This window comes from Allobosea caraganae, from assembly GCF_003351345.1.
Lineage (GTDB): Bacteria > Pseudomonadota > Alphaproteobacteria > Rhizobiales > Beijerinckiaceae > Allobosea > Allobosea caraganae.
Window position 1 is genome coordinate 170,407 of record NZ_QQTO01000019.1, and the last position, 845,069, is coordinate 1,015,475.

The 845,069-nt window shown below is 66.8% G+C and carries 798 protein-coding genes, 8 tRNA genes, 1 other RNA gene and 4 pseudogenes; 412 read left to right on the top strand and 399 right to left on the bottom strand.

The annotated features are described in order from the left end of the window. Positions 1-214: 214 nt before the first annotated feature. Entirely contained in the window at positions 215-661 is a 447-nt protein-coding gene (gene msrB, locus DWF00_RS08925; RefSeq protein WP_425453107.1) for a peptide-methionine (R)-S-oxide reductase MsrB, read from the bottom strand. A 172-nt stretch (positions 662-833) separates the two neighbouring features. Between msrB and DWF00_RS08930 the strand changes: the two genes are divergently transcribed. Continuing rightward, complete coding sequence (locus tag DWF00_RS08930) at positions 834-2,084, top strand: BtaA family protein (RefSeq protein WP_211200542.1); 1,251 nt, start codon at positions 834-836, stop codon at positions 2,082-2,084. A gap of 44 nt (positions 2,085-2,128) precedes the next feature. Beyond that, positions 2,129-2,749 carry a class I SAM-dependent methyltransferase gene (locus tag DWF00_RS08935; RefSeq protein ID WP_114827254.1) on the top strand — a complete coding sequence of 207 codons (621 nt, stop codon included), beginning with the start codon at positions 2,129-2,131 and terminating at the stop codon, positions 2,747-2,749. Between the two features lie 8 nt (positions 2,750-2,757). Here the strand turns inward: DWF00_RS08935 and DWF00_RS08940 are convergent, their stop codons facing one another. From DWF00_RS08940 to DWF00_RS08950, 3 genes are all read right to left on the bottom strand, one after another. Further along, positions 2,758-3,039, bottom strand: a complete 282-nt coding sequence (locus DWF00_RS08940) for a DUF427 domain-containing protein (protein WP_114827255.1) — start codon at positions 3,037-3,039, stop codon at positions 2,758-2,760. Between the two features lie 33 nt (positions 3,040-3,072). Continuing rightward, positions 3,073-3,297, bottom strand: a complete 225-nt coding sequence (locus DWF00_RS08945; RefSeq protein ID WP_114827256.1) for a type II toxin-antitoxin system ParD family antitoxin — start codon at positions 3,295-3,297, stop codon at positions 3,073-3,075. 86 nt (positions 3,298-3,383) lie between these two features. Further along, positions 3,384-3,944, bottom strand: coding sequence for a thioesterase family protein (locus DWF00_RS08950; protein WP_114827257.1), 561 nt, complete (start codon positions 3,942-3,944; stop codon positions 3,384-3,386). A 312-nt stretch (positions 3,945-4,256) separates the two neighbouring features. Between DWF00_RS08950 and DWF00_RS08955 the strand changes: the two genes are divergently transcribed. Both DWF00_RS08955 and DWF00_RS08960 read left to right on the top strand, forming a co-directional pair. Beyond that, positions 4,257-5,696: an FAD-binding oxidoreductase gene (locus DWF00_RS08955; RefSeq protein WP_114827258.1), complete on the top strand. Its 1,440-nt coding sequence runs from the start codon at positions 4,257-4,259 to the stop codon at positions 5,694-5,696. Positions 5,697-5,946: 250 nt separating this feature from the next. Further along, the gene (locus DWF00_RS08960; protein ID WP_114827259.1) at positions 5,947-9,594 is read left to right on the top strand and encodes an AsmA family protein; all 3,648 of its coding nucleotides are present in this window, start codon (positions 5,947-5,949) and stop codon (positions 9,592-9,594) included. Positions 9,595-9,859: 265 nt separating this feature from the next. Here DWF00_RS08960 and DWF00_RS08965 read toward each other — a convergent pair whose 3' ends face one another. The 6 genes from DWF00_RS08965 to DWF00_RS08990 form a co-directional block, all read right to left on the bottom strand. After that, a complete protein-coding gene (locus DWF00_RS08965; RefSeq protein ID WP_114827260.1) occupies positions 9,860-10,084 on the bottom strand; it encodes a ribbon-helix-helix domain-containing protein in 225 nt (74 codons plus the stop codon). Then, positions 10,081-10,281, bottom strand: a complete 201-nt coding sequence (locus tag DWF00_RS08970) for a DUF4169 family protein (RefSeq protein WP_114827261.1) — start codon at positions 10,279-10,281, stop codon at positions 10,081-10,083. Before DWF00_RS08970 ends, DWF00_RS08965 begins: the two co-directional genes overlap by 4 nt. Before the next feature lie 15 nt (positions 10,282-10,296). Continuing rightward, the gene (fumC, locus tag DWF00_RS08975; protein WP_114827262.1) at positions 10,297-11,694 is read right to left on the bottom strand and encodes a class II fumarate hydratase; all 1,398 of its coding nucleotides are present in this window, start codon (positions 11,692-11,694) and stop codon (positions 10,297-10,299) included. A 9-nt stretch (positions 11,695-11,703) separates the two neighbouring features. Continuing rightward, on the bottom strand, positions 11,704-12,336 hold the full coding sequence (locus DWF00_RS08980) for an SspB family protein (RefSeq protein WP_114827263.1): 633 nt from the start codon (positions 12,334-12,336) through the stop codon (positions 11,704-11,706). Positions 12,337-12,394: 58 nt separating this feature from the next. Beyond that, positions 12,395-12,781, bottom strand: a transfer-messenger RNA (tmRNA) gene (ssrA, locus tag DWF00_RS08985). A gap of 60 nt (positions 12,782-12,841) precedes the next feature. Beyond that, positions 12,842-13,126 (bottom strand): PepSY domain-containing protein, encoded by a 285-nt coding sequence (locus tag DWF00_RS08990; RefSeq protein WP_114827264.1) that lies wholly within the window; start codon positions 13,124-13,126, stop codon positions 12,842-12,844. 191 nt (positions 13,127-13,317) lie between these two features. Between DWF00_RS08990 and DWF00_RS08995 the strand changes: the two genes are divergently transcribed. The 7 genes from DWF00_RS08995 to DWF00_RS09025 all read left to right on the top strand — a co-directional run bounded on the left by DWF00_RS08995 (position 13,318) and on the right by DWF00_RS09025 (position 19,471). Beyond that, positions 13,318-14,112, top strand: coding sequence for a thymidylate synthase (locus DWF00_RS08995; RefSeq protein WP_114827265.1), 795 nt, complete (start codon positions 13,318-13,320; stop codon positions 14,110-14,112). Continuing rightward, positions 14,109-14,591 (top strand): GNAT family N-acetyltransferase, encoded by a 483-nt coding sequence (locus DWF00_RS09000; protein WP_114827266.1) that lies wholly within the window; start codon positions 14,109-14,111, stop codon positions 14,589-14,591. Before DWF00_RS08995 ends, DWF00_RS09000 begins: the two co-directional genes overlap by 4 nt. Positions 14,592-14,595: 4 nt before the next feature. Next, positions 14,596-15,108 carry a dihydrofolate reductase gene (locus tag DWF00_RS09005; RefSeq protein ID WP_114827267.1) on the top strand — a complete coding sequence of 171 codons (513 nt, stop codon included), beginning with the start codon at positions 14,596-14,598 and terminating at the stop codon, positions 15,106-15,108. A 149-nt stretch (positions 15,109-15,257) separates the two neighbouring features. Continuing rightward, positions 15,258-16,418: an FtsH protease activity modulator HflK gene (gene hflK, locus DWF00_RS09010; RefSeq protein WP_114827268.1), complete on the top strand. Its 1,161-nt coding sequence runs from the start codon at positions 15,258-15,260 to the stop codon at positions 16,416-16,418. Then, the gene (gene hflC / locus DWF00_RS09015; RefSeq protein ID WP_114827269.1) at positions 16,415-17,365 is read left to right on the top strand and encodes a protease modulator HflC; all 951 of its coding nucleotides are present in this window, start codon (positions 16,415-16,417) and stop codon (positions 17,363-17,365) included. The genes hflK and hflC overlap by 4 nt, the downstream gene beginning before the upstream one ends. A gap of 20 nt (positions 17,366-17,385) precedes the next feature. Beyond that, positions 17,386-17,577, top strand: a complete 192-nt coding sequence (locus DWF00_RS09020) for a DUF2065 domain-containing protein (RefSeq protein WP_114827270.1) — start codon at positions 17,386-17,388, stop codon at positions 17,575-17,577. A 352-nt stretch (positions 17,578-17,929) separates the two neighbouring features. Beyond that, positions 17,930-19,471 (top strand): Do family serine endopeptidase, encoded by a 1,542-nt coding sequence (locus DWF00_RS09025; RefSeq protein WP_245973804.1) that lies wholly within the window; start codon positions 17,930-17,932, stop codon positions 19,469-19,471. Between the two features lie 60 nt (positions 19,472-19,531). Here the strand turns inward: DWF00_RS09025 and serB are convergent, their stop codons facing one another. Further along, positions 19,532-20,461 (bottom strand): phosphoserine phosphatase SerB, encoded by a 930-nt coding sequence (gene serB / locus DWF00_RS09030; RefSeq protein ID WP_114827271.1) that lies wholly within the window; start codon positions 20,459-20,461, stop codon positions 19,532-19,534. On the opposite strand from serB, the gene miaA reads away from it, so the two are divergent. Next, positions 20,418-21,362, top strand: coding sequence for a tRNA (adenosine(37)-N6)-dimethylallyltransferase MiaA (miaA, locus tag DWF00_RS09035; RefSeq protein WP_114827272.1), 945 nt, complete (start codon positions 20,418-20,420; stop codon positions 21,360-21,362). The genes serB and miaA overlap by 44 nt on opposite strands. 111 nt (positions 21,363-21,473) lie before the next feature. Here miaA and DWF00_RS09040 read toward each other — a convergent pair whose 3' ends face one another. Further along, entirely contained in the window at positions 21,474-22,934 is a 1,461-nt protein-coding gene (locus DWF00_RS09040) for a GGDEF domain-containing protein (RefSeq protein ID WP_114827273.1), read from the bottom strand. 347 nt (positions 22,935-23,281) lie between these two features. Here DWF00_RS09040 and DWF00_RS09045 point away from each other — a divergent pair, with 347 nt between their 5' ends. The 6 genes from DWF00_RS09045 (at position 23,282) to DWF00_RS09070 (ending at position 27,263) form a co-directional block, all read left to right on the top strand. Then, entirely contained in the window at positions 23,282-25,042 is a 1,761-nt protein-coding gene (locus DWF00_RS09045) for an acetolactate synthase 3 large subunit (protein WP_114827274.1), read from the top strand. A gap of 64 nt (positions 25,043-25,106) precedes the next feature. After that, the gene (locus DWF00_RS09050) at positions 25,107-25,376 is read left to right on the top strand and encodes an AbrB/MazE/SpoVT family DNA-binding domain-containing protein (protein ID WP_181832462.1); all 270 of its coding nucleotides are present in this window, start codon (positions 25,107-25,109) and stop codon (positions 25,374-25,376) included. A 3-nt stretch (positions 25,377-25,379) separates the two neighbouring features. Beyond that, positions 25,380-25,775 carry a type II toxin-antitoxin system VapC family toxin gene (locus DWF00_RS09055; RefSeq protein ID WP_114827276.1) on the top strand — a complete coding sequence of 132 codons (396 nt, stop codon included), beginning with the start codon at positions 25,380-25,382 and terminating at the stop codon, positions 25,773-25,775. Then, on the top strand, positions 25,772-26,461 hold the full coding sequence (locus DWF00_RS09060; RefSeq protein WP_114827277.1) for a glutathione S-transferase family protein: 690 nt from the start codon (positions 25,772-25,774) through the stop codon (positions 26,459-26,461). Before DWF00_RS09055 ends, DWF00_RS09060 begins: the two co-directional genes overlap by 4 nt. Before the next feature lie 38 nt (positions 26,462-26,499). Beyond that, the gene (gene ilvN, locus DWF00_RS09065) at positions 26,500-27,042 is read left to right on the top strand and encodes an acetolactate synthase small subunit (RefSeq protein ID WP_114827278.1); all 543 of its coding nucleotides are present in this window, start codon (positions 26,500-26,502) and stop codon (positions 27,040-27,042) included. Further along, on the top strand, positions 27,042-27,263 hold the full coding sequence (locus DWF00_RS09070; protein WP_114827279.1) for a hypothetical protein: 222 nt from the start codon (positions 27,042-27,044) through the stop codon (positions 27,261-27,263). Before ilvN ends, DWF00_RS09070 begins: the two co-directional genes overlap by 1 nt. 168 nt (positions 27,264-27,431) lie before the next feature. Here DWF00_RS09070 and DWF00_RS09075 read toward each other — a convergent pair whose 3' ends face one another. Beyond that, a complete protein-coding gene (locus DWF00_RS09075; protein ID WP_114827280.1) occupies positions 27,432-27,977 on the bottom strand; it encodes a DUF924 family protein in 546 nt (181 codons plus the stop codon). 156 nt (positions 27,978-28,133) lie between these two features. Here DWF00_RS09075 and DWF00_RS09080 point away from each other — a divergent pair, with 156 nt between their 5' ends. The 3 genes from DWF00_RS09080 to DWF00_RS09090 all read left to right on the top strand — a co-directional run bounded on the left by DWF00_RS09080 (position 28,134) and on the right by DWF00_RS09090 (position 30,589). After that, positions 28,134-28,781 (top strand): TetR/AcrR family transcriptional regulator C-terminal domain-containing protein, encoded by a 648-nt coding sequence (locus tag DWF00_RS09080; RefSeq protein WP_114827281.1) that lies wholly within the window; start codon positions 28,134-28,136, stop codon positions 28,779-28,781. Between the two features lie 34 nt (positions 28,782-28,815). Continuing rightward, complete coding sequence (gene ilvC / locus DWF00_RS09085) at positions 28,816-29,835, top strand: ketol-acid reductoisomerase (RefSeq protein ID WP_245973806.1); 1,020 nt, start codon at positions 28,816-28,818, stop codon at positions 29,833-29,835. A 532-nt stretch (positions 29,836-30,367) separates the two neighbouring features. Continuing rightward, complete coding sequence (locus tag DWF00_RS09090; RefSeq protein WP_114827282.1) at positions 30,368-30,589, top strand: hypothetical protein; 222 nt, start codon at positions 30,368-30,370, stop codon at positions 30,587-30,589. A gap of 133 nt (positions 30,590-30,722) precedes the next feature. Here the strand turns inward: DWF00_RS09090 and DWF00_RS09095 are convergent, their stop codons facing one another. Beyond that, positions 30,723-31,247, bottom strand: a complete 525-nt coding sequence (locus DWF00_RS09095; RefSeq protein ID WP_210207831.1) for a DedA family protein — start codon at positions 31,245-31,247, stop codon at positions 30,723-30,725. Positions 31,248-31,547: 300 nt separating this feature from the next. On the opposite strand from DWF00_RS09095, the gene DWF00_RS09100 reads away from it, so the two are divergent. Next, positions 31,548-32,432, top strand: a complete 885-nt coding sequence (locus DWF00_RS09100) for an ABC transporter ATP-binding protein (protein ID WP_114827283.1) — start codon at positions 31,548-31,550, stop codon at positions 32,430-32,432. Beyond that, entirely contained in the window at positions 32,429-33,217 is a 789-nt protein-coding gene (locus DWF00_RS09105; protein WP_114827284.1) for an ABC transporter permease, read from the top strand. Before DWF00_RS09100 ends, DWF00_RS09105 begins: the two co-directional genes overlap by 4 nt. A gap of 31 nt (positions 33,218-33,248) precedes the next feature. Here the strand turns inward: DWF00_RS09105 and DWF00_RS09110 are convergent, their stop codons facing one another. Further along, a complete protein-coding gene (locus tag DWF00_RS09110) occupies positions 33,249-34,151 on the bottom strand; it encodes a bestrophin-like domain (RefSeq protein ID WP_245973807.1) in 903 nt (300 codons plus the stop codon). A gap of 26 nt (positions 34,152-34,177) precedes the next feature. Between DWF00_RS09110 and DWF00_RS09115 the strand changes: the two genes are divergently transcribed. After that, positions 34,178-35,203 carry an ABC transporter substrate-binding protein gene (locus DWF00_RS09115; RefSeq protein ID WP_425453108.1) on the top strand — a complete coding sequence of 342 codons (1,026 nt, stop codon included), beginning with the start codon at positions 34,178-34,180 and terminating at the stop codon, positions 35,201-35,203. A 139-nt stretch (positions 35,204-35,342) separates the two neighbouring features. Here DWF00_RS09115 and DWF00_RS09120 read toward each other — a convergent pair whose 3' ends face one another. Further along, on the bottom strand, positions 35,343-36,032 hold the full coding sequence (locus tag DWF00_RS09120) for a cupin domain-containing protein (RefSeq protein ID WP_245973808.1): 690 nt from the start codon (positions 36,030-36,032) through the stop codon (positions 35,343-35,345). 338 nt (positions 36,033-36,370) lie between these two features. Between DWF00_RS09120 and DWF00_RS09125 the strand changes: the two genes are divergently transcribed. The 7 genes from DWF00_RS09125 to DWF00_RS09155 all read left to right on the top strand — a co-directional run bounded on the left by DWF00_RS09125 (position 36,371) and on the right by DWF00_RS09155 (position 43,141). Beyond that, complete coding sequence (locus DWF00_RS09125) at positions 36,371-36,787, top strand: hypothetical protein (protein WP_114827288.1); 417 nt, start codon at positions 36,371-36,373, stop codon at positions 36,785-36,787. Positions 36,788-36,793: 6 nt separating this feature from the next. Beyond that, positions 36,794-37,315, top strand: a complete 522-nt coding sequence (locus DWF00_RS09130) for a nuclear transport factor 2 family protein (protein ID WP_114853014.1) — start codon at positions 36,794-36,796, stop codon at positions 37,313-37,315. Between the two features lie 99 nt (positions 37,316-37,414). After that, a complete protein-coding gene (gene pdxY, locus DWF00_RS09135; protein WP_114827290.1) occupies positions 37,415-38,263 on the top strand; it encodes a pyridoxal kinase PdxY in 849 nt (282 codons plus the stop codon). Positions 38,264-38,279: 16 nt separating this feature from the next. Next, entirely contained in the window at positions 38,280-39,395 is a 1,116-nt protein-coding gene (locus DWF00_RS09140) for an endonuclease/exonuclease/phosphatase family protein (RefSeq protein ID WP_114827291.1), read from the top strand. A gap of 11 nt (positions 39,396-39,406) precedes the next feature. After that, a complete protein-coding gene (locus tag DWF00_RS09145) occupies positions 39,407-40,309 on the top strand; it encodes a PhzF family phenazine biosynthesis protein (protein WP_181832463.1) in 903 nt (300 codons plus the stop codon). Further along, positions 40,306-41,025, top strand: coding sequence for an NUDIX hydrolase (locus DWF00_RS09150; protein ID WP_114827292.1), 720 nt, complete (start codon positions 40,306-40,308; stop codon positions 41,023-41,025). The genes DWF00_RS09145 and DWF00_RS09150 overlap by 4 nt, the downstream gene beginning before the upstream one ends. 28 nt (positions 41,026-41,053) lie before the next feature. After that, positions 41,054-43,141, top strand: coding sequence for a M3 family metallopeptidase (locus DWF00_RS09155; RefSeq protein ID WP_114827293.1), 2,088 nt, complete (start codon positions 41,054-41,056; stop codon positions 43,139-43,141). 267 nt (positions 43,142-43,408) lie between these two features. On the opposite strand, the gene DWF00_RS09160 is transcribed toward DWF00_RS09155, so the two are convergent. Beyond that, positions 43,409-43,738, bottom strand: coding sequence for a hypothetical protein (locus DWF00_RS09160; RefSeq protein ID WP_147283618.1), 330 nt, complete (start codon positions 43,736-43,738; stop codon positions 43,409-43,411). Between the two features lie 139 nt (positions 43,739-43,877). Here DWF00_RS09160 and DWF00_RS09165 point away from each other — a divergent pair, with 139 nt between their 5' ends. Further along, a complete protein-coding gene (locus DWF00_RS09165) occupies positions 43,878-44,360 on the top strand; it encodes a hypothetical protein (protein WP_114827295.1) in 483 nt (160 codons plus the stop codon). A gap of 20 nt (positions 44,361-44,380) precedes the next feature. On the opposite strand, the gene DWF00_RS09170 is transcribed toward DWF00_RS09165, so the two are convergent. Both DWF00_RS09170 and DWF00_RS09175 read right to left on the bottom strand, forming a co-directional pair. Then, complete coding sequence (locus tag DWF00_RS09170; protein WP_181832464.1) at positions 44,381-45,022, bottom strand: YoaK family protein; 642 nt, start codon at positions 45,020-45,022, stop codon at positions 44,381-44,383. Positions 45,023-45,257: 235 nt separating this feature from the next. Beyond that, on the bottom strand, positions 45,258-46,163 hold the full coding sequence (locus DWF00_RS09175; RefSeq protein ID WP_245973809.1) for a cell wall hydrolase: 906 nt from the start codon (positions 46,161-46,163) through the stop codon (positions 45,258-45,260). A gap of 521 nt (positions 46,164-46,684) precedes the next feature. Between DWF00_RS09175 and DWF00_RS09180 the strand changes: the two genes are divergently transcribed. Then, positions 46,685-48,244 carry a 2-isopropylmalate synthase gene (locus DWF00_RS09180; RefSeq protein WP_114827297.1) on the top strand — a complete coding sequence of 520 codons (1,560 nt, stop codon included), beginning with the start codon at positions 46,685-46,687 and terminating at the stop codon, positions 48,242-48,244. A gap of 194 nt (positions 48,245-48,438) precedes the next feature. On the opposite strand, the gene DWF00_RS09185 is transcribed toward DWF00_RS09180, so the two are convergent. Continuing rightward, the gene (locus tag DWF00_RS09185) at positions 48,439-48,921 is read right to left on the bottom strand and encodes an Lrp/AsnC family transcriptional regulator (RefSeq protein ID WP_114827298.1); all 483 of its coding nucleotides are present in this window, start codon (positions 48,919-48,921) and stop codon (positions 48,439-48,441) included. Positions 48,922-49,044: 123 nt separating this feature from the next. On the opposite strand from DWF00_RS09185, the gene phhA reads away from it, so the two are divergent. The 4 genes from phhA (at position 49,045) to DWF00_RS09205 (ending at position 51,964) form a co-directional block, all read left to right on the top strand. Continuing rightward, complete coding sequence (phhA, locus tag DWF00_RS09190; protein WP_114827299.1) at positions 49,045-49,923, top strand: phenylalanine 4-monooxygenase; 879 nt, start codon at positions 49,045-49,047, stop codon at positions 49,921-49,923. A gap of 132 nt (positions 49,924-50,055) precedes the next feature. Beyond that, complete coding sequence (locus DWF00_RS09195) at positions 50,056-51,327, top strand: solute carrier family 23 protein (RefSeq protein ID WP_114827300.1); 1,272 nt, start codon at positions 50,056-50,058, stop codon at positions 51,325-51,327. A 142-nt stretch (positions 51,328-51,469) separates the two neighbouring features. After that, positions 51,470-51,545 (top strand) — tRNA-Lys (locus DWF00_RS09200). 173 nt (positions 51,546-51,718) lie between these two features. Then, positions 51,719-51,964 carry a hypothetical protein gene (locus DWF00_RS09205; protein WP_147283619.1) on the top strand — a complete coding sequence of 82 codons (246 nt, stop codon included), beginning with the start codon at positions 51,719-51,721 and terminating at the stop codon, positions 51,962-51,964. Between the two features lie 97 nt (positions 51,965-52,061). On the opposite strand, the gene DWF00_RS09210 is transcribed toward DWF00_RS09205, so the two are convergent. Continuing rightward, a complete protein-coding gene (locus DWF00_RS09210) occupies positions 52,062-52,406 on the bottom strand; it encodes an RcnB family protein (protein ID WP_114827302.1) in 345 nt (114 codons plus the stop codon). 239 nt (positions 52,407-52,645) lie between these two features. On the opposite strand from DWF00_RS09210, the gene DWF00_RS09215 reads away from it, so the two are divergent. Both DWF00_RS09215 and DWF00_RS09220 read left to right on the top strand, forming a co-directional pair. Further along, entirely contained in the window at positions 52,646-53,140 is a 495-nt protein-coding gene (locus DWF00_RS09215; RefSeq protein WP_210207832.1) for an MgtC/SapB family protein, read from the top strand. Between the two features lie 53 nt (positions 53,141-53,193). Continuing rightward, positions 53,194-53,439: a hypothetical protein gene (locus DWF00_RS09220; protein WP_114827303.1), complete on the top strand. Its 246-nt coding sequence runs from the start codon at positions 53,194-53,196 to the stop codon at positions 53,437-53,439. Positions 53,440-53,558: 119 nt separating this feature from the next. Here DWF00_RS09220 and DWF00_RS09225 read toward each other — a convergent pair whose 3' ends face one another. The 5 genes from DWF00_RS09225 to DWF00_RS09245 all read right to left on the bottom strand — a co-directional run bounded on the left by DWF00_RS09225 (position 53,559) and on the right by DWF00_RS09245 (position 58,962). Further along, positions 53,559-54,947 (bottom strand): M20 family metallopeptidase, encoded by a 1,389-nt coding sequence (locus DWF00_RS09225; protein WP_114827304.1) that lies wholly within the window; start codon positions 54,945-54,947, stop codon positions 53,559-53,561. 26 nt (positions 54,948-54,973) lie between these two features. Beyond that, entirely contained in the window at positions 54,974-55,522 is a 549-nt protein-coding gene (locus tag DWF00_RS09230; protein ID WP_114827305.1) for a sugar O-acetyltransferase, read from the bottom strand. Continuing rightward, a complete protein-coding gene (locus tag DWF00_RS09235) occupies positions 55,522-56,415 on the bottom strand; it encodes an ABC transporter permease (protein WP_114827306.1) in 894 nt (297 codons plus the stop codon). The genes DWF00_RS09230 and DWF00_RS09235 overlap by 1 nt, the downstream gene beginning before the upstream one ends. Position 56,416: 1 nt before the next feature. Beyond that, the gene (locus tag DWF00_RS09240; protein WP_114827307.1) at positions 56,417-57,334 is read right to left on the bottom strand and encodes an ABC transporter permease; all 918 of its coding nucleotides are present in this window, start codon (positions 57,332-57,334) and stop codon (positions 56,417-56,419) included. Positions 57,335-57,441: 107 nt separating this feature from the next. Then, a complete protein-coding gene (locus DWF00_RS09245) occupies positions 57,442-58,962 on the bottom strand; it encodes an ABC transporter substrate-binding protein (RefSeq protein WP_210207833.1) in 1,521 nt (506 codons plus the stop codon). Between the two features lie 333 nt (positions 58,963-59,295). Here DWF00_RS09245 and DWF00_RS09250 point away from each other — a divergent pair, with 333 nt between their 5' ends. After that, complete coding sequence (locus DWF00_RS09250) at positions 59,296-60,237, top strand: LysR family transcriptional regulator (protein WP_181832465.1); 942 nt, start codon at positions 59,296-59,298, stop codon at positions 60,235-60,237. After that, a complete protein-coding gene (locus DWF00_RS09255) occupies positions 60,234-61,667 on the top strand; it encodes an SNF2-related protein (RefSeq protein ID WP_245973810.1) in 1,434 nt (477 codons plus the stop codon). The genes DWF00_RS09250 and DWF00_RS09255 overlap by 4 nt, the downstream gene beginning before the upstream one ends. Before the next feature lie 194 nt (positions 61,668-61,861). On the opposite strand, the gene malQ is transcribed toward DWF00_RS09255, so the two are convergent. Together malQ and glgB are read right to left on the bottom strand one after the other, a co-directional pair. Beyond that, positions 61,862-63,925 carry a 4-alpha-glucanotransferase gene (gene malQ, locus DWF00_RS09260; protein ID WP_114827310.1) on the bottom strand — a complete coding sequence of 688 codons (2,064 nt, stop codon included), beginning with the start codon at positions 63,923-63,925 and terminating at the stop codon, positions 61,862-61,864. 32 nt (positions 63,926-63,957) lie between these two features. After that, positions 63,958-66,171, bottom strand: coding sequence for a 1,4-alpha-glucan branching protein GlgB (glgB, locus tag DWF00_RS09265; RefSeq protein WP_114827311.1), 2,214 nt, complete (start codon positions 66,169-66,171; stop codon positions 63,958-63,960). 185 nt (positions 66,172-66,356) lie between these two features. On the opposite strand from glgB, the gene DWF00_RS09270 reads away from it, so the two are divergent. Beyond that, complete coding sequence (locus DWF00_RS09270) at positions 66,357-66,677, top strand: DUF2934 domain-containing protein (protein ID WP_181832466.1); 321 nt, start codon at positions 66,357-66,359, stop codon at positions 66,675-66,677. A gap of 122 nt (positions 66,678-66,799) precedes the next feature. On the opposite strand, the gene glgA is transcribed toward DWF00_RS09270, so the two are convergent. Further along, positions 66,800-68,329, bottom strand: a complete 1,530-nt coding sequence (glgA, locus tag DWF00_RS09275; protein WP_181832467.1) for a glycogen synthase GlgA — start codon at positions 68,327-68,329, stop codon at positions 66,800-66,802. A 199-nt stretch (positions 68,330-68,528) separates the two neighbouring features. On the opposite strand from glgA, the gene glgX (DWF00_RS09280) reads away from it, so the two are divergent. After that, positions 68,529-70,601: a glycogen debranching protein GlgX gene (gene glgX, locus DWF00_RS09280; protein WP_114827314.1), complete on the top strand. Its 2,073-nt coding sequence runs from the start codon at positions 68,529-68,531 to the stop codon at positions 70,599-70,601. Between the two features lie 94 nt (positions 70,602-70,695). Here glgX (DWF00_RS09280) and glgX (DWF00_RS09285) read toward each other — a convergent pair whose 3' ends face one another. The 3 genes from glgX (DWF00_RS09285) to DWF00_RS09295 all read right to left on the bottom strand — a co-directional run bounded on the left by glgX (DWF00_RS09285) (position 70,696) and on the right by DWF00_RS09295 (position 75,494). Beyond that, positions 70,696-72,711, bottom strand: a complete 2,016-nt coding sequence (gene glgX / locus DWF00_RS09285) for a glycogen debranching protein GlgX (protein ID WP_245973811.1) — start codon at positions 72,709-72,711, stop codon at positions 70,696-70,698. Between the two features lie 5 nt (positions 72,712-72,716). Further along, positions 72,717-75,209 carry a glycogen/starch/alpha-glucan phosphorylase gene (locus DWF00_RS09290; protein WP_114827315.1) on the bottom strand — a complete coding sequence of 831 codons (2,493 nt, stop codon included), beginning with the start codon at positions 75,207-75,209 and terminating at the stop codon, positions 72,717-72,719. Positions 75,210-75,314: 105 nt separating this feature from the next. After that, the gene (locus DWF00_RS09295; protein WP_114827316.1) at positions 75,315-75,494 is read right to left on the bottom strand and encodes a hypothetical protein; all 180 of its coding nucleotides are present in this window, start codon (positions 75,492-75,494) and stop codon (positions 75,315-75,317) included. A gap of 139 nt (positions 75,495-75,633) precedes the next feature. Between DWF00_RS09295 and DWF00_RS09300 the strand changes: the two genes are divergently transcribed. Next, positions 75,634-76,395 carry an SDR family NAD(P)-dependent oxidoreductase gene (locus DWF00_RS09300; RefSeq protein ID WP_114827317.1) on the top strand — a complete coding sequence of 254 codons (762 nt, stop codon included), beginning with the start codon at positions 75,634-75,636 and terminating at the stop codon, positions 76,393-76,395. A 160-nt stretch (positions 76,396-76,555) separates the two neighbouring features. On the opposite strand, the gene puuE is transcribed toward DWF00_RS09300, so the two are convergent. Both puuE and uraH read right to left on the bottom strand, forming a co-directional pair. Continuing rightward, positions 76,556-77,980, bottom strand: a complete 1,425-nt coding sequence (gene puuE / locus DWF00_RS09305; RefSeq protein ID WP_114827318.1) for an allantoinase PuuE — start codon at positions 77,978-77,980, stop codon at positions 76,556-76,558. A 6-nt stretch (positions 77,981-77,986) separates the two neighbouring features. Then, a complete protein-coding gene (gene uraH / locus DWF00_RS09310) occupies positions 77,987-78,343 on the bottom strand; it encodes a hydroxyisourate hydrolase (RefSeq protein WP_114827319.1) in 357 nt (118 codons plus the stop codon). 119 nt (positions 78,344-78,462) lie between these two features. On the opposite strand from uraH, the gene DWF00_RS09315 reads away from it, so the two are divergent. Further along, complete coding sequence (locus DWF00_RS09315) at positions 78,463-79,713, top strand: urate hydroxylase PuuD (RefSeq protein ID WP_114827320.1); 1,251 nt, start codon at positions 78,463-78,465, stop codon at positions 79,711-79,713. A gap of 167 nt (positions 79,714-79,880) precedes the next feature. Next, on the top strand, positions 79,881-82,361 hold the full coding sequence (locus DWF00_RS09320; RefSeq protein ID WP_147283620.1) for a YfhO family protein: 2,481 nt from the start codon (positions 79,881-79,883) through the stop codon (positions 82,359-82,361). A 41-nt stretch (positions 82,362-82,402) separates the two neighbouring features. On the opposite strand, the gene DWF00_RS09325 is transcribed toward DWF00_RS09320, so the two are convergent. After that, positions 82,403-83,473, bottom strand: a complete 1,071-nt coding sequence (locus DWF00_RS09325; protein ID WP_114827322.1) for an NAD(P)/FAD-dependent oxidoreductase — start codon at positions 83,471-83,473, stop codon at positions 82,403-82,405. Positions 83,474-83,589: 116 nt separating this feature from the next. Then, entirely contained in the window at positions 83,590-84,018 is a 429-nt protein-coding gene (locus tag DWF00_RS09330; protein ID WP_114827323.1) for a GlcG/HbpS family heme-binding protein, read from the bottom strand. 212 nt (positions 84,019-84,230) lie between these two features. Here DWF00_RS09330 and lysM point away from each other — a divergent pair, with 212 nt between their 5' ends. The 8 genes from lysM (at position 84,231) to DWF00_RS09370 (ending at position 92,346) form a co-directional block, all read left to right on the top strand. Beyond that, complete coding sequence (lysM, locus tag DWF00_RS09335) at positions 84,231-84,686, top strand: peptidoglycan-binding protein LysM (RefSeq protein ID WP_114827324.1); 456 nt, start codon at positions 84,231-84,233, stop codon at positions 84,684-84,686. A gap of 422 nt (positions 84,687-85,108) precedes the next feature. Next, a complete protein-coding gene (locus DWF00_RS09340) occupies positions 85,109-86,161 on the top strand; it encodes a TRAP transporter substrate-binding protein (protein ID WP_114827325.1) in 1,053 nt (350 codons plus the stop codon). A 7-nt stretch (positions 86,162-86,168) separates the two neighbouring features. Beyond that, positions 86,169-86,672, top strand: coding sequence for a TRAP transporter small permease (locus DWF00_RS09345; RefSeq protein WP_114827326.1), 504 nt, complete (start codon positions 86,169-86,171; stop codon positions 86,670-86,672). After that, entirely contained in the window at positions 86,669-87,988 is a 1,320-nt protein-coding gene (locus DWF00_RS09350; RefSeq protein WP_114827327.1) for a TRAP transporter large permease, read from the top strand. Before DWF00_RS09345 ends, DWF00_RS09350 begins: the two co-directional genes overlap by 4 nt. Before the next feature lie 19 nt (positions 87,989-88,007). Further along, positions 88,008-88,322: a rhodanese-like domain-containing protein gene (locus DWF00_RS09355; RefSeq protein ID WP_114827328.1), complete on the top strand. Its 315-nt coding sequence runs from the start codon at positions 88,008-88,010 to the stop codon at positions 88,320-88,322. A gap of 119 nt (positions 88,323-88,441) precedes the next feature. Then, positions 88,442-90,751 (top strand): xanthine dehydrogenase family protein molybdopterin-binding subunit, encoded by a 2,310-nt coding sequence (locus DWF00_RS09360; RefSeq protein WP_114827329.1) that lies wholly within the window; start codon positions 88,442-88,444, stop codon positions 90,749-90,751. 161 nt (positions 90,752-90,912) lie between these two features. Further along, entirely contained in the window at positions 90,913-91,347 is a 435-nt protein-coding gene (locus tag DWF00_RS09365) for a c-type cytochrome (RefSeq protein ID WP_181832468.1), read from the top strand. A gap of 57 nt (positions 91,348-91,404) precedes the next feature. Further along, positions 91,405-92,346, top strand: a complete 942-nt coding sequence (locus DWF00_RS09370) for a c-type cytochrome (protein ID WP_114827331.1) — start codon at positions 91,405-91,407, stop codon at positions 92,344-92,346. Between the two features lie 140 nt (positions 92,347-92,486). On the opposite strand, the gene DWF00_RS29035 is transcribed toward DWF00_RS09370, so the two are convergent. The 7 genes from DWF00_RS29035 to DWF00_RS09405 all read right to left on the bottom strand — a co-directional run bounded on the left by DWF00_RS29035 (position 92,487) and on the right by DWF00_RS09405 (position 96,591). Next, positions 92,487-92,753, bottom strand: a complete 267-nt coding sequence (locus DWF00_RS29035; RefSeq protein ID WP_147283621.1) for a hypothetical protein — start codon at positions 92,751-92,753, stop codon at positions 92,487-92,489. A 28-nt stretch (positions 92,754-92,781) separates the two neighbouring features. Then, positions 92,782-93,159: a DUF6481 family protein gene (locus tag DWF00_RS09380; protein WP_114827333.1), complete on the bottom strand. Its 378-nt coding sequence runs from the start codon at positions 93,157-93,159 to the stop codon at positions 92,782-92,784. A gap of 17 nt (positions 93,160-93,176) precedes the next feature. Beyond that, positions 93,177-93,440: a 30S ribosomal protein S21 gene (gene rpsU / locus DWF00_RS09385; RefSeq protein ID WP_114827334.1), complete on the bottom strand. Its 264-nt coding sequence runs from the start codon at positions 93,438-93,440 to the stop codon at positions 93,177-93,179. 141 nt (positions 93,441-93,581) lie between these two features. Then, positions 93,582-93,791: a cold-shock protein gene (locus DWF00_RS09390; RefSeq protein WP_114827335.1), complete on the bottom strand. Its 210-nt coding sequence runs from the start codon at positions 93,789-93,791 to the stop codon at positions 93,582-93,584. Positions 93,792-93,994: 203 nt separating this feature from the next. Further along, positions 93,995-94,615 (bottom strand): helix-turn-helix domain-containing protein, encoded by a 621-nt coding sequence (locus DWF00_RS09395; protein WP_114827336.1) that lies wholly within the window; start codon positions 94,613-94,615, stop codon positions 93,995-93,997. 93 nt (positions 94,616-94,708) lie between these two features. Further along, entirely contained in the window at positions 94,709-95,638 is a 930-nt protein-coding gene (locus tag DWF00_RS09400) for a DMT family transporter (protein ID WP_114827337.1), read from the bottom strand. A gap of 173 nt (positions 95,639-95,811) precedes the next feature. Further along, positions 95,812-96,591, bottom strand: coding sequence for an SDR family oxidoreductase (locus DWF00_RS09405; protein WP_114827338.1), 780 nt, complete (start codon positions 96,589-96,591; stop codon positions 95,812-95,814). Positions 96,592-96,715: 124 nt separating this feature from the next. On the opposite strand from DWF00_RS09405, the gene DWF00_RS09410 reads away from it, so the two are divergent. Together DWF00_RS09410 and DWF00_RS09415 are read left to right on the top strand one after the other, a co-directional pair. Continuing rightward, positions 96,716-97,549, top strand: coding sequence for a UDP-2,3-diacylglucosamine diphosphatase (locus DWF00_RS09410; protein ID WP_114827339.1), 834 nt, complete (start codon positions 96,716-96,718; stop codon positions 97,547-97,549). Beyond that, positions 97,549-98,631, top strand: coding sequence for a glycosyltransferase family 4 protein (locus DWF00_RS09415; RefSeq protein ID WP_114827340.1), 1,083 nt, complete (start codon positions 97,549-97,551; stop codon positions 98,629-98,631). Before DWF00_RS09410 ends, DWF00_RS09415 begins: the two co-directional genes overlap by 1 nt. Here DWF00_RS09415 and DWF00_RS09420 read toward each other — a convergent pair. Continuing rightward, complete coding sequence (locus DWF00_RS09420) at positions 98,570-100,357, bottom strand: cation:proton antiporter domain-containing protein (RefSeq protein WP_114827341.1); 1,788 nt, start codon at positions 100,355-100,357, stop codon at positions 98,570-98,572. The genes DWF00_RS09415 and DWF00_RS09420 overlap by 62 nt on opposite strands. A gap of 162 nt (positions 100,358-100,519) precedes the next feature. Between DWF00_RS09420 and DWF00_RS09425 the strand changes: the two genes are divergently transcribed. Further along, complete coding sequence (locus DWF00_RS09425; protein ID WP_114827978.1) at positions 100,520-101,365, top strand: AAA family ATPase; 846 nt, start codon at positions 100,520-100,522, stop codon at positions 101,363-101,365. A gap of 118 nt (positions 101,366-101,483) precedes the next feature. Here the strand turns inward: DWF00_RS09425 and DWF00_RS09430 are convergent, their stop codons facing one another. Then, positions 101,484-102,740 carry an ABA4-like family protein gene (locus DWF00_RS09430; protein ID WP_181832469.1) on the bottom strand — a complete coding sequence of 419 codons (1,257 nt, stop codon included), beginning with the start codon at positions 102,738-102,740 and terminating at the stop codon, positions 101,484-101,486. 105 nt (positions 102,741-102,845) lie between these two features. On the opposite strand from DWF00_RS09430, the gene DWF00_RS09435 reads away from it, so the two are divergent. The 7 genes from DWF00_RS09435 (at position 102,846) to DWF00_RS09465 (ending at position 111,821) form a co-directional block, all read left to right on the top strand. After that, positions 102,846-103,532 carry a TetR/AcrR family transcriptional regulator gene (locus tag DWF00_RS09435; RefSeq protein WP_114827343.1) on the top strand — a complete coding sequence of 229 codons (687 nt, stop codon included), beginning with the start codon at positions 102,846-102,848 and terminating at the stop codon, positions 103,530-103,532. A gap of 39 nt (positions 103,533-103,571) precedes the next feature. Continuing rightward, positions 103,572-104,099 (top strand): SixA phosphatase family protein, encoded by a 528-nt coding sequence (locus tag DWF00_RS09440; protein WP_114827344.1) that lies wholly within the window; start codon positions 103,572-103,574, stop codon positions 104,097-104,099. Between the two features lie 25 nt (positions 104,100-104,124). Further along, positions 104,125-105,573, top strand: a complete 1,449-nt coding sequence (locus DWF00_RS09445) for a YcjX family GTP-binding protein (protein WP_114827345.1) — start codon at positions 104,125-104,127, stop codon at positions 105,571-105,573. Positions 105,574-105,779: 206 nt separating this feature from the next. Beyond that, positions 105,780-106,763 (top strand): YcjF family protein, encoded by a 984-nt coding sequence (locus DWF00_RS09450; protein ID WP_114827346.1) that lies wholly within the window; start codon positions 105,780-105,782, stop codon positions 106,761-106,763. A gap of 178 nt (positions 106,764-106,941) precedes the next feature. Then, positions 106,942-108,345, top strand: coding sequence for a flagellar hook protein FlgE (locus tag DWF00_RS09455; RefSeq protein ID WP_181832471.1), 1,404 nt, complete (start codon positions 106,942-106,944; stop codon positions 108,343-108,345). Positions 108,346-108,457: 112 nt separating this feature from the next. Then, positions 108,458-110,302 carry a flagellar hook-associated protein FlgK gene (flgK, locus tag DWF00_RS09460; protein WP_114827348.1) on the top strand — a complete coding sequence of 615 codons (1,845 nt, stop codon included), beginning with the start codon at positions 108,458-108,460 and terminating at the stop codon, positions 110,300-110,302. A gap of 1 nt (position 110,303) precedes the next feature. After that, the gene (locus tag DWF00_RS09465; protein ID WP_114827349.1) at positions 110,304-111,821 is read left to right on the top strand and encodes a flagellar biosynthesis protein FlgL; all 1,518 of its coding nucleotides are present in this window, start codon (positions 110,304-110,306) and stop codon (positions 111,819-111,821) included. A gap of 9 nt (positions 111,822-111,830) precedes the next feature. Here the strand turns inward: DWF00_RS09465 and DWF00_RS09470 are convergent, their stop codons facing one another. Continuing rightward, the gene (locus tag DWF00_RS09470) at positions 111,831-112,166 is read right to left on the bottom strand and encodes a GIY-YIG nuclease family protein (RefSeq protein WP_114827350.1); all 336 of its coding nucleotides are present in this window, start codon (positions 112,164-112,166) and stop codon (positions 111,831-111,833) included. Positions 112,167-112,290: 124 nt separating this feature from the next. Between DWF00_RS09470 and DWF00_RS09475 the strand changes: the two genes are divergently transcribed. Together DWF00_RS09475 and DWF00_RS09480 are read left to right on the top strand one after the other, a co-directional pair. Continuing rightward, on the top strand, positions 112,291-112,941 hold the full coding sequence (locus DWF00_RS09475; RefSeq protein ID WP_114827351.1) for a DUF2239 family protein: 651 nt from the start codon (positions 112,291-112,293) through the stop codon (positions 112,939-112,941). Further along, positions 112,925-113,359: a DUF1330 domain-containing protein gene (locus DWF00_RS09480; protein ID WP_114827352.1), complete on the top strand. Its 435-nt coding sequence runs from the start codon at positions 112,925-112,927 to the stop codon at positions 113,357-113,359. Before DWF00_RS09475 ends, DWF00_RS09480 begins: the two co-directional genes overlap by 17 nt. A gap of 51 nt (positions 113,360-113,410) precedes the next feature. Here the strand turns inward: DWF00_RS09480 and flaF (DWF00_RS09485) are convergent, their stop codons facing one another. The 8 genes from flaF (DWF00_RS09485) to DWF00_RS09520 form a co-directional block, all read right to left on the bottom strand. Then, positions 113,411-113,782, bottom strand: coding sequence for a flagellar biosynthesis regulator FlaF (flaF, locus tag DWF00_RS09485; protein WP_114827353.1), 372 nt, complete (start codon positions 113,780-113,782; stop codon positions 113,411-113,413). After that, positions 113,766-114,158: a flagellar biosynthesis repressor FlbT gene (flbT, locus tag DWF00_RS09490; protein ID WP_114827354.1), complete on the bottom strand. Its 393-nt coding sequence runs from the start codon at positions 114,156-114,158 to the stop codon at positions 113,766-113,768. The genes flaF (DWF00_RS09485) and flbT (DWF00_RS09490) overlap by 17 nt, the downstream gene beginning before the upstream one ends. Before the next feature lie 52 nt (positions 114,159-114,210). Beyond that, positions 114,211-115,590: a flagellin N-terminal helical domain-containing protein gene (locus DWF00_RS09495; protein ID WP_114827355.1), complete on the bottom strand. Its 1,380-nt coding sequence runs from the start codon at positions 115,588-115,590 to the stop codon at positions 114,211-114,213. A 237-nt stretch (positions 115,591-115,827) separates the two neighbouring features. Continuing rightward, positions 115,828-117,162, bottom strand: a complete 1,335-nt coding sequence (locus DWF00_RS09500; protein ID WP_114827356.1) for a flagellin N-terminal helical domain-containing protein — start codon at positions 117,160-117,162, stop codon at positions 115,828-115,830. 244 nt (positions 117,163-117,406) lie between these two features. After that, complete coding sequence (locus DWF00_RS09505; protein WP_114827357.1) at positions 117,407-117,868, bottom strand: hypothetical protein; 462 nt, start codon at positions 117,866-117,868, stop codon at positions 117,407-117,409. A gap of 239 nt (positions 117,869-118,107) precedes the next feature. Further along, positions 118,108-118,596 carry a hypothetical protein gene (locus DWF00_RS09510; RefSeq protein WP_114827358.1) on the bottom strand — a complete coding sequence of 163 codons (489 nt, stop codon included), beginning with the start codon at positions 118,594-118,596 and terminating at the stop codon, positions 118,108-118,110. Beyond that, a complete protein-coding gene (locus tag DWF00_RS09515) occupies positions 118,583-118,951 on the bottom strand; it encodes a rod-binding protein (protein ID WP_114827359.1) in 369 nt (122 codons plus the stop codon). The genes DWF00_RS09510 and DWF00_RS09515 overlap by 14 nt, the downstream gene beginning before the upstream one ends. Beyond that, positions 118,951-120,084, bottom strand: coding sequence for a flagellar basal body P-ring protein FlgI (locus DWF00_RS09520; protein ID WP_114827360.1), 1,134 nt, complete (start codon positions 120,082-120,084; stop codon positions 118,951-118,953). Before DWF00_RS09520 ends, DWF00_RS09515 begins: the two co-directional genes overlap by 1 nt. 224 nt (positions 120,085-120,308) lie before the next feature. Between DWF00_RS09520 and DWF00_RS09525 the strand changes: the two genes are divergently transcribed. Continuing rightward, on the top strand, positions 120,309-120,716 hold the full coding sequence (locus DWF00_RS09525; protein WP_245973812.1) for a flagellar assembly protein FliX: 408 nt from the start codon (positions 120,309-120,311) through the stop codon (positions 120,714-120,716). Positions 120,717-120,722: 6 nt separating this feature from the next. On the opposite strand, the gene DWF00_RS09530 is transcribed toward DWF00_RS09525, so the two are convergent. Next, positions 120,723-121,268 carry a 2,4'-dihydroxyacetophenone dioxygenase family protein gene (locus tag DWF00_RS09530; protein WP_245973813.1) on the bottom strand — a complete coding sequence of 182 codons (546 nt, stop codon included), beginning with the start codon at positions 121,266-121,268 and terminating at the stop codon, positions 120,723-120,725. Between the two features lie 106 nt (positions 121,269-121,374). Next, positions 121,375-122,094 (bottom strand): SDR family oxidoreductase, encoded by a 720-nt coding sequence (locus DWF00_RS09535; RefSeq protein ID WP_114827981.1) that lies wholly within the window; start codon positions 122,092-122,094, stop codon positions 121,375-121,377. A gap of 203 nt (positions 122,095-122,297) precedes the next feature. On the opposite strand from DWF00_RS09535, the gene DWF00_RS09540 reads away from it, so the two are divergent. Together DWF00_RS09540 and DWF00_RS09545 are read left to right on the top strand one after the other, a co-directional pair. Beyond that, positions 122,298-123,242 (top strand): MBL fold metallo-hydrolase, encoded by a 945-nt coding sequence (locus DWF00_RS09540; RefSeq protein WP_114827362.1) that lies wholly within the window; start codon positions 122,298-122,300, stop codon positions 123,240-123,242. A gap of 160 nt (positions 123,243-123,402) precedes the next feature. Further along, a complete protein-coding gene (locus tag DWF00_RS09545) occupies positions 123,403-124,617 on the top strand; it encodes an NADP-dependent isocitrate dehydrogenase (protein WP_114827363.1) in 1,215 nt (404 codons plus the stop codon). A 114-nt stretch (positions 124,618-124,731) separates the two neighbouring features. Here DWF00_RS09545 and DWF00_RS29040 read toward each other — a convergent pair whose 3' ends face one another. Next, on the bottom strand, positions 124,732-125,007 hold the full coding sequence (locus DWF00_RS29040; RefSeq protein WP_147283622.1) for a hypothetical protein: 276 nt from the start codon (positions 125,005-125,007) through the stop codon (positions 124,732-124,734). Between the two features lie 89 nt (positions 125,008-125,096). Here DWF00_RS29040 and DWF00_RS09550 point away from each other — a divergent pair, with 89 nt between their 5' ends. Then, positions 125,097-125,561: a GFA family protein gene (locus tag DWF00_RS09550; RefSeq protein ID WP_114827364.1), complete on the top strand. Its 465-nt coding sequence runs from the start codon at positions 125,097-125,099 to the stop codon at positions 125,559-125,561. A 155-nt stretch (positions 125,562-125,716) separates the two neighbouring features. Here the strand turns inward: DWF00_RS09550 and DWF00_RS09555 are convergent, their stop codons facing one another. The 8 genes from DWF00_RS09555 to DWF00_RS09585 all read right to left on the bottom strand — a co-directional run bounded on the left by DWF00_RS09555 (position 125,717) and on the right by DWF00_RS09585 (position 138,764). Beyond that, a complete protein-coding gene (locus tag DWF00_RS09555; protein WP_114827365.1) occupies positions 125,717-126,298 on the bottom strand; it encodes a hypothetical protein in 582 nt (193 codons plus the stop codon). Between the two features lie 47 nt (positions 126,299-126,345). After that, entirely contained in the window at positions 126,346-126,486 is a 141-nt protein-coding gene (locus DWF00_RS29380) for a hypothetical protein (RefSeq protein WP_181832472.1), read from the bottom strand. Positions 126,487-126,493: 7 nt separating this feature from the next. Next, positions 126,494-129,136: an alanine--tRNA ligase gene (alaS, locus tag DWF00_RS09560; protein WP_114827366.1), complete on the bottom strand. Its 2,643-nt coding sequence runs from the start codon at positions 129,134-129,136 to the stop codon at positions 126,494-126,496. A gap of 174 nt (positions 129,137-129,310) precedes the next feature. After that, a complete protein-coding gene (recA, locus tag DWF00_RS09565; protein WP_281270137.1) occupies positions 129,311-130,396 on the bottom strand; it encodes a recombinase RecA in 1,086 nt (361 codons plus the stop codon). 281 nt (positions 130,397-130,677) lie between these two features. After that, positions 130,678-132,363, bottom strand: a complete 1,686-nt coding sequence (gene aspT, locus DWF00_RS09570) for an aspartate-alanine antiporter (protein ID WP_114827367.1) — start codon at positions 132,361-132,363, stop codon at positions 130,678-130,680. Positions 132,364-132,598: 235 nt separating this feature from the next. Next, positions 132,599-134,227, bottom strand: a complete 1,629-nt coding sequence (aspD, locus tag DWF00_RS09575; protein ID WP_114827368.1) for an aspartate 4-decarboxylase — start codon at positions 134,225-134,227, stop codon at positions 132,599-132,601. 25 nt (positions 134,228-134,252) lie between these two features. Next, positions 134,253-135,944 carry an aspartate-alanine antiporter gene (gene aspT / locus DWF00_RS09580; RefSeq protein ID WP_114827983.1) on the bottom strand — a complete coding sequence of 564 codons (1,692 nt, stop codon included), beginning with the start codon at positions 135,942-135,944 and terminating at the stop codon, positions 134,253-134,255. Positions 135,945-135,998: 54 nt separating this feature from the next. Next, entirely contained in the window at positions 135,999-138,764 is a 2,766-nt protein-coding gene (locus DWF00_RS09585) for an aminotransferase class I/II-fold pyridoxal phosphate-dependent enzyme (protein WP_114827369.1), read from the bottom strand. Between the two features lie 310 nt (positions 138,765-139,074). Here DWF00_RS09585 and DWF00_RS29045 point away from each other — a divergent pair, with 310 nt between their 5' ends. The 6 genes from DWF00_RS29045 to DWF00_RS09610 all read left to right on the top strand — a co-directional run bounded on the left by DWF00_RS29045 (position 139,075) and on the right by DWF00_RS09610 (position 144,687). Next, positions 139,075-139,353: a hypothetical protein gene (locus DWF00_RS29045; protein WP_114827370.1), complete on the top strand. Its 279-nt coding sequence runs from the start codon at positions 139,075-139,077 to the stop codon at positions 139,351-139,353. 93 nt (positions 139,354-139,446) lie between these two features. Then, entirely contained in the window at positions 139,447-141,054 is a 1,608-nt protein-coding gene (locus DWF00_RS09590) for a DUF3300 domain-containing protein (RefSeq protein WP_245973814.1), read from the top strand. A 108-nt stretch (positions 141,055-141,162) separates the two neighbouring features. Further along, on the top strand, positions 141,163-142,056 hold the full coding sequence (locus DWF00_RS09595; protein WP_245973815.1) for a DUF2950 domain-containing protein: 894 nt from the start codon (positions 141,163-141,165) through the stop codon (positions 142,054-142,056). A gap of 100 nt (positions 142,057-142,156) precedes the next feature. Beyond that, positions 142,157-142,447 carry an HdeA/HdeB family chaperone gene (locus DWF00_RS09600; protein WP_114827984.1) on the top strand — a complete coding sequence of 97 codons (291 nt, stop codon included), beginning with the start codon at positions 142,157-142,159 and terminating at the stop codon, positions 142,445-142,447. 33 nt (positions 142,448-142,480) lie between these two features. Next, on the top strand, positions 142,481-142,771 hold the full coding sequence (locus DWF00_RS09605; protein WP_114827373.1) for an HdeA/HdeB family chaperone: 291 nt from the start codon (positions 142,481-142,483) through the stop codon (positions 142,769-142,771). Positions 142,772-143,010: 239 nt separating this feature from the next. Beyond that, positions 143,011-144,687, top strand: coding sequence for a SulP family inorganic anion transporter (locus DWF00_RS09610; protein WP_114827374.1), 1,677 nt, complete (start codon positions 143,011-143,013; stop codon positions 144,685-144,687). A 139-nt stretch (positions 144,688-144,826) separates the two neighbouring features. On the opposite strand, the gene ppk2 is transcribed toward DWF00_RS09610, so the two are convergent. The 5 genes from ppk2 to DWF00_RS09635 form a co-directional block, all read right to left on the bottom strand. Then, positions 144,827-145,618, bottom strand: coding sequence for a polyphosphate kinase 2 (gene ppk2 / locus DWF00_RS09615; RefSeq protein WP_114827375.1), 792 nt, complete (start codon positions 145,616-145,618; stop codon positions 144,827-144,829). A gap of 15 nt (positions 145,619-145,633) precedes the next feature. Further along, a complete protein-coding gene (locus DWF00_RS09620) occupies positions 145,634-146,068 on the bottom strand; it encodes a hypothetical protein (RefSeq protein WP_245973816.1) in 435 nt (144 codons plus the stop codon). 90 nt (positions 146,069-146,158) lie between these two features. Next, positions 146,159-146,587: a hypothetical protein gene (locus DWF00_RS09625; RefSeq protein ID WP_147283623.1), complete on the bottom strand. Its 429-nt coding sequence runs from the start codon at positions 146,585-146,587 to the stop codon at positions 146,159-146,161. 43 nt (positions 146,588-146,630) lie between these two features. Further along, on the bottom strand, positions 146,631-149,792 hold the full coding sequence (locus DWF00_RS09630; RefSeq protein ID WP_114827377.1) for an efflux RND transporter permease subunit: 3,162 nt from the start codon (positions 149,790-149,792) through the stop codon (positions 146,631-146,633). A 2-nt stretch (positions 149,793-149,794) separates the two neighbouring features. Then, positions 149,795-150,925 carry an efflux RND transporter periplasmic adaptor subunit gene (locus tag DWF00_RS09635; protein WP_114827378.1) on the bottom strand — a complete coding sequence of 377 codons (1,131 nt, stop codon included), beginning with the start codon at positions 150,923-150,925 and terminating at the stop codon, positions 149,795-149,797. 464 nt (positions 150,926-151,389) lie between these two features. On the opposite strand from DWF00_RS09635, the gene DWF00_RS09640 reads away from it, so the two are divergent. Further along, positions 151,390-153,291 carry a sensor histidine kinase gene (locus tag DWF00_RS09640; protein WP_114827379.1) on the top strand — a complete coding sequence of 634 codons (1,902 nt, stop codon included), beginning with the start codon at positions 151,390-151,392 and terminating at the stop codon, positions 153,289-153,291. Then, positions 153,263-153,949, top strand: coding sequence for a response regulator transcription factor (locus DWF00_RS09645; RefSeq protein WP_114827380.1), 687 nt, complete (start codon positions 153,263-153,265; stop codon positions 153,947-153,949). The genes DWF00_RS09640 and DWF00_RS09645 overlap by 29 nt, the downstream gene beginning before the upstream one ends. A gap of 45 nt (positions 153,950-153,994) precedes the next feature. On the opposite strand, the gene DWF00_RS29385 is transcribed toward DWF00_RS09645, so the two are convergent. Beyond that, complete coding sequence (locus DWF00_RS29385) at positions 153,995-154,168, bottom strand: hypothetical protein (RefSeq protein WP_181832473.1); 174 nt, start codon at positions 154,166-154,168, stop codon at positions 153,995-153,997. 93 nt (positions 154,169-154,261) lie between these two features. On the opposite strand from DWF00_RS29385, the gene DWF00_RS09650 reads away from it, so the two are divergent. Together DWF00_RS09650 and DWF00_RS09655 are read left to right on the top strand one after the other, a co-directional pair. Then, the gene (locus tag DWF00_RS09650) at positions 154,262-154,630 is read left to right on the top strand and encodes a response regulator transcription factor (protein ID WP_114827381.1); all 369 of its coding nucleotides are present in this window, start codon (positions 154,262-154,264) and stop codon (positions 154,628-154,630) included. A gap of 489 nt (positions 154,631-155,119) precedes the next feature. Continuing rightward, positions 155,120-156,145 carry an HlyD family secretion protein gene (locus tag DWF00_RS09655; RefSeq protein ID WP_245973817.1) on the top strand — a complete coding sequence of 342 codons (1,026 nt, stop codon included), beginning with the start codon at positions 155,120-155,122 and terminating at the stop codon, positions 156,143-156,145. 659 nt (positions 156,146-156,804) lie between these two features. Here the strand turns inward: DWF00_RS09655 and DWF00_RS09660 are convergent. The 10 genes from DWF00_RS09660 to DWF00_RS09705 all read right to left on the bottom strand — a co-directional run bounded on the left by DWF00_RS09660 (position 156,805) and on the right by DWF00_RS09705 (position 167,420). Beyond that, complete coding sequence (locus DWF00_RS09660) at positions 156,805-157,350, bottom strand: CYTH domain-containing protein (protein WP_245973818.1); 546 nt, start codon at positions 157,348-157,350, stop codon at positions 156,805-156,807. A 161-nt stretch (positions 157,351-157,511) separates the two neighbouring features. Then, complete coding sequence (locus DWF00_RS09665) at positions 157,512-159,011, bottom strand: M81 family metallopeptidase (protein ID WP_245973819.1); 1,500 nt, start codon at positions 159,009-159,011, stop codon at positions 157,512-157,514. Next, a complete protein-coding gene (locus DWF00_RS09670; RefSeq protein WP_114827382.1) occupies positions 159,008-160,588 on the bottom strand; it encodes an ABC transporter substrate-binding protein in 1,581 nt (526 codons plus the stop codon). Before DWF00_RS09670 ends, DWF00_RS09665 begins: the two co-directional genes overlap by 4 nt. A 385-nt stretch (positions 160,589-160,973) precedes the next feature. After that, a complete protein-coding gene (locus tag DWF00_RS09675) occupies positions 160,974-161,969 on the bottom strand; it encodes a HupE/UreJ family protein (protein WP_425453080.1) in 996 nt (331 codons plus the stop codon). Continuing rightward, a complete protein-coding gene (locus tag DWF00_RS09680) occupies positions 161,966-162,832 on the bottom strand; it encodes a peptidyl-prolyl cis-trans isomerase (protein ID WP_114827383.1) in 867 nt (288 codons plus the stop codon). Before DWF00_RS09680 ends, DWF00_RS09675 begins: the two co-directional genes overlap by 4 nt. A 31-nt stretch (positions 162,833-162,863) precedes the next feature. Beyond that, complete coding sequence (locus tag DWF00_RS09685; RefSeq protein WP_114827384.1) at positions 162,864-163,457, bottom strand: hypothetical protein; 594 nt, start codon at positions 163,455-163,457, stop codon at positions 162,864-162,866. Beyond that, positions 163,454-165,397 (bottom strand): DUF3604 domain-containing protein, encoded by a 1,944-nt coding sequence (locus DWF00_RS09690; protein ID WP_114827385.1) that lies wholly within the window; start codon positions 165,395-165,397, stop codon positions 163,454-163,456. Before DWF00_RS09690 ends, DWF00_RS09685 begins: the two co-directional genes overlap by 4 nt. Before the next feature lie 185 nt (positions 165,398-165,582). Beyond that, entirely contained in the window at positions 165,583-166,440 is an 858-nt protein-coding gene (locus DWF00_RS09695) for a hypothetical protein (RefSeq protein ID WP_147283624.1), read from the bottom strand. 155 nt (positions 166,441-166,595) lie between these two features. Further along, on the bottom strand, positions 166,596-167,042 hold the full coding sequence (locus tag DWF00_RS09700) for a hypothetical protein (protein ID WP_114827387.1): 447 nt from the start codon (positions 167,040-167,042) through the stop codon (positions 166,596-166,598). Positions 167,043-167,084: 42 nt separating this feature from the next. Beyond that, positions 167,085-167,420 carry an HdeA/HdeB family chaperone gene (locus tag DWF00_RS09705; RefSeq protein WP_114827388.1) on the bottom strand — a complete coding sequence of 112 codons (336 nt, stop codon included), beginning with the start codon at positions 167,418-167,420 and terminating at the stop codon, positions 167,085-167,087. 182 nt (positions 167,421-167,602) lie between these two features. On the opposite strand from DWF00_RS09705, the gene DWF00_RS09710 reads away from it, so the two are divergent. The 5 genes from DWF00_RS09710 to DWF00_RS09735 all read left to right on the top strand — a co-directional run bounded on the left by DWF00_RS09710 (position 167,603) and on the right by DWF00_RS09735 (position 172,569). After that, the gene (locus DWF00_RS09710; RefSeq protein WP_114827389.1) at positions 167,603-169,411 is read left to right on the top strand and encodes an adenylate cyclase; all 1,809 of its coding nucleotides are present in this window, start codon (positions 167,603-167,605) and stop codon (positions 169,409-169,411) included. Positions 169,412-170,002: 591 nt separating this feature from the next. Continuing rightward, entirely contained in the window at positions 170,003-170,296 is a 294-nt protein-coding gene (locus tag DWF00_RS09720; protein WP_245973820.1) for a hypothetical protein, read from the top strand. 252 nt (positions 170,297-170,548) lie between these two features. Then, complete coding sequence (locus DWF00_RS09725) at positions 170,549-171,589, top strand: alpha/beta hydrolase (protein ID WP_245973821.1); 1,041 nt, start codon at positions 170,549-170,551, stop codon at positions 171,587-171,589. Between the two features lie 62 nt (positions 171,590-171,651). Further along, positions 171,652-172,044, top strand: a complete 393-nt coding sequence (locus tag DWF00_RS09730) for a hypothetical protein (protein ID WP_147283625.1) — start codon at positions 171,652-171,654, stop codon at positions 172,042-172,044. 36 nt (positions 172,045-172,080) lie between these two features. Further along, positions 172,081-172,569, top strand: a complete 489-nt coding sequence (locus DWF00_RS09735; protein ID WP_114827393.1) for a hypothetical protein — start codon at positions 172,081-172,083, stop codon at positions 172,567-172,569. Between the two features lie 172 nt (positions 172,570-172,741). On the opposite strand, the gene DWF00_RS09740 is transcribed toward DWF00_RS09735, so the two are convergent. From DWF00_RS09740 to DWF00_RS09750, 3 genes are all read right to left on the bottom strand, one after another. Continuing rightward, complete coding sequence (locus DWF00_RS09740; protein ID WP_114827394.1) at positions 172,742-173,728, bottom strand: Bug family tripartite tricarboxylate transporter substrate binding protein; 987 nt, start codon at positions 173,726-173,728, stop codon at positions 172,742-172,744. A 43-nt stretch (positions 173,729-173,771) separates the two neighbouring features. Continuing rightward, entirely contained in the window at positions 173,772-174,536 is a 765-nt protein-coding gene (locus DWF00_RS09745; RefSeq protein WP_114827395.1) for a class II aldolase/adducin family protein, read from the bottom strand. 95 nt (positions 174,537-174,631) lie between these two features. Continuing rightward, complete coding sequence (locus tag DWF00_RS09750; protein ID WP_181832474.1) at positions 174,632-175,567, bottom strand: LysR family transcriptional regulator; 936 nt, start codon at positions 175,565-175,567, stop codon at positions 174,632-174,634. 503 nt (positions 175,568-176,070) lie between these two features. Between DWF00_RS09750 and DWF00_RS09755 the strand changes: the two genes are divergently transcribed. Then, positions 176,071-176,760, top strand: coding sequence for a response regulator (locus DWF00_RS09755; protein WP_114827397.1), 690 nt, complete (start codon positions 176,071-176,073; stop codon positions 176,758-176,760). 3 nt (positions 176,761-176,763) lie between these two features. Here DWF00_RS09755 and DWF00_RS09760 read toward each other — a convergent pair whose 3' ends face one another. Beyond that, positions 176,764-178,248 (bottom strand): sensor histidine kinase, encoded by a 1,485-nt coding sequence (locus tag DWF00_RS09760; protein WP_114827398.1) that lies wholly within the window; start codon positions 178,246-178,248, stop codon positions 176,764-176,766. A gap of 194 nt (positions 178,249-178,442) precedes the next feature. On the opposite strand from DWF00_RS09760, the gene DWF00_RS29705 reads away from it, so the two are divergent. The 4 genes from DWF00_RS29705 to DWF00_RS09835 all read left to right on the top strand — a co-directional run bounded on the left by DWF00_RS29705 (position 178,443) and on the right by DWF00_RS09835 (position 193,279). Continuing rightward, complete coding sequence (locus tag DWF00_RS29705) at positions 178,443-187,418, top strand: peroxidase family protein (RefSeq protein ID WP_210207834.1); 8,976 nt, start codon at positions 178,443-178,445, stop codon at positions 187,416-187,418. An 85-nt stretch (positions 187,419-187,503) separates the two neighbouring features. Beyond that, positions 187,504-189,285 (top strand): type I secretion system permease/ATPase, encoded by a 1,782-nt coding sequence (locus DWF00_RS09825; protein WP_114827399.1) that lies wholly within the window; start codon positions 187,504-187,506, stop codon positions 189,283-189,285. Further along, positions 189,282-191,897, top strand: coding sequence for a calcium-binding protein (locus DWF00_RS09830; protein ID WP_114827400.1), 2,616 nt, complete (start codon positions 189,282-189,284; stop codon positions 191,895-191,897). The genes DWF00_RS09825 and DWF00_RS09830 overlap by 4 nt, the downstream gene beginning before the upstream one ends. 56 nt (positions 191,898-191,953) lie before the next feature. After that, the gene (locus tag DWF00_RS09835) at positions 191,954-193,279 is read left to right on the top strand and encodes an HlyD family type I secretion periplasmic adaptor subunit (protein ID WP_245973822.1); all 1,326 of its coding nucleotides are present in this window, start codon (positions 191,954-191,956) and stop codon (positions 193,277-193,279) included. A gap of 60 nt (positions 193,280-193,339) precedes the next feature. On the opposite strand, the gene DWF00_RS09840 is transcribed toward DWF00_RS09835, so the two are convergent. After that, positions 193,340-194,923, bottom strand: coding sequence for a winged helix-turn-helix domain-containing tetratricopeptide repeat protein (locus DWF00_RS09840; protein ID WP_114827402.1), 1,584 nt, complete (start codon positions 194,921-194,923; stop codon positions 193,340-193,342). A gap of 212 nt (positions 194,924-195,135) precedes the next feature. Here DWF00_RS09840 and DWF00_RS09845 point away from each other — a divergent pair, with 212 nt between their 5' ends. Both DWF00_RS09845 and DWF00_RS09850 read left to right on the top strand, forming a co-directional pair. Next, the gene (locus tag DWF00_RS09845; RefSeq protein WP_114827992.1) at positions 195,136-195,891 is read left to right on the top strand and encodes an SDR family oxidoreductase; all 756 of its coding nucleotides are present in this window, start codon (positions 195,136-195,138) and stop codon (positions 195,889-195,891) included. Positions 195,892-195,944: 53 nt separating this feature from the next. Continuing rightward, positions 195,945-196,382 (top strand): hypothetical protein, encoded by a 438-nt coding sequence (locus tag DWF00_RS09850; protein ID WP_114827403.1) that lies wholly within the window; start codon positions 195,945-195,947, stop codon positions 196,380-196,382. Between the two features lie 41 nt (positions 196,383-196,423). Here the strand turns inward: DWF00_RS09850 and DWF00_RS09855 are convergent, their stop codons facing one another. The 6 genes from DWF00_RS09855 to DWF00_RS09880 all read right to left on the bottom strand — a co-directional run bounded on the left by DWF00_RS09855 (position 196,424) and on the right by DWF00_RS09880 (position 201,557). Next, entirely contained in the window at positions 196,424-197,152 is a 729-nt protein-coding gene (locus DWF00_RS09855; RefSeq protein ID WP_114827404.1) for an amino acid ABC transporter ATP-binding protein, read from the bottom strand. Beyond that, positions 197,149-197,811: an amino acid ABC transporter permease gene (locus DWF00_RS09860; RefSeq protein WP_210207846.1), complete on the bottom strand. Its 663-nt coding sequence runs from the start codon at positions 197,809-197,811 to the stop codon at positions 197,149-197,151. Before DWF00_RS09860 ends, DWF00_RS09855 begins: the two co-directional genes overlap by 4 nt. Beyond that, positions 197,808-198,530, bottom strand: coding sequence for an amino acid ABC transporter permease (locus DWF00_RS09865; RefSeq protein WP_114827406.1), 723 nt, complete (start codon positions 198,528-198,530; stop codon positions 197,808-197,810). Before DWF00_RS09865 ends, DWF00_RS09860 begins: the two co-directional genes overlap by 4 nt. A 236-nt stretch (positions 198,531-198,766) precedes the next feature. Beyond that, a complete protein-coding gene (locus DWF00_RS09870; RefSeq protein ID WP_114827407.1) occupies positions 198,767-199,642 on the bottom strand; it encodes an amino acid ABC transporter substrate-binding protein in 876 nt (291 codons plus the stop codon). A 17-nt stretch (positions 199,643-199,659) separates the two neighbouring features. Next, on the bottom strand, positions 199,660-200,832 hold the full coding sequence (locus DWF00_RS09875) for an aminotransferase class V-fold PLP-dependent enzyme (protein WP_114827408.1): 1,173 nt from the start codon (positions 200,830-200,832) through the stop codon (positions 199,660-199,662). Beyond that, entirely contained in the window at positions 200,832-201,557 is a 726-nt protein-coding gene (locus DWF00_RS09880; protein ID WP_114827409.1) for an aspartate/glutamate racemase family protein, read from the bottom strand. The genes DWF00_RS09875 and DWF00_RS09880 overlap by 1 nt, the downstream gene beginning before the upstream one ends. A gap of 104 nt (positions 201,558-201,661) precedes the next feature. On the opposite strand from DWF00_RS09880, the gene DWF00_RS09885 reads away from it, so the two are divergent. Beyond that, complete coding sequence (locus DWF00_RS09885; protein ID WP_114827410.1) at positions 201,662-203,014, top strand: aminotransferase-like domain-containing protein; 1,353 nt, start codon at positions 201,662-201,664, stop codon at positions 203,012-203,014. A gap of 9 nt (positions 203,015-203,023) precedes the next feature. Here the strand turns inward: DWF00_RS09885 and cckA are convergent, their stop codons facing one another. The 7 genes from cckA to flgB (DWF00_RS09920) form a co-directional block, all read right to left on the bottom strand. After that, complete coding sequence (gene cckA, locus DWF00_RS09890) at positions 203,024-205,543, bottom strand: cell cycle histidine kinase CckA (RefSeq protein ID WP_425453081.1); 2,520 nt, start codon at positions 205,541-205,543, stop codon at positions 203,024-203,026. Positions 205,544-205,604: 61 nt separating this feature from the next. Beyond that, complete coding sequence (flhB, locus tag DWF00_RS09895) at positions 205,605-206,672, bottom strand: flagellar biosynthesis protein FlhB (RefSeq protein ID WP_114827411.1); 1,068 nt, start codon at positions 206,670-206,672, stop codon at positions 205,605-205,607. Positions 206,673-206,682: 10 nt separating this feature from the next. Then, positions 206,683-207,441: a flagellar biosynthetic protein FliR gene (fliR, locus tag DWF00_RS09900; RefSeq protein ID WP_114827412.1), complete on the bottom strand. Its 759-nt coding sequence runs from the start codon at positions 207,439-207,441 to the stop codon at positions 206,683-206,685. 137 nt (positions 207,442-207,578) lie between these two features. After that, a complete protein-coding gene (fliQ, locus tag DWF00_RS09905; protein ID WP_114827413.1) occupies positions 207,579-207,845 on the bottom strand; it encodes a flagellar biosynthesis protein FliQ in 267 nt (88 codons plus the stop codon). A 24-nt stretch (positions 207,846-207,869) separates the two neighbouring features. Next, complete coding sequence (gene fliE / locus DWF00_RS09910) at positions 207,870-208,193, bottom strand: flagellar hook-basal body complex protein FliE (RefSeq protein WP_114827414.1); 324 nt, start codon at positions 208,191-208,193, stop codon at positions 207,870-207,872. A 79-nt stretch (positions 208,194-208,272) separates the two neighbouring features. Next, positions 208,273-208,683 carry a flagellar basal body rod protein FlgC gene (gene flgC, locus DWF00_RS09915; protein ID WP_114827415.1) on the bottom strand — a complete coding sequence of 137 codons (411 nt, stop codon included), beginning with the start codon at positions 208,681-208,683 and terminating at the stop codon, positions 208,273-208,275. Positions 208,684-208,698: 15 nt separating this feature from the next. Then, complete coding sequence (gene flgB, locus DWF00_RS09920; protein WP_114827416.1) at positions 208,699-209,109, bottom strand: flagellar basal body rod protein FlgB; 411 nt, start codon at positions 209,107-209,109, stop codon at positions 208,699-208,701. Positions 209,110-209,356: 247 nt separating this feature from the next. On the opposite strand from flgB (DWF00_RS09920), the gene DWF00_RS09925 reads away from it, so the two are divergent. From DWF00_RS09925 to DWF00_RS09935, 3 genes are all read left to right on the top strand, one after another. After that, entirely contained in the window at positions 209,357-210,775 is a 1,419-nt protein-coding gene (locus tag DWF00_RS09925; protein ID WP_114827417.1) for a flagellar biosynthetic protein FliO, read from the top strand. 217 nt (positions 210,776-210,992) lie between these two features. Next, a complete protein-coding gene (fliP, locus tag DWF00_RS09930; RefSeq protein WP_245973855.1) occupies positions 210,993-211,754 on the top strand; it encodes a flagellar type III secretion system pore protein FliP in 762 nt (253 codons plus the stop codon). 110 nt (positions 211,755-211,864) lie between these two features. Then, positions 211,865-212,806, top strand: a complete 942-nt coding sequence (locus DWF00_RS09935) for an SEL1-like repeat protein (RefSeq protein WP_114827419.1) — start codon at positions 211,865-211,867, stop codon at positions 212,804-212,806. A 19-nt stretch (positions 212,807-212,825) separates the two neighbouring features. Here DWF00_RS09935 and DWF00_RS09940 read toward each other — a convergent pair whose 3' ends face one another. From DWF00_RS09940 to fliL, 6 genes are all read right to left on the bottom strand, one after another. After that, a complete protein-coding gene (locus DWF00_RS09940; RefSeq protein ID WP_114853016.1) occupies positions 212,826-216,224 on the bottom strand; it encodes a hypothetical protein in 3,399 nt (1,132 codons plus the stop codon). 430 nt (positions 216,225-216,654) lie between these two features. Next, on the bottom strand, positions 216,655-216,987 hold the full coding sequence (locus tag DWF00_RS09945; protein ID WP_147283626.1) for a hypothetical protein: 333 nt from the start codon (positions 216,985-216,987) through the stop codon (positions 216,655-216,657). Positions 216,988-217,021: 34 nt separating this feature from the next. Further along, positions 217,022-217,864, bottom strand: coding sequence for a MotE family protein (locus DWF00_RS09950; RefSeq protein ID WP_114827422.1), 843 nt, complete (start codon positions 217,862-217,864; stop codon positions 217,022-217,024). Then, entirely contained in the window at positions 217,861-218,313 is a 453-nt protein-coding gene (locus DWF00_RS09955) for a DUF6468 domain-containing protein (RefSeq protein ID WP_114827423.1), read from the bottom strand. Before DWF00_RS09955 ends, DWF00_RS09950 begins: the two co-directional genes overlap by 4 nt. Before the next feature lie 15 nt (positions 218,314-218,328). After that, a complete protein-coding gene (fliM, locus tag DWF00_RS09960; RefSeq protein WP_114827424.1) occupies positions 218,329-219,465 on the bottom strand; it encodes a flagellar motor switch protein FliM in 1,137 nt (378 codons plus the stop codon). 2 nt (positions 219,466-219,467) lie between these two features. Beyond that, positions 219,468-219,983: a flagellar basal body-associated protein FliL gene (gene fliL / locus DWF00_RS09965; protein ID WP_114827425.1), complete on the bottom strand. Its 516-nt coding sequence runs from the start codon at positions 219,981-219,983 to the stop codon at positions 219,468-219,470. A gap of 289 nt (positions 219,984-220,272) precedes the next feature. Here fliL and flgF (DWF00_RS09970) point away from each other — a divergent pair, with 289 nt between their 5' ends. From flgF (DWF00_RS09970) to flgH (DWF00_RS09985), 4 genes are read left to right on the top strand one after another with little or no spacing between them, the layout of a single operon-like run. Continuing rightward, on the top strand, positions 220,273-221,016 hold the full coding sequence (flgF, locus tag DWF00_RS09970; RefSeq protein ID WP_114827426.1) for a flagellar basal-body rod protein FlgF: 744 nt from the start codon (positions 220,273-220,275) through the stop codon (positions 221,014-221,016). 21 nt (positions 221,017-221,037) lie between these two features. Beyond that, complete coding sequence (gene flgG, locus DWF00_RS09975; RefSeq protein ID WP_114827427.1) at positions 221,038-221,829, top strand: flagellar basal-body rod protein FlgG; 792 nt, start codon at positions 221,038-221,040, stop codon at positions 221,827-221,829. A 13-nt stretch (positions 221,830-221,842) separates the two neighbouring features. Further along, positions 221,843-222,904 carry a flagellar basal body P-ring formation chaperone FlgA gene (gene flgA / locus DWF00_RS09980; protein WP_181832475.1) on the top strand — a complete coding sequence of 354 codons (1,062 nt, stop codon included), beginning with the start codon at positions 221,843-221,845 and terminating at the stop codon, positions 222,902-222,904. Between the two features lie 23 nt (positions 222,905-222,927). After that, the gene (gene flgH / locus DWF00_RS09985) at positions 222,928-223,680 is read left to right on the top strand and encodes a flagellar basal body L-ring protein FlgH (protein WP_114827429.1); all 753 of its coding nucleotides are present in this window, start codon (positions 222,928-222,930) and stop codon (positions 223,678-223,680) included. Positions 223,681-224,325: 645 nt separating this feature from the next. On the opposite strand, the gene dksA is transcribed toward flgH (DWF00_RS09985), so the two are convergent. The 5 genes from dksA to DWF00_RS10010 all read right to left on the bottom strand — a co-directional run bounded on the left by dksA (position 224,326) and on the right by DWF00_RS10010 (position 228,738). After that, a complete protein-coding gene (gene dksA / locus DWF00_RS09990; protein ID WP_114827430.1) occupies positions 224,326-224,748 on the bottom strand; it encodes an RNA polymerase-binding protein DksA in 423 nt (140 codons plus the stop codon). A 183-nt stretch (positions 224,749-224,931) separates the two neighbouring features. Beyond that, positions 224,932-225,924 (bottom strand): hypothetical protein, encoded by a 993-nt coding sequence (locus tag DWF00_RS09995; protein WP_114827431.1) that lies wholly within the window; start codon positions 225,922-225,924, stop codon positions 224,932-224,934. 40 nt (positions 225,925-225,964) lie between these two features. Next, positions 225,965-227,338, bottom strand: coding sequence for an MBOAT family O-acyltransferase (locus DWF00_RS10000; RefSeq protein ID WP_114827432.1), 1,374 nt, complete (start codon positions 227,336-227,338; stop codon positions 225,965-225,967). Positions 227,339-227,392: 54 nt separating this feature from the next. Further along, positions 227,393-228,019 carry a short chain dehydrogenase gene (locus DWF00_RS10005; RefSeq protein WP_114827433.1) on the bottom strand — a complete coding sequence of 209 codons (627 nt, stop codon included), beginning with the start codon at positions 228,017-228,019 and terminating at the stop codon, positions 227,393-227,395. A gap of 2 nt (positions 228,020-228,021) precedes the next feature. After that, complete coding sequence (locus tag DWF00_RS10010) at positions 228,022-228,738, bottom strand: NAD(P)H-dependent oxidoreductase (protein ID WP_114827434.1); 717 nt, start codon at positions 228,736-228,738, stop codon at positions 228,022-228,024. Positions 228,739-228,836: 98 nt separating this feature from the next. Between DWF00_RS10010 and DWF00_RS10015 the strand changes: the two genes are divergently transcribed. The 3 genes from DWF00_RS10015 to fabF are packed head-to-tail and all read left to right on the top strand — an operon-like array spanning position 228,837 to position 231,575. Then, positions 228,837-229,724: a LysR family transcriptional regulator gene (locus DWF00_RS10015; RefSeq protein WP_114827435.1), complete on the top strand. Its 888-nt coding sequence runs from the start codon at positions 228,837-228,839 to the stop codon at positions 229,722-229,724. A gap of 60 nt (positions 229,725-229,784) precedes the next feature. Next, positions 229,785-230,300, top strand: a complete 516-nt coding sequence (locus DWF00_RS10020; protein WP_114827436.1) for a winged helix-turn-helix transcriptional regulator — start codon at positions 229,785-229,787, stop codon at positions 230,298-230,300. A gap of 9 nt (positions 230,301-230,309) precedes the next feature. After that, positions 230,310-231,575: a beta-ketoacyl-ACP synthase II gene (gene fabF / locus DWF00_RS10025; protein ID WP_114827437.1), complete on the top strand. Its 1,266-nt coding sequence runs from the start codon at positions 230,310-230,312 to the stop codon at positions 231,573-231,575. A gap of 187 nt (positions 231,576-231,762) precedes the next feature. Here the strand turns inward: fabF and DWF00_RS10030 are convergent, their stop codons facing one another. The 4 genes from DWF00_RS10030 to DWF00_RS10045 form a co-directional block, all read right to left on the bottom strand. Continuing rightward, positions 231,763-233,292, bottom strand: a complete 1,530-nt coding sequence (locus DWF00_RS10030; protein ID WP_114827438.1) for an acyl-CoA carboxylase subunit beta — start codon at positions 233,290-233,292, stop codon at positions 231,763-231,765. Between the two features lie 282 nt (positions 233,293-233,574). After that, entirely contained in the window at positions 233,575-233,787 is a 213-nt protein-coding gene (locus tag DWF00_RS29710) for a hypothetical protein (protein ID WP_210207835.1), read from the bottom strand. Positions 233,788-233,792: 5 nt separating this feature from the next. Further along, the gene (locus DWF00_RS10040) at positions 233,793-234,581 is read right to left on the bottom strand and encodes an ATP12 family chaperone protein (RefSeq protein WP_114827439.1); all 789 of its coding nucleotides are present in this window, start codon (positions 234,579-234,581) and stop codon (positions 233,793-233,795) included. Between the two features lie 188 nt (positions 234,582-234,769). Next, positions 234,770-235,552, bottom strand: coding sequence for an SDR family NAD(P)-dependent oxidoreductase (locus DWF00_RS10045; protein ID WP_114827994.1), 783 nt, complete (start codon positions 235,550-235,552; stop codon positions 234,770-234,772). Positions 235,553-235,725: 173 nt separating this feature from the next. On the opposite strand from DWF00_RS10045, the gene DWF00_RS10050 reads away from it, so the two are divergent. Beyond that, positions 235,726-236,625, top strand: a complete 900-nt coding sequence (locus DWF00_RS10050) for an AraC family transcriptional regulator (RefSeq protein WP_114827440.1) — start codon at positions 235,726-235,728, stop codon at positions 236,623-236,625. Positions 236,626-236,707: 82 nt separating this feature from the next. Here DWF00_RS10050 and DWF00_RS10055 read toward each other — a convergent pair whose 3' ends face one another. From DWF00_RS10055 to DWF00_RS10065, 3 genes are all read right to left on the bottom strand, one after another. Beyond that, complete coding sequence (locus DWF00_RS10055) at positions 236,708-238,168, bottom strand: methyl-accepting chemotaxis protein (RefSeq protein ID WP_114827441.1); 1,461 nt, start codon at positions 238,166-238,168, stop codon at positions 236,708-236,710. Further along, positions 238,165-238,545 carry a hypothetical protein gene (locus DWF00_RS10060; protein WP_114853017.1) on the bottom strand — a complete coding sequence of 127 codons (381 nt, stop codon included), beginning with the start codon at positions 238,543-238,545 and terminating at the stop codon, positions 238,165-238,167. Before DWF00_RS10060 ends, DWF00_RS10055 begins: the two co-directional genes overlap by 4 nt. Positions 238,546-238,674: 129 nt before the next feature. Further along, positions 238,675-239,676: a P1 family peptidase gene (locus DWF00_RS10065; RefSeq protein WP_114827443.1), complete on the bottom strand. Its 1,002-nt coding sequence runs from the start codon at positions 239,674-239,676 to the stop codon at positions 238,675-238,677. Between the two features lie 187 nt (positions 239,677-239,863). Here DWF00_RS10065 and DWF00_RS10070 point away from each other — a divergent pair, with 187 nt between their 5' ends. Beyond that, the gene (locus DWF00_RS10070) at positions 239,864-240,493 is read left to right on the top strand and encodes a Spy/CpxP family protein refolding chaperone (RefSeq protein WP_181832476.1); all 630 of its coding nucleotides are present in this window, start codon (positions 239,864-239,866) and stop codon (positions 240,491-240,493) included. 264 nt (positions 240,494-240,757) lie between these two features. Here the strand turns inward: DWF00_RS10070 and DWF00_RS10075 are convergent, their stop codons facing one another. Next, a complete protein-coding gene (locus DWF00_RS10075) occupies positions 240,758-241,003 on the bottom strand; it encodes a hypothetical protein (protein ID WP_114827445.1) in 246 nt (81 codons plus the stop codon). Between the two features lie 203 nt (positions 241,004-241,206). On the opposite strand from DWF00_RS10075, the gene DWF00_RS29400 reads away from it, so the two are divergent. After that, positions 241,207-241,359: a hypothetical protein gene (locus tag DWF00_RS29400; protein ID WP_181832477.1), complete on the top strand. Its 153-nt coding sequence runs from the start codon at positions 241,207-241,209 to the stop codon at positions 241,357-241,359. 121 nt (positions 241,360-241,480) lie between these two features. Here DWF00_RS29400 and rpsD read toward each other — a convergent pair whose 3' ends face one another. From rpsD to murI, 3 genes are all read right to left on the bottom strand, one after another. Next, on the bottom strand, positions 241,481-242,098 hold the full coding sequence (gene rpsD / locus DWF00_RS10080; RefSeq protein ID WP_114827446.1) for a 30S ribosomal protein S4: 618 nt from the start codon (positions 242,096-242,098) through the stop codon (positions 241,481-241,483). 299 nt (positions 242,099-242,397) lie between these two features. After that, positions 242,398-242,622 carry a hypothetical protein gene (locus DWF00_RS10085; RefSeq protein WP_114827447.1) on the bottom strand — a complete coding sequence of 75 codons (225 nt, stop codon included), beginning with the start codon at positions 242,620-242,622 and terminating at the stop codon, positions 242,398-242,400. Between the two features lie 85 nt (positions 242,623-242,707). After that, on the bottom strand, positions 242,708-243,577 hold the full coding sequence (gene murI / locus DWF00_RS10090; RefSeq protein WP_114827448.1) for a glutamate racemase: 870 nt from the start codon (positions 243,575-243,577) through the stop codon (positions 242,708-242,710). 278 nt (positions 243,578-243,855) lie between these two features. Between murI and DWF00_RS10095 the strand changes: the two genes are divergently transcribed. Continuing rightward, positions 243,856-244,794: a bifunctional helix-turn-helix transcriptional regulator/GNAT family N-acetyltransferase gene (locus DWF00_RS10095; protein ID WP_245973823.1), complete on the top strand. Its 939-nt coding sequence runs from the start codon at positions 243,856-243,858 to the stop codon at positions 244,792-244,794. A 48-nt stretch (positions 244,795-244,842) separates the two neighbouring features. Here DWF00_RS10095 and DWF00_RS10100 read toward each other — a convergent pair whose 3' ends face one another. Further along, the gene (locus DWF00_RS10100; RefSeq protein WP_181832478.1) at positions 244,843-246,135 is read right to left on the bottom strand and encodes a flavin monoamine oxidase family protein; all 1,293 of its coding nucleotides are present in this window, start codon (positions 246,133-246,135) and stop codon (positions 244,843-244,845) included. 753 nt (positions 246,136-246,888) lie between these two features. Between DWF00_RS10100 and DWF00_RS10105 the strand changes: the two genes are divergently transcribed. Then, positions 246,889-249,180 (top strand): TonB-dependent hemoglobin/transferrin/lactoferrin family receptor, encoded by a 2,292-nt coding sequence (locus DWF00_RS10105; RefSeq protein WP_114827451.1) that lies wholly within the window; start codon positions 246,889-246,891, stop codon positions 249,178-249,180. Positions 249,181-249,311: 131 nt separating this feature from the next. Here the strand turns inward: DWF00_RS10105 and DWF00_RS10110 are convergent, their stop codons facing one another. From DWF00_RS10110 to DWF00_RS10125, 4 genes are all read right to left on the bottom strand, one after another. Beyond that, on the bottom strand, positions 249,312-250,100 hold the full coding sequence (locus tag DWF00_RS10110; protein ID WP_114827452.1) for an RNA methyltransferase: 789 nt from the start codon (positions 250,098-250,100) through the stop codon (positions 249,312-249,314). A gap of 72 nt (positions 250,101-250,172) precedes the next feature. Beyond that, a complete protein-coding gene (locus tag DWF00_RS10115) occupies positions 250,173-252,056 on the bottom strand; it encodes a methyl-accepting chemotaxis protein (protein WP_114827453.1) in 1,884 nt (627 codons plus the stop codon). A gap of 389 nt (positions 252,057-252,445) precedes the next feature. Beyond that, positions 252,446-253,585 carry a dipeptidase gene (locus tag DWF00_RS10120; RefSeq protein WP_114827454.1) on the bottom strand — a complete coding sequence of 380 codons (1,140 nt, stop codon included), beginning with the start codon at positions 253,583-253,585 and terminating at the stop codon, positions 252,446-252,448. Positions 253,586-253,825: 240 nt separating this feature from the next. After that, entirely contained in the window at positions 253,826-255,073 is a 1,248-nt protein-coding gene (locus tag DWF00_RS10125; RefSeq protein WP_114827995.1) for an NAD(P)/FAD-dependent oxidoreductase, read from the bottom strand. Positions 255,074-255,335: 262 nt separating this feature from the next. On the opposite strand from DWF00_RS10125, the gene DWF00_RS10130 reads away from it, so the two are divergent. The 6 genes from DWF00_RS10130 (at position 255,336) to DWF00_RS10155 (ending at position 260,601) form a co-directional block, all read left to right on the top strand. Then, the gene (locus DWF00_RS10130; protein WP_114827455.1) at positions 255,336-256,304 is read left to right on the top strand and encodes a sodium:proton symporter; all 969 of its coding nucleotides are present in this window, start codon (positions 255,336-255,338) and stop codon (positions 256,302-256,304) included. 45 nt (positions 256,305-256,349) lie between these two features. Next, a complete protein-coding gene (locus DWF00_RS10135; RefSeq protein ID WP_245973824.1) occupies positions 256,350-257,039 on the top strand; it encodes a glutathione S-transferase family protein in 690 nt (229 codons plus the stop codon). 42 nt (positions 257,040-257,081) lie between these two features. Continuing rightward, entirely contained in the window at positions 257,082-257,765 is a 684-nt protein-coding gene (rpe, locus tag DWF00_RS10140) for a ribulose-phosphate 3-epimerase (RefSeq protein WP_114827456.1), read from the top strand. A gap of 145 nt (positions 257,766-257,910) precedes the next feature. Continuing rightward, positions 257,911-259,218 carry an adenylosuccinate lyase gene (gene purB, locus DWF00_RS10145; RefSeq protein ID WP_114827457.1) on the top strand — a complete coding sequence of 436 codons (1,308 nt, stop codon included), beginning with the start codon at positions 257,911-257,913 and terminating at the stop codon, positions 259,216-259,218. 28 nt (positions 259,219-259,246) lie between these two features. Continuing rightward, a complete protein-coding gene (locus DWF00_RS10150; RefSeq protein ID WP_114827458.1) occupies positions 259,247-259,807 on the top strand; it encodes an RBBP9/YdeN family alpha/beta hydrolase in 561 nt (186 codons plus the stop codon). 80 nt (positions 259,808-259,887) lie between these two features. Continuing rightward, entirely contained in the window at positions 259,888-260,601 is a 714-nt protein-coding gene (locus DWF00_RS10155; RefSeq protein ID WP_114827459.1) for a carbonic anhydrase family protein, read from the top strand. A gap of 82 nt (positions 260,602-260,683) precedes the next feature. Here DWF00_RS10155 and DWF00_RS10160 read toward each other — a convergent pair whose 3' ends face one another. The 11 genes and pseudogenes from DWF00_RS10160 to DWF00_RS10210 all read right to left on the bottom strand — a co-directional run bounded on the left by DWF00_RS10160 (position 260,684) and on the right by DWF00_RS10210 (position 270,793). Next, the gene (locus DWF00_RS10160; RefSeq protein ID WP_114827460.1) at positions 260,684-261,799 is read right to left on the bottom strand and encodes a branched-chain amino acid ABC transporter substrate-binding protein; all 1,116 of its coding nucleotides are present in this window, start codon (positions 261,797-261,799) and stop codon (positions 260,684-260,686) included. A gap of 213 nt (positions 261,800-262,012) precedes the next feature. Then, positions 262,013-262,357, bottom strand: a complete 345-nt coding sequence (locus DWF00_RS10165) for a DUF6867 family protein (protein ID WP_114827461.1) — start codon at positions 262,355-262,357, stop codon at positions 262,013-262,015. 113 nt (positions 262,358-262,470) lie between these two features. Continuing rightward, positions 262,471-263,196, bottom strand: coding sequence for an ABC transporter ATP-binding protein (locus DWF00_RS10170; RefSeq protein WP_114827462.1), 726 nt, complete (start codon positions 263,194-263,196; stop codon positions 262,471-262,473). Positions 263,197-263,225: 29 nt separating this feature from the next. Continuing rightward, positions 263,226-264,047 (bottom strand): annotated as a pseudogene (locus DWF00_RS10175) (ABC transporter ATP-binding protein); the annotation flags it as partial. Then, the gene (gene livM, locus DWF00_RS10180; protein WP_114827464.1) at positions 264,047-265,429 is read right to left on the bottom strand and encodes a high-affinity branched-chain amino acid ABC transporter permease LivM; all 1,383 of its coding nucleotides are present in this window, start codon (positions 265,427-265,429) and stop codon (positions 264,047-264,049) included. The gene livM and the pseudogene DWF00_RS10175, both read right to left, overlap by 1 nt. Positions 265,430-265,433: 4 nt before the next feature. Beyond that, a complete protein-coding gene (locus DWF00_RS10185) occupies positions 265,434-266,357 on the bottom strand; it encodes an ABC transporter permease subunit (RefSeq protein WP_114827465.1) in 924 nt (307 codons plus the stop codon). Positions 266,358-266,606: 249 nt separating this feature from the next. Continuing rightward, a complete protein-coding gene (locus DWF00_RS10190) occupies positions 266,607-267,617 on the bottom strand; it encodes a 4-hydroxyproline epimerase (RefSeq protein ID WP_114827466.1) in 1,011 nt (336 codons plus the stop codon). Positions 267,618-267,626: 9 nt separating this feature from the next. Next, the gene (locus tag DWF00_RS10195) at positions 267,627-268,031 is read right to left on the bottom strand and encodes a DUF3574 domain-containing protein (protein WP_114827467.1); all 405 of its coding nucleotides are present in this window, start codon (positions 268,029-268,031) and stop codon (positions 267,627-267,629) included. Then, on the bottom strand, positions 268,028-268,609 hold the full coding sequence (locus DWF00_RS10200; RefSeq protein ID WP_114827468.1) for an AAA family ATPase: 582 nt from the start codon (positions 268,607-268,609) through the stop codon (positions 268,028-268,030). The genes DWF00_RS10195 and DWF00_RS10200 overlap by 4 nt, the downstream gene beginning before the upstream one ends. A 10-nt stretch (positions 268,610-268,619) precedes the next feature. Next, positions 268,620-269,852, bottom strand: a complete 1,233-nt coding sequence (locus DWF00_RS10205; protein WP_114827469.1) for an NAD(P)/FAD-dependent oxidoreductase — start codon at positions 269,850-269,852, stop codon at positions 268,620-268,622. A 38-nt stretch (positions 269,853-269,890) separates the two neighbouring features. After that, positions 269,891-270,793: a dihydrodipicolinate synthase family protein gene (locus tag DWF00_RS10210; RefSeq protein ID WP_114827470.1), complete on the bottom strand. Its 903-nt coding sequence runs from the start codon at positions 270,791-270,793 to the stop codon at positions 269,891-269,893. Positions 270,794-270,927: 134 nt separating this feature from the next. Between DWF00_RS10210 and DWF00_RS10215 the strand changes: the two genes are divergently transcribed. Then, positions 270,928-271,635, top strand: coding sequence for a GntR family transcriptional regulator (locus DWF00_RS10215; RefSeq protein WP_114827471.1), 708 nt, complete (start codon positions 270,928-270,930; stop codon positions 271,633-271,635). A 144-nt stretch (positions 271,636-271,779) separates the two neighbouring features. Further along, positions 271,780-272,298, top strand: coding sequence for a flavin reductase family protein (locus DWF00_RS10220; RefSeq protein ID WP_114827472.1), 519 nt, complete (start codon positions 271,780-271,782; stop codon positions 272,296-272,298). 200 nt (positions 272,299-272,498) lie between these two features. Here the strand turns inward: DWF00_RS10220 and pcaC are convergent, their stop codons facing one another. The 5 genes from pcaC to pcaB all read right to left on the bottom strand — a co-directional run bounded on the left by pcaC (position 272,499) and on the right by pcaB (position 276,916). Continuing rightward, positions 272,499-272,888 carry a 4-carboxymuconolactone decarboxylase gene (gene pcaC, locus DWF00_RS10225; RefSeq protein WP_114827997.1) on the bottom strand — a complete coding sequence of 130 codons (390 nt, stop codon included), beginning with the start codon at positions 272,886-272,888 and terminating at the stop codon, positions 272,499-272,501. 182 nt (positions 272,889-273,070) lie between these two features. Beyond that, entirely contained in the window at positions 273,071-273,850 is a 780-nt protein-coding gene (pcaD, locus tag DWF00_RS10230) for a 3-oxoadipate enol-lactonase (protein WP_114827473.1), read from the bottom strand. Positions 273,851-273,868: 18 nt separating this feature from the next. Then, positions 273,869-274,285, bottom strand: coding sequence for an aconitase X swivel domain-containing protein (locus DWF00_RS10235; RefSeq protein WP_114827474.1), 417 nt, complete (start codon positions 274,283-274,285; stop codon positions 273,869-273,871). Next, positions 274,276-275,535, bottom strand: a complete 1,260-nt coding sequence (locus DWF00_RS10240) for an aconitase X (protein WP_114827475.1) — start codon at positions 275,533-275,535, stop codon at positions 274,276-274,278. The genes DWF00_RS10235 and DWF00_RS10240 overlap by 10 nt, the downstream gene beginning before the upstream one ends. After that, positions 275,528-276,916 (bottom strand): 3-carboxy-cis,cis-muconate cycloisomerase, encoded by a 1,389-nt coding sequence (pcaB, locus tag DWF00_RS10245; protein ID WP_210207836.1) that lies wholly within the window; start codon positions 276,914-276,916, stop codon positions 275,528-275,530. Before pcaB ends, DWF00_RS10240 begins: the two co-directional genes overlap by 8 nt. A 152-nt stretch (positions 276,917-277,068) precedes the next feature. On the opposite strand from pcaB, the gene DWF00_RS10250 reads away from it, so the two are divergent. Next, positions 277,069-277,521 (top strand): CoxG family protein, encoded by a 453-nt coding sequence (locus tag DWF00_RS10250; RefSeq protein ID WP_114827476.1) that lies wholly within the window; start codon positions 277,069-277,071, stop codon positions 277,519-277,521. A gap of 7 nt (positions 277,522-277,528) precedes the next feature. Here DWF00_RS10250 and DWF00_RS29980 read toward each other — a convergent pair whose 3' ends face one another. After that, a complete protein-coding gene (locus DWF00_RS29980; RefSeq protein ID WP_114827477.1) occupies positions 277,529-278,872 on the bottom strand; it encodes a methyl-accepting chemotaxis protein in 1,344 nt (447 codons plus the stop codon). A 355-nt stretch (positions 278,873-279,227) separates the two neighbouring features. Here DWF00_RS29980 and DWF00_RS10260 point away from each other — a divergent pair, with 355 nt between their 5' ends. The 3 genes from DWF00_RS10260 (at position 279,228) to DWF00_RS10270 (ending at position 283,016) form a co-directional block, all read left to right on the top strand. Continuing rightward, positions 279,228-279,740 carry a (2Fe-2S)-binding protein gene (locus DWF00_RS10260; RefSeq protein ID WP_114827999.1) on the top strand — a complete coding sequence of 171 codons (513 nt, stop codon included), beginning with the start codon at positions 279,228-279,230 and terminating at the stop codon, positions 279,738-279,740. Positions 279,741-279,830: 90 nt separating this feature from the next. After that, a complete protein-coding gene (locus DWF00_RS10265) occupies positions 279,831-282,194 on the top strand; it encodes a xanthine dehydrogenase family protein molybdopterin-binding subunit (protein ID WP_114827478.1) in 2,364 nt (787 codons plus the stop codon). A gap of 18 nt (positions 282,195-282,212) precedes the next feature. Then, positions 282,213-283,016: an FAD binding domain-containing protein gene (locus DWF00_RS10270; RefSeq protein WP_114827479.1), complete on the top strand. Its 804-nt coding sequence runs from the start codon at positions 282,213-282,215 to the stop codon at positions 283,014-283,016. 63 nt (positions 283,017-283,079) lie between these two features. Here the strand turns inward: DWF00_RS10270 and DWF00_RS10275 are convergent, their stop codons facing one another. Further along, a complete protein-coding gene (locus tag DWF00_RS10275) occupies positions 283,080-283,433 on the bottom strand; it encodes a nuclear transport factor 2 family protein (protein WP_114827480.1) in 354 nt (117 codons plus the stop codon). 123 nt (positions 283,434-283,556) lie between these two features. Here DWF00_RS10275 and DWF00_RS10280 point away from each other — a divergent pair, with 123 nt between their 5' ends. The 4 genes from DWF00_RS10280 (at position 283,557) to DWF00_RS10295 (ending at position 287,612) form a co-directional block, all read left to right on the top strand. After that, a complete protein-coding gene (locus DWF00_RS10280; RefSeq protein ID WP_181832479.1) occupies positions 283,557-284,477 on the top strand; it encodes an AAA family ATPase in 921 nt (306 codons plus the stop codon). 21 nt (positions 284,478-284,498) lie between these two features. After that, positions 284,499-284,873 (top strand): nuclear transport factor 2 family protein, encoded by a 375-nt coding sequence (locus DWF00_RS10285; RefSeq protein ID WP_114827481.1) that lies wholly within the window; start codon positions 284,499-284,501, stop codon positions 284,871-284,873. Beyond that, on the top strand, positions 284,870-286,069 hold the full coding sequence (locus tag DWF00_RS10290; RefSeq protein ID WP_114827482.1) for a vWA domain-containing protein: 1,200 nt from the start codon (positions 284,870-284,872) through the stop codon (positions 286,067-286,069). The genes DWF00_RS10285 and DWF00_RS10290 overlap by 4 nt, the downstream gene beginning before the upstream one ends. 337 nt (positions 286,070-286,406) lie before the next feature. Beyond that, positions 286,407-287,612: an exostosin family protein gene (locus DWF00_RS10295; protein WP_147283628.1), complete on the top strand. Its 1,206-nt coding sequence runs from the start codon at positions 286,407-286,409 to the stop codon at positions 287,610-287,612. Positions 287,613-287,736: 124 nt separating this feature from the next. On the opposite strand, the pseudogene DWF00_RS10300 reads toward DWF00_RS10295, so the two are convergent. Next, positions 287,737-288,105, bottom strand: a pseudogene (locus DWF00_RS10300) (esterase/lipase family protein); the annotation flags it as partial. Between the two features lie 187 nt (positions 288,106-288,292). Here DWF00_RS10300 and DWF00_RS10305 point away from each other — a divergent pair. The 6 genes from DWF00_RS10305 (at position 288,293) to DWF00_RS10330 (ending at position 292,276) form a co-directional block, all read left to right on the top strand. Continuing rightward, positions 288,293-288,631, top strand: coding sequence for an XdhC family protein (locus tag DWF00_RS10305; protein ID WP_114827485.1), 339 nt, complete (start codon positions 288,293-288,295; stop codon positions 288,629-288,631). Beyond that, entirely contained in the window at positions 288,631-289,260 is a 630-nt protein-coding gene (locus DWF00_RS10310; RefSeq protein ID WP_114827486.1) for a LysE family translocator, read from the top strand. The genes DWF00_RS10305 and DWF00_RS10310 overlap by 1 nt, the downstream gene beginning before the upstream one ends. Positions 289,261-289,263: 3 nt before the next feature. Beyond that, a complete protein-coding gene (locus DWF00_RS10315) occupies positions 289,264-289,956 on the top strand; it encodes an XdhC family protein (protein ID WP_114827487.1) in 693 nt (230 codons plus the stop codon). After that, positions 289,953-291,554: an NTP transferase domain-containing protein gene (locus DWF00_RS10320; RefSeq protein WP_114827488.1), complete on the top strand. Its 1,602-nt coding sequence runs from the start codon at positions 289,953-289,955 to the stop codon at positions 291,552-291,554. Before DWF00_RS10315 ends, DWF00_RS10320 begins: the two co-directional genes overlap by 4 nt. A 78-nt stretch (positions 291,555-291,632) precedes the next feature. Then, positions 291,633-291,890, top strand: coding sequence for a type II toxin-antitoxin system Phd/YefM family antitoxin (locus DWF00_RS10325; protein WP_114828001.1), 258 nt, complete (start codon positions 291,633-291,635; stop codon positions 291,888-291,890). Further along, complete coding sequence (locus DWF00_RS10330; protein ID WP_114827489.1) at positions 291,887-292,276, top strand: type II toxin-antitoxin system VapC family toxin; 390 nt, start codon at positions 291,887-291,889, stop codon at positions 292,274-292,276. The genes DWF00_RS10325 and DWF00_RS10330 overlap by 4 nt, the downstream gene beginning before the upstream one ends. On the opposite strand, the gene bcsS is transcribed toward DWF00_RS10330, so the two are convergent. Further along, positions 292,241-292,987 (bottom strand): cellulose biosynthesis protein BcsS, encoded by a 747-nt coding sequence (gene bcsS, locus DWF00_RS10335; RefSeq protein ID WP_114827490.1) that lies wholly within the window; start codon positions 292,985-292,987, stop codon positions 292,241-292,243. The two genes, DWF00_RS10330 and bcsS, sit on opposite strands and share 36 nt — an antisense overlap. A gap of 209 nt (positions 292,988-293,196) precedes the next feature. On the opposite strand from bcsS, the gene DWF00_RS10340 reads away from it, so the two are divergent. From DWF00_RS10340 to DWF00_RS10355, 5 genes are all read left to right on the top strand, one after another. Further along, complete coding sequence (locus DWF00_RS10340) at positions 293,197-293,466, top strand: usg protein (protein WP_114828002.1); 270 nt, start codon at positions 293,197-293,199, stop codon at positions 293,464-293,466. 79 nt (positions 293,467-293,545) lie between these two features. After that, a complete protein-coding gene (locus DWF00_RS10345) occupies positions 293,546-294,142 on the top strand; it encodes an exopolysaccharide biosynthesis protein (RefSeq protein ID WP_114827491.1) in 597 nt (198 codons plus the stop codon). A gap of 112 nt (positions 294,143-294,254) precedes the next feature. Beyond that, on the top strand, positions 294,255-295,085 hold the full coding sequence (locus DWF00_RS10350) for a helix-turn-helix domain-containing protein (protein WP_114827492.1): 831 nt from the start codon (positions 294,255-294,257) through the stop codon (positions 295,083-295,085). 94 nt (positions 295,086-295,179) lie between these two features. Continuing rightward, positions 295,180-295,335 carry a TRASH domain-containing protein gene (locus DWF00_RS29405; protein ID WP_181832481.1) on the top strand — a complete coding sequence of 52 codons (156 nt, stop codon included), beginning with the start codon at positions 295,180-295,182 and terminating at the stop codon, positions 295,333-295,335. A gap of 3 nt (positions 295,336-295,338) precedes the next feature. Beyond that, a complete protein-coding gene (locus tag DWF00_RS10355; protein WP_114827493.1) occupies positions 295,339-295,674 on the top strand; it encodes a DUF1127 domain-containing protein in 336 nt (111 codons plus the stop codon). Positions 295,675-295,786: 112 nt separating this feature from the next. Here DWF00_RS10355 and DWF00_RS10360 read toward each other — a convergent pair whose 3' ends face one another. The 5 genes from DWF00_RS10360 to DWF00_RS10380 all read right to left on the bottom strand — a co-directional run bounded on the left by DWF00_RS10360 (position 295,787) and on the right by DWF00_RS10380 (position 302,283). Further along, positions 295,787-298,003 (bottom strand): putative bifunctional diguanylate cyclase/phosphodiesterase, encoded by a 2,217-nt coding sequence (locus tag DWF00_RS10360; RefSeq protein ID WP_114827494.1) that lies wholly within the window; start codon positions 298,001-298,003, stop codon positions 295,787-295,789. A gap of 85 nt (positions 298,004-298,088) precedes the next feature. After that, positions 298,089-298,838, bottom strand: coding sequence for a proteasome-type protease (locus DWF00_RS10365; RefSeq protein ID WP_114827495.1), 750 nt, complete (start codon positions 298,836-298,838; stop codon positions 298,089-298,091). Positions 298,839-298,956: 118 nt separating this feature from the next. After that, positions 298,957-299,784 (bottom strand): transglutaminase family protein, encoded by an 828-nt coding sequence (locus tag DWF00_RS10370; RefSeq protein WP_114827496.1) that lies wholly within the window; start codon positions 299,782-299,784, stop codon positions 298,957-298,959. A gap of 75 nt (positions 299,785-299,859) precedes the next feature. Then, positions 299,860-300,801: an alpha-E domain-containing protein gene (locus tag DWF00_RS10375; RefSeq protein ID WP_114827497.1), complete on the bottom strand. Its 942-nt coding sequence runs from the start codon at positions 300,799-300,801 to the stop codon at positions 299,860-299,862. 66 nt (positions 300,802-300,867) lie between these two features. Continuing rightward, entirely contained in the window at positions 300,868-302,283 is a 1,416-nt protein-coding gene (locus tag DWF00_RS10380) for a circularly permuted type 2 ATP-grasp protein (protein ID WP_114827498.1), read from the bottom strand. A 286-nt stretch (positions 302,284-302,569) separates the two neighbouring features. On the opposite strand from DWF00_RS10380, the gene sucC (DWF00_RS10385) reads away from it, so the two are divergent. Together sucC (DWF00_RS10385) and sucD (DWF00_RS10390) are read left to right on the top strand one after the other, a co-directional pair. Continuing rightward, a complete protein-coding gene (sucC, locus tag DWF00_RS10385; protein ID WP_114827499.1) occupies positions 302,570-303,739 on the top strand; it encodes an ADP-forming succinate--CoA ligase subunit beta in 1,170 nt (389 codons plus the stop codon). Positions 303,740-303,742: 3 nt separating this feature from the next. Further along, positions 303,743-304,624, top strand: a complete 882-nt coding sequence (gene sucD, locus DWF00_RS10390) for a succinate--CoA ligase subunit alpha (protein ID WP_114827500.1) — start codon at positions 303,743-303,745, stop codon at positions 304,622-304,624. Positions 304,625-304,815: 191 nt separating this feature from the next. Here the strand turns inward: sucD (DWF00_RS10390) and bhcR are convergent, their stop codons facing one another. Beyond that, positions 304,816-305,646 (bottom strand): HTH-type transcriptional regulator BhcR, encoded by an 831-nt coding sequence (bhcR, locus tag DWF00_RS10395; protein WP_114827501.1) that lies wholly within the window; start codon positions 305,644-305,646, stop codon positions 304,816-304,818. Between the two features lie 236 nt (positions 305,647-305,882). On the opposite strand from bhcR, the gene gcl reads away from it, so the two are divergent. From gcl to DWF00_RS10425, 6 genes are all read left to right on the top strand, one after another. Then, complete coding sequence (gcl, locus tag DWF00_RS10400) at positions 305,883-307,655, top strand: glyoxylate carboligase (RefSeq protein WP_114827502.1); 1,773 nt, start codon at positions 305,883-305,885, stop codon at positions 307,653-307,655. A 34-nt stretch (positions 307,656-307,689) separates the two neighbouring features. Next, the gene (gene hyi, locus DWF00_RS10405) at positions 307,690-308,475 is read left to right on the top strand and encodes a hydroxypyruvate isomerase (protein ID WP_114827503.1); all 786 of its coding nucleotides are present in this window, start codon (positions 307,690-307,692) and stop codon (positions 308,473-308,475) included. A gap of 90 nt (positions 308,476-308,565) precedes the next feature. Continuing rightward, entirely contained in the window at positions 308,566-309,450 is an 885-nt protein-coding gene (locus DWF00_RS10410; RefSeq protein WP_114827504.1) for a 2-hydroxy-3-oxopropionate reductase, read from the top strand. Between the two features lie 25 nt (positions 309,451-309,475). Beyond that, positions 309,476-310,504 carry a 2-dehydropantoate 2-reductase gene (locus tag DWF00_RS10415; protein ID WP_114827505.1) on the top strand — a complete coding sequence of 343 codons (1,029 nt, stop codon included), beginning with the start codon at positions 309,476-309,478 and terminating at the stop codon, positions 310,502-310,504. A 63-nt stretch (positions 310,505-310,567) separates the two neighbouring features. Then, positions 310,568-311,980, top strand: a complete 1,413-nt coding sequence (pyk, locus tag DWF00_RS10420) for a pyruvate kinase (RefSeq protein ID WP_114827506.1) — start codon at positions 310,568-310,570, stop codon at positions 311,978-311,980. Positions 311,981-312,039: 59 nt separating this feature from the next. Then, the gene (locus DWF00_RS10425; RefSeq protein ID WP_114827507.1) at positions 312,040-312,864 is read left to right on the top strand and encodes a fumarylacetoacetate hydrolase family protein; all 825 of its coding nucleotides are present in this window, start codon (positions 312,040-312,042) and stop codon (positions 312,862-312,864) included. A gap of 227 nt (positions 312,865-313,091) precedes the next feature. Here the strand turns inward: DWF00_RS10425 and DWF00_RS10430 are convergent, their stop codons facing one another. The 6 genes from DWF00_RS10430 to DWF00_RS10455 form a co-directional block, all read right to left on the bottom strand. Beyond that, on the bottom strand, positions 313,092-313,781 hold the full coding sequence (locus tag DWF00_RS10430) for a GntR family transcriptional regulator (protein ID WP_245973825.1): 690 nt from the start codon (positions 313,779-313,781) through the stop codon (positions 313,092-313,094). 343 nt (positions 313,782-314,124) lie between these two features. Continuing rightward, the gene (gene sucD / locus DWF00_RS10435) at positions 314,125-315,054 is read right to left on the bottom strand and encodes a succinate--CoA ligase subunit alpha (protein WP_114827509.1); all 930 of its coding nucleotides are present in this window, start codon (positions 315,052-315,054) and stop codon (positions 314,125-314,127) included. A gap of 11 nt (positions 315,055-315,065) precedes the next feature. Beyond that, the gene (gene sucC, locus DWF00_RS10440) at positions 315,066-316,262 is read right to left on the bottom strand and encodes an ADP-forming succinate--CoA ligase subunit beta (protein WP_114827510.1); all 1,197 of its coding nucleotides are present in this window, start codon (positions 316,260-316,262) and stop codon (positions 315,066-315,068) included. A 605-nt stretch (positions 316,263-316,867) separates the two neighbouring features. Continuing rightward, on the bottom strand, positions 316,868-318,142 hold the full coding sequence (gene frc / locus DWF00_RS10445; protein ID WP_114827511.1) for a formyl-CoA transferase: 1,275 nt from the start codon (positions 318,140-318,142) through the stop codon (positions 316,868-316,870). Positions 318,143-318,306: 164 nt separating this feature from the next. Next, positions 318,307-320,043 (bottom strand): oxalyl-CoA decarboxylase, encoded by a 1,737-nt coding sequence (oxc, locus tag DWF00_RS10450; protein ID WP_114827512.1) that lies wholly within the window; start codon positions 320,041-320,043, stop codon positions 318,307-318,309. Between the two features lie 89 nt (positions 320,044-320,132). Next, positions 320,133-320,819, bottom strand: coding sequence for a GntR family transcriptional regulator (locus DWF00_RS10455; RefSeq protein WP_114827513.1), 687 nt, complete (start codon positions 320,817-320,819; stop codon positions 320,133-320,135). A 266-nt stretch (positions 320,820-321,085) separates the two neighbouring features. Between DWF00_RS10455 and DWF00_RS10460 the strand changes: the two genes are divergently transcribed. The 3 genes from DWF00_RS10460 (at position 321,086) to DWF00_RS10470 (ending at position 324,406) form a co-directional block, all read left to right on the top strand. After that, entirely contained in the window at positions 321,086-322,600 is a 1,515-nt protein-coding gene (locus tag DWF00_RS10460) for a tripartite tricarboxylate transporter permease (protein ID WP_114827514.1), read from the top strand. Between the two features lie 151 nt (positions 322,601-322,751). Then, positions 322,752-323,774, top strand: coding sequence for a Bug family tripartite tricarboxylate transporter substrate binding protein (locus DWF00_RS10465; RefSeq protein WP_425453089.1), 1,023 nt, complete (start codon positions 322,752-322,754; stop codon positions 323,772-323,774). A gap of 119 nt (positions 323,775-323,893) precedes the next feature. Continuing rightward, positions 323,894-324,406 (top strand): tripartite tricarboxylate transporter TctB family protein, encoded by a 513-nt coding sequence (locus tag DWF00_RS10470; protein ID WP_114827515.1) that lies wholly within the window; start codon positions 323,894-323,896, stop codon positions 324,404-324,406. A gap of 284 nt (positions 324,407-324,690) precedes the next feature. On the opposite strand, the gene DWF00_RS10475 is transcribed toward DWF00_RS10470, so the two are convergent. The 4 genes from DWF00_RS10475 to DWF00_RS10490 all read right to left on the bottom strand — a co-directional run bounded on the left by DWF00_RS10475 (position 324,691) and on the right by DWF00_RS10490 (position 328,969). Continuing rightward, complete coding sequence (locus tag DWF00_RS10475; protein ID WP_114827516.1) at positions 324,691-326,400, bottom strand: calcium-binding protein; 1,710 nt, start codon at positions 326,398-326,400, stop codon at positions 324,691-324,693. 337 nt (positions 326,401-326,737) lie between these two features. After that, positions 326,738-327,499: a RadC family protein gene (gene radC, locus DWF00_RS10480; protein WP_114827517.1), complete on the bottom strand. Its 762-nt coding sequence runs from the start codon at positions 327,497-327,499 to the stop codon at positions 326,738-326,740. Then, complete coding sequence (gene map, locus DWF00_RS10485; RefSeq protein ID WP_114828004.1) at positions 327,496-328,320, bottom strand: type I methionyl aminopeptidase; 825 nt, start codon at positions 328,318-328,320, stop codon at positions 327,496-327,498. Before map ends, radC begins: the two co-directional genes overlap by 4 nt. A gap of 85 nt (positions 328,321-328,405) precedes the next feature. Next, entirely contained in the window at positions 328,406-328,969 is a 564-nt protein-coding gene (locus tag DWF00_RS10490) for a TetR/AcrR family transcriptional regulator (protein WP_114828005.1), read from the bottom strand. Positions 328,970-329,076: 107 nt separating this feature from the next. Here DWF00_RS10490 and DWF00_RS10495 point away from each other — a divergent pair, with 107 nt between their 5' ends. Continuing rightward, the gene (locus DWF00_RS10495) at positions 329,077-329,865 is read left to right on the top strand and encodes an SDR family NAD(P)-dependent oxidoreductase (protein ID WP_114827518.1); all 789 of its coding nucleotides are present in this window, start codon (positions 329,077-329,079) and stop codon (positions 329,863-329,865) included. Between the two features lie 39 nt (positions 329,866-329,904). Here the strand turns inward: DWF00_RS10495 and DWF00_RS10500 are convergent, their stop codons facing one another. From DWF00_RS10500 to DWF00_RS10520, 5 genes are all read right to left on the bottom strand, one after another. Further along, a complete protein-coding gene (locus DWF00_RS10500) occupies positions 329,905-330,522 on the bottom strand; it encodes a hypothetical protein (RefSeq protein ID WP_114827519.1) in 618 nt (205 codons plus the stop codon). Positions 330,523-330,555: 33 nt separating this feature from the next. Beyond that, positions 330,556-331,950: a selenium-binding family protein gene (locus DWF00_RS10505; RefSeq protein WP_114827520.1), complete on the bottom strand. Its 1,395-nt coding sequence runs from the start codon at positions 331,948-331,950 to the stop codon at positions 330,556-330,558. Between the two features lie 123 nt (positions 331,951-332,073). Beyond that, complete coding sequence (locus DWF00_RS10510; RefSeq protein ID WP_114827521.1) at positions 332,074-333,579, bottom strand: tripartite tricarboxylate transporter permease; 1,506 nt, start codon at positions 333,577-333,579, stop codon at positions 332,074-332,076. A 4-nt stretch (positions 333,580-333,583) separates the two neighbouring features. Next, positions 333,584-334,039, bottom strand: coding sequence for a tripartite tricarboxylate transporter TctB family protein (locus DWF00_RS10515; RefSeq protein ID WP_181832482.1), 456 nt, complete (start codon positions 334,037-334,039; stop codon positions 333,584-333,586). Positions 334,040-334,185: 146 nt separating this feature from the next. Further along, positions 334,186-335,226: a Bug family tripartite tricarboxylate transporter substrate binding protein gene (locus DWF00_RS10520; RefSeq protein ID WP_114827523.1), complete on the bottom strand. Its 1,041-nt coding sequence runs from the start codon at positions 335,224-335,226 to the stop codon at positions 334,186-334,188. A 336-nt stretch (positions 335,227-335,562) separates the two neighbouring features. On the opposite strand from DWF00_RS10520, the gene DWF00_RS10525 reads away from it, so the two are divergent. From DWF00_RS10525 to gpt, 4 genes are all read left to right on the top strand, one after another. Next, a complete protein-coding gene (locus DWF00_RS10525) occupies positions 335,563-336,414 on the top strand; it encodes an FkbM family methyltransferase (RefSeq protein WP_114827524.1) in 852 nt (283 codons plus the stop codon). 221 nt (positions 336,415-336,635) lie between these two features. Then, a complete protein-coding gene (locus DWF00_RS10530; protein ID WP_114827525.1) occupies positions 336,636-337,400 on the top strand; it encodes a competence/damage-inducible protein A in 765 nt (254 codons plus the stop codon). A gap of 334 nt (positions 337,401-337,734) precedes the next feature. Further along, positions 337,735-339,561, top strand: coding sequence for a methyl-accepting chemotaxis protein (locus DWF00_RS10535; RefSeq protein WP_114827526.1), 1,827 nt, complete (start codon positions 337,735-337,737; stop codon positions 339,559-339,561). 99 nt (positions 339,562-339,660) lie between these two features. Next, a complete protein-coding gene (gene gpt / locus DWF00_RS10540) occupies positions 339,661-340,170 on the top strand; it encodes a xanthine phosphoribosyltransferase (RefSeq protein ID WP_114827527.1) in 510 nt (169 codons plus the stop codon). Between the two features lie 3 nt (positions 340,171-340,173). Here the strand turns inward: gpt and DWF00_RS10545 are convergent, their stop codons facing one another. Both DWF00_RS10545 and DWF00_RS10550 read right to left on the bottom strand, forming a co-directional pair. Continuing rightward, positions 340,174-341,094 carry a DMT family transporter gene (locus DWF00_RS10545; RefSeq protein ID WP_147283629.1) on the bottom strand — a complete coding sequence of 307 codons (921 nt, stop codon included), beginning with the start codon at positions 341,092-341,094 and terminating at the stop codon, positions 340,174-340,176. A gap of 165 nt (positions 341,095-341,259) precedes the next feature. Then, positions 341,260-342,399, bottom strand: a complete 1,140-nt coding sequence (locus tag DWF00_RS10550) for a serine hydrolase domain-containing protein (protein WP_245973826.1) — start codon at positions 342,397-342,399, stop codon at positions 341,260-341,262. A 294-nt stretch (positions 342,400-342,693) separates the two neighbouring features. On the opposite strand from DWF00_RS10550, the gene DWF00_RS10555 reads away from it, so the two are divergent. Together DWF00_RS10555 and DWF00_RS10560 are read left to right on the top strand one after the other, a co-directional pair. Continuing rightward, positions 342,694-343,632, top strand: a complete 939-nt coding sequence (locus DWF00_RS10555) for a hypothetical protein (protein WP_147283630.1) — start codon at positions 342,694-342,696, stop codon at positions 343,630-343,632. Continuing rightward, a complete protein-coding gene (locus DWF00_RS10560) occupies positions 343,629-344,759 on the top strand; it encodes a DNA cytosine methyltransferase (protein WP_114827530.1) in 1,131 nt (376 codons plus the stop codon). Before DWF00_RS10555 ends, DWF00_RS10560 begins: the two co-directional genes overlap by 4 nt. A 44-nt stretch (positions 344,760-344,803) precedes the next feature. Here DWF00_RS10560 and DWF00_RS10565 read toward each other — a convergent pair whose 3' ends face one another. Then, positions 344,804-345,001: a hypothetical protein gene (locus tag DWF00_RS10565; protein ID WP_114827531.1), complete on the bottom strand. Its 198-nt coding sequence runs from the start codon at positions 344,999-345,001 to the stop codon at positions 344,804-344,806. Between the two features lie 735 nt (positions 345,002-345,736). Here DWF00_RS10565 and DWF00_RS10570 point away from each other — a divergent pair. Continuing rightward, positions 345,737-346,174, top strand: a complete 438-nt coding sequence (locus DWF00_RS10570; RefSeq protein ID WP_114827532.1) for a hypothetical protein — start codon at positions 345,737-345,739, stop codon at positions 346,172-346,174. Between the two features lie 39 nt (positions 346,175-346,213). Here the strand turns inward: DWF00_RS10570 and DWF00_RS10575 are convergent, their stop codons facing one another. Next, a complete protein-coding gene (locus tag DWF00_RS10575) occupies positions 346,214-346,657 on the bottom strand; it encodes a hypothetical protein (protein WP_114827533.1) in 444 nt (147 codons plus the stop codon). Positions 346,658-346,946: 289 nt separating this feature from the next. Between DWF00_RS10575 and DWF00_RS10580 the strand changes: the two genes are divergently transcribed. The 8 genes from DWF00_RS10580 to DWF00_RS10615 all read left to right on the top strand — a co-directional run bounded on the left by DWF00_RS10580 (position 346,947) and on the right by DWF00_RS10615 (position 356,831). Further along, a complete protein-coding gene (locus DWF00_RS10580) occupies positions 346,947-347,483 on the top strand; it encodes a transporter suffix domain-containing protein (RefSeq protein ID WP_114827534.1) in 537 nt (178 codons plus the stop codon). 12 nt (positions 347,484-347,495) lie between these two features. After that, positions 347,496-348,599, top strand: a complete 1,104-nt coding sequence (locus DWF00_RS10585; RefSeq protein WP_114827535.1) for an HlyD family secretion protein — start codon at positions 347,496-347,498, stop codon at positions 348,597-348,599. Next, entirely contained in the window at positions 348,589-349,614 is a 1,026-nt protein-coding gene (locus DWF00_RS10590; RefSeq protein WP_114827536.1) for a DUF2955 domain-containing protein, read from the top strand. The genes DWF00_RS10585 and DWF00_RS10590 overlap by 11 nt, the downstream gene beginning before the upstream one ends. Before the next feature lie 103 nt (positions 349,615-349,717). Then, positions 349,718-352,546 carry a phosphoenolpyruvate carboxylase gene (locus DWF00_RS10595; RefSeq protein WP_114827537.1) on the top strand — a complete coding sequence of 943 codons (2,829 nt, stop codon included), beginning with the start codon at positions 349,718-349,720 and terminating at the stop codon, positions 352,544-352,546. A gap of 393 nt (positions 352,547-352,939) precedes the next feature. Continuing rightward, positions 352,940-354,505 carry an AMP-binding protein gene (locus DWF00_RS10600; RefSeq protein ID WP_114827538.1) on the top strand — a complete coding sequence of 522 codons (1,566 nt, stop codon included), beginning with the start codon at positions 352,940-352,942 and terminating at the stop codon, positions 354,503-354,505. Positions 354,506-354,535: 30 nt separating this feature from the next. Continuing rightward, on the top strand, positions 354,536-355,201 hold the full coding sequence (locus DWF00_RS10605; RefSeq protein ID WP_114827539.1) for a DUF1190 domain-containing protein: 666 nt from the start codon (positions 354,536-354,538) through the stop codon (positions 355,199-355,201). A gap of 310 nt (positions 355,202-355,511) precedes the next feature. Then, positions 355,512-356,486 carry a hypothetical protein gene (locus DWF00_RS10610; RefSeq protein WP_147283632.1) on the top strand — a complete coding sequence of 325 codons (975 nt, stop codon included), beginning with the start codon at positions 355,512-355,514 and terminating at the stop codon, positions 356,484-356,486. 15 nt (positions 356,487-356,501) lie between these two features. After that, positions 356,502-356,831: a hypothetical protein gene (locus tag DWF00_RS10615; RefSeq protein WP_114827541.1), complete on the top strand. Its 330-nt coding sequence runs from the start codon at positions 356,502-356,504 to the stop codon at positions 356,829-356,831. Between the two features lie 205 nt (positions 356,832-357,036). Here DWF00_RS10615 and DWF00_RS10620 read toward each other — a convergent pair. From DWF00_RS10620 to motA, 16 genes are all read right to left on the bottom strand, one after another. Then, a tRNA-Leu gene (locus tag DWF00_RS10620) sits at positions 357,037-357,123 on the bottom strand. Positions 357,124-357,374: 251 nt separating this feature from the next. Then, positions 357,375-358,346: a Gfo/Idh/MocA family protein gene (locus DWF00_RS10625; RefSeq protein WP_114827542.1), complete on the bottom strand. Its 972-nt coding sequence runs from the start codon at positions 358,344-358,346 to the stop codon at positions 357,375-357,377. A 304-nt stretch (positions 358,347-358,650) separates the two neighbouring features. Beyond that, positions 358,651-359,232 (bottom strand): transglycosylase SLT domain-containing protein, encoded by a 582-nt coding sequence (locus tag DWF00_RS10630; protein WP_114827543.1) that lies wholly within the window; start codon positions 359,230-359,232, stop codon positions 358,651-358,653. Then, positions 359,180-360,517, bottom strand: coding sequence for a flagellar hook-length control protein FliK (locus DWF00_RS10635; RefSeq protein WP_114827544.1), 1,338 nt, complete (start codon positions 360,515-360,517; stop codon positions 359,180-359,182). The genes DWF00_RS10630 and DWF00_RS10635 overlap by 53 nt, the downstream gene beginning before the upstream one ends. Further along, complete coding sequence (locus DWF00_RS10640) at positions 360,514-361,725, bottom strand: chemotaxis protein (RefSeq protein ID WP_114853020.1); 1,212 nt, start codon at positions 361,723-361,725, stop codon at positions 360,514-360,516. The genes DWF00_RS10635 and DWF00_RS10640 overlap by 4 nt, the downstream gene beginning before the upstream one ends. Then, positions 361,722-363,020: a MotB family protein gene (locus DWF00_RS10645; RefSeq protein WP_181832483.1), complete on the bottom strand. Its 1,299-nt coding sequence runs from the start codon at positions 363,018-363,020 to the stop codon at positions 361,722-361,724. The genes DWF00_RS10640 and DWF00_RS10645 overlap by 4 nt, the downstream gene beginning before the upstream one ends. A gap of 23 nt (positions 363,021-363,043) precedes the next feature. Then, positions 363,044-363,718: a hypothetical protein gene (locus tag DWF00_RS29410; RefSeq protein ID WP_181832484.1), complete on the bottom strand. Its 675-nt coding sequence runs from the start codon at positions 363,716-363,718 to the stop codon at positions 363,044-363,046. Then, positions 363,715-365,340, bottom strand: coding sequence for a flagellar basal-body MS-ring/collar protein FliF (fliF, locus tag DWF00_RS10650; RefSeq protein ID WP_114828007.1), 1,626 nt, complete (start codon positions 365,338-365,340; stop codon positions 363,715-363,717). The genes DWF00_RS29410 and fliF overlap by 4 nt, the downstream gene beginning before the upstream one ends. A 130-nt stretch (positions 365,341-365,470) precedes the next feature. Then, complete coding sequence (locus DWF00_RS10655) at positions 365,471-366,763, bottom strand: flagellin N-terminal helical domain-containing protein (RefSeq protein ID WP_114827547.1); 1,293 nt, start codon at positions 366,761-366,763, stop codon at positions 365,471-365,473. 158 nt (positions 366,764-366,921) lie between these two features. Continuing rightward, entirely contained in the window at positions 366,922-368,208 is a 1,287-nt protein-coding gene (locus tag DWF00_RS10660; RefSeq protein WP_181832485.1) for a flagellin N-terminal helical domain-containing protein, read from the bottom strand. 519 nt (positions 368,209-368,727) lie between these two features. After that, positions 368,728-369,795, bottom strand: coding sequence for a flagellar biosynthesis protein FlhB (gene flhB / locus DWF00_RS10665; protein ID WP_114827549.1), 1,068 nt, complete (start codon positions 369,793-369,795; stop codon positions 368,728-368,730). A gap of 14 nt (positions 369,796-369,809) precedes the next feature. After that, on the bottom strand, positions 369,810-370,853 hold the full coding sequence (locus DWF00_RS10670; protein ID WP_114827550.1) for a flagellar motor switch protein FliG: 1,044 nt from the start codon (positions 370,851-370,853) through the stop codon (positions 369,810-369,812). Between the two features lie 13 nt (positions 370,854-370,866). Then, complete coding sequence (fliN, locus tag DWF00_RS10675) at positions 370,867-371,247, bottom strand: flagellar motor switch protein FliN (RefSeq protein ID WP_245973827.1); 381 nt, start codon at positions 371,245-371,247, stop codon at positions 370,867-370,869. Positions 371,248-371,290: 43 nt separating this feature from the next. After that, positions 371,291-371,605 carry a hypothetical protein gene (locus DWF00_RS10680; RefSeq protein ID WP_114827552.1) on the bottom strand — a complete coding sequence of 105 codons (315 nt, stop codon included), beginning with the start codon at positions 371,603-371,605 and terminating at the stop codon, positions 371,291-371,293. Then, positions 371,586-372,527, bottom strand: coding sequence for a flagellar motor switch protein FliM (locus DWF00_RS10685; protein WP_114827553.1), 942 nt, complete (start codon positions 372,525-372,527; stop codon positions 371,586-371,588). Before DWF00_RS10685 ends, DWF00_RS10680 begins: the two co-directional genes overlap by 20 nt. A gap of 1 nt (position 372,528) precedes the next feature. Then, the gene (motA, locus tag DWF00_RS10690) at positions 372,529-373,428 is read right to left on the bottom strand and encodes a flagellar motor stator protein MotA (protein WP_114827554.1); all 900 of its coding nucleotides are present in this window, start codon (positions 373,426-373,428) and stop codon (positions 372,529-372,531) included. A 189-nt stretch (positions 373,429-373,617) separates the two neighbouring features. On the opposite strand from motA, the gene DWF00_RS10695 reads away from it, so the two are divergent. From DWF00_RS10695 to fliI, 3 genes are read left to right on the top strand one after another with little or no spacing between them, the layout of a single operon-like run. Then, positions 373,618-374,676, top strand: a complete 1,059-nt coding sequence (locus tag DWF00_RS10695; protein WP_181832487.1) for a DUF1217 domain-containing protein — start codon at positions 373,618-373,620, stop codon at positions 374,674-374,676. 3 nt (positions 374,677-374,679) lie between these two features. Further along, positions 374,680-375,405, top strand: a complete 726-nt coding sequence (gene flgF / locus DWF00_RS10700; protein ID WP_114827556.1) for a flagellar basal-body rod protein FlgF — start codon at positions 374,680-374,682, stop codon at positions 375,403-375,405. A 44-nt stretch (positions 375,406-375,449) separates the two neighbouring features. Beyond that, on the top strand, positions 375,450-376,772 hold the full coding sequence (gene fliI, locus DWF00_RS10705) for a flagellar protein export ATPase FliI (protein ID WP_114827557.1): 1,323 nt from the start codon (positions 375,450-375,452) through the stop codon (positions 376,770-376,772). Between the two features lie 346 nt (positions 376,773-377,118). Here the strand turns inward: fliI and DWF00_RS10710 are convergent, their stop codons facing one another. The 13 genes from DWF00_RS10710 to DWF00_RS10770 all read right to left on the bottom strand — a co-directional run bounded on the left by DWF00_RS10710 (position 377,119) and on the right by DWF00_RS10770 (position 387,822). Further along, complete coding sequence (locus tag DWF00_RS10710) at positions 377,119-377,574, bottom strand: hypothetical protein (protein WP_114827558.1); 456 nt, start codon at positions 377,572-377,574, stop codon at positions 377,119-377,121. Further along, the gene (locus DWF00_RS10715; protein ID WP_114827559.1) at positions 377,571-378,071 is read right to left on the bottom strand and encodes a hypothetical protein; all 501 of its coding nucleotides are present in this window, start codon (positions 378,069-378,071) and stop codon (positions 377,571-377,573) included. Before DWF00_RS10715 ends, DWF00_RS10710 begins: the two co-directional genes overlap by 4 nt. Before the next feature lie 6 nt (positions 378,072-378,077). Then, the gene (locus DWF00_RS10720) at positions 378,078-378,740 is read right to left on the bottom strand and encodes a rod-binding protein (protein WP_181832488.1); all 663 of its coding nucleotides are present in this window, start codon (positions 378,738-378,740) and stop codon (positions 378,078-378,080) included. A gap of 55 nt (positions 378,741-378,795) precedes the next feature. Further along, the gene (locus tag DWF00_RS10725) at positions 378,796-379,197 is read right to left on the bottom strand and encodes a hypothetical protein (protein WP_114827561.1); all 402 of its coding nucleotides are present in this window, start codon (positions 379,195-379,197) and stop codon (positions 378,796-378,798) included. A 5-nt stretch (positions 379,198-379,202) separates the two neighbouring features. Next, positions 379,203-379,955 (bottom strand): flagellar biosynthesis protein FliR, encoded by a 753-nt coding sequence (fliR, locus tag DWF00_RS10730; protein WP_114827562.1) that lies wholly within the window; start codon positions 379,953-379,955, stop codon positions 379,203-379,205. A gap of 175 nt (positions 379,956-380,130) precedes the next feature. Next, the gene (gene flhA / locus DWF00_RS10735; protein ID WP_114827563.1) at positions 380,131-382,224 is read right to left on the bottom strand and encodes a flagellar biosynthesis protein FlhA; all 2,094 of its coding nucleotides are present in this window, start codon (positions 382,222-382,224) and stop codon (positions 380,131-380,133) included. Between the two features lie 153 nt (positions 382,225-382,377). Next, a complete protein-coding gene (gene fliQ / locus DWF00_RS10740) occupies positions 382,378-382,644 on the bottom strand; it encodes a flagellar biosynthesis protein FliQ (protein ID WP_114827564.1) in 267 nt (88 codons plus the stop codon). A 13-nt stretch (positions 382,645-382,657) separates the two neighbouring features. Beyond that, a complete protein-coding gene (locus tag DWF00_RS10745) occupies positions 382,658-382,972 on the bottom strand; it encodes a flagellar hook capping FlgD N-terminal domain-containing protein (RefSeq protein WP_114827565.1) in 315 nt (104 codons plus the stop codon). An 11-nt stretch (positions 382,973-382,983) separates the two neighbouring features. Further along, on the bottom strand, positions 382,984-383,436 hold the full coding sequence (gene flbT, locus DWF00_RS10750) for a flagellar biosynthesis repressor FlbT (protein WP_114828008.1): 453 nt from the start codon (positions 383,434-383,436) through the stop codon (positions 382,984-382,986). 8 nt (positions 383,437-383,444) lie between these two features. After that, positions 383,445-383,792: a flagellar biosynthesis regulator FlaF gene (flaF, locus tag DWF00_RS10755; RefSeq protein WP_114827566.1), complete on the bottom strand. Its 348-nt coding sequence runs from the start codon at positions 383,790-383,792 to the stop codon at positions 383,445-383,447. Positions 383,793-383,893: 101 nt separating this feature from the next. Beyond that, on the bottom strand, positions 383,894-384,961 hold the full coding sequence (locus DWF00_RS10760) for a flagellar hook-associated family protein (RefSeq protein WP_114827567.1): 1,068 nt from the start codon (positions 384,959-384,961) through the stop codon (positions 383,894-383,896). 4 nt (positions 384,962-384,965) lie between these two features. Then, the gene (gene flgK, locus DWF00_RS10765) at positions 384,966-386,453 is read right to left on the bottom strand and encodes a flagellar hook-associated protein FlgK (RefSeq protein WP_114827568.1); all 1,488 of its coding nucleotides are present in this window, start codon (positions 386,451-386,453) and stop codon (positions 384,966-384,968) included. Between the two features lie 85 nt (positions 386,454-386,538). Continuing rightward, the gene (locus DWF00_RS10770; RefSeq protein WP_342769095.1) at positions 386,539-387,822 is read right to left on the bottom strand and encodes a flagellar hook protein FlgE; all 1,284 of its coding nucleotides are present in this window, start codon (positions 387,820-387,822) and stop codon (positions 386,539-386,541) included. A 427-nt stretch (positions 387,823-388,249) separates the two neighbouring features. On the opposite strand from DWF00_RS10770, the gene DWF00_RS10775 reads away from it, so the two are divergent. The 12 genes from DWF00_RS10775 (at position 388,250) to DWF00_RS10830 (ending at position 396,589) form a co-directional block, all read left to right on the top strand. After that, a complete protein-coding gene (locus DWF00_RS10775; RefSeq protein ID WP_114827570.1) occupies positions 388,250-388,924 on the top strand; it encodes a response regulator transcription factor in 675 nt (224 codons plus the stop codon). Positions 388,925-389,399: 475 nt separating this feature from the next. Continuing rightward, positions 389,400-389,780, top strand: coding sequence for a flagellar basal body rod protein FlgB (gene flgB / locus DWF00_RS10780; RefSeq protein ID WP_114827571.1), 381 nt, complete (start codon positions 389,400-389,402; stop codon positions 389,778-389,780). A gap of 44 nt (positions 389,781-389,824) precedes the next feature. Beyond that, positions 389,825-390,244: a flagellar basal body rod protein FlgC gene (gene flgC, locus DWF00_RS10785; RefSeq protein WP_114827572.1), complete on the top strand. Its 420-nt coding sequence runs from the start codon at positions 389,825-389,827 to the stop codon at positions 390,242-390,244. Further along, positions 390,244-390,582 (top strand): flagellar hook-basal body complex protein FliE, encoded by a 339-nt coding sequence (fliE, locus tag DWF00_RS10790; protein WP_114827573.1) that lies wholly within the window; start codon positions 390,244-390,246, stop codon positions 390,580-390,582. The genes flgC (DWF00_RS10785) and fliE (DWF00_RS10790) overlap by 1 nt, the downstream gene beginning before the upstream one ends. Before the next feature lie 12 nt (positions 390,583-390,594). Then, positions 390,595-391,383 (top strand): flagellar basal-body rod protein FlgG, encoded by a 789-nt coding sequence (gene flgG, locus DWF00_RS10795; protein WP_114827574.1) that lies wholly within the window; start codon positions 390,595-390,597, stop codon positions 391,381-391,383. Positions 391,384-391,392: 9 nt separating this feature from the next. Then, positions 391,393-391,869: a flagellar basal body P-ring formation chaperone FlgA gene (flgA, locus tag DWF00_RS10800; protein ID WP_114827575.1), complete on the top strand. Its 477-nt coding sequence runs from the start codon at positions 391,393-391,395 to the stop codon at positions 391,867-391,869. 8 nt (positions 391,870-391,877) lie between these two features. Continuing rightward, positions 391,878-392,990: a flagellar basal body P-ring protein FlgI gene (flgI, locus tag DWF00_RS10805; RefSeq protein ID WP_210207837.1), complete on the top strand. Its 1,113-nt coding sequence runs from the start codon at positions 391,878-391,880 to the stop codon at positions 392,988-392,990. 353 nt (positions 392,991-393,343) lie between these two features. Beyond that, positions 393,344-393,835 carry a MotE family protein gene (locus DWF00_RS10810; RefSeq protein WP_114827577.1) on the top strand — a complete coding sequence of 164 codons (492 nt, stop codon included), beginning with the start codon at positions 393,344-393,346 and terminating at the stop codon, positions 393,833-393,835. After that, positions 393,832-394,542 carry a flagellar basal body L-ring protein FlgH gene (gene flgH / locus DWF00_RS10815; RefSeq protein WP_114827578.1) on the top strand — a complete coding sequence of 237 codons (711 nt, stop codon included), beginning with the start codon at positions 393,832-393,834 and terminating at the stop codon, positions 394,540-394,542. The genes DWF00_RS10810 and flgH (DWF00_RS10815) overlap by 4 nt, the downstream gene beginning before the upstream one ends. Next, a complete protein-coding gene (locus tag DWF00_RS10820) occupies positions 394,542-395,051 on the top strand; it encodes a flagellar basal body-associated FliL family protein (protein WP_114827579.1) in 510 nt (169 codons plus the stop codon). The genes flgH (DWF00_RS10815) and DWF00_RS10820 overlap by 1 nt, the downstream gene beginning before the upstream one ends. Next, positions 395,051-395,791: a flagellar type III secretion system pore protein FliP gene (gene fliP / locus DWF00_RS10825; protein WP_114828009.1), complete on the top strand. Its 741-nt coding sequence runs from the start codon at positions 395,051-395,053 to the stop codon at positions 395,789-395,791. Before DWF00_RS10820 ends, fliP (DWF00_RS10825) begins: the two co-directional genes overlap by 1 nt. A gap of 288 nt (positions 395,792-396,079) precedes the next feature. Next, complete coding sequence (locus DWF00_RS10830) at positions 396,080-396,589, top strand: NUDIX hydrolase (protein WP_114827580.1); 510 nt, start codon at positions 396,080-396,082, stop codon at positions 396,587-396,589. Positions 396,590-396,612: 23 nt separating this feature from the next. On the opposite strand, the gene DWF00_RS10835 is transcribed toward DWF00_RS10830, so the two are convergent. Both DWF00_RS10835 and DWF00_RS10840 read right to left on the bottom strand, forming a co-directional pair. Beyond that, complete coding sequence (locus tag DWF00_RS10835; protein ID WP_114827581.1) at positions 396,613-397,452, bottom strand: alpha/beta fold hydrolase; 840 nt, start codon at positions 397,450-397,452, stop codon at positions 396,613-396,615. 105 nt (positions 397,453-397,557) lie between these two features. After that, entirely contained in the window at positions 397,558-398,160 is a 603-nt protein-coding gene (locus tag DWF00_RS10840; RefSeq protein WP_114827582.1) for a DUF938 domain-containing protein, read from the bottom strand. Between the two features lie 168 nt (positions 398,161-398,328). Between DWF00_RS10840 and DWF00_RS10845 the strand changes: the two genes are divergently transcribed. The 3 genes from DWF00_RS10845 (at position 398,329) to chrA (ending at position 402,103) form a co-directional block, all read left to right on the top strand. After that, entirely contained in the window at positions 398,329-399,591 is a 1,263-nt protein-coding gene (locus DWF00_RS10845; RefSeq protein ID WP_181832513.1) for a hemolysin family protein, read from the top strand. A 289-nt stretch (positions 399,592-399,880) separates the two neighbouring features. After that, on the top strand, positions 399,881-400,699 hold the full coding sequence (locus tag DWF00_RS10850) for a chromate resistance protein ChrB domain-containing protein (RefSeq protein WP_114827584.1): 819 nt from the start codon (positions 399,881-399,883) through the stop codon (positions 400,697-400,699). Between the two features lie 9 nt (positions 400,700-400,708). Continuing rightward, positions 400,709-402,103, top strand: coding sequence for a chromate efflux transporter (gene chrA / locus DWF00_RS10855; RefSeq protein WP_114827585.1), 1,395 nt, complete (start codon positions 400,709-400,711; stop codon positions 402,101-402,103). A 6-nt stretch (positions 402,104-402,109) separates the two neighbouring features. Here the strand turns inward: chrA and DWF00_RS10860 are convergent, their stop codons facing one another. From DWF00_RS10860 to DWF00_RS10875, 4 genes are all read right to left on the bottom strand, one after another. Further along, positions 402,110-402,427: a hypothetical protein gene (locus tag DWF00_RS10860; protein ID WP_114827586.1), complete on the bottom strand. Its 318-nt coding sequence runs from the start codon at positions 402,425-402,427 to the stop codon at positions 402,110-402,112. 210 nt (positions 402,428-402,637) lie between these two features. Beyond that, entirely contained in the window at positions 402,638-403,819 is a 1,182-nt protein-coding gene (locus DWF00_RS10865) for an FAD-dependent monooxygenase (RefSeq protein ID WP_114828010.1), read from the bottom strand. A gap of 20 nt (positions 403,820-403,839) precedes the next feature. Next, the gene (locus DWF00_RS10870) at positions 403,840-404,091 is read right to left on the bottom strand and encodes a zinc-finger domain-containing protein (protein ID WP_114827587.1); all 252 of its coding nucleotides are present in this window, start codon (positions 404,089-404,091) and stop codon (positions 403,840-403,842) included. A 93-nt stretch (positions 404,092-404,184) separates the two neighbouring features. Then, positions 404,185-405,135, bottom strand: a complete 951-nt coding sequence (locus tag DWF00_RS10875) for a heparan-alpha-glucosaminide N-acetyltransferase (protein ID WP_114827588.1) — start codon at positions 405,133-405,135, stop codon at positions 404,185-404,187. Positions 405,136-405,228: 93 nt separating this feature from the next. Here DWF00_RS10875 and DWF00_RS10880 point away from each other — a divergent pair, with 93 nt between their 5' ends. Next, a complete protein-coding gene (locus tag DWF00_RS10880; RefSeq protein WP_114827589.1) occupies positions 405,229-405,993 on the top strand; it encodes an alpha/beta fold hydrolase in 765 nt (254 codons plus the stop codon). A 171-nt stretch (positions 405,994-406,164) separates the two neighbouring features. Next, entirely contained in the window at positions 406,165-407,019 is an 855-nt protein-coding gene (gene cysE, locus DWF00_RS10885; RefSeq protein WP_425453092.1) for a serine O-acetyltransferase, read from the top strand. 219 nt (positions 407,020-407,238) lie between these two features. Here cysE and DWF00_RS10890 read toward each other — a convergent pair whose 3' ends face one another. Next, on the bottom strand, positions 407,239-408,135 hold the full coding sequence (locus DWF00_RS10890; protein WP_114827590.1) for a LysR substrate-binding domain-containing protein: 897 nt from the start codon (positions 408,133-408,135) through the stop codon (positions 407,239-407,241). Positions 408,136-408,248: 113 nt separating this feature from the next. Here DWF00_RS10890 and DWF00_RS10895 point away from each other — a divergent pair, with 113 nt between their 5' ends. Beyond that, complete coding sequence (locus tag DWF00_RS10895; RefSeq protein WP_114828012.1) at positions 408,249-409,571, top strand: serine hydroxymethyltransferase; 1,323 nt, start codon at positions 408,249-408,251, stop codon at positions 409,569-409,571. A 156-nt stretch (positions 409,572-409,727) separates the two neighbouring features. Here the strand turns inward: DWF00_RS10895 and DWF00_RS10900 are convergent, their stop codons facing one another. Continuing rightward, positions 409,728-411,101 (bottom strand): serine hydrolase domain-containing protein, encoded by a 1,374-nt coding sequence (locus DWF00_RS10900; RefSeq protein ID WP_114827591.1) that lies wholly within the window; start codon positions 411,099-411,101, stop codon positions 409,728-409,730. A gap of 205 nt (positions 411,102-411,306) precedes the next feature. On the opposite strand from DWF00_RS10900, the gene DWF00_RS10905 reads away from it, so the two are divergent. Continuing rightward, complete coding sequence (locus DWF00_RS10905; RefSeq protein WP_114827592.1) at positions 411,307-411,519, top strand: DUF3126 family protein; 213 nt, start codon at positions 411,307-411,309, stop codon at positions 411,517-411,519. A 191-nt stretch (positions 411,520-411,710) separates the two neighbouring features. On the opposite strand, the gene DWF00_RS10910 is transcribed toward DWF00_RS10905, so the two are convergent. Beyond that, positions 411,711-412,427 (bottom strand): hypothetical protein, encoded by a 717-nt coding sequence (locus DWF00_RS10910; protein WP_147283633.1) that lies wholly within the window; start codon positions 412,425-412,427, stop codon positions 411,711-411,713. A gap of 171 nt (positions 412,428-412,598) precedes the next feature. Between DWF00_RS10910 and DWF00_RS10915 the strand changes: the two genes are divergently transcribed. Together DWF00_RS10915 and DWF00_RS10920 are read left to right on the top strand one after the other, a co-directional pair. Next, the gene (locus DWF00_RS10915; RefSeq protein WP_114827594.1) at positions 412,599-412,928 is read left to right on the top strand and encodes a DUF6949 family protein; all 330 of its coding nucleotides are present in this window, start codon (positions 412,599-412,601) and stop codon (positions 412,926-412,928) included. Positions 412,929-412,985: 57 nt separating this feature from the next. Beyond that, positions 412,986-413,516 (top strand): gamma carbonic anhydrase family protein, encoded by a 531-nt coding sequence (locus tag DWF00_RS10920; RefSeq protein ID WP_114827595.1) that lies wholly within the window; start codon positions 412,986-412,988, stop codon positions 413,514-413,516. 176 nt (positions 413,517-413,692) lie between these two features. Here DWF00_RS10920 and DWF00_RS10925 read toward each other — a convergent pair whose 3' ends face one another. From DWF00_RS10925 to DWF00_RS10935, 3 genes are all read right to left on the bottom strand, one after another. Continuing rightward, on the bottom strand, positions 413,693-414,319 hold the full coding sequence (locus DWF00_RS10925; protein ID WP_114827596.1) for a transglutaminase-like cysteine peptidase: 627 nt from the start codon (positions 414,317-414,319) through the stop codon (positions 413,693-413,695). 456 nt (positions 414,320-414,775) lie between these two features. Continuing rightward, positions 414,776-415,390, bottom strand: a complete 615-nt coding sequence (locus DWF00_RS10930) for a PilZ domain-containing protein (protein WP_114827597.1) — start codon at positions 415,388-415,390, stop codon at positions 414,776-414,778. Positions 415,391-415,450: 60 nt separating this feature from the next. Then, positions 415,451-416,014, bottom strand: a complete 564-nt coding sequence (locus DWF00_RS10935; protein ID WP_245973829.1) for a PAS domain-containing protein — start codon at positions 416,012-416,014, stop codon at positions 415,451-415,453. A gap of 532 nt (positions 416,015-416,546) precedes the next feature. Here DWF00_RS10935 and DWF00_RS10940 point away from each other — a divergent pair. Both DWF00_RS10940 and DWF00_RS10945 read left to right on the top strand, forming a co-directional pair. Further along, on the top strand, positions 416,547-417,368 hold the full coding sequence (locus DWF00_RS10940; RefSeq protein ID WP_114827599.1) for a rhomboid family intramembrane serine protease: 822 nt from the start codon (positions 416,547-416,549) through the stop codon (positions 417,366-417,368). A 176-nt stretch (positions 417,369-417,544) separates the two neighbouring features. Next, complete coding sequence (locus DWF00_RS10945) at positions 417,545-417,976, top strand: CBS domain-containing protein (protein WP_114827600.1); 432 nt, start codon at positions 417,545-417,547, stop codon at positions 417,974-417,976. 184 nt (positions 417,977-418,160) lie between these two features. Here the strand turns inward: DWF00_RS10945 and DWF00_RS10950 are convergent, their stop codons facing one another. From DWF00_RS10950 to folE, 3 genes are all read right to left on the bottom strand, one after another. Further along, a complete protein-coding gene (locus DWF00_RS10950; RefSeq protein ID WP_245973830.1) occupies positions 418,161-419,183 on the bottom strand; it encodes a patatin-like phospholipase family protein in 1,023 nt (340 codons plus the stop codon). 171 nt (positions 419,184-419,354) lie between these two features. Beyond that, entirely contained in the window at positions 419,355-419,759 is a 405-nt protein-coding gene (hisI, locus tag DWF00_RS10955) for a phosphoribosyl-AMP cyclohydrolase (protein ID WP_114827601.1), read from the bottom strand. 90 nt (positions 419,760-419,849) lie between these two features. Next, the gene (gene folE / locus DWF00_RS10960; RefSeq protein WP_114827602.1) at positions 419,850-420,491 is read right to left on the bottom strand and encodes a GTP cyclohydrolase I FolE; all 642 of its coding nucleotides are present in this window, start codon (positions 420,489-420,491) and stop codon (positions 419,850-419,852) included. Positions 420,492-420,694: 203 nt separating this feature from the next. Here folE and DWF00_RS10965 point away from each other — a divergent pair, with 203 nt between their 5' ends. From DWF00_RS10965 to DWF00_RS10975, 3 genes are read left to right on the top strand one after another with little or no spacing between them, the layout of a single operon-like run. After that, positions 420,695-421,165 carry an iron-sulfur cluster assembly scaffold protein gene (locus DWF00_RS10965; protein ID WP_114827603.1) on the top strand — a complete coding sequence of 157 codons (471 nt, stop codon included), beginning with the start codon at positions 420,695-420,697 and terminating at the stop codon, positions 421,163-421,165. A 22-nt stretch (positions 421,166-421,187) separates the two neighbouring features. Further along, complete coding sequence (locus DWF00_RS10970) at positions 421,188-421,529, top strand: nucleotidyltransferase domain-containing protein (protein ID WP_114827604.1); 342 nt, start codon at positions 421,188-421,190, stop codon at positions 421,527-421,529. Next, entirely contained in the window at positions 421,526-421,924 is a 399-nt protein-coding gene (locus tag DWF00_RS10975; protein ID WP_114827605.1) for a HEPN domain-containing protein, read from the top strand. Before DWF00_RS10970 ends, DWF00_RS10975 begins: the two co-directional genes overlap by 4 nt. A gap of 40 nt (positions 421,925-421,964) precedes the next feature. Here the strand turns inward: DWF00_RS10975 and DWF00_RS10980 are convergent, their stop codons facing one another. Beyond that, positions 421,965-422,714, bottom strand: coding sequence for a phosphatase PAP2 family protein (locus tag DWF00_RS10980; RefSeq protein WP_114827606.1), 750 nt, complete (start codon positions 422,712-422,714; stop codon positions 421,965-421,967). Positions 422,715-422,757: 43 nt separating this feature from the next. Here DWF00_RS10980 and yidD point away from each other — a divergent pair, with 43 nt between their 5' ends. After that, a complete protein-coding gene (gene yidD, locus DWF00_RS10985; protein WP_114827607.1) occupies positions 422,758-423,102 on the top strand; it encodes a membrane protein insertion efficiency factor YidD in 345 nt (114 codons plus the stop codon). Between the two features lie 175 nt (positions 423,103-423,277). Beyond that, entirely contained in the window at positions 423,278-423,535 is a 258-nt protein-coding gene (locus DWF00_RS10990) for a hypothetical protein (protein ID WP_114827608.1), read from the top strand. Here DWF00_RS10990 and DWF00_RS10995 read toward each other — a convergent pair. Together DWF00_RS10995 and DWF00_RS11000 are read right to left on the bottom strand one after the other, a co-directional pair. Continuing rightward, the gene (locus DWF00_RS10995) at positions 423,532-423,765 is read right to left on the bottom strand and encodes a cysteine rich repeat-containing protein (protein WP_114827609.1); all 234 of its coding nucleotides are present in this window, start codon (positions 423,763-423,765) and stop codon (positions 423,532-423,534) included. The genes DWF00_RS10990 and DWF00_RS10995 overlap by 4 nt on opposite strands. Positions 423,766-423,850: 85 nt before the next feature. Continuing rightward, positions 423,851-426,364, bottom strand: a complete 2,514-nt coding sequence (locus tag DWF00_RS11000) for a hypothetical protein (protein WP_114827610.1) — start codon at positions 426,362-426,364, stop codon at positions 423,851-423,853. 298 nt (positions 426,365-426,662) lie between these two features. On the opposite strand from DWF00_RS11000, the gene thrS reads away from it, so the two are divergent. The 5 genes from thrS (at position 426,663) to DWF00_RS11025 (ending at position 433,066) form a co-directional block, all read left to right on the top strand. After that, positions 426,663-428,663 (top strand): threonine--tRNA ligase, encoded by a 2,001-nt coding sequence (gene thrS, locus DWF00_RS11005; RefSeq protein ID WP_425453093.1) that lies wholly within the window; start codon positions 426,663-426,665, stop codon positions 428,661-428,663. A gap of 273 nt (positions 428,664-428,936) precedes the next feature. Beyond that, the gene (locus DWF00_RS11010; protein ID WP_147283634.1) at positions 428,937-430,226 is read left to right on the top strand and encodes a DUF2157 domain-containing protein; all 1,290 of its coding nucleotides are present in this window, start codon (positions 428,937-428,939) and stop codon (positions 430,224-430,226) included. After that, positions 430,223-430,846 carry a GDYXXLXY domain-containing protein gene (locus tag DWF00_RS29415; RefSeq protein ID WP_181832489.1) on the top strand — a complete coding sequence of 208 codons (624 nt, stop codon included), beginning with the start codon at positions 430,223-430,225 and terminating at the stop codon, positions 430,844-430,846. The genes DWF00_RS11010 and DWF00_RS29415 overlap by 4 nt, the downstream gene beginning before the upstream one ends. A gap of 229 nt (positions 430,847-431,075) precedes the next feature. After that, positions 431,076-432,299, top strand: a complete 1,224-nt coding sequence (locus DWF00_RS11020; protein WP_114827612.1) for an OpgC family protein — start codon at positions 431,076-431,078, stop codon at positions 432,297-432,299. Between the two features lie 38 nt (positions 432,300-432,337). Continuing rightward, positions 432,338-433,066 (top strand): SGNH/GDSL hydrolase family protein, encoded by a 729-nt coding sequence (locus DWF00_RS11025; RefSeq protein WP_114827613.1) that lies wholly within the window; start codon positions 432,338-432,340, stop codon positions 433,064-433,066. 4 nt (positions 433,067-433,070) lie between these two features. Here DWF00_RS11025 and DWF00_RS11030 read toward each other — a convergent pair whose 3' ends face one another. Further along, positions 433,071-433,925: a hypothetical protein gene (locus DWF00_RS11030; RefSeq protein ID WP_425453109.1), complete on the bottom strand. Its 855-nt coding sequence runs from the start codon at positions 433,923-433,925 to the stop codon at positions 433,071-433,073. A 504-nt stretch (positions 433,926-434,429) separates the two neighbouring features. Here DWF00_RS11030 and DWF00_RS11035 point away from each other — a divergent pair. From DWF00_RS11035 to DWF00_RS11045, 3 genes are read left to right on the top strand one after another with little or no spacing between them, the layout of a single operon-like run. Further along, a complete protein-coding gene (locus DWF00_RS11035) occupies positions 434,430-434,999 on the top strand; it encodes a nitroreductase family protein (protein ID WP_114827615.1) in 570 nt (189 codons plus the stop codon). Between the two features lie 4 nt (positions 435,000-435,003). After that, the gene (locus tag DWF00_RS11040) at positions 435,004-435,603 is read left to right on the top strand and encodes a flavin reductase family protein (protein ID WP_114827616.1); all 600 of its coding nucleotides are present in this window, start codon (positions 435,004-435,006) and stop codon (positions 435,601-435,603) included. An 8-nt stretch (positions 435,604-435,611) separates the two neighbouring features. Beyond that, positions 435,612-435,794, top strand: a complete 183-nt coding sequence (locus DWF00_RS11045; RefSeq protein WP_114827617.1) for a hypothetical protein — start codon at positions 435,612-435,614, stop codon at positions 435,792-435,794. Between the two features lie 9 nt (positions 435,795-435,803). Here DWF00_RS11045 and DWF00_RS11050 read toward each other — a convergent pair whose 3' ends face one another. Together DWF00_RS11050 and DWF00_RS11055 are read right to left on the bottom strand one after the other, a co-directional pair. Next, positions 435,804-436,682 (bottom strand): HpcH/HpaI aldolase/citrate lyase family protein, encoded by an 879-nt coding sequence (locus DWF00_RS11050; RefSeq protein ID WP_114827618.1) that lies wholly within the window; start codon positions 436,680-436,682, stop codon positions 435,804-435,806. Positions 436,683-436,833: 151 nt separating this feature from the next. Beyond that, positions 436,834-437,331: a MaoC family dehydratase gene (locus tag DWF00_RS11055; RefSeq protein ID WP_114827619.1), complete on the bottom strand. Its 498-nt coding sequence runs from the start codon at positions 437,329-437,331 to the stop codon at positions 436,834-436,836. A gap of 112 nt (positions 437,332-437,443) precedes the next feature. Here DWF00_RS11055 and DWF00_RS11060 point away from each other — a divergent pair, with 112 nt between their 5' ends. Beyond that, positions 437,444-438,532 (top strand): transglycosylase SLT domain-containing protein, encoded by a 1,089-nt coding sequence (locus tag DWF00_RS11060; protein WP_114828016.1) that lies wholly within the window; start codon positions 437,444-437,446, stop codon positions 438,530-438,532. After that, positions 438,529-439,743 carry a DUF2336 domain-containing protein gene (locus tag DWF00_RS11065; RefSeq protein ID WP_114827620.1) on the top strand — a complete coding sequence of 405 codons (1,215 nt, stop codon included), beginning with the start codon at positions 438,529-438,531 and terminating at the stop codon, positions 439,741-439,743. Before DWF00_RS11060 ends, DWF00_RS11065 begins: the two co-directional genes overlap by 4 nt. A gap of 18 nt (positions 439,744-439,761) precedes the next feature. Here the strand turns inward: DWF00_RS11065 and DWF00_RS11070 are convergent, their stop codons facing one another. The 5 genes from DWF00_RS11070 to DWF00_RS11090 form a co-directional block, all read right to left on the bottom strand. Further along, positions 439,762-440,535, bottom strand: coding sequence for an NAD kinase (locus DWF00_RS11070; RefSeq protein WP_114827621.1), 774 nt, complete (start codon positions 440,533-440,535; stop codon positions 439,762-439,764). A 135-nt stretch (positions 440,536-440,670) separates the two neighbouring features. After that, positions 440,671-441,657 (bottom strand): MBL fold metallo-hydrolase, encoded by a 987-nt coding sequence (locus tag DWF00_RS11075; protein WP_114827622.1) that lies wholly within the window; start codon positions 441,655-441,657, stop codon positions 440,671-440,673. 115 nt (positions 441,658-441,772) lie between these two features. Further along, positions 441,773-442,210: a hypothetical protein gene (locus DWF00_RS11080; RefSeq protein ID WP_114827623.1), complete on the bottom strand. Its 438-nt coding sequence runs from the start codon at positions 442,208-442,210 to the stop codon at positions 441,773-441,775. A 34-nt stretch (positions 442,211-442,244) separates the two neighbouring features. Continuing rightward, positions 442,245-442,319: transfer RNA gene (locus tag DWF00_RS11085), tRNA-Thr, on the bottom strand. Positions 442,320-442,459: 140 nt separating this feature from the next. Beyond that, a complete protein-coding gene (locus DWF00_RS11090; RefSeq protein WP_181832491.1) occupies positions 442,460-444,115 on the bottom strand; it encodes an MFS transporter in 1,656 nt (551 codons plus the stop codon). A 313-nt stretch (positions 444,116-444,428) separates the two neighbouring features. Here DWF00_RS11090 and DWF00_RS11095 point away from each other — a divergent pair, with 313 nt between their 5' ends. Next, positions 444,429-444,953, top strand: coding sequence for a hypothetical protein (locus tag DWF00_RS11095; RefSeq protein ID WP_114827625.1), 525 nt, complete (start codon positions 444,429-444,431; stop codon positions 444,951-444,953). A gap of 88 nt (positions 444,954-445,041) precedes the next feature. Here DWF00_RS11095 and DWF00_RS11100 read toward each other — a convergent pair whose 3' ends face one another. Continuing rightward, positions 445,042-445,851 (bottom strand): TrmH family RNA methyltransferase, encoded by an 810-nt coding sequence (locus DWF00_RS11100; RefSeq protein ID WP_114827626.1) that lies wholly within the window; start codon positions 445,849-445,851, stop codon positions 445,042-445,044. A 154-nt stretch (positions 445,852-446,005) separates the two neighbouring features. Between DWF00_RS11100 and DWF00_RS11105 the strand changes: the two genes are divergently transcribed. The 5 genes from DWF00_RS11105 (at position 446,006) to DWF00_RS11125 (ending at position 447,863) form a co-directional block, all read left to right on the top strand. After that, positions 446,006-446,467 carry a MarR family winged helix-turn-helix transcriptional regulator gene (locus DWF00_RS11105; RefSeq protein WP_181832492.1) on the top strand — a complete coding sequence of 154 codons (462 nt, stop codon included), beginning with the start codon at positions 446,006-446,008 and terminating at the stop codon, positions 446,465-446,467. A 32-nt stretch (positions 446,468-446,499) separates the two neighbouring features. Next, a complete protein-coding gene (locus DWF00_RS11110; protein WP_114827627.1) occupies positions 446,500-446,901 on the top strand; it encodes a DUF1398 domain-containing protein in 402 nt (133 codons plus the stop codon). 215 nt (positions 446,902-447,116) lie between these two features. Continuing rightward, a tRNA-Tyr gene (locus tag DWF00_RS11115) sits at positions 447,117-447,201 on the top strand. Between the two features lie 191 nt (positions 447,202-447,392). Next, a tRNA-Gly gene (locus DWF00_RS11120) sits at positions 447,393-447,466 on the top strand. Positions 447,467-447,623: 157 nt separating this feature from the next. Next, on the top strand, positions 447,624-447,863 hold the full coding sequence (locus tag DWF00_RS11125) for a DUF982 domain-containing protein (protein WP_181832493.1): 240 nt from the start codon (positions 447,624-447,626) through the stop codon (positions 447,861-447,863). 302 nt (positions 447,864-448,165) lie between these two features. On the opposite strand, the gene DWF00_RS11130 is transcribed toward DWF00_RS11125, so the two are convergent. The 3 genes from DWF00_RS11130 to DWF00_RS11140 form a co-directional block, all read right to left on the bottom strand. Next, the gene (locus tag DWF00_RS11130; protein ID WP_114827629.1) at positions 448,166-448,378 is read right to left on the bottom strand and encodes a hypothetical protein; all 213 of its coding nucleotides are present in this window, start codon (positions 448,376-448,378) and stop codon (positions 448,166-448,168) included. Between the two features lie 210 nt (positions 448,379-448,588). After that, positions 448,589-448,882 (bottom strand): Rdx family protein, encoded by a 294-nt coding sequence (locus tag DWF00_RS11135; protein WP_114827630.1) that lies wholly within the window; start codon positions 448,880-448,882, stop codon positions 448,589-448,591. Positions 448,883-448,891: 9 nt separating this feature from the next. Then, positions 448,892-450,217: an LLM class flavin-dependent oxidoreductase gene (locus tag DWF00_RS11140; RefSeq protein ID WP_114827631.1), complete on the bottom strand. Its 1,326-nt coding sequence runs from the start codon at positions 450,215-450,217 to the stop codon at positions 448,892-448,894. 282 nt (positions 450,218-450,499) lie between these two features. Here DWF00_RS11140 and pncB point away from each other — a divergent pair, with 282 nt between their 5' ends. The 42 genes from pncB to DWF00_RS11350 all read left to right on the top strand — a co-directional run bounded on the left by pncB (position 450,500) and on the right by DWF00_RS11350 (position 486,391). After that, a complete protein-coding gene (pncB, locus tag DWF00_RS11145; RefSeq protein ID WP_114827632.1) occupies positions 450,500-451,783 on the top strand; it encodes a nicotinate phosphoribosyltransferase in 1,284 nt (427 codons plus the stop codon). 108 nt (positions 451,784-451,891) lie between these two features. Further along, complete coding sequence (locus DWF00_RS11150) at positions 451,892-452,611, top strand: hypothetical protein (RefSeq protein WP_147283635.1); 720 nt, start codon at positions 451,892-451,894, stop codon at positions 452,609-452,611. 232 nt (positions 452,612-452,843) lie between these two features. After that, positions 452,844-453,629, top strand: coding sequence for a DUF1444 domain-containing protein (locus DWF00_RS11155; RefSeq protein WP_147283636.1), 786 nt, complete (start codon positions 452,844-452,846; stop codon positions 453,627-453,629). 140 nt (positions 453,630-453,769) lie between these two features. Next, on the top strand, positions 453,770-454,960 hold the full coding sequence (gene tuf / locus DWF00_RS11160; protein WP_114827635.1) for an elongation factor Tu: 1,191 nt from the start codon (positions 453,770-453,772) through the stop codon (positions 454,958-454,960). A gap of 135 nt (positions 454,961-455,095) precedes the next feature. Then, positions 455,096-455,171: transfer RNA gene (locus DWF00_RS11165), tRNA-Trp, on the top strand. Between the two features lie 20 nt (positions 455,172-455,191). Further along, positions 455,192-455,923 (top strand): class I SAM-dependent methyltransferase, encoded by a 732-nt coding sequence (locus DWF00_RS11170; protein ID WP_114827636.1) that lies wholly within the window; start codon positions 455,192-455,194, stop codon positions 455,921-455,923. 171 nt (positions 455,924-456,094) lie between these two features. Further along, positions 456,095-456,289: a preprotein translocase subunit SecE gene (secE, locus tag DWF00_RS11175; RefSeq protein WP_114827637.1), complete on the top strand. Its 195-nt coding sequence runs from the start codon at positions 456,095-456,097 to the stop codon at positions 456,287-456,289. Between the two features lie 15 nt (positions 456,290-456,304). Next, on the top strand, positions 456,305-456,838 hold the full coding sequence (gene nusG / locus DWF00_RS11180) for a transcription termination/antitermination protein NusG (RefSeq protein WP_114827638.1): 534 nt from the start codon (positions 456,305-456,307) through the stop codon (positions 456,836-456,838). A 337-nt stretch (positions 456,839-457,175) separates the two neighbouring features. Next, a complete protein-coding gene (gene rplK / locus DWF00_RS11185; RefSeq protein ID WP_114827639.1) occupies positions 457,176-457,607 on the top strand; it encodes a 50S ribosomal protein L11 in 432 nt (143 codons plus the stop codon). A gap of 13 nt (positions 457,608-457,620) precedes the next feature. Then, on the top strand, positions 457,621-458,319 hold the full coding sequence (gene rplA / locus DWF00_RS11190) for a 50S ribosomal protein L1 (protein WP_114827640.1): 699 nt from the start codon (positions 457,621-457,623) through the stop codon (positions 458,317-458,319). A 504-nt stretch (positions 458,320-458,823) separates the two neighbouring features. After that, the gene (gene rplJ / locus DWF00_RS11195) at positions 458,824-459,339 is read left to right on the top strand and encodes a 50S ribosomal protein L10 (RefSeq protein WP_103717371.1); all 516 of its coding nucleotides are present in this window, start codon (positions 458,824-458,826) and stop codon (positions 459,337-459,339) included. A 52-nt stretch (positions 459,340-459,391) separates the two neighbouring features. Beyond that, the gene (gene rplL / locus DWF00_RS11200) at positions 459,392-459,769 is read left to right on the top strand and encodes a 50S ribosomal protein L7/L12 (protein WP_114827641.1); all 378 of its coding nucleotides are present in this window, start codon (positions 459,392-459,394) and stop codon (positions 459,767-459,769) included. A 379-nt stretch (positions 459,770-460,148) separates the two neighbouring features. Next, positions 460,149-464,270 (top strand): DNA-directed RNA polymerase subunit beta, encoded by a 4,122-nt coding sequence (gene rpoB / locus DWF00_RS11205; RefSeq protein WP_114827642.1) that lies wholly within the window; start codon positions 460,149-460,151, stop codon positions 464,268-464,270. A 116-nt stretch (positions 464,271-464,386) separates the two neighbouring features. Beyond that, entirely contained in the window at positions 464,387-468,565 is a 4,179-nt protein-coding gene (gene rpoC / locus DWF00_RS11210) for a DNA-directed RNA polymerase subunit beta' (protein ID WP_114827643.1), read from the top strand. 292 nt (positions 468,566-468,857) lie between these two features. Beyond that, entirely contained in the window at positions 468,858-469,910 is a 1,053-nt protein-coding gene (locus DWF00_RS11215) for a helix-turn-helix transcriptional regulator (RefSeq protein WP_114827644.1), read from the top strand. A 383-nt stretch (positions 469,911-470,293) separates the two neighbouring features. Further along, positions 470,294-470,665, top strand: a complete 372-nt coding sequence (rpsL, locus tag DWF00_RS11220; RefSeq protein WP_038358286.1) for a 30S ribosomal protein S12 — start codon at positions 470,294-470,296, stop codon at positions 470,663-470,665. A 65-nt stretch (positions 470,666-470,730) separates the two neighbouring features. Further along, positions 470,731-471,201: a 30S ribosomal protein S7 gene (rpsG, locus tag DWF00_RS11225; protein ID WP_114827645.1), complete on the top strand. Its 471-nt coding sequence runs from the start codon at positions 470,731-470,733 to the stop codon at positions 471,199-471,201. Between the two features lie 36 nt (positions 471,202-471,237). Then, positions 471,238-473,313 carry an elongation factor G gene (gene fusA, locus DWF00_RS11230; protein ID WP_114827646.1) on the top strand — a complete coding sequence of 692 codons (2,076 nt, stop codon included), beginning with the start codon at positions 471,238-471,240 and terminating at the stop codon, positions 473,311-473,313. 55 nt (positions 473,314-473,368) lie between these two features. Beyond that, a complete protein-coding gene (gene tuf, locus DWF00_RS11235; protein WP_114827635.1) occupies positions 473,369-474,559 on the top strand; it encodes an elongation factor Tu in 1,191 nt (396 codons plus the stop codon). Between the two features lie 67 nt (positions 474,560-474,626). Further along, positions 474,627-474,935 (top strand): 30S ribosomal protein S10, encoded by a 309-nt coding sequence (gene rpsJ, locus DWF00_RS11240; RefSeq protein WP_043237115.1) that lies wholly within the window; start codon positions 474,627-474,629, stop codon positions 474,933-474,935. A 68-nt stretch (positions 474,936-475,003) separates the two neighbouring features. Next, a complete protein-coding gene (gene rplC, locus DWF00_RS11245) occupies positions 475,004-475,729 on the top strand; it encodes a 50S ribosomal protein L3 (protein ID WP_114827647.1) in 726 nt (241 codons plus the stop codon). Continuing rightward, a complete protein-coding gene (gene rplD, locus DWF00_RS11250; RefSeq protein WP_114827648.1) occupies positions 475,729-476,349 on the top strand; it encodes a 50S ribosomal protein L4 in 621 nt (206 codons plus the stop codon). Before rplC ends, rplD begins: the two co-directional genes overlap by 1 nt. Beyond that, positions 476,346-476,654, top strand: a complete 309-nt coding sequence (locus tag DWF00_RS11255; protein ID WP_114827649.1) for a 50S ribosomal protein L23 — start codon at positions 476,346-476,348, stop codon at positions 476,652-476,654. Before rplD ends, DWF00_RS11255 begins: the two co-directional genes overlap by 4 nt. A 16-nt stretch (positions 476,655-476,670) precedes the next feature. Continuing rightward, complete coding sequence (gene rplB, locus DWF00_RS11260; protein ID WP_114827650.1) at positions 476,671-477,513, top strand: 50S ribosomal protein L2; 843 nt, start codon at positions 476,671-476,673, stop codon at positions 477,511-477,513. Positions 477,514-477,521: 8 nt separating this feature from the next. Then, positions 477,522-477,800, top strand: a complete 279-nt coding sequence (rpsS, locus tag DWF00_RS11265; RefSeq protein WP_114827651.1) for a 30S ribosomal protein S19 — start codon at positions 477,522-477,524, stop codon at positions 477,798-477,800. Between the two features lie 3 nt (positions 477,801-477,803). Next, positions 477,804-478,184, top strand: coding sequence for a 50S ribosomal protein L22 (gene rplV / locus DWF00_RS11270; RefSeq protein WP_114827652.1), 381 nt, complete (start codon positions 477,804-477,806; stop codon positions 478,182-478,184). 10 nt (positions 478,185-478,194) lie between these two features. Then, entirely contained in the window at positions 478,195-478,908 is a 714-nt protein-coding gene (rpsC, locus tag DWF00_RS11275) for a 30S ribosomal protein S3 (protein WP_114827653.1), read from the top strand. An 18-nt stretch (positions 478,909-478,926) separates the two neighbouring features. Next, the gene (gene rplP / locus DWF00_RS11280; protein ID WP_114827654.1) at positions 478,927-479,340 is read left to right on the top strand and encodes a 50S ribosomal protein L16; all 414 of its coding nucleotides are present in this window, start codon (positions 478,927-478,929) and stop codon (positions 479,338-479,340) included. Positions 479,341-479,350: 10 nt separating this feature from the next. Further along, complete coding sequence (rpmC, locus tag DWF00_RS11285) at positions 479,351-479,563, top strand: 50S ribosomal protein L29 (RefSeq protein ID WP_114827655.1); 213 nt, start codon at positions 479,351-479,353, stop codon at positions 479,561-479,563. Positions 479,564-479,574: 11 nt separating this feature from the next. Further along, positions 479,575-479,817, top strand: coding sequence for a 30S ribosomal protein S17 (gene rpsQ / locus DWF00_RS11290; RefSeq protein ID WP_114827656.1), 243 nt, complete (start codon positions 479,575-479,577; stop codon positions 479,815-479,817). Between the two features lie 217 nt (positions 479,818-480,034). Then, entirely contained in the window at positions 480,035-480,403 is a 369-nt protein-coding gene (rplN, locus tag DWF00_RS11295) for a 50S ribosomal protein L14 (RefSeq protein WP_043237099.1), read from the top strand. Beyond that, positions 480,403-480,720 carry a 50S ribosomal protein L24 gene (gene rplX, locus DWF00_RS11300; protein ID WP_043237098.1) on the top strand — a complete coding sequence of 106 codons (318 nt, stop codon included), beginning with the start codon at positions 480,403-480,405 and terminating at the stop codon, positions 480,718-480,720. Before rplN ends, rplX begins: the two co-directional genes overlap by 1 nt. Then, positions 480,713-481,279 (top strand): 50S ribosomal protein L5, encoded by a 567-nt coding sequence (rplE, locus tag DWF00_RS11305; protein WP_114827657.1) that lies wholly within the window; start codon positions 480,713-480,715, stop codon positions 481,277-481,279. Before rplX ends, rplE begins: the two co-directional genes overlap by 8 nt. 36 nt (positions 481,280-481,315) lie before the next feature. After that, positions 481,316-481,621, top strand: coding sequence for a 30S ribosomal protein S14 (gene rpsN / locus DWF00_RS11310; RefSeq protein WP_114827658.1), 306 nt, complete (start codon positions 481,316-481,318; stop codon positions 481,619-481,621). Between the two features lie 12 nt (positions 481,622-481,633). Further along, entirely contained in the window at positions 481,634-482,032 is a 399-nt protein-coding gene (gene rpsH, locus DWF00_RS11315; protein WP_114827659.1) for a 30S ribosomal protein S8, read from the top strand. Between the two features lie 32 nt (positions 482,033-482,064). After that, complete coding sequence (gene rplF / locus DWF00_RS11320; protein WP_114827660.1) at positions 482,065-482,598, top strand: 50S ribosomal protein L6; 534 nt, start codon at positions 482,065-482,067, stop codon at positions 482,596-482,598. Between the two features lie 11 nt (positions 482,599-482,609). Then, on the top strand, positions 482,610-482,972 hold the full coding sequence (gene rplR / locus DWF00_RS11325) for a 50S ribosomal protein L18 (protein WP_114827661.1): 363 nt from the start codon (positions 482,610-482,612) through the stop codon (positions 482,970-482,972). A 77-nt stretch (positions 482,973-483,049) separates the two neighbouring features. Continuing rightward, entirely contained in the window at positions 483,050-483,613 is a 564-nt protein-coding gene (gene rpsE, locus DWF00_RS11330) for a 30S ribosomal protein S5 (RefSeq protein ID WP_114827662.1), read from the top strand. A gap of 10 nt (positions 483,614-483,623) precedes the next feature. Then, on the top strand, positions 483,624-483,818 hold the full coding sequence (gene rpmD, locus DWF00_RS11335; protein WP_114828018.1) for a 50S ribosomal protein L30: 195 nt from the start codon (positions 483,624-483,626) through the stop codon (positions 483,816-483,818). Between the two features lie 13 nt (positions 483,819-483,831). Then, positions 483,832-484,311, top strand: coding sequence for a 50S ribosomal protein L15 (rplO, locus tag DWF00_RS11340; RefSeq protein ID WP_114827663.1), 480 nt, complete (start codon positions 483,832-483,834; stop codon positions 484,309-484,311). A 158-nt stretch (positions 484,312-484,469) separates the two neighbouring features. Further along, positions 484,470-485,807 (top strand): preprotein translocase subunit SecY, encoded by a 1,338-nt coding sequence (secY, locus tag DWF00_RS11345; protein WP_114827664.1) that lies wholly within the window; start codon positions 484,470-484,472, stop codon positions 485,805-485,807. Next, entirely contained in the window at positions 485,807-486,391 is a 585-nt protein-coding gene (locus DWF00_RS11350; RefSeq protein ID WP_114827665.1) for an adenylate kinase, read from the top strand. Before secY ends, DWF00_RS11350 begins: the two co-directional genes overlap by 1 nt. A gap of 24 nt (positions 486,392-486,415) precedes the next feature. Here the strand turns inward: DWF00_RS11350 and DWF00_RS11355 are convergent, their stop codons facing one another. Together DWF00_RS11355 and DWF00_RS11360 are read right to left on the bottom strand one after the other, a co-directional pair. Beyond that, on the bottom strand, positions 486,416-486,766 hold the full coding sequence (locus DWF00_RS11355; protein WP_114827666.1) for an HVO_A0114 family putative DNA-binding protein: 351 nt from the start codon (positions 486,764-486,766) through the stop codon (positions 486,416-486,418). Further along, positions 486,763-487,044, bottom strand: coding sequence for a toxin-antitoxin system TumE family protein (locus tag DWF00_RS11360; RefSeq protein WP_114827667.1), 282 nt, complete (start codon positions 487,042-487,044; stop codon positions 486,763-486,765). The genes DWF00_RS11355 and DWF00_RS11360 overlap by 4 nt, the downstream gene beginning before the upstream one ends. Positions 487,045-487,329: 285 nt before the next feature. Here DWF00_RS11360 and rpsM point away from each other — a divergent pair, with 285 nt between their 5' ends. The 4 genes from rpsM to rplQ all read left to right on the top strand — a co-directional run bounded on the left by rpsM (position 487,330) and on the right by rplQ (position 489,834). After that, positions 487,330-487,698, top strand: coding sequence for a 30S ribosomal protein S13 (rpsM, locus tag DWF00_RS11365; protein WP_114827668.1), 369 nt, complete (start codon positions 487,330-487,332; stop codon positions 487,696-487,698). 112 nt (positions 487,699-487,810) lie between these two features. Further along, positions 487,811-488,200 (top strand): 30S ribosomal protein S11, encoded by a 390-nt coding sequence (gene rpsK / locus DWF00_RS11370; RefSeq protein ID WP_043237079.1) that lies wholly within the window; start codon positions 487,811-487,813, stop codon positions 488,198-488,200. A gap of 91 nt (positions 488,201-488,291) precedes the next feature. Then, entirely contained in the window at positions 488,292-489,308 is a 1,017-nt protein-coding gene (locus tag DWF00_RS11375) for a DNA-directed RNA polymerase subunit alpha (protein WP_114827669.1), read from the top strand. A gap of 109 nt (positions 489,309-489,417) precedes the next feature. Beyond that, complete coding sequence (gene rplQ / locus DWF00_RS11380) at positions 489,418-489,834, top strand: 50S ribosomal protein L17 (protein WP_114827670.1); 417 nt, start codon at positions 489,418-489,420, stop codon at positions 489,832-489,834. A gap of 65 nt (positions 489,835-489,899) precedes the next feature. Here rplQ and DWF00_RS11385 read toward each other — a convergent pair whose 3' ends face one another. Continuing rightward, a complete protein-coding gene (locus DWF00_RS11385) occupies positions 489,900-490,352 on the bottom strand; it encodes a GNAT family N-acetyltransferase (protein ID WP_114827671.1) in 453 nt (150 codons plus the stop codon). A 269-nt stretch (positions 490,353-490,621) separates the two neighbouring features. Between DWF00_RS11385 and DWF00_RS11390 the strand changes: the two genes are divergently transcribed. The 3 genes from DWF00_RS11390 to DWF00_RS11400 all read left to right on the top strand — a co-directional run bounded on the left by DWF00_RS11390 (position 490,622) and on the right by DWF00_RS11400 (position 494,706). Beyond that, positions 490,622-491,611: a tripartite tricarboxylate transporter substrate-binding protein gene (locus DWF00_RS11390; protein ID WP_114827672.1), complete on the top strand. Its 990-nt coding sequence runs from the start codon at positions 490,622-490,624 to the stop codon at positions 491,609-491,611. Between the two features lie 354 nt (positions 491,612-491,965). Next, entirely contained in the window at positions 491,966-493,399 is a 1,434-nt protein-coding gene (locus DWF00_RS11395) for a DegQ family serine endoprotease (RefSeq protein ID WP_425453096.1), read from the top strand. Next, the gene (locus DWF00_RS11400; RefSeq protein WP_114827673.1) at positions 493,396-494,706 is read left to right on the top strand and encodes a replication-associated recombination protein A; all 1,311 of its coding nucleotides are present in this window, start codon (positions 493,396-493,398) and stop codon (positions 494,704-494,706) included. The genes DWF00_RS11395 and DWF00_RS11400 overlap by 4 nt, the downstream gene beginning before the upstream one ends. Before the next feature lie 17 nt (positions 494,707-494,723). Here the strand turns inward: DWF00_RS11400 and DWF00_RS11405 are convergent, their stop codons facing one another. After that, positions 494,724-496,055: a hypothetical protein gene (locus DWF00_RS11405; protein ID WP_114827674.1), complete on the bottom strand. Its 1,332-nt coding sequence runs from the start codon at positions 496,053-496,055 to the stop codon at positions 494,724-494,726. A 138-nt stretch (positions 496,056-496,193) separates the two neighbouring features. On the opposite strand from DWF00_RS11405, the gene crcB reads away from it, so the two are divergent. The 9 genes from crcB (at position 496,194) to DWF00_RS11450 (ending at position 504,430) form a co-directional block, all read left to right on the top strand. Continuing rightward, entirely contained in the window at positions 496,194-496,577 is a 384-nt protein-coding gene (crcB, locus tag DWF00_RS11410) for a fluoride efflux transporter CrcB (RefSeq protein ID WP_114827675.1), read from the top strand. Next, entirely contained in the window at positions 496,574-497,833 is a 1,260-nt protein-coding gene (locus DWF00_RS11415; protein WP_114827676.1) for an RluA family pseudouridine synthase, read from the top strand. Before crcB ends, DWF00_RS11415 begins: the two co-directional genes overlap by 4 nt. Before the next feature lie 253 nt (positions 497,834-498,086). Further along, positions 498,087-498,581: a hypothetical protein gene (locus tag DWF00_RS11420; RefSeq protein ID WP_114827677.1), complete on the top strand. Its 495-nt coding sequence runs from the start codon at positions 498,087-498,089 to the stop codon at positions 498,579-498,581. A gap of 55 nt (positions 498,582-498,636) precedes the next feature. Further along, positions 498,637-499,317 (top strand): HAD-IA family hydrolase, encoded by a 681-nt coding sequence (locus tag DWF00_RS11425; protein ID WP_114827678.1) that lies wholly within the window; start codon positions 498,637-498,639, stop codon positions 499,315-499,317. 174 nt (positions 499,318-499,491) lie between these two features. Further along, a complete protein-coding gene (locus tag DWF00_RS11430) occupies positions 499,492-499,929 on the top strand; it encodes a hypothetical protein (protein ID WP_114827679.1) in 438 nt (145 codons plus the stop codon). Positions 499,930-500,044: 115 nt separating this feature from the next. Then, positions 500,045-502,045: an acetyl-CoA carboxylase biotin carboxylase subunit gene (locus DWF00_RS11435; protein WP_114827680.1), complete on the top strand. Its 2,001-nt coding sequence runs from the start codon at positions 500,045-500,047 to the stop codon at positions 502,043-502,045. 219 nt (positions 502,046-502,264) lie between these two features. Beyond that, positions 502,265-502,885, top strand: coding sequence for a glutathione S-transferase family protein (locus DWF00_RS11440; protein WP_114827681.1), 621 nt, complete (start codon positions 502,265-502,267; stop codon positions 502,883-502,885). A gap of 52 nt (positions 502,886-502,937) precedes the next feature. Continuing rightward, positions 502,938-503,465, top strand: coding sequence for a lysozyme inhibitor LprI family protein (locus DWF00_RS11445; protein ID WP_181832494.1), 528 nt, complete (start codon positions 502,938-502,940; stop codon positions 503,463-503,465). Positions 503,466-503,641: 176 nt separating this feature from the next. Beyond that, positions 503,642-504,430, top strand: a complete 789-nt coding sequence (locus DWF00_RS11450) for a YdcF family protein (protein ID WP_114827683.1) — start codon at positions 503,642-503,644, stop codon at positions 504,428-504,430. Positions 504,431-504,682: 252 nt separating this feature from the next. Here the strand turns inward: DWF00_RS11450 and DWF00_RS11455 are convergent, their stop codons facing one another. Together DWF00_RS11455 and DWF00_RS11460 are read right to left on the bottom strand one after the other, a co-directional pair. Continuing rightward, positions 504,683-504,967 (bottom strand): DUF3253 domain-containing protein, encoded by a 285-nt coding sequence (locus tag DWF00_RS11455; protein ID WP_114828020.1) that lies wholly within the window; start codon positions 504,965-504,967, stop codon positions 504,683-504,685. Positions 504,968-504,998: 31 nt separating this feature from the next. Next, the gene (locus DWF00_RS11460) at positions 504,999-505,691 is read right to left on the bottom strand and encodes a DUF599 domain-containing protein (RefSeq protein WP_114827684.1); all 693 of its coding nucleotides are present in this window, start codon (positions 505,689-505,691) and stop codon (positions 504,999-505,001) included. Between the two features lie 104 nt (positions 505,692-505,795). Between DWF00_RS11460 and DWF00_RS11465 the strand changes: the two genes are divergently transcribed. Both DWF00_RS11465 and DWF00_RS29420 read left to right on the top strand, forming a co-directional pair. After that, a complete protein-coding gene (locus DWF00_RS11465; protein WP_114827685.1) occupies positions 505,796-506,218 on the top strand; it encodes a rhodanese-like domain-containing protein in 423 nt (140 codons plus the stop codon). A 10-nt stretch (positions 506,219-506,228) separates the two neighbouring features. Next, positions 506,229-506,405, top strand: a complete 177-nt coding sequence (locus DWF00_RS29420) for a hypothetical protein (protein ID WP_181832495.1) — start codon at positions 506,229-506,231, stop codon at positions 506,403-506,405. A gap of 45 nt (positions 506,406-506,450) precedes the next feature. Here DWF00_RS29420 and DWF00_RS11470 read toward each other — a convergent pair whose 3' ends face one another. Beyond that, positions 506,451-507,674: an oxalate decarboxylase family bicupin gene (locus DWF00_RS11470; RefSeq protein ID WP_114827686.1), complete on the bottom strand. Its 1,224-nt coding sequence runs from the start codon at positions 507,672-507,674 to the stop codon at positions 506,451-506,453. 784 nt (positions 507,675-508,458) lie between these two features. Between DWF00_RS11470 and DWF00_RS11475 the strand changes: the two genes are divergently transcribed. Then, positions 508,459-510,255, top strand: a complete 1,797-nt coding sequence (locus tag DWF00_RS11475) for an ABC transporter ATP-binding protein (RefSeq protein WP_114828021.1) — start codon at positions 508,459-508,461, stop codon at positions 510,253-510,255. Positions 510,256-510,458: 203 nt separating this feature from the next. On the opposite strand, the gene DWF00_RS11480 is transcribed toward DWF00_RS11475, so the two are convergent. The 3 genes from DWF00_RS11480 to DWF00_RS11485 all read right to left on the bottom strand — a co-directional run bounded on the left by DWF00_RS11480 (position 510,459) and on the right by DWF00_RS11485 (position 512,913). Further along, positions 510,459-511,031, bottom strand: coding sequence for a gamma-glutamylcyclotransferase family protein (locus DWF00_RS11480; RefSeq protein ID WP_114827687.1), 573 nt, complete (start codon positions 511,029-511,031; stop codon positions 510,459-510,461). Between the two features lie 131 nt (positions 511,032-511,162). Next, positions 511,163-511,741: a hypothetical protein gene (locus DWF00_RS29050; RefSeq protein ID WP_147283637.1), complete on the bottom strand. Its 579-nt coding sequence runs from the start codon at positions 511,739-511,741 to the stop codon at positions 511,163-511,165. Continuing rightward, positions 511,741-512,913, bottom strand: a complete 1,173-nt coding sequence (locus DWF00_RS11485; protein ID WP_114827688.1) for an isovaleryl-CoA dehydrogenase — start codon at positions 512,911-512,913, stop codon at positions 511,741-511,743. The genes DWF00_RS29050 and DWF00_RS11485 overlap by 1 nt, the downstream gene beginning before the upstream one ends. Positions 512,914-513,241: 328 nt before the next feature. Here DWF00_RS11485 and DWF00_RS11490 point away from each other — a divergent pair, with 328 nt between their 5' ends. Together DWF00_RS11490 and dmeF are read left to right on the top strand one after the other, a co-directional pair. Next, a complete protein-coding gene (locus DWF00_RS11490; RefSeq protein WP_114827689.1) occupies positions 513,242-513,508 on the top strand; it encodes a metal-sensing transcriptional repressor in 267 nt (88 codons plus the stop codon). An 18-nt stretch (positions 513,509-513,526) separates the two neighbouring features. Continuing rightward, a complete protein-coding gene (gene dmeF / locus DWF00_RS11495; protein WP_114827690.1) occupies positions 513,527-514,519 on the top strand; it encodes a CDF family Co(II)/Ni(II) efflux transporter DmeF in 993 nt (330 codons plus the stop codon). 132 nt (positions 514,520-514,651) lie between these two features. On the opposite strand, the gene DWF00_RS11500 is transcribed toward dmeF, so the two are convergent. From DWF00_RS11500 to DWF00_RS11530, 7 genes are all read right to left on the bottom strand, one after another. Then, positions 514,652-515,665: a CorA family divalent cation transporter gene (locus tag DWF00_RS11500; RefSeq protein ID WP_114827691.1), complete on the bottom strand. Its 1,014-nt coding sequence runs from the start codon at positions 515,663-515,665 to the stop codon at positions 514,652-514,654. A 334-nt stretch (positions 515,666-515,999) separates the two neighbouring features. Next, complete coding sequence (locus DWF00_RS11505) at positions 516,000-517,628, bottom strand: inorganic phosphate transporter (RefSeq protein WP_114827692.1); 1,629 nt, start codon at positions 517,626-517,628, stop codon at positions 516,000-516,002. Between the two features lie 155 nt (positions 517,629-517,783). Further along, on the bottom strand, positions 517,784-518,749 hold the full coding sequence (locus tag DWF00_RS11510; protein WP_425453097.1) for a glycoside hydrolase family 25 protein: 966 nt from the start codon (positions 518,747-518,749) through the stop codon (positions 517,784-517,786). Between the two features lie 154 nt (positions 518,750-518,903). Further along, positions 518,904-519,842, bottom strand: coding sequence for a glycoside hydrolase family 25 protein (locus DWF00_RS11515; protein ID WP_245973832.1), 939 nt, complete (start codon positions 519,840-519,842; stop codon positions 518,904-518,906). A gap of 144 nt (positions 519,843-519,986) precedes the next feature. Beyond that, entirely contained in the window at positions 519,987-521,399 is a 1,413-nt protein-coding gene (gene mgtE, locus DWF00_RS11520; RefSeq protein WP_114827694.1) for a magnesium transporter, read from the bottom strand. Between the two features lie 179 nt (positions 521,400-521,578). Further along, positions 521,579-521,663: transfer RNA gene (locus DWF00_RS11525), tRNA-Leu, on the bottom strand. Between the two features lie 142 nt (positions 521,664-521,805). After that, on the bottom strand, positions 521,806-522,693 hold the full coding sequence (locus DWF00_RS11530) for a LysR substrate-binding domain-containing protein (RefSeq protein ID WP_114827695.1): 888 nt from the start codon (positions 522,691-522,693) through the stop codon (positions 521,806-521,808). 114 nt (positions 522,694-522,807) lie between these two features. Between DWF00_RS11530 and DWF00_RS11535 the strand changes: the two genes are divergently transcribed. Then, positions 522,808-523,212, top strand: a complete 405-nt coding sequence (locus tag DWF00_RS11535; protein WP_114827696.1) for a tautomerase family protein — start codon at positions 522,808-522,810, stop codon at positions 523,210-523,212. Positions 523,213-523,243: 31 nt separating this feature from the next. Here the strand turns inward: DWF00_RS11535 and DWF00_RS29820 are convergent, their stop codons facing one another. Further along, the gene (locus DWF00_RS29820) at positions 523,244-523,513 is read right to left on the bottom strand and encodes a FliM/FliN family flagellar motor switch protein (protein WP_281270140.1); all 270 of its coding nucleotides are present in this window, start codon (positions 523,511-523,513) and stop codon (positions 523,244-523,246) included. Between the two features lie 136 nt (positions 523,514-523,649). On the opposite strand from DWF00_RS29820, the gene lipB reads away from it, so the two are divergent. Further along, positions 523,650-524,351, top strand: coding sequence for a lipoyl(octanoyl) transferase LipB (lipB, locus tag DWF00_RS11545; RefSeq protein ID WP_114827698.1), 702 nt, complete (start codon positions 523,650-523,652; stop codon positions 524,349-524,351). A gap of 4 nt (positions 524,352-524,355) precedes the next feature. On the opposite strand, the gene DWF00_RS29055 is transcribed toward lipB, so the two are convergent. After that, positions 524,356-524,967, bottom strand: coding sequence for a hypothetical protein (locus DWF00_RS29055; protein WP_147283638.1), 612 nt, complete (start codon positions 524,965-524,967; stop codon positions 524,356-524,358). A 473-nt stretch (positions 524,968-525,440) separates the two neighbouring features. On the opposite strand from DWF00_RS29055, the gene DWF00_RS11550 reads away from it, so the two are divergent. Further along, on the top strand, positions 525,441-527,048 hold the full coding sequence (locus DWF00_RS11550) for a carboxyl transferase domain-containing protein (RefSeq protein WP_114828023.1): 1,608 nt from the start codon (positions 525,441-525,443) through the stop codon (positions 527,046-527,048). A 359-nt stretch (positions 527,049-527,407) separates the two neighbouring features. Further along, on the top strand, positions 527,408-527,899 hold the full coding sequence (locus DWF00_RS11555; RefSeq protein WP_114827699.1) for a hypothetical protein: 492 nt from the start codon (positions 527,408-527,410) through the stop codon (positions 527,897-527,899). 156 nt (positions 527,900-528,055) lie between these two features. On the opposite strand, the gene DWF00_RS11560 is transcribed toward DWF00_RS11555, so the two are convergent. Together DWF00_RS11560 and DWF00_RS11565 are read right to left on the bottom strand one after the other, a co-directional pair. After that, positions 528,056-529,354 carry a hypothetical protein gene (locus tag DWF00_RS11560; RefSeq protein WP_114827700.1) on the bottom strand — a complete coding sequence of 433 codons (1,299 nt, stop codon included), beginning with the start codon at positions 529,352-529,354 and terminating at the stop codon, positions 528,056-528,058. A gap of 204 nt (positions 529,355-529,558) precedes the next feature. Then, positions 529,559-530,647, bottom strand: coding sequence for a Kelch repeat-containing protein (locus DWF00_RS11565; protein WP_114827701.1), 1,089 nt, complete (start codon positions 530,645-530,647; stop codon positions 529,559-529,561). A gap of 165 nt (positions 530,648-530,812) precedes the next feature. Between DWF00_RS11565 and DWF00_RS11570 the strand changes: the two genes are divergently transcribed. The 3 genes from DWF00_RS11570 to DWF00_RS11580 all read left to right on the top strand — a co-directional run bounded on the left by DWF00_RS11570 (position 530,813) and on the right by DWF00_RS11580 (position 534,500). Continuing rightward, positions 530,813-531,571, top strand: a complete 759-nt coding sequence (locus DWF00_RS11570) for an SDR family oxidoreductase (protein ID WP_114827702.1) — start codon at positions 530,813-530,815, stop codon at positions 531,569-531,571. A 237-nt stretch (positions 531,572-531,808) separates the two neighbouring features. Then, positions 531,809-532,486 carry a cation efflux transmembrane domain-containing protein gene (locus DWF00_RS11575; RefSeq protein WP_147283639.1) on the top strand — a complete coding sequence of 226 codons (678 nt, stop codon included), beginning with the start codon at positions 531,809-531,811 and terminating at the stop codon, positions 532,484-532,486. Between the two features lie 28 nt (positions 532,487-532,514). Next, positions 532,515-534,500: an acetyl/propionyl/methylcrotonyl-CoA carboxylase subunit alpha gene (locus tag DWF00_RS11580; RefSeq protein ID WP_114827704.1), complete on the top strand. Its 1,986-nt coding sequence runs from the start codon at positions 532,515-532,517 to the stop codon at positions 534,498-534,500. 107 nt (positions 534,501-534,607) lie between these two features. Here DWF00_RS11580 and DWF00_RS11585 read toward each other — a convergent pair whose 3' ends face one another. Continuing rightward, positions 534,608-535,438, bottom strand: coding sequence for an aminoglycoside phosphotransferase family protein (locus DWF00_RS11585; protein WP_114828024.1), 831 nt, complete (start codon positions 535,436-535,438; stop codon positions 534,608-534,610). An 11-nt stretch (positions 535,439-535,449) separates the two neighbouring features. Then, positions 535,450-536,232 carry an SDR family NAD(P)-dependent oxidoreductase gene (locus DWF00_RS11590; protein ID WP_114827705.1) on the bottom strand — a complete coding sequence of 261 codons (783 nt, stop codon included), beginning with the start codon at positions 536,230-536,232 and terminating at the stop codon, positions 535,450-535,452. A 257-nt stretch (positions 536,233-536,489) separates the two neighbouring features. Between DWF00_RS11590 and DWF00_RS11595 the strand changes: the two genes are divergently transcribed. Together DWF00_RS11595 and DWF00_RS11600 are read left to right on the top strand one after the other, a co-directional pair. Then, positions 536,490-536,927: a DUF1489 family protein gene (locus tag DWF00_RS11595; RefSeq protein WP_114827706.1), complete on the top strand. Its 438-nt coding sequence runs from the start codon at positions 536,490-536,492 to the stop codon at positions 536,925-536,927. A 180-nt stretch (positions 536,928-537,107) separates the two neighbouring features. Continuing rightward, positions 537,108-537,749, top strand: a complete 642-nt coding sequence (locus DWF00_RS11600) for a bleomycin resistance protein (RefSeq protein WP_114827707.1) — start codon at positions 537,108-537,110, stop codon at positions 537,747-537,749. Between the two features lie 74 nt (positions 537,750-537,823). Here DWF00_RS11600 and panC read toward each other — a convergent pair whose 3' ends face one another. Continuing rightward, positions 537,824-538,672, bottom strand: coding sequence for a pantoate--beta-alanine ligase (gene panC / locus DWF00_RS11605; protein ID WP_114827708.1), 849 nt, complete (start codon positions 538,670-538,672; stop codon positions 537,824-537,826). Positions 538,673-538,849: 177 nt separating this feature from the next. Here panC and DWF00_RS11610 point away from each other — a divergent pair, with 177 nt between their 5' ends. Both DWF00_RS11610 and DWF00_RS11615 read left to right on the top strand, forming a co-directional pair. Beyond that, entirely contained in the window at positions 538,850-539,611 is a 762-nt protein-coding gene (locus tag DWF00_RS11610) for a VWA domain-containing protein (RefSeq protein ID WP_114827709.1), read from the top strand. Then, entirely contained in the window at positions 539,608-540,321 is a 714-nt protein-coding gene (locus tag DWF00_RS11615) for a DnaJ domain-containing protein (RefSeq protein ID WP_114827710.1), read from the top strand. The genes DWF00_RS11610 and DWF00_RS11615 overlap by 4 nt, the downstream gene beginning before the upstream one ends. A 58-nt stretch (positions 540,322-540,379) precedes the next feature. Here the strand turns inward: DWF00_RS11615 and DWF00_RS11620 are convergent, their stop codons facing one another. Then, entirely contained in the window at positions 540,380-542,038 is a 1,659-nt protein-coding gene (locus DWF00_RS11620) for an SPOR domain-containing protein (RefSeq protein ID WP_245973835.1), read from the bottom strand. Positions 542,039-542,383: 345 nt separating this feature from the next. Here DWF00_RS11620 and DWF00_RS11625 point away from each other — a divergent pair, with 345 nt between their 5' ends. The 8 genes from DWF00_RS11625 to DWF00_RS11660 all read left to right on the top strand — a co-directional run bounded on the left by DWF00_RS11625 (position 542,384) and on the right by DWF00_RS11660 (position 549,207). Next, positions 542,384-542,728, top strand: coding sequence for a phasin family protein (locus DWF00_RS11625; RefSeq protein WP_114827712.1), 345 nt, complete (start codon positions 542,384-542,386; stop codon positions 542,726-542,728). Positions 542,729-543,065: 337 nt separating this feature from the next. Next, the gene (clpS, locus tag DWF00_RS11630) at positions 543,066-543,410 is read left to right on the top strand and encodes an ATP-dependent Clp protease adapter ClpS (protein ID WP_114827713.1); all 345 of its coding nucleotides are present in this window, start codon (positions 543,066-543,068) and stop codon (positions 543,408-543,410) included. A 45-nt stretch (positions 543,411-543,455) separates the two neighbouring features. Further along, positions 543,456-545,981 carry an ATP-dependent Clp protease ATP-binding subunit ClpA gene (gene clpA, locus DWF00_RS11635; protein WP_114827714.1) on the top strand — a complete coding sequence of 842 codons (2,526 nt, stop codon included), beginning with the start codon at positions 543,456-543,458 and terminating at the stop codon, positions 545,979-545,981. Between the two features lie 61 nt (positions 545,982-546,042). Continuing rightward, entirely contained in the window at positions 546,043-546,264 is a 222-nt protein-coding gene (locus tag DWF00_RS11640) for a hypothetical protein (protein ID WP_114827715.1), read from the top strand. Between the two features lie 228 nt (positions 546,265-546,492). Further along, complete coding sequence (locus DWF00_RS11645; RefSeq protein WP_114827716.1) at positions 546,493-547,071, top strand: TetR/AcrR family transcriptional regulator; 579 nt, start codon at positions 546,493-546,495, stop codon at positions 547,069-547,071. 139 nt (positions 547,072-547,210) lie between these two features. Next, positions 547,211-547,699, top strand: coding sequence for a hypothetical protein (locus DWF00_RS11650; protein ID WP_114827717.1), 489 nt, complete (start codon positions 547,211-547,213; stop codon positions 547,697-547,699). 426 nt (positions 547,700-548,125) lie between these two features. After that, entirely contained in the window at positions 548,126-548,851 is a 726-nt protein-coding gene (locus DWF00_RS11655) for an AzlC family ABC transporter permease (protein WP_114827718.1), read from the top strand. Beyond that, positions 548,848-549,207 (top strand): AzlD domain-containing protein, encoded by a 360-nt coding sequence (locus DWF00_RS11660; protein WP_114827719.1) that lies wholly within the window; start codon positions 548,848-548,850, stop codon positions 549,205-549,207. Before DWF00_RS11655 ends, DWF00_RS11660 begins: the two co-directional genes overlap by 4 nt. On the opposite strand, the gene DWF00_RS11665 is transcribed toward DWF00_RS11660, so the two are convergent. The 8 genes from DWF00_RS11665 to DWF00_RS11700 all read right to left on the bottom strand — a co-directional run bounded on the left by DWF00_RS11665 (position 549,208) and on the right by DWF00_RS11700 (position 554,942). Continuing rightward, positions 549,208-550,089, bottom strand: a complete 882-nt coding sequence (locus tag DWF00_RS11665; RefSeq protein WP_114827720.1) for a sigma-70 family RNA polymerase sigma factor — start codon at positions 550,087-550,089, stop codon at positions 549,208-549,210. Next, positions 550,086-550,541 (bottom strand): carboxymuconolactone decarboxylase family protein, encoded by a 456-nt coding sequence (locus DWF00_RS11670; RefSeq protein WP_114827721.1) that lies wholly within the window; start codon positions 550,539-550,541, stop codon positions 550,086-550,088. The genes DWF00_RS11665 and DWF00_RS11670 overlap by 4 nt, the downstream gene beginning before the upstream one ends. A 101-nt stretch (positions 550,542-550,642) precedes the next feature. Continuing rightward, on the bottom strand, positions 550,643-551,116 hold the full coding sequence (locus DWF00_RS11675) for a carboxymuconolactone decarboxylase family protein (protein ID WP_114828025.1): 474 nt from the start codon (positions 551,114-551,116) through the stop codon (positions 550,643-550,645). Between the two features lie 63 nt (positions 551,117-551,179). Beyond that, positions 551,180-551,608, bottom strand: coding sequence for an HIT family protein (locus DWF00_RS11680; protein ID WP_114828026.1), 429 nt, complete (start codon positions 551,606-551,608; stop codon positions 551,180-551,182). A 59-nt stretch (positions 551,609-551,667) separates the two neighbouring features. Beyond that, on the bottom strand, positions 551,668-552,468 hold the full coding sequence (locus DWF00_RS11685) for a hypothetical protein (RefSeq protein ID WP_114827722.1): 801 nt from the start codon (positions 552,466-552,468) through the stop codon (positions 551,668-551,670). Further along, a complete protein-coding gene (locus DWF00_RS11690; RefSeq protein ID WP_245973836.1) occupies positions 552,461-553,708 on the bottom strand; it encodes a GNAT family N-acetyltransferase in 1,248 nt (415 codons plus the stop codon). The genes DWF00_RS11685 and DWF00_RS11690 overlap by 8 nt, the downstream gene beginning before the upstream one ends. Next, the gene (locus tag DWF00_RS11695) at positions 553,705-554,469 is read right to left on the bottom strand and encodes a glycerophosphodiester phosphodiesterase family protein (protein ID WP_114827723.1); all 765 of its coding nucleotides are present in this window, start codon (positions 554,467-554,469) and stop codon (positions 553,705-553,707) included. The genes DWF00_RS11690 and DWF00_RS11695 overlap by 4 nt, the downstream gene beginning before the upstream one ends. Next, positions 554,469-554,942: a RidA family protein gene (locus DWF00_RS11700; RefSeq protein ID WP_114827724.1), complete on the bottom strand. Its 474-nt coding sequence runs from the start codon at positions 554,940-554,942 to the stop codon at positions 554,469-554,471. The genes DWF00_RS11695 and DWF00_RS11700 overlap by 1 nt, the downstream gene beginning before the upstream one ends. 245 nt (positions 554,943-555,187) lie before the next feature. On the opposite strand from DWF00_RS11700, the gene DWF00_RS11705 reads away from it, so the two are divergent. Next, positions 555,188-556,030 carry a cell envelope integrity EipB family protein gene (locus tag DWF00_RS11705; RefSeq protein WP_114827725.1) on the top strand — a complete coding sequence of 281 codons (843 nt, stop codon included), beginning with the start codon at positions 555,188-555,190 and terminating at the stop codon, positions 556,028-556,030. Here DWF00_RS11705 and DWF00_RS11710 read toward each other — a convergent pair. Both DWF00_RS11710 and DWF00_RS11715 read right to left on the bottom strand, forming a co-directional pair. After that, positions 555,987-557,342, bottom strand: coding sequence for a DNA polymerase IV (locus DWF00_RS11710; protein ID WP_114827726.1), 1,356 nt, complete (start codon positions 557,340-557,342; stop codon positions 555,987-555,989). The genes DWF00_RS11705 and DWF00_RS11710 overlap by 44 nt on opposite strands. Next, complete coding sequence (locus DWF00_RS11715) at positions 557,339-557,629, bottom strand: DUF3572 domain-containing protein (protein WP_114827727.1); 291 nt, start codon at positions 557,627-557,629, stop codon at positions 557,339-557,341. Before DWF00_RS11715 ends, DWF00_RS11710 begins: the two co-directional genes overlap by 4 nt. Before the next feature lie 126 nt (positions 557,630-557,755). On the opposite strand from DWF00_RS11715, the gene DWF00_RS11720 reads away from it, so the two are divergent. Continuing rightward, positions 557,756-558,127 (top strand): response regulator, encoded by a 372-nt coding sequence (locus tag DWF00_RS11720; RefSeq protein WP_114827728.1) that lies wholly within the window; start codon positions 557,756-557,758, stop codon positions 558,125-558,127. An 18-nt stretch (positions 558,128-558,145) separates the two neighbouring features. Further along, positions 558,146-559,522 (top strand): PleD family two-component system response regulator, encoded by a 1,377-nt coding sequence (locus DWF00_RS11725; protein WP_114827729.1) that lies wholly within the window; start codon positions 558,146-558,148, stop codon positions 559,520-559,522. A 405-nt stretch (positions 559,523-559,927) separates the two neighbouring features. Here DWF00_RS11725 and DWF00_RS11730 read toward each other — a convergent pair whose 3' ends face one another. Continuing rightward, the gene (locus DWF00_RS11730; protein ID WP_114827730.1) at positions 559,928-560,125 is read right to left on the bottom strand and encodes a hypothetical protein; all 198 of its coding nucleotides are present in this window, start codon (positions 560,123-560,125) and stop codon (positions 559,928-559,930) included. Between the two features lie 523 nt (positions 560,126-560,648). Here DWF00_RS11730 and DWF00_RS29425 point away from each other — a divergent pair. Then, positions 560,649-560,861, top strand: a complete 213-nt coding sequence (locus DWF00_RS29425) for a hypothetical protein (RefSeq protein WP_181832496.1) — start codon at positions 560,649-560,651, stop codon at positions 560,859-560,861. Positions 560,862-561,001: 140 nt separating this feature from the next. Here DWF00_RS29425 and rpmG read toward each other — a convergent pair whose 3' ends face one another. From rpmG to rnr, 5 genes are all read right to left on the bottom strand, one after another. After that, the gene (rpmG, locus tag DWF00_RS11740; protein WP_038367996.1) at positions 561,002-561,169 is read right to left on the bottom strand and encodes a 50S ribosomal protein L33; all 168 of its coding nucleotides are present in this window, start codon (positions 561,167-561,169) and stop codon (positions 561,002-561,004) included. Positions 561,170-561,319: 150 nt separating this feature from the next. Further along, entirely contained in the window at positions 561,320-562,471 is a 1,152-nt protein-coding gene (locus DWF00_RS11745) for an MFS transporter (protein ID WP_114827731.1), read from the bottom strand. 6 nt (positions 562,472-562,477) lie between these two features. After that, positions 562,478-563,212, bottom strand: a complete 735-nt coding sequence (locus DWF00_RS11750) for an NUDIX hydrolase (protein WP_245973837.1) — start codon at positions 563,210-563,212, stop codon at positions 562,478-562,480. Continuing rightward, positions 563,209-563,655 (bottom strand): DUF983 domain-containing protein, encoded by a 447-nt coding sequence (locus DWF00_RS11755; protein ID WP_114827732.1) that lies wholly within the window; start codon positions 563,653-563,655, stop codon positions 563,209-563,211. Before DWF00_RS11755 ends, DWF00_RS11750 begins: the two co-directional genes overlap by 4 nt. Next, positions 563,655-565,994 (bottom strand): ribonuclease R, encoded by a 2,340-nt coding sequence (gene rnr, locus DWF00_RS11760; protein ID WP_245973838.1) that lies wholly within the window; start codon positions 565,992-565,994, stop codon positions 563,655-563,657. Before rnr ends, DWF00_RS11755 begins: the two co-directional genes overlap by 1 nt. A 676-nt stretch (positions 565,995-566,670) precedes the next feature. Here rnr and urtA point away from each other — a divergent pair. The 5 genes from urtA (at position 566,671) to urtE (ending at position 572,442) form a co-directional block, all read left to right on the top strand. Then, positions 566,671-567,954 carry an urea ABC transporter substrate-binding protein gene (gene urtA, locus DWF00_RS11765; RefSeq protein ID WP_425453098.1) on the top strand — a complete coding sequence of 428 codons (1,284 nt, stop codon included), beginning with the start codon at positions 566,671-566,673 and terminating at the stop codon, positions 567,952-567,954. 110 nt (positions 567,955-568,064) lie between these two features. Then, positions 568,065-569,666 carry an urea ABC transporter permease subunit UrtB gene (urtB, locus tag DWF00_RS11770; protein ID WP_114827735.1) on the top strand — a complete coding sequence of 534 codons (1,602 nt, stop codon included), beginning with the start codon at positions 568,065-568,067 and terminating at the stop codon, positions 569,664-569,666. 23 nt (positions 569,667-569,689) lie between these two features. Beyond that, the gene (gene urtC / locus DWF00_RS11775) at positions 569,690-570,805 is read left to right on the top strand and encodes an urea ABC transporter permease subunit UrtC (RefSeq protein WP_425453110.1); all 1,116 of its coding nucleotides are present in this window, start codon (positions 569,690-569,692) and stop codon (positions 570,803-570,805) included. Positions 570,806-570,810: 5 nt separating this feature from the next. Next, a complete protein-coding gene (gene urtD, locus DWF00_RS11780) occupies positions 570,811-571,581 on the top strand; it encodes an urea ABC transporter ATP-binding protein UrtD (protein WP_114827737.1) in 771 nt (256 codons plus the stop codon). A 165-nt stretch (positions 571,582-571,746) separates the two neighbouring features. Continuing rightward, on the top strand, positions 571,747-572,442 hold the full coding sequence (gene urtE, locus DWF00_RS11785; protein ID WP_114827738.1) for an urea ABC transporter ATP-binding subunit UrtE: 696 nt from the start codon (positions 571,747-571,749) through the stop codon (positions 572,440-572,442). 162 nt (positions 572,443-572,604) lie between these two features. Here urtE and DWF00_RS11790 read toward each other — a convergent pair whose 3' ends face one another. After that, on the bottom strand, positions 572,605-573,015 hold the full coding sequence (locus DWF00_RS11790) for a DUF2000 domain-containing protein (protein ID WP_114827739.1): 411 nt from the start codon (positions 573,013-573,015) through the stop codon (positions 572,605-572,607). A 70-nt stretch (positions 573,016-573,085) separates the two neighbouring features. On the opposite strand from DWF00_RS11790, the gene DWF00_RS11795 reads away from it, so the two are divergent. From DWF00_RS11795 to DWF00_RS11815, 5 genes are all read left to right on the top strand, one after another. Then, entirely contained in the window at positions 573,086-573,892 is an 807-nt protein-coding gene (locus tag DWF00_RS11795) for an AraC family transcriptional regulator (RefSeq protein WP_245973839.1), read from the top strand. Positions 573,893-573,976: 84 nt separating this feature from the next. After that, complete coding sequence (gene gnd, locus DWF00_RS11800; protein ID WP_114827741.1) at positions 573,977-574,960, top strand: phosphogluconate dehydrogenase (NAD(+)-dependent, decarboxylating); 984 nt, start codon at positions 573,977-573,979, stop codon at positions 574,958-574,960. Between the two features lie 47 nt (positions 574,961-575,007). Continuing rightward, positions 575,008-575,535, top strand: coding sequence for a gluconokinase (locus tag DWF00_RS11805; protein ID WP_245973840.1), 528 nt, complete (start codon positions 575,008-575,010; stop codon positions 575,533-575,535). Between the two features lie 301 nt (positions 575,536-575,836). Further along, complete coding sequence (locus DWF00_RS11810) at positions 575,837-577,366, top strand: UxaA family hydrolase (RefSeq protein WP_114827742.1); 1,530 nt, start codon at positions 575,837-575,839, stop codon at positions 577,364-577,366. A gap of 117 nt (positions 577,367-577,483) precedes the next feature. Then, positions 577,484-577,876, top strand: a complete 393-nt coding sequence (locus tag DWF00_RS11815) for a hypothetical protein (RefSeq protein WP_114827743.1) — start codon at positions 577,484-577,486, stop codon at positions 577,874-577,876. Positions 577,877-577,879: 3 nt separating this feature from the next. Here DWF00_RS11815 and DWF00_RS11820 read toward each other — a convergent pair whose 3' ends face one another. After that, a complete protein-coding gene (locus DWF00_RS11820; protein ID WP_114827744.1) occupies positions 577,880-579,064 on the bottom strand; it encodes an aminotransferase in 1,185 nt (394 codons plus the stop codon). Positions 579,065-579,158: 94 nt separating this feature from the next. On the opposite strand from DWF00_RS11820, the gene DWF00_RS11825 reads away from it, so the two are divergent. From DWF00_RS11825 to DWF00_RS11835, 3 genes are all read left to right on the top strand, one after another. Continuing rightward, on the top strand, positions 579,159-579,911 hold the full coding sequence (locus tag DWF00_RS11825) for an SIR2 family NAD-dependent protein deacylase (RefSeq protein ID WP_245973841.1): 753 nt from the start codon (positions 579,159-579,161) through the stop codon (positions 579,909-579,911). Positions 579,912-580,194: 283 nt separating this feature from the next. Further along, positions 580,195-580,809 (top strand): cold-shock protein, encoded by a 615-nt coding sequence (locus DWF00_RS11830; protein WP_114827745.1) that lies wholly within the window; start codon positions 580,195-580,197, stop codon positions 580,807-580,809. A gap of 361 nt (positions 580,810-581,170) precedes the next feature. Next, complete coding sequence (locus DWF00_RS11835) at positions 581,171-581,848, top strand: HPP family protein (RefSeq protein ID WP_245973842.1); 678 nt, start codon at positions 581,171-581,173, stop codon at positions 581,846-581,848. A 141-nt stretch (positions 581,849-581,989) separates the two neighbouring features. On the opposite strand, the gene DWF00_RS11840 is transcribed toward DWF00_RS11835, so the two are convergent. Further along, positions 581,990-582,340 (bottom strand): HesB/IscA family protein, encoded by a 351-nt coding sequence (locus DWF00_RS11840; protein WP_114827747.1) that lies wholly within the window; start codon positions 582,338-582,340, stop codon positions 581,990-581,992. Positions 582,341-582,426: 86 nt separating this feature from the next. Between DWF00_RS11840 and DWF00_RS11845 the strand changes: the two genes are divergently transcribed. From DWF00_RS11845 to DWF00_RS11920, 16 genes are all read left to right on the top strand, one after another. Further along, positions 582,427-583,668, top strand: a complete 1,242-nt coding sequence (locus DWF00_RS11845; RefSeq protein ID WP_114827748.1) for a deoxyguanosinetriphosphate triphosphohydrolase — start codon at positions 582,427-582,429, stop codon at positions 583,666-583,668. A 47-nt stretch (positions 583,669-583,715) separates the two neighbouring features. Next, positions 583,716-585,482 carry an arginine--tRNA ligase gene (gene argS / locus DWF00_RS11850; protein WP_114827749.1) on the top strand — a complete coding sequence of 589 codons (1,767 nt, stop codon included), beginning with the start codon at positions 583,716-583,718 and terminating at the stop codon, positions 585,480-585,482. A 99-nt stretch (positions 585,483-585,581) separates the two neighbouring features. Continuing rightward, entirely contained in the window at positions 585,582-587,249 is a 1,668-nt protein-coding gene (locus tag DWF00_RS11855) for an SPOR domain-containing protein (RefSeq protein ID WP_114827750.1), read from the top strand. 220 nt (positions 587,250-587,469) lie between these two features. Continuing rightward, positions 587,470-588,564, top strand: coding sequence for a TRAP transporter substrate-binding protein (locus DWF00_RS11860; protein ID WP_114827751.1), 1,095 nt, complete (start codon positions 587,470-587,472; stop codon positions 588,562-588,564). Positions 588,565-588,636: 72 nt separating this feature from the next. Then, positions 588,637-589,650, top strand: a complete 1,014-nt coding sequence (gene nagZ / locus DWF00_RS11865) for a beta-N-acetylhexosaminidase (protein ID WP_114827752.1) — start codon at positions 588,637-588,639, stop codon at positions 589,648-589,650. Between the two features lie 184 nt (positions 589,651-589,834). Further along, entirely contained in the window at positions 589,835-590,656 is an 822-nt protein-coding gene (locus DWF00_RS11870) for a segregation and condensation protein A (RefSeq protein ID WP_114827753.1), read from the top strand. Between the two features lie 12 nt (positions 590,657-590,668). Further along, complete coding sequence (scpB, locus tag DWF00_RS11875) at positions 590,669-591,376, top strand: SMC-Scp complex subunit ScpB (protein ID WP_114827754.1); 708 nt, start codon at positions 590,669-590,671, stop codon at positions 591,374-591,376. Between the two features lie 225 nt (positions 591,377-591,601). Then, a complete protein-coding gene (locus DWF00_RS11880) occupies positions 591,602-592,642 on the top strand; it encodes an ABC transporter ATP-binding protein (RefSeq protein ID WP_114827755.1) in 1,041 nt (346 codons plus the stop codon). Between the two features lie 65 nt (positions 592,643-592,707). Further along, entirely contained in the window at positions 592,708-592,950 is a 243-nt protein-coding gene (locus DWF00_RS11885) for a twin-arginine translocase TatA/TatE family subunit (protein WP_114827756.1), read from the top strand. Positions 592,951-593,000: 50 nt separating this feature from the next. Next, positions 593,001-593,522, top strand: coding sequence for a Sec-independent protein translocase protein TatB (gene tatB, locus DWF00_RS29715; RefSeq protein WP_210207838.1), 522 nt, complete (start codon positions 593,001-593,003; stop codon positions 593,520-593,522). Further along, on the top strand, positions 593,519-594,337 hold the full coding sequence (gene tatC, locus DWF00_RS11895) for a twin-arginine translocase subunit TatC (protein ID WP_114827757.1): 819 nt from the start codon (positions 593,519-593,521) through the stop codon (positions 594,335-594,337). The genes tatB and tatC overlap by 4 nt, the downstream gene beginning before the upstream one ends. 87 nt (positions 594,338-594,424) lie before the next feature. Continuing rightward, the gene (locus DWF00_RS11900; protein ID WP_425453100.1) at positions 594,425-594,766 is read left to right on the top strand and encodes a GIY-YIG nuclease family protein; all 342 of its coding nucleotides are present in this window, start codon (positions 594,425-594,427) and stop codon (positions 594,764-594,766) included. A 177-nt stretch (positions 594,767-594,943) separates the two neighbouring features. Continuing rightward, on the top strand, positions 594,944-596,350 hold the full coding sequence (gene serS, locus DWF00_RS11905) for a serine--tRNA ligase (RefSeq protein ID WP_114827759.1): 1,407 nt from the start codon (positions 594,944-594,946) through the stop codon (positions 596,348-596,350). A 232-nt stretch (positions 596,351-596,582) separates the two neighbouring features. Beyond that, positions 596,583-597,344, top strand: a complete 762-nt coding sequence (gene surE / locus DWF00_RS11910) for a 5'/3'-nucleotidase SurE (protein ID WP_114827760.1) — start codon at positions 596,583-596,585, stop codon at positions 597,342-597,344. A gap of 27 nt (positions 597,345-597,371) precedes the next feature. Beyond that, positions 597,372-598,037, top strand: a complete 666-nt coding sequence (locus DWF00_RS11915; RefSeq protein WP_114827761.1) for a protein-L-isoaspartate O-methyltransferase family protein — start codon at positions 597,372-597,374, stop codon at positions 598,035-598,037. Positions 598,038-598,292: 255 nt separating this feature from the next. After that, positions 598,293-599,753 carry a peptidoglycan DD-metalloendopeptidase family protein gene (locus DWF00_RS11920; protein WP_114827762.1) on the top strand — a complete coding sequence of 487 codons (1,461 nt, stop codon included), beginning with the start codon at positions 598,293-598,295 and terminating at the stop codon, positions 599,751-599,753. 341 nt (positions 599,754-600,094) lie between these two features. On the opposite strand, the gene DWF00_RS11925 is transcribed toward DWF00_RS11920, so the two are convergent. Next, the gene (locus DWF00_RS11925) at positions 600,095-600,973 is read right to left on the bottom strand and encodes an ATP-binding protein (protein ID WP_114827763.1); all 879 of its coding nucleotides are present in this window, start codon (positions 600,971-600,973) and stop codon (positions 600,095-600,097) included. Positions 600,974-601,360: 387 nt separating this feature from the next. Between DWF00_RS11925 and yajC the strand changes: the two genes are divergently transcribed. The 5 genes from yajC (at position 601,361) to DWF00_RS11950 (ending at position 605,814) form a co-directional block, all read left to right on the top strand. Continuing rightward, entirely contained in the window at positions 601,361-601,636 is a 276-nt protein-coding gene (yajC, locus tag DWF00_RS11930; RefSeq protein WP_114827764.1) for a preprotein translocase subunit YajC, read from the top strand. A gap of 55 nt (positions 601,637-601,691) precedes the next feature. Beyond that, the gene (secD, locus tag DWF00_RS11935) at positions 601,692-603,302 is read left to right on the top strand and encodes a protein translocase subunit SecD (protein ID WP_114827765.1); all 1,611 of its coding nucleotides are present in this window, start codon (positions 601,692-601,694) and stop codon (positions 603,300-603,302) included. A 28-nt stretch (positions 603,303-603,330) separates the two neighbouring features. Next, the gene (gene secF / locus DWF00_RS11940) at positions 603,331-604,284 is read left to right on the top strand and encodes a protein translocase subunit SecF (RefSeq protein ID WP_114827766.1); all 954 of its coding nucleotides are present in this window, start codon (positions 603,331-603,333) and stop codon (positions 604,282-604,284) included. A 146-nt stretch (positions 604,285-604,430) separates the two neighbouring features. Further along, the gene (locus DWF00_RS11945; protein WP_114827767.1) at positions 604,431-604,808 is read left to right on the top strand and encodes an Mth938-like domain-containing protein; all 378 of its coding nucleotides are present in this window, start codon (positions 604,431-604,433) and stop codon (positions 604,806-604,808) included. Positions 604,809-604,920: 112 nt separating this feature from the next. Further along, a complete protein-coding gene (locus DWF00_RS11950; protein WP_114827768.1) occupies positions 604,921-605,814 on the top strand; it encodes a phytoene/squalene synthase family protein in 894 nt (297 codons plus the stop codon). A 43-nt stretch (positions 605,815-605,857) separates the two neighbouring features. Here DWF00_RS11950 and trmFO read toward each other — a convergent pair whose 3' ends face one another. After that, positions 605,858-607,270, bottom strand: a complete 1,413-nt coding sequence (gene trmFO / locus DWF00_RS11955) for a methylenetetrahydrofolate--tRNA-(uracil(54)-C(5))-methyltransferase (FADH(2)-oxidizing) TrmFO (RefSeq protein ID WP_114827769.1) — start codon at positions 607,268-607,270, stop codon at positions 605,858-605,860. Positions 607,271-607,567: 297 nt separating this feature from the next. Continuing rightward, positions 607,568-607,720, bottom strand: a complete 153-nt coding sequence (locus DWF00_RS11960) for a DUF1127 domain-containing protein (RefSeq protein WP_114827770.1) — start codon at positions 607,718-607,720, stop codon at positions 607,568-607,570. A 457-nt stretch (positions 607,721-608,177) separates the two neighbouring features. Between DWF00_RS11960 and DWF00_RS11965 the strand changes: the two genes are divergently transcribed. Together DWF00_RS11965 and DWF00_RS11970 are read left to right on the top strand one after the other, a co-directional pair. Continuing rightward, positions 608,178-608,840 carry a ceramidase domain-containing protein gene (locus tag DWF00_RS11965; protein WP_114827771.1) on the top strand — a complete coding sequence of 221 codons (663 nt, stop codon included), beginning with the start codon at positions 608,178-608,180 and terminating at the stop codon, positions 608,838-608,840. A gap of 104 nt (positions 608,841-608,944) precedes the next feature. Further along, positions 608,945-609,841 (top strand): dienelactone hydrolase family protein, encoded by an 897-nt coding sequence (locus tag DWF00_RS11970; RefSeq protein ID WP_114827772.1) that lies wholly within the window; start codon positions 608,945-608,947, stop codon positions 609,839-609,841. A gap of 151 nt (positions 609,842-609,992) precedes the next feature. Here DWF00_RS11970 and DWF00_RS11975 read toward each other — a convergent pair whose 3' ends face one another. Beyond that, positions 609,993-610,982, bottom strand: coding sequence for a tetratricopeptide repeat protein (locus DWF00_RS11975; RefSeq protein WP_181832497.1), 990 nt, complete (start codon positions 610,980-610,982; stop codon positions 609,993-609,995). Between the two features lie 86 nt (positions 610,983-611,068). Continuing rightward, positions 611,069-612,769 carry a caspase family protein gene (locus DWF00_RS11980; protein WP_181832498.1) on the bottom strand — a complete coding sequence of 567 codons (1,701 nt, stop codon included), beginning with the start codon at positions 612,767-612,769 and terminating at the stop codon, positions 611,069-611,071. Positions 612,770-613,156: 387 nt separating this feature from the next. On the opposite strand from DWF00_RS11980, the gene DWF00_RS11985 reads away from it, so the two are divergent. Further along, entirely contained in the window at positions 613,157-614,371 is a 1,215-nt protein-coding gene (locus DWF00_RS11985) for an amidohydrolase (RefSeq protein WP_114827775.1), read from the top strand. Between the two features lie 157 nt (positions 614,372-614,528). On the opposite strand, the gene DWF00_RS11990 is transcribed toward DWF00_RS11985, so the two are convergent. Next, on the bottom strand, positions 614,529-615,161 hold the full coding sequence (locus DWF00_RS11990; protein ID WP_114827776.1) for a pyridoxamine 5'-phosphate oxidase family protein: 633 nt from the start codon (positions 615,159-615,161) through the stop codon (positions 614,529-614,531). A gap of 127 nt (positions 615,162-615,288) precedes the next feature. Here DWF00_RS11990 and DWF00_RS11995 point away from each other — a divergent pair, with 127 nt between their 5' ends. Then, complete coding sequence (locus tag DWF00_RS11995; RefSeq protein ID WP_114827777.1) at positions 615,289-615,963, top strand: RraA family protein; 675 nt, start codon at positions 615,289-615,291, stop codon at positions 615,961-615,963. Between the two features lie 52 nt (positions 615,964-616,015). Here DWF00_RS11995 and DWF00_RS12000 read toward each other — a convergent pair whose 3' ends face one another. The 5 genes from DWF00_RS12000 to DWF00_RS12020 form a co-directional block, all read right to left on the bottom strand. Beyond that, positions 616,016-616,324 (bottom strand): hypothetical protein, encoded by a 309-nt coding sequence (locus DWF00_RS12000; RefSeq protein ID WP_147283640.1) that lies wholly within the window; start codon positions 616,322-616,324, stop codon positions 616,016-616,018. A 114-nt stretch (positions 616,325-616,438) separates the two neighbouring features. Then, positions 616,439-617,155, bottom strand: a complete 717-nt coding sequence (locus tag DWF00_RS12005) for an MgtC/SapB family protein (protein WP_114828031.1) — start codon at positions 617,153-617,155, stop codon at positions 616,439-616,441. A gap of 105 nt (positions 617,156-617,260) precedes the next feature. Next, positions 617,261-617,482, bottom strand: a complete 222-nt coding sequence (locus tag DWF00_RS12010; protein WP_114827779.1) for a hypothetical protein — start codon at positions 617,480-617,482, stop codon at positions 617,261-617,263. Positions 617,483-617,599: 117 nt separating this feature from the next. Continuing rightward, positions 617,600-618,412 (bottom strand): arylamine N-acetyltransferase family protein, encoded by an 813-nt coding sequence (locus DWF00_RS12015; protein WP_114827780.1) that lies wholly within the window; start codon positions 618,410-618,412, stop codon positions 617,600-617,602. 5 nt (positions 618,413-618,417) lie between these two features. After that, on the bottom strand, positions 618,418-618,720 hold the full coding sequence (locus DWF00_RS12020; protein ID WP_245973843.1) for a c-type cytochrome: 303 nt from the start codon (positions 618,718-618,720) through the stop codon (positions 618,418-618,420). 618 nt (positions 618,721-619,338) lie between these two features. On the opposite strand from DWF00_RS12020, the gene DWF00_RS12025 reads away from it, so the two are divergent. Then, complete coding sequence (locus DWF00_RS12025; protein WP_181832499.1) at positions 619,339-620,547, top strand: SIR2 family protein; 1,209 nt, start codon at positions 619,339-619,341, stop codon at positions 620,545-620,547. Then, a complete protein-coding gene (locus DWF00_RS29060; RefSeq protein WP_147283641.1) occupies positions 620,544-623,306 on the top strand; it encodes a hypothetical protein in 2,763 nt (920 codons plus the stop codon). The genes DWF00_RS12025 and DWF00_RS29060 overlap by 4 nt, the downstream gene beginning before the upstream one ends. Before the next feature lie 22 nt (positions 623,307-623,328). Here DWF00_RS29060 and uvrA read toward each other — a convergent pair whose 3' ends face one another. Together uvrA and DWF00_RS12035 are read right to left on the bottom strand one after the other, a co-directional pair. Beyond that, on the bottom strand, positions 623,329-626,292 hold the full coding sequence (gene uvrA / locus DWF00_RS12030) for an excinuclease ABC subunit UvrA (RefSeq protein WP_114827782.1): 2,964 nt from the start codon (positions 626,290-626,292) through the stop codon (positions 623,329-623,331). Between the two features lie 145 nt (positions 626,293-626,437). Beyond that, positions 626,438-627,643: a DUF418 domain-containing protein gene (locus tag DWF00_RS12035; protein ID WP_114827783.1), complete on the bottom strand. Its 1,206-nt coding sequence runs from the start codon at positions 627,641-627,643 to the stop codon at positions 626,438-626,440. Positions 627,644-627,910: 267 nt separating this feature from the next. Between DWF00_RS12035 and DWF00_RS12040 the strand changes: the two genes are divergently transcribed. From DWF00_RS12040 to DWF00_RS12050, 3 genes are all read left to right on the top strand, one after another. Then, on the top strand, positions 627,911-629,182 hold the full coding sequence (locus DWF00_RS12040) for a 3-phosphoshikimate 1-carboxyvinyltransferase (RefSeq protein ID WP_114827784.1): 1,272 nt from the start codon (positions 627,911-627,913) through the stop codon (positions 629,180-629,182). Positions 629,183-629,608: 426 nt separating this feature from the next. Further along, positions 629,609-630,151 (top strand): single-stranded DNA-binding protein, encoded by a 543-nt coding sequence (ssb, locus tag DWF00_RS12045; RefSeq protein WP_114827785.1) that lies wholly within the window; start codon positions 629,609-629,611, stop codon positions 630,149-630,151. Between the two features lie 198 nt (positions 630,152-630,349). Then, on the top strand, positions 630,350-631,936 hold the full coding sequence (locus DWF00_RS12050; protein ID WP_114827786.1) for an ABC transporter substrate-binding protein: 1,587 nt from the start codon (positions 630,350-630,352) through the stop codon (positions 631,934-631,936). 72 nt (positions 631,937-632,008) lie between these two features. Here the strand turns inward: DWF00_RS12050 and DWF00_RS12055 are convergent, their stop codons facing one another. Genes DWF00_RS12055 through DWF00_RS12065 form a run of 3 tightly spaced genes read right to left on the bottom strand, consistent with a single transcriptional unit; the run spans position 632,009 to position 633,341 of the window. Further along, positions 632,009-632,443: a VOC family protein gene (locus tag DWF00_RS12055; protein WP_114827787.1), complete on the bottom strand. Its 435-nt coding sequence runs from the start codon at positions 632,441-632,443 to the stop codon at positions 632,009-632,011. Between the two features lie 29 nt (positions 632,444-632,472). Then, positions 632,473-632,967: an SRPBCC family protein gene (locus DWF00_RS12060; protein ID WP_210207839.1), complete on the bottom strand. Its 495-nt coding sequence runs from the start codon at positions 632,965-632,967 to the stop codon at positions 632,473-632,475. Continuing rightward, positions 632,967-633,341: an ArsR/SmtB family transcription factor gene (locus tag DWF00_RS12065; RefSeq protein ID WP_114827789.1), complete on the bottom strand. Its 375-nt coding sequence runs from the start codon at positions 633,339-633,341 to the stop codon at positions 632,967-632,969. Before DWF00_RS12065 ends, DWF00_RS12060 begins: the two co-directional genes overlap by 1 nt. A gap of 166 nt (positions 633,342-633,507) precedes the next feature. Between DWF00_RS12065 and DWF00_RS12070 the strand changes: the two genes are divergently transcribed. Both DWF00_RS12070 and DWF00_RS12075 read left to right on the top strand, forming a co-directional pair. Further along, entirely contained in the window at positions 633,508-634,623 is a 1,116-nt protein-coding gene (locus DWF00_RS12070; protein WP_114827790.1) for a M20 family metallopeptidase, read from the top strand. A gap of 276 nt (positions 634,624-634,899) precedes the next feature. Further along, positions 634,900-636,078 (top strand): E22 family MetX-like putative esterase, encoded by a 1,179-nt coding sequence (locus tag DWF00_RS12075; protein ID WP_114827791.1) that lies wholly within the window; start codon positions 634,900-634,902, stop codon positions 636,076-636,078. Positions 636,079-636,137: 59 nt separating this feature from the next. On the opposite strand, the gene DWF00_RS12080 is transcribed toward DWF00_RS12075, so the two are convergent. Beyond that, positions 636,138-636,770, bottom strand: a complete 633-nt coding sequence (locus DWF00_RS12080) for a MarC family protein (RefSeq protein WP_114827792.1) — start codon at positions 636,768-636,770, stop codon at positions 636,138-636,140. Between the two features lie 302 nt (positions 636,771-637,072). Here DWF00_RS12080 and gyrA point away from each other — a divergent pair, with 302 nt between their 5' ends. Next, positions 637,073-639,790 (top strand): DNA gyrase subunit A, encoded by a 2,718-nt coding sequence (gene gyrA / locus DWF00_RS12085; RefSeq protein ID WP_114828033.1) that lies wholly within the window; start codon positions 637,073-637,075, stop codon positions 639,788-639,790. A gap of 105 nt (positions 639,791-639,895) precedes the next feature. On the opposite strand, the gene DWF00_RS12090 is transcribed toward gyrA, so the two are convergent. From DWF00_RS12090 to DWF00_RS12140, 11 genes are all read right to left on the bottom strand, one after another. Further along, positions 639,896-640,192 carry a hypothetical protein gene (locus tag DWF00_RS12090; protein ID WP_114827793.1) on the bottom strand — a complete coding sequence of 99 codons (297 nt, stop codon included), beginning with the start codon at positions 640,190-640,192 and terminating at the stop codon, positions 639,896-639,898. Positions 640,193-640,277: 85 nt separating this feature from the next. Continuing rightward, positions 640,278-642,032, bottom strand: coding sequence for an AsmA family protein (locus DWF00_RS12095; protein WP_114827794.1), 1,755 nt, complete (start codon positions 642,030-642,032; stop codon positions 640,278-640,280). A gap of 119 nt (positions 642,033-642,151) precedes the next feature. After that, complete coding sequence (locus tag DWF00_RS12100; protein ID WP_245973844.1) at positions 642,152-643,711, bottom strand: ABC transporter permease; 1,560 nt, start codon at positions 643,709-643,711, stop codon at positions 642,152-642,154. A 194-nt stretch (positions 643,712-643,905) separates the two neighbouring features. Continuing rightward, complete coding sequence (locus DWF00_RS12105) at positions 643,906-644,910, bottom strand: extracellular solute-binding protein (protein WP_114827796.1); 1,005 nt, start codon at positions 644,908-644,910, stop codon at positions 643,906-643,908. Positions 644,911-645,233: 323 nt separating this feature from the next. Next, positions 645,234-646,310, bottom strand: a complete 1,077-nt coding sequence (locus DWF00_RS12110; protein WP_114827797.1) for a DUF2865 domain-containing protein — start codon at positions 646,308-646,310, stop codon at positions 645,234-645,236. Between the two features lie 296 nt (positions 646,311-646,606). Beyond that, entirely contained in the window at positions 646,607-649,744 is a 3,138-nt protein-coding gene (locus DWF00_RS12115; protein WP_114827798.1) for an efflux RND transporter permease subunit, read from the bottom strand. Further along, complete coding sequence (locus DWF00_RS12120) at positions 649,744-650,994, bottom strand: efflux RND transporter periplasmic adaptor subunit (RefSeq protein ID WP_114827799.1); 1,251 nt, start codon at positions 650,992-650,994, stop codon at positions 649,744-649,746. The genes DWF00_RS12115 and DWF00_RS12120 overlap by 1 nt, the downstream gene beginning before the upstream one ends. 204 nt (positions 650,995-651,198) lie before the next feature. Continuing rightward, entirely contained in the window at positions 651,199-651,609 is a 411-nt protein-coding gene (locus DWF00_RS12125; protein ID WP_114827800.1) for an MAPEG family protein, read from the bottom strand. A gap of 166 nt (positions 651,610-651,775) precedes the next feature. Beyond that, complete coding sequence (gene guaB, locus DWF00_RS12130; protein WP_114827801.1) at positions 651,776-653,269, bottom strand: IMP dehydrogenase; 1,494 nt, start codon at positions 653,267-653,269, stop codon at positions 651,776-651,778. Between the two features lie 193 nt (positions 653,270-653,462). Further along, positions 653,463-653,807, bottom strand: coding sequence for a hypothetical protein (locus tag DWF00_RS12135; protein WP_114827802.1), 345 nt, complete (start codon positions 653,805-653,807; stop codon positions 653,463-653,465). Positions 653,808-654,173: 366 nt separating this feature from the next. After that, complete coding sequence (locus DWF00_RS12140) at positions 654,174-654,494, bottom strand: hypothetical protein (protein ID WP_114827803.1); 321 nt, start codon at positions 654,492-654,494, stop codon at positions 654,174-654,176. A 231-nt stretch (positions 654,495-654,725) separates the two neighbouring features. On the opposite strand from DWF00_RS12140, the gene DWF00_RS12145 reads away from it, so the two are divergent. Beyond that, a complete protein-coding gene (locus DWF00_RS12145; RefSeq protein WP_114827804.1) occupies positions 654,726-656,165 on the top strand; it encodes an MFS transporter in 1,440 nt (479 codons plus the stop codon). Between the two features lie 111 nt (positions 656,166-656,276). Here the strand turns inward: DWF00_RS12145 and DWF00_RS12150 are convergent, their stop codons facing one another. From DWF00_RS12150 to DWF00_RS12160, 3 genes are read right to left on the bottom strand one after another with little or no spacing between them, the layout of a single operon-like run. Beyond that, positions 656,277-657,236, bottom strand: a complete 960-nt coding sequence (locus DWF00_RS12150; RefSeq protein WP_114827805.1) for an aminoglycoside phosphotransferase family protein — start codon at positions 657,234-657,236, stop codon at positions 656,277-656,279. A 1-nt stretch (position 657,237) separates the two neighbouring features. Further along, positions 657,238-657,945, bottom strand: a complete 708-nt coding sequence (locus DWF00_RS12155; RefSeq protein ID WP_114827806.1) for an RlmE family RNA methyltransferase — start codon at positions 657,943-657,945, stop codon at positions 657,238-657,240. A gap of 28 nt (positions 657,946-657,973) precedes the next feature. After that, positions 657,974-659,122: a Ppx/GppA phosphatase family protein gene (locus DWF00_RS12160; RefSeq protein ID WP_114827807.1), complete on the bottom strand. Its 1,149-nt coding sequence runs from the start codon at positions 659,120-659,122 to the stop codon at positions 657,974-657,976. 207 nt (positions 659,123-659,329) lie between these two features. Here DWF00_RS12160 and glpK point away from each other — a divergent pair, with 207 nt between their 5' ends. From glpK to DWF00_RS12180, 6 genes and pseudogenes are all read left to right on the top strand, one after another. After that, positions 659,330-660,829, top strand: a complete 1,500-nt coding sequence (gene glpK / locus DWF00_RS12165) for a glycerol kinase GlpK (protein WP_114827808.1) — start codon at positions 659,330-659,332, stop codon at positions 660,827-660,829. A gap of 141 nt (positions 660,830-660,970) precedes the next feature. After that, positions 660,971-661,044: transfer RNA gene (locus tag DWF00_RS12170), tRNA-Gln, on the top strand. Between the two features lie 84 nt (positions 661,045-661,128). Further along, positions 661,129-661,305 (top strand): annotated as a pseudogene (locus DWF00_RS30115) (DUF6538 domain-containing protein); the annotation flags it as partial. Next, entirely contained in the window at positions 661,306-663,012 is a 1,707-nt protein-coding gene (locus DWF00_RS12175) for a site-specific integrase (protein WP_181832500.1), read from the top strand. Then, positions 663,005-664,348 carry a hypothetical protein gene (locus DWF00_RS29065; RefSeq protein ID WP_147283642.1) on the top strand — a complete coding sequence of 448 codons (1,344 nt, stop codon included), beginning with the start codon at positions 663,005-663,007 and terminating at the stop codon, positions 664,346-664,348. Before DWF00_RS12175 ends, DWF00_RS29065 begins: the two co-directional genes overlap by 8 nt. 175 nt (positions 664,349-664,523) lie before the next feature. After that, the gene (locus tag DWF00_RS12180) at positions 664,524-665,111 is read left to right on the top strand and encodes a recombinase family protein (protein ID WP_114827810.1); all 588 of its coding nucleotides are present in this window, start codon (positions 664,524-664,526) and stop codon (positions 665,109-665,111) included. Here DWF00_RS12180 and DWF00_RS12185 read toward each other — a convergent pair. Beyond that, a complete protein-coding gene (locus DWF00_RS12185) occupies positions 665,089-665,793 on the bottom strand; it encodes a GIY-YIG nuclease family protein (RefSeq protein WP_114827811.1) in 705 nt (234 codons plus the stop codon). The two genes, DWF00_RS12180 and DWF00_RS12185, sit on opposite strands and share 23 nt — an antisense overlap. A 139-nt stretch (positions 665,794-665,932) precedes the next feature. Continuing rightward, entirely contained in the window at positions 665,933-666,535 is a 603-nt protein-coding gene (locus DWF00_RS12190; RefSeq protein WP_147283643.1) for a hypothetical protein, read from the bottom strand. A gap of 266 nt (positions 666,536-666,801) precedes the next feature. On the opposite strand from DWF00_RS12190, the gene DWF00_RS12195 reads away from it, so the two are divergent. The 13 genes from DWF00_RS12195 to DWF00_RS12265 all read left to right on the top strand — a co-directional run bounded on the left by DWF00_RS12195 (position 666,802) and on the right by DWF00_RS12265 (position 679,869). Beyond that, positions 666,802-667,143 (top strand): hypothetical protein, encoded by a 342-nt coding sequence (locus tag DWF00_RS12195; protein ID WP_114827813.1) that lies wholly within the window; start codon positions 666,802-666,804, stop codon positions 667,141-667,143. Between the two features lie 834 nt (positions 667,144-667,977). Further along, positions 667,978-668,232: a hypothetical protein gene (locus tag DWF00_RS12205; RefSeq protein WP_147283644.1), complete on the top strand. Its 255-nt coding sequence runs from the start codon at positions 667,978-667,980 to the stop codon at positions 668,230-668,232. A 20-nt stretch (positions 668,233-668,252) separates the two neighbouring features. Then, positions 668,253-668,885 (top strand): hypothetical protein, encoded by a 633-nt coding sequence (locus DWF00_RS12210; protein ID WP_114827816.1) that lies wholly within the window; start codon positions 668,253-668,255, stop codon positions 668,883-668,885. Between the two features lie 97 nt (positions 668,886-668,982). Further along, entirely contained in the window at positions 668,983-669,888 is a 906-nt protein-coding gene (locus DWF00_RS12215) for a serine hydrolase domain-containing protein (protein ID WP_114827817.1), read from the top strand. Positions 669,889-670,630: 742 nt separating this feature from the next. Beyond that, positions 670,631-671,701 (top strand): LLM class flavin-dependent oxidoreductase, encoded by a 1,071-nt coding sequence (locus DWF00_RS12225; RefSeq protein WP_114827819.1) that lies wholly within the window; start codon positions 670,631-670,633, stop codon positions 671,699-671,701. A 384-nt stretch (positions 671,702-672,085) separates the two neighbouring features. Further along, complete coding sequence (locus tag DWF00_RS12230) at positions 672,086-673,255, top strand: ABC transporter substrate-binding protein (protein WP_114827820.1); 1,170 nt, start codon at positions 672,086-672,088, stop codon at positions 673,253-673,255. 116 nt (positions 673,256-673,371) lie between these two features. Continuing rightward, a complete protein-coding gene (locus DWF00_RS12235) occupies positions 673,372-675,195 on the top strand; it encodes an ABC transporter permease (RefSeq protein ID WP_114827821.1) in 1,824 nt (607 codons plus the stop codon). A gap of 13 nt (positions 675,196-675,208) precedes the next feature. After that, positions 675,209-676,057: an ABC transporter ATP-binding protein gene (locus DWF00_RS12240; protein ID WP_114827822.1), complete on the top strand. Its 849-nt coding sequence runs from the start codon at positions 675,209-675,211 to the stop codon at positions 676,055-676,057. After that, entirely contained in the window at positions 676,054-676,797 is a 744-nt protein-coding gene (locus tag DWF00_RS12245; RefSeq protein WP_114827823.1) for an ABC transporter ATP-binding protein, read from the top strand. Before DWF00_RS12240 ends, DWF00_RS12245 begins: the two co-directional genes overlap by 4 nt. Next, entirely contained in the window at positions 676,794-677,570 is a 777-nt protein-coding gene (locus tag DWF00_RS12250; RefSeq protein WP_114827824.1) for a VOC family protein, read from the top strand. The genes DWF00_RS12245 and DWF00_RS12250 overlap by 4 nt, the downstream gene beginning before the upstream one ends. Positions 677,571-677,583: 13 nt before the next feature. Next, a complete protein-coding gene (locus DWF00_RS12255) occupies positions 677,584-678,642 on the top strand; it encodes a putative FMN-dependent luciferase-like monooxygenase (RefSeq protein WP_114827825.1) in 1,059 nt (352 codons plus the stop codon). 10 nt (positions 678,643-678,652) lie between these two features. Next, a complete protein-coding gene (locus DWF00_RS12260) occupies positions 678,653-679,243 on the top strand; it encodes a CMD domain protein (protein ID WP_114827826.1) in 591 nt (196 codons plus the stop codon). A gap of 26 nt (positions 679,244-679,269) precedes the next feature. Then, on the top strand, positions 679,270-679,869 hold the full coding sequence (locus tag DWF00_RS12265) for an alkylhydroperoxidase domain protein (RefSeq protein WP_114827827.1): 600 nt from the start codon (positions 679,270-679,272) through the stop codon (positions 679,867-679,869). A 115-nt stretch (positions 679,870-679,984) separates the two neighbouring features. Here DWF00_RS12265 and DWF00_RS12270 read toward each other — a convergent pair whose 3' ends face one another. From DWF00_RS12270 to DWF00_RS12375, 22 genes are all read right to left on the bottom strand, one after another. Beyond that, positions 679,985-681,247 carry a YeeE/YedE family protein gene (locus tag DWF00_RS12270; RefSeq protein ID WP_114827828.1) on the bottom strand — a complete coding sequence of 421 codons (1,263 nt, stop codon included), beginning with the start codon at positions 681,245-681,247 and terminating at the stop codon, positions 679,985-679,987. 22 nt (positions 681,248-681,269) lie between these two features. After that, on the bottom strand, positions 681,270-682,205 hold the full coding sequence (locus DWF00_RS12275) for a sulfurtransferase (protein ID WP_114827829.1): 936 nt from the start codon (positions 682,203-682,205) through the stop codon (positions 681,270-681,272). 253 nt (positions 682,206-682,458) lie between these two features. Beyond that, positions 682,459-683,493, bottom strand: a complete 1,035-nt coding sequence (locus DWF00_RS12280) for an LLM class flavin-dependent oxidoreductase (protein WP_114827830.1) — start codon at positions 683,491-683,493, stop codon at positions 682,459-682,461. A 5-nt stretch (positions 683,494-683,498) separates the two neighbouring features. Continuing rightward, on the bottom strand, positions 683,499-684,437 hold the full coding sequence (locus tag DWF00_RS12285; protein ID WP_114827831.1) for an ABC transporter substrate-binding protein: 939 nt from the start codon (positions 684,435-684,437) through the stop codon (positions 683,499-683,501). Between the two features lie 165 nt (positions 684,438-684,602). Next, positions 684,603-686,396 (bottom strand): amino acid ABC transporter permease/ATP-binding protein, encoded by a 1,794-nt coding sequence (locus DWF00_RS29985; RefSeq protein ID WP_114827832.1) that lies wholly within the window; start codon positions 686,394-686,396, stop codon positions 684,603-684,605. A 59-nt stretch (positions 686,397-686,455) separates the two neighbouring features. Further along, entirely contained in the window at positions 686,456-686,992 is a 537-nt protein-coding gene (locus tag DWF00_RS12295; RefSeq protein ID WP_114827833.1) for a GNAT family N-acetyltransferase, read from the bottom strand. A 32-nt stretch (positions 686,993-687,024) separates the two neighbouring features. Next, entirely contained in the window at positions 687,025-688,203 is a 1,179-nt protein-coding gene (locus DWF00_RS12300) for a M20 aminoacylase family protein (protein WP_114827834.1), read from the bottom strand. 5 nt (positions 688,204-688,208) lie between these two features. Next, on the bottom strand, positions 688,209-689,564 hold the full coding sequence (locus tag DWF00_RS12305) for an LLM class flavin-dependent oxidoreductase (RefSeq protein ID WP_114827835.1): 1,356 nt from the start codon (positions 689,562-689,564) through the stop codon (positions 688,209-688,211). Between the two features lie 25 nt (positions 689,565-689,589). After that, the gene (locus DWF00_RS12310) at positions 689,590-690,585 is read right to left on the bottom strand and encodes an MsnO8 family LLM class oxidoreductase (RefSeq protein ID WP_114827836.1); all 996 of its coding nucleotides are present in this window, start codon (positions 690,583-690,585) and stop codon (positions 689,590-689,592) included. Between the two features lie 156 nt (positions 690,586-690,741). Continuing rightward, positions 690,742-691,338 (bottom strand): RBBP9/YdeN family alpha/beta hydrolase, encoded by a 597-nt coding sequence (locus DWF00_RS12315; RefSeq protein WP_114827837.1) that lies wholly within the window; start codon positions 691,336-691,338, stop codon positions 690,742-690,744. A 159-nt stretch (positions 691,339-691,497) separates the two neighbouring features. Beyond that, on the bottom strand, positions 691,498-692,040 hold the full coding sequence (locus tag DWF00_RS12320; RefSeq protein WP_114827838.1) for a flavin reductase family protein: 543 nt from the start codon (positions 692,038-692,040) through the stop codon (positions 691,498-691,500). Between the two features lie 106 nt (positions 692,041-692,146). Beyond that, on the bottom strand, positions 692,147-692,602 hold the full coding sequence (locus DWF00_RS12325) for an RrF2 family transcriptional regulator (RefSeq protein ID WP_114827839.1): 456 nt from the start codon (positions 692,600-692,602) through the stop codon (positions 692,147-692,149). Positions 692,603-692,756: 154 nt separating this feature from the next. Continuing rightward, positions 692,757-693,506 (bottom strand): ABC transporter ATP-binding protein, encoded by a 750-nt coding sequence (locus tag DWF00_RS12330; RefSeq protein WP_114827840.1) that lies wholly within the window; start codon positions 693,504-693,506, stop codon positions 692,757-692,759. Further along, positions 693,482-694,384, bottom strand: coding sequence for an ABC transporter permease (locus tag DWF00_RS12335; protein ID WP_114827841.1), 903 nt, complete (start codon positions 694,382-694,384; stop codon positions 693,482-693,484). Before DWF00_RS12335 ends, DWF00_RS12330 begins: the two co-directional genes overlap by 25 nt. A gap of 3 nt (positions 694,385-694,387) precedes the next feature. After that, positions 694,388-695,422 carry an ABC transporter substrate-binding protein gene (locus DWF00_RS12340; protein ID WP_114827842.1) on the bottom strand — a complete coding sequence of 345 codons (1,035 nt, stop codon included), beginning with the start codon at positions 695,420-695,422 and terminating at the stop codon, positions 694,388-694,390. Between the two features lie 262 nt (positions 695,423-695,684). Continuing rightward, positions 695,685-696,680, bottom strand: a complete 996-nt coding sequence (locus DWF00_RS12345; protein WP_114827843.1) for a Gfo/Idh/MocA family protein — start codon at positions 696,678-696,680, stop codon at positions 695,685-695,687. Then, positions 696,677-697,558: a sugar phosphate isomerase/epimerase family protein gene (locus tag DWF00_RS12350; protein ID WP_114827844.1), complete on the bottom strand. Its 882-nt coding sequence runs from the start codon at positions 697,556-697,558 to the stop codon at positions 696,677-696,679. The genes DWF00_RS12345 and DWF00_RS12350 overlap by 4 nt, the downstream gene beginning before the upstream one ends. Positions 697,559-697,581: 23 nt before the next feature. Continuing rightward, positions 697,582-698,415 (bottom strand): carbohydrate ABC transporter permease, encoded by an 834-nt coding sequence (locus tag DWF00_RS12355; RefSeq protein WP_114827845.1) that lies wholly within the window; start codon positions 698,413-698,415, stop codon positions 697,582-697,584. Further along, positions 698,412-699,335, bottom strand: coding sequence for a carbohydrate ABC transporter permease (locus DWF00_RS12360; RefSeq protein ID WP_114827846.1), 924 nt, complete (start codon positions 699,333-699,335; stop codon positions 698,412-698,414). The genes DWF00_RS12355 and DWF00_RS12360 overlap by 4 nt, the downstream gene beginning before the upstream one ends. 69 nt (positions 699,336-699,404) lie before the next feature. Next, positions 699,405-700,586 (bottom strand): ABC transporter substrate-binding protein, encoded by a 1,182-nt coding sequence (locus tag DWF00_RS12365; RefSeq protein WP_114828034.1) that lies wholly within the window; start codon positions 700,584-700,586, stop codon positions 699,405-699,407. Between the two features lie 63 nt (positions 700,587-700,649). Continuing rightward, on the bottom strand, positions 700,650-701,636 hold the full coding sequence (locus DWF00_RS12370) for an alpha/beta hydrolase (RefSeq protein ID WP_114827847.1): 987 nt from the start codon (positions 701,634-701,636) through the stop codon (positions 700,650-700,652). Further along, entirely contained in the window at positions 701,633-702,322 is a 690-nt protein-coding gene (locus DWF00_RS12375; RefSeq protein WP_114827848.1) for a GntR family transcriptional regulator, read from the bottom strand. Before DWF00_RS12375 ends, DWF00_RS12370 begins: the two co-directional genes overlap by 4 nt. A 152-nt stretch (positions 702,323-702,474) precedes the next feature. Here DWF00_RS12375 and DWF00_RS12380 point away from each other — a divergent pair, with 152 nt between their 5' ends. Next, positions 702,475-703,545, top strand: a complete 1,071-nt coding sequence (locus DWF00_RS12380; RefSeq protein WP_114828035.1) for an ABC transporter ATP-binding protein — start codon at positions 702,475-702,477, stop codon at positions 703,543-703,545. Positions 703,546-703,869: 324 nt separating this feature from the next. Here DWF00_RS12380 and DWF00_RS12385 read toward each other — a convergent pair whose 3' ends face one another. The 7 genes from DWF00_RS12385 to cyoA all read right to left on the bottom strand — a co-directional run bounded on the left by DWF00_RS12385 (position 703,870) and on the right by cyoA (position 710,670). After that, the gene (locus DWF00_RS12385; RefSeq protein WP_114827849.1) at positions 703,870-704,403 is read right to left on the bottom strand and encodes a response regulator transcription factor; all 534 of its coding nucleotides are present in this window, start codon (positions 704,401-704,403) and stop codon (positions 703,870-703,872) included. Beyond that, complete coding sequence (locus DWF00_RS12390) at positions 704,393-705,595, bottom strand: ATP-binding protein (RefSeq protein ID WP_342769094.1); 1,203 nt, start codon at positions 705,593-705,595, stop codon at positions 704,393-704,395. Before DWF00_RS12390 ends, DWF00_RS12385 begins: the two co-directional genes overlap by 11 nt. Positions 705,596-705,690: 95 nt before the next feature. After that, positions 705,691-706,473 carry an SURF1 family protein gene (locus DWF00_RS12395; RefSeq protein WP_425453111.1) on the bottom strand — a complete coding sequence of 261 codons (783 nt, stop codon included), beginning with the start codon at positions 706,471-706,473 and terminating at the stop codon, positions 705,691-705,693. Positions 706,474-706,475: 2 nt separating this feature from the next. After that, a complete protein-coding gene (gene cyoD, locus DWF00_RS12400; RefSeq protein ID WP_114827851.1) occupies positions 706,476-706,847 on the bottom strand; it encodes a cytochrome o ubiquinol oxidase subunit IV in 372 nt (123 codons plus the stop codon). Then, on the bottom strand, positions 706,844-707,473 hold the full coding sequence (gene cyoC / locus DWF00_RS12405; protein ID WP_114827852.1) for a cytochrome o ubiquinol oxidase subunit III: 630 nt from the start codon (positions 707,471-707,473) through the stop codon (positions 706,844-706,846). The genes cyoD and cyoC overlap by 4 nt, the downstream gene beginning before the upstream one ends. A gap of 3 nt (positions 707,474-707,476) precedes the next feature. Further along, positions 707,477-709,483, bottom strand: a complete 2,007-nt coding sequence (cyoB, locus tag DWF00_RS12410) for a cytochrome o ubiquinol oxidase subunit I (RefSeq protein ID WP_114827853.1) — start codon at positions 709,481-709,483, stop codon at positions 707,477-707,479. Between the two features lie 14 nt (positions 709,484-709,497). Further along, a complete protein-coding gene (gene cyoA / locus DWF00_RS12415) occupies positions 709,498-710,670 on the bottom strand; it encodes a ubiquinol oxidase subunit II (protein WP_114827854.1) in 1,173 nt (390 codons plus the stop codon). A 172-nt stretch (positions 710,671-710,842) separates the two neighbouring features. Between cyoA and DWF00_RS12420 the strand changes: the two genes are divergently transcribed. Next, positions 710,843-712,174, top strand: a complete 1,332-nt coding sequence (locus DWF00_RS12420; protein ID WP_425453102.1) for an MFS transporter — start codon at positions 710,843-710,845, stop codon at positions 712,172-712,174. Between the two features lie 8 nt (positions 712,175-712,182). Here DWF00_RS12420 and DWF00_RS12425 read toward each other — a convergent pair whose 3' ends face one another. Continuing rightward, positions 712,183-713,085: a LysR family transcriptional regulator gene (locus DWF00_RS12425; protein ID WP_114827855.1), complete on the bottom strand. Its 903-nt coding sequence runs from the start codon at positions 713,083-713,085 to the stop codon at positions 712,183-712,185. A 114-nt stretch (positions 713,086-713,199) separates the two neighbouring features. Between DWF00_RS12425 and DWF00_RS12430 the strand changes: the two genes are divergently transcribed. Together DWF00_RS12430 and DWF00_RS12435 are read left to right on the top strand one after the other, a co-directional pair. After that, positions 713,200-713,946, top strand: a complete 747-nt coding sequence (locus DWF00_RS12430) for an SDR family oxidoreductase (protein WP_114827856.1) — start codon at positions 713,200-713,202, stop codon at positions 713,944-713,946. Between the two features lie 70 nt (positions 713,947-714,016). Beyond that, a complete protein-coding gene (locus DWF00_RS12435; RefSeq protein ID WP_114827857.1) occupies positions 714,017-714,919 on the top strand; it encodes an SDR family oxidoreductase in 903 nt (300 codons plus the stop codon). Positions 714,920-714,997: 78 nt separating this feature from the next. On the opposite strand, the gene DWF00_RS12440 is transcribed toward DWF00_RS12435, so the two are convergent. After that, positions 714,998-715,906: a DMT family transporter gene (locus DWF00_RS12440; protein ID WP_114827858.1), complete on the bottom strand. Its 909-nt coding sequence runs from the start codon at positions 715,904-715,906 to the stop codon at positions 714,998-715,000. A gap of 167 nt (positions 715,907-716,073) precedes the next feature. On the opposite strand from DWF00_RS12440, the gene DWF00_RS12445 reads away from it, so the two are divergent. From DWF00_RS12445 to DWF00_RS12455, 3 genes are all read left to right on the top strand, one after another. Continuing rightward, positions 716,074-716,853, top strand: a complete 780-nt coding sequence (locus DWF00_RS12445) for a GntR family transcriptional regulator (RefSeq protein WP_147283645.1) — start codon at positions 716,074-716,076, stop codon at positions 716,851-716,853. A 404-nt stretch (positions 716,854-717,257) separates the two neighbouring features. Continuing rightward, positions 717,258-718,178: an ABC transporter permease gene (locus tag DWF00_RS12450; RefSeq protein WP_114828038.1), complete on the top strand. Its 921-nt coding sequence runs from the start codon at positions 717,258-717,260 to the stop codon at positions 718,176-718,178. Next, a complete protein-coding gene (locus DWF00_RS12455) occupies positions 718,175-719,098 on the top strand; it encodes an ABC transporter permease (protein WP_245973847.1) in 924 nt (307 codons plus the stop codon). Before DWF00_RS12450 ends, DWF00_RS12455 begins: the two co-directional genes overlap by 4 nt. Positions 719,099-719,238: 140 nt before the next feature. Here the strand turns inward: DWF00_RS12455 and DWF00_RS12460 are convergent, their stop codons facing one another. Next, positions 719,239-719,991 (bottom strand): creatininase family protein, encoded by a 753-nt coding sequence (locus tag DWF00_RS12460; protein ID WP_114827861.1) that lies wholly within the window; start codon positions 719,989-719,991, stop codon positions 719,239-719,241. Between the two features lie 294 nt (positions 719,992-720,285). Here DWF00_RS12460 and DWF00_RS12465 point away from each other — a divergent pair, with 294 nt between their 5' ends. Beyond that, a complete protein-coding gene (locus DWF00_RS12465) occupies positions 720,286-721,821 on the top strand; it encodes an ABC transporter substrate-binding protein (RefSeq protein WP_181832502.1) in 1,536 nt (511 codons plus the stop codon). A 185-nt stretch (positions 721,822-722,006) separates the two neighbouring features. Here DWF00_RS12465 and DWF00_RS12470 read toward each other — a convergent pair whose 3' ends face one another. The 10 genes from DWF00_RS12470 to DWF00_RS12515 all read right to left on the bottom strand — a co-directional run bounded on the left by DWF00_RS12470 (position 722,007) and on the right by DWF00_RS12515 (position 733,702). Continuing rightward, positions 722,007-723,062 (bottom strand): ABC transporter ATP-binding protein, encoded by a 1,056-nt coding sequence (locus DWF00_RS12470; protein WP_114827863.1) that lies wholly within the window; start codon positions 723,060-723,062, stop codon positions 722,007-722,009. Then, positions 723,059-724,648, bottom strand: coding sequence for an ABC transporter permease (locus tag DWF00_RS12475; protein WP_425453103.1), 1,590 nt, complete (start codon positions 724,646-724,648; stop codon positions 723,059-723,061). Before DWF00_RS12475 ends, DWF00_RS12470 begins: the two co-directional genes overlap by 4 nt. A gap of 73 nt (positions 724,649-724,721) precedes the next feature. Further along, positions 724,722-725,741 carry an iron ABC transporter substrate-binding protein gene (locus tag DWF00_RS12480; RefSeq protein WP_114827864.1) on the bottom strand — a complete coding sequence of 340 codons (1,020 nt, stop codon included), beginning with the start codon at positions 725,739-725,741 and terminating at the stop codon, positions 724,722-724,724. A gap of 259 nt (positions 725,742-726,000) precedes the next feature. After that, on the bottom strand, positions 726,001-726,798 hold the full coding sequence (locus tag DWF00_RS12485; RefSeq protein WP_114827865.1) for an amino acid ABC transporter ATP-binding protein: 798 nt from the start codon (positions 726,796-726,798) through the stop codon (positions 726,001-726,003). A 94-nt stretch (positions 726,799-726,892) separates the two neighbouring features. After that, the gene (locus tag DWF00_RS12490) at positions 726,893-727,558 is read right to left on the bottom strand and encodes an amino acid ABC transporter permease (RefSeq protein WP_114827866.1); all 666 of its coding nucleotides are present in this window, start codon (positions 727,556-727,558) and stop codon (positions 726,893-726,895) included. A gap of 22 nt (positions 727,559-727,580) precedes the next feature. Then, positions 727,581-728,246 (bottom strand): amino acid ABC transporter permease, encoded by a 666-nt coding sequence (locus DWF00_RS12495; RefSeq protein WP_181832514.1) that lies wholly within the window; start codon positions 728,244-728,246, stop codon positions 727,581-727,583. Positions 728,247-728,497: 251 nt separating this feature from the next. Continuing rightward, positions 728,498-729,427 (bottom strand): transporter substrate-binding domain-containing protein, encoded by a 930-nt coding sequence (locus tag DWF00_RS12500; protein ID WP_114827868.1) that lies wholly within the window; start codon positions 729,425-729,427, stop codon positions 728,498-728,500. Positions 729,428-729,549: 122 nt separating this feature from the next. Next, the gene (locus DWF00_RS12505) at positions 729,550-731,286 is read right to left on the bottom strand and encodes an adenylate/guanylate cyclase domain-containing protein (protein WP_114827869.1); all 1,737 of its coding nucleotides are present in this window, start codon (positions 731,284-731,286) and stop codon (positions 729,550-729,552) included. A gap of 32 nt (positions 731,287-731,318) precedes the next feature. Then, the gene (locus tag DWF00_RS12510) at positions 731,319-732,296 is read right to left on the bottom strand and encodes an ABC transporter substrate-binding protein (protein ID WP_114828040.1); all 978 of its coding nucleotides are present in this window, start codon (positions 732,294-732,296) and stop codon (positions 731,319-731,321) included. 242 nt (positions 732,297-732,538) lie between these two features. Continuing rightward, positions 732,539-733,702, bottom strand: a complete 1,164-nt coding sequence (locus DWF00_RS12515) for a pyridoxal-phosphate dependent enzyme (RefSeq protein ID WP_114827870.1) — start codon at positions 733,700-733,702, stop codon at positions 732,539-732,541. A 144-nt stretch (positions 733,703-733,846) separates the two neighbouring features. Here DWF00_RS12515 and DWF00_RS12520 point away from each other — a divergent pair, with 144 nt between their 5' ends. Next, a complete protein-coding gene (locus DWF00_RS12520) occupies positions 733,847-734,380 on the top strand; it encodes a peptidylprolyl isomerase (RefSeq protein WP_114827871.1) in 534 nt (177 codons plus the stop codon). 98 nt (positions 734,381-734,478) lie between these two features. Here the strand turns inward: DWF00_RS12520 and DWF00_RS12525 are convergent, their stop codons facing one another. The 4 genes from DWF00_RS12525 to DWF00_RS12540 form a co-directional block, all read right to left on the bottom strand. Next, the gene (locus tag DWF00_RS12525) at positions 734,479-735,591 is read right to left on the bottom strand and encodes an ABC transporter ATP-binding protein (protein WP_114827872.1); all 1,113 of its coding nucleotides are present in this window, start codon (positions 735,589-735,591) and stop codon (positions 734,479-734,481) included. Further along, complete coding sequence (locus DWF00_RS12530; RefSeq protein ID WP_181832503.1) at positions 735,588-736,430, bottom strand: ABC transporter permease; 843 nt, start codon at positions 736,428-736,430, stop codon at positions 735,588-735,590. The genes DWF00_RS12525 and DWF00_RS12530 overlap by 4 nt, the downstream gene beginning before the upstream one ends. Next, positions 736,423-737,247 (bottom strand): ABC transporter permease, encoded by an 825-nt coding sequence (locus DWF00_RS12535; RefSeq protein ID WP_181832504.1) that lies wholly within the window; start codon positions 737,245-737,247, stop codon positions 736,423-736,425. The genes DWF00_RS12530 and DWF00_RS12535 overlap by 8 nt, the downstream gene beginning before the upstream one ends. Before the next feature lie 68 nt (positions 737,248-737,315). Beyond that, positions 737,316-738,410 (bottom strand): extracellular solute-binding protein, encoded by a 1,095-nt coding sequence (locus DWF00_RS12540; protein WP_114827875.1) that lies wholly within the window; start codon positions 738,408-738,410, stop codon positions 737,316-737,318. Positions 738,411-738,622: 212 nt separating this feature from the next. Between DWF00_RS12540 and DWF00_RS12545 the strand changes: the two genes are divergently transcribed. After that, positions 738,623-739,525: a LysR family transcriptional regulator gene (locus DWF00_RS12545; protein ID WP_114853024.1), complete on the top strand. Its 903-nt coding sequence runs from the start codon at positions 738,623-738,625 to the stop codon at positions 739,523-739,525. Positions 739,526-739,536: 11 nt separating this feature from the next. Here DWF00_RS12545 and DWF00_RS12550 read toward each other — a convergent pair whose 3' ends face one another. From DWF00_RS12550 to DWF00_RS12570, 5 genes are read right to left on the bottom strand one after another with little or no spacing between them, the layout of a single operon-like run. Next, entirely contained in the window at positions 739,537-740,985 is a 1,449-nt protein-coding gene (locus tag DWF00_RS12550) for an NAD(P)/FAD-dependent oxidoreductase (protein ID WP_114827877.1), read from the bottom strand. Beyond that, positions 740,982-741,302: a (2Fe-2S)-binding protein gene (locus tag DWF00_RS12555; RefSeq protein ID WP_114827878.1), complete on the bottom strand. Its 321-nt coding sequence runs from the start codon at positions 741,300-741,302 to the stop codon at positions 740,982-740,984. Before DWF00_RS12555 ends, DWF00_RS12550 begins: the two co-directional genes overlap by 4 nt. Further along, on the bottom strand, positions 741,283-742,401 hold the full coding sequence (locus DWF00_RS12560) for an NAD(P)/FAD-dependent oxidoreductase (protein WP_114827879.1): 1,119 nt from the start codon (positions 742,399-742,401) through the stop codon (positions 741,283-741,285). Before DWF00_RS12560 ends, DWF00_RS12555 begins: the two co-directional genes overlap by 20 nt. 2 nt (positions 742,402-742,403) lie before the next feature. Next, complete coding sequence (locus DWF00_RS12565) at positions 742,404-744,416, bottom strand: hydantoinase B/oxoprolinase family protein (RefSeq protein ID WP_114827880.1); 2,013 nt, start codon at positions 744,414-744,416, stop codon at positions 742,404-742,406. A 2-nt stretch (positions 744,417-744,418) separates the two neighbouring features. Beyond that, positions 744,419-746,467, bottom strand: a complete 2,049-nt coding sequence (locus tag DWF00_RS12570; protein ID WP_245973848.1) for a hydantoinase/oxoprolinase family protein — start codon at positions 746,465-746,467, stop codon at positions 744,419-744,421. Between the two features lie 191 nt (positions 746,468-746,658). Between DWF00_RS12570 and DWF00_RS12575 the strand changes: the two genes are divergently transcribed. After that, positions 746,659-748,200: an amidohydrolase family protein gene (locus DWF00_RS12575; RefSeq protein ID WP_114827881.1), complete on the top strand. Its 1,542-nt coding sequence runs from the start codon at positions 746,659-746,661 to the stop codon at positions 748,198-748,200. A 168-nt stretch (positions 748,201-748,368) separates the two neighbouring features. Here DWF00_RS12575 and DWF00_RS12580 read toward each other — a convergent pair whose 3' ends face one another. From DWF00_RS12580 to DWF00_RS12605, 6 genes are all read right to left on the bottom strand, one after another. Then, positions 748,369-749,274 carry a polysaccharide deacetylase family protein gene (locus tag DWF00_RS12580; RefSeq protein WP_114827882.1) on the bottom strand — a complete coding sequence of 302 codons (906 nt, stop codon included), beginning with the start codon at positions 749,272-749,274 and terminating at the stop codon, positions 748,369-748,371. A 2-nt stretch (positions 749,275-749,276) separates the two neighbouring features. Beyond that, positions 749,277-750,095, bottom strand: a complete 819-nt coding sequence (locus DWF00_RS12585) for an ABC transporter permease (RefSeq protein ID WP_114827883.1) — start codon at positions 750,093-750,095, stop codon at positions 749,277-749,279. Beyond that, entirely contained in the window at positions 750,092-750,994 is a 903-nt protein-coding gene (locus tag DWF00_RS12590; protein ID WP_114827884.1) for an ABC transporter permease, read from the bottom strand. Before DWF00_RS12590 ends, DWF00_RS12585 begins: the two co-directional genes overlap by 4 nt. After that, positions 750,991-752,079 (bottom strand): ABC transporter ATP-binding protein, encoded by a 1,089-nt coding sequence (locus DWF00_RS12595; RefSeq protein WP_210207841.1) that lies wholly within the window; start codon positions 752,077-752,079, stop codon positions 750,991-750,993. Before DWF00_RS12595 ends, DWF00_RS12590 begins: the two co-directional genes overlap by 4 nt. Before the next feature lie 2 nt (positions 752,080-752,081). Next, complete coding sequence (locus tag DWF00_RS12600) at positions 752,082-753,125, bottom strand: extracellular solute-binding protein (protein WP_114827885.1); 1,044 nt, start codon at positions 753,123-753,125, stop codon at positions 752,082-752,084. Positions 753,126-753,274: 149 nt separating this feature from the next. Then, positions 753,275-754,084, bottom strand: a complete 810-nt coding sequence (locus DWF00_RS12605) for a DeoR/GlpR family DNA-binding transcription regulator (protein ID WP_210207842.1) — start codon at positions 754,082-754,084, stop codon at positions 753,275-753,277. Positions 754,085-754,198: 114 nt separating this feature from the next. Between DWF00_RS12605 and DWF00_RS12610 the strand changes: the two genes are divergently transcribed. The 4 genes from DWF00_RS12610 to DWF00_RS12625 are packed head-to-tail and all read left to right on the top strand — an operon-like array spanning position 754,199 to position 757,973. Then, positions 754,199-755,332: an SIS domain-containing protein gene (locus tag DWF00_RS12610; protein ID WP_114827886.1), complete on the top strand. Its 1,134-nt coding sequence runs from the start codon at positions 754,199-754,201 to the stop codon at positions 755,330-755,332. Further along, complete coding sequence (locus tag DWF00_RS12615) at positions 755,329-756,369, top strand: carbohydrate kinase family protein (protein WP_114827887.1); 1,041 nt, start codon at positions 755,329-755,331, stop codon at positions 756,367-756,369. The genes DWF00_RS12610 and DWF00_RS12615 overlap by 4 nt, the downstream gene beginning before the upstream one ends. Positions 756,370-756,405: 36 nt before the next feature. Then, entirely contained in the window at positions 756,406-757,191 is a 786-nt protein-coding gene (locus DWF00_RS12620; RefSeq protein WP_114827888.1) for a BtpA/SgcQ family protein, read from the top strand. Between the two features lie 38 nt (positions 757,192-757,229). Further along, on the top strand, positions 757,230-757,973 hold the full coding sequence (locus DWF00_RS12625) for an aspartate/glutamate racemase family protein (protein ID WP_114828044.1): 744 nt from the start codon (positions 757,230-757,232) through the stop codon (positions 757,971-757,973). Positions 757,974-758,154: 181 nt separating this feature from the next. Here DWF00_RS12625 and DWF00_RS12630 read toward each other — a convergent pair whose 3' ends face one another. The 5 genes from DWF00_RS12630 to DWF00_RS12650 are packed head-to-tail and all read right to left on the bottom strand — an operon-like array spanning position 758,155 to position 762,844. Further along, entirely contained in the window at positions 758,155-759,081 is a 927-nt protein-coding gene (locus DWF00_RS12630; protein ID WP_114827889.1) for a polysaccharide deacetylase family protein, read from the bottom strand. Further along, positions 759,081-759,881 carry an ABC transporter permease gene (locus DWF00_RS12635; protein WP_114827890.1) on the bottom strand — a complete coding sequence of 267 codons (801 nt, stop codon included), beginning with the start codon at positions 759,879-759,881 and terminating at the stop codon, positions 759,081-759,083. Before DWF00_RS12635 ends, DWF00_RS12630 begins: the two co-directional genes overlap by 1 nt. Next, positions 759,878-760,714 (bottom strand): ABC transporter permease, encoded by an 837-nt coding sequence (locus DWF00_RS12640; protein WP_114827891.1) that lies wholly within the window; start codon positions 760,712-760,714, stop codon positions 759,878-759,880. The genes DWF00_RS12635 and DWF00_RS12640 overlap by 4 nt, the downstream gene beginning before the upstream one ends. Then, a complete protein-coding gene (locus DWF00_RS12645; protein WP_114827892.1) occupies positions 760,711-761,787 on the bottom strand; it encodes an ABC transporter ATP-binding protein in 1,077 nt (358 codons plus the stop codon). The genes DWF00_RS12640 and DWF00_RS12645 overlap by 4 nt, the downstream gene beginning before the upstream one ends. A 4-nt stretch (positions 761,788-761,791) precedes the next feature. Then, a complete protein-coding gene (locus DWF00_RS12650) occupies positions 761,792-762,844 on the bottom strand; it encodes an ABC transporter substrate-binding protein (RefSeq protein ID WP_114827893.1) in 1,053 nt (350 codons plus the stop codon). A gap of 298 nt (positions 762,845-763,142) precedes the next feature. Between DWF00_RS12650 and DWF00_RS12655 the strand changes: the two genes are divergently transcribed. The 4 genes from DWF00_RS12655 (at position 763,143) to DWF00_RS12670 (ending at position 766,961) form a co-directional block, all read left to right on the top strand. Beyond that, positions 763,143-763,856, top strand: a complete 714-nt coding sequence (locus tag DWF00_RS12655) for a GntR family transcriptional regulator (RefSeq protein WP_114827894.1) — start codon at positions 763,143-763,145, stop codon at positions 763,854-763,856. 154 nt (positions 763,857-764,010) lie between these two features. Further along, positions 764,011-764,781, top strand: coding sequence for a maleate cis-trans isomerase family protein (locus tag DWF00_RS12660; RefSeq protein ID WP_114827895.1), 771 nt, complete (start codon positions 764,011-764,013; stop codon positions 764,779-764,781). Next, a complete protein-coding gene (gene hydA / locus DWF00_RS12665) occupies positions 764,763-766,172 on the top strand; it encodes a dihydropyrimidinase (protein WP_114827896.1) in 1,410 nt (469 codons plus the stop codon). Before DWF00_RS12660 ends, hydA begins: the two co-directional genes overlap by 19 nt. 42 nt (positions 766,173-766,214) lie before the next feature. Continuing rightward, positions 766,215-766,961, top strand: a complete 747-nt coding sequence (locus DWF00_RS12670) for an aspartate/glutamate racemase family protein (RefSeq protein ID WP_114827897.1) — start codon at positions 766,215-766,217, stop codon at positions 766,959-766,961. Positions 766,962-766,982: 21 nt separating this feature from the next. Here the strand turns inward: DWF00_RS12670 and DWF00_RS12675 are convergent, their stop codons facing one another. Then, entirely contained in the window at positions 766,983-767,504 is a 522-nt protein-coding gene (locus tag DWF00_RS12675) for a haloacid dehalogenase (protein WP_181832506.1), read from the bottom strand. A gap of 123 nt (positions 767,505-767,627) precedes the next feature. Here DWF00_RS12675 and DWF00_RS12680 point away from each other — a divergent pair, with 123 nt between their 5' ends. From DWF00_RS12680 to DWF00_RS12710, 7 genes are all read left to right on the top strand, one after another. Then, complete coding sequence (locus tag DWF00_RS12680) at positions 767,628-768,740, top strand: ABC transporter ATP-binding protein (protein ID WP_245973849.1); 1,113 nt, start codon at positions 767,628-767,630, stop codon at positions 768,738-768,740. A gap of 14 nt (positions 768,741-768,754) precedes the next feature. Beyond that, positions 768,755-769,885 (top strand): ABC transporter substrate-binding protein, encoded by a 1,131-nt coding sequence (locus tag DWF00_RS12685; RefSeq protein ID WP_114827900.1) that lies wholly within the window; start codon positions 768,755-768,757, stop codon positions 769,883-769,885. A 64-nt stretch (positions 769,886-769,949) separates the two neighbouring features. Continuing rightward, a complete protein-coding gene (locus tag DWF00_RS12690; RefSeq protein WP_114827901.1) occupies positions 769,950-770,783 on the top strand; it encodes an ABC transporter permease in 834 nt (277 codons plus the stop codon). Then, positions 770,780-771,595 (top strand): ABC transporter permease, encoded by an 816-nt coding sequence (locus tag DWF00_RS12695; protein WP_114827902.1) that lies wholly within the window; start codon positions 770,780-770,782, stop codon positions 771,593-771,595. The genes DWF00_RS12690 and DWF00_RS12695 overlap by 4 nt, the downstream gene beginning before the upstream one ends. A 401-nt stretch (positions 771,596-771,996) precedes the next feature. After that, on the top strand, positions 771,997-772,533 hold the full coding sequence (gene msrA, locus DWF00_RS12700) for a peptide-methionine (S)-S-oxide reductase MsrA (RefSeq protein ID WP_114827903.1): 537 nt from the start codon (positions 771,997-771,999) through the stop codon (positions 772,531-772,533). Positions 772,534-772,542: 9 nt separating this feature from the next. Further along, positions 772,543-773,148, top strand: coding sequence for a sulfite oxidase-like oxidoreductase (locus DWF00_RS12705; RefSeq protein ID WP_114827904.1), 606 nt, complete (start codon positions 772,543-772,545; stop codon positions 773,146-773,148). Then, positions 773,141-773,893: an FAD-binding oxidoreductase gene (locus tag DWF00_RS12710; protein ID WP_114827905.1), complete on the top strand. Its 753-nt coding sequence runs from the start codon at positions 773,141-773,143 to the stop codon at positions 773,891-773,893. Before DWF00_RS12705 ends, DWF00_RS12710 begins: the two co-directional genes overlap by 8 nt. Positions 773,894-773,895: 2 nt before the next feature. Here the strand turns inward: DWF00_RS12710 and DWF00_RS12715 are convergent, their stop codons facing one another. From DWF00_RS12715 to DWF00_RS12725, 3 genes are all read right to left on the bottom strand, one after another. Further along, entirely contained in the window at positions 773,896-774,708 is an 813-nt protein-coding gene (locus tag DWF00_RS12715; protein WP_245973867.1) for an ABC transporter permease, read from the bottom strand. Between the two features lie 56 nt (positions 774,709-774,764). Beyond that, positions 774,765-775,706, bottom strand: coding sequence for an ABC transporter permease (locus DWF00_RS12720; protein ID WP_114827907.1), 942 nt, complete (start codon positions 775,704-775,706; stop codon positions 774,765-774,767). Between the two features lie 70 nt (positions 775,707-775,776). Then, a complete protein-coding gene (locus DWF00_RS12725; protein ID WP_114827908.1) occupies positions 775,777-777,288 on the bottom strand; it encodes an ABC transporter substrate-binding protein in 1,512 nt (503 codons plus the stop codon). Between the two features lie 203 nt (positions 777,289-777,491). On the opposite strand from DWF00_RS12725, the gene DWF00_RS12730 reads away from it, so the two are divergent. The 6 genes and pseudogenes from DWF00_RS12730 to DWF00_RS12755 all read left to right on the top strand — a co-directional run. Then, positions 777,492-778,703: an ROK family transcriptional regulator gene (locus DWF00_RS12730; protein WP_114827909.1), complete on the top strand. Its 1,212-nt coding sequence runs from the start codon at positions 777,492-777,494 to the stop codon at positions 778,701-778,703. After that, positions 778,700-779,470, top strand: a complete 771-nt coding sequence (nagB, locus tag DWF00_RS12735) for a glucosamine-6-phosphate deaminase (RefSeq protein WP_114827910.1) — start codon at positions 778,700-778,702, stop codon at positions 779,468-779,470. Before DWF00_RS12730 ends, nagB begins: the two co-directional genes overlap by 4 nt. Further along, positions 779,467-781,062, top strand: a complete 1,596-nt coding sequence (ggt, locus tag DWF00_RS12740) for a gamma-glutamyltransferase (protein ID WP_114827911.1) — start codon at positions 779,467-779,469, stop codon at positions 781,060-781,062. Before nagB ends, ggt begins: the two co-directional genes overlap by 4 nt. 34 nt (positions 781,063-781,096) lie before the next feature. After that, the gene (locus DWF00_RS12745; RefSeq protein ID WP_114827912.1) at positions 781,097-782,713 is read left to right on the top strand and encodes an ABC transporter ATP-binding protein; all 1,617 of its coding nucleotides are present in this window, start codon (positions 781,097-781,099) and stop codon (positions 782,711-782,713) included. A gap of 39 nt (positions 782,714-782,752) precedes the next feature. After that, complete coding sequence (locus DWF00_RS12750) at positions 782,753-783,988, top strand: Gfo/Idh/MocA family protein (protein WP_114827913.1); 1,236 nt, start codon at positions 782,753-782,755, stop codon at positions 783,986-783,988. A gap of 1,334 nt (positions 783,989-785,322) precedes the next feature. Then, positions 785,323-786,792, top strand: a pseudogene (locus DWF00_RS12755) (DNA translocase FtsK); the annotation flags it as partial. A 12-nt stretch (positions 786,793-786,804) separates the two neighbouring features. Here DWF00_RS12755 and DWF00_RS12760 read toward each other — a convergent pair. The 7 genes from DWF00_RS12760 to DWF00_RS12790 all read right to left on the bottom strand — a co-directional run bounded on the left by DWF00_RS12760 (position 786,805) and on the right by DWF00_RS12790 (position 794,501). Continuing rightward, on the bottom strand, positions 786,805-787,578 hold the full coding sequence (locus DWF00_RS12760) for a class I SAM-dependent methyltransferase (RefSeq protein WP_114827914.1): 774 nt from the start codon (positions 787,576-787,578) through the stop codon (positions 786,805-786,807). Positions 787,579-787,581: 3 nt separating this feature from the next. Then, complete coding sequence (locus tag DWF00_RS12765; RefSeq protein WP_114827915.1) at positions 787,582-788,367, bottom strand: ABC transporter ATP-binding protein; 786 nt, start codon at positions 788,365-788,367, stop codon at positions 787,582-787,584. Positions 788,368-788,369: 2 nt separating this feature from the next. Continuing rightward, entirely contained in the window at positions 788,370-789,431 is a 1,062-nt protein-coding gene (locus DWF00_RS12770; RefSeq protein ID WP_114827916.1) for a FecCD family ABC transporter permease, read from the bottom strand. A 49-nt stretch (positions 789,432-789,480) separates the two neighbouring features. Next, positions 789,481-790,620: an ABC transporter substrate-binding protein gene (locus DWF00_RS12775; protein WP_114827917.1), complete on the bottom strand. Its 1,140-nt coding sequence runs from the start codon at positions 790,618-790,620 to the stop codon at positions 789,481-789,483. A gap of 205 nt (positions 790,621-790,825) precedes the next feature. Beyond that, the gene (locus DWF00_RS12780) at positions 790,826-791,863 is read right to left on the bottom strand and encodes a response regulator (RefSeq protein WP_114827918.1); all 1,038 of its coding nucleotides are present in this window, start codon (positions 791,861-791,863) and stop codon (positions 790,826-790,828) included. Positions 791,864-791,868: 5 nt separating this feature from the next. Further along, the gene (locus tag DWF00_RS12785; protein ID WP_114827919.1) at positions 791,869-793,953 is read right to left on the bottom strand and encodes a sensor histidine kinase; all 2,085 of its coding nucleotides are present in this window, start codon (positions 793,951-793,953) and stop codon (positions 791,869-791,871) included. Further along, complete coding sequence (locus DWF00_RS12790) at positions 793,950-794,501, bottom strand: putative pterin-binding protein (protein WP_210207843.1); 552 nt, start codon at positions 794,499-794,501, stop codon at positions 793,950-793,952. The genes DWF00_RS12785 and DWF00_RS12790 overlap by 4 nt, the downstream gene beginning before the upstream one ends. Before the next feature lie 288 nt (positions 794,502-794,789). On the opposite strand from DWF00_RS12790, the gene DWF00_RS12795 reads away from it, so the two are divergent. After that, positions 794,790-799,313 (top strand): autotransporter domain-containing protein, encoded by a 4,524-nt coding sequence (locus tag DWF00_RS12795; RefSeq protein WP_181832507.1) that lies wholly within the window; start codon positions 794,790-794,792, stop codon positions 799,311-799,313. 52 nt (positions 799,314-799,365) lie between these two features. Here the strand turns inward: DWF00_RS12795 and DWF00_RS12800 are convergent, their stop codons facing one another. The 3 genes from DWF00_RS12800 to DWF00_RS12810 are packed head-to-tail and all read right to left on the bottom strand — an operon-like array spanning position 799,366 to position 802,684. Continuing rightward, positions 799,366-800,151 (bottom strand): 2-keto-4-pentenoate hydratase, encoded by a 786-nt coding sequence (locus tag DWF00_RS12800; protein ID WP_114827921.1) that lies wholly within the window; start codon positions 800,149-800,151, stop codon positions 799,366-799,368. Positions 800,152-800,171: 20 nt separating this feature from the next. After that, positions 800,172-801,749, bottom strand: a complete 1,578-nt coding sequence (locus DWF00_RS12805; protein WP_114827922.1) for an ABC transporter substrate-binding protein — start codon at positions 801,747-801,749, stop codon at positions 800,172-800,174. Beyond that, positions 801,746-802,684, bottom strand: a complete 939-nt coding sequence (locus DWF00_RS12810; protein ID WP_114827923.1) for an amidohydrolase family protein — start codon at positions 802,682-802,684, stop codon at positions 801,746-801,748. Before DWF00_RS12810 ends, DWF00_RS12805 begins: the two co-directional genes overlap by 4 nt. 162 nt (positions 802,685-802,846) lie before the next feature. On the opposite strand from DWF00_RS12810, the gene DWF00_RS12815 reads away from it, so the two are divergent. Continuing rightward, entirely contained in the window at positions 802,847-803,329 is a 483-nt protein-coding gene (locus DWF00_RS12815; RefSeq protein WP_114827924.1) for an Lrp/AsnC family transcriptional regulator, read from the top strand. Between the two features lie 6 nt (positions 803,330-803,335). Here DWF00_RS12815 and DWF00_RS12820 read toward each other — a convergent pair whose 3' ends face one another. From DWF00_RS12820 to DWF00_RS12845, 6 genes are all read right to left on the bottom strand, one after another. After that, complete coding sequence (locus DWF00_RS12820) at positions 803,336-804,469, bottom strand: Gfo/Idh/MocA family protein (RefSeq protein WP_114827925.1); 1,134 nt, start codon at positions 804,467-804,469, stop codon at positions 803,336-803,338. Between the two features lie 46 nt (positions 804,470-804,515). Beyond that, positions 804,516-806,021 (bottom strand): tripartite tricarboxylate transporter permease, encoded by a 1,506-nt coding sequence (locus tag DWF00_RS12825; protein WP_114827926.1) that lies wholly within the window; start codon positions 806,019-806,021, stop codon positions 804,516-804,518. Then, positions 806,021-806,479 (bottom strand): tripartite tricarboxylate transporter TctB family protein, encoded by a 459-nt coding sequence (locus DWF00_RS12830; RefSeq protein ID WP_114827927.1) that lies wholly within the window; start codon positions 806,477-806,479, stop codon positions 806,021-806,023. Before DWF00_RS12830 ends, DWF00_RS12825 begins: the two co-directional genes overlap by 1 nt. 97 nt (positions 806,480-806,576) lie before the next feature. Further along, on the bottom strand, positions 806,577-807,335 hold the full coding sequence (locus DWF00_RS12835; protein ID WP_114827928.1) for an SDR family oxidoreductase: 759 nt from the start codon (positions 807,333-807,335) through the stop codon (positions 806,577-806,579). Position 807,336: 1 nt separating this feature from the next. Continuing rightward, positions 807,337-808,110 carry an enoyl-CoA hydratase/isomerase family protein gene (locus DWF00_RS12840; protein ID WP_114827929.1) on the bottom strand — a complete coding sequence of 258 codons (774 nt, stop codon included), beginning with the start codon at positions 808,108-808,110 and terminating at the stop codon, positions 807,337-807,339. Beyond that, positions 808,110-809,285: a CaiB/BaiF CoA transferase family protein gene (locus DWF00_RS12845; protein WP_114827930.1), complete on the bottom strand. Its 1,176-nt coding sequence runs from the start codon at positions 809,283-809,285 to the stop codon at positions 808,110-808,112. The genes DWF00_RS12840 and DWF00_RS12845 overlap by 1 nt, the downstream gene beginning before the upstream one ends. 155 nt (positions 809,286-809,440) lie before the next feature. Here DWF00_RS12845 and DWF00_RS12850 point away from each other — a divergent pair, with 155 nt between their 5' ends. The 3 genes from DWF00_RS12850 to DWF00_RS12860 all read left to right on the top strand — a co-directional run bounded on the left by DWF00_RS12850 (position 809,441) and on the right by DWF00_RS12860 (position 812,656). After that, complete coding sequence (locus DWF00_RS12850) at positions 809,441-810,355, top strand: LysR substrate-binding domain-containing protein (RefSeq protein WP_114827931.1); 915 nt, start codon at positions 809,441-809,443, stop codon at positions 810,353-810,355. A gap of 132 nt (positions 810,356-810,487) precedes the next feature. Continuing rightward, a complete protein-coding gene (locus tag DWF00_RS12855; protein ID WP_114827932.1) occupies positions 810,488-811,462 on the top strand; it encodes a Bug family tripartite tricarboxylate transporter substrate binding protein in 975 nt (324 codons plus the stop codon). Between the two features lie 126 nt (positions 811,463-811,588). Further along, positions 811,589-812,656: a Gfo/Idh/MocA family protein gene (locus DWF00_RS12860; protein WP_114827933.1), complete on the top strand. Its 1,068-nt coding sequence runs from the start codon at positions 811,589-811,591 to the stop codon at positions 812,654-812,656. A gap of 337 nt (positions 812,657-812,993) precedes the next feature. On the opposite strand, the gene DWF00_RS12865 is transcribed toward DWF00_RS12860, so the two are convergent. The 3 genes from DWF00_RS12865 to DWF00_RS12875 all read right to left on the bottom strand — a co-directional run bounded on the left by DWF00_RS12865 (position 812,994) and on the right by DWF00_RS12875 (position 815,211). Continuing rightward, a complete protein-coding gene (locus tag DWF00_RS12865) occupies positions 812,994-814,229 on the bottom strand; it encodes a CaiB/BaiF CoA transferase family protein (protein ID WP_114827934.1) in 1,236 nt (411 codons plus the stop codon). Between the two features lie 71 nt (positions 814,230-814,300). After that, positions 814,301-814,756, bottom strand: a complete 456-nt coding sequence (locus DWF00_RS12870) for a MaoC family dehydratase (RefSeq protein WP_114827935.1) — start codon at positions 814,754-814,756, stop codon at positions 814,301-814,303. A gap of 11 nt (positions 814,757-814,767) precedes the next feature. After that, positions 814,768-815,211, bottom strand: a complete 444-nt coding sequence (locus DWF00_RS12875; protein ID WP_114827936.1) for a hotdog family protein — start codon at positions 815,209-815,211, stop codon at positions 814,768-814,770. Positions 815,212-815,470: 259 nt separating this feature from the next. Here DWF00_RS12875 and DWF00_RS12880 point away from each other — a divergent pair, with 259 nt between their 5' ends. Then, positions 815,471-816,421: a LysR family transcriptional regulator gene (locus DWF00_RS12880; RefSeq protein WP_114827937.1), complete on the top strand. Its 951-nt coding sequence runs from the start codon at positions 815,471-815,473 to the stop codon at positions 816,419-816,421. A gap of 150 nt (positions 816,422-816,571) precedes the next feature. On the opposite strand, the gene DWF00_RS29430 is transcribed toward DWF00_RS12880, so the two are convergent. Further along, positions 816,572-817,168: a glutathione S-transferase family protein gene (locus DWF00_RS29430; protein ID WP_181832508.1), complete on the bottom strand. Its 597-nt coding sequence runs from the start codon at positions 817,166-817,168 to the stop codon at positions 816,572-816,574. Positions 817,169-817,463: 295 nt separating this feature from the next. On the opposite strand from DWF00_RS29430, the gene DWF00_RS12890 reads away from it, so the two are divergent. Beyond that, positions 817,464-818,210, top strand: a complete 747-nt coding sequence (locus DWF00_RS12890; RefSeq protein WP_114827939.1) for an SDR family NAD(P)-dependent oxidoreductase — start codon at positions 817,464-817,466, stop codon at positions 818,208-818,210. Positions 818,211-818,390: 180 nt separating this feature from the next. Here the strand turns inward: DWF00_RS12890 and DWF00_RS12895 are convergent, their stop codons facing one another. Then, the gene (locus DWF00_RS12895) at positions 818,391-818,810 is read right to left on the bottom strand and encodes a nuclear transport factor 2 family protein (RefSeq protein ID WP_114827940.1); all 420 of its coding nucleotides are present in this window, start codon (positions 818,808-818,810) and stop codon (positions 818,391-818,393) included. Between the two features lie 220 nt (positions 818,811-819,030). Between DWF00_RS12895 and DWF00_RS12900 the strand changes: the two genes are divergently transcribed. After that, a complete protein-coding gene (locus tag DWF00_RS12900; RefSeq protein WP_114827941.1) occupies positions 819,031-819,858 on the top strand; it encodes an aldo/keto reductase in 828 nt (275 codons plus the stop codon). A 163-nt stretch (positions 819,859-820,021) separates the two neighbouring features. Here DWF00_RS12900 and DWF00_RS12905 read toward each other — a convergent pair whose 3' ends face one another. The 4 genes from DWF00_RS12905 to DWF00_RS12920 form a co-directional block, all read right to left on the bottom strand. Continuing rightward, positions 820,022-820,786, bottom strand: a complete 765-nt coding sequence (locus tag DWF00_RS12905) for an enoyl-CoA hydratase/isomerase family protein (protein ID WP_114827942.1) — start codon at positions 820,784-820,786, stop codon at positions 820,022-820,024. A 114-nt stretch (positions 820,787-820,900) separates the two neighbouring features. Continuing rightward, the gene (locus tag DWF00_RS12910) at positions 820,901-821,938 is read right to left on the bottom strand and encodes an amino acid ABC transporter substrate-binding protein (protein ID WP_114827943.1); all 1,038 of its coding nucleotides are present in this window, start codon (positions 821,936-821,938) and stop codon (positions 820,901-820,903) included. 40 nt (positions 821,939-821,978) lie between these two features. After that, on the bottom strand, positions 821,979-822,602 hold the full coding sequence (locus DWF00_RS12915) for a L,D-transpeptidase (RefSeq protein ID WP_114827944.1): 624 nt from the start codon (positions 822,600-822,602) through the stop codon (positions 821,979-821,981). 27 nt (positions 822,603-822,629) lie between these two features. Continuing rightward, positions 822,630-823,103, bottom strand: a complete 474-nt coding sequence (locus DWF00_RS12920) for a hypothetical protein (RefSeq protein ID WP_114827945.1) — start codon at positions 823,101-823,103, stop codon at positions 822,630-822,632. Positions 823,104-823,442: 339 nt separating this feature from the next. Here DWF00_RS12920 and DWF00_RS12925 point away from each other — a divergent pair, with 339 nt between their 5' ends. The 6 genes from DWF00_RS12925 (at position 823,443) to DWF00_RS12950 (ending at position 830,669) form a co-directional block, all read left to right on the top strand. Continuing rightward, complete coding sequence (locus DWF00_RS12925) at positions 823,443-824,357, top strand: LysR family transcriptional regulator (protein ID WP_245973851.1); 915 nt, start codon at positions 823,443-823,445, stop codon at positions 824,355-824,357. Between the two features lie 217 nt (positions 824,358-824,574). Next, positions 824,575-825,054 carry an NAD(P)H-dependent oxidoreductase subunit E gene (locus tag DWF00_RS12930; protein ID WP_114827946.1) on the top strand — a complete coding sequence of 160 codons (480 nt, stop codon included), beginning with the start codon at positions 824,575-824,577 and terminating at the stop codon, positions 825,052-825,054. Then, positions 825,051-826,619 carry a formate dehydrogenase beta subunit gene (locus DWF00_RS12935; protein ID WP_114827947.1) on the top strand — a complete coding sequence of 523 codons (1,569 nt, stop codon included), beginning with the start codon at positions 825,051-825,053 and terminating at the stop codon, positions 826,617-826,619. Before DWF00_RS12930 ends, DWF00_RS12935 begins: the two co-directional genes overlap by 4 nt. A gap of 24 nt (positions 826,620-826,643) precedes the next feature. After that, positions 826,644-829,526, top strand: coding sequence for a formate dehydrogenase subunit alpha (fdhF, locus tag DWF00_RS12940; RefSeq protein WP_114827948.1), 2,883 nt, complete (start codon positions 826,644-826,646; stop codon positions 829,524-829,526). Further along, positions 829,513-830,355 (top strand): formate dehydrogenase accessory sulfurtransferase FdhD, encoded by an 843-nt coding sequence (gene fdhD, locus DWF00_RS12945; RefSeq protein ID WP_114827949.1) that lies wholly within the window; start codon positions 829,513-829,515, stop codon positions 830,353-830,355. The genes fdhF and fdhD overlap by 14 nt, the downstream gene beginning before the upstream one ends. Continuing rightward, positions 830,352-830,669 carry a formate dehydrogenase subunit delta gene (locus tag DWF00_RS12950; RefSeq protein ID WP_114827950.1) on the top strand — a complete coding sequence of 106 codons (318 nt, stop codon included), beginning with the start codon at positions 830,352-830,354 and terminating at the stop codon, positions 830,667-830,669. The genes fdhD and DWF00_RS12950 overlap by 4 nt, the downstream gene beginning before the upstream one ends. Here the strand turns inward: DWF00_RS12950 and DWF00_RS12955 are convergent. Then, positions 830,666-831,850: an ROK family protein gene (locus tag DWF00_RS12955; RefSeq protein WP_114827951.1), complete on the bottom strand. Its 1,185-nt coding sequence runs from the start codon at positions 831,848-831,850 to the stop codon at positions 830,666-830,668. The genes DWF00_RS12950 and DWF00_RS12955 overlap by 4 nt on opposite strands. Before the next feature lie 124 nt (positions 831,851-831,974). Here DWF00_RS12955 and DWF00_RS12960 point away from each other — a divergent pair, with 124 nt between their 5' ends. The 5 genes from DWF00_RS12960 to DWF00_RS12980 form a co-directional block, all read left to right on the top strand. After that, positions 831,975-832,718 carry a glucosamine-6-phosphate deaminase gene (locus tag DWF00_RS12960; RefSeq protein WP_114827952.1) on the top strand — a complete coding sequence of 248 codons (744 nt, stop codon included), beginning with the start codon at positions 831,975-831,977 and terminating at the stop codon, positions 832,716-832,718. Between the two features lie 5 nt (positions 832,719-832,723). Beyond that, a complete protein-coding gene (locus DWF00_RS12965) occupies positions 832,724-833,746 on the top strand; it encodes an N-acetylglucosamine-6-phosphate deacetylase (protein WP_114828047.1) in 1,023 nt (340 codons plus the stop codon). 45 nt (positions 833,747-833,791) lie between these two features. Beyond that, complete coding sequence (locus DWF00_RS12970) at positions 833,792-834,991, top strand: ABC transporter substrate-binding protein (protein ID WP_114827953.1); 1,200 nt, start codon at positions 833,792-833,794, stop codon at positions 834,989-834,991. A gap of 380 nt (positions 834,992-835,371) precedes the next feature. Beyond that, on the top strand, positions 835,372-836,340 hold the full coding sequence (locus tag DWF00_RS12975) for an AraC family transcriptional regulator (RefSeq protein ID WP_114827954.1): 969 nt from the start codon (positions 835,372-835,374) through the stop codon (positions 836,338-836,340). Positions 836,341-836,476: 136 nt separating this feature from the next. Then, the coding region (locus DWF00_RS12980; RefSeq protein WP_181832509.1) for an autotransporter-associated beta strand repeat-containing protein at positions 836,477-845,069 on the top strand (8,593 nt) is incomplete at its 3' end.

Here is an 845,069-nt window from a genome sequence, read left to right on the forward strand (position 1 = left end):
CAATCGGAGAACGGCCTACACCTCACCCTGCCCTCTCCTTACAGGCAGGGCGATCGCATATGGAAAAAGCCGGCTCTTGCGACCGGAATCGGAACGGGAACAAAACCGAATCGAAGCGCGAAGGTTGCGCTACTCCGACAGGCAATGTTCCCCTTTCCTTCTCCATATGCGATCGCCCTGCCTTACAGGAGAGGGTTCCCCGCGCTCGATCCGGCTAGGCCGAGGCGGTCTCCGGCGCGAAATCCATCGCCACGCCGTTCATGCAGTAGCGCAGACCGGACGGCGGCGGGCCGTCGGGGAAGACGTGGCCGAGATGGCCGCCGCAATTGGCGCAGTGCACCTCGACGCGGCGCATGCCGTAGCTGTTGTCCTCGGTCGTGCCGACCGCGCCCTCGAGCGGCTGGTCGAAGCTCGGCCAGCCCGTGCCGCTCTCGAATTTCGTGCCGGCCTTGAACAAGGGGTTGCCGCAGCCGGCGCAGGAGAAGCTGCCGGCGCGCTTCTCGTAGTTCAGCGCGCAGGAGCCGGCACGCTCGGTGCCATGGCCGCGCAGCACCTGGTACTGCTCCGGCGTCAGCTTCGCGCGCCATTCCGCGTCGGTGAGCTTGAACGGAAAATCCTCAGTCTTCGCTGCGCTGCCGCCGAACATGTCCATCAGGCCCATCGCCATTCTCCTGTTCTATCCGCGGGGGAATATGGGGATCGTCCTGCCATGAGTCAGCCCCCGCCGAGAGCTTTCACCTCACGAAGCCGTTGGCGGCATCGTCCGCGTCACCCAACCGTCATCCGACTCCTCTAGTCGGCTCGCCATCGCAACGAGCCGCGCGAGGGCTTTGGTGACGCAAACGGCACGCACGGTCCGGCGCACGACCACGGTAGGGCTGACGACGGCAGTCCACCGCAACAAGCCACTCTCCCGCGCCGGCGTGCTGGAGCGGATGTTCACGGTCGCCTTCTCCGGCCTGGTCTATCCGCAGATCTGGGAGGACCCGGTCGTCGACATGGAGGCGCTCGAGCTGCGCTCGACCGACCATGTCGTCGCGATCGCGTCGGGCTCGTGCAACGTGCTGTCCTACCTCACCGGCGACCCGGCCAAGATCAGCGCGATCGACCTCAACGGAGCGCATATCGCGCTCGGCAAGCTCAAGCTCGCGGCGCTCGCCAGCCTGACGCGGCATGAGGATTTCCTGCGCTTCTTCGGCCAGGCGCAGTCGAAGGACAATGTCGCGCTTTACGATGGCACGATCGCGCCGCGGCTCGATTCCGTCTCGCGCGGCTACTGGGAGGCGCGCAGCCTGACTGGCCGGCGGCGCATCCAGGCCTTCGCCGACAATTTCTATCGCCATGGCCTGCTCGGCCGCTTCATCGGCGCCGGCCACTTCCTTGGCCGGACGCTCGGCTACGATCCGCGCGTGATGCTGAAGGCGCGCGACATGGCCGAGCAGCGCGAGCTGTTCGACCGCCATCTGGCGCCGGTCTTCGACAACAGATTCGTGCGCTGGCTGATCCGCCAGCCGGCCTCGCTCTACGGGCTCGGCATTCCGCCGGCGCAGTACAAGGCGCTCGCGGCCGATAGCTCCGAGGGTATCAAGGCCGTGCTGCACCACCGGCTGGAGCGGCTCGCCTGCGGCTTCGACCTGAAGCAGAACTACTTCGCCCGCCAAGCCTTCGGCCGCGGCTATGAGAGCGGCCCCGACGCCTCGCTGCCGCCCTATCTGGAGCGGCGCAATTTCGAGGCGGTGCGCGAGCGCTCGAACCGGGTCGGCTACCACCAGAGCGCGATCACGGCCTTCCTGGAGACACAGCCGGCGGAGAGCTGCGACGCCTATGTCCTACTCGACGCGCAGGACTGGATGAACGATGCCGACCTGACCGCGCTGTGGACGCAGATCACCCGCACGGCCAAGCCGGGCGCGCGCGTGATCTTCCGCACCGCCGCCGACGAGCGACTGCTGCCGGGGCGGGTGCCTGCCGCCATTCTCGACCAATGGAGCTATCAGGAGGCCCGCAGCCGCGAGCTCGGCGAACGCGACCGCTCCTCGATCTACGGCGCGTTCCACCTCTACACCCTGGCGAGGGCCGCGTGAGCGCGACCGGGCGCGGGAACGAGGCGGCTGGTCTGATGGACCGGATGTATCGCCACCAGCGCCATATCTACGACGCCAGCCGCAAGTTCTACCTGCTCGGCCGCGACGGCATGATCGCCGGGCTCGCGCCGCCGCAGGGCGGCAGCATCCTGGAGATCGGCTGCGGCACCGGCCGCAACCTGATCAAGCTGGCGCAGACCTATCCGGGAACGATCTGCCACGGGCTCGACGTCTCCGAGGCGATGCTGGCAACGGCGCGAAGCAACGTGGCGCGGGCCGGCCTGTCCGAGCGCGTCACGCTGGCGCAGGCCGATGCGACGCAGTTCGATCCGCAGGCGCTGTTTGGCCGCAGCGGCTTCGACCGCATCGTGATCTCCTACGCGCTCTCGATGATCCCGCCCTGGCAGGGCGTGGTGGCCCGCGCGCTGCAGACACTCTCGCCGAACGGCTCGCTGCACATCGTCGATTTCGGCGACCAGGCCGGATTACCGGGGCCGTTCAAGGCGGTGCTCAACCGCTGGCTGACGCTCTTCCACGTCACGCCGCGGCGCGATCTGGGCGAGACGCTCGATGCTCTCGCGAAGGCCGAGGGCGTGCGGGCGCGGACGATGCGTCTCTACCGCGGCTATGCCGTCCACGCCGTGGCGGAGCGCGGCGCGGCCTGAGAGACCGCTCAGCTGACGGTCACGCCCTTCCAGAAGGCGACGCGGTTCTTGATCTCGGCTGCGGCTGGCTGCGGGTCGGCATAGTACCAGGCCGCGTCCTTGTTCTCGGCGCCGTCGACTACAATCGAATGGTAGTTCGCCGTGCCCTTCCAGGGGCAGACCGAGGTGGTGTCGCTCGGCTTGAAATACTCGCCCCGGATCGTCTCGCGCGGGAAATAATGGTTGCCCTCGACGACGACCGTGTCGTCGGATTCAGCCAGCACCGCGCCGTTCCAGACTGCCTTGACCATGGCCTTGCTCCTTTGGAATCTCATCAGGAGCTTCTAGATAGGGTCCCTGGTCCGGTTTCGCTCGGCATGGCGGGCACGCACGGCATCGAAGGCAGTCTTGGCCGGGATGCCTCGCGACGGGTCAGCCTTCATGGCGTCGAAGGCCGGCCCAACCTTGTCGCGAAGCCAGGTCTCGAACGCACTGCTGCGGAGCTGTGCCTCAATGAAGGCGTTAGCCTCTGGCGCGAGAGTGATGACGTGCTTGGCGGTGCTCGGCATGGCGCTGCTCTTCTACTGGCCGAAGCATAGCACGGCCAGGGTTCGCCTGAACAAGCTTCCCAGGCTGAATTAGGTCGCAACCCGCCTCAATGCCGCGTTTCGGGCTCGCGCTCGCCGCTCAGGCCCTCGACCGTGATCGCCGTCTTCTTCGGCATGCCGACCATCCGGCCGATCATCGCCGGCAGCGGCATCATGCCGTGGGCGGCCTTCATCAGCGCGAGATTGGCCAGGATGTCGGCCGGGAAGGGCGTGACCTTGCGGCTGCCGAGGTCGACATGGAGCGAGAGGTTCTCGCTCGTCGCCGCGAGCCAGCCTTCGCCGGCATGGCGCATCTCGAGATAGTAGTGCAGCCGCTTCTCGTCGAAGGCGATCAGCTGCGCGGTGACGCGCACGATGTCGTCGATGGTCAGCTCGCGCTTGTAGAGGATGTGGCATTCGGCCGCGAAGGTCGAGGCGTGGCGCGTCTCGACATAGTCCTGGCTCAGGCCGACGAGCGAGAAGACCTCGTCGACCGCGCGGTCGAACAGGACGTGGTAATAGGCCATGTTGAGATGGCCGTTATAGTCGATCCAATCAGGCTCGACCCGCATCGCGGACGAGACGAATGGGGCGAAGAACAGCGCCGGAGCGCGGATTTCGTCTTTCATGGCCGCCTCCCTTTCGCCGTCGCGCGTGCGGTACGGCCTCCGCTCGCGCCGTTGACCTCATCAAGACGCGAGGCGGTTAAGAAACCATCCCGCCTCGCCTGGTGCCTCTCGTGTGTCGGGCGAACCAGCCATCGACCGTGACGGGCCGCCGAGTAGTCCGACAAGACCACGGCCCGATAAGACTTAAGAGCATGACGGCGTCCGAAAAGCGGTTCCCACTTTCCGGCATCATGCTCTAGGGTCAGTCCTATCAGTTCAACCGCTTAAGAAGCCGACCAGTTCCAAGTTAAGCGCCTCGTTCGGAAAATGACAATGAGCCTGCCTGTCACAGCCCTTCATGCCGCCTCCGCTTCCGCCGCAAGCCTGCCGCCCTCGCCAGAGGCCGTCGCCGCCGTGATCGCCGCGCTGGCCGCCAGCTTCGGCAACCGCCTCGTCACCAGTCAGGCGGTGCGCCACCAGCACGGTCACACCCTGACCTGGATCCCGACCCAGGCGCCGGACGCGGTGGTCTACCCGCAGAGCACGGAAGAGGTGGCCGAGATCGTCAAGCTCTGCGCCGGGCATGGCGTGCCGGTCATCGCCTTCGGCACCGGCACCTCGCTGGAGGGCCATGTCAACGCACCCTTCGGCGGCGTCACGGTCGACCTGACCCAGATGAAGCGGATCGTTGCGGTGCATGCCGAGGATCTCGACGTCACCGTCGAGGCCGGCGTGACCCGCAAGGAGCTGAACGAGCACCTGCGCGACCAGGGCCTGTTCTTCCCGATCGATCCCGGCGCCGACGCCTCGCTCGGCGGCATGGCGGCGACGCGGGCTTCGGGCACCAATGCGGTGCGCTACGGCACGATGAAGGACAATGTGCTGGCGCTGACCGCCGTGATGGCCGACGGCTCGGTCATCAGGACGGCGAGCCGGGCGCGCAAGTCCTCGGCCGGCTACGACCTCACCCGCCTGCTCGTCGGCTCGGAGGGCACGCTCGGCATCATCACCGAGGTCACGGTCAAGCTGCATGGCATTCCCGAGGCGATCTCGGCCGGCGTCTGCCCGTTTCCCTCGGTCCAGGCGGCCTGCGACACCGCCATCATCACGATCCAGACCGGCCTGCCGGTGGCGCGCATCGAGCTGCTCGACGACGTGATGATCCGCGGCGTCAACCTCCATTCCAAGCTCGGCCTGCCCGAGACGACCATGCTCTTCGTCGAGTTCCACGGCTCGGAAGCCGGCGTGAAGGAGCAGGCCGAGCGCTTCGGCGAGATCGCGGCCGAGTATGGCGGCGGCCCGTTCGACTGGGCGACCAAGGCCGAGGACCGCTCCAAGCTCTGGCAGGCCCGCCACGACGCCTATTGGGCGGCGCGCGCGCTGCGTCCCGGCACGGAATCGGTCGCGACCGATGTCTGCGTGCCGATCTCGCGGCTGGCCGAATGCGTCGAGGAGACCAAGCGCGACATCGAGGCGAGCGGGCTGATCGCGCCGATCGCGGGGCATGTCGGCGACGGCAACTTCCATACCCAGCCGCTGGTCGACCTCGAGAACGAGGACGAGGTCGAGCGCTGCCGCGGCTTCATCGACCGGCTGGTCAAGCGGGCGCTGGCGATGGACGGCACCTGCACCGGCGAGCATGGCGTCGGCCAGAAGAAGATCAAGTACCTCGAACTCGAGCACAGTCCGGCGACGCTCGACGTGATGCGGCTGATCAAGCGCTCGCTCGACCCGCAGAACATCCTGAATCCGGGCAAGATCATCGCGTTGTGACATGACAGCGTCTTGCGGCAGGCTATCAAGGACAGGAATGTCGTGATCTTGCCGCGACTAGCCGGCAAGATCACGGAACCGCCGAGAGACGGTTTGAGAATTCTACTGGCCTGGTCGTCTGGTGCGGCTGTCTGCGCTTCCGGTGCTCACGGACCAATGTCCGTTGCGCTCCGGTTCTCGACAACCGCGCCAGCCGAGTCATGCCAGCGAATCCTCAAATCGCCTGTGACAAGAGGGATGTTGCTGCAAGGTGCGTGAGAGCCTGACAGTTCTGGCTGGCCTACTGGTGCTGACGCTGCTTGCAGCGCTTGTCGGCCCAGGCTTCGTCGACTGGCGCAGCTACCGGCAGGAATTCGAGACGCGGCTGACCGCGGCGCTTGGCGTCGAGACCAGGGTGGCCGGCGGCATCGGCATGCGCCTGCTGCCCTCGCCGCGGCTGACTCTGGGCGATGTCCGCCTCGGCGACGCGGACGGGGCGACGAGTTCGGCCACGGTCGAGCAGGTCACGGTCGAGCTCGCCCTGGCGCCGCTGGCGCGCGGCGAGTTCCGCTTCGCCGATGTCGAAGTCGAGGGCGCGACGCTCTCGCTCGTCGCCGACGAGACCGGCGCCGTGCTGCTGCCGCGCCGGATCGGCACCGGCCTGCCGGTGCAGACCAGCCTGGACCGGCTCAGCCTGCGCCGTTCGGCCGTGCTGTGGCATGAGCGGGGCAAGGCGGCGGTGACGCTCTCGCCGGTCTCCGCCGAGATTTCGGCCGTGAGCCTGGCGGGGCCCTGGCGCGTCGAAGGCGAGGTGGCGGGCGCATCGCTGCGGCTCTCGACCGGCGAGGCCGAGGCGGATGGCCGGCTGCGCGCCAAGGCCTCGATTACGGGCGAGGAGGCGCAGGTCGGGTTCGACGGCTATTTCCAGCTGCCGGGCGCCAATGGCAGCATCAGGCCGGGGCTGGACGGCGCGTTCTCGCTGGCGCCGGGCGGCGCGATCAGCCTCTCCGGTCGGATCGGCGGCAACGGCCGCCAGCTCGACCTCACCGGCCTCGTCGTCGACATTGCCGGCGGCGCGCTGCGGCTGGAGGGCGAGGGCCAGTTCCTGCCGGTGTCCGGAACCGGCTCCGTGGGCCTGCGGGCGCGGCGGCTCGATGCCGATGCGCTGGCCGCGGCGCTGAGCGAGCGCGTCGGCTTCGAGCGCGCCTTGCGCGGCTTGCCGGGCACGATTGATCTCGGGCTCGATGTCGACCAGGTCGCCTGGCGCGGCGAGGATTTCTCGGCTGCCGCCCTGCGCGGCACCTTGACCGAGGAGGGGTTGAAGAACGCCTCGGCTTCGGTGCGGGTGGCCGGCGCGCTGATCGGCGCCAGCGGTGCGGCCGATGCCAACGGCCTGCGCGGCAAGCTCAACCTCAAGGCCGAGGATGCCCGCCGCGTCGCGCTGGCGCTGGCGCGGGCCGGGCTCGACCCGGCGCTGGCCGACATGATCGCGGCGCTCGGAAAGGTCGATGCCGAGGTCGTGGGGGACTGGGCGCCGGAGCGCCTGCAGATCGAGCGGGCGACCATCGCGGGGGCTTCGGGCCTGCGGCTCGACGGCTCCGGCGAGGTCGCGGCCGAGCGGCTGAACGCCAAGCTCGCCGTGCAAGGGCTCGACCTCAACACCTTGCCGCCGGGCGAGAGTTTTGCCGGGCTGATCGGCCGGCGCGACCTGGCGCTCGACCTCACCCTCAATGGCGCGCGCTACCGCAATGCGCCGCCCGGTTCGGCCAGGCTCGACCTGCGCCGCGAGGGCGCGAGCTGGCGGCTGAGCCACTTCTCCGTCGATGGCTTCGGCGGCGTCGCGGTGACGGGGGCGGGCGCGCTGCTGCCTGAGGGCGGCGAGATCGCCGGCCGCATCCGTGCACCGCGCTTCGAGACGCTGGCCGCGCTGGCCGGGCCGATCCTGCCCGACAGCGTGCGGCAGTCCTTGGCGCGGGTCGGTGAGGGGCTGTCGCGGCTCGACGCCAACTACCGCCTGACGCGGGCTCCGAGCGGGGATACGGCGCTGACGCTGGATGGCGGCGCGCAGGCCGGCAAGCTCACCTTGAACGCCCGGCTCGATGCCGGCGGCACCTGGACCAATGCCGATCTCGGCGTCGATCTGGGCGACCGCCGCCAGATCTTCACGGCGCTTGGCCTGCCTGTGCCGCAGCTGGGCGGTTCCGGGCGCTTCACCCTCTCGAAGGACCGCGGCCGGCTTGCAGGCTCGCTTGCCGGGGCAGGGTTGTCGATCGCGCTCGACGCCGATGCGGCCGCGCCGCGCCTGACCGTGCAGGCCGATCGGCCGGGCCAGATCCTGCCGGAAGGCCCGGCACGGCTCCTGCCCGACGAGTTGCTCGATGCCAATGCGCGGGTTCGCTTTGCCCCGGATCAGATCGCGCTGGACGATCTCGTCGCCAATCTCGGCGGCGGCAGTGCGCGCGGATCCCTGGTGCTGCCGCGCGAAGGGGCCGTCACTGGGAAACTTGCGCTCCAGCGGGCCGATCTGCGGGCCCTGCTGGGCGCTTCGCTCGGGGGCGGTACGGCCGCGCCCGGAGTCAACTGGTCGACCGCGCGCTTCAGTCCCGTCGCCCAGCTCGGCGATCTCGGCTTGGCGATCGAGACGCCGTCCCTGCGCGTCAACGATGGCATTGAGTTGCGCGATGCGAGCTTCGAGCTCAAGGCGGACAGTGACGGGCTCAAGGTCGAGAAGCTCGCCGGCTCCTATGGTGGCGGCAAGGTCTCGGGCCAGCTTTCCGCGCGGCGCGAGGGCGGGCTGGCGCAGCTCACCGGCCGCGTCGGGCTGGCGCAGGTCGATCTCGCCGGGCTGAGCGGCGGCGCGCTCGGCGGCAAGGTCTCCGGCCAGTTCGAGGCCGGCGGCTCCGGCGAGAGCCCGGCGCGGCTGGTCGCCGGGTTGGGCGGCGCGGGATCGCTGACCTTCGCCGGGGCGACCCTCGCGAAGTTCGATCCCAGCGGCTATGCCCGCGTCATCGCAGCGACGGGCGAGGACGCCTCCGAGAGCGAGAGCGCGCGCTTGCAAGACCGGCTCAGCGCGGCGCTCGACCAGGGCGCCTGGCAGCTCGGCGACGTCACGCTCGGCTTCACGCTGGCCGGCGGCATCGTCCGGCTCTCGCCGACGACGATCGAGCGCTCGCAAGTGCGGGCCGAGGCGAGCGGGCTGGTCGATCTCCGGGCGCTCAATGCCGATCTGCGGCTGGGCCTGCGGCCGCTCGGAGCCATGCCGAAGGGCTGGACGATGCAGTCGGCGCCGCCGCTCGGTATCGCCTGGCGGGGGCCGCTGTCGGGCCTGCGCCGCGAGGCCGATGTCAGCGCGCTGTCGAATGCGGTTGCGGCGCGCGCGCTGGCGCGCGAGATCGAGCGGGTCGAGGCCTTCGAGGCGGATGCGCGCGAGCGCGCCATGTATTCGCGCCGGCTGCGGGCCGAGCGCGAGATGCGCGAGAACGAGCGCAAGCTCGGCGAGTTCGTGAAGGCGGAGGAGGAGCGCCGCATCGTCGAGGCGAAGCGCGCGGAGGAGGAGCGCAAGGTTCAGGAAGCCCGCCGCATCGCCGACGAAAAGAAGGCCGAGGACGACCGCCGCGCGCTCGAGGCGCGCATCCAGGAGGAGACCCGCCGGGCCCAGGAGGCGCAGCGCGTCGAGGAAGCCCGCCGGATGGACGAGATGCGCCGCCGGATGGAGGCCGAGGAGCGGGCGCGCGCCATCGCCGAGCGTGCCTCGCAGCAGCAACCGGGGCCGCTGATCCTGCCAGGCTCGCCGCGCGAGATCTTCAGCGATCAGGGCTCCCGGTCCATGACGCCCGGCCAGAGCCCGCCGCCGCTGGCGCCGCCGGTGGAGATCGAATCCGTGCCGAGGCCGCTGTCGCGGACGCCGCTGCCAAACTGATTCAAGTTCTTAGGATTTTGATTCAAGTGCTTGCCGGGGTGATTCAGGAAGGCGCGGCAAGCTGCTGTTATGGTTTATTTTTTATAAATTCTCGTTTTGGCTGGACCAGCTTCCGCCGTCATGGTCGGGCTTGTCCCGACCATCCACGTCTTCGCCGGTCGAGGACCGTGGCCAAGACGTGGGTGCTCGCCACAAGGGCGAGCATGACGGGGGAGGGTGTCAGGACGGGGTGCGGGTGGCGAAGCCGGAGTGCCCGGCTGCCATCTCACCTCGTAGCAGCCAAACCTTGATAATGTGCCAGCACGTGCAGGCGCAGCGCCGACGACAGGTTGGTCTCGCCGCGGCGTGAATCGACCTCGGCTACCAGCGCCGCAAGAGTGGCCTCCTCAGCGGCGGCGATCTCCTTCAGGGCGGTCCAGAACGGTTCTTCGAGCGAGATGCTGGTGCGATGTCCGGCGATGGCGAGGGAGTGCTTGCGCTCGCGCTTCACCGCGCCGGCTCGTCATCGTCCGAACCGGGCAGGCGATGGCCGTCGAGCGCGCGGATGGCCTTGTCGCGCTCGGCTTCGGTCAGGGTGCGTTCGGCCTTGCTGCGGCCGAAGGTGAGGCGGTTCTGCTCGGCCTGCTTTCCGGCCTCTGCGCGCTCGCGCTGCTTGCGGGCTCGCCGGAGGTTGATGATCTCGGCCACGGCGCGGAGCTCGGCTCAGTTGGGGCCGAGCATGTGCTCGGGCTTGACCGTGCGGTCGAACAACTCGGCATCGACGCCGGCCCGCAGCGCTTCCTCGCGCAGCGTCGTGCCGTTGTGATGCGCCGACTTGGCGATGCCGGCGGCCTTGTCGTAGCCGATCGCAGGGGCGAGTGCGGTGACCAGCATCAGCGAGCGCGAGAGCAGCTCGGCGAGCCGGTCCTCGTTCGCTTCGATGCCCTCGACGCAATGCTCGCGGAAGCTCTCGGCCGCGTCGGCCAGCAGCCGGACCGATTGCAGGAAGGCTGAGATGATCACCGGCTTGAAGACGTTGAGCTCGAAATGGCCCTGGCTGGCGGCGAAGCCGATCGTCGCCTGGTTGCCGAGGACCTGCGTCGCCACCATGGTCAGCGCCTCGGCCTGGGTCGGATTGACCTTGCCGGGCATGATCGAGGAGCCCGGCTCGTTCTCCGGCAGGCTGATCTCGCCGAGGCCGGAGCGCGGGCCGGAGCCCATCAGCCGGATGTCGTTGGCGATCTTGAACAGGTCCATGGCGAGCGCGTTGAGCGCGCCGTGGGCGGCGTTAACAGCGCCGTGGCTCGCCAGCGCCTCGAAGGCGTTGCCGGCCGGGCGGAAGGGCAGGCCGGTCAGCGCGGCCGCCTCCTTGGCGAAGAAGGCGGCGAAGTCGCGATGGGTGTTGAGGCCGGTGCCGACCGCCGTGCCGCCCTGGGCCAGCGCGTAGAGCCCGCCGAGCGAAGCCTCGATCCGGCCGATGCCGAGATGGAGCTGCATGGCGTAGCCGGAGAATTCCTGGCCGAGCGTGACCGGCGTCGCATCCTGGAGATGGGTCCGGCCGATCTTGATCAGGCCGGAGAAATGCTCGGCCTTGAGCTGCAGCGCCTGTTCGAGCTTGCGCAGCGCCGGTAGCAGGCTGCGCGTGATCTCGAGCGCGGCGGCGATGTGCATCGCGGTCGGGAAGCAATCGTTCGAGGACTGGCCGCGATTGACGTGGTCGTTCGGGTGCACCGGGCTCTTGGCGCCAAGTCCTGCGCCGAGCAACTCGTTGGCGCGGTTGGCCAGCACCTCGTTGACGTTCATGTTGGTCTGCGTGCCGGAGCCGGTCTGCCAGACCACGAGCGGGAAATGCTCGTCGAACTTGCCGGCAAGCGCCTCGTCGGCGGCCTGGCCGATGGCGCCGGCGACGCGCTGCTCGATCAGACCGAGCCGCGCGTTGACGTGGGCGGCGGCCTTCTTGACCAGCACCAGCGCGTGGATCAGGGGCAGCGGCATGCGCTCGCGCGGCCCGCCGATGCGGAAATTCTCCAGCGAGCGCTGCGTCTGCGCACCCCAGTAGCGATCGGCGGCAACAGCGATGGGGCCGAAGGAATCGGTCTCGGTGCGGGTATTCTCGGACATGGGCGGCCGTCAGGTCTTCTTGCGGAAAGCGTCGAGGCTGACGACCTGCGCTCCGGCGCCCTCATCGGCGTCAGTGGCGGCCTCCGCGCCCTTTGCGGCAGGCTTCTCGGCCGCCTCAGTCGTCGCTCCGGCCGATTTGCCCTTGGCAGCGGGCAGGCTGGCCGGCGCGCTCTTGGCGGGCAAGGCCAGCGGCGCGGGGGCAGCGACGCTCGGCTCCGAGCCGGCCCCGCGCGGCGCCTTGGCGGGCGTGGGCGGCAGGTCGCTGTTGGAGGCCTCGTCGGGCACGTCCTGCGTCTCGAACTTCAGGCCGAACTGCACGGAGGGATCGAAGAAGGTGGTGATCGCGTCGAAGGGCACGAGCAGCCGCTCGGGCACGCCCGAGAAGGAGAGGCCGACCTCGAAGGAGTGCTCGCTGACGTTGAGGTCCCAGAACTGGTGCTGGAGCACGATCGTCATCTCGTCCGGGTGCTTGTCGCGCAGCCGCTGCGAGAGGCGCACGCCCGGCGCCGTGGTGCGGAAGGTGATGTAGAAATGATGCTCGCCCGGCAGGCCGTCGCGGCCGGCCTCGGTCAGGATCTTGCGCACGACGCCCTTGAGTGCCTCCTGCACCATCAGGTCGTAGCGAAGAATATCCTTGGTCATCGTTTCGACTTTTCCGTATCCGCTTCGGCGTTCAGGGCTGGCCGTGCCAGCAAAAAGAAGTGGAGGCTTCTGTTGCCAGGCGCCTCCGAGCCCCGCCTTACGCGGCTAAACGCAAGGACTTTGGTTTGGGAACCAGCACCGCTTACGCGGCGACGGCAACCCGAGCATTGTTGTCGTTGGCAACTATGCTTTTGGCCCGATAACGGCGGAACCATGCCGAGCAAAAGAACGACCTTTACACCCTCGTCGATCCTATTTCGCCCCCGCCGCAGCCCTGCGACCGGAAGGCCGCGGGCACCCTGTTGCTCGCGCCGCAGGGCTGTGGTGGAGGCGCCGGGTACCGCCCCCGGGTCCGAAAGGCTTATTCCGACGTCCGTTTATCGCCATAGCCGTTCTTGCGAGCGGCAAAGCGAATATAGGCACTGAGCGCGCGCGGGGAAAGAGAGCATGTCGCTTGCCGGCACATATCTGCGATTTCCCTGCGGTTATCCCCGCTGCTGCGCTCTCAGCGCGACACCTCGCCGCTATGGGCGTCGATATCGAGCGCTATTTCCTCGTCCTCGCTGTCGCGTCCGGCGATTTCCCAGCGGCTGCCGGACAGTGCCATCTCCTCGATGCGGGTGATGCCGTAGTCCCAGGCGATGTCCCGGGCCTGGCGCTGGTCGATTCGGATATAGGGCGGCTTCGCGGTTGATCGATCCATCCCGACCGGGGAGGCGGCGGGCGTCGCGCTCGCCGTGGCGAGGAAGAGAAACGAAAGGCAGGCCATCCCACCGATGATCATTGGCATGCGCCTCTGCTGTTACGGTGGGCGCCATTAGGAACGGAATTGCGGCTGGGGTTCGGCGGTGCCGGTCACCTTTCTGCGCGCTTTGTTAACGCGGAGCGCCGGGCTTCGTGAGCGCGCCATGCCGTGATCGCCTTTGGACAATGCGTTTCAACGGCTTGGGTGAGGGGGCCGAATCCGGCTAAAGCTCGGCCATGCGCCAGTATCACGATCTCTTGCAACGCGTCCTGAGCGAGGGCATCCGCAAGGACGACCGCACCGGCACCGGCACGCTCGCCGTGTTCGGGCACCAGATGCGCTTCGACCTGGCGCAGGGCTTCCCGCTGGTCACGACCAAGAAGCTGCACCTGAAGTCGATCATCCACGAGCTGATCTGGTTCCTGCGCGGCGACACCAACGTGAAGTACCTGCAGGAGAACGGCGTCACGATCTGGGACGAATGGGCCGACGCCAATGGCGATCTCGGCCCGGTCTATGGCAGGCAATGGCGCTCCTGGCCGGCGCCGGACGGCACGACCATCGACCAGATCGCCTGGCTGGTGAACGAGATCAGGCGCAACCCCGATTCGCGCCGGCTGATCATCTCGGCCTGGAACCCGGCCGACATCCCGAAGATGGCGCTGGCGCCATGCCATTGCCTGTTCCAGTTCTTCGTCCTGAACGGCAAGCTGTCCTGCCAGCTCTACCAGCGCTCGGCGGACGTCTTCCTCGGCGTGCCCTTCAACATCGCGAGCTACGCGCTGCTGACGCATATGGTGGCGCAGGTCACGGGCCTGGGCGTCGGCGATTTCGTGCATTCCTTCGGCGACACGCATCTCTACGTGAACCATCTCGACCAGGCCCGGCTCCAGCTCAGCCGCGAATTGCGGCCGCTGCCGCGGCTGACGCTCAATCCCGCTGTGACCAAGCTCGAGGATTTCAGCTACGAGGACGTGGTGATCGAGGGCTACGACCCGCATCCCGGCATCAAGGCGCCGATCGCGGTATGACCCTCACCATCCGCCCCGCGAAGCCGGACGAGGCCGGGCTCGTCCTGAGCTTCATCAAGGCTCTCGCCGAATACGAGCGGCTGGCGCATGAGGTCGACGCGACCGAGGCGATGATCGCGGACGCGCTCTTCGGCGCCCATCCGAAGGTGTTCTGCGACATCGCCGAGTGGAACGGAGAACCGGCCGGCTTCGCGCTCTGGTTCTACACCTATTCGACCTTCCGCGGCCGGCACGGCATCTGGCTGGAGGACCTCTTCGTCAATCCGGAGCAGCGCGGCCGCGGCATCGGCAAGGCGCTGATCGCGGGGCTGGCCAAGCGCTGCCTCGACGAGAAGCTGCCGCGACTGGCCTGGTGGGTGCTGAACTGGAACGAGCCGTCGCGGGTCTTCTACCGCTCGATCGGCGCGACAGCGATGGACGCGTGGACGGTGAAGCGGCTCGATGGCGAGGCGCTTGAGCGGCTCGGGCGGGGAGGCTGAAGGCATGGCGCTTCCCATCGTGCTCATCGCGGCCATCGCCGATAACGGCGTGATCGGCGACGACAACCGGCTGATCTGGCGGCTCAAGACCGATCTCCGACGCTTCCGCAGCCTGACGCTCGGCCGGCCCGTGCTGATGGGCCGCAAGACCTTCCTCTCGATCGGCAAGCCCCTGCCGGGACGCGAGACCATCGTGCTGACGCGCGATGCCGGTTTTCGCGCCGAGGGTGTCCATGTCGCGCACTCGCTGGGGGAGGGGCTGGAGCAGGGACAGCGCCTTGGTGCGGCGATGGGCGCGGATTCCGTCGTCGTCGCCGGCGGCGCCGACGTCTATGCGCAGGCCCTGCCCGTTGCCGACAGGCTGGAGCTGACCCTGGTCCATGCCGAGCCTGGCGGCGACGCGGTTTTCCCTGAATGGGGCCGGGCGGCGTTCGACAATACCAGCCGCGAAGACCACCCCGCCGACGCCGATAACGAGCACTCATTTACCTTTGCGACCTATCGCCGCCGCGATTAACCAGCTTTCCGTTGACGATGGAGGGGTTGCGCCGTTGACGAATTCGTGTCCGATGACCAATTCACGGGCTCGGCTCCCAGACGGGCGCTGACAAACAGCCGCCGTTCGCCTATTGCACGGCAGGTCCAGCAGTGAGGAACGGCGCAAGTATGCCTTGGAGCAACCAGAGCGGCGGTGGCGGTGGGGGTGGACCCTGGGGCCAGCGTGGGGGTGGCGGTGGCGGCGGTCCATGGGGCCAAGGCCCGGGCGGCGGCAGTGGCGGCGGTTCGCCGCCTGACCTCGAAGAAATCCTGAGGCGCAGCCAGGACCGGCTGAAGAACCTGATTCCCGGCGGCGGCCTTGGCGGCCGCGGCATCATTCTCGGCATCCTCGTCCTGATCGCGATCTGGCTGATGACCGGCTGGTACATCGTCCGTCCGAACGAGGTCGGCCTCAATCTCCGCTTCGGCAAGTTCATCGGCAAGACCGGGGAAGGCCTGAACTACAACTGGCCCTATCCGATCGGCAGCGTGATCAAGCCGCAGGTCACCAATGTCAGCAACACGGAAGTCGGCTTCCGCACCCAGGAATCCGTGCGCAGCTCGCGCCAGACCGACGTGCCGGAAGAGAGCCTGATGCTGACCGGCGACGAGAACATCGTCGACATCGACGCGATCGTGCAGTGGAAGATCGACCAGACGGCGCCTGAGAACTACGTGTTCAACATCCAGGACCCGCCGGGCACCGTGAAGGCCGTGGCCGAGAGCGCGCTGCGCGAGATCATCGGCCGGCGCAACATCCAGCCCGTCCTGACCACCGATCGCGGCGCGATCGAGACCGAGACGCGCCAGCTGATGCAGGACACTCTCAACAGCTACAAGGCCGGCGTGCAGATCAACCTCGTGCAGCTCCAGAAGGTCGACCCGCCGCAGCAGGTCATCGACGCGTTCCGCGACGTCCAGGCGGCGCGCGCCGACCAGGAGCGCTTCCAGAACGAAGCCCAGACCTATGCCAACCGCGTCGTGCCCGAAGCGCGCGGCCGTTCGGCGCAGCTCGTGCAGTCGGCTGAGGCGTTCAGGGAGCAGACCGTAGCCGAGGCCATCGGTCAGGTCAGCCGCTTCAACGCCGTCTATGAGCAATACAAGGCGGCTCCCGGCGTGACGCGTCAGCGTCTCTTCCTCGAGACGATGGAACGGGTCTATGGCGGCAGCGAGAAGATCATCATCGACCAGCAGCCGGGCGGGCAGGGCGTCGTGCCGTACCTGCCGCTGACCGAGCTGCAGCAGCGTCGCCCCGCTCCGGGCGCGCCGCAGACGGGAGCCGTGCGATGAACGGCTCCGTCCTGCGCATCGGCCTGCTCGCCCTCGTGGCGATCGCAGCCATCGTCTTCTACGCCGCGACCTTCGTGGTTGAGCAGACCCGGTCGGCCCTCGTGCTGCGCTTCGGCGCGGTGCGCAGCGTCGTCACCGAGCCCGGCCTCTACTTCAAGCTGCCGGCGCCGTTCGAGCAGGTCATCCTGCTCGACAACCGCATCCTCGACCTAGACCTGCCGGCGCAGGAAATCATCGCCTCGGACCAGAAGCGTCTCGTGGTCGATGCCTTCACGCGCTACCGCATCTCCGATCCGCTGCGCTTCTACCAGGCGGTCAACAGCGTCCCGCGGGCCAATTCGCAGCTGACGTCGATCGTCAACGGCCAGGTCCGCTCGGTGCTGGCCGAGGCGACCTTCACCTCGATGGTGCGCACCGACCGCTCGCGGCTGATGAACCGCATCCGCGACGACGTGAACCGCGAGGCCGCCCGCTTCGGCATGACGGTGGTCGACGTCCGGCTGCGCCGGGTCGACCTGCCGCAGGCCAACTCGCAAGCGGTGTTCCAGCGCATGCAGACCGAGCGCCAGCGCGAGGCTGCCGAAGCCCGCGCTCTCGGTGCCCAGCAGGCGCAGGAGATCCGGGCCCGCGCCGACCGCGACTCGACCGTCATCGTCGCCGAGGCGCAGCGCCGCTCCGACGAGGTCCGCGGCCAGGGCGAAGGCGAGCGCAACCGCGTCTTCGCCGAAGGCTTCGGCAAGGATCCGGAGTTCTTCGCCTTCTACCGCTCGATGCAGGCCTATGAAGCCAGCATCAAGCCGGCCGACAGGATGGTGCTTTCGCCGGATTCGCCGTTCTTCCGGTTCTTCAACAGCCCGGACGGCAAGATCGCGGGTCAGGCGCCGACGGCAGATGCGGCTCCGGCCCAAGCTCCCGCCCCGGCCCAAGCCCCGGCCGCCAGGCCCTGATCGATAACGAGCGTCGCGATATGTGGGATTTCATCGCGGCGCTCGGCCTCGTTTTTGCCATCGAAGGCATCCTGTTCGCCTCGATCCCGAACCTGGCGAAGGACGCGCTGCGCAGCGCGTCCGAAACGCCGGTCGAGACGATGCGCCTGATCGGGCTCGGCTCGGCAGTGCTCGGCGTGCTCCTGGTATGGCTAGTCCGCGGCGGCGTCTGAGACCGTTCGATACTTCTACTGGCGCGGCCGTCTGACGCGGCTGTCTGCGCTTCCGGTGCTCACGTACCAAGGTACGCTCCGCTCCGGTTCTCGACAGCCACGCCAGCCAGCTCACGCCAGCGAAGTCTCAAACGGTCTCAGGGCGCCCTAAGCTTCCTGGGCAAATTGAAAGTTTTCCGCCCGTTTTGCCCCGGCGGGGCCCATAAAATGAGCCGGAAAGACCGTGCAAAGCGGCGCGCGCAATGACATGATCGTGTGTATCTTGTGTCGCCCTTCCGCCGCATTTTGAGGTTCAATCTCTCGCCAGCGTTTTGGTCGTCGTAACGGCCCGAATCTTCATGAGGACCCACTGATGGCATTGAAATTCGTCTCCGCTGCTCCCCGGCTCCTGCGGATCGCGCTCATGGCAGGCGTCGCGACGCTGCCTTTGATGACGCTGCCGGTCCTTGCCGAGACGCCGCTGGCGGGTTCGGGCGTCGCCGGTTCGCCCCTCGTCACCGGCCAGATCTCGCTTGCCGACCTCGCCGAGCGCGTCATGCCGGCCGTGGTCAACATTTCCGCCGTGACCACCAGCGACACGCGCAACCGCACCTTGCCGAACCTGCCGCAACTCGGCCCGGACACGCCCTTCGGCGACCTATTCGAGGAATTCTTCAACCGCCGCGGCCGGGGTGGCGGCGAGCAGGGCCAGAACCAGGCGCCGCAGCAGCGCCGCTCGCAATCGGCCGGTTCGGGCTTCGTGATCGACGCCTCCGGCATCGTCGTCACCAACAACCACGTCATCGGCGACGCCAACGAGATCACCGTGATCTTCAACAGCGGCCTGCGCCTGAAGGCCGAGGTGATCGGCAAGGACACCAAGGTCGACCTTGCCGTGCTGCGCGTGAAGCACGACAAGCCGCTGGAATTCGTCAAGTTCGGCGATTCCGACAAGATGCGGATCGGCGACCCGGTGATGGCGATCGGCAACCCGTTCGGCCTCGGCGGCTCGGTCTCCTCTGGCATCGTCTCGGCCCGCAACCGCGACATCCAGCAGGGCCCGTACGACACCTACATCCAGACCGACGCCGCCATCAACAAGGGCAACTCGGGCGGCCCGCTCTTCAACATGGCGGGCGAAGTCATCGGCATCAACACCGCGATCCTGTCGCCGACCGGCGGCTCCGTCGGCATCGGCTTTGCCGTGCCGTCCTCGCTGGCGACCAATGTCGTGGACCAGCTGCGCGAGTTCGGCGAGACCCGCCGCGGCTGGCTCGGCGTGCGCATCCAGAGCGTCGACGACGCCACTGCCGAGGCACTTGGGCTCGGCACGGCGCGCGGCGCGCTGATCGCTGGCATCGACGACAAGGGCCCAGCCAAGCCGGCCGGCCTCGAAGTCGGCGACGTCGTCGTCAAGTTCGACGGCAAGGAGGTCAAGGATTCGCGCGACCTGCCGCGCATCGTCGCCGGCACAGCGGTGGGCAAGGACGTGCCCGTCGTGGTCGTGCGCAAGGGCAAGGAAGAGAACAAGACGGTCAAGCTCGGCCGCCTCGAGGATGGCGAGAAGGTGCAGACCGCCTCGAACCGCCCGACGCCCGAGCCGGCCAAGCCTGCGGTGACCTCGGCGCTTGGCCTCGAGCTTTCCGCCCAGAGCGACGACCTGAAAAAGCGCTACTCGATCAAGGACGGCACCAAGGGCGTGGTGATCACCAAGGTCGATCCCAACTCCAACGCCGCCGACAAGCGCATCCAGATCGGCGAGCTCGTGGTCGAAGTCGGCCAGGAGGCGGTGAATTCGCCCGAGGACGTGACCAAGCGGCTCGACGCGCTGAAGAAGGAGGGCAAGAAGTCGGCCCTGCTTCTGGTCTCGAACGCCCAGGGCGAAGTCCGCTTCGTCGCGGTGACGATGGATTGACGCTTGCCTGGAAGCGAGCGTTCGAAGGGCGGCCGGTTGGCCGCCCTTTTTGTTTGCGGGTCAGCCTTTGACGATCTCGCCGCCCGCATAGCCCTGCGCATAGAGCAGCGCCATCAGGTCGGCATGGTCGAGCCTCGCATCGGCCGCAGCCGCGACCGCGGGCTTGGCGCGGAAGGCGACGCCGAGTCCGGCTTCACCCAGCATGGCGAGATCGTTGGCGCCGTCGCCGACGGCCAGCGTCGCCTCCGGGGCGAGACCGAATTTCGCGCGCAGCTCCAGCAGGCTGTCGAGCTTGGCCTGCTTGCCGAGGATCGGCTCAGCGACCTCGCCGGTGAGCACGCCGTTCTCGGCGATGAGCGTGTTCGAGCGGTGCTCGTCGAAGCCGATCATCGCACTGAGCGGGCCGGTGAAGACGGTGAAGCCGCCGGAGACCAGCGCGGTATAGGCGCCGTTGGCGCGCATGGTACGGACGAGTTCGCGCCCGCCGGGGGTGAGCGTGATGCGCTCGCGGATGATCTCGTCGACAACGTCGAGCCTGACGCCCTTCAAGAGCGCCACGCGCTCGCGCAGAGCCGGCTCGAAGGCGATCTCGCCGTGCATGGCGCGCTCGGTGATGCCTGAGACCTTCTCCTTCAGGCCGACATAGGCGGCGAGCTCGTCGATGCATTCCTGGCCGATCATGGTCGAATCCATGTCGGCGAGGAAAAGCCGCTTGCGACGCGACGCGGCCGGCTGGACGATGATGTCGATCGACGCGCCGTCAAGCGCGGCGCGGATCTCGGCTTCGAGCTTGCGCGCATCAGCCACATCCGCGAAGAGGTCGGCGGCGATCTCGCCGTCGAGGCGGGCCGACCTGGTCGTACCGGGCACGGCGGCGGCGAGCCGGGACAGCAGGGCGTCGCTCACGAGAGCCTGGCCATGGGCGGAAACGAGCGTGGCGACGAGCATGGAGAATGACCGGGTGAAGCTGGCTTGCAGGGCGGTGCTCATCGCAGGTCCGACCGCGAGCGGCAAGTCCGCCCTCGCCATGGCGATCGCGCAGCGCTTCGGCGGAACCGTCGTCAACACGGATTCGATGCAGGTCTATGCCGATCTGCGCGTGATCACCGCGCGGCCGAGCTTCGAGGAGGAGGCTTCGGTTCCACACCGGCTCTACGGCCATGTCGATGGCGCCGTGAACTATTCGGCGGCGCGCTATGTCGCCGATGTCGTGGCGCTGTTGGCCGAGCTTGAGCACACCGGCTCGCTGCCGGTGCTGGTCGGCGGCACCGGGCTCTACTTCAAGGCTTTGACCGAAGGCTTCTCCGAGATACCGCCGGTGCCCGAGCCGGTTCGCGAGGCTTTTCGCGCTCGCGTCGAGGGAGCGGAGACTGCGGCGTTGCATGCCGAGCTTGCCGCCCGCGATCCGGCGATGGCGGAGCGGCTGCGGCCGAGCGATCGGATGCGGATCATGCGCGCGCTCGAGGTCTTCGAGGCGACCGGGCGCTCGCTGGCGAGCTTCCAGGGTGCGCGCCAGCCGGGGCCGCTCGATGGATCGCCGCTGCTGAAGCTCTTCGTCTCGCCGGAGCGCGAGGAGGTGAGGACGCGGATCGACCGGCGCTTCCTGCAGATGATGGGGCAGGGCGCGCTCGATGAGGTCGCGGCGCTGCGCGAGCGAAGGCTCGACCCGCTGCTGCCGGTGATGCGCGCCCATGGCGTGCCCGGGCTGATCGCCCATCTCGATGGTACGCTCAGCCTGGATGAGGCGATCCGCAGGGGGCAGGCCGATACGCGCGCCTATGCCAAGCGGCAGGTGACCTGGTTCCGGCACCAGATGGCGGGCTGGCACGCGGTTGCGCCCGAGGTGGCGCTTGATTTCGCGCTGCGGGAGTTACCTCAGCCCTCATCCTGAGGAGCGGACGAAGTCCGCGTCTCGAAGGATGCTCCAGTGGTGCTGTCACCGCGAGCTGGAGCATCCTTCGAGACGCCGCTGCGCGGCTCCTCAGGATGAGGGCTGAGTGTTTCACGCCGCGACGGCAATATCAGCTCCAGCGAGGCGGATGCAGTTGCGGCCTTCGTGCTTGGCGCGATAGAGCGCGGCGTCGGCCCGGGCAAAGAAGTCGGCGAAGCTTTCCTCGCTCTGGCGGATCGCCACGCCGAGGCTGGCGCTGACCTGCAGCGCCACCGTCTCCGAGACCGGCAATTGCTTGATCGCGAGCGCATCCTGGATGCGCTGGGCGATGCGCAGCGCGGCGGCTGCGCTGGTGCGCGGCAGGAAGACGGCGAATTCCTCGCCGCCGAAGCGCCCGACGAGGTCGCGCTCGGGCCGGACCAAGCCGAGCAGGAGATCGGCGAAGGCGCGGATCACGGCGTCGCCGGCGGCGTGGCCATGGCTGTCGTTGACGCTCTTGAAATGGTCGAGGTCGACGATGATCAGCGAGGCATCGTCGCCATCGGCCGAGCAGGCGGCGATCTCGGCATTGGCCTTCTCGGTGAAGGAGCGCCGGTTGAGCAGCGCCGTCAGCGGGTCGGTCTCGGCGAGGCGGCGCAGCTCCTGCTCGCGCTCCTCGCGCTGGCCGATCTCGTGCGAGAGGGCGCGGCGGGTGGCGCGCTCGCGGCCGATCTCGAGCGCCAGCGTCGCGGCCCGGCTCTGCAGGGTGAGGTTGGCGATCATCAGCTCGGTGATGTCGGTCAGCGTCATCACGAGGCCGTCGCCGAGCGGCGCGAGCGCGAGCTGGAGCCAGACCTCGCGGCCATTCACCGTGAAGCAGGCCTCGAACATGTCATGGCGCCTGAGCTCTATGACATAGAGGCAGCGGCGCCAGACCATGTTGTCGGCCAGAAAAGGGAGGCAGGCGCGGGCGTCGCTGTCGAGCAGCTGCTCGTCCTCGTGGCCGGCGATGATCGCGGCGCGGCGGTTGGCGGTGATGATGACGGTGCGCTCGATATTGCCCTCGGCGTCGCGCACGGCGCGCAGCGCCACGATGCCGCAAGGCGAGGTTTCGAGCACGGTCGTGAGCAGCTCCTCGCGGAATTGCAGCGGGCGGCTGAAGACGACGAGGAAGCGCTCGCCAGTCGCGGCGGTGGTCGGCAGGATCAGGCGCTCCCAGAGGCAGACGCGGTAGGTCTTGAGCGAACGGTGGACGGTATAGGCCGGCTGCCCGTCGGCGAGCGCGTGGTCGTAGCATTCGGCGGTGAAGCGGGCGACCTGCGGCGACATTTGCGAGATGCGCTCGCCCGACCGGTTGCCGCCGACATAGCGGATGATCTCGCGGCCGTAATGGCCATAGGCGTAGTCGCCGTCGCCGGTGGGGACCATGATCATCAGGTCGTCGCCGAACTCGGCCATGACCTCCTGGCAGAGCGCCTCATGCGGGGCGCCGGCCTCGCCCTGGGCGAGACGCGTGAAAAGGCGGAGCAGCTCGGCGACTTCCGGTGCGTGGGCGCGCTCGACGATGTTCTGGGTATGCACTTCCTGATACATGGCGATCCCGTTCCGAGCTTGGGAAGGTTAGCAGCGCCGTCTTGAAAAAGTGTTCCCTTGCGTCACCTGATTTTCCGCAATGCAGCAAATCACGCTTGCGCATGGCAGGGATGACGCGGCCTTCTTCCGGCTTGACCGCGCTCGGAGGCTCGGCTAGCTTGCCGCAATATCTGCAAAGGGTGAGACGCGCGATGCGCAAGCTTATTATCGTACGGGTGCGCTGGTAGGGGCCGGTTATTCATAACCGCGCGTCCCCGACGCCAGCGCACGTCCAGGCCCCTCCGAGGGCCTTTTTTATTGCCCGCTTTCCCCCCAAGACCGATCTGAAGAACCTGCAGGAGAGTACCATGAGCGAGATGATGACCGGCGCCGAGATGGTCGTCCGCGCGCTTCAGGACCAGGGCGTCGAGCACTTGTTCGGCTATCCAGGCGGCGCCGTGCTGCCGATCTACGACGCGCTCTTCCATCAGGAGAAGGTCAAGCACGTGCTCGTCCGCCACGAGCAGGGCGCGGTCCATGCGGCCGAGGGCTATGCGCGCTCCTCGGGCAAGGTCGGCTGCGTGCTCGTCACCTCCGGGCCGGGCGCGACCAACGCCGTCACCGGCCTGACCGACGCGCTGCTCGACTCGATCCCGGTCGTCGTCATCACCGGCCAGGTTCCGACCCATCTGATCGGCTCCGACGCGTTCCAGGAATGCGACACGGTCGGCATCACGCGCTCCTGCACCAAGCACAACTACCTGGTGAAGAGCATTGCCGACCTGCCGCGCATCCTGCACGAGGCCTTCTACGTCGCGGCCAATGGCCGGCCCGGCCCGGTCGTCGTCGACGTCCCCAAGGACATCCAGTTCGCCAAGGGCGAATACACCCGCCCGCGCGACAACCAGCACAAGACCTACCGGCCGGTGGTCAAGGGCGACATGGACAAGATCCGCGCCGCCGTCGACCTGATCGCCAAGGCGAAGAAGCCGGTCTTCTATACCGGCGGCGGCGTGGTCAACTCGGGCCCGCACGCCTCGGCGCTGCTGCGCGAACTGGCGCGGCTGACCGGCTATCCGGTGACCTCGACGCTGATGGGCCTGGGCGCCTTCCCGGCGGCCGACCGGCAATGGCTGGGCATGCTCGGCATGCACGGCACCTACGAGGCCAATCTGGCGATGCATGACTGCGACGTCATGATCAATATCGGCGCGCGCTTCGACGACCGCATCACCGGCCGGCTCGATGCGTTCTCGCCGCGCTCGAAGAAGATCCACGTCGATATCGACCCGTCCTCGATCAACAAGAACGTCAAGATCGACATCGGCATCATCGGCGACTGCGCCCATGTGCTGGAGGACATGGTCCGCGTCTGGCGCGAGACCAGCCCGCAGGTCGACAAGGCGGCGCTGAAGAGCTGGTGGGAGGAGATCGACGGCTGGCGGGCGCGCAATAGCCTCGGCTACAAGGGCTCGTCCGAGATCATCAAGCCGCAATACGCGATCCAGCGCCTCTACGAGCTGACCAAGGACCGCGACACCTACATCACGACCGAAGTCGGCCAGCATCAGATGTGGGCGGCGCAGTACTTCCACTTCCAGGAGCCGAACCGCTGGATGACCTCGGGCGGGCTGGGCACGATGGGCTATGGCCTGCCGGCGGCGATCGGCGTGCAGATGAAGCACCCGAAGTCGCTGGTCATCGACATCGCGGGCGAGGCCTCGATCCTGATGAACATGCAGGAGATGTCGACGGCGGTGCAGTATCGCCTGCCGGTCAAGATCTTCATCCTGAACAACGAGTACATGGGCATGGTCCGGCAGTGGCAGGAATTGCTGCATGGCGGGCGCTATTCGGAGAGCTACTCCGCGTCGCTGCCCGACTTCGTCAAGCTGGCCGAGGCCTATGGCGGCCACGGCATCCGCTGCTCGAACCCGGCCGATCTCGACGACGCGATCCGCGAGATGATCGATACGCCCAAGCCGGTGATCTTCGACTGCCTCGTCGCCAAGGAGGAGAACTGCTTCCCGATGATCCCCTCGGGCAAGGCCCATAACGAGATGATCCTGAACGATTTCGAGGGCGATACCGGCGAGATCATCGACGCCAAGGGCAAGCAGCTGGTGTGAGGAGTGGTAAGTCGTCGGTAAGAACGTTATCTTACCGACGACTTACCAGCTGCTGGAGAGCGTCGTGACACGGGCCAAGCTTTCGACAAAAGGGCAAATAGTGCTTCCGAAAGAGGTGCGAGATGCGCTGCATTGGCAGGCCGGGACCGAGTTCGAGGTCGTGACGGAGGGCGAGAGCGTGCGGCTCACGCCCGTTCCGGTCAAGAAGCGCTACACGCTCGATGATCTCTACGGCTGCCTGCCGTATAGCGGGCCGCCAAAGACCTTGGAGGAGATGGAGCGCGGTATTGACGAGGCAATGCGCGAGCGCTGGGCGCGGAAGTCCGGTCTCTGACAGATGCTCGTCGCGATCGATACCAATGTGCTCGTCCGCTATGTCACGCGCGACGAACCGACTCAGGAACGCGCGGCGCGCACCTTGTTCGAGCAGTCCCCGGTTTTTGTTGCCCGGACGGTGATGATGGAGGCCGAATGGGTCTTGCGCTCGGTGTATCGGTATTCTGCTGCCCAGATCGCGGGCGTTTTCTCAATCATCATTGATAACGAGAATGTGGTTGTCGAAGACGAAGCTGTCGTGCGGGCTGCCGTGAGAGCATTTGAGGCCGGTCTTGATTTCGCCGACGCGATCCATCTGGCCGCCTGCGGCGACTATGAGACCTTTGCGACTTTCGACATCCGCTTGCGCAAACGCGCGTCAAAATCCTTCGATAAGCCAGCTGTGATCGACCCATGAAACTCCTGATCGGCAACAAGTGCTATTCCTCCTGGTCGCTGCGGGCCTGGCTGCTGCTCGCGGCCAAGGAGATTTCCTTCGAGGAGGTGCTCGTCCTCCTCGACGAGCCGGGCTTCAAGGACGCGGTCCACGCGCATGCGCCGCAGAGCGGCGGCACCGTACCGACGCTCGTCGACGGCGACGTCGCCGTCTGGGAGACGCTGGCGATCGTCGAGTACCTGCATGAGCGCTTTCCCGAGCGCGGCATCTGGCCGAGCGATGCCGCAGCGCGTGCCCATGCGCGGGCGGTGTCGAGCGAGATGCATGCGAGCTTCCAGGCGCTGCGCGGCGCGTGCCCGATGAATCTCGGCAAGCGCTATGCAACCAGGGATCGCGGGGCGGACGTCACGGCGAATGTCACCCGCATCAGTGCGATCTGGGGCGAGGCACGTCGCCGCTTCGGCGAGGCCGCCGGCGGGCCGTTCCTCTACGGCGAATTCTCCGCGGCCGACGCGATGTTCGCGCCGGTCGTAGCCCGGCTCGACACCTATGCCATCCCGGTAGACGGGGTATCGGCTGCCTATATGCGCGCCGTGCTCGGCCTGCCTGCCTATCGGCAATGGCTCGATGCAGCGCTCAAGGAAAGCTGGATCGTCGAACACGACGAGGTCGACGAACCCGCCATCGCCAATCTCCGCTCCGTCTAATCCCCTCAGTCATTTCAGGTTCTTGCGACAGGTCTCCGATGCCCAACTCAGCCACGCATTATCCGAACGCCCCGAAGGTCCAGCCCGTCGCCCGCCATACCCTGGCGGTGATCGTCGATAACGAACCCGGCGTTCTCGCCCGCATCGCTGGCCTGTTCTCGGGCCGCGGCTACAACATCGAGAGCCTCACCGTCTCGGAGACCGAGCACGAGAAGCACATCTCGCGCATCACCGTGGTGACCTCCGGCACCGCCCATGTCATCGAGCAGATCAAGGCGCATCTCGACCGGCTGGTGCCGGTGCACCGCGTCGTCGACCTGACCTTGCAGGGCGAGGCGCTGGAGCGCGAACTGGCGCTGGTCAAGGTCGTCGGCAAGGGCGACCACCGGGTCGAGGCGATGCGGCTCGCATCCGCCTTCGGCGCGCGCACGCTCGACGCCTCGCTGACCTCCTTCGTCTTCGAGCTGACAGGCTCGACCGAGGAGATCGAGCGCTTCATCAAGCTGATGACGGCTGTCGGCCTCACCGAGGTCTCGCGCACCGGCATCGCGGCGATGAGCCGTGGCCCGGACGCGATGTGATGGACACCGCCACGCTCAACCTGCTGACGCTGGGGCTCGGTGTCGTCGGCTTCGCCTGCCTGGCCTGGCCGATCATCATGCGCGTAAGCGGGCGTGCGCCGGCGCCCGAGCCGGGCAGCACCGCCACGATACGCTCGCCGCTCTGGTGGCTCGGCTTCACGCTGACGGTCATCGCCATCGTCCTGCAGCGCGTCGCCAGCCAGCAGGCGGGCGGCGGCTAGGGCCTGCTACGAATACGGGGCAACCTCTCCACGTCATCCCGGACAAGCCGCATTTGCGGCGCAGCTCCGGGATCCATCGTAAGGCTCAGCGCTCTATGATGGATCCCGGAGCTCCGCTTCGCTGCGTCCGGGATGACGGCGCTTGATGCTGGCAAATAACAGCATGCTCTAGCCGCTGAAGCCGCCCTCGGCGAGGAAGGCGCGTTCCTCCGCCGTCGTGTCGCGGCCGAGCACCGGGTTGCGATGCGGGAAGCGGCCGAAATCGCGGATGATGTCGCGATGGACGGCGGCGTATTCGACGCCCTCGGGGTCATCGGCCGCCTGGCAGAGCGCGACGCAGCGCTCCTGGTGGGCGAGGTCCTCGGCATGCATGAAGGGCATGTAGATGAAGCGCCGCTCCGGATTGTCGAAGGCGCGGTCGAAGCTGTGGGCGATGGCGCGTTCCGCGACGCCGAGCGCCTGCGCATCGGTGGCAAAGGCCTGCGGCGAGCCGCGGAAGAGGTTGCGCGGGAACTGGTCGAGCAGGATCAGCAGCGCGTAGACGCCTTCGGGCGTCGCCTCCCAGTCCCGCAATTGGCCGGCGGCGGCGGCCTCGTGCGCGGCGAGGAAGCGGATGCGGATCTCCGCGTCGAAGGCCTCGTCCTTGACGAACCATTTCTCGGGGCCGGCTTCGCGCCAGAAGGCGACGATCTCCACTGCCGTTGCCAGGCTCATGTTCCAGATCTCCCATTGGCGGCAGTTTGACCGATCTGCCCGTCCAGATGAACAGCGGGGAGATAGGCGAGGGCGCCGGCGTTTGCCACTTGCACCGCAAAGAGCCCTCCTGTAGATAGCCGAACCGTAACGTTCGGTTCGGTAGATTTCCTCTCCATGCAAGCAGCCCTCGAGACGACGAGTGACGAGCCGACGGCGCGCCAGCAGGCCGTGCTCGACGCCGTGCTCGCGCTGATGGTGGAGGAGGGCGATCAGCTCACCATGAGCGCCGTGGCCCGGCGCGCGAGCTGCTCCAAGGAAACGCTCTACAAATGGTTCGGTGATCGCGACGGGCTTTTGACCGCCACGGTGCAATGGCAGGCGGCGCGGGTCCGTGCCAATAATTACGACCGCCAGCGGCTCGACGCCGCGACCCTGCGCAAAAGCCTGAAGGATTTTGCCGAGAACTGGCTCTCCGTGATCTCCAGCCAGACCTCGATCGCGCTCAACCGTGTCGCCATCGGGCATGCCGCATCGGGCAAGAGCAATCTCGGCGGCATCGTGCTGGCGAATGGACGCTTCGCCATCGGCGAGCGGCTGAAGCCGGTGCTGGAGGCGGGCCGCGAGGCTGGGCTGCTCAGCTTCGACGATGCCGAGACGGCGTTCCGCACCTTTTTCGGCCTGATCGGCCGCGACGTGCAGATCCGGCTTCTGCTGGGCGATGCCCTGCGGCTGAGCCGCGCCGAGATTGAGCGCGACGCCGCCATGGCAGTCGACCAGTTCCTCGCACTTCACGGGCGGGCGCAGCCTGCACCGAAAGCTTGAAGAAACGACGCAAACCCAAGGAAGGACCCGTAACATGCGCGTTTATTATGATCGTGATGCCGACATCAACCTGATCAAGGGCAAGAAGGTCTGCATCGTCGGCTACGGTTCGCAGGGCCATGCCCACGCGCTGAACCTGCGCGATTCCGGCGTGAAGGACGTCATCATCGCGCTGAAGGCCGGTTCGGCCACGCGCAAGAAGGCCGAAGAGGCCGGCTTCAAGGTCATGACCCCGAGCGAGGCGGCCAAGACGTCCGACATCATGATGATGCTCACCCCGGACGAGCTGCAGGGCGACATCTACCGCGACGAGCTGCACGCCAACATGAAGGAGGGCGCCGCCCTTCTGTTCGCGCACGGCCTGAACGTGCATTTCAACCTGATCGAGCCGCGCAAGGACCTCGACGTGCTGATGGTCGCCCCGAAGGGCCCCGGCCATACCGTGCGTTCCGAGTACCAGCGCGGCGGCGGCGTGCCGACCCTGATCGCGATCCACCAGGACGCGACCGGCAACGCCCATGACCTCGGCCTGTCCTACGCCTCGGCCAATGGCGGCGGCCGCGCCGGCATCATCGAGACCACCTTCAAGGAAGAGTGCGAGACCGACCTGTTCGGCGAGCAGGTCGTGCTCTGCGGCGGCCTGGTCGAGCTGATCAAGGCCGGCTACGAGACCCTGACCGAGGCCGGCTACGCCCCCGAGATGGCCTATTTCGAGTGCCTGCACGAAGTGAAGCTGATCGTCGACCTGATCTATGAGGGCGGCATCGCCAACATGAACTACTCGATCTCGAACACGGCCGAGTATGGCGAGTACGTCACCGGCCCGCGCATCATCACCGCCGAGACCAAGGCCGAGATGAAGCGCGTGCTGGCCGACATCCAGTCGGGCAAGTTCACCCGCGACTGGATGCTGGAGAACAAGGTCAACCAGACCTCGTTCAAGGCGACCCGCGCGCGCTACAACGCCCACCCGATCGAGGAAGTCGGCGCCAAGCTGCGCGACATGATGCCCTGGATCAAGGCGAAGGCCCTGGTCGACAAGACCAAGAACTGAGGGATCGTTTGTGAATTCTACTGGGGCGGCCGTCTGACGCGGCCGTCTGCGCTTCCGGTGCTCACGGACAGATGTCCGCTCCGCTCCGGTTCTCGACAGCCACGCCAGTCGGCTCGCCCCAGCGAATTCCCAGAACGATCCCAGACGGCTTCAGAAACTGATTCAGCTCCATGTGACGTTGAGTCAATTTGCTGACGTTGAGTCTTGATTTGATTGTTGAAACGGGCGCCGCGAGGCGCCCGTTTTTCGTTGCACGGCGCCGCTGCTCCAGCCCGGCGGAACAGCGCCGGTCTCCGGCGCGTTGATGGACAGTGACGAAACGGGAGCATGCGATGAACCGGGACGAGTGGAGAAATGAAACAGCCAGCCGCGATCAGCATAGGCGGGCTGTGGCGCGGGTCGTCCCGATGCCGGAGGAGGGCAGCGAGAGCATGGCTCTCGTCATCCTGCTCGTCAGCGCCACGATCGCGATCGTGGCCAGCACGCTCGCCACGACGCTGTTCTAGGACGATCCATCACAAGGGGAACGACCATGGCTGCGGATGTTAAAGACAGGGAAGACCGGCTCGAGCGCCTGGAAGGCGGCGATCCGATTCCGCCGATGCGAGCCGACGACCATAGCAACGCCGATCCTGCAGTGGAGACGCCTATCGAGGCGCGGCAGGGTTTTCTCGACAAGCCCGTGCTGATGGTCCTCATCGGCGGGCTCGCCCTCGCCATCCTCGCCTGGGGCTTCGTCGAGCTGACCTATTGAGACCAAGCCATTTACGGACCCGAGCGCAGGGAGGCGACAATGGGACCGATCAGGCGTTTGGAAACGCCGCAGGGCGCGCGGCTCTTGATGGCGCTGTCATTCGCGCTGGCGCTGGCGATCGTGCTCGGCCTGTTCAACGCGTGACGAATTCGGCGAGGCGGCCGGCGCCGTAGAGCAGGCCAAAGCCCCAAGCGAACGAGGCGATCCAATTCCCGAGCTGGAACTGGAGGAAGGGCATCTTGACGATGCCCGCCACGATCGCGATCACAGCGCGCAGCGGCCCGAAGAAATGGCCGATCACGATGCTGAGCACACCCCATTTCTCGAAGAAGGCGTGCCCGCGTTCGAGCAGTTGCGGGTTCTGCTTGAACGGCCAGTGGTGATCGACGCGCGGCCCCAGCACGAGGCCGGCCCAATACGACACCCAGAACCCCGAGCCGGCGCCAAGCGAGGCCGCGAAAGCAAGCGGGATCAGGTTCAGTCCGGAGGCTCCCGCCGCGGCGCCAAAGGCCGTGAAGAACACTGTCGCCGGCACGATCCAGGACAGCACCGCCACGCATTCGGCAAAGGCGACGAAGAAAACGATCGGGACAGCCCAGCCTTGGTTGGCGCGCATGAACTCGACCAGATCCCGCATCAGGCTTTCGAGTTGCATCATGTCGGCGCGGTCTCCCTGGGGGCTTCCTTCTCCCCTTGCGGGAGAAGGTGGCAGCGCGAAGCGCTGACGGATGAGGGGTCGCGCGACGCTTCTTATCGCGGCGGTTTGGCATATGCCATCTCTCGAAGGGTCGCGCGACCCCTCATCCGCCCCTGCAGGGGCACCTTCTCCCGCAAGAGGGAGAAGGAAGAACCCGCCAAAGGCGGGTTGCCTTCGCGGGCTGATCGCCTAGAGTTTTCGCAACGAGAAACGCGATGACGGCCGGCGCATGCGCGCAGCGGGCCACCAGGGAAACGATCCATGGATCTGCAACACCGCCCGCACCCTGATCCGGGGCAAGCGGGCGCGTCTGGAGCCACATTGCCGGTGGCGGTGAAGCTTGGCGGGCTCGACATCACCTTCCATATCGAGGGCGGCCAGCGCTACAAGGCCGTGACCGGCATCGACCTTTCCGTCGCGGCCGGTGAGTTCGTCTCCGTCGTCGGACCGACCGGCTGCGGCAAGTCGACCCTGCTCAACGCCGCCGCCGGTCTGCTGACGCCGTCGGCCGGCAAGGTCGAAATCTTCGGCAAGCCGCTTTCCGGCCTGAACGGCCGCGCCGGCTACCTCTTCCAGGCGGATGCGCTGATGCCGTGGAAGACGGCGCTGCAGAACGTTGCCGTCGCGCTGGAGCCGATGGGCGTGCCGGCAGCGGAAGCAAACGAGCAGGCACGGGGATGGCTCGCGCGCGTGGGCTTGCGCGCCTTCGTCGACCGCTACCCGCACATGCTCTCGGGCGGCCAGCGCAAGCGCGTCGCTCTGGCGCAGATGCTGATCCGCAATCCCGAGATCCTGCTGATGGACGAGCCCTTCGGGCCGCTCGACGCGCAGACAAGGCAGATCATGGGCAACCTCCTGCTCGACCTCTGGTCGAAGGACCGCAAAGCGCTGATCTTCGTGACGCATGACCTGGAAGAGGCGATCGCGCTCTCCGACCGGGTCGTGGTGATGTCGGCAGGGCCAGCCGCCGGCATCGTCGCCGACTACAAGGTGCCGTTGCCGCGCCCGCGCGACATTGCCGAGATCAGGCTTGAGAAGGCCTTCCACGAGATCCACCGCGACATCTGGGCCTCGCTGCGCGTCGAGGTGCAGAAGGCCTATGCGATGGGCGAGGGCAAGGAACTGGTCGAGGACAGCACGCCATGAAGCGCCTCAAGCTCCTCGTCCTGCAAGTGCTGGTGATGATCGTCTGTCTCGGCATCTGGCATGTCGTCACGGTCTATCCGCTCTTCGGCGAGACCAAGACGATCCAGTTCTTCTTCTCGACGCCGCTTCAGGTGCTGGGCCGGACCTTCAAGCAGCTTACCGGCAGCGAGATCTACTATCATCTCGGCATCACCCTGACCGAGACGGTGCTCGCCTTCGTCATCGGCTCGGCGGCGGGCATCCTGTTCGGCTTCACCTTCGCCCGGAACGACCTGCTGGCGGCGGTCTTCGACCCCTATATCAAGGCAGCGAACGCGCTGCCGCGCGTCGTGCTGGCGCCGATCTTCGCGCTCTGGTTCGGGCTCGGCATCTGGTCGAAGGTGGCGCTCGGCTTCACGCTGGTCTTCTTCATCGTCTTCTTCAACGTCTACCAGGGCGTGCGCGAGGTCTCGCCGACCGTGCTGGCCAATGCCCGCATGCTCGGCATGAACGGGCGCCAGCTCTTCCGCCACGTCTACTGGCCCTCGGCCCTGACCTGGATGTTCTCGTCGCTGCACACCTCGGTCGGCTTCGCGCTGGTTGGCGCGGTGGTCGGCGAGTACCTCGGCTCCTCGGCGGGTCTTGGCTACAAGATCCACGAGGCCGAAAGCGTCTTCGACGTCACCGGCGTCTTCGCCGGCATGCTGATCCTGGCGATCTTCGTCATCGCGATCGATGCGCTGGTGACGATGGTCGAGAAGCGGCTGCTGGTCTGGCGTCCCGGGCAGAGTTCGACGACGACGTAAGGTTCGCGACCCCTAAGGCGGCCGTGCGGCGCTACTGGCGCATTTCCGTCAGGGCCCTTTGCAGCGGCGCGGGCGAGATCTGGATCGGCCCCTCGAATGGGGCGTCCATGTCGACGATCAGGTAGATCGCCCCGCCGATGAGGGTCGCGGCCGCGACGAAGCTCGTCACGATCACCGCGTTTCTCGGAGCCCGGAAACCGAAGGTCGCAAAGATCAGCATCAGCCAGGCGACGAGCATCAGCACGAGCGGCCTTGGGATCGAGCCCTCCGCCTGCTCCACCAGACTCCAACGCAATTCCAGCACCTTGCGATATTGTTCGCGGATGTCGTTCCAAATCGAGAGCTGGGGCTCGGCGCGTGGCTCGAGGGCACGCAGGCTGGTCCCGATCTCCTGGAGCAGCCGTTCGGACGTCTTGTCGGACAGCCCGCCCTCGGCCGTCCAATGGCCGTTCGCGGCGCGTTGCGCGTAGGCGACGAGCCGCTGGCGCGCGTCGCCAGCCTCGGGCCCGTAGAGGACAAGCATCCTGTCGAGCAGAATCAACCCGGTCGCGTAGCTGTGCACGTCGCGGTTGACCGCGTCGAACCGGCCCTTGGCCGAACTGATCATCAGGCCGAGCACGAGGGAGGTCATCACGACGAAGATGTTGGCGATCAGCCGCATCACGTTGTGGGTGTCGTCCTGGCGCTGATGCGCCGGCAGCTTCTCGTAGAAGAAGAGCGCTCCCAGGGAGGCTCCGGTCAGGCACAGAAACACGAAAACCGCGATGCGAACCTCGTTCATGGCCGTTCCCCGTCTCGCTGCTTCAGCAGGTAGCCATGCGCGGATGCGCTCAGAGGTCGCAACGTCCCGATCTGGTGGATGGGATTCTTGCTCCCGCTCGCCGATCTCGCCTATTGTCGTCCCGAATGCGCCCGTCAGAAGCGCTCGCGTCATCCAACCGGAGGAATACCCCCATGTTCTTGTCCCGCCGCGGCGCGCTCGCCGCGCTCGCCCTTTCGACTGCGCTCGGCTTCTCGCCCTATGGAGCGCTCGCCCAGAATGCCGAGAAGCCCAAGCTGACCCTCGGCGTCGGCGGCAAGCAGTTGCTTTATTATCTCCCGCTGACCGTGGCTGAGAAGAAGGGTTTCTTCAAGGAGCAAGGTCTCGACGTCGAGATCAATGATTTCGGCGGCGGCGCCAAGTCGCTGCAGGCGCTGGTCGGTGGCTCGGTCGATGTCGTGACCGGCGCCTATGAGCACACGATCCGCATGCAGGCCAAGGGCCAGGACGTCCGCGCGGTGATCGAGCTCGGCCGCTTCCCGGCCATCACCATCGCGGTGCGCAAGGACCTGGCCGACAAGGTCAAGTCGGCTGCCGACTTCAAGGGGCTGAAGATCGGCGTCACCGCGCCCGGCTCCTCGACCGCGCTCACCGCGCAATACGCCATGGTCAAGGCCGGGCTGAAGGCGAGCGACGCGCCGATCATCGGCATCGGCGCCGGGGCGAGCGCGGTTGCCGCGATCAAGCAGAAGCAGGTCGACGTGATCTCGCATCTCGATCCGGTCACCTCGAAGCTCGAAGCCGATGGCGACATCGTCACGCTGATCGACACCCGCACCGAGGCCGGCACCAAGGCGCTGTTCGGCGGCTCCAACCCGGCGGCCGTGCTCTACCTGAAGAACGACTTCGCCGAGAAGAACCCGGTGACCACGCAGAAGCTGGTCAACGCGCTGTTCAAGTCGCTGAAATGGCTGGAGACGGCCAAGCCCGAGGACGTTGCGGACCTGGTGCCGGAAGAGTTCCTGCTCGGCGACCGGCCGCTCTACCTGCGCGCGGTCAAGAATTCGCAGGAGAGCTACTCGCGCACCGGCATCTCGACCGCCGACGGCATGAAGAGCATGTACGACTCGCTGAAGCTGCTCGACCCCGAGCTGACGAATTCGAATGTCGACCTGTCGAAGACCTTCATCGACACCTTCGCCAAGAAGGCGGCGGCGGGATCGTAAAGGGAGGCTTCCTTCTCCCCCTCGGGGGAGAAGGCCCGGCAGGGGATGAGGGCGGTGCGACTGGGCGAGCCGTCCTTCCCTCATCCGCCAGCGCTTCGCGCTGCCACCTTCTCCCTCGGGGGAGAAGGAAGAGACCGTCTCAGCCGCGCTTCCCGCCAACCGAGATGAAGGCCATGAGGCAGGGCTCCGGCAGCGGGTTGCGCCAGCGATGGCGGGTTCCGTTCTGCACGATGCAATCGCCCTGGCGCAAATGGACCCGCTGCCCGTCGTCCAGTTCCAGCGTCATCTCGCCGCGAACCACGACGCCGTAGTCGATCGTGTCGGATGTGTGCATGCCCGGCGCGCCGCGTTCGAAATGGTCGCCCATGCGCGGCACCTTCTCCGACATCTCCTGCAGGGCGCTCTCGAAGGTGACGCCGGGCGGCGGCTTCCAGCCTTCGGGCCGCCTCGGAGGATACGAGATCAGGCGAAACATCGTGCCGCCGGGGCCGGGAAAGGCCACCGTTCCTGCAAGCATCGGGTCGGGTTCCAGGCCGGTGAGCTGGGGCACGCCCTCGGTCATGTAGAGCTCGTAGAAGGTCAGGCCCGGGTTGGAGTCGATCTCCACCACCTTGGGCGTCACGTCGAAGGACTTGAATATCGACTTGCCGGCTGCATCGCGGCCAGTCAGCGCCCGTTTCGGGGGAGGCAGCTCGCTCGAATCCTTCGCTTCGCCCGGCTGCGGCAGCGCGGCCAGGGCGCCGCCGCCAGCGATGGCCGAGAGCGCCTGGAGCAGCTGACGCCGATCACCGCCTTCAGATCGCTCGGAGGGAGGCCTCGTGTCATCCAAGGACTTGTTTTTGCTTCGTGACCACCAGCGCCAAGAGAGCCAGCTCATCTGCGTCCTCCGCTGTTGGATGCTTTCGTCGTCGCTGTCGTGGCCGGCGTCTTATTTCATTTCGCAGGAAAGTTCTTTCTCATGCTCATCATGTTGAGGATTCAGGCCTGCACAAGTAGACCTTAGGTGCAGCGCAGCCCGATTTTCGACGGTCTGTAGCGTACTGTATTGGTAATCGACTCCATTACCTCCAACTAAAGTCCAATTGTATTGGGGTTGTAGTTGGATGGATGTTTCGATCGCTTCTGTTGGATATCCTTTTCCGGTAGGGAAGGGTAAGAGGTGCCTGCATGACGCCGGATGCCGCCGCCTTGTTCGCCATCATCATCCTGGTCGTTCCGATGGCCTATTTGCTGTTCGCGGCGCCCGGCTTTCTGTTCGTGAAGCTCGACATCCCGCCCGTTGCCCGGTTGTTGCGCATGATGTTCGGGGCGTATTTCCTGGTGCTGACCGTGACTGCCGTCATCGGGGCAGTGATGTTTGCCGTGGCGGGTCCATGGGCCTTCGTCTTCGGCATGGGCGTCCTGGCTTCTACGGTCATGGCTCGCGTCTGGTTTCTGCGGCGGATCGATGCCCAGATCGAGACTTGGCCGGCGGATGTCGGCCGCCGGCTGCGTCGGCTGCATTGCGGCGGCATGCTGTGCAATGCGATCCAACTTGCCGTCGTCATGGGTAGCATTCCTTATGTCATGATCGCCCCGGTCTGATCGGGTTTGCTGTCGAAGACCTTCATCGAGACCTTCGCCAAGAAGGCGGCGGTGGGCTCGTACCCTCTCGACTCCCGGCGGAGCGCCGGTCACACTCCCTCTTTCGAAAGGAGAGGCGAGATGACCGAGCGCTCTGCTATCGAGACCCTGATCATCGAGGCCTATGAGGCGCGCGTGCGCGGTGACCTCGACGGCGTGATGACTGCCTTCCATCCGCAATGCCGCTTCCAATTCATGGGAGCGGCCGATAGTGCGCCGATCTGCCGGCCGCTCGAGGGCTGCGACATGGTCCGCGAGCAAATGGCCGGGCTGATCGACAACTTTGCCTTCGCGAAATTCGAGACGCTGGGTCTCGTCGTCGAAGGCAATCATGCCGCCTACCACTGGCGCGCCGACGTGACCTTCACGCCGACCGGCCGCACCGACAGCTTCGACGTCGTCGACATGCTGGTGATCGAGGACGGCAAGGTGCGCAGCCTGTCTCAGTTCACGGACACCGCCGGCCTGGCGCGGCTTGCTGCCGCCTGAGCGGTTCAGTCATCGGAGGCATCACTGCTTTCGGTTTGCGCAGGGCGCGGCAACCGTTAGGTTCGCCGGGTCGTCCCCTGTCGAGTCACTGGCTGCGCCATGAACATCCTCTCGATCCAGTCCCATGTCGCCTATGGCCATGTCGGCAACGCCTCGGCCGTCTTCCCGATGCAGCGCCTCGGCGTCGATGTCTGGCCGATCCATACGGTGCAGTTCTCGAATCACACCGGCTATGGCGCCTGGAAGGGCCGCGTCTTCGACGGCGGCATGATCGACGAGGTGATGGAGGGCATCGCCGAGCGCGGCGTGCTGCCGAGCTGTGACGGCGTGCTCTCCGGCTACATGGGTTCGGCCGATATCGGCCACGCCATCCTCTCGGCGGTCGAGCGGGTGCGTGCCGCCAATCCCAAGGCGATGTATTGCTGCGATCCGGTGATCGGCGATGTCGGGCGCGGCGTCTTCGTGCGGCCGGGGATCCCCGAGTTCATGCGCGAGCAGGCGGTGCCGGCAGCCGATATCGTGACGCCGAACCAGTTCGAGCTGGAATTGCTCACCGATATCGAGGTCAAGACGATCTCCGACGCGCATCGCGCCGTCGAGACCCTGCGCGATGCCGGGCCGAAGGTCGTGCTCGTTACCTCGCTCGTCACCGAGGAGACGCCGGCTGAGGCCATCGACATGATGGCAGCCGATGCGCAGGGCGCCTACCGGGTGCGCACGCCGAAGCTCGACGTCAGCGTCAACGGCGCCGGCGACGCGATCGCGGCCCTGTTCTTCGTGCATTTCCTGCGCGACGGTTCGGCCGCCTCGGCGCTCGCCAAGGCCTCGTCCTCGGTCTACGGGCTGCTGAAGCGGACGAAGGAGGAGGGCTCGCGCGAAATCCTCACCGTCGCCGCGCAGGACGAGTTCGTCACGCCCAGCCACAGGTTCGAGCCCGAGAAGCTTTGAACTGGGCGCTGATCTGATGAAACTGCGCATCGGCACCTTCAATGTCGAGAACCTGCTGACGCGGCATCGCTTCGAGCCGGGTGGGCGGATCGACACGGCGGCGGCGATGTCGCTGTTCCATTTCCCGCGCGCCGACGAACGCGACGCGGTCGAGCGCTCGCTGGCCGTGGCGCTGGAGGACGACAAGCGCCAGATGACCGCGCTCGCCATCGCCGAGGCGCAGGCCGATCTCTGGATGCTGCAGGAGGTCGATTCGCTCGCGAGCCTGCAGGCCTTCTTCGCCAACTACGTCCATCGCATCGCCGACTATCGCTACGGCCATTTCGCGCTGATCGACGGCAACGACCCGCGCAGCATCGATATCGGCTTCGCCGCAAGGCGCGACCTGGTGACGCCGCAGGCGATCAAGTTCGCCTCGCACAAGGAGCTGAGCTTCGCCGAGGCCGATGTCTATGACGGCGCGCTGGCGCAGTTCGGCATCAGGCCGCGCGACCGCGTCTTCGCGCGCGACTGCCTTGCCGTCGAACTGGGCTTCGGCGATCGCCGGCTGACGCTGTTCGGCTGCCATTTCAAGTCGATGAACAACGGCCGCGAGGATGGCAGGCAGGTGACGCTGCCGATCCGCCGGGCCGAGGCGCTGGCAGTGAAGCACATCGTCAAGACCTGGTTCGGGCCCGGCTGGCGCGAGGCCAATTGGGCGGTGCTGGGCGACCTCAACGGCTACCGCATCGGGCTCGGGCCGCTGGCCGAGCCGGTCGACGAGGGCGATAGCGGCATTGAGCCGCTGCTGGAGGATTTCGCGGTCGATCCGATCGAAAACCTGCCGCTGCACGAGCGCTGGACGCATTTTAGGCGCTACTGGTCGGAGGAGCATGGCCAGCTGATGGAGAGCCATATGCCGCTCGACCATATCCTGCTCTCGCCGGCGCTGGCCGCCGCCAATCCGACACCGTCGATGCAGATGATCCGGCGCGGCTTGCCCTATCGCGTCCCGCTCGACCCACGCCAGCCCGACCGCTCGATGGCGCGGCTCGCGACCAGCTCCGACCGCTATCCGCGCGTTGGCTGGGACCGGCCGAAAGCCTCGGACCATTGCCCGCTCACCGTCGACCTGACCATTCCTCAAAGCTGAGTATACCTATTATGAGCCGCCGCTTCGCCACGCTCGACGTCTTCACCACCACCCCGCATGCCGGCAATCCGCTGGCCGTGGTGCTCGACTCAGATGGGCTCGACACCGCCGCGATGCAGGCCATCGCCCGCGAGTTCAACCTGTCGGAAACGGTCTTCGTGGCGCCGCCGGCCGATCCCGCCCATTGTGCGGCGATCCGCATCTTCACGCCGGCGCGCGAGCTGCCCTTCGCCGGGCATCCGACCGTCGGCAGCGCCGTGCTGCTGGCGCTGCGCCAGGCCGCCGAAGGCAAGGCGACTGGGAGCCTGGTGCTGGAGGAGCAGGTCGGGCTCGTCACTTGTGCCGTCTCGACGCGAAGCAAGCTCGCGGGCCGCGCCACCTTCACGCTGCCGCGCCTGCCGGCGGAGATCGACCAGCCAGGCGGCCTGGCGCTGCTTGCGGGTGCGCTCGGCCTCGACAAGCGCGAGATTGGCTTTGATGCTCATGTGCCGAGCGTGTTCTCGGCCGGGCTCGGCTTCACCTTCGTGCCGGTGGCGAGCCTGGAAGCGATGGCCCGGATCAGGCTCGAGACCAGCCTATGGTCGCAGGCGATGAAGCCCGCTGACGGCCCCAACGCCTATGTCTATTGCCGGCTGCCGCGGGAGAGCGGACACCATTATCGCACCCGGATGTTCGCGCCCTCGATGGGCATCGCGGAGGACCCGGCGACGGGCTCGGCAGTCGCGGCCTTCGCCGGTGCGATCATGCGTTTCGACCGGCCTGACGATGGCGAGCACCGGCTGGTGATCGAGCAGGGCTACGAGATGGGCCGGCCGTCGCAGATCGAGCTCGGGCTGACGGTCGCCGGCGGCAAGCTGGTCTCGGCGCGGATCGGCGGCGCGGCCGTGGTGGTCAGCGAGGGTACGTTGCTGTGAGCGGCGTCGAGAACGGCCGCATCGTTGCGCTCAGCCAGGTCGAGGCCAAGATCGAGCCCTATGACTGGGTCTTCGCGCGCGAGAGGGAGCCGGAGATCGCGGCGCATTGGGCGGCGATCAGCGCCGGCAAGCCGGCCATGTTCAATGGCAAAGTGATGCTGCAGCATCATGCGAGGATCGAGGACGGCGTCTTCCGGGCCGGCTATTTCGAGACCGATTATGCCGCCTTCATGAGCTGGCGCGATTTCGGCCATCCCGGGCCTGTCGTGCGCAACGGCTTCGCCATGGCGGCGCTCAGATCGGCCGATGGCGCCTTCCTGCTGGGTAAGATGGGCGAGCACACGGCCAATCCGGGCAAGGTCTATTTCGCCGCCGGCACGCCTGATCGCGAGGATGTGCGCGCCGATGGCAGCCTCGACCTCGCCGGCAGCGTCACCCGTGAGCTTTGCGAGGAGACCGGGCTGACGCTCGACGAGATCGCGGTCGAGGAGAGCTGGACGGCCGTGATCCTGGAGGGCCGCATCGCCTTCATGCGGCCCGTCTCGGTGCCGCTGCCGGCCGAGGCGGCGCGCGCGCTGATGCTGTCGCGCATGGCCGAGCAGGACGAGCCCGAGCTCGCCGACATCGTCGTGATCCGCAGCCTCGCCGAATGCGACAGCTACGATATGCCGCCCTTCATGCGGCGCTATCTCGCACATATCTACGGCCAGGATTGAGCCGCCCTCCGCTGGAAGAGACAACTCCATGACCGCGCCCGAAGCAACCGCGCCCGAAGCCCTGGACCTGCCCGAGTCAAATCCGTTCTCGCGTGCCTGGGAGACGCCGTTCAAGCTGCCGCCCTTCGCCGAGATCGCGCCGGAGCACATCCGCCCGGCCTTCGACGCCGCGCTGGCCAAGCACAAGGCGGAGATCGCTTCGATCATCGCCGAACCGGCCAAGCCCGACTTCGCGAACACGATCGAGGCGATGGAGCAGGCGGGCCGGGCGCTCAGCCGCGTCGGCGGCGTGTTCTACAACCTCACCGGCGCACATACGAACGAGGCGCTGCAGGCGATCGAGCGCGAGATGTCGCCGATCACTTCGCGGCACTGGTCGGCGATCATGATGGACGCAGGCCTGTTCGCGCGGGTCGAGCGGGTCTACGAGCGGCGCGAGGCGCTGCATCTCGACGCCGAGCAGCTGCGCCTGCTGGAGCGCAGCTACAAGGGCTTCGTGCGCTCGGGCGCGCGGCTCGGCCCCGGCGACAAGACCCGGCTCGCCGCGATCAACGAGCGGTTGGCCGCGCTCGGCACCCAGTTCAGCCAGAACGTGCTGAAGGACGAATCCTCCTACGCGTTGATCCTCGACGAGGAGGCCAAGCTCGCCGGACTGCCACCCTTCCTGCTCGCGGCGATGGCGCGCGCGGCGGCCGACCGCGGCCAAGAGGGCAAGCATGCGGTGACGCTGTCGCGCTCGATCATCGAGCCCTTCCTGACCTTCTCGACAAGGCGCGACCTGCGCGAGGAAGCCTTCATCGCCTGGAGCAAGCGCGGCGAGCATGCCGGCAAGACTGATAACCGCGCCATCGTCGCCGAGATGGTGGCGCTGCGGGCGGAGAAGGCGAAGCTGCTGGGCTTCAGGACCTTCGCACATTTCAAGCTCGACGACTGCATGGCGAAGACGCCGGAGAACGTGCGCGAGCTGCTCGAGCTGGTCTGGAAGCCGGCCAAGGCGCGTGCCGCCGAGGAGGCTGCTAACCTCGCCGCCCTGGCGCAGGGCGAGGGCGAGAACGGGCCGATCCGGCCCTGGGACTGGCGCCACTACGCCGAGAAGGTGCGCCAGCAGACCTATGCACTCGATGAAGCCGTGCTGAAGCCCTATCTCCAGCTCGACCGCATCATCGCTGCGGCCTTCGACACGGCGGGCAAGCTTTTCGGCCTTGCCTTCGAGGAGATGACGGATCTGGCCGGCTATCACCCGGATGTCCGCATCTGGGAGGTCAAGGAAGCCAGGAGCGGCCGACATATCGGCCTCTTCCTCGGCGACTACTTCGCCCGTTCCTCGAAGCGCTCCGGCGCCTGGATGAGCGCCTTCCGCGGCCAGCGCAAGCTCGGCGGCGAGGTCCGGCCGATCATCGTCAACGTCTGCAATTTCGCGAAGCCGGAGGAGGGCAAGCCGGCGCTGCTCTCGCTCGACGATGCGCGCACGCTCTTCCACGAATTCGGCCATGCCCTGCACGGGCTGCTCTCGGACGTGACCTATGGCTCGCTCGCCGGCACCTCGGTCTCGCGCGATTTCGTCGAGCTGCCGTCACAGCTCTACGAGCACTGGTTCATGACCGAGGAGGTGATGCAGCGCTTCTGCCTGCACGCCGAGACGGGCGAGCCGATCCCGCAGGCGCTGATCGACAAGATCAGGCAGGCGCAGACCTTCAACCAGGGCTTCGCCACGGTGGAGTATACCTCCTCGGCGCTGGTCGACCTCGCCTTCCACTCGCTGGAGAAGCCGGAGGGGCTCGACCCGCTCGCCTTCGAGGCGGCCGAGCTAGCGCGCTTGGGCATGCCGGCTGAGATCACCATGCGCCACCGCACGCCGCACTTCACCCATGTCTTCTCGGGAGACGGCTATTCGGCCGGCTATTACAGCTATCTTTGGTCGGAGGTGATGGATGCCGACGCCTTCAACGCCTTCATCGAGGCCGGCGACGTCTTCGCGCCAGAGGTGGCCGGCAAGCTGAAGCGCTACATCTACTCGGCCGGCGACACGCGCGATGCCGCCGAGGCCTACACGCTGTTCCGGGGCAGGTTGCCGACGCCGGATGCGCTGTTGGAGAAGCGGGGGCTGGCGGCTTAGAGGTCGTTTGCGAATTCTACTGGCGAGGCCGTCTGACGCGGCCGTCTGCGCTTCCGGTGCTCACGGACATGAAGTCCGCTGCGCTCCGGTTCTCGACGGCCACGCCAGCCGGCTCACGCCAGCGAATTCTCAAACGACCTCTCCCGAGCTTCACGTCATGCTCGCCCTTGTGGCGAGCATCCACGTCTTGAACGGTGCCCGCGATAAGCGAAGACGTGGATGGTCGGGACAAGCCCGACCATGACGGCAAGGGTGTCGATTCTCGTCTTACGGATACCCGAACTTCGTCCGCGTCGCGCGAATCTGCGAGACTGCGCCGCCCTCGTTGCCGCCCGAACAGGTCGTGCGCGCCCGCGAAATCTCGCCGCTCACCCGGTCATGCACGCTCTTGGTGGTGTGGCCGGTCTGCAGGTCGTTGTCGATGATCGCCTGGAAGCGCTCGACCTCGCCGGAGCAGCCGCCGCCGGTCGGCATGTGGAAGGTGTTGGGCGTCACGCCCGTCGGCGCGTTTTCCGGCGAGGGCGCCGGCGGCGGGCCGGCGGTCTGGCAGGCGGCGAGCAGGAGGCCGAGGACGGCAAGGGCAGGGGCTGAGCGCATCGAGGCGCCTCCGATCACGAGCAGGCGGCGCGACCATGACCGATTCTGGCGCAAGCGCCAATCCGCGCGCATGGCCACAGCTCCGACACGCTCTGCGGCGACAAGCGCGCTGCACCGCCACCAAGAGCTTCGACAGCCTATGACCGAACCAACCCTTATCGAACTCGCCATCTTCGCCGATTATTTCCAGTTCTACGTCCAGGACGAGGCGGCCAACGAGGATTTCGGCGAGAAATGGACCGACGAATCAGTCGAGCGGCAACTTGCCGTGGCTGAGTTCTCGGCCGCCATCGGAACCGCGCGCAACATGACCGTTCCGGTCGTGCTCTCGGTCCATGCGGAGGCGCCGGCCGAGGATTTCGCCGAATGGGACATGGTCAACGAGTGCTCGATCAGCGTCCGCTCGGACACGCTGATCATCGCCGGCTGCACGGATCACCTGCCGAACGCGCCGCGCGTTCCGATCGCGCCCGGGACCTATCGCGTGCGCGTGTCCTATTCGGGCCTGGACAGCCTGAGCGAGGATGGGGTCGAAGGCGATGATTTCTACCGGCTGCAGCTCTGGCCGGCGCCGCTGGCGGAGATCGCCGTGCGCAAGGCCCGGACGGTCGCTGCCGACTGAGCCGCTCCGTCAGCCGCCAATCATTCCGCGATGCGCAGTCGCGCTGCGACGAGCGTGAGCAGCGCCGCCGTCGCGGCCGCGAACCAGATCGCGTTGAGACCGATCGCGCCATGGGCCAGAGCTCCGAGCACGGCTCCGCTCAAGAGGCCGAGCCAGAGCATGAAATGGCGCAGCCAGGCCGTGCGCGAACCGCCCAGGATGGCGCCGGCAATGCGCTGGCCCATCTTCACCAGCGTTCCGGTCATGTAGGTCAGGCCGATCGTGACCTCGCCGTCGCGCTGGAAGACGGCGTTCTCCATGCCCATCGCCACGGCGAGCAGGCCGACGCCGATATGGCTCAGGCCGCTCGTGTCGAGCAGCGCCGAGAGCGTGAGGCACAGCGTGACGCTGCCGAGCACGGCGGGCGGGCGCCGCGCGCCGGCGAAATGGCCGATCAGCGAGCCGAGAATGACGCCGCTGACGAAGAGCGCCAGGATGCCGCCGGCGAGCATGATGCCGCCGGCATGGCGCCCGGCCAGCTCGATGCCGAGTCGCGTCGAGTTGCCGGTCATGAAGGAGACGAAGAAGCCGCCCAGGCTGATGAAGCCGAGCGCGTCGACATAGCCGGCCAGACAGGACAGGCAGACCGCAAGCCCGATCGCGCGGCGGTCGTAGCGCATCATCTCGGCATCTCCCAGGCGGTGACGGCTTTCGATTGCCCGTCCTGGCCAATGATTGCAATCGCCGTCGATGGGCGGTGCAAGTTGCGGGCCCCGCATGAGCTTAGGGGTAGGAAGCCAAGGGCTGTGTTGGACCCAATCCGTTCCTTCGGCATCGCGAATGAACGAGGTCCAGGTGGCGCCAAGTTCGGCCTTATGCAGATGCTTCGGGAAGCAGCGCTCGCCGTTTCAATGCGGGTCAGTCCAGCGACTGGCCGCCGCGAAGGCCGCGGGAGTCGGGTATCAGCGCAGCTAGACGGGCGTCGCGCCGCGGCGGTGCGATGAAGGCGCTTGCCGTCTTCTGGGGCAGGCCCAGATCGAACGGACGGCCTGGCGGCAGCAGCGCATTATTGACGAGCTTCAAAGCCTGACCTGCGGGCGTGGCGTCAGCAGCAGCCGGCGTTGCCGATGCGAAAGCCAGCGGCGCATTGGCGAAGGACGTCGGCATCGTCGAGGAGCGGCTGACGAGAGGCGCAGGCTCGGAGACAGCAGCGAGTTGATAGCTCGGCTCCTCGATGCGACGTCGCTCGGGCCGTTCGCCCTTCACATAGAACGCGTTCCCGCCAGCCACCGTCATGTAGTGCATGTTGGCGTAGGAAAAGCGCATGCCGGCCATATGAAAGTGCTTGGCCGTTCCGACAGCCTCGTTGCGCCGACCGTTGAGGATGTCTTCCGCGACGGCCTCGACCTTCGGCAGGTCGCGTGCAGCCATCTGTCGCGTCAGCACGCCGGAGGCGAACTGGCGCGGCGCGCCGACGACGCCGCAGATCGTCTCAGGATATCGCGGCGATTCCACCCGGTTCATCACAACCGTGCCGACGCCGAGCAGGCCCGTCTCGCTCGATCTGTTCGATTCGAAATACATCGCGCGGACGAGGCATTCCTTTTCGCGCGGGTCGGCCTTCGCCAGGGCGACGGCGCGCTTGCGAGCCTCGCGGGGCTCTTTTGCCGTGGGGGCAACAATCGCAGCGGTCTCGACAGGCGAGATGCTGCAGGCGCCGAGAGCCGGCGCAGCCAGTGAAATCAGAAGCGGGATCGCTTTGCGGCCATAGCGGCCCATACCGATGGAACGGACAGCATTTGTAGCGATCACGGCCCGCTTCATGCGGCAATCTCCTGAATACGGAATAGGGCTGCCGCGAGTGGCGAACCGTAGTCTCCGGAAAGGAATCCCGAAACTCTTATCAGAAAGTTAATTTCGGAAGGAAGAGGCAAACGCGCGCGACGGCGGACTGGCCATCAACGCGGCGAGGCCGTCGGGCTATCTGTGCTCACGGACGCCAATCAGCCTTTCCTGTTCAGGTTTTCACCATAGGCCCGCACGATCGTTCAAGACGCAACGGTTCTTGCGCTCCTACCCTTCGATCAGCTACAGAGCGAAGACCGACAAGAGGAAACGCCGTGGCCGCATCCGCCACCCATGCCGAGAGCCTGACCCGCGCCATTGCGCGGCCGGCCGGCATGCGCGCTCCTCTCGGCCTTGGTCTGCTTCTTCTCCTTAGCCGCCCCTGAGGGCCGGCCGGGCATGCATGCCTGGGCGCTCAGGGGAGTGACGAGAACCGACCTTCAGACCTTCCGCGCCAGCCACCGAGATGAGCGGCGCTCTCTGCCCCGAGGAATACGACCATGACGAACGCTGCGAATCCCAAGGACCGGGTCCTGATCTTCGACACGACCCTGCGCGACGGCGAGCAATGCCCCGGCGCCACCATGACCTTCGAGGAAAAGCTGGAGATCGCCGACTTCCTCGACGCGATGGGCGTCGACATCATCGAGGCCGGCTTCCCGATCGCGTCCGATGGCGATTTCGAGGCGGTGTCCGAGATCGCCCGGCGCATCAAGCGCGCCTCCGTCGCGGGCCTCGCCCGCGCCATCAGCGCTGATATTGCCCGGGCCGGCGAGGCCGTGCGCCATGCGGTGAAGCCGCGCATCCACACCTTCGTCTCGACCTCGCCGATCCATCTGGCGCATCAGATGCGCAAGACCGAGGACGAGGTGATCGAGATCATCACCAAGACCGTGGCGCAGGCGCGCAACCTGGTCGAGGACGTCGAATGGTCGGCGATGGACGCCACCCGCACCCCGATCGACTATCTCTGCCGCGCCACCGAGGCCGCAATCAAGGCCGGCGCGACGACGATCAACCTGCCCGACACCGTGGGCTACGCCACCCCGGACGAGTACCGCGAGATGTTCCGCGCAGTGCGCGAGCGCGTGCCGAACGCCGACAAGGCGATCTTCTCGGTGCATTGCCATAACGATCTGGGTCTGGCCGTGGCGAACTCGCTGGCCGGCATCGCGGGCGGCGCCAGGCAGGTCGAGTGCACGATCAACGGCATCGGCGAGCGCGCCGGCAATGCCGCGCTGGAAGAGGTGGTGATGGCGCTGCGCGTACGCGGCGACGTGCTGCCCTACGATACCGGCATCGACTCGACGCTGCTGATGCGCGCCTCCAAGGCTGTGTCGACCGCCTGCTCCTTCCCGGTGCAATACAACAAGGCGATCGTCGGCCGGAACGCCTTCGCCCATGAGAGCGGCATCCACCAGGACGGCATGCTGAAGCACCAGCAGACCTACGAGATCATGACCCCGGCCTCGGTCGGCGTCACCAAGACCTCGCTGGTCATGGGCAAGCATTCCGGCCGCGCCGCCTTCCGCTCCAAGCTGAAGGAGATGGGCTACGATCTCGGCGACAACCAGCTGGAGGACGCCTTCACCCGCTTCAAGGCTTTGGCCGACCGCAAGAAGCACGTCTACGACGAGGATATCGAGGCGCTGGTCGACGAGAACATCGCCTCGGCGCATGACCGGGTGAAGCTGGTCTCGCTGACCGTGATCGCCGGCACCCGCGGCCCGCAGCGCGCCACGCTCAAGCTCGACGTCGACGGCCGCGTCAGCACCGAGGAGGCCGAGGGCAACGGCCCGGTCGACGCCGTCTTCAACGCGATCAAGGCGATCGTGCCGCACGAGGCGGTGCTGGAGCTCTACCAGGTCCATGCCGTGACCGAGGGCACCGATGCGCAGGCCGAGGTCTCGGTCAGGCTCTCGGTCGAGGGCGGCTCGTCGGTGACCGGCCGCGGGGCGGACCCGGACACGCTGGTCTCGTCGGCCAAGGCCTACCTGACCGCGCTCAACAAGCTGATCGCGCGCGGCGCGCGGGTGCATCCGCAGGCCGCTGCGGAATAGGCGGCTACGGTCATCGAAGGGCGCGGGGAACCCCTCTCCTGTAAGGAGAGGGGCAGGAGTGAGGTGCTGGCCGCTTGACACTGCAGCCGTGACCCAACCGCTGCCGTCGTTGAATTTCACTGGTGTTCGGGCCTACACCTCACCCTGCCCTCTCCTTACAAGAGAGGGTTCCCCGCGCCTGACCGGCATAGGCTTCACACCGGCCAGCCCCGATCCTTCTTGATCGTCGACAGCACGAAGGACGAGCGCATGTCGGCCACGCCGGGCAGCGTCAGCAGGCGCTGCATCGCGAACTCGCCATAGGCCTCGATATCGTCCGCGACGATGTGGACCAGCAGGTCGCATTCGCCGGTCATGGCGTGGCAGGAGATCACCTCGGCGAAGGATTGCAGCTTCTCGATCAGCCGCGTGCGCCAGTCGGGGTCGGATTGCGCCAGCTTGACGAAGGCATAGGCCTCGACGCCGTGGCCGAGCGCACGCCGGTCGATCTCGGCGCGGTAGCCGGTGATGACGCCGTCCTCCTCCAGCGCCTTCAGCCGCCGCAGGCAGGGCGAGGCCGCCATGCCGATCTCCTCGGCCAGAGCCGCGTTGGTGATGCGCCCATCGCGCTGGATGGCGCGCAGGATGCGGCGGTCGGTTTCGTCGAGACGGGAGGGCGGCGGATAGGCGTGGGTCATGATCGGACCTCGATCGCTTGATCTCGGTCCTATCCTGCTCGCATGCGTGGCTGCCGGCAAGAAATAGGCAGGACATGACCGGGCTTCGGGCGGATCATCTTCGAAAGCTTGGGAGATTGCGCCATGTCCGATCCATTCCTGCGCTCCGGCATGAAATCGCATGAGATTCCGGCCGATTTCATCGTCGACCAGCGCTTCGAGTCCTATACTGCCGCCGATCACGAGACCTGGTCGCGGCTGCATCGGCGCCAGGCCGAGCTGCTGCGCGGCCGCGTCTGCGACGAGTATTTTGAGGGCCTTGCCGCGCTCGGCATCGCCGCCGACGGCATTCCGGATTTCCGCGACCTGAACCGCGTGCTGAAAGCCGCCACCGGCTGGGAGGTCGTCGCCGTGCCGGGACTGGTGCCGGACCGGGTCTTCTTCACGCATCTGGCGCAGCGGCGCTTTCCGGCCGGGTTCTGGATCAGGCGGCCCGACGAGTTCGACTATATCGAGGAGCCGGACATCTTCCACGACGTCTTCGGCCATGTGCCACTGCTGATGAACAGGTCTTACGCCGATTTCGTCGCCGCCTATGGCGAAGCCGGCCTGCGGCTGAACGATCCCGCGGATCTGGCCCGGCTGGCGCGGCTGTACTGGTACAGCGTCGAGTTCGGGCTGATCGAGACCAAGGCCGGCTTGCGCATCTTCGGTGCCGGCATCGCCTCCTCGCCGGGCGAGACGCTCTTCGCGCTCGAAAGCGCCTCGCCCAACCGGATCGGCTTCGACACCCAGCGCGTCATGCGCACGCGCTACCGCATCGACGATTACCAGCAGAGCTATTTCGTTCTGCCCGGTTTCGAGGCGATGCCGGCGCTGGACGACGCCACGCTTTCGGCCGCGATGGCATCAGTGCGCACGCAGGCCGAGCTCGGCCCGGAGGCCGTGCTCGCGGGCGACCGCGTCCTGCACCGCGGCGATGGCACGCATCACCGCTCGCCACGGCAGCCGCTCGTCGCCTGAGCCGCGGCACAGGCGCTCCGCCGCTTTTCCGGTGGATGATTTAGGCGCGCCGCTGGACGCGGTGCGCAATCCTTGCCCCGATCGCCTAATAAATAGGCCGCCGCTCGTGCGGCCATCAGGGGAGCGTGGGCGATGGGCTATTTTCCGAACTGGACGCTGAAAACCTCCGGCGCGGTGATGCCGGATGAGCGGCTGCCGACCGGGCAGACCATCATCGCCGGGCTGCAGCATATCGTCGCCATGTTCGGTGCGACCGTGCTGGCGCCGGTGCTGATGGGCTTCGATCCGAACGTTGCGATCCTCTTCTCCGGCATCGCGACCTTGCTGTTCTTCGTGATCACGCGCGGGCGGCTGCCGAGCTATCTCGGCTCTTCCTTCGCCTTCATCGGCGTGGTCATCGCTGCCTCCGGCTATGCCGGCTCCGGCCCCAACGCCAACATCGCGGTCGCGCTGGGCGGCATCATCGCCTGCGGCGCGCTCTATTTCGCGATCGGCCTGATCGTCCAGGCTGTGGGCACCAACTGGATCGAGAAGCTGCTGCCGCCCGTCGTCACCGGCGCCGTCGTCGCCGCGATCGGCCTCAACCTGACCGCGGTCGCGATGAACATGATCTCGGCCAGCCCCTATACGAAGTGGATCGCGCTGCTGACCGTGATCGCGGTGGCCCTGGTCGCGGTTTACGGGAAGGGCCTGGCTCAGCGTCTGCCGGTGCTGATCGGCGGGCTCGCGGCCTATCTCGCCTATGCGCTGACCGCCTCGTCCTTCGGCGCGCCGCCGATCGATTTCGGCAAGATCGCCGCGGCCGCCTGGTTCGGGTTGCCCAATTTCGTCGCGCCTGTCTTCGACGTGAGGGCGATGGCGCTGATCGCGCCGGTGGCGATCATCCTGGTCGCGGAGAATCTCGGGCACATCAAGGGCATCGCGGTGATGACCGGGCGAAATTTCGATTCGCTGATCGGCCGCGGCTTCATGGCCGACGGGCTCGCCACCATGATCGCGGGCTCGGGCGGCGGCACCGGCGTCACCACCTATGCCGAGAACATGGGCGTCATGGCCGTGACGCGGGTCTATTCGACGCTGGTCTTCGTTGCGGCCGGCATCATCGCGCTGGTGCTCGGATTCTCGCCAAAGTTCGGCGCGGTGATCGGCACGATCCCCGTCGCGGTGCTGGGCGGGCTCGCCATCGTCGTCTTCGGCCTGATCGCCGCCACGGCGGGGCGAATCTGGGTCGAGAACAAGGTCGATTTCTCCGAACCGAAGAATCTGCTGACGGTCGCGACGGCGCTGATCCTCGGCGCCGGCGACCTCAAGCTGCCGATCTTCGGCTTCGAACTGGGCGGTATCGGCACGGCGACGTTCGGCGCGATCGCGCTTTACCACCTGCTGAATCGCAAGGCGGCGTGAGGGGGCAAGGCCACGGGCACAAGCTTTTCCACCGATTGCATATTTCTGTCGCATTGGGGTGGACAGGGCAGGGGGCGTTTGCTACATCGCCGGCCTGCCTGACGCGGACTTGAACCGCGCCGGCAACGTCTTCGTGGCGTATGGGTGATTAGCTCAGTTGGTAGAGCAGCTGACTCTTAATCAGCGGGTCGTAGGTTCGAGCCCTACATCACCCACCACGGAAACTTTCGGACATTGGCGGCAGGAATAGCGCTCCAGAGCATGCGCGCCGTGCGGGCGCGCATCCGTCGCATTAAAACAATCGCGTCGAACTAAATGCCGCCCCTGCGCGTTGACGCAGAGCGCGCTCCACGAGGAGGGCGCGGATAGGCTCTTTGGTTTGGAGGACGCCGTGGATAGACGCTCATTCTTCGTGACACTTGTGGGGGGCATGGCTGCTGCCAGCCTTGGCGGAATCGCCATGGCGGAAGCCGCTGCGCCGCCGAAGCTCACCCCTGCGCCCGAGCCGGTCGCTGACGCGCTCGAGGCCGAGAAGGGAGCGGCGCTCGACAAGACCGATGCCGAGTTCAGCCAGTATTATCGCAGGCGCTATCGGCGCCATTATCGCCGGCATTACCGTCGGCGGGGTCGCTGGTGAGGATCTAGGGAGCATCGCGCAGGAGCGCGCCGCTTCTTGAGGTCCCGAGATGAAGGGCAGCCATGACTGGCGTCATGGCTGCCCTTTCCTTGTGAGATCAACTGGCCGCGATCAAGGCGGCGATGACGCCGGTGACGCTGTTGATCAGGATGAACTGGTTGTCGACCTTGACCCAGCGTTGGCCGCGGCCGGGCGTCCGCAGATGGTAGCGGTGATAATCGCCGACGACGTGGCGGCGATAGGTCGAGGGCAGGGCCCGGCCGGTGGCCCAGCGCGGCTGCTTGACCACCACGACCTTCTTCACCACGACATGCTTCTGGACGTGATGGTTCTGGGCATGGACCGGGCCGTGATGACTGGGGCGATACTGCTGCGCAAAAGCAGCGGCCGGTGCAACCAGGAGTGAAACAGCAAGAGCGGCAATGGCAACAGGGTTTTTCATAGAATGTCTCCATCGGTGATCGATGGGATACTTTTGCAAATATCAAATAAATGGCAGATGAACGACAAGGTTAAGCTTTCGTAATCTACCGTTCATGCGTAGTTTGTCAGTATAGTTAACGGGCGCGCTTGGCCTGCAGCCGCGGGCCTGGGTGCGGGTCTTGCCATCCGCTGCGGCTGGACGCAAAGACGGCACCCGACTCCTCTTCCCGGCCGATGGATGCGCGCATGAACGGCTTGATGGCTGAACTGGACCTGGTCCTGAAACTGCTGGCCGGCCTGCTGGCGGGCGTCGCCATCGGCTGGGAGCGCACGCTCCGGCACAAGAGCGCCGGCCTGCGGACCTTCGGCCTGGTCGGGCTCGGGACGGCCACGGCCGCCGCGATCTTCTCGGGAACCTCCGGGGCGCCCCATCCCGATGCGGCGAGCCGCGTCGTGCAGGGCATCCTGACCGGGATCGGCTTTCTCGGCGCGGGCGTGATCATCCGGCGCGAGACTGACGGCTTACCGCACGGGTTGACCACGGCTGCGGCGGTCTGGGTCACGGCGGCGCTCGGCTGTGCGGCAGGCCTGGGGCAATGGCGGATCACCCTGACTGCAACGGCTCTGGCGCTGACCCTGCTCTTCATCAACCATTCGGTCGAGCACTGGATTCAGGGTCGCGAGGCGAAGGCGGGCAAGGCCGCCCCGGATCGGGGCTTGGGCGGCAGCGATACCGGCGATTCGGCCGGGTAGGCGCGAACCTTCGCCGCTGCGCCGCGTTGGTGCCGCGACAGAGGAGAGTTCCAATGATCGCGACGATCATGTCTGGCGTGCCGCAACCGCCCAAGCCGCTGCCGGAAGCGCCGCCACTGACGCCCGGCGAAGTGCCGCCGGCACCGCCGGTGGAATCGCCGCCGGATGAGGAGCCGGTCGGCGTGCCGCGCGACCCGCCATCTGAGTTGCCGCCGAACGTGCCGCCGGAGACGCCTCCGGCCTCGCCCTTCGACCTGCCGCCCGATCGGCCGCCAAGGGAGCCGAGCGAGCGCGGCTAGAGTGGTTATTGATCAGCTCCCCGTCATTGCGAGGAGCGCAGCGACGAAGCAACCCAGGAGGACCGGGTGAGCGAAACCCCCTGGATTGCTTCGCTGCGCTCGCAATGACGGGGCTTCTCTCAAAGCGCCGGCGTGTCGCCTTCGCCGAGGTCCCAATACAGCCCGGCCATCATCGCCAGGCCTTCGCGGGCGATGGCGACCGGCAGGTGCTCGTTCGGGGCATGCTGCGAGCAGCCGGGATAGGAATGCGGCACCCAGATCGTACGCATGCCGACGATCTCCGAGAAGATGTCGTTGGGCAGGCCGCCGCCGAGATTGGGCAGCAAAGCGGGCTTCTTGCTGGTGGTCCTGGCGATCGAATCGACTGCCCAATGCACCCAGGCATCCTCGGGGTCGAGCCGGGTGGCGTTGAAGATCTCGTCGCGCGCCAGCGAGACCTCGACCATGTCGAAGCCGTGGCGCTTGAGGTGGCGGCGCAGCGCCGGGATCACGTCGGTCGGGTCGATGCCGACGACGAAGCGCAGCGCGCAGCGCGCCCAGGCGCTCGGCGGCACGGCGTTGACCGGCGTCTCCGGCACGCCCGACTTCATCGCGAGAACGTCGAAGGAGCACCAGCCGAAGACCTGCTCTGCCGGCGACAGGCCGGGCTCGCCCCAGTTCGGGTCGATCACCGGGCCGTTGGGGCCGCCGTCGATCTCGCAATCGGCCAGCGCCTTGCGCACCGGCTCGGGCAGCTCCTTCGGCACCCATTCATGGATGCGGATCTGGCCGGTCGGCGAGGCGATCGAGGCGATGGCATGGGCGAGCTGGATCGCCGGGTCGGAAAGGATGCCGCCCCAGTTGCCGGAATGGTGGCCGCCCTCGCGGGCGTTGATCGTCAGGTCGAAGGTGACGCCGCCGCGCGCGCCGAGGAAGACGGTCGGGCGCTCGGCATTGAGGCGCGGGCCGTCCGAGGCGATCAGGATGTCCGACTTGAACAGCTCCTTCTGCTCGGTGCAGAGCTCGCGCAGGCCGGGCGAACCGCATTCCTCGCCCATCTCGATCAGGTATTTTGCGTTGAAGCCGAGCTTGCCGCGCGTCGCCAGCACGGCCTTCAGCGCGTTGAGGTTGATGACGTGCTGGCCCTTGTTGTCGACGACGCCGCGGCCGTACCAGCGGTCGCCGCGCTCGGTCAGGGTCCAGGGCGAGAGGCCCTCGCTCCATTGCGCGTCGAGGCCGCGGATGACGTCGCCATGGCCGTAGCCGAAGATGGTCGGCAGGCTCGGATCCTCGATGCGCTGCGCGAAGAGGAAGGGGCCCTTGGCCTTGGGATGGTTCAGCGTCCGGCAGGTGAAGCCGAGCGATTCGAGCAGCGGCTGCATTTCCTGCTCGAGATATTGCTTCAGGACCGGCGCGCGCTCGGGGTTCTGGCTCTCGGTCGGCATGGCAATGAGCCGGGTCAGGTCGCTCTTGAACGAGCCCGAGTCGAAATAGTCTTGCGCATGCGCGATGGCCTGGGCGCGGGTCATGGTCGTCTCCGTTCACTAGAAATCGTTCAGGCCCGCGGGCGGGCGGGGTTTCCGATGGCGGTCGCGCCGGCGGGTACGTCGCGCGTGACGACGCTGCCGGCGCCGATGATCGCATCGTCGCCGATGCGGACGCCGGGCAGGATCAAGGCTCCGCCGCCTATCCAGACATTGCGGCCGATCGTGATGGGGCGGCCGAATTCGAGGCCGGACTCGCGCTCGGCCCCGTCGCGCGGGTGGTCGGCGGTCAGGATCTGGACGCCCGGCCCGATTTGCGTCTTGTTGCCGATCGTGACGGCGACGACGTCGAGGATGACGCAGTTGAAGTTCAGGAAGACGCCGGCGCCGAGGCTGATGTTGAAGCCGTAGTCGCAATGGAAGGGTGGGCGGATGACGCAGCCTGAGCCGACGGCACTGAGGCGCTCGACCAGAAGCGCGTGCCGCTCCGCCGCCGGCATGGCGAGCGTGGCGTTGTAGCGCGCCATCCAGGCGGAGGCAGCGGCGGCATCGGCCTGAAGCTCGGCATCCGAGGCGTCGTAGAGCTCCCCGGCCAGCATCTTGTCCTTCTCGCTGCGCATCAGCCGCGCTTCTCCGGTGAGATCACGTCGCGCAGGCCGTCGCCGGCGAGGTTGATCGCGAAGATCAGCAGCGCCAGCGCCGAGCCGGGCAAGGCGATGAGCCAGAACGAGAAGAACATGTAGGCCTTGGCCTCCGAAACCATCAGGCCCCAGGAGGGCAGCGGCGGCTGCACGCCGAGCCCGAGGAAGGAGAGGGCGGCCTCGAGCAGGATGGCGCTGGCGGCCTCCAGCGTCGCGACCACGATCAGCTGCGGGGCGATATTGGGCAGGACCTCGCGCAGGATGATGCGGGTCGTGCTGGCGCCCGAGGCCTGCGCCGCCGTGATGTAGTCGAGCCCGCGGACCTGCTGGGTGGCGCTGCGCATCACCACGGCGAAACGGTCCCATTTCAGCAGGCCGAGCACCAGGATGACGATCCAGAGCGAGGAGCCGACGATGGCGACAACCGCGAGCGCGACGAGGATGACCGGCATGGCGAGGCGGGTTGTGACCAGAAAGGTCATCAACATGTCGATGCGGCCGCCGAAATAGCCGGCGAGCAGGCCCATGGTCGTGCCGATCAGGCCGGCGATGACGACGACGCTGGAGCCGATCAAGAGCGAGATGCGGGCGCCGTAGAGCAGGCGCGAGAGATAGTCGCGGCCGAGCTGGTCGGTGCCGAGCGGGTGCAGCCAGTTGCCCTTGTCGTACCAGAAGGGCGGGATGGTGCGGGCCGTCAGGTTCTGCAGATAGGGATCGTGCGGCGCCAGCACCGGCGCGAGCAGCGCGACGAGCACGAACAGGATCAGCAGGCCGAAGCCGAGCACGAAGGACTTTTGCGCCAGCGCCTTGCGCAGCAAGGTGCGGCTGCTGGAGGCTTGCCTCGCGTGGATGGTGAGCGGAGCGTCGGTCATGTCATTCGACCCGGATGCGGGGATCGAGCCAGGCATTGGCGATGTCGGCCGCCAGCGTCAGCAGCACATAGACCACTGAGAGCAGCAGGACGACGACCTGCATGACCGGGAAATCCTTGTAGGTGATGCTCTGGTAGGCGAGGTAGCCGAGACCATCGAGCGCGAAGATGGTCTCGATCACCACGGAGCCGCCGAGCAGGAAGCCGAGCTGCACCGCCGTCAGCGCGACCACCGGCACGGCCGCGTTGCGCAGCGCATGGGTGATGACGACGGCATAGGGCGAGAGCCCCTTGGCGCGGGCGGTGCGGATGTAGTCGGCCTGGAGCACCTCGATCATGCCGGCGCGGATCAGCCGCATGAAGGCCGGCGCGACGTAGTAGCCGAGCGCGATAGTCGGCATGACGTAATGCGCCCAGGTCTGCGAGCCGGAGACCGGCAGCCAGCGCAAGGTGATCGAGAACAGCATCACCAGGATCAGCGCGAAGAAGAAGTTCGGCATGGCCTGGCCGAAGACGGCGATGGCGAGCGCGGCGCGGTCGATCCAGGTGTTGGAGTAGATCGCCGCGAGCACGCCGAGCGGGATCGAGATCAGCAGCGCGAAGCCGAGCGAGCTCAGGCCGAGGATCAGCGTCACCGGCATCTTGTCGAAGACGAGCGAGGCGACGCTGGTCTTGAAGTAGATCGAGGTGCCGAAATCGCCCGAGAGCGTCTTCAGCAGCCAATCGAGATACTGGACGATGACGGGACGATCGAGCCCGTAGGTCTTGCGGACCAGCTCGAGGTCGGCCTGCTGCGCGCCCTCGCCGGCGATCGCCACCGCGACGTCGCCGGAGAGACGCAACAGGAAGAAGGCGATGGCCGAGACCGCCAGTGCGACGAGCAGCGCGAGACCGAGGCGCTTGAGGATGAAGCCGAGCAAATCAAGTGTTCCAGACTGTTCGCGAGGTTTGAGGGCCCCGAAATGAGGTCATCCCCGGCCGGCGGCAGGCGCGGCCGGGGATGACAGGCGCTCCCAGAGCGCGGAACTTACTTCCAGCTCATGGCCCAGAACCGGACCATCTCGTCCGGGTAGGCCTTGAAGTCGAGATCCTTGCTGGCGACGTAATAGGCCGGCAGCGAGTAGAGCGGCACGGCATAGGCCTTGTCGGCGATGATCTTCAGCGCGTCCTTGTACGCCGCCTTGCGAGCCTCGGGCTGCACCGAGTTGTTGCCCTTCTCCAGCAGGTCGCGGACCTGCGGATCGCGGGTGATGTCCTCGGCGCGGAAGGCGAAGTAGTTCGGCGTGTTGGCCGAGACGTCGTTGACCGAGAACGAGCCCCAGGTCTGGTGCGTCAGCATCGCCTTGTTGGAGGTGATCACCTCGCGCATCGCGGCATATTGCAGGAAGCGCAGGTTGGTCTTGATGCCGACGGCCTGGAGATAGCCGATCAGCGCTTCGGTCTGGTTGCGCTCGCGATAGGCGACGATGTCGAGCGTCAGGTCCTTGACGCCGGCCTCAGCGAGCAGGGCCTTGGCCTTGGCCGGGTCGTAGGCGTAGCGCGCCGCGCCCTCGTCGGTGCAGCCGAACTGCGAGTGGAAGCAGATCGTGTTGATGACGCGCGAGCCGTCGCCGACGATGTTCTTGACCATGGCCTCGCGGTCGATGGCGTGGATGATCGCCTTGCGGACGCGCTCGTCCTTGAGGGCCGGGGCCGGCGTGTTCTCGAGGATGTTCATCTGCATGAAGACGATGCGCATCGTCTCGCCCGAGACGACCTGCAGCGTCGGCACGGTCTTGAGCTGGTCGGCCTGGTCCTTCGGCACGCTCATGATCAGGTCGGTGCCGCCCGAGAGCGCCTCGGCCATCTGGGTCTGGCGGTCGGGGATGAAGCGGATCTCGATCTTGCCGATCTTCGGCTGCGGCTTCGGCGAATCCTTGAAGTAGTCCTTGTTGAGCTCGAGCGTGATCGACTTGCCGGGGACGTAGTTCGAGACCTTGTAGGGGCCCGAGCCGACCGGCTTCTCGTTCTGGCCCTTGGGGCCGACCTTCTCGTAGTACTCGTTCGGGTGGATCACGACCGGGCCGGCGAGATACTCGATCGCGGCCGGGAATATGTCCTTGGTGACGACGCGGACGGTGTACTTGCCGGTCTTCTCGGCCTTGTCGATCCAGTTGACGTTGCCCTGGGTGACGACCTTGTTCTCGGGCTTGGCGACGTAGTTCAGCGTGTAGACGACGTCGTCGGCGTCGAACTCCTCGCCATTATGGAACTTGACGCCCTGGCGCAGTTCGAACTCGATGGTCTTGTCGTCGATCTGCTTCCAGCTCTTGGCGAGCTGGCCCTTGTATTCGTTGGTGTCGGGGTCGCGGTAGACCAGCGTGTCCCAGACATTGGCGCCGATGATGACGCCGATGCGGACGTTGTTGAAGAAGGGATCGACGCTCTCAGGCGCCTGATCATAGGCAAAGCGGACGGTGTTGGCCGCCTTTTGCGCGAGCGCCGGAGTGGTCAGCGCCGTGGCCGCCATGGCGCTCGTCGCCAGCAGCATTGCAAAAGCTCTCTTCATCACGGTCATCACGTTCCCTCGCGGCGTTGTCGCTTGTCCGGCGCTGAGCGGAGCGGCCTCCTCGCCACTGCACTCTGCATACCGGAGCGAAATCTGCCGAAGGAATCGAATTGCCGCCATAAGAATGAATCGAACGGATCGTTGCTGTTCCGGCAAAGGAGGGCTAGGAGGTCGGAACCTCAGCCCTCATCCTGAGGAGCGAGCTTCAGCTCGCGTCTCGAAGGATGCTCCAGTGCGCTCTGGAGCATCCTTCGAGACGCCGCTTCGCGGCTCCTCAGGATGAGGGCTGGAGGTTCCAAAGCTGCGTCCAAGGTTCCCATGCAAAGCTCGGGCTTGCGATATTTTCTGGAGGTGGCGCGGACCGGGTCGGTCAGCGCGGCGGCGCAGCGGCTGCGCGTCGCGGCTTCCGCCGTCAGCCGGCAGGTCGCCAACCTGGAGAAAGAGCTCGACTCGGCCCTGTTCGAGCGCCGCTCGCGCGGGATGGTGCTGACACAGGCGGGGCAGACGCTTGCGGCCTATGCCCAGCGCGTCGCGCTGGAGAGCGAGCAGATCGTCAGCGAGATCCGCGAGCTCAACAGCTCCGGCAAGGGGCTGATCCGGCTCGGCGTCACCGAGGGTTTCGCGGTCAGCCTGATGCCGGAGGTGATCCACGCCTTCCGGCAGCTTCATCCGGAGGCGGTCTTCGACCTCAAGGTGATGTCGCCGCAGGTGGTGACCGAGCATGTCCGCACCGGCGCGATCGACATCGGCGCGACCTTCTCGCTCCAGGCCGATCGCGGCGTCACCGTGAACTGGCAGCAGGCGGTGCCGACCTACGCCTTCGTGGCGCGAAACCACCCACTGCTGGCGCGCGAGCAGATCCAGATCGAGGAGATCTTCAGCTACCCGATCTGCACGCTCGACGGCGAGGCGACCGTCAGCAAGATCATGAACATCTACTGCTCAGGACGGGGGCTGCCGCTCGAACCCGTGCTGACCTCGACCAACGTCACCAGCCTGCTGCATTTCTGCGAGCTCGGCGGCGCGGTGATGTTCGCCAGCGCGATCTCCTTCGGCGCGCTGGTGCGCAATGGCAGCATCGTCGCGCTGCCGCTTAAGGAGGCCGATATGCCCTCGCGCAGCCTGCAGGTGCAGACCATGTCCGGGCGCGTGCTGCCGCGGCTGGTGACGAGTTTCATCGCGGCTCTCTCGCGGCAGCTCGAAGGCTTCGACACGGTTGCGGCCACCACCGTCCCGCGCAGGCCGACCGCGCCAGCGGAGGCTGTCCAGGCATGAGCGGGGGCGAGGCCTGGCATGGCGGCCAGATCATGGTGCCGCATGCGCACCAGCTCGTGGCGCGCGACGCGATCCTGAAGGCGCGCGAGAGCGGCGCGCCCGGCTTCCTGCTGGGAGACCTGACCGGGCTCGGCAAGACATTGTCGGCCTGGCTCGCGATCGCTGCGATGCCGGAGGACGAGGTGCTGGTGATCTGCCCGAAGGGCGCGATCCCGCAATGGCGGCGGACCATGGCGCTGTCGGGCCTCAAGTCCAAGCGCGTCACGCTGATGAATTTCGAGCGGACCAAGTCGCTGCTGGCGCCGCCGGCCGAGAGCAAGAAGCGCTCGACGCGAGCCAAGAACAACGAGTTGGCCAAGCACGGCACGCCGAAGCGGGTCTGGCCGCTCGTGGTGATCGACGAGGCGCATCGCATCCGCAATCCCAATGCGCAGCAGGGTCTGGTCTGCCGGCAGATGGCGGCGGCGGCGCGCTTCACGATCTACATGAGCGCGACGGCCGGGCAGTCGCCGCATGAACTCTCCTATCTCGGGCCGCTGCTGGCGCGGGCGGCGGGAGCGCCGAGCGAGGATCTCGACGGCTTCCGGGCGCTGATGAAGCGGCTCAGGATCGGCCGGGCCAAGGGGCGCTGGAAGAACTGGAGCTGGGAGTCGAACGAGACCGACCGCAAGGTGATGTCCGAGCTGCTCTACAAGGGCGAAAACGCCATCGGCCTGCGCCGCCGGCCGGAGGAGATCGCGGGCTGGCCGGAGGTGCAGCGCGAGCTGGCGCCGATCGCGCTCGATACCGCGGCGCGGCGGCTCTACGAGGCGACCTGGCGCGAATTCCGGAAAGAGCTCGGTCTTGCCGGCGGCTCGACGCGCAAGCCCGCCGGCTGGGCCGCCGACCTGCGCTTTCGCCAGAAGGCGAGCCTCTTACGGATCGCCGGCACGAGCGATTTCGTGGAGGACCTGCTCGGCAATGACGAGCAGGTCGCGGTCTCCGTCGCCTTCCTGGAGACCAGCGCGATGTTGGCCGAGAGCTTGCGCGGGCGCGGCTGGCGGGTCGGCGAGATCAATGGCGAGCATTCCGGCGCTGCCAACGAGGAGACGCGGCTCGCCTTCCAGACCGGCAGGCTCGACGCGGTGATCTTCACGGTGACGGAGTCGATCTCGCTGCACCGCGGCGAGATGCCGGGCGGCGAGCGCGAGCGCTCGCTGGTGATCCACGACATGCGTCACAGCGCGATCCAGCTCCAGCAGATCGAAGGCCGCTGCCATCGCGACGGCCAGCACGCGACGATCTTCTATGCCTATGCCGAGGACACGGTGGAGGAGGCAGTGGCGGCGACAGTGATCCAGCGCATGGCGGCGATGGACGGCATGGCCGGCGACGACACGCAGATGCTGGAGGCGATAGCGGGGGCGGTGGAGGCACGGGCGGCGGCCTGAATTTGCCGGAAGAGGCGCGGGGAACCCTCTCCTGTAAGGAGAGGGCAGGGTGAGGTGTAGGCCAGAACACCCAGTAAAGCGCAGTGGGGACGGCGGTCAGGTCACGGCAGTAGCGTCCAACGGCCTACACCTCACCCAACCTTCTCCTTCCAGGAGAGGGCTCCCGCGCCTTACCGGGTAGAATGCGGCGATGTCTAACTCACGCCCCGCGCCGGCCCGAGAAGCGCCAGCCGCGCCTGCACCTTCGGATCGTCGAGCAGGGCTCCAGCCTCGCCCTCGAGCCGATGCCGCCAGTTCGGCTTCTCTGTCGTGGTGCCCGGCACGTTCGGCTGGGTGCGGATGCCGAGCGCGTCCTCGATCGGCAGCATCTTCATCGTGCAGGGGGTCGCGGCGACATAGCGGATCGCGGCGTCGACCACCGGGTCGGTGTCGTCGGGAGCCGGCCGCTCGCCCTGGACCAGCCCGGCATTCTGGAAGGAGCCCCAGAGCACGCCGCGATCCCAGGCACGAAGGCCCTCATGGTCGACGCCGTCATCGCTCGGGCCAAGGTCGCTGCCGGCCCACCAGCCGGCGGTTGGCGGCAGGTCGTGGGTCGTGGTCAGGGCGACCGCGCCGGCATCCCATTCATGTGGCGGCACGTAGCTGTGCTCGGTCTTCTCGAAGCGCAGCACGCGCAGGCCGGCGACGCCCTGCTGGCGCAAATAGTCGCGGAAGCCATAAGGCAAGGTGCCGAGGTCCTCGCCGATGACGATCGCCTTGTGTCGCCAGGATTCGAGCGCGATCAGCCGGAACAACGTCTCCGAGGGAAAGGCGACATAGGCTCCCTCGATGGCGGAAGCGCCGGCCGGCACCAGCCAGAGCCGGCTCATGCCCATGACATGGTCGATGCGGATGCCGCCGACATGGCGCAGGCTGGCGCGCAAGGTCTCGATGAAGGGCGCGAAGCCCGACGCCGCGAGGCCGCGCGGCGAGAAGGTGGTCAGGCCCCAGTTCTGGCCGTCGGCGGAGTAGTAATCCGGCGGCGCGCCGATGCTGAGCCCACCCAGCACCTCGTCCTGCCGGCTCCAGGCATGGCTGCCGGCGCCGTCCATGCCGATGGCGAGGTCGGCGATCAGCCCGACCCGCATGCCGGCATCGCGGCAGGCCTGCTGGGCCACGCCATAGGAGCGGCCGGTGAGCCATTGCAGGAAGATCTGGAAGTCGATCTCCCCGGCATGCCCTGCAGCGAAGGCGGAGACCTCTGGGCTGTCGGGATCGCGATAGGCCGAGGGCCAGTCGCGCCAGCTCCAGGCGGCGGGGTTGCGGGCGAGTTCGGCCGCATGCAGCGCTTCGAAGGTGGCGTGGCCGCGCAGCAGCGAGGAGGCGCCCGAGCGATATTGCTCGAAATCTGCGCGGAACGGTGCGTCGGCGAGGGCGGGTTCACGCAGGGCGGTGAAGAGCGCGCGCAGGAGTTTCTCGCGCAGTGGCGTCGCATTAATCCAGTCGACCTGGGGGAGCGCGCTCAGTCGCGCCATCTCGTCGGCGAACCCCAGCTTGGCAATGGTGTCGCGGACCAATTCCTCCGGGAGGACCGCGGCGGGATCGGCATGGAGCGGATTGTAGAACAGCCGCGTCGAGGGCGAGTACGGGCTGAACCGGCCGGGATCGGCGCCGTAGAGCGCGTGGATCGGGCTGATCGCCAGCGCGTCTGCGCCGCGCGCGGCGGCCTTGCGGCCGAGTTCAGCGGCGCCGCCGAGATTGCCGATGCCGCCATCCCCGGCGCTGCGCAGCGAATAGAGCTGGGCTGCCAGGCCGAAGCCGCCGCGGCCGGCCGTGAGGTCGGCGAAGGTGATGCAGCGTTCGGGGGCGGTCGCGACGGTGATGTCGCCCTCTTGCGTATGGACTGTGTGATAGCCGGGCTCGGCGAAGGCCGGCAAAGCGAGCGCGCCCTCATAGCCCTCATCGGCGCTGACGATGTGGCGGTTGCCGCTTTCCAGCGTAATCTCGATCTTCGCGCCGCTCGCGACTGTGACGGGCAAGGTCACGGGCTGGCCGACGCGCGCGGTGGTGAAGCCCGAGGCCGCGGCGCCGCTCAGGCCACTCTCGATCAGCGAGAGCGAGTTGCGCAGGGCCGCATCGCCATCGGCCGGCAGGCCGAAGGCGGCGAGGATGGCGCGCAGGCTGTCGGCCGAGACCTCGCGCTCGTCGCCCTTCTGGTCGGTCCAAGCAGGCGAGATGCCGGCTTTGGACGCGAGCACGCGCAAGGTTTCGTCGCTCATCGCCTGCTCCGCCGACTCGTTCTCTGTTGGTCTTAGCCGCTCGCCGCGTCACGTTCGAGCACCAGCAGCCCGAGCGGCGGCAAGGTCAGCGATAGGCTCTGCGCCTGGCCATGGGCAGCGATCGGCTCGCTCGGACGACCGCCGAGATTGCCGGTACCCGAGCCGCCATAGCCGCCGGCATCACTGTTCAGGCGCTCGCGCCAGAAGCCGGGATGCGGCACGCCGATGCGATAATGGTAGCGCGGCACCGGCGTCATATTGGCGACGATCAGCAAATCGTCGCCCGCCTTGCCGCCCGAGCGGCGGAAGGCGAAGACGGAGTTGGCGCCGTCATCGGCGACGACCCAGGCGAAGCCCTGCGGCGAGCGGTCGAGCTTGTAGAGCTGGGGCGTCGCCCGGTAGAGCGCGTTGAGGTCGCGGACGAGGCGCGAGACGCCCTGGCGGCGCGCGTCGTCGGCATGCGGCCAGGGGAAGGGCGCATCGACGTTCCACTCATCCTCCTGGCCGAATTCGCAGCCCATGAAGAGCAGCTTCTTGCCGGGATGGGCCCACATCAGCGCCAGGCAAAGGCGCAGGTTGGCGAAGCGCTGCCAATCGTCGCCGGGCATGCGCGCGATCAGCGAGCCCTTTCCGTGCACGACCTCGTCATGCGAGATCGGCAGCATGAAATTCTCGGAGAAGGCGTAGATCAGGCCGAAGGTGACATCGTCGCCATGGTGGCCGCGATAGAGCGGGTCGCGCGCGAAGAAGCGCAGCGTGTCGTGCATCCAGCCCATGTTCCATTTGAAGTGGAAGCCGAGCCCGCCATTGTGGACCGGCGTGGTGACGCCGGGCCATGCCGTCGATTCCTCGGCGATGGTGATGGCGCCCTTGCCGCGCCCGCCGATCAGCGTGTTGAGCTCCTGGAAGAACGAGACGGCCTCGAGGTTCTCGCGCCCGCCATATTGGTTCGGCACCCATTCGCCGGGCAGGCGGCTATAGTCGCGGTAGAGCATCGAGGCGACGGCATCGACGCGCAGGCCGTCGAGATGGAAGGTCTCGACCCACCAGAGCGCCGAGGCGATCAGGAAGCCGCGGACCTCGCGCCGGCCGACATTGTAGATCAGCGTGTTCCAGTCGCGGTGAAAACCTTCGCGCGGGTCCTCGTGCTCGTAGAGCGCGCTGCCGTCGAAGCGGGCGAGCCCGTGCTCGTCGGAGGGGAAATGCGCGGGAACCCAGTCGAGGATGACGCCGATGCCCGCCGCATGGCAGCGATCGACGAATCGCGCGAAGGCCTCGGGCGGGCCAAGCCGCGCCGTCGGCGCGAACATGCCGAGCGGCTGGTAGCCCCAGGAGCCGCCGAACGGATGCTCGGTGATCGGCATCAGCTCGATATGGCTGAAGCCCATGTGCTGGACATAGGAGACGAGTCGGTCGGAGGCCTCGTCCCAGGAGCCCATCTGGCCCCATTCGGTGCGCAGCCAGGAGCCGACATGGACCTCGTAGATCGAGAGCGGCTCCGAGAGCGGGTGGCGCTTGGCGCGGGCAGCGAGCCAGTCGGCGTCGCTCCAGGCGAAATTGGGCGTGGCGGCGACGACCGAGGCGGTGCGCGGCGGCTCCTCGGTGCGGCGCGCCAGCGGGTCGGCCTTCCAGGGCAGGCGCTCGCCGGATGGCGTCGTGATCGCGTACTTATAGGTGGCGCCGGCCTCGAGCCCGGGGATGAACAGCTCCCAGACGCCCGGCCCGAGCCTGCGCCGCATCGGGTGGCGGCGATTGTCCCAGCCGTTGAAATCGCCGACCACCGAGACGCTGCCGGCATTGGGCGCCCAGACGGCGAAGAGCACGCCGCCGACGCCGCCGAAATCGCGCAGGTTGGCTCCCAACCGGGTCGAGAGGTCGAAATGCCTGCCCTCGGCGAAGAGGTAGATGTCGTCCTCCGAGAGCAGCACGCCGAAGCTGTAGGGGTCGGCGTGCTCGCTGAGGCCGATATGCCAGGCGATGCGCAGGCGATAGGGTTCATCGGGCGGGCAGGGCGCCTCGAACAGGCCGTTGCCGTTGCCGGTCATGGCCGTGCTGTGGCGCGCCTCGCCCTCGCCGGTGACGAGTTCGACGTAAGGGGCGCCGGGCAGGAAGGCGCGCACCAGCGCCGTGCCGTCGACGACGTGCCGGCCGAGCACCGCGAAAGGGTCGGGATGCCGGCCCTCTTCGAGCAGCTGCAGGTCATACGCCGCGAGGCTGGGGAAACTGAGCTGGACCTGATGCGTCATAAAGCGCCGCCCGGACGAGAAAACGATTCCGCGGGAGGCGCGGAATCACTTATGATGCAACGCAATAGAAGCATCGCGCGTTCCTCCGTCGGAGTGCTGTTTCTATGAGCGCCCCACGAATGGAACCAAGCACCGCCGCTGCCGTTGTCCCACCGGAATTTCGACCCGCCATACGGAGACAGCCCATGAGCCGGGAACAGATCGTCAAAGATACGGCCTATGCGATCTGGGAGGCCGAGGGCAAGCCCCACGGCCGGGCCGAGGAGCATTGGCGGCAGGCCGAGGCCCGCGTCACCGCCAGCCTGGCCACCGGCAAGCCGAAGGCCAAGATTGCGGCCGGCAAGGCCAAGGCGACCACGCCGGCCAAGGGCGATGCGACCGAGGTCTCGAAGGAGGCCGCCGCCAAGCCGCCTGCGAAGGCCGCGGCGACCAAGGCCGCTCCGACGAAGACGGCTCCCGCGAAGAAGACTCTGGTCAAGAAGACCGCGGCGAAAGCCAAGATCTGACAAGCCTTCTGCAGCCCTCATCCTGAGGAGCGCTCCGCAGGAGCGCGTCTCCTCAGGATGAGGGCTGTGATTCAACGCAACTTCTAAGGTGCGGAGCTCCGCCGCAAGAGCCCTGTGCCGGATCAAGCCGCCAGCGCCCTCGCATACACGTCGGCATAGCGGTGGCTCGGGCGGCTCCAGTCGAAGCGCTTGGCCATGGCGTGCTCGCGCATCGTGCGGAACATGCGCTTGGAGCGGAAGGCCTCGATGGCGCGGCTGACCGCCGAAGTCAGGCCGGCACTGGTCAGCGTCGAGAACAGGAAGCCGGAGCGGCCATCCTCGATCGTGTCCACCAGCCCACCGGTGCGATAGGCGATCGGCAAGGCGCCGGAGCGCTGGGCGTACATCTGGCTGAGCCCGCAGGGCTCGAAGCGCGACGGCATCAGCAGGAAATCGCTGGCGGCGAAGAGGCGGCGCGCCTCCGCGTCGTCGAAGCCGATCCGCGCCGCCACGGCGCGGGGATGGCGCTTGGCGAGGCGCTCGATCGCATCCTCCAGCCGCGGCTCGCCGCGCCCGGTGACGACGAGCTGGCCGCCATTGCCGATGATCGTCTCAGCCGCCTCGATGGAGAGGTCGATGCCCTTCTGGTGCACGAGCCGGGAGATGATCGAGAAGAGCGGGCCGCTTGTCGGCGGCAAATCGAATGTTCTGCGGATATCGGCCGCGTTCTGCTGCTTCCACTGCCGGATGCGGCGCGCGCCGGGCTCGCCGGCGATCAGGGCATTCCAGCTGTCGTCGATGCCGTTGACGATGCCGGTCAGCCTTCCCTCGCCCATGCGCGTCTTGAGCAGGCCTTCAAGCCCGCAGCCATGCTCGGCCGTGGTGATCTCGTGCGCATAGGTCTCGCTGACCGTGGTGACGTGCGAGCCGTAGTAGATGCCGGTCTTGAGGAAGGAGATCTTGCCGTGGAACTCGGTGCCGTTGACCGAGAAGGCGAGGTCGGGAATGCCGAGCGCGTTGAGCCGCGAGGGTTGGTAGAGGCCTTGATAGGCGAGGTTGTGGATCGTCAGGATCGAGGGGGTCGCCAGGCCCTTCCAGCGCAGGTAGCCCGGCGCGAGCGCTGACGGCCAATCGTTGACGTGGAGGATGTCGGGCTTCCAGTTCGGATCGGCCTCGCCGGCGGCAAGCTCGGCCGCCGCAAGCGAGAGGCGGGCGAAGCGGATGTCGTTGTCCGGGAAGTCGCCACCCGAATAGGGGCCGTAGGGCGAGCCCTCGCGATCGTAGAGCTCGTCGCAGAGCAGGGCGTAGATGGTCAGCCCGTCAGCCGTGGTGAAGCGGCCGAGCGACCAGGGCGGCAGGCTTGCGGTGCGCGGCATGGTCCGCACGATGTCCATGTTCGGCCTGGCGGCGCGGACCTGGCGGAAGCCGGGGATGAGCACGCGGACGTCGCAGAGCCGGCGCAATTGCCTTGGCAGGGCCGAGGAGACTTCGCCGAGCCCGCCGGCCTTGATGAAGTCGCCCATTTCCGAGGTGACGAAGAGCAGCTTGGTCGCCGCCGGCAAAACCGTGCCGAGTTCCGGCGCGCCTTCCTTGACGGCGGCGGCATAGGTCAGGGCGTGGCCGGAGGTCGCTGGGACGGGATCAGTTACGGACTGCGTCAACGCATCGGCCATCATGCCATTCCCGCTCTAGCTGACCTCAGAACAAGTCATAAAGATTAAGGTTCCATGTTGCAGTGCAAAATATTTAAGCAAGTTCCAGGCCAAGCCTCCGGAACCGCCGTCCCGGCAGGACGTTCTCTAGCGCGGCAAGGCGACAGTTGAACGGCGGTGAGCGCCTTTCCTGAGCGTCTTTTCCAGAACGGGGCTGGGGATGGCGGATTTCACGATCGAGGCCGGGCAGTCGGCCGATCTCGGCGCCGTGTTCGACGGCGAGGGTACGAATTTCGCGCTGTTCTCGGCCGCAGCCGAGCGCGTCGAGCTCTGCCTGTTCGATGAAAGCGGGACGAAGGAGGTCGCGCGCATCGCGCTGCCCGAATACACCAACGAAATCTGGCACGGTTATCTGCCGGGCGTGAAGCCCGGGCAGCGCTACGGCTACCGCGTCCATGGCCGCTACGCGCCCGAAGAGGGCCATCGCTTCAATCCCAACAAGCTGCTTCTCGATCCCTATGCGCGGGAGTATGCCGGCGATATCGCCTGGAACGAAGCGCATTACGGTTACGATGTTACCGCCAAGTGCGAGCGCGACCTCTCCTTCAGCAAGAGCGACAGTGCGCCCTTCATGCCGAAATGCGTGGTCTGCGACTTCAAGGCCGACCTGAAGGCGCCGGAAAAGCCGCGGATCGCCTGGGACAAGGCGATCTTCTACGAGACGCATGTGCGCGGCTTCACCAAGCTGCATCCGGCGATTCCCGAAGCGAAGCGCGGCACCTTCGACGGGCTCGGCGAGCAGGCCGTGGTCGACTACATCAAGAGCCTCGGCGTCACCTCGGTCGAACTGCTGCCGGTGCATGCCTTCGTCGACGACCATCACCTCGTCGCCAAGGGCCTGCGCAACCATTGGGGCTATAACAGCATCGGCTTCTTCGCGCCCGAGCAGCGCTACGAGGGGCAGGCGGGGCTGGCCTCCTTCCGCGACATGGCCAGGCGCTTCCACGAAGCCGGGCTCGAGGTCATCCTCGACGTCGTCTACAACCACACCGCCGAGGGCAACGAGCTCGGGCCGACGCTGAGCTTCAAGGGCATCGACAACTTCTCCTACTACCGCACCATCGCCGGCAAGCCGCGCTACTACGTCAACGATACCGGCACCGGGAACACGGTGAACACCAGCCATCCGCGCGTGCTGCAGATGGTGCTGGATTCGCTGCGCTACTGGGTCGAGGTCATGGAGGTGGACGGGTTCCGCTTCGACCTCGGCACCATCCTCGGGCGCGAGCCGGAGGGGTTCGATCCGCGCAGCGGTTTCTTCGACGCGATGGGCCAGGACCCGGTGCTGCGCCGGGTCAAGCTGATCGGCGAGCCCTGGGATATCGGGCCGGGCGGCTATCAGGTCGGCGGCTTCCCGCCGGGCTGGTCGGAGTGGAACGACAAGTACCGCGACACGGTCCGCGCCTATTGGAAGGGCGAGGAGGGCATCATCCGCGACCTCGCGGCGCGGATCACCGGCTCTGGCGACATCTACGACGAATTCGGGCGGCGGCCATGGTCGAGCGTCAACTTCATCACCGCCCATGACGGCTTCACGCTCAACGATCTCGTCTCCTACAACGACAAGCACAACGAGGCGAATGGCGAGGACAACAAGGACGGCCACGGCCACAACCTGTCGTTCAATTTCGGCGCCGAGGGGCCGACGGAGGACAAGGGCATCATCGCCGCGCGCGAGCGCCAGAAGCGCAACCTGCTCGCGACGCTGCTGCTCTCGCATGGCGCGCCGATGCTGCTCGCCGGGGACGAGTTCGGCCATACGCAGGGTGGCAACAACAACGTCTACGCCCAGGACAACGAGATCGGCTGGATCGACTGGGGCAAGATCGGGCCGCGCGACAAGGCGCTGACCGCGTTCGTGCGCCGCGTGGCGCAGCTGCGGGCCGAGCACGCGATCTTCCGGCGCGACAGCTTTCGCGACGGCACCGTGCTGCGCTGGGTCAACCCGGCCGGCGGCGACCAGCAGGAGGAGCATTGGGACGATCCCGGCGTGCGCGCCATCGGGCTGCTCATGCATGCGCCCAATGTCGAGGAGGGCGGCGACGAGGCGCTGATCCTGTTCAACGCCTTCGACGGCGAGGTGGTGTTCGAACTGCCGGCGCGGGTGAAGAAGGGTTCGTGGTCGGTGGTGCTCGATACCGAGACCGGGCCGAATTCTGACGAGGGGCGCAAGGGGTTGAAGGCTGAGACGGAGCTGACGCTGTCGCCGAGGTCGCTGATCGTGCTGATGTGAGGGGAAGGCTGGCAGGCAAAAGCGCGGGAGCCTTCTCCTTCCAGGAGAGGGCTCCCGCGCCTGCTTGTTTCGGGTCTGTGTCCGGTGTCGTGGGTCAGGCAGCCGACGACTCGATCAGCAGGCTAACCGACCGGCTGAACACAGTGAGCCGGCCCCCAACCAATTCCTCATCGGCCTTCGGCTCGGATGAGTTCAGGACGCGCCGCCATCCTTTGCCTTCGGCTGCGTCAGGCAGCACGAACTCCGCTGCTCCCGAGTGCCGGTTGATGAGGATCAGCATGGCCTCGTTCTCTTCCGCCAGCAGTATCCCGAGCGCGTCGAGACTGTGCCAGTCGCCATCGCTTAGGGCGTGGCCGTCAGCGCGTAGCCAAGTGACATCGGGCCGCGCACCGTTGGGGTTGGGCTGGCCTGTCAAGAAGGTGTCGGCGCCCAGGATGCCGTGCTGCCGCCGCACCTCGGCGAGCTTCGCGACATAAGCGATCAGCTCTCCATCCGCCCTCTCCCAGTCGAGCCAAAACTCTTTGTTATCCTGGGTATAGGCGTTGTTGTTGCCAGATTGAGTCCGGCCGAGTTCATCTCCTGCTTGAAGCATCGGCGTGCCGCGCGAGAGGAAGAGTGTGGCGAGCAGCGCGCGGACGTCGTTGGCGCGCCGGGCAGCGATAGCGGGGGCGCCGCTCGGCCCCTCGATGCCGCAATTCCACGAGTGCCCGTCATTGTCGCCGTCGCGGTTGTTCTCGCCATTGGCCCGATTGTGCTTGCCCGCGTAGCTGACGAGGTCGGAGAGCGTGAAGCCGTCATGAGCGGCGATGAAGTTGATGCTGGCCTGAGGGCCGCGATGACCGGCGGCGTAGAGGTCGGAGGAGCCGGCGAGGCGCGTGGCCAGCGCACCGGCCGCGCCCGGGTCGCCGCGCCAGAAGCGCCTGACATCGTCGCGGTAGCGGCCGTTCCATTCGGCAAAGGGAGCGGGGAATTCGCCGAGCCGGTAGCCGCCTGGGCCGATGTCCCAGGGCTCTGCGATCAGCAGCGCGTTGGCGAGGTCCGGGTCTTGCAAGATGGCTGCGAAGAGCGGCGCGTCGGCGGAGAAGCCGGTCTCGGTGCGGCCGAGCACGGTGCCGAGATCGAAGCGGAAGCCGGCGACGCCGCAGGCGCGCCAGTGCCTGAGCGAATCCATCGCCATCTGCACGACCGGGGCGCGGTCGAGCGCCAGCGTGTTGCCGCAGCCGGTGTCGTTGATCAGCCGGCCGGGATCGTCGGTCGCGTGGCGGTAGTAGACGGCGTTGTCGAGGCCGCGGAGGCAGATCGTGGCGCCGAATTCGTCACTCTCGGCGGTGTGGTTCAGGACGATGTCGAGAATCACGCCGATGCCGGCCTGCGCGTAGCGGATGCAGAGCGCGCGCAGGTCGGCCTCGCCGCCGGGCGCCAGCCGTGGCTCGGGCGCGAAGAAGTTCAGCGGGTTGTAGCCCCAGGCATTGCTCAGACCCAGCGGCGGCAAATGGCGCTCGTCCATCCAGGCGGTGATCGGCATCAGCTCGACATGGCTGATGCCGAGATGCTGGAGATGGTCGATGACCTTTTGCTCGCTCAACGCCGCGAGCGTGCCGCGTAATCCCTCGGGAATGGCCGGATGGCGCATCGTGAAGGATTTGACCGAGAGCTCGTAGATGAAGGCGGGGGTGGTTTCGCGGCCTCGTCGCGTCAGGTCGGGCTCGGCCACTGTCACGATACTGCGCGGCACGAGATGGACGGTCTCGGTGCCGTAAGCCGCCAGGATCGGGTCCCAGTGGAACGGCCGGTCGATGCGCCTGGCATAGGGATCGACCAGCAGCTTCGCCGCATCGAAGCGATGGCCGCTCTCGGGCCGGAACGGCCCTTTGGCGCGCAGGCCGTAGCGTAGGCCCGGCCCGGCTCCCGGCAGGAAGCCGTGATGGATGTCGCCGCTGCGGCGGGGCAAGGGCAGCCGCGCGATCTCGCGTTCGCCGGCCTCGTCGAACAGGCACACGTCCACCCGCTCGCCATTGCGCGAGAACACCGCGAATTCGACGCCGCCCTCGACCGGCGTCGCACCCATGCGGGCGGGCAGGGCGCAGGATTCGAGCGCCTGCTTCGGCAAAGGCGTCAGGCCTTCGCGGCGTAGCCGGCCGGCACGTGCCAGATGCGCTCGGCATATTCGCGGATGGCACGGTCGGCGCTGAACCAGCCGCAATGGGCGGTGTTGGTCAGCGACATCTTCCACCAGGTCGACTGGTCGGCCCAGAGCGCGTCGACGCGGCGCTGGGCGAGGCGGTAGCTCTCGAAATCGTTCAGCACCATGAACCAGTCATTGGTGCGCAGGCCGTCGACGAGACCGGCATAGCGGCCGGGCTCGCGCGGCGAGTAGGAGCCGCCGGCCACCGCATCGAGCACGCCTTCGAGATGCGGCGTCGCCTCGATGACCTCATGGGTCGGGCGCGGATTGCGCCTGGCTTCCTCGACCTGCTCGGCGGTCTTGCCGAAGATGACGATGTTCTTCTCGCCGACGCGCTCGCCGATCTCGATATTGGCGCCGTCGAGCGTGCCGATGGTGATGGCGCCGTTAAGGGCGAACTTCATGTTGCCGGTGCCCGAGGCCTCCATGCCGGCGGTCGATATCTGCTCGGAGAGGTCGGCGGCCGGGATGATGACCTCGGCCAGGCTGACATTGTAGTTGGGCAGGAACACCACCTTCAGCCGATCGCGCGTGGTGATGTCGTTGTTCACGACGGCGGCGACGTCGTTGATCAGGTTGATGATCGACTTCGCCGTGCCGTAGTTCGAGGCGGCCTTGCCGGCGAAAATCTTCAGGCGCGGGGCCCAGTCGCGATAGGGCTCGGAGCGCATCGCGTCATAGAGCGCGATCGTCTCGAGGATGTTGAGCAGCTGGCGCTTGTATTCGTGGATGCGCTTGATCTGGACGTCGAACAGCGCGCTTGGATCGACCACCACGCCGGTCTCCTGGCGGATGATCTGCGCGAGCTTGCGCTTGTTCTCACCGCGGATCGCGGCGGCGCGCTCCTGCACGGATGCGTCGCCGGCATGGGCGGCGAGGCCCCTGATCTTTTCGATGTCGTCGCTGATATCCTCGCCGCAGACCTCCGAGACGAGCTGGGTCAGGCCGGGATTGGCGCCGAGCAGCCAGCGCCGCGGCGTGATGCCGTTGGTGACGTTGGTGATGCGGCCGGGGAAGATCGCGTTCAGCGGCGCGAACACGGTCTCCTGCATCAGGTTGGAATGCAGGGCCGAGACGCCGTTGACCGCATGCGAGCCGACGAAGGCGAGATGGGCCATGCGCACCCGCCGGCCATGCGATTCATCGATGATCGAGAGCTTGGAGAGGTCGGCAGTGTCGCCGCCGGGCGCGCGTCTGACGCCATCGAGGAAGCGGGCGTTGATGCCGAAGATGATCTGCATGTGGCGCGGCAGCAGCCGCTCCATCAGCGCCACCGGCCAGGTCTCGAGCGCCTCGGGCAGCAGCGTGTGGTTGGTGTAGGAGATGGCGGCCTGGGTGAGCGGCCAGGCCTCTTCCCATTGCAGCCCGTGCTGGTCGATCAGCAGGCGCATCAGCTCGGCGACGGCGAGCGCCGGATGGGTGTCGTTGAGCTGGATCGCGACCTTGTCGGGCAAGGTGGTCAAGGTGCCGAACTGGCGGTAGTGCCGGCGCACGAGGTCCTGCAGCGAGGCGGAGGTGAAGAAGAACTCCTGCCTGAGACGCAGCTCCTGCCCGGCCGGGGTGCTGTCGTTCGGGTAGAGCACCTTGGAGATCGCCTCGGCGCGGTTGCGCTCGGCGACGGCGCCGACCAGGTCGCCCTGGTTGAAGGCGTCGAGCGAGAGCGGGTGCATGGCGCGCGCGCGCCAGAGCCGGAGCGTGGTGGCGTCGCGGCCGCGCCAGCCGATGATCGGCGTGTCGTAGGCGACGGCGAAGACGGTCTCGCCCGGGGTCCAGACGACTTCGCCTGCCGTGTCGGTGCTGACGACCGTGCCGCCGAAGCCGATCTTGTAGGCGCTCTCGCGGCGTTCGAACTCCCAGGGATTGCGGAAGGAGAGCCAGTCTTCGGGCACCTCGACCTGCTTGCCGCCGTCGATGCGCTGCTTGAACAGGCCGTGGTCGTAGCGGATGCCGTAGCCGAGCGCGGGCACGCCGGTGCTGGCCATCGCCTCCATGTAGCAGGCCGCGAGCCGGCCGAGGCCGCCATTGCCGAGCGCGGCGTCGGGCTCCAGCGTCTCGATGGCGTTGAGGTCGACGCCGAGCTCACGCATCGCCTGCGCCATCGGGCCGGTCAGGCCGAGATTGTTGAGCGCGTCGGCGAAGGAGCGGCCGATCAGGAATTCGAGCGAGAGGTAATAGACGCGCTTGCGGCCGGTCTCGTAGCTCTCGCGGGTGGTGCGGTGCCAGACGTCGACCATGTGGTCGCGCGCCGCGAGGATGCCGGCGGTGAGCCAGTCATGCGCCTGCGCCACGGTTGGGTTCTTGCCGAGCGAATAGGCCAGTTTCCTGACGATCTCGGCCTTGAGTTGCTCCACCAACCCGGCGGAGATGGGTGTGCCCGTGGCCTGAGCCTTCAAGCTGGTCTCGTTCACGCGACAGAATCCCATCCATTTCGGTGGCGGGAGTGTCCAGCCTACGCCAGCGGCTGTCCAGCCGAAATCCTGGGCGGCGGCGGATCACGCCCTGCCCGCTACGCGTGCACGCCCAAGATGTCAGTTGTTGCGGGTCTGGTTCTCTTCGCGGGCGTTCTGGCCGAGCTGCTTGGCGCCGCTCACGGCTGAGTCGGTCAGGGCGACCAGATTCGTCCAGGTATTGCGCGTGTAGGCGCCCTGATGGACCACCGCGTCATAGCCGATGGCGAGAACCGCGATGATGAGGATAAGCCGAAACATGCTGAATCACTCCTTGCCGAGCCATGGATACAACGTCGCGCTTGCCGGCCGGGTTCCACGCTGTGGCAAAGGCAGTGGCATGGTTGACCCCGGCATTGCGCCGTTGTCCCTTCGTGGCTGAAGCGCAGCGAGGGACGGCATGTTCGCGGATCTGCAGGGCAAACGCGTTCTGGTGACGGGGGCTTCCTCTGGGCTCGGCGCGCATTTCGCCGGGGTTCTCGCGGGCCATGGCGCGCATGTGGTCGCTGCGGCGCGACGGCTCGATCGGCTCGCGGCGCTCGCCACCGCCTGCGAAGGCCTGCCCGGGACGGTGATGCCGCTCGCGCTCGACGTGGGGTCGGTCGCTGCGATCGAGACCGGACTTGCGGAGGCGAGCGAGCTGCTCGGCGGGCTCGACGTGCTCGTCAACAATGCCGGCATCGCCGAGCCGGGGCGGGCGCTTGATGTCAGCGAGGCGCAGTGGGACGCGCATCTCGACGTCAACCTGAAGGGCTGCTTCTTCGCTGCTCAAGCCGCGGCGCGGATCATGGCCGGGCAGGAGAGTGGCGGCGCCATCATCAACATCGCCTCGATCCTGGGCGAGCGGGTCGCGGCCAGCGTGGCGCCCTATGCCGTCTCCAAAGCGGGGCTGATCCAGATGACCAAGGCGCTGGCGCTGGAATGGGCCCGCCACAAGGTGCGCGTCAACGCGCTGGCGCCGGGCTATATCGTTACCGACCTCAACCGCGATTTCTTCGCGAGCGATGACGGCAAGTCGCTGCTCCGGCGCATCCCGATGCGGCGGGCGGGGGAGCTGGACGATCTCGACGGGCCGTTCCTGCTGCTCTGCTCGGAGGCCTCGCGCTATATGAGCGGGGCGGTGATCGCGGTGGATGGCGGGCATCTGGTGAGCGGGTTGTAGCGCGTTTTCCCTTCTCCCCTCGGGGGAGAAGGTGGGCCGGCGAAGCCGGGTCGGATGAGGGAAGGGTCGCGATAGCGGCCCTTTTCTTGTTTCTGTTGAGGGACTTCCCTCATCCGTCAGCGCTTCGCGCTGCCACCTTCTCCCCCGAGGGGAGAAGGATTCACCCAGTCGGCAGCAGCTCCCGCAGCCTCAACCGCGTGATCTTCTCGACCTGCTGCAGCGCCGTCTCGAATTCCTGCTCCGGGGTGCTCTGCAGCCGCTGCTCGAAGGAGGCGACGATCTCGTCCTTGCTCAGGCCCTTCACCGCCAGGATGAAGGGGATGCCGAAGCGGGCCTTGTAGGCCTCGTTCAGCGCGCTGAAGCGGGCGCGCTCGTCGCTGGTCAGGCGGTCGAGGCCGGCCGAGGATTGCTCGTCGGTCGACTCCGGCGTGAGTACCTCCGCCACGGCAAGCTTTCCGGCAAGGTCGGGATGGGCCCGCAGCAAGGTGCGCTGCCGGTCGTGCGGGCTGGCGCGCACGACCGCGACCATCGCTGCATGCAGGCCGTCGAGCGTGTCGTGAGCCGCGGTCAGGCCGGCATCATGGACCGCCTCCGCCACCCAGGGCGAGTGCTCCCAGATCCGGCCGAAGACCTCGACGAAGAGCGCCTTCGGCAGGCCCGACGGCCTGTAGCCGCCGGCCGGCGGGTGGTGCCTGATCCAGTGGCGGGCGATGTCGAGCCGCGTCGCGACCCAGACGCGCTCGTGGCTGCGGACATAGTCGAGGAAGCGCGCCAGCGCCGCGGCCCGGCCGGGCCGGCCGACCAGCCGGCAATGCAGGCCGATCGAGAGCATCTTTGGCGCCGTCTCGCCCTCGGCATAGAGCAGGTCGAAGGAATCCTTCAGATAGGCGAAGAACTGGTCGCCGGAATTGAAGCCCTGCGGGGTGGAGAAGCGCATGTCGTTGGCGTCGAGCGTGTAGGGCACGCAGAGCTGCGGCCCCCTGGGGCCCGCGAGCCAATAGGGCAGGTCGTCGGCATAGGCGTCGGCGGTGTAGAGGAAGCCGCCTTCCTCCATCATCAGCGGCGTGGTGTTGAGCGAGGTCCGGCCCTGGTAGAAGCCGAGCGGGCGTTCGCCGGTGAGTTCGGTGTGGAGACGGATCGCCTCGGCGATCTGCGCCGCTTCGGTCTCGCGCGGCACGTCGCGGTAATCGACCCATTTCAGGCCGTGGCTGGCGATCTCCCAGCCGGCCTCGCGCATCGAGGGCACGATCTCAGGATAGCGCGCCAGCGCGCTCGCCACGGCGAAGACCGTGACCGGCAACCCGCGCTCGCTGAACATGCGCCAGAGCCGCCAATAGCCGGCGCGCGAGCCGTATTCGAAGACCGATTCCATGTTCATGTGGCGCTGGCCCGGCCAGGGCGCCGCGCCGACGATCTCGGAGAGGAAGGCTTCCGAGGCGGCGTCGCCATGCAGGATGTTGTTCTCGCCGCCCTCCTCGTAGTTGATCACGAATTGCAGGGCGATGCGGGCATTGCCCGGCCAATGCGGGTTGGGCGGGGTGCGGCCGTAGCCGACGAGGTCGCGCGGGTAATCTGTGGAGGTCATGAAAGCCTAGCTGCCACGATAGGTCGAATAACTCCAGGGCGATGCAAGAAGCGGGACATGATAATGGCCGTTCGGATCGGCGATGCCGAAGCGCAGCGGCACGACGTCGAGGAAGGCCGGCTCGGGCAGGGCGGTGCCGAGGTTGCGGAAATAGGCGCCGATCGCGAAGGAAAGCTCGTAGGTGCCGGGCTTCAATGCCTCGCCGCTCAGCAGCGGCTGGTCGGTGCGGCCGTCGGCATTGGTCGTGGTCTCGATGATGCGACGACGCGAGCCGTCCGCTGCCAGCAGGTCGAGCGTTAGACCGACGCCGGGTGCCGGCCTGCCATTGACCGTGTCGAGCACATGCGTCGAGAGACGTCCCATCCGCGAGCCTTCCTTGTCAGAGATCGTTCGGCAGCCCTAGTCTGCACATGTGATGACAGTCCCATCCCGGATTCGCCCCTGTCAATTCCACGGCTCCCGCAACGCGCCGGGGGGCCGCGATGCTTGACGCCTACCTGATGGAATGGGGCAGCCAGCTGCTGCGCTGGCTTCACGTCATCACCGCCATCGCCTGGATCGGCTCGTCCTTCTTCTTCATCCATCTCGACGCCTCGCTGCGGCCGGCGGCCGACATCCCGCCGGGCGAGGGCGCAGCTCCGTCTCAGTTTCTTGCCTGGCAGGTCCATGGCGGCGGCTTCTACGAGATGCGGAAATACCTGGTCGCGCCACCGCGCATGCCGGAAGAGCTGACCTGGCATAAATGGCAGAGCTACTGGACCTGGATCTCCGGCTTCTTCCTGCTGGTCTGGGTCTATTACGCGCAGTCGGAGCTCTACCTGATCGACCCGGCGGTGATGGCGCTCTCGCCCTTTGCCGCGGGGGCGATCGGCATCGTCGCGCTGGCCGGCGGCTGGCTGTTCTACGATGTCATGTGCAAGTCGCCGCTCGGCCGGAACGATGTCGTGCTGGGCGTGCTCGGCTTTGGCTACGTGGTCGCGGCGAGCTGGGCGTTTGCCCAGGTCTTCTCGGGCCGCGGCGCGCTGATCCATACCGGCGCGCTGATGGCGACGATCATGACCGCCAACGTCTTCTTCAACATCATGCCGGGCCAGCGCAAGGTCATCGCCGCGCTGACGGCGGGCGAGAAGCCCGATCCGAAATACGGCAAGCAGGCCAAGCAGCGCTCGACGCATAACAACTACATCACCCTGCCGGTGCTGTTCCTGATGCTGTCGAACCACTATCCCGTCACCTATGCCAATTCGGCGGTGATCCCAGCCCTGGTCGCGCTGATCATCGTCGCCGGCGCGCTGATCCGGCACTTCTACAATGTCCGCCATGCCGACCACGCCAAATCACCCTGGTGGACCTGGGCGGTGGCGATCCTGGCGCTGTGGTTCGCCTTCTGGCTGGCGATGGCCTCCTCGCCGGGCGGTCGCGAGCGGCTCGGCCTTTCGCCGCGCGAGCCGGCCAAGCCGGTGCTGCTGGCGGGCATGAGCCTGCCGCCGGTCGAGGTCGCCAACATCGTCTCTGGGCGCTGCGCCATGTGCCACGCGCCGGAGCCGTCCTGGCCGGGAATCCAGATGGCGCCGAAGGGCGTCTTCCTGCACGAACCTGAACGGATCGCGGCCCAGGCGCGCGCCATTCGGACGCAGGCGGTGATGACGCACGCCATGCCGCCGAACAACCTGACGGGCATGACCGAGGCCGAAAGACATGTCCTTGCGGCATGGCTGGCGAAAACCCGCTGAAATCCGGGCTTTTGCGAAGTGTTCAGCCTCTTTCCAAGCTGAACACGAAACCGTGATTTCATTCAGTTTCGGTTCATCTCGCGCTCCCCATTGTCCGGCCCACTGACAGGGCTGGAATGAGGTTCCCAAACCGGGGCCGTCCGTGCCGGGGGACCCGGGGGGTCCGCTTGAGACGCTTGGATGTAAGGGGCGCCAGCTACCTGCTGGCGGCCGTGGGTTTCGTTTGCGCGTGGAGCGTCCTGTGCTGGCCCTGGCTGTCGGGGGCGGTGACGATTCCGTTCGACGCCAAGGCGCATTTCCAGGCGCAGATCCAGTTCCTCGCCCAAGCCCTGCATTCCGGCCAATCGCCGTTCTGGAACCACAACGTCTTCGGCGGTTCGCCGCAGGTGGCCGACCCGCAATCGCTGATCTTCTCTCCCGCGATCCTGCTGGCGCTGATCAGCCCCTCGCCGAGCTTCCGCGAGGTCGACGCCTATATCCTGGCGCATCTGCTGGCGGGCGGCCTGGCCATGCTGATGTACTTCCGCGACCGCGGCTGGCACCCGGCCGGCGGGTTGCTGGCGGCGCTGGTCTTCGCCTTCGGCGCCTCGGCCGCCTGGCGCGTGCAGCATGTCGGCCAGATCGCCAGCCTCGCCTTCTTCGCCATCGCCTTCTGGCTGACGGCGCGGATGCTTCAGCGCGGCTCGCTGCTCTCGGGCGCGCTTGCCGGCCTTGCTGCCGGCCTCATGGTGCTGGAACCCGACCAGGTGGCGCTGCTCGGCGGCTACGTCATCATCGGCATGGTCGTCGCGCACTGGATTTCGGGCGGTTGGCCGGCTGTCCGCGCCACCTTCGTCCCATCCGTCGTCGCGGCCATCGCCGGCTTCGCCACGATCCTGGTGCCGCTGCTCCTGACCTGGCTCTTCGCCGAGGCGACGACGCGTCCCGAGATCGACTTCACCGTGGCCGCGCGGGGCTCGCTCCACCCCATCTCGCTGCTCTCGGCCTTCATCGCCGACCTGTTCGGCGCGCGCGACCCCAATGTCGAGTTCTGGGGGCCGTACAATGCGGAGGGCTCGCTCTACCTGTCGCAGAACATGGCGCAGGTCTATATGGGCGCGCTGCCGGTCCTGCTGCTGATCGCGCCCGGTCTGACGCGAGGCTGGCTCTGGGACAAGGCGGTCCGGCCGCTTTCGCTGCTCTTCCTGTTCGTGGTGCTGTTCGCGCTCGGGCGCTACACTCCTCTATTCCACGTCGTCTACGACTACCTGCCGGGCGTGAAGCAGTTCCGCCGCCCGGCCGATGCGACCTTCCTGATCGGCGCGCTCGGCGCCGTGCTTTCGGGCTATGTGCTGCACCGGCTCCTGAGCGAGGAGAACCTCGGCTCGCTGAAGCGCGACCTCGCGCTCGGCGGCGCAGCGCTCGCTGCGCTGATCGGCGTCGGGCTTGTCGCCGCCCTGCAGTACGGGCATCTCCCCGATGCCTGGTGGCCGAGCCTGTCCGCCGGCCTGTGGTTTGCCGCCGCGGGGGCGCTCGTCCTCGCGCTGACGCGCTGGCGCCAGGCGCTCGGCCCCGTTGCGAGCGTGCTGCTCGTCACCGGCGTGGTCAGTGCCGACCTGCGCGTCAATAACGGCCCGAACGAGTCGACCGCGCTCTCGCCGGAACTCTACGACGTGCTGCGGCCGGAGACGAAGAACGAGACCATCCGCCTCCTGAAGACGCTGGTCGCCCAGCCCGCCGGCTCGCCGCGGCGCGACCGGGTCGAATTGCTCGGCATGGGCTTCGAATGGCCCAATGCCAGCATGGTCCACGGCTTCGACCATACGCTGGGCTACAACCCGCTGCGGCTCGCCGACTTCTCCGACGCGGTCGGGACGGGCGACGGCATCTCGCGGTGGGGCGAGCGCAAGTTCACGGCGCTGTTCCCGTCTTATCGCTGCCGCCTCGCCGATCTGCTCGGCCTGCGCTACATCGCCACCCGCGTGCCGATCGACCAGGTCGACCACAAGCTGCGCGAGGACGACCTCAAGCTCGTCGCCTTCACCGGCGACGGCTACATCTACGAGAACCCGCGGGCCCTGCCGCGCGCGCAGTTCGTCGCCGGCTGGCAGCTCGCCGATTTCGAGGGCATGAAGTCGGCCGGGCAATGGCCCGACACCGACCCGCAGCAGGTCGTGCTGCTCGATACGGTGCCGCCCGACGCCGTGCCCGAGGGGGCGATGACAGCCAATGCCGAGGTCAGGCTGACCCGCTACGCCAATACCGAGGTCGAGATCACCGTCACCACCGACAAGCCCGGCTTCGTCGTGCTCAACGACGTCTGGCACCCCTGGTGGCGGGCCGAGCTCGATGGCACTGAGGCCGAGATCCTCAAGGCGAACGTGCTGTTTCGCGCCGTGCAGGTGCCGGCCGGCAGCCACAAGGTGCGCTTCAGCTTCCACCCCGTCGAGGGCGCGATTGCCGAACTGCGCGAGCGTGTCGAGGAGCCGCAGGGCGAGGATGCGCCGGCCCCCACGCCGCCGCTGGTCGCTTCGGGACCAGGCGCAGCGCCGCTCCCGAGCACGGGCGAGGATGGCAGCTGGCACGAGAGCCGCGACTTCCGCTACGAGCCGGACCCGTATGGGCAGGGCTCGTCTGGCCTGCCGGTATCCTCGGCGGCGGTGCGGTAGCACTCTACCCTTCTCCCGCAGGGGAGACGGGAAGGCCGGCCTCACGCCACGCCGAGCTTCTTCTGCAGGCTGGTGGACGAGGTGGTGTACTGGAAGGTCAGCCGCTTCTCCGGATAGACGTAGCGGTGCACCTTCTGGGCCGCGAGCGCGCCCTCGTGGAAGCCCGAGAGGATGAGCTTCAGCTTGCCCGGATAGGTGTTGATGTCGCCGATGGCGAAGATGCCGGGGACGTTGGTCTCGAACTTCTCGGTGTCGGCCGGGATCAGGTTCTCGTGCAGGTTCAGGCCCCAGTCGGCAATCGGCCCGAGCTTCATCGTCAGCCCGAAGAAGGGCAGCAGCGTGTTGCAGCCGATCTCGAAGGCCTCGTTGGCGGTGTCGCGGCAGACCACCGCTTCCAGCGTCGTGCCGTCGCCCTTCAGGCCGGTGACCTGGCCGATCTTGAGGTCCATCTCGCCCGACGCCACCAGCGCCCGCATCTGCTCGACCGAATGCGGCGCGGCGCGGAAATCGTCGCGGCGGTGCATCAGCGTGACGCGCTTGGCGATGGGTTGCAGGTTCAGCGTCCAGTCGAGCGCGGAATCGCCGCCGCCGACGATCAGGATCTCGCGGCCGCGGAAGGCCTCCATCTTGCGCACGGCATAGAAGACGCTGGTGTTCTCGTAGGAGTCGATGCCGGGGATCGGCGGCTTCTTCGGCAGGAACGAGCCGCCGCCGGCCGCGACCATCACCGTCTTGGTCTCGAACACCGTGCCGGCATCGGTCCTGACGCGGAAGCGCGGCGCTTCGGGCGTGCCGATCGGCTCGAGCGACTCGATCATCTGGTTGAGGTGGAAGGTCGGGCTGAACGGCTTGATCTGCTCGATCAGGTTGTCGACCAGGGCCTGGCCGGTCACCAGCGGGAAGCCGGGGATGTCGTAGATCGGCTTTTCCGGATAGAGCTCGGCGCATTGGCCGCCGACCTTGGGCAGGATGTCGACGACATGGGCGCGGATGTCGAGCAACCCGAGCTCGAACACGGCGAACAGGCCGCAGGGGCCGGCGCCGACGATGACGACGTCGGTCTCGATGGTCTCGCCGGCGGCGACGTTCTCGTTGGCGGTCTCGACACTCATTCTAAGCTGTCCTCGGGAAGGAAGAGCGGCTGGCGTTGCAGCAAACTCTGCGGCGATGCAATCAAAACCGCCATGAGTTTGCCGCCCTGGGCCGGAAAGGGGAATAGTCTCCCCTCTCAGGCTCCGGTGTCGGAAACAAGGCCTGCGGCGACGATTCCGGCGCTCGCGGCGGCCTCGTCATTCTCCGAGGTTTCGCCCGAAATCCCGATGACGCCGAGCAGGGTGCCCGACGCATCGCGGATCAGCACGCCGCCGGGAACCGGCACGAGCGAGCCGCCGACGGCATGGGTCGCCGCCTCGACGAAATAGGGGCGCTCCAGCGCCATCTTGTGGATCGCGCGCGAGCCGACGCCGAGCGCCACCGCGCCAAAAGCCTTGCCGAGCGCGATCTCGCCGCGCTTCAGGCTGGTGCCGTCCTGGGCCGCGAAGGCCTTCTGCGCGCCGCGCGAATCGAGGATCGCGATGGCGAGCGGCTTCAGCTCTTTCTCACCGGCATGGGCGAGGGTCGCGGAGAGAATCGTCTGGGCCTGGGCGAGGGTGAGCATGGCGGGTTCCCGGTTGCGAAGCTGCGCTTGTGCCAGCCTCGGCCACGGCGGAAAAGAGGGCTTGGCGCCGAAGCTGCTGTGCAGGATCGCCGCGAATGATACCGGAAGTTACACCCCGAGTTACATCCCGATCCTGTCTTGCAGGCCGAAGCGTCTTGAACTTGTCGCCCCAAGCGGGCTTCATGCCGTCTCTACAATCAGGAGGAAGAACAATGGGTCTGTTCAGTTTCATCAAGGAAGCCGGCGCCAAGATCTTCGGCGGCTCTGCCAAGGCGGCGACGTCCGAGGATCTGCAGAAGGAGCTGGCGGGTCACGGCCTGCCCTCCGACGTCCAGATCAGCATCGACGGCGACAAGGTGAAGGTCTCCGGCAAGGCGGTGAGCACCGAGGAAGCCGAGAAGATCATCCTCGCGCTGGGCAACACCGCCGGCGTGGCGCAGGTCGAATCCGAGCTGGCCGTCACCAAGGAAGCCGCTGCCGCCGTGTTCTACACGGTGAAGAAGGGCGACACGCTCTGGAAGATCGCCGAGGAGCACTACGGCAAGGGCCAGGGCGCGAAATACACCGAGATCGTCAAGGCCAACACGCCGCCGGTGAAGAACCCCGACCTGATCCAGCCGGGCTGGGTGCTGCGCATTCCGGCGCAGGCCGCCACCGCCAAGGCCTGACGAGGCACTTCGATACTTCTACCGGGGCGGCCGCCTGACGCGGCCGTCTGCGCTTCCGGTGCTCAGGTACAAGCGTACGCTCCGCTCCGGTTCTCGACGACCACGCCAGTCGTCTCACCCCGGCGAAGTCTCGAACCGCCTCGCGTGTTAATGCACGCCGCATTTCGCGCGGACTGCTCTTGCGTCAGTCGCGCTTTGGCGCTCATGTCATACGGACGAAGCAGCAGGCCATTCCCGGCGGGAATGGCCTGTCGTGTTGTGCCTGGCGCGAGTTCTTTCCATTCGGCTGGTTCCAGCCGAATGGAAAGAACTCGCGCCAGATCGATATTTTGAGCATGTTCTTATCGCAAAAGTGCGTCCCACTTTTGCGGAACATGTACTAAGCCGGGCTTTCGACGACCCGGTCTCCTGGGGAGGGGAACATGACTTTCGATCGCCGCAGATTCCTGACGCTCGCCGGCTCCGCAGTCGCTGCCCCGGCCGTGCTGCCCGCCACCCGCGCCAACGCGCAGGAGGTGACGCTGAAGATGCACCACTTCCTGCCGCCGGTCTCGAACGGGCATGCCAAGTTCCTGAAGCCCTGGGCCGATAAGGTCGCGGCGGAATCGGGCGGGCGCATCAAGATCGACATCTTCCCGTCCATGCAGCTCGGCGGCACGCCGCCGCAGCTCTTCGACCAGGCGCGCGACGGCGTCGCCGACCTGGTCTGGACGCTGCCGGGCAACACGCCCGGCCGCTTCACCGGCATCGAGGCCTTCGAGCTGCCCTTTGTGCCGAACAAGCGCGCGCTGGTGAACTCGTTGGCGCTGACGGACTATGCCGAGGAGCACCTCAAGGACGAGTTCAAGGAGGTCAAGCCGATCTGCTTCTGGGCGCATGATCACGGGCTGATCCACGCCAACAAGCAGGTCAAGACGATGGAGGACCTCAAGGGTCTGAAGTTGCGCTTCCCGACCCGTCTGGCCGGCGAGGCCCTGCGCGCGCTCGGCGCCAACGCCATCGGCATGCCGATCCCGCAAGTGCCCGAGTCGCTGGCGCAGCGCGTCATCGACGGCTGCGTCGTGCCCTGGGAGGTCGTGCCGTCGATCAAGGTGCAGGAGCTGGTGAAGTACCATACCGAGATCCCGGGCTCGCCGACCTTCTATGTCGCGACCTTCATCCTGGCGATGAACCGGGCCAAGTACGATTCGCTGCCGGCCGACCTGAAAGCTGTCATCGACAAGAATTCCGGCCTCGCGGCCGCGGCCATGGCCGGCAAGGTCTGGGACGAGCAGGCGGTGATCGTCTCCGACCTCGTGCGCAAGCGCGGCAACATCATCACGGTGCTGGAGGAGCCCGAGGCGGCGCGCTGGCGCAAGACCACCGAGCCGGTGATCGAGGGCTGGGTCAAGACCGCCAAGGACAAGGGGCTCGACGGCGAGAAGCTGCTGGCGAGCGCCCGCGCATTGCTGGCCAAGCACGAGAAGGCTGCCTGATCCAGGAATGACCCAGCCGAACCAAGAGCGGCTGCTGTCGGGCTTCGACAGGGCGGTGGAGGCGGTCGCCCTGATCGGCGGCCTGCTCCTGATCACGCTCGCGACCATGGTCGTGGTCAGCGTGACCTTGCGCAGCGACCTCGTCGGCGCTGCCGGCGTGCCCGGCGATTTCGAGCTGGTGCAGATGGCGACGGCGATCGCCGCCTTCTGCTTCCTGCCCTATTGCCAGCTCAAGCGCGGCAACATCTTCGTCGACACCTTCACGCTGAGATTGCCCTTGCGCTGGCGCAACTGGATCGATGCGGTCTGGGACATCGTCTACGGGCTGGTGATGGCGCTGGTCGCCTGGCGGCTCGCCGTCGGTGCGCGCGCGGCGCTGGCGAGCGGCGAGAACACGATGGTACTCGGCTTTCCCAGCTATGTCCCGATCGCGCTCTGCGCGGTGCTGGCCGTGCTGGTCGCGGCCGCGGCGTTCGTCTCGGCACGACGTCTGATCGGAGCGCGCGCGTGAGCGGCCTTGCCCTGGCCATTCTCGGCTTCGCGGCGCTGCTCGCGCTGATGGCGCTCAGGCTGCCGATCGGGCTGGCGATGATGCTGGTCGGCGGGCTCGGCTATATTCAGCTCAACGGGCTCGATCCCTTCCTCAACTACATCCGCACCACGCCCTACCAGATATTCGCCAACTACACGCTCTCGGTCATCCCGCTCTTCGTGCTGATGGGCGCCTTCGCCGAGCGCTCCGGGCTGGCGAGCGACCTGTTCAAGGCGGCGGCGGCCTTCGTCGGCCATCGCCGCGGCGGGCTCGGCATGGCGATGATCGGCGCCTGCACCGGCTTCGGCGCGATCTGCGGTTCCTCGGTCGCGACCACCGCCACCTTCGCGCGAGCGGCGCTGCCGCAACTGCGCAGGTACCGCTACGATCCCGGCTTCGCCTGCGGCGTCACCGCGGTCGGCGGCACGCTCGGCATCCTGATCCCGCCCTCGGTGATCCTGGTCGTCTATGCGATCTCGACCGAGCAGAACATCGCCAAGCTGTTCAAGGCGGCGCTGATCCCCGGGCTGATGGCGGCGGCGATGTACTGCATCACCATCGCGATCATGACTCGGCTCGACGGCACGCTTGGGCCGGCGCATGACCGCGTGCCCTGGCGCGACCGCTGGAAGCCGCTCTTCGGCATCGTGCCGGCGCTGCTGGTCGCGCTCATCGTGGTCGGCGGCATCTATGGCGGCGTGTTCACGCCGACCGAGGGCGCGTCGGTCGGCGCCTTCATCATGCTGCTGATCGGCGTCGTCAGGCGCACGCTGGGCCTGAGCGAGATCAAGCAGGCGATCCTGCAGACGGCCGAGACCTCGGCGATGATCTTCGCGATCCTGCTCGGCGCGGAGATCTTCAACGCCTTCCTGGCGCTGACCCAGGTGCCGACCGCGGCGGCCGAGATGATCGCGGCCTCGGGCTGGCAGCCTTATACCGTGCTGATCGGGCTGCTGCTCTTTTACATCATCCTCGGCGGCGTCATGGACGAGCTCGCCATGATCCTGCTGACGCTGCCGGTGTTCTTCCCGATCGTGACCGCGCTCGACTTCGGCATGCTGCCGGATGACGTCGCGATCTGGTTCGGCATCCTCGTGCTGATCGTGGTCGGCATCGGCATGACCTGCCCGCCGATCGGCCTCAATGTCTTCGTCGTCGCCTCGCTGGCGCGCGACGTCCCGGTGACGCGGATCTATCGCGGCGTGCTGCCTTTCGTGCTCTCCGACATCATCAGGCTCGGCATCGTGGTGGCATTTCCGGTGCTCACTCTCTATCTGGTGCGCTTGCTGGACTGAGAAACTGTGAGGCTTGCCCATGATCGTGAACGACCTCGACATCGACGACATCAAGGCCGGCCTGGCGGATGACAGCATCCTGCTGGTCGACGTGCGCGAGCCGCATGAGTTTGCGGCCGGGCACATTCCCGGCTCGGTCTCGCGGCCGCTGTCGCAGTTCAACCCCGCCGACCTGCCCTACGAGCCGGGCAAGCGCCTGGTGCTCTCCTGCGCCGCCGGCGTGCGCTCGCTGCGCGCCATGGAATTCGCCCAGTCGGCCGGGCTCGACGTCGACAGCCACTATATCGGCGGCTTCAAGGACTGGGTGATGCACGGCGAGCCGGTCGCGTACTAGGTTTTCACGATTGCGCGCCGAGCCCTGCGCTTAGTGCATTGCAGCATGCTGCGCGGCGGGGCTGACGAAGCCTGCGTCGTGTTCCAGTTTCTGTTTCGACCCATTCGAGGATATCGCCCATGCGCCCCATGAAATTCGGTGTCGGACAGCCCATCCGCCGCGTGGAGGACCAGCGCCTGACCACGGGCATGGGCCGCTATACCGACGACACCGCCGTCGAGGGCGCGCTGCACGGCTTCGTCCTGCGCTCGCAATACGCCCACGCGACGTTCACGATCCGTGACAAGGACGTGGCCCGCAAGATGAAGGGCGTGAAGCTGGTCCTGACCGGCGAGGATGTCGCCCATCTCGGCGGTCTGCCGTGCAAGGGCCTGATCGCGAGTTCGTCGGGGGAGCCGGTGAAGGCAATGCCGGTGCCGGTGCTGCCGCTCGACACCGTCAGGCATGTCGGCGAGGCGGTCGCCTTCATCGTGGCGGAGACGCTGGAGCAGGCGCGCGATGCGGCCGAGGCGATCGACATCGCCTGGGACGCGCTGCCGTCGATCACCGGGATATCGGAAGCGCTGGCCGATGGCGCGCCGCTGGTCTGGCCGGATCGTGCCGGCAACGTCGCCTTCGAGGCCGGGCAGGGCGATGCCGAGAAGACCGAGAAGGCCTTCGCCAAGGCCGACCGCACCGTCTCCGTCACCATCGTCAACAACCGCCTCGCCTCCAACTACCTGGAGACGCGCGCCTGCATCGCCGAATACGACAAGGCGGATAAGCGCTGGACCCTGACGATGGGCAGCCAGGGCAGCCACAACATGCGCGAGATCCTGGCCGACTACATCTTCAAGGTCGCGCACTCGCGCATCCGCGTGGTCACGCCGGATGTCGGCGGCGGCTTCGGCACCAAGCTGTTCATGTACCGCGAATACCCGCTGACCATGGTCGCGGCCGAGATGCTGAAGCGGCCGGTGCGCTGGGTCTCCGACCGCACCGAGCACTTTTTGGCCGACACGCATGGCCGCGCCAACCTCGCGACCGCGACGATGGCGCTGGACAAGAAGGGCAAGTTCATCGGCCTCAAGGTCGATCTGCGCGCCGAGATGGGCGCCTGGCTCTCGCAATACGGGCCGTTCATCCCCTGGGTCGGCACGACCATGACGCCGGGCTGCTACGACATCCCGGCCGTGCATGTCCGCATCCGCGGCGTGCTGACCAACACGACGCCAGTCGATGCCTATCGCGGCGCCGGCCGGCCGGAGGCCGCCTACCTGATCGAGCGGCTGGTCGACGCGATCGCGCGCGAGACCGGCAAGACGCCCGACGCGGTGCGCGCGCTCAACTTCGTCAAGCCCGAAAGCATGCCGCACAAGACGCAGACCGGCCCGGTCTACGATTCCGGCGAGTTCGAGGGCCATATGCGCCGCGCCATGGACGTCGCCGACTGGAAGGGCTTCAAGGCCCGGCTCAAGTCCTCGACCAAGGCCGGCAAGATCCGCGGCATCGGGCTCGCCTGCTATATCGAGGCCTGCGGCGGCGGCGGCCCGGAGAGCTCGACCGTGATCCTCGAGAAGGACGGCATGGTGACCGTGCTGATTGGCACGCAGTCGAACGGGCAGGGCCATGAGACGGCCTATTCGCAGCTCGTCGCCCAGCATCTCGACATCCCGCTGGATCGCGTCCGCGTCATCCAGGGCGATACCGACAAGGTCGCGACCGGCGCCGGCACCGGCGGCTCGCGCTCGATCCCGGTCGGCGGTGCCGCGCTCGACAAGGCCTCGAGCATCCTGACCGACAACCTGAAGCAGCTCGCCTCCGAGAAGCTCGAGGCCGGCATCGGCGACCTCGAGATCGTCAACGGCGCGGTCAAGGTCGTCGGCACCGACAGGGGCATCGACCTCGCCGCCATCGCCGCGCTGCCTGGCGCGACGCCGGAGCTGCTCAAGGTGCATCAGAGCTGGCAGCCGCCGGAGGCGACCTACCCGAACGGCACGCATGTCTGCGAGCTGGAAGTCGATCCTTCGACCGGCGCGACCGAGATCCTCAACTACATCGTGGTCGATGATTTCGGCATGACGCTCAACCCGATGATGCTCGCCGGGCAGGTCCATGGCGGGGCGGCCCAGGGCATCGGCCAGGCGCTGATGGAGGAGATCCGCTTCGACGAGTCCGGCCAGATGCTGACCGCGACCTTCATGGACTACGCGCTGCCGCGCGCCGTCGACATCCCGAACTTCCATTTCGAGACCCGCAACGTGCGCTGCGTCACCAACGCGATCGGCGTGAAGGGCGCGGGCGAGGCCGGCGCGATCGGCTCCTGCCCGGCGGTGATGAACGCGATGGTCGATGCGCTCAACCGCGCCGCCGGCATCAGCGCCATCGACATGCCGGCGACGCCGAACAAGGTGTTCGGCATGCTGAAGGCGGCGGGCTACCCGCTGTAGGACGGCGTTTCTCAATCCGAAGCGGGCCTCTTCGGGCCCGCTTCGCGATCTTTCTCTTTCCTCCAATGCGTATCTGCTCGCGCAATTGCGATTTGGCGCGCGGGCGTCGTTGCGATCATGTGAACTCGCGGGGGATTGTCTGCTGCCCCGAGGAGTCCTGCATGCTTCGCCTATGCCTTGCCGTCGCCGTCTCCGTTGCCGCCGTTTCCGCAGCCTTCTCCCAGAGCGACCCGATTGCCGCCCGCCGCGACGCCATGCGCGCGGTGTCGTCAGCGACGCGCGACGGCGCCGCCATCGCCGAGGGGCGGGCGCCCTTCGACGCCGCCAAGGTCCGCAGCATTTTCGAGACCTATTCCCGTTCGGCCAAGGCGATGCCGCAGCTCTTTCCCGAGGATAGCCGCAGCGGTGGGCAAACGCGGGCGGCGGCGCGGATCTGGGAGGATCGGCCAGGATTCACGGCGGCGCTCGCCAAGTTCGACAAGGACGCAGTCCAGGCCGCAGCCGATTCCAAGGAAGTCGCCTCCTTCCGCGCCGCCTTCGACCGGGTGGCGGCGAACTGCACCAGTTGCCACGAAGCCTACCGCACGCGTCGCTGATAGGGGGAGCCTTCCTGCCGCTGGTGCGTTAGGGTCGGCAAGCTGGGGAACCGACGGATGCGCCGCCTTCTCATCACCTTGCTGGTCTTCATCGTGCTGGGCTTGGCCGGCTTCGTCGTGCTGACCGATCCGCGCGTGGTCTCGCCCGCGCCGGTGATCGGCACCTTGCCGGCGCCAGACATCGAGAACGGCAAGCTGCTCTTCAACGTCGGCGGCTGCACCTCCTGCCACGCCACGCCCGGCCAGGATGACCGCCTGAAGCTCGGCGGCGGCTTTGCGCTCGCCTCGCCCTTCGGCACCTTCCACGCGCCCAATATCTCGCCGCATACGCGCGACGGCATCGGCAATTGGGGCGTGCAGGACTTCGTCGATGCGATGGCGACCGGTACCTCGCCGACCGGCCAGCATTATTATCCGGCCTTCCCCTACACCTCCTATCGGCTGATGCCGCCGAAGGCGCTGGCCGATCTCTTCGCCTATATCCGCACGCTGCAGCCGGTCGAAGGCACGGCGCCGGACCATCAGCTCGCCTTTCCCTTCAACATCCGCCGCATCGTCGGCGGCTGGAAGCTGCTCTATTTCGACGGCTCGCCGTTCAAACCGGATCCGGGCAAGAGCGAGGAATGGAATCGCGGCGCCTATCTGGTGCAGGGGCCCGGCCATTGCGCCGAGTGCCATTCCAGCCGCAACAAGCTCGGCGCGATCATCCAGACGACGCGCTTCGCCGGCGGGCCCGACCCCGAGGGCAAGGGCACGGTGCCGAACATCACCCAGCATGAGGAGGATGGCATCGGCAAATGGTCGAAGGCGGAGATCGCTGAAATGCTCAAGACCGGCCTCACGCCGAGCTTCGACAGCGTCGGCGGGGCGATGGCGGCTGTGGTGCGGAATACCGCGCTGCTGCCGGATGCCGACCGGCTTGCGATGGCCGAGTTCCTGAAGTCGCTGCCGGCGGTAGCGAGTCCGGCGCAGCCGCCGAAAGCGCCGGCGGGGAACTAGAGCATCGGACCGGAAAGTGGAATCCGGTTTCCGGAAAAGTCAGATGCAATAACAAGTGCCTAGTTCGCCACTTTGCGTCCGATAGGACGCCGGCGATCTAGAGCGCCGCCCGCCTCGCGGCGGCGACGTACGTGCGCGGCTCAGCGAGCCGGCGCGCGCTTTCGGGGGGTACGGGCCTGTTTGGCCTCGGCTGCTGCAGCAGCGGCGACCGCAGCCGCTTCAGCGTCTGCGGCTTCCTTCGCAAGCCGCAATGCGCGCAGCCGCGCGGTCTTTTCCGCGACGGCCTTCTGCTCGGCCTGCTGGTCTTCGAGAATGCGTGACATTTCCTGACGTCGTGCCTCGGCTTTGTCGAACACCACCTGAGCCCGGCGTTTGGCCTCATCCGTAGACAATCGTTTCGTCGGCATGATGGGGGCCTCCGGCTGCGTCATTGTCTCAGCGACGCCCTTTGCCAGCCGCACGCATCTGGGCGTACTGCACCGCTTCGAGCAGCACCCGGCGCGGACGCTCGGCGTCGAGCCTGGCCTGCTCCGCCTTGCGGGCGACTTCGCGGTCGAGTTCCGCCTGGCGCTCTTCCTCTTCGAGGCGAGCGCGCTCGATGACGGCGAGGCGTTCGGCCTCGGCGCGGGCCTCGGCCTTCTCGGCCTCACGCGCGGCGCGGGCCTCGGCGATGACCTGACGCTCGGCGCGGCGCTGCTGCATGATCGGGTCGTTCAGGCCGGGCCTCGCCTTGAAGCGCTCCAGCAGCGCCTTCTTGGCGTTGGCGGAGTCGGACTGGCGGTCAGTGAAGTTCTGGGGATTCGAATGAAACAAGGGGGCTTTCTCGTGTGTCAGATCACGGCGGCCGGGCGCGGAGCGCGGACGGGCCGCGGCTTGGGCTTGGGCGCTGCGATCAGGCCTTCGCGCTGGGCCTGCTTGCGGGCGAGCTTGCGGGCGCGGCGGATGGCCTCGGCCTTCTCGCGGACGCGCTTCTCGGAGGGCTTCTCATAGGCGGCACGGCGCTTCATCTCCCGGAAGACGCCTTCGCGCTGCATCTTCTTCTTCAGGACGCGCAGTGCTTGGTCGACGTTGTTGTCACGAACCAGAATCTGCATGCGGAGCTCCTTTCAAAAACAAAAGGGCCGGGTTTTATCCCGACCCTTGGTCCGACCGCGCTATGTGTGGTTCGGAGGGAGGCGCCAGTACATCCGTGGTCGCCATCCGATCCGAAGGATCACTCTCGCGCGGTCATGCGATCACTCAGCCCGAAGGTTGTCGGCAGACATCTTGCCCGAGCGCTTGTCCTGGACGAGCTCGAACGTGATCTTCTGGCCTTCGCGGAGATCGCGCATGCCGGCGCGCTCGACAGCGCTGATGTGGACGAAAGCGTCCTGCCCGCCATCATCCGGCTGAATGAAGCCGAAACCCTTGGTGGAATTGAACCATTTCACAGTGCCGGTAGCCATAAACAATATCCTTCTCGCAAAGCGTTGTTGCGCGTGAGACGACGCCTCACACGGGTTTCGATTTTGAGCAGGAAGTTCGTCAGCTGGAGCGCAATAGCGCGGGGGCCAATTCGTTCGGCCTAAGATCGAAGGCTCTATATGGTTGATTGAACCCTGTTTGTCAATGCAACCGATCATGGCGATGTTCGGATAGGCCCCGGAGCCTATTCCATCACCGCCGCCTTGAGGATGCAGACCATCAGCGCCGAGCCCGGCTGATCGCCGACGCAGCGCACGATATGGCGGCGGTCGCAGCGGTAGCGCAGGGTCTCGCCCGCCTTGGCGCGCTGGATGACGTCGCCGACCTCGACCTCGAACTCGCCGGCGCTGACCGAGAGCGATTCGATCGAGCCGCGCTGGTGGCCTTCCGAATCAAGCTCGCCGCCCGGCTCGGCCTGGACCTCGTACCATTGCAGCCATTCGACGGTCTTGATCCAGCCGATGATGGCGAGGCGGAGCTTGCCGTCCTCCGAGACCAGGATCGGCGTGTCGGCGCGGCTGGTCTTCTCGATGAAGGCCTCTTCCTCGCCGCTCGAGAGCACGCGCTCGATCGAGATGTCGAGCGCCTGCGACAGGCGCCAGATCGTCGCCAGCGTCGGATTGGTCTCGTTGCGCTCGATCTGGCTGATGATCGACTTGGCGACGCCGGACTGCTCGGCGAGCTCGGAGAGCGAGAGGTTATAGGCCTTGCGCAGGCGCTGGATCGTCTTGCCGAGCTGGCCCGAGATGACCTGGGCGCCCGATTCGAGCTCGCGTCCGACGCGTTCCTTCGTCTCGATGCCCATGCTGCCTGTCGCTCGGTCCGTTTGTGAAAGCGAACATAATCGTTTGTCCAAGCGGACAATGCCCCGTCCGGGGCTTGGGAGCAAGCAGCAGGATCAGGTGCCGCGGGAGGACCCGACCTCGCGCGTTTCCTTCCTGAGCAGGCCGAGCTGCTGCTCGCGCAGGATGACGTAGATTCCGGAGATGATGACGATGACCGCGCCGAAGAAGACGGCGTTGGCCGGCCAGTCGCCGAACATGAACCAGCCGATCGCCACCGCCCAGAGCATGGTCGAGTACTCGAAGGGCGCGATCAGCGAGGCGTCGCCGTAGCGATAGGCCTGCACGATCAGGATCTGGCCGAGCCCGCCGAGGATGCCGATGCTGAAGAGCAGAGCTGCGTCCTGCCAGTTCGGCAGGTTCCAGCCGAGCACGCTGGTCGAGAGGCCGAGCGAGGCGGTCAGCACCATGAAGTAGAACACGATCGCGCCGGTCTTCTCGGTGCTGGTCAGCTGCCGGACCTCGACCGAGGCGAAGGCGGAGCAGAAGGCGCCGGCCAGCGCCAGCGCCGCCCCGATCGCCGGGCCGCCTTCGAGGCCGTGCGCCAGCGTGTCGCCGCCGAGATAAGGCGAGAGCATCAGCAGGACGCCGAAGAAGCCGATCGTCACCGCCGTCCAGCGGTAGATGCGCACGCGCTCCTTCAGGATGACCACCGCGAGCACGACGACCATCAGCGGCCCGGCATAGCCGAGCGCGACCGCATCCGGCAAAGGCAGGAAGCCGAGCGCGGCGAAGCCGAGGAACATGCCGGTCGAGCCGAAGACGCCGCGCTTGAGATGTCCGCGCAGGTTCTTGGTCCTGAGCGCGGTAGGGAATTCCGAGCGCCAAGCCAGCCAGATGATCAGCGGGATCAGCGCGAAGAAGGAGCGGCAGAAGACGATCTGGCCGGTCGGATACCGCGCCGCGACCGCCTTGATGCCGGCCGACATCAGCGTGAAGATCAAGGCGGAAACGAGCTTTAAGGCGATGCCGAGGAGAGGGGACAAGGTGCTGCGCAGGTTTGGGGAGTTGGGTCTTGTAGAAGACCTATGTCCTTAGACCACGCCGATTCGGGTTCTCAAAGCGTGAACTCTGCAACCCCGATAGGCGGGGAGCGGGAGCCGCGGGCGCCCTCGACATCGCCCGCGTGCTTTGGCTCTGTTCGCGTTTCGGAAACGCCTCAGAAGCTGCCCTTGAACACGCCGCCGTCGATCAGCAGGTTCTGGCCCGTGATGTAGCCGGCATGCGAGCTCGCCAGGAAGGCGCAGAGCTTGCCGAACTCCTCGCTGGTGCCGAAGCGCTTGGACGGGATCTCGGCGATGCGGTTCTTCGCCATCACCTCGGGCGTGATGCCCTCCAGGGCCGCCATCTTGCCGGTCGTTCCCCTGAGCCGGTCGGTGTCGAACATGCCGGGCAGCACGTTGTTGATGGTGACGTTGGCATGGGCGACCTCGCGGGAGACGCCGGCGAGGAAGGCGGTGAGGCCGGCGCGCGCGCCAGAGGAGACGTCGAGCCCGGTCAGCGGCGTCAGCACGGTCATCGAGGTGATGTTGATGATGCGGCCGAAATTGCGGGCGATCATGCTGTCGATGACGCGCTGGATCAGCTCGATCGGCGTCGCCATGTTCTGGATGACGCCGTCGAGCAGCGCCTCGCGCGAGACGTCGCGGAAGTTCTTCGGCGGCGGGCCGCCATTGTTGTTGATCAGGATGTCGGGCTCGGGCGCCGCTGCCAGCAGGGCGTCCTGGCCGGCTTTGGTCGAGACGTCGCCGACCACCGCGATGACCTTGGCGCCGTAGCTGGCACGAATCTGGCTGGCCGTCGCCTCAAGGGCAGCCGCGTCGCGGCCGTTGATCACGACAATGCAGCCGGCTTCGGCCAGCGCCTCGGCGCAGCCGCGGCCCAATCCCTTGCTGGAGGCGCAAACAATGGCCGTACGGCCGGCAATTCCCAAATCCATGGCGTTTTCCCTGAAGTTCCTGCGGTTCGGCCTGAGGCAAACCATGGATTCGGGCCTACGTCATCAAAGCGCAATGCAAATCAGACACACGCCGCAAGCATCGCAACTGGATGGGCCAGCGGGCATGAGCGACGACGACGACGCCAAGCAGGTTCGCAGCATCTTCATCTCCGACCTGCATCTCGGCACGCGTGGTGCGCAGGCGGATCTCGTGCTCGAATTCCTGCGCTCCTACGACGCGCCGCAGATCTACCTGGTCGGCGACATCATCGACGGCTGGCGGCTGAAGAGCGGCTGGTACTTCCCGCAGGCGCATAACGACGTGATCCAGAAGCTGCTGCGCAAGGTGCGCAAGGGCTCGAAGCTGATCTACATCACCGGCAACCACGACGAGTTCCTGCGCGATTTCGCCGGCACCCAGTTCGGCGGCATCACCCTGGTCGACGACGTCATCCACGAGACCGCCGACGGCAAGCGCCTGCTGATCATCCATGGCGACCTGTTCGACCTCGTGGTGCGCAACGCCAAATGGCTCGCGCTGCTCGGCGACTGGGCCTACACGGTCGCGCTGGCCTCCAACACGGTCGTCAACAAGGTGCGCCGCCTGCTGCACCTGCCGCATTGGTCGCTCTCGGCCTGGGCCAAGCTCAAGGTCAAGAACGCGGTCAACTATATCGGCGAGTTCGAGACCTGCCTGGCGGCCGAGGCGCGCCGGCACGGCGCCGATGGCGTCGTCTGCGGCCATATCCACCATGCCGCGCATCGCCAGATCGACGGCCTGACCTATATCAACACCGGCGACTGGGTCGAAAGCTGCACCGCCGTGGTCGAGCACCATGACGGGCGCTTCGAGATCATCCGCTGGCCGCAATACCGGCTGAAGGGCGAGCCTCTGCCGGCGCCGGTCGCGCTGCCGGCACCGCGCTCCGAACCGGCATTGGTGAGCGAGGCCGCCTGATGCGCGTCCTGATCGCGACGGACGCCTGGCGCCCCCAGATCAACGGGGTCGTGCGGTCTCTGGAGCGGATGTACGAGGCGGGGCCGGCCCATGGCGTGACCCCGCAGATGCTGACGCCGGAAGGGTTCTGGCAGATCGGCCTGCCGTCCTACCCGGATATCAGGCTGGCGCTGGCGACGCGTAGGGCGATCTCCAAGCGCATCGCCGAGTTCAAGCCCGACCATATCCACATCGCGACCGAGGGGCCGATCGGCTGGCTGACGCGCGCCGTCTGCCTCGCCCAGAAGCGCACGTTCACGACGAGCTACCACACCCGCTTCCCGCAATATGTCGCGGCGCGCTGGCCGATTCCCGAGAGCTGGAGCTACCGCTTCCTGCGCCGCTTCCATGGCCCGGCCGCCGGCGTGATGGTCTCGACGGCGACGGTCGAGGCCGAGCTCGAGCAGCACGGCTTCGAGCGCATCCTGCGCTGGGGCCGCGGCGTCGACCTCGCGCTGTTCCACCCGCGCCCGGTGAGCGTGCTCGACCTGCCGCGGCCGATCTTCCTCAGCGTCGGGCGGGTCGCGGTCGAGAAGAACCTCGAGGCGTTCCTGTCGCTGAGACTTCCTGGAAGCAAGGTCGTGGTCGGCGACGGGCCGGCGCGGGCCGACCTGCAGCGCGCCTTCCCGGACGTGACCTTCCTGGGCACGCGCGAGGGCGAGGACCTGGCCTCGATCTACGCCTCCTCGGACGTCTTCGTCTTTCCGAGCCTGACCGACACGTTCGGCATCGTGCTGCTGGAGGCGGCAGCGAGCGGCTTGCCGGTCGCGGCCTTCCCGGTGCAGGGGCCGAGCGACGTCTTCGCCGGGAGCGGGGCTGCGGTGCTGGACGAGGACCTGCGCGGCGCGGCGCTCGCGGCCCTGCGGATTCCGCGCGAGACCTGCCTCGAACTCGCGTCCGGCTATAGCTGGCAGAGCAGCGCCGACCAGTTCTACGGCCACATCTTCCGCATCGCGCAGCAGGCCCGCCAGGCCCAGAACGTCACAACCTTCGCGACCGTCCATGCCGAGGAAGGGCCGGCGCGGGAGCGGCTGCGGGCTTGAGCTCGCGCCGGAAGACGTCGCGCCGCTCATGGATCGAGGCGATGACGAGGCCCATCGGCACGCCCAGGCCGACCAGCGCAGCTTCTGAAAGCTGCAGGCTGGCCTCGATGGTTTCCGGCACCGCGTCGTTGACGCCGAGCTCGTAGAGATGGCGGGCATGGCCCGCGTCGCGGGCGCGGGCGACGATGATCAGGTCGGGCCCGAGCGCCCGCGCGGCCCGCACGATCTCGTCCACGGCCTTGCCGGTGTCGATGGTGACGATCAGCGCGCTGGCGCCGTCGATGCCGCAGAGCTTGAGGAAGTCGGGCTTGGTCGCGTCGCCGAAGAAGGCGGGCCGGCCGGCGCGGCGCTGGCTGGCGACGAGGGTCGGATTCGAGTCGACTGCGATATAGGGCTTGTTGTGCTCTTCGAGCATGGCGCCGACGAGGCGCCCGACGCGACCGCAACCGACGACGATGGCGCGGTTGGCGTGGTCGTCCGGCGGCAGGATCTTTGCCTCTTCCGGGAGGGCGACGGGCTTTGCCAGCTTGGCCGCGAGGTTGCGCGCCATCTTCGCGCAGAGCGGCAAGGTCACCATGGTCAGCGAGACTGCGGCCAGGACGAGGCTGACCGCATCCTGGCCGATCAGCTTGGCGCCGGCTGCGGCATTGAGCATCACGAAGGCGAACTCGCCGCCCGGGCCGATCATGATCGCGGTCTCGATCGCGGTCGCGGCCGAGAGCTTGAACAGGCGGGACAGGCCGAAGACGATCGCCGCCTTGGCGGCGACGAGGCCGATGGCGATGCCGATGATGGCGAAGGGCTGGGCGGCGATCTGGGCCGGGTCGATGCCCATGCCGACCGTCAGGAAGAAGACGCCGATCAGCAGCGACTTGAACGGCTCGACCGTGACCTCGATGGCGCGGCGATATTCCGTCTCCGCCAGCAGCAGCCCGGCGATGAAGGCCCCTAAGCCCATCGACAGCCCCGCCGTCGCGGCGATCAGGCCGGTGCCGAGCGCGGTCAGCAGCGTCGCCGCCATGAAGCTCTCGGAACTGTCGGTCGTGGCGACCAGGCGGAACAGCGGGCGCAGCGCGAGCCGGCCGATCACGACGATACCAGCAATGGCGGCGAAGGCCTGCACGCCCGCCTGCGCCAGGCCGGCCAGCAGCGAGCCGCCGTTCTGGGCGCCGAGCACGCTGATCAGGAAGAGCAGCGGGATGACGGCGATGTCCTGGCAGAGCAGCACCGCGAAGCTGGCGCGGCCGGCCGAGGAGGTCATGCGACGCCTGGCCGAGAGCAATTCGACCACGATCGCGGTGGAGGACAGGGCGAGGCCGAAGCCGATGATCAGCGCCGCCGCTGCCGGCTGCCCGAGCATGTAGGCGACGGCGCCGATCAGGCCGGCGGAGAGCGCGACCTGGCCGAGGCCGAGCCCGAAGACGAGCCGGCGCATCGTCATCAGGCGCTCGAACGACATCTCCAGCCCGATGACGAAGAGCAGGAAGGCGACGCCGAGCTCGGCCGGGCCGGCGAGCGCGTCCGGGCTGGAGACCGTGATGGTGCGCAGCAGGGGAATCGACGAGACCAGCCCGCCCAGTCCGAACGGGCCGAGCAGCGCGCCGCAGGCCATGAAGGCGACGACCGAGTTGATCTTGAAGCTCTTGGCGAAGGGCACGATGACGCCCGCCGTGGCCAGCACGACCGCGGCGTCCTTGAAGAGCGAAGGGTCGACTGCGGTGGCCAAAGCTATCCTCGCGCTGATTCCGGAAGTGATTCAACTTTGTGGTCCAAGGCCTTGCAGTACAAGCAATAGCTTGCCCGGAGCCGAAGAAATCTGCGCCCGGAAACCTTGCGGCGACCGATGCCGGCCCGTAGCCTTTGCGCTCAGATGTCCGAAAGGCCCTTCATGCGTTTTGCCGGTACCGAAAACTACGTCGCCACCGAGGACCTCACCGTCGCCGTCAACGCCGCGATCCGGCTGGAACGGCCGCTCCTGGTCAAGGGCGAACCGGGCACCGGCAAGACCGTGCTGGCGGAAGAGATCGCAGCCGCGCTGAAGGCGCCGCTGATCACCTGGCACATCAAGTCGACGACCAAGGCGCAGCAGGGGCTCTATGAATACGACGCGGTCAGCCGGCTGCGCGACAGCCAGCTCGGCGATCCGCGCGTCTCCGACATCGCCCACTACATTAAGCGCGGCAAGCTCTGGGAGGCCTTCGTCTCGCCGGAGCGCCCGGTGCTGCTGATCGACGAGATCGACAAGGCCGATATCGAGTTCCCGAACGACTTGCTGCTCGAGCTCGACCGCATGGAGTTCCATGTCTACGAGACCGGCGAGACCATCCGTGCGGTGCGGCGCCCGGTGATGATCATCACCTCCAACAACGAGAAGGAGCTGCCCGACGCCTTCCTGCGCCGCTGCTTCTTCCACTACATCCGCTTCCCCGACGCGGAGACGATGCAGGCGATCGTCGAGGTGCATTTCCCCGGCATCAAGAAGCGGCTGATGGAGGAGGCTCTGCGCCTGTTCTTCGAGGTGCGCGAGGTGCCCGGCATCAAGAAGAAGCCCTCGACCTCGGAGCTGCTCGACTGGCTGAAGCTGCTCGTCGCCGAGGATATCGGGCCTGAGGTGCTGCGCGAGCGCGACCCGCGCAAGCTGATCCCGCCGCTGCACGGCGCGCTGCTGAAGAACGAGCAGGATGTCAGCCTGTTCGAAAAGCTCGCGTTCATGGTGCGGCGGGAGAGTAGGTGAGCCGGATAGGGCGCGGGAGAGCCTCTCCCCGTCATTGCGAGCGTAGCGAAGCAATCCAGGGGAGTGCGTGAGGCCCTGGATTGCTTCGCTACGCTCGCAATGACGATCGGAGACGGTCCTAACTCAACCCGAAGAGCGGCCGCGCATTCAGCGCCGCCACCAAGGCCATCATCGTCACCGCAGCATAAGCAGCCGAGAACAGCCCGACCGCGGCAGTTCCCAGCCGCGGCTGATGCGTCACGAGCCAGACCAGCAGGCCGAAGGCCGGGATGATCTGCAACGCGTGCAGCCCGAGAAAATGCGCGACGCGCAAATCGCCGATCGCAAGCGACCAGCCGAAGAGCGGCAGCGTCGCGTGTCCGGCCGGCACAGTGCCGACGAAATGACTGCCATTGCCAGAGAGAGCGGCGCCGCTGACGAGGCCGAGGATGCAGGTCAGCGCGAAGCCGATGACCAGTGACCAGCGCAGCGCCGGGGCGAGCGGGGTGGCGTCGCGGCGGGCAAGGCCATAGGCGAGCACGCCCGAGCCGAGCGTGATCATCACCGCGCCGATGCCCATGGCGCCGTAGAGCGTCGCGTCGAGCCAGGTTGCGACGTTGTAGTGCGAGGCCTCGGCGCGCGAGGCGCGCCAGCCGATATAGGCGACTTCGAGGAAGCCGGGCACGACCACGCCCCAGAAGGCGTAACGGCCGAGCCGGGAGGCCTGGAAGGCTTTGCTCGTGAGCGGAAGGGCAAGCGCCAGCGTCAGGAAGTAGAGGACGAGCGAGGCCTCGAATTTCAGCGGCTTCGTCCAGACGCTGGTGTCCTGGAACAGGCGCTGGTCGATGGCGTAGGCGAGGGCGGTCGGCAGCATCAGCGCAAGCATGGCAAGGCCGGCCGCCGTCAGGCGCGGGTCCAGCTCCAGCGCGCGGAGCCAGGCGGGCAGATGAGCCTGGAGGCGGGCGATGCGGTCGTTGCGGCTGGTCCGGATGCTTGCCCTGAGGATGAGGAATGCAAGGTAGCCGATCGGCCCGAACAGGAAGGTCGCGAGTAGTACCGGCACGTTCTGCCAGTGCGGGATCGCCTCCTCCTGTGCGCGGCGCAGGATCCAGTTGCCGAGGAAGAGGTCGAAGGCGAGGTAGTGCAGCCAGCCGGCCAGCAGCAGCGGCTTCGAGTCGAACAGGGTCGCGACAGCGTCGAGCGAGGAGAAGCCGCCCTTGGCCTCGTGCCAGTAGACCGCGATGAGAACGAAATAGCCTAGGGAGAGCGTGGCCGGGATCGCTGTGCCCGCGAGCAGTTCGGAGACGCCGCGCCAGCGCGGCAGCAGGATCAGGCTGAGCCAGCCCAGCACTGCAAGCTGCGAGCCGAGGGCGAAGGCAGCATCGAGCGTCGGCATGGGGAGCGCCTCCATTTAAACGCTGTTAAGTTGCGGTACTCGGGTAAATCGGTATCTTGACGTCGTCAAGATTTATTTTGACAGCGTTCAGATTATGGGCCGCTGATGACGAGGGCTGGGGCAAAGGCAGTGCGGGCGGGGTATCATCATGGCGATCTGCGCCAGGCGCTGATCGATGCGGCCGAGGCGGTGCTGGCCGAGAAGGGCGTCGGCGGCTTCACCTTGCGCGAATGCGCCCGCCGGGCCGGGGTCTCGCCGGCCGCGCCGGCGCATCATTTCGGCAACCTCACCGGCTTGCTGACCGCGATCGCGACGCTCGGCTTCGACGGGCTCTCGGGCGCAATGGACGCGGCGGCGGAGGCTGCGACGCAAGCGGGCGGCAGCCGCCTGCGCGCCATCGGCGAGGCCTATCTCGCGACGGCGCTGGCGCGGCCGGGGCGGTTTCGCGTCGTCTTCGGCCAGATGGGGCTGAACGGGGAGGATCCTGATTTCAAGCAGGCGTCGGCGCGGGCCTTCAGCATCCTGGTGCGGGAGACGCGGGCCGAGCTGCCGCAGGACCAGGGCGAGGACGACCTGTTCTCGCGGCTGCCGCCGAGCTTCGCCGGCGATCCCGACCTTGCCGAGATCCTGCTCGTCTGGTCGGTGACGCATGGCTTCACCACGCTGCTGCTCGACGGCCAGCTCGATTTCCTCGCCGGCACCGCCGGGCGCGAGGCGCTGTTGAAGCTCCATTCCGAGCGGCTCGTGGTGCTGCTGATCTCGGCGCTGCGATCGAGCGATCCATCCGCGTAGGGCCTCGTAAAAGTGCGGGCACGTGTTTAGGTTCGAGCCATGCGACGCCTCCTGCTCCTGCGCCACGCCAAATCGAATTGGCCCTCCGGGGTCGCCGACCGGGAGCGGCCGCTGGCGGCGCGCGGACGCGAGGCCGCCCCACTGATGGGGCGCTATCTCGCCGAAGAATTGCTGCTGCCCGATCTCGCGCTGGTCTCGCCTGCCAGACGCACGGTCGAGACCTGGGAATTGGTCCGGCCGATGCTGCCGGAGCGGCCGGGAAGCCATCTTGAGCCGCGCATCTACGAGGCCAAGCCGGAGCGGCTGCTGCAGGTGGTGCAGGAGACCGAGCCGCAGGTCCGCACCTTGCTTATGATCGGCCATAATCCCGGCTTCGAGGAGCTGGCAGCGAGCCTGACCGGCCATGGCGACCGCTATGCGTCGGCGCGGATGGCGCAGAAATATCCGACCTGTGGGCTCGCGGTGCTCGACTTTGCCGTCGAGGACTGGCGCGACGTTGCGGTGCGCGGGGGCCGCCTGGATCGTTTCGTAACGCCGGCATCTTTGGGCGAGGGGCCGGACGAGTGAGCGCCGCCTCGGCCATTCTGTTCGCATGAGCGCAAGCTCCTATCTCGACGAGGCGCGCAATGCCGCGCTCGCCTTTGGCGACAGCCTGCTCGGGCTGGCCCGGCCGCGCTTGCGTCTGGGCGTCACCGGCCTGTCGCGTTCGGGCAAGACCGTCTTCACCACCGCACTGATCCAGAACCTGATCGAGGGCGCGCGCCTGCCGGTGCTCAAGGCCGCGGCGCAGGGGCGGATCAGCCGGGTCAGGCTGGTGCCGCAGCCCGATCCGGAAGTGCCGCGCTTTCCCTACGAGGGGCATCGCGCCGCGCTGTCGGGGCCGGAGCGGCGCTGGCCGGAATCGACGCGGCGGATTTCGGAACTGCGCGTCGAGATCGACTATGAGCGGGCAGAAGGCTGGTTCAAGGGGCCGGCGACGCTGACGCTCGACATCGTCGACTATCCCGGCGAATGGCTGCTCGACCTCGCGCTGATCGGGCTCGACTACAAGGCCTGGTCGCGCCAGGCGATCGCCGATGCCCGCAAGCCGCATCGGCGCGTGGTGGCGGAGCCCTGGCTCGCCGATCTCGGCAAGCGCGACCCGGCAGGGCCGGCCGACGAACTGGCGGCGGAGGCGGCGAGCGACCTGTTCAAGGCCTATCTGGCGCGGCTGCGGGCTGATCCGGAGGCCGTGGCGGTGACGCCGCCCGGGCGCTTCCTGATGCCGGGCGACCTCGAAGGCTCGCCGGCGCTGACTTTTGCACCTCTCGATCTTGGGCCGGATACCGAGGCGGTCTCCGGCACCCTGGCCGGGCTGATGGCGGAGCGCTTCGAGGCCTATAAGCGGCTGGTGGTGACGCCGTTCTTCCGCGACCATTTCGCCAGGCTCGACCGGCAGATCGTGCTGGTCGATGCGCTGGCGGCACTCGATGCGGGGCCGCCGGCGCTGGCCGATCTCGAAACGGCGCTCGGGCAGGCGCTGGCCGCCTTCCAGGTCGGGCGCAACTCCTTCCTGTCGAGCCTGTTCGCGCCGCGGATCGAGCGCGTGCTCTTCGCCGCGACCAAGGCCGACCACATCCACCACACCAGCCACGACCGGCTGGCGGCGGTGATGTCGCATCTGGTGGCGCGGGCGGCGTCCCGGGCGCAAGGGGCCGGTGCCAGGGTCGAGGCGATGGCGTTCGCCGCCGTGCGCGCGACGCGCGAGGTCAGGATCAAGGAAGGGCGCGAGGACCTGCCGGCGATCGCCGGCGTGCCGGAGGCCGGCGAGACGGTCGGCGACGAGCTCTTCGACGGCATCGCGGAAGCGGCGATCTTTCCCGGCGAATTGCCGGAGCGGCCGGAGGCGATCTTCGATGCCAATGCGCCGCGCTGGCAGATACGGGCGCCGCGCTTCCGGCCGCCGCTGGTCGTGGCCGACGCGGGCGGGCGCACCCAGCCGCCGCCGCAGATCCGCCTCGACCGCGCGCTGGAATTCCTGATCGGGGATAAGCTGGCGTGATGGGCGCGATGGGGGAGAGGTCAGGCGCGGGGAACCCCTCTCCTGTAAGGAGAGGGGCGGGGGTGAGGTGTCGGTCCCTGGACCAGCGGTGCGGAGCGCTCACCACCGTCGCGTTTCGGGCGTCGAACGGCCTACACCTCTCCCAACCCTCCTTACAGGAGAGGGCTCCCGCGCCTCTTGCTGCCAATGCGTGCTGAGGAGAGGTCATGAGCAAGGCTCCACGCGCCGTGCGCCTCGATGCGGCCACGCCGGAGGCGCAGGCCGAAATCCTGCCCGAGAGCGAGCCGTTCGACCCGGTCGAGCCGGTCGCGGTGCCCATCAAGAAGCGCTCCGGCATCAGCTGGGGCACGCTTTTCGTTGCCGGGCTCTCCGGCTTCCTGGCGCTCTCTGTCAGTGTCTGGATCGAGCGCACCGTAACCTCGCTGATGAACGAGAACCCGGTGCTGGGCTATGCGGCGGCGGCCTGCGCCGCAGTCGCCGCGCTGGCGCTGGTCGTGATGCTGGCCAAGGTGCTGCGCGACATCCTGCGCGAGCGCCGCGTCGAGGCGTTGCGCGAGCGCGCGGTGACGGTGCTGGCCGGTGGCACGCTCGATCAGGCCAAGGACATTGCCGGCGAGCTCCAGCGCCTCTACGCCTCGCGGCCAGAGACGGCCAAGGGCCGGGCGGAGCTGGCGGACAGCCTGCCGCAGCTTTTCGCGCCGCGCGACGTGCTCGCGGTGGCCGAGCGCAGCGTGATCGCACCGCTCGATGCCGCCGCCCAGGCGCAGATCGCCTCCGCTGCGCGGCGGGTCTCGCTGGTCACGGCGGTCAGCCCGCGGGCGCTGGTCGATGTCGTCTTCGTGCTCGTCGCCTGCGCCCGGCTGCTGCGGGCGATTGCCGGCATCTATGCGGGACGACCCGGCGCGCTCGGCCTGCTCAGGCTGGCGCGGCAGGTCATGGGCCATCTCGTCGTCACCGGCGGCGTCGCGGCGGGCGATGCGCTGGTGCAGCAGGTCATCGGGCAGGGGCTGGCGGCGCGGCTTTCGGCCAAGCTCGGCGAGGGCGTGCTCAACGGTTTATTGACGGCCCGGATCGGACTGGCCGCGCTGGCGGTGTGCCGGCCGCTGCCCTTCGTCGAGGTGGAGCCGCCGACGCTGTCGGACGTCGCGGGCGACTTGTCGTCCTGGCGCGGCAGCTCGGAGACGCCCTGATCGTCCCGGCAAGATTTGCCGGCCAGCGCGGAATTTGCCCGGCTGGAGCCGACGCGTTAGATTCGGTAAACCATGTAACCCATTGAAAATGCGTAGACAGGCGCGTGGCATGGCCCGTGCAGAATGCTTCGCGACGTATCAGGCGGCTTTCAGGTCCGCCAGGCGAGGCGAGGGTGTCATGGGTGTTTTCAATGCGTTGACGACGGCGGTTTCCGGGATGCAGGCGCAGTCCTATGCGCTTGAGAACATCTCCGGCAACATCGCCAACTCGCGGACGGCCGGCTTCAAGCGGGTCGACACGAGCTTCGCCGATCTCGTGCCGGATTCGGCGCTGAACCGGCAGGTCTCCGGCTCGGTCGCGGCCTATAGCCGGACCACGAACACGATCCAGGGCGACCTCGCGCCGACCGGCATCGACACCAACGTCGCGATCAACGGCGACGGCTTCTTCGTCGTCGACCAGCGCCAGAGCGGCGTCGGCGCCAACACGCAGTTCACCAACAGCAATCTCTACACCCGCCGCGGCGATTTCGACTTCGACGCCAACGGCTATCTGGTCAACGGCGCCGGCTACTACCTCAAGGGCCTGAAGATCGATCAGGTCACCGGTCAGCTGATCGGCACCCAGCCCGAGGTGCTGCGCATCACGCAGGAGCAGTATCCGGCCAAGGCGACGACCTCGATCGAGTACCGCGCCAACATCCCGTCCTTCCCGGGCACTAAGAACGCCGATCCGAATGTGCCGGGTTCCGAACTGATCGACCCGGCCGGCTACACCACGAGCCCGATGGGGGCGACAGGCGTCGTCATCGGCACCGACACGCAGCGGTTCCTCAACGAGTCGCTCGCGGGCGGCTCGGTGACGGTCTACGACCAGCTCGGCCAGGCGACCACCGTCGAACTGCGCTGGGCCAAGACCGCGAAGGCTGCGCCGGCAGTGGTGGGCCCGCCGCCCGTGCCCGCGGTTCCCGATACCTGGAACCTCTTCGTCGCCGAGAACACCGGCGCGACCGGGGCGGCTGTCGCCTATCGCAATGTCGGCACCAGCATCACCTTCGACTCCAGCGGTCAAATGACCAACCCGGCCAACGGCAACATCACCTTGCCGAACATGACGATCGCGGGGACTGCGATCACCGGCATCACCCTGACCACCGGCGGCGACGGCCTGACCCAGAACGGCGACGTCAGCGGCGAGATCGATGCCCGCAGCATCCGCCAGAACGGCTATACCGCCGGCACGCTCGACCGTACCGAGGTCTCGGAATCCGGCCAGCTCATCGGCACGTTCAGCAATGGCCAGGTCGTGGCGCTGGCCCAGCTCTCGGTCGCCCGCTTCAACGCGGGCAACGCGCTGAAGCGGCTGGATGGCGGCGCCTTCGAGGAGACGATCGAGTCCGGCCCGCCAATCATCGGGCTGGGCACCTCGCAGCTCATCGGCGGCAATGTCGAGCAGTCGAATACCGACATCGCCGACGAGTTCTCGAAGATGATCGTCACCCAGCAGGCCTATTCGGCCAACACCAAGGTGATCACCACGGCGCAGGACATGCTGCGCGACGTGTTCAGCATCATCCGCTGAGCCGTCTCTTTGAATTCACGCATTTTCTTCACGCGAACCGGAATCCACTTCGCTTGAAAATGCTTTGGCCGCTGACCGCGCAATCCAGAAGGATTGAGAGGAGGAACTGCCGATGGGCCTCAATTCGTCCCTGAACATGGCGATCTCCGGCCTGCGCTCGACGCAGGTCGGGCTCAACATCATCTCGCAGAACGTCGCCAATGCCGACTCGCCGGGCTATGTCCGGCGCAGTGTCAGCACGGTCGAGACGCAGGGCGGCTACACCACCAGCAGCAACGTCCAGCGCCTGCTCGACAAGATCGTGCAGCATCAGCTCTGGCAGGAAAGCGCCGGGGCCGCCTACACCTCGACGCGCGCCGACGCGATGTCGAAGCTGGACGAGCTGTTCGGCGCGCCGGGCAGCGCGACCGCGCTCGACTCGGTCTATAACAGCTTCACCAGCGCCCTGCAGGCGCTCGAGGATGACCCGTCCTCCTATACCAACCGCTCGGCGGTGCTCGACCGCGCCAACGAACTGGCGAACCGGCTCAACGGCCTCTCCAACGGCGTGCAGGACCTGCGCCGCCAGGCTGAGAGCGGCATTGCCAGCGGCGTGAAGCAGGTCAACGACCTGCTGGACTCGCTGACCTCGGTCAACGCCAAGATCGTCGGCAGCCCGAACGATGCGAGCTCGGCCAGCCTGCGCGACCAGCGCGACCGCATCGTCGCCGACCTGTCGCAATACATGGACGTCCGCACCAGCGAGGATGCGCGCGGCTCGCTCTCGATCATCACGACCTCGGGCACGCAGATTTTCGACGGCCGCCCGGCCGTCAAATTCTCCTTCGACCAGCACGAGAGCATCGGCCCGGAATCGCAGTGGAACGCCGACCCGGCCAAGCGCGGCGTCGGCACGATCACGATGCGCAGCTCGTCGGGCGGTGGCGCTATCGACGCCATCGCCAACCGGGTGTTCAAGTCCGGCGAGATCGCGGCCAATATCGAGTTGCGCGACAAGACCCTGGTCCAGGCGCAGGCGCAGCTCGACGAGATCGCTGCGCAGATGTCGAGCGCGCTCTCCGACCGCGAGGTTGCGGGCACCCCCGTGACGGCCGGCGCCGCGACCGGCTTCCAGGTCGACCTGACCGGGCTCCAGGCCGGCAATACCGTGACGCTGGACTACAAGGTCCAGCCGAGCGGCGAGACGCGGCGTTTCACCTTCGTGCGGGCGGAATCGGCGGCTTCGCTGCCGCTGCCGGCCTCGGCCAGCGGCGATGCCGGCAACACCGTGGTGGGCATCGACTTCTCGGGCGACGTCGCGGCGCAGATCCAGGCGGCGGTCGGCACCGGCTTCACTGTCGCCAATACCGGCACCGGCATCAGCATCGTCGATGACGGCGCCGGCAATACCCGCGACGTGCTCGGCCTGACCGCGCGCCCGACGGCGACCGGCCTGAACGGCTCGGCCGAGCTGCCCTTCTTCGTCGATGGCGGCCGCAACAACGCCGCCTATACCGGCTCCTACGAGGGCGGGTCGCAGGCGGCCGGCTTCGCGGCGCGCATCAAGCTCAATCCGGGCCTGATCGCCGACCGCTCCAAGCTCGTCCAGATCGACCCGACGACGCCGCAGGGCGACGGCACGCGCCCGTCATTGCTGCTCGACCGGCTGACGCAGAGCCAGCGCAACTTCACCCGCGCGACCGGGGTCGACGGCTCAACCGCGACCTCGACCGGCACGATCTCGAATTTCGTGCAGCGCGTCGTTTCCTCGACAGGGCAGGCGGTCGAGGCGGCGCAGCGGCTCGACGAGGGCCAGCAGGTGGCGCTCGCCACCGTGCAGAGCCGCTTCCAGGAGACCGCGCAGGTCAATGTCGACCAGGAAATGTCGATGCTGATCGAGCTGCAGAACGCCTATGCCGCCAATGCCCGCATCATCTCCACGGTCAAGGAGATGATGGACATGCTGATGAGGGTCTAAGATGACGATCACATCCTATGGCAGCGGCGCCTACCGCTCGGCCCAGCCGAACCAGTTCGTCACCAACCGGGGCGAACTGAACGACCTGCTGCGCCAGCTCGACACCGGCAAGCGCAGCACGACCTATGCCGGGCTCGGCATCGAGCGGCGCACCAGCCTCGACGTCAACGGCAAGATCTCCTCGCTGGATTCCTGGCTCACCGGCATCCAGCGCGCCGACGTCAACCTCAAGCTCGCGACGCAATCGGTCGAGAACTTCTACAAGCTCACCACCGAGACCAAGAACGACGCCCGGCCGGACAGCTACGTGCCGAGCTCGACCGGCCTGTCGGCGCCGCAGGTGCTGGCCGAGGAGAAGTTCAAGCAGGCGCTCGACCTGCTCAACGTCGATGTCGACGGGCGCTTCCTGTTCTCCGGCCGGACCTCCGATGTCGAGCCGGTGGCGAGCTATTCGCTGATCATGGACGGCGACGGCGCCGGGCGCGCCGGGCTGCGGCAGCTCGTCTCCGAGCGCAAGCAGGCCGATCTCGGCACGGCCGGGCTCGGCCGGCTGACGGTCGGCGGCGCGGCGACGACGGTGTCGATCGCGGAGGAGGCTGCCAACCCCAATTACGGCTTCAAGCTGAAGGGCGCCACGACCAATTCCGCCGGCATCACGCCGACCTATACCGCCGGCCCGCCGGCGAATATCGCCGTGGACGTCACCGCCCAGCCGCAGCCGGGCGACGCCGTGCGCGTCCAGGTCGCGCTGCCGGATGGCACGACGGAGGAGGTCGTGCTGACGGCGCGGGCCGCCGGCTCCGATGGCGACGGCGCCACCACGTTCGAGATCGGCGCCGACCCGACCGCGACCGCCGGCAACCTGCGCACGGCGATGACCGCGGCGCTGGGCAAGGAGGCCAAGACCTCGCTCTCGGCCGCCTCGGCCTCGGTCGCGGCCGAGAACTTCTTCGCCGGCAGCCCGAGCAACCCGCCGCTGCGCGTGCCCGGCCCGCCCTTCGACACCGCGACTGCGGCGCCCGCGCCCGGCACCGACGCGAACACCGTGATCTGGTATCGCGGCGATGACGGCCCCGGCAGCGCGCGCGCGACCTCGACCGTCCAGGTCGATCAGAGCCAGAGCGTCAATACGGGCGCGCGAGCCAACGAGCAGGCCTTCCAGATCGGCCTGGCGCAACTCGCGATCTTCGCCACCGAGACCTTCCCGGCCAGCGATCCGAACTCGAAGGCGGGCTACGAGGCCCTGGCCGAGCGCGTCAGCAACCGGATCGGCTATGCCGAGAACGAGCAGACGCCGTCCGAGATCGTCGTCGAGCTCGGCAGCGCCCAGACGGGGCTGAGCCAGGCGAAGGAGCGGCACAGCGCGACCAAGAACTACCTGCAGACGACGCTCGACGGCGTCGAGAACGTCACGACCGAAGAGGTCGCGGTGCAGATACTCTCCCTGCAGACGCGCCTGCAGGCGAGCTATCAGACGACCTCGATGCTCGCGCAGCTGTCGCTGACGAATTATCTCTGACGGGGCCGCTCAGATCGGCTCGGCCGGCAGGGTCGCACACCAGTATGCCCTCCTATCGCGCAAGATGCGATCGCGCCCATGGGCGAGCTGCTCGTCGTCGAGCCGTTCGAGGATGTCAAAGGCGAAGCGTTCGGCGCCGTGCTCTGTCCACGCGTCCTGAAGGGAGCGGTGCGGGCTGACACCTTGCCGAAGCGTGAAGCACAGGCGGTTCCAGATCGTGGCGAGGTCCGGCGCGCTCCCAGCCCATTGTTGGTCGGTCGCGCTGCAGCGCACCGCGTAGATGCCCACGGCCGCCTTGCGATCCTTGTAGGCGGCAACGGCGGCCTTCCTATCCTCTCGGTTCAAGATTCAGTTCCTTCGTTGCGGGTCGCCGGACGGATTCGAGAGTCACGCCAATTTATACCTGGGTGATAATTGATTCAATAATTTTACCTGGGTATAAATTGGCTCCTCTCCAACGAGCCACGCCATGCCCCTTCTTCTGTCCAAGCCCTGCACCGCCTTCCAGGATGCGCGCCGCATCGCCGCCGGTCCGCTGATCGACGTCGCGCTGGCCGTGAAGGCTGCGATGGACGCTGCCCCCACCGCTTCATTCCTGGCCTTCGACGATGCGACGGGTGCTGTGGTCGATTTCGACCTGCGCGGCACGACGGCGGAGATCGTGGCGCGGCTGGCGCAGCGCGCCGAGGCGGCGAGGCGCGCAAACCAGTCTGCCCGGCGCAGCGAGGGCGATGGCGCGAGGCAGGGTCGGGGGCGGCCGAAGCTGGGTGTGGTCGCCCGGGAGGTCACCTTGCTGCCGCGGCACTGGGACTGGCTGGCGTCGCAGCCGGGTGGGGCGTCGCAAGTACTCCGCCGCCTAGTCGACGAAGCGCGGCGCGGCGATGGCGGCAGGAGCGAGGCGCGAGCCGCGAAGGAGGCCGCCTACGCCTTCATGTCGGCGATGGCCGGCAACTTCGAGGGTTTCGAGGAGGCGGTGCGCGCACTGTTCGCGGACGACCGAACAGGCCTTGTTGAACATGCGCGCACGTGGCCGCCGGATATCCGTTCCCATGCAGAAGCCCTGATGACGAGAGCAGCCCCATCACCACCGGGAGATCCAGCCGATGCAAGCCTATCTTGAGCCGAGCCAGGAGGCTGGGCGCGCCCTTTTCATGCGTGCCATTCCGGGGGAGGTCGTCATGCTGAACCTGCTGCGGCTACGCGACGTCGCCGACTATGCCGGCAATCCCCAACTGGCGCCGGCACAACCGATCAGCGGCGCCGAGGCCTATGACCGATATATCGAACACACCCTTCCCTATCTGGCGGAAAGTGGTGGCGCGCTTCTTTTCCTCGGAGAGGGCGGGCCCTTCCTCATCGGTCCCGAAGGCGAGCGGTGGGACCGCGCCATGCTGGTGAGGCAGCGTTCGGTGCAGGCCTTCATGGCCTTCGCCAGCCATGATACCTACCTCGCCGGCCTCGGGCACCGGACGGCCGCCATCGAGGATTCGCGGTTGCTGCCGCTGGTCCAGGCTCCGCTGCCGCCGGCGGGGTGGTAGGGCGCGCAGGTCGTGGACGGCTCGTCCGCTCCGCCTCGCCGGCCTGTCAGCTCAGCGTCCGCGGAGGCCCGTCGCGATGTCGCGGTTGATGCTGACCAGTACCGCGAGCTTCTGCGGAGCCGGCTCGATCGAGACACGGATCGTATGGTTGAAGATGAAGTTGGCGAGGCCGAGGATGTTGCGCTTGATCTCGACCGGCAGCGGGTTGTCCTCGGCCGTGACGGCCGAGACCAGGATCGTCCAGAGCCGGCGGTTATAAGTCAGCGCCTCGTCGAGCTCGCCTGAGCGCATCGCCCAGTCGTCGGCGACGGTCTGGATCCTGGCGGCGGCCTTGATCAGCAGGGAGGCTTCGAGTTCTCGGGGGGAGACGGTCGACTGGGCCGTCTTGGCGGCAGCGGCGTAGGCATTAAACCCGTGTTGCATTCGCGATGAGTTCCGCTTCGTAAGCGATCAGCTTCTTGGCTGCCTTCAACGCCTTGTACAGTTCACCACTTAAAATGGTGTTATTGATCTCGGTCATATACGCCAAAGAGCTCGGTGCTGCCTGTAGAAAGTCGCGTACGAGCTGGAAATAGATCTCGTGCTGATGCGTCGTATCCTGCGTCAGGTACATCAGCTGGATGGCGAAGTAGATTTTCTTGGCCGGGCTGTCGGCGCTGGCGGCGGTCAGGATGTCCTTCTCGCGTAGAATCGGCGCCTCGCCTTCGATGAAGAAGCGCGTGCGCTGCTCGTCGTTGCGAATGACCACCTGGCCGATGATGATGCGCTCGTTCGGCTTGAGCTCGACCTTGAGTGCCATGTCGGTCCTGCCTTCTGGCTAATAGGGTAGGGCGGGGTTTCCGGCGGAAGCGTCAGCCGAAGAGCCGGAGCACGCCCTGGTCGGCCTGGTTGGCGAGCGAGAGCGCGGTCTGCGAGAGCTGCTGGCGGGTGTTGAGCGCGAGCAGGCTGGCGCCTTCGGCGTTCGGATCGGCCAGGACGAGGTTGTCGCCGCCGATGGTCAGCGTGTTGACCATCTCCTTGGTGAAGTCCTGCCGGGTCTGCGCGACCGAGAGGTTCGAGCCGAGCGTCGAGGCGAGCGATTTCAGCGAGGTCAGGGCGCCGGTCAGCGCCGCACCCGCCTTGTCGAGGTCGAGGTCGTTCTGGAAATTGACGAAGCCGTCGAGCTGGGTGTTGGTCGCCTGCTCGATGCCGAGATTGTTGGCGCTCAGCGTCGAGCCCTGGATGTTGAGCTTGGTCTGGTTGACGCCGGTCTTCTCGTTGAAGACGATCGAGAGCGCGTCGCCCTGGAGCAGGTTGATGCCGTTGAAGCTCGAATCCTTGGCGAGCTGGTCGATCTGCTCGCGCAAGGTGTTGAACTGCTCGATGAGGTTCGAGCGGGTAGACGACGTGATGTTCGAGGAGGTCAGCTCGGAAGAGGCGACATCGCCGTCCGCGGCGTCGAAACCCAGGGCGGTGTTCGAGTTGGTCGCCACAGCTTCGGCCGCGTCGATTGCGGCTTGCTTGGCGGCGGCGACCAGAGCCGGGTCGGTGGGATCGGTCGCCGGTGCGGCTGCGCCGAAGCCGAAGGCGACGGTCTCGGAGCCTGTGCCCTTGACGTTGAGCTGGCCCTTCTCATCGATGAAGGCCGTCGCGACGCCCGATTTGTTGATCTCGTTGACGACGTCGCGAACGGTCGCATTCGTGCCGTCGAACGTCGCGGAATAGGTCGTGTCGCCGGCGGTGATCGAGATTGCCAGAAGGGAGTTCGCCGGGTCGAGGCCCAGATCGCCTGCACTGGAAGCTGTCGCGGCGTCAGCACCCGTCGTGCCTCCGGTCGCATCGAGGATATTCTTGTCGAGCGCGATGTCCTTCAGGCTCTTGTTGGAGACGACCTTCTCACCGGCGGTGGCCAGTGCCGTGCCTGCCTTGGTCGGACGGTTCTGGGCCGCGTCGGCCTGGGCCTGCTTGATCGTCGACTGCGCCGATTTGACCAGATCGCTGATGCCGTCGATGCCCTTGGAGGCGGTCTGAATGGTCTGGATGCCGTTCGAGATGCCGTCGAGCAGGCCGTTGAGCTGGCTCGAACGGTCGTAGAGGGAAAGAGAGGTGAAGTAGTTGACGGGATTGTCGATCGCGGAGTTGACGACGCGTCCGGTCGCGAGGCGGTTCTGGATGACGCTCTGCTCGGCCGTGGTCTTCTGCAGGGTGAGAAGATTGTTGCGGACGCCGCTGGAAAGAATCGTGTTGGCCATCTTCGGTCCCCAGAGCGCGCGATTCGGCGCTGAACAGTCTGATCTGGGGCCGATAATTCCTTGTTAAGGATAATAATCGGTTAACGCAGGGTAAGGTGCGCGTTTCGCCGCGCGGGTGAGGGCAGGCGCCGTTCGCGCCAAAAGAAGAGGGCGGCGGAGCTTGCGCTCCGCCGCCCTCTTTTGCCTTCGGCCCACGTTCTGTGGACGAGCCGCTTCTGCGGCCGAAGGGATTGTGGATCAGAACAGGCGCAGGACGGCCTGGTCGGCCTGCGACGACAGCGAGAGGGCGGTCTGCGAAAGCTGCTGACGGGTCTGCAGCGAGAGCAGGTTGGCGGCCTCTTCGTTGGCGTCGGCGTTGACCAGGTTGCTGGCGCCGGTCGTCAGCACGTCGGCCATGCCCTTGGTGAAGTCCTGGCGGGTGTTGGCGACCGCGAGGTTGGCGCCGAAGGTCGACGACAGCGACTTCAGCGAGGTCAGCGCGCCGTTGAGCTGCTCGGTCGCCTTCTCCAGATCGAGGTCGTTCTGGAAGTTGGTGAAGCCGTCGATCGTCGTGTTGGTCGCCTCGGTGATGCCGAGGTTGTCCGAGTTCAGGGTCGTGCCCTGGATGCTCAGCTTGTTCTGGTTGGTGCCGGTCTTCTCGTTGAAGATCAGCGAGACCTGGTCGCCGGCCAGCAGGTTGACGCCGTTGAAGCCGGAATCCTTGGCGAGTTCGTCGATCTGGGTGCGCAGGGTGTTGTACTGCTCGATCAGGTTCGAACGGGTCGAGGAGGTGATGGCTTCGCCCACGATACCGGTCGTGGTCCTATCGACGACGTCAAAACCAATCTCGACGTTGCTGGTGCCGTCTTGAGCGTCTGTGATAGCGGCGTCGCCATCGGCTCCGCTACCTAGACCGAACTTGACGGTTTCCGAGCCGGTGCCCTTGACGTTGAGCTGGCCCTTCTCGTCGACGAAGGCGGTGGCGATGCCCGACTTGTTGATCTCATTCACGAGGTCGCGGACGGTCGCGTTTTCCGCGTCGAACGAAGCCTCGAAAGTCGAGCCGCCGGCCGCCGGATCGCCGACTTCGATCGAGATCGCCAAGCTGACAGCACCGGTTGCGACACCGACATTGCCTGAACTCGTCTCAGTCGCGGCGTTGTTGGTCGCGTCGGCATCGTCATCCACCAGCAGCTTGTCGAGCGCGATGTCCTTCAGGCTCTTGCTGGTGGCAATCTTCTCGGCCGTGGTGGCGAGCGCATCGCCAGCCTTGGTCGGGCGGTTCTGAGCCGCGTCGGCCTGGGCCTGCTTCACGGTGGACTGAAGCGAGGAAACCAGCTTGGTGACGCCGTCAATGCCCTTCGAGGCGGCCTGGATAGTCTGGATGCCGTTCGACATGCCGTCGAGCAGACCCTTGAGCTGGTCCGAGCGGTTGTTCAGCGAAGATGCGGTGAAGTAGTTGACCGGGTTATCGACCGCGGTGTTGACGCGCTTGCCGGTGGCAAGGCGGCTCTGGACGGCGGCGGCCTGGGCGGTGATGTCCTGGACGGAGGCAAGCGAATTGCGAACGCCCGCGGAGAGAGAGACGGCCATGATGTTTTACCCTTCTGGTAAAGTTGCCTACTGGCGCCCAAGCCATTCTGGCGAGGACGAGGGGGACACTCGGCCGGCATCTCGTAACGGGAGGTAAATTTCCTTAGGTCAATTCGCGCCGCCCGGGGCAAAGCCGGGGCATGGTTAAAGGCGCGCTAAGAGCTTCGGACGGGCGCGGCAGGGCGCAAACGCAAACCGCCCGCACGAGGCGGGCGGCTGCAAGCTTTCGCAGGCCGAGCTTGTCTCAGGCTGTGCGCTCGACGTATTGCGCGGTGCCGCCCTCGGCCTCGGCTTGGCGGGCGCGCTCGGTCAGCTCGCGCGAGTAGATGCGCAGCTTCAGCATGGCCTCGGTTGGCAATTGCGTGATGGTCTCGCCGGTCGATCTGTCGGTCTTCTGGTAGACGACCGCGCGGGTGCGGGGGTCGATCACGATGCGGCGCTCGATGACGTCGCGCATCGCCTGCTCGCGCTGGCGGTCGGCCTGCCTGCGGGTGTCGCCCTGCTGTCTTGCGGCTTCGTCGCGGGCGGCCTGCTCGGAGCGGGCCTTGAGGTCGAGGCGCACGGCCTCGCCGGCATTGGCCGATTGCACGGTCTGTTCGGGCGGCAGGTCCACGGGAATGCTGCCGCGCGTAGCGAGCGCATCTGTGCGGGCGGCGGCTGCGAAGACGCCGACGGCAGACGCCTTGGTCGGGCTGCCGAAATCCATCGGTCACTCCTTCTGGAGCATGGGGAGCAGCATCCAGCCGCCCTTGGTATGCTTAGAAACGGCGCATGATGTTGTCCGAAAACCGGTTCCCGCTTTTCGGCATCAAGCTTTAGGCCCGGACAGGACACGCCCATCCAATCCGGTACCATGCCGGTAAAATTTGAATCTTCCGTAAGGGAATTAGGTAAATATTGAGGGATCGGGTGGCAGCCGCGCGCTTTTCGCGTGCGGCTGGAAGCCTACAGCTGGCGCGACACCATCAGCGGCCCGGAGTTCGGGCGCGCATAGGCGGCATTGCCTGCCGTCGCGGCCGGGCCGTAGCCGGCGGCGCGCATCGGCTTGTTGGCCTCGCCGGCGAGGTCGCGCACGATCGACTCGGAGACGGCGCGGGCGGTCGCGAGCACGATCTGGTTGGTCTCGATCAGGTCCTGGAAGGCGAGATGCGCCGCCTTCAGCCGCTTGACCTGGTCCGGCACGAAGCGCGCCAGCGCGACGGCGTTGAGCTTCACCTGCTCGACGCCGCGCATGTAGATGCCGGCGAGCTCGGTCTTGCGCGGCTCGCGCTCCATCGCATCCGGCAGGCGGCCGGCGCGGACAAGCTCGGTCTCCTCGCCGACGACATGGGAGAGCGCACCCAGCGTTTCCAGCACGGCCTCGATCAGCGCCAGCGCCTCGATGGCATTGGCGATGCGGGGTCGCTCGTCGACGACGCGCCTAGCGGGAAACATTGGCGGCTCCCTGGGCGGCCGGAGCCCCCGACTGCTCCTGCACCTGCAGCAGGCCGCGCATGATCTGGTCGGACAGGCCGATGCCGCCGGAGCGCTGGATCTGCTTGGCGTATTGCTGCGTCATCATCGAGCGGAAGATGCCGCCGCCGGTGCCGTTCTCGCCCATCGGGCCTTCGTCCTCGGTGGTGGCGAAGAGCCGGTCGGTGACCTGCTCCAGGAACATGCTCTCGAAATCGTCGGCCTGCTTCTTGACCTTGGCCTTGGCCGGGTCGAGCGCGTCGGTCAGGCCGCCGATCAGCTTGCCGGCGGCGCCGAGCGCGAAGCTGGCGGCGGGGAGGGCGAGGGCGGCGGTCATCACATCACCTCGATTTCAGCCTGCAGCGCGCCGGCTGCCTTGATGGCCTGGAGAATGGAGATCAGGTCGCGCGGGCCGATGCCGAGAGCGTTCAGCCCGTCGACGAGCTCGGCCAGCGTCACGCTCTCGTTGACGAGCGCGAGCTTGTTGCCGCCCTCGGTATCGACCTTGACGCTGGTCTGCGGCGTGACCGTGGTCCGGCCGCGGGCGAACGGGTTGGGCTGGCTGACCTGCGGCTGCTCGCTGATCGTCACGGTGAGGTTGCCCTGCGCCACCGCGACGGTGGAGACGCGGACGTCCTTGCCCATCACGATGATGCCGGAGCGCTCGTCGATGACGATGCGGGCGAGCTGGTCCGGCTCGATGCGCAGCTGCTCGATATCGGTGAGCAGGCGGATCATGTTGCCCTGGAAGCGGGCGGGGATCTGCAGCACGACGGTGGAGGGATCGGTCGGCTCGGCCGTGTCGCCGCCGAGGAAATCGTTGATCGCGGCGGCCATGCGGCGCGCGGTGGTGAGGTCGGGATTGCGCAGCGAGAGCCGCAGCGTCTTCAGCTTGTTCAGGGCGAAGTCGATCTCGCGCTCGACCAGGCCGCCATTGGCGATGCGCCCGACGGTCGGCACGCCGCGGGTGACCTTGCTGGCCTCGCCCTCGGCCGAGAAGCCGGAGATCGCGACCGGACCCTGCGAGACGGCATAGACCTCGCCATCGGCACCGAGCAGCGGGGTGGCGAGCAGCGTGCCGCCCTGCAGCGACTTGGCGTCGCCCAGCGCGGAGACGGTGACGTCGAGCCGCGTGCCCTGCGTCGAGAACGGCGCCAGGTTCGCGGTCACCATCACGGCGGCGACGTTGGCGGTGCGCATGTTGGCGCCGCGGGTGTTGACGCCGAGCCGCTCCAGCATCGCCGTCAGCGACTGCTTGGTGAAGGGGGCGTTGTTCAGCGTGTCGCCGGTGCCGTTGAGGCCGACGACGATGCCGTAGCCGAGGATCTGGTTGGTGCGCACGCCCTCGACCGAGGCGAGGTCCTTGATGCGGGAGAGCGCCTGCACTGGTCCCGACGCCAGCGTGAGGCCGAGCGCGATGAGCGCGGCGAGCGGCGTCACGAGTCGTTTCAGGGCGGGCAAGCGGAGCATTCTTCACCGGATGAGCGAGTGCGGTCAGCTCATGGCTAGCGAAGGGCGTGCCAAGCCTCGAAAAATTGAAAGTGCTTATTTGTCAGTTGTTTGCATCTTCGCCCCAAGATCGGCAGGTCTACAGGACCCTACCGATCCTGCCGACGCGGCAATTTCTGCCGGGTAATTTACCTTGCGTTAACCATAGCAGTCCAAGGCTTGACCTATCGTCATGAGAGGCTCCGATGATCCGCATCGACCAGCGCACGCCTGTCTCGGGAACCGGCTCCGCCAGCCAGGGCAAGCGGGCCGGCGCGTCCTCGTTCTCGCTGCCAGGGCGTGAGAGCGCGACGGCAGCGCGCGGCGGCGCGGTCAGCAGCGCGGGTCAGCTCGACACGCTGCTCGCCGTCCAGGCCGAGGGCGAGACGCAGGAGCGCAAGAAGCGGCAGGCCAGGCGCGGGCATGACCTGCTCGACGGGCTCGACAAGCTGAAGGCAGCCCTGCTGTCGGGCCGCGTTCAGGTCAGCGAGCTGGAGCGCCTGAAGACGACGCTGTCGCTGCGGCGCGAGACCACCGACGACCCCGCGCTCGACGACGTCATCGCTCACATAGAGCTGAGAGCGGCCGTGGAGCTGGCGAAGCTCGGCCGCTGACGCGCTTCAGCGGATGAACTGATCCGCATATTCCGCGCCGAGCCCGTTCTGGGCGTAATGCGCGCGGCACTTGTCGATGCGGGTGAAGACGTCGTCATAGCCCAGGCACTTGCCGTCCGGATCGACATAGATCATCGCGCCATTGACCTGGAACATCGTGATCATCTCCTCGACGTCGGGATCGACCACGAGCGTATGGGTCTCGCCCGGCGCCTCGTAGACGTAGGAGCCCTCGGTCGCGACCCAGTCGTGCTCCAGGTAGCGCCACTTGCCCTTGATGACGTAGCCATGCACCGGCAGCGGATGGCGGTGGCGCGAGAGCACGCCGGCGCGGCGCACCTTGAGCAGGTTCATCCAGTAGCCGCGCGAGGCGCTGAAGAGCAGGGGCCGGAACCAGACATTGTCGTCGACCGGCACCCAGACGCGCTCGTCCGTCGGAATGACGTTGGGCACGACGAGCTCCGGCGGCGAATCCTTCGGCTGCGGATGGCGATAGGGCATCCAGCGCTCTTCGACGGTGGCCTCGACGGGCATCGGGTTGGGCGTGTTCATGAGATCTCTCTCCTTGAGCGGTTGATTCAAGGCGTTGTCGGTTTGATTCCGGAAGTGTCGGCAAGTGCTTGCCGACACGGTGTTTTTAGCGCTGGCGGAGGCGGCGTCAGACCGCCAGGTAGCCGCCGTCGACCGGCAGGATCGCACCCGTCACGAATTTCGCCGCGTCCGAGAGCAGGAACAGGATGGCCCCGCCGACATCGCTCGGCTGGCCCCAGCGGTTCTGCGGCGTGCGCGCCAGGATCGGCGCGGAGCGGACGGCGTCCTCGACCAGCGGGCGGGTCAGCTCGGTCGCGATCCAGCCCGGCGCCACCGCGTTGACGCGGATGTTGTCGGCGGCCCAGGCGGCGGCGAGCGACTTGGTGAGCTGGCCGACGCCGCCCTTCGAGGCCGCATAGCCCGGCGCGAAGGGCGAGCCGTGGAAGGTCAGCATCGAGGCGGTGTTGACGATGGCGCCGCCGCTCGCCGCGAGCTTGTCCTTGGCGGCGAGGCACATGCGCATCGAGCCGGTGAGGTTGACCTCGACGGTGAGGCGGAAGGCCTCGATCTCGAATTCCTTGCCGCCGCGCTGGATCATGCCGGCGCAGTTCACGAGCGCGTCGATGCGCGGGCAGGCGGCGACGATGGCCGCGACCTCGGCGTCCTTGGTGACGTCGAGCCTGGCATGGCGGATCGACGGATGAGGCGGGGCAACCGCGACCTCGCCGTCGGTGAGGCCGGTGGCGAGGACCTCGTAGCCGGCCTGCGCGAGGGCGAGCGCGGCGCCGGCGCCGATGCCGCTGGTGCCGCCGGTGACGAGAGCGAATTTAGTCGAAGGCTGAGTCATGGCGCGCACGCTAGTGCGTCAGTTCCGCTGCGGGAAGCCGCATGTCCGCACGGGCCCCTTGCGTGGCGCGCGGCAGGTTTGGGCTCCCGTCGTAAAGCGCGGCCATGGTATCGTTGGAGAACCAACTCCCGGCTTTCCTCGCACGCCGTGCTTCGGCCGCGCCGATGCGATGCCGGGAACGGATCATGCCAGAGGAGCAGATCATGTCCGATATCGTTTCGGCCGGGACGGGGCTCAGCCGCCGGCACCTTCTCGCCGGCTCGGCCGCGCTTGCCGGGCTGCCGGCCTGGGCGCGCTACGCGCTGGCGCAGCAGGCCTACCGCTTCAAGCATGGCGAATTCGACATCACCGTCATCAGCGACGGCTATCTCACCCTGCCGGCCGAGATCATCATGCCGACCGCATCAGTCGATGAGCGGGCCGACCTGCTGAAGCGCCTCGGCGGCACCGCCGACAGCGCCCAGATGAAGACCAACATCCCGGTCATCCGCGTCGGCTCCGACCTGATCCTGGTCGATACCGGCTCGGGCGACAAGTTCCAGGCGACGGCCGGCAATCTCGTCGAGAACCTCAAGGCCGCCGGCATCGACCCGGCCGCGATCACCAAGGTCGTCTTCACCCACGCCCATCCCGACCATAGCGGCGGCACGCTCGGCAAGGACGGCAAGCTCGCCTTCCCGAACGCGGCCTACTATGCCAGCGCCGCCGAATGGCAGTTCTGGACCAATCCCGACTACAAGACGGCGATGCCCGAGGCGCTGCATCCTTTCGCGGTCGGCGCGCAGCGCGACCTCTTCGCGGTCAAGGACAGGGTGACGCTGGTCAAGCCGGGCGACGAGATCGTCTCCGGGATGCGGGTGCTCGACACGGCCGGCCACACGCCGGGCCATATCTCGCTCGAGCTCGCCGGCGGCGCCGGCCTGATCATCACGGCGGATGCGGCGACGAACCACCTGATCTCGTTCGAGCACCCGGACTGGCGCTTCGGCTTCGACCTGCAATCGGACCTCGCCATCGCCAACCGCAAGAGGCTGGTCGATCGTGCCGCGAACGAGCGGCTCAAGCTGCTCGGCTACCACTGGGCCTATCCCGGCGTCGGCTATGCCGAGCGCAATGGCAGCGCCTTCAGGTTCGTGGCGGAGGCCTGAGCCGGTTCGGAACCGCGCTGCGGCGGCTGCGCACCCTCTGCCCAAAAGGCCGGCTTCCCCCTTTGCGTTTAAAGAGCTAGGAAGCGCCGCAACGGCCTGCGGCGCCCCCGCCGCAGGTTGGGAATGGTTCCAATCCGAGCGGAAGCAGGGGTCGCATCACATGAGCAAGATCAAGGTCGCCAATCCCGTCGTCGACATGGACGGCGACGAGATGACCCGCATCATCTGGCAGAAGATCAAGGACACGCTGATCTTCCCCTATCTCGACCTCGAGCTGGACTACTTCGACCTCTCCGTCGAGAACCGCGACGCGACCGACGACCAGGTCACCATCGACGCCGCCAACGCCACCAAGAAGCATGGCGTCGCGGTGAAGTGCGCCACGATCACGCCCGACGAAGGGCGCGTGAAGGAATTCAACCTGAAGCAGATGTGGAAGTCGCCGAACGGCACGATCCGCAACATCCTCGGCGGCGTCATCTTCCGCGAGCCGATCATCTGCAAGAACGTGCCGCGCCTCGTGCCGGGCTGGACCCAGCCGATCGTCATCGGCCGCCACGCCTATGGCGACCAGTACCGCGCCACCGACTTCAAGTTCCCGGGCAAGGGCACGCTCTCGATCAAGTTCGTCGGCGAAGACGGCGCCGTCATCGAGAAGGAGGTCTTCAAGGCTCCCGACGCCGGCGTCGCCATGGCGATGTACAACCTCGACGATTCGATCCGCGACTTCGCCCGGGCATCGCTGAACTACGGCCTGATCCGCAAGTACCCGGTCTACCTCTCGACCAAGAACACCATCCTCAAGACCTATGACGGGCGCTTCAAGGACATCTTCGAGGAGACCTACCAGAACGAGTTCAAGGCCGAGTTCGACAAGCTGGGCATCACCTACGAGCACCGCCTGATCGACGACATGGTCGCCTCGGCGATGAAGTGGTCGGGCGGCTATGTCTGGGCCTGCAAGAACTATGATGGCGACGTGCAGTCCGACACCGTCGCGCAGGGCTTCGGCTCGCTCGGCCTGATGACCTCGGTGCTGATGACGCCGGACGGTAAGACCGTCGAGGCCGAGGCCGCCCACGGCACGGTGACCCGCCACTATCGCGAGCACCAGAAGGGCAAGGAGACCTCGACCAACTCGATCGCCTCGATCTTCGCCTGGACCCGCGGCCTCAGCCACCGCGCCAAGCTCGACGGCAATGCCGAGCTCGCCAAGTTCGCGGCGCTGCTGGAGAAGGTCACGGTCGACACCGTCGAGGCCGGCGACATGACCAAGGACCTCGCCCTGCTGGTCGGCGCCGAGCAGAAGTGGCTCTCGACCACCGGCTTCCTCGACAAGGTCAGCGACAACCTGCGCACGGCGATGGCTGCTTGATCGCAAGGCCGATTGCCTGAGATGCGAAGCCCGGCCAAGTTTGGCCGGGCTTTTCTTTGCGTGACCTCTATCGAACCGCGCGGCTGTGCGATGTCTGCTTAGGGGCGGAAGCTGTCATGGACGATTCCGACCGGCTGTCTCCCTGCATTCCTGAAGAAACGCTATCATCCCGTCCAACGTCTCCGAAGGCAAAATGACTGGATTACCGTCGAGATTGCCGCCACTTTCGTCGGAGGCGCGAGGCATCATAAACACCACTTTTGTATCGCCTTTGAGGCGCACCAACAGAACTAACAGTCCTTGAGACATGCCAGGGCTGAAAAAGTATCGTTTAGTGATGGTTTCAGCGTTATGGAGCGGATTTAGAAAACCAAAGATGCGACTAAGCATTAGATTAGCTCCGCACAACTCAGACACATTGGCAAAGCGAAGGCCGGTGTAAAGAGCTTTCTGCAAGGACCGCTAGGCCGGAAGACGACATGACCGAATCGACACCCATCCTCACCGGCGGTTGCCAATGCGGCGCCGTGCGCTACCGACTGGCCCAGCCGCCGAGCAAGGTCTCGCTCTGCTTCTGCCGGATGTGCCAGAAGGCGGTCGGCGGCTATTTCGGCGCCTATGCCAGCTCGCGCGCCGAGGACGTGGTCTGGACGCGTGGGCGGCCGAGCTTCTTCCGCTCCTCTGAAGCGGCGTCGCGCGGCTTCTGCCCGGCCTGCGGCACGCCGCTGACCTTCTCCTATCGCGGCAGCGGGAGGCTCTCGGTCTCGGCCGGCAGCCTCGACGACCCAGCTGCGTTTCCGCCGGGCGAGGCCGACGGCATCGAGGGCAAGATGCCGTTCTTCGCCGAGCTCTACGAGCTGCATGGTGTCCGGACGGAGGATGAGATTCCGCCCGAGGACATGGAGCGCTACCGCTCGCGCCAGCACCCCGACCACGATACCTGAGGCGATGACGCCGGAACCTCAGCCCTCATCCTGAGGAGCGCCGAAGGCGCGTCTCGAAGGATGAACCAGCTCGCGGTGACAGCGCCTTCTGGAGCATCCTTCGAGACGCGATCCTGCGGATCGTTCCTCAGGATGAGGGCTTGGATGGAAGGCGCTCAATCCACCAGCAGCGGCCGTCTGGCCAGGATGCGCTGGCCGCTGAGCGGCGCGTTCATCACGTAGCGCAGCTCGTAGGTGCCGGATTTCTCCGGCGCCTCCAGCGTGGCCTCGACATTCTCGGCCGGGAAGAAGCTCGGTCCCTCGGCCTCGACTGGCGCGCCGGGCTCGGTGATGACGACGCGGTCGTGCCCGCCATTGGGGCCGATGCCGCGGGCGGGGAAGCTGACGCCGCGCTTGACCCGCTCAGGCGCGGCCAGCGTCGCCGTGGCCGGCATGGTGACGAGCGACTGGCGCGCCAGGATCTCGCTCTTGCCGTCGTTTTCGCGCAGCAGCCTGAGCTCATAGGTTCCGGTCTCGCCCGGCGTCGTGATCGAGGCGGTGGAGCCGGCCCCGACCGGCACCGAGACCATCGCTGTCTCCGGCGCGTCGGTGGGCTTCGCGACGGCGACGAACGACGTGGGCGGCGCCTGGTTGACGATGACCGAGAGCATGCTGCCCGCCATGGTGCTGCCCGAGGCGGAGAGGGCAGGGCCGGGCGGAGGGGCGGGCGGCCGCTGCTGCGCGGGCGCGGCGGTCATGCCGGCACAGAGGCACGTGGCCAGGATAAGGGCTGTCAGGGTTCGCATCATGATCTCGAGGCAATGCACAGGCGCTCCACGAGTTCCGGATGCCGGGCCATCAGCGAGCGGAAATCGTCGCCCGTGCCGAAATCGACGATCAGATGGACCCTGCGCCGCCAGCCCGGATGTGGCAGCGCAGCGTTCATGGCGGCCTCAGGCCATCGCTGCGGCGACTGCGTCGAGCGCCGCCTGGGCCTTGGCCCCGTCCGGCCCGCCGGCCTGGGCCATGTCGCGGCGGCCGCCGCCGCCCTTGCCGCCGAGTTGCTCGGAAGCGGCGCGGACCAGCGCGACCGCATCGAAGCGCGCCGTCAGGTCCTCGGTGACGCCGACGACGACGCCGGCCTTGCCGTCCTCGGCGACACCGACGATGGCGACGACACCGGAGCCGACGCGAGTCTTGGCCTCATCGACGAGGCTCTTCAGGTCCTTCATCTCGACGCCCGTGACGGCACGAGCCAGGAGCCTGGCGCCGGCGATCTCCTGGATCGGGTCCTCGGCTGCGCCACCGCCGCCCATGGCGAGCTTCTTGCGGGCGTCGGTCAGCTCGCGGTCGAGCTTGCGGCGCTCCTCGATCAGCACGGCGAGCCGCGCCTCGGCTTCGGTGGCCGGGACCTTGAGCAGGCCGGCGAGGTTATGCAGGCGCCTCGAATCGGCGTTGAGCTGGCGGCGGGCATTGCTGCCGGTCATCGCCTCGAGACGGCGCACGCCGGCCGCGACCGCGCCCTCGCCGACGACGCTGACCAGGCCGATATCGCCGGTGCGGGCCGCATGCGTGCCGCCGCAGAGCTCGACCGAATAGGCCTTGCCGGCGTCATTCGTGCCCATCGCGACGACCCGGACCTCGTCGCCGTATTTCTCGCCGAACAGGGCGCGGGCGCCGGAGGCGATCGCCTCGTCGACGCTCATCAGCCGCGTCGTCACCGGCTCGTTGCGCAGCACGATCGCGTTGGCGATCTCCTCGACCTTGGCGAGCTCCTCGTCCGAGATCGGCTTGGGATGCGAGAAGTCGAAGCGCAGCCGGTCGGGCGAGACCAGCGAGCCCTTCTGCGCGACATGGTCGCCGAGCACGAGCCGGAGCGCCTCGTGCAGCAGGTGCGTCGCCGAGTGGTTGGCGCGGATGGCGCTGCGCCTGATGTGATTGACCGTCAACTCGGTGGCCGCGCCGAGCTTGATCTCGCCCGAGGTGACCTTGACCGAATGGGCGAAGACGTCGCCGAGCTTCTTCTGCACGTCCGTGACTTCGGCCGTGAAGCCGGCGCCGCTGAGCGTGCCGGTATCGCCGACCTGGCCGCCGGATTCGCCGTAGAACGGCGTCTGGTTGAACAGGACGATGCCGCTCTCGCCGGCCTTCAGGCTCTCGACCTCGGCATTGTCGCGGGCCAGCGCGGTGACGACGCCCTCGGCCGTTTCGGTATCGTAGCCGAGGAACTCGGTCGCGCCGACCTTGTCGCGCAGCGGGAACCAGAGCGTCTCGGTCGCGGCCTCGCCGGTGCCGGCCCAGGCGGCGCGCGCCTTGGCCTTCTGCTGCTGCATCGCCGCATCGAAGCCGTCGAGATCGACGCCGACGCCGCGGGAGCGCAGCGCATCCTGGGTCAGGTCGAGCGGGAAGCCGTAGGTGTCGTAGAGCGTGAAGGCGACATCGCCCTTGAGGTTCTGGCCGGAGGTGAGGCCGCTGGCCGCGTCGTCGAGGAGCGAGAGGCCGCGCGCCAGCGTGGTGCGGAAGCGCCCCTCCTCCAGCTTCAGCGTCTCGCTGATCAGGGATTCGGCCCGCACCAGTTCGGGATAGGCCTGGCCCATCTCGCGGATCAGGACCGGCACGAGCTTGTGCAGCAGCGGCTCCTTGGCGCCGAGCAGCTGCGCATGGCGCATGCCGCGGCGCATGATCCGGCGCAGCACGTAGCCGCGGCCCTCGTTCGAGGGCAGCACGCCGTCGGCGATCAGGAAGGCGGAGCAGCGCAGGTGGTCGGCGATGACGCGGTGGCTCGCCTTCATCGGCCCGTCGGATTCGACCGAGGTCAGGTCGGCGATGGCGCGGATCAGCGCGGCGAAGAGGTCGATCGCGTAGTTGTCATGCGTGCCCTGGAGCACGGCGGCGATGCGCTCCAGCCCCATGCCCGTGTCGATCGAGGGCCGCGGCAGGTTCGAGCGGATGCCGCCGGCGGCCTCCTCGTACTGCATGAAGACGAGGTTCCAGATCTCGATGAAGCGGTCGCCATCCTCGTCCGGCGAGCCCGGGGGGCCGCCGGGGATGTGGTCGCCATGGTCGTAGAAGATCTCGGAGCAGGGGCCGCACGGGCCGGTATCGCCCATGCGCCAGAAATTGTCGGAGGTCGCGATGCGGATGATGCGCGAATCCGGCAGGCCGGCGATCTTCTTCCAGAGCCCGTGCGCCTCGTCATCCTCGGAATAGACGGTGACGGTCAGCTTTTCCTTCGGAAGGCCGAATTCGCGCGTGATCAGGGTCCAGGCATGGGTGATCGCCTGTTCCTTGAAATAGTCGCCGAAGGAGAAGTTCCCCAGCATCTCGAAGAAGGTGTGGTGGCGCGCTGTATAGCCGACATTGTCGAGGTCGTTATGCTTGCCGCCGGCGCGCACGCATTTCTGCGCCGTGGTGGCGCGCGAATAGGGTCGCTTCTCCTGTCCGGTGAAGACGTTCTTGAACTGAACCATGCCCGAATTGGCGAACATCAGCGTCGGGTCGTTGCGCGGCACGAGCGGGCTCGAGGGCAGCACCTCATGGCCGTTCGCCTTGAAGTAATCGAGGAAGGTGGACCTGATCTCGTTGACGCCGGTCATCGCAATTCGAACTCTGGTTTCAGGGCAGAACGCCGGACGGACCCGGCAGGATGATCGGTTCTAGTCAGCGCTTCTGCGCCTGTCCAGAAACTCGGCGCCAAAGCCTTGGCGTCCAAACGAAAACGGGCGACCCGAGGGCCGCCCGCCAGGAAAGATGCCGCGGCGGCAGCAAGCTCAAGCATCGCCCTCGTCGAGATCGTCTTCGGTCGGCGTCGCCTGGTCGAGGATGCGCTCGGCGAGCACGCCGGAATTCTGCCGGATCATGGCCTCGATGCGGGCCGCCAGATCAGGATTGGCCTTGAGGAAGGTCTTGGCGTTCTCGCGGCCCTGGCCGAGCCGCTGGCTGTCGAAGGAGAACCAGGCGCCGGACTTCTCGACGATGCCGGCCTTGACGCCGAGATCGACCAGCTCACCGACCTTCGAGATGCCCTCGCCGAACATGATGTCGAACTCGACCTGCTTGAAGGGCGGCGCGACCTTGTTCTTGACGACCTTGACGCGAACCTGGTTGCCGGTCGCCTCGTCGCGCTCTTTCAGCGTCGAGACGCGGCGGATGTCGAGGCGGACGGAGGCGTAGAACTTGAGCGCGTTGCCGCCGGTCGTGGTCTCCGGCGAACCGTACATCACGCCGATCTTCATGCGGATCTGGTTGATGAAGATGACCATGCAGTTCGAGCGCGAGATCGAGGCGGTGAGCTTGCGCAGGGCCTGGCTCATCAGGCGGGCCTGCAGGCCGGGCTGGACATCGCCCATCTCGCCCTCGATCTCGGCGCGAGGCGTCAGCGCCGCCACCGAATCGACCACGAGCACGTCGATCGCGCCGGAGCGGACCAGCGTGTCGGTGATCTCGAGCGCCTGCTCGCCGGTATCGGGCTGCGAGATCAGGAGGTCGTCGAGGTTGACGCCGAGCTTGCGGGCATAGACCGGGTCGAGTGCATGCTCGGCATCGACGAAGGCGCAGACGCCGCCCTTCTTCTGGGCTTCGGCGATGGTGTGCAGCGCGAGCGTGGTCTTGCCGGAGGATTCAGGGCCGTAGATCTCGACGACGCGGCCGCGGGGCAGGCCGCCGACGCCGAGCGCGATGTCGAGCCCGAGCGAGCCGGTCGAGATGGTCTCGATCTCTATCGCCTGCTGGTTCTTGCCCAGCCGCATGATCGAGCCCTTGCCGAAGGCGCGTTCGATCTGCGAGAGCGCGGCGTCGAGCGCCTTGGCCTTGTCCATCGAGGAGCCTTCCACGAGCCTGAGATTCGCCTGATTCACGGTGCGCGCTCCTTATGGCAGGGGCGCGACCACATCTCAATGCGCGCCATTGCGCAAATATGATCATGGTTTGTTCTCGTCTTCAAGTTCTTTTTTTGTTCTTCTCGCAGCCGTTGAGGGAAAGCGGGCGGGACGATGGATGGCGCATTCCAATCTGGCGGCGAGCGCTCGGAGCTATTTGGCGGAAAGGGGCACCGTAGGAATCGCTCGAAAGATGTATCGCGCAACTGCGGAACCCAAGGCCGCAGTTCTGCATTCCGCCAATTATTTCCGGCTTCAGCCTACATCGACATCATCGCCACGAGGATCGGCCCCCAGGCTGTCAGGAGAATGTTTCCGATCGCATAGGGGACCGTGTATCCCAATGCGGGGGTGCTGCTTTGAGCCTCCTCCTGTACCGCGCGGAGTGCTGCCGTGATCGTGCCCGCTCCGGCGCAAGCGCCTAGAACGATGAGAGGGTTCATCTTCAGCACGTAATGGCCGAAGAGAATCCCGATCGTGTGAGGCAGCAGGGCGGAAACCAGGCCGACGACGACGAGGCTGACCCCTGTCGTTTGCAAGCCGGACACGAAGCTGGGGCCGGCGCTCAGACCCACGACGCCGATGAAAACGCAAAGACCCAACGTATCGAAGATCCAGATCGCCGGCTCCGGAATTCGCCCGAAGAAGGGGTAGACCGACCTGAGCCACCCGAAGACCAGGCCCATGATCAGCGCGCCGCCGCTCGCGGTGAGCGTTAGCGGCACGCCCCAGACAACGACCGAGAGCAGGCCGAGCAGCCCTCCGACGAAAATCCCGAGGCCGACGAAGACCATGTCCGTTGCCGCGGTCCGGCGGTCGGGGTAGCCGAGCCCTGCTGCCGCCCGCTCGACCGCGGGAAGGGGGCCGATGAGAGACATCACGTCTCCCAGGTTGACGCGGCTGTCGGCCGCGACCGGCATCCTGATGCCCGAGCGGGTCAGCCTGGATAGGAACACCCCGCGCGCGAAGTCGGTCTCGGCCAGCCTGGAGAGCTTCGCCCCGTCGAAAGACCGGTTGGTCACGACGACATCCAGGGCCTCAATTGAAATGCCGAGAAGCCCCTGGTCGACGACCTCATGGCCGATGGCGTCGCCGCGCATCGCATGGGCCTCCTGCCTCGCCATGACTGCAACGACATCGCCGTCTCGGATGACGAGGTCGGGGGCGGGTTCCAACAAGCGATCGCCGCTGCGAACCCGCAGGATGAAGGCCCGCGTCTCTTTGGGAAGAGCTTCGATAGCGGCAATCGTCTTGCCTAGAAGCTGCGGATTGGTGACCTGATAGGCTCGAACGTCGAACGCATGCGCGGCAGAGACGATACCTTCCGCCTCACCTGCCGCCTCTTCCACGTCTGATTTCATTCGCGCCGCGGTTTCCCGCAGGTTGATGCCCATGAGCTTTGGGCCGATCGTCGGGATGTACCAGACGAGCGCGGCGGTACCCACGAGATAGGTCACGGCATAGGCGACCGGAATGTTATTGACCAACGCCGCCTTCTCGGCGGCGGGAATGGCGAGGCGCTGGATCGCTTCGCCCGCCGTGCCGATGACGGTCGATTCCGAGAAGGCCCCGGCGAGGAGCCCGGCCGCCGTCCCGACATCGTAATTCATGATCTTCGAAAAGGCGAAGGCCGTCAGCAGGCAGGTGACGCACAGCAACACGGTCAAGATCACCTGCGGCAGCGCGTCCTTCTTCAGCGCGCGGAAGAATTGCGGCCCGACCTTGTAGCCCGTCGTGAACAGGAAGAGGTCGAAGAAGATCGTCTTGACCAGCGGCGGAACCTTGATGTCGAGCTGGCCGATCAGAACGCCGGCCAGCAGGCAACCCACGACGGTTCCGAGGCTGAAGCCTCCAAATTTCGCGCGGCCAATCAAAAAACCGATTGCGATGGTAAGGAAGATCGCGAGTTCCGGGTTCTCGCGTAGAGCCGATACAATGTAATGCATATTGCATCCGCCAGAAATTTTTCGATTAATGCTCAATATATTCTCTAAGATGCGCTCAATATAAAAGCGAATCTTAGAGAATATATCGTGTATTCAACAAAGTTCTTGTTCGTTAATCTTCCGCCGCGGTCGTTTGGCGCTGCTGCCGGCTTCCGAAGCTTGCGGACTGCAGTCCGCTGCGCTCCGGTTCTCGACAGTCACGCCAGACGCCCTGCGTCAGCGAATTCCGAACGGGCTAAGCTGGCTGCTTCATATTCTTCTGAGCCAGTTTGTAGGCTTCGAAGGCCTGTCGATAGCTGCGAGCGACCGCCCGTGTCGCCCGCCCGATCTGGGCGTAGACCTCGTCGTCGAGATTGGCGAAGGATACCCGAACCGACCAGTCCGGAGCAGAGAAGCCGCCTCCGTTCAGCAGCACGATCCCATGGTCCTCGGCCAGGCGGAACACGATGTCCAGAGGATGGACGTGCTCCTTCATATAGGCGACGACGTCCGGGCCGACATATTTATTGGCCCAGTATTCAAAGTCGACAAGGCCGTAATAGCGATCGTAGAGCTGGTTTTCCGTCAGCTCGATACCGAGGCCCGTGATCATCTGAGCGAAGCGGTTCTGGACGATGTCCATGCAGGCCTTTTGATAGGCCTTCGCCTCATCCATCATCTCCGCCAGGGAGAAAATGGACATCATCACCTGCTGCGGGAGGGAAAGCCCGGCCGTATGATTCAGCGCGACATCGCGGCTGTCGGCGACGATCCGGTCGATCATCCTGATCTCGCGAGGTTGCAGCGTCAGTGCGCCATAGCGAGCATCGAGCACGCGTTTGATGTCCTCGGGGTGATCGGCGATTTTCCGGTCGAAAACGTTCTCCCGGTGAATGGCGATCGTGCCCAGCCGCCAGCCGGTGCAGCCAAAATACTTGGAATAGGAGTAGACGCCGATGGTGTTGTGGGGGAGCGCGCCGAGCAGGCCGCGGAACCCTTTCACGAAGGTGCCGTACACGTCGTCGGTGAGGATCATCAGATCGGGGCGCTTGGTCTGGACCAGGTTCACGATCTTGGCGATCGTCTCCTCGCTCAAGGCAACCGCGTAGGGATTGCCGGGGTTCACCACGAAGAAGGCCTTGATCTTCGGGTCCTCGAGTTTCTTGAGCTCGGCATCGGTGAACTGGAAGCGGTTCTCCTGCGGGGCTGCCACCGTGACGATCTTCAGGCCGTAATCCTCGAGATGAGGCATTTCGAGATAGGGCGTGAAGATCGGCGTCCCAAGGGCGATGGTATCGCCTGCGTTCAGCAGCCGATTGGCCTTCAGTGATTTGAAGATGTAGCACATGGCCGCCGTCCCGCCTTCGACCGCATAGAGATCGAACTGGCCGGGAGGACGCGGATCGCCGCACATCGCCCACATCAGGTATTCGTGCACGATGCGCTCATTATGGACGAGCATGCGATCGGGAACGGGATAGTTGTCGCCGATGATGGAATCGACGAGCTCGTGCACGAAGGCATCGGGCTTGAAGTCGAATTTCTTGACGGCGAACGGCACCATTTCTCTTAGAAATTCCGCGCCGGGCGAACTCTGTTGACCCGCGATCCAGGCTTCGAACCGCAGGGCGATGCCGTCGGCCTTCGGCATCCCGCCGATGCCGGCCGGCTTTTGCATCACGCGTCTGCTCTCGGTGATGGCAAACTGCCCCAGGAGGAAAAACGCCTCCCGGGGGATCGTGGCCACCCAATTCGGGTTGCCGCGTCCGGCGTTCAGCAGCGCCAGCGATGACGTTTGCGCGGTTTGCTTCGCAAGCTTGATCAGCTCGTCCTTGATCTCGAAGGGGCTGAGTTTTTCGAAGTTGTGTAGCTTAACGAGGTCCATGATAATTCTCCACCTGCAAATATGGCTAAGTCATCAATATGATGATGACCATTCCCCAGATTGTGAGCAGCGTATTTCCGACCGCGTAGGTCACGGTGTAACCTAGGGCGGGCACTTGGCTCTTGGCGCTTTCGCAGATCATGCCGAGAGCAGCCGTCGTCGTGCGCGCGCCGGCGCAGGCGCCCAGCAGGATCGCCGGATCGAACCGGAACACGAACTTCCCGACGAACATCGCGAGAATCAGGGGTACGGACGTCGCGACCATGCCCCAGATGAACAAGCCGAGACCCTGGGTTTGGAGTCCCCTGACAAAGCCCGGCCCGGCAGAGATCCCGACGACGGCGATGAACATGTTGAGGCCAACCGAATTCATGAACCAGACGGTCGAAGAGGGAATCCGGCCGAATACGGGGCGGACCGAGCGGAGCCAGCCGAAGACAAGACCGGAGATCAACGCGCCGCCGGCGGTGGAAAGCGTCAGCGGCACCCCGCCGATCTTGAAGACAATGGCTCCAATCAACGCGCCGAGCGTGATCGCACCGCCAATGAAGGCGACGTCGGCCGCGTCGCTGGGACGGTCGAGATGTCCGATGACCTTGGCGACGGCGGCAATGTCCTGAGTGCGGCCAACGATGGTCAGGATGTCGCCGCGGTGGATGATCGTGTTCGCCAGGATGGGAATGTTGGTCGCAGTCGCTCCCCTGACGATCCGCCGAAGAAAGATGCCGCGCGCCGACGGCAGCGCGGAGAGTTCGGTCAGCGTCTTTCCATCGGCGGCGCTGCTGGTGACGTAGACATCGATGCCCTCGGCCTTGATGTCGAGAAGCTCGGGGTCTTCGACCTCTTCGGCCGCGTGGCCGATCAGATTGACCAGTGCATCGCGCGGGCCGGCGACGGCGATGATGTCGCCGGCGCGCAGCACGGTGTCTGCGGTCGCGTCCTCGATGACGCCGTCGCGGCGGATGCGCTCCACGAAGACGCGTGCGTCGGGAACGAGCGCCTCTGCCTCCGCTGCCCGCATGCCGACGGCGCGCCCGCCGCTGGGCACGCGAAAGGCCCGCAGCTCGAAACGCCGCCACGCGGAGCCGGGTCCACCGATCTCCTTTCCACCGCCCAGGCGCGCCTCATAGTCCCTGCAGGCCTGGACGAGGTCGATACCGAGCAGCTTGGGGCCGATCTGGGCCAGAACCACTGCGGAGCCCACGGTTCCGAAAATGTAGGTCACCGCATAGGCGATGGGCATCGCATCGAGCAATTCCTTCGTCTGCTCCGGCGAAAGGCCGAGGCGGTTGATGGCGTCGGTGGCCAACCCCATCGAGGCCGAAATGGTTTGGGAGCCTGCCAGGAGTCCTGCGGCGTAGCCTGGGTGATAGCCCGCCAATCTTGCGCATATGAACGGCGCAACCAGGCAGAACACGCAGACGATGACGGCGAACAGAGCCTGCGGCGCTCCGTCCTTTGCGATGCCGCGGACAAATTGCGGACCCACGCCGTAGCCCACGGCGAAGAGGAACATCAGGAAGAAGGTCGACTTGACGTTGGGCGAGATCGTTATGCCGAGCTGCCCGATGATGACGGCGGCGATCAGGGTCGAGGTCACCGCGCCGAGGCTGAAGCCTCGATAGGAAAAGCCGCCCACGTAGTAGCCAATCGCAAGCGACAGAAAGAGCGCGATCTCGGGATAGCTGCGAAGCGTGCTGACGAACCATTCGAACATGCTCATCCCCTCTTGCTGAAAGCGGTGCCGAGCTGCAGCGCTCTTGCGTGTCGCCTAGGCTGCACGCGGCTTTTTGCGGCCGGCTTCGAGGACGTTCGTGCCCCGCCCGTGCATGAGCGCATCTGCTCGCAGCAGCTTGAGGCCCTTCGCCTTCTCGTAGCCATGGATCTCCTTCACATCGAGCTTGCGCATGAAGGTGATCGTCTCTTCCGTAACTACCTGGCCGGGCACCATGATCGGGAAGCCGGGCGGGTAGGGGATCACGAAATTGGCCGAGACCATCTCGGGTCCCTCCCGCAGGCGGCGATCGCATTCCGGGCTGTCTATCCCGACATACTCGCACTGCTCCGGGGCGTAGGCCGCGAAGAATGCGGTGCGGATGTCGCCCTCGGGCGTGGCTTTGCCGGCGTCACCGCGGAACGTCTCGTGGAAGCGGCTGAAATCAGGGAGGTCCGGCACATCCTTCATCAGGCTCTGGACACGGGCCGCGAGGGTTCGCCGGGCTTCCTCGCCACCGTGCTGGAGGCGCGTCTCGATGCCGTTGCTGATCTTCAGCAGCACGCTGATCAGCAGCGCGACATCGCTGCGCGTGTTGTTGATGTTCGATTGCAGCAGGACGGAGTTGCGGGAGGTCTTATTGACCTGAATATTGTATTCGGCCGCGAGCAGCCCCTTGAAGCCCGTGCCGTCGAAGCCGGCGGTGCCGCAGACCAGCGTCATTCGGGTCGGATCGAGGCAGAACTCGTCTTCCCGCATGCTGCGCAACTGATCGTCCCAGCGCAGGCCGGGCGTCAGGAAATCGGTGAAGCCGCTGGTGCGATACTCCTTGGGCACCATGCCATCCGCGCCGACGATGCTGAAATATTTCGAGATCAGCGGATGGGTGTTCACCTCGCGGCGAATATCCAGTGCGATCTCTATGGCGTTCATCACCAGGCCGTAGCCCTCGAGCTCCATTTGCCGGCGAGCGACGTCGAGGCTGGCGATGAGCTGCTGGTTCGGACTCGTGGATGCGTGAGTGAAGACGGCCTCATGGAACTGGGCCTCCACGGTGTGGAAGTCCACGTCCCGAACGAGAACCATCGATCCCTGACGGATCGCCGACATCGACTTATGCGTGGAGTTGGTCTGGTAGACCCGTAGACGTATTGCGCGCGGGTCGGGAACAAGCCTGGTGTCCAGCAGGGCTTCCGTGGAGGGTTTGGCGCCGAGCTCGGCATGCTGGCGCTCGTACTGGGTGAGCGAGCCTGGATCTTTCATCCAGGCTTCGATGTCGGCCGCTGCTCCCATGGCGGTGCGGGGCCTGAGGAACGGCGACCAACGAGCGAATCCGAACCAGGCTTCATCCCAAAGGAAGATGAGATCGGGCTTGATCGCCAGGCACTCTTCCATCACGCGGCGTGTGTTGTAGATGTGGCCGTCGAAGGTGCAATTGGTCAGGTCAACCATTTTCACACGGTAGAGCCGGCCTTCCGCCTTGAGGTCGAGCAGCGCCTGCTTGATCGTGCGGAGCGGCACGGCGCCGTACATCGAGAATTCCGCCATCGGAAAGGCGTCGACGTAGAAGGGCTGCGCGCCGCAGAGCATCAGTCCGTAATGATGCGACTTGTGACAGTTGCGATCGAGGATGACGATGTCGCCGGGAGCGATGAGGGCCTGCAGCACCATCTTGTTCGACGTGCTCGTCCCGTTGGTGACGAAAAAGACGTGGTCGGCGCCGAAGGCTCTTGCCGCCATGTCCTGCGCGCGTTTGATGGTGCCCGTCGGTTCCAGCAGGCTGTCGAGCCCCCCGGTGGTCGCGCTGCTTTCGGCCAGGAAGAGGTTCAGCCCGTAGAATTGCCCCATGTCGCGGATCCAGGGCGATCGGAACACCGACTTCCCCCGTGCGATCGGCAGGGCGTGGAACGTGGCGATCGGGCGCTGGGCGTAGAGCTTCAGGTTGTCGAAGAACGGCGTCTCGAAGCGAGCCTTGATGCCCTCGAGCACGGAGAGGTGCAGTTCGAGCGGTTCCTCGATCTGGTACATGACCCGTCGGATCATCGCGGCGCGCGGATCGCCGGCAAGGCGCTCCACTTTCCTGTCCGAGAGGAGATAGAGGTCCAGGTCCGGCCGTGTCTGCTTCAGCGTTGCCGCCAGCCGCAGCGCCACGTCGGCGTCGTCGGCCTTCGCCAAGGTGGGCTGTTGCGCGGCCAGAACGTTGCGGAGCACGGGGGCATCGTGACGTGATTTGAGCGCAAAGCCTTCGTAGATGGCGACGGCGGCGATGTCCGGGTTGATCACGGCTGCGCAGATCGCATCTTCCAAGCTGCCGACGAGCACGGCCTCATAGACGAAGGCGTCTTCAGGCCGGCGCAGCCGCCGGAATTCGGCGGCAATATGCGGCCACCGCGCCGCAGGGGCTGGCGTCAATACGAGGAGTTCAAAATAGGGGCGGTGCGGTTGCGCATCCCCGAGAGAGGACGGCAGCAGATCGGCCGGCTCCGCGAGGGACGCATCGATGGCCTGCCACTCCTTGGCGTCGTGCTTGTAGTTGCCGGTGATGGTCGCAAGCGAAATCCGTTGCGCGAGAGGCGCGAAGCCACCGGCATCGTCACTCTGAAGCCGTTCGCGCAGGGCCGTCATCAGCTGCTGTCCGGGAAAGGCGTGGAATTCCTCGATGACACCAACTTCATCGAGCGCGGCTTCGACGACGCGCCGCTTCTCCGCGCCTTTGGCCCAGGCTCTCGCGACGGTGTGAAGCTGGCGCCAGCGATCTTGCCGCGCCGACGGCGCCGAAAAGAAATGATCGATGACGTGCGCGTCTGGAGCGGAGGTCGACATCACGGATACTCCGGAGTTTGTCGAAGGCGCAGATCATCTGCCGCCGAGGACGCTATTCGCGTTCGGGCGATCCAATGATCGGGTGAGACGTGCGTACTGATTTCTCCAGATTACCTCAGCACAATGGAAAGTGCCGGCGTATTGTCCTTAAGGGCAGGTTTCTGGTGTAGCGGTTTCGGTGAATAGTCTCGACGGCGGATCGTCCCTGGCGTCGCCTCGATAGCGACTGGACGAGCTTGCTCGCTCGAACCGCGGCGGCCAGCCGTTGGCAGGCGAACTAGAACAAATATTCGTGGAGGATGCTTTCCCCATGTCCAAGAATTTGGTTGTCGGCACAGCTCTCGTTGCTTCCTTCATTGCCTTGGTGTGGGACGCCGGCAAAGGCGAAGCTTTCGCCTGTAATAGAACGGCCGGGTGCGCCATGGATGTCTTCCAGGAAAGTTATGACATGAAGCAGAGCGGCGCGATGCGCGATGCGATGGAGGCCGGACAAGCCAATATCGAAGCTTTTCGAGCGCTGAGGGACAACCCTAATCCAGGCGCGAATACCTCTGGCACCGGCACAAAACCGGCCCGCCGGAAGAAATGAGGATCCCAACGCGGAATACATGACGCGTTGCTTCGCGGCAGCTGATTGCCGCCGCGTCTACGTCGGAGGAGACACATGGTTCCCCGGAATCTCATGGCCTGGTCGATCGCGATTGCCCTGTGCTCCCCGTCCTGGGCGCAGGCGCCGGTGCAGGCGCAACCTCAGCCGCAACCGTCTGCCGCAGCAAACCCGCCGGCGGCCAGCGACGCGCTCCTCAGTTCCGCGGAGCTGGAAGCATTGGTCGCGCCCATCGCGCTCTATCCCGATGCTCTGCTGGCCCAGGTGCTGATGGCATCGACCTATCCGCTCGAAGTGGTGCAGGCGGATCGCTGGGCTGCCGGGAACAAGAAGCTCAGCGGAGACGCCCTGAAACTGGCTGCTGAAAAGCAGGCCTGGGACGACAGCGTCAAGGCGCTCGTCGCCACGCCCGCCGTTCTCAAACAGATGAGCGATAAGCTGGACTGGACCCAGAAGCTCGGCGACGCAGTCCTCGCCCAGCAGCCCGACATCATGAATGCGGTCCAGCGCATGAGGTCGAAAGCTTATGAAAACAAGAAGCTGACGTCAGGCATCCAGCAAACGGTCACGGTCGCCCAGGAGCAGGGCAGGCAGACGATCTCGATCGCGCCGACGGTCGCCGATACGGTCTATGTCCCCTATTACGATCCCGCCGTCGTCTACGGCGCCTGGTCGTATCCGCAGTACCCGCCCTATTATTTTTCGGGCGTCGGCTATGTCGCGACAGGTGTGCTTGCGGCAGGGGTCGCATTTGGAACGGCATATGCGCTCGGCCGTTGGGCGACCGGCGGAAACTACTGGGGCGGCTGGGGCGGTGGGGTCAACTGGAACAGCGGCGATATCAATATCAACCGCGATCGGGTCTCGCACTGGCAGCATAACTCGCAACATCGGCAGGGCGTCCGATACAATAACGCCAACGTTCAGCAGCGGTTCGGGAGTAATACTGCTCGGGCCGGCCGTGACGCGCGGATGGATTTCCGTGGCCGAGGTGGCGACCAGCTGGGTCAACCGGGAGGCGGGCGCTCCAATTTGTCGGATCGCGGATCGGGCGATCGCGTTGGCGCCGATCGTGGTCGCGGGCAGCGCTCGCAGGCCGGAAGGCCGGGAGCCGCAACGCGCCCAGCGGCGGGTCGGACGCCTGGCGGCAGAGGCCGTGACGGTGCATTCGGTAACATGCAGTCGGGCCGGGCCGCCAATTTTCAGTCCCAGCGCGGACGGAGCAGCTTCGATTCAGGTTTTGGCGGCGGCAGGTCGTTTGCCGGCGGAGGCCGCGGCATGAGCGCCGGAGGTTTTGGCGGCGGCAGAGGATTCCACGGCGGCGGGGGTGGTGGCTTCCGCGCCGGTGGCGGCGGCGGGGGCTTCAGGGGAGGCGGCGGAGGCTTCGGCGGCGGGCGAGGCGGTGGTGGTCGCCGTTCGGATATCCGTCTCAAGCACGAGATCGTTCTTCTTGGCCACCTGGCCGATGGCCTCGGATTCTATCGCTTCGCCTACAATGACAGCGACAAGATCTTCGTCGGCGTGATGGCGCAGGAGGTCCAAACCGTGATGCCCAGCGCGGTCTCGCGTGGGAAGGACGGCTATCTGCGCGTCCACTATGAGCGCCTCGGCGTCACGTTCCAGACATATGATCAATGGCTGGCCACCGGCGCGAAAGTGCCGGCCGGATCAGTCCAGCGTTAGCAGATGAAGGAACAGGCAAGCGGTCACCCTTCAATCCACTGGACATAGGAAGCAATCACCATGTCGCGGTTTTCTCCGATTGGCTCGTTTGCGACGAAACGATCTTGCATGAGCGCTGTGGCGTTGCTTGCTATGACCTTTGCCGCGAGCGCCCAGCAATCCTTCAACGCGCCGGAGGCGGCGGCCGAGGCGCTGGTCAAGGCCGTCCGCGGCGACGACGTGAAAGGGGCGCGTGCGCTGCTCGGGCGAGGGGGGGACGATATCCTGTCCTCCGGCGACGAGATCGCCGATGCCGCGTTACGCAAGCGGTTCGTCGCAGCCTATGATGCGCAGCACAAGGTCACGACCAGCGGCGACAAGGCGACGCTGATTGTCGGACAGGAGGATTTTCCATTCCCGATCCCGCTTTTCCGCAAGGGGGAGCGTTGGCAGTTCGACACTGCCGCCGGCCGCCAGGAAATACTCTTTCGAAGGATCGGCCGCAACGAGCTCGACGCCATCCAGGTCTGCCTCGCTTATGTCGATGCGCAGAACGAGTACGCCGACAAGGATCGGACCGGATCGGGGCGCGGGGTCTACGCGCAACGTGTCGTCAGTCGGCCGGGCCAGAAGGATGGCCTCTACTGGGCATCGTCGCAGGGCGGCGACGCAAGCCCGTTGGGAGAGCTTGCGGCGCGAGCGGCGGCGGAGGGCTACCTCATCGACGGCGGACCCGCGCCATTTCATGGCTATTACTACAAGATACTGACCCGGCAGGGACCCGCCGCGGCTGGGGGGACTTTGAACTACGTGGTTGGCGGAAAGATGATCGGAGGCTTCGCGCTTCTCGCCTATCCGGCCGAGTACGGAAATTCCGGCGTGATGACCTTCATGATCAACCACGCAGGCACGGTCTACCAGAAAGACCTGGGTTTGCAGACAGCCGATCGCGCCAAGCGAATAGCGTCATTCGATCCGGATAGCAGCTGGAAGAAAGTCTCTCCCGCGGAACAAGCGCCGTGAGCCTGGTCATGGGCCAAATGAGACGGGCGGCGGGGAGAGCGCAAGGGTCGTGTCGACTGAGGTCGGCGGGACGTATTCGCAATTGAGCAGGAGGAAGACGATGAAACGGGCTGCGATTTGTTTGCTGTTGCTGGGGTGCTCGTTCAGCGCTCCCGCCTCCGCGCAGGTGATGATCGATATGCCTCGCATCACCTGCGGGGACTATCTGAAGCTCCCGGCGCGCAATGCGCAGGTGCTGAGCGCGTGGATGAGCGGCTGGGCCAATCAGAAGCGCGGCTACTCGAAGGTAGACCTTAGCAGCTACCCCGCAAACGTCGCGGCTGTCCGGAATTGGTGCACGTCAAATCCGGGTGTGACCTTGATGAGCGCAATCGAGCGAGCGCTGCCCTAGACGTTGATGGCTGGCATCTTAGGAGTGGTAGAAATGAAAACCGTTAGCTTGGCACTGTTCTCGACCCTGATGTTCGCTTCCGGCGCGGCTCATTCTCAGGTCATTCTGGATATGACGCTCGTGACCTGCAAGCAATACAGGGGGATGAGCGCCAATCACGCAGAGGTTCTCGGCGCTTGGATGGGTGGATATTTCCATGCGGCCAACAACATCACCATGCTCGATCTGAGGTATGTCGACAGGAATCTCAAGAAAATCACCGCTTACTGTAAATCTCACCGGAACGAGACTCTGATGAGCGCCGTCGAAAAGGTTGCGCGCTGAAGAGGCGCGCGCGTTGCCCCGGTGATGTAGGTCCAGGATCGGGCCGCAGCACGGCGTTTCGCTGCTTCCGGCGATACCATGCTGCGGCGATGGTTCTGCCGCTGCCGTCGAAGGACTGGCGCGCCGCTAGTGGCCTCGGGGCCGCCTGAGCGAACATGACAGGAAGGGATGGGACCGACCTGTCGAAAAACTGAAGATTTTCCGAGGTTTCAGTCCTTAAGGGCTCGCGAGGGAGATCGATGTTGCCGCGATTTCCAATATTGCTCGGCTTCTCCGGCTACAAGGCTGATTGGCTGCGCTACGATGTGACCGCCGGCCTTGCGGTCGCAGCCGTCGCGATCCCCAGTGCGATCGCCTATCCCGCTATCGCGGGCCTGCCCGTAGAAGTTGGGATCTATTCCAGCATCCTGCCTTTGCTCGGCTATGCCCTGTTCGGGCCCTCGCGCCAACTCATCATCGGGCCGGATGCGGCGACGATGACTGTCCTGGCCGCCGTGCTCGCGAGCATGTCCGCCGCCACTCCGGCCGATCGCGTTGTCGCGGCCGCGGCCCTGGCTCTGAGCGTCGGAGTGCTTTGCATCGCCGCGGCCAAACTCGGCCTTGGCGCCATCGCCGCCTTCCTGTCCCGCCCAATCCTGATCGGCTTCATCAGCGGAATCTCGATCTCCATCCTCGTCGGACAGATTGGACGGTTTACCGGCGTTCGGATCGAAGCCGACGGCCTGTTCCCTCCCTTCATCGAGCTGTTCCAGAAAGTCGATCTGATTCACTGGCCGTCGGTTATGCTCGGGGTGACGATGTTCGCGCTCCTGCTGCTTTTAGGGCGTCTGCGCCTGCCGATCCCCGGCCCGTTAATCGTCGTCGTGATGGCGGGGGTCGCCTCGGCGCTCTTCGATTTCGAGGGCAGGGGCATCCAGGTCGTCGGAGGGCTTCCAGAGGTCTTTCCGGCCTTGTCCTTTCCGTCCGATGTGAAGCTGTCGATGAGGGAGCTCCTGCTTGGCGCCGGGGCGGTCTGGCTGGTCAGTCTAAGTTCGGGTCTCGTCGCAGCCCGCAGCTTCGGAGCGCGCGGCAAGTTCGAGGTGGAGGCCGACAAGGAGCTTGTCGGCTTTGGCGCCGCCAACATCGCCTCGGGCTTGTTCAGCGGCTTTCCCGTCACCGTGTCGGACTCGCGGACGGCCATCAACATGTCGGCCGGCGGGCGTTCGCAGATGTCGGGACTCGTTGCCGCCTTTGCCCTGACGATGCTGCTGCTCTACCTGAACAACGCCTTGCGGCTCCTGCCAATCCCCGCGCTCGGGGCCATTCTGGCTGCCGCCGCCCTGAGCCTCATAGACATTGCCGGGCTGCGCGAGATCTGGCGCGTCAGCCGCCTGGAATTCGTCTTCGCCCTGATCAGCATGTGGGGGGCGATCAGCTTGGGCGTGCTGAGCGGCGTCGTCATCGCCGTTTCCGCGACGCTGCTTTACGTGCTGCTCAAGGAGATGCGCCCCCGAGACGCAATGCTCGGACGCATTGCAGGCAAGCCCGGCTTCTACAAGTTGCACCGATCGAGGGCCGCGCAGCCCGTCCCGGGATTGGCCGTCAATCTGATTCAGGGCAGCATTCTGTTCTTCAATGCCGACTATGTCAGGACACGCCTCGAGGGCCTGGCTGGCGAACTGCCTTCGGATGCACGGTGGTTCGTGCTCGACGCCAGCGCCATCGCCCAAGTGGATTCGACCGCCGCGGCCATGCTCGAAGAGGTGCGGACGACGTTCGCCGAGCGGGGCCTGATGTTCGGGGTCGCGGAACTTCACAAGGAGCCCATGGAAATCCTGAGGCGCTCCGGCTTTCTGGGGAAACTCGGTGCGTCAATGATCTTCGAGGATCTGGAGGATGTGATGCCGGCGTTCGAAAGGTTCTGCATCCTGTCGTGAACGTCCGTCGCACCTACGCGGCCGGCTGGGAGGCTCTTTCTTCGCTGAAAAAAGCCAGGCTGAACACCGGGCAAGTCCCGCTGCACGCGAGATGCCGCGAGGGCGTCGTGGTGGGGTTTTGCCTCGGTGCAAGCGGGCGTCAGGGCGCGGTCGAAATCCAGTTCCGCGCGAAGTCGGGCTCTTCATAGCCGTGCGCCTTCTGGCGCTTAGGCAACTTGATCTTGCCGCGAGGGATTTCCTCGTACGGAATCGACTTCAGGATATGGTCGATGATGTTCAGCCTTGTCTGCCGCTTGTCGTCCGAGCGAACGGCGAACCACGGCGCCCAGTCCGTATCGGTCGCGGCGAACATTTCGTCGCGAGCGCGCGAATAGTCGTACCAGCGACTGTAGGACTTCAGATCCATCGGCGACAATTTCCAGATTTTGCGGAAATCCGTGATGCGCTCTTCGAGCCGGCGCGTCTGCTCCTCGGGACTGACTTCGAGCCAGTACTTGAGAAGAAGGATCCCCGAGTCGACGATGGCTTTCTCGACATTGGGGCTAATCTGCAGGAACCGCTTGGCCTGATCTTCGGAGCAGAAACCCATCACCCGCTCGACGCCGGCCCGATTGTACCAGCTGCGATCGAAGATCACGATCTCGCCGGCGGCTGGCAGATACGGCAAATAGCGCTGGATATACATCTGCGTCTTTTCGCGTTCGGTCGGAGGAGGCAACGCGATGACGCGGAAGGTCCGCGGGCTGACGCGCTCGGTGATCGCCTTGATGACGCCGCCTTTGCCTGCGCCGTCGCGCCCCTCAAACACGATGCAGATCTTGGCGCCGGACTGCTTGGCCCATTCCTGGAGCTTCACCAGCTCAATGTGGAGGTCCTTCAGCTTGCTCAGATACACCTTGTTCTTGAGGCGCTTCCCGGTCTCATGAGCCATCTCGATGCTCCACCGCTATGACCAGCTCAGAAAGAACGCGACATCTCCGGGAAGCCCGCCGGGCCAATCGATAATGAGCGCCTTCAATTTATAGCGGGCCGGCTGGAGGTGTTCCTTCCAGAATTCGTAAGCTTGACGAGGCCGCCCCGTGAGGCTTTCGGGCCAATCCCGTTCCGAATTATTGATCGCTCGCCCCTTGTCGCTGCAGAGCGTGTTCGGAAACCGCATGACCATGACTTCCGTTTCGCCACGCTCCGCTGCGGCGCGCGTCTTGACGGCAATCGTGCGTTTGATTTCGGCTATCTTTTCAGGCGTGACTTCGATCTTGTCCGCAAGCGCCTTGACGAGCTTCTTGCGCGCCTCCTCGGCCTTGTCCATGGCGCTCACGAACTTGGAGGCTTGGGCCATCTGCATCTCGGTCATGTACTCGCGCAGGTCGTCGGCGGACATGAAGCTCTCATCGGCGAGCATTTGTGCTTTTGGTGCCACCGTCTTTCTCCCTGATGCCATGTCAACGTCCATTGCCTGCGGCACTGACCTTCAGCGGCCGCAGCGGTCGTATTTGCTCCCGACCGGGTCGTCCTTGTTCAGGTAGCGCCTGAGCGAGCCGTCCTGGGCTCTGGAAATTTGGGTCTTGACCGCGTCCACACCGATCGCCGTCGCGCAGGACAAGGAGAGGAGCTTCCGGTCGCCGGCGCTGGTTATCGACAATATCTTGCAGGTCGCGCCAGGCGTCGTCAGCCTGCTTCCCGAGACGATGAATGCGGCCGCAAAGATATTCCTCGGCTTCTTGAAGTCCGTCCTCGCCTTTCCCGTCGTGTAGACCTGGTCGCAGGCGAAGCTTTCCTGAGCCCAGGCTCCCTGGAGGTCCCCGACGTCCAGGGGCGCGCTGAAAGCGGGCGCCGCAATGCAGGTTGCAGCTAGCGCCGCAATTCCGACGGCGAATGATCTGGGGCGGATTCCGGACATCTCTTCCTCCATCCAAAAGGCTCGGCCGTCCTCGATTGCGGGCTCACTCCGCCGGCTCCGTTGCGGGGGGCGAAAGATCTGGCTTCTTGGGGCGTGCGTTGGGTCTGATCCGCTCTCGAAGGGCCTGGAATTGCACGTAGAGCGGCGGGATCACGAAGATTCCGATGAAGGAGGCGATGATCATTCCGCCGAAGACCGGCGTGCCGACGTTCCGCCGCGCGATCTCTGAGGCGCCCGTCGCGACGACCAGCGGATAGAGACCCAGGATGAAGGCGAGCGACGTCATCATCACCGGCCGGAAGCGCAGGCGAGAGCCCTCGGTCGCCGCCGTGAGCAACGGGACGCCGCGTTCGCGCTGCTCCTTGGCAAACTCGACGATCAGGATGCCGTTCTTGGCCGCCAGTCCGATGAGGACGATCATCCCGATCTGGCCATAGAGATCGAGCGTCAGCCCGGCGAGGTAGATGGCCCCGAAGGCGCCGAGAACGCCGACGGACACCGAAAGCAGAACCGGAACGGGGATCGTCCAGCTCTCATAGAGCGCGACCAGGAACAGGAAGGCGAAGAGGATGGCGAAGGCGAGGATGATCGCAGTCTTGCCCTCGGCCCGCTTCTCCTGGAACGAGGTGTCCGTCCAGGCTCCGCTATAGCCCTCGGGCAACGTCGTCGCGGCGACGCGCTCCATGGCGGCAAGAGCCTGGCCCGACGAGACGCCTGGCGCCGGCGCGCCTTGCACCGTCACGGCCCGCTTGTTGTTGTAGCGGATCAGCGCCGGCGCGCCGACCACGACACGCGCCTCGAGGATCGAGCGCAGCGGGATCATCTTGCCCTCGGCATTGCGCACGTTGATGCGGTAGACGTCGTCTATCGAGGTGCGATCGACCGCTTCCGCCTGCACCTGGACCTGCCAGGTGCGGCCGAACAGGTTCATGTCGTTGACGTAGAAGCCGCCGAGCGACGCCTGCAGGGACTGGAAGACGTCGGCGAGGGAAAGGCCGAGGATCTGCGCCTTGTCCCGGTCGATATCGAGGAACAGCGAGGGGTTGGTGGCCGAGTAGGTGCTGAACACGCGCGTCAGCTGGGGATCCTGGTTGGCCGCGACGAGAAGGCCGCGCAACACCTGCGCGAGGGCCTTGGGATCGCCGCTGCGCAGATCCTGCAGGACGAAGGCGAAGCCGCCACCGGTTCCGAGTCCGACGATGGGCGGCGGTGCGAGAGGCACCACGGTGCCTCCCGGGACCTGCCGCAGGCGCTCCCCGAGGCGGGCGAGCACGGCGTTGGCGCCGAGCGATCGGCTCTTCCTCTCCTCGAACGACTTGAGCGTCACCACGATGAAGGCGGCGTTCGGCTGCGAGTAGTTGTCAATGAAGTTCAGCCCGATGACCGACGTGAAATCGGCGACCGCTTCTTCCTCCCGCAGGGCCTTCTCGGCCTGGCGCACGACTTCCGTGGTGCGGGCGACGGATGCGCCGCCGGGCAACTGCACCACGACGAAGAAGGCGCCCTGGTCGTCTTCCGGCAGGAAGCCGGTCGCTGTGACCTTGCTGAGCGAATAAATGCCGGCCATGGCGACGCCGGTCATGATCAGCCCGATCACGGCAAAGCGGACGATGCGGGCCACGACCGCGCCATAGGCGTCGCGCACCCGGTCGATGCCGCGCATGACATAGCCGATAGGCCCACGCTTGGGGCCGTGCGCCGGCTTGAGGAGCACGCCGCACAAGGCAGGTGAAAGGGTCAGGGCGTTGATCGCCGACAGGAACATGCCGACGGCGACCGTGACCGCAAACTGCCTGAACAACTCACCGGAAATGCCCGGGATGAACGCAACGGGCACGAACACGGAGAGCAGCACGAGGGTAATCGCGATGATCGGCGCGGTGATCTCAGCCATCGCCTTCTTGGTCGCTTCCGCGGGCGTGAGCTCGGGATGCTCCTCCATGACGCGCTCGACATTCTCGACGACGACGATGGCGTCATCGACGACGATGCCGATCGAGAGGACGATGGCGAGAAGGGATACGGTGTTGGCGGAGTAGCCGATCGCGTTCAGCACGATGAAGGAGCCGATCAGGCTCACCGGCACGGCGAAGGTCGGGATCAGCGTCGCGCGAATGCTGCCGAGGAACAGGTAAACGACGAGGACGACCAGGATGAAGGCTTCGATCAGGGTCTTCTGGACCTCGTGAATCGTATCCTTGACGAAGACCGTGGGATCATAGGTGATCTTCCACTGCAGATCTTCGGGGAATGTCTTTGCCAGCTCGGTCATGCGCTTGCGCACGGCGTCGAGCGTCGAGATCGCATTCGCGCCAGGCGACTGGTAAAGGGCCAATACGGCTGCCGGGCCGCCATTGAACAGCGTCTCCCGGTCGAGATTGGCCGCGCCCAACTCCAGCCGCGCGACGTCGCCGAGGCGCAGGAGCGACCCGTCCGGATTGGTGCGCAGGACGATGTTGCTGAACTCCTCGATCGAGGAGAGACGTCCCTTGGTCTGCAGGTTGAGTTGCAGCCGCTGGTCGTCGGAGATCGGCCGAGCGCCGACGCGGCCGACTGCCGCCTGAACGTTCTGGGCCTGAATCGAGCGGATGATGTCGCCGGTCGTCAGGTTGAGGCCAGCGAGGCGATCGGTCCTGATCCACGCGCGGACCGCGTAGTCCTGCGGCCCCCACAGGGATGCGTCGCCGACGCCGGCCGTGCTCTTGAGCTCGTCGAGGATGTTGATCGTGACGTAGTTCGAGATGAAGAGCGGATCGTAGGTGGCCTTGGGCGAATAGACCGCCAGGACGCCCAGTAGCGCGGATGATTTCTTCTTGACGGTAACGCCCTGCTTCTGGACGTCCTGCGGCAACTTCGGAAGGGCCGTCTGAACACGGTTGTTCATGTTGACCGTGTTGATGTCCGGGTCCGTGCCGAGCTCGAAGGATCCCACCAGCGAATAGCTGCCGTCATTGCCGCTGACGCTCTTCATGTACATGAGCTTGTCGACGCCGATGACCTGGGCCTCGATGGGCTGCGCGATCGTGGCGTCGACCACGTCGCCCGAGGCTCCCGGATAAGTGGTCGTCACCGAGACCTGCGGGGGCACGATGTCGGGATACTGCGCCACCGGGATCGCGAGCAGTGACAGGCCGCCGGCGATGACGGTCACCAGCGCGATGACGATTGCCAGTCGGGGGCGATCGACGAAGACCGAGGAGAGCATGTTCAGCCTCCGGTCCGGAGGGTCGGCGCCGGCGTCGCGCGGACCGCCATGCCCGGACGCAAACTCTGGAACCCGTCGACGATCACGAGTTCGCCGCCGTCGAGGCCACTCGCGACGATGCTGTCGGCGCCCTGTGCACCTTCGGTCTTGACGCGTTTCACCGCCGCCTTGCCGTCGTCGACGATGAAGAGGTAGGTGCCCTGCTGGTCGGCGAGCAGAGCCGCTTGCGGCACCAGCACGCGCTCCTGCGGTGCCCCAGCCTGCAGCTCCACCTTGACGAGCTGGCCGTCGATGAGCGTTCCGGCCGGATTGGCGATATCGGCGCGAACCACGACCGTGTCCGTCGAGCGGTCGACGCTGACATCGATGAAGTTGATCTGGCCGACCTGATTGTAAAGCGTGCCGTCGGAGAAGCGGATCTGGACCTTGATGGCTTTGACGTCGTCGACCTGCCCGGCCTTCTTGGCGGCCATGATGTCGCGCTGGCTGATCGGGAAGGTCACGTGCATCGGGTCCTGGCTGACCAATGAGGTCAGCACGCCGCTTTCGGGCCCGACGATGTTGCCTTTCGTGACCACCGTCCGCCCGATGCGCCCGGTTATCGGAGCGACGATATCCGTGTAGCCAAGGTTGATCTTGGTCGTTTCGAGATTTGCCTCCGCGGAGGTTGTGGCGCCCTTGGCCTGTGCCTCCTGGGCCACCGCCTGATCGAACGCGACGGCAGTGCCGGCATTGCGCTTAAGCAATTCTTCCGCGCGGTCGCGTTGAATGCCTGCCAATGCCAACTCGGCCTTGCCACGCTCGAGCGCGCCCTGCGCCTGCTTCACATCGGCTTCGAACAACGATTTCTCGATGCGGTAGAGTGGGGTGCCCGCCTTGATCGTGTCGCCTTCCTTGAACAGCACCTCTTCCAGCACGCCCTTGACGCGCGCCCTGACATCGACGCGCTCGGGAGCTTCCACGCGCCCGACGAATTCGAACGAACGAGCGATCGACCGCCGTTCCGCACTGGCTGTAACGACCGGAATTGCGGGCGTATCCGCCGCGCGCGTTGGCTGAACGGGCGCGGCGAGAAGCAGGCCTCCGACAAGCCACGCACATGCCGCACGATGGGCCAGATCGATGGTCTTCATCCGTCATGTCCCTCCAGAAACAGCTGCTCGGGAGACGCGCGATGAGAGCCAGGCTCGGCAGAGGGCGTGGCTCTCAGGTTCATCCTGACGGACGCGTCCGGTTTGAAATCGGGTTGCCTACATCAAAGCCGCCGGACTTTAGAGCGGTTCAAGAGAGAGGCTAGCATGCGGGCGGGCGCTGCTATATTGTCCTCAGAGACAGTGTCCGCGAGTGCACTCTTCGTGTATCGGCTGGATTTAATCGACTGATGCCGGCTTGTGCAGCGAAGATGAGGCCTTTCGCATTCGACAAGCCATTATCCTGCCTCGTCAAACAGGTTTTGTTGACAGTTATTTATCGATGCCATAACTACAACGATGCGATCATGGGTTTTGTGGGTACTTATTAATTATATTTGTAATCGTAGTTTGGTGCAATATTAAGCTTCCTTGCCGTTGATGGCCTGATAGAAGGCAGCAATGGAATGTCAAATCCATGGGCCGTATCATTCGTCTCGACAGTTTTCGCCTGTGCGATCGTTTGCGGAATAATCAGACCGGCATCGTCAGAGCATCACCAAACGAAAGCCATACTTGTTCTCGAGGAATCGGACGTAAAAGGTGCATTTTACGCGGCAATATTTTCCGGTCTACGGTCTGCTATCAGCGATAATCGAGACAGGCCAATCACCATCTATTCGGAAAATTTGAATCTGATTCGCTTTTCCGACCGCGAATACGAACAGAGCCTGCGTGTACATCTCGCGGTGAAATATAAGGACAAGCCGATCGATGCAATCGTCACGGTCGGCTCAAGCGCGTTGGAATATGCCTTGCGCTGGCGACCGTTGCTGTGGCCCGACACGCCAATCGTCTTTGCGATGGCCGACAGGCAAACGGTAGCGCGCCTGAAGCTGCCACCTGACGTCACTGGCCGCACGGTGCGCTTCTCGTTGCAGGACATGCTCGTTGCCGCCCGCGCTGTCGTTCCCGGTTTGCGCAGGGTTGCGCTCGTGGGAGATCCGCTGGCCCGGCAACCGGTCTTCCGTCACTTGGAAGATGAATTGCCTGCCGTTGCAGGGCAGGTGGACATTATCGACCTCACCGGCCTACCGTTGCGAGAGCTGCGAAGGCGAGTTGCCGACCTGCCAGATGCCACGGCGATCCTCTACACGAGCCTATACTCGGATGGGGAGGGCCATTATTTCGCTCCGGCCGACGCGCTCGAGCGTGTGGCGGAGGTGGCCAACCGACCGATCATCATTGGCCGTGAGACGTTTCTCGAGCACGGAGGCATTGGCGGGTATTTGGCAATACCTCGCGCCATCGGTGAGGAGGCTGCGCAGCTTGCCCTGCGCATCCTTCAAGGCGAAAGCCCCGCGAATCTCCCGATCATTGAGGGGAATACCACTCGACCGATCTTCGACTGGCGCTTGATGCAACGCTGGGGCGTGGCCGCCGCCAGCTTGCCGGATGGAAGCGAGGTCCGGTTTCGCCCGCCGACCGCCTGGGAACAGTATAGCTGGTGGATATTGGCGATAGCGGCAGCGCTCCTTCTGCAAGGCTTGATGATCGTGGGTCTGGTAATCGAGCATCGACGCCGTCGAAATGCGGAGATCGAGGCGAGAGAACGTCTGTCAGAGGCTGCTCTGATGAGCCGCCGCATAACGATTGGCGATCTATCGACGTCCATAGCGCACGAATTGAAGCAGCCGTTGAGTGCGATTCTCAGCAATGCGGAAGCGGCGCAGTTGATAATCAATTCGGACACGCCTGATATTTCAGAAATTAAAGATATACTTTTCGATATCAAGCGCGACGATCAACGCGCGGCGGCAATTATTTCGAATATTCGAAATCTTTTGAGAAAGCCGACAGAGGAAGACCAAGAGATTGATCTCAACAAGATCTTATCCGGGGTCTTCCAGCTGATTTCCGATAAGATCGCGTCACAAAATATCGACGTATTTGAAGATTTTTCACATGATATACCAAATATTATTGGAAATGAAGTTCAGATACAACAAGTAATTCTTAATCTTGTTGTGAACGCTGTTGAGTCAATTGCCGATTCTGGCGGCGCGCATCGTGAAATAGTTGGTAAAACCTCTCTCATGAATAATGATTTTGTGGAGATAGCGATCCTAAATTCAGGATATAGCATTCCATCTGAAAGTATTGATCAAGTTTTTGAGCCGTACCATACTACAAAAAGCCAAGGTATGGGCCTCGGCCTTTCTATCTCGCGCAAAATCATTACAGCCCATCGCGGCCGCATATGGGCCGAGAACCGAACTGATGGCGGAGTGCAATTTCGGATCAACCTTCCAGTGCCCCGGGCTGTCCAGAGTGAGTGCCATGCCGATCATCGTGCACCTTGTAGATGACGATCCGTCATTTCGGACCGCAATAGGCCGGCTATTGCATGCATCGGGCTACGAGGTGAGGGCCTATAGCTCGGCACAGGAGCTTCTCGACCACCTGCCAGAAGGCGAGGAGGCCAGTTGCATCGTACTGGACGTTCAGATTCCCGGAATAAGCGGGCCTGAATTGCAGGATCGGCTCATAAGGCTTGGGCTGGTATTGCCAATCATCTTCCTGACCGGCCACGGCGACATTCCAACCAGCGTTCAGGTTATAAAGGCCGGCGCAGAGGACTTTCTGACCAAGCCGGTATCGCGAGAGGCGCTGCTCGCGGCAATCGAGCGTGGAATCGCCAGGCAAGGGGTAGCGCTGGAGCAGCGCTGCAAACTCAAGGAATGGCGGAGCCGCCTTGATAAGCTGACCCGTCGAGAGCGGGAGGTTTTCGAGCAGGTTGTTCGCGGCAAGATGAACAAGCAGATTGCCTATCAACTTGGCACGACGGAGCGAACGATAAAGGCGCACCGCCAAAAGGTCATGGAGAAGATCGATGCTCGCTCCGTGGCGGAACTCGTGTCTATCGCCGAACGGCTGGGAGCGCTTTCTCCCGTCCAGGAGACAATGCAAGCCATCGCCTCCGAAGTCCCTCCTAAGGTAGTGAACAGCGCCAAATTATCCAATTAACGGGCCGTTATCTGGTCGCTCTTGCTGAGCCGTGGCTCGTTGGTTTCACATTGCTTCTGAGCGGGTGCAGGTTCTTGTGAGCCTTAAGATATTTGCTTTTTCGCCCAATGCTCCCCTTTGGACAATATCCAGCCTCAGGAGCTGGTTGTAGATTGAGAAATCTAAACCGCCCAGGGCCTTTGCCAATGCAGCGTCGGCCAAGGCATGAGTTTCGGTCATGGCCATCTCAGTGCGAGATTCCGTTGATAGGCGTATTCTGCTTGCCGACGCCTAGCAACGTTCTTAGCTCAACAACCAAGGGAATAGGTGTCGATGGCAACGCGAAAGGCCGTCCTGGTCGTTGACGATGATCCAAACGTTCTGAAGAGTATTGGGAGGTTGCTGAAGGCCGCTCGTTTCGATGTCATCGCATACGCCTCGGCGGAGGAGCTGTATCGATGCAGCAATCTACACGAAATCGCGTGCTTTGTGCTCGATATCCACCTCAATAGCGTCTCTGGCCTCGATCTGAGGCGGCATTTGGAGGTTTTGGGTGTGCAATCTCCGGTGATATTCATCACCGCCGATGACAGCTCTGTCACACGTGACCGGGCGCTAGCGTCTGGCTGTTCAGAGTATTTAATAAAGCCATTTCAAGCAAAATTTCTGCTGAAAGCGATAGAGGACGCTATGGAAGCTTAATAAAAATGATTCGAAAGCGGATGTTGCCGATGATAGTCACTTAAAAATGTATAGTCTATTTTAAAATAGTTATCGAGATACAATTTATATTTTTACGATATGCCACCAAGGGAGGGGATGGCGCCACTACTGTGGCTGTATCGACTGCCATTCCTCACGAGTGGGCATTTAGATGCGGATATTCTAACTTCGAGCGATCTAGATGCGATGAGCAGGTTGGCGATTATCTGGCCGTTTCGGGCGCGCGGTGACCTCATGCTGATCGCGAGCTTCTTCTTGCTTGGTGACGAATTCTGGAACAGCATCGAACATCCTTCGTCCGGACCGTGTACGGGTGGATGCCCGGGACATGTTGTGGCGCGCCTGTTCGAGCCGGGGGAGTGAACTGCGATGACCGCAGACCCAGGGAATATCTCGACATCTCCTCCCGCGGCCTCCCAGCCGGCGCACGGTTTCCCCGGGAATTCACTGGGCAGGACGGCGCCCGTCATGGTCGCGCTAGTCGCGGTGCTGTTTGCGCTGTCGATTGCCATGGAGCGGTTGACGCCGTCCTCCTCGCAAGCCGTGGTGCAAGCCTATGTCGTGCGCATGGCGCCCGACGTCGCCGGCCGCGTCGTGGAGGTCAACGTCACGGACAACGCGCGCGTCGAGGCAGGCAAGGTGCTGTTCCGCATTGATCCGCGCCCGTTCGAAATCGCGGTTGCCGAGGCCCAAGCCCAGGCTGAGTATATCGGGCAGACTCTAGGAGCGTCGACCGCGGCAGTGGAATCGGCGCAGGCGAAGCTCGTCAAGGCCGGAGCTGATTTCGAGAACATCCAGGCCCAGTCGCAGCGGACGTTCGAACTCGTCCAGCGCGGCATAATGGCCAAGTCCAAGGCCGACGAGGCGCGCGCGGCGCTGGAAGGCTCGCGCGCGACGGTGAACGGGGCGGAGGCCGATCTCGCCAAGGCGCGGGAGGAGCTTGGCCCCCGAGGTGATGAGAATCCACAGCTCCGGGCCGCTTTGGCGACGCTGGCGCGGGCGCGCCTCGATCTTCTGCGCACGACGGTGAGCTCGCCTGCGTCTGGCGTCGTCAGCAATCTTCAGCTGGCGACCGGCCAGTACATCGGCGCGGGCCAGTCGGCTCTGACCTTCATCGATGCCACCTCGATCTGGATTTCGGCGAGCTTCAAAGAGAACAGCCTTGAGCACATATCGACCTCGGATCGGGCGGAGGTGGTCTTCGATTCATTGCCCGGCTCGGTCTTCACCGCGAAGGTCGAGAGCATCGGCTGGGGCGTCTCCCAGGACAGCGTCGATCCCAATACCGGCCTGCCGGTCATCAAGGACGATAGCGGCTGGATGCGCGATCCGCAGCGTTTTCCGGTACGCCTGATCTTCGACGGAGCGCCGCCGGTCGGCATTCGCTTCGGTTCGCAAGCCAATGTCGTCGTCTATAGCGGCAGGAATCCGGTGGCGAATGCCATCGGAGCCGCCTGGATCAGAATCATCTCGGTCCTGACCTATGTCAGCTGAGGATTGTGTTACCGAAACACTGAGAGCTTGGGCTTAGGCGCGAAAGGGTAGGGCGCTGTCGCCCTTCGCGGCGATCGATCCGGGCGACGTTGTCCAAAGCCGGCTGATCGAGATGAGTACAACAGCAAAGCGGGCCATTGCCCGCCCCTGATGAAACTGCGCGTCGAAACACATCCAGTCGGCAAGGTTCGTGCGCGGTCACGTCCGGTTATTGAGTTTCCAGCAGGCGGCTCCGGTCGTTGCGACCTTCCACACGCCAGTCGCCTTGCAAGTACCCAGCTTCGGCGAACATTCACCCCTTACGCAGCGACCCGCATTTTGAGCCGACTGGCAATGCTTCTCGCAAGCCTGGAACATCTGGGTGCACGAAATGGCAAGCGGCTTGCATCCTTCCTGAGCGAATGTGGTGTTAGACGTCAGGAGGAGTGCAAGGACAGCGAGCCTTGGCAGCACAGCCCGAGATGTGGCTCTACGCATAACAAGCCTCCAGCTTTCAATCGTGAACCGCTGCGGATTATTCAAATCTGATCAGCCTGCCATCCACGCCAAGCGAGGCTTGCCGCTCCCGTCTTCGTGCATCCATGCCTCGTGGTCATGCCCTTGTCGTTCCTACGCCAGACTTGCCTCCATCGAGCGCGGTCGCCGGCTGCGCCACCCGGTCAGGTTGATGTCCTCTGCGGAGCAGGTGCGGAGGGCATAACGGGGATTTCCGAGAGAACTGCATTTCCATATTGCGGGTCGTACGTGACCTCCGCTCCAATCCAAGCTGGAAGCTCGACGGGCTGGTCCACGCATTTCAGCTCGACTTCTGCCAGGACAAGCCCGTCGAGCCTGCCGGAGAACACATCGACGTCCCAAGACAATTCGCCCAGCTTGACCCTGTAGCGCGTCTTTTCGATGGGGGGATTTCGGCACAAGGTCCTCAGCATCTCCTCGGCCTCGGTGTAAGGGATCTCATATTCGAATTCGGGGCGCACCAAACCTTCGCGTTGGCCCTTGACAGTCAGGAACGCCCTGTCTTCGGCACAGCGTACGCGGACAATGGACGTTGAGCCGCTCTGCGCCAGATAACCCTGACGCATAGAACACCCTGGTCGGGCAGCCTTTTGCCAACCGTCGCCAACTACCAGGAATTTGCGTTCAATCTCGATGCCCATGTTTTGGTCTGTGGGTGCGGAGGAGTCGGAGGAGATCGGCAGACGCATCTTGCAGCTGCAATCCGCTATGGCCATTGACCTTTGGGGCACTGAACGCGCCCCATTTCTGCCTCTCGTAGGATAGGCTCGGCTTAGGTTTCCAACAATCCAAACGCTGGATCTGACTGGCGTGAAGGCGCTGCTTCTTCAGGCAGTTGTCACTGTCCGGTTCAGCCCGCCGGCGGAAAGCTCGGATTGCCGTACGGGTAGTAATCCGTCAGCGAGAGATTCTCGTAAGACAGCGCCTCGAGACGCACCGTGCCCATGAACGGTTGCGGCGGCTCGACAAGGAGGATCGTCGGTGCGAAGCCGCTATCGTCGAAGCCCCGGCGGAAATGCGCGCGCGATTTGATCGCGATCACATCGAATTCGTCAGGTTGGAGGCCGAGTTGCCACAGCTCCGACGGCTCCACGATCTGCACGAGATAGGGGCTGAGCACCAGCACATTGCCGTTGCCGAAGCTGACGCAGACCCATTCATTGCCCTTGCCGCGCGTCGCGTCCACGGACCGCACGGTGCCGGAGATGCGGACGGGCTCGCCTGCCGATTCATCGAAGGCCCCGCCGATCTCGGCCTCGAACGGGTCGCCCGGCTTGGCGCTCGCGGCCAGCACCGAGCGAATGACATCGGGCGAGGCGATGGTTGCGATCAGGGTGCGTTCCAGCTTCTGCGCGACGATCTCCTGCAGGAGCCAGGTCGCGTAGCCCGAGCGGTCGCTGTAATCGGCGAGCAGCACCGGCGCTTTGCCGGCTGCCACGGCTTCGCGGGCGAGCGCGACCCCATCCCTCATCGGGTGAATCTTGACGGTGTTGAGCAGCGCGTCGCGCCGCCGCCAGATCCAGTCGGCCATGTCGCGGATCACACGATCGGCAAGCTCGGGGTCGTCATGGGTCAGGACCTGAAGGCCCATCCCGGCATCGGGCACGTCCGACCAGGGGAAGCCGAAGAAGACGTTGACGAAGACGTCCGGCTCGCGCGCCTCCCAGATCAGCGCCCGCTGAATGAGATCGGACCAGGGCGAGGCGCCGGTCCACATGACGACGGTCGGCGCGATGATCGGAATGCGCAGCGTTCGGGGCACGGGCTTGAAGCTGCCGCGGATCGCCCTGACGAGCATCCGCGCCGCGCGTTCGCCCTGCAGGTGCATGTCGTAATGCGGGAAATACTTGACGCAGAAAGCCATGTCGGCCTGCTGAAGGAAGGCCTCGTCCTCATTGCCATGCGGATCGAACGTCGCCGAGAGAAAGACGTCCTTGCCCACGACCTCGCGGACGCGCCGCGCGATATCGGCCTCCGGGCGCGGCACGCCGCGCACTGCCAGAGCCCCGTGAAGCGCCAGGTAGACGCCGTCGAGTTTCGGCTGCGCCTGCAGTTCCGCGATCATGACGCCGAGGAAATGCTCGTAGGCATCTTGAGTGACCCAGCCCGATCCCGTGCCGGTGCGAGGCCAGAGCGGCGAGGTGATGCCGATCAGCTCGACATCATCGTATTCGCGCGCGACCTGTACGAAGCCACCCATATAGCCTTTCGGGTCGGTCGCCAGCAGCGCCTCGCCGCTGGCCGGAGAGCCCGGATAGATGAAGTCCTCCCGCGTGGTGTCGTTGGGAAGGAAGGTGACCGTCTCATGGGCGAACTGAAGAACGGCGATGCGAATCCGCCGGCGCGTCATACCGGCTTCACGTCGTAGAATTGCGCGAAGCCGATGCGCATGCCCGTCAGCCCGCGATAGGCCGTCTTCTCGTAGTAGGCGCCCAGAGGAATATAGGGCACGTCGGCGAAGAACTGCTTCTGGATCTCGGCGCAGATCGCCTTCTGCTCGGCGATGTCCTTGGCGGCGAACCAGTCGAGACGCAAGTCCTCGAGCCGCTGCGACTTGGGCCAGCCGAACCAGGCCTGGTCGCCATTGCCGCGGATGCCGAGCTGGCTCGCCGGATCGAAATTATTCGTGCCGTTCAGATAGGTGAAGAAGATATTCCAGCCGCCCTTGTCGCTCGGCTGCTTGCTGGCGCGGCGCTGAACGACGGTGCCCCAGTCGCTGGAGACGAGATCGACGTTCATGCCGCATTTCTGCAGCGCATCCGCCGCCACCAGCGCCAGCGCATGGGTCGAAGGGTAGTCGGTCGGATCGAGCATCACCACGCGCTCGCCCTTGTAGCCGGCAGCCGCCAGCTCGCGCTTGACCGCTGCGAAATCCCGCTTGCCGACCAGGACATCCGTTCCCGCCGTCGTCGCCAGCGGCGTGTCGGGACTGAACACGCCGACATGGTCCTTCCACAGCGAGCGCTCGTCGCCGGCGACCGAGGTCATGAATTCGGTCTGGTCGATGGCGCCGAGCAGGGCCCGCCTGATCGCCGGATTGTCGAAAGGGGGATGCAAGGAGTTGAAGCGCAGGCAGCCGATGCCGCCTGCCGGGTCGAGGCCTTCGAGCTTCAGACCGGCCTTGCCCTTCAGAACCGCCAGAAGGTCGGGCGTCGGGTTCTGCCACCAATCCACTTCGCCGGCGCTCAGCGCGTTGGCCGCCGTCGAGGGATCGGGCATGATGCGCCATTCGACGCGGTCGAAGAACACGTTCTTGGGGCCCGCCGTGAAGCTCGCAGAGCCGCCCGAGCGCGGAACGTAGCCGGCAAATTTCTCGTAGACCGCCAGTGCGCCGGGGACGCGTTCGTCGGCCTTGAAACGGAACGGGCCGCTTCCGACCATGTCCGTCACCTGCTTGTTGGGATCGGTCACCGCGAAGCGTTCCGGCATGATGCACGGCATGGACGTGCCGGTCTTGCCGAGCGCCGCCGGCAGCAGCGGGAAGGGCCGCTTCAGGCGGAAGGTCACCACGCGGTCGGATTCCGCCGACAGCTCGTCCGTCGCATCCATCAAGGCGCGACCGAAGGCGTCGCGGGCGGCAAAGCGGCGGACGCTCGGCACGACGTCCTGCGTCCGCACCGGCTCGCCATCGTGGAAGCGCAAGCCCTCGCGCAGCGTCAGCCGCCACAGCTTGCCATCGTTCTCGACGGTATGGCCGGCAACCATCTGGGGCTCGAAGTTGTAGTCGGCAGTCTGCCCGTAGAGCGTATCGAAGACGAGGTAGCCGTGGTTGCGCGTCACCGTCGCCGTCGTCCAGACGGGATCGACGATCGCGATATCCGCCTCGGGAACGAATTTAAGCACCTTCGCGCGTTGTGCGAGGCTGGGCTTTGCGATCGCGGAGACGGCGGCGCCAGCGGCGGCGCCAAGAAATGTGCGGCGCTTCATGCCTGGAACCTTCCGTTTGAGCAGGTGGGGCGATCTTGGATCATCGAGCGCCGCCGAGACTTCGGTGGGCTAACCTAAAGCGCCGGAAATGACGGGCACAAGCCATATGGCGACTGGCTCCGGCTTGCATCCATGGCTTGCGAGTCTTCGGCATGTTCCGGGTTCCAGGCATATTTCCCACGCGGTCAAGCAAGTTTCATGCTATCGTTGGGTAAGCGATCCGTGCCGACGCCTGCTTCGGGCGGATTACGTTGAAAAGGTCAGCCCCTCTCTCACTATGGAGCGACCCGGGGGCCTCCAAGTGCAAAGCCCTCCCTCCGCGGCAGCCCTGGTCACGAGGATATCTCGGCGCCGGCCGCAGCGACCGTAAAAGATCGCCAGTCGCTCAGCTCCAGAAGCTTTCGATCCTCGTGACCAGCCAGAACATCGACATCGTGCCGATCAGGTATGTCGTAGCATGGCGGACAGGCTGTAGCGGGATACGCACCATTGCGGTCACTGCCTTGATCGCCAGGAGAACGGCCGCGACGAACAGCAATTGCCCCGCCTCGACGCCGAGATTGAAGGTCAGCAGGGCCAGCGGCACATCGGTCTGCGGCAGGCCGATCTCCTTCAGGGCGCCGGCAAAGCCAAATCCGTGCAGCAGACCGAAGGCGAAGGCCACGAGCCAGGGATAGCTCTCCGACGTGCGCCGCTGGCCCGGCCTGGACCGGGCAAGCTCGCTGGCGACGAAGGCGATGCTGAGCGCGATCGCCGCCTCCACCGGCTTCTGCGGCAGGCTGAGATAACCGAGTGCCGCGCCCGCCAGCGTGATGCTGTGGGCTAGCGTAAAGGCCGTGATGGTCGTCAGCAGCATCCAGCGGTCGCGGATGAGGAGCATCAGCGCCAGCACGAACATCAGATGGTCGAAGCCGATCAGGATATGTTCGACGCCGAGCATGAAATAGGTTTTCGCGACCTCGAACGTGGTCTGCGACGCCGTGACGGCAAGGCTTGGCGTCTCCGGGGTCAGGCGCGCGACCTGCGTCGAGCCATCGGCATTGGCCAGGCGCACCAGCACGTCGGTCAGGCTCGTGCGCAGGCCGTCGATCGTCAGGGTGCGGCCTTTCAGGCCGCCAGGGCAGCGTGCCGTCCAGCGCTCGAAATAGCCGCCCGCCTCGAGGGAGTTGATCGCCTCTCCCTTCGGACTGCAGGTTTCCGGCAAGCGGACATAGAGCCCGAGCCTCATCTCGCCCAGCGCCGGCGTCTTCCAGACGATGGCAAAGTCGCCGGTCGCCGTTTCGCGGATGTCGAGATAGGCCGGGCGCAGTTCATGGGCCGCCGACGGCGCGGCCGACAGCATGTGCCAAAGGCAGACCAGAGCAGTGAGCAGGCGGATCACGGGCTTCGCCCCGTTGGGGCTGCGTTATCCGCTTGCGTCTCGATCCTCACCCGATAGCGCTTCAACAGCCCGGCGAGTTGCGCCTCCTCGGCTTGCTGACGCCGCTCGTTCGTCCATTCCTGCGCGACGCTGTCGCGAACCTCGACGAGCGTTGCCGGCCGGCCCGCCTGGCTTTCGCCGACATGAACGACATGGAGTCCGAAGCTCGACTTCACGGGTCCGGCCCATGCGCCGGGCGGCGTCCGAGCCAAGGCGTCGGCGAAGTCCGCGCCAAAAATCTGGCCGATCGAGGTCTTGCGCGTCGGCGACAATTCGGGCGGCAGAATGCTCGGGTCGCCCAAGGTCGCGGGATCGGTATCGGGCTTCGCGCGCAGAACTTCGAGCACGGACGCGACGTCCTGCTCGATCGCTTCGCCGCGGCGCTCCGGGCTCAAGAAGACCTGCCGAAAGGCCAGCGTCGGATCGATCCGGAACCGATCGGGGTTGGCCTTGAAAAAGGCCTCCAAATCCGCCTCGCTCGGCGTCGTGGTTTCAGCCTGCGCCTGGCTCAGAAACTCCATCTTCAGGCGCAGGCGACGGCGGATCACCGTGTCGTCCTTGTCGAGCCCGAGCGCGAGCGCCTCGCGGTAGAGCATCTCCTCCTTCACATGGTCGTCGACCAGGCCCTTGACCTCGCTGGCGGTAGGCGGGCGCTGCCTTGTCTTGGCGAAGAGGCCGGCAAGCTGTTCGATCTTGGCCCCGGTCACGACGATCTCGTCGGAGTTTGGCTCGTCGCTCCGGTTGAGAGCGCCGTAGAGCGCGAAAATCCCCAGCGCGAGGACCAGGAAATGGACCAGCGGTTCCTTGAGCAGACGTCCGATCATCGCAGAGCTCGCTTCATGAGGTTGCGTTGCGTCATCGCGGCCGCGCCATGGCCGTCAGCGGCGCAGGCAGACGATCGAGCCGGGCGGAAATCCGGCCTTGCCCCTCCAGAGGACCATAGAGCCGCAGCAAGCCTTTCTGCCGTGCGGCGAGCGGTGTGATCCATCCTGAGGCCAGCGCGGCGACGACGGGTTCGTCGGTCACGACGACGGTGTCGGATGTCTGCGGTCCGTCGACATGCGTGACCATGCTCACCCCGCCCTGCGCGGGCGCAAACCGGGTCCAGAGCATCGGCCCGATCAGCAGGATGGAAAAGCTCGGCATGGACTCGCCGTCCATCGCCACAACGAGCCTGTCGCGCAGCCTGGCGAGATCGGCCGCCGCCTTGCGATAGCCCAGCAGGGCTCTGGCCGCCTCCGGCCGCTCGTCGCGCAGGATGGTGCCCTCAAGCTGGGCCCGCCAGACCGCCGATGTCACATGGAGGGACTCGGGGTAGACCCAGTTGAGCGCGCCGCGCGCCGCATCGGCCCCCTTGGGATCCTCGAAGCCGCAGGCTGACGCGAGCGTCGTCCCGGCGACCAGAGCGATCGCCGGAAGCAGATGTCGGGCGCGGCGCCGGGACGTCATGGCGTGTACCAGATCGGCGAGGTGTAGGCGCGCTCGGTAATGGTCATCCGCGTGCCCGGCAGCGGCTTGGTGCCGAAGCGCTTGGCGTCATAGGCGGTCCAGCGCGGTGTGGGGATTTCGAGAACGCGGACATAGTAGAAGGCGCGCAGGCCGGCGTCGAAATCCGGGTCCTTCCATGTGGCGATCAGTTCGGATGCGCCGATCGTGTTCGTCCAGGTGGCGTTCTGGATATCGACGGTGCTGCCGACCGAAGGCACCTTGCCGTCGGGACCCGGCTTGCGGTCTCCCGACCAGACGACGTCGTAGACCTTCTCCTGCGGCTTCCCGTCCTTGCCGAGCCAGCCCTTGATGATCTGGATGCGGTCCAGGTTGGCGCCGATCACGTCCTTGAGCGCGGCAACCAGGAAGGTTGGGGACTTGCCGGCCGGGGCCGTCTTCAGGTCGCCGCCCATCGGCACGCCCTTGCTGTACCCGACATAGGCCGGCAGCCGCTCCCGGGCGTCGGCTTCCGCAAACTCCCAGCCGCCGAAGAACCGCACCGCCATGCGCGGGCCGGTGGTCGCATAGGTCTCCTTGCGCTGCATCGCGTCCCAGAGCGCCTCGCGCGTGTTGTCCGTGGCCCAGACGGCGGCGTAGCCCGAGGACGAGACCTCCCAGTCCATGACCTTCACGCCCGTCTGCGGGTTGGAGATGAAGGTCTTTATCATGCGTTCGGGGCTCGGCTCCTGCGGCGTCGTCTTGCCGAAGAAGTTGTCCTCTTCCATCGCCGAGAGCCCGGTATGGGCGTCGGAACTACCGACCAGGCCGAATTTGTAGGGGTTCGTGCCGAGTTGCTGCTCCAGCAGAAGGCCGTTCTTCAGCGCAGAGCGGGCATATTCGAATTCGAGCATGTCCTTGGTCTTGGCGACGCTGCCGTCGAGGTTCGCCTTGTCCCAGGTCTCGAAGTCGGCGAATTCGTCGTTGGGCGACAGGAAGGGGTGGGCTTCGCCGTCACCCTTCGTCTGGGTCGCCTCATAGAGGCGCTCCCACTTGGCGCGCTGCTCGACATATTCCTTGTCCACCGGCTTGCCGGTGAAGGACTCGATCAGCGGAAACATCCGGCCGTTGCTGAGGTTGCCGTTATGAGCGATCGCCAGGACGCTGCCGCCGGTCTTCGCCTCGTAGCCGGCCATCCACTTCCAGAGATCGCGGGGATTGTCGCTGCCAAGCGGCGCCTGCGTCGTATAGGGCTCGACCTGGCTGGCGCGCGCGGCATTGTCGCGGAAGATGACGTTGCGGTGCAGGTTGTTGCCGCCCGTGTTGGAGGTCCACTCGTAGCCGATGAAGGCCGTGAAGCGGCCGGGCTCGTTGGCCTCCTCGGCCGCCTTGATCGTCTGCTGCCACGCCGATTGGAAGGTGCGCGTTCCGGGCAGCGGCATGATCTCCTTGTCGATCGCGCCCTTGCCGAAACTCTCGACGATGTCCATCGCGGCCGCCGCGCCCTGGCCGGCGAAGATCATGTCATGCCATTTCTTGCCTTGCTGGCTCGCCATGATCACCGGGTCGCCGCCCACAAGCAGCGGAAAGAAGCCCATCCCGTCGGAGTGATCGGCTACGACGAGGAAGTCCAGCGGACGCGACAGCTTGGCCCGCTCGCCGGCCGACGCCGTGATCTCCTCGCCACGGGCGAAGCGGTAGGCTTCCTTCGGCCCGAGACGGGCGCCGAACGCGCCGGCATCCATGGAGAAGGCCGTGTGCAGATGGGTGTCGCCGAAGAACGGCCGCGTCGGAAAGTTGCGCCCGGCATAGGGGGAGTAGCCCGGCTTCCGCGCCAGGCGCTCTGCCGAAGACTGGTCCAGCGTTCCCGCATCCTGGGCAAACAGTGCCGAGGGCGAGCCGAGCGAAGCGCCGAGGATAAGAGCGCCTATCGCGGTTGAGACTTTGATCGTCTTCAAGTTCATCTCCCTAATTTGGCGCAAGAAATGACCTCCAACCGAGGCCATGTCCTTCGATGTCGGCGATGACCGGCGGCGGGTTCGTCCAGAAGGCGAATCCAACACCAGACGCCATGCCCCGAAGCGGGCCATCGTCCTTGGGGACTCGGTTCTGGCCCGGCCATCATGCTGTTGCCCTGCTCGACGAAGGTTCAGAAGTGGTAGGCGATGCTGGAAAACACGCCGTGCTGAGTGGCACGGTAGGTGAAGTCGTCCTTGCGATAGTCGGTATAGATGGCCCGGTAGCCGAAAGCCGTGGAGATCGATTCCGTCCAGCGATAGCCGATCGAGGCGAAGCCTTGCGTCGTGAAACGCGATCCGACGCCGAAGCCGCCGACATCGGCAATGGCATTGACGAACCAGCGATCGTTGATGCGCCAGGTGGCCGCCAGACCGATGATCGGGTCCGCCCACTGCTCGACACTGCTGTTGCTGATCGTAACCGGGATCAGCCCGGGCGTCGCCTCGATCTTGCCGGTCATGCGCTGATAGCGAATTCCTGCGGTAGCATAGAGGTCGAAGTCACGGCTGGCGAGCGGCAGGCGATAGCCGGCGATGGCCGACGCCATGAGCTGCCGCATCTTGAACTCGACCTGCGTGCCGGGGAGAAGCGCTGCCAGCGTCGGACGTCTTGCGCCCGGCAGCTTCACCAGCGCATCGGCTGAAATCTGCGCCCAGATCAGATCCGTCAGGATCATCCAGTTGTCGTTCTTGGCGAGGAACGAACCCATCACGGCGCCGTTGAGCTTTTCCAGCAGGTCGCCGAAGCTCATGTCGATGCTGACGGGAGGCAGGTTGCGCACCCTGGATTCGCCGGTGAGCGCGGTCGCCCAGCCATAGGCCGTCGCCTGGAACTGCCAGCCCGAGGGCTGGGGCGATGGTGCTGGCGCCGCCGGGGTCGCGGCCGGTCGGTCTGCGGCGCCGGCAGCCGTCGCAAGCAGCCCCATTCCCAGCGCCACGACGCCCCAAATGACGGGGCGGGCATGCCGCGCTCTAACGATGCGTCGCATATCGCCTCCCCGGGGCTGGGCGCTCTATTTCAGAAAGGGCCGAGGAGCGTCCTGCTCTCGCGCCAGGGGACGACCCAGCTGCGCGCCGACGCTCCGTGGTTTCGTTTGGCCTTGGTGCCGTCACCCAGGCACCGAAGGCGAGGTCGGTCTCATGGCTATTGTTTGAAGCCAATCAGCACGCCGTCGGCACCGAGCGATACCTGCAATCCCCGGCGCTGCGTATTCAGGCGCAGGGTTACGCCCTTGGCGTTCCGCAGCCAGAGCCTTCCTCTCCCTTCGTCTCCGATCGCCCAGCCCTCGCGCAGCTGGACATAGGCACCTACGAAGTCATCGACGTTGCGCAGGCCATAGACCGTTCCCGTTGCCCTCATGCGCGAGGCGCCGATGCCGCCGATCCCTAGGCCCCCGACGGTAATTCCATAGGAGCGGGGACCAAACTTCAGGGTGCCGCCGCCGATGGCTCCCGAGCCGATGAAGGCGACCTGGAGCTGCTCGATCCTGACGGTGCCAGTCGGAGGACCTAACTGTCTCAGCTGAGCCGAGGCCGGCTCGCTCGCGAGAAGGCCGGCGACGAGACATGAGAGGATAGCGATGATACGCATAGGAAATTGCTCCGGCCCTAGATGATCGGCGACCTTGAGAGGTCAGCGCTTCTTCTTTTCTTCCTTCAGGACGAAATCGATGGCCTGAATCACCTTCTTGCCCGGGTTGGCCTTGCAGTGGACGATCACCTGATGGACGCCCTCCTTGGCGCGCGGCATGTTGATCGCGTGCTTCTTGGCGAGGCCGTTGTACCAGCCGCTGTACCAGACCCCGAGAAAGTCGGCGTCCTCCTGGAACGTCCCGGCCAGCTGGGCGCAGGTCAGCTTCTGGACGTCGATATAGCCGTTGGCGTCCGCGTAGTTGGTCAGAGGAACCTGAGCGTGCGCGCCGGTGGCGAAACCCAGGGAAAGCGCAGTGATGACGAAAAGTTTGCGCATCGTGATTTCCCAAGCCGAGGTGCCACAATTCTTGCGTGGCGAAATGATCGTGAAGCGGCGCGTTTAGTTGCCGCCGCGTTCCCAGCATCATTGCTTGGGCGGGAACTTGACAGTAGTTTACGGTAGGCAACAGTCGGACTTGGCCTCCGCTCATGGCCGCAGCTGGGATGACGGGAAACGCAATGGCAAGCGCTAAGCCCGACACGCGCGCGGCGGAAGCCGCGGATGCAGCGCCGCCATCATCGAATGAGGTTCTGGCGCAGCTCGACAGGATCCTGTCCAGCCAGGAATTCTCCCTTCCGGAACGCGGACGCAAGTTCCTGCAGTACATCGTCGACGAGACGCTCGCGGGGGGAGCGGATCGCATCAAGGGCTATTCCATAGCGCTCAACGTGTTCGGCCGGGCCGTTTCCTTCGACGCCCAGAGCGATCCCGTCGTGCGAATCGAAGCAGGCCGGCTGCGCCGCGCCCTCGAACGCTATTATCTCGTTGCCGGACAGTGCGACCCGATCCGGATCGACATTCCAAAAGGCGGGTATGTCCCGGTGTTCACACGGGTCGCCGTCCTGCCCGCCGTGGAGATCGAGCCGCATGATGCCCAGGCCCAGCAGCCGATTCCAGCGCTAGCCGACGCAGGGGCTCGGCATTCCGGATGGCGGCCGCGCCTGATGTTCGGACTGGCCGTGATCGTGCTGGTTCCCTGGATGTATCTCGCGGCGAGCTTCCTCTGGCCATCTGCCGCGAACAACGCGGCGAGCCCGTCCGCCCCGGAAAAGCCCAAACTATTGGTCCTGCCCTTCCGCGACACCAGCGAGACGGCGGAGGGAAAGGTCTATGCGGCGGGATTTGCGGACGAGATCATAAACCAGCTCTCCGCGTTCAAGGAGCTGACCGTTCTTGGACATGAAACCTCGCGAAGCCTTGGAACCGAGCTGGATATCGGCCGCATCCGGGACGAAATGGGCGTAGGCTACGTCATCCAAGGCAGCGTTCGCATATCCGGGGCTCAATCTCGCGTCACGGCCCGCGCGATCGAAACGAAGACCCAAGCCGTCTTGTGGTCACACACATTTGGCGATGATTTCGCGACGCGAGACCTGATCAACGTTCAGGATGAGATCGCGCGACAGGTCGCAAGGGCCGTCGCGCAGCCCTACGGGATCGTGTTTCAGGCCGATTTGCCAAGCACCCAGCGGCGCGTGCCGGACGATCTTGAAGCCTATCTCTGCACGTTGCGCTTCTACGGATACCGGGCCGAGTTGAGCGTGGCCCAGCATGCCACCGTTCGTGCGTGCCTCGAGCGGGCGACGGCGCGATGGCCCCATTTTGCGACCGCCTGGGCCATGCTTTCGCATGTCTATCTCGACGAGGATCGGTTCGGCTTCAACACGCAGCCAGAGACTGGCGTCACGCGCTCGCTCGATGCCGCCCGCAAGGCGGTGTCGCTTGAACCGGACAACATTCGCGCTCTTCAATCGCTCATGCTGGCGCTGTTCTTCGACCGCAGGGCCAAAGAGGCGTTGAGCGTTGGCGAGCGGGCAATTCTGCTGAATCCCAACGATGCCGAACTGCGCGGCGAGTTCGGAAGCCGCGTCGCGATGGCGGGCGACTGGAAGAGAGGCTCCGAGCTCATCGAAGTCGCGTTGGCACTCAATCCGGGCAATTCAGACTACTACCGGGCGGTTCTGGCGCTCAGCGCCTACATGCAGAAAGATTTTGATCGCGCCGCCCGGGAAATTCGGCAGGCGAACCTACGCAACTTGCCGCTCTTTTATGTCGTTGCGGCAATCATCTATGCGGAGAGCGGCCTCGTCTCCGAGGCCGCCCAGGCGCGCGACGAATTCATCCGGCTGCGCCCGACATTCTTCGAGCATGTGGACGTTGAGCTGGCGAAGCGCAATTACCGGCCGGAGGATCAGGCGGTGCTGATCGAGGGCTCCCGCAAAGCGGGGTTCCCGGTTCCGGCCAGATTTCTCAAACCCCGCGACTAGAGCATCGGACCGAAAAGTGGAATCCGGTTTTCGGGAAAATCCGATGCAATAACAAAAGCCTAGGTCGCCACTTTGCGTCCGATAGGACGCACGGCGATCTAGAGGCTGGTCTCAACCGCCGGCTCAGCCTCGGCTCACCTTATCGGACGACCGGTCGACGGACCACGACGGCCCGCCTTGGGGCGACGACCACGGCCCTCGGAGCGACGGCGACCGGGCGACGCACGACGACCGCGCCACTGGCGGACGCGCAGCCGGCCCGCACCACACCGCGAGCGCAAACGACGGCGTTTGCTTCGGTCGAAGCGAATGCGGTCAGGCCACCGAACAGACCGGCGAGAATGAGAAGATGCCTCATGATTGTCGCTCCCTACTGGCCGTCGATGACCGGCAGAATGCCGGCAGTTCGCGGCGCATTTTGCGGCTCGGGTTGACGTTAGCAGAGCCGGCGCAGGTCGGGCACGTAGCTTACGGTAGGTTCGCGCAAAGAAGGGGGCGATCGACCGGTTCCGACGCACCCCTCGGTTCTGGAAATGCCCGTCCGGCATGTTGCTTACCGTAACCTACTCCCGCACGGAGGCTTGTCCAGCGATGCTTGATCAACTCAAGTGCTTCCGCATCCCCGAACCGGCGTGGCCGCCAATGGATCAGAGCCTGCTCGCAGTGATCGCCCGGTTTCCTGACCGAGGCCGGGCCGTCAAGGAACTCGCCGCCACGGATGAAGGCTTCCGCGCGCTGTGCGCGGACCTTCGCGACGCGGAAACGGCCTTGGTCGGCTGGGAGCACTCGTCCTTGCCGGTACGAGACGAGCGCTGCATCGAATATCGAGAACTGGTGGATGGACTGGCTGACGAAATCCGAGCTGCGCTTGATCGGCGAAGCTGAACCGAATGAGCTTCGACCGAGCCGACTCGACGCCGAGGCACGAAGCTGTCTTCATCATGTCGCCACACGCACCTAGCCTCAGGCTCATCGCTTGCGCGGGTGCCAAGATAGCAGAGCCAGCCGCAGTCTGGCGTGAAGGGTATACGGACGATGCGTTCGAGATTCTCTCTAGCAGGCGCTCTCGTTGCAGCGCTGTTATCCGCGGCATGCGCCTCGCGGCCGGAAACGGGCTTCCTTAGCCCCGTTGCCGGATTGGACGCCGGCGCCACCGACCACACCATCCTGGTCGCGACGACGCGCAAGCGCGACGATCGACCGGGCACGTTGTTCAATGGCGAGCGGGCAGAGCCGCTCGACTACGCCAAGATCGAGATCTCGGTTCCGGCGACGCACAAGGCCGGCGAGATCGAATGGGCGTCGACGGCTCCCGGAAACCCGAAGACCGATTTCGTCGTCCGCCAGGCCACCTATCTCGACGGTGAGAAGGAGTTCGTCAGGTCGCTCAACGTCCAGTTGGCGACGCGGCCGCGCGGCAGCCGCAAGGTGCTGATCTTCATCCACGGCTACAACACGATGTTCGCCGAGGGGCTCTATCGCTTTGCCCAGGTCGTTCACGACTCCAAGGCGCCCGCCGTGCCGGTGCTCTTCACCTGGGCCTCCCGTGGCCAGCTGACGCAATATGTCTACGATACCAATAGCGCGACCACCGCCCGAGACGATCTCGAACGCACTATTCGCCTAGTCTTTGCGAGCGATGCCGAACAGGTCAACATCCTCGCGCATTCGATGGGGAACTGGGTCACGGTCGAGGCGCTCCGGCAGATCAAGATCTCCGGCCAGCTGCCTCAGATGAGCAAGCTCGGCTCCATCTTCCTGGCGGCGCCCGATATCGATATCGATGTCTTCAAGTCGCAGATGCGACGCTTCGGAAAGCCGCGCAAACCCTTCTACATCGTGTTGTCCAAAGACGATCAGGCCTTGCGCGCATCCAGCTTCATTGCCGGCGGTACATCGCGACTCGGGGCCGACGGCGACACCGAAGAGCTGGCGGCCCTCGGCGCCGTGGTGATCGACATGACCGATGTGAAGGCCACGGATTCGTCCAATCACGGCAAGTTCGCCCAGCTCGCCGAGATCGCTCCGCAACTCGCATCGGTGCTCGAAAAGGGCGTGGCCGCAAAAGCCGACGCTGCCGCCGGAGCACAAACGGCCGTTGGCGACACGCTCGGCGCGATCGTCGGCCTGCCGGTCATGATCCTGGGTGCGCCGATCAAGATCATCGCCGGCCGCTGAACCCGCCCAGGAATCGGTATGCCAGGATGAAAAGCCATATGTACGCGAGGCGAAAGTCATTCTTGGTCGTCGTTGCGTCAGTCGAAGCGGCGATCGGCCTGGGGCTTCTCGTTCTGCCTTCCATTCCATTCGCTCTCCTGCTTGGCCTGGAAAGCACTGCGGCTGAGGCACTTTTGGTCGGCCGCATTGCCGGTGCGGCGCTGCTTGCGATAGGCGTCGCGAGCTGGATGGCGAGGGGAGACGCGCTGAATCGCTCGCTCCTTGGGTTGCTCACTGGCATTCTGATCTACAACACGGCCGTATCAATTCTGCTCGTGTACGCGGGTGCGATCCTGAAGATGACCGGCGGCCTGCTCTGGCCCACGGTTGCATTTCACGCAATTCTTGCCGGCTGGGGTGGCCTGCTTCTTCGCGGCATTCCCGACGAACTCCATGGAGAAACCCAGGACAGCTGAAGGATGCGCCATTGAAACGCAGGACCACGTCGCGCCATGTTTCGCCCTGAAGCCGTGACGAAAACAAATGCCGTCTACATCGGCCTTCTCATCGTGCAGACGGCAGCGGCAACATTCCTGTTCTGGGTTGTTTTCCCGCTTTTTCGACAGTTGATCGCGCGCCTGGGCGAACCGCAGGAGGTGAGCGTATCCGTTGAGGTGCAGATCATAGTCGGCACCCTCGTGCTGCATTGTGCCTACTGGGTCAGATACCGCTGGATCGCGGTGACGGCACCTTTTCACAGCGCGTTCATCGGCCATGTCGTCCAATTTGCCAGCCGAACCAGCTTCTTCTTCGGCGGTGCGCTGTTTTCCGCCCTCTTCTTCAGGCATCTCCCCGAACTCGAGGCGTTTCCGACGATCGCGGAGGCCCTGACCAGGGGCCTCGTCGTGATTTGGGTGTTGTTCGCCTTGTTCTGCTACTCGCTCGAGCTTGACCGGCTCGGCAAGGCAATCGAGGAAGCGTCCAAGCCGTCTGCGGAGTGATCGGCTGGCAAGGCCGTCCGGACCCTGTGAAGACCTGCCGGGAAGCAGACATTGGGAACACCGAGGAGGGGCGAGACCGTCCCTGGAGCGCCCCTTTCCTAAATGTCGGCTTCAGGGCGGCGGGCAGGGGGCCGGTGTTGGCGCGAAATAGCCGGCCTCACGCGATGGAAGGCTACTCGCCGACCTTGATGTCCAGTTCGCGGATCAACCGGCCGAACCGCTCGACGTCCTCGTTGACGAGACGCGCCATGTCCGATGGCGAGCCCGGGGACGGAACGAGCCCGCTGGCCTCGAGCTTGGCCGCGATGTCGGGCGCGGCGATCGCCCGTGCGGCGGCGACGTTCAATCGCTCGACGATCGGCGCAGGGGTTCCTGCCGGCGCGGCAAGACCGAAGAAGTTCGGGATCAACGGATCATCCGCGATGCCGAGCTCCGCCATCGTCGGCACGCCGCCCATCTGGGGCAGCCGGCGCTGATCACCGACCGCGAGCGCCTTCACCTTGCCGTCCTGCATCAGCGACAGCGCCGCCGGCGGGGTCGTGATCGTCAGCGCCACTTCACCGGTCGCCACCGCCGTCACCGCGGGCGGGGCGCCTCGGTAGGGCACATGGACCATCTTCACCCCGAGCCTGCGCGCGAGCGCCTCGATGTTGAGATGCGCCATGCTGCCCTTGCCGAAGCTGGCATAGGCGAGCTCACGCCCCTTCGCGAGCGCGACGAACTCGCCGAAATCATTGATGCCAAGCCCGGGATTGACGACGAGGACGTAGGGCCCGGTGGCGACGATGCCGACATAGGCGAAGTCGCGTTTTCCGTCGATCGCCTGCTGCGGCATCAGGATCGGGTTGATCCCGAACACCTCGCGCGGCGCCATCAGCAGGGTGTAGCCATCGGGCTGCGCGCGTGCGACGGCGGCCGCTCCGACCATGCCGTTGGCGCCGGGCCGGTTCTCGACGACGACCGGCTGGCCGAAGTCGAGGCGCAGCTTTTCCGCCACCAGGCGTGCGGCCAGATCGACCGCGCCGCCGGCGGGATAGGGCACGATGAGCTGTATCTGCTTGTTCGGGTAGGCGGCGGGGTTTTGGGCCGCGGCGTGCGAAGCGACGCAACTGGCGCCGACGGCAGCCAGGAAGGCGCGGCGAGACATCTGCTCAGACATGTTAAGCCTCCGGTCTGCTGGTTGATCGTCGTTTGGTCGATGGTCACGCCTCTGGTTGGACGTGCCTGGTCCATTGCTCCCAGGCGCGATCCATGGCGAAGGGTGTCAGGTTGAAATCGGCGGCGGACAGGGCCTCAGCGGCTGTCAGGCGCCTGACCGTGCCGAGCTGCGCGGCCTTCAGTTGGACGTCCGCGTTCCGAGCGCCGTAGATCGCCCGAAACGTCAGTTCGCGGATCGAGCGGCCAGCGACGGTGGCGCCGTGGCCGCGCATCAGCACGGTCCAGTTCGGCCCGAGCGCGCGTGCGAGCGAATCGCCTTGGGCATGCGTCGAGACGATCAGGTTGGTGTCGCCGAACTCGTTCTGGCTGTCCCAGAGAGGCACGGTCGCGCCCATGGTCGCGCCGAGATGGAAGACGGGAACGAGCTCCGCGTCGCTGGTGCAGAACGGCATGATGGTGGGCGCGTGGTGGTGGCAGACCGCGAGCACATCGGGACGCGCGCGGTAGATCGCACCATGGATGCTGCGCTCGGCGAAGACGCGTGCATCGGTCGCCGAGACGAGAGCATCGTCGAGGGTGAAGACGAGGATGTCCTCGGACGTGACCAGCTCGGCTGCGCGCGTTCTCGGCATCAGATAGCGATCCGGATGGTGCGGATGGCGCGCAGAGACGTGCCCGAAGCTGTCGACAATCCCTTCATGCGCCAGAATACGGCTGGCCGACACGATCTCGGCGATTGCGATATCGAGCTCGGAAGACGGGGAATCGAGCTGCGCTCTACCGGGCCTGAGCGGCTGATCCGACACCATGAGATGACCTCGCTCGATAGATGCCATTGCGGCCGTCGAGAGCAGGATCGCCCAGTCTGCCGTGCGAAATCCAATCCGAAGTGCTTAGGTCAGCACTAAGCTTTCTGCGAGGGCTCGGCAGGGGACAGCGGATGTCCCAGCTCTGCCATCGCGGTCGAAAGCGTTCTCATCGCCGAGCCGACCACGTCGCGGATGATCGGCAGTGAGGCGAGCTGCCCCGCCTTGCGCGAGCCCGCGAGATAAAGCGTGCGCCTGAGGACCGGCGCGACGATGGGCCGGGCAAACAGGGTCCCGGCAGAGACCTCTGCGAGAACGGTCCCGTAGGGCAGTATGCCGGCGGCGGAGCCGCGGGTGATCATCGTCTTGATGCCGGAGATCGAACGAATCTCGTGTTCGAGCCTGATGCCGAGCTCGTGTTCGGCAGCGGTCTTCTCGACCAGGGAGCGCACGCCGTCGCGCAGCTCCGGCAGGATGAGCGGTCCGGCCAAAGCGTCCGAGAAGGTGATGGGAGCATCATCGGCGTTCCCTGCGGCCGTGACGAGGACGAGATCCTCCTGATAGAGCGCCCGCTTCCAGAAGCCGGGCGCATCCGGGACTTCGTAGGCGAGGATCAGGTCGAGCTCGGCCCGGTGCAGGCTGTCCACCAGGAGATGGCTCATCTCTTCGTTCAGACTGAAGGCGAGTCGAGGAGCCCGTTCCGAGACCAGCAACAGCAGCTCGGGGCCGATGATCTGCATGAGGCTTGGGGTCAGGCCGAACCGGATCGTTTCGCGCGCGTCGTCGCGCACCTCCTGGCGGGCGATTTCGACGAGGTCGAGGATCTGGACGGCTCGCTGAAACAGCTTCGCGCCGGCGGCGGTCGGTGAGACGCCGCGCGAATGGCGCGTCAGCAGCACCACGCCCAGGGCTTCTTCAAGCTGTTTGATCTGCATGCCGAGCGCAGGCTGCGCGATTCGCAGATCATCGGCCGCGCGCGTCATGTTGGCGGTTTCGACCACGCGAACGAAATACTTCAGCTGGCGGAGATTCACGTCCGATCCGTGAAGAGCTATGTGCATCGGGGATGCCCAGCGTGCCACAAATCCGGCTGATCTGACGAGTCAGCTTCCTGCATGCGAGCGGCGCACCGGTGCGGACAACCGCGCTGAACTGGCCGCGGTCGCGGGCTTTTGGGGGGCGCGAGGCTCGATTTGGCTAAATAATGTTGAAAGACACCGCCGAGGTGCGTGTGTCATTTCTAAACTTAAATACTGATGCTTATTTATGGGAGGCGATTTATCCTAAGGAGCTTTATTGTATTTCGATAACATATTTCTCGGGTGCAATTCTATTCGTACGAATTCTGTCAGGCAGGGTTGGGTTTTAATAGAAATTCTGGGCGGAGACGCGCTGTTTTGACTGCATACCCCCATTTGGGGGGAGACACAATTGAATCCACCCGGTTAACCGTTCGTTTACTAAGCTGTTTACATCCGCTCCAGTCTGCGTAAACCTGAAAGCCGACTTCGTATCGGGTCAGAAACGCAGGGGAACGATGAGCGCGATCTCGATAGCCATTGTCGACGACCACCCGCTGATGGCGGAAGGCATTGCGTCCGTGCTCCAGCGCCGTGCCGGCTTTGCCGTTGCAGCTACGGGCTCGAATGCCGGCGACATCCTCTCTATCGCGGCGAACCACCAGGTCGATGCGATCATCGTCGATCTCAACATGCCCGGCGATGTGTTCCAGGCGATAGCCGATACCTGCCGGGACATGCCGGGCACGAAGATCGTCGTGTTCACGGCCTCGACGAGCACCGAGCACGCCATGCGCGCGCTCGACGCCGGCGCTGGCGGCTACGTGCTGAAGGGGAGCCCTGCGAACGAGCTTTTCGAGGCGATCGAGGCGGCCAGGCGCGGTGAGATCTACATCACGCCGTCCTTTGCCACCAAGGTGATTGGCGCGCTGCAAAGCAAGGCCCTGGAAAAGCAGGCCGTCGATACTGCCAAGCTCAGCGTCCGCGAGGAGCAGATTGTCCGCCTGCTGCTTTGCGGCAAGCGCAACAGCGAGATCGCCCGCACGCTGGTGCTGAGCGAGAAGACCGTCAAAGGCTATATGACGAACCTGATGAACAAGCTCAGGGCCCGTAACCGCCTGGAGGTGGTGATCGCCGCCCAGAGGTTGAATCCGGCCAGCTTCGTCGGGCTTGGCTCGCCAACACGCCAGCCCGTCGACCAGATCTGAGCGTCAGGGGGTCACGGGCAGCCGCGTCCGCACCTCCATTCCGCCCGATGCCAGGCGCGTCATCGTTAGGCGGCCGCGCAGGGATTGGACGCGCATCTCCATGCCGCGCAGCCCGAGCTTCGTCGCGTCGCTATTGACCCGCTTCGTGCCGGGCGGCGGCCCGTCATCGCTGACGATGATGTCGAGCGTGTGGGTCTCGAAGGCGGCGACGACGCGCTGGCCATGTCCGGCGGCATGCTTATAGGCGTTCGTCAGGCCTTCCTGGACGATCCGGTAGGTGCAGACTCTGATCGCTTCGGGCAGTTGCTCCGGCAGATTCGTAAGGCTGCGCTCCACCGCCGTGCCGGTCTGCTGCTCGTGCCGCGTGATGGCAAGTTCTATCGTTTCCGCCGGTGACAGGCCTTCGATCTCGGGCAGCACGAGGCCGGCCGAGAGATAGCGCATCTCTGCCAGCGCTCGCGTGAGCAGGGGCTCGAACTCGCGGCGGATATCGCTGGCCGGCGTCGGTGGCGAGCCGGCTTGCGGGCCCTGCGCATCCGGCAGTTTCAGCATGAGCAGGCTCAGCATCTGGATCGGCCCGTCATGGATATCTGCGCCGACCCTGGCGAGATAGGCTTCATTGAGCACGGCCGCGTTGAGGCGGGCGCGGTCCGCGGCCCGGCGCAATGCGTTGTTGCGCTTCGCCAGGGCGGCGGCGCGGGCCAGATTCGTCTGCAGCAGGGATTGCTGGGCTTTGATCACGCGGGTGGCGTGCCGGACGGTCGCGTAAAGCAGAATGCCGATGATCAACGCCACGTTGAGGATCAGGAACCAGGTGGCGTATCTCAGCTGGTTGATCTCACGGTCGAGCAGTTGGCTGTATTCATAGAATTCGCCGACGGCGATGACCTGCGAGGTTCCGATCTTATGGACTGGAGCATAGATCTCGATCAGATTTGCCTCGACATTGCGGGAACGGTACTGGCCCTTGTCGGCGTTGACGATGATCTGACCCGCCTTCAGCCGGGTGAGATATGAGGTGCTCAGCCGCTCGCCCGCCGGCTTGTTGCGGGTGCTGAAGAGCAGTTCGCCGCCGATGCCCCAGACTTTGATCGCAGCGACCCGGCTGCCGAGCCGCTTGTCCGACAGCAGGCTTGCGATCGCTTCGCCGTTTTCGGGCGGCAGGGCCGGCTCCGTCTCCAGCACCTGGACATGTGGTGCGAGGAAGGCTTCGAGATAGAGCGAGCCGGTTTCCGCCATGCCCTGGGCCCACCCGGCACGGATGCGTTTCTCCACCCAGTAGCCGAGCGTCACCATCGAGAGGCCGACGACGAGCGACGCCGCAATCATGAAGCGCCGTTCCAGGCTGAGCGCGGCCCAGCGCTCCTGCCAGCGGGCAAGGAGCACTACCGACCAAAGTCGGTATCGATCATGTCCAAAGGTCAGTTCCGAAGCCCCGCCTTTCGAACCTGAATCTTTCCCGACCTTCTCATCTGACGGTGCGTTCATTTTCTTGGCATCATGCTCTGGAGGAATTCTTAAGATCTGATGAGCGGATGCGATAACTGGAGTTTCCAGAAAAGAACGTCAATCGCTTTTCGGACAACAACTAAAAGTGCTTCGCCCGAATTGGTTGGAAACATCGCCGCGAAACAGCAGTTTCGCGACCGGCAACGCTTTACTTATCGCCAAGGACAATCACCATGGTCAACCTGGTCAAACACGATCTTGAATTCATCCTGAAGCAGATCAAGATCGCGGAAGCGCATTCGAGCGGCACGCCGCTGAGCGAGATCTACGTAGATGGCAACGGCAACGTGGTTGCGGCGAATACGCCGGGCGCGGTGCTCGCGGTCAGCCACCCACTCGCTCCCTACGGGCTGCGCACGGTTGATGGCAGCTACAACAACATGGTCGAAGAGCGCGAGGAGTGGGGCGCCGCGGATAATCCGTTCGCGCATCTGACAGATCGCGAATACCGGGACGAAGACGACGATGCGATGCCGTTCCCGGGCTATGTCGGCCCCGATGCCGATGGCGGGCAGAACAACGACTATGGCGATTTCGGCGCCGGCGGCGGTTCGATCGTGCCGGGCACGGTCGTCGACGCCGACCCGCGCCTGATCTCGAACCTGATCGTCGATCAAACTCTCGGAAACCCGGCCGCGGTCTATGCGGCCCTGAGCCATGCCGGCTATAGCGGCGGGGCGCTGAGCACGGCGCTGACGGCCATCAACAACGCCTATGCGCCGATAAAGGCCGCAGCCGTGGCCCGGGGGGCCGCCAACGCGAATCCCGCCGATGCCGCACTGGATGCGGCCGCGGACTTGGCCGAAGCCGCAGCGCTGGCGGCCGAGCCCGCGCTCCTCGCCCTCGTCGCCGGCTACGGCATCGAGCTGGAGGAGGGCACCAACACTGTCATCCTGCCGAACGTCGCGCCGGACGAGGGCCTGTCGGCTCCGTTCAACTCCTGGTTCACGCTGTTTGGCCAGTTCTTCGACCACGGCCTCGACCTGGTCGGCAAGGGCGGCGGCACCGTCTACATCCCGCTGCAGCCGGACGACCCGCTCTACAACCCGGCGAGCCCGCGCACCAACTTCATGGTGCTGACCCGCACCAACCCCGATGCGGACAATCTGACCACGCCATGGGTCGACCAGAACCAGACCTATAGCTCGAACGCCTCGAAGCAGCTCTTCATGCGGGAATATGATTTCTCCGGGCAAGCGCCGCTTGCGACCGGCAAGCTGCTCTCCGGCGATCGCGGCATGGCGACCTGGGCCGACGTGAAGGAGCAGGCCCTCAAGCTCGGCTTCGTGCTGAGCGACACCGATATCGGCAACATCCCGCTCTTCGCGATGGACGAGTACGGCGAGTTCATCCGCGGCGCAAACGGCTACCCGCAGATCGTCATGGGGCTCGGCGCCGACGGCAAGTTCGGCGGCACCGGCGCCAATGCCGACCTGCTCGTCGAGGGCAACCCCGACGCACCCGTCGGCACGGCCGGAGCCGTGCGCACCGGCCATGCCTTCCTCGACGACATCGCCCATGCGGCAAAGACCGTGAACGATCGCGGCCAGATCATGTACGCCGACGACGACGGCGCCGTGGGCGTCGGCGTTACGCTGGTCGAGAATCCGGCCTTCGACGGGACGCTGCCGATCTCATCGAGCAACCAGCAGTACCTCGGTGTGCTCAATCCGGCATTCAACTCGGCTCTGCCTCCGAGCGCGACGAACCCCCAGTACCTCGCGGCCAACCGCTTCTATGACGACGAACTGCTCGACGCGCACTACGTCACCGGCGACGGGCGCGGCAACGAGAACATCGGCCTCACCGCCGTGCACCACGTCTTCCACTCCGAACACAACCACATGGTCGATCAGGTCAAGCAGCGGGCTCTCGAAGCGGGCGATCTCGACTTCCTGAACGAGTGGCTGGCGGTCGACCTGACGCAGGCGCAGTTCGACGCGCTGCCGGAGACGCTGCCCTCGACCCCGGCAGACTGGGCCGCGCTCTTCGGCACGTTGAGCTGGGACGGCGAGCGCCTGTTTCAGGCGGCGCGCTTCACGACCGAGATGCAGTACCAGCACCTCGTCTTCGAGGAGTTCGCCCGCAAGGTCCAGCCGGATGTCGACGCCTTCGTCTTCAATCCCTCGACCGACATCAACCCGGCGATCTTTGCCGAATTCGCCCATGTCATCTACCGCTTCGGCCATTCGATGCTGCGGGAGGAGGTCGCCTCCACCAATGCCGACGGCAGCGACGCCAGCCTCGACCTGTTCGACGCCTTCCTCAATCCGCTGGCCTTCGGCTCCGACACGATCGACCACGATGCCGCCGCCGGCGCCATCGTGCGCGGCATGACCAGCCAGGTCGGCAACGAGATCGACGAGTTCGTCACCCACGTGCTGCGCAACCAGCTCGTCGGCATCCCGCTCGATCTGGCGGCGATCAACATCGCGCGGGGCCGCGATGCCGGCATTCCCTCGCTGAACGAGGCGCGCGCCCAGTTCAAGGTGATCGCCAACGGCGATACGCAGCTCGATCCCTATACGAGCTGGACCGATTTCGCGCTGAACCTGAAGAATCCGGCCTCGATCGTGAATTTCATCGCGGCCTACGGCACGCACGTCACGATCACCTCGGCAACGACGGGCGAGGCGAAGCGAGACGCTGCGATGAAGCTCGTCTTCGGAGATGCGTCGCTGGACGCAATTGACCGGCAGGCCTTCCTGAACGGCACCGGGCAGTACGCTCCAAACCTGGGCGGCCTGAACCTCGTCGACCTTTGGGTCGGCGGCCTCGCCGAGAAGAAGATGGCCTTCGGCGGCATGCTGGGCTCGACCTTCTCCTTCGTCTTCGAGCTCCAGATGGAGAACCTGCAGAACGCCGACCGGTTCTACTACCTGTCCCGCGTCCAGGGCCTCAACTTCCTCAACGAGCTCGAGAACAACTCGTTCGCCAAGATGGTGTTGAACAACACCGACCTCGGCGAGACCGGCTATGCGCTGCCGGGCGACATCTTCTCGGTGCCGGACCATGTCCTCTACATGGAGCACGTCCAGCAGAACCGGTTCCAATACGAGGATCCGCAGCAGGAGGACCCCTTCCTCCAAGCGCTCTCGCCGATGATCGAGCGCCGCGACGCCGGCGGCAACCTCATCAATCCCGTGGACAACCCGACCGCGGTCGCGAGCTATATCCGCGTCAACAGCAACGACCACGTCCTGATCCAGGGCACGAACGGCAACGACCACATCGTCGCCGGCGGCGGCGACGACTCGGTCTGGGGCCGCGACGGCAACGACCGCATCGAGGCCGGCTACGGCGTCGACAAGATCCATGGCGGCAAGGGCGACGACATCATCACCAACTCGGGCACCGATATCGGCGAAGTCGATATGCTGCACGGCGAGGAGGGCAACGACGTCATCCATGGCGGCAGCGGCCTGGCGCTGCTCTTCGGCAACGAGGGCAATGACGTCATCATCACCGGCCCGGACGGCAAGGAAGCCTTCGGCGGTCTCGGCAACGACTTCATCCTCGGCGGCGAGGGCGGCGACTTCCTGCTCGGCAACGAGGGCGACGACTGGCTCGAGGGCGGCGGCGGCTTCGACACCACGGCCGGCGACAATTCCGAGCTGTTCTTCAACTCGACCATCATTGGCCATGACGTGATGTTCGCCGGCACGGACGAGCATGATTTCGACGCCGAATCCGGCGACGACATCATGGTCCAGGGCGAAAGCGTCATGCGCAACGAGGGCATGCTCGGCTTCGACTGGGCGACCCACAAGGGCCACAGCCAGGGCGCGGACGACGATCTGCTGACGCCGATCTTCACCACCGACGCGCAGGACATCCTGCGCGACCGCTTCGACGCGGTCGAGGCGCTCTCGGGCTGGGACAAGAACGACCGCCTCTCCGGCGACAACCGCGGCGACACCTCCGGCGAAGCCACGCCGGAGGGCAATCCGGACCTGGCCGGCGCCGAGGGCACCATGGCGGGCCATGAGCTGACCCAGGCAGGCGTCGACCGCATCACCGGCTTGCGGGCCGTGCTGGGCGAATGGGTGGCGCCGGCCGCGCCGGGTTCCACGGCCGCGCAGCGCGAGCAGGTCGTCGCCTTCGACGACGGCAACATCCTGCTTGGCGGCGGCGGCAGCGACGTCATCGAGGGCCGCGGCGGCAACGACGTCATCGACGGCGACGCCTGGCTCAACGTCCGCATCAGCATCACCACGACGGCAGGCCTTGCCGTCGCCACTGCCGACAGCCTGGCCGGCCCGATCCGGCTGGTCGCCGGCCTCACGCCCCAGCAAACGGCGGAATTTGCCGGCTGGGTCGGCAAGTCCCTGCAGAACCTGATGCTTGCCGGGGACATCAATCCCGTCCAGCTCAACATCGTCCGCGAGATCATCGAGGACGACGGCGTCGGCGACACCGATACCGCGGTCTACTGGGATGCGCTCGATACCTATTCGTTCGGCTCGACGGACGATGCGGTGCTGGTCTCGCATACCGGCTTCGACCAGGCCAACCGGCCGGCCGACGCCAATCTCGTCTCGGACGGCACGGACATGGTCCGGAACGTCGAGGCGCTGCTCTTCGAGGATGCCGGCGCCGGCGGGCCGGCGGTCACTCTGCGCGTGATCGAGGGAACCTCCGCTGCCGACACGCTCACCGGCACCGCCGCCGCCGAGCTCATCGCCGGCTACAGGGGCAACGACACGCTGAACGGCCTCGGGGGCAACGACATCCTGCTCGGCGGCGAGGGCGCGGATACGCTCAATGGCGGCGAGGGCAACGACACGCTCAACGGCGGCAGGGGCAGCGAAACCGCATCGTACGGCGACAATTTCGAGGCGGGCAACTCCAACAACTCGAATGGCACTGCCGCCTGGACCACCAGTTGGCAAGAGGCCGACGATAACGGCGGCACCACTGCGGGCCAAATTCGGATCGACGACGGCAACAACGTGCTGCGCTTCTACGGAGGGACGCCCACGACGACCTACAACGGCGCTCAGATCACCCGAACGATGGATCTTGCGGGAGTAACCTCGGCCTCCGTTAGCTACTCGGCCAATCCCGACGGACTCGACGCTGGCGACTCGGTTACGGTCCTCTTCGCCGCGGACGGAACCACCTTCGTTCCGTTGCAGACGATCACTGGCGACGGGGCCAACGCGGGCTATTCCCACGTCCTCACGGGCCCGTTCGCAGCCAATGCCGCCATCCGCTTTGTGGTCACGGCGCTCGGCAATGGCGAGCAGGTCTCGATCGATAACCTCGTGATCAACTTCGCGAAGCCCGGCCTCAACGGCGGCGTCGACACGCTCAATGGCGGCGCCGGCGACGACACCTATGTGATCAACCTGGGCGACGGCACCGACGTGATCCAGGAGGCGAGCGGCAATGACCGCCTCGTCATCGGCGCGGGCACCTTGACGGGTCTCGCCGCCTTCGAGGGCGCCGGCAGCGATCTGGTGGTGCAGTTCAACGGCCAGCAGGTGACGGTCACCGACCATTTCGACGCCGCCGGGGAGGCCGTCGAGGCCATCAACCTCGATGGCGCCACCTACGAGGGCTACGCGTTCGACGGCGACTATGTCCTCAGCACCGACGATGGCGGCACGCGCAATGCCGAGGCGGGCGTGAATACGCTGCTCGCCGGAACCACCGGTGGCAACGAACTCGTCGGCGACACCGGCGACGACCTGCTCTTCGGTCATGATGGTGGTGACGAACTCGACGGCGGCGCGGGCGACGACCTTCTGGTCGGCGGCAGCGGCGACGACGAGCTCGTCGGCGGCACCGGCGCCGACACGATGGTCGGCGGAAGCGGCAACGACACCTACGCGGTCGACGATGCCGGCGACGTGGTCGTCGAGGCCGTCGGCGGCGGCACGGACACGGTGGAGACGACGCTGGCGGCCTACACGCTCACGGCCGATGTCGAGAACCTGACCTTCTCCGGCGCGGGTGCCTTCGCCGGCACCGGCAACGCACTCAACAACACGATTATCGGCGGTGCAGGCGTCGACACGCTGACCGGCCTCGGCGGCAACGATACCTACGTCGTCACGACCGGCGACATCATCGTCGAGCTTGGCGGGGGCGGCCTCGACACCGTCCAGTCGGCCGGTACCTATGTGCTCGGCGCCGAACTGGAGAACCTGACGCTGACCGGCAACGCCGATGGCGTGAACGGCACCGGCAACGAGCTCGACAACGTCATCAACGGCAATGGCGGCACCAACCAGCTCTTCGGCGGCGGCGGCAACGACACCATCAACGGCGGTGGCGACAACGACCTGCTCGATGGCGGGACGGGGAACGACGCGCTGAACGGCGGCGATGGCAACGATATCGTCATCGGCGGCGCGGGCGACGACACGATCACGGTCTCCGGCGGCAACGACACCCTCCGCTACACCAGCGCCGGCTTCGGGGCCGACATCGTCAACGGCTTCGACTCCGTCGGCGGAAGCATCGCTAGCCAGGACATGATCGACCTGAGCGCCCTGGGCATCACCGCTGCCAACTTCGCGAACCGGGTGACCATTGCTGACATCGAGGACGGCGCCGTCGATGACACGCTGATCACGGTCTATGACGCCAACGGAAGCGCGGGCGGCGGCGTGCTCGGCACCATCCGGCTCGACGAACTCGAGGCGACAGGTGCCAACGGCGTCACGGCAGCCGACTTCCTCGTGGCCGCGGCGGCGCCTCCGGTCTTCGGCACCGCGACCGACGGAGCCAACACCATCGCCGGAAACGGCAACGCCAACACCATCAACGGCCTCGGCGGCAACGACACGCTGAGCGGCGCGGGCGGCGACGACGTCATCAACGGCGGCGAGGGGGCGGATACGCTGAACGGCGGCGACGGCAACGACACCCTGAGCGGCGGCATCGGCAGCAATAGCGCCAACGTGGCCGACAATTTCGGCACGGCGTCCTACGCCAACAACAACGGCACGGCGAGCTGGGGCGGTAGCTGGACGGAAGGGGGAGGCGAGACGACGAGCGCGACCGGCGGCGACATCACCGTCAACGGCGGGCGCCTCCAGTTCAGCCAGAACGTCGATGGCGGCGAGTTCGTCCAGCGGTCGGTCAACCTGGCCGGGGCAATTTCGGCAACCGTCACCTTCGCTTACGAAGACGACAATCTGGGGACGGGGCAGAGCGTCATCGTCCAGGCCTTGAACCTGACCACCAATGTCTGGGAGACGCTTCCCGGCGGCACGCTCGGGAGCACGACCGGCAACGGCAATGGGAATTTCACCGCAAACCTGAGCATCGCCCAGATCGGCGCGGGCTCGGCTATCCGCCTCCTGACGACCGGAGACGGCAGCAACTGGGACAATGGCGACAATTTCTACGTCGACAACCTCGCGATCAACTTCAGCGTTCCCGGCCTCAATGCCGGCGCCGACACCATCAACGGTGACGCCGGAGACGACACCATCGTCTGGAATGCGAACGCGACTGGTCCCACGGATGGCCGCGACATCGTCAACGGCGGCACGGAAGGCTCGGCCGGCGACACCTTCGTGATCAACGGCAACGCCAGCGCGGAGCAGTTCCGCATTTACACCCTGGCGGCCTGGGACGCCGTCGCCGGCAACGACATCGCGAGCTTCGGCGGACGCACGCCGGAGATCGTCGTCACCCGCGGCGGGACCGGTTTCTCCGACGTCATCGCGGAACTCAGCGAGATCGAGGAAATCAGGATCAACGGCTTCGATCCGGCAGGCGACGGCACCCTCGCGGGCGACATCGTTCAGGTCATCGGCGACTTCTCGACCACCAGCCTGCGCCCCAACACGATCACGATCGAGGGCAGCGCCGGCGACGACTCGATCGACATCTCGGCGCTGACCTCGGCGCACCGGATCGTCTTCCGCTCGAACGGCGGCAACGACACCATCATCGGCGATCTCCGGACGCAGGACGTGGTCGAGCTGCCGGACGGCGCCTCGCCGGAAGACGTCACCGCAACCGACAACGGCGACGGCACCACGACGCTCTCGGACGGCACCCATTCGGTCACCTATGGCGGGACTGGCCATCCGACGATCCCGGGCGATGACGACGAGGACGAAGACGATGACGACGATCATGGCGGCGACGACCATGACGACGACGAGGACGACGATCACGGCCATGACGACGAGGATGACGATGACGACGACGACGATCATCATCATGGCGACGAGGACGATTGCGGCTGCGACGATGACGACACGGCCAATCCGGCCCCGTCGAGCGGTGGCCTGCGGGCCGGCACCGCGGGCAGCGACGTCCTGATCGGCGACGACGGCGCGAACGACGTGGTCGGCCTGGCCGGGGACGACGTGCTGATCGGCGGCGATGGCGAGGACAACGCCTCGGCCGGCGAGGGCAACGACTTCGTCAATGCCGGCGAGGGCTTCGACATCGTCCTGGCCGGGTCCGGCGACGACGTGGTCTTCGGCGGATCGGGCGGCGACGTGATCGAGGGCGAGGCCGGCGACGACCGGATCTTCGGCGAGGGTGGCGACGACCTGATCACGGCCGGCAGCGGCAACGACACGGTGATCGCCGGCTCCGGCAACGACCTGATCCTGGGGGCGGTCGGTGACGGCAACGACACCTATTTCGGCGACGACAGCGACGGCGGCTCCGGCATCGACACGCTCGACCTCTCGGCGATCACCGCCAACCTGACGGTCGATCTCGGCAACGGCCTGCTCGGACGCGGCAATGCCTCCAGTGCGCAAAGCGGTACGGACACGCTCTGGAGCATCGAGAACGTCGCGACCGGCTCGGGCAGCGACACGGTTACCGCCAGCAACGCCGTCAACGTGATCGAGGGCGGGGCGGGCGACGACACCTTCCGCTTCCTCAGCGCGGCTGGGGCGGATGGCGACACGATCCTCGACTTCGAGCCGGGCGACCGGCTCGACCTCAGCGGCATCGACGCCAACGGCGCGCAGGCCGGCAACCAGGGCTTCGCCCTGGTGAACGGGCCGCTCACCGGCGCGGCGCAGGTGGCGGTGACCTACGAGATCCGCCAGGACGGCGAATACACCATCGTCAGCGGCAGCACCGACGCGAACCCCGACGAGGAGTTCCGCATCGACCTGAAGGGCAGTCACACCCTGACCGGCGGCAACTTCACGCTCTGAGCGGCCGGTCTTCGGGCAGGCGGAGGAAGCTCCGCCTGCTCTCGCTGCCTTCCACGCCACGCTTCAACATTCACGGTCCGCCGCCATGGCATCTTCCAAAGGCCTGTCCTCTGCCCGCAAGCGCGACGTCGCGAAGCTGACGCACGGTTTCCGCAGCGCCTTCATCTTCCTGTTCGCGATCTCGGGCATGATCAACGTGCTGGCGCTGACCGGCTCGTTCTACATGCTGCAGGTCTACGACCGGGCGCTGACCAGCGGCAGCATCCAGACGCTGGCGGCGCTCTCGGTGCTGGCGATCGGGCTCTACCTGTTCCAGGGCGCCTTCGACGTCATCCGCTCGCAGGTGCTGGTGCGGGTCGGGGCCAGGCTCGACCAGGACATCGCGCCGATCGCCCACCGCGTCGCCATCGACATGCCGCGCTTCGGCTTCTCCAGCGCCGAGGCGCTCGAGCGCGGGCGCGACGTCGACACGGTGCGCGGCTTCCTCGGCAGCCAGGGCCCAGGCGCCCTGTTCGACCTGCCCTGGATCCCGCTCTACCTCGCCTTCGTCTACTTCCTGCATCCCTGGCTCGGCGCGCTGACCTTCGCCGGCGCCTTCATCCTGACCCTGCTGACGGTGCTGAGCGAGGTACTGACCCGCCAGGTCAACGGCACGACGCGGCAGGCGGCGATCACGCGCAACACCATCGCCGATTCGAACACCCGCAATGCCGAGGTGCTCAAGGCGATGGGCTTTGCCGGCCGCGCCGTCGCGCGCTTCAACCAGGCCAATCGCGAGCATCTCGCGCTGCAGACGAGGTCGAACGATTTCGGCGGCACGTTCGGGGCGGTCTCGCGCGTGCTGCGCATGATCCTGCAATCGGCGACGCTGGGGCTCGGCGCCTACCTGACGATCAAGGGCGAGCTCTCGGCCGGCGCGATCATCGCGGCCTCCGTCGCCTCGGCCCGGGCGCTTGCGCCGGTCGATCAGGCGATCGCCAACTGGAAGTCGTTCGTGGCGGCGCGCACGGCGTTCCAGCGGCTGCGCGAGACGGTGGTGGCGCTGAGCCAGGCGGTCGAGCCGATGGAGCTGCCGGCGCCGGCCAAGTACCTCAAGGTCGACAAGGTCACCGTCGCGGCACCGGGCTCGGGCCAGATCCTGCTCAGCGAGGTCAGCTTCGAGCTCGTCGCCGGCAAGGCGCTCGGCATCATCGGCCCGAGCGGCGGCGGCAAGACCACGCTGGTCAGGGCGCTGACCGGGATCTGGCCGAGCCTGCGCGGCGCGATCCGGCTCGACGGCGCAGAGCTGGCGCAATGGCCGGAGGAGAGCCTCGGGCGCCATCTCGGCTACCTGCCGCAGGAGGTCAGCCTGCTCGACGCCACGGTCGAGGAGAACATCTCGCGGCTGCGGCCGGAATCGGATGCGTTCGGCATCATCGCAGCGGCCTCGGCCGCCGGCATCCACGAGATGATCCTGCGCCTGCCCGACGGCTACCAGACCCAGCTCGGCCCGCAGGGCGCCTCGCTCTCGGCCGGGCAGCGCCAGCGCATCGGACTGGCCCGCGCGCTCTATGGCAACCCCTTCCTGGTCATCATGGACGAGCCCAACTCGAACCTGGACGGAGAAGGCGAGGCCGCGCTCAAGACCGCGATCGAGACGATCAAGGCGCGCGGCGGCATCGCCATCATCGTCGCGCACCGGCCGAGCGCACTTGCCGCGGTCGACTATGTCGGCGTCGTCCAGAACGGCAAGCTCGCCGCCTTCGGGCCGAAGGACGAGATCCTCGCCCCGGCCATAGCGCCGGCTGCCGCGGCCCCGGCCGCGCCGGCCAAGCTGCCGCGGGCGACGTCCCATCTCAACGCCTTGCAAGAGCGGGTGTCGGCATGATCGAGGTCAAGTCACTCAAGCCGGATGCGGCGCGCGTCCCGTCGACGCTGGAGATCTACCGCGGCCCGGAGACCGAGGCCGCTCCCTCACGCTGGCCGGCGGCGATCGTGCTCGCGCTCACTGCCGTCGCCATCTACCTCAAAAGCCTCTTCCCTGGCCTTGCCAAATCCGATCTCGGTCCGCCCACCGAGCGCCCGGCCGCGGCGGAGGCTGGGGAAGGCCCGGTGCGGCAGGCCCGCAGCGACGAGGAGCAGCCGGAGGACGAGAAGCGACCCGAGGATGAGACGGGCGCGCTCGGCGACAAGGCCGGCGATGCCGACCAGGCCATCGGCTCGGGCGGGGCAGGCCCGGCGGTCGGCGGCATCGCCGACTTCATGGGCATCGACTCGCCTGCCATCGACTACGAGCAACTGCCCTTGCCGCGCTATCCGGCGAACGACTTCAGGACGGGCTTCGGCAGCGACCGCGCGGGCAACGACAATATCGGGATGGCATCGTTTGGCGGCGCCTCCTCCAATCTTTCGGGGAGCAATCCGGGTTCGCGCGATTTCGAGGACATGGTCGATATCGGCAATGGCCCGAACCTGCCGGTCGTGGTCGGGCCGTTCCCGCCGGTGATCATCCGGCCCGATCCCGGCCCGGGACCGGACGGCGGTGATGGCGAGGATCCCGTGATCCCCGAGCCGCCAGCGCCGCGCAACCGCGCGCCGCGCCTCAGCGGGCCGGTCGCGTTGGGCAATTTCGGCATCTGCCAGAGCGTCATGATCACGGCAGTGGCCCTGCTCGCCGGCGCCTCCGACGCCGATGCCGACCCGCTTTCCATCGTCAACCTCAGGGTCTCGTCGGGCGAGCTCGTCGCGGTCGAGGGCGGCTGGGAGTTCAAGCCCGCCGCCGGCTACTACGGCCCGGTCACGTTCAGCTACGAGGTCAGCGACGGCGAGGCCGGCGTGACGCAGTCGGCCTCCCTGGCGGTGGTAGAGTTCGTCGAGTTCATCGGCACCGATAGCGACGACAATCTGGTCGGCACCGAATGCGCCGATTTGATCGACGGGCGCGACGGCAACGATACGATCGACGCCCGCGGCGGCAACGACATCGTCTATGGCAGCGGCGGCGCCGACATCATCCGCGGCGGGACCGGCCACGACCTGATCTATGCCGGGCGCGGCGCCGACATCGTCTATGGCGGGGCCGGCAACGACACGATCCATGGCGGCGCCGGCAATGACAGGCTCTACGGCGATGACGGCGACGACGTCATCAACGGCGACGACGGCGACGACTATATCTCCGGCGGCGCCGGCAACGACCAGCTCGCCGGCGGCGCCGGCAATGACGAGATCCACGGTGACGAGGGCGACGACACCATCTCCGGCGGTTCCGGCGATGACGTCGCCGAGGGCGGCGACGGCGCCGACATGATCGACGGCGGCGACGGCTGCGACGTGCTCTCCGGCGGCGCCGGCAACGACCACGTCATCGGCGGCGCGGGCGACGACGCCATCACGGCGGGCAACGGCGACGACATCGCCGACGGCGGCGATGGCGACGACGAGATCGACGGCGCCTGCGGCAAGGACGTCATCGATGGCGGCGACGGCAACGACAGCGCCAAAGGCGGTGGCGGCGACGACATCCTGCTCGGCAAGGCCGGCGCCGATACGCTGCTGGGCGAAGCCGGGAACGACGCGCTGGATGGCGGCGACGGCGCCGACACTCTCTCCGGGGGCGATGGCGCCGACAACCTCTCGGGCGGCAACGGCGCCGACATCATCGATGGCGGTGACGGCAACGACACGGCGCAGGGCGGCGCCGGCGCCGACATCATGGTCGCCGCTGCCGGTGACGATCGCTTCCACGGCGGCGACGGCAATGACCGCATGCTCGGCGGCGCCGGCGCCGATGAGCTCGACGGCGACGGCGGCGACGACGTGATCGACGGTGGCGATGGCGACGATGCGATCGAAGGCGGTGAGGGGGACGACACGCTTGCCGATGGAGCCGGCAGCGACACCGTGCGGGGAGGTGGCGGCAACGACGTCATCGTCGCCTCGCTCGACGGCGACGACGATTGCTACGACGGCGGCGATGGCCGCGACACGCTCGACCTGTCGCAGGCGCAGTGCGACGTCGACATCAACGTCGTCGACGGCACCGCGATCGGCATCGAGATCGGCGAGGACCGGTTCTTCGACCTGGAGGAGATCATCGGCGGCGACGGCGACGACCACTTCACCGTCGGCGCCCAGGCCATGACCCTGACCGGCGGCGAGGGCGACGACACCTTCACCTTCGACGTCTCCTGCGACGACGACGACCGCGCGCTGATCCACGACATCCTCGATTTCGAGGCCGGCGATCGCATCGTCGTCAAGCAGTACCAGATCAGGTCCGACGATGACGACGATGACGACGGCCATCGCGGCGACGACGATGACGACGGCTTCGCGCGCAACTACGGCGACGATGACGACGGCGCCCATCCGTTCAGGTTCCGCATCGAGATGATCGGCGACCACGAGCGGACCTATGTCGACGTCTATATCGAGCAGCAGGACGACAAGGACTTCTCGATCGAGATCCTCGGCAGCCACCGGCTCTATTACTACTGAACCGCTTGTCGGGACGCCGAATGAGAGGCGCGCAGGCGCCGGACAGGGAGAGTAGCGTGACCGCCCAGACCCTCGATGCAGCCGCGGCCACTGCCGACGAGCGCCGCACCAATTTCCGCCTCGGGCCGCATGTCGTGGCGGGCTCGGCGCTGGCGCTGGTGCTCGTGCTCGGCTGCGGCGGCTGGGCGGCGACCGCCAACCTCAACGGTGCGATCATCGCGCAGGGTTCGGTCAAGGTCGACCAGAACCTGAAGGAGGTGCAGCATCGCGACGGCGGCGTCGTCCAGGCCATGGCCGTGCGCCAGGGCGACCATGTCGAGGCCGGGAAGGTGCTGTTCAGGCTCGACGACGTGCAGATGCGGGCCGAGCTCTCGATCATCCACTCGCAGCTCGGCGAGAACCTCGGGCGCAAGGCCAGGCTCGTGGCCGAGCGCGACAACCTCCCCGCGGTCGACTTCCCCGCCGAGCTGCCGCGGCTCTCCGAGAGCGCGGCCCAGATCATCCAGGGCGAGACCCGGCTCTTCGACGGCAACCGGACCAACCGCGAAAGCCGCAAGGAGCAGCTCGAGATCAGCATCGTCCAGTCCGGCGAGGAGATCAAAGGGCTGGAGGCGCGCATGACGGCCAAGGCCGAGGAGCTGCGCCTGGTCGAGCTCGAGCGCAAGAAGTACATTGGCCTGTTCGACAAGGGCCTGATCGACGGCGCCCGGGTCTACAACGTCAACCGCGAATGGGCCCGCCTGCTCGGCGAGCGCGGCGAGATCGAGGCCGGGCTGGCGCGCGCCAAGCTGCGCATCAGCGAAGCCCGCCTCCAGATCATCGCCGTCGACGAGACCGCCCGCACCGAAGCGCAGCGCGAGTTGCGCCAGGTCGAGGCCAAGGTCTCCGAACTCGGCGACCGCCGCCTCGCCAACGAGGACCGGCTCTCGCGCACCGAGATCCGCGCACCCATCTCCGGCACCATCAACGAGCTCACGGTCTTCACCGTCGGCGGCGTCATCACCCCGGCGGCGCGCCTCGCCACGATCGTGCCCGAGCAGGCCAAGCTGACCGTCGAGGTCAGGATCGCGCCTGCCGACATCGACCAGATCAAGCCGGGCCAGCCGGCCAGGCTGCGCTTCTCGGCCTTCGCCAAGAACACCACCCCGGAGTTCCCAGGCAAGGTCATCCACCTCTCGCCGGCGACATCGCGCGACCCGACCTCCGGCGCGACCTTCTACACCGGCGACATCGCGCTCGACGACGACGCCGCACTCGAAGGCCGGCGCCTCCTGCCGGGCATGCCGGTCGAGGTCTTCATCCAGACCGAGGAACGCACTGCGCTCTCCTTCCTGACCAAACCCTTCACCGACCACGCCAGCCGAATCTTCCGGGAAAAATAAGCGCTTCGAGCTGGCCCCGTCACGGGACAGATGGCGGTGCTCGCGTTGGCGATCCGGCCGTCATTCCGGCAGTCCCGCCTTCCGCAGGCCATCGGCGAATATCGCGAAATCCTCCGGCCGGTGGATCGGGAGCCAATCCTTGATGTTGGAGACGCGCAGAGCGGGAGCGAGCCGGCGCAGATGCTCCGCCGCCCGGCGCGCCGGCTCCATCCGGCCGGCCAGCGCATGGCTCGCCGCGATGATGCAGCCCACCATCACGAAGCTCGGCAGGTTCCGGAAGGCCTTCTCCGCCCATGACGAGGCGTCGTCGAAGCGCCCCGCGAACAGGTGCGCCACCGCCATTCCCGCCTGCATGCGATAGGTTTCGGGGTCCAGTGGGCTCAGGCGCATGGCGCGGGCGAAATGCCCGATGGCGGCGTCGGCCTCGCCGTGCCAGACCCTGAGATAGCCGCCGAGGAACCAGGCCGCCGCCAGGTTCGGGTTGAGCACGATCGCCCTGTCGAGCAAGGCGATGCCGGCGTCGAGATCGTCGGCGAGGTGGCCGAGCGCGTGACCGCCCCTGGTCAGCGCGACCGCGTCGTCCCGGCCGAGCTCGACGGCCCGGCGGGCCAGGCGCGCGCCCTCGGCTGTCTCCCGGGCGCGGTCGGTCATCCAGCCGTTGACCTTGCGCCAGACATGGCACCACGCCGCCATCCCGTAGGCCGAGGCGAAGTCCGGATCGAGCGCGATCGCCTGAGCAAATAGCGGCAGGGCCGCGTCGATGGCCTCCCTGCTGCCCTGGTGCACATGGGCGATGCCGCGCAGGTAGCAGTCATAGGCGCTGAGGCTCGTCGTCGGTGTTCGTTGCGCGCGTTCGATCTCGGCGCGCTCCAACTGCGGCGCCATCGCGCCGACGACGCTGGCCGCGACCTGGTCCTGCAGCGCGAAGATGTCGTCGAGCGTGCCCTCGAAACGCTCGGCCCAGAGATGCGCGCCGGTCGCCGCATCGATCAGCTGCCCGGTGATGCGCACGCGGTTCGCCGCCTTGCGCACGCTGCCCTCCAGCACGTAGCCGACGCCGAGCTCGCGGCCGACCTGCTTCACGTCCACCGGCCCGCCGCGATAGGTGAAGCTCGAATTGCGCGCGATGACGAACAGCCAGCGCAGGCGCGACAGGGCCGTGATGATGTCCTCGACCACGCCGTCGGCGAAGTAGTCCTGCTCCGGGTCGCCGCTCATGTTCTGAAACGGCAGGACGGCAATGGAGGGCTTGTCGGGCAGGGCCAGCGCCGGTGCCGCCGTCTCGCCCGGTGGGGCCGGCTCGGTCGCCGGGTTGCGGGCGCCATCCGATGCCGGCGCTTCCCTGACCTCGGCAACGAAGCGGAAGCCCTTGCGCGCGATCGTCTTGAGCAGCCGCTGTTCCCCGCCGCTGTCGCCGATAGCCTTGCGGACTGCGTTGATATGGCTGGTCAGCGTCGATTCGGAGACGATCCGCCCGGCCCAGACCGCGTCGAGCAGGTCGTCCTTGCTGACGACGCGCTCGCGGTTCTCGATCAGATAGGTCAGGAGGTCGAAAACCTGCGGCCCGATCGCGATGACCTCAGTGCCCCGCTGCAGCTCGCGCCGGCCGGGGTCGAGCACATAGCCTGCGAACAGGAATTGCACGTCGGCGCTCCATCACCCGGTCAGTCGGGGGCGGGCGGTTGATAGCATGCCGGGCCGCTTTGGGCACCGAATAGCGGCCGGCTTGGATGAATAACCAAGGGAAATTCAAGCTCGATCCAAGCCCTCCGCAAGGTCTTCCGATCGGCTCGCAGGCATCCTCCTCCCATCAGATCGCGGTCGTCGCGATCGACTTTCAGACGAGGGAGACAGACATGAAGATCGTGGTCATCGGCGGGACCGGACTCATCGGGACGAATGTCGTCAACAGGCTGCGCGAGAAGGGCCATGACGTGCTCGCGGCGGCGCCCAATACGGGCGTCAACACCATCACCCGCGAAGGGCTGGCCGAAGCGCTTTCAGGAGCTCAGGTCGTGGTCGACGTGGCGAATTCGCCTTCGTTCGAAGACAAGGCCGTGCTGGAGTTCTTCCAGACCGCCGGCCGCAACCTGCTGGCCGCGGAAGCCGCCGCCGGCGTCGGGCATCACGTCGCGCTCTCGGTCGTCGGCACCGAGCGCAATCCCGATAGCGGCTATCTCCGCGCCAAGCTCGCCCAGGAGAACCTGATCAAGGCCTCGGGGATCCCCTATACGATCCTGCAGGCGACGCAGTTCTTCGAGTTCGTCAACGCCATCGTCCAGTCGAGCGCGGATGGCGAGGTCTTCCGCCTGTCGCCGGCGCTGTTCCAGCCCATCGCCGCCAACGACGTCGCCGCCGAGCTGGCCGATCTCGCGCTCGGCGCGCCGCTGAACGGTACCGTCGAGGTGGCCGGCCCCGAGCCGATCCCGATGGACGCGATCGGCCGGCAGTACCTCACCTTCAAGGGCGACAAGCGCGAGGTCATCGCCGACACGCGGGCCCGCTATTTCGGCACCGAGCTGAACGACAAGTCGCTGAGGCCGATGGGGCCGTCGCGCCTGGGACAGACCCGCTTCGCCGACTGGCTCAACGCATCCGTGGCGCGCGCCTAAGCGCGCCGCCGACCCCAGACAGCCACTCATCCCAAGGCGGGAGGGCATGAACCATGACCATCGACAATAATCGGGCCATTGCGGCGGCGGTCGTCGCAATGGCGGGGTTCAACGGGGTGTTTCTCTCGGCGAACGGGCTGTTCATGCTGATCGATCCGCTGACCTGGTATGAGCTCGTGCCGGGCGTGACCGATACCGGCTTCTTCAACCAGCATTTCATCCGCGACATCGGGATGATCCAGCTCTTCCTCGGCGTCGCCTTCGTCCTCGGGATGCTCGTGCCCGAGCGCCGCATCGGGCTCTGGGCGGCCGCCACGGCCTGGCTCAGCGCACACGCGCTGTTCCATTTCTGGGAGGTCGCGGTCGGCATCTGCTCGCCCTCGGTCCTGCCCCGCGACTTTCCGGCCGTGACCCTACCGGCGATCCTCGGGATCGTGCTGACCCTGTGGGCGATCCGACGCTCGCGCTCAGGACAGCCCGTTGCTGCCTGAGCCTCTTGTCTTGGGAGGTCGGAGAGCGGCGGCGCGCGATGTCAGTGATGCAGGATCTTCGACAGGAAGCGCACGGCCCGCTCGCTCTCCGGCTTGTCGAAGAAGGCGGCCGTCTTGGCGTCCTCGACGATGGCGCCGGCATCCATGAAGAGCACGCGGTCGGCGACGCGCCGCGCGAAGCCCATCTCGTGCGTGACCACGATCATGGTCATGCCTTCCTTGGCGAGCTCGGTCATGACGTCGAGCACCTCGTTGATCATCTCCGGATCGAGCGCCGAGGTCGGCTCGTCGAAGAGCATCGCGATCGGGTCGAGGGCGAGCGCGCGCGCAATGGCGACGCGCTGCTGCTGACCGCCTGAGAGCGTGGCGGGGAAGCGGTCGGCGTGGCTGCGCAGGCCGACGCGGTCGAGCAGTTCGAGCGCCCGCGCCCGGGCGACGTCCTCGCTGCGCTTCAGGACATGGCGCTGGGCGAGGCAGATATTCTCGGTCACGCTCATATGCGGATAAAGTTCGAAGGACTGGAAGACCATGCCGATGCGCGAGCGCAGCTTCGGCAGGTTGGTCCTGGGATCGCCGACCGAGATGCCGTCGACCGTGATCGCGCCCTTCTGGAAGGGCTCGAGCCCGTTGACGCATTTGATCAGCGTGCTCTTGCCCGAGCCAGACGGACCGCAGACGACGACGACCTCGCCCTTCTCGATCCTGGTCGAGCAATCGTCGAGCACATGGGTCGACCCGTACCACTTGCTGACATGTTCGAGGGTGATCACCGGGAGGACATCCTTCGCTCCAGCAGGCCGACTGCCTGCGAGGCGGTCCAGCAAATGACGAAAAACACGACGGCGACGAGGATGTACATCTCGGTCAGCCGGTTATCGCGGCCGCCTATCAGGTCGGCCGCGGTGAGGAAGTCGCGCAGGCCGATGACATAGACCAGCGACGTGCTCTTGAAGACGTTGATCGACTGCATCAGCAGCACCGGCGTCATCGCCCGGACGGCCTGGGGCAGCACGACGAGCCGCATGCATTGCGCCTGGGTCAGGCCGCTGGCGAGCCCGGCCATGACCTGGCCGCGGCGCACGCCCTCGATGCCGGAGCGGATGATCTCGCAGAAATAGGCTGCTTCGAACAGGATGAAGCCGATCACCGCCGAGTAGAAGCCGCCGACGGGGTGGCCGACCGCGATCGGCACCAGGAAGTAGAACCAGAAGATCAGCAGTACCAACGGCAGCGAGCGCAGCAGGTCGACATAGGCGCCGGCGATGAAGCCCAGGACCCGCGAGCGCGACAGGCGCATCACCGCGAGCACGACGCCAAGCGTCAGGCCGCCGATGATGCCGAGCGCGGTCAGGAGCAGCGTGACCTGCATGCCCTCCCAGAGCAGCGGCAGGGCGTTGACGATGACCTTGAAATCGAAGGCGCCCATCAGCGCGCTCCCGTCCCGAGCGTGCCCGGCAGGCGGGCGCGCGCCTCGACGCGGCGCATCAGGAAGGCGATGAGGAAGCTGATCGAGGCGTAGATCAGGCTCGCCGCGGCGAAGGCCTCGATCGACTGGTAGGTATAGTCGGCGACGGCGCGGGTGCGGGCGGTGAGTTCGAGCACGCCGATGGTCAGCGCCAGCGAGGAGTTCTTGAAGACGTTGAGGAACTCGTTGGTCAGCGCCGGGACCGTCAGACGGAAGGCGAGGGGCAGCAGGATCAGGCGGTAGACCTGGGTCAGGGTCAGCCCGGTGGCGAGGCCGGCGCTGGCCTGGCCGCGCCCGGCGGCGCCGATGCCGGCGCGGACCTGCTCGGCGACGCGGCAGGCGGTGTAGAGCCCGAGGCTGATCACCGCCATGGTGAATTCGGGGTGGGGCAGGTCGCGCTTCAACCAGCGGCCCCAGTCGCGCGGCAGCAGCTCGGGCAGGACGAAGTAGAACAGGAAGATCTGCACCAGCAGCGGGACGTTGCGGAAGATCTCGACATAAGTCGCGCCGATGGCGCGAGCGACCGGCGAGGGCAGGGTGCGCATCGTGCCGATCACAGAGCCGAGCGCGAGCCCGATGATCCAGGCCATGAGCGAGACGAGCACGGTCCAGCCGAGCCCGGTCAGGATCCAGCCGATATAGGGGTCGGCGAACAGCACCGACCAGTTCCAGTTATAGCGCATGCGCTTTGCTTCGGGCCGTTGGAGCGGAGTGCGCTCGGTTGGAAACGCTATCGGAGTCTTGATGGGCGAACCCATCTCTCGCCGTCATCCCGGACAAGCCGCTTTAGCGGCGCCGATCCGGGATCCATCATAGGGCTCCGGCGCTCTACGATGGATCCCGGCGCTACGCTGCGCTCCGGCCGGGATGACGCCCTATGATGTGGCCGGGTTGCTTCATCCTTCGGCGATATCGATCATCAATCTGGATAGTTCTGCATCGACATCAGCAGCTTCAGGTCGGGGCTGAGCGGCTGGCCGATGGTCGACATCCACTTGGTGTAGATCTGCTCCCACTCGCCGTTGCGGTAGAGGTTGGCGAGCACCTTGTTGCCGAGCGAGCGGAAGGCGGAATCGTCGCGGCGGATGACGACCGCATAGGGGTCGAAGGAGAGCAGGCGGCCGACGACGGCGTAGTCGGCAGGGTTCTTCGACTTGGCGATCAGGCCGTACTCGACGACCTCGTCGGTCATGTGCGCGTCGGTGCGGTCGGTCTCGAGCGCGATCCAGCCCTGCGGCTGGTCCTTGGTCGAGAGCACCTTGATGCCGAGGTTGAGCTTCTGGTTGAGCTCGTTCAGCACCTTCTCGTTGGTCGTGCCCTGGTTGGCCGAGACGACCTTGCCCTTGAGGTCCTCGATCTCCTTGATGCCGCTGTTCTTCTTCACCAGCAGGCGGTTGCCGGTGACGAACATGGTGTTGAGGAAGTCGACCTGGGCCTGGCGCGAGAAGGTGTTGGTCGTGGTGGCGCAGACCAGATCGACCGTGCCGTTGACCAGCAGCGGCGTGCGGGTCTGGCCGTTCACGGCCTGGTACTTGACCGTGAGGCTGTCCATCTTCAGCTCGGCCTTCACCGCATCGGCGATCTTGTTGCAGATGTCGATGGAGTAGCCTTGGGGTTTGCCGTCGGCGCCGAAATAGGCGAAGGGCGGCGAATCCTCGTTATGGCCGATGATGATCGTGCCGCTGTCCTTGATCTTCTTCAGCGTGCCGTAGAGCGCCTGGGCCGAAGCGCTTCCGGCGGTGATGGCAAAAACGGCGCCAATTATGGCGCTGCCGATGGCGGTCTTCCTGAGCATGGCAATCCCCTCTTCGTTCAGATCGTTTTGACGAGTTTGCGGCAGATTTCGGCGAGCATCTCGTAGTCGCCGATCTCGTTGTAGGCATGGGCGGAGACGCGCACCCAGATGCCACTCGGATGCGCGTGGAGCGGCGCATCGGTGGCGTATTCGTCGAGGAGGCGGCCGCGCAGCGCGGTGGCGCGGTCCTTGGTGAAGGGGCCGGTCTCGATCGGCAGCCGGACCATGGCCATGGCCGATCCGTGCCCGGCATTGCCGTAGGTGCTGCCGAGGCGCTCGGCCAGCAGCTCGCCGGCCTGGCGGGCGAGGTCGATGTTGCGCTGGCGCAGCGCCTTGCCGCCGAGGCGCTCATGGAAGGCGAGCGCCGCCTCGATGGCGAGCTGGGGGGTGGCGTCGCGCGTGCCGGTCCAGTCGAACTCGGTGAGGTAGCCGCCCTGGAAGCCGTGCGAGATCGTGGTCGGGTGCAGGCCGGCCTGACGGTCGCGGCGGGTCCAGAGGAAGGCGCAGCCCTTCGGCGCCGCCAGCCATTTATGGCAATTGCCGACATAGTAGTCGGCGTCGATGGCCTTGAGGTTGAGCTCGACCTGGCCGGGTCCGTGGGCGCCGTCGACCAGCAGCGGCACGCCGGCCTCGCGGCAGGCGCGGGCGATCTCGGCGACGGGAAGCACCAGCGCGCTCGGCGAGGTGACGTGGTCGATGATCGCGATGCGCGTGCGCGCCGTCAGCCCTGCCGCAAAGCGGCCGGCGAAGCCCGTCAGGTTGGTCTCGGGGAAGGGCAGCTCGGCGATGACGACGCGGGCGCCGCTGCGCTCGGCGACGTAGCGGGCGGTGTTGGCGACGGCGCCATAGGCCTGGCCGTGCAGCAGGATCTCGTCGCCGGGCTTGAGGTCGAGCGAGCGCAGCACGGCGTTGCAGCCGGTCGTGGCGTTGTCGACGAAGCTGACGTCCTGGCCCTCGGCGTTGAGGAAGGCGGCCAAGGCCTCGGCGCTGGCACGCAGCGCCTTGGGCAGGATGCCGCGCATGAAGAAGCTCGGCTGCTCCTCCATCTTGTCGCGCCAGGCGGTCTGGGCCGCCAGCACGACTTTCGGGGTCGCGCCGAAGGCGCCGTGGTTGACGGTCAGCTTGGACCAGTCGAGCGCCCATTCATGGCGGATGGCCTGGCCGAGCGCGATGGGGGAGGTGCCGTGCATCAGGCGGTTCTCGTCAGTGAGGCAGCCGGATACCCGGCAAGAGACAGTTCTACGGCAGCCGCTGCATGGAGCGCTGTCGTGTCGAAGACAGGCAGGTCGCTATCGGCCTGCGAGAGCAAGAGGTCGAGCTCGGTGCAGCCGAGGATGACGCCATCGGCGCCGCGCAGGCGTGCCGAGGCGATGATCTCCAGGCAGCGCGCCTTCGAGCCGGGCTCGACCACGCCCTGGCAGAGCTCGCGATAGATGATGTCGTGGACGGCGCGCTCGTCCTCGGGCTCGGGCCTGACAAGGTCGAACCCGTGCCTGTCGAGCATGCGGCCGCGATAGAACGGCTCTTCCATGGTGAAGCGCGTGGCCAGCAGCAGAGGCCGGCGACTCGGCGTCAGCTTGATCGCGGCGGCGGCGATGTCGGCGATGTGCACGATCGGGATCGAGATCGCCGCAGCGACCTCGTCGGCGAGCTTGTGCATGGTGTTGGTGCAGATCAGCAGCATGTCGGCGCCGGCGCGTTCGAGGGCGGTCGCGCCCTCGATCATGATCCGCAGCAGCGCCTGCCAGTCGCCGGCCGCCTGCTTGGCCGCGACATCCTGAAACTCGGCCGACCAGAGCACGACCTTGGCCGAATGCAGCCCGCCCAACCTGGCGCGCACGCCCTCGTTGATGAGCTTGTAGTAGACGGCCGAGCTTTCCCAGCTCATGCCGCCAAGCAGTCCGATCGTCTGCATAGCCCTGCCTTTTCGTCAGGTGACGATGCAATGACGCTGGCTGGCCCGGCAAGTTGATTGTATGGCAGACAATCACGCTTGAAACGAATGCGCCCGACGCCAGCATGTGGATTCCAGAACTTGACCCCGGCCGGCCGGTCTATCGCGCCATCGCGGAGGCCATTGCGCAGGATGTCGCGCGCGGCCGCCTCGCCACCGGCGACAAGCTGCCGCCGCAGCGCGACCTGGCGCGAGCGCTCTCGCTCAACCTGTCGAGCGTGACCAAAGCGTACAAGCTCGCCTTCGAGCTCGGGCTGGTCAATGGCGAGACCGGGCGAGGCACTTATGTGCGGGCCGGCGATGCCGCGCGCATTCCGTGGCCGTCGGGCGAGAACCAGGTCAGCATCGACTTCGCCTCGAACTTCCCGATGCCGCTCGATCCGTCCGAGGACGTCGTCCAGCTCTGCCAGGACATGGCGCGCTACGACGTCGGCGAGCGGCTGTTCGAGTACGTGGCGCGCGGCGCCGCCAATGACGACATCTCGCCGGCGGCACTCTGGCTGGAGGGGCTCGGCGTTCCCGCCCGGCACGACGGCATCCTGCTGACCTCGGGTGCGATCAACGGCGTCTTCGCCTGCCTGCTGGCTCTGGCCAAGGCGGGCGAGAGCGTGCTCTGCGAGGAGCTGACCTCGCCCGGGCTGATAAGCTGCGCGCGGATGATGGGGCTGAAGCTCATCGGCGTGCCGATGGACCGCGACGGCATGAAGATCGACGCCTTCGAGCGCATCGCGACCGAGACCGGCGCGCGCGTCGCCGTGCTCAACCCGACCCTGCACAATCCGACGCTGACCGATCTTTCGCCGGAGCGTCGCGAGCGGCTCGCCGCTTTCGCGCTGCGCTCGGGCATCATGATCGTCGAAGACGAGGTCTATGCGCCGCTGCTGGGTGTGCCGCCGAAGCCGCTGGCGGCGCTGGCGCCCGATGCCGTCTGCTATGTCACGAGCTTCTCCAAGGCGGTGCTGCCCGGCCTGCGCATCGGGTACATCTCGGCACCGCCCTTGATCGCCGAGCGGCTGCGCAACGCCATCCGGGTCAGCACCTGGATGCCCTCGCCGATGCTGGCGAGCCTGGCCTCGCGCTGGGTCAAGGACGGCACCGCGACGCGGCTGATCGCCAAGCGCCGCGCAGCCGGGCGGGAGCGGATCGATCTGGCGCGGCGCGTGCTGCGGCGGCATGCGCTGGCCTCGCGCGATGACGGCCTGCATGTCTGGCTCAGCCTGCCGCAGCCCTGGCGCGGCGACGAGTTCGCGACCTATGCGAGGGAGCGCGGGCTCACCGTGATGCCGTCGCAGGATCTGGCGGCGACTACGGCGGGTGGTATTCAGGCGTTGCGGCTGAGCCTCGGGGCCGAGCCGAGCCTGGAGCGGCTGAAGCAGGGGTTGGGGCGGATCGACCGGATATTGCTCGGGCGGGATTGAGCCTGCGGCTCAAGCCATCGCCGCCTTCACCGTCTCCACCAGCTGCTTCATCGTGAACGGCTTCGGCAGGAAGTGGAAATCCTCGCCCTCGGGCAGGTTCTTGCGGAAGGCCTCCTCGGCATAGCCGGAGACGAAGACCACCCGCGTCGCCGGGTTGCGCTGGCGCAACTCGCCGAGCAGGGTCGGGCCGTCCATCTCGGGCATGACCACGTCGGAGACGACGAGGTCGATCTTGCCGTCATGCTTCAGGAAGATGTCGAGCGCCTCGACGCCGGAGGCCGCCTCGTGGACGGTGTAGCCGCGCGAGACCAGCATGCGGGCGTTGAGGGCGCGCACCGCGTCCTCGTCCTCGACCAGCAGGATGATGCCGGCGCCGGTATGGTCGGCTGCGGCCTTTTTCGGCGCCTCCTTGGCGGCGATGTCCGCTGCGATCTCCTCCTCCGTCGGGACGTGGCGCGGCAGGAAGATGCGGAAGGTCGTGCCCTGGCCGATGGTCGAGTCGACGAAGACGAAGCCGCCGGTCTGCTTGACGATGCCGTAGACCATGGAGAGGCCGAGGCCGGTGCCCTTGCCGACCTCCTTGGTGGTGAAGAAGGGCTCGAAGATCTTGTCGAGATGCTCGGCCGGGATGCCGGTGCCGCTATCCTCGACCTCGAGCAGCACGTAGTCGGCCGGCGGCAGCGCCTGCTGGCCCAGGCCCGCGCATTCCTCGGCCGAGACGTTGCGGGTGCGCACCGCGAGCTTGCCGCCATCGGGCATCGCGTCGCGGGCGTTGACCGCGAGGTTGACGATGACCTGCTCGAGCTGGCCGAGATCGGCCTTCACCGGCCAGAGGTCGCGGCCCTGCCGGACATCGAGCGCGACCTTGTCGGCGACGACCCGCTTCAGCATCAGCGAGAGGTCGGAGAGCACGTCGCCGAGCTCCAGCACCTGCGGGCGCAGGGTCTGCCGGCGCGAGAAGGCCAGCAACTGCCGGACCAGCGCGGCCGCCCTATAGGCGTTCTGCTTGATCTGCATGATGTCCGGGAAGGACGGGTCGGTCGGCCTGTGGCTGGCGAGCAGGAACTCCGAGGCGTTGATGATGACCTGCAGCACGTTGTTGAAGTCGTGCGCGATGCCGCCGGCGAGCTGGCCGACCGCCTGCATCTTCTGGGCCTGGTCGATATTGTCCTTGAGCTTGCGCTCGGCCGTGGTCTCTAGCGCGTAGACGATGGCGCGCTCGCCATCGGCATCCTCCGTGGCGGCAACGGGCGTGAGGTAGAGCCGGGCCGAGCGGCCCTCTTCGCCTGCGAGTGAGACGTCGAGCGGCACCGCGTCGCCCGAACCCTCCATCACCGCCGCGAGCGCCGCGGCGAGCCCGCTGCCGGGCGCGACCAGATCCTGGATCGTCGCGGGCTGGGCGCCTTGCTGGGTCAGGCGGGCGAAGGCGGCGTTCGAACGCAGCACGGCGCCGTTGCGGTCGACCGTGGCGATCGCCATCGGCGTCGAGTGGAAGAAGCGCGCGAAGCGCACCTCTGCCTCGCTGCTGCCGTCCGAGCCCGCCTCGCCGGCGGCGCGGTTGAGCACGAGGGTGCGTGAGGGGCCGGCGCGGCCGTCGCTGCCGAAGGCGACCTGGTGGTGCAGGCGGACCGGAAGGGGCTGGCCGTTGCGGCGCTTCAGGTCGACGTCCAGCACCTCGATGCGGACATCGCCGGCCTGGCCGCGAATGGCCTGGATCAGGGCGCCGGCATTAGCGGTGGCGATGTCGTCGAGGTGCAGGCCGCCCGAGCCGAAGCGGGCGAGGTCGTAGTCGAGCCAGCCCGAGAGCGTGGCGTTGAGGTAGGAGACCTCGCCATCGGCGTCGATCGAGAGGAAGCCGGCGGGCGCGTGGTCGAGATAGTCGATCGCGTGCTGGAGCTCCTGGAAGGCGTTCTCCTGGCGCTCGCGCTCCGGCGTCACGTCCGAGACGGTCCATTGCATGGCCGGGCGGCCGTCGCGGCGGACGGGGGCGACGCGCACGCGATACCAGCCGACGGTGCCGCCATCGTTCAGGGCCGGTTCGAGCCGGATCTCCTCGACCAGCCGACGGCCTTCGCGGGCGGCGGTGGCGAGGCGATAGATCGCTTCGGAAACCTCGGCGCGGCCGGTGAAGAGCCGCTCGACCGGGCGGATGTCGCCCGCGCTGCGTGCGCCGGCGAGTGCGAGATAGGCCTCGTTGGCGTAGACGATGCGGTTCTCGCCCTCGGTGACGACGACGCCGTCCTCGGCGCTGTCGACCAGCGTCTTGGTCAGGTCGTTGCGGGCGGCCCGGCCGGAGAACTGCACGAGGCCGATGGCGAAGGCGAAGAGGCCGAAGACGCCGATCACCGAGAGCAGGGCGAGCAGGCCGAGGATGAGCGGCTGCGCCCATTCGTTGGCGATGAAGCCGAGCGCGATCGCAGCCCCGACGAGGAGGCCGGCGACGAGCAGGATCACGCCGATATGCCCGGGCTTGTCGGAGCGGTCGATCGCCGTTGTCGCCGTGCTTCCGCTCATTGCGGTCTGGTCCATTCCTTGACGTCGCATCGAGGGCTCGCGCGACCCGCCTGTCCCCGAACGAGGGACAGACGAGTTAGGCGCGGCGCCGCTTCAGGCGCAAGACGTATCCGATGACTTCGGCCACTGCCTGATAGTGTTCGACAGGAATTTCTTCGTCGATCTGGACGGTGGCATAGAGCGCGCGCGCCAAAGGCGGGTTTTCGATGATCGGCACGCTGTGCTCGCCGGCGACTTCGCGGATCTTCAGCGCCATCGCGTCGACGCCCTTGGCGAGGCAGAGCGGGGCGCCCATGCCGGGCTCGTATTGCAAGGCGACGGCGAAGTGGGTCGGGTTGGTGATGATCACGGTCGCCTTCGGCACCGCCGCCATCATGCGCTTCCTGACGCGCTGGGCCCGGATCTGGCGCAGCTTCGCCTTCACCTCGGGATTGCCTTCGGAGTTCTTGTACTCGTCCTTCAATTCCTGCTTCGTCATGCGCTGGCGCTGGTACCAGGTGAAGCGCTGGTAGGCGAAGTCGCCGACCGCGATCACGGCGAAGAGCGCGAGCGCGCTCGCCATCAGCTTGAGGGTCAGCGCCAGCGTCGCCGGCAGCAGCGCCGCGACGTTCATCTGCGCCAGGCTCTCGAGCCGGTCGTGCTCGTTCCAGAGCGTGATCGAGACGACGGCGCCGACCAGCAGGATCTTGGCGAGGCCCTTGGCGAAGTTGAACCAGGCCTCCTTGCCGAACAGCCGCTTCGCGCCGGCCATCGGCGAGATGCGGTCGAATTTCGGCATCATCGGCTCGACGGTCCAGAGCGGCTTGTGCTGGATCAGGGCGCCGGCGAGCGCGGCGCAGAGGATGAAGGCGAAGGGCAGGCCGAGCGCGGCGAAGCCGGTCATGACGCCCTGCTTGGTGACATTGAAGAAGGCCTCGCCGCTGGAGGGCACCTGATGCGCGTTCATCAGGAAGGAGCGCAGCGAGAGCGCAAGGCTCTGCGAGGACCAGCCGGCGGCGACGAGCAGCGCCAGGGTGAAGCCGCAAAGCACGAAGAAGGTGCCGATCTCGGTGGAGCGGGCGACGTCGCCCTTCTCGATCGCCTGGTCCAGCTTTCGCTGTGTCGGCTCCTCTGTCCTGTCCTCGTTGTCGGCTTCCTCTGACACGGGCGCTCCCTCAATTGCCTGTAAGCTGGCGCAGGAAGTCGCCGAGATCGTCGAGGAAGACGCCCATCATCACGCCGACGACCGCGAGGAGGACGAGCATGCCGCCGAGGATCGAGGCCGGCACGGCGAGAAAGAAGACCTGGAGCTGCGGCATCAGCCGCGCCAACACGCCGAGGCCGAGATTGAACAGCAGGCCGAAGACGATGAAGGGCGCCGAGATCTGCACGGCGAGCGAGAAGCCCTGCGCCGTCGCCTTGATCGCCAGCGCCAGGATGTCGGTGATCTCGGGGAAGCCGCCGGGCGGCAGCAGCTCGTAGCTGCGGTAGATCGCGGCGATGGCGATGTGGTGCAGGTCGGTGACCAAGATCAGCGTCGTGCCGAGCATGGTGAGCAGGTTGCCGATCGAGGGGTTCTGCAGGCCGCCGGTCGGATCGACCGTCATGGCGAAGCCCAGCCCCATGGTCTGGGCGACGATGACGCCCGCGGTCTGCAGGCAGGCCATGACCAGGCGCACGCAGAAGCCGAGCGAGAGGCCGATCAGGACCTCGCTGATCAGGAGGCCGACCATGCCGGGAACGTCGGTCGGCGTCGCGATCACGTTACGCGCCATCGGCACCAGCATCAGCGCCAGGAAGAAGGCGAGCGAGAGCCGGGCGCGGGAGAAGATGAAGCGCTCGCCGATGCCCGGCATCAGCATGACCAGCGTGCCGACGCGTGCGAAGACGAGCACGAAGATCGAGCTGATCTCTGGCAGGATCGCGATCTGCATCGTGCCGTTCAGAGCCCGATGCCGAAACGTGCGAAGCGGTTTCCGGGCGACATCATGCTCCGACCTAGATCCTCTCCGCCGGAGGGAATGCCGCGCCGGCAGGCCGCAGGGTGCGGCCGGGCAGGTCAGCGGCAGAATCATTCGCCCGTGGCGATTCGGAGCGCGACTCGTCCCATATAGCCTGCCAGGGCGTCGCCCATGAACGGCAGAAACAACATCAACGCGGCAAAGACGGCGATGATCTTCGGCACGTAGATCAGGGTCTGCTCCTGGATCTGCGTCAGCGCCTGCACCAGCGAGACGGCGAGGCCGACGATGAGCGCGACCATCATCAAGGGCCCGCCGGCCTTGAGGAAGACGACGATGCCGTCGCGGGCGACGTCGAGGATGGCTCCGGAGGTCATGATCTTATCCTGTAGGCTCGGCCGTCAGACCGGCATCCGCATGATTTCTTCGTAGGCTGCGATGACGCGGTCGCGCACTGCGACGAGCGTCTCGATCGCGGCTTCGCTCTCGGCCACCGCGGTGACGACGTCGACGATGTCGGAGCGGCCGGAGACGACGTTCGCGGCCTGGCTGTCGGCCTTGCGGCCGGCGTCGGCGGTGGCTTCCAGTGCCTTGCCGACCATGGCGCCGAAATCCGGGCCATTATCGGTCGCCGTCGTGAAGGTGGCGGGCTTGCGGGCGAGGCTCCCCGCGCCCATCCCCTGGATGGACGCATAGGCGCCGGCGGCGAAGCTGGGCGTGGCCATGGCTCAGGAAGCTCCGTTTCTAGCGACGCATTTTCTTCACGCGAACCGGTTCCCACTTCGCTTGAAAATGCTTTGGGGTTCAGGCGCGCAGGATGTCGATGGTGCGCTGGATCATCCGGCGCGTCGACGTGATCAGGTTGAGGTTGGCCTCGTAGCTGCGCTGGGCCTCGCGCATGTCCATGGTCTCGACCAGCGAGTTGACGTTCGGCATCTGGACCTGGCCGGCGGCGTTGGCGGCGGGGTGGCCGGGGTCGAATTTCGTGCGGAACGGGGCTTGGTCGCGCTGGACGCGGCCGAGATCGACGACCTGGGCGTCGAGCTCGCGGTCCATGTGGCGCTGGAAGGTCGGGATCTTGCGGCGATAGGGCTCCGCGCCGGCGCGCTCCGGCCCCGAATCGGCGTTGGCGAGGTTCTCGGCGATGACCCGCATGCGGCCCGACTGGCTGCGCAGGCCGGAGGCTGCCACGGCGATGCTCTTGAACAGATCCATGGCGCGTCAGCCCTCCTACCGGCCCTTGCCGATGGCGATCTTCATCAGCCCGAGCCCCTTGCTGTAGAGCGAGGCGGCGAGCTGATAATCGGCCTGGTTCTGGGCGACCTTCATCATCTCGTCCTCGAGATTGACGCCGTTGCCGTTGGGCGTGACCTCGAAGCGCTGGGCCTTGTTGCTGTCGAAGCCGCTGCGCTGCCCGGCTGGGCCCATATGGCCGGCGCTGGTCTGGGCGAGACTCACGCCGGAGACGCCGCCGCCGTCGCGGCTGAACTGCGGCGCCTTGAGGTCGAGCGGGCGAAATCCGGGCGAATCGGCGTTGGCGACATTCTCGGCCAGCAGTTTCTGCCGGGTCTGGTGCCATTGCATGCGCGTCTTGAGCGCCTGCATGAGGTTGCCGCCGGTGCCCAAAGCATTGTCAGCCATGGCTTTTATCCCATTCGACCGGGCTGGCCACGACGCCTTGGGCCGCCGCCAATCCCTGGTTCACTGGGAAATTATTGCCGGGTACGTGGTTAACGTTGGGTTAAGTGCCGTGCCTTTGGGCAAATAAATTAACCAAGCATTCACCCTGTTTCACGAAAATGCGGGCGCTGTGCTATAGCCAACGTGTTGAACCTTGAGCGGAAAGAATGGCCGCCCAGGGCTGCCGTCGTCGCTCGTGAGGTTACCCTTGCCGCAGAATTTGTTTGGCTACGAACTCTCGACCGGCCTGCGCTGGATCATCGCCTTCGCCATCGTCCTCGTCCTGGTCACGCTGTTCGCTTTCTTCCTGCGACGCATCACCGGCGGGCGCCTCAGGGCAAGGGGGCAGGGCGGAGGCCGCGCTCGCCAGCCGCGCCTCGGCGTGGTCGACATCCACGACCTCGACCGGCAGCGGCAGCTCGTGTTGATCCGGCGCGACAATGTCGAGCATCTCGTGATGATCGGCGGCGCCTCCGACGTGGTGATCGAGAGCAACATCGTGCGTGGCGGCAGCCGGGTCGCTGCGCCCGCGCAGTCCGAATTCGCCCTATCCGAGCGGCCGCTGGCGATGGACACGACGATCCCGCCGGAATCGCTGCGCTCCGAACCCGCCGAAGACACGCGCCGCGTCCCGCCGCCGCTCCCGGTCGCGCCGCTGCCGCAGAGCGCGCCCGTGCCGGAGCAGTTGCCGCCGCTGCCGCATCGCCCGGCCTCGCCGCGAAGCGAGCCGCTGCCGTCGACACCCGTCGCCGCGACGATCGCGGTTCCCGCTGCCGCGGCCGTGGTGACCGCGGCCCCGAACTTCACCCGCGCCATGCCGACCCCGGCGCCGAGCGCCAGCGCCGGCGAGCTCGACGACATGGCGCGTCAGCTCGAAGAAGCGCTGAAGCGCCCGTTCTCGGCGGTGCGTCCCTCCAGCCAGCCGGCCGAACCGGCGCCTGCTCCGGCCCCGGTGCCGGAGGCTCCGAAGCCGCAGCCCGCCCCGGCGGTCAAGGTCGAGGAGCCGAAGCCCGCCATCGTCGCGCCGGTGCCGACCGCAGCGATGGCGCCGCCGGTGTTCGGCCGCCCGGTCGGCGTCCCCGCCGATGTCGCGGCGGAGCTCGAAATGGCGCTCGGCCTGAAGCCGGAGCCGGTCGCCATCAAGGCGCCTTCGCCCGTCGCGCCGCCTTCGCCCGCCGTTCAGGTGCCGCCGAGGGCGGTGATCGAGCCGCGTCCTGCTCCAGTTCCCGCTCCGGTCAAGCCGCCCGAGCCGGCGCCCGTCGCGCCGCCGAAGGATGAGCCGAAGGGCAAGATCGAGGATCGCATCGCCGAGGCAATCGAGGGCAAGCTCGCGGCGCTGATCGAGGCCGACGCACCTGCCAAGGAGCCCGAGGCGAAGATTGCCGAAGGGCCGAAATCGGACGAGCCCAAATCTGCGGACGCCAAGCCCGCTGACGTCGAGCCCGCTGACGTCAAGCCTGCCGTGGCAAAGCCTGTGGAAGCTGGCCCCGCCGAGGCCAAGTCCGACGTGAAGCCGGTCGAATCCGAAGCCCCGGCCAAGCCGGTGCAGATCGATCCGTTCTCGGTCGATGCGATCGAAGCCGAGTTCGCCCGGCTGCTGGGGCGCGATCCCAAGCCGAAATCGTAGGACGGCGCACCGGAAATCACGGCCCTCGCCCCAACGGGCGGGGGCCGTTTTCGTTTCGGCCGGTGCTTTCGCCGCGCCACAATCGATCAACAGGAATTCCGTGCCGGAGCGTTCCGGCTGTCGGCGTTTCGATTGCCCTAAGGTCAATCTCTCACCTAGCGTCAGCAGGCCCGGCCAGCCTTGAGTCGGGCGGCAATGGCGGCTCTGCGTGACTTCGATCCTGACGGCTGCGAGATGGCGGCGTTCCGCCGGCCGCGCGCTCTGTGCGGGCGCGCTGCTGGCGCTTGCGCTCGCTGAGCCGGCGCGGGCGCAGACGCTCTCGCTCGATCTCGGCCAGGGCGGCGGCGTCGCCGAGCGGGCGCTGCAGCTCATCGCCGTCATCACGGTGCTCTCGCTGGCGCCGTCGATCCTGATCATGGTGACGTCGTTCACGCGCATCGCGGTGGTGCTGTCGCTGCTGCGCTCGGCGATCGGCACGCAGACCGCGCCGCCCAACGCCGTGATCATCGGGCTCGCGCTCTTCCTCACCGGCTTCGTGATGGCGCCGACCCTGAAGGAGGCCTATCGCGTCGCGGTCGAGCCGCTGATCGCCGGGCAGATCCAGCCGCAGGAGGCCTATAATCGTGGTGTCGTGCCGTTCAGGACCTTCATGCTCCAGCACGTCCGCGAGAAGGACCTGCAGCTCTTCATCGAGATGTCGCGCGAGCCGCCGCCGGCGACGCCGCAGGACATCCAGATCCAGGTGCTGGTGCCGGCCTTCATGATCTCGGAGCTGCGCCGCGCCTTCGAGATCGGTTTCCTGCTCTTCGTGCCGTTCCTGATCATCGACCTCGTCGTGGCTTCGATCCTGATGTCGGTGGGCATGATGATGCTGCCGCCGGTGACGGTGGCCCTGCCGTTCAAGCTGATCTTCTTCGTGCTGGTCGATGGCTGGGGGCTGGTCGCCGGCTCGCTGGTGAAGAGCTACGGCAGCGGCTGAACCGCCGGCCGCCGTCTTGCCTGCTTTTAGCGTAGCCTTCCGTATAGTCAGATTGTCCTGTCCCGTTCGCCGTGCCACGCCTGTGGGCGGACGAAAGCGGGACGGTATCCATGTGGCTCAAGCGCCTTGCACTCGGTCTGGCCTTCGCGCTCGTGCTGGCCACGGCGGCGCAGGCCGATGACGCGCGGGCCGGTTGCGACAAGGGTGGCTTCGAGGCCGGCATCGCCTATTGGCGGCCGCTGGCCGAGCGCAACGAGGCCCGGGCGCAATATTGCCTCGGCGTGCTCAACGACGCGATCTCGCGCGACGAGGCGCTGGCGGCGTCGTGGTACCGCAAGGCGGCCGGGCAGGGGCTGCCCGAGGCGCAATACGAGCTCGGCTGGATGTATGCGAGCGGCCATGGCCTGAAGCAGGATGACGAGCGCGCCCTCGCCTGGTATCGCCGCGCGGCGGATCAGGGCCATGCCGCGGCCCAGTTCCGTCTCGGCCAGATGCACGAGCAGGGCCGCGGCGCACCAGTGGATTTCGCAGAGGCGTTCGGCTGGTATCGCAAGGCGGCCAAGCAGGGCATCGTGATGGCGCAGGCCCTGCTCGGGGCGCGCTACGAGCTCGGTCTCGGTGTCGGGCGGGACGAGGTCCAGGCGGCGCTCTGGTATCGCAAGGCGGCGGAGCAGGGCCATGCCGGCGCGCAATTCTGCCTGGGCGTGCTGTACGCCCAGGGCCGCGGCGTGGCGAAGGACGAGGCTGCGGCCGTCGCCTGGTTCCGCAAGGCGGCCGAGCAGAGCGACGCCCACGCGCAATACGAGCTCGGCAAGAGCTATGTCAGCGGCTCGGGCGTCGTGGCCGACCACGCGCAGGCGGCGCTCTGGTTCCGCCAGGCCGCGGAGCAGGGCCATGTCGGCGCGCAATACAACCTCGGCACCCAATACCGCGACGGCGATGGTGTCGCCAAGGACCTGGCCGAGGCCCTGACTTGGCTGCGCAAGGCAGCCGAGCGGGGCGACGCCCGGGCGATTCTCGACCTCAAGCAGATCGAGAAGGGGACACCATAGGGAGCGCTTCGTCGCCGCCTCAGCCGCGCCCCTGCGCCCCTGACGTGCCCGCTTCTGCCCCAGCCGCGCCGGCGGGTGGGGGCGGCGCCGGCTCCGCCTGCGGCTTGCCGCGCATGGCCGAGGCATAGGCCGGGTAGCGCTCGCGATAGGCCTTCATGAAGTCGGAGAGCGTGTCGGCGCCGGCGGCGGCGCGGGCCATCTCGCGGATGTCGGCGGGGTTGTTGCGGTTGGCTGATGTGGCGAAGGCGAAGGTGCGGGCGTCGCTGCTCTCGGCCATCTTGCCGGCGAACTTGGCCCGCAGCCGGTCGAGCTGGAGCGCCTCGCTCGCCATCACGTAGGAGATCGCCGAGCGCATCACGTCGGCGCGCTCGCCATCCTTCAGCGTCGTGTTGCCGCGCCAGCTTTCGCCGAGCAGGCGCTCATGCGCCTCGCCGGCCTCGCGCCAGCGCCGGCCGGCCCAATAGACGTCGGCGCGCAGCCGGTCGACCTCGGGGCCGCGCTCGGCCTCCAGCATCTCCAGCGCCTGATCGGTGCGCGAGAGGTCGGAGAGCGCCTTGGCCTCGAGCAGCAGGCGGGCGCGCTTCACATCCGCCGGCAGCTCGATCAGTCGCGTCGCGTTCAGCGCCTGCAGGGCTTCGGCCGGTTTGCGGTTCATCAGCGCGATCATGGCGAGCCGCGCCGCCACGGTGGAGCGGGCCGCGCCGGTGAGGCGGGTGTCCATCTGGTAGCGCAGGATGTCGGCCGCCTGGTCGAGCAGGTCGAGCTCGACCAGCCGGTCGGCGAGCAGCCGCGTGATCTCGTCGCCGCGCCGGCCGATCGGCAGGAACTCCTTGAAGTCGTAGAACAGGGCCAGCGCGTCGATGCGCGGCAATTGCTCGTGGTCGCGACCGCTGAACATCTCGGCGAAGCGCTGCGCCGTCTCGTCGTGCAGGCTCCGCGTCAGCGGGTTGTCCGGGTAGCTGTCATTGGCGCGCCTTGCGATCTGGAAGGCCTCACGCCAGCGCTTCTGTCCGAGATAGAGCCGGCCGAGCTCGGCCAGCGCCTCGATCTCGATCTCGCCGCCGCGCCAGGTCACCGAGACGGTCTCAAGCCGGGCGGCGGCCTCGTCGGCCGAGATGGCCGGCGGCGTCTGCGCCAGCGCGAGCTTGACGCCGCGCAGCTGCGCCTCGGCCGCCACGGGCCGGCTCTTCGCCTCGAACAGCGCCTTGTAGGCGTCGAGCGCGGTCTCGGGGCGACCGCTGACATCGTCGAGCATGGTGCGCAGCAGGGCGAGCTTCTCCTGATGCACGACATCCTTGGGCAGTTCAGCGAGCAGGTCGAGCTGGTGCTCGGCGACCGTCATGTCCTGCATCGCCATGGCGGCGCGTGCCAGGGCGGGGCGGAACTCGGCCTGCAAATCGTCGGGATAGGTGTCGAGGATCGCCTGTCCGCGGCGGAAGCCGGCGAGCGCCTGGCCGGCGCGGCCGAGCCGCTGCTCGGCGAGCGCACGCCAGAGGCCAGCCTCGGCATCCTCCTTGATCGGCCCCGCATTGAAGGCCGCGACCGCATCCTGATCCCGATGCATCTGGACCGCGAGCACGCCCTTGAGGAACAGCGCCTCGCGGTTGGCGCGCATGGCCGGATCGTCGTTCAGCAGCGCCTGGAGCGGGCCGGCCGCCTCCGAGAGCAGCTTGTTGGCGGCGTAGAAGCGCGCCAGCGCCAGCCTCGCCTCGGATTTGCGGCCGCGCCCGGCGCTTGCCACCTCGGAAAGCAATTCGCGGGCGCGCTCGCGGATATTGGCGACGCGCTGCTTGCCCCAGCTGTCCGGGTCGAGCAGCGGCTTGCCGGCCTCCGGAGCCTTTTCAACCGCGACGCCGCCTTGCTCGGGCAGGTCGAGCGTCACGGTCAACCCACCGGCGCGGCCGATCTGCACCTGGTCGGTGTTGGCGCGTACCACGACATCGTCGGCGCGTGGGCTGACCGCGATGCCGTGCGCCGTCTGGAGCAGGCCGAACTCGACGAAGCGATAGGGCTTGGAAATGGCGCGCGTCGGCCCGAGCACGGTCGCGACCGCGAGCGGCAGCCCGGCCGGGCCGGATTCGAGCCAGTGCACGCCGGTCATGCCGGGCAGCGGCACGGCGAGCACGGTCTGGCCGCGCTCGTCGATGGTGCGGCGCGGCGCCAAGCTCTCGGCCGGCTTGCCGGCCTGCTCGCCGAGGCTGAGCGACCAGGTCGGGCCGTCATCGACGAGCCGTGCGACCTGCTGGCTCTTGAGGAGCAGCTTGACCAGCGTGACCTTGCCCTCGCGGGTGACGGTGGTGTCCTCGACCAACTGCGGCAGGACCTGCCTGAAGCTCGCCGGGTCGATCGTGTCGCGCGTGTCGAAGACGAGCGTCACCGTGCCGGCATCGCTGAAGGCGGCGGCGCCGGTCAGGCGCGGGAAGCGGAAGTCGATCTTGCTGCCCTGCGGGCCGGAGGAGGCTTCGATCTTGACGAGCTGCGGCGTCGGGTCCGGGACAGGGGCGGCCACGGCCGGCTTGGCCAGTGGCTGGGCTTGTTCCGCCGGCTGCGCGCGGGTGGGCTCGGGTGCCGGCTTGACGGCGTCGGGGGCTGCGGAGGCGGGCGGCTTCGGGCTGGCGTCGTTCGCCCCGGTCTGAAGGCTGGCCAGGGTGACGATGCCGGGCTTGGCCGGGCGCAGCAGGTCGACGATCAGCCCGTCATCGTCGCGGAAGCTGCGGGCCTGCCAATCCTTCGGCAGCGCGAGGTCGATCGTCGTCGAGGCCGTGCCGGTCTCCTGCGCCTTGAGCGTGACGCCTTCGGGCAGCCAGGGCTTTATCGCCGAGGGCTCGATCGCGAGCTGCTGGTCGAAGTTCAGCCGCAGCGTGCCGTCGGCCAGCTCCTGCGTGAGCCTGGTCTCGGGCGGAGCCTGGAAGATCAGCCGCTCGAGCGTCGGCAATCTGGCGCTGCGCAGGGTGAGGGGTTTGGGCGGCGCTGGCGGCTTGCGCGCGGCCTCGCGGGCCTGCGCCTCGGCGACGCGCAGGCGCTCGGTCATCTCGGCGATGACCTCGGGCGGCGGTCCCGGCAGCAGGCCGGTCCAGCTCTCGGGCAGAAGGTCGATGAAGGCCTTGTCGCCGGCCTCGATCAGGTTCGCCTTGAAGGGACGGGCCAGCGCGAAGCGGACGCCGCGGCCATCGGGATCGGTGCGGACGATCGAGAGGTAGTCGGGCAGCTCCTTGACGATCTTGCTGATGTCGACCTTCACGGCCGAATCGAAGGCGACGACGAGCACGCCGTTGCCGACCCGGATGCGCGTCGTGGTCGGTTCGTCGAAGCTGAGGGAGAGGCGCCCGAAGCCGGCCGGCATGGCGGCGCCGCGCAGCGAGGCGTTGGCGGCGAGCGCCGGCGCGGACAATCCGGCGGCGACGCTGAGCGCGGCCAACCCGATACCGAAGGCAAGGGAACGCGGGGAACGCAACCGGCCAAACTCACGCAACGCCACACAAGCGGGCAGGGCGCTCGCAACGTGAGTGCCTTGACCAAAGGGGAGGTTAGCGCGTCAAGGATAATGGCGGGTTAATATGGTTGGGGTCTTGGAGTTAGATAATTCAAAGGCTTAGGGCTATTTTGGTTTCAGTTTCGGGGCGGAGCCATCTTTCATGCCCAGCCCTCGCTCCCCCGCTCGGCCGTGTTCCGATCGATGTGCGGTTCAGGGGCGGCCCATACACAAAAGACCCCACCTTTCGGCAAGGCCTCGGAAGCTATCGGTAGGCGTAGCAGGGTTTAGTGCTTTTGCCCCAGATAGCTGAAGCCGGCGATCATGAGCGCGCCGAGAGGCGCGATCCACATCGCGAGTATCTCGAACCATGCGGTCATGACACCATGTCTCCCAATCCGCGTTGCGCGACCTTGTGGATCACAAAGCTTATTACCACACAACTGGCCGCGAGTGCCAAAACCACGGCATAATGGGCTTGGGCCATGCTATTCAGATAGGAAGCGATCGGCGCAAAACCACCTACCGCCAAGATCGCGATGGCGAGGCCGTTGAGATAGGTCGCCCGGAGCTTCGTCTTCTCGTTCTGAACCGAGTTCAACCGCTTTTGTTCGTCGGTAAGGAGCACAGGATCACGGCTCACCTCGACAGGTGGGCTCGATGTGCCTTGCCCTGGTGGGGAAGCCTGATCTCCCAAGGAGCCGCTCACGACGCATCGTCCTCGCCAACTGGCACAACGCGCCTCAGCGCCTTGCCGGCGGCGCGATCGCCGGCAGTTCGCTGCTCGGCAGCTGGCCCGAGTCGGCGGTGGAGCGTTCGACGGCGGGGTTGCGCGCCTGCGTGGCGAGCGCGACCGTGAGCTTCTCGGCGCGGTCGGGCGCCATCGCCGCCAGCACCTCGGACATCTTGCGCGGATTCATCTGCTGGACGACGGGGACGAGCACGTCGAGGCTCAGGCGGTCGAAGACGCGCGCCGCCTCCTTCGGCTTCATCGCCTCGTACATGATGACGAGGTTGCGCACGGCCTTGGCCTCTTCCTCGGCCGGCTTGCCCCTGGGACCCTCGACCCTGGTCTCCAGGCGCTTCAGGTCGTCGACGCGGGTGTCGAGCTTCTTCTCGGCGCTGTCGAGCAGGCGCTCGCGCATGTCGAGCTCGCGCATGCGGGCGTCGATCTCGTCGCGCCGCTCGCCGAGGCGTTCGAGCAGGGCGCGCTCGGCGGGCGAGACGGGCTTGGCGGTGCCGTTCATCACGGCGGCCTTGTTGGCGGGGTTGGCGGCGCGCGCGGCGTCCGCCTTGGCCTCGGCTTCCGCCTTCTCCTGCTCCTTCTTCGGATCAGGCTTGTCGACCGAACCGGTGGTCTCGGGGTCGAGGAACGTGTCGGGCGCATGCGCCTTGGCGATGATCTTGGCGAGGCCCCAGACCTCCGGCTCCGGCTTGGCTGCGGCAGGCGTGGCGCTGGCAAGCGCCGGCGGGCTCGCCGGCACCTTGCCGGGATAGGGCTCCGAACCCCAGGCAAGCAGCTTCAGCGCCAGGAGGCCCATGGCGCCGAGGATGACTGCCGGGATGAGGCGGGGCCTCTCGATCATGCCGCCTGGCCCTCCAGGCGCCGGGCGGCGCGGGCGCGGATCGCGGCGGCCGATTGCGCGGCGCTCGCCATGCGCGAGATGGTGGCCGGCTCCTCAGCCGGCGCCTCGGCCTGCTTCGGCGCGACCAACGTCGCGGCGCTGACGATCTGGCTGATGCGCTCCATCACGGCCTGGCCAGCCTCGACCTGCGAGGCGAGGTCGGCGGCGTAGCGCTCGGCGGTGCGCAGGCGCTCGGCCAGGGTGCGGTCGCAATCGCCGAGCGTGAGCTTCAGCCCGGCAATGGCGCGCTCGGCCGTGTCGGTGGCGGAGATCAGGGCGCCGATGGTCTGGCGCATCGCCGATTCGTCGGCCTTCAGCCGCTCGATGCGCTTGGCCAGGATGTAGCAGGTGATGATGGTGGCGACGAGAAGGCTGGCAACCAGCACATCGGCGATGAGGGTGATCGTCATGGCGTGGTTCCCAAGTCAGGAGGCTGAGCTGAGGTGGCTGGTGATGCTGTCGAAGGCGGCCATCGTCGTCTTGGAGCGATGCAGCGGGCTGACGACCTGGACGGCGATCTTGTCGTCGACCCGGCCGATGCGGCCCTCGGTGACCATGAACTCGCCGCAGCGCAGCGAGACGACCGAATCCGGCCTGGCGTCGAACATCAGCGTGTCGCCGATCTCGAGCTTCATGACGCGCTTGAGCGGCATCTGGGTCTCGTGCAGCACGCAGGTGACGTCGACATCGGTCTGCCAGACCTCGGTCGCGAGGTGATTCTCCCAGATCGGGTCGCGGCCGAGCTTCTCACCCATGAAGCTTTCGAGCAGCAACTCGCGGATGGGCTCGATCGTGGCATAGGGCAGCAGGACGTGGAGCGAGCCGCCCCGGCCCTCCATGTCGAAGCGCAGCTCGACGCGGATCGCCGCGTTGGCCGGGCGCGAGATCGAGACGAAACGCGGGTTCGACTCGATGCGGTCGACCGTGAAGGTCACCGGCGAGAGCGGGTTGAAGGCGGCCTGGGCATCGCCGAGGACGACGCCGACGACCCGGCGCAGCAGGTTGATCTCGATCGAGGTGAAGGGCCTGCCGTCGACGCGGGCGGCGGGCTGGCCGCGCTTGCCGCCGAGCATCGTGTCGAGCACGGTGTAGGTCAGGGCAGACTCGATGGTGACGAGGCCGAAATTGTCCCATTCCTCGGCCTTGAACACGGCCAGCATCGCCGGCAGCGAGACCGAGTTGATGTAGTCGCCGAAGCGCACCGAGCGGATGCTCTCCAGCGTGACCTCGACATTGTCGGTGAAGAAGTTGCGCAGGCTGGTCGAGAGCAGCCTGACCATGCGCTCGAAGATGATCTCGAGCATCGGCAGGCGTTCGTAGGAGACCGAGCCGGACTCGACGATGGCCTGGATGCCGGTGCGCGCGCCCTTGTCGTCGCCGCCCGAGAAGCCGAGCAGGGCGTCGATCTCGTCCTGGCTCATCAGGCGGTCTATGCCGCCCTCCGGCTCGCCGTCCTCATCGACCATGTCGGGCATGGCGGCCCATTCGGCCGCCATGTTCTCAGGCGTCAGCGGCTCGTCCTTGGGGAGAGCGGCGGTCGGATCGAGTTCGTTGTCGCTCATGCTCACTGGACCAGGAGTTCTTTGAACAGGACGGCGTCGATCTTGGCCGGGTAGACGGTGACGTTGACCCGGCGCAGCAGCTCTTCCTTCAGCCGGTACATGCCGGCCGAGCCCTCGAGGTCGGCGGGGCGAAGCTCGCGCATGAAGACCTGGAAGGCGTCCTCGACGCGCGGCAGCAGCGGCTTGATCTCTTCGGAGGTCTTCGCGTCGGCGATCTCGAGCACGACCTTGATCTTGATGATCGGCTGGCGGTCCTGCTGGCCGCCCGGCGAGATGCCGATCATCATGTCCTTCATCTCGACGAAGCTGACGGCCTTCTTGGCCGCCTTGGCAGTCTTTTCAGCTTCAGCGGCGGCCTGCTCGGCCGAGGGCTTCTTCAGGAAGAAGTACCAGCCGCCGCCACCGAGCGCGAGCAGTGCGACAGCGCCGATGATGATGAGCTTCTTCTTGCCGCCCAGCTTCTGCTCGTCCGCGCCCTCGGCCGTCTCGGCTTCGGCCTTCTTGGGTTTCTTGGCCATGCGTATCGGGTCCGGTTCCGGAGCGGCACAGCCATCCTGGCTGGGCTATGACGTAAGGTGATGCAACAGGGTTAACGCCGCGTTAAGGGCGGCAGTTTTTGCCGGGTCGTTTCTGCCCTGACGCCGGGTGTTGCCGGGCGTTCCCGGCCTCGTGGAAACTCCTTAAATCGTTATATTTCAATAACTTGCTGAAGTTAACCATGTTGGCACGCCGATTGCGGCTGTCTCGGGGCGGAGGCTGCGCTGGGGAGCGTCGAGGCCTTCGCGGGACAGTATCGGGAGATCGGCCGTGGAGAACGCGCTTCTCGTCGGCTTGTCGCGTCAGGTTGCCCTGGCGCGTGAGCTGGATGTCATCGCCAACAACATGGCGAATGTCGGAACGAACGGCTTCAAGGCTCGCTCGGCGAGCTTCAGCGAGTTCATCATGCCGAAGGCGAGCGCCGACGCGTTCCAGCCGCGCGATCGCAACCTGTCCTACGTCATCGACAAGGGCACGCCGATCGACCTGACGCAGGGCGTGATCGAGCGCACCGGCAACCCGCTCGACGTCGCGCTGCGCGGCGACAGCTTCCTCGTGGTGCAGACGCCGCAGGGCGAGCGCTACACGCGGGCCGGCTCACTCGCCGTCAACGGCCAGGGCCAGCTCGTGACCCAGTCAGGCCAGCCGGTGCTCGGCGATGGCGGCGCGATCACCTTCGGCCCCGGCGAAAGCGATGCCCGCATCGCCGCCGACGGCACGGTGAGCACCGACCAGGGCCAGCGCGGCAAGCTGCGCCTGGTGCGCTTCGACAATCCGCGCGCCCTGACCAGCGAGGGCAACAACCTGTTCGCCTCGAACGGGCCGGCGCTGCCGGCCGGGCCGCAGGGCCGCGTCGAGCCGGGTGCGGCCGAGGCCTCCAACGTCAAGGCGGTGATCGAGATGACCCGGCTGATGGAGGTCCAGCGCTCCTACCAGAGCATGGCCAACCTGATGACCAAATCCGACGAGCTGCGCACCAAGGCGATCACCCGCCTGGCCGATCAGCAAGCATAAAAATAGAAAGGAGCCAGCACGATGCGCGCCCTTCAGACCGCCGCGACCGGCATGATGGCCCAGGAACTCAACGTCCAGGTCATCTCCAACAACATCGCCAACGTTCGCACCACCGGCTACAAACGCCAGGTCGCGCATTTCCAGGACCTGCTCTACGAGAATTTCCGCCGGGCGGGCACCGCGACCTCCGACCAGAACACGCAGGTGCCGGCCGGCACCTTCGTCGGCTCGGGCGTCAAGCCGGTCTCGACCGGTCGCGTCATGACCCAGGGTAATGTCAGCCCGACCGAGAAGCCCTACGACCTCGCCATCCGTGGCGAGGGCTTCTTCCGCATCCGCATGCCTGATGGCCGCACCACCTACTCGCGCGACGGCTCGTTCGACCTCGACTCGCAGGGGCAGATCGTCACCCGCGACGGCTACCAGGTCGAGCCCGGCATCACGGTGCCGAACAACGCGACCAGCGTCAGCATCAATTCGCAGGGCACGGTCGAGGTGCAGCTGCCGGGCCAGACGGCACCGCAGCAGCTCGGCCAGATCCAGCTGGTGCGCTTCATCAACAAGGTCGGCCTCGAATCGATCGGCGACAACCTGTTCATCGAGACCGCGGCCTCGGGCCAGCCGATCGAGGGCTTTGGCGGTGGCGAGGGCTTCGGCAACCTGCAGCAGAACTACCTCGAAGAGGGCAACGTCCAGGCCGTCACCGAGCTCTCCTCGCTGATCGCCGCCCAGCGCGCCTACGAGATGAACTCCAAGGTCATGACCGCCGCCGACCAGATGATGTCGGCGACGAGCCAGATGTTCCGCGGCTAGCGAGGCGATGACGATGATCCGCTCCCTCACCATCCTCGCGGCCTTCGCGCTGGCCGGCACGGCCTTCGCCGCGCCACCGCACGAAGGCGTGGTCGCGACCGCAGCGCTGGCGCCGCACGCGCAGCCAAAGGGGCAACCGGCGCCGGCGCCGGCCGCCCAAAAGCTGCGGCTCAAGCCCGAGCTCATGCTCACGCGCGACCTCGTCACCTTCGGCGACCTCATCTCCGGCCTGTCGGTGCAGGAGGCCGCGATGCCGGCCTTCCGGGCGCCGGCGCTCGGCGAGACCGGGACGATCCAGGTCAGCCGCATCCTCGAAGGCGCGCGTGCCGGCGGCCTGGTCCGCGAAATGACCGAGATCGAGAATCCCGGCCTCGCCCAGGTGGTCGTCACCCGGGCTGCCAGGCGCATCACCGCCTCCGACATCGAGGCGGCGGTGAAGACCGGTCTGAGCGAGCGCTACGGCATCGACAGCCGCGCCTTCGCGCTCTCCGTCGATGGCGGAGCGCCCTCGGTCGCGGTCGAGCCCGAATTGACCGGTGAGATGAGCGTGGTCGAGCTGAGCTATGACGACCGCTCGCGCCGGCTTCAGGCAAGGCTGATGGTGCCCGGCAGCGCCGCGACACGGCTGAAGCCGGTGCGCATCTCCGGTCAGCTCGTCGAGACGGTCGAGGTCGTGGTACCGCGCCGCGCCATCGCGCGTGGCGAGACGCTGACGGCCGCCGATGTCACGGCCGAGCGCCGGCCACGCGACGGCCAGACCGCCGAGCTCGTCGGCGACCTCAAGGCCGCCGTCGACAAGGTGGCGAAGCGCGCGCTGATCGCCGGCTATCCGCTGCGCAATGGCGACGTGCAGCGCGAGGAGATCGTCGGGCGCGGCGACCTCGTCACCATCGTCTACGAGACGCCCGGCCTGCTCATCACCATGCGCGGCAAGGCCGGCGAGGCCGGCGCGATGGGCGATGTCGTCACCGTCACCAACCCCCAATCCAAGCGCGTGCTGCAAGGCACGATCAGCGGCCCCGGCCGCGTCTCGGTCAAGGCCACCAGCGGCGGCCGCGTCGCCAGCGCGCAGTGAACCCAGCCATGCGGAGCTCCCACATGACTTCCTATACCTTCGTCAGACTCTCGGGCGCCGTCGCGCTCGGCCTCTCGCTCGGCGCCTGCGGCATGGCCGACCGGCTCGCCAATGTCGGCCAGGCGCCGGCGCTCTCGCCGATCGAGGACCCGACGGCCACCAAGGGCTACAAGCCCGTGCAGATGCCGATGCCGGCGATCGAGCACGCCTCCTTCGCGCCGAACTCGCTCTGGCGCACCGGCTCGCGCTCCTTCTTCAAGGACCAGCGCGCCCGCATGGTCGGCGACCTCGTCACCGTGAAGGTCAAGGTCACCGACCGGGCCCAGCTCGACAACACGACCAAGCGCAGCCGCAAGAACGGCGAGGATTTCGGGGCCGAGAACACCTTCGGCTTCGAGAACAAGCTCGACAAGCTCTTGCCCAACGGCGCCAAGGCCGATTCCCTGCTGAAGCTCGATTCGGAAGGCTCGAGCGAGGGGGCCGGCTCGGTGCGTCGCTCTGAGCAGCTCGCCACCAACGTCGCGGCGGTGGTCACCCAGACCCTGCCGAACGGCAATCTCGTGATCGAGGGCAAGCAGGAGATCAGGGTCAATTTCGAAGTGCGCGAGCTGATCGTTGCCGGCGTGATCCGGCCCGAGGACATCGAATCCGACAACACGATCGATTCGACCAAGATCGCCCAGGCCCGCATCGCCTATGGCGGCCGCGGCCAGCTCACTGACGTCCAGCAGCCGCGTTACGGGCAGCAGGTCATGGATATCCTCCTGCCGTTCTGAGAATTCTACTGGCGTGGCCGTCTGACGCGGCCGTCTGCGCTTCCGGTGCTCACGGACCAATGTCCGCTCCGCTCCGGTTCTCGACAGCCACGCCAGCCGGCTCACGCCAGCGAAGTCTCAAAACGACATTTGCGCATCGAATCCCGGCTGGTCGCGGAACGCTCCCCGCTTTCTCCGCGCCCGCCGGCGGGCGGTCTCTCCCGAGCCGCCCACTTTCCCGGCCGCCTGCGACGCTCCCCAAGCTTTCAAAGCCGGCGGCCCGAAGCCCCGCGCCTCCCGCGCGGGGCTTTTCGCTGCTCGATAGGCGAGAGCAGGCGCGACCTGCCAGAAGCAAGCGCGTCATCCCGGACAAGCCGCTTTAGATCGCCGTGCGTCCTATCGGACGCAAAGTGGCGATCTAGGCTTTTGTTATTGCATCGGACTTTTCCGAAAACCGGATTCCACTTTTCGGTCCGATGCTCTAGCGGCGCCGCTCCGGGATCCATCGTAGGGCTCCGCGCTCTATGATGGATCCCGGCGCTACGCTGCGCTCCGGCCGGGATGACGCGGAGAGGTTTTCGCGCAATCGGAACAGGCTCCAACGAAAAAGGCCTCCCGCGTCGCGGAAGGCCTTGATCCTGATGCCAGGCAGAGAGGTGCTGCGCCCTAGTCGTCGCGGAAGACGCGCTCGTTGCGCTCGTGGCGCTCCTGGGCCTCCAGCGAGAGCGTCGCGATCGGGCGGGCCTCGAGGCGCTTGAGCGAGATCGGCTCGCCGGTTTCCTCGCAATAGCCGTAGGAGTTGTCGTCGATGCGGGCGATCGCCGCCTCGATCTTGGCGATCAGCTTGCGCTGGCGGTCGCGGGCGCGCAGCTCGATGGCGCGGTCGGTCTCGGAGGAGGCGCGATCGGCGATGTCGGGGTGGTTCTCGCTCTCGCTCTGCAGCGTGACGAGCGTCTCCTTGGCCTCCTTCAGGATCTCGTCCTTCCAGGCCAGCAGCTTGCCGCGGAAATACTCGCGCTGCCGCTCGTTCATGAAGGGCTCCGAGTCGGAAGGCCGGTAATCCGCGTCCAGGGTGATCTGTTTCGACATGAGGCGCGCTCTCTGAGTGTCTGTCTTCGACGTGCCTACCGACTCTGCCTTAGCCGGGCCGCCGATTTTGCGCCCTTATAGCGATGGAGTTCGGCAGTAACAATCGCGTTCGGCACGGTTTCGTCCGGCTCGGCGAAACCTCTGTCACAAAAGCGAAATCCGGGATCGCCGGCGGGCCTCCGCTCAGCGCAGCGTGGCGAGCGCGGCGGCGATCTCGCTTTCGACGAGACGCGCGACGTTCCGGCGGTAATGGGTATGGTCGTAGAAGTTGGCCGGGTCGCGCGTGATCGGTGAGTCGAGCCGCATGTCGACCATGGCGGTGTGTGGGCGCTTGTCGGCCAGCGCCTGGAACGGCGCGCGGCAGGCGGCGTCGGCGGCAGGCTCGGCGCTGCCGGGCGCCGGCAGCGCGCTCTGGTAGACCGGCGGGCGCACCAGCACGAGCCGCAGCTCCGGCGGCGCGGTGTCGAGCATCGCCGCCAAGGCCGTCGCGGCGGGGAAGGGGCCGGTGGCATTGCCGCCGCTGCTGTCGAAATGTTTGCCGAGGCGCTGGCGGCCCGAATCCTCCAGTGCGCCCTGGATCTCGTAGCCCTCCGAATAGTCCCAGTAGCCATCGGGCCGACCGCGCTTGGGCTCGCGCGCCAGGAGATAGCGGATGCGGTGGTTCATCTCCTCGAACACGTCGAAGCGCAGCAGGCCGGAGAGGTACTCAGCGAGGTTGCGGCTGAAGAGCCAGTACGGGAAGGGCCTTTCGTTGGGCAGTGTCGGATCGGCCGTGCACCAGTAGCTGTCGATGCCGATGACCAGAGCCCGAGCCGGCTCGCGGCGATGGCGCAGGAACCAGTCGATCAGGGTCAGCGTCTCCTTCGGCCCGCTGGCGGGGGCGATCAGCGAGACGAAGGCGAGGCCGGTCTTCGCCTTGAGCTCCTCGGGCGAGAGCATCTGGACATGCGAATTGCCGAAGATCGCGGCATTGAACGCCTGGTCGCGCCCGCGGCTGGCGGCGGCCGTGCGCGGTCCTTGCATGCGCACGCCTTCCTTCAGTCGCAGCGGCGAGCGGCCGGTGTCGTAGGGATCGAGCAGGAAGACGGTGAGCAGGAACAGCGCGAGCAGCGCCGCCACGGTGGCGACGAACGCCCATGGAAAACCGGCGGCGCGGCGCGCGGCTGCCGCGTCCAAGACCGGGCCGGCGCCATGCTCCTGCTTAGAACTGGCCTGCTCAGAACTGGAAGTAGATGAACTCATAGTTGGCGTCGTCACCGATCTTGAACAGGACGAGGACAAAGAGGATGGCGGTCAGTATGGCGATCCAGCGCGCCGGCGGCAGCTTGTGCACGAGCGCCCAGGAAGTCGGGCCGATGATGGCGAAGGCGGCGGCCGGCAGCAGCGCGCGCCATTTGAAGCCGATGCCGTGCGGCGCGAAGCCGAGCATCGCCTTGTAGATGACGAGCGCGGCCTCGAAGGTCGCGGCGCGGAACAGCACCCAGCAGAACATCACGAAGACGAAGGTCAAGAGCCAGCCGAGCGGGGCCGGCATCGGCAAGTTGGCGCGGCGCCAGAACAGCGCGACGATCAGCGCCAAGCCATGCGCCGCGCCCCAGGCGATGAAGGTCAGGCCGGCGCCGTGCCAGAGGCCGCCCAGCGCCATGGTGGCGAACAGCGCCCAGACCTGCATGGGCAGGCCGTGCCTGGAGCCGCCGAGCGGGATGTAGAGGTAGTCGCGCAGGAAGCGCGACAGCGTCATGTGCCAGCGCCGCCAGAAATCCTGGATGCTCAAGCTGCGATAGGGCGCGTCGAAATTCTGCGGCAGCACGATGCCGAAGAGCAGGGCCAGGCCCAGCGCCATGTCGGTATAGCCGGAGAAGTCGAAATAGATCTGGAAGGTGAAGGCGAGCACGCCCTGCCAGGCTTCCGCGACCGAGACCGCCTGGCCCGCCGCAGCCGCCGCGAAGACCGGATTCGCATATTCCGCCAGCGGGTCGCCGAGCAGGACCTTCTTGGCGAGGCCGAAGGTCAGCAGCATCAGCCCGCGCGCGACGCGCTCGGCCGCGTCGGCCCTGAGATAGGGCCGCTCCTCGAACTGGTGCATGATCTCGCGCCAGCGCACCAGCGGCCCGGCCAGCACCTGTGGGAAGAAGGCGATGTAGAGCGCATAGCGCACCAGATCGTAGCGCGGCGCCTCGCCGCGGCGCAGATCGGTCAGGTACATCACGTGGTGGAAGGTGAAGAAGGAGATGCCGAGCGGGAGCGCGAGATCGAGCTTGGGTGCCGGCAATCCCGGAATCATTCCAGCGAGATCGGCGAAGAAGTTGAAGTACTTGAACAGCGCCAGCACGGCGAGGTTGAGCGCGATCGCCAAGGTGATCAGCCCGGCGCGCTTCGTCCTGAGGAAGGCTTCCGCGATCAGCCAGTTGATCAGGACGGAGAAGGCGAGCAGCGGGATGAAGCGCCAATCCCAATAGCCGTAGAAGGCGAAGGAGAGCGCCGCCAGCAGCGGCAGCCGCCAGCCCGGCTGGAAGCGCTCGACCAGCCAGTGCAGGCCAAGCGCCAGCGGCAGGAAGCCGAGCAGGAAGACGAAGGAGTTGAACAGCATCGGGCGGGCGGGGCTTTCGGTCGAGCGCCGCCTTAGACGATTATGACGCGAGTGTCATGTCCGCAAAGCTGCGACAGCATGTTCAGGCTGCGGCTGGCTTGGCCTGAAGACCCGCCCATTTGCCATGCCCCCGGTGGCCTCGACATAGGCTGTCGCAACCGTCGCAGCCGGCGTGCCTGCGGCTCCGTCATGGCCGAGTTGCATGAGCGTCTCCGCGACCCAGCCGGGGCTGATGAGGTTGAGGCGGATGCCGCGCCGCATGTCGCCTGCCGCGGCCTGCACGAAGCGCTCCAGGCCGGCATTGACCATGGCGCCGATCGCGCTGCCGGGCCTGAGCTCGGCGAAGGTGCCGGCTGTGAGCGTGACCGAGCCGCGATCATTGAGGTGCAGCGCGGCCAGGCGCGACAGCTCGATCTGCCCGAGCAGCTTGCCCTGGACCGCGGCGAGAACCGTGTCGGGCGTCTGGGTTTCGAGAGGAGCCATCGGTGCGTTCGCGGCGCAACAGATGACGGCGTCGAGGCCCGGCTTCTTGGCGAACAGGGCCGGGAGCGTTGCCGGCTGCCCGAGATCGACCGGCGGCGTGCTGCTGCGAGAGAGGCGGATGACCTCATGCCCTGGCTCAAGGGCGGCGCTGACGGCCCGGCCGATCGTGCCCGTCGCTCCGATGATGGCGATGCGCACGATCAGGCCTCCGCCGGGGCAAGCAGCCGAAAAGTCTCGGGATCGTAGGCGGTGAGCGGTGGGAAGCGCAGCGGCTCGGTTGCGTCGAGGGTCAGCAGCCTGCGCTCGTAGGCGCGCAGATAGCCTTGGCGCTCGCCTTCGGAGATGCGCGCCGGCTGCCAGGCGATGAAGGGCGGCAGCACGTCGAAGCCGGTGAAGCGCAGCATGCCGTTCTGGATCGGGAAGAGCAGCTTGTCGGTGTCGCCGTTGATGCCGTCGGGCGCATACATCGAAGCCGCGCCGCCGATCGTGACCGAGACCATGGCGCGCCGGCCGCGGAGCTTGCCGCGATCGTACCAGGCGCCGGCGCCATAGACCGTGCCCATGGCGAAGACGCGGTCGACCCAGCCCTTCATCAGCGCCGGCATGCCGAACCACCAGAGCGGGAATTGCAGGATCAGCACATCGCAGCCGAAGAGCTTGTCGAGTTCCTGGCGGATGTCGGGGGCGAAGCCGTTCTGCCCGGTCGCGAAGACCTCTTCGTCCTGCTGCTTGAAATAGGCCGGATCCGCTTCGGTCAGAAAGTTCGAGCGGTCGGAGCGCGCCTGCCAGCCCATCGCGTAAAGGTCGGAGACCATGACTTCGTGGCCGGCGGCAGTGAGGCAGGCCTTGGCCGTGGCGGTGAGCGCGCCGTTGAGGCTTCGCGGCTCCGGGTGGGCGTGGACGATGAAGACGTTCATGAGGCCTCTCGATCGGGAGCGAGGCCGCACGCTACGAGTAGAAATTTCGTAAGAGAATGCGGTATTATCGAAACAAGTTCATAAGCGAGTGAGATGGAATGCGCGGCAGCGAGTTCGCCGATCTCAAGGCCTTTTGTGCCGTGGCCGAGGAATCGAGCTTCGCGCGGGCGGCGGCCCGGCTCGGCGTCTCCGCCTCGGCGCTGAGCCAGACCGTGCGCGGGCTGGAGGAGCGGCTCGATGTCCGCCTGCTCAACCGCACCACGCGCAGCGTGACGATGACGCAGGCCGGCGCGGCCCTGTTCGAGCGGGTATCGCCGCTCTTCGGCGCCTTCGCGGCGGCGCTCGTCGATCTCGGCCAGTTCCGGGCGGAGCCTGCCGGCGCCGTGCGCATCAACGCGCCGCGCGTCGTGGTGCAGCACCTGATCGTGCCCAAGCTCGGCGCCTTCCAGCGCGCCTACCCTGCGATCGAGCTGGAGATCGCGGTCGAGAACCGCATCACCGACATCGTCGCCGGGCGCTTCGATGCGGGCATCCGCCTCGGCGAGCGGCTGGAGAAGGACATGGTCGCGGTCAGGCTGGGCGGCGAGCTCGGCATGGCGGTCGTGGCCTCGCCGGACTATCTCGCGCGGCACGGCGCGCCGGCGACGCCGCAGGACCTGCATCGCCATGCCTGCATCCGCTATCGCTGGCCGAGCGACGGCACGATCTATCGCTGGGAGTTCGAGCGCGAGGGCGAGGAGTTCGCGGTCGCCGTCGACGGGCCGCTGATCGTCAACGATTCCGAATTGATGATCGACGCCGCGATCGAGGGGGTCGGCATCGCCTACCTGCTCGACATCCAGGCGCGGGCGGGGCTGGAGAGCGGCAAGCTGGTCTCGCTGCTGCCGGAGTGGACGCCGCGCTTTCCGGGCTTCTACCTCTACCATTCCGGCCGGCGGCAGCGTCCGCCGACGCTGCAGGCCTTCATCGATGTCTTCAGAAGGTAGATGGGGCTCAGGCGACGGTAACTTGCAAAACGATAGTAACGTCGCTAACTCGGGCGCGTCATGCAGCCCAAGCTCCTCCCGCTTGCCGAATGCCCCTGCGCCCGCACGGTCGAGACCGTCGGCGAATGGTGGAGCATCCTGATTCTGCGCGATGCGCTGCAGGGCTTCACGCGCTTCGACGAGTTCCAGCGCAGCCTCGGCATCGCGCCGAACATGCTGGCGCGCCGGCTGAAGCACCTGACCGAGAGCGGGATGTTCGTGCGGCGGCTCTATAGCGAGCGCCCGCCGCGCTACGATTACGTGCTGACCAAGAAGGGCCGGGATTTCTTCCCGGTCATCGCCGCGCTGGTCGCCTTCGGCAACCGGCACCTGGCGCCCGAGGGCGAGGTGCTGGTGATGGTCGAGCGCGCGAGCGGGCGCCCAGTCGAGGCGGTCCTGGTCGATGCCGCGAGCCTGCGGCCGGTCACGCCTGAGACGATCACCACCATAGCCGGCCCGGGCGCGAGCGAGGGCATGCGCCAGCGCCTGGCCATGATCACAGCGACGCGCGCAGGCGCGTCCTCACACAGCGAATAGGACATTCAGATGCGTCGTATCGTCGTCACCGGCATGGGCGTGGTCTCGCCTCTGGGCTGCGGCACCGAGCTGGCCTGGCAGCGCCTGCTCGCCGGCCGCTCCGGCCTGCGCCGACTGCCCGATTCGATCGCCGAGACCTTGCCGGCTAAGGTCGCCGGCGCGGTGCCGTCGAAGGCGGAAGATAACGAGGGCGGCTTCGATCCCGACGTCGCGATCGCGCCGAAGGACCAGCGCAAGATGGACCGCTTCATCCAGTTCGCGCTGGTGGCGGCCAAGGAGGCGCTCGACCAGGCCAACTGGCGGCCGGTGAGCGAGACCGAGCAGGAGCGCACCGCGACGGTGATCGCCTCGGGCATTGGCGGCTTCCCGGCGATAGCCGAGGCGGTGCGCACCACCGATGCGCGCGGCGTGCGCCGGCTCTCGCCCTTCACGATCCCGTCCTTCCTGGTCAATCTCGCCGCCGGCCATGTCTCGATCGACCATGGCTTCAAGGGGCCGATGGGCGCGCCGGTGACGGCCTGCGCCGCCGGCGTGCAGGCGATCGGCGATGCGGCGCGGATGATCCGGGCGGGAGAGGCCGACATCGCGCTCTGCGGCGGCACCGAGGCCTGCATCGACCTCGTCGCGCTCGGCGGCTTCGGCGCGGCGCGCGCGCTCTCGACCGGCTTCAACGACGAACCCGAGAAGGCCTCGCGTCCGTTCGACCGCGACCGCGACGGCTTCGTCATGGGCGAGGGCGCCGGCCTCCTGGTCATCGAGGCGCTGGAGCATGCTGAGGCGCGCGGCGCCAAAATCCTGGCCGAGATCACCGGCTACGGCACCTCGGCTGACGCGTACCACATCACCTCGGGCCCCGAGGACGGCTCGGGCGCTCGCCGGGCGATGGAGACGGCGCTGAAGCAGGCTGGGCTGAAGCCCGGCGATGTCAGCCACCTCAACGCGCATTCGACCTCAACGCCGGTCGGCGACCGCGGCGAGCTGGCGGCGATCAAGGCGGTGTTCGGCACCGAGGGCGGTATCGCGATCAGCGCGACGAAATCGGCGACAGGCCATCTGCTCGGCGCGGCCGGCGGGCTGGAGGCGATCTTCACGGTCCTGGCGCTGCGCGATCAGATCGCGCCGCCGACGCTCAACCTCGAGAATGCCGACGAGGACGCGGCCGGGCTCGACCTCGTGGCGAAGGTGGCGCGGCCGCTGGCGATGGAGCACGCGATTTCGAATGGCTTCGGGTTTGGCGGGGTGAATGCGAGCGTGGTGTTCAGGCGCTGGCAGTAAACTAATGAGCGCGGGGAACCCTCCTGTAAGGAGAGGGCAGGGTGAGGTGTAGGCCGCAAAACCAGTAAAACTGAACTTTGCCGCGGTCAGCTCACAGCTTCAACGTCAAACGGCCGACACCTCACCCCTGCCCCCCTCCTTACAGGAGAGGGGTTCCCCGCGGGCGCTGGAATGGCCGCGGCTTCGCTCACAACGGAATATTGTCGTGCTTCCGCCACGGCCGCTCGACCGACTTCGTCCGCAGCATCGCCAGCGCCCGCGCGATGCGGCGGCGGGTCGAATGCGGCATGATCACCTCGTCGATATAGCCGCGCTCGGCCGCGACGAAGGGGGACATGAAGCGGTCCTCGTATTCCTTGGTCTGGCGCGCGATGGTCTCGGCGTCGCCGCCGCGGAAGATGATCTCGACCGCGCCCTTGGCGCCCATCACCGCGATTTGCGCGGTCGGCCAGGCATAGTTGACGTCGGCGCCGATATGTTTTGAAGCCATCACGTCATAGGCGCCGCCATAGGCCTTGCGGGTGATCACCGTGACCAGCGGCACCGTGCATTCGCTATAGGCGAAGAGCAGCTTGGCGCCGTGCTTGATCAGGCCGCCATATTCCTGCGCCGTGCCCGGCAGGAAGCCGGGAACGTCGACGAAGGTGACGATCGGGATCTCGAAGGCGTCGCAATAACGCACGAAGCGGGCAGCCTTGCGCGAGGCGTCGGAGTCGAGCACGCCGGCCAGGACCATCGGCTGGTTGGCGACGACGCCGACCGTGCGGCCCTCGATGCGGCCGAAGCCAGTGACGATGTTGCCGGCATAGGCCTGCTGGATCTCGAAGAAGTCGCCCTCGTCGAGCGTCTTCGCGATCAGCTCCTTGATGTCGTAGGGCTTGTTCGGGTTGTCGGGAACGAGCGTGTCGAGGCTCATGTCGATGCGATCGGGCACATCGAAGCTCGGCCATTCCGGCACGCCCGCGGTATTGTTGGCGGGCAGGAAGTCGATCAGGCGGCGCACCTGCAGCAGCGCCTCGACATCGTTCTCGAAGGAGCCGTCCGCGACGGAAGATTTCGAGGTGTGGACCTTGGCGCCGCCGAGCTCTTCCGAGGTCACGGTCTCGTTGGTGACGGTCTTCACCACGTCCGGGCCGGTGACGAACATGTACGAGGTGTCGCGGACCATGAAGATGAAGTCGGTCATGGCCGGCGAATAGACGTCGCCGCCGGCGCAGGGGCCCATGATCACCGAAATCTGCGGGATGACGCCGGAGGCCGCGACGTTGCGCTTGAAGACCTCGCCATAGCCGCCGAGCGCCGCCACCCCTTCCTGGATGCGGGCGCCGCCGGCATCGAACAGGCCGACGATCGGGGCGCGCATCTTCAGCGCCATGTCCTGGATCTTGATGATCTTCTGCGCGTGCGTCTCCGACAGCGAACCGCCGAACACGGTGAAATCCTTGGAGAAGACGAAGACGGTGCGGCCGTTGACCGTGCCCCAGCCGGTGACGACGCCGTCGCCGGGGATCTTCTCGGCCTTGTCCATGCCGAAATCGACGCAGCGATGCTGCACGAACATGTCGAACTCCTCGAAGGAGCCATGGTCGAGCAGGAGTTCGATGCGCTCGCGGGCGGAGAGCTTGCCGCGCTTGTGCTGCGCTTCGATGCGCCGGTCGCCGCCGCCCTTGCGCGCGCCCTCGCGGCGCTCTTCGAGCTGTTCGAGAATGTCCTTCATGGCGATGCCCCCGGAGCCGAGCGAAGTTCGGTATCCGGCTTAAGGGGCGAAGGCTGGCCTGTCCATGGCGGCGCGGTGAGGCTTTCGTGCAAAGGCCTGCTGCTATCAGGCGGCTGGCCGCGTCGGGTCGCCGAGCGTGCGGTTGAGTTCGACGGCCTGGCGGACCAGCCGGCCGACCACCTCTGGCTCGATAGCATCGCCCTGGCGCAGTTCGATCGTCGCCATCTCGTACTTGCCGCCGGGCTTCAGGCGCGGCTCGATCTCGCGCAGCCGCTTGCCGCGTCAGAAGCCGAAGAGCACGCGCTCGGCTTCGGCGCGGATGAGGAGCACGGGGCCTTCGGAGACATAGACGAGATGGGTCCATTTGATCCGCTCGTCGAGCGGGGCAACGGCCTTGACCGCCTCGCGCAGCGCGTCGACCGTGACCCGGCGCCAGCCGTCGAGCTGCGCGACATAGCCCTCGGGGTCGTCGGCGGTCGGGGCGCCGGGCGTCACGCAGGCTAGCCGTGCTTGAGCAGCAGTGCCGCTGCATCGAACTCCTTGCGCCGGATGATCCGGCGCTCGGCGGCTTCCTCGTCCTGGCCCCAGATCCCGATCTGGTAGTCCTCGTCGAGATGGGCGGCGGCCCAGGTTTGCTCGGCATCGAGCCGGCCGTCGGCCAGCGCCAGCGCCAGGATGGCCGAGCCGGTCAGCGTCATGATGTTATGCGCGCCGGCCAGCGCAAGCGGGGCAGGGAGTTCGGCGACGCGGCGGGCGACGGCCTCCAGTGCGTCAGCCGGCTGCTCGGCGAACATCACGCCCTCGGCCAGGGTGAAGCGGGCGCCGAGCGCGGCCTCCGTCCCGGCGATGATCGGGTCCCAGATGGCGCGCTGGCGCTCGACCAGATTGTCGGGCTCGCCGGCGCGGTAGCAGAGCGCGTCGCTGCCGGCATAGCGCACGATCTCGGCGCGCACCGCCTCGTGCTGGTCGGCGACGCCGTCGAGGGCCGAGTTCACCAGCCGGGTGATCGGCATCACGGCCGGGTCGATATCCTGGTCTTGCGCCTGCCATTCGGCGGCGAGCGCCTCGGCGACGGGGCGGGAGGAGACGGCGAGCGGCTTGCGGGCCGGGGTGCGCGCCGTCTTGCCGTCGAGCGCGACGTGGAACAGGCCGTCGCGTTCGAGCACGCCGGCGCTTTCGTAGAAGCGCTTGGGCAGGGCGTTGCGCATCGCCTTCTGCGCGGCGGCGACGGGGTCGGGCTGGCGCGCGCCTGGCGTGCCGAACCGTTCGAGGAAAGCATCAGTGGACATGCCCGCCCCATAGCGCATTTCGGGGCGGGCGGAAACGATAGGCGCGTAGAAGCCGTTCGGGAATTCGCTGGCGTGAGTCGATTGGCGTGGCTGTCGAGAACCGGAGCGGAGCGTACCTTGGTACGTGAGCACCGGAAGCGCAGACGGTCGCGCCAAGCGACCGCGCCAGTAGAATTCCAAGCGGCTTCTCAGAGGAGCATGCCGCCGGAGACCTCGATGCGCTGGCCGGTGACCCAGCGGTTCTCGTCGGCGAGCAGCGAGGCGATCATCGGGCCGATATCGTCGGGCAGGCCGGCGCGGCCCATTGCCGTCGAAGAGGCGACGAACTGGTTGGTCTTGGCGTCGTCGCGCACATGGCCGCCGCCGAAATCGGTCTCGATCGCACCGGGCGCGACCACGTTGACCGCGATGCCGCGCGGGCCGAGCTCCTTGGCGAGATAGCGGGTCAGCACCTCGACTGCGCCCTTCATCGAGCCATAGGCGCTCAGGCCGGGCAGCGAGAAGCGGGCGAGGCCCGAGGAGACGTTCACGATCCGCCCGCCATCCTTGATCAGCGGCAGCAGCTTCTGGGTCAGGAAGAAGACACCCTTGAAGTGGATGTTGAAGAGCCGGTCGAAATCTTCCTCCTTCGTCTCGGCGAAGGAGGAATAGAGCGCGATGCCGGCATTGTTGACGAGATGGTCGAAGTGCTCGCGGCCCCAAGTCTCGGCGAGGGCCTGCCGGACCTTGGCGACGAAGCCGTCGAAGGCGGCGATGTCGCCGGTATCGAGCTGCAAGGCGAGCGCCTTGCGGCCCAGCGCCTCGATCTCCGCGACGGCGGCGTCGGCCTCTGCCTTATTCGCATGATAGGTGAGGATGACGTCGCTGCCGCGCTTGGCCAGGCTCACGGCGGTGTTGCGGCCGAGGCCGCGGCTGCCGCCGGTGACGACGGCGATCTTCTGCGTTGATTTTGCTTCTGTTTCGGTGGACATGATCAAGCTCCAGGGTTGGATGATGTGGCCGGAGCCTAGGCCCTCGAGGGCGTTCACTTGAATGCCGGAACTCTCGAATTTCCTGCCTGATCCTCCAATTGGATTGGATGGCCGGTGCGATCCGGCTATGAATTCGAGGTGGGCCGGCAAGGCCGCCGCAGCGGAGGCCAGCTATGTCATCGAACCTGAAGGACGCGATCCTCCGCTACATCGACACGCATGACGGGGATGGCGAAGACGGAATCTACCGCACCGTGATCGACGGGCTCTTCCTGATGCGGACGAGCCACCAGGACATGCCCAAGCCGATGGTGTACCGGCCGGCGCTCTGCCTCGTCGTGCAGGGTGCCAAGCAGGTCATGTTCGGCGACGAGCTGTTCGCATTCGGCGAGATGCAGGCGCTCGTCGTCAGCCTCGCGCTTCCGGCCTTCGGCAAGGTCGTCGGGGCCAGCACTGAGACGCCCTTCCTGGCGCTTGCGCTGGAATTCGACATCGGGGTGATGCGCCAGGTCATGGAAGAGCTCGACGATCCGCCGCGGCCGGCGGCCGATGCGGGTCCGGCCGTGTTCGTCGATGCGCTCGACGGCCAGCTGGCCGATTGCTTCCTCCGGTTGCTGCGGCTGCTCGATACGCCGAAGGCCGTCCCGGTGCTGTCCCCGGCGATCATGCGGGAGATCTGCTTCTGGCTGCTGACCGGCCCGAACCGCGACAAGATCTGCAAGCTCGCCTTGCCCGACAGCCATACCCAGCGCATCGCCAGGGCGCTTCATGTGCTGCGCGACCATTTCGCCGAGCCGATCCGCATCGAGCGGCTCGCCGAGACCGCGCGGATGAGCCCGTCATCCTTCCACCAGCATTTCAAGACGCTGACCGCGATGACGCCGCTGCAATACCAGAAGCACCTGCGGCTGCTCGAAGCGCGGCGGCTGATGGTGGCGGATGGCAGCAACGTCGCCGAGGCGGCCTATGAGGTCGGCTATGAGAGCGCCTCGCAGTTCAGCCGCGAATATGCCCGCATGTTCGGCGCGCCGCCGAAGCGCAGCCTGGCCGAGCTGAAGGCGCTGCCTGCCTGAGAGACCGCTTGGGACACGCGGCCCTCATCCTGAGGAGCCGCTTTAGCGGCGTCTCAGGATGAGGGCTGGGGGGCCGCAGCCTTCACGCCGCTCGAATCCGGCCGAGGAACTGCGCCACCTCGATATCGAGCTGGGCCGATTGCGCCGCGAGCCTGTCGGCGGATTGCGCGACGTAGCTCGCAGCCTCGCCGGCCTCGGCGGCGACCCGGCTGACGGCCTCGATATTGTCGGCAGCCAGGATGGTCTCCTTTGCCGCGGCTTCGATGTTGTGGGCGATGCCGACCGTCGCCGCGTTCTGCTGCTCGACCACGGTGGCGACGGCGGCCGAAATCTCGTTGAGCGAGCCGATGGTCATGTACATCGTGTCGATGGCCCGGATCGCAAGCTCGCTGGAGGTGCGGATCGCCTCGATCTGGCTCTGGATCTCCTGCGTCGCCTGCGAGGTCTGGTTGGCGAGCGCCTTGACCTCCTGGGCGACGACGGCGAAGCCGCTGCCGGAATGGCCGAAGCGCGCCGCCTCGATCGAGGCGTTGAGCGCGAGCAGGTTGGTCTGGCTGGCGATGGTCGAGATCAGCCCGACGATGTTGCCGATGTCGTCGGCCTTGCGCGAGAGGTGGTTCACCGTCTCCAGCACGTTGCCGGCCTTGGTCGTGGTCGAGACGACGATGCGGGCGGTCTCGCTGACCTGCCGGTCGATCTCGCCGATCGAGGCCGCGAGCTCGGTGGTCGCCTGCGTCACCGCAATGACGCTGGACGAGGTCTGATGCGAGGAGAGGTAGGCCGCGCCCGAGCGCTCGGCGACCTCGGTCGCGCCCATCGTCATCTGCTGCGAGGCCGAGCGCAGCGTCTGCACGGAGAGGATGACGTCCCGGGCGATGCCGGCGATCTTGCGCTCGAAATCGTCGGCGACGGCGTGCAGCACGGTCTGCCGCTCGATGCCGGCCTGCACGGTGGCGACGGTCACCTCGTGCCTGGCCTGCTCGGCCGTGTGCCGTGCGGCGGTGGCCGCCTGCCGGGCGTCCTCCGAGGCTTCGAGAGCCTTCCGAAGATAGGCCACGGTTTGGCCGAGCGCGGCCGCCTGGACGGTGACGATGGCCGCATGCAGCAGGACGCGGTCGATATCGCCGCCATTGGTGAAGACGGCGATGGGGTGGATGATGTTGACCACGGTATGATGGGCCGCGATCGCGAGCGCTGCCGTGATGAAGATGCGCCAGTCGAGCCAGCCGGCGAGCACGGCCAGCATGGCGAAGAAGTACATGTGCATGTCGGCCTGGTAGGGATGCCGCGCGAAGGCATAGACCAGCAGCATCACCTGGCCGATCGTGGCGATCGAGCTGACCTGCCGCGTCAGCCAATGCGTGCCGCACAGGCACCAGACCAGCGTCGACAGGGCGGCGAGCGCGACGCCGCAGCCGGTCAGGAGCGTGGCGTTATCGTTCCCGACGGCATTGCCGGCCAGCGCCAGCAGGACCGGGTTCGCCCAGAGCACCGTGATGAGCACATAGGCGAAGCGGATGCGCAGCGTTTCGACATCCGTCATGAAGAGGCCCGCCAGGATCCGGTGATGCAAAGACGCGCGAAGGAAGCATCGACCACGAACCAGGCGCCGGACCTGTAGAGTTCGGCGGCATAGCCGGCGCTGCTGCCGAGGCTGATGACGAGGGATGGGTTGCCGCCGATTTCCAGCAGGCGCCCGCCTGCCTGGCCGACGGCCATGGCGACTTGCGACGCCGAGAGGCCCGGCGGGAAATAGGAGGCGACGGGGCGTCCGGGGATCGGCCAGGCCGCGATGAGGAACGCCGATAGCGCCACGAACAGGCTGAAACTGGCGCCAAAGACGATCTCACGCATCCTGCGGTCCTTCTCGACGGCTTCTGCCGCCGGTGCGAGACAACCAGCGAAGTAATCGATGTGCAACTTTCGCTTGCAGGATGCCCCGGACAGCCTTTCCGAAGCGTGAATATCCCATGCAAAAATTGGCCGCTCCGAGTATTCGGCGGGCCTGCGTCGTAATCCGCTGCAATCGCGGCAAGCAATTTCACCGATTTAACTGGCGAAGCGGTCCCGCCAGGATGGTTTGGCGTTGGGGAAGGGCAGGGCGGCAGCAGCGTGAACACCACGCGCGACCGCTCGCGCCAGCACGTCGGCGGCGGTGCTGCAGAGTTCCGCCAGCGCGAACGCGTCCGACGGGGCGCCGCTATGGCCGGTCGCGGCGGCGAAGACGATGTCGCCGTCGAGCGGGGCGTGCGCCGGCCGCAGCGCCCGGGCGAGGCCGTCATGGGCGGCCAGCGCCAGCCGCTTCGCCTGCGCCTTGGTCAGCGCGGCGTCGGTGGCGACGATGGCGATCGTGGTGTTCTGGCCGGTGCCGCCCTTGAAGCGCAGGCCGAGATCGCCGGGCGTGATCGCCGCCGGCCAGCCGCGCCCGCCGAACTCGGCGTCGCGCTCATAGGGCGCGGCCCAGAAATGCGGGCCGTCGCCGATCGTGGCGCTGCCGACGGCGTTGACCGCGACGAGCGCGCCGACGATCTGGCCGGTGGCGGCCCGCGCGCTGGCCGAGCCGAGCCCGCCCTTCAGGGTCGCGGTGGTGGCGCCATAGCCGGCGCCGGCCGTGCCGAGCGCGACATCGAGGGCGGCGGCCTCGACCGCGGCGCGGCCGAGCGCGCGATAGGGCGGCTCAGCGCTGCCGCCCTTGGCCCAGCTCTTGTCGCCGCCATTGAGCAGGTCGAACAGGATCGCCTGCGGCACGATCGGGATGCGCAGGCCACCGACCGGAAAGCCGCGCCCGCGCTCGGCCAGCGCCGCCATCACGCCATCGGCCGCCGACACCCCCCAGGCCGAGCCGCCGGAGAGCACGATCGCGTCGACATGCTCGACCGTCATCTCCGGCTCCAGCAGCGCGGTGTCGCGCGTGCCCGGCGCGCCGCCGAGAATGGCGATGGAGGCGACGGTGGGCCGCTCGAACAGTGCGACCGAGACGCCGGTGGCGGCGACGGGATCATGCGCCTGCCCGATCAGCAGGCCGCGGACGTCGGTGATGAGATTGCGCATGGCCGTCGCGAATGAGCGGAAAAGAATCGGAATGCGCGCGCGCCGGCACGCCAGTGCCACATTACGATCTTTTCATGCGCGCGCCATCGCCGGTTCAGGGATGGGGGCCCACCTTGCCATCATCGCGAACCGGCTTCGAGACCCGCTCAGCGACTTTGAAATCCGTTTGATCCACGGGAGATCATCGATGAAACGCCTAGTCCTCATTGCAGCTTCGTCGGCAGCCGCACTCGCTGCGACGCTGGCGATCGCCCAGCCGCAGCCGATCCCGCCCGTCGGCGGCAGCGAGCCGACCCGCCAGGAACGGACCGAGGAGCGCGACCTGCGCCGCGGCGAATGGCGCGAGCGCCGCGCCGAGCAGATGGCGACCCGGCTGGACGAGCGCCTGACCAAGCTGCGCGCCGACCTCAAGCTGAAGCCCGAGCAGGGGCCGCTGTTCGACACGCTCGCGGGCGTGGTCAAGCAGGGCGCCCAGCAGCGCCGCGAGCGCTGGGCCAGCATGCGCGAGCAGCGCGAGACCTTCCGCCACGCCGACATCATGGAGCGGCTCGACGCGATGGCCGGCCGCCAAGCCGAGCGCGCCCAGCGCACCAAGGTGCTCGCCGATGCGGTGCGCCCGCTCTGGACCACGCTCAGCGACGAGCAGAAGACCGTGCTGCGCCGCTCGGTGCGCGAGGCCTTCGCCATGGCCCGCCAGCGCATGGAGCGGATGCGCGAGCGCTCCGACGACAACCGCGGCGGCCGCAACGGCGACAACGACAACCGCGGGCAGCGCCGCTGGCACGACCGCGGGCAGAACAACGACGATCGCGGCTGAGCGCATTCCGGACGAATATGAAAGGGCGGCTCGCGAGGGCCGCCCTTTTTCATTGGGGTGCGCGCGGAGGCGTTCGAGAGCCTGCCGCGACATGGAAGCACCGCGAGCCGTCATCCCGGACAAGCCGCGAAGCGGCGCCGCTCCGGGATCCATCGTAGAGCGCCGAGCCCTGCGATGGATCCCGGAGCTCCGCTTCGCTCCGTCCGGGATGACGGCGAGGGTGTGAGAGGCGCCCGCGCTATCCGTAGGGGCTGGCTCCGGCAATCAGGCGCCGGTGGCGTCCTTGACGCATTTGTTGGTGAAGCTCGTCTTGGCCGCGCCCGCGAGCTTCTTGTCGACGGCCTGCTTGTCGCAGGCAGCGCCGGCGTCCTTCTCGCATTTGGTCAGGAAGCTGGTCTTGGCGGCGCCGGCCAGCTTCTTGTCCGTGGCCTGGGCGGCGCAGCTTGCGCCCTGGGCATGGGCGAGGCCGGACAGGCAGGTGAAGGCAAGCGCTAGGATCAGGGTCTTCATGGTCGTCCTCCCGAATCTGGGTGCGCCGATTTTAGCAGAGCCGGGGAGAGGGCGTTAGCGGCACGGGGCTCGCCAAGATGAGCGTGTCGATACGGGGAATGTGCAAAGCATATAGTTAATCAATTTTCACCATAATTATTCAAATTGAGTTCATGTTTAGGTCTATACGGTGCCTCGATAGCTCTCGCGAGAGGGAGGGTGTCGTGAAGATTTCATGGTTAACATGGCTGATGCGGGGCTTCATTGGCTTCGTCTTCGTTCTTTGCCTGTTCGGCCCCTATGGTCTTTCGATTCTGATCGGCTGCCTCGGCCTCGGCTGCTACTTCTACAGGAACGAGGTTGGCTCGCACCTGTAGGCAGCCTGGCGGGTCGTGAGGCCGGGCCTATCGCGCAAAAGGAAAAGGGCGGCTCTCGCGAGCCGCCCTTTTCTGATTCCGGCCAAAGCCTTGCGGCCCGGCGCTGTGACGTTGAGTCAACTCAGCGCGAGTAGAACTCGATGACCAGGTTCGGTTCCATCTGCACCGCGTAGGGCACGTCCGTCAGGGTCGGCGTGCGGGTGAAGGTGGCGCTCGACTTGTTGTGGTCGGCTTCGATGTAGTCAGGCACGTCGCGCTCGGCCAGCGTGGCCGACTCGATGACGATGGCGAGCTGGCGCGAGCTCTCCTTGACCGCGATCACGTCGCCCGGCTTGACTTGGTACGAGGCGATGTTGACGCGCTTGCCGTTGACCGTGACATGGCCGTGGTTGACGAACTGGCGGGCGGCGAAGACGGTCGGGACGAACTTGGCGCGGTAGATCACCGCGTCGAGACGGCGCTCGAGCAGGCCGACTAGGTTCTCGCCCGAGTCGCCCTTGAGGCGGATCGCCTCGGCGTAGTAGCGGCGGAACTGCTTCTCGGAGATCGAGCCGTAATAGCCCTTCAGCTTCTGCTTGGCGCGCAGCTGCGTGCCGAAGTCGGAAGGCTTGCCCTTGCGGCGCTGGCCGTGCTGGCCAGGGCCGTATTCGCGGCGGTTGACCGGGGACTTCGGACGGCCCCAGATGTTCTGACCGAGACGACGGTCAATCTTGTACTTCGCCTCATGGCGCTTCGACATGTCGCGTGTCCTCTATGGTTCGCGAGTTGAGGACCGCGCCCTCCTGTCCCCGTGCCAGCTCGCCGCGCATCCTTGCGGATGCAGATGGCGACCTGCCATTTTTTCGAGCATCGGATTTGCCCGAAAAGTGCAAACCACTTTTCGGTCCTTTGCTCCCGGGGCGACAGATCCGACTCTGAAGTGAGCGGATCACGGGTGCGGAAAAAGCCACGCGGCCCCGTTAGGAGCCGCGCGACGCCAGCCCTATAGGCGCAACAGCCGGCTCAAGTCAAATAGGCGCGGCGACAAATGCCGCGCCTTCACCAGCGCTCGCCATAGAGATAGCGGGGCTTGCGCGGCTTGTGCCAGCCGAGTTGGCGGCCGCGCTGCCAGCCGTAATGACGCCTGGGATAATATCGCCAGTTCTGGTGTTGGCCGTGCTTCTGGTGCCAGCCATGCGGCCGGGCCTGGGCCTCGGAACTTGCACCGGGGCCGACGAGCGCGAGGCCGAAGGCAAGCGCGATCAGCAGGACGAGCTTCCTCATCGCGGTTCTCCCTCCCGACCGCGGCATGTGCAGATGAAGAAGGTCGGCCCATCCGGCCGTTACGTCAATCGACTATAGCGGATAGTCAGTTCGCCAGCGGCATCGGCTCGAGCGAGACCTGGGCCAGCCCATAGCCCGCCAGCGCGATGCGGAGCGGGCCGGTGAGGCCGGCGCCGCTGGTGAAGAGCGCCGGAGCCTCGCCTGCGACGAGGAGCGGACGCGGGGGTGCCGGGCCGATGAGCTGCGTCACGCGCCGGGCGATGGCCGGGGCGGGGTCGATCCAGCTGACCGGCCAGGGCGCGAGCCGGCGCATGCGCTCCAGCAGCAGTGGGTAATGCGTGCAGGACAGCGTCACGACGTCGGTACGCTCACTATCACGCTCGACGAAGCAGGGCGCGATCTCGGCGAGGATCGCGTCGTCCTCGACCGGCTCGCCCTTGAGCGCCGCCTCGGCCAGGCCGGCAAGCCGGGTGGAGCCGACCAGCGTGACCTCGCAGGCGGCGGCATAGGTCTCGATCAGCCCGCGCGTGTAGTCGCGCGCGACGGTGCCGGGCGTCGCCAGCACCGAGAACAGCCGGCTGCGGCTCAGTTCCGCCGCAGGCTTCACCGCCGGCACGGTGCCGACGAAGGGAATGGTGAAGCGGGCGCGCAAGGCCGGCAGGACCAGCGTGGAGGCCGTGTTGCAGGCGATGACCACGAGATCGGGATGGCAGCGCTGAACCAGCCGCTCCATCACCGCAAGCACGCGCTCGACCAACTCCGTCTCGCTCAGCCGGCCATAGGGAAAGCCGGCATCGTCGGCGGCGTAGACGATCTGCGCGTCGGGACGGGCGCGCGTCACCTCGGACAGGACGGTGAGGCCGCCCAGGCCGGAATCGAAGACGAGAATCGTTGGCGTGCGCGCGATCACGGGGGAGGTGCCATAGGCCGTTCCGGCCAAAAGATCGACCCGCATCGTCGGTGCTCGTTCTGGGCAGAGCATGTTCCGCAAAAGTGGCATGCACTTTTGCGATGAGAACATGCTCAAGATATTGAGCTGGCGCGAATTCTGGTCGTTCGGCCGATTTCAGCCGAACGGAAAGCGCGCTAGCGAAACCCGGATTGGACAGGAGGCGGGTTAAGGAACGGTCAAGGAAGGGTTCGGCGGCGTGTTTCGATTTAATGGACTATGTCCATTAAATAGTTGACTGTGTCCATTAATCTGAGCGATCCTCAGGCCACGAGGAGATGCCCATGCCGAGCCCGAACCTGGCTGCGATCGCGGCGATCCGCCGCTTTAACCGCTTCCATACCCGCTGGATCGGCGCGCTCGGCGGCAGCCTGCATGGCTCGGGCTTCGCGCTGACCGAGGCGCGGGTGCTCTACGAATTGGCGCACCGCGACGATTGGCTCGCCAGCGAGCTTTCGCGCGAGCTCGGGCTCGATCCCGCCTATCTCTCGCGCATCCTCAAGCGCTTCGCTGCCGCCGGCTGGCTGGCGCGGGAGCGCTCGCGCGACGATGGCAGGGCGCTGCGCCTGCGCCTGACCGAGGCGGGGCACGCGGCGTTCCGGCCGCTCGGACAGGCCTCGCACGACCAGGCGGCGGCGATCGTGGCGCGGTTGAAGGCGGAGGAGCAGGCGGGGCTGGTCGAGGCGCTCGACAAGGCCGAGAGGCTGCTCTCGGGCGGGTTGCCGGCCAAGGCGAGGCCGATCATCCGCGCGCACCGGCCGGGCGATATCGGCTGGGTGATCTCGGCCCATGCCAGGCTCTATGCCGAGGATTATGGCTGGGACATCAGCTTCGAGGCGCTGGTGGCCGAGATCGCGGCAAAATTCCTGCGCGAGTTCAAGCCGGGCCGGGAGCGCTGCTTCATCGCCGAGCTGGAGGGCGCGCCGGTCGGCTCGGCCTTCGTGGTGCAGGAGAGCGAGGAGGTCGCCAAGCTCCGGCTCGTGCTGGTCGAGGCGCGGGCGCAGGGGCTTGGTCTCGGCAAGACGCTGGTGAAAGAGGCGATCGGCTTCGCCCGCGCCGCCGGCTATCGCCGCATGGCGCTCTGGACCAACGACATCCTGCATGCCGCGCGGGCGATTTATGTTGCGGAGGGCTTCAGGCTGGTGGCGGAGGAGACGCACCATTCCTTTGGGAAGGATTTGGTTGGGCAGAACTGGGAGCTGGAGCTCGCGGCCGGGACGTGAGCCACGCGCGGGGGCAATGCACATATTTGCGCCGACGCGGCCTGCGCCCTAAACCTTGATCCGCGCCACCGCCGCAGCCGCGGCCCGCCCTGCCAGCGTCGCACCACCCACCGTCATCGCGCCGCCGCCGGCCGTCGCCTCGCCGGCGAGCCAGATGCGCCCACCGATCGGCTCGGCCAGCTTGTCGCGGGCGCTCTCCTGGCCGGGCAGGCAGACCGAGTAGGAGCCGTGCGAATACGGGTCGGTCCACCAGGCCGGGAAGGTCGCCGCCTTCACCGTCTTGCGGAAATCCTCCCCGATCATTGCCGCCAGCAGGTCGATGGTATGGGCCTGAGCCTCCTGCGCGCCGGCGAGCGAGAGCTTGCGGGCGTAGTCGCCGCCGAAATAGCCGATGATGATGTCCTTGCCGTCCGGGTAGAGGTCGAAATTCATCATCTCCTCCGGTGCGCCGGCTTCGAGATAGCTCGCGCCGGGCGTGATGCCGAAGCGGTCGCCCTCCACCCGGAAGGCAATCTTGGTGAGCGCGCCCATCACCAGGCCGCCCAGCGCGTCGCGGGTGCGCGCCGGCAGCTCGGGCGTGAAGCGGATCGAGCCGGCCTTGAGCACGCCGACCGGCACCGTGACGATGCAGGCGCGCGCCTTCAACGTGCCCGAGCGCGTGGTGATCTCGACGCCCGGCCCATCCCAGCGAATGGCGCTGACCGGCTCGTCGAGCCTGATGTCGAGCCCCTCGCCATGGCGCGAGACGAGGTTGCCGTAGCCCGAGGGCACGATGAGGTCGTCGCCCGACCAGAGGCGCTGGTAGTCGCGCGCCGAGATGCGCCCCGATTCCTCGCCGATCGAGAGCAGCAGGCCGGAGGAGGCGATCGGCGCCATGTCCGGCCCGAGATCGCCGAGCAGCTCCGCCACCGACAGGTCGCGCGTGGTGATGTCGACCGTCTCCAGCCGGCGGTCGATCTGGCCGAAGACGCTGCGGCGGCGCATCCGGTCGGTCTCCGCCATCGGCTTGCCGTTGGCGAAGAGCTGGAAGCCGCCGCCCCAGGGCTCGGTCGGCGTGGCGATGCCGAGATCGGCGGCGATCTTCACCCAGGGGTTCCGCTCGGCCCAGTGGATGTACATCGCGCCGGCGTCGAAGGCGGGGCCGAGCGAGGCGTCGGTGAAGGCGCGGCCGCCGATGCGCTTGCGCGCCTCGAGAATCACGACCTGGCGGCCGACCGCCTTGAGCTCGCGCGCGGCGCTGATGCCGGCCGCGCCGGCGCCGATGACGACGACGTCGAGATCGGCGGCAAAGGCGCGCTCGCGCATGCCGACGAGGTTCGCGGCAAGCGCGCTAGTGCCCATGAGGAAGGTCCGGCGGTCGAGCATTGCTGATCTATCTGCGTGGCGGCGGGCGCATGATGCGCGCCCGCTTGTGCGTTGCAATACGCCATCGGCTTTGCGGCCTGAGAAGGGCGATCACGAGATGGGGAGCGGGCTGTGAGCGGGGAACTGCGCGGAACCTCAACCCTTATCCCGAGAGCCTGACCGATGAAGAAAGCGATGATTTCAAAGTTTCGAGAATCGAACTCAACGGTGCCGTCATCCCGGGCAAGCGCAGCGCAGTCCCGGGATCCATCGTAGAGCGCCGGAGCCCTACGATGGATCCCGGAGCTCCGCTGCGCTCTGTCCGGGATGACGGCGCGTTTGGACCGGATGAGACATCCTAGATATCGCACAAGACATTTCAGCCCTCATCCTGAGGAGCCGCGTTCGCGGCGTCTCGAAGGATGCTCCAGCTCGCGGTGACGTCGCCTTCTGGAACATCCTTCGAGACGCGGACTTCGTCCGCTCCTCAGGATGAGGGCGGATGCTCGAAGAACCTCATATCGGCCCGCGATTGCTGTAAAAATTCTAAGATAACCGAAGAATCCGCGTAGTTTGACATTAGAATATTTCTATAGTTCGAGTCGTTGTGCAGTGCTTGTTGACAGCGTGAAATATCATCAATATCCGATCTGAGCCTTAACTTGAAGTATAGGCACAGTTTACATCAATTATAAATTTCTGGACCGCTTCTGAACTTGGGCGGTCTCTTCGGCTAAGCGGGGTTGGGCGATGAACGAGCATTCCGGCACGCTACGTTACGGCGTAGCGCTTGCAGCCTTGATGGTGGTCCTGGCGGCGGTCCCGGCAGACGCGCAGCAGCGGCGCGCGGCACCCGCCGCTCCGGCCGCCTCGGCCAGCGGCGCGGACGCTTCGGTGGTCCTCGACCCGATCACCGTGCAGGGTCAGGGGGAAGCGGGCACGCCGCTTCTGGCCGGTCCGACCACGACGCGGACGACCCGCGAGGAACTGGATCGGGAGCAGATCCAGAGCCTGACGGATCTCTCCAATCGGGTCGAGGCCGGCATCTCGTTCAACCGCCAGACCAACTCGCTCAACATCCGCGGCCTCGACGGCGCCCGTGTGCTGACGACGATCGACGGCATCCGCCAGCCCTTCCTGATCGACACGCGCATCGCGCGCGGCGCCCAGAATGCCTTCGATTTCGATTCGCTTTCGACGCTCGACCTGCTGCGCGGTGGCAGTGGCGCCAGCACGCTGGGCGGCGGGGCGCTGGGCGGCGCGCTCGCCGTGCGCACGCTCGATCCGGAGGATCTGATCCGCAACGGCCGCAACTACGGTGCGCTCGCCAAGACCGGTTATGACAGCACGGACCGGGCCTGGTTCGGCAGCGCCGCCGCCGCCGCCCGCATGGGCAACACCTCCGTCCTGCTGCAGGGCGGCTTCCGCGACGGGCACGAAATCGACAACAAGGGCTCGAACAAGAGCATCGGCGCGACGCGCACCGCACCGAACCCGAGCGATTTCAACCAGTACAACTTCCTCGCCAAGCTCTACCAGCAGGTCGGCGAGGCGCATCGCTTCGGCATCACCGCCGAGTTCTTCAAGCGCCAGGACCGCACCCAGGTCCGGAACAACACGGTCTCGCTGACCGGCAATTTCCGTCCGGGCGCCTACCAGAGCGGCGAAGATGTCGAGCGCAACCGTGTCTCGCTGACCTATGACTACAAGCAGCCCGGCAGCTTCATCGACGAGGCGCATGCGACGCTCTACTGGCAGCGGCTGAAGCGCGACGACCTCACCAATGCGTGGCGCTTCACCAGCATCGTCGGTCCCTATACCCGCGACAATTCCAACGAAGAGAATGCCTACGGCTTCAACGGCTATCTGCTGAAGAACTTCCAGACCGGCATGCTGTCGCATCGCCTCATGCTTGGCACCGAGCTGCGCACCACGTCGCTGGAGCAGTACTCATCCGGTATCGACAACTGCCCGGCGCGTCCGGCGTCGGGTGGGTTCACGGGCGCGTTCGCCACCTGCAACAACCTTTTCACCAACCAGGCCGACCAGCCGACGATCGACGGAAAGCTCGTTGGCCTTTACGCGCATGACGAGATCGGCCTCCTCGACAACCGCCTGCGCATCACGCCCGGCGTGCGCTTCGACTGGTACGAGGAAGAGCCACAGCAGACGCCGGCCTACTCGCTCGGCGGCTCGCGACCGGTCGGTTTGCCGCCGTCGTCGAGCGACACGGGCTGGTCGCCGCGGGTCCGGCTCGAATACGATATCCTGAAGAACGCGCCCGTGGTGAAGGACGTCACACTCTTCGCGCAATGGGCCAAGACCTTCCGGGCGCCGACGGCGGACGAACTCTACGGCCGCTTCGGCGGACCCTCCACCTATCTGCGCACCGGCAATCCGTATCTGCGCCCTGAAGTCGGCAACGGCATCGATGTGGGCTTGCGCTTCGGCGACAAGCAACTCGGCGGCTCGATCACCTATTTCCACACCAACTACCGCAACTTCATCGAGACCTACCAGGTTCAGGCCCCGGGCGTCGGTGGGCTGTATCCGCAAGGGGGCATCACCGGCTATCAGAACATCAATCGCGCGGAGATCCAGGGCGTCGAAATCAACGGTCAATATGCCTTCGCAACGAATTGGCTGGCGCGCGGCTCCTTCGCCTATACCCGCGGACAGAACAAGGACAACGACACCTTCCTGAACTCGATCCCGCCGGTTCAGGGCATCGTCGCGATCGCTTACGCCACCAATGTCTGGGGGGCCGAGGTTTCGACCAAGCTGGCGGCGTCGCGCGACGACGTCTCGACTGTTGCAGCGGGCACCGGCTTCAAGGCGCCAGGCTATGCGATCTTCAACGCTTCGGCGTGGTGGAGGCCGCTGCCGCAGGTCGCGGATCTCGAGTTCCAAGTCGGCGTCTACAACATCTTCGACCGCAAGTACTTCGATGCCGTCAACGTCCCGCTCGCGCGTCCCCAGGGCCGCGACTACTACAGCGAGCCCGGCCGGACCGTGAAGGCGACGATGAAGTATCAGTTCTGAGGAAGTCCCAGTTCCAAGAGAGAGTTCGAGACCCTCTCGTCAGGCCGGCGTTCGCGCCGGCCTTTTTTATTGGCGCGGCGCGGCCGCATGACCCTTCTCCCGCAGGGGGAGAAGGGAAGAGCGCGTTGCGCCTATTCCCGCCGGACCCTTGGCCCCTCGGCCAGCGACTTGAACACGCCGCGCAGGGTGCGGGCCTCCTGCTCGGTCATCTCCAGCCGGTGCAGGATGTCGCGCAGGTTCGCGGTCATCACCGGCTTCTTGCCGGCCGGGAAGAAGCCGCAGCGGTCGAGCTCGGCTTCGAGATAATCGAACATCGAGAGCACGGTGGCACGGCTCGCCGGCGGGGACGAGTTGTTCTCGCGGAAGGGCGGCTCGCCGCCCGTCGCCTTGAACCATTCATAGCCGGTCAGCAGCACGGCCTGGGCCAGGTTGAGCGAGGCGAAGGTGGGGTTGACCGGGAAGGTCAGGATCGCGTCGGCGAACGAGATCTCCTCGTTGGTCAGGCCGATGCGCTCGCGCCCGAACAGGATGCCGACGCGCTCGCCGCCGGAGACGCGCTCCGCGAGCGGGGGCATCACCTCCGCCGGCGTGACGACGCGCTTCATCTGGCCGCGCTCGCGCGCGGTGGTGGCGAGCACGTAGTTGAGATCGGCGATGGCTGCGGCCGCATCCGGGAAGAGCCGGGCGTTGTCGAGGATATGGGTCGCGCCCGAGGCTGCGGAGGTCGCACCCTTCTTCAGGCCGCCGCCGGTCGGCCAGCCGTCGCGCGGGGCGACGAGGCGCATCTCGGAGAGGCCGAAATTCGCCATGGCCCGGGCGCACATGCCGATGTTCTCGGCGAGCTGCGGTTCGACCAGGATGATGACGGGGGCTGCGGCCTCGGAGGGCGGGCGGGTGCGGTCGGTGCCGGAGCCGGGCATGGGATTTCTACGCTTGTGAACAGGATCGGACTCTTACGAGCCCGATCCTATCAGGTGTTGGCAAGAACCGCTTCAGGCGCTGCGGCGCAGGCCGAAGTCAAGCCTGGCGTTCGGAGCAACGTCGCTCATGCGCTTGACCGGGGCAGCTTCGTCCTTGATCCGGAAGCTGGAGACCAGCCCGTTCAGGCGTTGGATCTGGCCGGTCAGCGAGCTGGCTGAGGCGGCGCTTTCCTCGGCCAAAGCGGCGTTCTGCTGGGTCATCTCGTCCATATGGGCGACGGTCTGGCTCATCTCGTCGATGCCGTTGGCCTGCTCGGAGGAGGCGGCCGAGATGTCCGAGACGGTGGCCGAGACCTTCTTCGAGGCCTCGACGATCTTGCCGAGCGCCTCGCCGGCCGAGCGGACGAGGCTGACGCCCTGCTCGACCTCGGCGCCGGATTCGCTGATCAGCGCCGTGATGTCCTTGGCAGCGTCGGAGGAGCGCTGGGCCAGGGTCCGGACCTCGGAGGCGACGACCGCGAAGCCCTTGCCGGCATCGCCGGCGCGGGCTGCTTCCACGGCGGCGTTGAGGGCGAGCAGGTTGGTCTGGAAGGCGATCTCGTCGATCACCGAGGTGATGTCGGAGATCTTGCGCGAGGCGGTCTCGATCCGCGACATCGCCTCGACCGCCTGATGGACGATCGCGCCGCCCTTCTCGGCGACCTGCATCGCCTCCTCGGCAAGCTGGACGGCCTGCCGCGAGGACTGGGCCGAGGCCTTCACGGACGCGGCCAGCTCCTCGGTGGTTGCGGCGGTCTCCTCGAGCGAGGAGGCCTGCTCCTCGGTGCGCTTGGAGAGGTCGTCGGCGCCCATGTTGATCTCGCGGGCGGCGTTGGCGACGTCGACCGAGGTGGTCTGGATCGTCGCCACGGTTTCCGAGAGGCGGTTGACGGCGCGGTTGAAGTCGTCGCGGAGCTTCTGGTAGTCGGCCGCGACCTGGGCGTCGATGCGATAGGTCAGATCGCCCTGCGCGAGCAGGTCGAGCCCCGAGGCGAGCAGGCCGACGACGTGCTGCTGCTCCCTGGCGAGCGCGGCCCGCTCGGCCTCGACGCGCTGGCGCTCAGTCTCGTTGCGGCCGCGCTCGGCCTCGGCCAGGCGGTTCTGTTCGGCCGATTGCGCTTCGAGCCGGCGCATCTCCAGCCCGTTCTCCTTGAAGATCGATACGGCCTTGGCCATTTCGCCGACCTCGTCGCGGCGGGTTTGACCGGCGATCTCGGCGTCGAAATCGCCCTTGGCGAGCAGGCCCATCGTCTCCTTCAAGCGCGCGAGCGGCCCGGTGATGCTCCTGGCGGACATCCACATCGCGCCACCGAGGCCGACCAGCAGGCCGAGCACGCTGCAACTGATGACGATCATGACGATCTTGTCCGTCGAGGCGCTCAGGGCGTTGCTCGTCGTCTCCGTATCCTTGGTCAGGGTGTTGTTGAGCTCGGTGATGTTGCGGATCACGTTGCGGAGCTTGCCGTCGACCTCGTCCATCACGGCCAGCGCCTTGTCGTTCTGGTCGCGCCGGCCGAAGTCGAGCGCCTGGTTGACGCCGCTCCTGATCTCGCCGACCTGCCGGATCAAGGCGTCGTATTCGCCGCTCATGGTCGGCAGGTAGGACTGGCCCTCCTTCAGCAGTTCGAGCGATTGCGAATAGGCGCGCTCGCCCTGGGTCTCGGCATCCTTGGTGCCCTGCGAGTTGGCCGGGTAGGCGATGATCTTGTAGGCTTGGGCCAGGATGTCGTTGGCGGCGCGCGACGCCCGCGCGGTCGCGAAGATGGCCTTGCTGCGGGCGTTGATCAGGTCGGAATAGGTCTCGTCGACCTGATGCAACTGGATGCTGGTGAGGATGGTCGCGGCGAGCCCTATGAGCCCGACGAAGAGCATCGCCCCTGCGATCTTGATGCTGATGCGGATGTTGTTGAGGTTCATGGTCGCGACCGCCCGGATAGGGGAATTGGAACGTCGCGACAGTCGGCTTTCAGATTTAATAAACTATAAAATGCCTTTGAAATCGTAGAATATTTGCCATTCCGTAGCGAAATATCCTCATTTCGCGCACGTGCAGATTGCGCGCGAAATGAGCCGATTCAGATTGCGATACGTAGAGCCGTGCGCGGCACAACGTCATGCGCGCTTATAGCTTGGTGTGAATACGCAGAATCCGCTCCGCGTCATCCCGGACAAGCGGCGAAGCCGCGCCGCTCCGGGATCCATCGTAGAGCTCCAGCCCTATGATGGATCCCGGAGCTCCGCTTCGCTCCGTCCGGGATGACGCCGCGTGTTTCCGGCAAGTCACAGCCCGCTCCGGACAGGCTCGTTCAGCCTGCCTTCTGCTCGACCGCGCGCAGCACGCGCAGCGTATTGCCGCCGGCGAGCTTCTCCAGATTCTCCTCCGACCAGCCGCGGCGGATCAGCTCGGCGATCAGGCCCGGGAAGGTCGAGGTGTCCTCCAGCCCCTCGGGCACCGCGCCGCCGAAGAAGTCCGAGCCGATGCCGATATGGTCGTGGCCGATGCGCCTGGCGAGATAGTCGAGATGGTCGCAGAACTGCGCCAGCGTCGCCTTCGGGCGCGGGCCGGCTTTGGCAGCGATGTCGGCCTCGGCCTTCTTATAGTCCATGCCATCCGGCGTCTTGCCGTACTGGTCCTTGGCCGGGCGGTGCCAGTCGCGCGAGGCTTGGCTGATGAAGTCCGGCACGAAGGTCGCCATCACGACACCACCCGCAGCCGCGACCCGGTCGAGCACGTCGTCGGGGACATTGCGGGGATGGTCGCAGAGCGAGAACGCGTTGGAATGCGACCAGACGACCGGGGCGCTGCTGACGTCGAGCACGTCATGCATGACCTTGTGCGAGACATGGGCGAGGTCGACGACCATGCCGAGCTTGTTCATGCGGCGGATCACGTCTTTGCCGAAGGCGGTCAGGCCATTGTGCCTGGGCGCATCGGTGGCTGAGTCGCACCAGTCATGGGTGCCGTTATGGCAAAGCGTCATCAGCCGTACGCCGAGCCCGTAATAGGCGTCGAGCGCGTCGAGCTCGTTATCGATGGCCGAGCCGTTCTCGATCGTCATGAACAGCGCGATCCGGCCTTCGGCCTTGGCGGCCTCGACATCATCGGCCGAGAGGCCGGGCCGGAAGACACTCGCGTGACGGCTGAGGATGTCGCGCATCAGCGCGATCTGCGCGAGCGCGAAGCCCGCGGGCTTCGGGTGGTTCGGCGGCACGTAGGCCGCGAAGAACTGGCCGGCGAGCTTGCCGGCCTGCATGCGCGGGATGTCGGTGTCGGTCTCGGCATGGACGTTGCCGAGTTCGTAGGCGGCGACATCGCCCTTGGCCGTGCGGCTCAGCCGGATGACGTAGGGCAGGTCGTTATGGCCGTCGATCATCGGCGCGCGCTCGAGCAAGGCGAGCGCGGCGGCGTAGGCATTGTCCTGGATCGGGGGAGCGGCGAGGGCCATGGCGCACCTTAGTCGGGGAATCGAAAGGGCAGGGATCGTGGCAGGGGATCGGCCGCGAGGCGAGGGGGCGTGGCGCATGACCGGGGCGCAGCGTTGCGCGTGGTGTCATCCCGTGCGCGCCGCGGCGCGAAGTGCTGCTGCGCAGACACGGGACCGCGTGACGAGAAGGGCGCCCTATCCTGAAGACGGTCCCGCATCTGCGCAGCAGCATTGCATGCTGCAGCGCGTGCGGGATGACCCTCACCCGAACCGCGCCGGCGAGAACGGCGTCGGATCGACGAAGACCTTCTCGTTCGTCACCATCTCCGCCACCATGCGCCCGGTGACGGCAGCCAGCGTCAGGCCGTGATGGGCGTGGCCGAAGGAGAACCAGAGGTTCCGGTGCTTCGGGGCCGGGCCGATGATCGGCATCATGTCGGGCGTGCAGGGGCGGTTGCCGAGCCAGGGCTCGGGATCGAGCCGCTCACCGAGCGGGAAGAACTGCTTGGCGATGGGCTCGGCGCGCGCCAGCTGGACCGGCGTCTTCGGCGCGCCGCGCAATGCGAACTCGGCACCGGTGGTCAGGCGGATGCCCTTCAGCATCGGCGCCAGGAAATAGCCGCGCTCGGTGTCGAGCACCGGGTGGTTGAGCACGGCGTTGCCGAGCGGCTTGTAGTGCATGTGGTAGCCGCGCTTGACCGCGAGCGGCAGGTTGTAGCCGAGCTGGCTGGTCAGCACGTCGGCCCAGGGGCCGAGCGCGACCACGGCGTCATGCGCCGTTGCCCGCGTGCCGTCGGCGAGGGTAACCGCCCATTCGTCGCCGTCCTGCTCCAGCGTGGTGGCGTCGCCGGCCCGGAACTCGCCGCCGAGCTTTTCGAACAGCCCGACATAGGCCTTGGACAGGCCGTGCGGATCAATGACCGTGACCGGGTCGGTCCAGTGCAGGCCGCCGATCAGGCTCTGCTCCAGATGAGGCTCCTCGCTGCGCAGGGTGGCGACATCGAGGGCACGGTAGCCCAGGCCGTATTCCTTGTTCCAGCGCGCGGCCTCACCGAGGCGGGCATCCTGCTCGGCTGCGGTGCGGAAGACCTTCATCCACCCCTTGCGGCGCAGGAGATGGGTCGCGCCAGCCTCGGCCGCCAGCGCGTCGTGCTCGGTGACGCAATGCTCGATCAGCGTCGCGTATTTATGGGCGATCGCCTCGTGCTTCGCGGCGCGCGAATGCATCCAGTAGGACCAGAGAAAGGGCGCGAGCTTGGGGATCGCGTTCCAATGATAGGAGGCGTCGATATTGTTGTTGCGGGCGTAGCGCAGCAGCGCGCCGAAATCATGCGGGAAGCCGTAGGGGTAGACCCCTTCGCGCTGGATCAGCCCGGCATTGCCGAAGCTGGTCTCCTCGCCCGGCCCGCGCTTGTCGACCAGCAGCACCGAGCGGCCGGCCTTCTGCAGGTGCAGTGCCACCGAAATCCCGACGATACCCGCGCCGAGAACGATCGTATCGGTCCGCATCACCATGCTCCTGCCAGCCTCGCCCACCCGTAAAAATACCGCTCTGAGCCGCGTTGTCAGCGGCGTGGTGCATTTTTGCGGGCTCTGCGCGAAAGTTTCGCAAGTTTTGCGCCAGCTTAGCCAGGAGCGCGGGGCTGGGGGAGCATAGCGGCAACTCCACGCAATTTTCTGCGCCGCGCAGGGCGGGGCTGTGCCAGCCGCTGGTGACGCAGCAACTCCTATCGGCCAAGGTGACGCAAATTCCGTTCCGATTCAGGCTTTCATGTTCTCGCGTTTCGCCGCTTTCCTCGCCTGGCTCGGCCGCTACGGCACGCAGGGTTTCGCGCTCTCGATCTTCCTGGGGCTTGCCCTGCCGCAATTCTCGGCGGCAGCACGGCCGCTGCTGCCGGTCACGATCTTCTGCTTCACCACCGTTGTCTTCCTGCGCGCCGATTTCGGCGTCATCGCCGGGCTGATCCGCCGGCCGGCCAAGCTTCTCACGGCCTGCCTCTGGCTGATCGCCGCGCCGGCCGTGATCATCGGCGCGACCTTGCTGCTGCTCGGCCGCGCCGGGCTCGATCCCGGCCTCGTGCTCGGCTTGGCGATCCTGTGTGCGGCGCCGCCGATCATGTCCTCGCCGGCGATCGCGATCCTCTACGGCTTCGAGCCGTCGTTGATCATCGCCAGTGCCATCCTGACTACGGTGCTGAGCCCGATCGTCGCGCCTGTGGTCGTCGAACTGGTGGCGGGGGCGGCGGTGCCGCTCGATCGCTGGGTGCTGACCCTGCGCCTGCTGCTCTTCATCGGCGGCGGCATCATGGTGGCGGCGATCATGCGGCGTTGGCTCGGCGGCGAACGCATCCGCGCGATGAAGGCCAATCTCGATGGCTTCGGCGTGCTGATGTACTTCATCTTCGCCATTGCCGCGATGGACGGCGTCACGCGCGCCGCCTTCGAGAGGCCGGGGCAGGTTCTGACTTTCCTGGCCGTCGCCTTCGCGGTCGCCGGCTGCGGCATCGGGCTCGCCTTCCTGCTGCTGCGCAACCTTAAACGACCCGACCGCTTCATGATCGGCTACGGCACCGGCCAGCGGAACATGGGGCTGCTCGTCGCGGCGCTCGGCGCCGGCGTGCCCCCGACCACCTTCCTGTTCTTCGCGCTGGCGCAGTTCCCGATCTACCTGCTGCCCTGGCTGCTGCGCGGCGTCGCGGCGCGGGTCAGGCGCGCGGACATGCCTGCTGACGCGGGCTGACGGCGGGCCCTGCGAGGCTGCATTCGTCAAAGGAGCCGCAGAACCATGATCACGCTCTATTCCGGACCGCTGAGCCTGTTCGCCCGCAAGGTCGAGATCGCGCTGCGCGAGAAGGGGCTCAGTTTCGAGCGCATCATGGTGCCGTTCAACCAGACCACCGGCTACGACCCGAAGCACCCGGAGGTCACGGCGCTGAACCCGAAAGGGCAGGTGCCGGTGCTGACCGATTGCGGCCTCGTGCTCTACGATTCCACCGTGATCATCGACTATCTCGACGAGGCCTATCCGGAGGTGCCGCTCTATCCCGCGTCGCCGGGCGATCGCGCCCGCTGCCGGCTCGACGAGCTCTATGCCGACGAGATCATGTTCAACGCGCTGCGGCCGCTGATGCACCGCACCAGCCCGCCGAGCTCCGACCAGACCAGGCGCATGGCGCAGGAGGCCGACGCGATGATCGCCGAGGCGACGCTCTCGCGCCACTACGCCGTGCTCGACGAGCGCCTCGCCGGGCGAGAGTTCTTCTCGCAGAACCTCTCCGTCGCCGATATCGCGCTGTTCATGGACGTGCTGTTCTCGCTGCGGCTGGGCGGGCCGTCGCTTACCGGCTTCGACGGGCTTGCCGCCTGGTTCGCGCGGCTGTCGCAGCGCCCGGCCTTCGCGCTCGCCGCGGCCGAGATTGCGGAAGCGGATCGGCGCCTGTCCTTTCCGGTCAAACGAGCCTTGAAAACCGCCTGAACGCAATTGCGGTGACAGCTCGCGGCGGGTAAACCGCTCGCCATGACCGCCCCGATCCGCATCGCCCCCTCGATCCTCTCGGCCGATTTCGCCAAGCTCGGCGAAGAGGTGCGTGCCATCGACGCCGCCGGCGCCGACTGGATTCATTGCGACGTGATGGACGGGCATTTCGTGCCCAATATCAGCTTCGGCCCGGACGTGCTGAAGGCGATCCGCCCGCATACGGCGAAGTTCTTCGACGTGCACCTGATGATCGCGCCGGTCGACCCCTATGTCGAAGCCTTCGCCAAGGCGGGCGCCGACCTGATCTCGTTTCATGTCGAGGCCGGCGCGCATTCGCACCGCACGGTGCAGGCCATCAAGGCGCAGGGCAAGCAGGCCGGCATCGTGCTAAACCCCGGCACGCCGGAGAGCGCGATCGAGCCGCTGCTCGGCGATCTCGACCTGATCCTGCTGATGAGCGTCAATCCCGGCTTCGGCGGCCAGAGCTTCATCTGCTCGGTGGTCGAGAAGATCGCGCGCGTCCGAGCTCTGATCGGCGAGCGGCCGATCGCGCTCGAAGTCGATGGCGGCATCACGCCGGAGACCGCGCCGCTGGCGGTCAAGGCCGGCGCCGACGTGCTCGTCGCCGGTTCGGCCGCCTTCAAGGGCGGGCCTGCGAACTACGCCGCCAATATTGCCGCGATCCGCAAGGCGGCCGAGACCGCCCGCGGCGAGTGGGTGTGAGAGAGGTCGACTTGGCATTGTCGTCATGGTCGGGCTTGTCCCGACCATCCACGTCTTGCCCGGTTTGGCCTTCATCGACGGTTCAAGACGTGGATGCCCGGCACAAGGCCGTGCATGACGGTAGTGCAATAAGGCGAGGCCAAGAATGATCCCGCGCTATTCCCGCCCCGAGATGGTCGCCATCTGGGAGCCGCAGACCCGCTTCCAGATCTGGTTCGAGATCGAGGCCCATGCCACCGACAAGCTGGCCGAGCTCGGCGTCGTGCCGAAGGAGGCGGCTGCGACGATCTGGGCCAAGGCCAAGGACGCGACCTTCGACGTCGCCCGCATCGACGAGATCGAGCGCGTCACCAAGCATGACGTCATCGCCTTCCTGACCCATCTCGCCGAGATCGTCGGGCCGGAGGCGCGCTTCGTCCACCAGGGCATGACCTCGTCGGACGTGCTCGACACCACGCTCGCGGTGCAGCTCGCGCGTGCCACCGACATCCTGATCGCCGATGTCGATGCGCTGCTCGCAGCGATCAAGCGCCGGGCCTTCGAGCACAAGTTCACGCCCACGATCGGCCGCTCGCACGGCATCCATGCCGAGCCGGTGACCTTCGGGCTCAAGCTGGCGCAGGCCTATGCCGAGTTCGATCGCTGCCGTGCCAGGCTCGTCGCGGCGCGGGCCGAGATCGCGACCTGCGCCATCTCCGGCGCGGTCGGCACCTTCGCCAATATCAATCCGCTGGTGGAGGAGCATGTCGCGGAGATGATGGGCCTGACCGTTGAGCCGGTCTCGACCCAGGTCATCCCGCGCGACCGCCATGCGATGTATTTCGCCACGCTCGGCGTCGTCGCCTCCTGCATCGAGCGGCTCGCGACCGAGATCCGCCATCTCCAGCGCACGGAGGTCTATGAGGCGGAGGAGTTCTTCTCGCCGGGCCAGAAGGGCTCCTCGGCGATGCCGCACAAGCGCAACCCGGTTCTGACCGAGAACCTGACCGGGCTCGCCCGCCTCGTGCGCGGCATGGTCACGCCGGCCTTGGAGAACGTGGCGCTCTGGCACGAGCGCGACATCTCGCACTCCTCGGTCGAGCGCATGATCGGCCCCGACGCGACCGTGACGCTCGACTTCGCGCTGGCGCGGCTGACCGGCGTCGTCGACAAGCTGCTGATCTACCCGCAGAACATGCGCAAGAACCTCGACAAGCTCGGCGGCCTGCACAATTCGCAGCGCGTGCTGCTGGCCCTGACCCAGGCCGGCGCCAGCCGCGAGGAGAGCTATTCGATGGTCCAGCGCAACGCGATGCGCACCTGGGAGCACGGCGAGGACTTCCTCACCAACCTCAAGGCCGACAAGGACGTGACGGCGCGGCTCTCGGTGGCCGAGCTCGAGGCGATGTTCGACGAGGGCTATCACTTCAAGCACGTCGACACGATCTTCGCGCGGGTGTTCGGGGAGCAGTAAGCAGGCCCCGCGGAAAGGCGCTTAACGTATGAAATCCTCCGACGCCGACATCTTCATCATCCCCGGCTGGTCCGGCTCCGGGCCCGACCATTGGCAGAGCCGCTGGGAGGCCAAGCTCACCACCGCGCGGCGGATCGAGCAGGATGACTGGTACAAGCCGGCGCGCGACGCCTGGGCCAACCGCATCGTGGCGGCCGTGCGCGCGGCGACGCGGCCGGTCGTGCTCGTCGCGCATTCGGCCGGCGTCAGCGCGGTGGCGCATGCGGCCGAACATCTCAAGCCCGGCGAGGTCGCTGGCGCCTTCCTCGTCGCGCCGGCCTCGGAGCGGGCCAAGGGCGCCATTCCCGGCATGACGCCTGACTTCATCCCGCATCGGCGCGAGACGCTGCCGTTCCCCTCCGTGCTGATCTCCAGCACAACCGATCCCTATTGCACGCAGGACGAGGCGAAGGCGCTGGCCGAGGCCTGGGGCGCCGAGTTCGTCGACGCCGGCGATAACGGCCATCTCAACACCGAATCCGGCCACGGGCCCTGGCCGGACGGCCTGCTGCGCTTCGCCGGCTTCTTGCGGCAGTTGAAAGCGACCTGACGGAATCTAGGCATTTAAGTCGCTTTTCCGTATTGATTGTCTGCAATGTTGCGCTCGGCCATTCCGCTCGGAGTCCGACCATGCTGACACGTCGCCTGTTCTGCGGCTGCCTGCCGCTTGCCGCCAGTTTCCTCTCGTCCGAATGCCTGGCTCAGGCGCCGGCCTCGACCTGCGAGGTGTTCACGCCGGAGCGGCAGCAGGCCAAGACGCCCGAACTCGCCCTGGCGCGGCTGCGCGAGGGCCATGCGCGCTTTCTCGCCGGCAAGACGATCAATTGCGACCTGATGGCCCAGATCAGGGGCACGGCCGCCGGCCAGGCGCCGTTCGCGGCGATCATCGGCTGCATCGACTCGCGCGTGCCGGTCGAGCTCGTCTTCGACCAGCGCATCGGCGACGTCTTCGTCGCGCGCATTGCCGGCAACTTCGTCAATACCGACATCATCGGCAGCATGGAGTTCGCGACCAAGGTCTCGGGCGCGAAGCTGATCGTGGTGCTCGGCCACAGCGAGTGCGGCGCGATCAAGGGCGCGATCGACAACGTGCGGCTCGGCAACCTCACGGCGACGCTGGCGAACATCGCTCCGGCTGTGCTGGCCACGACCGGCATCGAGGGACCGCATTCGTCGAAGAACGCCAAGTTCGTGCAGGCCGTCGCCGAGACGAATGCCCGGTTCGCCGTACAGGAGTTGACGGCGCGCAGCCCGATCCTGACCGAGATGGTCGAGAAGAAGGAACTCAGCATCGTCTCGGCGATGCACGACGTTGCGACCGGGCGGATCACCTTCGCAGCGTGAGCCCATGCCGGATGCCCAAAGAAAAACCCGCCCCGGATCGCTCCGGGGCGGGTTTCTCATGTCAGCAATCAGCTAGCCGAGATCAATTCTCGACATAGGTGATCTTGCCGTCCGCGCCCTTCTTCCAGGTGTAGACGGTGTAGTCCGGACGGGTGATGTCGCCCTTCTTGTCGAAGGAGATGTCGCCGATCACGGTCTTGACCGGCTGGCCGCCATGCAGCGCGTCGGCGATCTTCTTGGGATCGACGGAGTTCGCGCGCTTGGCGCCTTCGGCCATGATCTGGACGGCGGCGTAGCTGTAGAGGGTGTAGGCTTCCGGCTTGAACTTGCGGGCCTCGAACTTCTTGAGGACGGCAGCCGCTTCCGGACGCTTCTGCGGGTCCGGCGGGAAGGTCATCAGCGTGCCTTCGACGCCGGGGCCGCCGATCGTGGCGAACTCGTCGGTGGTGATGCCGTCGCCCGAGACGAGCACGGTCTTCAGGCCCTGGTCGCGCATCTGGCGCACGATCAGGCCGCCTTCGGTGTGCAGGCCGCCCCAGTAGAGATAGTCGGCACCGGTCGACTTCAGCTTGGAGACGAGCGCCGAGAAGTCCTTCTCGCCGGCGTTGACGCCTTCATAGAGCACTTCCTTGACGCCGCCGGCATTGAGACCCTTCTTGGTCTCGTCGGCGAGGCCCTGGCCGTAGGTGGTCTTGTCGTGGACGACCGCGATCTTCTTGTCCTTGAAGTTCTTGATCAGGTAGGCCGAGGCGACGCTGCCCTGCTGGTCGTCACGGCCGCAGGTGCGGAAGGTGTTCCACAGGCCGCGCTCGGTGATCTTCGGGTTGGTGGCCGAAGGGCTGATCATCAGGATGCCGTTCTCGGCATAGACTTCCGAGGCCGGCATGGTGACGCCGGAGTTGAAGTGGCCGAGCACCCACTTGACGCCGTCGCCGACGAACTTGTTGGCGACTGAGACGCCCTGCTTCGGATCGGAGACGTCGTCGCCGATCGAGATGGTGATCTTCTGGCCGAGCACGCCGCCGGCCGCGTTGATGTCCTCCACCGCCTGTTCGGCGCCGTTCTTCAGCTGGGCGCCGAAGGCCGCGTTCGGGCCGGTGATCGGACCACCGACGCCGAGCTTGATCTGGGCATTCGCCACGCCGGAGAAGGCGAGGACCGCGCCGAGGGCGATACCGCCCAAGAGCAGCTTCTTCATGAGATGGGACTCCCCTGTATTGTCACTAGGAACGGGCCATAGTTTCGGCCCGTCTCGGCGCGTGGTGCCACCGTGAAAAGCAGTCTTGCGCTTTTTCAACGGTCTGTCACGCGGCAAGCTCGGTGGTGTTTTTCGGTCTTTCGGAGGGGTTGGGCACGCTGATCCACTTGCAGGATTCATGCGCAAAACCGGCCTCAACTTTTCCGCATCCTGCTAGCGCGCCTTCCAGCTGAAGGGGCCGGTGCGCTCGTAGAGCCAGCGATATTGCGTCGTCATCTGGCGGGTGCGGTTGTAGCGCCAGCCGGCGAGGGCGAAGGCCATCAGCACGACGGTGTCGACGAGGTAGAATTGCGGGCTGAGCAGCGTGCCGTGGAAGACGGCGAAGTGGATGAAGCGCAGCACCAGCCCGAGCACCAGCGTATAGACCACCAGCTGGATCACCGGCCGCCAGGTGATGGCGATGGCGCGCCCGGTCATCCAGGCGGCCCAGCCGCCCATCACCATGGTGACGAGCAGGAACAGCCAGACGGTCGGTTCTTCGTAGAGGACGCCCTGCATCGGTCAGGCTCCCAACAGATGTCTGAGAATGGTGAGGCCCGCATCCTTCGAGACGCCATTCCTATCGGAACGGCTCCTCAGGATGAGGGCTGAGAGAGAGGCCGGCCCTCGCTTCAATGCCGCCCGCCTTCGAGATAGGCCGCGCGAACCTGCGGGTCGGCCAGCAGGTTCTTGCCCGTTCCGCTCATGGTGATGACGCCGTTGACCATGACATAGCCGCGATGGGCGAGCTTCAGCGCATGGAAGGCGTTCTGCTCGACCAGGAAGACGGTCAGCCCCTGCGTGCGGTTGAGCTCGCGGATCGCCTCGAAGATCTGCTTGACGATCAGCGGCGCCAGGCCGAGCGAGGGCTCGTCGAGCAGCAGCAGCTTGGGCCGCGCCATCAGCGCGCGCGCGATCGCGACCATCTGCTGCTCGCCGCCCGAGAGCGTGCCGCCGCGCTGCTGCAGCCGCTCGCGGACGCGCGGGAAAAGCTGGCAGATTGTCTCGAGGTCCTCCTCGAAATGGGCGAAATCGCGCACGGCCGCGCCCATCTGCAGGTTCTCGTAGACGGTCATGCGCGGGAAGATGCGCCGCCCTTCCGGCGATTGCGCGATGCCGAGCCGGGCGATCTCGTGGCTCGGCAGCTTGGTGATGTCGCGGCCGTCATAGGCGATGGTGCCTTCGCGCGCCTGGGGAGCGCCGAAGATCGTCATCATCAGGGTCGACTTGCCGGCGCCGTTGGCGCCGATCATCGTGACGATCTCGCCCGGGTTGACGTCGACGTCGACGCCCTTGAGGGCGATGATCTTGCCGTAGAAGGTCTTGACGCCGCGGACGGCGAGGAGCGGGGCGCTCATTGCAGGCCAACCTCCGCTTCGACCGCCTCGACCTCTTCGTCGTCGACGCCGAGATAGGCCGCGATCACCTTCGGGTCGGCCTGCACTTCGGCCGGCGTGCCGTCGGCGATCTTGGTGCCGTAGTCGAGCACCACGACATGGTCCGAGATCTCCATCACCACCGACATGTCGTGCTCGATCAGGAGCAGGGCCGTGCCCATCTCCTTGCGGATCGAGAGCAGGAGCGTGTTGAGGTCGTGGCTCTCGCGCGGGTTCAGGCCGGCGGCCGGCTCGTCGAGGCAGAGCAGCAGCGGGTCGGTGCACATGGCGCGGGCGATCTCGAGCCGGCGCTGGTCGCCATAGGGCAGGTCGGCGGCAGGATCGTCGGCGCGGTCGAGCAGGTTGATCTTGTCGAGCCAGAAGGCCGCCTTCTCGATCGCCTGCTTCTCGCGCGCCTTGTAGCCGCCGATGCCGAGCACGCCGAGGAAGGTGAAGCCGGACGCGATCATCAGCGGGTTGTGCTGCGCCACCAGCAGGTTCTCCAGCACGGTCATGCCGCCGAACAGGCGGATGTTCTGGAAGGTGCGGGCGACCTTGGCCTTCCAGGAGATGCGGAAGTCGGGCATGCGCTCGAGCAGGTAGCTGTCGCCCGGAGAGCCGTCGCTAGTCTCCTGCGTCAGCGTCATCATGCCTTCGGTCGGCTTGTAGAAGCCGGTGATGCAGTTGAACACCGTGGTCTTGCCGGCGCCGTTGGGGCCGATCAGCGCGGTGATGTCGCCCTTGCGGGCCTCGAAGGAGAGGTCGTTGACGGCGGTGAGGCCGCCGAAGCGCATCGTCAGATGCTCGACCTGAAGCAGTGGGACGGTCGTCATCAGCCGTGACCCTCCTGGACCATGTCGGCGGAGATCGCCTTCTTCTCCTTGAGGAAGGCGGTCGGCTCCCTGGTCGAGATCAACCCGCGCGGCTTCCAGATCATGATCACCACCATGGCGAAGCCGAAGATCAGCATGCGGTACTTGGTCGGGTCGAAGTCCTGACCGAAGATCGCCTTGAGCCATTCCAGCTCGCGCAGCAGTTCGGTGCCGCCGATCATCGCGATCGCGGCGATGGCGCAGCCCCAGAGCGAGCCCATGCCGCCGAGCACGACGATGGCCAGGATCACCGCCGATTCCATGAAGACGAAGGATTCAGGCGAGATGAAGCCTTGGCGCGCGGCGAAGAACGAGCCGGCGAAGCCGCCGAACATGGCGCCGAGCGAGAAGGCCGTGAGCTTGGTGTTGGTGGTGTTGATGCCGAGCGAGCGGCAGGCGATCTCGTCCTCGCGCAATGCCTCCCAGGCCCGCCCGACCGGCAGGCGGCGCAGCCGCAGCGTGACGAAGGCGGTCAGCAGGGCGAGGCTGAGGATGACGTAGTAGAGGAAGATGGTTCGGTAGAGCGGCGAGAATTCGAGCCCGAACACCGCCGCGAAGCCGGTGTCGCTGGCGTTGAAGGGGATGCCGAAGAAGCTTGGGCGCGGAATGCCGGAGATGCCGGCGTAGCCGTTCGAGAAATCCGTCCAGTTGATCAGGACGAGCCGGATGATCTCGCCGAAGGCCAGCGTCACGATGGCGAGATAGTCGCCGCGCAGGCGCAGCACCGGGAAGCCGAGCAGCATGCCCCAGAAGGCGGCGAGGATTCCGGATATCGGCAGCAGGATCCAGAAGGACAGGCCGAATTTCTGGGCGAGCAGCGCATAGGAATAGGCGCCAACGGCGTAGAAGGCGACATAGCCGAGGTCGAGCAGGCCGGCGAGGCCGACGACGATGTTCAGCCCCCAGCCGAGCATGACGTAGATCAGGATCTGGACGCCGAAATTGTCGATCCATTTCAGCGCGCCGCCCCAGCCGGTGAGCGTGATGGCGATGATCGGGAAGGTGATCAGGAAGCCCAGCCCGAAGACCGAGAAGATGCGCGAATTGCGCTGGAAGAAGGCGAAGGTGCCGTGCGGCAGGAAGCGCACCATCGACTTGCGCTCGCTGCGGCCCTGCTGGCGCAGCGCCATCAGGAAGCGGCCGACGAAGACGATGGCAACGGCCCAGGCGACCGCGTCCCAGCGCGGGTCGAGCACCAGGACGTTCTCCATGTTGGAGCGCGTGCCCCAGGCGATGATCGGGATGCACAGGCCGAAGGTCACCAGCGCGGCGAAGGCGGCTTCCTTGAGGGCCGCCTTCATGTCGAGCTGGCGCGCGGCGGGGGCAGAGACGGGGTTCGCCATGGCGTCAGACCTTCTCGACTTCAGGTCGGCCGAGGATGCCCGAGGGCATGAAGACGAGCACCACCGCCAGGATGGAGAAGGCGGCGACGTCCTTGTAGTCGTTGGAGACGTAGCCCGACCAGAAGATCTCGATCAGGCCGATGAGCAGGCCGCCGATGACGGCGCCGGGTAGGGAGCCGATGCCGCCGAGCACGGCCGCGGTGAAGGCCTTCACGCCGGGGACGAAGCCGTCGGCGGAGTTCACCGAGCCGTAATAGACTAGGTACATCACGCCGGCGACGGCCGCGAGCGCGGCGCCCATGATGAAGGTGATCGAGATGGTGCGGTCGACGTCGATGCCGAGCAGGCCGGCCATCTTGCGGTCCTGCTCGCAGGCGCGCTGGGCCCGGCCGAGCGGCGTCTTCTGCACGATGTACCAGAAGACGGCGAGCAGGATCACGGTCGTCAGGATGATGACGATCTGCTTGTAGTTGATGGTGACCGCATAGGTCGCGCTGTCGATCAGCGTGATCTTGTCGTTGAGCATCGGCTCGGTCGACTTGTTGCGCGGCCCCTGCACGACCTGGACGAAGTTGGTCAGGAAAATCGACATGCCGATCGCGGAGATCAGCGGCGCCAGCCGGAACGAGCCGCGCAGCGGGCGATAGGCCACCCGCTCGATCGTCCAGTTCCACAGCGCGGTGAAGAACATCGCCAGGAAGAGCACGATGACCAGCGCCACCATGATCATGCCGGCGCCGGTGCCGACCACGGCCGTGACCAGCATGAAGAAGATCAGCGCGATGAAGGCGGAGAGCATGAAGACGTCGCCATGGGCGAAGTTCACCATGCCGATGATGCCGAAGACCATCGTGTAGCCGATGGCGATGAGGCCGTAGATCGACCCCAGGGTCAGCCCGTTGATGAGCTGCTGGAGAAACACTTCCATTGACGACGTCTAACCCCTCGAACCAGCTCCCGTTCTTTTGGCCGGCATGAGGCCGGCGCATGCGGGATGCGATTGCTACGCAGAGCTACCAACGGCTTGCATCCTCGACAATCACTCCGTGCCATCTTTCTGTCAAAAGCAATCTGCTCCACTTTGCCGTCGAAATAGGCAGAAGACTTTGCGGTGCAGCGCTGATTTGGCGCAAGATGATTGTGGCCTGGGCAGTGCATAACTCGGGGTCAACGCCCCTTAATTGCGGTCGGCGAGCTGGAAGCCATGCGCCAGCGGGTCGCGATCGTCGATGAAAATCGTGTTGTAGCCGGTCATCCGGGCCCAGCCCTCGATCGAAGGTATGATGGCGTCGTGCTCGCCGACCTTGGCTGCCGCCTCGACCCGGCCGCGGAAGAGCGTGCCGATGATGCTCTCGTGGACGAAGTCGTCGCCGACCTTCAATTTTCCTTGAGCGGCCCATTGCGCCATGCGCGAAGAGGTGCCGGTGCCGCAGGGCGAGCGGTCGAGCGCCTTGTCGCCATAGAACACGGCGTTGCGGGCATGGGCCTCGGGCTGAGTCGGCTTGCCCGTCCAGAGCACGTGGCTGAGGCCGTTGATCGCCGGGTTCTCGGGATGCTCGAACTTGTACTTGGCGTTGAGCGCGGCGCGCAGCTTCGGGCTCCAGCGCAGCAGGTCGGAGGGGTTGACGTCGGCGATGTCGCTGATCGCCTCCTGCGGATCGACGATCGCGTAGAAATTGCCGCCATAGGCGACGTCGACCGTGACCTCGCCCAATCCGTCGACCTGCGCCGTCAGCCCGGTCGCGTGCAGGTAGGAGGCGATGTTGGTGATGCGGACGCTGTCGACATAAGGGCCGTTCTGGACATAGGTCGCGGTCACCAGCCCGGCCGGCGTGTCGATCTTGAGGACGCCCGGCGTGCGCGGCGTCACCAGCCCGCGCTCCAGCGCCATGGTGACGGTGCCGATCGTGCCATGGCCGCACATCGGCAGGCAGCCCGAGGTCTCGATGAAGAGGAAGGCGATGTCGGCATCCTCGCGCGTCGGCGGGTAGAGGATCGCGCCCGACATCATGTCGTGGCCGCGCGGTTCGAACATCAGGCCGGTGCGGATCCAGTCGAATTCAGCCAGGAAGTGCGCGCGCTTCTCGACCATGTTCCGGCCTTCCAGGCGCGGGCCGCCGCCGGCGACGAGGCGCACCGGATTGCCGCAGGTATGGCCGTCGACGCAGAAAAACGTGTGTGTGCTCATGGCATCCGCTCAGAAGGAAACGCAGGCCGGCTTCAGGATCGTGCCGACCGACTGCTGGTTGAAACGCTGCTTGTAGGCCTCGGTGATCGCGCCAATCCGGGCACGCCCGTCCGGCTCGTCCTTCAGGGCGATGGTGACGAGCTTCGACTGCTCGCGCACCAGGGCATTGCGCTGCGCGTCGCGATACTGGCCCCTGCCGTCGAGGATCGTCAGCCCGTCCGGGAAGCGCGGCGTGATCTCTTGATCGACGAACCGGCTGAAATCAGCTTCGCTGATCCCTGGGCGGTCGCCGATATTGCGGCCGAAGAGCAACTCGGCAACGAGCATCGCTTGTTGTCCCGGCGCGCAGGCAGGAGGAGCGATGGCACAGCCGCAAAGTGACGTGAGGGCAGATAGAAACAGGAATCGAATCATTGCCTTGGCCCGGCCGGCTCAAGACTTGATTCAAGCGCCTCACGGCAGCGCTCCATCAGGATCGCGGCGGCATCAGCTGGCTCGAGCTCGCTGACGTCGAGCTCGATCAGCGGCACGCCCGCCGGTCGGAGCAAGTGATGTGCGGCGCGCAGCGAGGCGAGCACCGCGGGGTCGGTCAGTTTGTGGCGTTCGGCGCGCCCGGCCGCGACAAGCCGCTCGGCATTTTTCTCCGGCGAGCAATTCAAAACGACGGAGACGAGGAGCGCGCCGCGCTGCGCGGCAAGGGCGCGATACTCCTCGAAGAGGGCGCTGTCGAAGGCGTCGTCCGAGATCGCGTCGGTCAGGATCAGCACGCCCGGCTTCATCTGCGCGACATGGTCGAAGATCACGGCCCGCAAACCCTTGCGCAGCGGGCGGTAGAGCGGGTCGCGCCGGTCGAACAGCGCCTCGGCCGGGTTGATGATGGTGTGGTTGTCGAGCAGCCGGGCGCCGAGAAGCGAAGCGAGTTCGCGCGCAATGGTGAGCTTGCCCGAGCCCGGCCAGCCGTTGATGTGGATGATCGCGTCCGCCACCGTCATCCGGGCGCCCTCAGAAGCGGGCCGGGCTGAAATGGTCGAGCGCTATCGGGGGCACCCGGCCGGCGATGAGATCGGCGATGAGCGCGCCGGTCGCGGCCGATTGCGTCATGCCGTAATGGCCGTGGCCGAAGGCGTAGAACACGCTCTTGTTGCGCGAGGCCGGGCCGATCACCGGCAGCGAATCGGGCAGCGACGGGCGGAAGCCCATCCAAAGATTGCCGCTGTCGAAGGCTGGCAGGCCGTCGACGAAGCCGGAGGCCTTGTCGTAGAGCGCCCGCGTGCGGGCGTGGTTGGGTGGCGCATCAAAGCCGCCGAACTCGACCGCGCCGCCGATACGCAGGCCTGAGTCGAGCGGGGTCACGACGAAGCCATGGCCCTCGAAGCCGATCGGGCGCGAGGTCAGGCCGGTCACGCCGGGGAAGCTGACATTGTAGCCACGCTCGGTGTCGAGCGGCACCTTGTCGCCCGTCGCGGCGGCGAGCGGCTTCGACCAGGCGCCGGCCGCGATCACCGCACGGTCGACGACGCGCTGCCAGCCGTCTGGGCCGATCAGGGCAGGGCGCTCGCCCAGCGAGATGTTCGTGACCTCGGCCTTCTCATAGGTCGCGCCGCGGGCCAGCGCCGTCTCGAACAGGGCGAGCGTCAGCTCCAGCGGGTCGCTGATATGGGCGGTATCGGGGTGGAAGGCGGCGCCGACGAAGCGATCCTTCAGCGCTGGCTCGAGCTGGCGCAGTTCGTCCGGGCCGATCATGTCGACGGTGATGCCGAACTCGGCCTGGCGCTTGGCGATATGCTCGGCCTCGGCGAAGGCTGCCTTGTCGGTGAAGACGTAGAGCCCGCCATTGCGGTGAATGTGGCCGGTGACGCCGGCCGCCTCGGCCAGCTTGAGCCAGGCCGGGAGCGCGCGCTGCTGCAGCGCGCCAAGCCCCTGGACGGAGCGCTCGAAGGCCTCGGGCCGCGCCGCCAGCAGGAAGCGGATCAGCCAGGGCAGCAGCCTGGGGAAATAGGCGGGGCGGATCGCCAGCGGCCCGAGCGGGTCGAGCAGGAATTTCGGGACGTTGCGCAGGTTCTTCGGGCTGGCGATCGGCAGGATGTCGGTATGCGCCATCCAGCCGGCATTGCCGCGCGAGGGGCCGAAGGCCGGTCCCTCGCGGTCGAGAATCAGAACCTCATGGCCGTCGTCGAGGAGGGCGTGCGCGGTCGCGACGCCGACGATGCCTGCCCCGACGATCGCGATCTTCATGGCAGGCTCGTCTCCCCGGCCGTCCAGGCCGTTTTGGTTCAGAGTTTCGGCAGCGCTGGCCGCTTGGCCTCAGCCGCCTTGACGATGGCCTCGACGCGGGCGCGCTCGGCTCCTGCCAGCGGCAGGCGCGGGGCGCGGCAGCGATCATTGGAGCCGATCACCAGCGCCTCGACCAGCTTGATGTTCTGCACGAGCCGGTTGGAGACGTCGAGATCGAGCAGCGGGCGGAACCAGCGATAGATCGCGATGGCCTCTTCCATGCGGCCGGCCTTGGCGAGCTCGTAGATCACCACCGTCTCGCGCGGATAGGCGACGACGAGGCCGGCGACCCAGCCATCGGCGCCGAGCGCCAGGCTCTCCAGCGCGAGGTTGTCGACGCCGGTCAGGACCGCGAAGCGGTCGCCGCAGAGCGACTTGATCTCGCTGATGCGGCGGACGTCGTCGGAGGATTCCTTGATCGCGGTGAAGAGCGGCTCGTCGCCGAGCTCGGCCAGCATGGTCGGCGGAATGTCGACGCCGTAGCCGACCGGGTTGTTGTAGATCATCACCGGCAGGCCGCCGGCCCTGGCGACGGTGCGGTAGTGCAGCGCGGTCTCGCGCTGGTCGGATTTATAGGGCACGCCGGGCAGGACCATGAAGCCCTCGGCGCCGGCCTTGGCGCCGGCCTCGGCCAGCTTGCTGGCGGCCTTGGTCGAACCCTGCGCGACGGTCAGCAGCACCGGAACCTTGCCGTCGGCGACGCGGATCGCGGTCTTGAGGATCTCGATCTTCTCGTCCGGCTCAAGGGTGGACGCTTCGCCGAGCGAGCCGCAGACGATCAGGCCATGGACGCCGGCGTCGAGCTGGAGCTTGAAGCAACGCTCCATCTCGGCGATGTCGAGCTTGTCGTCCTCGGTGAATTTCGTGGTCACCGCCGGTAGTACGCCGCTCCATTTCGTCATCGCAGAAAGCTCCTTGCGCGCTGGGTCGTTTCGCTTGCAGATTGCGAAGCTGCCGTCTCCGGCCTGTTCCTCATGGGTGATATATCAATGTCCGATGCCGCGTCAATCCTGAGCCCAGGGCGCCGGAGAGCTGCATGAGCGGCCGTTTTGCCTCCGATACGCGCGGCAATGGCGATGATTCCGCCACGCCGCTCGCTGCTGCCGGGACGCCGAGCCTGTCCGAGATCGCCTATCACCGGCTCGAGGAGGCGATCGTGACATTGTCGCTCCGGCCGGGCGCGGTGCTCACAGAAGCGCAACTGATCGACCTCGTCGGCGTCGGCCGCACGCCGGTGCGCGAGGCGCTGATCCGCCTGGCCCAGCAGGGGCTGGTCGAGATTCTGCCGCGCAAGGGCGTGGCGGTGACCGACATCAACGCGATCGACATCATGGCGGCGCTCGACGCGCGCGAGGTGCTGGAGCGGCTGATTGCTTCCGATGCGGCCAAGCGGGCAAGCCCGCGCGAGCGCATCGCCATCGTCGAGAAGGCGAGGGCGATGCGCTCGGCCGCCGAGGCCGGCGATGCCAATGCCTATATGCGCCTCGACAAGGAGCTTGATGCGACGGTCGCTGCAGCGGCGCGCAGCCCCTATGCGACGCGGGCGGTCGAGCCGCTGCAGGCGCTGATCCGGCGGGCCTGGTACTATTTCGAGCGGCAGGACGACCTGGTGCCGGCTGCCGCATTCCATGCCGCCTTCGCGCAGGCGCTGGCAACCGCCGATCCGGAGGCTGCGCGCGCCGCGAGCGACGCCCTGATGCTGCATCTGCGCAACGGGCTTCTGGCCACGCTGGGGCAGGACTGACGCGATCGCACGCAATTCCAGATTTGGTGATATATCTCAATTCGGCGTGCTGATCATGCCGAAGCGGCGGCGCTATGCTGGCCTTCGCACGGCAAAGCACCTACATCAGCGGCGAACCTCGCTCGTTTTCAGCAGATCGGGCCGATGACCAAACTCGTACAGGCCGAGCCGCGCGCCATCGTCGCGCCCGGCGGGCCGGCCTTCCGGCAGGCGATGGCGCAGATCGCCAGCGCCGTCCATGTCGTGACCACGCTTGGGCCTGCCGGCCGCGCCGGCATGACCGCGACCTCGGTCGCCTCCGTCTCGGACGAGCCGCCGACCATGCTGGTCTGCATCGAGGGCGCCAGCCGCACGCTGGCCGCGATCGAGTCGAGCGGTTCCTTCTGCATCAACACCTTGAGCGACACGCACGAGGAACTGGCCGCGATCTTCGCCAAGCGCCGCAACCTCGACGGCGAGGCCCGCTTCGCCACTGCCGACTGGATCACGCTCGCGACGGGGGCGCCGGTGCTGGCCGAGGCGCTGGTGTCCTTCGATTGCCGGCTGATCGACGTCCACCTTGTCGCGACGCATCGCATCCTGATCGGCGAGGTCGTGGCGCTCGGCGGTACGGGATTGGGCGGCGGGCTGGTCTATCGCCGGCGCGGGTTCGGCGCGGTCTGAGTCTCCACTTTACCGAAACGGGCGCGGGGCACCCTCTCCTGTAAGGAGAGGGCAGGGTGAGGTGTAGGCCAGAACACCAGTCAAGCTCAGTGGGAAGGGCGGTCAGGTTACGGCAGCAGCGTCAACCGGCCTACACCTCACCCAACCCTCTCCTTACAGGAGAGGGCTCCTGCGCTTTGCTGGTTTAACGACTATCAACCTCAGCCCTTCTCGGCATCGACCTCTGCAAACACGCTCATCGCCTCCTTGAAGGCGTGGTTCGCTGCGGGCACGCCGGCATAGATCGCCGCCTGCATCAGCACTTCCTTGATCTCGTCGCGGCTGATGCCGTTGTTGAGCGCGCCGCGGACATGGATGCGGAACTCGCCCCAGGCGCCGAGCGCCGTCGCGATCGAGAGCACGATGATCGAGCGCTCGCGGCGCTCGAGGCCCGGCCGGTTCCAGACGTCGTTCCAGGCGGTGCGGGTGATGAACTCCTGCCAGTCGCGGTTGAACTCGGTGACCGCCGAGGTGGCCTTGTCGACATAGGCCTCGCCGAGCACGGCGCGGCGCGTCTTCATGCCATTGGCATAGCGGGTGGCGTCGTCCATCAGATTGTTCTCCGCGGGGCTGAATATCAGGTGCGTCGGCATTCTTCTCCCTCCCCCCGCTTGCGGTGGGGAGGGTCGGGGTGGGGGGACGCAAAGCCGGAGCGCGACCATTCATCGTCGCACCAGGCCGGACTGCCCCCCACCCTAGCCCTCCCCACCGCAAGCGGGGGGAGGGAACAGCCTCAGGCGTTCAGGAAGTCGAGCACGGCCTTGCCGAAGGCCTCGGGCTGCTCGAGATTGGAGAGGTGGGCGGCGTCGAGCTCGACGAGTTCGGCGCCGTGGATCGTCTCGGCGATCAGCTTGCCGGCGACTGGGGGCGTCGCCGGATCGACCTTGCCGACGATGACGAGCACCGGCGTCGTCACCGAGGCGATCCCCTCGCGCTGGTCCATGTCGCGGATCGCGGCGCAGCAGCCGGCATAGCCGAGCGCCGGCGTGGTCGAGAGCATCTCGCTGACCTTGGCGATGGTCTCCCTGTCACGCTCGCGGAAGGGCTGGCTGAACCAGCGCTCCAGCGTCGCGTCGACGATCACAGCCATGCCATTGGCGCGGATGTTGCGGATGCGGCCGTTCCACAGTTCGGGTGGGCCCATGCGCGAGGCGGTGTTGGCGAGCACGACGCGGTTCAGCCGCTTGCGGGCATGGGTCGCGAGCCATTGCCCGACCATGCCGCCCTTGGACAGGCCGCACCAGTTCACCTTGTCGAGGCCGAGATGGTCCATGATCGCGATCGCGTCGCTGCCGAGTTCGGAGATCGAATAGGGCCGGTCGGGTGCGGTGGATTGGCCGTGGCCGCGGGAATCGTAGCGGACGACGCGGAACTGCTTGGACCATTCCGGGATCTGCGGGTCCCACATGTGCAGATTGGTGCCGAGCGAGTTGGAGAGCATCAGCACCGGCGCGTCGGCGGCACCATCGATCTGGATGTTGAAGGGCTCGCCCCGAATGGTCTCGATCGGCATCGGCGTTTCTCCTGGATCTTATTCTGCTTCTGTCGTGATTGCGCCCTGGCTCGATACCAGAACCCGCCGCCCGGAGAGAGCCTGCTGCTGCGCGGCGGGCAGGCGCAACGCCGGAGGCGTCGGCCAGCCCATCTCGCGCGCCACCACCAGACCGAGCAGCAGGATGGCGTCGGGCGCGTCCATCAGGATCGCGACCGGGGCCTTGCCGGCATGGACGAGTTCGAGCAGCACGGCGGAAGCCGAAGACGAGCCGATCGTGCCGGGCAGGGCCAGCACGGTGCCGGCGATGTTGCGGCCACGCTCGGGATGGCGGGCGTCGATGATGTCGCCGGTTCGCGGATCGACGCCGCCCCAGAAGCTGATCGGGGCGGTCAGGGCCAGGCATGGGCCGGCGGCATCTTTGCCCGGGATCAGGATATCGGCGATCAGGCCCATGCGCGCGGTTCCCTGACGAGATGGCCGGCGACGGCGCTCTCGACGCATTCGGCGAGCGAGCCATAGGTCACGGCATAGCCGGTGTTGCCGGGCGCGTAATGGGCGAACTTGCCTGAGTTGGTCATCAGCACGGCGCCCGCGATCTCGGGCAGGATCGGCGTCACCACCACGCAGGTATCGGCGACGAAGATCACGCCGGCCTCCTCCAGCGCCTTGCGGCGGCCGCCGGCTTCGAGCGGGCGCAGCACATGGCGGCCGGTATTGGCGTAGAGGGGGGTCTTGAGGCTTCGGCCGGCCAGCAGACGCTCGACCTCGTCGATCTCGGCCAGCGAGAGATGCGGCGAGCCGATCGCGACCGCATCGACGCGCTCGGTCGGACCGGCCGTGGAGAGCCGGGCGAGGGCGGCCTGCACCTCCGGCGCCGTCAGGACGATGCGCTCGCGCGGCGGCTGGCGGCCGAGCGCAGTGGCGAGATCGGGCGCCTCGGGCGTGACGCCGGCGATGTGGAAGAGGCCGACGCCGCCGGCCGAGGCGGCGGCTGCTCCGAGCGCCTTCAGGCGGTCTTCCGTGGTGCAGCCTTGCAGGCCGTCTATGACCGCGACGGCGCTGCCGGCGGTGCGGCCCAAGATCGTGCCGAGTACGGGGTAGAAGACATCGGAGGCGCGCAGGGCCTGCGACAGGCCACGGACATCGATCACCAGCGTCGCCAGCCGGTTCTCCGGCTGGTGCAGGCCGTAATCGGGGGCGCGGCCAGCGATGGCGCAGGCGATGTCGAGGAAGTCGCCATAGCGGTTGGTGCGGGCGCCCAGCACCGAATTGCAGAAGACGACGGCGTTGGATTCGCCCCAGGCGACGTCGCTGCCGAGCTTGGGCCGGTGGCCGGCCTGATAGGGCGCGCAGGTCCAGCTCGGCTCGCAGCCCATCGCCTCGTAGGCGCGCATCATGCGGGCGGCCATGTCGCGCTCATGCGCGGCTAAGCGGATCGCGGCGCAGCCGGCCGGGGCGAGCGCGCCGACATTCAGCGTGGCGCGAACCGCGACCTTGGCGCCGCCCTCGACCAGCTTCTCGGCGAAGAGCGTGCCGGAATCGCCATGATAGAGCGCGCCGTCGATATGGGCGGAGGCGACCGGGATCAGCTTCGGGGCGCCCATCAAGCGCGCCGACTCGGCGACGATGCGCATGGCCATCGCCGCGCCTTCGCCCTGCGTGCCCGCGGCGATGGCCCGCTCTTCAGGGGAGAGCTCAACCATCGCTGACCATGTGTTCGCGCTCCCCTTCGTAGAGGGCGAGGATGCGGTCGATGATGGCGTCCGTCGCGCCGCGATAGGTCGCGGGGTCGAAGAGCCGGTCGAGCTCGTCCGGGGCGAGCTTGCCGGCAAGGGCGGGGTTATCGGCCAGCACGTCCTTGAGATGGCGGCCGCTGGCGACGCAGGTCCTGCTCGCCTCCTCCAGCAGGTGGTGAGCCTCGCCGCGGCCGATCGCACCTGCGAGCGCGAGCGAGACGCGCTCGGCCATGACGAGCCCGTTGGTGAGGTCGAGATTCCGGCGCATCCGCTCCGGGAAGACCTGAAGCCCTTCGATCAGCGTCACCATCTGGCCCAGCGCCGAGCCGGTGATGGTGAAGAGCTCCGCCATGGTGCGCCATTCGGCGTGCCAGCCGCCCATGGCGCGCTCGTGCTCCTGCGGCATGGCGGCGAGCATGGTCGAGACCAGTCCGGGGCTGCGCTTGGCGGCGGCGAGGATCAGCGTGCACAGCACCGGATTGCGCTTGTGCGGCATGGCGGAGGAGCCGCCCTTGCCGGGCGCTTCCGGCTCGGCCAGCTCGCCGATCTCGGTCTGCGCCATCAGCGCGATGTCCTGCGCCATCTTGCCGAGATGGCCCATGACGATGCCGAGCTTGGCGGCAATGCGCGCCGGGCGGTGCCGCTGCGTGTGCCAGGGCGTGTAGACGGCGCCGATGGACGGCATGATCGGTCCAAAGGCCTGAAGCACGGCCACCGCCTGGTCGCCGAGCGAGGCGAGCGTGCCCGCCGCACCGCCGAGCTGATGCGCCGACTGCCCGTAGAGCATGAAGTCGTCATGGAAGGAGACGACGGGGTCGAGCCAGTTCGCGGCCTTGATGCCGAAGGAGATCGGCACGGCATGCTGGAGGAAGGTGCGGCCGATCATCGGCGTGTGCCGATGAGCCCTGGTCAGAGCGGCAAGGGCGTGGGCGAGGCGCGCCGTGCGCTTCAGGATCAACCGGTAGGCCGCGCCATATTGCTGGGCGTGGCCGGAATCGATCACGTCCTGGCTGGTTGCGCCGTAATGCACCCATTTCGCGGCTTCGGGGTCGATCGCGGCGACGCGCGCCGTCAGCGCCTTGACCAGCGGGATCGCCGGATTGCCGGCCAGCGTCGCCGCCTTGCCGATCGCCGCGACGTCGTAGAGCTCGGCCTTGCACTGCGCGCCGATCGCGTCTGCGGCTCTGGCGGGAATGACGCCCGCCGCGGCTTCCGCGCGCGCCAGCGCCACCTCGAAGTCGAGCATGCCTTGCAGCGCCGCCCGGTCGTCGAGCAGGGCTGCCATCTCCCGGTCGGCGAAGAGTTCGCCGTAGAGGCCGTTGCCGTCATTCATGAGGGGATGCGCCATTCCGGCAAGCGCTCGCCGCAAACCATAGCCAAGCTTCGTCCCCTTGTGCGTCCAGGCGCTTTCCGATCATGGATAGGCGGACTTGGATAGACCCGAGGCGGGGCCGGCTGCAACAGACCGGCCGCTCCGGCGAGACGAAGGAGTGTTCGGCCATGGCGATGACGATGAGTGGCGAGGCAGTGCTGCCCGCCGGCAAGGACGTGGTGTGGGCCAAGTTGAACGATCCCGAGGTGCTCAAGACCTGCATTCCTGGCTGCGAGACGCTGAGCAAGGACGACGACACGCATTTCTCCGCGGTGGTGAAGGTCAAGCTCGGCCCGGTGAAGGCGACCTTCCGCGGCAAGGTCGAGCTGCAGGACCTCGACCCGCCGAACGGCTACCACATCGTCGGCGAAGGCGAGGGCGGCATTGCCGGCTTCGCCAAGGGCGGCGCCAAGGTCATGCTCAGCGAGGCCGAGGGCGGGCAGACCCTGCTGCGCTACGAGGTCGAGGCGCAGGTCGGCGGCAAGCTGATGCAGCTTGGCTCGCGGCTGATCGATTCGGTCTCGAAGAAGCTCGCCGACGAGTTCTTCGGCAATTTCGCCAAGGCCGTGAGCGAAGGCTGAGCTCCGCTCACGAGGCCCGGCGCAGCGAGGTCAGCGCCTCGCTGACGGTCGCCTCGGCCGCGCCGACCTGAAGCGCGATGTCGGAAGCGGCGGCATTGGCGCGCTCCAGGGCCTTCGCCTGCGTCTCCAGGCTGTCATTGACGGCGTCGGCGCTGGCGATGGCCTCGTCGGAACTGTCGGCGACCTCGGCGGCGTCGCGGGCGATGCTGCTGGTCACGATGCTCTGCTGCGCCACCGCATCGGAGATCGCCTCCGAGTCGATCAGGATCTCGCCGATCGTCGCGCCGATCGAAGCGGCGTGCGTGCTGCAGGCTTCGGCGCTGGCGGCGAGGTCGGAGATGTGGCGGGCGATGTCCTGGGTCGCGCCGGCGGTCTGGGCGGCCAGCGTCTTGACCTCGGCGGCGACGACGGCGAAGCCGCGGCCGGCCTCGCCGGCGCGGGCCGCCTCGATGGTGGCGTTGAGCGCCAGCAGGTTGGTCTGCGCGGCGATGTCCGAGATCAGGCCGACCACGGTGCCGATGCTGTGCGTGACCGCGTGCAACTCCATGATCGCGTCGTTCATGGCCTCCGCGTCGACGGCGGCCCGGTTGGCGACCTGCAGGCTCTGCCGGGCGCGCTGGCCGATCTCGGCGATGTTCGCCGACATTTCCTCGGTGGCCGAGGCGGTCTGGATCGCCTTGCCGCGCACGAGCGAGGAGGCGCGCGCGACGCCGCCGAGCAGCTCCTTGATGAAGGCCGTCGCCTGCGTCGTCTCGGCCGAGGTCACGACGAATTGCTCGACCGCGCCGCTGATCGCGGTGTCGAGCAGGCCGATGCGCGACTTCAGCGTGGCCGCGGCCTGGTCGAGCGCCATGCCGCGCCGCTCGGCCTCCTCGGCGGCGATCTGCTGGTCGATGGTGATGGCGGAGTTGACGTCGTAGGTCAGGATTCGCTCGATGATGTAGAGGTCGCGCGCCACCCGCTTCGGCGTCAGGAACAGCCTGATGCGGCTCGCGACCGAGACGGCCTGGAACACGGCCATCGCAAGCGAGGTGCGTGGCCGGGGGCCGACCTTGGCGGCGCGTTCGAGCCGGCAGAGATGTTCGAGCGAGGCGCTGTAGCGATCGTCGAAGTCGCCGTCGAAGAGCAGGCGGAAATGCGCGGCCTCGGCCGCGTAGAGATCGCCCGCGACGGGCCTGACCGAGTCGCGCAGGCCCGCGTGAATGGCGAAGGCGCGGTCGAAATCGGTTTCGACCAGGCGCTCGATGATGCGGTCGACGACCCTGCGATAGAAGCGCAGCCTTGCGCGCTGCGCATCGTCGTACCCGATTGCACGCAGGCGCTGCTGGATCTGATCGGAGATGGTCGGCACCGCGGAACCCGTGATCCAGGCGAGGGAGGGTCGCCATCAAGCGATAACTCTACGTAAGCGGCGTTAAAATTCAGCGAAGATGCCTCAGGACGAGGCCGAGCGGCCGTTGTCGCGATTTCGACATAATCAGGGTGCGCCGCACAAAAAAGTCCGGGAAACAGGGCCAAACGCCCCTTCTTCGAGACTACCGGAGCGCTTGACCGCGCAAAACCGCGGGTCCACAGTCCGTTTCGAGCTATTCCAAGGAAAGGCTGCCCGATGGGGCTAGCTGTTTGGGTGGATGGCTCCGGCTCCGGATTCAGTGGCTAGCGAGTCACCGGCTGGGCTCGGACATACGGTCACAGGAGATATGCTCATGGCCACGGTTTCGCTGACGGTGAACGGCAAGCCCGTCACCGCGAACGTCGATCCTCGCACCTTGCTGGTGCAACTCTTGCGCGAAAATCTGCGGCTTACCGGGACGCATGTCGGCTGCGACACCAGCCAATGCGGCGCCTGCGTCGTCCATATCGACGGATTGGCGGTGAAGTCCTGCACCACGCTGGCGCTCTCGCTCGAAGGCGCTTCGGTGACGACGATCGAGGGCCTCGCCAACGGCACCACCCTGCACCCGATGCAGGAGGCCTTCCGCGAGCATCACGGCCTCCAGTGCGGCTACTGCACGCCCGGCATGATCATGGCTGCCGTCGATATCGTGAACCGCCGCGGCTACGCGCTCGACGAGGCGACGATCCGCGAGGATCTCGACGGCAACATCTGCCGCTGCACCGGCTACCACAACATCGTCAAGGCCGTCGCCGCGGGCGCCGAAGCGATGGGCGGGCAGTCGATGGCCCGCAAGGAGCCGCCTCGCCAGGCTGCCGAGTGATGCGTCCGGCCCGCGCCATCCGGCGCGAGCCCGTTCTCAAGCGATAGCGATAACACGCCCGCCAGAGGCGCCGTGCAGGGAGGGAGCACCATGTCCGCAACCGGAATCGGCGTCGCCGTGCGCCGCAAGGAAGACCACCGCTTCATCACGGGGCAGGGCCACTACACCGACGACATCAACCGCCCCGGCCAGGCCCATGCCTATTTCCTGCGCTCGCCGCACGCCCATGCCACCATCACGTCGATCGACGCCAAGGACGCCGCCGGAATGCCCGGCGTGCTCGGCATCTTCACCGGCGACGATCTGACGGCCGACAAGGTCGGCGGGCTGATCTGCGGCTGGATGATCCATTCCAAGGACGGCTCGCCGATGAAGGCCGGCCCGCATCCGGCGCTCGCCCTCGGCAAGGTGCGCTATGTCGGCGACCACGTCGCCGTGATCGTGGCCGAGACGCTGGCGCAGGCGCGCGATGCCGCCGAGGCGATCACAGTCGACTACGCGGTGCTGCCGGCCGTGGTCGACACCGCGACCGCGGCGCAGGCGAAGACCCAGGTTCATGCCGAGGCGCCGGGCAACACGGTGTTCAACTGGCATCTCGGCAACAAGGACGAGACCGAGAAGGCGTTCAAACTCGCCAAGCACGTCACGAAGCTCGACATCGTCAACAACCGCCTCGTGCCGAATGCGATGGAGCCGCGCGCGGCCGTCGGCGACTATGACCGCGGCGACGGCGTCTTCACGCTCTACACCACCAGCCAGAACCCGCATGTTGCCAGGCTCGTGCTCTCGGCCTTCATCGGCATCGCGCCGGAGAACAAACTGCGCGTGATCGCGCCCGACGTCGGCGGTGGCTTCGGCTCGAAGATCTTCATCTATGCCGAGGAGACGGTTTGCGTCTGGGCGGCGAAGAAGGTCGGCCGTCCCGTGAAATGGACCTCGGACCGCACCGAGGCCTTCCTCTCCGACGCGCATGGCCGCGACCACGTCACCCATGCCGAGCTGGCGACCGATGCCGAGGGCAAGATCCTGGCGCTCCGGGTCAAGACCACGGCCAATCTCGGCGCCTATCTCTCGACCTTCTCCTCCTCGGTGCCGACCTATCTCTACGCGCCGCTGCTCTCGGGCCAATACGACATCCCGGCTATCTACGCCGAGGTCGACGCGGTCTACACCAACACCGCCCCGGTCGATGCCTATCGCGGCGCCGGGCGGCCGGAGGCGACCTTCGTGGTCGAGCGGCTGGTCGAGGTCGCGGCGCGCGAGCTCGGCAAGGACCCGGCAAAGTTCCGAATGCAGAACTACATCCGGAAGTTCCCGCACCAGACGCCGGTCATCATGATGTACGACGCCGGCAACTATGCCGCGTCGATGAAGAAGGCGCTGGAGATCATCGACTACAAAGGCATCGGCAAGCGCAAGCGCGACTCGGCCCGCAACGGCAAGCTGCGCGGCATCGGCTTCTCCTCCTATATCGAGGCCTGCGGCATCGCCCCGTCGGCTGCGGTCGGCTCGCTCGGCGCCGGCGTGGGCCTGTGGGAATCGGCCGAGGTCCGGGTCAACCCGGTCGGCACGGTCGAGGTTCTGACCGGCTCGCACAGCCACGGCCAGGGCCATGAGACGACCTTCGCCCAGCTCGTCAGCGATCGGCTCGGCATCCCCATCGACAACGTCTCGATCATCCATGGCGACACCGACAAGGTGCAGATGGGCATGGGCACCTATGGCTCGCGCTCCGGCGCAGTCGGCATGTCCGCCATCTTCAAGGCTCTCGACAAGGTCATCGCCAAGGGCAAAAAGGTCGCCGCCCATGTGCTCGAGGCCGACGAGGCCGATATCGACTTCAGCGACGGCACCTTCAAGGTGAAGGGCACCGACCGCACACTCGATTTCGGCTCCTGCGCCCTGCAGGCCTATGTCGCGCACAAGTTCAACGGCCAGGAACTGGAGCCGGGGCTGAAGGAGGGCGCGTTCTACGACCCGACCAATTTCACCTTCCCGGCCGGCGTCCATATCTGCGAGGTCGAGATCGATCCCGAGACCGGCGTGACCAGGATCGAGCGCTGGGCGGCGGTCGATGATTTCGGCAACGTCATCAACCCGATGATCGTCGAGGGGCAGGTCCATGGCGGCATCGCCCAGGGCATCGGCCAGGCGCTGCTCGAAGCCGCCCGCTACAATGCCGACGGCCAGCTCGTGACCGCGAGCTTCATGGATTACTGCATGCCCCGGGCCGACGACCTGCCCTCCTTCCAGGTCGGGATGACGGTGACGCCGTGCCCATCGAACCCGCTCGGCATCAAGGGCTGCGGCGAGGCCGGCGCCATCGCCGCCCCGCCGGCTGTCATCAACGCCATCACCGACGCGCTCGGCCATGAGGACATCGCCATGCCGGCGACGCCCCAGGCCGTCTGGCGCGCGGCGCAGAAGACCATCGGGCGCCTGGCCGCCGAGTGAGCTGAAAGGACCGAGACCATGTACGCCTTCACCTATCATCGCCCGGCCACGGCGCGGCAGGCCGCCGGCCTCCTCGCCAAGAAGGAGGACGCCAAGCTGCTCGCCGGCGGCCATACGCTGCTGCCGACCATGAAGCAGCGGCTGGCCTCGCCGACGCATCTGGTCGACCTCAGCGCCTGCGCCGACCTCAAGGGCATCGAGCGCAAGGGCCGCAACGTCGTCATCGGCGCGATGGCGACCCATGCCGAGGTGGCCGACTCAGCCATCGTCAAGGAGGCGATCCCGGCGCTGGCCTTCCTCGCCGGCCATATCGGCGACCCGCATGTGCGCCATCGCGGCACGATCGGCGGCTCGGTCGCCAATAACGACCCGGCGGCGGATTATCCGGCGGCGCTGCTGGCGCTCAGTGCGATCGTCACCACCAACAAGCGCAAGCTCACCGCCGACGAGTTCTTCACCGGGCTCTACGAGACGGCGCTGGAGGAGGGCGAGATCATCACCAAGATCGCCTTCCCGGCCGCCTCGAAGGCCGGCTACGCCAAGTTCCGCAACCCGGCCTCGCGCTATGCGCTGGTCGGCGTCTTCGTCGCCAAGCGCGGCTCGGAGGTGCGCGTCACGGTGACCGGCGCTGGCGAGGGCGGCGTCTTCCGCTGGCCGGAGGCGGAGGCCGCGCTTTCCGCGCGCTTCGCGGTGAAGTCGCTCGATGGCCTCAAGCACAAAGCCGATGGCATCAACGCCGACATGCATGCCGATGCCGAGTATCGCGCCCATCTGATCGGCGTGATGGCCAAGCAGGCGGTGGCGCAGGCGACGGGCAAGTAATCCAGCGCGCTCTTTCAGGCAGAGGCCGGCGGTTTCAGGCGAAGCCGCTGGCCTTTGCACATCTCAGTAGAAGAAGCGCTCTTCGACGATTTTGCCGTGATCGACGGTGTAGAGGCCGATCTCGGTCATCTTGCGCCGCTCGCCGGTCTCCTTGACGGTGACGTCGACGTAGAAGCTGACGGCGAACTGGTCGCCGTTGAGATAGGGCCCCTCGGTCTTCATCTCGTGCACCTCGTGCGCGCCGACCCACCACTCGCTCTTCTTCTTCACGGCCTCCTTGCCGTGGCAGACGGCCATCGGCCCGTCCATGTTCTCGTAGCTGGCGATATTCTCGGCGTTATGAGCCGCCGCCGCCTCGTCATGGCGCCCTTCCTTGAGCAATGCGACAAAATCCCTGGCGATGTCCTGCGTCTTCATGTCTTTTTGCTCCTCCGTGAGGCGCATGGCGCCGCAGTGCAGGCTCCGCCTCAACTGCGTCATCGCGATGACCTGATGTGGCAGCGCCTTCCTTCTCGCCGGGGGCCGCGTTAGAGGTCGACCATGCTGACACCATCCCGCATTCCCGCCTCGATCGATGCCACCCTCGCCCTGCTCCAGTCGCAGGGCTACGTCGCCGACCGTGCTCTCGCGACCGTGCTCTTCCTGGCGCTGCGGATGAAGCGGCCGCTGCTGCTCGAAGGCGAGGCCGGTACCGGCAAGACCGAGATCGCCAAGGTGCTTGCCGCGGGCCTGGGCCGCCGGCTGATCCGGCTGCAATGCTACGAGGGGCTCGACCTGGCGTCGGCCGTCTACGAGTGGAACTATGCCGGGCAGATGATGGCGATCCGCCTGGCCGAGGCCGGTGGCGCGGTGGGTGATCGCGACAGGCTCGAAGCCGACCTGTTCTCGGAGAAGTACCTGGTCAAGCGGCCGCTCCTGCAGGCGCTGGAGCCGCAGGAGGGCGGGGCGCCGATCCTGCTGATCGACGAGCTCGACCGCACCGACGAGGCCTTCGAGGCGTTCCTGCTCGAAGTGCTGGCCGATGCCCAGGTGACCATCCCCGAGCTCGGCACGATCAAGGCGGCCGAGCCGCCGATCGTGATCCTGACCTCGAACCGCACCCGCGAGATCCACGACGCGCTGAAGCGGCGCTGCCTCTACCATTGGGTCGGCTATCCCGACGCTGCCCGCGAGCTCGCGATCCTGAAGGCGCGCGCGCCCGATGCCCCGGCCAAGCTGGCGAAGCAGGTCGTCGGCTTCGTGCAGGCGATCCGCAAGGAGGAGCTGTTCAAGGCGCCGGGCGTCGCCGAGACGCTGGACTGGGCGACGGCGCTGGTGGAGCTCGACGCAGTGGCGCTCGACCCGGCGATCGTCTCCGACACGCTGGGCGCGCTGCTGAAGTACCAGGACGACATCCAGGCGATGCAGGGCTCGAAGGTGCGCGAACTGCTCGACCAGGTGAAGGCCGAGGCGCGGGCGTGACGACGCCGCAGGGAGCAAGCCATGAACGACGACATCAAGGCGATCGAAGCCGCGACCTGGACCTATCTCGACGGCCTCTATGAGGGCGATGTCGAGAAGCTCGGCCAGGTCTTCCATCCGACCAGCGCGCTGACGCAGTCGCTCGACGGCGAGTTGAAGATCGTGCCGCGCGAGGATTGGTTCAACGCTGTCCGCAACCGCCCGGCGCCGAAGGCTACGGGGTTGGAACGCGGCGACCATATCCTCGCCATTGACCTCGTCGGGCCCGGCATGGCGCTGGTGAAGGTCAAGTGCCAGATGCCGCCGCGCTATTTCACCGACCTGCTCTCCTTCCTGAAGGTCGAGGGCAAATGGGTGATCGCGCAGAAGGTGTTCATGACCGAGATGGGGCGGTGAGCGGCAAGCTCCCCGAAAATGTCGCCTATTTCGCCCGCGCCCTGCGGATCGCCGGCGTGAAGGTCGGGCCCGGCGCGGTGGTCGAGGCGGTCGAGGCCTTGGCCGATGGCGCGCTCGGCCAGCGCGAGGACGTCTATTGGGCGCTGCATGCGATCTTCGTGAAGCGGCACGAGGACAGCGTGATCTACGATCAGGCCTTCCGCCTGTTCTGGCGCCGGCGGGCGCTGATCGAGAAGCTGATGGCGCAGATGTCGCCGATCGCTCCCGGCGGCGACAGCAAGCCCGAGAAGGCCGAGGCCGGAGCGCTGCGCGTCGCGGAGGCCTTCGCGCCGCCGGAGCAGGATCGCGGCGAGCCGACCGAACTCACCGAGCTGACGGCGCGGCTGACGGTCTCCGACCGGGAGATGCTGAAGTCGCGCGACTTCGCCCAGATGAGCGCAGCGGAGATCGCGAAGGCGAAGCAGCTCATCGCCGAATTGCGCCTGCCGGAGGACAAGGTGCCGACGCGCCGCTTCCAGGCGGCCCATGCTGGCGCCCGCATCGATCCGCGCCGGACTTTTCGGCGCTCGCTGAGGGGCGGCGGCGCCTCGATCGACCTCGCCTTTCGCGAGCGGGCGCAGGTCCATCCGCCGGTGGTGGCGCTGGTCGATATCTCCGGCTCGATGGCGGAGTACTCGCGCATCTTCCTGCATTTCCTGCATGCACTCACCGACAAGCGCCGGCGGGTGCACAGCTTCGTCTTCGGCACGCGGCTGACCAACGTCACGCGCATGCTGCGGGCCCGCGATCCCGACGAGGCGCTGGAGCTCGCCGGGCAAGCCGCGCCGGACTGGGAGGGCGGCACGCGCATCGCCACCGCGCTTCATACGTTCAACCGCATCTGGTCGCGGCGTGTGCTGGCGGGCGGGGCGGTGGTGCTGCTCTTCACCGACGGGCTGGAGCGGCATCTCGACGACGAGCTCGGCTTCGAGATGGACCGGCTGCAGCGCTCCTGCCGGCAACTGGTCTGGCTAAATCCCCTGCTGCGCTATGACGGCTTCGAGGCGCGCGCCAGCGGCATCCGGGCGATGCTGCCGCATGTCGACTCGTTCCGGCCGATTCACAACCTTGCCGCGATGGCCGATCTCTGCGCAGCGCTGTCGCTGGATGCGGCGCGGCAGGGCGATCCGAGGCTGTGGTTGAAGAGGGCGGGGTAGGTCGCAAATCGACCCGTTGCAGATGGTTGGAAGCATCCCGCCAAACTTTGCTTGCCATTCGGAGATGCAGGCATCGCTCACGCTGTGCTTGCGACGTGGCTCGGCGACCGAGATCCCGGAAGCCCGTTCCTTGAAGAATGCGGCGATCTACTCTTCTGAAGAGTGACTGCGCTTCATGTTCTACTCCGCTTGCGGAGTTAGAACGAACTTCATCTGGATTAGGAGCGAACGGCAACGTCAGCAGAGCTACCTCGGAAGAGCGTTAGCTCGACGCCCGAATTAAGACAACATTCAGCTCAACGCGGGTGAAGCAGGCGACAACCGGGTACCCCTCGGTTTGGCGGCGGGGCAGCACCGTTCCACCCGCTCCAAATGGCTGATCTGGGGCGGCCGGAGGCTTCGTGCGCGTCCGGTATGTTTCAAGGTGATTGATGAGGCTTTCGACGGCGGGATGACTATGGAAAGTAGATTCGATTACTTCTTGTGTCGCCACGGACACAAACCCGTCGAGATCAACATATTCCAGTATACCGACCCGTTCGATGATGTCTGTCTGACGTATTGGGTTCGCGTCTTAAGGGAGTTGGAACCGCTCCTCAATGCCAAGGATCTCGTCTTCTACATCGTCTGGGACTCGGAGACGGTGCGCGAGCTGCCATCCTACGGTAAAAACGTCGTGGTCTTGCTCCTCATGGAGGAGTTCTGCGATATACCGCCCTATTTCGACAAGGTACTTTACGTATTCAAGACGTACGGGTTCTATCCCTATGTAAATGCGTCCCAGCGAAAACTGAGCGTGGCGCTGATGGTGAAGGCCATCAGAGACGCCGGACGCTGGGTCTGTCGAAGCGGCCTGCAGGCGGTTCTGCACGGGTCCGCGATCGCCCGGGAGGAGGGCGGCATGGTCGTTCCGCTCGGCTATGCCCGGCAGACGGATCTGCCCGGCAAGCCGTTTGCAGAGCGCCGCTACACGATCTCCTTCATTGGCAGCGTGAAGCAGCGCGCCTACCATCCCGTCTCCCTCCGGGCCCTTCTCGGGACGCCGAAGGACATCGCGCGATCACGCATGCTCGATGAACTACGGCAGCTTGCCGTGGGCATGCCGGACGAGGTGTTTTGGGCCGATACGGGATCCTACATGGACGGGATCCTGTCCGATGGGGTCCGCTATTCGGAGCTGATGGCCGACTCCAAGATCTGCCTGGCTCCGCGGGGTTCCTCGACGGAAACCTTTCGGATGTTCGAGGGCATGCGCCAGGGCTGCGTCGTCATTTGCGACCGGGTGCCCCGGCATTGGTTTTTCGAGGATTGTCCCTTCATCCAGCTCGACGATTGGGCTGAGTTGGGGCCATGCGTGAACGCATTGCTGTCCGATCCGGAGCGCCTGGTCGAACTGCACAGGAGCACGCTCGATTGGTGGGAGCGACGCTGCTCGGCACCTGCTCTCGCTGGCGTCATGGCGAACCGGCTCTCGCGCGCTACGCAGGCTGGGCGTGTGATTGAAGACGCGGGGGAGGCTTCCGAACTGGAACTGCAGGTTTAAGCTGGCAGTGCTTCAGTGATTTTTGGCCGGTGCTATCTGGCAATTTATCACGATGATCCCGCGCCCCAGTGTCAGCTATTGGCGTAGTTCAGCCCATCCGGGATGGCCGTCAGCAACTCCACCCCGCCCCGGCCGGGCCGAAGAAGGCGCGATAGAGCGGGTTGCGATGCAGCAGGTCGGCGATCTCGCTGCCTTCATTCGGGGGTGCCAGCATCACGACATGGCCGAGCCGCTCCGGGCGGTGGCGGGTGATATAGGCTCGCGCGACCAACCCGCCCATCGAATGGGTGACGAAATGCAGCTTGCCGGCGAGACCGGCGCCGAAGCGCTCAATCGGCTGGCGCAGTCCGGAGGCGATATCCTGCAGTTGGCTATGGCGCGCGGGATAGTCGAGATTGAGCGTCGCGTAGCCCTCGGTGGCGAGGGCCCGTTCCAGTCCGGCGAGCGAGTGCGCGCGTCGCGCTATGCCGTGCAGCAGGACGACGCCGTCCATGTCCCGTCGTTTCTCCCTGGCCGGCAAAGGCGATATCGGGATCGTCATCGGAATCCAAGACGATGCGTAGCGTCAACATGCTCGAATCCGGCGGCGACTATGCTTAAGTAGGCAGGCGGAGCCGGCTCGCCAGCGCTTATGATGTGCTGGTTCGAGCGGTGCGTGCTTTGCATAGGGATCGACGATCATGATCAGCACCGATAGCGACATCCTCGCCACCGCCGAGACCTGGGCCAAAGACGGCCGCGGCGTGGCGCTCGCCACCGTGGTCGAGACCTGGGGCTCGGCGCCGCGGCCGGTGGGCTCGCATCTCGTCATCGACGGGGAGGGGAATTTCCTCGGTTCGGTCTCGGGTGGCTGCGTCGAGGGCGCGGTCGTCACCGAGGCGGTCGACGTCATCGCCGACGGCAAGTCGCGCACGCTCGAATTCGGCGTCGCCGACGAGGCCGCCTGGAAGGTCGGGCTCTCCTGCGGCGGGCGCATCAAGGTCTATGTGGAGCGAATCTTGGCGGAGGAAGCGAACTGATGGCCTCCTGGGAGACCCTGACCGCGTTTGCGGTGCTGACGCTCGCCGTCGCCTATTTCCCCGGGCCGGCCTTGCTCTACACCGCGGCGCAGACCATCGCGCATGGCAGGCGGGCCGGCTTCATGGCGATGCTCGGCATCCATCTCGGCTGCTATGTCCACGTCGCCGCCGCGGCCTTCGGCCTCTCAGCCGTGTTCAAGCATGTGCCGGAACTCTATGTCGCGGTGAAGCTTGCCGGCGCGCTCTACCTGGTCTGGCTCGGCATCGGCATGATCCGCTCCAAGCTCGGCGGGGAGGAGGTCGTCGCCTCGCCGCCGAAGACGGTGAAGCGGGCGCTGCGCGATTCCTTCGTCGTCGAGATCCTGAACCCGAAGGTCGCGCTGTTCTTCATTGCGCTGCTGCCGCAGTTCGTCGATCCGGCGGCGTCGCTGCCGGTCTGGGTGCAGTTCCTGATCCTCGGCACGATCGTCAACTTCGCCTTCTCCTCGGCCGATTTCGTCACGGTGCTCGGCGCTTCCGCCGTGGTCCAGACGATGAAGAAGACCAAGGCCGGCTTCGCCTTCGGCCGCTGGCTCGGCGGCTCGCTGATGATCGGGCTCGGCGTCAAGCTCGCGACCGACAGGGGCTGAGCGATGGATCTCGCCCTATTATCCGCGCTGAATGCCGAGCGCGCCGCCAGGCGTGCGACCGTGCTGGTCACCGAGACGGCCAGCGGCGTGCAACGGCTGGTGAAGGAGGCCGATCTCGCGGCCGATCCGCTGGCCGCGCTGCTCGACAAGCAATTGCGCAGCGGCAAGAGCGGCGCGGTCGAGGCCGAGGGTGTCAGCTATTTCCTGACCGTGCAGGCCCCGCCGCCGCGCGTCGTCGTCACCGGCGCGGTGCATATCTCGCAGGCGATGGCGCCGATGGCCGAGATGCTCGACCTCGACCTCGCGATCATCGATCCGCGCACCGCCTTCGCCACGCCCGAGCGCTTTCCCGGCGTGACGCTGCTGCCGGAATGGCCGGACGAGGCGATCAAGACACTCGGCCTCGACGGGTACACCGCCTTCGTCGCGCTGACCCATGATCCAAAAATCGACGATCCCGGGCTCGAGGCGGCGCTGCGCTCGGAGTGCTTCTATATCGGCGCGCTCGGCAGCCGGAAGACGCATGGCCGCCGCGTCGAGCGGCTGATGGCAGCGGGCTTCGATGAGGTCGCGATCGGCCGCATCCATGCGCCGATAGGGCTCGATATCGGCGCGGTCTCGCCGGCCGAGATCGCGCTTGCCATCCTGGGCGAGATCGTCAGCACCCTGCGCGGGCCGCGCCGGCATCTGTCATGAAGTTCGGCTCCGTCGCCATCGCCGAGTCCGTCGGCTGCATCGCCGCGCATTCGGTTCGGGCGGGTGACGTCATCATCAAGAAGGGCGCGACGATCACGGCCGGCGACGCTGCCCGGCTCGCGGCTGCCGGCGTCACCGAATTGGTCGCGGTTCGGTTCGAAGCGGGCGACATCGACGAGAACGCGGCGGCGGAACGGCTGGCCCGCGCGCTCGCCGGACCCGGCATCGTCACCGAGGCGCCCTTCACCGGCCGCGTCAATCTCTTCGCCGCCGCTGCCGGCGTGCTCGCCCTCGATGTCGCGGCGCTCGATGCGTTCAACACGATCGACGAGGCGATCACCGTCGCGACTCTGCCGGCGCTGAAGGCCGTCGTTGCCGGCGAGATGGTCGCGACCATCAAGATCATTCCCTATGCCGTCGCCGGCCGGCAGGTCGAGGATGCGCTGGCCCGGATCGGCGCGGTCAGGCCGATCGCGCTCAGCGAATACCGGCTGAAATCGGTGGCGATGGTCTCGACGCTGCTGCCGGGGCTCAAGCCCTCCGTCGTCGAGAAGACGATGAAGGTGATGGCCGAGCGCATCGCGCCGGCTGGCGCGCAGATCGTCTCCGACGTGCGCGTGCCGCACCAGGCCGGGCCGCTCGCCGCCGCGATCCGCACGGCCGCGGCCAGCCCGGCCGAGATCGTTGTCGTCTTCGGCGCCTCCGCCATCACCGACCGGCGCGATGTCGTGCCGCAGGCGCTGGTCGAGGCCGGCGGGCATGTCGAGCATCTCGGCATGCCGGTCGATCCCGGCAACCTGCTGCTGATCGGCGAACTCGATGGCAAGCCGGTGATCGGCGCGCCGGGCTGCGCCCGCTCGCCCAAGGAGAACGGCTTCGACTGGGTGCTGCAGCGCTGCCTCGCGGGCATTCCGGTCGGCCGCGCCGATGTCCAGAAGATGGGCGTCGGCGGGCTGCTGATGGAGATCGTCTCGCGGCCGCAGCCGCGCGCCCCGGGGCGCGAGGCCGTCGCGCCGGTGGCCGGGCTGGTGCTTGCCGCCGGCCGCTCCACGCGCATGGGCGAGCACAACAAGCTGCTGCAGGTCGTGCGCGGCGAGGCGCTGGTGCGCCATGCGGTCAAGGCGCAGCTCGCTTCGCGCACCGGCCCGGTCTTCGTCGTCACCGGGCATCAGCGCGCCGAGGTCGAGGCCGCGCTTGCAGGGCTCGACGTGCGCGTCGTCCACAATCCCGACTTCGCCTCAGGCCTCGCCAGTTCGGTCAAGGCCGGGCTCGCCGCCCTGCCTGCTGAGTCCGCCGGCGTCGTGGTCTCGCTCGGCGACATGCCGAACGTGACGCCGCGCGTGATCGACCGGCTCGCCGAGACCTTCACCGACAGTCCGGATGCGCAGGCCGTCGTGCCGACGCTGTTCGGCCAGCGCGGCAATCCGGTGCTGCTGGCGCGGGCGCTGTTTCCGGCCGTGGCACGGCTCTCGGGCGATCAGGGCGCGCGCCGCCTGCTCGATGCTGCCGGGGAGGGCATCGTCGAGGTGCCGCTCGACGATCCGGCGATCGCGATCGACATCGATACGCCGGAGGCGCTCCGGGCGCTGGCGGGGTAGGGCGCGCAAAACCCACTTCCTTGAAATAGACCATTCGATGGTCTATTTTTATCAGGCTGAATGATCGAAGGGCACCCCATGCGCGTCTCCGTCTCCGATGCCAAGGGTCAATTGACCGATCTGGTCCGCCGGGCCGAGGCCGGCGACGAGGTCATCCTGACGCGCCATGGTCAGCCGGCGGCGCGGATCGTGCCGATTCACGCGGTGCCGGACCGGGCCAAGCGGCGCGCCTTGATCGAGACGGTGCAGGCGGCCGCGGCGCGCAAGACACTGCCGGGGGTGGATGCCGCCCGCAGCCAGGATTTCCTCTATGATGACGATGGCGTTCCGAAGTGATCGCCGTCGATACGTCTGCGCTCATGGCCGTGCTGCTGCGCGAGCCGGCTGCCGATACTTGCCGCGCCGTGCTGGAAGAGGCGGATGAGCTGATCATCTCGGCCGGCACTCTTGCCGAGGCGCTGATCGTGGCCGGGCATCGGAACATCGCGGAAGAGATGGCGGCGCTCGTCGAGGGGCTTGCGGTCACCGTCGTCGCGGTGACGCCGGCCGCGGCGCGCCGGGTTGCCGATGCCTATGCGCGCTGGGGCAAGGGCCGCCATGCCGCTGCGCTGAACTTCGGCGACTGCTTCGCCTATGACCTTGCCAAGGAGCACGACTGCCCGCTGCTCTTCGTCGGAGACGATTTCTCACGGACGGATCTGAGGCCTGCGCTGGAACGGTAGCGGCAGCGATCCGGCCGGCAGCGCCGTGCTGCTCTCCGTCCAGTGCACGCCGAGCGTCGCATAGGCGCCGACGTCGCGGTCGCTGGTGTCCTCCCAGCCGCCGGAGAGGCGCCAGGTCGCGCCGAACAGGCGCAGGCCGGTGAGGTGCAGGCCGACGCGCAGCTTGTCGTAGCCGCTCTGGCGGTAGAGCTCGACCTCTGGTCCGAGGTGGAGCCCGCGGTCGATCTTGTGGCCCAGCGCCAGGCGGCCCCAGGCGCGCCGGTCGAGCCCCGAGACATAGGCGCTGAGCTGGACCATGGTCGCGTCGGTCGGCGTCGCCCAGAGATCGGCCTGAAGTCGGGCGCTGATGCGACTGACGCCGTAGTAGCAGCCGCACCCGAGCTCGCGATACTCCGCCTCGATGTCGGGGCCGGCATAGAGCGAGAAGAAGCTGTCGCTGAAGCGCCATTCGTAGCCGATCAGGAACTGGCTCTCGACCTTGTAGGCCTTGCCGCGCGGCACGAGGCGCCTTGCTTGCTCGCGGGAGAGGCCGAGCTTGTTCATCAGGCGGAAGCCGCCGGCATCGAGCCCATCGGCGCCGAAGGCTTGTTTCGAGCCGAAGGAGGTGAAGGTCTTGCCGGGGCCGGCCTCGAGCGAGCCGAAGAAGACGATCTTTGCCGGATCGGGCTCGTCGTCATCGTCGTCGGCCAGAACCGGAGATGCGAAGAGCACGCCCGCGAGGGCGGCCAGGCAGAGTCTGCCGACCTCTCCGCAACCAAACGCCACTCACGCCCCCCGACGCCGGCGACCGCGATACGCCGCGATCACGCCCAATGATTGCAGCAGGTTGGCAGGAGGCTTGCAAGCTTTTGTTAACCAAGCAGGCGCAGCCTCAAGAAATCGGCTAAGCTTTCATCGCGTGGCGACGAAGGAGGATGACGATGGTGTCAGAGGACTTCATCCGGCAACTCAAGGGCTACGGGCTGACAACGGCGACGATTCATTATCGCATGCCGGATCACCCCAGCGTCCTGCAGACCTTCATCTGGCAGCAATATGATTTGGCGCCGCGCTTCCCGGTGCTGCACGATTTCCTCGACTTCTGGAAGCGCGAGCTCGACGGACCCTTGCACTCGGTCATCGTCGCGCATGCGCGGCTGATCCGGCCGGCCGAGATCGTGAATGTGAACGGCGTGCTGACGCTGCATTGAGCGTCTGCGCCGTTCGGCCTTGTTGCATCAAGCGGGCCCGTGCTAGGCCGCTGCTCCCGCCACGGCTCGGCCACGACGCTTGTCATCACCCCTTCGCACGTCCGGATTGCTGACGGCGCTCGCCGCCTTGCCCGGAGACCGGATTCTCGTGGGGACGATCGTCGCCGCGCTGAAGGACCGGGCCTATGCGCTGCTCGTCGTGCTGCTCGGCCTGCCGAACTGCCTGCCGATGCCGCCGCCGATCCCGCTGGTCTGCGGGCTGGTGCTGGCCTTCGTCGGCATGCAGATGCTGGCCGGCCGCGCCACGCCCTGGCTGCCGCAGAGGCTGCTGCAGAAGAGCATCGGCAAGCCCGAGCTGGCGAAGGCCGTGGGGCGCGCCCTGCCGCCGCTGGTCTGGCTGGAACGCTTCTCGCGGCCGCGGCTGACCATGCTGGGCAGCCCCGTCGCGGTGCCGGTCCTCGGCCTTGTGATGCTCATCCTGGCGCTGGGGCTTATCGTCGCGGCGCCGTTCATCGGCCAGATTCCGCTCGGCCTTGCGGTTTGCCTCGTCGGCCTCGGGCTGGTCGAGCGCGACGGGCTGTTCATGATCGCCGGGGCGCTGGTCGGCGTCGTCGGGCTGCTGCTCAGCGCCGGCTTCGCCTATGCGATCGTCAGCGGCATCGCCGAGCTGTTCTGAGACTTCCACTGGCGAGCTCCGAAGCTTTCGCGAGCCGTCAGCTCCCTCCTGCCATCAGGTGACGCCGGCCGGGCGGATCATGCTCTCAGAAGCAGGGAGGGATCGCGCAGCCATGTCGGACCTCGCAGTCGAGCCTCTCCTGAGCACCCGGACCGTCACGGTCAACAACGTCACCTGCTGCGGCGCATGCCGGCAGAAGGGCGTCGAGGAATGCTCGCACGCCACGCATCTGGTCTTTCCCTATCGCGGCGTCTTCGTGCGCCATCTCGGCCGCAGCGACGTGGTGGCCGAGGCCAACCAGGTGCTGTTCTTCAACGAGGCGGAGGGCTACCGGATCAGCCATCCCGTCACTGGGGGCGATGCCTGCCTGTCCCTGACGCTCGGCGAGCCGCTGCTGCGCGAACTGGCGCCGAAGGAGCAGCTGCGCGAGGGTGGCAAGGCGGCGTTCCACCGGCCGCGCCGGCGCATCGACCCGCGCGCGCAGGCGCTGGTCGCGCTGCTCCGGCACAGCCTGAGCCGCAAGGTCGCCGAGCCGCTGGAGGCTGAGACCCTGGCGCTGACGCTGGTGCGGCGCGCGCTGGGCGAGCGGACCTCGCATGCCGCCGGCGCGAGCCAGGGCCGGCAGAAGCTCGTCGACCGCGCCAAGCTGGCGCTGGCCTCGGACCCGGCCCGGCGCTGGACCCTGGCCGAGATCGCGGCGGAGGTCGGCGTTTCGCCGGTCTACCTGACGCAGGTGTTCCAGCAGGTCGAGGCGATGCCGCTCTACCGCTATCAGCTGCGCCTCAGGCTGGCCCGCGCGCTCGACCTGCTCGGCCACTATGACGACCTCACCAGCCTGGGGCTTGATCTGGGCTTCTCCAGCCACAGCCATTTCAGCTCCGCCTTCCGGCAGGTCTACAGCCGCACGCCGGCCGAGTTCCAGCGCGCCATCCAGCGACGCTGAGCGGAAGCAGATCGCTAAAGAATCTGACAGCGGCGGGGCCGCGAAAGGGCTTTTCTCTCCCTACCCGATATCGGGTCCACAAGGAGATCGAGCCATGACCGAGAAAACCTGTGCTGCCTGCGATTGCGAGCTCGGGGCCGAGCCCATCAGCGTCGACCTCGGCGGCAAGGCCGTGGAGGTGTGCTGCGAGGAGTGCGCCGAGCAGTTGAGGGAGGCGCACGCCGCCGCGAAAGATGGCAAGGAGGACTGAACGATGACCTGTTCCGATCACGCCACAAGCCTGGCGCCGGCGCCAGTGCGTCTATCCGCAGCCCCGGCACACGCCCTGGGAGAACTGCTCTCACGGCTCCTGGCCGGGGTCGGGGCCTTCGTCATGGCGCGCCGCAACCGGCGCGCCATCGCCGAACTGGCCGAGTGCGAGGACCGCATGCTCAGGGATATCGGCCTCAACCGCTCCATCGTGGATGGCGTGCTCGAAGTCGGCTTCGGCAGGGATCCCTCAGCGGTGCTCGAGCGCCCGTCGCCGTCCTATGCCGCATGCGAGGTCGAGCGTGCCAAGCAGATCTCGTGGATGCGGATCCACGGCTAGATCGCCGTGCGTCCTACCGGACGCAAAGTGGCGATCCAGGCTTTTGTTATTGCACCGGATCGTTCCGAAAACCGGATTCCACTTTTCGGTCTGGTGCTCTGGCGCGTCTGGCTCAGGCCGCGAGATTGGCGGCGAAGGGCGCGTCAAGTTCGAGCAGCCGGTCGATCTCCTCGGCCGGGACGCCCTTCGAGAACAGGAAGCCCTGCAGCTCGTGGCAGCCGATCGCCTGGAGGAAGCGGTGCTGCTCGGCGGTTTCGACGCCCTCGGCGCAGACGCGCAGGCCGAGCGCCCGGCCGAGATGCACGACGGAATGGACGAGGATCGCCGATTCCCCGGTCGTCTCCATGTATTCCAGGAAAGAGCGGTCGATCTTGATCTTGTCGAAGGCGAAGCGGCGCAAATAGATCAGGCTGGAATAGCCGATGCCGAAATCGTCGAGCGCCAGGCCGATGCCATGGGCGCGCAGCTCCATCAGCGCGTTCTCGGCCGCGTCGGCATCCTCGACGACGACGCCTTCGGTCAGCTCCAGCTCGAGCCTGGTCGGATCGAAGCCGGTCTCCTCGACGATGCGGATGACGTCGCCGACGAAGTCCTTGTGGCGGAACTGCACCGGCGAGATGTTGACCGCCAGCCGCAAGCCCTCCCAGCGCTTGGCCTCGAGGCAGGCGCGGCGCAGCACCCAGTCGCTCAGCGGCACGATCAGCCCGCGCTCCTCGGCGATGCTGATGAATTCCGAGGGCGGCACCATGCCGTGGACCGGGTGGGGCCAGCGCACCAGCGCCTCGACCCCGACGATGGTGCCGCCATCGACCGAGACCTGCGGCTGGTAGTGCAGCACGAGCTCGTCCCGGGCGATGGCGTTGCGCAGGTCCTCCTCGACCATGCGCTTCAGCTGCAAGGAGCGGTTCATCCGCGCCTCGAAGAAGGAGAAGCGGTTCCGCCCCTCGTTCTTCGACTGGTAGAGCGCGGTGTCGGCGAGCTTGAGCAGGGTCTCGCGGTCGGTGCCGTCCTGCGGCGCGAGCGCGATGCCGATCGAGCAGCCGATGATCGTGTCGATGCCCATGACCGAGAAGGGGCGGGTCAGCGCCTCCAGGATGCGCTCGCCCAAGGCCGCGCAGCCGCCGACATCGTGCAGGTTGGTCTGGATGATGCCGAACTCGTCGCCGCCGAGCCGCGCCACGGTGTCGCCGACGCGCATCATGCCGGAGAGGCGCTCGGCGACCTGGCGGATCAGCTCGTCGCCGGCCGTGTGGCCATAGGTGTCGTTGACGGCCTTGAAACGGTCGAGGTCGAGCAGCAGCACCGCGAGCCCGTTACCGTGGCGGTTGAGCTGCGCGAGCTCCTGGTCGAGCCTGAGGTCGAAGGTGCGGCGGTTCGGCAGCAGCGACAATTCGTCATGGGCGGCGAGGCGCTGGATCTGGTGCTCGCGCAGGCCGATCTCCCTGGCGGCACCGCGCAGGCGCTGGATCACATAGGCGAAGATCGCCACGACCAGCAGGCCCACGACGACCAGCGCCCAGGCGAACTGCTCGATGATGGCGTTGCCCGGGCGGCTCGGCGTCCAGGTCAGCCAGGCTGCGACGCTGCCGTCCGGCGCGGCGACGTCGCGGCGCATCATCGGGTCGACGGGCATCCGGCTGGTGATCGCGAGGCCGGCGATGCGGTAGCGCCGCGCCATGTCGGAGAGCAGGCCGGGCGTGACGCGGTTATAGCCGACGAGGACGATCGGGCGGGCCAGGCCGGCCTCCTCGACATTCGGCCGCAGCGGCAGTTCGGTGACCGTGACCGCCAGCGTCTCCTGGCCGTCGAAGACCATCTCGGCCTGGACGTCCTGCGGCGGCGCGGCGTCTTCGGTGCCGGCGGCGCGCACGGCGGCGGGGCCGGGGACCCTGCTGCTGAAATGCTTGAGCCCGTCATAGCCGGCCTGTCCGGCCGGGCGACCGCCTTCGAGCCCGGCGAGCACGCGGCCCGACGGCGTCACCAGATAGGCGCCGTCGAAGGTGAGGAAGCGGTAGCTGAGCCGGGTGAAGATGCCCTGGAGCGCCTCTGTCGATCCGCCCATGGCGATCGCGGCCTGCAACTCGCCGCTCGAGGCCAGGCTGTCGAAGCGCAGGCGGCGCAGGCGCGTCTGGCTTTCGAACGCGGCCTCCAGGCGGTCGCGCTGGCGCTCGTTCTCGGTCTGGTTGGCGTCGTGCGTGATCGCGATCATCGCCGCGACGGCGGCGATCACCACCAGCAGAAAGGCGCAGCCAAGCGTCGCCACGGTGCTGGTGAGCATACGCGCCGAGGAATCCGCGTTGGTCATCTTCGCGACAGTAGGCGAATGCATCAGCCGTCTCAGAAGCGTCGGGACGGCCACTCTCGCAAGGGAATGTTGATATCCCGTTTCCAGACAACGGCGTAGTTCGAGAATCTCAACCTGTGGTCGGCCCGTAGGGCGGGCGCGGGATGGCGGTGTGGGCGGCGCGCAGGGCGGCCGACCAGCGCTCGCGCAGATCGTGGAAATAAGGCTCGCCGGCCTCGATCCGGCGGTTCAGCTCGGGCTCGTCGGCGTCGCGGCGCATGACGATGAAGTCGATCGGCAGGCCGACGCCGAGATTCGAGCGCATGGTCGAATCCATCGAGATCAGGCCGACCTTGAGCGCGTCGTAGAGATGGGTGCGGAAGGTCACGGCGCGGTCGAGGATCGGCTTGCCGTATTTGTGCTCGCCGATCTGGAGGAAGGGCGCGTCCATGCCGCATTCGATGAAGTTGCCGGCGCCGTAGACCATGAAGAGCCGCATCGGCTGGCCCTTGATCTGGCCGCCGAACAGCATGGAGATGTCGAACTTCACGCCGGCTTCGCTGAGCGCCTCGCCATCCATCTCGCGCACGGCCCGCACCGCCCGCCCGACGAGCTGGGCGGCGCGGAACATCGAGGTGACGCCGATCAGCGTATCGAGCTCGCCGGTCTCGGGGTTGTGCACGCCTTCGTGCAGCAGGCTCACCACCGACTGGGTGACGGAGAGGTTGCCCGCCGTCGCCAGGGCGAAGGTGCGCTCGCCCGGCCAGGAGAAGACGTGCAGCTTGCGGAAGGTCGAGATGTCGTCGAGCCCGGCATTGGTCCGGGTGTCGGCGATCATCACCAGCCCATCCTGCACGAGAAGTCCGGCGCAATAGGTCACGGGCTTTCAATCCTTCTTATTCGTCGGCCGGGCGTTTGCGTGCGCCGATACGAGACTGCCTCGCTGCTAGCAGCCGATTGCGACAGTCGCAATCACGCCGGGCGGCGCCGTCCCGCGCTCATTGATTGGTCTGCTGGCTTCCGGCCACGCGGGCGGTGACGCTGACGGCGAGGTTCTCGCCGCTGCCGCCCTTGCGGGCGCCACGCACCGGCGCGGCATCGGCGAAGTCGAGCCCGGCGGCGATGCGGACATGGGTGTCGGTCGGGCACTGGCCATTGGCGCAATCGAAGCCGATCCAGCCGTAATCGTCGAGATGGACCTCGGCCCAGGCATGGGCGCCCTCGGCCAGCGGCAAGGCGTCGGAGGCGGCGACGTAGCCGGAGACGTAGCGGGCGGGCAGGCCGAGCTGGCGGGCGCAGGTCATGAAGACATGGGCGAGGTCCTGCGGGATGCCCTCGCGCGCCGTGAAGGCCGCAGCCGCGCCGATGCCGGTGCGCTTGCCGGAGCGGTCGCAGCTCATCTCGTCATGGAGCGCCTCGGTCAGCGCATGCATCTTGGCGAGCGGCGCGCCATCGGCCTGCGTCGCCTTCACCGCGAAGTCGCGCAAAGCCTCGTCGGGGGTGGTCAGCAAGGTGTCGCGGCGGAACACGTCCGGCGGCACGCGCTCCAGCGCGCCGCGCACCGCGCCGGCGAGGTCGATCGTCTCGACCACGCCATCGACCCGGATCGACAGGCCGGAGATCGAGCCATCGGCGGAGAAGGTATGGACGATGTTGCCGTAGGGGTCCTGGCCGGCGCGCAGGCGGCCGTCGATATTGGGCTCGATGCGCCAGGACATGACGTGCTGGCCGTCATGGTCGCGCGGCGTCAGGCGCAGGATCTGCGTGAGCTGCCGCACCGGCTCGTCATAGGCGTAGGTGATCGAGTGGGAGATCTTGATCCGCATGGCGCTCGCGAGAAGGCGGGTCTTTCTGTGGTTGTTCTAGCGTCCGGCGGCCGCTTGCGCGAGCCCACCTGACGCTCACTGCAGATATTGCTCGGAGATGGTGTGGCCGAGCCGGTTGTTCTCGGTGATGAAGTCCTCGATGAACTCGTGCAGGCCGCGCTGGAAGACCGAGTCGATATGGGTGTTCGACATGTTGGCGAGCGTCTTGCGCGCCTGGCGCTGGGCCGGGCCCTGCCGGCCATAGGCGTCGCCGAGCGCGTCGAGGAAACGCGAGATGTTCTCGTAGCAGCTCGCCAGCGAGCGCGGCATGCGCCGGTTCAGGATCAGCAGGTCGGCGATCAGCAGCGGCTTCACCGCCTGGCGGTAGACCCAGTGATAGGCGGTGAGCGCCGAGACCTCGCGCAGCATCGTGGTCCATTGGAAATAGTCGAGCGAGCCGCCGACCTGCTCGTTCTCCGGCAGCAGGACGTGGTACTTCACGTCGAGGATGCGCGCCGTGTTGTCGGCGCGCTCGAGATACATGCCGAGCCGCGAGAACCAGTAGCCGTCGTCGCGCAGCATGGTGCGGTAGGCCGAGCCGTCGAAGACCAGCGAGACGTTCTTCACCCAGTCGAGGAAGCGGGCGAACTCCTCGCGGTCCATGCGCTTCTTCTCGAAGCGCTGCAGTTCGAGCCAGGCGCTGTTGAGCGCGTCCCACATCTCCGAGGTCAGCGCGGTGCGCACGGCGCGCGCATTCGAGCGCGCCAGCGCGAAGCAGTTGCGGATCGAGGAGGGGTTGTCCGGGTTGAAGGTCAGGAAGTCGCAGACATTGCGCTCGTTGGCCTCGCCATAGGCCTTGGCGAAGGTGTCCTCGCAGCCGGCGGTCGCGACCGCGCTCTGCCATTCCGTGCCGGCGCCGCCATAGGAGGAGGGCAGGTTGGTCAGGCGCGTCGTGGCGTCGAGGATGCGGGCGAGGTACTCGGCCCGCTCCACATAGCGGGAAACCCAATAGAGGCTGTCGGCTGTGCGCGAGAGCATGGTCAGGTCAGGCCTTTTCGCAGCGTGCGGGGGCGTTGTTCTTGTGGGCCATTCCGGAGCTCGCCGTCATGCATCGATGACCCAGGTGTCCTTGGTGCCGCCGCCCTGGCTCGAATTGACCACGAGCGAGCCCTCCTTCAGCGCGACGCGGGTCAGCCCGCCCGGCACGCAGGAGATGCCGTTGGCGCCGGAGAGCACATAGGGCCTGAGGTCGACATGGCGCGGTGCCACGCCGGAGGCGACGAAGGTCGGGCAGGTCGAGAGCGCCAGCGTCGGCTGGGCGATGAAGCCCTCGGGCTGGGCCTTGAGCTTGCGCCGGAAGGTCTCGATCTGGGCCTTGTTGGCATGGGGGCCGACCAGCATGCCGTAGCCGCCGGAGCCGTTGACCTCCTTGACCACCAGCTTCTCGAGATTGTCGAGCACATAGGCGTTGGCCTCGGGCTCGCGGCAGCGCCAGGTCGGGACGTTCTTCAGGATCGGCTCCTCGCCGGTGAAGAACTTCACGATCTCGGGCATGTAGCTGTAGACCGCCTTGTCGTCGGCGACGCCGGTGCCGACCGCGTTGGCCAGCGTGACGTTGCCAGCCTTGTAGGCGCCGATGATGCCGGGCACGCCGAGCACGGAATCGCCGCGGAAGACGAGCGGGTCGATGAACTCGTCGTCGATGCGGCGGTAGATCACGTCGACGCGCTTCGGCCCCTGCGTCGTGCGCATGTAGACGACGTCGTCCTTGACCAGCAGGTCGGAGCCCTCGACCAGCTCGACGCCGAGCTTGTCGGCCAGGAAGGAGTGCTCGTAGAAGGCCGAGTTGTACTGGCCGGGCGTCAGCAGGCAGATGTTGGGGTCGGCGGAGGCGCTGCGCGGGGCGACAGAGCGCAGGGTCGCGAGCAGCTGGTCGGGATAGTTGTCGACCGGCGCGACGCGGTGCGTGGCGAACAGCTCGGGGAAGAGCCGTAGCATCACCTCGCGGTTCTCCATCATGTAGGAGACGCCGGACGGCGTGCGGGCGTTGTCCTCCAGCACGTAGAAGGTGTCGGCGTCGACGCGGACGATGTCGATGCCGGCGATGTGGCAGTAGATGCCGTGCGGCACCTGGAAATCGACCATCTCCAGCTGGTAGCAGGCATTGCGGTAGACGAGGTCGGGCGGGATGATCCCGGCCTTGAGGCATTCCTTCGGGCCGTAGACATCGGCCAGGAACATGTTCAGCGCCGTGACGCGCTGGCGCAGCCCCTTCTCCAGCTTGCTCCATTCCGGCTTGGTCAGGACGCGCGGGATGATGTCGAAGGGAATCAGGCGCTCGGTCGATTCCTCGTCGCCGTAGACGGCGAAGGTGATGCCGATGCGCCGGAAGAAGAGTTCGGCCTGGCTGCGGCGCAAGGCCAGCATTTCCGGCGGCGCTTCCTTTAGCCAACGATCGAGCGCGTCGTAAGCCGGCCGCAGCTCGCTCCCCATGCCGGTCATTTCGTCGAACGCGACCATGTCAGGCTTCTTCTCCGTTTGAATCAACCTATGCGCATTCGCGATGGTTCGAAAAGGGGGTGATTGGTGATGCCTTTGGCGTACCTGCCCGTTTCGTGGGCAGTGCCCATTGGGCAGCAAGCAAGCGCCGCGCCGGCCTGACCTATCGCGATATCAACGCAATGTTGCGGCATCCTCGCCGGCTGCGGCGAGGGACGCGAGGCCGGTTGTCTCTCGCCAAATTCTGGCATAATGTATGCCAGACATAAAACGATGCCGCTCACGGCACGATCAGAGGGAGCGAACCATGAAGATCCATGAGTTCCAGGCGAAGCAGCTGCTGGCCCCCTATGGGCTGGTGGCGCCGGAGGGCAGCGTCGCCATCACGCCGCACGAAGCCGGCGAAATAGCGCGGCGGCTCGGCGGGCCGGTGGTGGTCAAGGCGCAGATCCATGCCGGCGGGCGCCAGAAGGCCGGCGGCATCCACCATGTCGACGCCTCCGGTTCGGCCGAGGGCGTCGCGTCGCGGCTGCTCGGGCGCAAGCTGGTCACGGCCCAGACCGGAGCCCATGGCGAGAAGGTCAAGCGCCTGCTGATCGAGAGCGCCGTTGCGGCAACGCGCGAACTGCACATCGCGCTGCTGATCGATTCGTCCTCCGGCGAGCTGATGCTGATCGGCAGCGCCAAGGGCGGCGCCGATATCGAGGAGCAGGCGGCGCGCGGCGAGATCAGGGTGAACCAGCTCAGGCTCGGCGCCGGGACCGAGCCGCATCGCTACGAGATCGCGGCCTTCATCGCCGGGCTCGGCCTCGAGGGCGCGCTGCACGAGCAGGGCTGCGCGCTGGTCGACGGGCTCAGGCGCGCCTTCCTCGAACTCGACGCCAGCCTGATCGAGATCAACCCGCTGGCGGTGACGGAGGAGGGCACGCTGGTCGCCCTCGACGTCAAGATGGTGCTCGACGACAACGCCATGTTCCGGCACCCGGACCTCGCCGTGCTGCGCGACGACGAGGAGGTCAGCGATATCGAGCTGCACGCGCAGCTCCACCAGCTCAACTATGTCCAGCTCGACGGCAATATCGGGCTGGTCGCGAACGGGGCGGGCCTGGGCCTGGCGACGCTCGACATGGTGGTCGCGGCCAAGGGCCGGCCGGCGAACTTCATGGATATCCGCACGACAGCGAAGAGCCTCGACATCGCCCAGGGCTTCAAGCTGCTGCTCGACAACCCGGCGACCAAGGCGATCCTGATCAACGTCCATGGCGGCGGCATGCAGCCTTGCGACACGATTGCCGAGGGGCTCGGCATCGCCGTGCGCCGCTCCGGCCGCTCGCTGCCGCTGGTGGTCAGGCTCGCCGGCAACAATGCCGATTTCGCCCGCTCGCGCCTGAAGAATTTCGGCTGCGCGATTGTCGATTGCCCGGACATGTGGACCGCGGCCGCGAAGGCCGTCGCCATCGCCGCGAAGGGAGCCTGAGCCATGGCCGTGTTTCTCGATCGCGACACCCGCGTCGTCTGCCAGGGCATGACCGGCTGGGCCGGCACCCACCATGTCGCCCGCATGATGGAATATGGCACGCAGGTCGTCGGCGGCGTCACCCCCGGCAAGGGTGGGCGCTCGCATCTCAACCTGCCGATCTACGACAGGGTCGCGCAGGCGCGCGCCCAGACTGGTGCCAATGCCAGTATCGTCTTCGTGCCGCCCGCCAACGCTGCTGCCGCGATGCTGGAGGCGATCGAGGCCGAGATGCCGCTCGTCGTCGCCGTGACCGAGCGCGTGCCGACGCTCGACATGGTCCGCGTCAAGGACGCGCTGAAGGGCTCGCGCACCACGCTGGTCGGCGCCAACTCGCAGGGCATCCTGGTGCCTGGCATCGGCAAGCTCGGCGTGATGGCGACGGGCAGCGAGCGGCCGGGCGGCATCGGCATCGTCTCGCGCTCGGCTTCACTCACCAGTGAGGTCGTCGCCCAGATCACGGCGGTCGGTCTGGGACAATCGACCACGGTCGGCGTCGGCGGCGATCCGATCCACGGCATCGGCATGCGCGACTGCCTCGACCTTCTGCTGAAGGATGCCGACACCGAGGGCGTCGTCCTGATCGGCGAGATCGGCGGCACCGAAGAGGAGGAGGTCGCAGACTACATCGCCGGCCTGAAGCCCTCGAAGCCGATCGTCGCGCTGATCGTCGGTCGCGAGGCGCCGCCCGAGCGCCGCATGGGCCATGCCGGCGCGCTGACGCTGGGTGGCCGGGGCGATGCCGCGGGCAAGGTCAAGGCGCTGGAGGCGGCCGGCGTGCTGATCGCGCCGAGCGCGCATCTGGTCGGCGAGACGATCCGGCAGGCCCTGGCGGGGCGAGGCTAGGGTCTTTCCTTCTCCCTCTTGCGGGAGAAGGTGCCCCAAAGGGGCGGATGAGGGGTCGCGCTGGCCTTTCCGATCACCGAGCATGTCACAGACCGAATCTTGAAATGTTGAGCGACCCCTCATCCGTCTCGGCTTCGCCGAGCCACCTTCTCCCGCAGGGGGAGAAGGGAAGGGCGCGGCTCGCTCGCGCCTTATTCCCGCCCGGGCAAATGCCCGCCGATCGAGGTGGTGATCTCGTCGGCGGCGCGGCGCACGATCGGGCCGAACTCGTCGAGCTTGCGCAAGGTGATGCGCACGCTCGGCCCGGAGATCGAGACGCCGGCGATCGGCTCGCCATGCTCGTTGAAGATCGGGGCGGCGACGCAGCGCATGCCGAGCGTGCGCTCCTCGTCGTCGATGGCCCAGCCGCGCCGGCGGCTCTCGTCGAGCTCACGCAGCAGCTCGGCGAGATCGGTGCGGGTCTTCTCCGTGAAGCGTTCGAGCCGGCGCGCGCCGCAGATCTGGCGGACATGGTGCTCGGGAAACTCGGCCAGCAGGGCCTTGCCGACGCCGGACGAGTGCATCGCGCCGCGGCTGCCGGCGCGGAAGAAGGCGCGCAAGGTGTCGTGGCTCTCGACCTGCGAGATGAAGACGACCTCGCCATTATCCTCGATGCCGAGATTGACGGTCTCGCCGGTCGCCTGCATCAGCTCGCGCATGGTGAGCCGGCCCATGCTGGCGACGCGGCGGTTGCGCAGGAAGGCCGAGCCGATCTTGAAGGCCTTGATCCCGATCAGCCAGTAGCCGCGCTCGGTGTCGTTCTGCACGAAGCCGCGGCTCTCCAGCGTCAGCAGGATGCGGTGCACGGTCGAGGGCGAGAAGCCGGATTTGCGGGCGAGGTCGGTCAGGGTCAGCCCGTCCTCTTCCGCCAGGATCGTCAGCAGCGCCAGGCCGCGGTCGAGCGCCTGCACGGAGCCGCCGGCCAGCGCCGCCTTCAGCGAACGCGGGCGGCCGCGGGTCTTGCGTTGGTCGGTCAGGGTCATGGGCGGGGCTCCTTTCGGGTCCAGAAAAGCACGTCCGCCGCCATCTGCAAATTAAAACTGAAATAGTTTTTCAGAATGCGTGGTCCGCAATTTGTGGAATAAATACAAGATATTGATTTATATAGATTTTCCATCTTACGCAGTCTGCCGAAAAAACATTCTGAAATAAATTGACCCCTCGGCGTTTATGGCATCTGGTATGCCAATCAACTTGCATCTCGTCGGGAGAATGCGCCATGGCTAAAATGAGGGCCGTCGAGGCCGCTGTCCGGGTTCTGGAGCGTGAGGGCGTCACGCAGGCCTTCGGTGTGCCGGGAGCGGCGATCAATCCGCTCTACGCCGCGCTGAAGAGCCGCGAGTCGATCCACCATATCCTGGCGCGCCATGTCGAGGGCGCCTCGCATATGGCCGAGGGCTATACCCGGGCCAAGGCCGGCAATATCGGCGTCTGCATCGGCACCTCCGGCCCGGCCGGCACCGACATGATAACCGGGCTCTACTCGGCCATCGCCGATTCCATCCCGATCCTCTGCATCACCGGGCAGGCGCCGCGCGCCCGGCTCTACAAGGAGGATTTCCAGGCCGTCGACATCGAGTCGATCGCCAAGCCGGTGACCAAGTGGGCCGTGACGGTGCGCGAGCCGGCTCTGGTGCCGCGCGTCTTCCAGCAGGCCTTCCACGTCATGCGCTCGGGCCGCCCGGGTCCGGTGCTGATCGACCTGCCGATCGACGTCCAGATGGCCGAGATCGAGTTCGACGACGAGACCTATGAGCCGCTGCCGGTCTACAAGCCGGGCGCCTCGCGCCGCCAGATCGAGAAGGCGATGGCGATGCTGGACTCAGCCGAGCGGCCGCTGATCGTCGCCGGCGGCGGCATCATCAACGCCGATGCCTGCGATCTCCTGGTCGAGTTCGCCGAGCTGACCGGCGTGCCGGTCGTGCCGACGCTGATGGGCTGGGGCTCGATCCCGGACGATCACCCGCTGCAGGCCGGCATGGTCGGCCTCCAGACCAGCCATCGCTACGGCAACGCGACGATGCTCGCCTCCGATTTCGTGATGGGCATCGGCAACCGCTGGGCCAACCGGCACACGGGCTCGATCGAGACCTACACCAAGGGGCGCAAGTTCGTTCACGTCGACATCGAGCCGACCCAGATCGGCCGCGTCTTCAACCCGGATTACGGCATCGTCTCCGACGCCAAGGCGGCGCTCGAGCTCTTCGTCGAGGTGGCGCGCGAGCGGGAAGGCAAGGGGCTGCTCAGGAACCGCAGCGACTGGGCCCAGTCCTGCCGCGACCGGCGCGCGACCATGCTGCGCAAGAGCCATTTCGACAACGTGCCGCTGAAGCCGCAGCGCGTCTACGAGGAGATGAACGAGGCCTTCGGCCGCGACGTCTGCTACATCTCGACCATCGGCCTGTCGCAGATCGCCGGCGCGCAGTTCCTGCGGGTCAACAATCCGCGCCACTGGATCAATTGCGGCCAGGCCGGCCCACTCGGCTGGACCTTGCCCGCCGCTCTCGGCGTGCGCGCCGCCGATCCCGAGCGCGAGATCGTGGCGCTGTCGGGCGACTACGACTTCCAGTTCCTGATCGAGGAGCTTGCGGTCGGGGCGCAGTTCAAGCTGCCCTACATCCACGTCGTCGTGAACAACTCCTATCTCGGCCTGATCCGCCAGGCACAGCGCGGCTTCGACATGGATTTCCAGGTCGGCCTCGCCTTCGAGAACATCAACGCGCCCGATCTCGCCGGCTACGGCGTCGACCATGTCGCGGTCGCCGAAGGGCTCGGCTGCAAGGCGATCCGGGTCAAGAGCCCGAACGAGTTCAAGGCCGCCTTCGCCCAGGCCAAGGCCTGGCTCAAGGAGCACCAGGTGCCGGTGGTGATGGAATTCATCCTGGAGCGGGTGACGAACATCGCGATGGGCACCGAGATCGACAACGTCGTCGAGTTCGAGGAGGTGCTCGATTTGCCTCTGCCCGAGCCCGAGCTGCAGCCCGCTCAGTAACCTCGATCATTCTGCGCCATCAGGGGAGAGACCCATGCCACGTTTCGCTGCAAACCTGACGATGCTGTTCAACGAGCTGCCCTTCCTGGAGCGTTTCCAGGCGGCAGCCGAGGCCGGCTTCCGCGGCGTCGAGTACCTGTTCCCCTACGAGTACGACAAGTACGAGCTGGCGGGGCGTTTGAAGCGCTGGAACCTGACGCAGGTGCTGCACAACCTGCCGGCGGGCAATTGGGGCGCGGGCGAGCGCGGCATCGCGATCCTGCCCGACCGGATCAGCGAGTTCCAGAGCGGCGTCTTCCAGGCGATCGACTACGCCACGCAGCTCGGCTGCAAGCAGGTCAACTGCCTCGTCGGCATCGCGCCGAAGGATGTCGAGCGCGGCAGGCTGCACGAGACGCTGGTCAACAACCTGCGCTTCGCCGCCCATGAGCTGAACCAGGAGGGCATCGCGCTCCTGGTCGAGCCGATCAACACCCGCGACATCCCCGGCTTCTTCCTGAACAGTACGAAGCAGGCGCTGGCGCTCCTCGACGACGTCGAGTCGCCTAACCTCTTCATCCAGTACGACATCTACCACATGCAGATCATGGAGGGGGATCTGGCCCGGACGATCGAGGCCAATCTCGACCGGATCGCGCATGTCCAGCTCGCCGACAATCCCGGCCGCAACGAGCCCGGCACCGGCGAGATCAACTTCCCCTTCCTGTATCGGCATCTCGACGCCATCGGCTACGCTGGCTGGGTCGGCTGCGAATACAAACCCGCACGCACCACGAGCGACGGCCTGACCTGGCTGCCGAGCACCACGTTGGCTGCATGATTTGGGCAGCGTGATCTTGGGCCGCGTGATCCTGGGCCGCGTGACGGGACGAGACGGTCGACGCTTCAGTCGAACGGAGGATATGGCGACATGACGACTATCGGTTTCATCGGGCTCGGCATCATGGGCCGCCCCATGGCGGAACACCTGATTGCGGGCGGCCACACGCTGCACGCATCGAGCCACCACAAGGCGGTCGCGCCGGACCTCGTCGCGAAGGGCGTCACCGTCCACCCGACGCCGAAGGCGGTCGCCGCTGCGAGCGAGATCGTCGTCCTGATGCTGCCCGATACGCCGCAGGTCGAAGAGGTGCTGTTCGCCACCAACGGCGTCGCGCTCGGCCTGAGCAAGGGCAGCATCGTCGTCGACATGAGCTCGATCTCGCCGATGGCGACGAAGGAGTTCGCCGCGAAGATCGAGGCTGGCGGCAGCCATTATCTCGACGCACCGGTCTCCGGCGGCGAGGTCGGCGCCAAGGCTGCCAGCCTGACCATCATGGTCGGCGGCCCCGAGGAGACCTTCGCCAAGGTGAAGCCGCTCTTCGAGCTGATGGGCAAGAACATCACGCTGGTCGGCGGCAATGGCGACGGCCAGACCACCAAGGTCGCCAACCAGATCATCGTCGCGCTGACGATCGAGGCGGTCGCCGAGGCCCTGCTCTTCGCCTCGAAGGCGGGGGCCGATCCGGCCAAGGTGCGCCAGGCGCTGATGGGCGGCTTCGCCTCCTCCAAGATCCTGGAGATTCATGGCGAGCGCATGGTCAAGCGCACCTTCAACCCGGGCTTCCGCATCGGGCTGCACCAGAAGGACCTGAACCTCGCGCTGCAAAGCGCGCGCGCCATCGGCGTGTCGCTGCCCAACACCGCGACGGCACAGGAACTGTTCAACGCCTGCGTCGCCCATGGCGGCAAGGACTGGGATCACTCAGCCATGGTGCGGGCGCTGGAGATCATGGCGAACCACGAAGTCGCCTAGCCAAATAAGACAGGGGGAAAAGCCCATGAAGATCTGCATCTACGGCGCCGGGGCGATCGGCGGCTATATGGGTGTCATGCTCAAGCGCGGCGGGCTCGATGTCTCGCTCGTGGCGCGCGGCGCCCATCTGGAAGCGATCAAAGCCAAGGGCCTGACCCTCGTCACCAAGACGGAGACGATCACCGAGGAGATGCCGGCGAGCCGCGATCCGCGCGATCTCGGCCGCCAGGACGTGGTGATCATCGCGCTCAAGGCGCACCAGGCCTGGGAGGCGGCCGAGGAGCTGAAGCCGCTTCTGGGCCCGCAGACGGCGGTGGTCACCGCCCAGAACGGCGTGCCCTGGTGGTATTTCCACGGCTTGGAAGGGCCCCACGCCGACCTGCGCCTGCGCAGCGTCGATCCGGGCGACCGGCAGTGGAACGCGATCGGCCCCGAGCGCGTCATCGGCTGCACCGTCTACCCGGCGACCGAGATCACCGAGCCCGGCGTGATCAAGCATATCTATGGCGACCAGTTCGGCCTCGGCGAGCCCAACCGCCAGGAGAGCGAGCGGCTGACCCGCTTCGCCGATGCGCTGACCGCGGGCGGGATGAAGCCGCGCCTGTTCTCGGACATCCGCGACGACATCTGGCTGAAGCTCTGGGGCAATCTCTGCTTCAACCCGATCTCGGCCCTGACCCATGCGACGCTCGACATCGTCGCGACCGAGCCCGGCACGCGGGCGCTCGCCCGCAACATGATGCTGGAGGCGCAGGAGATCGGCGAGACGCTGGGCGCGCGCTTCCGCGTCGACGTCGACCGCCGCATCGACGGCGCGGCCGGCGTCGGGGCGCATCGCACCTCGATGCTGCAGGACCTCGACAAGGGCAGGCCGCTTGAGATCGACGCATTGCTGACCGCCGTCCAGGAGATGGGCCGGCTGGTAAAGCTTCACACTCCCTATATCGATGCCGTGCTAGGGCTCGTGCAGCAGATGGGGCGTGCGAAGGGCGTCTACCCAACCTTCCCGGAGCAAAGCTCCGTGGTGGACGATCGCCAGTTGGTCGCCTCATGATGCGCGAAGCGGTAGGGTCGGCGCGGATTCGGGCCGCCTAAGCCAAAGCATTGTGAGGATATCGTGAAAAGAGATCGACGCGCAAAGATCGTTGCGACGCTCGGGCCTGCGAGCTCGGACGCCGACACCATTCGGCGCCTGTTCCATGCCGGGGTCGACGTCTTCCGGCTGAATTTCAGCCATGGCACCCATGAGGACCACCGCGCGCGCTACGACATCATCCGCGGGCTCGAGAAGGAGGCGAATTATCCGATCGCCATCCTCCAGGACCTGCAGGGGCCGAAGATCCGGCTCGGCGCGGTGCATGGCGGCAAGGTGACGCTGCCCACGGGCTCGACGATCAAGCTCGTGCTCGACAAGGCCGCGAGCGACGCGGAGCACCTGCCGCTGCCGCATCCCGAGATCTTCGAGGCGGTGCTGCCCGGCCACAACCTGCTCGTCGACGACGGCAAGGTCCGGCTCCAGGTCACCGGCTGCACCAGCGACGTGATCGAGGCGAAGGTCATCGTCGGCGGCGTGGTCAGCGACCGCAAGGGCGTCAACCTGCCCGACACCGTGCTGCAGCTCTCGCCGATCACCGAGAAGGACCGCGTCGACCTCGCCTTCGGCCTGGAACTCGGCGTCGACTGGGTCGCCTTCTCCTTCGTGCAGCGGGCTTCGGACCTGATCGAGGCGCATCAGCTCGTCGGCGGCCGCGCCGGCGTGATGTCGAAGATCGAGAAGCCCTCGGCGCTCAGCGCCATCGACGACATCATCGCGCTCTCGGACGCGGTCATGGTGGCGCGCGGCGATCTCGGCGTCGAGATCCCGACCGAGGACGTGCCGGGCGCGCAGAAGGACCTCGTCCGCCTCTGCCGCCTCGCCGGCAAGCCGGTGATCATCGCGACGCAGATGCTGGAATCGATGATCCTGACGCCGACGCCGACCCGCGCCGAAGCTTCCGACGTCGCGACCGGCATCTATGACGGTGCCGATGCGGTGATGCTTTCGGCCGAGAGCGCCTCTGGCCAGTTCCCGATCCAGGCGGTCGAGACCATGGACCGCATCATCCGCCGCACCGAGCAGCACCATTCCTACCGCCCGATCATCGAGGCGCTGAAGCCGACCATCGAGCCGATGCCGCAGCATGCGGTCGCGGCCGCGGCGGCCGAAGTCGCCGACGTGATCGGAGCGTCGGCCATCGTCGCCTATACCGAGAAGGGCACGACCGCCTATCGCATCGCCCGCCAGCGCTCGCCGGTGCCGATCCTCGGACTGACGCCACAGCTGGAGACGGCGCGCCGGCTCGCGCTGCTCTGGGGCACCTACAGCATCCAGACCGAGGAGGTCTCGGACTACTCGGAGATGGTCGACCAGGCGGTCAAGCAGGCGCTGGCGGCCGACTACGTCAAGCGCGGCGAGCAACTCGTCGTCGTCGCCGGCATTCCGTTCCGGCGCGCCGGCAGCACCAATAATCTGAGGGTGGTCGCGGTCTGAGAGCGACGATCTGAGATCGTCGATCGCTTGCGCCGCGCCGCCAGATAGGGAGAGAGACCATGTCCACCTCACCAATCCGGCACGCGGCGCATGAGGAGCGCGCCAGCGCTGCGGCCCTCTGGGTCCGCTTCACGCTCGATGACGGCGAAGGCTTCGGCATCGTGGATGGCGAGGCCATCGCCATCCACGACGGCGACATGTTCGCCGGGGCCGAGCCGACCGGCGAGACCGTCGCGCTCTCGGCGGTGACGCTGCTGCCGCCGGTGGCGCCCTCGAAGATCATCGCGCTGTGGAACAATTTTCACGCGCTCGCCAGCAAGCTCGCCGTGCCGGTGCCGCCCGAGCCGCTCTATCTGATGAAGGCGCCCTCCAGCATCGCGGCGCCGGGCGCAACGATCCCGCGGCCGGCTTCTTATGCCGGCAAAGTTGTCTATGAGGGCGAGCTCGGCATCGTCATCGGCCGGACCTGCACCGGCGTCAGCCCGGAGGAGGCCGGCGATTTCATCTTCGGCTATACCTGCGTCAACGACATCACCGCCGCCGACCTGATCGCGGCCGACCCGACCTTCGCGCAATGGGTGCGGGCCAAGAGCTTCGACGGGTTCGGGCCGTTCGGGCCGGTGGTGGCGAGCGGGATCGACCCGAGCGCGCTGACCATCCGCACCGTGCTCAACGGCCAGGAGCGGCAGAACTATCCGATCGCCGACATGATCTTCCAGCCGCACGAGCTGGTCAGCCGCATCTCGCACGACATGACCCTGCTGCCGGGCGACCTGATCTGCTGCGGCACCTCGCTCGGCGTCGGCACGATGAAGGAGCCGACGAACACGATCGAGGTGACGATCGACGGCATCGGCACGCTGTCGAATGGCTTCGTGCAGTAGGGCGGGCGCGACTGGGCGCGCGGCCCTCTTCCCTTCTCCCCCTGCGGGAGAAGGTGCCCCGGCAGGGGCGGATGAGGGGTCGCGCGACGATGGCAGTGTCGGCGGATAGCATTCTCAGTCATCGGATAGGGCAGCGCGACCCCTCATCCGGCGCTGCGCGCCACCTTCTCCCGCAGGGGGAGAAGGGAAGAGCCTGCTTGCCCGCGCCCGATCCGGCTCGCGATCGCCTATTCGAAGATGTCGGCGTGCTGGTCGACATAGGCCGCGAGGCCGAGCGTGTGGTCGCGCGACAATTGCTCGGCTGCCACGGTGTCGCGGCGCTCCAGCGCCTCGATGATGTTGAGATGGTCGACGATCGAGCGGCTGGCGCGGTCGTCGCGGCCGATGGTCATCTGCCGGATGCCGCGGACATGCAGCAGCAGGTTGTCGGTCATCTCGACCAGCAGCTGCGACCGGCTCAGGCCGATCAGCGTCTGGTGGAAGGCGAGGTTGGCCGAGGAGTACTCCGCCGCGTGGTCGGAGGGCCGATGCGCTTCGCCGAAGGCCCGAAACAGCGTGCGCAGCTCGGCGATCTCGGGGTCGGTGGCGCGCTGGATGGCGAGGCGGACCGCCATGCTCTCCAACGCCGCCCAGGCCTGGATCATCTCGACGACTTCGTTCTTGGTCTTCTTCAGCACCATGATGCCGCGGCGGGGCAGCGACTTCACGAAGCCTTCCTGTTCCAGCATGGCGACGGCCTCGCGCACCGGGGTGCGGCTGACGCCGAGCTTCTCGGAGAGCTGGCGCTCGTCGATCCAGGTCGGCTCGCGCGTGCCGTAGATATCCATGTTGATGATGGCGTGCTTCAGCGCGGCGTAAACCTTGGTCTTGAAGGTCTCTTCCGGCGCGAAGCGCTCAAGCACGAGTTTCTGCGTCACGGTTTCCGAGGAAGACGTCTGCCTTGGAGCTCTCAACGGTTGCTACTCCTGCATGCGCGGCCGGATGTCCGTGAGTCGGCGGCTCGTCGTCGCAGATGCTCTAACAGCTAGAAGGCTTCGTTTGAAATGCAGATATAGGCCAAATCGGTGGATTTTCGCGGGTTCGGGTCTAAGGCGTCAGAATTCCGCTATGCATCGGATGCATTGCACCGCCAGATTCCAGCTATTTGCCGGCTCCGGGAAGATATGACCATAGGTCATATCCGTCGCGGCCGGAAAGATGACCGCATCAATGCGAATCGCTTTTCACGGGCGCCGCGGAAGTAAAAGACGAGGCGGCGCCTCAGAACGACCATTCGATCTCGGCGCAGCGCTTCTTGATCGCCGGCTCGCCGCTGAGCACCTCGACCAGAGTCTTGCCGAGCCGGGCAGGCGAGGGCGAGACCCGGATGCCGGCGGCTTCCATCGCCGCGATCTTGTCTTCCGCGCCGCCCTTGCCGCCCGAGATGATCGCGCCGGCATGGCCCATGCGGCGGCCGGGAGGGGCGGTACGGCCGGCGATGAAACCGACCATCGGCTTGGAGCGGCCACGCCTGGCTTCGTCGCGAAGGAACTGCGCCGCGTCCTCCTCGGCCGAGCCGCCGATCTCGCCGATCATCACGATCGATTCCGTCCAGGGATCGGCGAGGAAGAGTTCGAGCACCTCGATGAACTCGGTGCCCTTGACCGGATCGCCGCCGATGCCGACCGCGGTGGTCTGGCCGAGACCCTCGCGCGTGGTCTGGAACACCGCCTCATAGGTCAGCGTGCCCGAGCGCGAGACGATGCCGACCGAGCCCTTCTTGAAGATGTTGGCGGGCATGATGCCGATCTTGCTCTCGCCGGCCGTGACGATGCCGGGGCAGTTCGGTCCGACGAGGCGCGATTTCGAGCCGGTCAGCATGCGCTTGACCTTGACCATGTCCATCACCGGGATGCCCTCGGTGATGCAGACGATCAGGGGAATCCCGGCATCGATCGCCTCGCAGATCGCGTCCGCCGCGCCCGGCGGCGGGACGTAGACGACGGAGGCATCGGCTCCCGTCTTGGCCTTCGCCTCGGCGACCGTGTTGAAGACCGGCAGGTCGAGATGGGTCTGGCCGCCCTTGCCGGGGGCGACGCCGCCGACCATGCGGGTGCCGTAGGCGACGGCCTGCTCGGAATGGAAGGTGCCGTTCTTGCCGGTGAAGCCCTGGCAGATGACCCGGGTCGTCTTGTCGATCAGGATAGCCATGTCGTTTCCCCTCAACCCTTGCGCACGGCAGCTACGATCTTCTGGGCGGCATCGTCGAGATCGTCGGCAGGAATGACGTTCAGGCCGGAGGATCTGATGATCTCCTTGCCCTCTTCGACATTGGTGCCTTCGAGCCGCACGACCAGCGGAACCTGAAGCCCGACCGCCTTCACCGCGGCGATGACGCCACGCGCGATGACGTCGCACTTCATGATGCCGCCGAAGATGTTGACCAGGATGCCCTTCACCTTCGGGTCGGCGGTGATGATCTTGAACGCCGCCGTCACCTTCTCTTCGGTGGCGCCGCCGCCGACGTCGAGGAAGTTCGCCGGGCTTTCGCCATAGAGCTGGATGATGTCGAGGGTGGCCATGGCGAGGCCGGCGCCGTTGACCATGCAGCCGATCGTGCCGTCGAGCGCGATATAGGCGAGGTCGTACTTCGAGGCCTCGATCTCCTTGGCGTCCTCCTCGGTCTCGTCACGCAGGTTGAAGAGCTCGGGGTGCCGGTAGAGGGCGTTGTCGTCGAAGGAGATCTTGGCGTCGAGGCAGCGCAGCCGGCCGTCCTTGGTGGTGATCAGCGGGTTGATCTCCAGCATCGCCATGTCCTTGGCGGTGAAGGCGGCGTAGAGCTTGGTCACCAGCGCCTCGGTCTGCTTGGCGAGATCGCCGGAGAGGCCGAGCGCTTCGGCCACAGTGCGGCCGTGCAGCGGCATGATGCCGGTGGCGGGGTCGATGGAGAAGGTCTTGATCTTCTCCGGCGTGTCGTGGGCGACGTCCTCGATGTTCATGCCGCCTTCGGTCGAGACGACGAAGGCGATGCGCGAGGTCTCGCGGTCGACCAGCATCGAGAGGTAGAACTCGCGGTCGATCGCCGAGCCGTCCTCGATATAGAGCCGGTTGACCTGCTTGCCGGCCGGGCCGGTCTGCACGGTCACCAGCGTATGGCCGAGCATCTGGCGCACGAAGGCGGTGGCCTCGTCGACCGACTTCGCTAGGCGCACGCCGCCCTTCTCGCCGGCCTCGGCCTCCTTGAAGCTGCCCTTGCCACGACCGCCGGCATGGATCTGCGACTTCACCACCCAGACCGGGCCGCGCAGCTGCCTGGCGGCGGCCTCGGCATCCTCGGCCTTGAGCACGGGGTAGCCATCGGGAACCGGCACGCCGAATTCCCGGAGCAGTCCCTTCGCTTGGTATTCGTGGATGTTCATCGCAATCTCTCTCGGGGTTCGGGGAGAGCGGCCGGGGCGTTCTGCGGCGCCGGCCATTCGGTGCGGATCAGGGATGGTGTCGGCCGGCGGATGCGGCGAGACGGCAGACGGAGTCGGCGCGTCGATGCGCCAGCCGGCCGCGAGCGCATGCTCAGGCGGGGCTTGCGTGCCTGCCCGCGCCAGGGCCTGGAAATGCACGGATTGCCGCCCTGCGGGCAGCGAATTGACAGATATCTGGAGCCGGTCGGACCATGCTCAATTTCCTCCCGTGGAAATCGACGCCCCTGATTTTCCCGCTGCGCCGTTGGCCGGCGCATGCATCTGGAGCGATGTTGGTATTTGGCATGCCAACCCTTCGCCCTGTCAAGCGAAAGATTGGAACTGGAGAATTTTAGTAGGCCATTCCTATTGGAGAGCTTCGGCGCAGGATTGCCAATGGGCAGGCCGGGCAATTTTCTCCACCCGGCGCGGGCGCAGGACCTGCTTGCGCCCCCTGGCAGGGGAGTCGTCCGGCGGGTGCGCCCCATAAAAAAGGGGCGGAGCCTCGTTGCCGAGGGCCCCGCCCCAAGTCGCTCTCGAGGAGGTCGAGGAGCGTCTGGGAAACTCTATTCGGCTGCGGCCCGGGTCAGGGCGCCGGTGGCGCCGGATTCCGTGACCGCGGCGATGCGGCGTTCGTCGAATTTCAGTACGTCGCGCAGGATCTCGTCGGTGTGCTCGCCGAGCAGGGGCGAGCGCGTCACCACGGTCGGGCTGTCGGAGAGCTTGATCGGGTTGCCGACCGAGAGGTACTTGCCGCGCACGGGATGATCGACCTCGACCACCGTGCCGGTCTCGCGCAGCGACTTCTCCTCGGCGATCTCCTTCATCGAGAGGATCGGCCCGCAGGGGATGTCGTACTCGTTGAGGATGTCCATGGCTTCGAACTTGGTCTTGGTCATGGTCCATTGCTCGACCCGCGCGAAGATCTCGTTCAGGCGCGGCAGGCGGGCGAGCGGCTTGGCGTAGTTCGGGTCGGTCTTCCAGCCCGGCTCGCCGATGATGTCGCAGATCTTCTCCCAGACCGGGGCCTGGGTGATGAAGTAGAGATAGGCGTTGGGGTCGGTCTCCCAGCCCTTGCACTTGACGATGCGGCCGGGCTGGCCGCCACCGGAATCGTTGCCGGCGCGCGGCACGGCGTCGTCGAACGGAATGCCCTCGCCATACTGGCTGTATTCCTTCATCGGCCCGCGCTCGAGCCGCTGCTGGTCGCGCAGCTTGACGCGGCAGAGGTTGAGCACGCCGTCCTGCATGGCGCAGTCGACCTTCTGGCCGAGGCCGGAATGGGTGCGGTGGTAGAGCGCCGTGACGATGCCGAGCGCCAGGTGCAGCCCGGTGCCGGAATCGCCGATCTGCGCGCCGGTGACCATCGGCAGCCCGTCGCGGAAGCCGGTGGTCGAGGCGGAGCCGCCGGCGCATTGCGCGACGTTCTCGTAGACCTTGCAGTCCTCATAGGGGCCGGGGCCGAAGCCCTTGACCGAGGCGACGATCAGGCGCGGGTTGACCGCGTGGATCTTGTCCCAGGTCAGGCCCATGCGGTCGAGCACGCCGGGGGCGAAGTTCTCGACCAGCACGTCGCAGATCTTCACCATCTCCCAGAGCACTTCCATGCCCTTGGGGTTCTTGGTGTCGAGCGTGATCGAGCGCTTGTTGTGGTTCAGCATCGTGAAGTAGAGGCTGTCCGCATCCGGCACGTCGCAGAGCTGGCTGCGCGTGATGTCGCCCGTGCCCGGGCGCTCGACCTTGATCACGTCTGCGCCGAACCAGGCCAGCAACTGCGTGCAGGTCGGTCCCGACTGGACATGGGTGAAGTCCAGAACCTTGACGCCTTCGAGCGCTTTCATAGGTCCCCTCCCTTGTTCTTCTCGCTAGCGCCGGCCGCCTTCAGATGGAATCGCGCAGCGCTTCCATCTGAAGGTCGAATCCGCCTCTCATCAGCAGTTAGAGCAGGATTCATGCGAAAACCGGTTTCCACTTTTCGCATCCTGCCCTGGCGACGTCCGTCCCCTTATTTTTTGCGGACGACGCTCTGCGGGTTGAGGTTGCCGATGCGGCCGCTCTCGGTGCCGGCGGACGGGTCGATCACGGCGTTGATGAGGGTCGGCTTGCCCGAATCCATCGCCTCGTCGACGGCGCGCTTCAGCTCGTCGGGGGTCGTGACGTTGACGCCGACGCCGCCGAAGGCCTCCATCATCTTGTCGTAGCGCGAGTCCTTGACGAAGACGGTGGTGGCGACGTCGCCGCCGTTCGGATTGACGTCGGTGCCGCGGTAGATGCCGTTATTGTTGAAGATGACGATGCAGACCGGCAGGTTGTACCGGCAGATCGTCTCGACCTCCATGCCGGAGAAGCCGAAGGCCGAATCGCCCTCGACCGCGAGCACCGGCTTGCCGGTCTCGATCGCGGCGGCGACGGCGAAGCCCATGCCGATGCCCATGACGCCCCAGGTGCCGACGTCCAGGCGCTTGCGCGGCTGGTACATGTCGATGATGCCGCGGGCGAGGTCGAGCGTGTTGGCGCCCTCGTTGACCAGGATCGCGTCCGGCCGCTCCTTGATGACCGTGCGCAGCGCGCCGAGCGCGCCGTGGAAGTCCATCGGAGCGGTGTTCTTCATCAGGCGCGGCGCCATCTTGGCGATGTTCTCGTCGCGCTTGGCGTTGACGGTCGCGACCCAGTCGGCCGGCGGGGCCTGCCACTTGCTGCCCATGCCCTCAAGGAGAGCGGAGACGCAGGAGCCGATATCGCCGACCAGCGGGGCGACGATCTCGACGTTGGAGTCCATCTCCTTGGGCTCGATGTCGATCTGGATGAACTGCTTGGGGGCGTCGCCCCAGGTCTTGCCCTTGCCGTGCGAGAGCAGCCAGTTGAGGCGGGCGCCGACCAGCATGACGACGTCCGAATCCTTCAGCACGGTCGAGCGCGCGGCGCCGGCCGATTGCGGATGGGTGTCGGGCAGCAGGCCCTTGGCCATGCTCATCTGCAGGAACGGGATGCCGCTCGTCTCGACCAGCGCGCGGATATCGTCATCGGCCTGCGCGTAGGCCGCGCCCTTGCCGAAGATGATCAGCGGGCGCTTGGCGCCCTTCAGCACGTCGAGCGCGCGTTTGACCGCGGACGGGGCGGGGATCTGGGCCGGAGCGGCGTCGATGACCTTGACCAGCGACTTCTCGCCGGCCTCGGCATCCATCACCTGCGAGAACAGCTTGGCCGGCAGGTCGAGATAGACGCCGCCGGGGCGGCCGGAGACGGCGGCGCGAATCGCGCGGGCCACGGCGATGCCGATATCGGCGGCGTGCAGCACGCGGAAGGCGGCCTTGCAGAGCGGCTTGGCGATGGCGAGCTGGTCCATCTCCTCATAGTCGCCCTGCTGCAGGTCGACGATCTCGCGCTCGGAGGAGCCGGAGATCAGGATCATCGGGAAGCAGTTGGTCGTGGCGTTGGCGAGCGCGGTGAGGCCGTTGAGGAAGCCGGGCGCCGAGACGGTCAGGCAGATGCCGGGCGCCTTGGTCAGGAAGCCGGCAATCGCGGCGGCGTTGCCGGCGTTCTGCTCGTGGCGGAACGAGATGACGCGGATGCCCTCGGCCTGGGCCATGCGGCCGAAATCCGTGATCGGGATGCCGGGCACGCCATAGATCGTCTTGACGCCATTGAGCTTGAGCGCGTCGATGACGAGGTGAAAGCCGTCCGTGAGCTCGCGCTCGGCGTCGACGGCATTTCCGGTGATGCTTTGAACTACGGCGGACATTCCGCTCCCTCCCTCAAAATCGTTCTTGAAGCTGGTTGTTTCTTGGGTCGTGTTGCTTTGGGTCGCGTCGCTACTGGTGATGGCTTGATTCAGGCGAGCTGGACGAATTGCTCGACATGATCCCGGAGTTTGAGCGTGTGCTCGCGTACGAGCCGCTCGGCACGCTCGCCGTTGCGCGCTTCCAGCGCCTCGACGATTTCCTTGTGGTCGATGATCGAGCGGCGGGCCCGGTCCTTCTCGAAGATCGTGCGCTGCCGAATCGCGCGCACATGCGTGAACAGGCCATGCGTGATGTCGCTGATCAGCCTGCAGCCGGAGAGCGCGATGATGGCGGCGTGGAAACGGATGTTGGCGTCCGAATACTCGCCCATATGGGCGTCGAGATCGGCGCTGTCGAAGGTGTCGACGAGCTTGTGCAGGCTGGCGATCTCGTCATCCGAGGCGACCTGGGTGACCAGGCGCGCGGCCATGCTCTCGAGCGCGGCCCAGACCGTGATCATCTCGATGACCTCGGCCTTGGTCTTGCGCACGATGAAGATGCCGCGGCGCGGCGCGATTCGGACCAGGCCTTCCTGCTCGAGCTGGGCGAGGGCCTCGCGCAGCGGCGTGCGGCTCACGCCGAACTGGAGCGACAGGGCGCGCTCGTCGAGCCGCAATTCGGCGCCGGCGTCATAGATCTTCATCGTGCCGATCGCGACCTTCAGAGCGTCGTAGGTACGGCTCTTGAGGCTCTGGACCTCCTCGATCGGCTGAATGTCTAAGCGCGCTCTGGCCATTGCGAGCCCGGTTCCCCTGCTTGGTATTTTTGACCGCATGGGCGCAGCGTGCATCCCATCTCGGTGGTTTCTGGCATACCATATAACGAAACAAACGACACGCGCAATGGGCATTTTACTGCAATAAAATTGCTGCGACGCACCCTTAAATGGCATATTGCATGCCAGAGAGTTTCATCCTAGGCTAACTCGAATAAGGCCAGTCGGTTCCGCGTTTCGGCTACGCGCGGTCCCAGAACATGACCAATTTTGGGGATACAAGCGCCATGGAAGAACTGAATGCCCTCTTTGGCGGCTTTGCCGTCGCGCTGAGCGCCTATCACATCCTGTTGATGGTGATCGGCATCACGCTCGGCGTCATCATCGGCGTGTTGCCGGGCCTGGGTGGCGCCAACGGTGTCGCCATTCTTCTGCCGCTGACATTCACGATGCCGCCGACCTCGGCGATCATTCTTCTCACCAGCATCTACTGGGGCGCGCTGTTCGGCGGCGCCATCACCTCGATCCTGTTCAACATCCCGGGCGAGCCCTGGTCGGTCGCGACGACGTTCGACGGCCACCCGATGGCGCAGAACGGCAAGGCCGACGAGGCGCTGGTCGGCGCCTTCACCTCGTCCTTCATCGGCGCGATCTTCGCTGTGGCCCTGATCACGTTCCTGGCGCCGGTGGTCGCCAAATTCGCCTTGAAATTCGGTCCAGCCGAGTTCTTCGCGGTGCAGTTCCTCACCTTCGCCAGCTTCATCGGCATGGGGCGCGGCTCGGCGATGAAGACGGTCGCCTCGATGTGCCTGGGCTTCGCGCTGGCTTCGGTCGGCCTCGACAACGTCACCGGCACGCTGCGCATGACCTTTGGCCAGGACGAGCTGCTGAACGGCTTCAAGTTCCTCGTCGCGGTCATCGGCCTGTTCGGCATCGGCGAGATCCTGTCCTCGATGGAGGATGGCCTGAAGTTCAACGGCGCCACCGCCAAGCTGCGCATGGATGCGGTCATCCGCACCTGGAAGCAGCTGCCGCGGATGTGGATGACCTTCATCCGCAGCTGCATCGTCGGCTGCTGGATGGGCATCACGCCGGGCGGCGCGACGCCAGCCTCCTTCATGGGCTACGGCATCGCCAAGCGCCTTTCCAAGCGCGGCGACAATTTCGGCAAGGGCGAGCTCGAAGGCGTGGTCGCGCCGGAGACCGCCGCCCATGCCGCCGGCACCGCCGCGCTGCTGCCGATGCTGACGCTCGGCATTCCCGGCTCGCCGACCGCGGCGGTCCTGCTCGGCGGCCTGCTGATCTGGGGCCTGCAGCCTGGGCCGTTGCTCTTCGTCGAGCAGAAGGACTTCGTCTGGGGCCTGATCGCCTCGATGTATCTCGGCAACGTCGTCGGCCTGATCATGGTGCTGACCTGCGTGCCGCTCTTCGCCGCGATCCTGCGGGTGCCGTTCTCGATCATCGCGCCGGCCATCGTCTTCGTCTGCGCCATCGGCGCCTACACCGTGAACAACGCAATGTTCGACGTCTGGATGATGCTGGTCTTCGGCATCATGGGCTACCTGTTCAACAAGCTGCGCTACCCGCTGCCGCCGCTGGTCCTGGCGCTGGTGCTGGGCGACCAGGCCGAGAGCTCCTTCCGGCAGGCGATGCTGGTCTCGCAGGGCAATGTCGGCATCTTCTGGTCGAACTGGCTCTGCGGCGGCATCATGACCCTTGGCGTCGTGATGGCCTTCTGGCCGGCCCTGCAGGCCCTGCGCAACAAGTTCGCGGGAAACGGCGCGGTCGCCCGGGCGGCGTGACGCCGGGCGGCAAGTGATATGGCCGCGCCGTTCGCGCGGCCATTGACGACGGCAAGTCGTCCAAAAACGTCCTCATGGGAGGGGACGCCTAAAACCAAAAACAGACTTCATGACTGCCAACCGCGGCAACAAGCCGCCACCAAGGAGAAGCATGATGATCCGGAGGGGAACGTTTAAGGCCACGGGCATTGCGGGGGTTCTGGCGGCAAGCGCCGGCCTGGCCTCGCCGGCCCTGGCGCAAGGGTGGGAGCCAGTGAAGCCGGTGACCTTGGTCATTCCGGCTGGCACGGGCGGCGGCGCCGACCAGATGGCGCGCTTCGTTCAGGGTGTGGTGCAGAAGCACAACCTGATGAAGCAGCCGCTGATCGTCATCAACAAAGGCGGCGGCGCCGGCGCCGAAGGCTTCCTGGAGATGAAGGCCAGCGCCAACGACCCGCACAAGATCGCGATCACGCTGTCGAACCTGTTCACGACGCCGCTCGGCACGGGCTCGCCGTTCAACTGGAAGGACATGAAGCCGGTCTCGATGCTGGCGCTCGACCAGTTCGTGCTCTGGGTGAACGTCGAGAAGCCCTACAAGACCGCGAAGGAGTATGTCGACGCGGTGAAGGCCGGCGAAGACCGCCAGTTCAAGATGGGCGGCACCGGCTCGAAGCAGGAAGACCAGATCGTCACGGCGGCGATCGAGCAGCAGACGGGCGGCAAGAAGTTCACCTACGTACCTTATGCCGGCGGCGGCCAGGTCGCGGTGCAGCTCGTCGGCAACCACGTCGATTCGACCGTCAACAACCCGATCGAGGCCGTCGGGCAATGGCGCGCCGCGCAGCTTCGCCCGCTCTGCATCTTCGATGCGCAGCGCTCGACCTACACCCAGAAGGTCACCGACAAGGAAGCCTGGAGCGACATCCCGACCTGCAAGGAATCAGGCCTGCCGGTCGAATACCAGATGCTGCGCGGCATCTTCACCACGAAGAACGCCACGCCGGCGCAGGTGAACTACTATGTCGAGCTGTTCAAGAAGGTGATGGCGACGCCGGACTGGAAGGAGTTCATGGAGAAGGGCGCCTTCAACCAGACCTCCATGAGCGGCGCCGACTTCGACAAGTGGCTGGTCAGCGCCGAGGCGCTGCATGCCGACCTGATGAAGAAGGCCGGCTTCCTCGCGACGCAGTGAGCGCGAAGCGAGTCTGACCGAACCGGATCGCGAGCGGGCCTCAGCCCCTCGCGATCCGTCTTCCCCCCAAATTGCAGCGCTGGCGCGGGGACACGCGAGATCCAGCGAGGAGCACTAAAATGAGCAGCAACGAAGAAGCCGAAGGCCGGCCGCTCGTCAGCTACCGCACGCTCGATATCGCGGTCACGTTCTTCTTCCTGATCGTCTGCGCGATCGTGACGGTCGACAGCGTGCGCCTCGGCATCGCCTGGAAGCCGAATGAAGGGCCGATGCCCGGCCTGTTCCCGTTCTACATGGTCCTGGCGATGGGGATCGCGAGCCTGTTCAACCTCTGGCGCGCGCTGCCGCAGAGCGAGGAAGGCTCGGAGACGGCCGTGACCTCCGTCGGGCTTGGCCGTATGGCGGCGATCTTCGTCCCCGCCGTGATCTTCGTGCTGGCGACCAATTATATCGGCATCTACGTCTCGGCCACGATCTATATCGGCGCCTTCATGATCTTCTTCGGCAAGTTCCCGATCTGGAAGGCGGCTGCGGTCTCGCTCGGCATCGCGATCGTCAACTTCATGATGTTCGAGGTCTGGTTCCTGGTGCCGCTGCCGAAGGGCCCGCTTGAGGCCGCGCTCGGCTATTGAGGCACCCACTCGTTTGATGCGGGGAGAGGCCGCGACCGAAAGGTCGCGGCCTTTTCCATGGGCGTCGTCCCGTGCGCGCTGCGGCGCACAGTGCCGCTGCGCAGGCACGGGACCGTGTGCCGGAAAGGCGTCTTGTTCCGAACGGCCCCGGAAAGGATGCTCTATCCTGAGGACGGTCCCGCATCTGCGCCGCAGCATTGCATGCTGCGGCGCAGATGCGGGATGACACGCGGCATCAGCGGGCTGCGGCGCGAGTGCCGCGGCCCGCCGTCGTCAGACATCCCTCACAGGATGAAGTCGTTCGCCGTCAGGGTGACGAGGCCGGTCAGCTCGATCTGGAAGTCGGATTGCGAGTCGCCATCGACATCCCCGCTTATCAAGGTCCAGTCCTCGTCGGTGCCGAACCAGTCTATCTGGGTCCAGATGAGCTCACCCGCGGCGCCGCTGAAAGCGGGGGTCGCGGCGATGAAGGTGAAGGCCTGGTCGCCGCCGACAAGCGTATTGGCGTCGATGCTGGCAAGGTCGATCTTGTCGGGCGTGCCGAACAGGCGCAGGTCCGTGATGACGTTGCGGGTGGCCGCGCTGTTGCCCATCTCGCTGAGCTTATTGAAGTCGAAGCGGTCGGCTCCGAGGCCACCGCTGAAGACGTCCTTGCCCTCGCTGTCGGTGAGCTTGTCGTCGCCGTCGCCGCCGTTCATCCGGTCGTTGCCGGCGCCGGCGAAGAGCTGGTCGTTGCCCTCGTCGCCGTTGAGGATGTCGTCCCCATTTCCGCCGTTGAGGCTGTCATTGCCGATGCCGCCGTCGAGCGTGTCGTCGCCGATGCCGCCATCGATGGTGTCGTCGCCATAGCCGCCTTGCAGCCAGTCATTGCCGCCATTGCCAAGGATGGTGTCGTTGCCGAAACCGCCCTGCACCACGTTGCGCGAGCCGTTGCCGACGATGTGGTCGGCGAAAGACGTGCCGTTGATATCCTCGACATTGGAGAGCTTGTCGATGTTGCCGTAGCTGTCATAGGCCGAGTAGGGGCCTAGCTCGGTGATGGCGATGCCCGGCACGTTCAGGTTCCGCAGCGTGTCGCCGGTCAGGTTGACCACGATGCCGTGCCCGCCCTTCTCCGAGCTGTAGTCGACCAGGTCCTGGCCGGCGCGGCCATTGATCAGGTCGGCGCCGTCCATGCCCTCGAAGACATTGTCCTGGCCGTCGCCGAGCAGGTCGTCGCCAAGGTTGGTGCCGCGCACGCCCTCGATGTTCTGGAAGCTGTCGGTGTCGCCATGGGTGTCGGTCGCCGTTCCCTGCGCGAGGTCGACCCTCACCCTGCCGTTCCCGCCATCGATCAGGTAGGACACCATGTCGATGCCGAAGCCGCCGATGAAGGTGTCGTCGCCGCCCGCGCCGGTATAGGTGTAGCGGCCGGTCTCGCTCGGGTTGAGGCTGCTTGCGCCCCGGAAGAGGTCGTCCCTGTCGGTGCCCCTGAACTCCTCGATGCTCCTGACCTGATCGAGAAAGCCCCAGGCGTCCCTGACGAAGCCCGCGGTCAAATCGACCTCGATGCCGTTATTCGGCACCTCGTAGATATAGTCGAGCAGATCGCTGCCGAAGAGGCCGTAGAACGAGTCCGCGCCGATGCCGGGGCGGAAATAGTCGTCCCCTTCCTCGCCCCCGACCACGAGCGGTTCGGCGAACATGAAGTTCGCCAAAAGCACATTATAGACGAAGTCGTGAAAGCCGGTGTCGAGGAAGTCGAGAAGCGCTTGGAACACTTCCGCTCTCGGCGGGGAGATGAAGTCGTACTCGTAAAGGACCGTCTCGTTCTGGTGCAGCAGCGTGAAGCTGGTGATGGTGCCGCCGGAGAGCGTGCGGGCGTCGCCGACGACGAGGTCTACGCCCTGGAAGATCAGGACCAGGCTGTCATCTTCCTTGCCGAAGATCAGAAAGTCCGTGGGGGTATTGAACGGTTCGTCAAAGGTGCCGATTTGAAGAACTTGCTGAAGCAAGGGCGGCCAATTTTCAAATTTCGTTCTGAACTGTGCCACGATAGTCCTCCCTCCCGTTGCGCGCGTTATGCGCGAACATCGCCGCCTCCATGGCGCTGGGGCGGCATGATAGCGAGCCTTGGCGGTGCCCCTGTCGAGGGCCACGCGTCGCGAAGATTGGGGAAGCCGTCATCAGAAGATAACGAGGAGGTCTATACCATGTCTCAAGTAATAAATGAAGGAATGGCGCTGCACATTGTTTTAGCTTTTCCTGCCGGAGCGCAGGGATCACGCTCGCCGAAAGTCGTTGTGGGACTTGGCTGGTGGCGGTGGAGCATTGGCGACAAGCGCCGGGCCGCTAGATGAACTTCAGCCCCTTCAGACTGGCATGGCCGTCCTTGCCGACGATGATGTGGTCGTGCACGGCGATGCCGAGCGGCTTGGCCGTTTCGATGACCTGCTGCGTCATCAGGATGTCGGTGCGCGAGGGCGTCGGGTCGCCGGAAGGATGGTTGTGCACCAGGATGACCGCGCTCGCCGAGAGCTCGAGCGCCCGCTTCACCACCTCGCGCGGATAGACCGGGGTATGGTCGACCGTGCCGGTCTGCTGCACCTCGTCGGCGATCAGCGCATTCTTCTTGTCGAGGAACAGGATGCGGAACTGCTCGCGCTCGGCGAAGGCCATCGCCATCCGGCAATAGTCGATCACCGAGGACCAGGACGACAGCACCGGCCGCTTCGAGACCTTGCCCTTGGCCATGCGCTGCAGCGAGGCGGCGACGATCTTCAAGTCGAGCGCCACGCCGTCGCCGACGCCCTTGACCTCGGTCAGCCGCGAGGCAGGCGCGCCGAGCACTTCGGCGAAGGAGCCGAAGCGCTGGATCAGCTCCTTGGCGAGCGGCTTGACGTCGCGCTGCGGGATCGAGCGGAAGAGCAGGAGCTCGAGCAGCTCATAGTCGGGCAGGGCGTCCGCACCCGCCTCCTGGAAGCGGGCGCGCAGGCGCTCGCGATGGCCGTGATAGTGCGGGACGGCGATGTCGGAGAGGACGCCGGGGAGCGGCGGGGCCTTGGCCTTGCGGCCGTTGAGCTTGCGCCCGCCCTGGCCGCCCTCGGCGCTCATTGCCTGGCGAGCGGATTGTCGCGGCCGGCCGGCGAGAGCGTGAAGATCTCGCAGCCGGTTTCGGTGACGCCGATCGTGTGCTCGAATTGGGCCGAGAGCGAACGGTCCCGCGTCACCGCGGTCCAGCCGTCCGAGAGCACCTTCACCCCGGCCTTGCCGAGGTTGATCATCGGCTCGATGGTGAAGATCATGCCGGGCTTGAGCAGGGCGCCTTCGCCGGGGCTGCCATAGTGCAGGATGTTCGGCGCGTCGTGGAAGAGCTGGCCGACGCCATGGCCGCAGAAGTCGCGCACCACGGAGCAGCGCTCGCCCTCGGCATAGCGCTGGATGGCGAAGCCGATATCGCCGGTGGTGGCGCCGGCGCGCACCGCCTTGATGCCGCGCAGCAGGCTCTCATAGGTGATCTCGACCAGCCGCTCGGCCTTGCGCGGGATGTCGCCGACGCCATACATCCGGCTGGAATCGCCATGCCAGCCATCGACGATCAACGTGTAGTCGATGTTGAGGATGTCGCCTTCGCGCAGCGGCTTGTCGTCGGGGATGCCGTGGCAGACGACATGGTTGATCGAGGTGCAGATCGACTTGGTGTAGCCGCGGTAGAACAAGGTCGCCGGATAGGCTGAATTGTCCATGGCGAACTGGAAGGCGAGGTCGTCGAGGCGCTGGGTGGTCACGCCGGGCTTGACGTAGCCGCCGAGCATGTCGAGGCCTTCGGCCGTCAGCCGGCCGGCCTTGTGCATGGCCGCGAAGGCCTCGGGGCCATGAATCTTGATGACCGGATCGCGCATGCGCGATCGTCCCAGGCTCTCGTCGAATGTCATGATGCGCAAGCTGCTCCTTGCTCGCCATTATCTATTGTGTTTGGCGGGAGGCGCAAGGTTGTTGCGCAGCAACTCCTGCTGATTGTCAGCCTGCATCCACCCGCGCCGCGTCGCGGACGATCCAGGCGCGGGTCTGCTCCAGGATCTCGCCGGAGAGTTTTGGGTCGTCGCTGAGCCGGGCCAGGATCACGGCTCCGACCATCGCGGCCCAGGAGCCGATCCCGGCCTGGCGCTTCTCCTCCTCCGTCGCGCCCGGCGCGCTGCGGCTGAAGCGCTCGACCTGCCGGCGCAGCCCGGCCGTCATCGCCGCGCGCGCCTCGGGCGATTGGCGGATGGTCTCGGCGCCGAGCCCGGCCGTGGCGCAGCCGCCGGCGAGATCGGCGCAATGGTCGGGCGAGAGATAGGCCTCGGTGAAGCTGGGGAGGTCGATCTCGCCCGGCGCGCTGGCTAAGAGCGCATGGGTCAGCGTCTGGGCGATGAGATCGTCCTTCGAGGCGAAATGCCCGTAGAAGCCGCCATGGGTCAGGCCGGCGGCCTTCATCACCTCGGCCACCGTCACGGCTTCGAAACCGCGCGCCCGGAACAGCCTGCCGGCCTCCTCCAGGATCTTCTGCCGGTTCAACGCCACCTGTTCGCGACTGACTTTCATCACGTCCTCCTGATCGTCCTTGACAGGATACATGATGTCGATCATGAATGCACTTATATGATCGTGGTCATGAATAATTCCCGACCTCGAGCATCAGGAGAATTCCAATGACCGCACAACCCGCTGTCCTGATCACCGGCGCCTCGACGGGCATCGGTGCCGTCTATGCCGATCGCTTCGCCCGGCGTGGCCATGACCTCGTGCTGGTGGCGCGCGACGTCGCCCGCATGGAGGCCCTGGCCGAGCGCCTGCGCCGCGAGACCGGCGTCGCCGTCGACATCATCAAGGCCGACCTCACCGATGCCGCCGACGTGGCGCAGGTCGAGGCGCGGCTGCGCGACGACGCGCGCATCGGCGTGCTCGTCAACAATGCCGGCGCCGCCGCTGCCGGTGGCTTCCTGGAGCAGAATCCGGAAGGGCTGGCGAAGCTGATCAGCCTCAACGTCGTCTCACTGACCCGCCTCGCCAATGCGGTCGCGCCGCGCTTCGTGCGGGAAGGCAAGGGCGCGATCGTCAATATCGGCTCCGTCGTCGGCCTCGCGCCCGAAATCGGCATGAGCGTCTATGGCGCGACCAAGGCCTTCGTCCTCTTCCTGACGCAGGGCTTGCATCTCGAGCTCGGTCCGAAGGGCGTCTATGTCCAGGCCGTGCTGCCTGCCGCCACGCGCACCGAGATCTGGGAACGCTCCGAGCGCGACGTGAACTCGCTCTCGGCCGTGATGGAGGTGGATGAGCTGGTGGATGCGGCACTCGTCGGCTTCGACCGGCGCGAGACCGTCACCATCCCGTCGCTGCCGGATGGCGGGCAGTGGACCGCCTTCGACGGGGCGCGCCAGGCGATGGTGCCGAACTTCCTGCAGGTCCACGCGGCCGAGCGCTATCGCAAGGCTGCGTGAGGCACGGCGTCCGAAGCCGGTCGCCCGCGGGCGGCCGGCTCAGAGGAGCAGGCTAAGACCGGTCGCGGCCAGTGCCGCGATCCAGAGCGCGTCGAGGTTGATCCAGCCGCGCCTGAGGAAGCCGACGCCGAACCATTCGAAGACCAGCGTGGCGATCGTTGCGGTGACCGCGAGCATCGCCGCCATGTGCAGGCCGATGGCGGCGAGCGAGATCGGCAGCGAGCCCGCAGCGGTGAGTTCGCGCGCCGGCGTCGCCGCAAGGCAAAGCGGGATGAGCACCGGCACCAGCATCAGCCCGGCGCCATGGCTCGTCGCCATCAGGAAGGACCAGAGACCAAGTCCCGCGAGTCCCGTCTGCATGCCGACGCGGACGCGGTGGCGGTGGCCGTAGAGCGCGTGCCAAGCGGCCCAGCCGATCAGCAGCGCACCGGCGATCACTTGCAGCAGGCGCTGGTCGATCACCGTGCCGAGCGCGACGACGAGCGCCACCACCACCGCGACCGAGACCGCGTGCCCGAGCGCGATCGGCAGCAGCGACAGCCACATGGTGCGGCGGCTGTCGCGATTGAGGCCGAGCGCCACGGCGAAGAGCCAGCCCATGGCCGGGTTCAGGCCGTGGAAGGCGCCGAGGCCGGCGAGCATGAGCCAGGGCGACATCTCAGTGCTCCGCCGTCTCGGATGTAATACGCATCAGGGATAGCAATAGGAATCGGAGGAGCAGTCGCCGCCCTCCAGCCGGACCTGATGCGGGCGATGCCCCTTCGGCCAATCGACGAAGAACTTCTCGTCGAAGCGAATGCCGCCCTGGTCGCCGACATCGAGCTTGACCATCCAGCCGTCGATGCCCTCGGGATAGAACTGAGGATCGATGGCGCCATAGAGCGAGTTGGTGAAGTAGACCCGCTTGCCGTCGCGGCTGATCTCGACCATTTGCGGGCCGCCATTGAGGTGGCCGTTTTTGGCTCCCGGATGCGTCGCGCGCGAGACGATGCCGCCGATGCGGACGCGGCCGGTCTCGACCGGCTTGAACGGGTCGGAGACGTCGTACTGGATCATGTCGCCGGTGCCCCAGCAGGAGACGTAGAGGAAGCGGTCGTCCATCGAGAGGTCGATATCGGTGACCAATGGAGCGACCGCGCCAAAGCCTTTGAGGACCGGCGGCAGCAAGGCGGGATCGGCCGGCTCGGCCGGGATCTCGATCACCTTCTTCACGGCCCATTTCGAGCCGTCGCGATACCAGGTCCAGATCGAGGCGGAGAGGTCCTTCAGGCTGATGACGCAGCCGACGAAGCCATAGGCCTTGCGCGGATCGTGCGCCGGCCTGAGCTCGAAGACGAGCTGGTGCTCTGCGCCGAAATCGATCTCCTGCTGGTGCTTGCGAGTGTGCAGGTCCCAGAAATGCAGCCGGCGGCCGTATTTGCTGCCGAGCAGGATCTCCGGTACCAGCCCGTTCTCGAACGTGTCCGGCGTGCCCCATTCGCTGGTGATCATGGTGTCGTGGCCGAGGTGCCACCAGAAGTCGTAGGCGAGCTTCTGCGGGCCGCGCTCCATCTCCCATTGCCCCATCACATCGAAGCTGACGGGATCGAGCAGGAAGATGCCGCCGGGCTCCTTGCCCTCGGCGTTGCCGAGCGCGTTGACGTAGATGCCTTCCGGTCCGCAATGGATCGTGTGCAGCCGGGAATAGCCGGCGCGTTCGGCGATCTCCTCCGGCTCGATCACCCGCACGATCGAGGGCTTCCTGGGGTCGGGCTTGGTGTCGATGATGTGCAGCCGCGACGAGCGCAGGCCGGGCACGACGAGGTAGCGCCGCTCCATATGCGGATGCGGCGCGTTCGGGCAGAGGCAGGACGAGCAGGCGTTCCAGCCGAAATGATGCAGCTCGTCGCCGGTGTTGGGCATCGCGACCTGGCCGACGATCCGCGAATAGGTCGGCGATGCCGGGTCGACATCGACCACGGCGACGGCGTCGGGCGTTTTGCGGTCGGGGTCGAAGGCGGCTACGTAGGCCAGTTTTTCGGCGGGCGCCTTGGCCGCGAGCCGAGGCGAAGGGTAGAACGAGGGATCAGGTCGCCAGCTTGCCATGATCAGTCTCCCGAGCACCCCCCAGCGCCCCGGTCGAGAGCGCAGTGTACAGACGCCGGGCCGGAATGTCCTGCGCCTGGATCGGCGCTGAGGGAGTAGTGGCGCGGCGGGGTCGGCCGGCGCTCAGTCCTCTTCGACGAAGACGACTTCGCGCTTGCGGGCGATGGCTGGCAGCGAGACGATGACCAGCGCGATCACGGCGATGACCAGCAGCACGGCGCTGATCGGCCGGGTCACGAATACGGTCGGGTCGCCACTCGAGATGATCATGGCGCGACGCAGGTGCTCCTCCAGCATCGGCCCCAGGATGAAGCCGAGGATGAAGGGCGGCATCTCGCAGTCGAGCTTGGCGAGGATGTAGCCGGCGAGCCCCGCCGCGGTGATCTCGTAGACGGCGAAGGCCGAGTTGTTGACGCTGTAAACGCCGATGCAGCAGAAGGCCATGATCGCCGGGAAGAGCACGGTATAGGGCACCCGCAGCAGCGAGACCCAGATGCCGATCAGTGGCAGGTTGAGGATGATCAGCATCGCGTTGCCGAGCCACATCGACGCGATCAGTCCCCAGAACAGGTCCGGGTTGTTGTTGATCACGTTCGGGCCAGGCGTGATGCCCTGAATGATCATGGCGCCGACCATCAGCGCCATCACGGCGTTGGAGGGGATGCCGAGCGAGAGCATCGGGATGAAGGAGGTCTGGGCGCCGGCGTTGTTGGCGGCCTCCGGCGCGCTGACCCCTTCGATCGCTCCGTGGCCGAATTCCGCCGAGTTCTTCGAGACCTTCTTCTCGACATTGTAGGCGACGAACGAGGAGAGCAGGGCGCCGCCGCCCGGCAGGATGCCGAGCAGCGAGCCGATCACCGTGCCCCTGATCGACGGGCCGATCATGCGCCGGAGATCATCGCGGCTCGGGAAGAGGCCCGCGACCTTCGCGATGATCGGCTCGCGTGCGTTCGCGCCTTCCAGGTTGCGCATGATCTCGGCGACGCCGAAGACGCCGACCGCGATGGCGACGAAGTCGAGCCCGTCGGAAAGCTCGGTCGAGCCGAAGGTGAAGCGCGGCGTCGCCGTGTAGATGTCGGTCCCGGTCAGGCCGAGCAGCAGCCCGGCGCAGATCATGCAGATCGCCTTCAGGATCGAGCCCGAGGCCAGAGCGATCGACGAGACCAGGCCGACGACCATCAGCGAGAAATACTCGGCTGGGCCGAAGCTGATCGCGATCTCGGTTAGGGGCGTCGCCACGATCGCGATCAGCAGGGTCGCGACCGTGCCGGCGAAGAAGGAGCTGAGCCCCGCCGCGGCGAGCGCCGGCCCGGCCCGGCCGTGCCGCGCCATCTGGTAGCCGTCGATCGTGGTGACGGCCGAGGAGGATTCGCCTGGCAGGTTGATCAGGATCGCCGTGGTCGAGCCGCCATATTGCGAGCCGTAGAAGATGCCGGCCAGCATGATCAGCGAGGCCGTCGGCGTCAGCCCGAAGGTCAGCGGCAGCAGCATCGCGATGGTGGCGAGCGGGCCGATGCCGGGCAGCACGCCGATCAGGGTGCCGAGCAGCGTGCCGAGGAAGCAATAGGCCAGATTCATCGGCTGGAAGGCGACGGAGAAGCCGAGGCCGAGATTGCTCAGGAGTTCCATGCGCTCAGCCCCACCGGAACCACGAGCCGATGATCGGGATCGGCAGCTTGATGCCGTAGCCGAAGATCAGCGTGCACAGGATTGCGATGCCCAGGCTGGCGAGCAGCGCGGGAACCGGCCGGAACGGGCTCGCGGCGAAGGAGGCGATCAGCGCTGTCGCGAGGATGCCGGGAAAGAGCCCGAGCCCTTCGAGCTGGCTGGCGAAGAGGACGGTCGCGAGCGAGAGCACGAGCGGCCCGCGCCAGGGCATGGCGGCGAGCGAGATCGCCTCGGCGGAGCCCAGGCTGCGCACCGCGATGGTCGCGCCCATCGCCATCATCAGGCTCGAGAGCAGGATTGGGAAATAGCCCGGCCCCATGTTCAGCGCCTCGCCGATCGGCAGGTCGCGCCAGGTGATGGCGGCGTAGGTTGCCCCGAAGGCGGCGAAGATCGCTCCTGCCGCGAGGTCTTTGCGGTTCACGGCCACTGCATGCTCCTGGCGAGGCGGTGTGTGCGTTTGCGCGCGGCGTGCTTATGCGCGCCGCTAGCGGCTGATGAGCTGTCCGGATGCGTCGGATGGCGGGGGCACGGCGTCCGGCCGCAACCGGCCGTCCGCTCGTCCGCAGCCTATTGCGGCAGCGCCATCTGGCCGATATTGGCCGCCTTGATCAGGCGCTCGCGCTCGGTGCGCGTTTCCGTGACGCGCTTGGTGTATTCGGCGACGCTGCCGGGCATCGGCAGCAGCAGGTTGCGCTCGAACGTGCTCTTGATCTCTGGCCGCGCCAGGATCTCGTTGGCGGCCTTGTTGAGCTTCTCGATGATGGCGGGCGGGGTCCCGAGCGGGGCGGCGATGCCGTTGTCGATGTTCTTGAGCTGCACGTTGGGCAGCGTGTCGGAGATCGAGGGCAGCTCCGGCAGCAGCGGGAAGCGCTCGGCCGAAGAGACCGCGAGCATGCGGACCTTGCCGGCGTCCGACATCGGCTTCATCACCGCCGGCGCGCCGAAGAGAATGTCGACGCGGCCGCCGACGAGGTCGGTCAGCGCGTCCGAGGTGCCCTTGTAGGGCACGTGCACCAGCTTGATCTGGGCGGTGCGGGCGATCTCCTGCGCCAGCAGGTGGTAGGGCGTGGTCACGCCCGAGGTCGCGTAGGTCACCGGCACCGTGGCGCTCTTGGTGAAGGCAATCAGGTCAGCGAAGGTCTTGACGTCCTTCATCTTGCCGGTGGTGTTGATCGCGATCGCGGTGGGCGAGCCGCCGAGATTGGTCACCGGCACCAGCCGTTGCGAGACCGCGTTAGCCGCCTCGCCGAAGACGAACGGATTGATCGAGTAGATGTTCTCGGGATAGCCGAGCAGGGTGTAGCCGTCGGGCGGCGATTTCGAGACGAATTCGGCGCCGATCTGCCCGGCCGCGCCGGCCTTGTTCACGACGATGAAGGTCTGGTTGTACATCGCGGTCAGCTCGCGGGCCGCGGCGCGCACGACGATGTCGGTGGCGCCGCCGGGGCTGTAGGGCACCACGATCGTGACCGGGCGGTTCGGGTAGTCGTCGGCGGATTGCGCGGAGGCCGGCGCTGCGGCGGCGAGGCTAAGGGCCACGAAGCTGAAGCGGACGAGGCTCGGCAGGCTCCGGCCCTTGCGGGCGCCGAACGGGGCAATCGATTCCATGGTGCGTAATCCTCCCAATTACTGTGAGAGAAGCGGTCTCATCTGAGGTCGGGCGCGTTCTCGATGGTCGAGCTCAACAGATGGCAACAACTCCCGGAAACGATATCGCATGGCGCGATCCGCGTTGGCTGTCCGATGCGCGACAATTGTCAGGCGGTGCAGCTGCGGCCGATCATCCTCCCATGCCGCTCCCCGGAAGGCACGCCCTCCGGTCGCCTCGATAGCCCCAGCGCGCCTTGGCTGCGCAAGGCCCGCGTAGCCGGGCGCGGTGCCGCAATCGCGCCTTCTCGACGAACCTGCTGGCGTCTGCCCGCTTTGGCGTGTATCAGGCCGCCAATGGCAATTCACGATCTTCAATCCGTCGAGGCGCAACCCTTCGGCGCCTTCGCGCCCCAGGGGCTCATCGCCCGGATCATTCACTGGACGCGCCGCGCCCCCGACAGTTTCCTCGGCCGCAAGCTCGCCTATGCGCTGCGCCGTATCGGCCTGCGCTCGCTCGACGGCAAGCCGGTCGACATCGAGGCGCTGGGCGCGCGGATGCGGCTCTATCCGGACGGCAATGTCTGCGAGAAGCGCGTGCTGTTCACGCCGCAGTATTTCGATCCGGCGGAGCGCGACCTGCTCGCCTCGCGGATCAAGGAAGGCTTCCGCTTCATCGATATCGGCGCGAATATCGGCGCCTACTCGCTGTTCGTCGCGGCCAAGGCCGGGCCCGGCGCGCGCATCCTCGCGGTCGAGCCGCAGCCCGACGTGTTCTCGCGCCTGACCTACAACATCGCGCAGAACCCGTTCGGCACCGTCAAGGCCGTGGCCTGCGCGCTCGCCGACAAGCCGGGCGAGCTGACCCTGTTCATCGACCCGGCCAATCGCGGCGAGTCCAGCGTCCGCATCCTGCGCTCCAGCACGGGCAGCCAGGTCAAGGTGCCGGCGACCACGCTGCTCGCGCTGGCCGAGAGCGAGGGCTATGACCGGCTCGACGCGATCAAGCTCGACGTCGAGGGCGCCGAGGACCTGATCCTCGAACCCTTCCTGCGCGATGCCCCAGAGTCGCTCTGGCCGAGCCTCGTCCTGATCGAGGATTCCCGCCTGCGCTGGCAGAGCGACCTTACGCTGCTCCTGACCCGGTGCGGTTACGAGCTGCTGGCGCAGACGCGCATGAACCTCATCTTCGAACGCAAGTCCGGCTGAGTTTCGCGCTCCAGCACAGCTTCCCGCGCATGGCGGGCGTGTGCTGCACGGCGTGCCGCCCGCTTGAGCGTTTTGCGCCAAACCCCTAGCTCTAGAGCGCGCCCGGAACAGCGGGCGCCGTTTCGCATCCCCGTACGCGGCGGGCCGGGGCGGCGAGGGGACTGATCTATCGTGACGCGCCGTCCGCAGGTTTCGCGGCCCGGCAACCAAAGGAGCCGGCCATGACCGCGACCGACGCATCGCTCACTCGTCCCACCGTCACGGCGGCAATCCTGGTGATCGGCGATGAGATCCTGTCCGGCCGGACCAAGGACAAGAATATCGGCTACATCGCCGAGTACCTGACCAATATCGGCATCGAGCTGCGCGAAGTCCGCGTCGTGCCCGACCTGGTGGACGAGATCATCTCGTCGCTGAACGCGCTGCGCGCCCGCTACACCTATGTCTTCACCACCGGCGGCATCGGCCCGACCCATGACGACATCACCGCGGACTCAGTGGCGGCCGCTTTCGGCGTCGCGATCGACCATGATCCGCGCGCCATCGAGATGCTGTCCGAGCGCTTCCCGGCCGACCAGCTCAACGAAGCCAGGCTGCGCATGGCCCGCATCCCGGCCGGGGCCGAGCTGATCGCCAACTCGGTGTCGAAGGCGCCGGGCTTCCACATCGGCAACGTCTTCGTCATGGCCGGCGTCCCGGCGATCATGCAGGCGATGCTCGACGTCGTCGGGCCGACGCTGAAGACCGGAACGCGCATTCTCTCGGAAACCGTGCGCGCCGGCCTGCGCGAGGGCGATATCGGCACGGCGCTCGGCGAGATCGCCAAGTCTCATCCTTTAGTCGCGATCGGCTCCTACCCGTTCTGGTCCGAGACCGGCCCGGACACCAATGTCGTGGTGCGCTCGCGCAACCCGGAGAAGTTGGCCGAGGCCGTGCTGGCGGTGAAGGCGATGATCGAAGCAGAGCAGACACGCCTGCGTGGTTGAGGGGGGCTGAAATCGCAACCTATAGGCGCGCCTGCCTGGGCGCTATACTGCTGCCGAACGCCTCCTTCGACGGCGTCGGGCGGCTTTATAGTGCCCGTGCATGACGCAAGGTTTGATTGCGATCAGTCTATTGTGAGAATGTGCGAATACGTTTGAATTATTACTGATCAACGAATCATAAACCATCAACTGCCATCCTGACCTTGCGGCCGATTATCCCGGCCGTGTCCCTATCCGGCGCGACTGCTTCGCGGGAAGCGGTGCCGGGCGGGGGCTTATCGGCCCGCGTCGCCCTGGGGCGGGTGCGCCGGCCGGCAAGCGCAGGGGGGATTGCATGCCAAGCCTGTCCAGCCTTTTCTCCAATCGCCGTCTGGCGGCCCAGGTCGCGGCGATCAACCGCTCGCAGGCCGTGATCGAGTTCGATCTCGACGGCAAGATCCTGAACGCCAACGAAAACTTCCTGGCCGTGCTCGGCTACACGCTTGACGAGATCAAGGGCCAGCACCACCGCATGTTCGTCGATCCGGCCGAGCGCGAGGGCGCGGCCTATCGCCAGTTCTGGGAGGCGCTCGGGCGCGGTGAATTCTCGACCGGCCAGTACCTGCGCCTCGGCAAAGGCGGCAAGGAGGTCTGGATCCAGGCGAGCTACAACCCGATCTTCGGTGCGCGGGGCAAGCCGACGGGCGTGATCAAATACGCTTTCGACATCACCGCGCAGAAGGAGCGCCTCGCCGATCTCGAGGGCCAGCAGGCCGCGATCAGCAAGGCGCAGGCTGTGATCGAGTTCGACCTCTCCGGCAAAATCCTGACCGCGAACGACAATTTCCTTGCCGTGCTCGGCTATTCGCTGTCCGAGATCGCCGGCCAGCATCACCGCATGTTCGTCGATCCGGCTGAGCGCGAGGGCACCGCCTATCGCCAGTTCTGGGAGCGGCTCGGCCGCGGCGAATACGATGCCGCCCAGTATCGGCGCATCGGCAAGGGCGGCAAGGAGGTCTGGATCCAGGCCTCCTACAACCCGATCTTCGATGCCAAGGGCAGGGCCTACAAGGTGGTGAAGTTCGCCACCGACATCACCGCGAGCTTCCGCGGCCAGCAGCTGGAAGCTGCGGTCAAGGAGACCGGCGCGGTCATCGCGCGCGCCAAGGGCAAGGACCTGACGGGCCGCGTCTCGCTTGCCGGCAAGACCGGCGAGGTGGCGCAGCTCTGCGGTGGCGTCAACGACCTGCTCGACACCTTGGCCGAGGTCGTCGGTTCGGTGCGCGAGATCGCGCAGCAGATCGCGCAGGCCTCCGGCAAGATCTCGACCGACAGCGCCCAGCTCGCCGAGCGCACCGAGGCCAACGCCGCCAGCCTGCAGCAGACGGCTGCGACCACCGAGGAGCTGGCGGCCTCGGTCAAGCACAGCGCCGGCCATTCGCGCACGGCGGTCGAGCTCGGCCACGAGGCGCGCAGCGTCGCCGAGCGCGGCGGCGCCATCGTCGGCGAGGCGGTCGGCGCGATGGGGCGGATCGAGCAGGCCTCGTCCGGGATTTCCGAGATCATCGCGATGATCGACGAGATCGCCTTCCAGACCAACCTGCTGGCGCTCAACGCCGCGGTCGAGGCGGCGCGGGCCGGCGATGCTGGGCGCGGCTTCGCGGTGGTCGCGACCGAGGTGAGGGCGCTCGCCGCCCGCTGCTCGGAATCGGCCAACGGCGTGAAGTCGCTGATCGCCAATTCGAGCGAGCAGATCAAATCCGGCGTCACACTGGTCAAGAATGCCGGCGCGACCCTGCAGGAGATCGTCTCGGCCGCGACCCGCGTCGCCTCCACGGTCAACGAGATCTCCGCCGCCACGGCCGAGCAGGCCAACGGCATCGACGAGATGGCCCGCACCGTCGCGCATATGGACGAGATCACCCAGCAGAACTCGCTGCTCGCCGATGCCAGCTCGAAAGTGGCGCAGGACCTGCGGCGCGACACCGAGCGGCTTTCCGCCATGGTCGCCGCCTTCAGGCTCGACGAGGCCGAGCCGGGCTTCGAGGCGCAGGTCGTGCGCCAGCTGCGCGAGCGGGCGCCGCATCTCGCCCGCCCGGCTCCGCCCGCGCGCACTCATGCGCCCACCCCCGCGCCGAAGCTCAAGCGCGTCGCCGGCGGGGATGGCTGGGAGGAGTTCTGAGCGCTCAGCCTGGGGATGAAGCCGGCCGTGCTCTTGCCACGGCCGCGCTTATCGGCTTTCCGGAATGATCGAGAGAATGATCAGCCGCGAGGGCGCGCCATGGCCGAACCCACCAGCAACAAGGCCTTCCCGGTCTCCTGGGACCAGTTCCACCGCGATGCGCGCGCGCTCGCCTGGCGGCTGGCCGAGAAGGGGCCGTTCGAGGCGATCGTCTGCATCACGCGGGGCGGGCTGGTGCCGGCCGCGATCATCTGCCGCGAGCTCGGCCTGCGCCTGATCGAGACGGTCTGCGTCGCCAGCTATCACGATTACAAGAACCAGTCCGAGCTCGTGGTGCTGAAGGACGTCGCGCCGACCATCAAGGCGATCGGCGACGGCAGGGGCAAGGGCGTGCTCGTCGTCGACGACCTGACCGACACCGGCAAGACCGCCAAGGTGGTGCGCGAGATGCTGCCCAATGCGCATTTCGCCACGGTCTACGCCAAGCCCGCCGGCGTGCCGACGATCGATACCTTCATCACCGAAGTCAGCCAGGACACCTGGATCTACTTTCCCTGGGACATGGGGCTGGCCTATGTCGAGCCGATCGCCAAGGACCACAAGGGCTGAAACTCATGCGACGCTGCGGGATCGCAGCGCGATGACCATGCCGGCGATGGCGAGCGCCATGCCGGCGATCTCGGTCATCGAGGCCCGCTCGCCGAGCAGCAGGAAGCCGGAAAGCGCGGTGACGCCCGGCACCAGCGGCAGGAACAAGGCCGCGCGGCCGGCGCCCAGCAAGGCGATGGCCTGCGCGTAGAGGAAGAGCGCGGCGGCGCCGACGATCACGCCCTGGTAGAGCGCCTGCAGCACGATGGCCGGCCACGCCACATGCGCCAGGTTGACCGGCATCAGGAGCGCCATGACCGGCAGCAGCGGGACCGAGAGCAGGCAGGTCGCCATCGTGACCTCGATCGCATCCGCGCCCCAGCGCCGCGCCAGCAGGCCAAAGCTCGCCCAGAGCACCGCGATCGAGACGAAGAGCAGGTCGCCGATCCAGGCGCCCGGACGCGCCGGCGCGCTGCCGAGGGCCTCGAGCGAAAACAGCGCGACGCCGAGCACGATGACGCCCAGGCCCGCGAGCCGGCCGGGGCCGGGCTTCTCGCCGAATACCCACCAGGCGAAGAGCGCGGTGCAGACCGGGATCAGTCCCGGCGAGATCACCGAGGAGTGCAGGGCAGGCGCGAAATGCGCGCCGCCGACCAGGATCGCGCTGTAGAACGGGCCGATCAGCGCAGTCAGGATCAGGGCGCGCTTCCAGCCGAGCCGCCCGACGGGGAAGGGCCGCAGCCGCCTCAGCGCGAAGGGCAGCAACACCAGCCCGGCGGCGAGGAAGCGCAGGATCGAGACGTCGGCCGCCGTCAGCCCGTCCGCCACCGACTGCCGCGACACCACCGCCTGCACGCCCCAGATCAGCGCCGCGCCGGCGCCGCAGGCGAAGCCGAGCCAGAGGCGGCCGGCGGGCCTGGCGAGGGTGGGCGAGGTTTGGGTCACGCGGTGCTTTCCGGGCGAGGGGTGGCCTCTATGCGCGCGCCGGCCATTTGATCGCAAGCGCTCCCGGATGATGCAGCCCTACGCCCTGTGCATGGACAAGCACCCGCGGGGAACCCTCTCCTGTAAGGAAAGGGCTCCCGCGCTTTTCCAGCAAAGGCCGGAGCCTCAATCCAGCGCCGCGACCAGCCGCTCGCAAAAGCCTTGCGCCGCCTTGCCGTCGATCCAGCGCAGCACGGCGACGAGGTCGTGCTCGGGGTCGATCCAGATGACGTTGCTGCCGGCGCCCAGCGCCGAGAAGGCGCTGGAAGGCAGCTTCGGATTGGCCTCCGGGCCGCGGTTCAGCCACCAGAGCAGGCCGTAATTCGCCAGCGTCGGCGAGGGCGTCAGCGCCATCTCGACGTAAGCGGGCGGGAGCAGCTGCTTGCCCTCCCAGATTCCGCGGCGCGCCATCAGCAGGCCGAAGCGGGCATGGTCGCGCGCGCCGATGACGAGCCCGCCGCCCCAATGCCCGCCGCCGGGCACGGACTGGATGCGCTGGCCGTCGATCTCGACGAAGGAGGTCTCGTAGCCCTCCCAGCGCCAGTCCTGCGAGGCGCCGATCGGGTCCATGATGCGCTCGCGCAGAACCTCGGGCAGCGGCCGGCGGAAAAGCTGCAGCAGGGCGTAGCCGAGCACGTTCACCCGCACGTCGTTATACTCGTAGAAGCTGCCGGGCCGGTTGAGCTCGCGCCGCTGGCCCTTGCGGCTGTTATCGGCGCCGGGGCCGATCTGCCTGTTATGGTCGACCTGGTCGGACTTGCCGAAGATTTCGCCCTGCCACTCGCTCGATTGCTGCAGCAGGTGGCGCCAGGTGATCTCAGCATTATGCGCGCCTGCGAAGACCGGGCCCGCGACGCTCTTAGCCACCGGCTCGTCGAGATCGCGGATCAGCCCGTCGCCGAGCGCGACGCCGGCCAGCACCGAGAGATAGCTCTTGGCGATCGAGAAGGTCATGTCGGTGCGGTCGGTGTCGCCCCATTCGGCGACGATCCTGCCGCCCTTGAGCACGAGCCCCGCCGGCCCGCCGCGCGCCGCCACAGGACCGACGATCTCGCTCCACGGCCCGGTCTCGTTCCACTCGACATTCCCGACATAGGCGCCATCGGGATAATACAGGCTCCTGGGCCAGGGCGACTCGTTGGCGACCGCGAAGTCGATGGCGTCCTGCAGGCGGGCGGGGGAGAAGCCGGCGTCGGTGGGGGCGAGGGTGGACCAGGGGGAGGTGGACGGGGCGGGGGTGTACGAGGTGGGCGTGGGCGAAATCACGAGGGGGTATCCTTGGCGCGCGTGTTGGTGGTCTGTCGATTCGATCGCTTAGTGTAGCGAACGAAGAGCGGTCGCAGTTTACTTTGAAAACCCGGTTTGGCCCGACGCCGAGATCGTGGCGTAATCCAACTGGTGTGCCCGCGCGCCCCGGGGGATCAACGTGACGCCGCCAAACGTTCGTTTACGCCTTTGAGGAAAAACGCTGTTATGTGGCAGGCGCAATTTTCTCGATTCGAGAGCGCTGGTCGAGAAAGTATGTTCCCGTTTTGTTCGGGATAGTGTATTGGTGGATTGATGAGTGACGAAAGCGATCTAGACGCGACTGCGCCCAAACGCCGTAGGGCTACCAAGGCCGACGCCGTCACGCCCGCCGTGGCGACGCCGAAGGGCAAAAGTCGTCAAAGCCATGGTCGGAATTCAAAAGTTTATGTGCCTGTCATACTGAAGCTGTTTCAGGATCGCTGGCGGCCGGGAGCGGCAACGGTCGTTTTCTCGCTCGACGACGTACGAACGGCTGTTGAAGCCATCCGGGACGTCTCTGACAATCCCGATGCGATATCGTCCCGCAATCCAGCAGATGTAGTTTACCGTATGCGATCCCGTACCGTCTTGCCGAAAGAGATACTCGATAAGGGCTTTCATGTTCTACGCGCCGTGGGGCGCGGGCGCTATCAGTTCGAAAAGGCGTCGAGCGGGATTATCGACACACCGGTTAACGAACTAACGCCGGCAATCGATCAAACGCCGATGCCGGTGCGGCGCTTGTTGCCCGAGACGATGGCGGAAATGGACGAGCAGGCGCTGCTATCCGTTGTGGGATATTGCAGCTTGCTAGACCACTTTACCGGCATGAAGGTGTATCGTTTGCGCTCACACGTGCGGAAAAGTGTGCCCGGAGTAGGGCAAGCAGAACTTGACGCAATTGATGTGGGTATAGCGGCTGGCGAAGATGAAATCCCCGTTGTTTTTCCAATCGAGGCGAAGGCGGTTTCAGATGAACTCAATCGCGCCCAGATTTTCAATATGATCCAATACGCCGCGCACTATTTTCCGGATCTCAAAGTCCGACCATTGGCGCTCAAGGTAGATTATCAATCGGCGGTTCACCTTATTGAATTCAACGTTGCAACCAGACCGGGCGATCTCCGGATTGTCCGATCGGCTAGTTACGCCATTAATACGTCGGAGGCTCAGTTAGCCATGATCCGAGCAACGAATGTACCAAAGCAATGACAACGATGCCCGCAGGGATTGAACTCTTCGCCGGCTGCGGCGGCCTATCTACGGGGTTTCTCGACGCTGGGCTCAATGTCGCTGCGGGTTTCGAACTCGACGCACGTGCGGTGGACGCGTACAACTACAATCACAGGTATCGCGGCAGTCAGGGTTTCACTGCGGACCTTAGCGTGGCATCGGGCGCCACACTGCTAAAGCGCGCGGGGATCAAGCGTGCTGATTTCATCGTGGGCGGGCCGCCCTGCCAGCCATTTTCGATTGCAGGCAAGCGACAAGGCAAGCGTGACATTCGCGCTGATCTAATCGGGCATTTCATTCGGATCGTGCAAGAACTTAAACCATCCGCGTTCATGCTAGAAAACGTGCCGAACCTTGCCGCGATTTCTGGCGGCGAGTTCTTAGACGAAGTGAAGGCCGAGTTGCGCGCGCTCGGCTATACGATCGATCATCGCATTATATCGGCTGCCGACTTCGGTGTGCCCCAGAATCGCAAGCGCTTGGTCGTGCTTGGGGTAGAGCAGAAGCGCGCCGTTCGCTTTCCCGCACCGACGCACGGTACACTTGAACGTCCTTACCTTTCGGCGTCGGAAGCGATCGACGATTTGCCGGATGCTGGCGAGTTTGGAGAAACCGGGATCTATAATCATGAACCGACTGCTCATTCGGCGGACATGATCGAACGCCTGAGTACGTTGGAGCCCGGCAAGCGCGAGCGCGGTTCATTCCATGATCGGTTGCACCCCGGCCGCCCGTCGTACACTTTGCGCGCTGGATCGGGCAATTTCAGTCCCCTGCGACCCGTGCACTACAAGCATCATCGAGTGATTACTGTGCGTGAAAGTGCACGACTTCAAGGTTTTTCAGACGATTTCCTTTGGCCCGATCGAATCCCGCGTTTGCAGCAGTATCGGCAGGTTGGAAATGCCGTACCGCCGCCAATGGCGCGGGCCTTTGCTGTATCCCTTGCCGAACAAATGGGCTGGGCATTAGATGCAGCGGCGCTCGCGGGCGATCCCTCGACGCGAGAGGCTGCGAACACGCTTACTGATGCAGAACGGAAAGCCCTTAGGACGGCACGGATGCGGGGGGCTTCGCTCGGCAAAATGGCGTTGAACGCTAGATAGAGCGCTGTCTCGCGCGACACCTAATGGGCTGCGGACGGGGTCCCTCACTCCTCCATCATCGTCTCCACAAACACCTCCGGGTCCGCGCAAAACTCCCGCATGATCCGGAAATGCTGGGTCTGCTCGATCGTGACCGGATCGCGCCCATATTTGGTCAGGCCGAGCTGGCGGGCGCCGGGATAGGCCATCAGGATCGGCGCGTGGGTCGCCATGATCGTCTGGCATTGGCCGAGCCGGTCCATGCGGCTCAGTAGCTTGAGGAATTCGATCTGGCGGGCCGGGGTGGAAACCTCTCCGCGTCATCCCGGACAAGCCGCGTAGCGGCGCCGCTCCGGGATCCATCGTACGGCTCCGCAGCCTTACGATGGATCCCGGCGCGAAGGCGTGGATGGTCGGGACAAGCCCGACCATGACGGCGAGGGGGCGGAGAGGGCGCGTCTGCGGGGATAGAGCCGGACATGGCCGCAACCTTATCCCCGCCCTCCCAACCACCCCTATACTTCCACCCATCCTCACCCACTCGGGGTGGCCAACCGGAGGCAGTCTGGCGGCTGGGTGAGGATCGGCGCCTGCGGGTGGAGTTGCGATCCGCTCCCGGGAGGCTTCGGGGCACCGCCCTGGGGGTAATACGGCCCCTGTGCGAGGAGCTCGCTTGAAGAGGATGCCGGCTTGCCGGCGTTCAGGAAGCGCGGCCCGGAGACTGAAATCGCCGAAGGCGGAGCGCCAGGGGGCGTGCGGATGGGGTTCCATCCGCGCCGCCCGGCAACGGACGGTATGGCTTCAAAGGCGCCTCCCGGCGCTCCGCCAACCCTGAGGAGATCAAGACCGCCGCGCGTCAGCGCGGGCGGGCGAGGGGGCGTGACCAGTGTCGTGCCGGGCGGAGCGCAGGCCTGAGAATCTCCTTCAGGAGATGCTCGGGTCAAGCCCGAGCATGACGGAGGAGTTTCGTTTCCCGTTCCGGCAACCCGAGGAGCCCCATGACCCGCCATAGCGAAGAGCCCGTCCGTTCCGTCGCGCAGCGGCTGGCCGATCTCGAGAGGTGCAACGAGCTGCGCAAGGAGGCCCAGGCGCACATGGCCGCCGCCTTCGAGATCTGGCGCGCCTGCAGCCGGAAATCCTGCCGGCGCAGCCAGCGCTGCGCCGGGCCGAGCGTCGCCACCTGTCTGTCCGAGTGGTCGAGCAACTATCTCGACGACGCCACCCGCGCGGTCCTGCAGGCCGGCGTCAAGGCGCGTCTCGCCGGCGCCGGCGTCGAGGAGGCCTGTGCCGTGGCCGAGGCGCTGGCGGAGCGGATCGAGGCCGAGCGTGCCGCAGCGGCGGCCGGGACGGCCTCCGCGCCGCTCCTCACTCCTCCAGCATCGTCTCCACGAACGCCGCCGAGGCCGCCGCGCGGCGTCGCCCATTCGGCGCGATGAGAGTGGCGGCCCCTCCCGGACGGGAGGGGAGAGTGGCGGCTAGCGCTTGAAGCCGATCAGGACGCCGTCGGCGCCGAGCGAGAGCTGCAGGCCGCGGCGGCGGGTCGCCAGCCGCATCACCACGCCCTTGGCGTTGCGCAGCCAGAGCGTGCCGCGCCCCTGCGCGCCGATGGCCCAGCCCTCGCGGACCTGGACGTAGGCGCCGGCGAAATCCTCGACATCGGTCAGGCCGTAGACCGAGCCGGTGGCGGAGAGCGTGGAGGCGCCGATGCCGCCGATGCCGAGGCCGCCGACCGTGATGTCGTAGTTGCGGTTGCGGTAGCGCAAGGTGCCGCCGCCGACGGCGCCCGAGCCGATGAAGGCGACCTGGAGCTGCTGGATGCGGACGGTCGCGCTCGCCGGGCCGGCAGGGCGCGCCTGAGCGTAGGCGGTTTCGCTTGCGAGGAGGAAGGCCAACAACAGTGCCGCGATTCTGACGATCATGATCGTTCTCCAAGGCCCCAACGTCAGGCAGCTTAGAATGGTGGCCGGAAACGTTTTCACTCAAGCAATTTTTTACGGCGCATTGGGTCAATTCATGCATGGTGCCAGCTAAGCAGGTTGTCCCAAGCAAAAGCGCGAAGCAACGTTGATTCCCTCTCGACAGGATAGGTCGAGTGGCGCAGTCTCCCGCGCGGAATATGACGCCATGTCTCTGGGTTGTGCCGACCGGAGCCGCGCCCAACCTGGGCAGGGTGGCGTTTCCGGAGCAAGCAGCTGGGGGGCTGAAACCGTGTCTACATCCCAAATCAATGCCGCGCCTGTGACCGCCGCCTGGCGGTTCAAGCTCGGCATCGGCATCTTCATCCTGGCCTTCGCGCTCTGGCTGCTGATTCCGCTGGGCGCGTCGATGGGCGTTCCGGGGCCGCGCATCGCGGCAATGACGGGGGCGATCTTCGTCGCCAACAAGGTGCTGCTGCTGGCCTGCATCGCGGTGATGGGCAAGGCCGGCTTCCAGCAGCTCAAGGGAATGGTCTTCGGCTACGCCAAGGGGCTGGCGCCGAGCGGCCCGGTCGGGCCGGTGCGCCATGCCGTCGGGCTGGTGATGTTCTGCCTGCCGCTGCTCTCGGCGACGCTCGAACCCTATGTCGACCAGTTCTTCCCCGGCTTGAGGCCGAATCTCTGGCAGCTCCAGGCGCTCGGCGACCTCATGCTGATCGCCAGCTTCTTCGTGCTCGGCGGCGATTTCTGGAACAAGATCCGGGCGCTGTTCGTGCGCACCGCCAAGGTGGTCGACAGCCGCGACGGCGGCGCGGCGGCCGGCATCTGAGCGGATTTTGCGATGACTAGCGAAACCGAGGCCGAAGCCGCCGTGCCTGCGCCTGCTCCCGCCAACCCGCTGCGCAAGGTCGCACTCGGAGTCTTGTTGGCGATCGTCGTGCTCTTCGCCGTGTCGATCGTGATGGAGCGGCTGACGCCGTCCTCGTCGCAGGCGGTGGTGCAGGCCTATGTCGTGCGCATGGCGCCCGACGTCGCCGGCCGCGTCACCGAGGTCAACGTCACCGACAACGAGCGGGTCGAAGCCGGCAAGGTGCTGTTCCGCATCGACGCCAGGCCCTTCGAGATCGCGGTGACGGAGGCGCAGGCGCAGGTCGAGCGCATCGGCCAGACCATCGGCGCCTCCACCGCGGCGGTGGAATCGGCGCAGGCCAGGCTGGTCAAGGCCGGCGCCGAGTTCGAGAACGTCCGGGCCCAGTCGCAGCGCACGCTGGAGCTGGTCCAGCGCGGCATCCTGGCGCTCTCGAAGGCCGACGAGGCCAAGGCGGCGCTGAACGGCTCGCGCGCGGCGGTGACCGGGGCCGAGGCCGACCTCGCCAAGGCGCGCGAGGACCTCGGGCCTCAAGGAGCGGAGAACCCGCAGCTCAGGGCGGCGCTGGCCGCGCTGGAGCGGGCGAGGCTCAACCTGCTGCACACCACGGTCAGCGCCCCGGCACTGGGTGTCGTCACCAATCTCCAGCTCGCCACCGGGCAGTTCATCGGCGCCGGCCAGTCGGCGCTGACCTTCATCGACGCCAGCTCGATCTGGGTCTCCGCCAATTTCAAGGAGAACAGCCTCGAGCACATGTCGATGTCCGACCGGGCCGAGGTGGTGTTCGACTCGCTGCCGGGCGTGGTCTTCCCGGCCAAGGTCGAGAGCATCGGCTGGGGCGTCTCGCAGGGCAGCGTCGATCCCGCGACCGGCCTGCCGACGATCCGCAACGATAGCGGCTGGGTGCGCGATCCGCAGCGCTTCCCGGTCAGGCTGATCGTCGAGGGCGGGCCACCGCGCGGCATCCGCTTCGGCTCGCAGGTCAATGTCGTGGTCTATACCGGCAGCAACCCGGTCGCGAACGCGCTCGGCGCCTTCTGGATCAGGCTGGTCTCGGTCCTGACCTATGCCACCTGAGGCATCCGCCTCGGCGCTCGGCCGGCAGCGACGCATCGGCCTGCGGGTCGCGCTCGCAGTCGCGGCCGGGCTGACGCTCGGCATGGCGACGGGCGCGGTGATCCCGTTCCTGGGCCCGCTCTTCGCGGCGCAGTTCCTGCTCGCCGGCAAGCCGCTGCCCTTCGGCAAGGCGGCCGGCATGGTCGGGCTGGTGCTGGTCGTCGGGCAGACCTTCGTGCTGCTGACCGGCCTCTTCGGCGACCGCCCGCTGCAGCTCCTGACGCTGCTCGGCCTGTTCTACCTGATCTGTTTCGCCGCCCACGCGCAGGGCAAGGGCGGCCCGGCGATCTTCCTCAGTCTGGTCATCGCGATCATGGTGCCGCTGCTCGACCTCCTGCACGGCGATCTCGATGAGGGCATGATGGCGATCCTGCTGCAGGGCGTGGTCAGCGGCATCGTGCTGTCCTGGCTGGCGCATGCGCTCCTGCCCGACCGCGAGGCGGAGACCGAAGAACCGGCGCCGGTCGTCGCGCTCGGCAACCCGCTGCTGCGCGCCGTCGCGAGCACGGCGATCCTGCTCGGCGCGGTGACGCTTTGCCTGACCCATAGCGGCTTCTCCTCGGCGATCGTCGTGCCGATCACCGTCGCCTCGCTGCTGCTCCAGCTCGATCTCGCCAACAGCGCCCGCGCGGCGTTTGGGCTCGTCGCCGTCAACCTGCTCGGCGGGGTGCTGGCCTCGCTCGCCTTCGCGTTCATGGAGCTGCGTCCGGCGCTGCCCATGCTGTTCCTGGTCACGCTCTTCGTTGGGCTGATCCTGGGCGGGCGCGCCGCCGTCTCGTCTCCATCAGCCAAGGTCTATGGCGGGGCGCTGACGACCTTCCTGATCCTGTTCGGCACCGGGCTCTCGCCGCTGCCGGGCTCGACGGCGGAATCCTTCGCGACCCGCATCGGCTTCGTGCTGTTCGCCATCGCCTATGCGCTCTGCATGACCGCACTGCTCTGGGCGAGGCCGAGGACGGCGACCAGCAGCGCCTGAGCCTTCACCCGACGGGCTGGAAAGAGTGCATTGCCGCTTCCGCCATTGTGGCGGGGTCCGAAACTTGCTTGCCTTCCGTTCTCCTCCCCGAGGGACGGCGGCGATGGCGAAGATCAGCGTAGTGGCTCCGGCCGGATTGAACCCGGCCGATCTGGCAGCGGACCTGACGGCGACGATCGCCCAGGCCAGGCGCGATGCGCGCGAGGACCCGTTCGGCAATCCGGTGCTGCGGGTGACGCTCTGGCTCACCAGGCGGATGGATCGCGGCGAGATCACGCTGGAGACCGCGGCGGCGCTGATCCGGCATCTCGGCCGCGAGGCCATAGCCGAGCGCGCGGTGCGCGTGGCGCGTTATGTCGGGTTCGTGCCCGGTGGCGAGGTCGCCTTCGCCACGGTGGCGGAGCGGCTGGCAGGCGATGCGGACACGGCTGCCGAGCCGTTCGAGGCCTATGCCGCGAGCGTCGCCAAGCCGCGCTTCGCGGCGGTGTTCACGGCGCACCCGACCTTCGGCATGGCGCGGAAGGTGGCGCATGCGCTGGCCGATCTCGCCTCGGGCGCGAAGGCGAGCGAGGTGATCGCGGCCGAGGACCTGTCGTTCCGGCCGGACGCGACGATCACCTTGCAGGACGAGTTCGAGCAGGCGCGCTTCGCCGTGCGCCATGCGCGCGATGCGATCGACCGGTTCAATGCCGCCATCCTGTCGGAGGCGCGGGCGCGCTGGCCGGAGCGCTGGCGGGAACTGGCGCCGCGGCCGCTGATCCTGGCCTCCTGGGTTGGCTGCGACACGGACGGGCGCACCGATATCGGCTGGTGGGACACGCTGCGCTACCGGCTGGAATCGAAGCGCGGCCAGTTCTTCCGCATGCTGGAGAAGCTGCCGGAGAATGAGGCGACCGCGGAGGTGAGGACGCTGGTCGGCAACGCCCTCGCGGCGGTCGAGCGGCAGCTCGCGCTGGCGCCGCCGATCACCTCGCAGCCGAAGCTGGAGGCGCTTCAGGCTTTCGCGCTTTCTCTGGTCGGCGAGCGCGATGCGGCGCTGCCGGAGGCGTCGGGGCTGCTGGCGGCGTTGGAGAAGGCGATCGCGACGGCGTCCGACGAGGAAACCGCGCTGGCGCTGGCGTTGGCGCGCGCCGGTGTGGTGGCGCATGGCGTCTCGATCGCGCTGCCGCATTTCCGGCTGAACGCCTCGCAGCTCCACAACGCGATGCGCGGCGTCATCCCGCTCGACGAGGAGCCGAGCCTGCCGGCGCAACGGCGAGCCTTCCTGAGCGCAGTGAATGCGGAACTGGCGAAGGTGAAGCCGACGGCGGTCGATTTCGGGGCGCTCGCGGTCGAGCGGGCGTCGGCGACGCGGATGATGATGACGATCGCGCAGATCGTGAAGCATGTCGACGGCACCCGGCCGGTGCGCTTCCTCGTGGCCGAGACCGAGACCGGCTACACGCTGCTCTCGGCGCTCTGGCTCGCCAGGCGCTTCGGCATTGCCGACCGCATCGAGATCTCGCCGCTGTTCGAGACCTCGGACGCGCTGGAGCAGGGGCCGCGCATCATCGATGAGGCGCTGCGCAGCCCGCATTGGCGCGAGTATCTGAAGCAGCATGGCCGGCTCTGCATCCAGTTCGGCTACTCGGATTCCGGCCGCTATATCGGCCAGGTCGCCTCGACCTTCTGGGTCGAGCGGCTGCGCAGCCGGATCGGCGAATTGCTGGCGCGCTATGGGCTGACCGATATCGAGCTGGTGATCTTCGACACGCATGGCGAGTCGCCCGGGCGCGGCGCGCATCCAGACAGCCTCGCCGACCGCTTCGCCTATCTCGACCCGGCCTGGTCGCGCCGCGCCTTCGCCAAAGCCGGCATCGCGACGGTGGAGGAGACCAGCTTCCAGGGCAGCGACGGCTACATGCTGTTCGGCACGACGCAGCTCGCAGGCGCGACGGTTGCGCGCATCGCCGAGAGCATCTTCGGCATCCGCGACGAGAGCACTGAGGACCCGGTCTATGCCGAGCCCGACTTCGCCACGGAGTTCTTCCAGACCGTGCGCGACGAGATGAACCAGCTCGTCGACGATCCCGGCTACGCGGCGCTGATCGGCACGTTCGGCCCGTCGCTGCTCGACAAGACCGGCTCGCGCCCGGCGGCCAGGCAGAGCGATGCGGGCGGGCCGACGCGCATCCGCCATCCGCGCGAGCTGCGGGCCATTCCCAACAACGCCATCCTGCAGCAGCTCGGCTGGATGGCGAACAGCATCCACGGCATCGGCCAGGCGGCCTCGCGCTCGCCCGACCTGTTCGGCGCGATGCGCGAGAAATCTGAGCGCTTCGGCCGGGCCTACCGGCTGGCGAACTACGCGATGGCGCATAGCGACCTCGACGTTCTCCGCGCCTATCTCGACACGCTCGATCCCGGCAACTGGTTCGACCGTGCCAGGCGCACCGATCGGGAGGGGCGGCGCGACGAGCTGCTCACCGTGGCCGAGGCGCTGGCGCGGCTCGACCTCGCGCCGGATCTGCGGCGGCTGTTCTGGCGCTTCGCCTCCGACCGGTTGAAGCTGAAGGAGGCGGGCGGCGAGGCGCCGCAAATGAAGATCAGGCTGGTGGCGCTGCATGCGCTACGGCTCTGCCTGCTGCACCGGATCTGGCTCTCGGCGACGCATATCCCGGATTTCCGGCCGCATCTCGGCGTCACCCGCGAGGGGTTGATGGAGCGCATCCTGCGGCTCGACATTCCCGGCTCACTGACCCTGCTGGCCGAAATCTTCCCGCTCAACCCCGACCCGACGATCGGGCTCGATTTCGGCGAGCCGCCCGGCCCGCGCGAGGGCGGCGCCTATGAGGCGCTGCACCGCGACGTGATCGCGCCGATGCGTGAGAGCTTTGCGCTGCTGCGCGAGATCTCGGGCGTGATCCAGCACGAAATCGGCGCTTTCGGTTGAAGTGGCCCGGCCTTTTTGGAGATTGCTTGGACTCTCAGCCCTCATCCTGAGAGGCTGACCCATCAAGAACGCTTTGATTTCAACAGCCTGAGAATCGAACACAACGGTGCCGTCATCCCGGGCAAGCGCAGCGCAGTCCCGGGATCCATCGTAGAGCGCAGTTCCTTACGATGGATCCCGGGACTGCGCTTCGCTGCGTCCGGGATGACGGCGCGTTTGGATCAGATGAGAAATCCTTGAAATTGAACACTACAGTTCGGGCCAGCCTCTCAGGATCAGGGCTGTGGTTGCCATCGAATGATCGCTCATCTTCGCACTGCACGATTGCAACATGGCGGCTTCACCCTAGGTTGAGGGCGCGAGGGAATCGCCAGCCGGGGAGAAGAGCTGACAATGGCCGCCACGGAATTCGACGCGCGCGGCGCGCGCATCACCTTGTTCCGCGCGCTGCTGCAGGCGGCGAAGCGCCACGGCAAGGACCGCATCGCGGTCGAGGACCCGCAGCGCCAGCCGATCAGCTATGGCAGGCTGGTGCTCGGCGCGTTGGTGCTCGGCCGCAAGCTCGCGGACAGGACCGCCCCGCGCGACCGCGTCGGCTTGCTCCTGCCCAACGTGCAGGGCTTGGCGGTGGCGCTGTTCGGGCTCTCGGCCTATGGCCGCGTCCCGGCGATGCTCAACTTCACCTCCGGGGTCAAGAATTTGCGGGCGGCGGCGGAGCTGGCCGATCTCGCCACGATCGTGACCTCGCGCCGCTTCGTCGAGCAGGCCAAGCTCGACGACGAACTCGCGGCCCTGAGCGAGGGCCGGCAGATCATCTACCTCGAAGAGATCCGCGACGAGATCAGCAGCTTCGAGAAGGCGCGCGGCGCGCTGGCCAGCCTCGCGCCCGGCTTCGCCCTGCGCAAATACGAGGCGCGGCCGGACGATCCGGCGGTCGTGCTCTTCACCTCCGGCACCGAGGGCAAGCCGAAGGGCGTGGTGCTGAGCCATGCCAACCTGGTCTCGAATGCGCGCCAAGTCTTCGCGCTGGCCGACGGCATCCTCTCCGAGCACGACATCTTCATGAACCCGCTGCCGGCCTTCCACTCCTTCGGGCTGACGGCGGGCATGCTGGTGCCGCTCTTCCACGGCATGAAGGTCGTGCTCTATCCGAGCCCGCTGCACTACAAGCAGGTGCCGAAGCTGATCCGCGACACCGGCTGCACCTTCCTGCTCTCGACCGACACGTTCCTGCAAGGCTATGCGCGCGCGGCCGATCCGGACGATCTGAAATCGGTGCGCTACGTCGTCGCCGGGGCCGAGCGGGTGAAGCCGCAGACGCGCGAGATGTGGGCGCCCTACGGCACCATGATCCTGGAGGGCTATGGCTGCACCGAGTGTTCGCCGGTGATCGCCTGCAACACGCCGAAGGCGACCAAGGCCGGCAGCGTCGGGCGGCTGCTGCCGGGCATCGAGGCGCGGCTGGAGCCGGTCGAGGGCATCACCGAGGGCGGGCGGCTCAGCGTGCGCGGGCCCAACGTCATGGCCGGCTATCTCAACGCCGACACGCCGGGCGACGTCATGCCGCCTGATGGCGGCTGGCACGACACGGGCGACATCGTCGTGCTGGATGACGGCTTCGTCACCATCAAGGGCCGGGCCAAGCGCTTCGCCAAGCTGGGCGGCGAGATGGTCTCGCTGGCCGCAGTCGAATCGATGATCGCGGGCCTGTGGCCGGACTTCAACCATGTCGTCGTCTCCCTGCCGGACGCGCGCAAGGGCGAGCAGCTCGTGCTCGTCACCGAGAAGCCCGATGCCGAGAAGCGCGCCTTGCAGGAAACGGCGAAGGAGCAGGGCTTTCCGGAGCTCTGGGTTCCGCGCGCCATCCTGGTGACCAACACCATCCCCGTGCTCGGCAGCGGCAAGATCGACTACGGCGCGACGCGCGAGCTGGCGCTGACGATGCGGTCGTTGTTATGACGCCACAATTCGGGCGTTAGTGCCGCCGCGATGATCAAGACCGCCGCCTCCACCTTCGCCGCCACCTTGCGCGTCGCTGCGCTGCTGCCGGCCTTCTCCCTCGCCACGCCATCCGACCTCGCCGCGCAAGCGACGGGCACCGTCTATGAGCGCCGCGACGAATGCATCGAGGCCGGCAAGCTGGGCGCGGCGCAATGCGACTTCGCCTATCGCAACGCCCGGGCCGAGTTCGAGCAGAAGGCGCCGCGCTACGCCTCGCGGGCCTTGTGCGAGCGCAGCCACAAGCGCTGCGGCGCGCAGGTGACCTCGACCGGCGGCTGGGACAGCTTTGGCCGCGGCGGCGCGACCTATGTGCCGCGCTTCACCGGCGTGCGCGTGTCGGGCGAGGGCGTGGCGAGCCGAGCCTTCCCGGTGGTCGAGGGCACGGCGAAGATCGCCTTCGCCGGCCGGCAGGTGGGAGTGCTCGACGACAAGGTCGCGGGCCGGCGCGGCACGGTCGGACTCGTGTCCATCAGGGGCAATCACGGCCCGGGCCCGGAGCTGCAGCACAATACCGGCCCCTACATGAAGCGCGGCGACCGCGACGACACCGTGCGCGTGCCGATGGAAACCAAGCGCATCGGCTCCGACGTGCCGCCGGGGCTCTACGTCGATCCCGACGGGGTGGAGTGGTACAAGCCGGCGCGGCGGCATTGAGGCGAGGATCATAAAATATACTGTTGTATAGTGTCAATTTGGTTGCGATAATTTGTTGGTTTTATTTGAAATAAATATAGATTTATTGTGATTTCAATGTGATTTTTCTTGATTTTTCCACATATAAGCGAAATTATAGCTTTATGATAACTCTTCTATTTGTTGATTCCAGATCTTCTGGGCAACGCCGCGGGCGTGTGAGGCATCTTTCCTGTCGACTTAAAAGACCGCTTACTTTTGGTTGTGCTGCCGAATTTAGAAAGCTATACTTGTCCGCGCATAGGTAAGGCTTGTGGGTGGGGGCCCGGCAATGCTGAGCAAGGTGAGGGCGGCTGCCATTGCTGTGGCGGTTGGCATTTCCGGTTGTGCGGTTCAGCCGGTTCCCGAAGATGTCACTGGCGTTTCGACCTACAATATTGCTCGACAAATCCGCTGCGAGACTCGCGAGGCTGTCATCGGCGCTGCCGCTCGCTGGTTGGCTGGAACAGACGGCGTTTCCGAGCGATCGAAGGCCGTCGGGCTGCAATTGCTAAATGGTGACCTGCCCAAGCATCAATTTTCTCCCAAGCTTCTCGACCGTCAGGAACGTCGAATATTGGAGCTGTTTTGGGATACCGGCGTTGCCTACGATTTCGTGCTCGAGGCCGAGGAGAAGAACAACATCAATACCGAGGTCAATTTCCTGAGGTTGATCAGTGGCAATACAGGAACGCTGGGACTGAAGGCTGGCTTGGACAGGACGCGCAGTAACACGCGCACTTTCACTCTCACCGATACCTTCAGCAAGCTCGTCAGCGAAATTCCGCCGCACTACTGCGATGGGCGCGTGGTCGAAGAGAACATCGTCTATCCGATGGCTGGAAAGGTCGGTATCGACAAGGTGCTACGCGATTTCGTCAACCTGACGCTATTCGCTAATCTGGCGCCGCGCGACAGCGCTAAGCAACCGGACGGCCCGCCGACATATGTCGTGGCACTTGACTTCGAGACATCGATCTCCGGCTCGGCAACTCCGAAGGTTGAGTTCTCGCCGGTACGGTCGGTGAGCGACGCGTCTTTGGCCGCGAACGTCTCGCGCAAGGACACTCACAAGTTGACGCTTGGCTTCGCGATTGCAAAAGGAAGCTTAGCGCGCGTCACGCCGTTGCGTTCGGCATTTTTCATCGGGCCGTTGCTGACGGCAAGTGCAACGACGCGGTCGGAGGCGGCTGCGGTGGATGCCGTATCGCAATTCAAGGCCAACAATATCTTCGGAGCAAGACGCGCCATCGTCATCTCACAATGACAATAGGAGGAGTGAATGGCCAAGAAGCCGGCTGCCACGGACGACAAAGCGACAGCGCAACCTAAGGAGGCCAAGCCGAAGGCAAAGCGCCCTAACTATCAGACGCAGCAGGTCGCCAAAGAGATCAAGATGGCCAGTTTGATGGATATCTTTGACATGCTGGACAAGCACGGCCAGTACGATGCGTTCAAGGAACTGGTAAGAGGCAGGAAGCTCGTATCCGTATCTGCCACGCCAAAAGCCATCAATATTCTCAAGAGATTTGTCAAAGACAATAATCTTCAGGACGATGACCTAGGGACGAAGATTGTTTCAAGAAGTCCTGACTTTGAGTGCGACATATAAATGCGCTCCTATGTCTTCGAATTCGCTGTTCTTCGGCTCAATGGCCAAAGGGGAGCTGTTTGCGTGAAGCTTGGACCTGCTTGTTTTCGCGTTTGACAAGCCATGCCCACGAACGGGGCATGCAGTCATGCAGTTTCGCCAAGTTGAAGCAGCCGTTGCCTTAAGCGCAACGACGAGCCGCAAGTTGCCAAAGCCGCGCTTCAGATGGTGCGGACGGCGGGACTCGAACCCGCAAGCCTTTGAGGGCGCAAGATTTTAAGTCTCGTGCGTCTACCAGTTTCGCCACGTCCGCTTAGAGTCCGTTTGGGAGTTCTACTGGCGAGGCCGTCTGACGCGATTGTCTGCGCTTCCGGTGCTCACGGACAATAGTCCGCTGCGCTCCGGCTCTCGACAGCCGCGCCAGTCGACTCACGCCAGCGAATTCCCAAACGGACTCTTGGCCATCGCCGAAGCCGGGTGGCCTCGCCGACGACCGATCCATCTGAGCGGCGCGAGCGAACCCGCGCCTGACCCAGGCCTAGCGAGAGCCGCCCTTCGGCGCAACTAGCCCGCGAGGATGGCCTCGACGATTTCCTGGACGTTCAGCGCGTCTTCCAGCGTCGCCAGCCGGTGCGGCTGCCCGCGGGTGAGCTTCACGACGCCTTCGAGCTGGTGCTTGAGCGTGAACGGGCGCGAGAGCTCGATCGGCAAGGCGTTCTCGTCGCGGTGCCAGCTCCCGTCCGGCAGGCGGCGCTCGGCGATCGACCAGTCGCAGAGCCGGACCGCGCCCTTGTCGCCCTCGAGGGTCCAGACGTTGTGATCGTCCTTGGTGGTCGTGCCGACGCTGCCGGCGAGCGTGACCGGGATGTCGCCGGCGCTGAGCCTCGCCGCGATGCGGCGCTCGGTCGCCTCGGGCTCGGGATAGTCCACGCTCGATTCGAGCAGCGTCAGAGGGCCGCCGAGCCGGCGGCTCAGGAACATGAAATGCGAGACGACCTCGCGGGTGAAGCCGCCCTGGGCGCGGCGGTCGAGCCAATGGGCGGCGTCGACCTGCCAGGAGCGCGGCCAGCTCGCGAAGGCGACCTCGATCGTGATGTGCGAGACGGTGCCGACTGCGCCCTCAGTGATCCAGTCGGTCAGGGTGGCGACGGCCGGCGATGAGGCGAAGGTGAAGTTGACGGCGCCGCGCGCGCCGGCCTCGGCGACGAAGGCGCGGGAATCGGCGACATCGGTCGAGAGCGGCTTCTCGCAGAAGACCGCCTTGCCGGCGGCGAGCGCGGCGCGCGAATAGGCGAGATGCGAGGCCGGGGGCGAGGCGACGTAGACGCAGTCGCTCGCGGCGATGATCGCGGCGGGATCGGACAGGCGGGGCACGTCGGGCCGCGCCGCGGCGATGCGCTCCAGCGCCTGCGCCGACGGGTCCCAGATGCCGGCGACGCGCAGCAGGTCGGGCGTCTGGTCGATGATGGCGTTCAGCAGGCGCTCGCCCATGATGCCGGCGCCGATGATTCCGATCGAAAGTCTTGTGTCCGGCATCGTATAGGCCCACTCGCTGGTGTTGATTTGGCGGTGGCGCTCCAGCCATCCGAATTCGCCAAGAGTGGTAGTGGAAGGCGTGACGCTGCGCTACCAGGCTCGGGTGCAAGCGGCTGCGTTCTCAGAGCATACAGCGGTCATGCGGAAATCTCTCCGGGTCATCCCGGACAAGCCGCGTTTGCGGCGCCGCTCCGGGATCCATCGTAGAGCGCCGGAGCCCTACGATGGATCCCGGAGCTCCGCTTCGCTCCGTCCGGGATGACGGCGCTTGATTCTGTTACATCGCAGCAGGCTCCGATCGCACTCAAAGCGCGGCGTATTTCGCCCCGCAGAACGATTTCGCGTTGCCGGTCCACTGGCCGAAGCCGGTCGCGACCATGTTGCGGATCACGGTGCAGACATAGCGCTGCTGGGCCGGGTTGTTGTGCGGGCCGGCATGGTAGCGCGCTACCGCCATGGTCCAGGTCTCGTGGCGGGCCTTCAGCCGCTTCAGGAACTTGGCGGAGTAGTCGACGTTCTGGGCGGGATCGAACATCGCGTCGAGGCTGGGGAACTGGTCGCGGTGGTAGTGGTGGTTGATCTGCATGCAGCCGATGTCGATCAGCTTCTGGCCGCGGGCGCGGGCGGCGTTGAACTCGGCCAGCGCCTCCTCCTTCGACTTTCCGAAGAAGGGCCGGCCATGGATGTTCAGCGCATAGGGCTGCAGCGAGTCCTTGCGGCCGCTCTCGGTCAGGCCGACCGAGTAGAGCACGCCGAGCGGAATGTCGTAGGCCTTGGAGGCGCGGATCATGTGCGCTTCGCAGACGGTCTGCGCCGCGGCGGGCGTCGTCAGGCTAAAGGTAGAGGTGAGGATCGCCGCCAGCGCGGCCGGTCTCTGCCATGTCATGCGGTTCGTCCTTGCTGAGGGGCGCATCTGGGGTCCGGCTCTGGCGCGGGGCTTCGCGGCCCTGCTCGCCCTGGCGGAATTCGCTGAAGCCGCGGCCGCCATCGCGGCCGTCCGGCGTCGGGTTCTGGGGGGCGTCCTGGCGGTGCTGGGCGCGCTGCCAGTCGCCCGGCGCGGCATCGACGTGCACGGTCTCCACCGAGACTGCGTCAGGCGAGTAGCCGCTGGCGCGGATGATCTCGCGCAGCGCCTCCTTGTCCTGGCTGAGCAGGGCCGCCGTCTCGGGCCGGCTCGCCTCGATCCGCAGCTCCATGCCGCCCTGCGACAGGCGCATCTTGACGGTGATCGTGCCGAGCTCGACCGGGCGCAGTTCGAGATGGAGCAGCTTGGTCGGCGAGGAGATTTCGGAGGGCTTGAGCGAGTCGAGCTCGGGGATGGCGTCCGAGCCGCGCAAGGAGGCGACCAGCTCGGCCGCAGCCTGGCGGATCGGCTCGACCACCTGCTGGAAGGGCGAGAGCCTCGTCACCGGCGGCAGGTGCGTCTCCTGATGGGTCACGGCGATGGTGAGCGGGCCCGGCCCGCCCTCCGGCTTGGGCCCGGGCGCGGCGTTCTGGTCGTCGTCCTTCGCGTGCGGCCGGGCGAGCGGTGCCGTGCTCTCCGCCGCATCCTGGGCCGTGGCGATGTCCTTGGCCGCGGCAGGGTCCTTGAGCACGTCCGCGAGACGGCTCAGCAGCGAGAGATCAGCGGCGGGCGCCTTGTCCTGGCTCGGCATCGCGATGCCGGCCGCACCGGGCTGGGGCGGCTGTTCGGGCCTGGCGAAGCCGGCGGCGCGGCCTTCGCGCGGGAGCGTGCGGGCCATCTCGTCGAGCACGCCGGTGAGGGCGGCCATGACAGGCGTTTCGCGCGGGCCGGCATCCTTGCCGGCGGGGGGCGGCGCTTCGCTCTCAGCCGGCTGGAACGGGCCGAGGAGAAGGCGCGCGGCGGCAGATTCGCCTGAGACGGCCTGTTCCGGCGCGGCAGCCGCCGGCGGGGTGGCCAGGATGTCGTCGGCCGCCTTCGCCCTGGCGTCGTCCCTGGGGGGGGCGGGCACCTTGTCGCCGGCCTTGTCGGCGTCATCTGCCGCGTCGGGCTTCACCACAGGCTTTTTCGGATCGAGCGCCTTGAGCATGGCGCCGAAGGCGGAGCCGCGCTCGTCGCGGCCGCCGAGGCGCTTGAGCAGGTCCTTGCCGGCCGCGCCGGATTTCGTGACGCTGGCCTCGGGCCCCAGCGGCGTGTCGAGGCGGTTCATCGTGCCTTTTCTCCCTTGGGTTTGACCTTGAGGAGGTTCTCTGCCTCGTCGAGGCCGCGTTCGGCTGCGGCCACGAGCGGCTTCTGCCCAGTGTCGAAACTGGGCGGCGCCGCATTCTCCTGGGGTGTCTGGGTGGTGGCGACGGGCCAATCGACGATGCGGGTCGCGACGCGGAGGGCCGTCTCGAGGATGGGCTTGTCGGCGGCGGGCAGCCTGGCGGCGTCGATCGCCTTGAGCGCGCCGAGCGCGGCCTCGTCGCGGTCGCCGGCGATGCGCGAGGCCGCGCCGTAGAGCGCGGCGCGGGAGGTGGCCTCCTGGTCGCTGCCGGAGAGTTTCGCAGCCTCGTTGGCGGCGCGGCGTGCCTGCTCGAAGCGGCCACGGATCAGCGCGTCGCGCGCGACGATCAGGAAGACGGCGCGCTGCTGGCCTTCGTCGAAGGCGCGCAAGGTCGCGACGAGCTGCGGGAACTTGGCCGGGTCGCGGCCGACGTCGAAGCGCACCAGCGCCGCGGCGAAGGACTGCCGGAAGCTCTCGGCATAGACCGAGTTGTCGAAGCGGCGCAGGTATTGCGAGGTCGCCTTCTCCAGCCGGTCGAGGTCGCTGATCTCGCCGGCGATGAAGATGGCGCGGCGCAGCGCGGCCTCCTCGACCAACGTGCCGGGCGCAAGCAGCCGCGCCTGGTCGAGCAGCGTCAGCGCGCGCTTCTGGTCGGTGCGGGCGATCAGGTTGGCCTGCACCAACGCAAGCTGGCCGCCGAGCGCGTCCGCGAGGCTCGCCGGATCGAGCGGCAGCAGCAGGGCGCGGGCCTTGTCGCTGTCGCCCATGACATAGGCGAGCGCGCCCAGCGCGAGGCCCTGCGGCAGGCCGGCGGGCTCGCCCTGCTTGAGCAACTGATCGAGGATGCCGGGCTGGCCGCCGCTCAGCACGTAGAGCACGGCGGCGCGGGTGTTGCGCGGGTCGCTCCAGGCGGCGGGGTCGGCATTGGCGAGCGGGGCCTCGATCTCCCGCAGCAGCCCGCGCTGGGCGGCGTGGGCCGCCTTGTTGCCGAGGGCGGCCTGGTTCTGCAGCGACTGGAGCGTGCGCACGAGCTGATAGGGCTGCGGCTGGGCCGCCGCTCCTGCCGGCGCCTCGCTGGTCTCGGCCAAGGCCGGCGCCGCCAACAGGCAGAGCACGCAAGCCAGGAGCCGATATCCGAGGCCACGCCTCATGTGCGCTTCTCGCGGACGAGGATCTCGATGCGGCGGTTCTCGGCCGCGCCGGGATCGGCGGCGCGCAGCTTGCGGCTGGCATAGCCCTCGACATGCTCGATGCGGGCCTCGTCGACGCCGCCGCGGACCAGGAGATCCTGCGCGGTATGGGCGCGGGCGGTCGAGAGGCGCCAGTTGTCGCCATTGCCGGAGCGGAATGGCCGCGCGTCGGTATGGCCGCGAATGATGATGGAGCCCTCGCGCTTGTTCAGCACGGCGGCGACGCGCTGCATCACGCTGACCGTTTCGGTCGCCGGCTCGGCCGAGCCGATGGCGAACATGCCGAAATTGGCGTTGTCGGTCAGGCTGATCAGCATGCCCTCGTCGGTCTGGCGGACTTCGACCTGCGGCGCGTCCGAGCGCTTGCCGTCACCCTTGCCGCTGCTGCCGATCGCGGTGGCGATGGCGGCGGCGACCGCATCGTCGGCCTGCTTCTGCGCCAGCGTCGGGCTCGGCAGCGCGACCTTCTCGGGAGCCGTTTCTGGACGCGGCGTCAGCGGCTGGGTGCCGGCGGGGCGGGGCGAGGCATTCTGAGCCTCGCCGCTGCGCTCGGCAGCCTGCGCTTGGGCCTGGGCCGCGGCGTTCTCGGCAGTGCCCGGCGGCTTGGCGGCTGCCAAGGCGAGGACCGGAGGCGAGGGCGGCATGACGGGCTTGCCGGCGGTGTCCGCCGGCTTCGCCGCGGAATCAGGCTGGCTCTGCCGCTCGCCTTGCGGCGCCTGGCGCCAGAAGTTCGGATCGAACGGGTCGCGCAGGGCCTCGCCGCCCTGCATGCCGGGCTTGCCGGTCTCGCCCAGCGTGATGGCGGAGGCCTTCTCGGCGCCCGGATTGGGCCGGACCGCGGAGGCCTCGGCGAGGATGGCGTAGGGGTCCTCGAACGGCGCCGAGGCCTGGGCCCGCTCCTTCAGCTTGGCGGTGGGCGCGCGCTGGGCCTCCTTCGCGGCGGTGCCGGCGGTCTTGTTGTCCTGGCGGCTGGCGTCGTCGACCTCGCCGGGGTCGGCCTCCTGGGGGTCGCGCACGCCCTTGCGGTCCTGCGTGACGTCGGAGAGGCGGATCGGGTTGAAATATTGCGCGACCGTGGTGCGGGTCTCGCGAGTCGTCGAATTCACCAGCCAGAGCACCAGGAAGAGCGCCATCATCGCCGTCATGAAGTCGGCATGGGCGATCTTCCAGACACCGCCCTTCGGCACGTCCGCCGTCCGGCTTTGCCTGCGCCGGATGATGATGAGGTCGGGGCCGGTCTTTTCCATTTCGGGCATCGGGTCGAACTCGGTCCTGTGAATCAGGCGGCGTCGGGAAGACGGCGGCGGCGGTCGGGGCCATGGCCGTCGAGCCTGGCGATCCAGGCACCGACGCGGGTCTCGATCACGGTCTCGCCGACGAGGATCGTGACCTCGGCCGCATCGCTTTCCTCGAAGGCGACGGCGCGCTCGGGCGGGAAGACGCGGCGCAGAGCCTCGACCAGCACAGGTGGGCCGGCGACGCGGATCAGCGGGCATTCAGTGCCGCTGAGCAAGGGGGCGATCTGCTCGATCAGGGCGCGGCTGGCAGCATCGCGCAGCTCGGCCTCTAGGAAGGGGCGCAGCAGGCGGCCGACCGTGTCGGCGATCTGCTCGCCTATGGCGTCGAGCGCCGGCTGGACCTTGTCGGAGAGCAGGGAAGCTGCCTCTTCGGCCCAGGCCTGGCGGGCGGCTTCGAGCGCCGCGGCATGGTCGGCCTGCAACTGCGCGAGCTGCTGCTCGAGCGCCGCCTGGGCCTCGGTCAGGCCGGCCTGGCGGCCATCCTCGAAGATCTTCTCGACATCCGGGGCCGGCTCGCGCGGCGCCTTGGAGAGGAAGGAGGGCAGCTCGATCGGCGCGATCACGGGAGAGGCGGGCGCGTCCTGGGCGATCTCGGCGACCCCGGTCTCGGAGATGTCGAAGCTCGGGATGAACTCGGCGGCTGACCGGTGCTTCATGCTGCTTCTCCCTCATGGATCCAGCGCTTCAGGATCGCGGCGGCCTGGGCCTCGTTGAAGTCGACGAGCTGCTCGAGCTTCCTGGCGGGCGAGCGCTGGGCCGCGAGCGTCAGGTCCTCGATCAGGTTCGTTGCCGGCCCCGGTTCGGCGAGCTGCGGCTGCAGGCTGGCGGAGAGCGCCGGCGTCTCGGTCGCGGTGATCGCGGCGGCCTCGGCCCCCGGCCGCTTCAGGATGGCGTTCACCGCCGGGCGCAGGCCGAACCAGATGATCAGCATGGCCAGCACGAGGATGGTGACGGCGTTGATCAGCGTGCCGGACTGGCGCATCAGCGTCTCGCCGATGCCGATCGGCGGCTCCGGCTCCAGGCTGCGGCTGCCTTGCAGGAAGTCGACGGCGAGCACCTTGATGTTGTCGCCGCGGCCCTCGCTGAAGCCGGCGGCCGAGCTGACGACCTGCTTCACGTCCTCGAGCCGGCGGTCGATCGCCTCCTGGCTCGGCTCGGGGCCGAGCGATGCGATCAGGCGCGGCCGGTTGATCAGCACGGCGATCGACATCTTGGCGACGGCGTAGCCGTCGCTGATCGTCTGCACCTTGCGCGAGGAGATCTCGTAGTTGGTCAGCTCCTCGCGACGCTGCTTCTCGTCGCTCGACTTCTGGCCGCCATCGGCGCGCACGGCGCGCTCGGGCAGGTTCTGCTCGACGGTGGTCGGCTCCTGCGTGGCGGAGTTCTGCGAGACGTCGTTCTCCTTGACGACGCGGACCGAGCGCTCGACCTTGGAATCCGGGTTGAAGATGGTCTCGTTGGTTTCCTTGCGGTCGGTGTTGAGGTCGGTCGCGACGCTGATCTCGAAATTCTCCAGGCCGAGATAGGGCGTCAGCGCCTTGCGGACATTATCCTGGATCTCGCGGTTCACGTTCTGCTGCAGGCCGGCGAGCTTGGCCGAGGAGCCCTGGCTCAGGTCGCCGCCCGAGGCGAGCAGTGTGCCGTCGGTGTTGAGCACCGTGACCTTCTCGGCCGTGAGGCCGGGCACGGCGGAGGCGACGAGTTGGCGGATCGCCTGGGCGATGCTGCCGGCGCCGGAGGTCTCGGTGCGGACGACGACGCTGGCGGAGGCCGGCTGCTGGTCGCGCCGGAAGGAGCCCTTGTCGGCGAGCACGAGGTGGACGCTGGCGGCCTTCACGCCGCGCATCAGCTGGATGGTGCGGGCGAGCTCGCCCTCCATCGCCCGGACGCGGGTGATCTCCTGCATGAACGAGGTGAGGCCGAGCGAGCCCATCTTGTCGAAGAGCTCGTAGCCGCCGCTCGAGCTGCGCGGCAGGCCCTTCTCGGCGAGCAGCATGCGGGCCTGCGGCGCCTGCGCCGGCTTGACCAGGACCTGCGTGCCCTCGGCGTTGACGTCGAAGCGGATGCCGGATTCCTGGAGCGCGGCGCCGATGCGGTTGACGTCCTCGCGCTGCAGGCCGCCATAGAGGACCGACATTTCCGGGCGGCTGAGATAGTAGGCGCTGACGCCGATGGTCGCGAGCACGAACAGGCCGATGCCTGCCAGCGCCGCGAGGCGCTTGTAGCCGAGCTGCTGGAGGTTGAGCCAAATCTCTTCAGCGTATTGCCGACCCGGCATGGCCATTCCTTCTGGAACCGTAAGCTAGGCCTGCACCCTCGACCGCGAGCCTTGCGCGAGCGTTGCGCCGCACAACGAAAGGCCACGCCCCTGAGAAGGAGCCTGTGCTGCGGCGTGGCGCGGCTCTCGCTCAGCCGCGGAAGAGCGAGAGGATGCTCTGGCTGTTGCCGTTGGCGATCGAGAGCGCCTGGATGCCGAGCTGCTGCTGGACCTGCAGGGCCTGGAGGCGGGTCGATTCGGCGTTCATATCGGCGTCGACGAGCTGGCCGATGCCGCGGTCGATCGAGTCGACCATCGACTTGACGAAGTCCTGCTGACGATCGACGCGGTTCTTGATGGCGCCGAGGTTGGTGGCGGCGTCAGCGAGTTCCTTCGAGGCGCCGTCGACCGCCTTGATGTAGGTCTCCAGCGTCTGCAGGTCGCCCACGCTGTCCGTCAGCTCCGAGATGTCGATCGAGGAGACGCTGAACTCCTCCCAGGCGCCGGCGCGATAGACGTCGTAGGTCTTGTCCAGGATGCCCTTCTCGGTCTCGGCGGTGAAGGGATCGAAATATAGGCCGTAGGTACCCAGGCCGTTATCGGCAGCGCCTCCGAAGGCGACATCGTTCGCTCCCCGATTTCTGAAGACCAAGCCATCTTGGCTCGCGTTGATCGCGCCGGTAAATCCATCAAGATTCTGATCATTGACCCATTTTGCGATGTCTTCGAGCGTGGTCTTGTCTTTCGTTACTTCAAGTTCCGCGTTGAGGACGACCTTGCCTTCGAGATTGATCGCGACGAAAAAAATCGTGCTGGTGGTGACCGGCGGGGGACCGGCGGAGCCGATAGCGGAGGGGTCGAACGCGACAGCGTCGCTATCGACTGCCGCGGCCTTGTAAGCGGTGTCCGGGGTGGCATCGTAGAGCTTGATGCTGTCCAGATCGACGTCGACGGTGTCGATGGAGACGACGCCGCCGGCGCGGGAGAATGACGAGACGACGCTCTTGACCGCGTTGTAGTCGGGGTCGGCGGAGTTGACCGAGAGCCAGTTCTCGGAGTTGAACACCGAGCTGTCGGCCGAGCTCTTCAGATCCGAGAGCATGTTGTCGATGTCGCTCTGGACCTTGGCGCGGTCGACGCCGGGCGTGCGGGCCGTGACCAGCTTGGCCTTCAGGTCCGACATGATGTCGTCGGTGGCGCTGAGGCCGGTATACATGGTGTCGATGGTCGCGGCGCCGAGGCCGAGAGCGTCCTGGACGGCGCCGAGCGCCTTGTTGTCGGAGCGCATGGTGGTGGCGATCGACCAGTAGGCGGCGTTGTCGGAGGCGGTCGCGACGCGCTGGCCGGTCGAGATGCGGCTCTGGGTGGTGGCGAGGTTCTTGTTGGTCATCGACAGCGTCTGCAACGCGGTCATGGCCGAGGAGTTCGTGAGAAGGCTGGCCATTGGGATGTTCCGCATTCGAGCATGAAGGGAACAGTCCGGATTCTAACCGGGATGGCAGGGCGGCATCATGCCTTTGACGGGCTCGATCGATCGTCAACCTGTCATGGAGCGGCCACGCTCCCGGAGGAGCGTGGCCCAGTGTCGTAGAGTGGAGTGGCTCAGCCGCGGAAGAGCGAGAGGATGCTCTGGCTGTTGCCGTTGGCGATCGAGAGCGCCTGGATGCCGAGCTGCTGTTGGACCTGCAGGGCCTGGAGGCGGGTCGATTCGGCGTTCATGTCGGCGTCGACGAGCTGGCCGATGCCGCGGTCGATCGAGTCGACCATCGACTTGACGAAGTCCTGCTGACGATCGACGCGGTTCTTGATGGCGCCGAGGTTGGTGGCGGCGTCAGCGAGCTCCTTCGAGGCGCCGTCGACCGCCAGGATGTAGGTCTCCAGCGTCTGCAGGTCGGCGGTGCTGTCGGTCAGTTCGGAGATGTTGATCGAGGAGATGCTGAACTCCTCCCAGGCGCCGTCGCGGAAGGCGTCGTAGGTCTTGTCCAGGATGCCCTTCTCGGTCTTGGTATCAGCATCGGCAGCGGCGGTGAGGGTGACGTCGGCCAGGCCGCCGGTCCCAGTCTGGCCGTCGATGTCGATGTCTTCCTCGCTGCGGCTGCTGAACTGCAGCGTCTTGCCGTCCTCGCTGATGCCGACCGTCAGCCCTTCGATGCCGAGCTTGTTGATCTTGTTGGCGATGTCCTTGGTCGTGTCGCTCTGGCTGACGGCGATTTCGACCGCGGCGGCCGTGCCGACGGTGACCGAGATCACGCCGGTCGTGGTCGGGGGAACGGCTGCCGGATCGCCGACCGTCGCGGCGTCGTAGGCGGCCACACCCGTGGTCTGATAGGTGCCGGCGGTGAAGGTCGCGTCGTTGGTGGAGTCGTAGAGCTTGATGCTGTTCAGATCGACGTCGACAGTGTCGATGGAGACGACGCCGCCGGCGCGGGAGAATGACGAGACGACGCTCTTGACCGCGTTGTAGTCGGGGTCGGCGGAGTTGACCGAGAGCCAGTTCTCGGAGTTGAACACCGAGCTGTCGGCCGAGCTCTTCAGATCCGAGAGCATGTTGTCGATGTCGCTCTGGACCTTGGCGCGGTCGACGCCGGGCGTGCGGGCCGTGACCAGCTTGGCCTTCAGGTCCGACATGATGTCGTCGGTGGCGCTGAGGCCGGTATACATGGTGTCGATGGTCGCGGCGCCGAGGCCGAGCGCATCCTGGACGGCGCCGAGCGCCTTGTTGTCGGAGCGCATGGTGGTGGCGATCGACCAGTAGGCGGCGTTGTCGGAGGCGGTCGCGACGCGCTGACCGGTCGAGATGCGGCTCTGGGTGGTGGCGAGGTTCTTGTTGGTCATCGACAGCGTCTGCAACGCGGTCATGGCCGAGGAGTTCGTGAGAAGGCTGGTCATTGGGATGTTCCTCATCGGAGTGAAGGGGAACATTCCGGGTTTTCACCGGGATGGCAGGGCGGCATCATGCCTTTGACGGTGGGTCTCGCCCAACAGGTCAACCTGCCATGCCGTGACTATAATCAGCCAAAGCTTGCGCGAGGCTTACCGGATTGCGGAGGATTTTCGCGGGACGGGCGCAATGTGCTTTGAGGTCGACAGGCGCGGCAGCGCTCGTGTGGCGATGTCGATTATCTAGATCGCCGTGCGTCCTATCGGACGCAAAGTGGCGATCTAGATCTTTGTTATTGCATCGGATTATTCCGAAAACCGGATTCCACTTTTCGGTCCGATGCTCTAGCCTATCCAGATGCTTAGGTGGTTTTTGCGCGGAAACGCCGTCATCCTGGGCGACCGCAGGTCGGCCCGGTATCCATCGCAAGGTTCCGGCGCCCTGCGATGGCTTCCTGAGCTCTACTACGCTCCGTCCGGGATGACGGCGCGTGATCGTCGGAAGGCCGTGACCTGTCGGGCTGACGCTCACGCCACCTTGCGGGCGTAGACCATGCAGAGCAGCTCGGCGACGACCTTGTAGAATTCCGGCGGGATCATCTGGTCGATCTGCACGGCGGCGTGGAGCGAGCGGGCCAGGACGCGGTCCTCGATCACCGGGATGTCGTTGGCCTCGGCGATCTCGCGGATCTTGAGCGCGATCAGGTCGGTGCCCTTGGCCAGCACCAGCGGCGCGCCGCCTTCCTCCTGCACGTAGCGCAGCGCGATCGCGTAGTGGGTCGGGTTGGCGACGATCAGCGTGGCGCGCGGCACGGCTGCCATCATGCGGTTGCGGGCGCGGTCGCGGGCGAGCGAGAGCCGGCGCGCCTTCAGGATCGGGTCGCCTTCCGACTGCTTGTGCTCGTCCTTGATCTCCTGCTTGGTCATGCGCAGCGAGCGGCGCCAGGACTTGCGCGACCAGACGAGGTCGACCGTGACGATGGCGATGGTCGCGACGCAGGCCGCCGAGAGCAGGCGAATGGCGATGCTGAGGATCATCTCAGGGATTGTGCTTGGATCCTGCAACATCGCGGTCACCACCGTGTTCTTGTCTGATTTGAGGATCAACCAGGTCACCGTCCCGATTGCGATGAACTTGGCCAGGGACTTGGCGAACTCCATGAAGCCCTGAAGGCCGAAGATGCGTTTCCAGCCGGCTGCCGGGGAAATCCGCGAGAATTGCGGCTTGATGCGATCCAGCGCCAGCTGCGGCGGGTGCTGCAGGAAGGAGGCGCTGAGGCCGAAGACCATGAAGAGCAGCAGCAGCGGCCCGACGAAGACCGCGGCCTGCATCGCGGCGAAGACGAGGAGCGTCGAGGTGTTCCGGCTCGTCGAGATGTCGAAGCCGGCCGGGTCGCTGAGGAAGGCCGAGAGGAACTGCGTGGCGTCGCCGATGCTGCCGCGGATCAGGAAGACCGAGCCGATCAGCGTCGCGGCGATGCTGGCGAAGATCGGCGCCTCCTTGGAGGAGGGCGTGTTGCCGCGCTCCTCCGCGTCCCGAACCTTCTTCTCGGTCGGTTCTTCGGTCTTGCTTTCCTGATCCTGATCGTCTGCCAAGCTGTTCTACCACCTTACTGGAAGTAAGCGCTCTCTTCGCCGTCGGAATTGAGCTCGACCTCGCCGCGACTGGCCATATCCAGCGCCATGTCGGTGACGAAGCGGCGCGCCTCGATGACGTCGCGCTGCAGCGCCGGCTCGCCGTTGTCGAGATCCTGCTGCACGATCCGGCGCGCCCGGGTCGCGAGCGAGGAGAGGATCTGCTCCCTGAATTGCGGCTCGGTTCCCTTCAGCGCCATGACCAGGCGATCGGTCGGCACCTGATCGAAGATCGTCATGCGCGAGCGGATCGGCAGCTTGACGATGTCTTCGAAGGTGAAGAGCAGGCCCTTCAGCATCTCGGCGGATTCGGGGCGGACGCGCTGCAGGCTGTCGAGCGCCTCCTCCATGTCCTGGCTTTCCATCTTGTTGAGGATGTCGGCCATGCGGGCATGGGTATCGGCGCCCTTGTTGCGGGCGAGGTTGAGGGTGAAGTCCTCGTGCAGCGTCTTCTCGACGATGGTGTTCGGCGGCTCCGCGACTGCCTTGAGGTTGAGCATGCGACGCATGAGGTTGTGCCGCATCTCCGCCGGCCATTGCGTCATGACCCTGGAGACGCAGGCCGGCTTGAGCTTCGACAGCACGAAGGCGGCGGTCTGCGGGTGCTCCTTGGCGAGATAGGTCGCGAGCGCGCTCTCCGACATGGCCGAGACACGGTCCCAGACCGAGCGATAGGTCGCCTCGGCAGTCTCGCCGATGATCTCGGTGATCTCCTCGGGCGGGAGCACGCCGGTCAGCAGCTTCTGCACTTCCTCCGGCGAGCCGAACAGGTGCACGCCCTTCGAGAAGCTGTTGCTGAACTCCTCGACCAGTGCTGCGACCTCCTCGACAGGCACCGAGCCGAGCTCGGCGGCGCGCCGCATCAGCACCCGGATCTCGGCGGCGTCGAAATGCTTGATCATCCTGCCGGCGAGGGGTTTGCCCATCGCCAGGATGATCGCCGCCGCCTTTTCGGGACCGCGCAATAGCGGTTTGGCGGTGACAGCTGGCGCCCCGGCGTGCTTCGCAATCGCGGTCATCGAACCTTCCGCCTCACTCTGCGAACTTGGACTGGAGCCCGACGATCTCGGTCAGCGAGACGCCGAAGCGGCTGGCGTCGTCCTCGACGATCACGACTTCCCCGCGCGCGACGATGCGTCCGTTGACGACGACGTCCACCGGTTCGCCGACGCGGTGGTCGAGCTGCACGACTGCGCCGCGGCGCAGCTTCATCAGGTTGGCGACTTGCATGCTCGCGCTGCCGAGCACGACCTGGATCGTGACCGGGATACGCATCACCGCGTCGAGGTTGAGCGGCTCCGAACCGGCCTCGCTCGAAGCCGGGGCGTCGATGGTTTCGGCGAACGGGACGCCGTCCGGGGCGTCCGCGGTCGCCAGGTCGGACATGGTTACGGGCTGAATGGGCTTCTTCATTGCCTGGTCTCCTGGAGTCTATCGGGATGAGCTGGGCGACCGCTCACGCGGCGGTGCCGCGCTTGGCAACAGTCGGGGCGGGCTCGAGGCGAGCAGCCAACGCCTTCAGATCGACGATGACGCGCCGGCCGGCGTCGATGCGCAGGCCGAGTTCCTCGACGACCTCGCGGCCGCTGGCGTGAAGATCGTGGACGGTGCGCTGGATCGTTTCGAGAGCGGCCTCGGTCTGGTTGAAGACGCGCTCGAACTCGACATGGTAGGCCCGCATGCGCTTGAGCTCGCTGCGCATCCGCAAGATCTGCAGACTCGTCAGCACCAAGGCGACGAAGAGAATTATCTCACCGAGATAGTAGGTCATCGAGAAACTCCTGTTCGTAATTGGCGCTGTCCTGGATCTTCAGGACGTAGGAGCCGTCGCGTTGCCCGAGCTGGCACCAGAAAACGGTCTCGTCGTTGCACTGGAGGCGGACCAGCGAGCGGGGCGAGGCCTGGAGCTCGAGGACCTGGCCGATCTGCAGCGCGCTGATCTCGCCGAGCGAGATGGAGCGCTCCTCGAGGATGGCGGAGAGCTTGACCTCCGTTCGCTGCACCTTGCTCTGGATCTGCTTGCTCCAGCGCGGGTCCCTGACGGCCGAGCCCGAGAGCACCCGCGCCAGGTTCTGGCGGAACGGGTTCAAGGCCGTCTGCGGGATGACGATGAACATCCCCCCGCAATTATCGAGGCCCTGGATCAGGAACTGAGCCTTGACGGCGAGGTTGCTGCGGCTGCCGATCGCCGCGAAATCCATGCGGCTCTCGATGCGCTCGAAATGGAAGGAGGTGTCGCAGACCGGGGCGAAAGCGGCCTTGAGGTTCTTGGCCACGAGCTCGAACACGGCTTGCGCGACCTGGGTCTCGATATTGGTGTAGGGCCGTTCGTCATCCGGAAAATCCGGCTCGTATTTGTACGCCGGCTCGCTGCCATCGGCGCCGAACAGGACTTCGAGAAGGGTGAAGATGACGTCGCGATCGAAGCCGATGAGGATGCGCGAATCCCATTCCGGAGAATGGAAGATGCCGGCGATGGCGTTGTAGGTATGCCCGCCAAGCGCCTCGCCGATCCGTTGGCTCTGCACGCCGGCGAAGGAGAAATAGGCCGGCGAGGACGACATTTGGCGCACGGCATCGGCGCAGCTCGTCGAGAGCCGATCGAAGATCAGCTGCAGCATGGGCAGCCGGTCGATCGAGATGCCGGTCGACTCGAGGAGCTTGTCCTCGCGGATCACTTGCGTGGCGCTCATTTCAGGCGGCTTCCTTCTGCACGCGGTCATTGGCCGGCGCGCGCTGGCCTGCGCCGCCGATCGTCTTCTCCTCGACCTCGTCGATGGAGGGGCGCTCGCCCGACGAGATGACCTTGCGGCCGTATTCGAGCGCGACCTGGGGGGCTGCGCCGTTGATGAAGGCGAGCAGCGTCTGCTTGACCACGATGTAGACGACGGCCTGCTTCTCGCGCGTCGTCTTGATCTTGTAGGCGATCGGGCCGATCACCGCGTAGGAGAAGAAGATGCCCGCGAAGGTACCGACCAGGGCCGCGCCGATGAAGCCGCCGAGCAGCGCCGGCGACTGGTCGATGGCGCCCATCGCCTTGATGACGCCGAGCACGGCGGCGACGATGCCCAGAGCCGGCAGGCCTTCCGAGACCATGTTCATGGCGTAGTAGGGCTTCAGGCTGTCCTGGTGCAGGCTGGAGATCTCCTCGTCCAGCAGCGCCTCGATCTCATGCGCCTGCGCCTTGCCGACGATGATCAGGCGGAAATAGTCGCAGATGAAGGTCAGGAGCTTCTGGTCGGCGAGCACGCTCGGGAAGTTCGCCAGCAGGGCGGATTCGTGCGGGGCCTCGATGTGCTGCTCGACTTCGGCGCGGCCCTTGCCGCGCAGCTCGCGCATCAGGCCGTAGAGCACGCCGAGCAGGTCGAAATAATGCGCCTGCTTGGGCGTGGCGTTGCGGAACGCCTCGCCGATGGCGGTGGCGCTGTCCTTCACCACCTTCATCGGGTTGGCGATGATGTAGGTGCCGATCGCCGTACCCAGGATGATGACCAGCTCCCAGGGCTGCCACAGGACCGCGATATGCCCGCCCATGGCGGAAAAGCCGCCGATCAGCGAACCGATTGCGATCAGCAATCCGACCAATACGCTCAAGGCGCAGCTCCTTCCCGCAAGTGACTGGTGCAGCATTAGGAAAGCTGGCTTGCGTGGGGCTGAAATGGCTGCGCGAGGCCGAAATCGCTGCGCGGGGCTTGCGGTCAGGTCCGCGCAAGCCTTGCGCACGAGCCTGTGCGGAGGGCGTAAGATTGCCCTGCCATCCACGGGTGCCCCATGACGTCGACGATGATCGCTTTCCAGGCCGTGGCGAGGAACCTGCCGGCGTCGATCGCGCGCACGGCGGCGGCGCCCAATGTCGCGACCGAGACGGCCTATTTCGAGAAGAACATCGGCAAGGTCAAAACGCTCGACGATTTCATGGCCGATGACCGGCTCTACCGCTACGCGGCCGATGCCTACGGTCTCGGCGACATGGCCTATGCCAAGGCCTTCATGCGACGCGTGCTCGAGGAAGGCACCAGCTCGCCCGACAGCTTCGCCAACCGGATGTCGGATCCGCGCTATCGCGAATTCGCCGCCGCCTTCGATTTCTCCAAGGCCGATGCCGAGACCAAGATCTTCCAGGACAACATCAGGACGGTGACCACGGTCACCTTCTTCACGCATAGCGGCAAGCTCTTCGACTATGCGATGAAGGCGTTCGGGCTGGAATCCGTCACCGGCAAGATCGACGAGATCGGCCGGGCGATGCATGACGGCAAGCTGACCGAAAGCTTCGGCGACCCCGAGATCGACGCCAAGGTCCGCGAGTTCCTGAAGGTCTACGACTTCAACAAGAACGGCCAGCTCACGACCTTCGACAGGACGCTGCAGCAGAAGACGACCGACGGCTACTACAAGGCGGTACGCGCCGAGCAGACCCAGCCCACCGTCGAGCGCTATGTCCGGCAGCAGTTCGAGGAGAACGAGGGCGCCACCAACGAGAACGTGCGCCTGGCCCTCTATTTCAGCCGCAAGGGGCCCGGCCTCAAGAACGCCTTCCAGGTCCTGGCGGACCCGGCGCTGCTGCAGGTGGTGCAGACGGCGCTCGGCATCCCGAAGGAAAGCTCGGCGATGCCGATCGACAAGCAGGCCGAGGTGATCTCGAAGCGGCTCGACTTCAAGAAGCTGCAGAATCCCGAGGAGCTGCAGAAATTCCTCACTCGCTTCTCCGCCATGGCCGACGTCCAGGCTGGCCCGCCCTTGTCGGCGGCGCTGACCATCCTCGTCGGGCCGCCGGCCTCGGCCGCCATGAACACGGACCTGCTGATGAGCATCCAGTCCCTACGCCTCGGAGGCATCTGAACCATGCAACCTGCCATCTATGTCGGCCTGTCGGCCCAGCTCGTGCTGGAGAAACGGCTGGAGACGGTCGCCCGCAACGTCGCCAACATGAACACCGCCGGCTACCGCGCCGAAGAGGTGAAGTTCGACACCTTCGTCTCCAAGAAGGGCTCGGACCCGGTGAACTACGCCTCGGCCGGCGAGACCTTCACCAGCCGCACCGCCGGCGGGTTCGACAAGACCGGCAACCCGCTCGACGTCGCGGTGGAGGGGCAGGGCTTCTTCGGCATCCAGACGCCGGCCGGCACGGTCTATACCCGCGACGGGCGGATGAAGATGACGGCGCAGGGCCAGCTCACGACCCTGCTCGACCATCCGGTGCTCGATGCCGGCGGCGCGCCGCTGCAGCTCGACCCCGAGGCCGGCCCGCCGACAATCGCCCGCGACGGCATGATCTGGCAGGGCAACCAGCAGGTCGGCGCCATCGGCCTGTTCTCGATCGATCCCAACGCCAAGCTGCAGCGCTACGAGAATTCCGGCGTGATCCCCGACCGGCCGGCGACCGCGATCCTCGACTTCGTCACCGACGGCGTCCGCCAGGGCTATGTCGAGGGCTCGAACGTCAACCCGATCCGCGAGATGACCAAGCTGATCATGGTGACGCGCGCCTTCGACAGCGCCGCAACCGCGATCGACAAGGGCGAGAAGGCGGTTGACGGCGCGATTCAAGCGCTCGGCGCAAATAGCTGATCCACGAGTCTTTTCGCTCATTCCGTTACGGAAGGCTGGCCGCGATGAACGCGCTGATGCAACTGGACCACGCGCTCGCCGGCGGGCCGCAGCCGCATGACCTCGTGCGGGTCAGCGGCGCCGTCTCCGAGGTCACCCCGGCCTCGCTGCGCGTCGCCGGGCTGTCGCGCTTCGTCAAGCTCGGCGAGCGCATCGCGCTCTCCGCCAATGGGCGGGAGGAATATGGCGAGGCCATCCGGATCGACCGCGAGGGCGTGCTGGTCAAGCCGTTCGCGACCAGTGTCGGCGTCGGGCTCGGCGCCCGCGCCAGCCTTGCCGGCGCGATGGAGCTGCGGCCCTCGCAGGCCTGGAAGGGCCGGGTCATCAACGCCTTCGGCGAGCCGATCGACGATGCCGGGCCGATCATCGCCGGCGACAAGGCGGTGCGCGTCGATGCGCCGCCGCCCGAGGCGATGAAGCGCGGCCGCGTCAACCGGCCCGTCCGAACCGGCGTCAAGGTCATCGACCTGTTCACTCCGCTTTGCGCGGGCCAGCGCATCGGCATCTTCGCCGGCTCCGGCGTCGGCAAGTCGACGCTGCTCTCGATGCTGGCGCGCGCGCCGGGCTTCAGCACGATCGTGATCGGGCTGGTCGGCGAGCGCGGCCGCGAGGTGCGCGAGTTTCTCGACGATACGCTGGGGGGCATGCGCGGCAACGCGGTCGCGGTGGTCTCGACCAGCGACGAGAGCGCGATGATGCGCCGGCTCGCGCCCAACACCGCCATGGCCGTCGCCGAGTATTTTCGCGACCAGGGCGAGGACGTGCTGCTGATCATCGATTCCGTGACGCGCCTCGCCCATGCGGCGCGCGACGTGGCGCTCGCCGCCGGCGAGCCCGCCGTGGCGCGCGGCTATACGCCGAGCGTGTTCAGCACCTTGCCCAAGCTGCTCGAGCGGGCCGGACCCGGCGTCGAGGGCTCGGGCGCGATCACCGGCATCTTCTCCGTGCTGATCGATGGCGACGACCATAACGACCCCGTCGCCGACAGCATCCGCGGCACGCTCGACGGCCATCTCGTGCTCGACCGCGCCATCGCCGACCAGGGCCGCTACCCGGCTGTCAACATCCTGGGCTCGGTCTCGCGCCTGGCGCACCATGTCTGGACGCCGGACCAGCGCAGCCTGGCCATGCGGATCAAGGGCCTGATCGCCCGGTTTGAAGATACCCGCGACCTGCGCCTGATGGGCGGCTACCAGGCCGGCGCCGATGCCGAGCTCGACAAGGCGATCGCGCTGGTGCCGAAGATCTACGAGGCGCTGCGCCAGGACGTCGGCGCCCCGCTCAGCACCGACGTGTTCCAGGATCTGGCGGCGGCGCTGCAGAGCTGAGCACGCTGAACCCCAGCGAAACCGCCGATGACCGAAGCGCGGGGAACCCTCTCCTGTAAGGAGAGGGCAGGGTGAGGTGTAGGCCAGAACACCATTGACGTGAGCCGAGGGGTGCGACGGCATCAAGGGTTTGGCTGGTGCCATCGCCGTCATTGCGAGCGCAGCGAAGCAAATCCAGGGGGACTGGGTGAGCGAGACCCCCTGGATTGCTTCGCTGCGCTCGCAATGACGGCAACGGTCAGGTCACGGCTGAAGCGTCCAACGGCCTACACCTCACCCAACCCTCTCCTTCCAGGAGAGGGCTCCCGCGCTTTATTTGTCGGGAGGGACGGAGGACTGCCCGCCCTCAGCTCCGCAGCTGGTCCTTGCGGATGTAGTTGAAGTCCTTGACGAGCACGTCCTTGATCAGGTCGCCGCCGAAGCGGGCGTTGACGTTGCTCTTCACGCTCTTCAGCAAGGCGTCGATGTCGACGCGCTCGAGCTTGGAGAAATCGACCTTGGCGTTCGAGTAGATCGCGCGGATCGCCTCGTCGTTGATGTAGGCGTGCGGGCGCACGGTCACCTGGCGCAGCGTGTGGGCGTCGGCCGTGAAGACGAACTGCGCCACGACATAGCCCTGGACGACGCCGTTGGCGAGGATCGGGACACTGACCGGGCTGGTCTCTTCGTAGTCGAGCCCCTCGAGGAAGGGCTGCTCGACGGTCGGCGCGGTTCCCGCCCGCCAGAGCACGGCGACATGGCTCGATGCCAGCGTCACCCCGCAGACCCAGATGCCGAGCAGCAGGAGCCGCGTGATCGTCATCGGCCGCTGACCCTGGCGAGCTGCGGCGCGAGCTGGGCCGACATCCGGGCCGAATAGGTGCCGTCGGATTCGGCGTCGATCAGGGTCGCGGCCATGGCGCCGGCGATCTCGCGCACGGCGTCGAGATGCATCGCGATGGCGAGGCGGTTGTGCTCCAGCTTGAGCCGTAGCGAGGAGAGCCGCGCCAGCAGGCGCTCGTCGGCGATGTCCTCACGGACCGCGCGGACCGCGCGGCTGACGTCGAGCAGCAGGCGGCTCTTGGTCTCGTTCATGCGGTTCAGGTCGGCGGTCTTGAGCGCCCTCAGCTCGGAGGTCTCGCGGTCGAGCGCCTGCTCCAGGCGTTCGAGCACGTTCCAGAGGGCGAGCGCTGTGCCCGGCGACGTGTTGCGCTCCGTGAGGATCTCGCCCTCCAGCGCGACGGGCGCGGTGGCGTCCAGCGGCTCAGGCAGCGCGAGTGAGCGGGTCTCGGAGGGGGCGGCGATGGCTGGCAGGGTCATGTCGGATCAGGCCTGACGAAAGATCGAGCTGCGCACCGTGCCCTTGCTTGCGGGCTTGGTCGCGTTGAGGAATTGCTGCTCGATGGAAAGGGGGATGCGCAGGTCGCGCGTGGTCGTGCCGGCGGTGGCGCTGTTGCGGTCGAGCAGGCGCTCGCTGAGGGCGGCGACCGGGGTGCCCGGCTGGGCCGGGTCGGCGCCCGGTGCCGCGCCGGTGCGGGCCGCGATCGCGGCGCTGACCTTCTCGCGGATGCCGAGCCCGCCCGATTTGGCGATCTCGCCAGCGATCTGCTCGGAGAGCATCGAGCGCCAGACGCCGCCGGCCATGCCGTTGCCGAAATTGTTGCCGTTCGTCTCGGGCATCATCTGCTCGATGAAGGTCGAGATCACCTGGGCTTCGAATTTCTGCAGCGTCTTCTTGGTCTTCTGCGCCTCGGGCGAGGCCTCGGCGGAACCCGGCTTGGCGGGAGCCAGCGCCGCGAACTTCTCGCGCGCGCCGGCAAGGCCGGACGGCTTGCCGGGGGCGGCCTGATCGACGGCGGAGGCGAACTGGGTGCCGGCCATGCCGGGCGCGCTCATCCTGGCGAGGCGCTCGAAGGCGACCTGGTGGCGCGTCGGGTCGGCGGCGCGCGTGACGTCGAGGACGATGTCAGACGGCGGGGAAATGGCCATGACCATCCTTCCAGATTGATTCAACGATCTCTCGCTTGACCTTGCGTCATCAGGCTTATTCGAGGCTTGCCGCCCGCTTGCCCTCCTGGCTCTCCATGATGTCGAGCAGCGCCTTGTCCTGATCAGTGCGGTGCTGGCCGCGGCGCGCCTGGTCGGCGAGCTTGGCGGCGCGCTTCTCGCGGCCGGTCTCGCGCGCGACCTCCCTGGCCTGGACGGCGGCCTGCTCGTTGAGCCCGGCGATCTCGACCGAGACGCGGTGCAGCCGTCTGGCGGTGACGTCGGTGAAGAGGCTGTTGATCAGGCCGTCGCCATTCAGCGCCGCGACGAGGGCGTGGGATTCATCGCGCGCCGCGGCCGCCTGGCGTTGGATCGCCTGCTGGCGCCATTCGGCCAGGCTGCGCATGCGCGACTGGATGGCGAGCATGCGTTCGAGCGATTTGAGGCGCTTGTCGGCCATGCCGCTCAGCCCCGGGCCAGCCAGGAGGAGAAGGCGAGGCTGAACAGCCTGAGCGATTCCGGGCCGGCGAAGTAGAGGATGAACAGGCCGCCGGTGATCACGAAGGGCAGCGAGATGAAATAGACCGGGATCGAGGGCGTCAGCTTGTTCATCAGGCCGATCGCGAGGTTGACCACCACGCCGTAGATCATGAACGGGCTGCCGATCCGGAGCGCCAGGAAGAAGGTATCGGAGATGCGGTCGGCGAGCTGGATCAGGCCGGCCTGGGCGCTGAACTCCGAGGCCGGGAGAATGCGCGTGTAGGAGCCGGCGAGCGCGCGGATGACCTCGGCATGCTGGTTGGTGACGAACATCAGCGTCGTCGCGGTGATCGTGATCAGCGTCACGAAGGGCGCCGACGCCTCAGCCTCGTCGATCGGCAGGCCGGGCAGCTGGCCGAGGCCCGTGGCCGTCGCCATCGCGGTCGCGATGGTCTGGAGCGCAAGGTAGAAGAAGCGCGCCATCAGGCCGATCAGCGAGCCGATCAGCGTCTCCGAGACGATGGCGCGCAGCAGGATCGCCGGGTGAGGCTCGGGCACGGCGGCGGCGACGGCGGGCAGCACGGCCGGCGTCAGCGCCAGCGTCACGCCCATGGCGATGAAGAGGCGGAAGCGCGCCGGCACGCGCGGGCTGGAGAAGCCCGGCATCAGCATCAGGCAGCCGCCGATGCGGCAGAAGATGATGAAGGTGTGGAGCAGCGTCTCCGGCGTGAAGGGCATCAGAGCGGTCCGCTGAACGGCGTGGACCGGCTCATCAGTCGAGCCCTTATCCTGAGGAGGCCCGAAGGGCCGTCTCGAAGGATGCTCCAGCGAACGCCGGAGCCTCCTGGAGCATCCTTCGAGACGCGCTTCGCGCTCCTCAGGACGAGGGCTCGGGGATGGTTCGGCCGGGCTCTCAAGAAATCGTACCCAAGGCCTTCACTTCGAGCCCGCGGGCGATCTCGACATGCGAGAGCACGGGGAGCGCCGGGAAGATGCGCTCGATGATCATGCGCACATAGGGGCGGGCGTCGGGGCTGGTGACGAGGACGAAGTTCTGCTCCTGGTCGAGCCGCGTGCGGATTGCGCCCGAGGCCTCGCTGGCGAAATCCTCGATCAGGCGCGGGTCGATGTCGAACTCGACGACCTCGCCCTTGGCGTCGCGGCGCAGGCTCTCGTGGAAGGCGAGGTCCCAGCGGTTCCCCAGGCGCAGCATCTTGAGCACGCCGCCATCGGCGAGGTCGCCGCAGATCTGCTGGGCCATGCGCATGCGGACATGCTCGACGATCTGCTCGGCGCGGCGGACATGCGGCGCGATCTCGGCGACGACCTCGAGGATGAGGTGGAGGTTGCGGATCGAGACCCGCTCGGCGAGCAGCAGGCGGAGCACGGCCTGCAGGCTCGAGAGCGACATATGCGCCGGGCAGATCTCGTCGAGCAGCTTCTTGTATTCGGGGCCGAGCCGGTCGAGCAGGGCGCGCATGTCCTTGTAGGACAGGAGCTGGCCGAGATTCTTGCGGATGGTCTCGCTGAGATGGGTCAGCAGCACCGACATCCGGTCGACCGGGTGCAGGCCCTCGCGCTTGACCTCGTTGGCGTAGTTCTCCGAGACCCACATCGCCTTGACGCCGAAGGCAGGCTCGCGGACCTCCTCGCCCGGCAGGTCGGGCATCTTGCCCTCGCCGACGACGACGAGCATCGAGCCCGGGCGCATCTCGCCGGAGGCGACGACCGTGCCGTGGATGCGGAACTCATAGGCCTTGGGCGGCAGGGTGAGGCTGTCCGAGAGCTTGATCTCGGGCACGATGAAACCGTACTCGACCGCGAATTTCTTGCGCATCTTGCTGACGCGATGGGCGAGCTCGCCATGGGAGCTCAGCATCTCCGACGCCAGTTGCTTGCCGAGGCGCAGCTCGATCTCGCAGATCTTGAGCGAATCCTTGATCGTCTCCTGGCTGTCCTGCGCCGCCTCCTCGGCCTCCATGGCGCGGACCTCCTCCGCGGCGGCGGCGCGCTCGGCGATGCGCTTGGGGATCGTGTAGCCGACGAAGGACATCAGGCCGGCGAGCAGGGCGAAGGGCAGGAAGGGCAGGCCCGGCACCAGCGCCAGGATCACCATCAGGAACGAGGCAACGAAGAGCGCGCGGGGGTAATGGCCGAGCTGGCCGAGGATAGCCTGTTCGGCCGTGCCGCGCGTGCCGCCCTTGGAGACGAGCAGGCCGGCGGCGAGCGAGACGATCAGCGCCGGGATCTGGGTGACGAGGCCGTCGCCGACCGCGAGCTTGACGAAGACGTCGGAGGATTCGGCCAGCGACAGGCCGTGCCGGGTCACGCCGATGATGATGCCGCCCAAGATGTTGACGGCGGTGATGATCAGGCCGGCGATGGCGTCGCCGCGGACGAATTTCGAGGCGCCGTCCATGGCGCCGAAGAAGGAGCTCTCCTCCTCCAGCTCGCCGCGGCGGTGCTGGGCTTCCTTGGCGTCGATCAGCCCGGCCGAGAGGTCGGCGTCGATCGCCATCTGCTTGCCGGGGATGGCGTCGAGCGTGAAGCGGGCGCCGACCTCGGCGATGCGGGTCGCGCCCTTGGTGATCACGATGAAGTTCACCGTGACGAGGATGATGAAGACGATCAGGCCGATGACGAAGTCGCCGCCGATGACGAAGCGCGAGAAGCCGTCGATGATGTAGCCCGCCGCATGCGTGCCCTCGTTGCCGTGCGCGAGGATGACGCGCGTCGTCGCGACGTTGAGCGACAGGCGCAGCATCGTGGCGATCAGCAGGATGGTCGGGAAGGACGAGAATTCCAGCGGCTTCTGGATCCAGAGCGCCACCATCAGGATCAGGACCGAGAGCGCGATCGAGAGCGCCAGGCCGAGGTCGATGACGAAGGCCGGGATCGGCAGGAACAGGACGGAGAGGATGCCGATGATGCCGACGGCGAAGCCGATATCGCGTCCGCTTTTCTGTATGACGGTGGCCGGGCCGGTGAGAGCGTCCTGATGAGCCATACGAGCGCTTGTCCTGGTGTCGGCGCGCATCTGTGGCGCGCCAGGCGATCCTCGCCGCTCAAGCCTGCGCGGGGCTGGTGGGTGTTCCACGAACTGGCGGGTTCTTCCCTTCTCCCCCTGCGGGAGAAGGGAAGGGCGGCGCTCTTCGGTCGATTAGAACCCCTTCTCGATGCGGCCGTAGACGCGCTCGGTGAAGGAGAAGACCTGCGCGCCGGTGAAGGTGCCGGTCGTCGCCATCACCACGAGGATGACGACGATCTTGGGCACGAAGGTCAGGGTCGATTCCTGGATCTGGGTCAGCGCCTGCATCAGCGCGATGGCGATGCCGATCGCCATCGCGGCGGCGACCGCCGGCCCGGCGCCAATGAGGATCGCCCAGACCGCGTCGCGCATGAGGTCGAGCGCGTCAGCCTCGTTCATCTGCAAATGCCCTTCAGGCTGCGTCGGCGGGCGGCTGCTCGGGCGTTTCGGGCGCATTCGGCGCGGCCGGCTTCAGGGCCGCGATGATCTCGTCGAGCTTGGTGTTGGTGCGCACCGCCTGCTCGACCTGCGAGAGCGTCGCGAATTGCTGGACGTATTGCGACGGGTCGGTCGGGTTGGTCGGGTCCTGGTTCCTGGCCTGGGCGATCAGGAGCTGCAGGAAGGTGTTGTAGTCGACATTGCCGATGGGGTTGGACGCGTTGTTGGTATCGGCGGCGTTCTTCGGGGCGGCCGGCGGCGGCGCGCTGGTGCTGCTGCTCACATCCATGATCGGTCTCCTCAGGCGACTTGCGAATGGAATTGGGGGAACTCCGGGGCAGGGGCGATGGCGTCCTGCTCCTCGCGGGCGACGATCTCAGCCTCGGTGACGAAGAGCAGCCGGAGCTGCTTCAGTGCCTCGAAATGGCGGCCGCCATCGACCAGCGTGTCGATCTGCGCGAGCCCGGCGAGAATGGCCCGGTCCTCGAAGATACGCGCCGTCGACATCAGCATGCGGTCGAACATCGCCCTGGCGACCTCGCCGTTCTTCGGGTCGATCAGCATGGTCTGGACGACGAAGTAGAGCTGGCGCAGCGGCGTCGTCGTCTGGTCGGGCTGGAGGACGTGGCCCTCCAGCAGGAAGGTCGCGTCGTTCAGGAGCTCGACGGAGACCTTGCGGTCGACCTTGAGGATGGCGCCGTTGACGTAGATCTTCTCGTTGGCGCGCAGCGAGAGGTGCATGCTCTTCTTCATCATCGGGATCAGGCCAGGCTGTCGCGGATCATCGTGTTGACCTCGATCAGCGAGTCGAAATCCTCCGACTGGCCGAGCCGCAGCTTGTCGCCCTGCCTGAGCGCGAAGAAGCCGATCGAGATCAGCGCGGCGCGCAGCGTCTCCGGCAGGTTGTTCTCGGTGCTGGCGAGGTCGTCGATCAGGATGCCCCAGAGGTCGCGGTTGAAGGTCGCGGCCTCGATCGTCTCGCGCGAGGCGGCGCCGGTCGGGCGGGCCATCTCCAGGAGCGCGACGGCCCGGTCGATCGCCCGCCATTCGTTGGCGCGGGCCAGCGTCGCGCTGCCCTCGGCGATGTCGACATAGGAGCTGTGATACATGGATCGTCTCCGGCTATTATGGGCGATGGGCTGGAGCGCCGTCCGAACTGCGCGTTCGGAAAACGGCCCATCTCGTTGTTTCGGCGGTGTTCTGCGCGCGGTCAGCGCATCCAGTTGAGGATGCTGAGCTGCTGCATGCGCGCGGTGAGGGCGAGGGCGGTGTCGAGCTGCGTCTGCAATTGGGTCACGCGGGTCGAGGCCTCGATGCTGTCGACGCCCTCGAAGCCACTGACCTGCTTGGCCATGATGTCGCGCTGGATCGTCAGCCGCTGGGTCGAGGCGGAGATGCGCTCCTCCGAGGTGCCGAGCTGGGCCTTGTCGGAGACCAGGCCCTGAATCGCCTTGTTGATCGTGTCGATCGCCTCGTCGACGATGGCCCGGAAGGTGTTCTGGTTCAGGTTCGTCGAGCCGAGATCGATGGCCATCGCGTAGGCCTTGGCGGCATCGCGGAAGTGCTGCTCATTGGCGTTGGTCGAGACCTCGACCACCTCGGTCGTCGAAATGCGGCTCGAGACGTTCTGGTTCGAGGCCCCCGACCAGTTCTGCCAGCCCTGCGTTGCCGGCGGCGGGCCCGCAGGGTCGGCGAACTCGTCGGCGAAGGCGCCTTGCAGGAAAGCCGACATATCGGCGGGCGTGATGTTGGCCGCGGCCGGATCGTTCTGGGTGATCCCGAATGTCGCGAAGAAGGCGTCGTCGATCGCCTGCTTGTTGGCGGCGCCGGGATCAAAGTAATCGGTGACGGGTTTGTTCTGGGTGTCGATGCCGGCGAAGATGTACTGGCCGCCGGCCGAGTTGTTCAGCGCGCCGATCAGGCCCTGCAGGTTGTTCTTGGCTTGCGAGAACAGAACCTCGGGCCCGTTATCGCCGTCGCGCACGCTGATCAGCGTGCTCAGGAACTCCTGCGCGGTGTCGAGCAAGCCGTCCGTCGCCTTCTGCGTCACGTCCACGCGCCCGGCGACGATGCCGTTGGTGGTGATGATGCTCTCGATCCGGTCGTGCTGGTTGCGCAGGCCGACGGTCTGGCCGGTGCGCACGCCGATGCTGAGCCCGACATCGGCGTAGCGACCGGTCACCATCTCCTTGTTGGCCTCGGCGAGGCCGGCCTGGGAGCGCATCAGGTTGCCGCGGAGCGAGCTCGACAGCGCCAGCGAGGAAACATAGGTGGTCATGGTCTTACCCCACAGCCGTTAGTAGCGAATTGATCATGCGGTCGATGGTCGTGAGGATCATCGAGGAGGCGTTGTAGGAGCGCTCCAGCTCCATCATCAGCGCCATCTCGTCGTTGACGTTGACGCCGGTGGCGTTCGACAGGGCCTCGGTCGTCCGGTCGAGCAGGGCGTTCTCGTAGCCGAGCGACTCGTCGGCGATCTGGCGCCGCCCTTCCAGCCAGCCCACCGAGGAGCTGGCGAAGCCGGCGAGGCTGTTGGTCGGGTCGGCCTGGGTCGCGGCGTCGAAAGTCCGCTCGGCCCCGAGCTTCGAGATCACTTCCTGGATGCGGTCGGTGAAGCCGGCCGCGCCCGAGAGGTTGTAGTTGAAGTCGGGATTGGCGGGGTCGGACATGCCGCCGTCGCGCAGCCGGTCAAGATCGCCGCCCTGCGCCGGATCGGCATTGGGGTTGATCCGGATCGAGCTGGCGAGGCCGGGAACCGCGACGCCGGTCGGCGGGACCGCGATCGGCGGGGCACTGGCGCCGTAGATGAACAGGCCGGCGGCGTCCGGCGCTGTCGGCGGGGTGCCCTGGTCGCTCTCGGCGAAGACCTCGACGAGGCCGCGCGCGATCTCGTCGAGCTGGCGCTGGTAGGTCACTGCGACGTCGTCGCGGATGACCGAGGCGCCGTAGATCTGGCCGGACTTGATCGGCATCACTGCGTTGGCGCCGGTGACGGCGACGCCGTCGATATAAAGCGCGTTGGCGGTGGCGCCGGCGGCCAGCGTGTAGCTCGGCGCCATCTTCACCGTGCGCGGCACGGTCTCGAACAGGGTCACGCCGCTATCGGTGTAGATGACCATGTCGTTGTTCGAGCGCGTCTGCACGCTGATGCCGATCTCCTGCGAGAGCTCGGTCAGGAGGCGGTCGCGCGTGTCGAGCTGGTCGGTGATGTCGGTGCCGGATTGCGAGCCCTTGACGATGCTGCGGTTGACGCTCTCGAACTCGCTGAGGAGCTTGTTCACCCGCGAGACGCCGTTGGCCATGTCGGTGTCGGCCTGCTCGCGCACGCCGCGCACCGCGTCGCTCGCCTCGTTGAGGGAGCGGGCGAGCTCGCCGGCCTGGCTGAGCACGGCCTGGGCCAGGATCGGGTCGTCCGGCGTGACGCTGTATTCCTGCAGGGCGTTGGTGAGCTTGCCGAGCTTGGCGGCGAGCGACTGGTCGAGCTCGGGGTCGTTCACCGTGGCTTCGAGCTGGGTCAGGCTGTCGACGATCGACTGCTGTGCCGCGGTCGAGGAGGTCGAGGCGAGCTTGCCGGCGAAGAGCACCGCATCCATGGCGCGGCCGATCGAGGCGATGCGGACCGCGCCATTGTAGGAGGTGACCTGGAAGGCGCTCTTGCGATGGAAGTTCGGATCGTCGCTGCCCGCGACGTTGCGCGACAGGATCGAGGTATGCATCGACGTTGCCGAAAGCGACGACTGGGCCACGTTCAGGGCTGATGAGAGGCTCATGGTTGTGTCCCGGTTGCCGCTTGCCAGACGATTGATCGGCGCGAATTCTTGTCGCCCGGCTGAGCTCAGCCGGGCGGAAAGCGCGCTAGCGCTTCAGGTTGACCAGGACGTCGAGCAGTTCCGAGCCCGTCTGGAAGACCTTGGAGCTGGCGGTGTAGCTGCGCTGCGACTCGATCATCGAGGTCAGTTCGTTGGCGAGGTCGACATTCGACTGCTCGAGCGCCTTGGAGCGCAGCGAGCCGAACTGGCCGTTCTCGGGGAAGCCGACGATGACGTCTCCCGACATCTGGTTCACCGAATAGACGTTGCCCGATTCAGGCGTGAGCTGGTCGGGGCTCGGCACCGTCGCGAGCGGGATCTTGTAGGTCGCAAGCCGCGCGCCGTTCTCGAACACGGCGTAGACCGTGCCGTCCGAGGCGATCTCGATGTCGTCGACCGCGCTCGGCGCGTTGCCGTCGACCTCGAGCTGCAGGCTGGTGTCGGTGCCGGTCTGCGAGACCTGGCTGAAGTCCAGCGCCATCGTGTTGCCGCCCGGGAGCACGATGTTGGCCGTGGCTGGGGCCGTCGTCAGCTGGCCGGAGCCGTCGAAGGTGAGGGGAATGGTGGCCAGCGGGGCGGCCGGCGCATAGGGGAAGCCGCCGGAGCCGGCATTGGCGTTGGCCTTGGGATAGATCACCGCCTCCCAGGTGTCGGGCGACCCCGGCACGGGCGGGGGGCCGGGCAAGGCCGGGACGGCATTGGCGGTCTTGGCCATGTAGACGTCGAGGAAGACCTTGTTGCCAAGGCTGTCGTAGGTCACGATCGACGACTTGCTGGAATAGGTGGCGTTGGCGGCGTTGCCGGAAGGCAGTTCGGCCGCCGGGATGACGGGCGAGTTGGAGTCGACGTTGCCCTTCAGCCAGCCATTCGCGGTCGGCGTCGATTCATAGGCGATATTGGCCAGGTTGACGCGCTCCAGCCCGTCCAGGCTGTTGGCGATGACGTTCGGCTCGCCATTGGTGAGCGGGTAGCCCATCAGGTAGAAGCCGGCCGAGTTGATCAGGTCCTGGTCGCCGTTGCGGACGAAGGCGCCGGCGCGGGTCATGTAGGGCGTGCCGCCGGCATCGGTGACGACGAAGAAGCCCTTGCCGCTGATCGCGAGGTCGGTCGAGTTGGTCGCGCCCATGATCACGCCATCGTCGGAGATGGCGTAGCGGGTCTTGGTCTCGACGCCGCCGGAATTATACTCGCTTCTGTTGCCTTCCGAGATGAAGGACGAGAATTCCGTCGAGGCGCGCTTGTAGCCGACAGTATTGACGTTGGCGATGTTGTCGCCGGCCGCGCTCAGCTTGCTCGCTTGCGCCGCCATCCCGGACACGCCGGTTCGCATGATGCCGAAGATACCCAAAGCCGTTCTCCGAAGTGAAATCTGTAACTGGACTTCACATCAATAGGCTTGTGTGGAGCTTTCGGTTTTGATGCTGACAATTTGCTGTAAATCCAACGTGAAAATCGATCTCCCGCAAGTTGTTGCGCTGCCGCCTTCGCGCCCGTTCCTTATAAGGGGAGGGAGGGGTTGCGCCGCGCGGCGGGCGTGCTAATCTTTGCCGGTTCGAGATCCCGCGCGTCTCGTTGGTAAATATTCGTTTAATTCGGTCAAATAAATCCGTGTTCGGATATTTAGGTGCGGTTGGTCGCGTATTTTGCCTTACATTACGTTACGTCAATCTCAGATTGACGCGCGCTACGACCCTCCACTAGCGTCGAAACGTCAGCTCAGAACGAGTGATGATGGATTTCGCGCCAGGAGGTGCAGCGTGTATGTTGTGATCGATGATCGCGCGCTGGTGACAGAAGGATACCAGTCGCTTTTTACTGGTGAGGGTATCCCCGCTATCGGCTTCACCCCCACGAAATTCCAGGAATGGGTTGAAGATACACCGTCCGAAGATCTCAAGTCGGTCGAAGCTTTCCTCCTCGGCGATTGCGCGGAGCGCTCGCGCTACCCGATGATGATCCGCCGCCGCAGCCAGGCGCCGGTCATTGCCATGAACGAGATGGTCTCGCTCGAGAAGACGCTGGAACTGTTCGCAGCCGGTGTCGACGATGTCGTTCGCAAGCCTGTCCATGTCCGTGAGATCCTGGCGCGTGTGAACGCGATGCAGCGGCGCACCGAGAAGCGCCGTGCGGGTGACGACGACATCAGCCATGCCGGCGTGCGCGTCTACTTCGACGGGCGCGATCCGGAGGTGGCGGGCGAGGTCATGGCCCTGCCGCGCCGCGAGCGCCGCATCCTCGAATACATGATGCGCAACCGCGGCAAGTGGGTGACGAAGACGCAGGTCTTCAACGCCGTCTACGGCCTGTTCGACGCCGAAGTCGACGAGGCCGTCGTCGAGAGCCATGTCAGCAAGCTGCGCAAGAAACTGCGCTCCCGCCTGGGTTACGACCCGGTCGAATCCAAGCGCTATCTCGGTTACGCGATCTCCTGAAAACCCGGCCGCTGAACGAGCCCTCATGCTGGGGAGCCGCGGAGCGGCGTCCTGAAGCATGGTCCAGATGTCTCCGGGACCTCCTGGAGCATCCGCGAGACGCGCTCTGTGAGCGCTCCTCGGGATGAGGGCTGAGATAGTCGTTACCAAGCTCTGAAAGTCCTGCCGCAAGCTTTACGGGGGCGGTCGCCTGACGCGACTGTCCGCGCCGCCGATGTGCGTGCCCTGGGCATAGCGCGCATCGGAGCGCGGCAGGCGCGCCGGGCGACCTGCGTTGCGGGCCGCGGTACAGATCCCGTGCACGATCCTCAATATAGAGCGCCGATATTGTTGTCCGGCTGAGTATTCGGGCCACTCGGGTCGTCGTTTAAAATTCGCGCTAAATAATCGCGTTATTTGTGCCGCTAATTCTTCACAACAGCTTCGGGCAAGTAACGCTGCATAGAGTGACAGTGTCATCACTGTGGAGGCTCAAGTGGAGCCGATTTATCTTTTCGATGTCGCAGCCCAGCAATCGCGCTGGCTGGCCGTGCGCCAGAATGCTGTGTCTCAGAACATCGCCAACGCGAATACGCCGCGCTACGGCGCGGTCGATGTCGAGCCGTTCGAATCCGTCGTCAAGAAGACGAACCTGACCCTGGCGGCGACGTCGCCCGGGCACATGTCGCTCAGTCCCTCCGAAGCCGTGACCGCCAAGGCGAAGCGCTCGGAGAGCTGGTCGACGGTCCATTCCGGCAACTCCGTCAGCATCGAGCAGGAAATGCTCAAGGCCGGCGACGTCAGCCGCAGCTATTCGCTGAACACCAACCTCGTGAAGAGCTTCCACCGGATGCTGATGTCGGTCACCAAGGGCTGATCGGTCTCCGCGCAGGCTTTTCCTTGCAAGGGCAAGTATAGACGATGATCGATCCGATAGACGCTTCGCTCCGCATCGCCGGCGCCGGGCTCCAGGCCCAGTCGACCCGCGTGCGCATCGTGTCGGAAAACCTGGCCAACGCGCAATCGACCGGGCGCACGCCGGGCTCGGAACCCTACCGGCGCAAGACGGTGACCTTCGAGAATGCGATGGACCGCGCGCTCGGCACCTCGCTGGTCAAGGTCAAGGGCGTCGGCGTCGACAAGTCGCCGTTCCGCACCGAGTTCGAGCCGGGCAACCCGGCTGCCGACGACAAGGGCTACGTCAAGCTGCCTAACGTCTCGATGCTGCTCGAAATGGCCGACATGCGCGAGGCCAACCGCTCCTATGAGGCGAACCTGCAAATGATCAAGCAGGCGCGCTCGATGCAATCCATGACCATCGATTTGTTGAGGAATGGCTGATGCTGAACGCAATCTCTGCCCTTTCACCCGTCGCGAGCCAGCTGGCGCAAGGCCTTTCGGGCCTCGGTGGCGCCTCGATGGGCGCCGCGCCCGCGCTGCAGGCCGCCAAGCCCGCGGCCGGCGCCGATTTCGGCTCCGTGCTCGCCAATGTCTCGCAGGGCTTCGTCGACAGCCTGCAGCAGGGCGAGGCCGCCGCCATCAACGGCGTGCAGGGCAAGGCCGCCGTCCAGGACGTCGTGCAGGCCGTGATGTCGGCCGAGCAGTCGCTCAACCTCGCCATGGCGATGCGCGACAAGGTCGTCTCGGCCTACCAGCAATTCGCCCAGATGGCGATCTGAGGATCAGGCATCATGAAAGTACTCGCCATCGCAGCGACCGGCATGACTGCGCAGCAGCTCAATGTCGAAGTCATCGCCAACAACATCGCCAACATCAACACGACCTCGTTCAAGCGGGCGCGGCCGGAGTTCACCGACCTGCTCTACCAGACCGAGCGCAGCCGGGGCGTGCCCAATCGCGGCGGCGACGGCGCCATTCCCGAGGGCGCCTCGCTCGGCCTCGGCGTGCGCGCGGCGGCGATCCGCAACCTGCACATCCAGGGCGCGCTGACCAACACCGCCAACAAGCTCGACATCGCGATCGACGGGCGCGGCTGGTTCAAGGTGACCGCGCCGGAGGGCGAGACGCTCTATGCGCGGGCCGGCACCTTCAACACCAATGGCGACGGCGAGATCGTCACCGCCGACGGCTACAGGCTCGACCCGGTCATCCGGGTTCCGGCCGAGACGATCGACATCACGATCAACGAATCCGGCATGGTCTACGCCAAGCTCGAGGGCCAGGTGCAGCCGCGCCAGCTCGGCCAGATCACGCTCGCCAACTTCGCCAACGATGCCGGCCTCGAGCCGCTCGGCGGCAACCTCTACCGCGAGACCGTCGCCTCGGGGCAGCCGAATGACGGCACGCCGACGAGCCCCGGCTTCGGCAAGCTCAGGCAGGGCTATCTCGAGGCCTCCAACGTCGATCCCGTCAAGGAGATCACGGCGCTGATCTCGGCGCAGCGCGCCTACGAGATGAACGCCAAGGTCATCACCGCCGCCGACCAGATGGCCGGCACCGTCGCCACCGGCATTCGATAGAGGTTGACCATGGCCCGTGCTCTCGCGCGCTCTTCGTTCCTCGCAGCTGCATTCCTCTGCGCCGGCGCGGCCGCGCCGCTGCGGGCCCAGACCAGCGAGACCATGCTGCCGGTGCCGACCGTCACGCTCTATCCTGGCGACCTGATCACCGACGCGCATATCACCGAGCGGCCGTTCCGCACCGGGGTGCGCTCGCCGCTCGCGGCGATCGAAAGCAGGCTCGCCATCGTCGGCAAGGTCGCGCGGCGCACCTTGCTGCCGGGCCAGCCGATCCCGAGCAACGGCGTCGACGACCTCAAGGTGGTGCGCCGCGGCGTGCCGACCCAGGTGGTCTTCCGCGAGAACGGCCTCGTCATCACCGGCATCGTCGAGCCGATGCAGGCCGGCTCGGTGAACGAGATGATCAAGGCGCGCAACCCCGATTCCGGCCTCACCGTGGTCGGCGTCGTGCAGGCGGACGGGACCATCCGCGTGGGGACCGAGTGATGCAGCGCATGCCCCGATTTCTGATGGCCTTCGCCGGCGCGCTCGCGCTGGCGCTGGGCCTTGCGAGCGTTGCCGAGGCCGCCGTCCGGATCAAGGACATTGCCGGGCTCCAGGGCATCCGCGACAACCAGCTCGTCGGCTACGGCCTGGTGATCGGCCTGCAGGGCACTGGCGACAGCGTGCGCAACTCGCCCTTCACCGGCCAGGCCCTGCAATCGATGCTCGACCGGCTCGGCGTCAACGTCCGCAGCGAGACCCTGCGGACGCGCAACGTCGCGGCGGTGATCGTCACGGCCGACCTGCCACCCTTCGCCGGGCGCGGCAGCCGGATCGACGTCAACGTCGCCTCGCTCGGCGACGCGACCTCGCTGCTCGGCGGCACGCTCGTCGTCACCTCTCTGGCCGGGCCGGACGGGCAGGTCTACGCGCTGGCGCAGGGGCGTCTCAACGTCTCCGGCTTCTCGATCCAGGGCGATGCCGAGCGCGTCACGCAGGGCGTGGCGACCGCCGCCCGCATTCCCGGCGGCGCGCTGGTCGAGCGGCTGGTGCCGGACCAGCTCGCCAGTCTGCACGTGCTCTCGCTGGAGCTGCGCAATCCCGACTTCGTCACGGCCGCGCGGGTCGCGGGCGCGATCAACGCCTACACCAAGAAGCAATACGACATGGCCGCCGCCTTCGCGACCGACCACCGCACGATCAGCCTGACCAAGCCGCTCCAGCTCAGCACGGCGCGCTTCATCGCCGAGATCGAGCGGCTCTCGATCGAGCCGGATTCGCCGGCGCGCGTCGTCGTCGACGAGCGGACCGGCACGGTGGTGATCGGCCGCGACGTCAAGGTCTCGACCGTCGCCGTCACCCACGGCAACCTGACGGTGCGGGTGACGGAGACGCCGACCGTCTCGCAGCCGGAGCCGTTCAGCAATGGCGAGACCGTGGTGACGCCGCGCACGACTGTCGACGCCGTTCAGGGCAATGGCCGCCTCGCCATCATCCAGGGCGCCAACCTGCACACGCTGGTGCGCGGCCTCAACCAGATCGGCCTGAAGCCGAACGGCATCATCGCCATCCTGCAGGCGATCAAGACGGCCGGAGCGCTGCAGGCGGATCTGGTGGTGCAGTAATCTGGAAGGAAGGGCGCGGGAGCCCTCTCCCGGATGGGAGAGGGTTGGGTGAGGGGCGGACGCCAGACGCTGCGGCTGCGACCTAACCGCGGCTTCGTTTCCGTTTCACTGGTTTGCCGTCCGGCCCTCATCCGGCCCTGCCGGGCCATCTTCTCCCACACTGGAGAAGGGAAGAGGGCGGCCCGCCCGGCCGTTCCGCGCTCCAGCAAACACCAGCCCCGCGAAAGCATCGGCACGTAGAACTGCCTGGTCTTCTTCAAACCGGATTGGTGATGATGGCCTCCAACAGGCTTGCAATCAAATCCCTGTGCAGCGTGTCTTTCGCTGCCTTCGTCCTTGCTCTGGCTCCGGGAATGGCGCTCGCCCAGGCGACGCGGACCACGCCGGCGGCTGCCGCGACGCCGCCGGCCGCCGCTGCGCCGACGCCCGATTCCGAAGCCTTCTGCACCAGCATCCGCGATCCGGCCGCCGAGGCGCGCTTCGCCTGGCAGGCCAAGACGCTGAAGTCGCTGGAGGGCAAGCTCTCCGACACGCTGGCCAAGCTCGAAGAGAAGAAGGCCGAGCTGAAGCGCCTGATGGACCAGCGCGACGCCGAGACCCAGCAGGCCGAGACGCGGATGGTCGAGATCTTCTCCCGCATGCGTCCCGAGGCCGCCGCGCTCCAGCTCGCCGCCATGGACCAGGGCATCGCCGCCTCGCTGCTCGGCAAGCTCGCGCCGCGCAATGCCAGCGCCGTGCTGAACGAGATGGAGGCGGCGCGCGCCGCCCAGCTCGCCGAGGCGATGAACGGCAACCGCCTCAGACCCGCGAACGCCACCGCCCCGACCGGAGCCCGGACCCGATGAAGGCCATCCCCCTCGCCGCAGCCTGCGCCGTCCTGCTCGGCGGCTGCATGAACGACATCTCCGAATTCAACCGGGAGCCGCAGCTCTCGCGCGTCGGCAGCGGCCTGAACGTGCCGCGCGACCCGATCCCGGTGACCTACAAGACAGCCTATTCGGCCGAGTCCTCGTTCAACTCGCTGTACTCGCGCCATACCGAGGACATGTTCCGCGACACCCGCGCGATGAAGGTCGGCGATGTCGTCACGGTGAAGATCTCGATCAACGACAAGGCGAAGCTCGACAACAACACCGACCGCTCGCGCGACTCGCGCGCCCAGTTCGGGCTCGACTTCCTGGCTGGCCTCGCCGGCAAGTCGACGGCGGTGGCGACGGTCGATTCCAACCTCAACTCGCAGAGCTCGTCGCGGGGCAGGGGCCTGACCGACCGCTCCGAGGAGGTTCAGCTCTCCGTCGCCGCGGTCGTCACCGAGATCCTGCAGAACGGCAACCTGATGATCAGCGGTTCGCAGGAGGTCCGGGTCAACTACGACATCCGCGTGCTCAACATCGCCGGCATGGTCCGCCCGCGCGACATCACCGGCCTGAACACGGTCTCCTACGACAAGATCGCCGAGGCGCGCATCGCCTATGGCGGGCGCGGCCGCAACATGGAAGTGCAGCAGCCCGCCTGGGGTCAGCAGCTCTACGACAAGGTCGTCCCCTTCTAATGGCGCGGGCAAGGAAGCTCACCGGATCGAAGGCGGGTGGCGGCCGGCCGCGCGGCATGTGGCGCGCGATCGGGGGCTTCGTGCTCATCACCGCCCTGGCTGTCGGCGCCGGCGTGCTATCCGGCTCGCAACTCGCCGGCACGGTCGAGAGCAATGTGATGAAGCGCATCGAGGCGACGCCACCGGCGCTCGCCGCCGATGCGGCCATGGCCGGCACGCTGACGCTGAAGAAGCTGGCGCCGATCGTGACCAACCTCGCTTCCCCCGCCAATACCTGGGTGCGGATCGAGGCGGCGCTGCTGATGGACCGGAAATCTGCGCTGAACGCCGAGCCGATGCTGGGCACCATCGCTGATGACATGCTCGCCTACCTGCGCAGCGTCACGGCGCGCCAGCTCGAAGGCGCGGCCGGCCTCAAGAACCTGCGCGAGGACCTGAGCGAGCGGATCGCGATCCGCTCGAAAGGGCTCGTGCGCGACGTCGTCATCGAAACCCTGGTCGTGCAGTGATCAAACTCGCTATCGTCTCGGCCCTCCTGCTCCTGGTCGCCATCACCGGAGCACAGGCGCAATCGCTCGGCCTTGACGGGCTGCTGCCGGGGGGCAGCGCCTCGGCCTCGGGCCGCATCGTCCAGATCATGGCCATGCTCACCGTGCTCTCGGTGGCGCCGGGGCTGCTGATGATGGTGACGAGCTTCAGCCGCTTCGTGATCGCGCTGTCGTTCCTGCGCTCGGGGCTCGGGCTGCAGAGCACGCCGGCCAACCTGATCCTGGTCAGCCTGGCGCTGTTCATGACCTTCTACGTGATGGCGCCGACCTTCGACAAAGCCTGGCAGGACGGCGTGCAGCCGCTGGTCGAGAACCGGATCAGCGAGGGCGAGGCCTACACTAAGATCACCCAGCCCTTCCGGGAGTTCATGCTGGCGCAGACCAGGCCCGCCGACCTCAAGCTCTTCGCCGACATGGCGCCCGAAAGCATCCGCCCGACCGATCCGACGACGCAGACGGTCGACCTGCGCGTGCTGGTGCCGTCCTTCATGATCTCCGAACTGCGGCGCGCCTTCGAGATCGGCTTCCTGATCGCCTTGCCCTTCCTGGTGATCGACATGATCGTGGCGACGATCGTGATGTCGATGGGCATGATGATGCTGCCGCCGACGGTGATCTCGCTGCCCTTTAAGGTGATCTTCTTCGTGCTGATCGACGGCTGGAACCTGCTGATCGGCGGGCTGCTCAGATCGTATAATTAGCGGCCTGCTGCGAATAGGCGGCAACCTCTCGGCGTCATCCCGGACAAGCCGCGTCTGCGGCGCAGCTCCGGGATCCATCGTAGAGCACCGAGCTTTACGATGGATCCCGGAGCTCCGCTTCGCTGCGTCCGGGATGACGGCGTTCCATTCTGCCAAATTTCAGCGAGCTCTTGCGGCCTGCGCCAGCCTTTCCGCCTTCCACCGAGAGTGGTGCACAGCCGAGAAAGATTGTTGCGTCTTGGCGTTGTTAGTCTAGACTTTGGCCCGCCTAGGAGGGGCGGCGAGTCGATGAAGAAGGCCAAGCGCGCGGTAGGCAAGACCCGGTCGCAAATCGGCGCGCTCCCCATCCGCTGGTCGGCGCTGGGGGAGCCTGAAGTTCTCCTCGTCACGACGCGCACGACCCGGCGCTGGATCGTGCCGAAGGGCTGGGTCATCAAAGGGATGAAGGACAACGACGCCGCAGCCGTCGAAGCGCGCGAGGAAGCAGGCGTGATCGGCCGCATCCACAAGAAGTCGTTCGGCCACTACGTCTACTGGAAGCGCATGGCCGACCATTTCGTGCTGTGCAAGGTCACGCTCTACGTCCTGGAGTCCAAGCGCAGGCTCGAACATTGGCAGGAGACGAGCCAGCGGCACAGCCATTGGTTCAAGCTCGCCGACGCCGCCGATCTCGTGGAAGAGCCCGGGCTGAAGGCCGTCATACGCAAGTTGAAGGCCCGGCTGGAGCGCAGCGGCCCGCCACTGCTCGCGCCGCCCGAGCGTCCCGAAAGCGTCATCGGCACGCCCACCCTTCAGTAAGGCAGGGGCAGCGCCCCGCCTTGTCAGGCGCGCAGGAAGGCGAGCAGCGCGGGAATCGTCTGGTCCGGCGCCTCGTCCATCAGCCAATGGCCGGAGCCCTTGACGACGACGCCCTCGACGCTCTCGGCGACGAGCCGGCCCTGTGCGATCAGGAATTCGCCCGAGGCCTTCTCGCCGGTCAGCACCAGCATCGGCACCTTGAGCTTGGTTGCGGCGAAACCGGCAAAGTCCTTCGCGTCCTGCTCGAAGTTGCGGAAGACCTCGAAGCCGGCGCGCATCGCGCCCGGCTGGCCGTAGGCGGCGGCGTAGAGCTGGCGGTCGGCCTCCGAAACCGACTTCTCAGGATTGGCTGCGAAGTCGTTCCAGAAGTGCTCGAAATAGATGCGCTCGCGGCCGTCGACCAAGGCGAGGGGCGTCTTGCCGTAGAAATGGAAATGCCAGAGGTCGCGCAGCAGCCAGACGTTGGTCCAGTCGCCGACGCCCGGCAGGAAGGCATCCATCAGCGCAAGGCGGCTGACCTCGTCAGGATATTGCGCGGCATAGGCATAGGCGACCATCAACCCGATATCGTGACCGACAACGGCTGCGCTCTTCAGGCCGAGCGAGGCGGCAAGCGCGTGGACATCCCCGGCCATCGTCTTCTTGTCGTAGCCGGCTTCCGGCTTGTCCGAGGCGCCGAAGCCGCGCAGGTCGGGCGCGATCACCAGATGGGTCTCGGCGAGCTTGGCGATGAGCGGGCGCCACATATGGCTGTTCTGGGCATAGCCATGCAGGAGCAGCACGGGCTCGCCTTGGCCGGCGGCGAGATAGTGCAGCTTGATGCCGTCGACCTCGGCGAAGCGGCTTTCGATTTCGACGGACATTTGGGCTGCTCCATAAAGTGACGGCTGAGTGAAATGTCACAGCCGGGCTAGTCTTTGCACTGGCCTGTCCCAGCGGAAAGCTCTTTTAGCTGCCGCGCATGACAATCAGCCGCGACGGAAGACCAGGCTGAGATTATTTGCCGGCATTTCGATGACCTCCGGCGCCGCGAAGCCTGAAGCTGCCGCCAGCGCCGCGACGGCGTCGAGCTCGCGCAGGCCCCATTCCGGGTTGCGGCTGCGCAGGCTCTCGTCGAAGGCCAGGTTGCCCGGTTCGAGCTCGCGGCCGGGCCGGCGATAGGGACCGTAGAGACAGAGCACGCCGCCCCCGGGCAGGATGCGGCCTGCCTGCGCGATCAAGCCCTCGGCCGCACTCCATGGCGCGATATGGATCATGTTGATGCAGATGATCGCATCAGCGGCCTTGAGCGGCCAGTCAGCAGCTGCGGCATCGAGCTGGAGCGGCGGGCGGATGTTCGGCAGGCCGCTGTCTCCGGCATGGGCGGCGATGCTGGCCAGCGCCTCGGCTGTCGGATCGCTCGGCTGGAAGGTCAGGCCGGGCAGGGCGGCGGCGAAATGCACGACATGCTCGCCGGAGCCGCTGGCGATCTCCAGCACGAGGCCCGAGGCCGGCAGGGCATCGCGCAGGACTGCGAGGATCGGCTCGCGATTGCGCAAGGCGGAGGGCGCGGACAGGCGTTGATCGCTCATGCAACAGGTCCATTTCCACGGGAATGCCGGTGCGGCATGCGCAATTGGCGCGACAATCTTCGCCGCAGCCCATCGCCACGCCGGAGCGATGCGTTATAAGGGGCTTCAGAGCAGGCCGATAGCGAGTGCGGCGCTGCAATATGCGGGCAGGTTTTGTTAACCGAGATCCTGATCGTCGTTGCGCTGACCGTGATCAACGGTCTCCTCAGCATGTCCGAACTCGCGGTGGTCTCGTCCCGGACGGCTCGACTCAAGGTCCTGAGCGACCAAGGCAGCAAGGGCGCCACGACGGCGATGCGCCTCGCCGAGAATCCAGGCCGCTTTCTCTCGACCGTGCAGATCGGCATCACGCTCGTCGGCGTGCTGTCGGGCGCCTTCTCCGGCGCCACGCTCGGCGCGCGGCTGTCGGAATGGCTCCTGGCCCAGGGCCTGTCGCAGTCGCTCTCTGACGGGTTCGGCGTCGGCATCGTCGTCGTCTGCATCACCTATCTCTCGCTGATCATCGGCGAGCTCGTGCCCAAGCAGATCGCGCTGCGCGATCCCGAGCGCGTTGCGGCGCGGGCGGCGCCGGCGATGCTGTTCCTGTCCAAGATCGGCGCGCCGCTGGTCTTCCTGCTCGACCTTTCCGGGCGGGCCATTCTCTCCCTGCTCGGCCAGAAGGGTGAAACCGAGGAGCGCGTCACCGAGGAAGAAGTCCGCACCATCATCGCCGAGGCCGAGACGGCCGGCGTGCTGGAGCGCGACGAGCGCGAGATGATCTCGGGCGTGATGCGGCTGGCCGACCGGTCGGCGCGCGCCCTGATGACGCCGCGCCGCGAGGTCGAGGTCATCGACATCTCCGATACGGCCGAGGAGATCCGCGCGCTGGTGCGCGAGACGCGGCGCTCGCGCCTGCCGGTGCAGGACGGCGAATCCGACTCGATCGTCGGCGTCGTCGTAGTCAAGGACATGGTCGACTTCCTCGGCAGCGGTGAGATCGCGGAGCTGCGCGCCCTGGTGCAGGAGGCGCCGATCGTGATGGACACGGCGAACTCGCTGCATGTCCTGCGCGAGATCCGCTCCTCGCGCGTCCACATGGCGCTGGTCTTCGACGAGTACGGCCATTTCGAAGGCATCATCACGCCGGGCGACGTGCTCGAGGCGATCATCGGCGCCTTCCAGGAAGACGAGGAAGACGAGCAGCCGATCGTGACGCGCGCCGACGGCTCCTTCCTGGTCGCCGGCTGGATGCAGGTCGACGAGTTCTCGCACGAGCTCGGCATCCACATCCCGCGCGACGCCGACTTCCAGACGGTGGCCGGCTTCATCCTGGCCGAGCTCAACCGGCTGCCCAATGTCGGCGAATCCTTCGAGAAGGGCCATTGGCGCTACGAGGTGGTCGATCTCGACGGGCGGCGCATCGACAAGGTGCTGGTCTCCAGGATCGACTGAGAGATCGTTCGATACTTCTGCTGGCGAGGCCGTCTGGTGCGGCTGCCTGCGCTTCCGGTGCTCACGTACTTAAGTACGCTCCGCTCCGGTTCTCGACAGCCACGCCAGCCAGCTCACGCCAGCGAAGTCTCAAACGATCTCTCCGCGCGTTCCGTGCCGGCCGGAAACGAAAATTGACGGAGCTGGATGATGGTGGTCTAAATCTTAGTAAGGGGTTCTCCGCGACGACCCCGTGAGGCGTCAGCCCAAGGTTCGCGTCCAGTTTCCTTTTTCAAAAGGACGGACGCTCATGCCCTCCACCACACAGATCACCTTTGCCCAATTGTCCCGGCTCGTCGGCCTGCCCGATGCGCCGACTATCGTCGATGTTCGGATTCCGGACGATGTCGCGCTCGACACGCGCATTCTGCCGGGTGCCGATCATCGCTCTCACAAGAACGTCTCTGACTGGGCCAGCGACTACGCCGGGCAGCGGGTCGTCGTCGTGTGCCAGCGCGGCCAGAAGCTGAGCGAGGGCGTCGCCGCCTGGCTCAGGCATGCCGGCGTCGCGGCTGAGAACCTCGAAGGCGGGTTCGAGGCCTGGCGCGACGCAGGAGGGTTGCTGGTCTCGACGGCCAAGCTGCCACCACGCGATGCGGCCGGGCGCACCGTGTGGGTCACGCGCGCCCGGCCGAAGATCGACCGCATTGCCTGCCCGTGGCTGATCCGCCGCTTCATCGATCCGCGGGCGGTGTTCCTGTTCGTAGCGCCGTCCGAGGTTGTGGCTGTGGCGGAGCGCTTCCAGGCCGTACCCTTCGACATTGACGGCGTGTTCTGGAGCCATCGCGGCGAGCGCTGCAGCTTCGATACCATGCTGGAGGAGTTCGGCCTCGCGTCGCCGGCGCTGAACCGGCTGGCGGAGATCGTGCGCGCGGCCGATACGGCGCGGCTCGACCTCGTGCCGCAGGCGGCGGGCTTCCTCGCTGCGTCGCTGGGCCTGTCGCGCATGTTCAAGGACGATCTGGCGCAGCTCGACGCCGGCATGCTGCTTTACGACGCCTTCTACCGCTGGTGCCGCGATGCCATAGAGGAAACCCATAACTGGCCGTCAGTGCCGAGCAAGAGCTGAGGGCCGGTCATGACGATCGCGACAACCGAAACATCCGCGGCGATAGCGCCGCGCGCGCCGACGCTCGCTGAGGCGACGCGGGTCTGGGCCAAGATCGGCATCCTCGGCTTCGGCGGCCCGGCCGGGCAGATCGCGCTGATGCACAAGGAGCTGGTCGAGGAGCGGCGCTGGATCGGCGAGCAGCGTTTCCTGCACGCGCTGAACTACTGCATGCTGCTGCCGGGCCCGGAGGCGCAGCAGCTCGCCGTCTACATTGGCTGGCTGCTGCACCGGACCCTTGGCGGGCTGATCGCCGGGCTGCTCTTCGTCCTGCCCGGCGCGCTGGTGATGCTGGGTCTCAGCACCCTCTACGTGCTCTACCGCCATGTGCCGCTGATCGACGGCATCTTCTTCGGCATCAAGGCCGCCGTGCTCGCCATCGTCATCGAGGCCGGCCTGAGGATCAGCCGGCGGGCGCTGAAGAACGAGGCCATGGTCGCGCTTGCGATCGCGGCCTTCGTGGCAATCTACTTCTTCAAGCTGCCGTTCCCGCTGATCGTGCTTGGGGCAGGGCTGATCGGCTGGCTCGGCAATCGCTACCGGCCTGAGGTTTTCGCCAAGGTGGGCGGCGGCGGCGCGGTGGGACCGGATGTCACCGGGATCATCGACCGGATGTTCGAGCGCGGCGAGATGGGCCACGTCCAGCCGTCGCGAGCCAAGGCGCTCAGGACGCTGGCGCTCTGGCTGCCGCTCTGGCTCGGCCCGGTCGCGCTGCTCTGGCTGCTGACGGGAGCGGGCAGCGTCTGGACGCAGATCGGCACCTTCTTCAGCACGATGGCGGTCGTCACCTTCGGCGGCGCCTATGCGGTGCTGGCCTATGTCGCGCAGGCGGCGGTCGAGACCTATGGCTGGCTCGCGGCCGGCGAGATGCTCGATGGGTTGGGCCTCGCCGAAACGACGCCGGGGCCGCTGATCCTGGTGCTGCAATTCGTCGGCTTCCTCGCCGGGTTCCGCGCGCCGGGCAGCCTGCCGCCGCTGCTGGCGGGAAGTCTCGGCGCGCTGCTGACGCTCTGGGTGACCTTCGCGCCTTGCTTCCTCTGGATCTTCCTGGGCGCGCCCTATGTCGAGGCACTGCGCGGCAACAAGGCGCTCTCGGCGGCGCTGGGCGCGATCACGGCGGCAGTGGTCGGCGTGATCATGAACCTGGCGCTCTGGTTCGGGCTGCATGGGGTGTTTCGGCAAGTGCAGCGCGTCGAGTTGCTCGGCCTGTCGCCCGACCTGCCGGTGCTGGCCTCGCTCGACTGGCGCGCGGCCGTGCTCGCAGCAGCGGCTATGGTCGCGATGCTGCGCTTCAAGCTCGGGATGATCCCGACGCTTGTCGCTTGCGCCGTGGCAGGCGTTCTGCTGACGCAGATTGCGGCCTGAAGCTGATCAGCGCCGCGGCGGCTCGCCGGGCTCGATCACGCGGTACTCGGCATCGATGACGTCGACATGGGCATTGCCCTGCCGCGGCGCGCCGAAGGGATTGCGCGGATCGATGCCAGCGGCCTTGAGCTTGCTGCGCAGCCGCCAGGCCGCGAAGGCGCCGAGGCCGAGCGCGACCGGGATCAGGATGAGCGCAAGGCTGGCCGCGAGCAGGAACAGCGCCAGGCCGACGACGACGCTTGCCGCCATGGTCAGCCAGGACGCCCAGCGCGGCATGGCGCGGCGCTGGCCGGAGAGCTGCTCGTAGAGATTGACGCGGATCATGTCGCTTTCGTCCAATGGTCCTAAGCCAATAGATAGGAACGGATTGCGGCGAAGACGAGATGGGCAGCTTCGATTTGAAACATCAGCCCTCATCCTGAGGAGCGCCGTTAGGCGCGTCTCGAAGGATGCTCCAGAGGGCGCTGTCACCACGAGCTGGAGCATCTTCGAGACGCCGCTGCGCGGCTCCTCAGGATGAGGGCTGAGGGTGTTTCAGCCTTCGTCGCGCCATTCATAGAGCCAGTCGTAGCGGCTGCGCATGCCCTCTGGGCCCATCTGCTTCATCGCGAGATTGCGTCCCCAGCTCCAGGGCGGGCCGACATGGTAGTTGCGGGCATTGGCGCGGCTCGCCGCCTGGACGCGTGCGGCGCGCGCCTGCCGGGCCTTGGCATAGGCCTTAAGCGCCGCCGGGACGGCGGAGGCGCCGCCTGTCTGCAAATGCTCGGCCAGTTCCCGCGCCAGCACGGCGGCATCCTCGATCGCCAGCGCCGCGCCTTGCGCCAGAAAGGGCAGGACGGGATGGGCGGCGTCGCCGAGCAGGGCGATGCGGCCCTTCGCCATCGCGGCCGGAGGCCGGTCGAACAGCGACCAGACCTGCCATTTCGGCGCCTCAGTGACGAGCTTGCGCAGGGCAGGGGCGGCTCCGGCAACCTCCCGAGCGGGCAGGCCGGGCTCGCCGTCGCGGCTCCAGCCCTCGCGCGCCTCCTTGGCGGCGCGGATCAGGACGAGGTTGATCTCGCGACCGCCCGCGACGGGGTAATGGACCGCGTGGTGGTTCGTGCCGAGATGCAGCGTGACCTGGCCCGGCAGCCGCTCGGGCGCGGGGACCAGGGCGCGCCAGGCCTCAAAGCCGGTGAAGGCGGGCGGGGCCTTGTCGCCAGTGAGGTCGCGGGTGCGGGACCAGAGCCCGTCGGCGCCGATCAGCGCGAGCGCGGCGATCGTCTCGGTCTGGCCGGATTCGCTGGCAAGCGTTGCGGTGATGCCATCCTCGCTCTGCTGGACGTCGCCGAGCCCGCGCCCGACGATCAGCCTGATGCGAGGCTGCGAGCGGGCCGCGTCGAGCAGGACGGTATGCAGGTCGGTGCGGCGCAGCGCGCGGAAGGGCGTCTCGGCCTCACCACGGCTCATCGGCATCTCGGCGAGCTGCGTGCCGTCGCGCCAGCGCCGGACAACGAGCCGCTCGGAGGTCACGGCAGCGCGCTTCAGCGGCAGGCGCAGGTCGAGCGCGTCGAGCACGCGCCCGGCATTGGGCGTGACCTGGATGCCGGCGCCGGTCTCGCCGAACCCGGTGCGCTTCTCGGCCACGGTCACGGCGAAACCGCGGCGCGCGAGCGCGATGGCCGCGGTGAGGCCGCCGATGCCGGCGCCTGCGATCAGGATATGGGGTATCGACACGGGCGATGATTCGCCCGGGATCACGCGGCCTTGGCGGCGTCGTGATACTCGCATTCCGGCGGCGTGCAGGTGCCGTGCTTCAGCGAGGGCTCGTATTTGAACAGGGTCGAGCAATACGGGCAGACGATCTCGTGATCCGAGCCCATGTCGAGGAAGACATGCGGGTGGTCGAAGGGCGGCTTGGCGCCGATGCACATGAACTCATGCGCGCCGACATGGATCACGGCGACGCCGGGGTCGTTGTGGAAATGCGGGATGCCCGTATCGGCCATGATCGTACCCTGCGATTGACTGCGCCGGAGACTTAACCCGTAGCGGCGCGGGACGCCAGTGCGCTTCGCATCAAACGGTCTCTCAGATGCCGCTCATTGCGACCGGTAGCAGGCGCGGGCGATCTCGCGCGTGCGCTCGGTCTCGGCTGCGGCGAGCGTGTCCGTGAGCGCCTTGCTCCAGAGGTTCTCGCGCTTCAGCCCCTGGATCGCACAGCCGCAGACCTTCATGCAGATCGGTGGCTCTGTGCCGCCGTCGACGCAGCTGCGCTGGCAGGTCAGGGCGAAGTCGCGCTCCTGAGGCGGGGTCGCCGGCATGAGCTGCAAGGCCAGCATCAGGCCGCCGATGAAGACTGGCTGGTGGACGAGATAGACGAGCAGGCTGTGGCGCCCGCCCCAGGCGAGGATTCGCGCGGGCAGGATGCGCGCCTGCCAGGCACGCCAGGCGCCGCCGAGCGGCAGGACAAGCTTGGCCAGGGCCATGCCCACCAGCACGCAGCCGAACCAGGGGAAGACCGGCACGAAATCGGCGGTCCGCAGCGGCAGGCGCGAGAAGCCGAGCCAGGCCAACCAGTCATGGTCGAGCCAGGGATGGACGACGAAGGCGGGCAGGGCGAAGAACACCGCCGCGCTTGCCAGCAGCGCCAGCGGCGGCAGACGCAGGAAGGGCAGGGCGAGCACGCTCGCCAGTGCCACCTGATGCAGGATGCCGAAGAAGATGAAGCTGTCGCGCATGGCGAACCAGGTCGCCACGGTCACCGCCAAGGCTGCGCCGGCGACCATGGCGAGGCGGCGCAGATAGGCCGCGCGCTTGAAGCCATTTCGCGTCGCGAGCACGAGGCTGAAGCCGACGATGGTCAGGAAGGTGCCGGCGATGCCGCGCGCGAACCAGCGCCACTCGAACGGGATGTCGGTCTCGATCAGCCCGAAATAGGAGAGGTCATAGGCGAAGTGGAAGACGAACATCGCCACGAGCGCCAGGCCGCGCGCGAGATCGACGAGGTCGATGCGGTTGCGGGAGGGGGCGGCGGTCGTGGCTTGGCTCATGCCTCCTCATAGGCAAGCTGCAATAAGGCCGCTACCCAAAGCTGCGCCCGCGTGGCAGTTGAAGCGCGATTGTCACGGTTTCCGGTTGTCCCGATGCAGAGCTTCTCCTCCGACGGCGTCGACATCGCCTTCATCGACCTCGAGCCGACCGGTGAGCCGCGCCACGAGACCGTGGTGCTCGTCCACGGCTTCGGCTCCAGCCACATGGTCAACTGGGTCAACACGCAGTGGACGAAGACGCTGACCCATGCCGGCTACCGCGCCGTGGCGCTGGACGATCGCGGCCATGGCGAGAGCGAGAAGCTCTATGATCCCGCGGCCTATGCCTCGCAGGTGATGGCCGAGGACGTGCGCCGGCTGATGGACCACCTGCGCATCCCCTCGGCCCATGTCATGGGCTATTCGATGGGCGCTCGCATCTCGGCGCATCTCGCGCTGGCGCATCCCGAGCGGCTCGACTCGCTGATCCTTGGCGGGCTCGGCATCCATCTGGTCGAGGGCGTCGGCCTGCCGCTCGGCATCGCCGATGCGATGGAGGCGCCTTCGCTCGACGTACTGACCGACCCGATGCAGCGCATGTTCCGCGCCTTTGCCGAGCAGACCAAGAGCGACCTCAAGGCGCTCGCCGCCTGCATCCGCGGCTCGCGCCAGACGCTGAGCGTCAACCAGGTCGGCAGCATCGCCGTGCCGACCCTGGTCTGCGTCGGCACCAAGGACGACGTCGCGGGCTCCGCCCCGGAACTCGCGGCGCTGATCCCGGGTGCGAAGGCCTTCGAGATCGAGGGCCGCGATCACAACCTCGCGGTCGGCGACAAGACGCATAAGCAGGCGGTGCTGGAGTTCCTCTCAGATATCTGAGGCGGCAGCCTGCCCGACGAAAAGTATTTTCTTCCAATTGACTATGGAGCGATGCCGGGATTTTGATGCCGGCCGCTGCGCGCCTGGCTCAGGGCAGGAGCGCTTTCGCGTTTGGCGTCGGCACTTGCGGGCGTGCTAGACTGTCGTTTCGTTCGACAAGGCAATCGGAGAATGATCATGCCGTCAGGGCGCTCCGTCATTGAAACGCGCGACCCGGTCACGGGGCTCGACCGCGTCGATCCGGTTTGGGCGCGTCTGCGCCGCGAGGCCGAGCAGGCGATCGAGACCGAGCCGGCGCTGGCCGGGCTGATGCTGTCATCCATCCTCAACCAGCCGAGCTTCGAGGCGGCGGTCAGCCATCGCGTCGCGGCGCGGCTGGCGCATCCGGCACTGGCGGCCGACCTGATCGAGCAGGCTTTCGCCGAGGCTGTGGCCGCCGATCCCGAGATCGCGCTCGGCTTCCGCGCCGACGTCATGGCGGTGCTCGACCGCGACCCGGCTTGCTCCAGGCTGATCGAGCCGGTGCTGTTCTTCAAGGGTTTTCACGCCCTGCAGGGCCATCGGCTGGCGCATTGGCTGCTGACGCAGGGAAGGCGCGATTTCGCGCTCTACCTGCAGAGCCGTTCGTCTGAGGTGTTCCAGACCGACATCAACCCGAATGCGCGCATCGGCAAGGGCATCTTCCTCGACCATGCCACTGGGCTCGTCGTCGGCGAGACCGCTGTGATCGAGGACGACGTCTCGATGCTGCAGGACGTCACGCTCGGTGGCACCGGCAAGGAGGGCGGCGACCGCCATCCCAAGATCCGCAAGGGCGTGCTGATCGGCGCCGGCGCCAAGGTGCTCGGCAATATCGAGGTCGGCCAATGCGCCCGCATCGCGGCGGGCTCCGTCGTGCTGGCCGCCGTGCCGCGCAACAAGACCGTCGCCGGCGTGCCTGCGAAGGTGGTCGGCGAAGCGGGCTGCGCCGAGCCGGCGCGCTCGATGGACCAGATCCTGACCAAGGATTGCGGCGCTTATATTTAGGTGGCGCGAGCTTCTACGCCCGAGCGCGGGGAGCCCTCTCCTGTAAGGAGAGGGCAGGGTGAGGTGTAGGCCAGAACACCAGCGAAGTGGAGCGAGGGCCGTTGCAGCCTTTTGCTTCACTCGTTCTCGCCCCCGCAGTGAACGCCGTTAGGTCACGGCAGCAGCGTCCAACGGCCTACACCTCACCCAACCCTCCTTTCAGGAGAGGGCGCCCGCGCTTTACGCGGTTACTTCCGCCGAATCCCTCAGCCATTCCATGACCGCCTGCGCCTTTGGGTGGCTCGCGCCATCCGGCGGCGCGAGCAGCGTCAGCCTGTCCGGCAATGCGAGCGTCGGCCCAAGCGGCGCGATCAACCGCCCATCCGCGAGATAGGCCTGCACCAGGCTGAGCCGGCCCATCAGCACGCCGTTGCCCGAGAGCGCGGCATCCAGCGCCAGGGAGTACAATGAGAAAGCCGGGCCACGGCTGGCATCGACCACTTTGCGCGCTCCGGCCGAGTCGAGCCAGCGCGCCCAGTCGCCGCGCCAGACGGCGTCGTGCAGCAGCGTTTCGCCGGCGAGGTCGGCCGCAGCCTTCAGCCTGGCGGCGATCGCAGGAACGCAGACAGGCAGGATCGCGTCGGGACCAAGCGCCAGCGCCGAGACGGGAGCCTCGTCGAGATAGAACAGCGCCAGGTCGTAGGGCTCGCGCCTGATATCCGGCGGCTGCTCCATCGCGGTGATCGAGACCTGCAAGCCGGGAAAGGCCTGCTGGAGCGCCGACAATCGCGGCGAGAGCCAGAGCTGGGCGATGCAGGGCAGGGCGGCGATGGCGAGCGCGCGGCTGTCATGGGCGGCCCGCAAATCCTGCACCGAATGAGCCAGCATGTCGAAGCCGCGCGAGAGGCGCGGCAGCGCGGTGCGGGCGGCGGGCGTCAGCGCGACGCCCTGCGCCAGCCGGTCGAACAGCTTCATGCCGAGCGCGGCTTCGAGCTGCCTGATCTGCTGCGTCACCGCGCCTGCGGTGACGCCGAGCTCTTCTGCCGCCTTGGTGAAGCTGCCGCAGCGCGCCGCTGCCTCGAAGGCGCGTAGCGCGTTGAGCGAGGGCAGGCGTGGGCGCGGCGGGGCGAGCGGCATGAGAATTCCTGTCGAGGCTTAGATTATCTCAGCCTGCGCGCGACGATAACTCGTTTGCGCTCGCGCCCGCAAACGGCTCCAATCATGGCAGTTTCGCGGAGGGGAGAATGGCGATGACGGCTTTGGGCAGGCGCGACTGGGTGCCGGGTGCGAGCGAGGACTACATCCTGGAGATCGCCGGTTCGGTGGCCGGTCAAAGCTTTGAAGCCACTCAGAGCCGGATCGAGGCGCTGATCACCGAGAACCGGATCATCCACGAGCGCGACTGCGTCAACCTCAACCCCGCGACCAACGTCATGAACCCGAAGGCCGAGGCCGTGCTGTCGGCCGGCCTCGGCGCGCGGCCCTCGCTCGGTTATCCCGGCGACAAATACGAGATGGGGCTGGAGGCGATCGAGCAGATCGAGGTCATTGCCGCCGAACTGGCTGCCGAGGTTTTTGGCGCGAAATATGCCGAAATCCGGGTGCCTTCAGGCGCTATCGCTAATCTCTACGCCTTCATGGCGGCGGCGAAGCCCGGCGAGTGCATCATCGCGCCGCCAGGCGAGATCGGCGGCCATGTCACGCATCACGGCACTGGGGCGGCCGGGCTTTACGGCATCATCACGCATCCGGCGCCGGTCGACCCCGAGCGCTATACGGTCGATCTCGACAAACTCAGGCAGGACGCGCTGCGTCTCAGGCCAAAACTGATCAGCATCGGCGGCAGCCTCAACCTGTTCCCGCACCCGATCCGCGAGATCCGCGCCATCGCCGACGAGGTCGGGGCGCTCGTGCTGTTCGACGCCGCGCATATGTCGGGGATGATCGCTGGCCATGGCTGGCAGCAGCCGCTGGCGGAGGGCGCTCATCTGATGACGATGAGCACCTATAAGAGCCTGGGCGGCCCGCCCTCCGGGCTGATCGTTACCAACGATGCCGATATCGCCAGGAAGCTCGACGCCATCGCCTATCCCGGACTCACAGCCAATTTCGACGCGGCCAAGTCGGCCTCGCTGGCGATCACCCTGCTCGACTGGAAGCAATATGGCCGCGCCTATGCGCAGGCAATGGCCGAGACCGCCAAGGCACTGGGAGAGGCGCTGGTCGAGCGGCAGATGCCGGTCTTCGCCCGCGACCGCGGCATCACCACCTCGCATCAGTTCGCGATCGAGGCGGCGGCCTTCGGTGGCGGGCAGGCGGCGGCGAAGATTCTGCGGCAGGTCAACATCCTGAGCTGCGGCATCGGCCTGCCGATCGCGCCGGTCGCTGGCGATGTGAACGGCCTCAGGCTCGGCACGCCGGAGATCGTGCGCTTCGGTATGACGGTGGCCGACATGCCCGAGCTTGCGGCCTATATAGCCGAGGGGCTGAGCGGCGCGCGGCCGGTCGAGGCCGTGGCGAAGGACGTGACGGCGTTTCGCCGGAGGTTCACAACGCTGCATTTCATGCGGTGAGAGGCCCTCAGCGCTCTTCGCGGGCGCGTCCTCTTCGTCATGGTCGGGCTTGTCCCGGCCATCCACGCCTTTGACTGCGACGAGCTTTCAAGACGTGGATGCTCGCCACAAGGGCGAGCATGACGGCGGAGGGTGTCACTGGCGTATAGGGCGCTCCTAGCCAGCAGTCTTTCCGTAGCGCTCCAGCATCTCCACGCGCAGCGCCTCCTCGGAGACGACATGCGCGCCGCCGAGCCAGACCGACTCGACCTTGCCATCGGCGCCGCGCACCAGTCGCGCTGCCTCGCCGGGGCTGTTGAAGCCCGAGCCCTTGACCAACTGGCCGCGGTCCTTGCCTTCGATCGCGATCTCGGAGGCATCGAGGAACGGGTTGAACAGGGCGGGATTGGCGACGAGCACCTTGCTCTCGAACGGGACGAGATCGCCGCAGCCCCAGATCGTCCACCAGCGACCGCTCCAACCTTCCGTCGCCGGGGACGGCGCGCCATTGGCCTGGAAGGTCTTCAGGATCTCGATGATGCCGTCGAGCCAGGGATGGGCGAGGCCGTCGATGGCGTTGGTCAGCACGGTGATGGTCAGGTCCTGCCTGGGCAGGACGGCCGTGCGGGTGATGACACCCTGGAAGCCGCCGGAATGGGCGAACCATTCCCAGTCGCCACTGCCGCCCGAGATCGTGCCGAGCCCGTAATGACGGCCGAGGCTGCCCTCGGAATCGGGCCAGAGACGCCGGCTCATCTCGCGTCGGCTCAGCGGGGAGAGGATGCTGCGCTCGGCCTTCGGCGAGAGCTGGGCGAAATAGCGGACGACATCGGCGGCGGTGGCGACGAAGCCGGCGGCCGAGACCATGGCATTGCCGGGATTGTCGGCCGGGATGACGACGCGGCGGCCGAGCGGCGCCTTGCCGCTATGGCCCTTGGCCATCGGGCCGGACCAAAGGGAGATGTCTGGCTGGGTCTCCGTCAGGCCGACGGCTGCGACCACCTCCCTGGCGATCCAGTCGGGATAGGCCTCGCCGGTCACGGCCTCGATGACCATTCCGAGCAGGGCGAAGCCGTGGTTGGAATATTTGAAGCGCTGCGAAGCGGGGTAGGGTTGGGCGACAGAGAGGTCGGCCAGCACCTCCTCCTTGCTGCAATAGGGCTTGCGGTCGAAGAATTGGCCATTGTCCGGGCCGTCGCGGGTCAGGCCGGCGCTGTTGGAGAGCACCTGGCCGATCGTGGCGGCGGCCACATCCTGATGCAGGCCCTGCACGTAGCTGCCGACCTTGTCGTCGAGCCGCAGGCGGCCGGCCTCGATGAGGCGCAGCAGGCCGGCGGAGGTGAAGCTCTTGGAATGCGAGGCGATGCGGAAGCCGTGGCGCGGCGTCAGTTCCTCGCCGGTCGCGAGGTCGGCGTGGCCGAAGGCCGCTTCGAGCACGACCTTGTCGCCGCTGGCGATCGCGATGGCGCAGCCGGGCTGGTCATGATGGCGGCGCTGAAATTCGATCCAGCTCGAGACATAGGCGAGGGCGGCCGGCAGCCACGGCGTCATGGGGACGTGTCCATCGTTGGAGGCGAGTGCCAGCCGAGCATGTCATGATCTCTGCCGCGGCGGGAGATCGCACCGCGCCGCGCAGCATACAGAATTGACGGGACAGCAAGGATGGCGGCGTCGAAACCGGCTAAAACCCGCCTTCCGGCTTGCCCTTGCGGCGTGGCCATGGCATCCGTCCGGCCAATCTGAAAGGACCGATGCAGTGGACAAGACAGAACTGGCCAAGCTGGAAGGCTATTTGCGCCGCACCTTCGCCAACGCTGGGATCAGCGTGCGCGCCCGCCTGAAGAAGAATGATTCGGCCGAGGTCTACCTGGGCGAGGAGTTCATCGGCATCATCCATGTCGACGACGAGGATGGCGACCGCTCGTTCAACTTCACCATGGCGATTTTGGACGTCGATCTCGAGGACTGAGGGTCTGACCACCAATAAGCAGCCCTCATCCCGAGAGTCTGAGCGACAATTCGAGCCCTCACCCTGAGGAGCCGCTTTAGCGGCGTCTCGAAGGGTGCTCCAGTGGGCTTCCGAACCTCCTGGAGCATCCTTCGAGACGGCCCTCCGGGCCTCCTCAGGATGAGGGCTGTTCCTTTCGAGACACTGGGCCGCTACCGCATCAGCCCGTCGATCGTGCGCCTGACGCCGCCGATCATCAGCTCCCAATCGGCGATGACCGTGCGCGGGAAGCGGATGTTCACGTCCATGCCGCGATGGCGGAAGGTGACGCGGCAGAGCTCGTCCAGCGTCACCGCGCCGCTGTCGAGCGGGCAGCGCGCCGCGAAGCCGCGCCCGTCCGGCACCGAGACATAGAGCTCGTCGCCCTCATAGGGCGAGCTCTTGCGGAAGCCGCGCACGACGAGCCCACCCGGATTGGACCAGACCGTCGGCGTCAGGAAGCGGGCATAGGTCGCAAGCTGCGTCGCCGGCTCGTTGACCTTGTCGGGCGGGCTCAGCGTGATCAGCAGCTTCTTGCGGCTTTGCGCCGTCACCGGGCCGAAGCTCGGCCAGTCGAGCCGGAGCCGAACCATGCCGACGACGCGGCTGGTGTCGTCCTCGCCAGTACCGGCAAGGTCCTGCGGCACGGCGAGGACGACCTCGCCGATGCGGGCCGGCTGAAGCTGCGGGCCGGGCTTGGCGGCGAAGCGAGGCGCGTAGAACAGCAGCGCCGTCGCAGCGGCGGCAGCGAACAGCACGGTGGCGGTCGCGGCGAGCAGGGCGCCATCGGCCCGGGGCAAGGGCGGCGGCGGCCGGTTCAGGCGCGTGCGCACCATGGCCGTGAGGTGGCTCGCGGCGTGGGAGGGGTGGTGATGATCGTAGGCGCTCACGGGCGACACCTTCGGCAGACTGCCGACAGTGGAGCAGATGCCGCTTAAGCCTTCGTAAACCATGTTCGCCCGGCGGCGGCTCGGGCGAAGGTTAACCATCGCTAACGGCTTTTCTTCACACTTCGTAAACCATGCGGCATGGTCCGGGCGTTCCCGCTCCGGAGCCGTCCCGTGTCGATCAGCCCCACCGCTCTGGAAGCGCTCCAGTCCCTCGTCATCGGCTTCGCGTTCGCCGGGCTGCTGGCGAGCGCCTTCGAGCTCTTCACCGAGAAGCGCGCCGATTTCCGCCTGCTCCAGGCCGGCGGGCTCACAGCGGTGGCGAGCGTGCCGGTCGTGATCTTCAGCGCGCCCTTCCTGATCCTGCGCAACACCGTCAATGGCCGGCGGATCGAGGGCCGGCCCTTCGTCTTCGTGATGCTGGCGAGCATGATCGCCTCGGCCTGGAGCGTCGCCTCCGGCCGCGTCGTGCTCGATCTGCTGCTTCTCGTCGGCGGCGCTTGACGGGCGGGGGCGCTCGCCTGCATTCCTCGTCAGGTTGACGCACGAGGATGATCAGGGATGCCGCTCTATTCGCTCGACGGGACCGAGCCCGAACGTCCCGCTGACGGCCAATGGTGGCTGGCGCCCGACGCGCATGTGATCGGCCGGGTCAGGATCGGGGCCGAGGTCGGCATCTGGTTCGGCTGCGTGCTGCGCGGCGACAACGAGTGGATCGAGATCGGCGCCCGCAGCAACATCCAGGAAGGCTGCGTGCTCCATACCGACATGGGTTTTCCGATGACGATCGGCGAGGGCTGCACGATCGGCCATCGCGCTATCCTGCATGGCTGCACGATCGGCGAGAACAGCCTGATCGGCATGGGCGCGACGGTGCTGAACGGCGCCAAGATCGGCCGCAACAGCCTGGTCGGCGCCAATGCGCTGGTCACCGAGGGCAAGGAGTTTCCCGACAATTCGCTGATCGTCGGCGCGCCGGCCCGCGCGATCCGCACGCTCGACGACAAGGCCGCGGCCGGGCTCTCCGGCACGGCGGCGGGTTATGTCGCGCGCTGGAAGCAGTTTGCCGCCGGCCTCAAGCGCCTGGACTGAAACGAAGCGGGCCGACGCCTCGGGGAGAAGCGCCGGCCCTGGGCGAAACCCGGCCTGGGGACGGGTGGGGTGGGGACGTGACCGAGCCTCGCCGTCCATCGAGGGGCGCGGTGCGCCTTGCACCGCAACCCTCAAGCTCTTGGTCGCGGCAGTGAAGCCGCGACGATTTTGATGTGTCAGCGCACCGAGGCGACGGTCGCGGTCGCGAGGCCGCCGAGCGAGGTCCAGCCGGTCTGCATCTGCGACTCGCGCTTGACGTAGACGTAGCCGGTCTGGTTCCAGGGCAGGATCGCGTTGCGCTTGTTGTCGAGGATGTAGTCGCCGCGGTCGGTGCGGACCATCAGCACGGCGTGGCCGGCATTCTCCTCGTCGATCACGACCGTGACCCGCATGGCGCGGCGCGGCACGCCGGCTTCGGCGAGGCGCTTGCGCTTCAGGAGCACGTAGTCCTCGCAATCGCCCTTGCCGTCCTCCGGGATGTCCCAGCGGTCGACGACGCCCCAATGATCCTGGTCGGTGACCGCCTCGATCTCGCGGTTGGCGCGGCCGTTCAGCGCGACCATCGTCTTCCAGAGCTTGGCGGTCATCTCGACCTGCTCGGGCTCGGCGGCGTTGACGAGGCATTCGCTCGGCTTGCGCTTGCAGAAATCCGTCCAGGCATAAGGCGCCCGGGCATCGCCCGACGCCATGATCGGCGCGCTGGCGACCGGCAGTCCCGCAACCTGCGTCTGAGCCTGAACTTGCGTGGCTCCAGCGATCACGATCAGCGCCGCCAGAACCGAACCCCGATGAATAGAAAGCATGTCGTCCCTTCCTTGTCCCTGAGGCCGACAATGCGCAGGGCGGATGGACGTCGGTTGAAATGAATACGAGCAATTTTATGTAATTCTGCGCGGTAACCGCAGTTCAGACATCAGTATAAATCGACGCGGAATGCGGAAGTAAGAAATGTGTGCGCTCGATTCAGATTTCTTTAACTGTGAGATTTTCGTAATAAATTGAACGGATTTTGTTAACGCTGATCGTTTGCTTTGTGTTCAGGCTGTGGATGAGGCCGGACGTGCAACTCGTCGCCAGCACATATGGCTCCGTCATCCCGGCCGGAGCGCGGCGTAGCGCCGGGATCCATCGTGAAGCGCGCGCTCTACGATGGATCCCGGCGCCGCGCCGCTATGCGGCTTGTCCGGGATGATGGAGGTATTTCAGGAAAGGGCAGGCAGGCGAGGCGGCTTCCGTGAAAGCGGAGCGGCCTGTATCGCTCAGAGCTCGAGATTCTCGTCGAGCACGTCGGCGGAGAGCGGGAAGCGGAACTCCGCCGCATAGCCGCCGTCGAAGCGGCGGACGATCTTGGCGGCGGTGCCGCCGATCTTGACCGCGCTGTTCAGCGGCAAGTCCTGATCGCTGGAGAAGGCGGTGCCCGACAGCGAGATGTCGATGATGCGGATGACGTGCTCGGTGCCATCGTCGAAGGTCACGATCGCGCGCGGGTTGCGCGGCACGATGCGCTCGTGGCGGCGATCCTCGGGCAGGCCGAGCTCGTCGCGGTTGGCGAGCCAGGTGAGCTGGGCGGTGAACTTCTCGCGCTTGCGGCTGGTCGCGGTGATGGTCATCGCGAAGCCTTCCATCGTCGTGCGCACGGCGACGCCCTCGATGCGGCCGAGATGCTCGAGATAGACGATGACGCGCTCGCCCGGCGCGGCCTTGACCGGCGCGGTGAGATGGATGCCGCCCGGCGAGATATCCACGCTCTGGCAGGGGTATTCCAAGCGGTTCGGGAGCATGTAGCGCCCGAGCAGCACGACCTTCATGCGCTGATGCCGCCTGCGCTCGACAGGGCGGATGGCCGTACGGTGATTGTGCAGCGCGCTCAGCATGGGTCCGCCTGATTTGGGCGGAACCGTAGCGGGGTCGCAGTTAACGTAAGGTTAGGCTTGTCAGCTTCTTCCGCCGGGAAGGACCAGGAATTTCGGCGGGGCGGCGCGCGCGACCGGTTCCGGCGCGCGCTGGCTCTGATGCGCCGGCCAGAGCATGCGCAGCGAGATCATCCGCATCGAGTCGAGCGTGTCGAGCCCGAGCCATTCCGGCGCGGTCGCCGGGGAGAGGGCGCCGAGCACGCGCGCATGGGTGCGGCCACGATAGCGCAGCGGCAGCAGCAGCAGTTCGAGATAGATCGGCGCGCCGTTGACGGTCTCGGCCGAGAGCCCGGCGACGGCGCCGGCGGTCTCGTCCATCACGGTCTGCACGAGGCGGCGCATGTCGCCCTGCGATTCGACGTCGGGCCAGAGCGCCGCGAAGGTGCGGCTGCGCAGCTCGCTGCCGAACAGGGCGCAAAGCCGCGTGCCGGCGAGCCGGAAGACCGGGCCGATCGGCTCGTTCTCCAGCACGAACGTATCCGCCAGCGCATGGCGCAGCGCGCCGGGCTCGATCTCGCCGCGCTCCGGCGCGGCGCGCTCGCCCCGCAGCGCGTCCCAATATTCGAACACAAGACGGGTGCTCATGTTTTTCATTATCGACATCCTGTCCTGCCGACGGTCCGACCGAGCGTACATGTGCCGAAATGGCGCATATTCGCCCTGTGCCGGGACTGCCGGGTCCTCGCCGATTCGAAGGACGCAGTGAGCATGCCGTCTTGCCACGCGCCGGGGGGACGGGGAGCGGCAGGGTCGCGTTAGGGTTAACGAAACGTTGCTGTTGTGGATAACCGGTTAAAAAGCATATCAAATTCGCAACGGTTTTCGTGACGACTTCCTTGGCACCTGGGGAAACGGGGTGGAGGGGGATGTGACCGCGGCGCGGCGTGAAAACGCGGCGCCGGTTGCAGCCGGAACGGGGGAGAGCCATCGGCTCTCCCCTTTTTCGTTGAATCTCCGGCCGGGCGAAGGCTCCCGGCTTGCCTCTCTCTGCCGCATCGGCAAGGGTTGATGTCTTGGTAAGTTGATGTCTTGGCAAAGAGTTCGAGCATGATGTCGCCCGAAAACCGGTCCCCACTATTCGCTGGCGCGGACCTTCGGTTCGGCATCATGTCCTAGCATGTCCGAGAATCCCGCCGATCCCCCGCTCCCTCCCAGGAGCGAGCCGATCCTGAACCTTCCCGCCGTCGTGATCTGGCTGATCCTGCTGCTCACCGGCATTCAGGCCGGGCGCGAGCTGCTGTCGCCGATGAGCGATTTCAGCCTGATGTCCTGGCTCGCCTTCGTGCCGGCGCGGATGAGCCTGTGGCTCGACCCCGAGCGCGCCACCGAGATCGCGACGGCACTGACGCAGAGCCTCTCGGGGCAGGACCTGGCCGACAGGGCGCAGCTCGTCGGCTTCCTGCTCGGCGATGGCGGGCCCAGGCTCTGGACCCTGCTGAGCTACGGGCTGCTGCACGGGTCCTGGGTGCACCTGATCTCGAACGTCATCTGGTTCGCGGCGTTCGGCAGTCCGGTGGCGCGCCGGCTGGGGCCGGTCCGCTTCCTCAACCTGATGGCGCTTGCGACGATCGGCGGCGCGCTGCTGCATTGGTGGTCGCGCGAGCTCGACGTGCTGCCGCTGGTCGGCGCTTCGGCGGCGATCTCGGGCGCGATGGCGGCGGCGATCCGCTTCGTCTTCTCGCCCGGGCTGCGCTTCGGCAGCCTGGCCGACGATGCCGTGGTGCGGGCGATTCCCGCCGAGCGCCTTGGCCAGATCTGGCAGAACCCGCGGGCGCTGCTGTTCATCCTGATCTGGTTCGTCACCAACTTCCTCTTCGGCGCCGGGCTGATCCCGATCCTCGGCGAGGATGCCAGCATCGCCTGGGAAGCCCATATCGGCGGCTTCGTCGTCGGGCTGCTGCTGTTCCCGCTGCTCGACCGCGGGGCGGTCCGAAGCTGAGCATTTCCCGGTAAAGTGTCGCTTCGCCTTGCCGTCGCCGCTCTCTTCCCTCACACTCGCCTTCGAGCAAGGGACTCGTGCGGCCGTCTGGCGAAGCACTCCGTCAATTGGCCGGGCTTGCACCCGCAAAACCGCGCGCCGGTCCACGGCGCCGCCAACCCCGGAGGAACGCATTCATGAACGTTGCGCAGATTCTCGGCGGCAAGGGCCGTGACGTCATTTCCGTCCCACCGCACCGCACGCTTGCCGAAGCCATCCGCACGCTGGGCGAGAAGCGCATCGGCGCCGTCGTGGTGACGGGGGCCGATGGCAACCTGCTCGGCATCCTCTCCGAGCGCGACATCATCCGCGCCATGGCCGAGGGCGGCCCGGCCGCGCTGGAGCATCCGGTCTCGCGGGTGATGACCGGCAAGGTCGTGACCTGCCGCTCCGATACCAGCGCCGACGAGCTGATGGAGATCATGACGGTCGGCCGCTTCCGCCACGTGCCCGTGGTCGAGGGCGGGCGGATCATCGGCATCGTCTCGATCGGCGACGTGGTGAAGCATCGCGTGGCCGAGATCGAGGCCGAGAGCCGGGCCATGCGCGACTACATCGCGATGGCCTGAACAGGGCGGCGCCCGCTTGGCTTCTGCTGTGATTTGCCAGAACCAAGCGCCGTCATCCCGGACGTAGCGAAGCGTAGCTCCGGGATCCATCATAGAGCTGCGGAGCCTTACGATGGATCCCGGAGCAGCGCCGCTGCGCGGCTTGTCCGGGATGACGCGCGGAGGTTTCGGGAAGGCAAATACGCTAGCGGTTGACGTGCCAGGCGGCTTCGTCGCGCCGCAAGGTGGTGCTCTGCACCACGGCCTCGATCTCGTCGAGCATGCGCTCGGCGGCGTGGCGGCCGAGCGCCACCGCCTCGTCGGCGCGGTGGAAGTCGAACAGCCCGACGCGCGCGAGCTTGGGGCCGATCATCACGTCCGGCGGATCGCCGGCCAGCCGTGAGCGCGAGATGCGGTCCTGGGTGATGTTGAAGGCGTCGATCATCACGCCGGCGAGCCCGGGCTGATCGCTGGAGGCGCGACCGACCAAGCCGCGCACGCGCCGCGCCGCGCCGGTGATGCCGCCGAACCAGCGCGAGACCGGGCGCTCCTCCGCCCCCGGCGCCTCGGGCGCCGGATCGGGGTCAGCGCTGTGATTCTGGATCGTGGTGCCGCGGCCGGAGAGGTCGCTGTTGAGGTTGACGCAGATCACGATGTCGGCGCCGAGCGCGCGCGCGGCCGTGACCGGCACCGGATTGACGAGCGCGCCGTCCATCAGCCAGCGGCCGCCGAGCCTGACCGGGTCGAACACGCCGGGCAGGGCATAGGAGGCGCGCAGGGCCTCGACCAGCAGGCCATGGGTCAGCCAGATCTCGTGGCCGGTGCCGAGTTCGGTCGCGATCGCGACGAAGCGCACCGGCAGCTCCTCGATGCGTTGGCCGGTGAGGTCGCGTTCGAGCAGCCGCTTGAGCCGGCTGCCGGCGATCAGCCCGGCCCCGCCAATGTGGAAATCCATCAGCCCGACGACGCGGCGCTTGGTCAGGGTCGCGGCAAATTCGCTGAGCGCGTCGAGCTTGCCGGCGGCATAGCAGCCGCCGACCACGGCGCCGATCGAGGTGCCGGCGATGACGTCGGGGGCGTAGCCCGCCTCCTTCAGCACTTCGAGCACGCCGATATGGGCCCAGCCGCGCGCGGCGCCGCCGCCAAGCGCGAGGCCGATCTTGGGCCGGCCCTTGTGCGCCGGTGCTTCCGGGCTCAGGTCATTCATCGAGGCCGCGCCGTCGCTCATGCCGAATGCCCGTCGAGCCGCATCGTTCCACATCATGGTCCCGACCCTCTGCGGGAAGATCATTGTCTCCCGCCAAGGTGAGGGGAACCTGAACGGATCGCGCCATGAGTGCGCCTATCAAGTGCATTTGACGAAAACATGTAAGCTTGGTGAAGGCATCGCCAATGCGCCTTAGACGAAAGTCAACGGCGCCGGCGCCTGATCGCGCAAGGGCTTGATGCGGTAGAAGCAGGAGCGCCGGTGGGTGTGGCAGCAGCCGCCGTCGCCGGCGACGTCGACCTTGAGCCAGAGCGCGTCCTGGTCGCAATCCACCCGCATCTCGACGATGGTCTGGATCTGCCCCGACGTATCGCCCTTGTGCCAGAGCTCGCGGCGCGAGCGCGACCAGTACCAGGCCTCGCCCGTCTCGATGCTGCGCTGGAGCGCTTCGGCGTTCATATGCGCGACCATCAGCAGCTCGCCTGTGGCGGCGTCGGTGGTGACGCAGGTGATCAGGCCGTTCGCGTCGAAGCGCGGCGCGAGCTCCACGCCCTCTTCGAGCGCTTGCTTGTCCTGCAGAACGGGAAAGGCGGTCATCGGCAGCTCCGGGGCGGGGCAGAGCGCGTCCCGCGACGCGCCCTGCATAATGCGAATGGCCGGACCCGCCAATGCCGCCATGCGACAGCATTACAGGCCGGGCGACTTCACCATGGTGAAGAAGCGGACCTGCTCGGCCGGCTCCTTGAACACGCCGGTGTACTGCGTGGTCATGGTCGAGGAGCCCTGCTTCTGCACGCCGCGCATCGACATGCACATGTGCTCGGCCTCGACCAGCACGGCGACGCCGCGGGGCTTCAGCGCCTTGTCGATGGCCTGGGCGATCTGCGCCGTCATCGTCTCCTGGGTCTGGAGCCGCCTGGCGAAGACGTCGACGATGCGGGCGAGCTTCGACAGGCCGACCACGCCCTTGGCCGGGTAATAGGCGATATGCGCCTTGCCGACGAAGGGCACCATGTGGTGCTCGCAATGCGAATGGAACGGGATGTCGCGCACCAGCACCATGTCCTGGTAGCTGTCGACCTCCTCGAAGACGCGGTCGAGGATCTCGTCCGGGTCTTCCTCATAGCCCTTGTAGAATTCCTTGTAGGCCTTGACGACGCGCTGCGGCGTCTCGGCCAGGCCCTCGCGCGACGGATCGTCGCCGGCCCAGAGAATCAGCGTGCGGACGGCGGCCTCAGCCTCGGCCTGCGTCGGATGCGTGACCAGAAACTTGTCGGCAGAGGGGCTGAGCGCCCGCTCGACGGACAAGGACTTAACCACAGGGTTCATGTGGTGCCTCCCGTTGGGATCGATGTCCCCGGCGCAATCCTGCCGATGCGGAGAAGAGGCTCCGCGGCAGGGCGTCGCGTCGGGGGATTGCGACAAGTCTCACTCCGCAGCGAGATCCGGCTTGCCGCCATCTCCCGCCCGCAGGGCTGAGACCCTATATTGGTACGGAGCGCCGGTCATTCCAGATCGGCAGGGACCGTGCCATGCTGAGCGACGTCTACAACAAGCGCATCCTGGAATTGGCAGGAAACATTCCGCTGCTCGAGCGGCTGCCTGCTCCCGATGCAACCGCGACCGCGCATTCCAAGCTGTGCGGCTCGACCGTCACCATCGACCTGACCATGGAGGGCGACGTCGTCACCGGCTTCGGGCACGACGTCAAAGCCTGCGCGCTCGGCCAGGCCTCGTCCTCGATCATGGCGCGCCATGTCGTCGGCTCGACCGCCGATGAGCTGCGCCTGGTGCGCGAGCAGGCGCGCGCCATCCTGAAGGAGAACGGCGAGCCGCCGCAGGGCAAATGGGCCGATCTCGCGGTGTTGGTGCCGGTGCGCGACTACAAGGCGCGCCACGCCTCGACCATGCTGACTTTTGAGGCGGTGGTCGATGCGATCGGCCAGATCGAGGCGAGGCGAAGCGGTGTTGCGCCGGCACTCGCCGCGGCGGTCAGGGCATAATCGCGAAGAGTGGGAGCAGGCGATGGATCGGCTCGATGCCGCTACACATGAGGCGCTCGGCCTGTTTCTCGACCGGGTCCGCGCCGGCTTTGACGTGGCGGAGGCTATTCTGTTCGGCAGCCGGGCTCGCGGCGATCACCGAACCGACAGCGATGTCGACGTGCTGGTCGTCCTGAATGGCGACGATCTGGGCGATGTGACCCGGGTCGGTTTCGCCATGGCCGATATTGCGTCCGATGTCCTCGTCGAGACGGGCGTCAATATCTCGCCATTGCCGGTTTGGAGGAGCGCCTGGACGCAGCGCAGCGGTTTCCCGAACCCGACCCTGTTCAGGAATATCGATAGGGAAGGGATTAGGCTTTGAGTGGCCCACGCGAGGCCGAGACCGCATTTTTCGACAAGGCCCAGCGAGCGGCCCGGTCTGCTCGGTTACTCTTGGACGCTGGCGATTCCGACGGAGCCTGCAACAGAGCCTATTATGCGATGTTCGAGGCGGCGAACGCGGCCATTCTGGCATGCGGGGAGACCGATCTTCCGAAGACGCATAGCGGACTGACGGCGCGGTTTCACACGCTACTGGTCAAACCAGGCGTCCTGCCGAACGATTTCGGGCGCTCGCTGAAGAGAGGCGAAGTAGCCCGCCTGCAGGCGGACTACTCCGGCGCAGGCGTGAGCGCGACCTTGGCGGGCGAGGTCGTCGAGATGGCCGAGCGCTTCGTGTTGGGAATCGGCGAAAAGCTGCCCCATATTCGCGCCTAACAGCGCCGCGATTGAGTTGGGCAGCAGGATGTCGCGGCGGTCAGGTGAGACCGAACGATTTCCTGATCTCGGCGCGGGTCTCGTCGAAGCGGGAGCGGAAGGCGCGGTCGAGCAGGAGCGCGGTGGCGACCAGGCGGCCCGCCTTGTCCCCGGCCGGAAGGTCGCTGCGATAGTGGAAGCCGCAGATCAGGCGGCTTTCGTCATAGGAGGCGACGCGCTCCTCGAACTTGTCCTTCATCTCGGGCACGGCCTCGCCGAGCAGCGCGGCGTAGAGGGCTGCGGTCGCGGCATGGGTCGAAGGGAAGGAGGTGCCCTCGGGCCGTCCGCCGGGGCAGGGCTTGACCCTGACCTTGTTCCAGACGGTAAAGGGGCGCTGGCGGGCGGTCAGGCGGCGGACGCCGAGCAGGAGGATGCCGAGCTCGACCTGCGCCTCGCGGAACAGCAGGCGGACTTCGCGGTGCTCGTTGAGCTTCGCATCGACGCCCATGCCCTCGAGGAAGCGGGCCAGGGTCTGGTATTGGTCGGCGATCGCGGCCTTCTCGCGCTCGGGAGTGCGGCTGAGCGTGAGCTGCAGCACCTCCTCGAACTCCTTCCGGTTCTCCGGCGAGTTCTGGGCCGGCGGCAGGCCGATGGTGCGGGCGATGTCGATCTTGGTCGAATCGAGCCAGATGAGGCTGGTGCGCTGCTGCGCCGCGGCCGGGCTCAACGAGACGAGCAGGGCGGCCGGGACGAGAATGGCCGCCACCTTGAGCGGAAGGCGGAAGAGCGATCGCGGAGCGTGGCGGGGCATGGCTGATCTCAGGGCAGGGCAAACGAAGGGGCAAAAGGATGAAATGGCATCCGACCGGGCCTTGTCACGTCTTTTTGCTCAGGCTCCACGTCGTGGCGTACATTGGTTGATCCGCGGTTACCAGCTTAGCTTTTCCATGCTGATCGGCCGGCAATGCCGGCATTGGCCGAGTTGCTCGACCTATACCGACGAGGCCGTCCAGCGTTTCGGAGTCTGGCGCGGCGGCTGGATCGGCTTCGCGCGCATCTGCCGCTGCACGCCGCTCGGCACCAGCGGCATCGACCTCGTCTGCGAGGAGCTGCCGCCGGATTGCGCCTGGTACCGGCCGTGGTCCTATGGCCGCTGGCGCGGCGTCAACGCGCCGCCGCCGCTCGAGCCCGAGACCTGACGCAGAAGCGCTGCCTCTCACGGATGGGGTGAGCGAGCAAGGCTCTCATCAAAGAGTCGGAGCATGATGCCGAAAACCGGTACCCACTTTTCGGCATCATGCTCTACCCGGAATGGCAGTAGACTTGGCTCCACGACATTGCGACGCTTCGTCACCGCGGGTTGGGGAGGTGGTGATGAAGGCAGTCGCGTTGGTCGCCGTGCTGGCCGGCCTCTTGGTTTCGCAGTCCGCAGTCGGCCAGGACGGCTGCAAGGCGGCGACGCAATCCTGCTCGCAGATGAACAAGACCTGTGAGTCGCGCTGCCAGGCGGCCGCCAACAATGCCGCCCGCTGCATTGCGATCTGCACGAGCACCCAGGAAACCTGCCGATCGACCGGCGTCTGGAAAACCGGAATGTCAGCCGGCTGCTGGCGCACGAACAACAGAAGCTAGTCGGCCTTGCGTTGCGCGCTTGCCTGCTGGAGCGCGGTGCGGCACCCATCCGAGAGCTGATCGCGCTTCTCCTTGAAGCAGTTGGCGATGCGGCCGCCGCCGGGCATCACGCCAGCGCAGAGTCTGGCTGCGTCCGCCTGGCAGGCCCTGCGCAGGGCGGCGCTATCCTGCGCGAACGCAGGCTGAAGCGCGCTTGCGGCAATGAAGGCCAGCGTGAGAATCCGTTTCATGGTGATCGCTCCGTTCTGTCGGTGCTGCGGCATCGTGCGGGCTGGCGCGTGACGGCCGATGGGCCGGGACGACAATGGCAAAACGTCAGGGCGCAGCCTTCTGCGCCGCAGGCAGCAGCTCGTTGAGCCAGGTCCGCACCTTGAGGAAGGAGCGGCAGTTCGGCGCGAAGTAGGTCTGACGGTCGAGATATTCCTGCACCGGCTTCGACAGCCACCAGCTCATCGAGACCTTCTTCAGCGTGTCGGATTGCGCGTCGTCGCGGGGGATCTTGTTGAAGCAGGGATAGTTGCCGGGTTTCAACGCCGTGCTGCGGTAGCCGGAGAGGCCGTCATCCTTGGTGAAGCTCTCGGCCTCCGCGCGCGCGGTCTCGCCATAGACCAGGAAGGACGCGAAGTTCTTCGGGGCGTCGGGATTCCTGGGATCGGCGACATAGCCGGGGTCTACGACGTTCTTCAGGATCTCGAGCGCATAGGTGCCCCGCGCCGTCCGCGTCGCGAGCAGGGCGTTGAGCGGGCTCTGCACGACCGGAAGCCACTCCTCCTCGACATGCTCGGGCAGGAGGTCGGGCGAGGGCGTGTCGGCCTGGTCGCGCGGTTCGTTGGCGATGTGGATCACCGCCGGGTCCAGGCCGAGCCCCTTCAAGGCGAGCGCGATCTCGGCCGTGGTGGTGGCGCCGTCATTCTCGAAATAGCCGCCGTCGACCACGCTGAGCTTGAGCTCGCAGGCGCTGGTGAAGCGGCCGGCCGGCGAGATCATCGGGAAGCGGGCGCTGTTGGTGACGGCGCTGGCCACCGTCAGGTCGCGGCCCTCGCTCTTTTCGAGGATGGCGCATTCGCCTGCCGTCGCGGGAGGGATTGGTGGCCGGCCGAGCAGGGCGTTGACGTCGTTGGCATCGACGAAGAGCCGGCCGGAGCCGAGGCGGCTGTCGAGCTGGCTGGAGAGGATGCGCCGCCCCGTTTCCTCCGCCGTGCCGTTGAGCACGAGCAAGGGCAGCCAGGAGCCTGACTGGCGTCTGATCGCGCCGAGCCGCGAGAACGAGCCGGCAAGGTCGCCGCTGCTGAATGGCGGCTGCGCGCCCGTCACAGCGGGGCGGGTGTGGCGGCGATAGGAGCCGATCCAGCTGTCTTCGAGGATCGCGGCGCGGTCGCGGAAGCGTTGGCCCGGCCAGATCCAGCCGATCCAGCGTTCGAGGAAGAGGAAAGGCTCGCCGGTCACCATGGCGAGCACGGTGTGGGAGAGGAAATCGTCGCTGGCGAGGATCTGCAGGCAGTCGCGCCAGCTCGTCGGCGTCAGCCGCTTGAAATAGTGCTCGGGCTGGGCCGGCTCGCAGGGCGGGTTGGCGCCGCCGCGCGTATCACTCATCGCCGCCGCGACCTGGGCTGCGCCGAGCGAACCGCCCGACACGCCCGAGATCGCGAAGATGCGGCGGCTGAGCAGGGTCGCTGTCGGCGCCTGGCCCTCGCAGTCCCGGCCGGGTTCGAGGCAGGGATTGTCGAGCAGCTCGCCGAGCACGGTCGCGGTGAAGAAGGCGGCGCGCGAGGCGCCGCCGGCCGTCGTCACCAGGATCGGGCGGGGGCAGTTCTCAGCCGAGCAATTGGCGGCTTTCCAGGCCTCGGTGGCCGCGACGATGCCGGGAGGCGGCTGCGGCGGCAGCTCGGCGCGCCTGACGTCGTTGGGGTGGCCGTACCAGGCGATGAGCGCGATCCAGGCGGCGACGCCGATCAGCGTGTACGGCACGTGCGAGCGCTGGCTCCATTCGCCGAGCTTGGAGAAGAGCGGGATCCAGGCGCCGAGCAGGATCGGCACCAGATAGATGCCGCCGACATATCTCAGCAGCAGCCCGCCCCAGAGCGCGGCGGCAATGAGCGCAAGCGCGCCGAGCGTGAGATAGACGGAGGCCTGGATGGTGACGGCGCTCTGCCGGTCGGGGTCGTCGGTGAAGGTCGCCGTCAGATCGCCGCGGCGCGGCCAGACGATGCCGGCATTCTGCCGCGCGATCTCGCGGATATTGCGCAGCCAGAGCGCGAAATGCGCGACGAAGGCGAGGAGCAGCGCGGCATAGAAGCCCCAGCGCTCCTCCTTCACGATCCGGGCCGACTGGGCCAGCGTGCCGCTTCGCGTGTCCGGCAAGTCGCGCAGGGCGGCCTCGAAGCCGAGCCAGACGACGAGATAGGTCGCGCCCGCCAGCAGGTAGGGCATCAGCACCACCAGCAGGCGGAAGCGGCGATCGTAGATGTCGCGGTCGCGCGCGGTCATCTCCCGGCCGGGGCCGATCAGCCAGGCGCTGTCGCGCAGCAGATACTGCGCCGAAGCCTGCACCATCATCGCCCAGAGGAAGATGTGCAGCCAGAAATAGACCAGCCAGCGCATGAAGGCGCCGAAGAGGTTGGCCTTGGCGGTCTCGCCCCCGATGATCGCCGGCCCGCTGAACACCAGGAAGAGGTCGCGCGCCTGATTGACGCCGACCAGCAGAAAATAGCCGATGATGACGGCAATGACCGGGACGCGGCAGGCATAGACGACGCGAGCAAAATCGCCCGGAAAGGCCAATATAGCCGGCCGGATATCGCGCAGCGCAGGGGCGGCTTGCAGCTCCATACGCGGTCCGTTGCTTGGAATTTTGGATATTTGCTCGCGGTCTTCAGATTAGGGCAGCCTCCAGCTGCGGGCAAGCCTGAAGCGTCAGCGTTGGCCCTGCGGCAGGTCGGGCAAGGCCATGACGGCAGGCGCGATTGCCTGCCGGCGCTTGCTCGTATAGGCGAGGGCGCGCAGGCTTGGCTGTTCGGGCCGCCTCGATCTGACGACATCCTCCCCCGGATACGGATGTCGCCGCTTACCTTCAGTATCCGGCCTTGGCTTACGGGGTTTGTGTCCCCGAGTGAGCAGGAGCACGACGATGATGATCTCCCTGACATTTCCCGATGGCGCGAAGCGCGAATTTCCCTCCGGCATCACCGGCAAGGACATCGCCGGCGGCATTTCCCCCTCGCTGCTGAAGCGCACCGTGGCGATGGCCATCGACGGCACCGTCGTCGACCTCGGCGATGCGATCGGCAAGGATGCGAAGATCGAGTTCCTGACCCGGGAGGACCCGCGCGCGCTCGAACTGATCCGCCATGACTGCGCCCACGTGCTCGCGGAAGCCGTGCAGGAGCTCTATCCGGGCACGCAGGTGACGATTGGCCCGGTGATCGAGGGCGGCTTCTTCTACGATTTTGCCCGCAACGAGCCGTTTTCGCCGGAGGATTTCGCGCCGATCGAGAAGAAGATGCGCGAGATCATCGCACGCGACAAACCCTTCACCAAGGAGGAATGGAGCCGCGAGCGCGCCAAGCAGTTCTTCCGCGACAAGGGCGAGAACTTCAAGGTCGAGCTGGTCGACGCGATCCCGGAAGACCAGACGCTGAAGATGTACGCGCAGGGCGACTGGATCGACCTCTGCCGCGGCCCGCACATGACCTCCGTCGGCAAGGTCGGCAACGCCTTCAAGCTGATGAAGGTGGCCGGCGCCTATTGGCGCGGCGATTCGAACAACCCGATGCTGACGCGCATCTACGGCACCGCCTTCGCCAAGCAGGAGGAGCTCGACGCGCATCTCAAGCAGATCGAGGAGGCGGAGAAGCGCGACCACCGCAAGATCGGCCGGGAGATGGACCTGTTCCATTTCCAGGAGGAGGGGCCGGGCGTCGTGTTCTGGCACTCGAAGGGCTGGCGGCTGTTCCAGGAAATCCTGACCTATATGCGCCGGCGCCTCGCCGCCGACTACGAGGAGGTCAACGCGCCGCAGGTGCTCGACAAGTCGCTCTGGGAGACCTCGGGCCACTGGGGCTGGTACCAGGACAACATGTTCGCGGTGAAGTCGGCGACGGCGTTCGAGAACCCGAACGATCCGGCGCGCGACCAGAAGGTCTTTGCGCTGAAGCCGATGAACTGCCCCGGGCATGTGCAAATCTTCAAGCACGGCCTGAAGAGCTACCGCGATCTGCCGATCCGGCTTGCGGAATTCGGCGCGGTGCATCGCTACGAACCGTCAGGCGCGCTGCACGGGCTGATGCGCGTGCGCGGCTTCACCCAGGACGACGCCCACATCTTCTGCACCGAGGCCGATCTCGCGGCCGAATGCCTGAAGATCAACGACCTGATCCTCTCGGTCTATGCCGATTTCGGCTTCACCGACGACCTCGTCATCAAGCTCTCGACAAGGCCCGAGAAGCGCGTCGGCACCGACGCGATGTGGGACCATGCCGAGGACGTGATGGAGAAGGTGCTGACCCAGATCGCGGCGCAGTCCGGCAACCGGATCAAGACCGAGATCAATCCGGGTGAGGGCGCATTCTACGGGCCGAAGTTCGAATACGTCCTGCGCGACGCCATCGGCCGCGACTGGCAATGCGGCACGACGCAGGTCGACTTCAATCTGCCGGAGCGGTTCGGCGCCTTCTATATCGGCTCCGACGGCGAGAAGAAGACGCCGAGCATGGTGCACCGGGCGATCTGCGGCTCGCTGGAGCGCTTCGCCGGCATCCTGATCGAGCACCATGCCGGGCATTTCCCGCTCTGGCTGGCGCCCGAGCAGATCGTCGTCTGCCCGATCACCTCGGAGGCCGACGCCTATGCCGAGAAGGTCACCGAGGCGGCCTTCGGCTACAACCTGCGGGCCCGGGCCGACCTTCGCAACGAGAAGATCAGCTACAAGGTGCGCGAGCACTCGCTGGCCAAGGTCCCGGTCATCCTCGCCGTCGGCAAGCGCGAGGCCGAGGAGCGCACGGTCACCATCCGCCGGCTCGGCAGCCAAGCGCAGACCGTGCTGAGCCTGGACGAGGCGCTGAAGCTGCTGAGCGAGGAGGCGACCCCGCCCGACCTGGCGCGGCGCAAGGCAGCGCAGAAGGCTGCCTGAGGCGAAGCCCTCGTTCGCTAGCGATCCTTCTCCCCCTGCGGGAGAAGGTGCCGGCAGGCGGATGAGGGGTCGCGCGACGCTTTCAAGTGGCGCCTGCGACCCCCTTGATCGGACACGTCGGCGCGACCCCTCATCCGCCCCTGCCGGGGCACCTTCTCCCGCAGGGGGAGAAGGGAAGAGGGGGGCTCGCCCGGTCTGTTTGCCGTCGAACGACCTGTGCACCGCATCTCGGCCGGGCTCGCCAAATCCGAACTGGTATGCAAGGTGACTCCCATGCTGGGTGGAACTTATCGCAAGCGGCTCGAGGCCGACCTGACCCGCTGGGTGGCCGATGGACTGGTCAGCGCCGGCAGCGCCGCGACCATCCGTCAGTCGCTTGGGCGCGATAGCGGCCTGCGCCTGCCGGGGCTGCTCGGCATGCTCGGCGGCCTGCTCATCGCCGCCAGCGTCTCTGCCTTCGTCGCGGCGAACTGGGAGGAGATGCCGCGGCTGATGAAGCTCGGCATGATCCTCGCCGGGATCGTTGGCGCCCTCGGCATCGGCGCGCGGCTGCAAAGCCGGGGCTCGGATCTCGGCGCCGATGCGGCGACGACCTGCGGTACGCTGATCTTCGCCGCCGGCGTCGCGCTGGTCGGCCAGATGTACCACTTGCCCGCGGACTGGCCGGGCGGGGCGCTGCTGATCGCGCTCGGCGCGCTCGCGGTCGCCTTTTTGCTGCGCTCGAACGGCGCGCTGATCGTCGCCTTCATCGCCTTGACGGCATGGACATGCGGGCGCTGGGACGAGAATAACGGCGCGCTCCACCTCGCCTTCCTGATCGGCTACGTGCCGGCGCTCTGGCTGGCGCTAGGGCGGCGGGCAAGGCTCGTGCATCATGTGGCCGTGCTCTCGCTGGCGGTCTGGCTCGGGTTGCTGCCGGGAGATTGGACGGTCTGGCACTTCGAATATGGCTTGATCGCCTACGGGCTCGGCGTCGCGGTGGTCTACCTGCTGCTCGGCGCCTTCGCGATCGATCGCGGCGGGCCGGCGCTGCTCACCGCTTGCCTGCCATGGGGGCTGATCGCGCTGGTCGTCGGCCTCAATGTCGAGCTGTTCCGCATTCTCGATCCGCGCGAGGCGCTCCCTGGCCACGCGATCCTGCCGGTCTATCTCGCCTATGCGCTGGCGTTGCCGGGGCTGGCGGGCCTTGCCTGGTTCGCGCGCGACCGGCGCTTTGCCGTGACGCTGGGGATCGCGCTCCTGCTCACGCTTGCGGTGCCGCTGATATTCTGGAGCGGCGGCGCGATGCGGCTGCCCGGCAAGGTCGCGGTCGGTGGCCTGATCCTGGCGATCGCCGTCGCGCTGATCAGCGCTGGCGCCCTGGGCGGCCTGCGGCGGCTGGTGATGGCCGGCACGGCGCTGTTCGGCATCGCCATCATGGTCCTGCTCTGGAAGACCGTCGGGACCTTGCTCGACCAATCGCTGTTCTTCCTCATCGCCGGCGCGGTGCTTCTGGTGGTGGCAGGCGGGGCGCGTCGGCTCTTCGCCCGGCTGGCACGGCCCGCTGCAGGGGAGGCTGCATGATGCGCATCCCCTCTGCCGATCTTGTGATCGCGCGCGTGCCGGTGCTGGTGCGGGCCATCCTCGCCATGCTGGTGCTGTGCGGCGCCATCGGCCTGCTCGTCCAGAGCCGGGCCAGCATCCTCAGCTCCGGCGCCGAGATCAGGCTGAAGACCGAGCCGGTCGATCCGCGCGACCTCTTCCGCGGCGACTATGTCGTGCTGAACTACGAGATCAGCCGCTTCGACCTCGTCGGCACCGAGGGCGACCGCGTGTTCAAGCGGGGCGAGACGATCTATGTGCGCCTGGCGCCCAATGCCGAGGGCTTCGCGCGGGTCGTTGCCGCCTACAAGGCGCGTCCCGACGTGAAGGCCCCCGAGGCCGTCATTGCCGGGACAGTGCGCTCGGAGGGCGCTTGCCCGAATGACGCGCAGAACACCTTGCAATGCGACCGCGGCCGCACCGGCCTGCGCGTCGCCTATGGGCTGGAAAGTTATTTCGTCCCGCAGGGCGAAGGGCTCGCGATCGAGCACACCGAGCGCAGCCGGATCGAGGTCGTCGCGGCCGTCGCGGCCTCGGGCCAGGCCGCGATCAAGCGCCTGCTGATCGACGGCAAGCCTGTTTACGAAGAGCCGCCGTACTGAGTGCCGTAGCGCACATTCAGCCCTGGAAACGCATGGTAGGTGGCATCTGCGGCTTTGGCCGCGGAGCCGTCGCGCCTTCCCCCACCGGCAAGACACAGAGATGTGAGCGCGTCCCCCATGGTCGCCGCCTCGTCTCCGTTATATGAACGGCAGATGAACAGGGCCGTCAGGTTTCGTTCATGGCGTTGGCCGGTGCGCCTGGTGTCCGGGACTCGTCTGGAGCTGCCGCATGTCGCAAAGCCCCTCCTTCCTGCGATATCTGCTTCTCGGAAAAGCTGACGGATCCGGCGGGCTGGCGACGCTCGCCGCTCCTCTCGGCCGCGACGCGCGCATCGATGCGGTGCGCGGGCTGGCGCTGCTGATCATCTTCATCAACCACATGCCCGGCAATGTCGTCGCCAGCTTCATGCCGCATAATTTCGGCTTCTCGGATGCGGCCGACATCTTCGTGCTGCTCGCGGGAGTCTCGGCCGTGCTGGCCTATGGCGTGTTGATCGAGCGGCGCGGGCTTGGCGTTGGCGCGGTCCGGATCGGGGCGCGGCTGTGGACGCTGTACATCGCCCATCTCGCCGTCTTCCTGATCGTCTGCGGCGTGGTGGCGCGCGCCGTCACCGGCACGCACAACCCGCTCTATATCGAGGCGATCAACATCCAGCCCTTCTTCAACGACACGCCGGCGGCGGTGGTCGATGCACTGACGCTGACCTATCAGCCCTATTACCTCGACATCCTGCCGCTCTACATCGTGCTGCTCGCGCTGTTCCCGCTGGCCTACTACGCGGTGCGCTTCAGCCCGGCGCTGGCGCTCATGGCCTCTGCGCTGGTGTGGCAGGGCGCGGTGCATCTCGGCCTCAACTTCCCGAACACGGGCGCGGCCGGCTGGTTCTTCAATCCCTTTGCCTGGCAGTTCCTGTTCACGCTCGGCGTGGTGCTCGGCCGGGCCATGCTGCTGCGGGTCGAAGCGCCGCGCTCGCGCGCGATCGATCTCATGGCAGCAGGCTTCCTCGTCTTTGCGGTGATGGTGAAGGTGTCGTCGGGCAATCCGTTCGGCATCTCCGTCCTGAACGACTGGATCGAGAGCCTGCAAATGGGCAGCGACAAGACCAACCTTGCGGTCGTCCGTGTGGTGCATTTGGCGTCGCTGCTCTGGCTGTTCATCCGCTTCGTCCCAGTGGGCTCGGCCATGATCTCGGGCGTGGTCGGCCGTAATCTCGCCGTGATGGGACGGCATTCGCTGGAAGTGTTCTGCGCCGGGGTCGTCTTGTCGATCGCCGGACAGATCATTCTGGCCGAGACCTATTTCGCACTCGGCGTGCAGTTGCTCGTCTGCCTGACCGGCATTACCATGCTGCTTGGGCTGGGGATGTTCCTGTCGTGGTATCAGTCGGTCGCGCTGCAAGGCTCCGTGAGCAAACCATCGGCGGCGCTCGGCGCCTCGGCGCCGCAATCCTGACTTCGGCACTGCTGATCGGCGCGGCTCAGGCCGGGTCGATGACGCTTGCCTTGAGTGCAGACCAGCGCTGCCGGGCGGGGGCGGCCGACCACCCTTTTCAGCCTAGCCTCAGCGCGGCCAAGAAGGCCTTGCAGGAGACGGGCAAGCTCACCATCGTCGCGCTGGGCTCCTCGACGACGGCCGGCTCCGGCGCGAGCCAGGCCGAGCGCAGCTATCCCGCCGTGCTCGAGGCCGAGCTGAAGCGCCGCCTGCCTGACCGGGACATCAAGGTCGTCAACAAGGGCATCGGTGGCCAGTCGGCCTATGACATGCTGCTGCGCATCGATGCCGACGTCATCGCCGAGAAGCCGACGATCGTGATCTGGCAGACGGTGGTCAACGACGCGATCCGCGATGTCGGCGAGGAGAAGCTCGCCAAGATCCTGAAGAAGGGCATCCGCAAGGTCGAGAATGCCGGCATCGACATGGTGCTGATGGACCTGCAATGGCTGCCGCGCGAGGACCGCTACCCGAAATACGAGGAGTATCGCGCGGTCCTGGCCAAGACGGCCGGTGAGCTCAACGTCTCCGTCTTCCCGCGCCATGCGATGATGAAGAGCTGGGCCAAGTCGAACAAGTTCACCGAGGAAGAGCTCGTCGGCATGGACGGGCTCCACATGGTCGATGCGAGCTATCGCTGCCTGGCGATCAGGATCGCCGATGGCTTGGTCAGCGGGCTGACCGGCGCGAAGCTCGACCTCGCGGAAGGCCCCAAGCCGACCAACTAAGCGCTTACTTCGCCAGCACCTCGATGTCGCGGTCGAGCCCCGACTCCACCTTGAAGTCGCGCGAGTAGACCTGGCCTTCCTGCCGGGCGATCAACACATAGTCGCCTTCGGCCAGGATGACCTGCGGAAAGGCGCCGATCGCCTCGCGGATGACGTCGCCGCCGGGGGTCAGCACGCTGAAGGCGGTGCCGGCGAAGGCCTCCCCGCCGGCCGCGGCGACGAGCTTCAGCGTCACGCGCGCGGCGCGGTGGTGCAGCGTCGCGTCGGTGACCTTGCCGGATTCGACCACGACGTCGGCGCGCTGGATGGCGTTCGAATCGCCGTAGGTCGAGACGACGTGATAGGTGCCCTCCGGCAGGCGGATCACCTCGCCGGCCTTGGCGTTGCCGACGACGAGGCGGCCTTCGGAGTTGCCCTGCAAGGGCACGAAGACCGAGAAGCTGAGCTGCGCCGGCTGGATCGGCACCTCGCCGATCGAGCCGCCGAGCGTCAGCCCGCCGGCACTGATCGAGACCTGGTCGCGCAGGCCCTGCTGGCCGAGCGTGACCCGCTTGGTGCCGCTGGCGAAGCCATAGGCGGCGTGCAGCACATAGGTGCCGGGTTCGAGCGAGAAGACCGGCTCGGCATCGGTCGAGCGCGCGACGATGCGCATCGGCGAGCCGTCGGCGGTGTCGGCCAGCACGCGCCAGACCAGGCCGGACTTGATCGGCCTGCGGTCGTTGGAGAATTGCGCGCTGAGCGCCATGCTCACCGGGATGCCGGGAAGGGCGCTCGACACGGTCGGGGGCAGGGCGGTCGCGGCCGGCGCGTCGGGGCGGGGCGGCGGCAGGGGCTGCGCGCCCGTGTCGTCCTGGGCCATCAGCAAGGTGGCGGCGAAGCAGGCGGTGACGAGGCCGCGCAGGCGCTTGCGCGCGCCGGGCCCGGCGATCAGGCGACGCGTCTTGAACGCCTCCAGTTGAAACATGCTCACGATCCTCGGCACCCCTGCGTCCCTGTATGAGCAGGCTTGCTTGTCCTCTTCATGGCGAAGCATAGGGTGTGTCGTCAGCGATGGTTAGGGGTTGGATGAGGTCAAAAATGGCCATATGGAAGGAGCAGCGCGACGCCAAGACGTCCGTCTTGGCGAGTGATGCGACGCGGCAGATGGCCATTTTTCACCTCACCCCGAAGGGGCGGGGCGCTTTTGGCCGATTAGCGCGTCGCATTTCGTAGCAAGCCGAAAGGCTTGCGTCCTCACGCTCCTTCTACTCGGCCAAAATCGCTCCCGTCCAACCCCTAACCATCGCTGACGACACACCCCAGTTCAGAAGCAATCCGCCCGGCGCCTGCGAAGGCGCCGGCTCTCCTCGCGCCCGGATGTCTCATGACCGATACGCTCGCCCTGCTCAAGCTGCGCCGTTCGGTGCCGCCGCAATTCCTCACCGCGCCCGGCCCCAGCCCCGACCAGCTCAGCGACCTGCTGACCATCGGCGCGCGCGTGCCCGATCATGGCAAGCTGGCGCCCTGGCGCTTCATCGTGTTCGAGGGCGCGGGCAAGGACAAGGCGGCGGCCCTGGTCGGCGAGGTCTTCCGCGCCAAGAATCCGGGCGCCGACGAGGAGAAGGTCGCCTTCGAGGCGAAGCGCCTCTCCTATGCGCCGCTGATCATCGGCGTGGTCTCCACCGCCAAGCCACATGTGAAGATCCCGGAATGGGAGCAGGAGCTCTCTGCCGGCGCCGTCTGCATGAACATCCTGGTCGCTGCGCAGGCGATGGGTTTTGGCGCTTCCTGGCTGACCAACTGGTTCTCCTTCGACCGCGAGGTGCTCACCGCCTTCGGACTCAGCGCCGACGAGCGCATGGCCGGCTTCATCCACATCGGCAGCTCGACCGGCACGCCGGCCGACCGCGAGCGGCCGGTGCTCGCCGACATCACCAGCCACTACGGAGCCTGAGCGCATGCACTATCATTCGGACAAACCCGTCCTGTCGCATGATCCGTTCAAGGCGATCGTCGCGCCGCGCCCTATCGGCTGGATCACGGCGCTCAGCGCCAAGGGCGAGGTCAATCTCTCGCCCTATAGCTTCTTCAACGCGGTTTCGGCGCGGCCGAACATCGTGATGTTCTCCTCGGAGCACAAGAAGGACGCGCTCGCCTTCATCGAGGAGACCGGCGAGTTCACCTGCTCGCTGGTGACGATGGCTCTCGCCCAACAAATGAACCTGACCTCGGCGCCGCTGCCGCGCGGATCGAGCGAATACGAGCATGCCGACCTCGCGATGGCGCCGTCGCATTTCGTCAAGCCGCCACGCGTCGCCGCCAGCCCGGCGGCGCTGGAGTGCAAATTGCTCTCGATCCAGCAGGTCAAGGACCTCGACGGCAACGACGTGCCGCACTGGATCGTGTTCGGGCAGGTTGTCGGCGTCTTCATCGACGATCGCTATATCGTCGATGGCAGGTTCGACACGGCCGGCGCCAACCCGATCGCGCGTTGCGGCTATGCCGATTATGCCGAGGTCGCCAGCGTGTTCTCGATCACGCGCCCGCCCGGCGCCTAGGGGATCCGGTGCCTCGCCCCGACGACGAGGACCATGACTGGAAGATGACCGTCAACCTGCTGGCGGTCATCGCAGTGCTCCTGCTGCTCGGCGCGGGCCTGTGGCTGCTGCTGGAGCTCGATCGCGCGAAGAAGGCGCAGGAGTGCCTCTCGTCGACGCAGCGCAATTGCCGCCAGATCAGGACGCCCTGAGCCGTCGGCTCAGCCAGCCAGCTTCTCGGCCCGCGCCTTCAGCCGCTGCGCCCGGACGAGGTGCGGCCGGTCGAGCATCTCGCCGTCGAGGCCGATGACGCCGACGCCCGGGTTGGCGGCGAAGAGCGCGATGATCGCCTCCGCCTTGGCGAGCTCCTCCGGCGCCGGGGCGAAGACCCGGTTGATCACCGGCACCTGTGCCGGGTGGATCGCCATCTTGCCGGTGAAGCCGTCGCGGCGGCCGGCGATGCATTCGGCTTCGAAGCCCTCGGCGTCGCGGAAATTGGTGAAGACGGTGTCGATCGCATCGACCTGGGCCGAGGCCGCCGCGAAGAGCGCGAGCGAGCGGGCGAGGCGGTACGGGTCGGTGTAGCTGCCGTCGCTCAGCCGGTTGGTCTCGGCGCCGAGATCGGCCGAGAGGTCTTCCGCCCCCCAGGTCAGCGCCGTCAGGCGGTGGGTCGCGCCGGCATAGCTGCCGAGCCCGAAAATGCCCTTGGCCGTCTCGGTCGCGATCGGGATGATCTTCGTCGCGCCATCGGGCAGGTCGTTCTCGGCCTCGCGCACCGCGATGCGGGCGGCGAGGTGCGAGACGTCGGTGCCCCCCTCCGCTTTCGGCAGCATGATCGCATCCGGCGCGCCCGGCATGACCGCGTCGAGATCGGCATCGCTCATGCCGGTTGAGAGCGCGTTGATGCGCACGATCAGCAGCGGGCGCTTCGCCTGCTGGCGGGCCTCCCTGAGAAAGCCGAGGCTGATCTCGCGGGCCTGCGGCTTGCCGCCGAGCGCGACGGAATCCTCCAGGTCGAGAATCAGCGCGTCAGCGCCGCTTTCGAGGCCCTTGTGCAGCTTCTTCGGGGAGTCGCCGGGAACGAAGAGGAGGGAACGCATGCTGTCTCGCGAGACCGTTTGAGAATTCGCCAGCGTGAGCTGGCTGGCGTGGCTGTCGAGAACCGGAGCGGAGCGTACATCAGTACGTGAGCACCGGAAGCGGAGGCGGCCGCGTCAGACGGCCGCGATGGTAGAATTATCGAATGGTCTCTCAGGCCGTGATCGCTTCTGGAGCCGGATACTTACGCATGAAAGCCTGCCGCCTGCATTGCGCCACGAGCGTGCCGTCCTGCTTGTAGGCGCGGTGCTGGAACTCGACGATCCCGGCATCGGGCCGCGAGCGCGACTCGCGCTTGCCGACGATCTCGGTGATGCAGTTGATCGTGTCGCCCTCGAAGAGCGGGGCCGGGAAGGTGACGTCGGTCATGCCGAGATTGCCGATCGTGGTGCCGAGAGTGGTGTCGTTGACGGAAATGCCGATCATCAGGCCGAGCGTGAACAGCGAGTTCATCAGCGGCTTGCCCCATTCGGTCTCGGTCGCGCAGAAATGCGCATCGATATGAAGGGGTTGCGCGTTCAGGGTCATGTTGGAGAAGAGCATGTTGTCCATCTGAGTCACCGTGCGGGTGAGCCCGTGCTCGATGACGTCGCCGACATGGAAGTCGTCGAAGTAGATTCCACCGCGCTTGTGGCGCCTGACCTCTGCCATTCCATCCTCCTGCCGCGCCCGGCCCGAAGCCGGCTTTAACGGTTCGCTTACCATAATCGGAGCAGTGTCCACAGGCTGCCGCAGCGTCATGTTCGGCCAGCCGAGAGACCTGATGTTCCTGTTCAGCACGCCCCCCACGCGCGAGACACAATCGGCCAATCCGGTCGTCGACGCCATCCGCGAAGGGGCGCAGAAAACCGGCGCCGGCTTCGACTATCTGCTGAAGACCGCCCAGCGCGAATCGGCGCTGGAGCCGGACGCCAAGGCGAAGACCTCGAGCGCCACTGGCCTGTTCCAGTTCATCGAGCAGACCTGGCTCTCGATGGTCAAGCAGGAGGGGCCGAAGCAGGGGCTCGGCAATCTCGCCAGCGCGATCAGCACTGACGATAGTGGCCGGCTCAGCGTGCCCGACCCGGCTGCACGCGAGAAGATCCTGCAGCTGCGCAACGACCCGCAGGTCGCGGCGCTGATGGCCGGCGCCTTCACCCAGAAGAATCGCGACCAGCTCGCCTCATCGCTCGGCCGCCAGCCGCAGGCGGGCGAGCTCTACATGGCGCATGTGCTCGGCGCGCGCGGCGCCTCCGACCTGATCCGCACCGCCGAGAGCGATCCGGCGCGCGTCGCCGCCAAGGATTTCCCCGACGCGGCCGCGGCCAATCGCGGCATCTTCTTCGACAAGGCCGGCCGCGCCCGCAGCGCGCAGGAGGTCTATGGCGTGCTCGCCGCGAGCCACGCCAACACGCAGCTTGCGGCCACAACGGCGGCGAACGCATCCGCCGGCAATGCGAGTGCGCAGGGCGCCGACCAGCCGGTGCCGATCGCGGCTGCGCTCGCGCCCGGGCGTGCCAAGGGGCTGATCGGCCTGTTCTCGACCGAGGGGTCGCGCGCGCCCGTCTCGCCCGCGGTCGCCAATCTCTGGACGACGCCGCGCGCCAGCAATTCGCGGCTGGCCTCGCTCGACCCCGCCGATCGCTACTTCCCGCGGCAAACGCAGAACGGCGCGGTTCCGGCTGCCGCCGATGCCGTCGCCGCGAAGCCCGCTAGCGCGGCAACTGCCCTCCCAGTCAGCGCGCCGCTGCCACCGACGCGGCCAGTTGATCTGACCCAGCCTGCGAGCGTGCAGGCCCGCCCGGCCGCCAAGCCGCGCCGCGCCGCGCCGCTCGACCTCTCCTCCTTCATGGTCCAGCGGAGCGGTACATGATCGTTCGCCGCTTTCTGCTCTGGGCCCGCACGGCCAACGCGGAGGCGCGCGCCTCCGGCGCCGCCGCACTCGCCGGGGCCTATCTGCGCTCCGAAATGGTCGACGACGATCGGCGCGAGGCCGAGACGGCGCTGATCGCGCTGGTCGACGATCCCTCGCCGCTGGTGCGCCGCGCCATCGCCGAGGAGGTCGCCGCCGCGCCGCAGGCGCCACGCACGCTGATCCTCAGCCTGATCGCCGACCAGAGCGATGTCGGGGCGCTGGTGCTGGCGCATTCGCCGGTGCTGAGCGAGGCCGACCTGGTCGATGCCGCCGCGATCGGCGATGCGCTGGCGCAGCGGGCGATCGCGCAGCGGCCCTATTTGCCGGCGAGCGTCGCCGCCGCCCTGGCCGAAGTGGGGCTGGAAGAGGCGCTGGTCGTGCTGGCGGGCAACCGCACCGCCGATATCCCTGATTTCTCGCTGGAGCGGATGTTCGAGCGCGAGGGCCAATCGGGTGCGCTGCGCGAGGCGCTGCTGGTCCGGGCCGATCTGCCGGCTGGCCTGCGCCAGGCCATCGCCGCCAAGATGTCGGATGCGCTGGCGAGCTTCGTCAGCGGCTGCGGCTGGCTCACGGTGGAGCGCAGCGCGAGGCTGGCGCGCGAATCGACCGAGCGCGTCGCCGTCGCTCTTGCCGCCGGCGGCGAGGACAGCGATGCGCCGGCCATCGTCGAATGCCTCAGGCAGAACGGCCGGCTGACGCCCGGCCTGATGCTGCGCTCGCTGCTCAGCGGCGAGCCCGCGCTGGCCGAAGCCGCTTTCGCGACGCTTTCCGAGCTGCCCGCGGCGCGCGTCGCCGCGCTGTTGCGGGACCGCAGCGGGCGGGGGCTGAAGGCGCTCTACCGCAAGGCCGGGATGCCGCTCGCGTTGCAACCGGCCTTTACGGCGGCGGTCGCGGCGCTGAACGAGGCCGGCTTCCAGCGGGTCAGCGGCATCACCGGGATCGACCGGGAGATCCTGCGCAGCGTGCTGATCGCCTGCGAGGCGCTGGAAGGCACCGAGGGCGACGCGCTGATCGGGCTGCTCAGGCGGCTCGATGCCGAGGCGGCGCGCGAAGAGGCGCGCGCCATGGCGGATTCGTTGGCCGACGACGCGGCGCTGGCGCTGCTGGTCGAGGCCGATCCGGCGTTGCTGGTCGAGCTTGAGATCGAGGATCTGCGCAGCGCGGCGTGATGCCTGTTGCCGCTCAGCTCAAGAGCCGAACTGCTCGCGCAGGATGCGCTCGTCCAGGCTGTGGCCGGGGTCGTGCAGCATGACGAGGTCGACGCTGCGATCGGTCTCCATCGAGACGGAGACGACGTTGTCGATCTGGATATGGTCGGCCATGGCGCTGACCGGGCGCTTGTTCGGCTCCAGCACCTCGATCGTGACCTGCGCCTGATCGGGCAGGAGCGCGCCGCGCCAGCGCCGAGGGCGGAAGGCGGCGATCGGGGTCAGCGCCAGCAGCGGCACGCCGAGCGGCAGGATCGGGCCATTGGCCGAGAGATTATAGGCGGTCGAGCCAGCCGGGGTGGAAAGCAGCACGCCATCGGCGATCAGCTCTTCGAGCCGGACTTGGCCGTCGATGGAGATCCTCAGCTTGGCTGCCTGATAGGAGCGCCTGAGCAGCGAGACCTCGTTGATCGCCTTGGCGTGGACGCGGGCGCCGGTCTGGTCGGTCGCGTACATCAGGAGCGGATGGACGATGCTGCGCTCGGCCGCTTCGAGGCGCTTGCTCAGGCCGCGCTCGCGGAACTCGTTCATCAGGAAGCCGACGGAGCCACGGTTCATGCCGTAGATCGGCTTGCCGGTGCCCAAAAAGCGATGCAGCGTCTGCAGCATCAGCCCGTCGCCGCCAAGCGCGACGATGACGTCGGCGCTGTCCGGCTCGGCATTGCCATAGCGCGTGGTGAGCTTCTCCAGCGCGGCCTGGGCCTCGGGAGTCTCGCTGGCGACGAAGGAGATGGCTCCGAAGCGCTCGGTCATCGCAGGTCCAGGAAGCAGCTAGATCAGGGGGCGCGGGCCGCTGGCATAGCACGCCGGGCGTGAGGGCGGCGATACGCCGGCCCCAATAAAAAGGCCGGGTCGCCCCGGCCTTTTGTCGCGTCGGCCTTCAGCCGGTCAGATGGCGGGCGTCCATTGCACCGGCACCAGCTCGAAGCCGTTGCCGGACTTGGCGATGTGGCCGGTCGCCGGGAAAGGCGCGTGGTAGAATGCGACCTGCATACGATCGGCCGAGACCATGTCGAGCATCCTGCGGCGGGTCGTCACCGCCTGCGGGCCGTCCATGTCGAACACGGCCGACCAGTCCGGGTTGCGGACGAAGAGCGAGGGGTGGTTGGTGACGTCGGACATGATCATCAACTTGCCCGAGCCCGACGCGACCGCGAAGGCCGTATGGCCGGGGGTATGGCCGGGCGCCGCGATGGCGGTGATGCCGGGCAAGATCTCCTTGCCGCCCTCGAACTGCTTCACGTCCTTGGCGATCGGCGCGAAGACGCGGCGCACGCCGGCGAAAGCGCCCTTCATCGCCTCAGGCGCCGCGCTCATCTTGGCGTCGTCCATCCAGAAGGCCCATTCCGCCGCCGGGACCATGACCTCGGCATTCGGGAACAGGGCGGTACCGTCCTTGGCGCGGAAGCCGTTGATGTGGTCGCCGTGGAAATGGCTGAAGACGACGGTCGAGACGTTCTTGGGGTCGAAGCCGGCCGCCTTGAAGTTGGCCTGCCAGGTCCCGCTGGTCGGCGCGCCCAACTCGCCGTTGCCGGTGTCGATCAGGGTGAGCTTGCCGCCATGCTCGATGGCGAGCGTGGTGAAGGTGATGTTCAGCGCATCCGGGGGCAGGAAGGCCTGCTCCATCGCCTTCTTGACCTCAGCGAACTCGGCATTGCGGACGAAGCCCTCGAGAGGGCGGCGGGCGAAGCCGTCATTGATGGCGGTCAGCGTGATGTCGCCGACCTTATAGCGGTAGAAGCCGGGGGCTTGATTCACAGGCGCTCCTTGCGCATGGGCCGGGGCGATGCCGGCGGGAATGTCGAGGGTGGCGGCGACGGCGAGCGCGCCGGCGCCAGTAAGCAAGGTGCGACGGGACGGATTGAGAGCGTGCATGGTCTTCCCCCATTTTGAGGGCATGGCGTAGCCCGAAAACCGCTTCGCACTTTTCGGCGCCATGCCCTGGGCTCGGCCTGAGCCCGGAGGCAACCTAACGTCCGGGCGGGAGGCTTCAACCGTCGCGGGAGGTTGCGGAATCAACTTTCCGTGAAGCTTCGGCGGCCTGGTAGCGGGCGAAGGCGCGCAGCATTGCGGCGCAGAGGGCGAGCGAGCCCATGGTGGCGTTGCCCGAGCATTCGGCGACCAGCGCCTGGAAGGCGGCGTTGTTGTCGCCCATCAGGCACTGGACGCTCCAGTTCCAGTCGGGCGCCTTCTGCCGCAGCAGGCTCACGGCCACGTCGATGTTGGCGCTGACGGTGCCGAGCGCCTTCCAGAGCGAGCCCTGCTGATAGATGCCGCCGACCGGTGCGCGCCGGCTGACGAGATGGGCGGGCTTGCGCCTGACGGCGAAGCCGAGGGCCTCGTAGATGTCGGCATCGAGCGCGCGATCGGGCTTATGGACCGTCTCGCAGCGTTCGGCGAGTTCGAGCAGCCGTTGTTTCCCGTCCATCGTCATCCCGTCCGTGGCCGTGCCCGGTCGTGGCTGGTGCCGGCGGAGAGGATCGAACTCCCGACCTTCGGTTTACAAAACCGCTGCACTACCGCTGTGCTACGCCGGCCCAGATAAGCCTAAAGCGGTTATCAGCACGCCGCTGCCAGGGCAAGGCGTGGAATGCCGTGCCGCTGTAGGCCTGAACATGAAAAAGCCCCGCCCTGGTGGGCGGGGCTCTCCCCTCTGGTCGCTAGGCCCGAGTGAGGCTTACGACTTGTAGATGTCGCGATCCTTGGTCTCGGGCAGGAAGAGCAGGCCGACGACGAAGGTCATCAGCGCGATCACCACCGGGTACCAGAGGCCCGAGTAGATATCGCCGGTCGAGGCGACGATGGCGAACATGGTGGGCGGCAGGAAGCCGCCGAACCAGCCGTTGCCGATATGGTAGGGCAGCGACATGCCGGTGTAGCGGATGCGGGTCGGGAAGAGCTCGACGAGCATCGCCGCGATCGGCCCGTAGACCATCGTGACGTAGAGCACGAGGATGAACAGAATGCCGATCATCGACCAGAACTGGCCGTTCAGGCCCTTGTTGATGTTGACGATGCCGGCATCGCCGGGCTTCGGATAGCCGGCAGCCTGGGCTGCGGCGATGACGTCGGCGGCGAAGGTCGCCGAAACCGGAACCTCCTTGCCGGAGATCTCGACCTTGGTCGGCGAACCGGCCGCTCCCGGGACGAGCTGATAGTTCAGCGCGCCGCCGGCAAGGGCCTTGCGGGTCGTGTCGCAAGAGTTCGTGAAGGTCCGCACGTTGACGGGGTCGAACAACGAGCCGCAGGTGGCAGGATCGGCCGTGACGACGATCTTCACGTTGTCATGGGCGTTGTAGAGCGTCGGGTTGCCGACCTTCGTCAACGTCGTGAACAGCGGGAAGAAGGTCAGCGCTGCGATCAGGCAGCCGCCGAGGATGATCGGCTTGCGGCCGATCTTGTCCGAGAGCGCACCGAAGACGACGAAGAACGGCGTGCCGAGCAGCAGCGATGCCGCGATCAGGACGTTGGCGGTGGTGCCGTCGACCTTCAGCGTCTGGGTCAGGAAGAACAGCGCGTAGAACTGGCCGGCATACCAGACCACGGCCTGGCCGGCGGTGCCGCCGATCAGTGCGATCAGGGCGATCTTGGCGTTCTTCCACTCGCCGAAGGCCTCGCTGAGCGGCGCCTTCGAGAGCGTGCCCTCGGCCTTCATCTTGGTGAAGGCCGGCGATTCCTGCAGCTGCAGCCGGATCCAGATCGAGACGCCAAGCAGCAGGATCGAGAGCAGGAACGGCACGCGCCAGCCCCAGGCGGCGAAGGATTCGGCCGACATGCTCAGACGCAGCGCCAGGATGACGATGAGCGAGAGGAAGAGGCCGAAGGTCGCGGTGATCTGGATGAAGGAGGTGTAGAAGCCGCGGCGGTTCTGCGGGGCGTGCTCGGCGACATAGGTCGCGGCGCCGCCATACTCGCCGCCGAGCGCCAGGCCCTGGAGCAGGCGGCAGGCGATGAAGGCGATCGGGGCGGCGATGCCGATCGAGGCATAGCCCGGCAGCAGGCCGACGACGAAGGTGGCGAGGCCCATCACCATCATGGTGACGAGGAAGGTGTACTTGCGGCCGATCAGGTCACCCAGGCGGCCGAAGAACAGCGCGCCGAAGGGGCGCACCGCGAAGCCGGCGGCAAAGCTGAGCAGGGTGAAGATGAAGCCGGCGGTCGGGTTCACGCCCGAGAAGAAGTTCGCCGAGATGTTGGCGGCAAGTGAGCCCGCCAGATAGAAGTCGTACCATTCGAAGACGGTACCGGTGGAGGAAGCGATGATGACCTTCTTCTCTTCTCTGGTCATCGGGCGGTGTGCCGCCCCCACTTCCGAATGTGATGCCACGCTCATGGCGTTCTCCCCTGATGATTCCCCGATGCTGGAAAGCGCCGGGCGGCCCGATTTTATGTGGCTCGATTTCTTGCGACGCGATGCCACCGGTTGCCGGCAGGCGGCTTCCCGCACAGTTCCAGCTAGGTCATAGGAATGCCCGCGCGGTCAAATCTATGCAATCAGGCACTTGGTCTTGCATCGTTAGGTGTAATACTAACGGCCTAATTGCCTTGCACTCGCGCAGGCGCTTCCGAAGACGGCTGGCTTGGTGCTGACGACCATTCTATAACTTGCGCCGAGGCCGATCCAGATGCGGAAGGGGAGTGCGACGATGCCGCGCATCGCGACGGGTCTTTCCATTCTGATGCTGGCGCTGCTTCCGGCGGAGCAGGCGTTTGCGGCGGGTTCGGGACGTGGGCCGGGGCCTGGCAGCAGCGGGGCGGCGGTTCACTCCAGTCCCGCTGGCGGCGCCTGGCGCGGCGCCTCGCTTGGCGGACATCGTCTTTCCAGCCAGCGCCTCGCGCGCCCGAATCATCAGGGCGGGCGCCGATTCTGGGGCGGCTCGTCCGGCTTCTATCCATTCGATGCCGGCGGCGAGCGCACGATTTTGCGCGAGGTCAGTGGGGGCGAGGAGGAGCGCCCGCTCGATCGTGATTCGTTCGAGCACATGCCGGTCAGGATGGGCATCGCGGCTTCGCCGGTCGGGCGGCCGGTGATCTACCGGATCGAGGGGAGCAAGGCACGGCCGATCGTGCGGGTCCTGCGCGTCGGCATCGACGACAGGCGCGCCGGCCTGCGCCACCTCGCCACTGCCGAAGGCGGCAATGCCGAAATCCTCACGCTGAAGCCGCGCTGAGGCGCTCATCAATAGGTGAGAGCATGACGTCAGCCGAAAACCGGTTCCCGCTATTCGCTGACGCGGACCTTCGGTTCGGCATCATGCCCTAGCGCCGCCGGCTCGCCGCGTAGAGCGCGATCGCGGTCGCGTTGGAGACGTTGAGGCTGGTGATCGTGCCCGGCACTTCCAGCCGCGCGATATGGTCGCAGAGGTCGCGGCTGCGCTGGCGCAGGCCCTTGCCCTCGGCCCCCATGACCATGACGAGCGGGCGGCGCAGCGCGATCTCGTCGAATTCGGTGGCGCCCTCCGAATCGAAGCCGATGCGCTGGAAGCCGCGCTTGCCCAGTTCATCGAGCGCATCGCCGAGATTGCGCACGGCGATCAGCGGCACGTGCTCCAGGGCTCCCGAGGCCGATTTCGCCAGAACGCCGGTCGCGGCGGGCGAATGGCGAATCGTCACGATCACCGCCGCGGCGGCGAAGGCCGCGGCAGAGCGCAGGATCGCCCCGACATTATGCGGGTCGGTGATCTGGTCGAGCGCCAGCACGATCGCGTCGTCGGGCAGGCTGCCGAGATCGGGCGAGGGCAGGGGGTCGCAGACCAGGTAGAGGCCCTGGTGCACCGCGTCGGGCGTGAGCAGCCGGTCGATCTCGGAGGGGCGGACGAGCTCGGGCTCGAGCGGCAAGGTGCCGAGTTCCTCGCGCAGGCGCTTGGCGCCGTTCTCCGTGGCGAGCAGGCGGCGGTGACGGCGCTGCGGGTTGCGCAGCGCTTCGACGACCGGATGGACGCCGTAGAGCACGGCCTCGTCGATATCGCCGGGACGGTGCGGCGGCGGGCCGTCCTCGCGCTGGCGACCCCAGCCGCCTGGGCGCTTGCCGCCGGAATTGGCCGGCTTGGGACGAAACGGCGCGGGCATGGCGGGCCTCCGAACGGAACAAGCGCCTGCCCTGCCATGGCGCGCGGCATTTTGCCAGCGTGGGATGGAAACGAGAGGACGGGATACGGCGTCTCCCATTTTGTTGACTAGGAAATCACTTTGATATAGTTTCCCAGTCAATCAAGGGGATGACATGCCGCCGACGCAACCCGTTTCCAGCATCACGGCGCATCTCGGTTTCTGGCTGCGCATGGTGTCCAACCACGTCTCGCATGCCTTCGCGGGCAAGCTCGCGGACAAGGGCGTGACGGTCGCCGAGTGGAGTCTGATGCGCGCGCTCTATGGCAGGGAGCCGATGTCGCCAAGCCGCGTCGCGGACGAGATGGGCATGACGCGCGGAGCGATCACCAAGCTCGCCGACAGGCTGATCGCCAAGTCGCTGATTCTGCGCGAGGCCAGCGCCGATGACGGCCGCGCGCAGACGCTCGCCCTGACCGGGCGGGGCATCGAGCTCGTGCCGGAACTGGCGGCGCTCGCCGACCGCAACGATGCGGAGTTCTTCGAGTGCCTGACGGCGGACGAGCGGAAAATCCTGGAACGGCTCCTGAAACGCATGGTCGAGCGCGGGCACATGACTGCGATGCCGATCGAATGATCCCGATTCAAACCAGACCACGGAGAAGACCGATGAATGAGCGCCAGACCGCAACCGCCCGGGCCTGCCTCGAAGGGGCGGAGGGCAATACGATGACTTTCCCGCAGATCGTAGGAACGTTGATGGAGTCGGGCTTCGAAAGCTACGCGATCGACTTCCGGCGGGCGATCGCGGCCTATTACCTGCCCGATGGCGAGAGCATCGAGCTGCCGCTCCACAGGCTCGATACTGCTGTGGCGCCGAGATTCGACGCCGTACTCATGCAGGCTGCCATCAGGGAAGCGCAGCAACAGGTGCCCGGCTATACGTATCGGGGCTTCTGCAAGAAGGCCGTGTCCGCCGGGTGTGCCGGCTACATCGTGTCGTTCTCCGGCCGTCGGGCGCTCTATGTCGGCCGGACTGCCGAAACACATGTCGAGCACTTTCCAAACTAGCAGGCGGCGACCCCGGGGAATGCACCACGTCGGCATTGTCGTCGCGCGCTTCTGCACAACGCTCGTGGCCCCGTCACAACGAAAGCGGGGCGAATGGCTTTTTGGCGGTTGACACACTGGGGCCCGGTCACCATAAGTCCGGCCGCGCCTGTCAGCCGTCACGAAAGTGAAACAGGCCTTGGGATGACGACCAAGCGTCGTGATCCGCGATCGGCGGGGGAATGTCCCGAGCGGCAAAGGGGGCGGACTGTAAATCCGCTGGCTATGCCTTCGCAGGTTCGAGTCCTGCTTCCCCCACCAACCTTCGCCCTGCGGGCTTCGGCTCGGCAAGCCGCAGGCTTGCGAGACGAGCCGGCAAGGCGAAGGCTGTCGCGCCGCAGTTGCGCAGCAACGCAGGCGGACTGCACTGACCCCGCAATTTCCGCTTCTCACTGAATCGCGCTGCCTGATGTCTTGACATCGGCGCTCCCATCACGGATTCCGAAGGCAGCGCGGGTGTAGCTCAATGGTAGAGCAGCAGCCTTCCAAGCTGAATACCCGGGTTCGATTCCCGGTACCCGCTCCAGCCCCTTCAGCCCACACATGATCTTGCCACCGGACGGCTCGGCAGGCCGCCCCGATCTCGATGCTGCGGCGCGGATTGCCTCGGAGGGGGTAGCTACGGCGGCAATTCTGAGCGCTTGCCAGATAGCGCGGGCCGATCTCAGTCTTTCGGCATGCCCATGTTCTGGTTCAGCCCCGCGGTAAAGGTTGAGACAGGCACTGCCAGCAGGGGCTACGCGGTCACCAACGTGCAGCGGGCGGCCGATTTCCTGTTGTCCTGGAAACATCTCGGCGGCCCGAAATGGAAGCTTGCCGCGCAAGCCTGCATACGTTGCCTGCAGGGCGAGATTCCCCCGGAAGACGTGCGCGCTCCGTTCGAGGACGCTGCTCGCGAGGCTGGGAAGCTCGTCGAATACTAGAGTATGAAGCCGAACCGAAGGTCCGCGCCAGCGAATAGCGGGAACCGGCTTTCGGACGACATCATGCTCCAACTCCTAGATGAGAGCCGGACATTGCTCAAAAGCAAGACGGCGCGGGGTGGTCTGGTCCTCCACCGCCGCGCCGCCCGGAAGCAGGCTGATTATGACTAAAATAGCTCGATCTCGATAATTCTCTTCGCCGGTGGTGCGGCCGATGCAGCTTGCGCTGCGCTCCTGCCGGAAGGCCGCCCCCAGTTAAACCTCAGACTTTCAATTCCCTGCCCCCTCTATGGGCCAAACGCTCACGAACGGCGGCGAATATTGCGCAGGGAACGTTCGATGGTGGCGAGCATCTCGCCATGTTCCTGTTGGGTCTTGCGGATCTCCTCGAGCGCCGCGGCCACCTGAACGATGGCGGCGTGCGTGTTGCCGCTCAGCAAGTCATGCATGCCGGCGGGAACATGGCCGAGAGTCCGGTTCGCTGGGTTGTCGATGAACTCGTTCATGTAGAGCATGGCCCGTCCCCTTGTGGCGCCCGTCTCAAGACATCCGCTTGAGCTCAACGCTGCGCCGACAAAGTCGAAGATGCGCCGCGGGGCGACTGTCCATAACGCGACGGCAGCCTGTCGTACTGTGATCAAGATCACAGTACGACAGGCTGCCGCGATGGCAGGAACGGGACTTGGCAGGGCCGCTTCACCGAAAACGGGAAGCGGCCGGGCGCCTCACTCCTTCGGCACGTCGGAATGGCCGAGGTCGCGGGTCGGGTCGAGCCGGTCGCGGACGCGCTGCTTCAGGGTTTTGGCGTCGGGGAAGCCGCCATCGACAGTGCGGTCCCAGATCACCTCGTCCTCATAGCGGATGATGAAGGTGCCGCCGGTGCCGGGCACGAGCGCGACCTCGCCGAGATCGGCGCCATAGGTCGAGAGCAGCTCCTGCCCGAGCCAGGCGGCGCGCAGCAGCCATTGGCAGAGCGTGCAATAGGTGATGCTGATGCGCGGCTTGGACGACGTGGACATGGTGAAACCCTAGCTGAAGAAGCGGTTCGCGGGCCGTGGCAGCCCGAGGTTCTCGCGCAGGGTCTTGCCCTGATATTCGCGCCGGAACAATCCGCGCCGCTGCAACTCGGGCACGACCTTGTCGACGAAGTCGTCGAGCCCCTCGGGCAAATACGGGAACATCACGTTGAAGCCATCGCTGCCGCGCTCGACCAGCCAATGCTCCATCTGGTCGGCGATGGTTTTGGGGGTGCCGACGAAGGCCAGGCCGCCATAACCGCCGAGACGCTGGGCGAGCTGGCGCACGGTCAGGTTCTCCCGCCTGGCCAGGTCGATGGCGCGCTGGCGCCCGCTCTTGCTGGCATTGGTCTCGGGGATCTCGGGCAGGGGGGCGTCGGGATCGAATTGTGTGGCGTCATGGCCGAGCGCGATCGAGAGCGAGGCGATGGCGCTGTCGTAATGCACGAAGCTGTCGAGCAGGGCGCGCTTCTCGCGCGCCTCGGCCTCGCTCTCGCCGACCACGGTCAGGACGCCGGGCAGGATCTTGAGGTGGTCGGGATTGCGGCCGATCGCCTCCATGCGGCTCTTCAGGTCGGCGTAGAAGGCCTGGCCGGCGGCAAGCGTGCCATGCGCGGCAAAGACCAGCTCCGCCGTCTCGGCTGCGAGCTGGCGCCCGGCATCCGAGGCGCCGGCCTGGACGATGACCGGCCAGCCCTGCGGCGACCGGGCGATGTTGAGCGGGCCGCGCACCGAGAGGTGAGGGCCCTTATGGTCGAGGACGTGCAGCTTGTCGGGATCGAAATAGAGCCCGCTCTCGCGGTCGCGGATGAAGGCGTCGTCGGCGAAGGAATCCCACAGGCCGGTGACGACGTCGTAGAACTCGCGCGCCCGGTCGTAGCGCTCGTCATGCTCCATGTGCTCGTCGAGGCCGAAATTCAGCGCGGCGTCGGGATTCGACGTGGTGACGATGTTCCAGCCGGCGCGGCCGCCGCTGATATGGTCGAGCGAGGCGAAGCGCCGGGCGATGTGATAGGGCGCGTCGAACGTGGTCGAGGCCGTCGCCACCAGCCCGATATGCTCGGTCGCGCCGGCAAGCGCCGAGAGCAGGGTGAAGGGCTCGAAGGAGGTCACGGTGTGGCTGCGCTTCAGCGCCTCGACCGGCATGTTCAGCACGGCGAGATGGTCGGCCATGAAGAAGGCGTCGAACTTGCCGGCTTCCAGCTTCTGGGCGAAGCGCTTGAGATGGCCGAAGTTGAAGTTGGCGTCCGGATAGGCGCCGGGATAGCGCCAGGCGCCGGTGTGGATGCTGACCGGGCGCATGAAGGCGCCGAGATGGAGTTGGCGGGGAGCGCTCATGGCAGGCGGCCTCGAAGCTTAAGTCGGTTCGGTGAGACTTAAGGTGCCCCCCATGACGCTGGCTATGGCGCGGCGAAGAAAACGAGGGCGTGTTCGGCCGGGCGAGGGGATGGAGAATATTCTTCTCCGCGCCGGCTTGAAACGGGAAGATCCCGCCGCCGGAATTCGGCATTCGCGCCAGTGCTGGGCCTTGCATCGGCGATCTGTCGCGGCCCGGCTGTCAAAGCCGGGCATTCTCGCCTAGCCTTCAGGCTCCTGCCGAACGGATTTCGCGCCACAGCCATGACGCTCACCGATATCGCCTCCCGCACCTACAACCATGGCTGGCGGCTCGATCCGATCATCCGCAGCCTGCTCGACACCGATTTCTACAAGCTGCTGATGCTGCAGATGATCCGGCGCTTCCATCCGGACGTGCACGTCACCTTCTCGCTGATCAACCGTTCCCGGCATATCCGGCTGGGCGACCTCGTCGACGAGGGCGAGCTCAGGGCGCAGCTCGACCATGCCCGCGAGATCCGCTTCAGCAAGAAGGAGCTGATCTGGCTCGCCGGCAACAGCTTCTACGGCAAGACCCAGATGTTCACGCCGGACTTCATCGCCTGGCTCGCCGATTTCCAGCTGCCGGCATATGAGCTGAAGCGCGTCGACGGCCAGTACGAGTTGCATTTCCACGGGAACTGGACCCACAGCACGATGTGGGAGGTGCCGGCGCTCGCCATCATCAACGAGCTGCGGGCGCGGCGCGTGATGAACGGACAGAAGCGCTTCTCGCTCGACGTACTCTATGCCCGCGCCAAGGCCAAGATGTGGAGCAAGGTCGAGCGGCTGCAGCAACTGCCGGAGCTGCGCATGTCGGATTTCGGCACGCGGCGCCGGCACGGCTTCCTCTGGCAGCGCTGGTGCGTCGAGGCGCTGAAGGAAGGGCTTGGGCCATGCTTCACCGGCAGCTCGAACGTGCTGCTGGCCATGGACAGCGACCTCGAGGCGATCGGCACCAACGCGCATGAGCTGCCGATGGTGCTGGCGGCACTGGCCGAGAACGACGAGGACATGCTGGAGGCGCCCTATCGCGTGCTCGACGAATGGCGCCGCGTCTATGGCGGCAACCTGCTGATCGCCTTGCCGGATGCGTTCGGCACCGGCGACTTCCTGCGCCGCGCCCCGGACTGGGTGGCGGACTGGACCGGTTTTCGCCCCGACAGCGCCCCGCCGATCCAGGCCGGCGAGGAGATCATGGCGTGGTGGAAAGCCAGGGGCCGCGACCCGCGCGAAAAACTGCTGGTCTTTTCGGACGGGCTCGACGTCGCCGCGATCGAGCAGGTCTACCACCACTTCAACGGCAAGGTGCGCATGGCCTTCGGCTGGGGCACCGACCTCACCAACGACCTCGTCGGCTGCTCGCCGGACGGCTCGCGCGCGCTCGACCCGATGTCGCTCGTCTGCAAGGTGACGCGCGTGAACGGCAGGCCGGCGGTGAAGCTCTCCGACAATCCCGAGAAGGCTTCGGGGGAGGCGAGCGAGGTGGCGCGGTATCGGCGGGTGTTCGGGGTGGCCGGGGCGTGACGATTTCGCCGATGGTCGTCGAACTCCATCGCTCTCGGCTTTTTCCGCTTGCCCTAGTCTAGTGCTTTGGTTGGTCTGGTGTGTTCCAAGATCGCCCATTAACGCCCCTTGGAAGGCTATGCCGGGGGGCAACACATCATGATCCGATTCTTGTTCGCTGCGGTCTTAGGGGCCGCTCTTGCCGGCTGCGTCACGCCGGACCGGGGATTGACCTTCTCGGAAATACGCGACCTCAGGATTGTCGACGTCATCGTCGAAACGCCGAAGCCCGCCGAGGGCGGCCAGCCCGTCGTGGTCTGGCCGAAGGCCGGGATGGCCTATGCCAGCACGCAGATGCCGGCATCGACCCGGCCCGTGTCCCTGGGACGCGATCCCGCCGGAGCCGGCAACGGGCCGACGCCGGAGGAATCTGCATGGGATGAGAAGTTCATGGCCTTGAGCCGGAGCGCAGCCGCCCAGACGCAGATGCACAGCACCCTGGCGCAGGTCACCCGCGACAGCTTCCGCAAGCGCTTTACCGAACAGCCTTCGGGCAAACATGCGGCCAAGCTGAAGGTCGTGGTCAAATCGCTGATGGCGCCTGGCGGGCAAGCCACGTTCACGGCCGACGTGATCGTGCTCGATGGCGTGACCGGGCGGCCGTTGACGCAGTATCCGAACCTGCTGGGCATCAGGACAGCGTCGACGGCGGTCGTGCCGGCGACGCCCGTGGGAATCCTCGTCGGGCTCGCTGCGCTCGCCGTTGCCGACCAGATCCGTGGCGATCCGGCTTATGAGGCCATCGATAGCGCCTCTTCGGCTTTTTCGGGCTGGCTCCTGCGCGAGTAGAACAGGGGCTCGTCGAAGCGCGCCAGGTATTCTGGCACCGCGTGCCATGCTCGTCTTGTGCTCGTCATGGTTGTATGTTTATCGTGCCCCTACGTAATGAGCGCTGGGGGGCGTCATGGCGCGGGTGGGGTTGTGGTTTTGGGTTGTCGTTTGCGTCGTCGGCCTGTCGTCGGCCGCGCAGGCGCTGGATCGCAAGCGTCTGAATGACGCGACGCCGGTGAACGAGGTCGAGATGAGCGCCTTGCTGGAGCGCGCGCTCGCGCGCCGGGCGGGCGTCACGAAGTTGCGCGTCGACGGCGGCGATGTCGTGTTCCTGGCCGGGAGCCAGGAGATGCGGATGGGCATCACCCCTTTGACGCGGCAGATGAACGATCTGAGCGGGGCAAAGCAGCGGCAGGCCGCTTTCGACAAGCTGCTGGCGCGGGTCGACGAGACCGTCGCCGGAAAGCACAAGGCCAAGGCGGATGCCGAGCAGGAGCGCTTTCGGAAGGCTTTGCTGCCGGTGCTGAAGAACAAGGCCTATATCGCCGAGATCAAAGCGCGATGCCGCCGGCAGTGCGGGCAGAGTGCGCAGCTGCTATATATTCCGCTGGCAGGCGATATCATCGTCGCGGCAGCGCTCGACCTGCCTAAAATCACGCGCTTCGTCACGGTCGGCGAGGGTGGTCCTTACGGCATGAGCGACGAGGACATCTTCCGCACCGCCTTCGCCAATCTGAACCGGCGCGTCGGAAAGCTGCAGCTCCACGATTTCGGGCCGGTGCGGGCGCTGGCCTTCGAGAACGACTACAACGCCTCGCTCCTGCTCGCGCCGAAGGCCTGGGAGAGCATTCCGAACCTGCCGCGCAACCTGGCGATTGCCGTGCCGGCGCGCGACATCGTTGCCTTCGCCGATGCCGACGACCCGCAGGCGCTCGAAGCCTTGCGCGGGGTTGCGAAGATGCCGGACAAGGGCTTTCCGGTCTCCAGACAGCTCTACCTAATGAACGAACGCGGTCGCTTCGAGGTCATGCCCTGAGCCCATGGCCAGCGCAGTTGGCGTGGCGCGACCCGTACCAGACGGGCTTCACCCACCCATGGCTTGCATCCTCGCTGGAAACACCCTAATTCGACCGCGTTTTTCCGGCCGAGAATGGCCGCCGTCGAGGAAAAGGTGTCATGGCCAAAGAGAAGTTTGCTCGGACGAAGCCGCATTGCAACATCGGGACGATTGGTCACGTTGACCATGGCAAGACGTCTTTGACGGCAGCGATCACGAAGGTCCTGGCTGAGTCTGGCGGGGCGTCGTACACGGCGTATGACCAGATCGACAAGGCGCCGGAGGAGAAGGCGCGCGGGATCACGATCTCGACGGCGCACGTGGAGTACGAGACCGCGGCGCGTCACTACGCGCACGTCGACTGCCCCGGCCACGCGGACTACGTGAAGAACATGATCACGGGCGCGGCGCAGATGGACGGCGCGATCCTGGTTGTGTCGGCCGCCGACGGCCCGATGCCGCAGACGCGCGAGCACATCCTGCTGGCGCGCCAGGTCGGCGTGCCGGCGCTGGTGGTGTTCATGAACAAGGTCGACCTGGTCGACGACGCGGAGCTGCTCGAGCTGGTCGAGATGGAGATCCGCGAGCTCCTGTCGAAGTACGACTTCCCGGGCGACGACATCCCGATCACCAAGGGCTCGGCCAAGGTCGCGCTGGACGGCGGCGACAAGGCGATCGGCCATGACGCGGTGATCGCGCTGATGAAGACGGTGGACGACTACATCCCGCAGCCGGCGCGCCCGCTGGACCTGCCGTTCCTGATGCCGGTCGAGGACGTGTTCTCGATCTCGGGCCGCGGCACGGTGGTGACCGGCCGCGTCGAGCGCGGCATCGTCAAGGTCGGCGAGGAGATCGAGATCGTCGGCCTGAAGGACACGGTGAAGACGACCGTGACCGGCGTCGAGATGTTCCGCAAGCTGCTCGACCAGGGCCAGGCGGGCGACAACATCGGCGCGCTGCTGCGCGGCACGAAGCGCGAGGACGTCGAGCGCGGGCAGATCCTGTGCAAGCCGGGCTCGGTGAAGCCGCACACGAAGTTCAAGGCCGAGGCGTACATCCTGACGAAGGAGGAGGGCGGTCGCCACACGCCGTTCTTCACGAACTACCGGCCGCAGTTCTACTTCCGCACGACGGACGTGACCGGCGTGGTGCACCTGCCCGAGGGCACGGAGATGGTGATGCCCGGCGACAACATCACGATGGAAGTGCACCTGATCGTGCCGATCGCGATGGAGGAGAAGCTGCGCTTCGCCATCCGCGAAGGTGGCCGAACCGTCGGCGCCGGCGTCGTCGCCTCGATTATCGCCTGAGCGGCGCTGCGACAGATATGGTTTGAGAAGGGCGGCGGCAACGCCGCCCTTTTTCGTTCCTGTGGGGCTTTGTCACAGCCGGCTCGTTTTCGACTTGAAAACGCCGGGCTCTTGGGGCAAAGCATCCGCGACTACAGGGGTGTAGCTCAGTTGGTAGAGTACCGGTCTCCAAAACCGGTTGTCGTAGGTTCGAGCCCTACCGCCCCTGCCAGTCCCTCCGCCGGTGCTGCGATGACGCAGAATATCTACGACGACGCCGGCTTCTTCGAAAATTACAGCCAACTGCCACGCTCGGTCCACGGACTCGACGGCGCGCCCGAATGGGGCTCGCTGCGAAAGCTGCTGCCGCCGATGCAGGGGCTCAGGGTGATCGACCTCGGCTGCGGCTTCGGCTGGTTCTGCCGCTGGGCGGCGGAGCAGGGCGCGAAGGGCGTGCTCGGCGTTGACGTCTCCGAGCAGATGCTGGCCCGGGCGAGGGCGGAGACGTCGAACCCGGCGATTGCCTATCTCAGGGCCGATCTGGAGACGTTCGCGCCGGAGCAGGGCGCCTTCGACCTTGCCTATAGCTCGCTCGCCTTCCACTACCTGAGCGATCTCGGCGGGCTGCTCGCGCGCGTCCATGCGGCGCTCGCTCCCGGCGGCGCGCTGGTCTGCTCGGTCGAGCATCCGATGCTGACCGCGCCGCGGCATCAGGGCTGGGCGCAGGACGCTTCTGGCCTGCCGAGTTGGCCAGTCGGGGCTTATCTCGACGAGGGCCCGCGCAGCACCGACTGGCTGGCCAAGGGCGTGATCAAGCAGCACAGGACGATCGCGACCTATCTCGCGCTCTTGTCGCAGTCGGGTCTCAGGCTTACCTGCCTCGAGGAATGGGGGCCGAGCCCGGAGCAGGTCGCGGCCAACCCCGATTGGATCAAGGAGCGGCAGCGTCCGCCGTTCCTGCTGCTGGCTTGCCGCCGCCCCTGACGTTTCCCCGGCTCAAAAGGCGCTTGGCTAACGTCGTGGAGCGTTGTAAGAGGCTCATCCAGACGGCGCGCGGCTCCCTGAGCCCCGCGCCGCGAATCTTTCAGGACGTGACGAATCGGCCAGCGGCGAGCTCTTCCGCCGCGATCCGGAACCCGAGGTGAGTTTGAGCCGATGGCGAAACCCGATCCCTTCCAGTTCCTGCAGGAGGTCCGCTCCGAGGCCACGAAGGTCACCTGGCCGTCGCGGCGCGAGACGCTGATCACGACCGGCCTCGTACTGGCCATGGTGCTGGTCTCCAGCCTGTTCTTCCTCTTTACCGACACCATCATCCGCTGGTCGCTCGGCATCATCCTCGGCGCTCGCTGAGCGGAGATCATTGACGTGAACACCCGTTGGTACATCGTCCACGCCTATTCGAACTTCGAGAACAAGGTCGCGCAGTCGATCCGCGACCAGGCGGCGCAGCGCAATCTCGCCGACAAGTTCGAGGAAGTGCTCGTGCCGACCGAGAAGGTCGTCGAGGTGCGCCGCGGCCGCAAGGTCGATGCCGAGCGCAAGTTCTTCCCGGGCTACGTCCTGGTGAAGTGCGAGATGACCGACGAGGTCTACCACCTGATCAAGAACACGCCGAAGGTCACGGGCTTCCTGGGCGCCGACAAGGCCAAGCCCATGCCGATCCCCGAGCACGAGGCGATGCGGATCAAGGGCCAGGTCGCCGAGGGCATCGAGCGGCCGAAGCCGACGGTGGTCTTCGAGGTCGGCGAGCAGGTCAAGGTCGCCGACGGGCCGTTCGCCTCGTTCAACGGCGTCGTCGAGGATGTCGACCATGCCCGCGCCCGGCTCAAGGTCGCGGTCTCGATCTTCGGCCGCGCCACGCCGGTCGAGCTGGAATACGGCCAGGTCGAAAAGCTCTGAGACCGTTTGCGAATTCTACTGGCGCGGCCGTCTGACGCGGCTGTCTGCGCTTCCGGGGCTCACGGACCGATGTCCGCTGCGCTCCGGTTCTCGACAGCCACGCCAGCCGGCTCGCACCAGCGAAGTCTCAAAGCGGTCTCGTGACGAAAGTCACTTCCCTTCGGCGCGGTCCTGTGTCATAGGCCGCGCCTCACATGCGTGGGAGGCGTGCCGGTTCGCCAGCCGGAGTTCCTCGTCGCACCACGCTCTGCAACCACCCTGACCCCGGACGGGACATGTCCAGGCAGGGTCGTCGTCGTTCCGGGAGGCACCGGGGCGGACGGCAGGAGCAGCCATCATGGCAAAGAAGATCACGGGCTACGTGAAGCTTCAGGTGCCGGCGGGCGCGGCCAATCCGTCGCCCCCGATCGGTCCCGCGCTCGGTCAGCGCGGCCTCAACATCATGGAATTCTGCAAGGCCTTCAATGCGAAGACCGCGCAGATGGAGAAGGGCATGCCGATCCCGGTGATCATCACCGCGTATCAGGACCGCTCCTTCACCTTCGAGATGAAGCAGCCGCCGGTCTCGTACTGGCTGAAGAAGGCCGCCGGCCTGACCGCGGGTTCGAAGACCCCGGGCAAGGGCGGCAATGTCGGCAAGGTCTCCGCGGCGCAGCTCAAGGAGATCGCCGAGAAGAAGATGGCCGACCTCAACTGCGACAGCGTCGATTCCGCCGTGGCCATGATCCGGGGTTCCGCCCGGTCCATGGGCCTGGAAGTCGTGGGCTGAGGGGGAACGAATAATGGCACATATCGGAAAGCGCGTCGTCAAGGGCCGTGAAGGCATTGACCGCACCAAGCTCTACCCGCTCACTGAAGCCGTCGAGATGGTCAAGGGCCGCTCCACCGCGAAGTTCGACGAGACCGTCGAGATCGCGATGAACCTCGGCGTCGACCCGCGTCACGCCGACCAGATGGTCCGCGGCGTCTGCAACCTGCCGAACGGCTCGGGCCGGACCTTGCGCGTCGCCGTCTTCGCCCGCGGCGCCAAGGCCGAGGAGGCCAAGAAGGCCGGTGCCGACATCGTCGGCGCGGAAGAGCTCGTCGACATCGTCTCGAAGGGCACGATCGATTTCGATCGCTGCATCGCGACCCCGGACATGATGCCGCTGGTCGGCCGCCTCGGTAAGGTGCTCGGCCCGCGCGGCCTGATGCCGAACCCGAAGGTCGGCACCGTCACCATGGACGTGACCACCGCGGTCGCGGCCTCGAAGGGCGGCTCGGTCGAGTTCCGCGTCGAGAAGGCCGGCATCGTGCATGCCGCCGTCGGCAAGGTCTCGTTCTCGGCCGAGAAGCTGGCCGAGAACATCAAGGCCTTCGCCGACTCGGTCGCCAAGGCCAAGCCGGCCGGCGCCAAGGGCACCTATATCCAGCGCGTCGCGATCTCCTCGACCATGGGCCCGGGCGTCAAGATCGAGCCTAACACGGTCATGGGCGCCTGAGCAGGCGCCTGACGACCGGCCTTGCGGCTGGTCGCGCCCTTGCGTCTTGACCTTTTTCGGTCGAGACGCCACTTGGCAGAAGCAAGCGAAGCCGTTATAGGTCTGCGCATGTTTCCATAAGTGATCAGGGCTTCCGCGTGCTCCGCACGAGGGGGCCTGTTTCGCGTTTTTTGGCGGCTTGCCGCCAAAAATAGGGTGTTTGGGGCGAAAGAGCGATCTTTTGCGTCGAATCACCCGGTCCTGTCTGAGACTGCAGGTGCGCTTCGGGTTCGTCCCGAGGGCATAATTTCGCCAAGAGGCCTGCATAGACGGTGCAAGAGCTTACCTGAGGTCGCGAGACCTCAAGACGGTTCGAACCATCTCGCCCGATTTCGGCCTTGGCCGGGGACGGGGACAGGGCACTGAGCGTCGCTCCGTCGATGTGCCGGTGTCAATCGGTTTGTCGGGAGCGGCATCTGAAGCCGGCGGCATGGTTTTTCCCTGCCGCCTACCGGAGAGAGCCCAGTGGATAGAACGGCAAAGAATGATGCCGTCGCGACGCTGAACGGTGTGTTTGCGAACACGTCGGTCGTCGTCGTGGCCCACTATGCGGGTTTGACGGTGGCTCAGTTCCAGAAGCTTCGTCGCGAGATGAAGGCCAATGGCGCCACCGTGAAGGTCGCAAAGAACCGGCTGGCCAAGATCGCTCTTGAAGGCACCGACGTCGCGTCCATCAGCAACTTGCTGACGGGCCCAACCCTGATCGCCTATTCCAACGATCCGGTCGCGGCGCCGAAGGTCGCCACCGCTTTCGCCAAGGAGAACGACAAGCTCGTCATCCTCGGCGGCGCGATGGGTAAGACCGCCCTGAACCCCGATGGCGTCAAGGCCCTGGCCACGATGCCCTCGCTCGATGAACTGCGCGCCAAGCTGCTCGGCCTCCTGCAGGCCCCGGCAACGAAGATCGCCCAGCTCTCGACGGCGCCGGCTGCCAAGCTCGCGCGCGTGTTCCAGGCATATGCCGACAAGGATGCGGCCTGAACGGCCAATCACCCTGAACAACGTTCGAACCTCTTTTACGTAGGAACCTAACATGGCTGATCTTGCTAAGCTCGTTGACGAGCTGTCCTCCCTGACGGTCCTTGAGGCCGCCGACCTCGCCAAGCTTCTCGAAGAGAAGTGGGGCGTCTCCGCCGCTGCCGCCGTTGCGGTTGCGGCTGGCCCGGCTGCCGGCGCTGCCGCCGCTGCCGTCGAAGAGCAGACCGAGTTCACCGTCGTTCTTGCCGCCGTCGGCGACAAGAAGATCGAGGTGATCAAGGAAGTCCGCGCCATCACCGGCCTGGGCCTCAAGGAAGCCAAGGACCTGGTCGAAGCCGCTCCGAAGCCGGTCAAGGAGAGCGTCACCAAGGACGAGGCCGAGAAGCTCAAGAAGCAGCTCGAAGCCGTCGGCGCCAAGGTCGAGCTCAAGTGAGCAGGGCCGGCTGATGCCGGTCCGACCCTAGTCGTTACAGACAGTCCCGGGGCGGTCTCCGCCTCCGGGGCTGTTGCGTCGTTTCCGCTCCGAGCGCGAGACATGACGTTCTACCGAGGCCTTCGCGGCATCTGGCCGCTGGAAGCCAGTTCAGATGATGTCGGCGCAACGATGCGCCGAACGGCTCACCCGGCGGCCTGCCGCCGCCTCTATCCGGTCCAGTTGCGGACCGCCGGGTGAGCCGTCTGGAGCCGGATGATTTCGGATCGGGTCGATCCGAAATCTGAATCCGCCTCCAAACCGTGGGTTGGAGCATGATGTCTCCCGAATAGTGGTTTCCACTTTTCGGCATCATGCTCTGGAGATTGCGAGGAACAACATGGTCAATTCGCTCCAGGGCCGCAGGCGCGTCCGCAAGTTCTTCGGAAAACTCAAGGAAGTCGCGCAGATGCCGAACCTCATCGAGGTTCAGAAGGCGTCGTACGATCAATTCCTGATGGTCGAGGAGCCGAAGGGCGGCCGCGGCGACGAAGGCCTGCAGTCCGTCTTCCGCTCGGTCTTCCCGATCGGCGATTTCTCGGGCGCCTCGCTGCTCGAGTTCGTGAAGTACACCTTCGAGCCACCGAAATACGACGTCGACGAGTGCCGCCAGCGCGGAATGACCTTCTCGGCGCCGCTCAAGGTGACGCTGCGCCTGATCGTGTTCGATATCGATCCCGACACCCAGGCCAAGTCGGTCAAGGACATCAAGGAGCAGGATGTCTACATGGGCGACATGCCGCTCATGACCGATAACGGCACCTTCATCGTCAACGGCACCGAGCGCGTCATCGTCTCGCAGATGCACCGTTCGCCCGGCGTGTTCTTCGACCACGACAAGGGCAAGACCCATTCCTCGGGCAAGCTGCTCTTCGCCGCGCGCATCATCCCGTACCGCGGCTCCTGGCTCGACATCGAGTTCGACGCCAAGGACATCGTCTACGCCCGCATCGACCGCAAGCGTAAGATCCCGGTCACGTCGCTGCTGTTCGCGCTCGGCATGGACGGCGAGGAGATCCTGAACCGGTTCTACAATCACATCGCCTATGTGCGCGATGGGAAGGGCTGGCGCGTTCCCTACGACGCCGAGCGCATGAAGGGCTTCAAGGCGACCGTCGACCTGATCGACGCCGATACCGGCGAGGTCGTGGTCGAGGCCGGCAAGAAGCTCGTCGCCCGCACCGCCCGCCAGCTCGCCGAGAAGGGCCTGAAGTTCCTCCGCGCCACGGACGAGGACCTCTACACCCAGTACATCGCCGAGGACCTGGTCAATCCGGCGACCGGCGAAGTCTTCGCCGAGGCCGGCGAGGAGATCAGCGAGAAGTCGCTCAAGCTCCTCACCGATGCCGGCTTCGACGAGATCCCGGTGCTCGACATCGACCACATCACGGTCGGCCCCTACATCCGCAACACGCTCAACGTGGACAAGAACTCGCGCCGTGAAGAGGCGCTGTTCGACATCTACCGCGTGATGCGTCCGGGCGAGCCGCCGACGCTCGAGACCGCCGAGAACATGTTCCAGTCGCTGTTCTTCGATCCGGAGCGCTACGACCTCTCGGCCGTCGGCCGCGTCAAGATGAACATGCGCCTCGACCTCGACGCCGAGGACACCGTGCGCATCCTGCGCAAGGAGGACATCTTCGCCGTCGTCAAGGCGCTGGTCGACCTGCGCGACGGCAAGGGCGAGATCGACGACATCGACCATCTCGGCAACCGCCGGGTGCGCTCGGTCGGCGAGCTCATGGAGAACCAGTACCGTCTCGGCCTGCTGCGCATGGAGCGCGCCATCAAGGAGCGCATGTCGTCGGTCGACATCGACACCGTGATGCCGCAGGACCTGATCAACGCCAAGCCGGCGGCTGCGGCCGTGCGCGAGTTCTTCGGCTCGTCGCAGCTCTCGCAGTTCATGGACCAGACGAACCCGCTCTCGGAAGTCACTCACAAGCGCCGCCTTTCGGCGCTTGGCCCGGGTGGCCTGACCCGCGAGCGCGCCGGCTTCGAGGTGCGCGACGTGCACCCGACGCATTACGGTCGCATCTGCCCGATCGAGACGCCGGAAGGCCCGAATATCGGCCTGATCAACTCGCTCGCCACCTTTGCGCGGGTGAACAAGTACGGCTTCATCGAGAGCCCCTACCGCCGCATCCGCGACGGCAAGCAGACCGATGAGATCATCTACCTCTCGGCGATGGAGGAGGCGAAGTACAACGTCGCCCAGGCCAACGCCGCCGTCGACGCGGAAGGCCGCCTGACCGACGACCTGATCGTCTGCCGCCGCGCCGGTGAAGTCATCGTCACGCCGGTCGACAAGGTCGACTTCCAGGACGTGTCGCCGAAGCAGCTCGTTTCGGTCGCCGCGGCCCTGATCCCGTTCCTCGAGAACGACGACGCCAACCGCGCGCTGATGGGCTCGAACATGCAGCGCCAGGCGGTGCCGCTGGTTCGCGCCGACGCGCCCTTCGTCGGCACCGGCATGGAAGCGGTCGTCGCCCGTGATTCGGGCGCCGCCATCGCGGCCCGGCGCGGCGGCGTGGTCGACCAGGTCGACGCGACCCGTATCGTCATCCGCGCTTCCGACGAGATGGACCCGACCAAGCCGGGCGTCGACATCTACCGGCTGCAGAAGTTCCAGCGCTCCAACCAGTCGACCTGCATCACGCAGCGCCCGCTGGTGCGCGTCGGCGACGTCATCAAGAAGGGCGACATCGTCGCCGACGGCCCGTCGACGGAGTTCGGCGAGCTCGCGCTCGGCCGCAACGTGCTCGTCGCGTTCATGCCGTGGAACGGCTACAACTTCGAGGACTCGATCCTGCTCTCGGAGAAGATCGTCTCGGACGACATCTTCACCTCGATCCATATCGAGGAATTCGAGGTCATGGCCCGCGACACCAAGCTGGGTCCCGAGGAGATCACGCGCGACATTCCGAACGTCTCGGAAGAGGCGCTGAAGAACCTCGACGAAGCCGGCATCGTCTATATCGGCGCCGAAGTGGCTGCGGGCGACATCCTCGTCGGCAAGATCACGCCGAAGGGCGAGAGCCCGATGACGCCGGAAGAGAAGCTGCTGCGCGCCATCTTCGGCGAGAAGGCCTCGGACGTCCGCGACACCTCGCTGCGGGTGCCGCCCGGCGTCCAGGGCACGATCGTCGAGGTGCGCGTGTTCAACCGCCACGGCGTCGACAAGGACGAGCGCGCCCAGGCGATCGAGCGCGAGGAGATCGAGCGTCTCGCCAAGGACCGCGACGACGAGCAGGCGATCCTGGACCGCAACACCTTCGCGCGCCTGGCCGAGATTCTCTCCGGCAAGACCGGCCTCGCCGGCCCGAAGGGCTTCAAGAAGGACACGGTCATCACCCGCGAGGGCATGAGCGAGTTCCCGCGGTCGCAGTGGTGGCTGTTCGCCGTTGGCGACGACGCCCTGATGACCGAGATCGAGGCGATGCGGAAGCAGTACGACGAGTCGAAGAAGCGCCTCGAGCAGCGCTTCCTCGACAAGGTCGAGAAGCTGCAGCGCGGCGACGAGCTGCCGCCTGGCGTGATGAAGATGGTCAAGGTCTTCGTCGCGGTGAAGCGCAAGATCCAGCCGGGCGACAAGATGGCCGGCCGGCACGGCAACAAGGGCGTGGTCTCGCGCATCGTTGCGGCCGAGGACATGCCGTTCCTCGAGGACGGCACCCATGCCGACATCGTGCTCAACCCGCTCGGCGTGCCCTCGCGCATGAACGTCGGCCAGATCCTGGAGACGCATCTGGGCTGGGCTGCCGCCGGTCTCGGCAAGCAGATCGCCAAGGCGCTCGACGCCTACAAGAAGGCGCATGACTCCGTGGCGCTGCGGGCCTCGTTCGATGCCGTCTACGGCGACAACGAGATCGTGGCCTCGATGGACGACGAGGAGCTGGTCGAGATGGGCCAGAACCTGCGCCGCGGCGTGCCGATCGCGACCCCGGTCTTCAACGGCGCGAAGGAGTCCGACATCGAGCACCTGCTCGAGCAGGCGGGCCTGAACAAGTCGGGCCAGGTCACGCTGTACGACGGACGCACGGGTGAGCCCTTCGACCGCAAGGTCACGGTCGGCTACATCTACATGCTGAAGCTGCACCACTTGGTCGACGACAAGATCCACGCCCGTTCGATCGGCCCGTACTCGCTCGTCACCCAGCAGCCGCTGGGCGGCAAGGCGCAGTTCGGCGGCCAGCGCTTCGGCGAGATGGAGGTCTGGGCGCTCGAAGCCTATGGCGCCGCCTACACGCTGCAGGAGATGCTGACCGTGAAGTCGGACGACGTGGCCGGCCGTACCAAGGTCTACGAGTCGATCGTGCGCGGCGAAGACAATTTCGAGGCCGGCATTCCCGAGAGCTTCAACGTGCTCGTCAAGGAAATGCGTTCGCTCGGCCTCAATGTCGAGCTGATCAACAACAAGCCGAAGCCGGGCGAGTTGCCGCCGGCCGAAGCCGCCGAGTGATCAGCGCGTAATCGCGTTTTGAAGAACAGCATGCCGGCGACACTCACGCCGCCGGCCTATCGCATGAAAGCCGGGCAGGGCGGTCTGAGACCCCCGCCGGCGGCAGGAGACAGGCGATGAAGCAAGAGGTCATGAATCTTTTCGGGCAGCAGCCGGCGCCGCAAGGCTTCGACGCTATCCGCATCTCGATCGCGAGCCCGGAAAAGATCCTGTCCTGGTCCTATGGCGAGATCAAGAAGCCTGAGACCATCAACTACCGCACGTTCAAGCCCGAGCGCGACGGCCTGTTCTGCGCCCGCATCTTCGGGCCGATCAAGGACTACGAGTGCCTGTGCGGCAAGTACAAGCGCATGAAGTTCAAGGGCGTCATCTGCGAGAAGTGCGGCGTGGAAGTGACGCTCGCGCGCGTCCGGCGCGAGCGCATGGGCCATATCGAGCTCGCCGCTCCGGTCGCCCATATCTGGTTCCTGAAGTCGCTGCCCTCGCGCATCGGCCTCTTGATGGACATGCCGCTCAAGGATCTCGAGCGCGTGCTCTATTTCGAGTCGTACGTGGTCATCGAGCCGGGCCTGACCCCGCTGAAGGACCGCCAACTCCTCTCCGAGGAGGAATATGTCCGCTGCCAGGAAGAGTACGGCGCTGACACGTTCACGGCGATGATCGGCGCCGAGGCGATCCGCGAGATGCTGCGCGCGCTCGACCTCGACAAGATCAACATGGACCTGAAGCACGAGATCGCCACGACGACCTCGGAGCTGAAGCCGAAGAAGCTGATGAAGCGCCTCAAGATCATCGAGGCGTTCCAGGAATCGGGCAACAAGCCGGAATGGATGGTCATGACCATCGTCCCGGTCATCCCGCCGGACCTGCGCCCGCTCGTGCCGCTCGATGGCGGCCGCTTCGCGACCTCGGACCTGAACGATCTCTATCGCCGCGTTATCAACCGCAACAACCGCCTGAAGCGGCTGATCGAGCTGCGCGCGCCCGACATCATCATCCGCAACGAGAAGCGGATGCTGCAGGAATCGGTCGATGCGCTGTTCGACAACGGCCGCCGCGGCCGCGTCATCACGGGCGCCAACAAGCGCCCGCTGAAGTCGCTCGCCGACATGCTGAAGGGCAAGCAGGGCCGCTTCCGCCAGAACCTGCTCGGCAAGCGCGTCGACTACTCGGGCCGCTCGGTCATCGTCGTCGGCCCGGAGATGAAGCTGCACCAGTGCGGCCTGCCGAAGAAGATGGCGCTCGAGCTGTTCAAGCCGTTCATCTACGCGCGGCTTGACGCCAAGGGCTACTCGACCACGGTCAAGCAGGCCAAGAAGCTCGTCGAGAAGGAGAAGCCGGAGGTCTGGGACATCCTGGACGAGGTCATCCGCGAGCATCCGGTGATGCTGAACCGCGCGCCGACCCTGCACAGGCTGGGCATCCAGGCCTTCGAGCCGGTGCTGATCGAGGGCAAGGCGATCCAGCTGCACCCGCTGGTTTGCGCTGCGTTCAACGCCGACTTCGACGGCGACCAGATGGCCGTGCACGTCCCGCTGTCGCTCGAGGCGCAGCTGGAAGCGCGCGTGCTGATGATGTCGACCAACAACATCCTGCACCCGGCGAACGGCCTGCCGATCATCGTGCCGTCGCAGGACATCGTGCTCGGCCTGTACTACCTCTCGATCATCTCCGACGGCGAGCCCGGCCAGGGCAAGGTCTTCGGCGATTTCGGCGAGCTCGAATATGCGCTGCACGAGAAGGTCGTGACGCTGCACTCCAAGATCAGGTACCGCTGGACCGGCGTCGGCGCCGATGGCCAGCCGTACACGAAGATCTACGACACGACGCCTGGCCGCGTGATCCTCTCGACCGCGCTGCCCAAGCACCCGAACATGGCCTTCGACGTCAGCAACCGCCTGATGACCAAGAAGGAAATCTCCGGGATGATCGACGCCGTCTATCGCGGCTGCGGTCAGAAGGAATCGGTGATCTTCTGCGACCGGATCATGGCGCTCGGCTTCAGCCATGCGTTCAAGGCCGGCATCTCCTTCGGCAAGGACGACATGGTCGTGCCGGAGAACAAGTGGGAGATCGTCGACACCACCCGCGCGCTCGCCAAGGACTACGAGCAGCAGTACCAGGACGGCCTGATCACCCAGGGCGAGAAGTACAACAAGGTCGTCGACGCCTGGGCGAAGTGCTCCGACAAGCTCGCCCAGGAGATGATGGCCCGCATCTCGACCGTGAAGAAGGACGAGAACGGCCGCGATAAGCCGATTAACTCGATCTACATGATGAGCCACTCGGGTGCCCGCGGCTCGCCAGCCCAGATGAAGCAGCTCGCCGCCATGCGCGGCCTGATGGCCAAGCCGTCGGGCGAGATCATCGAGTCGCCGATCATCTCGAACTTCAAGGAAGGCCTCGACGTGCTCGAGTACTTCAACTCGACCCACGGCGCCCGCAAGGGCTTGGCCGACACCGCGCTCAAGACGGCGAACTCGGGTTATCTCACCCGTCGTCTCGTCGACGTGGCGCAGGACGCGATCATCTCCGAGGTCGATTGCGGCTCGGATAACGGCATCAAGATGCGCGCCATCATCGATGCCGGCCAGGTCGTGGCCTCGCTCGGCATCCGCATCCTCGGCCGCTCGGCGGCTGAGGACGTGACGGATATCGATGGCAACATCCTCGTGCCGAAGGGCACGATGATCGAGGAGAGCCATATCGAGAAGATCAACGCCGCCGGTGTCCAGGAGGTGAAGATCCGCTCGGTGCTGACCTGCGAGACCAAGAACGGCGTCTGCGCCACCTGCTACGGGCGCGATCTCGCCCGCGGCACGCCCGTCAACATGGGCGAGGCGGTCGGCGTCATCGCGGCGCAGTCGATCGGCGAGCCGGGTACGCAGCTTACCATGCGCACCTTCCACATCGGCGGCGCCGCCACGATCGCGGACCAGTCCTTCGTCGAGTCCAATTTCGAGGGCACGGTGAAGATGCGCAACCGCAACGTCGCCCGCAACTCGGACGGCGACCTCATCGCCATGGCGCGCAACATCGCCATCGTGATCGTCGGTCCGGACGGGGCGGAGCGCGCCGTGCACCGCGTCCAGTTCGGCTCGAAGCTGCGGGTCGACGAGGGCGACAAGGTCAAGCGCGGCCAGCGCCTGATCGAGTGGGATCCCTATTCCCGCCCGATCCTGGCGGAAGTCGACGGCAAGGTCGGCTACGAGGATCTCGTCGATGGCATGTCGATCACCGAGACGACCGACGAGGCGACCGGCATCTCCAAGCGCGTCGTCATCGACTGGCGCGGTTCGGCCCGTACCTCGGACCTGCGTCCGGCGATCACGGTGCATGGCCCCGACGGCAAGATCGTGAAGCTCGCCCGTGGTGGCGAAGCCCGCTACATCCTGCCCGTCGACGGCATCATCTCGATGGAGCCGGGCCAGGTGACCAAGGCCGGCGACGTGCTGGCGCGCGTCTCGACCGACTCGGCCAAGACCCGCGACATCACCGGCGGTCTGCCGCGGGTGGCGGAGCTGTTCGAGGCGCGTCGTCCGAAGGATGCGGCGATCATCGCGGAGAAGGCCGGCGTCATCGGCTTCGGCAAGGACTACAAGAACAAGCGCCGCGTCACGCTGACCCCGCATGACGGGTCGGAGGGGCTTGAGTACCTGATCCCGAAGGGCAAGCACATCCACCTCCAGGACGGCGACGTCGTCGAGATGGGCGACTACATCCTCGACGGCAACCCGGCCCCGCACGATATCCTGGCGATCAAGGGCGTCGAAGAGCTCGCGGCCTATCTCGTCAACGAGATCCAGGAGGTCTATCGCCTCCAGGGCGTGGGCATCAACGACAAGCACATCGAGGTCATCGTCCGGCAGATGCTGCAGAAGGTCGAGATCACGGAGTCGGGCGACACCGACATCCTGACCGGCGACCAGATCGACCGCATCGAGCTGGAAGAGGTCAACGCCAAGATGCGCGAAGAGGGCAAGAAGCCGGCCTCCGGCGTTCCGGTCCTGCTCGGCATCACCAAGGCGAGCTTGCAGACGCGCTCGTTCATCTCGGCCGCGTCGTTCCAGGAGACCACCCGCGTCCTCACCGAGGCGGCGGTCAACGGCAAGTACGACACGCTCGAGGGCCTCAAGGAGAACGTCATCGTCGGCTCGCTCATCCCGGCCGGCACCGGCGCCCAGGTCGCCCGCATCAAGCAGGTGGCGCTGCGTCGCGACGATCTCATCGTCGGCCAGAAGGCGGACGCCGCCGCCAGGGCCGCTGCCGCCGCGGTTCTGCCCGCGGCAGAGTAAGCCGAACGCCGGCCGGTCGCCGGCACGACCGATTGCAAAAGGCCGCCTTCGGGCGGCCTTTTTCATGCGGCGGCAGGTCTCTTTCGCGCGCGGCGATGATGTTTGTCCGCAGCGACCGGTTGATACAACCCGAGATGGAGGCCGGGCGGCTTTCGAACGGCCCGACCTTTGTATATATCTGAGGCAAGATCGCCGGGGGGCGGGGCAGAGAAACGTGGACGAGCAGGCCTTCGCATCTGCCGTAGAAGCAATTTACTCGGCTGCAGCCACCCCGTCTCGCTGGCCACAGGCTTTGCAAACGATTGCCGACTGCCTTGGCGACGTCGGCGCGATCCTGATCTATCAGCGCGATGACGGCAGCTACGGGACGATCGGTTCGCCCGCGCTCGACGCGGCCCGGCTCGAATACGACCGGGACGAATGGTGGCGGCACGATATCCGCTTCTCGCGCTCGGTGCCGCGCGGCTTCTTCGCCAGCACCGATGCCATTACCGAGCGCGACATCGCGACGCCCGAGGAGATCGAGACGCTGCCTTTCTATGCGCAGTTCCTGCGCGGCCATGGCCTGAAGTGGTTCGGCGCGGTCAGCATCTCGCCGGACCCGCATGTCGCGGCCGCGCTCTCGGTGCAGCGCTCGCAGGACAAGCCGTCATTCTCCGACGACGAGCTCGCGGTCATCGCCAGGCTCGGCCGCCATGTCGAGAACGCGCTCAGGCTCGGCGTCCGGCTGATCAACGCCGAGGCGTCGCAGCAGGCCTTGACCGACGTGCTGGCCCGGCTCGGCGTCGGCGTCTTCCTGCTCGACGCGGTCGGGCGGGTGATCTTCGCCAATCCCGCCGCCGAGCAGATCAGCGGCGACGGCCTCCTGGTCGCACAGGGGCGGCTGACAGCGCGGGTCGCGTCCTGCCAGGAGGCCCTGCGCGCCGCAATCGCGCGGGCGAGCCTGGACGATGCCGCAACCTTGAGCGCGCCACCGCAGCGCGTGCTCATCCCGGGCCAGGAGCTAGGCGGCTTCCTCGCCGTCCATATCCTGCCGGTGCGGGCCGTGCCCGGCGGCGGCGTCGAGAACCTGCTGATCGACGTCAGCGCCATCGCTGTCGTCACCAGCGCCCAGCCGGGCGAGCCGGCCGATCCGGCCCTGGTCCGGGACCTGTTCGGCCTGACCCTGGCCGAGGCCAGGATCGCGGCGCTGATCGGCGCGGGGCTCGCGCCGCGCAATGCCTCGCTGGCGCTCGGCATCTCGGAGGAGACGGCGCGCACCACCCTGAAGCGCGTCTTCGCCAAGGTCGGCGTCTCCCGGCAGAGCGAGCTGACCGCGCTTCTGACCAAGCTCTCGCTGAGGTAGGGCAGGGGACGTCCGGACGGGCGGCTCCGGGGCCGCGCTTTCGGCCCGTCGTTAAGAACTGCGTAAGGCCCTGCGGATTCGGGGTTGACGCGAATCCCTGGCTGAGTCATAAGCGCGCCACTGTCGACGGTTGTCGGACACGTTTGTCGCTTGCCTTGTAGCGAGCGAATTTCGCGACCGAAACTCCGTCGTAATTCCTGCGTCGATTGACGACATGGCAAGATGCATGAATGCGGGCCTGTCCCGTGTTCCTCTGCTTGGCGAACGCGCCTGAGGCACCCTAGCGGAGTGCCGATGGCGCGGCTTCGTTTGTGGCATGGCTTCGATCGGCTTGGGGCGAGACCAAGAGATTTTCCAAACGCTCAGTGGAGCGAGAGGCCAGAATGCCGACAATCAGCCAGCTGATCCGCAAGCCGCGCTCGCCCGTCAAGGCGCGCAACACCGCCCCGGCGCTTGAATCCTGCCCGCAGAAGCGCGGCGTCTGCACGCGCGTCTACACGACGACGCCGAAGAAGCCGAACTCGGCTCTGCGTAAGGTCGCCAAGGTGCGCCTGACCAACGGCTTCGAGGTCATCGGCTACATCCCGGGTGAAGGCCACAACCTTCAGGAGCACTCGGTGGTCATGATCCGTGGCGGCCGCGTCAAGGACTTGCCCGGCGTGCGCTACCACATCCTGCGCGGCGTGCTCGACACCCAGGGCGTCAAGAACCGCAAGCAGCGCCGTTCGAAGTACGGCGCCAAGCGTCCGAAGTAATTCCTGCCCGACCGCCCGGCTGCCGGGCGGTTCGCAGCTTTAAAGATTTGACCGGAGACTAGACGATGTCCCGCCGCCACAGTGCCGAAAAACGTGAAGTCATCCCGGACCCGAAGTTCGGTGACATCATCGTCACGAAGTTCATGAATTCCGTGATGTACGAAGGCAAGAAGTCGACTGCCGAGCGCATCGTCTACGGTGCCTTCGACATCATCGAGGGCAAGATGAAGAGCGACCCGCTCTCCGTCTTCAAGAGCGCGCTCGAGAACGTCGCGCCGGCCATCGAGGTCCGTTCGCGGCGCGTCGGCGGCGCGACCTACCAGGTTCCGGTCGAGGTTCGCACCGAGCGCCGTCAGGCGCTGGCGATCCGCTGGCTGATCACGGCCGCTCGCGGCCGCAACGACAAGACCATGGTCGAGCGTCTCTCCTCGGAGCTGATGGATGCGGCCAATAACCGTGGAAACGCCGTGAAGAAGCGCGAAGACACGCACCGGATGGCGGAAGCCAACCGCGCCTTCTCGCATTATCGCTGGTAACCGTTCGTCAAGACCTGAAAGACAGAGCGCTCTCCCATGGCACGCACTCATCCCATCGACCGTTATCGTAACTTCGGCATCATGGCCCACATTGATGCGGGCAAGACGACGACGACCGAGCGCATCCTGTTCTATACCGGCAAGTCGCATAAGATCGGCGAAGTCCATGACGGCGCGGCCACCATGGACTGGATGGCCCAGGAGCAGGAGCGCGGCATCACGATCACGTCCGCCGCGACGACCTGCCTGTGGCGCGAGCATCGCCTGAACATCATCGACACCCCCGGCCACGTCGACTTCACCATCGAAGTCGAGCGTTCGCTGCGCGTGCTCGACGGTGCCGTCTGCGTGCTCGACGGCAACCAGGGCGTCGAGCCCCAGACCGAGACCGTCTGGCGCCAGGCCGACAAGTACGACGTTCCGCGCGTCGTGTTCGTCAACAAGATGGACAAGATCGGCGCCGATTTCTATCGCTGCGTCCAGGACATCATCGACCGCGTCGCCGGCAAGCCCGTCTGCCTGCAGATCCCGATCGGCGCCGAGTCGGATTTCGCCGGCGTCATCGACCTGATCAAGATGAAGGCGATCGTCTGGAACGGCGAAGCGCTGGGCGCGTCCTTCGAAGAGAAGGACATCCCGGCCGACCTCGCCGACAAGGCCGCCGAATACCGCAACAAGCTGGTCGAAGCCGCCGTCGAGATGGACGATGCGGCGATGGAAGCCTATCTCGAAGGCACCGAGCCGGATGCCGAGACCCTGCGCCGGCTGGTTCGCACCGCCGTGCAGCGTCGCGCCTTCCACCCGGTCCTGTGCGGCTCGGCCTTCAAGAACAAGGGCGTGCAGCCCCTGCTCGACGCCGTCGTCGACTTCCTGCCTTCGCCCGTCGATCGCGGCGAGATCAAGGGCATCGACTTCAAGACCGAGGAAGAGACCGTTCGTCACCCGACGGACGAGGATCCCTTCTCCATGCTCGCCTTCAAGATCATGGACGACCCGTTCGTCGGCACGATCACCTTCTGCCGCGTCTATTCCGGCAAGGTCGAGACGGGCGCGGGCGTGATCAACTCGACCCGCGACAAGAAAGAGCGCGTCGGCCGCATGCTGCTGATGCATGCGAACAACCGCGAGGACATCAAGGAGGCCTTCGCCGGCGACATCGTCGCCCTGGCCGGCCTCAAGGACGTCCGCACCGGCGACACGCTGTGCGATCCCGTGCATGCGGTGATCCTGGAGCGGATGGAGTTCCCCGAGCCGGTCATCACGATCGCGATCGAGCCGAAGTCCAAGGCCGACCAGGAGAAGCTGGGCCTCGCCCTGTCGAAGCTCGCCAACGAGGATCCCTCGTTCCGCGTCTCGACCGACCAGGAGAGCGGCCAGACCATCCTGAAGGGCATGGGCGAGCTGCATCTCGACATCAAGGTCGACATCCTGCGCCGCACCTACAAGGTCGACGCCAATATCGGCGCGCCCCAGGTCGCCTATCGCGAGACGATCACCAAGAAGGCCGAGATCGACTACACCCACAAGAAGCAGACCGGCGGTACCGGCCAGTTCGCCCGCGTCAAGCTGGTGATCGAGCCGAACGAGACCGGCAAGGGCTTCGAGTTCGAATCGAAGGTCGTTGGCGGCACGGTTCCGAAGGAATACATCCCCGGCGTCGAAAAGGGCCTCAACTCGGTCATCGGCTCCGGCGTGATCGCCGGCTTCCCGGTGGTGGACGTCAAGGTCACGCTGATCGACGGCGCCTTCCACGAGGTCGACTCGTCGGCGCTCGCCTTCGAAATCGCCTCGCGCGCCGCCTTGCGCGAAGGTTTGCAAAAGGGTGGCTCGGTGCTGCTCGAGCCGATCATGAAGGTCGAGGTTGTGACCCCGGAAGACTATACCGGTTCGGTCATCGGCGACCTGAACTCGCGTCGTGGCCAGATCCAGGGCCAGGACATGCGCGGCAACGCCGTGGTGGTCAACGCCATGGTCCCGCTCGCCAACATGTTCGGCTACGTCAACCAGCTGCGCTCGTTCAGCCAGGGCCGCGCCAACTACACGATGCAGTTCGACCACTATGAGCAGGTTCCGTCGGCGGTCGCCGCCGAGGTCCAGGCCAAATACGCCTGATCTGACAGAACCTTAAACCGAACACTTGAACAAGATTTGACGGACGGAGGCTACGATGGCCAAAGAGAAGTTTGCTCGGACGAAGCCGCATTGCAACATCGGGACGATTGGTCACGTTGACCATGGCAAGACGTCTTTGACGGCAGCGATCACGAAGGTCCTGGCTGAGTCTGGCGGGGCGTCGTACACGGCGTATGACCAGATCGACAAGGCGCCGGAGGAGAAGGCGCGCGGGATCACGATCTCGACGGCGCACGTGGAGTACGAGACCGCGGCGCGTCACTACGCGCACGTCGACTGCCCCGGCCACGCGGACTACGTGAAGAACATGATCACGGGCGCGGCGCAGATGGACGGCGCGATCCTGGTTGTGTCGGCCGCCGACGGCCCGATGCCGCAGACGCGCGAGCACATCCTGCTGGCGCGCCAGGTCGGCGTGCCGGCGCTGGTGGTGTTCATGAACAAGGTCGACCTGGTCGACGACGCGGAGCTGCTCGAGCTGGTCGAGATGGAGATCCGCGAGCTCCTGTCGAAGTACGACTTCCCGGGCGACGACATCCCGATCACCAAGGGCTCGGCCAAGGTCGCGCTGGACGGCGGCGACAAGGCGATCGGCCATGACGCGGTGATCGCGCTGATGAAGACGGTGGACGACTACATCCCGCAGCCGGCGCGCCCGCTGGACCTGCCGTTCCTGATGCCGGTCGAGGACGTGTTCTCGATCTCGGGCCGCGGCACGGTGGTGACCGGCCGCGTCGAGCGCGGCATCGTCAAGGTCGGCGAGGAGATCGAGATCGTCGGCCTGAAGGACACGGTGAAGACGACCGTGACCGGCGTCGAGATGTTCCGCAAGCTGCTCGACCAGGGCCAGGCGGGCGACAACATCGGCGCGCTGCTGCGCGGCACGAAGCGCGAGGACGTCGAGCGCGGGCAGATCCTGTGCAAGCCGGGCTCGGTGAAGCCGCACACGAAGTTCAAGGCCGAGGCGTACATCCTGACGAAGGAGGAGGGCGGTCGCCACACGCCGTTCTTCACGAACTACCGTCCGCAGTTCTACTTCCGCACGACGGACGTGACCGGCGTGGTGCACCTGCCCGAGGGCACCGAGATGGTGATGCCCGGCGACAACATCACGATGGAAGTGCACCTGATCGTGCCGATCGCGATGGAGGAGAAGCTGCGCTTCGCCATCCGCGAAGGCGGCCGAACCGTCGGCGCCGGCGTCGTCGCCTCGATTATCGCGTAACGCGTTTTCGTGAGGGCGAAGGCCCTTCTGGGCTTTTGCCTTTTCACGTCACGGAGAGAACCAGACCATGAACGGTCAGAATATCAGGATCCGCCTCAAGGCGTTCGACCATCGCATTCTCGACGCTTCGACGCGCGAGATCGTGTCGACCGCCAAGCGGACAGGCGCTCAGGTTCGCGGACCGATCCCGCTGCCGACGCTCATCGAGAAGTTCACGGTCAACCGCTCGCCCCATATCGACAAGAAGTCGCGTGAGCAGTTCGAAATGCGGACCCACAAGCGGGTTCTCGACATCGTCGACCCGACCCCGCAGACGGTCGACGCCCTCATGAAGCTTGATCTCGCCGCCGGCGTCGACGTCGAAATCAAGCTCTGATCCATTAGCCGGGTCCTCTGTTTCCGGGTTTTCCGGATGGACATGACCCCAAGGGAAGGTATGCACCGATGCGTTCCGGTGTGATTGCACAGAAAGTCGGGATGACCCGCATCTTCACCGATGCCGGCGAACATATCCCGGTCACCGTGCTGAAGCTCGACAACTGCCAGGTCGTCGCGCATCGCACGATCGAGAAGAACGGCTATGTCGCCGTGCAGCTCGGGTCGGGCTTGGCCAAGGTCAAGAACGTCTCGAAGGCGGAGCGCGGCCATTTTGCCGTCGCCAAGGTCGAGCCCAAGCGCAAGATCGTCGAGTTCCGCGTCAGCGATGACGCGCTGATCCCGGTCGGCGCCGAGCTGACGGCGGACCACTTCGTCGTCGGCCAGTTCGTCGATGTCAGCGGCACGACGCTCGGCAAGGGTTTTGCCGGCGGCATGAAGCGCTGGAACTTCGGCGGCCTGCGCGCCACGCACGGCGTCTCGGTCTCGCATCGTTCGATCGGTTCGACCGGCGGCCGTCAGGACCCGGGCAAGACCTTCAAGAACAAGAAGATGCCGGGTCATCTCGGTGTCGAGCGCGTCACCACGCAGAACCTGCGCGTCGTGCAGACCGATGTGGACCGTGGCCTGATCCTGGTCGAGGGCGCCGTTCCCGGCGCGGCCGGCGGCTGGATCCATGTCCGCGACGCCGTCAAGCGCGCGCTCCCCAAGGACGCGCCGCTTCCCGGCAAGTTCAAGGTCGCCGGCGGCGACAGCCAGGCTCCTGCGGCCGAGACGGTTGAGGAGAACGCGTGATGAAACTCGATATCACCACTCTCGAAGGTGGTTCGGCCGGTTCGGTCGAGCTCTCCGACGCGATCTTCGGCCTCGAGCCGCGCGCCGACATCCTGGCCCGCATGGTGCGCTACCAGCTCGCCAAGCGCCGCGCCGGCACGCATAAGTCGAAGGGTCGCTCGGAAGTCGATCGCACCCGCAAGAAGATCTACAAGCAGAAGGGCACCGGCGGCGCTCGCCACGGCGCAGCTTCGGCTCCGCAGTTCCGCGGCGGCGGCAAGGCCTTCGGCCCGATCGTGCGCGACCATGCGCATGACCTGCCGAAGAAGGTGAGGGCGCTCGCGCTCCGCCACGCCCTCTCGGCCAAGGCCAAGGGCGCGGAGATCATCATCATCGATGACGCCAAGCTCTCCGAGCCGAAGACCAAGCTGCTGCTCGGCCATTTCAGCAAGCTGGACCTGTCCAGCGCGCTGGTGATCGGCGGCGCCGAGATCGATGTGAATTTCGGCCTGGCCGCGCGTTCGATCCCGAATGTCGACGTCCTGCCGGTCCAGGGCATCAACGTCTATGACATCCTGCGTCGCGACAAGCTCGTGCTGACGCGCTCGGCTGTCGATGCGCTGGAGGCGCGCTTCAAATGAGCCAGTCCAAGAATCTGGATCCGCGCCACTACGACGTCATCCGTGGCCCGGTGATCACCGAAAAGGCGACCATGCTCTCCGAGCACAACAAGGTCGTCTTCAAGGTCGCGAAGACCGCGACCAAGCCGCAGATCAAGGCGGCGATCGAGAAGTTGTTCGATGTCAAGGTGAAGAGCGTCAACACGCTGGTCACCGAGGGCAAGGTCAAGGTCTTCCGGGGGCGGCTCGGCCAGCGTTCGGACGTCAAGAAGGCCGTCGTGACCCTCGAAGAAGGTCACTCGATCGACGTGACCACGGGCCTCTGAGGGAAGGATCGTCATCATGGCTTTGAAAAGCTTCAAGCCGATCACGCCGAGCCTTCGCCAGCTCGTGATCGTCGACCGCAGCGAGCTCTACAAGGGCAAGCCGGTCAAAGTGCTGACCGAGGGCAAGTCGTCCTCGGGCGGCCGCAACAACCTCGGCCGCATCACCGTCCGCTTCCGCGGCGGTGGCCACAAGCGCACGCTGCGCCTGATCGACTTCAAGCGTCGCGGCAAGGCCGGCATCCCGGCGACCGTGGAGCGGATCGAGTATGATCCGAACCGCACCGCCTTCATCGCGCTGATCAAGTACAGCGACGGCGAGCAGTCCTACATCCTGGCGCCGCAGCGCCTGGCCGTCGGCGACACCGTCGTCTCCGGCGACAGCGTCGACGTCAAGCCGGGCAACGCGGCTCCGATGGGCTCGCTGCCGATCGGCACGATCGTCCACAATGTCGAGCTCAAGATCGGCAAGGGCGGCGCTCTGGCGCGGTCCGCGGGCAACTACGCCCAGGTCGTCGGTCGCGATCAGGGCTACGTCATCGTCCGCCTGAACTCGGGCGAGCAGCGCCTGATCAGCGGCCTGTGCTATGCTACGGTCGGTGCGGTCTCGAATCCGGACCACATGAACCGGAACGACGGTAAGGCCGGGCGCTCGCGCTGGCTGGGTCGTCGCCCGCATAACCGCGGCGTCTCGATGAACCCGGTCGACCACCCGCATGGCGGCGGCGAAGGCCGCACCTCGGGCGGCCGGCATCCGGTCACCCCCTGGGGCAAGCCGACCAAGGGCAAGAAGACCCGCTCGAACAAGCGGACCGATACGTTCATCGTGTCGAGCCGTCACGCCCGCAAGAAGAAGAACTGAGGTCCGTTATGGCGCGTTCGCTTTGGAAAGGTCCGTTCGTCGACGGATACCTTCTGAAAAAGGCCGAGGTCGCCCGTTCGTCGGGACGGGCCGAGGTCATCAAGATCTGGAGCCGTCGCTCCACGATCCTCCCGCAGTTCGTCGGTCTGACGTTCGGCGTCTACAACGGCCACAAGCATGTGCCGGTGAACGTGTCCGAGGACATGGTGGGCCATAAGTTCGGCGAGTTCTCGCCGACGCGCACCTTCCACGGCCACGCTGCCGACAAGAAGGCGAAGAGGAAGTAAGCCATGGGAAAGCCATCCGCCCCCCGTGCCTTGCCGGAGAACGAGGCCGTTGCGGTCGCCCGCAACCTCCGCGTCAGCCCGCAGAAGCTCAACCTCGTCGCCCAGCTCATCCGGGGCAAGAAGGTCGCGACCGCGCTTGCCGATCTCGAGTTCTCGCGCAAGCGGATCTCGCTGGACGTGCGCAAGTGCCTGCAGAGCGCCATCGCCAACGCCGAGAACAACCATGATCTCGACGTCGACGACCTGGTCGTGGCGCAGGCCTTCGTCGGCAAGGCGCTGGTCATGAAGCGCTTCCATGCCCGCGCCCGCGGTCGTGGCGCCCGCATCCTGAAGCCGTTCGCGAACATCACGATCGTGGTGCGCGAAGTCGCGGCCAAGGCCTGAGGAGAGAACGATGGGTCAGAAAATCAATCCGATCGGCCTTCGTCTCGGCATCAACCGGACCTGGGATTCGCGCTGGTTCGCCGCCAAGGGCGAGTACGGCAAGCTGCTGCACGAGGACATGGCGATCCGCGCCGCCCTCATGAAGCTGCTGAAGCAGGCCGCCGTCTCGAAGATCATCATCGAGCGCCCGCACAAGAAGTGCCGCGTCACCATCCACTCGGCTCGTCCGGGCGTGGTGATCGGCAAGAAGGGCGCCGATATCGAGAAGCTCCGCAAGGAAGTCACCAAGCTGACCAAGGCTGACGTGACGATCAACATCGTCGAGGTGCGCAAGCCCGAGATCGACGCGACGCTCGTCGCCGACTCGATCGCCCAGCAGCTCGAGCGCCGCGTCGCGTTCCGCCGCGCCATGAAGCGGGCCGTTCAGTCGGCCATGCGTCTGGGCGCCGAGGGCATCCGCATCAACTGCTCTGGCCGTCTCGGCGGAGCTGAGATCGCGCGCCTCGAGTGGTATCGCGAAGGCCGCGTGCCGCTGCACACGCTGCGCGCCGACGTGGATTATGGTGTCGGCACCGCCTTCACCACCTACGGAACATGCGGCATCAAGGTCTGGATCTTCAAGGGCGAGATCCTCGAACACGACCCGATGGCCCAGGACAAGCGCATGTCGGACGAAGGCGGCCGCTCGGGTGAGCGTCGCGATCGTCGCGACCATGCCGCGTAAGGCTGATCGAGAAGAGCCATGTTGCAACCAAAGCGAACCAAGTTCCGCAAGCAGTTCAAGGGGCGCATTTCCGGCGTCGCCAAGGGCGGCACGGACCTCAATTTCGGCCAGTTCGGCCTGAAGGCGTTGATGCCCGAGCGCGTCACCGCCCGTCAGATCGAGGCTGCCCGCCGCGCCATCACCCGCGCCATGAAGCGTGCCGGCCGCGTCTGGATCCGTATCTTCCCGGACGTGCCGGTTTCGAAGAAGCCGACGGAAGTCCGCATGGGTAAGGGCAAGGGCTCGCCAGAATTCTGGGCGGCCAAGGTCAAGCCCGGCCGGATCATGTTCGAGATCGACGGCGTGGCCGAAGAGACGGCGCGCGAAGCGCTGCGTCTCGGCGCCGCCAAGCTGCCGATCAAGACCCGTTTCATCCAGCGCATCGCCGAGTAAGGAGGGCGACATGAAAGCTTTGCAACGCCTCTCCGACCTCAAGGTGATGAGTGTCGATCAGCTCCAGGACGAGCTTCTCAAGCTCAAGAAGGAGCAGTTCAACCTGCGTTTCCAGCGCGCCACCGGCCAGCTCGAGAACACCTCGCGCGTCACCGAAGTGCGCAAGGACATCGCCCGCATCAAGACGCTGCAGCGGTCGAAGACCGTCGCAGCGAGCGCCTGAGGAGCCAGACAATGCCGAAGCGCGTGCTGCAGGGCGTCGTCGTCAGCGACAAGCAGAATAAAACTGTTGTGGTCAAGGTCGAGCGGCGCTATACGCACCCGCTCCTCAAGAAGACGGTGCGCCGTACCAAAAACTACCACGCCCACGACGAGGCGCAGGTGGTCAAGGTCGGAGACACGGTCTGGATCGAGGAGTCCAAGCCCATTTCCAAGCTGAAAAGCTGGATTTTGCTCGACAGCGCCCCCAAGGCGTAGGTCGGTACGCTTTCCGCTCGGTCGATTCGGCCGAGCGATCAGAGAGCGGGCGGAGATTAAGTGAAACATGGTCTTGCCGCAGAAGTGGGTCCCACTTTTGCGGTCCGTGTTTTGATTGAGGCCAGGGGGCGATCGACCCCCGTCAGTCGTAGTCCGGGTCGGCGATGACGCTGCGTCCGGAAACCGCGCTGATATTTAGTTTGGAAGGATCAAGGCCATGATCCAGGTGCAGACGAATCTCGAGGTCGCGGATAATTCCGGCGCCCGTCGCGTGATGTGCATCAAGGTTCTCGGCGGATCGAAGCGTAAGTACGCTGGTGTCGGTGACATCATCGTCGTTTCGATCAAGGAAGCCATCCCCCGCGGGCGCGTGAAGAAGGGCGACGTCATGAAGGCGGTCGTCGTGCGCACCGCCAAGGACGTCAAGCGCGCCGACGGCTCGGTGATCCGCTTCGACCGCAATGCGGCCGTGCTGATCAACAACCAGAAAGAGCCTGTCGGCACCCGTATCTTCGGACCGGTTCCGCGCGAGCTGCGCGCCAAGAACCACATGAAGATCATCTCGCTTGCGCCTGAGGTGCTGTGATGGCTGCGAAGATCAAGAAGGGCGACAAGGTCGTCGTGCTGGCCGGCCGGGACAAGGGCAAGGCCGGCGAAGTTCTCCAGGTCCTGCCCAAGGATGCCCGCGCCGTGGTGCGTGGCGTCAACCTGGTGAAGAAGCACACCAAGGCCTCGGCGCAGTCCGAAGGCGGCATCATCAGCAAGGAAGCGACGATCGACCTGTCGAACCTCGCCGTCGCCGATCCGAAGGACGGCAAGCCGACCCGCGTCGGCTTCAAGGTGCTCGATGACGGCCGCAAGGTGCGTTTCGCCAAGCGTTCGGGGGATCTGATCGATGGCTGAGAATCAGCAGGCGGCCCTTACGCCGCGCATGAAGAAGCATTACGAGGACGTCGTTCGTCCGGCGATGATCGCCGAGTTCGGCTACAAGAATGCCATGGAAGTGCCGACGATCGAGAAGGTCGTCATCAATATGGGCGTGGGCGAAGCCACTGCCGACCGCAAGAAGGTCGACAGCGCTGCCGGCGACCTGGCGCTCATCGCCGGCCAGAAGCCGGTCATCACCAAGTCCCGCCTCGCCATCGCCGGCTTCAAGCTGCGCGAGAACATGGCGGTGGGCTGCAAGGTCACGCTGCGCAAGACCAAGATGTTCGAGTTCGTCGACCGGCTCGTCACCATCGCCTTGCCGCGCGTGCGCGACTTCCGTGGTCTCAACCCGAAGTCGTTCGACGGGCGCGGCAATTTCGCGCTCGGGATCAAGGAGCACATCGTGTTCCCCGAGATCAACTACGACAAGGTCGACGCCGTGTGGGGCATGGACGTGATCGTCTGCACGACTGCGAAGTCGGACGACGAGGCGCGCGCCTTGCTCAAGCACTTCAACTTCCCGTTCCGGCAGTGAGCCTTACCGCTCATACGCGGAAACCAGGAGAGATCGATGGCTAAGAAAAGCTCCGTCGAGAACAACGAACGCCGCCGCAAGCTCGTGAAGAAATTCGCGGGCAAGCGGGCCCGTCTTCTCGCGATCGCCAATGACGAGAGCCAGTCCATGGACGAGCGTTTCCTCGCTCGCCTGAAGCTGGCCGAACTGCCGCGCAACTCGGCCGCCAACCGCATTCGCAACCGCTGCGAAGTGACCGGCCGCCCGCGCGCTTTCTACCGCAAGCTGAAGATGTCGCGCGTTGCTCTGCGCGAGCTCGGCAACAAGGGGCTGGTTCCCGGCCTCGTCAAGTCGAGCTGGTGAGGAGGACGCATCATGGCGATCATTGATCCGCTTGGCGATATGCTGACCCGCATCCGCAATGCGCAGATGCGGCGCAAGTCCCGCGTGACCACCCCCGGCTCGAAGCTGCGCGCCCGCGTGCTCGACGTGCTGCAGTCGGAAGGGTACATCCGCGGCTATTCGACGACCGAGTTCGGCAATGGCCGGACCGAGTTCGACATCGAGCTGAAGTACCATGAGGGGCAGCCGGTCATCCGCGCGATCTCTCGGGTCTCGAAGCCCGGCCGCCGCGTCTACTCTTCGGTGGATACGATGCCCCGCGTGGCCGATGGCCTCGGCGTGACCATCGTCTCGACGCCGAAGGGTGTGATGCCCGATCATCTTGCCCGCGAGCAGAACGTGGGCGGCGAAGTGCTCTGCAAGGTCTTCTGACCTTCGCACCGCTGCTCATCAGGAGAGATCCAATGTCTCGTATCGGTAAAAAGCCTGTTCCGGTCCCCGCTGGCGTCACCGCCAACGTCACCGGCCAGCTGGTCAAGATCAAGGGCTCGAAGGGCGAGCTGTCCTTCGTGGTTCCGGAGGACGTCTCGGTCGCGCTCGAGGACGGCGCCATCGCCGTTCAGCCGCGCTCGCAGTCCAAGCGCGCCCGCGCACTCTGGGGCACCTCGCGTGCCCGCATCGCCAATCTCGTGACCGGCACCACCGCCGGCTTCGAGAAGAAGCTCGAGATCAACGGCGTCGGCTACAAGGCCGCCGTCAACGGCAAGGTGCTCAAGCTGTCGCTCGGCTACAGCCACGACATCGACTATGAGATCCCGGCCGGGATCTCGATCGTGACGCCGAAGCCGACGGAGATCGTCGTCACCGGCATCGATAAGCAGGTGGTCGGCCAGACCGCCGCGGAGATCCGCGAGTATCGTGGCCCCGAGCCCTACAAGGGCAAGGGTGTCAAGTACGCTGGCGAGTTCATCTTCCGCAAGGAAGGCAAGAAGAAGTAAGGACGCGAACGATGAGCAAGCAGACAGAAAACACTGCGCGCCGTCGGGCTCGGGTCCGTCGCGCCATCAAGGCGGTCGCCAACGGCCGCGCCCGCCTGTCGGTGCATCGCACCGGCAAGCAGATCTATGCCCAGGTCATCGACGACGCGCAGGGTCTGACCCTCGCCTCGGCCTCGACCCTGGACAAGGACATCCGCGCCGAGATCAAGTCCGGCGCGAATGTCGAGGCCGCGAGCACGATCGGCAAGCTGATTGCCGAGCGCGCCATCAAGGCCGGCGTGAAGGACGTGGTCTTCGACCGCGGCGCCTACATGTACCATGGCCGCGTCAAGGCGCTGGCCGAGGCGGCTCGCGAAGGCGGGCTGAACTTCTGAGAACGTCGCTCCATCCGGAGCGCTCGAGCGAGCGGCGAGTGCCTTGAAGCCTCGTCCGCGCAAGTAAGAGGAATGACATGGCGAGAGAACCTCGTGACCGTCAGGATCGCGATGAGCGCGATTCGGAATTCGTGGACCGCCTGGTCCACATCAACCGCGTCGCCAAGGTGGTGAAGGGCGGGCGTCGCTTCGGCTTCGCCGCGCTCGTCGTCGTTGGCGACCAGAAGGGCCGCGTCGGCTTCGGCCACGGCAAGGCCCGCGAAGTGCCGGAGGCGATCCGCAAGGCGACTGAAGCCGCCAAGCGCGGTCTCGTCCGCATCCCGCTGCGCGAAGGCCGCACGCTGCATCACGACGTCCATGGTCGCCATGGCGCCGGCAAGGTCATCCTGCGGGCTGCCCCGGCCGGTACCGGCATCATCGCCGGCGGCCCGATGCGCGCCGTCTTCGAGGCGGTCGGCATGCAGGACGTGGTGTCGAAGTCGCTCGGCTCCTCGAACCCCTACAACCTCGTCCGCGCGACTTTCGACGCGCTGAAGAACGAGGACAGCCCGCGCAGCGTCGCTGCGCGCCGTTCGCTCAAGGTCTCGGCCCTGCAGACGCGTCGTCGCGATGCCGGCACCGATGCCGCGGCCGAAGCGTGAGGGCTGGGTGATGGCAAAGGGTGAAACCACCGTCGTCGTCGAGCAGATCGGTAGCCCGATCCGCCGCGAGGCGTCGCAGCGCCAGACCCTGATCGGTCTCGGCCTGAACAAGATCCGTCGGCGCTCGACCCTGGTCGATACGCCTGCCGTGCGTGGCATGATCGACAAGGTCAGGCACCTCGTCCGCGTCGTCGACGCGAAGTGAGGGGGATTGTCCGATGAAACTCACAGACATCCGTGACAATGAAGGCGCGCACAAGTCGCGCATCCGCGTCGGCCGTGGCATCGGCTCCGGCAAGGGCAAGACCGGCGGCCGTGGTGTCAAGGGTCAGAAGGCCCGTGCCGGCGTCGCGGTCAAGGGCTTCGAAGGCGGCCAGATGCCGCTCTATCGCCGCCTGCCCAAGCGCGGCTTCCACAACCTGTTCGCCAAGGATCTGAACGAGGTCAACCTCGGGCGCATCCAGCAGGCGGTCGAGGCCGGCAAGCTCGACGGCAAGGGCGTCGTCACCATCGAGGCGCTGGTTTCGGCCGGCGTGATCACGCGGCAGGCCAAGGACGGCGTCAAGATCCTCGGCGTCGGCGAATTGAAGGCGAAGCTCGCCTTCGAGGTGGCCGGTGCGTCGAAGTCGGCCGTCGAGGCGATCGAGAAGGCTGGCGGTTCGGTGAAGATCCTGGCGGCTGCCGCTTCACAGGCGTGACACCAGCGCTTACATGAGCGATTGCGAACGGCGGCCGGGCCAGAAGCCCTTGGCCGCCGTTTGACTGTTGGACGCAAAGCGTGATGCCGAAAACGCGAAGCGGTTTTCGGGCGTACATTGCGCTTCGGTGATCTATCTACGACTCAAGGACCGGACGCATGGCATCGGCGGCTGAACAGCTTGCGGCAAATCTGAATTTCGGCGCATTCGCCAAGGCGGATGAGCTGAAGAAGCGCATCTGGTTCACGCTGGGCGCGCTGATCATCTACCGGCTCGGCACCTATGTCCCGCTGCCGGGCATGAACCCCGATGCCGTCGCCGACCTGTTCAAGCAGTCGCAGTCGGGCGTGCTCGGCCTGTTCAACATGTTCTCGGGCGGCGCCGTCGGGCGTCTGGCGATCTTCGCCTTGAACATCATGCCCTACATTTCGGCCTCGATCATCGTTCAGCTGCTCTCGAGCGTGATCCCGAGCTTCGAGGCGCTGAAGAAGGAAGGCGAGGCCGGCCGCAAGATCCTGAACCAGTACACCCGCTACCTGACGCTGGTGCTGGCGCTGTTCCAGGCCTGGGCCATCGCCGTGGGCCTGCAGGGCTCGGGCAACCTGGTGCATGAACCCGGCACGTTCTTCCTGATCTCGACCACGATCACGCTGGTCGGCGGCACGATGTTCCTGCTCTGGCTCGGCGAGCAGATCACCAGCCGCGGCATCGGCAACGGCACCTCGATGATCATCTTCGCGGGCATCATCGCCGAGTTCCCGGCGCAGCTGGCCCAGACCCTCGAGCTCGGCCGCCAGGGCGCGATCTCGACCGGGCTGCTGCTGCTGATCCTGGTCATGGCCGTCTGCGTCATCGCCTTCTGCGTGTTCATGGAGCGGGCCCAGCGCCGGCTGCTGATCAACTACCCCAAGCGCCAGGTCGGCAACCGGCTCTATGAGGGCCAGACCTCGTTCCTGCCGCTGAAGCTCAACACCTCGGGCGTCATCCCGCCGATCTTCGCCTCGTCGCTGCTGCTGCTGCCGACCACGGTGGCGAGCTTCTCGCAGGCTTCGGGCGGCACCGGCTTCCTGTCGATCATGGCGACCTATCTGGCGCATGGCCGGCCACTGTTCATGGTGCTCTACGCGCTGCTGATCATCTTCTTCTGCTTCTTCTACACCGCGATCGTGTTCAATCCGGTCGAGACGGCGGACAACCTCAAGAAGCATGGCGGCTTCATGCCGGGCATCCGGCCGGGCGAGCGCACCGCGGAGCATATCGACCGGGTGCTGACGCGCATCACCGTTCTCGGGGCAGGCTATCTGACCATCGTCTGCCTTATCCCCGAGTTCATGATCACCTATGCTCAGATTCCGATCATCCTGCTCGGCGGCACCTCGCTGCTGATCGTGGTGACGACGACGATGGATACCGTGGCGCAAGTCCATGGGCATTTGCTGGCCCATCAGTACGAGGGCCTGGTGAAGAAGGCGAAGCTGCGAGGGGCGAGGCGCTGATGCGATTGATCTTCCTGGGTCCGCCGGGGGCGGGTAAAGGTACTCAGGCAACCCGTATCGTCGAGAAGCACGGGATTCCGCAGCTCTCGACGGGGGACATGCTCAGGGCCGCAGTGGCGGCGGGCACGCCGATCGGAATCAAGGCGAAGGCGGTGATGGATGCGGGCGGGCTCGTCTCGGACGAGATCGTCATCGGCATCGTCGCCGACCGGATCGCGGAGCCGGACGCCAAGCGGGGCTTCATCCTCGACGGCTTCCCGCGCACGCTGGCGCAGGCCGAGGCGCTCGACGTCATGCTCGAGTCCAAGGGCCTGCCGCTCGACGCGGTGCTGGAGCTCAGGGTCGACCAGGACAAGCTCGTCGACCGCATCGTGCGCCGCGCCGAAGAGGCGAGGGCGGCCGGCCAGCCGGTGCGCAAGGACGACGACCCGGAGGTCTTCAAGACCCGCCTCGAGGCGTACAACCGGGATACAGCGGTCGTGGCGCCCTATTACGCCAAGCGCGGCCAGCTCACCGCGATCGACGGCATGAAGCCGATCGACGAGGTGACGGCGGCGATCGAGAAGGCGCTCGCGGGGCACTGAGCCGCGAGTTCGACAGCCGGCGCCTCACGCGGCGCTGGCGCGGATGTCGAACTCGAAATGCAGGGCATCATAGGGGAACAGGACGCCGTCCTCAGTCCGGTCGACGACGCCAGCCTGGATGAGCGCCGTCAGGTCGGAATGGACGCCCTTGAAGTCCCTCCCGACGCGCCGCGCGACCTCGCGATATGAGATCGGCCCCTGGCCCGCCATGGCCCGGACGACGTCGAGGCGCTTGGGCGAGAGGACGCGGTGCATCGTCTCATAGTCGACGAAGCTCAGGCCGGCGCTGCCTTCCGCCTTGCCCGCAGCCAGCGTGGCGCGGATGGCCTTGGCAACGTCTTGAAGGCTCTCGATTCGGATAGTCAGGGTGTTCATGGCCTCAACCCTTCGATGTCCCTGAAGAAGTCGTCGATCAACGTTTCAATGGTCGAGAAGGAGTAGGGCTGCTCGACCTCGCCGACGTGCTTGTGATCGCCCTTGCCGCGCTCGTTGTCGTAGCGGAGCAGGCATTCATCCCGCACCACATAGGCGAGGCGATATTTATAGCCATGCGCGCTGGCCGGCACCGACGTCGGCACATGCCAGACCTTCAGCTCGGCAAACGCGTCCTCCGCCAGGACGATCCGGCGGCTGATCAGCAAGGCGGCTTTCATGATGTAATTTAGGCCATCATACGCGCTGATGTAAATGCGTACATCGCCCGCATGTTCCGGCCGAGCCGCTGGGGCGCTAAAAGCGAGTTGACTCCTCGGTCCAAAGCGACTAACGAGCCCCATCCGGTTTCATGTGGCGATGCCGATGCCTTCGCGAGAAGGGATGGCGTCGCATTCTCGCGTGCTTCCGTTCAACGCCTGCATGGGCCGGCCTCCACCGGACGCAGGGCTTTCATTTCACGGCCGCGGCCGCCATCGGGCGCCGGGGCGACATGGAGAGAGACTATGGCTCGTATCGCGGGTGTCAACATCCCGACCGGCAAGCGCGTCGTCATCGGCTTGCAGTATATCCACGGCATCGGCGCCTCCAAGGCGCAGGAGATCTGCACCAAGGTCGGCATCGCCGCCGAGCGTCGCGTCAACCAGCTCACCGACGCCGAGGTGCTCCAGATCCGCGAGGCGATCGACCGCGACTACCTCGTCGAGGGCGACCTGCGCCGCGAAGTCTCGATGAACATCAAGCGCCTGATGGACCTCGGCTGCTATCGCGGCCTGCGCCATCGCCGTTCGCTGCCGGTCCGCGGCCAGCGCACCCATACCAACGCCCGCACCCGCAAGGGCAAGGCGAAGCCGATCGCCGGCAAGAAGAAGTAATTTCGGCGGGCCGCAATCCGGTCCGCTCTCTGCGTCGCCTGGCCCCATTGCGGGCAGGCGGCATCCCCAGCGCCTGGAATGACGGGCGCGCCTGAAGGATGGAAGAAAGACTATGGCCAAGGAAGCCCAACGCGTCCGTCGTCGCGAACGCAAGAACATCGTCTCCGGCGTCGCCCACGTGAACGCCTCGTTCAACAACACCATGATCACCATCACCGACGCGCAGGGCAACACGATCTCGTGGTCCTCGGCCGGCACGATGGGTTTCAAGGGCTCGCGCAAGTCGACCCCCTATGCGGCCCAGGTCGCGGCCGAGGACGCCGCCCGCAAGGCTGCCGAGCACGGCATGCGCACCCTCGAGGTCGAGGTCACCGGTCCGGGTTCGGGCCGTGAGTCGGCGCTGCGCGCGCTGCAGGCCGCCGGCTTCACCGTCACCTCGATCCGCGACGTGACGCCGATCCCGCACAATGGCTGCCGGCCGCGCAAGCGCCGCCGCGTCTGAGAGCGGGTTTGGGACTGCGGCGCTCGCAATGGCGGGCGCCGGTACGGGGCGGCCCGTCGCCGCCGAGAGATGAAGCACCAGGAGTGCGCTCGTGATCAGCAAGAACTGGCAGGATCTGTCCAAGCCGAACAAGCTCGAAGTGAAGGTCGGAGACGACCCGAAGCGTCAGGCCACCGTGATCGCGCGTCCGCTCGAGCGCGGCTTCGGCATGACGCTCGGCAACGCCCTGCGCCGCGTGCTGCTGTCCTCGCTCCAGGGCGCGGCCGTGACCGCCGTCCAGATCGACGGCGTGCTGCATGAGTTCTCGTCGATCCCGGGCGTCCGCGAGGACGTCACCGACATCGTCCTGAACATCAAGGCGATCTCGATCAAGATGCAGGGCGAGGGTCCCAAGCGCATGACCCTGCGCAAGTCGGGCCCGGGCACCGTCACCGCCGGCGACATCAACACCATCGGCGACGTCTCGATCCTCAACCCCGACCTCGTGCTCTGCACGCTGGACGAGGGCGCCGAGATCCGCATGGAGTTCACGGTCAACACCGGCAAGGGCTACGTCCCCTCCGAGCAGAACCGCCCGGAAGACGCGCCGATCGGCCTGATTCCGGTCGACAGCCTGTACTCGCCGGTCAAGAAGGTCTCCTACCGCGTCGAGAACACCCGCGAGGGCCAGAACCTCGACCGCGACATGCTGACCATGCAGATCGAGACCAACGGCTCGGTTTCGCCTGAGGACGCGCTGGCGCTCGCCGCCCGCATCCTGCAGGACCAGCTCGCCGTCTTCATCACCTTCGAGGAGCCGCGCAAGGAAGAGGCCGTCTCGACTGCGCCGCAGCTGCCCTTCAACCCGGCGCTGCTCAAGAAGGTCGACGAGCTCGAGCTCTCGGTCCGCTCGGCGAACTGCCTGAAGAACGACAACATCGTCTATATCGGCGACCTGATCCAGAAGTCGGAGGGCGAGATGCTGCGCACCCCGAACTTCGGCCGCAAGTCGCTGAACGAGATCAAGGAAGTGCTCGCCACCATGGGCCTCCACCTCGGCATGGACGTGCAGGGCTGGCCGCCGGAGAACATCGAAGAGCTCGCGAAGCGCTTCGAGGAGCATTACTGATCCCGGCGCGGGGTTCTCCCGCGCCAATCCCCGCCCGGCGCACTCAGCCGGAGCATAATGGACGGCCGTTCCGTGGCACGGCGGCCGTAATCAACCAAGGAGCCAAACCATGCGTCATGGATTTCGCGGTCGCCGTTTCAACCGCACGACCGAGCATCGCAAGGCGATGTTCGCCAACATGTCCCAGGCCCTGATCAAGCACGAGCAGATCACCACCACGCTGCCGAAGGCCAAGGACCTGCGTCCGGTCGTCGAGAAGCTGGTGACCCTGGCCAAGCGCGGCGACCTGCACGCCCGCCGCCAGGCGATCGCGCAGATCAAGGACGTCGTCCTGGTCGGCAAGCTCTTCGCGGTGCTCGGCCCGCGCTACAAGGAGCGCAATGGCGGCTATCTCCGCATCATGAAGGCCGGCTTCCGCTTCGGCGACAACGCCCCGCTCGCCGTGATCGAGTTCGTCGATCGCGACGTCGACGCCAAGGGCAAGGATTCGGGCCCGGTCTTCACCGCGGACGATCAGGCGGCCTGAGCGGTTTCGCCAGCGCTTTGAGATGAGAGGGCGGCCTTCGGGCCGCCCTTTTTCTTTGGCCGCCGCTATTGCTCGAGGTTCCTGCGGTAGTGGACGTAGCCCGTGCGGTCGGCGAGCTTGTCGTAGAGGCTCATGGCTGACGCGTTGGCTTCGTCCGTCAACCAGTAGACGCGGGGAGAGCCCGCTTGCTCGGCTGCCGCGCAGACGGCCTCGATCAGCTTTCGGCCGATGCCCTGGCCGCGCTCCTGCTCGCTCGTGAACAGGTTCTGGAGATAGCAGACGGGGGCGATCGTCAGCGTGTTGCGGTGGAAGATATAGTGGGCCAGGCCGAGAAGCCTGCCGCCGCGCTCGGCGACCAGGGCGTGGACCGGCTCGTTATCGTCGAGAAACCGCGCCCAGGTCGTGCGCGTGACGCCGTCGGATGCGGCAACGCTGTTGAAGCCGACGAAGGTGGTCCAGAGCGGCAGCCATTGTTCCCAGTCGGATGCGACCACGGGGCGGATGATGAAGTCGGGCATGCACGATCCTCGGTCGCACGGCGTCAGCGTTCTACGATGCCAGGTGAACGCGAGCCAGCGTCCGGCTGCGATGCTGTCCTTTGTGCTGCCTTGTCAGCCGCGGTTCGGATGCTAGATCGCCGTGCGTCCTATCGGACGCAAAGTGGCGATCTAGGCTTTTGTCATTGCATCGGATCTTTCCGAAAACCGGATTCCACTTTTCGGTCCGATGCTCTAGCCTCCCTTCAAACATGACCCGGTCCGAAGAGACCACGAAAAGGGAGGGGACCATGACTTACCGGATTTCGCCGACGCGCAGGCTCGCCTTGGCCGCAGGCTTCGCTTCCGTGGCAGCCCTGGCTATCGCCGCGCCCGCCATGGCGCAGGACGCCTACCCGTCGAAGCCGATCACCATGATCGTGCCCTTCGCCGCCGGCGGCTCGTCGGACGTGATCGCGCGGCTGGTAGGCGACGAGATGGGCCGCGTGCTCGGCCAGCGCATCGTCATGGAGAACATGGGCGGCGCGGGCGGGGCGACCGCCCTGACGCGGGCGGCGCGGGCCGAGCCGGACGGCTATACGATCGTGATCGGCAATAGCGGCACCAATGCCGCCTCCTACACGATCTATCCCGACCTCAAGTACACCCAAGCGGATTTCGCGCCGATCGGGCTCGTCGCCAAGACCTCGCCGATGATCGCGCTCAAGCTCGACTTCCCCGCGAAGACCCTGCTGGAATTCGTCGACTACGCCAAGAAGAACCCCGGCAAGGTTAGCCTCGGCCATGCCGGCGTCGGCTCGTCGAACTACCTGATCTGCCGCAACTTCATCAAGGCGGCCGGCGTCGACGTCGCGCTGGTGAGCTATCGCGGCGCGGGGCCGGCGCTCACCGACGCGATGGGCGGCCAGATCGACGGCGTCTGCGACGCCGCGACTTCGCTTTCCGGCGCGGTGCAGGGCGCCAAGGTCAAGGCGCTGGCGGTGGCGACGCCGCAGCGGCTCGAGAACCTTCCGGAGGTGCCGACCTCGCGCGAGGCCGGGCTGCCGGCCTTCGAGGCGCAGGGCTGGAACGCGCTCTTCGCGCCAAAGGGCACACCGGAGCCGATCATCATGAAGCTCAACCAGGCCTTGCGCACGGCGCTCGCGAGCGAGAACCTGCGCGGCCGATTCAAGGAGCTCTCCTCGGTGATGCCGGCGGCGGACGAGCTGACGCCGGCCTATGTCGGCGGCATGGTGCCGGGCGAGATCGAGAAGTACCGGCTGCTGCTGCAGGACAAGTGAAGGGTTTCCTCCAGGGGACAACCAGCAAGCGCGGGGAACCCTCTCCTGTAAGGAGAGGGCAGGGTGAGGTGTTGGCCAGAACACCAGTGAAACTCTGCGCGGCAGCGGTCAGGTCACGGCTAAAGCGTCAAACGGCCTACACCTCACCCAACCCTCTCCTTACAGGAGAGGGCTCCCTCGCCTTCTGGATTAGGTCTAGCCAGAAGGTGGGGGAGCCCTGGATTAGGTCTAGCCAGATCACGATCCGGCCATAGATTGAGGCCATCAGCGATGGCGCGTTTCCTGCGACGGCGATCGCGGCTAATCCGTATGACAGCAGCAGAATCAGTGTTTGGTTTCAGCGTGGAGAGAAGCATGGCCCGTGGAAACATGCTCACCCGGAGCAGGGCGCTCGTCGCCTGTGCGGCCATGACGCTCTTGATCGGCCTCGCGCCGATGCCGGCGCTCGCCCAGACGCGGCAGGCCCCCGAGAGCCGCCAGCAGATCAAGCTCTCCTTCGCGCCGATCGCGAACAAGACCGCGGCCTCCGTGGTCAACGTCTATGGCTCGCGCGTCGAAAAGCAGGCGCCGAACCCGTTCATGGACGACCCGTTCTTCCGCCGCTTCTTCGGCGATCGCGGCTTCGGCGTGCCGCGCGAGCGGGTGCAGCGCTCGCTCGGCTCCGGCGTGATCGTCGATGGCTCGGGGCTGGTGGTGACCAACAACCACGTCATCGAGAACATGAGCGAGGTCAAGATCGCCTTCGCCGACAAGCGCGAGATGGATGCCGAGATCCTGCTGCGCGATCCGCGCACCGATCTCGCCGTGCTCAAGCTGAAGGGCGCCAAGGACCTGCCGGCGCTCGACCTCGCCGATGCCGACCAGGTCCAGATCGGCGATCTCGTGCTGGCGATCGGCAACCCGTTCGGCGTCGGCCAGACGGTGACGCAGGGCATCGTCTCGGCGCTGGCGCGCACGCAGATCGGCGTCGCCGACGCGCAGTCCTTCATCCAGACCGACGCGGCCATCAACCCCGGCAATTCCGGCGGCGCGCTGGTCGACATGGACGGCAGGCTGATCGGCATCAACACCGCGATCTTCTCGCGTTCGGGCGGCAATCAGGGCATCGGCTTCGCCATCCCCTCCGGCATGGTCCGGCTCGTCGTGGACAGCGCCAAAGCCGGCGTCAGCACCGTGCGCCGGCCCTGGTTCGGCGCGCGCCTGCAGGCGCTGACCGCCGATGTCGCCGACGGGCTCGGCCTCGACCGGCCGGCCGGCTCCGCCGTCGTCAGCCTGGTCGATGGTGGCCCCGCCGCCGATGGCGGCTTGAAGCGCTCCGACGTCATCCTCGCCGTGGACGGCGTTGCGGTGGATGATCCCGAGGCCTTCGGCTATCGGTTCGCGACGCGCCCGCTCGGCGGCACGGCCAGCCTCACCGTGCTGCGCGGCGGCAAGCGCATCACCATTCCGGTCAAGCTCGAACCCGCGCCGGAGACGCGCCCGCGCGAGCCGGTGACGCTGTCGGGACGCTCGCCGCTCTCCGGCGCGACCCTGCTCAACCTCTCGCCGGCGGTTGCCGAGGAAATGGCTCTCGAAGCAGGCGCCGACGGCGTCGTCGTCAGCGATGTCGGCGAGGGCAGCACCGCGGCGCGCATCGGCTTCCAGAAGGGCGACATCATCATGGCGCTGAACGGCGAGCGCATGAAGAGCTCGCGCGATGTCGAGACCGCCTTCAAGGAGCGCAAGCGCGCCTGGGAGGTGACGATCTCGCGCGGCGGCCAGACCATCACCTCGGTATTCCCGGGGTGAGCGACCTCTTCGCCGCCTCCGGCCTCGACAAGAGCGGCCCGCGCCCGCTCGCCGACCGCGTCAGGCCGACGACGCTCGGCGAGGTCTCCGGCCAGGAGCACCTGACCGGGCCGGACGGGGCGCTGACCCGGCTCGTCGCCTCCGGCTCGCTCGGCAGCCTGATCTTCTGGGGTCCACCCGGCACCGGCAAGACCACTGTGGCGCGGCTGCTCGCCGGCCTGGTCGATCTCGGCTTCGAGCAGATCAGCGCGATCTTCTCCGGCGTCGCCGATCTCAAGAAGGTGTTCGAGGCAGCGCGAGGACGCAGGCTCGGCGGCAAGGGCACCTTGCTCTTCGTCGACGAGATCCACCGCTTCAACCGGGCCCAGCAGGACGCGTTCCTGCCGGTGATGGAAGACGGCACGATCACCCTGATCGGCGCCACGACCGAGAACCCGTCCTTCGCGCTCAACGCGGCGTTGCTGTCGCGCGCCCGGGTGCTGACCTTCAAATCGCTCGACGAACCAGCGCTGCTCTTCCTGCTCGGCCGGGCCGAGCTGCTGGAGAACCGCGAGCTGCCGCTGACGCCGGAGGCGCGTCTGGCGCTGGCGCGTTTCGCCGATGGCGATGGCCGCGCCGTGCTGACCTTGGCCGAGGAGACCTGGCGCGCCGCCAAGCCCGACGAGATATTCGACGAGGCCGGCCTCTCCGAGGTGATCCAGCGCCGCGCGCCGATCTACGACAAGGCGCAGGACGGCCACTACAACCTGATCTCGGCGCTGCACAAGACGATCCGCGGCTCCGATCCCGATGCGGCGCTGTACTACTTTGCCCGCATGCTTGATGCCGGTGAGGACCCGCGTTTCCTGGCGCGGCGGCTGGTGCGGATGGCGGTCGAGGATATCGGGCTGGCCGATCCGCAGGCGCTGGTGCATGCGCGGGCCGCGGCCGAGACCTATGAGCAGCTCGGCTCGCCCGAGGGCGAGCTCGCGCTCGCCAACACGGTGATCTACCTCGCGACCGCGCCGAAATCGAACGCGGCCTACATGGCCTACAAGGCCGCGGTGCGCGCGGCCAAGCAGGGCGGCTCGCTGATGCCGCCCAAGACCATCCTGAACGCCCCGACCAAGCTGATGAAGGAGGAGGGCTACGGCGAGGATTATTTCTACGACCACGACGCGCCCGACGCCTTCTCGGGCCAGAACTATTGGCCGGACGCGCTGGGGCGGCAGCAATTCTACGATCCGCCGGAGCGCGGCTTCGAGCGCGAGATCAGGAAGCGGCTGGAATACTGGGCGAAGCTGCGGGCGGAGCGGGGCGGCGAGTAGCGCCGCGTTTCAGGGCGTCAAAACGTCCGCTCGATGAAGACCTGCGTGGTGATCTGCCGGCCCGCCAGCCCGGCCGGAATCACGCGGCCGCCAAGCGAGAACTGGGCCCAGGCGACCGAGGTTTCGACGCCAGCCTTGAAGCCATCGACCGGCGTCCAGACCAGGTTGGCGGTGGCGCGGTCGATCCTGATCTTGCCCTCCGCCTGACCGGCAAGCGGCACCGAGAGCCAATAGCGGCTGACATAGGCATTGGTGGCGATCTCGTCGGTCCATTCGCGATGTGTCGAGAGCACGGCCGAGAAACCGCGGGTCGGATCGCCGCCGAACAGGACCTGCCGCACCACCCGCGTGTCGAGGTTGGAGCCGAGATAGGGGGCGCTGTCGATGCCGCCGACGATCTGGCCGGAGATGTTGCTCGGCTTACCGAGGATATCGGCCTCGTAGGTCGCGCCGATGATGCCGGCCCGGCCGAGCCTGTCCGGCGAACCCGGGATGTCGCGCAGCGCCAGCGCCGTGTGCACCGTCCAGGGGCCGGAGGCATAGACCAACCGGGCGACGCCGTCCGGCACGCGCCGGCCCTCCTGGACGGGGATGCTCGAGGTCGAGCCCAGCGCCGGGTCTTCGAGCGAGAGGCTGGCCGTCCAGCTTTCGGTCAACGGCAGGTCGAGGCCGATGAGGCCGACAGTGCGGCTGGGCACCTGTGCGCTGGTGTTGAAATCGTCGCCACCCCAGAAGCTGAAGCGGGAATCGGCCATGCCGAAGGTCCACGGGCCGATGGAGACCGTGGCCTCGTCGATGGTCATGCCCTGGTCGCTATCTGGCGGATTGCGCATCGACAGGCTGAAGATGGAGCCGATGCGCAGGCCCGAGGCGAGGTCGTGCGAGGTCGTGATGGTGAAGCTGGCGCTGACCTGCGTCGAGGTCGCATTCGGCGGAGGCGGCGGGGCCGAGCGTGAGACGCGATAGGCATCGTACTGCATGCCGGCATTGACGGAGCCGCTGATCGACAGGCAGGTGCCGGTGCCCGGCACGATGTAGCCATGCACGCTGTCGTCATCGGCGTCGTCGTCATCACTATCGTCGTCGCTGTTGTCGTCCGCGTCGTCGCTCTCCTCCTTGGCCGCGCTCGGGGCCGCTGCCGCGGGAGGGCTGGCGAAGAGCGGCGTTCCCTCGAATGGCGCGATCGTGCAGGCGCGCGCGAAGCTGGGCGCCTGTGCCGGCTTGAGCCGAGCGGGTGCGGCGCGCGCGCGCTCGGGGCAAGCGGCGGCGAACGCGGCGAGGAGCAGCAGCATGATCGTGGCGAGGCGCTGGCCGGGGCCGTCACCCGCGAGGGCTCTCGCGCATTCCATCTTTGGCCCGACGAGTTCGGCTGCGGGCGCGCATCTTGGTTCGCGCAACGGCAATTGTCGACGCTCAGGCGGCGGCCAAATCAGCGAAGCGGGCCGATTTCGTTTGTATGGGCCGGGCGCGCTGGCTATTGCAGTGCGATGACATCCGCTTTTCTCGTCTTCATCGGCGCCGGCATTGGTGGCGTGCTGCGCCATGGCGTCAACCTTGCCGTGCCGAAATGGCTCGGCATGGCCTTTCCATATGGCACCATGGCGATCAACATCGTCGGCTCCGGAGTCATGGGGCTGGTCGCCGGCTGGCTGGCCTTCAAGGCGGATTTCGCCTGGACGCAGAATGCGCGGCTCTTCCTGACCACCGGCATCCTCGGCGGCTTCACCACCTTCTCGGCCTTCTCGCTCGACGCGGTGCTGCTCTGGGAGCGCGGCGAGGCCGGGCTTGCGGGTGTCTACGTGCTGGGTTCGGTCATCCTGTCGCTCGCCGCGCTCGTCGGCGGGCTTGCGATCGTGCGGGGGCTGTCATGAGGCAGGGCGGCAAGGGGACGGGCGGCAAGGGCGCCAGCGGTCCGAAGCGTGACGGCAGGCCCCCGGCGACCGGGGGCGCCAAGCGGCGTCCGAGCCATGATGCGCGCCGGCGGGCGCAGGCCTCGGCCAAGGCGAAGCCGGATCTGGCCGAGACGATCGTCCGCGTTCCGACCACGCGCAAACCCGTTGCCGCAAAACCCGCCCGCCCGGCTGGGCCGACACGCGCCGAGGTGAAGGCGACGACCGCCGAGGTTCTGGCGACCGGCGTGCAGCAGCTCGTCGTGACCCCGGACGAGAACGAGATGCGGATCGACCGCTTCCTCGAGGCGCGCTTCCCGCAGCTCTCCTTCAGCCATATCCAGCGCATCGTCCGGAAGGGCGAATTGCGCGTCAACGGCAAGCGCGCCGACAGCAAGGACCGGCTCGAGGCCGGCCAGACCGTGCGCATCCCGCCGCTCAAGCTGGAACCGCAGGCCGAGCGGCCGCGCTCGCTCAAGGCCGATGCCGATACGATCGGCTTCCTGCGCTCGATCACGCTCTATGAGGACGACGACGTCATGGTCCTCAACAAGCCGGCGGGCCTCGCCGTGCAGGGCGGCTCGGGCACGACGCGCCATGTCGACGGCCTGCTCGACGCGCTGACCGGCAAGGACGGCCAGAAGCCGCGCCTGGTGCACCGGCTCGACAAGGACACCTCGGGCTGCCTCGTCATCGCCAAGTCGCGCTTCGCGGCTGCGACCCTGGCCAAGACCTTCCGCTCGCGCTCTGCGCGAAAGGTCTATTGGGCGCTGGTCGCCGGCGTGCCGCGCGTGCGCCAGGGCCGGATCTCGACCTACCTCGCCCGCGAGGAAGCCTATGACGGCGACCAGCGCATGGCGGTGGCCAAGCATGGCGATGACGGCGCCATGCATGCCGTGACCTATTACGCCGTGGTCGAGACCGCCGCGCAGAAGCTTGCCTGGCTCTCGCTCAAGCCGGTGACCGGCCGCACCCACCAACTGCGCGCCCACGCCGCCCATATCGGCCACCCGATCGTCGGCGACCCCAAGTATTTCAACATCAGCAATTGGGAGCTGCCCGGCGGTATCCAGAACAAGCTGCATCTGCTGGCGCGGCGGATCGTTCTGCCGCATCCGCGCGGCAAGGGCACGATCGACGTCAGCGCGCCGCTGCCGCCGCATATGCGCCAGAGCTGGAACCTGCTCGGCTTCGAGGATGCACCTTACGATCCGATCGTCGACGCGCCGGATGAATAGAGCACTCAGCGGAATCTCACCCGCGTCATCCCGGACAAGCGGCGAAGCCGCGCCGCTCCGGGATCCATCGTAAGGCTCCGGCGCTCTACGGTGGATCCCGGCGCTCCGCTTCGCTGCGGCCGGGATGACGCGGAGGGCATATCGGTCGACGGGCCTAAGTCGGGTTTCAGCTGACTTTGCGTAAGAGAACGCTTGCAGAACAAAATCGATTATGTTCTAATTTTGTTCTCAATCCTCTGACGCAGGTGCTCCGATGATGCGTTTCGCCTTCATTCTCGCTGGCCTGACACTTTCGCTGGCCGTTTCCGCCCATGCGCAGGCTCCTGCCGCGCCCAAACCGACCGCCGCCGCGGTAACAGCCGACGAGCCGGTGCCGCGGGCCGAGCGGGCCAAGGCGCGCCAGGATTGCCTGGCCGAGAACGTCGCGCTCTCCGGCGACGACCTGCGCCAAGCCATGCGCGACTGCATTCAAGGCAGGTTCCCGGGCGTGCAGCTCTATGCGCGCGACGGCCTGACGCGCGACGGCAAGCCGACCGCGGTCGCGGCCCGTAGCGCCTGCAAGACCGAGGCTGATGAGCGCAGCCTCTCCGGTACCGCGCGGCGCGACGCCCTGACCTCCTGCTTCAAGGCGAAGCGGCCCGACCTCGCCGCTCGCGCCGAATGCCGCAAGGAGAGCCGGGCCAAGGGGCTCGACGGCGAGGAGCTGCGCAAGGCGATCACTGAATGCGCCCGCGCGACCCAGTCATGAGCGACGCGCGCCAGAGGTGATGGCCCGGCCGCGCGTTTCGGGCTAAACGGCGGCCATGTCCCTCGTCATCTTCGATCTCGACGGCACGCTGATCGATTCAGCCGCCATCATCCTTGAGGCCCAGTACGTGACCTTCGCGCGCTGCGGGCTGGCCCATCCCGGCCGTGAGGCGGGCCTCGGCATCGTCGGGCTGACGCTGGATATCGCGCTGGCACGGCTGGCCGGGCTCGACAAGCCGGACGACACGCTGACCGAGACCTATCGCGAGGTCTTTGGCGCGATGCGCGTCCAGGCCGAGACCGATCCGTCCCTGGCCGAGCCGCTCTTTCCGGGCGTCGAGGCGATGCTGGCCGAACTGGCGGTGCGGCCGGGCATGCGGCTCGGCATCGCCACCGGCAAGTCGCGCCGGGGCTTGGAGTACATCGTCGAGCGCTATGGCTGGCAGAAATACTTCACCACGTTCCAGAGTGCCGATGACGCGCCCTCGAAGCCGCATCCCGGCATGATCCTGCGGGCGATGAGCGAGACGGGCACGCGGCCGGAGCAGACCGCGATGGTCGGGGACAGCTCCTTCGACATCGAGATGGCGGTTGCCGCCGGCGTGGCGCCCATCGCGGTGTCCTGGGGCTTCCAGCCGGTTGCGAGCTTGCAGGCACTGGGCGCGCGCGCCGTGCTGAATCACTGCTCCGAATTGTCCGGCGTGCTCGACCGGCTGCTGGTGACCGAGCCGGCGTGAGCGCACTGACGGCCTCGCCTCAGTAACACCCTCGCAACCACGTCCGCTCAGTAGCGTTTAACCTGAACACACGTTCAGATTTGGCCGTTAACCACCTGATGGCCTCTCACCCCTCATGGTGTTCCTGCAACAGGAACAACCCGGCATAAAACAACGCCGGACAGGGGTTGAACAATGATCAGCCATGAACTTCGTGAATTCGTCGATCGCGTGATGGACAGGCATGCGATCGACGACGAAGACGTCAAGATGCTTCAGCGCGAAATCTTGCTGGACAGCGTCATGAGCCGCGACGTCATCGATGTTCTCATCGCACTCGACCGTGCCGTGCCGGACAGCGCGACCAGCTTCGCCGATTACCTGGTCGCGCTCACCGTCGACTTCACGGTCTGGGAAAGCCGCCCGACCGGCGTGATCGACCGCGAGAAGGCGCATTGGCTGGTGGCGACGCTCTCATCCGGCGATGGCCCGACCGCGACGGCCCAGCGCATCGCCTTCGAGATCGTGCGCGAGGCCGAGCGCTGCGACGAGCTGTTGCTCGCTTTCGCCATGCGCAAGGGCGCCCTCAGCGCGCAACGCCTCAGCAGCGAGCGGATGCTGCTGGCCAGCTGAGCCAGCGAGGGCAGGGCGCACGACGTCGTCGCGCGACCTTCGCATCAGTGGACGTGAGCGCCGGCCTCCAATACATCCGACTGTCATAGTCTATGGCAGCCGGGGGACGCCGCGCATGTTCACGAAGATCCTGATCGCGAACCGTGGCGAGATCGCCTGCCGCGTCATCAAGACGGCGCGCCGCATGGGCATCAAGACGGTCGCGGTCTATTCCGATGCCGACCGCGATGCGCTCCATGTCGAGATGGCCGACGAGGCCGTCCATATCGGCGCTGCGCCTGCCGCCGAATCCTACCTCCAGATCGACAAGATCGTCGCCGCCTGCAAGCAGACGGGCGCCGAGGCCGTGCATCCCGGCTACGGCTTCCTCTCCGAGCGCGAGGCCTTCGCCCAGGCGCTGAAAGAGAACGGCATCGTCTTCATCGGCCCTAATCCGGGCGCGATCGCCGCGATGGGCGACAAGATCGAATCGAAGAAGGCGGCGGCCGCGGCGAACGTCTCGACCGTCCCCGGCCATCTCGGCATCATCGAAGACCCCGCCCATGCGGTGAAGATCTCCGACGAGATCGGCTACCCCGTGATGATCAAGGCCTCGGCCGGCGGCGGCGGCAAGGGCATGCGCATCGCCCATTCGGCCGGCGAGGTCGCCGAGGGCTTTGCCCGCGCCAAGTCCGAGGCGGCGTCTTCCTTCGGCGACGACCGCGTCTTCGTCGAGAAGTTCATCGTCGACCCGCGCCACATCGAGATCCAGGTGCTCGGCGACAAGCACGGTAACGTCATCTATCTCGGCGAGCGCGAATGCTCGATCCAGCGCCGCAACCAGAAAGTCGTCGAGGAGGCGCCGTCGCCGCTGCTCGATGAGGCGACCCGCCGCAAGATGGGCGAGCAGGCCGTCGCGCTGGCCAAGGCCGTGAACTACGATTCGGCGGGGACGGTCGAATTCGTCGCTGGCCAGGACAAGTCGTTCTACTTCCTCGAGATGAACACCCGCCTCCAGGTCGAGCACCCCGTCACCGAGATGATCACCGGCGTCGACCTCGTCGAGCAGATGATCCGCGTCGCCTATGGCGAGAAGCTCGCGATCAGGCAGGAGGACGTCAAGCTCAACGGCTGGGCGGTCGAGAGCCGCGTCTATGCCGAGGACCCGACCCGCAACTTCCTGCCCTCGACCGGGCGGCTCGTGACCTATCGCCCGCCGGCCGAGGGGCCCGACGGCGAGGCCACCGTGCGCAACGATACCGGCGTGTTCGAGGGCGGCGAGATTTCGATCTACTACGACCCGATGATCGCCAAGCTGGTGACGCATGCGCCGACGCGCGAGGCGGCGATCAAGGCGCAGGCGCGCGCGCTCGACGCCTTCGCCATCGACGGCATCCGCCACAACATCCCGTTCGTCTCGGCGCTGATGCAGCATCCGCGCTGGATCGCCGGCAACCTTTCGACCGGCTTCATCGCCGAGGAGTTCCCGGAGGGTTTTGCGCTGCCGGAGCCGAAGGGTGAGACGGCGCTGCGCATGGCGGTGATCGCGATCGCCTGCGACCACAAGCTCAACCAGCGCAAGCGCCACGTCTCGGCCCAGATGGAGGGCTGGCGCAAGGTCGAGTTCGAGCGCACCCGCATCGTCGCGCTCGGCAAGGCCAGCTTCGAGGGGCAGGTCACGGAGCAGGGCGGCACGCTCACGATCGAGATCGGCGAGCGCAGCATCGCAGTCGCGAGCGGCTGGCGGCCGGGCGAGCCGGTCTGGCAGGGCACGCTCGACGGCGTCAAGGTCGCGGCCCAGGTCCGCGCCATCCTGAACGGCGTCGCGCTCGGCCATGCCGGCGCCTATGCCAATGCCCGGGTCTATACGCCGCGCGAGGCCGAGCTTGCAGCCTTGATGCCGGAGAAGGTCGCGGCCGATACCGGCAAGTTCCTGCTCTGCCCGATGCCCGGCCTGGTCAAGGCCGTGTCGGTCAAGGTCGGCCAGGAGGTCAAGGCCGGCGAGCCGCTCTGCATGGTCGAGGCGATGAAGATGGAGAACGTGCTGCGCGCCGAGAAGGACGTCACCATCGCCAAGATCCTGGCGAAGGAGGGCGACTCGCTCGCCGTCGACGCCGTCATCATGGAATTCGCCTGAAGGCACGGCATTCCGGCATGCTACCTTTCCCCCGTCATGCTCGGGATAAGCCCCAGCATGACGGGAGTGCTGAACCTTACGATGGATCCCGGCGCTCCGGCCGGGATGACGCGGGGAGGTTTCGCCAAGCCCGCTAAGTGCTGTGCAACAAAACAAATTTGCTTTCCTTCATCCCTGGCGGGACAATCCCGCCCGCCGGATAGCGGCGCGGAGCCCGATATGCTGACGATCTGGGGGCGCATCAGCTCCATCAACGTGCAGAAGGCGGTCTGGGCGGCCGGCGAGGTCGGCCAGACCTTCGAGCGCATCGATGTCGGCGGGGCCTTTGGCGGCACCAGCGGCCCGACCTATCGCGCCAAGAATCCGAACGGGCTCGTGCCGGTGCTGGAGGACGGCGAAATCTGCATCTGGGAATCCAACAGCATCGTGCGCTATCTCGCCGCCCGCTACGGCGCCGGCTGGATTTGGGAGGAGGATCCGGCGCTGCGGGCCGAATCCGACCGCTGGATGGACTGGATGATCGCCGAGCTGCAGCCGGCGCTCAATCCCGGCTTCCGCATGCTGCTGCGCACGCCGCCCGAGCAGCGCGACCCGGCCGTGGTCGAAAACGCGATCGCCCGCACCGAGGCGCTGATGGCGATCCTCGATGCGCATCTCGCCCAGCGCAGCTACCTCGCCAATGAGCGCTTCGGCATGGCCGATATCACGGTCGCGCCCGGCGCGCATCGCTGGCTCAACCTGCCGGTGCAGCGCACGAAGCGGCCGCATGTCGAGCGCTGGTACGAGATGGTCTCGGCCAGGCCCGCCGCCAAGCCGGCCTTGCCGGTGCCGATCTCGTGAACTTGCCCTTGGGCGCCTTGATCCGGCCGCGATGGCTGCCATGATGTTGGGCATGATGATGAAATCGGCTTCGGCCCTCCTCTTTGCGCTCGTCGCGACTGCCCCGGCCCTGGCGCAGACGCCGCCCGTGCCGAACCCGACGCTTGCCGTCGACCGCGCGCAAATGGCGAGCTGCCTGCGCCAGAGTTCGACGGCCACCGGCGCCTGCGTCGGCTTGATCGCGGTGACCTGCGTGCGCGCCGTCACCGGCGACCGGCGCGATGCCGAGACCACCTGCGCCCGGCGCGAGGAGGCGGTCTGGCGCGAGCGGCTGGAGCTGGCGAGCCTCGCCGTGATGCGTGCCACCGATTCAGGCTCGCGCGGCCAGTTCGCCTCGCTGCAACTGGCCTGGGAGGGCTATGTCGCGCAGAAATGCGCCTTCTATGGCAGCACGCAGCCGGTGGCCCGTGCAGCGGGGATGCAGGCCGGCTGCGAGTTGCGCGAGGTCGCGAACCGCTCGCTCGAGCTCGAGCGCGCCATCACCCAGCGCGCCGCCAGCCAGCGCCGGCCGAGCAACAATCCGCCGCAGATCATCCGCTAGTCGTCATTGCGAGCGTTAGCGAAGCAATCCAGGGGGTCTCGCTCACCCGGTCCCCCTGGATTGCTTCGCTAACGCTCGCAATGACGGCGAGGGGCCGATGGGCTTGGAGGCGGGCGAGCTGTTAGCGGCTCGTCAGCATTCATCGGCTAGAGGCCTGATATTTGCTGGGAGCGCCGATGTTCTTCTTCGTGTCAAAACTCGTCTGGTTCGCGCTCTCGCCGGTGAACCTGCTGATCCTGTTGGCCGCGCTTGCGGCGCTGCTTGCCTTCACGCGCTTCGCCCGCTTCGGGCGCCGGCTCGGCCTCCTCGCCATACTCGGCCTGGTGCTGCTCGCCTTCAGCCCGCTGCCGCGCATCATCGTCCGGCCTCTGGAGGATCGCTTTCCGCAGCAGGATGCGGCGAAGGGGCCGGTCGCCGGCATCATCGTGCTCGGCGGCGCTGTCAGCATGCTGCGCGGCGAAGCCACCCTGAACGACAAGGCGACGCGCATGACCAAGGCGGTCGAGCTGGCGCGGCTGCATCCGCAGGCCAAGCTCGTCTTCACCGGCGGCGGCGAGAACCCGCTCTCCTCCTCGGGCATGACCGAGACGGACGGCGCGAGGAAGCTCTTCGCGGAACTCGGCCTGCCGCCGGAGCGGCTGATCTTCGAGGACAAGTCGCGCAACACCCGCGAGAATGCCGCGTTCACCCGCCGCCTCGTCGATCCCAAGCCCGGCGAGCGCTGGCTCCTGGTGACCTCGGCCTGGCACATGCCGCGCTCCATGGGCGTGTTCCGCAAGGCGGGCTTCCATGTCGAGGCCTTCCCGGTCGACTATCTCACCTCCGGCGAGACGACCGATTTCGTGCTGCCCTATCGCGAGGCCGCGCGCGGGCTCGACATCGCCAAGGACGGCACCAAGGAATGGGTCGGCCTGCTGGCCTATTGGGCGATGGGCTATACCGACGCCCTCTACCCCGGACCCTGAGACCGTCTGCGAATTCTACTGGCGAGGCCGTCTGACGCGGTTGTCTGCGCTTCCGGTGCTCACGGACAAACGTCCGCTGCGCTCCGGTTCTCGGCAACCACGCCAGCCGGCTCACGCTAGAGCCGGATGATTTCGTATGGAATCGCAAAGCGATCCCATCTGAAATCTGAATCCGTCTCTCATCAAAGAGTTAGAGCATGATGTCGTCCGAAAACCGGTTCCCACTTTTCGGCATCATGCTCTAGCGAATTCTCAAACGGTCTCGTCGCTCTGATCGTCACCCGGCAGGCTGAGCCGGTAGACGCCACGGAAGTCGTCGGGGTCGACTAGCCGGCCCTTGCGGGTGATGACGAGCTTGCCCTCCTTCATCAGCCTGATTGCGATTCTGCGGATGGGCTGCATCAGCGGGCCCCAGCCGTCGGGATGGGCGCCGCCGACGGCGCGCGCCGCCTCGGTCGGGCTGATCGTGTGACCCGGCCCGCGTTCGGCGAGCAAGGTGAGGATGGCGGCTTCAAGGGCTTCGGTCTGATCGGTCATGCCGCCCATGAGGCGTGGCGGGGCGGCTTCGTCAAGCCTTGCCGTCGCCTCTGAAGACGCGCGAGGAATCCGAGGCGAATTGCCGGCGCCACATCACGGTCAGCACGGCTGCCGTCGCGATCAGGAAAAGCCAGGGGCTGAGGAACCAGCCGAGATAGGCGAGCGCGAAGAAAAAGGCGCGCTGGCCGCGGTTGAAATGCTGCCCGGCGGCGATGTTCATCGCGATGGTTTCCTGCACCGCCGCCTTCGTCTCCGGCAGGTCCTGGTGCCGCGCGGCGGGGATCGCGCCGAGCAGGATGGCGCAGTAGTTGAACAGCCGGTAGCTCCAGGAGAACTTGAAGAAGGCGTAGGCGAAGATCACCGCCAGCCCGATCACCTTGATCTCCCAGGCGGCGCGGGTCGATTCGGTGACGAAGGGCAGGTCGGCGAAGATCTGGGCGACGCGGTCGGTCGCCTGCAGCAGGCTGAGCGCGCCGCCGATCGCGATCAGCGAGGTCGAGGCGAAGAAGGCGGTGCCGTTCTGCAGGCCGTTCATCACCTGCGTGTCGATGATGCGGTTCTCGCGCTGCACCGATTCCTCGATCCAGCGGGCGCGCCGGATGTTCATGCGCGCGTTGAGGCTGCCCGCGGCATGCGGGCCGACCTCGACCGCGACATGGTAGGCGATCCAGGCCGCGACGAAGAAGATCAGCGCGATGGCGTCGATGGTTGCGAATCCGGCCATGTTTCCTCCCGGCGGCAGAGTGCTGCGCGCGTGATCGCATCGCAAGCCGCGATTGACGTGAAGAACACGAGCCGCCACGGTGCCGGCGCGAGACGGAGAGGGCGATGCCGCAGACCATCACCAAGGGCTACAAGGCCCTGCTGGCCGAAGCCGAGGCGAAGGTCAAAGCCCTCTCGGTCGAGCAGGCCAAGGCGCTGGTCGGCCGCGACGACACCGTCTTCGTCGACCTGCGCGATCCGCGCGAGCTGGAGCGGGACGGGCGGGTGCCCGGCGCCTTCCATTGCCCGCGCGGCATGCTGGAATTCTGGATCGATCCGGAAAGCCCCTATGCCAAGCCGGTCTTTCAGGAGGACAAGCAGTTCGTGTTCTTCTGCGCCGGCGGCTGGCGTTCGGCGCTCGCCGCCAAGGCGGCGCAGGAGATGGGCCTGAAGCCGGTCGCGCATATCGAAGGCGGCTTCGGCGCCTGGAAGAAGGCGGGCGCTCCTGTCGAAGCGCCGACGCCTAAACCCGAGAAGAGCGTCGGCTGAGAGCGCTGCCTTGCTGTCCCATATCCTGATCGTCCTGGCGGTCGTCGCCTTCTTGTTCCGCAAGCCGTTGCTGCGGCTGCTGCAGAGCCGCTTGCCTGACCGCCAGAAGCGCCATCAGGTGCTCGGCGTGGTCATCACCGCGTTCTTGCTCGTGATCGCCGTGAGGCTGCTGGCGCTGTTTTGGTGAGCGGCCGCTCCGGCACTGGGGCGGCGAAGCGACCGCGCGCCGCGTTCAGCTTCGGACCACGGGAGATTTCTCCTTCCTGAGCGCCCTGACGAAGTTGTCGTCGAGCCCGAGATGGCCCTTGACGAGTTCGGGCGGTGTCAGCGCCAGCCATTGGTCGAGCGAGATGTCGGCGTAGTAGCTGCTCTTGAACATCTCGAGGAAGCGTAGCGTCGTCGTGCCGGTGTTCTCGACATAGTGCCCCATGGCGAACGGGACGTAGCCGACATCGCCAGCCGAGAAGTCGAAGGTCCGGGAGGTGCCGACGCCGGCGAAGACACCCATGCGCCCCTGGCCTTCGATATAGTACTGCCACTCGTCGGTGTTCGGGTGCCAGTGCAACTCGCGCATCCCGCCCGGCTCGATCTCGACCAGGGCGGCGGCGATCGTCGCCGAGGCCGGGAAGACCGAGGAATCGGTGATGCGTACCGCGCCGCCGCTCGACCTGATCGGCGTCTGCGCCAGCATCCTGTGGCTGAAGCTTTGCGGGATCGGCGTCGCCCCGGCGATCTTGTTGGAGGCGAGCGCGCCCGGGACCGGCAGGTTGAAGATGTAGCGCTCGCGCGGATCGGGCGTCTGACCGAAATTGCCGGCCGGCACGCCGAAATTCTTGGCGAGGACGTCCGGAGGGATGTGCTTGAACCAGTCGGTCAGCAGGAAGGTGCTGTCCTCATCGAATTCGCCGTCGTCGAAGACCAGCAGGAACTCGCAGCCATCCGAGCCGGTCGCCTGGATCGAATGGGGCACGCCGCTGGGGAAGTACCAGAGGTCGCCGACGCCGACATCATCGACGAAATTGCGCCCCTGCGCATCGACGGCGGTGATCCGCGCGGTTCCGTAGAGCATGTAGGACCATTCGGCCTGCTTGTGCCAATGCATCTCGCGCGTGCCGCCCGCGTTGAGCCGCATGTTCACGCCGGCGATGTTCTTGGAGATGCCGAGTTCGCGAACCGTGATCTGCCGGGTCCAGCCGGCGGAATAGAGCTTGTTCGGCGCGTCGGAGAAGGAGAATCGCAGGTTCGGGATGGTGCCGCTATCGGTGGCGGGCGGGTTGATGATGTTCGGGTTGGCGCGGTCGATGCCGAGATTGCGCGGGCCCGGGTCGGTCCCGCCCCGGCCTGGGCGCATGGGCTGCGGGACGCCGGTTCCTTGCGCATGGGCCGCGCCGCTGGCCACCAGCAAGCCGCCAGCGGCGAGCGTCGTAAGTGTTTCACGGCGAGAAATTGTCGTCATCGGTTCTTCTCCGGTTGCAGCCTGGGGCGCGGGTGAGGGCAGGCCCGCAAGAGCGGGCGATCGCCTTGCGTTTGGGAGCACCGCGGACGTTTCCTGTTGGAAGCGGTCAGCCGTTGGGAAGAATGACGGGGCCGGGTCGCAGGATGGGATGGGATGCGGTGCGTTATGGGTTTTTCGAAATCGAAGCCTCCTTGCTTCCTGTCGAGACCTAGCGCTCTGCGGCGGGCAGGTCTGTGACCTGAGTGTATACTGTTGCCATACGTTCGTATGATGCCCTGATGTTTCACAGCGCGCGCTGGAATTCGGACTTCGTAAGCATCCGGCGATGACAATGCGCCATATTGATGGTTTTTGTCCCGCCGATATTTCCATGTGCTGTGATTTGTAAGGCTCCGGCTATTGAGATCCGCGGTCTGTGCTGCCGAAAGGGAATGTGAAGCCGTCGATTGCTTTACTGAAGGAGCGGTGTGCCATTGTCCGAGGCCAGCTGTGGCGCTGATGCCTCACGTCGTGCCGATTGCGAGGCAGCGGCTTGCGCATCGAATTCCGATGCGGCATCTTGTCCGTGTTGGCTCCAACTCAAGAAAGGGAGGGCTGAATGGATTTCGTCATCAAGTTCGCACCTCCCTCGCGAATGTCCCGCCGCTAGGTCGGACATTGCCGCGGCCCGCCTGATGGCGGCCTGAGCCTTTATTCCATCGCCATTCGTTTCATCCGGAGACGACGCTTCCGCGTGCGCTCCGCTCGATCTGGAGTCGGTCCCGCTACGGGCCGAATGACCGCCATGTCACTTCAAAAGCAAGCGGAGCGGCAGGAGCCGTTCCGCGCCGTACTCGGCTTCACATTCAAGCATTGGGCGCGCCAGCCCGGCGCGGTCGCCTTCGTCGGCGGCTCGATGATGCTCGCGACCGTGGCCGACCTGTTCATGCCGCTCTATGCCGGCCGCCTCGTCGATGCGGTGGCGGGCGAGGGCGCGGCAGCGCAGACGGCCGCGCTCTGGGCGCTGGCCGCAATGCTGGTGCTCGGGGCGCTCGCCGTGCTGTTCCGGCATCTCGGCTTCATCGGCATCACCGGCATGACCCTGCGCACGATGAGCGACACGGCGCAGGAGGCCTTTGCGCGCCTGCAGCGCTTCTCGACCGACTGGCACGCGAATAATTTTGCCGGCTCGATAGTGCGCAAGATCACGCGCGGGATGTGGGCGCTCGACCTGCTGACCGACACGATCCTGATCGCGCTGCTGCCGTCATTGTTCGTGCTGCTCGGCACCACGGTGCTGCTGGCCTGGCACTGGCCGGCGATGGGGCTCGTCGTGCTCGCGGGTGCGCTGCTCTATGTCGGCGCGACCGTGGCATTGTCGTTGAACTATGTCGCGCCGGCAGCGCGGCTCGCCAATAGCTGGGACACGCGCGTCGGCGGTGCGCTGGCCGACGCGATCTCGTGCAATCCCGTGGTCAAGGCCTATGGCGGCGAACTCAGGGAAGACGCGCGGCTCGCCACCGTCATGGCGAAATGGGCGCTGCGCACGCGTCGCACCTGGGTGCGGGGCACGATCTCCGGCACGGCGCAGCAATTCGTGCTGCTGGCGCTGCGCGCCTCCGTGATCGGGCTGGTGATCTGGCTTTGGGCCAATGGCCAGGCGACGCCGGGCGATGTCGCCTTCGTGCTGACCAGCTATGCCGTCGTGCATGGCTATCTGCGCGATGTCGGCCAGCACGTGCACAACCTGCAGCGCTCGGTGAACGACATGGAGGAACTTGTGGCCATGCACGCCCAGCCTTATGGCGTGCCCGATCGCAAGGGCGCCAGCGCGATGGCTGTGAGCGCGGGTGAGATCGCTTTCGAGGACGTGACCTTCCATTACGGAGGCCATGTCGAGCCGCTCTACCGCGACTTCTCGCTGACCATCGCGGCGGGCGAGAAGGTCGGGCTGGTGGGGCGCTCCGGCTCCGGCAAGACGACCTTCGTCAAGCTGGTGCAGCGGCTCTACGACGTCACCGGCGGGCGCATCGCCATCGACGGGCGCGACATAGCCGAGGCGACGCAGGCCTCGCTGCGCTCGCAGATCGCGATCGTGCAGCAGGAGCCGGTGCTGTTCCACCGCTCGCTGGCGGAGAACATCGCCTATGGCAAGCCGGGCGCCTCGATGGCCCGGATCGTCCAGGCGGCGAAGCTCGCCAACGCGCATGAGTTCATCATGCGCCTCCCCAAGGGCTATGCCACGCTGGTCGGCGAGCGCGGCGTCAAGCTCTCGGGCGGCGAGCGCCAGCGCGTGGCTTTGGCCCGGGCCTTCCTGGCCGATGCGCCGATCCTGATCCTGGACGAGGCGACCTCGAGCCTCGATTCGGAATCGGAGGCGCTGATCCAGCAGGCGATCGAGCGGCTGATGCAGGGCCGCACCACGATCGTCATCGCGCACCGGCTCTCGACCGTGCGCGCGATGGACCGCATCCTGGTCTTCGACCGCGGCGTGGTGGTCGAAGAGGGCAGCCACGAGGCCCTGCTGACCCGCGAGAACGGCGCCTATCGCGCGCTGTTCGAGCGGCAGGCGAGCGAAATGGCGAAGGGGCTGGCGGCGTAAGCCGCCGGCCTTTCCTTCTCCCCCCTGCGGGAGAAGGTGGCGCGCAGCGCCGGATGAGGGGTCGCGCGGCCGTTTCCGGCTGGTGTTGGTTGAGGCGCTGCGCGGCAGGCGTCGCGCGACCCCTCACCCCAACCCTCTCCCGCAGGGGGAGAGGGGTCGCGTGGTGGGCGTTGCCATGTTCAGGCTTTGACTTCCCTCATCCGTCAGCGCTTCGCGCTGCCACCTTCTTCCCCGAGGGGAGGGGAGCCCAATGTCGAGCTTGGCACCGCTGCTCTCGGCCGGACGCCGGCGACCGGTCCAGGCTGAAGATTTGCCGGCTCTATTGTTGCTGCCGCCGAGTTCAGATTTTGAATCGGCTTGCTCAGAAACCGAGTCATTGCCGCAACGTAAGCATCTGGCAGCGCCCAATGTTTGGCGCTGGCGATCACGGTCTCCATATAGCCCGGCTGCGCCTTGCCGATCGTGGCGCTGCGGCCGACATAGACCAGCGCCCGCTTGGCGCCGCCTGCGACGATGACCGGCTGGTTGATCTTCACATAGAGCCCGCTGGCGATGTCCTCGAACTTGTCGAGGGTGCGGATGTCGCTGAGCGCGCAGTCCCAGAGCACGCCATGGACCGCATCGCGCGGGTCGCGGATCACCGAGGCGTAGCCGTCGGTCGTGACGATGAAGCGGTGCCGCGGCAGCCGGGCGAGGCCGAGCGCGCGCGAATTCGGGCAGCGCTTCGCCATTCCGGCGACGTCCATGTTGAGCCCGTAGGCGAAGTAGAGGGGCATGCGGACACCGCGTCATTCTCGGGCGAAGCGAAGCGCAGACCCGAAAATCTCGGGAGGGAGGGGCGCTCGCTTTCTGGTTGTATAGGCTTCTCGTCCCGAGATGCTCGGGTCAAACCTGTGGTAGTTTGTGGTCATCCGGTGCCCTGGGGGTCTAGCTTTAGTTGGCTTTGTTTCCAAGTATCTTTACAATTCTTCAAAAATGGTTCAATATTGTCGGCGTAGTTTTTTAATTCTATACAGAATAAGCCATCGTCTTTTGATTCTCCAACGATCATTCTCAATTTAGATAATTTTTCAGTTCTTTTCGGAATTTTTGACGCTCCTAGGGAAGTGCTTAATTCAGATAACGTAGAATATATCGATATTCTGAAGCTGTGGTCTATTTTGCAACACGCTTTGTAAAATTCAATAAATTTGGAATTTGACAGGTCAAATTTCCCGTCAACAATCTTTGGTCTATAAATTGAGATCGCCTTCTCATCTGAAGTTGCACGCACGGCGTCGTGCAGTTTGCGGGCATCCGATGCAGCTTCATCGATGACATGAGCGAGGAAGCCGTCCAATCTACGTGAGCACCAGTCCGCTCTTTCAGGAGCGGAACGCTCGGTTAGCGCCTGCAAAATAGCCGCTGCGTTTGCCAGCTTTTCGAAGTGTTTCTGGACAACACGCACATGGCCCGTCATCGAATGTATTGCTTGTCCAACCATCATCACTTCGTCTTCTGGAACAATTCCCGCCCGATCAGCATCCGCCTGATCTCGCTCGTCCCGGCGCCGATCTCGTAGAGTTTTGCGTCGCGCAGCAGGCGCCCGGTCGGGTAGTCGTTGATGTAGCCGTTGCCGCCGAGGAGCTGGATCGCGTCGAGCGCGATCTGCGTCGCCTTCTCGGCCGAGATCAGGATGGCGCCGGCGGCGTCCTCGCGGGTGGTCTCGCCGCGGTCGCAGGCCTTGGCGACCGCGTAGACATAGGCCTTGCACGAGTTCATCGCGACATACATGTCGGCGATCTTGCCCTGGACGAGCTGGAATTCGCCGATCGACTGGCCGAACTGCTTGCGCTCGTGGATATAAGGCATGACCACGTCCATGGCCGCCTGCATGATGCCGAGTGGGCCGGCCGAGAGCACGACGCGCTCATAGTCCAGCCCCGACATCAGCACGTTGACGCCGCGCCCGACCTCGCCGAGCACGTTCTCCTCCGGCACCTCGCAATCCTGGAAGACGAGCTCGCAGGTATCGGAGCCGCGCATGCCGAGCTTGTCGAGCTTCTGCGCGGTCGAAAAACCCTTCATGCCCTTCTCGATCAGGAAGGCGGTGATGCCGCGCGAGCCTGCGGCCGGGTCGGTCTTGGCATAGACCACCAGCGTCTCGGCGACGGGGCCGTTGGTGATCCACATCTTGTTGCCGGTGATGACGTAGCGGTCGCCCTTCTTCTCGGCGCGGGTCTTCATCGAGACGACGTCGGAGCCGGCGCCGGGCTCGGACATGGCGAGCGAGCCGACATGCTCGCCCGAGATCAGCCCCGGCAGGTACTTTGCCTTCTGCGCGGCGGTGCCGTTGCGGGCGATCTGGTTGACGCAGAGGTTGGAATGGGCGCCGTAGCTAAGGCCGACCGAGGCCGAGGCGCGGCTGACCTCTTCGATCGCGACGACATGCTCGAGATAGCCGAGGCCGGAGCCGCCATCCTCCTCCTTCACCGTGATGCCGTGCAGGCCGAGCGCGCCCATCTCCGGCCAGAGGTCGCGCGGGAACTGGTTGCTGCGGTCGATCTCCTCGGCGCGCGGCGCGATGCGCTCCTGCGCGAAGGAATGGACGGTGTCGCGGATCGCGTCGGCGGTCTCGCCGAGGTCGAAGTTGAAGGGGCGCGGGGCGTTGGCGAGCATGGTGGCCTCCCATGTGTGAGACAGGGCGTTTGAGAGGGTTATAGCGCGGTTTGCGCTGGTGTCAGGCTCGCCGAAGGCCGGTTCCGGAATGGGCGAGGATGCACGGGTGTTTCCTTCTCCCCTGCGGGAGAAGGTGGCGCGCAGCGCCGGATGAGGGGTCGCGCCGCCCTTTCCGATGACGGAGCATTCCAGACGCTGATGCTGCAGTCGTCGCGCGACCCCTCATCCGTCAGCGCTTCGCGCTGCCACCTTCTCCCGCAGGGGGAGAAGGGAAAGCTGCGGCAATGTGGTGGTTTGATTATCCTACCCTGGAGGATAGGATATCGCCATGAGCCATCACCTCGACCCGGACATCGTCAAACGCCTGCGCCGGGCGCAGGGCCATCTCGATACCGTCGTGAAGATGGTCGGAGCAGGGCGGGAGGTGCCCGATGTCGTGCAGCAGCTCCAGGCGGTCGAGAAGGCGCTGGAGAAGGTCAAGATGCTGCTGATCTTCGACCATATCGACCATCACCTGTTCGAGGCCGCGGGTGCGCAGACGCCCGAGGCGCGCAAGTCGATCGAGGGCCTTAAGGCCCTGACCAAGTATCTCTAGAGTGCGGAGCAGCCCGGCATGTCCGACATCGCCCATCTCTCGCCTCGGCACGAGCACGTCTTCCTCGGCGCTGGCCATGACGAGAGCGAGCGCCGCACCTGGATCGTCATCGCACTGACCGCGGCGATGATGGTCGGCGAGATCGTCGCCGGCACGCTCTTCGGCTCGATGGCGCTGGTCGCGGATGGCTGGCACATGTCGACCCATGCAGCGGCGCTGGCGATCGCGGCCTTAGCCTATCGCTTCGCCAGGCAGCATGCGCGCGATCCGCGCTTCACCTTCGGCACCGGCAAGCTCGGAGACCTCGCCGCCTTCGCCAGCGCGCTGGTGCTGGCGCTGGTCGCGCTGTTCATCGGGGTGGAGTCGCTGCTGCGGCTGGTTCAGCCGGTGCCTATCGTCTTCGGTCAGGCCATAGCGGTCGCGGTACTCGGCCTCGCGGTCAACCTCGTCAGCGCCTGGCTGCTCGGCGGCGGCCATGGCCATGATCACAATCATGACCATGGGCATCACCACCATGACGATCACGGCCACCACGATCGTGGGCACGGCCACGATCACGGGCACGGCCATGCCGCCATGAAGAGCGACCACAATCTGCGCGCCGCCTATCTGCATGTGCTGGCCGACGCCTTCACCTCGGTTCTGGCGATCGTGGCGCTGCTCGGCGGCAGCCTCGTCGGCTGGGTCTGGCTCGATCCGGCGATGGGCATCGTCGGGGCGCTGGTGATCGCGCAGTGGTCGCTCGGCCTGCTGCGTAGCTCGGGCGCGGTGCTGCTCGATGCGGTGCCGGATCGTGGCCTCGCGGCGACGATCGGCGCGCGCATCGCGGCGGAGGGGGCGGAGGTCGCCGATCTGCATCTCTGGCAGGTCGGGCCCGGCCATTGCTGCGCCATCGTCTCGGTGGTCACGGCGGAGCCGAAGCCGCCGGCGGCCTACAAGGCGCTGCTGGCGGACCTGCCCGGCCTGTCGCATGTCACCGTCGAGGTGAACCCGGCCGCCGCGGCGGTGTGAGGGCGCCTGACCTCTGCCGTCATGGTCGGGCTTGTCCCGACCATCCACGTCTTCGTTCATCGCGGGCGGCGTTCAAGGCGTGGATGCTCGGGACAAGCCCGAGCATGACGGGAAGGGCAATGTGCTCAGCCCTCAGTGGATCATCCTCTTGCGCCTGAGCAGCCAATAGATGGCGAGCCCTGCGAGGATCGAGAGGATGATGACGTAGTCGAAACCCCAGTCGTTATCGTTGAAGGGCAGGCCCTTGGTGTTGACGCCGAACAGGCCGGTGATCAGCGTCGCCGGCATCAGCGTCGCGGTCAGGATCGAGAGCACGTAGAGGTGGTTGTTGGTCTGCGTCGTCAGCTTGGCGGCGATCTCGTCCTGCAGCAGCCTGGCGCGTTGCTGGACGATCTGGACGTCGGTCAGCATCGTATCGACCTGGTGGAGCAGGCGGCCGGCCGCGCTCTTCACCGTCTCGGGCGCGGTGCGCGCCGACGAGGTCTCGGAGAAGCGGCGGAACAGGAGGTGCAGGCCGTTGAGCTGCCGGTGCAGCTTGACGGTGCGGCGCCGGATCAGCCCGAGCCTTCGCGCCTCGTCGCCCATGCGGTCATCGAGGATGTGGTCCTCGACGCGGTCGGTGTCCTCGGTGAGCTGCATGACGTCCGCAGCGACATCCTCGATGACGTATTCGATCAGGCGCTCGAACAGCACGACCGGGGAGGTCGCCTTGAAGCCGCCTGCGAGCGCGTCATGGGTCAGGCGCGCGGCCTGGAGCGCCTGGCGCCGCCCGGTGAGCAGCAGGTTCTCACCGATGATCCAGTGCAGCATGCCGATCTCGTCGGCGCGGCTGTCGATCTCGCGGACCTGGTCGAAGGTCACGCCCCAGGCGAAGTCGGTGCTGTGGTGCAGCCGCTGGTGGTCGTCATGGGAGAGGAAGACGGCCTGCGCCTCCGCCGGCAGCACGGCGCAGTCGGAGATCCATTGCTTGGCGCGGTTGTCGATGAGGTCGAGATGGAGCCAGAGGAACTCGTTCTCTGGCAGCTCGATCACCGGCATCTGCTCGCGCGGCAGCAGATGGGCGTTGCCCTCGGCGTCGAAGCGATAGGCCCAGATGAAGCCGACTTGGGTTTGCAGGTCGATCAGCCGGGTCATGTCGTAGTTCATGCGGGCCGGCCTTGTTTGATCCTGCCGTCAGAGCATGGCGCGAAAAGACGGGGGGCGGCTTTTCGCGGGACGCCATGCGCTGACTTTTAGAGGAGATCGCGTCGCAGCCGGACTATTCCGCCCGATTGCGACGCGATCTGGGCGGAAGCGGCCCCGCGCCCGGTCAAGAGGCGCGGTGCCGGGGTTCGGCTCAGAGCCCGTTCGATACTTCTACTATCGTGGGTGTCCGACGCGGTCGTCTGTGCTTCCGGTGCTCACGGACGAAAGTCCGCTGCGCTCCGGTTCTCGACAACCACGCCAGACACCTCGCGCTAGCGAAGTCTCAAACGGTCTCTCAGAACACCATCCGCAGTAGGACGAAGAGCGTGCCGGAGATCAGGATGGCGCAGGGCAGGGTGAGCACCCAGGCCATCAGCAGGTTGCGCACCGTCGACATCTGCAGCCCGGACTTGTTCGCCGCCATGGTGCCGGCGACGCCCGAGGACAGGATGTGCGTGGTCGAGACCGGCAGGCCGTAGTTGTCGGCCGCGAAGATGGTCGCGGCGGCGACGAGCTCGGCGGAGGCTCCTTGGGCATAGGTCAGGTGCGTCTTGCCGATCTTCTCGCCGACGGTGACGACGATGCGCTTCCAGCCGACCATGGTGCCGAGCCCGAGCGCGATGGCGACGACGACCTTGACCCAGAAGGGGATGAACTTGGTCGCGTTGTCGAGCGAGCTCTTGAAGGCCTGCATCGCCTTGAGATCGTCGGGTGTGAATATCTTCTCCTCCTTCTTGTCGGCGACGAAGATGAAGCGCAGCGCCTCGGAGGCGAGGTACATGTCGTTGCGGGCGTTGCCGACGGTGGCGGCCGGGAACTTCGCCGGCGAGCCATAGGTCTCGAGCGTCTTGACGATCTCGCGCGTCAGGGCCGCCAGCGCCGGGAAGGTCGATTCATTGATCTGGCGCTCGGCGACGTAGCGCGTGACGATCGGGCGCGGATCGCCGAGGATCTGGTGGCCGCCGGCCTTGGCGTCGATCACGGCGCTGGCCGCGATCGCGGTCTGGCGGAAATTGTTGAGATCCGCCGGCGAGATCGCGCGGTTGAGCGCATAGGCGGTGGGCGCGCAGCCGATCAGGATCAGCATGATCAGGCCCATGCCCTTCTGGCCGTCATTCGAGCCATGGGCGAAGGAGACGCCGGTGCAGGTCGCGATCAGCAGGCCGCGGATCCAGAGCGGGGGCGGCTTGTTGCCCTTCGGCTCGGCATAGAGCTCTGGGCTGCGGATGAGCGCCTTGATGGTCAGGAAGAGCAGGGCGGCGGCGATGAAGCCGACCAGCGGCGAGAGCAGCAGCGAGTAGCCGATCTCGATGGCCTTCGACCAGTCGATGCCCGAGGTGCCGTTGTTTGAGCCGAAGAGCTGGTTGGCGAGGCCGACGCCGATGATCGAGCCGATCAGCGTATGCGAGGACGAGGCCGGCAGGCCAAGCGCCCAGGTGCCGAGGTTCCACATGATCGCGGCGATGAGCAGCGCGAAGACCATGGCGAAGCCGGCGCCCGAGCCGACATTCAGGATGAGTTCGACCGGCAGCAGCGAGATGATGCCGAAGGCGACCGCGCCGGTGGAGACCATCACGCCGAGGAAGTTGAAGAAGCCCGACCAGACCACCGCGAAGTTGGCAGGCATGGCGTTGGTGTAGATCACGGTCGCGACGGCGTTGGCCGTGTCGTGGAAGCCGTTGACGAACTCGAAGGCGAGCGCGGTCAGGAGCGCGACGCCGAGCAGGACGAAGGGCAGCCAGGTCGTCGCCGGCATGCCGGCAGAGCTGATGTCCTGGTAGAGGCTGAAGACCATGTAGGCGAGGCCGGCGGTCAGCACAGCGGCGAAGATGATCAGCGCCAAGACGCTCTTCGGCGATTCGAGCTGTGGTTTTTCAGTGCCCGGCTCGTGGCCCTGGCTGCTGTCAAGCGTGATACTGGTCATGGAAACAGTCCCCGAAGCCTCGTTGAGGTCGGGAAAGGCTGACCATGTTTGCCGACAGTCTGATGACGATTTCGCAGATGCGAAAAGATCAGATTAAAAAGTCAAGCCGCGTTTTCTAAAAAGTTCTACGACTTTAGACTATAGTCTTCGCCAATCTACTCGTCGTCGCCGTCATTCGCCAGCGAGCCGGTCACGTCGGGATCGCGGCTGACGAGCGAGCGTCCGGGCACGCGGCCGGGCGGCAGCATCCGGAACGGCGTGCCGCCGGCCGATCCCGGCGCGAGCGAGCCGGCTGGGGCCTTGCGACCGGCGATGCGCGGCTCGTTGCCATGCCATTTGCGCGCGCCGATGTCGAAGCGGCCCTGGCGCCAGGAGGCGAACTCGTGCTCGGAGCCGAAGAAGGCGTTGCGGTCGACATCGCCGGTGATGCCGGGCACGCGGCCGGTCGTGGTGAACTGCCAGAACTCCCATTGCTCGCGGTTGTAGCGGTGGCGCAGGGGCGCTGCGGTCGAGCGCAGCCAGTAGGGGTAGTCGTTGAACTCGCCCTCCAGCACGTCCTCGTGGAAGGTGATGTCGGTGTAGATGATCGGCTTCTTGCCGGTATGCTCCTGCAGGCCCTTCAGCATCTCGCGGACCTTGGCGAGCGCCTTCTCGCGCGGCAGTTTCTTGCCGCAGCTCTCGGACTCGCCGTTCCATTCGAGGTCGAGCACCGGGGGCAAGGCGTCGGGGTCGCGCGGGATGTGGCGCTTGATCCAGCGCACCTGGTCCTTGGCGGGGCGGCACCACCAGACGAAATGGTAGGCGCCGCGCGGCACGCCGGCGCGCCTGGCGCCCTCCCAGTTGCGGCGGAAGCTCGGGTCGAGATGGTCGCCGCCCTCGGTCGCCTTGATGAAGGCGAAGCGCGTCCCGGCGTCCCTGACCCGCTCCCAGTCGATCTCGCCCTGCCAGCGCGAGACGTCGATGCCCTGGATCGCCTTGCGCCTGGCATCGCGCACGCCGCGATGCGGATCGCTGTCGCCCTTCTTGGGATAGAGCGCGGCGGCCTCGCCCATGCAGAAGAGGGAGAGGCTCAGGATCGCAAGCGCGCGCAGCAGAATCGTCGTTTTTGGGGTCGCGCGCACCTGCACCGGCTCCTTTTTGTCCGCGACTAGTCGTGCGGGCGCAGGGTTAAAGGCCGGTTAGCGGTCGCTCGGATGCAGGCGAACGATTTCAGCCTTGGTTAACCGCGGAGGGGCACGGAGCGCCAGCCAAGCGCGCGGCCTGGAGTGAAGGGGCTTACTCGGCCTCGTCAGGCTCGGCTGAAGGCGCCTGGCTGACATGCAGCGAGGAGGCCATCGGCGAGAGGCCACCGGGGATCGTCGCGACCACCGGACCAGACGGGGCGGGCATGCGCTCGGGGCCCGGGCTCGGCTGCGGCGGCACCGAGCGGCGCTTGTCCCAGCTCAGCGTGCCGATGTCGTACTCGCCATTGACCCAGGCCGCGAAGTCGCGCTCGGAGCCGTAGAAGGCGTTGCGGTCGACATCGCCCCTGATGCCGGGCACGCGGCCGGTCGTGGTGAACTGCCAGAAGGCCCAGCGCCTACTCTCGTAGCGGGCCTCGGGCTTCGCGGCAGTCGAGCGGATCCAGTAGGGATACTCGTTGAACTCGCCTTCGAGCACGTCCTTGTGGAAGGTGATGTCGGTGTAGATGATCGGCTTCTTGCCGGTGAGCTGCTCGAGCTCGGTCAGCATCAGCTTGATCTTCTCGAGTGCGAGCGACCTGTCGATCTTTTGCGGGCAGGTCCGGGAATGGCCGTTCCACTCGACGTCGAGCACCGGCGGCAGGGCGTCGGGGTCGTTGGGAATGTTCTGCTTGAACCAGATCGCCTGCTCGTGGGCCGGCCGGCACCAGTAGACGAAATGGTAGGCGCCGCGCATCACGCCGTGGCGCTTGGCAGCCTCCCAGTTGCGCTGGAAGGCGGGGTCGACATGGTCGCCGCCCTCGGTCGCCTTCATGAAGGCGAAGCGGGTGCCGGCGGCCTTGACCGAGGCCCAGTCGATGTCGCCCTGCCAGCGCGAGATGTCGATGCCGTGGATCGGGTAGTTATGCGCCGCCGCGACGCCGGGATGCGGCCGCGCGTCGCCCTTCTGCGGATAGTTGTCCAGCGCCACGCAGCCGCCGAGAACGGCAAGCGCGGCAGCGGCCAGAAAAGGGAGCGGGCTGAGACGGAACATGCGGCGGGCGATCATCTCTCGGACAATTGCGGAGAAAAATTGACGTCCGGTTTACGCTACCAAGTCTCCGGCTTGCTGTTTTGACGCATTGTCTTCGCGCGAGCCGGCAATCCACTTCGCTCGACGATGCCTTTGCCGAGCGTCTCAGTTCAGGCCAAGCAATATCGTGGCGGTGCCGAGGAAGGCGAAGAAGCCGACCACATCGGTCACCGTCGTCACGAATGTCCCGGAGGATACCGCCGGGTCCACCCCGTACCGATCGAGCAGGACGGGGATGGCGACGCCCGCCAATCCGGCGGCGATCAGATTGATGACCATCGCGATGCCGATGACAAGCCCCAATCCGGCATGGGAGAACCAGAGCGCCGCCACGACGCCCGTGATCAGGGCGAAGGCGATGCCGTTCAGCAGGGCCACGATCAGCTCGCGGGTGAAGAAGCGGCGGACGTTCCAGGCGCCGAGTTCCTGCGTGGCAAGCGAGCGCACCGCGACCGTCATCGTCTGCGTCGCGGCGTTGCCGCCCTGGCTCGCGACGATCGGCGCGAGGATGGCGAGCGCCACGAGCTGCGAGAGCTGCGCCTCGAACAGCCCCATCACCGCGGCGGCGAGGAAGGCCGTCACCAGGTTGATGAAGAGCCAGCGGAAGCGGCTCTTGGCGATCTGCGCGACCGGGTCCGACAATTCTTCGGCCGCGTTGACGCCGCCGAGCTGCTTGACGTCGTCATCGGCCGCCTCCTCGATGACGTCGACCACGTCGTCGATGGTCATGACGCCGACGAGCCTGCCGGCATCGTCGATCACCGGCGCGGCGACGAGGTTGTAGCGCTGGAACTGGCGCGCCACGTCCTCCAGGTCCTCGGTTGCCCTGACGACGCGGCGCTCCTCTTCGAGCAAGTTGGAGATCGAGACCGGCCGCTTGGTGCGCAGCAGGTGGTCGAGCCTGACCGTGCCGACGAAGTGATGCGCCGGGTCGGCGACGAAGATCTCGAAGAAGCGGTCGGGCAGGTCGGCCGTCTCGCGCAGGTAGTCGATGGTCTGGCCGACGGTCCAGAACGGCGGCACGGCGATGACCTCGGTCTGCATGCGCCGGCCGGCGGTGCCCTCGGGATAGTCGAGGCCCTGCTGCAGCGCGACGCGCTCGGCCGGAGTGAGCCGCTCCAGCACCTCCTGCTTGTCGGCCTCGTCGAGGTCTTCGAGAATGTAGACCGCGTCGTCGGTGTCGAGTTCGCGCACGCCTTCGGCGACGGTCTCGGCCGAGAGCTCTTCGAGAATCTCCTCGCGGACGGCGTCGTCGACTTCGGTCAGCGCGGTAAAGTCGAAATCCGAGCCGAGCAGCGAGATCAGCCGCGGCCGCTCCTCAGTGTCGAGCGCCTCCAGCAGTGCGCCGAGATCGGCCTCGTGCATGTCCTCGACGACGCTGCGCAGCGTCGTGACGTCGGAGAGCAGGACCGCCTGGGAGACCTCTTCGACCAGGCGCGGCTCGATGGCGCCGTCCTCGTCGCGAATCGCGCGGGCGGGCGTCAGGGCGCGATCGGGAGCGCTATCGGCTTCGACCATCCGTCGGGCTCCGCGATTCGAGGTTCTGGGACACGGTTCTTTTGTCAGCCGCACTCCGCCGTGGCAACGCAACATGACGCTTTCGCGGCAAGATCGTGCCCAGGGCTGTGGCGTGGGCCTGGAAACGAAAAACGGCGATCCACAGGGATCGCCGTTTTTACGAGGCTTCAGCCTGAATCTGGTGCGGTCAAGAGGACTCGAACCTCCACGGGTCTCCCCGCTACCACCTCAAGGTAGTGCGTCTACCAGTTCCGCCATGACCGCAGCGGCTCAATCGTTGCCGCAGCGATGCGGCGAACTCCAGAGCGGCGCGGGTCTACCAAATCGAATCCGCGGCTGCAAGTGCGCTGGCGAAGGAAAAGCTTGGATGGGAGTCAGAACCGCAGCGCAGCCGGGATCGGTGCCTTCATGCGGAAGCCGGGAAAGCCATGCCGGTGGCCTCTTCGGCCAGCCATTCGCAGAATCGCTCGATCTTCGGATTGGCGGGCATTCTCGTCCTGGCCACGTAGCAATAGTCGCTTTTCACGAAGCCCAGCGGTGCGGCAAGCCGGCCGGCTTCGACATCGTTCATGACGAGGTGCCAGGGCGCGATGCAGATCCCAAGCCCGGCGCCGGCCGCTTCGAGCGTGTAATAATAGTGCTCGAACACGGCGCCGGCCGGATCGATCGCAGGGATGCAAGCTGCCGCCGACCACATCGACCAAGCGTTCATGCGGGTCTTCGTCTGCAGGAGCAGGGACGGGGACAGATCCCCAGCCGAGCGGAACGCCACGTCCGGCCTCGTCACCGGGCCGAGCCACTCCTGGAACAGCAGGCGCCCGCGTCGTTCGCCACGCTCCGGGCGAGGGGATTCTTCGACCGCGATCTCGATGTCGAAGCGCTCGCTCTTGAGATTGGCGGAATAGTCCGTCGCGCTCAGGCGCACGTCGATGCCGGGATGGAGATCGCGGAAGCGGTGCAGGCGCGGGATCAGCCAGCGCATCAGGAACGTGCTGAGGCAGCCTATGTCGAGCACCTCGTCCTGCGCGCGCATAGCCGTCTGAACGGCGGTTTCGATCTGGTCGAAGGCCGAGGAGAGCGACGGCAGGAAGGCCTGGCCGGCCAGCGTCAGCCGCGGCTTGGTCCGCGGGCCGGCGAAGAGCGCGACGCCGAGGATCGCCTCCAGATGCTTGATCTGCCGGCTGATCGCGCCGTGCGTGACGGAAAGCTCCTCGGCGGCGGCGCTCATCCGCCCCAGGCGCGCAGCGGCTTCGAACGAACGCAGCGCGTTCAGCGGGATCGGCCGTCGTTTCATCTTGTGAGCTTAGCGCACATAGAGCCGGACAAGGTATCGATATGATCTGCGGTCAATTCCCAGCATAAGCGCTCGAACAATCCGTTCAAAGGCACTTACCTGGAGAATCGAGCGATGCCATTCATCCGTACTTCGGTCCGAAAAGGCACAAGCCAGCAGCGCGTGGCCGCGATCGTCGATGGCATCCATCTAGCCCTGGTCGAGGCGATCGGCATGCCGGCGGACGAGCTCTTCAATCTGGTGTCGGAATATGAGCCCGAGCGATTCTTCTACGATCGCTCGTTCAACGGCAACGCCCGATCGGACGAACTGGTCGTCATCGAGATCACGATGCGCCGCGGCCGGAGCGACGCGATGAAGCGCGCGCTCTACGCGGGGATCGCGAGCCGCCTGTCCGCGGCCGGCGTTTCACCGAAGGACATCTTCATCTTCACGCACGAGAACGATTATTCCGACTGGTCGGTCGGCAATGGCGTCTTCGCGATGGCGATCGTGCAGCAGCGCGGCACCGATAGCTGAGGTGGTGGTGGAGATCGCCGGGCCCCCCTGATCAGGCGGCCTCGGCGATGGTCTGCACGCTGTAGACGGTCGGGCGCTTCAGCATCTCGGTGACCTCGACCGCGATGCGCGTGCCGTTGACCACGACATGCCCGCGCGCGAACGGGTGGTTGTTGGCGAGGATCTGGACCTCGTCGTTCTCGCTGGCGTTGAGCTCGATGATGGCGCCGCGGCCCATGCGCAGCAATTTGTAGATCGGCATCTGGGCGGAGCCCAGCACCACCGTCAGTTCGACGCCGACGAGATCGAGATCAGCCTTCAAGTTTTCACTCCGAAACCCTACTTGCGAATTCCACCAACGAAACTTGCCAGCCTGCCGGCTTGGGCGCATGAGCCTGCCGGCCGGTGGGCCGGACGCTTCCGGTTAGCGATCGTTGAACAAACAGAGTTAACGCAGCGTGAAGACACGAGAGGCTCTTTCGGTTTCGTTCCTGCCGCAGGCCGGATCGGAGCCGGTCGAATGGGTGATCGCGGACGGGCTCGTCGGCTATGACGAGGCCGTCGCCGAGATGGAAGCGCGGGCGGCGCTGATCGCCGACGGCCAGGCGCGCGAGCGCGTCTGGCTGATCGAGCACCCGCCGCTCTACACTGCCGGCACCTCGGCCCGCGACGAGGACCTGACCCAACCCGAGCGGCTGCCGGTCTATCGCAGCGGGCGAGGCGGGCAGTTCACCTATCACGGCCCCGGCCAGCGCGTGGCCTATGTCATGCTCGACCTGAAGCGGCGCGACCCGGACCTGCGCAGATTCGTCGCCGCGCTCGAAGCCTGGCTGATCGGCACGCTCGACGGCTTCAACATCCGCGGCGAGCGGCGTGAGGACCGCGTCGGCGTCTGGGTGCGCCGGCCGGAGAAGGGCGCTGAGGCCGAGGACAAGATCGCCGCGATCGGCATCCGCGTGCGGCGCTGGGTCTCGTTCCACGGCATCTCGCTGAACGTCGAGCCGGAGCTGGCGCATTTCGACGGCATCGTGCCCTGCGGCGTCAGCGACCAGGGCGTGACCTCGCTGGTCGATCTCGGCCTGCCGCTGACCATGCCCGAGGTCGATTCTGTCCTGCGGGCCGAGTTCGAGCGAATCTTCGGGGCGACCGTCGCGGTCTGATCTATCAAATAGTTTTATTGACTGGAGTGGTAGTTTGCTGCGTCGGAGGGGAGTTTTCTCTCGTGATAAAGGCGATAAATTCTGGATTGTAGCAATTTTTGTACTTATTAATGTTATTTATTGTCGCTTCCGTTTCTCCTTTTACGTGAGAGAATATTGTTTCCTCCCAACATTTTATTATCTGCTCGTTTATTACCTCAGTGTCGTCGATATTAAGAAATTTAAATCGACTTTTTAGTATTTTCCGTTCATTCTGAGTCCATTCAAATATCGCCTCGAGGCTATATAATTTCATGCTGGCTAAATCATTAATTAATTCTTCATTCTTGGTGGATCCGTTGTTTATATTGTATTCAAATTGAAATCTAAGAAAATCTGCGAATAGTTTTTGCATATGTGATTTTCTTGCTGTTGCAGCTGTTATTGTGAATGTCCTGAGTGCGATCCAGGCGCCGGCGACGGCGAGAAGCAGCGCTATGATCGAGGCCAGCTTGCTCAAGACATCAATTCGGCCCGCGACAGGGTCGGCGGCGATGTTTTTAAAATCGATGGGCAGCATGAGGCAGGCAAGGAATACAATGACTAAAGCGACGATTATCGAACCGATGATTTTCATGGTCGACACCTGTGTTATGCTTTAAAGAAAAATTCTCGCCGGTTTGTGGTAGTTTACTGTCTAAGTTGTGGCGACGCAATTTCGAATCAATGCAGTAACGTGATATATTTTCGTCGCTGTTGATGAGGCTCCCAAACTTGGCAGCAGGACGCGCAAAGCAAGGGAGCAGCCCTACGAATCTTCATTCTCAGCTTCGCGCTTATACTGGCGCCTGCATCTCCCAATGACCGCGTGATCGCGATGCGGCCATGTGGACGGGAGCCGGCGCGATCGTGGGCCGTTCGACGCCTTCGCTGTGCCACCGGTAGTGGAGGCAATCCTAGATCGAGTCGATGTCGCTGCAGACCGAGCCAATGATGCTGGCGCCGGGCGAGGCGGATTCGCGAAGCCCGCTTTGCGCATCCGCGCGAGTTGGCCTTTTGCGCGGGCCGCGCCATAACCCGGCGAAGAGATTGTCGCTGGGAGTGCGCGCCGTGCCGGTCATCGAGAGCAAGGTCGATCTGAATTCGGCCGAGACGCGCGCCAATGCCGAGGCCTGGGCGACCTTGCGCGCCGAACTGGGCGAGCGCCGCACCACGGCGGCGCTGGGCGGCAACGCCAAGTCGCGCGAGCGCCATACCGCCCGCGGCAAGCTCCTCCCCAGAGAGCGTGTGCTGCGCCTGCTCGATCCCGGCTCCGCCTTCCTCGAGATCGGCGCGCTTGCCGCCTTCGGCATGTACGAGGGCGATGTCCATGCCGCCGGGATGATCGCCGGCATCGGCCGCGTCGCCGGGCGCGAGGTCATGGTCGTCTGCAACGACGCCACCATCAAGGGCGGCACCTACTATCCGCTGACGGTGAAGAAGCACCTGCGCGCCCAGGAGATCGCGCGCGAGAACCGGCTGCCCTGCATCTACCTGGTCGATTCCGGCGGCGCCAACCTGCCGCACCAGACCGAGGTCTTCCCCGACCGCGACCACTTTGGCCGCATCTTCTACAACCAGGCGACGCTCTCGGCCGAAGGCATCCCGCAGATCGCCGTCGTGATGGGCTCCTGCACCGCCGGCGGCGCCTATGTCCCGGCCATGTCGGACGAGACCGTGATCGTGCGCAAGCAGGGCACGATCTTCCTGGGCGGCCCGCCGCTGGTGAAGGCCGCGACCGGCGAGGTCGTCTCGGCCGAGGACCTCGGCGGCGCCGACGTCCATGCCCGCCTCTCAGGCGTCGCCGACCATTATGCCGGGGACGACACCCATGCGCTCGCCATCGCGCGCCGCATCGCCGCCAATCTGAACAGCGTCAAGCGGCCCGATCTCGACATCGCCGATCCGGTCGAGCCGGCCTATGACCCGGCCGAACTCGAGGCGGTGGTGCCGACCGACCTGAAGAAGCAATACGACATCCGCGAGGTCATCGCCCGGCTCGTCGACGGCTCCGAGTTCGACGAGTTCAAGCGGCTCTACGGCACCACGCTGGTCACCGGCTTCGCCCGCATCCACGGCATCCCCGTTGGCATCATCGCCAATAACGGCATCCTGTTCTCCGAGAGCGCGCTGAAGGGCGCGCATTTCATCGAGCTCTGCTGCCAGCGCCGGATTCCGCTGCTCTTCCTGCAGAACATCACCGGCTTCATGGTCGGCCGCGACGTCGAGACGCGCGGAATCGCCAAGGACGGCGCCAAGCTGGTGACGGCGGTGGCCTCGGCCCGGGTGCCGAAGATCACCGTGCTGGTCGGCGGCTCGTTCGGCGCCGGCAATTACGGCATGTGCGGCCGGGCCTATTCGCCGCGCTTCTTGTTCGCCTGGCCGAACTCGCGCATCTCGGTGATGGGCGGCGAGCAGGCGGCGAGCGTGCTCGCCACCGTGCGGCGCGACAATATCGAGGCCGACGGCAAGAGCTGGTCGGCGGACGAGGAGGAGGCCTTCAAGGCGCCGATCCGCAACAAGTACGAGGAGGAGGGCTCGCCCTACCACGCCACGGCACGGCTCTGGGACGACGGCATCATCCTGCCCTCCGAGACCCGCCGCGTGCTGGCGCTGGCCTTCTCCGCCACGCTGAACGCCGAGGTGCCGCAGACGAGGTTCGGCGTGTTTAGGATGTGAGCGGGCCGTCTCCGCTGCCGGTCCAAGACGCGGCGCGGGGAACTCTCTCCTGTAAGGAGAGGGCAGGGTGAGGTGTAGGCCAGATATCCAGTGAGGCGATGCGGTTTGCTGCGGTCAGGTCACGGCTACGGCGTCAAGCGGCCGACACCTCACCCCCCCCCTCCTTACAGGAGAGGGGCTCCCGCGCCCCCCCGTCACGCTAGCCAACAGCACCGGCGAAGCGCCACCTCCGCAACACGAAGCCGATTAACCGCTTCGCTAAGACTTTATGAATTGACGTTGCGCCGCCCCGGGGTTGAGCGCAGGACAGCCTTTGCTGCAGGTCACCTACGTCACCTGGCTCCCAAGGACTTCCCTTTATGCTGTTCGCCCGTTCGCTTGCCGCGATGGTTGCCGTCGCGCTGCTCGCCATGCCTGCCGCCGCCAAGAATTTCGCTGTCCCCGACAAGAACCCGGCCATCACCATCACCGTGCCCGACGACTGGAAGTCCGAGGAGATCGCCTATGGCTACTCGGCCCGGCCGAAGGACGAGGCGATCTTCTTCTCCGTCGAGTTCGCCGACGCCCGCAATGTCGAGAAGATGCTCGACAACAACGAGGCCTGGATGAAGGAGAACAAGATCAAGAAGGTCGCGCCGATCAAGGCCGATGCGCCGCTGAACGGCATCCCCGCGACCATCTTCCAGTTCCGCACCAGCGACGAGAACGGCCCGACCGTGGTCGATTTCATCATGATGTCGGCCGGCAACAACCGCATGATCATGCTGACCGTCTGGGGCTCCAACGAGGAGCGCGAGACCCATGCCAAGGCGCTGGACGCGATCTTTGGGAGCATTAAGGCGATTAATTGAGGGGGTGAGGGGGCGCCCGCCGGCTTTTGGGCTGGCGGGTGCCGCGGCTAGGGAAGTATTGGTTTGGAAAGGCGAGAATTAGTCAAACATTCGTCCACGGTGACCATCGGAGCGGCGCCGCAGTACTCGTTTTCTAGCTTCGATGCGACGGTGGTGCTAAGCCTTCAGGGCAGTAGTCACGAATTCAGCAAGCGTTCCCCACAGCATTTTCAGATGCTCCGGCGAAACGTTGAAATTTGATGAGTGCACATACCGATGTAGCGTGTCCATCGAAACCAACGCTTCTCCTTGCTGTAGCTTTTTGATTGCACCGAGGTATTTCTTATCGATCTTGCTGTGAGAAAACATGTCCTCTGCGACTTTCGCGGCCTTGAGAGCTAGCTTATCGTTCTCATGAATGGATGCCAGCTTTGCCTGCGCGATGTAGCTGTCAACGGATAGTTCAAGAAGCACTCGCAATAGTACTGAGATGGCGTTCGGATGTTCGGACAGTTCTAATCGGAATTGCAGCTCTTCCCAAATTTCACGGTGGCGTTGGAGACGTGCAGTCCAGGCAATTCCGTAGTCGACTTGCGGGATTAAATGCGGCCAATGGATAGGCTTTGCGGGACCCGCCTTAGCCGGTTTTGGAGGAACAGGTGCGGACGCAGACGATGTTTTTGGCTTATCGGCGATTGTAGGAAGGATACCTTCTCGATCGAGCTTGTCTATGTATTCGAGTTTGGATTCCGTATCCCAGATATCGTCAAGAGTGATCTTCTGCGTTGCTAGGTCGGTAGCAACGCGACTTAGGGCTTTCAGCACCACTTGCTCATCGCGGGTGAATTCAAGCTTTCCCTTCCTAACAGAAATCCCTAGCCGATTGCGTAGGGCCTCGTTGGAGAGCAGTCGATTCATGTTGGATCGAGGAATTCTTTTGGCTGGCAGCATTTTTGCGGCCAACAGCCGCTTTTCAATTTCGTCAGCGACGTGAACGCCGCTGCTTTTTCCAGTTCGGATGACGAAGTTATTCTTCATCCGATCGTTCCAGTCGCTCTGTCCTACTCCACCTTGGACACCGGTGTGGCGACGAAAAAGGATTTCGTCCACTCGATCGCGATCCGACTCGACGCGACACTCAATCTTGTCCGGGAACTTTCCTTTCCATTGATTTCGTAGATCCAGGAAAAATTTCTGCAACTCCACCGTAGGTGCTCGACGCGGGCTTGCCAGCAGCTTCAAACAAGTGGTGCGTCGATTGCCGTCAGCTACCACAAATTTATCAGCGTGAGGGAATACTAAGGGCGGCTCGAAGACTTCTCCTTTTGCAACGAGATCTTTTGCCAAATTGCGCATATGCAATTCATGCGATGCGAAAAGTTGCGCGACAGCGGCAGTTTCGTTTTCAAGCTCACCATGCCGATCATTTGCTGGATTTACGACCAGCGAAGTCAATGGCAATAAGCGATAAGCCATGTGAGTCGTCCCCCTGGGTCGAGAATAAGTACCTTACCCAGGGTTGTATATGCGGATAGCGGGGCTTGACCGATCTCGGCGCTAAAAGCCTCTATTGGCGTTGAGTGGTGAAATTCGATTTTGGATCAATTTGAGATGTACTTATTCGATTCGAGATCAACCACGAGCGCACCACGTCCGAAGTGAGAACTAGCGGCTGGTTTCTCACCCCAACCCAAACGCCTCATGCACCGCGCTTTGCACGCCGCCGCCCATGATCGGGCCGCCGCCGGCGACGTGGATCGCGTCTCCGACTAGGGCCGCGCCCAGACCGTGGCGGGGCGTCGGCATCGGGGCGTATTGCTCCCAGGAATCGCCCGCCGGGTCATAGGCCTCCATCTGGCCGAAGACGCGGTTGGTGCCTTCGCCGCCCATCACGAAAACCTTGCCGCGATAGAGCACCGCGCCGTGGCCGGAGCGGGCGGTCGGTAGCGGGTTTTTGGGCGTCCATTTGTCGGTCGCCGGGTCATAGGCGTGGTGCAGGTTCGAGTTGGTGTGGAAACTATCGACGCGGCCGCCGAGGACGTGGATCAGGCTGCCGATGACCAGCGTGCCGGTATGGTCGCGGGCCGTGGGCAGCGGGTTGCGGCTCTCCCATTTGTCGGCCTTGGGATCGTAGGTCAGGTGCCAGTCGATCGAGCGCTTGGTGTCGAAGCTGTCGCCAATGGCGCCGCCGATGACATGGAGCTTGCCGCCTAACCCCACCACGGCGGCCGAGCCGACCGGGCGGGGCAGGGGCGCGATCTCGGCCCATCTGTCTCCCGCCGGCTCCCAGGTGAAGCAGCGCGGATGCGGCTTGCGGTTCTGCTCCAGGAAGCCGCCGATGGCGTAGAGCTTTCCGTCGAGGAAGGCGACGCCGACATGGTTGGCGCCCAGCGGCAGCGGGGCTGCGTCGCGCCAGCGGTTTTCGGCCGCGACATAGACATGGTGATAGGGCCGGTCGACGCGCTGCTCGGCATAGCCGCCGACGATGTGCATCTGATCGGCATGGGCCGTCGCCCAGGCCATCTCGGAGCGCGGCATCGGCAGGGCCGGCTTCTCGCTCCAGCGGCCGGGGTTCGCGGCTTTCGGGGCGGGGGAATCGAAGACGTTCTGCGTCGCGGCCAGCGCCGGCTTCGGGATGCGGCCGGGCTCGGTCAGCCGCTCATAGGCGCCGCCATGGTGCTCGTGGCCTTGCTGCTGTGCCAGCGCTGGGGCGGCGGCGAGCGCGGCAGCGCTGGCAGCGAGGAAATGGCGGCGGTCGAGCGTGGTCATGGCGTCTCTCCCCTTGGTTTCGCGCCAGATTATTGTGGCGGCGGATCGTGACAAGCGCTCCATTGGGCGCGGGCCGCCATGGCGCGAAAATCTGTTCCGTATGCAGCATACGCTGCTATGGTCGCGCGCCTTTTTGAGATCACCCAAGAAACGACGAGGACACGCATGCCTGGGCACAACAAGGTCGCCATCATCACCGGAGCCGGCTCGGGCGTCGGCCGCGCCGTCGCGATCGCCTTCCTGAAGGATGGCTACCGCACCGTCCTCGCCGGCCGCCGCGGCGACGCCCTGGAGGAGACGATCAAGCTCTCCGGCGCGCCTGCCGAGCAGGCCTTCGCCGTGCCGACCGACGTGACCAACCACGCCTCGGTCAAGTCGCTCTTCGCCTCGACCAAGGAGAAGTTCGGCCGGCTCGACGTGCTGTTCAACAATGCCGGCGTCAATGCGCCGGGCGTGATGCTGGAAGACCTCTCGCTCGAGCAGTGGCAGGCGGTGGTCGACACCAACCTGACCGGGCCGTTCCTGTGCACGCAGGAGGCCTTCAAGCTGATGAAGGACCAGAGCCCGCGCGGCGGCCGCATCATCAATAACGGCTCGATCTCGGCCCATGCGCCGCGGCCGAACTCGGTCGCCTATACCGCGACCAAGCACGCCATCACCGGCCTGACCAAGACCGCCTCGCTCGACGGGCGGAAGTACGACATCGCCGTCGGCCAGGTCGATATCGGCAACGCGCTGACCGAGATGGCGCAGCGCATGACGCAAGGCGTTCCGCAGGCGGATGGCGAGATCAAGGTCGAGCAGGTCATGGACGTGAACCATGTCGCGACCTCGGTGCTGCACATGGCGAGCCTGCCGATCGAGGCCAACGTGCTGTTCCTGACGGTGATGGCGAGCAAGATGCCGTTCGTGGGAAGAGGGTGATCTGAACGGGACGACTGGCCGCCGCCGTCATGGTCGCCCTTGTGGCGACCACCCACGTCTTCGCCCATCGCGGGCGGCGTTCAAGACGTGGATGCTCGGGACAAGCCCGAGCATGACGGGAGGGTGTTATCCCGGCCATGACGTCTTGCGCCTGCGGCGCTTTGCGTGACAGTGGACGCTTCCTGCCGGGAGCGTCCCTTTTTGTCTGTGCTCGATACGCCTCAACAGGGTGAAGACGTGGATGGTCGGGACAAGCCCGACCATGACGGCGTTGTGGGCGAGCCTGGCCATGCCGCCTTCGTCGATGTTGCCGTGGCGCGGGCCTACCGGCTGACGATCTGGGGCATTGCGCTCGGCATCTTCGTCTTCGCCGGCAATGTCGTGCTCTGGGCGCTCGCCGTCGGCAACAACCAGCTCTTCAAGGACGGCGTCGACTGGGTCTACGACGTCGCGCTCTATGGCATCGCCGCTTTGGTCTTCGGCCGCGACGAGCGGGCCGAGCGCTGGGCCGCGCTGGCGATCGGCGGCGTCATGGCGGTGGCGGGCTTCCACACGCTTTACGACCTCTGGGACAAGATCATGCGGCCGCGGCCGATCGAGCTCTGGGCGCTGGAGTTCTCGGCGGCGAGCGCCATCGTCATCGCCGTCCTGATCGTCGGGCTGCTCTGGCGCTTCCGGCGCGAGGACAATCCGGTCATCAAGGCGACCTGGCTGTCGAGCCGCAACGACGTGATCTCGACCACCGGCTTCGCGCTGGTGGGGCTGGTGGCGCGGGTGCTGCCGGTGCGCTGGCCGGAGTACTTCTTCGATGTCGTCGTTGCCTGCATCTGCTTCCAGGCGACCTGGGCGATCTGGAAAGCCGCGCGGCCGGATGTGCACAACAAGGCGGCGACAGATGCGGCGGGCGGGCTATAAAGGCGGCACCCGTTCGAGGATGCGCTTCATGTCGATCGCCAAGAAACTGCCCTCCATCCTGATCGCCAATCGCGGCGAGATCGCCTGCCGGGTGATCCGCACGGCGAAGCGGCTCGGCCTGCGCACCATCGCGGTCTACTCGGAGGCGGATGCCGAGGCGCTGTTCGTTGAGATGGCCGACGAGGCCTATCTGATCGGCCCCGCCCCGGCGCGGGAGAGCTATCTCGACGCCGATAAGATTTTGGCCGTGGCGAAGCAATCGGGTGCAGCCTGCATCCATCCGGGCTACGGCTTCCTCTCCGAGAATGCCGGGTTCGCCGATGCTTGCGCGGCGGCCGGCATCGTCTTCGTCGGCCCGCCGGCCTCGGCCATCCGGGCGATGGGCCTGAAGGATGCGGCCAAGGCGCTGGTCGAGAAGGCCAGGGTGCCGGTCGTACCAGGCTATCACGGCGCCGAGCAGGATGTGACGTTCCTTGCCAGGGAGGCCGAGCGCATCGGCTACCCCGTGCTGATCAAGGCGGTCGCCGGCGGCGGCGGCAAGGGCATGAAGAAGGTCGATCGCCCCGAGGATTTTGCTGACGCTTTGTCGAGCGCCCAGCGCGAGGGCAAGAGCGCCTTTGGCGACGCGCGCGTGCTGGTCGAGAAATACGTGCTCTCGCCGCGCCATGTCGAAATCCAGGTTTTTGGCGACAGCCATGGCAATGTCGTCCATCTCTATGAGCGCGACTGCTCACTGCAGCGCCGCCACCAGAAGGTGATCGAGGAGGCGCCGGCGCCGGGCATGACGGCGGAGGTCCGCGCCGCGATGGGCAAGGCCGCGACCGAGGCGGCGAAGGCTGTCGGCTATGTCGGGGCGGGGACGGTCGAGTTCATCGCCGACGGGCGCGAGGGGCTGCGCGCCGACCGCTTCTACTTCATGGAGATGAACACGCGGCTCCAGGTCGAGCACCCGGTGACCGAGGCGATCACCGGGCTCGATCTGGTCGAGCTCCAGCTCAAGGTCGCGGCCGGCGAGCCGCTCGGCTTCACGCAGGCCGACGTCACGGCGACCGGCCATGCCGTCGAGGCGCGGCTTTATGCCGAGGACCCGGAAAAGGGCTTCCTGCCCTCGACCGGCAAGCTCTGGGCGCTGCAATTTCCGGCAGGCGAGGGCATCCGCGTCGATACCGGCGTCGAGGCCGGCGATACGGTGACGCCGTATTACGATCCGATGATCGCCAAGATCATCGCCCATGGCGCGACGCGTAATGAGGCGCTCGACCGGCTGGCGCAGGCGCTTGGCGAGACGGTGGTGGCCGGGCCGCGCAGCAATCTCGCCTTCCTCAAGAAGCTGGCCGAGGCCGAGGGTTTTCGCACCGGCCCGTTCGATACCGGCTTCATCGAGCGCAATCTCGCGGCGCTCGGGGCCGTGCCGCAGCCGCTCGATGCAGCGGCGGTCGCGGCCGCGGCGCTGCAGCTTGAGGAGGATCGGCAGGAGATCGGCGTGATCGCGGCGGCCGAGCGCGTCGATGGCGAGAGCCGATCGCCCTGGCTCGTCGCCGATGCCTTCTCGTTGTTGCCGCGCCTGCCGCTCGGATTGCCGCTGCTGGTCGATGGCGAGAAGGTCGAGGCGCGGATCGAGTGGCATGAGGAGGGCGCGCGCGTCAGCCTGCCGGGCCATGAGATCGACGAGGGCGAGCACGAGATTTCGCTGGTGCAGGCCGAGGCTGGCACCTGGCTGGCGCTGCATCGCGGCAGGCAGACGGCCGTCTCGCTCTACGATCCCTTCGCGGTCGATCTCGATGCGGCCGGTGGTTCGGGCGGCGTGGTCAAGGCGCCGATGCATGGCAAGCTGATCGCGCTCTTCGTCCAGCCCGGCGAGCTCGTCACCAAGGGCCAGCGCCTCGCCATCGTCGAGGCGATGAAGATGGAGCACGTGCTGACCGCGCCGCGCGACGGCACGGTGAGCGAGGTCGTCGGCACGCCGGGCGGGCAGGTCGCCGAGGGCGCGAAGGTGGTGGTGCTGGGGGAGTAGGCTTTGCCTCACCCGTCCTGGGCGGGCTTGTCCCGACCATCCACGTCTTCGTCGATGAAGCGTGCGCAGCAAGACGTGGATGCTCGGCACAAGGCCGAGCATGACGGCTAGAGGTTGTCCAACGCCCTTATCGCCCGTTCCGCAATCGCGAGATTGATCCCCGCCAGCGGGTCGTCGTCACCGAGGAACCAGCTCGCCGAGAGTCCGCACCAGGCGAGGATCCAGTTCAGCAAGCGGCGTCGCTCCAGGCCGGACTTTTCCAGCACGATCTCCAGCCGCCGCTCGAAGCGGCCGGGGACGATAGCGACCGGCGGCTTCGGGTCGGCGAGGTCGGGGTCGCAGAACAGGATCGTGTATTCGAAGGCGCGGTCGCCGATCACGCATTTCGGGTCGATCGCGAGCCAGCCGCGCTCCTCGAAATCGAGTACGTTGTCATGGTGCAGGTCGGCGTGGAGCGGCACGATCTCCCGCTGCGCCGACAGCAGTTCGGACGCCGCGGCGGCCGAGCGCGCCAGGAGGCCGCCCTGCTTCGCCGCCATCGGGAAGAGCTCCCTGAACCAGGTGTCGAGCGGGATGAGGCCGGCGGGCACTGGCCCTCGCGGCTTCTGCAGGCCGGCGATGGCGTCGCACAGGATCGCCGTCGCCTCGTCGTCGGCGCCGTTGCGCGCCATGTCGGAGAGCGAGCGCCTGCCCATGGCGCGCTCGATCAGCATGGCCTCGCCGCTCTCGGTGCGCGCGAGCAGGCGCGCGGCACCGTCACCGTTCCAGTATTCGAGCGGCAGGTAGCCGCGGCGCTCATCCTCCACGCCGGCCAGTTTCAGCATCGCCGGCGTCTCGCCGTGCAGGACCGGCAGGAGGCGGCTGCTATGGGTGACGATCGGCTCGCCATCGGGCACGAGGCCCCAGCGCGAGAGATGGGGCTCGAACCCGCTTTCGATCTCGGCAGTGCTCAAGACATCTGCGCGCGGCTGCGGCCGATCAGCGGGAATTGCTCGGCCTCGTAGATCTGGCCAGTGACCGGGGCGCTGTCCTCGGAAAGCCAGAAGGCGGTGTGGGCGGCGATCTCCTCGGGCTGCATCAGCCGGCCGGTCGGCGCGAAAATGGGTGAGACCTCCTTCTCCCAGCCGGGCTTGCGGCCCTCGCGCTGCTGCGTCGCGTCCTCGTTGGCGGTGAAGGTCCAGCCGACATTGAGGCAATTGACGCGGATGCGCTCGGTGCCGAGCGCGTCGGCGAGGTTGCGGGTCATCGTGGTCAGCGCGCCCTTCGACATCGAGTAGACGGTGAGGTCGGCCTGGCCGCAGAGCGCGTTGATCGAGCCGACGCTGACGATGGCGCCGCCTGACTTCTGCAGGCGGAAGGCCTGGATCGCGGCTTCCGCGCAAAGCAGCGGGGCGCGGGTGTTGATCGCGAAGACATGGTCGAAGAAGGCGGCCGTCGTGGTGCCGATCGCGCCGCGCGGATAGATGCCGGCATTGTTGACGAGGCCGTCGATGCGGCCGAAGGCTTTTACGGTCGCGTCGACCAGCGCGTGCGCGGTCGCGGGCTCGATGAGGTCACCGGTGGCGCCGACCGTCGCCGCGCCGAGCTTGGCGACGGCGGCGTCGACCTCGGCCTGGTCTCGGCCATGCACCAGCACCTTGGCGCCCTCCGCGACCAGCCGCTCGGCCATCGCATAGCCGATGCCGATCGAGCTGCCGGTGACGAGAATGGCCTTGCCTGCAAGTCCGCGCATCGATGTTCCTCCGTATCCCTGGTTGCCTTACTAGCCTGCGGACCTTCCGCCGTCATGCTCGCCCTTGTGGCGAGCATCCACGCCTTGCGCGGCGGATGACGGGGAAGACGTGGATGGCCGGGACAAGCCCGGCCATGACGGAAAGGGCCACAGCACGCGCGGGATGGCAGCCCTGCATCCCTGAACTGCACCCCTGCATCTGTGGAGAAACACCGCGGGTGCTGGCCCTATTCGCTCCGCCGCACTAGATTGCCGCCATGCCGTTGCATCTGCTCAAACTCTGCGTCGGGGCCGAGTCGATCCGCGATCTGGAAGAGTGGATCGAGGAGAACATGCTGCTCAAGCGCCGGCTCGGCCGGCCGGAGGAGCAGACCCATACGACGCGCATGGTGCCCAAGCGCATCGACGAACTGGTCGATGGCGGCTCGCTCTATTGGGTGATCAAGGGCCAGGTCTCGGCCCGCCAGTGCCTGACCGAAGTCCGGCCCTTCACCGATAATGACGGCATCGGCCGCTGCCATCTCGTGCTTGATCCGGTCGTCGTGCCGGTCGAGCCGCGTCCGAACCGGCCGTTCCAGGGCTGGCGCTACCTCACCGCCAAGGACGCGCCGCGCGATATCGGGCGCGACAGCGGCGATCTCGGCGAGATGCCGGAGGAGATGCGGCGGGAGCTGGCGGGGCTGGGGTTGCTGTAGGGCTTCCTGTCGAAGGGCGGGCCTGCTTACAACCCGTTGCGGACCTTTGGCCGGAGGACTGCGTCATCGCTTGACCGATTCTCGCGCACCAGCATAGGATCGCCTCGTTGCTGTAGGGCGCATCGGCCGACAAGCCGGAGGGGCATTGCCCGCCTACGACACCTCAACCGTAGTGCGCCCATGTCCAATATCGAGAACCTTCGAAAGCAAGCCAAGCTTTACCTGCGCTGGCATCGTGAGGGGTATTTCCCGGTCGCGGCCCAGATCAGGTCGCTCCTGGCTCGCTATGGCGGCCTCACCGACAGGCAGGTTCTGGCGGCGCCGTTCAAGCTCAGCGATGCTCAGGAGCTCGTCGCCAGGAAATCGGGGTTTGAGAGTTGGCCGGCGCTGATCAAAGGACTGCAATCCATGTCAGCACTAGCAACATCCTCCTTGGCCACCTCTGTCATCGTTGCCGCCGAGCCGCAGCTCTTCGTTTCGGATCTGGAGGCCGCCCGCGCCTTCTACGAAGGCAAGCTCGGCTTCCAGCTTGCGTTTTCCTATGGGGAGCCGGCATTCTACGCTCAGATGGTTCGCGATGGAGCGCGGTTGAACCTGCGCCGCGTCCAAGGACCGGTCTTCGACGCAAGCTTTCGAGCCAGGGAGCCCGACGCATTGTCGGCGACCCTCACCCTGGATGACGCGAAGCCGCTGTTCCTGGAGCTCCAGGCGGCAGGGGTAACGTTTCACCAGACCCTGCGAACCGAACCCTGGGGCGCCCGCACCTTTATAGTACAGGACCCGGACGGGAACCTGATCCTGTTCGCAGGCCGTACCGGCTAGCTCAATCAACGTGAAAGGGAGCCGACGTTTGCTGAACAGCGAACGTCGGCTTTCCACCCTAAGCGGACCGCGCCTCACACCGCGATATTGTCGATCAACCTCGTCCCACCCAATCGCGCGGCGAGCAGCAGCCGGATCGGCCCATCGGCCAGCGAGGTCACCGGCGCCAGCGATTCCGCGTGGCGCGCCTCCAGGTAGTCCAGCTCGAAACCGGCGCTGACGATCTCGCTCTGCGCCTCGCTCACGGCGCGGAACAGGTCGTCGCGGTTGCGGATGCGCGTGGCGAGCGCCTGCATCGCCCGGTGCAGCACCGGTGCCCGCTCCCGCTCCTCAATCGAGAGGTAGCGGTTGCGCGAGGACATGGCGAGGCCGTCGGCTTCGCGGATCGTCGCCAGCGGCACAATCTCGATGCCGAGGTCGAGGTCATCAGCCATGCGGGTGACGACCTTGAGCTGCTGGTAGTCCTTCTCGCCGAAGACGGCGTAGTCGGCGCGGCTCTGGGTGAAGAGCTTGCAGCAAACCGTTGCCACGCCTTCGAAATGCGTCGGCCGGAAGCGATCCTCCAGCCCGGCTGCGGCAGGACCGAGCAGCAGGACGCGGGTGGCGTAGCCGGGCGGGTACATCGCCTCGACCGGCGGGAAGAAGATCGCATCGGTGCCGGCCTCTTCCAGCATGGCGCGGTCGGTGTCGAAGGTGCGCGGGTACTTCTTGAAGTCCTCGTGCGGGGCGAATTGCGTCGGGTTGACGAAGATCGAGACGACCGTGCGCCGCGCGTGCTTCTGGCCTTCCTTGACCAGCGCGATATGGCCGGAATGCAGCGCGCCCATGGTCGGCACCAGCGCGACCTTCTCGCCGGCCGCATGCCAACCCGCGACGGCGGCCCGCAGGCTCGCCACCGTCTCCACCACAGCGATTTCAGTCATTCGGCGTTTCCCCTAGAGCTTGATGCCGAAAAGTGGGAACCGGTTTTCGGCAGCATGCTCCAATTTATTGATGAGAGGCGGATTCAGGCTTCAAGGTCGTGGACGGGTAGCAAATGCCTGGGCGATCGCCAATATCAGTCTGGGATTCGGATGATGCATCCGAACTGCGGGAGCCCGATGACGCGAGAGACCAACAAGGCCGTTGGCAAGGGATCGGCGGTTGGCAAGGCCGCTGAGAGCCTGCCGCAGGCGGGTAGCTCGGCGCCGGGCGAGATCGACCGCTTCCTCGGTGCGGCCAGGCAGCTTGCGCCGCTGGCGACCGGGCAGGCGGGGCGGCTCGTCTTCGCGCTCGACGCCACGATGAGCCGGCAGCCGACCTGGGACCTTGCCTGCTCGCTGCAGGCGCGCATGTTCGAGGTCGCGGCCCAGAGCGGCGGGCTCGCGGTGCAGCTGGTCTATTTCCGCGGCTTCGCCGAGTGCCGCTCGTCCGGCTGGGTCGGCGAGCCGCAGCGGCTGACCGGGCTGATGACGCGCATCGCCTGCGAGGGCGGCCAGACCCAGATCGCGCGCGTGCTCAGGCATGTCCGCGACGAGGCGAGGGCCGTGCCGATCCGCGCCTTCGTCTTCGTCGGCGATGCGATGGAGGAGGATGTCGATGCGCTGGCGGCGCTGGCCGGCGAGCTCGGCCTGCGCGGCATTCGCGGCTTCCTGTTCCAGGAGGGGCACGAGCCGGCGGCGAGCGCCGCCTTCGCCACGATGGCGCGGCTGACGGGCGGGGCGCATGCGCGCTTCGACGTCAACGCGCCGAACTCGCTGCTCGACCTGCTGCGCGGTGCAGCCGCCTATGCTGCCGGCGGCCGCGAGGCGATGCTCAAGCTGGCCGGGGCCAGCCCGGCGGTGAAGGGCCTGCTGACCGCCATGGAGGGAGGGCGCCGGTGACGCTGCTCTACGGGCTCGCCACGCTCATCCTGCTCTGGTGGCTCTCGAAATTCTTCGTCGGGGCCAATCCGCAGGTCATGGCGAAGGCGCTGAAGACGATCGGCGGCGTCGTCTCGCTCGGCGTCGCCGGGCTGCTGATGCTGCGCGGGCGGCTCGACATGGCGATCTTCGTCGGCGGGCTCGGCGCCTGGCTGCTCGGCTGGAGCGCCTATGGGCCGGGCGGCATCCGCTTTCCCTGGGGCGGGGACAAGGAGACGCCGGGCGCGCGCTCGAAGGTCTCCTCTGTGCTGCTCGACATGGAGCTCGACCATGACAGCGGCGGCATGACCGGCCGGGTCAAGGCAGGCAGCTTCGCGGGGCGGGGGCTCGACGATCTCGGCCTGCCGGAGATCGGCAGGCTGATGGGCGAGTGCCTGGCGCAGGACCCGGACGGGGCGCGGCTGCTAGAGGCTTATCTCGACCGCCGGACGCCCGGCTGGCGTGAACACGCTGATCGTGACCGCGACGCGGGGCAGGGCCGCGCGCCGGGCGCGGGCGCGATGTCGCAACAGGAGGCCTACGAGATCCTGGGGCTTCAGCCGGGGGCGAACCAGGAGGCGGTCCGCGAGGCGCATCGCGCCCTGATGAAGCGGATCCATCCCGATGCCGGCGGCACCAGCGGACTTGCCGCCCGCGTCAACCAAGCCAAGGATACTCTGTTGAAGCAGTGATTTCGGCTGGAACAGGCTGTCGGACTGAAGCGTCATGGCTGGAACCTTTCCCGTCCGGTCAGCCGCGGGTGGCGAAGCAGGCGAAGCCGTCGCGCTTGAGCTTGGCGCAGGCGTTCTGGGCGTCCTTCGGATCCTCGAAGCCGGTGAAGCGGGCGCGGAACAGGGTGGCGCCGCCCTTCTCGACCTTCTCGGTGAAGGCCGAGGCGTCGGCGAGCTGGCTGGAGGCCTTGGCGCGAGCCCGGCTCAGGATGTCCTTGGCCTTGGCCTCGTCGTCGGTGGCGCCGAGCTGGATGATCCACTTGCCGGCGGTCGCGACGACCGGTTCCGGCTTGGCATGGACGATGGCGGGGGCGGCCACCGGGTGGCGCAGCTCGATCTTGGCCTCCTGCTTCGGCTCGGCCTTCGCCGTTTCGAGCCTGGCCTGCTCGATCTTGGCGACGACCTTGCCCTCCGGCATCCGGGCGATCGCCGTCTCTTCAGGCTCCGCGACCTTGGCGATCGAGGAGGTGATGTCGACATTCGCCGGCGGGCGCAGGACCTTGGCATCGGACGGTTGGGCGCCGACCGACCAGCGCATGGCGGAGGGCGTCGTCGTCGCGGTGACCGGGCGCACGCCGGAGAGCTGGATCGGCTGGGCGTTGACGCTGAGCGGGCGCGGCGGCGCGATCGGCGTGGTGGTCGGGGCATAGGCGCGGGCGGCTGCGGGCAAGGCCGGCTGCTCACGCTCGATCTGCGGGCGTGGGGCCGGCAGCGGCGCGGGCTCGCTCACGGCGGCGATCTGCTGGCGCGGGCGCTCTTGGCGTTCCTGGCGCTCCGTACGGTCCTGACGCTCTTCGGCGGCTTCCGCGACCATCGGGGCGGTGCGGCCGCCGGCCGAGGCGCGCGGCAGGTTCTCGGCGACGAGGTCGGCCATGATGTTGTCGCGCGAGGCGCCGGAGCGGCCGCCGAGCACGACGGAGACGATCTGGCGGCCTTCCGACCTGGCCGACGTCAGCAGGTTGAAGCCCGAGGCGCGGGTGTAGCCGGTCTTGATGCCGTCGACGCCCTCGACGCGGCCGAGCAGGCGGTTATGTCCGCGGATCGTGCGCTCGCCATACTGGAACGAGCGGGTCTGGAAATAGGCGAAGTATTTCGGGAAGCGCTCCTGGATCGCGCGGCCGAGCGTGACGAGGTCGCGCGCCGTCGTCAGGTTCGGCGGCGAATGCGGCAGGCCGTGCGGGTTGTAGAAGCGCGACGAGCTCATGCCGAGCGAGCGGGCCTTGCGCGTCATCATCTCGGCGAAGGCATCCTCGGAACCGGCGATGTTCTCGGCGACCACGACGGAGACGTCGTTGGCCGAGAGCGTGACCATGCTCTTGATCGCGTCCTCGACCTCGATGGTCGAGCCGGCGCGCAAACCGAGCTTCGTCGGCGGCTGGGAAGCCGCGTAGGCCGAGACCTTCAGCTCGGAATCGAGGTTGAAGCGGCCGCGCTCGATCTGCTCGAACAGCAGGTAGAGCGTCATGACCTTGGTCAGGGAGGCGGGGATGCGCGGCGCATCCTCGTTGACCGCGTGCAGGGTGCGCCCGCTCTTCACGTCGACGAGCATCGCCGCGTAGGGCGGGGTATAGCCGCCACTGACATGGCGCCGCTTCTTGCGGGCCTCAGCGGGTGAAGCCGCAATGCTCAGCGCGAGCACGACAACACCGATCAGTCCGACGACCGCGCGAAGACGCACGCGTCGGGAACCAACGCTACCAAAACTCATGCAAAAACCCGCCTCAACCCAACTCTTGTCCCCGGTCGCTTGCCCGTGGCTTGCCAGTGCTGGCGAGCGTTGCGCGAACGACACAGTGAGGGAGGTTAGGAGGACTGAGTTACGGAGCCGTTAAAAGGCTAATGGTTGCGATCGGAACGATCTGCGTTTGATGCATTGCAGCGCTCTCTTGACATTCATGTTGCGGTGCACAATATGGCGGAAGTGCCCCGGTGATGACGTCTTCATCTGACCTTGGGCCGTGAACCTGGGCCCGAAGGGCCCTTCCACCAGGAGGCAGCGCCCAGGCGTTGTAAGGGGTACCCCATGATCCAGCAGTTCGAGACCATCCAGAAGGCTTCCAAAGAGAACGTCGATGCGGCCCTGAAGGCTTTCGGCGCCACCTCGAAGAGCGTGCAGACCATCGCCGTCGAGACCACCGACTATGCCAAGAAGTCCTTCGAGGCCGGCACCGCGACGCTCGAGAAGCTCGCCGGCGTCAAGACCCTCGACAAGGCCATCGAGATCCAGGCCGACTTCATCAAGACCTCGTTCGAGTCGGCCGTCGCCCAGATGACCAAGCTCGGCGAACTTTACACCGCCCTCGCCAAGGACGCCTACAAGCCGTTCGAAGGCGTCGTCGCCAAGGCCGGCCTTCCGGTCGCCAAGTAATTTGCATCAAGTGATTTGATCACCTGATGCCGGGTTGCCCGCGGGCGGCCCAGTGCGTAACAGGTTGATTTCAGGAAGCCCGGCCCTCAGGCCGGGCTTTTTCTTTGCCCGGCCGAACCCTCTCGGCCCCAGGCATTCCTCTTGCACGCCACCTTCGTGCCCCATCTGCGTGGAACGGACTGGCGGAGTGGGGCTGAGGCCTGTAAATTCGTTGGCGACGCATTATCTGCGGTGAAGCGTCAGGATTCATACCGTGAAGACATCAGCAGCGACGAGGGGCGGGGCGGGGACCGGGCAGTGCGAAGGCGCCGCCGGGCCTCGGCATGCGCCCACGGCGATGGCCGACAAGCCCAGGCGCCCCGGCCCCCCCGCCGATGGCGGCGGCCGCGACGGCACGGGCACCGCGGTCCTGACGCGCACGCGGACCCGCAAGCCCAACCTCTACCGCGTGCTTCTCCTGAACGACGACTACACGCCGATGGAATTCGTCGTGCATGTGCTCGAGCGGTTCTTCAACAAGGACCGGGCCGAGGCGACCCAGATCATGATGCACGTGCATCAGAACGGCGTCGGCGAGTGCGGCATTTTTACCTATGAGGTCGCGGAGACCAAGGTCACCTTGGTGATGGACCTCGCCCGCAAGCACATGCATCCTCTGCAATGCGTGATGGAGAAGAAGTAATCTTGGATTCGGTCACCCTTCCGGACACGAAATAGGAGCGCATCAGTGCCGAGTTTCTCGCGCAGTCTCGAACAGGCGCTTCACCGGGCCTTGGCGCTCGCCAATGAACGCCACCACGAATACGCCACGCTGGAGCATCTGCTGCTCGCCCTGGTCGACGACCAGGACGCGGCCGCGGTCATGCGCGCCTGCAGCGTCGATCTGGATACGCTCCGCCGCAATCTCGTCGATTATATCGACGCGGAGCTGACCAACCTCGTCACGGATGGCCGCGACGATTCGAAGCCGACCGCCGGCTTTCAGCGCGTGATCCAGCGCGCCGTCATCCACGTCCAGTCCTCCGGCCGCGAAGAGGTCACCGGCGCCAACGTGCTCGTCGCGATGTTCGCCGAGCGCGAGAGCCACGCCGCCTACTTCCTGCAGGAGCAGGACATGACCCGCTACGACGCGGTCAACTACATCAGCCACGGCATCGCCAAGCGCCCCGGCGCCAGCGAGAGCCGGCCGGTGCGCGGCTCCGAGGAGGAGCCCGAGCAGCAGCAGCGCGACTCGCGCGCCGACCAGGGCAATGACGACAAGGACAAGAAGAAGAAGGAGAGCGCGCTCGACGCCTATTGCGTCAACCTCAACCGCAAGGCGCGCGACGGGCGCATCGATCCGCTCATCGGCCGCGAGGCCGAGGTGCAGCGCACGATCCAGATCCTGTGCCGCCGGCAGAAGAACAATCCGCTGCTGGTCGGCGACCCCGGTGTCGGCAAGACCGCCATCGCCGAGGGCCTGGCGCTGAAGATCATCCGCGGCGAGGTGCCGGAGGTGCTGGAGGACGCGACCGTGTTCTCGCTGGACATGGGCACGCTGCTCGCCGGCACGCGCTATCGCGGCGATTTCGAAGAGCGCCTCAAGCAGGTGATGAAGGAGATCGAGGCCCACCCGAAGGCGATCATGTTCATCGACGAGATCCATACGGTGATCGGCGCCGGCGCGACCTCGGGCGGGGCGATGGACGCCTCCAACCTGCTCAAGCCGGCTCTGGCCTCGGGCAGCCTGCGCTGCATCGGCTCGACCACCTACAAGGAATACCGCCAGTATTTCGAGAAGGACCGGGCGCTAGTGCGCCGCTTCCAGAAGATCGACGTCAACGAGCCGTCGATTCCGGACACGATCGAGATCCTCAAGGGGCTGAAGCCCTATTTCGAGGAGTTCCACAAGCTGCGCTACACCAACGACGCCATCAAGGCGGCGGTGGAGCTCTCGGCCCGCTACATCCATGACCGCAAGCTGCCGGACAAGGCGATCGACGTGATCGACGAGACCGGCGCCTCGCAGATGCTGGTCACCGAGAACAAGCGCAAGAAGGTCATCGGCGTGAAGGAGATCGAGGCCGCGATCGCGACGATGGCGCGCATCCCGGCCAAGACCGTCTCCAAGGACGATGCCGAGGTGCTGCGCCACCTCGAGGACACGCTGAAGCGCACCGTCTACGGCCAGGAGAAGGCGATCGAGGCCCTGTCCTCGTCGATCAAGCTGGCGCGCGCCGGCCTGCGCGACGGCGAGAAGCCGATCGGCTGCTATCTCTTCGCGGGCCCGACCGGCGTCGGCAAGACCGAGGTGGCGCGCCAGCTGGCGTCGTCGCTGGGCGTCGAGCTGATCCGCTTCGACATGTCCGAGTACATGGAGCGCCACACCGTCTCGCGGCTGATCGGCGCGCCTCCCGGCTATGTCGGCTTCGACCAGGGCGGGCTGCTGACCGACCAGGTCGACCAGCACCCGCACTCGGTGCTGCTGCTCGACGAGATCGAGAAGGCCCATCCCGACCTGTTCAACATCCTGTTGCAGGTGATGGACCACGGCAAGCTGACCGACAATAACGGCAAGCAGGTCGATTTCAGGAACGTCATCCTGATCATGACCACCAATGCCGGCGCCGCCGACATGGCGCGGGCCGCCTATGGCTTCACCCGCTCGAAGCGCGAGGGCGACGACACCGAGGCGGTCAACCGGCTGTTCGCGCCAGAATTCCGCAACCGGCTCGATTCCGTCATCTCCTTCGGCCATCTGCCGAAGACGGTGGTGGCGCGCGTCGTCGACAAGTTCGTGCTCCAGCTCGAAGCCCAGCTCGCCGACCGCAACGTCACGATCGAGCTCTCGGACGAGGCGCGCGAGTGGCTGGTCGAGAACGGCTATGACGAGGCCATGGGCGCCCGCCCGATGGCCCGCCTGATCCAGCAGACGATCAAGACGCCGCTCGCGGACGAGGTGCTGTTCGGCCGGCTCAAGGGCGGCGGCGCGGTCAAGGTCGTGGTGGTGCAGTCGGAGACCGGCATCAAGGTGCTCGGGCTCGAATTCCCGGAAGGGCCGGTCAAGCCGCGCCCGGAGAAGGATGTCGAGGCCGCCGCCGCGAAGCGGCCCAAGCCGCGCGCCAAGGCCACCAGTGCCACGGTCAAACCCTCCGGCCTGCGCCGCCTGCCCAAGGCTGGCGCCGGGGACGGCAAGGGTGGTAGTCCGGCCGAGCCGCCCAAGGCGCCGCGCAGCGTCCGGACGGTGCCCAAGGTTCCGCTGACGAAGGCCTGAGCCCGTGTTCTTTCGACGCAAGTCTTCCTCCGCCGCCGCTCTCCAGAGCGGCGGCGAAACCATGACGAGGCCCGCCAAGGAGAAGCTCTCCTGGCTGGAGAAGCGCGACCGCCGGCGCCGCCGGCGCAAGCTGTTCGAGGAGATCCTCGGCTGGATCCTCGTCCCGGCCTTCGTCTACATGATCTATCTCGGCGTGAAGTCGGTCGGCGGCATCCCGAAGGAACTGGTCGATTTCGGTAACGAGCTGATCGGATTGGTGATGAAGGGCGGCGCTAGCCGCTGAGAGACCGCTGGTGAATTCGACTGGGTGAGGCCGTCTGACATGGCTGGCTGCGCTTCCGGTGCTCACGGACTGATGTCCGCTTCGCTCCGGTTCTCGACAACCACGCCAACCGACTTACGCCACCGAATTCCCAAACGGTCTCTGAGAGCCCGATTGGCGAGATGGCAACTGCACGCCCCACGTTGAATCTGCGTTGACGATCTACCTACTAGTTGGTAGTATACGGCAATGAGTAATTTGTCTACCAAGGCCGACGACATCCTTCGCTGCGCGCGCTCCCTGATCGTCGCTGGCGGCTACAATAGCTTCAGCTATGCCGATATTTCCAAGGTTGTCGGCATTCGCAATGCGAGCATTCACCATCACTTCCCGAGCAAATCAGATCTGGTCCGCGCGCTTATCGAGCAGTATCGGGCGGAGGCTGAAGCTGGGATCGCGGAACTGGAGCGAAATGTCTCCGATCCGCTGGAGCAACTCCGTGCCTATGTCGGCTTTTGGGAGGCTTGCATCAGGGACGCAACCGCCCCGTTTTGTGTCTGCGCTTTGCTCGCGGGCGAGATTCCGGTTCTTCCCGAAGCGGTCGTGCTCGAAGTGCGGGCGCATTTCCGGATGCTCTCGGACTGGCTCACCTCCGTCCTGGAGCGTGGCGCAACAACAGGCCGCTTCCGGCTGGCCGGGACAGCCAAGGCCGAAGCTGAAATATTCATGGCCACCGTCCATGGCGCGATGCTTTCAGCACGCGCTTACGGCGACGCGACGACGTTTGGCGCAATAACCCGTCCTTTGTTGGAGCGCATCGCTGCCTGAGACCGGAGTTTCTCGGGGGCGGTAACGCATGACCCCGATGGCTACCGACTAGTAGATAGGATCGGCTGCCCTCAGAGCTTCGGCAGCTCCGGTCTGGTTGCTCGACCCCCGCGTCCCTCTCGATGAAAGGCACTCTCTCATGTTCGGAATTTCTCCGCTTGGCTGGATTCATACGCTCGGTAGCCTGCCGGCTATTCCGGTGGCCTTTTACATGTTTGCCAGCCATGGCCGGATCGTGCCCCGCTCCAGGCTGGGCGCCGTCTACCTTATTTCCATGCTGATCGGCGCCGTGACGGTCTTCCTCGTGGCGCATCAGCCGGTCAGCTACGTGGTCGGCGCCGTGACGATCCTGTTCCTGCTTGCGGGTTATGGGGTTGAGCGCATTCTGGGCTCAGGGCGCGCAGCCAGATATGTCGAAACCATCTGCCTGAGCCTGAGTGCGTTTCTTTTGATGCTGCCGACCGTCACCGAAATTCTGCGCCGTGTTCCGGACGGCCACCCCTTCGTCACCGATTTAAGCTCGCCGCTGCTCCGCGGTGCGCAGGGGAGCCTGCTGCTCATTCTCGTTGTCGGCTTGGCAGCTCAGATCATCTACCTGGCCAGGCAGGGCAGGACCGCTGCGAGCTAATTCTCAGGCGGTTCCTTTCGATCGCTCCTCAAAGTCTGGCCGATAAAGAAGGCCCTGATCTCGCGGGTTTGAGAATTGAACACACCAGTGCCGTCATCCCGGGCAAGCGTAGCGCAGTCCCGGGATCCATCGTAGAGCGCGCAGCCTTACGATGGATCCCGGAGCTCCGCTTCGCTGCGTCCGGGATGACGGCGCGTTTGAGCCGGATGAGACATCCCTGGAACCGCACGCTACAGTCCGGCCAGCCTTTCAGGGTGAGGGCTCGAATTTTCAGTCAGACCGATTTCAACGAGCCGTTGCAGCCGTTGCAGCCCTGACCGGGCGGCGCCGGCTATCGGTTTCCCACTCGCCAGCGTCTAGAACGAGCTGCCCGCGCTTCGCCGGGCCATCGCCCGAGTCGAGATCGTCACGCGTGCAGATCCTTCCATGAGCGTATCGCCCGATTGGGGCTGGCGGCGGGTGATGCTCGCCGGCATGCGCGATGCGCTGGCGCTGCCGGCCTGGATCGTCTGCCTGTCGCTGGTCGGCGTCGGCTCGCTGGCCCGCGATGTCGGCTACCCTGTCGGGGTCGCGGTGCTCTCGACCGTGCTGGTCTGGGCCGGGCCGTCGCAGGTGCTGTTCTTCGGCTCGATCGCGGCTGGCGCCGCCTGGAGCGCCATCGCCTTCGCGATCGGCTTCGCCTCGCTGCGCTTCCTGCCGATGACGGTGACGCTGCTGCCGCTGCTGCGCCGTCCCGGGCAAGGGTTTTTTGCCCAGGCGCTGATGGCGCACTACATGGCGGTGACGGTCTGGACGGAGAGCCTGCGGCGCCTGCCGGCGATCCTACCGCACCAGCGCGTCAGCTACTATCTCGGCTTCGCCAATGCCTGCATCCTGACGAGCTCGCTCGGCACCTTCGCCGGCTACTACCTCGTCAGCGCGCTGCCGGCGCCGCTTGCGGCGGGACTGCTCTGCCTGACGCCGATCTTCTTCCTGTCGTCGCTGGTCGCCGGCATCCGCCATGGCAGCGACGCTGCCGCAGTCGCGCTCGGCTTCTGCCTCGCGCCGCTCTGCGAGCGCTTCATCGGCGGCGGCTTCGACCTGATCATCTCGGGGGTGCTCGGCGGCAGCCTCGCCTTCGGCGTCCGGCATCTGGCGGCGCGCCGGGCATGACGCAGCCCATCGCCTGGCTCGACGGGGCGCATTGGCCCTATCTCGCGCTCATCCTCTTCGCCTTCCTGCCGACCGAGATCTGGCGTTGGCTCGCCGTGCTGTTCGCGCGGCGGATCGACCCGGATTCGCCGGCGCTGGAATGGGTGAGGGCGGTCGCGACCGCGCTGCTCGCCGGCGTCGTCGCCAAGCTGGTCTTCTCACCGCCCGGCGCGCTCGCGCTTCTGCCGCTCTGGCTCAGGCTCGCGGCGCTGGCGGCTGGCCTCGCCATCGTCATCTACGACCGGCGCAAGGTGATGTACGCGGTGCTCGGCGGCGAGGTGGTGCTGATCGGCGGCGGGTGGTGGTGGTTGGGCTGATCAACCCGCCGGCGCCGCGACATGGCGCAGCTTGTCCGGGTTGCGCGTCACGTAGATCGCCTGGATCAGCCCGTCGCGGATATCGAGCGCGACCGTCTGGAGATGGCCGTCGGGGTCGCGGCTGACATAGCCGGGCAGGCCGTTGACCAGCGCCGGCTCGTAGCTCGCCGCCTTGCCCAACAGCTCGGCTTTATGCGCGAGGCTGGTGTAGAAACGCGTGATCTTGTCGATGCCGAAGATCGGGTTGAGCACGGAGATGACCTTGCCGCCGCCATCGGCATGAAGGACCACGTCCTGCGCCAGCAGCTTCTGCAGCGCTGTCGGGTCGGAGCGGTGGGCCGCTTCGAAGAAGGCTTTGGCGAAGCGGGCGGCCTCTTCCGCCGAGACCTTGTTGCGCGGCGGCGTGTCGAGCCTGACGTGCTCGCGGGCGCGCTTGGCGAGCTGGCGGCAGGCGCTCTCGCTGCGCTCGATCGTGCGGGCGATCTCGGCGAAATCCATCTCGAAGACGTCGTGCAGCAGGAAGGCGGCGCGCTCCAGCGGCGAGAGCCGTTCGAGCGCCAGCATCAGCGCGATCGGCGCGTCGAGCTCGTCATCGACAGGCTCCGCGCCGCCGAGGCTCTCGACGAGCGGCTCGGGCAGCCAGCCGCCGACATAGAACTCGCGCCGGCTGCGGGCCGATTTCATCTGGTCGAGGCAGAGGCGGGTGACGATGCGGGCGAGATAGGCCCGCGGGTTGCCGATCCCGCCTTGCTCTGCCTCGCGCCAGCGCAGCCAGGCGTCCTGGACGATGTCCTCGGCGTCGCCAACCGAGCCCAGCATGCGGTAGGCAAGCCGGGTCAGGAAGCGCCGATGGGTTTCGAACAGGTCCGGCGCAACGTTCATCCGCGCGGCCGGTCGTTGGGGTGATGCGAGCGGAAGCCGATCGCGATGCGGTTCCAGGTGTTGATCGTGCCGATCAGAAGCGTGAGCTTGACCAGTTCCTCTTCGCTGAAATGCTCGCGCGCCTCCTCGTAGTCCTCATCGGGCGCATGGGTCTGCGAGATCAGGGTCAGCGACTCCGTCCAGGCCAGCGCCGCGCGCTCGCGTGGGGTATAGAGCTGCGATTCATGCCAGGCGTCGAGCAGGAAGAGCCGGGCCGGCGTCTCGCCATCCTTGATGGCCTCGGCGGAGTGCATGTGCAGGCAATAGGCGCAGCCGTTGAGCTGCGAGGCCCGCATCTTCACCAGGTGGATCAGGCTGTGTTCGAGGCCGCTCTCCTTGAGCGAGGCTTCGAGTGCGATCAGCGGCTTGATGGAGTCGGGCGCGGCGGTATAGGGGTTGAGGCGCTTGCTCATGATGGTCTCCGCAGGGATGGTTCGACCCGGAGCGCGAGGCTGCTCCGGGCCTGCAGGTATACAGCCGAAACGGCAGGGCCGTTGCCGGCATTCTTGCAATGTCAGGCCGCTGCGACGGCCGTGTCGCGCCGGCGGTCCTGCGGATGGCGGGTGCGGAAGCCGGCATTGATCCGGTTCCAGACGTTGATCGTGCCGATCGCCACCGAGAGGTTCACGGCCTCGACTTCGCTGAAGTGCTGGCGGAGCTCGGCGTAGACCTCGTCGCCGGGAGCCGCGTCCGCAAGCCTCGTCAACGCCTCGGTCCAGCGCAGGGCGGCGCGCTCGCGCGCGCTGTAGAGCCCGGATTCCTCCCAGGCGTCGAGCAGGTAGATCCGCGCCTCGGTCTCGCCGGCCTTGCGGGCGTCAGCGGCATGCATGTGCAGGCAATAGGCGCAGCGGTTGATCTGCGATGCCCGCAGCTTCACCAGTTCGAGCAGGCTGTGCTCGAGCCCGCATTCGGCGACGTATTTCGACAGGTTGAGCACGGGCTCATAGGCGGCCGGGGCAACCTGGTAGGCATTGAGGCGCTGGGTCATCGTGGTCTCCATCATCTGCGATGAAGACAAGACGAGGCAGCCAGGCGCCGCGTGACATGCTCCTCAAAGATTTTTCAGCGCCGCGCGGATTTTCCCGGCATTGGCGCTGAGCACCTCGAGCTTTTCCATAGCGCCGCTATGGGGCTTGAGCGCAATGCCCTCGAAACGCGGCATGATATGGACATGCAGGTGGAACACGACCTGGCCGCCGGCTGACTCGTTGAACTGCTGGATCGTGACGCCGTCGGCGGCGAAGGCGCTCTTCACTGCGCGCGCCAGCTTCTGGGTCGTCAGCGCCACCGCGTTCAGCGCCTCGGGCGGCGCGTCGAAGATGTTGCGGCAGGCCATCTTGGGGATGACCAGCGCGTGGCCATCGGCGCGCGGCATGATGTCCATGATCGCGATGGTCGCGTCATCCTCGTAGAGCAGGTGCGAGGGCAGTTCGCCGCGCAGGATCTTGGCGAAGACGTTGGAGGGATCGTAGGCGGTCATGGCGGCGTCCATGCGAATGGGGATGGTGGCAGCAACCTGTCGCGGCTCCGGCTGTTGCGTCAAGGCCGCGCGGGTGCCGGGCGGTCGTGCAGGTTTTCACCGAGCGGCAGGCGCTCAGTGATCTCGGCATCGAGCACGAGGTCGTCGCGCGCGCCGAGGAGCCAGAGTTCGCGTGCTTTGAGCCGCAGGAGCGGGCGCTCCCACCAGCGCGCGAGGATATCAGCGAGCGCCAGGGCCTCGGCCGCGTCGAGATCGTCGGTCAGGTTGTAGAGGCCGACGACATAGAGATCGGTCTGCGGCCGGCCCATGGCCGATTGGATCATCTGGAAGCTGTTGGCGCCGTCGCGCCGCTCGGGATAGGCGCGCAGATAGAGCCGGCCGCGATTGATGTTGCCGGAGAACAGGCCGCGCAATTCGACCGCGACCGGGCCGAAGGCCTGGAGGGCGCCACGCTGACCGGCCGTGATGGCCGGCGGCTCCCCAATGCCGAGCGAGCCGCAGATCGTCGCGTGCAGCTTGCCGGCGCGTTTCGACAGGATGTCCCAGGCGATCTTGCCGGCGAAGGGCGCCGCCTTCAACTCGCCCTCCAGTTCGAGGAAGGCGTCGGAACGGCGCAATTCCGCATCATCGACCGGCAGTACCAGCGAATAGACGGTCGGGTGGCTGCCCATCTCGTAGAACTTGCCGCCCTGGCGCGGGATCACGCCGGGATGGTCGGGCGCGACGAGCGGCAGATGCGCGAGCCGATAGGGCTCGTCGAGCAGGAGCGGCGCACCGGGCGCGAATGCGGTGCGGCTGCGCAGATAGCCGAGTTCGGCATCGCTGCAGAAGCTCGGGGCTACGCCGCCGCCGTCATGCATCGTCGTTGCCACCCTTGCGGAACGGGCTTTCCGCCGCGAGCGTCTCCTGCGCGCTGGCGATATGGGCGTGCTCGCTGACGAGGTAGTTGGCGACGGCGCGTCGCAGGCCGCGGTCGGCGAGGTAATGGGCCGAGTGCGTGATCACCGGCCGATAGCCGCGCGCCAGCTTGTGCTCGCCCTGCGCGCCGGCCTCGACGCGGGCGAGCTTGTGGGCGATCGCGTAGTCGATGGCCTGGTGGTAGCAGAGCTCGAAATGCAGGAAGGGATGGTCCTCGATGCAGCCCCAGTTGCGGCCGTAGAGCGTGTTGGCGCCGCGGAAATTGATCGCGCCGGCGATGTAGCGCCCGGCACGCTTCGCCATCATCAGCACGATGCGCTCGCCCATCGTCTTGCCGATAGCTGAGAAGAAGGCGCGGTTGAGATAGGGGTGGCCCCATTTGCGCGAGCCGGTATCCTGGTAGAAGGCGTAGAAATCGTCCCAGACCTTTTCAGTCAGGTCGGAGCCCGAGAGCACGTCGACGGTGATGCCGGGGCTGAGCGCCTCGCGCCGCTCGCGCTTCAGGGCCTTGCGCTTGCGCGAGGCGAGGAGGCTAAGAAAGTCGTCATAGGTCGCGAAGCCCTCGTTCTGCCAATGGAACTGCAGGTCGCGGCGTTCGAGGTAGCCGGCCTCGGTGAGGGCGGCGACGTCGGGGCCCTGGGCGAAGGTGATATGGATCGAGGAGGCCTCGGTCTGGTCGCGCAGGGCCTCCAGCCCAGCAATCAGCCCGGCGCGGGTCTCGTCGGCGCGCGGGCCGTCCGCGACCAGCAGGCGCGGGCCGGTCGCCGGTGTGAACGGGGCGGAGACCTGGATCTTCGGATAATAGCGCCCGCCGGCGCGCTCATAGGCATCGGCCCAGCCATGGTCGAAGACGTATTCGCCCTGGCTATGGCTCTTCAGGAAGCTCGGCGTCGCCCCGAGCAGTTGGTCGTTCTCATCCTCGACGAGCAGGTAGGCCGGCGACCAGCCGGAGCGCCCGCCAATGCAGCCGCTTTCCTCCAGGGCACGCAGAAAAGCGTGCGATACGAACGGGTTGTCGGTATCGAGCTGAGATAGAGAATCAACGGCTTCGCAACTTGATTCAGGCGAGGCCGCCACTCCGGCGCGCGGATTGGCGCAAGCGTCCCAGGCGCTGGCCGGGATGGCTTTCAGCGAGGTCGCGACCCGGACCCTGAGGTCGCTGCGATCGCTGGTCTCGCTCAAGGACGGAAGCCCTCGAAGACCATCTGGTCCGAGTGGAGCTTGGCGCGCTCGCGATCCTCCGGGGTGCGCACGGTCCAGGCCGTCACCGGCAGGCCCATCCCCTTCTGGCACAGGAAGGGCGCGGCGCTGGGCAGGTCGGCGACCTTCCAGGACAGGAAGTCCGGCCGGCTCTCGTTGAAGTGCAGCAGGTTGGCGAGCGCGTGCTTCTGGCCGGCGTTGAGCTTGTCGTAGTCGCCGTAGGAATAGTCGTTCATCGCGACGATGCCGCGCGGGATCGCCGGCGCGAGCGCGCGCAGCGCGGCGACGATGGCGGGGTCGAAGGATTCGATCACGATCGGCTGGCCGGCGCGCTGCTTCAGGATCTCGACCGTGCGGCGGGTCAGCGCGAGGTCGCCGTCGTAGCGGCTCTTGATCTCGACCACGAGCGGCACGCGCCCGGCGATGCGGTCGAGCAGGGCGGTCAGCGTCGGGATGGTGTCACTGCCGCCCTTCAGCGCGGTGGCGCCCAGCTCCTTTGCTGTGCGCGCGTTGACGGCGCCGGTTTCGCCCGTCAGCCGGTCGAGCACGAAGTCGTGGAAGACCATGGCCTCGCCATCGGCGCTGAGCTGAACGTCGCATTCGATGCCGAAGCGCCCGGCGACGGCGCCGTCGGCCGCCGAGAGCGAGTTCTCGATGATGCCGGCGGCGACATCGTGCAGGCCGCGATGGGCGATCGGCCGGGCGGTGAGCCAGTCGAGCGAGGGTTTGGCAGGGTTCGACATCAGGCGATCTCGAACATCGCCTCGACCTCGACCGCGGCATCGGCCGGCAATTCGGCGACGCCGACGGTCGAGCGGGCATGGCGGCCGCGCTCGCCGAGCACCTGCACCATCAGGTCGGAGGCGCCGTTCATGATCGCGGGCAGGGCGGCGAAATGCGGGGTCGAGTTGATGAAGCCGCCCAGCCGCACGCAGCGCTTGATGCGGCCGAGGTCGCCGCCGAGCGCCGCCTTGGCCTGCGCGAGCACGTTGATGGCGCAGAGGCGGGCGGCCTCGAGCCCGGCCTCGTTGAAGATTTCGGCGCCGAGCTTGCCCTTATGCGCGTCGGAGAGCTTGCCATCGAGTCCGAAGCAGATCTGGCCCGAGATGACCAGCAGGTTGCCGGTGATGACGTAGGGCACGTAGTTCGCGACCGGAGCGGCCGGCGCGGGCAGGGTGATGCCCAGGGCGGCAAGATTGGCTTCGATTTCGCTCATGGGTCGCTCCGGCTCTCGAGTCGGGAGGTTGATGAATGCCGATGCGGCCGGGAAGCCTTCGGCGTGATCCTTGCACCTCCTTACATGGCCGATGGGCGTGGCTCCCGCAAGCGCAGGCATGGTCGTGGCCGGGTTGCACGGCAGGCGCCTTCGCTCACGTTTGCAGGAGCGGGCCCTGTGCCTTGTTTGCGCCATTGCCGCATTGCACTAGGTTCAGTGAGCGACGCATCAGGACGAAGAATGCCATGATCAGAAGCGGGTTGCGCCTTACCGGGTCGACGAGTGTTGCAGCCGTGCTGCTGACGGCGTTTGCCGCCCATGCGGAGGACAAGCCGGCCGACCGCGTCGTGCTGGCGCCGCACCGGGCCGTCTACGACCTCGTGCTCGACGATAGCAAGGCCGCGAAGACGATCGAGGCGGCGCGCGGGCGCATCGCCTTCGACTTCACCGGCGATGCCTGCGAGGGCTATGCGCTCTCCTTCCGCCAGGTGACGCAGCTCACCAGCGAGGGCGGGCCGCGCACGATCGACGCGCGCACCACGAGCTTCGAGGCCGGCGACGGCCAGAGCTACCGCTTCAAGACTGAAAGCTCGGCCACGGGCTCCCCGGCCGAGACCGTCGACGGCACGGCGAGCAAGTCGGAAGGCGCGGGTTACGAGATCAAGCTGAAGGCGCCCAAGGCCGAGACGCATCGCGAGGCCGTCGATGCGCTCTTCCCGAACGCGCAGATGAAGGGTGTGATCCTGGCGGCGCGCGCCGGGCAGCACACCTATAATGTCCGGCTCTATGACGGCGCCAATAGCGGCAAGGAGGTCTATGACACGCTCTCCGTGATCGGGAAGCGCATCGAGACCGAGCCGAGCGAGGAACCACTGAAGCGGCCCGAATTCGAGAAGATGGCGCGCTGGCCGGTGACGATCTCTTATTTCAAGGTCGGTTCCGGCCAGGACACGCCGAACTACACGATCACGTTCGAGCTCTACGAGAACGGCGTCACCGGCGCGGTGAAGATGGATTATGGCAGCTTCGCGCTGCGCGGCACGCTCACGCGTCTGGATCTTCTGCCCCAGCAGGCTTGCGCGAAGTAGCCGATGGCGGGCGCTGCGGCGCCCGCAGGCTCAGGCCCCGGCCGATCGCGGCGTCGCCGAATTTGGCGCGCAGGGAATCAAGCGCGCCCTCCATCGCCTTCAGACGCGGTGTCGCGACATCGGCGAGGTCGCCATGGTCGGCCGCCTCGGGCGGGCTGAAATCGCTCGCGCCGATGCCGATCAGCCGGTAGCGCGGGCCAGTGCATTCGCGCTTGAGCAGGTCGCGCCCGGCGGCGAAGAGGCGCGCCGCGAGCTGCGTCGGCTCCGGCAGGCGGCTGGCGCGGCTGATGATGTGGAAGTCGGCGGTCTTCAGCTTCAGGGTGATGGTCCGGCCCGCAAGCTGTTGCGCCTTCAGGCGTTTCGAGGTCTTCTCGCAGAGCCGCCAGAGGATCGGCTCCAGCTCGTCGAATTGCGAGAGGTCGATATCGAGCGTGGTCTCGCTGGAGACGCTCTTGGTCTCGTGGTCCGGCGTGACCTTGCGCGCGTCGATGCCGTTGGCGAGGTTCCTCAGGCGCGGCCCGTCCTTGCCGGCCAGCCGGAACAGGTTCTCGACCGGGGCTTCGCGCAGGTCGCCGATCAGCTTGAAGCCGGCCTCCGACAGCTTGGAGGCGCTGACCTGGCCGATGCCGGGGATCAGCGAGATCGGCTTGTCGGCCAGGAAGGCGACGGCCTCGGCCTGGCCGATGATCGAGAATCCGCGCGGCTTGTCGAGGTCGGAGGCGACCTTGGCGAGAAACTTGGCATAGGAGAGCCCGACCGAGATGGTGATGCCGACCTCGTCCTCGATCTTATGGGCGAAGCGCGCCAGCGTCAGGGCGGGACTGGCATGATGCAGCAGCTCGGTGCCGGCGAGATCGAGGAAGGCCTCGTCGATCGAGAGCGGCTCGACCAGCGGCGTCAGCTCCTGCATCAGGCGGCGGACCTGGCGGCCCACGGCAACGTATTTCGCCATGTCGGGCTTGATCACGATCGCCTCGGGGCAGGCCTTCAGCGCCTTGAACATCGGCATGGCCGAGCGGACGCCATAGGTTCGGGCGATGTAGCAGCAGGTCGAGACCACGCCGCGCTTGCCGCCGCCGATGATCACCGGCTTGTCGAGCAGAGAGGGGTCGTCGCGCTTCTCGATCGTGGCGTAGAAGGCGTCGCAGTCGATATGGGCGAGGCTGAGCGCATCGCGCTCGGGATGGCTGATCAGTCGCGGCGAGCCGCAGGCGCGGCAGCGCCGCGCCAGGCCGTTCTCGCCGTCATCATCGGTGAGGCAGTCGCGGCAGAGCGCGCGCCGGCTGGCCGAGCGCTGTGCGCCGCCGCTCACGGATCATAGCCCGTCGGAGTGCCGGCAAGGGATTCGCGTGCTCGCACCACGATTTCCGGATTCAGGCTTAAATTTCCGGCAAACTCCAGCAGCAGCGATTCGTTGCTGCAGAGGTGTTCGAGCACGGCGGCGAGAAAGCCCGGTTCGCCGGCTGCAGCCCGCAAAGTGTCGGGTCCGAGCCCGGTTGTGGCCAGAAACGGCTCCAATCGCTCGGGTTCCGAGGCAAGGAAGCCGAGCGCGCGCAGCGCGAGGGTCTCGGCATCCGGGTAGGCGGTCGGGCGGGGCATGGTCGGTCCAGACGGTATTCGGTTTGCGTTTCGTCAACAGCTCGCGTGCTAGCTATCATCGAACGAGGCCGCCAGCTTGGGAAGCCCGGACCGACCGGGCAAGCGTCAGATCGCGGAGGAGGCGGCATGCCAAAGACAGTTCTGATCGTCGAGGACAACGAGCTCAACATGAAGCTCTTCAACGACCTCCTCGAAGCGCACGGCTATGCCACGCTCAAGACCGCCGACGGCATCGAGGCGATCGAGCTCGCGCGCACCCACCATCCCGACCTGATCCTGATGGACATCCAGCTGCCGGAGGTCTCGGGGCTCGAGGTCACCAAATGGATCAAGGAGGATGACGCGTTGAAGTCCATCCCCGTGATCGCCGTCACCGCCTTCGCGATGAAGGGCGACGAGGAGCGGATCCGGGAGGGCGGCTGCGAGGCCTATCTCTCGAAGCCGATCTCCGTCGCCAAATTCCTGGAGACCGTCCGCGCCTATGCCGGCGCAGCCTGAACAGCCGAAAGCCTACCCATGTCCGCCCGCGTCCTTGTCGTCGACGACATCCTGATCAACGTCAAACTGCTCGAAGCGAAGCTGTCGGCCGAGTATTTCGACGTGGTCACGGCCCTGAACGGGCTTGATGCCCTGGCGATCTGCGAGCGCGGCGAGGCCGATATCGTCCTGCTCGACGTGATGATGCCGGGCATGAACGGGTTCGAGGTCTGCCAGCGCCTGAAGAGCGGGCCGAACACGGCGCATATCCCCGTGGTGATGGTGACCGCGCTCGACCAGCCGAGCGACCGCCTGAAGGGGCTCGATGCCGGTGCCGACGACTTCCTGACCAAGCCTCTCGACGATACCGCGCTCTTCGCCCGCGTGCGCAGCCTGGTGCGGCTGAAATCGGTCACCGATGAATTGCGCAACCGCGCGCTCGCCTCGCGCCGGCTCGGCATCGCCGATCCGCTGGCGGCTGCGGCCTCCGAGACCGGGCTGAACGGCCGCATCCTGCTGATCGAGGACCGACCGGCCTCGCAGGAACGGCTGTCGACCGCGCTCTCGGCCTTCCATGTCGTCGATGTCGAGGCCGATCCGCACCAGGCGCTGATCAAGGCGGCCGAGGGCGAGTACGAGGCCGTGCTCGTCAGCCTCGACCTGCAGGACCATGACGGCCTCAGGCTGTGCAGCCAGCTGCGCTCGCTGGAGCGGACGCGCGACGTGCCGGTGCTGATGCTGGGCGAGGCCGACGACCGCGCCCGCATCCTGCGCGGGCTCGAGATCGGCGCGCATGACTTCCTCGTCCGCCCCGTCGACCGCAACGAGCTGCTGGCGCGGGTGCGCACCCAGGTGCGCCGCAAGCGCTTCACCGAGAGGCTGCGCGACAGCGTGCAGTCCTCGATGGAGATGGCGGTGATGGACCAGCTCACTGGCCTGCACAACAGGCGCTATCTCGACACCCGCACTGCGGTGCTCTTCGATGAATCGGTGCTGCGGGCGCGCTCGCTGGCGCTGCTCGTGCTCGATGTCGATCGCTTCAAGACGGTGAACGACACCTGGGGCCATGATGCCGGCGACGAGGTCCTGCGCGAATTCGCCGACCGCGTCCGCGCCTGCACCCGCGGCATCGACCTCGTGGCCCGGATGGGCGGCGAGGAGGTCGTGGTCGTGCTGCCCGACACCACGCTGGAGGCGGCCCATGCCGTGGCCGAGCGCATCCGCGAGCGGGTCGAGGCCGAGCCCTTCAGCATCCACCGCAACGCGCGCGCGATCTCCGTGACGGTCTCGATCGGCGTCGCCAGCCGCCGGGCTGGGGACGCCTCGCCGGCCGAGATGGCGAAGCGCGCCGACGACGCACTCTACCGGGCCAAGGAGAGCGGCCGGAACCGCGTCATCGTCGCCAGCGCGGCTTAGCCGTGCCCATCACCTTACCTTTGGTTAGGCGGTAAGGTTAAGCTTCGATGAAGATTGGTGAATCACTCGATTCGATTGCTTTCGGAGGGCGGGCTTGTAGGGTCGCTTCAACGCAGTTCCGACGAGGAACTGGTTGAGACGCCCCTCGGGTGCTCAGGTCCGCCGCATCTCCTGGGAAACCGGAGGGCTCGGCCGGTCGGTATCGGGATTTCTGGCCTCATCAGACCCCGAAGCCGACCGGCCACCCTTTTCCAAATTCAGCGATTGTCCAAACTCAGCCCTCGTCCTGAGGAGCGCGAAGCGCGTTTCGAAGGATGCTCCAGGAGGTTCGGAAGCCCTCTGGAGCATCCTTCGAGACGCCGCTAAAGCGGCTCCTCAGGATGAGGGCTGAGGGTATTGCTGCTTTCAGAAGTAGCGCGAGAGCCAGGCCGGCAGGGCGTAGCCGAGCACGCCGAAGCCCGCGAGCAGTCCGAGCAGCAGCAGCGCCGACTTGATGCGATGCGTCGCGAAGCGCGACGAGTCGAGCTCGACCAGCAGCTTGAGGAAGCTTCGCAGGGGCCCATGCAGCGGGGCGTGAGCCCCAGGTTTCTGATCGCCGCTCACACGGCCTCTCCTCGAATGACAGCAGCAGCAAATGGGGACGGGCGGTCGCGTCTGCCAGTAGGGCAGGCGCATGATCTTATTGGACGCGGCATTTTGCGCCAGTCGCCCTTCGAATCACCAGGTCGAGCAATAGCGGGATGCGGCCGCCGGGGACCTCGTCCTAAGTGCTTGGTTTAGAATCAGTTTCGAGTGCTCGGCGGAAACGGCCCGATTCCCCGGCCGCACAAGCGCCGCGCGACTTCGGCTCCACGGCGGAAGCGTCGTGATCCGATTTTCGGCAGGCGCATGTTGCGTTGCAGCATAATCGGGCACCGGGAATCGCGGATCATGATATCCTGATGACGATTCGCATCCGCCTTTGGGCTGATGCGAAGAGGCTGGCCTGGCATCCTCAACCGTGGAGCGACCCATGCGTATCATCGCATTGGCGCTCTGCCTGGCGACTACCCCGCTTGGCGGAGGGCCTGTCTACGCGCACAGTTGGTACCCGTATGATTGTTGCAGTGATCGCGACTGTTGGCCGATGGGGCTCGACAGCGACGCGCGCGAGCCCGATCCCCGCCTCGTACCGGGCGGCTACCTGACCTACGACGGCGTTTTCGTGCCCGAGGGCTCGACGCGCGCCTCACTCGACGGGCGCTTTCACATTTGCCGGCGGGGCGGGACCCTCACCGGCACGGTGATCGCGCCGGCGCAGAAGCCGATCTGCCTGTTCGTGCCGAAGCCGTCCTACTGAGGCATGATGCCGAAAAGTGGATTCCGGTTTTCGGCATCATGCCCCTGGCTTAAGGCGGCTGCGGGCAGGGCGTAAAAGAAAAACCGCCCGGCTAGGGGCGGTTCTTCAAACTTGGCTATGCCGCGAAGGGCAACCCGAGATCACTTGATCTTGGTTTCCTTGAACTCGACGTGCTTGCGCGCGACCGGGTCGTACTTCTTCTTCGACATCTTCTCGGTCATCGTGCGGGAGTTCTTCTTCGTCACGTAGAAGAAGCCGGTATCCGCCGTCGACAGGAGCTTGATCTTGATGGTCACGGCCTTGGCCATGGGTTCCGTCCTCGAGCCTTGCGGGCCGAGATGGCCCTAAAAACAAAATGGCCGGGCAAACCCGGCAAACCGATCGGGGGGAAATGCCGCAACAGGGCGGCGAAGTCAAGACAGAACGGACGAAGCGGACAATCTGTCCTGCTTCCCCGTTCAGTCTCGCCTTGCCGAGGCCGCGGCCAGCAGCGGCAGCAGGAAGAGCGCGACGCTAAGCGAGAGGCCCCAGCGCATCGACCAGTCGAGCCCGAGCCCGATGATCGGCGGGCCGAGCATCAGCCCGACATTGTAGAGCAGCAGGAAGGCGGCATTGGCGCCGGCGAGGTCACGGCCGGTGAAGCGCGCGGCGAGATGGGCGAGGCCGACGGTGTAGAGCCCGCCGACGATGCCGCCCCAGAGGAAGAGCACGGCGTAGAGCGGCCAGGGGCCGGCCTGCTGCGCCAGCGGGATGGCGAAGGTGCCGGCAAGGCCGAGCAGCGCGATCGCCAGCAGCAGGCGCGATTTGCTGACCCTGTCGGCGAGCAGGCCGATCGGCACCTGCAGCGCGACATTGCCGAGCGCGACCGCGCTGATCAGGAGCGCCGCCGTCTCGGCGTCAAGCCCGTGGCGCATGCCGTAGACCGGCAGCAGCGCGAAGCCGCCGGCCTCGACCGCACCGAAGCCCGCTCCGGCCGCCGTCGCCATCGGCAGGGCGGTGAGATAGCCAAGCAGCGAATGGCCCGACCCGGCGTCGAGCCGGGGCAGGAGATGGCGGGCGAAGGCAAGCGGCAGGCCGGCCAGCAGGAAGATCAGCCCGCCCGCCAGGTAGGGCGGCCAGCCGGAGGTGCCGAACAGGCCGAGCAGGGCCGGCCCGGCGGAGAAGCCGAGCGCCAGCACGGTGGCGTAGACGCCCATCACCAGCCCGCGCCGCTCGGGCGGGGCGCTCGCCGCGATCCAGTATTCCGAGAGCACGAAGAGCGTACCGAGCGCGGCCGAGAACAGGAAGCGGATCGGGAACCAGGCGAGGAGGTCGAAGAACAGCCGGAAGCCGAGAAACGAGAGCCCCGTCAGGAGGATCGAGAGCGCCAGCAGCCGGCCGATGCCGACGCGCGCGGCGATTCGCGGCACGAACGGGATGATCAGGATCGAGGCCAGGCCGGCAATGGCGGTGTTGAGGCCGATGACCGTGCCAGAGACGCCCATGCGCTCCATCTCGATGGAGAGCAGCGGCAGCGTCAGGCTCAGGCCCAGCCCGACCATGCCGGCCAGCAGAATGGCGGCGGCGATCGATCCCGCCTGCTCGCGGCCGGTCAAAGCCCGGGCATGCATCGCGGCCTAAAGCTCTTCGCGCACGAAGCTGCCGTTCTTCTCCCAGAAATAGGGCACGGGCAGGTAGGGAGCGAAGCCGGCCTCCAGCCTGGCCTCGACCTCCTTGATGATCGCCTTGGTGATGGTCGGCAGGTCGAGTTGCAGCGCTTCCTCGAAATCGACCCAGACCAGCTCGATCAGCTCCGAATCGGGGCTGATGACGCCTTCGACCTTGGCGCCGACGGCTTCCGAATCGATCGCGAAGAAGCGGGTGTCGAAGCGCTTGGGCCGGCGCGGCGGCGTCACGGCGCGGGCGACGAAGGTGACGGCGCCGAGATCGGGATAGACGCCATGGCCGGCGAAGTCGGTCCAGGTGCCGGGCGGCGGGCTCTCCGGGATGCCGAACTCGTTCGAGCCGAAGAGCAGGCCGGTCTCCTCGAAGGTCTCGCGAATCGCGGCGAGGGCCAGCGCGCGGGCCTTGCTGGGGGTCGAGCGCGGGCTGCGGGCCATCAGCCTGTCCTCGCAGATCTGGCTGAGCACGCCCGTCGCGGCCATGCGCCGGTCGGTGGGGTCGATGCGGCCGCCGGGGAAGACGAACTTGCCCGGCATGAACTTGTGGCCGAGATGGCGCTTGCCCATCAGCACGCGCGGCTTCTTGCCGGTGCGGTCGAGGATCAGCATGGTCGCGGCATCGAGCGGGCGCAGGTTGACCGCGACGCGGGCGCGCTCGGCCTGGGTCAGCATGACGGCGTTGTCGTTCACGGGCGTGATCCAGGTGAGGCGCCCGGCTGGCGCTCGGGCAGGTCCGGCGTTCCGTCGAAGCCGTGCATGCGCAGGGCCCATTGCAGGCCGATGACGCCGCCCTTGACCGGCTGCATCAAGGCGAGCGCCAGGATGATGGTGAGCGGCACCCAGACGGCCATGTGCAGCCAGAGCGGCCAGTTGGCGTATTTCTCGGCCAGCACGAGGCCGCCGACGACAATATGGCCGACGATGGTGATGACGATATAGGGCGGCAGGTCGTCGGCGCGCTGGTGGTAGAGCGCCTCGCCGCAGGATTCGCAGATGTCGACCGGCTTGAGGAAGGCGCGGAAAAGCTTGCCCTGGCCGCAGGAAGGGCAGCGGCAGCGCAGGCCGCGGCTGATCGCCGGGCGCCAGTCGCGCCCGCTAGGCCGACTGACGGAATGGTGGATCTGAACCGACATCACCGCCTCTTGCCGGGTTTCGCCTTGCCGGGTCTGGCCTTGGCTCTGCCCGCCTTGCCGAAGGGCGCGACGCCCTTGGGCCGGCCTGACAATGGCGGCTTCGGGCCGCGTCTGCCAGAGCGGTCCGGTGTCACATGCCTGCCCTCGGAGAGCAATTCGAAGCGCAAGGCGCCGGCGACGGGGGCGGCCTCGACCAGCTTGACGTGGACGCGGTCGCCGAGGCGCCAGCTCTCGCCGGTGCGCTCGCCGATCATGGCATGGGCCGCCTCGTCGTAGCGGTAGTAGTCCGCACCCAGCGTCGAGGCCGGGATGAAGCCGTCGGCGCCGGTGCCGTCGAGCTTCACGAACAGGCCGGCGCGGTTCACCCCGCCGATACGGCCGTCGAAGCTGGAGCCGATCTGGTCGGCGAGGAAATGCGCGATCAGCCGGTCGGTGGTCTCGCGCTCGGCCGCCATGGCGCGGCGTTCGGCCGCGGAGATGCGGGTCGCGACCTCGCGCAGCGCAGCCAGCGTCGCCGATTTCGGCAGGCCGTCATCGCCGAGCTTGAGCGCGGAGATCAGGCCGCGATGGACGACGAGGTCGGCATAGCGCCGGATCGGCGAGGTGAAATGGGCGTAGCGCCGCAGGTTCAGGCCGAAATGGCCGTAATTCTCGGCGACATACTCGGCCTGCGCCTGGGTGCGCAGGATGACCTCGTTGAGGAAGAGCTCGTTCTCCGAGCCCTTGATCATCGCCAGGATGCGGTTGAACAGGGCCGGCTGCAGCACGCCGTCCTTGGGCAGCTTGATGCCGACAGAGGCCAGGACCTCGCCGAGCGAGCGCATCTTCTCCAGCGAAGGCTCGTCATGGCAGCGATAGATCAAGAGGCTGCCGGCCTTCTCCAGCGTCTCGGCGGCGGCGACGTTGGCGAGGATCATGAACTCCTCGATCAGCCGGTGCGCCGCGAGGCGATCAGGCGTGATCACCCGGTCGACCTTGCCGTCGGGATTGATGACCAGCTTGCGTTCGGGCAGGTCGAGTTCGAGCGGCTGGCGGGTGTCGCGGGCGCGAGCGGCGCTGCCATAGGCGGCCCAGAGCGGCATCAGGATCGAATCGCGGATCGGCCCGGTGGTTTCGTCCGGCTTGCCGTCGATGGCGGCCTGCGCCTGCTGGTAGGAGAGCTTGGCGGCCGAGCGCATCAGGATGCGGTGGAAGCTATGGCTCTTCTTGGAGCCATCAGCCTTGAGCACGAGACGCACGGCCAGCGCCGGCCGATCCTCGCCGCCGCGCAGCGAGCAGAGGTCGTTCGAGATGCGCTCCGGCAGCATCGGCACGACGCGGTCGGGGAAATAGACCGAGTTGCCGCGCTCCAGCGCCTCGCGGTCGAGGGCCGAGCCCGGCTGGACGTAAGACGCGACATCGGCAATGGCGACGGTGACGATGTGGCCGCCGGGATTGGCCGGGTCCACGTCGGGGGCGGCATGGACCGCGTCGTCATGGTCCTTGGCGTCGGCCGGATCGATGGTGATCAGCGGCAGTTCGCGCCAGTCCTCGCGGCCGGCGGTGCTGGCGGGACGGGCCGCTTCGGCCTCGGCGATGGTCGCCGGCGCGAATTCGTTGGGGATGCCGTGGGCGTGGATCGCGATCAGGCTGACGGCGCGCTCCGACTTCAATGAGCCGAGCCGCTCGCGCACGCGTGCTTCGGGCGGGCCGAAGCGGCTTTCGCTCCTGAGCGCGACCGAGACGAGGTCGCCATCCTGGGCCTCGCCGGTCTGGCCCTTCGGGATCAGCGCCTCGCGCCCCTGCGCCTTCTTGTCGATCGGGATCAGCCGGCCGGAGCCGTCGGGCAGGGCGCGGAAGATGCCGAGCACCTGCGCCTTGCCCTTGCCCATGATCTTCAGGATGCGGCCGGAATAGGAGTAGTCGTCGACGCCCTTGAGCCTGGTGAGCTTGAGCAGGGCGTGGTCGCCGACGCCGGCGGCGGGCGCGGCGCTCTTGTGCTTGCGGAACTCGGCGCGCGGGCGCTCGACCAGGATGCGCGGCGGCACGCCCTGGTCGGCCTCGTTCCATTCGAGCGGGGCCGCTATGAGGTCGCCGTCGCGGTCGCGCGCCTTGATCTCGCAGAGCATGACCGGGGGCAGGGCGCCGCGCGGATGGACAGGGCGCTCCTCGCCGTCGCCGCTGGTCGCGCCTTCTTCGTCGAGCTCCTTGAGCAGGCGCTTCAGCCAGATCTTGCCGCCGCCCGAGAGGCCAAAGGCCTTGGCGATCTCGCGCCGGCCGGTCTCGCGGCCGGCTGCGCGCTCGGATTCGATGAAGTCGAGGATCGCCTCGCGGCTGGGTTCAGGCGCGGGCGATGACACGGGCGAAACTCGTCTGGACGGGGCAATGCAAAGTCGACACTCGCCTTCTTTGCCATGACGGCCGGACGCGCGCCAGAAGTGCTATGGCAGAACCGCCCCCTGAAACGAGAAGGGCCGCCCTTGCGGGCAGCCCTTCCATTGTCGAACCGCGGCCCGGCGAACCGGACCCAAAGGCGCGAAAACTCACGCGGAACAAGACCCCCACAGGGAATGAGTCCAGGTCCGCCCGCCTTGCACCAGCGGTTGATGACAATGAGACACTGGATCACCTCCTTTCAGTTGTTACCGACAAGATGAAGGCTATGGCGATTCTTCCGGGTTCGTAAATGGCTAATTTTGATGATGCTCCGATAATGCTGAGCACTGCGTAAATCTTTGGCGCGGTCAGTATCGCGCCAGCTTGAGAAATGGCCGCCTATCCGGCAGCTGCGCAAATGTTAGGCTGAGAATCCGCCCATTAATTAATCACGCACAGTGCGAGCGCAGCAAGATTGCGTACAATCCGCCCTCTGCCGCAGGAAATGTCGACCAGGGCCGTCAAACCAGGCAATTTTGCGGCTGCGAAGAGACACAGCGGGATGTTGGCACGTCGCTTGCGAACCTTGCGCCATGGGCCGCAGGGCTCGTCGGCACTCGAGGGGAGCGCCGTCAACAGCATCCTTCGGGGGACATGTCCGTGAACAGCACTCGTCGCGTCATTCTAGGCGCCGCATTGGCCGGCGCCACTTTCCTGGGTTCGTTCCTGCCGGCGGCGGCGCAGGAAACGATCAAGGTCGGCATCCTCCACTCGCTCTCGGGCACGATGGCCATTTCCGAGACGACCCTGAAGGACGTCATGCTCATGCTCATCGAGGAGCAGAACAAGAAGGGCGGCCTGCTCGGCAAGAAGCTCGAGGCCGTCGTCGTCGACCCCGCCTCCAACTGGCCGCTCTTCGCCGAGAAGGCGCGCGAGCTGATCGCCAAGGACAAGGTCTCGGCCGTGTTCGGCTGCTGGACCTCCGTGTCGCGCAAGTCGGTCCTGCCCGTGTTCAAGGAGCTGAACTCGATCCTGTTCTACCCCGTCCAGTACGAGGGTGAGGAATCCGAGCGCAACGTGTTCTACACCGGCGCCGCGCCGAACCAGCAGGCGATCCCGGCCGTCGACTATCTCGCCAAGGAGGAGAAGGTGCAGCGCTGGGTGCTCGCCGGCACCGACTACGTCTATCCGCGCACGACCAACAAGATCCTCGAGGCCTATCTCAAGTCCAAGGGCGTCGCGTCCGAGGACATCATGATCAACTACACGCCGTTCGGCCATTCCGACTGGCAGACCATCGTCTCCGACATCAAGAAGTTCGGCTCGGCCGGCAAGAAGACCGCCGTGGTCTCGACCATCAACGGCGACGCCAACGTGCCGTTCTACAAGGAGCTCGGCAACCAGGGCATCAAGGCGACCGACATCCCGGTCGTGGCCTTCTCGGTCGGCGAGGAAGAGCTCGCCGGCATCGACACCAAGCCGCTGCTCGGCCACCTGGCCGCCTGGAACTACTTCCAGTCGATCAAGACGCCCGAGAACGACGCCTTCATCAAGCAGTGGCAGGCCTTCACCAAGAACCCGAAGCGCGTCACCAACGACCCGATGGAGGCCCATGTCATCGGCTTCGCCATGTGGGTGAAGGCGGTCGAGAAGGCCAAGTCCACCGATCCGGACAAGGTCATCGAGGCGCTGCCCGGCATCGAGGCCCCGAACCTGACCGGCGGCATCTCGAAGATGCTCCCGAACCACCACATCACCAAGCCGGTCTTCATCGGCGAGATCAAGCCGGACGGCCAGTTCGACGTGGTCTGGAAGACCCAGGGCCTGGTCCCGGGCGACGCCTGGTCGAAGGAGCTCGACGGCTCCAAGGACCTGATCGGCGACTGGGTCGAGAAGAAGTGCGGCAACTTCAACGTCAAGACCGGCAAGTGCGGCGGCGCGTGAGGTCATGAGGGGAGGGGCGGCACGGGCGCCATAAGCCCGGCCGCCCCTTAGTTCTGCCCGGCCGCCATGCGGCGGCCGGGATCGCCGCCCGAAAGCCCGAAGACAGGTCAATGATCTCGATTGCCCGCCTTTTGCGCCAGCTCGTCGTCCTGACGGCGCTTCTGATCTCGCCCCTCGCGGCCTTCGCCCAGGGCGCCGACGATGCCTTCACCCGCCTGGGCGCCGACAGCTATTCCGACACCGCCCGCGCGGTCGAGATGCTGGTGACGAGCGCGCATCCGCAGGCGGCCGCGATCATTGAGGCGCTCGGCGACGGCAGGCTGCTCGCAGGCGGCGGCGCGGTCATCGTCAAGACCAGGGACGGCAAGCTGATCGACGCGAAAACGGGCCAGCCGGTCGCGACCGAACCCGCCGGGCTCAGCGCTGTCAGGCTCAACAACAATGTCAGGCGCGTGGTCCAGGCGGCTTTGGGCGGGCTCGGCCTGCTCAATCCCGATGCGGGCAAGCGCATCGCGGCGGCCGAGGCCGTGTTCAAATCCCGCGACGTCACCGTGTTGCCGGTGCTGGAGGCCGCCATCGCCAAGGAGAGCGACGCCAAGGCCAAGGCGGCGCTGCGGCAGGCCCAGGCCGCGATCCTGATCGTCAAGACCGACGCGCCGCCCTTCGACCGTCTCGCCGCCGTCGACGTGCTGCGCGAGCGCGGCGACCAGGAGGCGCTGGCGACCCTGCGCTCGCTGCCGGGCGATGCCTCGCCCGCACTGAAGGACGCGCAGGGGCGCGCCATCGCAGCGATCGAGGGCAATCTCGCCTTGTGGCGCGCCGGGCAGAACCTCTGGTACGGGCTCTCGCTCGGCTCCGTGCTGCTGCTCGCCGCGATCGGGCTGGCCATCACCTTCGGCGTGATGGGCGTGATCAACATGGCCCATGGCGAGATGGTGATGCTCGGCGCCTACACCACCTTCGTGGTGCAGGAGCTGATCCGCACCAGCGCGCCCGGCCTGTTCGACTATTCGCTGATGATCGCGATCCCGGCGGCCTTCCTCGTCGCGGGAGCGGTCGGCATCGCGATCGAGCGCGGCGTCATCCGCTTCCTCTATGGCCGGCCGCTCGAGACGCTGCTGGCGACCTGGGGCATCAGCCTGATCCTGCAGCAGGCGGTGCGCACCGGCTTCGGCCCGACCAACCGCGAGGTCGGCGCGCCGAACTTCATGTCGGGCGCCTTCGAGATCGGCGGGCTCGCCATCACCTGGAACCGGCTCTGGATCATCGTCTTCGCCGGGCTGGTCTTCGCGGCGCTGCTGGCCATCCTGAAGCTGACGCCGATGGGCCTGCAGATGCGCGCCGTCACCCAGAACCGGCGCATGGCCTCGGCCATGGGCATCCGCACCGGCCGGATCGACGCGCTGACCTTCGGGCTTGGCTCGGGCGTGGCGGGGCTGGCGGGCGTCGCGCTCTCGCAGATCGACAATGTCAGCCCGAACCTCGGCCAGAGCTACATCATCGACAGCTTCATGGTCGTGGTCTTCGGCGGGGTCGGCAATCTCTGGGGCACGCTGGTCGGCGCCATGACGCTCGGCGTCGCCAACAAGTTCCTCGAACCCTATGCGGGCGCCGTGCTCGGCAAGATCGCACTGCTCGTCTTCATCATCCTGTTCATCCAGAAGCGCCCGCGCGGCCTGTTCGCGCTCAAGGGCCGGGCGGTGGAAGCATGATCACCCGCTTCCTCATCCAGGGCATGGACAAGCGCGGCCTGGTCTTCCTGGCCCTCCTAGCCGGGCTGGCGCTGCTGGTGCCGCTCTCCAACCTGCTGTTGCCGCCAGGCTCGTTCCTGCACGTACCGACCTCGACCATGTCGCTCTGGGGCAAGTATCTCTGCTACGCCCTGCTGGCGATCTCGCTCGACCTGGTCTGGGGCTATTGCGGCATCCTGAGCCTTGGCCACGGCGCCTTCTTCGCGCTCGGCGGCTACGCGATGGGCATGTACCTGATGCGCCAGATCGGCTCGCGCGGCGTCTACGGCAACCCGATCCTGCCGGACTTCATGGTCTTCCTGAACTGGGGCGAGCTGCCCTGGTACTGGTACGGCTTCTCGTCCTTTCCCTTCGCCATGCTGATGGTGCTGCTGGTTCCCGGCCTGCTCGCCTTCGTCTTCGGCTGGTTCGCCTTCCGCTCGCGCGTCACCGGCGTCTACCTCTCGATCATCACGCAGGCGCTGACCTATGCGCTGTTGCTCGCCTTCTTCCGCAACGACATGGGCTTTGGCGGCAATAACGGCCTGACCGATTTCAAGGACATCCTGGGCTTCAACGTCCAGGCGCAGACGACGCGCGCCGCGCTCTTCGCGATGACCTGTGTGATGCTGATCGCCAGCTTCCTGATCGCGCGCGGCATCGTCGACTCCAAGCTCGGCAAGGTCGTGATCGCGATCCGCGACGCGGAATCGCGCACGCGCTTCCTCGGCTACCGGGTCGACCGCTTCAAGCTCTTCGTCTTCACCGTCTCGGCCTGCATGGCGGGCGTGGCGGGGGCGCTCTATGTGCCGCAGGTCGGCATCATCAACCCGAGCGAATTCGCTCCGGCGAACTCGATCGAGACCGTGATCTGGGTCGCGATCGGCGGCCGCGGCACGCTCGTCGGCGCGGCGCTGGGCGCGGTCGTGGTCAACTACGCCAAGACCGTCTTCACCTCCGGCTTCATGGCGCCGTACTGGCTGTTCGCGCTGGGTGCGCTCTTCGTCTTCGTGACGCTGTTCATGCCCAAGGGCATTTTGGGCACGGCGCAGGACTGGTGGGGCAAGCGCCGGAAGCCCGAGCCGGCGACGCCCGTCGCCGAACCGGCCGCGGCGGAGTGAATGCGATGAGCCAGTCCGTCCAGCACAATCCGGCACTCACCTCATCGCTGCTCTATCTCGATGGCGTCAGCGTCTCCTTCGACGGCTTCAAGGCTATTCGCGGCCTGTCGCTCGTCATCGCTCCCGGCGAGATGCGCGCCATCATCGGCCCCAACGGCGCCGGCAAGACCACGATGATGGACATCATCACCGGCAAGACCAAGCCCGACGAGGGCACCGTGATGTTCGGCGGCTCGGTCGACCTGACAAGGCTCGACGAGGCCGCGATCGCCAATCTCGGCATCGGCCGCAAGTTCCAGAAGCCGACGGTGTTCGACTTCCACACGATCGAGGACAACATCCTGCTGGCGCTGAAATCGCAGCGCAGCGTGGCGAAGACGCTGTTCTGGAAGACTGCGGCGGCCAACCAAAAGCGCATCGACGACATTTTGGGCATCATCAAGCTCGGCGATGCGAGGAACCGGCTGGCAGGCTCGCTCTCGCATGGCCAGAAGCAATGGCTCGAGATTGGTATGCTGCTGGCGCAGGACCCCAAGCTCCTGCTCGTCGACGAGCCCGCCGCCGGCATGACCGATGGCGAGACGGCCGAGACCGCCGTGCTGCTCAAGGAGATCGCCAAAGACCATTCGGTCATCGTGGTCGAGCACGACATGGGCTTCATCCGCGAGCTCGGCGTCAAGGTCACGGTGCTGCACGAGGGCTCGGTGCTGGCCGAAGGGCCGCTCGACCAGGTCAGCGCCAACGAGCGCGTCGTCGAAGTGTATTTGGGGCGGTGATGTCATGACCTTCGTCGCATCCGTTCCCGTCATTGCGAGCGAAGCGAAGCAATCCAGGGGGATTGGCTCGACCGGTTGCGCCTCGCTCCCCCTGGATTGCTTCGTCGCTATCGCTCCTCGCAATGACGGCTTGGGCGATGCGGTGATCGCGGGAAGGTTGTTCGCATGCTGAACGTCGAAGCCATCGACCTGCACTACGGCGCCGCCCAGGCGCTCAGGCGCGTCTCGGTCACGGCCGAGATCGGCAAGGTGACCTGCGTGATGGGCCGCAACGGCGTCGGCAAGACCACGCTGATGCGCGCCATCGTCGGCCAGCAGCCGATCAGCGGCGGCCGGATCAGCTTCGAAGGGCAGGACATCTCGACCTTGCGCACCGAGGACCGGGCGCGCGCCGGCATCGGCTTCGTGCCGCAGGGCCGCGAGGTCTTCCCGCTGCTGACGGTCAAGGAGAACCTGGAGACCGGCTTCGCGCCGCTGCCGCGCAAGGAGCGCTATATCCAGGACGAGCTCTTCAACCTATTCCCCGTGCTGAAGTCCATGCTGGGCCGGCGCGGCGGAGACCTCTCGGGTGGCCAGCAGCAGCAACTCGCCATTGCGCGAGCGCTGGTCACCCGACCCAAATTGCTGGTTCTCGACGAGCCGACCGAGGGCATCCAGCCCTCGATCATCAAGGATATCGGCCGCGCCATCGACTATCTGCGCCAGCGCGGCGACATGGCGATCGTGCTGGTCGAGCAATATTTCGACTTCGCCCGCGACCTCGCCGACACGATGTTCGTGATGGATCGCGGCGAGGTCGTGCTGTCCGGTCCGATGGCGGAGCTTGATGGGGCGCAGGTGCAGCGGCTGATTCAGGTGTGACGCCGTCCTGGAACGGATTCTCACTCAGCAGACTCCGTCGTCATGGTCGGGCTTGTCCCGACCATCCACGTCTTCGCTGGTCGAGGACCGTGGTCAAGACGTGGATGCTCGCCACAAGGGCGAGCATGACGAACTGGACTTGCTGATTAAGAGTCAACGGGTCTATCCGTGCAGCGCCAACCCCTTGACGATCTTGTCGATCTCCTTGCGCTCGGCGTGAAGGCCTAACCCAACCAGATCGAGCACGTCGGTAGGCACTGCAGCGACCGCGGCCCGGTTGTCGGCGTCGTTTCCGGTCACGAACAGCTCGCTCGTATAGAGATGCGGGCGCACGCCGCGATCCTGGGCGCGCTTCAGCACCTGCGTGAGCTGCTCGCCGCTGGCGGCGAAGACCAGCACGGGCTGGCGGATCAACGGGCCGTAGAAACGCCCCGATCCGTCGCGATAGGATTCGCCCGCGAGTTCCGGCGAGGCGCCGACAAGCCCGCCGGCCAGAAAGCTCGCGACATCGAGTTTTTGCCAGGGAGCGAGATTCTCGCGGACCACGATGGCGATCTTGGTATCGTAACGCATGGCCTATTCGCTAACCGACGCCGGAAAGGCGCGTCTTGAACGATCGTGCGGGCCGTCGCGCGGTGACTGGATGCGCATGGGCTCCGGTGCGGATGGCATCGAGCGGATGGAGGCCTTCTTCCAAGGCTACGCCTATGATCCGCACCGGCACGACACCTACGCCTTCGGCCTGACGCTCTCGGGCGTGCAGTGCTTCGACTATCGCGGCAGCCGGCGCGACAGCCTGACCGGGCACGCGATCGTGCTGCATCCGGACGAGGTCCATAACGGCCGCTCCGGCATTCCCGAGGGTTTCAGCTACCGCATGCTCTATGTCGAGCCGCGGCTGATCCGGGCGGCGATGGGCGAGCGCGGCCGGGCCTTGCCCTTCGCCTCCGCAGCGGTGTCGCAGGATGCGCGGCTCGTTACCGCTGTGGCGCATGCGCTTGATGATCTCGACGCGCCGCTCGACGCCCTTGCCGCTGAGGACCTGCTGCTGCCGCTGGCCGATGCGCTGCTGGCGCTCGACCCATCCGCGGCGCGGCAGGGCGGCAAGCTGATCGACCGGGCGGCGGCCGAGCGCGCGCGGCAGCATCTCGACGCCAATATCGATGCCATCGTGGCTTCAAGCGAGCTGGAGGCGATCACCGGGCTCGACCGTTTCGCGCTGGCCCGGCATTTCCGCGCCTCGTTCGGCACCAGCCCCTATAACTATCTCGTGATGCGGCGGCTGCAGCGGGCGCGCCGCCTGCTGCTCCAGGGCGTGCCACTGGCCGATGCCGCCTTCGCCTGCGGCTTCGCCGACCAGAGCCACCTGACGCGGCAGTTCCGCCGGGCCTATGGCGTCACACCGGGGCGCTGGCGCGCCTTGCAGGCCGGAGACCGATCCCAGCCATGACGGAAGTCGGCTTGCCCAGCCTGCCGCCGCCATGCATGAAGCATCTCCAAAGCCGGATCAGGTTTGCCGGCAGGAGTGCGCGCCATGCAGCTTGGAATGATCGGCCTCGGCCGGATGGGTGCCAATATCGTCCGCCGCTTGATGAAGGCCGGGCATGAATGCGTTGTCTATGACCGCGATCCCAAGCCCGGCGCGGCGCTGGCCGGCGAGGGGGCCATCGCGGCCTCCGACCTCGCCGACCTCGTCTCCAAGCTGAAGGCGCCGCGCGCGATCTGGGTGATGCTGCCGGCTGGCGAGATCACCGAGGCGACGCTGAAGGAGCTGGCGGGCCTCGTGCTGCCTGGCGACACGCTGATCGACGGCGGCAACGCCTTCTGGAAGGACGATGTCCGGCGCGGCAAGGAGCTTGCGGCCAAGGGCCTGCATTATCTCGATGTCGGCACCTCCGGCGGCGTGCATGGGCTCGACCGCGGCTATTGCCTGATGATCGGCGGCGCGAAGGAGGCCTTCGACCGTCTGGAGCCGATCTTCAAGACGCTGGCGCCGGGCAAGGGCGGGATCGAGCCGACCAAGCATCGCGACGGCCGCAACCCGCGCTCGGAGGAAGGCTATCTGCATTGCGGCCCGGTCGGCGCCGGCCATTTCGTCAAGATGGTCCATAACGGCATCGAGTACGGCATGATGCAGGCCTTCGCCGAAGGCTTCGACCTGCTGCGCAACGCCTCCGCCAAGGAAGGCCTGCCGCCGGAATACGGCTTCGATTTCGATGTCGCCGAGGTTTCCGAGGTCTGGCGCCGGGGCTCGGTCGTGACCTCCTGGCTGCTCGACCTCACCGCCGAGGCGCTCGCTGCCGACGAGGACCTCTCGGCCTATACCGGAAACGTCTCGGATTCGGGCGAGGGGCGTTGGACCGTCGAAGCTGCGCTCGACACCGCGACGCCGGCCGAGGTGCTGACGTCTGCGCTCTACACCCGCTTCCGCTCGCGCAAGGACCACACCTTCGCCGAGAAGATCCTCTCCGCCATGCGGGCCGGGTTCGGCGGCCATGTCGAGCCCAAGAAGCCCTGAACGAAGAAGCGCTGAACAGCAGATTCCAAAAAGAACTCCGGACAAGAATGACTGATCTTTCGAAGAAGAGCGGCCCTGCCGTCATCGTCGTCATGGGCGTGGCGAGCTCGGGCAAGACCTCGCTCGGCGAGCGGCTCGGCGCGGCGCTTGGCTGGCCCTTCCGCGACGCGGATTCGTTCCACCCGCCGGAGAACGTCGCCAAGATGTCGGGCGGCATCCCGTTGACCGACGAGGACCGCAAGCCCTGGCTGGCGGCGATCGCCGCCTGGATCGACGAGCTGCGCGCCACCGGCAAGCACGGCATCGTCACCTGCTCGGCGCTGAAGAAGGCCTATCGCCGCATCATCGTCGGCGACCGGCCGGACGTGGCTTTGGTCTATCTCAAGGGCTCGCGCGAGCTGGTCGGCCAGCGCATGGCGCAGCGGCAGCACCATTTCATGCCGCCCTCGCTGCTCGACAGCCAGTTCGCCACGCTGGAGGAGCCGGGGCCGGACGAGCGCCCGCTGGTGGTGCCGGTGGAACTGGCGAAGGACGCGATCGTCGAGCGGGTGCTGGCGGAGCTGAAGCTGGGCTGAGTGCTGAAGGTTGCCGACATGCTTCCTTCTCCCTCTTGCGGGAGAAGGCGCCGGCAGGCGGATGAGGGGTCGCGCTGCGCTTCGCACGCCTTGCCGCAGCTCCGAGTGGAGACGCCGGCGCGACCCCTCATCCGCCTCGGCTTCGCCGAGCCACCTTCTGGCGCAGGGGGAGAAGGGAAGGCGCGCGCGCCCTGCAAAGCCGCTCTACTTTTCAACCGATTGAAAAAGCGGGGCGCAAGGCGCATTGATTAAGGCGACGGCGGTATGGTGGCCGCCAACCCTTCAAGCCAATGGTCCCTCGATGCTCGACAAGGTTCTGCCGCCGCGTACCCTGAAGCTCAATGCCGCCGACAACGTCGCGGTCGCGGTCGATCCGATCGACCCGGGCGTCACTGCCGCCGGCGTCGAGGCGCTGAAGCGGATTCCGCGCGGCCACAAGATCGCGCTTTCGCCGATCGCCAAGGACGAGCCGATCCGCAAGTTCGGGCAGATCATCGGCTTCGCCACGGTCGACATCCCGCCTGGCGAATGGGTGCACGAGCACAATACCGGCTTCCACGCCTTCGAGCGCGACTATGCCTTCTGCGCCGAGGCCAAGCCGGAATTCGTGCTGCCGATCGAGCAGCAGGCGACCTTCCAGGGTTTTCGCCGCAAGACCGGCAATGCGGGCACGCGCAACTATGTCGGCGTACTGACCTCGGTGAACTGCTCGGCCTCGGCCGCGCGCTTCATCGTCGAGGAGGTCAAGCGCTCCGGCATCCTCGCCGACTATCCGAATGTCGACGGCGTCATCGCGCTGACCCACGGCACCGGTTGCGGCATCGACTATAATGGCGAGAGCTTCGAGGTGCTGAAGCGCACGACCTGGGGCTATGCCTGCAACCCGAACATGGCGGCCGTGCTGGTCGTCGGCCTCGGCTGCGAGGGCTTCCAGATCAAGCGCATGAAGGACGCCTATGGCGTCGAGGAAAGCGACGTCTTCCGCACCCTGACGATCCAGGAGACCGGCGGCACCAAGAAGGCGGTCGCCGCCGGCGTCGAGGCGCTGAAGGTGATGCTGCCGATCGCCAACAGGGCCACGCGCGAGACCGTGCCGGCCTCCGAGCTGTCGCTGGCGCTGCAATGCGGCGGCTCGGACGGCTATTCCGGCATCACCGCCAACCCGGCTTTGGGCGCGGCCGTCGACATCCTGGTCGAGCAGGGCGGCACCGCGATCCTTTCGGAGACGCCCGAGATCTACGGCGCCGAGCACCTGCTCACCCGCCGCGCCGCCACGCGCGAGGTCGGCGAGAAGCTCGTCGGCATCATCAAGTGGTGGGAGGACTACACGGCGCGGGCCCGGATGGACATGAACAACAACCCGTCGCCCGGCAACAAGGCTGGCGGGCTCACCACCATCCTGGAGAAGTCGCTCGGCGCGGCCGCCAAGGGCGGCACCAAGACGCTCGCCGCCGTCTACCACTATGCCGAGCAGGTCAGGGACAAGGGCTTCGTCTACATGGACACGCCCGGCTACGATCCGGTGGCGGCGACGGGGCAGGTCGCCGGCGGCGCCAACATCCTCGCCTTCACCACCGGCCGAGGCTCGGCCTATGGCTGCAAGCCGACGCCCTCGGTCAAGCTCGCCACCAACACGCCGATCTACGAGCGCATGATCGACGACATGGACATCAATTGCGGCGACATCCTCGACGGCGTCACGCTGGAGGCGAAGGGCCAGGAGATCTTCGAGACCCTGCTGCGCGTGGCCTCAGGCGAGCGCTCGAAGTCCGAGCAGATGGGCTACGGCGATGTCGAGTTCGTGCCGTGGCAGATCGGTGCGACGATGTGATAGCGATCACATAAATCGCGTAAAGCGATCGCTAAACGCCCCTACATCGATTGACTGCCTCCGAAGGCGCGGCGATACAGCCGCCTTTCCTTGGGTCAAGCGCCGGGGGGCGTTGCCGTGAACAAGATTCTCTTCGTGACGATCCCGCGCGTGCTGCTCGGGCTGATCTTCCTCGTGTCTGCGATCGACGGCTTCTATTTCATCGCGACGGGCAACCGGCTGATCCATCCGCCGACCTCGGTGCGGGGCGAGGCGTTCGAGCAGGCGCTGATGAACTCCGGCTTCTTCTGGCCGCTGCTCAAGACGATCAACCTCGCGGGTGCGCTCAGCCTGATCTTCAACGTGATGCCGGCGCTCGGCCTTGCCCTGATCGCGCCGGTGATGACGGTGATCGTGCTGTTCCACCTCACCATCAACCCGCCCGGCGTGCCGGTGGCGCTGATCCTCGTCGTGACCGGCGCGCTGCTGGCCTACGCCTATCGCGAGCGCTATGCGGCACTCTTGCGATGAGGCTCAGGGGCCGAAGCCGCGCAGCCTGTCGCTCAGCTCGCCGATCCGGTCGGCGCTGACATTGGCGATTGCGACGCGCAGGTGCCGCTCCTGTCCGGGGCCGAAATAGGGGCCGGGCAGGGCGAGCACGCCGCGCTCCTGCACCAGCCGGCGCACCACCTCGGCCGCCGGCAATTCGGCGAAGGGGTGGGCGACATAGGCGAAATAGGCGCCGACTGCCAGCACCTGCCAGCCATTGAGCGGCGCCATCGCGGCGCGGAAGGCGTTGGCGCGGGCGTTGATCTCGGCGCGGTTGGCCTCGCGCCAGTCGCGGATGCCGTCGATACCCCAGGTGACTGCGGCCTGACCGGCGCGCACCGGGCTGATCTGGACGCAGTCGAGCACCTTGCCGATCTGGGCGATGATGGCCTCGCCGGCCGTGATCGCGCCGAGCCGCCAGCCGGGCACGGCATAGGCCTTCGAGAAGCTGTAGAGGCCGATCACCGAATCACGCCAGCCGCTTGCGGCGAAGACCTCATGCGGCCTCGCAGCGCCAGTGGGCAGGAAGTCGCGATAGGTCTCGTCGAGAACCAGCCAGATGCCGCGCCTTTCGCAGAGCTCGGCGAAGGCGGCGATGGTGGCGGGCGGATAGACAGCGCCGGTCGGGTTGTTCGGCGTCACCAGCACGATGGCGCGGGTTTTTGCGTCGATCAGGCGCTCAGCCAGCGCGGCATCCGGGACGAAGCCGGCGGCCGGGTCGCAGGGCAGCGGCCTGGGCTCGATGCCGAGCATGGTCAGCGTCATCTCGTGGTTGAAGTACCAGGGCGTCGGCAGCAGCACGTTGTCGCCGGCCTGGGCCAGCGCCATCATGGTCATGACATAGGCCTGGTTGCAGCCGGAGGTGATCGCGATCTCGCCGGGCGTGAAGCTGTCGCCGTAGATCGCGCCGATCTCGGCCGCATAGGCCTCGCGCAGAGCGAGATCTCCGGTGATCGCGCCGTAGCGGGTGAATTCGGGCCTGGCGGCGGCCTCGGCCAGCTTTGCCAGCATGGCGTCGGGCGGCGGCGAGCCGGGCACGGCCTGCGAGAGGTCGATCAGCGGGCCGCTGCTGCCGTCATAGGCGCGGGCCCAGCCCTGCGCCTGCGGGATCGGCGGGGTGCCGGTGTCGATGAGGTCGGGGTTCAGCGCGGGGCGGGTCGTCTGGAGCATGGCTGAGCTTTGCGGCGCGGCTCTCCCCGCGTCAATCGGCTTGGACGCGAGGGGCGCCATGCCCCATATTGGCCTCGGGCGAAGAGAGTGGTCGATGCAGCACGACAGCGAAGACGCGATCGCCGAACTTCACGCCATGCTCGACTGCGCCAGCGTGATCGTCGGCTTCACCGGGGCGGGGATCTCGACCGAATCCGGCGTGCCGGATTTCCGCTCGCCCGGTTCGCCCTGGATGGTCAACAAGCCGATCCCGTTCGACGCCTTCGTGCGCAGCCGCGCGGCGCGGATCGAGGCCTGGCGGCGCAAATTCACGATGGACGACCATTTCGCCGGCGCCGGGCCCAATCGCGGCCATCGCGCCCTGGCGCGGCTGATCGCGGACGGCCGCTCGCCCGGCCTGATCACGCAGAACATCGACAACCTGCACCAGGCCTCGGGCATTCCCGACGACAGGATCGTCGAGCTGCACGGCAACGGCACCTATGCGACCTGCCTGACCTGCGGCTGGCGGCATGAACTGGCCGCGATCCGGCCGGCCTTCGAGGCGAGCGGCGAGCCGCCGAGCTGCATCATGTGCGGCGGCGTGGTGAAGTCAGCGACGATCTCATTCGGCCAGGCGATGCCGCAGGCGCAGATGCTGCGGGCGCATGACCTGACCATGCGGGCCGATCTCTTCCTCGTGGCGGGGTCTTCGCTGGTGGTGTTCCCGGCCGCGACCTTTCCCGTCATCGCCAAGCGCAACGGCGCCAAGCTCGTGATCATCAACCGCGAGCCGACGGAGCAGGACGTGATCGCCGACCTCGTCGTGCGGGCCGAGATCGGGGCCGCACTGGCGCCGCTGGCTTAGAGACCGTCCGAGAATTCTACTGGCGCGGCCGTCTGACGTGGCTGTCTGCGCTTCCGGTGCTCACGGACCAACGTCCGCTCCGCTCCGGTTCTCGACAGCCACGCCAGCCCACTCGCGCTGGCGAATTTTCAAACGGTCTCTAAATAGGGCAGCATCTCTGCCAGATCAGCTGTGATTTTCACGCGTCTTGATGTGGATGATGCTGAGGCGGCTGTATCGCCACTCCGAAGCAATGGTATCGTGTGAGCACGAATCAAGTAGTTCGCGCGGAGATGAGCGGCACATGTCCGACGAGTTCGGTGAGAGTGGGCGACCACCGGTCGGTCCGATCCAATCCCTCAACCGCATCATGCGGCTGGACGGCCCCGAGGGGCTCACGCCCGAGACGGGCGTGGAGCTCGTCGGCTACGTCAAATGGTTCGACGTCAGCAAGGGCTACGGCTTCGTGGTGCCGGAGGATGGCAGCGCCGACGTGCTCGTTCATGTCACCATCCTGAAGCGCGACGGCTTCAACGCCATCGCGGAGGGCGCGCGCATCGTCCTCGAAGTGATCGAGAAGGCGCGTGGCCGGCAGGCGATCCGCGTCATGTCGATCGACACCTCGGTGGCGCGCCACCCGGCCGAACTGCCGATGGCCCGCACCAACGTCTCGGTGACGCCGACAAGCGGTCTCGAGCGCATGGTGGTGAAATGGTTCAACCGCCTGCGCGGCTTCGGCTTCGTCTCGAAGGGTGAGGGCGCCCCGGACATCTTCGTCCACATGGAGACGCTGCGGCGCTACGGCATCGTCGAGCTGATTCCCGGCCAGACCGTGCTGGTGCGCTACGGACCCGGGCCCAAGGGCCTGATGGCCGCTGAGATCCGGCTCGAGCAGGGCGGCCCGCCGAGTTCGCACTGAAAACCGGAATTAGATTTGTAAAAGTGGGGCGCCGTTTCGGCGCCTCTTTTCGTTCGAGCGGACTGCGATTACGCGGAAACCTCTCCGCGTCATCGCGGACAAGCGGCGAAGCCGCGTCGCTCCGGGATCCATCGTAGGGCTCTGGCGCTCTGCGATGGATCCCGGAGCTCCGTTTCGCTCCGTCCGGGATGACGGCGCTTGATTCTGCCAGGTCACGGCGGGGTTAGGGAAGTTGGCGCGCGCCGGGGAACGCGCACCCGCGTATGCGCGTTTCTGGTATATGTTATTCCAGACTTGCCGTTGAATTGGGCATCGTGCTTATTGTAAGAGCAGTGGCCCGTATCCAAGCGCTGGCTTGCCCGTGAAAATCTTCAGACCCATCCTTGCCGGCGCGACGCTTTCCGAACGCTCGGTGGCCTGCGCCGGGGCCTTCGTCGGCATTGCGCTGACGGCGGCGCTCGGCTTCCTGTTCCCGATCCACTCCCCATTGGTGGTGGCGCCGATCGGCGCTTCGGCGGTGCTGGTCTTCGCGGTTCCGTCGAGTCCGCTGGCGCAGCCCTGGTCGGTCATTGGCGGCAATACGATCTCCGCTTGCGTCGGCCTTGCCGTCGCCTGGCTCGTTCCGGATGTCACGCTCGCGGCGGCGCTGGCGGTGGCGCTCGCGATCGCGGTGATGTCGCTGACGCGCTCGCTGCACCCGCCCGGCGGGGCCGTGGCGCTGACGGCGGCGCTGGGCGGCCCGGTCATCGCGGAGTGGGGCGTGTTCTTCCCGCTGGTGCCGATCGCGGTGAACTCGATCACACTGGTGGTGTTCGGGATGGCCTTTCACGCGCTGTCGCGGCGCTCTTACCCGCATCGCGCAGCGCCTGTCGAGGCCAAGGTTGCGGCGGCGAGCGCCACCTTCGGCTACAGCCCGAAGGATATCGACGAGGCGCTGGTGCAGATGGACGAGACCTTCGACATCGCCCGCGACGATCTCGACAAGCTGCTGCAATACGCAGAGGCGAGCGCTGCGCGTCGGCAGGCCCGCAATTCCTGAGAGCCTGAATCCGCTTGTCGGCTTAAGCTTCTCTGCAGTAAGGCCTTTTTGTCATTGCGAGCGCAGCGAAGCAATCCAGGGAGACTAGGTGAGCGAGACCCCTGGATTGCTTCGCTACGCTCGCAATGACGGTGGTGCAGATTAAAGCGCGAAGGACGTGCCGCAGCCGCAGGAACTGGTCGCGTTCGGGTTGGTGATCCGGAAGGACTGGCCGATCAAATCGTCGACGAAGTCGATAGTCGAGCCTTCGAGCAGGTCGAGCGAGGTCTCGTCGATCAGGACGGTGGCGCCGTCGCGCTCGATCACGAGGTCGCCCGGCGCCCGCTCGCGGTCGACGTCGAAGATGTACTGGAAGCCGGAGCAGCCGCCGCCGGCGACGCTGACGCGCAGCATCGAGCCGGGCGGCTCCTTGGCCATCACCGCGAGAATCCGGTTCGCCGCCTTGCCGGTGACGGCGATGCCGCGCGGATTGACCTGAAGATCGGTCGACATGAAGAGATGCTCCTTGCACCTTTGTTACAGCCGAAGGTAATTGCGCTGCAGCGCCGATACAAGCTTGGGGCGCCGACAGGTCCGCCATGCCGCACCCACAGAGCTTTGTCCTCGACGCAAATCGTGAGCCGGGCGAACGCTGGCGCGCGGTCTATGCCTGCCGTTCCAGCCAGAGCCGCGGCCGGCTGATCGAGGAGCCGGGCTCGGCGACGCGCAACCATTTCCAGCGCGATCGCGACCGCATCATCCATTCCACCGCCTTCCGCCGGCTCAAGCACAAGACGCAGGTCTTCGTCTCGCATGAGGGCGACCATTACCGCACCCGCCTGACCCATACGATCGAGGTGGCGCAGATCGCCCGCGCCTTGGCCCGCGCGCTCGGCCTCGACGAGGATCTCGCCGAGGCGCTGGCGCTGGCGCATGACCTCGGCCACACGCCCTTCGGCCACACCGGCGAGGACGCGCTCGACGCCTGCATGCGCGACTATGGCGGCTTCGACCACAACGCCCAGACCTTGCGGATCGTGACCCGGCTGGAGCGGCGCTATGCCGACTTCGACGGGCTGAACCTGAGCTGGGAGGCGCTGGAGGGGCTGGTCAAGCATAACGGCCCGCTGTTGACGCCCGACGGCCAGCCGACCGAGCGCTACGCCGAGACCGGCATTCCGATGGCGATCGTCGAATACCAGGAGCGGCAGGACCTCTGGCTCGACAGCCACGCCTCGGCCGAGGCGCAGGCTGCGGCGCTGGCCGACGACATCGCCTACAACGCCCATGACATCGATGACGGCCTGCGTGCCGGCCTGTTCGAATTGTCCGACCTGCGCGCCGTGCCCTTCCTGGCCGAGCTGCTCGACGAGATCGAGCGGCTGCATCCGGGGCTGGAGAAGGGCCGCGCCACCAATGAGCTGGTGCGCCGGGTCATCACCCGCTTCGTCGAGGATGTGATCGGCCGTTCGGAAGCGCTGATCGCGGCGCTGGCCCCAGCTGATGCCGATGCCGTCCGGCGCGCGGGCGCGCCCGTCGTTGCGTTTTCGGAGGCGATCCAGAAGGCCGATCGCGAGATCAAGGCCTTCCTCTATCCCAACATGTACCGCCATCCGCGCGTCGCGGTGATCCGCCAGCGCGCCGCCGATGTCGTGCGCGACCTCTTCACCCGCTTCAGCGCGACGCCGCAGGTGATGCCGGATGACTGGGGGGCGGGCGCCGCCGAACTCGACGAAGCCCGCAAGGCGAGGCGCATTGCCGACTACATTGCGGGGATGACCGACTGGTACGCGCTCGACGAGCACCGGCGCCTGTTTGACGCGACCCCGGCGCTGCGATAGGGCCGGACACTTCCCAAAGATTGGCTTCCCAAAGATCGCCGGCCGCAATGAACCTGTTCGAGACCTTTTCCGCGCGCATTACCGCCGCCCTGACGCAGTTGACGGAGGCCGGCGTTCTGCGGGCCGGCCTGTCCTTCGCGCGCGTCGTGGTCGAGCCGACGCGCGATCCGGCCCATGGCGACCTCGCCACCAACGCCGCGATGGTGCTGGCCAAGGAGGCCGGGACCAACCCGCGTGCGCTTGCCGAGAAGATTTGCGCCGAGCTGCTGCGCGATCCCGACATCGTCAAGGCCGAGGCGGCGGGGCCCGGCTTCATCAACCTGACGCTGCAACCCGCTGTTTTCACAGCGATTCTCAAATCTGCGGTCGAGGCCGGGCTGGACCATGGCCGCGGCGCCGGGAAGCCCGCGCCGAAGATCAATGTCGAGTACGTCTCGGCCAACCCGACCGGGCCGATGCATGTCGGCCATGGTCGCGGCGCGGTCTTCGGCGATGCGCTCTCGAACCTGCTCGCCTTTGCCGGCCATGCCGTGACGCGCGAGTACTACATCAACGACGCCGGCGCGCAGGTCGACGTGCTCGGCCGCTCGGCCTTCCTGCGCTACCGCGAGGCGCTCGGCGAAGAGATCGGCGCTATCCCGGAAGGGCTCTATCCCGGCGACTACCTCAAGTCGGTCGGCGAGACGCTGGCGAAGGCGCATGGCCGCGCCCTGCTGGAGCAGGCTGAAAAGGAATGGCTGCCGCTGGTTCGCGCCACGGCCATCGACGGCATGATGGCGATGATCCGCGAGGATCTCGCCGCGCTCGGCGTCGTCCATGACGTGTTCTTCTCGGAGCGCTCGCTGCAGGCGGTCGGCGGCAATCTCGACGCGGTGCGCGCGACGATCGAGGATCTGCGCTCCCGCGACCTCGTCTATGAGGGCCGGCTGCCGCCGCCCAAGGGCCAGAAGGACGAGGATTGGGAGGACCGCGAGCAGACGCTGTTCCGCGCCACCCAGTTCGGCGACGACGTCGACCGGCCGCTGCTGAAGTCGGATGGCAGCTACACTTATTTTGCCAACGATATCGCCTATCACCGCTCAAAATTTACGCGCGGCTTTGCCGAGATGATCGACGTATGGGGCGCCGACCATGGCGGGTACGTCAAGCGCATGGCTGCCGCCGTGAAGGCGGTGACGGCGGGCGAGGGCACGCTCGACGTCAAGCTCTGCCAGCTCGTGCGGCTGCTGCGCAATGGCGAGCAGGTGCGGATGTCGAAGCGCTCCGGCGATTTCGTCACCCTGCGCGAAGTCATCGACGAGGTCGGCCGCGATGCGGTGCGCTTCATGATGATCTTCCGCAAGAACGACGCGACGCTCGATTTCGATCTGGCCAAGGTCGTGGAGCAGTCGAAGGACAACCCGGTCTTCTATGTTCAGTACGCGCACGCGCGCTGCGCCTCGATCTTCCGGCAGGCGCGCGAAGCCTTCCCGGATCTCGACCTCTCGCCCGCGATGCTGGCGCAGGCCGACCTCGCGCGACTGAGCGACGAATCAGAGCTCGGCATCATCAAGATGATCGCTGCGTATCCGCGAATGATCGACGCAGCAGCCAGCGCGCATGAGCCGCATCGCGTGGCCTTTTTCGTGCATGAGCTGGCGAGCGCGTTCCACTCTCTGTGGAACAAGGGCAAAGACTCGCCGCAATTACGGTTCGTTAATCAAACTGATCGAGAGTCGACCTTGGCAAGACTGGCGTTCGTGCATGCGGTGCGAAGCGTCCTTGCTTCCGGTCTGGCGGTCGTCGGTGTTGCGGCGCCGGAAGAGATGCGCTGACGGCGTTCCTGCCGGCAGCGCGCACAAGGTCAGATTGACCGCGCGCGTCGTTCGGCGTTCCATTCGTGGCGCCGGCCGCGTGCTGGAATGGATCAAGCCATGAGCGAACCAGCTAGAAACCGATTCGCCCTCGACCTCGACGACCTCGAGCGCCAGCTTCGCGGCGCGGCGCAGGCGCCGAAGCCCGGTAATTCGGTCGATCCCCTCGTCGAGTTGACGCGGATCGTCGGGCAGGACGACCCGCTGAAGGAGCTTTTCGCGACCCGCCCGGCACAGCCGGCCGCGGCGCAGTCGCCTTCATGGCCCCAGGCCCGGCAGGAACCGTCCTTCGCGCCGGCCGTCGTCCAGCGCGCCGCCGCCGAGGTCTCGGCCCCGCCGGCGGATGTGCGCGGAGCGCTCGACGAGTTCGAGGCGCTGCTGCGCCGCACCGAGCCGACGCGGCCGGCGCCTGCCGCCGAGCCCGAACCCGCGCCGCAGCAGAGCGCGGCCACGCTGGTTTATGACTATGCCGCGCCGGAGCCCTATCGCTATCGGCCGCCGGAGCCGGTCCAGCCGGCCGTCAGCGCGCCGCGCGACCTCGACCAGGAGCGCCCTGTCGATCAGCAGGACTATGGCCAGCAGGATTACGGCTACCAGCCGCAGGCCTATCCCGAGCCGCCGCAGGCGGAAGACGAGCTGCGCGATCTCGAACGGCCGCGCTCGCGCAAGGGCTTGTGGGCCGCTGCCGCGTTGATCGCGGTCGCCGTTGCCGGCACCGCCGGCGCGATGGTCTGGAAGCGCTCGGGGCCCGTGACCAGCGACGGGCTGCCGCCGGTGATCAGCGCCGATGGCGGGCCGACCAAGGTGCAGCCGGCCAATCCGGGCGGCACCGAGATCCCCAACCAGAACAAGCAGATCTACGAGCGCGCCGGCGAGTCCGCGCCGATCGGCCAGACCCGCGTGGTCAGCCGCGAGGAGCAGCCCGTCGACGTGCAGCAGGCGGCGCGCTCGCTTGCGCCGCGCGTTGTGATGCCCGGGCCGGGTACAGGTGCAAACACCAACCCGCTGGCGCAGGCCCCGGCTGCGGTTCCTGCCTCGGCCGTCGTACCGGCCGGCACGACCCCGGCCGAGCTGACCGCGGTTCCGGCGGTTCCCGGCCTCGGCGAGCCCCGCCGTGTCCGCACCGTCTCGATCCGCCCGGATGGCGCGCCGGCTCCGGCGGCGAACACCAGCACGGCTTACGCGAATGGCACCGTGCCCGGTGTCAACGGCATGGCGCTTCCGCTGGTGACGGGCTCGGCCCCGAGCCGCGCGGCTGCGAACCCTGTGGCTGCCCCCACGGCGCCGGCCCCCGGCACCCTGGCCAGCGCGACCATGCCGCGTCCGCGCCCGGCCGCGCCGCCTGAACCGCCCAAGGCGCAGGAGCGCGTCGCGACGCCGGCCCCGGCGACGACGCCGGCGGCTCCGGTCCGCGTGGCCAGTGCCGCGCCGGCAGCGCAGAGCACGCCCGCTCCCGCCACCGCGGCGATCCGGGCCGGCACCGGCGATTTCGTCGTCCAGCTCGCCGCTCCCGGCAGCGAGGCGGAGGCGCGCGCCACGTTCTCGGCCTTGCAGCGCAAATATCCGGAGCAGCTTGGCGGCAAGGCGCCGATCGTCCGCAAGACCGATCTCGCCGGCGGCAAGACCGTCTACCGCCTGCGCATCGGCCCGTACTCGCGCGACGACGCCACCACGATGTGCACGGCGCTCCAGGGCGCCGGCGGCCAGTGCTTCATCGCCAAGAACTGACGATCCAGGCTTTTATCTCCTCAGAACCGCCGGTTGCGCTCAGCGCAACCGGCGGTTCGCGTTTTTGCCGTGCCGCCAGCGCATGAGCGCACGCGGCGAGCGAGCTTCAAGCTGGAGCGACATCCCGTTAGCGTCCGCCCCGAGCCGCCACTATTTCCGCGGGCAAGGACGTCCGCGGGCAAGGGCATCTGCCCCAAAAGCCAATCCAACGAGGGAACCCATGGACCGCCGCAGATTCGTCAAGACCGCCGGTGCGGGTGTCGCAGCCAGCGCCGCCACCGCCGCCCCCGCCATCGCCCAGTCGCAGCCCAAGATCAGCTGGCGCCTGACCTCGAGCTATCCGAAGAGCCTGGACACGCTGTTCGGCATCTCGACGCAGCTCGCCAAGCGCGTCGCCGAGGCGACCGACGGCAATTTCCAGATCCAGGTCTTCTCCGCCGGCGAGATCGTGCCGGCGCTGCAGGCGCTCGATGCCGTGCAGAGCGGCACGGTCGAATGCAGCCATACGCTGTCGAGCTTCTATATCGGCAAGGACCCGGCCTTCGCCTTCGAGACCACGCTGCCCTTCGGCTTCAACGCCCGCCAGCAGAATGCCTGGCTCTACCAGGGCGGCGGCCTCGAGCTCTGCCGCAATTTCATGAAGGGCTATGGCGTCCACACCATCCCGTCCGGCAATACCGGCGCGCAGATGGGCGGCTGGTTCCGCAAGGAGATCAAGACGCTCGAGGACCTGAAGGGCCTGAAGTTCCGCATCGCCGGGCTCGGCGGCACGATCATGGCGCGCCTCGGCGTCATTCCGCAGCAGCTCGCGGGCGGCGACATCTACCCGGCGCTGGAGCGCGGCACACTCGACGCGGTCGAGTTCTCCGGCCCGTTCGACGATGAGAAGCTCGGCTTCCAGCGCGTCGCCAAGTACTATTACTACCCGGGCTTCTGGGAAGGCTGCGCCAATGTCAGCTTCATCGTAAACTTGGAGAAGTGGAACGCCCTGCCGGCATCCTATCGCGCCATCCTCGAAGCGGCCTGCGCCGAGGCGAACATGCTCTGCATGGCGAAATACGATAACGGCAACCCCGACGCGCTCGTTCGCCTGGTGCAGAGCGGCGCCGAGCTGCGGCCGTTCCCGCAGGAGGTGATGCAGGCGGCGTTCAAGGAGGCGCAGGCGCTCTACGGCGAGCTCGCCGCGAAGAACCCGGCCTTCAAGACCTTCTACGATTCCTGGCTGCCCTATTGGAAGAAGGAGCAGCTCTGGTTCCGCATCGCCGAGCTGCCCTTCGACGCGTTCAACGCGCAGATGATCCAGCAGGTGCGCTGAGCCTCGGTTCTTCGAGAATAGTTGCGGGCGCCCAGTCTTGACCGACTCGGCGCCCGTTTCTACGCCTAGGCCATGACATCGCGCGCCTTCATCGCCGGTTGCCTCGGCACCAGCCTCACCCTCGACGAGCGCGCCTTCTTCAGGGACGCGCGGCCCTGGGGCTTCATCCTGTTCAAGCGCAACACGCAGGACCCGGCGCAGGTGGCGGCGCTGACCGCGAGCCTGCGCGACTGCGTCGGCTGGCAGGCGCCCATCCTGATCGACCAGGAGGGCGGCCGGGTCCAGCGCATGGGGCCGCCGCACTGGGCGCCATACCCGCCGGCGTTCGCCTTCCTCGCGATCAACGACCCGGTGCAGCAGCGCGAGATCGTCAGGCTCTCGGCAAGGCTGATGGCGCATGACCTGAAATCGGTCGGCATCGACGTCGACTGCCTGCCCGTTCTCGACGTTCCCGTCGCCGGCAGCCATGACGTGATCGGCAACCGCGCCTATGCGCATGATCCCGACATGGTGGCGAGGCTCGGCCGCGCCGCGGCGGAGGGGCTGCTGGCCGGCGGCGTGCTGCCGGTGGTCAAGCACATGCCCGGCCACGGCAGGGCGCAGGCCGACAGTCATCACAACCTGCCTGTGGTCGAGGCGTCGCTCGAAGCGTTGCGTGCGCATGATTTCCGGCCGTTCCGGCATCTCGCCGACATGCCGTTGGCGATGACGGCGCATGTCGTCTTCACCGCGCTCGACAAAAGGCACCCGGCGACGGTCTCGCGCCGGATCGTCCGCGACATCATGCGCGGCGAGCTCAATTTCGACGGGCTGATCATGACCGACGACATCTCGATGAAGGCGCTCTCGGGCTCCTTCGAGCAGAAGACGCGGGCGGCGATCCGCGCCGGCGTCGACGTCGTGCTGCATTGCCACGGCATCATGGACGAGATGGTCGCGGTCGCCGGCGCCGTTCCGGAGATGAGCGGAGCCCGCGCACGCCGCGCCGCCATGGCTTTGTCACGGATTCGGCACGAGCCGGAGCCGCTTGATGTGGATAGCGCCCGCTCGCAGCTTGCAAGCGCCCTTGCCATGGGCAGCCGATAAGCCGAATCTGTCCCCGGGGCTGTAGCGCTGCTTGGAACCAGAGCCCTCATCCTGAGGAGCGCGGAGCGCGTCTCGAAGGATGCTCCAGTGTGCGCTGGAGCATCCTTCGAGACGCCGCTAAAGCGGCTCCTCAGGATGAGGGCTGTGCGGGGTTTCTGGCAGCATCTAAACCGGGGGCGGGCCATTGGCGGCCGCTGAACTTCCGTTCGAGGATGATGCGCGGCCTGAGCGCGGCGATAGCGAACCTGCGCTCGTCGTCGATGTCGACGGCTATGAGGGCCCGCTCGACCTGTTGCTCGACCTTGCCAGGCGGCAGAAGGTCGACCTCCATCGCATCTCGATCCTGGCTTTGGCGGAGCAATATCTCGTCTTCGTCGAGCAGGCGCGGGCGCTGAGGCTCGAACTCGCGGCCGACTACCTCGTGATGGCGGCCTGGCTTGCCTATCTCAAGTCGCGGCTGCTCTTGCCCGAGCCGCCCAAGGGCGAGGAGCCGAGCGCGGCCGACCTCGCGACCGCGCTGGCCTTGCGGCTGCGCCGGCTGGAGCAGATCCGCGAGGCGGCGCGCCGGCTCGCCTCGCGCGAGCGGCTGGGGCAGGACGTCTTTGCGCGCGGTGAGCCCGAGGCGATCATCGCCGGCGCCCGGCCGGTTTGGGAGGCGGAGCTCTACGACCTGCTCGCGGCCTATGCCCAGCAGCGCCAGAAGCGGGTGCAGGGCCATATCTCGGTCGGCCATCGCGTCGTCTGGTCGCTGGTCGAGGCGCGCGAGGCCTTGCAGCGGCTGGTCGGCGAGGCCGGCGACTGGACCGCGATCGATCCCTATCTCAACCGCTACATGACCGGCCATGGCGCGCCGCTTCAGGCGATGCGCGCGACGGTGCGGGCATCCGCGCTCTCGGCCATGCTGGAGATGGTGCGGGAAGGGGTGCTCGACCTGCGCCAGGACGGCGCCTTCTCGCCGCTCTATGTCCGCCGCCGTTCCGCCCGCCCGCCGACGCTGCCTCTGTGATATGGAACAGGCATGAAAGTGGCGGCGTCTGAGCGCATCGAGGAGGAAGAGGATCGCGGCGAGGCGGAAGCCTTCGCGCAGGCGACGCGTATCGTCGAGGCGCTGCTCTTCGCTTCCGCTGCGCCACTCTCGGAGGAGGAGCTTGCCCGCTCGGTTCCCGCCGGCATCTCGACCTTGCAGGTGCTGACCCTGCTGAGCGAGATTTACGCTGCGCGCGGCGTCAACCTGCGCCAGGTCGCCGGCAAATGGGCCTTTCGCACGGCTCCCGATCTCAGCTACCTGCTTGCGGCCGAGGCCGAGCCGCCGCGCAAGCTGTCGCGGGCGGCGCTCGAAGTGCTCGCCATCATCGCCTACCACCAGCCGGTGACGCGGGCGGAGATCGAGGAGATCCGCGGCGTCGCCACCGCCAAGGGCACGCTCGACATCCTGCTGGAGGCCGGCTGGGTCCGCCTGCGCGGGCGCCGGCGCTCGCCGGGCCGGCCGGTGACCTATGGCACGACGCCGGGCTTCCTCGACCATTTCGGACTCGACCGTATCGACGACCTGCCGGGGCTCGACGAGCTCAAGGGCTCCGGCTTCATCGAGGGGCGGCTGTCGAAGGACCTGACCGTGCCGCTGCCCGACGATGCGCCCGACCTGCGCGATGACGAGGATCCGCTCGGCGACCTGTTCACGCCGCTTGACGACGGCGAGGGCGGGCCTCACACGGCGGATGAGTGAGGGATATCACCCTCGCACGTCATCCCGGCCGCAGCGAAGCGGAGCGCCGGGATCCATCGTAGGGCTCTGCGCTCTACGATGGATCCCGGAGCTGCGCCGCTTCGCGGCTTGTCCGGGATGACGGGGGTGCGTTGGTAGAGGTTGGAGTATCTTTTGGCTCGTAGCGAGAGCGTGGCGCGGTGGTTGAGCTGGGGCAGGCGGGGGACGGCCGGTGCCGCGATCCCGATGTCGCTGGCGTTCGAAGGCGTCACCCAGCGCTTCGGCGAGGTCACGGCGCTCGAGGACGTCTCGCTTTCGGTTGCGCCCGGCGAGATCGTCGCGCTGCTCGGCCAATCCGGCTGCGGCAAGACGACGCTGCTCAGGCTCGCCGCCGGCGTCGAGCGGCCGAGCGCCGGCAAGGTCCTGCTGGAGGGCAGGGAGGTTTCGGCGCCGGAGGACTTCGTCGAGCCGGAGCAGCGTGGCGTCGGGCTGGTCTTCCAGGACTATGCGCTGTTCCCGCATCTCACCGTGCGCGAGAATGTCCGCTTCGGCCTGCGTGGCTACGATGCGGCGTCGGCCGATGCCACCGCGCTGAGGGCGATCGCCCGCGTCGGCCTCGCCGACCTGGCCGACTCTTATCCCCACATGCTTTCGGGCGGCGAGCAGCAGCGCGTCGCGCTGGCCCGCGCCGTCGCGCCGCGGCCCGGCGTGCTGCTGATGGACGAGCCGTTCTCCAATCTCGACCGGCGCCTGCGCGACGTGGTGCGAGACGAGACCGCGGCCTTGCTTGAAGAGACCGGCGCGACCTCGATCATCGTGACGCATGACCCGGAGGATGCGATGCGCATCGCCGACCGGATCGTGCTGATGCGCGCCGGCCGGATCGTCCAGATCGGCTCGGGCGAGGAGCTCTACCGCAGGCCCGTCAGCCTCTTTGCCGCCAGATTCTTCTGCGACTTTAGCGAGATAGCCGGAATCGTCCGGCGCGGCGCGGTCGATACGCCGATAGGCTCGTTCCCGGCGCCGGGGCTCGCCGAGGGCTCCCAGGCCGTGGTCTGCGTCAGGCCGCACCTGATCAGGCTGGTGCCGAAGGGCTACCACTTGCCGGCGCGGATTGTGACCCGGCGCTTTCTCGGCGAGGTCGATCACGTCCTGCTCGCGGTCGATGGGCTCGACAAGCCGCTCGTCGCAAGGATTTCGCTGCTGGGCTCGATCCGCGAGGGCGAGGAGGTCGGTATCGACATTGCGACCGATGAAGTTCTTGTGTTCCCCGCGGGGGACACATAGGTTCCGCCACAAGCGCTTGGCCTGCCGATTAGGCAGGTCGAAGGGGATTTTCGGAGGAGTTCGCCATGGGTGGCGTAAGCATCTGGCACTGGATCGTCGTCGGCGTCATCGTGATGCTGCTGTTCGGGCGCGGCAAAGTGTCCGAGCTGATGGGCGACGTGGCCAAGGGCATCAAGTCGTTCAAGAAGGGCATGGCCGAGGATGAGCCGGTTGCGCCCGCGCCGTCGGCCTCGACCACCGACCCGAAGATCATCGACCACGCCCAGACCGCTGGCGCGGCGACGGCCAAGGCCGAAACCAAGGCCTGAGGCAGACCGCCCCCACGAGGGGCGGCTAGGGATGATAGGACCGGCCGTCGATGTTCGACATCGCTTGGAGCGAACTGATCTTGATCGGGGCGGTGGCGCTCGTCGCGATTCCACCCAAGGATCTGCCCGGCGCGATGCGCACCTTCGGGCAGACCATCGGCAAGGTCCGCCGTATGGCGTCGGAATTCCAGACGCAGTTCAACGACGCCATGCGCGAGGCCGAGCTGCACGACCTGAAGAAGCAGGTCGAGGAGGTCGGCGGCTCCGTGCAGAGCGCGCTGAACCCGGAGCCCAAGACTCCGGATGCCAGCTCCGATTTCAAGCCGATCGACCAGATCAACGAGTTCGGCGCGCCGAAATCGGCGGATGACATCTCGCTGAAGGAGGCCGAGGCCAAGCTCGCGGCGCTGCCCGGGCCTGAGCCGCTGCCGGAGATCGTCATCGACCCAGCCCCTATCGCCGAGGCCACTCCGGAGCCCGAGCCAGAGGTCAAGCCGAAAGCGCCGCGCAAGCGCACCGTGAAGGCCAAGGCGACCGAGGCCGTCGAGCCCGGCGAAGGGAGCCCGGCGTGAGCGTCAGCACCAATCTCCGCAACGGCGAAGACGAGATCGAGGCCTCGCGCGCGCCGCTGATCGAGCATCTGATCGAGCTGCGCGGCCGGCTGATCAAGTCGCTGATCGCCTTCATGATCATGTTCTTCATCTGCTTCGCCTTCTCGACGCAGATCTACAACCTGCTGGTCCTGCCCTATGTCTGGGCGGCGGGCTCGGGCGCCAATGCGCAGCTGATCTATACCGGCCCGCTCGAACTGCTCTTCACCCACATCAAGGTCGCGGCCTTCGGCGCCGGCTTCTTCGCCTTCCCGGTGATCGCGACGCAGGTCTACAAGTTCGTGGCGCCGGGCCTCTACAAGAACGAGAAGCAGGCCTTCGCGCCTTATCTGGTGGCGACGCCGGTCTTCTTCGTCATGGGCGCCGCGCTGGTCTTCTTCTTCGCCATGCCGGTGCTGATGCGGTTCTCGCTCGGCATGCAGCAGGCCGCGAGCGAGGGGCAGGCCGGCATTTCGCTGCTGCCCAAGGTCAGCGAGTACCTGTCGCTGATCATGACGCTGATCTTCGCCTTCGGCGTCGCGTTCCAGCTGCCGGTGATCCTGACCCTGCTCGGCCAGGCGGGCATCATCGATTCGAAGTTCCTGAAGGAGAAGCGGCGCTACGCCATCGTCGGCGTCTTCGTGGTCGCGGCCGTGCTGACGCCACCGGACGTGATCTCCCAGCTGATGCTCGCCGTGCCGATGCTGCTCCTCTACGAGCTTTCGGTGTTCTCGGTGCGCCGGGTCGAGACGAAGCGGGAGGCTGCGAAAGCGGCCGAGGACGCGTCGGACTCCTGAGGCCCCTTTCCAGTATGCGCCGTCATCCCGGACAAGCCGCTTTAGCGGCGCCGCTCCGGGATCCATCGTAGGGCGCGGCGCCTTACGATGGATCCCGGCGCTCCGCTGCGCTACGGCCGGGATGACGTGGAGGGTGGGGCACCGATGGGGGTCTACATCATGGCCAGCGGCTGGAACGGCACGCTCTATACCGGTGTCACCAATTCTCTCTCCAGGCGTGTCGGCGAGCATCGGGAAGGCCGGGGCTCTGAGTTCGTCGAGAAGTATGGAGTGATCCACCTCGTCTATGCCGAGGCTTTTGACCGCCCCGACGAAGCCATTGCGCAGGAAAAGCGGATCAAGCGCTGGCGCCGCGAGCGGAAGATAGCTCTGATCGAAAAGGGCAATCCAACCTGGCGCGATCTCTACGATACCATCCACCTCGACTAGCCGCGCCGTCATCCCGGCCGTAGCGGAGCGGCGCCGCTTCGCGGCTTGTCCGGGATGACGCGGAGGTTTTCGCGTAAAGGCGGCTTACGCTTATGCCGCTCGCCGGGATGACGGGGGAGTTTCCCTGCGCTACAGGATCAGCCGTCTTTCCCGCAGCGACGGCATGGCCTGACCACGATGTACGACATCAAATGGATTCGCGAGAACGCCGAGGCGTTCGATAATGGCTTGAAGCGGCGTGGGCTGGAGTCGCTCTCGGCCTCTCTGCTCGCGCTCGACGATGTCAGACGCTCGGCCATCGCCAAGGCCCAGGCCTCGCAGGAGCGCCGTAACGCCCTCTCCAAGGAGATCGGCAAGGCGATGGGCCAGAAGGACCTCGCCCGCGCCGAAGAGCTCAAGGCCGAGGTCGCGGCGCTGAAGGATTCGCAGCCGGCGCTGGAGGCCGAGGAGAAGGCCGCCGTCGCCAGGCTGGAGGAACAGCTCGCGGCGATCCCGAACCTTCCCAATGCCGATGTTCCCGATGGCAAGGACGAGCATGACAACGTCGTGCTGCACGCCCATGGCGAAAAGCCGGAGGAGGGCGGCAAGCGGCTTGTCGGCGTCAACCAGGCCAAGGAGCACTTCGAGCTCGGCGAGGCGCTGGGACAGATGGATTTCGAGGCTGCAGCCAAGCTTTCGGGCTCGCGCTTCGTCGTCCTCAACCGGCAGATTGCCCGGCTCAACCGGGCGATTGGGCAGTTCATGCTCGATACACACACGGAGGAGCACGGCTATAGCGAGGTCAATCCGCCGCTTCTCGTGAACCGCGATGTTATGTACGGTACCGCGCAACTGCCGAAATTTGAGGATGATCAGTTCTGGGCACTGTCAGGTCAGTACTTTGATCACGGCTCGTTAGCTGAGCTCTTTATCCCCGACAATCTTGGTGCGAAGGATACTGCGCAGCTAGTTCGCGATTCATTGCTGCGTGCAGCTAAAGGCCTCATCCCCACGGCCGAGGTGCCGCTGACCAATCTCGTACGCGAAACAATCCTCTCCGAGGAAGAGCTGCCGCGCCGCTACACCGCGCTCACCCCGTGCTTCCGGGCCGAGGCCGGCTCGGCCGGGCGCGACACCCGCGGCATGCTGCGCCAGCACCAGTTCGAGAAGGTCGAGCTGGTCTCGATCACCGTGCCGGAGAAGTCGAAGGAGGAGCATGAGCGCATGCTCGCCTCGGCCGAGGCGATCCTGAAGAAGCTCGACCTGCATTATCGCGTGATGACGCTGTGCACCGGCGACATGGGCTTCGCCAGCCAGAAGACCTGGGACATCGAGGTCTGGCTGCCCGGCCAGAAGACCTATCGCGAGATCTCGTCCTGCTCGGTCTGCGGCGATTTCCAGGCCCGGCGCATGAACGCGCGCTACCGTCCGACCGAGGGCGGCTCGCCGCGCTTCGTCCACACCCTCAACGGCTCGGGCACGGCCGTCGGCCGCGCGCTGATCGCGGTGATGGAGAACTACCAGAACGCCGACGGCTCGATCTCCGTGCCCGACGTGCTGGTGCCCTACATGCGCGGCGTGACGAAGATCGAGAAGACAGCGTGATTATATCTGGCGCCGAGCAGGCCGCGCTTTCCTTCTCCCCCTGCGGGAGAAGGTGGCTCGGCGAAGCCGAGACGGATGAGGGGTCGCGCTGCGATCTCCGTTTGTCGCGCCTCGTCGACCCCGCTTACCCGCCAGCGTCGCGCGACCCCTCACCCCAACCCTCTCCCGCAGGGGGAGAGGGGGCTCGTCGCGGTTCGCCCGCGTCCTTCCAGACCGCAGGAATGAACTGACCATGCGTATCCTCGTCACCAATGATGACGGCATCCATGCCGAAGGCCTTGCCGTGCTGGAGCGCATCGCTGCCCAGCTCTCCGACGATGTCTGGGTCGTCGCGCCCGAGACCGACCAGTCGGGCGTGGCCCATTCGCTCTCGCTCAGCAACCCGCTGCGCCTGCGCCAGATCAGCGAGAAGCGCTACGCCGTCGCCGGCACGCCGACCGATTGCGTGATCATGGCGGCGCGCTCGATCATGATCGAGAACAGGCCCGACCTCGTGCTCTCCGGCGTCAACCGCGGCCAGAACGTCGCCGAGGACGTGACTTATTCCGGCACCATCGCGGCTGCGATGGAGGGCACCTTGCTCGGCATCCCCTCGATCGCGGTCAGCCAGGCCTACGGGCCGCAGGGCCGCGACCAGATCCGCTGGGACTGCGCCGAGCACCATGCGCCCGGCATCATCCGCCGCCTGCTGGAGGAGGGGATTCCCGAGGGCGTGCTGTTCAACCTGAACTTCCCGAACGTCGCGCCGGCCGAGGTCAAGGGCGTCGCGGTCACGGTGCAGGGCAGGCGGGACCAGGAGCTGGTCCGGCTGGAGCCGCGCACGGACGGGCGCGGCAACCCGTATTTCTGGATCGCCTTCCAGCGCAGCCGCAAGGAGCCGGCCAACGGCACCGACCTGCGCGCCCTGGCCGAGCAGAAGATCTCGATCACGCCGCTGGAACTCGATCTAACCCACGAACCGACATTGACGCGTTTCGCACAAGTGTTCTCCTGAGAGATCACTGATTCCGGGGCGACCGCAATGAGCGAGGAGGGGCTGGAGAGCGAGGGCGAGCGCACCGTCGCCTTTCTACTCTCGCTCCGGGCGCGGGGCGTCGGCGATCTTGCCGTGCTGCGGGCCATGGAAAGGGTGCCGCGCGAGCGCTTCGCGCCGACCCGCTTCGCCGACCTTGCCCGGCAGGACGTCTCGGTGCCCTTGCCCTGCGGCCAGACGATGACGGCGCCGCACACCGTCGCCAACCTTGTCGGCGCGCTCGACATGCAGCCCTCCGCCCGCGTGCTCGAAGTCGGTACCGGCTCGGGCTATGTCTCGGCGCTGCTTGCCGCCATGGGCGGGGAGGTGGTCTCGCTGGAGCGCTACCGCACGCTCGCCCTGGCGGCGCACGAGCGAATCAGCGGCAGCGGTTACGCGCAAGCCGTCGACCTGCGCCATGCCGATGGCTTCCAGCCCGACCGAACGCTCGGCCGCTTCGACCGCATCCTCGTCAACGGCGTCGCCAACGCGATACCGGAGGCGCTGCTGCTGCGGCTCTCGCCCGGCGGAAAGCTGGTCGGGGCACTGCGAGTCGAGGGCATGGCGCGCCGCGTCGTGGTGACGCGCGCTGCCGACGGCATTGCCTTCGACCACGCGCTCGGGCCGGTCGTCCGGCTGCCGCCACTGGCGCCCGGGCTGGCCCAGGCCTTGTAGGGGCAAGTCTTGTAGGGGCAAGTCTTGCGAGGGCTGAATCAGCTGGGGTCGCCCGGCTAAAAAATCAACGCACGGACTCAGCGAGAAACGCTTTCGTAACCTGAACGAGGTTTTAATCCCGGTCATCGAGTTGCGTCGTTCGCGAGTATTCTGTTCATGCGTAGTCAGTTCGGATCGGCCAAGCCCCGCATTGCCCTTCGTCTGTCGACTGCGTGCGCGCTGGCCCTCAGCGTCAGCGCGTGCTCGTCCGATGCGATGCGCTTCACGGACACCCCCTTCGACAATCCGTTCAGGACCGCCCAGGCCCCGGCCCAGCGCGATCCGGTGACGACAGGCTCGATCGGCCGTGTCGACAGCGCGCCGCTGGCGCCGAGCCGCCCGATCGCGTCGGTGCGCTCGCAGCCGCTGCCGCCGCCGCAATCGGCCGTCGCCCTGCGCACGGCGCCGCCGAGCGTCACGCCGGTCACCGGCAGCTCCAATGGCTGGTCGGCCCAGGGCGGGACGCCGATCGTCGTCGCCCAGGGCGAGACGCTCGACATCCTGTCTTCGCGCTACGGCGTGCCGCGCTCGGCGCTGATCTCGGCCAACGGCCTCTCCGGCGGCAGTGTGGCTCCGGGCTCGCGCCTGATCATCCCGGTCTACAATGCCGGCGGTGGCAGCCAATTGCGGGCGGAGGCGCCTGTCGTCGAAGCGCCGCGCATGGCCGTCGAGGCTCCCCGTCTCGAGGCTCCCCGTCTCGAGGCTCCCCGTCTCGAGGCTCCGCGTCTCGAAGCTCCGCGCGTTGCGGTTCAGGCCCCGCGTGTTGCCGTCCAGGCTCCGCGCGTCGAAGCTCCGCGTGTCGTCGCAACGGCGCCGCGCCTGGCCCCGGTCGCCGAGGTCAAGAGCAAGGCCCAGATCGTGGCCGAGGCGCGGGCGAGGGCGGCCGAAGAGCAGGCCCAGTCCAAGGCCCGAACCACGGAAGCTGCGGCTCACGCCAAGGCCAAGCTCGCCGAGGAGCAGGCGCAAGCCAAGGCCAAGGCTGCGGCCGACGCCCAGGCAATGCGTGATTCCCGCGCCAAGTTCGCGGCCGAAGCCAAGGCGAAGGCCGATGCCAAGAAGGGCGTCGTCGCCAAGCCGGCGCCCGTCGATACCAGGCAGGTGATCGAGACCAAGGGCGTCTTCGAGGCTAGGCCGACTGCTGTGGCCGAGGTGAAGAAGCCCGCTCCCGCGCCTGTGCCGGAGAAGGCCAAGCCCGTGGTCGTCGCCAGCGCCCCGCCGGAGCAGAAGGTCACCGCGGTGCCGAAGTCGGAGCCGGTCGCCGAGCCCGCCACGACCGCCAGCCTGCCGAAGCAGGAGGACGCCGCCGCGTCCGCCGATTTCCGCTGGCCGGCGCGCGGCCGCGTCATCGCCGGCTATGGCGGCAAGGGCTCCAACGAGGGCATCAACATCGCGGTGCCGGAAGGCACGCCGGTCAAGGCGGCCGAGGGCGGCGTCGTCGCCTATGCCGGCAGCGAGCTCAAGGGCTACGGCAACCTCGTGCTGATCCGCCACCCGAACGGCTACGTCTCGGCCTACGCCCATAATGGCGAGCTGAACGTGAAGCGGGGCGAGACGGTGAAGCGCGGCCAGGTCGTCGCCAAATCCGGCCAGAGCGGCAACGTCGCGTCGCCTCAGCTGCATTTCGAGCTGCGCAAGGGTTCGACCCCGGTCGATCCGGTGCCCTACCTCAACAACTGATCCCGAATCACCCGACGCATTTTCGCCGCGAACCGGCGTCAGGTTAGCAAGACGAGCCAAGTTTACCTTCGATCGGCCGCGCGAGACCCCAGCTGATCGGAACAAGGCGGGACGGCCCCAGGAATGGCCGTCCCGCCGTTTTTATTTGGGGTAACCGCCGCGGGTTTCCCTTCTCCCCTTGCGGGAGAAGGTGGCTCGGCGAAGCCGAGACGGATGAGGGGTCGCGCGACGATGGCAGCGTCGGCGTGTGGCATCCTCGACATTCGGAAAGCGCGGCGCGACCCCTCATCCGGCGCTCCGCGCCACCTTCTCCCGCAAGGGGAGAAGGGAAGGCGGGCGCCTCACTCCTCCAGCCGCTTGCCCAGCCTGCCAGCCAGGTCCTGGATGTATTGCCAGGCAGTGCGGCCGGAGCGCGAGCCGCGCGTCGTCGCCCATTCCAGCGCCTCGCGGCGCAGCTCGTCAGGCGCGATGCCGAGCTTGAAGTGGCTGGTGTAACCCTCGATCATCTCAAGATATTCGTCCTGGCTGCATTTGTGGAAGCCGAGCCAGAGGCCGAACCGGTCGGAGAGCGAGACCTTCTCCTCGACCGCCTCGCCTGGATTGATCGCGGTCGAGCGCTCGTTCTCCATCATGTCGCGCGGCAGCAGGTGGCGGCGGTTGGACGTCGCGTAGAACACGACGTTGTCGGGCCTGCCCTCGACGCCGCCATCCAGCGCTGCCTTAAGCGATTTGTAGGAGGTGTCCTGCCCGTCGAAGGAGAGGTCGTCGCAGAAGACGATGACGCGGTGCTTGTCCTGGCGCAGCTGGCCCATCAGCGCCGGCAGGCTCTCGATATCCTCGCGGTGAATCTCGATCAGCTTCAGCGGCAGGGCCTCGCCGGCAAGGCGCTTGTTGGTGTCGGCATGGACCGATTTGACCAGCGAGGATTTGCCCATGCCGCGCGCGCCCCAGAGCAGCACGTTGTTGGCGGGCAGCGCCCGGGCGAAGCGCTCGGTGTTCTCGGCCAGGATGTCGCGGACGCGGTCGACGCCGCGCAGCAGCGAGAGCTCGACGCGGTTGACCTTGGCCACGGGCGCAAGCTCCGCGCTGGCCGGGTGCCAGACGAAGGCGTCGGCCGTGGTCAGGTCGGCCGCCTTGCGGGCGGGCGGGGCGAGGCGCTCCAGGGCGGAGGCGATGCGGAGCAGGGTCTGGAGCGTCTGGTCGGCGGCGATATCGGTCATCGGAAGCGCGTCCGCTTGGAAAAGATAGTACCGAACGGTACGGTACTGGCATAGATCACATCACATGCCGCGAGACAAGACCCACGCTCTGCCAGACAAGACCCGCGCTCCGCGAGAGAAGGCCCCGCTCCGCGAGAGAAGCCACGCTCTGCGAGACAAGACCATTGCGCGAATGGCGGCGAATCCATAGGTGAGGGGCGCGGGCAGTCCATTGCCTGCGCCCGGAATTGATTTAACGGCGCCCGTGGCTATAGTCCGCGCGCTTTTTGAGCCCGAATAAACCCGTTGCCGCATTGACGGCCGGCGTATCCCGCCGCCGATGTGAAGGAGCCCTTTGTGATCACCCCTGCTTTTGCCCAAGGTTTCGGCGGCGCCGGTTCGTCCGATATGCTGATGTCGCTGATTCCGTTCGTCCTGATCTTCGTGATCATGTGGTTTCTGATCATCCGCCCGCAGCAGAAGCGGGTGAAGTCGCATCAGGAGATGATCAAGAACGTGCGCCGCGGCGACACGGTCGTGACCTCGGGCGGCATCATCGCCAAGGTCTCGAAGGTCATCGACGATGCCGAGATCGAGGCAGAGATCGCCGACGGCGTCCGCATCCGACTGGTCAAGAGCATGATCCAGGACGTCCGCTCGAAGAGCGAACCGGTCAAGAGCTGAAGGCGCAGGCGGGCCCGCTTGCGCCCGCCGCGCGATAACAAGGCTGTTCACGCAGATGCTTCGTCTCCAGGCCCGCAAGGTCATCCTCGTCCTGCTCGTGCTGATCTTCGGCTGCGGGCTTGCCGTGCCGAACCTGTTCTCGCCGGAGACGCGCCAGGCGATCGAGCAGGGCGCCCCGTCCTGGATCCCGCGCTTCCTGCTGCCGATCCACGCTATGACGCTGGGGCTCGACCTGCAGGGCGGCTCGCACGTGCTGCTCGAGATCGACCGGGCCGACCTGATCCGCGGTCAGGTGACGCAGCTGCGCGACGACGTGCGCCGCATCCTGCGCGAGGAGCGCATCTCCTTCCAGGGCGGCATCGTCACGACGCAGCGCGGTGCGCAGGTGCGCGTCAGCGACGCCGCCGAGCGCGCCAAGCTGCTGCCCAAGCTGCGCGAGCTGGCGCAGCCGATCGGCACGCTCGGGGCCTTCGGCCCCTCCGGCAACTCGTCGATCGACATCACCGAGCAGCCTGACGGTTTGGTCCAGCTCTCGCTGACCGAGGCCGGCATCAACGAGCGCGTGCGCCGGGCGACCGAGCAGGCGATCGAGGTCATCCGCCGCCGCATCGACGAGACTGGCACGAAGGAGCCCAGCATCCAGCGCCAGGGCCTCGACCGCATCCTGGTGCAGGTCCCCGGCCTGCAGGACCCGCAGCAGCTGAAGGAGCTGCTCGGCCGCACCGCGAAGCTGCAGTTCCGCTTGCTCGCGGAGCAGAACAGCGGCGATGTCGACATGCTGCCGTCGAAGGATTCGGGCGGCCAGCTCGTCCCGGTGAGCCGGCAGGTCATCGTCGAGGGCGCCGACCTGATCGACGCCCAGCCCGCCTTCGACCAGCGCACCGGCCAGCCGATCGTCAATTTCCGCTTCAACATCCGCGGCGCCCAGCGCTTCGGCCAGGCGACGACCGAGAATCTCGGCCGGGCGCTGGCGATCGTGCTCGACAACGAGGTGATCTCGGCGCCGGTGATCCAGTCGCCGATCACGGGCGGCTCGGGCCAGATCTCCGGTAACTTCACGCCGAAATCGGTCAACGACCTCGCCATCCTGCTGCGCGCCGGCGCCTTGCCGGCCAAGATGACGATCGTCGAGGAGCGCACCGTCGGCCCCGGCCTTGGCGCCGACTCGATCCGGGCCGGCAAGCTGGCGACCCTGATCGCGACCGTCCTCGTCATCCTCTACATGATCGGCAATTACGGCCTCTTCGGCATCATCGCGAGCGTGGCGCTGCTCGTCCACGTCTGCCTGATCCTCGGCCTGATGTCGCTGCTCGGCGCGACCATGACCTTGCCCGGCATTGCCGGCATCGTGCTCACCATCGGCACGGCGGTCGATTCGAACGTGCTGATCTACGAGCGAATGCGCGAGGAGTCGCATCTGGGCAGATCGCTGGTCTCGGCGCTCGAGGCCGGCTTCCAGCGCGCCTTCGCCACGATCATCGATTCGAACGTGACCATGCTGATCGCGGCCGTGGCGCTGTTCACGCTCGGCTCCGGCCCGGTGCGCGGCTTCGCCGTGGTCTTCATCCTCGGCATCCTGACCACGGTCATCACCGCGGTGACCCTGACCCGGATGCTGATCGCGGTCTGGTATCGCTGGGCCCGGCCCAAGGCACTTCCGTTCTGACGCTGCTGACCCGATAAGGAGAGAGAGCATGCGTCTGCTTCGCATCGTTCCCGACAATACCCGCTTCAAGATCGTCCGCTTCCGGCGCTTCAGCTATCCGTTCTCGGCCGCCTACTCGCTGCTGGTGATCGCGCTGTTCCTGACGGTCGGCCTGAATTTCGGCATCGACTTCAAGGGCGGCACCTTGATCGAGATGCAGGCCAAGAGCGGCAAGACCGAGATCGCCACGATCCGCCATACCGCCGATGGCCTGGGCTTCGGCGAGGCCGAGGTGCAGGAATTCGGCACGGCCGGCGACGTCTCGATGCGCTTCGCCATCCAGCCGGGCGGTGAGGCGGCGCAGCAGGCCGTGGTGGCCCGCGCCCGCGAGGCCTTCACGGCCGATTACGAGTTCCGCCGGGTCGAGACCGTCGGGCCGCGCGTCTCGGGCGAATTGGTCCAGGCCGGCACGCTTGGCGTCGTGCTCGCGATCGTCGGCGTGCTGATCTATCTCTGGTTCCGCTTCGAGATGCCGCTCGCGCTCGGCGCCATCGTCGGCACCCTGCACGACATCGTGCTGACCGTCGGCTTCTTCCTGATCACCCAGCTCGAGTTCAACCTGACCTCGATCGCGGCGATCCTGACCATCGTCGGCTATTCTCTGAACGAGACCGTCGTGGTGTTCGACCGCACGCGCGAATTGCTGCGGCGCTACAAGACCATGCCGATCGAGGAACTGCTCGACCTCTCGGTGAACTCGACCCTGTCGCGCACCGCCATCACCTCGACCACGACGGTGCTCTCGCTGCTGGCGCTCGTCATCTTCGGCGGCACGGCGATCGAGGGCTTCTCGCTGGTCATGCTGGTCGGCGTCGTGGTCTGCACCTATTCGGCGATGTTCATCTCGACGCCGGTGCTGCTCTATCTCGACGTGCGCGCCGGGCGGCCGGAGCATGCGGCCGAGGAGAAGCTCCCGGCCGGTGCCAAGCCGAAGGCGGGTTGAGTTCGGCTATCTCCAGCCCTCATCCTGAGGGGCCGCTTTAGCGGCGTCTCGAAGGATGTTCCAGCGCGCACTGGAGCATCCTTCGAGACGCGCTTCGCGCTCCTCAGGATGAGGGCTGAGGTGCAACGATCCGGAGATCAGACACCATGGCCCGCTTCGACGGCTTCGTCCCCGGCCGGCATCAGATCGACGCCTTCGGCGCCGGCGGCTTCCGCTTCGCCGAGATGAGCCATCGCGGCTCGATCCTGGCACTGCCGGCCGGCATCCAGATCTGGCCGATCGCCTCCTTCGCCAAGATCACGATCGCGAGCCTGCAGCCTGTGCTCGACGCGGCCGAGGCGATCGATTTCCTGCTGATCGGCACCGGCAAGGACATCGTCTTCATTCCGGCCGAATGGCGCGAGCGCTTCCGCGAGGCCGGCATCACCATCGAGGGCATGGCGACGGGGGCGGCGGCGCGGACCTATAACGTGCTCGTCGGCGAAGACCGGCGCGTCGCGGCGGCACTGATCGCAGTCGAGTAAAATTGCGCGGCGCTCATGTGCATGAGGCGTAGCCACCGGCCCCGCCTCTGGCCTAAAGTGGCTATCTGATCCATGGCCGCGCCGAGATGGCGGCCCGCGCGGGACGATCCGCATGACGACCGACACCGACAACCGACGGGACATCGCGCCGCAAGCGCTGCCGGAGGCCTACGCCCATTGCGCCGCCCTGGTGCGCGAGGCCGATCACGACCGCTATATCGCCAGCCTTTACGCGCCCGAGGCCCTGCGGCCCGGCCTGTTCGCGCTCTATGCCTTCAGCCACGAGATCGCCCGCGTGCGCGAGCAGGTCAGCGAACCGCTGCCCGGCGAAGTCAGGCTGCAATGGTGGCGCGACCTGCTTGAGGGCGATGCGCAGGGGGAGGCGCAGGCCCACCCGGTCGCGGCTGCCCTGCTCGACACGGTCCTGCGCTACCGCCTGCCGATCGCGCCGCTGACCGGGCTGATCGAGGCGCGCGTCTTCGACCTCTACGACGACCCGATGCCCTCGCTGAGCGATCTCGAAGGCTATGCCGGCGAGACGTCCAGCGCGCTGATCAGGCTGGCTTCGATCATCCTGGCGGAGGGGCGCGATCCCGGTGGCGCGGCGGCCTGCGGCCATGCCGGCGTCGCCTATGCGCTGGCCGGGCTGATGCGCGCCTTTCCCTGGCACGCGGCGGCAGGGCAGGTCTACCTGCCGGGCGACATCCTCGGCCGCAACGGCGTGATCCGCGACGACATCGTGCGCGGGCGCGGCGGGCCGGGCGTGCTCTACACGCTGAAGGAGCTGCGCGGCATCGCCCGCAAGCACCTGAAGAAGCTCGGCGATCTGCGCGAGACGATGCCCGCGGCGATCGCGCCGGCCTTCCTGCCGGTGGCGCTGGTCGAGCCCTATCTGAAGCGGATGGAGCGCGGCGGCTACGACCCGTTCCGCACGATCATCACCCTGCCGGCCTGGCAAAGGCAGTGGATCATCTGGCGCGCGGCGCGCAAGGCGATCCGGGGGTAGACATCACCGACGGATGTCGAAGAGGCGCGGGGTTCCCCGCGCCTTACTCCGCCGCCTGCGCCGCTTCTCCGCCCGCCCAGGCTTCCAACTCGACCTTCGCCCGCGCCGTCAGCGCCTGCTTGCGAGCGAGGCTCTTGGCCGGGCCCTTCAGGCGCTTGCCGTCCGGCCCGGTCTTGGACACGCCCTCGATATGCGGGAACAGGCCGAAATTGACGTTCATCGGCTGGAAGGAGCGCGGCCCCTCGTCGATGGTGACGATATGGCCGCCGGTGATGTGGTTGACCAGCGCGCCGAGCGCCGTCGTCGCCGGGGGAATGTCGAGCGGCTGGCCGAGCCGCTCCGCCGCGGCGAGGCGCCCGGTCAGCAGGCCGATCGCAGCGCTCTCGACATAGCCCTCGCAGCCGGTGATCTGGCCGGCGAAGCGCAGGCGTAGATCGGCCTTCAGCCGCAGCATGGGGTCGAGCAGCTTCGGCGAGTTGAGGTAGGTGTTGCGGTGGATGCCGCCGAGGCGCGCGAACTCGGCGTTCTGCAGGCCGGGAATCATGCGGAAGATCGCGGCCTGCTCGCCGTATTTCAGCTTGGTCTGGAAGCCGCTCATGTTGAACAGCGTGCCGAGCGCGTTGTCCTGGCGCAGCTGCACCACGGCATGGGCCTTGACCGTCGGGTTGTGCTTGTTGGTCAGGCCGACCGGCTTCATCGGACCCCAGCGCAGGGTCTCGCGGCCGCGCTCGGCCATCACTTCGATCGGCAGGCAGCCGTCGAAATAGGGCGTGCCCTCCCATTCCTTGAACTCGGTCTTCTCGGCGGCGAGCAGCGCGTCGATGAAGGCCTCGTACTGGTCGCGGTCGAGCGGGCAGTTGATGTAGTCGGCGCCGGTGCCGCCCGGGCCGGGCTTGTCGTAGCGCGACTGGAACCAGGCCTTGTCCATGTCGACCGAATCGAAGTGGACGATCGGCGCGATGGCGTCGAAGAAGGCGAGCTCGCTCTCGCCGGTCAGCGACTGGATGCCCTGCGCCAGCGCCGGCGAGGTGAGGGGGCCGGTCGCGATGATGACGCTGTCCCACTCGGCCGGGGGCAGGCCAGCGATCTCGCCGCGATCGATGGTGATGAGCGGATGGGCTTCGATCGCGGCGGTGACGGCCTGAGAGAAGCCGTCGCGGTCGACCGCGAGCGCGCCGCCGGCCGGGACCTGATGGGCATCGCCCTTCGCCATGATCAGCGAGCCGAGCCGGCGCATCTCCCAATGGAGCTGGCCGACGGCATTGCTCGACGAATCGTCCGAGCGGAAGGAGTTGGAGCAGACCAGCTCGGCGAGGCCGTCGGTCTTGTGCGCGTCGGTGCCGCGCACCGGGCGCATCTCGTGCAGGACGACCGGGACGCCGGCCTCGGCGATCTGCCAGGCGGCTTCGGAACCGGCGAGGCCGCCGCCAATGACGTGGATGGGTTTCAAGCTCATGCCTGCGATGTGTCCGCAGGCAGGGCTCAGGTCAAGAGAAACGCGGCGAAACCGGGTTTATTTACGAGTGGGAGCAAGATTCACGCGAAAATCGGTGCCCACTTTTTCGCATCCTGCTCCGGAAACGCAAAATGCCCGCCTGGGAGGAGGCGGGCATTCGCTCTTCGACCGGATCGAGGGGAGGACACGATCCAGGAGAAACCGAAACATCTTCAGGCGGGCCGCCAAGCGGCTCGCGAGGCAAAAATGCATCGATAACGTTGATCAGAGCGCCGTTACGGCGCTCCTACGGATCAATCAGGCCGCGTGGCTGCGGGCGACGTAGGCGATCTCCGAGCGCGACAGGCCGAGATCGTCGAGCTCGCGGTCGGTCAGGCGGGAGAGCTCGCGAACGGTCTCGCGATAGCGAAGGTAGGCGCGGATCTTGGCAGCGATCATGGTGACGAACATTGGTTTAACTCCTAAATGCCGGGGTCATTTCTGGCCCGACAACGATGAATTCGTTGTGCACTGCATATAAGTCAGGCCGCCCGCCCGTTACAGAGGCGTTCCCTCAATTCCGTTATGCTGCCTGCGCATGGCGATTTAATAGAAACTTCACGAAGCCGGGCTCGCCCTGCGCCGAAAGCGTAACGGACCCTTAACCAAGACAGGCTTAACGCCCATAAAACGAGCATTAAGGGTTGAGGCTTTTGCCGGGCATCGCGCCCTGGCGTTCTTCTGGGCAGCTTTTCGCTGCGCCGCATGCATGGCCAGGTGAGGGTTTCCGGCAACAGCGCGCGCTTGGAGGACGGCGGCTGGCTTCGCTGGGTTCTGATATATGGTGCGTTGCCACAAAGTTGCCATCGCATCTGCCTTCTTCGCATCGTCGCGGCCGCGTGAAAGACTGATCGCAGGGGAATCGACCATGCAGCCGCAGCCCGTGATCCAGTTCGGCTATTGCGAGCGGCTGAGCGGCGCGTTCTGGGCCGAACCGCTGAATGCGATCACCAATGGCGCCTTCATCGTCGCCGCGCTGGGCGGGCTCGTGCTGTTGCTGCGGCAGGACAGGCGCGACTGGCCGGCTGGGGCGCTGATCGCGCTCGTCTTCGCCATCGGCATCGGCTCTTTCCTGTTCCACACCATGCCGCAGCGCTGGACGCTGCTCGCCGACGTGATCCCGATCCAGCTCTTCGCCTTCTCCTATTTCGGGCTGGCGCTGCGGCGCTTCCTCGGGCTGGGCCTTGTGGCCGCGATTGCCGGCACGCTTGCCTTCCTCGCCACCTCCTTCGCGCTGTCGGCCGGGCTGGCGCCGCTTCTGCCGGCCGCAGCGCGCGGCTCGGCCGGCTATGCCTCCTTCGCGCTCGCGCTGTTCGGCGTCGCCATTGCCTTATGGCGGCGCGACCGGGCCGGTGCGCAGCTAATCGGAGCGGCCGGGCTCGTCTTCGCGGTGTCGCTGAGCCTGCGCTCGCTCGACGGCGTGCTGTGCCAGGCGGTGCCCTCCGGCACGCATTTCCTCTGGCACCTGCTCAACGCGACCGTGCTCTATCTGCTGCTGCGGGCTGCGGTCACACGCCCGTCGCCGGCCTGAGCCACGAGACTCACGCAGCTGTGACCGGCCGTAGGCGCATGCCGCTTGGCAGGCGGGAGCGGCTGTCCCACTCTCCCGGCTCCCTTCGCATCCGAGTGCCAGCCATGACCAACACCGTTTCCTCTCCCGCTGCCAAGCCGGCTCTCGAAGGCCTCGACGGTCTCGCCCGCGAGCCGTTCTCGCGGCGCGGCTTCGTCATGACTGGGCTGATCACCGGCTTCACGCTGGCGACGACCGTGGTCCACGGCCAGGCGATCAAGACCGACAGTGCCGGGCTCGAGGCTGGCGACGTGATGATTCCGACATCCGACGGCCAAATGCCGGCCTATCGCGCCATGCCGGCTGGGGCCGGCCCGTTCCCGATCGTCCTCGTCATCGAGGAAATCTTCGGCGTGCACGAGTACCTCAAGGACACCTGCCGGCGCCTCGCCAAGCTCGGCTATTGCGCCATCGCGCCTGAAATCTATGCCCGCCAGGGCGACCTCACCAAGATGACCGACATCCAGCAGATCGTGAGCCAGGTCATCTCGAAGAAGCCGGACGCCGAGCTGCTTTCCGATCTCGATGCCACCGCGAAATGGGCTGCCACCAGCTCGAAGGGCGATGCGGCCAAGCTCGGCGTCACCGGCTTCTGCCGTGGCGGCCGCGCCGTCTGGCTCTATGCCGCGCATAATCCTTCGGTGAAGGCCTCCGTCGCCTGGTACGGCCCGCTCGGCGGCAGCCGCACCGACATCCAGCCGAAGACCGCCGCCGATGTCGCCGCCGATATCAAGGCGCCGGTGCTCGGCCTCTATGGCGGCGCCGATACCGGCATCCCGGTCACTGACGTCGAGAAGCAGCGCGACACCGCCAAGGCCGCCGGCAAGACGGTCGAGATCGTGATCTATCCCGATACGCCGCACGCCTTCCACGCCGACTACCGCCCGAGCTACCGCAAGCAGCCGGCAGAGGATGGCTGGGCGCGGATGCTGGCCTGGTTCAAGACCTACGGGGTCGCCTAGAGACCATCGTGAATTCTACTGGCGAGGTCGTCTGACGCGGCCGTCTGCGCTTCCGGTGCTCACGGACATTAAGTCCGCTCCGCTCCGGTTCTCGACAGCCACGCCAGCCGCCTCACGCCAGCGAATTCCCAATGGTCTCTACTCGCGGTTATCAGCGCACGCGGCAGGAGCGCTTCCAGTTGCTCGCCGCCACGTCCTCGCCGAGCGCGGAGCCCTCGCGCCAGTATTCGCAGGCCTTGTTGCGGTCTCGCGGCACGCCGCGGCCGTTGAAGTAGAGCACGCCCATGTTGGTGTAGCCGCCGGGCGCGCGAGCCTCGATGGCGCGCTGGTAGTAGTCCAGCGCCTTGGCATAGTCGCGGCGCACGTCGCGGCCATCGGCATACATCGCGCCGAGCTGCACGAGGGATTCGCCGACGCCGGCCGCAGCGGCCTTCTCATAGAGTGCCAGCGCCAGGCCGGGATCGCGCTTGATGCCGCGCCCGCCGGCCCGCACGATCCCGGCGAGGTTGTGCATCGCGTCGGTGTCCCCGAGTTCGATGCCCTTCCGGTAATAGCTCATCGCATCGGCGTCGTTGCCGCTCTTGCTCAGGGCGCGGGCGAGCTGGAAGAAGACGCGGCGCGGCGCGCCCGCCACCTCGATCGCCTTGCGGCAGGCGCGAATCGCGGCGCTCGAATCGATCGCCTTGAAGGTGACGCCGGCTATGTTGGCGGGCTTTTCCCTGCTGCCGGGCGCGGCGGCGGCGCGGTCGCAGGCTTCGACATCGGGCGAGCTCGCCGCGGCCTGGCTGCCCTGCGCGGGCGGGGGCGGGTCGATGATGACGGCGCGGCCGGGGGCCGTATCCGCCGGCTTGGCCCCGGAGGCCGCCGGCGCGGCGTCCTTCTTCAGCGAGCCCAGCTTGATCTCGGCCAGCGGCTTGTAGGTGCCGGGGAAGGTGCCCTTGCTCACCTGGTCGAGATAGGCCTGGAACATCGCCGGGTCGGTGCTGTTCTGGATCGTCTGCCAGAAGATGTCCTCGGCGCTGAGCTGGGTCTGGGCCAGGCGCATGTAAGTCGGCGCGGCCCCCGCCGGCCCGGCCGGGAGGAGGGACCCCAGGCCGAGCCCGAACGCTGCGAGCAGGGCGGCGGCGCATTTCGATGGCATGCTCATCTCCGAGAATCCGATGTCTTCAGCAAAAAATGCGAGCAGGGCCTACGCGAAAAACCGGTTCCCACTTTTCCGGCCCTGCTCTAGCTGCAGAACGACGCTGCGTTCTGCGCTGCGGCGGCGTTGCCCTTGCCGGCGCCCTGCGCGAACAGCTCGCAGGCCTTGCGCTTGTCCCTGACGACGCCGCGGCCGTTGAGGTAGAGCAGGCCGAGCTCGGCATAGACGCTGGGTTCGTCGGCCTTGAGCGCAAGATTGTAGAAGGCGACGGCCTTGATGTAGTCGCGGTCGGCGCCCTGGCCGTTGGCATACATCGCGCCGATCCGGACGATCGCGGCGTTCACGCCGGCATCGGCAGCCCGGTAGAACAGCGACATCGCCCGGGACGCATCCTTGGGCTGGCCCTGTCCGGTCAAAGAACGCTCCGCCAGCGCATAGAGCGCGAGGGGATGGCCGAGATCGGCCGCCTTCTGCAGGTTCTCGGATGCCTTGAGAGCGTTGTTGTTCGCCTCATAGGCGCGGCTGAGCTGGTAGAAGGCGCGGCGCGGCGCACCTGCGACCGCCACGGCCTTGCCGCAGGCCGCCAGCCCGGCGGGGGCGGTGCGCAGGTCGAGGTCGAGGCCCGCCACCTCGGCCGGCTTGTCGGGGTCGCGCGCGTCGGCGGCGGCGGCATCGCAGGCGGTGATCTCCGGCCCGCTCGCGCTCTCGGCGGGCGCTTGCGGGGGGGCCTTCTCGATCGTCAGCGCCGGGGGAAGCTGCTGCGGCTGGGCGGGCGACGGAGGCGAATCGGCCGGGCCGAGCCGCAGGCTCGCGAGCTTGCGCTCGGCCAACTGGCGATAGGTGCCTGAGAAGGTGTTCTTGCCGACCTGCGCCAGATAGGCCTCGTACATGGCCGCCTGGTTGCTGTCGCGGATCGACTGCCAGAACACGTCCTCGGCGGCGCTCTTGGGCTGCTGGGCCACCGGCGCCTGCGGCTCGAGGCGCGTCGTCGGCAGGGCGCCGGTCAGCGTCACGCGTCCGACGATGCCGTCGTAATAGGCCGGGATCTGCTCGTGGCCGACGCTGCGGGCGAGCTCGCGCACCTTCTGCTGCGCCTCCTTGGCGATGTCGATCAGCGACAGGTCGGTGCGGCCGAGCAGCGGCAGCACGCTGCGCACGAAGATCGAGGTCGGGGTCGGATCGGCCGGGGTCAGCTTGTCGAGCGCGAGCTGCTTCGAGCCGGCCGAGAACATGATGAAGACGCCGCCCGAGGCCTCCATGTTGGCGAGCCCGCGGGTGCCACCGCCGAGCGCGCGCGTGCCCGAGCGGGCGAAGGGGTTGTTGCGGCAGGCATCGAGGATGGCGACGACCGTGCCGGCGCCGCGTGCCCGGAAGCGCTCGACGATATCGGCTGCGTTGAAGGACTCGTCCTTGATCAGCCCGGCCTCGCCCTCGCGGGCGGCGGGCACGTCGATCGGCAGGAGCCAGTTCTGGCCGTCGATCTCGAAGCCGTGGCCGGAATAATGGAAGACGACGGTGTCGCCCGGCTCGATCTTGTTCTCGACCACGCTCAGCGCGCGGCTCATCTGCCGCTTGGTGCCGTTCTCGACCAGCTCGACCTGGAAGCCGGCCTTCGTCAGCCCGTCGCCCATGGCGCGGGCGTCGTTGACGGCGGCGTTGAGCGGCGTGACCTCGGCATAGGTGTCGTTGCCGATGACGATGGCGATCTGCTTGGCGCTGGCGCTGGCGGCGGCGCAAAGCAGCGCGAGCGCGGCGAGCAGGACGACGCCCGTCAGTCTCGATCGCATCAGGCCTTCCCTCCGCTCAGGCTCCATCAGCAGCTTCGACGCCCTCGAGCGATGCGCCAGCCTCTGAGGGTAAACGGAAGCGAGGCGGCGAACCGGACAGGCACCTTTGCATATCGAGCCAGTGGCGCATCCCACTCGTACCCGGCCCGGACGAGGCGAGGGTCATTCAAATGAGGGATGCGCTACGGCAAGCGCTGCCGTCAGGCGCAGCGCGGAACCGAGCCGACCGGCGGCAAATGGCGGCCGGTCACGCGTTGTTGGGCCTTGCCAAGCGCCGCGGCCTCTTTTGAAATATGACAGGCCTGCGTCAATGCCGCAGGCCGCGCGCTGGCAGGGATCCTGCTTGCCGCGCGCATCGCCAATTGAGGCAAGGGGACTGGACCGATCATGACGACCACGCGGCTCGATGGCTGGCTCGACCAGCACCACGCTGACTTTACGGCGATCCGCCGCGACATCCACGCCCATCCCGAACTCGGGCTCGAGGAGCAGCGCACCTCGGCTCTGGTCGCGGCCAAGCTGCGCGCTTGGGGCATCGAGGTCACCGAGGGCGTCGGCGGCACCGGCGTGGTCGGCGTCATCCGCGGCAAGCGGCCGGGCCAGCGGGCCGTCGGCCTGCGCGCCGACATGGACGCGCTGGCGCTGATCGAGGAGACCGGGCTGCCCTACGCCTCGCAGAACCCCGGCCGGATGCATGCCTGCGGCCATGACGGCCACACCACCATGCTGCTCGGCGCGGCCCGCTACCTTGCCGAGAACCCGGATTTCGGCGGCACGCTCAACCTGATCTTCCAGCCGGCGGAGGAGGGGCGCGGCGGCGCTGTCGCGATGCTCGATGACGGGCTGTTCGAGCGCTTCCCCTGCGATGCGATCTACGGGCTGCACAATTCGCCGGGCATGGCGGCCGGCACCTTCGGCACCTGCAACGGGCCGATGCTGGCGGCAGCCGATAGCTGGCAGGTGATCTTCCGCGGCGTCGGCGGCCATGGCGGCTCGCAGGCGCATCTCTCGACCGACATCACCTATGCCCAGGCGCATTTCGTGCTGGGCTTGCAGGGCATCGTCGGCCGCAACGTCCCCTCGCTCGACACCGCCGTGATCAGCGTCGGCTACATCCATGCCGGCTCGGCCGAGGCGTCGAACGTCGTGCCGTCCGAGCTTGCCATCGGCGGCACGGCCCGCAGCTACGCGCCCGAGATCCGCGACCTGATCGAGCGCCGCATCGCCGAGCTCGCGGCGGCGACCGCGCAGGCCTGGGGCTGCACGGCGGAGGCCACCTATCACCGCGGCCCGAGCGCGCTGCTGAACCAGGCCGAGCAGGTCGAGGTCGCGATCGCCGCGGCCTCCGCCTCCGTCGGTGCGCAGAACGTCAACGGCAAGATCAGGCCCGGGACCGGCGGCGAGGACTTCGCCGAGATGATGAAGATCAAGCCCGGCGCCTTCATGCGCATCGGCAACGGCGTCAAGGCGGACGGCTCCTTCAACGGCCTGCACACCCCGCTCTTCGACTTCAACGACGCGATCATCCCCGACGGCATTCGCTACTGGGTGAACATCGTGAATGAGGAGCTGGGGGAGGACAAGCGGGCGTTGGCCGCGTAAGGCACACCGCCCTCACAGCCTCCACCCGTCATGCTCGGCCTTGTGCCGAGCATCCACGTCTTAGCCACGGTCCTCGATCAGCGAAGACGTGGATGGTCGGCACAAGGCCGACCATGACGGCAGAGGTCGACCGCTCGATGGGCGAGCTATCGCCCCCTCAATACAGCCGCGACCGATAAGCCTCTTCCAGATTGGCCTCGGCCTCGGCGACCTCGATCGCCTTGGTCTGCTCCGCGACGATGCGGCCGAGCGTCGGGAAGCTGCTGCGCTCGACCTGCGTCGCCGGGTCCCAGAGCTTCGAGCGGATCAACGCCTTGCCGCAATGGAAGAACACCTCGTCGACCGCGACCAGCAGGCCGGTGAGCGGCGGGCGCTCCTGAACCGTCGAGGGGGCGAGCAGGGCAGGGTCGCGGGTCACGCTGGCTTGGCCATTGACCCGCAAGGTCTCGTTGATGCCGGGCACCATGAAGACCAGGCCGATGCCCGGTGCGGCCAGGATGTTGCCGAAGGTGTCGACGCGGTTGTTGCCGCGCCGGTCGGGGATCAGCAGCGTCGTCTCGTCGAGCACGCGGACGAAGCCCGGCGCATCGCCGCGCGGGCTGGCATCAGCGCCGCCCTTGCCATCGCCGCTGGCGACGACAAGGAAAGGCGAGAGCGCGATGAAGTCGCGGCAGAACCGGTCGAGCCGCGCCAGCACCTTGCGCTCGGCGAGCGGATTGACCGGGCCGATATGGGCGCGCAGCTCGCCGGCATCGTCGATCAGGGCGGTGTCGTCGGTGGTCGTGCTCATCTCAGCCTCTCTCGCATCGCACGGGTGTCAGGCTAGAGCCTGATCGCCGGGGACGCCATCCAAGGTTGCATGCTGCTTGACCGCCGGGAATCGCGGAAACAAGCTGGCTGCGCAGAGGGAGATCGCGATGCCAGCCTTAGCCGATACGCTCGATCTGGAAGCCCTGAAGACCAAGCTCTACTCCGCCGTGCTGTCTGACGTGCTCGACCAGCTCGGCTTCCCCAACCAGGCGGTGAAGCCCTTCGTCCGGCCGCTCGACGATGCGTCGATCCTGTGCGGCTTCGCCCGGACCGGGCTCTACATGAAGCGCTACCATTTCCCGGAAGGGCACAACCCTTATGAGCTGGAGATGGACCTGATCGACAGCCTCAAGCCCGGCGAGGTCGCGGTGCTGGCCTGCGACGGGCCGACCGACCGGATCGCGCCCTGGGGCGAGCTCTTGACCACCGCCTCGATGGCGCGCGGCGCCGCCGGCTGCCTGACCGACGGGCTGGTGCGCGACGTGCGCCGCATCCGCGAGCTGCACTTCCCGCTCTTCCACGGCGGCATCGGCCCGCTCGACACCAAGGGCAGGGCGGAGATGATGGCGGCCGACGAGCCGGTCGAGATCGCCGGGGCGCGGGTCGAGCCGGGCGACTTCGTCTTCGGCGACGTCGACGGCGTCGTCATCGTGCCGCAGCGCATCGCCGCAGAGGCGGTCAAGCTGGCGCTGGCCAAGATCGAGGCGGAGGACACGACGCGCGACGAATTGCTGGCCGGCGAGAGCCTGCGCTCGGTGTTCGCGCGGCACGGCGTGCTCTGACGCTGCACACGAACCAGTTGAGCGGCGAGACTCAGGACCGCTTGATCAATGCCTAGCGGCTTTGATCATACCCGAGATATGAGCCGAGCTTCATCATCGCTTCGTAAAAGGCCCGGCCGGTCGCGTCGTCCATGATGAGAGAGCGGTCGTTGACGGTCAGATAGACCAGATTCTCGTCGCCCCAATACGAGGAGCGGCCGAATTCGACCTCCATGGGCTCGGATTGGTCGGTGACATCGACGATGACCCGGTCGAAGTATTGCGTCGTCGTCACCATATCCCCCTCGGTCGAGCGCCGCGCGACAGCAGCCGCCCCAAGCCTGGTTGATGCCGTGCTCTCCGGCAAGCGCGTGACGGCCACAGGCGGAACCTCCTAGACCGCCGTGCGTCCTATCGGACGCAGAGTGGCGATCTAGACCTTTGTTATTGCATCGGATCTTTCCGAAAACCGGATTCCACTTTCCGGTCCGATGCTCTAGTCACTCGTGCTGACTTCCCAGCCGGCATGCGTGACGCCTTTCAGCGTGCGCAGGTTCGCGATGGCCGAATTCAGCTCGTCGGTGTCGGCCGAGCTGCTCACCAGGGTGGCGACGATCTCCGTCGCGTCTTCGTCGCTGGTGTCGAGATCGATGTCGGCGACGGGGTACTTGGCCCGTTTCAGCTCGGCGAACAGGGCTTTGCGGATGTCCTCGACATGGTCGTTACCGGCGACGACGCGCACCTGGTAGATCGCCTCCGACGAGCCCTCGTCGATCGGGATGCGGTTGATCCGGTTGACCAACGGCCGCAGCAAGGTGTTGCAGGCCAGGATCAGCAGCGTCGCCAGGATCGCTTCGGCGATCCGGTCGGTGCCGGCGCAGGCGCCGACGGCGGCCGAGGCCCAGAGCGTCGCCGCGGTGTTGAGGCCGCGGACGTTCAGGCCCTCCTTCATGATGACGCCGGCGCCGAGGAAGCCGATGCCGGTCACCACGTTGGCGATGACCCGGACGGCGCCACCGGAGCCTTCCAGGCGCATGGCGAGATCGACGAAGACCGCAGCGCCGACCGCGACGAGCACGTTGGTGCGCAACCCCGCGCTGCGCTGGCGGTACTGGCGCTCGGCGCCGATGGCCGTGCCGAGCACGAAGGCGACGAACAGGCTGACCAGCGTGTCGAGGAAGTTCGGCAGGTCGAACGTCGCGATGAACTGCACCCTGGTCCCCCCGGCGCACATGTGAACCCGCCTGAGGCGGCGGCTTTCAAGAATCAATCAGCGGAATGTCAGTATCGTAACGGCGCGCCGCGCCGGCAATGCGGTTCAGGGGCGCCGGTGCGGCATCGAGCGCGCCAGATAGCCGAAGGCAAGCACGATCGCCGAGATCATCAGGCCGGTGGTGACGACCCCGGCGGGGGTGATGCGGGCACTGCCCTGGAGCGAGATGCTCTTGCCGACGCGCAGGTTGAAGCTCGCCTTCATCTCCTCGGGATGGGTCGGAATGCTCTCCTGCTCGGAAAGCTGCGTGGGAACTGCGTCCTGCATGGCGTATCCTCCACTGCTCGCGGATCGGCGGCCATCCGCCCGGCACGGAATTGCCGGCTTCCCTAAAGCAAAGCCGGTGACCGCCTCCGAAGCAAGCGCTGGCCGTGCGGCCCGGCGTCAGGCTGGAATGCGCGACAACGAGGCCCGCCAGACCGCATCCGAAACCTCGATGCCGAAACGCTCAGCCAACAGCTTGCGCAGCGCCGCGTCGCCCTCGATCTCCCGCGCTGTCGAGGGCTCGCTGAGCCGGTGCTCGGTCAGCCTGCGGTTGAGCAGGGCGAGCCGGCCGCGCGGCAGGATGCGCGCGACGCGCAGGCCGGTGACGAAGCCGGAATCGGGATAGGTCGAGACGTAGTGGTTGGCGACCTGGTAGTCGATCGGCCAGACCGGATCGAGCGTGAAGCGGTAGAGCAGGCGCCATTCGCCAGCGACCAGAGCCCGCAGCGACCAGAACTCGCCGGCCTGCTCGAGCTTGTAGGGCTCGTGCGGCGTCTCCTGCTCGAGGCCGGGCGCGAGGCGCAGCGGGCCGGTCACGACCTGGCCGCCGAAGCCGACATCGCAGACCAAATCCTCGCCCTCGCAGGAGAGGCGCAGCAGCATGTGGCTGCGCGGCGTCTGGGCGTCTTCGGGGCCGTTGAGCAGCACACGGCCGATCAGGGGAACCGATGTGAAACCAAAGGCTTCGAGCGCGGCCTTGAACAGATGATTCTGCTCGAAGCAATAGCCGCCGCGGCGCGAGCGCACGAGCTTTTCGACCAGCGCGGCCAGGTCGAGCTTCGGCGAGCTGCCGGAGAGCGAGTCGAAATTCTCGAAGGGGATGGCCTGCACATGCAGGAGCTGGAGCGCGGCCAGCGCCGCGCGCGTCGGCGCCACCGGGCCGTCATAGCCGATGCGGGCGAGATAGGCGGCGAGGTCGGATTGCGAGAGCATGGCGTTCAGCGCGGCGGCAGGGCGGCGTAATAGGCCGCGAGCGCGCCGATCTCGGTGGGCGACATCTGCCTTGCCATGTAGCGCATCTCCTTGTGCGCGCGCTTGCCGGAGCGGAAGGCCATCATCTGGTTGAAGAGATAGCGCTCGTTCTGGCCGGCGAGATGGGGCACCTCGCTGTCGGGCGCGATGCCGTCGGGGCCATGGCACATGGCGCAGGCCTCGATCGGGGAGGAGCGCGGTTCGGCCAGGGCCGCGCCCGCAGCCAGCGCGAAGGCGATGCCGAGAATGCCCGCAACCTGCCTGATCACCTCTGCCTCCCAGCCTGAGTCGCCGCGAGCTTAGGCGGTCCCGGTCTCCGGCGGAACCACAGGCCTGCGCGTGCGACAAGCGCATGCGGCCGCGCCCGGCGCGGCCGGCGCGGAGGAAACGGGGCTGGCGGAGTGCCGCGAGACGCGAGAGTGATCCGCTTCCATTGAGCCAGGACGCGGCGCGGACGGACCCAAGCCGCCCATCCGCACGCCCCGTGGCGCTCCGCCTTCGGCGAGTTCAGTCTCCGGGCCGCGCTTCCTGGACACCGGCGAGCCAGCGTCCTCTTCAAGCGAGCTCCTCGCACAGGGACCGTAGTATCCCCAGGGCGGTGCCCCGAAGCCTCCCGGGAGCGGGGCGTAACCCCCGCCCGCAGGCGCCGACCCTCACCCAACCTCCAGCATACCTCCGGACGGCCGCCCCGTTTGGGTGATGGGCGAGGGGAGTGTAGCGCAGGTTGGAGGGGCGGGGATAAGTTTTCTTGCAGTGCCGGCAATAGTGCGGATGGGCATCACTGTTTCCGTCTGCGTGAATTTACCCACAGGAAGTTCTGATTTTCGATTTGTCAGCACCAATTTAAGCTGCGAGCTTGGTGACAGTCATTTGACAGAATGTATTTCATGCCGCTTGCCGCATCAGCTGAAGACCGCGTCATTTCGTTGGGCGATGGTCTGGCATCTCTTCCCGAGCGTCTCCTACTGGCCCACGCGCGTGGTGAAGTACTCTTCATTTGTGGGGCAGGAATTTCGAAGCCCGCTGGTCTGCCTGATTTTAGGGAGCTCGTTCTAGATGTTTATGGTCAACTAGATACTGCCGTTCACACCGTCTTGGCTGGTTTGCCTCGTGGCGTATGTAACCAATGGCAAGTCGCTTGTGAGGGTTTGACGGAGCGCCAGACTGCGGAAGTGAAGCGGTTCATTATTGGCGACTACGATGTCGTCCTTGGCATGCTTGAACGGCGCTTAGATGATCAAACTCGCGGGGATAGCGGTGTCAGGCGGACAGTGGCTGAACGCCTGCGTTCTGGGGCCAATAAGCCAGCGGCAATTCACATGGCGCTTATGCGCCTTGCCGATCGCGGCGGGACCAAAACAATCGTCACGACTAATTTCGATCTTCTGCTTGAAATAGCGTCTCTACGTCTTCGATCGCGTGTTGAGACCTACGCATTGGGTTCGATCCCGCGGCCGTCTCGACAATCAGAATTTTCTGGAGTGCTTCACATCCATGGCACTCTCGATAAGAACTCATCACGAAGCTCTGAGTTGGTTCTGACGGATCAGGATTTTGGTGAGTTCTATCTGCGTCGACGCATCGTGCCCGATTTTATCTATGATGCGGCGCGTTTATTTCACTTGGTTCTCGTGGGTTATAGCGCCAACGATCCGCCGATGCGTTATCTTCTGAACGCGGTTGCAGCCGATGGTAAGCGCTTCGACGATTTGAAGGAACGGTTCACGTTCTTCGGAACCAACGTGCCAGATCTCGTTGCATTGGAAGATTGGAAGGGACGTGGCATCACTCCGATCCATTACGATTCAAATGGCGGTCACAATGCTTTGCGAGCAACCCTCGATCGATGGTCGAATTTATCTGCAATCAACGGAAAGAAGGAAGTGGTCGACGCAGAGCTTTTCCGAATTGTAAAAACAAATCGAGCCGCGGCAGCAGAAGTTGATCGCGATCTGTTCGATCATTTTTTTCGCCGAAGCAATGCGAGCGAACGGGTGCGGTTAGCTTCGCTGGTATCAGCGGCAAGAGCAGACATCGACTGGCTCGATGCAATCGTGAAAATTGGAACCGAAAAAGAGCGGGGGCGGAAATCATGATCAGACCCTGGTCTTATCTTGACATACAAGAGCGCGAATCCTTTCGAGCGACGGTCGCATTTCTTCATAATCGGTTAGCTGAGCAAGGTACAATCGACTGGGCTCTTCGCCTGGAACCCAATCAGCGCATCGAGCGCGTTGCAGTTGACGACCTATTGAATAGTCCGGGCGCACGTGACCTTCAGGAGCCATGGGCGACCGCTTGGCGACTGATCGAAGAGAGTTGGTCATCTGGGCTTTCGGGTCGGCGCGACCAAGGGGCGATTTACGCGATCCAGAGGCGTCTTCGTTCTGGTGATCGTTCGGGTGTGGTGGTCGCGGCTATTGTGAATGTTGTCGCGCCACGACTTAAGGTCGAACCCATTGCCTCTTGGCATTGGCAATTCGTCAAGAAACCGCGCGGACCTAAGAATATTGAAGACCTTTTATCCGTTAGCCTGACAAGCGGCGACTTAGTCGATCTAAATGTTCTAGAACTGTCGCGCCTGACCGACATTCAGTTCCTTGTGTCGCTGGCGAGGGCGCTTGAGACCTCCGTGAATAGCGGTTTGGACATTGGGAGACGCATTGGATGGGATGAAAGTCGATCCTTCCTAGGCTTGGGAATGCTCAATAGGGTATTCTATACTCAGCTTGCGAGAAGAGCCGGCGAGGATAGCGAGCCGGACGCCTATCATCACGGCATCGCGCCATCCGTGAAGCTGCTTCACGCTGTCGTCGCGCGGATTGCCGATCTTGACCCAGCGTCGGCACGACCATTCATTCGGCGATGGAGTTTGGACCCCTCGCCCGTGCACGTTCGCCTGTGGGCCGCCATTGCCCGAAGCGATCAATTGGCATCGGCTGCGCAGGTTCGGGATTTCCTATTGGCAGTTGACGATAGGAAGTTCTGGGATTTGCATGCATTCCCTGAAATCGCGGAGCTGCGGGCTAAGCGTTTTCGGGATCTAGATCAGGAAACGCAGCTTGCAATTGCAATGCGCATTGAGAAGGGGCCGCCACGCGATCATTGGCCAAAGAAAGCCGAGGCTGCAAAGGTCAAGAATGCGCGGCTTTACTCGGCGGTCCGCGAGCTAAAGCGCATTGAGGCTGCGAATGGTCAACTGCCTACAAGATCGAAGTCATGGCTCAACGCCAACGTCGTGCAGTTTGCTGATCTTGCCGAAATCACAATCGAGACAGGATTTCCAGAAGGGCCGATTGTCCGATCGGTGCCGGCAAACCCCGACGACCGTTACGACACGCTGCAAGGTGCCGCCCGGCTACGTGCGCTTGAAACGGCGCTTTCGGCGGGTCGCAGCGGATGGGATGACGATCCCGCAGAGAGAGCTAATGACTGGCTGCGACAGCCAGGGAAAGTGGAGCTTGTCCTTAGCGACTTTGAAGCCGATAAAAATGGGGGAGATAGCTCCCCGAGGGTCTGGGACCGTTTCGGTTGGGCGCATTCCCCAAAGCCACCAGAGGCGGATAGTTCTACCCAGCGTGAGCGCTTACGCGAGGCTGCACGCGTCCTCGCACTCTTAAACCAACTCTCGAAAGGAACTGTAAAGGGTGCAATTGAAGGTATCAGTGCTTGGCTGGACGCTTGGGGGAAGTATGTTGTCGCCTTGCCATCGGGCCTTACGGTCTGGTCCAGAGTTTGGCCGATTGCGATTGAGGCAACCAACAGCACGCCAGAACAAGGCGATGACAGCGATCTAAGTGTTTCAGCTCGGGCCGTTGATGACGACAGCGAGCCAATGGATCTAGACACTCTCAATACACCTGCAGGCAAATTGGTTGGCGTGTTCTTGGCGGCGTGCCCGAATCTTGCATTGGATACCAACGCTTTCGCAGCCGGCTCAATTGAAGGGCAAATGCGTGATGCTGTGATCGTGTCACCAGGTCGGAGTGGGCTTATCGCGCGGCACCGGCTAATCGAGGCACTACCCTACTTTCTTCGCGCTGATCGAGATTGGGCGCAGCAGCATTTGATTACGCCGTTGCTCAACGACAGCGGCGAAGGGTTGGCGCTTTGGCGCGCAATTGCTAGAAGAACCCATTTTACAGACGTGTTGAAGATCATAGGCGGCGCGATGGCGGAACGGGCGGCAGATCGCCGCCTCGGACGAGAAACTCGCCAGAGCCTTGTGTTCAGCCTGATCATCGAGTCGCTTCACGCTTTCCGCGAACGACGTGATCCGGCTGTGCCCAATTCGCGAATTCAGCAGATGTTGCGCACATTGGACGATGAAGTGCGAGCTTCAGCTGCAAACGCGGTTCAGCAATTTGTCCGTGACCTTTCCACTAATGCTACTGTCGAAGAAACGTCGAACGAAGACGTGCGAGAGAATGCCGTGTCTGCGGCTAAGCTATTTAGAGTTGCGGCAGCTCCTTTCTTTCGCGAGGTGTGGCCGCAAGAGCGTTCACTAGCTACACCCGGGGTAAGCGGAGCGTTGGCCGATCTACCCGCTACCTCAGGCGAGGCGTTCGCTGACGCCGTCAGTGCCATTTCACGTTTTCTCGTCCCATTTGAGTGTTGGTCGATGATTGACTACGGATTTTATGGCGAGGAGGCTGGTCAAAAGAAATTAGCAGTCATCAACAACGAGGCCAAAGCGGGAGCTTTGTTGCGATTGCTTGACCTGACTGTAGGAACATCCGAAGGCGCTGTGGTTCCATACGACTTAACGGATGCCCTCGACCAGATCATAGCGGTGGCGCCGGCCCTAGCGGAGGCCACGCCGTATCGAAGGCTTGCAACTGCAGCCCGCCGCTAGGAAGTTTTTGAGCGGCTGATATTTACTCCGCCGCCTGCCGCGCCGCCTTCCCCTTCAACGGCCGCCGCGCCAGCACCTCCTTGAGGAACCTTGCGGTGTGGCCCTTGCCGATCCGGACGATGTCCTCCGGCGTGCCCTGGGCCACGACCTCGCCGCCGCCATCGCCGCCTTCGGGGCCCATGTCGATGATCCAGTCGGCGGTCTTGATGACTTCGAGGTTGTGCTCGATCACCACGACCGAATTGCCCTGCTCGACCAACTCGTGCAGCACTTCCATCAGCTTGGCGACGTCGTGGAAATGCAGGCCGGTGGTCGGCTCGTCCAGGATGTAGAGCGTGCGGCCGGTGGCGCGCTTCGACAGTTCCTTCGACAGCTTGACGCGCTGGGCCTCGCCGCCTGACAGGGTCGTGGCCTGCTGGCCAACCTTGACATAGGTCAGGCCGACGCGGGCGAGCGTCTCCATCTTCTCGCGGATCGAGGGCACCGCCTTGAACAGGACCTTGGCCTCCTCGACGGACATGTCGAGCACGTCGGCGATCGATTTTTCGCGGTACTTCACCTCGAGCGTCTCGCGGTCGTAGCGCTTGCCCTTGCAGACGTCGCAGGTGACGTAGACGTCGGGCAGGAAGTGCATCTCGATCTTGATGACGCCGTCGCCCTGGCAGGCCTCGCAGCGGCCGCCCTTGACGTTGAAGGAGAAGCGGCCGGGCTGGTAGCCGCGCGCCTTCGCCTCGGGCAGGCCGGCGAACCATTCGCGGATCGGCGTGAAGGCGCCGGTATAGGTCGCTGGGTTGGAGCGCGGGGTGCGGCCGATCGGCGATTGGTCGATGTCGATGACCTTGTCGAGATGCTCCATGCCCTCGATGCGGTCATGCGGGGCAGGGTGCTCGATCGCGCCGTTGAGCTTGCGCGCCACCGCCTTGTAGAGCGTGTCGATGACCAGCGTCGACTTGCCGCCGCCGGAGACGCCGGTGATGCAGGTGAAGAGCCCGAGCGGGATCTCGACCGAGACGTCCTTGAGGTTGTTTCCCTTCGCGCCGACGATCTTGAGCGCGCGGCCCTTGGTCGCCTTGCGGCGCTTGGCCGGGACGGGGACGCTCATCTCGCCGGTGAGGTATTTTCCGGTGAGCGAGTTCGGGTCGTCCAGGATCTGCTGCGGCGTGCCCTTGGCGACGATCTCGCCGCCATGGATGCCGGCGCCGGGGCCGACATCGACGACATAGTCGGCCGTCATGATCGCGTCCTCGTCATGCTCGACGACGATGACGGTGTTGCCGAGGTCGCGCAGGCGCCTGAGCGTGCCGAGCAGGCGCTCATTGTCGCGCTGGTGCAGGCCGATCGAGGGCTCGTCGAGCACGTAGAGCACGCCGGTCAGGCCGGAGCCGATCTGCGAGGCCAGGCGGATGCGCTGGCTCTCGCCGCCCGACAGCGTGCGCGAGCCGCGCGCCAGCGTCAGGTATTCCAGCCCGACATCGAGCAGGAAGGTCAGCCGGTCGCGGATCTCCTTGAGGACGCGGGTGGCGATCTCGATCTGCTTCGGCGTGAGGTGGCGCGGCAGGTCCTGGACCCAGGCGAGCGCATCCTTGACCGAGAGCTGCGAGATCTCGCCGATATGGCGGTGGTCGATCTTCACGGCCAGCGCCTCGGGCTTGAGCCGGAAGCCGTTGCAGGCAGCGCAGGGCGTCTCCGACATGAAGCGGCCGATATCCTCGCGGGCCCAGTCGGATTCGGTCTCCTTCCAGCGCCGCTCCAGGTTGGTGATGATGCCCTCGAACGGCTTCTTCACCTCATAGGCGCGCAGGCCGTCATTATAGGACATGCGCACGGCCTCGGTGCCGGTGCCGAACAGGATGGCGTCCCTGGCCTGCTGCGGCAACTCCGACCAGGGTTTTGTCATCGAGAAGCCGAAATGCCGGGCGAGCGCGTCGAGCGTCTGGCCGTAATAGGGCGAGGTCGACTTGGCCCAGGGCGCGATCGCGCCCTTCTTCAGCGTCAGCGCCTCGTCCGGCACGATCAGGTTGGCGTCGATGCGCATCTCGTGGCCGAGCCCGTCGCAGGTCGGGCAGGCGCCGAACGGGTTGTTGAACGAGAACAGCCGCGGCTCGATCTCGGGGATGGTGAAGCCGGAGACCGGGCAGGCGAATTTGGAGGAGAAGGTGATGCGCCTGGCCTCGCCGCTCTCCTCCTTCTCGTCGGCGTATTCGAAGATGGCGATGCCTTCGGCCAGCTCGAGCGCCTGCTCGAGCGAGTCCGAGAGCCGGGCGGCGATGTCGCCGCGGACGACGATGCGGTCGACGACCACGTCGATGTCGTGCTTGAACTTCTTGTCGAGCGTCGGCGCGTCGGGGATCTCGTAGAACTCGCCGTTGATCTTGACGCGCTGGAAGCCGCGCTTCAGCCACTCGGCCAGCTCCTTGCGATACTCGCCCTTGCGACCGCGCACGACCGGCGCGAGCAGGTAGCCGCGGGTCTTCTCCGGCAGCTCCAGCAGGCGGTCGACCATCTGGCTGACGGTCTGGCTCTCGATCGGCAGGCCGGTCGCCGGCGAATAGGGGATGCCGGCCCGGGCCCAGAGCAGCCGCATGTAGTCGTGGATCTCAGTGACGGTGCCGACGGTCGAGCGCGGGTTCTTCGAGGTGGTCTTCTGCTCGATCGAGATCGCCGGCGAGAGCCCGTCGATCTGGTCGACGTCGGGCTTCTGCATCATCTCCAAAAACTGGCGGGCATAGGCCGAGAGGCTCTCGACATAGCGGCGCTGGCCTTCGGCGTAGATCGTGTCGAAGGCGAGCGAGGACTTGCCCGAGCCGGACAGGCCGGTGAACACGACGAGCTTGTCGCGCGGAATGGCGAGGTCGATGTTCTTGAGATTGTGCTCGCGCGCACCGCGCACGGAGATCACACGCGCATTCGGGTCTGCGGCCCGGTTGCGGTCGAACATGTCCTCGAGCGAGGCGGCTTGCTCAGCGAGGGTCGTCTTGCGGGCCATGGGGCGTCCGTTTTGGGATAAGGCGTAGAGATAGGGCAAAAGCCGCGCCATGCCAGCCTCAGGGCCGGGTGGCGGCTATGATTAGCACGCGGCGCCTCCCGTCTGCTGCCTTTCTCCTGACAGGGGCTGTCAGCATCGCGAGCGCTCAGCCAGCAATTGCGGGAAGGCCGGCCGGGGTCGCGCGGGGCAGGATCGCCTCCAGCGGGCCGCGGCCGAAACGCTGCATCCACCATCGGCTCAAGGCGAGTTGCACCAGGAAGATCAGGACCCCGAGCATCAAGGCCGGCAGGGGTGCGACCTGACCGACCAGACCGAAGCCGTAAGCGTGGAAGACCAGGCTGCAAACCAGCGATTGAGCCAGATAGTTGGACAGGGCCATCCGTCCGGCGGGCGCGAGCGCATCACGGACGGCTGCTCCACTCCGACTCTGGAAAAACAGGAGGGCGATCGCGACATAGGCGCCGGCCAGGAGCGGGGCGCTCAGCAGACTCAAGGCCAGTGCAAGGGGCGCCCAGCTGGAATCGGGCATGATCGCATTGCAAAAGGCCGAGGGCGCCGATCCCAGCAGGCCGAGGAGAAGCCCCCAATGCGCCAGGCGCCGCAGTTGCGCCCGATGCCGATCCGGCTGTTCGAGCACCCTGCGCCGCCCCATGACCAATCCAACCATGAACATCGCCAGCGCGCAGGGCGCCTGCACGGTGGCGATGGTCACGCTGACCCAGGACAATTCCCTGACATGCTGCGCGATGACCGTCATGGGCGCCGCGCGATAGGCTTGCATTGCAGCCTCGGCCCGCTCCAGGGCGGAAATCTGGTCGAACTCCGGAGGAAAGGCCGCCAGCAAACTGCCGAGCGCCGTCCAGAAGAAGACGGTTCCGCCAATCAGCCATGTCGCCAGGCGCAAGAGCGAGTCATCGCTGCGCTTCCTCACCAGCATCAGCACGACGCCGAGCACGGCATAGGTGGTCAGGATATCGCCGTGAAAGAGCAGGACCGCGTGCAAGGCTCCGATGAGCCATAAACTGGCCTGCCGGCGCAGGAAGCGCGGAGCGAATGGAACGCCTGCCCGATCGGCCGCACGTATCTGAAGCGCGACGCTATAGCCGAACAGCAAAGAGAAGATGAGGTAGAATTTAAGTCCCAGGAGCCATCCGACCAGGAACTCGACCAGCCGGTCGGCGAAGCCGCTGAAGAGAGGGTCTGCCAAGCCAACCCCGTAAAATGCCGAGGCAAAGTGACGGATATTGACGAGAAGGATGCCCAGCAGCGCCAGACCGCGCAAGGCGTCCAACGCGACGACGCGCCCGGTCGCAGGAGCGCCATCACGCTGCGCGGTTTGATCTGCGATCATCGCTCATTCCCGATCCGCACAGTGAATTGCCCGGCACAGTATGGGTCTTTCGGAACAAATCAAGAACATTTTTATTGCGAGCCCAACCACCGCGAGCCATGTCGCAGGCGACAAGGCTGGCGCTGCCCTAATCGCGTTGCGCGGCGCGCATGCGCCCCACGCTTCGTCAGCCGAATTGATCGGGGCAGGGCCGGCCGCTAGGGTCCCGCCGGTCGAGCGAGCCCTCAGGCTGGTTGCGAAGATCCGAAGCTTGAAGGCTAGTCCGCGATGAGCGAAGCAACCTCCCAGCAGCTCACCATCATTCCGCCGGGCGCGCCCCTGCGCGGCAAGGTGGTGCCGCCCGGCTCGAAATCGATCACGAACCGGGCGCTGCTGGTGGCGGCCCTAGCCGAAGGCACGAGCACGCTGACCGGGGCGCTGAAGAGCGACGATACGCGCTACATGGCCGAAGCGTTGCGCGCCATGGGCGTCGCGCTCGAGGAGCCGGACGCGACGACCTTCGTCGTAACCGGCGACGGCCGCCTGCGTCCGCCGGCCGCGCCGCTCTTCCTCGGCAATGCCGGCACTGCGACGCGCTTCCTGACGGCGGCGGCTGCGCTGGTCGATGGCCGCGTCGTGGTCGATGGCGACGAGCATATGCGCAAGCGGCCGATCGCGCCGCTGGTGACTGCGCTACGCTCGCTCGGCGTCACGGCCTCCGCCGAGACCGGCTGCCCGCCGGTGACGATCGAGGGGCAGGGCGGTTTTGCCGCCGGCCGGGTCGAGGTCGATGGCGGGCTTTCGAGCCAATACGTCTCCGCCCTGCTGATGGCGGCGGCCTGCGGGCGCGGCCCGATCGAGATCGCGCTGACCGGCAAGGAGATCGGCGCGCGCGGCTATATCGACCTGACCCTCGCGGTGATGGCGGCCTTCGGCGCCAGGATCTCGCAGCCCGATGCGTCGCTCTGGCGGGTCGAGCCGACCGGCTACCGCGCCGCTGACTTCCTGGTCGAGCCTGATGCGTCGGCCGCGACCTATCTCTGGGCGGCCGAGGTGCTGACCGGCGGCGCGATCGATCTCGGCGTCCAGGCCAGCGCCTTCACCCAGCCCGATGCGCGGGCGCATGCGCTGATCGCCAGCTTTCCGCATCTGCCCGCGGTGATCAACGGCTCGCAGATGCAGGATGCCGTGCCGACGCTGGCGGTGCTCGCCGCCTTCAACGAGACGCCGGTGCGCTTCACCGGCATCGCCAACCTGCGCGTCAAGGAATGCGACCGGGTGGCGGCGCTGGCCCAGGGCCTGTCGCGCATCCTGCCCGGGCTCGGCATCGAGGAGGGCGACGACCTGCTCATCGCCTCCGATCCGGGGCTGGCCGGCCGGACCCTGCCGGCGCAAATCGACAGCTTCGCCGACCATCGCATCGCGATGAGCTTCGCGCTGGCGGGGCTGAAGCTGCACGGCGTGACGATCCTCGACCCTACCTGCGTCGCCAAGACCTATCCGGGCTATTGGCGGGCACTTGCCTCGCTGGGCGTCAAATTCGAAGGCGATATGCCCTGAGAGACCATTTTGCGAATTCTACTGGCGCGGTCGTCCGACGCGGCTGTCTGCGCTTCTGGTGCTCACGTACCGAGGCACGCTCTGCTCTGGTTCTCGACAGCCGCGCCAGACGACTCGCGCCAGCGAATTCTCTAAACGCTCTCTGCGCTGCAGCAGCGATTCGGCAGGGGAAAACCGCTTGAACAAAGCGTGAACATAGTTGATAGTGCCCATGCCGGGCGCTAGGGTCCGGCTCCGGTCGCCGATCGGATCACAGAGACTGTTTGAGAATTCGCCAGCACGAGTCGGCTGGCGTGGTTGTCGAGAACCGTAGCGCAGCGGACTTTTTGTCCGTGAGCACCGGAAGCGCAGATAACCGCGTCGGACGACCGAGATGGTAGAATTATCGACAGTCTCTTCAGATGTGCGCAGGAAATGGAGCCACTCATGGCTGGTAGTGTGAACAAGGTCATTCTGGTCGGCAATCTCGGGCGCGACCCCGAGGTGCGGCGTCTCGGCAGCGGCGAGCCCGTGGTCAACCTGCGGATCGCGACCTCCGAAACCTGGCGCGACAAGCAGTCGGGCGAGCGCAAGGAGAAGACCGAGTGGCACTCGGTGGTGATCTTCAACGAGAACCTCGCCAAGGTCGCCGAGCAGTACCTGAAGAAGGGCTCGAAGATCTATGTCGAGGGCCAGCTCCAGACCCGGAAATGGCAGGACCAGTCCGGCGTGGAGAAGTACACGACCGAGATCGTGCTGCAGCGCTTCCGCGGCGAGTTGACCATTCTCGACAGCCGCGGCCAGGGCGGCTCGGACGAGTACGGCGAAGGCGGCGGCTCGGTCGAGGATCGCGCGGGCGGCGGCTCCTTCGGCCGGTCGAGCCCGATGGGCAGCGGTGGTGGTGGTGGCTCGCGCCAGCCGCAGCCGGCGATGTCGAGCGGCGGCGGTGGCCGCTCGTCGAGCCATCTCGACGACGATATCCCGTTCTAGGCGATCGGCGGGGCCGGCGATCGGCCGGGCCTCGCGAGGACTGAATTGATGAAGCCGCCGCGGGTTGCTCCGCAGCGGCTTTTTCTTTGCGCGCGGCCCGCAACCCTGCCGTGCGCTGGCATGGCGCTTGCGTCATCCCTGCCGTATGGTCGGGCCTCGCTATTCTGGAGGCCATTGATGTCAGTCAGGGAGCCGGGAATGCCGACACGCCGTGCTTTACTCGCAGGCGGAGCCGCTGCGCTCGCCATCGCCAGACCCTCGATCAGCCTTGCCGCCGACAAGCGGGTGGTGAAATTCGTGCCGCAGGGCGACCTTGCGGTGGTCGATCCGATCTGGACCACGGCGACCGTCACCCGCAACCACGCCTTCCTCGTCTACGATACGCTGTTCGGCCAGGACGAGAGCTACCGGGCCCAGCCGCAAATGGCGGCCGGCGCTGCGACCGATGCCGATGCCAAGACCTGGACGATCACGCTGCGCGACGGCTTGAAGTTCCATGACGGCACGCCGGTCCTGGCGCGCGATTGCGTCGCCAGCCTGAAGCGCTGGGGCAAGCGCGATTCCTTCGGCCAGACGCTGATGGGCGTCACCGACGAGCTTTCCGCGGTCGACGACAAGACCTTGCGCTTCCGGTTGAAGCAGCCTTTCCCGCTGTTGCCCGACGCGCTCGCCAAGATGACCGCCTTCGTGCCGGTGATCATGCCGGAGCGGCTCGCCAGCATCGACGCCTTCACGCAGATCAACGAGGTCGTCGGCAGCGGCCCGTTCCGCTTCGTCGCCTCCGAGCGGCAATCCGGCAGCCGGGCGGTCTATGAGAAGTTCGCCGGTTACGTGCCGCGCAGCGACGGCAAGCCCGGCCGCACCGCCGGCCCCAAGGTCGTGCATTTCGACCGGGTCGAATGGCACACGCTCCCTGATCCGGCGACGGCCGCGGCTGCGCTCCAGAGCGGCGAGATCGACTGGGTCGAGCAGCCGCTGCCCGACATGCTGCCGATCCTGGCGAAGAACCCCGAGATCGCCGTCGAGATCAAGGAGACGACCGGCTCGATCGCGATCATGCGGATGAACCACCTGCATCCGCCCTTCGACAATCCGGCGGTGCGGCGGGCCATCCTGCTGGCAGTCAACCAGGCCGATTTCATGGAGGCGGTCGGCGGGGCCGATAAGACGCTCTGGCGGACCGGCGTCGGTGTCTTCCCGCCGGATACGCCGATGGCGAGTGCGGCTGGCATGGAGGTGCTGAACTCGCCGCGCGACCTCGCCAAGGCGAAGCAAGCGCTGGCCGAGGCCGGCTACAAGGGCGAGAAGGTCGTGCTGCTCGGCGTCAGCGACCTCGCCAACCTCAAGGCCGAGTGCGAGGTCGGCGGCGACATGCTGACCAGGCTCGGCATGAACGTCGACTACCAGGTGATGGACTGGGGTACCGTCGTGACCCGCCGCGCCAAGAAGGAGCCGCCGACGCAGGGCGGCTGGAACGTCTTCTTCACCGGCTGGAACGGCATCGACATCCTCGACCCGGTCGGCCACCTCTCGCTGCGCGGCAATGGCGCCGCCGCCTGGCCGGGCTGGCCGGAGGCACCGAAGATCGAGGCGCTGCGCGATGCCTGGATGGCGGCGCCGGACCTGGCGACGCAGCAGAAGGTCGCGGCCGAGATCCAGCAACAGGTGCTGATCGACGTGCCCTATGTGCCGCTCGGCCAGTATTTCCAGCCGGTCGGCTATCGGCGTTCGCTGGAGGGCATGCTGCCGAGCTTCCCGACCTTCTGGAACGTCAAGCGGGCGTGAGAAGCCACTTGTGAGTTCTACTGGCGCAACCGCTTGACGCGGCCGTCTGCTCAAACGGCTTCTCCATGCACTTCAGCCGTCATAGGCCTCCTGCAGCTTGGCCATGTCGATCTTGGTCATTTGCAGCATGGCCTGCACGGCGCGGTTTGCCCTCTCGCGGTCGGGCGAGCTGAACAGTTTCGGCAGGAGCGAGGGGATGATCTGCCAGGAGATGCCGAACTTGTCCTTGAGCCAACCGCATTGCTGCTCCTTGCCGCCTTCGCCGAGCCTCTCCCAGTAATAGTCGACCTCTCCTTGCGTCTCGCAGTTCACATAGAGCGAGATCGCCTCGGTGAAGCTGAAGCGCGGGCCGCCGTTGAAGGCGGTGAAGCCGACGCCTTCGAGCTCGAAGGAAGTTGCCATCGGCGAGACCTCGCCGAGCTTCGCGTTCTTGAAGACCGCCGTGTAGAACCGCGCGGCCTCCTCGGCCTGGTCGTTGAACCACAGGAACGGGGTGAGCTTGTTCATGGCCGTCTCCGGACTGTGTTGATGGGGGCTCAGGCCGCCTGCTGCGCGGCGAAGAGCGTGTCGAGCTGGTCGTAGCTGGCGGCGACGCCGTCCTTCATGCCGCTCTGGAGCGCGCCGTCGCGGGCCGCTTGCGAGGCATAGAGCACGGTGAGCGCCAGCTCGGTCTTGCCGGCGCGCTCGGTCAGGACCAGCGTCGCCAGCGCCTCGCCGCCGGTCCAGTCCTGGTCGAACAGCTCGGTGCGGACGATGCGCTCGGGCCTGACGATCTCGCGGAAGATGCCACCCATGCCCATCTCGGCCCCTTCCGGGCCGCGCCAGACATGGCGGAAGGCGCCGCCGATGGTGAGGTCGACCTCGCATTGTGCCAGCGACCAGCCCGGAGGCCCGTTGAGCCAGCGCTTGAGCAGTTCGGGCCGGTACATCGCCTCGAAGACCAGTTCGCGCGGGGCATCGAACAGCCGCGTCATCAGGATTTCGCGGTCGCTCGGCGTCGTGACCGTCAGGTCGGCGGTGGTCGTCATCATCACTCTCCCTGGTTCTTGCCCTGGTTCTTGTCGGTTACTGCTTTGGCTTGCGCCTTCATTTCGTCGAGCAACGCGTCGAGACGCTGGAAGTTTGCCTCCCAAAGCTGGCGATAGCGCTCGAGCCAGTCATTGGCCTCGGCGAGCGGCTGCGCCTCCAGCCGGCAGGGCCGGCGCTGCGCATCGCGGCCGCGCGAGATCAGCCCGGCGCGCTCCAGCATCTTGAGGTGCTTCGAGATCGCCGGCTGGCTCATGGCAAAGGGCTGGGCCAGCTCCGTCACCGAGGCCTCGCCGAGCGCGAGCCGCGCCAGGATCGCCCGGCGGGTCGGATCGGCAAGCGCCGTGAAGGTCGCGTCGAGCTGGCTGGCTGGCGTCATTTTATAACTCATATATTATATAACTAAATGGATATGTTCGATGGCGCCCGCTGTCAAGCTGCCGGCCGGAAGCGGGCAGGGGCCTGCGCCATGCGATGGGCACAGGCCCGCCCGCGCGCCGTCTGTGCTTGCCCTCGCCGGGGTTCTTGGAGAAGGTGCCGCCATCATGAGCACAATCGATCCGTCTCTCTCCGCGCTTTCCGTCTGGCTCGCCCTCGAAAGCCCCACCCACCACGCTCCCGGCGTCAACGGCATGATGGACCTCGTTGCTGCCGAGGTCGAAGGCCTGCCGATCGCGGTCGAGCGCATTCCCGGCCGCGACGGGCTCGGCGATGCGCTGATCCTGCGCGCCGGCCCGAACAACGGCGAGAAGGCCGTCGCGGTGATGTCGCATCTCGACACGGTCCATCCGGTCGGGACCAGCGCCAAGGATTTGCCGGTGCGGATCGAGGGCGACAGGCTCTATGGACCCGGCGTCTATGACATGAAGGGCGGCGCCTGGCTGGCGCTGCAGGCCTTCAAGGACGTCGCCAAGGCGGGCGCGGCAAAGCGGCCGATGGTCTTCCTGTTCACGCCGGACGAGGAGATCGGTTCGCCGACGACGCGCTCGGTCATCGAGGATATCGGCCGCCTGTCCACCGCCGTGCTGGTCACCGAGCCGGCGCGCGAGGGCGGCAAGATCGTCACGGCGCGCAAGGGCGTCGGCCGCTTCGATGTCAGGATCGAGGGCCGTCCCTCGCATTCTGGCTCGCGCCATGCCGATGGCCGCAGCGCCATTCGCGAGGCCGCCCATCAGATCCTGGCGATCGAGGGCATCACCGACTATGCCCGCGGCATCACTACCAGCGTCGCGCTGATGGGCGGCGGCACGGCGGCGAACGTCATCCCGCAGCATGCCTGGTTCAGCGTCGACCTGCGCGTCACCAACCTCGCGGATGGCGCCGCGATGGAAAGCCTGATCCTCGGGCTCAAGCCGCGCGATCCCGATGTGAAGATCAGCGTCAGCGGCGGCATGAACCGGCCGCCCTACGAGAAGTCGCCTGAGGTCGCCGGCCTGTTCGAGACGGCGCGAGGCATCGCGGCTGGCATCGGCTTCGACCTGAAGGATTGCCCGATGACCGGCGGCGGCTCGGACGGCAACTTCACCGCGGCGCTCGGCGTTCCCACCCTGGACGGGCTCGGCATCGACGGCGACGGCGCCCATACGCTGAACGAGCACGCGCTGATCTCCTCGATCGCGCCGCGCCGGGCGCTGATCAAAGGCCTGCTGGAGGCGATCTGAGCTTGTCCTTCTCCCCCTGCGGGAGAAGGTGGCACGCAGCGCCGGATGAGGGGTCGCGCTGCACTTTCCGAATATCGCGTATGCCATCCGCCGACGCTGCCATCGTCGCGCGACCCCTCATCCGCCCCTGCCGGGGCACCTTCTCCCGCAGGGGAAGAAGGGAAGAGGGCGCCCACCTGGTCTGTCCGTCGCGCCGTTTCCGTCTTCCGCTCTTCACCCAAATCCGCTCTGATGCCGCCCAAGGCCGCCTGACGGCCGTCCTTGGGAGGGCGAAACATGAGACAATGGATCGCGGGCGCCGTTGGCGCGGCTTGCATGGTGGTGACGGGAATGGCGGCGGCGCAGGAGCTTTTGGTCGAGAAGAAGGTCTTCGAGCTGCCGAGCTTCACCACGCAGTCCGGCCGCACGCTGAAGAACGTCAAGGTCGGCTGGGAGAGCTACGGCACGCTCAACGCCGACAAATCCAACGCGGTCCTGATCTGCCATTTCTTTTCCGGCAACTCGCATGCTGCCGGGAAATACGCGGCCGCAGATGCGGCGCCGGGCTATTGGGACGCGATCATCGGGCCGGGCAAGGCGATCGACACCAACACGTATTTCGTCCTCTCCTCGGACACGCTGGTGAACCTCAACACCGGCGATCCGAAGACCACCACCACCGGGCCGGCCTCGATCAATCCCGATACCGGCAAGCCCTATGCGCTTGATTTCCCCGTCGTGACCGTGCGCGATTTCATCGAGGTGCAGAAGGCGCTGGTCGAGAGCCTCGGCATCAGGAAGCTGGCGCTGGTCGCCGGCCCGTCGATGGGCTCGCTGCAGACTTATGAATGGGCCGCGACCTATCCGGAGATGGTCGCCAAGGCGATGCCGGTGATCGGCGTGGCCGAGGCCGACGCGATGCTGATCGCCTGGCTCGACGTCTGGGCGGCGCCGATCCTGGTCGATCCGAACTGGAACAATGGCGACTATTACGGCAGGACTCCGCCCAATGCCGGCCTCGCCAAGGCGCTGACGGCGGTGACCTTGCAGGCCAACCATGCCGAGTGGGCGAACGGCACCTTCGGCCGCCGGCCGGCCAAGGAGGGCGAGGAGCCGGGCAAGGCGCTCGCCAACAGGTTCCAGGTCCAGAGCATCCTGGACAGTGCCGGCGAGGCCCGCGCAAAAGTCTCGGACGCCAATCACTTCCTCTACCTGATCAAGGCCAACCAGCTCTTCGCGGCCGGCGGCACCTCGCTCAAGGACGGCCTGGCGAAGATCAAGGCGCCGGTGCTGCTGATCACCCAGCCGAAGGACCTGGTCTTCACCGCCGACGCCGTGGCGCGCACGGCGGAAGGGTTGAAGCAGGCCGGAGGCAACCTCACCCAGGTCTTCATCCAGGGCACCCGTGGCCATCTCGACGGCGTGATCTCGATGAAGCAGGCGGAAGGGGCGATCAGGGAGTTTTTGGAGAAATAGCCTTGCCGGATTAGCTCCCTTCTCCCCCTGCGGGAGAAGGGAAGAGCCCGAGCTCGTGCCTAACCGCTCCGCACCACCGCCTGTATCCCGTCGATCACGAACTGGACCGCCAGCGCCGCCAGGATGACGCCGAGCAGGCGGGTCAGCACGACGTTGCCGGTGACGCCGAGCAGGCGCGCGATCGGCACCGCCAGCCAGAACACGACGAGGCAGGAGAGGATCACCAGCCCGCAGATCGCCACCAGCGAGCCCAGCATGGCGAGGTCGCCATTGGCGCGGCCGGCGAGCAGCATCATTGCGGTCAGCGCGCCGGGGCCGGCCATCAGCGGAATGCCGAGCGGGAAGGCGGCGACGTTGCGGATATGGTCCTGCGTGATCGCGGTCTCGGCGGTGGCCTGCTTGCGCTCGTTGCGGCGCTCGAACACCATCTCGAAGGCGATCCAGAACAGCAGCAGCCCGCCCGCGATGCGGAAGGCTGGCAAGGAGACGCCGAGCGCCTTCAGCACGACGTCGCCGGCGAGGCCGAAGAAGGCCATGATGCAGAAGGCGATGATGCTGGCGCGGAGCGCGACCTGCCGGCGCTCGTCATTCGACATGCCGCGCGTCAGCGACAGGAAGATCGGCGCCAGGCCCGGCGGATCGAGCGTCACCATCAGCGTGACGAGTGCGGAGCTGAGATATTCGACGAACATTCCGGAGCTTAGGCATGCCGCAGGGGCCGCGTCATCCATGAAACGTGGCCGGATTGTGGAGGGCGTGCGAAACAGAGTCAAAAACAGCTTGTAATATACTGAACCAAAAGGATTTTATTTTCTCTGGAGAGTTTCGTCTTTCGCTGGCTTCACAGGCCGGAATCGGGTAGCCAGAAGCCTGAAAAACCAGCGGTAAATCGGGGCCTTATCCCTTGAGCGAAGACGATAACGACAAGCGCGACGACCAGCCGGGCGAACCGCATTTCGGCGGCGACATCAAGCCGATCGCGATCACCGACGAGATGAAGAAGAGCTATCTCGATTACGCCATGAGCGTGATCGTGAGCCGCGCTCTGCCCGACGTCCGCGACGGCCTCAAGCCGGTGCACCGGCGCATCCTCTATTCCATGTGGGAAGTGGGCCAGACGCCGGAGAAGAAGCACGTCAAATCGGCGAACATCGTCGGAGCCGTGATGGGCCAATACCATCCGCACGGCGACCAGGCGATCTACGATGCGCTCGTTCGCATGGCTCAGCCCTTTTCCATGAGCGTGCCCCTCGTCGACGGCCAGGGTAATTTCGGGTCGATGGACGGAGACCCGCCGGCTGCGATGCGTTACACCGAGAGCCGGCTCGCCAAACCGGCCATGCCCTTGCTCAATGACCTCGACCGAGACACGGTCGATTTCCAGCCCACCTATGATGATAGCCGCTCGGAACCTAAGGTCCTGCCGGCGAGCTTCCCGAATTTGCTCGTCAACGGCGCCGGTGGCATCGCGGTCGGCATGGCGACCAACATCCCGCCGCACAACCTCGGTGAGGTCATCGACGCCTGCATCGCGCTGATCGAGAATCCCGAGATCACGATCGACGAGCTGATCGAGATCGTGCCCGGCCCGGATTTCCCGACCGGCGCCTCGATCATGGGCCGCAGCGGCATCCACTCGGCCTATCATACCGGCCGCGGCTCGATCGTGATGCGCTCGAAGACGCATTTCGAGGTGCTGCGCAAGGAGCGCGAGGCGATCATCGTCACCGAGGTTCCCTACCAGGTGAACAAGGCCTCGATGGTCGAGAAGATCGCCGATCTGGTCCGCGAGAAGCGGATCGAGGGCATCTCCGACCTGCGCGACGAATCCAGCCGCGAGGGCGTGCGCGTCGTCATCGAGATCAAGCGCGACGCCGTCGCCGACGTCGTGCTGAACCAGCTCTACCGCTTCACGCCGCTGCAGACCTCGTTCGGCGCCAACATGGTGGCGCTGACCGGCGGACGGCCCGAGGTGCTCAACCTCAAGGACTTCATCTCGGCCTTCGTCGAGTTCCGCGAGGAGGTCGTCTCCCGGCGCACGCGCTTCCTGCTCAACAAGGCCCGCGAGCGCGCCCATGTGCTGTGCGGCCTCGCCACCGCCGTCGCCAATATCGACGAGGTCATCCGCCTGATCCGCACCGCGCCGACCCCGGCCGTGGCGCATGAGTCCCTGATGGCGCGCAACTGGCCGGCCGAGGACATCGCGTCGCTGATCGCGCTGGTCGACGATCCGCGCCATCCGATCAACCCGGACGGGACCTATCGTCTCTCCGATGCGCAGGCCAAGGCGATCCTCGAGCTGCGCCTCGCCCGCCTGACGGCTCTGGGCCGCGACGAGATCGGCGAGGAGCTGGCCAAGCTCGCCGCCGAGATCTCGAACTACCTCGACATCCTGCGCTCGCGCGTCCGCATCCAGACGATCATCAAGGACGAGCTCACGGAGGTGAAGACCGCCTTCGCGACGCCGCGCCGCACGGTGATCCAGGATTGGGGCTCCGACCTCGACGACGAGGACCTGATCGCGCGCGAGGACATGGTCGTGACCGTGTCCCATGCCGGCTACATCAAGCGCGTGCCGCTCTCGACCTATCGCGCCCAGAAGCGCGGCGGCAAGGGCCGCTCGGGCATGTCGACGCGCGAGGAGGATTTCGTCACCCGCCTCTTCGTCGCCGACACGCATACGCCGATCATCTTCTTCTCCTCGCTGGGCCAGGCCTACAAGGAGAAGGTCTGGCGGCTGCCGCTCTCGGCGCCGAACGCGCGCGGCAAGGCCTTGGTCAACATGCTGCCACTCGAGCAGAACGAGCGCATCACCACGGTTATGCCGCTGCCGGAGGACGAGGAGAGCTGGGACCGTCTCGACGTGATGTTCGCGACGAAGACCGGCAATGTCCGCCGCAACAAGCTGTCGGACTTCGTCCAGGTCAACCGCAACGGCAAGATCGCGATGAAGCTCGACGAGGGCGATTCCATCGTCGACGTGCAGATCTGCTCCGAGCATGACGACGTCCTGCTGACCACGGCCGAGGGCCAGTGCATCCGCTTCGCCGTGCCCGAGGTCCGCGTCTTCAAGGGCCGCGACTCGACCGGCGTGCGCGGCATCAACCTGGCCGAGGGCGACGAGGTGATCTCGCTGGCGATCCTCAAGCATCTCGAGGCGACGCCCGAGGAGCGCGCCACCTACCTCAAGGATGCCGCGGCCCAGCGCCGCGCGCTCAGCGGCGAGGCGGACGAGGCTGTCGAGACGGTGCCGGCCGGCGAGGCCGAGGAGAGCACCGGCGAGGTCGAGCTGGGCGCCAAGCGCCTGGAGATGCAACTCGCCGAGCAGTTCATCCTGACCGTGTCGGAGAAGGGCTATGGCAAGCGCACCTCGTCCTTCGAGTACCGGGTCACCGGGCGCGGCGGCAAGGGCATCGTCGCCATGGTCGTCAACGAGCGCAACGGCCAGCTGATCGCCTCCTTCCCCGTGGTCGACACCGACCAGATCATGCTGGTCACCGATGGCGGCCAGGTCATCCGCGTGCCGGTCGATGCCGGCCCGAACAACCGCATCCGCATCGCCGGCCGCTCGACCCAGGGCGTCACGGTGTTCAACACCACCGGCGACGAGAAGGTCGTCTCGGTCGAGTGCATCGGCGATGCCGGCGAGGATGAGGAAGAAGCTGAGGGCGAGGCTCCGGCTGCCGAGGGCGGCCCGGAGCAGGAGAGCTGAGCTTTCGGAAAGGGCGGGCCTTCTGGTCCGCCCTTTTCATTTCGGGGGCTCGGTGGCCAGCGCCGGTGTCGGCGGCTGCTTCCGCCTGCTGACCGAGGTCGATCGCTAGCCCACGATTGAGACGAGCACCGAGAGCCAGATCAAGAGAACGCCGGTGGCGAAGGCTCGCCTGGCCGGTACGACCTTTTCCGCCCCATCCTCCGGCACCGGCGTCGTCGCGATCCAGGTGACCGAGCCGAGCGCCGCAAAGCCGATGAAGGCGAGGATCACGACGGCGATGTCGCGCGGGCGCCAGGGCAGGGGTTCGTGAACGCCCCAATAGCCGAGGAAGGCCATGCCGACGGCGAACATGGTGGCCGAGGCCGAGCAGAGACCGACGATTGAACCTGTTGGCGCGCGCATGCCTGATAGCCTTCGGCCGCTTTCGCGAATGAAACTATAGCGCTGGGTGCCGGTCAACCGACCTCCGGAAAGACGGAGCGTGGTTTCAGCGCAGCAGCGAGGCCGGCAAGCTGTTCGTGGGCGAAAGCAGGGCGTCGGTATTGGGCGTCAGCGACGGGTTGTCGAGCGCGCCCTTCAGGGCCAGCGGGATCTGGTAGGCGCCATTGGCGGGGGCGAGCTGGCCGTTCATCTCGATCCAACGCTCGCTCAGCGAGCTCTGTCCGGCGAGCGTCAGCTTGTAGACGGGCCCCGACATCTGCCCGTCGCCGATCGTCACCATGCCGCTGCTGATCGTGGCGCTGGCGCTCAGGCTCTCGAAGGGGGTCTTGCCCTGGCGCCACTCGCGCAAGGCCGCGACGGGGTTGCGCTCGGCCCGGCGCAGCAGGTCGAGGAAGGCGAAGCCGCCGAGCTCGCCCTGGCGGAGCGCGACGTTGGCCTTGCCGGCGAGGGATGCGACGACGTCCTCCGCCGTCGTGCCGCTGCCTTCCAACGCGAGCTGAAGGTTGCCCGTGCCGCTCAGGCGCGGGAAATCGGGCATGTCGGCGGCGCCCTGGGCCAGGTTGATGCGGTCGAACCCGGCCTGGAGCTTGACGTCGATGCCGCCCGGTGCGCTGACCGCAAGCAGGCGGGCCTTGGCGGTGCCGCCATAGGCGGAGGCGCGCAGCAGCCCGGCCTCGAAGCGCCCCTTCTTGACCAAAAGCTGCGTCGCGACATCGGTCAGGCGCGCGCCGCTGATGCGGGCGGCGTCGACCGAGACGCGCAGGTCGATGTCATGGGCCGTCCAGGCGTCGAATTCGAGCGGGGTCGTCTTGCCGCCGGCCGGTTCCGCGCGAGGCAGGTCGAGCCGGTCGTAGAGCCGGCCGAGATCGAGCGCGGCCCCGGCAAGCGTGCCGGACAGGGCCCAGCGCGAGCCGGCCTCGCCCAGGGCGAGCGCGCCGTCGAGACGGTCGCCGTCGAGGCTGAGGCTGGCATTGCTGAGGGAAATCTCGTTCGGCTTGATCTGCGCCTCGGCGGAGAGGTCGAACCGGTTGATCGCCGCCGCCAGGCGCGGTTTCTCGCCGAACCAGCCGAGCAGCTCGGAGAGCGAGCGCGTCGCGATGGTGACCTGGCCGTTGATGACCGGCTCGCCGCCGCCCGAGCGGGTGCCTTCGAGCCGGAGGCTGGCGAGTTCGGAGGCGGCGGAGAGGGAGACGCGCGCGCGCTCGCCGGCCACCGGCCAGGTCGCGCCGATCTCGGTCGGGACGCCGCGCCAGTTCACCGTGCCGGCGATGACGATCGGCTCGGAGGGTTCGCGCTCGTCGACGACGAGGTTGACGTCGCGCAGGGTGGTGCGGATCGCGCCGTCGGCGCGGGCGAAGATGGTGCCGGAGGTGATGACGATCCGGCTCTGGTTCTGCAGGCTCGTCAGATAGGCGAGCGGCGTCGCGAGCCAGCTCGACGGGCCCTCGTCCGGGCCGATCAGCGCGACGTCGATCTCGGGCACGACAAGGTCGATGCGCTCGAAGGAGAGCCGCCCGAAGAGGAGCGGGAGCAGGCGGGCATGGGCCTTGAGCCGGAGCGCCTTGCCGGCGAGCGTGCCGTCCGCCTTCGTGAAGCTGACATGCGAGAGGCTGACGCGCGGCAGCGGCAGGATGGCGATCTCGGCGCGCTCCAGCGCCGTCACCTTCAGGCCGGTGCGATCCTCGATGCCGGCAATGACATGCCGCTCGATATGACCGACTGCGATGCTCCAGTTCTGCAAGCCGAGCAGGACGAGAGCGATCACCAGCGTATAGGCGAGGATGGAGACGCGTCGTGTCATAGGGGCCTTGGGCCGGAGCGGAAGCCGGAATCGCGCCGGCTACCAAGCGTGGAACGGTGTATGCCGATGCGGCAGACTTGTCGAGTTTTGGGCCCTAAACCGCTCTGCCAGCGGCGATCTCATGCCCTGGTGCCACCGGCCCGCGCCAGAATGATGGCGGGATAGAGACCGGCCAGGACGATCAACAAGGCGGCGAGCGCGCCATCCTCGAAGACGCCGCGCGAGGCGTGGCCGTAGACGATGGTGGCGAGCGTATCGAGGTTGAGCGGCCGCAGCAGCAGGGTCGCGGGCAGTTCCTTGAGGCAATCGACGAAGACGAGAAGCGCTGCCGCGGCGATCGCGGGTCGGGCGAGCGGCCAGTGCACCCGCCGCACGACCTCATTGGCATTGGCGCCGAGCGCGCGCGCCGCGTCGTCGAGCCGTGGCGAGACCCGCGAGAGCCCGCTCTCGATGCCGGAGATCGCGATGGCCAGGAAGCGCACGACATAGGCGATGACGAGTGCCGCGCCGGAGCCGATCAGGACGAGGCCGGGATTGACGCCGAACCAGGCTCGCATGGTGTTGGCGAGCGCATTGTCGAAGCCGGCGAGCGGCACCAGCAGGCCGAGCGCCAGCACCGTGCCCGGCAGGGCATAGCCGAGCGAGGCGATGCGCGTCAGCGCCGGCAGCCAGCTCTCGCGGCCATGGCGGCGGGCGGCGACGATGCCGAGCCCGAGCGCGACGACCAGCGCGGCGGCGATGCCCGAAAGCAGCATGGCGTTGCCGAGATTGCCGAGCAGGGCGGCGTCGATCTTGAACAACAATCCGCGCGTCAGGACCTCGCTCGCGAGAAAGCCGATCGGCAGGGCTGCGCCGAGCAGCACGGGCAAGGCGCAGGCGAGGCCGGCACTGAGCGCCTTGCGGCCCTTCAACGGCCGGCGCCCGACGGCGCGGGGCTGGCGCACCGAGATGGCGAAGCGGCGCTGGCCGCGCAGCCGGGCTTCGACCGCGATCAGCATGATGACCATGACCAGCATGACGCAGGCGATCTGCGCCGCGCCCTCGAGCGAGTTGCGGTTGAGCCAGGTCGTGTAGATCGAGATCGTCAGCGAGCGCACGCCGAGATACTCGCTGGCGCCGATATCGTTCAGCGTCTCCAGCAGCGCCAGCGTCAGCCCGGCTGCAAGCGCCGGGCGCGCCATCGGCAGGCCGATGCGCCAGAACAGCGGCCAGCGCGAGGCTCCGAGCGTGCGGGCCGATTCGACGATGGTCGCGCTTTGCAGGCCGAAGAGGGCGCGGACGCTGAGATAGACATAAGGGTAGAGCACGATCCCCATCACGAAGATCGCGCCGGCGAGGTTGCGCGGATCGGGAAACCAGTAGTCGCGGAGCGAGCGATAGCCGGTCAGCGCCCGGAAGGCCGCTTGCAGCGGGCCCTGGAAGCCGAGGAATTCGACATAGATATAGGCGGTGATGTAGGTCGGGATCGCCAGCGGCAGCACCAGCAGCCATTCGAAGGCGGCGCGGCCGGGAAACTCGTACTGCGTCACCAGCCAGGCGGTGCCGACGCCGGTCAGGCAGCAGAGCAGGCCGACGCCGAGCAGCAGGGCCACGGTGTTCATCAGCGCGACCGGGATGACGTTGGCGGCGAGATGCGGCCAGATCTCGGCCGCGGCCGGCGACAATGCCGTCCAGGCCAATGCGAGGATCGGCAGGGCGACGAGTATCGCGCCGAGGATGGATGCCCAGATAAAACGAGTCGACGGCCGCCACCGAAGTGACGGCCGCCGCGCAGGCGCGATTGTCGCGTTCAGGCTCAACGAATACCTAGTTCTTTGTTTGACGCATTTTCTTCACGCGAACCGGTCCCCACTTCGCTCGAAAATGCTTTGGATCAGTTGTCGAAGCCGACCTTGTCGACCAGATCGGCCGCGGCCTTGCGGTTTTTGCCGATCTCGGTCAACGGCGTCGCGTCGGGCGTCACGGTGCCGAGCAGCTTCACCGCGGCGCTTTCCTTGACGTCCGGGTTGACCGGGAACTCGTAGTTGCCGTCGCCGTAGAGGGTCTGCGCCTTCTCGCCGAGCATGTACTCGACCAGCTTGACCGCGTTGTCCTTGTTCGGTGCGTTCCTGGCGATGGCCGCGCCCGAGATGTTCACGTGGGTGCCGCCATTGGCGAAGGTGGTCTTGAGCGGCTTGATCGCGTCGAACCAGCCCTTCTGCTCGTTCTTCGCCTGGCTCATCAGGCCGATATAGTAGGTGTTGATGATGGCGATGTCGCAGAGGCCGGACTGGATGTCGCGGGCGACGTCGCGGTCGCCGCCGCCGGGCTTGCGGGCGACGTTGGCCTTGACGGCCTTCAGGTAGGCCTCGGTCTTCTCGGCGCCGTTGCGGGCGAGATAGGCGCCGAAGAAGGCGTTGTTATAGGGGTGCTGGCCGGCGCGGATGCAGAGCTTGCCCTTCCACTTGGGATCGGCGAGCTCCTCATAGGTGATCGCGTCCTGCTTCACCCGGTCCTTCGAGACGACGACGATGCGGGCGCGCTTGGTCAGGGTGACCCAGTCGCTGTCGCGCAGCTGGGCGGGCACGGCCTTGTCGACCACGGCCGACTTGATCGGTTGGGTGATGCCGGCATCCTTGGCCGCGATCATCTGGGCGGCGTCGACCATGATCATCACGTCGGCCGGGCTGTTGGCGCCCTCGGCCTTGATGCGCTGCTCCAGCCCGTCCTTCAGGAAAACGGTGTTGACCTTGACGCCGGTGTCCTTGGTGAAGGCCTCGAGCACCGGGTTGAGCAGCTCCGGCTCGCGGGTGGTGTAGAGGTTGACGCTCTGCGCCAGCACGGGCGCGGCGAGCAGGCATGATGCCAGGGCAAGAACGGAGATTGTCTTGTCGATCATGGTTCGCTCCATCAGGTTCTACGACCCGCTATGAGTGTGTGACGGAGCGAGCGGTACAAGTCGTACGACTATCGGTCAATACAAGAAGGCGTTATGAATCAATTGGTTATATCAATTCTAAGGTGTTTTCAGTTTAGATGATTTCCAAGAAGTATGCGCCGCAGATATCACCCGCGCCGTCATCCCGGCCGTAGCGAAGCGGAGCGCCGGGATCCATCGTAGGGCTCGGCGCTCTACGATGGATCCCGGAGCGGCGCCGCTCGCGGCTTGTCCGGGATGACGGTGTGGGAGGTGTGAGGGCGAGTGAGCTAGCGCTGGCCGGCTCAGGGCAGCGCGATGACCCGCACGGGGCCGCGGACCTGCGGTTCGAGCGTGCCGCGCAGGGGCAGGGCGTCGCTCAGCAGGTTGTCGTCGCGCAGCGCAGCCTCGCGCGTGCGCATCTGGCGGCGCAGGGCCTGCATCTGCGCCTCGCGGCGGGAGATGCCGACCGTCTCGTCGATCATGCGGCGCTGGCTGGCGCTGAGCTCGCGCGAGCCGCGGAAATCCTCGAAATCGCGGGTGCTGTAGGGCCAGCGCGTGCCGCCGGTGAAGGTGCGGACCCTGCCGTCGAGCACGACGCTGTCGCCGGGGCGCAAGGTGATGTCGCGCAGCAGCGAGACGCGGCGCTCGCCGGCTGCGACGATGGCCGGGCGGCAGGCGGGATCGGCAGATTTCTCATGGCCATAGGCGACGGGCAGGGAGCCATAGGTGGTCCTGCCATCCTGCGCGACGGCGCCGTCGATGCTGGCTGCGCCGGCGGGCACGCGAAAAACCTTGACCGGGATGCCGGGGTTCATCGCCTGGCAGAGCGCTTCATGCGCCTTCACGTCGGACTGGGCGCGCAGGTAGCCGATCGGAGCGTGGAAGCCGTCGCACATGCGCACGCAGATGGTGCGGGCCGTGTCGGCTGCGCCGGAGACGGTGTCGAGGCCGACGACCTTCGTGTGCCGTGGCTGGCGGCGCGGGGCTTCCGCCGCCTGCTGCCGCTTGAAGGGATTGAGCACGACCGGCGGGTGGGCGATGCGCCCGTCCGGCGTGGAGTTGAACAGCGGCAGGGACCAGCCGTTGCGGGCAGGGGCATAGGCGGTGACGCCCCCATAGGCCGCGCGCTGGGGCTGGCGCTCGGCGCGGCGCGCTGCTTCCTCGCGGAAGAAGGCGCGGATGCCGGCATCGTCCTCGGCCTGGACCATGGAGACGGTGAGGACCGCGCCGCCGGCGCCGAGCGCGAGGCCGAGCAGGCTCATGGCGGCAAGCCGCAGCCGGCCGGGCGAGCGCTTCGCAGGCGCCGACGCGAGGGCGGTATCGATGGGCTTGGCCGCAGGCAGATTGGCCTGCGTCGGATTTTCACGGACACGCAACATCGCGTCAACTCCACTGCACGCTTGTTTCTGTCCGCCGCAGGAAAAGGGTGTAGTTTACTTTACGTTAAGCATCAACGCCGCAGCCGCCTTGCCCCACGCCAAATGGCGGTGATGCTTAATGGCGGCCGGCTCGCCGGGGAGGCGAGGCCGAGCGCGCATCCGTCTTGGCCGTGCCGTGCTTGGCCGGTCCTTAAGAGACAACGGCGCTTTTGAGCGATCGCGCGGAAAGCCCGCGCAATTTGGCGAAAATTGTCGGAGGTCGTGAGGCTTCGGTGAATCCCGACGCTTAAATTGCCTCACATCTCGCGATGCGCGACCTGCGGCACCGCGACCGGCACGGGCTCTGGGGCGATCTCGCTGCGCTCGCCGCGATTGCGGCCGGAGAGCCAGGTGTCGACCTTGTCGAGATAGAAATAGACCACCGGCGTGATGTAGAGCGTCAGCAGCTGCGAGACGAGCAGGCCGCCGACCACGGCGATGCCGAGCGGTTGGCGCAGCTCCGCGCCGGCGCCGTGGCCGAGCGCGATCGGCAGCACGCCGAAGATCGCGGCGAAGCTCGTCATCATGATCGGCCGGAAGCGCACCAGCGCCGCCTCGCGAATGGCCGATAGCGCGTCGTCGCCCTGCTTGCGCCGCTCGATGGCGAAGTCGACCATCATGATGGCGTTCTTCTTGACGATGCCGACCAGCATCAGGATGCCGATGATCGCAATCACCGAGAGGTCGAGGTTGAAATATTGCAGCGCCAGCAGCGCTCCGAGCCCGGCCGAGGGCAGGCCGGAGAGGATCGTGATCGGATGGATGAAGCTCTCGTAGAGAATGCCGAGGATGATGTAGATCACCAGGATCGCGGCGAAGATCAGCAGGCCCTGGCCCTTCAGCGCATCCTGGAAGAGCTGGGCCGAGCCGGCGAAACTGGTCACGATCGAAGCGGGCAGGTTGACGTCGCGCTCGGCGGCGCGGATGGCGTTGACGGCGTCGCCGAGCGAGATGCCCGGCGCGGTGTTGAACGAGATCGTTACCGCCGGCTGCTGCGAGATGCGGTTGACCGCGAGCGGGCCGACGCTGGGCTTGATCGTCGCCACCGCCTCCAGCGGCACGTTGAGCCCGTTCGAGGCCTTGAGCAGCAGGCGCGAGAGCACGGCCGGGTCCTGCTGATAGGCGCGGTTCGCCTCCATGATGACCTGGTAGTCGGTCGAGGGCGTGAAGATCGTCGCGATCTGGCGCGAGCCGAAGGCGTTGCCGAGCGCCTGCCTGATCTGGTCGCTGGTGATGCCGAGGCTGGCGGCGCGCTCGCGGTCGATGTCGATCGAGAGCTGCGGGTTGCGCAGCTGCAGGTCGATATTGGCGTCGCGGAGTTGCGGCAGCTGGGAGAGCCGCTGCTGCATGATCGGCGCGTAGGAGAAGAGCGCGTTCAGGTCCGGCCCCTGCAGCGAGTAGAGGTACTGCGCGCGCGAGGAGCGGCCGGCGTTGAGGTTGATGTTCTGCACCTGCTGGAAGACCGCGGTGATGCCCGGCACTTCCGAGGTCGCGCGCCTGAGCCGGGCGATCACCTCCTCGGCCTTGCCGCGCTCGTCCTTGGGCTTCAGGGCGATGAACATGAAGCCGTTATTGGTGGCGTTGAAGCCGCCGATATTGGAGGTGAGGTAGTCCACCGCCGGGTCGGCCTGGACGATCTCGGCGATGCGGATCTGGCGCGCCGCCATCGACTCGAAGGAGGTGTCGGGCGGCCCTTCCGTCGAAGCGCGCAGCAGGCCGGTATCCTCGGTCGGGAAGAAGCCCTTGGGGATGTCCATGTACATCTGCGCGGAGACGTAGACCGTCGCGAAGGTGAAGATCAGCATGAGGATGCGCGCCTTCAGCACCCAGTCGAGCGTCCAGCGATAGGCGCCGAGCATGCCCTGGAAGCCGGCCTCGAAGACGCGCTCGAGCAGGCCCGGCTTCTTGTCGTGGTCGTGCGCCTTGAGGAAGCGGGCGCAGAGCATCGGCGTCAGCGTCAGCGAGACGAAGCCGGAGACGATGATCGCGGCCGCGATCGTGCCGGCGAACTCGACGAAGACCTTGCCGACGACGCCGCCCATGAAGAAGACCGGGATGAAGACGGCGACGAGCGAGATGGTGATCGAGAGGATGGTGAAGCCGATCTCGCGCGAGCCGTCGAGCGCGGCCTGGAACGGCTTCTTGCCCATCTCGATATGCCGGATGATGTTCTCCAGCATGACGATGGCGTCGTCGACGACGAAGCCGACCGCGAGCGTCAGCGCCAAGAGCGAGATGTTGTCGAGCGAATAGCCGAGCGCATACATGATCGCGAAGGTGCCGACGAGCGAGATCGGCAGCGCCAGCGTCGGGATCAGCGTCGCCGCCAGGCTCTTCAGGAACAGGAAGATCACCATGATCACGAGCGTGATCGCGACCATGAGCGAGAATTCGACGTCCTCGACGGCCTCGCGGATCGGGATCGAGCGGTCGTTGAGGACGCTCAGCTCCATCGCGGCGGGAAGCTGCTCGCGATAGGAGGCGAGGCGCTCCTTGATGCTGTCGACGACCTGGACGGTGTTGGCGTCGGACTGGCGGTAGACCGCCAGCATGATCGAGCGCTGGCCATTGTACCAGCTGCCGGTCTGGTTGTTCTCGACCGAGTCGTAGACCTGCGCCACGTCCTCGAGCCGGATCGGCACGCCGTTCTTCTGCGCGATGATCAGGTTGCCGTATTCGCCGGCCCGCTCCATCTGGCCGGTGGCGCCGATCACGGTGCTCTGGTTCTCGCCCCGCAACGTGCCGACCGGCGAGTTGGAGTTTGCGGCGGCGATGGCGTTGCGGACGTCGCTGAGCGCTAGCCCGCGCGCCGAGACGGCGTCGGGATTGACCAGCACGCGCACGGCGTATTTCTGCGCGCCGAAGATGTTGACCTGGGCGACGCCGGGCAGCTGCGAGATCTGCTGCTGCAGGATGGTCTCGCCGAACTCATGCACCTCGTAGAGCGGCTTGGTGGCCGAGGTCAGCACCATGAACAGCACCGGCTGGTCGGCCGGATTGACCTTCCTGAAGCTCGGCGGCGCAGGGAGTTCGGGCGGCAGGCGCCGCGTCGTGGCGCTGAGCGCGGCCTGAACGTCGAGGGCGGCGCCGTCGATGTTGCGGTTGAGGTCGAACTGAAGCGTGATCGAGGTCGAGCCGAGCTGCGAGACCGAGGACATCGCGGTGATGCCGGAGATCGAGGCGAATTCGCGCTCCAGCGGGGCGGCGATGGAGGAGGCCATCGTCTCCGGGCTGGCGCCGGGCAGCCGGGCGCTGACGTTGATCGTCGGGAAATCGACGCGGGGCAGGGCCGCGACCGGCAATTGCCGGAAGGCGAAGAACCCGAAGATCAGGAACGTCGCCATCAGCAGCGTCGTCATCACCGGGCGGCGGATGCAGGCCTCGGGCAGGTTCATCAGCCTGCGCTCCCGCGCTGCGAGGTCAGGTTCCCCGGCGGCTTCTGGCCGCCGCGATTGCGCTCGACGGTGCGGGCGCCGTCGGTCAGCAGGAGCTGCCCGTCGATCACCACGGTCTCGTCGCCCTTCAGGCCGGACGAGAGCACGACGCGGTCATCGATGGTGCGGTCGACCGTGACCGGGCGGGCGCGGGCGGTGCCGTCCTCGATGACGAAGACGAAGGTGCCGTTCTGGCCGTTCTGCACGGCCTCGCGCGGCACGGTCAGCGCCTCGGGATCGACGCGCAGGGTGACGCGGACCTGGCAGAGCGCGCCCGGCCACAGCGTCTCCTCGGGATTGTCGAAGATGGCGCGCATCTGGATCGTGCCGGTCGTGGCGTCGACCATGTTGTCGATCACCGCGATCTTGCCCTCGACGCCCTTGGGCGCGCCGTGCTGGGTGGCGAGCACGACCGCGGTGCCGCTCGTCATCGCGGCGCGGATATCGGGGAGATGGCGCTGCGGCAGGGAGAACGAGACGTAGATCGGGTCGATCTGGTTGATCGTTACCAGCGTGGTCGAGTTGTCGCCGGTCTTGGCGATGTTGCCTTCCTTCAGGCCGGCGACGCCGATGCGGCCCGAGACCGGAGCGGTGATGGTGTAATAGGTGAGCTGGACCTTGAGGCTGTCGACGAAAGCCTCGCCGCCGCGAATGCTGGCCTTCAGCGTCGCGACCTGAGTGCGGGCGGTGTCGAGGCGCTGGTCGGTGGCGAATTCGCGCTTGGCGAGCTCCTCCGCCCGGCGCAGCTCCGACTCGGCCGAGCTGAGCGAGGCCTTGTCGCGGGCGACATTGGCCTCGGCCTGCCGCAGCAGCGATTCAACCAGGCGGGAATCGAGCCGGAAGAGCACGTCGCCCTTCTTGACGTAGCCGCCATCCTTGAAGCCGACCTCGGTGATCTGGGTGTCGACGCGCGAGCGCACCGTGACCGTCGAGATCGCCTGGACCGTGCCGATCGCATCGAGCCTGACCGGCATCGGCTTCCGCTCGACCTTGGCGGTGACGATCGTGACCGGCGGGCGCTGCGGCGCGGCCTGGCGCCCCTGCTGGGCGGGGCGCTGCGTGGCCTCGGCATAGGGCGGGATCAACTTGCCGTAGGGGATGCGGTCGAGCGGCCAGGGCACCTGCCGCCCGGTATAGTGGAAACCCGCGCCGGCGCCGACCGCACCGATCACGGCCAGGACAGCGACGCGTCCGAGAGTCAGAACTGCCATGCGAAACCTTGCGCCAGTGGAGGACAGCCCCTGAACCAATTGGAACGGTCGTCCCCCAAACCGTCCTAGCCGCAAGGACTTACGATGCCGCGAGCCGGTATGGTGCGCAAGCGCCTAACGGGGTTTATTATGAATTGTAGCGCGCTTGTGACAGTTTTTGCCCGCGAATACGTTCGCAGGTGCAGCATTCGTCGTGCGTGTACTTCATAGCATCGTGGTCAGGATACTGATCCACATGCAAACCAAGCATGCGATGCCGAGCCCGAACACGATCGCGCGCAGGTGCAGCCGGTTCGAGCCGACATGGACGAACGTGTGCACCACGCGCGAGAGCACGAAGAGCCAGGCGAGCACGGCCATCAGGGTGCCGACGGCGCCGACCTCCATCGCCACCATGATCAGCGCGAAGAAGAGGACCGGCGCCTCGAACTGGTTGGTGTAGTTGGCGGCGGCCAGTCGCGCCGGCTCGGGATAGCGCTCTGTCGAGACCGCGACATCGGCAGGGCTCACCGCCTTGTCGAGGAAGGCGCGGCGCCGGCGCACGAAGACGATGCCTAGGACGATGAAGGTCCAGAGGATCTGGGCGAGCGCCGGATAGATCAGCTTCAGCGTCATCGTTCCCTCATCATGCGCGGCGCAGGCCCACTTATAGCAGCTCAGCCCTCATCCCGAGGAGCGATCGCAGATCGCGTCTCGAAGGATGCTCCAGAGCGCGCTGGAGCATCCTTCGAGACGCCGCTAAAGCGGCTCCTCAGGATGAGGGCTGAGAGATCAGCCCCCGTCAGGAGCGCGTCGGGTAGTTCGGGCTCTCGCGCACGATCGTCACGTCATGGACATGGCTCTCGCGCAGGCCGGCGCTGGTGATGCGGATGAAGCGGGCCTTGTTGCGGTAGTCGGCGAGGTCCTTGCCGCCGACATAGCCCATGGCGGCGCGCAGGCCGCCGGCGAGCTGGTGCAGCACGCCCGAGACCGGGCCCTTATAGGCGACCTGGCCTTCGATCCCTTCCGGAACAAGCTTCAGCGAGTCCTTGATATCCTGCTGGAAATAGCGATCGGCCGAGCCCCGCGCCATTGCCCCGACCGAACCCATGCCGCGATAGGATTTGTAGGAGCGGCCCTGGTAGAGGAAGACCTCGCCGGGGGTCTCGTCGGTGCCCGCGAGCAGCGAGCCGACCATGGCGCAGGAGGCGCCGGCGGCGAGCGCCTTGGCGAGGTCGCCGGAATACTTGATGCCGCCATCGGCGATGATCGGGATGCCGGCCTTGGCCCCGGCCGAGGCCGCGTCCATCACCGCGGTGAGCTGCGGCACGCCGACGCCGGCGACGATTCGGGTGGTGCAGATCGAGCCCGGGCCGATGCCGACCTTGATCGCATCCGCGCCGGCATCGATCAGCGCCTGGGCGCCGCCGGCGGTCGCGACGTTGCCGGCGATGACCTGCACGGCGTTGGAGAGCTTCTTCACGCGGGTGACGGCCTCCAGCACCTTGGCGGAATGGCCGTGGGCGGTGTCGACGACGATGATGTCGACGCCGGCATCGATCAGCAGCTCAGAGCGCTCGAAGCCGAGGTCGCCGGTCGTGGTCGCGGCGGCGACGAGGAGGCGCCCCTGCGAATCCTTGGCGGCGTGCGGGTGGGCGACCTGCTTCTCCATGTCCTTGACGGTGATCAGGCCGATGCAGCGGTAGTGATCGTCGACGACGAGCAGCTTCTCGATGCGGAACTGGTGGAGGAGGCGGCGGGCCTCGTCCTGCGTCACGCCCTCGCGAACCGTGATCAGCCGATCCTTGGTCATGATCTCGTGGACGGGCTGGTCGGGATTGGCGGCGAAGCGGACGTCGCGGTTGGTCAGGATGCCGACGAGCTTGCCCTTGTGGCCCTGCGGGCCGCGCTCGACCACCGGAATGCCGGAGATCGAATAGCGCTTCATCAGGGCGAGCGCGTCGCCCAGCGTCTCGTCGGGGAAGATGGTGATCGGGTTCGTCACCATGCCCGATTCGTATTTCTTGACGAGCCGGACCTGCTCGGCCTGCTGGTCGGCCTCGAGATTGCGATGGATGACGCCGAGGCCGCCGGCCTGGGCCATGGCGATCGCCATGTTCGCTTCCGTCACCGTATCCATCGCCGAAGCGATGATCGGCAGGTTGAGCGAGATCGTCTTGGTCAGTTTCGTGCTGACATCGACATCGGCCGGCATGACCTCGGAGGGGCCCGGCTCGAGCAGCACGTCGTCGAAGGTCAGACCGTCGCGGATAAGGCCGTCAGTGTGGATGGTCATCGTCAACTCCGGGGCCGGCCTGACCGGCATTGTGCGGGTGCGAGCAAGGCTGCCCGCAACCGAGTTGACGAGGCCCGTTATCATGCGCGCGGCGCTGCCGCTAGAGCAGCGGCGAAAAAATCCGCGCGGTTTGTGCGGTGCGACGAGCGGCCGCGCCGGCGGGCATCGCCCGCGTGGCGCGGCCGAGGGGCGTTCAGCGCGTGGTATGGGCCGAGCGCGGAGCAGTCTGCGGGGCGGCTGCCGGGGTGGACGGCCGCACCATGACGCAGCCGGCGCCGGTAAACATGCTGCCCTGCGCGTCAGCCAGAGCCTGGCAATTGTTCTGCTGCATGCAGAAGCGCTCCCTGTTCGCATCGCCGTAGTTCTGCGGCGAGTTGGCGAACGTGCACACTTTCCTCCAGTCGGTATCCATCGCCTTGGCGGGCGCCGGCGCTAGTGCGGAAGCGGCCCAGGCCGCGCCCAGGACGAACGCCAACTGTCCGAGCCTGACGCCGCTGATGCGGTTCAGAACCGGCGAATTCTTTGCTTGGCTAACCATGATGCACCTCTTGGGCGAACATTCGTGGCTGAACGGGGGTCCAACCGCGCCTCAGCATCGGTGTGAGGCAACCGCTAGATGGTGATCTCCGCGAGGCGCATAGACTGCTCCAAACGCATGGCTGACCTGATATTCACGATCTCGTTATGCAGTCGGCGCATCACTTCCGGCGCCGGTGCGTTTTCGTGCCGGCCCGCCGTCGCGCGGCAGCGTTCGTTCAGGGCGCCGCTTGATCGCGGCTGCGCAGCCGCCTGGCGGGGATGCGGTCGCGCCCGATTGCCGGCGGGCGAGTTCGGGCGCGAAGGCACCTCGCGACGTGACGGGAAGCCCGCCGGCTCCTGTCGAACCGGCCGGGCAACCGTCCCGTCAGCGCCTGACGGTCGTATGCGCCGTCGGGGCCTCGGCGATGACGCGTTGCGGCGAAATGCCGAAGCAGCCATCCTGGTAGATCGTGTGGCCCGCCTGGTTGGCGATGATCTGGCAATCCCGCATGTGCATGCAGGGATCGTAGTCCAGGTCCGCGCCCTCGTATTGCGGGGTCGAGGTGAAGTGGCAGGCATCCGCATAGGTGGTCGTGGCGGCATTCGCGGGCGAAGCGGCGCCAAGGAGCGCAACTCCGCCGAGCATTGCCAGTCCGAGCGCAGCGAAGCTTAGCCGCGGGGTGATTGCCTGGGAGACGTTGAACATGGGAACCTCCGAACCATCAGAGTGATCGCGCCCCACTATCGTCTGGTTGAGCAGACCTATTAGAGTTGGGAAGCCGCAGCCCGGCATGGCAGTGGCGCATGCGGACCTGAGCTTCACGATTTGGTTATGCGGCCGGCGCAACGCCGATCCTCGCAGGGGCTTTCTTCTCTCGTCAGCGTCGAGATGCCGCAGTAAAGCAGGGACGCGACACCACCCTTGAAAGCCCCAATCTTGCAGCGCTCACAAATCCTGCCCCTGATCGTCGCTTGCGCGCTGTTCATGGAGAACACGGACTCGACCGTGATCGCGACCTCGCTGCCGATGATCGCGCAGTCGCTCGGCGAGGATCCGATCGCGCTCAAGCTGGCGCTGACCTCCTATCTCGTCTCGCTCGCGGTATTCATCCCGATCTCGGGCTGGATGGCTGACAAGTTCGGGGCGCGCACGATCTTCCGGGCCGCGATCGGCGTCTTCATGTTCGGCTCGATCCTGTGCGCGATGTCGAACTCGCTCGGCGCCTTCGTCGGGGCGCGCTTCGTCCAGGGCATGGGCGGGGCGATGATGGTGCCGGTCGGGCGGCTCGTCATCCTGCGCAGCGTCGAGAAATCGCAGATCGTCAGCGCGCTGGCCTACCTGACGATCCCGGCGCTGGTCGGCCCCGTGGTCGGGCCGCCGCTCGGCGGCTTCATCACGACCTATTTCGACTGGCGCTGGATCTTCTTCATCAACATCCCGATCGGCCTCGTCGGCATCGTGCTGTCGAGCCTGTTCTTCGAGGACATCCGCGAGGAGGACGTCGCGCCGCTCGACATCAAGGGCTTCCTGCTCTCGTCGTTCGGCTTCGCCGCGCTGATGCTGGGCCTGGCGACCGGCGGGCGCCATCTCGTGCCCGAGGCGGTGTCCTATGGCTGCGTCGCCGCCGGCATCGCGGCGCTCTGGGCCTATCTGGTCCATGCCCGCAGCGTGAAGTACCCGGTGCTCAACCTCGACCTGCTGCGCATCCCGACCTACCGCATCGGCGTCATCGGCGGCTCGGTCTTCCGCGTCGGCATCGGCGCGATCCCGTTCCTCCTGCCGCTGATGCTGCAGCTCGGCTTCGGCTACGATCCGTTCCACTCGGGCTTGATCACCTTCGCCTCGGCCGCCGGCGCGCTGATCATGAAGACCTTGGCCAAGACCATCCTGTCCCGCTACGGCTTCCGCAACGTCCTGACCTTCAACGCGCTGCTGGGCGCCGGCTTCCTGGCGGCCTCCGGCCTGTTCACCTCGGCGACGCCGCAATGGCTGATGCTGATCGTGCTCTTGGTCGGCGGCTGCTTCCGCTCGCTGCAATTCACCGGCATCAACGCGCTGAGCTACGCCGACGTCTCGAACCGCGACATGTCGAGCGCGACCAGCCTCTCCAGCGTGGCGCAGCAATTGTCGCTCAGCCTCGGCGTCACCATCGGCGCCTTCGCGCTGGAGACGGCCAATGTTTTCAACGGCGGCAAAGCGCTCGGCGCGCAGGATTTCTGGCCGGCCTTCGTCGTGGTCGGCCTGATCTCGGCCTCGTCGATCATGTGGATGGTGCGGCTCACGCCCGATGCCGGCGCAGAGGTCTCAGGCCACGCCCCGATCAGCGCCCGCAAGGCGACGGCAAGCGCGATCGCGGACCAGAAGCCGGTGGATTGATCAGGTCGGCTAGACCGCCGTGCGTCCTATCGGACGCAGAGTGGCGATCTAGGCCTTTGTTATTGCATCGGATCTTTCCGAAAACCGGATTCCACTTTTCGGTCCGATGCTCTAGATTCGATCGATCGGCCAGATCATTCGCCCGAGGTCGGACAAGGTCGCGGCGCGATGCGGCCAGTCTTCGATCGCGATTTTCCGCAGCGGATCGCTGGCGCGGTGCAGGAAGGTCAGGGTCAGCAGCCGCTGGAGCATCGCGGGATCGATCGCGCCGTCCGGCTGGCCAAAACCTTTCAGCAGGCTGCGCACCAGCTCGGGCCGGCCGGCGGTCATGAAGGCGCTCGGACCGAGCAGGTCGTATTCGCCCCAGCCGGCAAGCACGTCGCCGAAGTCGAAGACGCCGGCAAGTCGCCAGTCGTCGCCGTCGCTCGCGAGCAGAAAGTTCTCCGGTATGTACTCACCGGTCAGGATGACCGCGGGTCGATCCATCGGAATGAGCGCCGGGGCTGCCGCGATCAGGGCGTCGAGTTCGTCCCAATATTTCTCAGGCAGTCCGAGCCGGATCTGCCGCTCCCGGCAGCCGGCGATCTGCCGAGCCATGAAGTCCGGCCAGCCGGGCTCGATGAGGGCGATCTCGCCAAGCGGCACACGCTGGACCTGAGCGATCGTCTCGCCGATCTCGCGGAGCACTTTCTGCTTGCCGGATTCTGAGAGTATAGGCCAGACCTCGGAGCCGACCACGCCGTCGAGGCGGGTCATGACGAGGTAGCTCCACTGCTCGCGCTCGCCCTCGTGAACGATTTCGGGCGTCGGGATCACCAGCCGCCCGCGCAGTTGTCGCAGTGTCGTCCGCTCGGACAGGAACTGGCTTCGGAACGGCGGCGGAAAGATCTTGAGGATGAGCTGCTCGCCAAGGCCAAGGACGAGATTTGTACCGGTCCTGAAGGCATGGAGGTCACTGACCGGCAGCCGGTGAGCCCTTGCTATATCGAGCGCAGCGGGTAGCCAGTGCGCCGGCTCGTTCCTCCAGGTCGAAAACTCTTCGGCGCTGATGAGCGGTGGAAGCGCCGTCATGTCAGTCTTGAGCCAGTTCGGCCTTCCGCCTGAACCCCGTCGCCAGCACGTAAAGCTCCGACGAATCCGCCCGGCTCGCCGCCGGCTTGACGTTGCGCACCGTGGTGAAGTCGCGCTTGAGCTGGCCGAGCAGCTCGGCGCTCTCGCCGCCCTGGAACAGCTTGGCCAGGAAGAAGCCGCCGGGCGCCAGGATGGAGTTGGCGAATTCGAGCGCGGCTTCGGCCAGCGCGATGATCTTGAGGTGGTCGGTCTTCTTGTGGCCGGTGGTGTTGGCGGCCATGTCGGACATCACGCCGTCGGCCTTGCCGCCGAGGCGCTCGGTCAGCAGGGCAGGGGCTTCATCCGCCATGAAGTCCATTTCGATCAGGTCGACGCCCGGAATCGGGTCGACATGCAGCAGGTCGATGCCGACGATCCGGCCCTTGCCCTGTTCGAGCCCGATCCGCGCCGCCGCGATCTGGCACCAGCCGCCCGGCGCGCAGCCGAGGTCGATCAGGCGCTGGCCCGATCTCAGGAACTTGTAGCGGTCGTCCATCTCCTCGAGCTTGAAGGCGGCGCGCGAGCGGAAGCCGCGCTCCTTCGCCCGCTTGACATAGGGGTCGTTGAGCTGGCGCTCGAGCCAGAGCTGCGAGGAATGCTTGAGCTTGCCGGCCTTCTTGACCTTGACCCGCATGTCGCGGGCGCCGGAACCGCTTTTTGCGGGGCTCATGAATGCAGGCTCTTTTCTGTTCGGTTGATCATGCCTGCTTCCGCCGCCACCAGGCGCGATCCTCATGCATCATCCGGAGCAGGATGCCCTCGCGCAGGCCGCGATCGGCGATGCGCACCTTGCGGCTCGGGAAGGCCCGGCGGATCGCCTCGAAGATGGCGCAGCCGGCAAGCACGAGGTCGGCCCGCTCGCGGCCGATGCAGGCATTGGCGGAGCGTGCGGCATAGTCCATCTCGACGAGCTGGTCGATGACCGTGAGGATCTCGCTCTCCTCCATCCACAGCCCGTCGACCATGCGCCGGTCGTAGCGCGGCAGGCCGAGATGGATGCCGGCGACGGTGGTGACCGTGCCCGAGGTGCCGAGCAGGTGGAAGCCGGCCGCGTCGTTCGCCGCGGCGGCGCGGCTGGCGAAGGGAGCAAGCGCGTCGCTGCAGTCGCTGACCATGCGCTCGAACAGCTCGCGCCCGACATCGACGCCGCCATAGCGCTCGGCGACCGAGACGACGCCGATCGGCAGCGAGGCCCATTCGCGGATGCGCCCGGCGGGATCGCGCGCCTGCGAGCGTCCGCCCATCCAGACGATCTCCGTCGAGCCGCCGCCGATGTCGAAGACGATGACGCCCTCGGCCGCAGGGTCGGCGAGCGCGGCGCAGCCGGTCACCGCCAGCGAAGCCTCGGTGCGCTGGTCGACGATCTCCAGGTCGAGATCGGCCTCGTCGGCGACGCGGCGGACGAAGTCGAGCCCGTTGGTGGCGGCGCGGCAGGCTTCCGTCGTCACCAGCCTGGCGCGGGTGACGCCGCGCTGGCTCATCTTGCTCTTGCAGATCTTGAGCGCCTCGACGGCGCGGTCCATCGCCGGATCGGCCAGCCGCCCGCTCGCCGACAGGCCCTCGCCGAGCCGCACGATCCGGGAGAAGGCATCGACGACGCGAAAGCCATGCTGCGCCGGCCGTGCGATGAGCAGGCGGCAGTTATTGGTGCCGAGGTCGAGCGCGGCGTAGGTCGCGACCGGCGGGCGCCAGCCATAGCTCTGCGTCGGCGCCGGCTTGCTCGCGACAAAGGGAGGCGAGCCGATCGCACAGGGCTCGGCGCCATTGGACGGAGCGGACGCTGCTGCCGCCGCGTCTGCCTGCTGCCGGTCTTCGACCGTCACCGCTTCTAACCCTTCACCGGCCATGGTCGCCAAGCGACCTGGCGGGGGCCGGACAAAGCGTCCGGCCGCTTGCTTCCCTGGAAGCGTAACAAGATGATGAGGATGATGCCAAGCGGAACCTTGAGCCGTCGCAGGGTTGCGCGCTGCGCGCTTGCCTGCGGCTACGGGCTCCGGCAAAGCTCGGCCAGGGCCTGACGTCAACAAGGCCGGGCAGGGCAGGGACCAGGGCAGATGGCTACGACACGTCACATCCTCGCAATCGACCAGGGCACGACCTCCTCGCGCGCGATCCTGTTCGACGCCACGCTCAGGGTCGTCGCCACCGCGCAGCGCGAGTTTCCTCAGCATTTCCCGGCTTCGGGCTGGGTCGAGCACGAGCCGGAGGACCTCTGGGAGAGCGTGCTTGCGACCTGCCGCGAGGCGATGGCGAAGGGCCGCGTCAGCGGCAACGAGATCGCCGCGATCGGCATCACCAACCAGCGCGAGACGACGCTGGTCTGGGACCGCAGGACCGGGCAGGCGATCCACCGCGCCATCGTCTGGCAGGACAGGCGCACCGCCGCTGCCTGCGCCAAGCTCTCAGAGGCCGGGCATGATTCGCTGGTGAGCGAGCGCACCGGCCTGCGGATCGACCCGTATTTCTCCGCCACCAAGATCGCCTGGCTGCTCGACAACGTGCCGGGCGCGCGCAAGCGGGCTGAGGCTGGCGAGCTCGCCTTCGGCACGGTCGATTCGTTCCTGCTCTGGCGGCTGACCGGCGGCGCGGTCCACGCCACCGACGCCACCAATGCGGCCCGCACCATGCTGTTCGACATCAGGCGCGGCGTCTGGGACGCGGACCTCCTCAAGATCCTCGACATCCCCGCCTCGCTGCTGCCGGAGGTCAAGGATTGCGCCGGGCTGTTCGGCCGCACCGCGCCCGAGCATTTCGGCGCGACGATTCCGGTGCGCGGCATGGCGGGAGACCAACAGGCGGCGACGATCGGCCAGGCCTGCTTCACGCCGGGCATGGTGAAGTCGACCTATGGCACCGGCTGCTTCGCCCTGCTCAACACCGGCTCGGAGCCGGTGATCTCGCAGAATCGGCTGCTCAGCACCATCGCCTACCAGTTCGGCGGCAAGCGCAGCTACGCGCTGGAGGGCTCGATCTTCATTGCCGGGGCCGCCGTGCAATGGCTGCGCGACGGGCTCGGCATCATCGAGAAGGCGAGCGAGACCGGCCCGCTGGCCGAGGCCGCCGATCCGTCGCAGGCGGTCTACCTCGTGCCGGCCTTCGTCGGCCTCGGCGCGCCGCATTGGGACGCAGAGGCGAGGGGGGCGATCTTCGGCCTGACCCGCAACAGCGGCCCGCGCGAATTCGCCCGCGCCGCGCTGGAGAGCGTCTGCTACCAGACGCTCGACCTGCTCGAGGCGATGCAGGCCGATTGGCCGGGCGCCAGGCAGGGCGGCTCTGTGCTGCGCGTCGATGGCGGCATGGTCGCCTCCGACTGGACGATGCAGCGCCTCGCCGACATCCTCGGCCTGCCGGTCGACCGGCCGGAGGTGCTGGAGACAACCGCGCTCGGCGCGGCCTATCTGGCCGGGCTCGATGCCGGCCTGCTGCCCGAGCCGGAGCGCTTCGCCGATCTCTGGCGGCTGGAGCACCGCTTCATGCCCGGCATGGCGGCGACGCAGCGCGAGAGGCTGGTCAAGGGCTGGCGCGACAGCGTCCGGCGCACGCTCACCGCCTGATCGCGCCCGGCATCTTCGGGCCGGTTCCGCCGTTCGCGGCAATCGGGCGTGGGCGGATGACATTCATGTCGCAATCTGCGCTTGCCATCCGGCGAGAGGTTGGGTAGACCGCGCCTCACCAACGCGAGCGCCTCGCGCCGTTGGGGGATCGTCTAACGGTAGGACCCCAGACTCTGACTCTGGTTGTCTAGGTTCGAATCCTAGTCCCCCAGCCAAGTTCCCAAATGGTGAGCTTTGGCAATAGGTTGAGCGGTGCCTCCATCTGGAGGCGCGCAAACGGTCCACATTGGTGGACCACAATGCGACACGGACATTACCTCCAACAGCGTGGCGGCAGGTACCGCTTTCGAGCCCGATTTCCGAAGGGCCTTGTCGCTTTCGACCTCCCAGGCGAGCTTGTCGTCAATCTCAGGACGAGTTCGCGTACGCTTGCCATCTCTCGGGCGCGCGCCGTCCGCGTTGCGATGGAGCGCCTGTTGACCGACCTTGCCACCACCATGAGCCGCAGCGAGGCCGAGCAGCGCGTCCGCATCTGGGTGGACGCCTGTTCCGAGAGCTTCGAGAACAGCCTGTCCGCGTCCGGAGGCTACGCGTTCTTCGACAAGGCTGAAGCCGACCGGATGGGACCGGCCCAGACCCGCGAACTGGACGACCTGTTCCGGATCATCGGCGACACCGTGGTGCGGCCTCGCGAGAAGCAGGCCATCTCTGCGGCGCTGTCGGGGCGCGATCCCGATGCGGCGAAGCCCATGGAGCCGGTCATCGGCTCGATGATGAAGGTGCTCGCCCCTGCTACTGACCGTGCGTCGCCTGATGGACAGCTTCTGGCCCGCACCATGCTGCGCGGTCTGGCAGCCATCGCCGACGAGCGGTCGCGGTTGGAGGCTGGCGAAATCGCGCCGATACCGGCCAGGGCTTCGGGAGCCTGGATGCCAAAGAAGGCCAAGCCAGCGGTGCCGGCGGTGCCGTTCCTCAGCCACTGGAATGCATTCGAGGCCTCGAAAATCTCGGATGGCCGTTGGAAGGCGGATACCGCCTCCAATAGCCAGTCCTCCCGGAAGCTGTTCCAAGAATTGGTTGGAGACGAGCCGGCATCCGGTATCGACCGCAGGGCGGTTTCAGAATTACGCAGTCTGCTGTTCGCCCTTCCCAGGCTCTACGACAAAGCAAAATGCTGGCGCGGCCTTTCGCTTGTCGATGTCATCAAGGCGGCCAAGGCCCTGGACGAGACGCGACCGCACGATGCAGCGTCGATCCCACGGCTTAAAGCGAAGACCGTCGATAAACATACGGGAAACCTCGTCGAGTACTGGACCTGGTGCCAAACCAATGGGCGGCTGCCGAAAGACATGGAGAACCCGTTCACGGGCTTCATCCAGCCAAAGCCCAAGGGCCGGCAGGCGCGCCATGAACGCAAGGAATGGCCCCCGGCGATGATGGAGACGTTGTTCACCTCGCCCGTCTGGACAGGGAGCAAGAGCTATCATCGCCGCAGGGCCGTGGGCGAGCTGATCTTCCGGGATGCTAGGTTCTGGGTGCCGCTATTCGGGCGGTTGACGGGTGCGCGCGAAGACGAAATCTGTTCCCGGACGGTCGGCGACATCGTCATGATCGACGGTATCGCATGCCTCAGCATTCGAGACAGCAAGACGCCGGAATCGGATCGCGATCTCCCGATCCCGGAGGCGCTTCTGCGCATGGGGTTCCTCGAATACCGGTATTGGGGCCGCGCGCCGGACGAGCCGTTGTTTCCCGAGTTGATTCCTCAGGGCGTAGGAAACCGTAGGTCGGCAGCCTTCAGCGGTTGGTTCACGGAGTATCGCCGGGGCATCGACTGCTACGTTTTGTTGGTCGATTTTCATAGCTTCCGACACAACGTTTCGACCGATCTCTCCAACATGCCTGGGCTGAATTCCGGTTGGGCCGATGAGATCACTGGCCATGACAGCGTCGTTCGGTCGAGCGAGAGATCGCGTTACACCAAGGGCGTTCTCATGGCGCACCTCAAGGAGACCCTGGACCGCGTCTCCATCGGTGTTGACCTCAGCCATCTCGTCTACGAGGGGCCGCGCGGCGAGCCTGCTCTCGGTGCCGCCGATGACCTTGCGATGTTCGTGGCCATCGCGGAGCGCGACATGAACGCGAAGGCCGGTCGCCGCCGCGCGGGAGCTGCCCGTGCTTGATACCGGCCTCCTGCAAAGCCTGGAAAGCGCCTCGGCCAGCATGCCGGCAGAAACTGGCAAGTCCAAGCCCAAGCGTTTGCCGCTGTCGAAGGGCGAACGACGCAGGGTCGATGTCCAGCTTGCCGAGCGCTTGCTTGGTCTGGGCCGCGAACCGCTTCGGTCCCAGGCCCGCGTATTTCAGGACATCGAGATCGAGCCGGGACGGGTCTTCAGGCCAGCGGCGTATCGAGAGCGCTCGCCTTTCGCGGGGGAAGGCGGCAAGCGCGCTGCCCGGACCAGCGCCGAGTTCGACCTGTTCAAGAGCGGCCACGATCTGGCCGACATCCGTCACTTCATCCTTCGGCCCCGACCGGCGAAGCCGGCCCATGGCGCGGTCAGGATCGCCAAGGCTGGCCTTGGCGACCTCGCGGCCGAGTTGGAGCGGTTCGCAGCTGACTACAACCGCTTCACGAAGCGACTGGTCGAGGAAGGTCTACTGCGGCCATTGTTGACCGTGGTGCATGTGCGGTTCGACCGGACCTTGCAACGTTGGGATATTCACGCCCATTGCGTCTGGGCCATAGCCTCGAACAATCTAGACAACGTCTTCCGGCGCATTGGAACAAAATTCTCGAAGCCGTGGTATGATAAGAATGCTATCAAAAACCCTGCTGCTCTGGTCAATTACGTGACACAGTGGGTAATAGACCATCGAGAACTTAAGCATTGGCCAGATGTCGCTCTTCTGGAGCTATGGGATCTCGAACGGCCCCGGTTCATTCGCCCTGCCGGCCAGTTCGCCGCGTTTCGCCAGGGGATAGCGGGTTGCACCTTGGACCGGCGCGGCGACCTCGTAACCCCGCGCCCCAAGCAATCGCGTTCAATGGGCTACGAGGCACCCTACGGCGGCTCTAGCAAGGATGGTGTCGTCGGTTATGTCCGGCTCCGCTTGGACGGGCAGAGCAGGCTCTGCGCGGTCTGGGTGACCGAGCCCGAGCGCGTCGCCAGCGCGAGTTCCGAGCCATCATCCCCCATTGCTGTAGCGCAGCCGGCCCTGGAGGCTTCAGGCAGGGAATCGGGGTATTCTACAACGAGTACCGGCCTAACTCTCCCGCAGGGTGGGCGACCCACTCGACCTGCCAAGGCGACCCGTCATCAGGGAAGTCCACCGCCCCATGATGATGTCGCTCCGATGATCCCCTATCGAAAGCGATGGTGGTATCAAGCGTGGCCCTATGGCGGGCCAGCCCCAGTCAACCGTCTAGAATCCCCCAGAAGGCTCCCCAGGCCGATCCAGCGAAGGATTGAGCGTCTCCTTGAGGCAAGGAAGGTCAAGGGAGGTTCAGGGACATCCTGACGGTTCATGACCCAACATCACCGGTGAGAAGACCTATCCCTGCAAGGCCGTCTCATTCGGGTATACCCTAACCGGACAAAACGAAGAGACAAGAAAGCCGTCTCTTTAGGGTTGTTCTATGCGTTCTGAGACGGCAGACTGTCTATCTCTAAACCCAAACGAGACAAGGTGTTTCATGTCGCCGCCCGATGCCCGCCTCTACGGCTATGCCCGTGTATCGACCACCGACCAGGACCTGACCCTCCAGCGCGAGGCCCTGATCCGCGCTGGTTGCACGACGATCCGCGAAGAGAAGATCACCGGGACCACCAGGGAGGGGCGCAAGGAGCTTCGCATCCTCATGGACTTCCTGCGCTCTGGAGACACGCTGGTCATCACCAGAATCGACAGGCTAGCCCGCTCGGTAGGAGACCTTGAGGATATCGTCCGGGAACTCCAGGCGAAGGGTGTTGCCTTGAAGGCGACCGAGCAGCCCATCGACACCGGAACCGCTGCGGGCAAAGCCTTCCTCGCCATGCTCGCGGTCTTCGCCGAATTCGAGACCAACCTCCGGAAGGAGAGGCAGGTGGAAGGCATCACCAGGGCGAAGGCCGCTGGCGTCTACAAGGGCCGCAAGCCCTCCATCGACGCTGGCAAGATCGCCCAGCTGCGGCGGGAGGGCCTTGGCGCATCCGAGATCGCCAAGATGCTTGGTATCGCCCGAGCGAGCGTTTATCGCGCGCTGGGAGTGCCCCCAACCGTCACTGGAAACGCCGCCTCTTGAACGCCGCGATATCGGGTACCGTCAGCTTGAACCACTCGCCGTTCGCGCGGCGGTCGGCGAACCGTCGATGCCAATAGGCTTCGATGCCGGCAGGATCATCCGTCGCGATCACATGGATGAGCACGGCCTTGTCCGGAAGCGCGATGCGTATCTCCTTGACGCGACGCTCAAGCTCATCGCTACGCCCGATCTTATAGTGGGCACCCGATTGGATCAGATAAACCGAACCGTCTGCCGGACGACGCGCGGAGCGCGACGCGGGCGCGGAAGTGGCTGACGGCAAGATGCCGGCGACATCCGCAAACTCGGCATTCGCCGCCACCCACTCGCGAAGCGCGTCTACGAGACCAACCTTGTCGAAGGCGTTGGATATGGTGCTGTGGGCGGGAAATCCGGGCCTGCTTCTTCCGAAAATGCGGATGTCGCCCAAGGTCGGCATCTTGCCGAAATGTCGAACGGCCAGCGCCACTTCCCGCAGGATCGCGTCTCGATTGAGCCGCTTCTGCATGACATTGGGTGCCAGACCAGCCTCAGCGACGGCATCGCCCCAACGCGCCCAATAAACTCCGTACCACTCATGGTAGCGGATGCCGGTTTCGGCTTCGAAGACCTGACGCCCCGGAACCCTGCCTTCGTTCGCCGCTGCCAGCCGCCTGATCTCTGCCAGAATTCGTTCACGCATATGGTAGACGTTAGCTGTCCGACAGTGCCTAGGCCAGGGCTCTGCGCATCATCGCACCCGCCCCACCCCGGCGGCGCAACCCGGCCAGCTCTGCCGGTGCGGGGCTGATCGTCACGGCGATGCGGGAATTGATCCCAGCCTACTGCCGGGAGAAGGTCGGCCTCAGAGCAGGCCCACCGCCGCCTTCCGGTTCTTCGGCGTCGATCTCGGCGAGGGTCGCATCGGCATCGAACTGGGATGCAGGGCGTTCCAGGCCATATGCCGGCATGAAGGGCAGATCGGCATCGAGGTCTTCCAGCCTCGGCAATGGATCGCCGGCATCTACGGCTACCGCAGCCACGCACCAGGCCAGAACCAGGAAATCGCGCATCGCGATCTCCATATGCTCGACGAACGCCGCCACAGCTTGGCTGTCGGAACTGGCTACGAACAGTCTGGACAGCAATTCCACCCGCTGGGACATCGCCGCTGCGGTGGGCGCAGAACCTCGTACTACGAGCAGGCCAAAATCCTTCAGGAGGCGGCCTATCGCTCGTTGCTCGTCCAGGCTTGTACGCAGCGCGAAGAGGCGGCGCAGCGCCGCCCGGCGCTCCGGCGGATCAAGCTCGCTGCGAGCCAAAATCCTGCCGCAGGCGGCGATCGTCAGCCTGACGAATACCTCGGCATCTCCGTCCCAGACAACGGTTTCCGTCGTTAGAGAGAACACGGAAGGAGCGGGAGTGATTTCTGGATTCCAAGTCATGTGCGGCCTCTGCGGTTGGCGGTCGCACAATTGTCTGGTTAACGCGAATCTAACGCAACGGTATTACCGGCTAAGGCGGTTGCAGGAGGAGACGAATCGGCTACGGACGCGCAAGAAACGCGGAGCGGATTCCGAATCGAGTACTACCATTGACGCTTTCGAGGGCGCGCATAATCATCAGGAAGCCTTTGAAAGCCAGCAGTGCGCGGTAGTACGCGCAGACTGGCCAAGGGGGCAAGCCCCCTGTGGAACCCCCGAGGCAAGACATGGCCGCCGCCCATCACCCGCTCTCCTACAAGTTGCGCCCCGACGAGCTTGCCGCGCTTCGCGAGGCGGCATCGGCGGCAGGCATCGGCACCTCCACCTATGCCGCCGAGGCCGTGCGCCGCGCCATCGGGACGACCCGCCGTCGCCCGATGCCTCGCCAGCACTCCGAGCTGGCCGTCGCGCTACGAGAGGCCACCGTCGCGGTCTGCCGGGTGGGCGGGCTCACAAATCAATTATGCCGGCATGCCCATACCGGTGGGCGCGTCGATGCCGACGCGCTTGATCGCCTCCGAGCGCAACTGGCCCTGATCGATGCACGCTTGGAGGCGTCGGCCCGGTGATCATGGCGCATGCCCGACACGGTCGGACGCGACGCGATTGCCGAAATCTCGCCAAGCACCTCATGAAGCCGGAGGCGGGCATTCCTCCCCATGTGCATTCCATGGTCGGGCTTGCCGCAAAGGATCTCGAAGCCGGGCTTCATGCCATGCGCCGTCTTGCGCCCCCCGCCGCAGCGGCCTTCCATCACGTCTCCCTCTCCCCCTCAACGGAATGGACGCCAGATGATCTCGTAGTGGCCGCAGCATCTGTCGTACGGGAACTGGGCGGCGACCCTGCGACCCATCCTCACGTCATCGTCCTGCATCACAAGCCAGGGGCAGCCGGACGCGGATCGCTGCACGCTCATGTGGTCGTATCGCACTGGGCCGGCCCCGGTCGCGGCCTTGACGATGCCTGGTCGCATCTGAGGCTTGAGCGCCTGGCGAGGGAACTGGAATGGTCTCACCGCGAGCCTCTGACGCGTGGTCGGCACGACAGGGCCATTGCCAAGGCTCTTCGCGCGCGGGGCAATCCAGAGATTGCCGATGCGCTGCTTACGGCCGAGTGCGACGAACTGGTCCCGCGATCCGTCGTGACGGCTCCAGCAAGGCAGGCTCTGGCCCGTCAAGGGATTGATGATGTCGCAGCGCGCTCTGCCGTCACCGCCGCATGGTCGCAGGCCGATACGCCGTCATCCTTCTACGCCGCACTGGCCGAAGCAGGCCTGCTCGTCGTGCCGGGCCAGAAGCAGGGTGTCTGGGTCGTGCAATCGTCAGGCGGCGTCGTCATCGGCGCTCTGGACCGGATTGTCAGGCAGAAGCGCGGCGATGTCGCCGCCCGAATGGAGGTAACCGATGAACACCACGATGCCGCCCCTCGACCAGGAGCTCTTGATCCGCACCCGGAAGGTCGACAGCAAGACAGAGACCTTGCTCCGCCTACTCGATTTGCTGGAGGATCGGGAGGGGCCGACACCGTTGGATCTGATCCGCGAAGCCCTGACGGACATCCTGGTGGAGCAGCGGCGCATCAGCGACAGCCTACTTCGCATCGAGCAGGTGACCCTGCCTCGGCCCGTCGCCGTGTCCGGGATCGTGCCGCAGCGATAGCGCTAGCTTCCGCGATCTCGATGCCTGAGATCAAGGCCGAGGTCGAGCGCCGCTATCTGCAACGCCGGCTCGATGAACTCCGGGGAGTTCATGATGCTGCTCGCGAGAAGCTCGCCCTTGCGAGAGTCCCCTTGCCGATGCCGGACAGCCTAATCCAGGCACGGCTCCGAGCCGACCGCGCGCGGCAGGCGAACAGGGCGACGCGGGATGCGATGCACGCGGCCAGTGCCCGCCTCGACGCGATCAAGGCCGCCGAACCAAGAGGCTTCGCGGTTCTAGCAGCATGGATCGGCGGGCGGGCACGCAGGCTTCGTCAAGAAGCCGCTGAGGCGGCAGAAGATGCTCGCCGGGCCAGAGAGCGACATGAGGACGCCAACCGCCTCTCAGGTGTCTTCCAGGCGGCTTCCGAGGCTGAGGCCGAGCGCGTTGCCATCGAGCGGGTTCAGGCCGCAGCAGCCCGGCGGCAGTTAGTCGAAGTTGCGGAGCACGAGCTGGCGGTCGCGGCAGTGGCCGCGAAGCTGTTAAGGACCGATCCTTCGCTCGTCAGTCTGTCGGCCACCGACCTGCGTTGGCGCGCTGATAAGGAACTGCGGCACCATCATCGCATCGGCGAACAACATCTCTACGCGCCGCGACCCAAGCTTCCAGGGTAGCGTGTAGCGTCGGCAGGCCTCGACCCTCGCGCCGTCAGAAGCTATCGTTCGTGCCGAGGTCAAAATATTGGTCGCAATAAGGAGATAGGTGAATTGAATGCAAAGCATATCTGCGATGATCCAAAAATATTGTGGATCACAACGCCCGACTGGTCTGGTCGTTATAAGGGAGGGACAGATAGCCGGAACTTGGGGCTCAACTGATCACCCTGTAAATGTTCGTTCCGTTCGCAAAAGCCTATTAAGCGCTCTTTACGGCATCGCCGTTGGTGAGGGAAAAATCAATATAGATGATACGCTCGAAAAATTAGCCATCGACGACACGCCGCCTAGCCTCAGCGAAACAGAGAAGCAGGCCACCGTCCGCGATTTACTTACGTGTTCCTCTGGAATATATCATGCTGCCGCTTACGAAACCCGTCTCATGGGAGAAAAACGTCCAGATCGCGGCAGTCACGTGGCGGGTAAGTTTTGGTATTACAACAATTGGGATTTCAACGCGCTTGGCACCATATATCGTCAAGCGACATCTCAAGATATTTTTGAAGATTTTCATCATAAAATTGCCGATCCGATAGGAATGACGAATTATTCATACAGAAATGGTGTTTATCAGAAAGAAGAAACGTCGGATCATCCGGCTTATCTATTTAAAATGAGCGCCGATGATTTGGCAAAATTCGGGCTTCTTTATTTGAACAATGGAAACGTGAATGGTCAGCAAATCATTCCGTCATCGTGGGTGATGGAATCTACGCAGCCGCATTTGTTGACTGACGCGGAGGGATTTGGCTACGGCTACATGTGGTGGGTATCAACGTCCGATACGGTCAATGGCAAAGGCGCCTTCGTCGCTGCGGGTAACGGGGGGCAAATTCTTGCTGTTGCCCCATCGAAACAGCTAGTCATAGCCCAAACAGTTGATCTTTCAAGCAACAAGGGGCGACTTGAAACTGCTCCGTTCTTTGCTTTCACCAGGCAGGTTTTTGGCCATTATACGTAGGAATTTAATAACCGACCCGCTCTTTGCTTCAGGCGGCATCCAAGGACTACGTTCCACCTGCAACGGAAGCGGCGAGGATCTGCCCCTTGACCGGCCCACATCGCCGGTCCACATTACGTATATCGGACCGACAAGCCGTCGAAAACCGCGTTGCCGCCCAGTTCTTGGTGAACTTGGATAGGGGTCCTAGTCCCCCAGCCACTTCCGTGGCTTCCCTTGGTTTCCCAGTTATTTGCGGCTGCCGTGAAACGCTGCGGCCTACGAATCATGCTCGGTCGGGTCGATCGCCGCGAGGCATTGTGGCGCGCCCGACTGATGCACCTTTGGTGCGGAGTACGGGTCCTTCGTGCGCCTCAACTTCGGCTGCACGCAGGCGTGCTGACGAACGCCAGCGAGCGCATGGCGAATGCGCTCGCTGGGCACGGGCAAGACTACCCGCCCAAGGGCTCCTTCGAAGAAGCCACTGTCCGCGTGGCCGCGCTCAAGGCGCAGCAGGAGGCGAAGTTCCACGCCCACCTTGCCAGCTTCGGCGTTACGGCGGCGGCTGAGCGCCTTGAAGTCCGCCCGCCGGCTGGCTCGCCCCGAAGCTTCGACATGCGGGCTGGCGAGAGCCTCTTCCTCGCCGGCCTGAGCGCCGCTGCGCGTCCCCGGCTTGCAACAATCGGCCGTCACACATACAGCGCAGCCAGAACATCGCGCCCATATTTCCTATCTTAGCCAGACAGAACTGCGAGCCGTTCGCATGAGCCGTGATTCCGAATTTCTTTGGTACATCCCCAACGACGTCAAAGCCGGCCACCGCGGCGACTCCGCCGGCGAAGACCATAACAGCCTGGAGACTCTGACCAGCCAGGCGAAGGCGTTGGAGGAGCACGGCTGGAAAGGCGCGCTCATCGGCACCGGCTGGGGCCGACCCGACACCTTCACCGTCGCGGCCGCGCTCGCCGCGCGGACCACCACCTTCGAACCGCTCATCGCGATCCGCCCGGGCTACTGGCGGCCGGCGAATCTCGCGTCGGCCGCGGCCACGCTGGACCAGCTGACCGGCGGGCGCGTGCGCATCAACATCGTGTCGGGCAAGGACAATCTCGCCGCCTATGGCGACAGCGAGGGCGACCAGGAACACCGCTACGCCAGGACCAAGGAGTTCATGCGGCTGGTCCGCAGGCTCTGGACCGAAGAGAACGTGACTTATGCGGGCGAGCACTTTCGGGTCACGGAGTCCACCGTGGCGCCGCGCATCACGGCTCGCGGCGACCGCCGGCACCCCGAGCTCTATTTCGGCGGCGCTTCTGAGGCGGCGGAGCGGGTGGCCGCCACCGAGGCCGATGTCCAGCTCTTCTGGGGCGAACCGCTCGACGATGTCCGGGAGCGGATCGAGCGGCTGAAGACGTTGAGCAAAGAACTCGACCGCGATCTTCCTCCGCTGAGGTTCGGTCTGCGGATCACCACGCTGGTGCGTGATACGACGGAGCAGGCCTGGGCCGACGCGGAGGCGAAGGTTGCCGAGATGGCGGCGAACAAGGGAGCCGGCTGGAACGACCACCAGCGGGCCGTCGCAGTCGGCCAGCAGCGGCTGCTCGATCTGCATGCGCGCGGCGAGGTGCTCGACGACAACCTCTATACCGCCCCGGGCAAGTTCGGTGGCGGCGGTGCCGGCACCACGTGGCTGGTGGGCTCGGCGGCGGATGTCGCGCGTTCGCTGCGCAAGTACCGCGACCTGGGAGTCACGCAATTCGTGCTCTCCGATACGCCGTACCTGTCCGAGATCAAGCGGCAGGGCGATCAACTGCTTCCGCTGCTGCGCGACTGAGGTCGGAGCCGGGAGATTCTCGACGGCCGAGGCCGCAGCTTCGCCGTGAGCAGGGTCGCGCCCGGGACCGCCCGCCTGCCGTGCTGGGAAGGTGGGGCTCCGTCCGGCGAGTCTGTTCTTTTTAAGAAACGATGCGCCGATTGTCGGCAAAGAACAGGCCGAGCCCGCGCAGATTCCGGCCTCTTTTTGGGCCGCGGCTAATATCTTTCTTCTCGTTTACGGGTTTCGAGTATTTCCTTCTCAAGCGGTGTGTTCTTTTAAACGGTCCATCTATTGACCCGATCGGGGTCGGGGCCGATCCTCCAGGTGACATTTCAGCGCGGTTCCTGGCCCCGGATTGCTTGATCCGGACGGCCTCCGTTCCGCCTGCTCCAGGAGGCTTCCATGATCCATGCCACCCGCCGCCGCGCCCTTGCGCTGGGCTCCCTGCTGCTGGCGACGGCCGCCGCTCCGGCGGCCTTCGCGCAAACGGCCAAGCCGACCGGCGAGCCGGTCCTGATCGGCGTCAGCGGGCCGCTGACCGGGCCGAACGCGCAATATGGTGCGCAGTGGAAGAAGGGCTTCGACCTCGCGCTCGACGAGATCAACGCGTCGGGCGGCATCAACGGCCGGCCGCTCGCCTACCAGTTCGAGGACAGCCAGAGCGACCCGCGCCAGGCCGTCGCGATCGCGCAGAAATTCGTCGCCGACCCGAAGATCGTCTTCGAGATCGGCGATTTCTCCAGCCCTGCCTCGATGGCCTCGTCGCCGATCTACCAGCGCGCCGGCCTGGTGCAGTTCGGCTTCACCAACTCGCATCCCGACTTCACCAAGGGCGGCGACTTCATGTGGAGCAACTCGCTGACCCAGGCGGAAGAACAGCCGCAGGTCGCGCAATACGCCGTCAAGGAGCTCGGCCTGAAGCGCGTCGCCGTGCTGCACCTGAACACCGATTGGGGCCGGACCTCGAAGGACATCCTGGTCAAGGCGGTCAGGGATTTTGGCGCCGAGGTGGTCGCGACCGAGGGCTACCTGCCGGAGGAGAAGGATTTCCGCTCGACCCTGGTGCGCGTGCGCGACGCCAATCCCGACGGGCTCCTGCTGATCTCCTACTATGCCGACGCGGCCCTGATCGCCCGCCAGCTCAAGGCGACCGGGCTGAACAAGCCGGTCGTCGCGGTCGGCTCGATCTACTCGCCCAAGCTGATCGAGCTCGGCGGCGACGCGGTCAACGGCATCTACACCAACTCGCAGTTCTTCCCGGAGGACCCGCGGCCGGAGGTGCAGACCTTCGTCAAGTCCTACATCGCCAAATACGGCGCCGAGCCCGACGCCTTCGCGGCGCGCGCCTATGACACGGTGATCCTCGCCGGCCACGTCTTCCGGCAATACGGTACCGAGCGCCGCGCCATTCGCGACGGGCTGGCTGAGATCAAGGACGTGCCGAGCGTGATCTTCGGCAAGGCCACCTTCGACAAGGAGACGCGCCGCGTCGTCGGCGCCCAGAACGCCCGGCTGGTGATCAAGGACGGCAAGTTCGTCGTCTGGGATCGCAGCGCCATCCCGACCCGCTGAAAGCTGTCCGAAACCATGGCTTCGAACAGCTTTCCAGCTTTTTTGTTTGACGCATTTTCTTCACGCGAACCGGAATCCACTTCGCTTGAAAATGCTTTGGACGAGGGCAGGGCGTCTTGACCTCCTGGCTCGACCACACGATCAACGGGCTGATCGTCGGCAACATCTATGCGCTGCTTGCCGTCGGCCTGGCGCTGATCTTCGGCGTCAGCCGGCTGATCAACTTCGCCCATGGCTCGGTCTATGTGGTCGGCGCCTATATCGGCTGGGTGGCGGTGGCGCATCTGCACACGCCGCTGCCGGTGACGATCCTGCTGGTCGCGGCCGGCTCGGCGCTGCTCGGCCTGCTGATCGAGCGCTTCGGGCTGCGGCCCCTGCAAGGCTCGACCAAGATCGCGCCGCTGCTGGCGACGATCGGCATTAGCTTCGTGCTCGACCAGATCGTGCAGATCGTCTTCACGCCCGATCCGCGCGCGCTGCCGAGCCAGCTGCCGGATTGGCGCTTCCAGATCGGCGGCGGCACGATCGGCGCGCTCGACATCCTGATCGCCGCGATCGGCTTCACCAGCGCCGTCCTGCTGTTCGGCTTCCTGCGCTTCACCAAGCTCGGCTGGGCAGTGAGGGCGACGGCGCAGGATCGCGATGCGGCGCGCCAGATGGGTGTCGACGTCGACCAGGTCAACCGCATCGTCTTCGCCATCGCGTCCGCGCTCGGCGGGCTGAGCGGGCTGCTGGTCGGGATGTACTACAACTATATCGACCCGGCGATGAGCTTCCAGGCGACGCTGAAGGGCGTGGTCGCGGAGGTGGTCGGCGGCGTCGGCAACATCCCCGGCGCCATCGTCGGCAGCCTGATCCTCGGCCTGGTCGAGAGCTACGGCATCGCGCTGCTCGGCACGAGCTACCGCAACCTCTTCGCCTTCATCCTGCTGGTCGTGATCCTGGTGCTCCGGCCGAACGGGCTCTTTGCCAGCAAGCGGCAATTGCCGCCGGAGCCGCTGACCGGCACCTTCATCGCGCCGAGTAAGCCGGTGCCGCTGCCGACGCCGGCGCTCCTGGCGGCGCTCGCGGTCGCGGCCGTGCTGCCGCTGGTCATCGCGCAGCCCTATCTGCTCCAAACTCTGACCAATGCCTGGCTCTATGCGCTGCTCGGCATCAGCCTGACCCTGATCGCCGGCACGGTCGGCCAGATCTCGCTCGGCCATGCGGCGCTGCTGGCGATCGGCGGCTACACCTCGGCGCTGCTGACGCTCGATCTCGGCGTGCCGGTCGGGCTCTCGATCCTGGCTGCCGGCTTCGTCGCGGCGGGGCTCGGCACTTTGCTGGCCTGGCCGGCCTTCCGGCTGCGCGGGCACTACGTCACCATCGCGACGCTCGCCATCGGCGAGATCGTCAGCCTCGCCATCCTGAACTGGGAGAGCCTGACGCGCGGGCCGATCGGCGTCTTCGGCATCCCGCCGATCTCGCTATTCGGCTACCCGATCGAATCGGCCCGCGCCGTCTACTGGTTCACGCTGGCGATCCTGGCGGTGCTGGCGGCGCTGCAGCTGCGCCTGCTGCGCTCGCATCTCGGCCGGGCCTGGCGTGCCGTGCGCGACGACGATGTCGCGGCGAGGAGCTACGGCATCGCGCTCGACCGCTACAAGGCGCTCGCCTTCATCACCGGCGGCTTCGCGGCCGGCATCTCCGGCGGCGTCACCTCGCACCTCTACTCCTTCATCAACCACGAGACCTTCAACGCGCAGCTCTCGATCCTGGCGCTGACCATCGTCATCCTCGGCGGCATGGGCAATGTCTTCGGCGCCATCGTCGGCTCGGTGCTGCTGATCGGCCTGCCCGAGGTGTTCCGCGTCGCCGCCGAATACCGCGTGCTGATCTATGGGCTCGTGCTGCTGCTGCTGATCCGCTTCCGCCCCCAGGGCCTGTTCGGCACGGTTTGAGGAGGGCAGGACGATGCCGTTGCTTGAAGTATCCGGGCTGGTGCGCCGCTTCGGCGGCGTCACGGCCGTCGGCGGCGTCGACCTCTCTGTCGAGGAGGGCCGGCTTGTCAGCGTCATCGGCCCCAACGGCGCCGGCAAGACCACCTTGTTCAACCTGATCACCGGGCTTGACCGGCCCGACGAGGGCAAGGTCAGCTTCGACGGCGCCGACATCACCGGCTTTGCGCCCGAGAAGCTGGCGCATCTGCGGCTGGCGCGGACTTTTCAGCACGGCCGCGTCTTCGCCAACCTCTCGGTGCTCGGCAATGTCCTGGTCGGCGCCCATGCGCGGCTCAGGGCGGCAAGGCCGCGCCTGCCGGTGCTGGGCGCGCTCGGCGAATTGGCGCTGGCGCTGATCCAGCCCGGCTCGGTTCGGCGCGAGGAGGCGGCTTTGCGCGCCGAGGCACTCGCCATCATCGCCCGCTTCGGCGAGCGGCTGCTGCCGCGGCAGGACCAGCCGGCCTATTCGCTCTCCTACGCCAACCGCCGCCGCGTCGAGATCGCCCGGGCGCTGGCGCTCAGCCCGCGCCTGCTGCTGCTCGACGAGCCGACCGCCGGCATGAACCAGACCGAGACGGCCGAGATGCAGGCTCTGATCGCCGAGTTGAAGGCCTCCGGCCTGACCATCCTACTGATCGAGCACAAGCTCGACATGGTGATGAGCCTCTCCGACGAGGTCGTGGTGATGGATGACGGCAAGGTCATTGCGCGCGGCCTGCCGCAGGCCGTCCGCCATGATCCGGCAGTGATCGAGGCCTATCTCGGCCATCGCGAGGTCGGCGGCGGCGCGGCCGAGAAGGCCCTGGCGGAGGCGGCGGAATGAGCGAGACGACGGCACCCGTTCCGCTGCTGGAGCTCGACAAGGTCAACACCTTCTACGGCCCGGTGCAGGTGCATTTCGACCTGAGCCTGACGGTGCCGAAGGGCGAGATCGTCTCGCTGCTCGGCGGCAATGCCAGCGGCAAGTCGACGACGATGAAGATCATTTTGGGCCTGCTCAAGCCGCAGTCCGGCACCGTGCGCTTCGCCGGCGAGGATATCGGCGCGCTCCAGACGCCGCAGATCATAAGGCGCGGCATCGGCTCGGTGCCGGAGGCGCGCCGGCTCTTCCCGGACATGAGCGTGCGCGAGAACCTGCTGATGGGCGCCTTCACGCGCACGGACAAGCAGGCCGTGGCCCATGATCTCGACTGGGTGCTGACCCTCTTCCCCAAGCTCGGCCAACGTCTGGCGCAGCGCGCCGGCACGCTCTCCGGCGGCGAGCAGCAGATGGTCGCGATGGCGCGCGCCCTGATGGGCCGGCCCAAGCTGATCTGCATGGACGAGCCGACCATGGGGCTCTCGCCGCTCTTCGTCGACCGGGTGCTGGAGCTGATCGCAGCGATCAACCGCGAGGGCGTGACGATCTTCATGGTCGAGCAGAATGCCAGCCTTGCGCTCCAGATCGCGCATCGCGGCTACGTGCTCCAGACCGGCCGCATCGTGCTCGAAGGCAAGGCAGCCGACCTGCTGGTCGATGCCCGGATCAGGGACGCCTATCTCGGCGGCGCGGAGGCAGCATGACCACACAGACCCTGCGCATCGACCACGCCGTCATCGTCACCGACGATCTCGACCGCGCCATCGCCGATTGGCGCGGGCGCGGCTTCACGGTCGAGCCCGGCGGCACGCATCCGCGCGGCAGCGTCAACGCGCTGATCTCCTTCGCCGACGGCGCCTATATCGAGATCATCGCCTTCCCCGTGCCGCAGGAGGATTTCTTCTGGTGGCGGGTGTTGCAGAGCGACGGCCCGGGGCCGATCGACCTCGCGCTGTTGCCGGAGGATCTCGATGCCGCCCTCGCGCAGGCCGGCGCCGCCGGGCTCGGCTACAACGCGGCGCAGGATGGCGGCCGCAAGCGGCCCGATGGCGAGACGCTGGTCTGGCGCACGGCGCGGCCGGCGGCGACCGACTTGCCCTTCTTCTGCTTCGACGTGACGCCGCGCAGCCTGCGCGTGCCGGCGCCGCCGCGCCACGCCAATGGCGCCACCGGACTCTCCGGGATCAGCCTCGCGGTCTCCGATCTCGACGTGTCGGCGCGCCGCTGGCAGGCGCTGATCGGCAGGCCTGTAACGATCGTCGGCCCCTTGCCGGGGCTTGAGGCCGCAGCCGCGTTCCTCGATCTCGGCGCGACGCGCATTACGTTGCTGGCGCCGGAAAGCCCGGGCGTCGGCGCAGTGGCCGAGCATCTGGTACGGCGCGGGCAGGGGCTGTTCGGGCTGTCTTTCGCCGGGACCGGCGGCGCCATCTCATCCAGCACGACGTCAGCCGAGCGGCTGGCCGACGCAGACGCTTGAAAGGTCGCGCTCCATGACCGCGAAACGCCTGGGGTTCTTCACCCGCCTCCTCGATGATGCGCCGGCGGCTGAACGCTACCGGCTCGCGGCCGAGCAGATCATCCATGCGGAACGGCACGGCTTCGACAGCGCCTGGGTTGCCCAGCACCATTTCCATCGCGACGAGGGCGGGTTGCCGTCGCCCTTGCCCTTCCTGGCCTATGTCGCGGCGCGCACCAGCCGGATCAGGCTCGGCACCGGCATCATCATCCTGCCGATGGAGGACCCGATCCGCACGGCGGAGGATACGGTCGTCGTCGACCTGCTTTCGGGCGGACGGCTCGAGGTCGGGCTCGGCACCGGCGCGACGCCGCAGACCTTCCTCGCCTTCGGGCTCGACAAGGAGCAGCGCACCGAGCGTTTTGCGCGCAACCTCGACCGGCTGCTCGAAGCCTGGAGCGGGGCGCCGCTCGGCCATGACGAGAACCGGCTCTATCCCGAGGCCGGCTCGCTGGCTGGGCGTGTCTGGCACGCGACCTTCTCGGTGACTGGGGCGGAGCGCATCGGCCGGGCCGGCGCCGGGCTGATGCTCTCGCGGACCCAGCCGCGCAGCGCCGACAATCCGCAGGCGACGCTGCCCGAGATCCAGCATCCGATCGTCGACGCCTATCTCGCCAACCTGCCGCCGGGCGTCGCGCCACGCATCATGGCCTCGCGCTCGCTCTTCGTCGCCGACAGCCGCGAGGAGGCGCTGCACCAGGCCGGGATCGGGCTCAACCGCGTGCTCGAGCGCTTCATCGCCAGCGGCCACCGCATTGCCGACCGCAGCCTGCCGGGGCTGATCAAGACGCTCGACACCCATGTCGGCGCGCCCGAAGACGTCATCGCCTCGCTCTCGGCCGACAGCGTGCTGCCCCGCGTTACCGACGTGGTCTTCCAGGTCCATTCGGTCGACCCGCCGCATCCGCTGATCCTGCGCTCGATCGAGCTGACCGCGCAGAAAGTGGCGCCGGCGCTCGGCTGGCGGGATCCCGCGCAATCGACATCGCGAACCCGGCCGGAGCCGGCCGTCGCCAACGCCCTCCAGGCATGAGGCCCATTCCATGAGCGCCCAAGACACACTCGACCGCCTGTCCGGCATCGCCGGCGGCTCGGCCCTCGATGCGCTGCGGCGCGAGCGTCCCGTGACCCGCGACAATGCGCAGGCGGGCTATGAGGCCCTGTTCGAGGCCGATGACGAAACCGGCGTGTCGCGCAGCGAGCGGCTCACCGTGGCCGCCTTCGTCGCGCTGCTGCATGCAGATGGTCCGGGCGTGGAGCACTACGCGCGCCTGCTGGAAGGGCAGCCGGGCGGGGCGGCGCTGTCCGGGCTCATCCGCCGTCAGGCTGAGCATGCGGCGACGCGAGGGCCCTATGGCGCTTATCCGCCAGGACCGCTGTCGCGGGAGGATGTCGCGGGGCCGGTCTTCAAGGTCGCCGCCGCGGCCAGTGCCGAGCTGGGCGAGCGCCTTTCGGCGGCGCTGGAGCACACGCACCTCCTCGTCTTCCATCCGCGCGACGCCAAGGCAGCCGACCTCGCCGCCCTGAAAGGCGCAGGCTGGAGCACGGCCGGCGCGGTGACGCTGTCGCAGATCGTGGCCTTCCTGTCCTTCCAGATCCGCGCGGCGCATGGCCTGCGCGCGCTGGGCGCCTGAACTCGTCCTCCCAAGGGAGCAATCCGATGACCGCCACGACGCTGGACCATCCCGCCGCCACTGTCCCCACCGCCTTCACCCAGGCCGAGCTCGGCTGGAACGCCTGGCTCGACCCCGTTCCCGAGGAGGTGCTGACCGAGCGCCAGAAGGAAGGGCTCGTCGACATCGCCCGCGCCAAGAGCCCGTATTTCCGGCTCCTCGCCCATGACCCGGATATCCTTCGCTTCCGCACGCTGGCCGACAAGGACATCTTCTACAACACTCGCGCCGGCCTGCCGCGGGCCGAGCGCGAACTGGCGGCGGCAGCTGTCTCGCGCAGCAATGGCTGCATCTATTGCGCCTCCGTCCATTCCCGCTTCGCCAGCACGCATTCGAAGCGCCGCGACGAGGTGCAGCGCCTGCTCGACGAGGGCGTTGGCGTCGACATCGATCCGCTTTGGAACGCGGTCATCGAGGCCTCCGCCGCGCTCGCGGCGACGCCCGTCGCCTTCGGCGCCGAGCATGTCGGCAAGTTGCGCGCTCTCGGCCTGGACGATCTGGCGATCGCGGACCTGATCCACGCGGCCTCGTTCTTCAGCTGGGCCAATCGCCTGATGCTGTCGCTCGGCGAGCCGGAGCTTCCCTAGATCGCCGTGCGTCCTTTCGGACGCAAATGGCGATCTAGGTCTTTGTTATTGCACCGGATTCTTCCGAAAGCCGGTTCCCAGTTTCGGTCCGGTGCTCCAGCCCCGGGGCCGCCGGTCAGGCGAGCAGGCCGAGCCGCCGGCCGAGCTTGAGCGTCGCCGTCGTGCCGATGATCAGTCCGAGCGCGAAGACCCAGCCGGAGACCGCGCCGGCCGAAATTCCGGAGAGCAGCGTGCCGACGGTGCAGCCGAGCCCGACGATCGTGCCCCAGCCGAGCAATGCGCCGCCGATCAGCCCGCGCAGCGCTTGACCGGTGCTGGGCCGGCGCGGGCGGAACTCCCCTGCGATCAGCGCCGCGGCGAAGGCGGCTGCGACCAATCCGGCGATGAAGAGGCCGTTGGGCGTCAGCAACGCGTCGCGGATCACGGTGGCGCAGCCGCGGAAGCTGTCGAGCCCCTCGAGCCGGGAAGGCAAGAGGTCGAGGCTTGCTGCGGCCTGCCGTGAGCGCGAGGCCAGCTCGGCGGTGACGCCGAGCGGGCTCAGCCTGAAATAGGCGGCGATGCCGATCAGCCCGACCGCGAGCCCGCCGACCCAGGCCGGCCAGCGCCGATGGAAAATGGCCGCGAGCGGGGTAAGCCTTGGCTGCGAGACAATTGGGTTCGACGGAAGCGAGCGCAGCAGTGCGTAGGCGAGGGCGGCGAATACCGTGAGACCAACGAGCAGCGCCCCGGCATAGCCGAGATGGCGCGGCAACCAGAGCACGGGCGAATCCGCGATGCTCCAGAGATAGAGCTCGTTCCAGCTCAGGAGGCCGAGCCAGAAGCCGAGCCCGGCCCCAACGAGGGCGAAGGGCGAGGTCGGCGAGCCCTCGCCGAGACGGTAGAGATGGGCGCTGATGCAGGAGCCGGAGATCGCCATGCCCGCGCCGAAGGCGAGGCCGGCAAGGACGAGCGCCGGCCCGACCGGGCCGATATGGGCGGTCGGCGGCAGGCGGGCGCCGGCGGGATCGGGCAGCCAGGCGCCGTAGATCAGGCTGTAGCCGACGAGCCCGGTCGCGAGCGCGGTCAGGATGCCGAGCAGGCCGCGCGGATCGTGCCGGTCGAGCCAGTCGCGCCAGATGCAGAGGAAGCAGAAGCGCGAGCGCTGCAGAACGAAGCCGAAGGCCGCGCCAAGGATGAGCGAAAGCTGCAATTGCGGAGCCGGATCGCCATGGGCGCCGACCGCGTAGATGGCGGCCGCGAGGGCGAGGATGACGGCGGTCGCCGTCACCAGGCGCACCGGCGGCAAGGCCGGCGCGACCGGGACCCCGGTTGCGCCAGCCGCCGCGGCTTCGCGCGCCCGATGGTAATCGAGCGCGCCGCTGTCGTCGGACAGGCTCATCGCCTGCGCCTGGGCGCACGGCTCACTTGCCGCCCCAGACCGTGCCGGCCGGATTGTTGATCGGCAGGCCGACGGTGTTGCCGTATTCGGTCCAGGAGCCGTCATAGTTGGCGACCTGATAGCCGAGCAGGCGCGACAGGATGAACCAGGTGTGGCTGGAGCGCTCGCCGATGCGGCAGGTGGTGATCACGGGCTTGGAGCCGTCGATGCCGACCTCGGCATAGAGCTTGCGGAGTTCCTCGACCGGCTTGATCGTGCCGTCGGCCTGGTTGACTGCGCGCGCCCAGGCGACGTTGACCGAGCCGGGGATATGGCCGGCGCGCAGCGCCAGTTCCTGGAAGCCGGCCGGCGCGATGATCTTGCCGGAGAACTCGTCGGGCGAGCGGATGTCGAGGATGCGGGCATCGGACTTCTTCTCGACGACGCTGACGACATCGGCGAGCCGGGCGCGCAGCTTGCGGTTGGGCTCGGCCACGGTGAAGGTCGAGGCCTTCACCGGCACCGGGTTGGTGGCGACGAGGCGCTTCTCCAGCTCCCATTTCTTGCGGCCGCCATCGACCAGCTTCACGTTGTCGCGCAGGCCGTAGATGTCGAACACCCAGGCGCCCCAGGCGGCGAACCAGTTGTTGCTGTCGCCGTAGAGGATGACGGTCGTGTCCTTGTCGATGCCGAGCTTGCGCGCCAGTGCCTGGAACTTCTCCGGGCTGGCGATGTCGCGGGTGACCGTGTCGACGAGGTCGGTGTGCCAGACCACGTTCTGCGCGCCGGGGATGTGGCCGCGCTCATAGAGGCCGGGTTCGACGCTGACCTCGACGATCCTCACCTTGGGGTCGCTCAGGTTCTTCTCGAGCCAGTCGGTCGTGACCAGCGGGCTGGAATCGGCGAGCGCGGCACCGCCGAGCAGCAGTGTCGCGGCCAGCGTCGACAGGCTTCGGCGGAGCAGGGACAGGGCGGACATCAGGGCCTCCTTCGCGGCTGGCGGCCCTGGATCGGGGCGATCTGCCAGCTCTGGTTGCGGGGCTGCCATAGTTTCGCCCGTGATGAGGCAAGAGAAGCCGAACAGGATTTTTTTGTTCCGGGCCTCGGGAGAACAGAAAAGTCGTAGAACTTCAGTATGAGAGAACGATGCTGCGCCGGCATCGCCGCACGGCGGAAACGCCATGGGTTTGCGGTGCCGGCGGCGCGCGGCAGCCAGCGCCTGCGTGTCGCGGTTACGCCGCGTCGCTCCGGCTCGGTCTGGAGTGGCCCAGCTCGGGCGCGATCAGCCTGATGGCATCGCTCAGGATCTGCTCGTAATCCGGCCGGTCGAAATTATAGGGTAGTTCCAGCCGCAGCTCCTGCACGTGCGGCAGGACAGGATCAAGCGCCAGTTTTTCGAGGATCTGCTCAGCCGTGCCGACGAGGTCCGGCGCGAACAGGGTGCGGCGCTCGCCCTGCGGCTTGAGCGTGCGCTCGTGCCGGCCCGCGGCATAGTCGAGATAGCGCCGGCGCGTCTGCGCGTCGGCGCCGTCGAGCGGGACGATGACCCGGCCGACTGCGATGCGCGGTTCGCGCGGGCCACGGAGGTTGGTGCGAAAGGTCTCGATATGGCTGAGCTGGGCCGAGAAGAAATCGTCGGTCTTTTCGCCGGAGTTGATGTTGCCGACGAGCAGGTTGAAGCCGTTGCGGCCGGCCCATTCGGCGGAGCGCAGCGAGCCCCCGCCATACCAGAGCCGTTCGCGCAGGCCGGGCGCATAGGGCTGGAGGCGCGGACGCTGCCGCCCCGCCGCCGAGACGATGGTGCTGTCGGCATCGCCGAGATAGGCGCCGCTCAGGTTCTCGGCGAGCCGCGCCACCCGCTCATGCGAATGATCGGCGCCCTCCCAGCCCTCGTCGCGGAAGCGGGCGCCGAGCAGCGCGCCATAGGGCGGCGGCCCGGCGCTGATGCCGATATTCAGCCGGCCCCGCGCCAGGACATCGACCGTGGATAAATCCTCGGCCAGCCGGAACGGGTTCTCGTAGCCCATCTGGATGACGGCCGAGCCGAGCTCGATGCGGCTCGTGCGCTGGGACGCCGCCGCCAGGAAGACGCTGGCGGAGGAGACGCCGCGCTCGAGATGGCGCTGGCGCACCCAGGCGCTGTCGAAGCCCAGGCGCTCGCCGAGCGCGAAGAGCTGGAGCGTGTCCTCCAGCCCGGCAAGCGGATGGTCCTCCGGGAAGTTCCCCGGCGTGAGGAAGCCGAGATGGCGGATGGCGAGGGTGCTCATCGGGATCAGTATTTCGGCAGGCCGGGCGGGTTGGTCTCGGAGCGCTCCAGCGCCTCTTCCTCGAGGCCCCAGCGCGCCAGCGCCTGGAGGTATTTGCCGTTCCTGATCAGGTCGTTGGTCGCTACCGTCAGTGCATCGACGAGGCCGCTGCCCTTGCGCGTCGTGACCGCCACGTCCGACTTCAGCGGCCAGCCGGCGCTGAGCGTGCCGATGCGCTTGATGTCCTTGTCGCGCGCCGAGATGAAGACGAGCTGGGCATGCGGCTGCACGATGACGTCGACCCGCCCGGAGCGGAGCGCGACCAGGCGTCCAGCCTCGTCGTCGTAGAGTTGCAGCTCCAGCGGCTTCAGGCCGGCGGCGACGTTCTGCTTGCTCCATTCGACCAGGATGCGCTCCTGGTTCGTGCCGCCGCCGACGCTGAAGCTCAGCCCCGCCGCGTCCTTAGGCTCCCTGATCTGCGTCACCTTGCTGTCGGCCTTGACGAAGAAGCCGTGCAGGCCCTGCCGGTAGGTCGAGAAGTCGAACTTCTCCTTGCGCTGCTCGGTGACGCCGACATTCGAGATCACCGCGTCGTATTTGCCCGAGACCAGGCCGAGCGGCCAATCGGCCCAGGCGATCGGCACGAGGTTGAGCCTCAATCCGAGGCTGTCGGCGATGAGCTGGGCGAAGTCGGGATCGGCGCCGACCACCGTCTTGGCGTCGGTGGCATAGGTGCCGAGCGGCGGCCCGCCCGGGCTGATCGCGACGGTGAGCACGCCCGGCTCGACGAACTTGAAGCCTTGCGGGAGCGCCGCGATCGCCGCCAGGTCCTTCTCGGCGCGGATCCGGCCCGGCTGCTCCGGGCCGAGGTCGAAGGGCGCCTGCGCCTTCGCGAAGCTGATGGCGAGGCTCGCGGCGGCCAGCGCGCCGAGCGAAAGCGACAGGATGGTCCGCCGCTGGATCATGGTCGGTGTCCTTGCTTTAGGAGGGGGTAGAGAGCGTTTGAGACTTCGCTAGCGCGAGGCGTGTGGCGTGGTTGTCGAGAACCGGAGCGGACTTTGGTCCGTGAGCACCGGAAGCGCAGGCGACCGCGTCAGACGCCCGCGATAGTAGAAGTATCAAATGGTCTCTCAGAGAACCTTGGCCAGGAACTCGCGGGTGCGGGTGTGTTCCGGCCGGTTGAACACCTGATCGGGCGTGCCGGATTCGAGGATGCGGCCCTGCTCCATGAAGACGACGCGGTCGGCGACCTCGCGGGCGAAGCCGATCTCGTGGGTGACGATGATCAGCGTCGTGCCGGAGCGGGCGAGCTCCTTGATGACGTCGAGCACCTCGCCGACCAATTCGGGATCGAGCGCCGAGGTCGGCTCGTCGAAGAGCAGCACCTTGGGCCGGAGCGCCAGCGCACGGGCGATGGCGACGCGCTGCTGCTGGCCGCCTGAGAGCTGGCGCGGATAGGCATCGGCCTTCTCGCTCAGGCCGACGCGGGCGAGCAGCTCGCGCGCCTGCGCGGTGGCGTCGTTGCGCGCGAGGCGACGCACCGAGACCGGCGCCTCGACGATGTTCTCCAGCACCGTCAGGTGCGGGAACAGGTTGAAGCTCTGGAACACCATGCCGACATCGACGCGGCGCTTCAGGATGTCCTTCTCCTTCAGCTCGTAGAGCGTGTCGCCCTCCTGGCGGTAGCCGACCAGCTCGCCGTCGATGGCGATGAAGCCGTCATCGACGCGCTCGAGATGGTTGATCGAGCGCAGCAGCGTCGACTTGCCCGAGCCGGACTGGCCGAGGATGGCGGTGACGCTGCCGGGCGGGATGGTGAGGTTGACATCGTCGAGCACCTTGAGTTGCCCGAAGCTCTTGCTGATGCCGCGGATCACGACCTCGCCGCCGGCGCGCACCGCGCCGGTCCAGTTCGTCGCGGCGAGCGCCTGGGACTCCACCGTCGCGGCGGCGGTCAGGTGCGCCGTCTCCAGCGCCGGCCTCGGCCAGAACCGGTCGATCAAGGGCTTGAACAGCGAGGGCGGCGGGTTGCGCAGGGCGCCGCGCGAGAAGTGCCGCTCGATATAGTGCTGCACGAGCGAGAGCACGCTGAGGATGATCAGGTACCAGACGGTCGCGACCATCAGCAGCGGGATCACCTCCAGATTGCGGCGGTAGATGATCTGGATGGTGTAGAACAGCTCGGGCAGCGCCAGGATGTAGGCCTGCGACGTGCCCTTGGCGAGCGTGATGATCTCGTTGAAGGCGGTCGGCAGGATCGAGCGCATCGCTTGCGGCAGGACGATGCGCGAAACCTGCCGGCCCTTCGGCAGGCCGAGCGCCGCGGCGGCTTCGAGCTGGCCCTGCTCGACGGAGAGGATGCCGCCGCGCACGATCTCGGCCGAGAAGGCGGCGGCGTTCAGGGAGAGCCCGAGCACCGCGGCGAAGAAGGGCGTGATCAGCTGCGTCGTCGACCAGCTCGCGAAGCTGATCTCGGTGAAGGGCACGCCGATCCAGATGGTCTCGTAGAGATAGCCGAGGTTGTTGAGGATCAGCAGCAGCACGATCAGCGGGATCGAGCGGAACAGCCAGACATAGCCCCAGGACAGCGAGGCGAGCAGCGGCGAGCCGGAGACCCGCGCCAGCGCCAGTCCGGTGCCGAGCAGGAAGCCGAAGGCCGCGCCCAGCGCGGTGAGCAGCAGGGTCCGCCCGAGGCCGACCAATACGGGCTCGGCGAAGAACCATTCGGCGAAGACGTCCCAGCCCCAGCGCGGGTTGGAAAAGACCGAGTTCAGGATCGCCGCGATCACCAGCAGCGCGAGGATGGTGCCGGCCGTCCGGCCGGGATAGCGCGCCGGGACGATGCGGTAATGCGAATAGTCGGCTTTCGCTTCGGAGCGCGGCGGAGCGGCTGGGAGCGCGCCGATATCGGTCGTTACGGACATGTTTTGGTCTCGCTGGCGGCGCGGGGAGGTTTGCTTCGTCGTGGGAGAGGTGGCGCCGTTCAGGCAGCGCTCGCGGTCGCGTGGGATGCGGCGTTGACGGCGGCGGCAGGCACGGCCGGCGCGCCGATCCGCTTCTCGAAGGCGAGATGCTTGTAGATTTCCGGATCGACAGTGACGTCGAACAGCGCGGTGTAGCCGGTGCGCAGGTAGAGCTGGGTCGCCTCCGGCTGGCGGAAGCCGGTGGTCAGATAGATCTTGCTGTAGCCCTGCCGCAGCGCCTGCGCCTCGAGTTCTTCGACCACCTTGCGGGCGAGACCCTGGCGGCGGAGATCGGCATGGGTCCAGATGCGCTTCAGCTCTGCGGTGTGCTCGTCGTAGCGCTTGAAGGCGCCGCCGCCGATCGCGACGCCGTCGCGCACCAGCAGGACGAAATTGCCGTCGGGCGGCGCGAAGAGCTCGGCCGGGTAGCGGCTCATCTCGGCGCCAGGGTCGCCGAAATAATTGCCGTAACGGGTCGAGTACTCCCAGGTCAGCGCCTCGATCAGCGGCTGCGAGCGCTCGTCCAGCGGCGTGGTGTAGATGAAGCTGTCGCTCATGGCGGTCACTCCTTTGGGCAGGGCGGATTGGGTCAGGTGAGATAGGCCTGCGCCAGGCGGGCCCAGTAGGTCGCGGCGGGCGCCAGGATCGCGTCGTTGAAGTCGTAGTTGGGGCTGTGCAGCGCGGCGCTGTCGCCATTGCCGACGAAGAGGTAGCTGCCGGGCCTCGCCTCCAGCATGAAGGCGAAGTCCTCGCTCGCCGTGCGCGGCCGGAACTGCTCTTCGACCTTCGCTGCGCCGAAGGCCTCGATCGCGACCTTGCGGGCGAAGGCGGTCTCCTCGCCGCGGTTGACCAGCGCCGGGAAGCCGAGCCGGTACTTCACCTCGGCGCGCGCGCCAAAACTTTCGGCCTGGGCCTGGGCCAGCGCCGGGATGCGCCGTTGCAACTGCTCGCGCACCGCGGCGCTGAAGCTGCGGATCGTCAGCTTGAGCTCGACGCTGTCGGGAATGACGTTCGAGGCGGTCCCGCCATGGATCGAGCCGACGCTGACGACGGCGGTCTCCAGCGGGTCGATACTGCGCGAGACGATGCTTTGCAGGGCGGTGATGAAGAAGGCGGACGCCACCACCGGATCGACCGTCTCATGCGGGGAGGCACCGTGCCCGCCCTTGCCGATGATGGTGATCAGCGCCTGGTCGACCGAGGCCATCGCCGGTCCCTCGACGAAGCCGAACTGGCCCGTCGGCACGCCCGGCCAGTTGTGCAGGCCGAAGACGGCGTCGCAGGGAAAGCGCTCGAAAAGTCCCTCGGAGATCAGCTTCCTGGCGCCAGCGCCGATTTCCTCGGCCGGCTGGAAGATCAGGTTGAGCGTGCCCGAGAAGCGCCCGGCCTCGGCGAGGTAGCGCGCCGCCGCGAGCAGGATCGCGGTGTGGCCGTCATGGCCGCAGGCATGCATCGCCCCAGTATGGGCGCTGGCATAGGGCAGGCCGGTCGCCTCGGTGATCGGCAGCGCGTCCATGTCGGCGCGCAGGCCGAGCCGCTTTACGCCGCCGCCGCGCTTCAGCGTGCCGATAACGCTGGTGCCGGCGAGCCCGGTCGTGACCTGATAGCCCCAGGCGTTCAGCTTCTCCGCCACCAGCGCGCTGGTACGCGTCTCCTGGAAGGCGAGTTCGGGATGGCGGTGGAGATCCCGGCGCAGCGCGACGAACTCGTCGATGGTGGCTTCGATGCCGCTTGCGACGGCGCCGGGGACGATGGCGTGAAGGGTCATGAGCGTCAGCCGGCGCTCTTCAGGTCGCGCAGGCTGGGCGCGCCGTCACTCGTCCGGGCGTAGCGGCTTTCGCGGCGCGGCAGGCCGAGATGGTCGCGCAAGGTCTTGCCGGGAAGGTTGCGGTCATAGACGCCGCGCTCTTCCAGGATCGGGATGACGAGGCGGACGAAATCGTCGAAGCCCTCTGCGATCACCGGGAAGCCGAGGATGAAGCCGTCGGCCGCCTGCTGCTCGACGCGGGCGATGATCTGGTCGGCGACCGCCTCGGCCGTGCCGATGAAATCGGTGCGCGGCGTCGCGGCGTCGAGCGCGGCCTCTCGCAAGGTAAGGCCCTTCAGCGCGGCGTTGCGCTTGATCCGGTCGGTGGTCGAGCGGAAGCTGTTCTTGCCGATCTCACCGAGCTCCGGGAAGGGGGCGTCGAGCGGGTAGGCGCCGAAATCGTGATGGTCGAAGAAGCGACCGAGATAGGCCAGCGCGTCATCGATCGTGATCAGGTCGCGGATCGCGCGGTACTTCTCCTCCGCCTCGCGCTCGGTCGCGCCGACGATCGGGCCGATGCCGGGGAAGATCTTGATGTCGTTGGCGCTGCGGCCATGGACGACGGCGCTGTTCTTGATGTTGCGGTAGAAGGCCTGCGCCTCCTCCAACCCGACATTGTTGCTGAACACCGCGTCGGCATGCTTGCCGGCGAGCCCGATGCCGGCCTCGGATGCGCCGGCCTGGAAGACCACCGGCTGCCCCTGCGCCGAGCGCTGGATGTTGAGCGGCCCCTCGACCGAGAAGAAGCGCCCCTTGTAGCCGAGCGTGTGCAGCTTGGCCTTGTCGAAGAAGGCGCCGCTCTCGCGGTCGCGCGGGAAGGCGTCGTCGTCCCAGGAATCCCAGAGCCCCTTGATCACGTCAAGATATTCGGTCGCGATCTCGTAGCGCAGCGAATGCTCGGGATGGGGCCGGCTGTAGTTGCGGCCGGAACCCTCCAGCGGGGAGGTGACGGCGTTCCAGCCGGCGCGGCCGCCGCTGATCAGGTCGATCGTGCCGAATTGCCGGGCGATCGTGAACGGGTCGCTATAGGAGGTCGAGACCGTGCCGACGAGGCCGAGCTTCGAGGTCGTCGCCGCCAGCGCGGACAGGATCGAGATCGGCTCGAAGCGGTTGAGGAAATGCGGGATCGACTTCTCGTTGATGTAGAGCCCGTCGGCGACGAAGGCGAAGGCGATGCCGTTCTCCTCGGCCTTGCGGGCGGTGCGGACGAAGAAGTCGAAATTGACGCTCGCATCGGCCGGGCTGCTCGGGTGGCGCCACGAATTCATGTGGCTGCCGGGGCCCTGCAGCATGATGCCGAAGGTGATGCGCTGTCCGCTCATGGCGGTGCTCTCCTGTTCAGGTCCGTCAGGCGTCGACGGCGAGGATTTCGTTGGCGATGAGCTCGATCGAGGCCAGTCGCTCGGCCTTGGCCGCGACGGGCGTGTCGAGGATGAATTCGCCGACGCCGAAGCGCTGATGCAGCCGGTCAAGCTCGCGCCGGACATGGGCGGCGGTGCCGGCAAGCACGCTCGGCGTGCGCTCCTCGGTGCGGTAGCTCTGCGCGCCGGCCTGCCTGGCGAATTCGGCAGCCTGCGCTTCGCTGCCGAGATTGACGCTCGGGCCGTTGTCGAGATGCAGCCTGAAGACGCGCAGGCCGGCGGCCATCGCCTCGGCCTCGCCCTGGGCTTTCGCGACGAGGGCGGCGACGGCGAGCAGCGGGTCCTCGCCGCCGGCTTTGGCATAGGCGTCGAAGCTGCGCTCGATCGTGTCGAGATCGCCGTTGAGCTGGCCGGCGAAGACGAATTGCCAGCCATGCTCGGCCGCCAGCGTCGCGCTCTCCGGGCTCGCGCCGAGCAGGAAGCGCTCCGGCGCCTTCGGCGGGATCGGGGTCGCCAGCGCGCGGTTCACTGAAGGCTGGCCGGCGTGGTTGAGGAAGCCGTCGAGTTGGCGCAGATGCTCCGAGAAGCTGGGCTTGCGGGCCGGATCGTGCAGCGCCTGGAGGGCCTGCGTCGAGAAGGGCAGGCCGCCCGGCGCCTTGCCGATGCCGAGATCGACCCGGCCGGGCGCCAACGAGGCGAGGAGGTTGAAGCTCTCGGCCACCTTGTAGGCGCTGTAATGCTGCAGCAGGACGCCGCCGGAGCCGACCCGGATGCGCGACGTGCTGGCCAGGATGTACGAGACGAGGATTTCCGGCGCCGGGCTGGCGAGCCCGGCCATGCCGTGATGCTCGGCCACCCAGAAGCGGTGGAAGCCCCAACGCTCTGCCTTCTGCGCCAGCGCGACCGTGCGCGCCAACGCGTTGGTGGCGCTCTCCCCGTCCAGGATCGGGCTCTTGTCCAGCAGGCTGAGGCGGTAGCTCATTCGTCGAACTCGTTCGGTGATGGAGGGTTTATTTCTAACATTTTATAGATTGAGTAGATTATTTGAGCGGAGAAATGCGCGAAAGAGCCGCGAAACCTGATGAGGCGTGGCGCTTCTGCTGGTGGAGCTGCGGCTGGAAGCGCGGAGCGGCGCGGATCAGTGCCGCGTGGCCGCACTTTGCCGCGGGCGCTCCGGCGCCCGCGTGGGGCGAGTGAAGGAGCGTTGCCGCACCAGGATCTGGTCGAGCAGGCGCAGGCCTTCCGGCCAGGCGCCATGGCCGCTGGCGACGTTGATATGGCCGGCATCGCCGGCATCGACGAAGGCGGCCTCCCAAAGGTTGGCGATGATGCGGGCGCGGTCCTGCGCCATGTAGGGATCGCTCCGGCTGGCGACGAGGATGGCCGGGAAGTTGAACGGCTCGGCCGGCAGCGGGCCGAAGGAGGCGATGCCGCGCACGCGGGAGATGCGCAGCTCGGGATCGGCCGGCGCGACGAGCAGGGCGCCGCCAATGTCCAGCTCCGGGTGCCGCGTGGCGAGATGGGCGATCAGGGTGGCGCCGAGGCTATGCCCGACCAGGACGGCGCCCGGCCGCCTTTCGACGTGGCCGCGCAGGGCAGATACCCAAGTCTCCAGCTCCGGCGCATCCCAATCGGCCTGCTGGAGGCGCTCGATATCGTCGCGTTCGGCCTCCCAGCGGCTTTGCCAATGCGCCGGCTCGGAGCCATGCAGGCCGGGAACAACGAGAATTGTCATGGCGATGATCCTTCTTGACTATGATCATCGCTGTCTCGACGTAGCCGGTCAACGAAACGTCTTGGCAAATTCTACATGATCCTTGGCAAGACTTTCGTGCTTGTTCCTTCGCGGGAGAAGCTTGTTCCGCTGCCGAGCGGGAGCGGGGATCGTCGAGGCTCAGATCCCGGCGCCGTGCTGCAGGGACTCGTCGAGCTTGCCGTAGAGCCCGCGCCAGTAGAGCAGGGCGCCCTCGGTCCCGGCCTCCCGGATGGCCTTGACCCGGCCGATCAGGATCGTGTGCGAATGGCGCTCGATCGCCTCCTCGGTTTCGCAATCCAGCACGGCGAGCGCGCCGTCGAGCGCCGGCGCCCCCGTGACGAGCCGGGTCCAGTCGCCCTCGCCGAAGCGCTCCTCGCCCTTGAGGCCGCCGCGCCCGGCAAAGCGGTCCGCGATCGATTGATGGCGCGCAGCGAGCACGTTGATGGCGAAATGGCCGGCGCGCTCGATCGTCGGCCAGGCCGAGGCGCCGCGGTTGACGCAGACCAGCACGGCCGGCGGCTCAGCCGACAGCGCGGTGAGCGAGGTCGCGGTGAGGCCGGCGCGGGCGCCGCCATGCGAGGCGGTGATGATGCTGACGGCTCCGGCGACGTTGCGCATCACCGAGCGGAACTCCACGGCCTCGACATCGGCCGGCCTGAAGCCGTTGACTTGCTGGTTCATCGCGACGTCCGCTGGATTGGGGGGAGGGGCGCACAGCAACGGCGCGCGCAATTCACCCTCAGCCTAAGATCGTCACGGAGATTTGTCTATTGAAAAGCTAGATCACTCAAATGACGTATTGATCGCTGCCCGCCTCGCTGTGGAGCAGCGAGCGGCGCGCGAGGTCCGCGATCGTGGTGTTGTCGAGCACGCCGGCCATGGCGTCGCGCACTTCGCTCATCACCGAGCGCACGGCGCAGGCTTCGATGTCGCCGCAATCCTCGCAGGGGCGGAAAGCCGAGCGGCTGGCGCAGGCGATCGGCGCCAGCGGGCCTTCCAGCGCCCGGATCACGGCTCCGACCTTGATCGTGCGCGCCGGCTTGGCCAGCGCATAGCCGCCGCCCGGCCCCTTCTTGCTGCGCAGCATGCCGGCATTGCGCAGGTCGAGCAGGATCGCGTCGAGGAACTTCTTCGAGATGTTGTTCTTCTGCGCGATGTCGGCGACCTGGGCGGTCTCGCCGGCTTCGAGCTTGGCGAGGTGGATGATCGCCTTGAGGCCGTATTTGCCCTTGTTGGTGAGCACGATAATCCCCTTGCCCGGTTATATCGGCGATAGCGATTTCGGCAGCCGGTGACAAGGGAATTCTACTGCGGCAGTATAAAATAGGATTTTTTCCTAGAGGTGCCGAGGTCGGGACGGCGACCGCCCGATGCGGTGCCGCAGCGCAGCGCCGGAATCAGGCGACGCGCCGCAGTTCCTTCTCGGTCACGCCCAGGCTGGTCAGCAGCTGCATGCGCACCTCGGCGAAGCGCAGCTCGCGCTCGGCCGGAGCGGAGGGCAGGTCGATCGTCAGATCGACGATGAAGCGGCCCTGCTCGAGGACGAGCACGCGCTGCGCCAGGTGAATCGCCTCGTCGACGTCATGGGTCACCAGCAGGACCGCCGGCTGGTGGCGGGCGCAGAGGTCGAGCAGGAGCGCCTGCATGCGCAGCCTGGTCAACGCATCGAGCGCGCCGAACGGCTCGTCGAGCAGGAGGAGTTCCGGCTCGCGCACCAGCGAACGCGCCAGTGCGGCGCGCTGCTGCTCGCCGCCGGAGAGCTGCATCGGCCAGGCCTCGGCGCGCGCGGTCAGCTCGACCTCGCCGAGCGCACGCAGGGCGCGCTCGCGCACGATGTCGCCCTTCAGTCCAAGCGAGACGTTATCGGCGACCTTCTTCCAGGGCAGCAGCCGCGCATCCTGGAACACGACCGAGACGGCATCGGGCGCCTCGAAGCGGCCGGAGCCGGGCACGCCATGATCGAGCCCTGCCAGTGCGCGCAAAAACGTGCTCTTGCCCGAGCCGGAGCGGCCGAGCAGCGCAACGAACTCGCCGCGCCCGATGTCGAGGTCGACACCGTCGAGGATGGTCCGCTCGCCGTAGCGCCGGGTCAGGCCGCGCACGCGCACGGCCGGCTCAGGTTTCAATCCGCGAGAATCTTGCGCCATGGCAGAGCCTTCCGGGTGATGAGGCGCACGAGCCAGTCCGAGCTCAGGCCGAGCGCGGCATAGACGGCGAGGCACAGGATGATGACCTCGGTCTGGCCATAGGTCCGGGCCAGGTTGATCATGTAGCCGAGGCCGCTGGTGGCGTTGACCTGCTCGACCACGACCAGCGCCAGCCAGGAATAGGTGACGCCGAAGCGCAGGCCGAGCAGGAAGCCCGGCAGCGCCGCCGGCAGCACGACATGGCGCAGGAACTGCGCGTTGCTGAGGTCGAGCGTCTCGGCCAGCTCGATGAAGCGGGCATCGGTCGAGCGCAGGCCGTCATGGGTCTGGATGTAGATCGGCGCGAAGGTGATCAGCGCGATGGTCAGGATCTTCATGCCCTCGCCGATGCCGAACCAGAGCATTAGCAGCGGGATCAGCGCCAGGGCGGGAATGGCGCGCTTGATCTGGATCGGGCCGTCGACGAGGTATTCGCCGATCCGGCTCAGGCCCGCGATGACGCCGAGCGAGGCGCCGGCGACGATGCCCCAGAACAGGCCCCAGAACGAGCGGACGAAGGAGGTCCACAGGTTCTCCTGCAAGCGGCCGTCCTGGATCAGCTCCCAGCCGGTGCTCGCCACCGTCCAGGGTGCCGACAGGATGCGGTCGTCGATAAAGCCGGTGGCCGAGCCGAGGCTCCACAGGATGAGCAGGAGCGCCGGCCCGATGGCGGCGCCATAGGGAATGACCGGGCCGGGACCGAGCTTGCGCTTCCGCCGGCGCGACGTTTCGCCGGCCTCGGCCAGCGCTGCCGACCGGCTGGGCAGGCGCAGCCATCCGGCGGGTTTTGCGCGTGAGCCCGTACCGGTGCGCGCGGTCGCAATCGAGAGATCGGCCATGGCTCACTCTCCCTGATAGGCAGCGCCGGCGACGCTCTCGAAGCGCCGGTCGAACAGCGTCTCGGCCTTCAGCACGGGCTTCTTCAGCTCGTCGGCGAGCAGGTCGATGGTCTCCTGCTGGCGCTCGATCGCGCCGTTCCAGTCGAGCGGCACATCCGGGCTGCCATTCGACTCGATCAGGAAGCGGCCGGCATCCTCCTTCAGGCCCTGGTCCTTGACGTAGTAGCCTTTGACCCATTCGTCCGGATGGGTCTCGACCCATTTTGCGGCCCGGCCCCAGGCCTTGACATAGGCCTGGATGGCGGCGGCCTTGTCGGGGTCCTGCAGCGAGGACTTCACCACGTAGAGATAGGCCGGATCGTCGCGCAGGCCGTGCGGCAGGGCCTTGGCGCCGTCCCTCGCATAGTTCTGGGTGTAGCGCTGCTTGTTGGCCTCCGCGATCGGGGCGGCGTCGACGAGCTTGCTCGCCAGCGCGTTGGTATAGGCGTCGCCGACGCTCGGCAGCTCGACAAGCTGCACGTCGCTATGCTTGAGATTCAGCTTCTTCAGCACCCGCAGAACCAACGCGCCCTGGGCCTGGCCGGGGCTGAAGGCGATCTTCCGACCCTTGATGTCCGCAAGCTTCTCGATGCGGGAGCCCGGCGCCGTACCGATGACGTAGATCGGGTGGCCGATCGGATCGAGCCGGAACTTGGCGGCGACGATCTTGACGTCGAGCCCGGTCCATTGCGCGTGGATCGGCGGAATGTCGGCGACCGAGCCGATATCGAGCGCCTTGGCGCGGAAGGCCTCGATCGTCTGCGGGCCGCCGGAGATATTGGCCCATTCGACCGTGAAGGGCAGCTTCTGCAGCTCGCCCGACAGCGTCAGCGCGACCCTGATCTGCGGATCGCCGACGACCAGCTTCGTCCCCGGCGCGATCTTGTCAGGGATCGGCGCGTTGTCCGCAAGGGGACCGGCAGCGGCGGCCCCGGCGAGGAAAAGCGAGGCCGCCACCAGGAAAGGGCGCGCCGTCACACGGAAGAGCAGTGCTGTCATATCGATTCCAATGTCTTGGCGAAGCGCGGCCAAACGCTCGGCGCGGGCACAGGATCAGGATCGCAATCTCGATAAAAATAGTCTATAGAATTTATTGTCTATTATTGGGGCGCCGAGAGCCTGCCACGGTGCCACCCGGCCGGAGGAGGGGTGAAACATCCTCACCCGCATGTTCGGACGAACGGCTGGAAGCCGTAGGCGGTCGCCATTTCTTCGCGACGGAAAGTTCGTCGCGCGGTCGTTATAGGGGCGCTGGCGCAGCTTAGAGCGCGAGGGCTTGCCGCAACTTCTCCAGCCGCTCCATCGCCACGACGCCATCGTGGATGCTGGGAGCCGCGGTCGCGGCGCCGGCGAGCGCGGGCACGACGTCGGCGAGCAGGGCATGATAGCCCTTGAAGTCCTCGTTGGCGGCGGCGGTGAAGTTGGGCTTCCAGGTCAGCGTGTCCGCGTCGTTCGAGAGGGTGGCGGCGGGGTCGCCGGCCTTGAAGGGAGGATCGCGGTGCCAGCGCAGCTCGATGACGTCCTCGATCTCGATGCGCTGATGGTCGCCCATCAGCTCGATGCGCTCGACCGGCGTGCCGCGCGACTGGATGGTGCCCATGGCGATGGTGCCGATGGCGCCGCATTCGAAGTCGAGATTGACGTGGAAGAGCACGCGCCCGGGCACCTTCTCGACCTTCCGGGCCGAGAGCGCGGCGACCGGCGAGACCAGATGCGAGACCAGGTCCATGTAGTGGACGCAATGGTGCAGGAAGAAGCCGGTATAGTCGACGTTCCCGGCGAAATAGCCGGGAGCCGTCATGTAGTAGCCGGTCAGCCCGAGCACCGGGCCGAAGCGCCCGGACTTTATGATGTTGTGGGCGATCTTGTTGCCGACCGAATAGCGCTTCATGAAGCCGAGCAGCAGCGGCTTGCCGGCGCGCTCGGAGGCGGCGCGCAACTCGCGCGCGCCGGCGGCGGAGGCCGAGGGTGGTTTCTCCATGAACACGGGCAGGCCGCGCTCCAGCGCCGCCTTGCCGAAGGCGAGGTGCTGGTCGGGGCCCACGGCCATGCCGATGGCGTCGAGCCCGGGCGTGCGGATCAACTCCGCCGCGTCCGTCAGCAGCGCATCGACGCCGAATTGCCTTCCGGCCTCGGACAGGCGCTTGCCATCGATGTCGCACAGCGCCGCGATCCTGACATCGTGCCGCACCAGCTGCGGCAACAGCATCTGCGTGGCGTGGATGCCGCAGCCGATCCATCCGATCCGAAGGGTCATCGCCGATAATCCGTGAGCGTCATGTGGGAGCGGATGAAGGCGGAGGAGGCGGCGAGGCGCTCGCTTTCGTCCTCGTGCGGCGGCCGCCATTGCGCGAGGGGCACGCCGAAACGGTCGTCGTTGCGCCGGAACGGCTCGAGCGAGATCGGGCCGGCATAGCCGATCTGGTGCAGCGCCCGGCCGACTGCTACCCAGTCGGTCGCGCCCGTGCCGGGAAAGCCGCGATGGTTCTCGTTGGCTTGGAAATGCACCAGCCGGCTGCCGGCCAGCACGATCGCCTCGGGGATCGAGGCCTCCTCCATATGCATGTGGAACGTGTCCAGCATCAGCTTCACCGCCGGGTGATCGACAGCGTCGAGCAGTTCGAGCGCCTGCTGCGTGGTGCAGAGCACGTCGCTCTCGAAGCGGTTCAGCGGCTCGACGGCGAGCGTGACGCCGGCCGCTTGCGCGTGGGCGCCGGCCTCGCGCAGCCCTTCGACGCAGCGCTGCTTGCGGGCGAGGCGCTCCGGTTCGGAGACCGGCTGCGGCGCGCGGCCGGCGAAGACCAGCGGATTGCCGGTCAGGGGCCCGCCGACGATGGTCGCTCCGAGCGCGGCGGCGCAATCGGCCGTGTAGCGGAGATAGTCGATGCCGGCGCGGCGGGCCGCCTCATCCTCGGACGAAAGGTTGCGCTGGAGATTGACGCGCGCCGCCAGCACGACGCTCAAGTCCGCGTCTGCAAGGGCGCGGCGGGTCGCGGCGAGGTCGAGCTCGCCCGGCTCCGGCACCAGCAGTTCGACGAAGTCGAAGCCGAGCTCCTTCATGCGCTTGAACAAGGGGAAGTGCTCGGCCGTGAAGGGCCGGGCATATTGCATGGATATCAGGCCGATCGGGTTCATGGCTCGTGTGGTCACTCGCTGCATCAGCCCTTGACGGCGCCCTGGGTCAGGCCCCCGATCAAGCGGCGTTGGACGATCAGGAAGAGGAGGGTGGCGGGCATGGCGCCGACCACGCCGCCGGCGGCGAGCAGGCCCCATTCGATCTGGTACTCGCCGATCAGCGTCTGGATCGCGACCGTGACGGTGCGGACGTTCTTGCCGCCGAGCGTCAGCGCGTAGAGGTACTCGTTCCAGGCGGTGATGAAGATGTAGATGCCGGTCGAGACGATGCCGGGCATGGCGAGCGGCAGCACCACGCGCCTGAGCGCCGTAAGCCGCGAGCAGCCGTCGATCATCGCGGCTTCGTCCAGGCTCTTCGGGATCGCCGCGATATAGCTCGTCAGCATCCAGACGGCGAAGGGGATCGCCACCGTGGCATTGGCGATGATCAGGCTGAGATGGGTGTCGAGCAGGCCGAGCCGCCGCATCAGCACGAAGAGCGGCAGGATCAGCAGCACGACCGGGAACATGTTGACGAGCAGGAACTGCAGCATGATCGCGCGCCGCCCGGCGAAGCGAAAGCGCGACAGGGCATAGGCTGCCGTCACGGACACGCTCAGGCCGAGCAGCACGGTGCCGACGGAGATGATCAGGCTATGGCCCATATTGCCGAGGAAGGCGGTCTGCGCGAACAGCCGCGTGTAGTTGTCGAGCCGCCAGCCTGTCGGCGAGACCGAGACGCCGGTCGCAGATAGTTGCTCGGACGGCGTCAGCGAGGTCAGGATCATCCAGGCGAAGGGGCCGAGCGCCAGCAGGATGATGCCGAGCACCGGCAGGTCGGTGGTGAGGATGCGGCGCAGCAGCGTCGGCTTGCTCATCGTTCCACCTCCTTCATCGTGCGGGCGATGTAGAGCGCGACGAACAGGCCGAGCATGATCGTGAAGGTGACCGCGATCGCCGTGCCGTAGCCGAAATCGAGGTTCTTGCGGGCGCGGATGAAGGCGTAGAGCGGCAAGGTATGGGTGGCGTAGCCCGGGCCGCCCTCGGTCATCACGAAGATGACGTCCATGGAGTTGGCGACCCAGATCACGCGCAAGAGCCCCGCCGTCGCCAGCACCGGCGCGATGCCCGGCAAGGTGATGTGGCGGAACTGGCGCCAGGTGCTGGCGCCGTCGATCGAGGCCGCCTCGTACTGGCTCTGCGGGATGCCCTGCAGTCCGGCCAGGATCATCACGGCGAAGAAGGGGAAGCCCTGCCAGGTCAGCGTGGCGATCACCGCGTAGAGCGCGATGCCGGGATCGGCGAGCCAGGGCACGGCGCTCTGGATCAGCGACAGCCGCAGCAGCAGGTCGTTGAGCACGCCGGTATTGGGGTCGTAGATCCAGCGCCACATCAGCGCGATCACCACGCTGGGCAAGGCCCAGGGGATGATGACCAGCGCGCGCGCCAGCCCGCGCCAGGGAAATTCGCGGTTGAGCAGCAGTGCCGCGACGAGGCCGAGCCCCATTTGCAGGGGCACGGTCAGGCCGATCCAGATGATCGTATGCCAGAGCGCGGTCCAGAACACCGGATCGGCATAGAGCTTGACGTAGTTGCCGAACCCGACGAAGCGGGCCGCGTTCGGCTTCCACAGCACGAGGTCGTAAAGGCTGGTGACGACCGCCTCCAGCATCGGCACGAACACGACGATCAGCACGACCGCCAGCGCCGGCAGGAGCAGCAGATAGGGCATCAGCCGGTTCTGCCACGGCGTCGGATAATCGCGCGCGGCGGCAAGTGACGGGTTGAGCAGCGACATGTCGGGGCCTCGCAGGCTGACTGGCATGGTGACCTGGCGGACCGGATGGAGCCTTTCGGCTCCGCCGGCCTATTGGGCGAACAAGGTCTCCAGCTGCTTCATCATCTGGTCGGGCGTGATCTGGCCGGTCATGGCCTGCTGCATGGCGGTCTGCCAGGCGGTGTTGACGAACTCGGCCGTCGCCGTGCTCGGCGGCAGCACCGCCGCGAAGGGCAGGGACTGCACGGTGGCATCGACGAAGCGGCGCTCGTGAAGGGTCCAGTTGGCCGAGCCGCTCTTGGTCACCGTCATCTGGCCGGTGGCCTTGTTGAACTCGACGTTGTTCTTGCCCTCGGCGAGGAAGGAGATCCATTTCCAGGCGGCGTCCTTGGCCTTGGAGGCCGAGAACACGGCCAGCGATTCATCGCCATAGGAGGTCCATTGCTTGCCGTTGCAGGCCGGCACCGGCACGGCCGAGACCTTGTCGCCCAGCGCCTTGACCAGATCGGCGGAGGAGCCGATGTGGTGGATGGTCATGGCGGTCTTGCCGGCCTTGAAGGCGGCGACGATCTCCTGGAAGCCGTCATTCGGCGCCGAGGGCGGGATCGACTTGTCGGTGCGGAACATGTCGATCAGCCAGGCATTGGCGGCGAGCGCCGTCGGCGTGGTCATGCCGCCCTTTTCGAGCTTGGCGCCCTGCGAGAAGACGAAGGCGCCCCACTGGTCCCAGCCGCCCTTGCCGCCGCGCAGGCCGAAGCCGTAGGTCGCCGGCGCCTTGGTCAGAGCCTTGGCGGCGGCGCGGAACTCGTCGCAGGTCTTGGGCGGGGTCAGGCCGGCGGCCTGGAACAGGTCGGGCCGGTAGTAGAGATAGAGCACGACATATTGGATCGGCAGGAAGTACTGCTTGCCGTCCGGCCCCTTGTTGATCTCGACGAGGTTGTCGAGCAGGTCGGCCTTGCCGGGCCAGGCGTCGATGCGGGCGCCGATCGGCTCGAGCGCGCCCATCTCGACTAGGCGCGGCTGCGCGAACAGCTTGACCATCGCCGCATCAGGCGCGTTGCCGCCGACGAGCGAGGTGTAGAGGTTGTCGTAATAGCTGTTCCACGGCACGTTCTCGGCTTCGATCTTGATGCCGGGATTGGCCGTCTCGAAGGATTTGACCAGATCCGACATCGGGTTGGCCGGATTGTCGAAATGGTACCAGAAGCGCACGGTCTCAGCCTTGGCCGCGCCGAGCGCCAAGCCTGCCAGCAGGGCGCACGTGGCGCCCATCGTCTTCAACAGCGTTTTCATCGTCTTCTCCCCGTCTTGTTGTTGCTTGTTGGTTGGTGTTGATCAGGCGGCTCGGGTCATTGCCCTCGCTGCTGCTCCGGCGCCGGCCAGCGTCTCGCGGGCGGCGGCGAGCCCGCTCGTCATTTGCAGGAAGCCGTGGGTTACGCCCGGCACGACATGAACGGCTTGTGCTCGGCCGAGCCCGTTCAGGCGCGCCGCCAGGTTCAGCGTGTCCGAGAGCGAGGGATCGATGCCGGCTGCCGTCAGGTAGAGCGGCGGCAGGGCCAGAAGCGCGGCGTCATCCGCATGCAGCGGCGCGGCGAGCGGGTCGCGCCGGCTGGCGAGGTCGGGCGCGTACCAGTCCCAGTAGCGCTGCATCCGGCCGCGGGTCAGGCCGGGGCCTTCGCTGAAATAGCGATAGGACGGCGTCTCGAAATCGGCGTCGTAGCCACCATAGAAAAGCAATGCGCCGGCCGGCAGAGGCCGACCCTCGCGTTGCTCGTGCAGCATGGCGGCCACGGCCAGGTTGGCGCCGGCGGAATCGCCCGCGACCAAAATCGGCCCTGGCCTGACGCCGGTCCCGGCCGTCGCGGGGAAGAGCGCGCGCAGGCAGGCGACGCAATCGCGCAGCCCGGCGGGGAAGGGATGCTCGGGCGCAAGCCGGTAATCCGGCAGCACGACCGGCAAGCCGCTCTCGAGCGCCAGGACGCGGGCGCAGCGCTCATGCGTCTGCGGACTGCCGAAGGCGAAGCCGCCGCCGTGACAATAGAGGATTGCACCGGGCCTGGCATTGGCGGGAACCAGGACCTTTAGCTGGCAATCGGCCGAGCCGAGCTGCGTGTCGGCCGGCACGACGACATCGTGCACGGCGGCCATGGCCGGCAGATCGCGATTCCAGCGCCGGTTGGCGGCATTGGAGAGAGCTCGCCCCTCGGCTGCCGGCAGCGTCGTCGGATCGGCCATAGGTCCATCCTCGGCCGCGACCCTCTCCAGCAGCGCGGCCAGGTCGGCGGCTACCACGCGCGAGAACTGGTCGAGCTGCCCGGTCATCGCCCCGCAGCTCCGAAGATGTTCGGGCCGAGATCGACGATGGTGGCGATGTGGTGCTGCAGCGTCGCGGTCGCGGCATCGACATCGCCGCGCTCGATCGCCGCGATGATCGGCAGGTGGCGTTGCGCGGTGGTGGCGAGGTCGCGTCGCCCCTCCGTCTGCGAGATCTTGAAGCGATGGTTGTGGACGAGGCAGCGATGCAGGATCGGGTCGAGCGCCGGCAGGTCGGCATCGCGAAACAGGCGGCGGTGGAAGTCGCGGTCGAAGGCGGCGAGCTTCATCTCGTTTCCCGCCGCAGCAGCCTCGGTCATGGCGCCGGCGAGGTCCATGAGGTCGCCGATCAGCGTCCGGCTCGGCTGCCTCAGCGCCCGCGCGACGCCGCTGCACTCGATCTGCTGGCGGACGCGGAACATCTCGACGGCTTCGTCGGCGGTGCAATCGGAGACGATCGTGCCGCGATGGCCGTGGCGGTGCACCAGCCCCTCTTCCTGCAGTTGCAGCAGCGCCTCGCGGATCGTGCCCTGGCTGCAGCCGAAGCGGACGGCGAGCTCCAGTTCGAGCAGCGACGAGCGCGGTACGAGGACGCCCAGCATGATGTCGTGCTTCAGGGCCTCGAACGTCATGGTCGAGCGGGCGGGGCGCGCGACCGGGCCGCGGGGATGGCGAAGGATGAGCGCTTCGGTCATCGGATGTCCCTCCGGCGGCGAGCGCAGGCATCTTTGAAACACGACGGGCTTTCGACGGCCCGAACTGGATTGGTTGCGCCTGCTGGCAATTATCATTATTGATATCGATAATGATCGTCAAGGCGGCAAACGCCGATCGCCGGGAGGGACACATGGTCGCCATCAGCCTGAACAAGGTCCGCAAGAGCTACGGCAGCCATGCCGTGATCCACGACGTCGATCTCGACATCGCCAGCGGCGAGTTCCTGGTGCTGGTCGGCCCGTCCGGCTGCGGCAAGTCCACGTTGCTGCGGATGATCGCCGGGCTGGAGGAGATCAGCGGCGGCGAGGTGAGGATCGGCGCGACGGTGGTCAACGCGCTCTCGCCGTCCGAGCGCAACATCGCCATGGTCTTCCAGGACTACGCGCTCTACCCGCACATGACCGTGACCGAGAACATGGCCTTCGGCCTCAAGATGCGGAACGAGGCCGTCGCCGAGATCGACAAGCGCGTCGCTGCCGCGGCCGACACGCTCAAGCTGCGCCCGTTGCTGGAGCGGCGGCCGAGCCAGCTCTCCGGCGGCCAGCGCCAGCGCGTCGCCATGGGCCGCGCCATCGTGCGCGACCCGCAGGCCTTCCTCTTCGACGAGCCCCTGTCCAATCTCGACGCGGCGCTGCGCATCGAGATGCGGCTCGAGATCGCCAAGCTGCACCGGCGCATGCGGGCGACGACGATCTACGTCACCCATGACCAGGTCGAGGCGATGACGCTCGCCGACAGGATCGTGGTGATGAATAGCGGCCATATGGAGCAGGTCGGCCGGCCGCTCGACCTCTATCGCCGCCCGGCCAGCCTGTTCGTCGCCCGCTTCATCGGCAGCCCGGTGATGAACACGCTGCCGGTGCCCGTGGTGCGGCCGAGCGGTGGCGGGCTCGAAGTCACGCTGGGCAAGGCGCGGATCGCCGTCCCCGATGGCGCGGCGGGCCCGGAGCTGACGCTTGGCGTCAGGGCCGAAGACCTCGCCGCCTGCGCGCCGGAGCAGGCCTGGTTCTCGGGGCCGCTGGCCGTCGTCGAGCGTCTCGGCGCCCAGACCTTCGGCTATCTCGACATCGGCGCGGAGCGGATGGTCACCGTCGAGTTTCCGCGCGGCAGCGATGTCGAGATCGGCAATATCGCCCATGTCAGCGGCGATACCGAAAACCTGCACTTCTTCGATCAGGAGACGGGGCTGCGCCTCAACTGATCTCCCGATTCGACCGAAGCGAAGCGGACCTCGTAAGGGCTGGCGGCAAGGTCGTGGGGTTGGAGCCCCGCACGACAGGCCAAGCGCCATCCCGCCCAGCTCAATTTCGGCGACGGTTTCGCCTATGCCTGCCGCGTGCCGCTGCTCCAGAAGGGGCTCAGCCGGACCGATCTGCTATGAAGAACGGATTGGATTGCTGGCCAGATCGTCTGCTTGCACCGGCTAGATCGCCGTGCGTCCTATCGGATGCAAAGTGGCGATCTAGACTTTTGTTATTGCATCGGATCTTTCCGAAAACCGGATTCCACTTTTCGGTCCGATGCTCTAGTTGACGCGGCGCTTCTCCAGCTTGCGGGCCAATGTCCGCCGGTGCATGCCGAGCCGGCGGGCCGTCTCGGAGATGTTGAAGTCGGTATCGACCAGCGTTTCGTGGATGCGCTCCCATTCGAGGTTCTTCAGCGAGGTCTGCCGCTGCGTCAGAGGCACCTCGGCATCGCCATTCGCCTTGCCGAAGGCCGCCTCGATGTCGTCGGTGTTGGAGGGCTTGGCGAGATAGTGGCAGGCGCCGAGCTTGATCGCCTCGACCGCCGTCGCGATGCTGGCGAAGCCGGTCAGCACCACGATCCTCATCTCCGGATCGCGGGCATGCAGCAGCTTGACGCATTCCAGGCCGGAGCCGCCGACCAGCTTGAGGTCGACGACGGCGTAGTGCGGCAGGCCTGAGGCGAGCTGCACCTTCAGTCCGTCGATGCCGTCGCAGGACGACACCGCATAACCCCGCCGCTCGAACGAGCGGGCGAGCGCGCGGGCGAAGGCCGGATCGTCCTCGATGACGAGAAGCCGCCGCTCAGACTGCATCGGCCCGTTCCCTCGCAAGCACGTTGAACGGCAGCGTCAGGGTGACCGCCGCGCCGCCTTCCGGCCGGTTGGCGGCCGCGACCGTGCCGCCCAGCTTACGCAGGACATTGACGACAAGGAACAGCCCGAGTCCGCCGCCCGGGCGCTGCTTGGTCGAGCGGTAGGGCTTGCCGAGCTCGGAGAGGATCGCGCGGTCGAAGCCTGAGCCCGCGTCGCTGACGGTGATGACGAGCCTGTCGTCGCGCCGCTCGGCATGCACGCCGATCCAGGCCGGAGAGGCCTCCAGCGCATTGTCGAAGACATTGAAGATCACCTGCTTCAGCGCCGGATCTGAGACCATCGGCTCATTGGGGCTGAAAGCGTTGGAATAGTCGAGGGCGGAGGGCGAGCGCAGCGCCCGCCACTCCGAGACGAGGTCGTCGACGAAGGCGTGGACGCTCGTCCTGACCGGACCCTCGCCGCGCGCCTCGCCGGAGGACATCAGGATGCCGGTAACGATCGCCTTGCAGCGGTCGATCTGGGCCTGCATCTCGCCGATCTCCTCCGCAAGGTCGGGGTCGACCCGGAAGACGGGCATGCGCCGCCAGTCGTTCAGGATAACGGAGAGCGTCGCCAGGGGCGTGCCGAGCTCATGGGCGGCGCCGGAGGCGAGCAGGCCCATGCGAACGATGTGGTCCTCCTCGGCGGCGCGCTGGCGCAGGTCGGCGAGATGCCCGTCGCGGATGCGCAGGTTGCGGCTGATGCGCTGGATGAAGAAGGCCAGCAGGCTCGCCGCCAGCACGAAGCAGACGAACATGCCCTTGATGTGCAGGCCGAAGAGATCGCCGGTGTGCGCGTCAGGCAGTTCGATCTCGCGATAGATGTTGATCAACCCGACGAAGCAGCTGCTGGCGATGACGACCAGAAGCCAGGTCGACCAGGCTTCGAGCAAGACCGCCCCGAGCGCGACCTGCAGCAGGTAGAGCGCGATGAACGGGTTGGTGGCGCCGCCGCTGAGATAGAGCTGGATGGTCAGGCCGGTCACGTCGAGCAGAAGCTCGACGAAGAGCTCGGTATTGCTGATCCCGTCATGGCCGCGATGCCTGAGCAGGCTGACGATGTTGAGCAGCACGAGGCCGCCGATGACCAGCGCCATCTGCTGAAGCGGCAGGGCGATGCCGAACCAGTGCTCCGCGACGAGGATCGTCAGCACCTGTCCGCCGACCGCGAGCCAGCGCAGCTGGATCAGCAGAAGCAGGTTCTTCCGATTGGTGGTGTCCTGGACGGTAATCGCCGCGCTCCTGAGATCTAGCGGGCGGCGGCGGTCAGGCGCATGTCGGCGCCGCCCCGGCCTCTGCGGCGCAGCAATTCGCCGCCGATGACCCGGATTGTCGCGCCAGCGACCATCAGCGCCAGCGCGAACCAGGTCAGCGCGTAGGCGAGGTGGTTGTTGCTGAAGCGCACGACCGTCAGCCCGCCAATGGGAAACCCGCCGGGATTGGGCGTTGCATCCGCATCGATGAAATAGGGGGCTACGGTGCCAAGGCTGCGCGCCACCGCGATGGCCTCGACATCGCGCGAGTACCAGCGCCCGGCGGCGGGATCGTTCTCGCGCAGGAAGCCGCCCTTCGGCTCGGAGAGGCGCAGGAGCCCAGTCACCGCAGCATCGCCCTCGGCCTGTCCGGCGGAGCGGGAGGCGGGGTCGCGACGCTCGGGCGGCACGAAGCCGCGATTTACCAATACGGTGAAGCCGAGGTCGGATTGGAAGGGCGTCATCACCCAGGAGCCGCCGCCATGCTCCGTCACGGCCTGCACCAGCGTCTCGCGCTCGTTCAGGAAATGACCGTTCAGCTTGACCCAGCGGTATTCGTCGGTCGCGATGGTTGCCCAGCGCTCCGGGCCGGGCGCCGCGACCGGCGGAGCATGAATGCGGCTCTCGACGCGCTCGATCAGCGCCAGCTTCCAGCCGAGCCGCCCGACCTGCCAGATGCCGAGCCCACCGAAGCCGGCTGTCGCGGCCAGGCCAAGCAGGCCGAGGAGGACAAGCAGCGCGAGCGAGCGCGCAGGCCTCCGCCCGGAGCCGGCCGAGATCGTCACGGCATCTGCCTCATGTCGTGGACCGACGGCATCATGTTGGTGTTGAGGTGGTACATGACCCAGAGCGAGCCGGCGAGCGCGATGACCACGACGATGATGGTGAAGACCAGCGCCATCATGGTCCAGCCGCCCTCCGAGCGGCCGTTCATGTGCAGGAAATAGATCATGTGGACGATGATCTGGGCGACGGCAGAGGCCACGACCGCGAAGGCGGTGAGCTGCTTGCTCTCGATCAAGCCGCTCATCACCAGCCAGAACGGGATCGCGGTCAGGATGACCGAGAGCGCGAAGCCGGTCATGTAGCTGCGCAGGGAGCCGTGCGGGTGCCCCGGCTCGGCGTGATGATCGGCGTGGGCGTCGGTGCTCATCGCAGCATCCCCATCAGGTAGACGAAGGTGAAGACGCCGATCCAGATGACGTCCAAAAAGTGCCAGAACATGCTCAGGCACATCAGGCGGCGGCGATTGGCCGGGATCAGCCCGTGGCGCGCCACCTGCGTCATCAGGGTGACCAGCCAGATGGTGCCGAAGGTGACGTGCAGGCCGTGCGTGCCGACCAGCGTGAAGAAGGCGGAGAGGAAGGCGCTGCGCTGCGGCGTCGCGCCGATCTCGATGAAGTGGTGGAACTCGTAGAGCTCGATGCTGAGGAAGGCGAGGCCGAACAGGCCGGTGACCGCGAGCCAGGCTTGCGTCGCCCCGACGCGGTCCTTCTCCATGGTCAGCATGGCGAAGCCATAGGTGATGGAGGAGAGCAGCAGCATCGTGGTGTTGAGCGCCACGAGCTTCAGATCGAACAGGTCCTTCGGCGAGGGGCCGGCGGCATAGTTCGCGCCCAGCACCCCGTAGATCGCAAACAGGATCGCGAAGATGAGGCAATCGCTCATCAGGTAGATCCAGAAACCCAGCGGCGTGCTGTGGCCCTCGGGATGGGCGTGCTCGTCCGTCAGATAGAAGACCGGCGCTTCGTCCGGCGTGATGGTCTGGGGGCTCGTCACGGCTCAGGCTCCCGATCCGGCGAGGAGGCGCGTGCGCGCATCCTCGGTGCGCACGACCTCTTCGGCGGGGATGTCGAAGTCGCGGTTGTAGTTGAAGGTGTGGGCGACCACTGTCGCGAGGATCGCGACGAAGCTCAGCGCGGCCAACCACCACATGTACCAGATCAGCCCGAAGCCGAGGCAGGTGCTCAAGCCCGCCAGGATGATGCCGGTGCCGGTGTTGCGCGGCATGTGGATCGGCTTGAAGCCCTCGAGCGGGCGCTCATAGCCGCGCTGCTTCATGTCGGCCCAGGCGTCGTTGTCGTGGATCACCGGCGTGAAGGCGAAGTTGTAGTCCGGCGGCGGCGACGAGGTCGCCCATTCCAGGGTACGGCCGTTCCAGGGATCGCCGGTCGTCTCGCGCAGCGCCTCGCGCCGCCAGATGCTGACGCCGATCTGCACCAGGAAGAAGATGATGCCGAGCAGGATCATGAAGGCGCCGAGCCCGGCGATGACGAACCAGATCTGCAGCGACGGGTCGTCGAAGACGCGCATGCGCCGGGTCACGCCCATCAGGCCGAGGATGTAGAGCGGCATGAAGGCGAACCAGAAGCCGACCACCCAGAACCAGAAGGAGAGCTTGCCCCAAAAGGGTTCGAGCCTGAAGCCGAAGGCCTTCGGCCACCAGTAGATCATGCCGGCGAAGAGCCCGTAGAGCACGCCGCCGATGATGACGTTGTGGAAATGCGCCACCAGGAACAGGCTGTTATGCAGCACGAAATCGGCCGGCGGCACCGCGAGCAGCACGCCGGTCATGCCGCCGATGACGAAGGTCAGCATGAAGGCGAGCGTCCACATCATCGGCAGCTCGAAGCGGATGCGGCCGCGATACATCGTGAACAGCCAGTTGAAGATCTTCGCGCCGGTCGGGATCGAGATGATCATCGTCGTGATCCCGAAGAAGGAATTCACGCTCGCGCCCGAGCCCATCGTGAAGAAATGGTGCAGCCAGACCAGGTAGGACAGGATGGTGATGACGACGGTCGCGTAGACCATCGAGGTGTAGCCGAAGAGGCGCTTGCCGGAGAAGGTCGAGGTCACCTCGGAGAAGATGCCGAAGGCCGGCAGAATCAGGATGTAGACTTCCGGATGGCCCCAGATCCAGATCAGGTTTACGTACATCATCGGGTTGCCGCCGAAGTCGTTCGTGAAGAAGTTGGTGCCGACGTAGCGGTCGAGCGCGAGCAGGGCGAGCACGGCCGTCAGCACCGGGAAGGTCGCGACGATCAGCACGTTCGTGCACAGCGAGGTCCAGGTGAAGACCGGCATCCGCATCATCGTCATGCCCGGCGCCCGCATCTTGATGATGGTGCAGACGAGGTTGATGCCCGACAGCGTGGTGCCGACGCCGGCGACCTGCAGCGCCCAGATGTAGTAGTCGACGCCGGCATCCGGGCTGTAGCCGATGCCCGAGAGCGGCGGATAGGCGAGCCAGCCGGTGCGGGCGAACTCGCCGACGAAGAGCGACATCATGACCAGCACCGCGCCGGCCGTGGTCATCCAGAAGCTGAAATTGTTCAGGAAGGGGAAGGAGACGTCGCGCGCGCCGATCTGCAGCGGCACGACGTAGTTCATCAGCCCGGTCACCAGCGGCATCGCCACGAAGAAGATCATGATCACGCCATGGGCGGTGAAGATCTGGTCGTAGTGCTGGGCCGGCAGGTAGCCGTCGGAGCCGTTGAAGGCCATGGCCTGCTGGAGGCGCATCATGACCGCGTCGGAGAAGCCGCGCAGCAGCATGACGATGCCGAGCACCATGTACATGATGCCGATGCGCTTGTGGTCGACCGTGGTGAACCACTCGCGCCAGAGATAGCCCCAGAGGCGGAAATAGGTCAGCGCGCCGAGCAGCGCGAGGCCGCCAAGCGCCACCACGGCGAAGGTGGCGAGCAGGATCGGCTCATGCAGCGGGATCGACTCCAGCGTCAGCCGGCCGAAGATCAGCTTGAGAAGGGTGGCAGTATCGGGCACCGGGCAATCTCGCTTCAGGAATTGGAGGGCCGGGCGGAGCCGAGCAGCAGCGACAGCGATGCCGGCCGTCGGGGCGAAAGCTCGGGCAGCGGCAATCCGGCGCCGCGGATCGGCGCCGTCTGGCGGCGGGCGGAGGCCGCCGGGGCGCGGGTCGTCAGCGCCTGCGCCTCCTCGATGGTGCAGACGCTGGCGACATAGCCGGGCTCGGCGCCGAAGACGGCGCCGCGGCGGGTGTATTTGTCGTAGGCGAGCGGCAAGGTGTTGGCGATGCCGGCGAGGCCGAGCCCGCCCTTGGCGTCGACCGCCATCATCTCGCTCATGCACATCTTGCCGGGCTCGACGCAGAGGTTGAGGATGGCGTCGAACAGTTTGGGATCGAAGCCGGAATAGCGCCGCACCGGCTCGTTCTCGCTGGGGCGCTCAAGCTGGAGATAGGTCGCGCGGTCGAGCGTCGCGCCCGCCGCCTTCGCCTTGGCGACCCAGCCGTCGAAATCGCCGTCGGACAGGCCGAGGAACGCGAAGCGCATGCCGGAGAAGCCGGCGCCGCTATAATTTGCCGAGAAGCCCTGATAGCGGCCGGGCGCGTTGATGACGGCGTGGAGGCGGGTCTGCATCGCCGGCATCGCGTAGATCTGGCCGGCCAGGGCGGGGATGTAGAAGGAGTTCATCACCGAGGAGGCGGTGATGCGGAAATGGATTGGGCGGTCGACCGGCGCAGCCAGTTCGTTGACCGTGGCGATGCCCTGCTCGGGGTAGATGAACAGCCATTTCCAGTCGAGCGCGACGACCTCGACCTCGAGCGGCTTTGCGGCCTCCGGCACGGAACGCCCGGCCGCGAGGCGATCGAGCGGCCGGTAGGGATCGAGCAGGTGCGTGCCCATCCAGGTGAGGGCGCCGAGGCAGATGATGATCAGCAGCGGCGCCGCCCAGATGACCAGCTCGAGCCCGGTCGAATGGTCCCAGTCGGGCTCGTAGCGCGCCTGCCGGTTGGAGTTGCGGTAGCGCCAGGCGAAGAGGATCGTCAGCGCCATGACCGGCACGATGATCAGCAGCATCAGCGCGGTGGAGATGATGACGAGATAGCGCTGCTGGGCGGCGACGTCGCCCGCCGGGGACAGCACCACGAAGTTGCAGCCGCCGAGCAGCGCGAACAGGGGCAGCAGGGCGACGAGGCGGAGACGGTTCAAGACACCGACCTTTCGGCAGGGAGCGGACGAGACAGGGTTAGCTGCGCTGCAGCAACCGGGACATTGGACAATTTGCCCAATGCCTCTCATGCCTTGAATGGGGCTAGGGAAAAGGCTGCGGGGCCTTATGTTGCGGTGCCGCAATTCGATTCACGCGCGACGGTGCAGATTCATGGCGCAGATCCCGATGACGGCGGAACGCGATGCCAGCCGCATGCATGAGCGCCATGGCGAGGTGAATCCGGGCGAGATCGCGATCGGCGTCATCATCGGCCGCACCTCGGAGTTCTTCGACTTCTTCGTCTATGCCATCGCCTCGGTGATCGTGTTCCCGAAGCTGGTCTTCTCCTTTGTGGATCCGCTGACCGGCACGCTCTACTCCTTCGCCATCTTCGCGCTCGCCTTCGTGGCGCGGCCGGTCGGCACGGCCATCTTCATGGCGATCGACCGCGCCGCCGGAAAGAGCGCCAAGCTGACGCTGGCGCTCGTCCTGCTGGGAACTTCGACCTGCGCGATCGGCTTCCTGCCCGGCTATGACAGCATCGGCATCGCCTCGGTCTGGCTGCTGGCGCTCGCCCGCATCGGCCAGGGCATTGCGCTCGGCGGCACCTGGGACGGCCTCGCTTCTCTGCTGGCGCTGAACGCGCCACAGCGCCATCGCGGCTGGTACGCCATGATCCCGCAGCTCGGGGCGACGCTCGGGCTGATCGTCGCGAGCGCGCTCTTCGCCTTCTTCGTCGGCAACCTCTCGGCGGACGACTTCCTGAGCTGGGGCTGGCGCTACCCGTTCTTCGTCGCCTTCGCGATCAACGTCGTGGCGCTGTTCGCGCGGCTGCGCATGGTGGTGACACCAGACTACCAGAAGCTGTTCGAGACCCGCGACCTGCAGCCGGAGCGGATTTCCGAGACGCTGCGCGCGGAGGGCCGCTATGTCGTGATCGGCGCCTTCGCGCCGCTGGCCAGCTTCGCGATGTTCCACATGGTCACGGTCTTCCCGCTGTCCTGGGTGTTCCTGTTCACGAAGGAGGGCCCGGCGCGCTTCCTCGTCATCGAGGCGATCGGCGCCGTCTTCGGCACGGTCGCGATCGTCGCATCGGGCCTCATCGCGGACCGGATCGGCCGGCGCTACCTGCTCGGCTATTGCGCCGTTGCCATTGCCGTCTTCAGCGGCTTTGCGCCGCAGCTGCTCGATGGCGGCGTGGTCGGCGAGACGGTGTTCATGATCGTCGGTTTCGTGCTGCTGGGCCTGTCCTTCGGCCAATCTTCGGGCTCGGTCGCCTCGGCCTTCTCGCCGGCCTATCGCTATACCGGCTCGGCGATCACCTCCGACCTCGCCTGGCTCTTCGGCGCCGGCTTCGCGCCGCTGGCGGCGCTGATGCTCTCGACGCAGTTCGGGCTGATCTCGGCCGGCGCCTATCTGCTCTCCGGCGCGGCCTGCACGCTGATCGCCCTGCGGCTGGACCGGCGCTGGGAAGCGCGCCGGACCGACGAGGATCGGGACTGACGCGGGCCTCAGGCGATCTCCGCCGTCCTGTCGCGGAACTGCCTGACCGCCCAGTCGATGAACACCCGCAGCCGCGGCGAGAGCTGGCGCGTGTGCGAGTAGAGGATGTGAACCGGCAGGGCCGGGACCGGGTAGTCGCCGAGCACCTCTACCAGCGCGCCGCTCGCCAGCTCGGAGACGACGCGGTAGCGCGGCACCTGGATCAACCCCAGCCCGAGGCAGGCGGCCGCGACATTGGTCTCCGGGCCGTTGACGGTCACCGTCGCCGGCAGGGTCAGCTCGCGGAGCTTGCCCGCGATGGTGAAGGCGAAGGGGGCGATCTTGCCGGTATCCTGCGCCAGCAGGCCGATCATCTCATGGCCCGCCAGGTCGTCGGGTGTCCCAGGCGTGCCGAAGCGGCTGAGATAGGCGGGGCCGGCGAAGGTGCCGCGCGCCAGCGTCGCGAGATGGCGCCGGATCAGCGGGCTGTCGGCGAGGTCGCCGGCGCGCAGGATGCAGTCGAAGCCTTCCCGGATCATGTCGAGCGGCTGGTGGGCCTCGCCGATATGCAGCTTGATGTCGGGATAGGCCTTCAGGAAATCGGGCAGGCCGGGCAGCAGGAAATGCCGCGCCTGGGTGCCGTGCACGTCGATGCGCAGCAGCCCTGACGGCTTGGCGCCGACGAAGGCGCCCTCGGCGTCCTCCAGGTCGGCAATGAGGCTGACGCAGCGTTGGTAATAGGCCTCGCCGTCCAGCGTCGGGCTGACCTGACGGGTCGTGCGCTGCAGCAGCCGCACGCCGAGCCGGGCCTCCAGCCCCTTCACGGCGTCGGTGACCGAGGAGCGGGGCAAGCCGAGATCGTCGGCGGCTTGGGTGAAGCTGCGCCGCTCGACGATGCGGGTGAAGACGCGCATGGCGTCGAAGCGATCCATTGTCCGACCTATCGAATAGTGATGTCGGATCATGCCAGATTATCCGCGACTGGAGAAGCCGCATCTTGTCATCACCAGCCGCCGAGCACCGGCGGCCAGCACGGAGACAAGATCATGACCAGCCAGACCCAGACCAGCAAAGTCGCCATCGTCACCGGCGCCTCGGGCGGCATCGGCGCCGCCATTGCCGAGCGTCTCGCCAGGGACGGCTTCACCGTCGTGGTGAACTATGCCGGCAACGCCGCCCCGGCCGAGGCGCTCGTCGCCCGCATCGAGGCGGCCGGCGGCCGGGCCGTCACCGCCCAGGCCGACATCTCGAACGCGGACGCCGTGCGCCGCATGTTCGACTCGGCCGAGACCGCCTTCGGCGGCGTCGACGTCCTGATCAACAATGCCGGCATCATGAACCTGGCGACCATCGCCGAGAGCGACGACGCGCTCTTCGACCGGCAAATCGCGGTCAACCTGAAGGGTACCTTCAACACCCTGCGCGAGGCGGCCAAGCGCCTGCGCGACGGCGGCCGGATCGTCAACTTCTCGTCGAGCGTCGTCGGCATGCTGCAGCCGGGCTACGGCGTCTACGCCGCGACCAAGGCCGCGGTCGAGGCGATGACCAGCATCCTCGCCAAGGAGCTGCGCGGCCGCAACATCACGGTCAACGCGGTGGCTCCCGGCCCGACCGCGACCAAGCTCTTCCTCGACGGCAAGCCGCAGGAGGTCATCGACCGCCTCGCCAAGCTGGCGCCGCTCGAGCGCCTCGGCCAGCCCGAGGACAGCGCCGCCACCGTCGCCTTCCTGGTCGGCCCGGACGGCGCCTGGATCAACGGCCAGACGCTGCGCGCCAATGGCGGGATCATCTGATCCCCGGCCGGCCGACGCTCCTCCTTTGCCTCAATCAATCGATCTTACGCCATTCAGAAGGAATTTCGTCATGCCCAAGCCTGTCATCCTCGTCACCGGCGCCTCCTCGGGCTTCGGCCTGATGACCGCCCGCGCCCTCGCCGAAGCCGGCCATACCGTCTACGCCTCGATGCGCGAGACCGTCGGGCGCAACGCCCCGCGCGTCGCGGAGGTCGCGGCCTGGTCGACGGAGAAGGGCCTCGACCTGCGCAGCGTCGAGCTCGACGTCCAGTCCGATGCCTCGGCTGAAGCCGGAATCGCCCGGATACTGAAGGAGGCCGGCCAGCTCGATGTCATCGTCCACAATGCCGGCCACATGGTCTTCGGCCCCGCCGAGGCCTTCACGCCCGACCAGTTCATCCAGCAATACGACGTCAACGTGCTCGGCGCCCAGCGCGTCAACCGCGCCGCCCTGCCGGCGCTGCGCCGGCAGGGCAAGGGCCTGCTGGTCTGGGTCGGCTCGTCCTCGACGCGGGGCGGCACGCCGCCTTTCCTGGCGCCCTATTTCGCGGCGAAGGCGGCGATGGATTCGCTCGCCGTGAGCTATGCCTCGGAACTGGCCCGCTGGGGCATCGAGACCACGATCATGGTGCCGGGTGCCTTCACCAAGGGCACCAACCACTTCGCCCATTCCGGCACGCCGTCAGACACGGCGCGCGCCGCCGAATACGAGGCCGGTCCTTATGCCGGCGTCGCCGACAAGGCGCTGAAGGGTCTGGCTGCGCTCGAGCCGGCCGATGCCGACCCGGCCGAAGTCGCCCGCGAGATCGTGCGGGTGGTCGGCACGCCCTTCGGCAAGCGGCCGTTCAGGGTTCATGTCGACCCGTCGCAGGATGGCGCCGAGGTGGTCAACGGTGTCGCCGACCGGATGCGCCGCGAGATCTTCCGCAATATCGGCCTCGAAGACCTGTTGCACCCGGCGGTCGTGGGCTGAAGGCGAGCAGCTTCGAAGCCTGGCCTTGACGATATGAACGTGGTGCGCAGCCCTGCGCGCCACGTTTTCGCCGTTGGGCTAACGCTCCGGCCCGCCGGTGACCGCATCGATCCCCGAGCGCTCCGGCGCGGGCTTCATCAGGCTGGCGATGCCCGCCCCGGCGAGGATGATGACGGCGCCTGCGACGACGAAGCCGTTGAGCGCGTCGCCGAAGACCAGAACGCCGACCATCGAGGCCCAGATCATCCGGGTGAAGTCGATCGGCATGATCACCGAGGTCTCCGCCAGCTTCGAGGCCTTGGACAGCGCGAGCTGGCCGAGCGTGGCGAAGAACGCCATGACGCAGAGTTCGCCGAACTGGCTGAGCGTCGGCCATTGCCAGACCGTGAGGGCGGGGATGAGCGTGATCGGGACCAGGAAGAGCGCGACATAGGCCGTGATCGTCAGGCTCGATTCGGTTCGCGCCAGATCGCGGATGGAGACCATGACGAGGCCGGAGAAGAGCGAGGAGACGATGATCAGCAGCGACCCGGTCGAGACGATCTGCAGGCCCGGCCGCACGATCACCAGGACGCCGGCGAAGCCGAGCGCGAGCCCGGCGATCTTCGGGCCGGTCAGGCGCTCCTTCAGGATCAGCGCGGCGAGCAGCGCGGCGGCAAGCGGGGCGGTGAAGCCGATCGCCGTCGCCTCCGCCAGCGGCACCAGGCTGAGGCCGAAGAAATAGGTCAGCATGAAGCCGGCATTGAACAGCGCCCGCACGAAATGACCCATCGGCCTGGCCGTGCGCAGCGCCGCGAAGCGCCCCGGGATCAGCAGCGGGATGACGAAGGCGACGCCGAGCAGGTTGCGGAAGAAGGTGACCTCGAACGGGTGCAGCTCGGACGAGATCCAGCGCACCGAGGCATGGTTCGCCGTCAGCATCACGGAGGCGACGAGCATCCACATGACGCCCGGCAGGCGTTGGCTGTCTGGCGGGCTGGCGGTCATGGAAAGTCCGGAGGTTGGGCGAGGCGGCGAGGGCGGTGGCCGTCACGACTCCCGTCGCGGCGATCAATGCATGTTCGAACATATCTCACAATGACGAACATCGTGAAACTCTGGACAGTTCGGCCGGCTGCGCGTATTTCAGGCGATTGCAACGGGGACTTGCGGCATTGAGCGATCAGGCGGAGCTTTCGGTTTCGAAGACGCTGGGCGAGGATGTTTACCGGAGGTTGCGCTCCGATCTGCTGTCGGGGCGGCTCAAACCCGGCCAGCGCCTGCCGTTCCGCAATCTCAGCGCGACCTACTCGGTCGGCATCGCGCCGCTGCGCGAGGCGATGTCGCGGCTGGCTTCCGAGCAACTGGTCGATTTCGAGGGGCAGCGCGGCTTCACGGTCGCCGCGGTCGAGGCCGGCGATCTCCTTGAGCTGGCTAAGTTGCGCGTGCAGCTCTATGTCGACGCGCTCGAGCGCGCGATCAGGCGCGGCGACGATGCCTGGGAATGCGAGATGCTCGTCGCCTTCCACATGCTCGAAAAATGCCCGCGCCCGAAGAATGACGGCTCCGACGGCGATTATGACGAGTGGGAGCGGCGCCATGAGCGCTTCCATAACAGCCTGATCTCGGCCTGCGGCTCGCGCTGGCTGATCAAGTTCTGCCAGACCCTGTCGGAGCAATACGGCCGCTATCGGCGCTATGTGACGCTGGAGATGTCGGCCTCCGAGGCCTATTGGACGCGCGTCCAGGCCGACCACAAGAAGCTGCTCGACCAGACGCTGGCGCGCAATGTCGAGGCTGCCGTGGAGGCTGCGCGCGAGCATCTCGAGGCGAATATCCAGCAATTGCTGGCGCTTTACGATGAGCGTTCCCTTGGGGAGGCCTCAGCGCCTCCCGGTGCCAAGAAGGCCGTCAAGGGCGCCGCGCCGAAGCGCGCCGCCAAGATGCCGGCCTAGTCTCGCGCCTGCGCGGCCTCCCGGCCAAAACGCAACTTAAAGCGGTACTGAGGCTCCCGGCCGCGATTCCCGCCGCGGCCGCCGATCCTTTGCGCGCCGCGTCGTCCCGCGCCCGCTGGCGGCCGTTCGTGCATATGCTCATGTGAAAGGCAGCTGTGCCGAACATATGCCCTTGTCGGTGAGTGATATTCGAATATTTTCATTTTGTTCGATCATCGCTATCGTGTGGAGACATAGGTGCCATCCAAGGATGGAGAGCCCTCGTCACGAAGGGCAAAGGGGAGGGAGATGCACGCTGTGGCCGATCAAGCCGCGCTGGCTGCCGAATGCGCAGCACGGCGTCACCCCGTCCGAATCAAGGCCCGCCCGGGCGCAACGACGCCGGCCGGGGCGAGGGCGCGCTGATGCTGGTCTTCCTTGCCCGCCGCCTGATGCAGCTCGTTCCGGTCGTGCTCGGCGTCTCGCTGATCGTCTTCCTGATGATCCACGTCATTCCCGGCGACCCGGCGCAGCTCATCGCCGGGCCGGAGGCGACGCCCGCCGATATCGAGGTGGTGCGGACCTCGCTCGGCCTCGATCGCTCCCTGCCGGTGCAGTACCTGACCTTCCTGGGCAAGGCGGTCACGGGCGATTTCGGCCAGAGCTTCCGCACCGGGCGGCCGGTGATCGAGGAGATCGGCGCGCGCTACTGGAACACGCTGGCGCTCGGCTGCGTCGCGATGGTCTTCGGCACGGTGCTCGGCCTCGCCATCGGCGTGGTCACCGCCGTCTATCGCGGCACCTGGATCGACAATGCCGTGCTCGGCGTCTCGCTGCTCGGCATCTCGGCGCCGTCCTTCTTCCTCGGCATCCTGCTGATGCTGCTGTTCTCGGTGAGCCTGCAATGGCTCCCGCTGACCGGGATGGGTAGCTGGCAGAACTTCATCATGCCGGGCCTGACGCTGGGCATTCCCAATGCGGCGGTGATCGCGCGCATGGCGCGCACGAGCCTGCTCGAGGTGCTGCAGCAGGATTATGTCCGCACCGCGCAGGCGAAGGGGCTGGCCGGCCCGGTCGTCGTGCTCAGGCACGCGCTGCGCAACGCGCTGATCTCCGTCGTCACCGTGGTCGGCCTGCAAATGGGCTACCTGCTCGGCGGGGCCGTCGTCACCGAGACGGTCTTCGCCTGGCCCGGCATCGGCCGGCTGCTGATCCAGTCGATCAGCTCGCGCGATTTCCCCGTGGTGCAGGCCTCGGTCCTCATCCTCGCGCTGACCTTCGTCATGATCACCCTCATGACCGACGTGCTCTACCGGCTCGTCGATCCGCGGATCGAGATCAAATGAGCATGGAAGCCTCCCGCGCCGCCGAGCCCAACGGAGCCACGCCGGCCTTGTCGCTACCGTTCGCCAGCGCACCGTCGCGCAGCCGGCTGCGCAAGCAATGGGCCCGGTTCAGCCGCTCGAAGCTGGCGATTCCCGGCGGCGTCATCGTCGCGGTCTTCGTTCTCGTCGCGATCCTCGGGCCGTTCCTGGCGCCCTGGGACCCATACGAGAACGACCTGATGAACATGCTGATGCCGCCGACCTGGGAGCATCCGTTCGGCACCGACGAGCTCGGGCGGGACATCCTGTCGCGCGTGCTCTACGGCGCGCAATTGTCGATGGTCGAGGGTATCTTCTCGGTGGTGCTGGCGATGCTGGCCGGTGTGCCGGTCGGCATGATCGCCGGCTATGTCGGCGGCCGCACCGACACGGTGCTGATGCGGCTGGTCGACGTGCTGCTGGCCTTTCCGGGCGTGCTGCTCGCCATCGTCATCGTCAGCGTGCTCGGCGCGAGCCTGTTCAACGCGATGATCGCGGTGGCGATCTACACGATGCCGATCTTCGCGCGGCTGGCGCGCGGCGCGACGCTCTCGATCAAGGCGGAGCCCTATGTCGAGGCCTGCCGGGCCATGGGCATGACGCATCGGCGCATCCTGCTCAGGAACATCCTGCCCAACATCGCCTCGACGCTCTTCGTCATGGCGGTGCTGCGCGTCTCGCTGGCGATCCTGACGGCGTCGAGCCTGAGCTTCCTCGGCCTCGGCGCCCAGGCGCCTCTGCCGGAATGGGGCGCGATGCTGGCGAGCGGGCGCAACTACATGCTGATCGCGCCGCATGTCGCGCTCTTCCCGGGCGGCGCCATCGTCCTGCTCGTGCTCGGCCTCAACCTGCTGCAGGACGGCCTGCGCATGGCCTTCGATCCCAAGATGGTCGAGCGTTGATGCGGTCCGGACGCGAGCGCCCGAACCGCGATCGCGTCGCAACCGGACGGTACCGTCCGGTTGCGAGAAACGCGATCGCTCTTGAATGGCATGGCTTGCTCGAAAAACCGGTTCCCACTTTTTCGCGCCATGCACGCGCCTCAGTAGGCGAGGAAGGCCTGGTAGGCCTCGGAGAGGTCGGTGACCGTCGCCTTCAGCAGCCGCTCGCCATGCTCGGGGCAGGACATGGACGGGTCGGAGCCGATGCGGCCGTCCGGATAGCGCATGCGGTAGTCGAGCGAGTGGAAGAAGTCGGTGTGCGGAGGGGCGACCTTCGGCGACATCTCGACATGCTTGATGTCGTCGGGACGGTAGAACTGCACCAGCGAGATCTCGGCCGCGGTCGCGTGCATGCCGCTATTGCCATGGTAGAGTTCCTGGGCCAGCGCCCGCGTGCGACCGCCGGCCTGCCACATCATGGTCATGCAGCGGGTCTTGAAGGCGGCCGGGTTGGCGCCGAGCGAGGCGTCCGCGTAGATCTCGTCGAAGGCGGCTTTCAGCGGCGTGACGTTGCCGCCATGGCCGTTGAGGAAGAAGAACTTCTCGAAGCCGTGGACGTTGAGCGACTGCACGATGTCGCGGACCATGGCCGCCATCGTGCTCGGGCGCAGCGTCACCGAGCCGGTGAAGCCGAGATGGTGCTGCGACATGCCATAGGTCAGCGTCGGCGCGACATAGGCGTTGCAGACCTCGCCGACGCCCTTGGCGACAAACTCAGCGCAGAGATGGTCGGTGCCGATCAGGCCGTTGGGGCCGTGCTGTTCGGTGGCGCCGATAGGGATGATGATGCCACGGGTGGTGTCCTTCGCGAGATAGGCCTCGACCTCGGGCCAAGTGGCGTGCGCGAGCTGCATTACGAGAAACTCCTGAATAGCGATTCTGGCGACATGAGGCGTCAGGGTCCTCCCCATCCAGAACCCACGGTAACGAGTCGCAGTCAGGCGATGACGCAAATGAATGCGACTCGCCCTGCAACCCTTGTCTACTCTACTGCATAAGCGCCGAGATAATAATATACTATAATGCATAGCCGCTATACTAAAATAAATCTTTAGATTTATAGTGAGTTGCTATGATGTACCGATGTTATGTGGCGCTGTACTGTTGTTGGGGCAGGGCGCCGGGATCAACGATGGAAAGGGCTGACCATGTCCCGCGCGATTTCTCGACGGACCCTGTTGAAGACCACGGCAGCTGGCGGCGCCCTGGCGCTGGCGCAGTTTCCGCGCGGCGCGGCGGCGCAGGGCGCGACGACGCTGAAATTCGCGACCGGCACCGATGCGGTGACGATGGACCCGCACATGGCGGTCGACATCCCCTCCGCCCGCGCCTTCCTCCAGGTCCACGAGACGCTCGTCGCGGCCGGTCAGGACGGGCAGGTGCGCGGCGTTCTCGCCGAGAGCTGGACGACCTCTCCCGACGGGCTGGCCTGGACCTTCAAGCTGCGCAAGGGCGTCTCGTTCAGCGACGGCACGCCCTTCAACGCTGCCGCGGTGAAGTATAACTACGACCGCCTCGCCGACCCCGCGATGGGCTCGCCGCGCCGCGTCGGCGCCACCGCCGGCATCGCGGGCGTCAACGTCGTCGATGACGAGACGGTCGAATTCCGCACCGCGACGCCGCTGGCCCCGCTGCTGCTGCGTCTCGCGCATTACAACTTCGCGATCATGAGCCCGAAGGCAGCCCAGGCCGCCGGCAAGAACTACTCGCTCACGCCCATCGGCACCGGCCCGTTCGTCATGTCCAAGTGGAGCCGGGACGAGACGATGACCTTCACCCGCAACGAGACGTATTGGGGGCCAAAGCCCAAGCTGGCCTCGCTCGAGTTCCGCACCGTGCCGGAGGACAACACGCGGCTGCTGATGCTGCTCTCGGGCGACACGCACCTGATCTCGAACGTCACGCCGGTGATGGTGCCGCGGCTGAAGGGCTCGCCGAAGGTCGCGCTGCTGCAGGAGCCGAGCACCCGCACGATCTATCTCGGCCTCAATCGGTCGATCGCGCCCTTCGACAAGCCGCAGGTGCGCGAGGCGGTCGCTGCCGCGATCGACTACAAGTCGATCGTCGAGCAGGTGCTGCGCGGCTTCGCCACCCAGGGCGGGGCCTTCGATCCGCCCTTCATCCCCGGTTCGGTCGCGCTGCCGCCCTACACGTTCGATCCCGAGCGCGCCAAGAAGCTGCTGGCCGAGGCCGGCCTGCCGAACGGCTTCTCCGCCGATTTCTACTTCACCACCGGCCGCTACCTGAACGACAAGGACGTCGCGCAGGCGATCCAGGCGCAGCTCGCCAAGGTCGGCATCAAGCTCAACATGCAGAGCCCGGAATTCGGCACCTTCATGGGCGTGATCAGCGCCAAGAAGGCCGGCATGTTCATGGCGGGCAAGGGCAACCCGGCCTTCGACCTCGATGGCGGGCTCTCGCTCTACGTCACCACCGGCGGCGGCATGAACTACACCAACTATGCCGATCCGGAGATGGACAAGCTCGTCGCCCAGCAGCGCACGATCATCGACCCGGTCGAGCGCCAGAAGGTGCTGAAGACGATCCTCGAGAAGATCCGCGCCGATGCGCCCGAACTGGTGCTCTACTACGAGCAGATGCTGTTCGCGGCGCAATCCAACGTGAAGGGCGTGGTGATCACGCCGAACGAGTACGTCTCCTTCGTGAACGCCACGATCAGCTGACGCTGCTGTCGCTCTGCCCTTCTGGCGCTCAGCGGAAACCTCACCGCGTCATCTCGGACAAGCCGCGTAAGCGGCGCCGCTCCGGGATCATCGTAAGGCTCCGCAGCGCCCTATGATGGATCCCGGAGCTCCGCTGCGCTCCGTCCGGGATGACGGCGCTTGATTCTGGCAGATTGGCGCGTGCTTCAGCGCACCAGGATATGCGCCTTGCCGATCACGTCGAGGCGCACGCGCGTGCCTGGCGCCGGCAGGTCGAGGCTCGAGGCGTGGACGAGGATGCGCTCTCTCGCGCCATTGGCCTCGACCGCCACGGTGATGGCGCAGAGCGAGCCGCCGAACTCGATATCCTCGACCTCGCCATGGCAGGCGCCGGCTTGCTCCTGCCCCGGCGTGGCGGGCGACAGCCTGATCTGCTCGGGCCGCAGCATGACAGAGACCCGGCCGGTGCGGGCGGCGGTCTCGGCCGGAATGCGCCCGAGCGCGCAGGTGGCGAACCCCTCGCTGAGTTCGGCGTGAAGCACCGTCGCGTCGCCGAGGAACAGCGCCGTGTCGCGGTCCTTCGGCTGCCAGTAGAGCGCGTGCGGCGTGCCGACCTGCGCCAGCCGCCCCTGCCTGAGCACCGCGACCTGATCGGCGAAGGAGAGGGCCTCGGCCTGGTCATGCGTGACCAGGATCGCGGTGATGCCGGCCTGCTGCAGCACCCGCGCCACCGATTTGCGCACGGCTTCGCGCAGGCCGGCATCGAGCGCCGAGAACGGCTCGTCGAGCAGCATCAGCGCCGGCTTGCGCGCCAGCGCCCGGGCCAAAGCCACGCGCTGCTGCTGGCCGCCGGAGAGCTCGTGTGGGCGGCGCGTCAGCATGGCGCGGTCGAGCTCGACCATGTCCATCAGCTCGGCGATGCGATCGTTGCGTGCGGCATCCCCGCGTTCGAGGCCAAAGCCGATATTCTCGGCAACGTCCAGATGCGGGAACAGCGCGCCGTCCTGCGGCACGTAGCCGATGCCGCGGCGGTGCGCCGGGGCGATCAACGGCCCGTCCGCCAGCACCTGGCCATCCAGCGTCACGCTGCCTGAATCAGGTGACTCGAAGCCGGCGATGATGCGCAGCAGCGTGGTCTTGCCGGAGCCGGACGGCCCGACGATGGCGGTGCGGCTGCGCGCGGGCACGCTGAGGTCGATGCCGTCGAGTGCGGCCTGCTGCCCGTAGCGTTTGCTGACGCCGGAGATGTCGAGCAGGCTCACTGTCCGCTCGCCCGGCGCGATTGCGCATGCAGGAGCGCGGTGAGGGGCAGGGACAGGACGATCATCAGCGCGGCATAGGGCGCGGCGCCGGCATAGTCGAGTTCGTTGGTCAGGGACCAGAACTGCGTCGCGAGCGTAGTCGTGCCGTTGGGGGCGAGCATCAGCGTCGCGGTCAGCTCGGTGGTGATGCCCATGGCGACGAGCGCCATGCAGGCGGCGACGCCGGGCGCTGCGAGCCGCAACGTCACCGAGAGGATCGCCAGCAATGGCCGGCGGCCAAGGCTCACAGCGGCGCGCTCCAGCTCGACCGGCACCTGGGCGATGCCGGAGCGCAGGCCGACGAGCGCGCGCGGCAGGAACATCAGCGCATAAGCGAGCAGCACCGTCGCGACGCTCTGGTACAGCGGCGCGATCCTGACGGTGACCGTGACCAGCGCCAGCGCGACGACGACGCCGGGCAGGGCGCCGACATAGTAGTGGCTGCCTTCCAGCATGCGCTGCAGCCGGCCCGGCGCCCGCACCGAGAGCCAGGCCATCGGCGCAGCCGCGAGCGTCGTGACCAGCGCGCCACTGAGGGCATAGAGCAGGGTCTCGCCAAAGGCCGCCGCGAGCTCCGGTGCCTGCCAGGCCGCGCCGTGGCCGGCGGCGAGCCAGCGCGCGAGCGTGTAGGCGGGGATGCCGAGGCCGAGCCCGGCCAGCGCCAGCGGCAGCAGCAATGCAGGGACCCGCGCCCGGCCGAGGCGGCGGCGCGTCACCGGGCGGGGTGCGCCGGAACCGACGCGGGCATAGCGGGCATCGCCCCGGATCAGCACTTCCAGAGCGAGCAGGCCGAGGCATGACAATACCAGCACGCCGGCCAGCATGTTGGCGGCGGGGCCGTTATAGGTCGACTGGAACTGGTCGACGATCGCGGTGGTGAAGGTGTCGAAGCGGATCATGGCGTAGAGGCCGTATTCGGCGAGCAGATGCAGGCCGATCAGCAGCGAGCCGCCGCAGATCGCGATGCGCAATTGCGGCAGCACCACGCGCAGGAACACCCGCCACGGTGCCAGGCCGAGCGAGGCGGCGGCATCCTCCAGCGCCGGGTCGAGCCGGCGCAACTGCGCCGAGACCGGCAAGTAGAGGAAGGGCAAATAGGCCAGCACGGAGACGAGCATCGCGGCGAAGAGGCCATGCATGCCCGGTGCGAGGCCGATCCAGGCATAAGAATGCACGAAGGCGGGGATCGCGAGCGGGGCGACGGCGAGCCAGGACCAGAGCCGCGCGCCCGGCAGGTCGCTGCGCTCGGTCAGCCAAGCCAGCGCGACGGCGAGCGCGATGCAGGCCGGCAGGGTCAGCGCCTCCAGCAGCACGGTATTCACGAGCAATTCGGCGACGCGCGGCCTGAAGATCAGGGCTGAGGCCGTCTCCCAGCCGGTCTGGATGGTGATCCAGAGGATGAAGCCGAGCGGCAGCAGCGCGGCGAGCGAGACCAGCCAGGCCAGCCCGAACAGGGATTTGGAGCCGAGCTGCCGGTCGCGCCGCAGCGGCAGGGCCTGTGTCGCAAACATGCGATTGGCGGGGAAGGGCGATGTCTGGGAGGTCATGACAATGGGCTGCGGCGAAACGCAGTGGAGGCGGGGTATTCCCCGCCTCCACGATGCTCGATGCAGCGTGGGCTCAGAGCAGCCCGGCCGCCGTCATCAGGTCGGAGACCTTCTTGCTGTCGAGCGTGGAAGGCTCGACCTTCGGTGCCTGCAGCTTGGCGATCGGCTCCAGCTTGGCGTTCGACTCAGCGCCGTTGCCGATGGCGTATTCGAAGGAATCGCCGTCGCGCAGCACGGCCTGGCCCTGCTTGCCGCTCATCCACTTCACGAAGGCCTCGGCCTCCTTCTTGTGCTTGCTCGATGCCAGCACGCCGGCGCCGGAGGTGCTGAGGAAGGCGCCGGGATCGCTGTTGCGGAAATAGTGCAGGCCGACATTGGCGCTGTTCTCGGCCGTCTTCGCCTGATCGCCGAAGTAATAGTAGTGGTAGATCACCGCGCCATCGACCTCGCCGGCATTGACGGCCTTCATGGCGACGCTGTTGCCGCGATAGGCGGTCGAGTTCGCCTTCATCGCCTTGAGCCAGTCGACTGTCACCGTCTCGCCCTTGAGCTGGAGCAGCGCGCCGACGATCGCCTGGAAATCCGCGCCCGACGGCGAAGCGGCCCAATGGCCCTTCCACTTGGGATCGGCGAGGTCGAGCATCGACTTCGGCAGGTCGGCCTCCTTCAGCTTGCGCTTGTCGTAGACGAAGACCGTGCTGCGCGCGGCGACGCCCATCCAGTGGCCGTCCTTCGGCCGGAAGCCTTCCGGAACCTGGGCGAGGACATCCTGCGGCAACGTGGCGAAGAGCCCGGCCTTGTCGACCAGCACCATGGCCGGCGAGTTCTCGGTGACGAAGACGTCGGCGGGGGAGGCCGCACCTTCCTGCACGAGCTGGTTGGCGAGCTCGGTGTCGCTGCCCTGGCGCATCGTGACCTTGATGCCGGTCTCCTTGGTGAAGCCCTCGGCCCAGGCCTTGGTCAGGCTGGCATGCTGGGCGTTGTAGACCGTGATGCCGGCGGTGTCGGCAGTCTGCGCGCTGGCCATGCCGGCGCCGGTGATCGTGACGCCCAGCGCGAGGATGCGCGCCAAGGATGCAACTGCGTGCCTCATTATAGTAACTCCATTTTGGCCCGAGAAAGATGGGCCAAGTATCGGAGCTTAGATTCTCGTGGCGATGACCTGTCAAATTTTCTATTCTTGATTTAGAATAATTATAATGAAGCTATAACCTGAGTTATTCTAGGCAAAAGCAGCCAAAAGCGGGGGGTAGCCGCTGCCGGGGCCGATCCCGCCTGCATTCGCAGCGCTACCCCGGGCGCCGGATGATCACGCCGCCGCTCCTAAAATGCGGTGCGCGCAGCCCGCCCATTCAGGACGCGGCGCTCGCCCTGCCGAACAATCCGTGGAAGCGGCCGAGGAAACTGCGCAGGCGCTCGTTCTCGGGATTGTCGAAGACGTCGGCCGGGCGGCCTTGCTGCGCGATGCGGCCTTTGTCGAGGAAGACGACGTGGTGCGAGACGTCGCGGACGAACAGCATCTCGTGGCTGACCAGCAGCATGGTCATGCCGGCATCGGCGAGCGCGTGCATCACGCCGAGCACCTCCGCCACCAGCTCGGGGTCGAGCGCCGAGGTGACCTCGTCGAAGAGCAGCAGGCGGGGCTGCATCGCCACGGCGCGGGCGATGGCGACGCGCTGCTGCTGTCCTCCGGAGAGCTGATAGGGGTAATGGTCGCGCCGCTCGGCGAGGCCGACGCGGCCGAGCCAGTGCCCGGCGATCTCGCGCGCCTCGGCCTTGCTCTTGCCGAGCACCTTGGTCAGGCCGAGCATGACGTTGTCGCCGGCCGTCAGGTGCGGGAACAGGTTGAACTGCTGGAAGACCATGCCGATGCGGGCGCGCTGGGCCGAGACCTTCGCCTCGCTCAGCCGGCGCCGCTTGCCGCCGATATCCCGGTAGCCGATCGGATCGCCGTCGAGCAGGATCTCGCCGCCATCATGCTCTTCGAGCAGGTTGACGCAGCGCAGGAAGGTCGTCTTGCCAGAGCCCGACGCGCCGATCAGCGAGACGACCTGGCCCTGGCGCACGGTGAGGTCGATGCCCTTGAGCACCTCGACATCGCCGAAGCTCTTATGGACGGCAGTCGCCTGCAGGAGGGGTTGATCCGTCATCACCACGGCTCCGTTAGCGCGAAAGAATTCGCGCAAATAATAAGTTGGAGCATGTTCTTATCGCAAAACCGGTACCCACTTTTGCGGAACATGCTCAGTAGCGCAGGTAAGAGAACCGCCGCTCCAGCAGCGCGCCGAGCTGTGCGATGGAGAAGTTGATGATCAGGTACATCACCATGGCGAGCAGGTAGAAATCGACGATCATGTAGTTGCGCGCCATGACCTGCTGCGAGGCCAGCAGCAGCTCGACCACGCCGATGATCGAGAGCAGCGTCGTGCCCTTGACGATCTCCAGCCCGGTATTGACCCAGGGCGGCAGCATGCGGCGGAAGGCCTGCGGCAGGATCACGTAGTAGAGCCGCCGCGGGAAGGTCAGGCCGATCGCCTTGGCGGCCTCCATCTGGCCGGCCGGGACTGATTCAACAGCGCCACGGAAGTTCTCTGCGACATGGGCCGTGGCGAAGGCGCCGAGCGCGATGACGCCGGCCCAGAAGGCCGCGACGTTGATGCCGAACAGGGCGAGCCCGTAATAGGTGAAGAGGATCAGCACGAGCACCGGGATGCCGCGCATCAGGTCGACATAGAGCCGCGCCAGCAGGCGCAGCCACCACCAGCCATAGGCCAGGGCCACGCCCATGAGCAGGCCGCACACCGTCGCCATGACGATGCTGAAGGCCGAACTCAGCAAGGTGACGCCGAGGCCGGTGAGCAAGCCCTGCCGGGCCTGCCAGGCCTCGAAAAAGAACGTTCCGGGAGCCATCCAGGTTTCCATCCGATGGCCCTCAGCGGATCGCCGCATAGCGGCGCTCGAGCAGCCGCAGCAGGATGGCGATGAGATAGGCGGTGACGAGGTAGAGCGCGCTCGCGGTCAGCCAGACCTCCATGACGCGGAAAGTGTTGGCGTTGATCTGCCTTGCGGTGAAGGTCAGCTCGGGGACGGCGATCGCCGCTGCCAGCGAGGTGTCCTTGAACAGGGAGATCAGGTTGTTGCTGATCGAGGGCAGGGTGATGCGGAACATCACCGGCAGGATGACATAGGCCTGGCGCTGCCAGGGCCGCAGGCCGATCGCCTTGGCCGCCTCGACATATTGCTTGGGGATCGACGCCAGCCCGGCCCGGAAGACCTCCGACATGTAGGCGCCGGCATAGAGCGAGAGCGAGACGACGAAGCTCTGGGTCTTGTTCAGGAAGCTGATGTCGAATTCGGGCAGGCCGAAATAGATCAGGAAGATCAGCAGCAGGAGCGGCGTGCAGCGGATGAACTCGACATAGAGCCAGACCGGCCGCGACAGCCACCATTTGCCTGAGACGCGGGCATAGGCCGCGAGCAGGCCGATGACGCTGCCGATCGCCAGCGAGACCACGGCGAGCCATAGCCCCAGTATCAGGGCGTCGATCAGCTTGTCGGAGTTCCGCGCGATGACGGACCAGTCGAAATGATAGTCGATCATGCCAGCCGCAGTATCCGAGGGGACGACGGACGGAGGACCCGCCCGCCACTGTGATCGAGAGCGTAGGCTTCAGAGCGCGCTATGATTAGCCGGAAACCTTTCCGCGTCATCCCGGACAAGCCGCGAAGCGGCGCCGCTCCGGGATCCATCGTAAAGCGCTGAGCCCTACGATGGATCCCGGCGCTACGCTGCGCTCCGGCCGGGATGACGGCTGTGGTTCAGGCGCATCACGACGGCTCCAAGCGCGATCAGGCGAATTCCTGCGGGAAGCCGACTTTCGGGATCGGCAGCTCGATGCCGAACCATTTCTTGTAGGAGGCGGCGAAGTAGTCGAAGTCGACGCCCATCATCGCCTCCTTGTAGACGGTGTTGACCCAGTTCAGCCAGATCGGATCGCCCGGTTTGACGGCGGAAGCGTAGGAATTGGGCATCCAGCCGAAACTTGAATCGACGAAGCGGCCGGGCGCCTGCTGCATCAGCCAGCGCATCGCCGACTGGTCCTGCATGGAGGCGTCGATGCGCCTTGCGTTCAGCGCCTGCATCGCGGCGTCCGGGCTCTCGAAGGCGTCGACCTTGGCGTCGGGCAGGGCCTTGTGGATCCACTCCTCCAGGAAGACGTTCTGCATGCCGCCGACGGTGACCTCTTTGCCGGCCGCCTTGAGCTCGTCGTAGTTCTTGTACTTGCCGCCACGCGCCAAGAGGATCAGGCCGACGCCCTCGCGATAGTAGGGAATGGTGAAGTCGACCTGCTGGGCCCGGCCGGCCGTCACCGTCATCCACTGCACGACGATGTCGACCTTGTCGGTGACGAGGCTCGGGATGCGCGCATCCGAGCCCTGCAGCACGAACTCGATCTTCTCCGGATCGTCGAACAGGCTCTTGGCCAGCAGCTTGGCGAGGTCGATATCCATGCCGACGAGCTTGCCGCTGGCGTCCTGGAAGTGCCAGGGCGGGTTGGTGCTGCCGGTGCCGACGATGAGCTTGCCGCGCTCCTTGACGGTGTAGAGCTTGCTCTTGGCCACCGTTTGGGCATTGGCCGCCGTCGGCGCGAGCACGCCCAGGCTGCCGGCGGCGAGGCCGCCGAGCGCCGCGCCGGCCAGGCCGAGGCCGAACAGGCTGCGCCGTTCAAGTGTCAGGTCCGTATCGCTGGTCGAAGCCTTGTCGTCATGAGCACCCATCACGAACTCCCATTTCCCGATGCGTCGCACTGCCGACACGGCCAGCAGCCAGGCTAGCTGGGCAAGAAATGGGCCAGCCGTCAAACGGTTTCCCGCGAGGCGGGAGGCCGGGGCTGGCGCTTCTACTGTCCGACGCCGATGACGACGGCGAAGACGGGCACGGGCTGGTCGAAACCCTTCAAGACCCGCGCGTCCAGTTCGACCAGGGGGGCGTTCGTGCCGACCGCGCCCGCCGCGACGCGATCGATAAGGATTTCAGAGTCTTCGGCGCTCGAGCACAAGCGCGATGCGAGGTTGGTGACGTTGCCGATCGCCGCGTAGTCGAGGCGGCCTTCGGAGCCGATCCGCCCGACCGTGGCGAGGCCCATGGCGAGCCCGACGCCGAAGCCGAGGCGGTGGCCCTGCGCCCGCCAGCCGACCAGAAGCCTCTGCACGCTCATCTGCATGTCGCGGGCCATGTTGACGGCGCGCAGCGCGGGATCAGGGCAGGCGACGGGCGCGTTGACCAGCACCATCGCTCCGTCGCCCGAGAAGCTCAGCAGCGTCGCGCCATGCGCGCTGACCACGCTTTCGAGCGCGTGGTAATACTCGCCGAGCACGGCCATGACGGTCTCGGGCTCGGATTGCGCCGAGAAGGGCGTGAAGCCGCGCAGGTCGCAGAACACCACGACCACTTCGACGCGCCGCCCGTCGAGCACGCTGTCGTCGCCGGTGCGGTCGACCAGCTCGGCCACCTGCGGCGCGAGAAAGCGCCTGAGCCTGCTGATGCGCTCCGAGCGTTCCTGCGACACGGCGAGCTCGCCTGCCATTTCGTTGAAGCGGCTCGCGAGCCGTTCGAGCTCGTCGCCCGTCGCTAAGCTGATCCGGTGGTCGAAATGCCCGGCGCCGATGCGCGCGACGCCGAGTTCGAGAAGGCGTATCGGGCCGACAATGCGCCGGGTCAGCCAATAGGCGAGGAGCGCCGCGAGCACCGCGCCGGCGACGAGCAGGGCCGCCGTGCGCCAGAGGGCGGCGTAGATCGGCCCGAACGCCTCGGCCACGGGCTGCTTGACGACGACGCTCCAGTCGACGCCGGGAATCGGCGCCATCGCCGCCAGCACCATCTTCCCCGAGAGATCCGGGCCGGTGACCGCTTCGCCGGGCCGGGTGATGATCGCGGCCCATAGGGCCTGCAGCGGCCGCGTCGCAGCTTCGTCGGCGCGCAGGACCAGGCTGATATCGGGATGGGCGACGAGGCGGCCCAACTGGTCGAGCACGAAGGCCTCCCCCGTTTGCCCCACCCGGATCGCCGAGATCACGTCCCAGATGAACTTGAGGTTGATCTCGGCGACGGCCACCCCGACCGCGGAGCGGTTGCCCGCGACCGCGATGGTCATGAAGGGTTCCGAGCCGTCGAGGAACTTGACCGGGCCGTACCAGACCCGGTCCGAACGGGCTCCGCGCACGGCCGGGTCATTGGAATGGTCGTCGCCGTCCTCGACCCGGTTCAGGCCGATGCGCGACACGAACAGGCGTTCCTTGCCGGCGGCGTCGACGAGGCTGAGGCTCATCACCGCCGGGACCTGGCGCAGCAGGCGCAAGGCGTCGAGCCTGCGCCTGTCGTCGGCGCTGTCCGACCACGGCAATTGCACGGTCCAGCCGAGCTGGTCGCGGATTCCGTCCATGAAGTCCTGGATCTTGGACGCCGCCGAGCGGGCTTCGGCCTCGAGCAGGTCGTTCAGCGTCTCGCGCCGGTCGTGGTAGCCGAACCAGGCCTCGCTGCCGCCCGCTATCGCAAGCGGCACGACGACAGCCGCAAACAGCGCGAGAAAGTACTTCTTGAACAGGGAGGTTCGGGGGGCGACGGGGGGATTATGCACCGTGTTAGCTCACGCGCCGGCTCGGCGTTCAATCATTCGATCACGACGTCGGCGCTGCTCAGAAGTGAGGGCGGCAAGGTCATGCCGAGCGCGTTGGCCGCCTTCAGGTTGATGAACATCTCGACTTTGGTGACCCGCTGAACCGGCAGGGCGGACGGCTTCTCGCCCTTGATGATGCGGCCGGCATAGTTTCCGGTGTGGCGATGCGACTGCTCGAAGTCGCCGCCATAGCTCATCAGGCCTCCGGCCATCGGGAAGTCGCGCGACTGGGTGATTGCGGGCACGCCATGGCTCGCCGCGAGGACCGCGAGCTGGGGACTGCGATAGGCGAAATAGGGATCGGAGGTGAAGACGAGCCCGCCCGCCTGCATCTGGTTCACGGCAGCGAAGACGGCATCGAATTCCTGCTCGCTGCTGGCGTTGAGGAGGCGAAGCTGCAAGCCGAGGCTGCCCGCCGCTGCGTGAAGGTTCTTCAGCTGCGATTCCGAGGTTGGGCTGGTCGGGTTGACGGCGACGGCGAAGAGATCGGTCTTCGGGCGCAATTCGCGCATGAATTCCAGCCGCTTGCGCGAGACCTCGACGCTCAGGCTGGATACGCCCGTCAGATTGCCTCCGGGCCGGGACAGGCTGTCTACGACGCCGAGCGCGATCGGATCGCCACCCATCTCGAAGACGATCGGGATCGTCGCCGTCGCCGCCTTTGCCGCGAGCGCGACCTCGGCGCCCCCGGCCGCCACGATGACGGTCACCTGACGGTCGACGAGCTCCATCGCGAGTGTCGGCAGGCTGCGGTATTGGCCTTCGCCCCAGCGGAACTCGACCACGACGTTGCGTCCCTCGGCGAAGCCGACCTCCGCCAGGCCCTTGCGGAAGGCCACGAGGCGGCTGGCATAGGCGCGGGGCGATTCCGAGCCGAGATAGCCGATGACCGGAACGGCCGGCTGTTGCGCGCGGGCGGGAGCGGCCCATGCCGCCGCACCAAGGAGAGCGATGAAGTCGCGCCGCCGTATTCGACCGGCCGGTCCGGTAAAGGCGGAGGGTATGAAACGCAAGGCCGTCTCTCCTTCCAACATCGCATGTCAATTCGAGGCGCTCGACGTAACTCCAACTGCCCGCCCACAGCATCGCCATGCGGCGGCGAGGCCTGATGGTCAATATCGGGTCGCCTGAGGAGGCCAACAATACTTTTTACGGACGGAAACGCGAGCGGTTTGAGTCAAATACCAGCAGCACTGCTGGCGCTGCCGCTCGGTCAGAAACGTACGGTCAGGTTCTGGCCGTCCATCGCCGCTTCGCAGAGCCTTGCGACAGCCGCGGTGTCGCCGGGATCCTCAACGCGATGGGTGTGGGCCGGCATCTCCTGATAGGCGCGCCCGTCCTTGAAGCCGTGCCCGGTGATCAGGCAGACGACGCGCGATCCGGCCGGCAAATGCCCGTCGGCGAGCAGGCGCGGCAGCGCCGCGATCGGGCTCGCGCCGGTCGGCTCGGCATAGACGCCTTCGAGCCGCGCCAGGTTTTGCATCGCGGCGCGCAACGCGTCGTCGCTGACGGCAAGCGCGAGGCCGCCGCTCTCCCGCACCAGCCGCAGCGTATAGGTGCCGTCGCGCTCGTAGCCGATCAGCGGATCGCTGATGCCCGAGGCGATCGTGTCTGGCATGCCCCAGGCCGTGACCTGGGCCGCGCCGGCCTCGAAGGCCCGAACGATCGGGGCGCAGCCAGCCGCCTGCACGGCGACGAGCCGGGTGGTGGCGCCGGCATCGGCCAGCCCTTGCCAGACGCCCTTCACCAGTGGCCCGCTGCCGGTCGGGATCAGGACATGGCTTGGCGCCGCATTGCCGAGCTGGGCGAATATCTCCGTGCCGACCTGCGTCAGGCCGGCGACGGCATAGGGGTTGATGAAGGTCGTGGTCAGGTTGGCGAAGCCGTGCTCTTCGGCGAGCGCACGTGCGAGGTCGTAGGAGCGGCTGTAATGGCCCTCGACGAGCAGCAGGATGGCGCCATGGGCCGATATCTGCGTGACCTTGCCGATCGGCGTATGGGCGGGGACGACGATGATGGCCGGCATGCCGGCGCGCGCCGCATAGGCCGCCGTCGCCGCCCCGGCATTGCCGGAGGAGGCGCAGACCACGCCCCTCACGCCCATGGCGATGGCGCGGCCGAGCGCGGCCGAAATCAACCTGTCCTTGAACGACCCTGACGGATTGCGCGTCTCGTCCTTGAGCCAGATCTCGCCGGAGAAGCCGGACAGGGTGGCCTCAATTCGGCTGGCGCGCAGCAATGGCGTCCGGCCCTCGCCGAAGGCGAAGGGCGCGACGTCGTCGCTGCCGTCGGTCTCGAGGATGCCGCCGCAGGCAGAGCATCGGTAGATGAGAAGCGGCTCGAACGTCGCTCCGCATTCGACACAGCGTAGTCGCATGGAGGCCTCCTTAGCCTAAGGTTATGCGGTACCGCGTCGTCGTGCCGCAAGCGCCGTTCCGACATAGTTGTCAACGGCTTGCCGAAGGGCCTTGCGCCCCATGCGTGAGCTTGGGACGATGCGGCGAGGCTTGGGGTTGGGCGCATGGGCGACGGTTTGAATTTGCCACGGGTTCGCGTCGAGACGGCGCTCGGGGGCTTCACGGTCCAGGTCCATGTCGACAAGGCGCCGATCAGCGCCGAGGCCTTCCTGGCCTATGTCCGCGCCGGCTATCTCGACGGCAGCTCGGTCTTCCGCATCCTCAACGACCGCAACCAGCCCAATGACGAGCACAAGGTCCGCACGGTCCAGTGGGGCTGGTACGAGCGCAAGGACAACACGCTGCCGATCGGGCGCCCGCCGCACGAGCCGACGAGCGTCACGGGGCTGCGCCATCTGCGCGGCACCATGTCGATGGCGCGGCGCGGCACCGGCACGCCCGGCTCGGAATATTTCATCATCCTGCGCGACGAGCCGGAACTGGATTTCGGCGGAAGGCGCAATCCGGACGGGCAGGGCTTCGCCGCCTTCGCCGAGGTCGTCGAGGGCTTCGACACGCTGGAGCGCCTGCACGAGCGCGGCGAGGACGAGCAGTTCGTGCGCGACCCGGTTCCGGTGCTCTCGGTGAAGGAGCTTTAGAGCATCGGGCCGAAAAGTGGAATCCGGTTTTCGGAAGAATCCGATGCAATAACAAAGGACTAGATCGCCACTTTGCGTCCGATAGGACGCGCGGCGATCTAGTCGGCGCGCGGGAAGATCAGCCCGTCGGCCTCGCCCCATGACAGGGTGACGGGCGCGCCGGGCTCCAGCATCGCCCCGCCCTCGGTCGAGGCCGGCAGCAGGCCGACGAGGCGCTGGCCCTTGAAGCTGCATTGCAGCTGGACTGACGGCCCAAGGAAATTCGCCGCCTCGAAGGTGCACTGCGCCTGGCTCCGTCCGGACCGGTCGAGCCGCAGCCGCTCGCATTTGACCACGAGCGTCGCGGGCGCGCCGGCCTTCAGCCCTCCGCAGGCCTGAGCCTGGAACCTGTCGCCATCGATGTCGATGATGGCCGTGCCATCCGCGCCAAGGCTCGCCACGGTGCCTCTCAGGAAATTCGCCTGGCCGAGGAAGGCTGCGGCGAAGAGGCTGCCGGGGCGGTTATACATCGTCTGCGGCGTGCCCTCCTGCTCGATCCGGCCCTCGTTCATCAGCACGACACGGTCGGAGAGCACGATCGCCTCCTCCTGGTCGTGGGTCACGAAGATCGAGGCGATGCCCATCTCCTTGAGCAGGCGGCGCAGTTCGACCCGCATCTCGTGACGCAGCTTGGCGTCGAGGTTGGAGAGCGGCTCGTCGAGCAGCAGCACCGCCGGCTCGATCACGACCGCGCGCGCGATCGCGACGCGCTGCTGCTGCCCGCCGGAGAGCTCGCGCGGCCGGCGCTCGGCGAAGCGCTCGAGCTTGACCAGCTTGAGCGCGCGCTCGACCCGCTCGCGGATCTCCGGTGCCGGCACCTTCCGCATGCGCAAGCCATAGGCGACGTTGTCGAACACGCTCATATGCGGAAACAGCGCATAGCCCTGGAAGACCAGGCCGATATTGCGCTTGTTCGGCGCGATGTCGGTGACGTCGCGGCCATGCAGGCGGATCGCACCGTGGCTCGGCGAGACGAAGCCGGCAATGGCGCGCAAAGTCGTCGTCTTGCCGCAGCCGCTCGGCCCCAGCAGCGTGATGATCTCGCCCTGGGCGACGCGAAGGTCGAGGCCCTTCACCACCTCCAGCGCGCCATAGCCGATGCGCAGGCCCTCGACGCTGACCGAGGCCGGCTCGGCGGCGGCTGTCCGGGAAGAGGTCTGCTCCAGGCTCATTGCTTGATCCGATCGAGGGGGACGAGGCGGCTCACGGTGAACAGGGCGACGACCGAGACCGCCATCAGCAGGGTCGAGACGGCGGCAATGGCCGGATCGAGGCTGTACTGGACGTAGTTGTAGACCGAGATCGGCAGCGTCGAGGTCCGCGCCGAGACCAGGAAGAGCGACAGCACCGCGTTGTCGAAGCTCATCAGGAAGGAGAACAGGATCGCGGCATAGAGCGCCGGCCTGATGATCGGCAGCAGGATGGTCAGGTAGATCCGCCAGCGCGCAGCGCCGAGATTGGCGGCGGCCTCCTCGACCGAGCGGTCGACGCCGACAATGGCCGAGTTGATGGTGCGCACGACATAGGGCAGGCAGATCAGGATATGGCCGAGCGTCAGCGTCAACACGGATGACGCGATCTGGAGCCCGGCGAGGATCTGCAGCAGCGCCAGGCCCATCACCAGCTCCGGCACCAGCAGTGGCGAGTTGAGCAGCCCGGAGACGGCCTCCCGCCCCTTGAAGTCGAAGCGCGCCAGGCCATAGGCGGCGGGCACGCCGAGCAGCAGCGCGCCGAGCGTCGCGAAGATGGCGATGATCAGGCTGTTCCAGGCGGCGCCGACGAAGAGGTCGCTGTTCAGCGCCTGATAATACCAGCGCAGCGACAGGCCCTGCGGCGGGAAGCGCAGCAATTCGCGCGGCTCGAAGGAGGAGCCGACGACGACGACCAGCGGCGCCAGGATGAACAGGACGAAGAGCACGACATAGGCGACGAGCGCCAGATGCGCCGCATCGAAGCGCCTCTTCCTCCGGCGCGGCCCGGGGATGCTGTTGGGGGCGGCGAGGTCAGACACGATGCCTCCGTGCGATGAAGCCGGCGAGCGCCAGCAGGGCGAAGGTCGCGACCACCATCACGACCGCCAGCGCCGCGCCGAGCGGCAGGTTGTTGGCGGTCATCACCTGCTGGTAGATCATCGTCGCCATCAGCTTGACCCGGTCGGAGCCGATCAGGGCCGGCAGCACGAAGGCCGCGATCACATGCGCGAGCACGAGCACGCAGCCGGCGGCGACGCCGGGCAGGCTCAGCGGCAAGGTGACGGTCCAGAACACTTTTGCGCGCGAGGCGCCGAGGCTGCTCGCCGCTTCGCGCAAGGCAGGGTCGAGCCCGCGCAGCACCGAGGCGATCGGCAGGATCATCAGCGGCGCCAGGATATGGACGAGGCCGACCGTGACGGCGCCGGGCGTATAGAGCAGCTGCAGCGGCTTATCGGTGAAGCCGAGCCCCATCAGCATGCGGTTCACGTTGCCCTGGCGGCCGAGCAGGATCATCCAGCCGAAGCTGCGCACCACGACGCTGACGAAGAGCGGCAGGATGATCACCGCCATGGTGAACATCGCGAAGCGCGAACCGGATTGCGCGATGTAATAGGCGACGGGATAGCCGATCAGCAGCGTCAGCGCGGTGACGGCGACGCCGAGCTGCAAGGTGCCCCACAGGCTCTCCAGGTAGATGCGGCTGGTGAAGATCTCGACGTAGTTGGCGAGGCTCAGGGCCGCCGTCTGGTCCGCGCCGTGCCCGCCTTCCTGCAGGCTGAGGTAGACGAGGTAGATGAAGGGCAGGACGAGCAGGATGACGACATAGAGGCAGGCGGGACCGACCGCGCCGAGCACGGGCGATCGCTCCTTGCGGGCCTTGGCGCCGCTGGCGGCGAACGGCGCAGCAGTCTGGACCAGCGCGCTCAGCTTGCGATCTCCTGGTTCCAGCGCTTGACCCAGCTGCCCATGTTCGCGGCCATGAAGCGCTCGCTGGGGATGTTGACCTCGTCGGGCTTCGGGATGCGCTGCATCAGCGAGCCGCTATAGACGACCTTGGTGTTGACGGCGCCGTAGAACATCTTCTCGCAGAACGGCTTCTGCACCTCGACGCTGAGCGCGTGGTTCACCAGCTGGTAGGCCGCGTCCTCGTTGCCGCCCTTGATCACGCCGATCGCCGGGCCGTTCGAGGCGACCCCGTCGGTCGGCTTGATGAAGCGGACCTTGTCGTTGGATTCGTCCTGGGCGACGAAGGTGCGCCCGTCCCAGCTCGGGCCGATCACGCCCTCGCCGTTGAGCAGCATCACGATCGGGTCGTTGATCGAGCCGAAGAACTTGAAGATGTTCGGCTTCATCTTCCTGATCGCCTCGAAGGCGGCGTCGACGTTCTGCTCGTTGCCGGTGAGCGCCCGGGCGAGGTTGACCAGCACCTCCGGCCCGCGCACGCCGGCGGCGAGGCCGTTGAAGAAGACGTTCGCGCCGAAATCGCCCTTTTGCGTGCGCTCGACGAATTCGCGCCAGGAGGTTGGCGGGTTCTTCACCTGCTCGGTCGAATAGGCCAGGCCGATGCTGAAATAGTCGAACATCGAGCCGTAGCCCTGCCACTGCTCTTTGAACTTGACGTGGATGTCGTCGATGTTCGGCACCTTGTCCGGCGTCAGCGGCAGGAGCTTGTTCGAGTCCAGCAGCTGGACGAAGTCGTCGCCGTTGCCGAAGGCGAGGTCGAACGGCGCGTTGCCCTTCGCGGCGAGCGAGGCCATCGCGTGGGTCTTCATGTTGCCCGGCACCATCTTCACGCTGATGCCGGTCTTCTGCTTGAACGTGTCGGCGATCTCGCTGCCCCAGATCGTCATGAAGGAGCCGCCGCTCATCGGCACGACCAGCTCCTTGCCCTGGGCGCGCAGCGAGGTCGAGCCGAGATAGGGCGCGCAGATCGCCGCGCCGCCCATGGCGAGCAGCGAGCGCCGCGAGGGCTTCGACAGCATAGTCGCAAGCTTGGGCTGATGAATCGCAGACGTCATCTTACAGCTCCTTCGTGGCGCGGCCCGGGGCCGGGGGTGAGACTAGGGTCGGCAAAGCTGAACCAGCAATCGGGGCCGCGATCATTGCTGCGCCAATGCTGGCCCGCTTTGGCGGCATGAAGGCTGCATCCCGTGCAGGCAGCCGGCTTCTTAAGCGCGAGCGCTGCCTGTAGGCTGGCCAAAAAAGGGGAACGCATGCCAGGGTTTCACTCGTGCTGAACACGCGCCAGCTCGACGCTTTCAGATGCGTCATGGAAGCGGGGGGGATTTCACGCGCCGCGGTGAGCATGAATCTCTCCCAGCCGGCCGTGAGCAAACTGATCACCGCGCTCGAGGCGCGGCTCGGCTTCGTGCTGTTCCGGCGCGAGCACCAGCGCCTGGTGCCGACCGCCGAGGCGCGCGTCTTCTACGAGGCGACCAAGAGCGTGTTCGGCCAGTTCAACCGGCTCGAGCACCTTGCCACCAACCTCAAGCAATCCGCCTTCGGCCATCTCGTCATCGCCACTGCGCCGACGGCGGGCCTGAGCGTGTTGCCGGCGATCATCAGCCAGTTCCAGTTCGCGCGGCCGCAGGTCTCGGTCTCCATGCAGGTGCAGAACACGCCGAAGCTGATCGAGCTCGCCATCTCCCAGCAGGTCGATGCCGCGATCTCCGTGCTGCCGGTCGATGACCCGACCGTGACCTGCGAGAGCCTGTTCCGCGGCCGCTGGGCCTGCGTGCTGCCGCCGGGCCATCGGCTCGAGGGCGAGAGCGTGATCCTGCCCGCGCAACTCGCCGACGAGCCCTTCATCTCGCTGGGCGATGAAGACCGCATGCGCCTTCTCGTCGACGACATCTTCGCCAGGGAGGGCGTGACGCGCATCCTGCGCACCAGCACGCAGCTTGCCATGGCGGCGTGCGAATTCGTGCGCGTCGGGGCGGGCGTGACCCTGGTCGACCCGCTGACCGCGGCGGCGCCGACCAATGCCGACCTCGTCGCCAGGCCCTTCGATCACCCGACCCTGTTCGAGCTGAAGCTGCTGACGCCCTCGGCTAGGCCGCCATCCTCGGTGCGCGACGAGTTCATCGCGCACCTGAAGCGCGAATTCGCGGTGCTGTCGCGCAACCTGAGCTGAGAGGCGAAGGTTCATCGCACCACCGCCTTGACCGCCGCGTCGTTGCTCGGCAGCGAGGCGAGTTCGCCGAGCGTCACCGGCTTGAAGGGCGGGCGCAGGTGATAGGAGCCGATCGCCTCGGCGCTCACGCCGCGCGCATCGGCCATCAGCTCGGTGACGGTCAGGCCGCATTGCCGGCCCTGGCACGGACCCATGCCGCAGCGCAGGAAGACCTTCAGCTGGTTCGGCCCGGTCACGCCCCCGGCGACAACTTCGCGGATCTCCCCAGCGGTCACCTCCTCGCAGCGGCAGACGATGGTCTCGGCCTCCGCGGGCACTCGGAAGGCCTTGGGCGGGCGATAGAGCGCGTCGAGGAAGGCTCTGCCAGCCGAGAGCCGCTCGAACTCCGCCCGGACTGGCGCTGCGCGCTGATTCCGCTCGTCCTGCGAGAGGCGGCCGAGCCGGGCCGCTGCGCCGAGCGCAGCCAGCGTGCCGCCAAGCGCTGCGGCTTCGGCGCCGCGAATGCCGCCGCCATCGCCGGGAATGCTCAGGCCGGGAATGCTGGTCTGCATCCAGTCGTCGATGCGTGGCACGAAGCTGAGCTGGCCATCGTCCCAATCCTGTTCGCAGCCGACCGCATTCGCCAGGTTGATGTTCGGAACCACGCCCTGATGCAGCAGCAGCGTGTCGCAGGCGAGCGTGGTCTCGGTGCTGCCCCGGGTGTGGGCGACGCGGGCGAGGCAGCCATCATCGCCGGCTTCAGCCCGCAGCGCGGTCACGCGAGAGATGAAGTTGGCGCGCCGCGCCTTCAGCAGCAGGCGAAGTCCCTTCATCAAGTAGGGCGAGCGCAGGAAGCCCGGCAGATGCGGCAGGGCCCGGCGCCAATTGCCTGGTTCGGCCGTGTCGAGCACCGCGACGATGTTCGCGCCCGCCGCCAGAAGCTGGGCGGTGACGAGGAAGAGCAGCGGCCCGCAGCCGGCGATGACCACCCTTCCGTCCGGCACCAGCGCGTTGGCCTTGAGTGCGATCTGCGCCGCACCCGCCGTCATCACCCCTGGCAAGGTCCAGCCGGGGATCGGGAAGGGCCGCTCATGCGCGCCGGTCGCCGCGATGACCTCGCTTGCATGGATGTGGCGGACGGCGCCGCCGAGCGAGACGCCGATCTCGAAGCCCTTCGACCCATCGGGCGCCAGGCTCCAGGCCGTCGCGTGCGGGGCATAGCTGGCCTCGCAGCGCTCGAAACCCGCGACGATCTCCTCGCCGCGCCAGAACTCGGCCCCGAGGATCTCGCGCCGCTTGACCGGCGTGCCGGTGATGCCGCGATAAATCTGGCCGCCCGGGGCGCCGTTTTCGTCGAGCACGAGCACGGACAGCCCGGCCTCGGCGGCGGTGACCGCCGCCGACATGCCGGCCGGCCCCGCGCCGATGATTGCGAGATCATAGCTCGCCGCCAACTCCACCACATTCGCGAGCCGCTTCATGGCGCGGCCTCCGTGACCGGCTCGCCGGCCATATCGCGGGCGCCATCCTGGCTGCGGATGTCCATGCCCTCGGTGAGGGGGATCAGGCAGGCCTGGCGGTTGCCGATGCCGTCGATCGTGACCAGGCATTCGAAGCAGACGCCCATCAGGCAGTAAGGCGCGCGTTTCTGTCCGCCGATCGGCGTCGTCCGGCAGGTCACCACGCCGGCAGCCAGCATGGCGGCCGCGACGCTCTCGCCGGCCCGCCCGGTGGCCGGGCGGCCATCGATTTTAAAGCGCAGCGTCGCTGTGTCGGATTCAGGCAGCCTGCGGAACATTGAGCCTCCTCGCCGAGAAGCAGGCCATCTGCTCGGGCAAGCGCCCGTCCTGAATGTAGATCGCCAGGCGCAGCGCGTGCGCAGCCGCCAGCGTGACGCCTGAATGGCAGGTCGCGACGAAGGCGCCGGGAAACTGCCGCGACTGCTCGTAGATCGGGAAGCCGTCGGGGCTCATCACGCGCGAGGCCGACCAGGTCCTGACCACGTTGAGCCCGGCCAGCGCCGGGAACATCCTGACCGCGCGTTGCGCCATCAGCGAGATCACCGGGTAGGTCACCTGCGTGTCGAAGCCGAGATCCTCCTGGCTGTCGCCGACCATGACGCCGCCCTCGTCGGTCTGGCGCACCGTCGAGACGGGATAGTCGAGGAAGCGCGCCGCCTTCTCGGTGACGATGATCTGGCCCTTGCTCGGCACCACCGGCGCGAGCAGGCCGACCATCGGGGCAAGTCGGGCATTGTCGAGCCCGGCGGCGATGACGACGCGGCCGGTCGCGACCTCGCCCCAGGGGCCGCGGATGCGGAAACCGTCCTTCTCCGGCACGATCGCCTCGACCGCATGCTCCGGCCGATAGGAGACGCCGAGGCGGGCAATCGCGACATGCAGCGCCCGGAACAGCCGCAGCGAGTTCACATGGCCGTCGAGGTCGCAATAGACCGAGCCGACGACGTCGGGGCCGATCGCCGGCATGCGCTTCTTGGTCTGGGCGTGGTCGAGGATCTCGTAGGGGTAGAGCGGCGCGCCGGGCTGCGCCTGCAGCACCTTCATGCCGCGCACCCGGGCCTCCATCTCGGCCTCCGAGAGGCACATCATGAAGCCGCCGGGGCGCTCGAAGGCGACGTCGATATCGGAGACGTCGGCGAGCATCTCGGCGAACTCGGCCCAGCCATCGGCCGAGACCTTCGACCATGTCGCGTATTCGGGCATGCCGATGCCCTTGGCCTGGACCCAGACCAGCGCGAAATTCGCCCGCGAGGCCCGGCGCGCGATGTCGCCCTCGTCGAGCATCATGACGCGGGCGCCGTCCTGCGCCAGCCCGAAGGCGATGGCGGTGCCGACCAGCCCGCCGCCGATAACAGTGATGTCGGCTTCGTGCTTCATGGCTATTGCGCCGCCAGCCGTGGGGCCGGCTCGCGCCGGCGCGAGCGCCCGGTCAGCTCGTCGAGCGCTTCCGCGAGGGCGGCGTCGAGACTGGCCTCGTCTACAGGTAGGCCGCGCGCAGTCAGCGCCTGCTCGACCAGCACGAGCAGGTTCTGCCGCAGCGAGACTTTCTGTTCGAGCACCTTGATGGCGAATTGCGACCGCATCGCCGTCGGCCAGATCCGGTCATAGGCCGCCCGCTCCGGGCCATAGTCGAACAAAGCCGGCTCGGGCGCGGCCTGCCGCAGCTTCGCCCGGCGCTCGGCCGTGGCGTCGGCGTTGATCGTGCCGTCGCCGGCGAAGGCGAGACCGTAGACGCGCTCGGCGTGGGCCTGCGTGACCAGCCCGGAGCGCAGGTCGCGCTCGATCTTGTCGAGCGGGCGCTCCAGCGGGTCGCCAAAGCCGCCGCCGGCCGAGGTCGTGATGCGCAGCACGTCGCCGGCCGCGAGCTTGAGCACGTCGATCTTGCCGAGATTGCGCTCGTCGGCCCGGCCGGGATTGAGCATGGCCTGGCCGAGCCGGCCATGCGTGCCGCCGTCGAAGCCCCAGGGGCGGAAATGGAAGCGGTTCATGCCGCGCACGGTGGTCAGCGCCTCGAAACCGGTATTCTCCAGCTCGATGAGAAGGGCCGCGCCGCCCTGCTGCTTGCCGGGCGACTGGCTGTCCGGCACCAGCTCGAAGCGGCGCACACGCAGCACGGTATCGGCCTCGATCAGCTCGGTCGGCACGCTCTTGACCTGGCCGAAGCGCGGATCGACTGCGTTGACGCCGTCGCAGGTGGCGCGCCCGCCGCTGCCGCCGATCAGCGGGTTGACCACGCCGACCGTGGTCTTGCCGGAGCGCGGATGCGGCGCGCTCAGCGCCATGATGCCGATCTGGCCGGGGCCGCTGGCGAGCACGCCGCCCGGTACCGCCTGGTTGAGGCAGGCCATGATCGAGTCGAAGACGCGGGCGCTGGAGGCGACGCGGGCGCCGCCGGCCGCGGGAAGCTCGGCGTTCACGATGGTGCCGCGCGGCGCAATGGTCTTGATCGGCCGCAGTAATCCGCCATTGCGCGGCGTGTCGGGCCGCTGCGTCAGGATGTAGTTGATCAGCGCCTGGACGAGATAGGGGTGGGTGCGGTCGCCGGTCGTGTAGTTATAGGCGGCGGGCACCTGCGGGTCGGAGCCGGTGAAATCGACCTCGATCGAGTCACCCGCGACGCGCAGCGTCGTCATGATGTGGGCGTAGTGGCCGGGCTTGAGCAGCTCGACATAGTCGGAGAACGAATAGGTCCCGTCCGGAATCTCTGAAATGACGGCGCGGGCCTTGGTCTCGGCGAAGTCGAGCACGTCGCGCATGCCGCCGCTGACCTGCTCGGCGCCGTAGCGCTTGCACAGGTTGGTCAGCCGCCGCTCCATGCCCTTCAAGGCGGAGAGCATCGCCTTGAAGTCGCCCCACATGTCGTCGGGGATGCGGCTGTTGTAGAGGAAGATGTCGCGCACTTCGGGCACGATCTCGTCCTTGCGGCAGAGCCGCATCGGCCTGACGCGCACGCCCTCCTGGAACACCTCGGTGAAGGAGGGCGAGATGCTGCCCGGCACGCCGCCGCCAATGTCGGAGGCGTGGATGAAGGTCCAGCCGACCGCGATCAGCTTGCCCTCGTGGAAGATCGGCCGGAGCATCGTCACGTCCATCAGGTGCGTGACCATGCCGTTCGTCGTGAACGGGTCGTTGGTGATGTAGACGTCGCCGGGCTCCATCGTCTCGCGGCCGATGAAGTCGAGCGTCGAGTGCAGCGGCAGGCCGATGAAGATGTTCACGCCCGACTGCTCGGGATGCGAGAACAGCTCGCCCTCGGGCGTCGCCATCGCGCATTGGAAGTCCTGCGCCAGCTTCACGTAGGTGGTGAAGGCGGTGCGGTAGAGCGTGGCGGAGGCTTCCTCGACGATTGCCGTGAAGCGGTTGTTCATGGTGGCGGTACGGATCGGGTCCATGCTCAGTTCGTCCGCGTCATGAGGAGGTCGCCCGAGGCCTGGGTCTCGGCGACGAAGCCGGGGATGACGAAGATCGTCGTGTCGCTCTGCTCGATGATCGCCGGCCCTTCGATGCGCGAGCCGACCTGCAGCGTGTCGCGGTCATGCACCGGCGCGTCCTGGTAGAGCGTGCCGTCGAAGCGCAGCGAGCGCGCCGCCTGCGAGATTCCGGCATCCTGCGAGGGCAGGGCGATCGCATCCATCGCCGGGGTCGGCAGCGCGCCGGCGATGCGCACGCGCAGTTCGAGGATTTCGATCTGGGCCTCGCGGTCGGCATGGCTGTAGAGCCGCTCGTGCTCGGCATGATAGGCGCCGTGGATCGCGGCGAGGTCGCCGGAGGCCACGGCCTCGGGCGGCAGCAATACGTTCAGCGAGAAGAACTGCCCGAGATAGCGCATCTCGGCCCAATGCTCGGTGCGGGTGGCGACGAGGTCGCTCTTGCCGGCCTGGGCGGCCAGCCAGGTCTCGGCGCCCTGTTCGAGATCGCCGAAGCGCCGCGCCAGCGACGGGCCGTCGAACTCGCTGCCATAGACCGTCGCGACCATGTCCTGGACCAGCTCGGAGACCAGGCCGCCGAAGGCGCAGAAGACCGAGGGCGTGCGCGGCACCAAGAGCCGGTTGATGCCGAGCTCATGCGCCAGCAGCGGCCCGTGCAGCGAGCCGGCGCCGCCGAAGAGCACGAGCGTCAGCTCCTCCTGGTCGACGCCATGGCGCGCGAAATAGGGCAGCGCCTTCGCCACCATGTTCGAGCTTGCCACGGTGATGCAGGCTTCCGCCGCCTCGTCGATGGTGATGCCGAGCCTCCTGGCCAGCGGCGCGAAGGCGAGGCCGGCGGCGGCGACGTCGAGCCGCATCCGGCCGCCGAGGAAGTTGTCGGGATCGATATAGCCGCAGAGCAGGTAGGCGTCGGTCACGGTCGGCTCGGTGCCGCCGCGGCCGAAGCAGGCCGGGCCCGGCCAGGCGCCGGCGCTGCGCGGCCCGACGCGCAGCACGGTGCCGTCGAGCCAGGCGACCGAGCCGCCGCCAGCGCCGACCGCCTCGATGCCGGTGACGGTCATGGTCAGCGGGAAGTCGCCGACCTTGGCCTCGTTGGTGATGGTCGGGCGGCCGTCGAGGATCAGCGACATGTCCGTGCTGGTGCCGCCCATGTCCATGGTCAGGAAGCGCCGCTCCGGCTCGGCCGCGGCGAAGAAGCGCGCGGCGGTGACGCCGGAGGCCGGGCCGGAGAGCAAGGTGTGGATCGGGAAGTTCCGCGCTTCCTTCGCCGCCAGCGCCCCGCCATTGGAGCGGGTGATGAACAGGCGCGTCTGCGCCAGGCGCTGGCCGAGATAAGCCTCGACCTCGCCGATATAGGTCGCGAGCCGCTTGCGGACATAGGCGTTGAGCACGCAGGCGATCGAGCGCTCGTATTCGCCGATGCGCGGCAGGATCTCGCTGGAGATGCTGACATCGGCCTCGGGCACCGCGTCTGCGATGACCTGAGCGGCGGCCAGTTCATGGTCGAGATTGGCGTAGCTGTGCAGGAAGGCGATGGCGATGCTGGTCGCGCCCTGCGCCTTGGCGGCGAGCGCGGCCTCGCGCACCTGGGCGAGGTCGATCGGCGTATGGACCGAGCCGTTCGGCTCCAGCCGCTCGTCGATCTCGAAGACGAGGTGGCGCGGCACCAGCGGCTCGGTGCGGCCGGCGTCGATGCGGATCGGGTCGTTCAGGCGGAAGCGCTGCAGGTCGAGGATGTCGCGGAAGCCGCGGGTCACCAGCAGCGCCAGCACGGAACCGTTGCGCTCGATCACGGTGTTGGTGCTCACCGTCGTGCCGTGCATGACGATGACGCTCTCGCCGGGCCGCGGCTCGATGCGCGCGATGATCTCCTCGAAGCCGGCCTTGAAGCCGTCGATGAAGTTCGGCGGCGTCGAGGAGACCTTATAGGTCGTCAGCGTCGCCGGATCGTCGCGCCATGCGGCGAAATCGGTGAACGTCCCGCCGACATCGACACCAATTCTGAGCACAGCCATTCCTCACAGATTCCAGGAGGATATGAGGTGACGATGGCCTCAAAGCGTCAAATGGAAATGCGGCATGGCTTGATAACGAACCGCTATGCGGGCGGCGGCTTTCACTGCCTTCATGGCATGCGGCTTGCTGAGGCGAGGGCGCTATTCTACCACCCGCAAGCCGTTCTGCTGCGCGGGACTGCGAGGCTTTGATGCTGACTCCTCACATCGTCTGGGGCGCGACCCTGCTCGAAGGTTTCGATGCAGGCGGGGAACCCATTCTCCATGGCGATGCCGGGTTGGTCTGCGTCGACGGCGTGATCCGCAAAATCGGGCCGATCACCGAGCTTAAGGCGCGCTATCCCGAGGCCGAGGTCTCTGGCGGCCGCGGCTTCGCGATCACGCCGGGCTTCGTCAATTCGCACCATCATGTCGGCCTGACGCCGCTTCAGCTCGGCTCGCCCGACCATCCGCTCGAACTCTGGTTCGCCAGCCGGCTGGCGCTGCGCGACGTCGATCTCCATGCCGACACGCTGTTCTCGGCCTTCGAGATGATCGCAAGCGGCGTCACCACGGTGCAGCACCTGCACAGCCGCGCGCCGGGCACGCCGGACGACATCATCGCCGCGGCCGAGAAGGTGATTTCCGCCTATCGCATGATCGGCATGCGCGCCTCCTATTCGATGGCTTTGCGCGACCAGAACCGGCTGGTCTACGAGGCCGACCAGGATTTCGTCGCCCGGCTGCCGGATGAGCTGAAGCCGGCGATGAGCGCCTATTTCCAGCGCTTCACCGTGCCGCTGGAGGATCAGGTCGCGGTCTTCGACGGGCTGTTCCGGCGCTATGGCACCGACCCGCTGGTGCGCATCCAGGTCGCGCCCTCGAACCTGCACTGGCTCTCCGACAAGGCGCTGGAGACGGCGGGCGAGCTCTCGCGCCGCACCGGAATGCCGATCCACATGCACGTGCTGGAGACGCCCTACCAGAAGGCTTACGCAAAGAAGCGCACCGGCGGCTCGGCCCTGGCCTATCTCGACAAGCTCGGCCTGCTCGGCCCACATTTCACCATTGGCCACGGCGTCTGGATGAGCGAGGCCGATATCGAGCTTTGCACCCATAACGGCACGCGCATCTGCCATAATTGCAGCTCGAACTTCCGGCTGAAGAGCGGCGTCGCGCCGGTCAACCGCTTCCTGGCCAAGGGCATCCCGGTCGCCATCGGCATCGACGAGGCTGGGATCAACGACGATCGCGACATGCTGCAGGAGATGCGGCTGGTGCTGCGCGCCCATCGCGAGCCGGGGATCGATGCGCCGCATCCCTCGCCGGCGCAGGTGCTGCGCATGGCGACCGAGCATGGCGCGGCGACGACGCCCTTCGCCGGGCAGATCGGCCGGCTTGCGCCGGGGATGGCGGCCGATCTCGTGCTGTTCGACTGGAAGGACGTGACCTATCCCTATCAGGACGATGCGCTCGGCTTCGTCGAGGTGCTGGTCCAACGCGCCAAGGCCCGGGCGGTGCACAGCGTGATGATCGGCGGCGACTGGGTCTATCGCGAGCGGCGCTTCACGCGGATCGACCGCGAGGCGGTGCTGGAGGGGATCGCCGAGGCGCTGGCGAAGCCGAAGACGGCGGCCGAGCGCGAGCGCGTGGCGCTGGCGGAGGCTGTGATGCCGCATGTACGGCGCTTCTATGACGGCTATCTCGATGGGCTCGGCGATGAGCCGCATTACCGGCCGAGCGGGCGGTTCTAGAGCGTGCTGCGTTTAGAGGCAAACCTTCGCGCGTCATCCCGGACAAGCGGCGAAGCCGCGCCGCTCCGGGATCCATCGTAAAGCTCCGGAGTCCTACGATGGATCCCGGAGCTACGCTTCGCTTCGTCCGGGATGACGGCGCTTGGTTCTGTCAAATCTCAGCATGTTCTAGCCGGGCGGCACGGCCGCAGCGAAGGCTCGCGCGATCTCGGCGCGGGTGGTGATCCAGAGCCGCTCGCGCCGGCTGGCGAGCAGGCGCAGGATGTCGCGGAAGGCGGTGAAGCGTGCCGGGCGCCCGACGATGCGCAGGTGGAAGCCGATATTGAGCAGGCGGGGCAGTCCGCGCGCCGCCTCCTCCTCCAGCACGTCGAGCGCGTCGGTGACGTAGTCGACCATCTCCCTGGCTCGCACGAAGCCGTTGGGATGGAAGAACTTCATGTCATTGCTGTCGAGCGAGTAGGGCACGATGAGCAGCTTCTGGCCCGGCGCCGGCTCGTCCCAATAGGGCAGGTCGTCGTCAAAACCGTTCGATGAGTAGAGGAAGCCGCGCTCGGCCAGCAGCTGCCGCGTCCACGGGCTCTCGCCGCCGCGGCAGAAGAAGCCGACGGGCTTGACGCCCGTCGCCTGCGCGATGGCCTGCGTGGCGCGGTCGAGATCGGCTGCCTCGGCTTCCGGCGTATCGTAGTCGGCGTGCGGGCGCCAGCGCCAGCCATGCACGGCCGGCTCGTGTCCGCGCTCGACGGTGAGGCGAGCGAGTTTCGGCGAGCGCTCGACCGCGCGGCCGCAGAAGAAGATCGTGGCGGGCAGCCTGGTCTCGTCGAGCGCATGCAGCATGCGCCAGAGTCCGGCGCGGGTGCCATAGGCGAAGATCTGCTCCTGGCCCTGGTCACGCCGGCCGGCGGGCACGACGCTGATCACCTCGCCCATCGACTCGGAGCTGGCGTCGCCGTCGCCAACCTGAAGCTCGGCGCCCTCCTCGAAATTGACCACGACGGAGACGGCGAGCTTGCCGCCATTGGGCCAGGTCAGGTCGGGCCAGTGGCCGGCATAGCCCTGGAGGTCGCGGCCGCTCATGGCTACTCGTTGACCCGATCGAGGCCGATCGTCAGCGAGATGATGCCGAGCGCCAGCATGGCGAGCAGGATCTGCACGCTCGACACTGCCGCGACCAAAGGCGAGTTGGTGTTCTGCACGATCGCCAGCAATTCGATCGGCAGCGGCCGGTCGCGATAGCCATGGGTGAAGATCGTCACCGAGAGATTGTCGAAGCCCTCGATGAAGGTGAAGACCGCGCCGGCCAGGATCGCCGGCAGGAGCAAGGGCAGCGTCACCGTCCGGAAGGTCTGCCAGCGGGTCGCGCCGAGATTGGCCGAGGCCTGCTCCAGCAGCGGGTCGAGCCGCTGCAGGCGGGCCATCACGGTGCGCACCATCACCGCCATGACATAGGTCGCGAGCGTGATCGACTGCAGCCAGATCGACGGGCCGATGCCGAACAGCGCACCGGTGAACAGCACGGCGACGCCGAGCACGATGCCCGGCACCATGTGCGGGATCAGCACGAAGACCGAGAGCGCGGTGGCGCCGCGGAAATCGCCGCGCACGCAGGCCAGCGCCGTGGGCACGCCGAATGCGATGCAGAGCAGCGTCACGTAGATGCCGACCTTGATGCTGGTCAGCATCGCGTTGACCAGCACCGGCTGGTTGAAGACCTTGTAGTACCAGTCGAGCGTGAAGCCCTGCGGCGGAAAGCTGATATAGCCGCGCGTGTCGAAGGACATGACCACCACGATCACGGCCGGCAGCAGCAGGAGCGCCAGCGCGATCACCGCGAGCGCGACGATGACGCCGATGCCGAGCCTGTCGAGGAGTTCCGCCCTGCGGTAGCTCGCCATCATCGCTGCGCCACCCTCGTCCAGCGCGTGCCCAGGTTGGTCAGCCAGGCGAAGACCAGCAGGAAGAACAGGCAGGTGCTCATCAGGATTAGCGCCGTGACCGCGCCCTTGCTCCATTCGAGCGAGTAGACCACCTGCTCGTAGATCATCGTCGCGGCGTTGAGGTAGTTGCCGCCACCTAAGAGCTGCGGCACCACGAAGGTGGTGTAGCTCAGCGTGAAGACGAGCGCCGCCCCGGTGCCGACGCCGCCGATGCTGAGCGGCAGCACGACGTTCCAGAGCGTGCCGAGCCGGCTCGCGCCGAGATTGGCGGAGGCCTCGTCGAGCCGCCGGTCGTGCCGGCTCATCACCGCGATCAGCGGCAGGATCATGATCGGCAGATGGACCTGCACCATGCCGATGACCACGGCCCATTGCGTGTTGATGATGCGCAGGGGGGCCGAGATCAGCCCGAGGTCGATGAGCACGCTGTTGACCACGCCGCGCCCGCCCAGGATGACGATCCAGGCATAGGTGCGCACGATGCCGCTGGTCAGGATCGGCGCGATGGTCAGCACCAGGATGAGGCGCCGAACCCAGGGCTTGCCGATCAGGAAGAGATAGGCGACCGGGAAGCCGAGCAGCACGCAGACGAAGGTCGTCAGCAGCGCCAGCGTGATCGAGCGCTGGAAGGTGGTGTGGTAGAGCGGGTCGGCCAGCGCCGTCAGCAGGTAGCGCAGCGAGAACTCCTGCGAGACGATGACGCCGCGCGCCACCGTGATCTCCGAGAAGCCGAGCGAGAGCAGGATGCAGAACGGGATGACCGCGACGACGATCAGCACCACGATCGCGGGCACGGCCGGCCAGATGCCGCTCCCGGACAGGATCTCGTCGAGCAGGCGGCGGTGCAGCGACTTGCTCATGAGCGTGGGAAGACGATGCAGGCGGCGGGATCGCGCAGGCTGAGCGAGACCGTGTCGCCGCTGGCGAGCGACGAGACGCTGCCATCCCTCAGCGCGACGGCGCGCAGGCTGTGCTCGGCGTCGAGCTCGATCTCGTATTCCATCAGCGCCCCGACATGGCGGCGGAAGCGGATCAGCCCGGTCCAGGAGGAGGATTGCCCGGCGGCCGGACGCAGCGCGAGGTTATGCGGACGGATCATGACGCGAACCTCGCCGGAGAGGCTGGTCGTGACCGTCTGGCCATCGGGCAACACGACACGGCCGCCATTGGCGAAGCCGTCCCAGAAATTCGAGGCGCCGACGAAATCGGCGACATAGGCGCTGCGCGGCCGGTCGAAGATCTCCTCCGGCGTGCCGAGCTGCTCGATCTTGCCGGCGCGCATCACGGCGATGCGGTCGCTCATCGTCAGCGCTTCTTCCTGGTCGTGCGTCACGAAGATCGCGGTGATGCCGAGCCGCTTGATCAGCTGGCGCAGCTCCATCTGCATGGTGCCGCGCAACTTGGCGTCGAGCGCGTTGAAGGGCTCGTCGAGCAGGAGAACGCGCGGCTCCAGCACCAGCACGCGGGCGATGGCGACGCGCTGCTGCTGGCCCCCGGAAAGTTGGCTCGGATAGCGCGCCTCGAAGCCGGTCAGCGAGACAGTCGCCAATGCGGTCGCGACGCGCTTGTCGATTTCGCTCGCCGCCATGCCGCGCATGCGCAGGCCATAGGCGACATTGCGCGCCACAGTCAGGTGCGGAAACAGCGCGTAGCTCTGGAAGACGACGCCGACTGAGCGGCGATTGACCGGGATCGGGATGGTATCCTGGCCGTCGATCAGGATCTCGCCGGCGTCCGGGGTCAGGAAGCCGGCAATGCAGCGCAACAGCGTGGTCTTGCCGCAGCCGGAGGGGCCGAGCAGCGTCAGGATCTCGCCTTCCTGCGCCGTCAGCGAGCAATGGTCGAGCACGGTGAGATCGGCGAAGCGCTTGACCGCGCCGCGGATATCGACGACCGGGGCGCCGCGAGCGGCTCCGGTCGTCATGTCGAGGACATTGGACGCCACGTTCACCCTGCGAACATCCGGTCGAAGGCTTCGACGATCTTGCCGCGGTTCGGCGCGACCTTGGGCCAGTCGACCGAGGTCATCGAGGCGATCTCCTCCGGCGTCGAGGGCAGGTAGGCGGCGGCGCCCGCGGGCGGGACGATGCCCTTGACCACGGTGCCGAAATAATAGGGCGGCTGCGCCGCGAAATTCTGGCTCTCGGTCTCCAGCAGGATGTTGGTGAACTCGTGGATGAGATCGCTATGGGCCGTGCGCGTGAACTTGACGATGCAGGTCGGCAGGATCAGCGGGCCGGGGCCGGTGACCTTGGCATAGCCGAGCGGCAGGCCGCTCGCGACCGCGAGGCCGGTATTGTCGTGCCAGAGCGGGCAGAGCCCGATCTCGCCGCGCTCCAGCATCTGCTGCAGCAGGCCGGGGCTGCGCCCGACCAGCGGCTTGAGCTCCTTCCACTTCGCCAGGCCGAAATCGGTATCGGCGTCGGTCTTGCCGAAGGCTGTCGCGGCGATCGAGATGCAGGCCAGGCCGAGATTGGATTGCGGGCGGGAGAGGCCGATCTTGCCGGCATATTCCGGCTTCCAGAGATCGGCCCAGGTCTTGGGCGGGTTCGGCACCATCTGCTTGTTGTAGGCGATGCCGATGCCGGCATAGCTGATCGGCGCGCCCATGCCGTAGGCGTAGGGCGGGAATTTCGGGTCGAGATTGGCGACGTTCGGTACTTTCGAGAGGTCGAGCGGCTCGAGCACGCCTTCGTCGGTGGCGTTGATGATGGCCGGCGAGCCCATCACCGCGAAGTCGTAGGGCGAGGCGCCGCGCGAGGCCTTGATCTGCGCGATCGCCTCGGCCGAGAGGCCGCCGATGACCCGCAGCGAAACGCCCGCGTGGCGCTTGCCGAGGATTTCGCCGGCGCGCTTCAGCGGATCGTCCTGGGCGCTGCCATAGCCGATCATCACCAGTTCGCGGGCCTGGGCGCGCAGGACGTTGGGCGCGGCGAGCGCGACGCTGCCGGCAGCGGCCCCGAGGAATGTGCGGCGGGACAGTGGCTTCATGGTCGGCCTCCTGACTGTGCTGGGGCAGCTGCGGGGATGCGCCAGAGCGGCGCGGGTTGCTGTCGCTTCGTCAATGACTTTCAATTTGTGTAGAAACGAAAAGAATCGCAAGAACAAAACTTAGTCAGGCAACGATGAATTTCGCGCCCTCATGCCACGACGACGCGCAGGCCCGCCTGTTCCAGCGCCTGGACGTCCGCGGCCGGCGCGCCGCTATCGGTGACGAGCAGGTCGACCTGGTCGAGCGAGGCGATGCGCGCGCTGCCGACATGGCCGATCTTGCCGTGGTCTGCGACCACGATGATGCGCAGGGCCGAGGCGATCATCGCCTGCTTGATCTCGGCCTCCTCCCAATTGCCATTGGTGAAGCCGCGGGTCGCCTCGATGCCGGCGCAGCATAGAAAAGCGGCATCGGCGTTGATTTCGCGCAGCAAATGCGTGCCGAAGGGCGAGATCAGGCTGCGCGAATTGGCGTTGCGCCCGCCGCGCTTCAGCCGCCCGCCGGTGACGATGACGGTGATGCCCTCATGGCTCTGCAGGGCGCCGGCAATGTCGAGGTTGTTGGTGACGACGACGACGTCGGTCAGCGTCTTGGGCAGGGCCTGCGCCAGCGCCAATGTGGTGGTGCCGGAATCCAGAATGATGGTCTCGCCGTCGCGCACGAGGCTGGCGGCGACCTCGGCGATGCGCTCCTTTTCCTCCGAGAAGGACTGGCTGGGCAGGTCGAGCAGGCGCTCGAAGCGGGCAGGGCGCAGCGCCATGGCGCCGCCGCGGACCCGGCGGATCAGCCGGCGCTTCTCCAACGCGTCGAGATCCGCGCGAATGGTCACGGCGGAGACGCCGAGCGCGTCGGACAGCGTCGTGACCTCGACCACGCCCTTGTCGGCGAGCATCTCGAGGATGCGCTCGTGCCGCGGCGGCATGCGGTCCTTGCCGGGGTCTTGTGGCTGCATATTCATTGGGCTTCGCTCTGTCTTGCGTTTTGATATAGAATGAAGGATATCGAAAGTCAGTAGCGCCGCCGTTAACCGCCGGCGTCCTGATCACCCGTTCGAGCACAGGGTAAACGCAGAATGGTCGACCACAGCCAGGAATTCAAAAAGCTCAAGCGCGAATCCTCCTCGGATGCGCCTGGTGATCCCGAGCGCTTCCGCCGCGTGGAGCTGACCAACCTTGAAATGATGGCGCAGGGCCAGGCAATCTCGCGCACGCTGGAGACCACGGCCGAGACCGTCGCCCGCATCGCCGCCGAGATGAAGGACCGGCCGCTGCGCCGCATCGTCATGATCGGCTGCGGCGATTCCTGGATTTCGGGCCATGGCGTGCGGCTCGCGGTCGAGCGCATCCTCGGCGTGATCTGCGAGCCCTACGAGGCCTTCGATTTCGAGCATTACGGGCTGGCGACGGTCGATGAAGCGACCTTGGTCATTGGCCTCAGCTCCAGCGGCAACACCGCGCCGGTCACGGCCGGCCTGAAGGGCGCGTTGGCCAAGGGCGCCTATGTCGTGGCGCTGACCAACACCGCGACGGCGCCGATGATGCGCGACTTTCCCAACGCGCTGCTGATCCAGGCGACGCGCGGCGGCTGGCCGACGCAATCGAGCACCGCCGCGATGGCGCTGAAGATCGCGCTGGCGCTCGCCATCGCCAAGGCACGCGGCCGCGGCGAGGGCGAGGCGCCCGGCCTGACCGCCGATCTCGCGGCGCTGCCGGCGCTGATGGATCGCGTCTCGACCGGATTCTACGAGCGCGCTGCCGCTCTGGGGAAGGAACTGGCCCGGGCCGAGCTCGTGCTGCTCACCGGAGCCGGCCCGCATTTCGCACCGGCCGCCTTCGGCGCCGCCAAGCTGAAGGAACTGGCGCCGATCCACGCCATCGCCTTCCCGCTGGAGGAATACCATCATTACCGCACCCAGAAGGCCGGCGACCCGATGTTCCTGATCGCGCCCGATGCGGCGAGCCACCAGCGGGCGCTGGAGACGGCGATCGTCAGCAAGGGCGTCGGCGGCCGCACCATCGCGCTGGTGCCGGAAGGTGAGACGGCGATCAGCGCCGAGGTCGCTCATGCTTGGCACCTGCCGGCGGTGCGCGTCGAGCTGGCGCCGCTGGTCTACAGCGTGCCGCTGCACCTGTTCTCCTATCACGTCACCAAGGCCCGCGATGCGCTCGGCCTCGGTGCGCCGCAGCTTGGCGGCCTCGCGGCGTGACGCCTGAGCTCGTCACCGTCGGCGGGCTGACTGTCGACAACGTCATCTCGTCCGACGGCACGGTGGCGCTGGCGCGGGTGGGCGGCAATGCCGCCTATTCCGGCGTCGGCGCGCTGTGCTGGGCGCAGAGCGTCGGGCTGGTCAGCGTCGCCGTCGCGACCTACCCGACCGATACGCTTGCGACCTTGCGCGCCAACGGGATCGTGCTCGACGGCGTCGTCCCGGTCGATGTCGCGCTCGAGAGCTGCAACTGGTTCATCTACGATGCGCAGGGCGAGCGGCACGAGCGGCTGCGCAGCGCGCCGCGCGAACTGGCCGAGGCCGGCTTCAGCACGCAGCGGCTGACGCAAGACGAGGTCGCGCGTTGGCAGGAGATCCTGCGCCAGCGCGAACGGCCCGGCGAGCTGAGCTATTCCGAGTTCCGCGACACCTATCCGCTGGTGCCCGAACAGGTGCCGGCCTCCTATCTGGAGGCGCGCGGGGTCCATCTCGCGCCGTGCCGGCCGGTCGTGCTGCGCGGCATGCTGCCGCTGTTCAACAGCCGCAACATGGTCGTGACGCTCGATGCGGGCTGGCAGCTTGCCGAACTGACGCTCGATGAGCTCGCGCCCTTCCTGATCCAGGTCGATGCCTTCCTGCCGAGCGAAGTCGAACTGCGCGCCATCCTGCCCGGCATGGGGCTTGAATCGGCGCTGGCTTTGCTGGCGGCGCATTGCCGCGGCGGCGTCGCGGTCAAGCTCGGCGGCAAGGGCTCGCTGGTCTGGGACAGGCAGGCGGGCAGGGCGGTCGCCGTGCCCGTCCTGCCGACTCAGGCCGTCGATCCGACCGGAGCGGGCGATTCCTTCTGCGGCGGCTTTCTGGCCGGGCTGGTCGAGACCGGCGATCTGGTCAAGGCCGCCTGTTTCGGCACGGCCTCGGCTTCGCTGATCGTCAGCCGCTTCGGCGCCGATGGCGCCTTGCCGGTCGATCGCGCGGCCTGTCGCCCGAAGCTCGACGGCCTCCTCGCCTCCATGGGTCGCGCGGTGCCCGCGGCCTGACCACCTCCCGCCCATTCCAACCGAACGGAAACGCTCGTGTCTCTTCGCGTCTTCTCGCCCAAGCCTCTCGTCATCGCCGCCCTGCACCTGCCGGATTTCGCCCGCTCGCGCGGAAAAAGCATGGCGGCCTATGAGGACTATGTCGCGACCAACGCAAAGGTCTTCGCTGAGGCCGGCGTGCCCTATATCAAGCTGCAGGACGCCACTCGCGAGAGCGGCCGGGCGGCCCCCGACTCGATCGCGATGACGGCAGCACTCGCCCGCTTCCTGCGCGCGGAGGTGCCGAATATCGGGCTCGGCATCATCATCGAGGCGCATGATCCGGTGGCGGCGCTCTCGGTCGCGCATGCGTCGGGCGCCGATTTCGTCCGGCTGAAAGTCTTCGTCGGTGGGGTGATGACGGCGCAGGGGCCGCGCAACGGCATGGGCGCCGAGGCTGTGGCCTTCCGCGCCGCGCTCGGCCGCGAGGATATCGCGATCTTCGCCGACGTGCATGATCGCACCGCGGTGCCGATCTCCTCGGAGACGCCGGAATTCGCCGCCGAATGGGCGCAGAAGACCGGCGCCGACGGCCTGATCATCACCGGCTCGGATTTCCCGGATTCGCTCGCCCGCATCCGCAAGGCGCGCGAGAGCGGCATCAAGCGGCCGATCCTGCTCGGCGGCAGCGTCACCGAGGGCAATGTCGCGGAGGCGCTTGGCACCTGCGACGGCGTCATCATCAGCACCGCGCTGATGCGCAAGGACGCCAAGCCGGGCGACGTGCTGCGCTGGGATATCGACCTGACCCGCCGCTTCATGGACGCGGCGCGGAAGGCCTGAGCATTGCCAAGCGGCAGCTTGCATCGCAGGGTTTGGCCATGCGCATCCTGCTCCTGAACCCGAACACCACCGAGGCGATCACGCAGCGCCTGCTCGCGGCGGCCGAGGCCGTTGCCGCGCTGGGAACCGAGATCGTGCCGGTGACGGCGCCGCGTGGCGTGCCTTATATCTCAGGGCGTGCCGAGGCTCAGATCGGCGGCGCGATCGCGCTCGAAATGCTGGCCGAGCATCATGACAAGGTCGATGCCGCCGTGATCGCGGCCTTCGGCGATCCCGGCCTGATGGCCGCGCGCGAGCTCTTCGACATCCCGGTCGTCGGCATGGCCGAGGCGGCGATGCTGACCGCCTGCATGCTGGGGCGCCGCTTCGCCATCGTCACCTTCGCCCGCGCGCTCGGCCCCTGGTACCAGGAATGCGTCGAGATGCATGGGCTGACCGGCCGCTGCGCCGGCATCCGCATGCTCGACGAGGGCTTTTCGGACATTGCCGAGGTGCAGGAGGAGAAGGAGGCGGTGATCGTTCAGCTGGCGCAGCGCGCGGTGGTCGAAGACGAGGCCGATGTCGTGATCCTGGCGGGCGCGCCGCTGGCGGGGCTGGCCGCGAAGGTCGCCCAGCGCATTCCGGTGCCGGTCGTTGATCAGATGGGCGCGGCGCTGAAGCAGGCCGAGGCGCTGGTTTCGCTCAAGCCGCGCAAGGCGAGCGCGGGGACGTTCCGGCGGCCTGCGCCGAAGGGGACGCTGGGTTTGGCGTCGGCGCTGGCGGCAAGGATCGAGCATCGCTGAGGGCCATCGCCAACCTCGACACGCAAACGCGGGAACCCTCTCCTGGAAGGAGAGGGCAGGGTGAGGTGTAGGCCAGAACACCAGTAAAACTCAGCGGTTGCAGCGGTCAGGTTGCGGTTAAGGCGTCCAACGGCCGACACCTCACCCCAACCCTCTCCTTCCAGGAGAGGGCTCCCGCGCTCTAATTTCCAGCCGCGAGATCGCTTCGCCCAATCGCCTTCAGCCAATGCAGGGCGATCTCGTCCCGCCTTGCGAACCACACGCCCGGCTTCGCCGCCACATGCGCCAAAAACCGCTCCAGCCCGCCGATCCGCCCGGGGCGGCCGATGATGCGCAGATGCAGCCCCACCGAGAGCATGCGCGGCACGCTGGCGCCTTCCTCGTAGAGCTGGTCGAACGCATCGATGCAGTAGCGGGCGAAATCCTCGGCGAACACGAAGCCGCCGCCGCGCTGGAAGCGCATGTCGTTGGTGTCGAAGGCATAGGGCAGCACGAGATGGTCGCTGCCGCCGACATCGACCAGATAAGGCAGGTCGTCGTTATAGGCGTTGGAATCGTAGAGGAAGCCGCCATGCTCCTTGAGCAGCCGGCGCGTGTTCGGCGATGTCGCCGAGCGCGTGTGCCAGCCGCGCGGCGGCGTGCCGGCGGCCTCGGTGATCGCCTTCACGGTGAGCGCGATCGCCTCGCGCTCCTGCGCCTCGTCCATATGGGCGTGACGCTCCCAGCGCCAGCCATGGGCGGCGACCTCATGGCCGTCGGCGATCGCCTCCTGCGCCAGCCAGGGGGAGATCGCCAGCGCGCGGCCGTTGGCGTTCAGCGTCGCGCGGACATCGTAGCTTTTCAGCAATTCGCGGATGCGCGGCCAGCCGGCGCGGGTGCCGTATTCGAAATGCGATTCCATGCAGAGATCGCGGATGCCGACGATCTCCTCCTGGACCTCGTAGACGCTCTCGTTGCGCTCGTCGCCCTGACCGAGCGTCAGCTCCGCGCCTTCCTCGATATTGACGACGACGGAGACGGCGAGGCGCGCGTCGTTCGGCCAGCGGATCGCAGGCGGATTGCCGCCGTAGCCGCGGAAATCGCGGTCGGTCTGCGTCCCCGGAAACATCAGAGATCGGCCATACGACGCAAGCCGACGAGCCGGTCGCCCACGATGAGCACGGCGACGGCGAGCAGGATCAGCAGGGTCGAGATCGCCGCGATCGTCGGATCGGGGCTTTCCTCGACATATTGCAGCATCTGAATCGGCAAGGTCTTGGTCCAGGCGTCGGTGAAGAAGATCGAGATCGGATAATTATCCATCGAGGCGAGGAAAGCGAACATGCCCGAGGTCAGGAAGGCGGGCGCGAGCGCCGGCACCAGCACCTTGAGCACGGCCTTCGGGTAGGACAGGCCGAGCGTACGCGCCGCATCGATCAGCGTGAAGTCGAACAGCGAGAGCGCCGCATACACGGTGCGGATGACATAGGGCAGGGTGATCACGACATGGGCGAGGATCAAGCTCGCCCAGACGTCGCGCAGGCCGGCGGCGCGAAATGTCTCCAGCATGGCGATGCCGATGACGAGCCCGGGCAGCATCAGCGGCGAGACCAGGAAGGTCACGACCGCGTCGCGACCGCGAAAGTTGCTGCGCAGCAATCCGATGGCGCAAAGCGTTCCCAGGGCCAGAGCGATCGCGGTCGAGAGTGCCGCAAGTTGCACCGAGGCGGCGACGACCGGCCAGAGTTCGCGCGAGCGGCCGAGCGCCTGATACCAGCGCAGCGACCAGCTCGGCGCCGGCAAGGTGAAGACCGCGCTCGAGCCGAACGAGACCGCGACCGTCACTACGAGCGGTGTCAGCAGGAAGACGACAGTGGCAATGGCAAGTAGCCAGACGGTGACGGAGGCGATGCGCTCGGTCAGGGTCATGAGGCGCCTCCCAGCCGCTTCGACAGGCTGGCGCTGGCGACCACGACGGCGACGGTGAGCACGAGCAGGACGACCGCCGTGGTCGAGCCGAGCTGCTCGTTGCGCATGAACAGGAAGGAGCGGCCGGTCAGCGTCGCCAGGGTCTGGAAGCGGTCGCCGATCAGCAGGCTCGGGATGACATACATCGAGGCGGCCATCGAGAAGACGAAGGCGATGCCGGTGACGATGCCGGGCAAGGACAAGGGCAGCGCCACCTTGAAGAAGCGGTAGAAAGGCGAGGCGCCGAGCGTCGCCGCGGCCTCGCCAAGGCGTGGGTCGATCAGCTTCAGCACCGAATAGATCGGCAGGATCATGAAGGGGACGAAGACGTTGGCGGCGCCGATGACGAGCCCGGCCTCGGTGAAGAGCAGGCGCTGCGGCTCGTCCCAGAGCCCGATCCCGGTCATGAATTGCGAGACGATGCCATCGCGCCGCAGCACGATCTGCCAGGCGAAGGCCTTGACCACGACGCCGACCGAAAGCGGCAGGATGATCGCGACCAGGATCAGCGCCTGCATCGCGCCGCGGGTACGAGCGAGGGCAAGCGCCGTCGGATAGCCGATGACGAGGCAAAGCAGCGTCACCAGCACCGAGATTCGCACGGTGTTGCCGATGACGATCCAGCTGAAGCCGTCGGAGAAGAAGCTGATGAATGGCGCCAGCGAGGGCACGCCGCCGACGAGCAGGCTGCGCCCGAGCAGGACGAGCAACGGCACGCCGTAGATCACGGCGATGTAGAGCACCGCCGGCAACGCAAGCAGCAGGACCGGGTCGAGGCGGCGGGCGGCGCTCATGGCGACGCGACCGCTGCCGGATAGACCAGCGTGTCCTCGACATCCCAGGACAGCTTCAGCTTGGTGCCGGGGCCGGCATCGGCCGGCAGTACCGGCGTCTCGACCAGGATCTGGCTGTCCTCGGGCGCGTGGAAATGCAGTTGCACGCGCGCGCCCTGGAAGGCGGCGTCAGCAAGCGGCGCCTCGATGCGGTTCGCCTTGTCGTGGCCGATGACCATGCGCTCCGGCCTGATGCCGAGCAGGACCGGGCTGCCCGGCAGGAAATTCGCCCTGGCGCGCAGCGACCCTGCCGCGGTCTCGACCGTGACCATGCCGTCGGCGGCTTCCGTCACCTTGCCCGGAAGCCGGGTCGAGAGGCCGACGAAGCCGAGCGCGAAGGGCGTCGCGGGCTGGTGGTAGATCTCGGCCGGCGTGCCGAGCTGCTCGATGCGGCCGGCATACATCACCGCAATCCGGTCGGACATGGTCAGCGCCTCGTCCTGGTCGTGCGTGACGAAGATCGCGGTGGTGCCGACATCGCGAAGGATGCGCTTGAGGTCGATCTGCATGGCTTCGCGCAGCTTGCGGTCGAGCGCCGAGAAGGGCTCGTCGAGCAGGAGCAGCTTCGGGCCGACGGCGAGGGCGCGGGCCACCGCGACGCGCTGCTGCTGGCCGCCCGAGAGCGCCTTGATCGAGCGCCCAGCGAAGGCGCTCATCTGCACCAGGCCGAGATATTTGGCCACAGTGGGCGCGATCTCGTCGCGCGGCGCCCCGCGCGCCTTCAGCCCGAAGGCGACGTTCTCGGCGACGCTGAGATGCGGGAAGAGCGCGTAGTTCTGGAAGACGACGCTGACGTCGCGCTTATGCGGCGGGCGGCGGGTGATGTCCTGCCCGTCGAGCGCGACCTTGCCCTGGTCGGGCGCCATCAGCCCGGCGACGATGCGCAGCAAGGTGGTCTTGCCGCAGCCGGATGGGCCGAGGAGCGAGATGAACTCGCCCCTGCCCATCGAGAGGTCGACGCCATCGAGCACGGTGGCGGCGCCAAAAGTCTTCGCCGCTCCCGCGACGCTGAGAAAGCCCGACCCCCCGCTCATCCGCTCAGATCGCCATCTCGCGGTCCCAGCGCTTGATCCAGCCCTCGCGCTCGGCCGCGACGTTGGCCCAGTCGATCTGGTGGATCTTGATGTCGGCGGCGAGCCCGGCCGGGCGCGGCACCGCCTTGTTGGTCGCCAGCGAGAAGGTCGGCTCGGCGAGCTTGCTCTGGAAATCGGCGCCGAGCATCTCGTTGACATAGGCGAAGGCGAGCTCGGATTGCGGCGCGCCCTTGATCACCGCGATGCCGGACGGCATGGCGAAGACGCCTTCCTTGGGCGCGACGAGGTCGATCGGGGCGCCGGCCGCCTTGCGCTCCAGCGCGTAGGAGGACATGCCGCAGGCGATCATGTAGGCTTCGCCCTGCTCGAGGAGGTTATAGGCCTGCGGCTGCTGGGTGTAGATCGTCAGCAGGTTGGCCTTCAGCGTCGCGAGCTTCTTGAAGCCGGCATCGGTGTCCTTCTGCGCGGCGTCGATGGCAGCGCCGTTGGCGAGGTGCCCGGCCATGAAGATGTTGGGCAGGCCCTCGGTGTTCTGCAGCGAGGGGATGATGACGCGGCCCTTGTATTTCGGGTCGAACAGCTCGGCCCAGGAGGTCGGGGCCGTCTTCATCACGCTCTTGTTGTAGGCGATGCCGAGCCAGGGCTGCAGGTAGTTCGCCCACATCGCGTCCATATGGGTGGCGCCGGAGACGAGGTTGGCGAGGTTCGGCGCCTTGGCGGCGGTCAGCGGGTCGAGCAGGCCTTCCTTGACGGCGAGGATCATCACCGGATCGTCCATCTGGACGACCGACATGTACTGGCTGCCCTTGTTCTTCTGCATCTTCTCCAGGTTCACCAGCGAGCGCGTGCCCTCGAAGATGACCTTGCAATTGTACTTCTTCTCGAAGGCCGGAACCACGATCTGCTCGACCCAGGGCTTGTGCCCGGCCGCGCCGCCGACGACGAGCTCCTTGGTCTGCGCCCGCAGGACGGAGGGCATGGCGATCAGCGCCGTCGCGCCGGCACCGGTCTTCAGCAGCGTGCGGCGGCTCAGCCTGCCCTTGAAAAGCGTATCCATGATCCGGCCTCGCAAGTTCGCCGCGCTCCCAGATGGCGCGGATGCCGGAGGTGGTCAGCAATGGCTGTGCCAACTGCCGTGGGGTTGGGGAGATTAGATAAAACTCTTTTTTGCCAGATAGATAGATTGATTCCATGCCTGGAGCGCGTGCCGGGGTGATTTTGAAACGGGCTACGATGGGCGCTAATTTTGTGCACAATCGCTAACAGAATGTGCAGCATGCATCGCCGATTGGCGCTAGACTTGCAGGGGTTCGGCGCCGCCTTCACGCGGCGCGCTGCTGCGATAAAGTTAGTTCATGGACGAAGCTGCGATTCACGGAATCCTCTCCCGGCTGCTGATGGCCGGGACCCTGCCGGGCAGCGTCAAGCTCGGCGAGCATCGGCTCGCCGAGATTTTCGGCGTCAGCCGCGAGCGCATCCGCAAGGTGCTGCACCGGCTCGGCCATGAGCGGCTCTTGGAGATCGTCAAGAACAGGGGCGCCTTCACGATCGAGCCTGACCTGCGCGAAGGGCGGGTGGTCTACGAGGCGCGCCGCATCCTCGAGAGCGGCATGGCCGCCCATCTCGCCGACAACCTGACCGAGGCGCAGATCGCGCGCCTGCGCCAGCATGTCGACGCGGAGGCCGATGCGCTGCGCAGCGGCGACCAGCCGACCTGGCTCAGGCTCTCGGCCGAGTTCCATTTCCTGCTGGCGGAGATGACCGAGAACCCGATCGTCCAGCGCCAGGCACATGAGCTGATCAGCCGGACCTTGATGCTGGTGAAGCGCTACGAGACTACCGCCGGCTCGGCCTGCGGCTGCGAGGAGCACCGCGCCATCTTCCGCGCGCTGGCGGCGCGCGAGCGCGGCAAGGCGGTGAAGGCGATGCACAGCCATCTCTCGCTGGTCGAGACGCGGTTACGGCCGACTATCTGCGTCGAGGAGGGACCGTCGCTGGAAGAGGTGATCGCGCACGAGATCGCCGTCTATCGCGAGGCCAACGGCGCTGCGCTGATGGCGGCGGGCTAGCGGTGCTGCCGCCGATCCGACCTCGGGCTCTGCGGGGCAGGGCGTGGCATGTGCCCTGCATCGCCTGTGCTGACGTCGGGGCCGAGGTACAGGCTGCCTTCGTTCCTGGTCATTCGCCCCATCCCCCAAACCCCTGAGCGCGCGAGACTGCCGGATGCTGCGGATTGGAATGCTGACCCCGTCCTCGAACACCGTGCTGGAACCGGTGACGAGCGCGATGCTGGCGGGCGTCGGCGGCATCAGCGCGCATTTCAGCCGCTTCAAGGTCACCGAGATCGCGCTCGACCAGAAGGCGCTCGCCCAGTTCGACGACAGCGAGATTTTGCGCGCGGCGGAGTTGCTGGCCCATGCCAAGGTCGACGTCATCGCCTGGAACGGCACCTCGGCGAGCTGGCTCGGCATCGAGCGCGACCGGGCGCTGGCCAAGCGCATCACGGCCGCGACCGGCATTCCCGCCTCGACCTGCATCCTGGCGCTGGTCGATATCCTCAAGCGCATCGGCGCGACCAGCCAGGGCCTGGTCTCGCCCTATACCGACGACGTCCAGGCCCGCATCGTCGCGACCTTCGCCGCCGCGGGCATCGTGTGCCCGGCCGAGCGCCATCTCGGCATCCGCGACAATTTCTCCTTTGGAACGGTCGAAGAGGCCGCCATTGGCGGCATGATCCGCGAGGTCGCGGCGGCCGCGCCCGACGCCGTCACCATCCTCTGCACCAACATGAACGGCGCCCGGATCGCCGCGGAGCTTGAACGGGAAGACGGGCCGCTCCTGCTCGATTCCGTGGCAGTCACGCTCTGGGGCTGCCTCCAAGCGCTCGGCCAGCCCATGCACGATTTCGCCCGCTGGGGCCGCCTGTTCCGCGACCCGCGCCTTGCAAATCCATCGAAAGCCGATCGAGAGCCCGCATGCCCAATTTCGACCTGATCATCCGCAACGGCACGATCGCCACCGCGAGCGAGAGCTACAAGGCCGATATCGGCATCCGTGATGGCCGCATCGTCGCGATCGGCGAGGCGCTCACGGGAGCCGACGAGGTGGTCGACGCCACCGGCAAGCTGGTGCTGCCGGGTGGCATCGACAGCCATGTCCATATCTCGCAGCCCTCCGGGCCGGGCATCGTCATGGCCGATGATTTCGAGAGCGCGACGCGGGCAGCGGCCTTCGGCGGCAACAGCACCGTGATGCCCTATTGCCTGCAGCAGAAGGGCGAGTCGCTGCGCACCGTGCTGAAGGACTATCACGCGCTGGCGCAGGGCAATTGCCACATCGACCATTCCTTCCACCTGATCATCTCCGACCCGACGGAGAGCGTGCTCGGCCAGGAGCTGCCCGCGCTGTTCGCCAATGGCTACACCTCGTTCAAGGTGTTCATGACCTATGAGGGCATGGCGCTCGACGACTACGAGATGCTGAGCGTGCTCGAAGTCGCGCGCGAGGCCGGCGCGCTCGTGCAGATCCACGCCGAGAACTACGACGCGATCCGCTTCCTCACCGACCGGCTGGAGCGCGCCGGCAAGACCGCACCGCATTTCCATGGCCGCTCGCGGCCGATCCCGGTCGAGCGCGAGGCGACGCATCGCGCGATCTCGCTGGCCGAGCTGATCGACGTGCCCATCATGATCGTCCATGTCTCCAACCGCGAGGCGATGGAGGAGATCAGGCGGGCGCAGATGCGCGGCCTCAAGGTGATGGGCGAGACCTGCCCGCAATATCTCGTGCTGACCGAGTCCGACATGGATCGTCCCGGCACCGAGGGCGCGAAATATGTCTGCTCGCCGCCGCCGCGCGACCATGCCAGCCAGGAGGCCTGCTGGGAGGGCCTGCAGCGGGGCGTCTTCTCGGTCTTCTCGTCCGACCATTGCCCGTTCCGCTACGAGGACGAGGCGGGCAAGCTGGCGCCGAAGGGGCGCTCTTCCTTCCGCTGGGTGCCGAACGGCATTCCCGGCATCGAGACGCGCCTGCCGATCCTGTTCTCAGAAGGCGTGGTCAAGGGCCGGATCAGCCTGGAGCAGTTCGTGGCGCTGACCGCGACCAACCACGCCAAAATCTACGGGCTCTCCGGCAAGGGCTCGATCGCGGTGGGCTACGATGCCGATATCGCGATCTGGGACCCGGAGCTGAAGCGGCCGATTCAGCAGGCCGGCCTGCACCATGGCGCCGACTACACGCCGTTCGAAGGCATCGAGATCACCGGCTGGCCGGTCTCGCTGCTGGTGCGCGGCAATTTCATCGTGCGCGAGGGTGAGCTCGTCGGCGCCAAGGGCGAGGGGCGCTACCTGCCGCGTGCGAAGCCGTTCCAGTCGCGGCCGTTGTGACCTTGGCGGCAAAGCGCGCCTCCGACCTGAATGGGTGACCCTGTGCGCATCCTCGTCATCAATCCCAATACGAGCCCGGACATGACCGCGCTGGTCATGCGGGTGCTGGAGCCGCTCGCGCCGGCCGGCGTGGTGCTGTCCTCGGCCACCGGCCGTTTCGGCGCGCGCTACATCTCCAGCCGCAGCGCCGCGGCGATTGCCGGCCATGCCGCGCTCGATTGCTATGCCGAGCATGGCGGGGAGTGCGATGCGGTCTATCTCGCCTGCTTCGGCGATCCCGGGCTGCTGGCGCTGAAGGAGTTCGCCCGCGTGCCGGTCATCGGCATGGCGGAGGCGAGCTGCATCATCGCCGCACGACAGGCGGAGCGCTTCTCGATCGTCACCGGTGGCGAGCGCTGGGGGCCGATCCTGAGGGAGTTCGTAGCCTCGCTCGGCCTGGGCGAGGGGCTGGCCGCGGTCGAGACCGTCGCGCCGACCGGCGGCGAGATCGCGCGCGATCCCGATGCCGCGATCGCCCTGCTGGCGCAGGCCTGCCGGCTGACTGCCGAGCGCGATGGCGCGGGTGCGGTCATTCTTGGGGGCGCCGGGCTGGCGGGGCTGGCCGCACGCGTGCAGCCGCTCGTCGATATCCCGGTTATCTGCTCGGTCGAGGCCGGCTTCGGCGCGGTCATGGCAAGCGCGGCCTCGCCGCCAGCGAAGCCGGCGGCGGGCGATCTGGCCTTTCCCGCTCCGGTCGAGAGCCTCGCCCTCGCTCCGGCGCTTGCGGCGCTGCTCGCGCGGCCGGAATAGAGCCGGCATAGGGCCGGTGCGCTATGCCGGGCTTGCGGCGAGCCGGGCGGTTCTGATCACGGCCCATTCGCTGATCGGGACGTCCTGGCCGGAGCGCACGACGCAGAGCCGGTCGAAGGCGATTGGCCGTCCGGCCAGCATGCGCTGGAACTCCTGCGCCGCCTCGGCCTTGGGGCTGGGCGGAACGAAGCCGTAGAGCAGCGAGACATGCGGCATGAAGGCCTCTGCCGCCTCGGGTTCCAGATGCTGCTTCAGCTGCGCCAAGGGCACGGCCACGGCGAAGCGCGCATAGAACGAGCGGAAATAGGCGTCGCTGGTCTCGACGCGGGCGACCGCTTCCGAGAAGGCCGGGACGGCGCTTGCCGCCTCCGCGATCGCCGCGTCCAACGCGGCGACAGGCAGGTCGGTATCGCCCCGCACGGTGAGGTGCGGCGTGAAAACGGGCGTGCCGAAACGCCCGCTGAGATCGGCTACCAAGCCGGCTAGGAACTGGCCGTCCGCGGGGTTCGGCATCAACCAGATCGAGTGGATTTCGACTGACATCAAGGCTTCACAAAGCTGTTGCACATGGGCGCCGGTGTCCGGTATGTTTTTTCCAAGCGTGCCAGAAAATGGATGATTTATTCCATAATGCTGGAACAAGATCGCGATAAGGGAGAAGGCCTTTTGCAGGCGGGATTGCAAGACAATCCGCGCTCGGGCGCGGCTATCAGCGTGCGCGGGCTGCATGTCGCCTATGGCGGCACGCGCGTTCTGCACGGCGTCGACCTCGATTTCACGCCGGGCAGCTTCACTGCGCTCCTGGGCTCCTCCGGTTGCGGCAAGACCACCTTGCTGCGCTCGCTGAGCGGCTTCGTGCCGGTCCAGTCCGGCTCGATCCTGGTCGGCGGCCGGGATGTCGCATCGCTGCCGCCGGAGAAGCGTGGTATGGCGATGGTGTTCCAGTCCTATGCGCTCTGGCCGCATATGACCGTGCTGCAGAATATCGGCTACGGCTTGAAGCTGCGCGGCGCCTCCAGCGCCGAGATCGCCACCAAGGTCGCCGCGATGCTCGAATTCCTGGGCCTGCCCGGATATGAGAGCCGCAAGGTCACCGCGCTTTCGGGTGGGCAGCGCCAGCGCGTCGCGCTCGGCCGGGCGCTCGCCATCGACCCCGGCATCCTGCTGCTCGACGAGCCGCTCTCCAACCTCGACGCCAAGATCCGCATGACGATGCGGCACGAGATCCGCGCGATCCAGCAGCGGCTCGGCCTCACCGCCGTCCACGTCACGCATGACCGCGAGGAGGCCATGACCATGGCCGACCGGCTGGTGATCATGCAGGCGGGGCGGATCGCGCAGGTCGGCACGCCCGAAGAGGTCTATGACCGCCCGGCGACCGCCTTCGTCGCGAATTTCATGGGCGCCGAGAACGTCCTGCCGGTCCGCGTCGAGCGCTCGGGGCAGGGCGCCTCGCTGCATGCGGGCGGGGCCTCGGCCAGCCTGGCGGCATCACCCTCCGCCGCTTTTCCGGCCGGAGAGGCCGTCGCCTATTTCCGCGACGACGTCGCGCGCCTGGACGCGGTCGACGCGCCGGCCTCCGGCGACCTGGTCGTGCCCGGGCTGATCGCCGCCCGCGCCTATCCGGGCGGAGTCTACCGTTACCGCGTGGAGGCCGCCGGCCGTGAGATCACGGTCGACGACGCCACCCGCCACGAACTCGGAACGAAGGTCGGGCTGCGCATTCCCGTGCAGCGCCTTCACATCTTCCCGGCGACCGAGGCCGGGATTGCTGCCTGACAGGGGTTAGTCCAATGCGCATCCTCACGATTGCCTGCTCGATCGCAGCGCTGATGGCGGCTTCGCCGTTGTCCGCGCAGACCTTGAACGTCGCCACCGCCGGCGACCAGAACATGGTCGACTACGTCAAGGATTATCTCGGGCCGATGTTCGAGAAGTCCCATCCGGGCGTGAAGGTCGTTTCCGTCGGAACCGGCCCGGGCGATTCCGGCTCCCAGAAGATCTACGAGAAGCTCGACGCTCAGAAGGCCGGCAACGCGACCGATTTCGACGTCGTCGTCATCCACCAGAAGGCCGCCGGCACGATGGTGAAGGAAGGCCTGCTCGCCAAGTACACCGACAAGGTCGACACCTCGAAGATGGTCTCCAGCGAGTCGGCCAAGAACTCGCTCGGCTCCGACGTCTCGGGCTTCGTCATCCCGATGTTCCAGTCGCAGACTGCGCTGGCCTACAATGCCGACCTGCTGAAGACCCCGCCGAACACCTTCGCCGAGCTGAAGGATTGGGCCGCGAAGAACCCGAAGCAGTTCGGCTATAACGGCATCAAGGGCGGCATGTCCGGCGTCGCCTTCGTCACCGGCTGGGTCTACGCCTTCGGCGGCGACTCCGACAAGCTGATCAAGGGCCCGTACGATCCGGCCGTGAAGGCGAGCTGGGACAAGGCTCTCGGCGAGCTCAAGGACTTCAACAAGAACGTCATCATCACCCCCGGCAATGCCGGCACGCTGGACATGCTGAACCGCGGCGAGATCGCGATCGGCCCGGTCTGGGTCGACATGTTCTATTCCTGGCAGGCCGACGGCAAGCTGCCGCCGAACATGAAGCTCAAGCTCGCTGCTCCCGGCATGCCCGGCCAGCCGATGTACTACGCCGTGCCGGAGAAGACCGCCAACCGCAAGCTCGCGGAAGAGTTCATCGCGCTCGCCACCAGCCCGCAGGTGCAGGCTGACGGCATCGTCAAGAAGTTCAACTGGTATCCGGGCATCGACGCCAAGAACCTCGAAGGCAAGCTCGACCAGGCCGCCTGGAACAAGCTCTTCACCGACATCACCCCGGCCGACCTCTCCTCTAAGGGGAAGTCCTTCCCGATCGCGCCCTACTTCAACGACATTCTCGAGAGCTACGAGAAGAAGGTCGCGAACTGAGCCTTCCCGTCAACCGCGGCCCAGCACCAGCTGGGCCGCACTTTCTCCTGATCGGCGCTTGCCAATGCTGTCTCAACGCCAACTGGCGCTGGTCCTGATCGCGCCGGGCCTCTTCCTGGTCGCGGCGCTCTTCCTCTACCCGCTCGTCTTCTCGCTGATCTCGGCCTTCACCCGGCCTGACGGCTCGTTCACGCTCGAATGGTTCGCCAAGGCCTACGAGCTCTATTCCGGCGACATCGTCTTCACGATCGTCATCGTCCTGGCCTCCTGCGTGCTGACGGCGGTGGCCGCGATCGTGATTGCCGGCACGCTGACGCTGGGCGAGAACCCGTGGATCGTCGGCACGCTGAAGGCGCTCTACCGCTGGCCGCTCTTCATCCCGTTCATCGTCGCGGCGCAGTGCATGCGCACCTTCCTCGCCAAGAACGGCTTGATGAACAACACCTTCGTCTCGCTCGGGCTGATGGAGCCCTTGAGCGCGATCAGCTTCCTCGACTGGCGCGGCATCATCGCCACCTTCGTCTGGAAGCAGACGCCCTTCGTCGCCCTGCTGCTCGCCGGCGCGCTCGCCTCGATCGACCGGGCGACGCTCGAGGCCGGCCGCAACCTCGGCGCCTCGCGGGCGAGGGTGATGCTGGAGCTGGCGCTGCCGCAGGTGATGCCGACGCTGCTCGTCGCGCTCGTGCTCTCCTTCGTGACGATGCTCTCGGTGCTCTCGGTGCCGATGATGGTCGCAGGCTCGCAGCCGACCATGCTGACCGTCGACATGGCCTTCCGCATCAACGCCTATGGCGACTACGCCACCGCCAATGCGCTCGGCGTCATCACCTACCTGATCAGCGCCGGCGCCGCGATCATCTACCTGAAGCGCGGCATGAACCAGGAGGCGACGTCATGATCCGCCTGGCATCGACCGCACGCGCGGCGCTCGCCGCCGCGCTGCTGACCGCCTTCGCCTTCGTCCTGATCGGCCCGCTCGCCAACCTCGCGCTCTGGTCCGTGGCCGAGCGCTGGTACACGCCCTACAAGCTGCCGGTCAGCTACGGCACGCGCTACTGGGAGCAGGTCTTCCGACCGTCCGGCGACGCCATGGCCTCGCTCGGCACCAGCGTCTGGATCGCGGTGCTGACGGTGATCGTCGCGCTCGCGCTGTCGATTCCGGCGGGCTACGCGCTGGCGCGCCTGAAGCTGCCGATGCGCTCGCTGTTCATGGTCATGTTCCTGCTGCCGCAGGCCTTTCCCTCGGTGGCGATCTACATCAACGTCGCGCGGACCTTCTACCAGCTCGGCATCAACGGCACCGTCTTCGCCGTCGTGCTGGTCCATGCCGCCCATGGCCTGGTCTATTCGGTCTGGATCGCGGCTGCCGCCTTCGCCGCCGTCGACAAGGATCTGGAGCTGGCGGCGCGCAATATCGGCGCCTCGCCGATGCGCACCTTCGCCACGGTGACGCTGCCCCTGGCGATGCCGGGCATCATCGCCAGCGGCATCTTCGTCTTCCTGGAATCGCTCGACGAGTTCACCGGGACGTTCTTCGTCGGCGTGCCGCAGGTCATCACCTTGCCGCTGCTGCTCTATAACGCAGCCATGGGCGGCAATTATCAGGTCGCCTCGATCACGGCGCTGATCCTGCTCGTGCCCTCCGTGCTGTTCATGCTGTTCATCGAGCGCTTTTTGCGTGCCGACGTGCTGGCGAAGGTCGGCGCCTGAGGCCGGCTGCTGCAGGGCAACCGGGTGAAGTGGAACACCGGCGCTGATGAAGGGCGCAAGCCCTCCCCCCGCTTGCGGTGGGGAGGGTTGGGTGGGGGGCAGTGCCGCCTGGTGTTATGCAGAAGAACGGTCGCGACCTGCTTTCCGGCCCCCCATCCCTAACCCTTCCCCACCGCAAGCGGGGGGAAGGGGACGAGCCTCCCCTTCATCCGATCGCGTTGGCGGCGGCCGCGGGACGCATTGCCTTGGCCGGCCGGGCGGAGGATGATGGCCCCGCCCGCATTGCTGCCGCGTGCGGTCGGCCATGCCGGTATGTCGCAGCGGCAGCGGCGGCAGCCCCTGCAATGGCGGCGGCGGCATCCTATATAGGCGCCTGAGTTTCAGAAGCCTGGAGGTGCAACATGAGCGATCAAACGGAACGTGCGGTCCTGGCCGGTGGCTGCTTCTGGGGAATGCAGCAGCTGATCCGCCGGCAGCCGGGCGTGCTCTCGACGCGCGTCGGCTATACCGGCGGCAGCGTCAAGAACGCGACCTACCGCAACCATGCCGGCCATGCCGAGGCGATCGAGATCGTCTTCGACCCGACCAAGACCAGCTTCCGCGAGATGCTGGAATTCTTCTTCCAGATCCACGACCCGAGCACGCTCGACCGCCAGGGCAACGATATCGGCGACAGCTATCGCTCGGAGATCTTCTACACCAGCGAGGAGCAGCGCCGCGTCGCCGAAGAGACGATTGCGGACGTCGATGCCTCCGGCCTGTGGCCGGGCAAGGCCGTGACCGCGCTCAGCCCCGTAGGCGAGTTCTGGGAGGCCGAGCCGGAGCACCAGGACTACCTGGAGCGCTATCCAAGCGGCTATACCTGCCACCGCATCCGCCCGGGCTGGCGGCTGCCGCGGCGACAGGATGCGGCAGCGCAGTCCAGCGCGGCGGGCTGAGCGACTGCGATGGCGACGCGCGGCTTCACGGGACGACGCTCCACCGGCGACGAGACGGGGCGCGTTCCGCCCGGGCAGCACCTCGTCGAGGATTTTCCGGTGCTCTCGGCCGGGCCGACGCCGCGCGTCAAGCTCGACGACTGGTCCTTCACGCTCAAGACCGGCCCCCGGCCAGTCAAGAGCTGGAGCTGGGCCGAGTTCAACGCCCTGCCTATCACCAAGATGACGCGCGACATCCACTGCGTCACGACCTGGTCGAAGCTGAACACGCCTTGGGAGGGCGTGCTGGTCGACGACATCCTGGCCGATGCCGGGATCGCGGCGCCGACCGGCTTCGCGTTGGCGCATTCCTATGATGGCTACTCGACCAATGTCCCGACCGCCGACCTCATCGTCGGCAAGGCGATGGTGGCGCTGCGCTACGAGGGCGCGGCGCTGACGCCGGACCATGGCGGCCCGGCCCGGCTGCTGGTGCCGCATCTCTATTTCTGGAAGTCGGCGAAATGGCTGCACGGCCTGCAATTCACCGAGCGGGACGAGGCCGGTTTCTGGGAGCTGCGCGGCTACCACATGTACGGCGATCCGTGGCGGGAGCAGCGCTACACGAATGACTGACGCGGGCGCGGCAGCGCTGCCCCGCCGCTGGCAGAGCGCCAAGATTGTGCGGATCGTCCAGCGCACGGCGCGGATCAAGAGCTATTTCTTCGACCTGCCAGAGCCCTTCGCGTATCAGGCCGGGCAGCATGTCGATGTCCGGCTGACGGCTCCGGACGGCTACCGCGCCATGCGCAGCTACTCAATCGCGAGCGGGCTGGGCGGGGCAGGACCGCTCGAACTCGCCATTGAGCGGCTCGATGACGGCGAGGTCTCGCCCTTCTTCCATGACGTCGCCGAGGTCGGCGATGAGATCGAATTGCGTGGGCCGCTCGGCGGCCATTTCGTCTGGTCGCCGGCCGATGGCGGCCCGCTGCTGCTGATCGGCGGCGGCTCGGGCGTCGTGCCGCTGATGTCGATGCTGCGAGAGCTGCATTCGTCCGGCGCGCCGGTGCCGGCTGCGCTGCTGCTCTCGGCTCGGACCTGGGACGAGGCCCTCTTTCGCGATGAGCTGATCGCGCTGGAGCGCGAGCTGGGTTCGTTCGCGCTCGCCTTCGCGCTGACGCGCGAGCCGCCGCGCCGGCCGGAGGATTACGGAAGGCGGGCCGACATGGCGATGGTGTCCGAGGTGATGGCCCGGCTACCAGCACTGCCGAGGCATGTCTTCGTCTGCGGCTCCAACGCCTTCGTCGGTACGGCTGCGGATGGCGTGGTCGCCGCGGGGGTGCCGGCCACGAGCGTGCGGACCGAACGCTATGGCGCGTAGCGTCAGTCGCGTGGGTTGAGCGCGTCGTTCAGGCCGTCGCCGAGCAGGTTGAAGCCCACGACGACGGCGATGATCGCGAGGCCCGGCCAGAGGGCCATCCAGGGCGCCTCGCCCAAAAACTGCCGGGCGACGTCGAGCATGCTGCCCCAGGACGGGGCGGGGGGAAGCTGGCCGAGGCCGAGGAAGGCGAGGCTCGCCTCCGCCAGCACCGCGATGGCCATGGTCAACGTTGCCTGCACCACGATGGGCGGCAGGATGTTGGGCAGGATCTGGCCGGTCAGGATCGCGACATGGCCGATGCCCTGCGAGCGAGCGGCGGCGATGTAGTCCTCGGTGCAGACGACCAGTGTCTGTGCGCGGGCCACCCGGACGAAGATCGGCATGGCGGAAATGCCGATCGCGATCATCGCGTTCTCCAGGCTCGGGCCGAGGAAGGCGGCGAGCGCGATCGCCAGCACGAGGAAGGGGCAGGCAAGCAGCGCATCGGCCAGCCGCGAGATCGCCATGTCGGTGAACCTGCCGAAATAGCCGGCGAGCATGCCGAAGGGCAGGCCTATCAGCACGGCGACTGCGACCGAGACGATGCCGGCAGAGAGCGAGGCGCGCGTGCCGAAGATGACGCGCGAGAGCACGTCGCGGCCGAGATCGTCGGTGCCGAACCAATGGGCTGCGCTCGGCGCCTCGCGGATCGCCATCCAGTCCGGCGAATTCGGCTCGTAGGGCGCAATCAGCGGCGCGAAGACGGCGATGACGACGAAGAACAGCACGATCGCCGCGCCGATCAGCGCCGAGGGCTCATGCAGGATGCGCCCCAGACCTGAGCGCGAGTTGGCGCGGGCAGGCGCGGCGGTCGGAGCGGTTGCGGGCAGCGTCACGTCCTGAGCCTCGGATTGAGCAGGACATAGGCGAGGTCGGCCAGGAAGCTCATCAGCAGGAAGACGGCGGCCGTGCAGAGCACGACGGCCTGGACGACGGCGTAGTCGCGGCTGAAGACGCCGTCCACGATCATCTTGCCGAAGCCGGGGATGGAGAAGACCTGCTCAGTCAGGACCGCGCCGGCCAGCAATTCGCCGAACTGCAAGGTGCCGAGCGTCACCACCGGGATCAACGCGTTGGGGAGCGCATGACGCAGCACGAGCTTGCGCTCCTTCACGCCCTTGGCGCGGGCGGTGCGGATGTAATCCTGCTTCATCGCCTGGATCATGGCGCTGCGGGTGTGGCGCATGATGATCGCCGCCGTGCCGGTGCCGAGCACGAGCGCCGGCATCAGCATCGCCTTCAGGTTGCCCCAGAGGTCTTCGGATGGCGGCACATAGCCGCCGGCCGGCAGCCAGCCGAGATGCACCGAGAAGAGCAGGATCAGCATGATGCCGAGCCAGAAATTCGGGATCGACAGGCCGGCCAAGCCGAACAGGCTCGCGCCATAGTCGAGCGCCGAGCCGCGCCTGAGCGCCGCGATGATGCCGATCGGCAGGCCGAGCAGCAGCGCGATCAGCATCGAGAGCACGGCGAGCTCGATCGTCACCGGCAGCTTCTCGGCCAGCATCGTGCCGATCGGCAGGCGGGTGCGGACCGAATTGCCGAAATCGCCCTGGAGCAGCCCGCCGAGCCAGGCGGCGTATTGCACCGGGACGGGATCGTTGAAGCGGTACTTCTCGCGCAGGTACTCGATGACCTCGGGGTTGCGCTCCTCGCCGGCGAGCGCCAGGGCCGGGTCTCCGGGCAGGAGCTTCTGCAGCCCGAACACCATCATCGAGACCAGCAGCAGCGTCGGGAGCGCAACGCCGAGGCGGCGCAGAAGCAGGGCCGTCATGGCGGCTATCGTGCTCCGTTCTTGTTCTTGATCCGGGGCGCTTCAGCGCCCCGGATGGGTCGGAAACGTGTCAGTTCGTCGGCTTCACGCCGGAAAGGCGCAGCAGGCCGTCGGGATACATCGTGATGCCGCCGACGGTCTTGCGGGCCGCGAAGAACCAGTTCGAGTGGTATATCGGGATCGAGGACAGGGCGGTGAGGTAGATGTCCGTCGCCTTCTCGTAGAGCGCGGCGCGCTTGGCCTCGTCCGCCTCGCCGCGCGCCTGGGTCAGCACGGCGTCGAGATCCTTGTTGCAGTACTTGTTGACGTTCTGCGAGCCGGTGCAGCCGAAGAAGGAGAACAGCGTCGGGTCCGGATCAGCGCGGCCGCTCCAGTTGCCGATATACATCTCGAAATTGCCGTTGAGATAGCGCTCGATCGCGGAGGTCGTCTCGAGCGGCAGCAGCTTGACGTCGAAGCCGGCCTCGCCCGCCATCGACTGGACGATCTGCGCGACGCGGCCATCGGCCAGCGCGTTCTCATAGGTCAGTTCGACCGGGACGCGGGTCATGCCGGCTGCGGCGATCAGCGCCTTGGCCTTGGCGACGTCGCGGGCCGGGGCCTTGTGCGCCTTGCTGTAGAACGGGCTCGAAGGCGGGATCATCTGGTTGTCCGCGAGGAACTCGCCGTTGAAGGCGACGCGGTTGATGACGTTGCGGTCGATCGCGAGCTCGAAGGCCTGGCGCAATTTCTCGTTCTTGCCGAGTGGGCCATTCGCCTTTTCGCCGTTGCCGACGTTGAACATCAGGTGCGAGACGGCGAGGCCCTGGCCGGCATGGAGCGCGAGATTGGCATCCTCGCGTACGGTCTTCAGGTCGGTCGGGGCGATGCGCTCGGCGAGGTCGAGATCGCCGGCGCGGACGCGCGACAGGCGCACCGTGGAATCGCCGACATAGTAGTAGACGACCTCGTCATAGCCGATCTTGCCGGCGTCCCAGTAATCCGCGAACTTCTTGACGCGGATCAGGTCGCGCGACTTGCGCTCGACGAACTGGTAGGGGCCGGCGCAGACCGGGGCGGTCGGGAAGTCGGCGCCCTTGGCCTTGGCGGCGGTGGGCGAGACCATCATGCCGGCGCGGTCGCTGAGATTGGCGAGCAGCGGCACGAAGGGCTCCGACAGGGTGAACTTGACCTTGTCGGCCGCGATGACCTCGACGCCCGAGACCGGCGCCAGCTCCGCCTTGCGCTTGGAGTCGGGCATGGTCTTCATGCGCTCGATGTTGAACTTCACCGCCTCGCCGTCGAAGGCCGTGCCGTCATGGAACTTGACGTTCTTGCGCAGCGTGAAGGTAATCGCCTTGCCGTCCGGCGCCCAGTCCCAGCTCTCGGCGAGCTGAGGCACGATCTTCAGGTCAGGCGAGATGTCGACCAGCTTGTCGCAGAGCGAGGCGAAGACGAAGCGGCCGGTATAGGTGCCGCTCAGCGCCGGGTCGAGCGCATCGGGGTCGTCTTGGATGCCAACGCGCAGCGTCGCGGCTTGCGCGGCGCCGATGGTGAGGGCCATCACTGAGATGGCCAGAAACGCCCTGCGGATGCGTGTCATGCGGATCCCCTCCGTCTCGCGGCTTTGCCGATTTCCGTTAAGCAAGCACGCTTGGCAAAGTTTGTAAATCCACCGAACAAATGGAAGTGGCGCACTTCTGAAATCGGGCATTCCGATGGTCCGGCTTGATCCGATCGGGTAACTTGACGCCGCGTCGAACTGCCTATTAGTTCTGATATCAGACTAATCGCATCGGGCACGTCATGGCTTCGGATATCGCCTCAACGACCATCGCAAGGCAGGCCTCGACCCGCCTGGTGATCGAACGCGTCCTGCGCGAGGGCCCGGTCTCGCGGGCGGAGATTGCGCGCGGCACCGGCCTGTCCAAGCAGACCATATCCGACGTGATGCGCGAGCTGGAGCGCGACGGCTGGGTGCGCGAGGAGGGGCAGGTCCAGGGCGCGGTCGGCCGCAGCGCCGTGACCTACGCCATCCGCCCCGACGCCGCCTTCGTGCTCGGCATCGACCTTGGCGGCACCAAGCTGCACCTGGCGCTGGCCGACCTGCACGGGCAGATCGCGGCGGAGGTCGTCGAGCCGACGACGCGCGAGGGCGGCAGCGCCGTCGTCGAGCAGATCGGCCGGCTGGCCGACATCCTGATCGAGCGCGCCGGCATCGCCCGCTCGCGGCTGCGTGGCGGCGTGATGGGCAGCCCCGGCATCATCGACCCCGCGACGGGCGCGATCGTGATCGCGCCGAACATTCCCGGGCTCGATTCGCTCGACGTGCGCGGCGCCCTGCGCACCCGGCTCGGCGTCGAGGTCGCGATCGAGAACGACGTCAACCTCGCCGCCATCGGCGAGCATTGGCGCGGCGGCAGCAAGGGCGCCAACACCTTCGCCTTCATCGCGCTCGGCACCGGAATCGGCATGGGCATCTTCGCCGATGGCCGGATGGTGCGCGGCGCGCGCGGCGCGGCCGGCGAGATCGCCTACCTGCCGCTCGGCGGCGATCCCTATGACGCGCGCGGCCTGCGGCTCGGCACGCTGGAGACGGCCATTGGCAGCGCCGCCATCTCCGAGCGCTATGCGGCTTTGGGCGGCAGCGAGAAGCGCACGGTGCGGGAGATCTTCGACCGGCTCGGGCAAGAGGATGAAGCGGCGCGGGTCACCGTCGACGAGGTGGCGCGGGTGCTCGCCACCGCCGTGCTGGCCGTCCACAGCGTCATCGATCCCGAGATCGTGGTGATGGGCGGCAGCATCGGCGTCCGCCCCGAGCTGACCGAGCGCATCGCCGTCCATCTCGCGCATTGCATGCCGCAGCCGGCGCGGATCGAAGTCAGCGCGCTCGGCAGCCGCGCCACGCTGATCGGGGCGATCGGCAGCGCCATCGATCTGGTCCATCGCGCCCTGTTCGGCGTCGGCACCGGCGCGAGCCTGCTTGCCCTGCCGAGCTTCGCGGACGTCGCGGCATGAGCGGGCGCCGGCCGCAGCTGGAGGTCGTCGCTGATGCGGCTACCGCGGCGGCGCGGGCAGCCGAATTGATCGCGGCGCGGGTCGTCGCGGGCAGGGCCAGGGTTCTCGGCCTCGCGACCGGCGGGACCATGGTGCCGCTCTATGCGCATCTGGTTGCGGCCGTGCGGGCAGGGCGACTGTCGCTGAGTGCTGTCACGAGCTTCAATCTCGACGAATATGTCGGCGTCGCCCCGCAAATGCCGGCAAGCTTCCATGCCTATATGCGCCTGCACCTGCTCGACGAGGCCGATCTCGATCCGGCGCGCGCGCATGTCCCGGATGGCATGGCCCCGGACCTCACCGCCGAGGCGTCGCGCTACGAGATGGCGATCACCAGGGCCGGCGGCATCGACCTGCAGGTCCTGGGCATCGGCGCCAACGGCCATATCGGTTTCAACGAGCCGGGCTCGGATTTCGGCTCGCGGACGCGCGTCCTGGAGCTGAGCGAGGCGACGCGGCGGGCCAATGCCGCCGATTTTCCCGATGGCGCAGTGCCCGAGCGGGCGCTGACCATGGGCATCGCCACGATCCTGGAGGCGCGCGAGATCGTGCTGCTCGCCATCGGCGCGAAGAAGGCCGCGGCCATCGCGGCGGCCATCGAAGGGCCGCTCTCACCTAATTGCCCAGCGTCTGCGCTGCGATTGCATGCCCAGGTCCGGATCATTTGCGATAAGGCAGCGGCCTCGCAGCTCGACGGCCCGCAGGCCGATATCCGGAGACAGGCATGAACTGGGGCAACCGCGACTTCATGGCGCCGGGCCGCTCGCTTGCGGTCGGCGATCGCGGCATGGCGGCGACCTCGCATCCGCAGGCGACACTCGCGGCAGTCGAGATGCTGCGGGCCGGAGGCAACGCGGTCGATGCCGCCATCGCAGCCGTCGCGCTGCAAGGCGTGATCGACCCGCACATGACGGGCATTGGCGGCGATTGCTTCGCGCTCTATGCGCCGGCCTCGGGCAAGCCGGTGGCGATCAACGGCTCGGGCCGGGCGCCGGGCAAGGCGGAGCTCGGCTGGTTCCTGGGCCAGGGGCTGACATCGATCGCCGACGATTCGCCGCATTCAGTCACGGTGCCCGGCGCCGTCGATGCCTGGTGCAAGCTCGCGGCCGATCACGGCACCAAGAGCCTCGACGAAATCCTGGCGCCGGCGATCCGTGCCGCCGAGGACGGCTTTGTCGTCACGCCGCGCGCCGGGCTCGACTGGGCGCGCTACGCGGGCCGCATCGAGACGCACGGCACCGGCATCGCCGCCTATCTGCCCGGCGGCAAAGCGCCTGCGACCGGTGATCGACTCAACCACCCCGCCCTAGCCAAGACGCTGAGGCGCATTGCGCGCGAGGGGCGCTCGGCCTTTTACGAGGGCGAGGTTGCGGACGAGATCGTCGCAGTGCTGAAAGGGCTCGGCGGCCTGATGGAGGCCGATGATCTCGCCTCGGCCTCGGCCGATTATGTCGAGCCGATCGGCGCCGATTATCGCGGTCACCGGCTCTGGGAATGCCCGCCGAACGGGCAGGGCGTCGCGGCGCTGCTGATCGCGCGGCTGCTCGAAGGCTTCGATCTCGGGGATGCCAGCCTCAGCGAGGCCGACCGCATCCACCTCCTGGCCGAGGCGACCAAGGCGGCCTATCGCCAGCGCGACGCGCTCGTGGCTGACCCGGCCTTCAAGCCGCTCGATGTCGAGTCGTTGCTCTCGGACGCCTCGATCAGGGCTCTGCGCGGCAGGATCGACCCGAAGCGCGCTTCGGAGGCCGCGGCCTTCGACATGCCCGTGCACAAGGACACGGTCTATGTCGCCGTGGCCGACCGCAACGGCAACGTCGTCTCCTTCATCAACTCGCTGTTCTTCGCCTTTGGCAGCGGCATCTATGCGCCCCGCTCCGGCGTGCTGCTGCAGAACCGGGGCGCCGGCTTCCGGCTGATCGAGGGCCACCCCAACGCGATCGCGCCGCGCAAGCGGCCGTTCCACACCATCATCCCCGGCCTGCTCGCCAAGGACGGCAAGCCTGCCATGGCGATGGGCGTGATGGGCGGGCAGTACCAGTCGACCGGGCATGTCCAGATACTGACCGGCCTGCTCGATCGCGGGCTGGATATCCAGCAGGCCTCGGACGCGCCGCGCAGCTTCGCCTTCGACGGCAATCTCTCACTCGAACCGATGATATCGCGCGCGGTGGCCGATGACCTCGCTGGGCGTGGCCACCGCGTCATCTGGGCGGACGAGCCGCTCGGCGGCTGCCAGATCGTCTATGTCGATCACGCCAGGGGCGTGATGTACGGCGCCTCGGACCATCGCAAGGACGGCATCGCGCTGGCGGCATGAGGATGGGGCAGGGCATGGCCAAGGGACAGGCGGGATGAGCGAAGCGGGTCCGATCCTCTCTATCGAAGCGCTCACGCTGGCGTTGCCGGCCGGCGCCGATCGGCCTTACGCCATCGAAGAGGTCACGCTCGCGCTCCACCCCGGTCAGATCCTTTGCATCGTCGGCGAATCCGGCTCGGGCAAGTCGATGTGCGCCTCGGCCTTGATGGGGCTGCTGCCCAAGGCCGTCAGGCCGCTCAGTGGGCGCATCATGTTCGAGGGCCGCGACCTGCTGACCCTGCCGCCGGGCGAATGGCGCGCGCTGCGCGGCCAGCGTCTCGGCATGATCTTCCAGGAGCCGATGACGGCGCTGAACCCGGTCATCCGCATCGGCGAGCAGATCGCCGAGACGTTTGAGGCGCATGGCCGCCTGACTCCGGCCGAGCGGCGCGAGCGGGTGATCGAGCTGGCGCGCGAGGTCGGCCTGCCCGATCCCGAGCGGATCGTGAAAAGCTATCCGCATCAGCTCTCGGGCGGCCAGCGCCAGCGCGCCATGATCGCGATGGCGCTGGCGCTCGAACCCTCGATCCTCGTGGCGGACGAGCCGACCACGGCGCTCGACGTCACCACGCAGGCGCAGATCATCAAGCTGATCCGCGACATCCAGCAGCGCCGCGGCATGGCGGTGATGTTCATCACCCACGATTTTGGCGTCGTCTCCGACATCGCCGACCGCGTCGCGGTGATGGAGAAGGGGCGGGTGGTCGAGGAAGGGCCGGTCGCCGATGTCCTGGAGCGGCCGCAGCATCCCTATACGCAGCGCCTGCTGGCGGCGGTGCCGAACCTGATCCCGCCCGTGCGACCCTCGGTCGAAGGTGAGCCGATCGCCTGCTCGGTGGTGGGGCTCACCAAGACCTATCGCGGCACCGGCTCGCTCGCCTCGCGCCGCGAGGTTGCGGCGGCCAAGGGCGTCAGCTTCGACATCCGCCGCGGCGAGACGCTCGGTCTGGTCGGTGAATCCGGTTCGGGCAAGAGCACGATCGGCCGGCTCGTCATCCGCCTGACCGATCCCGATGCCGGCACGGTGCGGCTGGGCGAACTCGACTTCACCGGGACCGAAGGCTCGGCCCTGCGCGCGGCGCGCAAGCATGTGCAGATGGTCTTCCAGGACCCGTTCGCCTCGCTCAACCCGCGCCGTCGCGTCGGCCAGATCATCGCGGACGGGCCGATCGCCCATGGCGTTCCCGCCGCGCAGGCCCATGCGAAGGCCGAGGAGTTGCTGGCGCTGGTCGGGCTCGAGCCGAGCGCTGCCCGGCGCTACCCGCACGAGTTCTCCGGCGGCCAGCGCCAGCGCATCGGCATTGCCCGCGCGCTCGCGCTCGATCCCGACGTGCTCGTCGCCGACGAGCCGGTCTCGGCGCTCGACGTCTCCGTGCAGGCGCAGGTGCTGGAGCTGCTGGAGGGTCTGAAGACGCGGCTCAGGCTCGCCATGCTGTTCATCACGCATGACCTCAACGTCGCCGCCCAGGTCTGCGACCGCATCGCGGTGATGCGCCAGGGCGAGATCGTCGAGCTCAGGCCGACAGCCGAGTTGCTGGCGCGGCCGGAGCATCCCTATACGCAGGCGCTGCTCGCCGCCATTCCCGGCCGCGGGCGGCTGACCGGTTCGTGACATTCGCCAATCGATTGAATGGCTTGGGAGGGCCTGTTGATGTCGTTCAAAGAGCTTCCGATCCTGCGCGTCGGCCTGATCGGCTCAGGCTTCATCGCCGCCTTCCACCTCCAGTCGATGCTCGGCGTGCGCAATATCAGCATTGGCGGCGTCTATAGCCGCTCGCCGGAGAAGCGCACCCGCATCGCCGAGAAGGCGCGCGAGCTCGGGCTCGGGCCGGCCCATGTCTTCGACAGCCTCAACGCGATGGCGATGTCGGGCGAGGTCGATGCGCTCTGGCTGCTGACGCCGAACGATACCCGCCTCGACATCATGCGCGAGATCCACCGGCTGGTGAAAGCCGGCGCACCTCTGCGAGCCATCGCCTGCGAGAAGCCGTTGGCGCGCACTTTGGCCGAGGCGCGCGAGATGCTGGTGCTGGCCGAGGATGCCGGGCTGCTGCACGGCTATCTGGAGAACCAGGTGTTCTCGACCGCCGTGGTGCGCGGCAAGGACATCATCTGGCGCCGGGCCGTGCCGCAGGGCGGGCGGCCCTATCTGGCGCGCGCGGCCGAGGAGCATGCCGGCCCGCACGAGCCCTGGTTCTGGCAGGGCGAGCGCCAGGGCGGCGGCGTGCTCTCCGACATGATGTGCCATTCGGTCGAGGTGGCGCGCTTCATGCTGACACCGCCCGGCGCGCCGCGCAATTCGCTGAAGCTGGTCAGCGCCAGCGCCACCGTGGCGACGCTGAAATGGACCCGGCCGCGCTATGCCGCCGACCTGCAAGCGCGCATGGGCATCGACTTCGCCAAGCGCCCGGTCGAGGATTTCGCCCGCGGCATCATCACGCTCGAAGATGGCGACGGCCAGCAGGTGATGATCGAGGCGACGACCTCCTGGGCCTATGTCGGCGCCGGCCTGCGCATCCAGCTCGAGCTGCTCGGGCCGGAATATTCGATGGAGTTCTCCTCGCTCTCGACTGGCCTCAAGGTCTTCCTGTCGCGCGCCGTGACCGGCTCGGAGGGCGAGGACCTTGTCGAGAAGCAGAATGCCGAGCAGGGGCTGATGCCGGTGGTCGAGGACGAGGCCGGAATCTACGGCTATACCGACGAGAACCGCCACATGGTCGAGGCCTTCAGGCGCGGCCTTGCGCCTGCCGAGACCTTTGCCGATGGCGTCGGCGTGGTCGAGATGCTGATGGGGCTCTACCGTTCGGCCGAGCTCGGCCGCACCGTCGAATTCCCCGATCCCGAGCTTGAGGGCTACGTGCCGCTGGTCGCGCGCAAGCCGGCCTGAGAGAAGGCTTCGGACGTCCTCTGGCGCGCCGCCCGCGCTTCCGACGTTCATCGTCATGCCCGCTGCGTTCGGCTCTCGGCAGCCGGCCAGTGCCGAATGAGTTCTGTGAGGGGTTCTGCTCAAGCCGTTGATTAATTTTTGATTCGCACGCTGGCCCCGAGCAGCTGTACGGGCCTCAACAGGCGGCGCGCGGCAGAGGATGGCGCCAATCTCGACGGTTCGATTTCACCCTCCGTTAACTGCGCCGGGCTAGGACTTCGAACGTCCCTATTTGGTGTGTTCGAGTTATCGCGGTGCCTATGCGTCAGTTCGATATCAAGCCGCGAGTTTACGACGAGGATCGCGAGGATTATCCGCCCGTCGAGCAGGATGCTCCGGTCGTTCTCGTAAGAAGGCGCCGAGGTGTTGGCGCTGCCCCGCCAGTTCCGGAAGTTCCGGCTGCTGGTGCGGCGCCTGCCGCATCTCGCGGGACCTTCGTCTTTCCGCCGAATGTTCGCTTCACTCGGACGCCCGACAAGGTGCGCCTGTCGCAAGCCGTGCCGAGCGTCGAGGCGCCTGAGGCTGTAGTCAGTGCTGCATTGCCGGAGCCGGCGGGCAAGCCGAGCCGCGTTCGCTATTGGCGGACGCCCGACCGTCTGCTGAAGCAGGTCTGGGGCGAGCAGCAGGCGCAGGCGCCGAACGAGGTGGCAGCGATTGAGACCGGGTTCGACCCGGGGGATTTCTATGAATACGCTCTCGACGATGAATTTGCCGAGGAGACCGCGGAGGAGGTGGCCGTTCCGCCACTCGCCGCGGCAGATGAGCCGAGCACGCCTTACGCCTTCATTTCCGATCACGCTTTCTGGGAGCTTGGGCCTGAGACGGCGGAGGGCGGGCTCGACCTGTCTTCCGAGCCCATATTCCGCAATGAGCCGGAAGAGCCGGAGGGCGAGCTCTTCGAGCCCGAGATGCCGTTCGAAGCGCCGGTTTCCGAAAGCCGTCCGGTTGGCCGATCCGACGCAGCCGCAGTGAGGCCCTCAAGCCTCTCGTGGTCGCAGAGCTATAGTGTGAATCTGCGGTTCTCCGCCCAGCCATGGGTCGTTGACCGCCAGGAGGCTACGCCCGCCGAGGCGCCCAGGCCTGTCGCTCCGCCCGCGGTCGCGAGCATGCCCACGCCTGAGCCGGGTGTGCTCATCACCCGCAGAAGCAGGCCCGAACCTGCCGCCGAGCCGCCAAGGGCGAGGCGGCGGCCGGTCGAGCTTGCTCCACCGGTGCGGGCTTCCGATGTGTTCGAGCTGCCGCCGATCAGCTTCCTCGCCGAGCCGAAGGCGCAGCCCGAGATGGCTGTGTCGACCGAGACCCTGCAGCAGAATGCCGGGTTGCTCGAAGGCGTGCTCGAAGACTTCAACGTCCGCGGCGAGATCGTCCAGGCCTGCCCCGGTCCGGTGGTGACTTTGTACGAGCTTGAGCCTGCGCCTGGGACGAAGTCCTCGCGCGTCATCTCTCTCGCGGACGACATCGCGCGCTCGATGAGCGCGATCTCGGCGCGCGTGGCGGTGATCCCGGGCAAGAACGCGATCGGCATCGAGCTGCCCAACGCCAAGCGCGAGACCGTCTTCCTGCGCGAGCTGCTCGCCAGCCAGGACTTCGAGAGCACCAAGCACAAGCTGGCGCTCTGCCTCGGCAAGACCATCGGCGGCGAGCCGGTGATCGCCGACCTCGCCCGCATGCCGCATCTGCTGGTGGCCGGCACCACCGGCTCGGGCAAGTCGGTCGCGATCAACACCATGATCCTGTCGATCCTCTACCGGCTCAAGCCGGAGGAGTGCCGGCTGATCATGGTCGACCCGAAGATGCTCGAGCTCTCCGTCTATGACGGCATCCCGCACCTGCTCACCCCCGTCGTCACCGACCCGAAGAAGGCGGTGGTCGCGCTGAAATGGGCGGTGCGCGAGATGGAGGAGCGCTACAAGAAGATGTCGAAGCTCGGCGTGCGCAACATCGACGGCTTCAACGTGCGCGTCGGCGAGGCGGTGGCGGCCGGCGAGGTGATCACGCGCACGGTCCAGACCGGCTTCGACAAGCATTCCGGCGAGGCGGTGTACGAGGAGGAGGTGATGGACCTCGCTCCGCTGCCCTACATCGTCGTGATCGTCGACGAGATGGCCGACCTGATGATGGTCGCCGGCAAGGAGATCGAGGGCACGATCCAGCGCCTGGCCCAGATGGCGCGCGCGGCGGGCATCCACGTCGTGCTGGCCACCCAGAGGCCGTCGGTCGACGTCATCACCGGCACGATCAAGGCCAACTTCCCGACCCGGATCTCGTTCCAGGTCACCTCGAAGATCGATAGCCGCACGATCCTGGGCGAGATGGGCGCCGAGCAGCTGCTCGGCCAGGGCGACATGCTCTACATGGCCGGCGGCGGCCGCATCACCCGCGTGCACGGGCCGTTCGTCTCCGACGCCGAGGTCGAGAAGGTCGTGGCGCACCTGAAGACGCAAGGGCGGCCGGACTATCTCGAGGCGGTGACGGCCGAGGAGGAGGCCGCCGCGGCCGAGGACGAGGATGGCGGCGCCATCTTCGACAAGGGCGCCATGGCCTCGGCCGAGAGCGAGGATCCCTACGAGCAGGCGGTGGCGGTGGTGCTGCGCGACAAGAAGGCCTCGACCTCCTACATCCAGCGCCGCCTGCAGATCGGCTACAACCGCGCCGCCTCGATCATGGAGCGGATGGAGCACGAGGGCATCGTCGGACCCGCAAACCACGCCGGAAAACGCGAGATTTTGGTCGAGACTGGACGCGCCCGCGAGGATGAGGACTGAGCGCGCGAGCGCTCAGCGCTTCTCGGCGAGCAGGGCGAAGCGGGTCGAGGAGCCCAGCCGGATGGCGTCGTGGATCGGCGCCGTCAGCTGCTGGGCCCGGACGACCTGGCTGTAATCGGCCGGCGCGATGTTCACGAAGCCCGCGGCAACGAGCATGCCCTTCAGGCACTCCTGGCTCAGCCCGTCCTTGAAGAAGAAGCGCTTGCTGATCGAGGCGTGCGTGTCGCTGTCGATCTGGTGGACGGCGGCGCCGCGCTTGTCGCGCAGCCAGTTGCCGAGGCGGTTGATCAGGGCCTGGAGCGGTGTGCGGTTGATCCAGTCGCCGTCAATGACGAGCAGGCGCCCGCCCGGCCTGAGAACCCTGAACCATTCGGCGAAGGCGGCTTCCGGATCGGTCAGCGTCCAGACCAGATGGCGGGTGATCAGCGCGTCATAGCTCGCATCGGCGTCGAGCAGGTGCTCGGCATCGCCGAGCAGGATGCGGGCGGCCTTGCCGTGCTTGGCGCGGGCGCGCTCGATCATCGCCTCGGAGAAGTCGAGCGCGGTGACGCGGTGGTTCAGCGAGAGCAGGGCGCGGGTGATCTCGCCGGTGCCGCAGGCGAGGTCGAGCACGTCGATCGGCTTGGCACCGAAAGAGGTACGAATCAGGCGCTGGAAGGCCTTGAGCTCGCGGTCGGACTTGATCGCGTGGCCGTAGGACTGGTCGAAGGTCTCGGCCCTGACAGACCAATAGGCGCGGATCTCTTCCTTGAGGGAGAAATTGTCGTGTGGGGTCGGTGCCGGCATGGCTCAGTGAACCTGGATATAGGGCTCGACCAGAAGCGTGCCGCGGGCCGAGCGTTCGAGATGCACGCCGACCGCATATGTCTCCGAGACGGCCGGATGCGCAAGTACCTCGTGCGGCTCGCCGGACTGGGCGATGCGCCCCTGGTTCATGACGAGGATATGGTCGGCGAAGCGCGCCGCCAATGACAGGTCGTGGATCGCCACCATCGTGACGATGCCGCGCCGGCGGGTCGCGGCGCGGATCGTCGCCATGACGTCGAGCTGGCGCCGGACGTCGAGCGCGCTGGTCGGCTCGTCGAGCAGCAGCGCGTCGGGCTCGCGCACCAGCGCCTGGCCGATCGCGGCGAGCTGACGCTGGCCGCCGGAAAGCGTGCCGATGTCGCGCGAGGCGAACGCCTCCAGGCCGAGTTCCACGATCACCGCCTCGACCGCGCGCACGTCGTCGACTGACGCCGCCAGCGCGAAGCCGCGATGCAGGCTCTTGCGGGCCAGCAGGATGACGTCGAACACCGAGAGCGCGACGCGGGCCTCGGTGTCCTGCGAGAGGTAGAAGACTTTTCGCGCCCGCTCGCGCGTCGAGAGCGCGGCGAGATCGTGGCCGTCGAGCCTGACGCTGCCGCTCTTGGCGCGCAGCAGGCCGGCGACGCAGCGGAACAGTGTCGACTTGCCGGAGCCGTTGGGGCCGACCAGCGCGGCGAGGCTGCCGCGGGCCAGTTCGCCGGTGCCGAGACCCCGGAGGATCGGGGCCGAGCCGTAGCTGAAATGCAGGTCCTGGACGGTCAGGGTCATGTTTAGGCGGCCTTGCTGCGGATCGACATGACCAGGCTGACGAAGAACGGCACGCCGATCAGCGCCGTGATGATGCCGATCGGGTAGATCACGCCGGGATTGATCGCCTTCGAGACGCTGGAGGCGAGCGAGAGCAGCGTGGCGCTGGCGATGGTGGCGACCGGCAGGAAGAAGCGCTGGTCCTCGCCGACGAGCAGCCGCGCGATATGCGGGCCGACCAGGCCGATGAAGCCGATGCCGCCGACGAACGAGACCGAGACCGCTGCCAGCAGCGAGGTCGCGACCAGGATCTCCAGTCTCAGGCGGTCGACGCGGACGCCGAGGCTCTCGGCCCGCTCGTCGCCGAGGCGCAGTGCGGTGAGCGCCCAGCCGCGCATCAGGAAGAAGGGCAGGGCGAGCGCGATCAGGCAGGCGGCGATGCCGACCTTGCCCCAGGTGGCGCGCGCCAGGCTGCCGAGCGTCCAGAACACGATCTGCGTCAGCTGCACCTCGTTCGAGCGGTACTGCATCAGCGCCGTGATGGCGTTGCAGGTGAAGAGCAGGGCGATGCCGACCAGGATCATCGTCTCGGCGCTGACGCCGCGCAGCTTGGTCATGAAGAACAGCACGAGCGAGGCGGCGAGCGCGAAGACGAAGGCGTTGGCCGTGACGATGAAGACGCCGGCGCCAGGGATGACGCTCCAGCCGGTGACGATCGCGACGGAGGCGCCGACGGTGGCCGCGGCGGAGACGCCGAGCGTGAACGGGTCGGCGAGCGGGTTGGCGAGGATGGTCTGCATGCCGGCGCCGCTCAGGCCGAGCATGGCGCCGACGGTCAGCGCCATCAGCGCGATCGGCAGGCGCAGGTCCCAGACGATCACCGAGAGGCGCGGTTCGGCCGCCTGCGGATCGACGAGCACGCGCAGGACATCCGCCAGCGGGATGTTGCCGGGGCCGATCGAGACGTCGAGCGCCACGGCGAAGACCAGCGCCGCAAGGCCGAGTCCGACGAGCTTGAGCCGGCGGGCATTGCGCTGGCGATAATCCGCAGTGGCGGTCGTGCCCAGGGGCAAGGCGGCGGTCATCGAGCGCGATCGGTCGGGGCGGCTGCGGCCAGGGTCACTGGAGCCAGGATCACTGGAGCTTCGCCCAGAAGATGCCGGAATAGGAGATCGGCAGGAATTTCTCGTGGAATTCCTTGAAGATCGCCTCGGGATCGACGTCCTTGAACAGGTCGGGATAGAGCTCCTTCGCCATGGCCAGCTCGGCGACGAAGTAGAACGGCGCGTCGTAGAACTGGTGGTAGAAGGCCATCACCTTCTTGCCCTGCACGGCCTTGAGCTGCGGGAAGCCGGCGCGCTGCATCAGGGCGGAGAGCTCTTTCTGCACCTTCTCCGGCGTCGCGTCGTAGCCGAGGCTGACGGCGCTGCTGCCGGGGTTGCTGCCGTACCAGTTCGAGCCGGTCAGGAAGTAGACGTCCGGGTTGTCGGTCAGCACCTTCTCCTGGGCGGCCTCGGCCTGGAAGCCGGTGAAGAACTGGCTGCCCCAGTTGCGGCCGCCGGCCTCCTCGATGAAGCGGCCGAAATTGGCCGGGCCGAAGGTGGCGCAGCAGGGCAGCAGGCCGGCGGCGCGCTCGACGAAGACCATCGGCTTCTTCTTGTCGGGAATGGCGCCGACGCGGGCATAGATGCGGCGAGTCTGCTGGAGGTAGTAGTCGGTGAAGGCGGTGGCCTCCTTCTCGCGACCGAGGACGCGGCCGAGGAGCTGGACGCTTGGGAGCACGTTCTGGGTCGGGTCCTGGCGGAAATCGACGAAGATCGTGGCGATGCCGGCCTTCTCGAGCTTGCCGAGCAGGCCGGTCTCCTGCGCCTTGAAGTAGTTGGACAGGTCGAGGACGTAGACCTCGGTGCCGAGCGAGGCGATCTTCTCCATGCTGACATCGGCGGCATAGGGGTTGCCCATGTCGGCGACGTCCTTCGCCTTGGGGAACTTGGCGAGGTATTTCTGCCAGGCGCCGGGATCGTTCTGGATCAGGTCGTTGCCCCAGCCGACGACGCGCTTGAACGGGTCGTCGCGGTCGAGCATCGCCAACGTGTAGAGCTGCCGGCCCTCGCTGAGCACGATCTTCTGCGGGTCCTTGGTGACCTTGACGACGCGGCCGGCGAGGTCGGTGACCTCGATCGTCTCTGCCATCGCGGCGGCACTCAGGAAGGCCGCAGTGGAAAAGGCGAGCGCCGAGATCAGGCGGCGCAGCGAAACGGAACGAGACGACATGGCTGTTCTTCCAGCTTGGGAGAATTGACCCAGCCGCTATCACGGGTCTGCGCCCCGCATCAAAGCAATTCTCTTTGTTTAGATTTAGTCTAAATAAGAGAATGAAGTATTCGCGCGCGAAGATCGTAGAGACAGCTCTGATGGTACGGGCGAAATCTCGCCTATGCCGTGAGCGAATGACAGATCGGCGGCGGCGGGCTGCGCGCTAAGGCGCGGCCACGTAGAGGGAGCTCTGCATCAAGAGCATGATCAGGTCGGCCTGGCGGGCGGTGTTGGTCTTCCGGAAGATGTTGCGCAGATGGTAGGCGACGGTGGTCTGGGCGATGGCCATGTCGTCGGCGACCTCCTCCAGCCGGCGGCCCGAGGCGAGCGCGACGCCGACGCGGGCCTCGGTCACGGTCAATCCGTACATGCGCCGGATGATCTCGGCCGAGACCGGCGGGCGCTGTTCTGGATCGATCAGGAAGGCGATCGCTGCCGGCCCATCACCGGATTCGGGCATCGGGATGCCGTAGATCTGGATGGCGAGCGGGTGGCGGAAGTCGCGCTCGGCCAGCACGAGGCTGACCTGCCCCTCCAGCCCGAGCGCCTCGTCGAGCGCCAGCGCCAGCGCCTTGGCGCCGGCCTGCTGGATGCCGCGCAACTGGCCGTTGGCGAGGATCACGGCATCGCCCTCGGCCGCAATGGCGCGGGCGGTATCGTTGATGAGCGAGACGAGGCCGCGCCGGTCGAACACGACGATGCCGCGGCCGACCTTGTCGAGCGCCGAGGCGACGCCGTTCAGCGCCAGCTTCGCATCGGAGAGCGCGGTCTCGACGATGCTCCGGCGCTGGCTCTCGAAGCTCGCGTTGAAGCTCTGGCGCAGGCGGCCGACACGGTCGAGCCGCGTCCGGATCGTGGCGAGCAGCAGGTCGTAGTCGATCGGCTTGACCAGGTAGTCGTCGGCGCCGAGCTTGCGGCCCTGGACCATGTCGCTGCGGCCGGCCAGCGCCGTCAGGTAGATGAAGGGCACCTCCTCGTAGTCCGGCTGCGCCTTGCGCAGGCGCGGCAGGATCTCGAAGCCGCTCATGCCGGGCATGGTGATGTCGCAGAGGATCAGGTCCGGCTTGGCCTTGGCGAGCAGCGCCAGCGCGTCCTCGCCATTGCCGGCCTCAAGCACGGCGTAACCGGCGGCCTCGAGCTCCTCGACGATGTCGCCGCGCAGGTCGACCTCGTCTTCGACGCAAAGGATGGTCTGCGGCATCGGTGTCAGACTCCGGTTCGCCGTTCGCGCGGCAGGGTCACGGTGAAGGCCGCGCCATGGCCCTGGCGCGAGCTGACGCTGATCGAGCCGCCATGCAGGTGCACGATCTCGCGGGCGAAGTGCAGGCCCATGCCGGTGCCCTCGATGCCGGCGGCGGTGCGGGCGCGGAAGAAGCGCTCGAACAGGCGGGGGATCTCGTCCTCGGGAATGCCGATGCCGCGGTCGCGCACCGTCAGCGTCACCGAGCGGTCGTCGGTGGCGGCATCGACGATGATCGGCTGGTCGTCGGGCGAGTATTTGGCGGCGTTGGAGACGAGGTTGGCCAGCGCCTGGTCCATCAGCAGGGCGTCGCAGGAGACGCGCTCGGGCAGGTTCGCGAGCGCGAGGTCGAAGCGGCGATGGGGGGTGAGCTCCTGCTGGCGCTCGCAGACGTCGCTGATCAGCTGGGCGAGGTCGCAGGGGCGGGGATGGAAGTCGATCTCGCCGGCGTCGAGCCGGGCCGCGTTGAGCGTGTTGTCGACCAACCGGGCCAGCCGCATCGCCGCGTGCCTGATCTTGCCGGTGCGGGTCTCGATCTCGCCGGCGGTCATGGTCGCGCCGCGGCGCTGCATGCGCTGCGCGCCGGAATCGATGATCGCCAGCGGCGTGCGGAACTGGTGCGAGACCATCGAGACGAAGCCGGTATAGAGCTGGCGCAGGCTCTGCTCCTGGGCCAGTGCCGATTGCAGCGCCGCGGCGGCGTGCTTGTAGGTGGTGACGTCGGCGAAGCGCAGCACGCTGCTGCCGTCCGCGGCGCGGTTGAGGCTGGCGAGCAGCCAGACTCCCTGCGGCCGCAACAGCTCGACGGCGCGGCGCTCCTCGGCCGAGAGCGTGCCGGCTTGCGGAAAGCCGGTGCGGGCCAGCACGCTGTCGAGCGGCGTGCCCGGCGCGAACAGCCCGGGCTCGGCCTTGAACATCTCGGCCGCGACCTCGTTGGCGACGATCAGCCGCCCGTCCGCGTCGAAGGCGGCGAAGCCGTCCGGGGCGGTGTTGATCGCCGAGCGGAGCTGGACCTGGGTGTGGTTGAGGCTGGCGGTGCGCTCCTCGACCTGGTGCTCGAGCTCCTCGTGATGGCGCGCCAGCTCGTGCTGGGCGAGCGCGCGCACGGTGACGTCGCGGATGATGACGACGCCGCCGACCACCTCGCCGCGCGAACGCACCGGGAAGCTCGCCTTCTCCAGATACATGCTCGTGCCGGGCATGAGGTGCTCCGACATGTAGAAATCCTCGCCGGCGAGCGTCTGCCGCAGCATCCGCGAGACGACGTGATCCTCCGGGAAGGGGAAGGCCTTGCGCAGGTCGGCGCCGACCACCTCGCTGGCCGGACGCCTGAAGATCGCGGCCATGGCGCTGTTCCAGTGGGTGCAGCGCAGGTCTTTGTCGAAGGCGACGATGCCCTCCTTGCTCGATTCGATCAGCAGGTGGAGGAAGTGCTTCTCCTGGCGCAGCGTCTCGTCGGCAGCCTCGGCGCGGCCGAGGTTGTGCAGCAGGCGGGCGACCAGGAAGCAGCCGGTGAGCAGGATGCCGAGGATGCAGGCGATGATTTCGTAGAGGGTCAGGCGATAGGCGTCGCGCTGCTGGCCGAGCCGGTTGCGCTCGGAGAGGACGTTGGTGTTGGCCATGTTGCGCAGGTTCTCGACCGGGCCCGAGAGCGCCGTCGAGAAGGCCGCCCCCAGCTCGGGGCCGGGCTGCCGCACCAGCAGCGGTTCGAGCTTGAGCAGCGCGGCCTCGATCCGGCCGGCCTCGCCGGGAAAGCCGAGCGCGGCGAGCTTGCTGCCGAGATCGCCCTCGCGCAGCAGCACCAGCCGGCTGACCGCGATGTCGAACTGGCCGCTCAGCTCGGCGGCGGGGCCGAGCGCGGCGATGCGGGTCAGCTCCTGCAGCTCGAACTGGGCCTGCGAGAGCGCGTAGGCGGCGTCCTCGCCGAAGGCGCGGTGCATGGCGCGCTCGACATTGACCAGGCGCAGCAGCGCCCAGCCCAAGAGCGCGGCGAAGACCAGGATCGCCGCGACGGTGGCAGCCAGTTCGAGCCGGCGCCAGCGCCGCGTCATGAAAGGATCAGCTGCTTGAGCTGCCAGATCCAGCGCGCGTCATAGCGCTCGTCCTGCAGCTCGCCGAACTGGTCGCGCGGATAGACGATCCACAAAGGCCCCTTGTCTCGTGCCGTCAACTCTCGTCCATCCATGCTGAGCGCGATGATCGCATCATAGCGCTGGAAGTCGGACAACGGAATGTCGACGACATAGTCGTTGAGCGCGACGGCGCGCATCATGGTGGCGCGCTCGGCGCCGACCGCGGCGAGCAGATCTCGTACCAGCACGCCCTCGAAGACCTTCACGCCGTCGGTCCAGGCCGTGCCGGTCCTCAGCGTGCGCAGCCCGAGCTTTTCCAGCATCGCCCGGTCGAACACGGCGGCGGCGTTGCGGTTGGTGGCGGTGATCCGGCCGGAGATTTCGAGCAGCGGGCGGCCCTCCGGCTGCGGCAGGCTCGCGGCCAGCGCCGCCACGGTGAGGGCGAGCGCCGCCAGGATCGTCGCCAGCATCCAGGCGGCCGACGTCCAACCCGCGCGGCGAAGCCGCGTGACCATTCCAAACGCCATCGTCCGCATCCCGTCGCCAAGGCAGGCCGACGCCGGGACCGTGGCCTCGGCGCGACAGGTGCGGGTTTAGGCGGGTGCTTCGCGCCCGGCCCCGTCTGAACGCAGGGGGACAGGGGAAGAAAGCTGCCGCTAGGTCGGCCCGCTTCCCCGGCGGACGCAGCGGACCCCGAGTCGGATTGCGGCCACTCGCCCCGCCGCCGCGCTCCGCCGGGGAAGCACGATGCCCAAGCAAAACAAGGACATGCGATGCCGACCCTGCCTGTGAGACATCTTCGCGGCGCCCTGCTGGTGACAGCGTCCACCCTGGCGATGACGATCGCGCTGGCGCCGTCGGCGCAGGCTCAGGGCACGATCACCTATGGCTCCGGCGAGTCCCGTAACGCCCCGATCGCGATGACCGGCAACACCACATTGGAGGTGCCGAACGGGCAGCAATACATCTCGATCCAGGCGGGTGTGATCAGCGGAGCCTTCGGCATCGTCAAGACCGGGGGCGGCGCCCTTCGGCTTGACGGTGACAACACCTACACGGGCGGGACGAACCACACCGCAGGCCTGCTCCTGGTGGGGCACCAGAACGCGCTGGGCACGGGTGCCTTGACGATGGCGCACGGGACGTCGCTCTCGATCGGCGCCGGCATCACCGTCAACAATGCCACGATGATCACAGGCAGCGTTAGCATGATCTCGGCCGGAGGGACGCATGGTGGCGTCATCAGCGGCAGCGGCGAGCTCAACACGAGCGGCTTCGACCGGCTGATCCTCAGCGGAAACAACGTCTACACCGGCGGAACGACCGTACAGCGCGGCATTCTCGCTCTCGGCAGCGCCAACGCCGCAGGAACGGGTTCGATAACCCTGGGCACCAACGCCGATGTCGGGCTGGCTCTCACCGGCCATACCTACGCAAACAACGTCGTTCTGCAAGGCGGAGTCATCATCGCCGAGAGCGCGTCCGAGCTGAGCGGTACGATCTCGGGGACGGGTCCGCTCAGAAAGCGCGGTACCGGCGCGCTCACGCTCAGCGGCAGCAACAGCCACGCCTACACCGATCTCAACCAGGGCGCCCTGCGCGTCGCCAATAGCGGGGCGCTCGGCGCCGGCGTGCTGCGGATGAGCGGCGGCACGACGCTCCAGCTCGACGACGCGATCACCGTCGCCAACCGGATCGATCTTCAGGGGGATGCCGGCTTCCAGGTGGCCGCGGGCGCTGCCACGATCTCCGGCGCGATCGGCGAGGCCGGGCGCTTCATGGGCATCACCAAGACGGGGGCCGGCGAGCTGGCGCTGACGGGCGTGAACACCTACACCGGCAATACGCGCGTCCAGGCGGGACAGCTCACCTTCGCCGAGCTCGGCGCGCTGTCGCAGAACTCCTTTCTGATGATCGATGCCGGAGCCACGGCGCAGTTCCGGGCGACGCAGACGATCGGCGATCTCAGCGGCGCCGGCCGGCTCGATATCGGCGATAGCGGCGCCATCGTCGGCTATCTCGGCAGCTCGTCGCATTTCTCCGGCATCATCGAAGGCGACGGCCATTTCCATAAGATCGGCTCGGGCGAACTCAGGCTGAGCGGCGACGGCTCGCGCCTGACCGGCGACATCCAGGTGATGAACGGTACGTTGCGGGTCGACGGAACCCTGGGTGACCTCAACGGCGTGCGGAACAGCATCAATGTCGCCGAGGGCGGCACCCTGACCGGCAACGGCCATCTCGGCGCCGTCTGGGTCCATGACGGCGGCATCCTGCGCGGCATCCAGGGCGACAGCCTGCGCATGCACAGCCTGAATCTGTCCGCCGGCAGCGTCATCGACGTGGAACTCACGACGCCAGGTGCGACCGCCGGGCTGTTCGAGGTCAACAACAACCTGGTGCTCGACGGCCGGGTCAACGTGGCGAATTACGGCACGTTCGGACAGGGCGTCTATCGGCTGGTCAACTATGGCGGGACGCTGACCGATAACGGGCTCGAGATCGGCACGGTGCCCGGTGGCACCGACCGCAGCCAGCTCGCGGTCCAGACCTCGGTCGTCGGCGAGGTCAACATCGTCAACGCGGCGCTGACCGAGCGCCTGTTCTGGGACGGCAGCGACATCAGCCGCTGGAACAACGGCCGGGTCGATGGCGGTGCCGGCACCTGGAGCGGCGACATCGACAGCTTCACCACGGTCGACGGCGCGAGCAACGGCCGGCAGGCGCCGACGCCGGGCTTCGTCATCTTCCAGAACACCGGCGGCATGGTGATCGTCGACGACGGCCATTCGCCGATCGAGGTCACCGGCATGCAGTTCGCCGCCGATGGCTACGGGCTGATGGGTGGGCGCATCCAGATCAACGATCCCGAGACGATCATCCGCGTCGGCGACGGCACGGAGGTCGGGGCTGGCTATACCGCGATCATCGGCAGTGTGCTCACCGGCTCGGGGCGCCTGGTCAAGACCGATTACGGCACGCTCGTCCTGACCGGCGCCAACGATTATGCCGGCGGCACCGAGGTGCGCCACGGCACGCTGGTCGGCAATAGCACCAGCCTGCAGGGCGACATCGCCAACAACGCGCGCCTGGTCTTCGACCAGCAGGGCGATGGGCAATACCGGGGGCTGATCTCTGGCTCGGGCACGCTGGTCAAGACGGGCGCGGGCCTGCTCGACGCGACCGCCAGGGACCATGTGGTCGGCAGCACCGTCATCGAGCAGGGCGTGCTCGAAGTCTCCGGCGGCAGCCAACTCGGCGCCGTGCGCAATGACGGCGCGCTCTCGGTCCATGCCGGGGCTGATGGCAGCTTCGCCTCGGAGATGTCCGGCAGCGGCGAGTTCTGGAAGCGCGGCATCGGCAACCTGACCCTGACCGGCACCAACACCTATAGCGGCGGCACCCGGATATCGGACGGCACGCTCACAGGTGCGGCTTCGAGCTTCGGCACCGGCGCGATCGTCAACGATGCAGCCCTCGTCATCGACCAGGCCGTCGATGGCAGCTTCGGTGGCGGCATCCATGGCAGCGGCGCCTTCACCAAGCAGGGCGCGGGGACGCTGACCCTGACCGGGGTCAACGACCTGGAGGGCGCAACCACCGTCGCCGCCGGCCGGCTGGTGCTGAACGGCTCGTTGCTGAACTCGGCTGTCACCGTGCAGAGCGGGGCCGTGATCAGCGGCAACGGCGCGACGGCCGACCTGACCGTGCTCGCCGGCGGCACGATCGCGCCCGGCAATTCGGTCGGCTCCTTCACCGTGGGCGGCAATCTCGTGCTGGCGCCAGGCTCGACCTATGCCGCCGAGATCGCCGGCAATGGCGACGCCGACAGCATCATGGTCGCCGGCCAGGCGACGATCGGCGGCAGCCGGCTCGCGGTGACCGCGCTCGACCCGCGGGTGAGCTACCAGAACGGCCAATCCTACATCGTCCTGATGGCTGCCGGCGGGATCAATGGCAGCTTTGCCGAAGCCGTGACGCAGTCGGCCTTCATCGATGTCTCGATCGATCAGACCACCGAGGCGGTCGCCGTCTCGATCAAGGTCAAGGATGGCGAGCCGCAGCCGGATCCGGGCACCGATCCTCAGCCCAATCCCGAGCCGGGCACCGACCCCGGTTCAAATCCCGGCTCCCAGCCCGGCCCGGGCGCCAACCCGACTCGGGAGCCCCCCACGCTGTTCGGCCGGGTCGCGCAGACGCGCAACCAGCTCTCGACGGCCCGGGCGCTCGACACCCTGCCGCAGGTCGGCGGCACGCTGGCCCTCTACAACAGCCTGCTGATGCAGGACGCTCCGGGCGCGCGCGCCGCCTTCGACCAGCTCTCCGGCGAAATCCACGCTTCGGCCAAGACCGCCTTGGTCGAGGAGAGCGGGGCGGTGCGCGCGGGGGCGATCGACCGGCTGCGCTCGGCCTTCGGCTCGGTCGGCGCGGCGCCCATGGCGACGATGAGCTACGGCTTCAGCGCCGACAAGGCCACGGCCGCGACCGGGCCGATGCCGAAGCGCCCGCAGGCTGAGCGTTTCGCGGTCTGGGGCCAGGGTTATGGCTCCTTCGGGCACAGTGACGGCAACCGCAACGCCGCCAGGCTCTCGCGCTCCAGCGGCGGCCTGATGGTCGGTGCGGATGTCGCAGTCTTCGACAACCTGCGCTTCGGCGCGCTCGCCGGCTATAGCCGCAGCGAGTTCGATGCCAAGGGCCGGGTCGATTCCGGGTCGAGCGACAACTACCACCTCGGCCTCTATGGCGGCGGGCAGTGGGGCGGTATCGGGCTGCGCGCGGGCGCGAGCTACACTTGGCACGACGTGGACACCCGCCGCACCGTCTCCTTCACCGGCTTCGGCGACAGCCTGAAGGGCGGCTACAACGCTGGCACTGCGCAGGTCTTCGGCGAGCTCGGCTACCGCGTCGATCTCGGCCGGGTGGCGCTGGAGCCCTTCGCAGGGCTGGCCTATGTCAACCTGCACAGCGACGGCTTCACGGAGCAGGGCGGGGCGGCCGCGCTCGCCGCGCATGGTTCCGATACCTCCGTCGGCTTCTCGACGCTCGGCCTGCGCGTGTCGAGCAGCCTGCAGGTCCAGGGCATGGAGCTGACCCTGCGCGGCACGCTGGGCTGGCGCCATGCCTTCGGCGACACCACCCCGCTGGCGACGCTGGCCTTCGCCGGCAGCCGCGCCTTCTCGGTCGCCGGAGTGCCGGTCGCGAAGAATGCCGCCCTGGTGGAGACCGGGCTCGACCTCGCCATCGGCAACAGCACCACGCTCGGCCTGTCCTATACCGGCCAGCTCGCAGGCGATGCCCAGGACCACGCCTTCAAGGGCAACCTCGCCGTCAAGTTCTGAGGTCAGGCGAGGGGACTCCAGCCAGCGCGGTGATGAGCCTGCGCTGGCTGGTTTAGCCCGCGGTCACCGAAAGCGCGACCTTCCCAAGACCCTCGATCTCGAACTCATAGGCCTCGGCGGTCTTGGGGAAGCGGGTCGTGACCAGGCTGCCGGTCATGACGATGTCGCCGGCGCGCAGCGCCTCGCCCTTCGCGGCAAGGTGGTTGGCGAGCCAGGCGAGCGGGGCGAAGGGGTGGCCGAGCACGTCGCGACCATGGCCACGATCGACCTCGACGCCGTTGCTGCGGACGGTGCCGAGCACGGCGTCGAGCGCCGGCCAGCTGTCGCGGAACTCGGAGAGCACGATGCCGGCATTCCAGGAATTGTCGGCGACCAGCGAGAGGATATCGAGCTCGGCGTAGTTGGCGGCGCGGTCGTCGACGATCTCGATGGCGGCGCAGACGCCGCCGACATGGCCGGCGACGCTCTCGGCCGTGAAGGGCGCGCCCTGCGGCGGCAGGTCGGAGGCCATGCGGACGGCGATCTCGAATTCGAGGCCGAGCCGGCCATAGCCGGAGATGGCTACGCTTGCGCCGGACTGGTGGACGCGGTCAGTCAGCACCACGCCGGCAATCGGCGAGTCGATGCCGCACATCTGCTGCATGCGCTGCGAGGTCAGGCCGATCTTGTAGCCGACCGGCTTGCCGTGCTTCGCCTGGAGCAGCGGCACGAAGCGGTCCTGGATCGCATAGGCGTCGGCCAGCGACGCGGCGCCATTCGCCGCCGCGAAGGGCCGAAACGGCTCGCCCTGCTCATGCTCGCGCAGCAGGCGCCGCGCCAGTCCGTCCGCATCCAGCATCTTTATCTCCCCGGCCGCTTTCAGGCTTTATCGATGCCCCAGAAGACGGGGAATCCCTTGCCGACGCCGCTGATGTTCTTCCTGTATGCCGTGGCATAGAGATACTGGCCAAGCGGAATATAGGGCACGTCCTCGAAGGCCTGGACTTGGATCGCCTCGGCCGCCTTCTTGCGGCCGGCCTCGTCGGGGGCCGAGAGCCAGGAGGCGCGCAGCTCCTCCAGCTTGGGGCTGGTCGGCCAACCCGGCGCGGCGGCCGTGCCGTTGCTCCACAGCATGGTGTGGGTCATCGGGTTGAGCTGGTCGAGCCCGCCGGTGAAGTTGTCGATCACGCTCCAGCCGCCGGCCTCGACGCCGTCGCGCTTGGCGCGGCGCTGCACCACGGTGCCCCAGTCCGTCGCCTGATAGTCGACATTGAAGCCGAGCTTGACCAAGAGGTCGCGGCCGACCTCGGCGACGGCCGAGAGGATCGGGATGTCGGTCGCGCCGAGCATGACGATCTTCTCGCCCTTGTAGCCGGCGGCAGTGATGGCCTTGCGGGCCTCGTCTATGCTGAGGGGGGCGGGCATGCCGGCATTGCTCGCCATCGGCGTGCCCGGGCAGAAGAAGCCGACGCCGTCCTTCCACATCGACTTGTCGTCGCCGACGGCCGCCTGCATGAAGTCGGCCTGCGCGACGGCGCGCAGCACGGCGCGGCGGATGGCGGGATTGTCGAAGGGCGGATGCAACTGGTTCATCCGCATGATGCCGATATAGCCGGCCGGGTCCTGGATCTCGACCTTGAGGTTGGCGTCCTGCTTCAGGATCGGCAGCAGGTCGGGGATCGGCAGCTCCCACCAGTCGACGCTACCGGTCTGGAGGGCGGAACTCGCTGTCGAGGAATCGGCGATGGTGTGCCATTCGACCCGGTCGAACTTGACCACCTTGGGCCCGGCCATCCAATCCGTGGTGCCGGTCGGACAGGGAACGTAGCCGGCAAATTTCTCGTAGACGGCACGCGCGCCGGGCTGGCGCTCATCCGTCTTGAAGCGGAACGGGCCGCTGCCGACCATCTCGGTGACCTGCTTGAAGGGATCGGTCTGGGCGATGCGCTCGGGCATGATGGCGCAGAGATTGTTGGTCGCCTTGCCGAGCACGTCGGGCAGCTGCGGGAAGGGGCGCTTCAGCTTGAAGACGATCTTGCGATCGCTCGGGGCCGAGACCTCGTCGCAGGCCGCCATCAGCAGCATGCCCATGCTGTCGCGCTTGCCCCAGCGCTGGATGCTGGCGACGCAGTCGCGGGCGAGCACCGGGGTGTTGTCGTGGAACTTTAGGCCTTCGCGCAGGGTCAGCGTCCATTGCAAGCCATCGTTCTCGACGACATGGCCTTCGGCCATCTGCGGCGAGGTGCGGAAGCTGCTGTCCTGGCCGTAGAGCGTGTCGAACACCATGGCGGCGTGGTTGCGCGTGACATAGGCCGTGGTCCAGACCGGATCGAGCACCGCGAGATCGGCCTGCGGGATGAACTTGAGGAGCTTCGTGCCCTGCGCCCGCACGATGGAGGGGGCGGCGAGGCTGCTCGCGGCCAGGGCCGAGCCGATCAGGAATTCACGCCGCCTCATGGCCGCACCTCGTTCTGGTTGGGTTTCTTGTCGATGCGGTAGTAGCTGACCGCGTTGTCGTGGAAGATCGCGCGCTGCTCGCTGGCCGAGAACGGCTCCAGCATGTCCTTCAGCCGCTCGCAGACGTCAGTGAAGCTCATGCTTCGCCGCGCCACCGGATAGTCGCTGCCGAACAGGGTTCGCGACGGGCCGAAGGCCTCGACGATCGGCAGCACCGTCGCCTTGAGGTTGGCGAGCGAGCGGTCGGGGTCGTAGGCGCCGTAATTCGACAGCTTGATCGCGATGTTGGGCGCCTTGGCCATGGCGGCAAGCCCGGCGCGCCAACGCGCCAGGCCCTCGGCGTCGCGGTCGACCGGGCTGGCGCAATGGTCGACGACGAAGACCTGGTCGGGGAAGTCGAAGGCGAGCTTGGCGACGTCCTCGGCCTGATAGGGGTTCATCAGCAATTCGAGCAAAAGGCCGTGCCGCTTCAGCAGCTTCAGGCCCTGCCGCCAGGCGGGATCGCCGAGGAGCGGCCTGTCGGTCCAGCGCTTCTTCGGGTCGGGGTGCCAGCGCACGGTCTCGCGCAGCCCGGCGACGGCGGGAAAGGCGGCCTGGCGCTCGACCATGCGTTCGGCGTCGGGCGCATCGAGCTTGGCGTAAGTGACATAGCGCGTGGCGAGGTTGCCCGGCTTCTCGGCGGCCTCGAACCAGAGCGTCTCCTCGACCGGGTCGCGCTTGCGGTCCCAGAGTGCCTCGATGCAGACGGTCGCGACCACGTTCTGGCCGGCGGCATCGGCCCAGTAGTCGGGCGCGAGGTAGTTCTTGCGCATGTAGGAGATGTCGCCGAGCGCGCCGATGCCCGAGGCCGCGTCGGTCAGCCAGGGATGGCGCTGCAGGCCGAGGTCCCAGAGATGGTGATGAGCATCGACGATCGGGCCGTCGTAGCGCGCCATTCAATTCCCCCGCAGCCGGTTCCGCGCCTTGCCGCACTCGCGAGGGCGCAATGAAAGGCTCAATCTAGCCCAGGGCGCGCGATCTTTCTTTTCAAATTCGGCTGGTTCTGCGAGAGCCTTCGGCATGAACATTTCAAGGAAAGCCTGGAAGGCGAAACATTCATGTCGATCAAGCTGGACCGGATGGATTTAAAGATCATCGAGGCCTTGCAGGAGGATGCGCGGCTGTCGAGCGCCGAGCTTGCCGAGCGCGTCGCGCTGACGGCCTCGCCGTGCTGGCGGCGGGTCAAGCGGCTGGAGGAGGAGGGCGTGATCACCGGCTACCATGCCGAGGTCGATCCGGCCCGGCTCGGCTACAAGGTCATGGCCTTCGTCCACATCTCGCTGGCGCGGAAGGACGCGGCCAATGTCCGCGCCTTCGAGGAGGCGGTCGCGGTCATCCCGCAGGTGGTCGCCTGCTATTGCGTCTCCGGCCGCTACGACCACCAGCTCACCGTCATCGCGCGCGACCTCGAGGAGTTCGGCCAGTTCGCCCGCGACCAACTCGGCGCGCTGCCGGGCGTCGCCGAGGTCTACAGCGCCTTCGTGATGCAGAACGTCAAGACGCGCGGGCGGCTGCTGCCGCCGCTGGACGGGGCTGGTTGACGAGGCTCAGCCCGAGCGCGGCACGGTCTTGCGCTCGCCGCTTTCGGCGGAGGCCTCGATCAGCTCGAGCAGGCGCTGGTGTTCGAGCGCATCGGCGAAGCTGGGCGAGGCCGGTGTGCCGGTGCGGATGGCGTCGGCCATCCGCGCCAGCAATTGCGCGGTGAAGAAGGGCGGGCCGGCGGGCACCTCGGCCGGCACGATATTATAGTGAGCGGGCACCTCCAGCTCCTTGAAGTCGCGAGCTCCGCGCCGCGCGCTCGCCACGACGAGATCGGCGCGCTGGAGGCCGACCGTGTTCGCGGCGACCGGAGGGCGGGTCGCGATGACGAGATCGCCATCGGTGCCGTTGATCTCCAGGCGCACGCCGGTCGGGGCGTACATGTCGGTCTTGATGTGGAGGCTGGCGACGGCGCCGCCTTCGAGCCTGCCCTGGACCAGCAGCTGGTCGGGCGAGGTGACGTCCAGCACCTCGTTGGTGCCGACGATGGTGGTCTGCTTGTGCTGAGTCGTCAGGATCGCCGAAAGCTCGGAGAAGCCACCGAGCATGTGTTTGAGGCTGTCGAGCGAGTGGCCGCCCGCGATCGTGAGCGCCGTGGCGCCAGCGCGCTTGTCGGTGCGGTAGGCCTCGCCCGGTGGCAGTTTTGCGCCGGAATTGGCGAGCGAGGAGGTGAAGGTGTAGGAAATGACCTCACCGACATGGCCGTCGCGGACGAGGTCGCGGATGAAGTTGAGGGTCGGGTTGGCCCGGCCCTGCAGCCCGACCATGTGCTGGACGCCGCTTGCTTCGGCCGCGCGCAGCATCGATTGCGCCTCGCTGCTGTCGAGGCCGAGCGGCCATTCGCAGAAGACGTGCTTGCCGGCGGAGGCCGCGGCCTCGACCAGCTCCTTGTGCTGCGCCACCTTCACCGCAACGATGACGAGGTCGATGTCGTCGCGCGCGACGAGCTTGCGCCAGTCGGCGAGCGCGTGGGGCACGTTGAAGCGGCGCGCCGTCTCGTCGGCGCTTTCCTGGCGGGTGGTGCAGACGGCGGTCACCGCGTATTGCGGCAGCTTCATCAGCGCCGGCAGATGCGCGGTGACGCCCCAGCCGCGCTCCGGGTTCGCCCCGATGATGCCGACGCGGATCTGCTGTTCAGCCATGATGGCTCCTCTGGGTTTCTTTTACTTGGGCGCGGGGCGGCAGGGATCACCGGTCCTCGACGAAGGCGGTTTCGCGCGTTTTCTGGAAGGATGGCAGCATAATCAGGATGAGCAGGCCGAGTGCGGCTGCCAGCAGCACGGCGCTGATCGGACTGGTGACGAAGGTCGAGGCGCTGCCGCCGGAGAGCTGCATGGCACGGCGCAGGTTCTCCTCCATCAGCGGCCCGAGCACGAAGGAGAGCAGGAGCGGCGCCGGCTCGAAGCCCCACTTCATGAAGAGGTAGCCCATGAAGCCGAACAGGACGAGCAGCATCACGTCGAAATTGCTGTTGTTGAGCGTGTAGACGCCGATGCAGCAGAACACGATGATCGCCGGGTAGAACAGATGGTAGGGGATCTTCAACAGCGCGACCCAGACCCGGATCAGCGGCAGGTTGATCACCACCAGCATGATGTTGCCGACCAGCATGGAGGCGATGACGCCCCAGAACAGGTCGGGGTTCTTGGTCATGACCTGCGGGCCGGGCTGAATGCCATGGATCATCATGGCGCCCGCCATCAGCGCGATGACGGCGTTGGCCGGGATGCCGAGCGTCAGGAGCGGGATGAAGGAGGTCTGCGCGCCGGCATTGTTGGCCGATTCAGGGGCGGCGACGCCCTCGACAGCGCCGCGCCCGAAGCGATGCGGTTCCTTCGAAATGCGCTTCTCGGCGGAATAGGCGACGAAGGAGGAGAGCATCGCGCCACCGCCGGGCAGCAGGCCGAGGAAGAGGCCGATGCCGGTGCCGCGCAGCACCGCCGGCCAGGCCCGGCGGAAATCGTCGAGCGTCGGCCAGAGGTTCTCGATGCGGCCGCTGATGGTGACGCGTTGCTCCGGCTTCTCCAGGTTGGTGATGATCTCGGCGATGGCGAAGAGGCCCATGGCGAGCGGCACGAAATTGATGCCATCGGCGAGGTCGACAATGCCGAAGGTCATGCGCCTGGCGCCGGATTCGACGTCGGTGCCCACCGATGACAGCAGCAGGCCGAGGATGATCATCGCCAGCGCCTTCACCAGCGAGCCCTGAGCGAGCACGATCGCGGCGACGAGGCCGAGCACCATCAGCGAGAAGTAGTCGGCCGGGCCGAAGGCGAGCGCGACCTCGGCCAGAGGCGGAGCGAAGAGCGCGATGAAGAAGGTCGCGACGATGCCGGCGAAGACCGAGCCGAGCGCGGCTACGGCGAGCGCCGGGCCGGCGCGGCCCTGGCGGGCCATCTGGTAGCCGTCGAGGCAGGTCACGACCGAGGAATTCTCGCCGGGCAGGTTGACCAGGATCGCGGTGGTCGAGCCGCCGTATTGCGCGCCGTAGTAGATGCCGGCGAGCATGATCAGCGCCGAGGTCGGCGGCAGGTAGAAGGTCGCGGGCAGCAGCATCGCCACCGTCGCGACCGGGCCGATGCCGGGCAGGACGCCGATCAACGTGCCGACCAGCGCGCCGACGAAGCAGTAGAACAGGTTGCCGGGCTGGACGGCGATGCCCAGCCCATGCAGGAGGTTGGCCATGCTGTCCATCAGAGGCTCCAGAACGACGGCCAAACCGGCATGGCCAGTCCGAGCCCTTTGACGAAGACGCCGACGCTGAAGACGGCGAGGATGGCGGCCATGCCGGCAACCTGCAGCGGCTTGGTGTCGCGATTGGCGGCGGCCGAGATCAGCACGACCCCGGCGACCGCGACGGGCAGGCCGAGCGGCTCGAGCGTGGCGGCGAAGAATGTGACGCTGGCGAGCACGAACAGGATCGGCCGCGGCACCCAGCGCTCGAGCGGCGGGCCCTCGGTCGTCACGCCCTGCACCAGCATGATCGCTCCGAAGACGAGCTGGACCGCGCAGAGCAGGCGCGGCACGTAGCCCGGCCCCATCTCCAGCGTCGTGCCCTGCCGGAGCGAGGCGCAGAGCCAGAGCGCCAGGATCGCGACCGCAATCAGGAAAAGCCCGCCGATGACATCGTTCGGGCTGCGGACCTTCAACATGTCCCGTCTCCTCCTCGAGAGTGCGCGCTTGGCCTCATGGCTGCGCGTTCTGTCTTGATATTCGGCCGGGCTCTGCGGCCCGTGCCCTTACGTATCGCTAGCCGACCAGCCGCCCGCCATCGATGGGCATGATGATTCCGGTGACGTATTCCGCTTCGTCGGACGATAGATAGACCGCCGCGGCGGCGATGTCCGTCGGCCGACAGAGGCGCCCGAGCGGGATCGTGGTCACCAGCCGGTCATGGGCGGCGTCGGCCTCGGCCTCGTCCTTGAACATCTCGGAGAACATCGGCGTGCGGCCGACGGCCGGCGCGATGGCGTTGACGCGGATGCGGTCGGGCGCGAACTCGCCCGCCATCGATTGCGTGATCGAGATCACCGCCGCCTTGGTCGCGTTGTACCAGGTCATGCCCGGGCGCGGGCGGAGCGCCGTCACCGAGGCGATGTTGATGACCGAGCCGCCGCCGACGCGGCGCAGCACCGGCAAGGCATGCGCCGCCATGTGGTAGAGGCTCTTGACGTTGATCGCGAAGAGCCGGTCGACCTCGGCCTCCGGCGTGCGGCCGGTGCGCGAGGGATGCTGCGTGATCGCGGCATTGTTGATCAGCACGTCGAAGCCGCCGAACTGGGCGTCGACCTCCTTCACCATCGCGGCGACGGAGGGGCCGTCGGCGACGTCGCATTGCACCGCGATCGCCGCGCCATTGCCGGCCTCGGCTGCAACCTGCCTGGCGGCGTCGAGGTTCAAGTCGACGCAGGCGACGCGCGCGCCCTCCGCGCGGAAGCGCCGGGCCATTTCGGCGCCGTAGCCGGAGCCCGCGCCGGTGATCAAAGCCGTCTTGCCGTTCAGCCGCATCTCAACGTCCTACGAAAACAGGTTGGCGCTTCTCGACGAAGGCGCGCTTCGCCTCCTGCGCATCTTCGGTCCGGCCGAGCTTCGTCGTCATGTCCTGCTCGAAGCGGTAGCCGTCGCGCAAGGTCAGGTTCTCGACCAGGTTGAACGAGTCCTTGATCAGCTGGATGGCGAGCGGGCTCTTGGCGGCGAGCTCCGCCGCCAGCTCCAGTGCCGCCGGCATCAGCTCATTGGCCGGGCGGAGCTCGTCGACGACGCCGAGCCGGTAGAGCTCGGCCGCGCTGATCCGCCGGCCGGTCAGCAGCAGACGCCGCGCCATGGTCGGGGTGAAATGGCGCTGCAGGAACTTTGCGCCGCCGGCGAGGCCGACATCGACCTCCGGCATGGCGCAGAAGGTCGCTTCATCCGCGATGATCATGTCGCAGGAGAGGGCGAGCGCGAAGCCGGCGCCGAGCGCCGGGCCGCTGAGCACGGCGATGACCGGCTTGGGGCAGTCCATGACCGCGTAGAAGACCTCGCGCACCAGCCGGTTGAGGCGGCGATAGTCGCCCGGCCCCGCGACCAGGCCGGCGCGCTCCTTGATGTCGGCCCCGGCCGAGAAGGCGCGGTCGCTGCCGGCCAGGATGATGGCGCGGACATCGGTGCGGTCGGAGAGGTCGTCGAAGGCGTGCAGCAGCTCTTCGCGGATCTCGCGGCTGAGCGCGTTCACCGGGGGGCGGCTCATGGTCACGGTGGCGATGCTGTCAGCCACCGCCAGGTGCAGGTGCTTGAAGTCCATCAGGCAGTCTCGCTGGTTTTGCGGGCCGGGACCGGCGCGCCGGCGGCGAGTTCGCGCCTGATCTCGGCGCCGTGCTCGTCGAGCACCGGGGGCGGGGTCATGGCGATGCCGTCGCGGTTGCCGTCATAGATGATCGGGGTGCGCAGCGTCCGGACCTTGCCCTCGGTCGGGTGGGTCATGGTCTGGTCGATGCCGAGATGGCGCACCTGCGGGTCGGCGACGACCTCGTCGGCCCCTAACACCGGCGCATGCGGCACGTCGGCAGCCTCCAGCAGCGGCAGCCAATGCGCGCGCGGCTGACTTGCGAAGATCGGGCGCAGCACGTCCTCGAGCTGGTCGTGGTTGCGGACGCGGTCCATGCGCTGGGCAAAGCGCGGATCCTCGGCGAGGTCGGGCCGGCCGATCGCCTGGAGCAGGCCGTTCCAGAATTTCGGCGGCGAGGACAGGTGCAGCGCGATGGTGCGACCATCGGCGCAGCTGAGGGCGAGCGATTGCGAGACCCGGCCGCGGTCGCGCGGGGAGGGCACCTTGCCGTTGACGAAATAGCCCTGGAACTGCTCGACGGCGAAATGCATCGTCGCCTCCAGCATGGAGATCTCGACGAGGCGGCCCTTGCCGGTGCGCTCGCGCTCCATCAGCGCGCCCATGATGCCGAGCGCGGCATAGAGCCCGGTGACCGAATCCGAGACGGCGGGGCCGACGATGCGCGGCTCGTCGGGCGAGACGAACATGCTGAGGAAGCCCGACAGCGCCTGCGCGACCGTGTCGTAGGCCGGGCGATGGGTGTAGGGCCCATCGCGGCCGAAGCCGGTGATCTCGCAATGGACGAGGCGCGGGTTCAGTGCGCGGGCCTGCTCCGGGCCGATGCCGAACTTGTCGCCGGCGCCCGGCCGCGAGTTCTGGATCAGGACGTCGGCGCCGACGATCAGCTCGCGGAAGGCGATCTGGTCCTCTTCAAGCGCGAAGTCGAGCGCGATCGAGCGCTTGTTGCGGTTGAAGGCCTGGAATTGCGGGCCGTACAGCCCTTTTTCGAAGCTGCGGAACGGGTCGCCGCTGCCGGCGCGCTCGACCTTGACGACATCGGCGCCGAGGTCGGCCAGCAGCATCGCCGCATAGGGGCCGGTGATGAAGCGGCCGAATTCGATGACGCGGATGCCCGCGAGGACGCGGGTCATGCCGGCAAGGCCTGGCGTGCTGAAACGGCGTGGAGCTTCACTGCTCGAACATCTCGATTGCGTGACATGCAACGAGGGGAGCGACTTGGCGCTTTCAATGCAAACCAAGTTAGATCAAGCTCGATTGCAGTTTTCTCAACCGAAACGCCTCGCCCATGTTGCGCCTGCCGCCGCTGAACGCCATCCGGGTCTTCGAGGCCGCCGGGCGCCATCTCAGCTTCAAGAGCGCCGCCGCCGAGCTCTGCGTCACGCCGGGCGCGGTCAGCCGGCACGTGCTGAACCTGGAGCAGCATCTCGGCGAGCGGCTGTTCGACCGGCATCATCGCGAGGTTCGCCTGACCGCGCTGGGCGAGCTCTACCTCGCCACCGTGCGCCGCACGCTGACCGAGCTCTCCGACGCGACCGAGGCCTGCACCGTGATGCGCGCCAAGGGCCTGCTGCGGCTAAAGGTGCCACCGACCTTCGCCACGCTCTGGCTGGTGCCGCGGCTGGCCCGACTCAAGGCGCAGCATCCAGACCTGACCCTGCAGATCACCACCTCGCACGACCAGACGCGCTTCGCTGCCGACGAGATCGACGCCGCGGTCGGCTATGGCGGCGATTTCGGCGTCGACATCCAGGTCGATCGGCTCTTCGGCGAGGTGATGGTGCCGATCGTCGCTCCCGCCCGCGACGGCGACGTGGACGGGCCGGTTCCGCCCGAACAGCTGGTGCGCCGCACCTTGCTGCATTCCAGCCACCGCCTCGAGGATTGGGAGCGCTGGTTCGAGGCGGCGGGGCTAGGTCCGGTCAATCGCAACGAGGGGCTGGTCTTCGAGAATTCGAGCCTGACCTTCCGCGGCGCGATCGAGGGCGTCGGCGTCGCGCTGACCCAGGTCGCCTTCGCGCTCGACGAGCTCGACAACCGCCGGCTGGTCATTCCCTGCGACATCCACTTGCGCGACGAGACCGCCTATGTTTTCGCTGTCCCGCGCGCCCGGCTGCGCGATGCGCGCGTTCAGCGCTTCCGCAACTGGGTGATCGAGGAGGCGCGCACGACCCGCGAACGCGGCGTCCGCTTCCTGATCTGAGAAAAAGCCCCTGCAATCTTTGCATCCGCCGCACGCTGCGTGTTCCGAAACCGGAACGTCCTAGTCGTTGACGCAAAGACGGGCGCTGTTAGCATTCGACCAAAGGACAAGAAACCATCCGGGAGGATCGAAATGCGCAGGTTGTTGACTGGTCTCGTTGCTTCGGCAGTGCTGGCCTTGAGTGTGCCGGTCTCGGCACAGGAATTCCCAAATAAGCCGGTGCGCATCATCGTGCCGTTCCTGCCGGGCGCAGGCAACGACATCTTGGGTCGTCTGACGGCCGAGCATCTGAGCCCGCGGCTCGGTCAGCCGGTTACTGTCGAGAACCGGGCCGGAGCCGGCTCGCAGATCGGCGTCGACTACGTCGCGAAGTCCCCGCCCGACGGCTATACGCTGCTCTGGGCTGCGTCGGACGGCGTCTCGGTGCTGCCGGCGGTCAAGGACAACATGCCCTACAAGGTGCCGGAGGATTTCACCTTCGTCTCGCGCATCGTCGAACTGCCCTTCGCTCTCGTGGTCTCCGCCAAGCTGCCGATCAAGTCGGTGGCGGATCTTCTGGCCTATGCCAAGGCCAACCCGGGCAAGCTGCGCTACGGCACCTCGGGCGTCGGCGGCGTGCCGCACATGGGCACGGTGCTGATGGAGAAGCGCGCCGGGATCAAGCTCTCGCACATTCCCTATCGCGGCGTCGCCGCCGTGGTGAACGACCTTCTCGGCGGCCATGTCGACATCGGCTTCGTCACCCCGCCGACGATCAAGCCGCATGCGGCCTCGACCGACAAGATCAGGATCATCGCGACCACCGGCACGAAGCGCCATGCGCTCTTCCCCGACGTGCCGACGCTGGTCGAGGCCGGCATTCCCGACGCCGTCATCACCGCCTGGTACGGCCTGCTCGCGCCGGCCAAGCTGCCGGCCCCGGTACTCGACAGGCTGACCAAGGACCTGCGCGCCACGCTCGCCGATCCGCTGGTGCAGCAGCGGCTCGACCAGCTCGGCTACACGCTCTCGCCCCTCGAAGGCGCGCCGTTCCGCGACTTCGTGGTCAACGACCTCAAGACCTGGACCGCGCTCGCCAAGAGCGAGAACATCAAGGTCGAGGAGTAACGCATAAGGCCGCCGCGCTCCCCAGACGCGGCGGCTCCTCATTTTGCCGGTCGTGCCGATGCTGCAAGACGCCCCGCGCCCGCGGGGCGAGCCTTATCGCACGCCATGTGACGAGAAGGCGATTTCATGAAACAGCGTGTCATCCATGTCGGCATCGGCGTCTTCGGCCGACGCTGGTGCAGCGAATTCCTCAAGACCAACGTGGCGGACGGCACGATCGAGGTGGTCGCGCTCGTCGACCTCAACCCCGAGGCACTCGCCTTCGGAGCCGCCCAGCTCGGCCTGCCACCCGAGCGCTGCTATCAGGACGCGGCCAAGGCCTTCGCCGAGGTGAAGGCCGATTTCTGCACCGTCGTGGTGACGCCGGCCTATCACGAGGCAATCATCGACCTCGCCATCGCCCATGGGCTCGACATCCTCTGCGAGAAGCCGATCGCCGACACGATGGCGGCGACGCTCCGCGTCGCCCGCAAGGTCGAGGCCGCCGGCCTCAAGATGGCGGTGACGATGAGCCACCGCTTCGACCAGGACAAGACGACGCTGCGCCGGATCGTGCGCTCCGGCGTCCTCGGCAAGATCAACCATGTCAGCCTGCGCTTCCTCGGCGACATGCGCCAGCACATGGCCTGGAGCTCGCTGTTCCGGCATGAGATGGCGGACCCGCTGCTGATCGAGGGCGCGATCCACCATCTCGACATCATCGCCGATTTCGCCGGCGGCGCGCCCTGCCGCACCGTCTACGCCAATACCTGGAAGCCGAGCTGGGCGGCGTATGTCGGCGACACCGACGGCATCGTCACGATGGAGTTCGAGAACGGCGTGCGCGCCGTCTATGAAGGCTCCTGCGCCCATTCGACCGGGCTCAACACCTTCTACAAGGAATATATCCGCGTCGATGGCGAGCTCGGCAGCGCCGTCCTGCATCACCGCGACGTCGAGGTCTTCATGCGCCAGGACATCTGGCGCCAGCAGAGCCGCGAGGGCGGCGGCCAGAAGATCCCGCTGCTCGAGCAGCGCAAATGGATCAACAACTGGCTGATCGAGCTGTTCTGCCAGTGGCGCGACGGCGGCCCGGCGCTGGAGACGCAGGTCGCGGCCAACGTCCAGGCCTCGGCGCTGGTCTTCGGGGCGATCGAGAGCAGCCGTAGCGGCCAGGTCGTGCGGTTGCAGGAGTTGCTGGCGAAGGCGGCGTGAGGTCCAGGCCAGAAGTCGATAAGGCGCGGGGAACCCTCTCCTGTAAGGAGAGGGCAGGGTGAGGTGTCGGCCAGAATACCAGTGAGGCTGAGCGAGGGCCGCTGCTCCGCCAATGGCATCAAGGTTGAACGACGCTACCTCTGTCATTGCGAGCTCGGCGAAGCAACCCAGGAGGACTGGACGAGCGAGACCCCTAGGTTGCTTCGCTACGCTCGCAATGACGGAAAAGCCGTTGGGTCACGGCAGCAGCGTCCAACGGCCTACACCTCACCCAACCCTCTCCTTACAGGAGAGGGCTCCCGCGCCCCTTTTTGTAACGCTCAGGAGGTGAACGACGCTATCCCGCGCTCGCGACCTTGCGTCCGGTGCGCTCGCCTTCGCTGAACGCCCCGGCCTCTTCCAGCCTGCGCACCTCGTCCGCCGCAAATCCGTAATCGGCCAGGATCTCGTCGCGATGCTGGTCGAGCTCCGGCGGCGCGTGCTGGATGGTGGCGGGGGTGCCGCTGAGCCGGAACGGGCTGGAGACCGCCTTCACCGTCTCGCCGGCATAGTCGAACTGGGTCACGCCGCCGGATTCGGCGAGCTGCGGATGCTCGGCCGCCTCGCCGGCATTGTTGACCTTGGCGACGTTGACCTTCACCGGGCCGAGCCGCTCGATGACCTCCTGGCTCGAGAGCAGGCTGGTCACGGCGGAGATCGCCTCGATCACCTCGGTGCGGTGGGTCTGGCGGTCGCGCACCGTCTTGTATCGGGGGATGGCGAGCCGCTCGGCGTCGAGCGCGCGGGCGCAGCGCTGCCACATCGCATCGCTCGGCGCGATGATGACGACGCTGCCATCGGCGGTCGGGAAGACCTGGTTTGGCACGCTGAGATGGTTGGCCGTGCCCATCGGCTTCCGAATGGTGCCGTCGATCCAGTACTCGGAATAAAAATAGTTCAGCAGATGGGCCGAGCTCAGCAGCAGCGAGGCTTCGACGCGCTGACCCCTACCGGTCTGGGTACGGCTGTAGAGGGCCGCCATGACGGCGCCGACCAAGGCGAGCGAGCCGTGCAGGTCGACCACCGCAGTGCCGACGCGAACCGGCGGCCGGCCGGGCTCGCCGGTCAGGCTCATCAGGCCGCTATGGGCCTGGAGCGCGAGGTCGTTGGCGCCGAAATCGGAGAGCGGGCCCGACGGGCCATAGGCGAAGAACTCGCCATAGATCAGGCTGGGATTGGCTTCCTGCACGCTCTCATAGTCGAGCCGCCACTTCTTCATCGCGCCGGGGCGGAAATTATGGACGGCGACGTCGCATTGCGTGATCAGCCGCCGAGCCACCTTGCGGCCGGCCTCCGACTGGAGGTCGAGCGCGATCGAGCGCTTGTTGCGGTTGAGCGCGAGATAGGACGGGCTGACGCCGAGCCGCGGCTCGGTGCCCTCGGTCAGGCCCAGATAGCGCGCCTCGTCGCCGGTCAGCGGGGCCTCGACCTTGACCACGTCGGCGCCGAGATCGCCGAGAATCTGCGTGGCGGCGGGCCCGGCAAAGACGCGCGAGAAATCCACAACCCTGATGCCGTCCAATGCGCCTGCCACGTCGCTTACCCGTTCTGCTCGTTGTCGTTCGGCCGCGGCGCACTCTTGGCCGCTGCCAGTCCCGTTCTGCCTCAGCGCACCGGCGCGTAGACCAGCGCCTCGCCCACGGTCAGCTTCTTGCCGGTGTCGTCCTCGCACCAGACGTCGAACTGGTAGGCGGTCTCGCCCTCGGCCGTCTGCGCCGTGGAGGTGACGCGGGCGACGGCGATGACGATCTGGTCCTCGAAGATCGGCGCGATGTACTTGGTGCGCAGCCGGCCCTTGCCGGCGACGGTGCGGCCGAAGACGTCGAAGAGCAGGCCCATGATCCAGTTGGTCGAGATCATGCCGTCCGAGATGATGCCGGGCAGGCCCTGCTTCCAGGCGTAGGCGTCGTCGTCGTGGATGGTCGGGTCCTGCGTATGGATGCGGCCGTCGTCATGGGCGACGGTCGGCTGGGCATCGACATACCAGCGCATGCGCTCGCGGGTCATGGGGCGGGGGGCGGAGCGCAACTCGGAGCCGATCTGCAAGGTCGTGGTCGTCATGATCGTTTCCCTCAGGCCGCAGCGGAGTCTTCGCCGCGGAAGGCGAGGATGGCGGTGTCGCGATAGGCGATCAGCAGCTTGCCGTCGGAGGCGCGCCGCAGGTCGATCGTCATCACGACGTAGTCGCGGCCCTTCTTCTGGTAGCGCTCGACGACCTCGCCGGAGACGCTGAGCTTTTCGCCGACGGGCACCTCGGCATGGATGGTCGCGTCGTATTCATAGTGGATGCGGGCGCTCGGGCCGGTGCCGAGCGGGCAGCCGTGGCGGTAGAGCCGGAGCTTGTCGAGATGGACCAGGGTCGGCGGCGCGATCGGCCTGTCGACGCCCTGCAGGAAGTCGTGATGCAACTCGTTGGCGTGGCTGTACTCGCGCACCACGAAGGCGCTCATCGTGTATTCGAGCGGGCCGATCCTGTCGCCCACCTCCAGATCCGAAACATACTTGCCTGTCGCCACGATGCGCCCTCGCCAGAACCCTGCTTGCTTGACGAGAGGATAGAAGGCGCATTCCCCGGCCTGAACCCGCAGGGAGCAAGCAGGAACTTTTCATCCGCCGCAAATGACCGGCGGAGCCTCTGAAAAATAACGGGTTTTTCGTGCAGTTGGGGTACGCGCGTTGGCGCAGGGCGGTCGTGCATCACCACCAAAGCTTGCACGATAGCCGGCTGCTCAATAGGCTTCCTTCCAAAATAAGCAAAGATCACAGGAGGACGCCATGGAGTGGCTGCGTGCAGCGGAACTGTTCGTCAACGTCGTGCAACTGGGTAGCCTGTCGGCGGCGGCGCGCCGCTGCGGCGTCTCGCCCGCGACGGTATCCCGGATCATCCATTCGCTCGAGGAGGATGTCGGCGGGCGGCTGCTCAACCGCACCAGCCGCAAGCTCAACCTGACCGAGGCCGGGGAGTTCTACTACAGCAAGGTCGACCAGATCCTGCACCAGATCCAGGAGGCCAACGACAGCGTCGCCCGGCTGCAATCGAGCCCGCGCGGGACCTTGCGGGTGCATTCGCGCATGCTGGTCGGCAACCAGTACATCGTGCCGGCCCTGACCGAGTTCTCGCGGCGCTATCCCGAGATCAGCGTCGACCTGCTGCTCTCGAACTACGCGGTCGACCTCGTCGCGCAGAACATCGATGTCGACATCCGCATCGGCAAGATGGAGGATTCGGCGCTGATCGCGCGCAAGCTCGCCCATGCCCATCGCGTCGTCTGCGCGACGCCGCGCTATCTCGCGATCGTGCCGCCGCTGGAGAGCCCGGAGGCGCTGAGCGGCTATAACTGCCTGACCTACCGGCTCAATCTCGGCCGCTCGGTCTGGCGCTTCATCGATCCCGAGGGCAAGCTGAGCGAGGTTCCGGTCAACGGCAACCTGCAATCGGACAACGGCCAGGCCCTGCTGCAGGCGGCGCTGGCCGGGCATGGCATCGTGATCATGCCGGACTGGGCGGTGCGCGACGAACTCGCCAGCGGCGCGCTGGTCAGGCTCTTGCCCGAATACCAGGTCAGCAACCTCGAATTCGACAATGGCGTCTACGCCGTGTTCCAGCACGCGACGCAGGTGCCGAGCAAGATCCGCGTCTTCGTCGACTATATCGCCGGCTACTTCAAGGAGCAGCTCGGCGAGGCGCCGAAGCGCCGCGAGCCGGCGAATCTGCGCGTGGTGTGAAACTCACAGCCCTCATCCTGAGGAGCAGGCACTTGCCTGCGTCTCGAAGGATGTTCCAGAGGGCGCTGTCACCGCGAGCTGGTTCATCCTTCGAGACGCGCTTCGCGCTCCTCAGGATGAGGGCTGTGGGGCTCACGCCGATTTGCGGACTCAGCTCGGCTCGGTCGCGGCCATCGAGGGGCGTTCGAGCAGCCTGGCGTAGAAGGCGGCCAGCCGCGGGTGCTTGATGCCCTCGAATTCCGGCAGGCGGCGGGCCGTGTAGCCGATGGCGCAGGCGGTCGCGACCAGGCCAAGGTCGAATTCCGGCGCGGCCGGGTCGATCGTGCGCTCCAGCTCGTCGAGGCAGCGCTGGACCTTGCCGAAATGCCAGGCGATGAACTCGGCCGATTGCTCGGCTGCCGGCCGCAGCCGCTCGTTGCGCACCAGGATTGCCGCCTCGATGATGCCGTCGGCATCGGCGATGCGCGTCAGCGCTCGCCAGCGGGCGGGGCCGCTCGCCGGCAGCAGCCGCTCCTTGCCGAACTCGGCGTCGAGATACTCGGCGATCACGGGCGAATCCTTCAGCGTCAGGCCGTCGGCCGTGACGAGGAAGGGGATTTTGCCGAGCGGGTTGAGCGGGATCACCGCCTCCGGCTTCTGGCGCGGGTTGACGTCGATCAGCTCGACCTTGTCGTGCAGCCCATGCTCGTGGATCACCACGAAGACTTTTCGCGCATAGGGCGACATGCTGTTGGCGTAGAGGCGCATCGCGCTGATCCCTGTCGTCCGGGCGCGGCAGTGCTGTGCGCCATTGGATGAAGCTCTACCCGCGCCCGCGCGGGCCGGCCAGAGGGGCGCCTGGACAGCAGCTTTGCGCCGCGTGGAAATGCGTCGCTCCGGCAGGCCGATCCCCTCCAGTCTTCGTAAATCTGGTTTGCGCCGCGGCCCGTATGCGCTGGCCCGGCTGCAAAATAGCATCCTGGCGGTCGGAAGAGGCGGCGCCTGCTGCGAGAGCAGGGGGAGTTGCCGCGCCGGCTTGTCTCGCGCAGAACGGATCAGCCATATGAACAGGATCGACCTCGACGGCCGCGTCGCCATCATCACCGGAGGCGCCGGCGGGATCGGTCTCGCCACGCTCGAACGCTTCGCCGCCTCGGGCGCCAAGAGCGTGATCTGGGACCTCGACGAAAAGCTCATCGGCGAGGCGGCGGCGCGCTTTCCTGGCACGACCGGCCTGCGCGTCGACGTCACCGACGAGGACGCGGTCAGGCGCGCCGCGGCCGAGACCTTCGCGCAGCACGGCAAGATCGACATCCTGGTGAACGCCGCCGGCGTCACCAATCCCAGGACGCTGGTGGTCGAGTACTCGCTGGCGCTGTGGCGGAAGATGATCGACATCAACCTGACCGGCACCTTCCTGTGCTCGCGCGAGGTCGTGCCCTTCATGCAGAAGGTCGACTATGGCCGCGTCGTCAACCTCGGCTCGGTCTCGGGCAAGGAGGGCAACCCGTTCAGCTCGGGCTACTCCGCTTCGAAGGCGGCGGTGCATTCGCTGACCAAGTCGCTCGGCAAGGAACTGGCCAAGACCGGCATCCGCGTGAATGCGGTCGCGCCGGCGATCATCGCCACCAAGAACCTGTTCCACGACATGCCGGAGGAGATGCGCAACCTCTGGGTCTCGCGCGTGCCGATGGGCCGGCCGGGCCAACCCGAGGAGGTCGCGGCGATGATCGCCTGGCTCGCCTCGGAGGATTGCAGCTTCTCGACCGGCGGAATCTTCGACATCTCGGGTGGCCGTGCGACCTATTGAGCGCCCGGCTCATAAAGGCCTGAGCCGCCAATCCTGAGGAGGCCGCATCGCGGCCTTCTCACGATGCTCCAGCTCTGACCGTCATTGCGAGCGCAGCGAAGCAATCCAGGGGGGCTTGCTCGCCCGGTCCCCCTGGATTGCTTCGCTGCGCTCGCAATGACGGTGAGGTCTTGAGGCGTATTACTTGGTGACGAAGACGCGGGCGATTTCCTGATCGGCCAGCTTCCAGCCGTCCTCGGTTCGCACGAAGCGGCTGTGCCAGTCGCCGATGCTGAAGGGCTGGCCCATCGCCAAAGGCAGCTCGGCGCCGCGGCCGTTATGCATCACGTAGTAGGTCAGGCCTTCGGCATGGTCGGCGTCGATGATGCGAATGCGCATCGTCGTCAGCAGATGCCGCATCACCAGGTCATCCGGGCGCTTGCCCAGGATGTTCGGGATTTCGGCCGCGCCGCGCAAGGTCAGGTCGCCGCGGCGCAGCGTCCCGTCCGGTGCGAAGAGCGCGACCATGCCGGCGGCGTCGCCTCGGTCGACCGCGACCGCGTATTCCGCCAGCAGGGAGCGGCAGGCCTGTTCGATGCTTTGCTTGTCGTGCGTGTCCATGCCCCGAGCGGTCGCACGTGGCTGTACGCCTGTCAGCCCGGCGCAAGCGACAAGCTGATTTCCGTCCTGTGAAACGGCGATCCGGCGTTTGCACGACGGGAGAAGCTGGCATCCGGCCCCTGCGCCTTACCCGGGGCGGGGGGCGCTGCTAGGTCTGGTGAGCAAGATGGCTGGTGTCTTTCGCCGGCCGAGATGTCACCGATACGGGCCGGGCGCAGCGATGATCCATACAGAAATCAACGGCGTAAGCCTGCCGGTGCTCGGCTTCGGCACCTATCACCTGCGCGGGCCGGAGGGCGTCAGGGCGATCCGCCACGCGCTCGATATCGGCTATCGCTACGTCGATACCGCCGCACGCTACGAGAACGAGGAGGAGGTTGGCCAGGCCATCGCTGAATCCGGCCTCGACCGGGACCGGCTCTTCCTCGCCACCAAGCTGCGCTACACGGATCTTGAGCCGGCTTCGATCGAGCAAAAGGTGCAGGAGGGCCTGAAGCGACTGCGCGTCGACCATGTCGACCTCTTGATGCCGCATTGGCCGAGCCCGGAGATTCCGGTCGCGCCGATCATGGAGGCCTTCGCCAAGGTGCGAGACAAGGGCTATGCCCGCCATATCGGCGTCAGCAATTTTCCGACGCGGCACATGCGCGAGGCGATCGCGGCCTTCGACGGGCCGCTCTTTGCCAACCAGGTCGAGTATCACCCGTTCCTGCGCCAGTCGGCCGTGCTCGAGCAATTGCGCGCGCATGGCATTCTGCTGACCGCGGCGGTGCCGCTGGCGCGCGGCGCGATCGATGCGGAGCCGGTGCTGCACGAGCTTGCCGCCGCGCATGGCAAGACCACGGCGCAGATTACCCTGCGCTGGCTGATCCAGCAGCCCGGCGTGACCGCGATCCCGAAATCGGGGCAGGCAGAGCGGATCAGGCAGAATTTCGAGATTTTCGACTTCGCCCTGTCCGACGACGAGATGGCGCGGATCGACGCGCTGCAAGGCGACCGCCGCCTCGTCGACACGCATTGGGCGCCGGAATGGGATGCGGTGAGCTAAACGGCGTCTAACCCACAGTCCTCATCCTGAGGAGCGCCGTAGGCGCGTCTCGAAGGATGTTCCAGGAGGTTCGGAAGCCCACTGGAGCATCCTTCGAGACGCCGCTGCGCGGCTCCTCAGGATGAGGGCTGAGCTGTTCGGGCCGTGAAGCGAAGGTTCCGCGCTACTTGCGCCGCCCCGCATACGCGCCGAGCCCGTCCTTGAGCTCGGCATTGCCGGTCTTGGCTTTCGCGTTCTTGGTCGCGAGCGCGATGCCGTCCTCGTAGCCGAGCTCCTCGCAATGGCGCAGGAAGCGCTTGGTCTCCTCCAACGCGCCGGGCTTACCGGCGAGGATGGCGGTCAGCGTCTCCTCCAACTCCTGCTCCAGCCTTGCTGCCGGGACGGCCCGGCTGACGAGGCCGAGGCGCATCGCCTCATGCGCGTCGAAGGTCCGGCCGGAGAGCAGCAGGTCGGCGGCGTCGCGCGGGCGCATCAGCTTGAGCAGGCTCGGCACTGCGCCATAGGGCGCGATGCCGTGGCGTACCTCGGGGAAGCCCAGCTTCGCCGTTTCCTCGGCGATGACGATGTCGGCCCAGCCGGCGATCATCGTGCCGATGCCGAGCGCGACGCGCTCGACCACGCTGACCACCGGCTTCGGGCAGAAATAGATCGCGCGGTTCATGCCCTCGATCAGGTCGTACATGCGCTCGACCTCTTCGGGCGGCGCAGTCTGCAGGGCGGCGAGGTCGTTGAGGTCGCGCCCGGCGCAGAAGGCGCCCTGCCGGCCGCGCAGCACGACGGCGCGGCAGCTCGCGTCGCCCGCGAGCGCCGTCATCTCGGCGACGAGCCCGGCGACCATCTGGTTGGAGAGCGCGTTGAGCCGGCCGGGATTGCTCAGCCAGAGCGTGACGATCCCCGACGCGCTGCGCTCGACCTCGATGCCGCTCATGCCAATGCTCCTCGCTGACGCCGGGCGAATGCCCGTCCGGCGCTTATAGCCGAGCGGCGGGAGCGGGGTGTTGCGCCGGGTCGATTGTTGCTTTTCGCCCGGCGAAGAGTCGGATCAGCGCAGCGGCGGGGCGTAGAGCACGCCGCCCATGCTCCAGAGCTGGTTGAGGCCGCGCGGGATGCCGAGGCGCGAGCGCGTCCCGAGATTGCGCTCGTAGATCTCGGAGTAGTTGCCGACGGCCTTCACGGCGCGGATGGCGAAGGCGTCGTCGAGGCCGAGCATCTTGCCGAGCCCGCCCTCGGCGCCGGTGAAGCGGCGGACGTCGGGCTTGGCCGAGGCGATGGCGTCGGCCGTGTTGGCCGAGGTGACGCCGAGCTCCTCGGCATTGATCAGGGCGAAGTGCACCCATTTGACGATGTTGAACCAGGGGAAGTCGTCGGCGCGGGTCACCGGCCCGAGCGGCTCCTTGGAGATGACGTCGGGCAGGATGATCGCGTCCCCGGGCTTGGCGAGCTTGAGCCGCTCGGCATAGAGCGCCGACTGGTCGCGGGTCAGCACGTTGCACTGGCCGCCCTCGAAGGCGGCGAGCGCTTCCGAGCTCTTTGGGAAGGCGCGCTCCTCGTATTTCATCGAGTTGGCGCGGAAATAGTCGGCGAGGTTCGCCTGCGTCGTCGTGCCGGCCTCGACGCAGACCTTGGCGCCGTCGAGGTCGAGCGCCGAATCCTTGTTGAGGCTGCGCATCACCAGGAAGCCCTGGCCGTCATGGAAGTTGATGCCGGCGAAGGCGAGGCCGAGGCCGGCCTCGCGCTCCAGCGTCCAGGTCGAGTTGCGCGAGAGCAGGTCGACCTTGCCCGCCTTCAAGGCCTCGAAGCGATCGCTGGCCGAGAGCGGCACAAAGCTCACCTTGGACGGGTCGTTGAAGATCGCGCCCGCGACCGCGCGGCAGAAATCGACGTCGAAGCCCGACCATTGCCCCTGGCCGTTCTGCTCGGAGAAGCCGTAGAGGCCCTCGCTGACGCCGCATTGCAGCGTGCCGCGCTGCTTCACCGTATCGAGCGTTCCGGCCGCGGCGGGAATCGCGACGGCGCAGAGCGCGGCCGCGCCGAGGCCGGCGAGGGCGGAGCGGGCGTAAGCCTTGACTGCGTGCAACATGAGCGGTCCCCGTGACGCAAGAACTATGGTTTGAACGCGGCTACAGGCTGGCGCTGTGCCGGATGATCACCTTGGTGCCGACGGGCACGCGCTCGAAGAGATCGATGATGTCGCCATTGGCGAGCCGGAAGCAGCCCGACGAGATCGCCTGGCCGATCGTCTCCGGCTGGTTGGTGCCGTGGACGCGAAACACCGTCGAGCCCAGGTAGAGCGCGCGCGCGCCCATCGGGTTGCCCGGCCCGCCGGCCATGAAGCGCGGCAGATAGGGCTGGCGCGCGATCATCTCCGGGGGCGGGCGCCAGTCCGGCCATTCCGACTTGCGGCTGACCTTGACCAGTCCCGACCACTGGAAGCCCTCGCGCCCGACGCCGATGCCATAGCGCAGGGCGCGGTTATTGCCCTGGACGACATAGAGGAAGCGCTCGGAACTCTGGATGATCACCGTGCCCGGCGCTTCGCTCGAACGGAACAGCACCATCTGCTTGGCATAGACGCCGTCGGCGTGGACGTGCTCGTCGGAGACGCGGCCGGGCTCGTCGCCGATATCCATGGTCTCCTGCTCGGCCGCCTTGGGCGCGCCCTGCGCCAGGGTTGGCGGGCTCGCCAGCGCGACGAGCGCGAGGGCGGCCGCGGCCAGGATGTCGAGCTTCAGGCTGGTGCCCATGGTGTCATTCTCCGGAAGCGCTGGCGATCAGGCGCCGCAGCGCACGTAGACGAAGGTGCCGTAGCGCCGGTCGGCGTCGGCGTCGACGAAGCGCATGGTCAGGATGTTGCTCGAGACCGCCTGGACCTCGCGGTCCTGCGGATCGCCGGCCGGGGCCTCGAAGCCGAGGTAGACCTTGTTGGCCGGCCCGGCCTTGAGCTTCAGCTCATAGGGCTTGGGGTCGTCGGCGACATGCATCATCACGCCGTCGGTCGGGCCCTTGGTGATGGTGTAGGGCTGGCCGCATTGCGCCTTGGCCTGCGCCTCGGTGCGCTTGCGGTCCTTCTCGGTGTGGTAGGAGGCGATGCCCCAGCGCCCGATCAGGCGTGCGTTGGTGAAGCCCGCGGGCGGGGGCGGGGCCGAGCCGACCGCTTGCGGGGCCGCCGTGTCGAGCGCGGTTTCGCCGATCGTGCCGCAGCCGGCGAGGGCGAGCGCCAGCAGCGCGGCGCCTGCGGCGGTCAATCCCGATGGCCGACGAAAGGGAAACGCGGCGCGCGCGCCAGTAGTGATGGCGGGAAATGAGGAGGGTGCCGGCGAAGTCGCGGCTTGTCTGGTCCGGTGTCGCAGCAGCACGTCATGCCCCCCAGGGTCTTTTGACCTCTGCCATCATGGTCGAACATCTTCGCGGAATTCAAGCCGTGACGTGAAACCATGGAATGGGCACCGCAGAGCTATGAATGAACGCTCCCGCGCCGAGGTCGGGGCTGCGGCGTTGCAAGTTTCTGAATTGGCGAGGAAACTGCCGGCAACCGCGGCGCCCTCGCAGCCGCGGTTCCGAGCAAGGGATGTGGCCGCGCCTTCATGATCATTCGCCAACTGGTCTATCTCGACGCGCTCGCCCGCGAGAAGCACTTTCGCCGCGCGGCCGAGGCCTGCCATGTCTCGCAGCCGACGCTCTCGGCCGCGATCGTGCAGCTCGAGGAGGAGCTCGGCGTCCTCATCGTCGAGCGCGGCCGGCGCTTCCAGGGCCTGACCAAGGAGGGCGAGCTCGTGCTCGCCCATGCGCGGCGCATCCTGGCCGAGGCCGACCAGATGAAGGACGCGATCGCCGAGCTGCGCGACGGCGTCAGCGGCAGGATCAGGTTAGGCGCCGTCCCGACCGCGCTGCCGATGATCGCGCATATCACCGCGCCGTTCTCGACGCGCTATCCCGGCGCCTCGCTGACCGTGCTGTCGCTGACCTCGACCGAGATCCAGGACCGGATCGACAATTTCGAACTCGATGTCGGCCTGACCTATCTCGACAACGAGCCACTCGAACGCGTCATCGCCAAGCCGATCTACCAGGAATCCTACGTGCTGCTGACGCGCGAGGACGGCCCGCTCGGCGGGCGCGACAGCATCACCTGGGCGGAGGCCGCCGATCTCAAGCTCTGCCTGCTCACCGCCGACATGCAGAACCGGCGCATCATCGACGGCATCTTCCGCTCGGTCGGGCACGCGCCCAAGCCGGCGATCGAGACCAATTCGATCTTCAACCTCTGCTCCCATGCCGGCATCCAGGGCGTCTCCAGCATCGTCTCGTCGCAACTGCTGGAGTTCTTTGGCCTGCCGCTCGGCACCAAGGCCCTGCCGCTCACCGAGCCCGATGCCAGGCGCACGATCGGGCTGATCATGGCCGACCGCCAGCCCTTCGCGCCGCTCGCCCGCAACCTGCTGATGATGTCCGATACGGTCGTCGAGGCGGCGCTGCCGAGGCTGCCGATCGTTAAATAGTCGTAACCTATCGTGGGGCGCCAGAAGGGGCATCTTCTTGCGTCAGGCGCCGAGGCGTAGGCCCATGTTGCGGGCTCCTGCGAGGGCGATGCCTCGTTCTGACTGATCTTTGATAGCTCTTGGCTATCTAACAGTTGGCACAATCGATTTGAAATCATCCTAAACTTGGCCATCATGTCCACAAGCAGAGCCGCGAAGCGGCCGGCATGGAGGAACGATGGTTCGATATCCAGCTTGGGATCAGGACGAGGCGCGCTCGATTGTGTCGGGCCTGTCTCACCTCGAAGGAGCGACGCTGCCGATCCTGCACGCCCTGCAGGAGGAATTCGGCTATGTCGACCCGCAGATCGTGCCGGTGATCGCCTATGCGCTGAACCTGTCGCGCGCCGAAATCCATGGCGCGATTAGCTTTTATCATGATTTCAAGACCTCGCCGGCGCCGCGCCGGGTGATCAAGCTCTGCCGCGCCGAGGCCTGCCAGGCGCTCGGCTGCGAGACGATGGTCGACCATCTCGCCCGCGATCACGGCATCGATGTCGGCGCGCTGGCGCACTCGCATGATGTCGCCATCGAGACGGTCTATTGCCTCGGCAATTGCGCGCTCGGACCCGCGGCGCTGGTCGATGGCGAGCTGATCGGGCGGCTCGATGCCGATCTGCTCGCGGCTTTGTGCTCCCATCACGGAGCCGACGCATGAGCGACGCCCCATCCGTGAAGGTCTTCGTTCCGGTCGACGCGGCCGCGCTCTCCGTCGGCGCCGAGGCCGTGGCCAAAGCCGTGGCGCGCGAGGCCGAGGCCCGCGGGCTGAGCGTCGAGATCATCCGCAACGGCACGCGCGGCATGCTCTGGCTGGAGCCGCTGGTCGAGGTCGAGACGCCGGACGGGCGCATCGCCTATGGCCCGGTCGCGACTGGCGATGTCGCCGGCCTGTTCGATTCCGGCTTCCTGAGTGGGGCCGCGCATGAGCTCAATCTCGGCAAGACCGAGGAGCTCGACTGGATGAAGCGCCAGCAGCGCGTCACCTTCGAGCGCATCGGCGTCACCGACCCGCTCTCGCTCTCCGACTACCGCACCTATGACGGGCTCAAGGGCCTGCAGAAGGCGCTGTCGCTGACCGGCGCCGAGATCGTCGAGACCGTGCGCGCCTCGGGCCTGCGCGGTCGCGGCGGCGCGGGCTTCCCGACCGGCATCAAGTGGAAGACCGTCCACGACGCCCAGGCCGAGCAGAAATACATCGTCTGCAATGCCGACGAGGGCGATAGCGGCACCTTCGCCGACCGCATGCTGATGGAGGGCGACCCCTTCCTGCTGATCGAAGGCATGACCATCGCCGCGGTCGCGGTCGGTGCGACCAGAGGCTATATCTACCTGCGCTCGGAATATCCGCATGCGCACAAGGCGCTCTCCCGCGCCATCCTCAAGGCCGAGAATGCCGGGCTGCTCGGCGATTCCGTGCTCGGCACCAACCACGCCTTCCATCTCGAAGTGAGGCTCGGCGCCGGCGCCTATATCTGCGGCGAGGAGACCTCGCTGCTCGAAAGCCTGGAGGGCAAGCGCGCCATCGTCAGGGCCAAGCCGCCGATCCCGGCGTTGAAGGGCCTGTTCGCCAAGCCGACCATCGTCAACAACGTGCTCTCCTTCGCCGCCGTGCCCTGGATCCTCCAGCACGGCGCGCAGGCCTATGCCGATTACGGCATGGGGCGCTCGCGCGGCACGCTGCCGGTCCAGCTCGGCGGCAACATCAAGCGCGGCGGGCTGGTCGAGCTCGCCTTCGGCATCTCGCTGCGCGAGATCATCGAGGATCTCGGCGGCGGCACGCTCTCGGGCCGGCCGATCCGCGCCGTGCAGGTTGGCGGCCCGCTCGGCGCCTATCTGACGGCCGGGCAGCTCGACGTGGCCATGGACTACGAGGCGCTGGCCAGCATCAAGGCGATGCTCGGCCATGGCGGCATCGTCGTCTTCGACGACACGGTCGACATGGCCAGGCAGGCCCGCTTCGCCTTCGAGTTCTGCGCCAAGGAGAGCTGCGGCAAGTGCACGCCCTGCCGCATCGGCGCGACGCGCGGCGTCGAGACGATGGACCGCATCATCGCAGGCCACGAGCGGCCCAAGAACATCGCGGTGCTGCGCGACCTCAACAAGCTGATGACCGACGCCTCGCTCTGCGCCATGGGCGGCCTGACCCCCATGCCGGTGATGAGCGCGCTGAACCATTTCGCCGAAGATTTCGACCGGCCGGTTTTGCCGCTGGCCGCCGAGTAAGGCAAGAAAGCTGAGGATTCTGCGATGAGCCTGATCAAGGAACTCGATTTCGGCACCCCGATCCGGGTCTCGGACAAGCTGGTCACGCTGACCATCGACGGCGAGAGCGTCACGGTGCCGGCCGGCACCTCGGTGATGGCGGCGGCGATGAGCATGGGCACCAAGATACCCAAGCTCTGCGCCACCGATTCGCTCGAGCCCTTCGGCTCCTGCCGGCTCTGCCTGGTCGAGATCGAGGGCAGGCGCGGCACGCCCGCCTCCTGCACCACGCCGGCCGAAGAGGGCATGGTCGTCAGGACCCAGACCGAGCAGCTCGCGACCCTGCGCAAGGGCGTGATGGAGCTCTACATCTCCGACCACCCGCTCGACTGCCTGACCTGCTCGGCCAACGGCAATTGCGAGCTGCAGGACGCGGCCGGCGCAGTCGGCCTGCGCGAGGTGCGCTATGGCTACGAGGGCGAGAACCACGTCTTCGCCAAGGGCAAGGACGGCGCGGACAACGTGCTCTTCCTCGGCAAGGACACGTCCAACCCGTATTTCACCTATGACCCGACCAAATGCATCGTCTGCAATCGCTGCGTCCGTGCTTGCGAGGAGGTGCAGGGCACCTTCGCGCTGACGATCAGCGGCCGCGGCTTCGATTCGCGCGTGGCGGCCGGCCCGACCGACTTCCTCGGCTCTGAATGCGTCTCCTGCGGCGCCTGCGTGCAGGCCTGCCCGACGGCGACGCTGATGGAGAACCTGGTCATCGAGCACGGCCAGCCCGAGCACTCCAAGGTCACGACCTGCGCCTATTGCGGTGTCGGCTGCTCGTTCAAGGCCGAGATGCAGGGCGACAAGGTCATCCGCATGGTGCCGTACAAGGACGGCAAGGCCAATGAGGGCCATTCCTGCGTCAAGGGCCGCTTCGCCTTCGGTTACGCGACCCATAAGGACCGCATGACCAAGCCGATGATCCGCGCCAAGATCACCGATCCCTGGCGTGAGGTCTCGTGGGAGGAGGCGATCTCCCACGCCGCTTCAGAGTTCAAGCGCATCCAGCTGAAATACGGGCGCGAATCGCTCGGCGCCATCACCTCGTCGCGCTGCACCAACGAGGAGGTCTACCTCGTGCAGAAGCTGGTGCGCGCCGGCTTCCGCAACAACAACGTCGATACCTGCGCCCGCGTCTGCCATTCGCCGACAGGCTACGGCCTGAAGACGACGCTCGGCACCTCGGCCGGCACGCAGGACTTCAAGTCGGTCGAGAAGGCCGACGTCATCCTGGTCATCGGCGCCAACCCGACCGACGGCCACCCGGTCTTCGCCTCGCGGATGAAGAAGCGCATCCGCCAGGGCGCGCGCGTCATCGTCGCCGACCCGCGCCGGATCGACATGGTCAAGTCGCCCCATATCAAGGCGGACTACCACCTGCCGCTCAAGCCGGGCACCAACGTCGCGCTGATCAACGCGATCGCGCATGTCATCGTTACCGAAGGGCTGATCGACGAGGATTATGTCCGCGAGCGCTGCGACCTCGCCGATTTCGAGCTCTGGGCCCGCTTCGTCGCCGACGAGCGCAACTCGCCCGAGGCGAGCGAGGCGTTCACCGGCGTGCCGGCGGCCGATGTCCGCGGCGCTGCCAGGCTCTACGCCACCGGCGGCAACGGCGCGATCTTCTACGGGCTCGGCGTCACCGAGCACAGCCAGGGCTCGACCATGGTGATGGGCATGGCCAACATCGCCATGGCGACCGGCAATATCGGGCGCGAGGGCGTCGGCGTGAACCCGCTGCGCGGCCAGAACAACGTCCAGGGCTCCTGCGACATGGGCTCGTTCCCGAACGAGTTCACCGGCTATCGCCACGTCTCCGACGATGCGACGCGCCAGATCTTCGAGACGATCTGGGGCGTGCAGCTCGATTCCGAGCAGGGCCTGCGCATCCCGAACATGCTCGACGAGGCGGTCGGCGGCAATTTCAAGGGCTTGTACGTGCAGGGCGAGGACATCGCCCAGTCCGACCCCAACACCAAGCACGTCACGGCCGGCCTCGCCGCGATGGAATGCGTCGTCATCCAGGACCTGTTCCTGAACGAGACGGCGAAATACGCCCATGTCTTCCTGCCGGGCTCCTCCTTCCTGGAGAAGGACGGCACCTTCACCAATGCCGAGCGCCGCATCAACCGCGTCCGGCAGGTCATGGCGCCGATGTCGGGCAAGGCCGAGTTCCAGGTCACACTCGACCTCGCCAAGGCGCTCGGCTACGAGATGAGCTACGCGCATCCGAGCGAGATCATGGACGAGATCGCGCGGCTGACCCCGACCTTCGCCGGCGTCAGCTACAAGAAGCTCGACGAGCTCGGCTCGGTGCAGTGGCCCTGCAACGAGAAGGCGCCAACCGGCACGCCGCTGATGCATGTGGACCGCTTCGTGCTCGGCAAGGGCAAGTTCATGATCACCGAGTTCCTGGCGACCGAGGAGCGGACCGGGCCGCGCTTCCCGCTGATCCTCACGACCGGGCGCATCCTGTCCCAGTACAATGTCGGCGCGCAGACCAGGCGCACCGAGAACAGCCGCTGGCATGAGCAGGACGTGCTGGAGATCCATCCGTTCGACGCCGAGAGCCGCGGCATCAAGGATGGCGACCTGGTCTCGCTGGCAAGTCGTTCCGGCGACATCTCGCTGCGCGCCGAGGTCTCGGAGCGGATGCAGCCGGGCGTGGTCTACACCACCTTCCACCATGCCGAGACCGGCGCGAACGTCATCACCACCGACTTCTCGGACTGGGCGACCAATTGCCCGGAATACAAGGTGACGGCGGTCGAGGTGCGGCGTACGAATTACTATTCGCAGTGGCAGGAGAAGAACCGCGAGGAAGACTTCTCGCTGCGCCGCATCGCAGGACGCTTGCAGGATGCCGCAGAATAGCACTCCGGCCCAGCCGCCGGCCTCCCACGCGGTTCCGGTCAGGCCGCTGCGCTTCGCCAGCGGGCTGCTGCCGGAGGTTGCGGCCGAGGTCGCGGTCGAGGCACCGGTCAACATCGTCTACGGCACCATGCCCTATGCGGTGATGATGGCGAGCCCTGCCGATCTCGAGGATTTCGTCGCCGGCTTCAGCCTGACCGAGGGCATCATCCGCGGCGTCGACGAGATTCGCGGCATCGTGGTGACGCCAAAGGAGGAGGGGATCGAGGTCGCGGTCGAGCTCGCACCCGGCCGCTTCCGCGAGCATCTGGCGCGGCGGCGCAACCTCTCGGGCCGAACCTCCTGCGGGCTTTGCGGCGTCGAGACGCTCGAAGAGGTGCCGATGGCGCGCGAGCAGACCGGCGACGAGCCGCCGATCGCGCTCGGCGCCATTGAGGCGGCGTTGGAAGCTCTGACGCGGCACCAGCCGCTGAACCGGCTGACGCGCTCGGTCCATGCCGCCGCCTGGTGCGACCGCGACGGCAAGATCCTGGCGGCGCGCGAGGATGTCGGGCGGCACAATGCGCTGGACAAGCTGATCGGCGCCAGGCTGCGTGCCGGCCATGACGCGCGCGGCGGCTTCGTGCTGGTCACCAGCCGCGCCTCCTTCGAGATGGTCGAGAAGACCGCGATCTTCGGCGCGGGCGCGCTGGTGACGATCTCGGCGCCGACCTCGCTCGCGATCGAACGGGCGAAGAAGCTCGGGCTAACCTTGGTCTCGGTCGCCCGCGACGATGCCGCGATCCTCTTTGCCGGCAAGCTTGCCGAGGAACTGGAAACCGAAGCGCGATGAGCCAAGACAGCACGAGTCAAGACAGCACGAGCCAAGACAGCACGAGCCACGACACGCACGACCACCGCGATCCCGCTGCTGCCAGGGCGGCAAATCTCGTCAAGCTCGGGCAGATGGCCAGCCAGATCGCCGACTTCTTCAAATCCTATCCGGAGGATCAGGCGGTGCCGGCTATCGCCGATCACATCAACCAGTCCTGGGGCCGGCGCATGCGCGGGGATTTCCTCGCGACCTACCATGCGGAGCATCCCGACCTGCCGCCGCTGGTGCGCAAGGCGATCGCGCTTGTCAGGCCACCGAGCCCCGGGGTCTAACCGCCCCGCAACAGCGCCTCAGCCGCCCGGCTGAGCAGCGGGGATGCGGCGCCGTGGATCTCGAAATGCGGGTTCGCCCGCTCGCTGGCGAGCTGCGGCATGACCAGCCCTTCAAGCGTGCCCTCGGCCCGGAACAGCGCGTCGAAATGTGCCCAGAGCTGCGCGTTGGCGACGAAAGGGCCGCTGACGATGATCCGGTTGGGGAAGAACAGCCGGCAGGCATTGGCAAGCGCCCGCGCCAGGACACGGGCGGCCTGATCGATCTCGGGCAGGCTCAGCAGGTCGCAGCCGGAGAGCTGCTCGCTCAGCCGGGCCTCGTCCTCGCCGAGATTGGGCCAGCGCTCACGCAACAGCGGCAGCAGCGACCAGAGCGCGGCGCCGGTCTCCAGGCAGGCCGTGTTGCCGCAGCCGCAGCGCCGTCCGTCCAGCACCGAGAAGCGCCAATGGCCGATCTCGCCGAAGGAGCCGCCGGCCGGCGAGAAGGACTGGCCGTCGACCGCATAGGCGAGGCCGATGCCCCAGCCCCAATGCACCAGGAGCGCCCCGCCGGCGAAGAGAAGCGGCTCGCGCGCCGCGCGCGCCCTGAGCTCGGCATCGAGGTTGCGGCAGATCTCGACCGGGCCGGCGATCGGCTCGAGAATGGCCTGGATGTCGAGCCCCCGCATTTTTGGCCAGCGCGAGGCCATCAGCCATTGCCGCTCGCGGATGTCGATCAGGCCGGAGAGCGAGACGGCCGTGCCGGCATGGCTCATGCCGCGCGGCATGGCGGCGACGAGGAAGCCGGCAAGCTCGGCCATGGCGGCGGCGAGCGCGTCGTTGTCGGCCTGCGGCGGCAGCGGGATCGTGCGCTCCTCCAGCAGATGGCCGTTGAGATCGACCAGCGCGCCGGAAAGCGACTGGCTGGAGACATAGATCACGGAGGCGCCGATGCGGCGCGGATTGGCGATCAGCACTGCGGCCGGCCGGCCACGCCCGGCGGTCTCGCCGGCGACTTCGAGGATGAGGCGGCGCGCCGTCAGGTCGGCGACGACGCGCGAGGTCGTGGTCGAGCGCAGCTCCAGCTGCCGCGTGATCTCGACGCGCGAATGCGCCAGCCCGCGCGCCACCAGCCCGTAGACCCGGGCGCAGTCGCGCTCATAGGGCGTGGCGAAGGGAATCTCGTCGACCGTTGCGAGCGACACGGGGCGCGTCTGCCTCTATTTCGAACGTCTGTGTTTAAAAATAGCCATTGCCTTTTCAGGCGGTCCACATAGAGTTTGTCGCAGGAAATATAAACATTTTTTCTGCTGCAGGTTCAAAAATAGCATGATCGATCTCCGCATCGTCGCCGACAAGGACACGCTGGGCCGGCAGGCCGCCAAGCTCGGAGCCGACGCCATCCGCGCCGCGCTCGCCAAGCACGGCCACGCCAACATCATCGTCGCGACGGGGGCGAGCCAGTTCGAGGTGCTGACCCATCTCGTCGCGGCCGAGGGCATCGATTGGTCGAAGATCACCGCCTTCCATCTCGACGAGTATGTCGGCCTGAGCGAAGAGCATCCGGCGAGCTTCCGGCGCTATCTGCGCCTGCGCTTCGTCGCGCCGACTGGCGGCAAGGCCGAGTTCATCCCGGTCGACGGGGAGGGTGATCCGCAGGCCGAGACCGCGCGCCTGAACGCCCTGATCGCGGGCAAGCGCATCGATGTCTGCTTCGCCGGCATCGGCGAGAACTGCCATCTCGCCTTCAACGATCCGCCGGCCGATTTTGAGACCGAGCAGCCCTATATCGTCGTGACGCTCGACGAGGCCTGCCGCAACCAGCAATTCGGCGAGGGCTGGTTCCCGACCTTCGCCGATGTGCCGGAGCGCGCCATCTCGATGAGCGTGCGGCAGATCATGAAGAGCGAGCTGATCATCCTGTCGGTGCCGGACGAGCGCAAGGCCAAGGCCGCGCAGGCTGCGGTCGAGGGGCCGGTCAGCCCGCTCTATCCGGCCTCGATCCTGCAGCAGCACGCCAATACGGTGCTGTTCATGGACCCGCCGGCGGCCTCGCTGCTGAAAAAGGCGTGACGGCGATGCGCTCCGCCGGGTTGATCGATCTCCAGGTCAACGGCTTCGCCGGGATCGACTTCAATTCCGGCACGATCACCACCGCCGAGCTCGATCATGCGCTGGAGGCGATGCTCGCCACCGGCGTGACGATCTGCCTGCCGACGATCATCACGGCTCACCCCCACGAGCTGGAGCAGCGTTTTATCGCACTCGACAAGGCCGTTTCGGAGAGCCGGCTCGGGAGGTTGATGTGCCCGGGCTACCATCTCGAAGGCCCGTTCCTGAACCCGGCTGAGGGCTATCATGGCTGCCATCCGCCGGAGGCGATGACGGCGGCTGGCATTGGGCTGGTCGAGCGCCTGCAGGGGCTGATCAGCCGGCCGATCCTGCTGGTGACGCTGGCGCCGGAGGTCGAGGGCGCGCTGGCGCTGGTCGCGGCGCTGAAGCGCTCGGGCCGGATCATCGCGATCGGCCATAGCGCCGTCGATTTCGATCTGGCAGAGGCCGCGGCGCAGGCCGGCGCGACGCTCTCGACCCATCTCGGCAACGGCATGCCGCAGCAGGCGCACAAGCTCAACAACGCCATCTTCGCCCAGCTCGCCGAGGACCGGCTCTATGCGAGCTTCATCGCCGACGGCATCCATATCCAGCCCAAGGCGCTGAAGGCGCTGATCCGGGCCAAGGGCATGGAGCGCGCCATCCTCGTCACCGACGCGATCTCGGCCGCCGCCTCGCAGCCGGGGCGCTATCCCTTCGCCGGCATGAGCGTCGAGCTTGGGGCTGACGGCGCCGTGCGCCAGCCGGGCGGCGTCGGCCTGGCCGGCTCGGCGCTCAGCCTCGACCAGGGCGTGCGCAATCTCGTAGCCTGGGGGCTTGCGACGCCCGAGAATGCGATCGCGCTGGCCTCCGGCCACCCACTGGCGCTGCTGGAGCCAAGCCTGAAAGCCTTCGGGATCACGCTCGACCTCGGCGAGGTCGACTGGTCCGACGCGCTTGCCGTCCGCAGCGTTCGCCTGGGCGAGGTCGAACGCCGCTTCGCCGCCTGATCGATGACGTCCAACAGCTTCGCAAAGAAGAGGGGAGATAATGACATGAGCCATGACCTGACCGGAATTAACCGCCGTACCGTGCTGGGCGGCCTCGCTGCCGTCACTGCCGGTGGCGCCAGCGGCGCCTTTGCCGCCTCGCCGCCGCTGCCGAGCGCGCCGGTCGCGATCAACCTGATCGATGTCGGCGGCGCGCTGGCGCTGATGCAGCGCGCTTTCGACGACTACAAGGCCGCCAATCCCAAGCTGATCTCGCGCCTGACCTATGTGAAGGCGCCGGCGCCCGAGCTCGCCAGCAAGATCAAGGCGCAGCAGGATGCCGGCCGCGCCGATCTGGACATCGTGCTGACCGGCAGCGACGGCCTCGCCGCCGGCCTCGACCAGAAGCTCTGGCTGAAGATCCTGCCCGATTTCAACGACAAGTTCCCCAATATCGAGCAGAACTACGAGCCGGCCGCGCTCAACCTGCACAAGGTTCAGGGCGACGGCTTCGGCGTCGTGGTCAACTACTACCCGTCCGGCCCGCTGATCGAATACATGCCCGACCGGGTGAAGACGCCGCCGACCACGGCCGAGGAGCTGCTCGCCTGGGCCAAGGCCAACCCCAACAAGTTCATGTATGCGCGCCCGGCCAATTCCGGCCCCGGCCGCACCTTCATGATGGGGCTGCCCTACCTGCTCGGCGACAAGGACCCGCAGGACCCGCTCAACGGCTGGGACAAGACCTGGGCCTATCTCGCCGAGATCGGCCAGTACATCGAGTATTATCCGGCCGGCACCGGCGCGACGATGAAGGAGTTCGGCGACGGCTCGCGCGACATCATCATCTCGACCACCGGCTGGGACATCAACCCGCGCGCGCTCGGCATCGTGCCCAAGGAAGCCAAGATCGGCACGCTGAAGGGCTTCCACTGGGTCTCCGACGCGTTCTTCATGTGCGTGCCCAAGGGCGTGCCGAACGACCGGCTCGCCGTGGTGCTGGACATGATGGCCTACGTGCTCACCCCCAAGGCGCAGGCCTACGCCTATGACGAGGGCTATCTCTATCCCGGCCCGGCGGTGAAGAACGTGCCGCTCTCGCTCGCGCCCAAGGCGAGCCAGGACGTCATCGCCGAGTTCGGCCGGCCGGAATATGCGGATCTCATCGCCAACAATCCGATCGAGCTGCCGCTCAAGCCCGAGAAGATGGTCGTGGCCTTCCGCAAGTGGGACGAACTCGTCGGCTCGAAGTCCAACAAGAAGTAAGCCGATACGGCTGAGCGACGCCGCCGTGGCCGGCAGGCCGCGGCGGCGTTTTGTTGGCCGGACGATCTGCCGCAGCGCCGCCACGGCCGGGCGCGGCGCCGCGCCATTGACCAATGGCGGCGCAATTCGCGAAGGCCCCTCAGTTCAGCGGCAGAGAAAATCTGTATTCAAGTCTTGATTCCAGATTTAGATCGGACGATGCTCACATTAACCTTGGCGGAAAGAATGACGCTCTGGTTTAGTCTAGAGCTTCCGTTGTGAACGGCTGTTCACTTAATTCGCTGGTAAGTTATATTTACTTTAGAACGACTTCTCCCTGATATGCACCTCCAGTTTCGGCAAGGCCGATGCGTCGGCATCGGCTGCGAGGGCATTCGGGCGTGTTCAGCTGGTCCACAGACCACATTGCTCCACGCGAGCGCTTCGAGCATTGGCGCGAAGTGCGGGCGAAGGGCGTGTTCGGCGTCACGGCCGAGCTCGATCCCGATCAGGATGGCGAGTTCAAGGGCAGCATGACGATCCGGCCGCTCGGAGCGGCCGCCCTGGTCGAGCTGCACGCCACGCCCTACCGCGTCTCGCGCACCAGGGCCGATATCGCGCGGGCGCCGAGCGACAGCCTTTGCCTCTACCAGCAGCTCGACGGCGGCGGCTGGTTCGAGGCGGCCCGGGGCGGGGAGTTCGTCACGCCGCGCGGCACGCTGGCGACGAGCCATTCCGACCTGCCCTACAGCACGGCGCCGATGACGGCGGCCGGCTTCCACCTGCGCGTCCTCAAGATCCCGAACGGCGCGGCGCTGACCAGGCGCGCCCATGAACTGGTGGCCATGCCCCTCGATGACCGCGTGCCCGTCACGGCGCTGATCCAGTCCTGCTTCTCCGACCTGGCGGCGAAGGCCGACAACCTCGATTCGGCACAGGCCGAAAGCCTCGTCCAGGCGCTGGCGCAACTGACCCTGATCGCGCGCGGCGTGGCCGAGGCGCGCAGCGAGAGCAGCCGCGCGGCGCTGCGGGTCGGGCGGCTCTCCGCTGCCCGCTATATCATCGGCCGCGACGCGGACCGCGCCAGCCTGTCGCCGGCCTTCGTCGCCGGGCAGCTCGGCATTTCCGTGCGCCATCTTCACGCCCTGTTCGAGCCGACGGGCCAGAGCTTCTCGCAAAGCGTCACGGCCGCCCGGCTCGCCGAGGCCTGCCGACGCCTGCGCCAGCATCCGTCCCAGCCTGTCGCCGACATCGCGTTCGCCTGCGGCTTCGACAGTCTGGCGACCTTCCACCGCGTCTTCCGCGCCGCCTTCTACATGCCGCCGGGCGATTATCGCCGCTCGCTTCAGGGCAAGGGGCCGGATGGGTGAGGCTTTTCTGCCGATCCCAACGATTTTAGCCAGCCGCGGCCTGTCGTGCGCTGGATGAGAAGACAAGGGCGCTGACCTTGCGACAGGGTCCGCGCCAAAAGCTGGGGCGCTTTGCGCCGAGGATTCGGATTTGGCCATGGCTGCGAAGACGAGAACGGGACTGCGGAAGGCGAAGGGCGCCTCGACGCGCGGAGCGCTCCAGACCTGCCACGACATGGTCAAGCCGGTCGTACTGGCGCTCAGCCGGCGGCACCGGCGCGCGCTGCTCCTGGCCTGCACGGCGCTGGTCATGCCAATGGTGCTGGCCTTCTCCGCCGTTCCGGCCATGGCGCAGTTCACCGGAGGCAATGGCGGAAATGGCGCCGACGCGCCCAATGGCTCAAGCGCGGGCGGCGGCGGCGGGGGCGGTGCCTATGGCGATGGCAGTGCGACTGCCGGAGGCGGTGGCGGCGGGTCCACGGGCGGTCAGGGAAACCGCGGCGGTAGCGGCGGTGGCTCGGACGGTGCCGGCGGCGGCGGCGGCGGCTACGGGGCTGGCGCCGGTGGTGGCGGCGGCGGCGGCGGCGGCGCCGGTCGGACCCTCAACGCCGATCTGATCAACAGCAATGCCATTACCGGCGGCAATGGCGGCAGCGGCGGTATCGGAGACTACAATTCCGTGCCGAATTACTCGTATGGCGGCGGTGGCGGTGGCGGCGGCGGCGGTTCCGGCGTCATCGCGGGGACCGGCACCAACCTCAGCAATTCCAGCACGATCACCGGCGGCAATGGCGGCGGCGGCGGCTCGTCCAGCGGAGCGATCGACCCGTTCACCGACCCCTCCGGCAACGGCGTGGGCGGCAGGGGCGGCAACGGCTTTACCGCGACCGGCTCGGCCGGGCTGACGATCACGAATACGGGCACCATCAAAGGCGGGGGCGGCGGCTCCGATTTCCAGAACTACCAACCGTACCGGCCGCAGCCCGGCGGCGTCGGCATCATCGGGCAGAACCTGACGATCATCAATAGCGGCACGATCGCCGGCGGTGCCCTGGGCGGCGCGGCCGGTGTGAACGGCGCGCTGTCGACGGCCATCATCATCACCGGGGGCACCAACAGCATCACTGCACTTGCCGGCAGCAATATCGGCGCGATCGAACTCGGCGGCAACACGACACTTGCAGGCACGTTCAACAACACGATCCAGGTCAATGGCGGCATCGCCGTGTCGGTGATCGGAGCGACGGCCGCGGGTGACGTGGCCGGCATCACGACCTTCAACAATTACGGCGCAACCACGATCGCCGATGGACGCAAGCTCAGCGCCCAGACCATCAGTAACGCCGCGGGCACGATCGGCATCGGCGCCGGCGCGACCCTGCAGGGCACCGGCAATACCCTGTACAACAACGCGATCATCAATGTCGGCGCAGGCGGCAGCGTCGTCGACGCGGGCGCGATCAACAACCAGGGCGGCGGCACGATCAACTTCAACGGCCCGACCGGGACGGCGACGCTGTCCGCCGGGCAGGGCATCTACAATGACGGGCAGATCAAGGTGCTCGGCGGCGACGTCGCCGTCACCGGCGACATCAGCAACCAGAACAACGGCACGCTGGCGCTGACCGGCGGCAACATGACCGGCGTGGGCACGCTGACCAATAGCGGTACCGCGACGCTGAACGTGGCCTCGGGCTACAATCTCGGCGTCGGCACGCTGTCCGTCTCGGGCGGCAGCGTCACCGGCACGGGCACGATCACGGCCTCGACTGCGTTCAACCTGTCGGGCGGGACGATCGGCGCCACGCTCGCGGGCACGGCCGCCTTGACCAAGACCGGCGCCGGCACCGCCATCCTGGCGGGCGCGAACAGCTATAGCGGCGGCACCACGATCAACGCCGGCACCTTGCAGCTCGGGTCCGGCGGCGGCCTGCTCGCGACCAGCGACCTGAGCGTCGGGACCGGCTCGTTCTTCGATCTCAACGGCCAGTCGCAAGGCTTCGGCAAGGTCGAGGGGGTGGGCGAGGTCAAGCTCGGCTCAGGCGGGGCGCTCACGGTCGGCAACGCCGACGCCAGCTCGACCTTCGACGGCGTCATCAGCGGCGCGGGCTCGCTGACCAAGGCCGGTACCGGCACCTTCGTGCTGAACGGCGCCAATGCCTACACGGCCGGCACGACGGTCAGCGGCGGCACTCTCCAGCTTGGCAGCCTCGGCAGTCTGGCCGCGACCGGCAGCCTCGGCATCGGTGCGGGCGCGACCTTTGACCTCAACGGCCGCACGCAGACGATCGGCACGCTTTCGGGCGCGGGCTCGCTCACGCTTGGCGGCGGCGGCGCGCTCAGCGTCGGCAACGGCGATGGCAGTTCGGGCTTCGGCGGCGTGATTTCCGGCGACGGCTCGCTGACCAAGCTCGGCACGGGCACGCTGACGCTGACCGGCGCCAACACCTATACCGGCGGCACGACCATCTCCGCCGGCACTCTGCAGCTCGGTGACGGCACGCTGGATGGCAGCATCGCCGGCAGCATCGTCAATAACGGGATGCTGAGCTTCAACACCGCCGGCAGCATCAGCTTCGATGGGGCGATGACCGGCACGGGCGGCCTGGCCAAGTCGGGCAGCGGCACCCTGACCCTGACCGGGGCCATCGGCAGCACCGGCGCGACGACGATCAACGCCGGCACGCTATTGCTCGGCACGGGCGGCAGCCTCGCCAGCAGCAGCGCGGTCAACATCACCTCGTCGACCGGCATCCTCGACCTCAACGGCCTCACGCAGACGCTCGGCGACCTCGCCGGCATGGGCGAGGTGAAGCTCGGCAGCGGCGCGCTGACCATCGACAAGGCCTCCGGCTCGTCGAGCTTCAGCGGCGTGATCTCGGGCTCGGGCTCGCTGACCAAGAGCGGTTCCAGCGCGATCGTGCTTACCGGCGAGAACACCTATACCGGCGGGACGACGATCTCCGGCGGCACGCTTCGGATCGGCACCGGCTCAAACACGGGCTCGATCCAGGGCGATGTCGTCAACAACGCTCAGCTGTCCTTCGCCCGGATCAACGACTATACCTTCGCCGGCGACATCTCCGGCTCGGGGCAGGTCGATACCGCCGGCCTCGGCAAGCTCATCCTGACGGGCAACAACACCCATACCGGCGGTACGAACGTCCTAGCTGGCTCACTGCAGATCGGCGACGGCACGACCGATGGAAGCATCGGCGGCGACATCAACGTCTGGACCAACGTCATCTTCAACACGGTCGGGACCCGGACCTTTGCCGGCCGCGTCCGCGACGGCGCTAGTGCGCACGGCGCCTTCACCAAGACGGGGGCGGGCACCCTGACCCTGACCGGCGCCAACAGCTATACCGGCGGCACGACGATCAGCGGCGGCACGCTCGCACTCGGCAGCGGCGGCAGCCTCTATAGCGGCGGCACGGTCAACATCACCTCGTCGACCGGCATCCTCGACCTCGCCGGCCACGCGCAGACGCTCAGTGGCCTCGACGGCACGGGCGAGGTGAAGCTCGGCAGCGGCGCGCTGACGTTCAACCGAGCGTCAGGCTATTCGGACTTCGGCGGCGTGATCTCGGGCACCGGCTCCCTGACCAAGAGCGGCAGCGGCTCGCTCATCCTCTCCGGTGAGAACACCTATACCGGTGGGACGACGATCTCCAACGGCTGGCTTCAGATCGGGTCCAGTGGGTCCACGGGCTCGATCCAGGGCAACATCGTCAACAACAGCGCGCTCTACTTCGGCCGGGCCGACGACTACACCTTTGCCGGCGATATCTCCGGTTCGGGCATGGTTTTTACCGCCGGCGGCGGCAAGCTCATCCTGACCGGCAACAACACCTATACCGGGGATACCTTCGTCCCCGTCGGCTCGCTGCAGATCGGCGACGGCACGACCGACGGAAGCATCGTCGGCACCATCAACGTCAGCACCAACGTCACCTTCAACACGGTCGGCACCCGGAGCTTCGCCGGCCGCGTCCTCGACGGCGTCGCTGCGTCCGGCTCCTTCACCAAGGACGGGGCCGGCACCCTGACCCTGACCGGCGCCAGCACCTATACCGGCGGCACGACGATCAACGGCGGCGCGCTCCGGCTCGGCAATGATAGCGCCAATGACGGCTCGATCACCGGCAACGTCGTCAACAACGGCGAGCTCCAGTTCGACAACCTGAACGATGCCGGCTTCGGCGGCGAGATCTCCGGATCGGGCGCCGTCCGCAAGCTCGGCACCAACACGCTGACCCTGACCGGCGCCAACACCTATGCCGGCCCGAGCCTCGTCAACGCCGGCACCTTGCGGCTCGGCGGCAATGACCGGCTCAACGCCAGCGGCAACGTCACGGTCTCGTCGGGCGCGGTCTTCGATCTCGGCGGCTATTCGCAGGGTATCGGCGAGCTCAGCGGGGCCGGCGAGGTCAAGCTCGGCACGGGCGGCGCGCTGAGCGCCGGCAAGAACACCAACTCGACCTTCACCGGCATCGTCAGCGGCGCAGGCTCGCTGACCAAGACCGGCACGGGCCGGCTGACCCTGGCCGGCGACAACACCTATACCGGCAGCACGACGATCGATGCCGGCATGCTGCAGATCGGTAATGGCCTGGCGACCGGCTCGATCGCGACCGATGTCGTCAACAACGGCACCCTCGCCTTCAACCGCTCGAACGACTACGTCTTCACCTACGTCATCACCGATGGCTCCGGCTCCGGCGCGGTCGAGCAGAACGGCACCGGCCGGACGGTTCTGACCGGCACCAACACCTATACGGGCGGCACCACCGTCAATGCCGGCGCGCTGCAGATCGGCGATGGCGGCGCTGCCGGCTCGATCCTCGGTGGCGTGACGGTCTCGTCCGGGGCGGAGTTCGCGGTCAATCGCTCCGGCGTCTACACGCTGCCCAACGCCGTCGGCGGTGCCGGCAGCTTCGCCCAGCGCGGCAGCGGCACGACGATCCTCGGCGACGGCATGACCTATACCGGCGGCACCGTGATCGCGGCCGGCACGCTGAAGGTCGGCAGCGGCGGCACGCAGGGCTCGCTCGGCTCAGGCAATATCAGCAATGCCGCCGCGCTCGTCGTCGACAAGAGCAACAGCTTCACCATTGCCGGCGCCATCAGCGGCACCGGCAGCTTCGAGACGACCGGCGGCACGGGCGGCACCGGCAAGACCACGCTCTCGGGCGCCAATACCTATACCGGCGCGACGACCGTCAGCGGCGGCGCGCTCGAGGTCTCGGGTTCGCTCGGCGACACCGCCGTCTCGGTCAGCAGCGGCGCGACGCTGGCCGGCGGCGGCACGATCGCCGGAGCGGTGACCATCGCCGATGGCGGCCATCTGGCGCCCGGCGCCAATCCCGGCACGCTGACCACCGGCGTTCTGGCCGTCGGCTCGCTCAACCTGTCCTCCGGCTCGATGCTCGATTTCGACCTCGGCCTGCCCAACCAGCTGACCGGCAGCGACCGCGTCGACGTCACCGGCAATCTCGTGCTCGACGGCACGCTGAACATCGCCGATGCCGGCGGCTTCGGCGGCGGCATCTACCGGCTGTTCACCTATGGCGGCACGCTGACCGATAACGGCCTGTCGATCGGCTCGCTGCCGGGTGGCACCTCGGCCTCCGACCTCTCGGTCCAGACCTCGGTCGCCGCCCAGGTCAACCTGGTCAATTCGGCCGGCCTGACGCTGAACTTTTGGGATGGCTCGGCCGCCGGCAACGCTAACAACAACCTCGTCGATGGCGGGGCCGGCACCTGGAATGCCACCAACGGCTCCTGGACCGACCAGAACGGCAGCGTGAACGCGCCGCCGAGCGCGACGCCCGGCTTCATGGTGTTCCAGGGCTCTGGCGGCACCGTGACCGTCGATGACGGCGCCGGCGCGATCGCGGTGACGGGCATGCAGTTCGCCGCCGACGGCTACCGGATCGAGGGCGCCTCGATCGCGCTCAGCGGCGCGCAGGCGATCATCCGCGTCGGCGACGGCACCTCGGCCGGCGCGGCCTATACCGCGACCATCGCCTCCGTGCTGACCGGCGCCAGCGACCTGGTGAAGACCGATCTCGGCACGCTCGTGCTCACCGGCGCCAATACCTATACCGGCAACACCGTGCTCAACAGCGGCACGCTCTCGGTCTCGTCCGACGCCAATCTCGGCGATGCGGCCGCCGGCCTCGTCTTCAATGGCGGCGTGCTGCGCGTCACCGGCACGAGCTTCAGCTCGACTGCCCGCGCGATCACCTTCGACAATGGCGGTGGCGGCTTCGATATCGCTGACGCCGCCAACAGCTTCACCGTGAGCCAGGCGCTGAGCGGCAATGGCGGGCTCGCCAAGCTCGGGGCCGGCACGCTCGTGCTGACCGGTGCGAACACCTATGCCGGCGGCACCATGATCAGCGGCGGCACCTTGCAGATCGGCAATGGCGGCACGAGCGGCGAGATCGACGGCAACATCGTCAACAACGGCCGACTCGCGGTCAACCGCTCCGACGATGTCAGCTTCTCCGACATCGTCTCCGGCACCGGCTCGCTGGTGCAGATGGGGCCGGGCAGGCTGACCCTGACCGGCGCCAATACTTATGCTGGCGGCACCACGATCGCCGCCGGCACCTTGCAGCTTGGCGACGGCGGCACGAGCGGCTCGATCGTCGGCGATGTCACCAACAATGGCACGCTGGCCTTCAACCGCTCGGACGCGGCGACCTTCGCCGGTGTGGTCTCCGGCAGCGGTGCATTGAAGCAGCTCGGCTCCGGCACGACGATCCTGACCGGCGCGAACAGCTATACGGGGGGCACGGTGATCGCGGCCGGCACCCTGCAGCTCGGCAATGGCGGCACGACGGGTTCGATCGCCGGCGACGTCGCCAATAGCGGCACGCTGGCCTTCAACCGCTCGGATGCGGTGAGCTTCGCCGGTATCGTGTCCGGCAGCGGTGCGCTGAAGCAGATCGGTTCGGGCACGACAACCCTGACCGGCGCCAACACCTATGCCGGCGGCACGGTGATTTCGGCCGGTACCTTGCAACTCGGCAATGGCGGCACCTCGGGCTCGATCGGCGGCGACGTCGCCAATGACGGCACGCTCGCCTTCAACCGCTCGGACGTTGTGAGCTTCGCCGGCGTGGTCTCTGGCAGCGGCGCGCTGAAGCAGACTGGCTCGGGCACGACCATCCTGACGGGAACGAACAGCTACACCGGCGGCACCACGATCATGGCCGGCACGTTGCAGCTCGGCACCGGCGGCACGAGCGGCTCGATTGCGGGCGACATCACCAATAACGGCACGCTCGCCTTTGATCGCTCGGATGCGGCGACCTTTGCGGGCATCATCTCCGGCAGCGGCGGGTTGAACCAGATCGGCGCCGGCACGCTCGTCCTGACCGGCGCCAACACCTATGCCGGCGGCACGGTGATTTCGGCCGGCACGCTGCAACTCGGCGATGGTGGAACCTCCGGCTCGATCACGGGCGACGTCCTCAATGACGGTACGCTGGCCTTCAAGCGCTCGGACGAGGTGACTTTTGGCGGCGCCATCTCCGGTACGGGCGCGCTGAAGCAGATCGGCTCCGGCACGACGACCCTGACCGGGGTTAACAGCTATGCGGGCGGCACCACGATCTCGGCCGGCACGCTGATCGGCTCGGCGACGAGCTTCGGCAGCGGCGCCATCCTGAACAACGCGGCGCTGGTCATCGACCAGCCCGCCAATGCCGTCTTCGCCAACGCGATCGACGGCACCGGCTCCTTCACCAAGACCGGCGCCGGCAGCCTGAACCTGACCGGCACCAGCGGGCTGACGGGGCCGACCACGGTCGCCGCAGGCCGGCTCGCGGTGAACGGCTCGCTCGCCAATTCGCCGGTCACGGTGCAGAGCGGCGGCACGCTTGGCGGCAATGGCACGGTCGGGACCCTGATCGTTCAGAGTGGCGGCATCGTCGCGCCCGGCAACTCGATCGGCACGATCACCGTCAATGGCAGTGTCACCCTGGCGCCGGGCTCGATCTACCAGGTCGAGGTCGACGGCTCCGGCCGGTCGGACAGGATCGTCGCATCCGGCGCGATCACGGTCTCCGGTGCGACGCTACAGCTCGCAACGATCACCGGCACGGTCCAGCCCTCGGCGCGCTACGAGCTGTTCAGCGCCACGGGTGGCGTCTCCGGCCGCTTCAGCAGCGTCACCAGCAACTTCGCCTTCCTGACGCCGAACCTCTCCTACGACGCTGCGCAGACCTATCTGACGATCGAGCGCAACGACGTCTCCTTCGGCAGCGTCGGCCAGACGCGCAACCAGGGCGGTGCGGCCACGGCGAGCGAGCAGCTCGGCACCGGCAACCCGGTCTATGACGCGGTCGTCAAGCTCGATGCGCCAGCGGCCCGCGCCGCCTTCGACGCGCTGTCTGGCGAGATCCACGCCTCGGCGAAGGGCGTTCTGGCCGAGGAGAGCTCGGCGCTGCGCGATGCGGCGACGGGGCGGCTGCGCTCGGCCTTCGGCGCCGTCGGCGCGGCGCAGATGGCGACCATGAACTACGGCTTCACGGCCGACCTCGCCCCAAGCGCGACCGGCCCGATGCCGAGGTTGAGGTCGGACCGCTTCGCGCTCTGGGGCCAGGGCTACGGCTCCTGGGGCCGCAGCGAGAGCGACCGCAACGCCGGCAAGCTGACCCGCTCGAGCGGCGGGCTCATGGTCGGCGGCGACGTCGCGGTCTTCGACAACCTGCGCTTCGGCGCGCTCGCCGGCTACA

What these genes read in the sequence shown, in the direction of transcription:
- DWF00_RS12305 (WP_114827835.1), bottom strand. Translation starts at nt 689,564, where the DNA reads ATGAGCGGACAGCGCATCACCTTCGGCATCATGCTGCAGGGCCCCGGC.
- DWF00_RS12785 (WP_114827919.1), bottom strand. Translation starts at nt 793,953, where the DNA reads ATGACGCGGCGCTGGCGCCGGCTCGAACTGGCTGCCACCGTCGCGGCG.
- DWF00_RS10745 (WP_114827565.1), bottom strand. Translation starts at nt 382,972, where the DNA reads ATGGATGTGAGCAGCAGCACCAGCGCGCCGCCGCCGGCCGCCCCGAAG.
- DWF00_RS10020 (WP_114827436.1), top strand. Translation starts at nt 229,785, where the DNA reads ATGCAGCCCAAGCTCCTCCCGCTTGCCGAATGCCCCTGCGCCCGCACG.
- DWF00_RS12630 (WP_114827889.1), bottom strand. Translation starts at nt 759,081, where the DNA reads ATGTTTCCGGGGACGCAGACCGACCGCGATTTCCGCGGCTACGGCGGC.
- lysM (WP_114827324.1), top strand. Translation starts at nt 84,231, where the DNA reads ATGGGTCTGTTCAGTTTCATCAAGGAAGCCGGCGCCAAGATCTTCGGC.
- glgB (WP_114827311.1), bottom strand. Translation starts at nt 66,171, where the DNA reads ATGACGCATCAGGTCCAGCTCAGTTTCCCCAGCCTCGCGGCGTATGAC.
- DWF00_RS12765 (WP_114827915.1), bottom strand. Translation starts at nt 788,367, where the DNA reads ATGACCCTGACCGTCCAGGACCTGCATTTCAGCTACGGCTCGGCCCCG.
- DWF00_RS10970 (WP_114827604.1), top strand. Translation starts at nt 421,188, where the DNA reads ATGGATCGGCTCGATGCCGCTACACATGAGGCGCTCGGCCTGTTTCTC.
- DWF00_RS10935 (WP_245973829.1), bottom strand. Translation starts at nt 416,014, where the DNA reads ATGAGCACCCGTCTTGTGTTCGAATATTGGGACGCGCTGCGGGGCGAG.
- DWF00_RS11030 (WP_425453109.1), bottom strand. Translation starts at nt 433,925, where the DNA reads ATGGCCCAGGACGACACGGGCGCGCAGCCCCTGCCGCCGCCCCGCCCC.
- DWF00_RS12520 (WP_114827871.1), top strand. Translation starts at nt 733,847, where the DNA reads ATGGGCGACGGTTTGAATTTGCCACGGGTTCGCGTCGAGACGGCGCTC.
- DWF00_RS10310 (WP_114827486.1), top strand. Translation starts at nt 288,631, where the DNA reads ATGGCCTCCTGGGAGACCCTGACCGCGTTTGCGGTGCTGACGCTCGCC.
- DWF00_RS11500 (WP_114827691.1), bottom strand. Translation starts at nt 515,665, where the DNA reads ATGAACTACGACATGACCCGGCTGATCGACCTGCAAACCCAAGTCGGC.
- DWF00_RS10630 (WP_114827543.1), bottom strand. Translation starts at nt 359,232, where the DNA reads ATGACATGGCAGAGACCGGCCGCGCTGGCGGCGATCCTCACCTCTACC.
- DWF00_RS09955 (WP_114827423.1), bottom strand. Translation starts at nt 218,313, where the DNA reads ATGACGATCACCCTCATCGCCGATGTGCTGGTTGCCAGCCTTCTCGTC.
- DWF00_RS11675 (WP_114828025.1), bottom strand. Translation starts at nt 551,116, where the DNA reads ATGACCCAGCGCCTCAATGCCTACCAGGTTGCCCCGGCCGCCTATGAG.
- DWF00_RS10425 (WP_114827507.1), top strand. Translation starts at nt 312,040, where the DNA reads ATGTCCACCTCACCAATCCGGCACGCGGCGCATGAGGAGCGCGCCAGC.
- rpsN (WP_114827658.1), top strand. Translation starts at nt 481,316, where the DNA reads ATGGCTAAGAAAAGCTCCGTCGAGAACAACGAACGCCGCCGCAAGCTC.
- DWF00_RS12340 (WP_114827842.1), bottom strand. Translation starts at nt 695,422, where the DNA reads ATGACAGCACTGCTCTTCCGTGTGACGGCGCGCCCTTTCCTGGTGGCG.
- DWF00_RS11795 (WP_245973839.1), top strand. Translation starts at nt 573,086, where the DNA reads ATGCGCATGGGCTCCGGTGCGGATGGCATCGAGCGGATGGAGGCCTTC.
- DWF00_RS11415 (WP_114827676.1), top strand. Translation starts at nt 496,574, where the DNA reads ATGAGGCAGGGCGGCAAGGGGACGGGCGGCAAGGGCGCCAGCGGTCCG.
- DWF00_RS10835 (WP_114827581.1), bottom strand. Translation starts at nt 397,452, where the DNA reads ATGTCCGTCGAAATCGAAAGCCGCTTCGCCGAGGTCGACGGCATCAAG.
- DWF00_RS09620 (WP_245973816.1), bottom strand. Translation starts at nt 146,068, where the DNA reads ATGTCCGCCGACGACCTGCGCGAGTACATGACCGAGATGCAGATGGCC.
- yidD (WP_114827607.1), top strand. Translation starts at nt 422,758, where the DNA reads ATGGCATCCGACCGGGCCTTGTCACGTCTTTTTGCTCAGGCTCCACGT.
- DWF00_RS09465 (WP_114827349.1), top strand. Translation starts at nt 110,304, where the DNA reads ATGACGATCACATCCTATGGCAGCGGCGCCTACCGCTCGGCCCAGCCG.
- DWF00_RS12265 (WP_114827827.1), top strand. Translation starts at nt 679,270, where the DNA reads ATGACCGCCACGACGCTGGACCATCCCGCCGCCACTGTCCCCACCGCC.
- DWF00_RS09525 (WP_245973812.1), top strand. Translation starts at nt 120,309, where the DNA reads ATGATCCGCATCGACCAGCGCACGCCTGTCTCGGGAACCGGCTCCGCC.
- livM (WP_114827464.1), bottom strand. Translation starts at nt 265,429, where the DNA reads ATGGCGAACCCCGTCTCTGCCCCCGCCGCGCGCCAGCTCGACATGAAG.
- DWF00_RS10285 (WP_114827481.1), top strand. Translation starts at nt 284,499, where the DNA reads ATGAACGACGACATCAAGGCGATCGAAGCCGCGACCTGGACCTATCTC.
- DWF00_RS09330 (WP_114827323.1), bottom strand. Translation starts at nt 84,018, where the DNA reads ATGCTCACCCTCGCCCAGGCCCAGACGATTCTCTCCGCGACCCTCGCC.
- rplL (WP_114827641.1), top strand. Translation starts at nt 459,392, where the DNA reads ATGGCTGATCTTGCTAAGCTCGTTGACGAGCTGTCCTCCCTGACGGTC.
- DWF00_RS12565 (WP_114827880.1), bottom strand. Translation starts at nt 744,416, where the DNA reads ATGGACCCGATCCGTACCGCCACCATGAACAACCGCTTCACGGCAATC.
- DWF00_RS12895 (WP_114827940.1), bottom strand. Translation starts at nt 818,810, where the DNA reads ATGGACACGCACGACAAGCAAAGCATCGAACAGGCCTGCCGCTCCCTG.
- DWF00_RS09495 (WP_114827355.1), bottom strand. Translation starts at nt 115,590, where the DNA reads ATGGCCAACACGATTCTTTCCAGCGGCGTCCGCAACAATCTTCTCACC.
- msrB (WP_425453107.1), bottom strand. Translation starts at nt 661, where the DNA reads ATGGGCCTGATGGACATGTTCGGCGGCAGCGCAGCGAAGACTGAGGAT.
- DWF00_RS10105 (WP_114827451.1), top strand. Translation starts at nt 246,889, where the DNA reads ATGAACGAGCATTCCGGCACGCTACGTTACGGCGTAGCGCTTGCAGCC.
- DWF00_RS10275 (WP_114827480.1), bottom strand. Translation starts at nt 283,433, where the DNA reads ATGAAGACGCAGGACATCGCCAGGGATTTTGTCGCATTGCTCAAGGAA.
- rpsE (WP_114827662.1), top strand. Translation starts at nt 483,050, where the DNA reads ATGGCGAGAGAACCTCGTGACCGTCAGGATCGCGATGAGCGCGATTCG.
- DWF00_RS10465 (WP_425453089.1), top strand. Translation starts at nt 322,752, where the DNA reads ATGATGATCCGGAGGGGAACGTTTAAGGCCACGGGCATTGCGGGGGTT.
- DWF00_RS11880 (WP_114827755.1), top strand. Translation starts at nt 591,602, where the DNA reads ATGTCGCTGGCGTTCGAAGGCGTCACCCAGCGCTTCGGCGAGGTCACG.
- DWF00_RS12060 (WP_210207839.1), bottom strand. Translation starts at nt 632,967, where the DNA reads ATGATGACGACCACCGCCGACCTGACGGTCACGACGCCGAGCGACCGC.
- DWF00_RS12635 (WP_114827890.1), bottom strand. Translation starts at nt 759,881, where the DNA reads ATGACCCTGACCGAGCGCATCGCCTCCGTCACCGTCTGGCTACTTGCC.
- DWF00_RS12300 (WP_114827834.1), bottom strand. Translation starts at nt 688,203, where the DNA reads ATGACCCTTCACGCCATCGTCCCCGGCGCCGTCGCAAGCGGCATCGAA.
- DWF00_RS10350 (WP_114827492.1), top strand. Translation starts at nt 294,255, where the DNA reads ATGTCGGACCTCGCAGTCGAGCCTCTCCTGAGCACCCGGACCGTCACG.
- DWF00_RS10415 (WP_114827505.1), top strand. Translation starts at nt 309,476, where the DNA reads ATGAAGATCTGCATCTACGGCGCCGGGGCGATCGGCGGCTATATGGGT.
- DWF00_RS11840 (WP_114827747.1), bottom strand. Translation starts at nt 582,340, where the DNA reads ATGTCGACCGATCTTCAGGTCAATCCGCGCGGCATCGCCGTCACCGGC.
- urtD (WP_114827737.1), top strand. Translation starts at nt 570,811, where the DNA reads ATGAGCCAGTCCGTCCAGCACAATCCGGCACTCACCTCATCGCTGCTC.
- flgK (WP_114827348.1), top strand. Translation starts at nt 108,458, where the DNA reads ATGGGCCTCAATTCGTCCCTGAACATGGCGATCTCCGGCCTGCGCTCG.
- DWF00_RS10680 (WP_114827552.1), bottom strand. Translation starts at nt 371,605, where the DNA reads ATGACCTACTATCTCGGTGAGATAATTCTCTTCGTCGCCTTGGTGCTG.
- DWF00_RS11435 (WP_114827680.1), top strand. Translation starts at nt 500,045, where the DNA reads ATGTTCACGAAGATCCTGATCGCGAACCGTGGCGAGATCGCCTGCCGC.
- DWF00_RS10570 (WP_114827532.1), top strand. Translation starts at nt 345,737, where the DNA reads ATGACCCGCCATAGCGAAGAGCCCGTCCGTTCCGTCGCGCAGCGGCTG.
- DWF00_RS12650 (WP_114827893.1), bottom strand. Translation starts at nt 762,844, where the DNA reads ATGGATACGCTTTTCAAGGGCAGGCTGAGCCGCCGCACGCTGCTGAAG.
- DWF00_RS12930 (WP_114827946.1), top strand. Translation starts at nt 824,575, where the DNA reads ATGGTTCGATATCCAGCTTGGGATCAGGACGAGGCGCGCTCGATTGTG.
- DWF00_RS09450 (WP_114827346.1), top strand. Translation starts at nt 105,780, where the DNA reads ATGAGCAAGGCTCCACGCGCCGTGCGCCTCGATGCGGCCACGCCGGAG.
- DWF00_RS10605 (WP_114827539.1), top strand. Translation starts at nt 354,536, where the DNA reads ATGATCAAGACCGCCGCCTCCACCTTCGCCGCCACCTTGCGCGTCGCT.
- DWF00_RS11660 (WP_114827719.1), top strand. Translation starts at nt 548,848, where the DNA reads ATGACGCAGCCCATCGCCTGGCTCGACGGGGCGCATTGGCCCTATCTC.
- rplV (WP_114827652.1), top strand. Translation starts at nt 477,804, where the DNA reads ATGGGAAAGCCATCCGCCCCCCGTGCCTTGCCGGAGAACGAGGCCGTT.
- uvrA (WP_114827782.1), bottom strand. Translation starts at nt 626,292, where the DNA reads ATGGCCCGCAAGACGACCCTCGCTGAGCAAGCCGCCTCGCTCGAGGAC.
- thrS (WP_425453093.1), top strand. Translation starts at nt 426,663, where the DNA reads ATGATGATCTCCCTGACATTTCCCGATGGCGCGAAGCGCGAATTTCCC.
- DWF00_RS29415 (WP_181832489.1), top strand. Translation starts at nt 430,223, where the DNA reads ATGATGCGCATCCCCTCTGCCGATCTTGTGATCGCGCGCGTGCCGGTG.
- DWF00_RS09225 (WP_114827304.1), bottom strand. Translation starts at nt 54,947, where the DNA reads ATGACCCGCGCCCAGGCCATCGCGCATGCGCAAGACTATTTCGACTCG.
- rpsS (WP_114827651.1), top strand. Translation starts at nt 477,522, where the DNA reads ATGGCGCGTTCGCTTTGGAAAGGTCCGTTCGTCGACGGATACCTTCTG.
- rplF (WP_114827660.1), top strand. Translation starts at nt 482,065, where the DNA reads ATGTCTCGTATCGGTAAAAAGCCTGTTCCGGTCCCCGCTGGCGTCACC.
- DWF00_RS09825 (WP_114827399.1), top strand. Translation starts at nt 187,504, where the DNA reads ATGGCATCTTCCAAAGGCCTGTCCTCTGCCCGCAAGCGCGACGTCGCG.
- DWF00_RS12355 (WP_114827845.1), bottom strand. Translation starts at nt 698,415, where the DNA reads ATGAGCAAGCCGACGCTGCTGCGCCGCATCCTCACCACCGACCTGCCG.
- fliL (WP_114827425.1), bottom strand. Translation starts at nt 219,983, where the DNA reads ATGGCCAAGAAACCCAAGAAGGCCGAAGCCGAGACGGCCGAGGGCGCG.
- DWF00_RS12450 (WP_114828038.1), top strand. Translation starts at nt 717,258, where the DNA reads ATGCTGGTCTTCCTTGCCCGCCGCCTGATGCAGCTCGTTCCGGTCGTG.
- rplP (WP_114827654.1), top strand. Translation starts at nt 478,927, where the DNA reads ATGTTGCAACCAAAGCGAACCAAGTTCCGCAAGCAGTTCAAGGGGCGC.
- tatB (WP_210207838.1), top strand. Translation starts at nt 593,001, where the DNA reads ATGTTCGACATCGCTTGGAGCGAACTGATCTTGATCGGGGCGGTGGCG.
- DWF00_RS11855 (WP_114827750.1), top strand. Translation starts at nt 585,582, where the DNA reads ATGAGCGAACCAGCTAGAAACCGATTCGCCCTCGACCTCGACGACCTC.
- DWF00_RS09365 (WP_181832468.1), top strand. Translation starts at nt 90,913, where the DNA reads ATGCTTCGCCTATGCCTTGCCGTCGCCGTCTCCGTTGCCGCCGTTTCC.
- DWF00_RS11980 (WP_181832498.1), bottom strand. Translation starts at nt 612,769, where the DNA reads ATGCGATCGAGACTGACGGGCGTCGTCCTGCTCGCCGCGCTCGCGCTG.
- gcl (WP_114827502.1), top strand. Translation starts at nt 305,883, where the DNA reads ATGGCTAAAATGAGGGCCGTCGAGGCCGCTGTCCGGGTTCTGGAGCGT.
- DWF00_RS10600 (WP_114827538.1), top strand. Translation starts at nt 352,940, where the DNA reads ATGGCCGCCACGGAATTCGACGCGCGCGGCGCGCGCATCACCTTGTTC.
- DWF00_RS10695 (WP_181832487.1), top strand. Translation starts at nt 373,618, where the DNA reads ATGATCGCTTTCCAGGCCGTGGCGAGGAACCTGCCGGCGTCGATCGCG.
- DWF00_RS10305 (WP_114827485.1), top strand. Translation starts at nt 288,293, where the DNA reads ATGATCAGCACCGATAGCGACATCCTCGCCACCGCCGAGACCTGGGCC.
- DWF00_RS12465 (WP_181832502.1), top strand. Translation starts at nt 720,286, where the DNA reads ATGTCCCGCGCGATTTCTCGACGGACCCTGTTGAAGACCACGGCAGCT.
- surE (WP_114827760.1), top strand. Translation starts at nt 596,583, where the DNA reads ATGCGTATCCTCGTCACCAATGATGACGGCATCCATGCCGAAGGCCTT.
- fliE (WP_114827573.1), top strand. Translation starts at nt 390,244, where the DNA reads ATGCTGAACGCAATCTCTGCCCTTTCACCCGTCGCGAGCCAGCTGGCG.
- rpmD (WP_114828018.1), top strand. Translation starts at nt 483,624, where the DNA reads ATGGCAAAGGGTGAAACCACCGTCGTCGTCGAGCAGATCGGTAGCCCG.
- DWF00_RS09555 (WP_114827365.1), bottom strand. Translation starts at nt 126,298, where the DNA reads ATGACCGCCGCGCCCGCGCAGCAGCGGCCGCCCGCCCCTCCGCCCGGC.
- DWF00_RS08990 (WP_114827264.1), bottom strand. Translation starts at nt 13,126, where the DNA reads ATGCCAATGATCATCGGTGGGATGGCCTGCCTTTCGTTTCTCTTCCTC.
- DWF00_RS12845 (WP_114827930.1), bottom strand. Translation starts at nt 809,285, where the DNA reads ATGACCCGCGTCCTCGCGGGCATCCGCGTCATCGAATTCGGCCGCTTC.
- DWF00_RS12500 (WP_114827868.1), bottom strand. Translation starts at nt 729,427, where the DNA reads ATGGGTGCTCATGACGACAAGGCTTCGACCAGCGATACGGACCTGACA.
- DWF00_RS09255 (WP_245973810.1), top strand. Translation starts at nt 60,234, where the DNA reads ATGAGCGGGGGCGAGGCCTGGCATGGCGGCCAGATCATGGTGCCGCAT.
- DWF00_RS10610 (WP_147283632.1), top strand. Translation starts at nt 355,512, where the DNA reads ATGCTGAGCAAGGTGAGGGCGGCTGCCATTGCTGTGGCGGTTGGCATT.
- DWF00_RS10655 (WP_114827547.1), bottom strand. Translation starts at nt 366,763, where the DNA reads ATGGCCAGCCTTCTCACGAACTCCTCGGCCATGACCGCGTTGCAGACG.
- DWF00_RS10130 (WP_114827455.1), top strand. Translation starts at nt 255,336, where the DNA reads ATGTTCTCGCGTTTCGCCGCTTTCCTCGCCTGGCTCGGCCGCTACGGC.
- DWF00_RS09665 (WP_245973819.1), bottom strand. Translation starts at nt 159,011, where the DNA reads ATGACGCGCCGGCGGATTCGCATCGCCGTTCTTCAGTTCGCCCATGAG.
- DWF00_RS11405 (WP_114827674.1), bottom strand. Translation starts at nt 496,055, where the DNA reads ATGGAATGCGCGAGAGCCCTCGCGGGTGACGGCCCCGGCCAGCGCCTC.
- flgA (WP_181832475.1), top strand. Translation starts at nt 221,843, where the DNA reads ATGATCCGCTCCCTCACCATCCTCGCGGCCTTCGCGCTGGCCGGCACG.
- secE (WP_114827637.1), top strand. Translation starts at nt 456,095, where the DNA reads ATGGCGAAACCCGATCCCTTCCAGTTCCTGCAGGAGGTCCGCTCCGAG.
- DWF00_RS10220 (WP_114827472.1), top strand. Translation starts at nt 271,780, where the DNA reads ATGACCAAACTCGTACAGGCCGAGCCGCGCGCCATCGTCGCGCCCGGC.
- DWF00_RS12240 (WP_114827822.1), top strand. Translation starts at nt 675,209, where the DNA reads ATGCCGTTGCTTGAAGTATCCGGGCTGGTGCGCCGCTTCGGCGGCGTC.
- DWF00_RS12125 (WP_114827800.1), bottom strand. Translation starts at nt 651,609, where the DNA reads ATGACGCTGAAGCTGATCTATCCGGCGCTCGCCCAGATCCTCTGGACC.
- DWF00_RS12805 (WP_114827922.1), bottom strand. Translation starts at nt 801,749, where the DNA reads ATGAGGCGGCGTGAATTCCTGATCGGCTCGGCCCTGGCCGCGAGCAGC.
- DWF00_RS11490 (WP_114827689.1), top strand. Translation starts at nt 513,242, where the DNA reads ATGAGCCATCACCTCGACCCGGACATCGTCAAACGCCTGCGCCGGGCG.
- DWF00_RS10265 (WP_114827478.1), top strand. Translation starts at nt 279,831, where the DNA reads ATGTCCGCAACCGGAATCGGCGTCGCCGTGCGCCGCAAGGAAGACCAC.
- DWF00_RS10050 (WP_114827440.1), top strand. Translation starts at nt 235,726, where the DNA reads ATGTCATCGAACCTGAAGGACGCGATCCTCCGCTACATCGACACGCAT.
- DWF00_RS10820 (WP_114827579.1), top strand. Translation starts at nt 394,542, where the DNA reads ATGGCGCGGGCAAGGAAGCTCACCGGATCGAAGGCGGGTGGCGGCCGG.
- DWF00_RS12540 (WP_114827875.1), bottom strand. Translation starts at nt 738,410, where the DNA reads ATGACGTCTGCGATTCATCAGCCCAAGCTTGCGACTATGCTGTCGAAG.
- DWF00_RS10625 (WP_114827542.1), bottom strand. Translation starts at nt 358,346, where the DNA reads ATGCCGGACACAAGACTTTCGATCGGAATCATCGGCGCCGGCATCATG.
- DWF00_RS12730 (WP_114827909.1), top strand. Translation starts at nt 777,492, where the DNA reads ATGGCTTCGGATATCGCCTCAACGACCATCGCAAGGCAGGCCTCGACC.
- DWF00_RS11050 (WP_114827618.1), bottom strand. Translation starts at nt 436,682, where the DNA reads ATGCGTTCCCTCCTCTTCGTTCCCGGCGACTCCCCGAAGAAGCTGCAC.
- fliI (WP_114827557.1), top strand. Translation starts at nt 375,450, where the DNA reads ATGAACGCGCTGATGCAACTGGACCACGCGCTCGCCGGCGGGCCGCAG.
- DWF00_RS11655 (WP_114827718.1), top strand. Translation starts at nt 548,126, where the DNA reads ATGAGCGTATCGCCCGATTGGGGCTGGCGGCGGGTGATGCTCGCCGGC.
- frc (WP_114827511.1), bottom strand. Translation starts at nt 318,142, where the DNA reads ATGAAAGCGCTCGAAGGCGTCAAGGTTCTGGACTTCACCCATGTCCAG.
- DWF00_RS10645 (WP_181832483.1), bottom strand. Translation starts at nt 363,020, where the DNA reads ATGCCCGAAATGGAAAAGACCGGCCCCGACCTCATCATCATCCGGCGC.
- DWF00_RS09550 (WP_114827364.1), top strand. Translation starts at nt 125,097, where the DNA reads ATGACCGAATCGACACCCATCCTCACCGGCGGTTGCCAATGCGGCGCC.
- DWF00_RS12460 (WP_114827861.1), bottom strand. Translation starts at nt 719,991, where the DNA reads ATGCAGCTCGCGCACGCCACTTGGCCCGAGGTCGAGGCCTATCTCGCG.
- DWF00_RS10015 (WP_114827435.1), top strand. Translation starts at nt 228,837, where the DNA reads ATGCGCGGCAGCGAGTTCGCCGATCTCAAGGCCTTTTGTGCCGTGGCC.
- DWF00_RS12055 (WP_114827787.1), bottom strand. Translation starts at nt 632,443, where the DNA reads ATGAACAAGCTCACCCCGTTCCTGTGGTTCAACGACCAGGCCGAGGAG.
- DWF00_RS09660 (WP_245973818.1), bottom strand. Translation starts at nt 157,350, where the DNA reads ATGCGTCTGCCGATCTCCTCCGACTCCTCCGCACCCACAGACCAAAAC.
- DWF00_RS11885 (WP_114827756.1), top strand. Translation starts at nt 592,708, where the DNA reads ATGGGTGGCGTAAGCATCTGGCACTGGATCGTCGTCGGCGTCATCGTG.
- DWF00_RS09405 (WP_114827338.1), bottom strand. Translation starts at nt 96,591, where the DNA reads ATGGATTTGGGAATTGCCGGCCGTACGGCCATTGTTTGCGCCTCCAGC.
- clpS (WP_114827713.1), top strand. Translation starts at nt 543,066, where the DNA reads ATGGCCGACAAGCCCAGGCGCCCCGGCCCCCCCGCCGATGGCGGCGGC.
- flgG (WP_114827427.1), top strand. Translation starts at nt 221,038, where the DNA reads ATGCGCGCCCTTCAGACCGCCGCGACCGGCATGATGGCCCAGGAACTC.
- DWF00_RS09370 (WP_114827331.1), top strand. Translation starts at nt 91,405, where the DNA reads ATGCGCCGCCTTCTCATCACCTTGCTGGTCTTCATCGTGCTGGGCTTG.
- DWF00_RS09540 (WP_114827362.1), top strand. Translation starts at nt 122,298, where the DNA reads ATGTCCGATATCGTTTCGGCCGGGACGGGGCTCAGCCGCCGGCACCTT.
- DWF00_RS12695 (WP_114827902.1), top strand. Translation starts at nt 770,780, where the DNA reads ATGATCCGCCTGGCATCGACCGCACGCGCGGCGCTCGCCGCCGCGCTG.
- DWF00_RS10830 (WP_114827580.1), top strand. Translation starts at nt 396,080, where the DNA reads ATGAAGAAGGCCAAGCGCGCGGTAGGCAAGACCCGGTCGCAAATCGGC.
- DWF00_RS10455 (WP_114827513.1), bottom strand. Translation starts at nt 320,819, where the DNA reads ATGGCCAGAGCGCGCTTAGACATTCAGCCGATCGAGGAGGTCCAGAGC.
- DWF00_RS09090 (WP_114827282.1), top strand. Translation starts at nt 30,368, where the DNA reads ATGGCTGCGGATGTTAAAGACAGGGAAGACCGGCTCGAGCGCCTGGAA.
- DWF00_RS12825 (WP_114827926.1), bottom strand. Translation starts at nt 806,021, where the DNA reads ATGGACAGCATGGCCAACCTCCTGCATGGGCTGGGCATCGCCGTCCAG.
- DWF00_RS11560 (WP_114827700.1), bottom strand. Translation starts at nt 529,354, where the DNA reads ATGGCTTATCGCTTATTGCCATTGACTTCGCTGGTCGTAAATCCAGCA.
- DWF00_RS09390 (WP_114827335.1), bottom strand. Translation starts at nt 93,791, where the DNA reads ATGGCTACCGGCACTGTGAAATGGTTCAATTCCACCAAGGGTTTCGGC.
- DWF00_RS12750 (WP_114827913.1), top strand. Translation starts at nt 782,753, where the DNA reads ATGTCGTTCAAAGAGCTTCCGATCCTGCGCGTCGGCCTGATCGGCTCA.
- DWF00_RS10670 (WP_114827550.1), bottom strand. Translation starts at nt 370,853, where the DNA reads ATGACCGCGATTGCGAAGCACGCCGGGGCGCCAGCTGTCACCGCCAAA.
- DWF00_RS11395 (WP_425453096.1), top strand. Translation starts at nt 491,966, where the DNA reads ATGGCCCGTGGAAACATGCTCACCCGGAGCAGGGCGCTCGTCGCCTGT.
- DWF00_RS11055 (WP_114827619.1), bottom strand. Translation starts at nt 437,331, where the DNA reads ATGGCAGAGGTCAGGCGCCACAAGCGCGGTGGAATCTACTTCGACGAC.
- DWF00_RS11680 (WP_114828026.1), bottom strand. Translation starts at nt 551,608, where the DNA reads ATGACCGCCTACGATCCCTCCAACGTCTTCGCCAAGATCCTGCGCGGC.
- DWF00_RS12485 (WP_114827865.1), bottom strand. Translation starts at nt 726,798, where the DNA reads ATGACGGATCAACCCCTCCTGCAGGCGACTGCCGTCCATAAGAGCTTC.
- DWF00_RS12585 (WP_114827883.1), bottom strand. Translation starts at nt 750,095, where the DNA reads ATGATGGCGAGCTACCGCAGGGCGGAACTCCTCGACAGGCTCGGCATC.
- DWF00_RS12555 (WP_114827878.1), bottom strand. Translation starts at nt 741,302, where the DNA reads ATGTTCCGCAGGCTGCCTGAATCCGACACAGCGACGCTGCGCTTTAAA.
- DWF00_RS09355 (WP_114827328.1), top strand. Translation starts at nt 88,008, where the DNA reads ATGATCGTGAACGACCTCGACATCGACGACATCAAGGCCGGCCTGGCG.
- rpsD (WP_114827446.1), bottom strand. Translation starts at nt 242,098, where the DNA reads ATGTCGAAGCGCCATGAGGCGAAGTACAAGATTGACCGTCGTCTCGGT.
- fliM (WP_114827424.1), bottom strand. Translation starts at nt 219,465, where the DNA reads ATGAGCGACAACGAACTCGATCCGACCGCCGCTCTCCCCAAGGACGAG.
- DWF00_RS09155 (WP_114827293.1), top strand. Translation starts at nt 41,054, where the DNA reads ATGACCGCGCCCGAAGCAACCGCGCCCGAAGCCCTGGACCTGCCCGAG.
- DWF00_RS11720 (WP_114827728.1), top strand. Translation starts at nt 557,756, where the DNA reads ATGCCAAAGACAGTTCTGATCGTCGAGGACAACGAGCTCAACATGAAG.
- DWF00_RS11360 (WP_114827667.1), bottom strand. Translation starts at nt 487,044, where the DNA reads ATGAAAGCCGCCTTGCTGATCAGCCGCCGGATCGTCCTGGCGGAGGAC.
- DWF00_RS11060 (WP_114828016.1), top strand. Translation starts at nt 437,444, where the DNA reads ATGTTCCTGTTCAGCACGCCCCCCACGCGCGAGACACAATCGGCCAAT.
- DWF00_RS10760 (WP_114827567.1), bottom strand. Translation starts at nt 384,961, where the DNA reads ATGACCACCTATGTTTCCTCGCTGGCGCTGTCGAGCTCGCTCCGCGGC.
- DWF00_RS12010 (WP_114827779.1), bottom strand. Translation starts at nt 617,482, where the DNA reads ATGCAGGACGCAGTTCCCACGCAGCTTTCCGAGCAGGAGAGCATTCCG.
- rplA (WP_114827640.1), top strand. Translation starts at nt 457,621, where the DNA reads ATGGCACATATCGGAAAGCGCGTCGTCAAGGGCCGTGAAGGCATTGAC.
- DWF00_RS11155 (WP_147283636.1), top strand. Translation starts at nt 452,844, where the DNA reads ATGAGCGCCTTGCTGGAGCGCGCGCTCGCGCGCCGGGCGGGCGTCACG.
- DWF00_RS10495 (WP_114827518.1), top strand. Translation starts at nt 329,077, where the DNA reads ATGACCGCACAACCCGCTGTCCTGATCACCGGCGCCTCGACGGGCATC.
- DWF00_RS12880 (WP_114827937.1), top strand. Translation starts at nt 815,471, where the DNA reads ATGGAGTGGCTGCGTGCAGCGGAACTGTTCGTCAACGTCGTGCAACTG.
- flgH (WP_114827429.1), top strand. Translation starts at nt 222,928, where the DNA reads ATGACTTCCTATACCTTCGTCAGACTCTCGGGCGCCGTCGCGCTCGGC.
- aspT (WP_114827367.1), bottom strand. Translation starts at nt 132,363, where the DNA reads ATGCATTACATTGTATCGGCTCTACGCGAGAACCCGGAACTCGCGATC.
- DWF00_RS11685 (WP_114827722.1), bottom strand. Translation starts at nt 552,468, where the DNA reads ATGCATGACGGCGGCGGCGTAGCCCCGAGCTTCTGCAGCGATGCCGAA.
- DWF00_RS10890 (WP_114827590.1), bottom strand. Translation starts at nt 408,135, where the DNA reads ATGCCGCTCGCCCCGCCGCGCCCACGCCTGCCCTCGCTCAACGCGCTA.
- DWF00_RS11595 (WP_114827706.1), top strand. Translation starts at nt 536,490, where the DNA reads ATGCCGTTGCATCTGCTCAAACTCTGCGTCGGGGCCGAGTCGATCCGC.
- DWF00_RS12935 (WP_114827947.1), top strand. Translation starts at nt 825,051, where the DNA reads ATGAGCGACGCCCCATCCGTGAAGGTCTTCGTTCCGGTCGACGCGGCC.
- DWF00_RS12870 (WP_114827935.1), bottom strand. Translation starts at nt 814,756, where the DNA reads ATGACGACCACGACCTTGCAGATCGGCTCCGAGTTGCGCTCCGCCCCC.
- DWF00_RS12250 (WP_114827824.1), top strand. Translation starts at nt 676,794, where the DNA reads ATGACCACACAGACCCTGCGCATCGACCACGCCGTCATCGTCACCGAC.
- DWF00_RS10565 (WP_114827531.1), bottom strand. Translation starts at nt 345,001, where the DNA reads ATGGACCGGCTCGGCCAATGCCAGACGATCATGGCGACCCACGCGCCG.
- mgtE (WP_114827694.1), bottom strand. Translation starts at nt 521,399, where the DNA reads ATGGTCGAAGCCGATAGCGCTCCCGATCGCGCCCTGACGCCCGCCCGC.
- DWF00_RS12245 (WP_114827823.1), top strand. Translation starts at nt 676,054, where the DNA reads ATGAGCGAGACGACGGCACCCGTTCCGCTGCTGGAGCTCGACAAGGTC.
- DWF00_RS10095 (WP_245973823.1), top strand. Translation starts at nt 243,856, where the DNA reads ATGCCGAGCCCGAACCTGGCTGCGATCGCGGCGATCCGCCGCTTTAAC.
- DWF00_RS11640 (WP_114827715.1), top strand. Translation starts at nt 546,043, where the DNA reads ATGACGAGGCCCGCCAAGGAGAAGCTCTCCTGGCTGGAGAAGCGCGAC.
- gnd (WP_114827741.1), top strand. Translation starts at nt 573,977, where the DNA reads ATGCAGCTTGGAATGATCGGCCTCGGCCGGATGGGTGCCAATATCGTC.
- DWF00_RS10235 (WP_114827474.1), bottom strand. Translation starts at nt 274,285, where the DNA reads ATGGGCCTGATCGCCGATATCCTGATCCCGGGCAAAGATGCCGCCGGC.
- DWF00_RS10340 (WP_114828002.1), top strand. Translation starts at nt 293,197, where the DNA reads ATGGTGTCAGAGGACTTCATCCGGCAACTCAAGGGCTACGGGCTGACA.
- DWF00_RS12790 (WP_210207843.1), bottom strand. Translation starts at nt 794,501, where the DNA reads ATGGCGTTTGGAATGGTCACGCGGCTTCGCCGCGCGGGTTGGACGTCG.
- DWF00_RS09430 (WP_181832469.1), bottom strand. Translation starts at nt 102,740, where the DNA reads ATGCCGACGCTCGATGCTGCCTTCGCCCTCGGCTCGCAGCTTGCAGTG.
- DWF00_RS10160 (WP_114827460.1), bottom strand. Translation starts at nt 261,799, where the DNA reads ATGAAGAAGCTGCTCTTGGGCGGTATCGCCCTCGGCGCGGTCCTCGCC.
- rpmG (WP_038367996.1), bottom strand. Translation starts at nt 561,169, where the DNA reads ATGGCCAAGGCCGTGACCATCAAGATCAAGCTCCTGTCGACGGCGGAT.
- DWF00_RS12490 (WP_114827866.1), bottom strand. Translation starts at nt 727,558, where the DNA reads ATGGCTCCCGGAACGTTCTTTTTCGAGGCCTGGCAGGCCCGGCAGGGC.
- DWF00_RS09720 (WP_245973820.1), top strand. Translation starts at nt 170,003, where the DNA reads ATGCTTGATCAACTCAAGTGCTTCCGCATCCCCGAACCGGCGTGGCCG.
- DWF00_RS12770 (WP_114827916.1), bottom strand. Translation starts at nt 789,431, where the DNA reads ATGACCGCCGCCTTGCCCCTGGGCACGACCGCCACTGCGGATTATCGC.
- DWF00_RS12860 (WP_114827933.1), top strand. Translation starts at nt 811,589, where the DNA reads ATGAAACAGCGTGTCATCCATGTCGGCATCGGCGTCTTCGGCCGACGC.
- rplK (WP_114827639.1), top strand. Translation starts at nt 457,176, where the DNA reads ATGGCAAAGAAGATCACGGGCTACGTGAAGCTTCAGGTGCCGGCGGGC.
- rpsL (WP_038358286.1), top strand. Translation starts at nt 470,294, where the DNA reads ATGCCGACAATCAGCCAGCTGATCCGCAAGCCGCGCTCGCCCGTCAAG.
- uraH (WP_114827319.1), bottom strand. Translation starts at nt 78,343, where the DNA reads ATGGGACGTCTCTCGACGCATGTGCTCGACACGGTCAATGGCAGGCCG.
- DWF00_RS09755 (WP_114827397.1), top strand. Translation starts at nt 176,071, where the DNA reads ATGAGCGCGATCTCGATAGCCATTGTCGACGACCACCCGCTGATGGCG.
- flbT (WP_114828008.1), bottom strand. Translation starts at nt 383,436, where the DNA reads ATGAAGAAGAGCATGCACCTCTCGCTGCGCGCCAACGAGAAGATCTAC.
- DWF00_RS08950 (WP_114827257.1), bottom strand. Translation starts at nt 3,944, where the DNA reads ATGAAAGACGAAATCCGCGCTCCGGCGCTGTTCTTCGCCCCATTCGTC.
- DWF00_RS10170 (WP_114827462.1), bottom strand. Translation starts at nt 263,196, where the DNA reads ATGAGCGCCCCGCTCCTCGCCGTCCGCGGCGTCAAGACCTTCTACGGC.
- DWF00_RS09095 (WP_210207831.1), bottom strand. Translation starts at nt 31,247, where the DNA reads ATGATGCAACTCGAAAGCCTGATGCGGGATCTGGTCGAGTTCATGCGC.
- DWF00_RS12590 (WP_114827884.1), bottom strand. Translation starts at nt 750,994, where the DNA reads ATGAGCAAGTCGCTGCACCGCCGCCTGCTCGACGAGATCCTGTCCGGG.
- rpsJ (WP_043237115.1), top strand. Translation starts at nt 474,627, where the DNA reads ATGAACGGTCAGAATATCAGGATCCGCCTCAAGGCGTTCGACCATCGC.
- chrA (WP_114827585.1), top strand. Translation starts at nt 400,709, where the DNA reads ATGACGATCGCGACAACCGAAACATCCGCGGCGATAGCGCCGCGCGCG.
- flgF (WP_114827556.1), top strand. Translation starts at nt 374,680, where the DNA reads ATGCAACCTGCCATCTATGTCGGCCTGTCGGCCCAGCTCGTGCTGGAG.
- DWF00_RS11650 (WP_114827717.1), top strand. Translation starts at nt 547,211, where the DNA reads ATGTTCGGAATTTCTCCGCTTGGCTGGATTCATACGCTCGGTAGCCTG.
- radC (WP_114827517.1), bottom strand. Translation starts at nt 327,499, where the DNA reads ATGAGCGCCGAGGGCGGCCAGGGCGGGCGCAAGCTCAACGGCCGCAAG.
- DWF00_RS09230 (WP_114827305.1), bottom strand. Translation starts at nt 55,522, where the DNA reads ATGCGCAGCGAGAAGGACAAGATGCTGGCCGGGGAGCTCTACGACGCC.
- msrA (WP_114827903.1), top strand. Translation starts at nt 771,997, where the DNA reads ATGAGCGATCAAACGGAACGTGCGGTCCTGGCCGGTGGCTGCTTCTGG.
- flgB (WP_114827416.1), bottom strand. Translation starts at nt 209,109, where the DNA reads ATGGCTGACAATGCTTTGGGCACCGGCGGCAACCTCATGCAGGCGCTC.
- DWF00_RS10315 (WP_114827487.1), top strand. Translation starts at nt 289,264, where the DNA reads ATGGATCTCGCCCTATTATCCGCGCTGAATGCCGAGCGCGCCGCCAGG.
- dmeF (WP_114827690.1), top strand. Translation starts at nt 513,527, where the DNA reads ATGTCCGACATCGCCCATCTCTCGCCTCGGCACGAGCACGTCTTCCTC.
- DWF00_RS12285 (WP_114827831.1), bottom strand. Translation starts at nt 684,437, where the DNA reads ATGATCCAGCGGCGGACCATCCTGTCGCTTTCGCTCGGCGCGCTGGCC.
- DWF00_RS12760 (WP_114827914.1), bottom strand. Translation starts at nt 787,578, where the DNA reads ATGCCGGCACCGACCCCACACGACAATTTCTCCCTCAAGGAAGAGATC.
- rplO (WP_114827663.1), top strand. Translation starts at nt 483,832, where the DNA reads ATGAAACTCACAGACATCCGTGACAATGAAGGCGCGCACAAGTCGCGC.
- rplC (WP_114827647.1), top strand. Translation starts at nt 475,004, where the DNA reads ATGCGTTCCGGTGTGATTGCACAGAAAGTCGGGATGACCCGCATCTTC.
- rpe (WP_114827456.1), top strand. Translation starts at nt 257,082, where the DNA reads ATGACCGCCCCGATCCGCATCGCCCCCTCGATCCTCTCGGCCGATTTC.
- secD (WP_114827765.1), top strand. Translation starts at nt 601,692, where the DNA reads ATGCTTCGTCTCCAGGCCCGCAAGGTCATCCTCGTCCTGCTCGTGCTG.
- argS (WP_114827749.1), top strand. Translation starts at nt 583,716, where the DNA reads ATGAACCTGTTCGAGACCTTTTCCGCGCGCATTACCGCCGCCCTGACG.
- DWF00_RS11455 (WP_114828020.1), bottom strand. Translation starts at nt 504,967, where the DNA reads ATGACCGATCAGACCGAAGCCCTTGAAGCCGCCATCCTCACCTTGCTC.
- DWF00_RS11975 (WP_181832497.1), bottom strand. Translation starts at nt 610,982, where the DNA reads ATGCCATCGAAATGCGCCGCCGCCCTGCTCGCAGCGTTCGGGCTCGGC.
- DWF00_RS12840 (WP_114827929.1), bottom strand. Translation starts at nt 808,110, where the DNA reads ATGGACTTCAAGCACCTGCACCTGGCGGTGGCTGACAGCATCGCCACC.
- DWF00_RS12370 (WP_114827847.1), bottom strand. Translation starts at nt 701,636, where the DNA reads ATGACCGGGCAGCTCGACCAGTTCTCGCGCGTGGTAGCCGCCGACCTG.
- DWF00_RS11945 (WP_114827767.1), top strand. Translation starts at nt 604,431, where the DNA reads ATGGCCCGCTTCGACGGCTTCGTCCCCGGCCGGCATCAGATCGACGCC.
- DWF00_RS10510 (WP_114827521.1), bottom strand. Translation starts at nt 333,579, where the DNA reads ATGGAACTCCTGAGCAATCTCGGCCTCGGCTTCTCCGTCGCCTTCCAG.
- DWF00_RS09100 (WP_114827283.1), top strand. Translation starts at nt 31,548, where the DNA reads ATGGATCTGCAACACCGCCCGCACCCTGATCCGGGGCAAGCGGGCGCG.
- DWF00_RS11100 (WP_114827626.1), bottom strand. Translation starts at nt 445,851, where the DNA reads ATGCCCGCGCCGTTTCGTCCCAAGCCGGCCAATTCCGGCGGCAAGCGC.
- tuf (WP_114827635.1), top strand. Translation starts at nt 453,770, where the DNA reads ATGGCCAAAGAGAAGTTTGCTCGGACGAAGCCGCATTGCAACATCGGG.
- DWF00_RS12560 (WP_114827879.1), bottom strand. Translation starts at nt 742,401, where the DNA reads ATGAAGCACGAAGCCGACATCACTGTTATCGGCGGCGGGCTGGTCGGC.
- DWF00_RS09625 (WP_147283623.1), bottom strand. Translation starts at nt 146,587, where the DNA reads ATGTCCGGAATCCGCCCCAGATCATTCGCCGTCGGAATTGCGGCGCTA.
- DWF00_RS12850 (WP_114827931.1), top strand. Translation starts at nt 809,441, where the DNA reads ATGTTGCGCCTGCCGCCGCTGAACGCCATCCGGGTCTTCGAGGCCGCC.
- DWF00_RS10045 (WP_114827994.1), bottom strand. Translation starts at nt 235,552, where the DNA reads ATGTCCACCGAAACAGAAGCAAAATCAACGCAGAAGATCGCCGTCGTC.
- nagZ (WP_114827752.1), top strand. Translation starts at nt 588,637, where the DNA reads ATGACATCGCGCGCCTTCATCGCCGGTTGCCTCGGCACCAGCCTCACC.
- flaF (WP_114827353.1), bottom strand. Translation starts at nt 113,782, where the DNA reads ATGCAACACGGGTTTAATGCCTACGCCGCTGCCGCCAAGACGGCCCAG.
- DWF00_RS10965 (WP_114827603.1), top strand. Translation starts at nt 420,695, where the DNA reads ATGCTGAGCGACGTCTACAACAAGCGCATCCTGGAATTGGCAGGAAAC.
- DWF00_RS12780 (WP_114827918.1), bottom strand. Translation starts at nt 791,863, where the DNA reads ATGCCGCAGACCATCCTTTGCGTCGAAGACGAGGTCGACCTGCGCGGC.
- DWF00_RS11450 (WP_114827683.1), top strand. Translation starts at nt 503,642, where the DNA reads ATGTTCTTCTTCGTGTCAAAACTCGTCTGGTTCGCGCTCTCGCCGGTG.
- DWF00_RS12350 (WP_114827844.1), bottom strand. Translation starts at nt 697,558, where the DNA reads ATGAACCCGATCGGCCTGATATCCATGCAATATGCCCGGCCCTTCACG.
- DWF00_RS11480 (WP_114827687.1), bottom strand. Translation starts at nt 511,031, where the DNA reads ATGCCCCTCTACTTCGCCTACGGGCTCAACATGGACGTCGCCGGAATG.
- DWF00_RS12040 (WP_114827784.1), top strand. Translation starts at nt 627,911, where the DNA reads ATGAGCGAAGCAACCTCCCAGCAGCTCACCATCATTCCGCCGGGCGCG.
- pcaB (WP_210207836.1), bottom strand. Translation starts at nt 276,916, where the DNA reads ATGGCGCATCCCCTCATGAATGACGGCAACGGCCTCTACGGCGAACTC.
- scpB (WP_114827754.1), top strand. Translation starts at nt 590,669, where the DNA reads ATGAAAGTGGCGGCGTCTGAGCGCATCGAGGAGGAAGAGGATCGCGGC.
- DWF00_RS12455 (WP_245973847.1), top strand. Translation starts at nt 718,175, where the DNA reads ATGAGCATGGAAGCCTCCCGCGCCGCCGAGCCCAACGGAGCCACGCCG.
- DWF00_RS12260 (WP_114827826.1), top strand. Translation starts at nt 678,653, where the DNA reads ATGAGCGCCCAAGACACACTCGACCGCCTGTCCGGCATCGCCGGCGGC.
- bhcR (WP_114827501.1), bottom strand. Translation starts at nt 305,646, where the DNA reads ATGACCCTGACCGACCAACGCAAGACCCGCGGCCGCCCGCGTTCGCTG.
- DWF00_RS09510 (WP_114827358.1), bottom strand. Translation starts at nt 118,596, where the DNA reads ATGTTTCCCGCTAGGCGCGTCGTCGACGAGCGACCCCGCATCGCCAAT.
- fliN (WP_245973827.1), bottom strand. Translation starts at nt 371,247, where the DNA reads ATGAAGAAGCCCATTCAGCCCGTAACCATGTCCGACCTGGCGACCGCG.
- cckA (WP_425453081.1), bottom strand. Translation starts at nt 205,543, where the DNA reads ATGGACCAGACCGCAATGAGCGGAAGCACGGCGACAACGGCGATCGAC.
- hflC (WP_114827269.1), top strand. Translation starts at nt 16,415, where the DNA reads ATGAACGGCTCCGTCCTGCGCATCGGCCTGCTCGCCCTCGTGGCGATC.
- DWF00_RS12140 (WP_114827803.1), bottom strand. Translation starts at nt 654,494, where the DNA reads ATGTTCAACGTCTCCCAGGCAATCACCCCGCGGCTAAGCTTCGCTGCG.
- DWF00_RS09520 (WP_114827360.1), bottom strand. Translation starts at nt 120,084, where the DNA reads ATGCTCCGCTTGCCCGCCCTGAAACGACTCGTGACGCCGCTCGCCGCG.
- DWF00_RS10325 (WP_114828001.1), top strand. Translation starts at nt 291,633, where the DNA reads ATGCGCGTCTCCGTCTCCGATGCCAAGGGTCAATTGACCGATCTGGTC.
- dksA (WP_114827430.1), bottom strand. Translation starts at nt 224,748, where the DNA reads ATGTCGAAACAGATCACCCTGGACGCGGATTACCGGCCTTCCGACTCG.
- DWF00_RS11505 (WP_114827692.1), bottom strand. Translation starts at nt 517,628, where the DNA reads ATGACCAGTATCACGCTTGACAGCAGCCAGGGCCACGAGCCGGGCACT.
- DWF00_RS09635 (WP_114827378.1), bottom strand. Translation starts at nt 150,925, where the DNA reads ATGAAGACCATCGATCTGGCCCATCGTGCGGCATGTGCGTGGCTTGTC.
- DWF00_RS12105 (WP_114827796.1), bottom strand. Translation starts at nt 644,910, where the DNA reads ATGATCGACAAGACAATCTCCGTTCTTGCCCTGGCATCATGCCTGCTC.
- DWF00_RS11385 (WP_114827671.1), bottom strand. Translation starts at nt 490,352, where the DNA reads ATGCCCGACTTCATCATCCGCCCCGTGGTCGCATCCGACTGGGAACAA.
- DWF00_RS10640 (WP_114853020.1), bottom strand. Translation starts at nt 361,725, where the DNA reads ATGAGGCGTGGCCTCGGATATCGGCTCCTGGCTTGCGTGCTCTGCCTG.
- DWF00_RS09670 (WP_114827382.1), bottom strand. Translation starts at nt 160,588, where the DNA reads ATGAAGCGCCGCACATTTCTTGGCGCCGCCGCTGGCGCCGCCGTCTCC.
- DWF00_RS11110 (WP_114827627.1), top strand. Translation starts at nt 446,500, where the DNA reads ATGAATGAGCGCCAGACCGCAACCGCCCGGGCCTGCCTCGAAGGGGCG.
- DWF00_RS11610 (WP_114827709.1), top strand. Translation starts at nt 538,850, where the DNA reads ATGACGCGAGAGACCAACAAGGCCGTTGGCAAGGGATCGGCGGTTGGC.
- DWF00_RS09145 (WP_181832463.1), top strand. Translation starts at nt 39,407, where the DNA reads ATGAGCCGCCGCTTCGCCACGCTCGACGTCTTCACCACCACCCCGCAT.
- DWF00_RS11990 (WP_114827776.1), bottom strand. Translation starts at nt 615,161, where the DNA reads ATGAGCACGACCACCGACGACACCGCCCTGATCGACGATGCCGGCGAG.
- DWF00_RS29405 (WP_181832481.1), top strand. Translation starts at nt 295,180, where the DNA reads ATGACCGAGAAAACCTGTGCTGCCTGCGATTGCGAGCTCGGGGCCGAG.
- DWF00_RS12365 (WP_114828034.1), bottom strand. Translation starts at nt 700,586, where the DNA reads ATGGGCGCCACGTGCGCCCTGCTGGCAGGCTTGGCGCTCGGCGCGGCC.
- DWF00_RS11695 (WP_114827723.1), bottom strand. Translation starts at nt 554,469, where the DNA reads ATGTCGAACCCTGCCAAACCCTCGCTCGACTGGCTCACCGCCCGGCCG.
- DWF00_RS10165 (WP_114827461.1), bottom strand. Translation starts at nt 262,357, where the DNA reads ATGCAGGGCGTCCTCTACGAAGAACCGACCGTCTGGCTGTTCCTGCTC.
- sucD (WP_114827509.1), bottom strand. Translation starts at nt 315,054, where the DNA reads ATGGCTATCCTGATCGACAAGACGACCCGGGTCATCTGCCAGGGCTTC.
- DWF00_RS12640 (WP_114827891.1), bottom strand. Translation starts at nt 760,714, where the DNA reads ATGAGCGCCGCCCGCCGCCTCGACCCGGTCCTGCTGCTTGCGTTGCCG.
- ilvN (WP_114827278.1), top strand. Translation starts at nt 26,500, where the DNA reads ATGCCCAACTCAGCCACGCATTATCCGAACGCCCCGAAGGTCCAGCCC.
- DWF00_RS10375 (WP_114827497.1), bottom strand. Translation starts at nt 300,801, where the DNA reads ATGCTCTCGCGCACAGCCGACAGCCTCTATTGGGTTTCCCGCTATGTG.
- DWF00_RS12270 (WP_114827828.1), bottom strand. Translation starts at nt 681,247, where the DNA reads ATGAGCCTGTCCGACGACAGCGGCGCGCTCGATTACCATCGGGCGCGC.
- rpsQ (WP_114827656.1), top strand. Translation starts at nt 479,575, where the DNA reads ATGCCGAAGCGCGTGCTGCAGGGCGTCGTCGTCAGCGACAAGCAGAAT.
- DWF00_RS12745 (WP_114827912.1), top strand. Translation starts at nt 781,097, where the DNA reads ATGAGCGAAGCGGGTCCGATCCTCTCTATCGAAGCGCTCACGCTGGCG.
- DWF00_RS12820 (WP_114827925.1), bottom strand. Translation starts at nt 804,469, where the DNA reads ATGGCTGAACAGCAGATCCGCGTCGGCATCATCGGGGCGAACCCGGAG.
- DWF00_RS09710 (WP_114827389.1), top strand. Translation starts at nt 167,603, where the DNA reads ATGGCAAGCGCTAAGCCCGACACGCGCGCGGCGGAAGCCGCGGATGCA.
- DWF00_RS09880 (WP_114827409.1), bottom strand. Translation starts at nt 201,557, where the DNA reads ATGCAGACGATCGGACTGCTTGGCGGCATGAGCTGGGAAAGCTCGGCC.
- DWF00_RS11075 (WP_114827622.1), bottom strand. Translation starts at nt 441,657, where the DNA reads ATGCACGCTCTCAATCCGTCCCGTCGCACCTTGCTTACTGGCGCCGGC.
- rplQ (WP_114827670.1), top strand. Translation starts at nt 489,418, where the DNA reads ATGCGTCATGGATTTCGCGGTCGCCGTTTCAACCGCACGACCGAGCAT.
- DWF00_RS11810 (WP_114827742.1), top strand. Translation starts at nt 575,837, where the DNA reads ATGCTCGACAAGGTTCTGCCGCCGCGTACCCTGAAGCTCAATGCCGCC.
- DWF00_RS12660 (WP_114827895.1), top strand. Translation starts at nt 764,011, where the DNA reads ATGCTGCGGATTGGAATGCTGACCCCGTCCTCGAACACCGTGCTGGAA.
- DWF00_RS10925 (WP_114827596.1), bottom strand. Translation starts at nt 414,319, where the DNA reads ATGCTTTCTATTCATCGGGGTTCGGTTCTGGCGGCGCTGATCGTGATC.
- DWF00_RS12255 (WP_114827825.1), top strand. Translation starts at nt 677,584, where the DNA reads ATGACCGCGAAACGCCTGGGGTTCTTCACCCGCCTCCTCGATGATGCG.
- DWF00_RS29430 (WP_181832508.1), bottom strand. Translation starts at nt 817,168, where the DNA reads ATGCGCCTCTACGCCAACAGCATGTCGCCCTATGCGCGAAAAGTCTTC.
- DWF00_RS12425 (WP_114827855.1), bottom strand. Translation starts at nt 713,085, where the DNA reads ATGGATCGCTTCGACGCCATGCGCGTCTTCACCCGCATCGTCGAGCGG.
- DWF00_RS10895 (WP_114828012.1), top strand. Translation starts at nt 408,249, where the DNA reads ATGACGGCTTTGGGCAGGCGCGACTGGGTGCCGGGTGCGAGCGAGGAC.
- DWF00_RS10505 (WP_114827520.1), bottom strand. Translation starts at nt 331,950, where the DNA reads ATGGCAAGCTGGCGACCTGATCCCTCGTTCTACCCTTCGCCTCGGCTC.
- DWF00_RS12925 (WP_245973851.1), top strand. Translation starts at nt 823,443, where the DNA reads ATGATCATTCGCCAACTGGTCTATCTCGACGCGCTCGCCCGCGAGAAG.
- DWF00_RS10685 (WP_114827553.1), bottom strand. Translation starts at nt 372,527, where the DNA reads ATGAGCGCCACGCAAGTGATCCGCGAGGACAAGCTCCTCGAGTCGACC.
- DWF00_RS10110 (WP_114827452.1), bottom strand. Translation starts at nt 250,100, where the DNA reads ATGCCCGGCTCCGGCACCGACCGCACCCGCCCGCCCTCCGAGGCCGCA.
- DWF00_RS09645 (WP_114827380.1), top strand. Translation starts at nt 153,263, where the DNA reads ATGCCGATCATCGTGCACCTTGTAGATGACGATCCGTCATTTCGGACC.
- DWF00_RS09025 (WP_245973804.1), top strand. Translation starts at nt 17,930, where the DNA reads ATGGCATTGAAATTCGTCTCCGCTGCTCCCCGGCTCCTGCGGATCGCG.
- DWF00_RS09630 (WP_114827377.1), bottom strand. Translation starts at nt 149,792, where the DNA reads ATGCTCTCCTCGGTCTTCGTCGATCGCCCCCGACTGGCAATCGTCATC.
- DWF00_RS09865 (WP_114827406.1), bottom strand. Translation starts at nt 198,530, where the DNA reads ATGCGCTATAACTGGAACTGGTCGGTGCTGTTCGCCGACCCCTATATC.
- DWF00_RS11625 (WP_114827712.1), top strand. Translation starts at nt 542,384, where the DNA reads ATGATCCAGCAGTTCGAGACCATCCAGAAGGCTTCCAAAGAGAACGTC.
- oxc (WP_114827512.1), bottom strand. Translation starts at nt 320,043, where the DNA reads ATGTCCGCCGTAGTTCAAAGCATCACCGGAAATGCCGTCGACGCCGAG.
- DWF00_RS09125 (WP_114827288.1), top strand. Translation starts at nt 36,371, where the DNA reads ATGACGCCGGATGCCGCCGCCTTGTTCGCCATCATCATCCTGGTCGTT.
- DWF00_RS10360 (WP_114827494.1), bottom strand. Translation starts at nt 298,003, where the DNA reads ATGCATTCGCCTACTGTCGCGAAGATGACCAACGCGGATTCCTCGGCG.
- DWF00_RS09480 (WP_114827352.1), top strand. Translation starts at nt 112,925, where the DNA reads ATGCAAGCCTATCTTGAGCCGAGCCAGGAGGCTGGGCGCGCCCTTTTC.
- DWF00_RS12015 (WP_114827780.1), bottom strand. Translation starts at nt 618,412, where the DNA reads ATGCTCTCGCAATCCGACCTCGCCGCCTATCTCGCCCGCATCGGCTAT.
- DWF00_RS09185 (WP_114827298.1), bottom strand. Translation starts at nt 48,921, where the DNA reads ATGACCCACGCCTATCCGCCGCCCTCCCGTCTCGACGAAACCGACCGC.
- hflK (WP_114827268.1), top strand. Translation starts at nt 15,258, where the DNA reads ATGCCTTGGAGCAACCAGAGCGGCGGTGGCGGTGGGGGTGGACCCTGG.
- DWF00_RS11970 (WP_114827772.1), top strand. Translation starts at nt 608,945, where the DNA reads ATGACCAACACCGTTTCCTCTCCCGCTGCCAAGCCGGCTCTCGAAGGC.
- DWF00_RS11140 (WP_114827631.1), bottom strand. Translation starts at nt 450,217, where the DNA reads ATGAGCGCTCCCCGCCAACTCCATCTCGGCGCCTTCATGCGCCCGGTC.
- pcaD (WP_114827473.1), bottom strand. Translation starts at nt 273,850, where the DNA reads ATGCCGATCGAGACCATTCGGGGCGAGCCCTTCAACATCCAGATCGAT.
- DWF00_RS09680 (WP_114827383.1), bottom strand. Translation starts at nt 162,832, where the DNA reads ATGATCGGACGTCTGCTCAAGGAACCGCTGGTCCATTTCCTGGTCCTC.
- flgK (WP_114827568.1), bottom strand. Translation starts at nt 386,453, where the DNA reads ATGAGCCTCTCATCAGCCCTGAACGTGGCCCAGTCGTCGCTTTCGGCA.
- DWF00_RS29035 (WP_147283621.1), bottom strand. Translation starts at nt 92,753, where the DNA reads ATGCCGACGAAACGATTGTCTACGGATGAGGCCAAACGCCGGGCTCAG.
- DWF00_RS09545 (WP_114827363.1), top strand. Translation starts at nt 123,403, where the DNA reads ATGAGCAAGATCAAGGTCGCCAATCCCGTCGTCGACATGGACGGCGAC.
- DWF00_RS12815 (WP_114827924.1), top strand. Translation starts at nt 802,847, where the DNA reads ATGTCGATCAAGCTGGACCGGATGGATTTAAAGATCATCGAGGCCTTG.
- DWF00_RS11105 (WP_181832492.1), top strand. Translation starts at nt 446,006, where the DNA reads ATGCCGCCGACGCAACCCGTTTCCAGCATCACGGCGCATCTCGGTTTC.
- DWF00_RS10530 (WP_114827525.1), top strand. Translation starts at nt 336,636, where the DNA reads ATGACCGCGACCGACGCATCGCTCACTCGTCCCACCGTCACGGCGGCA.
- serS (WP_114827759.1), top strand. Translation starts at nt 594,944, where the DNA reads ATGTACGACATCAAATGGATTCGCGAGAACGCCGAGGCGTTCGATAAT.
- DWF00_RS11950 (WP_114827768.1), top strand. Translation starts at nt 604,921, where the DNA reads ATGACGACCGACACCGACAACCGACGGGACATCGCGCCGCAAGCGCTG.
- nagB (WP_114827910.1), top strand. Translation starts at nt 778,700, where the DNA reads ATGAGCGGGCGCCGGCCGCAGCTGGAGGTCGTCGCTGATGCGGCTACC.
- DWF00_RS10880 (WP_114827589.1), top strand. Translation starts at nt 405,229, where the DNA reads ATGCAGAGCTTCTCCTCCGACGGCGTCGACATCGCCTTCATCGACCTC.
- rpmC (WP_114827655.1), top strand. Translation starts at nt 479,351, where the DNA reads ATGAAAGCTTTGCAACGCCTCTCCGACCTCAAGGTGATGAGTGTCGAT.
- DWF00_RS09290 (WP_114827315.1), bottom strand. Translation starts at nt 75,209, where the DNA reads ATGGGATTCTGTCGCGTGAACGAGACCAGCTTGAAGGCTCAGGCCACG.
- fliE (WP_114827414.1), bottom strand. Translation starts at nt 208,193, where the DNA reads ATGGCCACGCCCAGCTTCGCCGCCGGCGCCTATGCGTCCATCCAGGGG.
- DWF00_RS10010 (WP_114827434.1), bottom strand. Translation starts at nt 228,738, where the DNA reads ATGAACGTCTTCATCGTCCACGCCCACCCGGAGCCGCGAAGCCTCAAC.
- DWF00_RS12705 (WP_114827904.1), top strand. Translation starts at nt 772,543, where the DNA reads ATGGCGACGCGCGGCTTCACGGGACGACGCTCCACCGGCGACGAGACG.
- DWF00_RS10525 (WP_114827524.1), top strand. Translation starts at nt 335,563, where the DNA reads ATGGCAATTCACGATCTTCAATCCGTCGAGGCGCAACCCTTCGGCGCC.
- DWF00_RS12075 (WP_114827791.1), top strand. Translation starts at nt 634,900, where the DNA reads ATGAGACAATGGATCGCGGGCGCCGTTGGCGCGGCTTGCATGGTGGTG.
- DWF00_RS09735 (WP_114827393.1), top strand. Translation starts at nt 172,081, where the DNA reads ATGTTTCGCCCTGAAGCCGTGACGAAAACAAATGCCGTCTACATCGGC.
- DWF00_RS09140 (WP_114827291.1), top strand. Translation starts at nt 38,280, where the DNA reads ATGAAACTGCGCATCGGCACCTTCAATGTCGAGAACCTGCTGACGCGG.
- DWF00_RS08995 (WP_114827265.1), top strand. Translation starts at nt 13,318, where the DNA reads ATGCGCCAGTATCACGATCTCTTGCAACGCGTCCTGAGCGAGGGCATC.
- DWF00_RS09640 (WP_114827379.1), top strand. Translation starts at nt 151,390, where the DNA reads ATGTCAAATCCATGGGCCGTATCATTCGTCTCGACAGTTTTCGCCTGT.
- DWF00_RS10980 (WP_114827606.1), bottom strand. Translation starts at nt 422,714, where the DNA reads ATGCCCCGCCACGCTCCGCGATCGCTCTTCCGCCTTCCGCTCAAGGTG.
- DWF00_RS11350 (WP_114827665.1), top strand. Translation starts at nt 485,807, where the DNA reads ATGCGATTGATCTTCCTGGGTCCGCCGGGGGCGGGTAAAGGTACTCAG.
- rpsU (WP_114827334.1), bottom strand. Translation starts at nt 93,440, where the DNA reads ATGCAGATTCTGGTTCGTGACAACAACGTCGACCAAGCACTGCGCGTC.
- DWF00_RS10770 (WP_342769095.1), bottom strand. Translation starts at nt 387,822, where the DNA reads ATGCGAACCGGCGTGTCCGGGATGGCGGCGCAAGCGAGCAAGCTGAGC.
- rpsM (WP_114827668.1), top strand. Translation starts at nt 487,330, where the DNA reads ATGGCTCGTATCGCGGGTGTCAACATCCCGACCGGCAAGCGCGTCGTC.
- DWF00_RS10950 (WP_245973830.1), bottom strand. Translation starts at nt 419,183, where the DNA reads ATGAGCGACGGCGCGGCCTCGATGAATGACCTGAGCCCGGAAGCACCG.
- DWF00_RS10120 (WP_114827454.1), bottom strand. Translation starts at nt 253,585, where the DNA reads ATGGCCCTCGCCGCTCCCCCGATCCAGGACAATGCCTACGCCGCCGCG.
- DWF00_RS09605 (WP_114827373.1), top strand. Translation starts at nt 142,481, where the DNA reads ATGAAAACCGTTAGCTTGGCACTGTTCTCGACCCTGATGTTCGCTTCC.
- DWF00_RS12775 (WP_114827917.1), bottom strand. Translation starts at nt 790,620, where the DNA reads ATGTCGTCTCGTTCCGTTTCGCTGCGCCGCCTGATCTCGGCGCTCGCC.
- DWF00_RS11825 (WP_245973841.1), top strand. Translation starts at nt 579,159, where the DNA reads ATGCAGCACGACAGCGAAGACGCGATCGCCGAACTTCACGCCATGCTC.
- DWF00_RS10725 (WP_114827561.1), bottom strand. Translation starts at nt 379,197, where the DNA reads ATGGCCGACAAGCGCCTCAAATCGCTCGAACGCATGCTCGCCATCCAG.
- DWF00_RS09340 (WP_114827325.1), top strand. Translation starts at nt 85,109, where the DNA reads ATGACTTTCGATCGCCGCAGATTCCTGACGCTCGCCGGCTCCGCAGTC.
- pncB (WP_114827632.1), top strand. Translation starts at nt 450,500, where the DNA reads ATGACGCTCACCGATATCGCCTCCCGCACCTACAACCATGGCTGGCGG.
- DWF00_RS12575 (WP_114827881.1), top strand. Translation starts at nt 746,659, where the DNA reads ATGCTGACTCCTCACATCGTCTGGGGCGCGACCCTGCTCGAAGGTTTC.
- DWF00_RS12475 (WP_425453103.1), bottom strand. Translation starts at nt 724,648, where the DNA reads ATGACCTCCCAGACATCGCCCTTCCCCGCCAATCGCATGTTTGCGACA.
- rplB (WP_114827650.1), top strand. Translation starts at nt 476,671, where the DNA reads ATGGCTTTGAAAAGCTTCAAGCCGATCACGCCGAGCCTTCGCCAGCTC.
- DWF00_RS10850 (WP_114827584.1), top strand. Translation starts at nt 399,881, where the DNA reads ATGCCCTCCACCACACAGATCACCTTTGCCCAATTGTCCCGGCTCGTC.
- flaF (WP_114827566.1), bottom strand. Translation starts at nt 383,792, where the DNA reads ATGTATCACAGCTCCTATGTCGACATCGCCGAGGGCAGCGCGACGCTG.
- map (WP_114828004.1), bottom strand. Translation starts at nt 328,320, where the DNA reads ATGACATTCGACGAGAGCCTGGGACGATCGCGCATGCGCGATCCGGTC.
- DWF00_RS10535 (WP_114827526.1), top strand. Translation starts at nt 337,735, where the DNA reads ATGCCAAGCCTGTCCAGCCTTTTCTCCAATCGCCGTCTGGCGGCCCAG.
- DWF00_RS09215 (WP_210207832.1), top strand. Translation starts at nt 52,646, where the DNA reads ATGGCTGAACTGGACCTGGTCCTGAAACTGCTGGCCGGCCTGCTGGCG.
- DWF00_RS08945 (WP_114827256.1), bottom strand. Translation starts at nt 3,297, where the DNA reads ATGCCGAGCACCGCCAAGCACGTCATCACTCTCGCGCCAGAGGCTAAC.
- DWF00_RS11530 (WP_114827695.1), bottom strand. Translation starts at nt 522,693, where the DNA reads ATGAAACGACGGCCGATCCCGCTGAACGCGCTGCGTTCGTTCGAAGCC.
- DWF00_RS11425 (WP_114827678.1), top strand. Translation starts at nt 498,637, where the DNA reads ATGTCCCTCGTCATCTTCGATCTCGACGGCACGCTGATCGATTCAGCC.
- DWF00_RS10210 (WP_114827470.1), bottom strand. Translation starts at nt 270,793, where the DNA reads ATGACGAAATGGAGCGGCGTACTACCGGCGGTGACCACGAAATTCACC.
- hisI (WP_114827601.1), bottom strand. Translation starts at nt 419,759, where the DNA reads ATGACCGCCTTTCCCGTTCTGCAGGACAAGCAAGCGCTCGAAGAGGGC.
- sucC (WP_114827510.1), bottom strand. Translation starts at nt 316,262, where the DNA reads ATGAACATCCACGAATACCAAGCGAAGGGACTGCTCCGGGAATTCGGC.
- malQ (WP_114827310.1), bottom strand. Translation starts at nt 63,925, where the DNA reads ATGAGCGACGAAACCTTGCGCGTGCTCGCGTCCAAAGCCGGCATCTCG.
- DWF00_RS09110 (WP_245973807.1), bottom strand. Translation starts at nt 34,151, where the DNA reads ATGACGCGAGCGCTTCTGACGGGCGCATTCGGGACGACAATAGGCGAG.
- fabF (WP_114827437.1), top strand. Translation starts at nt 230,310, where the DNA reads ATGCGTCGTATCGTCGTCACCGGCATGGGCGTGGTCTCGCCTCTGGGC.
- DWF00_RS10490 (WP_114828005.1), bottom strand. Translation starts at nt 328,969, where the DNA reads ATGAAAGTCAGTCGCGAACAGGTGGCGTTGAACCGGCAGAAGATCCTG.
- DWF00_RS11445 (WP_181832494.1), top strand. Translation starts at nt 502,938, where the DNA reads ATGATGATGAAATCGGCTTCGGCCCTCCTCTTTGCGCTCGTCGCGACT.
- rplX (WP_043237098.1), top strand. Translation starts at nt 480,403, where the DNA reads ATGGCTGCGAAGATCAAGAAGGGCGACAAGGTCGTCGTGCTGGCCGGC.
- DWF00_RS10875 (WP_114827588.1), bottom strand. Translation starts at nt 405,135, where the DNA reads ATGAGCCAAGCCACGACCGCCGCCCCCTCCCGCAACCGCATCGACCTC.
- DWF00_RS12280 (WP_114827830.1), bottom strand. Translation starts at nt 683,493, where the DNA reads ATGAGCACCCTCGCCATCCGCCATCTCGGCTTCCTCACGCCGGGGAAC.
- miaA (WP_114827272.1), top strand. Translation starts at nt 20,418, where the DNA reads ATGGAGAATGACCGGGTGAAGCTGGCTTGCAGGGCGGTGCTCATCGCA.
- DWF00_RS10270 (WP_114827479.1), top strand. Translation starts at nt 282,213, where the DNA reads ATGTACGCCTTCACCTATCATCGCCCGGCCACGGCGCGGCAGGCCGCC.
- DWF00_RS09935 (WP_114827419.1), top strand. Translation starts at nt 211,865, where the DNA reads ATGTGGCTCAAGCGCCTTGCACTCGGTCTGGCCTTCGCGCTCGTGCTG.
- DWF00_RS09415 (WP_114827340.1), top strand. Translation starts at nt 97,549, where the DNA reads ATGCGCGTCCTGATCGCGACGGACGCCTGGCGCCCCCAGATCAACGGG.
- DWF00_RS12155 (WP_114827806.1), bottom strand. Translation starts at nt 657,945, where the DNA reads ATGAGCCCCGCAAAAAGCGGTTCCGGCGCCCGCGACATGCGGGTCAAG.
- flgC (WP_114827572.1), top strand. Translation starts at nt 389,825, where the DNA reads ATGATCGATCCGATAGACGCTTCGCTCCGCATCGCCGGCGCCGGGCTC.
- fliF (WP_114828007.1), bottom strand. Translation starts at nt 365,340, where the DNA reads ATGCCGGGTCGGCAATACGCTGAAGAGATTTGGCTCAACCTCCAGCAG.
- DWF00_RS11600 (WP_114827707.1), top strand. Translation starts at nt 537,108, where the DNA reads ATGTCCAATATCGAGAACCTTCGAAAGCAAGCCAAGCTTTACCTGCGC.
- DWF00_RS10410 (WP_114827504.1), top strand. Translation starts at nt 308,566, where the DNA reads ATGACGACTATCGGTTTCATCGGGCTCGGCATCATGGGCCGCCCCATG.
- DWF00_RS10155 (WP_114827459.1), top strand. Translation starts at nt 259,888, where the DNA reads ATGCTGACACGTCGCCTGTTCTGCGGCTGCCTGCCGCTTGCCGCCAGT.
- DWF00_RS12275 (WP_114827829.1), bottom strand. Translation starts at nt 682,205, where the DNA reads ATGTCCGCCCTGTCCCTGCTCCGCCGAAGCCTGTCGACGCTGGCCGCG.
- DWF00_RS12480 (WP_114827864.1), bottom strand. Translation starts at nt 725,741, where the DNA reads ATGAGGCACGCAGTTGCATCCTTGGCGCGCATCCTCGCGCTGGGCGTC.
- DWF00_RS11470 (WP_114827686.1), bottom strand. Translation starts at nt 507,674, where the DNA reads ATGACGACAATTTCTCGCCGTGAAACACTTACGACGCTCGCCGCTGGC.
- fdhF (WP_114827948.1), top strand. Translation starts at nt 826,644, where the DNA reads ATGAGCCTGATCAAGGAACTCGATTTCGGCACCCCGATCCGGGTCTCG.
- DWF00_RS11430 (WP_114827679.1), top strand. Translation starts at nt 499,492, where the DNA reads ATGATCAGCCATGAACTTCGTGAATTCGTCGATCGCGTGATGGACAGG.
- DWF00_RS10135 (WP_245973824.1), top strand. Translation starts at nt 256,350, where the DNA reads ATGATCACGCTCTATTCCGGACCGCTGAGCCTGTTCGCCCGCAAGGTC.
- DWF00_RS11095 (WP_114827625.1), top strand. Translation starts at nt 444,429, where the DNA reads ATGCCGCGCATCGCGACGGGTCTTTCCATTCTGATGCTGGCGCTGCTT.
- purB (WP_114827457.1), top strand. Translation starts at nt 257,911, where the DNA reads ATGATCCCGCGCTATTCCCGCCCCGAGATGGTCGCCATCTGGGAGCCG.
- DWF00_RS11070 (WP_114827621.1), bottom strand. Translation starts at nt 440,535, where the DNA reads ATGACCGAGCGCTTCGGAGCCATCTCCTTCGTCGCCAGCGAGACTCCC.
- DWF00_RS12095 (WP_114827794.1), bottom strand. Translation starts at nt 642,032, where the DNA reads ATGACACGACGCGTCTCCATCCTCGCCTATACGCTGGTGATCGCTCTC.
- gpt (WP_114827527.1), top strand. Translation starts at nt 339,661, where the DNA reads ATGGCCGAACCCACCAGCAACAAGGCCTTCCCGGTCTCCTGGGACCAG.
- DWF00_RS11555 (WP_114827699.1), top strand. Translation starts at nt 527,408, where the DNA reads ATGCTGTTCGCCCGTTCGCTTGCCGCGATGGTTGCCGTCGCGCTGCTC.
- DWF00_RS29040 (WP_147283622.1), bottom strand. Translation starts at nt 125,007, where the DNA reads ATGCTTAGTCGCATCTTTGGTTTTCTAAATCCGCTCCATAACGCTGAA.
- DWF00_RS11040 (WP_114827616.1), top strand. Translation starts at nt 435,004, where the DNA reads ATGCACTATCATTCGGACAAACCCGTCCTGTCGCATGATCCGTTCAAG.
- DWF00_RS09590 (WP_245973814.1), top strand. Translation starts at nt 139,447, where the DNA reads ATGGCCTGGTCGATCGCGATTGCCCTGTGCTCCCCGTCCTGGGCGCAG.
- DWF00_RS11705 (WP_114827725.1), top strand. Translation starts at nt 555,188, where the DNA reads ATGATCAGAAGCGGGTTGCGCCTTACCGGGTCGACGAGTGTTGCAGCC.
- DWF00_RS11440 (WP_114827681.1), top strand. Translation starts at nt 502,265, where the DNA reads ATGCTGACGATCTGGGGGCGCATCAGCTCCATCAACGTGCAGAAGGCG.
- DWF00_RS09505 (WP_114827357.1), bottom strand. Translation starts at nt 117,868, where the DNA reads ATGGATTTCGGCAGCCCGACCAAGGCGTCTGCCGTCGGCGTCTTCGCA.
- DWF00_RS12185 (WP_114827811.1), bottom strand. Translation starts at nt 665,793, where the DNA reads ATGCGTGAACGAATTCTGGCAGAGATCAGGCGGCTGGCAGCGGCGAAC.
- DWF00_RS10355 (WP_114827493.1), top strand. Translation starts at nt 295,339, where the DNA reads ATGACCTGTTCCGATCACGCCACAAGCCTGGCGCCGGCGCCAGTGCGT.
- DWF00_RS10115 (WP_114827453.1), bottom strand. Translation starts at nt 252,056, where the DNA reads ATGAACCTCAACAACATCCGCATCAGCATCAAGATCGCAGGGGCGATG.
- DWF00_RS12810 (WP_114827923.1), bottom strand. Translation starts at nt 802,684, where the DNA reads ATGGCGCGCTACGACGGCCCGATCGTCGATGCTCATCACCATCTCTGG.
- DWF00_RS11670 (WP_114827721.1), bottom strand. Translation starts at nt 550,541, where the DNA reads ATGAGCAAGCGCCTCAACCCCTATACCGCCGCGCCCGACTCCATCAAG.
- DWF00_RS11915 (WP_114827761.1), top strand. Translation starts at nt 597,372, where the DNA reads ATGAGCGAGGAGGGGCTGGAGAGCGAGGGCGAGCGCACCGTCGCCTTT.
- DWF00_RS09235 (WP_114827306.1), bottom strand. Translation starts at nt 56,415, where the DNA reads ATGACCGACGCTCCGCTCACCATCCACGCGAGGCAAGCCTCCAGCAGC.
- DWF00_RS12710 (WP_114827905.1), top strand. Translation starts at nt 773,141, where the DNA reads ATGACTGACGCGGGCGCGGCAGCGCTGCCCCGCCGCTGGCAGAGCGCC.
- DWF00_RS11805 (WP_245973840.1), top strand. Translation starts at nt 575,008, where the DNA reads ATGACTGATCTTTCGAAGAAGAGCGGCCCTGCCGTCATCGTCGTCATG.
- DWF00_RS12690 (WP_114827901.1), top strand. Translation starts at nt 769,950, where the DNA reads ATGCTGTCTCAACGCCAACTGGCGCTGGTCCTGATCGCGCCGGGCCTC.
- DWF00_RS12050 (WP_114827786.1), top strand. Translation starts at nt 630,350, where the DNA reads ATGCCGACACGCCGTGCTTTACTCGCAGGCGGAGCCGCTGCGCTCGCC.
- DWF00_RS09595 (WP_245973815.1), top strand. Translation starts at nt 141,163, where the DNA reads ATGAGCGCTGTGGCGTTGCTTGCTATGACCTTTGCCGCGAGCGCCCAG.
- DWF00_RS10720 (WP_181832488.1), bottom strand. Translation starts at nt 378,740, where the DNA reads ATGGCCATTTCCCCGCCGTCTGACATCGTCCTCGACGTCACGCGCGCC.
- DWF00_RS11860 (WP_114827751.1), top strand. Translation starts at nt 587,470, where the DNA reads ATGGACCGCCGCAGATTCGTCAAGACCGCCGGTGCGGGTGTCGCAGCC.
- rpoB (WP_114827642.1), top strand. Translation starts at nt 460,149, where the DNA reads ATGGTCAATTCGCTCCAGGGCCGCAGGCGCGTCCGCAAGTTCTTCGGA.
- DWF00_RS12950 (WP_114827950.1), top strand. Translation starts at nt 830,352, where the DNA reads ATGAGCCAAGACAGCACGAGTCAAGACAGCACGAGCCAAGACAGCACG.
- DWF00_RS09070 (WP_114827279.1), top strand. Translation starts at nt 27,042, where the DNA reads ATGGACACCGCCACGCTCAACCTGCTGACGCTGGGGCTCGGTGTCGTC.
- DWF00_RS12230 (WP_114827820.1), top strand. Translation starts at nt 672,086, where the DNA reads ATGATCCATGCCACCCGCCGCCGCGCCCTTGCGCTGGGCTCCCTGCTG.
- flhA (WP_114827563.1), bottom strand. Translation starts at nt 382,224, where the DNA reads ATGGCTCATCAGGACGCTCTCACCGGCCCGGCCACCGTCATACAGAAA.
- DWF00_RS12800 (WP_114827921.1), bottom strand. Translation starts at nt 800,151, where the DNA reads ATGCTGGATGCGGACGGACTGGCGCGGCGCCTGCTGCGCGAGCATGAG.
- DWF00_RS09845 (WP_114827992.1), top strand. Translation starts at nt 195,136, where the DNA reads ATGAAGATCGTGGTCATCGGCGGGACCGGACTCATCGGGACGAATGTC.
- murI (WP_114827448.1), bottom strand. Translation starts at nt 243,577, where the DNA reads ATGCGGGTCGATCTTTTGGCCGGAACGGCCTATGGCACCTCCCCCGTG.
- DWF00_RS12330 (WP_114827840.1), bottom strand. Translation starts at nt 693,506, where the DNA reads ATGGCGCAAGATTCTCGCGGATTGAAACCTGAGCCGGCCGTGCGCGTG.
- DWF00_RS09690 (WP_114827385.1), bottom strand. Translation starts at nt 165,397, where the DNA reads ATGAACTTGAAGACGATCAAAGTCTCAACCGCGATAGGCGCTCTTATC.
- gyrA (WP_114828033.1), top strand. Translation starts at nt 637,073, where the DNA reads ATGAAGAAGAGCTATCTCGATTACGCCATGAGCGTGATCGTGAGCCGC.
- rpsH (WP_114827659.1), top strand. Translation starts at nt 481,634, where the DNA reads ATGGCGATCATTGATCCGCTTGGCGATATGCTGACCCGCATCCGCAAT.
- DWF00_RS11065 (WP_114827620.1), top strand. Translation starts at nt 438,529, where the DNA reads ATGATCGTTCGCCGCTTTCTGCTCTGGGCCCGCACGGCCAACGCGGAG.
- DWF00_RS11580 (WP_114827704.1), top strand. Translation starts at nt 532,515, where the DNA reads ATGTCGATCGCCAAGAAACTGCCCTCCATCCTGATCGCCAATCGCGGC.
- sucC (WP_114827499.1), top strand. Translation starts at nt 302,570, where the DNA reads ATGAAGATCCATGAGTTCCAGGCGAAGCAGCTGCTGGCCCCCTATGGG.
- DWF00_RS12605 (WP_210207842.1), bottom strand. Translation starts at nt 754,084, where the DNA reads ATGAATATGCAGCCACAAGACCCCGGCAAGGACCGCATGCCGCCGCGG.
- DWF00_RS10280 (WP_181832479.1), top strand. Translation starts at nt 283,557, where the DNA reads ATGCTGACACCATCCCGCATTCCCGCCTCGATCGATGCCACCCTCGCC.
- DWF00_RS11125 (WP_181832493.1), top strand. Translation starts at nt 447,624, where the DNA reads ATGTTCTGGTTCAGCCCCGCGGTAAAGGTTGAGACAGGCACTGCCAGC.
- DWF00_RS10030 (WP_114827438.1), bottom strand. Translation starts at nt 233,292, where the DNA reads ATGAAGGACATTCTCGAACAGCTCGAAGAGCGCCGCGAGGGCGCGCGC.
- DWF00_RS12090 (WP_114827793.1), bottom strand. Translation starts at nt 640,192, where the DNA reads ATGCGCGCGCCAACAGGTTCAATCGTCGGTCTCTGCTCGGCCTCGGCC.
- DWF00_RS09210 (WP_114827302.1), bottom strand. Translation starts at nt 52,406, where the DNA reads ATGAAAAACCCTGTTGCCATTGCCGCTCTTGCTGTTTCACTCCTGGTT.
- urtB (WP_114827735.1), top strand. Translation starts at nt 568,065, where the DNA reads ATGATCTCGATTGCCCGCCTTTTGCGCCAGCTCGTCGTCCTGACGGCG.
- DWF00_RS10715 (WP_114827559.1), bottom strand. Translation starts at nt 378,071, where the DNA reads ATGACCCTGCCAGCCATCGCCGCCCCCTCCGAGACCCGCTCACTCGCG.
- DWF00_RS12205 (WP_147283644.1), top strand. Translation starts at nt 667,978, where the DNA reads ATGAACACCACGATGCCGCCCCTCGACCAGGAGCTCTTGATCCGCACC.
- DWF00_RS10840 (WP_114827582.1), bottom strand. Translation starts at nt 398,160, where the DNA reads ATGAGCGATCAACGCCTGTCCGCGCCCTCCGCCTTGCGCAATCGCGAG.
- guaB (WP_114827801.1), bottom strand. Translation starts at nt 653,269, where the DNA reads ATGACCATCCACACTGACGGCCTTATCCGCGACGGTCTGACCTTCGAC.
- DWF00_RS09170 (WP_181832464.1), bottom strand. Translation starts at nt 45,022, where the DNA reads ATGATGCGCTACGACCGCCGCGCGATCGGGCTTGCGGTCTGCCTGTCC.
- ppk2 (WP_114827375.1), bottom strand. Translation starts at nt 145,618, where the DNA reads ATGGCTCATGAGACCGGGAAGCGCCTCAAGAACAAGGTGTATCTGAGC.
- DWF00_RS09165 (WP_114827295.1), top strand. Translation starts at nt 43,878, where the DNA reads ATGACCGAACCAACCCTTATCGAACTCGCCATCTTCGCCGATTATTTC.
- DWF00_RS12080 (WP_114827792.1), bottom strand. Translation starts at nt 636,770, where the DNA reads ATGTTCGTCGAATATCTCAGCTCCGCACTCGTCACGCTGATGGTGACG.
- DWF00_RS11355 (WP_114827666.1), bottom strand. Translation starts at nt 486,766, where the DNA reads ATGAACACCCTGACTATCCGAATCGAGAGCCTTCAAGACGTTGCCAAG.
- DWF00_RS12150 (WP_114827805.1), bottom strand. Translation starts at nt 657,236, where the DNA reads ATGACGGCGCTTCCACCGCTCATCAGCGCCGAAGAGTTTTCGACCTGG.
- DWF00_RS10555 (WP_147283630.1), top strand. Translation starts at nt 342,694, where the DNA reads ATGAGTGACGAAAGCGATCTAGACGCGACTGCGCCCAAACGCCGTAGG.
- DWF00_RS08940 (WP_114827255.1), bottom strand. Translation starts at nt 3,039, where the DNA reads ATGGTCAAGGCAGTCTGGAACGGCGCGGTGCTGGCTGAATCCGACGAC.
- DWF00_RS10870 (WP_114827587.1), bottom strand. Translation starts at nt 404,091, where the DNA reads ATGGCCGATACGGGCATCCCGCATTTCCACAACGACCCCGGCGTCGCC.
- DWF00_RS09760 (WP_114827398.1), bottom strand. Translation starts at nt 178,248, where the DNA reads ATGAACGCACCGTCAGATGAGAAGGTCGGGAAAGATTCAGGTTCGAAA.
- fumC (WP_114827262.1), bottom strand. Translation starts at nt 11,694, where the DNA reads ATGTCCGAGAATACCCGCACCGAGACCGATTCCTTCGGCCCCATCGCT.
- DWF00_RS10635 (WP_114827544.1), bottom strand. Translation starts at nt 360,517, where the DNA reads ATGAACCGCCTCGACACGCCGCTGGGGCCCGAGGCCAGCGTCACGAAA.
- DWF00_RS11020 (WP_114827612.1), top strand. Translation starts at nt 431,076, where the DNA reads ATGTCGCAAAGCCCCTCCTTCCTGCGATATCTGCTTCTCGGAAAAGCT.
- DWF00_RS29385 (WP_181832473.1), bottom strand. Translation starts at nt 154,168, where the DNA reads ATGACCGAAACTCATGCCTTGGCCGACGCTGCATTGGCAAAGGCCCTG.
- aspD (WP_114827368.1), bottom strand. Translation starts at nt 134,227, where the DNA reads ATGGACCTCGTTAAGCTACACAACTTCGAAAAACTCAGCCCCTTCGAG.
- DWF00_RS09870 (WP_114827407.1), bottom strand. Translation starts at nt 199,642, where the DNA reads ATGCTCAGGAAGACCGCCATCGGCAGCGCCATAATTGGCGCCGTTTTT.
- DWF00_RS11755 (WP_114827732.1), bottom strand. Translation starts at nt 563,655, where the DNA reads ATGTCGGTTCAGATCCACCATTCCGTCAGTCGGCCTAGCGGGCGCGAC.
- rplN (WP_043237099.1), top strand. Translation starts at nt 480,035, where the DNA reads ATGATCCAGGTGCAGACGAATCTCGAGGTCGCGGATAATTCCGGCGCC.
- DWF00_RS09075 (WP_114827280.1), bottom strand. Translation starts at nt 27,977, where the DNA reads ATGAGCCTGGCAACGGCAGTGGAGATCGTCGCCTTCTGGCGCGAAGCC.
- DWF00_RS11255 (WP_114827649.1), top strand. Translation starts at nt 476,346, where the DNA reads ATGAGCCAGTCCAAGAATCTGGATCCGCGCCACTACGACGTCATCCGT.
- DWF00_RS12855 (WP_114827932.1), top strand. Translation starts at nt 810,488, where the DNA reads ATGCGCAGGTTGTTGACTGGTCTCGTTGCTTCGGCAGTGCTGGCCTTG.
- DWF00_RS09530 (WP_245973813.1), bottom strand. Translation starts at nt 121,268, where the DNA reads ATGAACACGCCCAACCCGATGCCCGTCGAGGCCACCGTCGAAGAGCGC.
- DWF00_RS12335 (WP_114827841.1), bottom strand. Translation starts at nt 694,384, where the DNA reads ATGGCCGATCTCTCGATTGCGACCGCGCGCACCGGTACGGGCTCACGC.
- DWF00_RS09435 (WP_114827343.1), top strand. Translation starts at nt 102,846, where the DNA reads ATGACGAGGGCTGGGGCAAAGGCAGTGCGGGCGGGGTATCATCATGGC.
- flgA (WP_114827575.1), top strand. Translation starts at nt 391,393, where the DNA reads ATGGCCCGTGCTCTCGCGCGCTCTTCGTTCCTCGCAGCTGCATTCCTC.
- DWF00_RS12675 (WP_181832506.1), bottom strand. Translation starts at nt 767,504, where the DNA reads ATGTCAGTCGAAATCCACTCGATCTGGTTGATGCCGAACCCCGCGGAC.
- DWF00_RS11645 (WP_114827716.1), top strand. Translation starts at nt 546,493, where the DNA reads ATGAGTAATTTGTCTACCAAGGCCGACGACATCCTTCGCTGCGCGCGC.
- DWF00_RS09850 (WP_114827403.1), top strand. Translation starts at nt 195,945, where the DNA reads ATGACCATCGACAATAATCGGGCCATTGCGGCGGCGGTCGTCGCAATG.
- alaS (WP_114827366.1), bottom strand. Translation starts at nt 129,136, where the DNA reads ATGACCGGCGTCAACGAGATCAGGTCCACCTTCCTCGATTACTTCAAG.
- sucD (WP_114827500.1), top strand. Translation starts at nt 303,743, where the DNA reads ATGGCCGTGTTTCTCGATCGCGACACCCGCGTCGTCTGCCAGGGCATG.
- DWF00_RS10920 (WP_114827595.1), top strand. Translation starts at nt 412,986, where the DNA reads ATGCCGCTCTATTCGCTCGACGGGACCGAGCCCGAACGTCCCGCTGAC.
- DWF00_RS10585 (WP_114827535.1), top strand. Translation starts at nt 347,496, where the DNA reads ATGACTAGCGAAACCGAGGCCGAAGCCGCCGTGCCTGCGCCTGCTCCC.
- DWF00_RS12905 (WP_114827942.1), bottom strand. Translation starts at nt 820,786, where the DNA reads ATGAGCGGCATCGAGGTCGAGCGCAGCGCGTCGGGGATCGTCACGCTC.
- rpsC (WP_114827653.1), top strand. Translation starts at nt 478,195, where the DNA reads ATGGGTCAGAAAATCAATCCGATCGGCCTTCGTCTCGGCATCAACCGG.
- DWF00_RS12960 (WP_114827952.1), top strand. Translation starts at nt 831,975, where the DNA reads ATGATCGATCTCCGCATCGTCGCCGACAAGGACACGCTGGGCCGGCAG.
- DWF00_RS09650 (WP_114827381.1), top strand. Translation starts at nt 154,262, where the DNA reads ATGGCAACGCGAAAGGCCGTCCTGGTCGTTGACGATGATCCAAACGTT.
- rpsK (WP_043237079.1), top strand. Translation starts at nt 487,811, where the DNA reads ATGGCCAAGGAAGCCCAACGCGTCCGTCGTCGCGAACGCAAGAACATC.
- DWF00_RS12570 (WP_245973848.1), bottom strand. Translation starts at nt 746,467, where the DNA reads ATGGCTGTGCTCAGAATTGGTGTCGATGTCGGCGGGACGTTCACCGAT.
- DWF00_RS09300 (WP_114827317.1), top strand. Translation starts at nt 75,634, where the DNA reads ATGTTCGCGGATCTGCAGGGCAAACGCGTTCTGGTGACGGGGGCTTCC.
- DWF00_RS12385 (WP_114827849.1), bottom strand. Translation starts at nt 704,403, where the DNA reads ATGCAGTCTGAGCGGCGGCTTCTCGTCATCGAGGACGATCCGGCCTTC.
- DWF00_RS09700 (WP_114827387.1), bottom strand. Translation starts at nt 167,042, where the DNA reads ATGCGTATCATCGCTATCCTCTCATGTCTCGTCGCCGGCCTTCTCGCG.
- DWF00_RS12440 (WP_114827858.1), bottom strand. Translation starts at nt 715,906, where the DNA reads ATGACCGCCAGCCCGCCAGACAGCCAACGCCTGCCGGGCGTCATGTGG.
- DWF00_RS10470 (WP_114827515.1), top strand. Translation starts at nt 323,894, where the DNA reads ATGAGCAGCAACGAAGAAGCCGAAGGCCGGCCGCTCGTCAGCTACCGC.
- DWF00_RS09040 (WP_114827273.1), bottom strand. Translation starts at nt 22,934, where the DNA reads ATGTATCAGGAAGTGCATACCCAGAACATCGTCGAGCGCGCCCACGCA.
- DWF00_RS10320 (WP_114827488.1), top strand. Translation starts at nt 289,953, where the DNA reads ATGAAGTTCGGCTCCGTCGCCATCGCCGAGTCCGTCGGCTGCATCGCC.
- DWF00_RS12420 (WP_425453102.1), top strand. Translation starts at nt 710,843, where the DNA reads ATGGCGCAGATCCCGATGACGGCGGAACGCGATGCCAGCCGCATGCAT.
- DWF00_RS10200 (WP_114827468.1), bottom strand. Translation starts at nt 268,609, where the DNA reads ATGACGGTGGCGGACGCGATCATCCACATCAACGGCTGGCCGGGCTCG.
- glpK (WP_114827808.1), top strand. Translation starts at nt 659,330, where the DNA reads ATGGCTACGACACGTCACATCCTCGCAATCGACCAGGGCACGACCTCC.
- DWF00_RS29045 (WP_114827370.1), top strand. Translation starts at nt 139,075, where the DNA reads ATGTCCAAGAATTTGGTTGTCGGCACAGCTCTCGTTGCTTCCTTCATT.
- DWF00_RS10195 (WP_114827467.1), bottom strand. Translation starts at nt 268,031, where the DNA reads ATGATTCGATTCCTGTTTCTATCTGCCCTCACGTCACTTTGCGGCTGT.
- cysE (WP_425453092.1), top strand. Translation starts at nt 406,165, where the DNA reads ATGATCATGCCGTCAGGGCGCTCCGTCATTGAAACGCGCGACCCGGTC.
- DWF00_RS12550 (WP_114827877.1), bottom strand. Translation starts at nt 740,985, where the DNA reads ATGAAGCGGCTCGCGAATGTGGTGGAGTTGGCGGCGAGCTATGATCTC.
- cyoD (WP_114827851.1), bottom strand. Translation starts at nt 706,847, where the DNA reads ATGAGCACCGACGCCCACGCCGATCATCACGCCGAGCCGGGGCACCCG.
- DWF00_RS09345 (WP_114827326.1), top strand. Translation starts at nt 86,169, where the DNA reads ATGACCCAGCCGAACCAAGAGCGGCTGCTGTCGGGCTTCGACAGGGCG.
- DWF00_RS10460 (WP_114827514.1), top strand. Translation starts at nt 321,086, where the DNA reads ATGGAAGAACTGAATGCCCTCTTTGGCGGCTTTGCCGTCGCGCTGAGC.
- DWF00_RS09410 (WP_114827339.1), top strand. Translation starts at nt 96,716, where the DNA reads ATGAGCGACGACGACGACGCCAAGCAGGTTCGCAGCATCTTCATCTCC.
- DWF00_RS11135 (WP_114827630.1), bottom strand. Translation starts at nt 448,882, where the DNA reads ATGTCCACGTCGTCCAAGCCGCGCATCAGCATCACCTATTGCACGCTC.
- rplE (WP_114827657.1), top strand. Translation starts at nt 480,713, where the DNA reads ATGGCTGAGAATCAGCAGGCGGCCCTTACGCCGCGCATGAAGAAGCAT.
- DWF00_RS12320 (WP_114827838.1), bottom strand. Translation starts at nt 692,040, where the DNA reads ATGAACCAGCAAGTCAACGGCTTCAGGCCGGCCGATGTCGAGGCCGTG.
- DWF00_RS09475 (WP_114827351.1), top strand. Translation starts at nt 112,291, where the DNA reads ATGCCCCTTCTTCTGTCCAAGCCCTGCACCGCCTTCCAGGATGCGCGC.
- fliQ (WP_114827413.1), bottom strand. Translation starts at nt 207,845, where the DNA reads ATGACCTCCGGAGCCATCCTCGACGTCGCCCGCGACGGCATCGTCGTC.
- glgA (WP_181832467.1), bottom strand. Translation starts at nt 68,329, where the DNA reads ATGGCCGATGCGTTGACGCAGTCCGTAACTGATCCCGTCCCAGCGACC.
- DWF00_RS10560 (WP_114827530.1), top strand. Translation starts at nt 343,629, where the DNA reads ATGACAACGATGCCCGCAGGGATTGAACTCTTCGCCGGCTGCGGCGGC.
- fusA (WP_114827646.1), top strand. Translation starts at nt 471,238, where the DNA reads ATGGCACGCACTCATCCCATCGACCGTTATCGTAACTTCGGCATCATG.
- DWF00_RS09195 (WP_114827300.1), top strand. Translation starts at nt 50,056, where the DNA reads ATGGGCTATTTTCCGAACTGGACGCTGAAAACCTCCGGCGCGGTGATG.
- DWF00_RS09175 (WP_245973809.1), bottom strand. Translation starts at nt 46,163, where the DNA reads ATGAAGCGGGCCGTGATCGCTACAAATGCTGTCCGTTCCATCGGTATG.
- DWF00_RS12910 (WP_114827943.1), bottom strand. Translation starts at nt 821,938, where the DNA reads ATGTTGCACGCAGTCAAGGCTTACGCCCGCTCCGCCCTCGCCGGCCTC.
- DWF00_RS09000 (WP_114827266.1), top strand. Translation starts at nt 14,109, where the DNA reads ATGACCCTCACCATCCGCCCCGCGAAGCCGGACGAGGCCGGGCTCGTC.
- DWF00_RS10595 (WP_114827537.1), top strand. Translation starts at nt 349,718, where the DNA reads ATGGCGAAGATCAGCGTAGTGGCTCCGGCCGGATTGAACCCGGCCGAT.
- rpoC (WP_114827643.1), top strand. Translation starts at nt 464,387, where the DNA reads ATGAAGCAAGAGGTCATGAATCTTTTCGGGCAGCAGCCGGCGCCGCAA.
- flgI (WP_210207837.1), top strand. Translation starts at nt 391,878, where the DNA reads ATGCCCCGATTTCTGATGGCCTTCGCCGGCGCGCTCGCGCTGGCGCTG.
- DWF00_RS10260 (WP_114827999.1), top strand. Translation starts at nt 279,228, where the DNA reads ATGGCCACGGTTTCGCTGACGGTGAACGGCAAGCCCGTCACCGCGAAC.
- DWF00_RS11700 (WP_114827724.1), bottom strand. Translation starts at nt 554,942, where the DNA reads ATGAGCGAAATCGAAGCCAATCTTGCCGCCCTGGGCATCACCCTGCCC.
- DWF00_RS12915 (WP_114827944.1), bottom strand. Translation starts at nt 822,602, where the DNA reads ATGGGCACCAGCCTGAAGCTCGACATCCTGGCCGCGGCCGCCCTCGCG.
- DWF00_RS09295 (WP_114827316.1), bottom strand. Translation starts at nt 75,494, where the DNA reads ATGTTTCGGCTTATCCTCATCATCGCGGTTCTCGCCATCGGCTATGAC.
- DWF00_RS09105 (WP_114827284.1), top strand. Translation starts at nt 32,429, where the DNA reads ATGAAGCGCCTCAAGCTCCTCGTCCTGCAAGTGCTGGTGATGATCGTC.
- DWF00_RS12190 (WP_147283643.1), bottom strand. Translation starts at nt 666,535, where the DNA reads ATGACTTGGAATCCAGAAATCACTCCCGCTCCTTCCGTGTTCTCTCTA.
- puuE (WP_114827318.1), bottom strand. Translation starts at nt 77,980, where the DNA reads ATGACCTCCACAGATTACCCGCGCGACCTCGTCGGCTACGGCCGCACC.
- DWF00_RS11900 (WP_425453100.1), top strand. Translation starts at nt 594,425, where the DNA reads ATGGATCCCGGCGCTCCGCTGCGCTACGGCCGGGATGACGTGGAGGGT.
- flbT (WP_114827354.1), bottom strand. Translation starts at nt 114,158, where the DNA reads ATGGCACTCAAGGTCGAGCTCAAGCCGAACGAGCGCATCATCATCGGC.
- DWF00_RS12625 (WP_114828044.1), top strand. Translation starts at nt 757,230, where the DNA reads ATGCGCATCCTGCTCCTGAACCCGAACACCACCGAGGCGATCACGCAG.
- DWF00_RS10065 (WP_114827443.1), bottom strand. Translation starts at nt 239,676, where the DNA reads ATGCGCAATCTCATCACCGACGTCCGCGGCCTGCTGATCGGGCAGGCG.
- DWF00_RS09440 (WP_114827344.1), top strand. Translation starts at nt 103,572, where the DNA reads ATGCGACGCCTCCTGCTCCTGCGCCACGCCAAATCGAATTGGCCCTCC.
- DWF00_RS10150 (WP_114827458.1), top strand. Translation starts at nt 259,247, where the DNA reads ATGAAATCCTCCGACGCCGACATCTTCATCATCCCCGGCTGGTCCGGC.
- DWF00_RS12025 (WP_181832499.1), top strand. Translation starts at nt 619,339, where the DNA reads ATGCCGCTTGCCGCATCAGCTGAAGACCGCGTCATTTCGTTGGGCGAT.
- DWF00_RS10995 (WP_114827609.1), bottom strand. Translation starts at nt 423,765, where the DNA reads ATGAAACGGATTCTCACGCTGGCCTTCATTGCCGCAAGCGCGCTTCAG.
- DWF00_RS12645 (WP_114827892.1), bottom strand. Translation starts at nt 761,787, where the DNA reads ATGAGCGGGGGGTCGGGCTTTCTCAGCGTCGCGGGAGCGGCGAAGACT.
- DWF00_RS11000 (WP_114827610.1), bottom strand. Translation starts at nt 426,364, where the DNA reads ATGGAGCTGCAAGCCGCCCCTGCGCTGCGCGATATCCGGCCGGCTATA.
- DWF00_RS12890 (WP_114827939.1), top strand. Translation starts at nt 817,464, where the DNA reads ATGAACAGGATCGACCTCGACGGCCGCGTCGCCATCATCACCGGAGGC.
- fliR (WP_114827412.1), bottom strand. Translation starts at nt 207,441, where the DNA reads ATGCAGATCGCGATCCTGCCAGAGATCAGCTCGATCTTCGTGCTCGTC.
- DWF00_RS09745 (WP_114827395.1), bottom strand. Translation starts at nt 174,536, where the DNA reads ATGGTGTCGGATCAGCCGCTCAGGCCCGGTAGAGCGCAGCTCGATTCC.
- DWF00_RS11570 (WP_114827702.1), top strand. Translation starts at nt 530,813, where the DNA reads ATGCCTGGGCACAACAAGGTCGCCATCATCACCGGAGCCGGCTCGGGC.
- flgG (WP_114827574.1), top strand. Translation starts at nt 390,595, where the DNA reads ATGAAAGTACTCGCCATCGCAGCGACCGGCATGACTGCGCAGCAGCTC.
- DWF00_RS09885 (WP_114827410.1), top strand. Translation starts at nt 201,662, where the DNA reads ATGTGGATTCCAGAACTTGACCCCGGCCGGCCGGTCTATCGCGCCATC.
- DWF00_RS09950 (WP_114827422.1), bottom strand. Translation starts at nt 217,864, where the DNA reads ATGATCGAGAGGCCCCGCCTCATCCCGGCAGTCATCCTCGGCGCCATG.
- DWF00_RS10860 (WP_114827586.1), bottom strand. Translation starts at nt 402,427, where the DNA reads ATGATCCGCGTCAATCTCTACGAGCAGCTCTCCGGCCAGCGCCGCGCC.
- DWF00_RS12225 (WP_114827819.1), top strand. Translation starts at nt 670,631, where the DNA reads ATGAGCCGTGATTCCGAATTTCTTTGGTACATCCCCAACGACGTCAAA.
- DWF00_RS09055 (WP_114827276.1), top strand. Translation starts at nt 25,380, where the DNA reads ATGCTCGTCGCGATCGATACCAATGTGCTCGTCCGCTATGTCACGCGC.
- DWF00_RS11035 (WP_114827615.1), top strand. Translation starts at nt 434,430, where the DNA reads ATGACCGATACGCTCGCCCTGCTCAAGCTGCGCCGTTCGGTGCCGCCG.
- DWF00_RS29985 (WP_114827832.1), bottom strand. Translation starts at nt 686,396, where the DNA reads ATGTCCGTAACGACCGATATCGGCGCGCTCCCAGCCGCTCCGCCGCGC.
- DWF00_RS09515 (WP_114827359.1), bottom strand. Translation starts at nt 118,951, where the DNA reads ATGACCGCCGCCCTCGCCCTCCCCGCCGCCAGCTTCGCGCTCGGCGCC.
- DWF00_RS10380 (WP_114827498.1), bottom strand. Translation starts at nt 302,283, where the DNA reads ATGGTCGCGTTCGACGAAATGACCGGCATGGGGAGCGAGCTGCGGCCG.
- fliQ (WP_114827564.1), bottom strand. Translation starts at nt 382,644, where the DNA reads ATGAACGAGGCTGACGCGCTCGACCTCATGCGCGACGCGGTCTGGGCG.
- DWF00_RS12430 (WP_114827856.1), top strand. Translation starts at nt 713,200, where the DNA reads ATGACCAGCCAGACCCAGACCAGCAAAGTCGCCATCGTCACCGGCGCC.
- DWF00_RS11960 (WP_114827770.1), bottom strand. Translation starts at nt 607,720, where the DNA reads ATGTTCGTCACCATGATCGCTGCCAAGATCCGCGCCTACCTTCGCTAT.
- DWF00_RS12835 (WP_114827928.1), bottom strand. Translation starts at nt 807,335, where the DNA reads ATGCGGCTGAACGGCAAGACGGCTTTGATCACCGGCGCGGGCTCCGGC.
- DWF00_RS12720 (WP_114827907.1), bottom strand. Translation starts at nt 775,706, where the DNA reads ATGACGGCCCTGCTTCTGCGCCGCCTCGGCGTTGCGCTCCCGACGCTG.
- DWF00_RS09740 (WP_114827394.1), bottom strand. Translation starts at nt 173,728, where the DNA reads ATGTCTGAGCAGATGTCTCGCCGCGCCTTCCTGGCTGCCGTCGGCGCC.
- DWF00_RS11565 (WP_114827701.1), bottom strand. Translation starts at nt 530,647, where the DNA reads ATGACCACGCTCGACCGCCGCCATTTCCTCGCTGCCAGCGCTGCCGCG.
- DWF00_RS12380 (WP_114828035.1), top strand. Translation starts at nt 702,475, where the DNA reads ATGGTCGCCATCAGCCTGAACAAGGTCCGCAAGAGCTACGGCAGCCAT.
- DWF00_RS12110 (WP_114827797.1), bottom strand. Translation starts at nt 646,310, where the DNA reads ATGTTGCGTGTCCGTGAAAATCCGACGCAGGCCAATCTGCCTGCGGCC.
- DWF00_RS10190 (WP_114827466.1), bottom strand. Translation starts at nt 267,617, where the DNA reads ATGAGCACACACACGTTTTTCTGCGTCGACGGCCATACCTGCGGCAAT.
- fliR (WP_114827562.1), bottom strand. Translation starts at nt 379,955, where the DNA reads ATGCCCTTCACGCCGGAGACGCTGCTCCACACCTTCATCATCTTCTGC.
- DWF00_RS12515 (WP_114827870.1), bottom strand. Translation starts at nt 733,702, where the DNA reads ATGCGACTACGCTGTGTCGAATGCGGAGCGACGTTCGAGCCGCTTCTC.
- ggt (WP_114827911.1), top strand. Translation starts at nt 779,467, where the DNA reads ATGAACTGGGGCAACCGCGACTTCATGGCGCCGGGCCGCTCGCTTGCG.
- panC (WP_114827708.1), bottom strand. Translation starts at nt 538,672, where the DNA reads ATGACTGAAATCGCTGTGGTGGAGACGGTGGCGAGCCTGCGGGCCGCC.
- DWF00_RS12900 (WP_114827941.1), top strand. Translation starts at nt 819,031, where the DNA reads ATGATCCATACAGAAATCAACGGCGTAAGCCTGCCGGTGCTCGGCTTC.
- DWF00_RS12160 (WP_114827807.1), bottom strand. Translation starts at nt 659,122, where the DNA reads ATGGCCGGTGAAGGGTTAGAAGCGGTGACGGTCGAAGACCGGCAGCAG.
- DWF00_RS12725 (WP_114827908.1), bottom strand. Translation starts at nt 777,288, where the DNA reads ATGACACGCATCCGCAGGGCGTTTCTGGCCATCTCAGTGATGGCCCTC.
- DWF00_RS11090 (WP_181832491.1), bottom strand. Translation starts at nt 444,115, where the DNA reads ATGAGCGTGGCATCACATTCGGAAGTGGGGGCGGCACACCGCCCGATG.
- DWF00_RS12035 (WP_114827783.1), bottom strand. Translation starts at nt 627,643, where the DNA reads ATGATCGCAGATCAAACCGCGCAGCGTGATGGCGCTCCTGCGACCGGG.
- DWF00_RS08955 (WP_114827258.1), top strand. Translation starts at nt 4,257, where the DNA reads ATGAGCCTGCCTGTCACAGCCCTTCATGCCGCCTCCGCTTCCGCCGCA.
- pcaC (WP_114827997.1), bottom strand. Translation starts at nt 272,888, where the DNA reads ATGGACGACGCCACCCGCTATGCCAATGGCATGAAGACGCGCCGCGCC.
- DWF00_RS11725 (WP_114827729.1), top strand. Translation starts at nt 558,146, where the DNA reads ATGTCCGCCCGCGTCCTTGTCGTCGACGACATCCTGATCAACGTCAAA.
- serB (WP_114827271.1), bottom strand. Translation starts at nt 20,461, where the DNA reads ATGAGCACCGCCCTGCAAGCCAGCTTCACCCGGTCATTCTCCATGCTC.
- folE (WP_114827602.1), bottom strand. Translation starts at nt 420,491, where the DNA reads ATGAACCCTGTGGTTAAGTCCTTGTCCGTCGAGCGGGCGCTCAGCCCC.
- DWF00_RS08980 (WP_114827263.1), bottom strand. Translation starts at nt 12,336, where the DNA reads ATGACCAAGGATATTCTTCGCTACGACCTGATGGTGCAGGAGGCACTC.
- DWF00_RS10055 (WP_114827441.1), bottom strand. Translation starts at nt 238,168, where the DNA reads ATGACGGATGTCGAAACGCTGCGCATCCGCTTCGCCTATGTGCTCATC.
- DWF00_RS11170 (WP_114827636.1), top strand. Translation starts at nt 455,192, where the DNA reads ATGACGCAGAATATCTACGACGACGCCGGCTTCTTCGAAAATTACAGC.
- aspT (WP_114827983.1), bottom strand. Translation starts at nt 135,944, where the DNA reads ATGTTCGAATGGTTCGTCAGCACGCTTCGCAGCTATCCCGAGATCGCG.
- flgH (WP_114827578.1), top strand. Translation starts at nt 393,832, where the DNA reads ATGAAGGCCATCCCCCTCGCCGCAGCCTGCGCCGTCCTGCTCGGCGGC.
- DWF00_RS10000 (WP_114827432.1), bottom strand. Translation starts at nt 227,338, where the DNA reads ATGCTGTTCAACTCCTTCGTCTTCCTGCTCGGCTTCCTGCCGCTGGCG.
- DWF00_RS29060 (WP_147283641.1), top strand. Translation starts at nt 620,544, where the DNA reads ATGATCAGACCCTGGTCTTATCTTGACATACAAGAGCGCGAATCCTTT.
- DWF00_RS12525 (WP_114827872.1), bottom strand. Translation starts at nt 735,591, where the DNA reads ATGAGCCTGGAGCAGACCTCTTCCCGGACAGCCGCCGCCGAGCCGGCC.
- DWF00_RS29410 (WP_181832484.1), bottom strand. Translation starts at nt 363,718, where the DNA reads ATGAAGCACCGGTCAGCCGCCGAGTTCATCCCGAGCTTCGACATCTCC.
- DWF00_RS09180 (WP_114827297.1), top strand. Translation starts at nt 46,685, where the DNA reads ATGACGAACGCTGCGAATCCCAAGGACCGGGTCCTGATCTTCGACACG.
- DWF00_RS10500 (WP_114827519.1), bottom strand. Translation starts at nt 330,522, where the DNA reads ATGTCGCCCTGGCTCATGCTCGCCGGCCTCGGCGCCTTCCACGGCCTG.
- DWF00_RS29050 (WP_147283637.1), bottom strand. Translation starts at nt 511,741, where the DNA reads ATGATGGTTGGACAAGCAATACATTCGATGACGGGCCATGTGCGTGTT.
- DWF00_RS11025 (WP_114827613.1), top strand. Translation starts at nt 432,338, where the DNA reads ATGACGCTTGCCTTGAGTGCAGACCAGCGCTGCCGGGCGGGGGCGGCC.
- DWF00_RS29425 (WP_181832496.1), top strand. Translation starts at nt 560,649, where the DNA reads ATGGGGCTCGACAGCGACGCGCGCGAGCCCGATCCCCGCCTCGTACCG.
- DWF00_RS12970 (WP_114827953.1), top strand. Translation starts at nt 833,792, where the DNA reads ATGAGCCATGACCTGACCGGAATTAACCGCCGTACCGTGCTGGGCGGC.
- DWF00_RS11925 (WP_114827763.1), bottom strand. Translation starts at nt 600,973, where the DNA reads ATGACCGATATCGCCGCCGACCAGACGCTCCAGACCCTGCTCCGCATC.
- DWF00_RS09060 (WP_114827277.1), top strand. Translation starts at nt 25,772, where the DNA reads ATGAAACTCCTGATCGGCAACAAGTGCTATTCCTCCTGGTCGCTGCGG.
- DWF00_RS11475 (WP_114828021.1), top strand. Translation starts at nt 508,459, where the DNA reads ATGTCACTTCAAAAGCAAGCGGAGCGGCAGGAGCCGTTCCGCGCCGTA.
- DWF00_RS29055 (WP_147283638.1), bottom strand. Translation starts at nt 524,967, where the DNA reads ATGAAAATCATCGGTTCGATAATCGTCGCTTTAGTCATTGTATTCCTT.
- DWF00_RS11830 (WP_114827745.1), top strand. Translation starts at nt 580,195, where the DNA reads ATGTCCGACGAGTTCGGTGAGAGTGGGCGACCACCGGTCGGTCCGATC.
- DWF00_RS09695 (WP_147283624.1), bottom strand. Translation starts at nt 166,440, where the DNA reads ATGCGACGCATCGTTAGAGCGCGGCATGCCCGCCCCGTCATTTGGGGC.
- DWF00_RS10370 (WP_114827496.1), bottom strand. Translation starts at nt 299,784, where the DNA reads ATGCGGATCAAGATCTCCCACTCGATCACCTACGCCTATGACGAGCCG.
- DWF00_RS10520 (WP_114827523.1), bottom strand. Translation starts at nt 335,226, where the DNA reads ATGGAATCGATTGCCCCGTTCGGCGCCCGCAAGGGCCGGAGCCTGCCG.
- DWF00_RS10615 (WP_114827541.1), top strand. Translation starts at nt 356,502, where the DNA reads ATGGCCAAGAAGCCGGCTGCCACGGACGACAAAGCGACAGCGCAACCT.
- DWF00_RS12315 (WP_114827837.1), bottom strand. Translation starts at nt 691,338, where the DNA reads ATGACAATTCTCGTTGTTCCCGGCCTGCATGGCTCCGAGCCGGCGCAT.
- DWF00_RS12600 (WP_114827885.1), bottom strand. Translation starts at nt 753,125, where the DNA reads ATGAAGCCACTGTCCCGCCGCACATTCCTCGGGGCCGCTGCCGGCAGC.
- DWF00_RS12830 (WP_114827927.1), bottom strand. Translation starts at nt 806,479, where the DNA reads ATGTTGAAGGTCCGCAGCCCGAACGATGTCATCGGCGGGCTTTTCCTG.
- hydA (WP_114827896.1), top strand. Translation starts at nt 764,763, where the DNA reads ATGCCCAATTTCGACCTGATCATCCGCAACGGCACGATCGCCACCGCG.
- DWF00_RS12115 (WP_114827798.1), bottom strand. Translation starts at nt 649,744, where the DNA reads ATGAACCTGCCCGAGGCCTGCATCCGCCGCCCGGTGATGACGACGCTG.
- tuf (WP_114827635.1), top strand. Translation starts at nt 473,369, where the DNA reads ATGGCCAAAGAGAAGTTTGCTCGGACGAAGCCGCATTGCAACATCGGG.
- DWF00_RS11820 (WP_114827744.1), bottom strand. Translation starts at nt 579,064, where the DNA reads ATGCTCCAGACGACCCGCCCCGCGCTGAACCCCGACCTCATCGACACC.
- DWF00_RS09705 (WP_114827388.1), bottom strand. Translation starts at nt 167,420, where the DNA reads ATGCGCAAACTTTTCGTCATCACTGCGCTTTCCCTGGGTTTCGCCACC.
- DWF00_RS09395 (WP_114827336.1), bottom strand. Translation starts at nt 94,615, where the DNA reads ATGGGCATCGAGACGAAGGAACGCGTCGGACGCGAGCTCGAATCGGGC.
- DWF00_RS11985 (WP_114827775.1), top strand. Translation starts at nt 613,157, where the DNA reads ATGACGACCACGCGGCTCGATGGCTGGCTCGACCAGCACCACGCTGAC.
- DWF00_RS12070 (WP_114827790.1), top strand. Translation starts at nt 633,508, where the DNA reads ATGAGCACAATCGATCCGTCTCTCTCCGCGCTTTCCGTCTGGCTCGCC.
- rplD (WP_114827648.1), top strand. Translation starts at nt 475,729, where the DNA reads ATGAAACTCGATATCACCACTCTCGAAGGTGGTTCGGCCGGTTCGGTC.
- DWF00_RS12195 (WP_114827813.1), top strand. Translation starts at nt 666,802, where the DNA reads ATGGCCGCCGCCCATCACCCGCTCTCCTACAAGTTGCGCCCCGACGAG.
- DWF00_RS10930 (WP_114827597.1), bottom strand. Translation starts at nt 415,390, where the DNA reads ATGCTGAGCGCGCTGCACAATCACCGTACGGCCATCCGCCCTGTCGAG.
- DWF00_RS10590 (WP_114827536.1), top strand. Translation starts at nt 348,589, where the DNA reads ATGCCACCTGAGGCATCCGCCTCGGCGCTCGGCCGGCAGCGACGCATC.
- DWF00_RS11845 (WP_114827748.1), top strand. Translation starts at nt 582,427, where the DNA reads ATGCCGCACCCACAGAGCTTTGTCCTCGACGCAAATCGTGAGCCGGGC.
- DWF00_RS09325 (WP_114827322.1), bottom strand. Translation starts at nt 83,473, where the DNA reads ATGAGTGTCGAGACCGCCAACGAGAACGTCGCCGCCGGCGAGACCATC.
- DWF00_RS10900 (WP_114827591.1), bottom strand. Translation starts at nt 411,101, where the DNA reads ATGACGCCGTGGCTGCCGGCCGCCCTCGCCTATGTCTCGAGCTGGATC.
- DWF00_RS09245 (WP_210207833.1), bottom strand. Translation starts at nt 58,962, where the DNA reads ATGAAGAGAGCTTTTGCAATGCTGCTGGCGACGAGCGCCATGGCGGCC.
- DWF00_RS09045 (WP_114827274.1), top strand. Translation starts at nt 23,282, where the DNA reads ATGAGCGAGATGATGACCGGCGCCGAGATGGTCGTCCGCGCGCTTCAG.
- DWF00_RS11390 (WP_114827672.1), top strand. Translation starts at nt 490,622, where the DNA reads ATGACTTACCGGATTTCGCCGACGCGCAGGCTCGCCTTGGCCGCAGGC.
- urtC (WP_425453110.1), top strand. Translation starts at nt 569,690, where the DNA reads ATGGACAAGCGCGGCCTGGTCTTCCTGGCCCTCCTAGCCGGGCTGGCG.
- DWF00_RS29380 (WP_181832472.1), bottom strand. Translation starts at nt 126,486, where the DNA reads ATGAACGCTGCGCTGCCACATCCGGGCTGGCGGCGCAGGGTCCATCTG.
- DWF00_RS12965 (WP_114828047.1), top strand. Translation starts at nt 832,724, where the DNA reads ATGCGCTCCGCCGGGTTGATCGATCTCCAGGTCAACGGCTTCGCCGGG.
- DWF00_RS10040 (WP_114827439.1), bottom strand. Translation starts at nt 234,581, where the DNA reads ATGTCCACTGATGCTTTCCTCGAACGGTTCGGCACGCCAGGCGCGCGC.
- DWF00_RS09535 (WP_114827981.1), bottom strand. Translation starts at nt 122,094, where the DNA reads ATGACTCAGCCTTCGACTAAATTCGCTCTCGTCACCGGCGGCACCAGC.
- DWF00_RS11460 (WP_114827684.1), bottom strand. Translation starts at nt 505,691, where the DNA reads ATGGCCGGATTCGCAACCATCGACGCCATCGCGCTGATCTTCTTCGTC.
- DWF00_RS09655 (WP_245973817.1), top strand. Translation starts at nt 155,120, where the DNA reads ATGGTCGCGCTAGTCGCGGTGCTGTTTGCGCTGTCGATTGCCATGGAG.
- hyi (WP_114827503.1), top strand. Translation starts at nt 307,690, where the DNA reads ATGCCACGTTTCGCTGCAAACCTGACGATGCTGTTCAACGAGCTGCCC.
- DWF00_RS12295 (WP_114827833.1), bottom strand. Translation starts at nt 686,992, where the DNA reads ATGAGCGACAGCTTCATCTACACCACGCCGCTGGACGAGCGCTCGCAG.
- DWF00_RS10100 (WP_181832478.1), bottom strand. Translation starts at nt 246,135, where the DNA reads ATGGGCACTAGCGCGCTTGCCGCGAACCTCGTCGGCATGCGCGAGCGC.
- DWF00_RS12310 (WP_114827836.1), bottom strand. Translation starts at nt 690,585, where the DNA reads ATGAGCTACCGCCTCAGCCTGCTGGACAAGAGCCCGATCCTGGACGGG.
- fdhD (WP_114827949.1), top strand. Translation starts at nt 829,513, where the DNA reads ATGCCGCAGAATAGCACTCCGGCCCAGCCGCCGGCCTCCCACGCGGTT.
- DWF00_RS11465 (WP_114827685.1), top strand. Translation starts at nt 505,796, where the DNA reads ATGCCGCAGACCATCACCAAGGGCTACAAGGCCCTGCTGGCCGAAGCC.
- DWF00_RS10070 (WP_181832476.1), top strand. Translation starts at nt 239,864, where the DNA reads ATGAAACGCCTAGTCCTCATTGCAGCTTCGTCGGCAGCCGCACTCGCT.
- DWF00_RS10990 (WP_114827608.1), top strand. Translation starts at nt 423,278, where the DNA reads ATGAAGGCAGTCGCGTTGGTCGCCGTGCTGGCCGGCCTCTTGGTTTCG.
- DWF00_RS08935 (WP_114827254.1), top strand. Translation starts at nt 2,129, where the DNA reads ATGTATCGCCACCAGCGCCATATCTACGACGCCAGCCGCAAGTTCTAC.
- DWF00_RS11080 (WP_114827623.1), bottom strand. Translation starts at nt 442,210, where the DNA reads ATGGACGGGAAACAACGGCTGCTCGAACTCGCCGAACGCTGCGAGACG.
- DWF00_RS09685 (WP_114827384.1), bottom strand. Translation starts at nt 163,457, where the DNA reads ATGACGTCCCGGCGCCGCGCCCGACATCTGCTTCCGGCGATCGCTCTG.
- DWF00_RS09160 (WP_147283618.1), bottom strand. Translation starts at nt 43,738, where the DNA reads ATGCGCTCAGCCCCTGCCCTTGCCGTCCTCGGCCTCCTGCTCGCCGCC.
- DWF00_RS12210 (WP_114827816.1), top strand. Translation starts at nt 668,253, where the DNA reads ATGCCTGAGATCAAGGCCGAGGTCGAGCGCCGCTATCTGCAACGCCGG.
- DWF00_RS10085 (WP_114827447.1), bottom strand. Translation starts at nt 242,622, where the DNA reads ATGAGGAAGCTCGTCCTGCTGATCGCGCTTGCCTTCGGCCTCGCGCTC.
- DWF00_RS11995 (WP_114827777.1), top strand. Translation starts at nt 615,289, where the DNA reads ATGCCAGCCTTAGCCGATACGCTCGATCTGGAAGCCCTGAAGACCAAG.
- DWF00_RS10940 (WP_114827599.1), top strand. Translation starts at nt 416,547, where the DNA reads ATGTCCGAGAATCCCGCCGATCCCCCGCTCCCTCCCAGGAGCGAGCCG.
- DWF00_RS12135 (WP_114827802.1), bottom strand. Translation starts at nt 653,807, where the DNA reads ATGGTTAGCCAAGCAAAGAATTCGCCGGTTCTGAACCGCATCAGCGGC.
- ssb (WP_114827785.1), top strand. Translation starts at nt 629,609, where the DNA reads ATGGCTGGTAGTGTGAACAAGGTCATTCTGGTCGGCAATCTCGGGCGC.
- phhA (WP_114827299.1), top strand. Translation starts at nt 49,045, where the DNA reads ATGTCCGATCCATTCCTGCGCTCCGGCATGAAATCGCATGAGATTCCG.
- DWF00_RS10205 (WP_114827469.1), bottom strand. Translation starts at nt 269,852, where the DNA reads ATGAAGATCGCGATCGTCGGGGCAGGCATCGTCGGCGTCGCGACCGCG.
- DWF00_RS10575 (WP_114827533.1), bottom strand. Translation starts at nt 346,657, where the DNA reads ATGATCGTCAGAATCGCGGCACTGTTGTTGGCCTTCCTCCTCGCAAGC.
- DWF00_RS12580 (WP_114827882.1), bottom strand. Translation starts at nt 749,274, where the DNA reads ATGAGCGGCCGCGACCTCCAGGGCTATGCCGGCCACTGGCCCGACCTG.
- DWF00_RS10185 (WP_114827465.1), bottom strand. Translation starts at nt 266,357, where the DNA reads ATGGAAGTGTTTCTCCAGCAGCTCATCAACGGGCTGACCCTGGGGTCG.
- DWF00_RS11420 (WP_114827677.1), top strand. Translation starts at nt 498,087, where the DNA reads ATGATGCGTTTCGCCTTCATTCTCGCTGGCCTGACACTTTCGCTGGCC.
- DWF00_RS09610 (WP_114827374.1), top strand. Translation starts at nt 143,011, where the DNA reads ATGTTGCCGCGATTTCCAATATTGCTCGGCTTCTCCGGCTACAAGGCT.
- DWF00_RS11535 (WP_114827696.1), top strand. Translation starts at nt 522,808, where the DNA reads ATGCCATTCATCCGTACTTCGGTCCGAAAAGGCACAAGCCAGCAGCGC.
- DWF00_RS12360 (WP_114827846.1), bottom strand. Translation starts at nt 699,335, where the DNA reads ATGTCGCTGCTCAACCCGTCACTTGCCGCCGCGCGCGATTATCCGACG.
- DWF00_RS11920 (WP_114827762.1), top strand. Translation starts at nt 598,293, where the DNA reads ATGCGCTTCACGGACACCCCCTTCGACAATCCGTTCAGGACCGCCCAG.
- DWF00_RS12435 (WP_114827857.1), top strand. Translation starts at nt 714,017, where the DNA reads ATGCCCAAGCCTGTCATCCTCGTCACCGGCGCCTCCTCGGGCTTCGGC.
- DWF00_RS09585 (WP_114827369.1), bottom strand. Translation starts at nt 138,764, where the DNA reads ATGTCGACCTCCGCTCCAGACGCGCACGTCATCGATCATTTCTTTTCG.
- urtE (WP_114827738.1), top strand. Translation starts at nt 571,747, where the DNA reads ATGCTGAACGTCGAAGCCATCGACCTGCACTACGGCGCCGCCCAGGCG.
- DWF00_RS10945 (WP_114827600.1), top strand. Translation starts at nt 417,545, where the DNA reads ATGAACGTTGCGCAGATTCTCGGCGGCAAGGGCCGTGACGTCATTTCC.
- DWF00_RS12655 (WP_114827894.1), top strand. Translation starts at nt 763,143, where the DNA reads ATGGACGAAGCTGCGATTCACGGAATCCTCTCCCGGCTGCTGATGGCC.
- flgC (WP_114827415.1), bottom strand. Translation starts at nt 208,683, where the DNA reads ATGGATCTGTTCAAGAGCATCGCCGTGGCAGCCTCCGGCCTGCGCAGC.
- DWF00_RS11790 (WP_114827739.1), bottom strand. Translation starts at nt 573,015, where the DNA reads ATGCGTTACGATACCAAGATCGCCATCGTGGTCCGCGAGAATCTCGCT.
- DWF00_RS11965 (WP_114827771.1), top strand. Translation starts at nt 608,178, where the DNA reads ATGCAGCCGCAGCCCGTGATCCAGTTCGGCTATTGCGAGCGGCTGAGC.
- DWF00_RS12345 (WP_114827843.1), bottom strand. Translation starts at nt 696,680, where the DNA reads ATGACCCTTCGGATCGGATGGATCGGCTGCGGCATCCACGCCACGCAG.
- DWF00_RS10810 (WP_114827577.1), top strand. Translation starts at nt 393,344, where the DNA reads ATGGCGCTCGCCCAGGCGACGCGGACCACGCCGGCGGCTGCCGCGACG.
- DWF00_RS09875 (WP_114827408.1), bottom strand. Translation starts at nt 200,832, where the DNA reads ATGCACGGCACCTCCCCCATCGCGCTCGGCCAGGCCATCCGCCATGAA.
- DWF00_RS09220 (WP_114827303.1), top strand. Translation starts at nt 53,194, where the DNA reads ATGATCGCGACGATCATGTCTGGCGTGCCGCAACCGCCCAAGCCGCTG.
- DWF00_RS09830 (WP_114827400.1), top strand. Translation starts at nt 189,282, where the DNA reads ATGATCGAGGTCAAGTCACTCAAGCCGGATGCGGCGCGCGTCCCGTCG.
- DWF00_RS11485 (WP_114827688.1), bottom strand. Translation starts at nt 512,913, where the DNA reads ATGCTCGCCAACGCCCCGCGCCCCTTCAACTTCGACCTCGGCGAGACC.
- pdxY (WP_114827290.1), top strand. Translation starts at nt 37,415, where the DNA reads ATGAACATCCTCTCGATCCAGTCCCATGTCGCCTATGGCCATGTCGGC.
- DWF00_RS12610 (WP_114827886.1), top strand. Translation starts at nt 754,199, where the DNA reads ATGGTCGACCACAGCCAGGAATTCAAAAAGCTCAAGCGCGAATCCTCC.
- DWF00_RS12120 (WP_114827799.1), bottom strand. Translation starts at nt 650,994, where the DNA reads ATGGCAGTTCTGACTCTCGGACGCGTCGCTGTCCTGGCCGTGATCGGT.
- rplR (WP_114827661.1), top strand. Translation starts at nt 482,610, where the DNA reads ATGAGCAAGCAGACAGAAAACACTGCGCGCCGTCGGGCTCGGGTCCGT.
- trmFO (WP_114827769.1), bottom strand. Translation starts at nt 607,270, where the DNA reads ATGAGCTTGAAACCCATCCACGTCATTGGCGGCGGCCTCGCCGGTTCC.
- DWF00_RS10710 (WP_114827558.1), bottom strand. Translation starts at nt 377,574, where the DNA reads ATGACGATCACGCGGCTCCTGCTGCTCGGCATCTGGGTCTGCGGGGTG.
- DWF00_RS09455 (WP_181832471.1), top strand. Translation starts at nt 106,942, where the DNA reads ATGGGTGTTTTCAATGCGTTGACGACGGCGGTTTCCGGGATGCAGGCG.
- DWF00_RS29705 (WP_210207834.1), top strand. Translation starts at nt 178,443, where the DNA reads ATGGTCAACCTGGTCAAACACGATCTTGAATTCATCCTGAAGCAGATC.
- DWF00_RS09360 (WP_114827329.1), top strand. Translation starts at nt 88,442, where the DNA reads ATGCGCCCCATGAAATTCGGTGTCGGACAGCCCATCCGCCGCGTGGAG.
- DWF00_RS12065 (WP_114827789.1), bottom strand. Translation starts at nt 633,341, where the DNA reads ATGACGCCAGCCAGCCAGCTCGACGCGACCTTCACGGCGCTTGCCGAT.
- DWF00_RS11745 (WP_114827731.1), bottom strand. Translation starts at nt 562,471, where the DNA reads ATGCATGCCCGGGCTTTGACCGGCCGCGAGCAGGCGGGATCGATCGCC.
- DWF00_RS09315 (WP_114827320.1), top strand. Translation starts at nt 78,463, where the DNA reads ATGCTTGACGCCTACCTGATGGAATGGGGCAGCCAGCTGCTGCGCTGG.
- DWF00_RS11665 (WP_114827720.1), bottom strand. Translation starts at nt 550,089, where the DNA reads ATGAACGTTGCGCCGGACCTGTTCGAAACCCATCGGCGCTTCCTGACC.
- DWF00_RS10215 (WP_114827471.1), top strand. Translation starts at nt 270,928, where the DNA reads ATGAGCGGCCGTTTTGCCTCCGATACGCGCGGCAATGGCGATGATTCC.
- DWF00_RS11010 (WP_147283634.1), top strand. Translation starts at nt 428,937, where the DNA reads ATGCTGGGTGGAACTTATCGCAAGCGGCTCGAGGCCGACCTGACCCGC.
- rpsG (WP_114827645.1), top strand. Translation starts at nt 470,731, where the DNA reads ATGTCCCGCCGCCACAGTGCCGAAAAACGTGAAGTCATCCCGGACCCG.
- DWF00_RS10125 (WP_114827995.1), bottom strand. Translation starts at nt 255,073, where the DNA reads ATGCGGACCGATACGATCGTTCTCGGCGCGGGTATCGTCGGGATTTCG.
- yajC (WP_114827764.1), top strand. Translation starts at nt 601,361, where the DNA reads ATGCTGATGTCGCTGATTCCGTTCGTCCTGATCTTCGTGATCATGTGG.
- DWF00_RS10075 (WP_114827445.1), bottom strand. Translation starts at nt 241,003, where the DNA reads ATGAAGACCCTGATCCTAGCGCTTGCCTTCACCTGCCTGTCCGGCCTC.
- ilvC (WP_245973806.1), top strand. Translation starts at nt 28,816, where the DNA reads ATGCGCGTTTATTATGATCGTGATGCCGACATCAACCTGATCAAGGGC.
- DWF00_RS11590 (WP_114827705.1), bottom strand. Translation starts at nt 536,232, where the DNA reads ATGCGCGGACTTGCAGGCAAGGCCATTCTCGTCACCGGCAGCTCGATC.
- DWF00_RS10660 (WP_181832485.1), bottom strand. Translation starts at nt 368,208, where the DNA reads ATGACCAGCCTTCTCACGAACTCCTCGGCCATGACCGCGTTGCAGACG.
- DWF00_RS09600 (WP_114827984.1), top strand. Translation starts at nt 142,157, where the DNA reads ATGAAACGGGCTGCGATTTGTTTGCTGTTGCTGGGGTGCTCGTTCAGC.
- DWF00_RS12375 (WP_114827848.1), bottom strand. Translation starts at nt 702,322, where the DNA reads ATGACCGAAGCGCTCATCCTTCGCCATCCCCGCGGCCCGGTCGCGCGC.
- DWF00_RS09500 (WP_114827356.1), bottom strand. Translation starts at nt 117,162, where the DNA reads ATGGCCGTCTCTCTCTCCGCGGGCGTTCGCAATTCGCTTGCCTCCGTC.
- DWF00_RS09020 (WP_114827270.1), top strand. Translation starts at nt 17,386, where the DNA reads ATGTGGGATTTCATCGCGGCGCTCGGCCTCGTTTTTGCCATCGAAGGC.
- DWF00_RS11130 (WP_114827629.1), bottom strand. Translation starts at nt 448,378, where the DNA reads ATGCTCTACATGAACGAGTTCATCGACAACCCAGCGAACCGGACTCTC.
- DWF00_RS10250 (WP_114827476.1), top strand. Translation starts at nt 277,069, where the DNA reads ATGGCGATGACGATGAGTGGCGAGGCAGTGCTGCCCGCCGGCAAGGAC.
- DWF00_RS12180 (WP_114827810.1), top strand. Translation starts at nt 664,524, where the DNA reads ATGTCGCCGCCCGATGCCCGCCTCTACGGCTATGCCCGTGTATCGACC.
- DWF00_RS11715 (WP_114827727.1), bottom strand. Translation starts at nt 557,629, where the DNA reads ATGCCCCGCCCGACCGCCTACCCGGATGCCGAGACCCTCGCGCTGCGC.
- DWF00_RS09425 (WP_114827978.1), top strand. Translation starts at nt 100,520, where the DNA reads ATGCGTTTTGCCGGTACCGAAAACTACGTCGCCACCGAGGACCTCACC.
- secY (WP_114827664.1), top strand. Translation starts at nt 484,470, where the DNA reads ATGGCATCGGCGGCTGAACAGCTTGCGGCAAATCTGAATTTCGGCGCA.
- DWF00_RS12685 (WP_114827900.1), top strand. Translation starts at nt 768,755, where the DNA reads ATGCGCATCCTCACGATTGCCTGCTCGATCGCAGCGCTGATGGCGGCT.
- DWF00_RS09445 (WP_114827345.1), top strand. Translation starts at nt 104,125, where the DNA reads ATGAGCGCAAGCTCCTATCTCGACGAGGCGCGCAATGCCGCGCTCGCC.
- glgX (WP_114827314.1), top strand. Translation starts at nt 68,529, where the DNA reads ATGGCGGATTTCACGATCGAGGCCGGGCAGTCGGCCGATCTCGGCGCC.
- secF (WP_114827766.1), top strand. Translation starts at nt 603,331, where the DNA reads ATGCGTCTGCTTCGCATCGTTCCCGACAATACCCGCTTCAAGATCGTC.
- DWF00_RS09270 (WP_181832466.1), top strand. Translation starts at nt 66,357, where the DNA reads ATGAGCCGGGAACAGATCGTCAAAGATACGGCCTATGCGATCTGGGAG.
- DWF00_RS10240 (WP_114827475.1), bottom strand. Translation starts at nt 275,535, where the DNA reads ATGGTTGAGCTCTCCCCTGAAGAGCGGGCCATCGCCGCGGGCACGCAG.
- DWF00_RS09080 (WP_114827281.1), top strand. Translation starts at nt 28,134, where the DNA reads ATGCAAGCAGCCCTCGAGACGACGAGTGACGAGCCGACGGCGCGCCAG.
- DWF00_RS11515 (WP_245973832.1), bottom strand. Translation starts at nt 519,842, where the DNA reads ATGTTCCGTCTCAGCCCGCTCCCTTTTCTGGCCGCTGCCGCGCTTGCC.
- DWF00_RS12215 (WP_114827817.1), top strand. Translation starts at nt 668,983, where the DNA reads ATGCAAAGCATATCTGCGATGATCCAAAAATATTGTGGATCACAACGC.
- DWF00_RS09005 (WP_114827267.1), top strand. Translation starts at nt 14,596, where the DNA reads ATGGCGCTTCCCATCGTGCTCATCGCGGCCATCGCCGATAACGGCGTG.
- crcB (WP_114827675.1), top strand. Translation starts at nt 496,194, where the DNA reads ATGACATCCGCTTTTCTCGTCTTCATCGGCGCCGGCATTGGTGGCGTG.